This is a genomic window from Stutzerimonas sp. CXK-1 (assembly GCF_057738225.1).
Map to the genome: position 1 here is coordinate 2,795,326 of NZ_CM173217.1, position 714,675 is coordinate 3,510,000.

General features: G+C 65.2%; 704 protein-coding genes, 14 tRNA genes, 2 rRNA genes, 2 other RNA genes, 5 pseudogenes and 3 riboswitches (2 of these 730 cut by a window edge). Of the genes and pseudogenes, 298 read left to right on the forward strand and 429 right to left on the reverse strand.

Annotated features, from left to right (window positions below):
• Window positions 1-819 carry the 3' portion of a DUF6279 family lipoprotein gene (locus tag AC0KXH_RS13155; protein WP_488223528.1) on the forward strand. It extends 45 nt beyond the left edge of the window, so the window shows 819 of its 864 coding nt (coding positions 46-864); its start codon lies off the left edge, out of view; the stop codon is at window positions 817-819.
• 7 nt (window positions 820-826) lie between these two features.
• On the opposite strand, the gene AC0KXH_RS13160 is transcribed toward AC0KXH_RS13155, so the two are convergent.
• On the reverse strand, window positions 827-5,098 hold the full coding sequence (locus AC0KXH_RS13160) for a DEAD/DEAH box helicase (RefSeq protein WP_488223529.1): 4,272 nt from the start codon (window positions 5,096-5,098) through the stop codon (window positions 827-829).
• Window positions 5,099-5,213: 115 nt separating this feature from the next.
• Between AC0KXH_RS13160 and AC0KXH_RS13165 the strand changes: the two genes are divergently transcribed.
• On the forward strand, window positions 5,214-5,525 hold the full coding sequence (locus AC0KXH_RS13165; protein WP_041106860.1) for a hypothetical protein: 312 nt from the start codon (window positions 5,214-5,216) through the stop codon (window positions 5,523-5,525).
• Window positions 5,526-5,533: 8 nt separating this feature from the next.
• Window positions 5,534-6,229, forward strand: coding sequence for an SDR family oxidoreductase (locus AC0KXH_RS13170; protein WP_061337112.1), 696 nt, complete (start codon window positions 5,534-5,536; stop codon window positions 6,227-6,229).
• 2 nt (window positions 6,230-6,231) lie between these two features.
• Here AC0KXH_RS13170 and AC0KXH_RS13175 read toward each other — a convergent pair whose 3' ends face one another.
• Entirely contained in the window at window positions 6,232-7,047 is an 816-nt protein-coding gene (locus tag AC0KXH_RS13175; RefSeq protein ID WP_488223530.1) for an OBAP family protein, read from the reverse strand.
• A gap of 133 nt (window positions 7,048-7,180) precedes the next feature.
• On the opposite strand from AC0KXH_RS13175, the gene egtB reads away from it, so the two are divergent.
• The gene (gene egtB / locus AC0KXH_RS13180) at window positions 7,181-8,476 is read left to right on the forward strand and encodes an ergothioneine biosynthesis protein EgtB (protein ID WP_165563052.1); all 1,296 of its coding nucleotides are present in this window, start codon (window positions 7,181-7,183) and stop codon (window positions 8,474-8,476) included.
• A gap of 83 nt (window positions 8,477-8,559) precedes the next feature.
• Entirely contained in the window at window positions 8,560-10,320 is a 1,761-nt protein-coding gene (locus tag AC0KXH_RS13185) for a S8/S53 family peptidase (RefSeq protein WP_212739576.1), read from the forward strand.
• A gap of 14 nt (window positions 10,321-10,334) precedes the next feature.
• On the opposite strand, the gene AC0KXH_RS13190 is transcribed toward AC0KXH_RS13185, so the two are convergent.
• Window positions 10,335-10,718, reverse strand: a complete 384-nt coding sequence (locus AC0KXH_RS13190) for a hypothetical protein (protein ID WP_041106868.1) — start codon at window positions 10,716-10,718, stop codon at window positions 10,335-10,337.
• Between the two features lie 122 nt (window positions 10,719-10,840).
• On the opposite strand from AC0KXH_RS13190, the gene AC0KXH_RS13195 reads away from it, so the two are divergent.
• On the forward strand, window positions 10,841-11,128 hold the full coding sequence (locus AC0KXH_RS13195; protein ID WP_041106870.1) for a hypothetical protein: 288 nt from the start codon (window positions 10,841-10,843) through the stop codon (window positions 11,126-11,128).
• A gap of 15 nt (window positions 11,129-11,143) precedes the next feature.
• On the opposite strand, the gene AC0KXH_RS13200 is transcribed toward AC0KXH_RS13195, so the two are convergent.
• Window positions 11,144-12,466 (reverse strand): DEAD/DEAH box helicase, encoded by a 1,323-nt coding sequence (locus AC0KXH_RS13200; RefSeq protein WP_165563051.1) that lies wholly within the window; start codon window positions 12,464-12,466, stop codon window positions 11,144-11,146.
• Between the two features lie 162 nt (window positions 12,467-12,628).
• On the opposite strand from AC0KXH_RS13200, the gene AC0KXH_RS13205 reads away from it, so the two are divergent.
• The gene (locus AC0KXH_RS13205; RefSeq protein ID WP_488224612.1) at window positions 12,629-13,036 is read left to right on the forward strand and encodes an anti-virulence regulator CigR family protein; all 408 of its coding nucleotides are present in this window, start codon (window positions 12,629-12,631) and stop codon (window positions 13,034-13,036) included.
• Between the two features lie 6 nt (window positions 13,037-13,042).
• Here AC0KXH_RS13205 and AC0KXH_RS13210 read toward each other — a convergent pair whose 3' ends face one another.
• Complete coding sequence (locus tag AC0KXH_RS13210; protein WP_488223531.1) at window positions 13,043-13,366, reverse strand: 3-phosphoglycerate kinase; 324 nt, start codon at window positions 13,364-13,366, stop codon at window positions 13,043-13,045.
• A gap of 64 nt (window positions 13,367-13,430) precedes the next feature.
• Here AC0KXH_RS13210 and AC0KXH_RS13215 point away from each other — a divergent pair, with 64 nt between their 5' ends.
• The 5 genes from AC0KXH_RS13215 to AC0KXH_RS13235 all read left to right on the forward strand — a co-directional run bounded on the left by AC0KXH_RS13215 (window position 13,431) and on the right by AC0KXH_RS13235 (window position 16,377).
• The gene (locus tag AC0KXH_RS13215) at window positions 13,431-14,348 is read left to right on the forward strand and encodes a LysR family transcriptional regulator (RefSeq protein ID WP_041106878.1); all 918 of its coding nucleotides are present in this window, start codon (window positions 13,431-13,433) and stop codon (window positions 14,346-14,348) included.
• A 24-nt stretch (window positions 14,349-14,372) separates the two neighbouring features.
• The gene (locus tag AC0KXH_RS13220) at window positions 14,373-14,927 is read left to right on the forward strand and encodes a peptidylprolyl isomerase (RefSeq protein WP_041106880.1); all 555 of its coding nucleotides are present in this window, start codon (window positions 14,373-14,375) and stop codon (window positions 14,925-14,927) included.
• Between the two features lie 113 nt (window positions 14,928-15,040).
• Complete coding sequence (locus tag AC0KXH_RS13225) at window positions 15,041-15,460, forward strand: DUF6306 domain-containing protein (RefSeq protein WP_041106882.1); 420 nt, start codon at window positions 15,041-15,043, stop codon at window positions 15,458-15,460.
• 78 nt (window positions 15,461-15,538) lie between these two features.
• A complete protein-coding gene (locus AC0KXH_RS13230) occupies window positions 15,539-15,973 on the forward strand; it encodes a hypothetical protein (RefSeq protein WP_061337104.1) in 435 nt (144 codons plus the stop codon).
• Entirely contained in the window at window positions 15,973-16,377 is a 405-nt protein-coding gene (locus tag AC0KXH_RS13235) for an META domain-containing protein (RefSeq protein ID WP_041106886.1), read from the forward strand. Before AC0KXH_RS13230 ends, AC0KXH_RS13235 begins: the two co-directional genes overlap by 1 nt.
• 242 nt (window positions 16,378-16,619) lie before the next feature.
• Here AC0KXH_RS13235 and AC0KXH_RS13240 read toward each other — a convergent pair whose 3' ends face one another.
• The 18 genes from AC0KXH_RS13240 to dinB all read right to left on the reverse strand — a co-directional run bounded on the left by AC0KXH_RS13240 (window position 16,620) and on the right by dinB (window position 35,611).
• Window positions 16,620-21,008 carry a LamG-like jellyroll fold domain-containing protein gene (locus tag AC0KXH_RS13240; RefSeq protein WP_488223532.1) on the reverse strand — a complete coding sequence of 1,463 codons (4,389 nt, stop codon included), beginning with the start codon at window positions 21,006-21,008 and terminating at the stop codon, window positions 16,620-16,622.
• Window positions 21,008-21,445, reverse strand: a complete 438-nt coding sequence (locus AC0KXH_RS13245; protein WP_488223533.1) for a pilus assembly PilX family protein — start codon at window positions 21,443-21,445, stop codon at window positions 21,008-21,010. Before AC0KXH_RS13245 ends, AC0KXH_RS13240 begins: the two co-directional genes overlap by 1 nt.
• Entirely contained in the window at window positions 21,426-22,307 is an 882-nt protein-coding gene (locus tag AC0KXH_RS13250; protein ID WP_312764374.1) for a PulJ/GspJ family protein, read from the reverse strand. The genes AC0KXH_RS13245 and AC0KXH_RS13250 overlap by 20 nt, the downstream gene beginning before the upstream one ends.
• Entirely contained in the window at window positions 22,298-22,753 is a 456-nt protein-coding gene (locus AC0KXH_RS13255; protein ID WP_061341072.1) for a prepilin-type N-terminal cleavage/methylation domain-containing protein, read from the reverse strand. The genes AC0KXH_RS13250 and AC0KXH_RS13255 overlap by 10 nt, the downstream gene beginning before the upstream one ends.
• Window positions 22,754-22,767: 14 nt before the next feature.
• Complete coding sequence (locus AC0KXH_RS13260) at window positions 22,768-23,211, reverse strand: pilus assembly FimT family protein (RefSeq protein ID WP_200628994.1); 444 nt, start codon at window positions 23,209-23,211, stop codon at window positions 22,768-22,770.
• A 42-nt stretch (window positions 23,212-23,253) separates the two neighbouring features.
• The gene (locus tag AC0KXH_RS13265) at window positions 23,254-23,733 is read right to left on the reverse strand and encodes a prepilin-type N-terminal cleavage/methylation domain-containing protein (RefSeq protein WP_488223534.1); all 480 of its coding nucleotides are present in this window, start codon (window positions 23,731-23,733) and stop codon (window positions 23,254-23,256) included.
• A gap of 20 nt (window positions 23,734-23,753) precedes the next feature.
• A complete protein-coding gene (locus AC0KXH_RS13270; protein WP_277870003.1) occupies window positions 23,754-24,272 on the reverse strand; it encodes a type II secretion system protein in 519 nt (172 codons plus the stop codon).
• Window positions 24,236-24,772 (reverse strand): hypothetical protein, encoded by a 537-nt coding sequence (locus tag AC0KXH_RS13275; RefSeq protein WP_488223535.1) that lies wholly within the window; start codon window positions 24,770-24,772, stop codon window positions 24,236-24,238. Before AC0KXH_RS13275 ends, AC0KXH_RS13270 begins: the two co-directional genes overlap by 37 nt.
• The gene (locus AC0KXH_RS13280; protein WP_312571781.1) at window positions 24,769-26,007 is read right to left on the reverse strand and encodes a type II secretion system F family protein; all 1,239 of its coding nucleotides are present in this window, start codon (window positions 26,005-26,007) and stop codon (window positions 24,769-24,771) included. Before AC0KXH_RS13280 ends, AC0KXH_RS13275 begins: the two co-directional genes overlap by 4 nt.
• A 172-nt stretch (window positions 26,008-26,179) precedes the next feature.
• Window positions 26,180-27,907, reverse strand: a complete 1,728-nt coding sequence (locus AC0KXH_RS13285) for a GspE/PulE family protein (RefSeq protein WP_488223536.1) — start codon at window positions 27,905-27,907, stop codon at window positions 26,180-26,182.
• Window positions 27,904-29,280, reverse strand: a complete 1,377-nt coding sequence (locus AC0KXH_RS13290) for a tetratricopeptide repeat protein (protein ID WP_278470983.1) — start codon at window positions 29,278-29,280, stop codon at window positions 27,904-27,906. Before AC0KXH_RS13290 ends, AC0KXH_RS13285 begins: the two co-directional genes overlap by 4 nt.
• Window positions 29,277-30,203, reverse strand: coding sequence for an ExeA family protein (locus tag AC0KXH_RS13295; RefSeq protein ID WP_488223537.1), 927 nt, complete (start codon window positions 30,201-30,203; stop codon window positions 29,277-29,279). Before AC0KXH_RS13295 ends, AC0KXH_RS13290 begins: the two co-directional genes overlap by 4 nt.
• Window positions 30,204-30,207: 4 nt before the next feature.
• Window positions 30,208-31,809, reverse strand: coding sequence for a pilus (MSHA type) biogenesis protein MshL (mshL, locus tag AC0KXH_RS13300; protein ID WP_043221171.1), 1,602 nt, complete (start codon window positions 31,807-31,809; stop codon window positions 30,208-30,210).
• Window positions 31,806-32,132 (reverse strand): Type II secretory pathway component, encoded by a 327-nt coding sequence (locus AC0KXH_RS13305; protein WP_242411543.1) that lies wholly within the window; start codon window positions 32,130-32,132, stop codon window positions 31,806-31,808. Before AC0KXH_RS13305 ends, mshL begins: the two co-directional genes overlap by 4 nt.
• Window positions 32,125-32,808, reverse strand: coding sequence for a type II secretion system protein GspM (locus tag AC0KXH_RS13310; RefSeq protein ID WP_313305541.1), 684 nt, complete (start codon window positions 32,806-32,808; stop codon window positions 32,125-32,127). Before AC0KXH_RS13310 ends, AC0KXH_RS13305 begins: the two co-directional genes overlap by 8 nt.
• Window positions 32,798-33,400 carry a PilN domain-containing protein gene (locus AC0KXH_RS13315; protein ID WP_488223538.1) on the reverse strand — a complete coding sequence of 201 codons (603 nt, stop codon included), beginning with the start codon at window positions 33,398-33,400 and terminating at the stop codon, window positions 32,798-32,800. The genes AC0KXH_RS13310 and AC0KXH_RS13315 overlap by 11 nt, the downstream gene beginning before the upstream one ends.
• The gene (locus AC0KXH_RS13320; RefSeq protein ID WP_488223539.1) at window positions 33,400-34,320 is read right to left on the reverse strand and encodes an MSHA biogenesis protein MshI; all 921 of its coding nucleotides are present in this window, start codon (window positions 34,318-34,320) and stop codon (window positions 33,400-33,402) included. Before AC0KXH_RS13320 ends, AC0KXH_RS13315 begins: the two co-directional genes overlap by 1 nt.
• 229 nt (window positions 34,321-34,549) lie before the next feature.
• The gene (gene dinB / locus AC0KXH_RS13325; protein WP_061337088.1) at window positions 34,550-35,611 is read right to left on the reverse strand and encodes a DNA polymerase IV; all 1,062 of its coding nucleotides are present in this window, start codon (window positions 35,609-35,611) and stop codon (window positions 34,550-34,552) included.
• An 88-nt stretch (window positions 35,612-35,699) separates the two neighbouring features.
• Between dinB and AC0KXH_RS13330 the strand changes: the two genes are divergently transcribed.
• Window positions 35,700-35,972 (forward strand): hypothetical protein, encoded by a 273-nt coding sequence (locus AC0KXH_RS13330; RefSeq protein WP_061337087.1) that lies wholly within the window; start codon window positions 35,700-35,702, stop codon window positions 35,970-35,972.
• 6 nt (window positions 35,973-35,978) lie between these two features.
• Here the strand turns inward: AC0KXH_RS13330 and AC0KXH_RS13335 are convergent, their stop codons facing one another.
• The 7 genes from AC0KXH_RS13335 to AC0KXH_RS13365 form a co-directional block, all read right to left on the reverse strand.
• Window positions 35,979-36,428, reverse strand: coding sequence for an acyl-CoA thioesterase (locus AC0KXH_RS13335; protein WP_041106916.1), 450 nt, complete (start codon window positions 36,426-36,428; stop codon window positions 35,979-35,981).
• Window positions 36,429-36,696: 268 nt separating this feature from the next.
• Window positions 36,697-36,772, reverse strand: a tRNA-Glu gene (locus tag AC0KXH_RS13340).
• 45 nt (window positions 36,773-36,817) lie between these two features.
• Window positions 36,818-36,893, reverse strand: a tRNA-Ala gene (locus AC0KXH_RS13345).
• Between the two features lie 51 nt (window positions 36,894-36,944).
• Window positions 36,945-37,020: transfer RNA gene (locus AC0KXH_RS13350), tRNA-Glu, on the reverse strand.
• 55 nt (window positions 37,021-37,075) lie between these two features.
• A tRNA-Ala gene (locus tag AC0KXH_RS13355) sits at window positions 37,076-37,151 on the reverse strand.
• A gap of 143 nt (window positions 37,152-37,294) precedes the next feature.
• Window positions 37,295-38,779, reverse strand: coding sequence for a glutamate--tRNA ligase (gltX, locus tag AC0KXH_RS13360; RefSeq protein ID WP_061337086.1), 1,485 nt, complete (start codon window positions 38,777-38,779; stop codon window positions 37,295-37,297).
• A 53-nt stretch (window positions 38,780-38,832) separates the two neighbouring features.
• On the reverse strand, window positions 38,833-39,762 hold the full coding sequence (locus tag AC0KXH_RS13365) for a LysR family transcriptional regulator (protein WP_043221184.1): 930 nt from the start codon (window positions 39,760-39,762) through the stop codon (window positions 38,833-38,835).
• A gap of 103 nt (window positions 39,763-39,865) precedes the next feature.
• Between AC0KXH_RS13365 and AC0KXH_RS13370 the strand changes: the two genes are divergently transcribed.
• Together AC0KXH_RS13370 and AC0KXH_RS13375 are read left to right on the forward strand one after the other, a co-directional pair.
• Window positions 39,866-40,900: an HlyD family secretion protein gene (locus tag AC0KXH_RS13370; RefSeq protein ID WP_312941039.1), complete on the forward strand. Its 1,035-nt coding sequence runs from the start codon at window positions 39,866-39,868 to the stop codon at window positions 40,898-40,900.
• The gene (locus AC0KXH_RS13375) at window positions 40,890-42,443 is read left to right on the forward strand and encodes an MDR family MFS transporter (protein WP_043221189.1); all 1,554 of its coding nucleotides are present in this window, start codon (window positions 40,890-40,892) and stop codon (window positions 42,441-42,443) included. Before AC0KXH_RS13370 ends, AC0KXH_RS13375 begins: the two co-directional genes overlap by 11 nt.
• Before the next feature lie 22 nt (window positions 42,444-42,465).
• On the opposite strand, the gene uvrB is transcribed toward AC0KXH_RS13375, so the two are convergent.
• Entirely contained in the window at window positions 42,466-44,481 is a 2,016-nt protein-coding gene (gene uvrB / locus AC0KXH_RS13380) for an excinuclease ABC subunit UvrB (protein ID WP_488223540.1), read from the reverse strand.
• Window positions 44,482-44,707: 226 nt separating this feature from the next.
• Here uvrB and AC0KXH_RS13385 point away from each other — a divergent pair, with 226 nt between their 5' ends.
• Together AC0KXH_RS13385 and AC0KXH_RS13390 are read left to right on the forward strand one after the other, a co-directional pair.
• Window positions 44,708-45,904, forward strand: a complete 1,197-nt coding sequence (locus AC0KXH_RS13385) for an amino acid aminotransferase (RefSeq protein ID WP_488223541.1) — start codon at window positions 44,708-44,710, stop codon at window positions 45,902-45,904.
• Window positions 45,905-46,002: 98 nt separating this feature from the next.
• A tRNA-Asn gene (locus AC0KXH_RS13390) sits at window positions 46,003-46,078 on the forward strand.
• Between the two features lie 378 nt (window positions 46,079-46,456).
• Here the strand turns inward: AC0KXH_RS13390 and AC0KXH_RS13395 are convergent.
• The 4 genes from AC0KXH_RS13395 to AC0KXH_RS13410 all read right to left on the reverse strand — a co-directional run bounded on the left by AC0KXH_RS13395 (window position 46,457) and on the right by AC0KXH_RS13410 (window position 48,128).
• The gene (locus AC0KXH_RS13395) at window positions 46,457-46,828 is read right to left on the reverse strand and encodes a VanZ family protein (RefSeq protein WP_269262421.1); all 372 of its coding nucleotides are present in this window, start codon (window positions 46,826-46,828) and stop codon (window positions 46,457-46,459) included.
• Between the two features lie 138 nt (window positions 46,829-46,966).
• Window positions 46,967-47,752 (reverse strand): BamJ family beta-barrel-assembly machinery protein, encoded by a 786-nt coding sequence (gene bamJ, locus AC0KXH_RS13400; protein WP_404717695.1) that lies wholly within the window; start codon window positions 47,750-47,752, stop codon window positions 46,967-46,969.
• A gap of 210 nt (window positions 47,753-47,962) precedes the next feature.
• Window positions 47,963-48,039: transfer RNA gene (locus tag AC0KXH_RS13405), tRNA-Asp, on the reverse strand.
• Between the two features lie 13 nt (window positions 48,040-48,052).
• A tRNA-Val gene (locus AC0KXH_RS13410) sits at window positions 48,053-48,128 on the reverse strand.
• Between the two features lie 202 nt (window positions 48,129-48,330).
• On the opposite strand from AC0KXH_RS13410, the gene rdgC reads away from it, so the two are divergent.
• Window positions 48,331-49,251: a recombination-associated protein RdgC gene (rdgC, locus tag AC0KXH_RS13415; RefSeq protein WP_061337081.1), complete on the forward strand. Its 921-nt coding sequence runs from the start codon at window positions 48,331-48,333 to the stop codon at window positions 49,249-49,251.
• Window positions 49,252-49,287: 36 nt separating this feature from the next.
• On the opposite strand, the gene AC0KXH_RS13420 is transcribed toward rdgC, so the two are convergent.
• The 4 genes from AC0KXH_RS13420 to AC0KXH_RS13435 form a co-directional block, all read right to left on the reverse strand.
• Window positions 49,288-50,643, reverse strand: coding sequence for an MFS transporter (locus tag AC0KXH_RS13420; protein WP_488223542.1), 1,356 nt, complete (start codon window positions 50,641-50,643; stop codon window positions 49,288-49,290).
• Between the two features lie 55 nt (window positions 50,644-50,698).
• Window positions 50,699-51,025: an AzlD domain-containing protein gene (locus AC0KXH_RS13425; RefSeq protein WP_043221204.1), complete on the reverse strand. Its 327-nt coding sequence runs from the start codon at window positions 51,023-51,025 to the stop codon at window positions 50,699-50,701.
• A complete protein-coding gene (locus AC0KXH_RS13430) occupies window positions 51,022-51,738 on the reverse strand; it encodes an AzlC family ABC transporter permease (protein ID WP_488223543.1) in 717 nt (238 codons plus the stop codon). The genes AC0KXH_RS13425 and AC0KXH_RS13430 overlap by 4 nt, the downstream gene beginning before the upstream one ends.
• A gap of 133 nt (window positions 51,739-51,871) precedes the next feature.
• Window positions 51,872-52,435 (reverse strand): GNAT family N-acetyltransferase, encoded by a 564-nt coding sequence (locus AC0KXH_RS13435; RefSeq protein WP_043221207.1) that lies wholly within the window; start codon window positions 52,433-52,435, stop codon window positions 51,872-51,874.
• 230 nt (window positions 52,436-52,665) lie between these two features.
• Here AC0KXH_RS13435 and AC0KXH_RS13440 point away from each other — a divergent pair, with 230 nt between their 5' ends.
• On the forward strand, window positions 52,666-56,127 hold the full coding sequence (locus AC0KXH_RS13440; RefSeq protein WP_313328001.1) for a hybrid sensor histidine kinase/response regulator: 3,462 nt from the start codon (window positions 52,666-52,668) through the stop codon (window positions 56,125-56,127).
• A gap of 70 nt (window positions 56,128-56,197) precedes the next feature.
• The gene (locus AC0KXH_RS13445; protein ID WP_488223544.1) at window positions 56,198-57,442 is read left to right on the forward strand and encodes an MgtC/SapB family protein; all 1,245 of its coding nucleotides are present in this window, start codon (window positions 56,198-56,200) and stop codon (window positions 57,440-57,442) included.
• A 9-nt stretch (window positions 57,443-57,451) separates the two neighbouring features.
• On the opposite strand, the gene AC0KXH_RS13450 is transcribed toward AC0KXH_RS13445, so the two are convergent.
• Both AC0KXH_RS13450 and AC0KXH_RS13455 read right to left on the reverse strand, forming a co-directional pair.
• Window positions 57,452-58,939 carry a DNA recombination protein RmuC gene (locus AC0KXH_RS13450; protein ID WP_312382118.1) on the reverse strand — a complete coding sequence of 496 codons (1,488 nt, stop codon included), beginning with the start codon at window positions 58,937-58,939 and terminating at the stop codon, window positions 57,452-57,454.
• Between the two features lie 51 nt (window positions 58,940-58,990).
• Window positions 58,991-59,407: a tetratricopeptide repeat protein gene (locus AC0KXH_RS13455; protein ID WP_234292922.1), complete on the reverse strand. Its 417-nt coding sequence runs from the start codon at window positions 59,405-59,407 to the stop codon at window positions 58,991-58,993.
• A gap of 489 nt (window positions 59,408-59,896) precedes the next feature.
• Here AC0KXH_RS13455 and AC0KXH_RS13460 point away from each other — a divergent pair, with 489 nt between their 5' ends.
• The 5 genes from AC0KXH_RS13460 to AC0KXH_RS13480 are packed head-to-tail and all read left to right on the forward strand — an operon-like array spanning window position 59,897 to window position 65,572.
• Window positions 59,897-62,449: an intermembrane phospholipid transport YdbH family protein gene (locus AC0KXH_RS13460; RefSeq protein ID WP_488223545.1), complete on the forward strand. Its 2,553-nt coding sequence runs from the start codon at window positions 59,897-59,899 to the stop codon at window positions 62,447-62,449.
• A 19-nt stretch (window positions 62,450-62,468) separates the two neighbouring features.
• Complete coding sequence (locus tag AC0KXH_RS13465; RefSeq protein WP_041106562.1) at window positions 62,469-62,660, forward strand: YnbE family lipoprotein; 192 nt, start codon at window positions 62,469-62,471, stop codon at window positions 62,658-62,660.
• Between the two features lie 9 nt (window positions 62,661-62,669).
• Window positions 62,670-63,011: a YdbL family probable chaperone protein gene (locus tag AC0KXH_RS13470; protein WP_041106564.1), complete on the forward strand. Its 342-nt coding sequence runs from the start codon at window positions 62,670-62,672 to the stop codon at window positions 63,009-63,011.
• 48 nt (window positions 63,012-63,059) lie between these two features.
• Window positions 63,060-63,674, forward strand: coding sequence for an eCIS core domain-containing protein (locus AC0KXH_RS13475; RefSeq protein ID WP_083679814.1), 615 nt, complete (start codon window positions 63,060-63,062; stop codon window positions 63,672-63,674).
• A 14-nt stretch (window positions 63,675-63,688) separates the two neighbouring features.
• Window positions 63,689-65,572, forward strand: coding sequence for a metallophosphoesterase family protein (locus tag AC0KXH_RS13480; protein WP_488224613.1), 1,884 nt, complete (start codon window positions 63,689-63,691; stop codon window positions 65,570-65,572).
• 7 nt (window positions 65,573-65,579) lie between these two features.
• Here AC0KXH_RS13480 and AC0KXH_RS13485 read toward each other — a convergent pair whose 3' ends face one another.
• From AC0KXH_RS13485 to AC0KXH_RS13500, 4 genes are all read right to left on the reverse strand, one after another.
• Window positions 65,580-65,891 carry a hypothetical protein gene (locus AC0KXH_RS13485; protein ID WP_269262427.1) on the reverse strand — a complete coding sequence of 104 codons (312 nt, stop codon included), beginning with the start codon at window positions 65,889-65,891 and terminating at the stop codon, window positions 65,580-65,582.
• Window positions 65,892-65,930: 39 nt separating this feature from the next.
• On the reverse strand, window positions 65,931-68,297 hold the full coding sequence (locus tag AC0KXH_RS13490; RefSeq protein WP_488223546.1) for a DNA polymerase II: 2,367 nt from the start codon (window positions 68,295-68,297) through the stop codon (window positions 65,931-65,933).
• A 212-nt stretch (window positions 68,298-68,509) separates the two neighbouring features.
• Window positions 68,510-69,148, reverse strand: coding sequence for a peroxiredoxin (locus AC0KXH_RS13495; RefSeq protein ID WP_224110164.1), 639 nt, complete (start codon window positions 69,146-69,148; stop codon window positions 68,510-68,512).
• A gap of 39 nt (window positions 69,149-69,187) precedes the next feature.
• Window positions 69,188-69,769, reverse strand: coding sequence for an RBBP9/YdeN family alpha/beta hydrolase (locus tag AC0KXH_RS13500; RefSeq protein WP_488223547.1), 582 nt, complete (start codon window positions 69,767-69,769; stop codon window positions 69,188-69,190).
• A 243-nt stretch (window positions 69,770-70,012) separates the two neighbouring features.
• On the opposite strand from AC0KXH_RS13500, the gene oscA reads away from it, so the two are divergent.
• From oscA to AC0KXH_RS13525, 5 genes are all read left to right on the forward strand, one after another.
• Window positions 70,013-70,192: a sulfur starvation response protein OscA gene (gene oscA, locus AC0KXH_RS13505; protein ID WP_437269811.1), complete on the forward strand. Its 180-nt coding sequence runs from the start codon at window positions 70,013-70,015 to the stop codon at window positions 70,190-70,192.
• 261 nt (window positions 70,193-70,453) lie between these two features.
• Window positions 70,454-71,452 (forward strand): sulfate ABC transporter substrate-binding protein, encoded by a 999-nt coding sequence (locus AC0KXH_RS13510; protein ID WP_488223548.1) that lies wholly within the window; start codon window positions 70,454-70,456, stop codon window positions 71,450-71,452.
• Window positions 71,453-71,749: 297 nt separating this feature from the next.
• Complete coding sequence (cysT, locus tag AC0KXH_RS13515; RefSeq protein WP_488223549.1) at window positions 71,750-72,568, forward strand: sulfate ABC transporter permease subunit CysT; 819 nt, start codon at window positions 71,750-71,752, stop codon at window positions 72,566-72,568.
• 10 nt (window positions 72,569-72,578) lie between these two features.
• A complete protein-coding gene (gene cysW / locus AC0KXH_RS13520; RefSeq protein ID WP_279646897.1) occupies window positions 72,579-73,454 on the forward strand; it encodes a sulfate ABC transporter permease subunit CysW in 876 nt (291 codons plus the stop codon).
• Window positions 73,451-74,446, forward strand: a complete 996-nt coding sequence (locus tag AC0KXH_RS13525) for a sulfate/molybdate ABC transporter ATP-binding protein (protein WP_488223550.1) — start codon at window positions 73,451-73,453, stop codon at window positions 74,444-74,446. Before cysW ends, AC0KXH_RS13525 begins: the two co-directional genes overlap by 4 nt.
• 10 nt (window positions 74,447-74,456) lie before the next feature.
• On the opposite strand, the gene AC0KXH_RS13530 is transcribed toward AC0KXH_RS13525, so the two are convergent.
• The 3 genes from AC0KXH_RS13530 to fdhF form a co-directional block, all read right to left on the reverse strand.
• The gene (locus AC0KXH_RS13530) at window positions 74,457-75,074 is read right to left on the reverse strand and encodes a TIGR04211 family SH3 domain-containing protein (RefSeq protein WP_488224614.1); all 618 of its coding nucleotides are present in this window, start codon (window positions 75,072-75,074) and stop codon (window positions 74,457-74,459) included.
• Between the two features lie 352 nt (window positions 75,075-75,426).
• Window positions 75,427-75,912, reverse strand: coding sequence for a helical membrane plugin domain-containing protein (locus AC0KXH_RS13535; RefSeq protein ID WP_061341095.1), 486 nt, complete (start codon window positions 75,910-75,912; stop codon window positions 75,427-75,429).
• Window positions 75,912-78,878 (reverse strand): formate dehydrogenase subunit alpha, encoded by a 2,967-nt coding sequence (fdhF, locus tag AC0KXH_RS13540; RefSeq protein WP_488223551.1) that lies wholly within the window; start codon window positions 78,876-78,878, stop codon window positions 75,912-75,914. Before fdhF ends, AC0KXH_RS13535 begins: the two co-directional genes overlap by 1 nt.
• A 620-nt stretch (window positions 78,879-79,498) precedes the next feature.
• Between fdhF and AC0KXH_RS13545 the strand changes: the two genes are divergently transcribed.
• The 14 genes from AC0KXH_RS13545 (at window position 79,499) to AC0KXH_RS13610 (ending at window position 92,453) form a co-directional block, all read left to right on the forward strand.
• Window positions 79,499-80,155, forward strand: a complete 657-nt coding sequence (locus AC0KXH_RS13545) for a cytochrome c3 family protein (RefSeq protein WP_041109249.1) — start codon at window positions 79,499-79,501, stop codon at window positions 80,153-80,155.
• A complete protein-coding gene (locus AC0KXH_RS13550; protein WP_488223552.1) occupies window positions 80,152-83,118 on the forward strand; it encodes a TAT-variant-translocated molybdopterin oxidoreductase in 2,967 nt (988 codons plus the stop codon). Before AC0KXH_RS13545 ends, AC0KXH_RS13550 begins: the two co-directional genes overlap by 4 nt.
• A complete protein-coding gene (gene nrfD / locus AC0KXH_RS13555) occupies window positions 83,111-84,466 on the forward strand; it encodes an NrfD/PsrC family molybdoenzyme membrane anchor subunit (RefSeq protein ID WP_488223553.1) in 1,356 nt (451 codons plus the stop codon). Before AC0KXH_RS13550 ends, nrfD begins: the two co-directional genes overlap by 8 nt.
• Window positions 84,459-84,986, forward strand: a complete 528-nt coding sequence (locus AC0KXH_RS13560) for a DUF3341 domain-containing protein (RefSeq protein WP_488223554.1) — start codon at window positions 84,459-84,461, stop codon at window positions 84,984-84,986. The genes nrfD and AC0KXH_RS13560 overlap by 8 nt, the downstream gene beginning before the upstream one ends.
• Complete coding sequence (locus AC0KXH_RS13565) at window positions 84,986-85,510, forward strand: c-type cytochrome (protein ID WP_488223555.1); 525 nt, start codon at window positions 84,986-84,988, stop codon at window positions 85,508-85,510. The genes AC0KXH_RS13560 and AC0KXH_RS13565 overlap by 1 nt, the downstream gene beginning before the upstream one ends.
• Window positions 85,507-86,499 (forward strand): hypothetical protein, encoded by a 993-nt coding sequence (locus AC0KXH_RS13570; RefSeq protein WP_488223556.1) that lies wholly within the window; start codon window positions 85,507-85,509, stop codon window positions 86,497-86,499. Before AC0KXH_RS13565 ends, AC0KXH_RS13570 begins: the two co-directional genes overlap by 4 nt.
• Window positions 86,486-86,887 (forward strand): hypothetical protein, encoded by a 402-nt coding sequence (locus tag AC0KXH_RS13575; RefSeq protein ID WP_061337062.1) that lies wholly within the window; start codon window positions 86,486-86,488, stop codon window positions 86,885-86,887. The genes AC0KXH_RS13570 and AC0KXH_RS13575 overlap by 14 nt, the downstream gene beginning before the upstream one ends.
• Window positions 86,880-87,677: an SCO family protein gene (locus AC0KXH_RS13580; RefSeq protein ID WP_061337061.1), complete on the forward strand. Its 798-nt coding sequence runs from the start codon at window positions 86,880-86,882 to the stop codon at window positions 87,675-87,677. The genes AC0KXH_RS13575 and AC0KXH_RS13580 overlap by 8 nt, the downstream gene beginning before the upstream one ends.
• Window positions 87,674-88,645: a cytochrome c oxidase subunit II gene (coxB, locus tag AC0KXH_RS13585; protein ID WP_488223557.1), complete on the forward strand. Its 972-nt coding sequence runs from the start codon at window positions 87,674-87,676 to the stop codon at window positions 88,643-88,645. Before AC0KXH_RS13580 ends, coxB begins: the two co-directional genes overlap by 4 nt.
• On the forward strand, window positions 88,642-90,264 hold the full coding sequence (locus AC0KXH_RS13590; RefSeq protein WP_041109235.1) for a cytochrome c oxidase subunit I: 1,623 nt from the start codon (window positions 88,642-88,644) through the stop codon (window positions 90,262-90,264). Before coxB ends, AC0KXH_RS13590 begins: the two co-directional genes overlap by 4 nt.
• Window positions 90,251-90,892 (forward strand): cytochrome c oxidase subunit 3, encoded by a 642-nt coding sequence (locus AC0KXH_RS13595; protein WP_313306469.1) that lies wholly within the window; start codon window positions 90,251-90,253, stop codon window positions 90,890-90,892. Before AC0KXH_RS13590 ends, AC0KXH_RS13595 begins: the two co-directional genes overlap by 14 nt.
• Complete coding sequence (locus AC0KXH_RS13600) at window positions 90,889-91,149, forward strand: hypothetical protein (protein WP_312571078.1); 261 nt, start codon at window positions 90,889-90,891, stop codon at window positions 91,147-91,149. Before AC0KXH_RS13595 ends, AC0KXH_RS13600 begins: the two co-directional genes overlap by 4 nt.
• A 90-nt stretch (window positions 91,150-91,239) precedes the next feature.
• On the forward strand, window positions 91,240-91,848 hold the full coding sequence (locus tag AC0KXH_RS13605; protein WP_165563011.1) for a flavodoxin family protein: 609 nt from the start codon (window positions 91,240-91,242) through the stop codon (window positions 91,846-91,848).
• A gap of 20 nt (window positions 91,849-91,868) precedes the next feature.
• Window positions 91,869-92,453, forward strand: coding sequence for an exopolysaccharide biosynthesis protein (locus tag AC0KXH_RS13610; protein WP_488223558.1), 585 nt, complete (start codon window positions 91,869-91,871; stop codon window positions 92,451-92,453).
• 83 nt (window positions 92,454-92,536) lie between these two features.
• Here AC0KXH_RS13610 and AC0KXH_RS13615 read toward each other — a convergent pair.
• The 4 genes from AC0KXH_RS13615 to dapA all read right to left on the reverse strand — a co-directional run bounded on the left by AC0KXH_RS13615 (window position 92,537) and on the right by dapA (window position 95,710).
• Window positions 92,537-92,626 (reverse strand) — tRNA-Ser (locus tag AC0KXH_RS13615).
• 89 nt (window positions 92,627-92,715) lie between these two features.
• Complete coding sequence (locus AC0KXH_RS13620; RefSeq protein WP_041109225.1) at window positions 92,716-93,585, reverse strand: phosphoribosylaminoimidazolesuccinocarboxamide synthase; 870 nt, start codon at window positions 93,583-93,585, stop codon at window positions 92,716-92,718.
• A 127-nt stretch (window positions 93,586-93,712) separates the two neighbouring features.
• Window positions 93,713-94,813, reverse strand: coding sequence for an NlpB/DapX family lipoprotein (gene bamC / locus AC0KXH_RS13625; RefSeq protein ID WP_200629051.1), 1,101 nt, complete (start codon window positions 94,811-94,813; stop codon window positions 93,713-93,715).
• Window positions 94,814-94,831: 18 nt separating this feature from the next.
• Window positions 94,832-95,710, reverse strand: a complete 879-nt coding sequence (dapA, locus tag AC0KXH_RS13630; protein WP_043221243.1) for a 4-hydroxy-tetrahydrodipicolinate synthase — start codon at window positions 95,708-95,710, stop codon at window positions 94,832-94,834.
• Window positions 95,711-95,905: 195 nt separating this feature from the next.
• Between dapA and AC0KXH_RS13635 the strand changes: the two genes are divergently transcribed.
• Together AC0KXH_RS13635 and AC0KXH_RS13640 are read left to right on the forward strand one after the other, a co-directional pair.
• Window positions 95,906-96,466, forward strand: a complete 561-nt coding sequence (locus AC0KXH_RS13635) for a glycine cleavage system transcriptional repressor (RefSeq protein WP_041109219.1) — start codon at window positions 95,906-95,908, stop codon at window positions 96,464-96,466.
• Window positions 96,467-96,476: 10 nt separating this feature from the next.
• Window positions 96,477-96,950 (forward strand): peroxiredoxin, encoded by a 474-nt coding sequence (locus AC0KXH_RS13640; RefSeq protein WP_041109217.1) that lies wholly within the window; start codon window positions 96,477-96,479, stop codon window positions 96,948-96,950.
• A gap of 8 nt (window positions 96,951-96,958) precedes the next feature.
• On the opposite strand, the gene AC0KXH_RS13645 is transcribed toward AC0KXH_RS13640, so the two are convergent.
• Entirely contained in the window at window positions 96,959-97,201 is a 243-nt protein-coding gene (locus tag AC0KXH_RS13645; protein WP_041109215.1) for a sulfurtransferase TusA family protein, read from the reverse strand.
• A gap of 107 nt (window positions 97,202-97,308) precedes the next feature.
• On the opposite strand from AC0KXH_RS13645, the gene AC0KXH_RS13650 reads away from it, so the two are divergent.
• On the forward strand, window positions 97,309-98,739 hold the full coding sequence (locus AC0KXH_RS13650; protein WP_165563006.1) for a M48 family metalloprotease: 1,431 nt from the start codon (window positions 97,309-97,311) through the stop codon (window positions 98,737-98,739).
• Between the two features lie 45 nt (window positions 98,740-98,784).
• On the opposite strand, the gene nadA is transcribed toward AC0KXH_RS13650, so the two are convergent.
• The 17 genes from nadA to aspS all read right to left on the reverse strand — a co-directional run bounded on the left by nadA (window position 98,785) and on the right by aspS (window position 113,649).
• Complete coding sequence (gene nadA, locus AC0KXH_RS13655; protein WP_043223191.1) at window positions 98,785-99,843, reverse strand: quinolinate synthase NadA; 1,059 nt, start codon at window positions 99,841-99,843, stop codon at window positions 98,785-98,787.
• A 245-nt stretch (window positions 99,844-100,088) separates the two neighbouring features.
• Complete coding sequence (gene scpC, locus AC0KXH_RS13660; RefSeq protein WP_041109211.1) at window positions 100,089-101,585, reverse strand: succinyl-CoA:acetate CoA-transferase ScpC; 1,497 nt, start codon at window positions 101,583-101,585, stop codon at window positions 100,089-100,091.
• Between the two features lie 196 nt (window positions 101,586-101,781).
• Window positions 101,782-101,857, reverse strand: a tRNA-Lys gene (locus AC0KXH_RS13665).
• Between the two features lie 50 nt (window positions 101,858-101,907).
• Window positions 101,908-102,582 carry a 7-cyano-7-deazaguanine synthase QueC gene (queC, locus tag AC0KXH_RS13670; protein ID WP_041109209.1) on the reverse strand — a complete coding sequence of 225 codons (675 nt, stop codon included), beginning with the start codon at window positions 102,580-102,582 and terminating at the stop codon, window positions 101,908-101,910.
• A 26-nt stretch (window positions 102,583-102,608) separates the two neighbouring features.
• Window positions 102,609-103,256: a 7-carboxy-7-deazaguanine synthase QueE gene (gene queE, locus AC0KXH_RS13675; RefSeq protein ID WP_488223559.1), complete on the reverse strand. Its 648-nt coding sequence runs from the start codon at window positions 103,254-103,256 to the stop codon at window positions 102,609-102,611.
• Window positions 103,257-103,372: 116 nt separating this feature from the next.
• On the reverse strand, window positions 103,373-104,176 hold the full coding sequence (gene ybgF / locus AC0KXH_RS13680; protein WP_200629053.1) for a tol-pal system protein YbgF: 804 nt from the start codon (window positions 104,174-104,176) through the stop codon (window positions 103,373-103,375).
• 6 nt (window positions 104,177-104,182) lie between these two features.
• Window positions 104,183-104,689 (reverse strand): peptidoglycan-associated lipoprotein Pal, encoded by a 507-nt coding sequence (gene pal / locus AC0KXH_RS13685; RefSeq protein ID WP_041109203.1) that lies wholly within the window; start codon window positions 104,687-104,689, stop codon window positions 104,183-104,185.
• Window positions 104,690-104,744: 55 nt separating this feature from the next.
• Window positions 104,745-106,040 carry a Tol-Pal system beta propeller repeat protein TolB gene (gene tolB, locus AC0KXH_RS13690; protein WP_043221251.1) on the reverse strand — a complete coding sequence of 432 codons (1,296 nt, stop codon included), beginning with the start codon at window positions 106,038-106,040 and terminating at the stop codon, window positions 104,745-104,747.
• The gene (tolA, locus tag AC0KXH_RS13695; RefSeq protein ID WP_061338159.1) at window positions 106,037-107,038 is read right to left on the reverse strand and encodes a cell envelope integrity protein TolA; all 1,002 of its coding nucleotides are present in this window, start codon (window positions 107,036-107,038) and stop codon (window positions 106,037-106,039) included. Before tolA ends, tolB begins: the two co-directional genes overlap by 4 nt.
• Complete coding sequence (gene tolR / locus AC0KXH_RS13700) at window positions 107,038-107,490, reverse strand: protein TolR (protein WP_041109197.1); 453 nt, start codon at window positions 107,488-107,490, stop codon at window positions 107,038-107,040. Before tolR ends, tolA begins: the two co-directional genes overlap by 1 nt.
• 11 nt (window positions 107,491-107,501) lie before the next feature.
• The gene (gene tolQ / locus AC0KXH_RS13705; RefSeq protein ID WP_041109195.1) at window positions 107,502-108,194 is read right to left on the reverse strand and encodes a protein TolQ; all 693 of its coding nucleotides are present in this window, start codon (window positions 108,192-108,194) and stop codon (window positions 107,502-107,504) included.
• A 2-nt stretch (window positions 108,195-108,196) separates the two neighbouring features.
• Complete coding sequence (gene ybgC, locus AC0KXH_RS13710) at window positions 108,197-108,640, reverse strand: tol-pal system-associated acyl-CoA thioesterase (protein ID WP_041109193.1); 444 nt, start codon at window positions 108,638-108,640, stop codon at window positions 108,197-108,199.
• A gap of 48 nt (window positions 108,641-108,688) precedes the next feature.
• Window positions 108,689-109,744, reverse strand: a complete 1,056-nt coding sequence (gene ruvB, locus AC0KXH_RS13715) for a Holliday junction branch migration DNA helicase RuvB (protein ID WP_200291373.1) — start codon at window positions 109,742-109,744, stop codon at window positions 108,689-108,691.
• A gap of 4 nt (window positions 109,745-109,748) precedes the next feature.
• Window positions 109,749-110,354, reverse strand: a complete 606-nt coding sequence (ruvA, locus tag AC0KXH_RS13720; RefSeq protein ID WP_041109189.1) for a Holliday junction branch migration protein RuvA — start codon at window positions 110,352-110,354, stop codon at window positions 109,749-109,751.
• Between the two features lie 41 nt (window positions 110,355-110,395).
• Complete coding sequence (gene ruvC / locus AC0KXH_RS13725; RefSeq protein ID WP_041109187.1) at window positions 110,396-110,920, reverse strand: crossover junction endodeoxyribonuclease RuvC; 525 nt, start codon at window positions 110,918-110,920, stop codon at window positions 110,396-110,398.
• 149 nt (window positions 110,921-111,069) lie between these two features.
• On the reverse strand, window positions 111,070-111,816 hold the full coding sequence (locus AC0KXH_RS13730) for a YebC/PmpR family DNA-binding transcriptional regulator (protein WP_041109185.1): 747 nt from the start codon (window positions 111,814-111,816) through the stop codon (window positions 111,070-111,072).
• A 57-nt stretch (window positions 111,817-111,873) separates the two neighbouring features.
• Entirely contained in the window at window positions 111,874-113,649 is a 1,776-nt protein-coding gene (aspS, locus tag AC0KXH_RS13735; RefSeq protein WP_061341117.1) for an aspartate--tRNA ligase, read from the reverse strand.
• Between the two features lie 252 nt (window positions 113,650-113,901).
• Between aspS and AC0KXH_RS13740 the strand changes: the two genes are divergently transcribed.
• Window positions 113,902-114,372, forward strand: coding sequence for a Dps family protein (locus AC0KXH_RS13740; protein ID WP_041109182.1), 471 nt, complete (start codon window positions 113,902-113,904; stop codon window positions 114,370-114,372).
• Between the two features lie 201 nt (window positions 114,373-114,573).
• A complete protein-coding gene (locus tag AC0KXH_RS13745) occupies window positions 114,574-115,206 on the forward strand; it encodes a cold shock domain-containing protein (RefSeq protein WP_061341118.1) in 633 nt (210 codons plus the stop codon).
• Window positions 115,207-115,229: 23 nt separating this feature from the next.
• Here the strand turns inward: AC0KXH_RS13745 and AC0KXH_RS13750 are convergent, their stop codons facing one another.
• Complete coding sequence (locus AC0KXH_RS13750; RefSeq protein WP_041109179.1) at window positions 115,230-115,436, reverse strand: SlyX family protein; 207 nt, start codon at window positions 115,434-115,436, stop codon at window positions 115,230-115,232.
• 2 nt (window positions 115,437-115,438) lie between these two features.
• A complete protein-coding gene (locus AC0KXH_RS13755) occupies window positions 115,439-115,861 on the reverse strand; it encodes an HIT domain-containing protein (RefSeq protein WP_043221258.1) in 423 nt (140 codons plus the stop codon).
• Between the two features lie 381 nt (window positions 115,862-116,242).
• On the opposite strand from AC0KXH_RS13755, the gene AC0KXH_RS13760 reads away from it, so the two are divergent.
• From AC0KXH_RS13760 to AC0KXH_RS13775, 4 genes are all read left to right on the forward strand, one after another.
• Window positions 116,243-117,541: an OprD family porin gene (locus AC0KXH_RS13760; protein WP_488223560.1), complete on the forward strand. Its 1,299-nt coding sequence runs from the start codon at window positions 116,243-116,245 to the stop codon at window positions 117,539-117,541.
• A gap of 159 nt (window positions 117,542-117,700) precedes the next feature.
• A complete protein-coding gene (locus AC0KXH_RS13765) occupies window positions 117,701-119,416 on the forward strand; it encodes a proline--tRNA ligase (protein WP_488223561.1) in 1,716 nt (571 codons plus the stop codon).
• Between the two features lie 10 nt (window positions 119,417-119,426).
• Window positions 119,427-120,380: a hypothetical protein gene (locus AC0KXH_RS13770; protein WP_312381152.1), complete on the forward strand. Its 954-nt coding sequence runs from the start codon at window positions 119,427-119,429 to the stop codon at window positions 120,378-120,380.
• Between the two features lie 11 nt (window positions 120,381-120,391).
• Window positions 120,392-120,964 carry a lytic transglycosylase domain-containing protein gene (locus AC0KXH_RS13775; protein ID WP_041110679.1) on the forward strand — a complete coding sequence of 191 codons (573 nt, stop codon included), beginning with the start codon at window positions 120,392-120,394 and terminating at the stop codon, window positions 120,962-120,964.
• Between the two features lie 3 nt (window positions 120,965-120,967).
• Here AC0KXH_RS13775 and AC0KXH_RS13780 read toward each other — a convergent pair whose 3' ends face one another.
• The gene (locus AC0KXH_RS13780; protein ID WP_061338151.1) at window positions 120,968-121,426 is read right to left on the reverse strand and encodes a TlpA family protein disulfide reductase; all 459 of its coding nucleotides are present in this window, start codon (window positions 121,424-121,426) and stop codon (window positions 120,968-120,970) included.
• 204 nt (window positions 121,427-121,630) lie between these two features.
• Here AC0KXH_RS13780 and AC0KXH_RS13785 point away from each other — a divergent pair, with 204 nt between their 5' ends.
• Complete coding sequence (locus AC0KXH_RS13785) at window positions 121,631-122,023, forward strand: hypothetical protein (RefSeq protein ID WP_043221272.1); 393 nt, start codon at window positions 121,631-121,633, stop codon at window positions 122,021-122,023.
• Here the strand turns inward: AC0KXH_RS13785 and AC0KXH_RS13790 are convergent, their stop codons facing one another.
• Window positions 122,024-122,212, reverse strand: coding sequence for a hypothetical protein (locus tag AC0KXH_RS13790; RefSeq protein ID WP_312939657.1), 189 nt, complete (start codon window positions 122,210-122,212; stop codon window positions 122,024-122,026).
• 128 nt (window positions 122,213-122,340) lie between these two features.
• The gene (locus AC0KXH_RS13795) at window positions 122,341-123,549 is read right to left on the reverse strand and encodes a YihY family inner membrane protein (protein ID WP_269263038.1); all 1,209 of its coding nucleotides are present in this window, start codon (window positions 123,547-123,549) and stop codon (window positions 122,341-122,343) included.
• 147 nt (window positions 123,550-123,696) lie between these two features.
• Between AC0KXH_RS13795 and arsC the strand changes: the two genes are divergently transcribed.
• The 3 genes from arsC to AC0KXH_RS13810 are packed head-to-tail and all read left to right on the forward strand — an operon-like array spanning window position 123,697 to window position 125,055.
• Window positions 123,697-124,050 carry an arsenate reductase (glutaredoxin) gene (gene arsC, locus AC0KXH_RS13800; RefSeq protein WP_041110671.1) on the forward strand — a complete coding sequence of 118 codons (354 nt, stop codon included), beginning with the start codon at window positions 123,697-123,699 and terminating at the stop codon, window positions 124,048-124,050.
• Complete coding sequence (wrbA, locus tag AC0KXH_RS13805) at window positions 124,047-124,652, forward strand: NAD(P)H:quinone oxidoreductase (protein WP_043221275.1); 606 nt, start codon at window positions 124,047-124,049, stop codon at window positions 124,650-124,652. The genes arsC and wrbA overlap by 4 nt, the downstream gene beginning before the upstream one ends.
• On the forward strand, window positions 124,645-125,055 hold the full coding sequence (locus tag AC0KXH_RS13810; RefSeq protein ID WP_041110668.1) for a DUF2069 domain-containing protein: 411 nt from the start codon (window positions 124,645-124,647) through the stop codon (window positions 125,053-125,055). The genes wrbA and AC0KXH_RS13810 overlap by 8 nt, the downstream gene beginning before the upstream one ends.
• Before the next feature lie 49 nt (window positions 125,056-125,104).
• Here AC0KXH_RS13810 and AC0KXH_RS13815 read toward each other — a convergent pair whose 3' ends face one another.
• Genes AC0KXH_RS13815 through AC0KXH_RS13830 form a run of 4 tightly spaced genes read right to left on the reverse strand, consistent with a single transcriptional unit; the run spans window position 125,105 to window position 128,508 of the window.
• On the reverse strand, window positions 125,105-125,536 hold the full coding sequence (locus tag AC0KXH_RS13815; protein WP_488223562.1) for a GNAT family N-acetyltransferase: 432 nt from the start codon (window positions 125,534-125,536) through the stop codon (window positions 125,105-125,107).
• Window positions 125,537-125,590: 54 nt separating this feature from the next.
• Window positions 125,591-126,295 carry a DnaA regulatory inactivator Hda gene (gene hda / locus AC0KXH_RS13820; protein WP_041110664.1) on the reverse strand — a complete coding sequence of 235 codons (705 nt, stop codon included), beginning with the start codon at window positions 126,293-126,295 and terminating at the stop codon, window positions 125,591-125,593.
• The gene (locus AC0KXH_RS13825; protein WP_041110662.1) at window positions 126,292-127,383 is read right to left on the reverse strand and encodes an AI-2E family transporter; all 1,092 of its coding nucleotides are present in this window, start codon (window positions 127,381-127,383) and stop codon (window positions 126,292-126,294) included. Before AC0KXH_RS13825 ends, hda begins: the two co-directional genes overlap by 4 nt.
• A 51-nt stretch (window positions 127,384-127,434) precedes the next feature.
• Window positions 127,435-128,508, reverse strand: a complete 1,074-nt coding sequence (locus AC0KXH_RS13830; protein ID WP_488223563.1) for a DUF2066 domain-containing protein — start codon at window positions 128,506-128,508, stop codon at window positions 127,435-127,437.
• A gap of 277 nt (window positions 128,509-128,785) precedes the next feature.
• Here AC0KXH_RS13830 and purM point away from each other — a divergent pair, with 277 nt between their 5' ends.
• Genes purM through dapC form a run of 5 tightly spaced genes read left to right on the forward strand, consistent with a single transcriptional unit; the run spans window position 128,786 to window position 133,138 of the window.
• A complete protein-coding gene (purM, locus tag AC0KXH_RS13835) occupies window positions 128,786-129,844 on the forward strand; it encodes a phosphoribosylformylglycinamidine cyclo-ligase (protein ID WP_165562996.1) in 1,059 nt (352 codons plus the stop codon).
• Window positions 129,844-130,485 carry a phosphoribosylglycinamide formyltransferase gene (gene purN, locus AC0KXH_RS13840; RefSeq protein WP_061341129.1) on the forward strand — a complete coding sequence of 214 codons (642 nt, stop codon included), beginning with the start codon at window positions 129,844-129,846 and terminating at the stop codon, window positions 130,483-130,485. The genes purM and purN overlap by 1 nt, the downstream gene beginning before the upstream one ends.
• 8 nt (window positions 130,486-130,493) lie before the next feature.
• Window positions 130,494-131,204: a DUF3108 domain-containing protein gene (locus AC0KXH_RS13845; RefSeq protein WP_041110655.1), complete on the forward strand. Its 711-nt coding sequence runs from the start codon at window positions 130,494-130,496 to the stop codon at window positions 131,202-131,204.
• Between the two features lie 42 nt (window positions 131,205-131,246).
• Window positions 131,247-131,897: a COG3650 family protein gene (locus AC0KXH_RS13850; protein ID WP_428743866.1), complete on the forward strand. Its 651-nt coding sequence runs from the start codon at window positions 131,247-131,249 to the stop codon at window positions 131,895-131,897.
• A 44-nt stretch (window positions 131,898-131,941) separates the two neighbouring features.
• Window positions 131,942-133,138, forward strand: a complete 1,197-nt coding sequence (gene dapC / locus AC0KXH_RS13855) for a succinyldiaminopimelate transaminase (protein WP_488223564.1) — start codon at window positions 131,942-131,944, stop codon at window positions 133,136-133,138.
• 30 nt (window positions 133,139-133,168) lie between these two features.
• On the opposite strand, the gene AC0KXH_RS13860 is transcribed toward dapC, so the two are convergent.
• Entirely contained in the window at window positions 133,169-133,327 is a 159-nt protein-coding gene (locus tag AC0KXH_RS13860; RefSeq protein WP_158002205.1) for a hypothetical protein, read from the reverse strand.
• 18 nt (window positions 133,328-133,345) lie between these two features.
• On the reverse strand, window positions 133,346-133,591 hold the full coding sequence (locus AC0KXH_RS13865) for a hypothetical protein (protein WP_041110649.1): 246 nt from the start codon (window positions 133,589-133,591) through the stop codon (window positions 133,346-133,348).
• A 126-nt stretch (window positions 133,592-133,717) separates the two neighbouring features.
• On the opposite strand from AC0KXH_RS13865, the gene AC0KXH_RS13870 reads away from it, so the two are divergent.
• From AC0KXH_RS13870 to AC0KXH_RS13890, 5 genes are all read left to right on the forward strand, one after another.
• Window positions 133,718-134,044 carry a thioredoxin family protein gene (locus AC0KXH_RS13870; RefSeq protein ID WP_043221296.1) on the forward strand — a complete coding sequence of 109 codons (327 nt, stop codon included), beginning with the start codon at window positions 133,718-133,720 and terminating at the stop codon, window positions 134,042-134,044.
• Window positions 134,045-134,128: 84 nt separating this feature from the next.
• The gene (locus tag AC0KXH_RS13875; protein ID WP_061341132.1) at window positions 134,129-134,491 is read left to right on the forward strand and encodes an ArsC family reductase; all 363 of its coding nucleotides are present in this window, start codon (window positions 134,129-134,131) and stop codon (window positions 134,489-134,491) included.
• Window positions 134,492-134,531: 40 nt separating this feature from the next.
• A complete protein-coding gene (gene dapD / locus AC0KXH_RS13880) occupies window positions 134,532-135,566 on the forward strand; it encodes a 2,3,4,5-tetrahydropyridine-2,6-dicarboxylate N-succinyltransferase (protein WP_041110643.1) in 1,035 nt (344 codons plus the stop codon).
• A gap of 84 nt (window positions 135,567-135,650) precedes the next feature.
• Window positions 135,651-136,853 carry an aminotransferase class V-fold PLP-dependent enzyme gene (locus tag AC0KXH_RS13885; RefSeq protein WP_488223565.1) on the forward strand — a complete coding sequence of 401 codons (1,203 nt, stop codon included), beginning with the start codon at window positions 135,651-135,653 and terminating at the stop codon, window positions 136,851-136,853.
• The gene (locus tag AC0KXH_RS13890) at window positions 136,850-137,260 is read left to right on the forward strand and encodes a SufE family protein (protein WP_428743862.1); all 411 of its coding nucleotides are present in this window, start codon (window positions 136,850-136,852) and stop codon (window positions 137,258-137,260) included. The genes AC0KXH_RS13885 and AC0KXH_RS13890 overlap by 4 nt, the downstream gene beginning before the upstream one ends.
• A gap of 19 nt (window positions 137,261-137,279) precedes the next feature.
• On the opposite strand, the gene AC0KXH_RS13895 is transcribed toward AC0KXH_RS13890, so the two are convergent.
• From AC0KXH_RS13895 to AC0KXH_RS13905, 3 genes are all read right to left on the reverse strand, one after another.
• Window positions 137,280-138,401: a beta-ketoacyl-ACP synthase III gene (locus AC0KXH_RS13895; RefSeq protein ID WP_041110637.1), complete on the reverse strand. Its 1,122-nt coding sequence runs from the start codon at window positions 138,399-138,401 to the stop codon at window positions 137,280-137,282.
• Between the two features lie 233 nt (window positions 138,402-138,634).
• On the reverse strand, window positions 138,635-139,546 hold the full coding sequence (locus AC0KXH_RS13900; protein WP_312358211.1) for a c-type cytochrome: 912 nt from the start codon (window positions 139,544-139,546) through the stop codon (window positions 138,635-138,637).
• A 12-nt stretch (window positions 139,547-139,558) separates the two neighbouring features.
• Window positions 139,559-140,194: a c-type cytochrome gene (locus tag AC0KXH_RS13905; RefSeq protein ID WP_488223566.1), complete on the reverse strand. Its 636-nt coding sequence runs from the start codon at window positions 140,192-140,194 to the stop codon at window positions 139,559-139,561.
• Between the two features lie 250 nt (window positions 140,195-140,444).
• On the opposite strand from AC0KXH_RS13905, the gene AC0KXH_RS13910 reads away from it, so the two are divergent.
• Window positions 140,445-140,972, forward strand: coding sequence for a hypothetical protein (locus AC0KXH_RS13910; RefSeq protein WP_041106653.1), 528 nt, complete (start codon window positions 140,445-140,447; stop codon window positions 140,970-140,972).
• On the opposite strand, the gene AC0KXH_RS13915 is transcribed toward AC0KXH_RS13910, so the two are convergent.
• Window positions 140,973-141,185, reverse strand: coding sequence for a DUF3820 family protein (locus tag AC0KXH_RS13915; protein ID WP_041106655.1), 213 nt, complete (start codon window positions 141,183-141,185; stop codon window positions 140,973-140,975).
• A 162-nt stretch (window positions 141,186-141,347) separates the two neighbouring features.
• Between AC0KXH_RS13915 and AC0KXH_RS13920 the strand changes: the two genes are divergently transcribed.
• Window positions 141,348-141,878 (forward strand): ankyrin repeat domain-containing protein, encoded by a 531-nt coding sequence (locus AC0KXH_RS13920; protein ID WP_488223567.1) that lies wholly within the window; start codon window positions 141,348-141,350, stop codon window positions 141,876-141,878.
• 7 nt (window positions 141,879-141,885) lie between these two features.
• On the opposite strand, the gene AC0KXH_RS13925 is transcribed toward AC0KXH_RS13920, so the two are convergent.
• The 3 genes from AC0KXH_RS13925 to AC0KXH_RS13935 form a co-directional block, all read right to left on the reverse strand.
• On the reverse strand, window positions 141,886-142,974 hold the full coding sequence (locus AC0KXH_RS13925; RefSeq protein WP_404717719.1) for a diguanylate cyclase: 1,089 nt from the start codon (window positions 142,972-142,974) through the stop codon (window positions 141,886-141,888).
• 110 nt (window positions 142,975-143,084) lie between these two features.
• Window positions 143,085-143,810, reverse strand: coding sequence for an SIMPL domain-containing protein (locus AC0KXH_RS13930; RefSeq protein ID WP_488223568.1), 726 nt, complete (start codon window positions 143,808-143,810; stop codon window positions 143,085-143,087).
• A gap of 28 nt (window positions 143,811-143,838) precedes the next feature.
• Window positions 143,839-144,168 carry a DUF1992 domain-containing protein gene (locus tag AC0KXH_RS13935; protein WP_200629071.1) on the reverse strand — a complete coding sequence of 110 codons (330 nt, stop codon included), beginning with the start codon at window positions 144,166-144,168 and terminating at the stop codon, window positions 143,839-143,841.
• Between the two features lie 288 nt (window positions 144,169-144,456).
• Here AC0KXH_RS13935 and AC0KXH_RS13940 point away from each other — a divergent pair, with 288 nt between their 5' ends.
• Window positions 144,457-146,019 (forward strand): TerC family protein, encoded by a 1,563-nt coding sequence (locus AC0KXH_RS13940; protein WP_041106665.1) that lies wholly within the window; start codon window positions 144,457-144,459, stop codon window positions 146,017-146,019.
• A 202-nt stretch (window positions 146,020-146,221) separates the two neighbouring features.
• Window positions 146,222-147,451 (forward strand): dicarboxylate/amino acid:cation symporter, encoded by a 1,230-nt coding sequence (locus AC0KXH_RS13945; protein ID WP_278471285.1) that lies wholly within the window; start codon window positions 146,222-146,224, stop codon window positions 147,449-147,451.
• 12 nt (window positions 147,452-147,463) lie between these two features.
• Here the strand turns inward: AC0KXH_RS13945 and AC0KXH_RS13950 are convergent, their stop codons facing one another.
• Window positions 147,464-147,940 (reverse strand): GreA/GreB family elongation factor, encoded by a 477-nt coding sequence (locus AC0KXH_RS13950; protein ID WP_312199238.1) that lies wholly within the window; start codon window positions 147,938-147,940, stop codon window positions 147,464-147,466.
• A gap of 207 nt (window positions 147,941-148,147) precedes the next feature.
• On the opposite strand from AC0KXH_RS13950, the gene AC0KXH_RS13955 reads away from it, so the two are divergent.
• Window positions 148,148-149,980: an SLC13 family permease gene (locus AC0KXH_RS13955; RefSeq protein ID WP_165562981.1), complete on the forward strand. Its 1,833-nt coding sequence runs from the start codon at window positions 148,148-148,150 to the stop codon at window positions 149,978-149,980.
• Between the two features lie 43 nt (window positions 149,981-150,023).
• Here the strand turns inward: AC0KXH_RS13955 and AC0KXH_RS13960 are convergent, their stop codons facing one another.
• Window positions 150,024-152,045 (reverse strand): methyl-accepting chemotaxis protein, encoded by a 2,022-nt coding sequence (locus AC0KXH_RS13960; protein ID WP_165562980.1) that lies wholly within the window; start codon window positions 152,043-152,045, stop codon window positions 150,024-150,026.
• A 363-nt stretch (window positions 152,046-152,408) separates the two neighbouring features.
• On the opposite strand from AC0KXH_RS13960, the gene AC0KXH_RS13965 reads away from it, so the two are divergent.
• Together AC0KXH_RS13965 and AC0KXH_RS13970 are read left to right on the forward strand one after the other, a co-directional pair.
• Window positions 152,409-153,632, forward strand: coding sequence for an MFS transporter (locus AC0KXH_RS13965; RefSeq protein WP_043221332.1), 1,224 nt, complete (start codon window positions 152,409-152,411; stop codon window positions 153,630-153,632).
• Window positions 153,633-153,723: 91 nt separating this feature from the next.
• Window positions 153,724-155,406 carry a methyl-accepting chemotaxis protein gene (locus AC0KXH_RS13970; RefSeq protein WP_041106674.1) on the forward strand — a complete coding sequence of 561 codons (1,683 nt, stop codon included), beginning with the start codon at window positions 153,724-153,726 and terminating at the stop codon, window positions 155,404-155,406.
• A 30-nt stretch (window positions 155,407-155,436) separates the two neighbouring features.
• Here AC0KXH_RS13970 and AC0KXH_RS13975 read toward each other — a convergent pair whose 3' ends face one another.
• The gene (locus AC0KXH_RS13975; RefSeq protein WP_488223569.1) at window positions 155,437-157,056 is read right to left on the reverse strand and encodes a methyl-accepting chemotaxis protein; all 1,620 of its coding nucleotides are present in this window, start codon (window positions 157,054-157,056) and stop codon (window positions 155,437-155,439) included.
• A gap of 393 nt (window positions 157,057-157,449) precedes the next feature.
• Here AC0KXH_RS13975 and AC0KXH_RS13980 point away from each other — a divergent pair, with 393 nt between their 5' ends.
• Complete coding sequence (locus AC0KXH_RS13980) at window positions 157,450-157,776, forward strand: DUF6746 family protein (protein WP_234458818.1); 327 nt, start codon at window positions 157,450-157,452, stop codon at window positions 157,774-157,776.
• Between the two features lie 24 nt (window positions 157,777-157,800).
• On the opposite strand, the gene AC0KXH_RS13985 is transcribed toward AC0KXH_RS13980, so the two are convergent.
• Entirely contained in the window at window positions 157,801-158,226 is a 426-nt protein-coding gene (locus tag AC0KXH_RS13985) for a 3-isopropylmalate dehydratase (RefSeq protein WP_041106680.1), read from the reverse strand.
• Window positions 158,227-158,310: 84 nt separating this feature from the next.
• Window positions 158,311-158,475, reverse strand: coding sequence for a hypothetical protein (locus tag AC0KXH_RS13990; protein WP_158002193.1), 165 nt, complete (start codon window positions 158,473-158,475; stop codon window positions 158,311-158,313).
• 155 nt (window positions 158,476-158,630) lie between these two features.
• Between AC0KXH_RS13990 and AC0KXH_RS13995 the strand changes: the two genes are divergently transcribed.
• Both AC0KXH_RS13995 and AC0KXH_RS14000 read left to right on the forward strand, forming a co-directional pair.
• Window positions 158,631-159,032, forward strand: a complete 402-nt coding sequence (locus tag AC0KXH_RS13995) for a hypothetical protein (RefSeq protein ID WP_041106682.1) — start codon at window positions 158,631-158,633, stop codon at window positions 159,030-159,032.
• A 72-nt stretch (window positions 159,033-159,104) separates the two neighbouring features.
• Window positions 159,105-160,361 carry a DUF445 domain-containing protein gene (locus AC0KXH_RS14000; RefSeq protein ID WP_488223570.1) on the forward strand — a complete coding sequence of 419 codons (1,257 nt, stop codon included), beginning with the start codon at window positions 159,105-159,107 and terminating at the stop codon, window positions 160,359-160,361.
• On the opposite strand, the gene AC0KXH_RS14005 is transcribed toward AC0KXH_RS14000, so the two are convergent.
• The 4 genes from AC0KXH_RS14005 to AC0KXH_RS14020 form a co-directional block, all read right to left on the reverse strand.
• Window positions 160,362-160,997, reverse strand: coding sequence for an ATP-binding cassette domain-containing protein (locus AC0KXH_RS14005; protein ID WP_061341145.1), 636 nt, complete (start codon window positions 160,995-160,997; stop codon window positions 160,362-160,364).
• Window positions 160,990-161,751 (reverse strand): ABC transporter permease, encoded by a 762-nt coding sequence (locus AC0KXH_RS14010; protein ID WP_237145552.1) that lies wholly within the window; start codon window positions 161,749-161,751, stop codon window positions 160,990-160,992. Before AC0KXH_RS14010 ends, AC0KXH_RS14005 begins: the two co-directional genes overlap by 8 nt.
• Window positions 161,748-162,641: an ABC transporter substrate-binding protein gene (locus AC0KXH_RS14015; protein WP_313281328.1), complete on the reverse strand. Its 894-nt coding sequence runs from the start codon at window positions 162,639-162,641 to the stop codon at window positions 161,748-161,750. The genes AC0KXH_RS14010 and AC0KXH_RS14015 overlap by 4 nt, the downstream gene beginning before the upstream one ends.
• Before the next feature lie 171 nt (window positions 162,642-162,812).
• The gene (locus AC0KXH_RS14020; RefSeq protein WP_043221347.1) at window positions 162,813-163,259 is read right to left on the reverse strand and encodes an HIT family protein; all 447 of its coding nucleotides are present in this window, start codon (window positions 163,257-163,259) and stop codon (window positions 162,813-162,815) included.
• 125 nt (window positions 163,260-163,384) lie between these two features.
• Here AC0KXH_RS14020 and AC0KXH_RS14025 point away from each other — a divergent pair, with 125 nt between their 5' ends.
• The 4 genes from AC0KXH_RS14025 (at window position 163,385) to AC0KXH_RS14040 (ending at window position 166,620) form a co-directional block, all read left to right on the forward strand.
• Window positions 163,385-164,629 (forward strand): M20/M25/M40 family metallo-hydrolase, encoded by a 1,245-nt coding sequence (locus AC0KXH_RS14025; RefSeq protein WP_488223571.1) that lies wholly within the window; start codon window positions 163,385-163,387, stop codon window positions 164,627-164,629.
• A 120-nt stretch (window positions 164,630-164,749) separates the two neighbouring features.
• A complete protein-coding gene (locus AC0KXH_RS14030) occupies window positions 164,750-165,454 on the forward strand; it encodes an MOSC domain-containing protein (protein ID WP_061338124.1) in 705 nt (234 codons plus the stop codon).
• 61 nt (window positions 165,455-165,515) lie between these two features.
• Window positions 165,516-166,067 (forward strand): hypothetical protein, encoded by a 552-nt coding sequence (locus AC0KXH_RS14035; RefSeq protein WP_437269840.1) that lies wholly within the window; start codon window positions 165,516-165,518, stop codon window positions 166,065-166,067.
• 127 nt (window positions 166,068-166,194) lie between these two features.
• Complete coding sequence (locus AC0KXH_RS14040; protein ID WP_488223572.1) at window positions 166,195-166,620, forward strand: VOC family protein; 426 nt, start codon at window positions 166,195-166,197, stop codon at window positions 166,618-166,620.
• Between the two features lie 167 nt (window positions 166,621-166,787).
• Here AC0KXH_RS14040 and AC0KXH_RS14045 read toward each other — a convergent pair whose 3' ends face one another.
• Complete coding sequence (locus tag AC0KXH_RS14045) at window positions 166,788-167,570, reverse strand: sulfite exporter TauE/SafE family protein (protein WP_041106700.1); 783 nt, start codon at window positions 167,568-167,570, stop codon at window positions 166,788-166,790.
• 194 nt (window positions 167,571-167,764) lie between these two features.
• Between AC0KXH_RS14045 and AC0KXH_RS14050 the strand changes: the two genes are divergently transcribed.
• On the forward strand, window positions 167,765-168,760 hold the full coding sequence (locus AC0KXH_RS14050; RefSeq protein ID WP_041106701.1) for a ribonuclease Z: 996 nt from the start codon (window positions 167,765-167,767) through the stop codon (window positions 168,758-168,760).
• Window position 168,761: 1 nt separating this feature from the next.
• On the opposite strand, the gene AC0KXH_RS14055 is transcribed toward AC0KXH_RS14050, so the two are convergent.
• The 5 genes from AC0KXH_RS14055 to AC0KXH_RS14075 all read right to left on the reverse strand — a co-directional run bounded on the left by AC0KXH_RS14055 (window position 168,762) and on the right by AC0KXH_RS14075 (window position 175,401).
• Window positions 168,762-169,358 (reverse strand): LysE family translocator, encoded by a 597-nt coding sequence (locus AC0KXH_RS14055; protein ID WP_488223573.1) that lies wholly within the window; start codon window positions 169,356-169,358, stop codon window positions 168,762-168,764.
• 96 nt (window positions 169,359-169,454) lie between these two features.
• Window positions 169,455-170,291, reverse strand: a complete 837-nt coding sequence (locus tag AC0KXH_RS14060) for an AraC family transcriptional regulator (RefSeq protein WP_061338165.1) — start codon at window positions 170,289-170,291, stop codon at window positions 169,455-169,457.
• An 85-nt stretch (window positions 170,292-170,376) separates the two neighbouring features.
• A complete protein-coding gene (locus AC0KXH_RS14065) occupies window positions 170,377-171,264 on the reverse strand; it encodes a DMT family transporter (RefSeq protein ID WP_488223574.1) in 888 nt (295 codons plus the stop codon).
• Between the two features lie 69 nt (window positions 171,265-171,333).
• A complete protein-coding gene (locus AC0KXH_RS14070) occupies window positions 171,334-173,346 on the reverse strand; it encodes a hybrid sensor histidine kinase/response regulator (RefSeq protein ID WP_488223575.1) in 2,013 nt (670 codons plus the stop codon).
• Window positions 173,347-173,472: 126 nt separating this feature from the next.
• A complete protein-coding gene (locus AC0KXH_RS14075; RefSeq protein ID WP_043221359.1) occupies window positions 173,473-175,401 on the reverse strand; it encodes a sigma-54-dependent Fis family transcriptional regulator in 1,929 nt (642 codons plus the stop codon).
• 412 nt (window positions 175,402-175,813) lie between these two features.
• Here AC0KXH_RS14075 and AC0KXH_RS14080 point away from each other — a divergent pair, with 412 nt between their 5' ends.
• From AC0KXH_RS14080 to AC0KXH_RS14130, 11 genes and pseudogenes are all read left to right on the forward strand, one after another.
• The gene (locus AC0KXH_RS14080; RefSeq protein WP_043221361.1) at window positions 175,814-176,317 is read left to right on the forward strand and encodes a gluconate 2-dehydrogenase subunit 3 family protein; all 504 of its coding nucleotides are present in this window, start codon (window positions 175,814-175,816) and stop codon (window positions 176,315-176,317) included.
• A gap of 57 nt (window positions 176,318-176,374) precedes the next feature.
• On the forward strand, window positions 176,375-177,952 hold the full coding sequence (locus AC0KXH_RS14085; protein WP_488223576.1) for a GMC family oxidoreductase: 1,578 nt from the start codon (window positions 176,375-176,377) through the stop codon (window positions 177,950-177,952).
• 23 nt (window positions 177,953-177,975) lie between these two features.
• Entirely contained in the window at window positions 177,976-178,965 is a 990-nt protein-coding gene (locus AC0KXH_RS14090) for a thiamine pyrophosphate-dependent dehydrogenase E1 component subunit alpha (protein WP_488223577.1), read from the forward strand.
• A 274-nt stretch (window positions 178,966-179,239) separates the two neighbouring features.
• Window positions 179,240-180,309, forward strand: a pseudogene (locus AC0KXH_RS14095) (2,3-butanediol dehydrogenase).
• Window positions 180,310-180,322: 13 nt separating this feature from the next.
• Entirely contained in the window at window positions 180,323-181,345 is a 1,023-nt protein-coding gene (locus AC0KXH_RS14100; protein ID WP_488223578.1) for an alpha-ketoacid dehydrogenase subunit beta, read from the forward strand.
• A 5-nt stretch (window positions 181,346-181,350) separates the two neighbouring features.
• Window positions 181,351-181,584, forward strand: coding sequence for a lipoyl domain-containing protein (locus AC0KXH_RS14105; RefSeq protein WP_488223579.1), 234 nt, complete (start codon window positions 181,351-181,353; stop codon window positions 181,582-181,584).
• A 2-nt stretch (window positions 181,585-181,586) separates the two neighbouring features.
• Complete coding sequence (locus AC0KXH_RS14110; RefSeq protein WP_488223580.1) at window positions 181,587-182,291, forward strand: 2-oxo acid dehydrogenase subunit E2; 705 nt, start codon at window positions 181,587-181,589, stop codon at window positions 182,289-182,291.
• Window positions 182,288-183,028: a lipoate--protein ligase family protein gene (locus AC0KXH_RS14115; protein WP_043221373.1), complete on the forward strand. Its 741-nt coding sequence runs from the start codon at window positions 182,288-182,290 to the stop codon at window positions 183,026-183,028. Before AC0KXH_RS14110 ends, AC0KXH_RS14115 begins: the two co-directional genes overlap by 4 nt.
• 76 nt (window positions 183,029-183,104) lie before the next feature.
• Window positions 183,105-183,656, forward strand: coding sequence for a VOC family protein (locus AC0KXH_RS14120; protein ID WP_488223581.1), 552 nt, complete (start codon window positions 183,105-183,107; stop codon window positions 183,654-183,656).
• 217 nt (window positions 183,657-183,873) lie between these two features.
• Window positions 183,874-186,006: a PQQ-dependent dehydrogenase, methanol/ethanol family gene (locus tag AC0KXH_RS14125; protein ID WP_488223582.1), complete on the forward strand. Its 2,133-nt coding sequence runs from the start codon at window positions 183,874-183,876 to the stop codon at window positions 186,004-186,006.
• Between the two features lie 275 nt (window positions 186,007-186,281).
• Window positions 186,282-187,550, forward strand: coding sequence for a carbohydrate porin (locus tag AC0KXH_RS14130; RefSeq protein ID WP_488223583.1), 1,269 nt, complete (start codon window positions 186,282-186,284; stop codon window positions 187,548-187,550).
• A 241-nt stretch (window positions 187,551-187,791) separates the two neighbouring features.
• On the opposite strand, the gene AC0KXH_RS14135 is transcribed toward AC0KXH_RS14130, so the two are convergent.
• Window positions 187,792-188,376 carry a glutathione S-transferase family protein gene (locus tag AC0KXH_RS14135; RefSeq protein WP_488223584.1) on the reverse strand — a complete coding sequence of 195 codons (585 nt, stop codon included), beginning with the start codon at window positions 188,374-188,376 and terminating at the stop codon, window positions 187,792-187,794.
• Complete coding sequence (locus AC0KXH_RS14140) at window positions 188,373-188,801, reverse strand: VOC family protein (RefSeq protein ID WP_041106728.1); 429 nt, start codon at window positions 188,799-188,801, stop codon at window positions 188,373-188,375. Before AC0KXH_RS14140 ends, AC0KXH_RS14135 begins: the two co-directional genes overlap by 4 nt.
• 113 nt (window positions 188,802-188,914) lie before the next feature.
• Here AC0KXH_RS14140 and AC0KXH_RS14145 point away from each other — a divergent pair, with 113 nt between their 5' ends.
• A complete protein-coding gene (locus AC0KXH_RS14145) occupies window positions 188,915-189,814 on the forward strand; it encodes a LysR family transcriptional regulator (RefSeq protein ID WP_488223585.1) in 900 nt (299 codons plus the stop codon).
• Between the two features lie 141 nt (window positions 189,815-189,955).
• On the opposite strand, the gene AC0KXH_RS14150 is transcribed toward AC0KXH_RS14145, so the two are convergent.
• Window positions 189,956-193,174 (reverse strand): RNA-directed DNA polymerase, encoded by a 3,219-nt coding sequence (locus AC0KXH_RS14150; RefSeq protein ID WP_488223586.1) that lies wholly within the window; start codon window positions 193,172-193,174, stop codon window positions 189,956-189,958.
• Between the two features lie 224 nt (window positions 193,175-193,398).
• On the reverse strand, window positions 193,399-194,028 hold the full coding sequence (locus AC0KXH_RS14155) for a LysE family translocator (protein WP_488223587.1): 630 nt from the start codon (window positions 194,026-194,028) through the stop codon (window positions 193,399-193,401).
• Window positions 194,029-194,259: 231 nt separating this feature from the next.
• On the opposite strand from AC0KXH_RS14155, the gene AC0KXH_RS14160 reads away from it, so the two are divergent.
• Window positions 194,260-195,096, forward strand: coding sequence for an isocitrate lyase/PEP mutase family protein (locus tag AC0KXH_RS14160; protein WP_488223588.1), 837 nt, complete (start codon window positions 194,260-194,262; stop codon window positions 195,094-195,096).
• A 53-nt stretch (window positions 195,097-195,149) separates the two neighbouring features.
• Here AC0KXH_RS14160 and AC0KXH_RS14165 read toward each other — a convergent pair whose 3' ends face one another.
• Complete coding sequence (locus AC0KXH_RS14165; protein ID WP_488223589.1) at window positions 195,150-195,725, reverse strand: nucleotidyltransferase family protein; 576 nt, start codon at window positions 195,723-195,725, stop codon at window positions 195,150-195,152.
• Window positions 195,726-195,756: 31 nt separating this feature from the next.
• A complete protein-coding gene (locus AC0KXH_RS14170) occupies window positions 195,757-196,914 on the reverse strand; it encodes a DUF3047 domain-containing protein (protein ID WP_488223590.1) in 1,158 nt (385 codons plus the stop codon).
• Window positions 196,915-197,040: 126 nt separating this feature from the next.
• Here AC0KXH_RS14170 and AC0KXH_RS14175 point away from each other — a divergent pair, with 126 nt between their 5' ends.
• Together AC0KXH_RS14175 and AC0KXH_RS14180 are read left to right on the forward strand one after the other, a co-directional pair.
• Window positions 197,041-197,784 carry a helix-turn-helix domain-containing protein gene (locus AC0KXH_RS14175; RefSeq protein WP_488223591.1) on the forward strand — a complete coding sequence of 248 codons (744 nt, stop codon included), beginning with the start codon at window positions 197,041-197,043 and terminating at the stop codon, window positions 197,782-197,784.
• Between the two features lie 230 nt (window positions 197,785-198,014).
• Window positions 198,015-200,105, forward strand: a complete 2,091-nt coding sequence (locus tag AC0KXH_RS14180) for a hybrid sensor histidine kinase/response regulator (protein WP_488223592.1) — start codon at window positions 198,015-198,017, stop codon at window positions 200,103-200,105.
• A 2-nt stretch (window positions 200,106-200,107) separates the two neighbouring features.
• Here the strand turns inward: AC0KXH_RS14180 and AC0KXH_RS14185 are convergent, their stop codons facing one another.
• The 6 genes from AC0KXH_RS14185 to fadD2 form a co-directional block, all read right to left on the reverse strand.
• Entirely contained in the window at window positions 200,108-200,683 is a 576-nt protein-coding gene (locus AC0KXH_RS14185) for a flavin reductase family protein (RefSeq protein WP_200629109.1), read from the reverse strand.
• Between the two features lie 13 nt (window positions 200,684-200,696).
• Window positions 200,697-204,800, reverse strand: coding sequence for an ATP-dependent RNA helicase HrpA (gene hrpA / locus AC0KXH_RS14190; RefSeq protein WP_488223593.1), 4,104 nt, complete (start codon window positions 204,798-204,800; stop codon window positions 200,697-200,699).
• A gap of 111 nt (window positions 204,801-204,911) precedes the next feature.
• Window positions 204,912-206,513: a M28 family metallopeptidase gene (locus AC0KXH_RS14195; protein ID WP_488223594.1), complete on the reverse strand. Its 1,602-nt coding sequence runs from the start codon at window positions 206,511-206,513 to the stop codon at window positions 204,912-204,914.
• A 223-nt stretch (window positions 206,514-206,736) separates the two neighbouring features.
• Window positions 206,737-208,422 carry a methyl-accepting chemotaxis protein gene (locus tag AC0KXH_RS14200; RefSeq protein WP_043221401.1) on the reverse strand — a complete coding sequence of 562 codons (1,686 nt, stop codon included), beginning with the start codon at window positions 208,420-208,422 and terminating at the stop codon, window positions 206,737-206,739.
• Between the two features lie 200 nt (window positions 208,423-208,622).
• Window positions 208,623-210,314 (reverse strand): long-chain-fatty-acid--CoA ligase FadD1, encoded by a 1,692-nt coding sequence (gene fadD1 / locus AC0KXH_RS14205; RefSeq protein ID WP_041106754.1) that lies wholly within the window; start codon window positions 210,312-210,314, stop codon window positions 208,623-208,625.
• Window positions 210,315-210,522: 208 nt separating this feature from the next.
• On the reverse strand, window positions 210,523-212,211 hold the full coding sequence (gene fadD2, locus AC0KXH_RS14210; protein ID WP_041106755.1) for a long-chain-fatty-acid--CoA ligase FadD2: 1,689 nt from the start codon (window positions 212,209-212,211) through the stop codon (window positions 210,523-210,525).
• Window positions 212,212-212,455: 244 nt separating this feature from the next.
• On the opposite strand from fadD2, the gene AC0KXH_RS14215 reads away from it, so the two are divergent.
• Entirely contained in the window at window positions 212,456-212,926 is a 471-nt protein-coding gene (locus AC0KXH_RS14215; RefSeq protein WP_043221407.1) for a MaoC family dehydratase, read from the forward strand.
• Between the two features lie 140 nt (window positions 212,927-213,066).
• Here AC0KXH_RS14215 and ccoM read toward each other — a convergent pair whose 3' ends face one another.
• The 4 genes from ccoM to AC0KXH_RS14235 form a co-directional block, all read right to left on the reverse strand.
• Entirely contained in the window at window positions 213,067-213,180 is a 114-nt protein-coding gene (ccoM, locus tag AC0KXH_RS14220; protein WP_041106760.1) for a cytochrome c oxidase subunit CcoM, read from the reverse strand.
• Between the two features lie 189 nt (window positions 213,181-213,369).
• Window positions 213,370-213,531 carry a hypothetical protein gene (locus AC0KXH_RS14225; RefSeq protein WP_165562947.1) on the reverse strand — a complete coding sequence of 54 codons (162 nt, stop codon included), beginning with the start codon at window positions 213,529-213,531 and terminating at the stop codon, window positions 213,370-213,372.
• The gene (locus AC0KXH_RS14230; protein WP_488223595.1) at window positions 213,528-214,124 is read right to left on the reverse strand and encodes an alpha-ketoglutarate-dependent dioxygenase AlkB family protein; all 597 of its coding nucleotides are present in this window, start codon (window positions 214,122-214,124) and stop codon (window positions 213,528-213,530) included. Before AC0KXH_RS14230 ends, AC0KXH_RS14225 begins: the two co-directional genes overlap by 4 nt.
• Entirely contained in the window at window positions 214,124-214,435 is a 312-nt protein-coding gene (locus AC0KXH_RS14235) for an aspartate-semialdehyde dehydrogenase (RefSeq protein WP_237145025.1), read from the reverse strand. The genes AC0KXH_RS14230 and AC0KXH_RS14235 overlap by 1 nt, the downstream gene beginning before the upstream one ends.
• A 141-nt stretch (window positions 214,436-214,576) precedes the next feature.
• Between AC0KXH_RS14235 and rapA the strand changes: the two genes are divergently transcribed.
• Window positions 214,577-217,426: an RNA polymerase-associated protein RapA gene (gene rapA / locus AC0KXH_RS14240; RefSeq protein ID WP_061340705.1), complete on the forward strand. Its 2,850-nt coding sequence runs from the start codon at window positions 214,577-214,579 to the stop codon at window positions 217,424-217,426.
• Window positions 217,427-217,489: 63 nt separating this feature from the next.
• Here rapA and AC0KXH_RS14245 read toward each other — a convergent pair whose 3' ends face one another.
• The 6 genes from AC0KXH_RS14245 to AC0KXH_RS14270 all read right to left on the reverse strand — a co-directional run bounded on the left by AC0KXH_RS14245 (window position 217,490) and on the right by AC0KXH_RS14270 (window position 223,395).
• On the reverse strand, window positions 217,490-218,392 hold the full coding sequence (locus AC0KXH_RS14245; protein ID WP_312381258.1) for a CHAD domain-containing protein: 903 nt from the start codon (window positions 218,390-218,392) through the stop codon (window positions 217,490-217,492).
• 57 nt (window positions 218,393-218,449) lie between these two features.
• Window positions 218,450-219,715 carry an Hsp70 family protein gene (locus AC0KXH_RS14250; RefSeq protein ID WP_313281203.1) on the reverse strand — a complete coding sequence of 422 codons (1,266 nt, stop codon included), beginning with the start codon at window positions 219,713-219,715 and terminating at the stop codon, window positions 218,450-218,452.
• A 118-nt stretch (window positions 219,716-219,833) separates the two neighbouring features.
• Window positions 219,834-221,186, reverse strand: coding sequence for a spinster family MFS transporter (locus AC0KXH_RS14255; RefSeq protein WP_041107542.1), 1,353 nt, complete (start codon window positions 221,184-221,186; stop codon window positions 219,834-219,836).
• Window positions 221,187-221,307: 121 nt separating this feature from the next.
• A complete protein-coding gene (locus AC0KXH_RS14260; RefSeq protein WP_061338319.1) occupies window positions 221,308-222,090 on the reverse strand; it encodes a hydroxypyruvate isomerase family protein in 783 nt (260 codons plus the stop codon).
• Window positions 222,087-222,974 carry an NAD(P)-dependent oxidoreductase gene (locus AC0KXH_RS14265; RefSeq protein ID WP_043221416.1) on the reverse strand — a complete coding sequence of 296 codons (888 nt, stop codon included), beginning with the start codon at window positions 222,972-222,974 and terminating at the stop codon, window positions 222,087-222,089. Before AC0KXH_RS14265 ends, AC0KXH_RS14260 begins: the two co-directional genes overlap by 4 nt.
• A 70-nt stretch (window positions 222,975-223,044) precedes the next feature.
• A complete protein-coding gene (locus AC0KXH_RS14270) occupies window positions 223,045-223,395 on the reverse strand; it encodes a diacylglycerol kinase (RefSeq protein ID WP_043221418.1) in 351 nt (116 codons plus the stop codon).
• Between the two features lie 114 nt (window positions 223,396-223,509).
• Between AC0KXH_RS14270 and AC0KXH_RS14275 the strand changes: the two genes are divergently transcribed.
• Genes AC0KXH_RS14275 through phnE form a run of 4 tightly spaced genes read left to right on the forward strand, consistent with a single transcriptional unit; the run spans window position 223,510 to window position 226,752 of the window.
• The gene (locus tag AC0KXH_RS14275) at window positions 223,510-224,361 is read left to right on the forward strand and encodes a putative selenate ABC transporter substrate-binding protein (protein WP_043221420.1); all 852 of its coding nucleotides are present in this window, start codon (window positions 223,510-223,512) and stop codon (window positions 224,359-224,361) included.
• Complete coding sequence (locus tag AC0KXH_RS14280; protein ID WP_200629120.1) at window positions 224,358-225,161, forward strand: phosphonate ABC transporter ATP-binding protein; 804 nt, start codon at window positions 224,358-224,360, stop codon at window positions 225,159-225,161. Before AC0KXH_RS14275 ends, AC0KXH_RS14280 begins: the two co-directional genes overlap by 4 nt.
• Window positions 225,155-225,988, forward strand: a complete 834-nt coding sequence (locus AC0KXH_RS14285; protein ID WP_488223596.1) for a PhnE/PtxC family ABC transporter permease — start codon at window positions 225,155-225,157, stop codon at window positions 225,986-225,988. Before AC0KXH_RS14280 ends, AC0KXH_RS14285 begins: the two co-directional genes overlap by 7 nt.
• A complete protein-coding gene (gene phnE, locus AC0KXH_RS14290; RefSeq protein WP_488223597.1) occupies window positions 225,985-226,752 on the forward strand; it encodes a phosphonate ABC transporter, permease protein PhnE in 768 nt (255 codons plus the stop codon). The genes AC0KXH_RS14285 and phnE overlap by 4 nt, the downstream gene beginning before the upstream one ends.
• A 10-nt stretch (window positions 226,753-226,762) precedes the next feature.
• Here phnE and AC0KXH_RS14295 read toward each other — a convergent pair whose 3' ends face one another.
• The 10 genes from AC0KXH_RS14295 to AC0KXH_RS14340 all read right to left on the reverse strand — a co-directional run bounded on the left by AC0KXH_RS14295 (window position 226,763) and on the right by AC0KXH_RS14340 (window position 233,623).
• Window positions 226,763-227,611 (reverse strand): F0F1 ATP synthase subunit gamma, encoded by an 849-nt coding sequence (locus tag AC0KXH_RS14295; RefSeq protein ID WP_488223598.1) that lies wholly within the window; start codon window positions 227,609-227,611, stop codon window positions 226,763-226,765.
• Window positions 227,608-229,140, reverse strand: coding sequence for a F0F1 ATP synthase subunit alpha (locus AC0KXH_RS14300; protein WP_488223599.1), 1,533 nt, complete (start codon window positions 229,138-229,140; stop codon window positions 227,608-227,610). The genes AC0KXH_RS14295 and AC0KXH_RS14300 overlap by 4 nt, the downstream gene beginning before the upstream one ends.
• Window positions 229,127-229,867 (reverse strand): F0F1 ATP synthase subunit delta, encoded by a 741-nt coding sequence (locus AC0KXH_RS14305; protein WP_165562938.1) that lies wholly within the window; start codon window positions 229,865-229,867, stop codon window positions 229,127-229,129. The genes AC0KXH_RS14300 and AC0KXH_RS14305 overlap by 14 nt, the downstream gene beginning before the upstream one ends.
• Before the next feature lie 7 nt (window positions 229,868-229,874).
• Window positions 229,875-230,123 carry a F0F1 ATP synthase subunit C gene (locus AC0KXH_RS14310; RefSeq protein ID WP_041106786.1) on the reverse strand — a complete coding sequence of 83 codons (249 nt, stop codon included), beginning with the start codon at window positions 230,121-230,123 and terminating at the stop codon, window positions 229,875-229,877.
• 22 nt (window positions 230,124-230,145) lie between these two features.
• Window positions 230,146-230,811: a F0F1 ATP synthase subunit A gene (locus AC0KXH_RS14315; RefSeq protein WP_488223600.1), complete on the reverse strand. Its 666-nt coding sequence runs from the start codon at window positions 230,809-230,811 to the stop codon at window positions 230,146-230,148.
• Window positions 230,808-231,074, reverse strand: a complete 267-nt coding sequence (locus AC0KXH_RS14320) for an N-ATPase subunit AtpR (RefSeq protein WP_041106788.1) — start codon at window positions 231,072-231,074, stop codon at window positions 230,808-230,810. Before AC0KXH_RS14320 ends, AC0KXH_RS14315 begins: the two co-directional genes overlap by 4 nt.
• A 10-nt stretch (window positions 231,075-231,084) precedes the next feature.
• Window positions 231,085-231,369 carry an AtpZ/AtpI family protein gene (locus tag AC0KXH_RS14325; protein WP_061340717.1) on the reverse strand — a complete coding sequence of 95 codons (285 nt, stop codon included), beginning with the start codon at window positions 231,367-231,369 and terminating at the stop codon, window positions 231,085-231,087.
• Entirely contained in the window at window positions 231,366-231,803 is a 438-nt protein-coding gene (locus AC0KXH_RS14330) for a F0F1 ATP synthase subunit epsilon (protein WP_061340718.1), read from the reverse strand. Before AC0KXH_RS14330 ends, AC0KXH_RS14325 begins: the two co-directional genes overlap by 4 nt.
• Entirely contained in the window at window positions 231,800-233,212 is a 1,413-nt protein-coding gene (gene atpD / locus AC0KXH_RS14335; RefSeq protein WP_312381277.1) for a F0F1 ATP synthase subunit beta, read from the reverse strand. Before atpD ends, AC0KXH_RS14330 begins: the two co-directional genes overlap by 4 nt.
• Window positions 233,213-233,311: 99 nt before the next feature.
• Window positions 233,312-233,623, reverse strand: coding sequence for a DUF2288 domain-containing protein (locus AC0KXH_RS14340; protein WP_041106795.1), 312 nt, complete (start codon window positions 233,621-233,623; stop codon window positions 233,312-233,314).
• 199 nt (window positions 233,624-233,822) lie between these two features.
• Between AC0KXH_RS14340 and AC0KXH_RS14345 the strand changes: the two genes are divergently transcribed.
• From AC0KXH_RS14345 to AC0KXH_RS14365, 5 genes are all read left to right on the forward strand, one after another.
• Window positions 233,823-234,941, forward strand: coding sequence for a branched-chain amino acid ABC transporter substrate-binding protein (locus AC0KXH_RS14345; protein ID WP_041106796.1), 1,119 nt, complete (start codon window positions 233,823-233,825; stop codon window positions 234,939-234,941).
• Between the two features lie 250 nt (window positions 234,942-235,191).
• Window positions 235,192-236,115 (forward strand): high-affinity branched-chain amino acid ABC transporter permease LivH, encoded by a 924-nt coding sequence (livH, locus tag AC0KXH_RS14350; protein WP_041106797.1) that lies wholly within the window; start codon window positions 235,192-235,194, stop codon window positions 236,113-236,115.
• On the forward strand, window positions 236,112-237,368 hold the full coding sequence (locus AC0KXH_RS14355) for a high-affinity branched-chain amino acid ABC transporter permease LivM (protein WP_041106798.1): 1,257 nt from the start codon (window positions 236,112-236,114) through the stop codon (window positions 237,366-237,368). The genes livH and AC0KXH_RS14355 overlap by 4 nt, the downstream gene beginning before the upstream one ends.
• Entirely contained in the window at window positions 237,365-238,132 is a 768-nt protein-coding gene (gene livG / locus AC0KXH_RS14360) for a high-affinity branched-chain amino acid ABC transporter ATP-binding protein LivG (RefSeq protein ID WP_043221447.1), read from the forward strand. Before AC0KXH_RS14355 ends, livG begins: the two co-directional genes overlap by 4 nt.
• A gap of 3 nt (window positions 238,133-238,135) precedes the next feature.
• Entirely contained in the window at window positions 238,136-238,837 is a 702-nt protein-coding gene (locus tag AC0KXH_RS14365; RefSeq protein WP_041106802.1) for an ABC transporter ATP-binding protein, read from the forward strand.
• Between the two features lie 75 nt (window positions 238,838-238,912).
• On the opposite strand, the gene dcd is transcribed toward AC0KXH_RS14365, so the two are convergent.
• Entirely contained in the window at window positions 238,913-239,479 is a 567-nt protein-coding gene (gene dcd, locus AC0KXH_RS14370; protein WP_041106804.1) for a dCTP deaminase, read from the reverse strand.
• Window positions 239,480-239,790: 311 nt separating this feature from the next.
• Between dcd and AC0KXH_RS14375 the strand changes: the two genes are divergently transcribed.
• Window positions 239,791-240,000, forward strand: a complete 210-nt coding sequence (locus tag AC0KXH_RS14375) for a cold-shock protein (protein ID WP_041106806.1) — start codon at window positions 239,791-239,793, stop codon at window positions 239,998-240,000.
• Window positions 240,001-240,100: 100 nt separating this feature from the next.
• On the opposite strand, the gene apbC is transcribed toward AC0KXH_RS14375, so the two are convergent.
• A complete protein-coding gene (gene apbC / locus AC0KXH_RS14380) occupies window positions 240,101-241,195 on the reverse strand; it encodes an iron-sulfur cluster carrier protein ApbC (RefSeq protein ID WP_488223601.1) in 1,095 nt (364 codons plus the stop codon).
• Between the two features lie 181 nt (window positions 241,196-241,376).
• Here apbC and metG point away from each other — a divergent pair, with 181 nt between their 5' ends.
• From metG to AC0KXH_RS14410, 6 genes are all read left to right on the forward strand, one after another.
• A complete protein-coding gene (gene metG, locus AC0KXH_RS14385) occupies window positions 241,377-243,419 on the forward strand; it encodes a methionine--tRNA ligase (protein WP_488223602.1) in 2,043 nt (680 codons plus the stop codon).
• A 60-nt stretch (window positions 243,420-243,479) separates the two neighbouring features.
• On the forward strand, window positions 243,480-243,686 hold the full coding sequence (locus AC0KXH_RS14390) for a cysteine-rich CWC family protein (RefSeq protein WP_076342823.1): 207 nt from the start codon (window positions 243,480-243,482) through the stop codon (window positions 243,684-243,686).
• Window positions 243,686-244,378 carry a pseudouridine synthase gene (locus tag AC0KXH_RS14395; protein WP_488223603.1) on the forward strand — a complete coding sequence of 231 codons (693 nt, stop codon included), beginning with the start codon at window positions 243,686-243,688 and terminating at the stop codon, window positions 244,376-244,378. Before AC0KXH_RS14390 ends, AC0KXH_RS14395 begins: the two co-directional genes overlap by 1 nt.
• Before the next feature lie 75 nt (window positions 244,379-244,453).
• Window positions 244,454-244,527, forward strand: a tRNA-Gly gene (locus AC0KXH_RS14400).
• A 165-nt stretch (window positions 244,528-244,692) separates the two neighbouring features.
• The gene (locus AC0KXH_RS14405) at window positions 244,693-245,394 is read left to right on the forward strand and encodes an SOS response-associated peptidase family protein (protein WP_488223604.1); all 702 of its coding nucleotides are present in this window, start codon (window positions 244,693-244,695) and stop codon (window positions 245,392-245,394) included.
• Between the two features lie 2 nt (window positions 245,395-245,396).
• Window positions 245,397-245,711, forward strand: coding sequence for a hypothetical protein (locus tag AC0KXH_RS14410; protein WP_488223605.1), 315 nt, complete (start codon window positions 245,397-245,399; stop codon window positions 245,709-245,711).
• Here AC0KXH_RS14410 and AC0KXH_RS14415 read toward each other — a convergent pair.
• The 8 genes and pseudogenes from AC0KXH_RS14415 to AC0KXH_RS14450 all read right to left on the reverse strand — a co-directional run bounded on the left by AC0KXH_RS14415 (window position 245,697) and on the right by AC0KXH_RS14450 (window position 250,340).
• Window positions 245,697-246,230 (reverse strand): lysis system i-spanin subunit Rz, encoded by a 534-nt coding sequence (locus AC0KXH_RS14415; protein WP_488223606.1) that lies wholly within the window; start codon window positions 246,228-246,230, stop codon window positions 245,697-245,699. The genes AC0KXH_RS14410 and AC0KXH_RS14415 overlap by 15 nt on opposite strands.
• Window positions 246,227-246,859: a glycoside hydrolase family 19 protein gene (locus tag AC0KXH_RS14420; protein WP_488223607.1), complete on the reverse strand. Its 633-nt coding sequence runs from the start codon at window positions 246,857-246,859 to the stop codon at window positions 246,227-246,229. Before AC0KXH_RS14420 ends, AC0KXH_RS14415 begins: the two co-directional genes overlap by 4 nt.
• Window positions 246,860-246,916: 57 nt before the next feature.
• Window positions 246,917-248,005 carry an acyltransferase family protein gene (locus AC0KXH_RS14425; RefSeq protein WP_488223608.1) on the reverse strand — a complete coding sequence of 363 codons (1,089 nt, stop codon included), beginning with the start codon at window positions 248,003-248,005 and terminating at the stop codon, window positions 246,917-246,919.
• Window positions 248,006-248,101: 96 nt separating this feature from the next.
• Complete coding sequence (locus AC0KXH_RS14430; protein ID WP_488223609.1) at window positions 248,102-248,341, reverse strand: hypothetical protein; 240 nt, start codon at window positions 248,339-248,341, stop codon at window positions 248,102-248,104.
• Window positions 248,338-248,565 carry a hypothetical protein gene (locus AC0KXH_RS14435; RefSeq protein ID WP_488223610.1) on the reverse strand — a complete coding sequence of 76 codons (228 nt, stop codon included), beginning with the start codon at window positions 248,563-248,565 and terminating at the stop codon, window positions 248,338-248,340. Before AC0KXH_RS14435 ends, AC0KXH_RS14430 begins: the two co-directional genes overlap by 4 nt.
• Before the next feature lie 585 nt (window positions 248,566-249,150).
• Window positions 249,151-249,328 (reverse strand): annotated as a pseudogene (locus AC0KXH_RS14440) (phage tail protein); the annotation flags it as partial.
• Window positions 249,328-249,477: pseudogene (locus tag AC0KXH_RS14445) on the reverse strand (phage tail protein); the annotation flags it as partial. The pseudogenes AC0KXH_RS14440 and AC0KXH_RS14445, both read right to left, overlap by 1 nt.
• Window positions 249,478-249,839: 362 nt before the next feature.
• Complete coding sequence (locus tag AC0KXH_RS14450; RefSeq protein ID WP_488223611.1) at window positions 249,840-250,340, reverse strand: hypothetical protein; 501 nt, start codon at window positions 250,338-250,340, stop codon at window positions 249,840-249,842.
• A 455-nt stretch (window positions 250,341-250,795) separates the two neighbouring features.
• Between AC0KXH_RS14450 and AC0KXH_RS14455 the strand changes: the two genes are divergently transcribed.
• Window positions 250,796-251,608: a DUF1206 domain-containing protein gene (locus AC0KXH_RS14455; RefSeq protein ID WP_488223612.1), complete on the forward strand. Its 813-nt coding sequence runs from the start codon at window positions 250,796-250,798 to the stop codon at window positions 251,606-251,608.
• Between the two features lie 65 nt (window positions 251,609-251,673).
• Here the strand turns inward: AC0KXH_RS14455 and AC0KXH_RS14460 are convergent, their stop codons facing one another.
• Entirely contained in the window at window positions 251,674-253,686 is a 2,013-nt protein-coding gene (locus tag AC0KXH_RS14460; protein WP_488223613.1) for a TonB-dependent receptor, read from the reverse strand.
• Between the two features lie 186 nt (window positions 253,687-253,872).
• On the opposite strand from AC0KXH_RS14460, the gene AC0KXH_RS14465 reads away from it, so the two are divergent.
• A complete protein-coding gene (locus tag AC0KXH_RS14465; RefSeq protein WP_312198238.1) occupies window positions 253,873-254,097 on the forward strand; it encodes a DUF3203 family protein in 225 nt (74 codons plus the stop codon).
• 51 nt (window positions 254,098-254,148) lie between these two features.
• On the opposite strand, the gene putP is transcribed toward AC0KXH_RS14465, so the two are convergent.
• The 3 genes and pseudogenes from putP to AC0KXH_RS14480 form a co-directional block, all read right to left on the reverse strand.
• Window positions 254,149-255,633: a sodium/proline symporter PutP gene (gene putP / locus AC0KXH_RS14470; RefSeq protein WP_061337465.1), complete on the reverse strand. Its 1,485-nt coding sequence runs from the start codon at window positions 255,631-255,633 to the stop codon at window positions 254,149-254,151.
• 176 nt (window positions 255,634-255,809) lie between these two features.
• Window positions 255,810-258,972: pseudogene (gene putA / locus AC0KXH_RS14475) on the reverse strand (bifunctional proline dehydrogenase/L-glutamate gamma-semialdehyde dehydrogenase PutA).
• 215 nt (window positions 258,973-259,187) lie between these two features.
• Complete coding sequence (locus tag AC0KXH_RS14480) at window positions 259,188-259,937, reverse strand: helix-turn-helix domain-containing protein (RefSeq protein ID WP_041104352.1); 750 nt, start codon at window positions 259,935-259,937, stop codon at window positions 259,188-259,190.
• A 125-nt stretch (window positions 259,938-260,062) separates the two neighbouring features.
• Here AC0KXH_RS14480 and lon point away from each other — a divergent pair, with 125 nt between their 5' ends.
• From lon to cmoB, 4 genes are all read left to right on the forward strand, one after another.
• Entirely contained in the window at window positions 260,063-262,444 is a 2,382-nt protein-coding gene (gene lon / locus AC0KXH_RS14485; RefSeq protein ID WP_488223614.1) for an endopeptidase La, read from the forward strand.
• A gap of 155 nt (window positions 262,445-262,599) precedes the next feature.
• Window positions 262,600-263,001, forward strand: a complete 402-nt coding sequence (locus AC0KXH_RS14490; protein ID WP_061337467.1) for a protease inhibitor I42 family protein — start codon at window positions 262,600-262,602, stop codon at window positions 262,999-263,001.
• A gap of 64 nt (window positions 263,002-263,065) precedes the next feature.
• A complete protein-coding gene (gene cmoA, locus AC0KXH_RS14495) occupies window positions 263,066-263,809 on the forward strand; it encodes a carboxy-S-adenosyl-L-methionine synthase CmoA (protein ID WP_237145049.1) in 744 nt (247 codons plus the stop codon).
• On the forward strand, window positions 263,806-264,768 hold the full coding sequence (gene cmoB, locus AC0KXH_RS14500; protein ID WP_488223615.1) for a tRNA 5-methoxyuridine(34)/uridine 5-oxyacetic acid(34) synthase CmoB: 963 nt from the start codon (window positions 263,806-263,808) through the stop codon (window positions 264,766-264,768). The genes cmoA and cmoB overlap by 4 nt, the downstream gene beginning before the upstream one ends.
• A gap of 28 nt (window positions 264,769-264,796) precedes the next feature.
• Here the strand turns inward: cmoB and AC0KXH_RS14505 are convergent, their stop codons facing one another.
• A complete protein-coding gene (locus AC0KXH_RS14505) occupies window positions 264,797-265,072 on the reverse strand; it encodes a hypothetical protein (RefSeq protein ID WP_249329917.1) in 276 nt (91 codons plus the stop codon).
• Window positions 265,073-265,211: 139 nt separating this feature from the next.
• Here AC0KXH_RS14505 and AC0KXH_RS14510 point away from each other — a divergent pair, with 139 nt between their 5' ends.
• Together AC0KXH_RS14510 and AC0KXH_RS14515 are read left to right on the forward strand one after the other, a co-directional pair.
• Window positions 265,212-266,162: a LysR substrate-binding domain-containing protein gene (locus tag AC0KXH_RS14510; protein ID WP_376752633.1), complete on the forward strand. Its 951-nt coding sequence runs from the start codon at window positions 265,212-265,214 to the stop codon at window positions 266,160-266,162.
• On the forward strand, window positions 266,147-266,353 hold the full coding sequence (locus AC0KXH_RS14515) for a DUF2905 domain-containing protein (protein ID WP_061341200.1): 207 nt from the start codon (window positions 266,147-266,149) through the stop codon (window positions 266,351-266,353). The genes AC0KXH_RS14510 and AC0KXH_RS14515 overlap by 16 nt, the downstream gene beginning before the upstream one ends.
• Before the next feature lie 123 nt (window positions 266,354-266,476).
• Here AC0KXH_RS14515 and pdxJ read toward each other — a convergent pair whose 3' ends face one another.
• The 11 genes from pdxJ to rpoE all read right to left on the reverse strand — a co-directional run bounded on the left by pdxJ (window position 266,477) and on the right by rpoE (window position 275,840).
• A complete protein-coding gene (gene pdxJ / locus AC0KXH_RS14520; RefSeq protein WP_061337472.1) occupies window positions 266,477-267,223 on the reverse strand; it encodes a pyridoxine 5'-phosphate synthase in 747 nt (248 codons plus the stop codon).
• Window positions 267,216-267,905, reverse strand: a complete 690-nt coding sequence (gene recO, locus AC0KXH_RS14525) for a DNA repair protein RecO (RefSeq protein WP_312761280.1) — start codon at window positions 267,903-267,905, stop codon at window positions 267,216-267,218. The genes pdxJ and recO overlap by 8 nt, the downstream gene beginning before the upstream one ends.
• 47 nt (window positions 267,906-267,952) lie before the next feature.
• Window positions 267,953-268,870, reverse strand: a complete 918-nt coding sequence (gene era, locus AC0KXH_RS14530) for a GTPase Era (protein ID WP_041104340.1) — start codon at window positions 268,868-268,870, stop codon at window positions 267,953-267,955.
• On the reverse strand, window positions 268,863-269,552 hold the full coding sequence (gene rnc / locus AC0KXH_RS14535; protein WP_041104339.1) for a ribonuclease III: 690 nt from the start codon (window positions 269,550-269,552) through the stop codon (window positions 268,863-268,865). Before rnc ends, era begins: the two co-directional genes overlap by 8 nt.
• Window positions 269,549-269,926 carry a DUF4845 domain-containing protein gene (locus AC0KXH_RS14540; protein WP_041104338.1) on the reverse strand — a complete coding sequence of 126 codons (378 nt, stop codon included), beginning with the start codon at window positions 269,924-269,926 and terminating at the stop codon, window positions 269,549-269,551. The genes rnc and AC0KXH_RS14540 overlap by 4 nt, the downstream gene beginning before the upstream one ends.
• Before the next feature lie 90 nt (window positions 269,927-270,016).
• Window positions 270,017-270,871: a signal peptidase I gene (gene lepB, locus AC0KXH_RS14545; RefSeq protein WP_041104336.1), complete on the reverse strand. Its 855-nt coding sequence runs from the start codon at window positions 270,869-270,871 to the stop codon at window positions 270,017-270,019.
• Between the two features lies 1 nt (window position 270,872).
• A complete protein-coding gene (gene lepA / locus AC0KXH_RS14550) occupies window positions 270,873-272,672 on the reverse strand; it encodes a translation elongation factor 4 (protein WP_041104334.1) in 1,800 nt (599 codons plus the stop codon).
• Between the two features lie 522 nt (window positions 272,673-273,194).
• On the reverse strand, window positions 273,195-273,677 hold the full coding sequence (locus AC0KXH_RS14555; RefSeq protein WP_312198218.1) for a SoxR reducing system RseC family protein: 483 nt from the start codon (window positions 273,675-273,677) through the stop codon (window positions 273,195-273,197).
• The gene (locus tag AC0KXH_RS14560) at window positions 273,674-274,615 is read right to left on the reverse strand and encodes a MucB/RseB C-terminal domain-containing protein (RefSeq protein WP_488223616.1); all 942 of its coding nucleotides are present in this window, start codon (window positions 274,613-274,615) and stop codon (window positions 273,674-273,676) included. Before AC0KXH_RS14560 ends, AC0KXH_RS14555 begins: the two co-directional genes overlap by 4 nt.
• Before the next feature lie 12 nt (window positions 274,616-274,627).
• Window positions 274,628-275,227 (reverse strand): sigma-E factor negative regulatory protein, encoded by a 600-nt coding sequence (locus AC0KXH_RS14565; protein WP_061337478.1) that lies wholly within the window; start codon window positions 275,225-275,227, stop codon window positions 274,628-274,630.
• Between the two features lie 31 nt (window positions 275,228-275,258).
• Window positions 275,259-275,840: an RNA polymerase sigma factor RpoE/AlgU gene (gene rpoE, locus AC0KXH_RS14570; protein ID WP_041104326.1), complete on the reverse strand. Its 582-nt coding sequence runs from the start codon at window positions 275,838-275,840 to the stop codon at window positions 275,259-275,261.
• A 326-nt stretch (window positions 275,841-276,166) separates the two neighbouring features.
• Between rpoE and nadB the strand changes: the two genes are divergently transcribed.
• Complete coding sequence (gene nadB / locus AC0KXH_RS14575; protein ID WP_488224615.1) at window positions 276,167-277,783, forward strand: L-aspartate oxidase; 1,617 nt, start codon at window positions 276,167-276,169, stop codon at window positions 277,781-277,783.
• On the opposite strand, the gene AC0KXH_RS14580 is transcribed toward nadB, so the two are convergent.
• Together AC0KXH_RS14580 and AC0KXH_RS14585 are read right to left on the reverse strand one after the other, a co-directional pair.
• The gene (locus AC0KXH_RS14580; protein WP_076342778.1) at window positions 277,752-278,207 is read right to left on the reverse strand and encodes a protein YgfX; all 456 of its coding nucleotides are present in this window, start codon (window positions 278,205-278,207) and stop codon (window positions 277,752-277,754) included. The genes nadB and AC0KXH_RS14580 overlap by 32 nt on opposite strands.
• Window positions 278,191-278,445: an FAD assembly factor SdhE gene (locus tag AC0KXH_RS14585; protein WP_041104322.1), complete on the reverse strand. Its 255-nt coding sequence runs from the start codon at window positions 278,443-278,445 to the stop codon at window positions 278,191-278,193. The genes AC0KXH_RS14580 and AC0KXH_RS14585 overlap by 17 nt, the downstream gene beginning before the upstream one ends.
• A 137-nt stretch (window positions 278,446-278,582) precedes the next feature.
• Between AC0KXH_RS14585 and ygfZ the strand changes: the two genes are divergently transcribed.
• The 3 genes from ygfZ (at window position 278,583) to AC0KXH_RS14600 (ending at window position 281,096) form a co-directional block, all read left to right on the forward strand.
• Window positions 278,583-279,527 (forward strand): CAF17-like 4Fe-4S cluster assembly/insertion protein YgfZ, encoded by a 945-nt coding sequence (gene ygfZ / locus AC0KXH_RS14590; RefSeq protein ID WP_165562897.1) that lies wholly within the window; start codon window positions 278,583-278,585, stop codon window positions 279,525-279,527.
• Window positions 279,528-279,592: 65 nt separating this feature from the next.
• Window positions 279,593-280,429, forward strand: a complete 837-nt coding sequence (locus AC0KXH_RS14595; protein WP_488223617.1) for an HDOD domain-containing protein — start codon at window positions 279,593-279,595, stop codon at window positions 280,427-280,429.
• 151 nt (window positions 280,430-280,580) lie between these two features.
• On the forward strand, window positions 280,581-281,096 hold the full coding sequence (locus tag AC0KXH_RS14600; protein WP_041104316.1) for a DUF4142 domain-containing protein: 516 nt from the start codon (window positions 280,581-280,583) through the stop codon (window positions 281,094-281,096).
• 15 nt (window positions 281,097-281,111) lie between these two features.
• Here the strand turns inward: AC0KXH_RS14600 and ung are convergent, their stop codons facing one another.
• A complete protein-coding gene (ung, locus tag AC0KXH_RS14605; RefSeq protein WP_043221543.1) occupies window positions 281,112-281,807 on the reverse strand; it encodes a uracil-DNA glycosylase in 696 nt (231 codons plus the stop codon).
• 261 nt (window positions 281,808-282,068) lie between these two features.
• Here ung and AC0KXH_RS14610 point away from each other — a divergent pair, with 261 nt between their 5' ends.
• A complete protein-coding gene (locus AC0KXH_RS14610; protein WP_041104312.1) occupies window positions 282,069-283,313 on the forward strand; it encodes a substrate-binding protein in 1,245 nt (414 codons plus the stop codon).
• A gap of 118 nt (window positions 283,314-283,431) precedes the next feature.
• Entirely contained in the window at window positions 283,432-284,250 is an 819-nt protein-coding gene (locus AC0KXH_RS14615) for an enoyl-CoA hydratase (protein ID WP_488223618.1), read from the forward strand.
• A gap of 11 nt (window positions 284,251-284,261) precedes the next feature.
• On the opposite strand, the gene AC0KXH_RS14620 is transcribed toward AC0KXH_RS14615, so the two are convergent.
• On the reverse strand, window positions 284,262-284,690 hold the full coding sequence (locus AC0KXH_RS14620; RefSeq protein ID WP_488223619.1) for a hypothetical protein: 429 nt from the start codon (window positions 284,688-284,690) through the stop codon (window positions 284,262-284,264).
• Window positions 284,691-284,891: 201 nt separating this feature from the next.
• Here AC0KXH_RS14620 and rsxA point away from each other — a divergent pair, with 201 nt between their 5' ends.
• From rsxA to AC0KXH_RS14660, 8 genes are all read left to right on the forward strand, one after another.
• Window positions 284,892-285,476 carry an electron transport complex subunit RsxA gene (gene rsxA / locus AC0KXH_RS14625; protein ID WP_041104308.1) on the forward strand — a complete coding sequence of 195 codons (585 nt, stop codon included), beginning with the start codon at window positions 284,892-284,894 and terminating at the stop codon, window positions 285,474-285,476.
• On the forward strand, window positions 285,473-286,048 hold the full coding sequence (gene rsxB, locus AC0KXH_RS14630; RefSeq protein WP_041104306.1) for an electron transport complex subunit RsxB: 576 nt from the start codon (window positions 285,473-285,475) through the stop codon (window positions 286,046-286,048). The genes rsxA and rsxB overlap by 4 nt, the downstream gene beginning before the upstream one ends.
• The gene (rsxC, locus tag AC0KXH_RS14635) at window positions 286,045-288,867 is read left to right on the forward strand and encodes an electron transport complex subunit RsxC (protein WP_488223620.1); all 2,823 of its coding nucleotides are present in this window, start codon (window positions 286,045-286,047) and stop codon (window positions 288,865-288,867) included. Before rsxB ends, rsxC begins: the two co-directional genes overlap by 4 nt.
• 154 nt (window positions 288,868-289,021) lie before the next feature.
• Window positions 289,022-290,050, forward strand: a complete 1,029-nt coding sequence (locus AC0KXH_RS14640; RefSeq protein ID WP_043221552.1) for an RnfABCDGE type electron transport complex subunit D — start codon at window positions 289,022-289,024, stop codon at window positions 290,048-290,050.
• A gap of 2 nt (window positions 290,051-290,052) precedes the next feature.
• Window positions 290,053-290,808 carry an electron transport complex subunit RsxG gene (rsxG, locus tag AC0KXH_RS14645; RefSeq protein WP_052813392.1) on the forward strand — a complete coding sequence of 252 codons (756 nt, stop codon included), beginning with the start codon at window positions 290,053-290,055 and terminating at the stop codon, window positions 290,806-290,808.
• 1 nt (window position 290,809) lies between these two features.
• A complete protein-coding gene (locus tag AC0KXH_RS14650) occupies window positions 290,810-291,523 on the forward strand; it encodes an electron transport complex subunit E (protein WP_061337485.1) in 714 nt (237 codons plus the stop codon).
• A 64-nt stretch (window positions 291,524-291,587) separates the two neighbouring features.
• Window positions 291,588-292,226 (forward strand): endonuclease III, encoded by a 639-nt coding sequence (gene nth, locus AC0KXH_RS14655; RefSeq protein ID WP_043221556.1) that lies wholly within the window; start codon window positions 291,588-291,590, stop codon window positions 292,224-292,226.
• 107 nt (window positions 292,227-292,333) lie between these two features.
• Window positions 292,334-292,513 carry a PA3496 family putative envelope integrity protein gene (locus AC0KXH_RS14660; RefSeq protein ID WP_041104298.1) on the forward strand — a complete coding sequence of 60 codons (180 nt, stop codon included), beginning with the start codon at window positions 292,334-292,336 and terminating at the stop codon, window positions 292,511-292,513.
• 35 nt (window positions 292,514-292,548) lie between these two features.
• Here AC0KXH_RS14660 and gloA read toward each other — a convergent pair whose 3' ends face one another.
• The 3 genes from gloA to AC0KXH_RS14675 all read right to left on the reverse strand — a co-directional run bounded on the left by gloA (window position 292,549) and on the right by AC0KXH_RS14675 (window position 295,206).
• The gene (gene gloA, locus AC0KXH_RS14665) at window positions 292,549-292,941 is read right to left on the reverse strand and encodes a lactoylglutathione lyase (protein ID WP_041104296.1); all 393 of its coding nucleotides are present in this window, start codon (window positions 292,939-292,941) and stop codon (window positions 292,549-292,551) included.
• An 86-nt stretch (window positions 292,942-293,027) separates the two neighbouring features.
• Window positions 293,028-294,245: an argininosuccinate synthase gene (locus AC0KXH_RS14670; protein ID WP_439930871.1), complete on the reverse strand. Its 1,218-nt coding sequence runs from the start codon at window positions 294,243-294,245 to the stop codon at window positions 293,028-293,030.
• A 70-nt stretch (window positions 294,246-294,315) separates the two neighbouring features.
• Window positions 294,316-295,206: a flagellar protein MotY gene (locus AC0KXH_RS14675; RefSeq protein WP_312198197.1), complete on the reverse strand. Its 891-nt coding sequence runs from the start codon at window positions 295,204-295,206 to the stop codon at window positions 294,316-294,318.
• 177 nt (window positions 295,207-295,383) lie between these two features.
• On the opposite strand from AC0KXH_RS14675, the gene pyrC reads away from it, so the two are divergent.
• Both pyrC and rnt read left to right on the forward strand, forming a co-directional pair.
• Complete coding sequence (pyrC, locus tag AC0KXH_RS14680; RefSeq protein WP_041104290.1) at window positions 295,384-296,427, forward strand: dihydroorotase; 1,044 nt, start codon at window positions 295,384-295,386, stop codon at window positions 296,425-296,427.
• Window positions 296,424-297,098 (forward strand): ribonuclease T, encoded by a 675-nt coding sequence (gene rnt / locus AC0KXH_RS14685; protein WP_041104288.1) that lies wholly within the window; start codon window positions 296,424-296,426, stop codon window positions 297,096-297,098. Before pyrC ends, rnt begins: the two co-directional genes overlap by 4 nt.
• Window positions 297,099-297,185: 87 nt before the next feature.
• On the opposite strand, the gene thrC is transcribed toward rnt, so the two are convergent.
• The 9 genes from thrC to ffh all read right to left on the reverse strand — a co-directional run bounded on the left by thrC (window position 297,186) and on the right by ffh (window position 305,431).
• Complete coding sequence (gene thrC, locus AC0KXH_RS14690; protein ID WP_439930872.1) at window positions 297,186-298,610, reverse strand: threonine synthase; 1,425 nt, start codon at window positions 298,608-298,610, stop codon at window positions 297,186-297,188.
• A gap of 57 nt (window positions 298,611-298,667) precedes the next feature.
• The gene (locus tag AC0KXH_RS14695; protein WP_041104285.1) at window positions 298,668-299,972 is read right to left on the reverse strand and encodes a homoserine dehydrogenase; all 1,305 of its coding nucleotides are present in this window, start codon (window positions 299,970-299,972) and stop codon (window positions 298,668-298,670) included.
• Window positions 299,973-300,101: 129 nt separating this feature from the next.
• Window positions 300,102-300,827 carry a bifunctional protein-disulfide isomerase/oxidoreductase DsbC gene (gene dsbC / locus AC0KXH_RS14700; protein ID WP_061337489.1) on the reverse strand — a complete coding sequence of 242 codons (726 nt, stop codon included), beginning with the start codon at window positions 300,825-300,827 and terminating at the stop codon, window positions 300,102-300,104.
• A 79-nt stretch (window positions 300,828-300,906) separates the two neighbouring features.
• On the reverse strand, window positions 300,907-301,803 hold the full coding sequence (xerD, locus tag AC0KXH_RS14705) for a site-specific tyrosine recombinase XerD (protein WP_200291102.1): 897 nt from the start codon (window positions 301,801-301,803) through the stop codon (window positions 300,907-300,909).
• Between the two features lie 156 nt (window positions 301,804-301,959).
• A complete protein-coding gene (gene rplS / locus AC0KXH_RS14710; RefSeq protein WP_041104280.1) occupies window positions 301,960-302,310 on the reverse strand; it encodes a 50S ribosomal protein L19 in 351 nt (116 codons plus the stop codon).
• Window positions 302,311-302,359: 49 nt separating this feature from the next.
• Window positions 302,360-303,112, reverse strand: a complete 753-nt coding sequence (gene trmD / locus AC0KXH_RS14715) for a tRNA (guanosine(37)-N1)-methyltransferase TrmD (protein ID WP_200629161.1) — start codon at window positions 303,110-303,112, stop codon at window positions 302,360-302,362.
• A 4-nt stretch (window positions 303,113-303,116) separates the two neighbouring features.
• Entirely contained in the window at window positions 303,117-303,653 is a 537-nt protein-coding gene (gene rimM, locus AC0KXH_RS14720) for a ribosome maturation factor RimM (protein WP_200629162.1), read from the reverse strand.
• A gap of 5 nt (window positions 303,654-303,658) precedes the next feature.
• A complete protein-coding gene (rpsP, locus tag AC0KXH_RS14725) occupies window positions 303,659-303,910 on the reverse strand; it encodes a 30S ribosomal protein S16 (protein ID WP_041104274.1) in 252 nt (83 codons plus the stop codon).
• A 144-nt stretch (window positions 303,911-304,054) separates the two neighbouring features.
• Window positions 304,055-305,431, reverse strand: coding sequence for a signal recognition particle protein (gene ffh, locus AC0KXH_RS14730; protein ID WP_041104272.1), 1,377 nt, complete (start codon window positions 305,429-305,431; stop codon window positions 304,055-304,057).
• A 164-nt stretch (window positions 305,432-305,595) separates the two neighbouring features.
• On the opposite strand from ffh, the gene AC0KXH_RS14735 reads away from it, so the two are divergent.
• Both AC0KXH_RS14735 and AC0KXH_RS14740 read left to right on the forward strand, forming a co-directional pair.
• Window positions 305,596-306,396, forward strand: a complete 801-nt coding sequence (locus tag AC0KXH_RS14735) for a cytochrome C assembly family protein (RefSeq protein WP_043221577.1) — start codon at window positions 305,596-305,598, stop codon at window positions 306,394-306,396.
• A gap of 15 nt (window positions 306,397-306,411) precedes the next feature.
• The gene (locus tag AC0KXH_RS14740) at window positions 306,412-307,695 is read left to right on the forward strand and encodes an HlyC/CorC family transporter (protein WP_043221579.1); all 1,284 of its coding nucleotides are present in this window, start codon (window positions 306,412-306,414) and stop codon (window positions 307,693-307,695) included.
• 29 nt (window positions 307,696-307,724) lie between these two features.
• On the opposite strand, the gene purT is transcribed toward AC0KXH_RS14740, so the two are convergent.
• Genes purT through AC0KXH_RS14760 form a run of 4 tightly spaced genes read right to left on the reverse strand, consistent with a single transcriptional unit; the run spans window position 307,725 to window position 310,308 of the window.
• A complete protein-coding gene (purT, locus tag AC0KXH_RS14745) occupies window positions 307,725-308,906 on the reverse strand; it encodes a formate-dependent phosphoribosylglycinamide formyltransferase (RefSeq protein WP_043221581.1) in 1,182 nt (393 codons plus the stop codon).
• Between the two features lie 37 nt (window positions 308,907-308,943).
• Entirely contained in the window at window positions 308,944-309,132 is a 189-nt protein-coding gene (locus AC0KXH_RS14750; protein ID WP_102847908.1) for a DUF1289 domain-containing protein, read from the reverse strand.
• A complete protein-coding gene (locus tag AC0KXH_RS14755; protein WP_041104262.1) occupies window positions 309,132-309,656 on the reverse strand; it encodes a gamma carbonic anhydrase family protein in 525 nt (174 codons plus the stop codon). Before AC0KXH_RS14755 ends, AC0KXH_RS14750 begins: the two co-directional genes overlap by 1 nt.
• Window positions 309,657-309,690: 34 nt before the next feature.
• Complete coding sequence (locus AC0KXH_RS14760) at window positions 309,691-310,308, reverse strand: CoA pyrophosphatase (RefSeq protein WP_043221585.1); 618 nt, start codon at window positions 310,306-310,308, stop codon at window positions 309,691-309,693.
• A gap of 123 nt (window positions 310,309-310,431) precedes the next feature.
• Between AC0KXH_RS14760 and AC0KXH_RS14765 the strand changes: the two genes are divergently transcribed.
• Together AC0KXH_RS14765 and AC0KXH_RS14770 are read left to right on the forward strand one after the other, a co-directional pair.
• Complete coding sequence (locus AC0KXH_RS14765; RefSeq protein ID WP_165562889.1) at window positions 310,432-310,986, forward strand: NUDIX hydrolase; 555 nt, start codon at window positions 310,432-310,434, stop codon at window positions 310,984-310,986.
• Window positions 310,987-311,013: 27 nt separating this feature from the next.
• Entirely contained in the window at window positions 311,014-311,517 is a 504-nt protein-coding gene (locus AC0KXH_RS14770) for a L,D-transpeptidase family protein (RefSeq protein ID WP_165562888.1), read from the forward strand.
• A gap of 8 nt (window positions 311,518-311,525) precedes the next feature.
• Here AC0KXH_RS14770 and AC0KXH_RS14775 read toward each other — a convergent pair whose 3' ends face one another.
• The 6 genes from AC0KXH_RS14775 to AC0KXH_RS14800 form a co-directional block, all read right to left on the reverse strand.
• Window positions 311,526-311,843: a YqfO family protein gene (locus AC0KXH_RS14775; RefSeq protein WP_041104254.1), complete on the reverse strand. Its 318-nt coding sequence runs from the start codon at window positions 311,841-311,843 to the stop codon at window positions 311,526-311,528.
• Between the two features lie 199 nt (window positions 311,844-312,042).
• The gene (gene purL, locus AC0KXH_RS14780) at window positions 312,043-315,939 is read right to left on the reverse strand and encodes a phosphoribosylformylglycinamidine synthase (RefSeq protein WP_488223621.1); all 3,897 of its coding nucleotides are present in this window, start codon (window positions 315,937-315,939) and stop codon (window positions 312,043-312,045) included.
• Window positions 315,940-316,063: 124 nt separating this feature from the next.
• Window positions 316,064-316,831, reverse strand: coding sequence for an amino acid ABC transporter ATP-binding protein (locus AC0KXH_RS14785; protein WP_041104250.1), 768 nt, complete (start codon window positions 316,829-316,831; stop codon window positions 316,064-316,066).
• Window positions 316,832-316,840: 9 nt separating this feature from the next.
• The gene (locus tag AC0KXH_RS14790; RefSeq protein ID WP_041104249.1) at window positions 316,841-317,935 is read right to left on the reverse strand and encodes an amino acid ABC transporter permease; all 1,095 of its coding nucleotides are present in this window, start codon (window positions 317,933-317,935) and stop codon (window positions 316,841-316,843) included.
• Window positions 317,936-317,942: 7 nt separating this feature from the next.
• Window positions 317,943-319,127 carry an amino acid ABC transporter permease gene (locus AC0KXH_RS14795; protein ID WP_395763903.1) on the reverse strand — a complete coding sequence of 395 codons (1,185 nt, stop codon included), beginning with the start codon at window positions 319,125-319,127 and terminating at the stop codon, window positions 317,943-317,945.
• Between the two features lie 84 nt (window positions 319,128-319,211).
• Window positions 319,212-320,240: an amino acid ABC transporter substrate-binding protein gene (locus tag AC0KXH_RS14800; RefSeq protein ID WP_061337493.1), complete on the reverse strand. Its 1,029-nt coding sequence runs from the start codon at window positions 320,238-320,240 to the stop codon at window positions 319,212-319,214.
• A gap of 291 nt (window positions 320,241-320,531) precedes the next feature.
• On the opposite strand from AC0KXH_RS14800, the gene AC0KXH_RS14805 reads away from it, so the two are divergent.
• The 4 genes from AC0KXH_RS14805 to AC0KXH_RS14820 all read left to right on the forward strand — a co-directional run bounded on the left by AC0KXH_RS14805 (window position 320,532) and on the right by AC0KXH_RS14820 (window position 324,035).
• Window positions 320,532-321,188 carry an alpha/beta hydrolase gene (locus AC0KXH_RS14805; protein ID WP_041104244.1) on the forward strand — a complete coding sequence of 219 codons (657 nt, stop codon included), beginning with the start codon at window positions 320,532-320,534 and terminating at the stop codon, window positions 321,186-321,188.
• Window positions 321,189-321,337: 149 nt separating this feature from the next.
• Complete coding sequence (locus AC0KXH_RS14810) at window positions 321,338-322,273, forward strand: GGDEF domain-containing protein (protein WP_043221596.1); 936 nt, start codon at window positions 321,338-321,340, stop codon at window positions 322,271-322,273.
• A gap of 91 nt (window positions 322,274-322,364) precedes the next feature.
• Window positions 322,365-323,768, forward strand: coding sequence for an ATP-dependent RNA helicase RhlB (gene rhlB, locus AC0KXH_RS14815; RefSeq protein ID WP_041104240.1), 1,404 nt, complete (start codon window positions 322,365-322,367; stop codon window positions 323,766-323,768).
• A 102-nt stretch (window positions 323,769-323,870) separates the two neighbouring features.
• Window positions 323,871-324,035: a hypothetical protein gene (locus AC0KXH_RS14820; RefSeq protein ID WP_165562884.1), complete on the forward strand. Its 165-nt coding sequence runs from the start codon at window positions 323,871-323,873 to the stop codon at window positions 324,033-324,035.
• Window positions 324,036-324,046: 11 nt separating this feature from the next.
• Here AC0KXH_RS14820 and moaE read toward each other — a convergent pair whose 3' ends face one another.
• The 5 genes from moaE to dmeF form a co-directional block, all read right to left on the reverse strand.
• Complete coding sequence (moaE, locus tag AC0KXH_RS14825; RefSeq protein ID WP_488223622.1) at window positions 324,047-324,502, reverse strand: molybdopterin synthase catalytic subunit MoaE; 456 nt, start codon at window positions 324,500-324,502, stop codon at window positions 324,047-324,049.
• A gap of 1 nt (window position 324,503) precedes the next feature.
• Window positions 324,504-324,752, reverse strand: a complete 249-nt coding sequence (locus AC0KXH_RS14830) for a MoaD/ThiS family protein (protein WP_237145067.1) — start codon at window positions 324,750-324,752, stop codon at window positions 324,504-324,506.
• Entirely contained in the window at window positions 324,749-325,219 is a 471-nt protein-coding gene (gene moaC, locus AC0KXH_RS14835; RefSeq protein WP_041104235.1) for a cyclic pyranopterin monophosphate synthase MoaC, read from the reverse strand. Before moaC ends, AC0KXH_RS14830 begins: the two co-directional genes overlap by 4 nt.
• A 96-nt stretch (window positions 325,220-325,315) precedes the next feature.
• The gene (locus AC0KXH_RS14840) at window positions 325,316-326,704 is read right to left on the reverse strand and encodes a PhoH family protein (RefSeq protein WP_061337496.1); all 1,389 of its coding nucleotides are present in this window, start codon (window positions 326,702-326,704) and stop codon (window positions 325,316-325,318) included.
• A 217-nt stretch (window positions 326,705-326,921) separates the two neighbouring features.
• Entirely contained in the window at window positions 326,922-327,950 is a 1,029-nt protein-coding gene (gene dmeF / locus AC0KXH_RS14845; protein ID WP_488223623.1) for a CDF family Co(II)/Ni(II) efflux transporter DmeF, read from the reverse strand.
• 140 nt (window positions 327,951-328,090) lie between these two features.
• On the opposite strand from dmeF, the gene yaaA reads away from it, so the two are divergent.
• From yaaA to AC0KXH_RS14860, 3 genes are all read left to right on the forward strand, one after another.
• A complete protein-coding gene (gene yaaA, locus AC0KXH_RS14850) occupies window positions 328,091-328,870 on the forward strand; it encodes a peroxide stress protein YaaA (RefSeq protein WP_313305585.1) in 780 nt (259 codons plus the stop codon).
• 656 nt (window positions 328,871-329,526) lie between these two features.
• On the forward strand, window positions 329,527-330,972 hold the full coding sequence (locus AC0KXH_RS14855) for a mannose-1-phosphate guanylyltransferase/mannose-6-phosphate isomerase (RefSeq protein WP_041104227.1): 1,446 nt from the start codon (window positions 329,527-329,529) through the stop codon (window positions 330,970-330,972).
• Window positions 330,973-331,171: 199 nt separating this feature from the next.
• Window positions 331,172-331,387 carry a hypothetical protein gene (locus AC0KXH_RS14860; RefSeq protein ID WP_041104225.1) on the forward strand — a complete coding sequence of 72 codons (216 nt, stop codon included), beginning with the start codon at window positions 331,172-331,174 and terminating at the stop codon, window positions 331,385-331,387.
• Between the two features lie 19 nt (window positions 331,388-331,406).
• On the opposite strand, the gene AC0KXH_RS14865 is transcribed toward AC0KXH_RS14860, so the two are convergent.
• The 3 genes from AC0KXH_RS14865 to purU are packed head-to-tail and all read right to left on the reverse strand — an operon-like array spanning window position 331,407 to window position 333,941.
• Entirely contained in the window at window positions 331,407-332,876 is a 1,470-nt protein-coding gene (locus AC0KXH_RS14865) for a helicase HerA-like domain-containing protein (protein WP_488223624.1), read from the reverse strand.
• A gap of 29 nt (window positions 332,877-332,905) precedes the next feature.
• A complete protein-coding gene (locus AC0KXH_RS14870) occupies window positions 332,906-333,076 on the reverse strand; it encodes a hypothetical protein (RefSeq protein WP_165562881.1) in 171 nt (56 codons plus the stop codon).
• A 13-nt stretch (window positions 333,077-333,089) separates the two neighbouring features.
• Window positions 333,090-333,941, reverse strand: coding sequence for a formyltetrahydrofolate deformylase (gene purU / locus AC0KXH_RS14875; RefSeq protein WP_041104221.1), 852 nt, complete (start codon window positions 333,939-333,941; stop codon window positions 333,090-333,092).
• A 364-nt stretch (window positions 333,942-334,305) separates the two neighbouring features.
• Between purU and mvaT the strand changes: the two genes are divergently transcribed.
• Window positions 334,306-334,686, forward strand: a complete 381-nt coding sequence (gene mvaT, locus AC0KXH_RS14880; RefSeq protein WP_488223625.1) for a histone-like nucleoid-structuring protein MvaT — start codon at window positions 334,306-334,308, stop codon at window positions 334,684-334,686.
• 59 nt (window positions 334,687-334,745) lie between these two features.
• Here mvaT and sbcB read toward each other — a convergent pair whose 3' ends face one another.
• Window positions 334,746-336,176: an exodeoxyribonuclease I gene (sbcB, locus tag AC0KXH_RS14885; RefSeq protein WP_200291064.1), complete on the reverse strand. Its 1,431-nt coding sequence runs from the start codon at window positions 336,174-336,176 to the stop codon at window positions 334,746-334,748.
• A 170-nt stretch (window positions 336,177-336,346) separates the two neighbouring features.
• On the opposite strand from sbcB, the pseudogene AC0KXH_RS14890 reads away from it, so the two are divergent.
• From AC0KXH_RS14890 to AC0KXH_RS14915, 6 genes and pseudogenes are all read left to right on the forward strand, one after another.
• Window positions 336,347-337,039 (forward strand): annotated as a pseudogene (locus tag AC0KXH_RS14890) (RDD family protein); the annotation flags it as partial.
• Window positions 337,037-338,023, forward strand: a complete 987-nt coding sequence (locus AC0KXH_RS14895; RefSeq protein WP_376781573.1) for a stage II sporulation protein M — start codon at window positions 337,037-337,039, stop codon at window positions 338,021-338,023. The pseudogene AC0KXH_RS14890 and the gene AC0KXH_RS14895, both read left to right, overlap by 3 nt.
• Window positions 338,010-339,524 (forward strand): DUF4129 domain-containing protein, encoded by a 1,515-nt coding sequence (locus tag AC0KXH_RS14900; protein WP_488223626.1) that lies wholly within the window; start codon window positions 338,010-338,012, stop codon window positions 339,522-339,524. The genes AC0KXH_RS14895 and AC0KXH_RS14900 overlap by 14 nt, the downstream gene beginning before the upstream one ends.
• Window positions 339,521-340,690: a DUF4350 domain-containing protein gene (locus tag AC0KXH_RS14905; RefSeq protein WP_488223627.1), complete on the forward strand. Its 1,170-nt coding sequence runs from the start codon at window positions 339,521-339,523 to the stop codon at window positions 340,688-340,690. Before AC0KXH_RS14900 ends, AC0KXH_RS14905 begins: the two co-directional genes overlap by 4 nt.
• A complete protein-coding gene (locus tag AC0KXH_RS14910; protein WP_488223628.1) occupies window positions 340,687-341,703 on the forward strand; it encodes an AAA family ATPase in 1,017 nt (338 codons plus the stop codon). Before AC0KXH_RS14905 ends, AC0KXH_RS14910 begins: the two co-directional genes overlap by 4 nt.
• A gap of 28 nt (window positions 341,704-341,731) precedes the next feature.
• Entirely contained in the window at window positions 341,732-343,063 is a 1,332-nt protein-coding gene (locus AC0KXH_RS14915) for a DUF58 domain-containing protein (protein WP_488224616.1), read from the forward strand.
• A 7-nt stretch (window positions 343,064-343,070) separates the two neighbouring features.
• Here AC0KXH_RS14915 and AC0KXH_RS14920 read toward each other — a convergent pair whose 3' ends face one another.
• Genes AC0KXH_RS14920 through AC0KXH_RS14930 form a run of 3 tightly spaced genes read right to left on the reverse strand, consistent with a single transcriptional unit; the run spans window position 343,071 to window position 344,360 of the window.
• On the reverse strand, window positions 343,071-343,481 hold the full coding sequence (locus tag AC0KXH_RS14920) for a PilZ domain-containing protein (protein WP_041104209.1): 411 nt from the start codon (window positions 343,479-343,481) through the stop codon (window positions 343,071-343,073).
• 48 nt (window positions 343,482-343,529) lie between these two features.
• Window positions 343,530-343,952, reverse strand: a complete 423-nt coding sequence (locus AC0KXH_RS14925; RefSeq protein ID WP_041104207.1) for a DUF4124 domain-containing protein — start codon at window positions 343,950-343,952, stop codon at window positions 343,530-343,532.
• Window positions 343,953-343,982: 30 nt separating this feature from the next.
• Window positions 343,983-344,360 (reverse strand): tetratricopeptide repeat protein, encoded by a 378-nt coding sequence (locus AC0KXH_RS14930; RefSeq protein ID WP_041104205.1) that lies wholly within the window; start codon window positions 344,358-344,360, stop codon window positions 343,983-343,985.
• 142 nt (window positions 344,361-344,502) lie between these two features.
• Here AC0KXH_RS14930 and pyk point away from each other — a divergent pair, with 142 nt between their 5' ends.
• Window positions 344,503-345,957: a pyruvate kinase gene (gene pyk, locus AC0KXH_RS14935; protein ID WP_041104204.1), complete on the forward strand. Its 1,455-nt coding sequence runs from the start codon at window positions 344,503-344,505 to the stop codon at window positions 345,955-345,957.
• Between the two features lie 41 nt (window positions 345,958-345,998).
• On the opposite strand, the gene AC0KXH_RS14940 is transcribed toward pyk, so the two are convergent.
• Together AC0KXH_RS14940 and AC0KXH_RS14945 are read right to left on the reverse strand one after the other, a co-directional pair.
• A complete protein-coding gene (locus AC0KXH_RS14940) occupies window positions 345,999-346,940 on the reverse strand; it encodes an iron-sulfur-binding ferredoxin reductase (RefSeq protein ID WP_488223629.1) in 942 nt (313 codons plus the stop codon).
• Complete coding sequence (locus AC0KXH_RS14945) at window positions 346,933-348,063, reverse strand: GGDEF domain-containing protein (protein ID WP_041104192.1); 1,131 nt, start codon at window positions 348,061-348,063, stop codon at window positions 346,933-346,935. Before AC0KXH_RS14945 ends, AC0KXH_RS14940 begins: the two co-directional genes overlap by 8 nt.
• Before the next feature lie 193 nt (window positions 348,064-348,256).
• Here AC0KXH_RS14945 and AC0KXH_RS14950 point away from each other — a divergent pair, with 193 nt between their 5' ends.
• Window positions 348,257-349,780, forward strand: coding sequence for a fumarate hydratase (locus tag AC0KXH_RS14950; RefSeq protein WP_212542994.1), 1,524 nt, complete (start codon window positions 348,257-348,259; stop codon window positions 349,778-349,780).
• A 48-nt stretch (window positions 349,781-349,828) separates the two neighbouring features.
• On the opposite strand, the gene AC0KXH_RS14955 is transcribed toward AC0KXH_RS14950, so the two are convergent.
• The 3 genes from AC0KXH_RS14955 to AC0KXH_RS14965 all read right to left on the reverse strand — a co-directional run bounded on the left by AC0KXH_RS14955 (window position 349,829) and on the right by AC0KXH_RS14965 (window position 352,750).
• Complete coding sequence (locus tag AC0KXH_RS14955; protein WP_488223630.1) at window positions 349,829-350,410, reverse strand: DJ-1/PfpI family protein; 582 nt, start codon at window positions 350,408-350,410, stop codon at window positions 349,829-349,831.
• Window positions 350,411-350,494: 84 nt separating this feature from the next.
• Window positions 350,495-351,658, reverse strand: a complete 1,164-nt coding sequence (locus AC0KXH_RS14960; RefSeq protein WP_488224617.1) for a phospholipase D-like domain-containing protein — start codon at window positions 351,656-351,658, stop codon at window positions 350,495-350,497.
• 192 nt (window positions 351,659-351,850) lie between these two features.
• Window positions 351,851-352,750: an acyl-CoA dehydrogenase middle domain-containing protein gene (locus AC0KXH_RS14965; RefSeq protein ID WP_488223631.1), complete on the reverse strand. Its 900-nt coding sequence runs from the start codon at window positions 352,748-352,750 to the stop codon at window positions 351,851-351,853.
• A gap of 171 nt (window positions 352,751-352,921) precedes the next feature.
• On the opposite strand from AC0KXH_RS14965, the gene olsB reads away from it, so the two are divergent.
• From olsB to AC0KXH_RS14980, 3 genes are read left to right on the forward strand one after another with little or no spacing between them, the layout of a single operon-like run.
• Window positions 352,922-353,671 (forward strand): L-ornithine N(alpha)-acyltransferase, encoded by a 750-nt coding sequence (gene olsB, locus AC0KXH_RS14970; RefSeq protein WP_488223632.1) that lies wholly within the window; start codon window positions 352,922-352,924, stop codon window positions 353,669-353,671.
• The gene (locus tag AC0KXH_RS14975; protein WP_488223633.1) at window positions 353,668-354,438 is read left to right on the forward strand and encodes a lysophospholipid acyltransferase family protein; all 771 of its coding nucleotides are present in this window, start codon (window positions 353,668-353,670) and stop codon (window positions 354,436-354,438) included. Before olsB ends, AC0KXH_RS14975 begins: the two co-directional genes overlap by 4 nt.
• Before the next feature lie 25 nt (window positions 354,439-354,463).
• On the forward strand, window positions 354,464-355,045 hold the full coding sequence (locus tag AC0KXH_RS14980; protein WP_043221633.1) for an acyl carrier protein phosphodiesterase: 582 nt from the start codon (window positions 354,464-354,466) through the stop codon (window positions 355,043-355,045).
• Here AC0KXH_RS14980 and AC0KXH_RS14985 read toward each other — a convergent pair.
• Window positions 355,033-355,809, reverse strand: a complete 777-nt coding sequence (locus AC0KXH_RS14985) for a class II aldolase/adducin family protein (RefSeq protein ID WP_041104179.1) — start codon at window positions 355,807-355,809, stop codon at window positions 355,033-355,035. The two genes, AC0KXH_RS14980 and AC0KXH_RS14985, sit on opposite strands and share 13 nt — an antisense overlap.
• Before the next feature lie 95 nt (window positions 355,810-355,904).
• A complete protein-coding gene (locus AC0KXH_RS14990; protein WP_488223634.1) occupies window positions 355,905-356,357 on the reverse strand; it encodes a flavodoxin in 453 nt (150 codons plus the stop codon).
• A gap of 174 nt (window positions 356,358-356,531) precedes the next feature.
• On the opposite strand from AC0KXH_RS14990, the gene AC0KXH_RS14995 reads away from it, so the two are divergent.
• The 6 genes from AC0KXH_RS14995 to cysZ all read left to right on the forward strand — a co-directional run bounded on the left by AC0KXH_RS14995 (window position 356,532) and on the right by cysZ (window position 360,014).
• A complete protein-coding gene (locus AC0KXH_RS14995; protein ID WP_041104175.1) occupies window positions 356,532-357,155 on the forward strand; it encodes a hypothetical protein in 624 nt (207 codons plus the stop codon).
• Window positions 357,156-357,213: 58 nt separating this feature from the next.
• Window positions 357,214-357,924, forward strand: coding sequence for a dihydromonapterin reductase (gene folM, locus AC0KXH_RS15000; protein ID WP_041104174.1), 711 nt, complete (start codon window positions 357,214-357,216; stop codon window positions 357,922-357,924).
• A gap of 13 nt (window positions 357,925-357,937) precedes the next feature.
• On the forward strand, window positions 357,938-358,312 hold the full coding sequence (gene folX, locus AC0KXH_RS15005) for a dihydroneopterin triphosphate 2'-epimerase (RefSeq protein ID WP_041104172.1): 375 nt from the start codon (window positions 357,938-357,940) through the stop codon (window positions 358,310-358,312).
• An 87-nt stretch (window positions 358,313-358,399) separates the two neighbouring features.
• On the forward strand, window positions 358,400-358,693 hold the full coding sequence (locus AC0KXH_RS15010; protein ID WP_043221638.1) for a DUF1244 domain-containing protein: 294 nt from the start codon (window positions 358,400-358,402) through the stop codon (window positions 358,691-358,693).
• On the forward strand, window positions 358,690-359,025 hold the full coding sequence (locus AC0KXH_RS15015) for a HopJ type III effector protein (protein ID WP_488223635.1): 336 nt from the start codon (window positions 358,690-358,692) through the stop codon (window positions 359,023-359,025). The genes AC0KXH_RS15010 and AC0KXH_RS15015 overlap by 4 nt, the downstream gene beginning before the upstream one ends.
• A gap of 200 nt (window positions 359,026-359,225) precedes the next feature.
• Window positions 359,226-360,014, forward strand: a complete 789-nt coding sequence (gene cysZ, locus AC0KXH_RS15020) for a sulfate transporter CysZ (RefSeq protein ID WP_200629187.1) — start codon at window positions 359,226-359,228, stop codon at window positions 360,012-360,014.
• Between the two features lie 183 nt (window positions 360,015-360,197).
• Here cysZ and AC0KXH_RS15025 read toward each other — a convergent pair whose 3' ends face one another.
• The 3 genes from AC0KXH_RS15025 to AC0KXH_RS15035 all read right to left on the reverse strand — a co-directional run bounded on the left by AC0KXH_RS15025 (window position 360,198) and on the right by AC0KXH_RS15035 (window position 362,531).
• Window positions 360,198-361,307 (reverse strand): NADH:flavin oxidoreductase, encoded by a 1,110-nt coding sequence (locus AC0KXH_RS15025; protein WP_043221642.1) that lies wholly within the window; start codon window positions 361,305-361,307, stop codon window positions 360,198-360,200.
• A 161-nt stretch (window positions 361,308-361,468) separates the two neighbouring features.
• Window positions 361,469-361,951, reverse strand: coding sequence for a glutathione peroxidase (locus AC0KXH_RS15030; RefSeq protein WP_041104168.1), 483 nt, complete (start codon window positions 361,949-361,951; stop codon window positions 361,469-361,471).
• A gap of 94 nt (window positions 361,952-362,045) precedes the next feature.
• Window positions 362,046-362,531, reverse strand: coding sequence for an FKBP-type peptidyl-prolyl cis-trans isomerase (locus tag AC0KXH_RS15035; RefSeq protein WP_041104167.1), 486 nt, complete (start codon window positions 362,529-362,531; stop codon window positions 362,046-362,048).
• Window positions 362,532-362,775: 244 nt separating this feature from the next.
• On the opposite strand from AC0KXH_RS15035, the gene AC0KXH_RS15040 reads away from it, so the two are divergent.
• The 3 genes from AC0KXH_RS15040 to yihG all read left to right on the forward strand — a co-directional run bounded on the left by AC0KXH_RS15040 (window position 362,776) and on the right by yihG (window position 367,252).
• Entirely contained in the window at window positions 362,776-363,963 is a 1,188-nt protein-coding gene (locus AC0KXH_RS15040) for an acetate kinase (protein ID WP_488223636.1), read from the forward strand.
• Window positions 363,964-364,121: 158 nt separating this feature from the next.
• On the forward strand, window positions 364,122-366,218 hold the full coding sequence (pta, locus tag AC0KXH_RS15045; RefSeq protein ID WP_165562863.1) for a phosphate acetyltransferase: 2,097 nt from the start codon (window positions 364,122-364,124) through the stop codon (window positions 366,216-366,218).
• 128 nt (window positions 366,219-366,346) lie between these two features.
• Window positions 366,347-367,252 carry a 1-acylglycerol-3-phosphate O-acyltransferase, YihG family gene (yihG, locus tag AC0KXH_RS15050; RefSeq protein WP_041104164.1) on the forward strand — a complete coding sequence of 302 codons (906 nt, stop codon included), beginning with the start codon at window positions 366,347-366,349 and terminating at the stop codon, window positions 367,250-367,252.
• Window positions 367,253-367,261: 9 nt separating this feature from the next.
• Here yihG and AC0KXH_RS15055 read toward each other — a convergent pair whose 3' ends face one another.
• The 6 genes from AC0KXH_RS15055 to AC0KXH_RS15080 form a co-directional block, all read right to left on the reverse strand.
• On the reverse strand, window positions 367,262-369,382 hold the full coding sequence (locus AC0KXH_RS15055) for a two-component system response regulator (protein WP_041104163.1): 2,121 nt from the start codon (window positions 369,380-369,382) through the stop codon (window positions 367,262-367,264).
• A 90-nt stretch (window positions 369,383-369,472) separates the two neighbouring features.
• Window positions 369,473-373,180 (reverse strand): CHASE domain-containing protein, encoded by a 3,708-nt coding sequence (locus AC0KXH_RS15060; protein WP_488223637.1) that lies wholly within the window; start codon window positions 373,178-373,180, stop codon window positions 369,473-369,475.
• 153 nt (window positions 373,181-373,333) lie between these two features.
• Window positions 373,334-373,990: a YiaD family glycine zipper/OmpA-like lipoprotein gene (locus tag AC0KXH_RS15065; RefSeq protein ID WP_061337517.1), complete on the reverse strand. Its 657-nt coding sequence runs from the start codon at window positions 373,988-373,990 to the stop codon at window positions 373,334-373,336.
• Between the two features lie 114 nt (window positions 373,991-374,104).
• Window positions 374,105-374,749 (reverse strand): MBL fold metallo-hydrolase, encoded by a 645-nt coding sequence (locus AC0KXH_RS15070; RefSeq protein WP_043221647.1) that lies wholly within the window; start codon window positions 374,747-374,749, stop codon window positions 374,105-374,107.
• A 148-nt stretch (window positions 374,750-374,897) separates the two neighbouring features.
• On the reverse strand, window positions 374,898-376,580 hold the full coding sequence (locus tag AC0KXH_RS15075; RefSeq protein WP_312570821.1) for a fatty acid--CoA ligase: 1,683 nt from the start codon (window positions 376,578-376,580) through the stop codon (window positions 374,898-374,900).
• A gap of 94 nt (window positions 376,581-376,674) precedes the next feature.
• Window positions 376,675-377,304, reverse strand: coding sequence for a LysE family translocator (locus tag AC0KXH_RS15080; RefSeq protein WP_041104155.1), 630 nt, complete (start codon window positions 377,302-377,304; stop codon window positions 376,675-376,677).
• 70 nt (window positions 377,305-377,374) lie between these two features.
• Here AC0KXH_RS15080 and AC0KXH_RS15085 point away from each other — a divergent pair, with 70 nt between their 5' ends.
• The 4 genes from AC0KXH_RS15085 to AC0KXH_RS15100 all read left to right on the forward strand — a co-directional run bounded on the left by AC0KXH_RS15085 (window position 377,375) and on the right by AC0KXH_RS15100 (window position 380,764).
• Window positions 377,375-378,334: a 2-hydroxyacid dehydrogenase gene (locus AC0KXH_RS15085; RefSeq protein ID WP_488223638.1), complete on the forward strand. Its 960-nt coding sequence runs from the start codon at window positions 377,375-377,377 to the stop codon at window positions 378,332-378,334.
• 54 nt (window positions 378,335-378,388) lie between these two features.
• Window positions 378,389-379,387: a methyltransferase gene (locus tag AC0KXH_RS15090; protein ID WP_488223639.1), complete on the forward strand. Its 999-nt coding sequence runs from the start codon at window positions 378,389-378,391 to the stop codon at window positions 379,385-379,387.
• Window positions 379,388-379,451: 64 nt separating this feature from the next.
• A riboswitch (yybP-ykoY riboswitch) is annotated at window positions 379,452-379,634 on the forward strand.
• A gap of 16 nt (window positions 379,635-379,650) precedes the next feature.
• Window positions 379,651-380,238, forward strand: coding sequence for a TMEM165/GDT1 family protein (locus tag AC0KXH_RS15095; RefSeq protein WP_213149674.1), 588 nt, complete (start codon window positions 379,651-379,653; stop codon window positions 380,236-380,238).
• Window positions 380,239-380,320: 82 nt separating this feature from the next.
• Complete coding sequence (locus AC0KXH_RS15100; protein WP_041104148.1) at window positions 380,321-380,764, forward strand: ester cyclase; 444 nt, start codon at window positions 380,321-380,323, stop codon at window positions 380,762-380,764.
• A 15-nt stretch (window positions 380,765-380,779) separates the two neighbouring features.
• On the opposite strand, the gene AC0KXH_RS15105 is transcribed toward AC0KXH_RS15100, so the two are convergent.
• The 4 genes from AC0KXH_RS15105 to AC0KXH_RS15120 form a co-directional block, all read right to left on the reverse strand.
• On the reverse strand, window positions 380,780-381,592 hold the full coding sequence (locus tag AC0KXH_RS15105) for a M48 family metallopeptidase (protein ID WP_041104146.1): 813 nt from the start codon (window positions 381,590-381,592) through the stop codon (window positions 380,780-380,782).
• 86 nt (window positions 381,593-381,678) lie between these two features.
• On the reverse strand, window positions 381,679-382,299 hold the full coding sequence (locus tag AC0KXH_RS15110) for an SOS response-associated peptidase (protein ID WP_488223640.1): 621 nt from the start codon (window positions 382,297-382,299) through the stop codon (window positions 381,679-381,681).
• A 7-nt stretch (window positions 382,300-382,306) separates the two neighbouring features.
• Entirely contained in the window at window positions 382,307-382,567 is a 261-nt protein-coding gene (locus tag AC0KXH_RS15115; protein ID WP_041104143.1) for a putative signal transducing protein, read from the reverse strand.
• Window positions 382,567-382,749 carry a CPXCG motif-containing cysteine-rich protein gene (locus AC0KXH_RS15120; protein WP_041104140.1) on the reverse strand — a complete coding sequence of 61 codons (183 nt, stop codon included), beginning with the start codon at window positions 382,747-382,749 and terminating at the stop codon, window positions 382,567-382,569. The genes AC0KXH_RS15115 and AC0KXH_RS15120 overlap by 1 nt, the downstream gene beginning before the upstream one ends.
• 175 nt (window positions 382,750-382,924) lie before the next feature.
• Between AC0KXH_RS15120 and AC0KXH_RS15125 the strand changes: the two genes are divergently transcribed.
• Window positions 382,925-384,091 (forward strand): 1-acyl-sn-glycerol-3-phosphate acyltransferase, encoded by a 1,167-nt coding sequence (locus AC0KXH_RS15125; RefSeq protein WP_488223641.1) that lies wholly within the window; start codon window positions 382,925-382,927, stop codon window positions 384,089-384,091.
• 14 nt (window positions 384,092-384,105) lie between these two features.
• On the opposite strand, the gene AC0KXH_RS15130 is transcribed toward AC0KXH_RS15125, so the two are convergent.
• Window positions 384,106-384,366 carry a hypothetical protein gene (locus AC0KXH_RS15130; protein WP_165562854.1) on the reverse strand — a complete coding sequence of 87 codons (261 nt, stop codon included), beginning with the start codon at window positions 384,364-384,366 and terminating at the stop codon, window positions 384,106-384,108.
• 350 nt (window positions 384,367-384,716) lie between these two features.
• Between AC0KXH_RS15130 and AC0KXH_RS15135 the strand changes: the two genes are divergently transcribed.
• Window positions 384,717-386,078, forward strand: coding sequence for a DUF1329 domain-containing protein (locus tag AC0KXH_RS15135; RefSeq protein ID WP_213149672.1), 1,362 nt, complete (start codon window positions 384,717-384,719; stop codon window positions 386,076-386,078).
• A gap of 54 nt (window positions 386,079-386,132) precedes the next feature.
• On the opposite strand, the gene AC0KXH_RS15140 is transcribed toward AC0KXH_RS15135, so the two are convergent.
• Window positions 386,133-386,717: a YajG family lipoprotein gene (locus tag AC0KXH_RS15140; protein WP_041104071.1), complete on the reverse strand. Its 585-nt coding sequence runs from the start codon at window positions 386,715-386,717 to the stop codon at window positions 386,133-386,135.
• A 150-nt stretch (window positions 386,718-386,867) separates the two neighbouring features.
• Here AC0KXH_RS15140 and AC0KXH_RS15145 point away from each other — a divergent pair, with 150 nt between their 5' ends.
• Complete coding sequence (locus AC0KXH_RS15145) at window positions 386,868-387,053, forward strand: hypothetical protein (RefSeq protein WP_043221658.1); 186 nt, start codon at window positions 386,868-386,870, stop codon at window positions 387,051-387,053.
• A gap of 81 nt (window positions 387,054-387,134) precedes the next feature.
• On the opposite strand, the gene mqo is transcribed toward AC0KXH_RS15145, so the two are convergent.
• Both mqo and AC0KXH_RS15155 read right to left on the reverse strand, forming a co-directional pair.
• Entirely contained in the window at window positions 387,135-388,625 is a 1,491-nt protein-coding gene (mqo, locus tag AC0KXH_RS15150) for a malate dehydrogenase (quinone) (RefSeq protein WP_041104066.1), read from the reverse strand.
• A 330-nt stretch (window positions 388,626-388,955) separates the two neighbouring features.
• Window positions 388,956-389,243: a PA4642 family protein gene (locus AC0KXH_RS15155; RefSeq protein WP_041104064.1), complete on the reverse strand. Its 288-nt coding sequence runs from the start codon at window positions 389,241-389,243 to the stop codon at window positions 388,956-388,958.
• Between the two features lie 187 nt (window positions 389,244-389,430).
• Between AC0KXH_RS15155 and dauA the strand changes: the two genes are divergently transcribed.
• Window positions 389,431-391,152 carry a C4-dicarboxylic acid transporter DauA gene (gene dauA / locus AC0KXH_RS15160; protein WP_488223642.1) on the forward strand — a complete coding sequence of 574 codons (1,722 nt, stop codon included), beginning with the start codon at window positions 389,431-389,433 and terminating at the stop codon, window positions 391,150-391,152.
• Between the two features lie 3 nt (window positions 391,153-391,155).
• On the opposite strand, the gene AC0KXH_RS15165 is transcribed toward dauA, so the two are convergent.
• Window positions 391,156-392,064 carry an SDR family oxidoreductase gene (locus AC0KXH_RS15165; protein ID WP_213149670.1) on the reverse strand — a complete coding sequence of 303 codons (909 nt, stop codon included), beginning with the start codon at window positions 392,062-392,064 and terminating at the stop codon, window positions 391,156-391,158.
• Between the two features lie 589 nt (window positions 392,065-392,653).
• Between AC0KXH_RS15165 and AC0KXH_RS15170 the strand changes: the two genes are divergently transcribed.
• From AC0KXH_RS15170 to AC0KXH_RS15200, 7 genes are all read left to right on the forward strand, one after another.
• The gene (locus AC0KXH_RS15170; protein WP_043221663.1) at window positions 392,654-393,241 is read left to right on the forward strand and encodes a cytokinin riboside 5'-monophosphate phosphoribohydrolase; all 588 of its coding nucleotides are present in this window, start codon (window positions 392,654-392,656) and stop codon (window positions 393,239-393,241) included.
• 288 nt (window positions 393,242-393,529) lie between these two features.
• Window positions 393,530-394,000, forward strand: a complete 471-nt coding sequence (locus tag AC0KXH_RS15175) for a DUF2726 domain-containing protein (RefSeq protein ID WP_200629198.1) — start codon at window positions 393,530-393,532, stop codon at window positions 393,998-394,000.
• 87 nt (window positions 394,001-394,087) lie between these two features.
• Window positions 394,088-394,561: an SgcJ/EcaC family oxidoreductase gene (locus tag AC0KXH_RS15180; RefSeq protein ID WP_052813387.1), complete on the forward strand. Its 474-nt coding sequence runs from the start codon at window positions 394,088-394,090 to the stop codon at window positions 394,559-394,561.
• A gap of 64 nt (window positions 394,562-394,625) precedes the next feature.
• Window positions 394,626-395,648, forward strand: coding sequence for a DUF5924 family protein (locus AC0KXH_RS15185; protein ID WP_041104055.1), 1,023 nt, complete (start codon window positions 394,626-394,628; stop codon window positions 395,646-395,648).
• Window positions 395,649-395,705: 57 nt separating this feature from the next.
• Window positions 395,706-396,284 (forward strand): MgtC/SapB family protein, encoded by a 579-nt coding sequence (locus AC0KXH_RS15190; protein WP_083675053.1) that lies wholly within the window; start codon window positions 395,706-395,708, stop codon window positions 396,282-396,284.
• A gap of 37 nt (window positions 396,285-396,321) precedes the next feature.
• On the forward strand, window positions 396,322-396,726 hold the full coding sequence (locus AC0KXH_RS15195) for a Rho termination factor N-terminal domain-containing protein (protein WP_061337530.1): 405 nt from the start codon (window positions 396,322-396,324) through the stop codon (window positions 396,724-396,726).
• 184 nt (window positions 396,727-396,910) lie between these two features.
• Window positions 396,911-397,444, forward strand: a complete 534-nt coding sequence (locus AC0KXH_RS15200; RefSeq protein WP_041104051.1) for a ferritin-like domain-containing protein — start codon at window positions 396,911-396,913, stop codon at window positions 397,442-397,444.
• Between the two features lie 124 nt (window positions 397,445-397,568).
• On the opposite strand, the gene lpxC is transcribed toward AC0KXH_RS15200, so the two are convergent.
• From lpxC to rsmI, 18 genes are all read right to left on the reverse strand, one after another.
• Window positions 397,569-398,480, reverse strand: coding sequence for a UDP-3-O-acyl-N-acetylglucosamine deacetylase (lpxC, locus tag AC0KXH_RS15205; protein ID WP_041104049.1), 912 nt, complete (start codon window positions 398,478-398,480; stop codon window positions 397,569-397,571).
• A gap of 112 nt (window positions 398,481-398,592) precedes the next feature.
• On the reverse strand, window positions 398,593-399,780 hold the full coding sequence (ftsZ, locus tag AC0KXH_RS15210) for a cell division protein FtsZ (protein ID WP_041104047.1): 1,188 nt from the start codon (window positions 399,778-399,780) through the stop codon (window positions 398,593-398,595).
• 47 nt (window positions 399,781-399,827) lie between these two features.
• A complete protein-coding gene (gene ftsA / locus AC0KXH_RS15215; protein WP_041104045.1) occupies window positions 399,828-401,078 on the reverse strand; it encodes a cell division protein FtsA in 1,251 nt (416 codons plus the stop codon).
• Window positions 401,079-401,091: 13 nt separating this feature from the next.
• On the reverse strand, window positions 401,092-401,949 hold the full coding sequence (locus AC0KXH_RS15220; RefSeq protein WP_041104043.1) for a cell division protein FtsQ/DivIB: 858 nt from the start codon (window positions 401,947-401,949) through the stop codon (window positions 401,092-401,094).
• A 2-nt stretch (window positions 401,950-401,951) separates the two neighbouring features.
• A complete protein-coding gene (locus tag AC0KXH_RS15225) occupies window positions 401,952-402,896 on the reverse strand; it encodes a D-alanine--D-alanine ligase (protein WP_312381857.1) in 945 nt (314 codons plus the stop codon).
• A complete protein-coding gene (gene murC, locus AC0KXH_RS15230) occupies window positions 402,893-404,353 on the reverse strand; it encodes a UDP-N-acetylmuramate--L-alanine ligase (RefSeq protein ID WP_488223643.1) in 1,461 nt (486 codons plus the stop codon). Before murC ends, AC0KXH_RS15225 begins: the two co-directional genes overlap by 4 nt.
• Complete coding sequence (murG, locus tag AC0KXH_RS15235; protein ID WP_224110592.1) at window positions 404,346-405,416, reverse strand: undecaprenyldiphospho-muramoylpentapeptide beta-N-acetylglucosaminyltransferase; 1,071 nt, start codon at window positions 405,414-405,416, stop codon at window positions 404,346-404,348. Before murG ends, murC begins: the two co-directional genes overlap by 8 nt.
• On the reverse strand, window positions 405,406-406,632 hold the full coding sequence (gene ftsW / locus AC0KXH_RS15240; protein ID WP_061337674.1) for a putative lipid II flippase FtsW: 1,227 nt from the start codon (window positions 406,630-406,632) through the stop codon (window positions 405,406-405,408). The genes murG and ftsW overlap by 11 nt, the downstream gene beginning before the upstream one ends.
• Entirely contained in the window at window positions 406,632-407,975 is a 1,344-nt protein-coding gene (gene murD, locus AC0KXH_RS15245; protein ID WP_488223644.1) for a UDP-N-acetylmuramoyl-L-alanine--D-glutamate ligase, read from the reverse strand. The genes ftsW and murD overlap by 1 nt, the downstream gene beginning before the upstream one ends.
• Window positions 407,976-407,980: 5 nt before the next feature.
• On the reverse strand, window positions 407,981-409,063 hold the full coding sequence (gene mraY / locus AC0KXH_RS15250; protein WP_041104036.1) for a phospho-N-acetylmuramoyl-pentapeptide-transferase: 1,083 nt from the start codon (window positions 409,061-409,063) through the stop codon (window positions 407,981-407,983).
• On the reverse strand, window positions 409,063-410,439 hold the full coding sequence (locus AC0KXH_RS15255) for a UDP-N-acetylmuramoyl-tripeptide--D-alanyl-D-alanine ligase (RefSeq protein ID WP_488223645.1): 1,377 nt from the start codon (window positions 410,437-410,439) through the stop codon (window positions 409,063-409,065). The genes mraY and AC0KXH_RS15255 overlap by 1 nt, the downstream gene beginning before the upstream one ends.
• Window positions 410,432-411,895 carry a UDP-N-acetylmuramoyl-L-alanyl-D-glutamate--2,6-diaminopimelate ligase gene (locus tag AC0KXH_RS15260; protein ID WP_488223646.1) on the reverse strand — a complete coding sequence of 488 codons (1,464 nt, stop codon included), beginning with the start codon at window positions 411,893-411,895 and terminating at the stop codon, window positions 410,432-410,434. Before AC0KXH_RS15260 ends, AC0KXH_RS15255 begins: the two co-directional genes overlap by 8 nt.
• Window positions 411,895-413,622, reverse strand: a complete 1,728-nt coding sequence (locus tag AC0KXH_RS15265) for a peptidoglycan D,D-transpeptidase FtsI family protein (protein WP_041104031.1) — start codon at window positions 413,620-413,622, stop codon at window positions 411,895-411,897. Before AC0KXH_RS15265 ends, AC0KXH_RS15260 begins: the two co-directional genes overlap by 1 nt.
• On the reverse strand, window positions 413,619-413,909 hold the full coding sequence (gene ftsL, locus AC0KXH_RS15270) for a cell division protein FtsL (RefSeq protein WP_041104029.1): 291 nt from the start codon (window positions 413,907-413,909) through the stop codon (window positions 413,619-413,621). The genes AC0KXH_RS15265 and ftsL overlap by 4 nt, the downstream gene beginning before the upstream one ends.
• Window positions 413,906-414,853 carry a 16S rRNA (cytosine(1402)-N(4))-methyltransferase RsmH gene (rsmH, locus tag AC0KXH_RS15275; RefSeq protein ID WP_312381861.1) on the reverse strand — a complete coding sequence of 316 codons (948 nt, stop codon included), beginning with the start codon at window positions 414,851-414,853 and terminating at the stop codon, window positions 413,906-413,908. The genes ftsL and rsmH overlap by 4 nt, the downstream gene beginning before the upstream one ends.
• Window positions 414,850-415,305, reverse strand: a complete 456-nt coding sequence (mraZ, locus tag AC0KXH_RS15280) for a division/cell wall cluster transcriptional repressor MraZ (protein ID WP_041104025.1) — start codon at window positions 415,303-415,305, stop codon at window positions 414,850-414,852. The genes rsmH and mraZ overlap by 4 nt, the downstream gene beginning before the upstream one ends.
• Window positions 415,306-415,598: 293 nt before the next feature.
• An RNA gene (gene rnpB, locus AC0KXH_RS15285) (RNase P RNA component class A) lies at window positions 415,599-415,958 on the reverse strand.
• Window positions 415,959-416,010: 52 nt separating this feature from the next.
• The gene (gene rsmI, locus AC0KXH_RS15290; protein WP_200290971.1) at window positions 416,011-416,874 is read right to left on the reverse strand and encodes a 16S rRNA (cytidine(1402)-2'-O)-methyltransferase; all 864 of its coding nucleotides are present in this window, start codon (window positions 416,872-416,874) and stop codon (window positions 416,011-416,013) included.
• A gap of 178 nt (window positions 416,875-417,052) precedes the next feature.
• Between rsmI and AC0KXH_RS15295 the strand changes: the two genes are divergently transcribed.
• The 4 genes from AC0KXH_RS15295 (at window position 417,053) to AC0KXH_RS15310 (ending at window position 420,464) form a co-directional block, all read left to right on the forward strand.
• A complete protein-coding gene (locus AC0KXH_RS15295; protein WP_488223647.1) occupies window positions 417,053-418,873 on the forward strand; it encodes a penicillin-binding protein activator in 1,821 nt (606 codons plus the stop codon).
• Window positions 418,870-419,232 carry a YraN family protein gene (locus tag AC0KXH_RS15300; protein ID WP_312380410.1) on the forward strand — a complete coding sequence of 121 codons (363 nt, stop codon included), beginning with the start codon at window positions 418,870-418,872 and terminating at the stop codon, window positions 419,230-419,232. Before AC0KXH_RS15295 ends, AC0KXH_RS15300 begins: the two co-directional genes overlap by 4 nt.
• 63 nt (window positions 419,233-419,295) lie before the next feature.
• Window positions 419,296-419,889 (forward strand): phosphoheptose isomerase, encoded by a 594-nt coding sequence (locus AC0KXH_RS15305; protein WP_041104019.1) that lies wholly within the window; start codon window positions 419,296-419,298, stop codon window positions 419,887-419,889.
• Window positions 419,886-420,464 carry a BON domain-containing protein gene (locus AC0KXH_RS15310; protein ID WP_041104017.1) on the forward strand — a complete coding sequence of 193 codons (579 nt, stop codon included), beginning with the start codon at window positions 419,886-419,888 and terminating at the stop codon, window positions 420,462-420,464. The genes AC0KXH_RS15305 and AC0KXH_RS15310 overlap by 4 nt, the downstream gene beginning before the upstream one ends.
• Window positions 420,465-420,497: 33 nt before the next feature.
• Here the strand turns inward: AC0KXH_RS15310 and AC0KXH_RS15315 are convergent, their stop codons facing one another.
• The 7 genes from AC0KXH_RS15315 to rplM all read right to left on the reverse strand — a co-directional run bounded on the left by AC0KXH_RS15315 (window position 420,498) and on the right by rplM (window position 425,326).
• Window positions 420,498-420,908: a ClpXP protease specificity-enhancing factor gene (locus AC0KXH_RS15315; protein ID WP_041104015.1), complete on the reverse strand. Its 411-nt coding sequence runs from the start codon at window positions 420,906-420,908 to the stop codon at window positions 420,498-420,500.
• Between the two features lie 12 nt (window positions 420,909-420,920).
• Window positions 420,921-421,538 (reverse strand): glutathione S-transferase N-terminal domain-containing protein, encoded by a 618-nt coding sequence (locus AC0KXH_RS15320; RefSeq protein WP_488223648.1) that lies wholly within the window; start codon window positions 421,536-421,538, stop codon window positions 420,921-420,923.
• 85 nt (window positions 421,539-421,623) lie between these two features.
• The gene (locus AC0KXH_RS15325; RefSeq protein WP_041104011.1) at window positions 421,624-422,433 is read right to left on the reverse strand and encodes a cytochrome c1; all 810 of its coding nucleotides are present in this window, start codon (window positions 422,431-422,433) and stop codon (window positions 421,624-421,626) included.
• On the reverse strand, window positions 422,433-423,644 hold the full coding sequence (locus tag AC0KXH_RS15330) for a cytochrome b (RefSeq protein WP_041104009.1): 1,212 nt from the start codon (window positions 423,642-423,644) through the stop codon (window positions 422,433-422,435). The genes AC0KXH_RS15325 and AC0KXH_RS15330 overlap by 1 nt, the downstream gene beginning before the upstream one ends.
• Window positions 423,644-424,237: a ubiquinol-cytochrome c reductase iron-sulfur subunit gene (gene petA / locus AC0KXH_RS15335; RefSeq protein WP_041104007.1), complete on the reverse strand. Its 594-nt coding sequence runs from the start codon at window positions 424,235-424,237 to the stop codon at window positions 423,644-423,646. Before petA ends, AC0KXH_RS15330 begins: the two co-directional genes overlap by 1 nt.
• A gap of 253 nt (window positions 424,238-424,490) precedes the next feature.
• Window positions 424,491-424,883 carry a 30S ribosomal protein S9 gene (rpsI, locus tag AC0KXH_RS15340; protein ID WP_041104005.1) on the reverse strand — a complete coding sequence of 131 codons (393 nt, stop codon included), beginning with the start codon at window positions 424,881-424,883 and terminating at the stop codon, window positions 424,491-424,493.
• 14 nt (window positions 424,884-424,897) lie between these two features.
• Window positions 424,898-425,326 (reverse strand): 50S ribosomal protein L13, encoded by a 429-nt coding sequence (gene rplM / locus AC0KXH_RS15345; protein ID WP_488223649.1) that lies wholly within the window; start codon window positions 425,324-425,326, stop codon window positions 424,898-424,900.
• Between the two features lie 366 nt (window positions 425,327-425,692).
• Here rplM and AC0KXH_RS15350 point away from each other — a divergent pair, with 366 nt between their 5' ends.
• Window positions 425,693-426,403 (forward strand): energy-coupling factor ABC transporter permease, encoded by a 711-nt coding sequence (locus AC0KXH_RS15350; RefSeq protein ID WP_043221692.1) that lies wholly within the window; start codon window positions 425,693-425,695, stop codon window positions 426,401-426,403.
• Here the strand turns inward: AC0KXH_RS15350 and yacG are convergent.
• From yacG to pilB, 5 genes are all read right to left on the reverse strand, one after another.
• Window positions 426,397-426,594 (reverse strand): DNA gyrase inhibitor YacG, encoded by a 198-nt coding sequence (yacG, locus tag AC0KXH_RS15355; protein ID WP_074519929.1) that lies wholly within the window; start codon window positions 426,592-426,594, stop codon window positions 426,397-426,399. The two genes, AC0KXH_RS15350 and yacG, sit on opposite strands and share 7 nt — an antisense overlap.
• Window positions 426,591-427,199, reverse strand: coding sequence for a dephospho-CoA kinase (coaE, locus tag AC0KXH_RS15360; protein ID WP_061337683.1), 609 nt, complete (start codon window positions 427,197-427,199; stop codon window positions 426,591-426,593). Before coaE ends, yacG begins: the two co-directional genes overlap by 4 nt.
• A gap of 93 nt (window positions 427,200-427,292) precedes the next feature.
• On the reverse strand, window positions 427,293-428,162 hold the full coding sequence (locus AC0KXH_RS15365; protein WP_488223650.1) for a prepilin peptidase: 870 nt from the start codon (window positions 428,160-428,162) through the stop codon (window positions 427,293-427,295).
• Window positions 428,159-429,379, reverse strand: a complete 1,221-nt coding sequence (locus AC0KXH_RS15370) for a type II secretion system F family protein (RefSeq protein WP_488223651.1) — start codon at window positions 429,377-429,379, stop codon at window positions 428,159-428,161. Before AC0KXH_RS15370 ends, AC0KXH_RS15365 begins: the two co-directional genes overlap by 4 nt.
• Window positions 429,380-429,381: 2 nt before the next feature.
• Window positions 429,382-431,085, reverse strand: a complete 1,704-nt coding sequence (pilB, locus tag AC0KXH_RS15375; RefSeq protein ID WP_488223652.1) for a type IV-A pilus assembly ATPase PilB — start codon at window positions 431,083-431,085, stop codon at window positions 429,382-429,384.
• A 369-nt stretch (window positions 431,086-431,454) separates the two neighbouring features.
• On the opposite strand from pilB, the gene AC0KXH_RS15380 reads away from it, so the two are divergent.
• The 5 genes from AC0KXH_RS15380 to AC0KXH_RS15400 all read left to right on the forward strand — a co-directional run bounded on the left by AC0KXH_RS15380 (window position 431,455) and on the right by AC0KXH_RS15400 (window position 434,791).
• Entirely contained in the window at window positions 431,455-431,640 is a 186-nt protein-coding gene (locus AC0KXH_RS15380; RefSeq protein ID WP_043295813.1) for a type IV pilin protein, read from the forward strand.
• A gap of 19 nt (window positions 431,641-431,659) precedes the next feature.
• A complete protein-coding gene (locus AC0KXH_RS15385; RefSeq protein ID WP_312570792.1) occupies window positions 431,660-432,091 on the forward strand; it encodes a hypothetical protein in 432 nt (143 codons plus the stop codon).
• 243 nt (window positions 432,092-432,334) lie between these two features.
• A complete protein-coding gene (locus tag AC0KXH_RS15390) occupies window positions 432,335-433,057 on the forward strand; it encodes an ABC transporter permease subunit (protein WP_488223653.1) in 723 nt (240 codons plus the stop codon).
• A gap of 148 nt (window positions 433,058-433,205) precedes the next feature.
• Complete coding sequence (locus AC0KXH_RS15395; protein WP_488223654.1) at window positions 433,206-433,898, forward strand: hypothetical protein; 693 nt, start codon at window positions 433,206-433,208, stop codon at window positions 433,896-433,898.
• Complete coding sequence (locus tag AC0KXH_RS15400; protein WP_437269910.1) at window positions 433,895-434,791, forward strand: ABC transporter ATP-binding protein; 897 nt, start codon at window positions 433,895-433,897, stop codon at window positions 434,789-434,791. The genes AC0KXH_RS15395 and AC0KXH_RS15400 overlap by 4 nt, the downstream gene beginning before the upstream one ends.
• A gap of 85 nt (window positions 434,792-434,876) precedes the next feature.
• Here AC0KXH_RS15400 and cysN read toward each other — a convergent pair whose 3' ends face one another.
• The 3 genes from cysN to AC0KXH_RS15415 form a co-directional block, all read right to left on the reverse strand.
• Window positions 434,877-436,775: a sulfate adenylyltransferase subunit CysN gene (gene cysN, locus AC0KXH_RS15405; RefSeq protein ID WP_488223655.1), complete on the reverse strand. Its 1,899-nt coding sequence runs from the start codon at window positions 436,773-436,775 to the stop codon at window positions 434,877-434,879.
• A 12-nt stretch (window positions 436,776-436,787) separates the two neighbouring features.
• Window positions 436,788-437,705 carry a sulfate adenylyltransferase subunit CysD gene (cysD, locus tag AC0KXH_RS15410; RefSeq protein ID WP_061337689.1) on the reverse strand — a complete coding sequence of 306 codons (918 nt, stop codon included), beginning with the start codon at window positions 437,703-437,705 and terminating at the stop codon, window positions 436,788-436,790.
• 135 nt (window positions 437,706-437,840) lie between these two features.
• On the reverse strand, window positions 437,841-438,599 hold the full coding sequence (locus tag AC0KXH_RS15415) for a Nif3-like dinuclear metal center hexameric protein (protein WP_061337690.1): 759 nt from the start codon (window positions 438,597-438,599) through the stop codon (window positions 437,841-437,843).
• A gap of 140 nt (window positions 438,600-438,739) precedes the next feature.
• Between AC0KXH_RS15415 and algW the strand changes: the two genes are divergently transcribed.
• Complete coding sequence (gene algW / locus AC0KXH_RS15420) at window positions 438,740-439,888, forward strand: Do family serine endopeptidase AlgW (RefSeq protein ID WP_041103980.1); 1,149 nt, start codon at window positions 438,740-438,742, stop codon at window positions 439,886-439,888.
• Window positions 439,889-439,925: 37 nt separating this feature from the next.
• Here the strand turns inward: algW and hisC are convergent, their stop codons facing one another.
• The 11 genes from hisC to AC0KXH_RS15475 form a co-directional block, all read right to left on the reverse strand.
• Entirely contained in the window at window positions 439,926-440,984 is a 1,059-nt protein-coding gene (gene hisC, locus AC0KXH_RS15425; protein WP_043221707.1) for a histidinol-phosphate transaminase, read from the reverse strand.
• Window positions 440,985-441,088: 104 nt separating this feature from the next.
• Entirely contained in the window at window positions 441,089-442,396 is a 1,308-nt protein-coding gene (gene hisD / locus AC0KXH_RS15430; protein WP_043221709.1) for a histidinol dehydrogenase, read from the reverse strand.
• 202 nt (window positions 442,397-442,598) lie between these two features.
• Entirely contained in the window at window positions 442,599-443,231 is a 633-nt protein-coding gene (hisG, locus tag AC0KXH_RS15435) for an ATP phosphoribosyltransferase (protein WP_043221711.1), read from the reverse strand.
• A gap of 71 nt (window positions 443,232-443,302) precedes the next feature.
• On the reverse strand, window positions 443,303-444,568 hold the full coding sequence (gene murA / locus AC0KXH_RS15440; protein WP_041103972.1) for a UDP-N-acetylglucosamine 1-carboxyvinyltransferase: 1,266 nt from the start codon (window positions 444,566-444,568) through the stop codon (window positions 443,303-443,305).
• A gap of 90 nt (window positions 444,569-444,658) precedes the next feature.
• Complete coding sequence (locus tag AC0KXH_RS15445; RefSeq protein ID WP_041103970.1) at window positions 444,659-444,898, reverse strand: BolA family protein; 240 nt, start codon at window positions 444,896-444,898, stop codon at window positions 444,659-444,661.
• A gap of 94 nt (window positions 444,899-444,992) precedes the next feature.
• Window positions 444,993-445,487, reverse strand: coding sequence for a phosphate-starvation-inducible protein PsiE (locus tag AC0KXH_RS15450; protein ID WP_061337695.1), 495 nt, complete (start codon window positions 445,485-445,487; stop codon window positions 444,993-444,995).
• A 14-nt stretch (window positions 445,488-445,501) separates the two neighbouring features.
• Window positions 445,502-445,813: an STAS domain-containing protein gene (locus tag AC0KXH_RS15455; RefSeq protein WP_061340815.1), complete on the reverse strand. Its 312-nt coding sequence runs from the start codon at window positions 445,811-445,813 to the stop codon at window positions 445,502-445,504.
• A complete protein-coding gene (locus AC0KXH_RS15460; RefSeq protein ID WP_043221716.1) occupies window positions 445,806-446,453 on the reverse strand; it encodes an MlaC/ttg2D family ABC transporter substrate-binding protein in 648 nt (215 codons plus the stop codon). Before AC0KXH_RS15460 ends, AC0KXH_RS15455 begins: the two co-directional genes overlap by 8 nt.
• Before the next feature lie 12 nt (window positions 446,454-446,465).
• The gene (mlaD, locus tag AC0KXH_RS15465; RefSeq protein ID WP_041103964.1) at window positions 446,466-446,924 is read right to left on the reverse strand and encodes an outer membrane lipid asymmetry maintenance protein MlaD; all 459 of its coding nucleotides are present in this window, start codon (window positions 446,922-446,924) and stop codon (window positions 446,466-446,468) included.
• A complete protein-coding gene (gene mlaE / locus AC0KXH_RS15470) occupies window positions 446,924-447,721 on the reverse strand; it encodes a lipid asymmetry maintenance ABC transporter permease subunit MlaE (RefSeq protein WP_041103962.1) in 798 nt (265 codons plus the stop codon). The genes mlaD and mlaE overlap by 1 nt, the downstream gene beginning before the upstream one ends.
• On the reverse strand, window positions 447,714-448,529 hold the full coding sequence (locus AC0KXH_RS15475; RefSeq protein ID WP_200629222.1) for an ATP-binding cassette domain-containing protein: 816 nt from the start codon (window positions 448,527-448,529) through the stop codon (window positions 447,714-447,716). The genes mlaE and AC0KXH_RS15475 overlap by 8 nt, the downstream gene beginning before the upstream one ends.
• Before the next feature lie 253 nt (window positions 448,530-448,782).
• Here AC0KXH_RS15475 and AC0KXH_RS15480 point away from each other — a divergent pair, with 253 nt between their 5' ends.
• The 10 genes from AC0KXH_RS15480 (at window position 448,783) to AC0KXH_RS15525 (ending at window position 455,914) form a co-directional block, all read left to right on the forward strand.
• Window positions 448,783-449,757 (forward strand): KpsF/GutQ family sugar-phosphate isomerase, encoded by a 975-nt coding sequence (locus AC0KXH_RS15480; protein ID WP_041103960.1) that lies wholly within the window; start codon window positions 448,783-448,785, stop codon window positions 449,755-449,757.
• Window positions 449,757-450,281 (forward strand): 3-deoxy-manno-octulosonate-8-phosphatase KdsC, encoded by a 525-nt coding sequence (gene kdsC, locus AC0KXH_RS15485; protein WP_043221722.1) that lies wholly within the window; start codon window positions 449,757-449,759, stop codon window positions 450,279-450,281. Before AC0KXH_RS15480 ends, kdsC begins: the two co-directional genes overlap by 1 nt.
• 11 nt (window positions 450,282-450,292) lie before the next feature.
• A complete protein-coding gene (lptC, locus tag AC0KXH_RS15490; RefSeq protein WP_043221724.1) occupies window positions 450,293-450,865 on the forward strand; it encodes an LPS export ABC transporter periplasmic protein LptC in 573 nt (190 codons plus the stop codon).
• Window positions 450,852-451,397 carry a lipopolysaccharide transport periplasmic protein LptA gene (lptA, locus tag AC0KXH_RS15495; RefSeq protein WP_041103954.1) on the forward strand — a complete coding sequence of 182 codons (546 nt, stop codon included), beginning with the start codon at window positions 450,852-450,854 and terminating at the stop codon, window positions 451,395-451,397. The genes lptC and lptA overlap by 14 nt, the downstream gene beginning before the upstream one ends.
• The gene (gene lptB, locus AC0KXH_RS15500; protein ID WP_041103953.1) at window positions 451,397-452,122 is read left to right on the forward strand and encodes an LPS export ABC transporter ATP-binding protein; all 726 of its coding nucleotides are present in this window, start codon (window positions 451,397-451,399) and stop codon (window positions 452,120-452,122) included. The genes lptA and lptB overlap by 1 nt, the downstream gene beginning before the upstream one ends.
• A 148-nt stretch (window positions 452,123-452,270) precedes the next feature.
• Entirely contained in the window at window positions 452,271-453,776 is a 1,506-nt protein-coding gene (locus tag AC0KXH_RS15505; protein WP_312570784.1) for an RNA polymerase factor sigma-54, read from the forward strand.
• Window positions 453,777-453,855: 79 nt separating this feature from the next.
• Complete coding sequence (gene hpf, locus AC0KXH_RS15510; protein WP_043221732.1) at window positions 453,856-454,164, forward strand: ribosome hibernation-promoting factor, HPF/YfiA family; 309 nt, start codon at window positions 453,856-453,858, stop codon at window positions 454,162-454,164.
• A 5-nt stretch (window positions 454,165-454,169) separates the two neighbouring features.
• Window positions 454,170-454,634, forward strand: a complete 465-nt coding sequence (gene ptsN, locus AC0KXH_RS15515) for a PTS IIA-like nitrogen regulatory protein PtsN (protein WP_041103947.1) — start codon at window positions 454,170-454,172, stop codon at window positions 454,632-454,634.
• Window positions 454,635-454,772: 138 nt separating this feature from the next.
• Window positions 454,773-455,627 (forward strand): RNase adapter RapZ, encoded by an 855-nt coding sequence (gene rapZ, locus AC0KXH_RS15520; RefSeq protein WP_041103945.1) that lies wholly within the window; start codon window positions 454,773-454,775, stop codon window positions 455,625-455,627.
• 14 nt (window positions 455,628-455,641) lie between these two features.
• Window positions 455,642-455,914, forward strand: coding sequence for an HPr family phosphocarrier protein (locus tag AC0KXH_RS15525; RefSeq protein ID WP_041103943.1), 273 nt, complete (start codon window positions 455,642-455,644; stop codon window positions 455,912-455,914).
• Window positions 455,915-455,957: 43 nt separating this feature from the next.
• Here the strand turns inward: AC0KXH_RS15525 and pmbA are convergent, their stop codons facing one another.
• Window positions 455,958-457,304: a metalloprotease PmbA gene (pmbA, locus tag AC0KXH_RS15530; protein ID WP_061340812.1), complete on the reverse strand. Its 1,347-nt coding sequence runs from the start codon at window positions 457,302-457,304 to the stop codon at window positions 455,958-455,960.
• A 97-nt stretch (window positions 457,305-457,401) separates the two neighbouring features.
• On the opposite strand from pmbA, the gene yjgA reads away from it, so the two are divergent.
• The gene (yjgA, locus tag AC0KXH_RS15535; RefSeq protein ID WP_041103939.1) at window positions 457,402-457,923 is read left to right on the forward strand and encodes a ribosome biogenesis factor YjgA; all 522 of its coding nucleotides are present in this window, start codon (window positions 457,402-457,404) and stop codon (window positions 457,921-457,923) included.
• A 21-nt stretch (window positions 457,924-457,944) separates the two neighbouring features.
• Here the strand turns inward: yjgA and tldD are convergent, their stop codons facing one another.
• The 8 genes from tldD to mreB all read right to left on the reverse strand — a co-directional run bounded on the left by tldD (window position 457,945) and on the right by mreB (window position 468,993).
• Complete coding sequence (tldD, locus tag AC0KXH_RS15540; protein ID WP_488223656.1) at window positions 457,945-459,387, reverse strand: metalloprotease TldD; 1,443 nt, start codon at window positions 459,385-459,387, stop codon at window positions 457,945-457,947.
• A 2-nt stretch (window positions 459,388-459,389) separates the two neighbouring features.
• Complete coding sequence (locus AC0KXH_RS15545; protein ID WP_043221744.1) at window positions 459,390-460,235, reverse strand: carbon-nitrogen hydrolase family protein; 846 nt, start codon at window positions 460,233-460,235, stop codon at window positions 459,390-459,392.
• Window positions 460,236-460,294: 59 nt separating this feature from the next.
• Window positions 460,295-464,101: a YhdP family protein gene (locus tag AC0KXH_RS15550; RefSeq protein WP_488223657.1), complete on the reverse strand. Its 3,807-nt coding sequence runs from the start codon at window positions 464,099-464,101 to the stop codon at window positions 460,295-460,297.
• Window positions 464,102-464,150: 49 nt separating this feature from the next.
• Complete coding sequence (gene rng / locus AC0KXH_RS15555; RefSeq protein ID WP_041103931.1) at window positions 464,151-465,608, reverse strand: ribonuclease G; 1,458 nt, start codon at window positions 465,606-465,608, stop codon at window positions 464,151-464,153.
• A gap of 78 nt (window positions 465,609-465,686) precedes the next feature.
• Window positions 465,687-466,277: a Maf family protein gene (locus tag AC0KXH_RS15560; RefSeq protein ID WP_488223658.1), complete on the reverse strand. Its 591-nt coding sequence runs from the start codon at window positions 466,275-466,277 to the stop codon at window positions 465,687-465,689.
• Window positions 466,278-466,396: 119 nt separating this feature from the next.
• Window positions 466,397-466,882, reverse strand: a complete 486-nt coding sequence (mreD, locus tag AC0KXH_RS15565) for a rod shape-determining protein MreD (protein WP_041103928.1) — start codon at window positions 466,880-466,882, stop codon at window positions 466,397-466,399.
• Window positions 466,879-467,820 (reverse strand): rod shape-determining protein MreC, encoded by a 942-nt coding sequence (mreC, locus tag AC0KXH_RS15570; RefSeq protein ID WP_376749999.1) that lies wholly within the window; start codon window positions 467,818-467,820, stop codon window positions 466,879-466,881. Before mreC ends, mreD begins: the two co-directional genes overlap by 4 nt.
• A 135-nt stretch (window positions 467,821-467,955) precedes the next feature.
• Window positions 467,956-468,993, reverse strand: a complete 1,038-nt coding sequence (gene mreB / locus AC0KXH_RS15575; RefSeq protein WP_041103926.1) for a rod shape-determining protein MreB — start codon at window positions 468,991-468,993, stop codon at window positions 467,956-467,958.
• A gap of 286 nt (window positions 468,994-469,279) precedes the next feature.
• Between mreB and gatC the strand changes: the two genes are divergently transcribed.
• The 6 genes from gatC (at window position 469,280) to AC0KXH_RS15605 (ending at window position 475,237) form a co-directional block, all read left to right on the forward strand.
• Entirely contained in the window at window positions 469,280-469,567 is a 288-nt protein-coding gene (gene gatC / locus AC0KXH_RS15580; protein ID WP_200290905.1) for an Asp-tRNA(Asn)/Glu-tRNA(Gln) amidotransferase subunit GatC, read from the forward strand.
• A 14-nt stretch (window positions 469,568-469,581) separates the two neighbouring features.
• Window positions 469,582-471,033 (forward strand): Asp-tRNA(Asn)/Glu-tRNA(Gln) amidotransferase subunit GatA, encoded by a 1,452-nt coding sequence (gene gatA / locus AC0KXH_RS15585; RefSeq protein WP_488223659.1) that lies wholly within the window; start codon window positions 469,582-469,584, stop codon window positions 471,031-471,033.
• A gap of 11 nt (window positions 471,034-471,044) precedes the next feature.
• The gene (gene gatB, locus AC0KXH_RS15590) at window positions 471,045-472,493 is read left to right on the forward strand and encodes an Asp-tRNA(Asn)/Glu-tRNA(Gln) amidotransferase subunit GatB (RefSeq protein WP_043223260.1); all 1,449 of its coding nucleotides are present in this window, start codon (window positions 471,045-471,047) and stop codon (window positions 472,491-472,493) included.
• A 107-nt stretch (window positions 472,494-472,600) separates the two neighbouring features.
• The gene (locus tag AC0KXH_RS15595; protein WP_041103919.1) at window positions 472,601-473,005 is read left to right on the forward strand and encodes a septal ring lytic transglycosylase RlpA family protein; all 405 of its coding nucleotides are present in this window, start codon (window positions 472,601-472,603) and stop codon (window positions 473,003-473,005) included.
• A gap of 55 nt (window positions 473,006-473,060) precedes the next feature.
• Window positions 473,061-474,128: a calcium/sodium antiporter gene (locus tag AC0KXH_RS15600; protein ID WP_488223660.1), complete on the forward strand. Its 1,068-nt coding sequence runs from the start codon at window positions 473,061-473,063 to the stop codon at window positions 474,126-474,128.
• Window positions 474,129-474,151: 23 nt separating this feature from the next.
• Window positions 474,152-475,237 (forward strand): calcium/sodium antiporter, encoded by a 1,086-nt coding sequence (locus AC0KXH_RS15605; RefSeq protein ID WP_488223661.1) that lies wholly within the window; start codon window positions 474,152-474,154, stop codon window positions 475,235-475,237.
• Window positions 475,238-475,265: 28 nt separating this feature from the next.
• On the opposite strand, the gene AC0KXH_RS15610 is transcribed toward AC0KXH_RS15605, so the two are convergent.
• The 3 genes from AC0KXH_RS15610 to AC0KXH_RS15620 all read right to left on the reverse strand — a co-directional run bounded on the left by AC0KXH_RS15610 (window position 475,266) and on the right by AC0KXH_RS15620 (window position 478,135).
• Window positions 475,266-476,204 (reverse strand): AEC family transporter, encoded by a 939-nt coding sequence (locus AC0KXH_RS15610; RefSeq protein ID WP_212739726.1) that lies wholly within the window; start codon window positions 476,202-476,204, stop codon window positions 475,266-475,268.
• Window positions 476,205-476,292: 88 nt separating this feature from the next.
• Window positions 476,293-476,853 carry a response regulator transcription factor gene (locus AC0KXH_RS15615; RefSeq protein ID WP_041103914.1) on the reverse strand — a complete coding sequence of 187 codons (561 nt, stop codon included), beginning with the start codon at window positions 476,851-476,853 and terminating at the stop codon, window positions 476,293-476,295.
• 28 nt (window positions 476,854-476,881) lie between these two features.
• On the reverse strand, window positions 476,882-478,135 hold the full coding sequence (locus AC0KXH_RS15620) for an ATP-binding protein (RefSeq protein ID WP_041103912.1): 1,254 nt from the start codon (window positions 478,133-478,135) through the stop codon (window positions 476,882-476,884).
• 148 nt (window positions 478,136-478,283) lie between these two features.
• Between AC0KXH_RS15620 and AC0KXH_RS15625 the strand changes: the two genes are divergently transcribed.
• Entirely contained in the window at window positions 478,284-478,988 is a 705-nt protein-coding gene (locus AC0KXH_RS15625; protein ID WP_043221760.1) for an SIMPL domain-containing protein, read from the forward strand.
• 62 nt (window positions 478,989-479,050) lie between these two features.
• Here AC0KXH_RS15625 and AC0KXH_RS15630 read toward each other — a convergent pair whose 3' ends face one another.
• Together AC0KXH_RS15630 and AC0KXH_RS15635 are read right to left on the reverse strand one after the other, a co-directional pair.
• Window positions 479,051-479,380 carry an RnfH family protein gene (locus AC0KXH_RS15630; RefSeq protein WP_041103909.1) on the reverse strand — a complete coding sequence of 110 codons (330 nt, stop codon included), beginning with the start codon at window positions 479,378-479,380 and terminating at the stop codon, window positions 479,051-479,053.
• The gene (locus AC0KXH_RS15635) at window positions 479,373-479,807 is read right to left on the reverse strand and encodes a type II toxin-antitoxin system RatA family toxin (RefSeq protein WP_041103907.1); all 435 of its coding nucleotides are present in this window, start codon (window positions 479,805-479,807) and stop codon (window positions 479,373-479,375) included. Before AC0KXH_RS15635 ends, AC0KXH_RS15630 begins: the two co-directional genes overlap by 8 nt.
• A gap of 179 nt (window positions 479,808-479,986) precedes the next feature.
• Here AC0KXH_RS15635 and smpB point away from each other — a divergent pair, with 179 nt between their 5' ends.
• Window positions 479,987-480,469 (forward strand): SsrA-binding protein SmpB, encoded by a 483-nt coding sequence (gene smpB, locus AC0KXH_RS15640; RefSeq protein WP_041103905.1) that lies wholly within the window; start codon window positions 479,987-479,989, stop codon window positions 480,467-480,469.
• 24 nt (window positions 480,470-480,493) lie between these two features.
• On the opposite strand, the gene AC0KXH_RS15645 is transcribed toward smpB, so the two are convergent.
• Window positions 480,494-481,288, reverse strand: coding sequence for a GntR family transcriptional regulator (locus AC0KXH_RS15645; protein WP_041103903.1), 795 nt, complete (start codon window positions 481,286-481,288; stop codon window positions 480,494-480,496).
• A 277-nt stretch (window positions 481,289-481,565) separates the two neighbouring features.
• Between AC0KXH_RS15645 and AC0KXH_RS15650 the strand changes: the two genes are divergently transcribed.
• The 7 genes from AC0KXH_RS15650 to ssrA all read left to right on the forward strand — a co-directional run bounded on the left by AC0KXH_RS15650 (window position 481,566) and on the right by ssrA (window position 490,145).
• A complete protein-coding gene (locus AC0KXH_RS15650; protein WP_488223662.1) occupies window positions 481,566-483,260 on the forward strand; it encodes an L-lactate permease in 1,695 nt (564 codons plus the stop codon).
• 94 nt (window positions 483,261-483,354) lie between these two features.
• A complete protein-coding gene (locus tag AC0KXH_RS15655; RefSeq protein ID WP_041103899.1) occupies window positions 483,355-484,176 on the forward strand; it encodes a (Fe-S)-binding protein in 822 nt (273 codons plus the stop codon).
• Window positions 484,173-485,633 (forward strand): LutB/LldF family L-lactate oxidation iron-sulfur protein, encoded by a 1,461-nt coding sequence (locus AC0KXH_RS15660; RefSeq protein ID WP_488223663.1) that lies wholly within the window; start codon window positions 484,173-484,175, stop codon window positions 485,631-485,633. Before AC0KXH_RS15655 ends, AC0KXH_RS15660 begins: the two co-directional genes overlap by 4 nt.
• Entirely contained in the window at window positions 485,630-486,301 is a 672-nt protein-coding gene (locus AC0KXH_RS15665) for a LutC/YkgG family protein (protein ID WP_043221765.1), read from the forward strand. The genes AC0KXH_RS15660 and AC0KXH_RS15665 overlap by 4 nt, the downstream gene beginning before the upstream one ends.
• Complete coding sequence (locus AC0KXH_RS15670) at window positions 486,298-489,147, forward strand: FAD-binding and (Fe-S)-binding domain-containing protein (protein WP_488223664.1); 2,850 nt, start codon at window positions 486,298-486,300, stop codon at window positions 489,145-489,147. Before AC0KXH_RS15665 ends, AC0KXH_RS15670 begins: the two co-directional genes overlap by 4 nt.
• Window positions 489,148-489,323: 176 nt before the next feature.
• Entirely contained in the window at window positions 489,324-489,629 is a 306-nt protein-coding gene (locus AC0KXH_RS15675) for a hypothetical protein (RefSeq protein ID WP_041103890.1), read from the forward strand.
• 137 nt (window positions 489,630-489,766) lie between these two features.
• Window positions 489,767-490,145: a transfer-messenger RNA gene (gene ssrA / locus AC0KXH_RS15680) on the forward strand.
• Window positions 490,146-490,326: 181 nt separating this feature from the next.
• Here ssrA and AC0KXH_RS15685 read toward each other — a convergent pair.
• Genes AC0KXH_RS15685 through AC0KXH_RS15700 form a run of 4 tightly spaced genes read right to left on the reverse strand, consistent with a single transcriptional unit; the run spans window position 490,327 to window position 497,784 of the window.
• Window positions 490,327-491,238, reverse strand: coding sequence for a restriction endonuclease (locus tag AC0KXH_RS15685; protein WP_488223665.1), 912 nt, complete (start codon window positions 491,236-491,238; stop codon window positions 490,327-490,329).
• 41 nt (window positions 491,239-491,279) lie between these two features.
• On the reverse strand, window positions 491,280-494,474 hold the full coding sequence (locus AC0KXH_RS15690; RefSeq protein ID WP_488223666.1) for a type I restriction endonuclease subunit R: 3,195 nt from the start codon (window positions 494,472-494,474) through the stop codon (window positions 491,280-491,282).
• Entirely contained in the window at window positions 494,474-495,811 is a 1,338-nt protein-coding gene (locus AC0KXH_RS15695) for a restriction endonuclease subunit S (RefSeq protein ID WP_488223667.1), read from the reverse strand. The genes AC0KXH_RS15690 and AC0KXH_RS15695 overlap by 1 nt, the downstream gene beginning before the upstream one ends.
• The gene (locus tag AC0KXH_RS15700) at window positions 495,808-497,784 is read right to left on the reverse strand and encodes a type I restriction-modification system subunit M (RefSeq protein ID WP_488223668.1); all 1,977 of its coding nucleotides are present in this window, start codon (window positions 497,782-497,784) and stop codon (window positions 495,808-495,810) included. The genes AC0KXH_RS15695 and AC0KXH_RS15700 overlap by 4 nt, the downstream gene beginning before the upstream one ends.
• A 309-nt stretch (window positions 497,785-498,093) precedes the next feature.
• Here AC0KXH_RS15700 and AC0KXH_RS15705 point away from each other — a divergent pair, with 309 nt between their 5' ends.
• Window positions 498,094-498,663, forward strand: coding sequence for a hypothetical protein (locus AC0KXH_RS15705; RefSeq protein WP_312380475.1), 570 nt, complete (start codon window positions 498,094-498,096; stop codon window positions 498,661-498,663).
• Between the two features lie 41 nt (window positions 498,664-498,704).
• Here the strand turns inward: AC0KXH_RS15705 and AC0KXH_RS15710 are convergent, their stop codons facing one another.
• The 9 genes from AC0KXH_RS15710 to malE (AC0KXH_RS15750) form a co-directional block, all read right to left on the reverse strand.
• A complete protein-coding gene (locus AC0KXH_RS15710) occupies window positions 498,705-499,646 on the reverse strand; it encodes a metallophosphoesterase (protein WP_061340828.1) in 942 nt (313 codons plus the stop codon).
• A gap of 162 nt (window positions 499,647-499,808) precedes the next feature.
• The gene (locus AC0KXH_RS15715) at window positions 499,809-500,066 is read right to left on the reverse strand and encodes an SDR family oxidoreductase (protein ID WP_488223669.1); all 258 of its coding nucleotides are present in this window, start codon (window positions 500,064-500,066) and stop codon (window positions 499,809-499,811) included.
• A gap of 117 nt (window positions 500,067-500,183) precedes the next feature.
• On the reverse strand, window positions 500,184-501,299 hold the full coding sequence (gene malK, locus AC0KXH_RS15720; RefSeq protein WP_488223670.1) for a maltose/maltodextrin ABC transporter ATP-binding protein MalK: 1,116 nt from the start codon (window positions 501,297-501,299) through the stop codon (window positions 500,184-500,186).
• Window positions 501,300-501,376: 77 nt separating this feature from the next.
• Window positions 501,377-503,005, reverse strand: coding sequence for an alpha-glucosidase (locus tag AC0KXH_RS15725; RefSeq protein WP_488223671.1), 1,629 nt, complete (start codon window positions 503,003-503,005; stop codon window positions 501,377-501,379).
• A gap of 148 nt (window positions 503,006-503,153) precedes the next feature.
• Entirely contained in the window at window positions 503,154-503,702 is a 549-nt protein-coding gene (locus AC0KXH_RS15730; RefSeq protein WP_488223672.1) for a sugar O-acetyltransferase, read from the reverse strand.
• Window positions 503,703-503,799: 97 nt separating this feature from the next.
• Complete coding sequence (gene malT, locus AC0KXH_RS15735; RefSeq protein ID WP_200629249.1) at window positions 503,800-506,547, reverse strand: HTH-type transcriptional regulator MalT; 2,748 nt, start codon at window positions 506,545-506,547, stop codon at window positions 503,800-503,802.
• A gap of 99 nt (window positions 506,548-506,646) precedes the next feature.
• Window positions 506,647-507,537, reverse strand: coding sequence for a maltose ABC transporter permease MalG (malG, locus tag AC0KXH_RS15740; protein WP_061340833.1), 891 nt, complete (start codon window positions 507,535-507,537; stop codon window positions 506,647-506,649).
• Window positions 507,538-507,547: 10 nt separating this feature from the next.
• Window positions 507,548-509,104, reverse strand: a complete 1,557-nt coding sequence (gene malF, locus AC0KXH_RS15745; protein ID WP_174606280.1) for a maltose ABC transporter permease MalF — start codon at window positions 509,102-509,104, stop codon at window positions 507,548-507,550.
• Between the two features lie 66 nt (window positions 509,105-509,170).
• On the reverse strand, window positions 509,171-510,358 hold the full coding sequence (gene malE / locus AC0KXH_RS15750; protein ID WP_061337363.1) for a maltose/maltodextrin ABC transporter substrate-binding protein MalE: 1,188 nt from the start codon (window positions 510,356-510,358) through the stop codon (window positions 509,171-509,173).
• A gap of 252 nt (window positions 510,359-510,610) precedes the next feature.
• Between malE (AC0KXH_RS15750) and AC0KXH_RS15755 the strand changes: the two genes are divergently transcribed.
• Together AC0KXH_RS15755 and AC0KXH_RS15760 are read left to right on the forward strand one after the other, a co-directional pair.
• Window positions 510,611-512,698 carry an alpha-amylase gene (locus tag AC0KXH_RS15755; protein WP_488223673.1) on the forward strand — a complete coding sequence of 696 codons (2,088 nt, stop codon included), beginning with the start codon at window positions 510,611-510,613 and terminating at the stop codon, window positions 512,696-512,698.
• Window positions 512,699-512,754: 56 nt separating this feature from the next.
• Window positions 512,755-513,846, forward strand: a complete 1,092-nt coding sequence (locus AC0KXH_RS15760; RefSeq protein ID WP_488223674.1) for a protein kinase family protein — start codon at window positions 512,755-512,757, stop codon at window positions 513,844-513,846.
• 43 nt (window positions 513,847-513,889) lie between these two features.
• On the opposite strand, the gene AC0KXH_RS15765 is transcribed toward AC0KXH_RS15760, so the two are convergent.
• Complete coding sequence (locus AC0KXH_RS15765) at window positions 513,890-515,920, reverse strand: methyl-accepting chemotaxis protein (protein WP_488223675.1); 2,031 nt, start codon at window positions 515,918-515,920, stop codon at window positions 513,890-513,892.
• Between the two features lie 153 nt (window positions 515,921-516,073).
• The gene (mta, locus tag AC0KXH_RS15770) at window positions 516,074-517,729 is read right to left on the reverse strand and encodes a glucan 1,4-alpha-maltotetraohydrolase (protein WP_200294224.1); all 1,656 of its coding nucleotides are present in this window, start codon (window positions 517,727-517,729) and stop codon (window positions 516,074-516,076) included.
• A 383-nt stretch (window positions 517,730-518,112) separates the two neighbouring features.
• On the opposite strand from mta, the gene AC0KXH_RS15775 reads away from it, so the two are divergent.
• The 3 genes from AC0KXH_RS15775 (at window position 518,113) to malE (AC0KXH_RS15785) (ending at window position 521,735) form a co-directional block, all read left to right on the forward strand.
• Entirely contained in the window at window positions 518,113-519,405 is a 1,293-nt protein-coding gene (locus AC0KXH_RS15775) for a maltoporin (RefSeq protein WP_043221881.1), read from the forward strand.
• 121 nt (window positions 519,406-519,526) lie between these two features.
• Window positions 519,527-520,447: a MalM family protein gene (locus tag AC0KXH_RS15780; RefSeq protein WP_488223676.1), complete on the forward strand. Its 921-nt coding sequence runs from the start codon at window positions 519,527-519,529 to the stop codon at window positions 520,445-520,447.
• 49 nt (window positions 520,448-520,496) lie between these two features.
• The gene (gene malE / locus AC0KXH_RS15785; RefSeq protein ID WP_488223677.1) at window positions 520,497-521,735 is read left to right on the forward strand and encodes a maltose/maltodextrin ABC transporter substrate-binding protein MalE; all 1,239 of its coding nucleotides are present in this window, start codon (window positions 520,497-520,499) and stop codon (window positions 521,733-521,735) included.
• 144 nt (window positions 521,736-521,879) lie between these two features.
• On the opposite strand, the gene AC0KXH_RS15790 is transcribed toward malE (AC0KXH_RS15785), so the two are convergent.
• The 5 genes from AC0KXH_RS15790 to zwf form a co-directional block, all read right to left on the reverse strand.
• Window positions 521,880-522,743: an aldo/keto reductase gene (locus tag AC0KXH_RS15790; protein WP_488223678.1), complete on the reverse strand. Its 864-nt coding sequence runs from the start codon at window positions 522,741-522,743 to the stop codon at window positions 521,880-521,882.
• Window positions 522,744-522,754: 11 nt separating this feature from the next.
• Window positions 522,755-524,383 (reverse strand): NADP-dependent glyceraldehyde-3-phosphate dehydrogenase, encoded by a 1,629-nt coding sequence (locus AC0KXH_RS15795; protein WP_278473397.1) that lies wholly within the window; start codon window positions 524,381-524,383, stop codon window positions 522,755-522,757.
• A gap of 73 nt (window positions 524,384-524,456) precedes the next feature.
• Window positions 524,457-525,182: a bifunctional 4-hydroxy-2-oxoglutarate aldolase/2-dehydro-3-deoxy-phosphogluconate aldolase gene (locus AC0KXH_RS15800; RefSeq protein ID WP_269261979.1), complete on the reverse strand. Its 726-nt coding sequence runs from the start codon at window positions 525,180-525,182 to the stop codon at window positions 524,457-524,459.
• 16 nt (window positions 525,183-525,198) lie between these two features.
• Window positions 525,199-525,912, reverse strand: coding sequence for a 6-phosphogluconolactonase (gene pgl / locus AC0KXH_RS15805; RefSeq protein ID WP_488223679.1), 714 nt, complete (start codon window positions 525,910-525,912; stop codon window positions 525,199-525,201).
• A complete protein-coding gene (gene zwf, locus AC0KXH_RS15810) occupies window positions 525,899-527,368 on the reverse strand; it encodes a glucose-6-phosphate dehydrogenase (RefSeq protein ID WP_061337353.1) in 1,470 nt (489 codons plus the stop codon). The genes pgl and zwf overlap by 14 nt, the downstream gene beginning before the upstream one ends.
• Before the next feature lie 168 nt (window positions 527,369-527,536).
• Here zwf and AC0KXH_RS15815 point away from each other — a divergent pair, with 168 nt between their 5' ends.
• Window positions 527,537-528,406 (forward strand): MurR/RpiR family transcriptional regulator, encoded by an 870-nt coding sequence (locus AC0KXH_RS15815; RefSeq protein WP_213151459.1) that lies wholly within the window; start codon window positions 527,537-527,539, stop codon window positions 528,404-528,406.
• A gap of 47 nt (window positions 528,407-528,453) precedes the next feature.
• Here the strand turns inward: AC0KXH_RS15815 and ahbB (AC0KXH_RS15820) are convergent, their stop codons facing one another.
• The 8 genes from ahbB (AC0KXH_RS15820) to AC0KXH_RS15855 are packed head-to-tail and all read right to left on the reverse strand — an operon-like array spanning window position 528,454 to window position 533,948.
• A complete protein-coding gene (gene ahbB, locus AC0KXH_RS15820) occupies window positions 528,454-528,957 on the reverse strand; it encodes a siroheme decarboxylase subunit beta (protein ID WP_041107679.1) in 504 nt (167 codons plus the stop codon).
• A complete protein-coding gene (locus AC0KXH_RS15825; protein WP_041107681.1) occupies window positions 528,932-529,375 on the reverse strand; it encodes an Lrp/AsnC family transcriptional regulator in 444 nt (147 codons plus the stop codon). The genes ahbB (AC0KXH_RS15820) and AC0KXH_RS15825 overlap by 26 nt, the downstream gene beginning before the upstream one ends.
• Window positions 529,368-529,877 (reverse strand): siroheme decarboxylase subunit beta, encoded by a 510-nt coding sequence (gene ahbB, locus AC0KXH_RS15830; protein WP_041107683.1) that lies wholly within the window; start codon window positions 529,875-529,877, stop codon window positions 529,368-529,370. Before ahbB (AC0KXH_RS15830) ends, AC0KXH_RS15825 begins: the two co-directional genes overlap by 8 nt.
• Window positions 529,874-530,332 (reverse strand): Lrp/AsnC family transcriptional regulator, encoded by a 459-nt coding sequence (locus tag AC0KXH_RS15835; RefSeq protein ID WP_041107685.1) that lies wholly within the window; start codon window positions 530,330-530,332, stop codon window positions 529,874-529,876. Before AC0KXH_RS15835 ends, ahbB (AC0KXH_RS15830) begins: the two co-directional genes overlap by 4 nt.
• A gap of 1 nt (window position 530,333) precedes the next feature.
• Entirely contained in the window at window positions 530,334-531,515 is a 1,182-nt protein-coding gene (locus AC0KXH_RS15840) for a cytochrome D1 domain-containing protein (RefSeq protein ID WP_313328628.1), read from the reverse strand.
• Window positions 531,512-531,850, reverse strand: coding sequence for a c-type cytochrome (locus tag AC0KXH_RS15845; protein WP_043221898.1), 339 nt, complete (start codon window positions 531,848-531,850; stop codon window positions 531,512-531,514). The genes AC0KXH_RS15840 and AC0KXH_RS15845 overlap by 4 nt, the downstream gene beginning before the upstream one ends.
• Before the next feature lie 17 nt (window positions 531,851-531,867).
• Window positions 531,868-532,182: a c-type cytochrome gene (locus tag AC0KXH_RS15850; RefSeq protein ID WP_041107691.1), complete on the reverse strand. Its 315-nt coding sequence runs from the start codon at window positions 532,180-532,182 to the stop codon at window positions 531,868-531,870.
• A gap of 53 nt (window positions 532,183-532,235) precedes the next feature.
• Window positions 532,236-533,948: a nitrite reductase gene (locus tag AC0KXH_RS15855; protein WP_043221900.1), complete on the reverse strand. Its 1,713-nt coding sequence runs from the start codon at window positions 533,946-533,948 to the stop codon at window positions 532,236-532,238.
• 330 nt (window positions 533,949-534,278) lie between these two features.
• Here AC0KXH_RS15855 and AC0KXH_RS15860 point away from each other — a divergent pair, with 330 nt between their 5' ends.
• The 7 genes from AC0KXH_RS15860 (at window position 534,279) to AC0KXH_RS15890 (ending at window position 540,630) form a co-directional block, all read left to right on the forward strand.
• On the forward strand, window positions 534,279-535,091 hold the full coding sequence (locus AC0KXH_RS15860; protein WP_043221902.1) for a CbbQ/NirQ/NorQ/GpvN family protein: 813 nt from the start codon (window positions 534,279-534,281) through the stop codon (window positions 535,089-535,091).
• Entirely contained in the window at window positions 535,075-535,662 is a 588-nt protein-coding gene (locus tag AC0KXH_RS15865) for a cytochrome c oxidase subunit 3 (protein WP_061337348.1), read from the forward strand. Before AC0KXH_RS15860 ends, AC0KXH_RS15865 begins: the two co-directional genes overlap by 17 nt.
• 11 nt (window positions 535,663-535,673) lie before the next feature.
• On the forward strand, window positions 535,674-535,931 hold the full coding sequence (locus tag AC0KXH_RS15870) for a cytochrome C oxidase subunit IV family protein (RefSeq protein WP_041107699.1): 258 nt from the start codon (window positions 535,674-535,676) through the stop codon (window positions 535,929-535,931).
• A 145-nt stretch (window positions 535,932-536,076) separates the two neighbouring features.
• Complete coding sequence (nirJ, locus tag AC0KXH_RS15875) at window positions 536,077-537,258, forward strand: heme d1 biosynthesis radical SAM protein NirJ (protein ID WP_488223680.1); 1,182 nt, start codon at window positions 536,077-536,079, stop codon at window positions 537,256-537,258.
• Between the two features lie 66 nt (window positions 537,259-537,324).
• Window positions 537,325-538,146 (forward strand): uroporphyrinogen-III C-methyltransferase, encoded by an 822-nt coding sequence (cobA, locus tag AC0KXH_RS15880; protein ID WP_041107703.1) that lies wholly within the window; start codon window positions 537,325-537,327, stop codon window positions 538,144-538,146.
• Entirely contained in the window at window positions 538,137-539,654 is a 1,518-nt protein-coding gene (locus tag AC0KXH_RS15885) for a nitrite reductase (RefSeq protein WP_212542909.1), read from the forward strand. Before cobA ends, AC0KXH_RS15885 begins: the two co-directional genes overlap by 10 nt.
• Window positions 539,655-539,769: 115 nt before the next feature.
• Window positions 539,770-540,630 (forward strand): LysR family transcriptional regulator, encoded by an 861-nt coding sequence (locus AC0KXH_RS15890; protein WP_061337344.1) that lies wholly within the window; start codon window positions 539,770-539,772, stop codon window positions 540,628-540,630.
• Between the two features lie 6 nt (window positions 540,631-540,636).
• On the opposite strand, the gene AC0KXH_RS15895 is transcribed toward AC0KXH_RS15890, so the two are convergent.
• The 15 genes from AC0KXH_RS15895 to AC0KXH_RS15965 all read right to left on the reverse strand — a co-directional run bounded on the left by AC0KXH_RS15895 (window position 540,637) and on the right by AC0KXH_RS15965 (window position 557,610).
• On the reverse strand, window positions 540,637-541,776 hold the full coding sequence (locus tag AC0KXH_RS15895) for an HPP family protein (protein WP_041107709.1): 1,140 nt from the start codon (window positions 541,774-541,776) through the stop codon (window positions 540,637-540,639).
• 99 nt (window positions 541,777-541,875) lie between these two features.
• A complete protein-coding gene (ccoN, locus tag AC0KXH_RS15900) occupies window positions 541,876-543,318 on the reverse strand; it encodes a cytochrome-c oxidase, cbb3-type subunit I (protein ID WP_488223681.1) in 1,443 nt (480 codons plus the stop codon).
• 225 nt (window positions 543,319-543,543) lie between these two features.
• Window positions 543,544-544,680 (reverse strand): methyl-accepting chemotaxis protein, encoded by a 1,137-nt coding sequence (locus tag AC0KXH_RS15905; protein ID WP_312380512.1) that lies wholly within the window; start codon window positions 544,678-544,680, stop codon window positions 543,544-543,546.
• A 9-nt stretch (window positions 544,681-544,689) separates the two neighbouring features.
• A complete protein-coding gene (locus AC0KXH_RS15910) occupies window positions 544,690-545,433 on the reverse strand; it encodes an SDR family NAD(P)-dependent oxidoreductase (RefSeq protein WP_041107714.1) in 744 nt (247 codons plus the stop codon).
• A gap of 91 nt (window positions 545,434-545,524) precedes the next feature.
• Window positions 545,525-546,715, reverse strand: coding sequence for an NnrS family protein (locus tag AC0KXH_RS15915; RefSeq protein ID WP_041107716.1), 1,191 nt, complete (start codon window positions 546,713-546,715; stop codon window positions 545,525-545,527).
• A gap of 265 nt (window positions 546,716-546,980) precedes the next feature.
• A complete protein-coding gene (gene tatA, locus AC0KXH_RS15920) occupies window positions 546,981-547,166 on the reverse strand; it encodes a twin-arginine translocase TatA/TatE family subunit (RefSeq protein WP_224110301.1) in 186 nt (61 codons plus the stop codon).
• A gap of 26 nt (window positions 547,167-547,192) precedes the next feature.
• Window positions 547,193-547,786: a nitrous oxide reductase accessory protein NosL gene (locus AC0KXH_RS15925; protein WP_313306202.1), complete on the reverse strand. Its 594-nt coding sequence runs from the start codon at window positions 547,784-547,786 to the stop codon at window positions 547,193-547,195.
• Between the two features lie 15 nt (window positions 547,787-547,801).
• Window positions 547,802-548,629, reverse strand: coding sequence for an ABC transporter permease (locus AC0KXH_RS15930; protein WP_061337339.1), 828 nt, complete (start codon window positions 548,627-548,629; stop codon window positions 547,802-547,804).
• The gene (locus AC0KXH_RS15935; protein ID WP_237145498.1) at window positions 548,626-549,552 is read right to left on the reverse strand and encodes an ABC transporter ATP-binding protein; all 927 of its coding nucleotides are present in this window, start codon (window positions 549,550-549,552) and stop codon (window positions 548,626-548,628) included. The genes AC0KXH_RS15930 and AC0KXH_RS15935 overlap by 4 nt, the downstream gene beginning before the upstream one ends.
• Complete coding sequence (locus tag AC0KXH_RS15940) at window positions 549,549-550,850, reverse strand: nitrous oxide reductase family maturation protein NosD (protein ID WP_488223682.1); 1,302 nt, start codon at window positions 550,848-550,850, stop codon at window positions 549,549-549,551. The genes AC0KXH_RS15935 and AC0KXH_RS15940 overlap by 4 nt, the downstream gene beginning before the upstream one ends.
• A 97-nt stretch (window positions 550,851-550,947) precedes the next feature.
• Window positions 550,948-552,858: a TAT-dependent nitrous-oxide reductase gene (nosZ, locus tag AC0KXH_RS15945; RefSeq protein WP_061337338.1), complete on the reverse strand. Its 1,911-nt coding sequence runs from the start codon at window positions 552,856-552,858 to the stop codon at window positions 550,948-550,950.
• A gap of 71 nt (window positions 552,859-552,929) precedes the next feature.
• Window positions 552,930-555,104: a transcriptional regulator NosR gene (nosR, locus tag AC0KXH_RS15950; RefSeq protein ID WP_165562775.1), complete on the reverse strand. Its 2,175-nt coding sequence runs from the start codon at window positions 555,102-555,104 to the stop codon at window positions 552,930-552,932.
• 220 nt (window positions 555,105-555,324) lie between these two features.
• Complete coding sequence (locus AC0KXH_RS15955) at window positions 555,325-556,572, reverse strand: acyl-CoA dehydrogenase family protein (protein WP_041107728.1); 1,248 nt, start codon at window positions 556,570-556,572, stop codon at window positions 555,325-555,327.
• Window positions 556,573-556,734: 162 nt separating this feature from the next.
• Window positions 556,735-557,175, reverse strand: a complete 441-nt coding sequence (locus tag AC0KXH_RS15960) for a CopD family copper resistance protein (RefSeq protein ID WP_061337337.1) — start codon at window positions 557,173-557,175, stop codon at window positions 556,735-556,737.
• A gap of 84 nt (window positions 557,176-557,259) precedes the next feature.
• A complete protein-coding gene (locus AC0KXH_RS15965) occupies window positions 557,260-557,610 on the reverse strand; it encodes a hypothetical protein (RefSeq protein WP_488223683.1) in 351 nt (116 codons plus the stop codon).
• Window positions 557,611-557,797: 187 nt separating this feature from the next.
• Between AC0KXH_RS15965 and AC0KXH_RS15970 the strand changes: the two genes are divergently transcribed.
• On the forward strand, window positions 557,798-558,193 hold the full coding sequence (locus tag AC0KXH_RS15970) for a DUF488 domain-containing protein (RefSeq protein ID WP_043221925.1): 396 nt from the start codon (window positions 557,798-557,800) through the stop codon (window positions 558,191-558,193).
• A 38-nt stretch (window positions 558,194-558,231) separates the two neighbouring features.
• Here AC0KXH_RS15970 and AC0KXH_RS15975 read toward each other — a convergent pair whose 3' ends face one another.
• A complete protein-coding gene (locus tag AC0KXH_RS15975; protein ID WP_052813460.1) occupies window positions 558,232-559,227 on the reverse strand; it encodes a TRAP transporter substrate-binding protein in 996 nt (331 codons plus the stop codon).
• A 340-nt stretch (window positions 559,228-559,567) separates the two neighbouring features.
• Between AC0KXH_RS15975 and AC0KXH_RS15980 the strand changes: the two genes are divergently transcribed.
• The 3 genes from AC0KXH_RS15980 to AC0KXH_RS15990 all read left to right on the forward strand — a co-directional run bounded on the left by AC0KXH_RS15980 (window position 559,568) and on the right by AC0KXH_RS15990 (window position 564,553).
• Window positions 559,568-560,515 (forward strand): NAD(P)/FAD-dependent oxidoreductase, encoded by a 948-nt coding sequence (locus AC0KXH_RS15980; protein WP_488223684.1) that lies wholly within the window; start codon window positions 559,568-559,570, stop codon window positions 560,513-560,515.
• Between the two features lie 63 nt (window positions 560,516-560,578).
• Window positions 560,579-561,955, forward strand: a complete 1,377-nt coding sequence (locus AC0KXH_RS15985) for an L-serine ammonia-lyase (RefSeq protein WP_061339918.1) — start codon at window positions 560,579-560,581, stop codon at window positions 561,953-561,955.
• 87 nt (window positions 561,956-562,042) lie between these two features.
• A complete protein-coding gene (locus AC0KXH_RS15990) occupies window positions 562,043-564,553 on the forward strand; it encodes an ATP-binding protein (protein WP_488223685.1) in 2,511 nt (836 codons plus the stop codon).
• Here the strand turns inward: AC0KXH_RS15990 and AC0KXH_RS15995 are convergent.
• On the reverse strand, window positions 564,522-566,093 hold the full coding sequence (locus AC0KXH_RS15995; RefSeq protein WP_043221930.1) for a sigma-54-dependent phenylalanine hydroxylase transcriptional regulator PhhR: 1,572 nt from the start codon (window positions 566,091-566,093) through the stop codon (window positions 564,522-564,524). The genes AC0KXH_RS15990 and AC0KXH_RS15995 overlap by 32 nt on opposite strands.
• Here AC0KXH_RS15995 and AC0KXH_RS16000 point away from each other — a divergent pair.
• The 4 genes from AC0KXH_RS16000 to AC0KXH_RS16015 all read left to right on the forward strand — a co-directional run bounded on the left by AC0KXH_RS16000 (window position 566,092) and on the right by AC0KXH_RS16015 (window position 568,907).
• Window positions 566,092-566,352 carry a hypothetical protein gene (locus tag AC0KXH_RS16000; RefSeq protein WP_139047986.1) on the forward strand — a complete coding sequence of 87 codons (261 nt, stop codon included), beginning with the start codon at window positions 566,092-566,094 and terminating at the stop codon, window positions 566,350-566,352. The two genes, AC0KXH_RS15995 and AC0KXH_RS16000, sit on opposite strands and share 2 nt — an antisense overlap.
• Complete coding sequence (gene phhA / locus AC0KXH_RS16005; protein WP_061339921.1) at window positions 566,349-567,134, forward strand: phenylalanine 4-monooxygenase; 786 nt, start codon at window positions 566,349-566,351, stop codon at window positions 567,132-567,134. The genes AC0KXH_RS16000 and phhA overlap by 4 nt, the downstream gene beginning before the upstream one ends.
• Before the next feature lie 223 nt (window positions 567,135-567,357).
• The gene (locus AC0KXH_RS16010; RefSeq protein WP_041108580.1) at window positions 567,358-567,714 is read left to right on the forward strand and encodes a 4a-hydroxytetrahydrobiopterin dehydratase; all 357 of its coding nucleotides are present in this window, start codon (window positions 567,358-567,360) and stop codon (window positions 567,712-567,714) included.
• Complete coding sequence (locus tag AC0KXH_RS16015; RefSeq protein WP_488224618.1) at window positions 567,714-568,907, forward strand: amino acid aminotransferase; 1,194 nt, start codon at window positions 567,714-567,716, stop codon at window positions 568,905-568,907. The genes AC0KXH_RS16010 and AC0KXH_RS16015 overlap by 1 nt, the downstream gene beginning before the upstream one ends.
• A gap of 36 nt (window positions 568,908-568,943) precedes the next feature.
• Here AC0KXH_RS16015 and AC0KXH_RS16020 read toward each other — a convergent pair whose 3' ends face one another.
• Window positions 568,944-569,900: a helix-turn-helix transcriptional regulator gene (locus AC0KXH_RS16020; RefSeq protein WP_488223686.1), complete on the reverse strand. Its 957-nt coding sequence runs from the start codon at window positions 569,898-569,900 to the stop codon at window positions 568,944-568,946.
• 166 nt (window positions 569,901-570,066) lie between these two features.
• Here AC0KXH_RS16020 and AC0KXH_RS16025 point away from each other — a divergent pair, with 166 nt between their 5' ends.
• The 4 genes from AC0KXH_RS16025 (at window position 570,067) to rimA (ending at window position 574,466) form a co-directional block, all read left to right on the forward strand.
• Window positions 570,067-572,217 (forward strand): TonB-dependent siderophore receptor, encoded by a 2,151-nt coding sequence (locus tag AC0KXH_RS16025; RefSeq protein ID WP_488223687.1) that lies wholly within the window; start codon window positions 570,067-570,069, stop codon window positions 572,215-572,217.
• A gap of 54 nt (window positions 572,218-572,271) precedes the next feature.
• Window positions 572,272-572,586, forward strand: coding sequence for a DUF2218 domain-containing protein (locus tag AC0KXH_RS16030; protein ID WP_043221940.1), 315 nt, complete (start codon window positions 572,272-572,274; stop codon window positions 572,584-572,586).
• Complete coding sequence (locus AC0KXH_RS16035; RefSeq protein ID WP_488223688.1) at window positions 572,583-573,518, forward strand: alpha/beta hydrolase; 936 nt, start codon at window positions 572,583-572,585, stop codon at window positions 573,516-573,518. The genes AC0KXH_RS16030 and AC0KXH_RS16035 overlap by 4 nt, the downstream gene beginning before the upstream one ends.
• 162 nt (window positions 573,519-573,680) lie before the next feature.
• Window positions 573,681-574,466, forward strand: a complete 786-nt coding sequence (gene rimA, locus AC0KXH_RS16040) for a S6 modification regulatory phosphodiesterase RimA (RefSeq protein WP_041107750.1) — start codon at window positions 573,681-573,683, stop codon at window positions 574,464-574,466.
• Here rimA and AC0KXH_RS16045 read toward each other — a convergent pair whose 3' ends face one another.
• The 10 genes from AC0KXH_RS16045 to AC0KXH_RS16090 form a co-directional block, all read right to left on the reverse strand.
• Window positions 574,467-575,150, reverse strand: coding sequence for a type 1 glutamine amidotransferase domain-containing protein (locus AC0KXH_RS16045; RefSeq protein ID WP_224110314.1), 684 nt, complete (start codon window positions 575,148-575,150; stop codon window positions 574,467-574,469). It lies immediately after the preceding gene.
• A gap of 87 nt (window positions 575,151-575,237) precedes the next feature.
• Window positions 575,238-577,127: a methyl-accepting chemotaxis protein gene (locus AC0KXH_RS16050; protein ID WP_200629274.1), complete on the reverse strand. Its 1,890-nt coding sequence runs from the start codon at window positions 577,125-577,127 to the stop codon at window positions 575,238-575,240.
• A 213-nt stretch (window positions 577,128-577,340) separates the two neighbouring features.
• Window positions 577,341-578,801, reverse strand: a complete 1,461-nt coding sequence (locus tag AC0KXH_RS16055) for a sodium-dependent transporter (RefSeq protein ID WP_488223689.1) — start codon at window positions 578,799-578,801, stop codon at window positions 577,341-577,343.
• An 84-nt stretch (window positions 578,802-578,885) separates the two neighbouring features.
• Window positions 578,886-579,536 carry a maleylacetoacetate isomerase gene (gene maiA, locus AC0KXH_RS16060; RefSeq protein ID WP_488223690.1) on the reverse strand — a complete coding sequence of 217 codons (651 nt, stop codon included), beginning with the start codon at window positions 579,534-579,536 and terminating at the stop codon, window positions 578,886-578,888.
• An 89-nt stretch (window positions 579,537-579,625) separates the two neighbouring features.
• Entirely contained in the window at window positions 579,626-580,609 is a 984-nt protein-coding gene (locus AC0KXH_RS16065; RefSeq protein ID WP_488223691.1) for a fumarylacetoacetate hydrolase family protein, read from the reverse strand.
• Window positions 580,609-581,748: a homogentisate 1,2-dioxygenase gene (locus AC0KXH_RS16070; protein ID WP_488223692.1), complete on the reverse strand. Its 1,140-nt coding sequence runs from the start codon at window positions 581,746-581,748 to the stop codon at window positions 580,609-580,611. Before AC0KXH_RS16070 ends, AC0KXH_RS16065 begins: the two co-directional genes overlap by 1 nt.
• A gap of 151 nt (window positions 581,749-581,899) precedes the next feature.
• Entirely contained in the window at window positions 581,900-582,985 is a 1,086-nt protein-coding gene (gene hppD, locus AC0KXH_RS16075) for a 4-hydroxyphenylpyruvate dioxygenase (RefSeq protein ID WP_488223693.1), read from the reverse strand.
• Window positions 582,986-583,394: 409 nt separating this feature from the next.
• Window positions 583,395-584,804, reverse strand: a complete 1,410-nt coding sequence (locus tag AC0KXH_RS16080; protein WP_488223694.1) for a sodium-dependent transporter — start codon at window positions 584,802-584,804, stop codon at window positions 583,395-583,397.
• A 77-nt stretch (window positions 584,805-584,881) separates the two neighbouring features.
• On the reverse strand, window positions 584,882-585,967 hold the full coding sequence (locus AC0KXH_RS16085) for a Glu/Leu/Phe/Val dehydrogenase dimerization domain-containing protein (RefSeq protein WP_488223695.1): 1,086 nt from the start codon (window positions 585,965-585,967) through the stop codon (window positions 584,882-584,884).
• A gap of 254 nt (window positions 585,968-586,221) precedes the next feature.
• A complete protein-coding gene (locus AC0KXH_RS16090; RefSeq protein ID WP_488223696.1) occupies window positions 586,222-589,692 on the reverse strand; it encodes an indolepyruvate ferredoxin oxidoreductase family protein in 3,471 nt (1,156 codons plus the stop codon).
• Window positions 589,693-589,891: 199 nt separating this feature from the next.
• Between AC0KXH_RS16090 and AC0KXH_RS16095 the strand changes: the two genes are divergently transcribed.
• Window positions 589,892-590,359, forward strand: coding sequence for an Lrp/AsnC family transcriptional regulator (locus AC0KXH_RS16095; protein ID WP_061339970.1), 468 nt, complete (start codon window positions 589,892-589,894; stop codon window positions 590,357-590,359).
• A gap of 148 nt (window positions 590,360-590,507) precedes the next feature.
• Window positions 590,508-592,418 carry a methyl-accepting chemotaxis protein gene (locus tag AC0KXH_RS16100; RefSeq protein WP_488223697.1) on the forward strand — a complete coding sequence of 637 codons (1,911 nt, stop codon included), beginning with the start codon at window positions 590,508-590,510 and terminating at the stop codon, window positions 592,416-592,418.
• 25 nt (window positions 592,419-592,443) lie between these two features.
• Here the strand turns inward: AC0KXH_RS16100 and AC0KXH_RS16105 are convergent, their stop codons facing one another.
• Window positions 592,444-592,872 (reverse strand): DUF192 domain-containing protein, encoded by a 429-nt coding sequence (locus AC0KXH_RS16105; RefSeq protein WP_080773383.1) that lies wholly within the window; start codon window positions 592,870-592,872, stop codon window positions 592,444-592,446.
• Window positions 592,873-592,978: 106 nt separating this feature from the next.
• Here AC0KXH_RS16105 and AC0KXH_RS16110 point away from each other — a divergent pair, with 106 nt between their 5' ends.
• Both AC0KXH_RS16110 and AC0KXH_RS16115 read left to right on the forward strand, forming a co-directional pair.
• A complete protein-coding gene (locus tag AC0KXH_RS16110) occupies window positions 592,979-594,319 on the forward strand; it encodes a short-chain fatty acid transporter (protein ID WP_043221964.1) in 1,341 nt (446 codons plus the stop codon).
• 50 nt (window positions 594,320-594,369) lie between these two features.
• Window positions 594,370-595,770: a sigma-54 interaction domain-containing protein gene (locus tag AC0KXH_RS16115; protein ID WP_312380559.1), complete on the forward strand. Its 1,401-nt coding sequence runs from the start codon at window positions 594,370-594,372 to the stop codon at window positions 595,768-595,770.
• 6 nt (window positions 595,771-595,776) lie between these two features.
• Here AC0KXH_RS16115 and AC0KXH_RS16120 read toward each other — a convergent pair whose 3' ends face one another.
• Window positions 595,777-597,051: a cation:proton antiporter gene (locus AC0KXH_RS16120; RefSeq protein WP_488223698.1), complete on the reverse strand. Its 1,275-nt coding sequence runs from the start codon at window positions 597,049-597,051 to the stop codon at window positions 595,777-595,779.
• A 173-nt stretch (window positions 597,052-597,224) separates the two neighbouring features.
• Here AC0KXH_RS16120 and AC0KXH_RS16125 point away from each other — a divergent pair, with 173 nt between their 5' ends.
• Window positions 597,225-598,805: a thymidine phosphorylase family protein gene (locus AC0KXH_RS16125; protein WP_488223699.1), complete on the forward strand. Its 1,581-nt coding sequence runs from the start codon at window positions 597,225-597,227 to the stop codon at window positions 598,803-598,805.
• Window positions 598,805-599,701 (forward strand): ribose-phosphate pyrophosphokinase, encoded by an 897-nt coding sequence (locus AC0KXH_RS16130; RefSeq protein WP_488223700.1) that lies wholly within the window; start codon window positions 598,805-598,807, stop codon window positions 599,699-599,701. Before AC0KXH_RS16125 ends, AC0KXH_RS16130 begins: the two co-directional genes overlap by 1 nt.
• A 1,284-nt stretch (window positions 599,702-600,985) precedes the next feature.
• On the opposite strand, the gene AC0KXH_RS16135 is transcribed toward AC0KXH_RS16130, so the two are convergent.
• Window positions 600,986-601,768 (reverse strand): DNA-formamidopyrimidine glycosylase family protein, encoded by a 783-nt coding sequence (locus AC0KXH_RS16135; protein ID WP_488223701.1) that lies wholly within the window; start codon window positions 601,766-601,768, stop codon window positions 600,986-600,988.
• Window positions 601,769-601,832: 64 nt separating this feature from the next.
• The gene (locus AC0KXH_RS16140) at window positions 601,833-602,717 is read right to left on the reverse strand and encodes an RluA family pseudouridine synthase (protein WP_488223702.1); all 885 of its coding nucleotides are present in this window, start codon (window positions 602,715-602,717) and stop codon (window positions 601,833-601,835) included.
• 247 nt (window positions 602,718-602,964) lie between these two features.
• Here AC0KXH_RS16140 and AC0KXH_RS16145 point away from each other — a divergent pair, with 247 nt between their 5' ends.
• The 3 genes from AC0KXH_RS16145 (at window position 602,965) to malE (AC0KXH_RS16155) (ending at window position 607,826) form a co-directional block, all read left to right on the forward strand.
• Entirely contained in the window at window positions 602,965-604,758 is a 1,794-nt protein-coding gene (locus AC0KXH_RS16145) for a thiamine pyrophosphate-requiring protein (protein WP_488223703.1), read from the forward strand.
• 159 nt (window positions 604,759-604,917) lie between these two features.
• Window positions 604,918-606,534, forward strand: a complete 1,617-nt coding sequence (locus AC0KXH_RS16150) for a HAMP domain-containing methyl-accepting chemotaxis protein (protein ID WP_172883291.1) — start codon at window positions 604,918-604,920, stop codon at window positions 606,532-606,534.
• A 14-nt stretch (window positions 606,535-606,548) separates the two neighbouring features.
• Entirely contained in the window at window positions 606,549-607,826 is a 1,278-nt protein-coding gene (malE, locus tag AC0KXH_RS16155) for a maltose/maltodextrin ABC transporter substrate-binding protein MalE (protein ID WP_172883292.1), read from the forward strand.
• A gap of 117 nt (window positions 607,827-607,943) precedes the next feature.
• Here the strand turns inward: malE (AC0KXH_RS16155) and AC0KXH_RS16160 are convergent, their stop codons facing one another.
• Both AC0KXH_RS16160 and AC0KXH_RS16165 read right to left on the reverse strand, forming a co-directional pair.
• Window positions 607,944-608,210, reverse strand: coding sequence for a PepSY domain-containing protein (locus AC0KXH_RS16160; RefSeq protein ID WP_058063772.1), 267 nt, complete (start codon window positions 608,208-608,210; stop codon window positions 607,944-607,946).
• Between the two features lie 118 nt (window positions 608,211-608,328).
• Window positions 608,329-608,688: a copper-binding protein gene (locus tag AC0KXH_RS16165; protein WP_488223704.1), complete on the reverse strand. Its 360-nt coding sequence runs from the start codon at window positions 608,686-608,688 to the stop codon at window positions 608,329-608,331.
• Between the two features lie 148 nt (window positions 608,689-608,836).
• Here AC0KXH_RS16165 and AC0KXH_RS16170 point away from each other — a divergent pair, with 148 nt between their 5' ends.
• From AC0KXH_RS16170 to AC0KXH_RS16185, 4 genes are read left to right on the forward strand one after another with little or no spacing between them, the layout of a single operon-like run.
• Entirely contained in the window at window positions 608,837-609,145 is a 309-nt protein-coding gene (locus tag AC0KXH_RS16170; protein WP_488223705.1) for a PepSY domain-containing protein, read from the forward strand.
• A 9-nt stretch (window positions 609,146-609,154) separates the two neighbouring features.
• The gene (locus AC0KXH_RS16175; protein WP_058075208.1) at window positions 609,155-609,460 is read left to right on the forward strand and encodes a PepSY domain-containing protein; all 306 of its coding nucleotides are present in this window, start codon (window positions 609,155-609,157) and stop codon (window positions 609,458-609,460) included.
• Window positions 609,460-610,125 (forward strand): response regulator transcription factor, encoded by a 666-nt coding sequence (locus AC0KXH_RS16180; protein ID WP_488223706.1) that lies wholly within the window; start codon window positions 609,460-609,462, stop codon window positions 610,123-610,125. Before AC0KXH_RS16175 ends, AC0KXH_RS16180 begins: the two co-directional genes overlap by 1 nt.
• Window positions 610,122-611,459, forward strand: a complete 1,338-nt coding sequence (locus AC0KXH_RS16185) for a sensor histidine kinase (protein WP_488223707.1) — start codon at window positions 610,122-610,124, stop codon at window positions 611,457-611,459. Before AC0KXH_RS16180 ends, AC0KXH_RS16185 begins: the two co-directional genes overlap by 4 nt.
• 1 nt (window position 611,460) lies before the next feature.
• Here the strand turns inward: AC0KXH_RS16185 and AC0KXH_RS16190 are convergent, their stop codons facing one another.
• A complete protein-coding gene (locus tag AC0KXH_RS16190) occupies window positions 611,461-611,676 on the reverse strand; it encodes a DUF3509 domain-containing protein (RefSeq protein ID WP_041107791.1) in 216 nt (71 codons plus the stop codon).
• A gap of 325 nt (window positions 611,677-612,001) precedes the next feature.
• Here AC0KXH_RS16190 and AC0KXH_RS16195 point away from each other — a divergent pair, with 325 nt between their 5' ends.
• The 8 genes from AC0KXH_RS16195 (at window position 612,002) to codA (ending at window position 624,417) form a co-directional block, all read left to right on the forward strand.
• A complete protein-coding gene (locus tag AC0KXH_RS16195) occupies window positions 612,002-612,874 on the forward strand; it encodes a helix-turn-helix transcriptional regulator (RefSeq protein WP_165562747.1) in 873 nt (290 codons plus the stop codon).
• Between the two features lie 943 nt (window positions 612,875-613,817).
• Complete coding sequence (locus tag AC0KXH_RS16200; RefSeq protein ID WP_488223708.1) at window positions 613,818-615,053, forward strand: exonuclease SbcCD subunit D C-terminal domain-containing protein; 1,236 nt, start codon at window positions 613,818-613,820, stop codon at window positions 615,051-615,053.
• Window positions 615,050-618,703 (forward strand): AAA family ATPase, encoded by a 3,654-nt coding sequence (locus tag AC0KXH_RS16205; protein WP_488223709.1) that lies wholly within the window; start codon window positions 615,050-615,052, stop codon window positions 618,701-618,703. Before AC0KXH_RS16200 ends, AC0KXH_RS16205 begins: the two co-directional genes overlap by 4 nt.
• 113 nt (window positions 618,704-618,816) lie before the next feature.
• A complete protein-coding gene (locus AC0KXH_RS16210; protein WP_200629294.1) occupies window positions 618,817-620,211 on the forward strand; it encodes an aspartate aminotransferase family protein in 1,395 nt (464 codons plus the stop codon).
• Between the two features lie 122 nt (window positions 620,212-620,333).
• Window positions 620,334-621,731 carry a glutamine synthetase family protein gene (locus tag AC0KXH_RS16215; protein ID WP_488223710.1) on the forward strand — a complete coding sequence of 466 codons (1,398 nt, stop codon included), beginning with the start codon at window positions 620,334-620,336 and terminating at the stop codon, window positions 621,729-621,731.
• 58 nt (window positions 621,732-621,789) lie between these two features.
• Window positions 621,790-622,545: a phytanoyl-CoA dioxygenase family protein gene (locus tag AC0KXH_RS16220; protein ID WP_488223711.1), complete on the forward strand. Its 756-nt coding sequence runs from the start codon at window positions 621,790-621,792 to the stop codon at window positions 622,543-622,545.
• A gap of 78 nt (window positions 622,546-622,623) precedes the next feature.
• Window positions 622,624-623,073: a cyanase gene (cynS, locus tag AC0KXH_RS16225; RefSeq protein WP_041107805.1), complete on the forward strand. Its 450-nt coding sequence runs from the start codon at window positions 622,624-622,626 to the stop codon at window positions 623,071-623,073.
• Window positions 623,074-623,181: 108 nt separating this feature from the next.
• Complete coding sequence (gene codA / locus AC0KXH_RS16230) at window positions 623,182-624,417, forward strand: cytosine deaminase (protein ID WP_488223712.1); 1,236 nt, start codon at window positions 623,182-623,184, stop codon at window positions 624,415-624,417.
• Here codA and AC0KXH_RS16235 read toward each other — a convergent pair.
• The gene (locus AC0KXH_RS16235) at window positions 624,411-625,091 is read right to left on the reverse strand and encodes a c-type cytochrome (RefSeq protein WP_041107809.1); all 681 of its coding nucleotides are present in this window, start codon (window positions 625,089-625,091) and stop codon (window positions 624,411-624,413) included. The two genes, codA and AC0KXH_RS16235, sit on opposite strands and share 7 nt — an antisense overlap.
• 272 nt (window positions 625,092-625,363) lie before the next feature.
• On the opposite strand from AC0KXH_RS16235, the gene AC0KXH_RS16240 reads away from it, so the two are divergent.
• The 6 genes from AC0KXH_RS16240 to AC0KXH_RS16265 all read left to right on the forward strand — a co-directional run bounded on the left by AC0KXH_RS16240 (window position 625,364) and on the right by AC0KXH_RS16265 (window position 629,732).
• Window positions 625,364-625,870, forward strand: a complete 507-nt coding sequence (locus AC0KXH_RS16240; RefSeq protein WP_043221990.1) for an acyl-CoA thioesterase — start codon at window positions 625,364-625,366, stop codon at window positions 625,868-625,870.
• Between the two features lie 65 nt (window positions 625,871-625,935).
• Window positions 625,936-626,280: a zinc ribbon domain-containing protein YjdM gene (locus AC0KXH_RS16245; RefSeq protein WP_041107813.1), complete on the forward strand. Its 345-nt coding sequence runs from the start codon at window positions 625,936-625,938 to the stop codon at window positions 626,278-626,280.
• A gap of 267 nt (window positions 626,281-626,547) precedes the next feature.
• A complete protein-coding gene (locus AC0KXH_RS16250) occupies window positions 626,548-626,976 on the forward strand; it encodes a DUF2231 domain-containing protein (protein ID WP_041107815.1) in 429 nt (142 codons plus the stop codon).
• On the forward strand, window positions 626,973-628,268 hold the full coding sequence (locus AC0KXH_RS16255) for a PQQ-dependent sugar dehydrogenase (protein WP_213151536.1): 1,296 nt from the start codon (window positions 626,973-626,975) through the stop codon (window positions 628,266-628,268). Before AC0KXH_RS16250 ends, AC0KXH_RS16255 begins: the two co-directional genes overlap by 4 nt.
• Window positions 628,269-628,419: 151 nt before the next feature.
• Window positions 628,420-629,238 carry an NYN domain-containing protein gene (locus AC0KXH_RS16260; RefSeq protein WP_200290789.1) on the forward strand — a complete coding sequence of 273 codons (819 nt, stop codon included), beginning with the start codon at window positions 628,420-628,422 and terminating at the stop codon, window positions 629,236-629,238.
• A gap of 113 nt (window positions 629,239-629,351) precedes the next feature.
• Window positions 629,352-629,732 (forward strand): hypothetical protein, encoded by a 381-nt coding sequence (locus AC0KXH_RS16265; protein WP_041107820.1) that lies wholly within the window; start codon window positions 629,352-629,354, stop codon window positions 629,730-629,732.
• 69 nt (window positions 629,733-629,801) lie between these two features.
• Here the strand turns inward: AC0KXH_RS16265 and AC0KXH_RS16270 are convergent, their stop codons facing one another.
• Window positions 629,802-630,131, reverse strand: a complete 330-nt coding sequence (locus AC0KXH_RS16270; RefSeq protein ID WP_041107822.1) for a four-helix bundle copper-binding protein — start codon at window positions 630,129-630,131, stop codon at window positions 629,802-629,804.
• 192 nt (window positions 630,132-630,323) lie between these two features.
• On the opposite strand from AC0KXH_RS16270, the gene AC0KXH_RS16275 reads away from it, so the two are divergent.
• The 3 genes from AC0KXH_RS16275 (at window position 630,324) to AC0KXH_RS16285 (ending at window position 632,526) form a co-directional block, all read left to right on the forward strand.
• Entirely contained in the window at window positions 630,324-630,926 is a 603-nt protein-coding gene (locus tag AC0KXH_RS16275; RefSeq protein ID WP_488224619.1) for an IMPACT family protein, read from the forward strand.
• 400 nt (window positions 630,927-631,326) lie between these two features.
• Window positions 631,327-632,277: an adenosine deaminase gene (locus AC0KXH_RS16280; protein ID WP_043221996.1), complete on the forward strand. Its 951-nt coding sequence runs from the start codon at window positions 631,327-631,329 to the stop codon at window positions 632,275-632,277.
• Between the two features lie 87 nt (window positions 632,278-632,364).
• Window positions 632,365-632,526, forward strand: coding sequence for a hypothetical protein (locus AC0KXH_RS16285; protein WP_165562738.1), 162 nt, complete (start codon window positions 632,365-632,367; stop codon window positions 632,524-632,526).
• Window positions 632,527-632,531: 5 nt separating this feature from the next.
• Here AC0KXH_RS16285 and AC0KXH_RS16290 read toward each other — a convergent pair whose 3' ends face one another.
• On the reverse strand, window positions 632,532-633,704 hold the full coding sequence (locus tag AC0KXH_RS16290) for a multidrug effflux MFS transporter (protein WP_313279427.1): 1,173 nt from the start codon (window positions 633,702-633,704) through the stop codon (window positions 632,532-632,534).
• Window positions 633,705-633,885: 181 nt separating this feature from the next.
• On the opposite strand from AC0KXH_RS16290, the gene AC0KXH_RS16295 reads away from it, so the two are divergent.
• Window positions 633,886-634,533, forward strand: a complete 648-nt coding sequence (locus tag AC0KXH_RS16295; RefSeq protein WP_061337300.1) for a TetR family transcriptional regulator — start codon at window positions 633,886-633,888, stop codon at window positions 634,531-634,533.
• Window positions 634,534-634,551: 18 nt separating this feature from the next.
• Here the strand turns inward: AC0KXH_RS16295 and AC0KXH_RS16300 are convergent, their stop codons facing one another.
• Complete coding sequence (locus AC0KXH_RS16300; RefSeq protein ID WP_061337299.1) at window positions 634,552-634,743, reverse strand: heavy-metal-associated domain-containing protein; 192 nt, start codon at window positions 634,741-634,743, stop codon at window positions 634,552-634,554.
• 141 nt (window positions 634,744-634,884) lie between these two features.
• On the opposite strand from AC0KXH_RS16300, the gene AC0KXH_RS16305 reads away from it, so the two are divergent.
• Together AC0KXH_RS16305 and cueR are read left to right on the forward strand one after the other, a co-directional pair.
• Entirely contained in the window at window positions 634,885-637,296 is a 2,412-nt protein-coding gene (locus tag AC0KXH_RS16305; RefSeq protein WP_488223713.1) for a heavy metal translocating P-type ATPase, read from the forward strand.
• Window positions 637,293-637,697 (forward strand): Cu(I)-responsive transcriptional regulator, encoded by a 405-nt coding sequence (cueR, locus tag AC0KXH_RS16310; protein WP_041107833.1) that lies wholly within the window; start codon window positions 637,293-637,295, stop codon window positions 637,695-637,697. The genes AC0KXH_RS16305 and cueR overlap by 4 nt, the downstream gene beginning before the upstream one ends.
• A 5-nt stretch (window positions 637,698-637,702) precedes the next feature.
• On the opposite strand, the gene AC0KXH_RS16315 is transcribed toward cueR, so the two are convergent.
• Window positions 637,703-637,903, reverse strand: a complete 201-nt coding sequence (locus tag AC0KXH_RS16315) for a hypothetical protein (RefSeq protein WP_041107835.1) — start codon at window positions 637,901-637,903, stop codon at window positions 637,703-637,705.
• 95 nt (window positions 637,904-637,998) lie between these two features.
• Window positions 637,999-638,463, reverse strand: coding sequence for a bacterioferritin (gene bfr / locus AC0KXH_RS16320; RefSeq protein ID WP_041107837.1), 465 nt, complete (start codon window positions 638,461-638,463; stop codon window positions 637,999-638,001).
• A gap of 146 nt (window positions 638,464-638,609) precedes the next feature.
• On the opposite strand from bfr, the gene AC0KXH_RS16325 reads away from it, so the two are divergent.
• Window positions 638,610-639,839, forward strand: a complete 1,230-nt coding sequence (locus tag AC0KXH_RS16325; protein WP_488223714.1) for a BaiN/RdsA family NAD(P)/FAD-dependent oxidoreductase — start codon at window positions 638,610-638,612, stop codon at window positions 639,837-639,839.
• A gap of 30 nt (window positions 639,840-639,869) precedes the next feature.
• Here the strand turns inward: AC0KXH_RS16325 and adhP are convergent, their stop codons facing one another.
• On the reverse strand, window positions 639,870-640,892 hold the full coding sequence (gene adhP, locus AC0KXH_RS16330; RefSeq protein ID WP_041107839.1) for an alcohol dehydrogenase AdhP: 1,023 nt from the start codon (window positions 640,890-640,892) through the stop codon (window positions 639,870-639,872).
• Window positions 640,893-641,013: 121 nt separating this feature from the next.
• Entirely contained in the window at window positions 641,014-642,339 is a 1,326-nt protein-coding gene (gene rhlE1, locus AC0KXH_RS16335) for an RNA helicase RhlE1 (RefSeq protein ID WP_488223715.1), read from the reverse strand.
• 206 nt (window positions 642,340-642,545) lie between these two features.
• A riboswitch (cobalamin riboswitch) is annotated at window positions 642,546-642,758 on the forward strand.
• A gap of 90 nt (window positions 642,759-642,848) precedes the next feature.
• On the opposite strand from rhlE1, the gene AC0KXH_RS16340 reads away from it, so the two are divergent.
• The 5 genes from AC0KXH_RS16340 (at window position 642,849) to AC0KXH_RS16360 (ending at window position 647,828) form a co-directional block, all read left to right on the forward strand.
• Window positions 642,849-644,738, forward strand: a complete 1,890-nt coding sequence (locus AC0KXH_RS16340; RefSeq protein WP_488223716.1) for a TonB-dependent receptor domain-containing protein — start codon at window positions 642,849-642,851, stop codon at window positions 644,736-644,738.
• An 81-nt stretch (window positions 644,739-644,819) separates the two neighbouring features.
• Window positions 644,820-645,596, forward strand: a complete 777-nt coding sequence (locus AC0KXH_RS16345) for an ABC transporter substrate-binding protein (RefSeq protein WP_240904613.1) — start codon at window positions 644,820-644,822, stop codon at window positions 645,594-645,596.
• Window positions 645,584-646,570, forward strand: coding sequence for a FecCD family ABC transporter permease (locus AC0KXH_RS16350; RefSeq protein WP_041107847.1), 987 nt, complete (start codon window positions 645,584-645,586; stop codon window positions 646,568-646,570). The genes AC0KXH_RS16345 and AC0KXH_RS16350 overlap by 13 nt, the downstream gene beginning before the upstream one ends.
• Window positions 646,561-647,289: an ABC transporter ATP-binding protein gene (locus AC0KXH_RS16355; protein WP_488223717.1), complete on the forward strand. Its 729-nt coding sequence runs from the start codon at window positions 646,561-646,563 to the stop codon at window positions 647,287-647,289. The genes AC0KXH_RS16350 and AC0KXH_RS16355 overlap by 10 nt, the downstream gene beginning before the upstream one ends.
• A 5-nt stretch (window positions 647,290-647,294) precedes the next feature.
• The gene (locus AC0KXH_RS16360; RefSeq protein ID WP_076545027.1) at window positions 647,295-647,828 is read left to right on the forward strand and encodes an ATP:cob(I)alamin adenosyltransferase; all 534 of its coding nucleotides are present in this window, start codon (window positions 647,295-647,297) and stop codon (window positions 647,826-647,828) included.
• A 4-nt stretch (window positions 647,829-647,832) separates the two neighbouring features.
• On the opposite strand, the gene AC0KXH_RS16365 is transcribed toward AC0KXH_RS16360, so the two are convergent.
• The 11 genes from AC0KXH_RS16365 to nrdR form a co-directional block, all read right to left on the reverse strand.
• On the reverse strand, window positions 647,833-648,240 hold the full coding sequence (locus AC0KXH_RS16365) for a hypothetical protein (RefSeq protein ID WP_488223718.1): 408 nt from the start codon (window positions 648,238-648,240) through the stop codon (window positions 647,833-647,835).
• Window positions 648,237-648,854: a GTP cyclohydrolase II gene (gene ribA / locus AC0KXH_RS16370; RefSeq protein WP_041107853.1), complete on the reverse strand. Its 618-nt coding sequence runs from the start codon at window positions 648,852-648,854 to the stop codon at window positions 648,237-648,239. Before ribA ends, AC0KXH_RS16365 begins: the two co-directional genes overlap by 4 nt.
• Before the next feature lie 111 nt (window positions 648,855-648,965).
• Window positions 648,966-649,613, reverse strand: coding sequence for a TIGR02281 family clan AA aspartic protease (locus tag AC0KXH_RS16375; protein WP_041108593.1), 648 nt, complete (start codon window positions 649,611-649,613; stop codon window positions 648,966-648,968).
• 80 nt (window positions 649,614-649,693) lie between these two features.
• Window positions 649,694-650,185, reverse strand: coding sequence for a phosphatidylglycerophosphatase A family protein (locus AC0KXH_RS16380; RefSeq protein ID WP_052264636.1), 492 nt, complete (start codon window positions 650,183-650,185; stop codon window positions 649,694-649,696).
• 49 nt (window positions 650,186-650,234) lie between these two features.
• Window positions 650,235-651,191 carry a thiamine-phosphate kinase gene (gene thiL / locus AC0KXH_RS16385; RefSeq protein WP_488224620.1) on the reverse strand — a complete coding sequence of 319 codons (957 nt, stop codon included), beginning with the start codon at window positions 651,189-651,191 and terminating at the stop codon, window positions 650,235-650,237.
• Between the two features lie 13 nt (window positions 651,192-651,204).
• On the reverse strand, window positions 651,205-651,690 hold the full coding sequence (nusB, locus tag AC0KXH_RS16390; RefSeq protein WP_041110846.1) for a transcription antitermination factor NusB: 486 nt from the start codon (window positions 651,688-651,690) through the stop codon (window positions 651,205-651,207).
• Entirely contained in the window at window positions 651,687-652,163 is a 477-nt protein-coding gene (ribH, locus tag AC0KXH_RS16395; RefSeq protein WP_041110845.1) for a 6,7-dimethyl-8-ribityllumazine synthase, read from the reverse strand. Before ribH ends, nusB begins: the two co-directional genes overlap by 4 nt.
• Window positions 652,164-652,221: 58 nt before the next feature.
• Entirely contained in the window at window positions 652,222-653,298 is a 1,077-nt protein-coding gene (gene ribBA / locus AC0KXH_RS16400) for a bifunctional 3,4-dihydroxy-2-butanone-4-phosphate synthase/GTP cyclohydrolase II (RefSeq protein ID WP_041110844.1), read from the reverse strand.
• Window positions 653,299-653,308: 10 nt separating this feature from the next.
• Window positions 653,309-653,971, reverse strand: coding sequence for a riboflavin synthase (locus AC0KXH_RS16405; RefSeq protein ID WP_488223719.1), 663 nt, complete (start codon window positions 653,969-653,971; stop codon window positions 653,309-653,311).
• Between the two features lie 115 nt (window positions 653,972-654,086).
• Window positions 654,087-654,232: riboswitch (FMN riboswitch) on the reverse strand.
• A 104-nt stretch (window positions 654,233-654,336) separates the two neighbouring features.
• Complete coding sequence (gene ribD, locus AC0KXH_RS16410) at window positions 654,337-655,434, reverse strand: bifunctional diaminohydroxyphosphoribosylaminopyrimidine deaminase/5-amino-6-(5-phosphoribosylamino)uracil reductase RibD (RefSeq protein WP_488223720.1); 1,098 nt, start codon at window positions 655,432-655,434, stop codon at window positions 654,337-654,339.
• Entirely contained in the window at window positions 655,434-655,901 is a 468-nt protein-coding gene (nrdR, locus tag AC0KXH_RS16415) for a transcriptional regulator NrdR (RefSeq protein WP_041110273.1), read from the reverse strand. The genes ribD and nrdR overlap by 1 nt, the downstream gene beginning before the upstream one ends.
• 117 nt (window positions 655,902-656,018) lie before the next feature.
• On the opposite strand from nrdR, the gene AC0KXH_RS16420 reads away from it, so the two are divergent.
• Genes AC0KXH_RS16420 through thpR form a run of 3 tightly spaced genes read left to right on the forward strand, consistent with a single transcriptional unit; the run spans window position 656,019 to window position 657,639 of the window.
• Window positions 656,019-656,441: a YbaY family lipoprotein gene (locus AC0KXH_RS16420; RefSeq protein ID WP_043222023.1), complete on the forward strand. Its 423-nt coding sequence runs from the start codon at window positions 656,019-656,021 to the stop codon at window positions 656,439-656,441.
• A complete protein-coding gene (locus AC0KXH_RS16425) occupies window positions 656,438-657,106 on the forward strand; it encodes a class I SAM-dependent methyltransferase (protein WP_404717968.1) in 669 nt (222 codons plus the stop codon). Before AC0KXH_RS16420 ends, AC0KXH_RS16425 begins: the two co-directional genes overlap by 4 nt.
• Complete coding sequence (gene thpR / locus AC0KXH_RS16430; protein WP_061339958.1) at window positions 657,103-657,639, forward strand: RNA 2',3'-cyclic phosphodiesterase; 537 nt, start codon at window positions 657,103-657,105, stop codon at window positions 657,637-657,639. The genes AC0KXH_RS16425 and thpR overlap by 4 nt, the downstream gene beginning before the upstream one ends.
• Before the next feature lie 6 nt (window positions 657,640-657,645).
• Here thpR and yedF read toward each other — a convergent pair whose 3' ends face one another.
• Together yedF and yedE are read right to left on the reverse strand one after the other, a co-directional pair.
• Entirely contained in the window at window positions 657,646-657,882 is a 237-nt protein-coding gene (gene yedF, locus AC0KXH_RS16435; protein ID WP_041110269.1) for a sulfurtransferase-like selenium metabolism protein YedF, read from the reverse strand.
• A complete protein-coding gene (gene yedE / locus AC0KXH_RS16440) occupies window positions 657,854-659,077 on the reverse strand; it encodes a selenium metabolism membrane protein YedE/FdhT (protein ID WP_488223721.1) in 1,224 nt (407 codons plus the stop codon). Before yedE ends, yedF begins: the two co-directional genes overlap by 29 nt.
• Before the next feature lie 186 nt (window positions 659,078-659,263).
• Between yedE and trxA the strand changes: the two genes are divergently transcribed.
• On the forward strand, window positions 659,264-660,133 hold the full coding sequence (trxA, locus tag AC0KXH_RS16445) for a thioredoxin (protein WP_041110267.1): 870 nt from the start codon (window positions 659,264-659,266) through the stop codon (window positions 660,131-660,133).
• 6 nt (window positions 660,134-660,139) lie between these two features.
• Here the strand turns inward: trxA and AC0KXH_RS16450 are convergent, their stop codons facing one another.
• Window positions 660,140-660,481 (reverse strand): hypothetical protein, encoded by a 342-nt coding sequence (locus AC0KXH_RS16450; RefSeq protein ID WP_041110266.1) that lies wholly within the window; start codon window positions 660,479-660,481, stop codon window positions 660,140-660,142.
• Between the two features lie 109 nt (window positions 660,482-660,590).
• Between AC0KXH_RS16450 and AC0KXH_RS16455 the strand changes: the two genes are divergently transcribed.
• From AC0KXH_RS16455 to AC0KXH_RS16470, 4 genes are read left to right on the forward strand one after another with little or no spacing between them, the layout of a single operon-like run.
• Window positions 660,591-661,187, forward strand: a complete 597-nt coding sequence (locus tag AC0KXH_RS16455; RefSeq protein WP_488223722.1) for a DUF2796 domain-containing protein — start codon at window positions 660,591-660,593, stop codon at window positions 661,185-661,187.
• A gap of 20 nt (window positions 661,188-661,207) precedes the next feature.
• The gene (locus AC0KXH_RS16460) at window positions 661,208-661,915 is read left to right on the forward strand and encodes an ABC transporter ATP-binding protein (RefSeq protein ID WP_488223723.1); all 708 of its coding nucleotides are present in this window, start codon (window positions 661,208-661,210) and stop codon (window positions 661,913-661,915) included.
• A 2-nt stretch (window positions 661,916-661,917) separates the two neighbouring features.
• Window positions 661,918-663,183, forward strand: a complete 1,266-nt coding sequence (locus AC0KXH_RS16465; RefSeq protein WP_488223724.1) for an ABC transporter permease — start codon at window positions 661,918-661,920, stop codon at window positions 663,181-663,183.
• A 7-nt stretch (window positions 663,184-663,190) separates the two neighbouring features.
• Window positions 663,191-663,703 (forward strand): DUF3299 domain-containing protein, encoded by a 513-nt coding sequence (locus tag AC0KXH_RS16470; RefSeq protein WP_488223725.1) that lies wholly within the window; start codon window positions 663,191-663,193, stop codon window positions 663,701-663,703.
• A gap of 14 nt (window positions 663,704-663,717) precedes the next feature.
• Here the strand turns inward: AC0KXH_RS16470 and AC0KXH_RS16475 are convergent, their stop codons facing one another.
• From AC0KXH_RS16475 to AC0KXH_RS16500, 6 genes are read right to left on the reverse strand one after another with little or no spacing between them, the layout of a single operon-like run.
• Window positions 663,718-664,809 (reverse strand): tetratricopeptide repeat protein, encoded by a 1,092-nt coding sequence (locus tag AC0KXH_RS16475; RefSeq protein ID WP_488223726.1) that lies wholly within the window; start codon window positions 664,807-664,809, stop codon window positions 663,718-663,720.
• Window position 664,810: 1 nt separating this feature from the next.
• Entirely contained in the window at window positions 664,811-665,527 is a 717-nt protein-coding gene (locus tag AC0KXH_RS16480; RefSeq protein WP_488223727.1) for an energy transducer TonB, read from the reverse strand.
• Complete coding sequence (locus AC0KXH_RS16485) at window positions 665,527-665,940, reverse strand: ExbD/TolR family protein (RefSeq protein ID WP_041110260.1); 414 nt, start codon at window positions 665,938-665,940, stop codon at window positions 665,527-665,529. The genes AC0KXH_RS16480 and AC0KXH_RS16485 overlap by 1 nt, the downstream gene beginning before the upstream one ends.
• A gap of 10 nt (window positions 665,941-665,950) precedes the next feature.
• A complete protein-coding gene (locus AC0KXH_RS16490) occupies window positions 665,951-666,496 on the reverse strand; it encodes a MotA/TolQ/ExbB proton channel family protein (protein WP_165562720.1) in 546 nt (181 codons plus the stop codon).
• Window positions 666,489-667,838, reverse strand: a complete 1,350-nt coding sequence (locus tag AC0KXH_RS16495) for a MotA/TolQ/ExbB proton channel family protein (RefSeq protein ID WP_488223728.1) — start codon at window positions 667,836-667,838, stop codon at window positions 666,489-666,491. The genes AC0KXH_RS16490 and AC0KXH_RS16495 overlap by 8 nt, the downstream gene beginning before the upstream one ends.
• Window positions 667,835-668,617, reverse strand: a complete 783-nt coding sequence (locus AC0KXH_RS16500) for a DUF3450 domain-containing protein (protein WP_488223729.1) — start codon at window positions 668,615-668,617, stop codon at window positions 667,835-667,837. The genes AC0KXH_RS16495 and AC0KXH_RS16500 overlap by 4 nt, the downstream gene beginning before the upstream one ends.
• Window positions 668,618-668,800: 183 nt before the next feature.
• Between AC0KXH_RS16500 and AC0KXH_RS16505 the strand changes: the two genes are divergently transcribed.
• On the forward strand, window positions 668,801-669,463 hold the full coding sequence (locus AC0KXH_RS16505; RefSeq protein ID WP_313306126.1) for an OmpW/AlkL family protein: 663 nt from the start codon (window positions 668,801-668,803) through the stop codon (window positions 669,461-669,463).
• A 66-nt stretch (window positions 669,464-669,529) separates the two neighbouring features.
• Here AC0KXH_RS16505 and AC0KXH_RS16510 read toward each other — a convergent pair whose 3' ends face one another.
• The 4 genes from AC0KXH_RS16510 to AC0KXH_RS16525 form a co-directional block, all read right to left on the reverse strand.
• The gene (locus AC0KXH_RS16510; protein ID WP_488223730.1) at window positions 669,530-670,459 is read right to left on the reverse strand and encodes an NAD-dependent epimerase/dehydratase family protein; all 930 of its coding nucleotides are present in this window, start codon (window positions 670,457-670,459) and stop codon (window positions 669,530-669,532) included.
• Entirely contained in the window at window positions 670,452-671,336 is an 885-nt protein-coding gene (locus AC0KXH_RS16515) for a sugar nucleotide-binding protein (protein ID WP_488223731.1), read from the reverse strand. The genes AC0KXH_RS16510 and AC0KXH_RS16515 overlap by 8 nt, the downstream gene beginning before the upstream one ends.
• A 9-nt stretch (window positions 671,337-671,345) precedes the next feature.
• Window positions 671,346-671,834: a single-stranded DNA-binding protein gene (locus tag AC0KXH_RS16520; RefSeq protein ID WP_041110253.1), complete on the reverse strand. Its 489-nt coding sequence runs from the start codon at window positions 671,832-671,834 to the stop codon at window positions 671,346-671,348.
• 168 nt (window positions 671,835-672,002) lie between these two features.
• A complete protein-coding gene (locus AC0KXH_RS16525; RefSeq protein WP_488223732.1) occupies window positions 672,003-673,370 on the reverse strand; it encodes an MFS transporter in 1,368 nt (455 codons plus the stop codon).
• Between the two features lie 132 nt (window positions 673,371-673,502).
• Between AC0KXH_RS16525 and uvrA the strand changes: the two genes are divergently transcribed.
• Window positions 673,503-676,343: an excinuclease ABC subunit UvrA gene (uvrA, locus tag AC0KXH_RS16530; protein ID WP_488223733.1), complete on the forward strand. Its 2,841-nt coding sequence runs from the start codon at window positions 673,503-673,505 to the stop codon at window positions 676,341-676,343.
• Window positions 676,344-676,415: 72 nt separating this feature from the next.
• On the opposite strand, the gene AC0KXH_RS16535 is transcribed toward uvrA, so the two are convergent.
• The 51 genes from AC0KXH_RS16535 to AC0KXH_RS16785 form a co-directional block, all read right to left on the reverse strand.
• A complete protein-coding gene (locus AC0KXH_RS16535) occupies window positions 676,416-677,876 on the reverse strand; it encodes a catalase (RefSeq protein ID WP_061337275.1) in 1,461 nt (486 codons plus the stop codon).
• Between the two features lie 181 nt (window positions 677,877-678,057).
• Entirely contained in the window at window positions 678,058-678,444 is a 387-nt protein-coding gene (rplQ, locus tag AC0KXH_RS16540; RefSeq protein ID WP_061337274.1) for a 50S ribosomal protein L17, read from the reverse strand.
• Window positions 678,445-678,489: 45 nt separating this feature from the next.
• A complete protein-coding gene (locus AC0KXH_RS16545; RefSeq protein ID WP_041110249.1) occupies window positions 678,490-679,491 on the reverse strand; it encodes a DNA-directed RNA polymerase subunit alpha in 1,002 nt (333 codons plus the stop codon).
• Between the two features lie 22 nt (window positions 679,492-679,513).
• Window positions 679,514-680,134 carry a 30S ribosomal protein S4 gene (rpsD, locus tag AC0KXH_RS16550; protein WP_041110248.1) on the reverse strand — a complete coding sequence of 207 codons (621 nt, stop codon included), beginning with the start codon at window positions 680,132-680,134 and terminating at the stop codon, window positions 679,514-679,516.
• A gap of 18 nt (window positions 680,135-680,152) precedes the next feature.
• Window positions 680,153-680,542, reverse strand: a complete 390-nt coding sequence (gene rpsK, locus AC0KXH_RS16555) for a 30S ribosomal protein S11 (RefSeq protein ID WP_021702690.1) — start codon at window positions 680,540-680,542, stop codon at window positions 680,153-680,155.
• Between the two features lie 30 nt (window positions 680,543-680,572).
• Window positions 680,573-680,929 carry a 30S ribosomal protein S13 gene (gene rpsM, locus AC0KXH_RS16560; protein WP_041110247.1) on the reverse strand — a complete coding sequence of 119 codons (357 nt, stop codon included), beginning with the start codon at window positions 680,927-680,929 and terminating at the stop codon, window positions 680,573-680,575.
• 127 nt (window positions 680,930-681,056) lie between these two features.
• Window positions 681,057-681,173, reverse strand: coding sequence for a 50S ribosomal protein L36 (gene rpmJ / locus AC0KXH_RS16565; RefSeq protein ID WP_043217073.1), 117 nt, complete (start codon window positions 681,171-681,173; stop codon window positions 681,057-681,059).
• Window positions 681,174-681,203: 30 nt separating this feature from the next.
• Window positions 681,204-682,532, reverse strand: a complete 1,329-nt coding sequence (secY, locus tag AC0KXH_RS16570; RefSeq protein WP_041110246.1) for a preprotein translocase subunit SecY — start codon at window positions 682,530-682,532, stop codon at window positions 681,204-681,206.
• Window positions 682,533-682,967: a 50S ribosomal protein L15 gene (gene rplO / locus AC0KXH_RS16575; RefSeq protein WP_041110245.1), complete on the reverse strand. Its 435-nt coding sequence runs from the start codon at window positions 682,965-682,967 to the stop codon at window positions 682,533-682,535. It abuts the gene before it with no gap.
• A 2-nt stretch (window positions 682,968-682,969) separates the two neighbouring features.
• Window positions 682,970-683,149 carry a 50S ribosomal protein L30 gene (rpmD, locus tag AC0KXH_RS16580; RefSeq protein ID WP_041110244.1) on the reverse strand — a complete coding sequence of 60 codons (180 nt, stop codon included), beginning with the start codon at window positions 683,147-683,149 and terminating at the stop codon, window positions 682,970-682,972.
• 2 nt (window positions 683,150-683,151) lie between these two features.
• Entirely contained in the window at window positions 683,152-683,652 is a 501-nt protein-coding gene (gene rpsE, locus AC0KXH_RS16585; RefSeq protein ID WP_041110243.1) for a 30S ribosomal protein S5, read from the reverse strand.
• A gap of 3 nt (window positions 683,653-683,655) precedes the next feature.
• Window positions 683,656-684,006, reverse strand: coding sequence for a 50S ribosomal protein L18 (rplR, locus tag AC0KXH_RS16590; RefSeq protein WP_037043286.1), 351 nt, complete (start codon window positions 684,004-684,006; stop codon window positions 683,656-683,658).
• 10 nt (window positions 684,007-684,016) lie between these two features.
• Window positions 684,017-684,550 (reverse strand): 50S ribosomal protein L6, encoded by a 534-nt coding sequence (rplF, locus tag AC0KXH_RS16595; protein ID WP_312764314.1) that lies wholly within the window; start codon window positions 684,548-684,550, stop codon window positions 684,017-684,019.
• Between the two features lie 12 nt (window positions 684,551-684,562).
• On the reverse strand, window positions 684,563-684,955 hold the full coding sequence (gene rpsH / locus AC0KXH_RS16600) for a 30S ribosomal protein S8 (protein ID WP_041110241.1): 393 nt from the start codon (window positions 684,953-684,955) through the stop codon (window positions 684,563-684,565).
• 174 nt (window positions 684,956-685,129) lie between these two features.
• Window positions 685,130-685,435: a 30S ribosomal protein S14 gene (gene rpsN / locus AC0KXH_RS16605; protein WP_041110240.1), complete on the reverse strand. Its 306-nt coding sequence runs from the start codon at window positions 685,433-685,435 to the stop codon at window positions 685,130-685,132.
• Between the two features lie 12 nt (window positions 685,436-685,447).
• The gene (rplE, locus tag AC0KXH_RS16610) at window positions 685,448-685,987 is read right to left on the reverse strand and encodes a 50S ribosomal protein L5 (protein WP_041110239.1); all 540 of its coding nucleotides are present in this window, start codon (window positions 685,985-685,987) and stop codon (window positions 685,448-685,450) included.
• 19 nt (window positions 685,988-686,006) lie between these two features.
• Window positions 686,007-686,321: a 50S ribosomal protein L24 gene (gene rplX / locus AC0KXH_RS16615; protein WP_041110238.1), complete on the reverse strand. Its 315-nt coding sequence runs from the start codon at window positions 686,319-686,321 to the stop codon at window positions 686,007-686,009.
• A gap of 11 nt (window positions 686,322-686,332) precedes the next feature.
• A complete protein-coding gene (gene rplN, locus AC0KXH_RS16620; RefSeq protein ID WP_003289207.1) occupies window positions 686,333-686,701 on the reverse strand; it encodes a 50S ribosomal protein L14 in 369 nt (122 codons plus the stop codon).
• Window positions 686,702-686,724: 23 nt separating this feature from the next.
• Window positions 686,725-686,991 (reverse strand): 30S ribosomal protein S17, encoded by a 267-nt coding sequence (gene rpsQ / locus AC0KXH_RS16625; protein ID WP_041110275.1) that lies wholly within the window; start codon window positions 686,989-686,991, stop codon window positions 686,725-686,727.
• 2 nt (window positions 686,992-686,993) lie between these two features.
• The gene (rpmC, locus tag AC0KXH_RS16630) at window positions 686,994-687,185 is read right to left on the reverse strand and encodes a 50S ribosomal protein L29 (protein ID WP_003289209.1); all 192 of its coding nucleotides are present in this window, start codon (window positions 687,183-687,185) and stop codon (window positions 686,994-686,996) included.
• On the reverse strand, window positions 687,185-687,598 hold the full coding sequence (rplP, locus tag AC0KXH_RS16635; protein ID WP_041110237.1) for a 50S ribosomal protein L16: 414 nt from the start codon (window positions 687,596-687,598) through the stop codon (window positions 687,185-687,187). Before rplP ends, rpmC begins: the two co-directional genes overlap by 1 nt.
• A 12-nt stretch (window positions 687,599-687,610) precedes the next feature.
• On the reverse strand, window positions 687,611-688,297 hold the full coding sequence (rpsC, locus tag AC0KXH_RS16640; protein WP_041110236.1) for a 30S ribosomal protein S3: 687 nt from the start codon (window positions 688,295-688,297) through the stop codon (window positions 687,611-687,613).
• 13 nt (window positions 688,298-688,310) lie between these two features.
• Window positions 688,311-688,643, reverse strand: coding sequence for a 50S ribosomal protein L22 (gene rplV / locus AC0KXH_RS16645; RefSeq protein ID WP_003304070.1), 333 nt, complete (start codon window positions 688,641-688,643; stop codon window positions 688,311-688,313).
• Window positions 688,644-688,656: 13 nt separating this feature from the next.
• Entirely contained in the window at window positions 688,657-688,932 is a 276-nt protein-coding gene (gene rpsS / locus AC0KXH_RS16650; protein WP_003293029.1) for a 30S ribosomal protein S19, read from the reverse strand.
• 16 nt (window positions 688,933-688,948) lie between these two features.
• Complete coding sequence (rplB, locus tag AC0KXH_RS16655) at window positions 688,949-689,770, reverse strand: 50S ribosomal protein L2 (RefSeq protein WP_041110235.1); 822 nt, start codon at window positions 689,768-689,770, stop codon at window positions 688,949-688,951.
• 14 nt (window positions 689,771-689,784) lie between these two features.
• Window positions 689,785-690,084, reverse strand: coding sequence for a 50S ribosomal protein L23 (gene rplW, locus AC0KXH_RS16660; RefSeq protein WP_041110234.1), 300 nt, complete (start codon window positions 690,082-690,084; stop codon window positions 689,785-689,787).
• Window positions 690,081-690,683 carry a 50S ribosomal protein L4 gene (rplD, locus tag AC0KXH_RS16665; protein WP_313329220.1) on the reverse strand — a complete coding sequence of 201 codons (603 nt, stop codon included), beginning with the start codon at window positions 690,681-690,683 and terminating at the stop codon, window positions 690,081-690,083. Before rplD ends, rplW begins: the two co-directional genes overlap by 4 nt.
• A gap of 12 nt (window positions 690,684-690,695) precedes the next feature.
• Window positions 690,696-691,331: a 50S ribosomal protein L3 gene (gene rplC / locus AC0KXH_RS16670; RefSeq protein ID WP_041110232.1), complete on the reverse strand. Its 636-nt coding sequence runs from the start codon at window positions 691,329-691,331 to the stop codon at window positions 690,696-690,698.
• Window positions 691,332-691,412: 81 nt separating this feature from the next.
• Window positions 691,413-691,724, reverse strand: a complete 312-nt coding sequence (gene rpsJ / locus AC0KXH_RS16675) for a 30S ribosomal protein S10 (protein ID WP_003103876.1) — start codon at window positions 691,722-691,724, stop codon at window positions 691,413-691,415.
• A 150-nt stretch (window positions 691,725-691,874) separates the two neighbouring features.
• The gene (gene tuf / locus AC0KXH_RS16680) at window positions 691,875-693,068 is read right to left on the reverse strand and encodes an elongation factor Tu (RefSeq protein ID WP_043222062.1); all 1,194 of its coding nucleotides are present in this window, start codon (window positions 693,066-693,068) and stop codon (window positions 691,875-691,877) included.
• Between the two features lie 30 nt (window positions 693,069-693,098).
• Window positions 693,099-695,204 carry an elongation factor G gene (gene fusA, locus AC0KXH_RS16685; RefSeq protein WP_061338840.1) on the reverse strand — a complete coding sequence of 702 codons (2,106 nt, stop codon included), beginning with the start codon at window positions 695,202-695,204 and terminating at the stop codon, window positions 693,099-693,101.
• A 30-nt stretch (window positions 695,205-695,234) separates the two neighbouring features.
• The gene (gene rpsG / locus AC0KXH_RS16690) at window positions 695,235-695,705 is read right to left on the reverse strand and encodes a 30S ribosomal protein S7 (RefSeq protein WP_041110229.1); all 471 of its coding nucleotides are present in this window, start codon (window positions 695,703-695,705) and stop codon (window positions 695,235-695,237) included.
• Window positions 695,706-695,802: 97 nt separating this feature from the next.
• A complete protein-coding gene (gene rpsL / locus AC0KXH_RS16695; protein ID WP_003280832.1) occupies window positions 695,803-696,174 on the reverse strand; it encodes a 30S ribosomal protein S12 in 372 nt (123 codons plus the stop codon).
• Between the two features lie 138 nt (window positions 696,175-696,312).
• Entirely contained in the window at window positions 696,313-700,512 is a 4,200-nt protein-coding gene (gene rpoC / locus AC0KXH_RS16700; RefSeq protein ID WP_200629323.1) for a DNA-directed RNA polymerase subunit beta', read from the reverse strand.
• A gap of 64 nt (window positions 700,513-700,576) precedes the next feature.
• Window positions 700,577-704,647 (reverse strand): DNA-directed RNA polymerase subunit beta, encoded by a 4,071-nt coding sequence (rpoB, locus tag AC0KXH_RS16705; protein ID WP_488223734.1) that lies wholly within the window; start codon window positions 704,645-704,647, stop codon window positions 700,577-700,579.
• A 207-nt stretch (window positions 704,648-704,854) separates the two neighbouring features.
• The gene (gene rplL, locus AC0KXH_RS16710) at window positions 704,855-705,223 is read right to left on the reverse strand and encodes a 50S ribosomal protein L7/L12 (RefSeq protein WP_041110226.1); all 369 of its coding nucleotides are present in this window, start codon (window positions 705,221-705,223) and stop codon (window positions 704,855-704,857) included.
• 75 nt (window positions 705,224-705,298) lie between these two features.
• Window positions 705,299-705,799, reverse strand: coding sequence for a 50S ribosomal protein L10 (gene rplJ / locus AC0KXH_RS16715; protein WP_041110225.1), 501 nt, complete (start codon window positions 705,797-705,799; stop codon window positions 705,299-705,301).
• A 193-nt stretch (window positions 705,800-705,992) separates the two neighbouring features.
• Entirely contained in the window at window positions 705,993-706,688 is a 696-nt protein-coding gene (rplA, locus tag AC0KXH_RS16720; RefSeq protein WP_041110224.1) for a 50S ribosomal protein L1, read from the reverse strand.
• The gene (gene rplK / locus AC0KXH_RS16725) at window positions 706,688-707,119 is read right to left on the reverse strand and encodes a 50S ribosomal protein L11 (RefSeq protein ID WP_041110223.1); all 432 of its coding nucleotides are present in this window, start codon (window positions 707,117-707,119) and stop codon (window positions 706,688-706,690) included. Before rplK ends, rplA begins: the two co-directional genes overlap by 1 nt.
• A gap of 109 nt (window positions 707,120-707,228) precedes the next feature.
• Window positions 707,229-707,762, reverse strand: a complete 534-nt coding sequence (gene nusG / locus AC0KXH_RS16730) for a transcription termination/antitermination protein NusG (protein WP_041110222.1) — start codon at window positions 707,760-707,762, stop codon at window positions 707,229-707,231.
• Between the two features lie 9 nt (window positions 707,763-707,771).
• A complete protein-coding gene (gene secE / locus AC0KXH_RS16735; RefSeq protein ID WP_488223735.1) occupies window positions 707,772-708,140 on the reverse strand; it encodes a preprotein translocase subunit SecE in 369 nt (122 codons plus the stop codon).
• 44 nt (window positions 708,141-708,184) lie between these two features.
• A tRNA-Trp gene (locus AC0KXH_RS16740) sits at window positions 708,185-708,260 on the reverse strand.
• Between the two features lie 52 nt (window positions 708,261-708,312).
• Window positions 708,313-709,506: an elongation factor Tu gene (gene tuf / locus AC0KXH_RS16745; protein WP_043222066.1), complete on the reverse strand. Its 1,194-nt coding sequence runs from the start codon at window positions 709,504-709,506 to the stop codon at window positions 708,313-708,315.
• 84 nt (window positions 709,507-709,590) lie between these two features.
• Window positions 709,591-709,666: transfer RNA gene (locus AC0KXH_RS16750), tRNA-Thr, on the reverse strand.
• A gap of 19 nt (window positions 709,667-709,685) precedes the next feature.
• A tRNA-Gly gene (locus tag AC0KXH_RS16755) sits at window positions 709,686-709,759 on the reverse strand.
• 24 nt (window positions 709,760-709,783) lie between these two features.
• Window positions 709,784-709,868 (reverse strand) — tRNA-Tyr (locus AC0KXH_RS16760).
• A 127-nt stretch (window positions 709,869-709,995) separates the two neighbouring features.
• On the reverse strand, window positions 709,996-710,673 hold the full coding sequence (locus AC0KXH_RS16765) for an SPOR domain-containing protein (protein ID WP_488223736.1): 678 nt from the start codon (window positions 710,671-710,673) through the stop codon (window positions 709,996-709,998).
• Between the two features lie 10 nt (window positions 710,674-710,683).
• Window positions 710,684-711,415, reverse strand: a complete 732-nt coding sequence (locus AC0KXH_RS16770) for a type III pantothenate kinase (RefSeq protein ID WP_488223737.1) — start codon at window positions 711,413-711,415, stop codon at window positions 710,684-710,686.
• Window positions 711,412-712,368: a bifunctional biotin--[acetyl-CoA-carboxylase] ligase/biotin operon repressor BirA gene (birA, locus tag AC0KXH_RS16775; protein WP_439931005.1), complete on the reverse strand. Its 957-nt coding sequence runs from the start codon at window positions 712,366-712,368 to the stop codon at window positions 711,412-711,414. The genes AC0KXH_RS16770 and birA overlap by 4 nt, the downstream gene beginning before the upstream one ends.
• Before the next feature lie 107 nt (window positions 712,369-712,475).
• A 5S ribosomal RNA gene (gene rrf / locus AC0KXH_RS16780) occupies window positions 712,476-712,591 on the reverse strand.
• A gap of 135 nt (window positions 712,592-712,726) precedes the next feature.
• Window positions 712,727-714,675 (reverse strand): 23S ribosomal RNA (locus tag AC0KXH_RS16785) (it continues 942 nt past the right edge of the window).

Sequence of the window (714,675 nt, forward strand, 5' to 3'; positions counted from 1 at the left end):
TTGCTGATATCGGTATTGACCAGCTGCAACCGGGTCGAGCTGGCCTATCGCAACCTCGACCTCTTGGTGCCCTGGACGCTGGACCGTTACCTCGACCTCGATGGCCCGCAGCGCCGCCTGCTGGCCGAGCGCCTCGAGCGCCACCTCGACTGGCACTGCAGCACCCAGCTGCCGCGCTACGTCGACCGGCTCGACGCGTTGCGCGCCCACCTCGGCGATCAGCCCGTGGACGAAGGCCTCCTGCAGCAGGCCTTTGCCGAGCTGCGCCAGAGCCTGCAGCAGATCGGCCGGCAGATCACCCCGTCGGCCGTCGAGCTGCTGCGCGAGTTGGACGATGAGCAGGTCGCACACTTGCGCCGCGAACTGGCCGAGCGCCAGCGCGAAGACACGGAGCGCTATCTGCAGCCACCGCTGGAGCGCCAGATTCGCGAACGCGCCGAGCGCAGCACCGAGCGCCTGGAAAACTGGTTCGGGCCGCTCGAAGCGACGCAGCGTCAGCGAGTGCTGGCCTGGTCATACAGCCTTGGCGAGCAGAATCGCCGCTGGCTGGAGAACCGACGCCAATGGCAGGCCGCGCTGCTGCAGGCGCTCGAGCATCGCCAGCAAGCCGATTTCGCCACCCGCCTCGCGCCACTGCTGCAGGACCGCCAGGCGCTCTGGAGCGAGGCGGATCGCGCCGCCTTCACGCAGGCCGAACACGCGACCCTGGCGCTGCTGCGCGACATCCACGCCGAGGCCAGCGAGCGTCAGCAGCGCCAGCTGGCCGAGCGGCTGGCCGCGCTGCGCCAGGACCTTGCCGCGCTGCAATGCACCGGCTGAGCCCGTGCTAGCGCCGTGTGACGATCAGCCTGCGGCGCGCCTGCTGCTGCCCGGCCTCGTCCAGTTCGGCCAGCCAGTGCACCTCGCCGGCGACCAGCACCGCCTGGGCCACCCCATCACGGTAGAGAATGCGATTGCCAGGGAGCGCAGCGACGCGGCTGCCCGGCAGCAGGGTACCCAGCTGATTCAGCGGATCGACCGCGGAGACCACCACCCATTGCTCCGCCGCAGCCGAGTGCCTGGCCTCGCGCAGCGGGCCGAGCGCTTCGGGCAGGGCGAACTGCTCGCCCGACATGCCGGCGACGAAGCGCCCGCCACGGATTTCACCGCGCGCTTCCAGGCGGTGATAGACGCGCACCAGCTCGCGCCAGGGCGGCAGCCAGTCGGCCTCGCGCTCGAGCAGGCGCCAGAACACCACGCCATAGCGCCGCAGCAGCACGCGGGCGACCTGCTCCAGGCGCTCGTCTTCGCTCGGCGCTTCGCCGCCGCCGCGCAGCAAGGCCCAGCGGCCGGCGTCGGCCATGCCGCCGATGAAGGCCCCGCCGTGGCGCCGCCGTGACTCGCGGCTGCGTCGGCTCGCCGGGGCGAGCAGCGCACGCAACCCGGCAAAGCCGTCGGCGTTCACCAGGCCAAGGGCGACCAGCTCGCCGAGGGCGTCCTCCAGCTCGCTGCGCAACAGGTGCGCCTCGTGCTGCAGTTCGTCAAAGAACAGCGCGCCGTGCCGGGCCAGCGCGTCACGCACCTTGGCCGCCCGCGGCGAAGGCTCGGCCTCGCCCTCTCCGCTCGACAGCGCCTGCCAGGCACTCAGCGCACGGCGTGGCAGCAGGACGATCGGCGTGCCGCGCACCGGGCCGGCCGCGGCGCGGGTTCGCCCGGCCAGGCGCGCCCAGACGATGCGCCCGGAGCGGCAGGCCTCATCCAGCCAGAGCGGGCTGTATTCATCCAGCCGCGCCGGCAGCAGGTCGCTTTCCCAGGCGCCGGCGGCGGCCTGGAAGCCCTCGAGCTGGTCGAGCACCAGGGCCAGCGCCTCGCGGCCGCGCAGCCGCGTCTGCGCGCCAAGGTGCTGCCAGTCGATGAGAAAGCGCATGAAGGCGGCCGGCTCCACCGGTTCGATTTCGCGACGCAGGCGCTTGACCGTGTAGCGGTGGATACGCGCCAGCAGGTGCCGCTCGCACCACTCGTCCTGGCTCGCAGCGGGGCTGAAGCGCCCGCGCATGGCGTAGCCCTCGCGTTCCAGCGCCAGCAGCGCCTGCGCCACCTGCGAGGCCGGCAGCGCCAGCGGCCGCGCGATCAGCGGCAACGGCAGCGGGCCGAAGCCGCTGAGCCGGGCGCGCAGCAGCTCAACCCCCGCAGCGTCCTCGTCATCGGCGCAGGCCGGTACGTCCAGCGCGGGCTCGGCAGGCGCGTTCGGGTACAAGCGGCGCAGCAGGGCCAGTCGCTCGCGGGCGACCCACAGGCTGCGGCCCTCGGCGACCGCCAGGCAGGTGGCGCGGCCGCCCTGCGCCAGGGTCTGCAGCCAGGCATGCCAGCCGTCCTGCAACTCGCTTTCGGCGAGGCAGCCCAGCCCGACCAGCGCCTCGTGCATCTCGTCGCAACTGCGTACCTCGGGCCAGGCCTGTTCGCGTACCGCGGCAATCGCCTCGGCGTCCAGCGCGCCCATGTCCTCGCTGCCCTGCGGCTCGCTCCAGCGTCGCGCCAGCACCGCCTGGGTGCGCCGCTCTTCCAGCGGCACATCATCGAGGAAGGCATAGGGCCTCGCGCCGAGCACTTCCATCGCCAGCGGCGAGGGCGCCGGCAGGTCGCGGGTCAGCAACTCCACCTCGCCGCCTTCGATGCGCCGCAGCAGGGCCAGCCAGCCCTCGCTGTCCATCGCCTCGTGCAGGCAGTCGTCGAGGGTCTGGGCGACCAGCGGATGCTCGGGAATCTCACGTTCGCCGACGATGTTCTCCAGGCAGGCGACCTGATCGGGGAACACCGTGGCCAGCAGGTCTTCGCTCTTCATCCGCTGCAGTTGCGGCGCCACCCGCCGGCCGCCGCTCATGCGCGGCAGGGCCAGCGCGGTGACCGCGTTCCAGCGCCAGCGCACGGCGAACAGCGGCGCATCGAGCAGCGCCTGGATCAGCACGTGCTCGGCCGTGGCCGAATGCAGATAGCGCCAGACCTCCTCGAGCGGGAAGCTGTGGCTGGTCGACAGCGACAGCACGATGGCGTCCTCCGTCGCGGCCGCCTGCAGCTCAAAGTTGAAGGTGCGGCAGAACCGTTTGCGCAAGGCCAGGCCCCAGGCGCGGTTTAGGCGGCTGCCGAACGGCGAATGGATGACCAGCTGGGTGCCGCCGGATTCGTCGAAGAAGCGCTCCATGACCAGCCGCTGCTGGGTCGGCAGCTCGCCGAGCGCGGCGCGTGCGCGCGCCAGGTATTCGACGATCTGCCGTGCGCCGGCCTCGGGCAGGCCGAGTGACTCGACCAGCCAGGCGAGCGCCACCTGCAGCTCGCCGGCCGCCTGCGCCAGACGTTGCCCGACCTCCTCGCGCAGCCGCGCCACGGCCAGCGACAGCGCGTCGCTGCGCCCGGGCGCCTCGCCGATCCAGAACGGGATATTCGGCGGCTGGCCGCGAGCATCCTCCACGCGCACCCGGCCGGACTCGATCTTGAGGATGCGGTAGGAGGTATTGCCAAGCTGGAAGATGTCGCCGGCCAGGCTTTCGACGGCGAAGTCCTCGTTGACCGTGCCGATGTTCAGCCCCTGGGGTTCGAGCAGCACCGCGTAGTCGGCGTTGTCGGCGATGGTGCCGCCGGAGGTCAGCGCCGTGGTGCGCCCGCCACGCCGGCCGCGCAGGCTGCGGCTGACGCTGTCGCGGTGCAGGTAGGCGCCACGCGGCCCGTGGCGGGTGCTGTAGCCCTGGGCGAGCATCTCGAGCAGTGCCTGGTAATGCCGGACGTCGAGTTCACGATAGGGCCCGGCGCGATGGATCAGCGCGAGCAGCTCGTCCTCGCCCCATTCGGCGCAGGCGACCTCGGCGACGATCTGCTGGGCCAGCACATCCAGCGGCGCGCGGGGAATCTGCAGGCGATCCAGCTCGCCGCGGCGCACCGCGTCGAGCAGCGCGGCGCACTCGACCAGGTCGTCGCGCGAAGTGGGGAACAGGCGCCCCTTCGACACCCCGGCGACCTGGTGCCCGGCGCGGCCGACGCGCTGCAGAAAGGCCGAGATCGAGCGCGGCGAACCGAGCTGGCAGACCAGCTCCACCTCGCCGATGTCGATGCCCAGCTCCAGCGAGGCGGTAGCGACCAGCAGGCGCAGCTCACCGGCCTTGAGCTGCTGCTCGGCGCGCAAGCGGTGCTCCCGCGCCATCGAGCCGTGGTGCGCACCGACCACCGCCTGACCGAGGCGCTCGGACAGGTGCCGCGCGGTGCGCTCGGCCATGCGCCGGGTGTTGACGAATACCAGCGTGGTGCGGTGCTCGCGCGCCAGCTCGGCGAGGCGGTCGTAGACGGCCTCCCAGGCCTGATTGCTCATCACCGCATCAAGCGGCACCGGCGGCACTTCCAGCGCCAGGTCGCGCGCCCGGCCGTGGCCGATGTCAACGATCTCGCAGGTGCGCCCGGCGCCGACGAGAAAATTGGCCACCGCCTCGACCGGCTTCTGCGTGGCCGACAGCCCGACCCGCACCAGCGGTCGCGCGCACAGCGCCTCGAGCCGCTCGAGGGTCAGCGCCAGGTGGCTGCCACGCTTGTTGCCGGCCACCGCGTGGATCTCGTCGACGATCAGGCTGCGCACGTCCTTGAGCATCTCGCGGCCGGACGCCGAGCCAAGCAGCACGTAAAGCGACTCGGGCGTGGTGACCAGCACGTGCGGCCGCCGCCGACGCATCGCCGCGCGCTCGGCCTGCGGGGTGTCGCCGGTGCGCACGGCGGTGCGGATGCCCGGTGCGGGCAGGCCGAGCCGCACCAGTTCTTCGGCGATGCCAGCCAGCGGCGCCTCGAGATTCAGGTGAATGTCGTTCGACAGCGCCTTGAGCGGCGACACGTAGACGACCCGGGTCTCATCTGGCAGCCCGCCGTCGGCAAGGCTCTGCTGCACCAGGGCGTCGAGCGCGGCGAGAAAGGCGGTCAGCGTCTTGCCCGAGCCGGTCGGCGCCGCGACCAGGGTCGAGCGGCCGGCACGAATCAGCGGCCAGGCGCGGCCCTGCGCCGGCGTCGGCCGGCCGAAGGTGCGGGCGAACCAGCCGGCGACCGCGGGATGGAAGCCGGCCAAGGCATCGAGAGTGCTATCGGTCATCGCTCGAATATGGTGCCGGCCGGTGCCGTGCACAAGCGACAGCCGGTCGCCTGAAGGGAAACGGCTGGCGCCGGCGTCGGTCTACCCGCCTGTAACCCTTTTGGAGAATGCCGCGATGACCACGACTGCGCTGACCCTGGACAACGCCATGAAGATCGCCGCCGAAGCCTTTCTGCCCTATGGCTGCGTGACCGGAGCCAACCCGGACGGCGACAGCTTCGGCTTCACCGTGATGAACGGCGACGGCGCCGAGGTGCTGCGTGTCGCCCAGATCGAGCGCGAGGCCTACGCCGACCCGCTGCGCCTGGCCGAGACGATCGAACGCACCCGCCAGGAGCTGCGCCTCAAAGGCTGCCAACTGGAGGACTGGTCGATGCCCTTCATCACCGACGCCAGCGGGATTCCTGAAACCACGCCGAACTACTAGGAGCCGACATGAGCGATCCGGTTCTGCTGATTACCGGCGCCTCGTCCGGCATCGGTGCGGCTACCGCCCGGCTGGCCGCGGCAAACGGTTACCGCGTGGCCCTGGCGGCGCGTTCGCAAGCCAGGCTGGCGGAGCTGGTGGACGAACTCGGCGGCAGCGAGCGGGCCCTGGCGCTGCGCTGCGATGTGCAATCGATCGAGGACCAGCAGGCCATGGTCGCGCACACGCTGGCGCATTTCGGCCAGCTCGACGCGGTCTACGCCAACGCCGGCATTCCCGGCAGCGAAGGCGGCTTCAGCGGTGCCGATCCAGAGGCATGGAAAGCCATGCTGCTGACCAACGTCTATGGCGTTGCGCTGACCCTGCGCTACACGCTCGAAGCGCTCAAGGCCAGCCGCGGCCACGTGTTGCTGACCGGCTCGGCGGCCGGTCGCTTCGTGATTCCGGGCTCCATGTACGGCGCCAGCAAGTGGGCGGTCACCGGTATCGGCATGAACCTGCGCGAGGAGCTGCGCGGCACCGGCGTGCGTGTCACCCTGGTCGAGCCGGGCATGGTCGACACGCCGCTGTTCGACGAACCGCCGGCCTATGCCCTGCAGCCCGAGGACATCGCCCGAGCGGTCGTCTATGCGCTCAGCCAGCCGGCGCACGTCGACCTCAACGAGATACTCATCCGCCCGACGCCGCCGCTGGCCGAAAGCTGAACTCAGGGCACGCCGCTGCGCTGCAGCTGCTCGCCGAGTTTGCCACGCTCGTGCACCTCGGCCGGGCCTATCTCATCGGCCTGCGGCGGTTCGGCGGAAATCCGCACGCGCTGCAGGCGGATGACCTCGCCATGCTCCCAGGCGTTGGCCAGCGGGTCGACCGGCGGCTGCGCGATGGACGCCCGCGCTCGACGGCTGGCCCCGGTATCGACGCCTAGGCGCCGATCGCGCGCCGCCTCCAGCGCAGGATCGAGCTGGCCGTCGGCGGTGAACCCCATCATCAGCGCCGGAATGCCGTACGGCAGGGCCTTGTCGCGGTCGGTATGCCAGGTGTGCCAGGTCTTGCCGTAGGTGGTCACCACCTGTTCCATCAGCGCCTTCTCGGCGAGTTGCGGCAGCCCCGGGGCCACCAGGGTGCCGGACTTCACCTCGTAGTCATGGCTGTGCCAGAGCGTCTTCTCCTCGTCCGGCAGGCCTTCGAACAGGCGTGCACTGATGATGTACTCGACGCCCATCAGCTTGGCATCGCGGCCGTTGCCGTCGTAGATCACCGCTTGCATCACGTCCTCGTTGAGCCGGGTCACGTAGTGGTGCGCCTCCATCTGGCCGTCCATGTCGCCGCTGTAGAAGTGGAAGCCGTTGAGGTAGGCGCTCACCGCGTTCAGCGGCGCCTTGCCCTGCAGCAGCCGGGCGCCGGCCTCCAGTGCTTGCGTCTCGGCCCGCTTCGGCGCACCGGCCGCCTCGGTATAGGACGCGGTGTCGTGTTGGGTACAGGCGCCGAGCAGCAGGCTCGAGCCCAGTAGCAAAGTTCGTTTCATGGGAATCCTCCGGTTCCTCTTGCCGAGTCGTGCAAGCCGACGATGGTTCATACCGGCGGGCAGAAACTTTGCGTAGCGCAGCCGGTCGCTATGCAAGCGGCGTCTGCCGCGAACAACGGGCGAAGGGGGAGCCATGGGCAATCTGGCAGAACAGCCGAAACAGCCAGCCGCCGAGACGGCGCTGGCGGCATTGCAGGCGCGCTTCGCGCAGGTGCGCGCGACCAGCGAGGCCATCTGCGCGCCACTGCAGACCGAGGACTACGTGATCCAGAGCATGCCCGACGTCAGCCCACCGAAGTGGCACCTGGCGCATGTCACCTGGTTCTTCGAGGCGTTCATCCTCAAGCCCTATTTCGCCGGCTACCGGACACCGAACGCAGCCTTCGACCACCTGTTCAACTCCTATTACGAAACCCATGGCACGCCGTTTCCGCGACCGCGCCGCGGGTTGCTGTCGCGCCCAGGGGTCGACGAGGTCTACCGCTTTCGCGCGCATGTCGACCAGGCGATGACCGAGCTGCTGGCCCAGCCGCCGGCCGAGCATCTGGACGAGATCATCCGGCGCGTGGAGCTCGGCCTGCAGCACGAGCAGCAGCATCAGGAGCTGCTGCTCATGGACATCAAGCACATCCTCGCGCAGAACCCGCTGCACCCGGTCTACCGCGCCGATCTGCGGGCGGCCCCCAAGCGCGCCCCCCAACGTCGCCAGTGGCATGACTATGCCGGCGGCGTGGTGACCATCGGGCATGACGGCAACGGCTTCTCGTTCGACTGCGAGACGCCGCGCCATCGCGCGTTCGTCGAGGATTTCCAGCTCGCCGAGCGACTGGTGACCAACGGCGAGTACCTGGCCTTCATTGCCGACGGCGGCTACGCACGCCCGGAACTCTGGCTGGCCGACGGCTGGTCGCTGATCCAGCAGAGCGCCTGGCACGCGCCGCTGTACTGGCAACATCTGGACGACGCCTGGCACGAGATGACCCTTGGCGGCCTGCGCGCGCTCGACCTCGAGGCCCCGGTGTGCCATGTCAGCTATTACGAGGCCGATGCCTTTGCCCGCTGGGCCGGCGCACGGCTGCCGCGCGAGGCCGAGTGGGAGCTGGCGGCCAGCGGCGTGCCACAGGTCGGCAACTTCCTCGAGAGCGACTACCTGCAGCCGGTCGCCGGCGGCGCGGCCGGCCAGGCACCGAGCCAGTTGTTCGGCGATGTCTGGGAGTGGACAGCCAGCGCCTACCTGCCCTACCCCGGGTTCCGGCCGCTGCCGGGCAGCCTTGGCGAATACAACGGCAAGTTCATGTCCGGGCAGATGGTCCTGCGTGGCGGTTGTTGCGCGACCCCGGCCTCGCACATCCGCGCCACCTACCGCAATTTCTTCCAACCGGCGATGCGCTGGCAGTTCGGCGGCCTGCGCCTGGCCCGGGACCTGTAACACCGCGCCGGCCCTGTATCGGCGCCGGCCGCCACCTTCGAGACCTCTTCGACCAACCGAGCCTTCCCTTGCAGATTCCCGTCATGTCCGCCTCGATCTCGCGGCCGCTCCTCGGCCTGTCCGTATTCATGCTGCTGAGCGCCTCGGCGCTGGCCGAGCCGGCGCTGCGGCTCAAGCAGCTGCAACGCTGTGGCGACCTGCTCGCCGAACGCGAACTGACCTTCTGCCTGCGCAGCGAGGGCGCCGGCGATCAGCCCGTGCGCCTGAAGCTGGCCGGCAAGGAGATCAGCGCCTCGCACATCCAGCGCAGCGGCGCCAACCTGCGTTTCACCCTCGACGCCGAACGGCACCGCAGCGGCCCCTTGTGGCTGGAACACGCTGGCCGACGCAGCAATGCGGCCTGGCTTTCGCTGGGGCGCAGCCAGGTGGTCGCCGCCAGCGAAGAGCGGGTCACCGAAAACATGGACGGTCTGCCCAGCTACATCGACCTGGTCAGCCTGATCATCGAGGAAGACCTCGAGGGCCTGCCGACCGCGCGCCGCCTGGCCAAGCGCTACGGGGCGGAAGTGGTGGGCGCCATCGCACCGCTCAACACCTACCAGTTGCGTCTGCCGGTCAAGGACCTCACCGAGCGCGACGCGCTGGTGCTGCGCCTGGGAAGCGAAACAGGGGTCGACGCCGTGGTGGTCGAGGAAAGCAGCGCCGAACCCGTCGAACAGGATCGCGGAGCCCGGCGGCCGCAGGATCAGGAGTGGGCAGCCAACCGTTTTCTCGATGCGGTCGCCTACTACCGCCATCGAATTCCGGCGCGCGACGCGCCGATCAAGACCACACCGGTGCGCATTGGGGTGATCGAGCGCGACCTGGACTTCGACGCCGCCGCATTTGCCGGCTACCTCGAACCTTGCAAGCCGGCCGCGCGGCGCACCTGTCTCTATGGCCGCGATGCCGACCGGCCGGATGGCCACGGCAGCAGCGTGGCCGGCATCCTCGCCGCGCGTGGCGACGATAGCCGTGACCAGGGTTTTCTCAGCGCCCTGGATGGCACCGGCCCGGGTTTCGAGGTGATCGTCGAGCGCAATTCAGACGCCGGCATCACGGCGAATGTCGCGGCCTCGGTGAACCTGGTCGAGGACGGTGCGCGCATCCTCAACTGGAGCTGGGGTATCCATCGCATCGGCACGGTCGATGTGCATGGCGAGCCGGTGGACTCCCTGCTGCGCTCCGGCATCGCCATGAGCGGCTACGAAGAGCTGCTCGAGGAGTTCTTTCTCTGGCTGCGCCGCGAGCACCCGGATGTGGTGGTCGTCAATTCCGCCGGCAACGGCTCGGCGCGCTCGGGCAGCGATGATTACCGCCTGCCATCGTCGTTCATCACCGAGCAACTGCTGGTGGTCGGTGGCCACCAGCGCGACCTTGATCGCGACGTCCCGGTCGAGCATCCCGGCTACGTCGACAAACGGCCGTCGTCGAACGTCGACATGCGCGTGGACATCACCGCCTCGGCCTGTACCCGCGCCGCAACCCTGGAGTCCGGCCTGACCGGCGATGTGCACTGCGGCACCTCCTATGCCACGCCACTGGTGGCCGGCACGCTCGCGGCGATGCGCTCGATCAACCCGCAATTGAAGCCCGAGCAGCTGCGCGAGCTGCTGCGGCGCAGCGCGATGACCATAGGCGGCGAGTCGGACTTCGAGCCCGCCGACGCGGACGACCTGACCGCGCCGATCCTGCCGTCCGAGCGCAACTTCCGCATCGACGACCAGGACGTCGGCCGCTCGGCGCGGCTGGACATGCGCCGGGCGCTGGAGCTGACGGTCAAGAGCCTCGACCAGCCACGCTGAGCCCGGCGCCGTACTCAGCGCCGGGCGATCAGCGCATCGAAGGTTTCCGGCACCAGCGCCGCAGCGCCCTGGTCGGTCATGCGCTGGCGCAAATTGGCGCTGTCAGGGTGGCGACCATCGAGCACGTCGAGCAGCTGCTGGCCGCGCTCGGTCAGCACGAAATTCTCGCCCGTGCCGCCCTCTTCTTCCGGTCGCGCGACCATGAACCCGCCTTCGAACAGGATGCTCTCGTAGTTCGCCGCTTCGGCACGCAGGCTGTCGAGGTTGGGCATCGGCTGGCCGCGGTTCTCCAGGTCGAGTGCATGCTCCTCGGCGTAGCGACGTGGCTGGAAGTTGTGGTTGGCCGACTGCTGTACCTCATGCAGCAGGCGCAGGACGAGTTCCCAGTCGTAGCTCATGGCGATCTCCTCAGAAGGTGCCGGTCTTACTAGTTCCGACCGTGCCCGCGGCGCCCGGTTCGCTGAACTAAAGCGGCCGCCGGGCGATCCACCGTACAACGCAACCGAATGAGGATAGGCCCATGAAAGCGCTGTTCCTGCCCCTCGCCGCCGCCCTGCTGGCCAGCCCTGCCGTGCAGGCGGCCTGTACGCCCGACGAAATCACCGCCAAGGCCGAGCAGCTCGCCGAGCGGGTCAACCAGCTGACTCAGAACGACCCGGAGCGCGCCAGACAATTGAACGAGGAAATCCGCCAGGACGAGGACCGTCGCACCGCCGAGCAACTGGGTGACGAGTGCGAGGCCTATGACCGGCGCATGCGCCAGCTGGAAGAGGCCGAACGGCAGGCGGACATGCCGTCGGACAAGTGAATGCGCGCGGCCGCCTTACTCGGCGGCCGGCTTCTTGCGGCGCAGCGGCGCTGTGCCGTCGACATTGACCACCGCTGAGGGCGCCGATTTAGGCCGCTTGGCGGCTGGCCGGGCCTTCTTCTCGGTGGCGCCTTTCTTCTTGTCGACCTTCTTTTTCTTGGTTCCCGCGGCCTTGCCGGAGGCTTTCAGGTTCTTCGGCCCCTGGTAGTGGCCCTTCAGGCCCTTGATCACGCGACGCTCGAAGCGCTGCTTCAGATAGCGCTCGATGCTCGACATCAGGTTCCATTCAGTGTGGCCGATCAGCGAAATGGCCAGCCCCTCGCCGCCGGCACGGCCAGTGCGGCCGATGCGGTGCACGTATTCATCGCCGGAGCGTGGCATATCGAAGTTGATCACCAGATCCATGCCTTCGATGTCCAGGCCGCGCGCCGCCACGTCGGTGGCCACGAGCACCTTGACGCCACCCTGCTTGAGCCGCTCGATGGCGAGCTTGCGCTCTTTCTGGTCCTTCTCCCCGTGCAACACGAAGACCTTGACGTCGCTCGCCACCAGGTGGCCGTAAAGACGGTCGGCCTGGGCCCGGGTATTGGTGAAGATCACCGCCTTCTGGTACGTCTCATTGGCGAGCAGCCAATGCACGAGCCGCTCCTTGTGCGCCACGTCGTCGGTCGTGATGATCTGCTGACGGGTCGCCTCATTGAGTTCGCTGACCCGGTTGAGCTGCAGGTGCAGCGGCTCGCGCAGCACTTTCGTGACCATTTCACGCAGGCCGGCGCCGCCACTGGTGGCGGAGAACAGCAGCGTCTGCTGGCGCCGCGGGCATTGGTCGACCAGACGCTGCACGTCTTCGGCAAAGCCCATGTCGAGCATCCGGTCGGCCTCGTCGAGCACGACGATCTCGACGTCGCCCAGCACCAGATTGCCCGCCTCCAGATGCTCGATCAGCCGGCCCGGCGTGCCGATCAGGACGTCGGGAATCTTGCGCAGCATGGCGGCCTGCACCTTGAAGTCCTCGCCGCCGGTGATCAGCCCGGCCTTGAGGAAGGTGAAGCGGGCGAAGCGCTCGACTTCCTTGAGCGTCTGCTGTGCCAGCTCACGGGTCGGCAGCAGAATCAGTGCGCGCACATCGGTACGCGGCTGGGCATCGCGGATCAGCCGGTTGAGCATCGGCAGGACGAACGCGGCGGTCTTGCCGCTGCCGGTCTGTGCCGTCACCCGCAGATCGCGGCCTTCGAGGGCCGGCGGGATGGCCGCGACCTGCACCGCGGTCGGCTCGACGAACTTGAGTTCGGCTACCGCCTTGAGCAGGCGTTCGTGCAGGGCGAATTGATCAAACAAGGGCAACCTCGGAGAAACGTGAAGACGAATGCCATAGGTTAACCGCTTCGACGGGCAAAGGCGCGTTCTGCAATGGCCAGCATGTTCCAACGCGCGCGCAGGCGCTAAGCTGGAAACAATCGAAACGGGGAATTAATTCCCGGGAGTCAGCCGATGAACTCGATGAACAAGTGGATCAGCCCCTTTGCCAGCGCTGCCGTGCTGGCCGTTGCCTGCAGCGCCAACCTGGCGATCGCCGAGCCGAAACACGGCATGCCGGGCCAGGGCAAGCCCGGCGCGGCTTATACCCATGACCTGCACGGCCCGACGATCGATGTCCGCGACGTCCGCCGCACGCTCGAGCGCCACCGCGACCTCTGGCAACCGGCCAGCTCCCTGCCACCGGGCATCCGCAAGAATCTCGCCCGCGGCAAGCCGCTGCCGCCGGGGATCGCGATGAAGCTCGACCAGCGCCTGCTCGACCGTCTGCCGCACTACGCCGGCTACGAATGGCGCCAGGTCGGCCGCGATCTCCTGCTTATCGCCGCCAGCGGCGCGATCTACGAAATACTGGAAAACGTACTCGAGTGAGCCGCCCTACTTGGGCTCGCAGCTGAGCTGAATGCGCAGGCGGATGATGTCGCGCTTGAACTTGCTCGACAGCGCCTTGCGCTCACCGGGTTCGAGCTCGGTGCGACGGGTGCGTGGTGTCTCCGGCCCGTTGCGGAATACCAGCGTGCAGACCGCGGCACGCTGGCCGTAGTTGTGCAGTTCGACAGCGGCCAGATCACGGTCGATGGCCTGCGGCGTCGCCATGATTTCCGCGCCATTGAGCTGCTCGTCGACGTCGATCGGGTAAGTCGCTGCAGAGGCCGTCAGCGGCAGTAGCAGGGCAAGCAGGCTGTAGCGGATATTTTTCATTCGGCTGTCTCCTGACCAGGCGGGCAGCCAGCGTAGCAGACCAGAGGCAGGGGAACCGACGTAGATGAAAGTGCCACGTGTGACGCTCGAGCAATGGCGCACGCTGCAAGCGGTGATCGACAGTGGCGGCTTCGCCCAGGCGGCCGAAGTGCTGCATCGCTCGCAATCGTCGGTCAGCTACACCGTGGCACGCATGCAGGAGCAGCTTGGCGTGCCGCTGCTGCGCATCGACGGGCGCAAGGCGGTGCTCACCGAAGCCGGCGAAGTGCTGCTGCGGCGCTCGCGCCAGCTCGTCAACCAGGCCAGCCAGCTCGAAGAGCTCGCCCACCACATGGAGCAAGGCTGGGAGGCGGAGGTCCGGTTGTCGGTCGATGCCGCCTACCCCAACCAGAAGATCATTCGCGCCCTAACGGCGTTCATGCCCAAAAGCCGCGGCTGTCGCGTGCGACTGCGCGAGGAAGTGCTGTCCGGCGTGGAGGAAACCCTCAAGGACGGCAGTGCCGACCTGGCCATCAGCGCACTGGACATCACCGGGCATCTGGGCGCCGAGCTCAGCAGCGTGGAATTCATCGCGGTCGCGCAGGCCGAGCACCCGCTGCATCAGCTCGGCCGCAAGCTCAGCGTGCAGGACCTGCAGAGCCAGATGCAGGTGGTCGTTCGCGATACCGGCGTGCGCCAGCCGCGCGATGCCGGCTGGCTCGGCGCCGAACAGCGCTGGACGGTCGGCAGCCTGGCGACCTCGGTAGCCTTCGTCAGCAGCGGCCTGGGCTTCGCCTGGCTGCCACGGCACATGATCGAACGCGAGCTCGCCGAAGGCGTGCTCAAACCGCTGCCGCTGATCCAAGGTAGCATCCGCAGGCCGTTGTTCTATCTCTACACTAACCCCGACAAGCCGCTCGGCCCGGCCACGCGGATTCTCATCGACCTGATCCGCACGTACGATGCCGAGCAATCCTCGCCCACCAAGGGCAAGGCTGATTGAATCGCAACCATCAGGAAACCCGCCATGCTCAAACGTCTAGCCCTCGTTGCCTGCTCCATGCTGCTCGCCGGCAACCTGCTGGCGGCTGAAAAGCCCCATGTGCTGCTCACCACCAGCCTCGGTGAAATCGAGATCGAACTCGAGTCCGAGAAAGCGCCGATCAGCGTCGAGAACTTCCTCGGCTACGTTGAAAGCGGCTTCTACGACAACACCGTTTTCCATCGCGTCATCCCGGGCTTCATGATCCAGGGGGGTGGTTTCAGCGAAGGGCTGAACCAGAAGGCGACCCGCGCGCCGATCAAGAACGAGGCCGACAATGGCCTGCACAACGTGCGCGGCACGGTCGCCATGGCGCGCACCCAGCAAGTCGACTCGGCCACCAGCCAGTTCTTCATCAACCACCGCGACAACGACTTTCTCGACCACGGTTCGCGCGACTTCGGCTACGCGGTGTTCGGCAAGGTCGTGCGCGGCATGGATGTGGTTGACCAGATCGCCCAAGTACCGACCGGCAACCGCAGCATGATGCAGAACGTCCCGCTCGAGCCGGTGAAGATTCTTTCCGCGAAAAAGCTCTGAGTACCGATGCCGCCGATGGCTTGCGGCCGACGATCCTCGAGGCCGGCAAGCCGGCCTTGGCCTTCCCCTGCCGCGGCGCCCTGGCGCCGTCGGCGTCCGACAGGAGACGAGACATGACCGCTCCACACAGCCCGCTCAATACGCCCGAAGGCGAAGCGCAACTGCTACAGGACCTGCTCAGCGCCGAGCGCGCCGGCGCGAAAGTCGCCGGAGACTCGCTGCAGCAGACCTCCGACCCGGTCCAGCGGCAGTTGCTCGAACAGGTCCGCCAGGGCGAAATCGAGAGCTGCAAGCTGCTGCTCGATTGCCTCAAGCACCTCGGTCTCGAACCGAACAAGGAAACCGGCGCGTTCTACGGCAAGGCGATGGCCATCGAGTCGCTCGACGAGCGCATCCCGTTCATCGACAAGGGCCAGCAGTGGGTCATCCGCAAGCTGCGCGAATATCTGCCCGGCTGCCAGGACCCGCTGCTGCGCAGCGAGCTGGAACGCATGCTGGAAATCCACGAGGTGAACTCCGCCGCCTCGCACTGAAACGTGCCCGTCGTCACGTCGCCCGGGCGACCGTGCTAGCATTACCGGCCGCAGCTCCAGCAGCCAGGCAACGCTCCGATGGCCGAACACGATTTCCGCTACTCCCTTCTCAGCCCCGCGCATACGCTCACCGAATGTCGAGCGCTGGCGCCGGGGCGCTATCAGGTCACCGGCAACGGCGGCTCGATCCGCATCGGCGACACCCTGCTCGTCACGCTCAAGGGCAGCCGTGACCTTTCACAACGCCTGACGGTCGAGAAGGTCCGCCACCTCATCAACCCGCCCGGGCAATGGATGGCCGTGGCCAGCGGGCCGGTGTTCCGCGAACTGGCGATCCATCAGTGGCAGGTCGACTGCAACGGCTGCGGCAAACGTCTGGATTTCGAATTCGCCGTTGACGCCGCGCTGGGCGAAGCGGCCCAGGCCCCGGCCGCCGAAGCCCGCATCGCCGAGCTTGGCTGGGCGAGCCGCAACGGCCACCATTTCTGTCCCACCTGCAAGGAAGCTCACTGATGCATCGCTACACCCTGCCGCTGATCGCTGCCGCACTGGCCTCTACTGGCTGCGCGGTAGAACCGCTGACGCTGGAGAACGACGTTACCTATGTCGCCGAATGGATCGGCGACGACGCGGTCGTCGGGCGCACCCCGGTTTCGCTGACGCTCTCCGGTGACCGGGCCTACGGCAACGCCGGCTGCAACCACTGGTTCGCCAGTTACCGCCTGGAAGGTGAAAACCTGCGCTTCGAGAACATCGGCAGCACCCGCAAGATGTGCGCGGAACCGATCATGCGCCAGGAGCAGCGCTTCCTCGAGCTGCTCGGCCAGGTACAGCGCTGGGACGTCTCGCGTATCGATCAGCTGCGCCTGTGGCCGGCCCAGGGCGAGCCACTGCGCTTCTGGCCCGAACAGGACTGACGCGCCATAACCGGGCAAGGCAGCCGGGCGCTGCACCACGCTGCACATCGGCGGCCTTCTCCAGAGCCAGCCGAAGCCCGAAAACCGCATCAAAATCCCCATCCCACCGTTGAAACGAAACTGGCACACGCAGTGCATAGACTCTAGCGACCAGTTTCGGGGACCTCGGTACAGGCAGGCCGGGAATCCCCTCTTTTATGCCAAGACACAAAGGCCGCTCAGGTGAGCGGCCTTTGTGTTTTCTAGCGATAGACTTCGCGGCGGAAGATGAGGGGTGGCGAGCCACGATATATGCCAAAGCTCGCCAATCCAGACGCCGGCTCACGCCCATTGCCCGACCAGTTGTACCTGAACCAGTCCGGCATCGATGGCAAACCGACCTTGAGGCTACCGTCGTTGCCTTGGCCCGGCGCCGTCAAGGAAAGCGTGCCCTGCCCGCCTGCAGGCATCACCAAACTTGCTGTCGTGTCGCTTGGCGCGATCTCTCCGCCATGGGCCTGCAGCGTGATCTGCCCGAGCGAAGCCGCCGTTGTGCATTGATCTCCTGCTTCGAGTCTGAAGCCAGGCGCAGTACCAAGCGTCTGCCAGGTTTCGATCGAAAGCGGGAGATCGAGCCCCTGGAGTTCCGAGCCGTGAGCATTACCCAGTACCAGACGCCCAAGCCTAACTTCGCTGCCGGCGGCGAACGGGTAGCTGTATGCCTGGCAACCAGAGCCCACGGAGGAGTGGCAAGCGCCATCCAGATCCGTAAGGCCGCCTGCGGTAAGCGTCTGCTCTATGGCCGCAACGAACGGAATATCATCGCTGGTCGGCGTGACAGCCGGGGTATAGCTCAGCTGCTCCCCCGCCCAGCGATACAAGCGCGAGCCATCGCCGGTGTCGGCTTCCTCAACCGTTTCGGTGGCACTGCCGAGCGCAACGAGGCGGCTATCCAGGCCGGCCTTACCGGTAATCGAGCGATAGGCTTCGCGCTGCGGTGAGCCGAGTCGCCAGAACGGCGCGATGTCATAGTTCCGGGTGACCACACCAGCGCTGTTGTAGGCCGTCACCCTGATCTGCGGCTCAGCACCCGAGGCAAACCCCATCGGCTGCCCTTGGTAGCTGAACGGACCGCAACTGGATGCCAGACGGGCGGTTCCGGCCACACCCAGGCGCGCAGGGATGAAACGACCGATCAGATTGCTCTCGCCCCCCTCCACCGGCTCACCGAAATAACTGACACCCTCGCTCAATCGGGCCTTGAGCTTGAAGATGCCAACTTCAGAAATGCTCTGAGCCGCGACCGTCGTGAAATCACCTCGCGCATGGTCATAGGCATTTACGCCCAGTACGCCAGGATTACCCCCACCTGGCGCGATGAGCGTTTGCTCCAGCTTGAATGCGCCGCTGGCGGCACTTAGGGCAAAGTTCGGCGTGGAGACATTGTTGGCCAACTCTTGAGCCGTATGCGGCTCTGTGTCCGAGCCATCCCAGCCGACGGCACGGAAGCGCACCGGAAAGGGCTCCCCTGCAGCAATGAACACAGGGCACTGGTCGATACCTGGACCATTACAACGCGCAGCGGCGGCACGCTTGTCGATATCGGTCTCGATGTGGATCCCGTAAGGCTTGCTGAGAAACTGGTCCGCCCCCAGCATGATCAGCCCCCGCTCATCGCCCTCGGCAGGCGCGTACCGGACGTTCAGGTTCATCCTCCCCGCATCGGAATAGTTGACGGTGAGGGGGGCTTTGGCCTCGCCATCGAATTTCAAGGTTAGCGGAGTGAACTCGCTTGCCGAACCGGTTGGCGTCGTACTGATCGGCGTGCCGTTGATGCTAACCGCCCGACTGCCGGTGCTCGGCGAATCGTAGGTGGCATTGAAACCAATACTTTTAGTCCCGCCGCCAAACCCAGCCACGCACTTCTGCGGGTCCTTTGCATCGGCCTTTACAGCGCGTAGCCAGATATCGGGTTGAGGGCGGTTGGCGATGAGCGTCGGTACATCGAGGACGAACCCGCTCTCCACCCCTACGAGTTTGCACCCAGCCGTGGAGCAGGTGGTTTCGCCAAAGGAAAGAGCCGGGGGAGTAGACCCACCCACACCGATCGTTGCTTGTCCGGCGCGCGTGACCTGCACCTTGGCCACGGCCGTGCCGCCGGTCAAGATCAGATCGCTACCGCCTTGCCAAACCGCTCCGTCAGCGGTGAGCCTGGCCGTCACCGCCTCGCTGTAGACCTGTGAGCAGTCCGCGTTCAGGCAGGCGGTAACAGTGACCTCCTGCGGATTACAGGTCAGTGACGGTGACGTATAGCGGAGATCAAAGTGATGGATCCGCTGGCCGATGGGCCGGATTTCCGTTGCGCAGACATTGAGATTGTCGATTTCGTGGATGTTGGTCGACGCGCCAGTAGAGCCTGTAAAGGACAAGAAGAACCGATCCGGCATCGCCGGCTGGACGTTGCCGGCCATGACGTTGTACTTGTTGAGGTTGGACAGAACTTCAAATCCCGAGTCCGTCTTGCGTTCTACCGTAACTAGTGCCTGGCCTTCATTCCGAGCATCGACGGTAATCCTATACCGATGCCCGGGCGCTGCACTTTTACTGCTCGCATCGTCAACGCCCGGGCGGAGCGAGCTTTCCGTGCCGGCCAGGTAACGGTAGCCAACGAGCCCATTGCCCGCGCCTCGCACGCTTACTGAGTCTGGTATTCGGTCGGTTCGCCCCCCCTCGCGCCCTTCGCCCCGGGTAGAGAAGTTACCGTACTCGTCTAGAGCGATCCCGAGCCATCCACCCGCAAAACCGCTGACCTTATTCGCGTTGTCGTTGAGTTGCGCATACCCTAGTGAGCCACCGAATCCCCCCGGCTGAGGGGTCTGAGTAGCATCGGACAGAATCACTGCGATGCCATCGGCACCAGTGCCGTTATATGCGTAGTAATCAAATTCAACTTGGATGAAGTTTCCCTGCGCCGGGAAGATCCTTTGTAGAGCCGTAGCGGTAGCTACGTTAGTAGCGTTACTGGTCAACCGGAGGCGCTCGCCGTAAACAGCTGGCGTGAACGCCGTCCTGCCACGGCTGGAAGCTACCCAATCGTCACTGAGCGCGTCATCGAAGGTATCGCCGAAGCATTGGAGCCGACGCGAGCAAGCGTGTCGTTCCGCTGCCAACGCGGCAACCTCACTATCGCTGAGAGCGCCGTCATAAATGCGGAGCTCATCCAGGTCACCGTTGAAATAGCGGCCAGCCAACTGGTCCCACCCCAGTTGCAACGGATCGGTGTTGGCCACCGGTGTTCCAGAAAAATTCGCCCTCCCAGCCTCGACACCGTTAATGAAAATCCGCTGATCACCAGGCGTGTAACGGATCAGAACATGACTCCACTCCCCGACTTTTAGCGCTTTGTTGCTGTTGAAATGGACCGTTGAAGTCGGCCCGGTGGTCCGCCACCACCAGTTCACCGTACCGTCGGGGTTCAGATGAAATTCGTAGTTCTCGTCTTTTGAAAGGATCGACATGAGATCAGCAGGAGGAAGGCTTCTGGGCTTAACCCATAACCCGATCGTGAAACTATCTTGCAGAGTCAACAGATCATTGTGGGGCGTTTGAACATATTGTTGTGAAGCAGATCGGAAGCGCCCATATCCACAGGTACCAAGATTACCCTCCTCTCTTAAAGCAGGTTCGGCAAAGTCAGTCATAGCACCGTTAACTGACCGACCCGCAAGTCCGTTTCCTGATGCATCCTTGACCTCACCGAGCGCCCCGGTCCAGCTCCCTTCGTCGAGCAACCAGCTCAACCGAAGCTCAGTGGGTTTGGCACAGCTACCAGTTGGTGCCATATACACAACGGTCGCATTCGAACCTAGTGAAATGTTCGCAGCTGTCACCGCGCCGTAGAGCGATGATGTGTCCCCAAGAGTGACGTTTTGCTCACTGTATAAATAACCGCTAATGGTCGAGTTAGTGCCAAAACCGACATTCTTGTAGCCGTAGAAGAAAAGCTTGCTTGAAGCCCCGGTGCTCTCGTTCGCGGGTGAATTGAGCAATGAGCGTTCGCCAAAGCTAGCCGAGTCACGAACGAACAGTCGTACTCTTCCGTTGCCAACGACCTGAATCTGCGAAGCCTTGCTGGTGTTGAGCGACCCGATCCAATAGTCGCCAGCCGAAAGTTCAAGGATAGCGTCATCCGCCATCCGCACCTCTTCGATATAAAAATTTTGGCCTCCGCTGCGGACAGCCAAGCGCGCACGCTTCTTAATGTCCCAAACTCCATAGCGGTTGCGCGAATCAGCATCCAGCTGCTCTTCTCGGTTAGGAAGAACAAGCACATCCTTCTGACCAACGAAACTTGGAAAACTGCCTGCCGACTGCAACGGACCGTTAGTGCCACTAGCTTGGCACTGCTTCGTCGTACAGGTTGGTGCTAACAACGACCAAAGCCAATGTCGGTAAATTGCCCCGGCATGTAGCACACCATCGGGACTACCCTGCAATTGGGCGAAGCCGTCAAACGAGATTTGACCACGGTTGTAACTCTGCAGGCCGTCCGGAAAGTTCTCCGAACAGATTCCCACGTCGGCGCTCCAGGCCAGCCCGGAGCAAACCAGGGCGAAACAGACGAGCAGAACGTCACGCACGGCTCTCTTCATCAGGGTTTCCCTTCCACCACGGCACTCAATTGTCGATAGGCATAGTCCGCTTTCGCCCCGGGCTGGCCGTTCTCGGCAGTGGCGATGAGGCGATACAGACTGATGCTTGCGCCGGCGGCGTCCAGGTAGTCATCCCGGTGGCACTCGACGCGCAGGACGAAGTCATCGAGGCCACTGCCGCTGAGCGTCGGCGACGCGCTCGAAGCGCAGCTCCCCCCCTCGAGCGCCCGCGCAATACCCCACTCCAGGCCCGCGCTGGCGGCCTGATAGGCACGAGCCTGTTGAATGGAGAGGCTGACCGTTCCGTGTTGGGTCGTCGATAGTCGAGCCATCGTCAGAATGATCAGCGCCACGATCACCATCAGAAACAGCGCCGCGACCAGCCCGAAGCCGGCCGAGCGTCTCGGGAAAGAGCGGTCAGGGTGCATTGTCGACATGGACCTGTTGCGTCAACCGAAGGGTTTCGCCAGCCTGAGTCATGCCGAGCGAGAGGCTCAGCAGTCCACCGCGCTGCGCTGTGCCGGCTCGATAGCTGAACTGACACTGCGTGACGTCGCTGGCGAGCACTTGCGGCGCTGATCCTGGCGGCGGTGACGAGGGCAGGCTCGCGAGCAGCTGGTTATAGCTGTAACGCACGAGCTGCCCGTTCTGGCAGCGATAACCGACTACGCGCTCGGCCAGGTACAGGCGCCGCTGCGGCGAAGCGAATGCAAAACGAAAGCCACCGCCAGGCAGATTGCCGAGGGCGATGAGCGACTCGTCGGTCGGCGCACCGCTGCGCAGCGTAAAGGTCGTGCCGGTCGGCGTAATCACGCCGGGGTTACCACCGGCCCAGAGATTTGCGCCCACTACCGGAGTCGTGCCCGATTGCGCCCCGACGTTGTAGAGCACCATCCAGCGCGCGCCGGACAGATCGAGCGAAGGCGTCAGGACCTGAACCGAATCACAGGCACCATCAACTGTGGTGCTTCCGCAATTGGCCGCGGCCTCGCCAAAGCGCAACCCGTCACTGTCGTTGCGGTTGGGCCGGTAGCGCGCCGCGCTGTGAATCAAAAGCAACTCGAAGGCCTGGCCGTCTGCGGTGACGCGCAAAGAGTTGGGAACCGCGAGGCGTACATCGCGCGCCATACGCTGCAGGGCTCCGGCACCGAGATCCACCAGCTCGGCACGCCGACTCTGCGCCGTGAAGCTCTCCATCGGGCCGGACAGCACCGTCGAAATCATCACCGCCACCAACCCGGCAAGCGCGATGACCATGACCAGCTCCACCAGCGTGAAGCCCCGCTGATTCAGGGACATAGGCTTGCCCCCGAGCCGTCCGCTTCGCCGTAGCAGGCACGGTAGCCATCGAGCTGCAGCCTGCCGCCGGCCGGATCGGTGACGCCAACCTCGATATGTAGCACCGGCACCCCGCTCCAATCGCTCGGCCCGCTGACCGATACCGCCACGCGGTAAGCGGCCAGCTCTGCTATGGCAATGCCGAAGGCATCGTGCGGAGCCTCGGAAAGGCCAGCGTAGTCGCGCACATCGTTGAAACAGGCACGCGCCGGGTTGCACGCCGCGTTCGCTTGCGAGGCAAACGCCTGCAACTCGATTTCTTCCAGGTAGGCCTCGGCAATCGCAAGGCTCTGCTGACGCAGCATCGGGTCGGCAGAGCGCCCGGTGATGGCAGCCATGGCGGAATAAAGTGCTGCAGCGGCGATGCCGATGATCACGATGGTGATCACCAGCTCGACCAAGGTCATTCCGCGCTGCTGCTTCATTGCACCAGCCCGGTTTCGGCCGTCACGCTGAAGGTGAACGCACCGATGGTGGCACTCGCCGCGCCGGAGGGACGCCCCAGCGAGTCGAACACCACAGGAAAGTTGGTCGTCGACACCGAAACGCCCGCAGGCACTTCGGTGTTGGCGAAGGGTGTCTGGCCGTCCGGCCCCTGCACTTCGGCGCTGAAGCCGCCCGAAGTGCAGTTCGCCGCTCGGCGCAGACGATAGCCACCCGCGCCCAGGCTGACCTGGGTCAGGCAGCCGCTGGCCAGGGCCAGCTTCTGCGCATAGCGCACGGCCGAGACCGTCTCTTCAAAGAACAGGCGTTCGTCGAACACCTTTCGATCGAAGAAACGCGGCCCCACCACAGCGGCGAGGATGCCGATGATGACGAGTGTCATGATCAGCTCGACGAGGGTGAAGCCGTGTTCGCTCCGCATTTGGTTGTGCGACCTTGTGCCAATGACTCGGACAGACGACCGTTAATTACAGTTTGCTTTTGTCAATTCGGTCGCTGTAATCGTCGGAGCGGCATCTAATGCCGGATCGTTTTGGATAGCGGCTGTGTAGTTCGTTTTATAAGTAAATTTACAAGCAGCGTTTGCGTTAGAAGTGACGGTCAATGTGTCTCCACTTGCAGTCACTTTGTAATCAGCACCGTTAGTGTCGAGCTGGGCTGCGCTTGCAATGCCGGTGAGTGTTGCTGCGGGGTAAGTACCGGTCATATCGATTGACGTTCCCTCAAGCGTGATCTTATTGGCGACCGGTTTGGTAATAAGAGCCTGTGAATGGGCGATTGCAGCCGCCGACTTCACGGCGCCGGCCATGCCTTGCATCGCCGCAACCCGCGCATCGCCACCGAAATCCGCAAACCGCGGCAAGGCAAACGCCGCCAGAATCCCCAGAATTACGATCACCATGATCAGCTCGATCAGGGTAAAACCACTTTGTTGCTTTTTCATATGCATTCTCCGGAACGCGCTTAGTTGAAGGTAAAGGCCACTTGGCCGGTGGTGGTGTCGTAGGTGATGGCGTCGTCGCCGCCGTCACGCTGGTAGGTGTAGGTGCAAACGGTATTGCCACTGTTCTTGCTGGCCACGTAGTCCGGGTCGGAGCCGCCGATGGTCGGAACCGAGCCCTGCAACACGTTCAGCCAGACATTGGTGCAGTGCAGCGCGGTGCCTTCGGTATTCACCGGCCAGCCGGCGGCATTGACATCGACATTGCCCTCACCGAAGCCTTGTACGTTCGTTTCCGGAGTGGTCACGCCCTTGGCGCGATTGAGTTCCCACTGCGCATGGACGAGCGCGACCGCCGAGCCCAGCGCGCCTGCGGTCCCAGCAACCGCCGAACGATGCGCGTCCTTCGTGGCATTCATGAAGCGAGGCAGTGCGACCGCCGCCAGAATCCCCAGAATGGCGATCACCACCACCAGTTCAATCAGGGTGAACCCCTTGTCTTTTTTCATCGTCTTGCTTGCTCCTCGATAGCTGACATCCATTTCGCCAGTTGCCCGGCCGGGACGGGTTCTAGCTCCAGGCTCACGACCCCGTCCCGGTCCCGTAAGCCCGCTACTGCTTTGGCCGGCACGCGTCGCAGCGCGTAGCCGTGTATTGCGTTCGTCCACGCACCGCTCTGGAAACGGCTGCGGTACAGCACCCAGCCCCTTTGCGGCAGGTAGTGCCAGCAGCCCCGGCGCGGCCGCTCGCCATCGGCCAGCTCGCCGCAATAGTCGTCCGGCTGCCAGCGCAGCTGGCGGAACGGGTCGGCAGCCAGCCACTGACGATCCAGTGCATGTCCGGCCACTACCTCCTCCGCTGCGCGTGCCGCAAGGCCGAGCGCCAGGTTGTCTCGCGTGGCCTGCATCGCGCGCGCCTCGCTGACTTGCAGGGCGCGCCAGGCGATGGGCAGCGCCCCGGCCAGCAGCGTGACCGTCAGTACCAGCCAGGCCCAGCGCCAGCCGAACTGGCGCGCCGTTCGGGCATCCAGCACCAGCGTCATGCCCCGCCCCGCGCCGCCGCACCCAGCTCCCACATCGGCAGGAACACGCCCAGCGCCAGAATCAGCACCATCACGCCCATGCAGACGATGAGAATCGGTTCGATGGCGTCGGCCAGCTGCTTGAGGTCGTAGTCCACCTCCTGCTCGTAGAAGTCGGCGACTTCGATGAACAGGTCATCGAGTGCGCCGGTTTCCTCGCCCACGGCCATCATCTGCAGGACCAGTGGCGTGAACAGACCGGAGTTGTATGCCGAGCGAGTCAGCGCTTCGCCGCGCTCGACGCTTTCGCGGATGCCAAGAATGGCCTGGCCGATGTGGCGGTTGCCGACACTCGCGCTGTTGATCGACAGCGTCTGCAGCAACGGGACGCCGGCGCGGTACATCATCGAGAAGGTGCGGGTGAAGCGCGCCAGGGCGATTCGCTCGAAGATGCCGCCGACGATGGGCAGGCGCAGCTTGATGCGGTCCCACTTGAGCGAACCGGCGTCGGTCTCGCTCCATTTGATGAAGGCGTAGAGGCTGCCGACGAGGGCGAGCAGCAAAAGCCACCACCAGTCGCGCATGAAGTTCGAGGTCCCGATCAGCAGCCGCGTGGCCCATGGCAACTGGGCGTGGAACTGGGCGAACACCTTGGCGAACGCCGGGATCACCAGCAGGTTGATCACTGCCAGCGCGACGCCCATGGCCACCAGCACGAAGATCGGATAACGCGTGGCCTGCTTGATGCGCTTGCGCGTCTCGCGCTCGAGCTCGAGGTAGGCCGACAGCTGCTTGAAGGCCTGGTCGAGCTGGCCGGTGTTCTCGCCGACGCTGACCATGCTGACGAACAGGCTGTTGAACACCCTGGGATGTGCGTTGAGCGCCACGGCCATCGACTGGCCGCTCTCCAGGCTGGCGCGCACATCCTGCAGGACTTCGCGGAAATACAGGTTGCGATTGGACTCGGCCAGCCCGCCGATGGCGCGGATGATCGGTACGCCAGCCTTGCTGAGGCTGTACATCTGCCGGCTGAAAATGATCAGCTCGTCCAGGTCGACGCGCTTGCGCCGCAGCTTCTCGCGCAGCACCGCCAGGACATCGCCAGCACCGCTGTCGAGCGGGCCTGTTTCGATGGTCAGCGGGGTGATCTGCTGAGCCAGCAGCTCGCTCGCGACTGCATCGGCACTGGCGCCTTCCAGCGCGCCGCTGACCTTGGCGCCCTGAGCATTCCGCCCGGTGTAATGGAACGCCGGCATCAGGCCTTCCCTCCGCCGTGACCGCAGGTGCGCGCCCACTCGCGAAGACTCTCCGCGGCCAGGCACCCCGGGTTCGCCAGCAAGCTGGCTCCAACGGGAATGGCGGGGAGCGCCTGGGTCAGACCCTGGAAGCTCACAACGGCACCCAGGCGGCGCGGCACTGGCGCGCTGTTCACGCGGTCACCTCGTCGTCCGCCAGGGTGGCGCAGACCTTGAGCACCTCTTCGATGCTGGTCACGCCGGCGATCGCATAATCCAGCGCGCAGGCGGCCAGCGGCCGATAGTGCGGCTGCTGGCGCGCGGCCTCGGCGAAGTCCTGCGGATCACCGCGACGCAGGGCGGCGACCATCGGCTCATCGAGTTCGAGCAGCTCGTAGACACCGACGCGACCGGCATAGCCGGAGTTGTGGCAGTGGTGGCAGCCGCTGCCACGCTTGAAGCGGTAGTCACTGAGCGGCGCGTCGTGCAGCGCCTGCAGCCAGGCCAGCTGACGCGGATCGGGCCGGTCGTCCTCCATGCAGTTCTCGCACACGCGGCGCACCAGCCGCTGAGCCAGCACCGCATTGAGGGCGGTGGCGACAAGGAAAGGCTCGACGCCCATGTCGATCAGGCGCATGGCCGAGGTCAGGGCGTCATTGGTGTGCAGCGTGGAGAGCACCAGGTGGCCGGTCAGTGCGGCGCGCAGGCCGATCTCGGCGGTCTCCTGGTCGCGGATCTCGCCGACCAGCACGATGTCCGGGTCCTGACGCAGCGCGGCGCGCAGCACGCGGGCGAAGGTCAGGTCGATCTTGGCGTTGACCTGCACCTGATTGACTCGCGGCAGCCGGTATTCGACCGGGTCCTCGACGGTGATGATCTTCTTCTCCGGGCTGTTCAGCTCGGAAAGCCCGGCATAGAGCGTGGTGGTCTTGCCCGAGCCGGTCGGGCCGGTGACCAGCACCATGCCGTGCGGACGCTGCAGCAGGCGGCGGAAGCGCTCGAGTATGACCGGTGGCATGCCGGTTCCGTCGAGCTGGAACATCGCCCCGCTCTGGTCGAGCAGGCGCATGACCACCGACTCGCCGAACTGTACCGGCATGGTCGAGACCCGCACGTCGAGGCTGCGGTTCTTCACCCGGATGTTGAAGCGTCCGTCCTGCGGCAGGCGCTTCTCGGAAATGTCCAGGCCCGACATGATCTTCAGGCGCATGACCAGTGCCGAGGCCACTCGGTGCTCCTTCATCACCTGCTCATTGAGCACGCCGTCGATACGCTGGCGGATGCGCACCACGCCTTCGTCCGGCTCGATGTGGATGTCCGAGGCCTTCATCTGCACCGCGTCCTCGAACAGCGTCTGCAGCAAGCGCACCACTGGCGCATCGCTGTTGCTCTCAGCCCCCAGCCGCGCCAGGTCGAAGTCGCTTTCCTGCAGCTCGCCTTCGAGTTCGCCGGCCAGCGAGGCGATCTGGCTGGTGCGCCGGTAGAGCTGGTCGAGCGCGCCGAGCAACTCGCTCTCACGCACCACCGCCGGGTAGACGCGCTTGCCGAGCAGGCGCTCCATCTCGTCCTGGGCGAACAGGTCCAGCGGGTCGGTCATGCCCACCAGCACGCCATCGGCATGGCGCGACAGCACGATCACGCGGAAGCGCCGGGCCACCGCCTCGGGCAGGCTCTGGGTGAGCCCGTTGTCGAACTTGTAGTGCTTGAGTTCGACGAAGGGGATCTGCAGCTGTTCTGAGAGCGCGCGCAGCAGCCGGCCTTCGTCGATGAAGCCGAGGTCGAGCACGGTGCGGCCGAGCTTGGAGCCGGTGCGTTTCTGGTCCTGCAGGGCAAGCTGCAGCTGTTCCTCGCTGATCAGCCCGGCCTGAACGAGCAGGTCCCCCAGGCGAATCTTGCGCTGGCGGTTGTCGAGTACGGTCATCGGATACCTCCCAGGGCACCGGCCCTCTCGGTGGCGAAACGGCGGGCGTCGGCATCCAGCCCCTGGCCCTGCAGCGCGAGTCGATAATGGCGAGCGGCCTGCGCCGGCTGGTCCAGCTGCTCGAGCGCGATGGCCAGACCGAGCTGCCAGGTGGCCTGCGCCGGCCGCAGGGCGACCAGCCGGCGATAGGTATCGGCGCTTGCACCCCACTCGCCGACCTGCTGGTAAAGCGCGGCCAGCAGTGCGTGGTAGGCGGCGTCGCGCTGCACCGGCGGCAGGTTGCCCTTCAGGGTGGTGATGGCGCCGAGCTGATCGCCGCTCTGCAACTGGCCACGTGCGAGCAGCATGCGCAGCTCGCTGTCCTGCGGGTGCTGCTGCAGCACACCGGGCAGCCAGGCCAGCAGACGATCCGAGCGATTGGCCGCCAGATACGCCCTGGCCAGCCAGCGGCTCACCTCGCCGTCCTTAGGCCGCGCCTTGTGCAGCGCTTCCAGCTCGGTGATCGCTTGCGGCAGGTCACCGCGCTCGAGCGCGGCGCGCGCCTGCTCAAGCGGCGCCGGTCGGTGACTATCAATCGCGACCCGCGGCTCGACGGGGCGTGCCTCGGTCTTGACCGCAGGCGCCTGCTCGTCCATCGGCCGCGGTGCAGGCGATGACCCCTGCTCGACCGGCGCCGGCCGGGTCACCCACTCGGGCAGTTGCGGCACCGCTTCGGCACTTTCCTCGGCCACCGGTAGCTCGGCTTCGGTGCTGGCCTCGGGGGTGCCGGTCAGTGGCACGTCGAGCCACAGCTGCCAGCGATCGCCGGCCATTTCCAGACGATCACGCACGTCGAGCCGGTCGCCCAGGCCCATGAGCACGACTTCGACATCCGCTCCCCGCGCCTCGACCCGCCAGGACAGGCTCTGCCCCTCGCGCTCGATTCGCCCGCTGCGCGGCTCGCCGGCCATCTCGACGCCCGGCAGGCGCAGGCTGACGAAGCCCTGCTGGTCGACGCGTTGGTAACTCACCGAGCGCTCAAGCAGCAATTGCAGGACAAAACGCGTGCCTTCGTTCTGCGGCAGAACCTCGAGCAGGCGATTGCCGGCAACCGGCACCGCCGCGTCGGCGGGTTCACTCGGCACGGCGACTACCGGCGTAACCAGCGCCGGAGGCTCGGGGGCCTCGAGGCGCCCACCGACGAGCCAGGCGACCGGCAGAGCCAGCATCAGCGCGCCCGTGGCGAGCAAGCCCCAGCGTCTGAACCGGGCATGACGCTCGCGCCGCCGCGCGGCGCTCTCGTCGACCGCGTGCATGCCGTCCAGACGTTCGCGCTCGGTCGGCGCCGCCCGGCGCGCTTCGAGATCGCGCAGCATGTCGTTGACCAGACTCATGGCAGCACCTCGCCAAGTTGCGAAAGCCATGGCCAGGCGCCGACCAGCGCAGCCAGCGAGGCGGCCACCGCCAACGGCCAGCGCAGATGCCGCGACCAGCCCTGCGGCAAAGCGCTGCCCTCGGTATCGGCCAGCGCGCGGCGCACATGGCGAACGCCCACGCATCGGCTGCCCTCGCCAAAGGCGGCCATCAGGCACTTGTTGGCCAGAATGTTCAGCAGCCGCGGAATGCCACGGCTGCCCTGCACCAGCAGGCGCACCGCCGAACATTCGAACAGCGGCTCGCCGCGATAGCCCGCCACCGCGAGGCGCTCGGTGAGATAGCGCGTCGCATCGGCCACATCCAGCGGTCGCAGCGCATAGGAAAAGGTGATGCGCTGACGCAGCTGACGCAGGTCCTGGCGCGCCAGCGTCTGGTCGAGTTCGGGTTGGCCGAACAGCACCACCTGCAGCAGCTTGCTCTGTTCGGTTTCCAGGTTGGTCAGCAGGCGCAGCCCCTCCAGCGTCGAGACTGGCAGCGCCTGTGCCTCATCGATCAGCAGGACGGTGCTGCGCCCCTCGCCAGCCAGCTCGATCAGCCGGGCATGCAGCGCGGCGAGCAGCCCGTGGGTGTCCAGCTGCTCGACGTCAGGCACGTGCAACTCATGGGCGAGCGCCTGACGCAGCGCCAGCGGGCTGAGCGACGGGTTGGGCAACCAGGCGAGCTGGTAGCGCGAAGGGTCCAGCTCGTTGAGCAGCGCGCGGCACAGCAGCGTCTTGCCGGTGCCGACCTCGCCGGTGATCTTGATGAAGCCCTCGCCCTCGGCAAGCGCGACGCGCAGCAGGTTGAGGCACGCCTGATAGGGCGCCAGCTGCACCAGGAAGCCAGTGTTCGGCGTGAGCGCGAACGGCTTCTCGCGCAGGCCGAAGAACGCCTCGTACACGGGCTTACCTCACCACCTGATTGAACGACTCGGCGCTCTTGCGCAGGTCATCGAGCCAGACGCGGTCATCGATCACCTGCGGGCGCAGCAGGATCACCAGTTCGGTCTGCTGCAGCGCCTTGCGCTGCTGCTGGAACAGGGCGCCAACCACCGGCAGCTTCGATGCCCAGGGCACGTTGGCGTCGGTATTGGTGTTGCGGTTTTCCATCAGGCCGCCGATGACCACGACCTGTCCGCTGCGTGCGCGCACGATCGAGTCGGACTGGCGCGTGGTCGACAGCGCCAGCGGCAGGTTGAAGACGTTGTCGTCGCTACCGAGCTGAATGGTCTTGTTCTGGTCCTGGACCCGGCTGACGGTGGGCCGGACATGCAGGGTGACCTGGTCGTTTTCGTCGATCTGCGGCGTCACGTCGAGCGAGATCCCGGAAAAGAACGGCGTCAGGGTGATGTCCAGATCCGGGGCGGTGGTGCCGCCGGCCAGCGTCGTGGTGGTGGTGGACACGTCGGTGACGAAGAATTCGTCGGTGCCGACCTTGATCACCGCTTTCTGATTGTTCAGGGTCGACACGCGCGGACTGGACAGCACGCGCACGTCGCCCTGGGTCTCGAGCAGCTGCAGCACGCCGGTGAAGTCACCGTTCTGCACGATGGCGCTGAATACGCCACCGATGCCCTGCGCGCCAGCGAGGGCATCGCCCTGCAGCCCGAGGGTGATGTCGGCGTTGCCGAAGCTGCCCAGCTGCGACCAGTTGATGCCCGCCTGGAAGCCATCGGAGAGATTCACTTCGAGGATTTTCGCCTCGAGGATCACCTGGCGCTGCAGGTTGCGCTGTGCCTGTTCGAGAAAGTGCTCGACGGCTTGCTGGTCGCTTGCCGGTGCACGTACCACGAGCAGCCCGGCCTGTGGGTTGACCACCACGCTGTTGCCTTCCTCGCCGCCGATCATCATCGCGACGACTTCACGCACCTCGCCCCAGAAATCGACATTACTGGTGGTCAGCAACTGGCTGGCGTTGACCGTGGACGAGGTCGTGCTGGTGGTGGTTCCGGTCGCGGCGGTGCCGGTGTTGTCGCTGACCGCGACCTGCCCGGAGCTGACCCGCGTATCGCTCATGCCCTGGCGCTGCAGGTTGAGATAGTTGAGGTCATAGGTGCGCGTGACCACGCGATTGGGCAGGACCTGGTAGCCGTAGCTCGTGCGGCGGAAGTCATAGCCGTAGCTGTCGCGCACTGCCGCGAGCACTTCCTCGAGGGTGACGTTGCGCAGGCTGAAGGTGATGTTGCCCGTCACCTCGGGATGTACCAGCAGGTTCTGCCCGGCGCTGTCCATCAGGCTGAGAAAGAATTCGCGTGCCGGCATGTCGTTGGCGGCGACATCGAAGCGCGGCCCGGCCTGCACCGGCGCGTCGAGTGCCAGCGGCGGAATCAGTGCAGCCTGGACCGACGCCGGCGGCGCCACCTTGGCCTGAGTCTGCTCGAGGCTCTCCTTGAACAGGCGGTCGCTCTGCTCGTAGAGCTGTCGGTCGCCGTCCTTGAAGGTCTGACAGGCGCTCAGCAGGCAGATCAGGCTCAGCAGCCCAAGGCGTGGCTTGATAATCGACATCATGGCTTGCTCGGAGTGGCGACCGGGACGGCGAGGCGCAGCGTTTCACGACGGCCCTCGCGCTCGATCAGGACGGAATTCGAATAGATGTTCAGTACACGGGCATCGCCCAGGCGCTCGCCTATCTTCAACGAGCGACCATTGACTACGGCGCGCGGCGCGCCCGGCAGGCGCAGGATCGCCTGCAGCTGCAGGACCTCGCTGGCAGGCGCGGCGCCCGCCTCGACACGCAGCGGATCGGCGCTTGGCAGCGTCGGATCGATGGCCTGGGCATCACCGGCAAAGCAGACCAGCAGCAGGCAGAAGATTCGAACGCGATCAGACACCGACCCACCCCGCATGGCGACTCAAGGTATGCAACTCGATAAGGATCCGCGCCTGCGCAGGGCCGGCCTCCTCGACCTGATAGTCGAGGCTGTCCCAGTGCAGCCGCCAACCGGAGGCCTGCACCGCCTGCAGGTAATTCAGCAGGTCGAAGTAGCCACCCTCCAGGCGCAGCCGCAGACCGTGGCGATAAAAGCTGACCGCCGCGGCGGCTTTGCTTTCGCCGGCCGCTTCGGCTTCGGCAGCCGGCGGCTGGAGCGGCGCGGTGAAACTCTCCAGCTCGACCAGACGCAGCTTCGGCTGATTGCGCAACAGGTCCTGCAGCAACAGCTTCATCTTCGCCGGCGAAACCAGTGCACGGGTCTGCGCGTCGATACGCTGCGACAGCGCCTCGTGTTCCAGCTGCGCCTTGTCCAGCGCCTCGCGATAAGGCCGGTTGGGGTCGGCGGCCAGTTTCGCCTCGAGTTCGCGCCGGCTCGCCTGAGCTTCCAGCTGGCTGGCCTCGGCCTGGCGGCGCCCGGCGTCGAGAGCTTCGCGGCGCTCGGTCAGCGGATCGACTACCGTCAGCAGGTAGAGCAGGCCGAGCAGCGCCAGGCCGACCGCATAGGTCAGCCACTGCTCACGTGGGGCGAGCGCTCGCCACCGCAGCATCAGCGCAGCAAGGGAGCTATTCGCCATCGTCTGCTCCGGCATGTGAGGAGAGGGTGAATTCGAGCAGTTGGCGTTCGTCGCGCTGCACGTCGAAGCGGGCGAACTCGCGGCCGGCGAAGGCCGGGCTCACGCCGAGGCTCTGCAGATAGAGCGGAAGCAGCTCCTGATCGCGACTCTGCCCTTTCAGGCTCATGTCATGACCGCCGGCGCGCAGCTGGATCGTTGTCAGCCACAGGCCGGTCGGCGGGTGGCGGTCGGCGAGCGCCGTGAGGATCGGCACGAAGCCTTCGGCACGCTCGGCATCGAGCTTGCCGAGATACTCGGCAAGCTGCAGCAGCTGACCGTTCTGCGCCTCGCGCTCGGCGAGCTGCTTGGGCAGTTGCGGGTCGAGCACCGGTTCGCGGTAACTGGCCTTGAACTGTGCGAGTCGCGCCTGTTCGGCCTCGGCCAGCTGCTGGGCCCGCTCCGCGGCCTGCCCGGCAGCATGCCACTGCCAGGCGGACCAGCCGCCGTGCAGCACTACGCCGATCAGCAGCAAAGCCAAGCCGAGCGCCATCTGACGCGGCTTCGGCCCGCCGTGACGGCGCTGCTCCTGCTGGAAAAGGTTGACGTTCTGCATCACTGCACTTCCTGACGCAGGGCCGCGCCAACGGCGCCGATGCAGAAGGCCTGCGTGGCTTCCGGCAGGTCGGCCTCGGTCTGGCCGGCGAATAGTTCGCGCAGGTCGAGCCGCTGCAGATTGACGGCCAGGCCCGTGGAAAGCGCCTGAAAGGTCGCCTCGCCGTTCTGCTTCATCGGCAGCAGCAGGAGTCGGCTGATGTAACCCTTGCCGAGCTGACTTTCGAAGTAATCGAGCGAGCGCTGGATTTCCAGCGTCATCCCGGAGAGGTCCTGCGCCGCGCGCGCCAGACCGTTCTCGATACGCCGGGCCATATAGATGTCGGCGCCGTTCTGCACGCTGATCAGGCCTTCGCTGGTGCGCAGGCGCAGCAGCGCAAGGTTGACGCTGCCGGCGCCGGCCAGCAGCCCCAGGTTGCGGAACGCCATTTCGGTGATATCGATGCTCTGCAAGTGCAGGCCGGCCTGCCGGACGAGCGTCAGGTAGTGCTGCATGCGCGGCTTGCTGAAGACAATGCAGTACACCATGCGGTTGCGTCCGCGGTAGGCGTCTTCGGGTAGCGAGAAGCAGTCGACGATGACCTCTTCCAGCGACTCGCTGATCAAATCCTTGACGCGCCAGCGCATGGCGTCGCGCAGCTCGGCCGCGGGCACCTCGGGCGCCTCCAGGAGGAACATCTGGTATTCGGAGGGATGTAGCAGCACGTTGACTGCCGCGCCTTCGAGGCGGTGTTCAGCGACCAGCCGCTTGAGCAACTCAACCTGACCGGCAGTGTCGGCGGCGTGGTACTGGCACAGACGCAACTGCGCCGGCGCGCCTGCTTCGCGCAGAACCTGCGCCAGGCTCATGCCGTGCGGGCTGCTCTCAAGGCCGAGCAACCCCGCCGCCCGGCTATCACGCTTTCTCGAAAACAGCCCCACTCACCGGCTCCCCTTGCCCACAAGCCACTGCGCGTTCAGCTGAAGAACGGCTAACAATGACCGATATCAATTTGCCATCAGTGGCGACGGGACTTTAACAACAATGGTTGAGGGTGTCCAAATACCGTCGTCTGCCTGTGCGCCGATGTCGCGCATCAAAATATGCGCACCGTCACACTTCTTTCGCTATCGGCAGCACGAAGCGTGCCGAGAGTGCGCTTCGTCGGGATCAAAACAGACGCAGTTGCTCGACCTGCTCGCGTCGGCTGCTCAGACGCACGCCTATGCCGATCAGCCGCACGGGCCGTTCGCCGCGGGCGTAGGCGCCCGCCAGCAGGGAGGTGAAGCCTTCGAGCGTCGCGCCGACGCCAACCTGCTCGACGGTCGTCTGGGTAAAATCGTGGAATTTCAGCTTCACGAATGGCTTGCCCGGCCGGTAGTCCGCCTCCAGCCGGGCGATCCGCCGCTCGAGCTGCGCCAACAATTCGGCGAGTTGCGCTTCGCAAGCGGCCAGGTCGGGCAGGTCGCGGTCGAAGGTCTGCTCGACGCTGACCGATTGGCGCCTGCGCTCGACCTGAACCGGACGCTCGTCGATACCCTGTGCCAGCCCCCAGAGGCGCTCACCGAAAGCGCCGAATTCGCGCACCAGCGCCAGCCGACTCCATTGCCCAAGGTCGGCACAGGTCCGAATACCCAGGCGATCGAGCTTTTCCGCCGTGACCCGCCCAACACCATGCAGGCGCTTGACCGGCAAGCTGGCGACGAAGGCCCCAACCTCGGCGGGAGTGATGACGAACAGGCCGTCCGGCTTGTTCCAGTCGCTAGCGATCTTGGCGAGAAACTTGTTCGGCGCGACCCCGGCCGACACCGTGATGCGCAACTGCTGCCAGACGCGCCGACGGATGTCCTGGGCGATGCGCGTGGCGCTGCCGCCGAACTGCGTGCACGCGGAGACGTCGAGGTAGGCCTCGTCCAGCGACAGCGGCTCGATGAGATCGGTGTAGCTGCGCAGGATGCCGTGAATCTCCTGCGAGGCTTCGCGGTAGACATCCATGCGCGGCCGCAGAATCAGCAAGTCGGGACACAGCCGCAGCGCATGGGCCGAAGCCATCGCCGAGCGCACGCCAAAGGCCCGCGCCTCGTAATTGCAGGTCGCGATCACGCCACGCCGATCCGCCGCGCCACCGACGGCGATCGGACGCTGTGCCAGCGTCGGGTCGTCGCGCATCTCGATGGCGGCGAAAAAGCAGTCGCAATCGACGTGGATGATCTTGCGCTGGTGTGCGCTCATGGCCGCCTCACCAGGTGAACGATGATGCTCGACCGGGGGTCGTTACTAGGCGCAGTTCCGATTCTTTTCGACATATGTGGAGGCTGGCATGAAACCAACGCAGCTGACGTCACTTCTGTTCGGCACCCTGCTCGCGGGCGGCATCGCCGTCAACGCAGCCGCCGACGACCATATGCAGCCGCATGCGAAAGACCCGCAGAACGCTCACGACAACACCCAGCAGCAGATGGGCGACGACACGCATTACGATGGCAAGCATCAAGCCGATCCGAAGATGAAGCAAGAAGTCCAGGAGCAGTGGCGCGAGGACGCCGAAGAGCGCCGTGAGTCCGACGTTCGCAGACCCGAACAGGGCGGCTGACAGCCCTCACAGCTCGAGGGGATAGGGCTCGACCAGCGCCTTGCCGTACCCCTCGACGAACTCGGGGGGCATGCGCTTCGGCTTTCCACTGGATAACTCGATGCAGACGAAGGTCGTCTGCGCGCGGAGCAGCGTGGCCCCGTCGGCCGGGCGAACGAGCTGGAACTGGCGCTTCATGCGCAGACGCTGATCCGATTCGCAGATCCAGGTGGCCAGCTGCAGCCGGTCACCTTCATATGCACTGGCCAGATAGTCGATCTCGTGCCGCAGCACCGCCATCGCACGGTCCAGCCGCCGATAATCCTCGATGCCCAGCCCCAGGCTCTGCGAATGACTCCAGGCGCAGCGCTCCAGCCAGGACACATAGACGGCGTTATTGGCGTGACCCAGCTCGTCGATGTGCTCTGCCGACACCTGGACATCGATGACGTAGGCCCCTTCCCTATCCCAGCTCATGACAGATCTCCCAATCAAGATTCGCAGCATGAGAACCCGAGCGACGCGCTTTGTCACGCGTCTGCACCCATTACGGCGCCCCAGGCTGCTCAAACTCCGACACGTCCGGCATGCCGCCGTTCCGCCAGCGCCCGCCGTCATGCCGCCGCGTGCGCGCGACGGCGCCTGCTCACGCAGGACCGGACGGCAGCCGAAAACCATATGACAGAAAAACAAAAGGGCCATCTCGCGAGAGATGACCCCTGAGTGCCCAAGGCGGGCTAAAAAATGGCGTCCCCTAGGGGACTCGAACCCCTGTTACCGCCGTGAAAGGGCGGTGTCCTAGGCCACTAGACGAAGGGGACGTAACCTTCGATACGGTCCGGCAAGGAGCCGAAGCGCGTGGAAATTGGTGGAGCTAGACGGGATCGAACCGTCGACCTCTTGCATGCCATGCAAGCGCTCTCCCAGCTGAGCTATAGCCCCGAACTTAACGTCTTCCGACGAGCGCAACGCCTGGGCGGTGCGGCTGGAAAGTGGCGTCCCCTAGGGGACTCGAACCCCTGTTACCGCCGTGAAAGGGCGGTGTCCTAGGCCACTAGACGAAGGGGACGCAATCCCTTCTACGCAACCCGTCAACACGGGCTGGTGGCAAATCTCATCGAGTTTGGTGGAGCTAGACGGGATCGAACCGTCGACCTCTTGCATGCCATGCAAGCGCTCTCCCAGCTGAGCTATAGCCCCAACTCGAGGACGGGGCGCATATTAGGGGCGCCCCTGGGCGGTGTCAACACAATTATCCGTCGTTGACGAAGAATTTTTGGCATTAGGAACAATCACTTACCACGACGAACGGCAGCCGCCGAAATGACGGCCGCCGAGCCGCTTCAGCCGGCGATCGCTGCCAGCAGCTTTTCCCACTCCTTGGCTTCCTTTTTCGAGGCGCCGCCAAGCAACTCCAACGCCTGACGCAGACGGAAGCGCGTCAGGTCCGGGCCGAGAATCTCCATCGCATCGAGCACCGACACCGAGCTGGCCTGGCCGGTGATCGAGGCAAACATCAGCGGCATCACGTCACGCAGCTTCAGTCCGAGGTGCTCGGCCACTGCCGTGATGCAGCCGGTGATGTTGTCCTTCTGCCAGTGCCGCAGCGCCTCGAGCTTCCACAGGACCAGCTGCAATACCTGGCGAACCTGGGTCTCGTCGAGTTTCTTGTGGACGAACAGCGCCGGGTCAAGCGGCAATGCACCGGAGAAAAAGAAGCCCGCCAGTGGCGCGATCTGGCTGAAGGTTTCCACACGCTGCTGCACGTGCGGGGCGATCTGCATCAGGTAGCCCGGATTGAAGGCCCACTTCTGCACTTCGGCGGCGAACTGTTCCACCGAGAGCTCGCGCAACCACTGTCCGTTGAGCCAGGAGAGCTTCTCCAGGTCGAAGATCGGTCCCCCCAGCGAAACGCGGGTGATATCGAAGCTGGCGATCATCTCGTCGAGCGTGAACTTCTCCCGCTCGTCCGGCATCGACCAGCCCATGCGCCCGAGGTAGTTGAGCATCGCCTGTGGCAGGAAGCCCATGCGCTGGTAGAAGGTGATCGAGGTCGGGTTCTTGCGCTTGGACAGCTTGCTCTTGTCCGGATTGCGCAAGAGCGGCATGTAGCAGTTCACCGGCGCTTGCCAGCCGAAGTATTCGTAGAGCTTGAGGAGCTTGGGCGCCGACGGCAGCCACTCCTCGCCGCGCAGCACGTGGGTGATACCCATCAGGTGATCGTCGACCACATTGGCCAGGAAGTAGGTCGGCAGGCCATCGGCCTTCATCAACACCTGCATGTCGATGCGGTCCCAGCCGATCTCGACCTCGCCGCGCAACATGTCCTTGACCACGCAGACGCCTTCGCTCGGCACCTTCATGCGCACCACGTGCGACTCGCCGGCGGCGATGCGACGCTGCGCCTCTTCCGCCGCGATGTGCATGCAGTGGCCGTCGTAGCGCGGGGTTTCCTTGTTGGCCATTTGCTCGGCGCGCACCTGATCCAGGCGCTCGGCGCTGCAGAAGCACGGAAACGCATGCCCCTTGGCGACCAGCTCGTCCGAATACCGCTTGTAGATCGCGCCGCGCTCGCTCTGCCGGTAGGGCCCGTGCGGACCGCCGACATCCGGCCCCTCGTCCCACTCGATGCCCAGCCAGCGCAGCGCATCATAGATCTGCTGCTCGGACTCGCGAGTCGAGCGCACCTGATCGGTGTCCTCGATACGCAGGACGAACTGGCCGCCGTGCTGGCGGGCGAAACACAGATTGAACAGCGCGATGTAGGCGGTGCCGACATGCGGGTCGCCGGTCGGTGACGGCGCGATACGGGTGCGAACGGTGGTCATGTTGGTCTCGAAGCAGGCCACGAATGAAACACGGCGACCAGTCAGCCGGCTGGTCAGCGCGAATAAAGCCGCGATGTTAGCAGGCGCGCCTCTTCCGGCTCCACCAAGCGACCGTCCGTAACCGGCAGCGCCTGCATGAGGAAATCCAGAAAGGCCTTGACCTTCATCGCCTGAAAGCGCCGCGACGGGTAGACCGCATAGATGTCGCTGGTCGGCAGCTCGGTCTCCGGCAGCAATTCGATCAATTGCCCGGCTCGCACCTCGCGCTCGGTGATCATCCGCGGCAGCGCCGCGATGCCGGCACCGGCAAGCGCGGCCTCACGGGCAAAGGTGATGTTGTTGCAGGTCAGCACCCGGCGACAGGGAATGTTGCGCTCGCGCACCGGCCAGTAGCGCGCCGGATCGTGCGATAGGCCGATCGCGCGATGCTCGACCAGCGCCTGCGCGCAGGTGGGAATGCCATGCTCGGCCAGGTAGGCGGGGCTCGCGCAAAGCCGCCGCCGGGTCTCGAACAGCTTGCGCGCGACGAGCGTCGCCTCGTTCGGCGGGCCGACCTGAATGGCGATATCGACGCCCTCCTCCACCGGATCGACCGAGCGCGAGGCCAGCTCGACCTCGGCAGTGATCTGCGGATGCTGCCGCATGAACGCACCGACCACGCGCCCGAGCACCCATTGGCCGAACTCGATCGGCGCACTGATGCGCAACAGGCCAGCCGGCGCCTGCTGCAGCTGCATGACCGCCCGCTCGGCTTCGGCGAAGTCGAGGAGGATCTGCCGGCAGCGTTCGTAGTACGCCTCGCCAACCTCGGTCAGGCGCAGCCGTCGAGTGGTGCGGTTGATCAGCCGCACGCCGAGACGCTCCTCGAGCTGCACGATGCGCCGGCTGACCGTGGATTTCTGCATGCCCAGGCCCAGCGCAGCCTGGGTAAAGCTGTGCGTCTCGACCACACGGACAAAGATCAGCGCGTCATCCAACCCCATGATTGTTCCTTGAGTGCAACAAAGTTTCGCGATTGTAACGGCTTATTTCTCGGACGGAACGCTGCTAGATTGCCTGGCCGACCTTCACGGCAACGAGCCTTCCATGCCCGCCAAGTTGAAACGCCGACTGTTTCTGTTCGTCGCCATTGTCCTGCTGGCGGCCGCCGCCTTCTTCGCGCACTGGTACTTCGTCGGCCGGCACTACGAGCACACCGACAACGCCTACGTGCAAGGGGAGATCACCCGCATCTCCAGCCAATTGGCCGCCCGTATCGAACAGGTGCATGTCGAGGACAATCAGCACGTCGAACCCGGAGATCTGCTGGTGACGCTCGAAGCTGGCGATTTCCGTCTGGCGCTGGAGCAGGCGCGCGCCAACCTGGCGATCCACGAGGCCGAACTCGCCCAGGCGCGCAGCCGTCTGACCCAGCAGAACAGCCTGATCGCCGCCAGCCAGGCGGCACTGGCGGCGGCCCAGGCCAATCTCGAGCGCAGCCAGCTCGACCTCTCGCGCGTCGAAGCCCTGCGCAAGCCCGGCTTCGTCTCGGAAGAACGCGTGACCACCCTGTCGGCTGACGCGCGCGTGGCCCGCTCCCAACGGCAGAAGGCCGAGGCGGACCTGAGCGCCCAGCGTCAGCAGGTCGACACCCTTGAAGCCGAGGTGCAGCGTCTGCAGGCACTGATCGGCAGCGCGCGCGCGCAGATCGAGCAAGCCGAGCTGAACCTCGGGCGCACCGAGATCCGCTCGCCGATCAGCGGCATCGTTGGCCAGCGCTCCGCACGCGCCGGGCAATACGTGTCGGTCGGCGCCTACCTGATGTCGGTGGTGCCGGACGAGGACATCTGGGTGCAGGCCAACTTCAAGGAAACCCAGATCGGCCGGATGCACGAAGGCCAGACGGCAGAACTGACCTTCGACAGTTTTCCCGACACGCCCATTGAAGGTCGCGTCGAGAGTCTGTTCCCGGCATCCGGTGCGCAGTTCAGCCTGCTGCCACCGGACAATGCGACCGGCAACTTCACCAAGGTGGTCCAGCGCATTCCCGTCAAGCTCACCTTCGCGCCCGACAATCCGCTCAAGGGCCGCATCCGCCCCGGGATGTCGGTGGACGTGAAGGTCGATCTCCGTGGCCGCTGATGCGCTGATCCGCCCCGAGGGCGAACCCAGTCGTCGCGACTGGATCGCCGTGATGAGCGCCATGCTCGGCGCCTTCATGGCGGTGCTGGATATCCAGATCACCAACTCGTCGCTCAAGGATATCCAGGGCGCGCTCTCGGCCACCCTCGAGGAAGGCTCGTGGATTTCCACGTCGTACCTCGTCGCGGAGATCATCATGATCCCGCTGACCGCCTGGCTGGTGCAGCTGCTGTCCGCCCGTCGCCTGGCCGTCTGGGTGTCGGTCGGTTTCCTGATCTCGTCCCTGCTCTGCTCCTTCGCCTGGAATCTCGAAAGCATGATCGTGTTCCGCGCGATGCAGGGGTTCACCGGCGGCGCACTGATTCCGCTGGCCTTTACCCTCACGCTGATCAAGCTGCCGGAGCATCACCGCGCCAAAGGCATGGCACTGTTCGCCATCACCGCGACCTTTGCGCCCTCGATCGGCCCCACGCTGGGCGGCTGGCTCACCGAGAGCTGGGGCTGGGAATACATCTTCTACATCAATGTGCCGCCCGGGCTGCTGATGATCGCCGGCCTGCTCTATGGCCTTGAGAAAAAGCCGCCGCACTGGGAACTGCTCAAGCGCACCGACTATGCCGGCATCGTCACGCTGGCCATGGGGCTGGGCTGCTTGCAGGTGTTTCTCGAGGAAGGCCACCGCAAGGACTGGCTCGAGTCGAGCCTGATCGTCGAGCTGGGTGTGGTCGCCCTGCTGAGCCTGATCCTGTTCGTGATCCTGCAGCTGTCACGCCCCAATCCGCTGATCAACCTCGGCATTCTGCGCGAGCGCAACTTCGGCCTGACCAGCATCGCCAGCCTCGGCATGGGCCTCGGGTTGTACGGCTCGATCTATCTGCTGCCGCTGTATCTGGCGCAAATCCAGCATTACAACGCGCTGCAGATCGGCCAGGTGATTATGTGGATGGGTATCCCGCAGCTGTTCCTGATCCCGTTTGTCCCGAAGCTGATGAAGGTGATCGCGCCGAAATGGCTGTGTGCCGCGGGCTTCGCGCTGTTCGGCCTGTCCAGCTTCGCCTCCGGCGCGCTCAATCCGGATTTCGCCGGCGACCAGTTCCATCCGATCCAGATCATCCGCGCCCTCGGCCAGCCGATGATCATGGTCACCGTCTCGCTGATCGCCACGGCCTATGTGCAACCGCAGGACGCCGGCTCGGCATCCAGCCTGTTCAACATCCTGCGCAACCTGGGCGGTGCCATCGGCATCGCCCTGCTGGCCACCCTGCTCGACAGCCGCAGCAAGGTGTATTTCGACTACCTGCGTGAAGCCCTGGTGCCGACCAACCCGGCCGTCGCCGAGCGCCTGGCGACGCTGACCCGGCAACTGGGCAGCGAGCAGGCGGCGCTGGGGCGGCTCAGCGAGATCACCCACCAGCAAGCGATGATCATGGCCTACAACGATGCCTTCCATTTCGTCGGCATCGCGCTGGCGATCAGCATGGTCGCCGTGATGCTGACCCGAGGCCTGCCACAGAACATGCAAACCGGAGCCGGCGGCCACTGATGCCCGCCGGCTGCGGTCGCATTCAGACCTGCAGCAGCCGCTCGCGCAGCTTGTGAATCTCGTCGCGCACCTCGGCAGCGGCTTCGAACTCCAGATCACGCGCCAGCAACAGCATCTTTTCCTCGAGCTGCCGGATGCGCTTGTTGATTTCGCTCGGCGAACGCAGCTCGTTCTCGTAACGCGCGTTCTCCTCGGCTGCCTTCGCCTCGCTGCGCCGCTTGCGCGAACGCGACCCGGGCACGGTGGCGCCTTCGAGAATGTCCTGTACGTCCTTCTTCACGCCCTTGGGCACGATGCCGTGCGCCTCGTTGAAGGCGATCTGCTTGGCCCGGCGGCGCTCGGTCTCGTCGATGGCCCGCTGCATGGAGCCGGTGACGTTGTCGGCGTAGAGGATCGCCCGGCCGTTGAGGTTGCGCGCGGCGCGGCCGATGGTCTGGATCAGCGACCGTTCCGAACGCAGGAAGCCCTCCTTGTCCGCATCGAGGATCGCCACCAGCGACACCTCGGGCATATCCAGGCCCTCACGCAACAGGTTGATGCCCACCAGCACGTCAAAGGCGCCCAGTCGCAGGTCGCGGATGATCTCGACGCGTTCGACGGTGTCGATATCCGAGTGCAGGTAGCGCACGCGCACATCGTGATCGCCCAGGTAGTCGGTCAGGTCCTCGGCCATGCGTTTGGTCAGCGTGGTAACCAGCACGCGCTCGTCGACCGCCACGCACTTGCGGATCTCCGAGAGCAGGTCGTCGACCTGGGTCAGCGCCGGGCGCACCTCGACCTGCGGGTCGACCAGACCGGTCGGGCGCACCACCTGCTCGACCACCCGCCCGGCATGCTCGGCCTCGTAGGGCCCGGGGGTGGCCGAGACGAAGATGGTCTGCGGACAGATCGCCTCCCACTCATCGAAGCGCATCGGCCGGTTGTCCAGCGCCGACGGCAGGCGGAAGCCATATTCGACCAGGGTTTCCTTGCGCGAGCGGTCGCCCTTGTACATCGCCCCCACCTGCGGCACCGAGACGTGGGATTCGTCGATCACCAGAAGCGCGTCGGCCGGCAGGTAGTCGAACAGCGTCGGCGGCGGCTCGCCCGGCCCGCGCCCGGAGAGGTAGCGCGAGTAGTTCTCGATGCCGTTGCAGTAGCCCAGCTCCATGATCATTTCCAGGTCGAAGCGCGTGCGCTGCTCCAGGCGCTGAGCCTCGACCAGCTTGTTCTGCCCGCGCAGGTAGTCCAGGCGATCGCGCAGCTCGGCCTTGATCTGCTCGACCGCATCCATGAGCGTCTCGCGCGGGGTGACGTAGTGGGATTTCGGATAGAAGGTAAAGCGCGGCAGCTTGCGGATCACCTCGCCGGTCAGCGGATCGAAGGCCGACAGGCTCTCCACTTCGTCGTCGAACAGCTCGATGCGCACGGCCTCCAGCTCCGACTCGGCGGGAAACACGTCGATCACGTCACCGCGCACGCGGAAGGTCGCGCGGGCGAAATCCATGTCGTTGCGGCTGTACTGCAGGCCGGTCAGGCGACGCAGCAGCTCGCGCTGGTCGAGCCGGTCACCGCGGTCGACGTGCAACACCATCTTCAGGTACGACTGCGGGTCGCCCAGACCGTAGATGCAGGACACTGTGGTGACGATGATCGCATCCGGGCGCTCGAGCAGCGCCTTGGTCGCCGACAGGCGCATCTGCTCGATATGGTCGTTGATCGAGGCATCCTTCTCGATGAAGGTGTCGGAGGACGGGACATACGCCTCGGGTTGGTAATAGTCGTAATAGGAGACGAAATACTCGACGGCGTTGTGCGGGAAGAACGCCTTGAACTCGCCGTACAGCTGCGCGGCGAGCGTCTTGTTCGGCGCCAGCACCAGGGTCGGGCGCTGCACGTGAGCGATCACGTTGGCGATGCTGAAGGTCTTGCCCGAACCGGTGACGCCCAGCAGCGTCTGGTGCGACAAACCCGCCTCCAGACCCTCGATCATCTGACGGATGGCTTCGGGCTGATCCCCTGCCGGCTTGAATCGGGTGACCAGTTCGAACTGGGACATGGGCGACCTCTGCGTACTCGGTTCTGGCTCGATCGGTGCGCGCTGCACCGAGCTAGGAAACACTCGCCGCGCGGATGACAGCACGTCGAACCGGGGCAAAAAGCTCGGGATAGCATATCGCGGCGGCCGCGCTTGATGGCTATACTATCGCCCCGTTTGCGCACCCCCTCCGCGCGAAGCGAGGGCGGTGAAATCCTGTCACCTTCTCTTTCAGAGCCCCTCCACCATGAGTTTGTTCTCTGCCGTCGAAATGGCGCCGCGCGATCCCATCCTCGGCCTCAACGAAGCTTTCAATTCCGACACGCGGCCGAACAAGGTCAACCTCGGGGTGGGCGTCTACTACAACGAAGATGGCCGGATCCCGCTGCTGCGCGCGGTCGCCGAAGCCGAACAGGCCCGCATCGCCGCGCACGCGCCGCGCGGTTACCTGCCGATCGAAGGCATCGCGGCCTATGACGGCGCCGTGCAAAAGATGCTGTTCGGCGCCGACTCCGCGCTGCTTGCCGATGGCCGCGTCGTCACCATCCAGGCGCTCGGCGGCACCGGCGCGCTGAAGGTCGGCGCCGACTTCCTCAAGCGCCTGCTGCCCGATGCCACGGTCGCCATCAGCAACCCGAGCTGGGAAAACCATCGCGCCCTGTTCGAGTCGGCCGGGTTCCCGGTGCACCAGTACGCCTATTACGAAGCCGCCAGCCATGGCGTGGATCGCGCGGGCATGCTGGCCGACCTGAAGGCGCTGCCGGCCCGCTCGATCATCGTGCTGCACGCCTGCTGCCATAACCCGACCGGTGTCGACCTGGGTATCGACGACTGGAAGCAGGTGATCGAGGTGCTACGGGAAAAGGACCACATCCCGTTCGTCGACATTGCCTACCAGGGCTTTGGTGACGGCATCGAGGAAGACGCGGCGGCAGTGCGTCTGTTCGCCGAGACGGGCATGACCTTCTTTGTCTCCAGCTCGTTTTCCAAGTCGTTCTCGCTCTACGGTGAGCGCGTGGGCGCCCTGTCGATCGTCACCGGCAACCGTGACGAGTCCGCACGCGTGCTCTCGCAGGTCAAGCGCGTGGTGCGCACCAACTATTCGAACCCGCCGACCCATGGCGCAACGGTAGTGGCCTCGGTGCTCAACAGCCCGGAACTGCGCGCGATGTGGGAAACCGAGCTGGGCGAAATGCGCGAACGCATTCGCAAGATGCGTCTGGGCATGGTCGAGCAGCTCGCAGCCAAGGGCGCGAAAACCGACTTCAGCTTCGTAGCGCGTCAGCGCGGCATGTTCTCCTATTCCGGACTGACCGCCGAACAGGTCGAACGCCTGCGCGTGGAGTTCGGCGTCTATGCCATCAGCACCGGTCGCATCTGCGCTGCCGCACTGAACGAGCGCAACCTGGGCTACGTGACCGACGCGATCGTCCAGGTCCTCTGACCGCCAGGCCCTGCACGCCGCACCGGCGCGCAGGGCTCTGGGCCGTGCGACAAGGGGGTTGACTTCCCCTTTGGAAACAGTAGGATACGCACCGTTGTTCCGCGATAGCTCAGTCGGTAGAGCAAATGACTGTTAATCATTGGGTCCCTGGTTCGAGTCCAGGTCGCGGAGCCAAATTTCAAAAGCCTCGGTCAATACCGGGGCTTTTTTATTGCCTGCGGACTCTCACCAGGGACCCCGTCCCAGGTTATTCGGCCTACGGCCTCACCCCCTCGGGGCCGCGCTAAAGCGCGTTCAGCTGCGCTGTCGAGTCCAGGTCGCGGAGCCAAATTTCAAAAGCCTCGGTCAATACCGGGGCTTTTTTATTGCCTGCGGACTCTCACCAGAGACCCCGCCTCAGGTTATTCGGCCTACGGCCTCACCCCTTCGGGGCCGCGCTAAAGCGCGTTCAGCTGCGCTGTCGAGTCCAGGTCGCGGAGCAAAATTCAAAAGCCACGATAGTTACCGCTTTTTGAGCCTACGGCCCCTCACCAGGCCTCGCCAAACGGGCAATCAGGCACCGCTTGGCGCAACCAGGCGCCCTTCGACGCGCGCCAACCAGCCGCGCAGCATCAGCGAAGCCAGCAAGCCACAGCCCACGCCGAGACCGTTGGCCAGCATGTCGCCAAGCGATGGCGTGCGATACGGCAATGCGCCCTGCAGCAATTCGATCGCCAGCGCAGCAGTAAGCGAGCCGATCACGACAACGCCCCAGTGCAGCCGCATGAAGGCGAACCTCAGGGTGAAGACCAGTGCGGCGAATCCCGCCAGGTGATGCAGCTTGTCCTGATGGTGAAACACCTGCGGCACAGGGTCGGGCTTGAGCCCCGCGAACAGCACGATCAGCAGCACCAGCAAGAAGGGCAGCGCCCGCATATACCGCATATCACCTCATCCATTTAAGTCAGCCAGACAGACCCGGCGAACCCGAGCCCTTCGCTCTGACCACGACTTGCGCGACACATTCAAACCGCGGAAACGCAAGCGCCCCCAATGAGGGGGCGCCTGGTACGAGAAGACAGCTTACTGCTGGGCGTCGGCTTCGGTCGCAGCCTCAGGCTGCTCGGCAGCCTGCTCCTGGGAATCACCCTTGATGTCGAGCAGCTCGAGCTCGAACACCAGCACCGAATTGGCCGGAATCAGCGGGCTGGGGCTCTGCTCGCCATAGGCCAGATCGCTCGGGATATAGAGCTTGTATTTCTCACCCACGTGCATGAGCTGGAGGCCTTCGACCCAGCCCGGAATCACGCCGCCAACCGGCAGATCGATCGGAGTGCCACGCTTGATCGAGCTATCGAACACGGTGCCGTCGGTCAGAGCCCCCTCGTAATGCACGGTCACGATGTCATCGGCGGTGGGCTGCGGGCCCTCGGCAGACTTGATCACTTCGTACTGCAGACCGGAGGCAGTGGTCTTGACGCCTTCGCGCTTGGCATTCTCTTCGAGGAACTTCTTGCCGGCCTCGGCAGCCTTGGCGTTGGCCTCAGCCATGCGCTCTTCGGCACGCTTCTGCAGTGCAGAGAAAGCCTCCATCAACTGCTCGTCGGTCAGCTTCTGCTCCTTCTTGCCGATGGCATCCTCGATCCCCAGGGCCACAGCCTTCGAATCGAGATCATCCATACCCTCCTGCGCCAGGCTCTTGCCCATGTTCAGGCCGATGCCGTAGGACGCCTTCTGCGCCGGAGTGTCGAGCTTGACACTGGTCTGCGAGTCACAGCCGGCCAATACCAGGCCGACCAGGGCGACTGCCGGTGCCAAACGATGCGTGCGTCTCATGCTGTTTCCTTTTGTCCGGGAATGGTGAGGCATATATAAGGCGGACGAGCTTATCAGGCGCCCACGAGCCCTGGCTATGCGCCACGGGGCAGCGATGGGTAAAGACAACGCAAAGATTGCGATGTTGCGCAGTCGGCCCGCTTTCGACACAAGGACAGGGGCCGCGCAGGAAGAAACGAAAAAAGCGACCCTAAGGTCGCTTTTTTCGTTATCTCGGGCGTTCAGTATTCCCGAGAAGCTATGTGGCGCAGCGGACGGGACTCGAACCCGCGACCCCCGGCGTGACAGGCCGGTATTCTAACCGACTGAACTACCGCTGCGCTTTACCTCGAGTGGTGGGTGGTGACGGGATCGAACCGCCGACCCTCTGCTTGTAAGGCAGATGCTCTCCCGGCTGAGCTAACCACCCATTTGCTCTCGAAGTGGGGCGCATTCTAGAGACGCCTCCCAACCTTGGCAACCCCCAAATGAAAAAAAAATTTGGAAAGTTTCAAAGACTTAGGCGAGCCCGCTTTTTCCGGCCAATTTCCGCGTCGCTTCCATCCGAGGGTTGGCCTGACAGGGATGGATGGGAATAATGCGCGCTTTGCTTTTTCCGGAGTTTGCTCGTCATGTGGTTTCGCAACCTGCTCGTATACCGTCTCACCCAGGATGTCGCGCTAGATGCGGAGACGCTCGAAGCTGCACTGGCCGCCAAACCCGCCCGCCCCTGCGCCAGCCAGGAGCTGAGCACCTACGGCTTCGTCGCACCGTTTGGTAAGGGCGAGGATGCCCCGCTGGTGCATGCCAGCCAGGGATTTCTGCTGATCGCCACGCGCAAGGAAGAACGCATTCTGCCCGGCAGCGTGGTCAAGGACGCCGTGAAGGAGAAGGTCGACGAGATCGAGGCCGAGCAGATGCGCAAGGTCTATAAGAAGGAGCGCGACCAGATCAAGGACGAGATCATCCAGGCCTTCCTGCCGCGTGCCTTCATTCGCAAGTCCGGCACCTTCGCCGCAATCGATGCCGAGCGCGGCCTGATCCTGGTGAACTCGGCCAGCCCGAAGAAGGCCGAAGACCTGCTCTCCACCCTGCGCGAGGCGATCGGCTCGCTGCCGGTGCGCCCGCTGACCGTGAAGATCGCGCCCAGCGCCACGCTCACCGATTGGGTGAAAACGCAGAAGGCCGCTGACGACTTCTACGTGCTCGACGAATGCGAGCTACGCGACACCCATGAGGATGGCGGTGTGGTGCGCTGCAAGCGCCAGGACCTGACCAGCGACGAAATCCAGCAGCACATGGAAGCCGGCAAGCAGGTCACCCAGCTGTCCCTGGCCTGGCAGGACAAGCTGTCCTTCGTGCTGGACGACAAGCTGATCATCAAGCGCCTGCGCTTCGAGGAACTGCTGCAGGACCAGGCCGAACAGGATGGCGGCGACGATGCCCTCGCCCAGCAGGACGCCAGCTTCCTGCTGATGATGATGACCTTCCGCGAATTTCTGCCGGCGCTGTTCGAAGCGTTCGGCGGCGAAGAGGTTCCGCAGGGCATCTGACCGCACGGGGCGCCGCTCGGCGCCCCCTTCCCCGCCTCAGCGCAATCCGAGCTGCACCAGCAATTTCCATCCCAGCCGATCCCCCAGCGCCCAGAGCATGAAGCGCTCGATGAACTCCGGCGCGTCGATGAACAGCGCGCCGCAGACCAGCACGCTGAGGAGCGAGACGACCAGGAACAGCTGCGGTATCGACAGTTTCAGCACGACCAAGAGCACGATCGCGATGATCGCCGAGGCGACCATGAACAGCGCGTTGAGAATGTTATTCGCCGCCACCACCCGCGAGCGCTCGTGCACCACGCTGCGCGACTGGATCAGCGCGTACAGCGGAACGATGTAAACGCCGCCGAAGACACCCAGCCCGAGGATGTCTGCCAGGACCCACCAGGCCGAGGGCTCGCCGAGCAGCGCCCGCCAGTCCACGCTGGCCGCAGGCAGCGGATGCGCGCTGGCATGCCACCAGAGCAGCACCCCGCACAGGCTCAGGCCGATCGCCCCGAGCGGCACCAGGCCGATCTCCAGACGGTGCCGCGAGAGCCGCTCGCAGAGCAGCGAGCCCAGCGCGATGCCCACCGAAAACAGGGTGAGGATCAGCGTCACCACACTCTCGTCGCCTCCCAGGTAGTCTTTCGAGAGTGCCGGAATCTGCGTCAGGTAGGTCGCACCAAGAAACCAGAACCAGGAGTTGCCGAGCATCGCCCGCGACACGGCGCGCGGCTGGCCGAAGCCCAGGCGCAACACTCGCAGTGACTCACGCAGCACGTGCCAATCCAGCGGCAGGTCCGGCAGCCCGGCTTTCGCCCGCGGAATGCCCAGGCTGGCGAGGTAGCCCGCCAGCGCCAGCGCGACCACCGCAATGGATACCGACGCGGCGTAATGTTCACCACCCAGCAGCACCCCCGCACCGATGGTGCCGCCCAGGATGGCGAGAAAGGTGCCCATTTCCACCAGCGCATTGCCGCCGACCAGCTCGTCACTGGCCAGCTGCTGCGGCAGGATCGCGTACTTCACCGGGCCGAACAGCGCCGACTGCGACCCCATGCAGAACAGCACCAGCAGCAGTAGTGCCAGGTTGCCGAACAGCATCCCCGCCGCCCCCAGCAGCATGATCAGGATCTCGGCCAGTTTGATCCGGCGGATCAGCCAGGCCTTTTCGTACTTCTCGCCCAGCTGGCCACCAAAGGCGGAGAACAGAAAGAACGGCAGGATGAACAGCAGTGCGCAGAGGTTGATCAGCAGGCTCTTGTCCGCCTCGATGCCCAGGCGAAAGAGAATCGCCAAGACCAGTGCCTGCTTGAACACGTTGTCATTGAAGGCGCCGAGGAACTGCGTCAGGAAGAACGGCAAAAAGCGCCGCGTACCGAGCAGCCGGAACTGCGAATGCTGGCTCACAGGGCTCGCCCCGGGTATGCGGGGCACGGCAGTAATGGCATCGTCAGGCCCTCACTCAGAGCGGCAGCTGGCCCAGGGCCCAGCGCAGCAGGAAAAAGCTCAGCAGACCGAGCGCGATCGTCGCCAACAGGTGCCGCGTCAAGGCGGCCACGACGATCGCCAGGACGCCGGCCAGCAGGTAGGCGTTACGCCAGTCCAGCCACAACTCGCCCTCGGGCATCAGCATGCCGGGCACCACGATGGCGGTCAGGACGGCCACCGGCACATAGTGCAGGCCCTGCTCGATCGCCCGCGCGAAACGCAGATCCGGCCAGGCGAAGAAACTGAAGCGCGTAAGAAAGGTGATCGCCAGCATGCCGAGGATCAGCCACCACAAGCTCATGACCACACCTCCTGGCTGGCCATGCGCTCGGCACGCCGCTCGAGCCATACGCCGACGACGATGCCGGCCAGTGCCGCGGCGAGCAGGCCGAGCTTGTAGGGCAGGTGCCAGGTCGCCAGCGCCACAACCGCGGCGACCACGGCCGAGGCGACCTGCGGCCGGGTGCGCATCATCGGCACGGCAATCCCGATGAATGTCGCGATCATGGCGAAATCCAGGCCCCAGGCCGCGACGTCCGGCACCGCCTGGCCGAACAGCACGCCCACCAGCGTCGACAGCTGCCAATTGACGTACATCGTCAGCGCCGCGCCCAGGAAGAACCAGTGCTTGTAGGGCGAGTCATCATCACGTGCGTATCGATGCTGGACCACGGCGTAGGCTTCATCGGTAAGCCAGAACGCCAGCGGAGCCCGCCAGCGCCCCGGCAGATGCCTGACGAATGGCTGCAGGGCGGCGCTGTAGAGCGCATGACGCAGGTTGACCACAAAGGTGGTAAGCAACACCACGGCCGCGCCGACCCCGCCGCCGACCAGCGTCACGGCAATGAACTGTGCCGAGCCGGCGAACACCAGCGCCGACATGCCCATCGTCTGCCAGGCGCTGAAACCGGCGGCCACCGCCAGCGTGCCGAAGATGATGCCGAAGGGAATGGCACCCAGAATCAACGGTAGGATGTCCCGGCACCCGTGAAGGAATTCTTGCGAACGCGACATCAGGGCTCCTTAACGACCGGCCGACGCGCCGGTCGCCCCTAGAGCAGACCGGCCGTGGCGGCGCACGCGCAAACCGCCAACCTTAACCGAAGTCATCGTTTTCGGCGATGCGCATGACAGCCTGATGTCGGCCTCAGCCGGCAGCGAGCAGGCGTTCGCGAATGGCCGGCCAGTCCTCGTCGGTGATGCTGTAGAGCAAGGTGTCGTCGAGACGCCCGTCCGCCAGCCGGCGGTGATTGCGCAGCCGGCCTTCGGGCTGCGCACCAAGTTTCTCGATGGCGCGCTGCGAGCGCAGATTGCCCGCCGCCGTTTTCAACTGCAGACGCACCAGCCGCCACTCCTCGAAGGCATGGCGCAGCAACAGGAACTTCACCGACGCATTCAGGCCGGTGCCATGCTCGGCCTGGTCCAGCCAGGTCCAGCCCAGCTCAGCGGCCGGCAGCCCGGGGAGGAAATCGGCAAAACGCGTCGTGCCCACGACCCTGTCGGCCAGGCGCAGGGTAAAGGCGACCGCGCGGCCGTCGCGCTGGTCGGCCAGCGCCTGCCGATACCAGTCCGGGCGCAACGGCCCGTTCATGTACACCAGCTGCTCGCGGTTGCGCTCGGCGAGCGCCGCCAGCACGGGAATGTCCGCCTCCGCCAGGGGGTCGAGGCGCAGGGCGCCACGCTGCAGGGTGACGGGGCTCGGTACGAACATATCGATCTCCAACAGAATCCGGGTGGCGATGATGCCCTATCGCCCGGCTGCAAGGGTGATGGCAGAGCCGCTGGCCCTACATCCGACCTTGGTCGCAGCCATGGCCAAGCCCGGTCGATTGCTGCCAAACTGCGCCGATTCTCTTCTTTCACACGTCAGTCGCGCGCTGCGGAACCTCGCCCGGGGATCCGGCGCATGGCTGTCGACACTGCTTTTCGCTCGGAGTTTGCATGACCCTGTCCGGCGGGCTGATCGCGGCGGTCGCCCTCATCTATATGGCCATCCTCTTCGCCATCGCCTTCTACGGCGATCGCAGCGGGGAGATGTCGCCGCGCCTGCGTGCCTGGGTCTACAGCCTGTCGCTGGCGGTGTGGTGTACCAGCTGGACCTTCTTCGGTTCGGTCGGCCAGGCCGCCGAGCAGCTCTGGGCATTCGTGCCCATCTACCTGGGGCCGATCCTGCTGATGCTGTTCGCCCCGCACGTCATCCAGAAGATGATCGTCATCAGCAAGCAGGAGCACATCACCTCGATCGCCGACTTCATTGCCGCACGCTACGGCAAGTCGCAGCTGCTCGCCGTGGTGGTCACGGTCATCTGCCTGGTCGGCGTACTGCCCTACATCGCACTGCAGCTCAAGGGGATCGTGCTGGGCGTCAACCTGCTGATCGGCACCAACGTCGACGCCACCGGCACCGGCACGCGGGATACCGCGCTGATCGTCTCGATGGTGCTGGCGCTGTTCACCATCCTGTTCGGCACGCGCAACCTGGACGTCACCGAGCACCATCGCGGCATGGTCCTGGCGATCGCCTTCGAATCGCTGATCAAGCTGCTGGCCTTTCTCGCCGTCGGAGCCTTCGTCACCTTCGGGCTGTACGACGGCTTTGGCGACCTGTTCAACCAGGCGCACGATTCGCCGGAGCTCGCCTCGTTCTGGGCGGAAACGGTGAACTGGCCGTCGATGCTGGTGCAGACAGTCGTCGCGATGATGGCGCTGGTCTGCCTGCCACGGCAGTTCCACGTTGCCGTGGTGGAAAACAACGAGCCCCGCGACTTCCGCCTGGCGCGCTGGGTGTTTCCGCTGTACCTGGTGCTCGCCGCGGTCTTCGTGGTGCCGATCGCCCTGGCCGGACAGATGCTGCTGCCGGCCGGCATCACGCCCGATTCCTTCGTCATCAGTCTGCCGCTGGCCGAAACGCACCCCTGGCTCGCCCTGCTGGCGTTCATCGGCGGCGCCTCGGCCGCCACCGGCATGGTCATCGTCGCCAGCGTCGCGCTCTCGACCATGGTCTCCAACGACATGCTGCTGCCCTGGCTGCTGCGCCGGCAGGAAACGGAGCAGCCGTTCGAGGCCTTCCGCCACTGGATGCTCTCGGTGCGGCGCATCAGCATCATCGTCATTCTCCTGCTCGCCTACGTCAGCTATCGGCTGCTGGGCTCGACCACCAGCCTGGCGACCATTGGCCAGATCGCCTTTGCCGCGATCACCCAGCTGGCTCCGGCGATGATCGGCGCGCTCTACTGGAAGCAGGCCAACCGGCGCGGCGTGTTCGCCGGCCTCGCCGCCGGTGCGGCGATCTGGTTCTACACGCTGATCCTGCCGGTGCTGGGCTGGCCGCTGGAGATGTTCCCGGGGCTGGACTGGATGTACCGTGGCGGCCCGGGGTTCGGCATCAGCGGGCTGACGCTCGGGGTCACGCTGTCGCTGATGGGCAACGCGACGCTGTTCTTCTGGGTCTCGATCCTGACCCAGACCCGTGTCGCCGAGCACTGGCAGGCCAGCCGTTTCATCGGCCAGGAAATCACCCCGAGCACCAGCACCCGGCGCCTGCTCGCCGTGCACGTCGAGGACCTGCTCTCGCTGGCCTCGCGCTTCGTCGGTGCCGAGCGCGCCGAGCAGAGTTTCCACCGCTTCGCCCGCCGTCATGGCCAGGAGTTCTCCCTGCGCCAGCAAGCCGACGGCCAGTGGATCGCGCATACCGAACGCCTGCTGGCCGGGGTTCTCGGCGCCTCCTCGACCCGCGCGGTGGTCAAGGCCGCGCTGGAAGGGCGCGACATGCAGGTCGACGACGTGGTGCGTATTGTCGGCGAGGCCAGTGAGGTCCTGCAGTTCAACCGAGCGCTGTTGCAGGGTGCGATCGAGAACATCACCCAGGGCATCAGCGTGGTCGATCAGTCGCTGCGCCTGGTGGCCTGGAACCGCCGCTACCTGGAGTTGTTCGACTACCCCGACGGGCTGGTCTACATCGGCCGGCCGATCGCCGACATCATCCGCTACAACGCCGAGCGCGGCCTCTGCGGCCCGGGCGACCCGGACACCCACGTCGCCAAGCGGCTGTACTGGATGCGCCAGGGCCGCGCGCACACGTCCGAACGGCTGTTCCCCAACGGCCGCGTGGTCGAACTGATCGGCAACCCCATGCCCGGCGGCGGTTTCGTCATGAGTTTCAGTGACATCACCGCCTACCGCGAGGCCGAACGCGCGCTGAAGGATGCCAATGAAGGCCTCGAGCAGCGCGTCAGCGAGCGGACCCAGGAGCTGTCGCAGCTCAACCAGGCGCTGATCGAGGCCAAGAGCACCGCCGAGGCGGCCAACCAGTCCAAGACGCGCTTCCTCGCCGCGGTCAGCCACGACCTCATGCAGCCGCTCAACGCGGCGCGCCTGTTCTCCGCCGCCCTCTCCCACCAGCAGGACACGCTGCCTGCCGAGGCACGCGACCTGGTGCGGCATCTGGACAGCTCACTGCGTTCGGCCGAAGACCTGATCACCGACCTGCTGGATATCTCGCGTCTGGAGAGCGGTCGCGTCACGCCGGATCGCAACCCCTTCGCGCTTTCAGCGCTGTTCGAGACGCTCGGTACCGAGTTCACCGCCCTGGCCCGCGAACAGGGCGTGGACTTCCGCGTGCACGGCAGCACGCTGCGCGTGGACAGCGACGTTCGCCTGCTGCGACGGGTGCTGCAGAACTTCCTTACCAACGCCTTCCGCTATGCCAAGGGCCGCGTGGTCCTCGGTGCGCGCCGTCAGGGCAATGCGCTGCGCCTGGAGGTGTGGGACCGTGGCCCGGGCATCCCGCAGGACAAGCTCAAGGTCATCTTCGAGGAGTTCAAGCGCCTGGACAGCCACCAGACCCGCGCCGAGAAGGGCCTGGGCCTGGGCCTGGCGATCGCCGACGGTCTCTGCCATGTGCTTGGGCACAAGCTCGAGGTGCGCTCCTGGCTCGGCAAGGGCAGCGTGTTCAGCGTGACCGTACCGATTGCCCCGGCCGCGCCGACGCGCAAGGCGCCAGCCCCTCGCGAGACGTCGCACAGCGCCCTGACCGGCACCCAGGTGCTGTGCATCGACAACGAGGACAGCATTCTCATTGGCATGAACAGCCTGCTGTCGCGCTGGGGCTGCCAGGTCTGGACCGCGCGCGACCGTACCGAATGCCAGGCGCTGCTCGCCGAAGACGTGCGCCCCCAGCTGGTACTGGTCGACTACCACCTCGACGATGGCCACACCGGCACCGAGTTGATGGGCTGGCTGCGCAGCCGGCTCGGCGAACCGGTGCCGGGCGTGGTGATCAGCGCCGATGCGCGCCCCGAACTGGTCGCCGAAATCCATGCGGCCGGCCTCGACTTCCTACCCAAGCCGGTCAAGCCGGCGGCCCTGCGCGCCCTGATGAGCCGCCATCTGACGCTGCGCTAGCCGCGCCCGTCCGCGGCGGCGCGGGCGGCGCTACACTGATGGCCCAATGCCGCTGTCGCCAAGGCTGCCCATGACCCAGGAACTGCTGCTCAACCTTGCCACCGCCCTGGGCCTCGGCCTGCTGATCGGCGCCGAGCGGGGCTGGAGCGGACGCCACGAGGTGGCCCCCGAGCTGGTCGCCGGTATCCGCACTTTCGGCCTGGCCGGCCTGCTCGGCGGCCTGGCGACGCTGGCCGCCAGCCACTTCGGCGTTGCCGCCTGGATCGCCCTGTTCGTGCTCCTGGCGCTACTGGTGATTGCCGGCTACCTGATCGATGCCCGCGGTGGCGATCATGGCATGACCAGCGAGGTCGCCCTTCTCCTGACCTTTGTGCTCGGCAGCCTGGCCGTCGCCGAGAGTCGCCTGCTGGCCGGCGGCTGCGCCATCGTCGTGGCCCTGCTGCTCAGCCTGAAGGGCCAGCTGCACGGCGCCCTGCAGCGCCTCAGCCAGGCCGAGCTGAGCGGCGCGCTGAAGCTGCTGTTCATCTCGGTGGTGCTGCTGCCGGCGCTGCCCAACGAAGGCTACGGCCCGTGGCAGGCGATCAACCCCTACACGACCTGGCTGATGGTGGTGCTGATCGCCGGCATCGGCTTTGCGGCCTACGCGGCGATCCGCCTGCTGGGTACGCGCCACGGCCTGCTGGTCACCGCCCTGCTCGGCGGCATGGTCTCGTCGACGGCGATGACGCTGACCCTCGCGCGGCTGGACGCCACGCGGTTGCGGGCCGCGCTGGCTGCCGGCCTGCTGGCGACCTCGGCGCTGATGTTTCCGCGCGTGCTGCTGGAAGTCGGCGTGGTCAATCCGGCCCTGCTCGACCGCCTGCTGCTGCCGGTACTGACGGCCGCCGCGGTCTACGCCGCTGGCGCGCTGTTCTTCTATTTCCGCGCGGCAGAGCAGCCGGACGAAGCCACCGAACCACCGCTGAAGAACCCGTTCGAGCTCCTGCCGGCGTTGCGCTTCGCCGCGCTGCTGGTCGGCATCCTGCTGCTGGTCGAGGGCGCCCGTCACTGGCTGGGCGACATGGGCGTCTATCTGGTCTCGCTGATCTCCGGCCTGACCGACGTCGACGCGATCACCCTGTCACTGTCGCGCAGCGCCAACGACGGGCTGGCGGCACCGATCGCCGTTCGCGGCATCTTCATCGCCGTGGTCAGCAACAGCCTGGTCAAGGCGGTGCTGATCGCCGTCATTGGCGGCCGCGCACTGGCACTGCGCACCGCGCCGGTGATGCTGGGCGGCCTGCTGGCAGGCGCATTCGCCCTGCAGTTCGCCTAAAGCACACCGCTACAGGTCGACCTGCGGCAGATCGACCGGCTCCGCCTCGCTGACCCCGGCCCGCTCCAGCCAGTCGGCTGGCAGCCGCTTGCTCGCCCGCGCGCCGAGCTGGCGCAACTGCTCACTGCGCCCCACCAGGTTGCCGCGCCCGTCGACAAGCTTGTTGCGCGCCGCCTGGTAAGCCTTGTCCAGCTGCTGCAACCGGCCACCCACTTCGTCGAGGTCCTGCAGGAAGGCGACAAACTTGTCGTACAGGGCGCCGGCGCGCTCGGCGATCTCGCGCGCGTTCTGGCTCTGCCGCTCCTGTCGCCAGAGGCTGTCGATGACCCGCAGCGTGGCCAGCAACGTGGTCGGGCTGACGATCACCACATGGCGCCCGAAAGCCTCCTGGAACAACTCCGGGTCGGCCTGCAGGGCTGCCGCGAACGCTGCCTCCACCGGCACGAACAGCAACACGAAATCCAGGCTCTGCAGGCCCTCGAGGCGCTGATAGTCCTTGGCGGAAAGGCCCTTGAGGTGGTTGCGCAGCGACAGCACGTGCTGTTTGAGCGCCGTCGAGCGACTGTTTTCGTCCGGCGCGCTGAGCAAGGCCTGATAGGCGGTGAGGCTGACCTTGGCGTCGACCACAACCTGACGCTCGCCGGGCAGGCGGATCAACACATCCGGCTGGAAGCGCTGCCCGTCGGCGCTTTTCAGGCTGACCTGGGTTTGGTATTCGCGGCCCTTCTCCAGCCCGGCGTGCTCGAGGACCCGCTCGAGCACCAGCTCGCCCCAGTTGCCCTGGGTCTTCTGCCCCTGCAGCGCGCGGGTCAGGTTGGTCGCCTCATCGCCCAGCCGCTGGTTGAGCTGCTGCAGGCGTTCCAGCTCCCGCGCCAGCGAGAAGCGCTCGCGCGCCTCGCTCTGGTAGCTCTCCTCGACGCGTTTCTCGAAGGCCTGGATGCGCTCCTTCAAGGGGTCGAGCAATTGCCCGAGACGTTCCTGGCTGGTTTCGGCGAAGCGCTGCTCACGCTCATCGAAGATACGCCCGGCCAGCTCGGCGAACTGCGCACGCAACTCGTCACGCGCCTGCTGCAGATCCTGCAGGCGCTGCTGGTGGGCGCTCTGCTGCTCGCGCAGTTCAGCCTGTGCGGCGGCATGCTCGGCCGCGAGCCGGCGCAGCTCGGCCTGCCACTGCTCGCGCTCGGACTCGAGCTCCACGATGCAGTCGCGGTCCTCGCCGCGCTGGGCCTGCAACAGCTGCGCCTCGCGCCGGGCGGCGGCCAGCTCGGCCTGCTGGGCAGCCTTCAGTTCATTGAGTTCGGTGAGTTCGTGCCGTGCGGCATCCAGCTGCGCACCCAGTCCCTGTTCGGCCAGGCTGGCCTGGGCCAGGCGCTCCTGCAGCAATGTCTGCTCGATCTGTTGACGGCTGAGGCGCGCGCGCAACTGCACGCAGAACCCGGCCAGCAGCGCGCAGCTCAGGCCGAGCGCAGCGGAGAGATATAGAGGTTCGAAAGGCATCGGCGGCTCCGGCGAGAGTGCCGGGCAGTATAACGAGGCGCCGCCGCCAGGTCAGACCCGCTGCGCGAACCGCTCGAGCAACTGGCGGGCTTCGTCGGAGCCCTGGGCAGCCGCCTGCTCCAGCCAGTGCCGCGCCTTGCCCGGCTCGTTGTGCTGAGGTTGTGCATACAGCCGGCCAAGCTCCAGCTGCGCATGGCAGTCGCCAGCGCGGGCGGCCTGACGCAGCAGCTCCAGGCCGATGCGGCGATCGCGGTTGCCGTCGCAGTCGCGGCACAGCAGACGCCCGAGGCGCGACTGCGCCGCCACCACCCCGTCGCGAGCCGGCTGCTTGAGCAGGCGTCCGGCGATGCGCTTGATGCCATCGGCCTGACCGAGGCGCGGGCTGTCCAGCAGCCACATCGCCATGCGCAGGCGCGGTGTGTAGGAAACGGTAGCGGTGGAAGCCGTAAAGGAAGTACGAGTTCTCATGTCTCAGGGAGGCAAGTACGTGAGGGCGCGCACTTTACTCCTTTTTTCGTGGAGTAAAAGTCTTGTCAAAAGCGCTCGATGACGATCTAGCCGGGGCACGAAATTTCATCCACAGAAGCTGTGGATAACTCCGTGGACAAAGTGCAGACAAATCGCCCCAGGCCCGGTGTTATCTGGCCTGCGGTTAAACTGACGCTTTTTTCACCAGAAGAAAAAATCCTTTGTTTTCAATAGCTTAAGCTAGAGCCCAGCAACCACGCGGGTTTGCGGGGTGCGCGGATAGGCGCTTGACAAAGCCGCCCCGAAAATGTGCACAAGTGATGGCGCTCTGGTACGAAAGGCTCTATCCAGGTGCCTGCGCGACGCTTCGTCGCGCCCCTCTCGGAACTTTCCAGAAGGCCGAATGTCTCGTCAGGTCTGGCTTAGCGGGGCTCGGCCGATGCTTCGCCGCGGGCTTATGCTGTGCGCTCCTCGCCTCTGGAGAACGGCATGACCCGCGCTCGGCGCCTGCTGCTTGTCTGCGCATCCCTGATCGGCCTGCTGATCATTGCCGCTATCGCCCTGACCGCGGCCTGGCGCGACTTCAGGCAGGCCCAGGGCATCGAGCAGCTCGACTGGCAGGGCCTGCATCTGGGCCCGTCGGGCCTGCGGCTGACGAGGTTGCAGCTGGTGCAGCGCGATCCGTCAGGACGGCTGTTGAAGCTGGACGCCCAGGATCTGCGCCTTGGCCTCGCCGACTGGCGCCCGCACAAGTTGCAGATCGCGCAACTGGCACTCGACTGGCAGCCCGCAAGCAGCGCCCTGCAGCCGAGCGGCGGGCTGCCTGACCTTTCCGACGAGCGGTTACGCGCGCTCGCAAGCTGGCTGCCGAGGCAAGTAGAGATCGCCAGCCTGCAGCTGGAGTTGCCCTGCCCCAATGGCCGCTGCGAGGAACGAGGGGCATTGCAGCTCAGGCGAGCGGGTGCCGCACTGCTGCCGGCGAGCGGCAGCCTGACGCTCTATCCACAAGCGGTTCCGGGTGCGCACCGCCTGCAGCTGCAGGTCGACGCGCGAGCGCAGGGGGCCGCGCTGCTGCTGGAACTCGGCGTCCTGCTCGACGATACCCAGCGGCTGTCACTGCAGAATCGGCTGCAACCAAGCGACGGGCAGCTCGCCTGGGATGGCGCCGCCTCGCTCGGCCAGTTGCCAGAGGCCGAATGGCTGCTGCCCTGGCTCTGCCGCTGGGCCGAATGCCAGGCGCAGGGCCGCCTCGACCTGCCTGGCGAAATGCATCTGGGGGCGGCCTGGGCTCTGCGCCTGCCCGATCCACGGCTGCTCGGGCAGCTGCCGGGCTGGCAATCGGCCACCGGCGACCTGCGTCTGTCGGCGGACCTGCCGGGCTACTGGCCGCTGCCCGCGCTGGGGCAACTGCGCGGGCGTCTCGACCTCGCCGCCAGCGGCCAGGACGGCCGCTGGCTGCCGCAGAGCCTGACCGCCGATCTCGAACTGCGACCAGCCGCGGCGCTGCTCGCCGATATCCCGCCCGCGCTGCGCCCGGAGGCGCTGCAGCTCTCGCTCGAGCCACGCGCCCCAACAGACGAGGCCCTCAGCTTCTACCTCAAGCTGTCTACCAGCGGAGGCCCGGCGCTGTCCGTCGAAGGCGACCTTCAGCTAGGCCTCGGCGCGCTACCGCACCTGACCTTCGACGCGCTACAGGCACGGCTGCGCAGCGCTTCATTAAGCGAAGCTGGCCTGCAAGCCCGCGACCTGCGTGTACAGGCCACGCTGCGCGGCCGGATGAGCGCCGACGCCGCGGAGCTGACCCTGAGCGCCGCGCAGGTCTCGGCGCAGCGCATCGCCAGCGAAGCGGGCACTGCCCTCGACCTGCAGGCGAAGCTCGACGGCCTGGCTGTGAGCCTGGCCCGTCAGGCGAACGGCTTTACCTATCACGCCAGCGGCCCCCTGATCCTGAGCACGCGGCAACTGCAGCATCCCAGCCTGCGCCCACTGGACTGGCGCCTGCGCGGCCGGCTCGAAGCCGAACCGCAGCGCCTTGCGCTCAGCGGCGAGCTCGGCAACGGCGCAGGCCTCTCGCTGAACCTGGCGGCTCGCCGCAGCGACGCAACGCTGACCGCCGACATCGGCCTGCCGGCGCTGTTCTTTCGCGCGGGTAATCCTCTGGCCGGCACCCTGGCCGACTGGCCGGCGACACTGGAGATCAGCAGCGGCCGCCTGCAGGGCGAAGCACAATGGCAGCTACCTGCGAGCGGCGCGCAGCGGGCCACGCTGACGCTGCGTGGCAAGGGCCTGGCCGGGATCGTCGACACCGCCGAGTTCAGCGGGCTCGATGCCGTGGCGAACGTCGAGCTGAAAGGCGCGCGGCTACGCGTGGCACTGCCCACGCTAAGCGTGCAGACGCTAAACCCTGGCGTGCCGATCGGCCCGCTGCAGGTCACCGGCCGCTACGAAGGGGAACTCGCCAAGCCGGCACAAGGGCGCCTGAGCTGGACCAAGGCGCAGGCGGGCGTGCTCGGTGGCCGTCTCTGGCTCGAGCCGGGCGGCCTGACGCTCGGCGAACCGGCGCAAGCGCTCGACCTGCGCCTGCAGGGGCTGCAGATCGCCGAACTGCTGCGCGCCTACCCGGCCGAAGGGCTGGCCGGCAGCGGCACGCTCGACGGCCGCTTCGATGCCCGCTACCGCCCCGAGGGGCTGAGCATCGAGCAAGGCAGCCTCGCCGCGCGCACGCCCGGCGGCGTGCTGCGCTTCCGCTCGGCGCGGCTGGAGGCCCTGGCGGCGGCGAACCCGGCGATGAAGCTGGTCACCGAGGCGCTGCATGACTTTCACTACAGCCTGCTGACCAGCGACGTCCGCTATGATGAAACGGGCAAGCTGCAGCTTGGGCTGCGCATCGAGGGTCGCAACCCGGCGCTCGAGGGCGGCCGGCCGATCAACTTCACGATCAGCCTCGAGGAAGATATCCCCGCCCTGCTGACCAGCCTGCAACTGAGCGATCGCGTCAGCGAAACCATCCAGCGCCGGGTGCAGCAACGCCTGCAGCGCTGACCGGAACAGGAGAACCGCCATGCGGTTGCGTCACATGCCGCCCCTCTTGCTGCTGGCCCTGCTGGCCGGCGCCTGCACGCCGCGCGTCGAGCTGGCGGTGCCCAACGAGCCGATCAACATCAACCTCAACGTGAAGATCGAGCACGAGATCTACATCAAGGTCGATCGCCAGCTCGACTCGATCATCAACGAAGACAGCGGACTGTTCTGAAGGAGCGCCATGAAACGCCATCTCAAGCTCGCCGGCCTGCTGCTGGCCCTGATCGCCCTGCCCGCCGCGGCGATGACCCTCAACGAAGCCATGGCCGCGCTCGGCCAGGCCAAAGCCAGCGGCCAGCTCGGCGAGCGCCCTGACGGCTACCTCGGCGTGGTGCAGTCCAGCGGCCATGCCGAGGAGATCGCCAGCCAGATCAATCAGGCGCGCCGCGCCGAATATCACCGCGTCGCGCAGCAGAACGGCATCGCTGTCAGTGATGTCGAAGCCATCGCCGGCAAGAAGGCCATCGAAAAGACCCCGCGCGGCCAGCTCGTACTGATCAACGGCAGCTGGGTGAAGAAATAGGCGGTCCGAGCGGGCCCGGCCAGCGCTAGAATCAGCCGCCCCGAGCCCATGCCTGCCAGCCTCATGCCAGCCCTTCGCATTCGCCACCTGCTCTGCTCACTGCTGCTCGCCGCCTGCATCCCGCCGGTGCAGGCGCAGCCCTGCCCGCAGGGCCAGCAGCAGGTCTGCGTGGTTGCCTGCTTCTGCGCCCCGGCCAGTGCCGGCGGCGGCCAGGACTACGAGCGCTTCAGCCGCATGACCGCCTTTGCCCTGCAGAACTGGCTGCAATATTCGCGCGACAGCGCCCTGGCCGCAGGGGTACAGCCAATGCCGCTGCAGATTCGCGCCCAGCTCGAACCCTGGTTCGACTTTGGCGTGCTCGATGCCGCGCGCTACCGGGTCGGCGATCCGAGCACCCTGGCGGCGGCCGACGCCATGCTGCAGAACCCCGACGTCAACGCAGTCACGCTGGTCGACGTGATCGTCTTCCGCCACGCCGCCGATGCCGAGGACAACGCCGCGCTCTGGGCGCACGAGCTCAAGCACGTCGAGCAGTACCAGCAGTGGGGCGTCGCCGAGTTCGCCTGGCGCTACACCCAGGACTACCGCGCCGTGGAAGCGCCGGCCTACGCGCTGGAGCGCGAGGTGAGCCAGGCCCTGAAGGCCGCGGAGGCGGCGCCGTGAGCGCCCTGCCGGCGGTGCTCGCCGGGCCGATCCTGCGCCGCCTCGAGCCCGGGCGCCTGCGGCTCTGGCTGGTCGGCAGTCGCCCGCTGCCGCTGACCCTGCACCTGGCCCCCGAGGGCGAGGCCGAGCGCCGTATCCGCCTCGACGAGTCCGCCTGCCGGCGCCTGCGCCTGGGCGAGCACGCCTGGCTGCACCTGATCGACGTGGCGCTCGCCGAGGCGCTGCCGCACGAATGCACCATCGCCTACGACCTGACCCTCGACGACGAAGCCAACGCCGGCATCGCCAGCTGGGCACCGCACCTGCTCTACCCCGGCGCGAACCGGCCGGGTTTCGTCCTGCGCGCGCGCTTCGACGACCTGCTGCATGGTTCCTGCCGCAAACCGCACCACGCCTCGGCCGACGGGCTGACCTGCGTCGATGCCCTGCTCGAGGCTACATCGGCGCCCGCCGAGCGCCCTGCCGCGTTGCTGCTCACCGGCGACCAGATCTACGCCGACGATGTCGCCGGGCCGATGCTGGTGGCCATCCACGCACTGATCCGCCGGCTCGGGCTCTATGGCGAATGCCTTGAGGGCGCGGTGGTCGCCGACAGCGAGGCGCTGCTGACGCACCCGGCAACCTACTACCGGCGCGAGGAGCTGCTGCCGGCGTTCAAGTCCAACGAGGCGTTGCGCGAGCGTTTCTTCGGCGGCGTCGACAAGCCGATCTTCACCACCGCCAGCGCGCACAACCATCTGGTCACGCTGGCCGAAATGCTGGCGATGTGCCTCCTGGTCTGGTCGCCGCAGCCATGGACGCTGATCGCCCCAGAGCCACCGGCGCTGGATAGCGAGAATGCCGCGCGCTACGCCCGCGAGGCCGACGCGATCGCCGCCTTCGTCGAGAGCCTGCCGCGCGTCGCACGCGCCCTGGCGCACCTGCCGACGCTGATGATCTTCGACGACCACGACATCACCGACGACTGGAACCTCTCGGCGCGCTGGGAGGAGATCGCCTATGGCCACCCCCTCTCGCGGCGCATCATCGGCAATGCGCTGCTCGCCTACCTGCTGTGCCAGGCCTGGGGCAACGCGCCGGAGGCGCTCGCCGCACCGCTGGACCGCGTCGCCGCGCTGCTGCATGGCGCCCGCGCCGGCATGCTCGACTGCGCTGGGCACGACGCCGCGGTCGCTGCCGTGCTCGACGTCGAGGACTGGGGCTACACGCTGGCGACCACGCCGACACTGGTGGTGCTCGACACGCGCACCCGCCGCTGGCGCAGCGAACGCCACCTCAGCCGCCCATCCGGGCTGATGGACTGGGAGGCGCTCACCGACTTCCAGCAGCAGCTGCTCGGCCACGACGCGGTGGTGATCGTCTCGCCGGCGCCGATGTTCGGCGTCAAGCTGATCGAAGCGGTGCAGCGCCTGTTCAGCTGGGCCGGGCACGCGCTGCTGGTCGACGCGGAAAACTGGATGGCGCACCGCGGCGCCGCGCAGGTGATGCTCAACATCTTCCGCCACACGCGCACGCCGGCGAACTACGTAATCCTCTCCGGCGATGTGCACTACTCGTTCGTCTACCGCGTGGTGATTCGCGGCCGGCGCGGCGGCCCGCAGCTCTGGCAGATCACCAGCAGTGGCATCAAGAACGAATTTCCGCGACGCCTGCTCGATCTGTTCGACCGCCTCAACCGCTGGCTCTACGCGCCGCGCTCGCCGCTGAACTGGCTGACCAAGCGCCGCCGCGTGCGGGTCGAGCCCTGGGTGCCGGACCGCCGCAGCGCCGGCGAACGCCTCTGGAACGGCGCCGGCATCGGCCGCGTGCGCCTGGACGAGAGCGGCCGGCCGCAGTCGATCGAGCAGCTCAACGCCGACGGCTCGCCGGGCGTGCGCTTCCAGCCCGAGCGCGATTGAGGGCCCCCTAAAGCCGCTCGACCCGCTGCGCGCGCAGCAGCAACGACTCCTGCTCGAAGCGCCGCTCCAGCTCACCGCGATAGCGCTGCCACCAGTCGCGCTCCAGGCGCGCGGCCATCACCTCATAGATCACCGAGTCATCGTGGCTCGGCGGCGCTTGCGGGTCTTCCTGCCAGTAGCCGCTGGCCGGCGCCCGGGTGTAGGCGGTGAGCCCGCCGAAGCGTTCGATCAGCTCGTCGCGGACCTGGCGAAACAGCGCACGCGGCAGCGCCTGGCCGTCGTTGCGGTAGAGCGGCAGGAGTATCTGGATCAGGTACATGCGCGGGCCTCCGGCAGTTTGCCGTTGGACCGCGCTCGCTCAGAACAGCTCCAGCTGGCCGTCGATCAGCGAATCGAAGTCGTCGCCGACGAAGGGCAGGATGGCATCGGCCACGGGCTTGAGCTGGCGGCCGATGTAATGGTCGTAGTCGACCGGCGCGCGGCGCACCTCCAGGGGCTCTGGGCCGGCGCGGGTGATCAGGTAGCTGATCCAGCCACCGCTCTGGTACTGCCGCGGGCGGCCCTGGCTGTCGTTGTAGGCGTCGGCCAGGCGCGCCGCGCGGACATGCGGCGGCACGTTGCGCTGGTAGTCGTCCAGCCGGCGGCGCAGGCGCTTGCGGTAGACCAGCAGCTCGTCGAGCTCGCCGGCCAGGGTGCGCCGCACGTAGTCGCGGACGAACTCGCGGTGCGGCTCGCGGTTGAAGATGCGCAGGTACAGCGCCTGCTGGAAGCGCTGGGCCAGCGGCGACCAGTCGGTGCGCACCGTCTCCAGGCCCTTGAAGACCATGCCGTCGCTGCCGTCGGCGCGCGTCACCAGCCCCGCGTAGCGCTTCTTGCTGCCCTCCTCCGCACCGCGGATGGTGGGCATCAGGAAGCGCTTGAAGTGCGTTTCGAACTGCAACTCCAGGGCGCTCTGCAGGCCGTATTCGGCCGCCAGGTGCTGGCGCCACCAGGCGTTGATCCGCGCCGCCAGCGCCTGGCCGATCGCGGCCGCCTCGGCATCGGCGTGGGCACGGCGCAGCCAGACGAAGGTCGAGTCGGTATCGCCGTAGATCACCAGATGCCCCTCGGCCTCGATCAGTTCGCGGGTGCGGCGCATGATCTCGTGCCCGCGCAGGGTGATCGACGACGCCAGGCGCGGGTCGAAGAAGCGGCAGCCACTGGAGCCGAGCACGCCGTAGAAGGCGTTCATGATGATCTTCAGCGCCTGGGCCAGCGGCTTGTTGCCTTCGCGCTTGGCCGCCTCGCGGCCCTGCCAAACGCGCTCGACGATGGCTGGCAGACAGTGCCGGCGACGCGAGAAGCGCGCGCCGCGAAAACCGGCCACCGAATCGGCCTCATCGGGCTGGCGCAGCCCTTCGATCAGCCCCACCGGGTCGATCAGGAACGAGCGGATGATCGACGGATAGAGGCTCTTGTAATCGAGCACCAGCACCGATTCGTAGAGGCCCGGGCGCGAATCCATGACGAAGCCGCCGGGGCTGGCCTCCGGCTCGCGCTCGCCGAGGTTCGGCGCGACGAAGCCCAGGCGGTGCATCGGCGGCAGGTACAGGTGCTCGAAGGCGGCCACCGAGCCACCGCTGCGGTCGGCCGGCAGGCCGGTCACCGTGGCGCGTTCAAGGAGGAAGTCGAGCACCCCGGTGTGGGCGAAGATGCGCGTGACCAGCTCGCAGTCCTTGAGGTTGTAGCGCGCCAGCGCCGGCTTGTCCTCGGCGAACATGCGCTCGATTTCGGCCATGCGCTGGTAGGGGTTGTCGATCGCCTTGCCTTCGCCGAGCAGGGTCTGCGCGACGCTTTCCAGGCTGAACGACGGAAAGCTCCAGAACGCCGAGCGCAACGCCTCGATGCCATCGATGATCAGCCGCCCCGCGGCGTCGGCGAAGAAGTGGTTGCTGCGCATGCCGTGTTCGCGCCACTCCAGCTCGCCGCCGTCGCGGCCCAGGCGCAGCGGTACCTGCAGCTTGCGCGCGTGCTCGCGCAGGATGCGCAGGTCGAACTGCACCAGGTTCCAGCCGATGATGGCGTCCGGGTCGTGCTCGGCCAGCCAGGCGTTGAGCCCGCGCAACAGATCGGCGCGGCTCTCGCACCAGGTCAGCGGCACCTCAGGCGCGGCGCCGTTGGCCGGGCCGAGCATGTAGACCTGGCGCGAACCGCAGCCTTCGATGGCGATCGAGTAGAGTTCGCCGCGCGCGGTGGTCTCGATGTCCAGCGAGGCCAGCCGCAGCTGCGGCCGGTAGTGCTCGTCGGCACGCAACTGCACGGTGCCGTCGCGCTCGCCGGTAAAGGTGACCGGCGCGGTGATGAAGCGCTCCATCAGGTAGCGCTCGGGCGGGCGGATGTCCGCCTCGTAGACATCCACCCCCCCCTCGCGCAGCAGGCGGGCGAGCTGCAGCAGCCGACGATAGCTGAGGCAGTACAGGCCAAGCACCGGACGATGACGGAAGTCGCACAGCCGCAGCGGGCGCAACGCCCAGCCCGGCGCCGGGCTGCCGCGCTCGGGCGGCGCCTGGGCCAGCAGGCGCTCGGCCTCGGCCCGCTGCACCGCGGGCACGAAGGCCACCGCCTCCTGCGGCGGCACGCGGACCCGGCGCGGCCCGGCGTCGGTGGCGAGCCAGAAGCTCACCTCGATGCCCTCGGCGGTATCGCGCCAGTGCCGGGTCAGGACGAAGCCCTGCCGTGTGTCCACCCTCTGCCCTCGAACTGCGGAAAGACGACAGTCTACCGGGCAGCCGCAGCGCCCGGAAAAACGCCGCGTGTTCGGCCGTATGCAAGCGCGACGCACGATGCTCAGGCGCAAACGAAAAAGGCCGAAGGGCGCGCGTGACGCGCGCCCTTCGGCCTGGTCAAAACGGCACGTTCGCGTGCCGTTGGTTCATACCCGCGGCGGGCCTATGCCAATCACCGATTCGGTTGCGGTGTCAGGCGCAGGTACGGCTTGACCGCCCGGTAGCCCTTGGGGAAGCGTTGCTTGAGCTCGGCCTCGTCCTTGAGCGAGGGCACGATTACCACTTCGTCTCCGTCCTGCCAGTTGGCCGGGGTGGCGACCTTGTGGTTGTCGGTCAGCTGCAGCGAATCGATCACCCGCAGGATCTCGTGGAAGTTGCGCCCGGTGCTCGCCGGGTAGGTGATGCTCAGGCGCACCTTCTTGTTCGGATCGATGACGAACAGCGAGCGCACCGTCAGGGTGTCGCTGGCGTTGGGGTGGATCAGGTCGTACAGCTCGGAGACCTTGCGGTCGGCGTCGGCCAGGATCGGAAAGTTGACCCGGGTGTTCTGCGTCTCGTTGATGTCCTCGATCCACTTGAGGTGCGAATCCACCGGGTCCACGGACAGGGCGATGGCCTTGACGTTGCGCTTGGCGAACTCGTCCTTGAGCTTGGCGGTAAAGCCGAGCTCGGTGGTGCACACCGGGGTGAAGTCGGCCGGGTGCGAGAACAGCACACCCCAGCTGTCACCCAGCCACTCATGGAAGCGGATGCGGCCTTCGCTGGAGTCCTGCTCGAAGTCGGGGGCGATATCGCCGAGATGGATGCTCATGGTTCTCTCCCTTCACTGGATGGCATGGAAAACGCGCGGTCAGGCAACCAGGCGCGTACGTTGTTCGATCAGTCGCTGCAGACGATAAAGATAGGCGAAGCCCTGCTCCCAGCGCGTATGGCCAGAGCGGACGTTGATGTGGCCGACGCCGCCGAGCACGACGGTCTCGCTGCCCCAGTCGCGGCCCATGGCCATGGCTCGCTCGGCACTGGCGGCCGGATCGTTGTCCGAGCCGACCAGCAGGCTGGGAAACGGCAGCGCCTGCCGCGGCGCCGGGGCGAAATCACGCAGGGCCTCGGGGCACTGCGCGCGCTCGACGTCGGCCGGCGCCACCAGCAGCGCGCCGCGCACCCGCTGCCGCAGTGCCTCGGGTGCCCGCTGCGCCCAATGCGCCAGCGTCACGCAGCCCAGGCTGTGGGCGATCACCACGGTGGGCTGCGCGCTGGCCTCGACGGCATGCGACAGTTCGGCAATCCAGCGCTCGCGGCGCGGCTCGACCCAATCCCGCTGCTCGACGCGCACGCTGTTGGGCAGGTTGCGCTGCCAGTGACTCTGCCAATGATCGTCAGGCGAGCCATGCCAGCCCGGCACGATCAGGTAACGAATGGATTCGCTGTGCATGCCTGCACCTCCTCTCAACGATGGGGCTAAGTCTAGAGCCTGCCCGAACCAACCATAAAAGAATAAAAAAGAATTTATCTATTCCTTTTAGTTGAATAGCAAAAGCCTTCCCTACGCGAATACTTGGTTATAAGCATGTGATAAAAATGTATTTTCTGGAATAAACGGCACTGCCTACTATCTGCCCAGCGCCTACCTCGCTGCGCTGCAATCCCGCAGTGCAGGGCGGCCTTGGAGAACACGATGAGCGAACCGCTTCGCTATCCGGATGCTCAGGACGAGAAGGGCCTGCTACGCGAGATCCTTCAAGCGCTCGCCGGCCTCAAGTACGGCTCGCTGGAAATCACCGTGCACAACGGCCAGGTGGTGCAGATCGAGCGCAAGGAAAAATTTCGTCTGCAAGCCACCGCGAAAAACGTCTGAACCCGACCGACAAACCCTAGCCCGACTGGACCACCGGAGGGCGTGACCATGGAAAACAAGCACATGAACACGCACCGGTACTGCAGCTGTCGCCCGCGAATGCGGAGCTGATCGAGTCACTGAAAACCACCTGACACCGCTAGACCAGGTTGCAACCCGCCAGGCTGCTTCCGCCTCGCCCTGCCTGTCTTCCAGCGTGATTTCAGCGACCGTCCCTGAAGCGCCAACCCCTACCCAATCAGTTTTTTCAGGAGCTGCACCATGTCCATTCGTCGCTTTGCTCTCGCCGCCCTGGCGAGCGCGCTGATCGGCGGCCCTGCACTGGCCGCCGATACCCTGCTCAACGTGTCCTACGATCCGACGCGCGAGCTCTATGTGGCATTCAACGACGCCTTCAACCAGCACTGGCAGGCCCAGGGCCATGAGCCGATCAAGATCCAGCAGTCCCATGGCGGCTCGGGCAAGCAGGCCCGCGCGGTGATCGACGGCCTGCGCGCCGATGTGGTGACCCTGGCCCTGGCAGGCGATATCGACGAGCTGCATCGCCTCGGCAAACTGATCCCCGAGGACTGGCAGACCCGCCTGCCGGACGCCAGCACGCCCTATACCTCGACCATCGTGTTCCTCGTTCGCAAGGGCAATCCGAAGGGCATCAAGGACTGGGACGACCTGGTCAAGCCGGGCGTCGAGGTGATCACGCCGAACCCGAAGACCTCCGGCGGCGCACGCTGGAATTTCCTCGCCGCCTGGGCCTACGCCCAGCAGAAATTCGGCGACGAGCAGCAGGCCCAGGCCTTTGTCGAGAAGCTCTACAAGAATGTGCCGGTGCTCGATACCGGCGCCCGCGGCTCGACCGTCACCTTCGTCAACAACGGCATCGGCGACGTGCTGCTGGCCTGGGAGAACGAGGCCTTCCTGGCCCTGAAGGAACAGGGTGGTGAAGAGTTCGAGATCATCGCGCCTTCGCTGTCGATCCTTGCCGAGCCACCGGTGGCCGTGGTGGACAAGAACGTCGAGCGCAAGGGCACGCGGGCGCTAGCCGAGGCCTATCTGAACTATCTGTACAGCGAGGAAGGCCAGCGCATCGCGGCGAAGCACTTCTACCGGCCACGCAACGAGGCCGTGGCGGCCGAATTCAAGAACCGGTTCCCGGCGCTGAAGCTGGTCACCATCGACGGGGCTTTTGGTGGCTGGAAGGCCGCACAACCGAAGTTCTTCAATGATGGCGGCATCTTCGACCAGATCTATCAGGCCGAATGAAGCTACTGCGCTTGCTCATACTTCGTTGAAGACCGGCTCGGGCCTGCTCATTTACAGCCCGTAAACTCCGCGGCCCTCGCCGGTCTTCGCCTTGTCTGAGCTGCGCTCGTGACGCTTCAGCCGACACATTGCACGACAGTTCGTAGGGTGGATGGCCGAAGCCATCCACACGTCCGAGGCGCTGGCCCGCATACGGCAGGCTCAGCGTGATGCGCGTGGAAAATCGCTTCGCGCGTTTTCCACCCTACGGTCTTCCAATTTTTTTGGCCATTACGCCAAACCGTCCGAGCCTCGAACATGTCTAGCCGATCTACCTCCGTCATACCCGGCTTCGGGCTGACGCTGGGCTACACCCTGGTGTACCTCAGCCTGTTGGTGCTGATTCCCCTGGGTGCGCTGTTTCTCAAGACCACCGAACTCTCGTGGGCGCAGTTCATCGCCATCGTCAGCGCGCCGCGCGTGCTGGCGGCGCTCAAGCTGAGCTTTGGCACAGCCTTCGCGGCCGCCGTGCTCAATGGCGCGATCGGCACGCTGCTGGCCTGGGTGCTGGTGCGCTATCGCTTCCCCGGCCGCAAGATCATCGAGGCGATGATCGACCTGCCCTTCGCCCTGCCGACCGCGGTGGCAGGCATTGCCCTCACCGCGCTGTACGCGCCGAACGGACCGATCGGCCAGTTCGCCACACAGATGGGCTTCAAGATCGCCTACAGTCCGCTGGGCATCACCCTGGCACTGACCTTCGTGACCCTGCCCTTCGTGGTGCGCACCCTCCAGCCGGTGCTCGCCGATATCCCGCGTGAAGTGGAAGAAGCCGCGGCCTGCCTCGGCGCGCGTCCGCTGCAGATCGTTCGCCATGTGCTGCTGCCAGCACTGCTGCCCGCCTGGCTGACCGGCTTCGCCCTGGCCTTTGCCCGCGGCGTCGGCGAGTACGGCTCGGTGATCTTCATCGCCGGCAACATGCCGATGAAGACCGAGATCCTGCCGCTGCTGATCATGGTCAAGCTGGACCAGTACGACTACGCCGGCGCCACGGCCATCGGCGTGCTGATGCTGGTGGTGTCATTCATCCTGCTGCTGGCGATCAACCTGCTGCAGCGCCGCATTGCCCACGGCTGAGGAGGCCAGCATGACTACCGCTTCCCTGCCCGTGTCGGCGAATGCCCGCGCCACCACTACCCGTCGCGGCAAGCAAACGGCCCGCCGCTTGTTGATCGGCGCGGCCTGGTTGACCTTCGCGCTGTTCCTTCTGCTGCCGCTGTTGATCGTCCTCGGCGAAGCCTTCAAGCAAGGGGTCGGCACCTTCTTCACGGCGATCCTCGAGCCCGATGCCCTGGCCGCGCTCAAGCTCACCCTGCTTGCCGTGGGCATCTCGGTGCCGCTCAATCTGGTGTTCGGCGTCGCCGCCGCCTGGTGCGTGAGCAAGTACGAGTTCCGCGGCAAGAGCCTGCTGGTGACCCTGATAGACCTGCCGTTCTCGGTCTCCCCGGTCATCGCCGGCCTGATCTACGTGCTCTTGTTCGGCGCCCAGGGCTATTTCGGCGAGTGGCTGAGTGATCGCGATATCCAGATCGTCTTCGCCGTGCCGGGCATCGTCCTGGCGACGCTGTTCGTCACCGTGCCCTTCGTCGCCCGCGAGCTGATCCCGCTGATGCAGGAGCAGGGCAGTACCGAAGAGGAAGCCGCGCGGCTGCTCGGCGCCAGCGGCTGGCAGATGTTCTGGCACATCACCCTGCCGAACATCAAATGGGGCCTGATCTACGGCGTGGTGCTCTGCACCGCGCGGGCAATGGGCGAGTTCGGCGCGGTGTCGGTGGTCTCCGGGCATATCCGCGGGCTGACCAACACCCTGCCGCTGCACATCGAGATTCTCTACAACGAATACAACCACGTCGCCGCGTTCAGCGTGGCCAGCCTGCTGCTGGCCCTGGCGCTGGTGATCCTGCTGCTCAAGCAGTGGAGCGAATCGCGCATCGCGCGCCTGAAAACCGGAGCACAGCCATGAGTATCGAAGTCCGTGACGTCAACAAGCGCTTCGGCGGGTTCCAGGCGCTGCAGGCGATCGACCTGCACATCCAGAGCGGCGAACTGGTCGCCCTGCTCGGCCCGTCCGGCTGCGGCAAGACCAGCCTGCTGCGCATCATCGCCGGGCTGGAAACGCCGGACAGCGGCAGCATCGTGTTCCATGGCGAGGATGTCTCCAGCCGCGATGTGCGCGACCGCAACGTCGGCTTCGTCTTCCAGCATTACGCACTGTTCCGCCACATGACCGTGTTCGACAACGTGGCCTTCGGCCTGCGCATGAAGCCGAAGAAGCTGCGCCCGAGCGAAGCGGTGATCGCCGCCAAGGTGCACGAGTTACTGAATCTGGTGCAGCTGGACTGGCTCGCGGACCGTTACCCCGAACAGCTCTCCGGTGGCCAGCGCCAGCGCATTGCCCTGGCCCGCGCGCTGGCAGTGGAGCCAGAGGTGTTGCTGCTCGATGAGCCGTTCGGCGCGCTGGACGCCAAGGTGCGCAAGGAACTGCGCCGCTGGCTGGCGCGGCTGCACGAGGACGTGCACCTCACATCGGTATTCGTCACCCACGACCAGGAAGAGGCGATGGAGGTCGCCGATCGCATCGTGGTGATGAACAAGGGTGTGATCGAGCAGATCGGCACGCCGGCGGAGGTGTATGCCAATCCCGCCAGCGAGTTCGTCTACCACTTCCTCGGCGACGCCAATCGGCTGCAGCTGGACGAAGGGCGCAGCGTGCTGTTCCGCCCGCATGAGGTGCGGCTTTCGCGCGAGCCTCAGGCGGCCTACATCGCCAGTGAGGTCCAGGATATCCGGCCGCTGGGTGCACTCACCCGGGTCACGCTCAGGCTGGCCGGGCAGCCCGAGCCGATCGAGGCGGAAGTCGGCCACGACCATCCCGGCCTCGTCGGCCTCGGGCGCGGCGAGCGGCTGTATTTCCAGCCCGTACCGTCGGCGCAGGCCCAGCCGTCGGCCGGCTGAGCCCTTCGCCTCAGAACCAGCGGTCGTTGCGCTTACGGCGGCCGAACAGCAGCGGCAGGATCAGCCCGGCCAGCAGCCCGGCGCCGGCGATGCTGCCGCCATAGACCATGTAAGTCATCAGCACGTGCTTGTTCTCGTCGCCCAACTGCGCCTGCGCCTCGCGCAGGGCGGCCTGGGCTTCGGCGAGCTCTTCGCCCAGCGCACGGCTGCGCGCCTCGAGTTCGTCGATCAGCGTCTTGCGCGAGTCGAGTGTCTCCTGCATGCCCTGCACGCGGTTCTTCCAGCTGTCATCGATGGTGCGCAGCTGCTCGCGCAGCTCGGTCGTCTCGGCCTCCAGCTGCGGCAGGCGTTCGGCCTGGCCGGGGACTTCCTGCAGGTCGGCGCTGCGGATCCAGACCTTGTCGCCGGACTCGCCGCGGACCTGGCTGTAGTCGCCCTGGGTCTGCAGCAGTTCGACCTTTTGTCCCGAGGTGAGCGAGCCAACGATGCGATAGCCATCGGTGGGGCCGCTGCGCACGTAGGTGGTCAGCTGGTCGCTGACCCAGCGTGCATTGTCACCTTCCTGGGCGTGGGCAGTGCCAGCCAGCAGGCTGGCGCCCATGAGCGCGGCCAGCAACCCGCCCCGCATGCGGGCGTAGCGGCGGCCAATGGAGTGATTGAGCAATTGAGAGCGCATTCGGATGGATAACTTTCTTGGAATGAGTAAGGCCGGCGCAGCACAGGGGCGCGCCGGCAGGAAAACAAGCCGGCCGGGCCGGATCGATGAACACGGACAGGGCGCCGCGATAAAAAAAGGCGGGCAGCCGCAGGGGCGGCCAGGCCACGTCCGTGGGCTGACAGACCCCCGTGCCACCGCTGAGTTCCCCCGCATGGCGGGCCGGCCTGCCAGCCGCCCCGTCAGCGAAACCGGCGAACGCTCTGCCACGGGCGCCCGCGCGGCGCCGCAGCGCACGGGCAGCGCGCCGCGGCACGACGAACGGTCAGAAGCCGCTGGACTTGCCGCTGAAGGCGCTGATCGGCTTGTCGACTTCGCGGTCCAGCCCCTGGGCGAAAGCCTTGAGCCCGTCGAGCAGTGGGGTGATGGCGCGCCAGAGGTCGTCGTCATGCAGCAGCCGGTAGGCGCCGCTGACGCCCGGCGCATCCTTGCCGTGCTCCTCGGGCTGGTAGCCGGCGACGGTCGACAGGCCATCGCGCACGGCAAAGGCCACCTTGTAGAACTGCTCCGGCGGAATGCGCGACAGCGCCATGCCGAGAATCGACAGGTTCTGGATGGCATTGAGCGTGCCCGGCTTGTTCAACCCGTCGACCAGCACCTTCATCACCTCGGCCTGCGAGCCGGCCAGGTCATTGGCAAAACGCAGGATGCCGCGCTCGTGCAGCGTCTGCAGCAGCTGGTTCAGCTCGTCCTCGGCGGTCGCCCCGATCTTGGGTGGGCGGACCCGATAGTTCTCGATACGTTCAGCCATCAGAGACTCTCCGGATGCTGTTCATGGGCAGGCGGCTCGACATAGTCGTCGCGCATCCACTTGACCTCGACCGGCACGCCGGCATTCGGCGTGCGCTGGCCGTGGCGGAAGTTGCCGGGCGGCAGCGGTGCCTCCAGCGGCGGGCGCTGCAGGACCTCCAGGCGCACCGCGGTTTCCTTGTAGGCGGGCGTATTGACGTCCGGGTCGTGGTGTTCGCCGGTAAGCAGATTGAGCCCTGGCTTGCCCTGGTGGATGGGCACGAACAGGGTCTTGCCGGCGACCCGCTCGGTGACCACTGCCGGCAGTTCGACGGCACCGCGGCGCGAGGTGAGGCGCACCCAGGTGCCCCGACCGATGCCGCGTTCGGCGGCCAGCTCGGGGCTGACCTCGACGAACCAGTGCGGTGACAGCGAACTCATGCGCAGGCCCTGCCCGGTCTGGTTGTCGCCCTGGAAGTGCTCGAGCATGCGGCCGTTGTCGACCATCAGGTCGAAGGTGTCGTCCGGCCCTTCGGCCGGGGCCTTCCACTCCAGCGGGTAGAGCACCGCCTTGCCGTCGTCGGTGTGGAAACCGTCGGTATACAGCAACGGCGTGTCCTGGCCGTCGGCGGCCACCGGCCAGCACAACGACTTCCAGCCCTCGAGCCGCGCGTAGCTGACCCCGGCGAACAGATCGGCGATGCCGGCCACCTCGTCCATGATCTGCCCCGGATGCGTGTAGCCCCAGGAATGGCCCATGCGCGCCGCGAGGTCGGTGAGGATGCGCCAGTCCGGGCGGCTCTCGCCCAGCGGCTCGAGCGCCGGGTAGAAGCGCTGGATGCGCCGCTCGGTGTTGACGAAGGTGCCCTCCTTTTCCACGCTCGGGCAGGCCGGCAGGACCACATCGGCGAACTCGGCGGTGCGGCTGAGGAATACGTCCTGCACCACCATGAAGTCGAGTTTCTCGAAGGCCTGGTGCACGTTGTGGCTGTCGGCGTCGGAAAAGGCCGTCTCCTCGCCGATGATGTACATCGCGCGCACCTTGCGCTCGTCGGCCTGCTGCACCATGAGGAAGTTGTCCGAACCGACCTCGCCCGAAAGCTGCTCCGGCGGCACGCCCCAGGCACGTGCCCACTTGGCCCGCACGGCGTCGTCGGAGACCTTTTCGTAGCCGGGGTACATGTTCTTCAGGCAACCGAAGTCACTCGCCCCCTGCACGTTGTTGTGCCCGCGCATCGGGTAGCCGCCGGTACCCGGCCGGCCATAGTTGCCGGTGACCAGCAGCAGGTTCGACAGCGCCGTGCTGGTGTCGGCGCCGTGGCTGTGCTGGGTGATGCCCATGGCCCAGAGCAGGCAAACGCTGCCGGCGCGACCGATCAGCTCGGCGGCCTCGACCAGCTGCGCGCGCGGGATGCCGGTCACCTGCTCGGCGAACTCCAGGGTGAACGGCGCCAGCGACTGGCGATATTCCTCGACCCCGTTGACCTGGCTGGCGAGAAAGGCCTCGTCGGCCAGGCCCTGTTCCAGCAGATAGCGCGACAGCGCCGAGGCCCAGACCAGATCGGTGCTCGCATTCGGCCGCAGGTAGAGGTTGGCGCGCTCGGCCATCTCCTGACGGCGCGGGTCGACGACGATCAGCTTCTGCCCGCGCAGCTTTTGCGCGGCCTTGACCTTCGAGGCGATCACCGGATGGTTTTCCGACAGGTTGCTGCCGACGATCACCACCAGCTCGGCCTGCTCGATGTCCGCGATGCTGCCCGCATCGCCGCCATAGCCGACGGTACGGAACAGGCCCTTGGTCGCCGGGTTCTGGCAGTAGCGCGAGGAGTTATCGACGTTGTTGGTGCCAATGACCAGCCGGGCGATCTTCTGCGTGAGGTAGGCCTCCTCGTTGCTCGCCTTGCTCGAGCCGATGAACCCGATGCTGTTCGGCCCGTGCTCGTCGCGGATTGCCAGTAGGCGCCGCGCCACCAGGCCCAGCGCCTCGTCCCAGCTGGCCTCGCGAAAGGTGCCGCCGTCGCGGATCAGCGGCATGGTCAGGCGCCGCTCGCTGTTGACGAAGTCCCAGGCGAACTTGCCCTTGACGCAGGTGGAGATGCCGTTGACCGGCGCCTCGACCACCGGCTGCACCTTGAGGATGTGGCGGTCGCGCGTCCACATCTCGAACGAGCAACCCACGCCGCAGTAGGTGCACACGGTCTTGGTGCGCTTGATCTCCGGCTGGCGCCAGTGCATGTCCATTTTCGAGATGGCGGTGATCGGCGGCGCGCCGATGGTGTGTTCGAGCGCCTTGGCCGCATCGATCATCGGCCGCTTGAGCGATTGCGGCAGGCTGGTGAAAGGCCCGGCATCGGGCTGCATGGTCTTTTCCATCAGCGCGTTGCAGGGGCAGACGGTGACGCAATGGCCGCAGCTGACGCAGCTCGAGCCGGCGATGGTCTGGCCGCCGTCCCAGAGCACGCGCGGCGGGTCCATCTGGAAATCGATCGACAGCGTCTCGTTCACCTCGACGTTCTGGCAGGCCTCGACGCAGCGACCGCAGAGGATGCACTGGTCCGGATCGTAGGTGTAGAAGGGGTTGGAGTGATCCTTCTCGTAGGGCTTGCGCTGAAAGGCATAGCGCTGCACCGGCATGTTCATGTCGGCGACGGTGTTGTGCAGGGTGCAGTCGCCGGTGTTGTTCTCGCACAGCGTGCAGTACAGCTCGTGCTTGGCCAGCAGGCGATCCATGCCCTCTTCGCGCGCGGCGCTGGCGCGTGCGGCCTGGCTGGTGACCTCGAGCCCCTCGCGGGCTTCCAGCGTACAGCCGCGCACCAGCTCGCCATCGAGCTCGACCCAGCAGACATCGCAGGTCTGCGGCGAGCCCAGCGAGCGGTGGTAGCAGACGTGCGGCAGGTGAATGTCGTGTTCGGCGAGAAAATCGATCAGCGGCGCGCCGGCGGTGCCGGTCAGCGGTTTGCCATCGAAGCGGATCGTGCAGTCTGACATCAGGCCTCCGTTGTTCTTGTCGTTGCGTGGACAGGCATCCCTGTGGCGGCTGGCCCCGGCATCCGTGCGCAGGCGTTCGATCGCCGGCCTAGCTCGGGCGCCAGCGCTCGGGGACGAGCAGCGGGCACCTGCCAGGTGGCCTTGGCGCGGCGCACGGCACGCCGCCGACAAGAGGTCGGTAATCTCTGAGCTGGTGCTGAAAAGCCATGGCAAGCGCCATCTGCAATCCCCCAGCGAGGGCGCCGCCGGCAGGACGGCAGGCGCGATGGACGGGCGCCTCGCGCGAACGGGCCGAGGCATGCCACGGGATCAATCGCCCGCGACGTCCTTCTAGTGACCGGGCAGCGGCGCGCGGGGTTCAGCGTTTTTTGGTCCATCGCGCTTGCCGGCAAACCAGCCGGGCGCCAGGCCGCCGGGTTTCGCGCGCCCTCAGCGCAGGCCGCTTGCGCCAGGCAACGGACCAGTTCCGGGTGGCCGTCACGTCGCAGCCCTGGGCCGCACCGCGCCAATCGGCTGCCGGCAACGCGTCGTCAGGCCGTGCCGATTCGCTGATCGCACATTCGAGTGAACTCACATCCTGTTACTCGACCCAAAACTCTGATGTCGCTTGGACAAGGGTGATGGCACAGATTTTTTCGCGCTCGGCCGACATGTGGTTCCGGCTCGCCCTGTTCGGCGTCGGCGGCGGTGCCCTGCTGATCTTCGTGGTCGGCCTGGTGCTGGCGCGTTCGGACTATTCGACCGGCCAGAACTGGAGGATCGAGCAACCCGTGCCGTTTTCCCACCGCCACCATGCCGGCGAGCTAGGTATCGATTGCCGCTATTGCCACAGCAGTGTCGAGCAGGCCGCGGCGGCGAGCTTTCCGCCGACGCACACCTGCATGTCCTGTCACTCGCAGGTCTGGACCGGCGCGCCGATGCTCGAGCCGGTGCGCCGCAGCCTTACGGAGAACGAGCCCTTGCGCTGGAACTGGGTCAACAAGCTGCCCGACTACGTCTATTTCCACCACGGTGTGCACGTGCAGGCCGGGGTCGGCTGCGCCGAGTGTCACGGCCGGGTCGACCGCATGCCGCTGATGCGCCGGGAAAACAGCTTCCAGATGCAATGGTGCCTGGAATGCCACCGCGACCCGGCGCCGCGCCTGCGCCCGCGGCGCTTCGTCACCGACATGGACTGGCAGCCGGAGGGGGACCGCCGTGCCCTCGGTGAACGCCTGATGCAAAAGCACGGCATCGCCGGGACCTCACTCACCCACTGCTATACCTGCCACCGATGAGCCGCCGCGACCCGCTCGATTTCGCCGCCATCGGCCGGCGCCTCGCCGAAGAGCGCGGCCCGACCTACTGGCGCAGCCTGGAAGAACTGGCCGAGGACCCGAGCTTCGTGGCCTTCTGCGAGGCCGAGTTTCCGAGCGTCGCGCCGCAGCTCGACCGGCGCCGCTTTCTCCAGCTGATGGGCGCCTCGCTCGCCTTCGGCGGCCTGGCGGCCTGCGGCAAGGCACCGGAGACCGCGGTGCCCTATGTCGAACAGCCCGAACTCATCGTGCCGGGCGAAACGCGCCTGTACGCCACCGCGGTGGACTTCGCCGGCTACCTGCAGCCTGTACTCGGCCGCACCCAGGCCGGCCGCCCGACCAAGCTGGAGGGCAACCCCGACCATCCGGCCTGCCGGGGTGCGGCCAGCGCGATCACCCAGGCGGCGATCCTCCAGCTGTACGACCCGGACCGCTCGCAGGCGCCCCGCTACAAGGGCCGTGATGCGTCCTGGGAGGCCTTTCTCGGCGAAGCCGCCGGCTGGCGTGAACGTTGGGATGCCAGCGCCGGCCAGGGCCTGCACCTGCTGCTTGGCGCCAGCAGCTCGCCGACCCTGGCGCGCGAGCTGGAGCGCTGGCTCGCGCGCTGGCCACAGGCACGGCTGTATCGCTTCGAGCCCTACGAGGGGCGCCGTTACGCCGCCGCCGAGCAGGCCTTCGGCCGGCCGCTGGAGCGCCACCTGCACCTGGAAAAGGCTGAACTACTGCTGTGTTTCGAGGACGACCTACTCGGCAGCGGCCCGCAGCAGGTGCTGCACGCCAGCCGCTGGGGTGAGCGCCGTCGCGCGGCCGCCGAAGGCCGCGGCCAGGCCCTGCTGATCGCCGTCGAAAGCTGCCCCAGCCTGACCGGCGCCAAGGCCAGCGAGCGGCGCATCGCCAATGGCGCCGAACAGAACCGCCTGCTGCGCGCATTGCTCGCCGAGATCGACGATGGCCCGGCGCCGGAGCTGGCCGCCGACGAGCAGCACTGGGTCCGGCGGATGGCTGCCGCGCTACGCGCGCATGCCGGGCGTTGCCTGATCAGCGCCGGTGCACGCAGCGATGCCGCGACCCAGGCCGCCGTCTACCGGCTCAACGATCGGCTGGGCAACCTCGGCCGCACCCTGAGCTTCAGCGAGCCGCTGCAACAGCTCGAGATTGGCGGCCAGCCGCTCGGCGACCTCGGGCAGTTATGCGCGGCGCTCGGCGCCGGTGAAGTCCAGAGCCTGCTTGCCCTGGACTGCAACCCGGCGTACCAGGCGCCTGCCGAGGCCGCCTTCGCGGCCGCGCTGGAAGCACTGCCCTGGTGCCTGCATGCCGGCCAGTACTACGACGAAACGGCCTCGCACAGCCATTGGCACCTGCCGCTCAGCCATCCGCTGGAAGCCTGGCACGACGGCCTCGCCGCCGACGGCACGCCCTGCCTCGGGCAGCCACTGATCGAACCGCTGCATGCCACGCGCAGCGCCAGCGAATTGCTCGCGCTACTACGCGGCGAGCCGACGGCGGACAGCCATGCCCAGCTGCGCGAAACCTGGCAGTCGCTCGACGAAGCGGCCTGGCGCGCGGCGCTCGAACGCGGCTTTATCGAGGGCCGTCAGCCGACGCCAGTGGCCGTCTCGGCTGCGCCCGTCACCCTGCCGGCCGTCGAGGCGCCGGGCGGCTACGAGGTCCTTATCCGCCCCGACGAGGCGATCTGGGACGGCCGCTTCGCCAATCTCGGCTGGCTCCAGGAGTTGCCGCGGCCGCTGAGCAAGCTCACCTGGAGCAATGCGGTGGCGATCGCGCCGCGCCAGGCCGAACGCCTGGGTCTGCGCAATGGCGACCGGGTACGGGTCGAGGTCGACGGCGGAGCCATCGAAGGCGCGGTGATTCTCGCGCCTGGGCAGCACCCGGACGTGCTCGAAATCTGCGCCGGCTATGGCCGCCGACGCATGGGCCGCGTGGCGGTGGGCCAGGGCTTCGGTGTCGCCCCGCTTCGCCGCCTCGCCGAGCCCTGGCGGCGCGAAGGTGCGCGGCTCGCCCCGCTCGACGGCACGGTACCGCTGGCGATCACCCAGATGCACCACAGCATGAAGGCCGAACAGGCGCCGGCCCGCCGGCTGCCGCGCGAAGTCGCCAGGCAGCCGGCCACGGCAGCGGAGCAGCTATCCTTCTATCCGGCCACGCCGGCCGCGCCGCCGCCGGCTGGCGGTCCGCTCGGCGAACCCCGCTGGGGCATGCTGATCGACCTGGACCAGTGCATCGGCTGCAACGCCTGCGTGGTCGCCTGCCAGGCCGAGAACAACGTGCCGGTGGTCGGTGCCGAGCAGGTCGCCGCCGGTCGCGCCATGCACTGGCTGCGCGTGGACCACTACTACGAGGGCTCGCCGGAGGCGCCGCGTTCGAGTTTTCTGCCGGTGCCCTGCATGCACTGCGAACACGCGCCCTGCGAGATGGGCTGCCCGGTCAACGCCACGGTGCACGGCCCCGAAGGGCTCAACCAGATGGTCTACAACCGCTGCATCGGCACTCGCACCTGCGCCTCCTATTGCCCGTACAAGGTGCGGCGCTTCAACTGGTTCGACTGGACCGGCGACGACCCGCCGCTGCTGCAGGCGCAGCGCAACCCCAACGTCACGGTGCGCGGGCGCGGCGTGATGGAGAAATGCACCTATTGCGTGCAGCGCATCAGCGAGGCGCGCATCGATGCGCGCATGGGCGACCGGCCGATCGCCAGCCAGACGCTGCAGACCGCCTGCCAGCAGACCTGCCCGACCCAGGCGATCGTCTTCGGCGATCTCTCACGTGCCGACAGCGGCCTGCACTACCAGCGCGAGACCCGGCGCCACTATGCGCTGCTCGAAGAGCTCAACACCCGGCCGCGCACCACCTACCTGGCGGCGCTCGAGGACGGCCTGCCGCAGGCCCCCGCCGACGAGACACCGGAGGGCCGCAGCGATGGCTGACACGCCGCACTTCCTGCCACCGCAGCTGCCGCTCGGCGCGGTCTCCGAGCTGGCCATCGATACACCGCTGCACTTTCGCCATCGCGCCAGCTGGTGGGTCGCCTTCGCCATCGGCTGCGCCCTGCTCGGGCTGTTCTTTCTCGCAGTCGGCAACCTGCTGCTGCGCGGCGTCGGCATCTTCGGCAACAACAATTCGGTCAACTGGGGGCTGCCGATCCTCAACTACATGTGGTGGCTGGGCATCGGCCACGCCGGCACCTTCATCTCCGCCCTGCTGCTGCTGATCGACCGGCCCTGGCGCAATTCGCTCAACCGCCTGGCCGAACTGATGACGCTGCTGGCGGTGATCTGCGCCGGGATCTTTCCGATCCTGCACCTCGGGCGGCCCTGGCTGTTCTACTGGAGCGCGCCCTACCCGGCGACGATGGACGTCTGGCCACAGTTCCGCAGCCCCACGGCCTGGGACTTCTTCGCCGTGCTGGCCTACCTGCTGTTCTCGCTGCTGTTTCTCTACGTCGGCGCGATCCCGGATTTCGCCTGCGCCCGCGACCGCGCCACCCGCCGCGTGCAACAGGTGGTGTTCGGCCTGCTCGCGCTTGGCTGGCGCGGTGCCGGCAGCCACTGGGTGCGCTGGCGCCGCTGCTATCGCTTCCTCGCGCTGCTGGCGGTGCCGCTGGTGTTCGCGGTATCGAGCAGCTATTCGTTCCTGCTTGCGCTCGGCGACCCGTCCGGCTGGCATTCGACGGTGTTTCCGTCCTACTTCGTCGCCGGCGCGGTCTTTTCCGGCTTCGCGCTGGTGGCGATCATCGCCTGCAGCGTGCGCCATCTGCTGCACTTCGAGACGCTGATCACCCCACGTCACCTGGACATGCTCGGCAAGCTGCTGCTGGCCACCGGGCTGATGACCGCCTATGGCTATGTCGCCGACATCTTCGTGGCGTTCTATTCCGGGCGGCACCACGAGATCCTCGTCACCCAGGCACGCCTGGGTGGCTACACCGCCTGGAGCTTCTGGCTGGCGATCCTGTGCAACGTAGTGATCCTGCAGGCGCTGTGGAGCCGCCGGGTACGCACCCGCCCGCGGCTGCTCTGCCTGGTCAGCGCGGCGGTGCTGGTGGGTATGTGGTGCGAACGCTACATGCTCATCGTCACGCCAGAGACGCACCCGCACATGCCGTCGATGAGCAGCGAGGCCTACCTGCCGACGGTCTGGGACTGGGCGCTGCTGGCCGGCACCTTTGGCCTGTTCCTCGTGCCGCTGCTGCTGTTCATCCGCTTCGTGCCGATGGTTTCGGCGATGGAAGTCAAGGAAGTGCTGCATCGCTATCGCGGAGGTGAGGATGGCTAAGCCGCTGTTCGGCCTGCTCGCCGACTTCGCCGATGCCGATGCCCTGCTCGCAGCCACGCGCGCCGCGCATCAGGCTGGCTACCGGCACATGGAGGCGTTCAGCCCCTTCCCGCTCGAGGCGATCGAGCCGCTGCTTGGCCTCGATCATCGCGAGCCGATCCGCTGGGGCGTGGCCGGTGCGCTGTTTGGCGCGCTGGCCGGCTTCGGCCTGCAGATCTACGTCAACCTGGATTACCCGCTGGATATCGGCGGCCGCCCGCTGGTGTCGCTGCAAGCCTTTGCCGTGGTCGGCTTTCTGCTGATGATCCTGTTCGCCGGCCTGTTTGCGGTGTTCGGCCTGCTGCTGGCCTGCCGCCTGCCGCTGCTGCACCACCCGTTGTTCGAAGCGGAGAGCTTTCGCCGCGCCTCGGACGACCGCTTCCTGCTGTGCATCTATGCCGAGGATCCGCTCTTCGATCCCGGCACGACGCTGCTCTGGCTGTCGCAGCGGGCAGTCTCGGTGACGGAGATCGAACCCTGATGCGCGTCCTCATCCTGCTGATGCTGATGGCACTGGCCGGCTGCGATGACATGGCGCGCCAGGAAAAGCTCAAGGCGCAGGGCAGCACCAGGGTATTCGCCAACGGAGCAGTGAACCAGGCTCCGCCAGCGTTCACCGTGGCCCGCGGCGATCTGGCCCGCGAGGCCCGCCTGTACAGGCGCCCGCCGATGAGCCGGGCGCTGCTCGAGCGCGGCCGCGAGCGCTTCGACATCTTCTGCTCGCCGTGCCACGGCCTGCTCGGCAACGGCGAGGGCGTGGTGGTGCAGCGTGGCTTCCCGAAGCCGCCAGACCTGGCTGCGGCGCGCCTGCGCGAGGCGCCGGACCGGCATTTCATCGAGGTCATCAGCCATGGCTACGGGCAGATGTACAGCTACGCCAGCCGCATCCCCCCAGCCGATCGCTGGGCCATCGTCGCCTATGTGCGCGCGCTGCAGCGCAGCCAGGGCGTGCCGCTGGAGCAACTGAGCGCGGCGCAACGTCGGCGCCTGGAGGGCCGGCCATGAACCCGCGCATGCTTGCCTGGCCGGCCGCACTGGCCCTGCTGCTCGGCGTGCTCGGCCTGTTCTGGCCGCCACTGGCCGCGGCCAGCCTGGCCGTGGCCTTCGCCCTGGCGGCGCTGGTTATCGGTGGCCTGCTGCTCCAGCTGGCGGTGCCGCTGGTCAGCGGCAGCTGGCAGGGGCTGATCCTGCCAGGCGCCGGGCACATCGCACGCCTGGCGCCCCTGCTCGGGCTGCTGCTGTTGCCGGCGCTGCTGGCCCAGCACCGGCTCTACCCCTGGGCGCTGGAAGGCGAAGAGGGTTTTCGCGGCGTCTGGCTGTCACCGCTGGCGTTCACGCTGCGCACGCTGCTCTACGTCGCGCTCTGGAGCGCACTGGCCTGGTTGCTGCCGCGCCGTCCGCGGCTGGCCGGGCCGGGCCTGGTGCTGCTGGTGCTCAGTGGTTCGGCCGCGGCGATCGACTGGGCGATGAGCCTGGAGCCCGAATTCTTCTCGACCCTCTACGGGCTGCTCTACCTGAGCCGCGGGCTGCTCTCGGCGGTCGCCCTGGCGGTGCTGCTGGCGTTGCACGCCGGTGCCGAGCGGCGTGGCGTGCTGCGCGGCCTGCTGATCGCGGCCGTGCTGCTCTGGCTGTATCTGCACTACATGCAGTACCTGATCATCTGGTCGGCCGACCTGCCACGAGAGATCCGCTGGTATCTGACCCGCATCGAAGGCTTTGGCGCCGCGGTTGTCTGGCTGCTGGGCGTCGGTCAGGGCCTGCTGCCGCTGGTCTTGCTGTTGTTGCCCCTGGGCGAGCGCAGCGGTGCATTGCAGGGCGCGGCCATCACCACTCTGCTGCTCGGCCAGCTTGAGCTGCTCTGGTGGGTGCTGCCGGCCTTTGCCGAGCATTCGCCGCTGCTGCTCTGGAGCCTTGGCGCGCTGCTGACGCTGGCCTGGCTGTTGGTGCTGCGGCCTGCCTGGCCCCTGATCGGAGGCGAGCATGGCCGAGGTTGACCCACGCGCCCGCGAACTGGGCTACGAGCCGCAGGATGCCAGCGTGCCACGCGTGCTGCTGGCGGGGCTGATCATTGCCGTGGGGCTGGGCCTGAGCCTCGGCGGCGTCGCCCTGCTGCTGCATCTTTACGCCCAGCACGAGCCGGAGCAGCCGCCCACACCGCGCGAAGCCTCGGCCTTCCGCCCGGCAATCCCGAACCTGGACGCTGCAGCGCAGGTCGCCGCGCCGGCGGTGCTGGCGGCTGCCCGGCGGCGCCTGCAGACGCTCGGCTGGGTCGACCGCCAGGCCGGCCTGGCGCACCTGCCCATCGACGAGGCCATGGCACGGCTGGCGCACGAGGGCTGGCCAGAGGCCGACGCGAGCGGCGAGGAACCTGGCCATGACTGATCCGCGCCTGCTGCTGACCGTGCTGCTCCTGTTCGTCAGCCCGCTGTCGTACGCCGAGGCCCCCTTCGATCCGTTCGAGGTCAGCGGCATCGAGGCCCGACCCGGCGCGCAGGTTCCGCTGGACTTGCGCTTTGCCGACCAGCACGGCCGCCAGCTGCGCCTGGCCGAGCTGTTCGGCAAGCGGCCGGTGCTGCTGCTGCCGCTGTACTACACCTGCCCGAATGTCTGCGGCAGCCAGCTGGCCTCGCTGCTGCAGATGCTCGACGGCCTGCCCTACCGCGCCGGTGAGGACTACGAACTGGTGGCCTTCAGCTTCAACCCGAACGAAACGCCGGCCGACGCACGCGCCGAGCAGGCCAAGCTGGCGCGCCGCTGGCCGGCGCTGGCCGACTCGCCGGGCGTGCATCTGCTCACTGGCTCGGCGGCGGCCAGCTCGGCGCTGGCCGAGGCACTGGGCTTTCGCTACGCCTACGACGAGAAAAGCGGCGAGTACGCCCATGTCACCGCGGTCGCCGCGCTCAGCCGCGACGGGCGCCTGTCGCGCTGGCTCTATGGTCTGGGCTACCAGCCGGACGACCTGCGCCTGGCGCTGCTCGAGGCCGGCCAGGGCCGCGTCGGCGATTTCACCGACCAGCTGCTGTTGCTCTGTTACCACTACGACCCGAAGACCGGCGGCTACAGCAGCCTGGTGATCGAGGCCCTGCAGCTGGGCGGCGGCGCCACGGTGCTGTTGCTCGGCGGCTTCATCCTGTTCAACCTGCGCCGCGAGCGAGGGGGGCGTCGGCCATGATCCTCGAGGGTTTCCTGCGCCTGTGGCCGGCGTCCGCCTCGCAGCACGCCAGCGACGTGGACTGGCTGATCACCGTGTTCACCCTGCTGATGGGGCTGTTCGTGCTGCCGGTGTTCTTCTGCCTGGTGCTCTTCGCCCTGCGTTACCGCGCCGGCCGCGACGTACCGCGGCACCATCAGTCGCAAGGCAACTGGAAGGTGGAAACCACCTGGATCGTGCTGCCCTTCATCGGTGCCATGGTGCTGTTCCTGCTCTCCGCGCGGCTGTTCTACGAAGCGCGCGTGCCACCGGCCGATGCGCTGGAAATACGCGTCACCGCCAAGCAGTGGATGTGGAAGTTCCAGCACCCCGGCGGCCAGCGCGAGATCAACACCCTGCACGTGCCGGCCGACCGGCCGGTCAAGCTGGTGATGATCTCCGAGGATGCGATCCACAGCCTGTTTTTCCCCGCGCTGCGCATCAAGCAGGACGTCCTGCCGGGGCGCTACACCGAGCTCTGGTTCCGCGCCGATAGGACCGGCCGCTTCGACGGCTTCTGCGCCGAATACTGCGGCACCGACCACTCCGGCATGACCGCGCAGCTGGTCATCCAGCCGCCGGCGGCCTACCAGCAGTGGCTGCAGCAGGCGGCCACCGACGGCAGCCTCGCCGAGCAGGGCGCTGCGCTGTTCCGCCAGTTCGGCTGCAGCGGCTGCCACAGCGAGCGCTCGGCGACCCGCGCCCCGCTGCTGCAGGGCCTCTACGGCCGCCGGGTGGCCCTGGCCGACGGCGACGAGGTGGTCGCCGACGCCGGCTACATCCGCGACTCGATCCTGCTACCGAGCAAGCAGGTGGTCGCCGGCTTCGAGCCGATCATGCCGACCTACGCCAGGATCCTCGACGAGGACGCGGTGCTGCGCCTGACCGCCTATATCCAGTCGCTGGGCGAGGAGCAGGCCATCATTCCCCCGAAACGGAGCCGCCCATGAGCGAGATCAAGGCCGTCCGCGAGCCGAGCTACCTGGAAGCCGAGCACGGCATCCTCTCCTGGCTGCTGACCACCGATCACAAGCGCATCGCGGTGCTCTATCTGCTGGCGGTGACCTTTTTCTTCGTCGTCGGAGGGTTGGCGGCGAGCCTGATCCGCATCGAACTGGTCACGCCCGACGGCGACCTGCTGACCGCCGACGGTTACAACCGGGCCTTCACCATCCACGGCGTGATCATGGTCTGGTTCTTCCTGATTCCCTCGATTCCCTCGGTGTTCGGCAATTTCCTCGTACCGATCATGGTCGGTGCGCGCGACATGGCCTTCCCGCGGCTGAACCTGGCCAGCTGGTACCTGCTGGTGGCCGGCGGGCTGTTCACCCTCTATGCGCTGGTCGCCGGCGGGGTCGACACCGGCTGGACCTTCTACACGCCCTACTCGACGATGTTCAGCAACGGCCATGTGGTGGCGGTGATCGTCGGCGTCTTCATCACCGGCTTCTCGTCGATCTTCACTGCCATCAACATCATCGCCACGGTGCACAAGCTGCGCGCCCCGGGCATGACCTGGTTTCGTCTGCCGCTGTTCGTCTGGTCGCTGTACGCGACTTCGGTGATCCTCGTGCTGGCCACGCCGGTGCTGGCGATCACCCTTACCCTGGTCGCCCTGGAACACCTGTTCGGCATCGGCGTGTTCGACCCCTCGCTCGGCGGCGATCCGCTGCTGTTCCAGCATCTGTTCTGGTTCTACAGCCACCCGGCGGTCTACATCATGGTGTTGCCGGCGATGGGGGTGATGAGCGAGCTGGTCACCTCGGCGGCGCACAAACGCATCTTCGGCTACCGCTTCGTGGCCTTTTCCAGCATCGCCATCGCGGTGATCGGCTTCATGGTCTGGGGCCATCACATGTTCGTCGCCGGGCAGTCGATGTACGCCAGCATGGCCTTCTCGCTGCTGAGCTTCCTGGTGGCGATCCCGTCGGCGATCAAGGCGTACAACTGGACCGCCTCGCTGTACAAGAGCCGGTTGACGATCAACGCGCCCTTTCTCTATGCGATGACCTTTCTCGGGCTGTTCCTGATCGGCGGGATCACCGGGCTGTTCCTCGCCCTGCTGGCGGCCAACCTGCACGTGCACGACACCTACTTCGTCGTGGCGCATTTCCACTACATCATGGTGGGCGCGGCGGTGGCGGGCTATTTCGGCGCGCTGCACTTCTGGTGGCCAAAGATCACCGGGCGGATGTATCCGGAGCTGTGGGGGCGGATCGCCGCGGTGATGATCTTCTTCGGCTTCAACCTGACCTTCTTTCCGCAGTTCATCCTTGGCTATCTCGGCATGCCCCGCCGTTACCACGCCTACCCGGAGGAGTTCGGCGTGCTGAACATCCTTTCGTCCTGCGGCGCGCTGGTGCTCGGAGTGGCCTATGCGCTGCCATTGTTCTATCTGCTGTGGTCGCTGTACCGCGGCGAAAAGGCCCCGGACAACCCCTGGGATGCCGCCGGGCTGGAATGGCGCCACGTGCCGTCGCCACCGCCCAAGCACAATTTCGAGACGATCCCGTTGGTGGACTTCGAGGCCTACGACTACCCGCCCGAGGCGACCCATGGCAAAGGTTGAATACCCGATCACCGAGCAGTTCCAGACCCACGGCCAGCAGCACGAAACGGCGCACCTGGGCACCTGGGCCTTTCTGGCGACCGAGCTGATGATGTTCGGCGGCCTGCTGGTGGTGATCTGGTATACGCGCACGGCGCACCCGGGCGGGGTCGGCGAAACCGTCGGGCATCTGCACTACTGGCTCGCCGGGTTCAACAGCGTGCTGCTGCTGACCAGCAGCCTGGCGATTACCCTGGCGGTCGTGGAGGCCCGTGACGGTCAGGCGCGGCGGGCACGCCGGCTGCTGCTGACGGCGGTCATCCTGGCCGGCGCCTTTCTCCTGCTCAAAGGCTACGAATACTTTGCCGAGTACCGCGAGCAGCTCATGCCCTGGCAGGTTTCGCCGCTGCAGCAGACCGGCGCGCAGCTGTTCTTCAACCTGTACCTGATCGCCACCGCTCTGCACGCCCTGCACATGATCATCGCGCTCAGCCTCGGCCTGCTGTTCTGGGTACGCCAGCGCCGCGGCCGACTGCCGCTGCCCGAGCGCATCACCCTGCTCGAGGCGTTCTCGCACTACTGGCATGTGGTCGATGTGATCTGGATCCTGCTCTACCCGTCGCTCTATCTGGTCGGGAGACCGGCATGAGCGCGCGCCTGCTGAGCTACCTGGGGCTGCTGGCGCTGCTTGGCGTCAGCATCGCCCTGGCCACCAGCCGCCTGCCGTACCGGGACATCCTGATCATGCTGCTGGCCGGCGCGCAGGCGCTCGGCGTGCTCCTGGGCTTCACCCGCCTGCAGGACGAAAGTCCGCTGTTGCGGCTGTGTGCGCTGGCAGCCTGGTTCTTCGTGTTCCTGCTGCTGTTGCTGACCCTGCTGGACCTGCTGACCCGCGGCCCGGTCTGATGGCCCGTTCGTCCAGCGCCCTGAGCGGGCAGTGGCAACGGGGTGTCCCTAGAAGGAACGCCCTCGCAACCTCACAGCCAGGAGCCGCCCATGACGCTTTCGGTCTTTGCCCTCAACTGCACGCTCAAACCTTCGCCCGCCGACTCTTCCTGCGAATTGCTGCTGCGCCAGACGCTCGGCGCCTTCGCCGACCTCGGTGCCTACGGCGAGCTGTTGCGCGCGGCCGACTTCAACATCAAACCCGGCGTGACTTCCGACGAAGGCGCCGGCGACGACTGGCCGGAACTGCGCCGCCGTATTCTCGCCGCCGATGTGTTCATCCTCGGCACGCCGATCTGGCTCGGCCATCCCTCGAGCATCTGCCAGCGAGTAATGGAGCGGCTCGATGCCTTTCTCGGCGAGACTGACGACGCCGGGCGCATGCCCTCTTTCGGCAAGGTCGCCTGCGCCGCGGTCGTCGGTAACGAGGACGGCGCACACCACGTCTCGGCCGAGATCTTTCAGGGCCTCAACGATCTGGGCTTCAGCCTGGCGCCGAACGCGGTGACCTACTGGGTCGGCGAAGCCATGCAGGGCCAGGATTTCAAGGATCTGCCGCAGACGCCGGACAAGGTGCAGCAGACCACCCGCAGCATGGCGCGCAACGCCCTGCACCTGGCCGGCCTGCTGCGCGACGCGCAATACCCCGACAGCGCCTGACTCCCGGAGCGGACCTGTTCATGGCCGATCAACCACACGAAGAGCTGCAGGGCCTCGTCGAGGGCCTGATCCGGCTCGGCCGCGAGCGCGAGCAGGTATCGGTTGCCGACATTCAGGACGAGGTCGGCCAGCGCAGCTTCGGCCCCTTCCTGTTCGTCCCGGCGCTTGTCGAGATCAGCCCGGTCGGCGGCATTCCCGGCCTGCCGACGCTGCTGGCGGTGATCGTCGCCCTGTTCGCGCTGCAAATGCTGTTCGGCCGCAAACACCTCTGGCTGCCGAACCTGCTCACCCGGCGCAAGGTCGCCGGCGACAAGCTCGAGCGCGGCCTGTGCAAGCTGCGCCCGGTGATCTGCTGGCTGGACAAGCTGATCAGACCCCGCCTGCACTGGGCCACCAACCGCAACGCCAGCCGCCTGCTCGCACTGCTTTGCCTGGTGCTGGCCGCTTCCGTGCCGCCGCTGGAACTGATTCCCTTCGCCAGCAGCGGCCCCTTCGCCGCCATCGGCCTCATCGGCATCGGCCTCACCACCCGCGACGGATTGCTGGTGCTGCTGGGCCTGCTGATGGCCGCCGTCTCGGCCTATCTGGCCAGCGGCCTCTTCTAACCGCCCCTGCAGCCCACCGCGCAGCCCAGAAAAGCAAAAGCCCCCGAAACTCTACGAATTTCAGGGGCTTAGGCTATGTGTAATGGCGGAGAGATAGGGATTTGAACCCTAGGTACCCTTGCGGATACAACGGATTTCGAATCCGTCCCGTTCGACCACTCCGGCATCTCTCCAGCGGCGCGCATCATAGCAGCTCAGGTCGCTTTGTCGAACCCCCAAGCACACTTTTTCCGCCTTTTTTCAGCGGGTTGCGGCCATGGGTTCAGGCGGTGAGTCGGGTAAGCGCCTCGCGGTACTTGTCGGCGGTCTTCTGTGCAACCTCGGCCGGCAACGCCGGGGCCGGCGGCTCCTTGTTCCAGCCGGTGGACTCCAGCCAGTCGCGGACGAACTGCTTGTCGAAGCTTGGCGGGTTCTTGCCCTCTTCATAGCTGTCAGCCGGCCAGAAGCGGCTGGAGTCGGGCGTGAGCACCTCGTCCATCAGGGTCAGGGTGCCATGCTCATCGAGGCCGAATTCGAATTTGGTGTCGGCGATGATGATGCCGCGCGTGGCGGCGTACTCGACGGCGGCGCGGTACAACGCAATGGAGGTGTCGCGTACCTGTGCGGCCAGTTCCTTGCCGATGATGGCTTCGCACTCTTCGAAGGAGATGTTCTCGTCGTGGTCGCCCACCGCAGCCTTGGTCGAAGGCGTGAAGATCGGCTCCGGCAGTTTGCTCGCCTCTTTCAGACCCGCTGGCAGGGCGATGCCGCAGACCGTGCCGCTCTTCTGGTATTCCTTCCAGCCGGAGCCAGCGAGGTAGCCACGTACGATCGCCTCCACCGCAACGGGCTTGAGGCGCTTGGCCACGACGGCACGCCCTTCGACCAGGGGCAGCTCGGCGGCAGGCACCACGTCTTCGACCCGGTCTCCGGTGAAATGATTGGGCACCAGCGTGCTGAACTTGTCGAACCAGAAATTCGAGATTGCGGTGAGAATCTTGCCTTTATCCGGGATCGGCTCGGCCAGGATCACGTCGAACGCGGACAGGCGGTCGCTGGCAACCATCAGCATGCGCTGGCCATCTACCTCGTAGAGATCGCGCACCTTGCCCGAATAGAGCTTGTTCAGGCTGAGATTGGTCGGGGTACTCATGGTCGATTTCCACCTAGACGCGCCATTCGGCAGCATCACCGCGCTGCAGGCCGACGCCTTGTTTCGAAGAGATAAGGGTGACGAGGCCAGCGCGCCGTCACCCCTGGGGTTGCGCCCGCGCGCCAGGTCAGCCGAGGTTTTCCTTGAGCCGCTCGAGCACGCGACGTGCTACCTCGGCTGGCGCAACGGTATCGATGTTGCGGTCCAGCGTGACGAGAATCTGCTCACCGGCACGAGTCAGGCGCACCTGATAGCGCTCGGCGCGCGCGTCGATCTCCTCCTGGTCCGGCTTGCTCGAGAACAGACGGGAGAAGAAGCCTGGCTTCTCGTCCGGCCGATCGGCGCCTTCGGCCAGGTTCACGTAGTAGACCCCGAGGCTGCGATTGAGGTCGTCGACCTTGATGTCGGCAGCCTGCAGTGCGCGGCCGATGCTCGACCAGGCACGATCGAAATCGGTGTCCAGGGTCAGCATCGGGTTGCCGCTGCCATCGGCAGTCAGGGCGACACGGCTCGGCGCATCGTAGTCGCGCTCGGCGAGCAGCGATACCGAGCCGCCTTCGTCAGCGCTGCGACTGAGCGCGGTCTGCAACTCGTCGAGCAGGGCGCGATCCAGTTCGGCGTTGACGGAGGCTTCCGGCCACGCCGGATCGGCTGTGCTGCCACTGTCACGCTGCAGCGCGAGAACGAAGATCTCGCTGGTGTTGCGCTGCACTCCCGGTTCGATGCGTACACGTACACGGGCTTCGCCATCCTGGACGCCCAGGCTGCGCGCCAACGCGGCGTTGATTTCCGAGCCCTTCTGCCAGGCGGTGGAGAACTCGCCGGTTTGTGGCCGCTCCTCATCGATGGCGAAGCCGTTGTCGGTGAAGAACTGCCGGGTCGCCGCCCAGACTTGAGCCGGGCTGCGCAGCGCGACCAGCCAACGGCCGCCCTCGGAGCTCTGCACGCTGAAATCGCTGGCCTGGATCGCGCCCTGCAGCGGCTGCGGACGCGGCACGTCGTATTTACCGGCGGCGCGGCTATCGGCCACCTGGTGGGGAATCGGCAGCAGCGGGTCGAGCGGGCGCAGTTGCTGCCCCGCCGGCACCTGCATGGGCGGCACCTGATGCGCCTGCAAATAATCGCTGCCGCGATCACGAAAATACCCATCGTCGCCCCACAGCCAACCGCAACCGCTGGTGGCGGAAATCATCAGGGCAAGAGTCGAGAGTCCGGCCAGTCGCTTCATCAATATTCCCTTATCTGTTCAGGCGAGGATGCCGCACTGGCGCATCGCCTGGCGCAGCGGCTCCCGGCAAGCCGGGCTGAGCCAGGTGAGCGGCAGGCGGATACCGTCGGCCATCAGTCCCATCTCGTGCAGCGCGAACTTCACCGGAATGGGGTTGGACTCGATGAAGAGTTTCTGGTGCAACGGCATCAGCCGCTCGTTGATCGCGCGCGCCGTGGCCGCGTCGCCGGCCATCGCGGCGGCACAGAGGTCGGCCATGGCACGAGGCGCGACATTGGCGGTGACGGAAATATTGCCCTTGCCACCCAAGAGCATCAGCTCGACTGCCGTCGGGTCGTCGCCGGAATAGACGAGGAAGTCCTTGCCGACGCGATCGAGCACTTCCTGCCCGCGCTTGAGATCGCCAGTGGCCTCCTTGATGCCGATGATGTTGGCGACCTTCGACAGGCGCTCAACGGTTTCCGGCAGCATGTCGCAGGCCGTACGACCCGGCACGTTGTAGAGAATCTGCGGAATGGCCACCGCCTCGGCGATGTGCTTGAAATGCAGGTAGAGGCCTTCCTGGGTGGGCTTGTTGTAATAGGGTGTGACCAGCAGGCAGGCATCGGCTCCGGCGGCCTTGGCGTTCTCGGTCAGCTCCACGGCCTCGCTGGTGGAGTTCGCTCCAGTACCGGCGATTACCGGGATGCGTCCATTGACCTGATCGACGACCCGACGAATGACCTCGATGTGTTCCTCGACCGAAAGCGTCGCCGATTCTCCAGTGGTCCCCACCGCGACGATTGCGTTGGTGCCTTCCTGCAGATGGAAGTCCACCAGCTTGCTCAGGCCATCCCAGTCCAGACCGCCTTGCGCGTCCATGGGCGTGACCAGCGCCACCATACTGCCCGCAATCATGCAACCACTCCTGCCGGAAAAAGAGAGGCGTAATGGTACAAGGCTCGATTGCGCTTTGCGAGTAGCCGGACGTGCCTGCGAAAGCCCTCCAGGAACCCGGCCCGGCGCCCCCGTCCATTCACAGCACTGACGCTTTTCGCTACCCTTAGCCGTTTTCGGCCGACCATTCGCCGATTCACCGTCAGGAAAGCTGTAATGCCCACCCCGTCCGTACCTCGCGAACAGTTCCTTGTGATCAGCGCCCTGGGCAAGAGCCCGATGGAACTTGCCAACGTTCTTTGCCGCGCGAGCAACGAGAGTCGCTGCGCAGTCGTCACCACTCGCCTCACCCGGCATGGTGAATACAGCGCGCTGGTCCTGGAGGTTACCGGCAGCTGGGACGCGCTGGCCCGCATGGAAGCCGCCCTGCCCGCCCTGTCGAAAAAGCACGGCTTCACCGCCAACGTGGTGCGTAGCGAACCGCTGGAGAGCCGACCGAACGCGCTGCCTTATGTCGCCTATGTCAGCGCGGCCTACCGGCCGGACATTCTCAATGAGCTTTGCCAGTTCTTCATCGACCACCGCGTCGAACTGGAAAGCCTGACCTGCGATACCTACCAGGCCCCGCAGACTGGCGGCACCATGCTCAACGCGACGCTGACGGTGACCCTGCCGGCCGGCACGCAGATCAGCTGGCTGCGCGATCAGTTTCTCGATTTCGCCGACGCCATGAATCTCGACGCGCTGATCGAGCCCTGGCGTCCACAGAACCCGTGAGGAAGCCCCCATGCCCGTCGAACTGAACCAACCCGTCCCGGCATTCACCGCCCAGGCTACCAGCGGCGTCGAGGTCAGCCCGGACGGGCTGCGGGGCAAGCAGGTCGTGCTCTACTTCTATCCGAAGGACAACACCCCCGGCTGCACCACCGAGGGCCAGGACTTCCGCGATCTGCACGACCAGTTTCTCGCATGCGATACGCTCGTTTTCGGGGTTTCGCGCGACAGCCTGAAGACCCACGAGAACTTTCGCAGCAAACAGGGCTTTCCGTTCGAGCTCATTTGCGACAAGGACGAGCAGCTCTGCCAGCTGTTCGACGTGATCAAGCAGAAAAAGCTCTACGGCAAGGAATACCTGGGCATCGAGCGCAGCACCTTTCTCATCGACCGCAATGGTGTGCTGCGCCAGCAGTGGCGCGGCGTAAAGGTACCCGGGCACGCCCAGGCGGTACTCGACGCAGCCCAGGCACTGCCGCGCGCCTGAGCGGCCCGTCAGGCCTTGCGCAGCCAGTAGCGGTAGACCGCCCCGTCCTCTTCTTCGTGCAGCAGTTGGTGGCCGGCGAGCCGGGCGAAACTGCGAAAATCACGCTGCGAGCCGGGATCGGTCGCCGTCACTTTCAATACGGCGCCACTGGGCAGACGATTGAGTTCGAGCTTTGCCTTGAGCAATGGCATCGGGCAGTTGAGCCCCGAGGCATCGAGCTCGGCGTCGAAGGCAGGGGGGGTGTCGGTCATCGATCTCTCCGTCGGCGAAGGCGCGCAGCATACCCAGCCTTGCGCCAGTCTGGCCAGCGCACGGGCGCGCCGTTACAGTAGCCGCTCACCCCTCAGAGCCGCCCCGAATGAACCTGCTGCGCCCGACTCTGCTGACCCTTGCCTGCCTGCTCGCTCAACCCATCAGCGCCAGCGACCTGCCGTCGCTGGGCGATGCCAGCTCGGGCATTGTTTCTCCGGAGCAGGAACACCAGCTCGGCAGGGCCTGGCTGAGCCTGCTGCGCGGCCAGGTCCGCCAGCTCTCCGACCCGCTGCTGAAGGATTACGTCGAGTCGAGCGTCTACCGCCTCACCGAGACTAGCCAGCTGCAGGACCGCCGTCTCGAGTTCGTCCTGCTCGACAGCCCGCAACTGAACGCCTTTGCCGCTCCCGGCGGCATCATCGGCGTGAACGGCGGTCTGTTTCTGCATGCCCAGACCGAAGCCGAGTACGCCTCGGTCATGGCTCACGAACTGGCGCACCTCTCGCAGCGGCACTTCGCACGCGGCCTTGAGGCACAGCAGCGCATGCAGCTACCGATGATGGCCGCGATGCTCGCCGGTGTGGTCGCTGCCGCCGCGGGCGCGGGAGACGCCGGTATCGCTGCGATCATGTCCACGCAGGCCGCCGCGATCCAGGAGCAGCGGCGCTTTTCCCGGCAGAACGAACAGGAAGCCGACCGCATCGGCATCCTCAACCTCGAGCAGGCTGGCTACGATCCACGCGCGATGCCGGAGATGTTCGGTCGCCTGATGCGCCAATACCGCTATGATCAGAAGCCGCCGGAATTCCTCCTCACCCACCCGGTGACCGAATCGCGCATCGCCGACACCCGCAACCGCGCTGAGCAGTATGCGAACGGCGGCCGGCAGGACAGCCTGCGCTATCAGCTCATTCGCGCCCGCACCCAGCTCCAGTTCGAGACCACGCCTGGGGTCAGCGCCAAGCGCTTTCGCGCCATGCTGGCCGACAACCCCAAGCTGGATGCGGCGCGCTACGGCCTGGCGCTCGCACAGATCAAGGCCGGCCAGCTGGATGAAGCGCGCCAGAACCTTGCCAGCCTGCTGAAAGGAGCACCGGACGACCTCTACTACAACCTGGCCCAGGTCGAACTGGAGATGACCGCCAACGAGCTCGAGGCGGCCGCCGCGCGGGTGCAACGCCTGCTGACGCAGTACCCGGACAACTACCCGCTACGCCAGGCGCGCGTGGATGTGCTGATGAAGCTCAACCGCTTGGCGGAGGCCGAAAAGGAACTCGACCAGCTCGTTGCAGAGCGCGACAAGGATCCCGATATCTGGTATCAGCTCGCCGAAGTTCGTGGCCTGACCGGCAACATCGTTGGCCTGCATCGGGCGCGCGCTGAGTACTTCGCGCTCGTTGGCGACTATGACCAGGCGATCGAACAGCTGGATTTCGCCAAGCGTCGGGCAGACAACTTCCAGCTGGCTGCCCGGGTGGATGCACGCCAACAACAGCTGGCCGAAGAAAAACGCATGGTCGAGGAGATGCTGCGCTAGCCTGCTCCGGCCCAGCCTCATCGCCTACGCCGAAGCCTGCTTAGCTCAGGCGTTGCCAGCCTGGCGCAGCCGAGCCGCGTGAGTGAAGTCGAGCATTCGCTTGAGCGGCTTGACCGCCCGCGGCACCAGCGCCGGATCGACAAAGATCTCGTTGCTGCCCTTGCGCAGACAGTCCAGGGTGCGCTCCAGCGTATTCATCGCCATCCAGGGACAGTGCGCACAACTGCGGCAAGTCGCCCCCTGGCCCGCCGTAGGCGCCTCGACGAACACCTTGTCCGGGCACAGCTGCTGCATCTTGTAGAAGATGCCCTTGTCGGTCGCCACGATCAGCGTGCGGTTCGGCAAGGTCTGCGCGGCCTTGATCAACTGGCTGGTGGAGCCAACCGCATCGGCGAGCTCGATGACCGCCGCCGGCGACTCCGGATGGACGAGAATCGCCGCATCCGGATACAGCGCCTTCATGTCGGCAAGCTGCTTGGCCTTGAACTCCTCGTGAACGATACAGGCGCCATCCCACAGCAGCATGTCGGCCCCGGTTTCGCGCTGGACATAGCTACCCAGGTGCTTGTCGGGCGCCCAGATCAACTTCTCGCCGTTATCCATCAGACTTTCGACGATTTCCAGCGCGCAGCTCGACGTCACCACCCAGTCTGCGCGCGCCTTCACCGCAGCCGAAGTATTCGCGTAGACGACCACCGTGCGCTCCGGATGCTGGTCGCAGAATGCGGCGAACTCGTCGACCGGACAGCCCAGGTCCAGCGAACAGGTGGCCTCCAGCGTCGGCATCAGCACACGCTTTTCGGGGTTGAGGATCTTCGCCGTTTCACCCATGAAGCGCACACCAGCGACCACTACGGTCTGCGCCGGGTGCTCATTGCCGAAACGCGCCATTTCCAGGGAGTCGGACACGCAGCCCCCCGTGGCTTCGGCCAACGCCTGGATCACCGGATCGGTGTAGTAATGCGCCACCAGCACGGCATTCTGCCGGCGTAGCTCCTCGGCGATCTGCTCGCGCAGCTGCAGCTCCTGCTCGGGCGTCAGCGGAACGGGCTGCTTGGCCGCCAGGTGCGCCTGGACAAGAATGCGTTCGGGTATGTGCGTCATCTTTCGCTGGCCCTGCAAGAAAGCGATTGCATGGTACGCCGCGGATCGTATCCGTCCTCAGGAACGGCCCGACCTGGGGGCTGCTGGCGAAAGGCGGGGCTGGCGGCCATGGGAAGAACCTGCCTGGCCGGCGCCACCCTGCCATTTCGAAGGGGCAGGAATACTAGCCGAAGCGCCGAACAAAGTGAAAGCGTGCGCCAGAAAAGAAAAAGGCCCGCCGGTTACCCGGCGGGCCTTCTGTCAGATCACTCGCCCTTGAGCATGTGACCGCGCTCTTCGAGGTTGACGTGCCAGGCTACCGCCTCGCGCAGCAGGTGCGGCGTCTGGCCACCCTTGTCGCAAGCCGCTTCGAAGTACTGGTTCAGCGCGTCGCGATAGGACGGGTGCACGCAGTTGTCGATGATCACCCGGGCGCGCTCGCGCGGCGCCAGGCCGCGCAGGTCGGCCAGGCCCTGCTCGGTCACGAGGATTTCCACGTCGTGCTCGGTGTGGTCGACGTGAGCGACCATCGGCACCACGCTGGAGATACTGCCACCCTTGGCGATCGACTTGGTGACGAAGATCGCCATGTGCGCATTCCGGGCGAAATCACCGGAACCGCCGATGCCGTTCATCATCTTGGTGCCGCCAACGTGGGTGGAGTTGACGTTGCCGTAGATATCGAACTCCAGCGCGGTGTTGATGCCAATGATGCCCAGACGGCGCACCAGCTCCGGATGGTTGGAGATCTCCTGCGGACGCAGAACCAGCTTGTCCTTGTACTTTTCCAGGTTGCCGAAGACACGGTCGTTGCAACGCTCGGACAGCGTGATCGAGCAGCCGGAGGCAAAATTCATCTTGCCTGCATCGATCAGCTCGAAGGTGCAGTCCTGAAGCACTTCGGAGTACATGACCAGGTTGTCGAACGGAGAATCGATCAGGCCGCACATCACCGCGTTGGCGATATTGCCGATACCGACCTGCATCGGCAGCAGGTGCTTGCCCAGACGGCCCTCGGCGACTTCCTTCTTGAAGAACTCGACCAGATGGTTGGCGATGGCTTGCGTCTCGTCGTCCGGCGGCGTGACGGTCGAATAGGAGTCCGGCTGCTCGGTGATGACGATAGCGGCAATCTTCGCCGGATCGACCGGAATCGCGGCGCTACCGATGCGATCGTCGACCTTGGTCAGCGGGATCGGGCCGCGACCTGGGCGCTCCTCGGGGAAGTAGATGTCGTGCAGACCTTCGAGATTGAGGTTGTGCGCCAGGTTCAGCTCGACGATCACCTGATCGGCGAACATCGCCAGGTTGGCCGAGTTGCCCACCGAGGTGGTCGGCACAATATGGCCCTGCTCGGTGATGCTGACGGCCTCGATGATAGCCACGTCCGGACGCTTGATCTGGTGGTTACGCATCTGCTCCACGGTGTGGGACAGGTGCTGGTCGATGAACATCACTTCACCGTTGTTGATCGCCTTGCGCAGCACCGGGTCAGCCTGGAACGGCATGCGACGGGCCAGCAAGCCGGCCGAGGCCATCTTGCCGTCCAGATCGTTACCCAGGCTGGCACCGGTCACCAGACTGATCTTCAGCTGCTCCTGCTTGGCGCGTTCGATCAACGCCAGCGGCACCGCCTTGGCCTCACCCGCACGGGTGAAACCACTCATACCAACGGTCATGCCGTCACGAATAAGGGTGGCTGCCTCTTCGGCGCTCATGACCTTGCTCTGCAGGGACGACAAGCGGATACGATCAGAATACATTTGAGCCTCGAACCAACGGACATTCAGAAGGGCCTGCAGTCTATTGCGAATGGAGCCCCACCGTTCACATACGAAAGTCGTAGAAGAACGCGCCGTAATAACTGAACAAGCGAAGCGGCAAAAGCGAACAAAAACTGCAGCTATAAAAAAACCGGAACTCACTGGAGTTCCGGTTTTTTGCTCCCAGAGCGGGATATGGTGGGTCGTGTAGGATTCGAACCTACGACCAATTGGTTAAAAGCCAACTGCTCTACCGACTGAGCTAACGACCCGATGCGGGCGCATGATACGGATTTAATTAATCAAATCAAGCACTTTTTCATCAACGATAGCGCGTGGCATCGGCCAGGCCAGCTTGAGCGAAGCCAGCAGCACGCAGGCGACAACTGTCACACACCCCACATGCACGCCCGTCATCGTCTGCCTGGTAGCAGGACACGGTGGTCGCATAGTCAACACCCAGTTCAGTGCCACGCCGTATGATTTCGGCCTTGCTCATATGCTGCAGTGGCGCCTGGATCCGGAAGCCGTTGCCCTCGACGCCGGCCTTGGTCGCCAGGTTCGCCATGCGCTCGAATGCCTCGATGAACTCCGGCCGGCAATCGGGGTAGCCGGAATAGTCGACCGCGTTGACCCCAATGAACAGATCATGCGCCTGGAGCACTTCGGCCCAGCCCAGCGCCAGCGCGAGGAACACCGTATTGCGCGCCGGCACATAGGTCACCGGCACGCCCTCGCCAGGCTGTTCCGGCACATCGATACTGGTGTCGGTGAGCGCCGAACCGCCAATACCGTTCAAGTTGATGCCAACGACCTTGTGCTCGGCCACGCCCAGCTGCCGCGCCACACGCTCGGCCGCCTGCAGCTCAGCGCGATGACGCTGGCCATAGTCGAAGCTCATGGTGTAGCAGGCGAACCCCTGGCTACGCGCGATCGCGACGACCGTTGCCGAGTCCAAGCCGCCCGACAACAGGACGACCGCCTTTTTCTCATTCATGGCAATTCTCCGTGCGACCACACCGATCAGTGGCCTGGTTCGTCATTCCAGATGATCTTGTGCAACTGCAACTGCAGACGCACCGGCAGGTTGTCCGCCACGATCCAGTCGGCCAGGTCACGAACGTCGACTTGTCCATGACTCGGCGAGAACAGGACCTCACCGGCCCGCCGATCGAGCCCGTACTCGATCAGTTTGGATACGGCCCAGTCGTAGTCCTCGCGGGAACAGATGACAAACTTGACCTGGTCGTTAGCGGTGAGCTCGGCGATGTTCTCGTAACGATTGCGCCGCACCTCTCCCGAACCGGGGGTCTTGAGGTCGAGCACCCGACTTACGCGCCGATCGGTTGCCCTGATATCCAGCGCACCACTGGTTTCCAGGGAAACCTCGTAGCCCGCCTCGCAAAGCCGCTGCAGCAAGGGCACGCAGTTCGGCTGCGCCAAGGGCTCACCGCCGGTCACGCAGACATAACGCGGCCTGTGGCGAGCGACTTCGTCGACGATGGCATCCAGCGTCATCGTTTCGCCGCCACTGAAGGCGTAGGCGGTATCGCAATAGTGGCAGCGCAGGGGACACCCGGTCAGGCGTACGAATACCGTGGGCAGGCCACTGGTACGCGTCTCCCCCTGCAGCGAGTAGAAAATCTCGGTAATTCGCAGGGTCTGTTGCATATCAGCCACGGGCGTGACGGCTAAACAGGCCATCCGCCTCCGTTGCAAGTGAAGGGAAGTCGCGCATTGTAAAGCAAGAACCCGCCTGGGTGGCGGGTTCTTTGGCGAACAGAGCGTTAGCGATTGAGCTGTCGCTGTGCCAGCTGTGCGGCCGAGCTATTGGGGTACTGGGCAATCACCTGCTTCAGAATCCCCTGCGCCTTGTCTCGATTACCGAGGCGCAGTTCCACGTCGGCCAGCTTGTAAAGCGAATCAGGCACCTTGCTGTGCTGAGGGTAAGCCTGGCTGACCTTGGCGAACGCCTGGCCTGCCGACTGCAGGTCGCCTTTGGCGAGATTTACCTCGCCCAACCAATACTGCGCGTTACCGGCGTACTGGCTATTGGGATATTTGCGCAGAAACGCGCCGAAGGCCTGGCTGGCCTTGTCGAAATCCTTCGCCTTGATCAGGTCGAAGGCCGCATCGTAATACAGCTTTTCCTTTGCCGGATCGCCAGCAGGAGCGGCAGCCTGAGTAGGAGCGGCATTCGCCCCCGAACCTGCGCCGGCCAGCTCGGCCGCGGCCGTGGAAGGCTGGTTGCCCGCTGAAGCGCTACCGGAGAGGCGGCTGTCCAGATCCTTGTAGCGTTCGAGCCCTTGCTGCTCCAAACGCTGGATCTGGTTCTGCTGTTCTTCGAGCATGCCGCGCAACTGCGCGATCTCTTCCTGCATCTGCTGCAGCTGCTGGAAAAGCATGCCCTGCGCCGAAGCCGGAGCTGTCGCCCCGCCTCCGACGTAGGCACCGCCGCTTTCAGGGGCGGCCACAGGGTAGCCTCCCCCGTAGCCCGAATTGGAGTCAGGCTCGATGACCGGAACCTGGGCCGCCGCAATCAGCGGCAGCCCAAGTACAGCAATACTCACGAAGCGGCGGTACAGGCGCATGACGAATTACTTGCGCAGTTCGACGCGGCGGTTCTGAGCCCAGGACTGCTCGTCGTTGCCCATGGCGACCGGACGCTCTTCGCCGTAGGAAACCAGCTCCAGCTGAGCCGGGGAAACGCCCTGCAGTACCAGGTAGCGCTGAACGGCCTTGGCACGACGCTCACCCAGCGCCATGTTGTATTCGCGGGTGCCACGCTCGTCGGTGTGGCCTTCCAGCACGACGCGAGCGCCGTTGCCCTTGAGGTCCTTGGCATGGACGTCCAGAGCGCGCATGGCTTCAGGCTTCAGGTCGGAGCTGTCGTACTCGAAGTAGAAGGTAGTGATCGCACGCAGGGCGGCTTCTTCGCTCAGGCTGCCATCCAGCGAACCGGCGTCGGCACCGTAGCCAGCGTTAGGATCCATGCCCGTAGCCGAGCCTTCGCCCGAGTCGTCGCCGCCCTTGGACGAACAACCGACAGCGACAGCCATGGCCAGAGCCAGCGCGGTGAACTTACCGAATTTCAGCATTTCCATCTGTAACAACCCCAGGTGTGGTTTTGGTGTTTTGGTTAAAAAGCGTGTTACCGCATCAGTTCAGGTAAGGGGACCAGGATGGCTCACGGACTTCGCCCTGAGCAGTAGGAAGCGGGAGCCTAACTCGACCATTGATGGACACGAGCATCAAGACTCCCCGGCCCTGCTGGCGGGTGGCGTAGATTAGCATGGTGCCATTAGGCGCAACAGTGGGCGACTCGTCCAGACTGGTCTCCGAGAGGATGCGCAGATTGCCGCGCTGCAGGTCCTGCGCGGCCACCTTGAAGTTCGTGTAACCGTCCTGGCGATGAATCATCACGAGTGTCTTTTCATCCGCCGATAGCTTTGGATTGGCGTTGTAGTTGCCAACAAAGGTCACCCGTTCGGCCGCCCCGCCACCCAGGCGCTGCTTGTAGATCTGCGGCTTGCCGGCGCGATCGGACGTGAAGTAAATGGTCTGACCGTCAGCCCCCCAGAAGGGTTCGGTGTCAATGGCATAGTGATTGGTCAACCGCTGCATCTGCCGCGTGCCGAGGTTCATCACGTAGATCTCGGGATTGCCATCCTTCGACAGCACGAAGGCAAGCCGATTGCCATCCGGCGAGAACGCCGGCGCACCGTTGAGGCCCTCGAAGTTGGTGATCTGCTCACGACGCCCGGTGTCGATGTGCTGGACGAAGATGCGCGGGCGCTTCTGCTCGAACGAGACGTAAGCAATGCGGCGGCCATCGGGCGAATAGCGCGGCGACAGGATCGGTTCGCGCGATTGCAGCAGCGTCACTGCGCGTGCACCGTCATAGTCGGAGCGTTGCAGCGTGTAACGCGTGTTGGCGCCCATACGCTCAGCCGTCACATAAAGCAGGCGCGTCGAGAAGGCACCGCGGATGCCGGTCAGCTTCTCGAATGCCTGATCGGAGACGTAGTGCGCCATGTCGCGCAACTGGTCTGGCGTACCGCCGACGCTGCCAGACATGACCTGCTGCTCGGTGGATACGTTGAACACGCCGAACTGGACCTGCAGACGGCCGCCCGCCGGCTGGATGCTGCCGACGATCACGTACTGGGCGCCCAGGGCTTTCCAGTCGCGGTAGATGATTTCACTGGCACGGGTCGGCAGGCTGATCATGTTCTGCCGCGGAATCGGCTGAAAAGTACCGGAGTTGCGCAAGTCGTTACCGATGATGTCGGCCATGTCCTCGGGCAGCACGGTGCCGCCTTGCCAGCCGAAGGGCACCACCGCGATGGGGGTGGCTCGATCGGTCCCACTGGTCACCACAAGCGGATCGGCCGCCTGGACGGAGCCGACCAGCAGCGTCAGGCCGACCAGCGCGATACGAATCAGGGTTTTCACAGATCCAAATCCTCTGGTTTGAAAATCATGCGCCGCTGCCGGTACATCCGGTCGAACGTAGCGCGGTCCAATTCCTGCATTTCCGGTATGCGCCCGACATTGCGGACCGCCGCGACGGCCGAATTGTCAAAGGCACTGTCACCACTCGAGCGGGTGACGCTGGCATTGGTGATGGTGCCATCAGGCAGCATCTGGATGTTGACCTCGACGCTCATGCCGTTGCGCGCCGAAGGCGGTCGCCGCCATTGCTGGCTCACCAGGCTGACGATCAGGTCGTCCAGGCTGCCGGCAACCTGGTCTCCCTGGGTATCAGCCAGGGCCTGCTGCCGCTCGGTGGTATCCGACAGCAACTCGGCAAGGGCCTGGGCCTTCTTGTCCTCGGCCGCCTTGCGCGCCGCCTCGGCAGCCGCTTTCTTCTTCGCCTCTTCGGCAGCCTTCTTCTTGGCCGCCTCCGCCGCCGCCTTTTTCCTGGCCTCTTCGGCCGCCTTTTTCTTCGCAGCCTCGGCAGCAGCCTTCTTCTTCGCCTCCTCGGCGGCTTTCTGCTTGGCCAGCTCTTCGGCCTTCTTCTTGGCGATATCGGCCTGCTTGCGCTGCTCGGCCTTCTTCGCCTCTTCCGCTTTCTTGGCTTCAGCAGCCTTCTTCTGCTCGGCCGCTTTCTGCGCTTCGGCCTTTCGAGCCGCTTCGGCCTTCTTTTGTTCCGCAGCCTTGGCCTGAGCCAGCTTCTGCTGCTCGACCTTGCGTTGTTCCATCTGCTCGGTCTCGAACTGCTTGGCGGCAGTCTTCTTCGCCTCGCCGGCAATTTTCTGGTTGGTTTGGGTCGTCGCCTGGCTCTGAGACTTCAGCTGATACAGCGTGGCCTGCACGATGGGCTTGGATGGGGGCAATTCCGGCGTCATCGCGAAGCTGACGAACAGCATCGCAAAGATGATGAGGTGCAGACCGACCGCCAGGATGGTTGGCCAGAAAAAGCTCTCCGAAGACGAGCGCTCCTGCTGCATCACGGCGCCTCGGTAATCAGGCCGACATTACCGACGCCAGCTTCCTGCAGGCCGCCCATGGCGGCCATCACGGCGCCGTAGTCGACCGCCTTGTCGCCACGCACGAAGACCTGTACCTGCTTACCCTGGCTGCGACTCTGGTTCATGATCGCGGTCACCGCGCGGGTCATTTCATCCAGCGTCAGCGCCTTGTCCTGCACGGTATCGGTGTCGACTTCCGAGCCCATGTTCCAGTAGTAGGTCTTGTCGGCCTTGATCGAAATGGTCAGTACCTGGGCATTGTTGTCCTGCGGCAAGGCCTCACTGCTAACCTTCGGCAGGTCGACCTTGACGCCCTGGTTCAACATCGGTGCGGTGACCATGAAGATGACCAGCAGTACCAGCATCACGTCGATGTACGGCACCACGTTCATCTCGGCGACCGGTTTGCGTCTGTTGCGAATTCTGGCCATGGCCGTCGACCTCAATCTTCGGAGGTGTGGACTTTGCGATGCAGGATCGCCTGGAACTCGTCGGCGAAAGTGTAATAACGCGCGATCAGCATCTCGCCACGGGCGGAAAAGCGGTTATAGGCAATCACGGCGGGAATGGCGGCGAACAGGCCGATCGCCGTAGCGATCAGGGCCTCGGCGATCCCCGGAGCGACGGTCGCCAGCGTCGCCTGCTGGACCTGAGCCAGGCCACGGAAGGAGTTCATGATTCCCCAGACGGTACCGAACAGACCGATATAAGGACTGGTCGAGCCCACGGTGGCAAGGAAAGGCAGGCTCTGTTCGAGCTTTTCTTCCTCACGCGAGATCGCCACGCGCATGGCCCGGTTGACGCCATCCATCACCGCGTCGGGATCGACGCCCGGCTGCTGGCGCAAGCGCGAGAACTCCTTGAAGCCGGCGCGAAAGATCTGCTCGACACCGCAATCGGGATCCGGATTGCTGCCGGCCTGGCGGTAGAGCTTCGACAGGTCGATGCCCGACCAGAAGCGCTCCTCGAAGGCCTCGAGCGACCGCTTCGCCGCACGCAACAGGTTGCCGCGCTGAAAGATCAGGATCCACGAAGTCACCGAAGCAGCCACGAGAATCAGCATGACCAGTTGCACCACGAAGCTGGCGTTGCTGATCAGGCTCCACATGGACATATGGTCGACGTTGGCTTCCACGCTCACTCTCCTGCAGGGGATAGACCCGAACCGCCAAAGGCGCCACGCAGTGCCTCGGGGATGGCTCGGGGTTTCAGATTCTCGGCTCGCACGCATGCGACCCAAACGTGGCCTTCGCACAGCAGCGCATCGTCGCTTGCGCGCCTGACCTGCTGGCGAAAGCGCAGGCTGGCTCGCTTGAGCTCTACCACCTCGGCACTGACCTGCAGCTCGTCGTCGAGCCGGGCCGGCGACAGGTAACGCGCCTCGACCGAATGCACGACGAATAACAGGTCATCGTCGACGAGCTGCGACTGGGCGAAACCCAGCTCACGCAGTCGCTCGGTACGAGCCCGTTCCATGAACTTGAGGTAATTGACGTAGTAGACGATACCGCCAGCATCGGTGTCTTCGTAATAGACACGGCAGCGATGCGTAAAAGGCTTTGCTTCGGATTGCGCGCGCATACTAGAGCTCAGTTGATCGGTTGCCAATCGGGTGGAAGAACAATTTTTTCAACCATCCGTTTCAGGACCGAAAAGGTCCGGCGTAGGCGACTCCGACAGGCGCCTGGGCAGGTTCAGGCCGAAGTGAAGGTAGGCATGGCGGGTCACCACACGCCCGCGCGGCGTGCGCATGATGTAGCCCTGCTGGATGAGATAGGGCTCCAGCACGTCCTCGATGGTATGACGCTCCTCACTGATCGCCGCTGCGAGACTGTCGATCCCCACCGGCCCGCCGTCGAACTTCTCGATCAGGGTCAGCAGCAGGCGCCGATCCTGATGGTCGAATCCATGCTCATCCACGTCGAGCATATTCAGCGCGAGGTCGGCAATTTCCTGGGTGATCTCGCCCTTGCCCCGTACCTCGGCGAAATCTCGCACCCGCCTCAGCAGGCGGTTGGCGATACGCGGCGTGCCGCGTGCGCGCCGCGCAATCTCGAAAGCCCCCTGCGGCTCGATCGGCAATCCCAGAATACCGGCGGAACGGCCGACGATCGTCGACAGATCTTCGGTGGAATAGAACTCCAGGCGCTGCACGATCCCGAAGCGGTCACGCAAGGGATTGGTCAGCATACCGGCGCGAGTGGTCGCGCCGACCAGAGTGAACGGAGGCAGGTCGAGCTTGATCGAGCGCGCCGCAGGCCCCTCGCCAATCATGATGTCGAGCTGGAAATCTTCCATCGCCGGGTAGAGCACCTCTTCGACGATGGGGGAAAGGCGATGGATCTCGTCAACGAACAGCACGTCGCCCGCCTCGAGATTGGTGAGCAGCGCCGCCAGGTCGCCGGGACGCTCGAGCACGGGGCCTGAAGTACTTTTGATCGAGACGCCCATTTCCTGGGCGACGATATTCGCCAGCGTCGTCTTGCCCAGACCTGGCGGCCCAAAGATCAGGGTGTGATCGAGCGCTTCGCCACGCATCTTGGCCGCACGAATGAACAAGTCCATCTGCTCGCGAACCGTTGGCTGCCCGATGTAGTCGGCCAGGCGCAGCGGGCGAATGGCGCGATCGAGCTGCTCATCTCGGTCACGGCTGCTCGCGGTGATCAGGCGGTCGGCTTCTATCATGCGCTTACACCATTCCCTTGAGCGCGCGGCGGATCATCTCTTCACTGCTCAAACCGTCTTCCCGTATCGCGGATACCGCACGGCTGGCCTCCTGCGGCTTGAAGCCAAGGGAGATCAGCGCGCTGACCGCATCATTCTCGGCGCTTGAGACTGCCGCAGCGGCGCGAGGTTCAACCACCAGCGTGGCAATCGATGGCATGGTCTCCCAGGCCTTGAAACGGTCTTTCAGCTCGACCAGCAGGCGCTCGGCGGTCTTCTTGCCGACGCCCGGGATCTTCACCAGCACCGAGGTATCCTGCGCCTGGACACAGCGCACCAGCTCGTCGACTTCAAGGCCGGACATCAGCGCCAGCGCCAGTTTCGGCCCTACCCCGTTGAGCCGGATGAGCTCGCGAAACAGCTCACGCTCGCGCTTTTCGTGGAAGCCATAGAGCAGGTGGGCGTCTTCACGCACCACCAGATGGGTATGCAGCGTCAGCATTTCCCCTACCGCCGGCAGCCGGTAGAGCGTGGTCATCGGCACTTCGACTTCATAACCGACGCCGTTGACATCCACCACCAGATGCGGCGGCTGTTTTTCCGCCAGTTGACCCCGCAAACGACCTATCACGCTTGGGCACTCCTGTTCTCGGCCGATAGCCGGCCGACGTTCTACAACCGCAGACGGCCACCGCGGCGCTTGGCGCTGGCGAGGCCGTGGGGAATGAGGCTCTGTCGATGGTGTGCATGGCACAGCGCGATCGCCAGGGCATCCGACGCGTCGATCTGCGGCTTCTGAATCAGCTTGAGCAGGTGCATCACCATCATCTGCACCTGCTGTTTGTCTGCGCCGCCGGTGCCGGCAATTGCCTGCTTGACCTGCGTCGCGGTGTATTCAGCGACTTCGAGACCACATTCGGCGGCGGCGACGATCGCGGCGCCCCGCGCCTGCCCGAGCTTGAGCGCCGAATCGGCATTGCGCGCCATGAACACCTGTTCGATGCCCATGGTAACCGGCCCATAGAGGCGGATGACTTCACTGATGCCCCGATACACAGCCTGCAAGCGCGCATGAAGCTCACCCCCTCCGGTCCGAATGCAGCCGGAAGCGACGTACTCGCAGCCTTTGCCCGTGTCGCGCACCACACCGTAGCCGGTGATACGCGAACCGGGGTCGATACCAAGGATCAAGGTCATCTCAGCAACACTGTCTATCCATCCAGGCGGCGAGTATAAGCGGCTATGCGCTCCCGAACCATCGGCCCCGTAAATGATCGGCCGGCGCCGTACAAACAAAGAAGCCGGAAGCCCCAGGGGGTGCCTCCGGCTTCCGGCAGCGCGACCACTCAGTCCAACTGTTCCATGATCTCGTTGGAGATTTCAGCGTTGTGGTAGACGTTCTGCACGTCGTCCAGGTCTTCCAGGGCATCGATCAGGCGCAGCACCTTCTGCGCCGTCTCCAGGTCGGCCACAGGCGCCGAGATCGACGGAATCATCGCGATCTCCGCCTCATCGGACTTGAAGCCCGCTGCGGCAAGCGCCTCGTTGACGGCATGGAATTCGGTGAAGCTGGTGTAGACCTGAGCGGAGCCATCATCCTCGACCACCACGTCATCGGCGCCGGCTTCCAGCGCAGCCTCCATCAGACTGTCCTCGTCGACACCGGGCGCGTAGCTGATCACGCCTTTGCGATCGAACATGTAGGCCACCGAACCGTCGGTGCCCAGGTTGCCACCCTGCTTGCTGAATGCATGGCGCACTTCGGCGGCCGTGCGATTGCGGTTATCGGTCATCGCCTCGACGATGATCGCCACACCGCTGGGCGCATAACCTTCATAGGTCAATTCGACGACGTTGTCCGCGTCGTTGTTGCCAGCGCCACGGGCGATGGCGCGATCGATCACGTCACGCGACATGTTGGCGGTCAGCGCCTTGTCCACCGCGAGGCGCAACCGCGGATTGTCCGCCGGAATCGCACCGCTCTTGGCCGCCACGGTCAGCTCACGAATGAGCTTGGTGAAAATCTTGCCGCGCTTGGCGTCCTGGCGCCCCTTGCGGTGCTTGATGTTGGCCCATTTGGAATGACCCGCCATGAATCTCTCCCTCTCTAGAACGCTGTTGGCGCCGGAGCCAGGGCCCCGGCGCGACCATCACTCTGCTTTCGGCTGCTCGCGCAGGCGAATGTGCAGCTCGCGCAGCGCCTTGCTGTCGACGGCGCCGGGCGCCTGGGTCATCACGTCCGCCGCACTCTGCGTCTTCGGGAACGCGATGACTTCGCGGATCGATTGCGCACCGGTCATCAGCATGACCAGGCGATCCAGACCGAATGCCAGACCACCGTGCGGCGGCGCTCCGAACTTCAGGGCATCGAGCAGGAAGCCGAACTTCTCTTCCTGTTCGGCCTCGTCGATGCCGAGGATGCGGAACACTGCCTGCTGCATTTCCTTGCGATGGATACGAATCGAGCCGCCGCCAAGCTCGGTGCCATTGAGCACCATGTCATAGGCACGCGACAGGGCCGCTGCCGGGTTGGCCTCCAGCTCTTCGGGCGTGCATTTGGGCGATGTGAACGGATGGTGCAACGCCGACAGCGAGCCGTCGTCGTTCTCCTCGAACATCGGGAAGTCGACCACCCACAGCGGCGCCCAGTCGCAGGTCAGCAGCTTGAGGTCATGGCCGAGCTTGATGCGCAGCGCGCCCAAGGCCTCGGAGACGATCTTCGCCTTGTCAGCACCAAAGAAGACGATATCGCCATCGACCGCACCGACACGGTCGAGAATCGCATTGAGGTTGTCTTCCGGGATGAACTTGACGATCGGCGACTGCAGGCCCTCGACGCCCTTGGCGCGCTCGTTGACCTTGATGTAGGCCAGGCCCTTGGCGCCGTAGATGCCGACGAACTTGGTGTAGTCGTCGATCTGGCTGCGCGGCATGCTGGCAGCGCCCGGCACACGAAGCGCGGCCACGCGGCCTTTCGGATCGTTGGCCGGACCGGAGAACACCTTGAACTCGACCGCATTGAGCTGATCGGCCACGTCCACCAGCTCCAGCGGGATGCGCAGGTCCGGCTTGTCCGAACCGTAGCGGCGCATGGCTTCTTCGAAGGGCATGTGCGGGAACTCACCGAACTCGACATCCAGCACTTCCTTGAACAGCTTGCGGATCATGCCTTCGGTGATGCCGATGATGTCGGCTTCCTCGAGGAAGCTGGTCTCGATGTCGATCTGGGTGAACTCGGGCTGGCGATCGGCGCGCAGGTCTTCGTCACGGAAACACTTGGCGATCTGGTAGTAGCGGTCGAAACCCGCCACCATCAACAGCTGCTTGAATAGCTGAGGCGACTGCGGCAGGGCGAAGAAATTACCGGCGTGGGTACGGCTGGGCACCAGGTAGTCACGCGCACCTTCGGGTGTCGGGCGCCCGAGGATCGGCGTCTCGACATCGAGGAAGCCGTTCTCGTCCAGGTAGCGACGGATGCTGGCGGTGATACGCGAGCGCAGTTTCAGTTTCTCGGCCATCTCAGGACGGCGCAGATCGACGAAGCGGTAGCGCAGGCGGGTTTCCTCGCCGACATCACTGTACTCGTTGAGCGGGAACGGTGGCGTTTCGGCTTCGTTGAGCACTTCCAGCTCGTAGCCCAGCACCTCGATGGCACCCGAGGCCATGTTGGGGTTCACCGCACCGGCCGGGCGCAGGCGAACCTTGCCGGTGATCTTCACCACGAACTCGCTGCGAACACGATCGGCCTTGGCGAATGTCTCGGCACGGTCGGGATCGAATACCACCTGCGCCAGCCCTTCACGATCGCGAATGTCGAGAAAGATCACCCCGCCATGATCGCGACGGCGATGTACCCAACCGCAAAGGGTGATTTCCTGACCATCCAGGCTTTCGTTCAACTGGCCGCAATAGTGGCTGCGCATCATGGTGGCTTCGCTTCTCGTATCGGTGAATTCGTTGATCGCGGCACGACTTCGCTGAGCACTTCGAGCCGCCGGGCACAAGCGCGGGATTCTATCAACTTAATCAGCATGACGCAGCCGTCGACCAGCCGCCGCTGGGAACCGCCGCGGCGCCCCTCGCTCAAACATCGGTGATGCCACCGCACTTGCCTGCCATCATCATGGCCTTTGTGGCTTACTATCCAGGCTTGGCTCAACCAAACAGGAGAACGACACATGGATATCAACATCGGCATCGCCGAACAGGACCGCGCCGCCATTGCCGAGGGGTTGTCCCGCCTGCTGGCCGACACCTACACCCTCTACCTGAAGACCCACAACTTCCATTGGAACGTCACCGGGCCCATGTTCAACACGCTGCACCTGATGTTCGAAACGCAGTACACCGAGCTGGCCGTCGCGGTTGACGACATCGCCGAGCGTATCCGCGCACTTGGTTTCCCCGCGCCCGGCACCTACGCCGCGTACGCTCGCCTGTCTTCGATCAAGGAAGAAGAAGGCGTGCCAAGCGCCGAGGAAATGATCAAGTTGCTGGTCGAAGGCCAGGAAGCGGTCGTACGCACGGCACGTGGCATCTTCCCACTGCTGGACAAGGTCAGCGACGAACCCACTGCCGACCTGCTGACCCAGCGCATGCAGGTCCACGAAAAGACCGCCTGGATGCTGCGCAGCCTGCTAGCAGCCTGAGCCGCCGCGCGTGGGCAGCAACTGCCCACGCGCCCCTTCCCTGACGCCCTTCACGACCACCGATTTGATGCCGCCCGCCGGCTCCTGTTAAATACCGCCGCGCCTCGGCGGCCCTTCCTTCTATATCAACGTCATCCTGACCGTTACGCTTCGGGACAGCGCCGCTCGAGCCTTTCCATTTTTGTAGTTGTGAGCTCAGACATGTTGAAGATCGTCCACCTGTTGACGGGCGTCGCTGCCCTGCTGCTGTCCTTTGCACCAAGCCTGCGCGGCCAGGCTCCGTTTCTCGAACACAACGCCGCCCTCGGCCTGTTCATGGTCGGCCTGCTCAATATTCAGTTCATTCCGTTCTATCGGTTGCAGGTTCAGGGCGTACGCCCGGTACTCGCCGCCGCATCGGCACTGATGATCATCGCGGCAATCGTTCAGGCGATCGTCGTCCTCGCCCCGATCGGCCAGATCGCCGGCCAACCGGCAACACTGGCCACACTGCTGCTTGCGGTGGTCGCCGTACTGCTCCACCTCGCATCCCTGCAGACCCAGGCCGGCAGCCGACCGCAAGCCACCTCACATCGCCGCAGCGGCGCACCGAGCGCCGGCGAAACGGCCGGCACCGAAGGCCCTCGGGAAACCGGTACGGTCAAGTGGTTCAACACCTCGAAGGGTTTCGGCTTCATCTCGCGCGAGTCAGGCGAAGACGTGTTCGTGCACTTTCGCGCCATCCGCGGCGAAGGCCACCGCATACTGATCGAAGGCCAGCGCGTCGATTTCACCATTGTCCTGCGTGACAAGGGCCCGCAAGCCGAAGACGTGGTGATTCTGCACAGCCGATAGGCTCGCCGCTCCGCCGCCCTTAATTAATAATGTGGCGGCGGAGCTTCTTCCCCCTCATCACCCAAGCGACTCTGCATCTCTTCCTGCCGACGCGAGAGCACTTCGAGCTGCAGCTGCAAGCGATCGATGATTCTCTGCTGCTCGACCAGCACATCGCTCAAGGTCTGCAAGGTATCGTCCTGGAACGCCAGACGGGTTTCCAGATCTGCAATACGGGACTCTGCATCCATCATCATTCTCCAGATCTAAGCTGATCGGCCAGCACCAGCTTGAGCTTATGCCTGATCTCGGCGACCTGCTCGTCACTGTAGGGCTTTGCCGGTAACCGGCCCCAGACCGGAGAGGGCCAGCTGGCGTCGCCTTTGCGTCGGGCGATGACATGCACATGCAACTGACTCACGACGTTGCCAAGCGTAGCCACGTTCATCTTGTCCGCGCCAAAGGTGTCCTTGACGATTTCCGCCAGCGCCGTCGCCTCCCTCCAGAGCAGCTGCTGATCGCCGACATCGAGCTGAAACAACTCACTGACCTCTTCTCGCCTGGGCACCAGGATGAACCAGGGATAGTTCGCATCGTTCATGAGCAACAACCGACAGAGCGGAAAGTCGCCAATGGTCAGGGTGTCCTGCGCTAGGCGCGCGTCGAGAACAAACATAGCTCACTCCTCAGTTCGAACGGGCAGCGCCGCAACAAGCCCAAAGGATACGCCAGCCGCGAGCGCACGGCAGCGTCTGCGCCCAGCACAGGCGCATTCGCCACCGGCAAGCGCACCAAATCGGTGCCTCCGCCTCCATGATTAATCCGCAACCTGCCCGCAGACCAAGCAAAACCGTTGTAGGCACAGGACTTGCTAAGCTCACCACAATGGCGCGAATGGCCTTTTCGGTCGGGCAACCTTGCCCTAGCGCAAGACCCCGACTAGACAGTACATTCAGCAGATAGCGCGGCGCCGGAGGCCGAGTTGCCCGCTAAAAATAAGAAATGCCCGCTTTAGTTCGCGGGTAGGCATCGTTTTAATCCAAAGGAGCAAATCACGATGAAAGTGATGAAGTGGAGCGTAATGGCCCTGGCCGTAGCGGCAGGCACGTCGCAGATGGCCGTTGCCAGCCAGCAGTCCGAATCCAAGGGCTTCGTCGAAGACGCAAGCCTGGACCTTTTGCTGCGTACTACCTATTTCAACCGCGACTATAAGGACGGTGAGGATGATGTTCGCAGCCTAGGTCAGGGCTTCATTACGAGCTTCGAATCGGGCTTCACCCAAGGCACCATCGGTGTTGGCGTAGACGCATTTGGTCTGCTGGGCGTTCGTCTGGATGGCGGCAGTGGTTACAACTATCCCGCCATGTTCGAGTTCGATTCGGACGGTGATCCGGTACGTGACGTGGGCCAGGCCGGCGCGGCCGTGAAGTTTCAATTCTCCAACACTGTTGTGAAGTATGGCGATCAAATGCCGTTTATGCCTGTCCTGGCATACGACGATTCCCGCCTGCTGCCCGAGTCTTTCACGGGCACCCTGATCACCAGCAAGGAGATCGAAGGCCTCGAACTGAATGCCGGCCGCTTTACCGCCGACAGCTCCATGCAGTCGTCCAGCCACGACGACGTAGGCCTCAAGAGCATCGACGTAGTTGGCGGCACCTACGCCTTTACCGATAACCTGAGCGCTTCGCTTTATTACGCCGACAACGAAGACGTTGCGAAGAAGAAGTATGCAAACGTCAATTACGTGATGCCGTTCAGCAGCGACCAATCGCTCACATTCGACTTCAATATCTACCGCTCCGACTACGACAAGGACTTCATTCAAGCCGCGACGACCGTGACGGACAGCGCGGGTAATGTGACGACCCCGGGCGTACGTGAGTCCCAGGACAACACCATCTGGAGCCTGTCAGCCAAGTACAGCGTAGGCGCACACGCCTTCATCCTGGCGCACCAGCGGGTCACTGGGGACGCTGCTTATTACTATTACGATATCGGCGATGGCGGCAGCTCCATCTGGGTGGCCAACTCTTTCTACTCCGACTTCAACTCCAAGGACGAGCGCTCCTGGCAGGCCAGCTACGAGCTTGACTTCTCCGACTACGGCGTTCCCGGCCTGTTCTGGAAGACCGCCTACGTGTATGGCGACAATGTCGACACCGGCACTGGCGAAGGCAAGGAGCGCGAGTTCTTCAACCAGGTCCAGTACGTAGTCCAGAGCGGTCCGGCCAAGGACCTGTCACTGAAGCTGCGCAATTCGATCTATCGTTCCAACGACAACATGCGTGACTACTACAGTGCAGATCTCAACGAGATCCGCGCCTTTATCGAATACCCGCTGAGCATCCTGTAACACTGCTCGGCAGTACTCGATCCTCTAGAGCCCGGCGAAAGCCGGGCTCTTTCGTTCACGAGAGCCAGCCGGCCAGCGCTGCATTCTGTACGCGCATCACCACCGGCCGTACAATGCCGAGCCACCTTTACCGCTTCCCTGCAAGGACACAACGGCCACATGCGCACCAGTCAGTTCCTGCTCTCGACTCTAAAAGAAACCCCTTCCGACGCAGTGGTCATCAGCCACCAGCTGATGCTACGCGCCGGCATGATCCGCAAGCTGGCTTCGGGCCTCTATACCTGGCTGCCAATGGGGCTGCGAGCGCTGCGCAAGGCCGAGGCAATCGTCCGCGACGAGATGAACAAGGCCGGAGCCCTGGAAGTCTTGATGCCAGCCATCCAGCCGGCCGAGCTGTGGCAGGAATCGGGGCGCTGGGAACAGTACGGCCCCGAACTGCTGCGTGTGAAGGATCGCCACGAACGCGATTTCTGCGTCGGCCCGACGCACGAAGAGGTCATCACCGACCTCGCGCGCAACGAGCTGAACAGCTACAAGCAATTGCCGATCAACTTCTATCAGATCCAGACCAAGTTCCGCGACGAGATCCGTCCGCGTTTCGGGCTGATGCGCGGACGCGAATTCCTGATGAAGGATGCCTATTCATTCCACCTGTCGCAGGAGTCGCTGCAGGAAACCTACGACCGTATGCACCAGGCGTACTGCAACGTCTTCACCCGGCTGGGCCTGGATTTCCGCCCGGTGCAGGCCGATACCGGATCGATCGGCGGCACTGGCTCGCATGAATTTCACGTCCTGGCCGAGTCCGGCGAGGATGCGATCGCCTTCAGCAACGGTTCCGACTACGCGGCGAACATCGAAAAGGCCGAAGCGGTCCCGCGGGAGGTCGAGCGCGGCGCAGCCACCCAGGAGCTGCGCCTGGTCGATACGCCTGATGCGAAGACCATCGCTGCCCTGGTGGAGCAGTACGACCTGGCGATCGAAAAGACGATCAAGACACTCGTCGTGCATGCCGCCGAAGAGGGCAAGCTCGTTGCCCTGATCGTGCGCGGCGATCACGAACTGAACGAAATCAAGGCCGCCAACCTCGAACAGGTCGCCAGCCCGCTGGTTTTTGCGTCGGAAGCCGAGATTCGCGGCGCGATCGGTGCCGGTCCGGGCTCGCTGGGTCCGCTGAACCTGCCGATCCCTTGCGTCATCGACCGTTCGGTAGCGCTGATGAGTGACTTCGCAGCCGGCGCGAATCAGGATGGCAAGCATTATTTCGGGCTGAACTGGGAACGTGACCTGCCGCTGCCGGCGATCGCTGATCTGCGCAACGTCGTCGAAGGCGACCCGAGCCCGGACGGCAAGGGCACGCTGGTGATCAAGCGCGGCATCGAAGTCGGCCACATCTTCCAGCTCGGCACCAAGTACAGCCAGGCGATGAACTGCCAGGTCATGGGTGAGAACGGCAAGCCCGTAACGCTCATCATGGGCTGCTATGGCATTGGCGTTTCCCGTGTCGTGGCGGCTGCGATCGAGCAGAACTACGACGAGCGCGGGATTCTCTGGCCGGATGCGCTGGCGCCTTTCCAGATCGCACTCGTGCCGATGAAGTACGACAACGAGGTGGTCCGCGAGGCGACCGACAAGCTTTACGCCGACCTGACCGCCGCCGGCTACGAAGTGCTGCTGGACGACCGTGACAAAAAGACCAGCCCCGGCGTCAAATTCGCCGACATGGAGCTGATCGGCATTCCGCATCGCGTGGTAATCAGCGATCGCGGCCTGGCCGACGGCACCCTGGAATACAAACATCGTCGCGATAGCGAAGCCCAGGCCGTCGCCATCGCCGACTTCCTGCCCTTCATCAACGCTCGGGCACCCCGCTGACCGCCAAACCATGCTCAACCAACGAGTTGTCATCCAAACCGGCGCCGTGCTCTGCGCGGCGCTGCTGCTAGCAGGCTGCGCCAATCACCTACCGCAGCGCAGCGAACACGAAGCCCGCACCGAACGCAAGCTGCTCGACCACAGCCTGCGCATCGAGGTCGGCGACCCCCTGGTCCTGGAGCTGCCGCAGCGACGCATCCGCGTGCAGGAACAGAAGACCTTCGAGGTCACCGACTTCGAGGTCACCCGTCGCTATGATCGCTACACGCCGTATCAGCCCTGGCGCGAACTCTACGAGATACCGCTCGGCGCGGTCGCCGTGGTTGCTGGTATCGGCGCAAACGTGGTGAATGTCGTGGCGCTAGGCAACGTGCCGACCACCGCGACCCGGGATTGGATCAGCTATGGTTTCGCCGGGCTCAACCCGTTCATGAACGTCGAAACCAATGGCCGCTCGCAGCAGAACCTGGCGAGCGTTCAGGAGCAACGGCGCGATGCGCGGCTGGAGTATTCCAGCCTGCCCTGGGCCGAGCGACCGGTCACCGTGCAGGCCGGCGAGCAAAGCCACCAACTCAATACCGATCGCAACGGAATCCTGCGCCTCAACCTGCTCGACGGGCCGTTTGCCGATCAGGACATCGCCCAGATCGGCAAGCTGCAACTGAGCGTGGAGGACGACACGGACAACACACGTGCCGACGCCGTGCTGCTGGTCAGCCACAACCTGCGCAGCAAGCTTCAGGAAGCACACGCCCTGATTTTCGACGACCTCGAAGGAGACGATGTCTCGCGCTGGGTCTACAGGGTCAAGCGGCTGTCGGAACTGGGCCTTGAGGAAGAGGCCAGCGAGCTGGAACAAAGCCTGATCGAGCTGACCCGCCACGACCCGGAATTGCAGCAGCAGTTTCTCACCAGCCTGCTGCAGGAAGCCGGGCGGCAGGCGTCACCGGCCAACGCCGACTGAGTGCACGGTCGATGAAGCGGCATGGATGCCTTCTGCTTCTGCTGTTGGTCCTGGCGTGCCCCGCCGCTGCCAGCCTGCGCCAGGCACCCGAGCCGGAGCTGCGCCAGCTCCTGCAGCAAACCGTCGCCGAGGCGGACAGCTTCCAGGACCGCTTCGAAGCGGAGGTCTGGCTGCTGGATATGTCGACCCGCCTTAAGCGTTTCGTTCCAGATGCCGAAGAGCGTCTCGAACTCCTACGACTTGTGCATCGCGAAGCAACCCGCGCCGGACTGCGCCCCGACCTGGTGGTCGCTCTGATCCATGCCGAGAGCCGCTTCGACCGCTTCGCTATTTCGAGCGTTGGCGCACAGGGCATGATGCAAGTGATGCCGTTCTGGAAAGCCGAGCTCGGCCGGCCGCAGGATAACCTGACCGACAACGCCACCAACCTGCGTTACGGATGCACCATCCTCAGCTACTACCTGAAACGCGAGAATGGTGACCTGCGTCGAGCGTTGGCCCGCTACAACGGCAGTCTCGGCAAAGATCACTACCCGGCCAGGGTGATCGGCTTCTGGCAGGACTTCTGGTATGTGCGGCCCTAGGCATCAATCAGCGCCGCCGAGTTGTTCGATGCGGGCCAGCAGGCCATCGGCACTTTGTTCGCCGACCAGGCGCTCGCGGACCTTGCCCTGCGTGTCGACCAGATAGGTCACCGGCAAGACCGGACTGCGCTCGAGCCCCAGCCGCTCGGCGGGATCCTCGCTCAACACCCGGAAGCGTATGCCCAAGGCTTCTACCGCCTGGGCCAGCTGCTCGCCACGCAGCTCGTCGAAATTCACGCCTAGAACGGCAACATCCGGTCGAGTACTGGCCAGCCGATTCAACTCGGGCACCTCGGTGCGGCAGGGTGCACACCACTCGGCCCAGTAATTGATCACCAGCCAGCGCCCATCCAGATCACCAGAGGCAACGGGCCGACCATGCTGATCGACACCCCAGTCTGCGTCGCAGCCACCGAGCAGCACTGCCAGCGAGAGCACGGTAAGGGTGATGATGCGCTTCATGCCTTGCCTCATTTACAACAGCGAACGAAGGCCCGATTGTGCCGCCGCCGTGCTCGCTTGGCGACCTCTGTCTGCGAGCGCGAGGCGCCAGCCCGGCACTCGATCTGCGAGTCCGGTCACGGGAGCCCACGGCAACGCTCACAGTTTGCCCTCAAGGCACTGCTTATAATTCGGCCCTTCTCCAACGAATCGGTAACCTGCGCCATGTCCAAGCAATACGAGAAACTCGTCGGGACCGTACCCGCTCGCATTGTTCAACAAGCCACGCTCGTGTTGACGACGCATGACGGCAAGGTGGCCGAATTCAATGTCGCAGCCTGGCTGCAACTGCCCGGACAGATAGGCCGCAGCCTGTCACTACTGGCACGTTATCGGGATGGAAATACGGTGCGCGAGGTGGCGATCGATCATGGTCGCGTCGATCAGGTGGGCAAGATACTGCTGTCAGGTGTCGCCAACCTGCCGGTCAGGCATAGCATTGAGGAGCTGCAAATCGTGGCCCGCTCGATCTACGAGCTGAACGCAGTGACCGTCGACGAGCTCTTCGCGCAACCCGCCGCCCCGGCCGAGCCCACCCAGTTGCAGGTTCAGGCCTGACTAACCGACCGCCTGCTCCACGCTCGCGGTCGGTTTATCCTCCATGGCGCAGCCGCCCTCTGGCGGACGCTCGACCAGCGAATCAGGCCAGTGACTGAAGCGCAATCCAGTCAGTCGATTGAGCGCCTCCAATGCCGCCTCCGGCGCTCGCCGGTGCAGATGAATCACCTTGCCGCATTTGCTGTCCATAGGCCGTCCTCCACTTCTCGCATGATGCATAGCGAGATCCGTGCCACCGCCCGGAACCGCCCACGCGCCACGCAGCCACGGGCATACCCGACCGGTCAGACGGGCTATCGATTGGCACGCACATTCACCTACTGACGTTTTTCGTCACCCTCACCGCGCAGCCAGCTGGCCAGGCTGCCGCCGAACAGCCGAGCCTGCTCCTGGCGCAGGCTCGCCAAGGCCTGCCGCAGCGGGATATACCACGGCTCATCGAGTGGCTGGCCGAGCGCTTCGGGATCATTGACCGGCCATGGGTTGTTGCGCATCAGCTGCTGCATCTCGTAGCCACCGAGATCGCGGCACAGGACCCAGCCGCCGCTGCCGGTACGCGTGACCAGCTGTTCGGACTCAAGGAAGCCGATCAGCTCATCCCACTCGTCATTCGGCAGCGACCAGCCCGCTTTACGCAGACCGCGCAGGTCAAGATCACGTCCCTCCTGCTGGCGCGCGTAGAGGATGCGTAGCAACACCAACAGCAGTGCCAGCTTGGGAAGCCGACGCCGACGCCATTCGGCCGATGAGGACAACCCGCAGACCAGCTCGGCGCCGAACAGCACGATCATCCAGGACAGGTAGATCCACAGCAGGAACAGCGGCACCGTGGCGAAAGCCCCGTAGATCAGCTGATAGCTGGGAAAATAACTGACATAAAGGCCAAACAGCTGCTTTGCGGCCTCGAACAGCAGCGCTGTGAAAGAGCCTCCCACCAGTGCGTGCTTGAGCGGTACCCGGGTGTTCGGCACCGCAGCATAGATGAGCGTGAAGGCCGCCACGCTGAGCAGCAATGGCATGACCTTGAGCAACGCGCTGGCACCGATGATCGCGTGCGGCCCGGAGAGCAGGGTCAGCGAAGTGAGGTAGGTGCTGGTGGCGAAGGCCGCACCGAGTAGCAAGGGGCCAAGGCTGAGAATCGCCCAATACAGCAGAAAGCTCGATATCCCCCGCCTGGGCTGACGGACCCGCCAGATGGTGTTGAACGCCTTCTCGATGGTCAGCAGCATGGTCAGCGCTGTGGCCATCAGCAGACCAACGCCAAACCAGGTCAGCTGGCGGGCCTGAGTGGAGAAAGCAACCAGGTATTCCTGGATGGTCGCACCCGTCGAGGGGATGAAGTTGCGAAAAATGAACAGCTGGATCTGCTCGCCGACGCCATGGAACGCGGGTATCACCGACAGCATCGCGAAGGTCACCGTCATCATCGGCACCACGGCGAACAAGGTGGTGTAGGTCAGCGCCGCGGCGCTGTGCGGGCCTCGATCCGCGAGAAAGCGCCGTAGCAGAAAACGTCCGAACTCCATCAGTTTGTCGAAGCGCAAATGCAGTCCTCTTCGCCTTGCTGTCGTTTCGGACAGCCTCGAAATCCCCTGCTGTCCATGCAGCCGGGTTTCGGCACGCCGCCCGGTGGAGGTTAGAATGGCCGCCCTCACCGGCCGGACGCAACCGAAATGACCGATCTGATCCTCTACCACAATCCGCGCTGCTCGAAATCGCGCGGCGCGCTCGAGCTGCTCCAGGCGCGCGGCATGGAGCCCACCATCGTGCGCTATCTGGACACGCCGCCGAGCGAAGCCGAGCTGCATGCGCTTCTGGCCAAGCTCGGCTTCTCGGCTCGGCAACTGCTGCGTACAGGCGAAGAGGAATACCAGAGCCTTGGTCTCGCCGACACGGCATTGACCGACGCGCAGATCATCGCAGCCATGGCCCGCCATCCACGGCTGATCGAGCGGCCGATCCTGATCGCCGGTGACAAGGCTGTGATCGGCCGGCCGCCGGAAAAGGTGCTGGAGTTGCTGGCATGAGCGCGCCCTACATTCTGGTGCTGTACTACAGCCGCCACGGGGCGACGGCCGAAATGGCACGGCAGATCGCTCGCGGCGTCGAGCGTGCCGGCCTGGAGGCGCGTTTGCGCACCGTACCGGCCGTATCTACCGAATGCGAAGCGGTCGCGCCGGCAATTCCGGACAGCGGAGCGCTGTACGTCACCCAGGATGACCTGCGTCACTGCGCTGGCCTGGCGCTCGGTAGCCCGACCCGTTTCGGCAATATGGCCGCACCGCTCAAATACTTTCTCGACGGCACCAGCAACCTCTGGCTGACCGGCGAACTGGTCGGCAAGCCGGGCGCCGTGTTCACCTCGACCTCGAGCCTGCACGGCGGACAGGAAAGCACCCTGCTTTCCATGCTGCTGCCATTGCTGCACCACGGCATGTTGCTGATGGGCCTGCCGTATAGCGAAAGCGCATTGCTGGAAACGCGCGGTGGCGGCACGCCCTATGGCGCCAGCCATTTCGCCGGCGCCGACGGCAAGCGGCCGCTGGACGAACACGAAATCACCCTGTGCCGGGCACTTGGCGAACGCCTGGCCCGTACCGCAAGCATGCTGGAGACGTCACGTGGCTAGAAAGAACAAGCCGCTGCCCGCGCAAGCGTGGCTCGAGCCCCGGGTCCGTGTCGTCCGCGCGGTCAGCCTGCTCAGCTACCTGGCGTTGTTTCTGTTGGTCGGCATCTGGAACGGGGTGTTCGCCGACCTGCACGGCGCGCGGACATGGGTGGTGCTTAGCATCCTCCTGATCCCGCTGCTGATCGTCGCGCCGGGCGTGCTGCTCGGCCACGCACGCGCACATGCCTGGCTGTGCTTCGTGGTCAACTTGTACTTCATCCGCGGTGTGCTGGCAGCCTTCGACCCGGCGCGCAGCCTGTATGGCTGGGCCGAGGCGCTGGTCAGCCTCGTACTGTTCTGCAGCGCTCTGCTGTATACACGCTGGAAGTCGCAATTGGACCGTCGGCTGGCTGGGGAAAGCTGACCGCGAGCCTGGCGCTGCTTCGCGGCGCCAGGCCTGTGCGCCGCCCGACCTAGTCGATCGGCCTCGCGCGCATGAGCCACTCAAGCTGCCCGGTGTGTGCATCGACCCGCTGGCACACCGTCTCGAAGCCCTGCGCCAGGTAGAACTGTACGCTGGGCTGGTTGGTCAGATAGACCGATAGCGTCAGCTCGCCACGCAGGCGCCTGGCATGGTTCAGCAGCGCCGTGCCGATGCCCCGCCCCTGCCACTCAGGCTGAACGAACAAGGCCGCCAGCGTATGGCCGCTGGGCGCATGGAAGCCGACCACACGCCCTTCCTGCTCATAGACGAACACCTGCGAAGCGGGCAGATAGCGCGTGCGCATGTCATCGAGCCGGGCACGCCAGAACTCAGCCGGAACGAAATCGTGCGCGGCAATGGAGGCCGCCAGCCAGATATCCAGGATGGCCTGCGTGTCGTCGTCGTTGGCACTGCGGATCATCTCTCTCGCCTCATCGGTCCATCCGTCCCGCCCGCTCGGTCCCGGTGCGGCGCGTTACCAACCCAATGTCTCTTTGAGAAAGGGAATCGTCAGCTTGCGCTGGGCCTGCAGCGAGGCCTGGTCGAGCTGGTCGAGCAGCTCGAACAGGGCGCTCATGCTGCGCGCGCCACGGGTGAGAATGAAGCGGCCGACGTCGTCCGGCAGGTTCAGGCCGCGTCGTGATGCTCGTAGTTGCAGGGCGCGCAACTTGTCCTCGTCCGAGAGCGGTTGCAGTTGGAAGACCAGCGCCAGGCTGAGGCGCGATTGCAGATCGGCCAGGCGAACCGGCAACTCACGCGGCGCCGCATCGGCCGCGAGCAGCAACCGGCGGCCGCTGTCGCGCAATCGGTTGAACAGGTGAAACAGTGCCTCTTCCCAGACCGGATCGCCGGCCACGGCCTGCAGGTCATCGAGGCAGACCAGATCACTCTGCTCCAACCCATCGAGCAATGCCGGCCCATAACTGGCGACCTCGCCCAGCGGCAGGTACACCGCCATCTCACCGCGCTCCTCGACACGCAGGCAAGCTGCCTGCAGCAGATGGCTGCGTCCGGTACCGGATCGGCCCCACAGGTAAATCAGCTCATCCGACCAACTGGCCGCCGGGGAGCAGAGCCTTTCGACATAGCCCAGCGCCGCGGCATTGGCACCCGGATAGAAGTTGGCAAAGGTGGCATCGTCACGAAGGCGCACGCCCAGGGGCAGCTGGATAGGTTTCATGGATGGGGATCGACCGGTGGCCCGGCGGGCTCTGCGTAAAGGTCGGACAGTTTATAGAGATCATGTACATGGCGCAGCACAACCATAACCACCGCGGCCACCGGCAAGGCAAGCAGGACGCCGACGAAGCCGAACAGCTGGCCCCCGGCGAGCACCGCGAAGATGACCGCTACCGGATGCAGGCCGATTCGGTCACCCACCAGCAAGGGGGTGAGCAGCATGCCTTCGAGCATCTGCCCAACCGTGAAGACCGCGGCGACACCCAACAGCGGATATGGCTCGAGCCCGAACTGGAACAGCGCGGCCACCACCGCCGCACCGATGCCGACCACGAAGCCCATGTAGGGCACGATGCTCGCCAGCCCGGCCAGCACGCCGATCAGCAGGCCAAGTTCCAGCCCGACCAGCATCAGCCCCACCGCATAGACCACCGCGAGCGCCAGCATCACCAGCAACTGCCCGCGCAGAAACGCCCCGATGACCTCATGACACTCGCCCAACAGGGCGACGATCACCGGCTCCTGCCGGCGCGGCAGCAGGCTGCGCAACCTGGCCATGATGTGGTCCCAGTCGCGCAGCAGGTAAAAGCACACCACCGGAATCAGCAGCAGGTTGCCGAGCCAGGCCAGCAGCGCCAGGCTGGAAGCAGTCGCACGGCTGAGGATGCCACTGACAAGGTCGGTGGTACTGCCCAGGTGCCCGGACAGCGCAGCCTTCAGCTGGTCGAAGCGCCAGAAGTCGGCTTCCAGCCCCATCTGCACCTGCACCCAGGGCAGTGCATCGTGCTGCAGCCAATCCAGCGCCTGCGGCGTCAGTTCGTAGAGGCGCACCAGCTGCTTGCCCAGCATCGGCAGCAGCACCAACAACAACACCAGCAGCAGCAGACTGAACAGCGCGAACACGGCAATGACACCCCAGGTGCGCGAAAATCTCCAGCGCTCGAGGCGATCGACGAGGGGGTCACCCAGATACGCCAGCAACATGCCCACCAGAAACGGCGAGAGAATCGGCGAGAGCAGATAGATCAGTACGCCACACAGCAAAAGCACCGCCAGCCACAACCAGCGGTTCGAAGAAGCGATCGTCATCCTTGGCTCCGGTCAGTCAGATTCCAGCAGCGCCAACGAGGCGGCTGCACCTCAGCGAAAGCGCAACACCGTGCCGGGCGCCGGACCAGCCGCGGCAGGCGCAGGCTCGCCCGTCTGTGAGCCCTCGGCAGCACCGTCGCCAACTGCATCAGGCGATACCGCGGGCTCTGACGGCAGCTCATCGGCCGGCACCTCGCTCAGACGTGCCAGGGCCATCTGTGCGCGAAGTTGATCCGGCGAAGCCCTGAGCCGGTAGATCAGCCGATCGTCGGCCACCTCGACCAGCCGCGCCGAGAACGGCTGGAGCAGCCGCTCGAGTTCGGCGAACCGCGACACATCGGCGCCAAGCACTTCCAGCGTCAGCTCCTCCGCGGCGCCAGCTGCGACTACATAATGCGGTGCGAGATAGCGGGCAACCGCCAGCATCACCGCATCCGCCACGGCCGCGCGGCTGTCCCCCTTCGCCTCGCCCGAGCTGCTCGCCCCGTCCTGGGCCAACGCCCAGTCGGCCTGCCAGCCGGTGTCGGTCTGTTTGGCATGCACCGCCAGCACGACATCGGCATCGTAGCGCTCCGAGGGTTCCCGCACGGCCTCGAGCGCCTTGCCAGCGAAGGCTTCGGGGGTGGCCATCAACTGCTCGCCGAGGTCGGCAATCGGCAGCATCAGCGGCAGACCGCGATGCTGCGCAGCATCCTGCAGCTCCTGGACGGCGCCCTGCCCGCCCGCCACCAGCTGCGAGCCCTCAGGTGTCTCATCGAGCCACCAGGTCAACACCAGTGGCCGGTCGAAACCCCATAACGACACACCCGCCTCGCGCAGCCGACGCTCGGTGGTGGCCGGATCGAACTCGACGACCAGGCGGTCGTTCTCGTAGCCGTATTTACTGACCAACTGCTGCGGATCGTTGCGCAATGCCGCAACCGCTGGCTTCTCCAGCGCCTCGGTGCTGCCGGTTAAACGCAGCAGCAGCGTGTCGAAGGCGCGTTGCAGAGCCTGGCTCCGTTCGGCCGGCTGCTGGCTGGCGACCGGCTCGCGCACCTGATACAGCTGCTGCACGGGTTCGGCCGACGCGGATAACGCGACCAGGGCGAGACAGGAAGCTAGGACGCGTGACACAAGGCGCATGGGAGATACTCGCGACGGGCCAGCGCGCGCTGGCATGGATGGAAGGGCTATACCTTAAACAGCCGACCCCGGCGCGACAACCAAGCCCTTGCGTGCTTTTCCTGCTGCGTCGAGCCCCGCCCAGCCGGGTGCATGAAGCATGGCCGCTGCCGGGCAAGCCTGCTAAAATCGCGCGCTTTCCGCAGACTGGCTGCAGGCAATGCAGACGGGCCCAGTCGGCGCCATGCGCCACGCCCGACCGGTCGATCATCGCCCCTTCCGCACAGGCCCGGATTCTATGAGCAAGCAACCCTCCCTCAGCTACAAGGACGCAGGCGTCGACATCGACGCAGGTGAAGCGCTGGTCGAGCGCATCAAGGGCGTAGCCAAGCGCACTGCCCGTCCCGAAGTGATGGGAGGCCTGGGCGGCTTCGGTGCCCTGTGCGAAATCCCCGCCGGCTACAAGCAGCCGGTGCTGGTCTCTGGCACCGACGGCGTGGGCACCAAGCTGCGCCTGGCGCTGAACCTGAACAAGCACGACAGCATCGGCCAGGATCTGGTCGCCATGTGCGTCAACGACCTGGTGGTCTGTGGCGCCGAGCCGCTGTTCTTCCTCGACTACTACGCCACCGGCAAGCTCAACGTGGACGTCGCCGCCACCGTGGTCACCGGCATCGGCGCCGGTTGCGAGCTGGCCGGCTGCTCGCTGGTCGGTGGCGAGACCGCCGAGATGCCCGGTATGTACGAGGGCGAGGACTACGACCTGGCCGGTTTCTGCGTCGGTGTGGTGGAGAAGAGCGAGATCATCGACGGCTCGAAAGTGGTCACCGGCGACGCCCTGATCGCGCTGCCCTCTTCCGGCCCGCACTCCAACGGCTATTCGCTGATCCGCAAGATCATCGAAGTGGCCAGCGCCGACATCGAGAGCATCCAGCTCGACGGCAAGCCATTGGCCGAGTTGCTGATGGCCCCAACCCGTATCTACGTCAAGCCGCTGCTCAAGCTGATCAAGGATACCGGCGCGGTCAAGGCCATGGCCCACATCACCGGTGGCGGCCTGCTCGACAACATCCCGCGCGTGCTGCCCGAGGGCGCGCAGGCAGTCATTGACGTGGCCAGCTGGACCCGCCCGGCCGTATTCGACTGGCTGCAACAGCAGGGCAACGTCGACGAGCACGAGATGCACCGCGTACTCAACTGCGGCGTCGGCATGGTCATCTGCGTCGCCCAGGATCAGGTCGAAGCTGCGCTGCAAAGCCTGCGCACCAGTGGCGAGCAGCCCTGGGTCATCGGTCGGATCGCCGCAGCCGCCGAAGACGCCGATCAGGTCGTGCTGAACAACCTGAAAAGCCACTGATGGCCTGTAACGTCGTCGTCCTGATCTCCGGCTCCGGCAGCAATCTGCAGGCGCTGATCGACAGCCAGGGTCCGACCAATCCAATGCGCATCGTCGCGGTAATTTCCAACCGCGCCGATGCCTACGGCCTGGAGCGGGCTCGCGCGGCCGGGATTCCAACCCGCGTGCTCTCGCATCGAGACTACGCCGACCGCGAAGCCTTCGATTCGGCACTGGTCGAGGCCGTGGATGCCTACGGCCCCGACCTCGTCGTACTGGCCGGCTTCATGCGCATCCTGACGGCCGGATTCGTGCGCCACTATCGGGGCCGTCTGCTGAATATCCACCCCTCGCTGCTACCGCGCCACAAGGGTCTCGACACCCACCGGCGCGCCTTGGAAGCGGGCGATCCCGAGCATGGCTGTAGCGTGCATTTCGTTACCGAAGAGCTCGACGGCGGCCCCGTCGCCCTGCAGGCCGGTGTCCCGATCGCCCCAGGGGAAAGCCTCGACGCGCTCGTCGAACGCGTTCATCAACAGGAACACCTCATCTATCCGCTGGCCGTTCGCTGGTTCGCCGAGGGGCGCTTGCGCCTGGCGGAACAAGGAGCGATGCTGGACGGCCAACTGCTGCCGGCCTCCGGCTACCGCTACAGAACCTAGGAGATCCCATGCGTCGCGCCTTGCTGCTCGCCCTCGCCGTTCTCGCCTTGCCGGTTCAGGCGCTGGAACTCAAACCCTTCTCGGCCAGCTACACCGCTGACTGGAAGCAGGTCCCCATCAGCGGCACTGCCGAACGCAGCCTGGAAAAACTCGACGACGGTCGCTGGCGTCTGGACTTCGAGGCCTCGATGCTGGTCGCCAGCTTCAGCGAACGCAGCACCTTTCGCGTCGAGGGCGAGACATTTCTGCCGGACAGCTACCGGCTGAACCGCAGCGGGCTGGGCAAGGGCAAGAAGGTCGAGCAGACCTTCGACTGGGCCGCCAAGCAGGTCGTCGGCAGCGACCGCGGCGATCCGGTGAAACTGGCGCTGCACCGCGGGCTGCTGGACAAATCCACCTACCAGCTGGCCCTGCAGCACGAAGTCGCCGAAGGCAAGCAGAGCATGAGCTATCAGGTCGTCGATGGTGACGAGATCGAAACCTACGACTTCCGCGTACTGGGTGAAGAGAAGGTCGGTACCCGCGTCGGCCAGGTCGATGCGATCAAGGTCGAGCGCGTGCGCGACCCGACCCAGAGCAAGCGCCAGACGATTCTTTGGTTCGCCAAGGATTGGGACTATCTGCTGGTCCGCCTGCATCAGGTGGAAAAGGACGGCAAGGAATACCAGATCATGCTGCAGGACGGCAGCGTCAACGGCCAGCCGGTCAAGGGCAACTGAGTGGCGCAGCTACTGCGCCAGCCGCCTTCGCGAGTGTTTTGAATGATCCGCCTTCGCGCCCTGCCGCTCCTGTTCGTCCCGCTGATCGCCGGCTGCCAGGGGCTGCTGACACAGTCGCCACCACCGCCCCCTACCGAACGCTTGCAAGGCATGCTGACCGAGCAGGCGGGCCAACTCTATTTCACGCCCTGCACGAGCTCTCGCACCCTGCAATTGCGTGCCTCCGAGCAGCTCGGCCTGCAGGAAGATGTCGACGCGCTGAGTGAAGGTCGCCCTCTGTTCGCCGACCTGCGCGGCGAACTCTCTACCGGCCCTGAGCGCTTTCTCGCCACCCAGGTCTATCGCCTGCAGGCCGAAGGCTTCGGCTGCGCTGATCCCGGCTTTCGTCAGCTGATGGTCCGAGCCAGCGGGCACGAACCAGACTGGACGGTCACCCTCAACGCGCAGGGTCTGCTGCTGGAGCGCCCCGACCAGCCTCGCCTGGCGCTGCCCTATCTGGAAGAACAGCTGCCCGGCGGGCAGGCGAGCTTTACCAGCGAAGCCGACGGCCAACGCCTGGAGCTCTGGATCGCCCCCCAACGCTGCGTCGACAGCGCCAGCGGGACGATCAGCCATCTCAGCGCGCAGCTGCGCCTGAACGATGCCAAGCCGCTGCGCGGTTGCGCCTATTTCGGCGCCGCACGCAACCACTGATTTCCAGCGAAGCGAAACGCTTCGACCTCTGCCCACGAGCGACCATGAACGACGCCCTGAATCTGCTGCAACCCTACCCGTTCGAGAAATTGCGCGCGCTACTGGCCGGTGCCCAGCCTCCAGCGGACAAGCGCCCCATCGCCCTGTCCATTGGCGAACCCAAGCACCGTTCGCCGGAGTTCGTCGCCCGCGCGCTGGCCGACAATCTCGAGCAGCTGGCGGTCTACCCGACCACGCTGGGCCTGCTCGCCCTGCGCGAAGCGATCGCCGGCTGGGCCGAGCGCCGCTTCGGCCTGGCCGCCGGCGCGGTCGATCCGGCACGCCAGGTGCTGCCGGTCAACGGTACGCGCGAGGCGCTGTTTTCCTTCACCCAGGCCGTGGTCAACCGCGCGGACGAAGGTCTGGTCGTCAGCCCGAACCCGTTCTACCAGATCTACGAAGGCGCAGCGCTGCTGGCCGGTGCGCAGCCGCACTACCTGCCCTGCCTGGCTGAGAACGGTTTCAACCCGGATTTCGACGCGGTGCCGACTGACGTCTGGCAGCGCTGCCAGATCCTGTTCCTCTGCTCGCCCGGCAATCCGACCGGGGCGCTGGTCCCGCTGGAGACGCTGAAGCGGCTGATCGCCCTGGCCGATGAGCACGATTTCGTCATCGCCGCAGACGAATGCTACAGCGAGCTGTATTTCGACGAAGCCAACCCGCCGGCCGGCCTGCTCAGCGCCTGCGCCGCGCTCGGCCGGCACGACTTCAAGCGCTGCGTGGTGTTCCATAGCCTGTCCAAGCGCTCGAACCTGCCGGGCCTGCGCTCCGGTTTCGTTGCCGGCGACGCCGACATCCTCAAGGCTTTCCTGCTGTATCGCACCTATCACGGCTGCGCCATGCCGGTTCACGTGCAGTTGGCCAGCGCCGCCGCCTGGAACGATGAGATCCACGTGCGCGCCAACCGTGAGCTGTATCGCGCCAAGTTCGAGGCGGTGTTGCAGATTCTCGAGCCGGTCCTCGACGTGGCCCGTCCCGACGGCGGCTTCTACCTGTGGCCAAAGACGCCAATCGATGACCAGCGCTTCACCCGGGAGCTGTTCGAACAGGAGCACGTCACTGTGGTGCCAGGCTCCTATCTGTCGCGCGAGGTGGAAGGCCTCAATCCGGGCGCCGATCGCGTGCGCATGGCACTGGTCGCGCCACTGGCCGAGTGCATCGAAGGCGCCGAGCGCATCCGCGCTTTTATCGAGCGTCTCTAAGCCGATCGCGGCCGGGCAGCCGGCCGCCGATCAGGCGACCCCCGGCGGAATGCCGTCCTTGTTGTAGTTGCGCAGGCGCTCGACGTTCTCCGGCTTCATGTGCTCGGGGACATCGGGCTTGCTCGGTTCCTCGCGCTGGGGCCGCTGTGGATAGAGCACATCCGCCGATGACTTGTCATGCTCGCTCATCGCTCGCCTCCTCTTGTCTCAGATGGCGTTCTCTTCCCAGATTAGCTCACCGTCTTCGCTGACCTCGCGAACCTTGGTCAGCGCCGCCTCGGCGACCGCGTCGGCTTCGGAGGCCAGGTCGTAGGTACGGCCCTCGGTAAGGCGGAAGACGGTGGCCTGCTCTTCGCTGTCGCGACGCTTGATCGCAATGACCGCCTCGAACGCATCGCCGGCCGGAACCGCCGAGGAGATTGCTTCGTAATGCTCGAAATGTTTACGTGCCATGGCCTACCTCGTCTTCACTTCAGATAACCGATGGACAACGGAACCTGCGCAAACGCTCGGCGTGCCCGCGAACCGCGGCGCCTGGACAGGTTCTCAACAATACGAGCCCGCACCGGAGACCCGCCGATGGCCCTGACCGATACCTACGCCCTGACCGAGCCGAGCCGTACCGACGTCGATCTGCTGGACGGACCGACACTGCTTGAATTCGGCGCGCCCTGGTGCGGCCATTGCCGCGCGGCACAGCCGCTCCTGGCCCAGGCGATGGCCGGGCGGGACAACCTGCGCCACCTGAAGATCGAGGACGGACCGGGGCGGCCGCTGGGGCGCTCCTTTCGCGTCAAGCTCTGGCCGACCTACATCCTGCTCGAGCACGGCGTCGAGCTCGCCCGAGTGGTCCGCCCAGCAGATGTCGAAGCTCTCGACCAGATGCTCGGCGAGGCCGGTCGCTGAGGCGCGGCACCGGCCCGCAGCCGACAGTTCGGCACAGGCATGGCATAATCGCCGACCCGGTTTTTCAGGAGTTGGAGTTCGTCCATGTCAGGACCCGTCAAGCTGTTCGGAATCAAGGCGTGCGACACCATGAAAAAGGCGCGCAGCTGGCTCGACGAGCATGGAGTCGACTATAGCTTCCATGACTACAAGAGCGCCGGCATCGACCGGGCACACCTGCAGGCCTGGTGCGCAGAGCACGGCTGGCAGACGGTTCTCAACCGAGCAGGCACCACGTTCCGCAAGCTCGACGAAGCGCAGAAGACCGATCTCGATCAGGCCCGCGCCATCGAGCTGATGCTGGCACAGCCCTCGATGATCAAGCGGCCGGTGCTCGATCTCGGTGACCGGACCCTGGTGGGCTTCAAACCTGACCTCTACGCGGCCGCACTGGCCACCTCGAACTGACCCCGCGTGCCCGTTGGCACGCCATGACAAGGACAATCGCATGACCACTTCCCTCTTCAGCCTGGCCTTTGGTGTCGGCACCCAGAACCGCGAAGGTGCCTGGCTGGAAGTCTTCTATGCCCAGCCGCTGCTCAATCCCCAGGCCGAGCTGGTACAGGCCATCGCCCCACTGCTGGGCTATCAGGGCGGCAACCAGGCGATCGCCATCACGATCAACCAGGCTGCGCAGTTGGCCGACGCACTCAAGCCGATCTGCAGCGCCCAGCACGCCCTGCTCACCCGTCTGGCCGAGGCCCAGCGGCCGCTGGTCGTGACCCTGCTCGAGCAGGATGCCGCCCTGAGCTCCACGCCCGAGGCCTATCTCAAGCTGCACCTGCTGTCTCATCGCCTGGTCCAGCCGCACGGTCTGAACCTCACCGGCATCTTCCCGCTGCTGCCGAACGTCGCCTGGACCAGCCAGGGCGCCATTGACCTGGCCGAGCTGCCGGAGCGCCAGCTCGAGGCACGCCTGAAGGGCGAGCTGCTCGAAGTGTTCTCCGTGGACAAGTTCCCGAAGATGACCGACTACGTGGTGCCGGCCGGTGTGCGCATCGCCGACAGCGCGCGCATTCGCCTCGGCGCCTACATCGGTGAAGGCACCACGGTGATGCATGAGGGCTTCGTCAACTTCAACGCTGGCACCGCCGGCCCCGGCATGATCGAAGGGCGCGTTTCGGCCGGCGTGTTCGTCGGCAAGGGCTCGGACCTGGGCGGTGGCTGCTCGACCATGGGCACCCTGTCCGGCGGCGGCAACATCGTCATCTCGGTGGGCGAGAACTGCCTGATCGGCGCCAACGCCGGCATCGGCATCCCGCTGGGCGACCGCAACACCGTCGAATCCGGGCTGTACATCACCGCCGGTACCAAGGTCAGCCTGCTCGACGAGAGCGGCCAGCTGGTCAAGGTGGTCAAGGCGCGCGAACTGGCCGGGCAGAGCGACCTGCTGTTCCGCCGCAACTCGCAGACCGGGGCGGTGGAGTGCAAGACGCACAAGTCGGCGATCGAACTGAACGAAGCGCTGCACGCGCACAACTAAACCGACGCAGGAAGCCAGGCGGCCAGGCGCTGGAGATGATCGAAGCCGCGTGGCTTCCAGCGCCCCGCCCAAGGCCCTGACGCAATGCTGCTATCCCCCTGGCGCGCCGACTTTCCCGCCCTCTCCGTTCTGGAGTCGCAGGGCCAGGTCTACCTGGACAGCGCCGCCACGGCGCAGAAGCCGCAAGCGATGATCGACGCGCTGGCCGGCTACTACACCTGTGGTGCCGCCAACGTTCACCGTGCCCAGCACCAGCCCGCCGAGCGCGCGACCTGCGCCTTCGAGGATAGCCGTATCAAGGTCGCCAAATGGCTGAATGCCAGCAGCCCGACCGAGATCGTCTTCACCCGCGGCGCCACCGAGGCGCTCAACCTGCTCGCCTATGGCTTGGAGCACCTGATCGGCGCCGGCGACGAAATCGTCATCAGCGCCCTGGAGCACCATGCCAATCTGCTGCCCTGGCAGCAGTTGGCGCTGCGCCGCGGGGCGAAGCTCGTGGTGCTGCCACTCGACACCGACGGCCGGATCGACCTGGACGCCGCACAGCGGCTGATTGGCCCACGCACACGCCTGTTGGCGGTCAGCCAGCTGTCCAACGTGCTCGGCAGTTGGCAGCCGCTGCAACCGCTGCTCGAACTGGCGCGCCGGAACGGTGCGCTGAGCGTGGTCGATGGCGCGCAGGGCGTGGTCCACGGTCGGCATGACCTGCAGACGCTCGCCTGCGACTTCTACGTACTTTCCGCGCACAAGCTGTACGGCCCTGACGGGGTCGGCGCCCTGTTCGGCCGCGGCGAGGCGCTGCTACAGCTTCGTCACTGGCAGTTCGGCGGCGAGATGGTACGCGTCGCCGATTTCGAACAGGCCGAATTCCACGCCGCACCGCTGGGTTTCGAGGCCGGCACGCCGCCCATCGCCGGCGTCATCGCCCTGGGCGCCAGCCTCGATTACCTCGCCGGGCTGGACGCCCACGCAGTGCAGAGCCATGAGCAGACCCTTCATGACAAGCTGCTCGACGGCTTGCGTGCCCGTCGCGGGGTACGCCTGCTCGGCTCGCCGCAGGTGGCTCTGGCCAGCTTCGTGGTCGAGGGGGTGCACCATGCCGACCTGTCGCACCTGCTCGTCGAGCAGGGCATCGCGGTGCGCAGCGGCAACCACTGCGCTATGCCGCTGATGAAGACGCTCGGGCTCGGCGGTGCGATCCGCGCGTCCCTTGGTCTGTACAACGACGAGAGCGATCTGCAGCGCCTGTTCACGGCGCTGGATGCCGCCCTGGAGCTGCTGCAATGAACGAATTGCCGACCGCCGCCAGAGAAACCCTCGCCGACTTCGCCCGGGCCGGCAGCTGGGAACAGCGTGCCCGCCTACTGATGCAGCGCGGCGAACGCCTGGCGCCGCTGGCGGATGACGAGCGCAGCGAAGCCAACCGGGTGGCTGGCTGCGAAAGCCAGGTCTGGCTGGTCGGCGAACGGCATGAAGGATGCTGGCAGTTCCGCGCGACCAGCGATGCACGGTTGCTGCGCGGCCTGCTGGCCGTGCTGCTGGACCGGGTCAACGGACTGGAGGCCGCCCAGCTGGCGGCGGTGGATGTGTCCGACTGGTTCGATCGGCTCGGCCTCGGCCGCCAACTGTCGCCTTCGCGCAGTAACGGCATGAACGCCGTGCTGGCACGGATGCGTGAGTTGACGGCGGGCTGAGCCGCCGTCAGTCGCCTGATCAGCGCTTGCGCAGAATGACGCTGCCGATCGAATAACCGGCACCGAAGGAGCTCAGCACGCCAACGGAGCCGGCCGGCAGGTCGTCCTGGTGTTTGTGGAAGGCGATCACCGAGCCCGCCGAACTGGTGTTGGCGTAGGTATCGAGGATCACCGGCGCTTCATCGGCCGTCGCATCGCGGCCGAGCAGGCGGCGTACGATCAGCTGGTTCATGTTCAGGTTGGCCTGATGCAGCCAGAAGCGCTTGACCGACTCGACCGGCAGGCCGTTCTCGGCCAGGTGCTCACCGATCAGCTCGGCCACCATCGGGCAGACTTCCTTGAACACCTTGCGGCCTTCCTGGATGAACAGCTTGTCCGGGTCGTCCTTGTGTTCCTCTGCGGCGCGGTTGAGAAAGCCGAAGTTGTTGCGGATGTTGTTGGAGAACTCGGTCGCCAGCTTGCTGCTGAGCACTTCCCACTGGTAAGGCGACGTCGCCAGGTCAGCGCGCTCGAGCACGACGGCGGTGCAGGCGTCACCAAAGATGAAGTGGCTGTCGCGATCACGGAAGTTCATGTGCCCTGTGCAGATCTCCGGATTGACCATCAGCACCGCGCGCGCCTGCCCCAGGCGAATGCTGTTGGCGGCGTTCTGGATACCGAATGTCGCCGAAGAGCAGGCGACGTTCATGTCGAAGCCGAAGCCCTTGATCCCCAGCGCCGCCTGCACCTCGATGGCGATCGCCGGATAGGCGCGCTGCAGGTTCGAGCAGGCGACGATCACCCCGTCGATATCCGCCGCGGTCTTGCCGGCGCGGGCCAGCGCCTGCTCGGCGGCCTTGACCGACATCTCGCATAGGATCGACCACTGGTCGTTGCTGCGCTCGGCGATGCGCGGAACCATGCGCTGCGGGTCGAGAATGCCGTCCTTGTCAGTGACGAAGCGGCTTTTGATGCCTGAGGCTTTCTCGATGAAGGCCGCGCTCGACTCGGCCAGCGGCTGCATCTCGCCGGCCTCGATGGCCGCGGCGTTCTCGGCATTGTGACGCTGGACGAAGGTGTTGAAGGAGGCCACCAGCTCTTCGTTGGAAATGCTGTGGGCAGGGGTGTAAAGGCCGGTACCGCTGATCACGACGTCGTACACGGTCGCTCCTCTGGAATTGGCTGATCGTAGTGACGCCGGAACGGCGCGGCCGCGCGGCCGACGGGGTTCATGCATGCGCCTGTTGTGGTGGCTATTGTGCATGAAAATCGTAAAGAAACCGCAACCTTGCACGCTTTGCTGAGGGTTTTCTCACGACGAATGGTGACCGGGCGGTCTGAAAATGAAAGGAGCGTCGAACGACGCTCCCGGTTTGGCAGGCTATTGGCCAGGGGTCACTTGATGCCCTGGCCGAGCAGCACGCCGCTCACCTCCACGCCGTAGAGGTTGACGCCATCGTTGGCATGGTATTTTTCGCGCGTCTTGGCAACCGAGCCATCGATCAGGCGCGGATCCTGCGGGCGCTCGTGGCTGTTCATGAAGGCGGCGACGTTCCACGCCTCCTCGTCGCTCAGCGTGCGGCCCTTGCCGAGCGGCATGTTTTCCTTGATGAAGGCCGCCGCGGTGTTGATCCGGTGCATGCCGGCGCCCCAGTTGAACGAGTCGCGGCCCCACAGCGGCGGGAAGACATAGCCGTCACCGGCCTTCTGGCCCTGGCCGTCGTCGCCGTGGCAGACCGCGCACTGCGCCGCATAGACCTCGCGCCCCTTGGCGATGTCGTAGCCGCCCTTGGGTTGCGGCACCTCCGGATAGGCTCGGCCGGGCAGCTCCTGGCCGGTCGGTGCGCCAGTCGACAACCAGTAGGAGTAGGCCGTCAGGGCGTTGATCACATGGCTGTCGGCAGCTGGCGGCTTGCCGTTCATGCTGAACTGGAAGCAGCCCTGCACCCGCTCGGCGTAGCTGTTGACCTTGTTGTTCTTCTTTCGATACGCCGGATACATCGGATAGGCGCCCCAGAGCGGCGCCGAGTTGGCCTTGCGGCCCTGATCGAGGTGGCAGTTGGTGCAGTTCATGCCGTTACCCACGTAGTCGGCGGCATATTTCTGCGTGTCGACGAAGATGGCCCGGCCTTCCTGGACCAGCTTGCCGTACGCATTGTCCGGCAGATCGCCTTCCAATGGCGGCTGGAAGCCAACCTGGCCGGTGGCCTTGGGCGTGAGCTGGGACTGGTCGTCCATCTTGATGTCGGCGGCGATGGCCGGCACGGCAACCGACAATGCCAGCAGTGCGGGAGTGAAGCGTTTCATGGTGGTCGGCTCCTACTGGCTGAGGTTGGCGAAGTATTCCGATACGGCGGTGACTTCCGCGTCGGTCAGCGAGCGGGCGACATGCCCCATCAGGTCGTTCGGATCGTTCTTGCGCGTCCCCTGCCGCCAGGCGTTGAGCTGCGCGCTCAGATAGGCCGCCGACTGGCCGTTCAGCGCTGGGAAGCTGTCACCGACCCCACTGCCGCCCGGACCGTGGCAGGACACGCACTCGGGGATGTTGCGCGCCCAGGCTCCGCGCAGGGCCAGGCGCGCACCGACGCCCTCGGCGGCGTCGGCACGGCTCGCCTGGGCAGGCGCAACGGCCGGCTTGGCGGCCAGGGTCTGGCTCACCGCCTGCATTTCCTCCGCGCTCAACGCTGCCGCGATCGGCTGCATGATCGGGTTGCTGCGCGCACCGCTGCGGAAATCCTCCAGTTGCTTTTGCAGATAGCCGGCCGGCAGACCCGCCAGCCGCGGGAAGCCACCGGCCGCCATGCCCTCCGCATTCGGCCCGTGGCAGGTGGCGCATGCCATGGCGGCCGGATTGGCGCCTCCCTGCGCATAGATCTTCTGCCCGTCGGCTGCCTGGGCCTGCATTGCCAGCAGCAATGCGCAGGTCCCAGCCAGGAGGCTTTCGGTGATTCTCATGAGAGACCTCATCAGCTTGTTTCGAGTTATTGGCAGTCGCTGCCCATCGGCAGACGGCTCGCAGGCCTGCGTCCACTTGTCGCAGCTTTGGCGAAGGTAGCACGAAGAACCGGCCCCAGGAAGAAAACGAATAACGATAGAACTTTCCGTTCTAAAAAGCACTTATATACCCCACGGGGCATCTGCAAACGGTTGCCGCGTGTCCACCTGCCTTGCGCTATGCTGCGCGCCCCGAGCACAGGAGCCCGCAATGAACGAACAACTGGCAGAGCTGATCCGCCTGATCAGCTCCGGCTGCATGACCGAAGCCGAGATCCAGCGTATCGCCGACGAGGCCGCCCAGGCCTACGCCGACCCGGCCGCGTTTCTGGCGGCCAACCCGGATGTGAACTACGACGACAGCTTTCCGATTCCGCTGGGCGAGTGGGTCGTGGTCGGCAGCCTGCCCGATACCGTGCTGTTCCAGGCCGACGATTACGAGCAGCTGTTCGCCCAGGTCGTCGCCTCGTTCGGCCCGAGCGTCGCGTTCGTTCTCAAACCCAAGCAACTGGCGAAAACCGAACCACTGAAAGCGCTGAACCGTATCCAGGTCCAGCTCGGCAGCCTCTACCCGGAGAAAGGCGGCTACGTGCTGGTGGATTTCAGCGAACCGCTGGATGACGAGCTGCAAGCGGTGCTGGTCTACCGCCAGGACCTCGAGCGCGCCCTGCAACTGGCTGTGGAGATCGGCATCTACGCCGCCCCGGCGCTGGAAGCGGCCAAGGCGCAGCAGCCGTGATCAGCGCCGACGCAGCGGCTCGAGCAAGGGCTTGAGCCCGTTGTGGTCGATCTCCTGCATCAAGGCCAGGAGCCGTCCGATGTCGCCGGGAGGAAAACCGACGCGGGCGAACCAGTTCAGGTAATGCCCTGGCAGATCGGCGATGACCCGTCCCTTGTACTTGCCGAACGGCATGGCCTGGGTGACCAGCCGTTCAAGGTCTTCGGCCTTCATGTCGCCTCTTCCCCCGCCTGCAGAGCGCGCATACTGCCACAGTCGTACCCGGCATGCTGCCGCGATGCAGCTGCCCTATCGAACGCATAGCGAGCATGAACTGGCCTGCCGCGAGGGCTCTGCGAGAATCCCCGCATTGCTTCTGCAGACCAGGAACGCGCGATGCCCGAACCGACCCAGCCAACCCCGATACTCGACGATGCCACCCTTGCATTTGCTGCCCGGGTGTTCGACTACGCCCGTACGGGCGACAGCGCGCGCCTTGGTGAGCTGCTCGCCGGCGGCCTGCCAGCCAATCTGCGCAACCATGCCGGCGACAGCCTGCTGATGCTGGCCAGCTATCACGGCCACCTCGACACCGCGCGGCTGTTGCTCGAACGCGGCGCGGATGCCGAGCTGCGTAACGCCCGGGGGCAAACGCCGCTGGCCGGTGCGGCCTTCAAGGGCGATCTGCCGATGATCGAATTGCTGCTCGACCACGGCGCCGATGTCGAAGGTGCCTCGCCCGACGGACGCACCGCGCTGATGATCGCCGCGATGTTCAACCGCAGCGCAATCGTCGAGCGGTTGCTGGCCCGTGGCGCCGATCCGCAGGCCCGGGACGCCGGCGGCGCGACGCCACTGTTGGCGGCCAGGATGATGGGTGCGGTCGATACCCAGGCGCTGCTTGCCCGCCTGGACGAAGTGCGCTGAGCGGCGCTCAGCAGGCCGTCGGCAATGCCTCGGGCAACGGCAGTTCGCGCTCGACGCAGATCCGGTCGCGGCCCTGGTGTTTCGCCGAATACAGCGCCCGGTCGGCCGCTTCGAGCCAGTCCGTCGCCGAACCCATGCTGGGGTCGAACGCGGCCACACCCACGCTGAGGCTGGCCGACAGCTGCGGCGCGGAGGCGAACGCCAGCGCGGCGATCTCGTGGCGCAGCCGCGCCAGGATTTCCACTGCCTGATCGGTGGTCACGCCGGGCAGCAGAATGCAGAATTCGTCACCGCCGTAGCGCGCCGGCAGGTCCGCTGCACGCAGGTTGCGTTCGATGCACTGGCCGACCTGGCGCAGGACAAGGTCGCCGAGCACATGCCCGTGGCGGTCGTTGATGCCCTTGAAGTGATCGACGTCGATCAGTGCCAGGCTGGCAGCGCCTCCATCGGCCTGACGCTGGGCGAACTCCAGACGCAGCAGGTCGTCCCAATAGCGCCGGTTGAACAGGCCAGTCAGCCCATCGATCCGGCTCAGCTCACGCAGGCTCTGCTTGTGCTGCGCCAGTTGCATCGCCAGACGGTAGAGCACCGTGCCGATAACCAGTGGATGAACCACCAGCATGGGAATACAGGCGTAGATCTGCAGCTGGCTGGTGTGCGGCGCAAAGCCGAAGCCCAGCAGCGCGAATGCCAACAGCATCCCGCCGGCCTGGGCCAGCAGTCCGCGGGCGACGAACCGCGCGCCGCCGGCGGCCGAATTGTTCATGGCCAGCATCGAGAACATCACCACTGCCGGCAGGGTGTTGAAGTCGATCGCCGCGATCCAGAAGCCGCCCATCACCGAATCGAACAGCACGTGGCGGCGCTCGGCCTTCATCGGGTCTGCCGAGCGGCGGCCGATCCACAAGGCCAGCACCGGCCACAGGTAGCAGAAGGCGATCAGCAGCGACCACAGCCAGAGCGGTGTGCCCGGCGCCTCGGCGAATACCGCGGCGACGCAGAAGAAGCCGACGCCCAGGCCGATGAAGCGCGGAAAGAACGCCCGCCGGGAAACGGACGAACCGGAAGCGGAGCCTTTGGACGACGGGCTGAACACCGGGCACCTGCTGCGCAGTCAGGGAAAGCGAAAATATAGCCGATTGCCAGCATGCTGGCATAATGCCGCCGGCCGGCGATCGTTCGGCCCCCGGCGATCCGAAACGTCGCTCAATCCAGCGCGTATTCGAAGGTACTGACCACGCGCAGGCGTTTGCCGATGGTTCGGCCGGTCTCCATGTCGCTGCCGTCGTCATCGATCACCCGGATCACGCCCTGGTTCGCATTCTTCAGCTGCCCCAGCCTGGCGCCTGCATCAGCGGCGAAGCGCGTGGCCTGCTCGCGCGCATTTCCGGTCGCCTGCTCGAGCAGCACCGGCTTGAGTTCGTTGAAGCCGCGCAGCTGATAGCGCGGCCCGACCTGACCGTTGGCCTCGGTATCCAGCTGCACGCCAGCGAGAATCAGCGGATCGACCGCATTCGCCGCCTGCGCCACCGCTTCGACCCGCTCGGTCTTGACCACGACCTGGCCCTGGCCGTTGAAGCGCAGCGCCACGTCCTGCGCCCCCCATTCGCGCGCCAGCAGGTCCTGCACCTGTAGCGGGCGGACCTCGATCTCTGCCGCGGCGAACCCCTGCTCACGCAGGAACGCCACCACCTGCTCGCGGTCCTCGGCCAGTCGCCGCTGTACCTCGGCGAACTCGTTGCCTGCGCGGCGAAAGCCCAGGGCCCAGATGGCGAAGTCGCTCTTGACGTCCATCTCCGCCAGGCCCTTGACCGTCACCGAACGGTCGGCCATGCGGAACCGCTCCACGCCCTGCCCAACCGACCAGCCGGCAAACGCCACCGCTGCCGCCAGCAGGGCGGCCGATACGAAACCTATCCGTGCCGTAGCCACCGATGTCTCCTCCCGTGATGTCTTTCGTTCAAGTCTTGCCCAAACGCGCCAGCGCCTCCAGGCGAAACGCCAGGTGTTGCTCGAGCTCGCCGAGCCGCTGGCGCAGCCCTTCCCGCTCGACGCCCTCCGCGCATTGCTCAAGCCGTTCGCGCAGGCGAGCACGCTCAGCGAGCAATTCGACTTCGCGCGGCGGGATGCCGGCACTCTTGAGCACCTGAAACGGCAGCCGCAGGCCGGGCGGCGTCTGCAGCCAGGCACTGTCGATTTCCAGCGGCGCGCCGCGGTTACGGACACCACGCTGCCAGTCGGCGACCTGCTGCGCGATCCGGCGCTCGATGTCCTGGTCGATGCTGCTCATCGGCTAGCCCTCCACGATCTGCCCCAAGGCTATCCGAGACCCCGGGGCAGAGACAGCCATGCACTGAAAATCCCGGTAACCAATCCCGCGCTGACGCCGGCCACATCGGTGCTTAAGCTGGCAGCGTCTTTCAACTCTCAAAGGACTCCATGAACATCCCCTGTACCCCGCCGCGTTCGCCGGCCCTGGCGAACGCGGCTCCCGGTGGCCAGCCGTCCCTGCGCTGCCGCCACACTTCCCTGCCGTGCCAGCACGCGCGCCCTGCCCTGAACAGACGAGACACCGGCCATGGAATGGATTGCTGACCCCACGGCCTGGCTGGGCCTGCTCACGCTCATCGTCCTGGAAATCGTCCTGGGCATCGACAACCTGGTGTTCATCGCCATCCTCGCCGACAAACTGCCGCCGGAACAGCGCGACCGCGCACGGGTCATCGGCCTGAGCCTGGCGCTGGTCATGCGTCTGTGTCTGCTGGCGAGCATCGCCTGGCTGGTGACGCTCACCGAACCGCTGGTCGAACTCTTCGGCAAGAGCTTCTCCGGCCGCGACCTGATCATGCTCGGCGGCGGCCTGTTCCTGCTGACCAAGGCGACCCTGGAACTGCACGAGCGGCTGGAAGGACGCAGCCATCAGCACAGCGGCAGCCGGACCTATGCACGCTTCTGGCCGGTGGTGGCGCAGATCATCGTGCTCGACGCGGTGTTCTCGCTGGATGCGGTGATCACCGCCGTCGGCATGGTCGAACACCTGGCGGTGATGATGATCGCCGTGGTCATCTCCATGACGCTGATGCTGCTGGCGAGCAAGCCGCTGACCGCCTTCGTCAATGCCCGGCCAACGGTGATCATGCTCTGCCTGGGCTTTCTGATGATGATCGGCTTCAGCCTCACGGCCGAAGGCCTGGGCTATCACATCCCCAAGGGTTACCTGTACGCGGCCATTGGCTTCTCCATCGCCATCGAGTTCTTCAACCAGCTGGCACGCTCGCGGCGCAAGCGCAGCCTGCAGGGCACCCGCCCGCTGCGCGAACGCACCGCTCACGCTGTGCTGCGTCTGCTGGGCGGCAAGCTGGCGGCCGACGAAGTGGACGACGAGATCGCCGACCTGATCGAGCCTGGCGGCGATGGGGGCACGCCGTTCAACCGCCGCGAGCGGGTGATGATCAGCGGCGTGCTGAGCCTGGCCGAGCAGTCGATCCGCACGGTGATGACCGACCGCATGCAGGTCGACCGCTTCAGCCTCGACGACAGCGCCGAGCGGGTTCACCAGGCATTGCTCAACTCGCCGCACTCGCGCCTGGTGGTGTTTCGTGATGCCACCCCGGACGAGCCGCTTGGCTACGTGCACAAGAAGGAGCTGCTGCGCGACCTGCTCGACGGCCAACTGCCGCAGATCGAACCGCTGGTACGCACGCCGATCAACCTGCCGGAAAGCTGCACCGTGCTCAGTGCCCTGGAGCAGATGCGCCAGGCCTCTACGCACGTGGCGTTCATCGTCAACGAGTTCGGTGGTTTCGAGGGGCTGGTGACCCTGACCGACATTCTCGAGGCCATTGCCGGCGAGCTGCCGGACGCCAGCGAAATGGACGGCCCGGACATCGAACCCGTCGAGGGCGGCTACCGCGTCAATGGCGCCGTCAACCTCGCCGTGTTGCGCGAACGGCTGGGCTTCCGGGCGACCGCTAGCGACGATTACCAGACCCTGGCCGGCCTGGTGATGAGCCTGCTCGACCGCCTGCCGGTAATCGGCGACCGTCTCGAGCATGCCGACTGGCGCCTGCACGTGACCGAGGTGAAGGATCGCCGGGTAGTCGGCGTACTGCTCAGGCGCACCGCGGACGCCGAGCGCTGAAGCGGCGGCCAGCACGATGCCTGACAGGCCCGGCAGGGAAACCCGCCGGGCCTTTTTTCGTCCGCCGCAGCGGGCAGCCCGCCTCGCCCGGGCATGCCAACGCCGTGATCGAGGCGGCTATCATGCTGCCTGCTGGCGAACCCGACCGCGGCACGGCCGGTCTGCTCAGCAGCACGAATGCAAAAACAACAAGGACTCCACTATGCCCAGCCTTAACGTGCAAATTCTCGTCGCCGCCTGTCTCGGCCTGCTGCTCGGCTGGCTGACCGGTGCGCTGCCTGAGGACGCTGCGCTACGCGAGGGCACCCTGTACGCCGCCGGGCTGGTTTCCAGCGTCTTCATCGGCATGCTGAAGATGGTGCTGATCCCGCTGGTGTTCACCTCCATCGCGGTGGGCGTGGCCAGCCTGCAACAGCACCACCAGGTGCACCGGGTGTGGATCACCGCCCTGCTCTACTTCACCCTGACCACCGGCGCGGCGATGCTCGTCTCGCTGACTGCGGCAAACCTCTTCAAGCCCGGAGCCGGCCTGTCGCTTGACCTGTTCGCCGAGCAGATGGCGGCTTTCGAGGCACGCCAGCTGACCCTGCCGGAGTTCTTCCAGCACTTCTTCGCCAACCTGTTCCAGAACCCCTTCACCGCCTTTGCCGAAGGCAGCGTGCTGGCCGTCGTGGTGTTCGCCCTGTTCGTTGGCGTTGCCCTGGTCGCCGGCGGCGAGCGCTACCGCAATATCCTGCAGGTGCTGCAGGAGTTTCTCGAAATGCTGCTGCGCATCGTCGGTTGGATCATGCGCCTGGCGCCGCTGGGCATTCTCGCGCTGCTGATCCGCCTGGTGGCCGAGCAGGACGTCGCGCTGCTTTCGGCGGTCGGCGGCTTCATCGTGCTGGTGTTCGGCACCACATTGTTCCATGGCGCGGTGGTGCTGCCGCTGATCCTCTACCTGACCACCGGCCGCTCGCCGCTGTGGTTCTGGCGTGGCGCGCGCGATGCAGTGATCACCGCCTTCGCCACCAGCTCGAGTTCGGCGACGTTGCCGGTCTCGATCCGCTGCGCCGAGGAGAACCTCAAGGTCGACAAGCGCTATGCCGGCTTCGTCCTGCCGTTGGGCGCAACCATGAACATGGACGGCACCGCGCTCTATGAGGCGGCCGCCGCGCTGTTCGTCGCCAACCTGGTGGGCGTCGAGCTGAGCCTGGGGCAGCAGGCGGTGGTGTTCTTCACTGCGATGATCGCCTCGACCGGTGCGCCAGGCATTCCCAGCGCCGGCATGGTGACCATGGTCATGGTGCTGCAGGCGGTCGGCCTGCCGGCCGAGGCGATCGCCATCCTGCTGCCGATCGACCGCCTGCTCGACACCGTCCGCACGGCGGTGAACGTGCAGGGCGACATCACCGGCAGCGTCGTGGTGCAGCGGTTCGCCGAACGCGCCTGAGCGGCGTCCGCTCTAGCGAACTTCCAGCACCTCGTAGCGCTGCAGCCGGCCGTTGACGCGCAGCTCCACCTCGTCGCCCTCCTGGCGCCCGAGCAGTGCCTGACCCAACGGCGAGCGCGGCGAGATCACCAGTATCTCCTGGCCCTCGTGCCGCAGTTTCAGCCCGGCGCCGTCGGGGCCGAGGAAGAACCAGCGTTCCCCGGCGTCGTGCTCGAGGCAGAGCAGCGCGCCGACCCGCACGCGGCCTGCGTCGGCAGCGCCCGGCTGCAGCTTGCGATAGGCCGCCAGTGCGGTCTCGATTTCGTGCAGCCTGCGGCGCTGGCCGTCGGCCAGGTAGGCCGCTTCCAGGCCACGGGTGTCGTACTTGTTCTCGGCCTTGCTCTCGGCGTGGGTGGCGGCCTCATGGGTTGCGGCCAGCACGGCGCGGGCGACTTCGCGGTCGGCCTCGAGCGTGGCGATGATCTGCTGAAGCAGTAGCGGCTTGTTCATGGCCAGGCTTATAGCCCGCCTGCGCACGGAAGGGAATGGCCCGCCACGGCGGTGACCTGCCCGGCAAAACCTGGCACCTTGCGCGTCGGCAGCGGTCTGTTATGGCAACCTGCCACTCGGCAGGCTGCCCCGTTCCAACCACATCGACATTACCGCCCGGACGGCGCCGATACGCCGCGCCGTCCTGCGGCCCACGGAGAGACACCCATGACCGGCGACCAGCTGATCGTCTTTGGTGTGCTGGCGGCGACGCTGGTGCTGTTCATCTGGAATCGCTGGCGGTACGACCTGGTCGCGCTCGGTGCCCTGCTCGCCTGCGCCCTGAGCGGCGTGGTACCGGCCGGGGAGGTTTTCGCCGGGCTCGCCCACCCGGCGGTGATTTCGGTGGCCGCCGTGCTGGTCCTGAGCCGCGGCCTGCTCAACGCCGGGGTGGTCGACAGCGTCGCGCGCAGACTGATGCAGGTCGGCGAGCGCCCCTGGGCGCAGGTGGCGGCGCTGACCGGCATCGTCGCGCTGAGCTCCGGTTTCATGAACAACGTCGGCGCCCTGGCCCTGTTCATGCCGGTGGCGATCTGGATGTCGCGCCAGAGCGGGCGCTCACCTTCCTACCTGCTGATGCCATTGGCCTTCGGTTCGCTGCTCGGCGGCATGCTCACGCTGATCGGCACACCGCCGAACCTGATCATCGCCGGCTATCGTGCCGAAGCCGGCGAGGCGCCCTTCGGCATGTTCGACTTTCTCCCGGTAGGCGCCGCGGTGACGCTCGCCGGGGTCGTTTTCATCGCCCTGCTCGGCTGGCGGCTGGTGCCCCGGCGGCAGGAGCAGGAAGGCAACGGCGACCTGTTCGAGATCAGCGCCTACCTCACCGAAGTGCGCGTACCGGAAGGCTGCAAATATGCCGGGCGCACGCTGCACGCCCTGATCAATGCGGTACGGGACGAAGCCGACGTGCAGGTCATCGCGCTGATCCGCGGCGAAGAGCGCCAGCGCATGCCTTCCACCTACGAGGTGTTGCGCGAGGCGGACATCCTCCTGGTCGAAGCCGATTCGGACAGCCTCAAGGCGCTGCTCGACGTGACCGGCGTCGAACTGGCCGCCGACAGTGACGGGCAGAAGGACAAGCCCGACGACGAGCCGGCCGCCGAACAGGGCCAGGGCGAAAAGAAGGCCAAGGACCGGCACGGTGAACTGACGCTTGCCGAAGCCATCGTCACGCCCGGCTCGATGCTGGTCGGCACCACGGCCAGCGGCCTCGACCTGCGCGAGCGCCACGGCGTCAACGTGCTGGCCGTCGCCCGCCAGGGGCAGCGGCTGCGCCAGCGGCTCGGCCAGATCCGCTTCGCCGCGGGCGACATTCTGCTCGTGCAGGCCCGCGAGAATGCGCTGCAGGCGAGCCTCAGCGGCCTCGGCTGCCTGCCCCTGGCCTCGCGCGGGCTGAGTATCACCACGCCGCGCAATGTGCTGCTGGCCAGCGCCATCTTTGCCCTCACCCTAGGCGTGATCGCCCTTGGCGTGCTACCGGCCGCGGTGGCCCTGGTCACCGGCGCGCTGGTGATGATTCTCGTCGGGCTGATTCCGCTGGGCCGCATCTACGAAAGCATCGACATGCCGGTGATCGTGCTGGTGGCCGCGATGCTGCCGGTCGGCGAGGCGCTGGAGACCACTGGCGGCTCGCAGCTGATCGCCGACGCCCTGCTCGGCCTCGGCCAGTCGCTGCCGGCGGCAGCCACCCTGGCCCTGCTGATGGTCGCGGTGATGCTGATCTCCAACGTGGTCAACAACGCAGCTGCGGCGGTACTCGCCGCGCCGGTAGCGATCAGCCTGGCGCGCGGCCTGGAAGCCTCGGTCGATCCATTCCTGATGGCGGTGGCGATCGGCGCCTCCTGTGCCTTCCTGACGCCGATCGGGCACCAGTCCAACACCCTGGTCATGGCGCCGGGCGGCTACCGCTTCGGCGACTACTGGCGGCTGGGGCTGCCGCTGTCGATCCTCGTGGTGCTCTGCGCGGTGCCGGCGATTCTCTGGGTCTGGCCGCTGTGAGCGCCTGCCGACGACGCCCGCAGGCACCGTCGACAGGAGCGCCTCAGCCCGCCTTGAAGCGGCTGACGTTGTCCAGAAGCGTGCCGGCCAGGTCGCTCAGGCGGCTGGCGGTCTGGTGGTTGCTACCGACCGCGCTGCCATTCTCCTCGGCCATCTGGGCGATCATCGAAACCTTTTGCGCGATCTCCGCGGACGCCGCGCTCTGCTCGCGCAGCGCATGGGAAATCTCCGCGACCGTGCCCTGCACCTGATTCGCCGCCTCGCGGATGCCGTGCATTGCCTCGCCGGCGCGCTGGGCCCGCACCACGCCTTCGTTGACCCGGGTGACGCCCTGTTCCATCCCCTGCACCGCGCCGGAGGTGCCCTGCTGGATGGCGGCGACCATCTCGCCGATCTCGCGGGTCGACTGCGCGGTGCGCTCGGCCAGCTTGCGCACCTCGTCGGCGACCACCGCGAAGCCGCGCCCCTGCTCGCCGGCGCGGGCGGCCTCGATGGCCGCGTTGAGCGCCAGCAGGTTGGTCTGCGCGGCAATATCGCCGATTACCTGCACGATCGCCGAGATCTGCCCTGAACGCTCGCCGAGCTCGGCCACCGTGTGGGCCGATTCGGATACCGAGGCGGCGATCTGGCGGATTTCCTCGACCACCGCGGCAACGATCTCGCCGCCCTGGCGCGACAGCTCGCCGGAGCGATGCGCAAGCGAATCGGCCTCGCCGGCATTGCGCGCGATGTGCTCGATGCCCACCGTCATCTGCTCCACCGCCGCCGCCATGCTCGAGGCGGCATCGCTCTGGCATTGCGTGGCGACGTGGATCTGGCCGGAGGCAGTGACCAGGCTGCGCGCCGAATCGGCGACGTGATCGGAGTTATCGCGGATGCTGCCGATCAGCCCGCGCATGGCAGCGGCCATCTCGTTGAAACTTGCCGCCACCTGACGCAGCTCGTCACGCGTATCGAGTTCGATGCGCGCAGTCAGATCGCCGGCGGCGAGCCGCCCGCTGCCCTCGCGCAGGCGCCGCACGCTGGTCATCACCGAAAAGTAGGCACCCGCCGACAGGTAGCCGATCAGCAGCAGGGCCAGCAGCGACACCGCGACATTCAGCATCAGCACCCGCTGCGCCTTGGCGATACGCTGGTTCAGCAGGCTGTCGAGCGACGGCAACAGGGTTTCGCGGATCTGCTGGTAGCCGATACCGATCGCCTCGCTGGCCATGGCGAAGAAGCGTTCGGAGCTCACGCGGGCGAAGTCGCCGCGCTGCACCATGCCCTGCACCACCTCGTCGAGCCCGGCGGCCTGCTCACGCAACCGGGTACTGGCAGCCTCGAGCGTGCCGCGCAGTTCGGGGCGCTGGGCGATCACCTTGTCCAGGCTGATCTGCATGGCGCTCATCGCGCCGCGTATCTCCTCGCTCAGCAGGATCAGCCCGACGCGCTGCTCGTCGCCCATGCTGCCGTGCGCCAGCGCCGCCGAGGCGCTGCCGCGCAGCCGCCCGATGCGCTCGATCAGGTAGGGCACCTCGTCGAGCGCCGCAGCCATCAGGTAATAGCTTTCCGCCTCCGGATCGAAGGTCAGCCCGTAGGCGTCGGCCAGTTCGGTATTGAACCGCAGCATGCTCTGGATCAGCTCGGTGTGTGCACGCATGTTGCGCGCCTGCGTCCAGCCGAGCCCGTCGCGACGGATCTCGCCCCAGCCCTGGCGAATCGCCTGCCAGCTCGGCAGCTGCTGCCGTGCGGCGGGAAGCGCGCCGCTCAGCTCGGCCAGCGCCGCCTCGACATCGGACTCGCGCTCGGCGCGTTTGGCCGTCACCGCCGGGTTGCCTCCGAGCAGCATCGCCGACAGCCCCCGATGCTGCTGGGTCAGCTCGACCAGCCGGAACACCGGGCGCGCCAGCGCGGTAGCCTGCAGCTCCTCGGCGGAGCGTTCGATGGTGCGCTGCAGCTGGCCGACCACGGTCAGCATCAGGCTGGCGAAGGCGACGAACACCAGTAAACCGAGCAGGCCGAACTTGACGGGATAGTTGAAGCGGTTCATCAGCGCTTCGGCGGGACGAAAAAGCAGTTTCATGGGGCGCACTCCCTGGGTGACGCTGTGCCAGCAGGCCCCTGTCGACTCGCCCCGCAAGTAAAATCCCTGCGCCGTCGCAACCGGCAACTGCATGACTGACCAGCTTGTGCGGCACCTTACGCAAGCGGGCCCGGCGCCTTCCCTGACGCAAATCAAGCTTGCGCCGCGTCACAGTTTGCGGCTCCATACCGCCTGTCGAATCGGTCAGAAACCGCTCGGCGGATGCCGTCAGGGGCGCTCGAGCGCGTCATGCCGACGCCACCGAGGAAACTCCGCGTCAACAAAACGCTCCCATGGCTTCGTGTGCCGCGCCTGCAGCGCGGTGCCGATCCTCCACACGCAACGCATTTCCACGAGGTGACCATGCAGGCGCAAGCCTCCAGCGCGGCGGCGAAGCTTTCGCCGCGCGCCGTCCTTTTGATCGAGCTGGCCCTGGCCATGGGCGGCTTCGCCATCGGCACCGGCGAATTCGCCATCATGGGCCTGATGCCCGAAGTGGCACGCGGGCTGGGCATCAGCGAGCCGCAGGTCGGGCATGTGATCAGCAGCTACGCACTGGGCGTGGTGGTCGGCGCGCCGCTGCTGGCGATCTTCGGCGCGCGCCTGCTGCGCCGACATCTGCTGCTGTTGCTGATGGGCTTCTTTGCCCTTGGCAACTTCGCCAGCGCGCTGGCGCCGGACTACGCCACGCTGATGGCGGTGCGTTTCATCAGCGGGCTGCCGCACGGCGCCTACTTCGGCGTGGCGATGCTGGTGGCCGCCGCCATGGTCGCGCCGGAGAAGCGCGCCCAGGCCGTGGCCCGGGTGCTGATGGGCCTGACCATCGCGATTCTCGTCGGCAACCCGCTGGCCACCTGGCTCGGCCAGTGGGGCAGCTGGCGCCTGGCCTTCGTCCTGGTCGGCGTGATCGCCCTGTTGACCGTCACCCTGGTAGCGCTGTTTCTCCCGGCCGACCCCGAGCAACCGCGCAGCAGCCCGTTGCGAGAACTGCGTGCGTTCAACCGGCCGCAGGTCTGGCTGGCGCTGGCGATCAGCTCGATCGGTTTTGCCGGCATGTTCTGCGTGTTCAGCTACATGGCGCCGACGCTGCTGGAAGTGACCCGGCTCGGCCCCGGCTGGATTCCGTTCGCGCTCGCGGCGTTCGGCCTGGGTGGCATCCTCGGCAATGTCTTCGGCGGCCGACTGTTCGACCGGCTGGGCTTTCAGGCCGTGGCCTGGCTGTTGCTGTGGAGCACGCTGGTGCTGCTGGCCTTTCCCTTCGCCGCGCAATCGCCGTGGACTGTCTTCCCGGCCGTGTTTGCCGTGGGCAGTATGATCTCGCTATCGCCGGCGCTGCAGACGCACCTGATGGATGTCGCCGCCGAAGCACAGACCCTCGCCGCCGCCTCCAACCACGCCGCCTTCAACATCGCCAACGCCCTCGGCCCCTGGCTTGGCGGGCTGGCGATCAGCGCCGGCTTCGGCTGGACGGCAACCGGCTATGTCGGCGCAGCCACCGCGGTCGGCGGGCTGCTGGTATTCGCCCTCGCCTGGCAGCGACAGGGGACGACGGCAGCGGCGCCCGAGCCGCTGGCCTGCCGCGACTGAGCGTGGCGCGGAAAATCCGACCAAAAGATTAAGGTTTTCCGCAGGACGGCCGCCTTACACGGACCTTGTGTGCCAACAACCGGTCCTTGCAATGCCCCTGTCCCTGAAAAAGAAAGTCATCCTCCTTGCCCTTCTGCCCGTCCTGGCGCTTGCGCTGGTGCTCTGCGGCGGTACCGCCTACATCCTCAGCGACCGTGCCGAGGCCGAGCTCGCTGCCACCCGTGAGCGCCTGATGCAGATGCACCGCGACGAGCTCGAGCACTACACCGAAGTCGCGTTGAGCGCGATCGACGATCTCTATGCCCCCTCCGCCGAAGGCGACCTGAACGCCCGCGCCGAGGCCATCGAGCGCCTGAAGAACATCCGTTTCGGTAGCGACGGCTACTTCTACGGCCACGACTCGCAGATCGTCCGGCTGTTTCGCGGCAGCAACCCCGACGGCGTCGGCAGCAGCATGCGCGACCGCCGCGACCAGCAGGGCCGCCTGATCAACACCGAACTGGTGCGCGCCGCCAAGGACGGCAGCGGCTTTCTGCAGTACCACTCCTCGATGCCCGGCAACGACAGCGTGCTGATCCCCAAGCTGTCCTACAACCGCTACCTGCCCAAGTGGGACCTGGCCATCGGCACCTCGGTGAACATCGCCGACATCGACGCCGAGCTGGCCAAGGTGCGCGAGCAGATCGACGAGCGTATCCGCACCATGGTCAGCAGCACCCTGGCCCTCGCCGCGATCATGCTCGTGCTGCTCGGCGTGGCCGGGCTGGCGCTGAGCAACTCGATCCTGCGGCCGCTGCAGCGGATGAAGGACAACCTCGACGACATCGCCGCCGGCGACGGCGACCTGACGCATCGGCTGAACATTGACAGCCGCGACGAGATCGGCGCGCTGGCCGCCTCGTTCAACCGCTTCGTCGACAAGATCCACGGCATGGTGCGGCAAATGGTCGACGTCACCGGCGAGCTGACCGGGGTGGTCGGTGAGATGGCCGCGCAGGCACAGCGCTCCGATGCCGCCATGGCCCAGCAGCGCCATGAAACCGAGCAGGTCGCCACGGCGATTCACGAAATGTCCGCCGCCGCCCAGGAAGTCGCGCAGAGCGCGCAGAACGCAGCCGATGCTGCGCGCCAGACCGACGCCGAAGGCCAGCAGGCGCGCGAGGTGGTGGAACTGAGCATTCAGCGCATCCATGCGCTGGTCGAGGACATCCATCGCAGCGGCCTGAGCATGGACAACCTGCGCCAGGACGTGGACGCCATCGTCGGCGTGCTCGGCGTGATCCGCTCGATCGCCGACCAGACCAACCTGCTGGCGCTCAACGCGGCGATCGAGGCGGCGCGTGCCGGTGAGGCCGGGCGCGGTTTCGCCGTGGTCGCCGACGAGGTTCGCGCGCTGGCCAGTCGCACCCAGCAGAGCACCGCGGAGATCCAAGGCATGATCGATCGCCTGCAGCAGGGCACCGCTGGCGCTGTTCAGGCGATGCAACGCTCCAGCGAAGCCGGCCACAGCAGCAGCGAGCAGGCCAACCGCACCGGCGTGTCGCTCGACGCCATGGCCGCGCTGATCGCCACCATCAACGCGATGAACGCGCAGATTGCCAGCGCCGCCGAGGAGCAGACCTCGGTGTCCGAGGAGATCAGCCGCAGCGTGCATCAGATCGCCGTGTCGGTCGACGAGGTGGCCGATCAGGCCCAGCAGGGCGCGCGTACCGCCAGCCACCTGGAAGCGCTTGGCCAACGCCTCGGTGGGCTGGCCCGTCAGTTCCGCATCTGAACGGGCCGTGCGCTCAGGCGCCCCGGCGGTTTACAGGCGGAAGCGCCCGACCAGCTGATTGAGCCCGGTCGCCAGCCGGGCCAGCTCGTCGCTGGCCGCCGAGGTCTGCTGGGCGCCGGTCGCGCTCTGCTCGGACACATCGCGGATGGCGACCAGGTTGCGATCGACCTCGCGGGCGACCTGGGCCTGCTCTTCCGCTGCGCTGGCGATCACCAGATTCATCTCGTTGATCTGCCCGACCCGCTCGGCGATCAGCGCCAGCGCCTGGTCGGCCTCGCCGGCCAGCGTCTGGCTGCGCCCGGCGAACTCGCTGCTCTGCTCCATCTCGCGCACCGAATCGGCCGTCGCGCTCTGGATCGCGCCAATCATCCGCTCGATTTCCTGGGTCGAACTTTGCGTGCGCTGGGCAAGGTTGCGCACCTCGTCGGCGACCACGGCGAAACCGCGGCCGGCCTCCCCGGCGCGCGCCGCCTCGATCGCCGCATTGAGCGCCAGCAGGTTGGTCTGGTCGGCAATGGCACGGATCACGTCGACCACCTGGCCGATGTTGCCGGCCTCGTCGGCCAGGCGCTGCACGGTCGCGGCGGTATCGCCGAGCTTGTTGCTCAGGCGGTCGATGGTTTCCCGCGTGACGTTGACCTTGTGGCGCCCGGCTTCGGCCACCTCCTCGGCCTCACGCGAAGCGGTCGAGGTGCGGTTGGCATTGCCGGCAACCTCCTCGACCGCGGCCGACATCTCGTTGACCGCGGTGGCGGCCATCTGCACTTCCTGGTTCTGCTGGGCGATGCCCTGGGCGCTGTGCTCGGTCACTGCGTGCAGCTCGTCGGCCGCCGATGCCAGCTGAGTCGCCGAGCCCTGGATGTCCTGCAGCGTTTCGCGCAGCCGGTGCTGCATCTGCCGGATCGACTGCTGAACCTCGGTGATCTCGTCGCGCCCACGGCACTCGATGGTGCGGCTCAGGTCGCCGGCCGCCACCTGCGCGGCGGCCTGCTTGAGCGCCTGCAACGGGCGGCCGATGCTGCGTATCAGCAACAGCGAACACAATGCGCCACCGACCAACAGTGCGCCCAGCAGGCCGATGAAGAAAGCTCGGTTGCGCTCGTACAGCGCCAGGGCGCGCTCGTACTCGCCGCGGGCCTCGCCGAGCTGCAGGTCGATCAGTTCGCTGAACGCCTCCGACAGCGGGTCGATCAGCGGATACAGGTCATTCATGACAAACACCGCAAGGCGCTTCTCGCTGTGCCGATCGAGAGTGCGCTCGAGCCCGTCCAGTGGCTTTTCGGTCGCCGCCTTGAGGCTCTCGATGCGTGTCGCCAGCGCGCGCTCCTCCGGCAGCAGGCGGGTCTGCAGGTAGGCCTGCCACAGCCGGCGGATCTCGGCGCGCGCCTGGCGCACGTCGTCGCGCGCCTGGGCGTAAGTGATCATGCCGCTGCGCGCCTTGTGGCTGGCATCGACGATCTTCACTGCGTAGAGGTCGGCAATCAGCTTGATGTCGCGCAGCGGCACCACGCGATCGAGGTAAACGGTGTTCAGTCCGTTCAGGCTGCGCTGCTGCGCGCTCAGGCCGGTGATGCCGACGACCACGCAGGCCAGCAGCATCGTGCAGACAAGGATCAGGAGACGGGAGCGAATGGTCAGGCGCTGCATCATGGGTTCGTTTTCCGGGCACGGGTCAGGCAGGTGCCGGCGCATGAAAGGAGCATGCCGGCAGACCTGCCGTTTATCGGCAAGCAAGCGTCCGGCTTGAGCTCGTCGCCGTGCAAAAGGCCGTCGCAGAGCGCTTTCAGCGCGTGGAGGCGGGATACCCTGCAGCCGGCGCGCGCCCCTGGCCGGCCGCCTCTGCTAGCGAGGCGCTGCCAACAGCGGCCCCTGCGCGGTGCCGGCTACCGAACTCAGCAGCGGCGGATGACCGGACGGTCATGCCCGGCCGGCCTGCGGCAATCTGCTGTTTCGGCTTTGTGCGCCAGTACGCATGCGGATCGGGGACGAGTGGTAATTTCGCGCCCCCATTTCCAGCAAGGGAAGCGTCTCGTGAAGTCATCCATGAAAACCGCCGTCCTGGCCCTCGGTCTGACCTGCGCCTCGCTGGCCGTCGCCGATAGCGAGCTGTCCTCGGCCGTAGCCAGTTTTTCCGAAGACAACAAGCGCCTGGAAGCCGCCCTGGGCCAGGAGCTGACAGCCGAGCGGCTAAAGGAAATCTACGAGATCAGTTATCGCCTGCAGGGGTCGCTGAGCACCATCAACATGCGCATGGACGAGCTGGCCGACACCCTGGAAGAGCTGCATATCGAATCCGAATCGGCGAACGCCGAGGCGGTCAGCGAATACGGCGCCAGCTATCTCGAGGTCGCCCGCAGCGTCATTCGCTGAGCGCCTCCAGCCCCGTAGCGGCGCTCAGCGCGCGAGCGGACGGATGTCGAAGCCGATGTCGTTCTCGCTGGTGATGCGGTAGTCCAGCACCTGCCCGGCAACGACCTCGGCCAGCACCTCGCGGCGCAGGCGCCCCTTCGAACACAGGGTGTCGTCCAGCGGGTCGGTGCCGATGCCGACGACATGCCGCCCGGCCGGCACCTGAAAGCGGGCCCGTTCGCCGACGTGAATGCGCGCCGCCAGCTCACGGTCGATCAGCACGGCGATGTAGCAGCCGCCGCCGCGCAATCCGAAATCCCGCGTCACCACGATCTCGCCCGCACCCTCCTGCGCCTGCTGATACGCCAGCAGGCGCTCCGCCGGGACCGCCGAGATGTCCTCCGGCTCCGGCGCCCAGGACGAACAGCCCGCCGTGGCGAGCAGGATCAGGAACAGGACGCTCAGGCGCATGCGGACTCCCTTCGTAAAGCGCGGCCGATTGCCGCTTCGCTGAACCGACGATAGCAGGCCGGCGGCGGGTTGCCGAGCCAACCGCTACCCGGGCAGGTTGGTGTAGTCGTCGGCGGTCATGTCCGGGTCGTCGGGGCGTACCTCGGGCTCGTTCTCGTCGTACAGCCGCTCCGGATTCGGCGTGCCCTCGACCTGGTCGTCGCGTACGCCTTCTTCGGGTTGCGGCTCGTGGGTGTGTTCCTCGTTCATGCGCGTCTCCGCCGGTAGGTGAGTTCATGCATTGGAGGCGGCAGCTCAGCCGGCGTTCGCCAAGCGCGGCGGCCGACGGTCCGATGCCGGTGGTGTTTGCACCGCAACGCCGGCTCCACCACACTGCGGCAAATCCCTGCCGAAGTGGAGTCACCATGGCCGCGCTCGATCCAAAGGTCCAAGCAGCAATCGTTCAAGATCCGCAGGCACTGGATTGCACGCTCTATCGCCCCGATGAGCGCAACCCCGACGAGGAACTCGACCTCGGCGATGCCCGCGTGGTCATCACCGGGCCCTTCCAGGCACCTGCCGAGTGGGATGCACGCGACCGCGAGGAGTATTTCGACGGCAGCGCCGAAGAAGCCTTCGTGGTCGCCGAGATCGCCTGCGTGGCCAGCAACGATTCGGGTCGCGCATTTCGCCCCGAGCCGGGTGACTACGCCGCGGTGATGGAAACCCCGGCCCAGGTCGCGATGTTCTTCGTCTACGACTGCCTCGACCATGCGGCCGGCCGCTACGTGCTGATCCGCGACGAAGCGACCGACCTGGCCGACTGACCCGCTGCGAACGCAACCGGCGACAGGCAGGTCTGCAGTCAGGCTGTCGTCGGTTCAGAGGAATACCCGCTCATGCCCAGCCCCTGGCAATCCCCGGTAACCCGGATGAAGCTCGTGGCCGGTGGCCTGCTGCTGCTCGCCGCACTGCTCTACGTACTGGCCACCGCCTTGCACAACGAACACCCGGCATGGGGCTACCTAGCCTCGTTCGCCGAAGCAGCGATGGTCGGCGCGATCGCCGACTGGTTCGCCGTCACCGCGCTGTTTCGCCGCCCGCTGGGGCTGCCGATTCCGCACACCGCGATCATCCCGCGCAACAAGGCGCGCATTGGCCGCAACCTGGCCGAGTTCATCACCACCCACTTTCTCGCCACCCCGCTGGTGCTGGCCAAGCTGCGCGAACTCGATATCGCCACGCGCCTGGCCGACTGGCTGCGGCATCCGGCCAATGCCGACGCGGTTGGCCGCCAACTCACCGGCATGGCGCGCTTCGCCGTCGGCGCGCTGCACGACGAGCGCGTACAGGCCTTTGCCCGCGACAAGCTCATCGACCGCCTGCGCAAGGCCGATGTCGCACCGCTGCTGGCCCAGGCGCTGGCCATCCTCACCGCACAGGGTCGGCATCAGGCGCTGCTCGACGAGATGCTCGTGCGCCTGGATTCGATCATGCGCGACGAGGACACCCGTGCGCTGATCGCCGACACCATCACCCGCGAAGTGCGCACCCTGCGCTACCTGGGGCTGGGCAAGTCGGTCGGCGGCTGGTCGGCGAACAAGCTGGTCGACGGGCTTTCCGGGCTGCTCGCCGAGATCGCCGAAGACCCCGAGCACCTGGTGCGCCAGCGCTTCGACGAGCACGTCGGCGAGTACATCGATCGCCTGCGGCATGACCCCGAGTACGCGCTGAAGGTCGAGCGCATTCTCGCCCTGCTGCTCGACCATCCGGCCACCGGCGACTATTTCCGCAGCCTCTGGCAGGACCTGGTCGCCTGGCTCGAGGCCGACCTGGCGAGCGACGCCTCGCGCATCGGCGGGCGCATCGTCGGGTTGACCCGCGGGCTCGGCGACGCGCTGGCCAGCGACCCGGCCATGCGCGGCTGGATCAACGAACAGCTCAGCGACGCCGCCCCATCATTGCTGGAGCGTTATCGCGGCCAGATCGGGCGCTACATCGCCGAACGCGTGGAGAACTGGGAGAGCGCCGAACTGGTCGAGCAGATGGAACGCAGCGTCGGCAAGGACCTGCAGTTCATCCGCATCAACGGCACCCTGGTCGGCGGCCTCGTCGGGCTCGCCCTGCATGCGCTGACCCAGCTCGCCAGCGGCTGATCAGCCGGCGTCACGCACCGGGTCACCGGCCTCCGTCCGCACTTCGACCAGCGCCGCCGGCTTGCCGACCAGCTGCCAGCGGCGGTTGGCCAGTGCCTCGGCATCGCGCGGATCGTGCGTCACACAGAGCATGGCCATGCCCGGCCGGGCATCGAGCACCGCGGCGATCAAGGCGCGCAGCTCCTGCACCCGCGGTGCGTCCAGCGAGGCAAAGGGCTCGTCGAGCAGGAGCAGATCCGGCTCCACCGCCAGACAACGCGCCAGCGCCGCCCGCCGGGCCATGCCCAGCGACAGCTGGTCGGGCAGCTTGTCGGCGCAGCCCTGCAGGCCGACCTGGGCGAGCAAGGCGTCGATGCGCGCCGGTGCGGCACCAACCAGCGCCAGGTTCTGGCGCAAGGTGCGCCAGGGCAACAGGCGATGCTCCTGGAACAGATAGCCGATCCGCAGCCCGGCCTGACGTCGGATCATCGAAGCCGGCAGGCTGCGATCCAGCCCGGCAATGGCGTTGAGCAGGGTGGTCTTGCCGACACCGGAGCTGCCCAAGAGGCAGATCCGGTCGCCCGGGCGGATGCGCGCCTGGAGCCGGCCGAGAATCGGGTGCCCGGCGCCCTGCCCGTCGATCGCCAGCTCAAGCATGCGCCACCCCGGCCTCGCGCCAGCGCGTGGCGCGCCGCTCCACCGGCTGCAGCACGAGCCATTCGATCGCCTGCACCACGGCGATGAAGGCCAGGCTCCAGGCCAGAATCGCCGCCACATCGAATACCTGGAAAGCCATGTGCAGCTGGAAACCGACCCCATCGGAACGGCCGAGCAGTTCGACCACCAGCACGATCTTCCAGATCAGCGCCAACCCGCTGCGGGTCGCCGCCATCCAGTAGGGAAACAGTTGCGGCAGCCAGACATGCACCAGCCGGCGCCAGCGCCCGAAGCCATAGACATCGGCCATCTGCTCCAGCCGCGGGTCCAGCGCACGCGCGCCTTCGCGCAGGGTCACGGCCACGTTCGGCACCTTGTTCACCACCACGGCGAGCACCGCGGCGGCCTCGACCAGGCCGAACCAGACGTAGAGCAGGATGATGGTGACCAGCGCCGGCAGGTTGAGAAACAGCACCAGCAGCGGATCGCAGAAGGCATTGAACAGCCGCGACCGCCCCATGCCGAGGCCGAGCAGCGTACCGAGCGTCATCGCCAGCGCGAAGGCAATCGCCACGCGGCGCAGGGTTGCACCCAGATGCTGGGCCAGCTCGCCACTGGCGAGGATTTGCCAACCGACCTCGAGCACTTGCGCCGGGCTCGGCAACAATGGCGTATTCAGCCCCGCCGCCAACCCCGCCCAGAGCGCCAGGGTCAGCGGCAATGCGACCCAGGAAGCCCAGCGGGTGGCGCTCATGGCTGCGCCTGGATGAAGGATGCCGCGGGCATCACCGCCTGCCCGGCATCGACGCTGCCGGCCAGCAGGGCGCGCAGTGCGGCGACCCGCTCGGTGTCCAGCGGCGCGGGCGTACCGGCGACAAAGGCATCGCGCAGCGCGGCGAACACCTGATCGTCGGTCGCGCGCATCAGCGGGCGGATGCCTTGCCAGGCCTGCGGGTTCTCGGCCAGTTGCCGTTTGCTCTGGTGTACCGCGCGCGCGAAGCGCTGCAACAGGTCGGCGTGCTGCTCGGCCCAGGGTTGCGCAAACAGGTAACCGAGCATCGGCAGGTCGGCCTCGACGCCATTGGCCGCCAGCAATTCGCGCATGCCGAACGCCGTCCGCACGCCGCCCTCGCCACGCAAGCGCGCCGCGAAGTGCCAGAAGGTCAGCACCGCATCGAGCTGGCCGCGACGCAGCGCCTGGTCGAGCAGCGGCGGCGCGGCGAACTGGACCTGGCTGCGATCCAGCGCGACGCCCTGTCGCTGCGCGGCCCGCTGCAGCAGCTGCCAGGCATAGCCGTCCGGCCCGCCGGCGACGCCGATGCGCTGGCCTGCCAGATCCGCCAGTTCGGTGATCGGGCTGTCCTCGGAGACCACCAATTCGCCCAGACGGCTGGAAAACGGTACGAAGACCAGCGGGGCGCCGGCGGCATAACGGCCCTGCGCCCAGAGCAGGTCGCCGACGATGCCGTCCACGCTGCCGCTGATCAGCGCCAGGCGCGAGGCGGGCAGATCGGCCACCAGGCGCACCTCGAGCTCGAAGCCGTTGGCCTGGTCGAGCCCGCTGCGTTTGAGGTGGTCGAGTTCCCAGTGCGCCGTGCCGAACTGCAGCACGGCCAGGCGCAGTACTGGCCGCTCGGCGGCCATCGCCGGCAGCGCCAGGACCAGCAGGAGCAGTGCTGCGAGGCGCGACAGGCGCCGGGCAAGCAGGCTGGAGAGGAGCGATCGAATAGGCTTCATGACCGCAGCCTACGAACCCGGCCAGCGGTCACGAATAGTACTTTGGTGCCTGCCGGCTGCTGCGTTGGTCGCAGCGACTCAGCTCGGCTCGGCCTCGATTCGGGCGCGCAGACGCGCCTGCAGGCGCTCGAGTTCGGCCGGCTCGGCCTTCTGCGCCGCGTGCACCGCCATGCCCTGACCGGCGTAGCGCGGCACGATGTGCATGTGGATGTGAAACACCGTCTGCCCGGCCGGCGCACCGTTGAACTGGGCGATCTGCACGCCGTCGGGCGCCAGCTCGGCGACGATCGCCCGGGTCAGCTGCTGAACCACGCGCATCACCTGGCACAGCGCTTCACTGTCGACATCGAGGATGTTGCACGCCGCCGAACGCTTGGGGATCACCAGCGTATGGCCGAAGGACTGCGGGAACAGATCGAGAAAGGCCAGTACGTCGTCGTCTTCGTAGAGCTTGTAGCACGGTGCTTCGCCGCGAATGATCTGGGCGAAGATGTTCTGCGCGTCGTAGGTCGTGGTCAGGGACACCTGAGTTCTCCGGCAAGTCAAAACGCAGACCTTAGCACTCTGCGCCCGAGGGAGCCGCCCGGAGGAACGTTGTGGTGCCCGCAGCGCTCTGAGTTGCATCACCCCCGCGATCCGAGGTCTTGCCGATGTATCTGCGCGCCGTCACCCCGCTTGCCGCCGCCATCGCACTTTGCCTGTCACCTTTGACCGGCCAGGCCGCCGAACTCCAACCGGCCGAGCTGCTGGCGCAGGCCAAGGCCGAGCAACCGGCCTACCTCGAGACCGTCAAACAACTGGTCGCGGTGGATACCGGAACCGGCCAGCAGGCAGGCCTGAGCAAGGTCAGCCAGATGCTGGTCGAACGCCTGAAGGCGCTCGGCGCCGAGGTCAGCAGCCGCCCGGCCACCCCCTCGGCCGGCGACAACATCGTCGGCACGCTGAAGGGCCAGGGCAGCAAGGACTTTCTCCTGATGGTCCACTACGACACCGTGTTCGCCGAGGGCACCGCCGCCGAGCGCCCCTTCCGCATCGACGATTCGCGCGCCTACGGGCCGGGCGTGGCCGATGCCAAGGGCGGTGTGGCGATGATCCTGCACGCGCTCGAGCTGCTGCGCGACCAGCAGTTCGACGACTACGGCACGATCACGGTGCTGTTCAACCCGGACGAGGAAATGGGCTCCAAGGGTTCCAAGTCCATCATCGCCGAGCTGGCCCGCCAGCACGATTACGTCTTCTCCTACGAGCCGCCGGATCGCGATGCCGTGACCACCGCGACCAACGGCATCAACGCCGTGATGCTGGAGGTCGGGGGCAAGTCGTCCCACGCCGGGTCGGCGCCGGAGGACGGTCGCAACGCCGTCATGGAGCTGGCGCACCAGCTGACCCAGCTCAGGGACCTGGGCGATGCGGACAAGGGCACCACGGTCAACTGGACCCTGGTCGACGGCGGCGAGAAGCGCAACATCATCCCGGACCAGGCGACCGCCGAGGCCGACATGCGCTACTCGGACCTCAGCGAGACCGAGCGGGTGCTCGCCGACGGCCGCCGCATCATCGAGAACCGGCTGATCGACGACACCCGCGTGGAGCTGCGCATCGACAAGGGGCGCCCACCGCTGGCCGACAACCCCGGCTCCCGACGCCTGGCCGAAACCGCACAGCGCCTGTATGGCGAGATCGATCAGGACATCGAGCCGATCGCCATGCGCTTCGGCACCGATGCCGGCTATGCCTATGTCCCCGACAGCGACAAGCCCGCCGTGCTGGAAACCATGGGCGTGGTCGGCGCCGGGCTGCATTCGGAGGACGAGTACCTGGAGCTGGCCAGCATCGCGCCGCGACTGTACCTGACCACCGCGATGATCCGCGCGCTGTCGACCGACGCGCCCTAGCGGGCCGGACGGCGCGCATGCGCAGGCGCGCCGAGCGAACGCGGCCGGGCAATCGGCGCGAGCCAGACGGCACCGGCTGAGGCACAATCGTCGCTTCGCCAGCGCCAGAGAGGAACGCGCATGCACCTGGCCCGAATCGACCACCTGCTCATCGGCAAGGCCGTCCCCTATACCCGCCCCGGCACCAGCAGCGCCATCGCCAAGGCGCCGGTCGCCGGGCCGCTGCGCGCCGGCGCCTATGGCCTGGCCGGCGACGAGCAGGGCGACCTGCGCGTGCATGGCGGCCTCGACAAGGCGATCCACCACTATCCGCGCGAGCACTATCGGCACTGGCAGGCGCGGCTCGGCAAGCACGCGCTGCTCGAGTCGCCCGGCGCCTTTGGCGAGAACATCAGCACCTGCGGGCTTGCCGAGGCCGACCTCTGTCTGGGCGATGTGCTGCGCTGCGGCGAGGCGCTGCTGCAGGTCACCCAGAGCCGCCAGCCGTGCTGGAAGCTCAACGAGCGCTTCGGCGTACGTGACATGGCCGCGCAGGTCCAGCAGAGCGGCATGACCGGCTGGTATTACCGGGTGCTGGTGCCCGGCCTGCTGGAGCCGGGCCAGGCGCTGCGGCTGGAGGACCGAGCGCACCCCGACTGGCCGCTATCACGGATTCTCGAGCTGCTCTACCAGCGCACGCTGGACATCCCCGCCCTCGAACGCCTGAGCGAACTGCCGCTGGTGCCATCCTGGCGCAAGCTGGTCGAGCGGCGACTACGCCAGCGCCAGGTCGAAGACTGGAGCAAACGCCTCTACGGCCGCGAATCGGGCGCCGCTACGCGGTAGGCGAACGCGAGCGCCACAGGTATCTTCTGCAGCCCTCGCCTCCACTCAGGTATCGACCAGCATGCTTCGCCCCGTTCTGCTCTGCGCCCTGGCGCTGTCCTGCTCGTCGCTGCGAGCCGAGGTCCAGGTCCTGCCGGTGCAGCGCCAGAGTGGGCCGGTGCTCGTTGCCCGGGTGACCGAGCAGATCGCGGCGGGCGACTACGAAGCACTGCTCAAGGGCCTCACCGCACACCCGGGACGCTACACGCGCAAACTGCTGGTGCTCGACAACATCGGCGGCAGCGTCAGCGAGGCCATGCGCATGGGCCGCCTGCTGCGCGAGACCGGCTTCGACGCCGTGATCCCGCCCGAGGCGCTCTGCCAGGGCAGCTGCGTTTACCTGCTGGCGGCCGGCGGCCAGCGCACGGTGCGCGGCCACGTGGCGCTGCAGCGGCCGTTCGGCGGCGACGGCGAGTCGCTCCAGCCGAACCGCCAGCGCCTGCGCCAGAGCCCGCAGGCCTACCTGCGCCAGATGGGCGTCGCCCCGTCGCTGGCCGCCGATATCCAGCGCGTCGAGCCGGGCCGCCTGCGCCTGCTGAGCCGCCGGGACCTGCGCCGCTACCGGCTGGACTGAGCCGCCCCCGCCGCGCCGACCACTGGTCGGCCACCCGCGCCGAGTGCAGCCGCAGGGCTACGCTTTCCAGCCTGAACGCCGGGCAGCCGGATCGCCCGGGCATGCGCAACCCAGTCAGGAGCGGCACATGAAGATCTGCATCTACCTCACCTTCGACGGCCAGACCCGCGAGGCCTTCACCCGTTACCAGGAGGTGCTCGGCGGCAACCTGCAGCTGATGACCTTTGCCGAGGCACCGGCCAGCGAAGGCTTCGACCCGCAGCAATTCGGCGAGCGCATCATGCATGCCTGCCTGAACGTCGGCAGCTACGCGCTGATGGCTTCGGACACCATGCCCGGCGAGCTGTGCGGCGGCGAGCCCTACCAGGGCATCAAGGGCTGCTCGATCACCCTGAACCCGGGCAGCGTCGCCGAAGGCGAGCGCCTGTTCAACGCGCTGGGCGAAGGCGGACAGGTGACGATGCCGTTCGAGAAGACCTTCTGGGCCGAACGCTTCGGCATGCTGACCGATCGCTTCGGCGTGTCCTGGATGGTGAACTGCGAAACGGCCTGAGCCGGATGCCGGAAGGCCTGCCTGCGGGCAGCGCCTCGGGGCACCGGCCCCGCTGGACGCGAGCGGCCGGCCGAGCGGCCTGGCCATGTGCCGACAACCGAACCTTGCCAGCCCCGCCCCCACCGCCAGCCCTCACGATCGCCGCGCCGCGGGCGGCGCTCGATAGTTCAGATCAGCTTGTAGCCGATCGCCGCCAGCATGATCGCCAGGCAAGGGCGCAGCACCTCGTCCGACACGCGGCCGGACAGGTGGCTGCCGAAGTAGATGCCCGGCAGCGAGCCCATCAGCAGGTAGGCGAGAATCGTCCAGTCCATGTTGCCCATCCCGGCATGGCCGAGCCCGGCCACGAGCGTCAGCGGTACCGCATGGGCAATCTCGGTGCCGACCAGGCGGCGTGTGGTCAGCAGCGGGTAGAGGAAGAACAGCGCCACCGTGCCCAGGGCTCCGGCGCCGATGGAGGTCAGGGTGACCATCGCGCCCAGTACGGCGCCAACCAGCACCGTGAGCCCGTTCAATCGGCGCGCAGTCAGGCGCTTCTTCGAGCCGGACAGGCGCGCGGCGATGTCGAGCAGGCGTCGCTTGAACAGTACCGCCAGGGCGGTGAACACCAGCACCACGCCAAGCGACTGCTTGATCACGGCGTTGAGCGCCTCCTGGTCGGCCTGCAGCCACTGCAGGAACCACAGCGTCAGCCCGGCCGCCGGCAGGCTGCCGAGGGCGAGCCAGCCGGTGATGCCCCAGTCGATGTTGCGGTTCTTCTGGTGGACCCAGACACCGCCAGCCTTGGTGATCGCGGCATAGAGCAGGTCGGTGCCCACCGCCGCGGCCGGGTTGACGCCAAACCAGAGCAGGATCGGTGTCATCAGCGAGCCGCCACCCACCCCGGTCATGCCGACGATAAAGCCGACCACCAGACCCGCAATGACGAAACCCAGAACACCGAAATCCATCGTCTTACCCCGGAAGGCCCACCGGGGCCGTGTCGATGGCGGGCAGCATAACGGCCAGAAATAGCGATGTTTAATATAAATTCGGACTTTCTTATAAGCGAAAAGATATAAGCCACGCCGCCCGGCGCTATCACGGACTTATCGCCCGGCAATCGGCTCGGACATACTGAGACGTCTGCTTTCGGAGCCCACCCGTGGACCTGCTATTTCTCGGAACTTCCTCGGCCACCCCGACGCGTGCGCGCAACGTCAGCGCCACCGCGCTGCTCGACGACAGCGGCAAGGGCTGGTACCTGATCGACTGCGGCGAAGGCACCCAGCACCGGCTGTTGCGCACGCCGCTGAGCCTGCACGGCCTGCGCGCCCTGTTCATCACCCACGTGCATGGCGATCACTGCTACGGCCTGCCCGGCCTGCTGGCCAGCGCCGGCATGGCGCGACGCGAGGAACCGCTCGATATCGTCGCACCGGCCGCCATCGAGGCCTGGTTACGCGCCACCTTCGAGATGAGCCGCACCGCCCTGCCCTTCGAGCTGCGCTTCCACCCCGTGGAAACCCTCGAGCAGTGGCGCAGCCCGCAGCTGCATGTCGAGCCGGCCGAGCTCTCTCACCGGGTGCCGTGCTACGGCTATCGCTTCACCGAAGCGCGTCCCGATCCAAAGCTGGCCATCGACCGGCTGGAACGCGACGGCATTCCACGCGGGCCGCTGTGGGGACAGCTGGCGCGCGGCCATGACATCGAATTAGACGGACGCACGCTGCGCAGCGAACGCTATCTCGACTTCGCCCGCGCGCCTCGGCGCATCGTCATCGGCGGCGACAACGACCGTCCCGAGCTGCTCGCCAGAGCCTGCGAAGGCGCCCAGGTGCTGGTGCACGAGGCGACCTACACCGAGGCGCTGGTGCATGCCACCGGCAACCCCTTTGGTCACAGCACCGCCGCGCAGGTGGCGACCTTTGCCGAGCAGGCCAACCTGCCGAACCTGGTGCTTACCCACTTCAGCGCGCGCTATCAGCCCGGTGGGCGCGCCGGGCGCTCGGTCGAAGACATCCGCAGCGAAGCGGCCAGCCATTACCGCGGGCAGCTGTTCCTGGCACAGGACTTCCTGCACCTGAAACTGCGCAAGGATGGCGCGCTGGAGGTCGCCGAGGCCACAGCGGCCGCGACCTCGGCCGCTGCACCGGCCTGAGTCAGCGCAGCAGCGCCAGCCAGGTCGAGGCCAGCAGCAGCAGCGCCAGCAAGCGGTTGAGCCAGCACAATCGCCGCGGCGAGCGCAGCAGGCGTGCGCTGCCGGCGCCGAGCATGGCCCACAGGCTCATGCACGGCAGCGCCATGAGCAGAAAGATCAATGACAGCTGCATGACCCGTGCGCTCCTGTCGGGCGCACCGACCGTGAACACCCCGACCACCGCGACGGCCATCATCCATACCTTGGGGTTCACCGCCTGCAGCAGCGCGGCGCCGCACGGCCCCAGCTTGGCGCGCCCGGCCGCCGGTGCCAGCGGCTCGGCTGCACCGCGCCATAGCGTCCAGGCCAGCCAGCTGAGCCACAGCGCACCGAGCAGGCTCAGCGCCCGCTGAATCTGCGGATAGCGCAGCAGCACCTCGCCCAGGCCCAGGCCAACCGCCAGCACGATCAGCGCCGCGGCCAGGCAGGCGCCGAGGACCAGCGGCAAGGTGGCGCGCAGGCCGAAGCGCGCGCCGTGGCTGAGCATCAGGATATTGGTCGGTCCCGGCGTCAGGGTGGCGACCAGGGCGAACAGCACGAAGGGCAACAGGGACGGCATTGCGTCAGTCCCTCCGGCCGGTGATCGAGCGCTTGCAACAACACATGGCGGGCTCCTGCGGATACGGGAAGCCTCATGCTCGCCGGCCATGCACCGTCAGTCTGGAAGCTTTGAGCAGCGACGCCGATAGTCGGCCGGCGTCAGCCGATAGGCGCGGCGGAACCAGCGGCCCAGGTGGCTCTGGTCGGCGAAACCCAGCGCGCAGGCGACCGCCGCCGGGCTGTAGCCGCGCGCCAGCTGCTGACGCGCCTTGGCCAGGCGCAGCTGGATGAGGTAGGCGTGCGGCGCCAGGCCAAAGGCGCTCTTGAAGGCGCGGCTGAGGCGGAAACGATCCACGCCGCAGACCGCGGCGAGATCGTCGAGACCGATGTCGCGGTCGACGTGGGCATGCAGGTAATCGCGCGCCCGCTGCGCCACCAGCGGCAGACGCGGGTCGGGATTGACCCGACGGCGCCAGTGAAGATGGCCGGTCATGCTGGCGAGCAGATCGTCGAGGGCGCTCTGCCGGACGATGCGCAGATCGCGCTCATGCAGGGCATGAAAGGCGCGGAAGATGGTCGCGGCCAGCTGCCGATCGGTGCTCAGGGTGTCGGCGAAGCTGGGCTGGCTATCGGCTGGCGCATGCTCGAACAGCGCGTGCAGCTCGCGCTCGAGCCACTGCGGGTCGAGGTAGAGCATCGAATAGGTGAAGCCCTCGTCGGTGGGCGCATGGCCGTCGTGCAGCTCGCCAGGCTCGAGCAGGATGACCTTGCCGGGCGTGCTGAGATGTTTCACCCGCCGGCAGTGGAATTGCTGCACGCCCTGCTCGGTCACGCCGACCAGAAAGCTCTCATGCCAGTGCGGGTCATAGGCATGGCCGCGAAAATGCGCACGAATCGACTCGATGCCGGTATCGGCATCCTGCGCGAGGTCGATCCAGTTGAGCCTGTCCACCATGCCTCCAGCCCGTGCGTCCGAGTATTCGGCACCTTAGTCCATCCGGCTGGCCGCGCTTAGAACGTTTGTGCAGCCCGCGCACTCAGGCAGCGGTTTGCCGCCGCGGCAGCAGCGCCAGCGCGACACCGCCGAGCACCGCCGCCGAGGTCGCCAGCAGGCGCACCGACATCGGCTCGCCGAGCAGCAGCACGCCGCCGAGCGCCGCCAGGATCGGCACACTGAGCTGCAGCGTGGCCGCCTGCTGCGCGCTGATCCGCTTGACCACGCCGTACCAGACGACGTACCCGGCGCCCGAGGCGAGCGCACCGGAAGCCACGGCGTAGAGCAGCCCGGCGGCGCCCAGCTGCGGGCCTTCGCCCCAGGCCAGCACCAGCCCCAGGCCGGGCAGAAACACCAGGCTGCGGGCGAAGTTGCCCGTCGTGTCGGCCACCGGATCGGTCGAGCCCCTGCCGATCAGTGAATAGGCGCCCCAGGCCGCCCCGGCGATCAGCATGAGCAAGGAACTGCCGAGCGCCGGCGTATTCGCACCGGGCAGCAACAGGGCAATCAGGCCGGCAAAGGCGATCAGCATGCCGATCAGCACGTTCGCCAGGACGCGTTCGCCCTTGAGCCAGGCCCAGGCGAACATCGTCAGCTGCACGGCGCCGAACAGGATCAGCGCGCCGACGCCCGCGCCCAGTTCGACATAGGCCACCGAGAACAGGTAGGCGTACAGGAACAATGCAAGCCCGCCCTTCCAGCTGCCGCTTGCCGCCGATGGCGAGCGTCGGCGGTGCGTCAGCAGCCAAAGAAAGAGCGCACCGCTGGCCAGCCGGACAACCGTGAAGGATTGCGGGTCGATGCCGCCCTCGGTCAGCGCGAGCCTGCAGAAGATCGAGTTGGCGGCGAACGCCAGCAGGCTGAACAGCGCGGGCCAGAGCCAGGCCTGGTGCCAGGACGGCGCCACGGCCTTATGGTTGTTATCGTTCATCGTGACCACATGTTTGCCGGAGCCGCGATTCTCGGCGCATTGGCCACAACGACACAACCGGCCGGCGCGCTAGCGGCCGGTCTGATCCAGCGTCTGGCGCACGCAACCGCTGAGCTGGCCGAGCGTGAAGGGCTTCTTCAGCAGCTTGGCGCCACCGGCCTGGCTGGCCTCGATCAGCGCCGACTCGTTCGGCGCGAAGCCGGTCATGAACAGCACCTTGACCGCAGGCATTCGCGTGCGGATCTCCTCGGCCAGGCGGTTGCCCGACCAGGCCCCGGGCAGGCCGATGTCGCTGATCAGCAGATCGAACTCGCCAAGCCGCTCGACCTCCTGCAGCGCCGACTGGCCGTCGAATGCGGTGCTGACCCGATAGCCGAGATCGGCCAGCTGCTCGCTGACGACCTCGCGAATCACTGCCTCGTCCTCGACCAGCAGGATGCGCTCGCCCTGCGCCCGCTGCGCGGACGGCTGCGCCTCGGCCAGGCCCGTCTTGAGCGTTCCCGCAGCGGCGAATGGCAGGAACAGCCTGACCGTCGTGCCCCGGCCTGGCGCGCTGCTGATCTGCGCCTGGCCACCGGACTGCTGGGTGAAGCCGTAGACCATCGACAGGCCGAGGCCAGTACCCTCGCCGATCGACTTGGTGGTGAAGAAGGGGTCGAAGGCACGCGCGCGCACCTCCTCGCTCATTCCGACGCCACTATCGGTGACTTCGATGCACAGATACCGGCCGGGGTCGAGCAGCAACTCGGTGGCCTGCTCGGCGGGCAGCTCGCAGACGTCGGTGGCGAGCGTCAGGCAGCCGCCGGAGGGCATCGCATCGCGCGCATTGATCGCCAGGTTCAGCAGCGCGTTCTCCAGCTGCGAGGGCTCGCAGTGCACGGCATTGGCAGCCTTCAGCCGGGTCTCCACGCGGATCTTCGGCCCGACGGTGCGGCGCATCAGCTCTTCAAGTTCGGCGATGATCTGGCTGGGCTCCACCCGCTTCGGTTCGAGCGGTTGTTGCCGGGAGAAGGTCAGCAGCCGCTTGGTCAGCGCCGCGGCGCGGTTGACCGACGACAGCGCCAGCGAGCAGTAGCGGTCGGCCTCCTCGGCCTTGCCCTGGTTCAGGCGCAGCTGCATCAGCTCCAGGCTGGCATTGATACCGGCGAGCAGGTTGTTGAAGTCGTGGGCGATGCCGCCGGTCAGCTGGCCGACCGCGCGCAGCTTTTCGCTCTGCAGCAGCTGGGCCTCGGCCTGTTTGCGCTCGCGCGTCTCGCGATTGAGCCGGTCGACGGTCTGCTGCAGGGCGTGGGTGCGCGTCTCGACCAGCGCCTCCAGTTCGGCGTGGCTCTGCGCCAGCGCCTGGCGGGCGCGGCACTGCTCCTCGACATCGGTGAAGGTGCCGACCCACTCGATCCTGCCCGCCTCCTCGTCGGCCATCGGCACGGCCTTGGCCTGCATCCAGCGGTATTCCCGCGCGCGCGCGTCGCGGACCCGGCACTCGAACTGCAGCACCTCGTTGCGCCCGGCCTGCTGCCAGGCGGCGAGCACGGCACGGCGGTCCTCGTCGCACAGCGAGTCCAGCCAGCCGAGCCCGACGCAGTCCTCGCAGGTCTGCCCGGTCAGCTCGGTCCACTGGCAGCTGGCCCAGCGCCAGTGGCCGGCGGCATTCGCCCGCCACACCGGCGAGGGCAGCGCGTCGATCAGTGAGCGCAGGCGCTGCTCGCTCTGCGCGAGCGCCTCTTCGGCCCGCTTGCGCGCGGTGATATCGATGATGAACTCGAAGGCCAGGTGTTCCGACAGGCGCTTGGCGGCCAACAGCGCCCACCAGCGCGTGCCGTCCTTGCGGATGTATTCCTTCTGGTAAGGGGTGGTGGCGCCCCGCCGCTTCAGCTCGGCGAAGGCCCGCTCCGACGGCTCGACCCACTCGGGCGGGGTGAGTCGCTGCCAGGACAGCTCACCGTCTTCCAGCTCGGCCCGGCTGTACTGCGATTGACGCAGGAACGCGCCGTTGGCATCGACGAAGCGACCGCTCATGTCGAAATAGATGACCGGCACTTCCTCGATTTCCAGTGCCTGTCGCAACGCCCTGCTTTCTTCCACTACCGCCCTCCGCGGCCGCCACCTGATTCAGGTGTTCTGACCACCGCCGGTGCGTGTCTGCTTCAACGCAACGGCAATTGCCGCCGCGCGGTCCGGCAAAGGCCTGTGCGGCCGCGCACCGGGTGCTCAGACCGGCGGCTCGATCCCCAGCACCCGCATGCGCCGGTACACCGTCGGCCGCGACACGCCCAGCTCGCGCGCCACCGCGCTGACGTTCCAGCGCTGCCGGCGCAGCAGGCTACGCAGCGCCTCGTCGGGGCCCTGCTCCAGTGCCGGCGGCTCGTGGCGGGCCAGGGTGCGCGGCAGGCATTCCTCGGGCAGGTCGTGCACGGTGATCTCGGCGCCTTCGCAGGTCGCCAGGGCGTACTGCAGGACGTTGCGCAGCTCGCGGATATTGCCCGGCCAGGGATAGGCCAGCAGCGCACTCATGGCATCGCCACGCAGGTGCGGGGCATTGCTGCGGCCCTGCGCCAGCTCGGCGTAGACGCGCTCGATCAGGTAGCCCTTGTCGGCCCGTTCGCGCAGTGGCGGCAGCTTCAGCAGTGCGCCATTGAGCCGGTAGAACAGGTCCTCGCGGAACGCGCCGGCCTCGACCATCTGCCGCAGGTCGCGGTGGCTGGCGGCGATCACGCGGATATCCACCTTGACCGGCTGCTCGGCGCCCAGCGGCGTCACCTCCTGCTCGGCGAGCACACGCAGCAGGCGGGTCTGCAGGTGCAGGGGCATGTCGCCGATTTCGTCGAGGAACAGCGTGCCCTTGTCCGCCTGTTGGATCAGCCCGCGCATGCCCTTGCTGCGTGCGCCAGTGAAGGTGCCGGGCGCGTAGCCGAACAGCTCGCTCTCGATCAGCGACTCGGGCACCGCGCCGCAGTTGATCGCCACGAACGGCGCCTGGCGGCGGCTGCCGCTCTCGTGCAGGGCGCGCGCCAGGCGCTCCTTGCCGGTGCCGGTCTCGCCGCTCAGCAGCACGTTGAGCGGCTCGCTGCACAGCCGCTGGGCGCGGGCGAGCATCTTGCGCATCGCCGGATCGTCGTCGGCCAGGGCATCGAGCGCGCAGCGCGGCGCGCCCGCCGTGCGCTCGGCCGGCAGCGGGGCGGCGCGGCGCGGCTCCATCAGCGCGGCGAAGAACAGCCGGTTGTGCCGCCCGGTGCGGAAGGCGCGCACCTGGTCATGGCTGGCGTAGGGAATGCTGAGGATGTCCGCCAGCTCGCAGTCGAAGAACTCGTCGATGCGTGCCCGCGTCAGGCTGCCGAACGGCCCCGGCGTCATCAGCCCGTGCTCGGCGAGCAGGCCACGGGCGGCGGTGTTGCCGGCCAGCAGCTCGCCGTCGTCGCCGAGCGCCAGCAGGTAGTGCCGGTTGATCAGCACGAACTCGCGCGAGGCATCGAAGCAGAGGATCGGCCGGTCGCGATACAGGCGCAGGAAGTAGGCGTCCTCGATCATCCGCGCGTACTGCTTGACCAGCTGCAGGGCAAAGGTCTGCGAGTCCTTCGACGGCGGCGAATACAGCGCCGAGATGTCGAGCACCGCCAGCAGCTGACCCTGCGGGTTGAACATCGGCACCGCGGTGCAGGTGAGGTTGGTATGCCAGGCGCTGAAATGGTCGTGCTGGTGGCAGGTCAGCGCCTGCTGTTCCTTGATGCAGGTGCCGACCGCACAGGTGCCGGCATGGTCCTCGCCCCAGTCCGAGCCGAGGTAGAGGCCGGTCTTGCGGTGGGCCTTCTCGTCGGCCGGGTCACCGAGAAACTGCACGGCGATGCCGCGGCTGTCGGTCAGCAGGATGACGTAGCCGAGCTCGGCGACATGCCGGTACAGCTGTTCGACCCCGGCGCGGGCGACGGCGATCAGCTCGTCGGCCTGATCCTGGTGCTCGCGCAGCACACGCCGCGGCACGAAGCGCGCCTCGGACGGGCGCGCCGGGTCCAGCCCGTAGTCGTGCACGCAGCGGCGCCAGGAGCGGGCGATGATCGGGTCACGGTCACCGCTTTGCTGCGGTGCGTTGGCCAGCGACAGCACGGCCTCGATATGACTGGCAGGCGTGGCGAGCAGCGTCATGCTTCCTCCTCGATCCCCGGCACGCAGGCGCCCGGAGACCTGGGTGATTCTTCTTATTGACGGTCTGTTTGTATTCGACCCGTTACAACTGCCAGCCAGCATAAACCAATGCACCCGGCCGGGAAGTTCAACTTTGGAACATGCCACCGCTTAAAAGAGGCATCCAAGTTGTAAAGCGCTTTACAGCGACGTTACAGGTGTAAAGCTCGGGGCGTTTTACACTCCGATTACAGCTCCGCACTCATAAAAGAATAAATCTATTTATATCAATAGGTTACTCAAACAATAAGGCCATCTTGAAAGTTGGCACGCGCCCTGCTCCTGCAATCTTGCGGAACAAGCCCCCGCATAACAAGAACGCCAGGCGCCTGCACTTTTTCTCAGGCTCCGGCAATAAATCAGGAGCTGAGCCATGCAAGATCCAGCCTGCCATAAAGGCGCCCTCAGTCGCCGACGCTTTCTATCCCTGACCGGCCAGTCCGCACTGGCCTTCAGCCTGGCGCAACTGATTCCCGTGCGCCTGCTGGCCGACGAGGCCCTGCCAGAGCTGCCCGCCGGGCTGCTGCGCATGGGCCGCGACGTATTTCCCCACGACTTCATCGACGACGCGCATTACGCCCGTCCGCTGGCCGAGCTGGTCAAGGAACAGCCGAAGCTGGTCGCCGACGGCCTCGAGGACCTCGACCGGCGCGCGCTCAAGGCCCATGACCGCCCATTCGAGACGCTCGACGAAGCGCAGCGCGTCGCTCTGCTGACCGAGGTCGAGCGCACGCCGTTCTTCAAGGCCGTGCGCAGCAACCTGATGTTCGGCCTGTACGACAACAAGGCGCTGTTCCCGCTGTTCGGCTACGAGGGCTCGTCGTGGGAATACGGCGGCTACGTCAATCGCGGCTTCAACGACCTGAACTGGCTCTAGGCCAACCGCCCGCCTCCGCGGCGCGCCCAAAACAAGAACAAGACGAGGAAATACCCCATGGCAACGTTTGCCCAGGACGACGACAGCGTCGTGGTGATCATCGGTTCCGGTGCCGGCGGCGGCACCCTGGCCAACGCGCTGGCCAAGCAGAAGATTCGCAGCGTGGTGCTCGAAGCCGGCAAGCGCTTCACCCTCGATGACATCGAGAACGACGAGTGGGCGATGTTCAAGAAGATCTCCTGGCTCGACAAACGCATCGCTGCCGGCGGCTGGCACCTGGCCGAGAACAACCCCAACCTGCCGGCCTGGATCGTCAAGGCAGTGGGCGGCAGCACCGTGCACTGGGCCGGCATCGCCCTGCGCTTTCGTGATTTCGAATTCAAGATGCAGAGCATCAACGGCGACATCGCCGGGGCCAACCTGCTGGACTGGCCGGTGACCCTGGAAGAGATGGCGCCCTGGTACGAGAAGGCCGAGAAGCACATGGGCGTGACCGGCCCCAGCACCGGCATGGCCTATCACCCCTGGCACAATTCCTTCAAGGTGCTGGCCACCGGCGCCAAGCGGGTCGGCTACAAGGAGATTCTCTCCGGGCCGATGGCGATCAACACCGAGCCCTACGACGACCGCGCCGCCTGCCAGCAGATCGGCTTCTGCATGCAGGGCTGCAAGATGGGCGCGAAGTGGTCGACGCTCTACACTGACATCCCCCGCGCCGAAGCTAGTGGCTATTGCGAAGTGCGCCCACAGTCGATGGTGCTGCGCATCGAGCACGACGCCAAGGGCCGCGCCAGTGGCGTGGTCTATGCCGATGCCCAGGGCAACATCCAGCGGCAGAAGGCCCGCGTGGTGTGCGTGGCGGGTAACTCCATCGAGTCGCCGCGCCTGCTGCTCAACTCCGCCTCCTCGATGTTCCCCGACGGGCTGGCCAACTCCTCTGGTCAGGTCGGGCGCAACTACATGACCCACACCACCGCCGGCATCTTCGCGGTGATGCCCAAGCCGGTGCACATGTACCGCGGCACCACCTGCGCCGGGATCATCTCCGACGAATCCTACAACGACCCTTCACGCGGCTTCGTCGGCGGCTATCGGCTGGAAATTCTCGCCCTCGGCCTGCCCTTCCTCTCGGCCTTTCTCGACCCGACGCCGCAGGGCTGGGGCCGCCAGTTCACCTCGCGGATGGAAAAGTACGACCGCATGTCCGGCGTCTGGCTGTGCGGCGAGGACCTGCCGCTGGAAAGCAACCGCATCACCCTGCACGGCACCGAGAAAGACCAGTACGGCCTGCCGATTCCGGTGGTGACCAAGAGCGATCACCCGATGGATGCCGCCATGCGCAAGCACGGCGTCGCCGCCACCGCCAAGTGCTACGAGGCCGCCGGCGCCACCGACGTCATCGAGCTGCCGCCCTACCCGGCCAGCCACAACATGGGCACCAACCGCATGAGCGCCAAGGCCCGTGACGGCGTGGTGAACAAGTGGGGCCAGAGCCACGACATCCCCAACCTGTTCGTCTCCGACGGCAGCCAGTTCACCACCAGCGGCGGGCAGAACCCCACCCTCACCATTGTCGCGCTGGCCCTGCGCCAGGCCGACCAGATCGGCCGACTGCTCAACGAACGCGCGATCTGACCACCACTACAAGGGAGTCGACCATGACCCAGCCCAACCCCTCGCAGCGCCTGTGGATGTACGAACAGATGCTGACCAGCCGCTACATGGAGGAATCCATCGAGCGCATCTACATGGAAGGCAAGACGCCAGTGTTCAACATGGCCAAGGGGCCGATCCCCGGCGAGATGCACCTCTCCAACGGCCAGGAGCCTTGCGCGGTGGGCGTCTGCGCCCATCTGAACGCCGAAGACATCGTCACCGCCACCCACCGCCCGCACCACATCGCCGTGGCCAAAGGCGTGGACCTCAACGAGATGATGGCCGAGATCTTCGGCAAGGCCACCGGGCTTTCCGGCGGCCGCGGTGGGCACATGCACCTGTTCGATGGCCGGGTGAATTTCTCCTGTTCGGGGATCATCGCCGAGGGCATGGGCCCGGCCGTGGGTGCAGCGCTGTCGCGGCAGATGCAGGGCAAGCCCGGCGTGGCCGTGTCCTTCATCGGCGAGGGCGCGGCCAACCAGGGCGCCTTCCACGAAACGCTGAACCTCGCGGCGCTGTGGAAGCTGCCGGTGGTGTTCGTCATCGAGGACAACGCCTGGGGCATCTCGGTGGCCAAGGCCAGCGCTACCTGCATCAAGCAGCACCACGTGCGCGCCGCGGCCTACGGCATGCCCGGTGTGTTCGTCGAGAACAACGACCCGGACGGCGTGTTCCGTGCCGCCGGTGAAGCCATCGAGCGTGCCCGCGCCGGTGGCGGCCCGACCCTCATCGAGATCGAGACCTATCGCCTGGCCGGCCACTTCATGGGCGACGGCGAAACCTACCGCCCCGAGGGCGAGAAGGACGGCCTGATGAAAAAGGACCCGATTCCCGGCTACCGCCAGCGCCTGATCGACGAAGGCGTGATGACCGAGGCCCAGGCCGAGGACATCGCCGCACGCGCCCGCGGCCGTATCGACGAAGCGGTCGCCTTCGCCCGCGAAAGCCCCTACCCGCGCCCGGAAGAGGCAATGGAAAAGGTGTTCGTGTAACGCACCGCAGGAGCGAGTTCGTTTGCGAACAGCACCGGTGCCACCGGTTCGCGACCAAGGTCGCTCCTACAAGGCGGCACGCGACAGACCGACCCCGTAGGAGCGAGCTCGCTCGCGAAAGAACACCGGAGCCACCGGTTCGCGACCAAGGTCGCGCCTACAAGGCGGCACGTGACAGACCGAACCCGTAGGAGCGAGCTCGCTCGCGAAAGAAGTCCCGAGAACGGCACCAGCCAGAACAACAAGAGGAACACCCATGAACAGCCAAGCCACCATGACCGCCGCCGTCTGGCACGGCCGCAAGGACATCCGCCTGGAACAGGTGCCGCTGCCCGGCGCGCCGCAACCGGGCTGGGTGCAGATCCGCGTGCACTGGTGCGGCATCTGCGGCTCCGACCTGCACGAATACCTCGCCGGCCCGGTGTTCATTCCCGTGGATGCGCCGCATCCGCTCACCGGCATCAAGGGCCAGTGCATCCTCGGCCACGAGTTCTGCGGCGAGATCGTCGCCACCGGTGACGGCGTCGAAGGCTACGCGCCGGGCGACAAGGTCGCCGCCGACGCCTGCCAGCACTGCGGCCAGTGCCGTTTCTGCAAGACCGGCCAATACAACCTCTGCGAACAGCTGGCCTTCACCGGGCTGATGAACAACGGCGCCTTCGCCGAACTGGTCAACGTCCCCGCCGAGCTGCTCTACCGCCTGCCCGAAGGCTTTCCGCTGGAGGCCGGCGCGCTGATCGAACCGTTGGCAGTGGGCATGCACGCAGTGAAGAAGGCCGGCAGCCTGCTCGGCGAGACGGTGGTGGTGGTCGGCGCCGGCACCATCGGCCTGTGCACCATCATGTGCGCCAAGGCCGCCGGCGCCGGCCAGGTGATCGCCCTGGAAATGTCCGCCGCGCGCAAGGCCAAGGCGCTGGAAGTCGGCGCCACGCGGGTCATCGACCCCAGCGAGTGCGACGCCATCGCCGAGATCAAGGCGCTCACTGGCGGCTACGGCGCCGGCGTCTCCTTCGAATGCATCGGTCACAAATCCACCGCGAAGCTGGCCATCGACGTGATCCGCAAGGCCGGTCGCTGCGTGATGGTCGGCATCTTCGAGGAGCCCTCGGAATTCAACTTCTTCGAGATCGTCGCCACCGAGAAACAGGTGATCGGCTCGCTCGCCTACGCCGGCGAATTCGCCGATGTCATCGCCCTGATCAGCGACGGCCCATGGACGTGACCCCGCTGATCACCGGGCGCATCGGGCTGGACAACATCCTCGAGCAGGGCTTCGAGGAGCTGGCCAACCACAAGGACCGCAACGTCAAGATCATCGTCAGCCCCAGTGCGCTGGCCGGCTGAACAGGAGAACCCCATGACTACTGCCACAAGCGAGAAAAAACTCACCGTCGCCCGCGCCATGGCAGCCGCCGTGGCGCAGGAAATGCGCCTGGACCCCAACGTGTTCGTGATGGGCGAGGACATCGGCCAGCTCGGCGGCGTGTTCGGCAACACCCGCGGGCTCTACGAGGAATTCGGCAAGGAGCGCATCCGCGACACGCCGATCTCCGAAACGGCCTTCATCGGTGCCGCGGTCGGCGCCGCTTCGGACGGCATGCGGCCGATCGTCGAGCTGATGTTCGTCGACTTCTTCGGCGTCTGCATGGATGCCATCTACAACCTGATGGCGAAGAACACCTATTTCTCCGGCGGCAAGGTGCCGGTGCCCATGGTGCTGATGGCCTCCACCGGCGCCGGCTACTCGGACGCCGGTCAGCACTCGCAGTGCCTCTACGGCACCTTCGCCCACCTGCCGGGCATGAAGGTGGTGGTGCCGAGCAATGCTTACGACGCCAAGGGCCTGATGACCGCGGCCATCCGTGACGACAACCCGGTGGTCTACCTCTTCCACAAGGCGCTGCAGGGCATGGGCTGGCTGGGCACCGAGAAAGGCGCCACGGTGCCGGTACCGGACGAGCCCTACGTCATCGAGATCGGCAAGGCGAAGACCGTGCGCGAAGGCCGCGACGTCAGCCTGGTCAGCCTCGGCGCCGGCGTGCACCACGCCCTGCGCGCCGCCGCGCAGCTGGAAAAGGATGGCGTCAGCGCCGAGGTCATCGACCTGCGCAGCCTGGTGCCGCTGGACCGCGAGCACGTCATTGCCTCGGTGAAGAAAACCGGCCGGCTGATCGTGATCGACGAGGACTACCACAGCTTCGGCGTCAGCGGCGAAATCATCGCCAGCGTGGTCGAGCACGACATCGGCATGCTCAAGGCCCGCCCGCAACGGGTGGCCTTCCCCGACATCCCCATCCCCTTCACCCCGGTCATGGAGCAATGGGCCCTGCCCAGCGCGGACAAGATCGTGGCCGCCTATCACGCCATGCATAAGGAATGACGTTTATGAGTACCCCCATCGTGATTGCAGACGACCTCTGGGAAGGCGACGCCGAAGCGGTGATCACCTCCTGGCTGGTCAGCGACGGCGCCGAAGTGGCCGCGGGCGACCTGGTCGCCGAGGTCATGTCGGAAAAGGCCCAGTTCGAGATCGAGGCGCCGGTGGCCGGCATGCTGAAGATTCTCGAGGAAGAGGACGCGGTGATCGCCAAGGGCGCGACCATCGCCCAGGTGGAATAGCCATGACCCAAATGCAAACCCTGCCTGCCGAGCGTGCACCCGTCCGGGTGCCGCTCAAGGGCATGCGCAAGATGATCGCGGCGAAGATGCTCGAAAGCCTGCAGACCACCGCGCAGCTGACCCACCACGCCGAATGCCGGCTGGATGCGCTGAAAGCCCGTCGGGCCGAACTGAAAGCCGAGGGCAGCGCGGTGTCCGTGCAGGACCTGTTGCTGCTCAAGGTGATCGAGACGCTCAAGACCCATCCGGGACTCAATGCCACGCTGGAGGACGAGGTGATCCACCAGCACGCGGCGGTGCATCTGGGCCTCGCCATTCCACTGCCGGGCGACCTGCTGGTCGCCCCGGCGCTGTTCAATGCCGAACAACTGGACGGCGAAAGCCTGTCCCAGGCGCGCAAGGCGCTGGTGGACAAGGCCCTGGCCGGCAAGCTGTCGGTCAAGGAGCTGACCGGCGCCACCTTCACCGTCTCCAACCTGGGGCTGTCGCGGGTGCACCACTTCACCCCGGTGCTCAACCCGCCGCAGGTGGCGATTCTCGGCGTCGGCGGCATTCAGCGAAGGCTGGAACTCGGGCCCAGCGGCGAGCTGGTGGAGGTCGAGTGGATGGGCCTGTCGCTGACCTTCGACCACCGTGCGGTGAACGGTGCGCCGGCGGCGGACTTTCTCGACGACCTGTGCCGGCGCATCGAGGGGGACGCCGCATGAACGGCATCGCCCGCTTCACCGTCGCGGCGGGCCTGGACGCCGAGCGGGCGCTGCTGCAGCGCGTCTGCGACGGCCTGTTCGACAGCCAGCTGCTGCTCTGGCGGCCGACCGGGCAGGCGCTGGTGATGCCGAAAAGCTTCGAGCGCCGGCCGGGCTTCGCACTGGCTTCGGGGCGCTGCGCGGCCCAGGGCTGGCCGATCCTGCTGCGCGACACCGGCGGCGAGCCGGTGCCGCAGTCGCCCGCGGTACTCAATGTCGCCCTCGCCTATGCCCTGCCGGCCGGCGACGACGAGGGCCGGCGGATCGACAGTGCTTACGAGCGGCTACTCGAACCGCTTGCCGTATGGCTCGCCGAGCACGAGCTGAAACCCGGTTGCGCCAGCGTTCCGGGGGCCTTCTGCGATGGCCGCTTCAACCTGACCCTGGAGGGCCGCAAGGTCGCCGGCACCGCGCAGCGTTGGCGACGCAGCCGCGACGGCCGCCCGGTGGTGCTGGCCCACGCCGCGGTGCTGATCGACGACTGGCGCGAGCACATGGCCGAAGTCGTCAACCGCTTCTATCACGCCTGCGCCAGCGACCTGCGTTGCGGCGCGGACCGCCACCTGGCCTTGGCCGAGCGACTCCGCGCAGCCTGGTCGGAGGCTGAACAGCTGCCCGAGCACTATCGCCGCGTGCTCGGCTGGCACGGGTTGGAAATCGGCGCACGCGCCGCATCGCCGCCCCGCGTCCTGCCCTGAGCCGGCGCCCGTACTTCCTTTGCGTACACAACAACAAGTCGGCAGCCCGCCTGCCTTTGCACTGGAGGAAACACCCATGAGCCACCCCACCCCGCCCAAGGGCAGCCTGCCCGGCCAGCGCGGCATCCAGCACTTCGGCCTGACCGTGCCCGACCTCGAGGAGGCGGTGAGCTTCTTCTGCGAGGTGCTCGGCTGCGAGCCGTTCTTCGAACTCGGCACCTTCGCCTTCGACGATGACTGGATGCACGAGCACCTCAACGTCCATCCGCGTGCGGTGATCCGCAACTTCCAGATGCTGCGCTGCGGCAACGGCACCAATCTCGAGGTGTTCGAGTATTCGGCACCGGACCAGGCCGACACGCCCCCGAAGAACAGCGACATCGGCGGCCACCACCTGGCGTTCTACGTGGACGACATGGACGCCGCAGTGGCCTTCCTCAGGGAACGCGGCATCCGCGTCCTCGGCGAGCCCTCGACCTTCACCGAGGGGCCAGGCAAGGGCCTGACCTGGGTGTACTTCCTCGCCCCCTGGGGCCTGCAGCTGGAGCTGGTCAGTTTTCCCGACGGCATGGCCTACGAACAGGGCCGCAATCGCCTGCTCTGGGACCCGCGCCACCCGGCGCGCTGAACGGGGGCGACCGGCCGAGCGCATGCCGCAGCCGGGCCCTAATGCTGGCCAGAGCCAATAACCCGACAAGAAATAACTAGAACAGCGACATCAGCGCACAGGTTGTTTGCACCGTTGTTAAGCACCCGAGCGAATCAAGAAGAGCAGTTAAACGCTTTAACGGCACTCGTCCGTTCAAGGCATGCCTGCAACAAAAGCCAATAAAGGAATAACAATAATGAAACCTAAGAAATCATATCTAACGGCACAGCTTGTTATCGCAGCTTCGGTTTTATCAGCTACGCCGCTGTACGCATCTGACAGGATTATTACTGACAAGGAATTGTCTGATGAATCAAATACCGCTGACTGGCTGGCTTATGGGCGAACGCACTCCGAACAGCGGTTCAGCCCGCTGAAAGACATCAACGTAGACAATGTCAGCGGGCTGAAACCCGAATGGTACGCCCCTCTTCCGGACCGATCCGATATGGTCGGGACGCCCCTGGTCGTCGATGGCGTCATGTATTACGTGGGCGAAATGAACAGAACGCGCGCGTTCGATGCCCGCACCGGCAAGAAGCTCTGGGAATACGATCCGCAGGTTTCCAAAGAAATTCTCGACAACAACATGAAGAAGGTCTTCTGGAAACATAGCCGCGGCCTTTCGACTTATGGCGACAAGTTGTTCATCGCCACCTGGGATGGCCGCCTGATCGCGATCAACCGAAAAGACGGCAAGGAAGTCTGGCAGACCCGCACCTTCGATCACGACCAGCCGTTGAATATCACCGGCCATCCCAAGGCCTTCGATGGCAAGGTATTCGTCGGTAACGGCGGAACGGAACTCGGCCCGATGCGCGGTTATGTAACTGCTTACGATGCCGAAACCGGCAAACAGATCTGGCGCTTCTATATCGTGCCCGGCAACCCTGCCGATGGGTTCGAGGATGCTGCTCAAGAAATGGCGGCCAAGACCTGGAGCGGCCGGTGGTGGGAAAACGGCGGCGGCGGTAATGCCTGGCACGGCTGGACGTACGACGCCAAGTACAACCAGCTCATCTTCGGTACAGGCAACGGCGGACCATGGAACATCAAGGTGCGTAGCCCGGAGGGCGGCGACAACCTGTTCCTGTGTTCGGTCGTGGCGGTAGATGCGGATACCGGCAAGTACAAATGGCACGTCCAGACTGCGCCCGGCGACACCTGGGACTACAACTCGAACATGGACATCGTGCTGGCCGACCTGAAAATCGACGGCAAGGATGTCGATGCCGTATTGCATGCGCCGAAGAACGGCTTCTTCTACACAATCGACCGCTCGAACGGCAAGGTACTGTCGGCTGAAAAATTTGCCGACGCCAACTGGTCACCCCGCTACGACCTGAAAGAGCAACGCCATATCGTCGCCAAGGACGCCAGATACCCCGATGGCGAGAAGAATATCTACCCTTCGGCCTTCGGCGCTCACTCGTGGCACGCGATGTCCTATAACCCCGAGTTGAATCTTGCCTTTATCCCCACCAACCATCTGGGCAATACCTTCAAGGACGATGGCAAGAACACGAAGCCTGGCCACAAGATGGCGAGCCACAAACTCTATCTGGGCCTGACCGGATGGGAGCTGACCAAAGACCCGCATGAAACTCGCGGTTCCTTGCAGGCCTGGGACCCGGTCCAGAACAAGCGCGTGTGGCAAGTCAACCAGAAGAGCCCATGGGGTGGCGGAACCCTGACCACGGCCGGCAACCTGGTTTTCCAGGGTCAGCCTGACGGCCTGTTCAAGGCCTACGATGCGCGCACCGGCGACGAGCTCTGGTCCTACGACGTAGGCCTTGGCATCTCCGCGCCACCGATTACCTACAAGCTGGACGGCAAGCAGATGGTGTCCCTGCTGGTCGGCCCGGGTGGGGCGCTGGCCTCCAACTTCGGCGGTAACGGTGAGCTGGGTTTCGAAAGCCATGGCTGGAAATACGGTGTGCATGAACGCCGGATCATGACCTTCTCGCTCGACGGAAAAGCGGTCATCCCCAAACAGCCTGCACCGCAGCTGGCCAAGCCCATCATCGACGAGAACTTCAAGGTCGACGCCAAGAAAGCGGAAGCCGGCGCGGGTGCTTTTGCGGAAAACCTCTGTGTCGGCTGCCATGGCGCCGGAGCGGTCGCGGGGATGAAAGCGCCCGATCTGCGGGAGTCGCCAATCCTGCTCTCGGGCAACGAAAAAGCCTTTGAGCGTGTTGTGCGCGGTGGTGCGTTGCTCGCCAACGGCATGCCCAAGTTCCCGGATTTGACGGATGCCGAGCTGGAAAGCATTCGTCACTTCGTTCGCCGGCAAGCGCATGACGGCGTGAAGTCGGGCGGAGGGCACTAGTCCTTCAACGCCAAACCGACCACTTAGCCGGTAATACCGAGAAGCGGTCGAGTTTGGCTGAGCCCGAACCCAAGTGATGGAACGTGCCGGCGACAGCCTTCAGTCACGACCGGTTCGGGCTTTCAACTCGGTGGAACCGCCAACGCAGCCACCGTTACCGAGCCACAGGTAATGCCCCATGAGCACAAGCGCTTGCGAATACCGTTCATGCCATAGGCCTTGCACCTGACGCTATTCCCGGCGCCCCGCATCGTCACATCCGAAGGATCAGAACAATGACAACAAGCCTGCGCTTCGGCAGCGGCCTTCTCGCCGCCTACCTGTTCACTTCTGCCCACGCGGCCGAATATTCACCCGACCAGTTCCTGTTCGGCGACTGGAACGGCAACCGCACCCGCCTGCATGAGGCGGGTGTCGACCTGCAGATCACCTACGTCAACGAGCTGGCCTGGAACACGCAGGGCGGCGATGACCACACCGGCACCTACGCCGACCAGGTGATGTTCGACGCCGCGCTGGACCTGGACAAACTGCTGGGCTGGGCCGGCGCCGGCTTTCATTTCACGGTAGTCAACCGCAACGGCGAGAACCTCAACGCCGAAGCCGACCTCGGCGTGCTGCTGCAGCCGCAGGAAATCTACGGCTATGGCAGCACCACCCGGCTGGTGCAGTTCTATTACCAGCAGGCGCTGCTCGACGACCGCCTGCTGATCAAGCTCGGCCGGCTGCCCATGAGCGGGGACATCTACCCCTTCGCCTGCCCGTTCCAGAACCTCGGTTTCTGCGGCACGGTGCCCGGCTACGTCACGCCCAACTGGTACACCTGGCCGATCAGCCAATGGGGCGCTACCGCGCGCTACCAGCTGAACGAAGAATGGTCGTTGCAGACTGCGCTCTACCAGGTCAACCCGCGCTTCACCGAGCGTGAGCAGGGCCTGAACTTCGGCAGCCCGTCGGGCACCACCGGCTACCATGCCGTCGCCGAACTCGGCTGGACGCCAACCCTGCGCGGGCAACCCGGCGCCTATCGGCTCGGCCTGTGGCGCAATACCGGTGACTTCGAAGACCTCTACCGCGACGGTGCCGGCCGGCCCATGTCGCTATCCGGCGCCGCGGCCGCCGAGCACGACCACGCCACGGGCGGCTACCTGATGGCCGAACAGCAGGTCTGGCAGAGCGCGGCGCTGCCGGCGCGACGGTTGAAGCTGTTTGCCAACTTCATCCAGTCCGACCCGGACGTGACCTATATCGAGCGCATCTGGCAGGTTGGCGGCAGCCTCTCCGCCCCCTTCGCCTCGCGCCCGAACGACGAACTCGGCCTGGGCCTCGGCCGCCTGGAAATCAACGACGACGCCCGCAAGCGCCTGCGCGAACAGGGCGAGCCGGTGCCGGACGTGGAATACCCCGCCGAGCTCTATTACCGCGTCGCGCTGACACCTGCAGTTTCGCTGACGCCAAACGTCCAGTACTTTTACCGGCCGGGCGGCTTCGACGAGGCGGAAGACGTGGTGGTGTTCGGCCTGAAGACGGTGATCAGCTTCTGACCGGCACATCAAACGCGGCGGCCGCGCGCAATGCCGGTCGCCACTTGCGGAACGGGGGCAGCCATCGAGGCGTTGCTGACATTGCCGGATGGCAGGCGCCCCCAACCGTAGCGCGGACTAAAGCCGCTCCTACGCGGCCGCTGCCGGCCTTGCGCGTACCGCCGCAAGGCCGGCGCGTCGCCTGCTCCCATGCCGGGTGATCATCGAAGCCATCTGCGAGCCGCTGGCCAAGCGTGGCCCGTCAGGGTCCCACGTAGCCCGGCAGGCTCTCGATACGCGCCATCCAGCGCGCCACGTTGCCATACGGGCCGAGGTCGACGCTGCCTTCCGGCGCCAGCATCACGTAGGGGTAGACGGCGCAATCGGCGATGGTCGGCCGCCCCATCGCCAGCCAATCGTTGGCTTGCAGATGCGCATCGAGCACCCCGAGCACCGTTGGTGCCTTCGCCAGCGCCGCTTCCTTGTCCAGCGGATAGCCGAACTTCTCCACCAGCCGCGCCGCGCACAGGCTGTGCTGGATCTCGTTGGCCGCGAAAGACAGCCACTGCACGATCTCGGCCTGCCCGCGGGCGTGCTCCGGCCACCAGGCCAGGCCGCCGTAAGTGCCGGCGAGGTAGACCAGAATGGCCTGCGAGTCGCGGACGATATGCCCGCCATCATCCAGAATCGGCAACTGCCCCAGCGGGTTCAGCTCGGACAGCGGCGGCTTCTTGTGCGCACCATTGGCGAAATCAACCGCTACCCGCTCCAGCTCGATGTCGGCCAGCGCCGCGAACAGCCGCACCTTGTAGCAGTTGCCGGATGGGCCCAGGTCATACAGTTTCATTGCGCATCTCCTCTGACGAGCTGATTGAACTCGAGAACGTTGCCGTCCGGGTCGCGGATGAACAGCGCGACCCGCCGCGGGCCGATGGGGTGCGGCCCTTCGGTGATGGCGATGCCCTCCTCGCCCAGCCAGCGCTGCAGCGCCTGGAGGTCATCGACGATGAACGCCGGATGGGTCATGCCCGGGCGCTTGATTGGCGCGTCCAGCAACACGTTGTGCGCATCGGGCGCACGCGCGCCGTTGAAGATCAGGTTGATGCGCACGCCATCCGGGCTGAGCATCTCGTTGGCCTCGAACAGCGGAAAGCTCGCGCTCTCGACGAAGCCCAGCGCCTGGTAGAAAGCCATGGCGCGGCGGCGGTCGCTGACACGGATGCCGATATGGTCGTAGGCCAGGATGCGCGAGGGGTTGGATGGTTGGGCCATGCTCCACACTCCGTAAGACTCTTGGCCCTGAAGTCTCGGCCCGATTGCCGGTTTCACCTATACCGTCAGCCTGACAACATCTATGCAGCAAACGCACAAATCCAGGGGTGGCAATGGACAAGCTCAAGGCAATGGCCAACTTCGTGCGCATCGTCGACAGCGGCAGCCTGAGCGCGGCCGCCGACGACACCGGGCAATCCGTGGCCTCGGTGGTGCGCTCCCTGGCCGCACTGGAGCGCCACCTCGGCGTGCGCCTGCTCAACCGCAGCACGCGGCGCATGGCCCTGACCGACGAGGGTGCCGAGTACCTGGCCTGGAGCCGGCGCATGCTGGCGGACTTCGCCGACATGGAGCAGCGCCTGGAAGCCAGCGACGGCGCCGTCCGCGGCCTGCTGCGCATCACCGCGCCGGTGGAGTTCGGCCAGCGCTACATCGCGCCGCTGGTGAACGAGTTTCTCAGGGAACATGCAGAGATACGGGTCGAGCTGAACCTGAGCGACCAGATCGTCCCACTGCTCGACGAACGCCTCGACCTCGCCCTGCGCATCGGCCACCTGCCCGACTCGGCCATGGTCGCCCGGCAGATCGGCACCACCCGGCTGGTCACCTGCGCCAGCCCCGACTACCTGAGCAGCGCCCCCGCCATCGATACCCCGCCGGCACTGGAGGACCACGCTTGCATCCTCTTCGCCGCCCAGGGCCGCCACTGGTACTACCGCCACGGCGAGAAAGAACAGGCCGAAGAAATCACCCCACGCCTGACCTGCAACCAGATCCGCACCGCCAGCCTGGCCTGCGTGCAAGGCCTGGGCATCACCCGCCTGCTGCACTACCAGGTCGCCGATGAACTGGCTGATGGTCGTCTGATAAGGGTGCTCAGGGAATACGAGCCGAAGGACCTGCCAATCCAGCTGGTCTACCCGCACGCCTTGCAGCTATCGCCAAGGGTGCGGGCGTTTGTGGAGTGGGTTTGTCCGAGATTGGAAAGGGGGTTGCCCGGGTTGGATGGTTAATAAGGGCGGTTTTCGGCCAGAAGCAGCCACTCGTTAACCAAAAGGACAAGTTAGTCGCATCCGTCACATACTAAGTATTAGCTCATTGAAAACTCCAATACCGTTCTGCGGTAACCTCCCATTTACTCCGGCGGTAGCTAGTTACTTTGGCGGCAGCTTGCGTCGAGCTTTGTTGAGTTTAAATCCCTCAGGTACCGGCTTGAATTTATCTCCTAGCTCTGGCCAGCGCTTCGCTCTGCTTTGAAAAGCGCGTAAGGCTTCAATATCCAATGTGGCAGCTATGACAAAATCGTTATCGCCACCTCGCACACGAGCAATGTCACGCATGAAGGATTCTTTTGCCGGGGAGCGTACCCGGCTATCACCGTATTTTCGGTTATTTACCAGGATTGTGTAGGCGTGTATATCCAGCGCAGCAGACTCAATAAGCGAAGCAAAGGTCTCCAGATCTTGGTTCCAACTCAGTACCATCAAGGCATCCACTTCCCCTTGAAACCTCACGCGAGCCTTGCTGTTTTGCAACTCCGAACAAACCATCACGCCGAAGTGAAGATTGTTATGTATGTAAACTGGCTTGCCGCGCTTTCCTTGCAGTTTGGAAAAGGCCCAAAACTTCCCATACTTCGTCGTTAACTCCTTATCTTCGCCTACCGCAGGTTCCAGCTTGGGCTGCCAAATTTTTACCGTGGCCGGGTAGCCTAGCCGGTTATCAGTAAGCACTAGACAAGCCTCACTCAGAAGCTGACCATTTTCAAAGTGACGGTACTCAGTTCCGGCAATTAAACTTATACCCATGGAGCTCAGTCGCGCCGCAAGACTATCTATCCACCTTAAAGGAATGGAAAGCTCCGGAAACAATATATAGTCGGGCCGAGGTTTGAGCCGAATAGCCTGATTGACCAATTCTGAAATGCGCTGATATCTCTCACGAGACATATTGGGCCTATTGCAGGCCATCGCCGCCCAATCCTTGTCGTCTGTCTTTATGCTCGTCAGAGCAACGGTAATTTTATTTTTGCGGTCCGTGCCAATCCTAATATATTTGCGCGATCTCTGGACGTCCGGCATGTCCTTGCCGTCCTGCTCTGTGGCGAGCAAAGTTGGCTTTATCCATACACCTCTAAGAGCCTGAGTATATTGCGCCCATACCACAGAAGGTTTCTGTTTAGAGCGTTTACCATCCGCCCTTGGCAAGCCTACGCACTCTGGCGCAAGCTCCGATATTTCAGCCGGAGTCAGCGGGCGTGTGGGAAACAGATAAGGTAAATAGCTTTCCTTTTTTCGCTTGCCGATCTCCACTGCTTCAAGCCGACTAAAATGAGTTGATTTCAAGAAATCCTTTAGTGCCTCGGTATTCAACAGCTGCGAGTCCTCCATCAACTTTAGGATTCGACTCTCCTTTTTACTCTCACGCTGCCCCACCAATTTCCCAGCAGATATGCTGTGCAAAATCCGCTTATAAGGTTCTTTGGCTAGGTCAGCCATAGCAACCATGGGTGCTTTTTTATCAAAATCTTCCGAACCAAAGTGAAAATCAAGCAAGGTTTCAACTTCGAGCAGGCTGTCAAAGATGCCCTTCAAAAACAGGTTAGCTAGGCGCTGTTCCTTTTTGGAGCGCTGCCCGAGCAATAGTCGATTCGGGTCGTAATAGCGGGACGCTGCATCAATAAATAGCCAACTCAGAGTACCTTTCACCATTGGCCATAGATTTTCTCCGGCCTTAGCTTCGGCTCCATTGACAGCGATGGTCCTCCCTTTGGGTATTGCCATCGCCAACTGCTGCAGGGAATTGTATGCGCGGAGTGCAATTTGTTCAGCTTGCTGCCACTCATTCAAGCTGATAGCAAAACCCAGCAAACGGGGCAAATAGGTGAAATGTGCAAATAAATTATCTGGACGAAGTATGTGATTATGGGCAAATTGATAAAACTCTAGACGCTGCTCCTGCCATTCCTGTGGAGGCAGATCACGGGCCAGCGTTTCCACATGCCGTAATTGCAACGACCAACTTAAACGCCGAATGGTCAAGCCATCGGCGCGACGTAAGGTATCTGCGCTTTCACCGACAGCACCCGCAGCTGATAGAACTCGGGCGGCAGTAGAGTCATCAAGTTGGTCCGGTGAAGGCATGAGCCTGTGCTCGCTAGAAAGCTCACCAATCTCCTTTTCGATACTGTCGAGCAAGTCAAGCCCGGCGCGACCCTGCAGCACAAAGAGCTTCTGTTTGTCTGATTGCAGAATTATCTGTGTCTGACCTTGAAAGTCCTCCCCCTGCTGAACCTTCCAAGTTTGGTCATCGGCCTTACCAACTTGAGAAACAACTTCTGGTCCCAACCTGTCCTTCAAATACTGCATAAGTTGCTGACTATTGCGGATAGTGCCGGTATCACGCAGCACCAAAAACATGTCATCAACATAGCGCCCATAATGTATCGGCGCGACTCGTTCCTTAATCAACCGATCCCAGCGACCCAGCAAAAGATTTGAGATAACTCGACTTGCAGTCAGACCAATAACAAGGCCACCAGAAATCGAAGACCTTCCTAAGGTTACTTTCTTCGAAAATTTACCAGCACCTTCTGCCCAAAGATTAAGAAATCTCGCAAAATCCGCAGTAAACCCCCGTTCTTCATCACTAAAATCAAGACCGAACTCCTTATAAAGATCAGGCAAGGCCAGCGCCATCGGATCAATAAAGTGATAAAAGCTCTTTAAGTCCAATGAGACAGCGATAACTTCTCTGTCTTGCTCAAGTTCGCTGCGAATAGCTTTTAGACCATCGCTGCGCCACTGCTGATATGGCTGAAAATACGGCGCGAAGGAACCGATAGCACTAATGTGAAATGGCTTATCTTTGAAATCGCTAAATACCTCGTCGTTACGGATGCGTCTTAGCCTAGCGCCATAACAGCTATCATCCAGCTTGGCGTCAAACTGATGTCCTACGGTATTAACCCACAGCGCAGATAGGATATGGGTATCTACCGGAAAGTCACCCACCACTCGAAACTCTGGTGTGATAAGGTGATGATCAAGCAGGTGGTCTACTGCGCGATGAGGATCGGAGAAGTGCACATGGCCATTTGCAGGGCAATTCTGCTTTGGCTTGATGGATAATTTTTTGGGTAGTAGGCGGAAATCGCCTAGCAATTTCTTGTTGCCTGAAAAACCATTTCCTTCATGCAGGTATTTAAGCAATTTTTTTAGATTGGATAGCAAATCCTGCTCATAGGTTGCAAACTTTATGGCTGCAGGGAAGGTATTTTCAAAAAAGCAATCTGCCTTAGCCTTACGGTAGGCCACCAGCAAATCTTCAAGAGTAATATTTTGCCAACCAGTAAAAACTGCCTGATATCCCATCGTAGCTTCCCTGTTATATTATTGCCGCCTGACTGCTCATTATTTTAGTTACAAATAGCCAAGAGTATTATTATCTTTCTTATTTTATTCACTCCAGGCTTTGTATATTTTCCTGAATACGACTTTAACTGACTCAATTCTATCACCAGAGGAACCCTTGGCCGTTAGCAGCTGTGCCTTGAACCCCTAAAACGGCTGAAGCAGGCGTCCGGAAAATCATTTGCTCACGACCCACTCGAAGCCGCCAACCGCACCCCAAAAGCCACCAGCACCCCACCCGTCAATCGGTCCAGCGCCCTGGTCAGCGCAGGCCGGCGCAACAGCGCCCCGAGCGGAATCGTCGCGGCGATCAGCACGGCGAACCAGGCCAGGGACAACAGCACATGCAGGCACGCAAGGAAGAACGAGTAGGCGGCCACATCGGCGCCGAGCGGGACGAACTGGGGGAGGAAGGTGACGTAGAACACGCCCACTTTCGGGTTCAGCAGGTTGGTCAGCAAGCCGCGCCAGAAGGCCTGCCCGTTCGCTGCAGAGGGCCTCTCGGCCGGGCCTGAATCGAACGAGGCACGCGGGTTGAACAGCAGTCTGGAGCCGAGCCAGATCAGGTAAGCGGCGCCGGCGAACTTGACCACCGTATAGGCCAGTTCCGAGGCCTGCAGCAGCGCACCCAGCCCGAGCGACACGGCCACACCCCAGGCCAGGCAGCCCAGGCAGATGCCCGCCGCGGCCAGCACGGCCTGGCGCCGCCCTTCCAGCGTGGCGGTGCGCAGCACGATGGCCGTATCCACACCCGGCGTGACGGTCAGCAGCGACGCGGCTGCAGCAAAGGCGAGCAACAGCGGGAGGTCGATCATCGGTAGTGCTCCCTGGCTTCGTAGCCTGTCGGCCGAACCCCGGACGGCCGGCGGCGGGACGGGACCTGCCGGTGTTTGTGGCGGCCTGATGTGCGTTGTATCAGGCAAGCCTGTTAACGGCCAAATCGCCAATCTGGTTCAAGTCGGCGCTCCCTGGGTGGCGTCGCGGTGGCGCGTCACGCACGCGGTGGGCTATAGGATGACGACAAGCCCCCTGCTCCCGGAGCCATCATGACCCGCCCCACCGTAAGCGATAAACGCGCGGCCTTCCGCGAGATGCACCATGCAGGGTGCTTCCTGCTGCCCAACCCGTGGGACGCCGGCGGTGCTCGCCTGCTCGAGCGCCTCGGCTACCGGGCCCTGGCGACCACCAGCGCAGGCTATGCCTGGTCTCAGGGCCAGGCGGACGGGCAACTGTCACGCGACGATACCCTCGCGCACATGCGCTACATGGCGACGATGAGCGACCTGCCGATCAACGCCGATTTCGAGAGCGGCTTCGGGGCCACGCCCGAGGCCGTCTTCGACAGTGTCAGCCTGGCGCTGGCGACCGGCGTGGCGGGGCTGTCCATCGAGGATTCGACCGGCGATCCCGCCCAGCCGGTGCGCGACAAGGCGCAGGCTGTCGAGCGCCTGCAGGCGGCGCGCGCCGCCATCGATGCCGGCGGCGGCGACACCCTGCTGGTGGGGCGTGCGGAAAATTACTTCGTCGATCGCCCCGATCTGGACGACACGGTCGAGCGCCTGCTCGCCTATTCGCAGGCCGGGGCCGACTGCCTGTACGCGCCGGGTCTCAGGACGCGGGAGGAAATTCAGACGGTCGTCCAGGCCGTCGCGCCGAAGCCGGTGAACGTGCTGATCGGCTGGAACAGCGAGCTGACCGTCGAGGCGCTGGCCGAGCTTGGCGTCAGGCGCATCAGTGTCGGCGGGGCGCTGGCGCGCGCGGCCTGGGGCGGGTTCATCGACGCGGCGCGGAGGATGATCGAACAGGGGCGGTTCGATGGCTTCGGCGGCACGCCATCTGGTGCCGAACTCAACGAGCTGTTGCGCCGCGCGGAACCGCGCTGACCGGCAGACCGCCCCGTCGCCCAGGTACCGGCAGGCGGCTTTCCGCTCGGGCGCTAGCCGTGGCCCTCGGCCAGCCTGCGCTCGGCAACGTGCAGGTCGTCGAGGCGATCGATGTCCAGAACGATGCCGGGGTCAGCTACCGGCAGCTCGAGCACGCCCCCGGCGCGGCGGTGCGCCTGGACCACGGCTTTCGCTCCGGCATCCCCACCAAGCGCCGCCAGCGCGGTGAAGCAGCCACTGGCGAAACCGACCGGATGCCCCGGCCGACCCTGGAACGTCGGCACGACGACGGCATGCCCGGCCAGCCCGGCGGCCACCGCGGCGATCGTCTCGGCCCGGACCAGCGGCAGGTCGCCGGGCAGGATCAGCCAGCCTGCGGCATCGGGCGTTGCGCGCACGCCCATGGCGATCGACTCGCCCATGCCGGAGGTCCCGCCCGGCGGCCGCACCAGCTGTGGCTCGAAGCCGGCGCGGCGCACGGTCTCGAGCACATGCGCCAGCACCGGCCTGCCGGCAAGCGGTGCGTCCAGCTTGTGCAGGCGCCCGCCGGACGCGATGAAGCGCTCGCCGCGGCCGGCCGCCAGCACGATGACACTGACCGGGCCGGCGGCGGGTTCGGCTGAAGCCATGTGCGTGCTCCTTTACAGAGGGGAAAGGCACTCAGTAGAGGCGCTTTTCGATATCGACATCCCGGAGCAGGATATCGCCGAACGTCGCCTCCCCTTCGCCATGCTGGAACAGGCTGACCCCGATCAGCCAGACCCGCCGGATGCGTGCTGGCGGCTCGCCGCCGATGGCGGTGCGGTAGTGGTCCAGTATGTTCTGCTCCTCGCACAGCCACTGGCCGAGATCGGCGGTGCCCGAACGCACCACGACATGCGTCTCGCGGTCATGCCAGCCGGGCAGCGGGCAATGGAAGTGCGTGCCTTCGGGGAGATCCCGGCTCCAGTAGAAGGTGAGGTCGCGGCCGTTGTCGAACTCCACGGCGATGCTCAGGTAGTCGTGGGTGTGGATCTGGTCTTCGGCGACCGACGAGGGCAACCGGTCGACCTTCCACTTCCAGCTCAGCGTGGTGTTCGCGCTCAGCGGCAGGTCGGCGTCTTTCTGCAGGATGGAGACATCGTCACGGGTATGCAGGCGGATGGCCTGTGTCGGCGCCCGACCCGCCTGGGCCGGCGTGACAGCGGAGAACACCGTGGACGGCCCCAGCTCCCAGAGTTCCTGCCAGCCACCAGGCAAGGGCGCACGCGGTGTACGCAGGCGCGCCAGCTCGCGGCTGGCCCAGTGCGCGGCGTCGCGACCGGCCGCCGCCTGGCCCAGCACCTCGGCGACATCGGTGCCGGGCCGCCAGTGGATGATGCCGACATTGACGCCGCCGCCCTCGTCGGGGTTGAACGCGGGCGGCTCGCCACGGTAGCGGCCACTGGCATCGAGCCAGCGGTCGCGCGGGTAGAGCTTGAGCTGCAGGGGGCCGTCCTGCTCCACCGTGAAGCTCTGAGTGTCGTGCAGCGCGCGGAAGATCGGCCCCCGTTCGCCGATGCGCGCCCAGGTCGCCAGCTCCGCCGAATAACGGATGCCCAGCGCTCGGGAGACCTCGACGCCGCCCTCAAGCACAAAGGTCAGCCGATCGCCGGCCTTTACCTGCAGGCCGGTGTCCAGCCAGGCTCCGACGCGCCAGGACAGGTACAGCGCGCGCAGCCCGAGCACCGCCTCGCCCGCCAGCGGCGCCGCGATGTCGGTGAGCTGGGCCTCGAATTGCGCCGGCGTCGACACAGAGCTGGTACTGGCGAGGGGCTCGAGCGGGATGGTGTTTGTCATTGTTTTTCCTCCGTGCGGGTGCGGACGCCTGAGCCTGGCTTTCGGCGCCAAAGTACGATGTCCGGATGCTAGGGCCGGCTGCTAGCGTGAGGCTTGTAAAAACGAGCTGACCTGAGGAGCCCGGGCATGCTGCCTTCGCACCTGCTGATGTGGCCGGACATGCTGCTGTACTTCGGCCCGCTGCGGCATCTGGACAGACGCGTCAACGGCGCCGCGGTGCTCATGGTCGGCCTCTATCGCCCGCTTGTGCTGCAACTGGCGGGCACCGCCCTGCCCTGCCGGGCCGTGGTGGTACCCGCCGGTGTGGCGCATGCGGTGGATGCACAGGGCGGCGTGCTGGCCAAGCTGTTCGTCGAGCGCGACAGCGAGCTGTACGGGCGTTTCGTGCAACGCTTTGCCTGGCGCCCCGGGCAATGCGCGCTACCGCTGCACGATCCCGTGCTGATCGATACGTTGACCGCGCTCTACGAGGAGGCGCCGAGCAAGGAGCAGACGCGGCAGACCCTGCTGGCGCTGATGCCCGCCGTGAACGACGCAACCGTCGCGGGCCGCCTGACGCCGGTATTCGAGCTGTTGCGCCAGGAGGGCGACGTCAACCACGCGCTGGCGCAGGCCGCCTCGCTGGTTCACCTCTCTCCCTCGCGCATGGCGCACCTGTTCCGTGCCGAAACCGGCATGAGCTACCGCGGCTTCCGCATCTGGAAGCGCCTGCTGCTCGCCGCCGAGCACCTGCAGCGTACGGACTGCCTGACGCGGGCGGCCGTCGATGCGGGGTTCACCGATGCCAGCCATTTCAGCAATTGCTACAAGCGCTATATCGGCGCCAGCCCCGCGCAGGTCTTTCGCAGCCTGCAGCGGTTCGAGCGCTGACTGTCGCGGGGAGCACCTGGACGCAGCTTGCTATCGCTGACGGCCGATGACCGATACCATGCCGCGGGCGTGACGACCCGACGGCTCGTTGGAACGCTCTCGCTTGCTTGCAGTCCGCTCAAAGACAGACGCGTAGCGCGCTGTCCGCTTGTGGGCAGCCGCGTTGCTTCGCTCGGCCGATCAGGAGGGATGCTGATCGGACTACCCCATCAGAAAGGCGCAATAACGACATGGCAGGCGGAACCGCGGAAGCAAAACGCATCCTTCTCGGCATGCGCGACAGTGCCGAACGACGCGAACTCGCCACCTGGCTGGCGGCCGAGGGCTACCACGTCAGCCACTGCAGTGACCAGCCGAGCCTGGCGCAGCGGATCGACGCCACGGTCGCGGCGGTGATACTCGCCGACGAGCCGGCCACCGGGCCGCTGGATGAGGAGGGCACCGCGCTCGAGCGGCTGCCAGCCGGTAGTGCCATCCCGTTCATTCTGCTGAGCCGCGACGCCGAGCCCTATGCCGCGCTCAGGGCCCGTCTGCCAGCGGCAATCAACGACTTCGTGGTGCTCGAAGAGCCGGTCTGGCCGGCCACCTTGCTGAGTTGCCTGGCCACCTGCCTGCGCCTGCACCAGCAGCATCGCGCGCACCACGCCGAGGTGATCGAGCGGGCCGACCAGCAGGCCCGTTTCGAACGACTGATCGTGAATCTGCCGATCGGCGTCAGCTTCATCGACACCCATGGCAACACCCTGCTCAGCAACCCCAAGTACGACGAATACGTGCCCAACCGGAAGATCCCTTCGGCGGCGCCCGAGCGGGCACGCCGCTGGGTCGGGCTGGACAGCCAGGGGCAGGTCATACCGCCAAGCCAGTACGTCGGCGCCCGCGCCCTGTGCGGCGAACAGGTCAATGGCCAGGACTACCGTTACTACCCCGAGGAAGGCGGCGAGCGCTGGCTGCGCCTGAGCGGCGTGCCGCTCTACGACCACGCCGAGCAGTTGATGGGCGCGGCCGTGGTGATCATCGACGTCGACGCCGAGCGGCGCAACGAGGTCATGCTGCGCCAGTTCAACCATGCGCTGGAGCATGAGGTCGACCTGCGCACCCAGGCCCTGCAGGAGGCCCTCGACCGACTGACCGTGGAGATCCAGGAACGCAACCACGCCGAGGAGCTGCTGCGGCACTCGCAGAAAATGGAAGCGGTCGGCCAGCTCACCGGGGGCATCGCCCATGACTTCAACAACATGCTGACCGGCATCATCGGCGCGCTGGACCTGATCCGCATGCGCCTGGACGCCGGGCGCCCCGACGACCTGCCGCGCTACCTGGACGCGGCGCACGGCTCGGCACAGCGCGCCGCGGCACTGACCCAGCGGCTGCTGGCCTTTTCCCGGCGGCAATCGCTGCAGACACGCCCGACCGAGGTCAACGCCCTGATCAGGGCGATGGCCGACCTGCTGCAACGCAGCCTGAGCGAGACCACCGGCTTCGAACTCGAGCTGGACGAGGCGGCGGGCCTTGCGCTGGCCGACCCCAATCAGCTGGAGAACGCGCTGCTGAACCTGACGCTGAACGCCCGCGACGCCATGCCGGGCGGCGGCACGCTGCGCATCGAGACCAGCCGGCTGCGGATCGACGCCGAACAGGCGGCGCAGCACGCTGTGCCAGCTGATGAATATGTGCGCTTGAGGGTTATCGATACGGGCGCCGGCATTGCCCCGGGATTGCTCGACAAGGTGTTCGAGCCCTTCTTCACCACCAAGCCGCTGGGCCAGGGCACCGGGCTCGGGCTGTCGATGGTCTATGGCTTCGTTCGCCAGAGCGGCGGCTTCGTCAGCGTCGACAGTCGCCTGGGCCAGGGCACCGTCATTGCGCTGCACCTGCCAGCGGCGGCGGCCGATGTGCGCGAAGTGCCGGCCAGCCGTGAGCCGCGCAAGGCGAGCGCGGGGGATGGGCAGTCGATTCTGATCGTCGAGGATGACGATGCCGTGCGCCTGCTGTTGCAAACCGCGCTCGAGGACCTCGGCTATCAGGTGCATCTGGCCGCTGACAGCCAGCGCGCGCTCAGCCTGGCCGCCCGCCTCGACTCACTCGACCTGCTGCTCAGTGACGTCGGCCTGCCCGGGCTCAACGGCCGCCAACTGGCCGAAATGCTGCAGCAGGAGCGCCCTGGGCTGCCGGTGGTGCTGATCACCGGCTACACCGAGCAGGCCAGCAGCCGTGCCGAATTCCTCGGCCCGGGGATGCGCCTGATGACCAAGCCGTTCACCCTCGAGCTGCTCGCCGAAACCGTGGCCGGCGCACTCGCCAGCCCGGCCCTGGCCTAGCCCTACTGCTCGCTGCGCACGGCCTCGCCGATCGCATAGAACTGCCCGCCCGCCACGTGGTGCAGCGTGCGCCAGGCGGGATCGACATCCTCGAACCGCCAGCGGCCGTCACGGAACACGCGGCCATCGGCCCAGGCCGCCTCGACCTCGCCAATGAACAGATCGTGGCATTGCTGGTTGTGCGGCTCGCAGAGCAGACGACAGGCGAGCCAGGCCGCGCAGCCCTCGACGAAGGGCAGCGCATGCCCCGGCTGCTCGAAGGTCGAGACGCCGAAGCGGGCGAGCTTGTCCGGCATGTCGGCCAGGCTGTGGCTGCCCACACCGACGACCAGATCGAGCTGGGCCCGCGTCGGCACCTGAATCACGAAGCGCCCGCTCGCCTCGACCAGCGCGCGGGTGCGGGTGGTCTTGTCGAGCACGACGGTCAGCTTCGGCGGCTGGAAGTCCAGCGCACAGGCCCAGGCCGCAGCCATGACGTCGTCAACGCCGGCGTGCCGCGCCGAGACCAGGACGGTCGGCCCGTGGGTGATCAGCCGGTACGCCTTGTCGAGCGCGACCGGCGCGATGAATTCATGCATCTGCCTCTCCGACTCAGGGCTGCGTCTGCGCCCATTGCTTGTTCAGGCGCTTGTCCGAGACCGGCATCTTCGTGCCCAGCTGCTGTGCCCAGAGCGAGACGCGATACTCCTCGAGCATCCAGCGATACAGGGCCAGTTCCGGGTCGCGCTTGCCTTCCTGCTGGTGCTTGTGCAGCCGTGCCTGGTACTGCTCCCAGTAGCCGGCCAGTTCGCCGGACCAGACCCGGTCGCGCTGCAGCTGCGCGCCGATCTTCTCGAAGCGCTGCTCGATGGCCTTGAGATAGCGCGGGTACTCCTTCAGCCACTCGGCCGGCGTCTCGCGGACGAAGCGCGGATAAACCAGGTTGGCGAGCTGCGCCTTGATGTCGTTGAGCGCCACCGCCTGGGCCAGGTCGATCTTGCCCTTGAAGCGCTTCTGCAGGCCGTGCCAGTGCTTGAGGATTTCCAGCGTCAGCCGCGCCAGCCGTTCGGCATGCGCGGCCCAGTCGCCGCGCTTCTTCTCGGCGAGCGAGGCCAGTGCGGCGCCGTCACGCGGCAGCTGGGCTTCGCCGTCGAGGATGCAGCTGTCCAGGCTGGCCAGCAGGATGTCCTCGACCAGCACATCGACCTTGCCCATGTCACGGTAGAGCAGGCCCAGTTCGGTGAGCCCCGGCAGCTTGTTGCGCAGGTATTTCGCCGGCTCGGCCAGCTGTTGCAGCAACAGGCGCTGCAGGGCGCGGCGGTGCTGCCAGTCGGCCTCGGCCTGGGTCGGGAAGCGCGCCTCCTTGACCACCCCGCCCTCCTCGACCAGCGCCGGGTAGACCGTCATCGACAGGCCGGCCATCTTCGCCTGCGCCTTTTCCGCGACCTGGGCAAACCCCTTGGCCTCGACCGGCTTCTGCTCGGCCTTCTGCTGCGGCGGCGCCAGCGCGGCTTGGCTGGCCTCGGCAAAGCGCGCGGTCAGCTCGGCCAGGTCGCGGCCTTCGCCGAGGAACTTGCCGCGCGCATCGACCACCTCGATGTTCATCTTCAGGTGGCTTTCCAGCCCGGCAGCGGCCTCGGCCCAGGCCTCGTCCGGCACGCGGGCGCCGGTCATGCGGGTGAGCTCGCGGCCCAGCGCCTCGGGCAAGGCGCCTTCGCCAAAGCTGATCTTGGCCAGCGCCGCGCCGACGAAGTCGGGCACCGGCACGAAGTTCTTGCGGATCGCCTTCGGCAGGCCGCGCACCAGCGCGATCGCCTTGGCCTCGATCAGCCCGGGCACGAGCCAGTCGAGGCGCTCGCGGCGCAGTTGCGGCAGCAGCGGCGCCGGCACGCGCAGGGTCACGCCGTCGCGCGGGTGGTTGGGTTCGAAGTGGTATTCCAGCGGCAACTGCAGCTCGCCGATGCGCAGATGATCCGGATACTGCGCGGCGGTGACTTCGCGCGCCTCGCGGGCGAGCACGTCTTCCTCGCGCATGATCAACAGCTGCGGGTCTTTCTGGCTCTCGCGCTTGTACCAGTTCTCGAAGCTGGCGGTCTGGTAGATGTCCGCCGGCACACGCGCATCGTAGTAACCGAACAGGGTTTCCTCGTCGGCGAGGATGTCGCGGCGCCGTGCCTTGGCCTCCAGCTCGTCCATGCGCTCGAGCAGCTCGCGGTTGGCCGCCAGCGCGCGGGCACGGCTGTTGATCTCGCCACGCACCAGGCCTTCGCGGATGAACAGCTCGCGCGCCGCCGGCGGGTCGATGGGCCCGTAGTGCACCGGGCGGCGGCCAACCACGATCAGCCCGTAGAGCGTGACCTGCTCATAGGCCACCACCTGGCCGCGCTTCTTCTCCCAGTGCGGCTCGAAGTGGTTCTTCTTGACCAGGTGGCCGGCCAGCGGCTCGATCCACTCCGGTTCGATCTTCGCCACCATGCGCGCGAACAGCTTGGTGGTTTCCACGAGTTCCGCGGCCATCAGCCAGTTGGGTTTCTTGCGCCCGATCACGCTGGAAGGATGCACCCAGAAGCGCCGCTGGCGGGCACCGAGGAAGTCGCCCTCCTCGGTCTTGTTGCCGATCTGGCTGAGCAGGCCGGCAAGAATCGCCTTGTGCACCGCGGCGTAACCCTTGGCCTTCTGCGCGGCCTCGCTGGCTTCGGCCTGCTGGGCCAGCTTGGCATTGACGCGCTTATCGGTGGTACGCACCGGCTCGCCCGTGGCGCTGTCGTGGGAGCGAGCTTGCTCGCGAACCGGCCCCCCAGTGTTGCCACCTTCGCGAGCAAGCTCGCTCCTACGTGAGTCCGCAAGGGCGCGGCCATCGCGGCCACGCGCTTCGGCACCGAGCTTGAGTTCGCGCACGATCAGCGTCAGCTGGCGATGGGCGTCGCGCCACTCGCGCAGGCGCAGGTAGTTGAGGAAGTTCTTCCGGCACCAGCTGCGCAGCGCGTTGGAGCCCAGCGCCTGGCGTTGTTCCTCGAAACCACGCCAGAGGTTGATCAGCGCGGCGAAGTCCGAGTCCGGGTCCTTCCATTGCGCATGGGCCTGGTCGGCGGCCTGCTGGCGGTCGGCCGGGCGCTCGCGCACATCCTGCACCGACAGCGCGCTGGCCACGATCAGCACCTCGGCCAGGCTGCCCTGCTGCGCGGCTTCGAGCAGCATGCGGCCCAGCCGCGGATCGATCGGCAGGCGCGCCAGCTGGCGGCCCAGCGGGGTCAGCTGGTTCTCGCGGTTGACCGCCGAGAGCTCCTGCAACAGGTTGAAGCCGTCGCTGATGGCCTTGCCATCCGGCGGCTCGATAAAGGGGAAATCCTGGATATCACCCAGGCGCAGATGCAGCATCTGCAGGATCACCGCGGCGAGGTTGGTGCGCAGGATCTCCGGATCGGTGAATGCCGGCCGACCGAGGAAATCCTCCTCGCTGTACAGGCGAATGCAGATACCCGGCTCGACCCGCCCGCAGCGGCCCTTGCGCTGGTTGGCGCTGGCCTGGGACACGGCCTCGATCGGCAAACGCTGAACCTTGGCGCGGTAGCTGTAGCGGCTGATGCGCGCGGTGCCGGAATCGATCACGTAGCGGATGCCCGGCACGGTCAGCGAGGTCTCGGCGACGTTGGTGGCCAGCACGATCTTGCGCCCCGGGCGCGGCTGGAAGATTTTCTGCTGCTCGGCCGGCGTCAGGCGCGCATACAACGGCAGCACCTCGGTGAACTTCAGATTGGCCTTGCGCAGCACCTCGGCGGCGTCGCGGATTTCACGCTCGCCAGGGAGGAACACCAGCACATCGCCGGGACGCTGGCCAACGCTGCGCTCGTGGGCGGCAATCTCGTCCAGCGCGGCGAGGATGCCCTGGTCGACGGTGAGGTCGTCCTCGATGCGGTTGCCGTCCTCGTCGATCTCGGCGGCCAGCGGGCGATACCAGGTTTCCACCGGGTAGGTGCGCCCGGAGACTTCGATGATCGGCGCATCGTTGAAATGTTTGCTGAAGCGCTCCAGATCGATGGTCGCCGAAGTGATGATCACCTTCAGATCCGGCCGGCGCGGCAGCAGCGTCTTCAGGAAGCCCAGCAGGAAGTCGATGTTCAGCGAACGCTCGTGGGCTTCGTCGACGATGATCGTGTCGTACTTTTCCAGGAAGCGATCGTGCTGCGTCTCGGCCAGCAGGATGCCGTCGGTCATCAGCTTGATCAGCGTGCGCTCGGTGCTCTGATCCTCGAAGCGCACCTGATAGCCCACCAGCTCGCCCAGCGGCGCGCCGAGTTCTTCGGCGACGCGGGTGGCGACGCTGCGCGCGGCCAGGCGCCGCGGCTGGGTATGGCCGATCAGCCCGTGTACGCCCCGGCCGATCTCCAGACAGATCTTCGGCAGCTGGGTGGTCTTGCCCGAGCCGGTCTCACCGGCGATCACCAGCACCTGATGCTTTTCCAGCGCGGCCTTGATCTCGTCGCGCTTGGCGGCAATCGGCAGGGCATCGTCGTAGCGAATGGCCGGCACGCTCTGTCGGCGCGCCTCGACCTTGGCGGCGGAGGCCTGGAAGCGCTCGAGCCAGCCGGCGAGTTTCGCCTCGTCCGGCTTTTTCCTCAGCTCATGCAGCTGCCGGCGCAGGCGGTGGCGGTCGGCGCTGAAGGCTTGGTCGAGATTCTTGTGCAGGGTGTCGAAGGCGGGCGTTGCGTCGGTCATGGACAGCCATGGGCAATCTGTGAAGGACGCGATTGTCGCAGATTGCCAGGCTGGCCGCAGGGCCTGGCGGACCGCTGGACCGCGCCGGCGAACCGGCGCGGTGTTCAGACGCTAGCGGATCCAGTGACCCCAGCGCGACTTCTCCTGCACCTGCTGGCTGCGCAGCATCTGCTGGTTGGCGGCCGCGGCGATCTCGTCATCGATCGCCTTGGTCGACAGCGACAACCAGCTGGTGGCGAACGCCAGCGCATCGCCGTGCAGCTCCAGAGCTTCGCGGGAGATGTTGCCCAGGTCGTCGCACTCGCTGTGATAGCAGGGGTCGTAGGCCTGCCCGGCCGCCCCGCCATAGCGCTGCGCCTGCTCCTCGCTCTTGATGCCTTCGGCACCGGTGAACAGGCCGCCGAACGGAATGCCGACCTCGAAGAACTGCGCGTAGTCCGAGCGGAAGTCGATCTCGGTGCCCTCGGACGGCTGGTTGCGCAGGTCGAAGTACGCCCGCAGCAGGCGTTCGATGGCCGCCGAACCGGGCGGGCCCTGCAGACCGAAGTCCGAGCCGTCACCGTCATAGATGAAGTTCGCGAAGTTCGGCGAACCCACCATGTCGGCGTTCAAATAGGCCTTGATCCGCCCGCGCTCGTCCTCGGAGAGCTGATTGACGTAATAGGTCGAACCGACCAGCCCCGACTCCTCGGCACCCCACCAGGCGAAGCGCACCTTGTTCAGCGGATGCGCCTTGCCCATCAGCACGGCCATCTCCAGCAGCGTGGCGCTGCCCGAACCGTTGTCGTTGATGCCCGGCCCCTCGAACACCGAGTCCAGGTGCGCACCGACCATCACCACGTTGTCCGGGTTGCCGCGGCGGGTCTCGGCGACCACGTTGTAGGTCTCCGTCCGCTTACGCACCACGTCGGTGGTCATGGCCAGCTCCAGGCCATCGGTCTGCGCCCAGGTCGCACCGTTGTCGTAGGTGGCGAAGAGCACCGGAATGCCACCGGCATAGTCCTCGCCGAGGGTCGCGCTCATCAGCCCCTTGCGATCCTCGGTGTCCCCCTGGTTGAAGATGATCACCCCGGCGGCCCCGGCATTGGCGGCGTTGGTCGCCTTCTCGCCAAAGGTACAGGTGCCGCGCTGCACCAGGGCGATGGCACCCGCCGGGAAGTTGGCGAAGTCCTCCGCCTCGCAGCCGCTGGTCGAGGTGTTACCGGCCCCCAGCGCGACATCGACCGCCACCGCGGGGGCGGTCACGCTGCCCGGATCGGTCTGTTCGAGGTAGGTGAAATCTTCTTCCCAGACGTACTGGGTCTGCTGCGGCGCGACGCTGGCCAGCATGCCGGGGCCGCTGGGGTAGAACGCCAGGAAGGGAAACGGCTGGACCTGCACGCGATAGCCGGCGCGCTCGAGCGTGCGCCGAACGTAGTCCACCGAGGCCTGATAGCCCGGCTGGCCGGACGCGCGGTTGCCGCCATTGCTGGTGGCGATGTTCTGCAACGATTCCAGGCGCGAGAGGATGTTCTCGGCCTGCATGCAGCGCGGCAGGCCGAGCGGCGTGCCGACCATCAGCGGCGAACGGCACAGGGCGCGGTCCAGCTTGCCGGGGCTCCAGAAGTCATGGAAGCGCTCGGTCTGCGCGTCCGGCGCGGCCAGGGCGGAGGCGGCGGCAACCGCCAATGAGAGAGAAACAACTACCCGAACGACATTATTTTTCTTGTGCATCGGTAACTGTCCTAGACAAGTTGATGGGTAGGCCGCACAGGCATACACCACCATTCCCCGCGGACAGCCAGGGAAGCGGCCATGGAGAGCTAGACCGGGGTCGATGTCGTTGCGTTCAGGCGAGTCGCCGGCCGGTAGCACCGCCGGTCGGAACGGAGGGAACTCGCGATTTCCTGACCGTCAGGCCAGCTCGGCGGCGAGCATTGCGCCCGCCGCCCTGGAGTCAGACGCGGAACTGACGGACCAGGCCCTGCAGACGCTCGGCCAGCGCATTGAGGTCGCGCGCGGTCTGCGCTCCCTGCGAGGCATCGCTGGCCACGCCATCTACGGCATCGGCGATGTGGTGCACGCTGCGGTTGATCTCTTCGGCCACGGCCGTCTGTTCCTCGGCGGCACTGGCAATCTGCGCGTTCATCGAGTTGATGGTGCCGATCAGCGCGGCGATGGCGTCGAGCGACTCGCCGGCCTGATTGGCCTGCTGCTGGGTGCTCTCGCCCTTCTCGCCGGCGCGCAGCATGGTCGAGACGGTATGGGTGGTGGCGCTCTGCAAGCGGTCGATCATGCCCTGGATCTCGCCGGTGCTCTGCTGCGTGCGGCTGGCCAGCGCACGCACCTCGTCGGCGACCACGGCAAAGCCGCGCCCGGCCTCACCCGCGCGCGCCGCCTCGATCGCTGCGTTGAGTGCGAGCAGGTTGGTCTGCTCGGCGATCGCGCGAATCACGTCGAGCACGCCGACGATACCCTTGACGTCCTGCTGCAGCCCCTCGAGCGATTCGCCGCTGCCGCGCAGTTCGCCGACCAGCTCGTGAATCTGGCGGATGCTCTGATCTACCACCTGCTTGGCCAGCTGGCCCTGCTGATCGGTCTCGCGGGCGGCTTCAGCGGCGCGCTGGGCACTCATCGCCACTTCACTGGCGGCGGCCGACATCTCGTTGATGGCCGTGGCCACCTGGTCGGTTTCGCTGCGCTGGCCGGCCATCGCCTGCTCCGAACGCTGCGCCTGGGTGGCGACCGCACCGACCAGACCGGTGAGCTGGGTGGTGGTGCCCGCCACTTGCTGCACCAGCGAGTGAATCTTCTCGACGAAGCGGTTGAACGAGCGCGCCAGTTCGCCGAGCTCGTCCTCGCTGGTGATCGGCAGCCGGTGGGTCAGGTCGCCATCGCCCTGCGCCATGTCGTCGAGGTTGCGTTTGATCAGCAGCAGCGGGCGCAGCAGCGCATTGCTCATCAGCATCGCCAGCAAGCCGATCACCGCCAGCAAGGCGACCGCCGAGCCAAGCATGATGCCGACCAGGGTGTCGATGCGGTCCTGGAACTCGGCGCGCGCGGCCTGTACGTCACGCTCGACGCCGTCGAGGTTGAGCGCCGTACCGAAAATCATGTCCCACTTGGGCAGGTGCAACGAATAGCCGACCTTCGGCACGATCACCTTGTCGGCGCCGAGCACGAAGCTGTAGTGCACGTAGTGGCTGCCGTCGACGCCGGCCTTGACCAGCTCGCGGATGGGATAGTTGCCCTGAGCATCCTTGAAGTCATAGAAGCTCTGGCCGACCTTGTCGCCGGTGTTGCCCTGGAAGAGCCGCACGGTCTTGGTGTCGTAGCCCCAGAAGTAGCCTTCCTTGCCGTAGTTGAGCTCCTGCAGCACGGCAACGGCTTCGGCGCGAGCCTGCATGTCCTGCGCGGCAGAGGCTTCGTAGATCGGCTTGATCGCGTTGTAGGCGATGCCGACGTAGTGCTCCAGCTCGGCCTGGCGATCGCGGATGAGGCTCTGGCGCGTCTGCACCTCCTGCGCTTCGGCCAGGTGCTGCAGGCGCAGCACGGTGATCCCGCTGAGCAGGATGGTCAACAGCAGGATCGGCCCCAGGGCCAAGAGCAGCAATTTGGTTCTAAGACGCAGGTTCGAGAGCATGTCGTTTATCCCTAAGGCTCACAAGGCGGCCGTGCCGCGCAAAAGGCATCGCCTATAGTTGTCGACCGGAACGGCTCTTTTCTTAACCTCGATCACGAAAAACCGCTCTGCAACGGGCCATGCGGAGCGCTTGCGGGGGTAATGACGGCGGTAAAAAAAAAGCCCCGCGGCATGCGGGGCTTTTTTGTGGAACGACGGGGTTAAGCCGTCGCCGCCTGTTTCTTCAGCTCCTGGTCGCGCAGCTCGCGGCGCAGGATCTTGCCGACATTGGTGGTCGGCAGGCTGTCACGGAACTCGATGTAGCGCGGCCGCTTGTAGCCGGTCAGGTTGTCGTGCATATGCTGCATGACCTGCTCCTTGGTCAGGCTCTCGCCTGGCTTGGCCACCACGAACAGCTTGATCGCCTCGCCCGATTTCTCGTCCGGCACGCCGATGGCAGCACATTGCAGCACGCCCGGCAGGGTGGCCAGCACGTCCTCCAGCTCGTTCGGATACACGTTGAAGCCGGACACCAGGATCATGTCCTTCTTCCGGTCGACGATGCGCATGTAGCCGTCTTCCTGGATCACGCCAATGTCGCCGGTCTTCAGCCAGCCGTCGGCGCTGAGGATCTCGGCGGTCGCCTCGGGGCGCTGCCAGTAGCCCTTCATGACCTGCGGGCCACGCACGCAGAGCTCACCGATCGAGCCCATGGGCAGGTCGTTGCCCTCGTCGTCGATCACCTTGCACTCGGTCGACGGCAGCGGAATGCCGATGGTGCCGAGCTTGATGTGCTTGATCGGGTTGACCGATACCACCGGGCTGGTTTCGGTCATGCCGAAACCTTCGGCGATGTCGCAACCGGTCACGGCCTTCCAGCGCTCGGCCGTCGCCAGCTGCAGCGCCATGCCGCCGGACACCGTGAGCTTCAGGCCGGAAAAGTCCAGCGCGCGGAAACTGTCGTTGTTGCACAGCGCGACAAACAGCGTGTTGAGGCCGACGAAACCGGTGAAGCGGTACTTGGAGAGGTCCTTGACCATCGTCGGCAGGTCGCGCGGGTTGGTGATCAGGATGTTGTGTGCACCGATCAGCATCATCGCCATGCAGTGAAAGGTGAAGGCGTAGATGTGATACAGCGGCAGCGGCGCGATCATCACCTCGGTGCCTTCCTGCAGCTCGCTACCCATCAGTGCGCGGTTCTGCAGCATGTTGGCGACGATGTTGCGGTGCGTGAGCATGGCGCCCTTGGCCACGCCGGTGGTGCCGCCGGTGTACTGCAGTACGGCGACGTCGTCGCCCTGCGGGCAGGCTTCCCTGAGTGACTTGCCGCGGCCGCCGGCCAGCGCGTCGGTGAACTTGATCGCCTTGGGCAGGCTGTAGCTGGGCACCATCTTCTTGACGTGCTTGACCACAGCATTGACCAGCAGGCGCTTGAGCGGCGGCAACATATCGCCGACCTCGGTGACGATTACGTGCTTGATGCCGGTGCGCGGCAGCACTTCCTCGGCCAGGTGCGCCATGTTGGCCAGACACACCAGCGCCTTGGCGCCGGCATCGTTGAACTGATGCTCCATCTCCCGCGCGGTATAGAGCGGGTTGGTATTGACCACGATGAGCCCGGCACGCATGGCGCCGAACACCACCACCGGATACTGCAGCACGTTCGGCAGCTGCACGGCGATGCGGTCGCCGGGTTCCAGGCCCGGGAGTTGCTGGAGGTAGGCGGCAAACTCGCCAGAGAGCCGATACAGCTCGCCATAGGTGAGGGTCTTGCCGAGGTTGCTGAAGGCCGGCTTGTCGGCGAACCGCTCGCACGACTGCTTAAGCACCGCCTGGATGTTCTGGTATTCGTCGGGATTGATTTCGCTTGCAACCCCAACAGGATATTTATCCTTCCAGAAGTTATCGGTCATGAACCCACTCCTAAGCGACAGCTTTGTCACTGCACTCAATGGCAGCTGTTTTGTTGTGATTTGTAAACTTTTGTACTGCAAATAGCAGCAGAAAGCGGCCCGAGGTTAGCAGCTTTAAAACAGGCCGAACAGGGCCTCCGAAGCCCCATACAGGCACAAAATGACCACCAATCAACTTGCGGTCACGTGCCTGCGGGGGCTCGAGGGGTCAGGCGAGGTCGCGCAATTCGCGCCGCAGGATCTTGCCCACCGGAGTCATCGGCAGGGACTCGCGGAACACGTAATGGCGGGGCATCTTGTAGCCGGTGAAGTTCTCCCGGCAGTAGGCGTGCAACTCGGCCTCGGTGAGATCGGGCGCGCTCGGCACCACGAACAGCTTGACCGCCTCGCCCGATTTTTCGTCCTGTACCCCGATGGCGGCGCAGGCTGCGACCTTGGGATGCGCCATCACCACTTCTTCGATCTCGTTGGGATAGACATTGAAGCCCGAGACGATGATCAGGTCCTTCTTGCGGTCGACGATACTGACAAAGCCCTCAGCGTCGATCACCGCGATGTCGCCGGTGCGCAGCCAGCCCTCGGCGTCCAGCACCTCGGCGGTCGCCTCGGGGCGCTGCCAGTAGCCGACCATCACCTGCGGGCCCTTGACGCAGAGTTCGCCGCGCTCGCCCAGCGGCAGGGTGTTGCCGGCCTCGTCGATCACCTTCAACTGAGTGCCCGGCACCGGCAGGCCGACCGTGCCCAGGCGCGACTTCTCGCCGTGCGGATTGGCGCAGACCACCGGCGATGTCTCCGTCAGCCCATAGCCTTCCATCACCGTGCAGCCGGTCAGGCTCTTCCAGCGCTCGGCCACTGCCGACATCAGCGCAGTGCCGCCCGAGTTGGTGCCCTTGAGGCGGGAGAAATCGATCTTGCCGAACTCCGGGTGGCTCATCAGTGCAACGAACAGCGTGTTCAGCCCGAGAAAACCGGAGAACTGCCAGCGTTGCAGCTCCTTGACGAAAGCGTTGATGTCGCGTGGATTGGTGATCAGCACGTTATGGTTGCCAGTGACCATCATGCACATGCAGTTCACGGTAAATGCATAGATGTGATACAGCGGCAGCGGCGCGATCATCACCTCCTGCCCTTCGCGGATCACCGGGTGGCCCTGCGCGTCGAGCTGCTGCATGTTGGCCTTGACCTGCTGCATGTTGGCGACCAGGTTGCCGTGGCTGAGCATCGCGCCCTTGGCCACGCCTGTGGTGCCGCCGGTGTACTGCAGCACGGCGATGTCCTCGAGCGCCAGCGACACCGGGCGCAAGCCGGCACCGGCCCCCTCGCGCAGCAGACGCTTGAACGAAACCGCCTGCGGCAGGTTGTAGGCGGGCACCATCTTTTTCACGTGCTTGACCGCGGTGTTGACCAACAGCCCCTTGAATGAGGGCAACAGGTCGCCGATCTGCGCTTCGATCAGATACTCGATCTCGGTGTCAGCCAGCACTTCCTGCACCTGCTTGCCAAAGGTGTTCAGGTACACAAGCGCCCGAGCCCCGGCATCCCGGAACTGGTGGCGCATTTCACGCACGGTATACAAGGGGTTGGTGTTGACCACGATCAGCCCCGCCCGCAGCGCACCGAACACGGCGATGGGATATTGCAAGAGGTTCGGCATCTGCACCGCGATGCGATCGCCCGGCTTGAGATCGGTGTGGTTCTGCAGCCAGGCCGCGAAGGCCGCCGAATGGCGCTCCAGATCGGCGTAATTGAGAGTCACACCCATGTTGGTGAATGCCGGACGGTCCGCATGCTGCCGGCAAGCGCGCTCGAACACATCGACGACCGAGCGGTAACCGCCCATGTCGATTTCGTTGGGCACGCCCGCCGGCCGTTTGTCGCTCCAGAAATCAGGTTGCATTGTTATTGGCCTCTTTACCTGAGTGGTCCGAGCCGCGAGGGGCTAGAGCGAACTTATCAGCTCGGCTTGCCGGCGCAACCGAGATGGCCTTGCATCCATGCCGTGAATTTCGGATCACGCAGCGTGACCGGTCAGTCAGGACAAGCGCGCCTGCAGTCACTAGAATGCGCGCTTCGCCCGCAGAGCCGCGAAGACGCCCGAGCGCTGTTGCAGCGCTGCTCAATCACCTGCATGGACCTACCCCATGACCCGCATCAGCAACACGCCCTACTCCGCATTGGAAGTCGGCCAGAAGGCCAGCTACGAGAAGACCGTCGACGAGCGCGACATCCAGCTGTTCGCCGCCATGTCCGGCGACCGCAACCCCGTGCACCTGGACGCCGACTATGCCGCCGGGACGTTGTTCAAGGAGCGTATCGCCCATGGCATGTTCAGCGGGGCGCTGATCAGCGCGGCGGTCGCCTGCACCCTGCCCGGCCCAGGCACCATCTATCTGGGCCAGACAATGAAGTTCACCCGGCCGGTGAAGCTGGGTGACACCCTGGTGGTGCGCCTGGAGATCCTCGAGAAGCTGCCGAAGAACCGTGTGCGCGTCGCCACCCAGGTCTACAACCAGAACGAGGAAATCGTGGTCGACGGCGAAGCCGAAGTGCTGGCCCCGCGCAAGCAGGAAACCGTCGAACTCAAGGAGCTGCCACCGATCAGCTTCGGCTGATCCAGCGGGACGGAAGACCGCGAAGCTTCGCGGGTCGCTACGCACGGGCTGCGCCGCGGCCCGTGCGAGGCGAAAAATCGAAGGCAAAAAAAAGGCGACCTGAGGTCGCCTAAATGCCTTGCGTGCTCTGTATCAGCGGGTCAGCTGCGCTTCTTCTTCGAGTCCCGCCAGATGAAATAAGCAACACCGCCCAGGAAAACGACCATCAGGCCGACCGTGACCACCCCTGCGAGTACTACGCTATCGACGAACATGAGACCGTCCTCCGAATCCGTTGCGATGTCCGATGGGTGAACGTTAAACCCGCCCCACCCCAGCAAAATTGACCCGGGTCAATAGCAGCGGGAGCACGACCGAAAGCTGTTCGGGCGACTGATCTGGATCAAGAAAAACCGGCCTCTGAGGCCGGTTTTCGGGTTGTTTGGCAAAGCCGGGCGGTGAGCTCAGCGCTTCTTTGGCTTCTTGCGAGCCTTCTTGCGGCCATTGCCCAGCGGCAGGGCCTGCTCGAAGGCCTTGCGCATGTCGTCCAGCCGCTTGTCGTTGAGATCGTGGATGCGCTTGCTGCGCTCGGCATCGAAATCGATCAGGTTGCTGTCCTTACTCATCTGTCTGTACGGCTCGCGATGATCTGGCGGAAGGTCAGGTTGACGCGCGGGGCATGCACCCGGGTCGTGCGCGCGATCTGGTGCTGCCAATGATGCTGGGTCAACCCGTCCATGACCAGCAGTGAGCCGTGTTCCAGCTCCATAGAATGTGCGATGCGCGTCTGGCCCTTGCGACGCAGGTCGAAGCGCCGCGTCGCGCCCAGGCTGAGCGAAGCGACCAGCGGATCGCCGCCCAGCTCGGGCTCGTCATCGCTGTGCCAGCCCATGGCGTCCTGCCCATCGCGATAGTGGTTGACCAGCACACCGTTGAATGGCCGGCCAAGCTCGCGCTCGAGGCGTTGGCGAATCGCGGCCAGCAGGGGTGTCCAGGGCGACGGCTGGTTGTCCAGCCCGGAGTAGCGGTACCGGGCCTCGGGGTCGCCGATCCAGGCGACCTCGCGCGGCACCTTCACCTGTCTGCCGAACAGGCGGATCGACGGCTGCGACCAGGGCAGCGTGGCGATCAGCTCGCGCAGCCATCGATCGGCCTCTTGTGGCGGGCACCAGGCGCGGCAGTAGAGCAGCTCGGCATCGGCGAGTTCGATTCGCTGCATCAGACTTCCACGTCGACCCAACGCCCCTGGCGTGGCGGTTCGTCGGTTTCACCGGGCAGAGCCTCGACCGCAGCAACCTCGCCCGTCGGCCCATCGCCTTGTGCGTCGTCCGAAGGGTCGCGGCGCTGACGTCGGCGCTGCTCTTCACGCAGGCGCATCTGCGCATCCTGCGGATGGCGGCGATCCAGGCTCACCGCGCTTTCCTGGGCCGAGGCCTGCACCGGCGTTACCGGTGCCACGTCCGGGCGCGGCTTGACCGCATCCTGCTGGGCGGTCACCGGAATCACACCGGACGGAATGGGTGGCAGCATCGTTGATTCCTCTTGTTCGTCGCCGTTGGCGCAACGTGCCGGACCGCGCCCGCTACACTGACGCCTGGCAGCGGCATCGGCGTCGCTCTCGCTGCGGCGTTCCGTTAACATAGCCGGCTTTTTTCGACAGCGGGAGGCAGCATGGCGCAGCAGTATCTACCGGGACAACGCTGGATCAGCGACAGCGAAGCGGAACTGGGTCTCGGCACCATCCTCACACAGGATGGACGCATGCTCACCGTGCTCTATCCAGCGACCGGCGAAACCCGCCAGTACGCGGTGCGCAGTGCCCCGCTGACGCGCGTGCGCTTCGTCCCCGGCGACGAGATCACCCACTTCGAAGGCTGGAAGATGACCGTGCGCGAGGTCGACGACGTCGACGGCCTGCTGGTCTACCACGGCCTGACCGCACACAACGAAGCCCGCACCCTGCCGGAAACCCAGCTGTCGAACTTCATCCAGTTCCGCCTGGCCAGCGACCGCCTCTTCGCCGGCCAGATCGACCCGCTGGCCTGGTTCTCCCTGCGCTATCACACCCTTCAGCATCAGAGCGCACAGCTGCAGTCGTCGCTCTGGGGCCTCGGCGGCGCCCGTGCACAGCCCATCGCGCACCAGCTGCACATCGCCCGCGAGGTTGCCGACCGCATCGCCCCGCGCGTGCTGCTGGCCGACGAGGTGGGCCTGGGCAAAACCATCGAGGCCGGCCTGGTCATCCATCGCCAGCTGCTCTCCGGCCGCGCCAGCCGGGTGCTGATCCTCGTCCCGGAAAACCTCCAGCACCAGTGGCTGGTGGAGATGCGTCGACGCTTCAACCTCGACGTCGCCCTGTTCGACGCCGAGCGCTTCATCGAGAGCGATGCCAGCAACCCGTTCGAGGACGCCCAGCTGGCGCTCGTCTCGCTGGAGTGGCTCAAGGGCGACGAGCGCGCCCAGGATGCGGCCTTTGCCGCCGGCTGGGACCTGCTGGTGGTCGACGAGGCGCACCATCTGGTCTGGCACCCGGAGGGCGCGAGCCCCGAGTACCGCCTGGTCGAGCAGTTGGCCGAGGTCATCCCCGGCGTACTGCTGCTCACCGCCACCCCCGAACAGCTGGGCCTGGACAGCCACTTCGCGCGGCTGCGCCTGCTCGACCCGAACCGCTTCCACGACCTGGAGGCCTTCCGCGCCGAGAGCAACCACTATCAGCCCGTGGCCGAAGCCGTGCAGGAGCTGCTCGACGAAGGCCGGCTGTCGATGAAATCGCACCAGACCATCCATGATTTTCTCGGCAGCGAAGGCGAAGCGCTGCTGGCCGCCGTCACCGATGGCGACATCGAGGCCAGCAACCGACTGGTGCGCGAGCTGCTCGACCGCCACGGCACCGGCCGCCTGCTGTTCCGCAACACGCGCGCCGCGGTCAAGGGCTTCCCCGAGCGCCAGCTGCATCCCTACCCGCTGCCCTGCCCGGTCGAATACCTCGAGCTGCCTGTCGGCGAACAGGCCGAGCTCTATCCGGAGGTCTCGTTCCAGAGCCAGCAGGAACCGGGCGACGAGCAGAACCGCTGGTGGCAGTTCGATCCGCGGGTCGAATGGCTGATCGACACCCTGAAAATGCTGAAGAAGTACAAGGTGCTGGTCATCTGCGCCCATGCCGAGACCGCACTCGATCTCGAAGATGCCCTGCGCGTACGCTCCGGCATCCCGGCCACGGTGTTCCACGAGGGCATGAGCATCCTCGAGCGCGACCGCGCCGCGGCCTACTTCGCCGACGAGGAATTCGGCGCGCAGGTGCTGATCTGCTCGGAAATCGGCTCCGAGGGACGCAACTTCCAGTTCGCCCATCACCTGGTGCTGTTCGATCTGCCGGCCCACCCGGATTTGCTCGAACAGCGCATCGGCCGCCTCGACCGGATCGGCCAGAAGCACACCATTCAGCTGCACGTCCCCTATCTGGAAACCAGCCCCCAGGAACGCCTGTTCCGCTGGTACCACGACGCGCTCAACGCCTTCCTGGCCACCTGCCCGACCGGCAATGCCCTGCAACACCAGTTCGGCGCGCAGCTACTGGATCAGCTGGAGGCCAACGATGACGAGGCCTTCGGGGCACTGATCGATGCCGCCCGCGGCGAACGCGAGCGACTCGAGGGCGAGCTGCACAAGGGCCGCGACCGCCTGCTGGAGCTGAATTCGGCCGGTGGCGACAAAGGCGCCGCGCTGGTCGAAGCCATTGCCGAGCAGGACGATCAGTTCGCCCTGCCGATCTATATGGAAAAGCTCTTCGATGCCTTTGGCATCGACAGCGAGGACCATTCCGAGAACGCCCTGGTGCTGCGCCCGAGCGAGAAGATGCTCGATGCCAGCTTCCCGCTGGGCGACGACGAGGCCGTGACGGTCACCTACGACCGCCAGCAGGCCCTGGCGCGCGAAGACATGCAGTTCCTCACCTGGGAGCATCCGATGGTCCGCGGCGGCATGGATCTGGTGCTGTCCGGCTCGATGGGCAATACCGCCGTGGCGCTGATCAAGAACAAGGCCCTCAAGCCCGGCACCGTTCTGCTCGAGCTGCTCTATGTCAGCGAAGTGGTGGCTCCGCGTGCGCTGCAGCTGTCGCGCTTTCTGCCGCCGATGGCGCTGCGCTGCCTGCTCGATGCCAATGGCAACGACCTGGCGGCGAAAGTCGCCTTCGACACTCTCAACGACCAGCTCGAAAGCGTGCCGCGCTCGAGCGCCAACAAGTTCGTCCAGGCTCAGCGCGACCAGCTGGGTGCGCAGATCAATGCGGCCGAAGCCAGGGTTGCGCCGCGCCATGCCGCCCGCGTCGCCGAGGCCCAGCAACGCCTGACCGCCGAACTGGACGAAGAGCTGGCGCGCCTGATCGCCCTGCAGGCGGTCAACCCGAGCGTGCGCGACAGCGAGATCGAAGCCCTGCGCCGCCAGCGAGAGGACGGCCTGGCGATGCTGGAGAAGGCCGCCCTGCGCCTGGAGGCCATTCGCGTGCTGGTGGCTGGCTGACGCCAGCAACACCGGGCCGGCGCCTCGCTGTTTCCGCCCGAGGCGGACGCCGCCAGGCCCGTGCTACCCGGCCCGCGCGATCCGCCAGTAGCGCTGCCAGCGCTGGGCGAGCGCGCCGGGCTTTTCCGCGTAGAGTCGCGCACCGAGGGTGAATGCCTCGGCCTGCAGCGCCGCCCGGCGCTTGTCGATCAGGCGCAGCAGGCGCTCGCGCGTCGCTGCCGAGCCGAACAGCTCGGGATCGGCCTGCAGCAACGCCAGCATCATCGCCAGGTCGTGGTCGTCGCCCAGCGCATCGGACAGGCGCTTGAGCTGGCCGCTGCGAAAGTCGAAGGCGTCTGGCCAGAGCGGCGTCAGCAACTGGCTGTGATACCACTGATCCTTGACCCGCTTGCGCCACTCGTGAAGGCGCTCGTCGCTTGGCTCGCGACGCGCCAGCGCCAGGTCGCGCCGGCCGTCGCGATAGGTACGGGCGAGGCCCGGCTGCAGCAACGCAAACCCCTTGCCTTCCAGCGACCAGCGCTCGATCTCGCCGGCCAGTGCCTGCAACTGCGCCTGCACCTCAGCCAGGTGCGCGGCCCAGTCATCCGCCTGCCCGGCTGACGCCTTCGCACGGCCCTCGAGGCGGTGGCGCACCTGGCGGAAGGATTCGGTGGCAAAGGTCGCATGATGCTCCTTGGCCAGGGCGTCCCAGCTCTCCAGCATGGCCGCCGCATCGCGCGACTCGGCCAAGGCGCGGCCGAGATCGCGCACCGCCAGGTTGAACCGGGTGAACGACTTGCCCAGCGGCTCGCGCACCAGGCGCAGCAGTGCGCGCAATTCCTTGAAGCGCTTGCGCGCCTGGTGCACGCCCTCGACACGCCGCTCGGCCGGCAGCGCCAGGGCCTGCAAGGCCGCACTGATACGGTCGAGCGCCGCCTTGCGGACCTGACGCGATGCCTTGCGTCTGGGGTTGATACGGTAGGCCATGGCGTAGAACCCTCTCCCGGCTATAGATGGACCTGGCAGCCGGACGAGCCGGCCCGCTTAACCGTAGCGCTTGTGCGCCTCGATCGCCAAACCGCTGCCGATACTGCCAAAGCGGTTGCCCTCGACCTGGCGGGCTCCGGGCAGGCGGCTCGCGACGCAGCGTCGCAGCGCCGGTACCGCACTCGAGCCGCCGGTGAAGAACACGGTGTCGACCTCGTCCCGCGCAAGGCCTGCCGCCAGCAGCAACTCGTCGATACTGCGACCGATGCGCTCGAGCAGCGGTTCGATCGCCGTATCGAAGTCATCCCGGCGGAGTTCGGCCTGCAGCTGCGGTTCGATGCGGGCGAAGTCGATGACATGCCGCTCGGCTTCGGTCAGCTCGATCTTGCCCTGCTCGACCTGCATCGCCAGCCAGTGTCCGGCGCGCTGCTCGATCAGGCTGAACAGGCGATCGATGCCGGTGGGGTCGACGATGTCGTAGCGCATGCTCTGCAGCGCACGCTGCGAAGCCGGGGCATAGACCGCATTGATGGTGTGCCAGGTGGCGAGGTTGAGGTGCGTGCTGGTGGGCATCGGCGCGTCGCTCTTCATCCGGCTGCCGTAGCCGAACAGCGGCATCACGCCGGCCAGGCTGAGCTGCTTGTCGAAGTCGGTGCCGCCGATGTGCACGCCGCCGGTGGCGAGGATGTCGGCCTGACGGTCGTCCAGCACGCGGCGCTCGGGCGACAGGCGCACCAGCGAGAAGTCCGAGGTACCGCCGCCGATGTCGACGATTAGCACGCGCTCCTCGCGGCTGATGCGTGATTCGTAGTCGAAGGCCGCGGCAATGGGCTCGAACTGGAAGGAAACCTCACTGAAGCCGAGCTTGCGGGCGGCGGCCTCGAGCATCTCGGTCGCCTCGCGGTCAGCCTGTGGATCGTCGTCGACGAAGAATACCGGGCGGCCCAGCACCACCTGCTCGAACGATCGCCCGGCGGCGGTCTCGGCGCGTGTCTTCAGCGTGCCGAGGAACAGCCCGAGGATGTCGCGGAACGGCATGGCGCTGCCGAGCACGGTGGTCTCGCTCTTGAGCAACTTGGAGCCCAGCAGGCTCTTGAGCGAGCGCATCAGGCGGCCTTCGTAGCCTTCGAGGTATTCGGCCAGCGCCTGGCGGCCATAGACCGGGCGGCGCTCTTCCAGGTTGAAGAACACTACCGAGGGCAGGGTTGGCTCCTCGCCCTCGAGGGCGATCAGCGGGTCCTGCCCGGGGCGCCACCAGCCGACGGTGGAGTTGGAGGTGCCGAAGTCGATGCCACAGGCGCGGGCGGGTACTGCTGGCTGCATGAACGGGTCCGGATCGAAAGGGCCGCGCAGTTTACGTCAGCCCCGGCGCCATTGCAGGCCGAACATCGCCCGCCCGGCGGATGGCCCCGGCACGCGCCGGCAGCCTTCCGGCTCATCCTCAGGCGGGCACGGCCTGGCCGGTGGCCTCGGCCTCGCGCGCGGCCATGCCGGCGGTCATCCGCGCCGCGTCGCGGCTGAAGCTGCGCGAGGCCATGAGCAGAAAGACCATGGTCATCAGCAGCGTCGCCGGAATCAGATACATCGCATCGTGCAGACCAATGGCGCGGAACGCCTCGCTCATCGCGCCGGCCCCGGCGGCCAGCATCGCCGCCTCGGCGAAATGGTCGGACAGCAGCCCCACCACCACCGTGCCCATGCCGCCACCGAGCAGGTACAGCCCGGCAAAGAACAGCGCCATGGCCGTGGCCCGCAGGCGCGGTTCTACCACGTCCTGAATCGCCGTATAGACGCAGGTATAGAAGTTGTACGAGAACAACCAACCCACGCTGAACACCGCGACGAAGACGCCGAGTTCGACGCGCCCGGCCAACAGCGCATAGCCGGTGGCCAGCGTCGCGACGACCATGCTCGCCGCGGCGAACAGCAGACGGCCACGCTCGAAGCGCGCGTGGATGCGATCGGCCACCCAGCCGCCAAAGGTCAGGCCGATCAGCCCGGTGAGCCCGACGATCACCCCGGTAGCCACCGAGGCCTGCACCAGCGGCGCGCCGAAATAGCGCATCAGCAGCGGCACCATGAAGGCGTTGCAGGCGTAGGTGGCGAAGTTGAAGGCCAGCCCGGCGAGCACCAGCCACCAGAACGTGGGGATCGCCAGGACCTTGCGCACCGGGTTTTCCACCGGCGTCTGCGCCACCTTCACGCTTTCCGCCGCGCCGCGCTCGGGTTCGCGGATGAAGAACAGGAACAGCGCCAGCACCAGCCCGGGCACCGCCGCGATGAAGAACGGCGCGCGCCAGCTGCCAAAGGCCTCGACCATCGAGCCGATGGTGAAGAAGGCCAGCAGCAGCCCCAGCGGCAGCCCGAGCATGAAGATGCCCATGGCCCGGGCGCGCTTGTGCGCCGGAAACAGGTCGCCGATCAGCGAGTTGGCTGCCGGCGCGTAACTGGCTTCGCCGACGCCGATGCCCATGCGAATCAGGAGAAAGCTCCAGAAATTCCAGGCCAGCCCATTGACCGCCGTCAGCCCGCTCCACACCGTAAGGCCCCAGCCCATGATCTTGCGCCGCGAACCGCTGTCGGCCATGCGCCCCAGGGGGACGCCGGCGATTGCATAGATGATGGTGAACGCGGTGCCGATCAGGCCGAGCTGGAAGTCGTTGAGGTTCCACTCCAGGCGGATCGGCTCGGTGATGATCGCCGGAATGGTGCGATCGAAGAAGTTGAACAGGTTGGCGAGAAACAGCAGGAACAGGACGCGCCAGGCGTTCGCGGCTTGGGTCGAAGGCTGCATGTTGTCGGTCTCATTGTTGTTATAGGTGCCGGCCACACGCCAGCCGGGACTCGACCGTGACTCTAGAGTCTGCTCTTCGGGTTGTCTGTCACCATCAGCCGGGCTTATGCCCGGCAATGCCTCAGCGACTGCGCCATTGCTCGAGCCAGCCGAGGCTCGCCTCGGTGCCGGCCTCGCCGGGTCGGTATTCGGCGCCCAGCCAGCCCTGATAGCCGCTGCTCACCAGTGCTTCGCGGGCAGCGACGAAGTCCAGCGTGCCGCTGCCCGGCGCGCCGCGCCCGGGGCAATCGGCGAACTGCACATGGCCCAGGCGCCCGGCCAGCCGCGCGATGCAGGTCGGCAGATCGAGCCCCTGGCGCGCCATGTGATAGAAGTCGAGCTGCGCCTGGCAATTGGGATGATCGACCCGCTCGAGCAGCTCGGCCAGCTCGTCGGCGGTGTTGATCAGAAAGCCCGGCATATCCAGCGGGTTGATCGCCTCGCAGAGCACACCGATACCGAGAATGTCGAACGCCTCGGCGGTCTTCCACAGGTTGCGTTCGAGCGTCGCCAACGCCGCCTCGCGCTCGATGCCCTCGGCCAGCCGACCTGGCAGCACGTTGACGAAGGCCGGGCGGACCATCGCCGCATAGGTGGCCGCCGCCTGCAGCGCCTGGTCGAAGGCTTCCTGGCGCTCCGGCACTGCGGCCAGGCCCGGGCCGCCGCTCATCAGGTCGCCGGCCGGCAGGTTGATCAGGATCAGCGGCAGGTCGGCGCGGTCGAGCAGGCCCTTGAGCAGCACGGCCGGCAGCTCATAGGGGAACTGGATTTCCACGCCGTCGAAGCCGGCGACCCGGGCGGCCAGCACACGCTCGGCCAGCGGCAGTTCGGTGAACAACAGCGACAGGTTGGCTGCGATCTTCATGCCTGGGCCTCCCGGAACAGTTCGACCAGCGTCGCCGGGTCGCGCGCAAGATTGCCCTGGCTGCCGTGCAGGCGCATCAGTTGCGCGGCCAACCCACTCATCGGTGTCGACGAGCCCTGCTCGCGCGACAGCTTGACGGCGGTATCCAGGTCCTTGAGCAGCGTGCGCACGTGCCACTTCACCGGTTCGAACGCGCTCGCCGCCATCTGCGGGGCGAGGATCTGCAGCGGCTTCGAATCGGCAAAGCCGCCGGCCAGCGCCGGTGCCAGCAGGCCGGCATCGACCCCGGCGCGCTCGGCCAGCGCCACGACCTCGGCGATCACCAGCGCATTGCAGGCGACGATCATCTGGTTGCACACCTTGCTCACCTGCCCGGCACCGACATCGCCCATGTGCGTCAGCCGCTGGCCCAGGTGCATCAGCACGGGACGCACCCGCTCGATATCCTCGGCACGCCCGCCGGCCATGATCGCCAGACTGCCCGCCTCGGCCCCGGCCGTCCCGCCGGATACCGGCGCATCGACCCAGTGGGTGCCACAGCGAAACGCCAGCTCGGCGGCCATGTCGCGGGTGGCGGCCGGCTCCAGGCTGGAATGGTCGACCAGCAGCTGGCCCTTGCGCGCGCCCTCGGCAATGCCCCGCGGGCCGAACACCACGTCGCGCACCACCTGGGTATCAGCCAGGCACAGCAGCACGATGTCGGTGTTGGCACAGAGCTCGGCCGGCGTATCGACGCGCTCGGCACCCAGTTCGACCAGCGGTGCGCACTTGTCCGGCGTGCGGTTCCAGACCTTCAGCCGATAGCCCGCCGCCAGCAGACGGCGACACATCGGCAGGCCCATCAGGCCGATACCGGCAAAGCCCAGGGTTGGCAGCTCGGACATGCTCAGACTCCTCGATTCGACGAATCGCCGATTCTAGCGCCGGCCCCGGCATGCGCGCCAAGCGCCACCGTTACAGGAGCGAGCCGAGAAAGGCCACGCCGACCAGCAGCGCGACGAGGCTGGCGACCAGCACCGCACCGGCGGCGATATCCTTCACCGCGCCGACCGCCGGGTGGCGCGCCGGATGCAGGTGGTCGAGCAACCCTTCGAGCGCACTGTTGAGCAACTCGGCCACCAGTACCAGGCCAACGGCCAGCGACAGCACGGCCCACCAGATCGCCGCGGGCCGCGTGAGCAACAGCAGCAAAAGCACGGCAGCCGCCGCCAACAGGTGACTGCGCAGGCTGCGCTCGCCGCGCACGGCCTGCCGCAGGCCCTGCAGGGCGAAGCCGAAACGCCTGCCGAAGGGAAGTCCTTTCATGCTCGACTCCTCGAACCCGCCAATGCTACCCAGCGAGTCTAGCCGCCGCTGGGCAGCGCCGGCTGCGGCGCCTATAATCGCGCCGCTTTTTCCGCTATTGAACCGGAGAACCCCATGCTCAAGCGCACCCTGGCAGCCGTCGCCGGCCTTGCCCTGTCCCTGTCCGTCACCGCCATCCATGCTGCCGAAACCCTGCGGGTTTCCGCGATTCCCGACGAAGCCCCCACCGAACTGATCCGCAAGTTCAAGCCACTGGGTGAATACCTCGAAAAAGAGCTGGGCATGCCGGTGAAGTTCACCCCGGTCTCCGACTATGCCGCGGTCGTGGAGGCGCTGGCTTCGGACCGGCTGGACATGGCCTGGCTCGGTGGATTCACCTTCGTCCAGGCGCGCCTGAAGACCGGCAATGCCATCCCGCTGGTCCAGCGCGAGCAGGACGAGCAGTTCACCAGCAAGTTCATCACTGCCGACCCCGAGGTGAAGACGCTCAAGGACCTGGAAGGCAAGACCTTTGCGTTCGGCTCGGTCTCCTCGACGTCCGGCAGCCTGATGCCGCGCTACTTCATGCTCAAGGACGGCATCGAGCCGGAGAAATTCTTCAAGCGCATCGCCTACTCTGGCGCGCATGACGCCACTGCAGCCTGGGTACAGGCCGGCAAGGCCGACGGCGGCGTGCTCAACGCCTCGGTGTGGGACAAGCTGGTCGCCGCTGGCAAGGTCGATACCAGCAAGGTCCGCGTAATCGGCACCACCCCGACCTACTACGACTACAACTGGACGGTGCGCGGCACCCTCGACCCGGCGCTGACCGAAAAGATCAAGGCGGCGTTCCTCGCGCTTGACCCGGCCAACCCGGAGCACAAGGCGATTCTCGACCTGCAGGCCGCCTCGCGCTTCATCGAGACCAAGCCGGAAAACTACGAAGGCATCGAGGAGGCTGCGCGCGCGGCCGGCCTGCTGAAGTGACATTGCGCCTGTCCGGCGTGGCCTATCGCCACGCCAACGGCCAGGCGGCCCTGCACGACCTCGACCTGCAGGTCGCCCAGGGCGAACGAATCGCCATCATCGGCCCCTCGGGCGCCGGCAAGACCACGCTGTTGCGCCTGCTCGCCAGCCATCTGCGCCCTGCAGCCGGGCAGGTCGAAGTACTCGACCAGGCGCCCTGGCAGCTGTCGACCAGGGCGCGGCAGCAATTGCGCAGCCGCATCGGCCTGATCCACCAGGCGCCGCCGCTGCCACCCCGCCAGCGTGTGGTCACTGCCGTACTGGCCGGCCGGCTTGGCCAGTGGTCCCTGCCGCGCAGCCTGCTGAGCCTCGTCTATCCGCTGGACCCGCAGGGTGCACGCCAGGCCCTGGCGCGCCTGGATTTGCAGGACAAGCTGTTCCAGCGCTGCGACCAGCTTTCCGGCGGCCAGCTGCAGCGCGTGGGCATCGCCCGGGTGCTGTACCAGGCGCCGGAGCTGATCCTCGCCGACGAGCCGGTTTCGGCGATGGACCCGGTGCTGGCGGCCCACTCGCTGGAGCTGCTCACGCAGGAAGCGCAGGCGCGCCAGGCAACGCTGCTGGCCAGCCTGCACGCCGTGGAGCTGGCCCTGGCGCACTTTCCACGCGTGATCGGCGTGCGTGACGGGCGCATCGCCTTCGACAAGGCCGCCGAGGCGGTCAGTGCAGCCGAGCTCGAAGCGCTCTACGCCAACGAGCAGCTCTCGCCCCGGCCGCCGAGTGGGGCGCCCGTCGGCCAGAGCGTGCATATCCCGCGATGCTGATGGCCTCTGCCCCGCCCCGCGACCCGGCGGCGCTGCCGCGCCTGCTGCTGACGCTCGTCGTGCTCGCGCTGCTGTGGCCAGGCATCCGGCTGAGCGAGCTGGACCTTGGCGTGCTCTTCGACGGCAGCAACGCCGAAACCATGGGTGGCTTCCTCTCGGCCTTCTGGCCGCCGGAGCATGGTTCCGAGTTTCTTGCCCTGCTGCTGCAGGCCACGCTGGAAACCCTGGCGATCGCCACTGCTGGCATGAGCCTGGCCCTGCTGATCGCGCTGCCGGCGGCACTGGTCGCCACCCGAGCCTTGTCGCTGTCGGCGCTGATCCATGGCGGACGGCCGCATTGGTGGGCCTCCGCGCTGCGCTGGCCGGTGCGCGTGCTGCTGATCGTCCTGCGTAGCGTGCCGGAAATCGTCTGGGCCCTGCTCTTCGTCCGTGCAGTGGGCCTCGGGCCAACGGCCGGCGTGCTGGCCATCGCCATCACTTATGCGGGAATGCTGGGCAAGGTCTACGCAGAGATTTTCGAGTCGGTCGATGCCGGCCCGGCCCGAGCGCTGCTCGGCGCAGGCAGTTCGCGCCTGCAGGCCTTCGCCTACGGTGTCCTGCCACAGGCGGCCGGCGAGATGCTCTCCTACTCGGTGTACCGCTGGGAGTGCGCCGTGCGTGCCTCGGTGGTCATGGGCTTCGTCGGCGCCGGCGGGCTGGGCCAGCAGATGGATTTGTCGATGCGCATGTTCGCCGGCGGAGAAGTGGCGAGCATGCTGCTGACCTTTCTGCTCCTCGTGCTGCTGGCCGACGTGCTCAGCCGCCTGTTGCGGGGGCGCTACGCATGAACCGACTGTCGCGCCTGCTGCTGCCGCTCGGCCTGCTTGCCGCCGTGGTTGCCGCCTTTGCCTTCCTGCAACTGGACGCCGGTGCCCTGCTCAGCCGCGACGGGCTGGGCGCGATGGGCGAATACGCTGCACGTTTCCTGCAACCGGATTTCTCCGCGCCACACCTGCGTGCCATCGGCTTCGCCGCGCTGGAAACCCTGGCGATGTCGGCCATCGGCACACTGCTCGCGGCCCTGCTGGGGCTGGCCCTGGCACTGCCAGCCGCGGGGCGCTTCGGCCTGCCCGCCCAGGCCGGCGCCCGCCTGCTGCTCAATGCGCTACGGGCGATTCCGGAGCTGGTCTGGGCCGCGTTGATGGTACTGGCCGCCGGGCTAGGACCGAACGCGGGGACGCTGGCGCTGGCGCTGCACACCACCGGCGTGCTCGGGCGTCTGTTCGCCGAGGCGCTGGAAAATACCCCGGCGGCGCCGACCGAGGCGCTGCGCCTGGCCGGTAGCGGCCGCATCGCAGCGTTCTGCTACGGCACGCTGCCGTCTCTCTGGCCGCAATTGGTGGCCTACTCGCTGTACCGCTGGGAAAACAATATCCGCATGGCCAGCGTGCTCGGCTTCGTCGGCGCCGGCGGGCTGGGGCAGATGCTCTACATGAGCCTCAGCCTGTTCCAGGAAGCCCAGGCCTCGACCGTCATCCTCGCGATGCTGATGATGGTCCTGGTCGTCGATGCCACCAGTGGCTGGATGCGCATGCGCTGGGTCCGCGGCTGAGGCCAGCCGCTCAGCCGCCGCCCGCCGGGCTACGCGGCGTGAGCTCGATGATTTCCTCGGTGATCTCGTCCTGGCGCAGGCGCCGGTATTCGCCGAGCAGCGACTCGCGGCGCTCCTGCAGATGCCCCTCGGCCGAAATCATCGCCTGCATCCGCGCTTCGTTTTCCGCGGCATAGGCCAACACCAGCGCTTCGCACAGTTCAGCGAACAGGTACTCTTCAGCCAGACCGGCCACCAGAGCCGCCGGCGACAGGTGCGTGCAGGGCGCGGACCCACGGCCGGCCTGGGGAAAGCGGCCATAGTCGAACGGCAGCAGACGTCGTGACAGCAGGGTTGGCGGCCCGGCTTCACCTGGCTGGGCGTGCAGCAGACTGAAATGCAGCGGCCGCTCATCGAGCCCGGCGTAGATGCGCTCGAGCAAAGTTGTGGCGAGCTCCGGCACATCGTCCAGATGCACCGCCATGGACGCGCTCCACGTCGGTACCAGCCGGTGCTCGGGCGCTGCGACCTGCCCGCGCTCGCCCAGCAACCAGAGCTCGGTATCCGCGTCCAGGCTACCGGCCAGGGTTTCCAGCAACCTCGCATCGAAGCCGCCGACGAAGCCCTGCTCGGCACAGATCGCCAGGACCACCTGCCGCGGCTGCCTTGCCGTGGGCAGCTCGTCCGCCGGCCCGCGCGGCAAGGCCAGCGCCTCACCGATGGCGATTCCGAGCGTCTGCGCGAAGTCGCGTACCGCCGCCAGCGAGCGCTGCGCCTCGCGCGAGCGCGCCGAAGCGATCGCACGCATGGCGCCGATCACCAGCCCGAGTTCGCGGGTGGTCTCCAGGTGGCGCGCAACCTCACCCAGCCGGCCGCTCATGCCCCACCCTGCTGCAGCTCGTCGCACAGCGCGGCCACCGTCTGCACCAGCCGCTGCCGAGCGGCGTCATCCAGTTCGCCACCCTGCTCCAGGGTCTCACGCAACGTCGGCGCATGGGCATCGAGCCAACCCGGCAGACGCTGCTGCAGCGGAGCGATCACGCTGACCGGGCGCTCATCGAAGGTGCCTTCGGCCAGGGCGGCGAGCAAGGCGATCTGATCGCTGCGCCGCAGGGCAGTGAAGCGCGGCTGAACCAGCAGCGCGCGGATTCGCTCGCCGCGGGTCATCTGCTGCCGCACCCGGGCATCGCCCAGACCGCCGAAGCGGGTGAACATTTCCAGCTCGAGGAACTGCGAATACTCCAGGCGCAAGCGCCCGGCCACCTGACGCAGCGCCTTGGGCTGCGCCTTGCCGCCGACCCGGCTGACCGACAGGCCGGTCTCGACCGCCGGACGCTGATTGGCCGCCGCCAGGTGGCTGTCCAGAACGATCTGGCCGTCGGTGATCGAAATGAGGTTGGTGGGAATGTAGGCGGCCAGGTTGCCCGCTTCGGTCTGAGCGATCGGCAGGGCGGTCAGCGAGCCGCCGCCACGCTCGGGCGACAGCCGGGCCGCCCGTTCGAGCAGGCGCGCGTGCAGGTAGAAGATATCGCCAGGAAAGGCCTCGCGGCCCGGCGGCGCGTGGGTCAGCAAGGCCAGTTCGCGATGGGTGGCGGCATGTTTGCTGAGGTCGTCGATGACGATCAACGCATGCTGGCCACGGTCGCGGAAATACTCGGCAATGCTGAACCCGGCGAAGGGCGCCAACCACTGCAGGCCCGCGCTGTCGGCCGCAGTGGCGACGACGAACACGCAGCGCTCCGGCGCACCCTGCCGGCGCACGGCTTCGATGGCCTGCTGCACCGCCGCGCTACGCTGGCCGACGGCGACGTAGACGCAGATCACGTCCGAGTGCTTCTGGTTGATGATCGCGTCCAACGCCAGGGAGGTCTTGCCCGTGGCCCGGTCGCCGATGATCAGCTCACGCTGGCCGCGGCCGATGGCGAACAGGGCGTCGACGATCAGCACGCCGGTGTCGAGCGGCTCGCTGACCAAGGCTCGCTCGATGATTGCCGGGGCCGGTCGCTCGACCGGCAACCAGTCGGCCGTCTCTGGCGCGGCGCGATCGTCCAGTGGACGCCCGAGCGGGTCGACGACCCGCCCGAGCAGCGCCGGGCCGACCGGCACCTGCAGCACCTGACCGGTACCGAAGACGGGCATGCCGGCCGCCAACGTCGTCTGACGATCGAGCAGCACGGCCGCCAGGTGCCCCTCCTCCAGGCTCATGACGAAGCCGAGGCTGCCATCGGCGAAGCGCAGCAGCTCGTCGAGGCGGACGCTGGGCAGGCCGCTGACATGGGCGATGCCATCGGCGACCTGCTCAACACGTCCGGTCTCGAGACCCTCGCTGCCGACCAGCGCCCGCGCCAGCGCCGCTCGCTGGCGTGCCAGCCAGCCATCGTTCGGCATATCGAGCTCATCCTGCGCCATGCTGCAACTCCTGCTGCACCCGGGCGAGATCGGCCCGCAGACTGTTATGCACCTGCGCAGTACGCCCCTGGAGTTCGAGCCCGGCGATGAGGCTCGGATCGATCCGCACCTCGAGCGTCGGTCGGCGCCCGAGCACGCCACTCAGGGCATCGAGGCAGGCCGCCTGCTCGGCTTCGTCCAGCGCACGCGCGGCGTGCAGCACAAGCGCGTCCGACTGCTCCGCCAGGCCCTGGCGCACCGCTTCGGGCAAGCGCGCGGTAGCCTCGGCAAGCCCCTCGATAAAGCCGTTCACACGTGCCGACTCCGGCAGGCGTTGCAGCAAGCGTGCAGCGATTTCCAGGGCCAACTGCGCAGCCTGTGCTTCGAGCGTCTGCCGCACCTGCGCCTGCTGGGTCTGCCATTGTGCTTCAGCCAGGCGACGGTGCTCGTCGGCCTCTGCCCGAGCGGCCTGCAACAGCTGCTCACGTGCCTGCTGCACGTCCTGCTCGACCTGCGCCAGGGCGGCGTCGCGCTGCGCCTGCAGCGCCTGGTGCTCGGCCTCGATCCGCGTGCGCGTCTCGTCGGCTGCCTGGCGCGCCTGGTCCGCCTCGGCCAGCAGCCGCTCGGCGGCCTGTTGCCGCTCGGCGATGATCCGCGCGACCGGCTTGAACAGGAAACGCGACAGCAGCCAGACCAGAACGACGACATTGATCGTCTGCAGGCCAAGGGTCCACCAGTCCAGGCTCATTTGCGCCTCACTGCACGAAGGGGTTGGCGAACAGCAGCAACACGGCGATCACCAGGCAGTAGATGGCCATGGTTTCGATCATCGCCAGACCGACGAACAGCGTTCGCGAAAGCGTTCCGGCGGCCTCCGGCTGGCGCGCGATGGCGTCCATCGTGGCGGCGACCGCCTTGCCTTCGGCCAGCGCCGGGCCGATGGCACCAAAGGACACCGCCAGGGCGGCGCCAAGAATGCTGACGATCTGAATCATGTTGTCCATGGCAAGACTCCGAGTGGGTTGTTCAGTCGCCGCCGATCGCGGCGCCAATGAAGACCATCGCCAACACGCTGAAGATGTAGGCCTGGATTGCACCGGTCAGTATGTCCAGCGCCATGAAAGGAATCGGCACCAGCAAGCCGGCCAATGACAGCGCGATGCCGATGACGAACACGCCGCTCATCACGTTGCCGAACAGCCGCACGGTGAGCGAAAAGGTCCGGGTGATCTGCTCCACCAGGTTGAGCGGGATCATCAGCCAGCTGGGCTCGGCAAAGGCACGCAGGTAACGGCGCAGGCCACGCCGTGCGATGCCGTAGCCGACGCTGGCGACCAGCACCAGCAGCGCCAGCGCGGTGTCGGTCTCGAGGTTCGCTGTCGGCGGCTCGATGCCGGGCACCAGCTCGCTCCAGTTGGCGGCGAGAATGAACAGGAACAGCGAGCCGATCAGCCCGCGGTAGGGCGCCGCCGCCGCAACCTGCATGGTGTCCCGGATCTGCGCGTCGAGCGTGGTCACCAGCAGCTCGAGCACGGCCTGCAGGCGCGACGGATGCAGCGCCAGGCGACGCGTCAGCCACCAGCTGCCGACGCCGAGCAGGGCCATCAGTGCCCAGGTGACGGCCACCGCGTGGCTGATCGGCAGCGGGCCGATCCAGAACAGCGTTTCATGGGTCAGGGGTGAATGGATCATGAGGCCGGCCCTCGCCGGCGAATCAGCTGCCAGCGCGCCAGCAGCAGGCCCAGGCAACCGCCGAGCAAGGCGCCCAATCCCAGGTTTATCAGTGAGGCCAGCAGGGCCACGCTGAGCCCGATACGCAGCCACTGCAGCGCCAGCGCCGCGGCGAGCCGTCCCTCGCCGAACAGGCGCAGATTGAAGGCCAGCCCCGAGAAGTGCAGCCATCCGGTGAGCCACCCGACAACGGCGCCGGTCAGCCAGAACGACCATGTCGGCATCAGTTTCTCCTCATTGTCGATGCATCCAGCGCCAGGCCGACCACAGGCCGAGCCCCGCACCGGCGACCACCAGGGCCGCCGAGAACAGCACCCCGCTGCCGAGTAGACGATCCAGCCAGCGCCCCACCAGCAGCCCCAGCAGCAACGGTGTGACGATCATCCAGCCGAGCAGACCGACCTGGCCGAGTCGCCGCGCCAGAGAGGGTTCGGGGTCCTCGCGCGCCAGGGTCGCCCGCCGCTGCGCTTGCCGCGCCGCGTCGCCGAGCCGATCAGCCGAAGACGCTGGTCGCTTCATGATTGGCCCCCATCCTCGGTGAAAGGCGTCGGTTCGCCGGCGCGCAGATAGCGCACCAGCTGGCGTACCGCGCGGGTGTGCAGCTGCAGGTGCTCGACGCGGGCCTGGCGCATGCGCTCGCGACGCGCCTCCCGTTCGCTGTCCACCTCCGCCTGCAGCGTGTCCAGGCGCTCGCCGAGCACCGCTTCGCGGCAGGCGATGCGCAGCTCGCCCGCGCTGAGGCTGAGCACGCCGCCGCTGACGGCGCAGTAATGCCTGCTGCCATCGGCGAGGCGCCAGCGCAGCACGGTCGGCACCAGCACCGTGAGCAGGTCGGTATGCCCCGGCAGGATGCCAAAGGCGCCGCTGGCATCCTCGGCCCGCAGCGCCACCACCTCGGCGTCGATCAGGACACGCTGTGGCGTGGTCAGCAGCAGGTGCAACGGCGCGGTCATGAGCGCGCCTCCTGGCGCGAGGCCGTTTCGCGGGCGCGCGCGTCCTCCAGGGTGCCGGTCATGTACAGCGAGCGCTCCTGCCAGTCATCGCACTCACCGTCGAGAATCGCCCGGCAACCGGCCAGGGTATCGGCCAGCGCCACCGAATGCCCCGGCATGCCGGTAAAGGCCTCGGTTACCGCGAACGGCTGGGTCAGGAAGCGCTGCAGGCGACGTGCGCGGTTGACGATGCGGCGGTCGTCGACGCCGAGCTCTTCGACGCCCAGCAGCGAGATCACGTCCTGCAGGCTGCGGTAATGCTCGATGGCGCGACGCACCTCGGTGGCGATGCGCACATGCTCGGCCCCTACCACCAGTGGATCGAGCATCAGCGACGACGAGGCGATCGGGTCGACTGCCGGGTACATGCCCTGCGCCGCCATGCTGCGCGACAGCACGACCATGCTGTCGACATGTGCGGCCAGCGCGCTGACCGCCGGGTCGGTGAAGTCGTCGGCCGGGACGTAAACCGCCTCGATGGCAGTCACCGCAACACCATCGACCGATACGATGCGTTCCTGCAGTTCGGCGACCTCGTCGGCCAGCGTCGGCTGATAGCCCACCCGTGATGGAGGCCGGCCGAGCAGACCGGAGACCTCGGCGCCGGCCTGCACGAAACGGAAGACGTTGTCCATCAGCAGCAGCACGTTCTGCCGGCGTTCGTCGCGGAAGTATTCGGCGATGGTCAGCGCGGTGAAGGGCACGCGCCAGCGGGCACCGGGCGGCTCGTTCATCTGCCCGTAGACCAGCACGGTGTGATCGAGCACGCCGGAGCTGCGCATGTCGAGCAGCATCTCGTGTCCTTCACGGGAGCGTTCGCCGACGCCGGCAAACACCGAGATGCCCTGGTAGCGCGCGGCCATGGCGTGGATCAGCTCCATGACCAGGACCGTCTTGCCCACTCCGGCCCCGCCGAACATCGCCGCCTTGCCGCCCTGCACCAGCGGGGTGAGCAGGTCGATGACCTTGATTCCGGTGGCGAACAGCTCACGGTTGGCCCGTTGCGATGCCAGCGGTGGCGGCTGGCGCAGGATCGGCCGCCGCGGCAGCGTCGATGCGAGCGGATCACCGAGGTCGCCGACCTCGCCATGCACGTTCAGCAGGCGCCCCAGGACGGCGGGGCCGACCGGCACCTGCAGCGGTCCGCCCAGGGCTCTCACCGGCAGGCCACGTGGCAGACCCGCGGTGTTGCCCAGGGCGATGGCGCGAATACGCGATTCGTCGAGGTGCGCCTGGACCTCGGCGAACAGGGAGGCTGCTTCGGTCACGATCGACAGCGCCTCGCCGAGCGCCGGCAAGCCGCCCTCGAACCGTACGTCGAGCACCGCGCCACGCACCGCCGTGATTCGCCCTTCGAGTGCTTCTGCCACCGCCGCTGGCCCCTTCTAGGTCCAATGGGTCTCAGCAAAGTGAACTACCGGACAGGCGAACCCGCAAGCGCGGCGACGCCGCAGGCCATCACGGCACCATCATGGTGCGGTGGCGGTACGCTCCTGCACCAGCACCCAGGGTGCCACGACCACCGCCCACAGGTCCGGCCGACGCTCGGCCCAGTCCATGGCTTGCTCGGCAGGCATCTTGGCCAGTTCGCCACTGGTCAACCAGACTTCGACCTTGCTTCGATCGTCTTCGGCCACCGCGGTTGCCACGGCTACCAGGTCGGCCTCGCCTGCAACCCGCAGTAGAGCCCCGCGTGCGAAGAACGGCTCGAGTTCTGGCCAGCTGATTGCCGCCGTCTCGCCCAGGAGCTTGGCATAGAGAGTGCTTGCTTCGTCGTTCATGGGGCTACCCGTCGCGAAAAGTGCGCAATGATAGCGTCGCCCGTCGTCGCTTCAAGCGAAGCGGTAACCGGCTGTGCAAACGTAGAAGACACTTCTACACTGTACCGGTACAGTTGCCGCACCGTTTCGGGACGTTCGCCCCTTAACGACTCTGCGACACGCAGGATCAAACAATTAAAACGATGCAAGTGGAGCGCTTATGAAGAACAAGCAGCGTCTGTCGAAGCTATTTTTGGCCATGGCCCTGAGCGGTGCCGCCAGCTACTCGCTCGCCGCGGATACCATCCGCATCGCCCTGGCCGGCCCGGTGACGGGTGCGGTCGCTCAGTATGGCGACATGCAGTTCATCGGTGCCGAGATGGCCATCGAGCAGATCAACAAGGCCGGCGGGGTGAACGGCCAGCAACTGGAAGGCGTTCGCTACGACGACGCCTGTGACCCGAAGCAGGCCGTCGCGGTGGCAAACAAGATCGTCAACGACGGCGTGCAATTCGTGGTCGGCCACCTGTGTTCCAGCTCCACGCAGCCGGCGTCCGATATCTACGAGGACGAAGGCATCCTGATGATCACCGCCGCCTCGACCAGCCCCGAGATCACTTCGCGCGGTTACCAGCTGATCTTCCGTACCATCGGCCTGGACAGCCTGCAGGGCCCGACCGCAGGCAACTTCATTGCCGACCACATCAAGCCGAAGAACGTCGCGGTCATCCACGACAAGCAGCAGTACGGTGAAGGCATCGCCACCGCCGTCAAGCAGACGCTCGAAGACAAGGGCGTCAAGGTCTCGATGTTCGAAGGCATCAACGCCGGCGACAAGGACTTCTCCTCGCTGATCGCGCGCCTCAAGCGCGAGGGCGTGGACTTCGTCTATTACGGCGGCTACCACCCCGAGCTGGGTCTGCTCCTGCGCCAGTCCAAGGAAAAGGGTCTGAACGTCCGCTTCATGGGGCCGGAAGGCGTCGGCAACTCGGAAATCTCGGCAATCGCCGGTCCCGCTTCCGAAGGCATGTACGTCACCCTGCCCAAGTCGTTCGACCAGGATCCGAAGAACCAGCAGCTGGTCGAGGCCTTCAAGGCCAAGAAGCAGGATCCGAGCGGTCCGTTCGTCTTCCCCGCCTACGCCGCGGTCCAGGTGATCGCCGAAGGGATCGAAAAAGCCGGCAGCACCGACACCGACAAGGTGGCCGAGGCGCTGCGCAGCAACAGCTTCGACACCCCGACCGGCACTCTGGAGTTCGATGAGAAGGGCGACCTGAAGAACTTCAACTTCGTGGTCTACGAGTGGCACCAGGACGGCACCAAGACCGAAGCCAAGTAAGGGATCTTCATCCAGTCGACAAAGCCCATGCCACGGTATGGGCTTTGTTTTAGCGGCGGCCCCGCCAAAAGCATCGGGCCGCCCTGCCAGACCCAGGACCCCAACGAGCGGCCTCGACCCGGGCCCGCCTCGAACCGATGCCGTGCGTGATCCGCAGGGGATCGTACAGCTGTGACGCAGCGCCAGACGCTGCGTGTTCGATGCGTGCAGCGCGGCCGCCGTGAGGCCCCAGGTACTCCGGAGAGCAGTGATGCCTGAGCTTTACCATTACCTACAACAGCTGATCAACGGCCTGACCGTTGGCAGCACCTATGCCTTGATTGCCATCGGTTACACGATGGTCTACGGCATCATCGGAATGATCAACTTCGCTCATGGCGAGGTGTACATGATCGGTTCCTATGTCGCCTTCATCGCCCTGATCGGCCTGGCGGCCATGGGGCTCGATTCCTTGCCGTTGCTGATGATCGGCGCCTTCGTCGCCAGCATGATCGTCACCAGTGCCTATGGTTACAGCATCGAACGGGTCGCCTACCGGCCATTGCGCGGCAGCAATCGCCTGATCCCGCTGATCTCGGCGATCGGCATGTCGATCTTCCTGCAGAACGTCGTGCTGCTGACCCAGGACTCCAAGGACAAGGCGATCCCCAACCTGTTCCCGGGCAACCTCGTGTTCGGCGAGAGCACCATGAACGGGGTGACCATTTCCTATATGCAGGTGCTGATCTTCATCGTCACCTTCATCGCGATGTACGGACTGACGCTGTTCATCTCGCGCTCGCGCCTCGGTCGCGCCTGCCGGGCCTGTGCCGAAGACCTCAAGATGGCCAACCTGCTGGGCATCAACACCAACGGCATCATCGCCCTGACCTTCGTCATCGGCGCGGCGCTGGCAGCCGTCGCCGCCGTGTTGATCAGCATGCAGTACGGCGTGATCAATCCGCATATCGGCTTCCTCGCCGGCATCAAGGCCTTCACCGCCGCGGTCCTCGGCGGCATCGGCAGCATTCCCGGCGCGATGCTTGGCGGCCTGGTGCTCGGCGTTGCCGAAGCCTTCGGCGCCGACCTGTTCGGCGACCAGTACAAGGACGTGGTGGCCTTCAGCCTGCTCGTGCTCGTGCTGCTGTTCCGCCCGACCGGCATCCTCGGCCGTCCGGAGGTTGAAAAGGTATGACCCGCAACCTGCGTACAGCTTTCTTCAGTGCCCTGCTGGTGCTCGCCGTGGCGGTGCCGGTGTTCGGCCTGAAACTCACCACCGTCGGCATCAAGGTCGAGGTGCACGGTGCGGACGCGCTGACCTTCTGGATCATCGCAGCCTGCGCTGTGGCCATGTTCTTCTGGCAGCTGGTGCGCACGCACCTGGCGGCCGGCTGGGCTGCCAGCCCGAACCTGCCGACCATCCCCGCCGGCGCCGGCAGTTTTCTCACCCTGCCCTCGACCCAGCGCTGGATCATCATCGGGCTGGTGCTGCTCGCCCTGGCCTGGCCGTTCTACGGCTCGCGCGGCGCGGTGGACATCGCCACGCTGATCCTCATCTACGTGATGCTGGGCCTGGGCCTGAACATCGTCGTCGGTCTGGCCGGCCTGCTCGATCTGGGTTACGTCGGCTTCTACGCCGTCGGCGCCTATACCTATGCCCTGCTTTCGCACTATTACGGTGTGGGCTTCTGGACAGCGCTGCCCCTGGCCGGTGCCATGGCGGCCCTGTTCGGCTTCCTGCTCGGGTTCCCCGTGCTGCGGCTGCGAGGTGATTACCTGGCCATCGTGACCCTGGGCTTCGGCGAGATCATCCGCATCCTGCTACGCAACATGACGGACCTCACCGGCGGCCCCAACGGGATCAGTGGCATCGAAAAACCCACCTTGTTCGGCTTGTCCTTCGACCGCCGCGCCGCCGAAGGCATGCAGACCTTCCACGAGTATTTCGGCGTGGCCTACAACTCGGTGAACAAGGTGATCTTCCTCTACCTGATCGCCCTGCTGCTGGTGCTGCTGACGCTGTTCGTGATCAACCGCCTGCTGCGCATGCCGATCGGTCGCGCCTGGGAAGCCCTGCGCGAGGACGAGATCGCCTGCCGCGCGCTGGGCATGAACCCGACCGTGATCAAGCTCTCGGCCTTCACCCTCGGCGCCACCTTCGCCGGGTTCGCCGGCAGCTTCTTCGCCGCGCGCCAGGGGCTGGTTTCGCCGGAATCCTTCACCTTCATCGAGTCGGCGATCATTCTCGCCATCGTGGTGCTCGGCGGCATGGGGTCGCAACTGGGGGTCATCCTCGCGGCCATCGTGATGATCCTGCTCCCGGAGCTGATGCGCGAGTTCAGCGAGTACCGAATGCTGATGTTCGGCGCAATGATGGTTCTGATGATGATCTGGCGTCCGCAGGGCCTGCTGCCCATGCAACGCCCGCACCTGGAGCTGAAGCAATGAGTCGCCCGATTCTGGAAGTACGTGGCCTGACCATGCGCTTCGGCGGCCTGCTGGCCGTCAACAACGTGGCCCTGAACGTACAGGAAAAGCAGGTGGTCTCGATGATCGGCCCCAATGGCGCCGGCAAGACCACCGTATTCAACTGCCTGACCGGTTTCTACCAGCCGACCGACGGTGAGATCCTCATCGAGGGCGAGGCTATCCACGGCCTGCCCGGCCATCAGATCGCTCGCAAGGGCGTGGTGCGGACCTTTCAGAACGTCCGGCTGTTCAAGGACATGACGGCGGTCGAGAACCTGCTGGTCGCCCAGCATCGCCACCTGAACACCAACTTCCTGGCCGGCCTGTTCAAGACCCCGGGGTTCCGCCATAGCGAGCGCCAGGCGATGGACTTCGCCCGGCACTGGCTCGAGCGGGTCGACCTGGTCGATGTCGCCAACCGCCCTGCCGGCACGCTGGCCTACGGCCAGCAGCGGCGCCTGGAGATCGCCCGCTGCATGATGACGCGCCCGCGCATCCTCATGCTCGACGAGCCGGCGGCCGGCCTGAACCCCAAGGAAACCGAGGACCTGAAGGCCCTGATCGGCATGCTCCGGCAGGACCACGGTGTCACGGTGCTGCTGATCGAGCACGACATGAAGCTGGTGATGAGCATTTCCGACCATATCTACGTGATCAACCAGGGCACGCCCCTGGCAGACGGGACGCCGGAGCAGATCCGCAATAATCCGGATGTGATCAAGGCCTACCTGGGAGAGGCGTAAGCGATGCTGACTTTCGAGAACGTCTCGACCTTCTACGGCAAGATCCAGGCGCTGCACGAGGTGAACGTGCACGTCGAGCGGGGAGAAATCGTCACCCTGATCGGCGCCAATGGCGCGGGCAAGTCCACCCTGCTGATGACGCTATGCGGTTCGCCACAGGCGGCCAGCGGCAGCATCCGCTTCGAGGGTGAGGAGCTGGTGGGCCAGCAGAGCTGCGACATCATGCGCAAGGCGATTGCGGTGGTCCCCGAGGGGCGCCGCATATTTGCGCGCCTGACGGTGGAGGAAAACCTGGCGATGGGCGGCTTCTTCACCGAGAAAGGCGCCTACCAGGAGCAGCTGCACAAGGTTCTGGAGCTGTTCCCTCGGCTCAAGGAGCGCTACCAGCAACGCGGCGGCACCATGTCTGGCGGCGAGCAGCAAATGCTCGCCATTGGCCGTGCGCTGATGAGCAAGCCGAAGCTCCTGTTGCTGGACGAGCCATCGCTCGGCCTGGCCCCGATCGTCATCCAGCAGATCTTTGAGATCATCGAACAGCTGCGAGAGGATGGCGTGACCGTGTTCCTGGTCGAGCAGAATGCCAACCAGGCCTTGAAGCTCGCCGACCGCGGCTATGTGCTGGAGAACGGGCACATCGTGATGCAGGGAAGCGGCCACGACCTGCTCACCGATCCCAAGGTGCGCGAGGCCTACCTGGGCGCCTGAAGCCAAGTGCATGCCGGCGGCCTTCGCCCCGGCATGCAGCCCTACCGCCACGCAGACTGCAGGCGCAGGGAGGGCTCACGCCCTCGGCAGCGTGACGCCGGTCTGCCCCTGATACTTGCCGCCGCGATCCCGGTAGGACACTTCGCACGCTTCGTCGGACTGCAGGAAGAGCATCTGCGCCACCCCTTCGTTGGCGTAGATCTTCGCTGGCAAGGTAGTGGTGTTGGAGAACTCGAGCGTCACGTGGCCTTCCCACTCCGGCTCGAGCGGCGTGACATTGACGATGATGCCGCAACGCGCATAGGTGCTCTTGCCCAGGCATATAGTCAGCACGTCGCGCGGAATGCGGAAATATTCAACGGTGCGCGCCAGGGCAAAGGAGTTCGGCGGAATGATGCACACCGGCCCTTTCACATCGACAAAGCTCTTCTCGTCGAAGTGCTTCGGATCGACGGTCGCCGAGTGGATATTGGTGAATACCTTGAACTCGTCCGCGCAGCGCACATCGTAGCCGTAGCTGGAAACGCCGTAGGAGATCAGTCGCTCGCTACCCTCGGTACGTACCTGGCGCTCGACGAACGGCTCGATCATGCCGTGTTCCTGGGCCATGCGGCGAATCCACTTGTCCGATTTAATGCTCATGGCGGCGTCCTGATCTGGCTGGTTTCTGAGAATAAAAGCAGCGTGCATCTTACCGGCGCCGTTGGTGCTCTCCAAGTCCGCACGAAGGGCGGAAAAGCATGGCCCCAGGCCAGCCCCGAGGCACGACCACACGCCACAGAAGGAAATCGAAAAATAAAGCTCGCTTTGCTGGAGAAAACGGGTATTGTTAGCCCGCTGTTGCTGCAAAGTGTCACCGTGAATCGCTCGAAACGACTTCCATCTCCTTGCACACAGTGTTGTCCGGGCTTCGCCCGAGCTTCTCCCCACAACCTTGTCCAAGGAGACATCAGATGTCCAATCGCCAAACCGGTACCGTCAAGTGGTTCAACGATGAGAAAGGCTACGGCTTCATCACCCCCCAGAGCGGTGACGACCTGTTCGTTCACTTCCGCGCTATCCAGGGTGACGGCTTCAAGAGCCTGAAGGAAGGCCAGCAGGTTTCCTTCGTTGCTACCCGCGGCCAGAAAGGCATGCAGGCCGAGGAAGTTCAGGTTATCTAACCTGTCCTTCGGCTAGTAGAAAGCCCCGCTCATGCGGGGCTTTTTCGTTTCTGCCGCCGTGCAACATGGGCCGCCGTGCTTACCACGGCGGCACCGCCAGTCAGTCGTCCGACACCGTGATGTTGGGCATCGACTGCGCAATGATCTGACCGCTCTGGCTGATACGTGCGCCAACCGTACGAGCGACCTCCTGATAGATCATGGCGATCTGGCTTTCCGGATCGGCAATCACCGTCGGGCAGCCGGCGTCCGCCTGACTGCGGATCGCCATCGAGAGTGGCAGCGAGGCCAGCAGATCGACGTTGTACTGCGCCGCCAGCTTCTCGCCGCCCCCCTCACCGAACAGATGTTCGGCGTGCCCGCAGTTCGAACAGACGTGGATGGCCATGTTCTCCACCACACCAAGTACCGGGATGTTCACCTTGCGGAACATTTCCACACCTTTCTTCGCATCGAGCAATGCCAGATCCTGCGGTGTGGTCACGATGACGGCGCCGGTCACCGGCACCTTTTGCGCCAGCGTCAGCTGAATGTCGCCGGTGCCCGGGGGCATGTCGATGACCAGGTAGTCCAGATCGCGCCACGCGGTCTGGGTGATCAGTTGCAGCAGCGCACCGGATACCATTGGTCCGCGCCAGACCACCGGGGTACGGTCGTCGGAGAGAAACGCCATCGACATCAGCTGCACGCCGTGGGCCTCGAGCGGCACGAAGAACTTCTCGTCACGCACCTGTGGGCGAGTGCCCTCGGCAATCCCGAACATGATGCCCACGCTAGGCCCATAGATATCGGCGTCCAGTACCCCAACCCGCGCGCCTTCACGCGCGAGCGCCAGCGCCAGGTTGGCCGCCGTGGTGGACTTGCCCACGCCGCCCTTGCCCGACGCCACCGCGATGATGTTCTTCACGCTCGCCAGTGCCGGCACCTGATCCAGGGCCTTGTGCGGCTTTACCACGCAATCGACCTGCACGTCGGCACGCGCCACCTCGTCGAGCCCCTCGATCGCCATGGCCAGCATTTGTGCCCAGCCACTGCGGAACAGGCCGGCGGCATAGCCCAGCTCGAGCTGGACGCTGACGCGATCGCCCTGGATCTCGATGGAGCGCACGCAGCCGGCGCTGACCGGATCCTGATTCAGATGGGGGTCGGTGTACTGACGCAATACGGATTCCACAGCTTCGCGGGTGACAGGCATGGGTACTCCAAGAAAGACCGAGCAAAACAGACAGGCATGTTACTCCCTGGACCGAAATCGGCCCACCGGCGCGCAATGCTGGTGGTTGGACTATCGGCACGGCAAGGCGTGCGGATGAAAAAAACCGGCTGCAGCTTTATAGTGCCGAGCTTTCTCCCAGCAATTGCGACTGCAGAAGCCCATGTCCGAAGCCCGCAAGATCCTCGTCACCAGCGCCCTGCCCTACGCCAACGGCTCGATCCACCTCGGCCACATGCTCGAGTACATCCAGACCGACATGTGGGTGCGCTTCCAGAAGCTGCGCGGCAACCAATGTGTGTACGTCTGCGCCGATGACGCGCATGGCTCGGCGATCATGCTGCGCGCCGAAAAGGAAGGCATCACGCCGGAGCAGCTGATCGCCAACGTGCAAGCCGAGCACAGTGCCGATTTCGCCGACTTTCTGGTCGACTTCGACAACTTCTATTCGACGCATTCGGATGAGAACCGTGAACTCGCCGAACTGATCTACACGCGCCTGCACGATGCGGGGCACATAGCGACGCGCTCGGTGACCCAGTATTTCGACCCCGAGAAAGGCATGTTCCTCGCCGACCGCTTCATCAAAGGCACGTGCCCGAAGTGCGGCGCCGAAGATCAGTACGGCGACAACTGCGAGAAGTGCGGTGCGACCTACGAGCCGACCGAACTGAAAGATCCGCGCTCGGCAATTTCCGGCGCTACGCCTGTGCTCAAGGACTCCAAGCATTTCTTCTTCAAGCTGCCCGACTTCGAAGCGATGCTCAAGGAATGGACTCGCGGCGGCGCGCTGCAGGACTCGGTCGCCAACAAGATCGCCGAATGGCTCGATAGCGGGCTGCAAGAGTGGGACATTTCCCGCGACGCCCCCTATTTCGGTTTCGAGATCCCCGGCGAGCCGGGCAAGTACTTCTACGTCTGGCTCGACGCACCGATCGGTTACATGGCGAGCTTCCAGAATCTCTGCAAACGCCGCCCCGAACTGTCCTTCGACGCTTTCTGGAGCAAGGATTCGAGTGCCGAGCTGTACCACTTCATCGGCAAGGACATCATCAACTTCCATACGCTGTTCTGGCCGGCCATGCTGGACGGCGCGGGCTTCCGCAAGCCGACCGCGGTGAACGTGCACGGCTACCTGACGGTGAATGGGCAGAAAATGTCCAAGTCGCGCGGCACCTTCATCAAAGCGCGCACCTATCTTGAGCACCTCAATCCCGAATACCTGCGCTACTACTACGCCTCCAAGCTCGGCCGTGGCGTCGACGACCTCGACCTGAACCTCGAGGATTTCGTGCAGAAGGTCAATTCCGACCTGGTCGGAAAGGTGGTCAACATCGCCAGCCGCTGCGCCGGGTTCATCCACAAGGGCAACGGCGGCGTGATGGTCGACGCCAACCCCGAGCCGGAACTCTGGGCAGCCTTCCAGGCCGCCGCACCCGGCATCGCAGATGCCTATGAGGCTCGCGACTTTGCACGCGCCATGCGCGAGATCATGCATCTGGCCGACCGCGCCAACGCCTGGATCGCCGACAAGGCGCCCTGGGCCTTGAACAAGGTCGAGGGCAAGCAGGCAGAGGTGCAGGAGATCTGCGCCCTGGGTATCAACCTGTTCCGCCAACTGGTCATATTCCTCAAGCCAGTGCTGCCCAATCTGGCCGCTGCCGCCGAGCGATTCCTCAACGTCGAGCCGCTCAGCTGGTCGGACCACGCAGCGCCTCTGGCCAACCACTCGCTCAACGCCTTTACCCCACTGATGACTCGCATCGAGCCCGCTAAGATAGACGCCATGATCGAAGCCTCCAAAGAAGACCTCGCCGCCCAGGCCACCGAAGCAGTTGCCCAAGGTAACGGCGAGCTGACCAAGGAGCCGCTGGCGCCGGAAATCAACTTCGATGCCTTCGCTGCGGTAGATCTGCGCATAGCCCTGATCGAGAAGGCCGAGTTCGTCGAGGGAGCCGACAAGCTGCTGCGCCTGACCCTGGACATCGGCGACGCCAAGCGCAACGTGTTCTCGGGCATCAAGAGTGCCTATCCGGAACCGAGCAAGCTGGAAGGCCGACTGACGCTTTATGTCGCCAACCTGGCACCGCGCAAGATGAAGTTCGGCCTGTCCGAAGGCATGGTGCTGGCCGCAGGCCCGGGCGGCAGCGAGATTTTCCTGCTTAGCCCGGACGCCGGCGCCAAACCTGGCCAGCGCGTCATGTAACCTGGCCCTGCGAGCCGGTCACAAACCCGGCTCGCAGGCCTGACGCCCCATGGGAAAACCATGCGCGAACCTATCGATCCTTCACGCTGCCCGCTGTGCGGCCAGCCCAACCAGTGCGCCGAATGCGAACCCGGCGCGGAACAGCCTTGCTGGTGCGTGTCGCTGACCATTCCAGCCAGCACCCTCGACCGCCTCCCCGACGCGCTCAGAAACCGGGCCTGTCTCTGCCCCCGCTGCGCCCGCAGCGAGCCCCGCAGCGACGCCTGATGCGACTCGACCGCTACCTCGCCAGCCGCGCACAAGTCAGCCGCCAAGACGTCCGCCGCCTGCTGGCCGAAGGGCGGGCGCGGGTGAATGGCAATGTCGCACTGGAGACGGATCGAGAAATACGGATCTTCGACCGCATCGAACTCGATGGCGAACTGCTGCAGCCTGGGAAAGCCGCTCGCTATTTGATGCTGCACAAGCCGGCCGGGTGCGTTAGCGCGACGCACGACACAACCCACATGACCGTGCTGGATCTTATCGACGAACCGGAGAAGCACGACCTGCACATCGCCGGGCGCCTGGACTTCAACACAACGGGGCTGATGCTGCTCACCAACGACGGTCACTGGTCGCGGCGCCTGACCCAACCGAGCAGCCGGCAAGGCAAGGTCTACCTGGTCGAAACCGAGGACGAGATTTTGCCAGAGTGCATCCTGGCCTTTGCCAAAGGCCTCTACTTCCGCTTCGAGAACCTCACGACTCTGCCCGCTCAACTCACGCTGCTCGGCCCGCGTCAGGCCCGACTGACCCTGCACGAAGGGCGCTACCATCAGGTCAAACGTATGTTCGGCCATTTCAACAATCGCGTGACCACGCTGCACCGCGAGAGCATGGGCCCACTGCAGCTCGACCCGGCGCTCCCTGCCGGCAGCCATCGCCCGCTGACTGAGCAAGAGGTTGCGCAGATCTAAAGGCGACGCGAGTTACCGGAAAAATCATCACCGCCCTTCATTTCCCCCACGCCTTCTGGTAAAAAGGCACCCGTCGCGGGCGTCGTATAATGGCATTACCTGAGCTTCCCAAGCTCATGACGAGGGTTCGATTCCCTTCGCCCGCTCCAGATTCTACGGGGCCTCTATCGAGGCCCCTTTTTATTTGGTGACAGTAACGGCGACAGTTACCGTATCGCCGAGCCGCTGCAAACTGTCACCAGCTGCCCGCTTTCCAACCATTTCCAGCGTCTAAGGTCTATGCAGAACATGCAGTTTGAGGCCGCGGAAGAACCATGTGTGGACGCATAGCGCAGTACCGATACCCGGCTGACTACCTTGAAGCGCTGGGGCAGATGACGATCGATGGAGTGGATCCGACTCCGATCGGGCGGTACAACGTGCCGCCACAATCGCGGGTGCAGTTGCTGCACCAGGATCAGGACGGGTTGCGCATGGACGGCGTGCGCTGGGGATACGCCCCGTTCTGGGCGCAGGGGAAACGGCCGCCGGCGATAAATGCCAGGGTCGAGACAGCCGCGACGAGCAAGTTCTTCCGCGACATATGGAAAACCGGCCGGGCTATCGTGCCCGCAGATGGCTGGTTCGAGTGGAAAAAGGACGAGGCCAAGCCGAAGCTCAAGCAGCCCTATTTGATCAAGCTGGCCTCTGGCGAACCGTGCTTCTTTGCTGCGATCGGGCAATTCCAGCGCGGCAGCATGGGTGAGCCGAGGGATGACGACGGGTTCGTGATCATCACAGCAAGCAGCGGCGCGGGCATGCTCGACATCCACGACCGCCGCCCGCTTGTGCTGTCCCCGGAATGCGCAGCGCATTGGCTGGACCCGGAGCTATCCCCAGAGGAGGCCGAGGAGCTCGCACTGGAGCACGGCCTTGGCGTCGATGAGTTCACCTGGTACCCGGTGCCGGCGGCCGTAGGCAATGTGCGAAACGAGGGAGCACACCTCATCGAGCGAATCAGCGACCCGGTGCTATAGCCATGTATGTATCTGTCCGGCTGATGCGCGATCATGGACGCCCGATAGAACCGCGCAAGCGCCGAAGCACCCCGCCAATCTACGGGGATGTGCGCATCGAGACCAGCCGAAGCGAGGACCTCGGGCGTCAGTCCGAGATCGCGCGGCTTGTGCAGAGCAACCCGCTGGAATCAAGCGTGATACCACCACTGCTGGACGTGGCGCTCCATGGCATGAGCACCAATGGGTTCGTGCTGACTGGGTACGAAATCATCGACGGGGTTGCCTACGCGCAGTCCTGGTGGTGCCTGGCCGAGGATGGATCAGCGGACACCTAGAATCTGACGGGCCCACTCCTGCAGATAGGCCAGCTTCGCCTGGTCATCGATCATTGATCGCCGGATATCCCAAACAGCCCGTCCAGCTGCTGCACTGAGTTCGACGCTGGCTGCATCGCCCACGCTGCCGGAGCCGGTGGCGGCGGACACGATGGCGTCATTACGGGCAAGGGTGGCTTCGATCCGCAGGCGGCGACGCTCATCGTCAGCAGAGCTATACAGGCGCTCAAGGCGATCGTTTTCGGTGAGTGCATGGGTCAGTTTCTCGATTGATTGTTGGTCCGCCTTGGCCAGGCGCTGCTCGAGCGCGAGGCGGTCGGCCTGCTGCTTGTGAATCACCGCGGCACTGGCCTCGGCCACTTGACGTAGAAACACCTGGTGCTCGACATCCTTAGCGGCCAGCTGCCTGCCGTAGGCGTTGCCCTGCCACTGCCACGCAGTGCCGAAGGACAGCGCGCACAGCATGAGGACGGCCACACTGCCGGCGGCCAGCTTGTACTGCTTGAGCACGCCCATCATGCCAACACCTCCTGCCCCGCTCGCCAGAGCGCCAGGCGCTGCGGCTGGCCGTGAGTACCGCCGTTGATGCGGCGGGTGATGTCTTCAAACCGGCCAGCGTCGGCCAGCTCGTTCAGACCGTTGCTCGACCAGAACCATGCTGCTGACATGGCGGCCCACTCGGGCTGCTCGAGCAGCTCGGGGTTCGCCACCAGGTCAGCGCAGATCGCTTCGCCGCACGCGCGATAATTTGTCCGCCCGGTGAGCTGGATCAGCCCGCGCCCGCGGTAGCGCCAGCCGTCACCGCGGGCGACCGGGCCGTTACCCAGACGATCGGCATAGACGTGGTTGGCGATTGCTTCGGGCTGTCGCTCCAGCTGGCGCGCCAATGCGTTCGGCTGTCCATCGGCACTGCGGAACCGGGAAGGCCAGGTGGCGGCGAGACCGGCGGCGCTGTAGTTGAGGTTCTCCACCAGGCGCCGCAGCTGGCCCGACTCATGCCCGACCTGAGCAAGGAATGCCGCGCGACGCACTGGGCTCTCAATGCGATAGCGGTTCATCGCTCTATTGAGGGCAGGAACAAAAACGCCCGCGACAGGGCGGGCGCTGGGAAGAATGTGCAGCAGCTGCTGCACTGTCAGGGGGCGCATGTTTTTTCTCCAGGCAAAAAGAAGCCCGCTCAAGGCGGGCTCAAAAAACAATTAAATTTATGCGGCGGCGGCAGATCGTCTGCCCACACGTCGTCGCTCAATAATTCTGGCCAAGCGAATACCTGGCGTCTCAATGAGCTTATAGCTAAGCCAAGAAACCAAGACCGTTAAGATAACGCTGATTATCGTGACACTGAACTGGTCAAAACCTATCCGACCCCCAACAATTTTCACCGCAGACCTTACTAGGGGATGAAGCAAGTACAGGGAGTAGGAAATTAGACCAAGAAACGCCACGAACCGGCCAAGCAAGGAAGAAGACTGCCAGTTCAGTTGATAAACGCTGAACACCAAAAGAACTGTCGCGCCACTCAGATAAATGCGACACCACCCTTCCACCAGCTCAGAGCGCTTATCTACGTCAGCTATTGCCAATAGCAACAAAGCTATAACAAGAGCAGCGTAGCATGCACCGCGACTGAACATTGCAGGCCTGACATATCGTCCGATCACAACACCAGCAACGAAGAAGAATAGCTGATTCCAATTACTGATGTACCCACTCCATCCAGCCGAGGTTTCCGGAGCTGATGGGATTATGAAAAAAGCCCACACTCCTATGAGGACAGTACTACCAATAATCGCCAATAACGCCAACCAAACGGACCTACAGACTAACCAATAGAGCAGCGGGAAACATAGATAAAAGAATATCTCGTTCCCTATCGACCATCCGCCTGTCGTTAGCGCCTTAGAATTCACCAACGAAAAAACGAGCGTATAGTTAGCAACCACGTCCTTCCAGGTGAACGAAACCGGAACGCCCTTAAAATACTCAGCAGCTAAAGCCATACTGATAGTGGCGCTGATAGCCAACCAATACAACGGTGCAATACGCAGCAATCTCTTGATAAAGAAACTGGATATCTGAGCATGGGTGGAGAGCCGATTTCGGTAAGCAATCGCTAAGCTCATTCCACTGATTATAAAAAAAGCAGACACCCCATAGTAGCCAAGCACGCTTAGCAAGCCGGCAGGGTTCATTAAATTCGGGAAAGACCAAGCGGTATAGTGGTAGACCATAATGGTCACGGCCAAAATACCGCGCAAGTGATCGATTGAATCAACCCGTTCAACGTGCTGCATGCCCACTCCATTCGAACAACACTACGCCACCACAACAGCAGCAAAAGGGGGGAGTGTAATCGAATGATAGCCAAATGGCCCTACCGGTTAGTTGCATCAAAGCTCCAAGGCCATTGAGAGGGTCAGCGCCGAAAGCTCAGCCAGTGAAAGGCTGCTGAGATCTTTTTCGGTTACGTCACGCAAGGACTCCTTCTCCAACACAATGTTTGCGGTGTCCTCACCGCGCTCGAGAGCACGCATATACGCAACGTCCAAAGCGAGTAAGCGCGGCTCACGCTCAAGGCGAAGACGCTCGCGCACCGTCTCTTCTGCCTTATCACGGTTGATTAAGATCATTGCCCACCCCCTACACCGGAAGCCGGCCCGAGCGCGGCCGCGTCCAGTTCCCAAGCCTCGCGAAAGGCGCGGTCTGCCGGCACCTTGTCGGCGTCGACGATCCAGAACGGCAGCCCCGCCGGCACGTCCTTAGTGCCGATTTCCTCCAGCGTCAGACCGCAGTCGCACGGAATGAGTATGGCCGCCGGCGCGCCGTCGGGTTGAAACAGAATTCGCTTATCCATCCGATCCCCCTTAGCTACTAAAAACCAACGCTTCCACAAACACGAAGTCGGTCTGGCCGGACGCCTGCTGAGTGGTGCCAACCTTAAAACTCGACGTCGTGCGCGCGTACGCCCTGGTGCAGTTAATTCCTGTAATGCCTGCATCTGTACCTGCGCCAGACGTGACCGGGGCATAGGCAGCATTTGGCATTGGAGTCGATAGGTTTACCGTGTAATCGCCGGTTCCGTTGTCAGTGATAGAACTGACATTGAAGCTGTCCCTGATAGATACCACGCCCTGGCCATTGAAATTCACCCATGCCCTGGCCAGCGCTTTTTTCGGCCGTGATGCCTCAAGCTTCGATGGCGTGACCACTACGTTATCGAGCGCGCCGGCATTTACCTCTGCCTGTGTGCCAATCCGCAGCATACCGACCACAGTTTCGCTGGCGTTGATCAACTGCGCCTTGATCGCCTGCAACACACGCAGCGGCGTCATGCGCTTGACGTTGTTGGCCGTGGCTTCGTCGTTGGTTTCCGCCTCGGCCTTGGTCGCTACCGGGGCCACCTTATCGACAATGGCCAACACGGCGGCCCGCAACTGCTGCGGGTTTTCTTCGTCCGGATCTAAGCCGGCTTCGTCGATCACGCCGAGCAGCTCGGTCGTCACATCATTGCCCCACTTCGCCGGGATCAGAGAACCCACCTGGCCAGTGGCTTGGTTTTCGTCGACGAACTGGCCGCCGACCAGGCCCACGCCCGGTACGCTTTTCGGAAAATCCATTATGGCGCCTCTTCAAAAACAACGTGTTCAAGGGTGTGCGCCGGGGCAGCCCGGCGAATCAGGCATTCAAGCGCCTGCGCGGGGTTGGCGCCGAAGCGCTCGCCCCAGTAGCTGACGCCGAAGCGGCGCCCGCCTGACAGGCGTTCGCCATCAAGCCAAAGGCCCCGCACCGTGCGCAGGGAGCGAACCGTTACGCGGATAAAAAGCTGGAATGGCGGCACGACCTACTTAGCGCAGTGGATATCGGTCAACAACCACATCGACGGCACAACCGTTTGCGCCAACCACCGCCGAGGCTCGATCGACTACCGTGAATGCCGCAAAGCCGCCAAACAGTACTTCCATGAGCAATGCCGAGCCTGGCGGGCGCACTTCGACAGCGACCGCAGAGACCATAGCGACCGGATGAAGACGCGCTATTGCGGAGCGGCTAGTAGCTTTAACCCGATGGGTTAGGGCCGGACGCGATTGCCAGCCCGAGAGTGATATTCGGGAATAGCTTTGCTACCGCTCAATTACCAAAGCTTGCACTGGAAGCCTTTGTGCACTTGTATATTCCAGCTCCCGACTCGCTATCTACTACCAGCTCAGTTGCCGTCAACCTAAGAATCTCAGCAGACTCACTAATATTTGCCGGGAGAAATTCCTGCAACTTAAAAACCTCATCTAGCTCAGGATGAGTCAAGTTCACAACCTTTAAATCCGTCATTGTTTGTATTAAATACTTACCCTCGATATTCCAAGTCGAAGTCCCGGCAACTGAATATTCAACTTCTGGAAGATCGGGAGCAAATTTAGCTTTCATAAACCCAAAAAAATGGGACGCACCGTTCCTCAGGAATGTATCCTTTGACTCAGCCTTAAGATAAAGCCCATCTTCTTCGACGGTATACGCACAGTCCCAAACCCCTAGAATATTTTGCCTGTGAGCATAGGTTGGATAGGGTTCACTCGCGCAACCGCTGACCGTAGCCGCTAGCAGCAATGACAGGCTAACTCCCTTTACATTCATATAGACTCCATTGTCCGTCGATCCGTCCGCCGCGCCATGACGAGCTATTTTGAGAGCGCACCAAATGATGGCAATTCGGTAGCATAAAATCTACCAGAACATGGTGTCGATAAAGTGTCGAAATCACTGTGCCGTACTGCGACGAAACGAGCAGGCGGTCTAGGTCGGAAACCACATAAAGACACGCTTTGCGACGGAACGGCACACTAAGCAAAAGGGTTCGATTCCCTTCGCCCGCTCCAGATACCGCACGTTAAAGTCCTGTTTTTACAGGGCTTTTTCGTTTGGTCCGAACGACTTTCGGCCCAGCCGTGACTACTCGCGAGCTGCCAGCCCTCCTGGCGGCCTCCGTCCTTTTCGGCGCTTGCGCGTCGACGGTTGTGCCAATCCATCGAACCGAACCGTACCTCACCGCGTCCCACTGAAAAGCCTATTGGCAGACCCGGAGGGTGAGCATGCAGGTAACCAGAGGCGTCGTCTGGCTGGCGCGTAGCGGTTATGGGGCGCGTGGGCTGGTGTATGGCATCGTCGCTTTTTTCGCAGCTTTGGCGGCGCTTGGCGCGGCCCGCACAGTGGATACCAAGGGCGCCATCGAGGAGCTGCTGACGCAGCCGTTCGGTGCCGTGCTGCTTTGGCTGGTGGCTATCGGTCTGTTTGCGCATGTCGCCTGGCGGCTGACACAAGGTCTTGGCGATACCGATCGACATGGCGACGATGCCAAGGGGCTGTTGATTCGTGGCGGATTGCTAGGCAGTGCCGTCGTCAATCTGCTGCTGGCGCTGTTCACGCTGGGATTGATCAGCGGCCTGGACAGCTTGTCTGGCGGCAGCGGTTCGGGGGGAAGCGCTGAGGCTGACGCGCTGCAGCGTTTTCTCGGCCTACAGCATGCGCGCTGGCTGGTGTACCTGGCAGCGCTGATACCGCTCGGAGCCGGCATTGCTCATCTGATCAAGGCCTGGCGGGCGAAGTTCGAGCGTTACTTTCAGTGCGACGAGCAAACCATGCGCGTGGTGCGGCCAATATCGCGCATCGGCCTGGCGGCACGCGGCTGCGTGCTGCTGATCATTGCCGCGTTGCTGCTGACCGGCGGCAGCCGATACAGCCCGACCAATCCGCCCGGGGTTAAGCAAGCCCTCGAAACGCTACAGCAGTTGCCCGCCGGGGAAGGTCTGCTGTTGGCAATTGCAGCGGGGTTGTTCGCCTTCGCGCTATACAGCGTCGCCGAAGCCTGCTGGCGGCGAATCGATCTGTCGGAGGTGCTCGACTGAAGGATTCGCCGCTGGAGCGCCGGGAGCCCAAGGCCAGCATTCTACCCTGGCCTGGCCCGATCGCCTCAGAAGTTCAGCCGTACGCCGACCGTCAGGTTGCGCCCGGGTAGCAACACCTCATCCTTGATGAAGGAAGTGTGCTGGCGAGCCTTCTCGTCGAGCAGGTTGCTGCCTTTGAGATACAGCAGAAAATCCGCCTCGTTGAACGAGCCGTGGTAGCCAAGGCCGGCCGCCAGCATGTTATAGCCAGCGGTTTCGGTCTCATGATCGGCCAAGCGGTCCTGACGCTGAACGCGGTAGAGCTCGAGCAGGCCATCGAGCGCGGGCGTGAGACGCTGATCGAGCCGTATACCGAGTCGATCGGCTGGCATCCTCGGCAGATCATCTCCTCCTTTGCGCAACTCGCCGCGCACGTGGTCGCCGAACAGGGTAAACGCAGTGGCGTCGCTGGCCTGGAAGCGCACCTCCCCTTCCGCACCGGTGAGCACGGCGTCCTGCTGGCGATACGCGATCTCGCGGTAGCCGCCGCCGATATCGTTGCCGGTGTCGGCGGCGTAGATGAAGTCGTTCACCTCGTTGCGGAACAGGCTCAGGCTGAAGGTCGTGCGGCCGGCGAACTTGCGCAGGGTGAGCTCGGCATTGTGCGAGGTTTCTTCCTTCAGCTCGACGTTGCCCAGTTCGACGGTACGGGTCGCCGCGTGAGGACCGTTGGCGTATAGCTCTTCGGCCGTCGGCAGGCGTTGCGAGCGCGACAGCGCAAAGCCCAGCGAATACTGCGGAGCAAAGGTCCAGACCGCACCGGCGGACATCGAGGTGCCGCTGTGATCGGTATCCGGGCGGCCATCGGCATCGATGTCCTGCCATTCGTGGCGCAGGCCGAGCTCGTAGCGCCAGGCGCCGGCGGTGTATTCCTCGAGCAGGAACAAGCCGTGGTTGCGGGTCAGGGTCTGCGGCACGTAGGCCTCTTCGCCGAGAGCTTCGAAGTCGCGCCGCAGGGTCTGCGCGCCGACCACACCGCGCCAGCCGAACAGCGGCTGATGGGTCAGCTCCAGGCGCGCATCGGTGGCATCGTTGTTGAAGCGGGTGCCCACTTCGCCACCTTCGATCTCCTTGTGCTGATAGTCGCTGTGGCCGATGCGCAGCCGCGCCAGTTCGAAGCCCGGCAGTGGATCGCTCAGCTCGCCACGCAGATCCCAGCGCTTCTGGCGCATGTCGACATAAGGCACGCTGCCATGTTCGTGCTCGTGATCATCGTCGTGGTCATCGTGGCCGCCGCAATGCCAGTCGCTGCCGTGGGTGTGGCAATCGGCGTGCTCGTGGGCCAGCAGCCCGTAACGGTTGTTCTGCTCACCGTAGGCAGCGCCGATGTAGCCGCGCTCGCCGATGAAGCTGGCGCCCAGGTTGAAGCTGTCGGTGTCGTTGTAGGAGCCTTCCTGCTTGTCTGGCGAACCGGGGATTTCATAGGGGTCGGCCTGGCGCTTGGTGCCCTCGGCGCGAACGGCGAAGTGGCCGCTGCCGGCAGTGATGCCGAACAGCCCGGCACCTTCGTTGGCGACGCTGTTGGTGCGCAGTTCCAGCTCGCCTTCGTAGCCCTTCTCCGGCACGCGGGTGGGGATCTTCTTGTCGATCACGTTGACCACGCCGCCGATGGCGCCGCCACCGTAAAGCAGCGTTGCCGGCCCCTTGAGCACCTCGATGCGCTCGGCCAGTAGCGGCTCGCTGGTCACCGCGTGGTCGGGGCTGATGGTCGAGGCGTCGAGCAGTTCCACGCCATCGCTCAGCACCTTGACCCGTGCGCCATCCAACCCGCGAATAACCGGGCGCGCCGCACCGGCGCCAAAGCTGCTGGAGCGCACGCCCGGCAGATGATCGAGCGTCTCGCCCAATGTCGCCTCGCGCCGCAGCACCAGTTCATCGCCCTCGACCACCTGAGCAGCGGTGGTCATTGCCTCGCGGGCACTGCCCAAGGCGCTCGCGCTGACGACCACCTGCGGCAGCTCGACCGGCTCGCTAGCCTGTGCGCACGGAAATGCGACCAGCCCGAGGGCCAGTGCAAGCGGGTTCTTTTTCGGATGCATGCGACTCTCCTGTCGTTTCGAAAACTGCGAGGCGACCGGCGCAACGAAGTGGGCGGTCGGCAAGAGGGCCGGAAATCTAACATGTTATATCGTAACGTTTAAGGCTTTTTTCCCCTGGATGGATCGCATTGCCCGCTCGGCAGGTCTGAATTGCAGAACCGTCGAGAACCCAGAGGAGGCATGGCCATGGCAATCGAAATCGATACCACGAGCGGCACTTGCGTCATCACGGTGGATGGCCAGCCGCACCGCGGGGCGATCATGGATGCGCGCATCACCACCGATCCGCAGGCGCGGATGTCCGAACTGCACTTGGACGGGCATCGGGTGCATGTGCCCGAGGACGAGGCCGAACACCTGATCGCCGCCGGCGCGATCGATGATCGCTCCAACCTGATCGCCGACGACTGACGAAACGAAAAAAGCCCCGCCAAGCGGGGCTTTCTGTTGCGCGGCGGCGGATCAGCCTGCGCGATAGTCGGCGTCGGCTTCTTCGAAGCGCTTGATGATGCTCGGCGTCGGAGCCGGACCCATCTTGCTGAAGATGAAGATCGCGGCGCTGGCCAGGATGAAGCCTGGAATGATCTCGTAGAGGCCCAGGCCAATGAACTCCTTCCACACCACCACGGTGATCGCGCCGACCAGCATGCCGGCCAACGCGCCGTTGCGGGTCATGCCCTTCCACAGCAGCGAAATCAGCACCACGGGACCGAAAGCGGCGCCGAAACCGGCCCAGGCGTAGGACACCAGCCCCAGCACCTTGCTGTCGGGGTTCGACGCGATGCCGATGGCGACCAGCGCGATCAGCAGCACCATGCCGCGGCCGACCCAGACCAGCTCACGCTGCGAGGCATGCTTGCGCAGCATGGCCTTGTAGAAATCCTGGGTCAGGGCGCTGGAGCTGACCAGCAGCTGCGCGCTCAGCGTACTCATTACCGCGGCGAGCACGCCCGAGAGGATCAGGCCGGCAATCCACGGGTTGAAGAGGATTTTCGTCAGCTCGAGGAACACCCGCTCGCCGTTGGCGCTGACCGGGCCGGCCAGATCCGGATGGTCGGCGAAGTAGGCGATGCCAAAGAACCCCACCGCGACTGCGCCGGCGAGGGTCAGGATCATCCAGGTCATGCCGATGCGACGCGCATTCGGGATGGTCTTGACCGAGCCGGCCGCCATGAAGCGCACCAGGATGTGCGGCTGCCCGAAGTAGCCCAGGCCCCAGGCCAGCAGCGAGATGATCGCGACAAAGGACAGCCCGCGGAACATGTCGAAATTCGCCGGGTTCTGTGCCTCGATGGTCGCCATTACCGAGCCCATGTCACCGAGCGCAAGGATGACGAACAGCGGCGTGATCAGCAGCGCGAAGATCATCAGCGTCGCTTGCACGGTGTCGGTCCAGCTCACGGCGAGGAAGCCGCCGATGAACACATAGAGGATGGTCGCCGCGGCGCCCACCCAAAGCGCCGTGGAATACTCCAGGCCGAAGGTCGACTCGAACAACCGCGCCCCGGCGACGATGCCGGAAGCACAGTAGATGGTGAAGAACACCAGGATCACCAGCGCGGAGAAGATCCGCAGCATCCGGCTCTCGTCCTCGAAGCGGTGCGAGAAGTAGTCCGGCAGCGTCAGCGCATTGTGGTTGTGCTCGGTATGCACGCGCAGGCGACCGGCCACGAACAGCCAGTTCAGCCAGGCGCCGGCGATCAGGCCGATCGCGATCCAGCTCTCCGACAGCCCGGAGACGAAGATGGCGCCGGGCAGGCCCATCAGCAACCAGCCACTCATGTCCGAGGCGCCAGCCGACAGCGCGGTGACGAAGCTGCCGAGGCTGCGGCCGCCGAGAATGTAGTCGGAAAAGTTTTTGGTGGCGCGATAGGCGATGAAACCGATCAGGATCATCGCCGCGATATAGACCACGAACGTGATCAGCGTAGGGGTTGTGACGCTCATTTGTTGTCCCTCGTTAGTTGTTGTTCGATGAGACCGCGCTCATCTTGGCAGAGGGCGACGGCTAAGGCGCCATCACCGGCGGCAGACCAAAGCGGCCCGCCAATGGCGCAAGAGCGTGCGCCAAGTCATCTCGTTGTTGTCAGGCCGGCGGCAGCTGCCGCCGGCCGCTGTCGCCTCTAGTCGTCGCCCAGCGAGAGCAACGACGCATTGCCGCCCACTGCCGTGGTATTGGTCGACGTGGTGCGTTCGTTGGCGAAACGCAGCAGGTAGCTGGGGCCGCCCGCCTTGGGGCCGGTGCCGGACAATCCGCAGCCACCGAACGGCTGAACCCCGACCACCGCACCAACCTGGTTGCGGTTGACGTACAGATTGCCGACCCGCGCCAGCCGCTCGATGCGCTCGGCGGTCTCCTCGTTGCGGCTGTGGACACCCAGGGTCAACCCGTAACCGGTAGCGTTGATCGCCGCGACCACTTTCTCCAGATCGGCGGCATCGTAGCGCACAACGTGCAGAATCGGGCCGAAATGCTCCTTCTTGAGCTCCTCGATGCCGCCGATCTCGAAGGCCACCGGTGCCACGAAATAGCCGTCGAGCCCTTCGGGCAGACGTGCCTCGGCGATCAGGCGGCCCTGCGCCTTGAGCGATTCGACATGCGCGAGCAGGCCGTCGCGCGCTTCCTCATCGATCACCGGGCCCACATCGCTTTCGCGCAGGTGCGTCGGCCCGACCTTCAGCTCGGCCATCGCCCCCTTGATCAGCTCGATCACCCGGTCGGCGATGTCACGCTGCACATAGAGTACGCGTAGCGCCGAACAGCGCTGGCCGGCGCTGGTAAAGGCCGAGGCCAGGGCGTCCTTGACCACTTGCTCGGGCAATGCGGTGGAGTCGACGATCATCGCGTTCTGCCCGCCGGTTTCGGCGATCAGCGTGGCAATCGCGCCCTCCTTCTCGGCCAGCTGGCGGTTGATGATCCGCGCAGTCTCGGTCGAACCGGTGAAGCACACGCCGACCACGCGCCGATCGCGGCAGAACACGCCGCCGAGCGTCGCACCATCGCCTGGCAGGAGGGCGATGACGTCCTTCGGCAGACCGGCCTCGAACATCAGCTCCAGCGCGCGCGCGGCGATCAGGCTGGTCTGCTCGGCAGGCTTGGCCAGCACCGTGTTGCCGGCCACGAGCGCCGCGGTGATCTGGCCCAGGTAGATGGCCAGCGGGAAGTTCCACGGGCTGACGCAGACGAACACGCCACGCCCCTCGTGAAACAGCTCGTTGCGCTCGCCGGTCGGCCCTTTGAGTTCCTCGCGGCCCAGCTTCAGGCGCGCCTGCTGGGCGTAATAGCGGCAGAAGTCCACCGCCTCGCGCACCTCATCGATGCCATCCTGCAAGGACTTGCCCGCTTCCAGCGTACAGAGTGCCATCAGCTCGGCACGGTTGGCCTCGAGTAGCTCACCGAGGCGCTCGAGAATGGCCGCACGCGCGTCGACCGGCGTTGCGTTCCACCGCGGCCAGGCCTCCGTCAGCCCGTCGAGCGCCTGGCGTGCCTGACCGGCCGTGGCGAACTTCGCCGTGCCGACCACCTTGCCCAGCTCATAGGGGCAGCGCACGACCTGCTCATTGCCCGGCTGGCGCTCGCCGCCGATCACCGGCGCCGCCTGCCACTGGCGGTCGAGGAAGGGTTGGTAGGCGGCAGCCAGCGCTTGCCATTGTTCCTGGATGTTCATATTGATTCCCTGCGAATTCTTGCGGGTGCCGAACAGTGCCCGCGGCGATGGAATGCGTGGATTGCCCGGGCTCGCGAAGCGGCGCAGCTGGGTGACCGGGTGATCGATCAGCGACTCGATCGGCACCCGCGGATCGACCAGCTGGTGCACGAAGGAAGAGTTGGCGCCGTTCTCCAACAGGCGGCGGACGAGATAGGGCAGCAGGTCCTTGTGCGCGCCGACCGGCGCATAGATGCGCACGTTGCGGCGGTGCTGTTCGAGCACCGTGTCGTACAGCGCGTCGCCCATGCCGTGCAGGCGCTGGAACTCGAACTCACGCGGCTCGCCAAGCTGCTCGGCCATGTCGAGAATGCAGCTGACGGTGTGCGCGTTGTGGCTGGCGAACTGCGGGTAGATCACCCCGCGCGTATGCTCGGAAAGCAGGTAGCGGGCGCACGCCAGGTAGGAGGTATCGGTGCCTTCCTTGCGCGTGTAGACCGGGTAGCCATCAAGCCCCTGGACCTGGCACTGCTTGATTTCGCTGTCCCAGTAGGCGCCCTTGACCAGTCGCAGCGGAATGCGCGCGCCAAGCTCGCGACCCAGCAGAGTGAGCCAGACCAGCACCGGCAGGCAGCGTTTGGAATAGGCCTGCACCACCAGGCCGAACTCGCCCCAGCCGGCGATGGCGGGGTCGCGCATGAGCTTCTCGAAGAGCTCGAGCGACAGCTCGAGGCGATCGGCTTCCTCGGCATCGATGGTAATGCCGACATCCAGACGGCGGGCCAATACCGCCAGCTCGCGCACACTGGCGAACAGCTCGGTCAGCACGCGGTCGCGCTGGGCAACCTCGTAGCGCGGGTGCAGCGCCGAGAGCTTGATCGAGATCGACGGCCGCGGCCCAGGGGCCGACCTGCGGCTCGGCCCCTACCCGCTCGATCGCCTGGCGATAGTCGGTCAGGTATTTTTCGGCGTCGCCAGCGGTCAGCGCTGCTTCGCCGAGCATGTCGAACGAATAGCTATAGCCCTTCTCGCGCTCGGCCCGGCCATTCTTCAGGGCTTCCGAGATGCTGCGGCCGAGCACGAACTGCTTGCCCATCAGCTTCATCGCCTGATTCATCGCGGCCCGGATCACAGGTTCACCGGAGCGCTGCAACAACCGCCCCAGCACGCTCTTGGGACGGCCGTCGGCGGTATCCGGATCGACCACCTTGCCGGTCATCACCAGCCCCCAGGCGGCAAAGTTGACCAGCACGTTGTCGCTCTGCCCCAGATGCCGCTCCCATTCGGCAGCACCGAGCTTGTCGCGAATCAGCGCATCGGCGGTGGCCGGGTCCGGCACGCGCAAGAGCGCCTCGGCCAGGCACATGAGCATCAGCCCCTCCTGGGTGTCGAGGCTGTATTGACGCAACAAGGCGTCAAGAGTGTCGACCGCGTTGTCGCGGCTGCGCACGGATTGGATCAGCGCCCGGGCACGCTCACGGACACGCGCCACGCCGGCCTCGCCGGGGTCGGCCAGGGTCAGCAGCTGGTCGAGATAGGCGGCCTCCTCGACGCTGTAGTTGGCACTGATCTGGGGAAAGAACTCAGCGGCTTTCTGGCTGGCGAAGGTATCGCCCAGCACATGACTGGCTTGAAACATCGCGCCGCTCCTCCGTTGGTTTATTGCTGTTATAGGTCTAGCCCAATGCGACCGCCCCGGTGAGCGAACCGAGCGGGCATAACGAGCGGAAACGGAATGTAGAGGCAGGCGCGCCGCGCAATCTTGCGAAAAGCTACGGTTTTTTTACGGCAGGCTTGGGACTCGCTGCAGCTGTCGCAGCGCCCGGGCGGGCCAGCGTGACGGCGGTTGCCGGGTCAGTCCGCCCGGCGCAGGCTCCTGGGCGTCAGCCCGAGGTAGCGGCGGGTCGCCGTGGTCAGTGCGCTCTGGCTGGAAAAACCGCACTCCTCGGCGATTCTCGCCAGCGGCAGCGGCGTTTCGCGCAACAGATGTGCGGCACGATCGAGACGGCTCTTGAGCAGATACTGATGGGGCGTCAGCCCGACGCTGTCCTTGAACTGGACGTGGAAGTGGCTCGGGCTCAGGCAGGCAACCTGTGCCAGCTCGGCGACCGTGATGCGCCGCGACAGATGCTGGCGGATGTGTGCGTCGAGCCGCTCCAGGTCCAGCGGCCCGACACGCCGCACGGGCTGCTCGCCGAACAGCCGCAGGTGCAGCGCTCTCAGCAGCACCCCGCCCAGCGCCCGGGCCAGCAGCGGATCGCTGCCATAGCGCGCCAGCTCGGCCTCGGCATAGGCCAGCAAATGCTGGAAATCGGCATCCAGGGCCGGGTAGCGCGGCGCCTCGAACAGGCGCGCAAGCAACTCCGGGTCGTCGAGATCATCCTGCTCGTCGAGGTCGATGATCAGCATGCGGTTGTCGCCCACCCCGGCGAAACCATGGTCCGCATCGCCCGGCACCACGCAAGCGCGCATGCGGCAGACTTCGCCCCCCGAGCCGTTGACTTCGAACTCGGCGCGACCGGCCACCGACATCACCAACTGGTGATAGTCGTGAGCGTGCTTGTGAGCCTGGTCGTCCAGGCGAATCAGTCGGGCGTTGAGCATGGCAAGGCACCTCGGGCGTCCCGGCACTGTAACGAAACTGCCGGAGGGCCACCATGCCCGGCCGGCATTGAAAACGCCGCCCACACTACCCATCTTCATCGGCAAGTCCCCGTACCAGGTGCCGCATGAACGACGACGCGAACAACACCGAGCAGGAAATCATTTCGTCCAACGGGCTGGTGCTGCCCGACCAGAACCAGCCGGACAAGCTCTACGTGATCCCGGTTCACAACCGCCCGTTCTTCCCGGCGCAGGTGCTACCGGTGATCGTCAACGAAGACCCCTGGGCAGAAACCCTGCAGCGCGTGGCCAAGACGCCGCACCAGCGCCTGGCGCTGTTCTTTGTCGATACGCCAGTGCTCGACACCGCCAGTTTCGACCCGGACAGCCTGCCGGAGCACGGCACCATGGTCCGTGTTCACCACGCCTCGCAGGAAGGCGGCAAGCTGCAGTTCGTCGCGCAGGGCATGGCGCGCGTGCGCATTCGCGGCTGGCTGCGGTGCAAGCCACCCTACCTGGTCGAAGTCGACTATCCGCGCCCCGAGGAAGACCCGCGCGACGAGGTCAAGGCCTATGGCATGGCGCTGATCAATGCGATCAAGGAACTGTTGCCGCTCAACCCGCTGTACAGCGAAGAGCTGAAGAACTACCTCAACCGCTTCAGCCCCAACGACCCTTCGCCGCTGACCGACTTCGCCGCGGCGCTGACCACCGCGCCCGGCGTCGAGCTGCAGGAAGTGCTGGACACCGTGCCGGTACTCAAGCGCATGGAGAAGGTGCTGCCGCTGCTGCGCAAGGAGGTCGAAGTCGCACGCCTGCAGAAGGAACTCACCGGCGAGGTCAATCGCAAGATCGGCGAGCGCCAGCGCGAGTTTTTCCTCAAGGAACAGCTGAAGATCATTCAGCGCGAGCTGGGCATCACCAAGGACGACAAGAGCGCCGATGCCGACGAGTTCCGCGCCCGTCTGGAAGGCAAGGTGGTGCCGCCGGCTGCGCAGAAGCGTATCGACGAGGAACTGAACAAGCTGTCGATCCTCGAGACCGGCTCGCCGGAATACGCAGTCACCCGCAACTATCTGGACTGGGCCACCGCCCTGCCCTGGGGCGTCTACGGCAAGGACAAGCTCGACCTCAAGCGCGCGCGTAAGGTGCTGGACAGGCATCACGCCGGGCTCGACGACATCAAGAACCGCATCCTCGAGTTTCTCGCCGTCGGCGCCTTCAAGGGCGAGATCGCCGGCTCCATCGTGCTGCTGGTCGGCCCGCCGGGCGTGGGCAAGACCAGCATCGGCAAGTCCATCGCCGAATCCCTCGGCCGGCCGTTCTATCGCTTCAGCGTCGGCGGCATGCGTGACGAGGCGGAGATCAAGGGTCACCGTCGCACCTACATCGGCGCCCTGCCCGGCAAGCTGGTGCAGGCACTCAAGGATGTCGAGGTGATGAACCCGGTGATCATGCTCGACGAGATCGACAAGCTCAGCAGCAGCTATCAGGGCGATCCGGCCTCGGCGCTGCTGGAGACGCTGGACCCGGAGCAGAACGTCGAATTCCTCGACCATTACCTGGACCTGCGTCTGGACCTGTCCAAGGTGCTGTTCGTCTGCACGGCCAATACCCTGGACTCGATTCCCGGCCCGCTGCTCGACCGCATGGAAGTGATCCGCCTGTCCGGCTACATCGCCGAGGAGAAGCTGGCCATCGCCAAGCGTCACCTGTGGCCGAAGCTGCTGAATAAGACCGGCGTGCCCAAGCAACGCCTGGCCATCAGCGACAGCGCCATGAAAGCGGTGATCGAAGGCTATGCGCGCGAAGCCGGTGTGCGTCAGCTGGAGAAGCAGCTGGGCAAGCTGGTGCGCAAGGCGGTGGTCAAGCTGCTGGAAGACCCGCAAGCGGAGCTGAAGATCACGCCGAAGGACCTGGAAAGCTACCTCGGCAAACCGGTGTTCCGCAGCGAACAGGTGCTCTCCGGCGTCGGCGTGATCACCGGCCTCGCGTGGACCAGCATGGGCGGCGCGACGCTGCCGATCGAGGCCACGCGCATCCACACGCTCAACCGCGGCTTCAAGCTCACCGGCAAGCTCGGCGACGTGATGAAAGAATCGGCGGAGATCGCCTACAGCTACGTCAGCTCGAACCTGAAGACCTTCAAGGGCGACCCGGCGTTCTTCGACCAGGCCTTCGTGCACCTGCATGTCCCCGAGGGCGCCACGCCGAAGGATGGCCCCAGCGCCGGCATCACCATGGCCAGCGCGCTGCTTTCGCTGGCACGCAACCAGCCGCCGAAGAAAGGCGTGGCCATGACCGGCGAGCTGACGCTGACCGGCCACGTATTGCCGATTGGCGGAGTGCGCGAAAAGGTGATCGCGGCGCGGCGGCAAAAAATTTTCGAGCTGATCCTGCCGGAAGCCAATCGCGGCGACTTCGAGGAACTGCCGGATTATCTAAAGGAAGGCCTGACGGTGCACTTCGCCAGGCGCTTCGCCGACGTTGCCAAGGTGCTCTTCTAAACGCCTCGGCAACCGGCGTCATGGCACCGGTTGTCCGGGGCAAGCGCCGGGGCCGGTCTTTCACGCCGGGCTTCCCGCTCGGCGGTCCGGCCTCGCCTGGCTGCTCCCGGCCGCTTTTGGCTATCCTTCCGGTTCACTTCTGATCGGTGCCGCTCATGTCGTTCGACGTCCCTCGTCTACTGTTGCCCACCAGCCTCCTGCTGCTGGCCGCCTGCGCCAGCGACAACCGTACGCCCTCGAGCGTTGTGCTCGGTGACGATCACCGTTGCCCGCAGACGCTGCATACCGGCCAACAGCTGATCGTCAGCCTGCCGAGCAATCCGGCCACCGGGTATCGCTGGCTGCTGCGCGAGGCCGCCGCCGAACAGCTGCGCAGCCTCGGCCCCGAGGTCTACAGCAATCCGAACGACGACGTGATCGGCGGCGACGGGCTCTCTACCTGGCGCTTCGAGGCGCAGAGGCCCGGCAGCGGTCGCCTCTACCTCACCTATCAACGCCCGTGGGAGGCGGAAGGCGAGCCGGCCGGGCTGTTCGATTGTCGGATCGAGGTACGCTGAAGCGCGGCCAGAGAGCGGCTTTCCGCTACAATGCCGCCCCGTTTTCCAGCACGCCGCCACCAACGTGAGCCACGATCCCGACCGTCTGTTCGCCCAGCCCCTGGCCCAGGTACCCGACTTCGTCTTCAACGAGGACGTAGTGCGGGTGTTTCCCGACATGATCAAGCGCTCGGTGCCCGGCTACCCGACAATCGTCGAGAACATCGGCGTGATTGCCGCACAGTTCGCCCAGGCCAGTACCTGCCTGTACGACCTCGGCTGTTCGCTGGGCGCGGTGACCCAGGCCCTGCGCCGGCACGTCAGCCAGAACAACTGCCAGGTGATCGCGGTGGACAACTCCAGTGCGATGGTCGAGCGTTGTCGCGAGTACCTCCACGCCCAGGACTCGATGTTCCAGGAGTTGCTGCCGGTGGAGGTGATCGAGGCCGACATCCTCGCCCTGGAGTTCCAGCCCTGCTCGCTGGTAGCGCTGAACTTCACCCTGCAGTTCATCGCCCCCGAACAGCGCCCGGCCCTGCTCGGCCGCATTCGCCAGGCGCTGGTGCCGGGCGGCGCGCTGATCCTGTCGGAGAAACTGCGTTTCGAGGACGACGGCGAGCAACAGCTGCTGACCGACCTGCACGTCGCCTTCAAGCGCGCCAATGGCTACAGCGAACTGGAAATCGCCCAGAAACGCAGCGCCATCGAGAACGTGATGAAACCCGACAGTCTGGAAACCCATCGCCAGCGCCTGCTCGAGGCCGGCTTTTCCAAGGTCGTGCCCTGGTTCCAATGCCTGAACTTCGCTTCGCTGATCGCCCTGCCATGAACCTCGACCTGACCTCCCTCTCCTGGCGCCTGGCCGGCACCCCACTGGCCGCCTGGGCCAACGGCGTTCAGCAGCAACTGGATGCCAAGCTCGCCATCGGCCACGGCGACCTGCCGCGCTGGCGGCGTGCCGTGGAAGCGCTGCCCGCGCTGATGCCGACGCAGATCGAGCTGCGCGAATGCTTCCGTCTCGACGCGGCCTGTGACGACGGCACACGCCAGGCCACCCGTGAGGCTCTGATGGGGCTCTCGCCGTGGCGCAAGGGTCCGTTCGACGTATTCGGTGTGCATGTCGATACCGAGTGGCGCTCGGACTGGAAGTGGGATCGGGTCGCGCCGCACCTGGATCTGGCCGGCAAGCGCATCCTCGATGTCGGCTGCGGCAACGGCTACTACATGTGGCGCATGCTCGGCGCCGGCGCCGACAGCGTGGTCGGCGTCGACCCGAACTGGCTATTCTTCTGCCAGTTCCATGCGATGAAGCGCTACCTGCCGGAACTGCCCGCCTGGCACCTGCCCTTCGCCCTGGAAGAGCTGCCACCCAAGCTCGAAGGCTTCGAGACGGTATTCTCCATGGGGGTGCTCTACCATCGTCGTTCGCCCATCGATCACCTGCTCGACCTGAAGGACTGCCTGGTCCGCGGTGGCGAGCTGGTGCTCGAAACGCTGGTGGTCGAGGGCGACGAGCACACCGCGCTGGTGCCCGAGGACCGCTACGCACAGATGCGCAACGTCTGGTTCCTACCCTCGGTGCCGGCCTTGGAACGCTGGCTGCGCCGGGCCGGCTTCGTCGATGTGCGCTGCGTTGACGTCAGCGTGACCAGCGTCGAGGAACAGCGCAGCACTGACTGGATGCGCTACCAGTCGCTACCGGATTTCCTCGACCCGCAGGACCATGGTCGCACCGTAGAAGGGCTGCCGGCCCCCATGCGCGCAGTGCTATTGGCCCGCAAGCCCTGACGCCTGATGCGGGCGGGCCGTGGGCCAGCTAGTCAGCGGCGCAGCAATCTCGCCGCTGCGCCATCAATTGACGCAGCGGCAGCCGGGCTTTTTCGCTGAGCAGTTGGCGATTCAGATCACGCGCCGCCAGCGCCCGGTCATCGAGCTCGAGCAGTTGCCGATACAGCCGGCGCTGACGCCAGGCACGCAGCCACTCGCATAGGCTGCGCTGCAGCCCCAGCGGCGGCATCGCCGGCATGTAGAAATCTGGCAGCTCGGGCTCCACTCTGCGCCCAACGTCGGTTTTGCGTGCTTTTCCAGACATGGCTCACCTCCGTTCGCCGTCAACAACCGAGACGAAAGAACTCGGCTGTGTTGAATTGACGAACAGGATGAGCGGGCGCCCAGCGTTCAAACAAACGACTAATATCAAACCCTGCGTTCAACAATATTGAATAAAGGCCATGCCGGAATCCGATGCCCATATGAGCGCCACGCCTCTGCTGGAAAGCGATGTGCTGCGCACCTTCGTCGCCATCGCCGAGAGCGGCAGCTTTACCCGGGCCGCCGGGCAGATCTACCGCAGCACCTCGGCGGTCAGCATGCAGATCAAACGCCTGGAAGAGACGCTTGGCCGCTCGCTTTTCATCCGTGAAGCGCGACAGGTGCGCCTGACGCCTGCCGGAGAGATCCTGCTCGGCTATGCACGACGGCTGCTCAAGCTCAACGAGGAGGCGGTCGCGCAGTTCCTCCAGCCGGCACTGCAGGGGCGCGTACGGTTTGGCACGCCAGCCGACGTCGGCACGCGTATTCTGCCCGGCCTGTTGGCGCTGTTCGCGCGCAGCCATCCTGGCGTGGAAGTCGAGGTTTCGGTCGCCCGCAGCGTCGACATGATCGAGCGTATCGATGCCGGCGAACTGGATCTGGCGCTGATCACCACCGGCAATCTCGGGCAGGACGATTCACGGGGCGAGCCGATCCACAGCGAACCCCTGGTCTGGGCCGGCCGCAGCGGCGGCGTCGCCGCACTGCGCACGCCGTTGCCGCTGGCGCTGGCCAGCCCGGACTGTGCATGGCGTCGGCAAGCCCTGGACGCGCTCGATCGCATCGGCCGCGGCTACCGCATCGCCTACTCGAGCGAGCAGTCGTCCGGTCAGGAAGCGGCGATGATCGCCGACCTGGCGATCGCGCCCTACCCGGCGAGCCTGGTCCGCCCGCCCCTGCAACGGCTGGACGGGCAGTACGGGCTGCCGCAACTGGGCGACTATCGGATCAACCTGCTGCGTGGTAGCAATCGCAGCGATGCCGTCGAGGTGCTGGCCGCCCAGGTGATTGCCGCCTTCGCCGAATACCGCAGCCGTTTCGGCGGCCATCGCCCGGAAGCCAGCGTGGAGCCGACATGGCACGCTGGATGATCTTCGCCGGGGCGGTACTGCTCGCGCTCGGCATCGCCTGGCACTATTTCCCGTGGCTGCTGAACTGGTTCGGCCGCCTGCCGGGCGACATTCGCATCGAATCCGAACGCAGCCGGGTGTTCATCCCGATCACCTCGATGGTGATCCTCAGCGTGGTGCTGACCGTACTGATCAACCTGTTCCGCCGCTAGGGTGGGATACGGCGCCCCGCACTTGGGGGCGCTTTGCGCGCTGATGACAGCAGGCGCAACCTCACCAATCGGGGCCTGCCCGCCACGCGCCGCGTGTTATTGCGGCTAACACTCCCGGCTCTTTCAGCCCCGCGCCGCCGCACTCAGGATCAGATGCTTCATTTCCTTGACCGCCTGCTTGAAGCCGACGAACAGCGCATGCGCCACGATGGCGTGGCCGATGTTCAGCTCGTTGACCCCGCGGATGGCGGCGATGGCTTCGGCGTTGTGATAGTGCAGCCCATGCCCGGCATTGACGATCAGGCCATGGCTGAGGCCGGCCTCCACACCGTCGCGAATGCGTGCGAGCTCGCACGCCCGCTCGGCAACGCTGTGCGCATCGGCATAGCGCCCGGTGTGCAGCTCGATAGCCGGAGCCCCGATACGCGCTGCCGCTTCGATCTGACGGGGATCGGCATCGATGAACAGCGAAACCTCGGCCCCGCAGAGCGTCAGTCGCTCGACCGCCTCACGAATACGCGGCTCCTGGCCGGCCACATCCAGACCGCCCTCGGTGGTGAGTTCCTGGCGCGTCTCCGGGACCAGGCAGACATGTTCGGGGCGCAGTTGCTCAGCAAACGCGAGCATCGCCTCGGTGACGCCCATCTCGAAGTTCATTCGCGTCTGCAGGGCGTCCTTCATCATCAGAACGTCGCGTTCCTGGATATGTCGACGGTCTTCGCGCAGGTGCACGGTGATACCGTCGGCTCCCGCCTCCTCGGCATCCAGCGCGGCCTTGACCGGATCGGGATAACGGGTGCCGCGCGCCTGGCGTAGCGTCGCGACATGGTCGACATTGACACCGAGCAGGATTCGATTGGCTTCAGTCACGCGATACCTCCTTCATGTTCATGAACAGCTCGCGGCTGACCAACGGCCGGCCGCCCAGGTGGGGCGCCAAGGCCTGGCGCATCAGCCTCTTGGCCGCCGCCAGTGCTCCCGGCACCTGCCAGTCGGCCTCGGCCATCGCCAACAGCTCGGCCCCGTTGAACAGGCCGGGCTGGAATTGCGAGACGGGCTCGAGACCGGCATCGGGAATCAGACGGTAGAGGCCAGCAGGCTCGATCGGCAAGCCCTGGAGGTCGTGCTCGAGCGCGAAGCCATAGCCGAGCTCGCCAAGCAGCCGCCACTCGAAGGCACGCAGCAATGGCTCGATCGGTCGTTTGGCCGCCAATGCCGGCAGCGTCGCCGCGTAGTGCTCGAAGAGGGCCGGCTGGGCATCCTCGACCGGCAGCAGACGAACCAGCAGTTCGTTCAGGTACAGACCGCTGAACAGAGCCTGACCGTCGAGCCAGAATGTTGGCCCGGCCTGCTCCAGGCGTGCCACGGTCTTCAGGTCGCTCCGGCCGCGCAGCTCGATTTCCAGCGAAACGAAGGGGCGCAGCAGGCTGCCGGCCCTGCCGCGAGCTGCGCGCATCACCGCGCGCAGCCGTCCCTGGGGGGTGAACAGCTCGACGAGCGCGCTGCTTTCCTTGTAGGGACGGCTATGCAGTACGAATGCAGGCTGGTGCATGGCGGGTCAGGGCGTGCCTGGTGCGCGCAGCAAGTGTGCTAACGCGTTTACTGATAACCGAGCGAATGCAGTGCGCGCTCGTCGTCGGACCAGCCACCCTTGACCTTGACCCACAGGTTGAGCATGACCTTGGAGTCGAACAGCACCTCCATGTCCTTGCGCGCTTCCTGGCCGATGCGTTTGATGCGCTCACCCTTGTCGCCGATGATGATCTTCTTCTGGCCGTCGCGCTCGACCAGAATCAGCGCGTGGATGTGCAGCACGTGGCCTTCCTGCTTGAAGTCCTCGATCTCGACGGTGATCTGGTACGGCACCTCGGCGCCAAGCTGCCGCATGATCTTCTCGCGTACCAGCTCGGCGGCAAGAAAGCGGCTGCTGCGATCGGTGATCTGGTCTTCCGGGAAGAAATGCTCGCCCTCGGGCAGGCGCTCGGCGACCAGGTTTTCCAACGTTTCCAGATTTTGTCCATGCTGCGCCGAAATCGGCACGATCTCGGCGTTGGGCAACTGCTCGGCGAGCCAGCGCAGATGAGGCAGCAGCTCGGCCTTGTCCTCGATGCGGTCGGTCTTGTTCACCGCCACGATCAGCGGCCCAGTAACGTACTGTACGCGCTCCAGCACAGCCTGGTCCTCATCGGTCCAGCGGGTACGATCGACGACGAAAATCACCACGTCGACGTCCTTCAGCGCGGAGGCCGCGGTGCGGTTCATGTAGCGGTTGAGCGCGGTCTCGCCGTTCTGGTGCAGGCCCGGGGTATCGACATAGACCGCCTGCACGCTGCCCTCGGTCTTGATGCCGAGCATGTTGTGACGGGTGGTCTGCGGCTTGCGCGAGGTGATCGCCAGCTTCTGCCCGAGAATATGGTTGAGCAAGGTCGACTTGCCGACGTTCGGCCGGCCGACGATAGCGACGTAGCCACAACGGCTGACGGCATCGTGCTGCGCCGGTTCAAGGTGTTCAGTCATGTCCATTCTCCACGCCAAGGGCGATGAGTGCGGCGGCCGCAGCCACCTGTTCGGCGATACGCCGGCTGGCGCCCTGCCCGTGGGTCTTGTCGGTCAGCAAGGCTACCTGGCATTCGACGAAGAAGGTGCGGCAATGCGGTTCGCCCTGAATGTCCACCACCTCGTAGCGCGGCAATTCGCAGGCGCGCGATTGCAGGAACTCCTGCAGTCGCGTCTTCGGATCCTTGTTGGTGTCGACCAGCGTCAAGCCTTGCAGCTCCCCCGCGAGCCAGTCCAGCACCCGCTCACGTGCCGCTTCCATGCCGGCATCGAGGTAGATCGCGCCAATCAGCGCCTCGAGCGTGTCGGCCAGGATCGACTCACGGCGATAACCGCCGCTCTTGAGCTCGCCGGAACCAAGGCGCAGATGGTCGCCCAGCTCGAAGCCGCGGGCGAGCACCGCCAGCGTTTCGCCCTTGACCAGCCGGGCGCGCAGGCGAGAGAGCTGGCCTTCTTTGGCTTGCGGAAAGTGGTTGAACAGCGCCTCGCCGGCGATGAAGTTCAGGATGGCGTCACCGAGGAACTCGAGGCGTTCGTTATTGCGCCCGGCATAGCTGCGGTGCGTGAGCGCCAGGAGCATCAGCTCCTGGTCCTTGAAGTGATAACCGAGCTTGCGCTCGAGACGGGCTAGCGAAGTGCTCACGGCATCCTTAGGCGATATTCTTTGTCGAAGTTGGCCACCAGATCGAGGTTGCTGATCAGTGGCTCACGTTTTTCATATTTGAGGTGGGCGCGGAATTCGTTGTCCTGGATTTCCACCTTCAGTGCATCGCGCAGATCGAAATCGCGAATGCCGTTCACCTGCAGGCCTTTGCTGACGTGAGTATAGAACTCGCCAACGCTTCGGATTTCCTCGGCCTGTTCGGTTTCAACCGATGTGATCACCTTGTCCAGGGACATATAGTCCATGTAGTGCGGCAGCATCTTGAATGCGGTGCTGGCGAAGAAGGCCACGAGAGCCAGGACCACCAGCCAGCTCAGCATGGACAACCCATTCTGCGAACGCGCGAAACTCATGTCGACCTCTAGTCGTCTCGATACCCACCCAGCGGGGCGTGCCCACTATAGCGAGCCACGCACCGGCGTCAGCGGCGGCATTTCACAGCCTCAGTGAATCAACCCCACCCGCGAAAAGTGCGGCAGGTTGCTGAGCTTCGGATCAGGCCAGCTCATCCACACGGCAAATGCCTTGCCGACGATATTGCGATCGGGAACCATGCCAACCAACTCCGGCGCAATGGTATCGTCCTGCCAGTAACGGCTGTCGTTCGAGTTATCGCGGTTGTCGCCCATCATGAAGTAGTGCCCTTGCGGGACCGTCCACTGCCTGCTGGGCTCGATGCGGTAGCGCCCCATCTCCTTGCGGATGATGTGCTCGACATCGCCGAGTTGCTCGCGGTATAGCACCGCGCTGCCCAGACTACCCGGCTCTTCGCCGATCAGCGTCTCGGCGACCAGCTTGTCGTTCACATACAGCCGACGGTCGCTGCTGTAGCGAATCACGTCTCCCGGCAGGCCGACCACACGCTTGATGTAGTTGATGTTGGGATCGCTCGGGTAGCGGAACACCATCACGTCGCCGCGCTTCGGGTCACCTACTTCAATGATCTTGGTGTCGATCACCGGCAACCGAATGCCATAGGCAAATTTGTTGACCAGGATGAAATCGCCGACCTCCAGCGTGGGCTTCATCGAGCCGGACGGGATCTGGAAAGGCTCGACGAGAAAGGAGCGCAGCACCAGCACGATGGCCAGCACCGGAAAGAACGACTTGCCGTACTCGATGAGGACCGGCTCGCGGTTGAGGGCTTCCAGCGCCTGCGCGTCTACCTGATCGGTGCGTCCCTGATAGCTGGCGATGGCCGCACGCCGCCGGGGGGCGAAATACAACAGATCGCTCAGCGCCAGCAGGCCGGACACCAATACGGCGATGACCAGCAGCAAAGGGAAATTGATCGACATATCAGCTATCTACCTTGAGCACCGCGAGGAAAGCTTCCTGAGGGATTTCGACGCTACCGACTTGCTTCATGCGCTTCTTGCCCGCCTTCTGCTTTTCCAGCAGTTTGCGCTTGCGGCTGACATCGCCACCGTAGCACTTGGCGAGAACGTTCTTGCGCAGCGCCTTGACCGTAGTACGAGCGACGACCTGGCCACCGATAGCGGCCTGGATGGCGACATCGAACATCTGCCGAGGGATCAGCTCCTTCATCTTCTCGGTCAGCTGACGGCCTTTATAGTGCGCATTGTCACGATGGACGATGAGCGCCAACGCATCGACCTTCTCGCCATTGATCAGCACGTCCAGCTTGATCAGGTTTGCCGCCTGGAAGCGATCGAAGCTGTAGTCGAGCGAGGCGTAGCCGCGGCTTACCGACTTCAGTCGATCGAAGAAATCCAGCACCACCTCGCTCATGGGCAGGTCGTAGCGCACCTGGACCTGCGAGCCGAGGAACTGCATGTCCCGCTGAACGCCACGCTTTTCGATGCACAGCGCGATGACATTACCCAGATGGTCCTGCGGCACCAGGATGTTGGCCTGCACGATCGGTTCGCGCATTTCGGCAATCGAGGCCAGGTCCGGCAGCTTGGAAGGGTTGTCCACATACACGGTGTCGCCGCTCTTCAGCACCACCTCGTAGATCACCGTAGGTGCCGTGGTGATCAGATCCAGATCGTACTCGCGCTCCAGCCGCTCCTGGATGATCTCCATGTGCAGCATGCCGAGGAAGCCGATGCGGAAGCCGAAACCCAGCGCATCGGAGCTCTCCGGCTCGAACTGCAAGGCGGCGTCATTGAGCGTCAGCTTTTGCAGCGCCTCGCGGAAATCCTCGAAATCGTCGGAGCTGACCGGGAATAGACCGGCGTAGACCTGAGGCTTGATTCGCTGAAAGCCCGGCAACATCTCGACATCCGGCGTGTTTGACAGCGTCAGCGTGTCACCGACCGGCGCGCCGTGAATGTCCTTGATGCCCGCGATGATGAAGCCCACTTCGCCGGCCTTCAGATCCTCTGTGGCGGTGTGCTTGGGCGTGAACACGCCGACGCTGTCCACCTGATGCAATTTGCCGGTCGACTTGACGAGGATCTTGTCGCCCTTCTTCACACGGCCATGCTTGACCCGAACCAGGGACACTACGCCCAGATAATTGTCGAACCACGAATCGATGATCAGCGCCTGCAGGGGGGCTTCGATTTCGCCTTCGGGCGCAGGAATGATCTTGACCAGGCGCTCGAGCACGTCGACCACGCCCATGCCGCTCTTGGCACTGCACGGGACCGCATCGGTCGCATCGATACCGATGATGTGTTCGATCTCTTCCTTGACGCGCTCCGGCTCGGCTTGCGGCAGGTCCATCTTGTTCAGCACGGGCATGACCTCCAGCCCCTGCTCGATCGCGGTGTAGCAATTGGCGACCGACTGCGCTTCCACGCCTTGCCCTGCATCGACGACCAGGATCGCGCCTTCGCAAGCAGCCAGCGACCGACTGACTTCATAGGTGAAGTCAACGTGCCCCGGCGTATCGATGAAGTTCAGCTGGTAGGTACGGCCGTCCTGCGCGTTGTAGTGCAGGGTCACGCTATGTGCCTTGATGGTGATGCCGCGCTCACGTTCCAGATCCATCGAATCCAGCACCTGCGCTTCCATCTCACGGTCGGAGAGGCCCCCGCATATCTGGATGAAGCGATCTGCCAAGGTCGACTTGCCATGGTCGATGTGCGCGATGATGGAGAAATTGCGGATATGACTCAGGTCACTCAAAGCTCAACACTCGATAGATGTCGCAGACCGGGCGCCTGCCAAAATAGCCGCGGAGTTTAACCGATCAAGCTATCGAGTGCCACGCGAGCTGACCATCGAGCCACACCAATGCGCTCGGAGAGGCCCCTGCTCGGATCGCCCGGGCGGCCCGAGCGTAATGAAACGGGCCCTGCATTCCCGCCTGCGCGTTGGGCACAAGGCGTTCTAGCATCAACCTGCCGCGCCAACGCGGATGTCCGGCCCGCACGCCTGCGCTCCACTGCCTGCGGAGATGCATATCGCGTTTCAGCGGCCGCTGATCAGCTGTCTGCTGGCAAGCAGCGCCCGCCAGGGAACCGTGAAGCCCTAGGCCGGACCTGGCGCCGCTATAGCGTTGCAGCGCCTCAGCCTGGATTCGCGGCGGCAGGCGAAGCGTGCTCGGCGAGCTGGGTGAGATCAGACAGGTGCGCCGGAACAAAGCCGGGCGAACGTGAAATGCCGAATATCGGGACCGAGAATGTCGGCCCCTGCCAGGCGGAACAGCTAGAGCAGGTGCTCCCGCATACCGCTCCCGCTGCTGCACGCGGACTCCGAGAGCAGAGCACGCAGCACGATTGGTTGTAACTCAGCGTTCTGGTCGATCCGTTTGCTGCTTTGCCGCACCAACCAGCAGCCTGCCAAGAAGCCCAGTAGCCCACCGAGAATCGTCACAGGCTCGGCAGCCGACAGGCTTTGCGCCAGCAGCGCACCTACGAACAGGAAAAATAGCGGAAGCAGATAAACCAGGACGGCTCCATGCAGGAGCGCGCGCTCGGAAATGCCGATCACGACGCCATCCCCGACCTGCAACCTGAGGCTGGTAGCGGCTCGAGTCAGGCCGCGTCGTTCCTGTACGCCCAGCCGGTTCATCAAGCCCTGCCCGCAGCCATTCTTTGCTGAACAGCCCGAGCAGGTGCTTTGCACCTCGGTCTGTACCCAGACCGCCCCGTCTTCCACCGCGATGACGCGCCCGCGCTCCTCGATCACTGACCGGCGGCCTCGCCTTCGGAACGCGCCGAAAGCGCTACACGCTCGGCAGTTCCAAGCGGCACCTCGCCGACGACGGTGACCATTACGTCGCCCCCCGAACCGCTGATGCGCTTGGAGACGACAACGGTCGGCCCCATCTGACTCCGCGCGTCGTGCACCTGCGCCCCGCGCAACGGCTCGATGAACACGGAAAAACGGGCCAGCCCATCACCATAGGAGAGCCAGGTGACCGGGACGTCCGCATCGACGCCTGGACGCTGTGCCGACTCCAGCAGCTTGAAGCCAGGAGGCAGCCAATCGGCCCGCCAACCGCTCGAAGGCTCGGTTCGTTCGACATGTTCTACCGACTTGCACGCAGCCGTCGCCTTCAGTCCAGGCGCCGGAACATTGCCAGCCTCGAAATGCGTGAATTGCAGGCGCTCGAGGAGCTGCCCTTTCTCACTGAGCATGAGCGACTTGATTGGAAACGCCGTTTCTCGATCCAGGTGCAACTCGAAACTGTATCGATGCTGGTCACGGGCCAGCACGGCGATCGCCACCGCGGGCCGATCAGCGATACGTGACTCCCCGATGACCCGGAATTCATACCACTCGGATAAGGCCTTGGCATCAAAACGTGGGTTTTGCCACGCCTGACTGGGTTCAGCCGCAGAAGCGAACTCATCGCTGGAACATTGGACTTGGCCATTGATCCGAACGACCTCAACAGCAGGCCCATCGAGCTGCAGCAGTCGCTCGCGGACTTCGCCACCCTTGACTTGATGCCAAACCGCATGACTGGAAAAGCTGCCATCGCGTCCGTAGACAAACGTTCCGGCATAACTATGGCTCTGCCCCGCTTTTGCGAGGCTGGCCATCCAGGTATCGGCATCTGCAGCGAAGGCCGGCATCGATAGCCAGCCTCCGATTACTACACATAGCGGCAGTGCGCGCATGTTCTTCCTTAGTTAGCGTTCTTCCATGCTGGCTGCGCGAGCATACGGCAGCGCACCGTCCGAGCCACTTCCAAATGCCGCTTGCTGGGCATGCTGACGCACATAGGACGGCAAACGCTCTTCGTGCCAGCGATCAATCGGTGCAGCTTCGGCCGCAGGCTGCGCCTGCACCTCCGTCTGCCCCTCACTATAACCTGCCAATACAGCCGGCCCCTGAGTGGCCTGCGGCACGGAGATAGCTGGCGGAGCCGCCTCTTGCGCAAGTTGCGGTGCCGCGACGTCATTCTGATTGTACAGACGCACGCCGGCCAGCACTGCCACGGTCACCGAAGCCGCTACAGCCAACCGACCCAGATTGCGCCATGCGACGCCTGCACGAGCTGGCACACTCGGCACAGCCTCATCGGCAATCGCGGCGGAAACCGCTGCCGAGATATCCAACCGCGGCTCGATCAGCTCCTTGTGCATCACGGCACGGGCGATTTGATAACGCGACCAGGTGGCACGTACTTCTTGATCGTCGCTTGCTGCGAGCACGCGACGTAATTCCAACTCGTCCGCTTCGTTATCCATCACCGCGGACAGCGATTCATGCAGGGCTTCACGACTCATGGCGGTTCCTCTCTTGGCTGTCGCCGCTGTCTCAGGATTCATGCAACAAGGGTTGCAACGACTTATCGATGGCTTCACGCGCCCGGAATATCCGGGAGCGTACCGTTCCGACGGGACACTGCATCACGCTCGCAATGTCTTCGTAACTAAGACCATCGAATTCGCGCAATGTTAAGGCCGTGCGCAAATCTTCCGGCAGTTGCTGAATTGTCCGATGAACGGTGTCTTCAATCTCATCCCTGAGCAGCGACCGCTCCGGCGACTCGATGTCCTTTAGAGCGTGGTCACCCTCATAGAACTCGGCATCTTCGGAACTTACGTCACTGTCTGGCGGTCGCCTACCACGCGCCACCAGATGATTCTTCGCCGTATTGATGGCGATGCGGTACAGCCATGTGTAAAAGGCACTGTCACCGCGAAAGTTGCTCAGCGCTCGGTAGGCCTTGATGAACGCTTCCTGCGCGACATCCTGAGCCTCATGAGAGTCGTGCACGAAGCGCACGATCAACCCAAGGATCTTGTGCTGATATTTCATAACCAGCAGATCAAACGCGCGCTTATCCCCTCGCTGAACACGCTCAACCAGCTGCTGGTCTTGCTCCTGGGTCAACATAGATACGCCTCCTTACCGAGGGCGCATCGCTCACACCAGCGAACCGACCTGCCAGAATAGACCCGGGCTTTACGCAAAAGTTCTCCCCCTTCCTAGCAAGCTTTCCTGCAATACGTTGGCGGCAACTGCGCAACTACGTTTCCGTGTCGGGCTCTCACGCCCTAGCCCGCTGATACCGGCATCACCGTGCAGCGAGCACTCTCAAGCATCTATGGATCGCACGCCTGCAAGAAAAGTTCCACGAGCGCGAAGATTAATCCCTTTCAGCTATATTGCCGCACGGCGCGGTCTATATACTACCGGCGATCTCATTCGTGGATGTCGAGATGAGCCAGCATTATCAATACGACGTATTGGTCATCGGCAGCGGCGCTGCTGGCCTGACCCTAGCCCTGAATTTGCCTGAAAGCCTGAGGATCGCGGTCCTTAGTAAAGGTGACCTCTCCAACGGTTCGACCTATTGGGCGCAGGGGGGAGTAGCCGCGGTGCTGGATACCAGCGACACGGTGGACTCACATGTCGCTGATACGCTTGTGGCCGGCGCAGGGCTGTGTCACGAGCAGGCCGTCCGTTTTACCGTCGAGCACAGTCGAGAATCCATCGGATGGCTAATAGAGCAAGGTGTTCCCTTCACCCGCGACGACACGCACGATCGGGAAGACGGCAGCTTTGAGTTCCATCTCACCCGCGAAGGTGGCCACAGTCACCGACGCATCATCCACGCTGCCGACGCTACCGGCGCTGCAATCTTCAGCACATTGCTCAGGCGCGCCCAGAGCAGAACCAATATCGAGCTCCTCGAACAGCGGGTCGCGGTCGACCTGATCACCGAGCAGAAGCTAGGCCTGCCGGGCAAGCGCTGCCTGGGCGCCTACGTCCTTAACCGCCACACCGGGGAAGTCGACACCTTTCAGTCGCGGTTCGTGGTGCTGGCGACCGGCGGCGCCGCAAAGGTCTACCTCTATACCAGCAACCCGGACAGCGCCTGCGGCGATGGTATCGCCATGGCCTGGCGCGCCGGGTGTCGCGTCGGCAACCTCGAGTTCAACCAGTTCCATCCAACCTGCCTGTATCATCCGCAGGCCAAGAGCTTTCTCATCACCGAAGCACTGCGTGGCGAAGGCGCTCTGCTGAAGCTGCCGAACGGCGAGCGCTTCATGCCGCGTTTCGACGAACGCGCAGAACTGGCGCCACGTGACATCGTGGCACGCGCGATCGACCACGAAATGAAGCGCCTGGGCATCGACTGCGTCTTCCTCGACATCAGCCACAAGCCTGCCGACTTCATCAAGGCTCATTTTCCGACGGTGTACGAGCGCTGCCTGGCGTTTGGCATCGACATCACTCGCCAAGCGATCCCTGTTGTTCCCGCCGCTCATTACACATGTGGCGGCGTGGTGGTAGACGATGCAGGCCGGACAGACATCCCGGGGCTTTACGCGATCGGCGAGACCAGCTTCACCGGCTTGCATGGCGCCAACCGCATGGCCAGCAATTCACTGCTCGAGTGCTTCGTCTATGGCCGTTCAGCGGCCGAGGATATCTTGCGCGAACTGCAGCAAGTGCCCATACCGCAGGACCTGCCAGCCTGGGATGCCAGCCAGGTCACCGATTCGGACGAGGACGTCATCATCGCTCACAACTGGGACGAGTTACGGCGCTTCATGTGGGACTACGTCGGCATCGTGCGAACCACGAAACGCCTGATGCGCGCCCAGCACCGAGTGAAGCTGCTACTCAGCGAGATCGACGAGTTCTATTCGAACTACAAGGTCAGCCGCGACTTGCTCGAACTGCGCAATCTGGCGCTGGTCGCCGACCTGATGATCAGCTCGGCCATGCAGCGCAAGGAAAGCCGCGGCCTGCACTACACGCTGGACTTTCCCCAACAACTGGCTACCGCAGCCGACACTATTCTGGTTCCGCCCAGCGCTGACGACTGAACTTCAGCCGAACTCTCAGCTGCCGATGGAGATCCTTCGGCAGGCTGTCGGCAGGGATACAGACACTCACAGCCAAACGCCTGCCAGGCAGGCGCATACGCAGCAGGATCAGCGCGGGAAGTGCCATGCTGTCCGGCAGCAAGCGGGCGGACTGCCATCCGGAACCGGCGTTCCAGAGTTGCCAGCCACCGGCATCCAGCCGCAGAGCACGCCAGCTAGCAGGATGCGAAAGCGTGACCGAGCGCGGGACGACCCATCCGGCATGTACTCCAGCCAAGACCAGGACCACCGCCTTCACCCCTATTGGCGCAGCGCTGAGCCAGACGCTGAGCACGGCCAGGCAGGCGACCAGAGCATAGCCCCAGGCCAGCCGCCGCGATGGCCGCCAGTGCCATTCGAAGGATCGATTACTTGGGCTGGACACGATCGAGGATCATGCGAACCATCCGCCGCAAGTCCTCGTCCTGCGGCTCTTCACGCTCCATGAACCAGCCGAACATATCCTGATCCTCGCATTCGAGCAGCTTGCGATAGCGGCGCTGATCCTCCTCGTCCAATGCCGGGTAGACCTCCTTGACGAAGGGCACCAACAGAACGTCCAGCTCCAGCATTCCACGACGGCTGTGCCAGAAGAGGCGATTGAGTTCGATTTGATCGGCCATGCAACGGCTCCTTGGTTGAGGGCCGCATTATAGCGACAGCAGTGCCGCTGCGGCAGTCGCCGGTAGCCACGTCGCGGCCACCAACTTATATGATGCGCCTTGCTATGATGGCGCCTCGCACTGATACGGGAACGAACATGACCGATGCCGCCTACTTCTGCCCCCTGTCGCACGAAGGTGTCCTTGCCGTGCGCGGCCCGGACGCCGCCAAGTTTCTGCAGGGCCAGCTGACCTGCAACCTCGCCTATATCGGCGAACACGCCTCCAGCCTGGGCGCGCGCTGTACGCCGAAGGGGCGCATGCAGTCGAGCTTCCGGATCGTCCAGGATGGCGACGGCTATCTGCTGGCCATGGCTACTGAGTTATTGCCGCCACAGCTGGAAAATCTCAGCAAATACGCAGCTTTCTCCAAGTCCCGCCTGTCCGACGAAAGCGAACGCTGGAATCGCTTCGGCCTGAGCGGCGCCGACGAGGTGCTGGCCAGCCTTGGCCTGGACCTGCCTCAGGCGCCGGACAGCGTCGCGCGCCAGGAGGGGCTGCTGGCGATTCGCTTATCAGACGGCCGCACCGAGCTCTGGGCGCACCAAGGCGCCGGACAAGTGCGTGAGCAGTTGCAGACACGCCTCCTGCAGGTGCCGCTGGAGCATTGGCTGCTCGCCCAGATACGTGCCGGTATCGGGCAGGTCTTTGGTGCCACGACCGAGCTGTTCATCCCGCAAATGATCAACCTCCAGGCACTCGGTGGTGTCAGCTTCAAGAAAGGCTGCTACACGGGCCAGGAAATCGTGGCGCGCATGCAATACCTCGGCAAGCTCAAGCGCAGGCTCCACCGGCTCAGCCTGATGGCACCCTCGACCGACCTGCCGAGCCCGGGCGTCGAGCTGTTTTCGCCTACCCACGGCTCGAGCGTTGGCGAGGTGGTACTGGCGGCCCCGACGCCGGACGGCATCGAGATGCTCGTCGTGCTACAGGAAGACGCCGCGGCCGACGGCCGCATTTATCTCGGCTCGCCGGATGGCCTGCCGCTCACCCTGCTGACGCTTCCCTATACCTTGAACCCCGACCAGGAAATCCAGCGCTGAAGCCCGTATAAATCGACGGCGGCCCAATGATCGCCGCGGCCTCTGCCCAGAAGACAAGGAATGACATGAGCACCCTCGCCGAAAAGGTCCAACGCGACCTGCTGCTAGCCATCGAGAACGACGACCTGGTGTTACCGACTCTGCCCGAGGTCGCCTTGCGCGTACGCGAGGCCACCGAAGATCCGGATATCAGCATTGCTGCGCTGAGCAAGGTCATCGGCAACGATGCCGCGCTGACCGCGCGCATCATCAAGGTGGTCAACAGCCCCCTTTTGCGCACCAACCGGGAGATCAACGATCTGCAGACGGCCATCGGTCGCCTGGGCATCAACTACACCTGCAACCTGGCCACCGGGCTGGCCATGGAGCAAATGTTCCAGGCCACCACCGACGTGGTCGACCGCAAGATGCGTGAAGTCTGGAACAAGAGCACCGAGGTCGCAGCCATCAGCCATGTGTTGTGCCGCCATTACACGCGCCTGCTGCCCGACCAGGCGACACTCGCCGGCCTGGTGCACCAGATTGGCGTCTTGCCGATCCTGACCTATGCCGAAGAGCACGGCGCCCTGATGGCCGACTCGATCAGCCTGAACCACGTGATCGACAAGATTCATCCGATCCTCGGCGAGCGCATCCTGCGCACCTGGGACTTCCTCGAGCCGATTGCCGTCGTGCCCGGTCAGTACTGCGACTTCACTCGCGACTCCGCCGCCGCCGATTACACCGATATCGTGCAGGTCGCCACATTGCAGAGCTACCTGGGCACCAACCATCCGTTCACCCAGCTGGACTGGCAGCGGATTCCCGCCTTCGCCAAGCTCGGCCTCGACCCCAGCACCCTGTTGCACGATGACGAAGACCTTTCGGTCGCCATGGATGCTGCAATGAGCATGCTTCAATAACGCCAGCGGCGTCTGACGGCGACCAGGTAACCGCTCGGCCGAAAACACGAACGCGCCTCAGCCGATCCAGTCACACCCAGAGACGGCCCCATGCCGACACGCCCTGCCAACTACCTGGCTGGGAACACCTGGTCCACGCTGGAGAACGCTGATGATGCACGCTACCCGAACCTATCTTCGCGCCGCTGCCGTCCTGCTGCTCGGCTTCGCCGCCAACCTGGCTCACGCCGCACAGGGCGATGACTTCCTCGACCGGGCGTCAGCCAATGGCATTGCCGAAATCGAGACCGCGCGCATGGCGCTCGAAACGAGCCAGGCAGAGGACGTGCGCGCCTTTGCCCAGCGGATGCTCGACGACCATACGAAGTCACGCCAGGACATGGCGCGCCTGGCCAAGGAAAAAAACCTGCCGCTCTCCGACGAAGCCACGTTGATGAACAAGGCCAAGGCGATGATTCTCGAGCTGCGTGACGGCGAGGACTTCAACGAGGCTTATGCGAACAACCAGGTCGTGGCCCACGAGCAGACCATCGAGCTGTATCGCGACTACCTGAAGAACGGCCAGAACTCGGACCTGAAGCAGTTCGCCGAAAAAATGCTACCCACGCTCGAGGAGCATCTGCAGCAGGCCAAACAACTCCAAACCCGACACGTCGAGCAAGACTGATCCCACTGCAGCTACTTAAACAGCCTCGGGCAGGCGCCAATCGATGGGCTCCATGGCGTGCTGCCTGAGGAATTGATTGGCCCGACTGAAGTGCCCATTGCCGATGAAACCGCGGTGCGCCGAAAGCGGCGATGGGTGAGCCGACTTGAGCAGCAAATGTCGGGTGGGGTCGATCAGCCGTGCTTTACCCTGTGCGTGCGCTCCCCACAGCAGAAACACGAGATGTGGCCGTCGGTCGGCCACGATCTCTATGATCCGGTCGGTGAACCGATGCCAGCCTGCTTTGGCATGGGAGCCTGCCAAACCACGCTCGACGGTCAGTGAAGTGTTGAGCAGCAACACGCCCTGCTCGGCCCAGCGCTGCAGGTAACCATGCGGCGGAACCGGCAGGTTCAGGTCGCGCTTGAGTTCCTTGTAGATGTTCTGCAGCGAGGGTGGCGGCGCAATACCCGGCTGCACGGAAAAGCACAGGCCGTGCGCCTGCCCGGGACCGTGGTAAGGGTCCTGACCGATGATCACCACCTTGACCTGATCGAGCGGTGTCGAATTCAGCGCATTGAATATCAGCGGCCCCGGAGGATAAATGACCTTGCCCGCCGCCTTCTCTCGACGCAGGAACGCCGCCAGCTCTTTCATATAGGGCTGTTCGAACTCCTCTCGTAGCGCTTCCTTCCAGCTGGGCTCCAGCTTGATTCGCTCATCCTGCGGCATGCTCTCACCTGCTCGTACTCGACCGCGGCACCCTAGAAAAGCCAGGGAGCACTGTCAACGCAGGCCTACGACAAATAACTGACCGAGCCTTGCGCCGCAGCAACACATGCCCGCCCCGCCACCGGCAAAATGGCGTCTCGGTCACATTCACGACGTGGCGTGATCGCGGCTGACGGGATAACTGATGACGCCCGTGCGACCGCAGAGTAAAAAAGCTGACTGCCAACAAACCAATAACAATTAGCTCGCAAGGAATCTGCAATGAAACGGATACCCCTCTTGGCGCTGGCGCTAGGGTTCTGTGTCGCTGCCCAGGCCGCCGATCCCATCACCCTTGGACTGAATTACCCCCGCACCGGCAGTTACAAGGAAGAAGGGCTCGCACAGATGCGCGGCGCGCTGATGGCGATCGACGAGATCAACGCGCGCGGCGGTGTACTCGGCCGACCACTGCAACTGGTCAGCCGCAATACCGCGTCTCGCCCGGCCAAGGCCGTTGCCAACGTCGACAAGATGGCCGATGACGGCGTCGCCATGCTATTCGGTGGCGTTTCCAGTGCTGTCGCAATCGCCGCCAGCAAACGCGCCAAGGAGCGCGGGCTCCTCTATTTCGGCACCCTGACGTACTCCAACGACACCACGGGCAAGGACGGCCACCGTTACATGTTCCGCGAGTGCAACAACGCCTGGATGAGCGCACGGGTGCTGGGGCAATACCTCAACGAGCACCTGCCGGGCAAACGCTACTTCTACATCACCAGTGATTACACCTGGGGCCACACCAGCGAGAGCTCGCTTCGCCAGGCTACCGGCACACAGGACCCGGCCAAGCATCCAGGTGTGCGCACCCCCTTCCCCGGGGCCCGCCTGTCGCAGTACCGCGCGGCGTTGGAACAGGCACGCGACAGCGGCGCCGATGTCCTGGCGCTCGTATTGTTCGGCGAGGACATGGTGCGCGCCATGCGCATCGCCAATGATCTCGGCCTGACCAAGCAGATGCAGATCGCCGTACCGAACCTGACGCAAAGCATGGTCGAGCTGGCCGGGCCGGACATCATGCGCGGCGTGCTCGGGACCGAACCCTGGACCTGGCGCGTCCCGGAGATCGAAGGCTCTGCCGCCGGCCAGGCCTTCGTGAAGAACTTCGATGAGCGCTACCAGACCCATCCATCCAGCTCCGCCGCCTCGGCGTACAGCATCGTCTACCAGTGGGCCGACGCCGCGACACGTGCCAAGAGCATCGCCAGCGAGCAAGTGATTGCCGCGCTGGAGGGTCATCGCTACAGCCTGCTCAAGGATGAACAACAGTGGCGCGCCTTCGACCACCAGAATGTCCAGACGGTGTACGCGGTGCGCGTCAAACCTCGCGAAGAAGTGCTCAAGGATCGCTTCAAGCAGGACTACTTCGAGATCGTTCACCGCCTCAGCGGCGAACAGGCAGCGCCTACACTTGCCGAATGGCAGGACGAACGGCGCGCGGGCAACCAACCGCTCAAGCTGCAGTGACACCCCACGGGCGCGGCGTACCGCCACGTACGCCGCGCTCGGGCGCACGCCGTGCTCCAGCACCTGTCGTAACGTCTGACATGGCCGCTGGCGGCCTGCGTTTTGGAGAGCGAGCAGCATGCGTACAGCCCTTGAACCCTATCAATCCGGTTTTTTCGACGTCACCCACAAGCTGACCGTCGAAAAGCACGGTCACACAGCCCTCATCACCATCAATCACCCGCCGGCCAATAGCTGGGACCGGGAGTCGCTGATCGGCCTGAAGCAGGTGGTCGAGCATCTCGACCGGGACGACGATATCTACGCACTGGTCATCACCGGCCAGGGCGAGCGCTTTTTCAGTGCAGGTGCGGATCTGCAGCAGTTCGCCGAGGGCGATCCAATCCGTGCACAGGAGATGGTGCGGCGGTTCGGCGAAGCCTTCGAGGCGCTACGCGACTTCCGTGGGGTTTCCATTGCGGCGATCAACGGCTTCGCTTTGGGGGGCGGCCTGGAATGCGCCCTTGCCTGTGACCTGCGCATCGCTGAAGAACAGGCCGAATTGGGCCTGCCCGACGCAGCCTTCGGCCTGTCCCCCTGCGGCGGTGGCACGCAGGCGCTGGCCTGGCTGGTCGGCGAAGGCTGGGCCAAGCGCATGATTCTCTGTGGCGAGCGCATACGCGCCGACACGGCCCTGCGCATCGGCCTGGTCGAGCAGGTCTGCCCGAGTGGCGAGTCGCGCGGACACGCCTTGATGCTTGCCGCGCGCGCCGCGCAGCAGAGCCCAGTGGCGATTCGCGCGATAAAGCCGCTGATCGACGGCGCGCGCAAGCGCCTGCCGGAATCCTTTCGGGCAGCCGAGCGGGAAACCTTCCTTCGATTGTTCGACGCCGCAGACACGCACGAAGGCATCCAGGCTTTTCTGGAAAAGCGTGAACCGCGCTGGCGCAATCGCTAGCCGAGCGGCGCTCAACGGCGATAAGGCTGATAGCGCCCGCCGTGATCGTAGCCGCGCTGCAGGGTGCGGTAGTCCCGCGTCGGCGGGCGCTGCCAGTGCGGCACGCCAGGCTGCTGCGGACGCCATTGCCCGGGCGGCGCGGAGCGATGCGGCGGAAAGCGGTCGGCTCGGCGCGGATAACGTTCCAGGCGTCCCGGAGCGTGCCGGTCGTAGTAGCGCTGTGGCAGCCGCCCGTCGTAGCGCGGCGGGAGATTCGGACGGTAATGCGGCTGGTATGGATAGGGGCTGCGGGGATCGTAGCGATAGTCCCGCGATGGCGCCTGGTAGCGCGGCCCCTCCGGATCGTAGACAAAGACGCCGCCGCGCCACTGCGCCTGCGCCTGCGCCAGGCCGGCACTCAGCACCAACGACAGCGCCATCACGAGCACACTCGTTTTCATGGACACCTCCATGCCAGTCGGTTGCCGACATGCATGCCTTGCATATGACCACAACGGCGGCAGCCGCGATCACCGATCGGATGATCGGCGTGCCCGACCGAACGCTGCGGCAGCCCGCCGCAGCTTGTACCGTCGGCGACGCTTCCCGATAATAGCCGCCCTTTACCTTCACGGCTCCCGCAGATCGCGACGGAAACGCTAATGACCGAACTCGCCCTGATCATGGTTAGCGCCATTCTCGTCAATAATTTCGTGCTGGTGCAGTTTCTCGGACTATGCCCGTTCATGGGCGTGTCCAAGAAGATCGAGACAGCCATTGGTCTGTCTCTGGCGACAACCTTCGTGCTGACGCTGGCCGCGATGTGCAGTTATCTCGTCCAGCGCTATGTCCTGCAGCCGCTGGATCTGGAGTTCTTGCGCACCATCAGCTTCATCCTGGTGATCGCCGTGGTCGTTCAGTTCACCGAGATGGTGGTGAACAAGACCAGCCCGCTGCTGTACCGGGTACTTGGCATATTTCTGCCGCTGATCACTACCAACTGCATCGTCCTTGGCGTCGCCCTGCTCAATGCCAACAAGAGCGAGTTCACCTTCATCACCGCCACGGCGAACGGCTTCGCCGCCGGTCTGGGCTTTTCTCTGGTCCTGGTGCTGTTCGCCGCCATGCGCGAGCGGATTGCCATTGCCGATGTACCGCGCTCCTTTCAGGGCCCGGCCATCGGCATGATCACGGCGGGCCTCATGTCGCTCGCGTTCATGGGCTTTACCGGGCTGATCAAGCTATGAGCATGGTGTTGGTCGCCGTTCTGGCGCTTCTCGCGCTGTGTCTGGTATGCGGCGCCATCCTGGGATTCGCCGCCGTACGCTTTCGCGTCGAGGGCGATCCCATCGCCGAGCAGGTCAATGCCCTGCTGCCGCAGACCCAGTGTGGCCAATGCGGCTATCCGGGCTGCAAACCCTACGCCGAAGCGATCGCCGCCGGTGACAAGATCAACAAATGTCCGCCGGGCGGCGAAGCGACCATCCAGGCGCTGGCCGACCTGCTCGACGTCGAGCCCGAGCCGCTGGACGCCGAGGGCGGCGAGAAGCCGCAAATGGTCGCCTATATCCGCGAAGCGGAGTGCATCGGCTGTACCAAGTGCATCCAGGCCTGCCCGGTCGACGCCATCGTCGGAGCCGCACGCCAGATGCACACCGTCATCGTCTCCGAGTGCACCGGTTGCGACCTTTGCGTGGAGCCCTGCCCGGTCGACTGTATCGACATGATCGAGGTCGGCCGCGACCTGCGCAGCTGGAAATGGGACTTGCCGACGCCTCCGGTTCGGCTGATTGCCACCGACCGGGAGCAAGCCGCATGAGCGCATTGAAGGTCTGGGACATTCCCGGCGGCATTCATCCGCCGGAGCACAAGACACTTTCCAACGGTACGCCGATCCAGCAGCCGCCGCTGCCGAGGCGGCTGATCGTACCGCTCGCACAGCACCTGGGCGCACCTGCCGAACCTTGCGTCGCGGTGGGCGAGCGCGTGCTCAAGGGACAGAAGATCGCCGAGGCGACCAGTGCGGTCAGCGCGCCAGTCCATGCGCCGACCTCGGGGGTGGTGAGCGTCATTGGCCCGCAGCCCTACCCGCACACATCCGGCCTGCCGAGCGCCGCCATCGTCATCGACAGCGACGGCCTGGACGAGTGGATCGCATGCGAGGCCATTTCCGATTACCGTGCCCTGGAGCCGACCGAACTGCTCGCGCGGATTCGCCAGGCCGGCATTACCGGCCTTGGTGGGGCCGGCTTTCCGACCGCAGTGAAGCTGGCCGCGAGACCCGCCCAGCAGATCCGCACGCTGATCATCAATGGCACCGAGTGCGAGCCCTACATCACCGCCGATGACCTGCTGATGCGCGAGCGCGCCAGCGCCCTGGTCAGCGGCATCGACATCCTCGTCCACCTGATCGCCCCGGCTGAGGTCATGATCGGTATCGAGGACAACAAGCCGGAGGCCATTGCCGCGGTCCGTCAGGCACTCGGCGAACGTCCTTACGTGCTGAAGGTGTTTGCGACGAAGTATCCGTCTGGCGGCGAGCGGCAGCTGATTCAGATCCTCACCGGCGAAGAGGTTCCCAGCGGCGGCCTGCCTGCCGACATCGGCATGCTTTGCCAGAATGTCGGTACCTGTGTCGCCGTGCACGACGCGGTACTGCTCGGCCGGCCGTTGATCTCGCGCATCACGACGCTGACCGGCGAAGCACTGAGCCAGCCGATGAACGTCGAAGCACTGATCGGCACGCCCGTCGGCGAGCTGCTCGAATTCGCCGGCCTGCACAGCGATCGACTGTCCCGCCTGATCATGGGCGGCCCGATGATGGGCTTCACGCTGCCCTCGCTCGACGTCCCGCTGATCAAGACCACCAATTGTCTGCTCGCCGTTACCGCAGCCGAACTACCCGCCCCCCCACCGGCACTGCCCTGCATCCGCTGTGGCGAATGCGCTGAGGTTTGTCCCGCGCGGCTGCTGCCGCAACAGCTGCATTTCTTTGCCCTCGGCCAGGAACACGAACAGCTCAAGGCGCACAACCTGTTCGACTGCATCGAGTGCGGCGCCTGCGCCTATGTCTGCCCCTCAAGCATCCCGCTGGTGCAGTACTACCGGGCCGCGAAGGCGGACATCCGCGATCTCGAGCAGAAGCAGCAAAAGGCCGAACATTCACGACAGCGCTTCGAGCTCCGCCAGGAACGCCTGCGCAAGGCCGAGGAGCAGAAAGAAGCCGAGCGCAAAGCACGTGCAGAGAAAGCCGCACGCGCCAAGGCCGCACAGGCAGATACACCGACCGCCGCCGCAGTGGCACAGGCCCAGGCGCAAAAACCGGGCCTGAGCGACGAGCAGAAGCGGCTGAAGATCGAGGCGAGCATGGCTCAGGTCGCGCTGCGCAAAGCCGAGAAACAACTAGCCGCACATGCGACCGCCGAGCTCGAGGCCCAGGTAGTGCAGTTGCGCGAGGCTGCCGCCGCAGCCCAGCAAGCGCTGGATGCGGCGCTGCCGACCCAGCCTGCCGTGAACGACGATACCGCCGCCAAGAAGGCCAAGATCGAAGCGGCCATGCTCAAGGCGCAGATCCGCAAGCTAGAGAAACTGGACGCCCCGGAAGCCGACCAGCAGGCCGAGCTGGCCCGTCTGCGCGAGCAGCTCGAACAGGCCGAGCAGACTGTGGCAAGCGCCGCCCCTGCGCCAGCCGCGACACCCGCCGTGCAGGACGACGCCTTGAAGAAGGCCAAGATCGAAGCAGCCATGCTCAAGGCACAGATCCGCAAACTGGAGAAACTGGACGCCCCGGATGCCGACCAGCAGGCCGAGCTGGCCCGTCTGCGCGAGCAGCTCGAACAGGCCGAGCAGACCGTGGCAAGCGCCGCCCCTGCGCCGACTGCGACACCCGCCGTGCAGGACGACGCCTTGAAGAAGGCCAAGATCGAAGCAGCCATGCTCAAGGCACAGATCCGCAAGCTCGAGAAACTGGACGCCCCGGACGCCGACCAGCAGGCCGAACTGGCCCGTCTGCGCGAGCAGCTCGAACAGGCCGAGCAGACCGTGGCAAGCGCCGCCCCTGCGCCAGCCGCGACACCCGCCGTGCAGGACGACGCCTTGAAGAAGGCCAAGATCGAAGCAGCCATGCTCAAGGCACAGATCCGCAAGCTCGAGAAGCTGGACGCCCCGGATGCCGACCAGCAGGCCGAGCTGGCCCGTCTGCGTGAGCAGCTCGAACAGGCCGAGCAGGCCGTTACGGCGCTGGAAAATGGCTTGGCGACCTCGCCTGCCAAAGCGGAGGCCGATCCAGCCCTGAAGCAGGCGAAGATCGAGCTGGCAGTGAAGCGTGCCGCGTTAAAGAAGGCCGAAAAAGCAGGCCGCGAAGCATCCGAACTGGCAGCGCTGCGAGCTGAGCTGGAGCAAGCCGAACAGGCCCTGCATGCCGCTGAACAGGCCTGCGGCAAGCCGGCGCCGGTACTGGTTCGCACGGGCAATCCAGCGGTCGATGAAACCACCCGGGCACTGAAGACCGAACTGGCCTTTGCCCGTGCCGACCTGCGCAAGCTGGAACGTGAGGCGAGCCCCGATGCAGCTGCGCTGCTAGCCGCCCGCCAGCGCCTGGCCGAAGCCGAGCGAAAACTCACGGAGCAGGTGACCTAGCGATTGCGTCGTGCGCCCTGACAAAAAGACAGCGGCTCGATTAGGAGCACGGCGCACCTGACCCCAGGTCGGCTGCGTCACTGCATGGATACAATGCCGGCCCGCGCTGGCAGCTGGTGGTTTCGACCCCCATACGCACATTTACGGAGCATTCATGGCCCTGCCCCGCCTCACCTCGCCTCATGCCAAGGGGAGCAACCGAACCCAGCGCGTCATGCTGCTGGTGCTGCTGGCTGCGCTGCCGGGCGCGCTCGTGCTGACCTGGCTGTATGGCGCCGGTACGCTGATCAACCTGTGCTGGGCCAGTAGCGCCGCCTTGGCGCTGGAGGCTGCGCTGCTCAAGGCGCGTCAGCGTCCGGTGAGATTCTTCCTGCTGGACGGCAGCGCCGTGGTGACGGCCGTGCTGCTGGCACTTGCCCTGCCACCCTACGCCCCCTGGTGGCTGACGCTGATCGCGGTGGCCAGCGCCATCGTTCTGGGCAAGCAGCTCTACGGTGGGCTGGGGCAGAACCCCTTCAATCCGGCCATGGTCGGCTACGTCGTCGTGCTGATCTCCTTCCCGGTCGAAATGACCACCTGGCCGGTCCCGCATGCCGTCGGGCTTGTCGACGGTCTGCTGCAGATCCTTGGCGCGCAGGCGCTGCCAGACGGCTGGAGCCAGGCCACGGCCCTCGACGTACTGAAAGTCAACAAAAGCCTCACCGTCGACGAGCTCTGGCGCAATCCGGCGTTCGGCCACTTCGGCGGCATCGGCTCGGAAGTGGTGAACCTCGCCTTTCTCGCGGGCGGCCTGTTCCTCTTGCACAAGCGGATCTTCACCTGGCACGCGCCTGTCGGCATGCTCGCCGCGCTGCTGCTGATGAGCCTGGTGTTCTGGAACGGTAGCGGCTCCGATAGCCATGGTTCGCCGCTGTTCCATCTGCTCAGCGGCGCCACCATGCTTGGCGCCTTCTTCATCGTGACCGACCCGGTCAGCGGTGCCACGAGCACGCTCGGCCGACTGGTGTTTGGCGCCGGTGTCGGCATCCTGCTGTATGTGATCCGCGCCTGGGGCGGCTACCCCGACGGCGTGGCCTTCGCCGTGCTGCTGATGAACCTCGCGGCACCGACCATCGATTACTACACCCGTCCGCGCACCTACGGCCATCGCAAGCCCGAGCGCGGCTTCAAGCTGGGCGAATGATCATGATGCTTCCGGAAATCAGCCGCTCGATGCTGAAGAACAGCCTGGTGCTCGGGCTGTTCGCCATTGCCACGGTCGGCAGTGTCACCTGGCTCCAGCAAGGCACTGCCGAGCGCATCCAGGCGGCCGAGCGCGCCGCGCAGGTGCGCGCGCTCGGCGAGATCCTGCCGGCCGAAACCTACGATAACGACCTGCTCGCCGATACCGTCGAGGTGCACGACCCCCTGCTCGGCACACGCACCCCGCGGCCTGCCTTCATCGCACGCAAAGCCGGCAAGCCCACCGCGGTGATCTTGCAGGTCACCGCGCCCGACGGTTACAGCGGCGCGATCCAGTTGCTGGTCGGCATCGGTGTCGACGGACGACTGGCTGGCGTACGCGCGCTCAGTCATCGTGAAACGCCCGGGCTCGGAGACCGCATCGAACTGGCCAAGAGCGACTGGATCCGCGGTTTCGAAGGCAAATCGCTGAGCAATCCGGAGGCTTCCGGCTGGGCCGTGAAGAAGGATCGCGGCGAGTTCGATCAGTTCGCCGGCGCCACCATCACGCCTCGTGCCGTGGTTGCGGCGGTTCATCGTGCGCTGCAGTTCTTCGACGCCCATCGCCCGGAGCTGCTGGCTCAGCGTGGCGAGCCCGCCGCACTCGACGCTGGCGCGCCGACGCAGGCACCCGACGTCACGCGACATTCACGCGCAGGTACGGCCGCAGCGCTCGAACCGTCGTCGCTTGCACCGCCCACTGGCGCAGAGGAGCAATGACATGAGCACCGTCAACTACCGCGATCTGACGATCAACGGCCTGTGGAAGAACAATCCGGGGCTGGTGCAACTGCTTGGCCTGTGCCCACTGCTCGGCGTGAGCAACTCGACGGTCAATGCTCTCGGGCTCGGCCTGGCGACGATGCTGGTGCTGACCTGTTCCAACCTGGCCGTATCGCTGGTTCGCGGCGTGGTGAACACGGCCGTGCGCCTGCCGGCATTCGTCATGATCATCGCCGCGCTGACGACCTGTATCGAACTGCTGATGCAGGCTTTTACCTATGAGCTCTACCAGATCCTCGGCATCTTCATTCCCCTGATCACCACGAACTGCGTGATCCTCGGCCGCGCCGACGGCTTTGCTGCCAAGCATGGGCCGCTGGCCGCCGTTTTCGATGGCCTGATGATGGGCCTGGGCTTCTGCCTGGTGCTCGTGGTGCTAGGCGGAACGCGCGAGCTGTTCGGTACCGGCGCGCTGTTGGCCAACATGAACCTGCTGTTCGGACCGGCAGCGGCCGACTGGCAGCTGACCCTCGTACAGGATTACAAAGGCTTCCTGCTCGCGATCCTCCCTCCGGGGGCGTTCATCGTCCTCGGCCTGCTGATCGCACTGAAAAACCGCATCGACCATGCCCTGGCCGAACGCCGCAAGGCCGAAGCCCCCCAAGCCAGTGCGCCCTCGCGCCGCGTGCGGGTAACCGGAGTCATCGAATGATCCGCTTGCCTCATCCGGCCCTGCCACTCGGGCAGCGTCCGCCGGCTTGCGGGGATCACAGCGCATGAACGCCGAGAAGCGCAGGGAGATCTTTCGTCGCTTCCACGAGGACAATCCCGAACCGAAGACGGAGCTGGCCTACAGCTCGCCGTTCGAGCTGCTCGTCGCGGTGATTCTGTCGGCGCAGGCTACCGATGTAGGCGTGAACAAGGCCACGGCCCGGCTGTTCCCGGTCGCCAATACTCCCGAAGCGATCCATGCACTCGGTGTCGAGGGCCTGGAGCCGTACATCAAGACAATCGGGCTTTACCGCAGCAAGGCCAAGAACGTCATCGAGACCTGCCGCATCCTCGTCGAACAGCACGGCGGCCAGGTTCCCGACAACCGCGAAGCGCTCGAAGCGCTGCCGGGCGTCGGCCGCAAGACCGCCAACGTGGTACTGAACACGGCATTCCGCCAGCTGACCATGGCGGTCGATACGCACATCTTCCGCGTCGCGAACCGGACCAACATCGCGCCGGGCAAGAATGTACTGGAGGTCGAGCGCAAGCTGCTCAAGGTCGTGCCCAAGGAGTATCTGCTCGATGCCCATCACTGGCTGATCCTGCATGGCCGTTACGTCTGCAAGGCCCGCCGCCCGCAGTGTGGCAGCTGCAGGATCGAAGACCTGTGCGAGTACAAGCACAAGACCTCCGACGATTGAGCCGCAACGAAAAAACCGTGCGTCTCGATTGAAAAAATCTTTTTTACGGCCTCCAGGTTTGCCGCTATAAGGTGCGCCAAAGCGCCCCATCGCCTTGGAGTGAACACGTGTCCGAAAAAGAAGATATCCAGATCGAAGACGACTTCATCGCCGAAGAGGACGATGACAGTAGCGAGGCTCCGGTCGAGGTCGCCAAGACCAACCTGACCAAGCGCCGCATCATCGACAACCTGCTCGAAGAGCGCCGCCTGCAAAAACAGCTCAACGACTTCGACTTCGATCTCTGATCGCGCAATGGCCCCGCTAACGGGGCCATCACGTCTCAATCCGCCCGCTGCGGCGACAGCAATTCGATCTTGTAGCCGTCCGGGTCTTCGACGAAGGCCAGGATGCTCGAGCCGTGCTTCATCGGCCCCGGCTCACGGGTGATCTTGCCGCCGCGGGCGCGAATGTCGTCGCAGGCCTTGTAGACATCCTCAACTTCCAGGGCGATGTGTCCGTAACCGCTCCCCAGGTCATAGGTATCCACGCCCCAGTTGTAGGTCAGCTCGATCACACTGTTGTGCGCCTCGTCACCGTAGCCGACAAACGCCAGGGTGAACTGGCCGTCCGGGTAGTCCTTGCGGCGCAGCAGGGTCATGCCCAGCACTTCGGTATAGAAGGCGATGGATCGGTCCATGTCGCCGACACGCAGCATGGTATGCAGCAGTCTCATCAGGATTCTCCTCTGTTTTCAGAGCACGGAAAGCATGACCCCGGCTCGTGGCCGGGGTCATGGTCAGGCTAGCGGTTACCAGCTTATCAGAGCGGACTGCGGCCCTTGCCCGCCGCGATGCGCATGCGCAGCGCGTTGAGCTTGATGAAGCCGCCGGCATCGGCCTGGTCGTAGGCACCTGCATCGTCTTCGAAGGTGGCAATGTTGGCGTCGAACAGCGAGTCATCCGACTTGCGGCCGACGACGATGACGTTGCCCTTGTACAGCTTCAGGCGTACCACGCCGTTCACGTTCACCTGCGAGGCGTCGATCATCTGCTGCAGCATCAGCCGCTCGGGGCTCCACCAGTAGCCGTTGTAGATCAGGCTGGCGTACTTGGGCATCAGTTCGTCTTTCAGGTGCGCCACTTCGCGGTCGAGGGTGATCGACTCGATCGCACGGTGGGCCTTGAGCATGATGGTGCCGCCGGGCGTCTCGTAGCAGCCGCGCGACTTCATGCCCACGTAGCGGTTCTCGACGATGTCCAGGCGACCGATACCGTTCTCGCCGCCGATGCGGTTCAGTTCGGTCAGCACCTGGGCCGGGGTCATGTCCTTGCCGTCGATGGCAACGATGTCACCGGCGCGGTAGGTCAGCTCAATGTAGGAGGGGCTATCCGGCGCGGATTCCGGGGACTTGGTCCAGCGCCACATGTCCTCTTCATGCTCGGTCCAGGTGTCTTCCAACACGCCGCCCTCGTAGGAGATGTGCAGCAGGTTGGCGTCCATGGAGTACGGCGACTTCTTCTTGCCGTGGCGCTCGATCGGGATGGCATGCTTTTCGGCGTAGTCCATCAGCTTCTCGCGCGAGAGCAGGTCCCACTCGCGCCAGGGCGCGATGACCTTGACGCCCGGCTTCAGCGCATAGGCACCCAGCTCGAAGCGCACCTGGTCGTTGCCCTTGCCGGTGGCGCCGTGGGAGATGGCGTCGGCGCCGGTCTCGTTGGCGATCTCGATCAGGCGCTTGGCGATCAGCGGACGGGCGATCGAGGTACCCAGCAGGTACTCGCCTTCGTAAACGGTGTTGGCACGGAACATCGGGAAAACGAAGTCACGCACGAACTCTTCGCGCAGGTCGTCAATGTAGATTTCCTTGACGCCCAGGGCCTGTGCCTTGGCGCGAGCCGGCTCGACCTCTTCGCCCTGCCCCAGGTCGGCAGTGAAGGTCACTACCTCGCAGTTGTAGGTGTCCTGCAGCCACTTGAGGATCACCGAGGTGTCCAGGCCACCGGAATAGGCCAGAACCACCTTCTTAACGTCCGCCATGCCATCAGCTCCACGGTGTTGTACGAAAAGCCCATGATTCTACGCCTGGCGGCCGGGCTTTTACAGGGGCTCAGCTGGTCGGGCTGGCCGCCGTGGCCGTCGCCGGCACCGCCGCCTCGCGCTCCAGGCGAACGGCCACACGGCGATTCTGCGCGCGATTACGCGCGTTGCTGTTCGGTACCAGCGGGTAACGCTCGCCATGGAAGCGCAACGTGATCTGCTCTTCCTTCACGCCGTTGGCGATCAGGTATTCCTGCACCGCCAGGGCTCGGCGCCGCGAAAGATCACGATTGGTCAGGCGGTTACCGCTGTTGTCGGAGTGCCCATCCAGAAGGACACGGTTGACGCTCGGATCGGCCCGCAGGTAGGCCAGGACCCGATCCAGCTGAGCGCGGCCGGCTGGCTCCAGCGCGACGCCACCACTGGGAAAAGGCACACGGGTCTGCCGCACCTGATCGAAATTGACCGGCAGCAACTTCGCCGTGCAGACGCGATATTCCTCATAGGCCTTGGCAAAGCGCGCCGGCAATAGGCGCACCTCCAGCGGATCGCCACCGTAAGAAGTACGATGGCGCACCACCGGACTGCGACCTTCCAGGAGCCCTGTCAACAGTCGCCCCGCCTGTGCCTGGGAGCTGTTGAAGGGGATATCGCCACCGCGAACGGCAACGGATCCCAGGTTGATATCGCTGCGTGTCGGCTGCCAGGGAGCTGCGGCCGCGAGCAGCGTTGCCGTACCGTTGTCGAGCCAGCGCTGCGGCGATTGCAAGCGAAACACCGCCTGCTCACCCGCGCGGCGGACGAACTCACCCTGCCCGAAGCCGGCGACCGGCTGGATCAGCCGACACTCGAACTGGTCGCCCTCCACGCGCCATTCCACCCGTTCCAGACGCGTCTGGAAGGTGATGGCACTGGCAGGGGTCGCCAGCAGGCAGAACAACAGGACAGGACGCAGGCGCACGGCGAGCTCCGCTGAATGGACAGTTACCTCGGAGATATCGGGCCCCACGGGGGAAACTTGAGCCGCCCCGTGCCACTGGCGAGGCAGCCGCTCCACGCCTCGCCATCGCACGACGTGCCGTGCCGTGCCAATTCCGGTAGCATGCGGGCACGTTTGACCGGCCTGGAAGATAGCTGCATGAGCGACCGAATTACCCTGCTGCGCCCCGACGACTGGCATATCCATTTGCGCGACGGCGCGGCCCTTCCGCATACGGTCGGCGATGCGGCCAGGCAGTTCGCTCGCGCCATCGTCATGCCCAACCTGGTGCCGCCAGTTCGCAATGCGGACGAGGCCCAGGCCTATCGGCAGCGCATCCTGGCGGCGCGCCCCGATGGCAGCCGCTTCGAGCCGCTGATGGTGCTCTACCTCACCGACAATACCCAACCGGATGAGATCCGCCAGGCCCGCGCCAGCGGTTTCGTTCATGCTGCCAAGCTCTATCCTGCCGGGGCGACCACCAACTCCGCCTCTGGCGTGACCAGCCTCGACAACATCTTTCCGGTGCTGGAGACGATGGCCGAGGTCGGCCTGCCGCTGCTGGTCCACGGCGAGGTCACTCGCAGCGAAGTCGATATCTTCGACCGGGAAAAGCGCTTCATCGACGAGCAGCTCTGCCACGTCACCGCGCGCTTCCCGACCCTCAAGGTGGTGTTCGAGCACATCACCACAGGTGACGCCGTGCAGTTCGTCGAGGCTGCCGGCAGCAATGTGGGCGCGACCATCACCGCCCATCACTTGCTATACAACCGCAACCACATGCTGGTCGGCGGTATTCGTCCGCACTTCTTCTGCCTGCCCATTCTCAAGCGCAACCTGCACCAGGAGGCGCTGCTCGACGCAGCCACCAGTGGCAACGCGAAGTTCTTCCTCGGCACCGACTCGGCGCCCCATGCGCAACATGCCAAGGAGGCAGCCTGCGGCTGCGCCGGCTGCTATACCGCGTATGCGGCGATCGAGCTCTACGCCGAAGCCTTCGAACAGCGCAATGCACTGGACAAGCTCGAAGCCTTTGCGGCCCATCACGGCGCAGACTTCTACGGACTGCCGCGTAACACGGAGCAGATCACACTGGTACGCGAGGACTGGCAGATGCCGGCGAGCCTGCCGTTCGGTGAGCAACAGGTGATTCCGCTGCGGGCGGGCGAAACCTTGCGCTGGCGCCTGGAGGGCTCGCGATGAGCGACGAAAGCTTCGATGACGAACTGGACGGCAACCTGCCCGGCAAGCCTCGCTCGCCAATGGCGCGCCGTTTTCGCGGCTTCCTGCCCGTAGTGGTGGATGTGGAATGTGGCGGCTTCAACTGCGCCACCGATGCCCTGTTGGAGATCGCCGCGGTACCTATCGCAATGGACGAACAGGGCCTGCTCTACCCGCAGGAGACGCTGTTCTATCGGGTCGAGCCGTTCGAAGGTGCCAACATTGAGGCGGCTGCACTGGAGTTCACCGGCATCAAGCTCGACCACCCGTTGCGCATGGCGGTGCCTGAATCCCAGGCGCTTGGCGACATATTCCGCCACGTCCGCAAGGCAGTGAAGTCGGCAGGCTGCAAGCGCGCCATTCTCGTTGGGCACAACAGCAGTTTCGATCTCGGCTTTCTCAACGCCGCTATCGGCCGTTGCGATCTGAAGCGCAATCCATTCCACCCCTTTTCCAGCTTCGACACCGCCACCCTCGCCGGTCTCGCCTACGGCCAGACGGTGCTGGCCAAGGCCTGTCAGGCGGCAGGTATCGAGTTCGACGGCCGAGAAGCGCATTCGGCGCGCTACGATACCGAGAAGACCGCCGAGCTGTTCTGCGGCATCGTCAACCGCTGGCGCGAGATGGGCGGCTGGGAAGAATTCGACGAGTAAGGGACCGGGGTCGCGCGGCTGATCGCCCCCGCAACGCAAAAGGCCCATCGTTCGATGGGCCTTTTCGTTTTCGCCGAAGCTCAGCGATTAAAGCGGCTTGCCGCGGTTACCATGCGCACCGACAAACGCCTGGACGGCAGCCAACTCGTTGGGCAGAACGGTGCAACGCTCACCGCGCTCGAACAGGTCCGCCAGGTGCGCCGGCAGCGACAGCGCCTTGCCGACTCCGGCCTTCTCCACCGCCTCCGGGAATTTCACCGGATGAGCGGTGCCGAGCACCACCATCGGCGTGCTCAGGCTGCGACGACATTCGCGCGCCGCACGCACGCCGATGGCGGTATGCGGGTCAAGCAGCTCGCCGGTGTCACGGAACACGTCCGCGATGGTGGCGCAGGTCTGCTCGTCGTCAACGGCAAGCGAATCGAACAGCTTGCGCGCCTCGGTCCAGCGATCCTCCTCGACCGAAAGCTTGCCGCTGCCCTTGAAGCCATCGAGCAACTCGGCGACGACCTTGCCGTTGCGTCCATGCAGATCGAACAGCAGGCGCTCGAAGTTGGACGACACCATGATGTCCATCGAGGGCGACAGCGACGGGTGCAGGGTGTCCTTGTCGTAGCGGTTGCCGGACATGAAGCGATGCAGGATGTCGTTGCGGTTGGTCGCCACGATCAGCTGGCTGACCGGCAGCCCCATGTTGCGCGCCAGGTAGCCGGCGAAGATGTCGCCAAAATTGCCGGTTGGCACCGAGAAGGCCACCGAACGCGCCGGAGCGCCGAGCTGCAGCGCCGCATGAAAGTAGTAAACGATCTGGGCCATGATCCGCGCCCAGTTGATCGAATTCACTGCGACGAGGCGGGTGCCCTTGAGGAAACTCTGGTCGGCGAAGCTTGCCTTGACCATCTCCTGGCAGTCATCGAAGTTGCCCTCGATGGCGATGTTGTGGATGTTGTCCCCGGCGATGGTGGTCATCTGCCGGCGCTGCACTTCCGACACGCGGTTATGCGGATGCAGGATGAAGATGTCCACGTTCTCGCAGCGACGGCAGCCCTCGATGGCCGCCGAGCCGGTATCCCCGGAGGTCGCACCCATGATCACCACGCGCTCGCCGCGCTTGGCCAGCACGTAATCGAGTAGCCGCCCGAGCAACTGCAACGCGAAATCCTTGAACGCCAGGGTGGGACCATGGAACAGCTCGAGCACCCACTCGTTGCCATTGAGCTGGCGCAGGGGCGCTACGGCGGCGTGGGCGAAGACGCCGTCGGCGCCCGCCGCGTAGGTGTCGGCGAGAATCTGCTTGAAATCCGCATCCGGAATGCTCTCGGCAACGAACGGGCGCATCACCTTGAAGGCCAACTCGTGATAAGGCAGACCGGCCCAGGAGGCGATCTCCTCGATGGTGAAGTGCGGTAGGTTCTCCGGTACGTAGAGACCACCGTCACTGGCCAGCCCGGCGAGCAGGACATCTTCGAAGTTCAGGGCCGGTGCCTGCCCACGGGTGCTGATGTAGCGCATTGTTCAAACCTTTGGTTGAGCCCGTGCGACAGGAGCCTGACGCCGACGGCTGCTGTCTTAGTTGAGCTGTTCCACGCGGATACGGACGACCTTGCCCACCACGTCTTCGAGGTGTTCCAGCGCGGCGATCGCATCGTCGATTCGCTGCTCGACCACGCGATGGGTGACCAGAATCACTGGCACCAGGCCATCTTGCTCCTCGGCCTCTTTCTGCATGATCGATTCGATGTTGATGCCGCGCTCGGAAAGAATGGTCGCCACCTGCGCCAGCACGCCCGGATGGTCCTTGGCCTGGATGCGCAGATAGTAGGCACTCTCGCAGGCGCCGATCGGCAGGATCGGATGATCGGACAAGGCGTCAGCCTGAAAGGCCAGGTGCGGCACACGATGGTGCGGGTCGGTCGTCAGCGCACGCGCGACATCGACCAGATCGGCGACAACAGCCGAAGCGGTCGGCTCCATGCCGGCACCGGCACCATAGTAGAGCGTGCTGCCCACCGCATCGCCATTGACCATCACCGCATTCATCACGCCGTTTACGTTGGCGATCAGCCGGTCGGCCGGGATCAACGTCGGATGCACGCGCAGTTCGATACCTGCCTCGGTGCGCCGGGCCATCCCCAGATGCTTGATGCGATAACCCAGCGCCTCGGCATAGTTGACGTCAGCGGTGGTCAGCTTTGTGATGCCCTCGGTATAGGCTTTGTCGAACTGCAGCGGGATGCCGAAGGCAATCGAGGCCAGGATGGTCAGCTTGTGCGCGGCATCGATCCCCTCGACATCGAACGTCGGGTCGGATTCGGCGTAGCCCAGCGCCTGAGCTTCCTTGAGCACGTCCTCGAAGGCACGCCCCTTCTCGCGCATCTCGGTGAGAATGAAGTTGCCGGTGCCATTGATGATGCCGGCCAGCCAGTTGATGCGGTTTCCTGCCAACCCCTCACGGATCGCCTTGATGACCGGGATACCGCCTGCTACCGCGGCCTCGAATGCAACGATGACGCCCTTCTCGCTGGCCTTGGCGAAGATCTCGTTGCCGTGCACGGCAATCAGCGCCTTGTTGGCGGTCACCACATGCTTGCCGTTATCGATGGCCCTGAGCACGAGCTCACGGGCCAGGGTATAGCCGCCGATCAGTTCGACGATGATATCGATCTCGGGATTTTCAGCGACGGCGAACACATCGTCGGTGATCGGCGTATCGCCGGTATCGCACCGCGGATTGGCGTGGCGAGTGGCAATCTGGGCAACTTCGATGCCTCGCCCGGCGCGGCGAGCGATTTCCTCGGCGTTGCGTTTGAGCACATTGAAGGTACCGCCACCGACGGTCCCCAGCCCACAGATGCCAATCTTCACCGGTTTCAAGCTGAACTCCCCATTCACAGCGAAGCGGCTGGAGCCCCCAGCCGCAAAAGGATTCGCACATTACGAAGGGAGGCCGCGTTAGTCAATTGCGCGGCCTTTCGCTCAGCTGGACAAATCACGAGAGCGCCTTCACTTGCCCGCGCGAAGGGCGAGTTCGGCGAGCTGGGCGGCAGGCTGGTAGCCCGGAATCAGTTGCCCATCGGCAAGCACGATCGCGGGCGTTCCCTGAACACCGATACGCTGACCGAGTTGATACTGTTCGGCGACAGGATTGTCGCAGCTGGCTGGCGGAACCTCCTTGCGTGCCTTGGCCAGGTTCATCGCTGCCTGTCGATCTTTGGCACACCATACGCTGGCGAGCGTCTGCGCTCCATGACTGCCCATGCCCTGACGCGGGAAGGCGACGTAGCGGACCTCGACTCCGAGCCGATTGAGTTCGGGCACCTCGCTGTGCAGCTTCTGACAATAGCCGCAATCGGTATCGGTAAACACCGTGATGTGCGTTTTGGCAGCAGCCGGGGAGAACACGACCATATCCTGCTTGGCAATCGCGTCGATCTGCTTGGCGATCGCTTTCGTCTGCGCCTGTTCGGTCAGATTGACCGCTTGACCGTTCTGGAACTGGTAAAGATAGCCGTGCAACACGAACTGGCCATCGGCGCTGACATAGAGCTGCTGGCCACCGGTCAGCTGCACCTGGTAGATGCCCGAGAGCGGACTTTCGGCGATCGACTCGATCGGCATGTCCGGCTGCAGCGATTGCAGGCTCTGGCGAATGGCCTGCTCGGGCTCGGCAGCGAACGCAACGCTGCCAAACAGGCCAAAGGCCACCGCAGCAAGGGAGAATGCGCGCATGAAATACTCCTGGGAACAGCGCTTGGCAAAGGCTTCCAAGCCTACCACAGCGCAGCTTCGCGAAATGCTGCGCAGGTCGCTAGCCGCGCGGATGATGCATGGCGTGCAGCGCCTGCAGGCGTGCACGCGCGATGTGCGTATAGATCTGCGTTGTCGATAGATCACTATGCCCGAGCAGCATCTGCACCGTGCGAAGATCTGCCCCATGGTTCAGCAGATGCGTGGCGAAGGCATGCCGTAGCGTATGTGGCGAAATGGACGTGCTGATGCCGGCCGTGCGAGCGTGTAGCTTGATGCGATGCCAGAACGTTTGCCGAGTCATCTGCTCTCCCCGCTGACTGGGAAACAACGCATCGCACGGACGGCCTGCCAACAGCGTTCCACGCGCCTCGCGCAGATAGCGCTCAAGCCAGGCAAGCGCCTCCTCGCCCAGGGGGACCAGACGCTCCTTGCGGCCCTTGCCAAAGGCGCGCAGAACGCCTTGGCGCAGACTGACCTGTTCCAGGGTTAGGCCGACCAGCTCCGAGACCCGCACGCCGCAGGCATAGAGCACTTCCAGCATGGCGCGATCGCGCAAGCCGAGAGGGTCGTCGATATCGGGCGCCGCTAGCAGCGCCTCGACATCCGCCTCGGAGATCGCCTTGGGCAGCGGCCGCCCGACACGCGGAAGCTCGACCCGCAGCGTCGGGTCGACGGCAATGTCCCCCTCGCGCAACAGGTAACGGTAGAAGCCACGCAACCCGGACAACAGGCGTGCGGTGGAACGCGCCTGATAGCCGTTTTCCAACCGCCAGGCCAGGTGATCCAGAATTGCCTCGCGGCCTGCGTTTCTCAGCTCGATGCCGCGGCCTTCCAGCCAACCGTTGAACAGAGCCAGATCGCTCCGATAGGAGGCCCGAGTATTGTCTGCCAGGCCCTTTTCCAGCCAGAGACTGTCGAGAAAGCGATCGATGAGAGGGTGACCCGGCGCGGACATGTTTACCTTTGACGTGGCCCCAGAAGGCTGGCGTTCTATCGCACCGCTCCGTCATCGGCAAGGCGACGGCTCTACGAAAGACTGGGCGGCACCGCAGTAAAACAGAAGGCTAAAAAAAAGCAGCCCGAAGGCTGCTTTTTTTGGAAGAGGCGTCGATCAGGACAGCTTTTCCTTGATGCGCGCGGCCTTGCCGGACAGATCGCGCAGGTAGTACAGCTTGGCCTTGCGCACGTCACCGCGACGCTTGACGCTGATGCTGTCAACCAGCGGGCTGTAGGTCTGGAAGGTACGCTCGACACCCACGCCGCTGGAGATCTTGCGCACGGTGAAGGCGCTGTTCAGACCGCGGTTGCGCTTGCCGATCACGACGCCTTCGAACGCCTGCAGACGCTGGCGCTCGCCTTCCTTGACCTTCACCTGGACAACAACGGTGTCGCCGGGGGCAAAGGCCGGAATTTCTTTGCTCATCTGCTCGGCTTCGAGCTGCTGGATGATCTTGTTGGTCATGCTGTGCTCCTAAGGCAGGCCGGTCTGCGGCTGCCATCGATACGTTAAGTCAACTATCGTCCCGTTGACGGATATATTCCGCCAACAGCTTTTGTTCTTCCCCAGAAAGCGAGCGGCTATCCAGAAGATCGACACGGCGTTCCCAGGTTCGCCCCAGGGACTGCTGCAAACGCCAGCGCCGGATGTGTTCATGATTGCCACTGAGTAGCACTTCAGGAACACGTTTACCCTCATACACCTCAGGACGCGTGTAGTGCGGGCAGTCGAGCAGGCCGTCGGTAAACGAATCCTCCTCGGCGGAATCAGCATGCCCCAGGGCTCCGGGAAGCAACCTGGTCACGGCATCGATCAGGACCATCGCCGGCAGCTCGCCGCCGGACAGAACGTAATCCCCGATCGACCATTCCTCATCCACGTGCGCCTCGATAAAGCGCTCGTCGATACCTTCATAGCGGCCAGCGATGAGAATCAAAGACTTCTCCTCGGCCAGCCTGCGAACGTCAGCCTGCTTCAGCTGGCGCCCCTGCGGCGACAGATAGATCACCTTCGCCTGCATGCCGCCGGCTTGCCTGGCATCCGCCAGCGCCAGCTCGAGCGGCTTGATTTTCATCACCATCCCCGGGCCACCGCCAAACGGGCGATCGTCCACTGTCTGATGACGATCCTCGGTGTAGCTTCGAGGGTTCCAGCATTTGAGCTCCAGCAAGCCCTGCTTCACCGCGCGACTGGTAATGCCGTAGTCACGGATAGCAGCGAACATCTCCGGGAACAGACTGATGACATCGACACGCAGCGCGGACATGAGCTTAGAAATCCGCGTCCCAGTCGACTCTCATCTCCCCGGCCACCAGATCAATCTGCTGTACGCACTGATCGGTGTAAGGCAGCAGTCGCTCACGATCGTCCAGGCTGCCGACACAAGGCTTGACCACCAGAACGTCGTTGGCACCGGTCTCGAGCAGATGATCCACCACACCGAGCAACTGCCCGAGCGCATCGATCACCTTCAGCCCCTGAAGCTGGTGCCAGTAGTACTCACCCTCATCAAGGGCGGGCAGCAGATCACGCGGAATGCAGATCTCGAAATCCACGTAGTCTCGTGCCACGTCGCGGTCGCCGACACCCTTTAGGCTGGCGACCAGGACATTGCCCTGAACTCTTCCCTTGGTGACCTGCACCTGCCTGACTTCCTCGCCTCGCCGTAGCGTCCAGCTGTGGTAGTCCAGCAGGTTATCGATCGGATCGGTGAAGGAGTACACCTTCACGTCACCGCGAACGCCATGCACCGACACGATCTTGCCGATGACCAGCAGGTCTTCGGCCGGGGCAGACGTCTCGCTCATGTGATTCAGGCAGCGGCCTTGGCAGCTTCCTTCAGCAGCTGAGCAACACGCTCAGACGGCTGGGCACCCTGGCTCAGCCAGTAAGAAGCGCGCTCCTGATTCACGGACAGCTTCACCTCGGCACCGGTAGCGACGGGGTTGAAGAAGCCGATACGCTCGACGAAACGGCCGTCACGCGGGTTGCGGCTGTTGGTCACGGTCAGGTGGTAGAACGGGCGCTTCTTGGAGCCGCCACGGGCGAGACGAATAGTTACCATGTGAACATCGTTCCTGTAGGGTCGGTACAGCAATCTTGAAACAGGGCCCGAGGCCCGAAAGGCCGCACATTTTAAGGATTATGCGAGCTTTTGCAAATGGCTTTTTCCGCCGGGCCTCGCGAGAGGTGTCCGGCACGGTCAAAGTCAGAACTTCGGCATGCCGCCGCCGGGCATCATGCCGCCCAGGCCGCGCATCATTTTGGTCATACCGCCTTTGCCGGTGACCTTCTTCATCATCTTCTGCATCTGCTTGTGCTGCTTGATCAAACGCCCGACGTCCTGCACCTGGGTACCGGACCCGAGAGCGATCCGCCGCTTGCGCGAGCCGCTGATGAGATCGGGATTGCGCCGCTCGGCCGGCGTCATGGAGTTGATGATCGCCTCCATCTGCCGGAACTGCTTTTCCGCTGCGCCCTGGGCATTGCCCATCTGCGAGAGATTCACACCGCCGATTGCTGGCAACTTGTCCATGAGGCTGCCCAGGCCGCCCATGTTCTTCATCTGCTGCAGCTGATCGCGGAAATCCTCCAGATCGAAGCCCTTGCCCTTCTTGAGCTTCTTGGTGAGTTTCTCGGCCTTTTCCCGATCCAGCGTCTGCTCGGCCTGCTCGATCAGACTGAGCACATCGCCCATACCTAGAATGCGCGAAGCGATCCGATCGGGATGGAAGGGCTCGAGCGCATCGCTCTTCTCGCCCATACCGAGAAACTTGATCGGCTTGCCGGTAACGTGGCGTACGGAAAGCGCGGCACCACCCCGCGCATCACCATCTACCTTGGTTAGCACCACGCCGGTCAACGGCAGCGCCTCGCCAAAGGCGCGCGCCGTATTGGCCGCATCCTGTCCGGTCATGGCATCGACCACGAAGAGCGTCTCGGCCGGCTTGATCGCGGCATGGACCGCCTGGATCTCGTCCATCATCTCGGCGTCGATCGCCAGCCGACCGGCGGTATCCACCAGCACTACGTCGATGAACTTCAGCCGCGCCTCGCGGATCGCCGCCTGGGCGATATCCACTGGCTTCTGACTGGTATCGGACGGAAAGAAGGTCACACCCACTTCACCGGCCAGGGTTTCCAGCTGCTTGATCGCTGCCGGGCGATAGACGTCGGCCGAGACCACCAGCACCGACTTCTTCTTGCGCTCCTTGAGGAAGCGCGCCAGCTTGCCGACCGTCGTGGTCTTGCCCGCACCCTGCAGACCGGCCATCAGCACCACGGCCGGTGGCGCCACGTTCAACGCCAGGTCCTCGTTGGCCGCACCCATCAGCTCTTCGAGCTCCGCGCGCACGATCTTCACGAAGGCCTGGCCCGGTGTCAGGCTCTTGGCCACCTCGGTCCCGACCGCACGCTCCTTGACCTTGTTGACGAACTCCTTGACCACCGGCAGGGCGACATCAGCCTCGAGCAGCGCCATGCGCACCTCGCGCAGGGTGTCCTTGATGTTGTCTTCGGTCAGCTTCGCCTTGCCGGTGACATGGCGAAGCGTTTGCGACAGGCGATCGGTTAGGTTTTCGAACATGAGCCATTCCACGCTGGTGTGGTGAAGGCGGCGATTATAGAAGCGTAAAGCCGTGGGCCGGTACCCCGCCGACAGCTTTTGCGGCGCCAGCGGCACAAGGCCGGCTTTTGCCGTCAGGGTGTTTGTGCCACACTCACGGCCTTTCGAGTTCGCAACCGGATTCTATGCACCCTCTGCTGCCGAGCCTCGCCGCCGCTCTTCTCTATGCCGGTGCCACGGGCTACCAAAGCATGCGCCTGGCACGCCGTGCCCTCCCCAGCAGATCGCTGCTGCTGGCCCTGGGCGCTCTTGCCCTGATGGCTCACGGCCTGAGCCTGTTCATGCAACTGCTCTCACCGAGTGGCCTGCATCTGGATTTCTTCAACGCCTCCAGCCTGATCGCCGCCGCGGTCATCCTGCTGATTCTCCTGGCACTCTATCGAATGCCGGTCGAGAACCTGTTGCTACTTCTGTTCCCGCTCGGCTGCCTGACGGTGCTGTTCGCCCAATTCGCGCCTTCAGGCACGGCGCCGGCCATTGCCGAGGAGCCGGGCATACTGGCGCACATCCTGCTTTCGATCCTTGCCTACGGCATGCTGACCATCGCGGTGTTTCAATCGCTGCTGCTGCTGCTGCAGGACCATCACCTCAAGCACAAGCACCCGTCCGGCCTGATCCGCAACTTCCCTCCCCTGCAAACGATGGAAAGCCTGCTGTTCGGTTTTCTCTGGGCGGGCTGGCTGCTGCTCAGCGCATCGCTGCTTTCGGGCTGGATCTTTCTCGACGATCTCTTCGCCCAGCATCTGGTGCACAAGACACTGCTCTCGGTCATCGCCTGGGTAGTGTTCGGGCTGCTGCTATGGGGCCGGCACCAACTCGGCTGGCGCGGCTACAAGGCGATTCGCTGGACGCTGGCGGGCTTCTGCCTGTTGATGCTTGCCTATTTCGGCAGCAAGCTGGTGCGCGAATTCATCCTGCACATCTAGCCCAAGGCCCTGTCCGTGGAAAATCTACACCCCGGCTTCCTGTTCGGTCTGCTGGTCTTCCTGCTGCTCTGCTCCGCCTTCTTCTCCAGCTCGGAGACCGGCATGCTGAGCCTCAACCGTTATCGCCTGCGGCATCTGGCCAAAGAGGGACACCGCGGCGCTCGCCGGGTGACCGACTTGCTCGCGCGCCCGGATAGACTGCTCGGCACGATTCTGGTCGGCAATAACTTCGTCAACATTCTCGCCTCGTCCATCGCCACCGTGCTGGCCATGCAGCTCTGGGGCGAGGCCGGTATCGCCATTGCCACTATCGGCCTGACCATTGCCCTGCTCATCTTCGGCGAAATCACTCCGAAGACCTTTGCCGCCCTGCGTCCGGACCTGATCGCCTATCCGGTCAGCCTGCCACTGAGCCTGCTACAGAAGCTGCTCTACCCCTTGGTCGCCCTGCTCGGCTGGATCAGCAACGGGATGCTCAAACTGACCGGCATCGACCCGACCAGCAAGGGCAGCGACAGCCTCTCCACAGAAGAGCTGCGCAGCGTCGTCCGCGAGGCCGGCAGCGCCCTGCCGGTCAACCGCCAGAGCATGCTGCTGGGCATTCTCGATCTGGAACGCGTCACGGTCGACGACATCATGATTCCGCGCAACGAGGTGGCCGGCATCGACCTCGAGGACGACCTGGAAACCATCCTTGGCCAGTTGCGCACCACATCGCACACCCGGTTGCCGGTGTTCCGTCAGGACATCAACCAGATCGAAGGCATCGTGCACATGCGGCAGATCGCACGTTTGCTGAGCCAGAGCCAACTGAACAAGGACAACCTGCTCGAGGCGTGCCTGACGCCCTACTTCATTCCCGAAGGCACCCCCTTGTCGACCCAACTGCTGAACTTCCAAAAGGAGAAGCGACGCATCGGGATCGTCGTGGACGAGTATGGGGACGTACTGGGCATCGTCACGCTCGAGGACATCCTCGAGGAAATCGTCGGCGAATTCAGCAATCAGGACAGCTTGCGCAGCCCCGACATTCATCCGCAGGACGACGGCACACTGGTGATCGATGGCGCCGCCTACCTGCGCGAGGTCAACCGTGCGCTCGGCTGGGAACTGCCCTGCGATGGCCCCAAGACGCTGAACGGCCTGATCACCGAAGCCCTGGAGCAGATGCCCGAAAGTGGTATCTGCCTGCAGATCGGCAACTACCGCATGGAAATCCTGCAGGCCGCCGAAAATCGCGTGAAAAGCGTGCGAGCCTGGCCGGCCGAGCATCCTCCAGCCGAGCCCGAAGACGCTTAACCCAGGCCCGCCAGTACACGGCCGACTTCCTAGAGTTCTACCTTCACCGCTCCGGCTACCCGCCTGGCCTTGGCACGCGCCTGCTCGATCGATTCGTCACGCGCCAAGGCAACCCCCATGCGCCGCTGACCACTGACGCCCGGCTTGCCGAACAAGCGCAGACTGGTATCCGCCTCGCCCAGGGCCGCCTGGAGATCGGCAAAGGCGACTGCCGACGATTCACCCTCGGCCAGGATCACCGCGGAAGCCGAAGCACCCAGCTGACGTATCGCCGGGATCGGCAAGCCGAGAATGGCCCTGGCGTGCAGGGCAAATTCGGATAGATCCTGCGAAACCAGCGTCACCAGGCCGGTATCGTGCGGTCGTGGCGACACCTCGCAGAACCACACCCGGTCGCCTTTGACGAACAGCTCAACGCCAAAGACCCCACGCCCACCCAGCGCCTCGGTGACCGCCAGCGCAATGCGCTCGGCTTCGGCCTGGGCGCCGGGCGACATCGGCTGCGGCTGCCAGGACTCCTGATAATCGCCCTTCTCCTGCCGATGCCCGACCGGCAGACAAAAGCTCGTACCGCCAGCATGGCGCACCGTTAACAGCGTGATCTCGTAGTCGAAGTCGATGAAGCCTTCGACGATGACCCGGCCGCGGCCAGCGCGACCGCCGGCCTGCGCATATTCCCAAGCGCGATCGATATCGTCATTACCACGCAGCACCGACTGCCCCTTTCCCGAAGAGCTCATCACCGGCTTGATCAGACAGGGAAAGCCCAGCGCCTGCACCGCCTCGCGGCACTCTTCGAGGCTGTCGGCAAAACGGTAAGGCGAGGTCGGCAGGCCAAGCTCCTCGGCCGCCAGGCGGCGGATTCCCTCGCGATTCATCGTAAGCTGCGCGGCACGGGCGGTGGGAATCACCGTGTAGCCTTCACGCTCCAGCTCGACCAGCGTCGCGGTGGCGATGGCCTCGATTTCCGGCACGACGTAGTGCGGCCTTTCCAGCTCGATGACCGCTCTAAGGGCGGCTCCGTCCAGCATGTCGATCACATGGCTGCGGTGGGCGACCTGCATCGCCGGAGCGTTGGCGTAGCGGTCGACGGCGATCACTTCGACGCCGAGTCGCTGCAGCTCGATGACCACTTCCTTGCCAAGCTCTCCGGAGCCACATAGCAGGACGCGCGTGGCGCTGGCCGACAAGGGGGTGCCAATTCGGGGCATGTTGCGTTCTCTCGTTTGGGCGCCAGCCGGCGCATCGTCACAGGAGCTGGCCGCCGATCCGGGCCCGCTCATCGCAGCGGCGCAATACCTCGCGCCGCTCGTCATCGCTCATCTGTCCCCAGCGGGTTATCTCCAGCGCCGTGCGCTGGCAGCCGATGCAGATGTCTTGCTCGTCCAGTGCGCAAATGCTCACGCACGGCGAAGCGACAGGGCGCCGCTCAGTGATCAATCGCCCTGCTCCGCCAAATCGCGCGCGTAGCGCTGCGCGTTCTGCACATAGTGCGCGGCACTGGCTTCGAGCATCTTCTTCTGCTCGTCGGTCAGCGCTCGCACAACCTTGCCAGGCGAGCCGATCACCAGAGAGCCGTCAGGAATTTCCTTGCCCTCGGGCACCAGGGTATTGGCGCCGATGATGCAGTGCTTGCCGATCCGCACGCCGTTGAGAATCACCGCGTTGATGCCAATCAGGCTGTAATCGCCTACAACACAGCCGTGCAGCATCGCCTTGTGGCCAACCGTCACGCCGGTCCCCAGGCTAAGCGGATGCCCCATATCGGTGTGCAGCACGCTGCCATCCTGCACGTTGCTGTTCTCACCGATATGGATGAGTTCGTTATCACCACGCATCACCACGTTGAACCAGACGCTGGCGCCAGCATCCAGCTGCACCTTGCCGATCAGCGTTGCGTTGGGCGCCACCCAGCTCTGCGGGTGTGCCTCGACTTGCGATTGTCCCAGACGGTATTTCACGGGTGCTTCCTCTGTTCTTCTTGTGATCTTGCTATCAGCTGCTCGGGCGGCCACGCAGATCAATGAAGCTGGCCGGCGCTCGACGCATCTCGATACCCGCGTCGTACACGAGGTTGACCAGCTCGACGATCATGATCGCCGTGAGCCCCCAGATCTTGTAGTCGCCATAACGGTAGGAAGGGATATACCAGGCCTGGCCCTGGTAATCGATACGATGCGTCACTTCGCGCGGGTCTTCGCAGAAGAAGCTCAACGGAACGGAAAAGACTGCCGCGATTTCCGCATCGTTGGCGCGATACTCGACATAGTCCGGCACGATGCCGACATAAGGGCTGACATGTATGCCATGCACCGAGACCAGACTGCTCAGCGGCCCGACGATCTCGACCATGCCTGGCGCGAGCCCTACTTCCTCTTCGGCTTCACGTAGCGCGGTGTGAACCAGATCGCGGTCCTCAGGATCGCGTCGCCCACCGGGAAAGGCGACCTCGCCACCATGGGTAGACAGGCCGCTGGCCCTGAGCGTCAGGACCAGCTCCGGGTCCTCGCTGCGCGTGATCGGCATCAGAACTGCCGCCTCCGGCAGACGACCCTCTGGCTCCAGGAGGTGCGGGGAGTGGTCGCGCACCCGTTGGAGAATAATGTCGAGCATACTCTTCCCGTTTCGTCTTTGACTGGCATCATGGCATGAAAGCGGCAGCCGCCCAAGCCTGGCGAAGGCTCCAGCGCCGACGGCGTTTTGCACCGCCGCACAGGCCCGCCAACAGGATTGACCATGAACTATTGCAGCCATTGCGGCGGCTCGGTAGCGAGCCAAATCCCGGCAGGCGACAACCGCCCGCGCTTCGTGTGCATGGAGTGCCAGACCATTCATTACCAGAACCCGCGCATCGTCGCGGGCTGCCTGCCCGTCTGGCAGGAGCAGGTCTTGCTCTGTCGGCGCGCCATCGAGCCTCGCCGAGGCTACTGGACGCTGCCGGCCGGCTTCATGGAAAACGGCGAGACGATGCAGCAGGCGGCGACCCGCGAGACGCTCGAGGAAGCCTGCGCCGTGGTGCATCGACTACAGCTCTATACGCTGTTCGACCTGCCGCATATCAATCAGGTCTACCTGTTCTTTCGTGCCGAGCTGGCCGAGCCACGCTTCTCCCCCGGCGACGAAAGCCTCGACGTGAGGCTTTTCCGACAGGATGACATTCCCTGGTCAGAGCTAGCTTTTCCCACCGTGGGCCGTACCCTAGAATGCTACTTCGCCGACCGGGTACTGCAGGCCTTCCCGGTACGCAACGAGAGCATGCCTCCACTAAGCAGCGCTCGCCCCCAGGCCTGATGCAGTTCGAACTCAGGAACACTTTCGATGCGCTGGTCCGTTGCCGTTCTTTGCCTGCTGTTCTCGGTCTTTTCGCATGCCAATACCACTCCCAGCCTGCAGAGCCCGGCCATCGATAAGGTTCTGGTGGTCAAATCCGAGCGCAAATTGCAACTGCTCAGCCGAGGCCAGCCCCTCAAGAGCTACCGGATATCGCTCGGCAAGCAACCCAGCGGCCCCAAGCAACAGCAGGGCGACATGCGCACGCCGGAAGGCTTCTACTGGATCGACTGGCGCAAGACCAGCGACAAGTACAACCTGGCCATGCACATTTCCTATCCCAACGCCCGAGATCTGGCGCATGCACAAGCCAAGGGAGTGCCGCCCGGCGACATGATCATGCTGCACGGTACGCCGCTCGACGAGGAATACCCCGAGTGGTTCTTCCACACGCTCGACTGGACCGAGGGCTGCATCGCGCTTCGCAACGACGACATGGAAGAAATCTGGCAGCTGGTGCGAAACGGCACGCTGATCGAGATCCGCCCCTGACCGGCGGGTCAGAACTGCAGATCGGACAGTCGCCAGACTTCGAACGCCGGCGTTTCGTAGGGGTGGGCGCGCTTGAGCGCCTTCACGCTGTCGTGAATCAGCTCGTCTCCCACGACCATTTCCACCTTCCACTCCTTGACCTGCTCCACCTGCCCCTCGCTGCCCAGGAACGGCTGGCTGCCCGCTAGCGGTCGAAACTGCCCCTGCCCCAGCGCCTGCCAGCAGCAGCTGTCATAACGACCGACCCGCCCGCCACCAGCGGCAAAGACAGCCGCCTTGACACTCTCCAGGTGGGTCTCGGGCACGTAGAAACAGAGCTTGTACATCGTTATCTCCAGCTGCCTGGTCAGGCCGGCAGCACTACCGGAAGCGGCAGTGTGCCACTGCGCCTTCCTGGCGCAGAGTGCGTCAATTCAAAGTTAAGACGCGTCTGCACCGCCACGGTTCTGCCGCCCACAGCAGGCACGCAAAAAGAAGGCCCGGTGCATAGCTGCAGCCAGGCCTTCTCTACCCTCGTTTGCGCGATCAGTCGACCCACACCCGCGCATTGCGGAACATGCGCATCCAGCCGCCATCCTCCTGCCACTCGTCCGGGCGCCAGGAGTTGGTTACTGCGCGGAACACCCGCTCTGGGTGCGGCATCATGATCGTCACCCGACCGTCACGGCTGGTCAGGCCGGTAATGCCGCGCGGCGAGCCGTTGGGGTTGGCCGGATAACGTTCGGTGACCTTGCCATGGTTATCGACATAACGCAGGGCCACGCTGCCGGAAAGGTCGGCCTGCAGCATCGCCTCCTCGCTTTCGAACTCCGCATGGCCTTCGCCGTGGGCGATGGCGATCGGCAGGCGCGAACCGGCCATGCCCTGCAGAAAGATCGAAGGCGAATCCTGCACCTGCACCATCGCCACCCGTGCCTCGAACTGCTCGGAGCGGTTGCGCACGAAATGCGGCCAGACTTCGCTGCCAGGGATCAGCTCGTGCAGATTGCTCATCATCTGGCAGCCATTGCACACGCCCAGCGCAAAACTGTCGCCACGCTCGAAGAACGCCTGGAAGCCGTCGCGCGCGCGGGCATTGAACAGGATCGACTTGGCCCACCCCTCGCCGGCGCCAAGCACGTCGCCATAGGAGAAACCACCGCAGGCGACGAGCCCCTTGAAACTGTCGAGCTGGATGCGGCCGGCCAGGATATCGCTCATGTGCACATCGACTGCCGCGAAGCCGGCGCGATCGAACGCAGCGGCCATCTCTACCTGGCCGTTGACGCCCTGCTCGCGCAGGATCGCCACCTTCGGCCGCACGCCTTTCTTGATATAGGGCGCCGCAACATCGGCGTTCACATCGAAGGTCAGCTTCGCATGCAGGCCGGGGTTTTCCTCTTCGAGGATCGCGTCGAACTCCTGGTCGGCACAGTCAGCGTTATCGCGCAGCCGCTGAATCCGGTAGCTGGTCTCGGCCCACTGGCGCTGCAGCAGGCGACGCTCGCCGGCGTACAGCTCGTCGCCGGCCAACTGAACGGCGACATGCCCATTGTTCGTCGGCTGGCCGATGACCGCGACGCAGTCACCCAGGCCCGCCGCGCTGAATTGCCCCAACACGATCTCCGTGTCGCCCTGACGCACCTGGATGACCGCGCCCAGCTCCTCGTTGAACAGCAGCGCAGGCACTTCCTCCGGGCTGTCGACCAGGCCATCGAGCGCCAGCTTCAGCCCGCAATGGCCGGCGAACGCCATTTCCAGCAGCGTGGTCAGCAGGCCGCCATCGGAACGGTCGTGGTAGGCCAGCAGCAGGCCGTCCTGGTTGAGCCCCTGGAGCACGGCAAAGAAGGCCTTGAGGTCCTCGGCATCGTCGACGTCAGGCGCCTGGCGGCCAAGCTGGCCGTAGACCTGGGCGAGGATCGAGGCGCCCATGCGGTTCTGGCCGCGGCCGAGGTCGATCAGGATCAGGTCGGTGGCGCCTTTGTCCAGCCGCAACTGCGGGGTCAGCGTGCTGCGGATGTCACCGACCGGCGCGAAGCCGGACACCACCAGCGACAGCGGCGAGGTGACGCTCTTCTCGGCGCCCTGCTCCTGCCAGCGGGTCTTCATCGACATCGAGTCCTTGCCCACCGGAATGGTCATGCCCAGCTGCGGACAGAGTTCCATGCCGACCGCGCGAACGGTGTCGTACAGGCGAGCGTCTTCGCCGGGGTGACCGGCCGCGGCCATCCAGTTGGCCGACAGCTTGATATCGGACAGCGAGCCGATGCGCGCCGCCGCCAGGTTGGTGATGGTCTCGCCGATGGCCATGCGCCCGGACGCCGGAGCATCGAGCAGCGCCAGCGGCGTGCGCTCGCCCATGGCCATCGCCTCGCCGGTGTGCACGTCATAACTCGTGGCGGTGACGGCGCAGTCGGCCACCGGCACCTGCCAGGGGCCGACCATCTGGTCACGCGCCACCTGACCGGTGATCGAACGATCGCCGATGGTGATCAGGAAGCTCTTGCTCGCCACGGCCGGGTGACGCAGCACCCGCTCGACAGCCTCGCCCAGCACGACCTTGGTCGCATCGAAGTCATCGCCCAGCGCCGGCTCGCGCTCGGCGCTGCGATGCATGCGCGGCGCCTTGCCGAGCAACACGGAAAGCGGCATGTCCACCGGCTTGTTGCCGAAGTGGCTGTCGGCCACCGTTAGGTGCAGCGCTTCGGTGGCCTCGCCGACCACCGCGAAGGGGCAGCGCTCGCGCTCACAGATGGCCTTGAAGCGCTCGAAGTCGGCCGCATCGACCGAGAGCACGTAGCGCTCCTGGGATTCGTTGCACCAGATTTCGTGCGGCGCCATGCCCGGCTCGTCGTTGGGGATGTTGCGCAGCTCGAAGCGGCCGCCGCGGCCGCCGTCATTGACCAGTTCCGGGAAGGCATTGGACAGGCCACCGGCACCGACGTCATGGATGAACTTGATCGGGTTGGCATCGCCCAGCTGCCAGCAGCGATCGATGACCTCCTGGCAGCGGCGTTCCATTTCCGGGTTGTCACGCTGCACCGAGGCGAAATCCAGATCCGCCGAACTGGTGCCGGTCGCCATCGAAGACGCCGCGCCGCCGCCCAGGCCGATCAGCATGGCCGGGCCACCGAGCACGATCAGCTTGGCGCCGACCGAGATTTCGCCCTTCTGCACATGTTCGTCGCGGATGTTACCCATGCCGCCGGCAAGCATGATCGGCTTGTGGTAGCCACGCACTTCCTCGCCCCGCGGCGTCTGCACGGTCTGCTCGAAGGTACGGAAGTAGCCGGTCAGCGCCGGGCGGCCGAACTCGTTGTTGAACGCGGCGCCGCCCAGCGGCCCCTCGATCATGATGTCCAGCGGCGTGACGATACGCTCGGGCTTGCCGTAGGGCTTCTCCCAGGGCTGAAGAAAACCGGGGATGTTCAGGTTGGAAACGGTGAAACCGGTCAGGCCGGCCTTGGGCTTGGCGCCGCGACCGGTGGCGCCCTCGTCGCGGATCTCGCCGCCCGAGCCGGTGGAGGCGCCGGGGAACGGAGCGATGGCGGTCGGGTGGTTGTGCGTCTCCACCTTCATCAGGATGTGCACCGGCTCCTGGCTCGCCACGTACTCGCCGGTCGCGGGGGCTGGATAGAAGCGCCCGGCGACATTGCCGACGATCACCGCGGCGTTGTCCTTGTAGGCCGAGAGCACGCCTTCGCGGTGCATCTCGTAGGTGTTCTTGATCATGCCGAACAGCGACTTGTCCTGACTCTGGCCGTCGATGTCCCAGCTGGCGTTGAAGATCTTGTGCCGGCAATGCTCGGAGTTGGCCTGAGCGAACATCATCAGTTCGATGTCGTGCGGATTGCGCCCCAGCTCGTTGAACGCCTTGACCAGGTAGTCGATCTCGTCGTCGGCCAAGGCCAGCCCCAATTCGACGTTGGCCTTCTCCAATGCGCCTCGACCGCCGGCCAGTACGTCCACCGCGGTCAGCGGGCGCGGCTGGGCATGGCTGAACAGCCCTTCGGCCTGCTCGAAGCGCTCGAGCACCACTTGCGTCATGCGGTCGTGCAGCACCGCAGCGACCGCCAGGGCGTCGGCGTCGGACAGCGCGCCGGCTACGTAGTAGGCGATGCCGCGCTCCAGGCGCTGGATCTTGCTCAGGCCGCAGTTATGCGCAATGTCGCTGGCCTTGCTCGACCAGGGCGAGATGGTGCCGAAGCGCGGCACCACGAGGAACAGCCGGCCGCTCGGCTCCTGCACCGGGACGCTGGGACCATACTTGAGCAGACGTGCCAGCACCTGCTGCTCGTCCGAACCGAGCGCGTCGCTGACCTCGGCGAAGTGGGCGAACTCGGCGTACAGGCCGCTTACCGCAGGGACCTTCTCGGTCAACTGGGCCAGGAGCTTGCCATGACGGAAGGCGGAAAGAGCGGGAGCGCCGCGCAGAATCAACATCGTCGGAACAGCCTCGAAGAGGGGAGCAGTCGGGGGCGCGTATTCTAGCCCATGACGACAGACGAGGCTAAGGGCAAGCTGCAGGCTTCCGGCAGGCGACCGCCGACCGCCCTGCTCCGGCGTGTCAGTGCAGAATCTGGCTGAGAAACAGGCGGGTGCGATCGCTCTCGGGATTGGTGAAGAACACCTCGGGCTCGGCCTGCTCGACGATCTCGCCCTTGTCCATGAAGATCACCCGGTCGGCGACGGTGCGGGCGAAACCCATCTCGTGGGTCACGCAGAGCATGGTCATGCCGCTTTCGGCAAGCCCGATCATGGTATCGAGCACCTCCTTGACCATTTCCGGGTCGAGCGCCGAGGTGGGCTCGTCGAACAGCATGATCTTGGGCTTCATGCACAGCGCCCGGGCGATCGCCACGCGCTGCTGCTGCCCGCCGGAGAGCTGGCCCGGGAATTTGCTCGCCTGCTCCGGAATACGCACCCGTTCGAGGTAGTGCATGGCTACTTCCTCGGCTTCGCGACGGGGCATCTTGCGCACCCACATGGGCGCCAGCGTACAGTTCTGCAGCACGGTCAGGTGCGGAAACAGATTGAAGTGCTGGAACACCATGCCGACCTCGCTGCGAATCGCTTCGATCTGCTTGAGATCGCTGGTCAGTTCGTGGCCATCGATGACGATACGCCCCTGCTGGTGCTCTTCCAGCCGGTTCAGGCAGCGGATAGTGGTCGACTTGCCGGAACCCGACGGCCCGCAGAGCACGATTCTTTCGCCCTGGCGTACCTTCAGGTTGATGTCCTTGAGGACATGGAACTGGCCGTACCACTTGTGCACGCCCTCCATGAGGATGATCGGCTGCACAGCCGCCCCGGCCTGTACGCTGGGTTCGCTCATTGCTCTCTCCTAATTTCGATGGCCGGTGTCCAGCCTGCGCTCCAGGTGCATCGAATAGCGCGACATGCCGAAGCAGAACAGCCAGTACACCAGTGCGGCGAACACGTAGCCCTCGGTGGACATGCCCAGCCAGGCGGGGTCCGCGGTGGCGCGCTTGATGCTGTTGAGGAAGTCGAACAGGCCGATGATGATCACCAGACTGGTGTCCTTGAACAGCGCGATGAAGGTGTTGACGATGCCCGGGATCACCAGCTTCAGCGCCTGCGGCAGGATCACCAGCCCCATCATCCGCCAGTAACCCAGCCCCATCGCCGAGGCGGCCTCGTACTGCCCCTTGGGGATCGCCTGCAGGCCGCCGCGCACCACCTCGGCGATGTACGCGGCCTCGAAGAAGATCACCATCAGCATCGCGCGCAGCAGCTTGTCGAGGTTCATGCCTTCGGGCAGGAACAACGGCAGCATGACCGAAGACATGAACAGCACGGTGATCAGCGGCACGCCGCGCCAGAACTCTATGAAGGTCACGCTGAGCACCCGGATCGCCGGCATGTCGGAACGCCGCCCCAGTGCCAGCAGGATGCCCAGCGGCAGCGCGCCCGCGATGCCCACCGCGGCGATGACGATTGTCAGCATCAAGCCGCCCCACTGGCTGGTCGGCACGACCATCAGCCCCAACCCGCCGTGCAGCAGCCAAAAGGCCAGCAGCGGATAGACCAGCAGGTAGGCCAGGCCATAGCGCGCCTTGTGCCGCAACCAGCGCATGAACAAGGGCGCTGCCGCGACGATCGCCAGCCACACTGCCATGTTGACCCGCCAGCGCGCTTCCACCGGATAGAAGCCGTACATGAACTGGCCGAAGCGCTCGCGCACGAAAACCCAGCAGGCACCTTCGCGGCTGCAGTCGCTACGCGCATCGCCGGCCCAGTCCGCGCTGAAGATCGCCCAGTCGAGCAGCGGCGGCAGCACCAGCCAGATCAGATACAGCCCGACGAGCGTGAGCAGCCCGTTGAGCCAACTGGAAAACAGATTCGCCCGCAACCAGCCCAGCACGCCAAGCTGGCGCGCAGGCGGCGGGAGGTCGGGCTTGAAGACATGCCTGGTCATATCGCCCCTACCGTTCGGTCAGCGCGATGCGCTTGTTGTACCAGTTCATCAACAGCGAAATGCTGATGCTGATGGCCAGGTAGACGCTCATGGTGATCGCCATTGTTTCGATGGCCTGGCCGGTCTGGTTGAGTACCGTGCCGGCGAACAGCGACACCATGTCCGGATAGCCGATGGCCGCGGCGAGCGAGGAGTTCTTCGCCAGGTTGAGATACTGGCTGGTCAGAGGCGGCACGATGACTCGCAAGGCCTGCGGAATGATCACCAGCCGCAGCAGCTGTCCCGGCCGCAGTCCCAGCGATGCGGCAGCCTCGGTCTGTCCATGGCTGACCGACTGGATCCCGGCGCGCACGGTCTCACCGATGAACGCGGCCGTGTAGATCGACAATGCCGCGACAATGGCGACCAGCTCGGGAATCACCACCCAGCCACCCCGGATGTTGAAGCGCTGCAACTGCGGCACGTCCCACTGGAACGGGCTGCCCCACAGCAGGGTGCTCAGCCAGGGGATGGCGATCAGTACCGCCAACGCCGTCCAGAACAGGGGAAAGCGCCGGCCGGTGGCGTCGCGTCGGATCTTCGCCCAACGCGCCAGCGCGACGCAGAGCCCGATCGCCAGCAACAGGGCCAGCCAGAACGCCCAGAAGCCCTCGTCAGCGCTGGGTGCGGGCAATTGCAGCCCGCGGTTGTTGACGAAGACCACGTCGCCGAGGCTCAGGCTGTCGCGCGGGCCGGGCAGCGGGCCGATCACGGCGAAATAGACGAAGAAGATCTGCAACAACGGCGGGATGTTGCGAAACGTCTCGATGTACAGCGTGGCCAGCTGCCGAATCAGCCAGTTAGGCGACAGCCGGGCGACGCCGAGCACGAAACCGATGAGCGTGGCCAGCAGGATACCGATGACGCTGACCAGCAGGGTATTGAGCAACCCGATCCAGAACACACGAGCGTAGCTGTCGCTCTCGCTGTAATCGATCAGGTGTTGCGGAATGCCGAAGCCGGCAGAATTGTCGAGAAAACCAAACCCGGAATTGATCCCGCGATGGGCCAGGTTGGCCTGGGTGTTGTGAAACAGGAACCAGCCAAAGGCGACGACCGCCAGGACGGCTAGAACCTGGAACAGCCAGGCGCGTGCCTGGGGGTCGGTGAGCAGCGAGCCGCTTACCCGCCGCGAAGAACCATCGGTGCGCATCGGGAACCCTCTGGATACGCTGCCGGAGCCGAGCGGCCGCGGCAGCGCTCATCCCTGAAGCGGCCGGCCTCGCCGGCCGGTCGGTCAACGCACCGGCGGCGCGTACTGCAGCCCGCCCTTGTTCCACAGCGCATTGAGGCCGCGCTCGATCTTCAGCTCGCTGCCCTTGCCGACGTTACGCTCGAACACCTCGCCGTAGTTGCCGACCTGCTTGACGATCTGCACGGCCCAGTCGTTGGCCAGCTTGAGATCCTTGCCGTACTCGCCCTCGGCGCCGAGCAGGCGCGCCACATCGGGATTTTTGGTGGTCTTGGCCATCTGCTCGACGTTGGTCGAGGTCACGCCCAGCTCTTCGGCGTTGAGCATGGCGAACAGCGTCCAGCGCACGATATCGAACCACTCCTCGTCACCCTGCCGAACCGCCGGGCCGAGGGGTTCCTTGGAGATCACCTCCGGCAGCACCACGTAGTCGTCGGGCTTGGCGAGCTTGATGCGCTGGGCATAGAGCTGCGACTGGTCGGAGGTCAGCACGTCGCACCGGCCCGACTCCAGCGACTTGGCGCTTTCGTCCGAGGTGTCGTAGGTGATCGGGGTGTACTTGAGGTTGTTCGCGCGGAAGTAGTCGGAGAGATTCAGCTCGGTGGTTGTGCCGGCCTGGATGCAGACGGTCGCCCCATCCAGTTCCTTGGCGCTCTTCACGCCGATGCCCTTGTTGACCAGAAAACCCTGGCCGTCATAGTAGGTCACGCCGGTGAAATTGAGCCCCATCGCGGCGTCGCGCGAACTGGTCCAGGTGGTGTTGCGTGAAAGCACGTCGACCTCGCCGGACTGCAGCGCGGTGAAACGCTCCTTGGCGGTCAACGGGCTGAACTTCACCTTCCCGGCATCGCCGAAGACCGCCGCCGCAACGGCCTTGCAGACGTCCACATCGATTCCCTGATACTGGCCCTTGGCGTCGGCGTAAGAGAAGCCCGGCAACCCGTCGCTGATGCCGCACTGCACGAAGCCTTTCTTCTTCACCGCGTCCAGGGTCGCCCCCGCATGGGTCAGCCCGCTCGCGCCAACCAGCGCTACTGCGCCAAGCACGGCCAGTGTGGATTTCACCCGTGTCATCGAAACCTCCAGTTTGCTTTTTTATTCTCGGGGGCTGGGTCTGCTGCCGACACGGCCAATGGCCGCTTCGTTGCGGAGCCAGCCCTGAGTCTAGTCGCCCACCACCGTTCGGCAACCTGACGACCGATGTCGGCTTGCCATCCTGAGATAGCAAGCGACGTACCAGCCACGCATGCACGGCCGCATCTCCCGGCTCTGCGGGTGCAGCGGGGGGCCGGGAGCGGTTAATCTCGCTCCATCCGCCTCTTCCGCGCCCCAGGATGAGGCGATTCGCCCCGAACTGGAGCCCTCATGAGCAATCCTCTGATCATCGAACCCTCACGCAACGCCGACGCCTGTGTCATCTGGCTGCACGGCCTGGGCGCCGACCGCTACGACTTCCAGCCGGTCGCCGAAGCGTTGCAGCAGCACCTGGACAGCACCCGCTTCGTGCTGCCGCAGGCCCCCACGCGCCCGGTCAGTATCAATGGCGGCTGGAGCATGCCGAGCTGGTACGACATCCTCGCCATGAGCCCCGCACGCGCCATCGACCAGGCGCAGCTGGAAGCTTCGGCACAGCAGGTGATCGACCTGATCGAAGCGCAACGCGATGCCGGCATCGATCCGAAACGCATCTTTCTGGCCGGCTTTTCCCAGGGGGGCGCCGTCGTGCTGCATACCGCGTTCCTGCGCTGGCCAGGCCCGCTCGGCGGCGTACTGGCCCTATCGACCTATGCGCCGACGTTCCCGGAACAGCTCGAACCGGCGCCGGGCATGCGAGACGTGCCGGTGTTCTGCCTGCATGGCCGTTTCGACGACGTCGTGCCAATGGCCATGGGGCGTGCTGCACACGATTGCCTCGCCGCGTCGGGCCTCACGGTGCAGTGGCGTGACTATCCGATGGCCCACGAAGTGCGCCCCGACGAGATCCTCGACATCGGCGCCTGGCTGGCCCAGCGCCTCGCCTGATCGCCACCGCCTGCAGGTCGGCTATGCTTGAACGCACAGCCAACTGCGGAAGCTGAAGGGACTATCGATCCGCCGCCCGGCAGACATTGCAGCGGAGGACCGCTTGCCATGCAGGGCCAGACGCAGCCACGCAGTCAGCGGGCAGCACCATGAAGATCGTCGACCAGCCGGTAGACCCGGCGAGCCTGGAGCGGCTGCGCCTGCTGCACGGTGCCGGCGCGGACGACGTGCGCAAGCTGCTCGCGCAGTGCCAGCTGTGCACCGTCGAGGCAGACGAAACCCTGCTCAGCCCGCGCAAGGCCAATCACCACCTCTATATGGTTCTGGAAGGCAGCCTGACGGTGTATGTCGACTCGCTCGACAGCCAGCCACTCAGAGTCATCGACACCAATGATTGCGCCGGCGAGGTCAGCTTCGTCGACCACCTGCCACCGACGGTCTACGTCGTCGCGAACCAACCCTGTACGCTGCTGCGCCTGCATTCGAGGCACATCGGCGTGCTCGGCGAATCCCCGCACTTGATGCACAACCTGGCCCTGCTGCTCTGCGAGCGCGTTCGCCTGAGCGATCGCCTGATCGTCGACAGCGAGCACAACGCCAACGTCGACATGCTCACCGGCGTATTCAACCGACGCTGGCTGGAACACGCCTTCGAGCGCGACAGCACGCGCTGTGCCATGGCGGGGAGCCCGCTGTGCATGCTCATGCTCGATGTCGATCGGTTCAAGCAGTACAACGACAGCCATGGCCATCTCGCGGGCGATCTCGTGCTCTCGCTCGTTGCGCGTACGCTGGCTGCACAGCTGCGGCCGAAGGACTGTCTGGTGCGCTATGGCGGCGAGGAGTTCACCATCCTGCTGCCCGAACTGGCAGCCGAGGACGCCCGGGCGATCGGCGAGCGGCTGCGCCAGGCCATCGAGCAGGTCCGCAGCATTCCCAGCCCGATCGGCCGGCTGCCTGGCGTGACGGTTTCGATCGGCCTGGCGGTCTGGCAACCCGCCGACCGCCTGGCCGACCTGATCGAGCGTGCCGACCGGGAGCTGTACCAGGCCAAGCAGGGCGGACGCAACCAGCTCTGCGGCTGACCGGACGGCCGGACGATGGCGCAATGCTTCGCCCGCTCGGGCGTCTTGCTTTAAACTCCGGCCAACTTTCCCGTTGACAGAAGAGACGATCGTGCTCAAGGCACTCAAGAAAATGCTTGGCAAGAGCGAAGGCGAGCAGCAAAGCGCCAGTACGCCCGCCACTGCGCCGCAGCCAGCCGCAGCGCAACCCGAACCGCACAAGGCACCGACCGAACCCAGCACCAAGAGCGCCAGCAAGCCACGCCGCAAGCGCGCGCCCAAACCGGCACCCAGCGAAACGCTCTGGAAGCCCGAGGATTTCGTCGTCGAGCCCGCCGAGGGCAAGACCCGCTTCCACGATTTCAGGCTCGCCCCCGAGCTGATGCACGCCATTCATGACCAGGGCTTCAGCTACTGCACGCCAATCCAGGCGCAGGTGCTGGGGTTCACCCTCAAGGGTCGCGACGCCATCGGCCGCGCGCAGACCGGCACCGGCAAGACCGCGGCGTTCCTGATCTCGACCATTACCCAGCTGCTGCAGACGCCGCCGCCGAAGGAACGCTACATGGGCGAGCCACGCGCGCTGATCATCGCCCCGACTCGCGAGCTGGTGGTGCAGATCGCCAAGGATGCCGAGGCGCTGACCAAGTATTGCAAGCTGAACGTGATGAGCTTTGTCGGCGGCATGGACTTCGACAAGCAACTCAAGCAGCTCGAAGCGAAGTTCTGCGACATCCTGGTCGCCACCCCCGGCCGCCTGCTGGACTTCAACCAGCGCGGCGAGGTGCACCTGGACATGGTCGAGGTGATGGTGCTCGACGAGGCCGACCGCATGCTCGACATGGGCTTCATCCCCCAGGTCCGCCAGATCATTCGCCAGACCCCGATGAAGGGCGAGCGCCAGACCCTGCTGTTCTCGGCGACCTTCACCGATGACGTGATGAACCTGGCCCGGCAATGGACCGTCGACCCGGCAATCGTCGAGATCGAGCCGGAGAACGTCGCCAGCGAGACCGTCGAACAACACGTCTATGCCGTGGCGTCGAGCGACAAGTACAAGCTGCTCTACAACCTGATCAGCCAGAACGACTGGACGCGGGTGATGGTCTTTGCCAACCGCAAGGACGAGGTACGCCGCATCGAGGAGCGCCTGACGCGGGACGGCATCAGCGCGGCGCAGATGTCCGGCGACGTGCCGCAGCATAAGCGCATCAAGGTGCTCGAGGGCTTTCGCGAGGGCAAGATCCGCGTTCTGGTGGCTACCGATGTCGCCGGCCGCGGCATCCACGTCGAGGGCATCAGCCACGTGATCAACTTCACCCTGCCGGAAGTGCCGGACGATTACGTGCACCGCATCGGGCGTACCGGCCGCGCGGGCACCAGCGGCACGTCGATCAGCTTTGCCGGCGAGGATGACGCCTTCGCCCTGCCGCCAATCGAAGAACTGATCGGCCGCAAGATCCACTGCGAGATGCCGCCCGCCGAACTGCTCGCGCCAGTGCCGCGGCAGCGCTGAGGCCATACGCCGCGTCCGGCCGCAGTGATGCAGGTCAGCGCGGCGCAGCCTGCCACAGGCTAGAGTTGCCTCATCGCGTCATGCTTGAACAAGGAATACGACATGCAGCATCTCGACTGGCTGATCTTGCTGATAACCACTGGCTTCGTCCTGCTGTGCGTCGGCTACAACTTCCGCGATCAGCAATGGGGCGTGGCGATTCTGGCGGCCGGCGTGCTCACCATGTTCTCCACCCTCGCCTTCAAGATGTACATCACCTTCAGCTGAGCGCGCCCTGCTCAGTCGTGCTTCCAGCGCTGCGCAGCACTCTGGTCGCTTTCACGCCCGTCGACCCAGCGAGGGCCTTCAGCGGTAGCCTCCTTCTTCCAGAACGGCGCGCGCGTTTTCAGGTAATCCATGACGAAGCGGCAGGCATCGAACGCCGCTTCGCGATGCGCGCTGGCCACGCCGACGAAAACGATCGGCTCGCCAGGCTCCAGCGGCCCGACGCGATGCAGCACGTCGCAGCAGAGCAAAGGCCAGCGCTGCTCGGCTTCGGCGACGATCTTCTGCAAGGCCTTTTCGGTCATCCCCGGGGCATGCTCGAGAAACATGCCGGCCACCTCGTGGCCGTCATTGAAGTCGCGCACGTAGCCGACGAAACCGACCACCGCGCCGATGCCCAGGTTCGCCGCATGCAGTGCATTCAGCTCGGCCCCGGGATCGAAGGCCGCTTGCTGGACTCGTACGCTCATTTCAGCCTCCGGTAACGGTCGGGAAAAACGCCACTTCGTCGCCGTCTTCCAGCGCCTCGTCCAGACCGCACAGTTCCTGGTTGCGCGCGCACATCAGATTGCGCTCGGCGAGCAGCTCCCAGGCACCTCCGCGGGCAAGCAGCCGCTGGCGCAGCGCATCGACGCAGGTCAGCTGTTCGTCCCAGTCGAGTTCTTCGCCATCGCTGCCCAGGGTTTCCCGATAACGGGCATAGAACTGCACTTGAATCATGATTCCACCTGCCAGTGTCCACTCTTGCCACCGCGCTTCTCGAGCAGTCGCACGCCTTCGATGACCATCCCCTTGTCCACCGCCTTGCACATGTCGTAGATCGTCAGCGCGGCCACGCTGGCGGCAGTCAGGGCCTCCATCTCCACCCCGGTCTGCCCGGCGAGCTTGCAGACGGCGCGGATGTGCACGCAGTCTTCGCCCTCGGGCGCCAGTTCGACCTTGATGCTGGTCAACAGCAACGGATGACATAGCGGAATCAGCTCATGGGTTTTCTTCGCTGCCTGGATGCCGGCGATGCGAGCAACGGCGAACACATCCCCTTTGGGATGGCCGCCCTGCTGGATCAGCTGCAGCGTGGCGGGCAGCATGCGCACGCGCGCCTCCGCCGTGGCCTCGCGCGCGGTGACGGCCTTGTCGGTGACGTCGACCATGCTGGCGCGGCCCTGAAAATCGAGATGGGTGAGCATGGAAAGTCCTGCTGGCTGGGAAAGCCCGCAGTGTAACGCAGCTGGAAGGCCGAAGCTGGAGGCCGACGAGCCGGCCTCTAGCTCCGGCCGCCCCTCCTACATGTGGGCCTCGGCGTACTCGGCGAGGATCGAGCGCGGCACGCCCTGCAGGGTGATGTGCACGCCATGCGGGAAGTCCTTGAAACGCTCGGTGAGGTAGGTCAGCCCCGAACTGGTCGCCGACAGGTAGGGCGTGTCGATCTGCGCGAGATTGCCCAGGCAGACCACCTTCGAGCCATTGCCGGCGCGGGTGATGATTGTCTTCATCTGGTGCGGCGTGAGGTTCTGGCATTCGTCGATGATGATCAGGCTCTGCTGGAAGCTGCGCCCGCGGATGTAGTTCAGCGATTTGAACTGCAGGGGGACCTTTTGCAGGATGTAGTCGATGCTGCCGTGGGTGTTCTCGTCATCCATGTGCAGCGCCTCGAGGTTGTCGGTGATGGCCCCAAGCCAGGGCTCCATCTTCTCGGCTTCGGTGCCCGGCAGAAAGCCGATGTCCTCGTCGAGCCCCTGCACGCTGCGGGTGGCGATGATGCGCCGGTAGCGCTTGCTCACCACGGTCTGCTCGATGGCCGCCGCCAGCGCCAGGATGGTCTTGCCCGAGCCGGCGGCGCCGGACAGGTTGACCAGATGGATATCCGGATCGAGCAGCGCGTACAGCGCCAGCGCCTGGTGGATGTCGCGCGGGCGCAGCCCCCAGGCTTCCTGATGCAGCAGCGGCTCCTGGTGCAGGTCCAGCAACAGCAGTTCATCGCCCTCGATGCCCTTGATCCAGCCGACGAACCCTTGCTCGTCTAGCACGAACTCGTTGATGTGCACGGCCGGCAGGTTGTCGATCAATTGCACCCGGTGCCAGGTGCGCCCGTGCCCCTGCTGCGTCTCGACGGTGCTCACCCGGTCCCAGAACGAGCCGGTGAGGCTGTGATAGCCGCGCGACAGCTGGCCGACATCGTCGACCAGCTGGTCGGTGTGATAATCCTCCGCGGCCACGCCGCAGGCCCGCGCCTTCAGGCGCATGTTGATGTCCTTGGTCACCAGCACTACCGGCAGCCCGGGGCGTTCCTTGCTGAGGGTGACGACCAGATTGATGATCTTGTTGTCGTTCAGGTCTTCCGGCAGGCCGTTGGCCTGGCCCGGTCGGCTCATGAGGATCGACAGGCTGCCGCAAGGCCCACCCTTGCCGCGCTGGATCGGTACACCTGCCTCGACTTCCTCGGGCGAGGCGCTGCCGAGCAAACGGTCGATCAGCCGGATGGCCTGTCGGCATTCGGCCGCGACCGTGTGCTTGCCGGTCTTCAGTTGGTCGAGTTCCTCGAGCACGGTCATGGGAATCGCGACCTGGTGCTCCTGGAAGTTGAGCAAGGCGTTTGGATCGTGGATCAGGACGTTCGTGTCGAGCACGTACAGGGTGGGCTGGGTCGCGCGGGAGGTACCGTAATCATCCATACCGATCACCTTCGTCGTAGTAGCGGCGACGGAATGCGAATGCTCCGTCGGAGGTGACCGCCGTACGACGACGAGGGTGAGCGGACGTTGGGCGCCGGTGGGCTCGGGGCCACCCAGTGGCCGCCACCTGTTTCGCAGGGTTCGGCGGTCTGGATTTCGTTCTAACGCAAAACATATGACAGGCAAATGACTTTTCGATTCGCCGGCGTCTTTCCCCTCAGTGCGCCGCGGACAAATCGCCCGTTGAACGATGGCCGGGCTCCGCGCAGCGGTTGACCTCGGCCGTCACGTGAACCACCTGCGCGAAGCGTGCCAACTCCCGCTTGTAGCGGTCTGCCGTGTAGTCCTGGTGGGTGACCACGCTGAGAATGCAGCTGTACTGTGCGCGTCCGACACGCCACAGGTGTAGATCGGTGACATCGGTATCGGGCACCGCCTTGAGCGCCGCACGAATCTGGTGCACCAGCGGGTCGTCCATCTCCCGATCCAGCAATGCCTTGCCGGTGTCACGCAGCAGGCCCTTGGCCCAGACCAGAATGACCACGGCGCCGATCACGCCCATCGCGGGATCCAGCCAGCTCCAGCCGAAAAATTTGCCGCCGAGCAGGGCGACGATGGCAGCCACCGAAGTCAGGCCATCGGTGAGCACGTGTACGAACGCGGCGTGCCGATTCAGGTCGCGCCCGCCGGTAGTCCGCTTGCCCGCGTCGTGGTCGTGGTCGTGGTCGTGGTCGTGGTCGTGGTCGTGGTCCTGAGCATGCTGATGGCCGTGCCCCGCGTGCGCATGCTCGTGACGCTCATGCAGCAGCCAGGCGGAAGCCAGGTTGACCAGCAGGCCAATGATGGCGACGACGATTGCCTCGTCGAAGCCGATCTGCGCCGGCGACCAGAAGCGCGCCAGCGACTCGCCGATCATCGTCAGCGCGACCACCACCAGCAGCAGCGCACTGGAGAAACCGGCCAGCACCTCGATTTTCCAGGTGCCGAATGCGAAGCGCTGGTCCCCCGAGTAGCGCCGCGCCAGCAGATAGGCGAGCGCGGCCAGGCCTATCGCGACCATGTGCGAGGCCATGTGCCAACCATCGGCGAGCAAGGCCATCGAGTTGAACAGGTAGCCGGCCGCCACCTCCACCAGCATGGTCACGCCGGTCAGCGCAGCGACCAGCCAGGTCTGACGCTCGGCGCCCTGCTCGAGCGGCCGATAGTCATGGTCAGGGTGCCAATTGGAATGATCACACGCGCTCATGTCACCTCCTCAATGTGTGCAACAAGCTTGCGCCTTGCCCCAGGGGCAAGGTCAACCGCCATCAATGGCTGCGATAGCTGGAGGCGCATTGGGATTCACGCCTAGAATCGCGGCACATCCAAAGGAACGAGAGCAATTCGATGTTGATGGTGATTTCACCAGCCAAGACTCTGGACTACGACACCCCTCCCTCGACCCCGCGCCATACGCTGCCCGAACATCTCGATCAAGCACAGCTGCTCATCGACCAGCTGCGCGAGTACTCGCCGGCACAGGTTGCCGAACTCATGCACCTGTCCGACAAGCTGGCCGCACTCAACGTCGCCCGCTTCGGAAGCTGGAATGCCGATTTCACCCCCGACAATGCCAAGCAGGCGCTGCTCGCGTTCAAGGGTGACGTCTATACCGGGCTCAACGCCGACGACTTCAGCGAGCACGACTTCGACTTCGCCCAGCAACACTTGCGCATGCTCTCCGGGCTGTACGGCGTGCTGCGGCCGTTGGATCTCATGCAGCCCTATCGCCTGGAAATGGGCACCAGGCTGGCTACCGCCCGCGGCAAGGATCTCTACGCTTTCTGGGGCGAGCGCATCAGCCAATGGCTCAACGAGGCGCTCGCCGCGCAGGGTGACGCAGTGCTGCTCAACCTCGCCTCGAACGAGTATTTCGGTGCCGTGAAGCGCAAGGCGCTGGAAGCCCGGGTGATCGATGTCGACTTCAAGGATCTGAAGAACGGCCAGTACAAGATCATCAGTTTTTACGCCAAGAAAGCCCGGGGTCTGATGGCGCGTTATGTGATCAAGCAACGCATCAGCGATCCGGCGCAGTTGCTGCAGTTCGATTACGACGGCTATCGCTACAGTGAGGCGCACTCCTCCACCGACCGTCTGGTCTTCCTGCGCGACAACCCGCCGACCTGAGGCAACCGTCCCACCAAACCGCTCTGGGCTGCCGCTGCCGCGAGCAGCCCCGGAGGCGGCCCATCGACACTGTCGAAATCTCGCCGATCAATGGTTCGCCCACGGGGAACTAACTCTCGGGCAGCACAATCATAAGCGCGTACCAACTCCAGACCGGAAAGGGACGTCGCACATGAAAGTGCTCAGGGTCTTGATAAATGACCGCCCGGCAAGTGCCCGTGGCGTACGGACAACGACAGCAGCGCTGTCACGGCGAGCGGCAGTGGCGAGGATGTCCACCGCCGCTCCAGCCAAGCGCACAGCCCACGGGGCTGTGCCTCCGATCCGCAAGTGCGGCAGGCAACCCGATCACAACAAGTCGACGGCAGCCGTTCCTCGTCGACGACGCCCAGCCCGCACGGCCATCCAGACGGTATCCGGATGGCTTCTTCCTACTGCCAGCGCCACCGCTTCCGCGCGTCGGGAGCCGTTTGGCCATCTGCGGACTAGCCAGTACCGGCAGGTTTCAGCAATCGGGGCATGAGCCTCGGGGGAGCGGTCAGTCGCGCCCACGGGCCTCGCTTTGCCCGGCGCTCGCTGATCTTCAGCCATTCGGTACAGCTGCTGTGCCGACGAACAAGCAGAACGACCTTCGTACACGTTTCAGGAGAAGCAACATGATCCCGGTAATCCTTTCAGGCGGTAACGGCTCCAGGCTCTGGCCCCTGTCGCGCAAGCTGTTCCCCAAGCAGTTCCTCGCAATGACCGGCGAGCAGACGCTGTTCCAGCAAACCGTGGAGCGCCTGGCTTTCGAGGGCATGCAACAGCCGCTGCTGGTGTGCAACAAAGAGCACCGTTTCATCGTCAAGGAGCAGCTGGCGGCGCGCAAACTCGGCGTTCAGGGCCTGATGCTCGAGCCGTTCGGCCGCAACACCGCGCCGGCCATCGCGATGGCCGCGATGAAGCTCACCGAAGAAGGCCGTGACGAACTGCTGCTGGTATTGCCGGCCGACCACGTGATCGAAGATCAACGAGCCTTCCAGCGCTCGCTGGCGCTGGCCACCAATGCCGCGGAAAACGGCGAGATGGTGCTCTTCGGTGTACCGGCCACTCGCCCGGAAACCGGTTACGGTTACATCAAGTGCGACCCGCAGCGCCGCGGCACTCTGCCCGAAGGCATCGAGCGAGTCAGCCAGTTCGTCGAGAAGCCAGACGAAGCGCGCGCCCAGAGCTACGTCGAATCAGGCGACTATTTCTGGAACAGCGGCATGTTCCTGTTCCGCGCCAGCGTCTTCCTCGAAGAGCTGAAGAAGCACGACCCGGATATCTATGACACCTGCTGGGCGGCGCTGGAACGCAGCATTCGCAACGGTGAGGAAATTCTCATCGACCCGGCGACCTTCGCCTGCTGCCCGGACAACTCCATCGACTACGCGGTCATGGAGAAGACCGACCTGGCCTGCGTGGTGCCGATGTCGGCGGGTTGGAGCGATGTCGGCTCCTGGTCGTCGATCTGGGACGTGCACAGCAAGGACGACGACGGCAACGTGTTCAAGGGTGACGTCATCGCCGAGGACACCCGCAACTCGCTGATCTACGCCACCGACAAGCTGGTGACCGTGCTCGGGCTCGAGGACGTGGTCGTCGTCGAAACCAAGGACGCGACCATGGTTGCGCACAAGGACAAGGTGCAGGACGTCAAGAAGCTCGTCGCCAAGCTGGACGCGCGCGAGCGCAGCGAAACCCAGAATCACTGCGCCGTCTACCGCCCATGGGGCTGGTACGACTCGGTGGACATGGGCGGCCGCTTCCAGGTCAAGCGCATCTGCGTGAACCCTGGCGCCAGCCTGTCGCTGCAGATGCACCACCACCGCGCCGAGCACTGGATCGTGGTGTCCGGCACCGCGCAGGTGACCTGCAACGAAAAGACCTTCCTGCTGACCGAAAACCAGTCCACCTACATCCCGGTGACGTCTGTCCACCGGCTGGCCAACCCGGGCAAGATTCCGCTGGAAATCATCGAAGTCCAGTCGGGCAGCTACCTCGGCGAAGACGACATCGAGCGCTTCGACGACGTCTATGGCCGCGCCGAGCAGAGCGCAGAAGCGAACGTCGCGCGCTGATCGACCCGCCTGAACGAGCCCGCGCCTGTCGCGGGCTCTTTTTTGTCAGCCATGCCCGGGTTGCGCATAATGGCCAGTCGCTTGCATGAGCGGGCTTCGCATGTCGGGCCGCTACAAGCGCATGGCCCGAGCACGCCGCCTTCGGTAGCTGACTGGCCGCATTTCTCGATTTACCGCAGTGAGAGACAGGATCCGCTAAGTGACTAAGGAAGAATTACGCAAGGAGCTGGAGCGCCAGGCGCAGCGCTACCAGGACATTTATGGTGGCGAAGTGACGACCTATGCCGCTCACGCCGCGCCCGAACGCAAACCCTGGCGCAAGAAGCCCAGCGTGCAGGAGCAAGCGTTTCAGCAAGAGCTACGCAAAATGGAGCAGGATCGTTCCGCGGACGAGGACGCCACGCCGCAAACCTGACCGGCGCAGCCGCGATGCTTCAGCGCTTGCGCCCCATTAGCGAGCCTAGAAGGCCGCGCACCAGTTGACGGCCGAGTTGGCTAGCCGCCTGGTTAAGCGCACTTCGGATCACCTTGCCAGCGAACTCGCCGACCTGATCGCCAAGCTCGCTCGACCGAGCGGGCCCGGTATCGGTCTCGGGCGCTCGCTGGGCCGCCTGCTGCGCACGAGCCGCCAGGATCTCGTAGGCCGACTCACGGTCGATCGGCCGCTCATAGCGCCCACGCAGCGGCGAGCGCGCCAGGATAGCCGTGCGCTCCTGCTCGCTCAGCGGGCCGACACGCGACTGCGGCGGCGCCACGAAGACCCGCTGTACCACAGCCGGCATGCCCTTGGGCTCCAACCCGCCGACCAGCGCTTCACCGATGCCGAGCTGGGTCAGCACCTCGAGCGCGGAGAACTCGGGGTTGGGGCGAAAGCCATCGGCAACCGAACGCAGCGCCTTTTGCTCACGGGTGGTGAATGCGCGCAAGCCATGCTGCACGCGAAGGCCGAGCTGGGCGAGCACCGGGTCGGGCAGATCCGCCGGCGACTGGGTGACGAAATAGACGCCCACGCCCTTGGAGCGAATCAGCCGCACCACCTGCACCAGCCGCTCCTGCAGCGCCTTGGGCGTATCGCCGAACAGCAGGTGCGCCTCGTCGAAGAACAGCACCAGCAACGGCCGATCGGAATCGCCGCGCTCCGGCAGTTGTTCGAACAGCTCGGCCAGCAGCCAGAGCAGGAACGTCGCATAGACCTTTGGCGCTTCGTGCACCAGCCGCGAGGCATCGAGCAGATGGATACCGCCTCGCCCGTCGGCGGCCGGTGCGAGCAGATCCTCAAGCTGCAGTGCCGGCTCACCGAACAACGCTTCGGCGCCCTGCTGCTCGAGCGTTGCCAGCCGCCGCAACAGCGCCTGGCACGAGGCGCCGGTAACCAGCGCCGCATCCTCGCCGAGCACCGCCGGGCTCTGGCGCAGATAGCCGAGCAGCGCCTTGAGGTCCTTGAGGTCGAGCAACAGCAGGCCCTCGCGGTCAGCGACCTTGAATGCCGCATACAACGCCGCCTGCTGGCTGTCGGTCAGCTCCAGCAGGTTGCCGAGCAGCAAGGGCCCCATCTCGCTCAGCGTAGTGCGCAACGGATGACCGCTCTGCCCGTACACGTCCCACAGTGTGACCGGATAGGCCTGTGGGTGGTGCGCCAACCAGGGCATGCTGGCGATGCGTTCGGCAATCTTGCCCTGCGGTTGGCCGGCAGCGCCGAGCCCGGAGAGATCACCCTTGATGTCGGCGGCGAACACCGCGACGCCGGCATCGCTGAACTGCTCGGCGAGCCGTTGCAGTGTCACGGTCTTGCCGGTGCCGGTGGCGCCGGCGATCAGACCATGGCGGTTGGCCAGACGCAGCAGGTGCGTATTGGCCTGCCCCGAGGACTCTGCGCCAAGCACCAGGCTATCGGTTGTATCCATGTCATCCCCCTAATCAGAGCGTGCGCAGGTCACTCGGCCTCGCGCCTGCGCTGCGCCTGCAAGGCTTCCCAGAGTTCGGCTGCCTGTGGAAAGTCGGTTCCCAGGCGCTCGTCCAGCGCCTGCGGATCGTAGCGCTGGGTACAACCGCTGCCGATGATCGGTGGCGCCTCGGCGGTGGCCTGGTCGAGTGGATGCTTCATCGATACCCAGCCGTCAATTGAAGACCAGCGTCCGGTTGCTGTGGACCAGCACGCGATCCTCCAAGTGATAGCGCAAGCCGCGCGAGAGCACCATCTTCTCGACGTCCTTGCCCAGTCGCACCATATCCTCGACGGTGTCGCGATGGCTGATGCGCACGACGTCCTGCTCGATGATCGGGCCGGCATCCAGCTCTTCGGTAACGTAGTGGCAAGTCGCACCGATCAGCTTCACGCCGCGCAGCGACGCCTGGTGATACGGCTTGGCGCCAACGAACGACGGCAGGAAGCTGTGGTGGATATTGATGACCCGCTGCGCGTATTCCTCGCACAACTCCTGCGGCAGGATCTGCATGTAGCGCGCCAGCACGATGACGTCCGCGCGGTGCTCGCGCACCAGGCTTGCCACTTCGGCGAACGCTTCCTGCTTGCGCCCCGCTTCGACCGGTACATGGAAATAGGGAATACCATGCCACTCGACCATGCTGCGCAGATCGTCGTGGTTGGAGATCACGCAGGGAATGTCGCAATCCAGCTCGCCGCTATGCCAGCGGTGCAGCAGGTCGGCCAGGCAATGCGACTCACGGCTGGCCATGAGCACGACGCGCTTGCGGCGATCCGAGTCGGTGATGCGCCACTCCATCGAAAACTCACGCGCAATAGGTGCAAAGGCCTGGCGAAAACCGTCCAGGTCGAAGGGCAGCGAGTCCGCACGGATTTCGTGGCGCATGAAGAACCAGCCACTCTGATGGTCGGAGTGATGGTTGGCTTCGGTGATCCAGCCGTTATAGGTGGCCAGAAAGTTACTGACCTTGGCAACGATGCCAACGCCATCGGGACAGGCGATAACCAGCCTGAAAGTGCGCATCCGAAAACTCCTGCTCGCATGGAAACGCGGCATTCTAGCTCAGCCGGCAAAAGCGCGGCCATTGGCGAAATAAACCCACCGCCCGTGTGCGTATGCTTGCTGAGAACGGACGAACAACCCTGACAAAATGCCGTGTGCAGCCAAGTTTCACTAAGTTCGCCATGACCGAGGCGCGAGCCGAGTGCAGAGAAAACGATGGGGCCGTTGAACAAAGCCCAACAGCCAATAACCGGAAACATATCGAGCGAATAACGGCTTTGTTACGACTTCATTCGAAAATAACGGGCTCAACTATATTTACTTTGCCTGAAACCGCCGACTATGATTCACCCACTTGCGTACAACCTATATCCAAGGAAGCAAAATGTCCCTGATCAGCGAATACCGCGCAACGGAAGAGGCCATCAAGGAACTTCAGGAGCGCCTGAAGTCCCTCTCGGCAGATGACAAGTTAAAAAAGGAGCTCGAGTTCGAAGGCAAACTGCGCGAACTCATGGGCGAGTATCAGAAGTCGCTGCGCGACATCATCGCCCTGCTCGATCCGGACGCTGCAAAAGCCGGCAAGGTACAGCGCGCGGCAAAGGCCGCTCCGGCCCCCAAGCGTGCTCGTCGCGTCAAGCAGTACAAGAACCCGCACTCGGGCGAAGTGATCGAAACCAAGGGTGGCAACCACAAGACGCTGAAAGAGTGGAAGGCCAAGTGGGGTTCGGACACCGTCGAAAGCTGGTCCACCGTACTCGGTTAATCCGCTACGGAAGTACCGCAGCCGCGCCAGCGAGCAATCGGGCGCGGCTTTTTATTGCTTCACAGGCCATAGCGGCTTTGCAACTGCGCCGCATGCTCGCGCCAGCATTGCAAAACAACGGCCTGCTCCGGTGTCGCCTGCTCCAGCAACTGACCCAACGTCTGCTCAAACTGGGCCAGCGTATTGGGCGCTCCGAATTCGGGTTGCAACAGGCGGTGACGGCAGAAGTCGTGCCAGTGCAGCCGTTCTTGTTCGCTGAGACTTTGCGGAAAGTTGCGGGCCCGATACCGAAACAAAAGCTCGCCAAGGCGTATGTCATCAAACATCCATTGGCGGCCTGCGCATTCCTCGGCAGTTGCCAGGCGAACCTGTTCGCATAACCGACGGTCGCGCTCACCGAGAAAACCATCGTAGAGCTGCTGCTCCGGGTCTTCACAGGGTTCATAGCCCTCCTGCGCATATATCGCAGCGAACTTGCCCTGCCATTGTTCGCGGCGTTCACAGAGCATTTGCGCCCGGCGCTGATAAAGCGGCAGGTCCAGCTGCAGGCGCTGAATGTCGATATCCCGCAATACGCTCAATGGCGCCAGCACCGGGCAACGATTGACATGCACCAGCTTGAGCGGCGTCGGCAGCTCGTTTTCGGCAAGCTCCTCGCGGCGCGTATAAAGGCGCCTGCGCAGGGTCTCGCCTGATTCGTCCCACAACGGCGAGGGATCGGCGTGCAGGTCGCAGACGATCAAGGCGTTGCGATTGGATGGATGCCACGCCACGGGCAGCACCACGGCCATGAAGTGTCGCTGAGCCGAGAAACGGCCGGACACATGCACCAGCGGCTTGAACAGTTCGATCTGGTCGAGCACCGCATGCTTGCGCCGCAGCCGGAACAGGTAGTCGTACAGCCGCGGCTGTGCATCGCGAATCAAGCGCGCCAGAGCGATGGTCGCGCGCACGTCGGACAGGGCGTCGTGCGCATGCAGGTGCTCGAGCCCGTTCGCCGCCGTGAGCCGTTCGAGCTTCAACGAGACGCGCCCCTCATCCTGCGGCCACTGAAGCCCTTCCGGGCGCAGCGCGTAAGCGGTCCGCACCAGGTCGATGAGGTCCCAACGGCTGTTGCCGCCCTGCCACTCGCGCGCATAGGGATCGAAAAAATTGCGATACAGGCTGTAGCGCGTCATCTCGTCATCGAAGCGCAGGTTGTTGTAGCCGGCGCCGCAGGTACCGGGCTGCGCCAGCTCCTGATGCAATCGATGCATGAACTCGGCCTCGCAGAGTCCCTCGCGCTCGAGGACCTGCGGGGTGATGCCGGTGACCAGGCACGCCGCCGGGTGCGGCAGGATATCGTCCGACGGCCTGCAAAAGAGGTTGAGTGGCTCGCCGATTTCCTCGAGCGCCTCGTTCGTACGGATACCGGCCACCTGCAACGGCCGGTCGCAACGGGGCGATATGCCGGTGGTTTCGTAGTCGTACCAGAAAATGCTCGATTCCAAAGCGCGTCCCTCCTCGTCAGGCGCGGCAGTCTAGCAGCAGCCCGGAATACCGGAGCAAACCGGCACGGCCGATAGTGCGCGCCCTTTCGCATCAAGGCGGGCGTGACGATTGCCGCCAGCGAAAGCTGCGCATAGCATCGTCGCTCGCTGTTTACGATCGAGCCTTTCCATTGACCGCAGCCTGCTCCCAACCGGTGCTGGACAACCGCTACCGGGTAGAGACGCCCGAGGGCATCGACCTGCTGCTGCGTCCGGCGGGGCTGATTCCGCGTGCGCTCGCCTTTACCGTGGACCTGGCCTTGCGCGGGCTGATCCTGCTCGCCCTGTTCTTCGGCTTCGGCCTGCTCGGCAAGCTTGGCATCGGCCTCGGTGCGCTGTGCCTGTTTCTCGTCCAGTGGTGGTACATGGTGCTGTTCGAGGTGTTCAACCAGGGCCGCACCCCCGGCAAGCTCTGGCTAGGCCTCGAGGTGATCCACGATGACGGCACGCCGGTCGGCTGGGCGGCATCGCTGACGCGCAACCTGCTGCGTTTCGTCGACATGCTGCCGTTGGGCTACTTCCTCGGCGCGCTCTCGTGCCTGGCTCATCCACAGTTCCGGCGACTCGGCGACATCGCCGCAGGAACGCTGGTGGTTTACCGCGACCGCCCCGCCAAGCCCCGTGCAGCTTTCCAGGCGGCACCGCTGCAAACCCCCGTGGCGCTCGAGCAGGACGAGCGGCGCGCGATCATTGCCTTCGCCGAGCGCGGCGACCAGCTCTCCGGCGAGCGGCGCCGCGAGCTGGCCGCACTCTTGGCAGAGCCGCTCGGCTGCTCGGCGGGGCAGGCCAGCGAGCAGCTGGAGGGGATCGCCAGCGGGCTGCTGTTCGGCAGTACGCGTCAGGCTGCGTTCGAGGCCGCGCACGAAGCGCAGTGGCAGGCCTTCGCCAAGCGCCTGGCGCAGACCGGAGAGCGGCGATCGGCAGCGTTGCAGGATTTTCCGAGCGCCTATCGCCGCCTCTGCCAGCAGCTGGCGCTAGCCACCAGCCGCGGCTACAGCGAAGGCCTGCTGACACGTCTGCGCCAGCTGGCGCTGGCCGGGCACCGGCAGCTCTACCGACATCGCAGCCCCCTGCCCGGCCGCCTGCTGGGCTTCGTCCTTGCTGGCTTCCCGGCCCTGGTGCGCCGCCAGCGCCGCAGCGTGCTGCTGGCCAGCGGCATCTTCTACGGGCTGCTGCTGATAAGCGGATGGCTGGTGCATCTGTTTCCGGACCTGGTCTTCACCGTGCTGCCCGCCGAACAAGTTGCCGACATGGAGGCGATGTACGATCCCGACGCCACCCGCCTCGGGCGCTTCGGTGAGCGCGGCTCGGCCGACGACTGGGCGATGTTCGGCTTCTATGTGATGAACAATATCGGCATCGCCTTTCAGACCTTCGCCGGCGGCCTGCTGCTGGGCCTCGGCAGCCTGTTCTATCTCGTCTACAACGGTCTGGTCATCGGCACGGTCGCCGGCCATCTGGGCAACATCGGCTATCAGCTGCCGTTCTGGTCGTTTGTCATCGGCCACGGCGCGTTCGAGCTGACGGCCATCACGCTCGCCGGTGCCGCCGGCCTCGGCCTGGGCCAGGCACTGATCGCGCCGGGCCGGCGGTCCAGAAGCGAGGCCCTGCGCCAGGCGGCCGCCATCAGCGTACGCTTGGTGGCCGGCGCCATGCTGATGCTGCTGCTGGCCGCGTTCATCGAAGCCTACTGGTCGTCGATGACCTACCCCGCCCCGGCCCTGAAATTCGCCGTGGGTGCCGCGCTCTGGCTGCTGGTGCTGCTGTACTTCTGCCTGGCCGGACGGAGCCGCCATGCGCCTGACTGAAACGACCATGGCGGTACGACCGCGCAGCAACTGGGAAGCGCTGGATATCGGCACGCTTCTGGCCCGTCGCCATGCATTCGTGCTGCTCGCCGGCTGGGCCTCGATCACCCTGCCGATATTCGTGCTGCTCAGCCTGGCGTTCTGGGAGCAGCCCGGCGTTGCCGTGCTGCTGTTCTGGTGGCTCAAGCCGCTGTTCGAACGCCTGCCGCTGCATGTGCTCTCGCAAGCGTTGTTCGGCGAGGCCCCGAGCTTGCGCCAGAGCCTGCGTGCCTGGCCCGGCCTGCTGCGTCACCAGTGGTTGCCCAGCCTGACCTGGCGCCGCCTGAGCATGACGCGCAGTTTCGATCTGCCAGTCGTACAGCTCGAACAGCTAGCCGGACGCGAGCGAAGCCGGCGCCTGGCAACGTTGCACCGCCACAGCGCGCGTACGGCGCGCTGGCTGACCCTGGTCGGCGTCCACCTCGAAGGGCTGCTCTGGCTGGGGCTGGCGGCGTTGCTGTTGTTGCTACTGCCATCTCAGGCATTGCAACAGCTGAGCTGGCAGGAGCTGCTGCTGGGCGATCACGACTGGCTTTGGCTGGAGCACCTGTCCAACCTGCTGTACGTGCTCGGGCTGATCATCTGGGAGCCGATCTACGTCGCCTGTGGCTTCAGCCTCTATCTGAACCGCCGCACCCGGCTCGAGGCCTGGGATATCGAACTGAGCTTCCGGCGCTTGCGCCAGCGATTGCTGCCTGGCCTGCTGCTCGCGCCGTTGGCCTTCTCGTTGTGCCTGGCCGGCGCGCCCGATCGCGCGCAGGCCGACGACAGTCCTGCGGCGCCGTCGCTGGCGAGCCCGGCCGACGACCCGCTGAGCCGCGACGCCGCCAGCGAGCGGATTCAGGCGCTGCTCGAGCAACCACCGTTCCACCAGCACGAGACGGTGACTCGCTGGCGCCTCGGCGATGAGCCCCAGTCCCCTTCGACGGGCTGGCTCGACCACTGGTCGCTCGGCGGGCTTCGTCCGTTCGCCGAGCAGTTGGCGACTGTCGTCGAGGTGCTGTTCTGGACGCTTCTGGTACTAGGGGTTGCCGCGCTGGCCTGGAGGTACCGCCAGTGGCTGCGCGTGTTCGGCTGGCGCCCACCAGCGAATACTGCGGCGGCCGGCCCGGAACGCTTGCTCGGCCTGGAGATCGCCCCGCAGAGTCTGCCGGACGACGTTGCCGGCGAGGCCGAGCAGCTCTGGGCCGAACACCCGCGCGCCGCCGTCAGCCTGCTCTACCGCGCCTTGCTCAGCCGCCTGCTGCACGACTACGGCCTGCCGCTGCATGCCGCCCATACCGAGGCCGAAGTATTGCAATGCGTACAGACCCTCGGCGCGCCGGAACTGAGAGCCTACACCGACACGCTCACCCGGCACTGGCTGCGCCTGGCCTACGGCCACCTGCCTATCGGGGCTGACGCACGCGACCAGCTCTGCGGCGGCTGGCGGGCCCTGTTCGAAGGCGCGCGACCGTCATGAAGCGTCGGCTGCCGATCTACCTCGCCCTTGCCGCCCTGGCCCTGCTCGCGCCGTATGTCGCGACGCAGCTGCAGTTCTACGAACAGAGCGTCGACAAGGGGCCCACGGCCGAAGCCCGGCGCAATCCGTATCTCGCCGCCGAGCTGTTTCTGCGCGAGTCCGGGATCGAAGTCGAACGTTTCGGCGGGGCGGGCCGTCCGGACCAGTTGCCGACACAGGCTCACACCCTGCTGTATCTGGCCGACCGCAGCCAGCTGACCGCACGGCAGAGCGAGCGCCTGCTGCAGTGGGCCGAGCACGGCGGGCATCTGGTGTTCGTTGCCGAGCGCCTCTGGGACGAAACCGCGGGCCGCAGCGGCGATCTTCTGCTCGACGGGCTCGGGCTGCAGCAGTACCAGAGCGAGGCCAAAGACGCTGGCAAAGGCGATCCGCATGCCGACCCGGGCGACCCCGAGCACGACCCGCAACTGACCCGCCTGTTCCTGCAAGGGCAGAATCGTCCGGCCTACCTGGCCTTCGATACCGACTTCCACCTCTACGACGCCGGCAACCGTGCGCATGCCTGGGCCAACAGCGCAGCGGCCACGCACATGCTGCAGCTCAGGCACGGGCAGGGCCTGGTCACGGTGCTGACCGATGCCTGGATCTGGCAGAACGACCGTATCGCCGAATACGATCACGCCTGGCTACTCGCCTACCTCACCCAGAACACCCGGGTCACCCTCGTCCAGCGCAGCGAGCCGACAGGGCTGCTGGATGCGCTGCTGCGTCATTTCCCCGAAGCGCTGCTCGCCCTGGCTCTGCTGCTGGTGCTTGGCCTGTGGTACCTGGCTCGTCGTGAAGGGCCGGCGCTGCCCGCGCCCTCCCCCCGGCGCCGGCGCCTGCAGGAGCATCTCTACGCCAGCGCCGCCTTTGTCCGGCGGCGCTGTGGCGAACGCGCACTGCTCGAAACCCTGCAGCACGACATTGCCCAGCGCGCCACGCACCTGCAACCCGGCTTCGAGCAGCTTGAGCAGACAGCGCAACATCAGGTACTGGCCCAGCTTTCGCGGCTGCCGCTCGAGGCCGTCGAGCAGGCCATGCGCCTGGACGATGCCCGCCGCCGCGGTGCGGTCGACTTCACCCGGCAGGTCGAATCCCTGCAACGACTCAGGAATGCCTTATGAGCGAATCCGATAGCCAACCCACCTACGCTGCCGAAGAGGCCCCCGTCGCCCAGACGCCGCGTCAGCGCGCCACTCTGCTCGCCGGAGCTCTGCGCGAGGAACTGCGCAAGGCGGTGATCGGCCAGGACGAGGTGATCGAGGGCGTGCTGACTGCCCTGCTTGCGGCTGGCCACGTGCTGGTCGAGGGCGTCCCCGGGCTCGGCAAGACGCTGCTGGTGCGTGCCCTGGCGCGCTGCTTCGGCGGCGAGTTCGCGCGCATCCAGTTCACCCCTGACCTGATGCCCAGCGACGTCACCGGGCATGCCGTGTACGACCTGGGCAGCGAGCAGTTCAAGCTGCGCCGCGGCCCGGTCTTCACGCACCTGCTGCTGGCCGACGAAATCAACCGTGCGCCGGCCAAGACCCAAGCCGCCCTGTTGGAAGTGATGCAGGAAAGGCAGGTCACCCTGGAAGGCCGCGCGCTGCCCGTGCCCCAGCCGTTCATGGTCATGGCCACGCAGAACCCGATCGAGCACGAAGGCACCTATCCGCTGCCGGAAGCCGAGCTGGACCGTTTCATGTTCATGCTGCGCATGGATTACCCCGCGGCGGACGAGGAGCTCACCCTGGTACGCCAGGTCACCCGTTCGGCCCGCGCCGACATCCTTGACGTCAGCGCGCTGCAGGCACGGCTCTCGGCGCGCGACCTCCTGGCGATGCAGAAGATCGCTGCCGACCTGCCGCTGGACGACCAGGTGCTCGATTATGCAGTACGCCTGGCTCGCGCCACCCGCGACTGGCCCGGCCTCGCGCTCGGTGCGGGGCCGCGCGCGTCGATCGCGCTGGTTCGTGGCGGCCGCGCTCGGGCTCTGCTTCGCGGCGGCGACTTCGTCACGCCGGATGACATCAAGCGTTGTGCCCTGGCGGTGATGCGCCATCGCGTCCGGCTGGCACCGGAGCTGGAAATCGAAGGGCTGACGACCGACCAGCTGCTGCGCCAGCTGCTCGACCAGGTCGCAGCACCGCGTGCGTGACGACCGAGTCGCGCCCATGCGCCAGTTTCTGAACCCGACCCGAAGCCTGCTCGCGGCGCTCGGCGCCCTGCTGCCAGCCGGCATCGCCCTGGGCGCCCTGGAAGCACTGGAACGCTCGCCGGGCCAACACTGGCACCTGCTGTGGTGGGGGGCGTCGCTGGCGCTGGCGGGCATCGCGCTGGTGGATGCACTGCGGCTGACGCGGCTGGCGTCACCGCGCTGCAGCCGCTCGCTTCCCGCCCGGCTGGCACTGGGACGCTGGACAGAGGTCGAACTGAACCTGGCCTCCGTGGAACCTCGCGCGCTGCGCGTGGAGGTGCATGATCACCCTCCGGCCGGTCTCGATTTCGCCGGGCAACCACAGGCCCTGACCCTCGACGCACACGGCGCGGCCCGGCTGCGCTACCGCATCCGCCCCGAGCAGCGCGGGCGCATGCGCTTCGAGCAATGCGAGATCAGCCTGCGCAGTCCATTCGGCCTCTGGCGCAGCCGGCGCCTGTTGCCGCGGGTGGACGAAGCCCGCGTGTACCCGGACTTCACCCGGCTGCACGGCGCCGATTTTCGCGGCCTCGAGGAATGGCTCGCCCGACTGGGTGTGCATCCGCAGCCGCGCCGGGGCCTGGGGCTCGAATTCCATCAGCTACGCGAGTACCGCGACGGCGACACCTTGCGCCAGATCGACTGGAAGGCGACGGCGCGCATGCACGCACCGATCACCCGCGAATACCAGGACGAACGTGACCAGCAGGTACTGCTGATGCTCGATTGCGGGCGCCGGATGCGCAGCCAGGAAGACCACCTTTCGCATTTCGGCCATGCGCTCAACGCCAGCCTGCTGCTGGCCTATGCCGCGCTGCGCCAGGGTGACGCCGTCGGCGTCGGCACCTTTGCCTGCGAGACACCGCGCTTCGTCGCGCCCGGCAAGGGCAGCCGGCAACTGGGCATCCTGCTCGACAGCCTGTACGACGCCAGCTGCAGCCTGCAGCCGGCGGACTACCTGGACGCAGTCGACAGGGTGCTGCGCCATCAGAAACGTCGGGCCCTGGTGATTTTCATCAGCAATCTGCGCGACGAGGATGATGATCAGCTACAGCCGGCCCTGGCACGCCTGTCGCAACGGCATCGGGTGATGTTCGCGAGCCTGCGCGAGGAGGTGCTCGAACAACTGCGCCAACAGCCGGTCGAGCGATACGACGATGCACTCGCCTATTGCGGCACGGTGGCCTACACCCATGCGCGCCAGGCACAGCTGCGCAGCCTGCAGGCACGCCGGGTGCCGATCGTCGAGGCACGCCCGGCGGAGCTGGGGCCGGCTCTGGTGCAACGTTACCTGGCGATGAAACGCGCCGGCGCGCTCTGAGTCACCGCTAGACGCCTTGGCAGCAGCCCTTGTCGGTCGAAGCACCGGACGGCGGAACGAATGGCCCCAGGGCGCCGGGGCGGAAACTGAAGTAGTGATGCAGGGCATCGATCATGTCGCGAATCTCCGGCGACGGGGTAATCAGGGCGAACCCCGTGTCGTAGCTGCCGGGCGTGACATCCTCGCGTGACCAGAGGCTCATGGCGCTGAAATCCACGTAATGGATCTTGCTGTCCTGGCCGGGCACCTTCAGGCGCATCTCGAAGCGCTGCGCCAGCATCATCGGATAGCGGCTGATCAGCATCAGCCCCCCTTCGGAGAGATTGCCGATGAAGCCCAACGGCCTGTCGGTGTAGCGGTTGAAGACATTCAGGTAGTACGGCAGTTGATGCCGTTGAATGCGACGCTGGTTGCTCATGTCATCGAATCCCTGGCCTACGGCGCACCGCGGCCACGGGACGATCCGTCAGCGACAGCGCTGCTGGATGCGAGTGGCCAGTTGACGTCGTGCTGCCTCTATTTCGCTCTCACTGTAGTAGACCCGCTCACCCTCTGCATTGTTGCGAAAGTAGCGTCCGCCGAGCTGCAGCCGCGCCAGTCGCTCCTCGAGCACAGTGCATTCCTGCTCGCGCTCGGCACGCTCGGCAGCGGCGCTGGCCGCGGCCTGGCGGTTTTCCTGGCGACGCGCATCGAAATAGCGCTCGCTGCGCCGTTCACGCTCGAGGGTTGCGGCGTCACGTTCGATCACCTGCGGTTTCACCTCGACCGGCGTCGCACCCGCCACCGGCTGCTGGCTGAAATGCACCCGGCCCTGCTCGTCCGTCCAGCGATAGATCTGCGCCTGCGCCAGCACCGGCGACAACGCAAGGATCAGAACCCAGCTACGCATGCTTCCCTCCTGGAGGCCGTGGCCGACCGGTCAGCGCGCGACCGGATGCGGAACCGCTTGTTCACCGGGGTGATAGTGCCCCAGTTGACGCAGCGTCTCCAGCCGAGCCGCGGCTCGATAGGCATATTCGCTGGTGGGGTACTGAGCCTGGATGAAGCGATAGGTCTCTGCGGCATCGACGAACAGCCCCTGGCGCTCCAGGCACTGGCCGCGCAACAGCGAGATTTCCGGCTGTACGCCCGGCCGCACTCGCTTGAGCCGTTCGGCCTGCGAAAGCGCCAGCTGCGCGCCGCCGCAATCGCCGGCCTGATAACGGCCGTAGGCCTCGTCCAGGTAACGGTCCAGGGCATGCCGGCTGCTGCAGCCGGCGCTGGTCAGGGCAAACACGAGAATGATCAGGATGCGCATGAGATGTCCTCCGTGCCGGCTTATCGGCCGTCGATGGCGGAACTGCAGGCAGGCGACAGCGGAAAAGGGTAGTGGCCCGCTGACGATGACTACAGCAAAACAGCGTAGTAGCCTGCCGCTCATCAGAAGAAGGAGCCTATGAATGACCCTGCGTCGCACCAAGATCGTCGCCACCCTCGGCCCGGCCAGCAGCTCGCCGGACGTGCTCGAGAAAATGATTCTCGCCGGCCTGGACGTTGCCCGCCTGAACTTCTCGCACGGCTCGCCGGAAGAGCATCGCGCCCGCGCCAACCTGGTCCGTGAACTGGCCGCCCGGCATGGTCGTTTCGTGGCGCTGCTCGGCGACCTGCAGGGGCCGAAGATCCGCATCGCCAAGTTCACCGACAAGCGCATCGAGCTGAAGGAAGGCGACCAGTTCCGTTTCTCCGTGACCCATCCGCGCGACGCGGGCACCCAGGAGGTGGTCGGTATCGATTATCCGGACCTGGTCAAGGACTGCGGCATCGGTGACGAACTGCTGCTCGACGATGGCCGCGTGGTGATGCGCGTGGACAACGCCACCGCCGACGAACTGCACTGCACGGTGCTGATCGGCGGCCCGCTGTCGGACAACAAGGGCATCAACCGTCGCGGCGGCGGCCTGACCGCTCCGGCGCTCACGCCCAAGGACAAGGCCGACATCAAGCTCGCAGCCGACCTTGAACTCGACTACCTGGCGGTTTCCTTCCCGCGCGATGCGGCAGACATGGAGCTGGCCCGGCGCCTGCGTGACGAAGCCGGCTCCAAGGCGTGGCTGATCGCCAAGATCGAACGCGCCGAAGCGGTCGCCGACGACGAGGCCCTCGACGGGCTGATCCGCGCCAGTGACGGCGTCATGGTGGCGCGTGGCGACCTTGGTGTGGAAATCGGCGACGCCGAGCTGGTCGGCATCCAGAAGAAGATCATTCTGCATGCACGTCGCAACAACAAGGTGGTGATCACCGCGACGCAGATGATGGAGTCGATGATCCACAGCCCGATGCCGACACGCGCCGAGGTGTCCGATGTAGCCAACGCGGTCCTCGACTACACCGATGCCGTGATGCTTTCGGCCGAAAGCGCTGCCGGCGAATACCCGGTCGAGGCGATCAAGGCGATGGCCCGCGTTTGCGTCGGCGCGGAAAAGCACCCGACCAGCATCAAGTCCGGTCATCGTCTGGGGCAGAGCTTCAGCCGCTGCGACGAAAGCACCGCGCTGGCGGCGATGTACACCGCCAACCACTTCCCCGGCGTCAAGGCGATCATCAGCCTGACCGAAAGCGGCTACACGACGCTGATCATGTCGCGCATCCGCTCCTCGGTGCCGATCTTCGCCTTCACTCCGCACCGCGATGCCCAGGCGCGTGTCGCCTTGTTCCGCGGTGTGCAGACCATCCCCTTCGACCCGGCCGCACTGCCGGCCGACAAGGTGAGCCAGGCGGCGGTAGACGAGCTGGTCAAGCGCAACATCGTCGAGCCGGGCGACTGGGTGGTCCTGACCAAGGGCGACAGCTACCACGACTCCACTGGCGGCACCAACACCATGAAGATCCTGCGCGTCGGCGATTCGCTGATGTGATCGCGAGGCGCAGAAAAAGGGGCTCCACGGAGCCCCTTTTTTTATGCCGGGGCTTCGTTGCGCCCGACGAAGCAGTCGCTGAACAGCTGCCGGCGCGGCAGCCCGGCGAGAAACAGTCGCCGGCTTGCGGCCTCGACGAACCCCGGGCCGCCACAGACCAAGGCAATCTCGCCACGCGAGGCGATGCGCAGCGCGCCGAGCCGTTTGCCCCATTCGGAGGTGGTCAGCAGACTGAGCTCGATGTCCGGGTGGCGTTCGGCCAGCGCCTGCAGGGGAGCGGCGAAGTAATGCTCAGCGTGGCTCACGGCGATGAGGCGGATCGGCGCCTCGTGGCCCTGGCGCAGAGCCTCGCGCAATATCGCCCAGAGCGGTGCCAGACCGGTGCCGGCAGCCAACAGCAGTAACGGCTGGCGAACCCACTCCGGATCGTAGTGCAACGCACCGCCGTGCCGCTCGCCAAGCGCCAGCCGGCTGCCGACCCTGACCCGGCGCAGCGCGTCAGCGAACGCACCCGGCTTGCGGCAGTCGATGTGGAATTCGAGAGCTGTATCCTCGTCCGGCAGGCTGGCGAACGAGTACGGACGCGCCACGCCGTCGAGCCAGAGCAGCAGATGCTGACCAACGGCATAACGCAGCGGTCGCGCCGGTTGCAGACGCAGCTGCAGGACCTCACCGGCCAGCCAGTGGCAGCTCTGCACGGTAGCAGGCACGCCATCGACGAGCGGATCGAACAACGTAACGGCCAGATCACCAGCCATCCGGCACTGGCAGGCCAGACGCCAACCCTGCGCATGACGTTCGGAATCCAGCGCCTGGGGCTGCGCGTCCTCCGGCTGGCCGGACGTGCATTGCACGAGACAGGCGTGACAACTGCCGGCACGACAGCTGTAGGGCACGGCCATGCCCGCGGCATTCAGGGCGTCGAGCAGATTGGCGCCCTCCTCGACCTGCCAGCGACGGCCGCGGCAACTCAGTTCAGGCATCGCTGGCCGCCCAAGAGGTTTCACAACGATTGCGCCCGGCGCGCTTGGCCCGGTACAGCGCCTCGTCGGCGCGCTGCAGCGCCTCATCGAGCCCGTCGCCCGCCTCCATCAAGGTCAGCCCGATGGACAGACTCAGCTCGCCGCGCGCAATCGTGCTGTCCAGCGGTTCGGCCTGGGCGAATGCCTCGCGCAGGCGCTCGCAACAGCCGGCGAACTGCTCGGCGTCGGTGTCCGGCAACAGCAACACGAACTCTTCGCCGCCATACCGCGCCAGCACGTCGCCGTCGCGCAGGCAGGCTCGCGATACCGCGGCGAATGTCTGCAGGACGCGGTCACCTGCGGCATGTCCGTGCCGATCGTTGATGCGCTTGAAATAGTCGAGGTCGATCAACGCCAGGCCGATCTGGTGCCCGCGGCGCAAGCGGTTGAGCTGGGTTTCGGCCAGGCGCAGGAAGTGGCGACGGTTGAACAGCCCGGTCAGCTCGTCGGTCGACGCCAGATCCTCGAGCTGGCGCATCATCCCGCGCAAGGTGTCCTGGTGCGCCTGCAGGGCTACCCGTCGTTGCCGCATGCGCTGGCGCAACCGGTAGATATGGCCGACGAACAGACACATCCAGACCAGCGCCACCAGCAGCACCGCGCCCTCCAGCAGCGCGAGCTCCGGCCGGTGCAACCGTTCGAGCAGCAGATCGGTGAGCGTCACCGCGAGAAAACTGGCGAACGCGAGCGCCGCGTATCGCATGAAAATCTTCGGCGGCAGCGGCACCGCGAACATCAGCACCAGCAGGTACAGAATCAGCAGCGAACCGCGCGCCTCGCCCAGGTTGGCGAGAAAGTAGGTGAGCCAGATGAGCGCCACGGTGACCTGCAGCTCGGTCAGGCTGGGGTCCTTGAACTTCAGGTTCAGACCGCTCTGGAACATCCAGAAAAAGCCGAGCTGGCTGAGCACGATCAACGCCGAACAGATCACGGCGCTCTGCACCGAGGCCTGATAAAACCCCGCGGCAACCGTCAGCCAGGTGAGCATCAGCGCCAAGCCATAGGTGCCCGCCGCCATGGCGAATCGCTTGGTGACCAGCTGCTGCAGAGCGACCTGATCCCTTTCGTTACGCCCCATGTTCATCGCGCTCCATCCGGGTGCGCCGCTGCACCGCGCTCGCTGGTAGCCCTGTCGCCGACCTTGGCCTGCATTTCTCTCTCCTGGTTCAGCCGTGTTACGGACTGTACGACGCGGTATACTGCCGCGCGTTTTTTTACCTGAGCGCGTCATCCGTGCCGTCGCGCTCGCTACCCGCCCCGCCTAGAGGACGCGCTGCATGACCGTGATCAAGCAAGACGACCTGATTCAAAGCGTCGCCGACGCTTTGCAATTCATTTCCTATTACCATCCCGTCGATTTCATTCAGGCGATGCATGAAGCCTACCTTCGGGAAGAGTCTCCGGCTGCACGCGACGCCATGGCGCAGATCCTGATCAACTCGCGCATGTGCGCCACCGGGCATCGCCCGATCTGCCAGGACACCGGCATCGTCACCGTGTTCGTCCGGGTCGGCATGGACGTGCGCTGGGACGGCGCCAGCATGAGTCTGGACGACATGATCAACGAAGGCGTACGTCGCGCCTACAACAACCCGGACAACGTGCTGCGTGCTTCGATCCTGGCCGACCCGGCAGGTTCCCGCAAGAACACCAAGGACAATACCCCGGCCGTCATCCATTACTCCATCGTCCCGGGTGACAAAGTCGAGGTGGATGTGGCCGCCAAGGGCGGTGGTTCGGAGAACAAGTCGAAGATGGCCATGCTCAACCCGTCCGACTCGATCGTCGACTGGGTGCTCAAGACCGTGCCGACCATGGGCGCCGGCTGGTGCCCGCCGGGCATGCTCGGCATCGGCATCGGCGGCACCGCCGAGAAGGCCGCGGTGATGGCCAAGGAAGTCCTGATGGACCCGATCGACATCCACGAGCTCAAGGCCCGCGGCCCGCAGAACCGCATCGAGGAGCTGCGCCTGGAACTGTTCGACAAGGTCAACCAGCTGGGCATTGGCGCTCAGGGCCTGGGCGGCCTGACCACGGTGCTCGACGTCAAGATCATGGACTACCCGACCCACGCCGCCTCCTTGCCGGTGTGCATGATCCCCAACTGCGCCGCGACCCGCCATGCGCACTTCGTGCTCGACGGCTCCGGCCCGGCCAGCCTGGAAGCGCCGCCGCTGGACGCCTACCCGGAAATCGTCTGGGAAGCCGGCCCGAGCGCGCGCCGCGTCAACCTCGACACCATTACCCCGGAAGAAGTGCAGAGCTGGAAGCCGGGCGAGACCATCCTGCTCAACGGCAAGATGCTCACCGGCCGCGACGCCGCGCACAAGCGCATGGTCGACATGCTGAACAAGGGCGAAGAGCTGCCGGTGGACCTCAAGGGCCGCTTCATCTATTACGTTGGCCCGGTCGATCCGGTGCGTGACGAAGTGGTTGGCCCGGCCGGCCCGACCACCGCGACGCGGATGGACAAATTCACCCGCCAGATCCTCGAGAGCACCGGCCTCCTGGGCATGATCGGCAAGTCCGAGCGCGGCCCGATCGCGATCGACGCGATCCGCGACAACAAGGCCGTCTACCTGATGGCCGTCGGCGGCGCCGCCTACCTGGTCGCCCAGGCGATCAAGAAGTCCAAGGTGCTGGCGTTCGAAGAGCTCGGGATGGAAGCCATCTACGAGTTCGAGGTGCAGGACATGCCAGTGACCGTGGCGGTCGACACCCAGGGCGAATCGGTGCACACCACCGGTCCGGCACTCTGGCAGCACAAGATCGCCGAGTCGCTCGCGGTCGAAGTGAAGTAACCGCCCAGGTGCAAAAAAACGCCCGGCAGTCGCCGGGCGTTTTCGTTTCTACAGTTCGATTCGCGTACCGAGCAGCTTCAGAAAGGCTGCCAGCCAGGCCGGGTGAGCGGGCCAGGCCGGCGCCGTGACCAGGTTGCCCTGGGTGTGGGCCTGGTCGACCGGGATGTCGACGTAATCACCGCCGGCCAGCTTCACTTCCGGTCCGCAGGCCGGGTAGGCACTGCAGGCACGGCCCTTGAGCACACCCGCGGCCGCCAGCAGTTGCGCGCCATGACAGACGGCGGCGATCGGCTTGCCAGCCGCGTCGAAGGCACGAACCAACGCCAACACCTCTTCGTTCAGGCGCAGATATTCCGGCGCACGCCCACCGGGAATCAGCAGCGCGTCGAAGTCGTCGGCGCGCAGGCCTTCGAAGTCGGTATTGAGCGCGAAATTGTGCCCCGGCTTCTCGCTGTAGGTCTGGTCGCCCTCGAAATCGTGGATCGCGGTACGCACGCTGTCGCCGGCCTTCTTGTTCGGGCAGGCGGCATGCACGCAGTGGCCGACCATCTGCAGCGCCTGGAACGGCACCATGGTCTCGTAGTCTTCGGCGTAATCGCCGACCAGCATCAGGATGTTCTTGGCAGCCATGCAAAGCTCCTTGGGTAAGCGCCAGTGGTGATGCAGCGACAGCCGGAGCCGCCAGAATCGCGCCGTGGCGCGACCGCGACGCCTCTAGCCCCCGCGGTTGAAGATATTGACCAGCAGCCGGTCGAGCCAGCCCCACATGCGCTGATACAGCCGCACATGCAGTGGCCGAGCGTACCAGCGCCGGAGTGTCACCTCGCGACTCTCGTCGAAATCCTGCCGGAAGCAGCGCGTCACCTCATCGGTGAACGCCGGGTCGATGGCCTCCAGGTTCGCCTCGAGGTTCCAGCGCAGGTTCCAGTGGTCGAAATTGCACGAACCGACGCTGACCCAGTCATCGACCATGACCATTTTCATGTGCAGGAAGTGTGGTCGATATTCGTGTATCCGCACACCGGCGCGCAGCAGGCGCGGATAGAAGCGTTGCCCGGCGTAGCGGACCGGCGGGTGGTCGGTGTTGCGGCTGGTCAGCAGCAACTGCACATCGACACCCCGGCGCGCCGCCCGGATCAGCGCCCGCCGCACCTTGCCGGTGGGCAGGAAATAAGGTGTGGCTAGCCAGATGCGCTGCTCGGCGCGGTGCAGTTTGCGCAGCAGGCTGTGCAGCACGTCGCTGTGCTGACGCGCGGCTGCGTAGGCGACCCGGCCCATGCCTTGCGAGGCCTCCGGGCGCAGCGGAATACGCGGCGCACGGCTCGGCTGTGGCAGGTGCCAGATACGGCGCCGGGTCAGGCAGGATGCCCACTGGCTATCGAACAGCCGCTGCCAGTCCTGCACCACCGGGCCACTGGCCTTGACCATGACCTCGTGCCAGTGCTGGCGCGGGTTGTCCGGGTCCCAGAAATCGTCGGTCACGCCGGTACCGCCGATGAACACGGTCTCGCTGTCGATCAGCACGATCTTGCGATGGTCGCGGTGCAGGTTGCGGAACCGCAGGCGCAGCTCCAGCGGGTTGTACAACCGCACTTCGATGCCGGCGCTGGCCAACCGTTCGCGGTTGCGCTGGCCGAGCTTGAAGCAGCCGAAGCCATCGAACAGGCAACGAATCCGCACACGCCGCTCGGCCGCCGCCAGCAGAACGCTCAGCAACCGGTCCAGGCAACGCCCGTCCTCGACCAGATAGAGCTCCAGGTCGATGGTCCGCTCGGCTTGCGCCAGCGCATCGAGCATCGCAGGAAAAAAGTTCGGCCCGTCTACCAGCAGATGGAAGCGATTGCCTTCACGCCAGGGCAGCACCTCGCCGGCCAGCATCATGGGCGGCGCTCCGGTAATGGCGTGAAGGGCATGAAGCTATGCGGCAAGCGAGCCGAACCACGGCACAGTGACATGAAATCCCTTGTCTGGATCGATCCGGTGATCGCCGCAGGCAGGGGCTTTTCGTATGGCCCCTGCGCGCGGCGCAGCTAGATTACCCAGACCCTTGAGGCACGCAAAGAGTTCGCCCTAGTCCGGCCCGCACTGAGCGACCGACTCGATGCCCAGCCTCTGTAACGCCCGAGACAGACGGCGCCCCTGCGCCTGCCGGGCGATCCCCAGGACCGCTCGGTCGCGTTGCCATTCAGCAGCCAGTCGGGCAGGCAGACACGGCGCCAGCCTGTCCTGCAGGACGGCGAACTGCTCGATGGCTCCGGCCAGCAACAGGTGCGTGTCGGCCGCGGCGGCCGGCAATCGGGCGATCTCGCGCAGGCTGGCGAGCAAGGCGGCCAGGGATACAGAGGCTGCCTGCGGCCCCTCGGCCGGCAGCAGACGGGCATAGAGCCAGGCGCCGAGCGCAGCCAGCACATGGATATCCTCATGGGTACGAAACGGCTTGACGTAATCGGCCCAACCATCGCCCGGCAACACCTGGCAAGGGGCCCTGTCGAGCCGTAAGCGGGCGTGCGGGATGTCGGGCACGACCGGCAAGGCCGGACCGGAACATAGCTGCACGCCGGCACCGGCCGCCGGCAGCAGACATAACGCCAGCCGCGGCGTATCGCCGGTTGCCTCGCTGCGCGCGGGCACCAGCAGCCATTGCGCCGCATCGCCCGCGGTGACGAAGTCCTTGCTGCCAGACAGGCAGCCGGCCGCCAGGCGCGTCTGCATGCCGGCCGGCGAGAGCTGCCGCTGTTCGGTGGCGCAGAGGGCGCCCAGGCCGTCCGGGGCCTCGCCCCACAGGGCCCGCAAGGCGGCCTGATAACCGGCGAGAAACGCCAGGCCCGGGGTCGCCGACCGTCGCCCGCCGATCAACGCCAGCCTGAAGCTGTCGGCACCCGCAGCGCTCTGCAGTTCGGCAAACCAGCCGCGCAGGTTGGCGACCTCCGCCGGTGGCGGCGCCGGGCCGAGCAGGTCATTCCAGAACATCGCTTGCTCCTCTGTCTCGCCTCGAGTCGAGCGCGCCGTCATCCAAGCATCACCGCTTCGTCACGTGCCCGACACCCGCCTGGCCTAGTTTGGGCCCGTCAGCACAAGGGGCGCGACAGACGCTCCCGGCAGCTTGCCAACACCGCCCCGCCGGGGCAACAGGAGGTCCGCATGAGTGTCAGCGCCATTCCCTCTCGCAACCTGCGCTCGCTACAGGCCGAGTATCTCGACCACCCCGGCGCCCTTCGCGAGGCGCAGGCATTGCGCTACCGCGTATTCGCCAGCGAGTTCGGCGCCAGCCTGCCCGGCGCGGCCACCGGGCTGGATGCCGACGAGTTCGACCCGCATTGTCGGCACCTCGGCGTGCGCGACGGCCGCGATGGTCGCCTGGTCGCAACCACGCGCCTGCTCGACGGCGATGCCGCCGGGCGGCTTGGGCGGTTCTACAGCGAGGGCGAGTTCCGCCTGCGCGGGCTGGACCGGCTCGACGCCCCGGTGCTGGAAATCGGCCGCACCTGCGTCGACCCCGGCTACCGCAACGGCGCAACGATCGGCGTGCTCTGGGCCGAACTGGCCGAAGCGCTCAATCGCGGCGGTTACCGCTATCTGATCGGCTGCGCCAGCGTCTCCATGCGCGACGGCGGCCTGCAGGCCCAGGCCATCATGCAGACGTTGCGCGACACGCACCTGAGCACCGACCTGCTCTACGCCGAGCCGATGACGCCCCTGCCGGAGATCGCAGTACCGGGCAACGTCACCGCGCAGTTGCCGCCCCTGCTCAAGGCCTATATGCGGCTGGGCGCGAAGATCTGTGGCGAGCCCTGCTGGGACCCGGAATTCCAGGTCGCCGACCTGTTCGTCCTGCTCAAGCGCGAGGAGCTCTGCCCACGCTATGCGCGTCACTTCAAGGCGGCGGTATGAGCACCGGCAGGCTGTGCACCAGGCTGTTTCGGCTGGCCCCGGTGCTGCTTGCCGGCCTGCTGACCGCGGCCGGGCTGGCGTGTCGGGAGCGGCTCGGTTGCCCCGCCTCGGCCGCTGTGCGCCAATGCTTGACGCAGCGCTTTCTCGGCCGCGTCACCGCCGCGCTTCCGTTGCGCGTGCGCGTCATCGGCCAGCCTGCCGAGCAGCCGATGCTGTGGCTGGCCAACCACATCTCCTGGGTCGATATCCCGGTGCTGGGCGGCGTGGCGCCGCTATCGTTTCTCGCCAAGCAGGAGGTCGCGCGCTGGCCCCTGCTCGGCTATCTGGCCCGGCAGGCAGGCACAGCCTTCATCTCCCGTGGCGCGGGCGATAGCCGGCGGGTCGGGGAGCAGCTGGCCGAGCGCCTGGCCGGACGCCAGAGCCTGCTGATATTTGCCGAGGGCACCTCGACCGACGGCTCGCGATTGCGCCGCTTTCATCCGCGCCTGCTGGAGGCTGCGGTGGTGAGCGGCGCTGCCATCCAGCCGGTGGCGCTGCGTTACCGCCGCGACGGCCGCCCTGACCGGATCACGCCCTACATCGACGACGATGAACTGCCCGCGCACCTCTTCCGGCTATTGCGCCATGGCACCGTCGAGGTCGAGGTCCTGCTGTTGCCGCCGATCGTCAGCGCTGGCCGCTCCCGCAGCGAACTCGCCGCGCTGGCGCACGGAGCCATCGCCGAGGCGCTGTTCGGCGCCGAACGCCCGCTAGCCCAGGCAGCCTGAGCGGGACATCGGCTAAGCTGCAGCGATGAACTACCTCGCTCATCTGCATCTCGGCGGCCAGGAACCTGACGCCCTGCTCGGCAGCCTCTACGGCGATTTCGTCAAGGGGCCGCTGCGTGGCCAATGGCCGGCAGCGGTCGAAGCCGGCATTCGCCTGCACCGGCGCATCGATGCCTTTACCGACAGCCATGCCCAGGTACTCGCCGCCAAGGCACGCTTCGCGCAGGATCGGCGCCGCTACGCCGGCATCCTCGTTGACCTGTTCTTCGACCACTGCCTGGCCACGCATTGGCCGCAGTTCAGCGACGAGCCGCTCGCCCAGTTCACCCACCGTGTCTACCGGGTGCTGGCTGCCGAGGCCGAACTGCCTGGCAAGCTCGGCCTCATCGCACCGCGCATGGCCGCGCAGGACTGGCTCGGCAGCTACCGCGAATTCGGTGTGCTCGAGCAGGTGCTGCACGGCATGAGCCGGCGGCTGTCACGCCCGGAAGGCCTGCTTGGCGCGATGGCCGAACTGGAGCGGCTCTACCGCCCGCTCAGCGCCGACTTCCACGCGTTCTACCCACAGCTGCAGCGTTTCGCCGCAACCGCCGCTCACTCGGCGTAGCCGGGGCTCTGGGCGTCCAGTTTGCGTAGCAGCGCCGGCCAGGCCAGCGCGCCACCCATGCCGTTCGGCGAGCGGGTCACGCCAGCGGCCATTGCCTTGGCCCCGGCCAGGATCTGCTGAGGGATGGCCACCAGCTCGGCGCCGCCACTCTGCGCCATCACCTGGATTTCGCAGGCGCGCTGGAAGATGAACATCATCAGGAAGGTGTCGGCGATGCTGCCGCCGCAGGTCAGCAGACCATGGTTGGGCAGCAGCATGAACGACGCCTCGCCGAGATCGGCCTGCAGGCGCGCCTTCTCGTCATGATTCAGCGCCACCCCCTCATAGCCGTGGGTCGCATAGCTCGACAGGACGAACAGCGACTGCTGGCTGATCGGCAGCACGCCCTGTCGTTGCGCCGACACCGCCACACCGGCGGCCGTGTGCGTATGCAGCACGCACGCAACATCCTCGCGCACCTCATGGATAGCGCTGTGAATGGTGTAGCCGGCCGGGTTGATATCGTAGGGGCCGTCCATCAGGCGGTTGCCGGCCAGATCGATCTTCACCAGGTTCGAGGCGGTGATCTCGTGGAACATCAGCCCGTAGGGGTTGATCAGAAAATGCTCGGTGCCAGGAATCTTGGCCGAGATGTGGGTGAAGATCAGGTCATCCCAGCCGTGCAGGGCCACCAGCCGGTAACAGGCAGCCAGGTCGACGCGGGTCTGCCATTCGGCGGCACTGACCTGGCTTTTGAGCGATGGCAAGGTATGTAGAACAGTCACGGCGCACCTCTTGTTGTCATTATCGGTGCGCTGATTCTAGCTACGGAGCTGCGTGCCGATAGTGGCCCTGGCAGCCAGGCTGCTGGCCGCTCGGGTCAGGCGCGCAGAGCCTGGGCGAAGCTGGCGATCCAGGGCTCGGCGTCGGCCTCGGGCGTGACCGTCTCGCTGGCATCGAGCCGCAACATGTCCTGCACTTCGCGCACGCCGAGTTCGACAAAAAGCTCGCGCACCAACTCGCCGCCCCCGCAAAAGGTATCGCCATAGCTGGCATCGCCCAGCGCGATGACGCCACCCGGCATGCCGCGCCAATCCGGCAGCCGATCTCGCAGCGCGGAATACAGCGGGACGAAGCTGTCAGGCAGTTCACCCATGCCGGTGGTCGAGGTCACCACCAGCAGGGCCTGCGGTGCAAAGGCCAACAGCTGGTCCAGCTGGGCACGCGGATCGTGCCAGGCCTCGAAACCGGCTTCGCTCAGCAGGCGCTGGGCGTGGCGGGCGACATCTTCGGCATTGCCGTAGACGCTGCCGGAAAGAATGGCGACTTTCATGGGCGGACTCCGTCGAACAAAGCTCGGCATTATGCCGCAAGCGCGGCATGACCGAGCAAAACGGTCGGAAAGGAACTTTACTCAGCACAGGAGGTCCACTCGCAGCCCCAGCGATGGCACCTTGCAGTCATGGCCCGGCATCCGGCGGTTGCTCCGCCAGCGGAGGAGATCGACATGACCGATGAAACGGTTCTGACCGAAGATGAGTTGGCGTTCATTCGCCAGCTGATGCTGCGTGGCGCCAGCAACGGCGAAGGACCGACCGGCTTTCGCGTCGACGGGGGAGCCAAGTCCAACGAGCTGCTGCTGCAGCTTGCCGCGCGAGCCGAGCTGACGCTCGAGGCCCGTAGCGGCGATTTCCGCATGTCCTTTCCGCTGCGCATCCGCGAAGACGAGCTGCACAGCCTCAACCTGCAATTGTCACCGCCGGTCATCTACGAACAGGGCCCGACGCCGCGTGCCTGGCGCCTGCACCTGGACGAACCCTTGCCGTTGCTCGAACGTGGCGGCGAGCCCAGCGCGTTGCAGGTGCGCGAACTGTCCTCGCACAGCCTGCTGGTGGAAACCGACAGCCGCCGCAAGCCACCAAAAAGCTTCCACTTGCAGCTGGCCCTGCCCGACGATGCACCGATGGAAATCGACGCGCGGCGGGTGCGCGAACTCAAGGACGGCCAGGCTGCCTACGAGGTGGAGTTCGCCGGGCAGAAGGATGCCGAGCGCATCCGCCACTTCCTCTATCAACAGCACAAGCGGCTGCACGCCGACCCGCTGTCGGAGGCACCCGCCGATCTGGTGTAAGCTGCCTGGCCCCTGCCGGTGCGATTGACCACCGGCCCCGTCGAGTCAGGTTCTTCGCATGAGCACAACGCCCTTTCCCGTGTTGATCACCGGTGCCGGACAGCGCATCGGCCTGCATTGCGCCGGGCGCCTGCTCGATGACGGCCAGCCCGTGATCATCACCTATCGCCAGGCGCGCGAAGGCGTCGAGCGGCTGCGCGAGCGCGGCGCACTGGCCCTGCCGGCCGACTTCAGCAGCCGCGACGGCATCCTCGCCTTCATCGACGCGTTGCGCGGCCACACTGGCGGTCTGCGCGCAATCGTTCACAACGCCTCCGACTGGGCGGCGGAAACGCCTGGCCAGGAAGCCGAGGTGTTCGAGCGCATGTTCCATGTGCACATGCTGGCGCCCTACCTGATCAACCTGCACTGTGCAGATCTGCTGCGCCACGGCGGCCCGGCGGACATCGTGCACATCGGCGACGACGTTACCCGCAAGGGCAGCAGCAAGCACATCGGCTATGCCGCGAGCAAGGCCGGGCTGGACAGCCTGACCCTGTCCTTCGCCGCCAGCCTCGCGCCGGCGGTCAAGGTCAATGGCATCGCCCCGGCGCTGATCCAGTTCAACCCTGACGACGATGAAGCCTACCGCCGCAAGGCGCTGGCCAAGTCGGCGCTGGGCATCGAGCCTGGGCCGGAGGTGATCTACCAGAGCCTGCGCTATCTGTTCGACAATCCCTATGTCACCGGCACCACCCTCAGGGTGAATGGTGGCCGCCACCTGATCTGATCGAGGAGCCCTCATGCCCCGTCTCGAGCCTGGAATGGCGCGCATCCGCGTCAAGGATCTGCGCCTGCGCACCTACATCGGCATCAAGGAAGAAGAGATCAACAACAAGCAGGACGTGCTGATCAATCTCACCATGCTCTACCCGGCGGCCGACGCCGTTCGCGATAACGTCATCGACCACGCGCTGAACTACCGGACCATCACCAAGGCGATCATTCGCCATGTCGAGGACAACCGCTTCGCCCTGCTCGAGCGCCTGACCCAGGAAATCCTCGACCTGGTCATGGCCTATCCGCAGGTGCGCTATGCCGAGGTCGAGGTCGACAAGCCCCATGCGCTGCGCTTCGCCGAATCGGTGTCGATCACGCTAGCCGGGCACCGAGACTGAACCGCCCAGGCCTTGGCAGCGCTGGCCGCTACCAGGAGCCAGGGTTATGATCCGGCCACCTCAGCCACCGCCGAGAACAATGCTCACATGAACGACCAACAACGTATCGAACTCGAAGCCGCCGCCTTTCGCCGTCTGGTCCAGCATCTGCGCAGCCGTCCCGACGTGCAGAACATCGACCTGATGAACCTCGCCGGCTTCTGCCGCAACTGCCTGTCGAAGTGGTACAAGGCGGCCGCCGACGATCTGGAGCTGGCCGTCAGCCTCGATGAGGCCCGCGAAGAGGTCTACGGCATGCCCTATGCCGAATGGAAAAAGCGCTACCAGAAGGAAGCGTCGCCGGAACAACAAGCCGCCTTCGAGAAGACCCACAAGCCATGAACCTCAAGGATTTCCGCGCCAGCCTGCGCAACCGCAACCACCGTTTCGCCGACACCCTGGCCTTTATCGCGGCGAACTACGACTACACGCCCAGCCGCTTCATCAACGGCGCCGCGGAAAATGCCGCCGGCGAAAACGAAGGCTCCTGCAAGACGCTCGGGTTGGCACTGCTCGAGCAGTTCACCACCGAGGAAGCCCTGCTCGCCTTCGGCGAGCACTACCAGTCGGTGCTGGCCAACCCGGCTGGAGACGACCACCGCAACATCCGCGCACTGATGGATACCGGTCTGCCGGGCGTGCGCTTCGATGCCGAGCCGCTGACCCGCAAGTGAGCCTCGCGCGCGACGGGCTGCGCCGAGCAGCTGTATAAAAAAGGGGCATCCAGGCACTAGGGGAAGGCTCTGGGATCGGATGCCCCAGGGAAAGCAACACCGCGAAGGCTACCGAGCACGCCCGTCGCGCGGAAATTCAAAGGCTGCATGAACGCCATAGCCTCGTGCTATCGGGCATGCGCCATGTACTGGAGTCCGCCATGCCTTCTGCCGTCCTGTCCGGCCCGCACTACCTGCAACAGGGCCTGCGCCTGTTGCTCAGCCCGGGGCTGCGCCTGTTCGTGATCCTGCCCGTCACCGTGAACGTGCTGCTGTTCGGCGGGCTGATCTACTTCGCCGCCAGCCGCTTCGACAGTTGGCTCGATGCCCTGATGCCGAGCCTGCCCGACTGGCTGGCCTTTCTCGAATACCTGATCTGGCCATTGTTCGTCGCGCTGCTGCTGCTCATGGTGTTCTTCACCTTTACCCTGCTGGCGAACGTGATCGCCGCGCCGTTCAACGGTTTTCTGGCCGAAAAGGTCGAGGTCGTCGCGCGCGGCGAAGACAACTCGCCACCCTTCAGCTGGGCGGAATTGCTGGCCATGCTGCCGCGGACGCTGGCACGCGAGGCGCGCAAGCTCCTCTACTTCGCCCCGCGTGCGCTGGCGCTGCTGGTTCTCTCGTTCATCCCGGTGCTCAATCTCGCGGCCGCGCCCCTGTGGCTGCTGTTTGGCGTCTGGATGATGGCGGTGCAGTACATCGACTACCCGGCGGACAACAACAAGCTGGGCTGGAGCGAGATGCTCGCCTGGCTGCGCCAGCGCCGCTGGCAGAGCCTGAGTTTTGGCGCTGCGACCTACGCCGCGCTGCTGGTACCAGGCCTCAACCTGTTGATCATGCCGGCTGCAGTGGCCGGGGCCACGCTGTTCTGGGTGCAGGAAGGGGGGCCGGCGCGACAGCTGGATCGGCAGGGTCCGCGAAGTGGAACGACGCCGCCTTCCGCGCCATAGGTGGAAGCCTGCCAAACAGTTCCCACCCACCGCCGGCGCAGACCGGCACCCGGCTGTTCTTCCGGGCGAACGGCGAGCGGTAGGTAAGCTCCAGGTCACCCACCGAATCCGACCAGTATGCGGGGCCGGGCGAAGACTAGAGGGTCGGGAATGGCAGATGCGCCGAAATCCCCCGGTCTCTCCTCACGCCAGCGTCTTCAGCGCCTCGCGGCTGAACGGCAGGATCTCTTCCATCCGCCCTTCGCGCACCTTCACCGCCCACTCGGGATCGCAGATCAGCGCACGCCCGACCGCCACCAGGTCGAATTCGGCCTTGTTCAATCGCTCCAGCAGCCCTTCGATACCGGCCGGCTGGGCCACCTTGTCGGTCTTGACCATGAATTGCAGGAACTCGCCGTCCAGACCGACACTGCCCACGGTAATGGTGGGCTTGCCGGTCAACTGGCGGGTCCAGCCGGCCAGGTTGAGATCCGAGCCTTCGAATTCCGGCTCCCAGAAACGACGCGTCGAGCAGTGGAAGATGTCCACGCCCGCCTCGACCAGCGGCGCGAGGAACTCACCGAGCGCTTCGGGCGACTGCACCAGGCGCGCCGTATAGTCCTGCTGCTTCCATTGCGAAAAGCGGAAGATGATCGGGAAGTCCGGCCCCACCGCCTCACGTACCGCCTGGACCAGCTCGACGGCAAAGCGCGAACGGTTGGCCAGACTGCCACCGTACTCGTCGGTGCGCTGGTTGCTGCCCTCCCAGAAGAACTGGTCGATCAGATAGCCATGGGCGCCGTGGATCTCGACGCCATCCATGCCGATGGCCTTGGCATCGCGCGCCGCCTGCGCGAAAGCGCCGATGACGTCGCGGATGTCCTGCTGGGTCATGCCGTGCACGACGACGTTGCCATCCTTGCACTTCTCCATCGGCCCGTACCCCGGCACGCTGGCATCCGGCTCGGTGCCCAGGCGCCGCACGTTACCGACATGCCAGAGCTGCGGCACGATGCGCCCGCCGGCGGCATGCACCGCGTCGACCACGCGCTTCCAGCCGGCCAGGGCGTCCTCGCCATAGAAGCGCGGCACCTGCGGATAGCCGTTGGCAGCAGCATGCCCGACAGTGGTGCCCTCGGTGATGATCAGCCCTACGCCCGCTGCGGCACGGCGGCGGTAGTAGTCGACGACCGCGTCGGTCGGCACCCCGTTGGGCGAGAACGAACGGGTCATCGGCGCCATCACCACGCGGGTGGGCAGGCGAAGACTGCCCAGTTCGAAGGGCTGAAACAGGGCTTGTACGTTAGCGGTCATGCATCGACTCCTTGATTCGTGTCGTTCACCGCGCCGGCACGCCACCTCGCCGGAGGCGCGGCCGGTCGGCTATTCGGAAGCGAGCATATGGCCGCCGGCATCGGCGGCCTACGACCATCAGCCAGATCTATCGAGCGGCAACCACGAGCGCGATGCACGCTTCAGCGCAGCGCACTCTCCACCGCCTGAATCAGTGCCGGATCGTCCGGCGCCGTACGCGGCGAAAAGCGCCCCAGCACGCGGCCGTCGGTGTCGACGAGGAATTTTTCGAAGTTCCAGGTGATATCGCCCGGGAAATCCGCGCCCTCGCCGGCCAGCAGGCGATAAAGGGGGTGCCGTTGCGGGCCATTGACTTCCAGCTTGGCACTGAGCGGAAAGCTGACGCCGTAGTTGAGCGAACAGAACGAGCGAATCTCCTCGTCGCTGCCCGGCTCCTGGCCGGCAAACTGGTTGCAGGGAATGCCCAGCACCACCAGCCCGCGTCCGGCATAACGCTGGTACAGCTGTTCCAGGCCTGCATACTGCGGGGTCAGCCCACAATGCGACGCGACGTTGACCACCAGCAGTAGCCGGTCGGCGTACTGCGACAGCGGCAGCTCACCGCCGCCCAGGGCCGGCAATACCAGTTGGTGAAATGCGCTCATGATTCTCCCTCCTCACGAAAAAGGCGCTCCGGTCGCAACCGGAACGCCTCCTTGACCCGCACGACTGGCGGCCCGCCCGCTGGCGGGCTACCCATCAGTGGTGATGGCCGCCTTCACCGTGGATGTGACCATGAGCGACTTCTTCCTCGCTGGCCTCACGCACGTTGACCACCTTGACCTCGAAATTCAGGCGCTGACCGGCCAGCGGGTGGTTGCCGTCGACGATCACGTCGTCGCCGTCCAGCTCGCGGATGGTGACGATCTGCATGCCGCCGTCCGGGCCCGAGGCGTGGAACTGCATGCCGACTTCCAGTTCGTCGACGCCCTCGAACATGGCGCGGTTGAGGGTGGCGACCAGTTCCGGGCTGTACTCGCCGTAGGCGTCTTCGGGCTCGATGGTGACCTGGATCTGGTCACCGCCCTGCTTGCCTTCCAGCGCCTTTTCCAGGCCCGGGATGATGTTGCCTGCTCCGTGCAGGTAGACCAGCGGCGCGCCGCCGGCGGAGCTGTCGATCACGTCACCGGCATCGTTGGTGAGTGTGTAGTCGATTGAGACAGCCTTGTTAGCGGCAATCAGCATGAGCGAAACCTTTAATTGCATGAGTGGATGAACGTCAAAGTCTAACCGCGCCCAGGCGCAATTGCGAACCGACGACTGATGAGTGGGACCGTCACGGCTTGACAAAACGCCGCGGACTGCTGCCATCGACGCCCCTGCCTACAACCTTTGGATGGCATCGCTTTTTGTAGGGCTATGCAAGAATCCCGGGCACATGACTCAACGTCCGCTTATTTCAATAACATTCAAGCACTGAGGACCACCGATGTCGGCTCGTAACATCCTGGTGATTAACTGCGGCAGCTCGTCGATCAAGTTCGCCCTGGTCAATGAGGCGCAAGCCACTTTTCCGCTGCAAGGTCTCGCCGAATGCATCGGCAGCCCGGAAGCGGTCATCCACTTCGAAAGCGCCGCCGGCAAGGAAAGCGTGAAAGTCCCGAATGCCGATCACCAGGCCGCCCTGGCTCAGATCCTGCCGCGCGTTGAAGACGCCGCTGGCGGGCACCTGCACGGCATCGGCCACCGCGTGGTCCATGGTGGCGAAAAGTTCTTCGCCTCCTGCCTGCTCAACGACGAGACGCTCGCCGGTATCGAGGCGAACATCCAGCTGGCCCCGCTGCACAACCCGGCGAACCTCAGTGGCATCCACGCGGCGATCAACCTGTTCCCCGACATGCCACAAGTCGGCGTATTCGATACCGCCTTCCACCAGAGCATGCCGGAGCACGCCTATCGCTACGCGATCCCGGGCTTCCTCTACACCGACCACGGCGTGCGCCGTTATGGCTTCCACGGCACCAGCCACCGCTATGTCAGCAAGCGCGCCGCGGAGATGACCAACCTGCCGGTTGAAGACAGCTGCTGGCTGGTCGCCCACCTGGGCAATGGCTGCTCGACCTGCGCCGTGGTCAACGGTGAGAGCCGCGACACCAGCATGGGCCTGACTCCGCTGGAAGGTCTGGTGATGGGCACCCGCAGCGGTGACGTCGATCCGAGCCTGCACAACTTCCTGAACAAGACGCTGGGCTGGGATCTGGCCAAGATCGACAACATGCTCAACAAGGAAAGCGGCCTGAAGGGGCTGTCGGGGCTCTCCAACGACATGCGCACCCTGGCCGAGTCCCGTCAGGCCGGTCACCCCGGCGCCACCCTGGCGTTCGAGGTGTTCTGCTACCGCCTGGCCAAGTCGCTCGCCGGCATGGCCTGCGCCCTGCCCAAGCTCGACGGCCTGCTGTTCACCGGCGGCATCGGCGAGAACTCCGCTGCGGTCCGCGAGCGCACCCTGGAGCACATGAAGCTGTTCAACTTCAAGCTCGATGCCGAAGCCAACGCCCGCTGCACCCGCGGCGTCGCTGGCGAGATCCAGACGGCGGGCAGCCCGCGCGTCATGGTGGTGCCGACCAATGAAGAGCGCCAGATCGCCCTGGATACCCTTGCCCTGCTCGATGCCTGAGCCGGCGCAAGCAGCGCTCCGCAGTTCCGACCCGGCACCTCTCGAGGGTGCCGGGTTTTGCCTTGTTAGCGCCGCGCATGCCGCCGCCCCCCGATGCGGTGCCGGTGACGTGCCCGCCTTTGCGCAGACTGAGCCTTTAGCTCCCTGAAGGAGATCCCATGCACACCTTGTTTCTTGCCCCAACCGGTTTCGGCGGTGGTCTGAACTCCATCAGCCTCGGCCTGATCCGCTCGCTGCAGGCGGCCGGCCTGAAGGTCGGCTTCTTCAAGCCCATCGCCCAGCCGTTTCCCGTCGACCAGGGCCGTGAGCGTTCCTGCATCCTCGTCGAGAACACCCTGTCGCTGAAATCCCCCGAGCCGCTGGCGCTCGAGCAGGTCGAGCGCCAGCTGGCCAACGGCGAACTCGACCTCATGCTCGAGGACGTGGTCAGCCGCTTCCAGCAGGTCGCGCTGGACAAAGACGTGGTGATCGTCGAGGGCATGGTGCCAACCACCACCTCCGATTACACCTCGCAGATCAACACCCACCTGGCCAAGAGCCTGGACGCCGAGGTCATCCTCATCGCCGCCCAGGGCAAGGACAGCCTCAAGCGCATGGCCGAACGCATCGAGATCCAGGCGCAGCAGTTCGGCGGCGCCAAGGACCCGAAAGTGCTCGGCGTCATCCTCAACAAGGTCAAGAGTGACGACGGCGTGCCCGCCTTCATCGAGCGCCTGAAGGAGCACCTGCCGCTGCTGGGCAGCGCCGACTTCCAATTGCTCGGTGCCATCCCCTTCGAGGAAGAGCTGAACGCGCTGCGCACACGCGACATCGGCGAACTGCTCGGCGCGCAGGTCCTGCATGCCGGCGAAGCCGACCAGCGCCGGGTGAAGAAAATCGTCCTCTGCGCCCGCGCCGTGCCCAATACCGTGCCGCTGCTGCAGCCGGGCGTACTGGTGGTGACGCCGGGCGACCGTGACGACATCATCCTGGCCGCCAGCCTGGCCTCGCTCAACGGCGTGAAGCTGGCCGGTCTGCTGCTGTGCAGCGACTTCGCGCCGGACCCGCGCATCCTCGAGCTGTGCAAGGCGGCGCTCGACGGCGGCCTGCCGGTCATGACCGTGACCACCGGCTCCTACGACACGGCCACCAGCCTGTTCGCGCTGAACAAGGAAACCCCGGCCGACGACGTCGAACGCGCCACCCGCGTGACCGATTACATCGCCGGCCATCTGCACCCCGAGTTCCTGCACACCCGCTGCAGCGTGCCGCGCACCGAGCTGCGCCTGTCGCCTGCGGCATTCCGCTACCAGCTGGTCAAGCGTGCTCAGGACGCCAACAAGCGCATCGTGCTGCCCGAGGGCAACGAGCCGCGCACCATTCGCGCCGCGGCAATCTGCCAGGAGCGCGGGATCGCCCGTTGCGTACTGCTGGCCAAGCAGGCCGAGGTCGAGGCGATTGCCCGCGAGCAGGGGATCAAGCTGCCGGCCGGCCTGGAAATCCTCGATCCGGACGCCATCGCCAACCGCTACGTCGAGCCGATGTGCGAAATGCGCAAGGCCAAGGGCCTGACGCCCGACCAGGCCCGCGAGCAGCTGCAGGACACCGTGGTGCTCGGCACCATGATGCTGGCGCTGGACGAGGTCGACGGCCTGGTTTCCGGCGCGGTGCACACGACGGCCAACACCATTCGCCCCGCTCTGCAGCTGATCAAGACCGCGCCGGGCTACAGCCTGGTGTCCTCGGTGTTCTTCATGCTGCTGCCCGATCAGGTGCTGGTCTACGGCGACTGTGCCGTCAACCCGAACCCGAACGCGACCGAGCTGGCGGAAATCGCCCTGCAGAGCGCCGAGTCGGCCGCCGCCCTCGGCGTACCGCAGCGCGTGGCGATGATCAGCTACTCCACCGGCAGCTCCGGCAGCGGTGCCGAGGTCGAGAAGGTCGCCGAAGCCACTCGCATCGCCCAGGAGCGCGCACCGCAGCTGGCGATCGATGGCCCGCTACAGTACGACGCGGCCAGCGTGCTCAGCGTCGGCCGTCAGAAAGCGCCGAACAGCAAGGTGGCTGGCCAGGCAACGGTGTTCATCTTCCCCGATCTGAACACCGGCAACACCACCTACAAGGCCGTTCAGCGCAACGCCAATTGCCTGAGCGTCGGCCCGATGCTGCAGGGCCTGGCCAAGCCGGTGAACGACCTTTCGCGCGGCGCCCTGGTCGAGGACATCGTCTTCACCATCGCGCTCACCGCGCTTCAGGCGGCCAGTCAGAAAGCCTGACGCACGCGCCAGCAAAGCCCGCCCACGCCGCATATGGGCGGGCTTTTTACTGCCACTTCAAATAGTTACAGATGCCTGCATAATCGCTACTCTTGGCGACTCGACTCAGCCGTATCGACGAGCCAGCCATGCTTAGCTTTCTTCCCGCGCCGCTGCGCGGCGTGCTTTCCGCTCTACTCCTCGCGCTCAACACCCTGTTCTGGTGCTGGCCGCTGTTTGCCCTCGCCCTGCTCAAGCTGGTGCTGCCCTTTGCCCCGGTCCAGCGCACGCTGCGCTACGGCATGCACTGGATCGCCGAGTCCTGGATGGCGGTGAACAGCTTCTGGATGGACCTCGCACGGGACATCGACTGGGACGTCCAAGGCCGCGAGCTGGTCGACATGCGCCACTCGTACCTGGTCACCAGCAACCACCAGAGCTGGGCCGACATTCTGGTGCTGCAGTACCAGCTCAGCCGCCGCATGCCGATCCTCAAGTTCTTTCTCAAGCAGGAGCTGATCTGGGTGCCGGTGATCGGCCTGTGCTGGTGGGCGCTGGAGTTCCCCTTCATGAAGCGCTTCAGCAAGGAATACCTGGCCAAGCACCCGGAAAAGCGCGGCGAGGACCTGGCCACGACCCGCCGCGCCTGCGAGCGTTACCGCACCAACCCGGTGTCGGTGTTCAACTTCCTCGAGGGCACCCGCTTCACTCCGGCCAAGCACGCCGAGCAGCAGTCACCGTTCCGCCATCTGCTGCGGCCGCGCGCCGGCGGCATCGCCTTTGTCATCGATGCGATGGGTGAGCAGCTCAGCGCACTGATCAACGTCACCATTCACTATCCTGACGGCCGACCGTCGTTCTGGGATCTGCTGGCCGGCCGGATTCGCAAGGTAGTGCTGCGTCTCGAGTCGCAGCCCATCCCGGAAGAGTTCATCGGCCGCAATTACGATCAGGATGACGCCTATCGCCTGGCTTTCCAGCAGTGGGTCAACGCGCTTTGGCAGGCCAAGGACGCCCAGCTGGTCGAGCTGCACCGGCAATTCCCGCCCGCCTGAGGCCCGGTGCTAACGTGCGCCCCACGATAGCCGACGCGAGAACTGGGTGGCCCGGGCCGGCTCCAGGCCCGGGGACACCAGATAGCCCTGCATCACGTCGCAGCCGTTGTCGATCAGCCAGTCCCGCTGCGCCTCGCTCTCGACGCCTTCGGCGATGACTTCCAGGCCGAGGTTGCGGCCCAGGTCGATAATGGTGCTGACCACCGCGGCATCGCGCGGCGAGTCGAGCATATTGGCGATGAACAGCTGGTCGATCTTCAGCGTGTCGAGCTCGAAGTTGCGCAGGTAGGCCAACGACGAGTACCCCGTGCCGAAGTCGTCGATCGCCACGCGCACGCCGAGCTGGCGCAACTGCCGGAGCTTGTCGCAGCTCTGCTCGATGTCCTGCATCAGCGTGCCTTCGGTGACTTCGATTTCCAGCTGGCCCGGGTTGAGGCCGTAGTCGTCGATCAGCCGACGCAGGTTGTCCAGCAGCCCGGTGCGGGCAAACTGCACCGGGCTGACGTTGAGGCTGAGGATCAGCTCGTCATCGAACAGCGACTGCCATTCGCGCCGCTGATGCAACCCTTCGCGCAACACCCACTCCCCGACCCGTTCGATCAACCGGGTCTCTTCGAGCAGCGGGATGAACACGCCGGGAGCCACCGGCTCGTCGGCGCGTGGCCAGCGCAGCAGCGCCTCGAAGCCGCGCAGGCGGCCGTCGCCCAGCATGATCTGCGGCTGGTAGACGAGTTCGAAATCATTGCACTCGATGGCACTGCGCAGGTTTTCCTCCATGGTCAGGCGGGCGTGCGCGCGGCCGTTCATCTCGTTCGAGAAGAACCGATACTGGCGCCGGCCGGCGCGCTTGGCCTCGTACATGGCCATGTCCGCCGACCGCAGCAGCTCGTCGACGCGCTTGCCGCAGTCCGGAAAATGCGCAATGCCGATGCTCGCACCCAACGTGACCTCGGTCCCCTCGATGGTGTGCCGTACGGAAATCAGGTCGATCAGCTTTTCGGCGACCTTGGCCGCATCTTCGGGATGGTCGAGCGAATCGAGCAACGCCGTGAATTCGTCGCCGCCCATGCGGGCGATGATGTCGTACGGGCGCATGCAAGCCTCAAGCATGCGCGCGACCCGGCAGAGAATCTCGTCGCCGGCGTCATGCCCCAGCGAATCGTTGATGCGCTTGAAGCCATCGAGATCGATATAGAGCACGGCCATGCCCTTGCCGTTACGGTCGACCCGCGCCAGCGCCGACTCCAGCGCCTGGTGGAAGCCTCGGCGGTTGAGCAGCCCGGTGAGCGAATCGGTGACCGCCTGGGTCTCGAGTTGAACGTGCAGGTTGCGCACGACCGACATGTCCAGCGCCAGCACCACCATCGAGCGCTGCTGGCGTGGCAGCGGCGAGCAGGACAGCGCGACCGGCAGGTGGCCGCCGTCGGCCTTGTGCAGTTGCGCCTCGTGCAGGCGATAAGTGGCCCCCGCCCGCCACTGGCGGTAGAACTCCGTGTCACGCCAGGGGCCGCCGACCTCGGGCGAAGCCAGGTGCTCGAGCAGCGGAGTGCCCTGGAGCGCCTCGACGCGGGACTCGAGCATCTGCGCGATGGCCGGGTTGGCGAAGCTGATGATGCCGTCCTCGCCGACCACCAGGATGCCCTCGGCCGCGTTGTTCAGCACCGAAGCGTTGAAGGCGCGGGCGCTGTCGAGCTGCTGCGACAGCAGCTGCAGGTCGCGGCGATTGTGCTCGTGGGCGAGCAGCGTGTTGATCTTGTGCTTGAGTACCTGCGGATCGAAGGGCTTGAGAACGAAATCCACCGCGCCAGTCGCGTAGCCGCGCAGGACCGATTCGCGTGTGTGGGCAATGGCCGAGACAAAGATGATCGGCGTATAGCGGGTGTGCGGGTTGGCCCGCATCAGCCGCGCCACCTCGAAGCCGTCCATGCCGGGCATCTGCACGTCGAGCAGCACCAGCTCGACATCCAGTTCGAGCAGCGCCTTGAGCGCCGCCTCGCCGGAGCTGACGCCATGCACCTGCCAGTCGCCATCGCCCAGCAGCGCCTCCATGGCGACCAGGTTGGCTTCGCGGTCATCGACCACCAGCAGGGTGCGTCGCCGCGCCTGCGGTTTGAGCTGGGTCACGGCCATGGCAGCAGCTCCGCCGGCCCGACCGTCATACCAGCAAGGCAATGGCTGCGCCCCGGCTGGGCGCTTAGCGGATTGGCAGGACGCAAGACGTTACTCCTCCTCATCGATACCCGGTCTCCGCAGCCCGAGGCTCTGCTCCAACACCGACAGCAGCGCCTCATGGGTGACCGGCTTGGCCAGCCAGGCATCAGCTCCGCCGGCCAGGGCACGCGCGGCCTCGTCGGGCTGCGCCAGCAGCGCAATCACCGGGACCTGGCAGGCGTGCTCCTCTTTCAGCCGGCGCGGCAGTTCTGCAGCTTCGCTCTCGGCCCGACTCATGTCGATCATGACCAGATCGAAGGCGCCGTCATCGAAGCGCTGCAGCGCCTCGCCGGGACCGGTGACCGCCTCCACCTGCAGGCCGAGCGTATCCAGGTCCCCGGTCAGCGAGTACAGCAGGCGCACGTCCTCGTCGACCAGCAGCACGCGCTGTCCCAACGCGACGCTGCGTTCGGCCGACATGAACTGTGAATGTCCGTGCACGTTCAGGGCTTCGCCCAGCGCCTGCAGTTCGTCCGCGCGCGATAAAAGCGTCACGGGATAGCGCTGCAGCCGGGAAAGCTGCGCTGCATCGGGAGCCGTCTCACTCAGTACCACCACCCTTACCTCCTTCAATGGCCGTAGCCGATCGAGCGCATCGAGCAGATCGCTTCCCTGTGCATCGGGGAGTTCATAGTCGACGACCAGTACGCCGTAGGCGCGTTCGGCGAAGGCCAGCCTCGCCGCCTCGCTGGTGCCGGTAACGCTGACGCTGTAGCCGAGCCGCTCGAGATAATCACGTAGCTGCGCACGCCGGCGCGGATCGGCCTCGACCAGCAGCAGGCGCAGCGGATTGCTTTCACGCCGGCCGAGTTCGATGAACAGCCGCTCGAGCGAGGCCTGCGAAACCGGCTTCATCAGATAGCGCCCGAGGTCGTCGTGCCACTCGCCCGGCTGCGGCACGCAGGAAATGATCACCACTGGCATGCGCTGATGACGCTCATCGTTGCGCAACTGACGGTAGATCTCCCAGCCACTGACGTCCGGCAGCAGGATGTCGAGGATCACCGCGGCGAAACGCCCATGGCGCAAGGCTTCGATACCCTGCTCGCCGTCCGCGCACACCAGCGGGGCGAAGCCATGGGTGTGCGCGACCTCGGCCACCACCGAGGCGAAGTCGGCATCGTCCTCGATGATCAACACGCCGGGCGCCGCGCCCTCCTGCCGGGAGATCAGCGGGGCGCGCTCCGGGCGGGGGGCGCTGGGCGTATGGCGCGGCAGCCCGAACTCCACGCTGAAGCACGAGCCCTTGCCCGGTTCGCTCTCGACCGCGATGCGGCCGCCCAGCACCTCGACCAGTTGCCGCGTGATGGCCAGCCCCAGCCCGGTGCCGCCGTACTGGCGGCTGATCGAGCCGTCGATCTGCTGGAACGCCTGGAAGATTCGTTCCTGCTCCTCGGCAGGAATGCCGATCCCGGTGTCGCATACGACGATCTGCAGCACCGCGCATTCGTGCGCAGCGGCGCCTTCCTTGCAGCGAATCTTCACCTCGACGCGCCCGCGTTCGGTGAACTTCAGCGCATTGGTGAGCAGGTTGCGCAGGATCTGCTGCAGACGGATCCGGTCGCTGTCCAGGCTGATCGGTGCGCCAGGCTCGAGCGTCGTGGTCAGGGTCAAGCCCTTCTGTGCCGCCATCGGCCCGAGCGCCGCCTGCGCCTCGTCGAGCAATTGCCGCAGGTCGACCGGCTCGAGACTGAGCTGCATGTGGCCGGATTCGATACGGGCCAGGTCGAGCACGTCATTGATCATCTGCAGCAGGTCGTGGCCGGCGCGATGCATGATATCGGCGTGGCGCACCTGCTTTTCGCTGAGGTTGCCCTGAGCGTTCTGCCGCAGCTGATCGCTGAGAATGAGGATGCTGTTGAGCGGTGTGCGCAGCTCATGCGACATGTTGGCGAGAAATTCGGACTTGTAACGGTTGGCCACCGCCAGCTGGTCGGCCTGGTCGCGCAGCCGCCGCTCGGCCGCCTTGCGATGGCTGATGTCGATGATCACCGCCTGCACCAGGACTTCGTCGCCGCTGCGCAGCGGCGACAGACCGATCTCCACCGGCAACAGGCTGCCATCGCGATGACGGCCGAACAGCTCGCGGTTGCTACCCATGCGCCGCGGCTCCGGATGTTCGCTGAAGGCCTGGCGCAGCCCTCGATGCGCCTCGCGGGTGGCTTCGGGCAGGAGAATTTCCAGGGCCTGGCCGAGCAGCTCCTGGCGGTTGTAGCCAAACAGCAGCTCGGTCTGGCGATTGACCATGACGATGACGCCGTGGCTGTCGACCAGCACGAAGGCATTCGGCGAGGCTTCGACGACATTGCGAAAGCGCTCCTCGTCGCGCTTGCGCGCCTGCAGATCGACGAGGTTGACCACATAGAACAGGGCGTCGTCCTGTTTGAAGCTGGTCTGGCTGAGCGCCACCGGAATCGGGTTGCCGTCCTCGCGAATTGCCTGGGTTTCCTGCTGGGTCGCCGTCACCCGCAGCGACGCCGAGTCGCTGCTCGTCAGCTCCGGCAGGTAGCGGCTGGCACGCTCGCCGGCGAGCAGCGACGTGCTGCTGCCCAAGAGGTTCGCCGCACTCTGGTTGGCCAGCTCGATTCGCCCGCTGGCGTTGCATAGCAGCGTGGCTACCGGCAGTTGTTCGATCAGCTGGCGAAAACGCGCCTCCCGCTCGCGGGCGAGCAGGCTTGCGGCCTCGCTCTGGCGCAAGGCCCGCTCGCGAAGATAGAGATAGCCGCCGACCAGCAGGGAAAACAGCATGGCCGCGGCCAGCGTCGGCAGCAGGTTGAAGCCGAGCGAGCTGCGCTGCGCGGCGGCCTCGTACTGCCGCGTACTGGCGACCTTCAACTGCCAGCTGCGGCCGTACATGTAGATGTTGCGCGTGCGCTGAAAGCGCGCGTTCGGGTCGATGCCGCCACGCCCGGCCAGTAGCGGCACCTCTGGGTTGCCGGCATCAAACAACTGCAGCAGCAGGCTGTCGCTACGCGAACCGAGGATGCCTTCCATCAGGTCGGTCAGGCGAAAGGCGCCATGCATGGTGCCGAAGAAGGCGCGGCGGCGTTCTTCCACGGTAGTGATCGGCGAGTTCGGCCGGTACAGGGGGAAGTACAGCAGCACGCCGCTCTGCACATCCTGCTCGGTTTCCTGCTTCAGGCGCAGGGGGCCGGTGAGCACCGGGTTGCCGCTGTCGCGTGCGGCGACGATCGCTTCGCGCCGGGTCGCCTCGCTGAACATGTCAAAGCCCATCACCCGCCGATTGCGCCAGTCGGTCGGGTGGATGTGCTCGACGAACAGGTACTCGTCGCGCAGGCCTTGCGGATAGATGCGAAACAGGGGGCGCCCGCCAGCTCGGATCGATTCGACCAGCGGGACGATCGTCTCGCGGGTGGCGTAGCGGGCCAGTGCCACGGCCTGGATACCGGGATAGAAGTCCTGCAGTTGCAGCTGGTCGGAGGCTCGCCCCCATTCCTCGGCATGCAGCTCGGCGCTGCCGGCGTAGAGCCCCGCCATGCCGCGCAGCACCATCTCGTAGGCGCGCATGCGCGCACGCAGCGTCTGCTCGATGTCGTCGACCGCGAACGTGAAACGCTGCTCCTGCTCGATCCGGGTTCGGCTTTCCTGGGCATGCCATTGCCAGCCGATCCAGCCACCCAGCCCCGCCATGAGCGCCAGCGTGACGAGCAGCGGCAGCCAAGGCTTGCGGGAATGGAAAGCGGGACGATCTTCCATTCGACCTCCTCTGCGCCACTACTGGCGTGCTTCAACCGTTTGAGAGTCGAAGCGTGCGGAGAGGTTCCATAGAAAAAGCGCAGCCTGAAGGATATTTGACGCCTGTTTCACGTCACCGGCGAGGCCTGCCCTAGCCTCGCCAGGTCAAAACGCTCAGAGCGGACGGAGATTGATCTCCACGCGGCGGTTCTGCGCGCGCCCCGCGGCGGTGTCGTTGCTGGCGATCGGTTGGTTCGGCCCAACACCGAATGCCGAGATACGCGACGCTGCGACACCATTGGCGGTGAGGTAGGCCGCCACGCTCTGCGCGCGACGATTGGACAGATCCTGGTTCAGCTGCATCGAGCCGGTGCTGTCGGTATGACCGACGATCTCGACGCCGTTCTTGTTGAACTCCTTGAACACTTGCACCAGCGAATTGAGGGTCGGGTAGAAGGAACTGGAGATGTCCGCCGAATTACTGGCGAACGTGATGTTGCCGGGCATGATCAGCGTCAGGTTGTCACCGTTGCGCTGCACCTGAACGCCGGTGCCCTGCAGCGTCTGCCGCAGCTTGGCTTCCTGGGTGTCGACGTAATAACCGTAGCCACCCGCTGCGGCGCCACCCACCGCCGCCCCGATGAGCGCGCCCTTGGTGCGGTCTTTCTTGCTCGAGGTGGCTGCACCGATGACCGCGCCGGTGACGGCGCCAATCCCGCCGTAGACGCCCGCCTTGCCCGCCTCGCGCTCGCCGGTATAAGGGTTGGTGGTGCAGCCTGCCAGCAGCGCGACGCCTACTGCCATGGCGGAAAACTTGCTCAGGGTCTTCATAACGCGTTCCTATGTCCTTCGATGATCAGACCGGGCACACAACGCACCGGCCAGGCCCAGAGCTTACCACCCGCTACCGCAGGTGGCCGCGCGGTGTGCCACGCTTCGGCCCTTTCAGGCTCGGACGAAGGGGTTTTCGCGCATTTCCTCGCCCAGGCAGGTGTCGGGACCATGCCCGGTCACTACGGTGGCGTCTTCGTCGAGGCGATAAAGGCGCTGGCGGATGGAACGCTCGATGGTCGAATAATCGCCACCCCACAGGTCGGTCCGGCCTATGCCGCGGCGAAACAGGGTGTCACCGGCAATCAGCAGCTTGGCATCGGCGAACCAGAAGCTCATCGAACCCGGCGTATGCCCGGGCGTGTGCAACGCCACCCCGCAGCCGCAGGCCAGCTCCTCGTCGTCGGACAGCCAGCGATCCGGTGCCGGCACCGGCGTGTAGGGCACGCCGAACATGCGGCATTGCAGCTCGAGGTTGTCCCAGAGGAACTGGTCGTCCTTGTGCAGATGCAGCGTGGCACCGGTTCGCTCCTTCATTTGTCCGGACGCCAGAAAATGGTCCAGATGCGCATGGGTGTGGATGATGCTGACCAGCCGCAGCCCGAGCGCCTCCAGCCGCGCCATGATCCGCTCCGGGTCGCCGCCCGGATCGACGACCAGGGCCTTGCCGGTCAGCGGATCGCCGATGATCGTGCAGTTGCACTGCAAAGGGCCGACGGGGAAGGTCTCGCGGATGAGCGCGGCTGTGGCGGTGTGCATGGCGGATCCTGAAGCGAGCGGAATTGCCGATGAAAATGGCGGCGGCCGACGCTGGTTTCAATAGCCAGCTCGCCGCCTGCAGCAGGTCGGCGCCCGCGCGCACCGACGAGCCGCCGGCCAGGCCCGCCCGATGCCTGGCCGTGACGCGCTACAGAGACGACACCTGGGCCGAGCCCGCCTTCGTCCAGGCGGCGATGTCGCTGCGGATGCGCTTCTTGTCGAGCTTGCCGACACTGGTCTTGGGAATTTCCGCGACCGCGGCGATCTGCTGGGGTACGGCCCACTTATTGATCAGACCTTCGGCTACCGCGGGCTCGAGAAACTGCTGCAGCCCACGCGCATCGAGCTGCTCGCCGGCGCCCAGCACGAGCAGTGCGAACGGCCGCTCGCCCCAGCGCTCATCCGGCACGCCGACCACCGCGACCTCGCGCACAGCAGGGTGCCGGCTGATCAGCCCTTCAAGGGCGAGCGAGGAAATCCACTCGCCACCGGTCTTGATCACATCCTTGATGCGGTCACGGATGTCGATGTTGCTCATCTCGTCGAGCGTCGCCACATCGCCGGTATGCAGCCAGCCACCGGCCCAGAGCTCCTCGCTCTTTTCCGGCTCGTTGAAATAGCCCTGCGTCAGCCAGGGCGCGCGCAGCACCAGCTCGCCCTGCGACTGGCCATCGGCTGGCAGGAAGCTGCCATCGGGTGCCTGAATCGCCGCGTCCACCAGCACGACCGGGACGCCGGCCTTGAGACGAAACTGGATGCGCGCCTCTTCATCGGCGGCAAGCAGTTCGTCGTTGATGTGCGCGCCGGAAATCAGCGGGCAGGTTTCGGACATGCCATACGCGGCGATCAGCTCCATCCCGCGCGCCTTGGCCAGGTCGTAGAGGCCACGGGTGAGCGCGCTGCCGCCAATGGTGATCTTCCAGCCGGCAAAATCGGCGCCCTGCGCGGCCTTGGCGTTGAGCAGCATCTGCACGATGGTCGGCACGCAATGCGAGAAGGTCACGCCTTCGCGGCGCCACAGGTCGATCAGCAACTCGGGGTCGTAACGCCCCGGGTAGACCTGTTTGAGGCCAAGCATGGTGGCCACGTATGGCAAGCCCCAGGCATGCACGTGAAACATCGGCGTAATCGGCATGTAGACGTCGCCCGAGCCCATCAGCCGCGGATTCTCGCGGCAGCCGACGGTGACCGCGGTAGCCAGGGTGTGCAGCACCAGCTGACGATGGGTGAAGTACACGCCCTTGGGATTGCCGGTGGTGCCGGTGGTGTAGAACGTCGTGGCGACCGAGTCCTCGTCGAAGTCGGGGAAGTCGTATTCGGGCGACGCTGCAGCAAGCAGGCTCTCGTACTCGCCGATGCAGTCCGGCAATTGCGCCTCGCCGGCCTCACCGTCGCTGATCAGCAGGGTCTTCTCCACCGTGGTCAGTTGCCCGGCGATCCCCTGGTAGAGGGCCGCGAAATCGCGGTTGACCAGGACGAAACGATCCTCGGCATGGTTCATCGTGTAGAGGATTTGCTCGGGCGACAGGCGCACGTTGATGGTGTGCACCACCGCACCGATCATCGGAATGGCGAACATGCATTCCAGGTAGCGATGACTGTCCCAGTCCATTACCGCCACCGTATCCCCCGCCTTGACGCCGGCCGCCGTGAGCACATTGGCCAGGCGCGCGATGCGCTGGTTCAGCGTGCGGTAGTCGAAGCGCAGCTGGTCGCGGTAGACGATTTCACGGGTTCGCTCATAGCGCAGCCCGGACAACAGCAGGCGCTTGATCAGCAGAGGATACGGATAGGCATTGGCGGCGGGCTTGATCACGCGGGTCTGCAACATGACGGCTTCCTGTTTCTTGTTGGAGTTGTAACGCCACTCTAGAACGGGCCGCGCCAGGGCAAACCGGCGGATTATTTCCGGATGCGTCTGCGTGCTAGCCGATCTCGCTCAGCGCCAGGCGTGCGCCGAGCGCGATCAGTACGGCACCGGTCACACGATCGAACCAGTGCCCCATGCGTGCGAAGCCTGCTCGCACGCGGTCCCGGCTGAACAGCCAGGCCACCAGGCAGAACCAGAGCGTCGTGGCGCAGGCCAGATATAGCCCGTAACCGGCTTGCACTGCCAGCGGAGTATCGTGGCTGATAACCACGGTGAATAACGACAGGAAGAACAGCGTGGCCTTCGGGTTCAGACCGTTGGTGACAAAGCCCACGGTGAACGCCTGACGCGCGCGCCGCGTCGGTACCGGGCCCGCCGTCAGCGTCGCCGCCTCGAGTTGCGGCCTGGCGCGCAGCGCCTTCCAGCCCAGATAGACCAGGTAGCCGGCAGCCAGCCACTTGAAGAGGTTGAACAGCAGGATCGACTGCGAGACGATCAGGCCGATGCCCAGCAGCGAATAGGCGATGTGCACGAAGATGCCGCTGCCCACGCCAAGCGCGGTCCACAACCCGGCTCGCTGGCCTTGGGTGACGCTCTCGCGCACCACCACCGCAAAATCCGGCCCGGGGCTGGCGACGGCCAGCAGATGCACCAGAGCGACTGTCAGAAATTCCATCCAATACACGATCACCTCCGCTAGAAACCTGCTCGGGGCATTGTCGATCCGCCCCGCCCGATCCGAAAAGGTACAGTTGATGTCAAAACGCGCCGTCTTTCTCGACCTCGCCCCGCTCGACCAGGGCGACCTGGATTTCTCCGCCCTGCGCGATGCCTTCGAGACCTTCGACTGTTACGAGCAGACCCCAGCACAGGACATCGTCGAGCGACTGCGCGGTGCCCAGGTGGCCATCGTCAACAAGGTCGCGCTGAGCGACGAGACGCTTTCCGCCTGCCCTGACCTGAAGCTGATTCTGGTCGCCGCCACGGGCGTCAACAACATCGACCTGGCTGCCGCCCGTCGACTGGGCATAACCGTGTGCAATTGCCAGGCGTACGGCACGCCGACGGTCGCGCAGCATACGCTGGCGCTGCTGCTGGCGCTGGCAACCCGCCTTCCGGATTATCAGGTGGCGGTCGCCCAGGGCCGCTGGCAGCAGAGCGGCCAGTTCTGCCTGTTGGACTACCCGATCGTCGAGCTCGCCGGCAAGAAGCTCGGGCTGCTCGGCCATGGCGAGCTGGGCAGCGCGGTGGCACGCCTGGCCGAGGCGTTCGGCATGCAGGTCCTGGTCGGCAATCTGCCCGGGCGCCCCGCCCGGCCCGAGCGGCTCGACCTCGACGAATTGTTGCCGCAGGTCGATGCCCTGACCCTGCATTGTCCGCTCACCGAACAGACGCGCGATCTGATCGGCGAGCGCGAGCTGCGCATGATGAAACCGGGGGCCTTTCTGATCAACGCGGCGCGCGGCGGCCTGGTCAACGAACAGGCCCTGGCTGACGCGCTGCGCACAGGCCACCTCGGTGGCGCGGCCACCGACGTGCTGACCAGCGAACCACCGCAGGACGACAACCCGCTGCTGGCCACCGACATACCGCGCCTGATCGTGACGCCGCACAGCGCATGGGGCAGCCGCGAAGCGCGACAGCGCATTGTCGAGCAGATGGCCGAAAACGCCGCGGCTTTCTTTGCTGGCACACCGCTGCGCCAGGTCGGCTGACTGTCGGCACAGCGATCCGGACTGGTAAGCTGCGCGGCTTTTCAGGGAGGCATCATGGACCCTCGAAGCGAAGTTCTGCTGCGCCAGGCCGAGCTGTTCACCGGCCAACTGCTGCTGGTCGGCCTGCCCGCCGACGACCTGCTGGGCCGGCTGGTCGATGCCCGCGGCTGGACCTGGCACGCCGGCGACTGGCAACGCCTGGAGGCGCGCTACCAAGGCCGCTGCCACTTCGGCACCGAGGCCCCGGATGAGGATCTGGCCGGAGCCGTGCTGTTTCTCCCCAAGTCGCGCGAGCTGGCCGATTATCTGCAGCAGGCACTCGCAGCCCGCCTGCACGGTCGGCCGCTCTACATCGTCGGCGAGAAGCGCGGCGGCATCGAGCGCGCCGGCAAACAGCTGGCGGCCTTCGGCCGGCCGCGAAAACTGGACAACGCACGGCATTGTCAGCTCTGGCAAGTCGAAGTCAGCCAGGCGCCGGCTGCACCGGAGTTGGCCCGGCTGGCCCGGCACTACCGGCTCGAACTCGCCGACGGGCCGCTCGAGGTGGTCAGCCTTCCGGGCGTGTTCAGCCATGGCCGCCTGGACCGTGGCAGTGCGCTGCTGCTGGAACATCTGGACGACCTGCCGCCAGGCCGCGTGCTGGACTTCGGCTGTGGCGCCGGCGTTCTCGGTGCGGTGTTGAAGCGCCGCTATCCCGCGAGCGAACTGGTGCTGCTGGATGTCGACGCCTTCGCCGTCCGCAGCAGCGAGCTGACCCTCGCCGCAAACGGTTTGCAAGGCGAAGTGCTGGCCGGTGACGGCATCGATGCCGCGCCCCGGCAGCTGGACGCGATCGTCAGCAACCCGCCCTTCCACCAGGGTGTACACACCAGTTATGCGGCCAGCGAAGCGCTGCTGGCGAAAGCCGGCGAACACCTGCGCGCGGGCGGCGAAATCCGTCTGGTGGCCAACGCCTTCCTGCGCTATCGGCCGCTGATCGAAGCCAGTTTAGGCGCCTGCCACACCTTGGCCGAAGCCGATGGTTTCCGCATCTACCAGGCTCGCAAGGGCTGAGCGGAGGGCCGCTTTCCGACCAAGGGTTGCGCGACGGCGAGCAGTTCGGCAAACTCGCCGCCGTCCTCTGGGGGAGTAGTCTCAGGCGCGCGCAAGCGCACGCCTGGCATGCGTCAACACACTTGGTCCACAGACCATGGCGTATGCGACCGAACCGCATCTGCGGCGCTGTCTGACAAGACCCATGGCATGTACTCCTGACCCGGGCGGGCAGGCGGTGCGTGCCATGGTGATCATCTCGACCCGCCCTCAAGGAATGCCGTTTGGAAGCCCTCGCAGTCCCTACTTTCATCGTTGCCCTGGCGGAAATTGGCGACAAGACCCAGCTCCTCGCCCTGCTCCTGGCCGCCCGCTATCGCCGCCCCTGGCCGATCATCTGGGGCATCGTCGTCGCCACCCTGGCCAACCATGCCGCTGCCGGCCTGCTCGGCAACATCGTCTCCGATCTGCTGTCGCCCGTGATGCTGCGCTGGATTCTCGCCCTGAGCTTTGCCCTTGTCGCCGTCTGGACGCTTATTCCCGACCGGCTCGATGACGATGACGCCCGGCTCGGCCGCGCCTACGGTCCTTTCCTCGCCACGCTGATCGCGTTCTTCATCGCCGAGATGGGCGACAAGACTCAGGTCGCCACCGTGATGCTGGCAGCTCAGTATCCGCAACTGGTCCTCGTCGTGATCGGCACGACCCTTGGCATGCTGATCGCCAACGTCCCGGTGGTGCTGGCCAGCCACTTCGCCGCCGACCGCCTGCCCCTGACGCTGATTCGCCGGGTCGCAGCGGCCGCGTTCGCCGTGCTGGCAATCTATGCAGCGTACGAGGCGGTCAGCATGAGCGGTATCGTTTCAAGCTGATACCCAGCGCAAATCCGCCGACGAAGCCAGCTGGTAGAGTGCTGATCGCAGTGCCTACCAGCGTTCGAGGAGATCAGGCTGCATGTCGGCGGATGGACGCAAGAAACGAGTCTGTACCCATATCGATCTGAGCTGGAACAAAGGCCGCCTGGCTCTTTCCGAGCAACTGCAGAGCCGCTATTTCAGCTACAAGAGCTCGGTAGGCGGGCAACCGCTCAACGCGGCCGGCTTCGCTGAACTGGTGCGCGACGTGCGCAACGCCGTTCCCGATCTGGAAGTGGTGGTCGATGAATGCCTGTGCGAAGGCCATCGGGTCGTCACCACCTGCACGGTGATGGGCACCCTCACCCGCCCGTTGCTGGGCTGCCCGGCCAACGACAAGATCTTGGCCGTCGCGGCGATTTCGCTATGGACGTTCAATTCCGCCGGGGAAATCGAGGACGTCAGTACCCTGCTCGACCTGGAGAACGCGCGCCTGCAACTGGGGTTGCACAGCGCGCTCGGCGACGGCCTTTCCACACTCTAGGCAAAACGTCCCGCCTCAGCGGCGGGCCTGCTCGTAAAGGGGCATCACCTTCGGCACGGTATTGCGCAGCGCCTCGATACGGCTGCTCGAGGAGGGGTGGGTGCTCATGAACTCCGGCGGGGCCGAGCCACCGGCGGACGACATCTTCTGCCACAGGCTGATGGCAGCCTTGGGGTTGTAACCGGCACGTGCCGCCAGTTCCAGCCCGATGAGGTCCGCCTCGTTTTCGTTGGAGCGGCTGTTGGGCAGTGTCATCAGGTATTCAACGCCCATGTTCGCCAGCTGCAGGCTGCCCGCGTCGACACCAAAGGCCGAGCCCAGCTGAGTGGCCATCTGCACGCCGTAGGCCTTGGACATCGCCTCACGGCCATGCTCGCGCAAGGCATGCGCGATTTCATGCCCCATGACCGCAGCGATCTCGTCGTCGGTCAGGTTCAGCTTTTCCACCAGGCCGGTGTAGAAGATGATCTTGCCGCCGGGCCCGCAGTTGGCATTCAGCTCTTCGCTGTCGATCACGTTTACATCCCAGTCCCATTGAGCCGCATCGGGTCGGAACACGCCGACCTGGGCGATCAGGCGCTGGGCAATGGCGTTGATGCGCTTGCTGATGGCGCTGTTCTTCTCCAGCGCGCCCTTGCTCGCCGCCTCGCTCAGCGTTTCCTGATAGGACTGCGCGTACATCTGGTTGACCTGCTCAGTGGAGAGCATGCTGAACATGTATTGCTTGCGCTCGACGCCTACGGCCCCGCCGCTGGTCGTGTTGACAGCCTGGCAGCCGGCCATCAGCGAGGCGGCGACCAGCACGGATAGAATGTTGCGCTTGGGCATGGGCGGTACTCCGGAAGATCCGCCCGTATCCTAGAGCCAGCCCGGCGAGCAGACAACCGCTGCGCACCCGGGCCGCGGCAGGCCGCTCAGTTGACTGGCGTCAGGCATTGGGGCGCATCGAGCGCCGGATCGTTGACGAAGGTCGCCAGCGGTCGCTCGCGCAAGGCTGGCTGCGGGCTATTCAGCAGCTCACGCAGGCGCTGCTCGGGTGTCTGCGGGTCGATCCATTCGGCACAGGCTGCCCCCGACAGCAACAGCGGCCTGCGCTGATCGGCGGCCGGCAAGGTGACCACGGCCGCGCTCAGGTACTCCTGGCCCTGAACCGGGTAACGCTCCCAGAGCGCCGCGAAGTAGATCAGCGAGTCTTCGGTGGTCATCCAGTACGGCCGCTTGCGCACGCGTCCGCGCCATTCGTAGAAGCCATTGGCCGGCAGCAGGCCGCGACGCTGCTGATAGGCCTCGCGGAACATCGGCTGCTCGGCGAGCGTTTCCGAGCGTGCCTGCGCCGGCGTGCGAGTGAAGTCGGTCAGCCAGGCCGGCGTCAGCCCCCAGCGCACCCGGTCGAGTCGCAGCCCGCCTGCCGCGCTGCGCAACAGCAGCACCTGCGCGCCCGGCGCAAGGCTCCAGTGTGGCTGCTGGTCAGCAGGAAAGCCGGGGATTGCAGAGAATTCCGCATTCCAACGGAACAGGGCGAAGCGGCCACACATACACGACTCAACAGATCAGTTCACCGGGATAGCTTTCCGGTTCGTCGCCGGGCAGCGGTTCGGCGCCATTGTACGCGGCGATCAGCTGACGTGCCCGTTCGGCCTGGTCATCCTCGACCAGCAGGCCGAGCAGCCCGAGCGCAGGCAGCTCGCCCATCGCACCGAGCAGATGGCCGCCGGCAATGTACGCGCCGATTCCTTCGGCCTCCAGCATGCCGATCAGCACCTGCGCCTCGAGCAGGTCGCAGGGCTCGTAGATTCGCTGCATCAGTCGTCCTCTCTACGCACGCTGAGCTGCCAGCGGGTACCGTCGGTTTCCAGCAGGAAGACCACCGGGCGGCAGCACACCGGACAATCCTCGTCGTACTGCTGATCACCGCCACTGAGATCGAGCACCGCCTCGACCGTTTCCCAGCAATAGGGACACTGATAATTCTGCACTTCCAGCATCGGCGCCTCCGCGTAACTTATCGTTATAATCGCCGCCTGATTTCGCCCGGCGCTCCGGGTGACCGAAAGACCTGAGCCGCTGACCGCGGTTCCCGTGCGGCTGCCGCGCCCCGTTTCGTCAGCGCGCGGCGTGGCGTCGCGTCATGCCAGCCGCCTCCGCCTCCTTTACGAGAACATGATGGACGAATTCGAAGCCATCCGCCCCTATGCCGACGCCGAAGTACCGGCCGTCATGAACCGGCTTTTCGCCGACCGCGAGTTCCTCGACGTGCTTGCGCACTTCCGCTTCCCGCGCCTGGCCGGCGCGCTGGGCTGGGCGCTCAAACCGATGATCGCCAAGCGGCTGCACCGTGAATTCGCCGATATCGATTCGGTCGACGCTCTGCAACACCGCATTGAGAGCTATGTAGATCGCACCATCGAGCGCGCCACCGACGGGGTGACCTATTCGGGGCTCGACCAGTTGCAGCAAGGCCGCGCCTACCTCTACCTGGCCAACCACCGGGATATCGTGATGGACCCGGCGTTCGTCAACTACGCGGTCTACCACGCCGGCCTGCGCACCCCGCGCATCGCCATCGGAGACAACCTGCTGCAGCGCCCCTTCGTCAGCGACCTGATGCGCCTGAACAAAAGCTTCATCGTGCGCCGCTCCATCAGCGGGCGCCGCGAGAAGCTGGCGGCCTACCAGGTGCTGTCGGCCTACATCAATCATTCGATCCGCCAGGACGGTGAATCGGTATGGATCGCCCAGGCGGAGGGCCGTGCCAAGGACGGGGACGATCGCACCGACTCGGCAATTCTCAAGATGCTGCATATGAGCCGCAAGGACGAGCCATTTGCCGAGGCGCTGGCCGCCCTGCGCCCGACGGCCGTCTCGATCAGCTACGAATACGACCCATGCGACCAGGCCAAGGCTCGGGAGCTGTACATCCGGGCCACCACCGGCAGCTACACCAAGGCGCCCGGCGAGGACGACGCCAGCATTGCGCTGGGCATCACCGGCTACAAGGGACGGGTTCACCTCGCCTTTGGCGCGCCGATGCAGCGAATTCCCGAGGATGCCAAGGAGCTGGCCGCCGAGCTCGATCGGCAGATCCTCGGCAACTATCGCCTGTTCCCGGTTCACTACCTGGCCTATGCGATGTGGGAAGAGCGCGATGACGCACTGCAGGTGCCGACGGCCGAGAGCCTGTTCGAGGCCGAAGAGGTGGCGCGGGCCAAGGCTGAATGGGGCCGGCGGTTGGCCGCTTGCCCGAGCGTGCAACAGCCGTATCTGATTCAGCAGTACGCCAACCCGGTGCGCAACCAGTACCGACTGAAGACCGGCCTGGCACTCTAGCCGCGCGGCGGTCGTCAGAGCAGCCGACTGCCCCAGGAGAACAGCAGGGCCAGGCCAAGCCCGGCGAAACCGAACCGATAGAACACCTGGTTGAGCTGCACTTCGGGGCTGGGGAGCGCCGGCACGCTTGCGCCGGCCTGGCGCGCCTTGGCCTGCAACACGCGCCAACGGGTTGCCAGCAGCAGCCAGCCGCCGGTGAAGGCACTCAGCAGCGCGAGCATATTGAGAATCAACGCCAGGTTCGGAACCTGCGAGAAATGCGCCTGCAGCGACATCTTTACCTCCGCTTCAGGGGGTCGATCGAGAGGCCCGCATGACGGGCGAGCGGAGTCTACCGGAGCGGCCGGCGCAGCGCGCGGCGTTTCCGACGGAGCGAAGGGCGAAAGTGCCATTCGCAACGGTGATATCCAAGCCTTACCCGTATGACCTTGACGGCGCTTCGGCCTCGACGGCACCCTCGGCACACCTCGAACTAGCGAGCTAGAGCCATGCAAGCCGGAGAGCGGCAGGCTGTATTAGATCGACGAGGGGCACGGTGGTCTCGACACGAGCACCGCCGCCGGCACCGACCGAACGATCGGCAGGTGCGCGGAACCCGCCATTCATGGAGACAGGAATAAGAACAATGACAAGCAAGCTATTTAGCCTGGGGGCCCTATCACTGGCACTGCTCGGCAGCAGCGCCATGGCAGCCGTAGCGGAGGATCAGGCCGCCAAGCTCGGCCAAAGCCTGACGCCCATCGGCGCCGAACAGGCCGGCAATGCCGCCGGCACCATCCCGGCCTGGACCGGAGGCCTGCCGATTGACGCCGCGGCAGTCGACGACAACGGCTTCGTCGGCGACCCGTTCCCCGGTGATCAACCGAAGTTCACCATCACCGCGCAGAACTACGAGCAGTACAAGGACAACCTGACCCCAGGTCAGATCGCCATGCTCAAGCGCTACCCCGACACCTATCGCCTGCCCGTCTACGAGACGCGCCGCAGCGCCGCGATGCCGGCCCATATCTACGAGGCTGCCGCACACAACGCACGCAACGCCAAGCTGGTACGGGGCGGCAACGGCCTCGAAGGCTTCGATACCGCCATCGCCTTCCCGATCCCGCAGGACGGCCTCGAGGTGGTCTGGAACCACATCACCCGCTACCGCGGCGGTTCGGCCCGCCGTGTCATCGCCCAGGCCACACCGCAGGTGAACGGCAGCTTCAACCTGGTGAAATTCGTCGACGAGGTCGTCTACACCGACAGCCTCAGCGACTACTCACCGGAGAAGCACGGTAACGTGCTGTTCTACTTCAAGCAGCAGGTCACCGAGCCCTCGCGCCTGGCCGGCAACGTGCTGCTGGTCCACGAAACCCTGGACCAGGTCAAGGAGCCGCGCATGGCCTGGATCTACAACGCCGGTCAACGCCGCGTGCGCCGAGCGCCGCAGGTTGCCTATGACGGCCCGGGCACCGCCGCCGACGGCCTGCGGACTTCCGACAACCTCGATATGTTCAACGGTGCGCCGGACCGCTACGAGTGGAAGCTGATCGGCAAGAAAGAGCTGTACATCCCTTACAACTCCTATCGCCTGGACTCGCCCAAGCACAAGTACGAAGACATCATCCAGGCCGGCCATATCAATCAGGACCTGACCCGCTACGAACTGCACCGCGTATGGGAAGTCGAGGCGACGCTCAAGCCGGGCGAGCGCCATATCTATGCCAAGCGCCACTTCTTCATCGACGAGGACACCTGGCAGGCCGCCGAGATCGATCATTACGATGGCCGCGGTACGCTGTGGCGGGTAGCCGAAGCACACAGCCAGTACATCTACAATGTGCAGGTGCCGCTGTACTCGATGGAAACCCTGTATGACCTGGTCTCCGGCCGGTATCTGGTGATGGGCATGAAGAACGAGGAACGCAATCCCTACACCTACAACTACAAGGCCAACTCGAACCAGTACACGCCGACCGCACTGCGCAACTCCGGCGTGCGCTGATCGCGACGCAACAAAAAAGCCCGCCAAATGGCGGGCTTTTTCATTCGACCGTGCTTACTGTGCCAGCAGCTGGCCAATGTTCTGATCGCGGAATACGCGGCTCAGCGCATCGCTCAGGACGTCGCTGACCAGCTTGGTGTTGGTCTGCTCGTTGGGCGCCATGCCGAAGCGCTGATTGAGCGAAGCCCCATAGCGCCCGTTATAACGGCGGCCGCCGTTCTGCACATCCACGCGCAGGGTCGCCCCGATGTTGGCCTCGGTGACGTACAACCCCTCTTTCGGCGACTGGTACTTCAGCTCGGCCAGCGTGAGGGTCAGCTGCGGCGCGTTATAGGCATTGGCCGACGGGGTGAAACCAAGCAGCCTGACCGCCGCCTCGGTCTGCGCCTGCAGCTTGGGCAGCAGCTTGTCCGCCGGCACGATGATCGAACTGGTTTCCGGATAGAGCCCGCCGCGCGTGCCGAGAGCGGGCGACGAACGCCCATCGACCACCCTCACCACCACCGGCTGGCCCTGGCCGACCGGATTGATCGTCCCGGTGAGTTTGGGGTTTGGATCGAGCTGCTGGGGGCTGAGGGCACAGCCGGTCAGCGTCAGGGCACACAGGGTAAACAGGCCGAACACCAGGCGTTGCAGCATGCTGTCTTCTCCAGTTGGACGAGGAATGGGCGGCAGTATAACCATCGCCGCAGCCCCCCGACAGTGACCGACGGACGGCGCTGTCCAGTCACGCCTTTGTCACCCGGGCGTGGCATAACGCAGCCATCAGAGCCTCAAGAGACCGCGCTCATGCGCTTGCTGCCACTGCTGCACCGACGCCCCCGACGCCACTTCGCGCTTCTGGATGCCTCCGGTTGTTGCCAGATGCTGCTGACGGCCAGCCAGCGGCCTGCCGCAGCCGCCTGGCGCGAAGTGACCCACGCGCACCTCGGCTGGATCGGGCAGCGCCTGCCCGACGACGCTTTGGTTGGCTGAGCGCACATAACGAACACGCAATGAAAAAGCCGCCTGACACGCTGAGTGCCAGGCGGCTTTTGCAACAGCGCGAGACCCGCGTCAGCTGATTAGGCCAAGGCGCTTGTCCGACAACGTGCTCACCTCACGATAGGCCACGGCGTCCTTCTTCAGAACGTCTTCGCGCGCCGGGAAGATCTCCTCCAGCTTGCGGCTCCAGGCCTCGGAGCGGTACTGCTCGGGGAAGCAGCGCTCGAGCAGATCGAGCATGATGGACACGGTAACCGATGCGCCCGGCGACGCACCGAGCAGTGCGGCGATCGAGCCATCCTTTGCCGAAACCAGCTCGGTCCCGAACTGCAGAATGCCGCCTTTCTTCGGATCCTTCTTGATGATCTGCACGCGCTGACCAGCAATTTCCAGGCGCCAGTCTTCAGCCTTGGCTTGCGGATAGAAGCCGCGCAGCGTGTCCAGGCGATCTTCCATGGACTGCATCACTTCCTTGATCAGGTAGCGAGTCAAATCCATGTTGTCGCGCGCTACCGCGAGCATCGGGCCGATATTGCCCGGCCGCACGGAGAGCGGCAGGTCGAGGAACGAGCCGCGCTTGAGGAATTTGGTGGTGAACCCGGCATAGGGCCCGAACAGCAACGACTTGTGGCCGTCGACCACTCGGGTGTCCAGGTGCGGCACCGACATTGGCGGGGCGCCTACCGCGGCCAGGCTGTAGACCTTGGCCTGGTGTTGGGCGACCACCTCGGGGTTGTCGCAGCGCAGCCACTGGCCGCTCACCGGGAAGCCACCGAAACCGCGCCCTTCTTCGATGCCCGACATCTGCAGCAACGGCAGAGCCGCGCCGCCAGCGCCGAGGAACACAAAGCCGGCCTGCACTTCACGCGAACCGCCGCTCTGGGTGTTCTTGATGTCGACCTTCCAGCCCTGGGCGTTGCGTGCCAGGCCGGTGACTCTCTGGTTGTACGACACCTTGACGCCGCCGATCTTGCTCAGATACCCGAGCATCTGGTTGGTCACGGCGCCGAAATTGACGTCCGTCCCGTTCGCGGCATAGGTCGCGGCAATCGGCTCGTTCGGATCGCGTCCGGGCATCATCAACGGCATCCACTCGGCGAGGGTGGCGCGGTCCTCGCTGTAGGTCATGTCGGCGAAGGCGTGATGCTGGGTGATCGCCTCGAAGCGCTTCTTGAGATAGGCGATATCCTTGCTGCCGCGTACGAAGCTCAGGTGCGGAACAGGATTGATGAAGTCGCGTGGGGAACCGAAGCCTTCGCGGCCGGCGAGGTAGGCCCAGAACTGCTTGGAAACCTCGAACTGGGTGTTGATATGGACAGCCTTGGCGATGTCGATCGTGCCGTCCTTGCCCTCGGGGGTGTAATTCAACTCGCAGAGCCCGGCGTGACCGGTGCCGGCATTGTTCCACGGGTTGGAGCTTTCCACGGCTCCGGATTCCTGCTGCTCGACGATTTCCAGCCGAATGCCGGGGTCGAGCTCCTTGAGCAGTACCGCGAGGGTCACGCTCATGATGCCGGCCCCCACCAACACCAGATCCACTGCTTCGCTATCGTGTTGCGTCATTAACGCGTTCTCCAGAATCACAGCATTAAACTGTCGCGACCACGGTGTGCAGCCACGTGAACCCCACCAGCCAGACGGTCGGAAACGGAGGATGGTTTCCACACCGCTGTTCGAGAACCAGTGCTCGAAAACAGGCGCAAGCACGCCTGCCAGCTGTCGGAAGGTCGGCTTTTGGCCCCCTTCCCTCGCCCGTCACGCCGGAGCGGGCCATGCCCTGCGCTCGACGACGCGCTGCAGCGCGAAAAACGATTTGCGAATCTTGCAGTCGCCACCTGGGGTCACGGCTCGCCAGGTCGCGGACTTCGTGGTGCGGTCTTGCAGTCGGCCGTGTCAGCCGCGAGCGGCTTCGATTGCCTCGATATATGGCCGCGCATGGCGCTGATCGGCGACCAGATCGATGAAATCGTTACCCTGGGCGTCGCGTGCCTCGAGGTCATAGCCTGCTTCGATGAAGAAGGTGATGAATCGCTCGAAATCATCGATACGCAGGCCACGGTAGGCCTTGATCAGCTTGTGCAGCGAAGCAGGCGTATCGTCAGCCGGTTCCGGCTCGAGAAACAGCTTGATCGACTCGTCGCCAATCTCTTCGCCAATCACCTGCTTCTTGTCTTTACGCATCGCTTCTGCGCTCCACGGGATTCTCACGGGGGCGGCAGTTTACTCCTCGCGGCCGGTGTGCTCAACGCAAGGTGGCCGCTTGCGACCAAGGTCGTACTCGATCGTCCATCGGGAAAGTGGCGTTAACATCCATGAAAAAGCCGCCAAGGGCCTCGCCAATGCGCAGTCAGACACGGAGCGTTTCGACATGAGGGCACCGCCGTTGTTCGCCGCGTTTCGCCAGGCTCTGCGACAGCGCTATACCGCCAGCGCCTTGCGTGGCGACGTCAGCGCGGGGCTGACGGTCGGCATCATTGCCATTCCGCTGGCCATGGCGCTGGCGATCGCGGTGGGTGTACCGCCGCAGCATGGTCTCTATACGGTGCTGGTCGCCGCCCCGCTGATCGCGCTGACCGGGGGCTCGCGCTTCAATGTCTCGGGACCGACGGCGGCCTTCGTCGTCATTCTGCTGCCGATCACCCAGCAGTTCGGCATCGGCGGCTTGCTGCTGTGCACCATGCTCGCCGGCTTGATCCTGATCGCCCTCGGGCTGCTGCGTGCCGGGCGCCTGATCGCGTTCATCCCCTACCCGGTGACGCTCGGCTTTACCGCCGGCATCGGCGTGGTCATCGCCACATTACAGATCAAGGACTTGCTCGGCCTGGAGCTGGACGGCCAGCCGCAGCATTACGTCGAACAGCTCCTGCTGCTGGCGCGCTCGCTACCCGGAGCCAATCTCGGCGACGCCCTGGTAGCGGCGATTTGCCTGGCGGTGCTGATCCTCTGGCCACGCTGGGTACCGAAGATTCCCGGCCATCTGGTGGCGCTGGCGCTCGGCGCGGTCGCCGGCCTGATGCTGGAAGCCGCCGGCCTACCGGTCGCCACGCTCGGCGAGCGGTTCAGCTATGAACTCGGAGGCCAGACCTACCCCGGCATTCCGCCCCAGCTCCCTGCACCGGTCCTGCCCTGGCATCTACCCGGGCCGGACGGAGCTGCGCTGGTGCTTTCCTACGAGCTGTTCCATCAGCTGCTCGGCCCGGCCTTTGCCATTGCCATGCTCGGGGCGATCGAGTCGCTGTTGTGCGCCGTGGTGGCCGACGGCATGACCGGCAGCAACCACGAACCCAACGGCGAGCTGATTGGCCAGGGCATCGGCAATTTGGTCGCCCCGCTGTTTGGCGGCATCACCGCCACCGCGGCGATCGCCCGCACGGCGGCCAACGTGCGCGCCGGTGCCTTCTCGCCAATGGCCGCAATCCTTCATGCCGGTGTGGTGCTGCTGGCGATGCTCTGGCTGGCACCGCTGTTCAGCTACCTGCCGATGGCGGCGCTGGCCGCGCTGCTGGTGATGGTGGCGTGGAACATGAGCGAGGCCCCGCACGTACTGCATGTGCTACGCATTGCGCCACGCAGCGACGTGCTGGTACTGCTGACCTGTCTGGCACTGACCGTGCTGTTCGACATGGTGCTGGCGGTTGGCGTCGGCCTGCTGCTGGCCGCGGGCCTGTTCATCAAGCGCATGAGCGAGCTGACCGACACCGGCGCCCTGTCCCGTGAACAGCGGGCCCTGCTGCAGGACATGCCGGCGCACGTTGCCGCCTACGCCATCCGCGGGCCGCTGTTCTTCGGTGCGGCGGAAAAGGCGCTGAGCGCGCTGCGGCGCTTCAATCCGGACGTGCGGGTGGTCATCGTCGACATCAGCGCCGTCCCCTTGCTGGACATGACGGCGCTGGCGGCGCTGGAGAACGTGCTGGTGGACTATCGCCGGCTCGGGGTGGTGCTGATCCTCAGCGGCAGCAATGCCCGAGTGCGCCTGAAGCTGCGCCGCGCCGGCATCCATCGCCTGGCCGGGCACCTGTACCACGTGCGCGACCTGCAGCAGGCGCGAATCAAGGCGCTGCGCCTGCTGCAGGAGCCGACGCAGGCCTGACGATCAGGCGTGCTTCTGCAAGTTGGCCATCATTTCCTTCAGCGCCTCGAGGTTGTCGGCCGGATGCGCGGCATTCTCGAAGTCGCAGATGCGCTGCCAGTTCGCCGCAACATCCTCGGCGTCGAACCCACCGTGCGGATCGAACCCCACGCCAAGGCTGCGCTCCCAGCGTACCTTGCCCATCCAGCCACCACCGACCTCGAACAGGCCGGACGTTTCCTGGCATTGCTCGCTGGCCAGGTAAACCACCAGCGGGCTGACCAGCTCGGGTTTGAGTTGCTCGAACACTTGCGGCGGAATCAGCCCCTCGGTCATGCGCGTCCCGCCTGTCGGCGCGATGGCGTTGACCAGGATGTTGTTCTTGTGCCCCTCTAGCGCCAGCGTCCGGGTCAGACCGTACAGGCCAAGCTTGGCCATGCCGTAGTTCGACTGGCCGAAGTTGCCGTAGATACCCGATGTCGAGGCCGTGAAGATGACCCGCCCGTAGCCCTGCTCGCGCATCAGCGGCCAGGCTGCACGGGTGACCTTGTAGGCGCCTTCGACGTGTACGCGGTAGACCAGATCCCAGTCGGCGTCCTCCATCTTGTGGAAGGTCTTGTCACGCAGGATCCCGGCATTGTTCACCACCACATCGACCCGGCCGAAACTGTCGAGCGCCTGCTCGACAATGCGTGCACCCTCGGTCACCGAGTCATGGTTGGCGACGGCCGTACCACCGGCCTGCCGTATCTCCTCGACGACGCGGTCGGCCGCACGACTGTTGGCACCCTCGCCCTGGGCGCTGCCGCCGAGGTCATTGACCACCACCTTGGCGCCGTGCCGGGCGAATGCCAGCGCGTGCGCCCGACCCAAGCCGCCACCGGCGCCGGTGACGATCACGACCTTATCTTCGAAGCGAATGGCTTGCGACATAGCGGGCTCCCTTTTTGTTATCCGAACGAGATTCCAGTGTCGGCGAGCCGGCGCAGCGCAACAACGAGGCGCTCTGTAATGAATGCCGCAGCATAAGCGCAGGTGCCGCTCAAAAAATGATCGCCTCGCTACAAGGCGCGGCCTGCCTGTTCTGGCGGCCTCGCTCCAAAGGTTATCCACAGAACCATTGACAGCTTCTGAGGATAACCGCATCCATGGCTGCGCTGCGACCGCCAGAACGCGCGTGGAACGAGCCCGCCGAGTGCCTGAGCAAAAAACGACCAAGTGGCCATAGGCCGCGCACGCTCTGCATCGGGGCAACCTGTCAAAGGGTTATCCACAGAACGCCCCACCGAAAACCTGGACAAAATGGCTATCGCCCCGATCGAAGAAAGCAACCGGCAGTGGATTCGCAGGCGCGCTAGGCTCTTCGCGTCACAAGGAGAAATGCCATGTTCGATTACTGTTGCTCGAGCGCCTGCTTGCCGACTACGCCTGCACGGCGATGGGCATCGGCTAGGCGGGGAGCGCTTGGCCCGCTCAGCCCGGAACGCTACCCTCAGCGCTTTTACAGCCTCCGGAGTTCGAGATGGTCTTGCGTTCGATTTGTGTGTTCTGCGGCGCCAGCACGGGAACCGATCCCGTTTATCGAGAAGCGGCAGCGGCAATGGGCCGGACCCTGGCCGAGCAGGGCATCACGCTTGTCTATGGTGGTGGCGCGGTCGGCCTCATGGGCGTGGTCGCAGACGCTGCGCTGGCTGCCGGTGGAGAGGTCATCGGCATCATTCCGCAGAGCCTGAAGGATGCCGAGATAGGCCACCCTGGCCTCACGCGCTTGGAAATCGTCGACGGGATGCATGCGCGCAAGGCGCGCATGGCCGAGCTGGCGGATGCCTTCATCGCCATGCCCGGAGGCCTGGGCACACTGGAAGAGCTGTTCGAAGTCTGGACCTGGGGGCAGCTCGGCTACCATGCCAAGCCGATGGGCCTGCTGGACACCAACCACTTCTACGCCAAGCTCAGCCACTTTCTCGACCACCTGGTAGCCGAAGCCTTCGTCCGCCCGCAGTACCGTGAAATGCTGCAGCGCGGCGATACTCCGGATGCGTTGCTCGAACGACTGCGAGCCTGGCAACCAACGGTCACAGCCAAGTGGAGCGAGCGCGAGCCCTCCTGAGCAGGCGCTGATCAAAAACCGAGCAACCTCGCCGCAGCCACGGCTGGCGGGGTTTGCAGTGGTTCATCCCAGAATTATCCACAATACGACCCACAGCAACGCTGGATAACTCCAGCTCTGGCATGCTGCACAGCGGACAAAAAATGATCGCCCCGCGCAAAGCCAGGCGGATCGGCGCCTGCAGCGACTGTTCCAGCGGTTATGCACAGAACGAATCACAGCTATTGGGGATAACGAACCTATCGCCCACCGGGAACTCCACTGCAGTACGCAATACGGAGTGCTCGTATGAACTGGCTGGCCCTGACCGTCGTCACCTTTGTCTGCTTTGCGCTGGTGCTTTGGATCAAGCAACGCCAGTACAACCATCCGGCGCTGCAGTTTCCCTACCGTCTACGCCCGACGCTGCTCGATGAAACGCAGCGCGAATTGCTGGCGCTGCTGCAGCGCCAGCTTGGCGAGCGCTATCTGGTCGTGCCCGGCATGCCGCTGGCGGATCTCGTCGAGATCACTGTGGTACCGAGACGGACGCCCTGGTACCAGGCACGCAACCGGATCGCCGAGCGCCGCGTGGACTTCCTCCTCTTGAGGCGCCCCGACCTCGCACCGGCAGGCGGCGTGATGCTCGAGCCGCCGCAAGATCCGTTTCTCGAACAGCTGTTCAACGTGCTCGAGTTGCCCCTCGTCCGCCTCGATCGGGGTCAGGCCCACGCCTATGGCCAGGTCAGCCAGGCGCTGGCGGACGCCGGCCTCCATTGATCGGCGCACTGAAATGGAGCGCTTGCATGGTGGTCCTAGAGGGCTCGGCCCCGCGTCGAGCTCGCCCACCTTCTGCTGGAGTCCCCCATGTTCAACCGCCCCTTGTTCGTCTGCGCCTTCACCCTGCTCGCCCCGAGCATGACCCTTGCCGAAACCGAAACCTGCCAGAAGGTCGCGGATAAGGACATCGCCGCGTTGTTCGTGCGCTGGAACGATGCCCTGCAGTCCGGCGATCCACAGAACGTCGTCGACACCTATGCACAGGACTCGCTGCTGCTGCCGACGCTGTCCAATACCCCGCGCCGTAGCGCCGACGCCAAGGCAGACTACTTTCGCCATTTCATGGCGGGCCAGCCACGCGGCAACATCGATTCGCGGATGATTCAGATCGACTGCAACACCGCACTCGATGCCGGCCTGTACACCTTTCGCTTTGCCGATGGCAAAAAGGTGCAGGCGCGCTACACCTTCACCTACAAGTGGTTTCCCGAGCAGGAGCAATGGCTGATCACCAGTCACCATTCCTCGGCCATGCCCGAGCCGCAGAAGACGCACGAGTGAAGCTGTCGTTCGCCGGCGCGGTAGCGGATACTGCGCCGCGTCCACACCACCGCCGTCTCCGCTGATGTCCCTCAAGACCCGCCTGCTGCCCTTGATCGAACTGGGCACCCGCCTCGCCCAGCGCTATCCGGGGCTGATCGCGCTATTCGGCTTCGCCTCCGGCGTCGCCAGCTTCCTGCTGGTCGAGCGCCAGGCAGGTCTGGCCAAGGTCATTGCTCTGGTCATGCTCATCAGCTGGATCTGGCTGGTGCTGGAAAACACATTGCGTCAGCAGCTGCGCCGCCGCTTCGGCTGGTCGGTGCCGCGCCCCTTGCTGCGCTACGCGACGCAGATGGTGCACCAGGAGACGCTGTTCTTCATCGTGCCCTTCTACATCATCACCACCACCTGGAACAGCGGCCAGGCGGTGTTCACCGGGCTGCTTGGTGTCGCCGCCCTGATTTCGCTGATCGACCCGCTGTACTACCGCTGGCTGGCCCCGCGGCGTTGGCTGTACCTGGGCTTCCACGCGCTGACGCTGTTTGCCGTGCTCCTGACCGCCCTGCCGATCATCCTGCACCTGAGTACACCGCAGAGTTACCGCCTGGCGCTGGCCGTCGCCGTGGTGTTGGCCCTTCCGAGCCTGCTGGAGCTTTTCCCGGGGCGGAGCTGGCGCAACCTGCTGGCCCTGGCAGGCGTCACGATACTGGTTGCCGGCGCCGGCTGGTTCGGACGCACCTGGGTACCACCAGCGACGCTATGGCTCGCCGAGGTCGCCGTGACCACCCAGCTGGACGACGCACGGCGCGAGCCGGGGCGCAGCATTCGCCAGCTGAGCAGCGCGCAGCTGCGCGCCAGCGGGCTGTATGCCTATACCGCGATCAATGCCCCGCGCGGCCTGAAGGAGCGCATCTACCATGAATGGCTGCACGAGGGCCGCCAGGTTGATCGCATCGCACTGGAGATCAGCGGTGGGCGGGAGGCTGGCTACCGCGCCTGGAGCCATAAGCGCAATTTCCCGGCCGACGTCGAAGGCAAATGGCGAGTGCGAGTCGTCACCGAGGCCGGCCAGATGATCGGCATGCTGCGCTTCGAGGTGGGCCCGTAGCGAACGCCCGGAGCCCGCTGCGACTCCATAAGGGAAAGCCACCCAGAGGAATCTCCGATGGATGCCTGGCATACCCTTCTCGGCACCGTCTCTGCCGAATTCTCCGACCTTCCTGACCTCAGGGAAGTCGCACGGGTCAGCACCCGGCTGCTGGTCGCCGCCGCGCTCGGCGGTTTGCTCGGTTACGAGCGCGAACTCAAGCGCAAGGCCGCCGGGCTGCGTACACACATGCTGGTGGCCCTCGGTGCCGCGCTATTCGTACTCGTCCCGCTGCAAGCCGGCGTCCCCAAGGAGGATGTCTCGCGCGTCATGCAGGGCATCGTCACCGGCATCGGCTTTCTCGGCGCGGGCACCATCCTCAAGGGCAGCTCGGTCGAGGACGTCAAAGGCCTCACCACTGCCGCCGGCATCTGGCTCACCGCGGCCATTGGCGTTGCGGCAGGCATGGGGCACGAAGCCACCGCCGTGCTCAGCTCGCTGCTGGCGCTCGCCGTGTTCCGTACCATGCCGATTCTCGAGCGCCACGCGGCCCGGCGTGCCGCCAGACATCGCCGTGCGGCGCGCTCGGCCACTGCCGAACGAAGTCGCGACCGCCGCAGTCGTAACAGCGAAGACCCGCCGCATTCGCACCCTTGAGGCGGGGCCGGCAGACCAGCAGGCGGGAGGTGACCCCATGCCACGCGGTGACAAGTCCAAGTACACCGACAAGCAACAGCGCAAAGCCGAACACATCGAGCAAAGCTACGAGGATCGCGGCGTCTCGGAGAGCGAGGCTGAAGCTCGCGCCTGGGCCACGGTGAACAAACAATCCGGCGGTGGCGAACGCGCCGGCGGCTCGGGCCGCAAGAAAAGCGAGACCGCCAAGCGCGCCGATCGCAAGGACTCGGCCGACCGCGCAGCCAAGTCGCGCAAGGGCGAGTCACCGAACAAGGGCTCGGCACGCCGCAATTCGGGATCGGGCAGCACCTCTCTGACCGACATGACGCGCGATGAGCTGATGAAGAAGGCACAGGAAAAGGACATTCGGGGCCGCTCGAAGATGCGCAAGGACGAGCTGATCGAGGCGCTGAGTCGATGAATCGCCCAGACCTGCCCGAGCCGCCAGCGCCCAAGCGCGACGACCCTGGTGAACCGGTTCCGGTGGGCGACCCGGCCGAACCGGAACCGGAGCAGGCGGTGGGCAAAACTTTCCGCCCGGGAGCCAATCAGAACTAGCGGGCTTCGATCGCTGAGCACAGCCCGCATAACTCAAGGAGAGCCTGATGAGCTACGTACAACTGAGCGACAAGCAAACCCTGCGCGAACGTGCGCGCCAGCATGTGGAGAACGGTGCAGTCACCGAAACCTACTCCGCCGACCGCGATGTGGTGATTCGCCTGCTCAACGAAGCACTGGCAACGGAACTGGTTTGCTACCTGCGCTACAAGCGCCACTACTACATGGCGACCGGCCTCAAATCGAGCGCAGCCGCCGATGAATTCCTCGAGCATGCCAATGAGGAACAGGAACACGCCGACCGCCTTGCCGAACGGATCGTCCAGTTGGGCGGTGAACCGGACTTCAACCCGGACGGGCTGAGCGAGCGCGCACATGCGCAATATGCCGAGGGTAACGGCCTGCGCGACATGGTCTTCGAAAACCTCGTTGCCGAGCGCATTGCGATCGACAGCTATCGCGAGATCGTGCAGTACCTGGGCGACAAGGACCCGACCACACGGCGCATCTTCGAAGACATCCTCGCGCAGGAAGAAGAGCATGCCGACGACCTCGCGGGCCTGCTCGACGGCATGAACTGATCGCAGCCTCACGCTTCGCACGATGCGGAGCGTGACCCACCCCGCTCGCCCTCCAAGCGCTAGCCCAGGGTAAAAAAAAAAGCCACCCGAAGGTGGCTTGAAAAACTAGGAAGAGAGGTGTTGCTTAACCGGCTGCTGCCGGCCGCATGTAGGAGATCGGTGCGGTCTGTGCATCCTCGAACGTAACCAACTCCCACGCATCCTTCTGGGCCATCAGGGTGCGTAGCAGACGGTTGTTCAGCGCGTGGCCGGATTTATAGCCGCGGAATTCGCCGATCAGGCTGGTGCCCAGCAGATAAAGATCACCGATGGCATCGAGAATCTTGTGTTTGACGAACTCGTCCTCGTAACGCAGGCCGTCTTCGTTCAGCACACGGTTTTCGTCCACCACGATGGCATTCTCGACACTGCCGCCCAGAGCCAGGTTGTGCGAGCGCAGGAACTCGATGTCGCGCATGAACCCGAAGGTCCGCGCACGGCTCACTTCCTTGACGAAGGAAGTGCTGGAGAAATCCACGCTGGCGGTCTGGGTGCGTCCCTTGAACACCGGATGGTCGAAATCGATCTCGAAGCTCACCTTGAAGCCGTCGAACGGCAGGAAGGTCGCGCGCTTGTCGCCCTCCTCGACGGACACTTCTCGCTTGATGCGGATGAACTTCTTCGGGGCGTCCTGCTCCTGCAGGCCGGCGGATTGAATCAGGAATACGAAAGGCCCTGCGCTCCCGTCCATGATCGGCACTTCCGAAGCGGAGAGCTCGACATAGGCATTGTCGATTCCCAGCCCGGCCATCGCCGATAGCAGATGCTCCACGGTGTCGACCTTGACGTCGCCATTGACCAGCGTCGTGGACATGGTGGTTTCGCCGACATTCTCTGCCCGCGCCGGTATCTCGACGGGCGGAGTGAGGTCGGTACGGCAGAACACGATTCCGGTATCCACAGGCGCCGGCTTCAGGGTGAGATAGACCTTCTCGCCCGAATGCAGGCCCACGCCCGTGGCGCGGATGGTGTTCTTGAGGGTGCGTTGTCTGATCATGGCCTTCGCTTCGCTAGCACTAGTTGCGAATAATTTTCAACAAGTGGCGGCGATAATAGCAGATGCCACCTTTGCTGAATACTAATCACACACATAGCGCCAATAACCTAAATCAATCAGCCTGGCGACGCAGGAAGGCCGGAATGTCCAGGTAATCCAGGTCCTCCTGCGGGTTCAGCTTGGCGGCGGTCGCAGCCGCATGGGCCTGGTTGCGCATGACGGTCGGGCGCTCCAGATCACGGTAGTTGACCGCGGCCTGCTCCTGCTGACGCGGCGCGGGCGCCGCAGCCGGGGCGGAAACGCTCTGCACGGTGTTATCCACCACCTTGACCGGCTTGTCGTGGCGCGAACCGAGGCCGGTAGCAACCACCGTCACATGCAGCTCGTCACGCATATCCGGATCGATCACCGCGCCGACCTTGACGGTGGCTTCGTCGGAGGCGAACGCCTCGATGATCTCGCCGACCGCCGCGTACTCGCCGAGCGACAGGTCCAGACCGGCGGTAATGTTGACCAGAATGCCACGTGCACCCTGCAGGTTGACGTCCTCGAGCAGCGGATTGCGGATTGCCGCCTCGGTGGCCTCGCGCGCACGGTTCGGGCCGGTGGCGCTGCCGGTACCCATCATCGCCATGCCCATCTCGCCCATGACGGTCTTGACGTCGGCGAAGTCGACGTTCATCAGGCCCGGACGCTGCATGATGTCGGAGATGCCGCGAACGGCGCCGGAGAGCACGTCGTCAGCCTTGGCGAAGGCGGACAGCAGGCTCGCGTCCTTGCCGAGGATGGTCAGCAGCTTCTCGTTGGGAATGGTGATCAGCGAGTCGACGCATTCGGACAGCGCACGGATGCCCTCGTCGGCCACTTGCATGCGGCGACGCCCCTCGAAGGGGAACGGACGGGTGACCACGGCGACGGTCAGGATGCCCATTTCCTTGGCGACCGAGGCGATGATCGGCGCCGCACCGGTTCCGGTGCCGCCGCCCATGCCGGTGGTGATGAACACCATATCGGCGCCCTGCAGCACTTCGGCGATACGCTCACGGTCCTCCATTGCAGCCTGACGGCCGATCTCCGGGTTGGTCCCGGCGCCCAGGCCCTTGGTGATGGCCGAGCCGAGCTGCAGCACGGTACGGGCCTCGATTTTCTTCAGCGCTTGCGCGTCGGTATTGGCACAGATGAACTCCACGCCTTCGACGTTGTTGCGCACCATGTGATTGACGGCATTGCCGCCGCCGCCACCAACGCCGATGACCTTGATGACTGCGCTCTGTGGGGTATGGTCTACCAATTCGAACATTTCCCTCTCTCCTTCCAGCTTTCTAGTTTTGATTTACTGCGCGTTGCTCAGAAATTGCCCTGGATCCAGCTCTTGAGCCGGTCCAGAACAGATGTTTTGTTTTCGTCGGCGTAGCTGCTGCTGCCGCCCGGCACGATCACGCCGTCGGCCTGCTTCTGCAGCCCGTACAGCAACAGCCCGACGCCGGTCGAATAGATCGGGTTGCGGACCACGTCGCTCAGCCCTTTCACCGTATGCGGCACGCCCAGGCGCACCGGCATGTGGAAGATCTCCTCGGCCAGGTCGACTGCTCCTTCCATTTTCGCGGTACCGCCGGTCAGCACGATGCCAGCCGGCACCAGGTCCTCGTAGCCGCTGCGGCGAAGCTCGGCCTGGATCAGGGTGAACAGCTCGTCGTAGCGGGGCTCGACCACCTCGGCCAGGGCCTGGCGAGACAGCTCGCGCGGCGGCCGATCACCGACGCTTGGAACCTTGATGGTTTCGCCAGCGCCGGCCAGCTTGGCCAGCGCACAGGCATAGCGAATCTTGATTTCCTCGGCGTACTGGGTCGGTGTACGCAGCGCCATGGCGATGTCGTTGGTGACCTGGTCGCCGGCGATCGGGATCACCGCGGTGTGACGGATCGATCCCTCGGTGAAGATGCAGATGTCGGTGGTACCGCCGCCGATGTCCACCAGGCAAACGCCCAGCTCCTTCTCGTCGTCGGTCAGCACGGCATGCGCCGAGGCCAGCTGCTCGAGAATGATGTCGTCGACTTCCAGGCCACAGCGGCGTACGCACTTCTCGACATTCTGCGCAGCGTTGACCGCGCAGGTGACCACATGGACCTTGGCCTCGAGGCGCACCCCGGACATGCCCAGCGGCTCGCGCACGCCTTCCTGGTTATCGATCACGTAGTCCTGCGGCAGCGTATGCAGCACGCGCTGGTCAGCTGGAATCGCCACGGCCTGTGCAGCGTCGAGAACGCGCTCCAGGTCGGCGGTGCTGACTTCGCGATCACGAATCGCCACGATGCCGTGGGAGTTCAAGCTGCGGATGTGGTTGCCGGCCAGGCCGACGAACGCCGAATGGATGCGGCAGCCGGCCATCAGCTGCGCCTCTTCGATGGCGCGCTGGATCGACTGCACGGTCGATTCGATGTTGACCACCACGCCCTTCTTCAATCCACGGGAGGGGTGCGTACCGATGCCGACGATTTCCAGTTCGCCGTCCGCCGTTACCTCGCCTACCAGCGCCACCACTTTGGAAGTGCCGATATCCAGGCCGACGATCATCTTGCCGCTTTGCACGCTAGCCATGTTCTCTGGTTCCTCAATTCTTCACGGCGACGGTCGTTTCCGTCGCGGTCGGGAGCGGCTCTCGCCACGCCACGGCCAGGCCGTTGGCGTAACGCAGATCGATCCTTGCAATGTTCTCGCCCTGCGCCTGCAGTGCCTTTTGGTAAATCGCACTGAAGCGGCGCATCTTTTCCACAACATGATCACGCCCCAGCAGCAACTCGATGCCCTGGCTGGTGGTCAGGAACCAGCTGCCCCGGTCGCGCAGCTCCAGGCTGGCGATCGAGAAACCGAGCGGCCGGAGCATCTGGCTGAGCATCTGGTACTGCTGCATCACCCGCTGCTGAGCCCGCTTCGGACCATGCAATTGCGGCAAGTGTTCATAATTGCTGAGGTTATTCGGCGCGAAGGCCTGGCCGTTGTTGTTCAGCAGTGCCTCCTCGCCCCAGCGGGCGATCGGCAGTTGCTCTTCGAGCCGGATCAGCACCTGGTCGGGCCAAACGCGACGCACCTCGACGTGGGCGATCCAGGGCATCTGTTCGAGGTCGTGGCGCATGCCGTCCAGATCAACCCGGAAGAAGCTCGACTCGACGAACGGGGCGATACGCTTCTGCACGGCGGCGCGGCTGACATAGCTCAGCTCTCCCTGCACGCTGACCTTGGCGATCGGCCGGTCGGCATACGGCATCAGACGCTGACCAAGCTCGTAGAGGCCGAACGCCAGCCCCACCAGCAGCAGCGGCCAGATGACCCGCTTGAGCCCGCTCAGATTCGGCCGTGGCAGGCGCGAAGCGAGCGGCTTGGGTTCGACAAGGCGGCTCGCACCACGCGGCATCGGCTTGCGCGAGGTGCGGCCGCTCCCTGGTTGCGTGTGGCGGAGCGTGGTGATCATGCTCAGTTCCCTGCCTCGTAGCTTGCTTCGAGAATGGCCAGCACCAGTTGCTGGAAATCCAGCCCGGCCGCGCGTGCCGCCATCGGCACTAGGCTGTGGTCGGTCATTCCCGGTACGGTGTTCACTTCCAACAGCCAGAACTCACCCTGGCCGTCCTGCATCACGTCCACGCGCGCCCAGCCACTGACGCCGACCGCCTCGCACGCGCGTGCGGTCAGTTGCTTGAGCTCCGCCTCCTTGGCCGCATCGAGCCCGCAAGGGATGCGGTACTGGGTATCGGAGGCCAGGTACTTGGCGTCGTAGTCGTAAAAGGTGTGCGGCGTACCCAGGCCGATGGGCGGCAGCACCTCGCCGCGCAGCACGGCGATGGTGAACTCCGGGCCCTGGATCCACTGTTCGACCAGCACCTGCGCGTCGTAGGCGCTTGCATTACGCCAGGCGGCGATCAGTTCGGCGAGGCCGCCGACCTTGGCCATGCCGATGCTGGAGCCCTCGTGCGCCGGCTTGACGATCAGCGGAAAGCCCAGCGTTTCGGCAGCCTGCTTGCAGTCTTCTTCGCTGGCCAACACCGCATGGCGTGGCGTCGGCAGGCCGAGGCTCTGCCAGACCTGTTTGGTGCGCAGCTTGTCCATCGCCAGCGCCGAAGCGAGGATGCCGCTGCCGGTGTAAGGAATGCCGGCGCACTCGAGCAGCCCCTGCATGCTGCCGTCCTCACCGCCACGGCCGTGCAGCACGATGAACGCACGATCGACGCGCTCCTGGCTCAGGCGCTCGAGGAAATGCTCGTCGACATCGATGCCGAACGCGTCGACGCCAGCTTCGCGAAGGGCAGCCAGCACCGCGGCACCCGACTTCAGCGAGACCTCGCGCTCGGCGCTGCGCCCACCATAGAGCACGGCAACGCGGCCATAGGACTGCGGGTTGCGGGTCGATTGCAGGGCGCTCATGGATTCTTCCTCGCGGCCGGCTTGGCGCCAGCGAACAGGGGACTTTTCATCAGTTGCGGGGCAACGCCGCCGATATCGCCGGCGCCCTGGCACAGCAGGATGTCGCCGGCACGCAGCAACGGCTTGATGACCGGCGCCAGGTCCACGCCGCGCTCGACGTAGATCGGGTCGAGCTGGCCGCGCTGACGGATGCTGTGGCAGAGCTGGCGGCTGTCGGCGCCGGGTATCGGCTCCTCGCCGGCCGGGTAGACCTCCATCAGCAACAGGACATTGGCATCGGCCAGGACCTGAACGAAGTCGTCGTAAAGATCGCGCGTACGGCTGAAGCGATGCGGCTGATAGACCATCACCAGGCGCCGCTCCGGCCAGCCGCCCCGCACCGCCTTGATCACCGCCGCGACCTCGCGCGGGTGGTGACCGTAATCGTCGACCAGCATCACGCTGCCGTCGTCGATCGGCAGCTCGCCGTAGACCTGGAAGCGGCGGCCAACCCCTTCGAACTGCGACAGCCCGCGCACGATGGCCTCGTCATCGATGCCTTCGTCACTGGCGATGGCGATGGTGGCCAGCGCGTTGAGCACGTTGTGCGTACCCGGCATGTTGACCGAAACCTGCAGCGGCTCATGGCCGGCGCGCAAGGCGGTGAAATGGGTGCGCATGCCTTCCTGGCGGATGTCGATGGCGCGCACGTCGGCATCCTCGCTCAGGCCGTAGGTCGTGGTCGGACGACCGATCTGCGGGATGATCTCGCGCACTACCGGGTCGTCTACACAGAGCACCGCCAGACCGTAGAACGGCAGGTTATGGAGGAACTCGACAAAGGTCTTCTTCAGCTTGCCGAAGTCGCCGCCATAGGTGCTCATGTGGTCGGCATCGATATTGGTGACCACGGCCACCATCGGTTGCAGGTGCAGGAAGCTGGCGTCGCTCTCGTCGGCCTCGGCGATCAGGTAGCGACTGCTGCCCAGCTGCGCGTTGGTGCCGGCCGCCGTGAGCCGGCCACCGATGACAAAGGTCGGGTCCAGCCCACCTGCGGCAAATACCGAGGCCAGCAGGCTGGTGGTGGTCGTCTTGCCGTGGGTACCGGCGACCGCGATGCCATGGCGATAACGCATCAGCTCAGCAAGCATCTCGGCGCGCGGCACTACCGGAATGCGCTGCTCGAGCGCCAGCGCCACCTCGGGGTTGGAAGCATTGATCGCGCTGGACACTACCAGCACATCGGCACCGGCAACGTTACCGGCCTGATGGCCGATGAAAATCTGCGCACCGAAGCTCTGCAGACGCTCGGTGCTGGCCGACACCTTGAGGTCCGAGCCGGACACCTCGTAACCCAGGTTGAGCAATACCTCGGCGATTCCGCACATGCCGACCCCGCCGATACCGACGAAATGGATGCGACGGATACGGCGCATGCGCCGGACCTCGGCTTTCACCGCAGCAGGTGACTTAGCCATGTGCCACCTCCAGGCAGATGTCGACGACCCGACGGGTCGCATCCGGCCGCGCCAGCTGACGTGCAGCAACGCCCATGGCCTTTAGTTTTTCCGGGTGCATCAGTACCTCTTCTAGCTGCCCGGCAAGGCCGGCAGCGTCAGTCTTGGCTTGCGGCAGAAGCACGGCAGCGCCGCCCCTGGCCAGGTAATCGGCATTGCGCGTCTGGTGATCGTCGATGGCATGCGGCAGCGGCACCAGGAACGACGGCAGCCCGGCGGCCGCCAGTTCGGAGACGGTCAGGGCACCGGCACGGCAGATCACCAGGTCGGCCCAGGCATAGGCCTGCGCCATGTCCTTGATGAAAGGCGCGACCCTGGCCTCTACCGCGGCCTCGGCATAGCGTGCCTGGGTGAGTTCGGCATGCTGTTTGCCGGCCTGGTGGAACACCTCCGGACGCAACTGCGCGGGCACCCGCGCAAGGGCCTGAGGCAGCAGCTTGTTCAGCGGCTCGGCGCCAAGGCTGCCGCCCAAGACCAACAGACGCGGCCGGCGGTTGACCAGCGAATCGCGCGGCGTCTCGAGGAACAGCTCTTCGCGCACCGGGTTACCGGTGGTACGGCGCTTGGCGCTGGCCTTGAACGTATCCGGGAACGCCTCGCAGACCCGGCGGGCCAGCGGCACGAGACTGCGGTTGGCCGTTCCGGCGACGGCATTCTGCTCGTGGATGATCAGCGGCACGCCAGCCAGGCGTGCGGCCAGGCCGCCCGGGCCGGTGACGTAGCCACCCAGGCCCAGCACGCAGACGGGCTTCAGTTCGCGGATGATCCGCCGCGCCTGCAGCAGCGAGCGGACCAGCTGCAGCGGCGCCTTGAGCAGGGCCGTCAGGCTCTTGCCGCGCAAGCCGCTGACTTGGATCAGGTGCAGCGGCAAGCCGGCGGCGGGCACCAGTTCGTTCTCGATGCCGCGCGGCGTACCCAGCCAGTGCACGCTGTAACCGCGCGCCTGAAACTCGCGGGCACAGGCCAGCGCAGGGAACACGTGGCCGCCGGTGCCACCAGCCATGATCAGCACGTTAGCGGCCATGGGCAGCCTCCTTGCCGAGTGCAGGCTCATGGAAGTCCGACTCGCTGAACTCCACCTCCTCGCTGCCCAGAACCGTGCGGCTTTCCCATTCGATGCGCAGCAGCAGGGCCATGCTCGCGCAGGTCACGATCAACGAGCTGCCGCCATAGCTGAGAAACGGCAGCGTCAGGCCCTTGGTCGGCAGCAGGCCGACATTCACACCGATATTGATGAGGAACTGCCCCAGCCAGAGAAAGGCGATGCCCCAGGCCACGTAAGCGGCGAAGAACTGCTTGGCCTTCTCGGCCCACAGGCCGATGTAGAGCGCGCGTACGCCAACAAAGGCGAACAGGCCGATGGTCGCCAGCGCGCCAACCATACCGAGCTCCTCGGCCAGCACCGAGAAGACGAAGTCGGTGTGCGCTTCGGGCAGATAGAACTGCTTCTGCACACTGTTGCCCAGGCCGACGCCGAACCACTCGCCGCGGCCAAAGGCGATCAGCGCCTGCGTCAGCTGGTAGCCGGCACCGTACTGATCGGCCCAGGGATCGGTGAAGGTGATCAGGCGCTGCAGGCGATACTCCTGGGTCTGCACCAGGATGAACACCGCGCCCACGGCGAACACCACGAGCAAGCTAAAGCGAATAAGGCCGACGCCACCGAGGAACAGCATGGCCACTGCCGCCCCCATCATGACGACGGTGGCACCGAAGTCCGGCTCGAGCAGCAGCAGCATGGCCATCGGCAGCAACACGAGAAACGGCTTGGCAAAGCCCCACATGCTCTCGCGCACCTCGGCCTGCCGGCGCACCAGATAACCGGCCAGGTAGATCACCACGAAGACCTTGGCCAGCTCGGAAGGCTGCACGTTGAAGGCACCAAAGCCAATCCAGCGCATCGAACCGTTCACCTCGCGGCCGACCCCGGGAATCAGCACCAGGATCAACAGGCCGAACGCAGCGAGCAGCAGCATCCAGTCGAGCCGCTGCCAGGTATTGACCGGCACCAGCAGGACCAGCAGCGCGGCTCCCAGGCCGAGGGCCACGTAAACCAGGTGGCGCACCATGTGATACAGCGCATTGCCCGAATTGACCGCCGCGACTTCCGAGGACGCCGAGGTGATCATCACCAGGCCCAGCCCCAGCAGCGCCAGGCAGCCGGCGAGCATGGGGAAGTCCAGGTCGACCAGACGGCGACCGAACAGCGGCGATGAGGCGTTGCGCAGGAAGGCGAGCATCAGACGAGCGCCTCCACCGCTGCGGCGAACAACCGGCCGCGTTCTTCGAAGTTGCGGAACATGTCCAGGCTCGCGCAGGCCGGCGACAGCAGCACGGCATCGCCCGGCTGCGCCACGTCTGCAGCTGCTTTGACGGCGTCGTCCAGCGAAGCCACCGGCAGCAGCGCCACGGCGCCCTGCAGCGCCTCGGCCAGGCGCGGTGCGTCGCGGCCGAGCAACACCACCGCCCGACAATAACGGCCGATCGGCGCACGCAGAGGGCCGAAGTCGGCGCCCTTGCCATCGCCGCCGGCGATCAACACCAACTGGCCCGGGATATCCGCGCCCAGCCCCTCGATGGCAGCCAAGGCCGCGCCGACATTGGTGGCCTTGGAGTCGTCGTAATAGGCGACGCCACCGCGTTCACCGACCCACTGGCAGCGATGTGGCAGACCGGCAAAACGGCGCAGCGTCTCGAGCATCGCCTCGAACGGCAGACCGACCGCGTGGCCGAGCGCCAGCGCGGCGAGTGCGTTCGACTGGTTGTGCGCACCACGGACCTTCAGCTCCCGCACGGGCATCAGCGTCTCGAACTGGAACGCCAGGCAGCGCTCGCCGGCCTCGTCGCGCAGACCGAAGCCACGAAAATCCGGTTGGCCCAGGCCAAAGGTCCAGACCGCGACGCCCTCGACGGGCAGCGGGCGGCTCAACAGGTCATCACGATTGACGACGACCTGACGCGCGCCACGGAAGATGCGGTGCTTGGCCTGGTGATAGGCCGGCAGGCCGCTATAGCGGTCCATGTGGTCTTCGCTGATGTTCAGGCAGGTCGCCACCTCGGCGTTCAGGCATTCGGTGGTTTCCAGCTGGAAGCTCGACAGCTCGAGCACGTAGAGCTCAACGCTGTCGTCCAGCAGATCCAGCGCTGGCGTACCCAGGTTGCCGCCAACCGCGACACGCCGCCCTGCCGCCAGCGCCATCTCACCGACCAGCGTGGTCACGGTGCTCTTGGCATTCGAGCCGGTGATCGCAACGATCGGTGCCTTGGCTTCCCGGGCGAACAGGTCGATGTCGCCGGACAGCTTCACACCGCGCGCGGCGGCCGCCTGCAGTGCGGGCGTGCTGAGCGGCAACCCGGGGCTGACGATCAGCTCGCTGGCGCGGCAGAGGAAGTCGACGTCCAGCTCGCCGCAACGCACCTCGACCTGCGGATACTGCGCGGCCAGGGTGGCCAGCTCCGGCGGGTTGGCGCGCGTGTCGGCCACCGCAAACGGCAGACCGCGGCGCGCCAGATGGCGAACCACGGAGAGGCCGCTCTTGCCGAGGCCGACAACGATGCGGAACTGGTCGGATGCGATGAGCACGTCGTTCACCTCAGCTTCAGCGTGGCCAGACCGACGAGCACCAGGATCACCGTGATGATCCAGAAGCGCACGATGACCCGCGGTTCGGGCCAGCCCTTGAGTTCGAAGTGGTGATGGATCGGCGCCATGCGAAACACGCGCTTGCCGGTCAGCTTGAACGACGCCACCTGGATCATCACCGAGAGGGTTTCCATGACGAACACGCCGCCCATGATGAACAGCACCACTTCCTGGCGAACGATCACCGCGATGGTGCCCAGCGCGGCGCCCAGCGCGAGGGCGCCGACGTCACCCATGAAGACCTGCGCCGGGTAGGTGTTGAACCAGAGAAAGCCCAGTCCCGCGCCCGTCAGTGCGCCACAGAAGACGATCAGCTCGCCGGCACCGGGGACGTACGGAATCAGCAGGTAGTCGGCGAAATTCATGTTCCCCGACAGGTAGCAGAAGATGCCCAGACCGCCGCCGACCATCACCGTTGGCATGATTGCCAGGCCATCCAGCCCGTCGGTCAGGTTTACCGCATTGCTCGCGCCGACGATGACGAAATAGCTGAGCACGACGAAACCGATGCCCAACGGGATCTCGATATTCTTCAACAGCGGCAGGATGAGCGTGGTTTCGACCGGCGTCTGCGCTGTCATATAGAGAAACACCGCGGCGCCCAGACCGAACACCGACTGCCAGAAATACTTCCAGCGGCTCGGCAGACCACGCGAATTCTTCTCGATGACCTTGCGATAGTCATCGACCCAGCCGATGGCGCCGAACAGCAGCGTCACGCCCAGGACCACCCAGACATAACGATTGCCCAGATCGGCCCACAGCAGGGTGCTGATGGCGATGGCGCTGAGAATCAGCGCGCCGCCCATGGTCGGCGTGCCGGACTTGGACAGGTGCGATTGCGGCCCGTCGGTACGCACCGCCTGGCCGATCTGGCGGATCTGCAAGGTGCGGATCAGCCAGGGGCCCATCCACAGCGACAGCACCAGCGCGGTCAGCACGCCAAGAATCCCGCGCAGGGTCAGGTACTGGAACACCCCGAACCCGGTGTGGAACCGTTGCAGGTACTCGGCGAGTAACAGCAGCATCAATGTTTCTCCATGGCCGGTCCGCCCAGCGCGACGACGACTCTGTCCATCGCCGCGCTGCGCGAACCCTTGATCAATAAAGTGGTGGCACTTCCCTGCTCGGCGCGCAGCGCCTCGATCAGGCTGGCCTGGTCGGCGAAATGCCGAGCACCGACGCCAAAGGCGGCAACGGCATGCGCCATCAGCGGACCGACCGCGTACAGCGCATCGATCTTGCCGCGCGCGTAGGCGCCGACTTCGCGATGGCCTTCCTCGGCCCATTCACCGAGCTCGCCCATGTCGCCGAGCACCAGCAGCCGCCGGCCAGCGAAACCGCTCAGCACGTCGATGGCGGCGCAGATGGACGCCGGGTTGGCGTTGTAGCTGTCGTCGATCAGGCGCACGCCGTTGCCGAGCATCTGGGCCACACCTCGCCCTTTGACCGGCTGAAGGGTCTGGAGGCCATCGACGATGGCGGGCAGCGCCACGCCCAGCGCATGCGCCGCGGCGGCGGCGGCCAGCGCGTTGGCGATGTTGTGACGACCCAGCAGGTTCAGCTGGATCCGCGCAGTGCCACTCGGCCCGGCCAAGGTGAAGTTGGGGCAGCCGCGCTCGTCATGGCCGATCAGGCCCGCGGTGAAGTCGGCCAAAGGACTCTCCAGGCCGAATCCGAGGATGCGCCGCCCGGCTGCTCGTGCCGCCCATACGGGGTAGGCCTTGTCATCACGGTTGAGTACGGCGACACCGCCCTCGCCAAGCCCGTCAAGGATCTCGCCCTTGGCTTCGACGATCTTGTCGACCCCGCCGAACTCGCCCACGTGAGCAGTACCGGCATTGGTAATGATGCTGACCTGCGGGCGCACCAGCGCCACCGTATAGGCGATCTCACCCACCCGCGAGGCGCCGAGCTCGATTACGGCACTGCGGTGTTGCGCACCGATCTCCAGCAGTGTCAGCGGCGCGCCCAGATCGTTGTTCAGGTTGCCCCGGGTCGCCAGTACGGCGTCATGGCCGAACGCCGCGCGCAGGATGCTTGCGAGCATTTCCTTCACGCTGGTCTTGCCGCTCGAGCCGGTGACCGCAGCGACCGGACCGCTGAAGCGATCGCGGTTCAACGCGCCCAGCTGACCCAGTGCCAGGCGGGTGTCAGCGACCACCAACTGCGGCAGGCCCGCGCCTTCTATTTCTCGCTGCACCAGCGCGGCCACTGCGCCCTTGGCGGCCACATCGGCCAGGTAGGCGTGCCCGTCGAAGCGCTCGCCGCTCAGGGCGACGAACAGCTGGCCGGGCTGAATGGCACGGCTGTCCGTGCTGACCGAGTCGAAGGCGACATCGGTGCCGACCAGGCGACCCGCCAGGGGCGCGAGCAGCTCACTGAGACGCATCGCTTCAAGCATGGGATGCCCTCCAACGCGCAAGCGCCTTCTGCGCCTCTTCCAGGTCGGAGAACGGCAGCCGCTCGCCACGGATTTCCTGATAGTCCTCATGGCCCTTGCCGGCCAGAAGCACCACGTCGTCGCCCCGGCTGGCCGCAATCACCGCGGCAATGGCATCGGCACGACCATGCTGAAAGCTCACCGCAGCCGCATCGGAAAAGCCCTGGCGAATGTCGGCAAAGATCTGTTCCGGCGCTTCGTTGCGCGGATTGTCATCGGTCACCAATACGACATCGGCCAGCCGTTCGGCGGCCGCCGCCATGAGCGGTCGCTTGCCGCGATCGCGATCGCCGCCGCAGCCAAACAGGCACAACAGACGCCCGTGCGCATGGGGGCGCAGCGCTTCGAGCACTTTCTCCAGGGCATCCGGCGTATGTGCGTAGTCCACTACCACCAGCGGAAGCTCGGCGCCGCCCAGGCGCTGCATACGGCCAGCAGGGCCCTGCAGGAGCGGCAGCACCTCGAGAATTTCATCCAGCGGATAGTCCATGCCCAGCAAGGCGCCGACCGCCGCCAGCACGTTGCTCAGATTGAAGCGCCCGAGCAGCGGGCTACGCAGGATGCGCTCGCCCTGCGCGGTTACCAGGCGAGCATGGATGCCCTCGTCGTCCAGGCGCGCATCCGGGCAATACAAAGTCGCCGCCGGGTCCTCGAGGCTGTAGGTGATCAGGCGCGCCTCGCGTGCTTGCGCGGCCAGCTGGCGACCAAAGGCATCGTCGAGGTTGATGACGCAGCAGCTCAGCCCAGGCATGTCGAACAGACGCGCCTTGGCTGCGGCATAGGCGTCCATGCTGCCGTGATAATCGAGGTGGTCGCGCGACACATTGGTGAATACCGCCACATCGAAAGCCAGTGCTGCGACGCGCCCCTGGTCCAGTCCATGGGAGGAAACCTCCATGGCGACGGCACGCGCTTCACGTTGCTTCAGCCCGGCAAGCGCAGCCTGCACGCCGATGGCATCGGGGGTGGTGTGGCGACCCAGTTCGAGCTCGCCATGAAAACCCGTGCCAAGCGTACCGATGATGCCGCAGCGCTCGCCGAGCCGATCGAGCGCCTGGGCGATCAACTGGCTCACGCTGGTCTTGCCGTTGGTACCCGTGACGCCGACCAGCCGCAGATTGCGGCTCGGCTCTCCGTAGAAACGGCCGGCGATCGCCGAAAGCTGCTCGGCCAGATGGCGCACGGGGACGAAGGCGGCGGCGGTACTGGTCTGCACCTCAGCGCCCTCGGCCTCATAGACGATGGCTGCCGCGCCACGGTCGATAGCATCGGCGATGTGCGTGCGCCCATCGCTGTGCAGCCCGGGCAACGCGAAGAACAGGTCACCGGGGCGCACCTTGCGGCTGTCGAGCGTCAGCTCGCGCACCACGACATCGGCAGCCGCCTGCGGCAGCAGATGATTCAGAGACATGGACATCAGCCGCGCCCTCCCTTGCTCTGAGCGGCATCCGCCGTCTGCACGGGGGCAGGCGGCGGCAGATTGTCAGGAGCGATGTTCATCAGACGCAGCGCCCGGGCCATGACCTTGCCGAATACCGGCGCCGCGACCAACCCGCCGTAGTAGCCGCCGGTACTGGGCTCATCGACCACCACCACGGCGGCGATACGCGGGTCGGTGACCGGCGCGACACCCGCGAAGAACGAGCGGTAGGCGCTCTGGGTATAGCCACCGGTACCGGAAATCTTCTTGGCCGTGCCGCTCTTGCCGCCGATGTGATAACCCGGCACCTGGGCCCGGGTACCACCACCGCCCTCTTCCTCGACGACAGCCTGCAGCATCTTCAACACGGTCCCGGCAATCTCCGGATTGATCACCTGAGCGCCCTCGACCGGCCGATCCAGACGCAGCAGCGACAGCGGTACGTTCACACCCTTGTTGCCAAGCACGGCGTAAGCATGAGCCAGCTGCACGGCCGTGACCGACAGACCATAGCCATAGGCCAGCGAAGCCGTCTCGGCATCGCGCCATTTGCGGTGATTGGGCAGGTTGCCGACGCGCTCGCCGGGAAAGCCGAGGCCGGTATCCTGGCCGAAACCGGCCTGCTGCATGACCGCATAGACCGGTTCAGGCCCGATATCCAGGGCGATCTTGCTGATGCCGACGTTGCTGGACTTCTTCAGGATGCCGGTAAGGTCGAGCAGGCCGCCGCGCGACACGTCGCGAATGGTGTAGCGACCGATACGCAGCCAGCCGGGCATGGTGTCGATTACCGACTCGGGTTTGTACTTGCCGGTACCCAGCGCCGCGGCGATGGAGAACGGCTTGACCGTCGAGCCGGGCTCGAACACGTCGATCATCGCCCGGTTGCGCATCGCCACCGGTTGCATGTTGCGTCGGTTGTTCGGGTTGTAGGTCGGCTGATTGGCCATGGCCAGGATCTCGCCGGTCTTCACATCGATGATGACCATGCTCGCGGCCTTGGCACCGTGCTCGAGCATCACGTTGCGCAGCTCGCTGTGGGCCAGGTATTGCAGGCGCAGGTCGATCGACAGGGCCATGGGCTTGCCCGGCTTGGCGTTCTTGACGACCTGAACGTCCTTGATCAGACGGCCGCGACGGTCCTTGAGCACCTGCCGCTTGCCCGGTACGCCGGCGAGCCATTCGTCATACGCCAGCTCCATGCCTTCGCGGCCACGGTCGTCGATATCGGTGAAGCCCACCAGGTGCGCAGCCACTTCGCCGGCCGGGTAGAAGCGGCGGAATTCCTCCTGCGCGTAGACGCCGGGGATCTTCAGATCCAGCACTGCCTGCCCCTGCTCAGGCGTCAGCCCGCGCACCAGGTAGGTAAATTCGCGCGAGGCCTGCTCTTGCAGCCTTGCGGTCAATACGGCCGGATCCTGACCCAGCGCCTTTGCCAGCTCGGGCCAGCGCGCACGCGCAGCCTGCAGTTCTTTCGGATTGCCCCACAGCGTGGTGACAGGGGTGCTGACGGCCAAAGGCTCACCGTTGCGATCGGTGATCAGCCCACGATGCGCAGGGATCGGAATATGCCGAACGCTGCGAGCGTCGCCCTGCCCCTGCAGGAACGCCTGATCCATGACCTGCAGGTCGACGATCCGCCAGGCGAGCGCGCCCACCAGCAGTGCCAGCAGGGCCAGGACCAAGCGAAAGCGCCAGGGGTAGCGCGCGCCGTCGAGCCTCATGGCGCCACCAATCTCACGTCTGCCGCAGCCGGGATATGCATCTTCAGCTGACCGGTCGCCAGCGCCTCGATGCGACTGTGCGCCGTCCAGGTGCTCTGCTCGAGAATCAAGCGCCCCCACTCGGCCTGCGTCTTGTCGCGCACGCTGAGTTCGGCGTACAGCTCGTTCAGCAACTGACGATTCCAATGGGCCGTGTAGGCGACCGCGATCGCTGAGAGCAAAACGCCGACGAACAGGATCAGCATGAGCAGCCCCCCGCGGGGCATGGTGGCGCGCGCGCGGCTCATCGCAGCTTCTCCGCGACTCGCATGATGGCGCTGCGCGAGCGAGGGTTGGCCTTCACCTCTTCGTCCGACGCGTACTGCGGTTTGCCGAGCAGCTTCAGGCGAGGCTCGAAGGCCTTCGGAATGATAGGCAGGTCGCGCGGCAGCTTGTCCGCCTCACCCTTGGCATGTCGGCGCATGAACTGCTTGACGATGCGATCTTCGAGGGAGTGGAAACTGATCACCACCAGCCGCCCGCCGACCTCAAGCGCTTCGAGCGCCGCATCGAGGCCGCGCTCCAGATCACCCAGTTCGTTGTTGATGAAAATGCGCAACCCCTGAAAGGCGCGCGTCGCGGGATTCTTGCCTTTCTCCCAGGCCGGGTTGGCATCGGTGACGACCTTGGCCAGGTCTGCGGTGCGCGTGAACGGCGCCTCACCACGCCGCTGGACGATTGCCCGCGCCATACGCTTGGCGAAGCGCTCCTCACCGTATTCTTTGAAGACCCTCGCGATGTCGTCTTCGGACGCGTCCGCCAGCCACTGCGCCGCACTGACGCCACGGGTCGGATCCATGCGCATGTCGAGCGGGCCGTCGCTGAGAAAGCTGAAGCCGCGATCCGGATCATCGAGTTGCGGGGAGGACACACCCAGGTCAAGCAGGACGCCCGAGACCGTGCCCATCCAGCCGCGTTCACGCAGCTCGTCGGAAAGCTCGGCAAAGCTTCTCTGCACAACGACAAAGCGGCCGTCTTCGGCCGCTAGTGCTTGTCCCGTGGCGATTGCCATTGGATCCTTGTCGAACCCTAGCAAACGGCCATCAGGCCCAAGCATTCGCAAGAGCAGGCGACTATGCCCGCCGCGCCCGAAGGTGCCATCTATATAACGGCCATCCGGACGCACAGCCAGCGCCGCGACGGCTTCGTCGAGCAACACGGTAACATGTCGCAGGTCGCTGATCTGGCTCACAGTATTAGGTCACGTAGTTCTTCCGGCAGACCGCCGGGTTGTTTGATGGCCGCCAGGTCCGCGTCAGAAACCGCGTTCCAGTCGTCTTCGTTCCACAGCTGAAATTTGTTGAGCTGACCGACCAGCATGGCGCGCTTGTCCAGCCGCGCGTACTCGCGCAGACGCGGCGGCACCAGCACACGTCCACTGCCGTCCATCTCGACATCCACGGCGTTGCCAATGAGCAGGCGCTGCAGGCGGCGAGTCTCTTCACGCAGCGAGGGCAGCTCGCGCAGCTTCGCTTCGATCAGCTCCCACTCGGGCAAGGGATAGATACAGAGGCAACGATCGACGGCATCGATGGTGACGATCAGCTGGCCCTCTCCACGCGAAAGCAACTCGTCACGATACCGGCTGGGCATCGCTAGCCGCCCTTTGGCATCGAGACTGATGGCATTCGCTCCGCGAAACACGGCTGCTTCCCCTGAATTAGCTATCCATGCCCATATCTACCCACTTCATCCCACTTTCTACCACTTGTGCGCACTATAGAAATGCGGCTGCCCCACCGTCAAGGCACGCCTAGCGGGAAAAAGCCTTACGGAGCGGCAATTTAGGAATGATCAGGAAGAAACAACGGAAAACTGACGAGCGCAGGAAACTATTAAGCAGAGCAGGAGAGCCATCTTGGCCGTCAAACTTAAAGTGCTTTATTAAGAGCAAGAACTTTTGGCAATGTCTGAGCGACTGGATAGAGCGGAAAGAGGGGGAGAGTCGATCTGTAAGCCGGGTTCTGTCGAGGACAGTCATTCCTCTACGACAGCCATCGCTGACTGCCTCTAGCAACCTACCCGGACCCAGCGCGGGCCACGCCGAAGGGTCCCTATTTGGTCTTGCTCCAAGTGGGGTTTACCTTGCCACGGACTGTTGCCAGCCGTGCGGTGCGCTCTTACCGCACCTTTTCACCCTTACCGGCGCCGAAGCGCTTAGGCGGTTGTTTTCTGTGGCACTTTCCGTAGGCTCACGCCTCCCAGGCGTTACCTGGCACTTCGCCCTATGGAGCCCGGACTTTCCTCCCCTTCCAGCTACCGCAGCAGCTCGAAGCAGCGACTGTCCGATCGACTCTCCGCCGCGCAGGGTACTCGCCGATGCCAGGCATCGCAAGCACGCCGCTGCGTTCATTTGCGTTCGAGCGCCAGCTGATAGAGCAGATTCTTGCGCACGCCTGTAATTTCCGCGGCCAGCGCGGCCGCCCGCTTGACCGGCAGCTCGCCAAGCAACAGATCGAGTACACGCAAGGTCTGCGCATCGACTGCCTCGTCACCCTCCGGCGCCTCCCAGCCACCAACAACCAACACGCACTCGCCGCGCTGTTGATTGGGGTCGGCCTGAACCCAATCCCGCAGCTCGCCCAGCGCAAGCCCCTTGAGCGTCTCATAGGTCTTGGTCAGCTCGCGCGCCAGCACAGCCGGGCGCGCCTCACCGAAAATCTCGGCCAGATCGCTGAGGCAGTCGAGCAACCGGTGCGGCGCCTCATAAAGGATGAGCGTGCGCGGCTCCTCCTGCAGTAGCTGCAGCCGAGCACGTCGAGCGGCACTTTTGGCAGGCAGAAAGCCCTCGAACACAAAGCGATCGGAGGCAAGGCCGGCGGCAGACAGCGCTGCAATCAAGGCACAAGCTCCTGGCACAGGCACGACCCGAAAACCCGCAGCGCGCGCAGCCCGCACCAAGCGGAAACCGGGATCGGAAATCAGCGGCGTGCCGGCATCGGATATCAGCGCAACATCCTTGCCATCACCGAGCACCCCCAGAAAGCGACCTTCTTCGCTACGCTCGTTATGCTCGTGACAGGCTGCCAGCGGGGTACCGATACCGAAGTGAGCCATTAGGCGAGCCGAGTGGCGGGTATCCTCGGCGGCGATCAGTGACACCTCACGAAGAATTCGCAGCGCGCGGGCGCTGATGTCCTCGAGATTACCGATCGGCGTAGCGACTACGTAGAGCGTCCCACCTGAGGAATTTGCCGTCTCGCTGACAGTCACAGCCTTACCTCGATCACAAAAACTGGCATTGTAGCCCGATCAGCCGCCGCAGCGTCGCCGCCAGGCCGGTGCTTGGGTACAATCGGTCGCAGTCACGCCCCATCCGTTCGCATCGGACCGGCGCATCGCCTGCCCAAACGATTTCGACTGACCTTGCCACTGCCTCAGGAACGACCAAATGCTGGCCTGTCTTCGCTCAATCCTAATCATCAGCCTGGCGATCCTTGTCGCCGCGTGCGCCGGGTCGCGCGCACCTGCATTGGGCGAACTGCCGCGCACACCACAGGCCACTACACAGCAACTGCTCGAGCAGGCCAAGCAGAGCGACGCGGAACAGGCTGCCGCTCTGCGACTGGCCGCGGCAGACCAGAGCCTCAAGCAAGGCAATTTCGCGCAAGCGCGGAGCATCTTGCAGCTGATCCCAATCGACTCACTGACGCCGGCACAACAAATGTTCGCCAGCACCCTGCTGGCCGAGGTCGAGTTGGCGGCCGGCAACTCGGACAAAGCATTGCAGGCCCTCAACCACCCGGCCTTCGCTCGCCTCGGCGAATTGCCGGTGGAACAGCAGGTGCGCAGCCAGACCGCCCGCGCCCAGGCCCTTGAAGGACAAGGGCAGCTCTTGGCCGCCGCTCGCGAGCGCGTATTCATCGCCCCGTTGCTCAGCGGCACGGCCGGCCAGGAAAACCACGAACACATCTGGACCCTCGTGGCGGAAATTCCACAGGACGAGCTGCGCCAAGCCACCGAAGCCGACCAGGATCTGGCCGGCTGGTTGTCATTGGCCGCCGCAGTGAAGCAAGCCGGCATGATCAGCCAGCAGCAGCGAGCGATCGACGACTGGATCGCCACCCATCCACAGCACCCCGCCGCCAAACAGCTACCCACTTCACTAGTGAAGCTGCTTGAACTGGCCGACCAGCCCCTAACCCGCATCGCCTTGCTGCTACCGATGCAGGGGCCGCTGACCAACGTATCCCAGGCACTGCGCGACGGCTTTCTTGCCGCTCATCTGCAAGCCCGCCAGGCCGGCCAGCCCGAGCTGAAAATCGACCTCTACGACAGTACAGCGCAACCGTCACTCGACAGCTTTTACCAGCAGGCCCTGGCCAAGGGCACACAACTGGTGATCGGCCCGCTGGAAAAGGATCTGGTCCGTCAACTGGCAAGCCGCAGCAGCCTGCCAATCACCACCCTCGCCCTGAACTACAGCGAAGCCGATCAGCAAATGCCCCCTCAGCTTTTCCAGTTTGGCCTTGCAGCCGAAGACGAAGCACGGGAAGCGGCCGATCGCGCCTGGGCCGACGGCCATCGTCGCGCCATCGCACTAGCGCCTCGCGGGGAGTGGGGGGCACGCGTACTGAACGCATTCAACAAGCGCTGGCAATCGCTCGGCGGCACGACCGTAGCCGCGGAGCCGCTGGCCGAACCGGTCCAGCTCGCCAATCAGATCGCCGACCTGCTACAGCTTCGGGCCAGCGAGTCACGCGCTCAGCGCCTGCAAAACAGTACCAACCAGGCCGTCGCCGCCGAACCCTCCCGTCGCCAGGACGTCGACTTCATATTCCTGGCCGCAACGCCTCAGCAAGCACAGCAGGTCCGCCCCACGCTGATATTCCAGTACGCGGGGGATCTGCCCGTCTATGCGACCTCGCACGTCCACTCGGCAACCCTCAATCGCACCCAGTATCTCGACCTAGAGGGCATTCAGTTTGCCGAGACCCCGTGGCTCCTGGAGCCCGAGCAGCCATTGCGCCAGCAAGTCGAACAACAGTGGCCGCAGGCCGCAGGTAGCCTTGGCCGGCTCTACGCGATGGGCGCAGACGCCTATCTCCTGGCTCCGCGCCTGGGGCAGCTGGTAGCGATTCCAGACACTCGCCTTGATGGTTTGTCCGGCTATCTTTCACTCGGTGATCAGCAACGCATCGAGCGCGCGCTCCCCTGGGCGCGCTTCCGTGACGGACAGGTCGAGCGCCTGCCGGAGACGGCCCGACCATGATTGACCGCCGGAGCAGCGGACGCTCCGCGGAGGCACTAGCCTGCCACCATCTGCGTGGCAAGGGCCTGCGGCTGCTGGCACAGAACTGGCTGTGCCGCAGCGGCGAGCTCGATCTGGTCATGCTTGAGGGCGATACAGTAGTATTCGTCGAAGTTCGCTATAGACGACATACCGCCTGGGGCGGCGCGATCGAAAGCGTAGACGCGAGAAAGCGACAGAAGCTGGTCCGTGCGGCACAGCACTTCCTTCTCCAAGAGCCGCGCTGGGCAGCGCACCCTTGTCGCTTCGATGTGGTCGCCATAGGCCCGGAAGGCAGTCATGCCTCGCTAAACTGGATCCGCAACGCCTTCGACTGCTAGCGTTTTCAGCCCCCTCCGCCAACCATACGACACCCCGCTCGCCCGATACCCAAGGTTGATCCGATGGATATGCAAACTCGAATTCTCCAGCTCTTTCAAGCCAGCATCGAAACCAAGCAACAAGCCATGGCAGTCCTTGCGCCAGTCATCGAGCAAGCCGGGCAGGTGATGGTCAATGCGCTACTCAGCGAAGGCAAGATCCTCACCTGCGGCAACGGCGGTTCGGCTGGCGACGCTCAGCACTTCTCCTCCGAGCTGCTCAACCGCTTCGAGCGGGAGCGCCCTAGCCTCCCGGCTATTGCGTTGACTACCGACAGCTCGACACTGACCTCGATCGCCAACGATTACAGCTACAACGAGGTTTTTTCCAAGCAGATCCGTGCACTGGGCCAGCCCGGCGACGTGTTGCTCGCCATCTCTACCAGCGGCAACTCGGCGAACGTGATCCAAGCAATCCAGGCTGCCCACGACCGGGAAATGGTGGTGGTAGCCCTTACCGGCCGAGACGGCGGCGGCATGGCCTCACTTCTGCTACCTGAAGATGTGGAGATCCGGGTGCCGGCAAAGGTGACGGCACGGATCCAGGAAGTACACCTGCTCACCATCCACTGCCTGTGCGACCTGATCGACAACCAACTGTTCGGGAGTGAGGAATGACCCCCCTTCTGCTTCGCGCGCTCGCCACGACGCTGTGCTTGACGCTTGCCGGCTGCAGCTCGGTGCTGACAGCCGCACGTGACGAACCGATAGCCGATAACCGCGGAACGCGCACGATCGGCAGCACGATCGATGACTCGCTGATCGAGACCAAGGCAGCGGTAAACATTGCCAAAGCCCACCCGGATCTCGATCAGAGCTCACATATCGTTGTCGCCAGCTATAACGGCGTCGTTCTGCTCGCAGGCCAGACTCCACGCAACGACCTGAAGCAGATGGCCGAGCAGGCTGCATCCTCGGTGCAACGGGTCAAGCGCGTGCATAACGAGCTTCAGGTTCTACAGCCGTCATCGGCGCTCGCCCGCAGCCATGACACATGGCTGACGACCAAGATCAAAACCCAGATGCTCGCTGACAACACCGTGCCCGGCTCACGTATCAAGGTGATCACTGAAAACGGGATCGTCTACCTATTAGGCCTGGTGACTCGCCAAGAGGGCGCACGTGCCACGTCGCTGGTCCAAGGCGTCGCCGGTGTGCAACGCATCGTCAAACTGTTCGAATACATCGACTGAAGGCGGCGGCAGCACTGCCAGCCGCCGCAAATCTCACTTGACGACTTTCAGGCTCGGCCGCCCTGTCGGCCGGGCAGCTCCGTCATCCTTGGCATCAGCCACTTTGTCGCCACCATCATCATCCTCTGGTGGCGTCGGCTCGATCTCGAAAACCATCCCCTGTCCGTTTTCGCGCGCATAGATCGCCATCACCGCGGCGAACGGAATGATCAGCGAGTGCGACACGCCACCAAAACGCCCCTCGAAGGTCAGGGCGTCATTACCCATCTGCAGCTGACGTACAGCACTGGGGGACACGTTCAGCACGATCTGACCATCCTTGACGAAGCCGGCGGGCACCACCACGCCCGGCACATCCGCATCGACCAATAGATGCGGAGTGCAATCGTTGTCGACAATCCATTGATGGAGCGCACGCACCAGATAGGGGCGACTTGAATTCATTGGCTGCCTCTCTTAGCGCATGCTGCGCTCAACCTCGGATAGACTCACCTGGAAGGCCGGCCGGCCAAAGCCCTGCTCCATGTATTCCAGAAGCGGCCTGGCCTGTCGCGGCAGTTCGATGTTCAGTTTGGGCAATCGCCACAGCAAGGGCAACAAACAACAGTCCAGCAGACTGAGCTCATCGCTCATGAAAAATGGCTTTTCCGCGAAGACAGGCGAAACGCCGATCAGGCTCTCGCGCAACACCTTTCTCGACGCACTACGCTCAGCCTCCGGCGTACGCGAATCCAGGACAATATCTGCAAGTGCAGCCCAATCCTTCTGAATTCGATGCAGGAGTAGGCGGGTATTGGCTCGTGCTACTGGATAAGCAGGTAACAGTGCCGGATGAGGGTATCGCTCTTCCAGATACTCAAGGATGACGCCCGACTCGTAGAGCACGAGATCACGATCGACGAAGGTTGGCACGCTCGAGTACGGATTGATTTCCGCCAACTGGGCCGGGCAATCGCACGGCGACACGTTCACGACCTCGACACCGATGCCTTTCTCCGCCAGAACCAGGCGGACGCGGTGAGAATAGTGATCGCTAGGATCGGAATAGCAGATCAACCGATTGGCAGCAGCCATCGCCTCTCTCCCGTATTTCGATGACCAAAAAAACACGCGCGCCCATGAGGGCGCGCGCTTAGGTACCGCTTGCGACGGATCGACGTCAGTGTACGTCTTTCCAGTACTCTCGCTTGAGCAGGTAAGCGAAGACGAAGAACACCACAAGGAACAGCAGGACGTAAGTCCCGATGCGCTGGCTCTCCAACTTCACCGGATTGGCCGAGTAAGCCAGGAATGTCACGAGATTCTTGATCTTCTCGTTGTACTCGGCCTCGCTCAGCGCCCCGGTGCCGGGCACGACGGTCAGCTGGCTGCAATCTTCGTGGGTGATCGGCGTACCCGTGAGCGGATCGAACTGCTTGCGACCATCCTCGGTAACCTGCACCTGCTTGCACGCAACACTTTCCCCTTCGGGCAAGTGGGCGGGCAGGACCTGACGCCCCTGCAGCGGCGCCAACACATGCGGCATACCCACATTGGGGAAAACCGTATTGTTCACGCCATAGGGACGAGCAGGATCCTCGTAGAAGCTCCGCAGATAGGTGTACAGCCAGTCGTTACCACGCACGCGCGCGACCAGGGTCAGATCCGGCGGTGCCGCACCGAACCACCCCTTGGCGTCCTCGGGCTTCATGCCGATCTTCATGTGGTCGCCGATCTTCGCGTCAGTGAAGACGACGTTCTTCAGCATTACCTCTTCCGGAATGCCGAGGTCCTTGGCAACACGCTCGTAGCGCTGGTACTGCGCACTGTGGCAGCCCATGCAGTAGTTGCTGAACGTGCGCAAACCATCCTGCATAGCAGCCTTATCGGTCAGATCGATCTCGACCTTGTCCAAGTGGGCTTCGGTACCGGCAGCAAACGCAAAGGCCGGCACCAGCGCAAGAATCAATGCAGCAAATTGCTTTTTCATCAGCCAGCCACCCTTTGCGGAACTACTTTGGTCTTCTCGAGCTTGGTATAGAACGGCATCAGGATGAAGTACGCGAAGTAGATGACCGTACAGATCCGCGCCAGCAGAGTGCGCTCAGGCGTCGGAGACAGAACGCCAAGCACGCCGAGAATGAGGAAGGAGATGCAGAACGCCAGCAGCGCGATCTTGCTCATCCACCCCTTGAATTTCATCGACTTGACCGGGCTACGGTCGAGCCAGGGCAGCACGAACAGCACAGCGATCGCAGCACCCATGGCAATCACGCCCAGCAGCTTGTCCGGAACGGCGCGCAGGATCGCGTAGAACGGAGTGAAGTACCAGACAGGCGCAATGTGAGCCGGGGTCTTGAATGCGTTGGCCACTTCGAAGTTCGGCTTCTCCAGGAAATAGCCGCCCATCTCAGGGAAGAAGAACACGATGGCGCAGAAGACGAACAGGAACACCACCACGCCAACGATGTCTTTCACCGTGTAGTAAGGATGGAAAGGAATGCCATCGAGCGGCACGCCGTTTTCGTCCTTGGTCTTCTTGATGTCGACACCGAGCGGGTTGTTGGAACCCACTTCATGCAGGGCCAGGATATGCAGCACAACCAGGCCAAGAATCACGATCGGCAGAGCGATGACATGCAGTGCGAAGAAGCGGTTCAGCGTGATACCGGAGATCAGATAATCGCCGCGGATCCACTGGGTCAGGTCATCACCGATGACCGGAATCGCCCCGAACAGGGAAATAATTACCTGTGCACCCCAGTAGGACATCTGCCCCCAAGGCAGCAGGTAGCCCATGAAGGCCTCGGCCATCAGCGCCAGGTAAATCATCATGCCGAAGATCCAGACCAACTCACGCGGCTTCTGGTAGGAGCCGTAGAGCAGACCGCGGAACATGTGCAGATAGACAACGACAAAGAAGGCCGAAGCCCCGGTCGAGTGCAGATAACGGATGATCCATCCGTACTCCACGTCACGCATGATGTATTCGACAGACGCGAAGGCGCCTTCGGCACTGGGCTCGAAGCTCATCGTCAGCCAGATGCCGGTAAGGATCTGATTGACCAGTACAAGCAGGGCCAGGGAGCCGAAGAAATACAGAACATTGAAGTTCTTCGGGGCGTAGTACTTGGACAGATGGTCTTCCCACATCTTCGTGGCGGGGAAGCGGGCATCAACCCATTCCATGAACTTGCTCATCAGGCTTTCTCCTGGTCCACACCGATAATGATGACGCTATCGGTCTCGTACGAGTGCGGGGGCACGGGCAGGTTCAGGGGCGCAGGCTGAGCCTTGTAAACACGGCCGGCCATGTCGTACTTCGAGCCATGGCAGGGGCAGAAGTACCCACCCAGCCAGTCCGGCCCCAGATCAGGCGGTGCGACTTCTGGCCGGAACGACGGGGAACACCCGAGGTGGGTGCACAGACCGATTACCACGAGCAGCTCCGGCTTGATGGAGCGCACCTGAGGGTTGACATACTCAGGCTGCACCGAAGCCTTGGAATCAGGATCCGCAACCTGGGGAGCCACCTTTTCGAGATTCTGGAGAACCTCGTCCGTGCGGCGCACGATAAATACCGGCTGACCGCGCCATTCGGCCACCATCTGCTGGCCAGGCTCAATCTTGCTGACATTTACCTTTACCGGTGCACCGGCTGCCTTGGCCTTGGCACTCGGGAACCACGATCCCACGAACGGGACCGCGGCACCCACCGCTCCTGCAGCACCCACCACCGAAGTGGCGGCCACAAGGAAGCGACGCCGGCCAGCATTCACGCCGTCATTGCTCATTCAGTCGTCTCCCATCAGCTTCTTATGACCTGCTGGACGCAGGCAGTACTACGTAAATTTGGGCCGCGAAAAATTCGCCAAATGTTAAAGAAAACCCCCGACGATGACAAGGTAATAGCCTGTGACAAACAGACCTACGAGCCAGCAAAACCGGGGCCTCCAGCACGCGACACGCTGTCGCAGCAACACTTTTCGAGCAGCTAAAAAAAACGCCCAGATCCTTGCGGAGCTGGGCGTTTCTGATAAGCGTTCGTTAACGCTTGGAGTACTGCGGACGCTTACGCGCCTTACGCAGACCCACTTTCTTACGCTCGACCTCACGAGCATCGCGAGTCACGTAACCCGCCTTACGCAGCGGGCTGCGCAGGGACTCGTCGTACTCGATCAGCGCACGGGTAATACCATGGCGAATCGCACCCGCCTGACCGCTAACGCCGCCACCCAGAACGGTGACGTAGACGTCGAACTTGGCAGTGGTATCGGTCAGCTCCAGCGGCTGACGCACAACCATGCGCGCGGTCTCACGGCCGAAAAAGTTATCCAGCTCGCGATTGTTGATGGAAATCTTGCCAGTGCCCGGACGCAGGAAAACGCGCGCGGTTGCAGTCTTGCGACGGCCAGTGCCGTAATTTTGAGTCGCCGACATAATGAACTATCCCGTTAAATCTTCAGTTCTTGGGGCTGCTGAGCGGAGTGCGGATGCGCGGCACCCTTGTACACCTTCAGCTTGCGATACATGTCGCGACCCAGCGGATTCTTCGGCAGCATGCCCTTGACCGCAGTCTCGATCACACGCTCAGGGGCCTTGGCGATCAGCTTCTCGAAGTTGATCGACTTGATGCCGCCCGGAAAACCGGAGTGGGAGTAGTACATCTTGTCGAATGCCTTGGCACCGGTGACACGGACCTGCTCAGCATTGATCACGACGATGTAGTCGCCAGTATCAACGTGAGGAGTGTACTCGGGCTTGTGCTTGCCACGCAGACGGCTGGCGATTTCGGTTGCCAGACGACCCAGGGTCTGGCCGGCAGCGTCGACGACAAACCAGTCGCGCTTGACGGTTTCCGGTTTAGCAGTAAAAGTCTTCATTCGTTATAGCCTCAGGGGCCGCCCTGAAAAATAAGACGGCGGATATTACTGAATGGTGCTTACCCTGGCAAGCCAGGGACAGCCGGAACCAGACGCTATCGGGGGCTCGGGTCAGCGCGTCCGCCACGGCAGTGGTATCGGTAGGCTAGGCATCCCTACCAAGTTGCCGACAGGCTAGGCATCCCCTATCGACAGGCCGGCGAATTATCCGGATTAATCGCAAAATAGCAACCCGCTTAGCCTGCAGATACCGCGAAATCTTTGGCTTTCAACCGGGCTTGAACAACGCACCCGCACCCGAAACAATTTCGGCCGCCTTTCATCAGTCTTTTCGCTACGCTTGCCATCACTCAGGAGAGCTATGCCTTGATCGCTGCACAATTGCTCGCTCCGAGCACTCTCCTCGCTGGCGGATTGCTCTATTTCGCAGCCCTGTGCTGGGCAGCTTTGCGCACCCCCTGGGTGGAGCTGTTCAGCGACACGCGCCGCCAGCACCTGGTATTCGGCACCATGCTGGCGATCTTCCTGCTATGGCTGGTTCGAAGGGATTTCGAATCAGGCCTGTCGTTTCATTTCATTGGACTGACAGCCGCCACCTTGCTGCTCGACTGGCCGCTGGCAATGCTGGCCGCGTTCGCCGCACAACTGGGCCTGGTTGCGACAGGACATCAGCAGCTGACAGCGCTAGGAATTAACGGGGTACTGCTGGTACTCATCCCGATCCTGGTCACCGAAGGCTGCGCCATTCTTGTCGAACGAGCCCAGCCGAAGAACCTGTTCGTCTATATTTTCTGCTCTGGCTTCTTTCCCGCGGCACTCGCAGCGCTGCTTTGCATCCTGGCGTCGCTCGCGCTACTCCTCGTGGATGGTAGATACCCGATGCCGCCCTGGCTGAATGACTTTGCCGGTTACATATGGCTGGTGATGTTTCCCGAAGCCTTCATCAATGGCACAGCCGTCACGGCGCTCGTGGTGTTCTGCCCCGACTGGCTGGAAACCTTCAATCGCACCCGATACCTGCAGGCGCCCTGGCGCAGCGATGAGCACAAGGACGACCCATCCCCACCAGATCAATGAACACTGGGTGGCACATCCTCGGAAAGCAGGTCGTCTTCGCTCAGATTTCCCGGAATCACATGCTCCTCAGCAGCCCAGGCACCTAGATCTATCAGCTTGCAGCGATCCGAGCAAAAGGGGCGATAACGGCTCTGCGCCTCCCACTGCACCGGCACACCACAGGTCGGGCAGGCTACAGTCCTAGCATTCATTCTCCAGCTCCTCGCAACTGCAGATAACGATCGTGCAACCGGTCAACCTCCTGACGCAGCCATGACAGGTCTCGGTCATTTACCAGCACATCATTGGCATGACGGAGACGATCTTCGCGCCGCGCCTGAGCGGCCAGGATGGCTCGCACCTGATCCTCGGAAACCTGATCGCGGGCCAGCACCCGCTGAAGCTGCAGGTCTTCTGGCACATCTATCACCAGCACGCGATCAACCTGCTCATGCTGCCTCGACTCGACCAGCAAAGGGGACACCAACACTGCGTAAGGTGACTCAGCCCGTGACAGGCTAGCCCAGATTTCCTGACGAATCAGCGGATGCAGCAGGCGCTCCAACCAGCGCCGATCTTCCACGGAAGTAAATATCCGCTCGCGCAGCGCAGCACGATTCAACTCACCGGACGATGCAAGGATCGGCACCCCAAATCGATCGACGATCTGCGCCAGCGCCGCGCCCCCCGGCTCGACCACCGATCGAGCCACCTGGTCGGCATCGACCACATGCACGCCCAACTCGGCGAAGCGCTCCGCGGCAGCGCTTTTGCCACTACCTATTCCGCCGGTAAGACCAAGGACCCAAGGCTTCACCGATTCACATCTCCGCCCTTAATTATGGCGCGCAGTAGTACCCGCTTTGCCCAGGTTAGGCAAGCGAGCAAGCGAAGGACGAGGGGACCCGCTTCAGAAGCCGGCAAGCTGCAGATAGCGATCGGTGATCTGCTGCCCCCACACCAGCGCGATCCAGCCGGCGATCGCCAGGTACGGGCCGAACGGGATAGGCGTGCCGGCAGCCGCATTCCGCCATCTCAGTGAAATCGTGCCGATTACGGCGCCGACCAGCGATGACAGGAGGATGGTTAGCGGCAGCACCTGCCATCCCCCCCACGCCCCTATCATCGCAAGAAGCTTGAAGTCACCGTAGCCCATACCTTCCTTGCCAGTGACGAGCTTGAATAGCCAGTACACCGCCCACAGGCTGAGGTAGCCGAAGACAGCTCCCCAAAGCGCATCGCCGAGCGCAACGAACAGGCCGAAATGGTTGCAGATCAGGCCGAGCCAGAGAAGAGGCAGCACGAGCGAGTCTGGCAGCAACTGGTGATCGATATCGATCATGCTCATGGCCAGCAGCCCCCACCCCAACAGCAGGATCGCCCCGGCTTGCCAGGTGAAGCCGAAGTGCCAGGCCGTGAACCCCGAAAGCAGCGCACAAGCCAGCTCCACCAGCGGATAACGGACACTGATACCTGCTCGACATGCCGAACAGCGCCCGCGCAGCAGCACCCAGCTCACCAGAGGGACGTTTTCCCAGGGACGGATAGAGTGGCCACAGTGCGGACAGGAAGAAGCAGGCAGCAAAAGGTTGAATCGCGGCCCGACAGGCTCAGGCTCGAGCGAAAGGTACTCCCTCGCCTGCTCGCGCCATTCCCGCTGCATCATCACCGGCAGCCGATAAATCAGCACATTGAGAAAGCTGCCAACCAGCAATCCAAGCAAAGCCGCAGACAAAACAAAGGCCAGCTCGTGGCTGGCCAGATAGCTCATCGCTGTCATCCGACGACCGAACCTAGCTGGAAAATCGGCAGATACATGGCAATGATCAGGCCGCCAACCAGGACCCCAAGAACAGCCATGATCATCGGCTCCATTAGCGTGGTCAGGTTGTCTACCATGTTGTCGACTTCCGCCTCATAGAAGCTGGCCAGCTTGTCGAGCATTTCATCGAGCGACCCCGCCTCCTCACCAATGGCAGCCATTTGTACCGCCATCGTTGGGAATACCCCCGTGGTACGCATGGAAAAATTGAGCTGCACACCTGCCGAGACATCCGCGCGGATCTTTGCCACGGCGCGCCGAAATACAACGTTTCCCGTCGCCCCCTCCACGGACTCCAGCGCATCGACCAGCGGAACGCCCGCTGCAAAGGTCGTAGCAAGGGTCCGCGCATAACGAGCGACTACCGACTTATATACGATGTCGCCTACGATCGGCGTTTTAAGCATCGCCCGATCCAATCCGTCCCGGAATTTTTCCGACTTCTGGTATGCCTGCTTGAAGACCAGCGCCGCGATGAAGGCAGCGAACAGAACCAGATACCACCACTCCTGCAGCCAGCGCGACAGCCCGACCACCATCTGGGTAAAGGCCGGCAGCTCAGCACCAAAACCCTCGAAGACGCTCTCGAACTGCGGAACGACCTTGATCAGCAGGATCGCCGACACAATGACCGCCACGACGATTACCGCGATTGGATAGGTCATCGCCTTTTTGATCTTCGCCTTCAGCGCTTCGGTTTTTTCTTTGTAGGTCGCCACGCGATCCAGCAGCGTCTCCAAGGCACCCGATTGCTCCCCGGACTCGACCAGGTTGCAATACAGATCGTCGAAATACTGCGGCTTCTTGCGCAGCGAACCAGCGAAGCTGTTACCAGCAGCGACTTCCTGCTTCACCTCATCGACCATCTTGCGCATGTTGGGGTTGTCGAAGCCCTCGCCAATGATGTCGAAAGCCTGCAGCAGCGGCACGCCGGCCTTCATCATGGTCGCCATTTGCCGAGTGAACAGAGCGATGTCCATCGGCTTGATCTTTTTACCGGGGCCGAACAGGGACACCGCTTTCTTGCGAACCTTGAGCGGATTGATGCCCTGCTTACGCAGTTGCGCCTTGACCAAAGCCGGGCTTTGCCCGGCGAGCTCACCCTTGACCTTGCCGCCTTTCCTGTCGGTTCCTTCCCAGGTGAACACGCTGGTTTTCAACGCTTTTTCCGCCATGGTTAATCCTTGGTGACGCGGTTGACTTCTTCCAGACTGGTTACGCCATTCATGGCCTTGACCAAGCCAGAGGTGCGCAGGTCGTTGAAGCCATCCTTGCGCGCCTGAAGTGCGATATCGATGGAATTTCCTTCTTCCATGATAAGTCGCTGCAGCGAGGGCGTGATTTTAACCACTTCATAAATACCGACACGCCCCTTGTAGCCCCCCTTGCAACTGTCGCAACCAACCGGCCCGTAGAGCTTGAAGGTGCCTATCCGAGCTTCCGGGAAGCCCTCCTTGAGCAATACCTCACGCGGCACATCAACTTCCGCCTTGCAGCTCGGGCAAAGTTTTCGCGCCAGCCGCTGAGCAATGATCAAGTTCACCGAGGTCGCGATGTTGAAAGCCGGCACTCCCATGTTGCGCAACCGCGTCAGGGTCTCTGCCGCACTATTGGTATGCAGCGTCGACATCACCATGTGGCCGGTCTGTGCCGCCTTGATCGCGATCTCGGCAGTTTCCAGATCGCGAATCTCACCGACCATGATCACGTCCGGGTCCTGGCGCAGGAACGCACGCAGGGCCTGTGCGAAGTCCATGCCCTGCCTGGGATTAACGTTGACCTGATTGATCCCCTCGAGGTTGATTTCCACCGGATCCTCGGCCGTTGAGATGTTCACGTCGACCGTATTGAGGATGTTCAGGCCGGTGTAAAGGGAAACCGTCTTGCCGGAACCGGTCGGCCCCGTAACGAGGATCATTCCTTGCGGCTGCTTAAGGGCGTTCAGGTACAGCTCCTTCTGGTCATCCTCGTAGCCCAGCGCATCAATGCCCATCTTGGCACTCGCCGAGTCGAGGATTCGCATGACGATCTTTTCGCCCCACAGGGTCGGAAGCGTGTTCACCCGGAAATCGACGGACTTGGTGCTCGACACCTTCATCTTGATGCGCCCATCCTGGGGCTTGCGTCGTTCGGCGATATCCAGACTGGCCATCACCTTCAACCGTGCGGAAATGCGACTGACCAACTGAACTGGCGGGCGGGCAACCTCATGCAACATGCCATCCGTACGAAAACGAACCCGATAGCTCTTTTCATAAGGTTCGAAGTGCAAATCTGATGAGCCGCCCTTTATTGCATCCAGCAGCATCTTGTTGACGAATCTCACCACCGGCGCATCGTCGGCCTCGTTATGCGCTGCATCGTCTTCCTTGGCCTCACCCGCAACCTCGATATCCAGGCCGTCCAAGTCGGAATCGGTCAACCCATCGAGGGAGGAAGTCGCCGACTCGAAAAACTTCTCGATCGCCTCGCCGAGCCTGTCGTCCTCAACTAGTACGGCTTCGACGGAGAGGCCGGTGTTGAACTGGATATCGCTGATAGCCTGATGATTGGTCGGATCCGACACGGCGACATAAAGCTTGTTGCCGCGCCGCTGAAGCGGCAATGCGCGGTGCTGGCGAACCAGCTTTTCGCTGACCAGGTCCTTTGGCTGCGAATCCCTGTCTAGCGCGCTCAGATCGAAGAACGGCACGCCGAACTGCTCGCCAGCGATGTCAACGAGCACCCGCCCTTTGACCAGCTTGTTCTGTACCAACCAACTCACCAGAGGCACCTGGTTGCGCAGGGCCTGCTGCTGAGCCTGCTGCGCCGCCTTTTCATCGAGCTGGCCTACCAGTACAAGCTGGCGAGCCAAACCACCAAGAGGTGCGTTTTCGTTCATAGCGTGATCTGCCAGAGCGGGAAGACCGCCGCCTTATAACGCAGTTTGAGGGGCGAGCCAAACGACGCAAAGCGAAGTGGCATTTTTTGTCACTTGAGGACAAAAAAACCCAGCATGGCCGCCGCGTATATACGTGCAAGCATCTGTCACGCTACCGAAACGGTCCCCTTGAAAGAAAATAGCGCCCGATAGGTCCTGACAGTAGGTGCCGTGCGGCTCTATATGGCCAGGCATTAACAGTCGACGCGACGCAAGGCGTGAGCTAACGCACAAAGCGACATAACCACCCAATCACAGCGCAGCGCAGTGGCATGGAAGCTGCTGTGTGGTCCACAGGTCCAACGACCTCACCAACAAAGGAGCTTTTGTATGAAATCCATCAAGAAGCAAAAAGGTTTCACACTGATCGAACTGATGATCGTCGTAGCGATCATTGGCATTCTGGCAGCCATTGCGATCCCCCAGTTTAATGAATATCGTGCCAAGGCGAATGACACAACGTCCGTTGCCGACGTAAAAAATAACACCACTGCAATTATTTCTTCCCTCAATTAAGACCTGCATGGAGATTAAAATGAAGAAAATCGCATTTGCGTTGACCGCCATGCTGGCCTCTGGTTTCGCATCAGCTGTAACGTTTGATCAGACTGGCTCGCTCAAAATGACCGACTGCCCCAATCTCTTGAATGAGAACGTGCAGATCAACCTATCTACTGGAGTGGTTGCTGGTGTTTCTTGTAACGCGACCGGAATAGCAATCGGTGGCTGCCACACTGCGGGCCGCACCACCGCTCGGGAAGTAGAAGTACTAGTGCCGTCTAGTGACCCCACCGCCCCTCCGGGCACCCTTGTTTCGCAGAACCCAAAGGTGTACCGCACTGCGAAAGGACCGGCCGTGGCGACTGGATCAACATTCCAAGGCACCGTTGTATCTCTCTATCCGGAAGCAGGTGCCTGTACAAGCACAGTCGCTGAATCTACAGCTGCGGAACGCCTAGAGAACTGATTGCACTACGGCTAGGCAAATCCCACCAGCACATCCTCATCGTTAAGCGAGGGGATGTGCTTTTAGCTTCAGTTTAGCCTTCCAAGGCCGATTGGAACACCTTGCCGAGCGCTATTAATGCGCCACTTGCCAGCAGGATTTAACGGCTTGCTAGCTATGCTAATACTCCAAAACATTAGATGTGGTCTCCGTCTGGCTATACGCGCTCAATTCGGCTGGCTAGCGGGCGGTTCGTTGCTAGCCATGTTAATTGCAGCAACTCTATCCGCACAGTTCAGCGGACGCCAACCCGCGACCACAGCCCTAGATGTCGGGATATCGACTATCCGATTGTTGCTTCCCTTAGTAACTGTATTGCTGACACAGGAACTGCTGTCTCGCGAATTCGACCGGCGGTATTTTCTTAGCACGTTATCTTACCCTGTTCCCCGGCGTAGCGTTGTACTTGGACGCTTCATTTCCATCGCTCTACTCACAACTTTGCTTCTAATTGGAACCTCAGCGATTCTGGCATTACTCGTCTGGCTAAAAATGCAGACTTATACACAAGGAACACAACCAGCATTAGGCTCGCCTTTCTTGATTACAATTTTATTCATAGGCCTAGACCTACTGGTAGTAATCTCCGTCGCGGTGCTGCTTGCCGTGATTTCCTCAACGCCAGGCCTCGTATTGGTAGGCACGCTAGGTTTCGTAATGATTGCTCGCTCGTTTGGATCAGTAATTGAACTGCTGACACGTAACTACGGCATTGTGACAGACGCGGAGACTTATCTTTTCAGCATAAGATTGCTTAGGTATTTACTGCCTGACCTAGGCGCACTAGACATTAGAATGATCACCCTGTACGGCCGAACAGATTTTTTACCGGCCGACTGGCCTTGGCTCGTTCTATCCAGCCTAACTTATACTGTCGGCCTCCTTAGCCTCGCGGTCTGGGCCCTGCAGCGCAAGCGTTTTGCCTGAAATGCAGGACCACCATCGACCACTCACCATCGCCCTTTTAGCTTTCGCTCTGTTTGCGAGCGTCGCGAGTTGGCGCGCTGGGAGTTCCATTGCGGTTTCCCCTCCTCCCATTAGCGACAGGGTGGTCATTCCCGCCCCTCTGCTTATAATGCTGCATAGCGGCGATCGCTTTCTCGCAGCAGATCTGGAAGCCATTCGCCTCGCTGCAACCGGCATGGACGAGCGTGGCGTGGATACCGGCTATTTAATCCGCGCCCAGCGTGAAGTCGCCCGCCTCAATGCCTGCCACGAAGACAACTACTACTTAGCCAACGGCTTGCTGACATGGGGAGGCGCCGTCGATGAAGGTAATGAGGTCTTGCGTGCTGCACTCCAATGCCGTTTTTGGGACGAGTTCCCAGCTTTCTTTTACGGCGTAAACCTTGCGTTCTTCCAGCACAATAATGATGAAGCCGCGCGAGTTCTGGAAATAGGCGCCAGCCGCTCCACCCACAATGCCGCAGCCATGCGGAAATTGGCGATCATGCTCAGGTCGGAGCGATTCGCCGATGAGCGTCTTGCTCTGAACTACCTGACCCAGCAACGCGATGCGGCAGCCGATCCGAAACTGCGAGATATGCTTGATAAACGGGTCATCCGCCTGCAGGGCCTGATTGATCTACGCGCGGCCCAGCAGCGCTATGAAGCGGCTCACGGCGCGTTATCCGAACTCGAACAATTGGTCACCGCCGGACTGTTGGCCGAACTGCCGATTGATCCTCTGCGCCTTGGCTATGAACTCCGTAACGGGCGCATCGAATTGAAGAAACTGAAGATCGCCGGACTGGAGGAACAGCCTTGAGCGCTGCTGTTGAGTTTCAGAGTGTCAGCCACACCTTCAAGGCCAAGGGCAAACAGGTACAGGCTGTTCGCGACGTAAGCTTCAGCCTTTCCGACGGCGAGGTGTTCGGTTTCGTTGGTCCTAACGGGGCGGGAAAGTCGACCACGATCAAGATCATGCTGGACATCATCAACGACTACCGAGGGAAGGTGACGCTTTACGGCGTTGATGCGCATCGGGCCGAGGCACGCCAGGGCCTCGCCTATGTCCCCGAGGCGCCGGCGCTGTATGACCAGTTCACCCCGCTTGAGATTCTGCGCATGGGTCTTTCGATGTATGGCATCAAGCGAAGCGATGCCGATGCGTGGTGCATGCAGTGGCTCGAACGATTTTCCATCGCAGAGTATGCCAAGCGGCGAATCCGGCAGCTTTCCAAAGGCAACGTGCAGCGTACGGCGCTCGCGCATGCGATGGTCGTGCAGCCACGTCTCCTCATTCTCGATGAGCCGCTGTCCGGGCTGGATCCGGTGGGGCGCAAGGATGTGGTCGATATTCTGAACGACTACAAGAAGCAGGGTGGGGCCATTTTCTTTACGTCCCATGTACTGCACGACGTCGAACGTATCGCCGATCGCTTCGGCTTCATCAACAAGGGCCAGCTCCTGACCGTTCGCTCGCCGCGCGAGTTGGCGGCAGAGCGAGCCAGTTATTTCCTGCTTCGCTACCAGGCTGACCAAGCGCTCACCCCGACCTGTATATCGTTGCGCCCTGGCGAGTACGAATGCGAACTGCAGCAGGCCGAGCTACCCGCCGCTATCGCGCAGCTGGGTAATACCGGCGGCCACTTGCTCGCCGTTCAACCAGCAGTCTCCTTGGAAACCGTGTTTTTTCGCATCCTCGAACAGGCCTCCTAATTGGCTCGCTATCAACGCCAAGCCATTTGGCTCTCCAAATAAAAAGCCCCGCAAATGCGGGGCTTTTTTTGTGCGCTCGAAGCAATCAGATGGCACCGCGACGACGCAGCAAATCGATAACCTGCCCTACTCCCTTCTCGAGCGGCGAAGCTTCGCTATCGACCACAAGATCCGCATCCAGCGGCACATCGTAAGGGAACGACTCGCCTGGAATGTTATCGCCTCCCGCCGCATACAGCCCCTGCGGGTCGCGTTGGCGGCAGGTTTGCGGTGATGCCTGGACATAAACAGTGATCAGGCGATCGCCGCCTATCAGCGCCTTGGCCTGTTCGCGGCCTTCCGCGTCGGGCGCAACGAAGGCCGCCAGGGTTATTAGCCCGGCCTCGTTGAACTGCTTGGCGACTTGAGCGGCACGCCGCCAGTTCTCGGCGCGTCCGGCACGGTCCTGCGGCAGCCCCTTGTTCAGGTCGTGACGAAGATTCTGTCCATCGAGAACAAAAACCGCACGCCCCATATCGAACAGCTTGCGCTCAACCGCGTAGGCCAGGGTGCTCTTGCCCGCGCCAGACAAGCCGGTGAACAGCACGGTCGCCGGCTGCTGGCCGAAACGGGTAGCACGCTCTTCGGTGGAAACGTGAGCCAGCGCGCCGTGGTGGCCACCTGAAACATGGGCAACCGGGTCGGCAATGATCATGCCGGCGCCTACCGTACCGTTAGTCAGCCGGTCGATCACGATAAACGCACCGGTGGTGCGGTTCTGCGCATAACCGTCCAGGGCGATCGGCGCATCGAGGCTGACCTTGACCTTGCCGATCTCGTTGAGCTGCAGACTACTCGCCGCACCTTTCTCAAGCGTATTCACATCCACCTTGTGGGTGATACTGGCGATCGAGCCTGGCACATAGCTGGTTGCGCGCTTGATGTCGTACTTCTTGCCCGGCAGCATCGGTTCCTCGCCCATCCAGACGAGCATGGCCTCGAAGCCGTCGGCAACACGGGGGCGATTGTCGGCGTGCACCAGCATGTCACCGCGCGATACGTCGATTTCGTCTTCCAGCGTCAGGGTGATGGCCTCACCCGGGGTTGCCTGCTCCAGCTCGCCGTCGAAGGTGACGATGGATTTCACTCGGCTGGTTTTGCCTGAAGGCAGAACGGCAATCTCGTCGCCCTTGCGCACGATGCCGCTGGCAAGCGTGCCGGCGAATCCGCGGAAGTTCAGATTGGGACGATTGACGTACTGCACCGGGAAGCGCAGGTCGTCGAAATTACGGTCGCCAGCGATCTCGACGCTTTCAAGAATTTCCATCAGCGACTGCCCTTCGTACCAGGGCGCGCGCGCGCTGCGATTGACCACGTTGTCGCCTTTCAGCGCCGACATCGGCACGAAGTGCAGCGACGACGGCTTGAGCTCGATGCGATCGGCGAATGCCAGGTAGTCGGCCTTGATCTTCTCGAACACATCCTGATCGAAGTTCATCAGGTCCATCTTGTTGATGGCGACGACGATATGCTTGATGCCCAGCAGCGCGGCAATGTAGCTGTGCCGGCGCGTCTGCGTCTGCACGCCGTAGCGGGCGTCGACGAGGATGATCGCCAGGTCGCACGTCGAAGCACCGGTCGCCATGTTGCGCGTGTACTGCTCATGGCCAGGGGTGTCGGCAATGATGAACTTGCGCTTGGCGGTGCTGAAGTAGCGGTAGGCCACGTCGATCGTGATGCCCTGCTCGCGCTCGGCCTGCAGGCCATCGACGAGCAGCGCAAGGTCGACATCGTCGCCCGTGGTGCCGACCTTCTTCGAATCACGGGTGATAGCCTCTAGATGATCTTCGTAAATCATCTTGGAATCGTGCAGCAGACGGCCAATCAGCGTGCTTTTGCCGTCATCGACGTTACCGCACGTGAGAAAACGCAACAGTTCCTTGCGCTCGTGCTGAGCCAGGTAGGCGAGGATGTCCTCGCTGATCAGATCGGACTGGTGAGACATGATGCGGGATCCTTAGAAGTAGCCCTGGCGTTTCTTTTCTTCCATCGAGCCAGCCTGATCGTGATCGATCACACGGCCCTGGCGCTCGGACGTCCGGGTCAGGAGCATCTCCTGAATGATCTCCGGAAGCGTGGTGGCGGTGGACTCCACCGCACCGGTCAGCGGATAGCAGCCAAGGGTACGGAAACGCACCATCTTCTTGCTGATGCCGGCCTTCTGCTCTGGCGTCAGGTGCTCAAGGATGCGCTCGTCGTCGATCATCACCAGAGCGCCGTTGAGTTCCACCACCTCGCGCTCGGCGGCGAAATACAAGGGCACGATCGGGATCTGCTCCAGGTAGATGTATTGCCAGATGTCCAGCTCGGTCCAGTTGGAAAGCGGGAACACGCGGATCGACTCGCCTTTCTTCACCTTGCCGTTGTAAACGTTCCACAGCTCCGGGCGCTGATTCTTCGGATCCCAGCGGTGCTTGCTGTCGCGGAAGGAATAGACGCGCTCCTTGGCGCGCGACTTTTCTTCGTCACGGCGCGCGCCACCAAAGGCGGCATCGAAGCCATATTTGTCCAGCGCCTGCTTGAGGCCCTCGGTCTTCATCACATCGGTGTGCTTGGCACTGCCGTAGGTGAAGGGGTTCATGTCCTGAGCCACGCCATCGGGATTGACATGGGTGATCAGGTCCAGCCCCATGTCGCTAACCATCTTCTCGCGGAAGCGATACATCTCCTGGAACTTCCAGCGAGTGTCGACGTGCAGCACCGGAAACGGCAGCTTGCCAGGGAAAAAGGCCTTGCGGGCCAGATGGAGCATGACAGCCGAGTCCTTGCCAATCGAATAGAGCATGACCGGGTTGTCGAACTCGGCGGCAACCTCGCGAATGATGTGGATGCTCTCGGCCTCGAGCTGTTTCAGATGCGTCAGTTTATCGACCATGGCTACTCACGACGGGGCAATTGACGGCCAGCGGCCGTTTGGACGCGGCCACTCTACCACGCCCTAATGCTCTATCAGAGCCCGCGATTAGACCTTAACGTTATAGATTTATGCCGAGCAGGCCGGCCGTTTGCGCTAGGCCGGGTTATCGCAATCGATGAAGCGATGTTCGATGCCGAACTGCTGAGCAAGGTAGTCACCCAGCGCTTTCACGCCATAGCGCTCGGTGGCATGGTGCCCCGCGGCGAAAAAGCTCAGGCCGTTCTCGCGCGCCACGTGCACCGTTTGTTCGGAGACTTCACCCGTGACATAGGCATCCACCCCGGCAGCAACGGCCTGCTCGATATAGCCCTGGGCGCCGCCGGTGCACCAGGCCACCCTCCGGATCGGGCGATCACCCGGAATCACCAGCGGCTCGCGACCGAGTGCAGCCTGGATGCGCTCGCCGAATACCTCTGGCGTCTGCGCCTGTGCCAGCGTGCCATGAAAGACGATCGAGCGCGGGTCGCTCGGGTCGAGTGGCCCTTCCACCTGCAACCCCAGCTCATGGCCTAGGCGCACGTTGTTGCCCACCTCGGCGTGCAGGTCCAGCGGAAGATGGTAGGCCAGCAGGCTCATCTCGTTGAGCAACAGGGTGCGCAGACGCCGTTGCTTCATGCCGATGACGCGTGCGTCTTCGTTCTTCCAGAAATAGCCATGATGAACGAGCACCGCGTCCGCCCCTGCGTCGACCGCCGCGTCGAGCAGCGCCTGGCTGGCCGTTACGCCGCTGACCAGACGACGGACCTCCGCACGCCCCTCGACTTGCAGACCATTGGGGCAATAGTCGGCGATCCGGGCGACGTTCAGATAGCGATCGCACTCGGCGACCAATGCGTGCAGCGTAACGGGCATGCGTAACCTCGGCAGCTAGGAAACGATACGCCCTCGAGCCTTTGGCAGGCTGCCAAAGCTGCATTTCGTCGAGAGCTTCGTATAATGCGGCCACCTTAAAGGGCCGTCCTTGGCCCCCGCAACCTCTCCGGACCACCCAGATGCTCAATGCCCTGCGTTATTTCGGCTGGCCGCTGCTGGTCGGCTTATTGGTCGCCCTGCTGATCATCGAGCGCTATCCGGCATTGGTAGGGCGCAGCAGTGAGAGTTTTACCCTACAACGCCCCGCCCTTAACCTGCCGCCCCCAGGCCCCAACTCGTACGCCGCCGCCGTCAGCGGCGCAGCACCGGCGGTCGCCAACCTGTACACCACCAAGCTGGTCGAGAAAGCACAGCAGCAACCTCTGGCCAAGGACCCGGTCTACCAGCGCTTCTTTGGCGACAGCCTGCCTCGCCAGCGGCGTATGGAGTCGAGCCTGGGCTCGGCAGTGATCATGAGCCCGGAGGGTTACCTGCTGACGAACAACCACGTTACGGCCAACTCCGAGCAGATTGTCGTGGCGCTGCGCGACGGCCGCGAAACACTCGCCCGCGTCATCGGCAGCGACCCGGAGACCGACCTGGCGGTCCTCAAGATCGACCTGCCCGACCTTCCGGTCATCAGCGTCGGCCACTCCGACAGCATTCGCGTTGGCGACGTGACCCTGGCCATCGGCAACCCCTTCGGCGTCGGACAGACGGTGACCATGGGCATCATCAGCGCTACCGGGCGCAACCAGCTCGGCCTGAACACCTACGAAGACTTCATCCAGACCGATGCGGCGATCAACCGCGGCAATTCGGGCGGGGCTTTGATCGACGCGCAGGGCAGCCTGATCGGCATCAACACCGCCATCATTTCCGAATCGGGCGGCTCGCAAGGAATCGGTTTCGCCATCCCGGTAAAGCTGGCACTCGAAGTGATGAAGTCGATCATCGACCATGGCCAGGTGATCCGCGGGTGGCTGGGCGTCGAAGTGCAATCGCTGACTCAGGAACTGGCCGAATCCTTCGGTCAGGCCGGACGCCCCGGCATCGTCGTGGCAGGCGTATATCGCGACGGCCCAGCCGATCGCGCCGGCCTGCAGCCAGGTGATCTGATCCTGAGCATCGACGGCGAACAAGCCAGCGACGGCCGCACCTCGATGAACCAGGTCGCGCGTACCCGCCCGGGCGACCAGATCGATATCGACATTCTGCGCAACGGTAAACCGCTGACCCTGACCGCCGAGGTCGGGATGCGCCCTCCTCCCGCGCCAGCCAGCGAGTAAGCGCGCATGCGGCCCGGTGAAACCGAGCCGCAGCGACTCAGGCGAGTGCCGACTCCAGCGCTTCGAGCAGCGCCTGGTTCTGCTCCGGTGCACCGATCGTGATGCGCAGGAACTGCTCGATGCGTGGCTGGCGGAAATGCCGCACGATCACTCCCTGCTCACGCAGGCTGGCCGCCAGGCGAGCGGCATCATGGGCGGGATGCCGGGCGAACACGAAGTTGGCCGCCGAAGGCAGCACCTCGAAGCCGTAGGCCTGAAGCCGGGCCACCAGCGCCTCACGGCTTTCGATCACCTGCCGGCAAGTCTGCTCGAAATAGGCCCGATCCTCGAATGCGGCCGTCGCGCCAGCCAGAGCGATGCGATCCAGGGGGTAGGAGTTGAAGCTGTTCTTGATCCGCTCGAGCGCCTCGATCAGGTCGGGGTGACCTACCGCGAGCCCGACACGCAAGCCAGCCAGCGAACGCGACTTGGACAAGGTCTGGGTTACCAGGAGGTTCGGATAGCGGTCGACAAGGCAGATGGCGGTCTGCCCGCCGAAGTCGACGTAGGCCTCATCCACCAGCACCACCGAATCAGGGTTAGCGGCGAGCAGGCGCTCGATCGCCGCCAACGGCAGCAGGCAGCCGGTTGGCGCATTCGGGTTGGGGAAGATGATGCCGCCATTCGGACGCTGATAGTCGGCGACATCGATTTCGAACTGCTCGTTCAGCGCAACGGTTTCATACTCGATGCCGTAAAGCCCGCAATAGACCGGGTAGAAGCTGTAGGTCACGTCGGGAAACAGCAACGGCCGCCCGTGCTGGAACAGGCCATGAAAAGCGTGCGCGAGCACCTCGTCGGAGCCATTGCCGACAAACACCTGGGCGGGCGTCACGCCGTAGTAATCGGCCACCGCCTGCTTCAGGCGCTCGCCGTTGGGGTCCGGATACAGGCGCAATTCATCCCCAATCGCCGCACGCATCGCCTCGAGGGCCAGCGGCGAAGGGCCATAGGGGTTCTCGTTGGTATTCAGCTTGACCAGCCGGCTCAGTTTCGGCTGCTCGCCCGGCACGTAGGGCACCAGGTCCTTGACGAAGGGGCTCCAGAACTTGCTCATCGCCCTTCTCTCCTCGACGTCGATCTACTTGGCATGAGGCGGAAAGCGCATAGCGATCTCCGCCAGGTGACCTCGGTGGCACGGCCTGTGACCGCGCCCCCGACTTACTTGATTCGATACTCGGCACTGCGCGCATGGGCGGTCAGCGACTCGCCGCGCGCGAGTACCGAAGCGACCTTGCCGAGGGTCGATGCGCCATCGGCCGAGCAATGGATGATCGACGAGCGCTTCTGGAAGTCATAGACACCCAGCGGCGAAGAGAACCGGGCGGTGCCTGAAGTCGGCAGCACGTGGTTGGGGCCGGCACAGTAGTCACCCAGGGCCTCGGCGGTGTAGCGACCCATGAAGATGGCGCCGGCATGGCGAATCTGCGGCAGGTACTGCTCCGGATTCTCGACCGACAGCTCCAGGTGCTCCGGAGCGATTCGGTTGGCCACCTCGATGGCCTGCGCCATGTCCGCGACCGCGATCAGCGCGCCGCGTGCACTCAGCGAGGTGCGTGCGATGTCCGCCCGCTCGAGCGTCGGCAACAAACGCTCGATGCTCTCGGCGACGCGGTCGAGAAAGGCCGCATCCGGGCTGACCAGGATCGACTGGGCATCCTCGTCGTGCTCGGCCTGGGAGAACAGGTCCATCGCGATCCAGTCCGGATCGGTCTTGCCATCGCAGACCACGAGGATCTCGGACGGACCGGCGATCATGTCGATCCCCACCTTGCCGAACACATGGCGCTTGGCCGTAGCGACATAGATATTTCCAGGCCCGACGATCTTGTCCACGGGCGGCACGCTTTCGGTGCCATAGGCAAGCGCGGCGACCGCCTGCGCACCACCGATGCAGAAGACGCGGTCGACGCCCGCCAGCGCAGCTGCAGCCAGCACCAGCTCGTTGACTTCGCCGCGCGGCGTCGGTACCACCATGACCACCTCGGGAACGCCGGCGACCTTCGCCGGGATCGCGTTCATCAGCACCGAGGACGGATAGGCAGCCTTGCCGCCGGGCACGTAGAGCCCTGCGCGGTCCAACGGCGTGACCTTCTGCCCGAGCACGGTGCCATCGGCCTCGGTGTAGCTCCAGGAGTCCTGACGCTGCCGCTCGTGGTACGCCCGCACCCGCTCGGCCGCGGCCTCGAGCGCCGCACGCTGCTCGGGCGAGATGCGCTGGAGTGCGAGGTCCAGACGCTCGCGCGCGAGGATGAGGTCTGCCATGTCGGCGACCTCCAGATTGTCGAAGCGCTGAGTGAACTCCACCAGCGCTGCATCACCGCGCTCGCGCACGGCCTTGATGATCTCCAGCACGCGGCCGTTGACCGCGTCGTCGGACACGCTTTCCCAGCTCAGCAGATGGTCCATCTGCCGGGCGAAATCGGGATCGGCAGCGTTGAGTCGACGCACAGCGTTGAAAGCGGTCATGACGGGCCTCGTGGTTGGCTAGCAATGAAACGGCTCGGATAGCGGTCGGGCATCGGGGCAGCCATGGCCTTGCCATGACCGGACGCCCGGCGCCGCAGGATCTGGCGCGCCGACCGTACAGGCCGCCTAGAGTACCAAGGAGGCCGGGGCGGCGCCTGCGCTTTTCGGCTATGGGTCGGATAGCCGAATGCGGCGTAAGACGTTAGGCGTGGTGTCGCTCGACGGCGGCCTGCAAGGCCTCGATCAGGGCCTGGATGCGCGCGTGCTGCATCTTCATCGAAGCCTTGTTGACGATCAGGCGCGAACTGATGGTGGCAATCAGCTCCTGCGGCTCGAGGCCGTTGGCTCGCAGCGTGTTGCCCGTATCGACCACGTCGATGATCTTGTCGGCCAGGCCGACCAGCGGAGCCAGCTCCATCGAGCCGTAGAGCTTGATGATTTCAACCTGCCGACCTTGCTGTGCGTAGTAACGCTTGGCCACGTTGACGAACTTGGTGGCGACACGCAGCCGCCCCTTGGGCTCGACCGCGCCGACCTTGCCAGCGGTCATCAACTTGCAATTGGCGATCTTCAGATCCAGCGGCTCGTACAACCCCTGTCCGCCGTACTCCATGAGCACGTCCTTGCCAGCCACGCCGAGGTCGGCCGCACCATGCTCGACATAGGTCGGCACGTCCGTAGCACGCACGATCAGCAGGCGCACGTCGTCCTGAGTGGTAGGGATGATCAGCTTGCGGCTCTTGTCCGGATTCTCGGTCGGTACGATGCCCGCCTCTGCCAGCAGCGGCAGGGTGTCGTCGAGGATGCGGCCTTTGGACAGCGCAATGGTGAGCATGGATGAATCCTTCTGAATCCTGCGAAGCCTGGCGGCCCGCTCAAAGGCCCGCGCAAGGCGGGCCACGGCAATCAACCCGGGATGCGGCGAATCTTCGCTCCGAGCAACTGCAGCTTCTCTTCGATGCACTCGTAGCCACGGTCGATGTGGTAGATGCGGTCGATGAGCGTATCACCCTCGGCGACCAGGCCGGCGATCACCAGGCTGGCCGAGGCGCGCAGGTCGGTGGCCATGACCGGCGCACCCTTCAGGTGATCGACGCCGGTCACGATGGCCGTATTGCCCTCGACGAGAATCTGCGCACCCATGCGGTTCATCTCGTAGACGTGCATGAAGCGGTTCTCGAAGACCGTCTCGATCACCGTGCCGGTACCTTCGGCGACGGCGTTCAGGGCGATGAACTGAGCCTGCATATCGGTGGGGAACGCCGGGTAGGGTGCGGTACGCACGTTCACGGCCTTTGGCCGCTTACCCTTCATGTCCAGCTCGATCCAGTTGCTGCCCGTGTCGATATGGGCACCCGCCTCGACCAGCTTGTGCAGCACGGCCTCGAGCAGGGTCGCATCGGTATCCTTCAAGCGCACGCGACCACCGGTCGCGGCGGCAGCCACCAGGTAGGTGCCGGTTTCGATGCGGTCAGGCATGACGCTGTAACGCCCGCCACCCAGGCGCTTGACGCCCTCGATGACGATGGTGTCGGTGCCGGCACCGCTGATCTTCGCGCCCATCGCGTTGAGGAAGTTGGCCAGATCGACCACCTCCGGCTCGCGTGCGGCGTTCTCCAGCACACTGCGCCCGTTGGCCAGCGCGGCCGCCATCATGATGTTCTCGGTGCCCGTCACGCTGACCGTATCGAACAGGAACCGCGCGCCCTGCAGGCCGCCGGCCGGTGCCTTGGCCTTGATGTAGCCACCCTCGACTTCGATATGCGCGCCCATGGCTTCGAGCCCGCGGATGTGCAGGTCGACCGGCCGCGAGCCGATCGCGCAACCGCCCGGCAACGCGACCTCGGCCTCACCGAAGCGAGCCACCATCGGCCCCAGCACCAGGATCGAGGCGCGCATGGTCTTGACCAGCTCGTAAGGGGCGACCAGCGTGCGGATGCTGCTGGCGTCGACCTCGACACTGAGCTTTTCATCGATGATCGGCTGCACGCCCATGCGACCGAACAGCTCGATCATCGTGGTGATGTCGTGCAGGTGCGGCAGGTTGCACACCGTGACCGGGGTATCGGCGAGCAGCGTCGCGGCAAGGATGGGCAACGCGGAGTTTTTCGCGCCGGAAATGCGGATTTCGCCGTCGAGGCGTACACCGCCGGTAATGATCAATTTATCCATGGTATTCCGTAGCCCGCAGGCCTGAGACCCCGTCGAAAGGCGCCACGGCTTGCCTGGCGCCAAAGCTGTCTGTGCGAATGGCCGCCGCGCTCAGCCGCGAGCGGCCCAGTCGTCGCGACTGAAGAACTTCATGGTAACGGCGTGAATACTGCCATCGGCGATCCAGGGGTTGAGGTGCGCGTAGATCTGCTGCTGGCGCTTGACCGCACTGAGCGCAGCCAACTCATCGCTGATGACATTCAGCTGGAAATTGCAGCCTTCGCCTTCGACTTCTACCTGGGCTCCCGGAATCTTCTCTTCCAGGAAATTCTTCACTTCTAGGGCCTGCATGTTCAACCTCGATCGGCGCTTGGGCGCACGGGCCGGCCATCATACAAAAAACGCCCGAAGCTGCGAACCCCGCCCGGCGGACCGCATCCGCCGATCAGTCGACAGCATCGCCATGCGCGGGCGACATCGGTCGCGGCTGTGCAGGCCGGGCACTGTCGGCCTGCGGCGCGGGAAAGCGTGACGAGGCATAGCGCACCACAAAGACCGCCAGCCCCAGCAACAGAATCGCCCCGGAGACGTAGACCACTCCCATGTCCGGGCGATGGTGGTGCGAAACGTCGGAGATCAGCAGCCGCGTCAGCGCGGTGATCGCGACATAGATGAGGAAGCGAACCGGCATGTGGTTGGTCTTGAAGTAGATCCCGACCATCGCACCGAGCTCTAGGTAGATGAACAGCAGCAGGATGTCGTCGACACTCGCGCTGCCCTTGTCGACCATATCCAGAAACGCCATCAGTGCGGCCCATGCCGTAGCCGCGCCAATAGCGAACAGCGCCAGATAATGAAAGGCCTCGACCAGCAGGTTGCCCAGCGCCTCGGCCAGGACATGCAGCCGCTCTCGCATCCGTTCCGCCCAGTTCAGCTTCATGCCCGCTCCATCTCTCAAGCCTGCTCGCCCAGCGGCAGGACCTCATCCAACCCGGACACCTTGGCGATGTCGCGCATTTCCTGCGGCAGGCCAACCACCTGCATCGCCTGTCCGCCCGCACGCGCATCGCGCATGAACGAAAGCAGCAACGAAAGCCCCACGCTGTTGGAGCGCTCGACACCCGAGCAGTCGAGCCGCACGCCGCCACTCGACGCCTGGATCAGCGCCCGCCCCTGCTCCCGCAGGGCCGCCCCACTGCGATGATCCAGCTCACCACTCAGGCGCAGCTCGCCATTGCCGCCGCGCTCGATGCGGCCTTCACTCATCGCCTGCAGCCTGCTGGCCAGCGGGAGTATCCTTCGCACGCGCCACGACCTCGGCCCAGCCGTCGATCGTCTTGTCCAGATCACCGCCGTTCTTCTGCATCGAGTCGGCGAACTGATCGCGGAACAACTTCCCGATGTTGATCCCGTTGATGATCACGTTGCGCACGCGCCACTCGCCCTGATTCACCATCGTATAGGACACCGGATAGACCTCGCCCTGACGGCCGACCACTTCCATGGCCACACTGGTTCGCTTGTCGTCCTGCTTGCCGGATGGCGGCAGCACTCGGATTTGCTGGTTGTTGTATTCCAGCAGCGCATTGCCATAGAACTGCATCAGGCTGCGCTTGAAGTTCTCCTGGAAGCGCGTCATCTGCTCCGGAGTGGCGCCGCGCGCGTATTTGACCGTCATGATGCTGCGCGAAATGCCTTCGGCATCGACGACCGGGCCGAGGATCTCGTTCAGCGCATCGTAGAAGGCGGCCGGATCCTGGCGATAGCGATCCTTGTTGGCCTTGAGGTCGGCCAGCAGCTTGTCGGTGGTCTGCTGGATGACCTGGTGCGGGCTGGCCGCCGCCTGGGTGAACAGTGGCAGAACCGCGAGCAGCACCAGCAGCCCGCGACGCAGAGCAGTCAACATGGATTGCACTCCTTATTCCTTGTTTACCGAGTTGAGCAGGAACTTGCCGATCAGGTCTTCGAGGACCAACGACGACTGAGTGTCGCGAATCGTATCGCCCTCGCCGAGCACATCTTCTTCACCGCCCACGCTGATGCCGATGTACTTTTCGCCAAGCAGGCCTGCCGTGAGGATCGATGCAGTGGAGTCGACCGGCAGAATGTTCACATCGTTCTGAATCTCGAGCGTCACCCGACCAGTGTAGGTGTCGCGATCGAGATCGATCGCGGTGACCTTGCCAATGGTCACACCAGCCATGGTCACCTTGGACCGTACCGTGAGCCCGGCGATGTTGTCGAAATAGGCGTAGAGCTTGTAGGTATCGGCATTGCTGACGGTCAGACCGCTGACGCGCAGCGACAGCAAAAGCAGCGCCAGCAGCCCGGCGAGCAGAAACAGCCCGACACCCATTTCCAGTGTGCGGATACGCATCAGAGATCTCCAAACATCAATGCGGTCAGAATGAAATCCAGCCCGAGAACGGCCAGCGAGGCATAGACGACAGTGCGCGTCGTGGCGCGACTGATACCCTCCGAAGTGGGCTCGCAGTCATAACCCTGGAATACCGCGATCCAAGTCACCACGAGGGCGAAGACCACGCTCTTGACGATGCCGTTGAACACGTCGGAGTGAAAGTCGACGCTGTTCTGCATGTTCGCCCAGAAGGACCCCTCATAGACTCCCAGCCAGTCCACGGCGACCATGGCTCCTCCCCAGATGCCGACCACGTTGAAGATCAACGTCAACAGCGGCAGGGAAATGAAGCCGGCCCAGAGCCGCGGAGCAATCACATACTTCAGCGGATCGACGCCGATCATCTCCAGGCTGGAAAGCTGTTCGGTCGATTTCATGTTGCCGATCTCGGCTGTCAGCGCCGAGCCGGCACGCCCGGCGAACAGCAGCGCGGTAACCACAGGCCCGAGCTCGCGCAGGAGCGTCAGCGCGATCATCTGGCCGACAGCCTGCTCGGACCCGTAACTGGTCAGGATGTTGTACCCCTGCAGGGCCAGCACCATGCCGATGAACAGCCCGGAAACCACCACGATCGCCAGCGAAAGCACGCCCACGAAGTACAACTGACGCACCAGCAGGCCGAAGCCGTTGCGCAACCCGCTGCGCCCCAGGAGCACATGCCCGAGAAACAGGCTCGAGCGCCCAAGCGCGGCCACCACGTCCATACCGGCACGACCGAGCAGGCGAACCTGCTCGGCCATCGAGCGCTTACGCATCGGCACCTCCGAGCAAATCTTCGGCATAGGACGGCGCCGGGAAATGGAAAGGCACGGGGCCATCGGCCGCGCCCTGCATGAACTGTCGGATACGCGGGTTATCCGACTCCATCAGTTCGGCCGGCACACCATGACCAAGCACCTGGCCGTCGCCGACCACGTAGATATAGTCGGCAATGCTGGCCGTCTCGGCCAGATCATGCGAAACCACGATACTGGTGATACCCAGCGCATCGTTGAGCAGGCGGATCAGCCGCACCAGAACACCCATTGCGATCGGGTCCTGGCCGGCGAATGGCTCGTCGTACATCAGAATCTGGGGATCCAGCGCAATGGCGCGAGCAAGTGCCACGCGACGCTTCATGCCGCCGGAGAGTTCATCCGGCATCAGCTCGACGGCGCCACGCAGGCCGACAGCCTGGAGCTTCATCAGCACGATGTCGCGGATCATCTCCTCGGGCAGGCTGGTGTGCACGCGCAACGGAAACGCGACGTTCTCGAAGACATCGAGGTCGGTGAACAGCGCGCCGCTCTGGAACAGCACCCCCATCTGCTTGCGCATGTCGAACAGTTCGCTGCGCGATAGCTTGGGAAGGTTGTGACCGGCCACCCAGACCTCGCCGGAGCTGGGCATCAGCTGCGCCGCGATCAATCGCAGCAGCGTTGTCTTGCCACAGCCGGACGGCCCCATGATGGCCGTGACCTTGCCTCTGGGAATAACGATGTCGACGTTATCGAAAATGGCCCTCTCACCGCGCCTGAAGGTCACTCCCTTCAGCTCGACGGCGTAGGCATTGCTGGCGCTCATCTGGTCTCCTTGCAAACCGCCCGCTTCCTTCAGACGGCCCCCGATGGACAGGGGATACGTTGTGCGCTGACCTTTCGGCGGCGCGCACTATAGCACCGCCCCTCGCCCGTCCCAACACGCGGCATAGCGCAGCCCGTTGCAAAAGCTTGCTGTCCGTCCGCGAACGACGCGGGCGGAGCCGGGTGACTTTTGCATGAGCATGCTCGCGAATAGCGTTATACTCCTCGGCTTTTCATTGCCAGCGCAAACGACCATGCCCAAGCAAGCCCGCCTGATCGAATCCGCCCTTCGCACCATCAGCATGGAAATCGAAGCAGTCGAACAGCTGAAGCAGCGCATCGACGAACGTTTCGAACATGCCTGCCGGCTGATCCTCGAGTGCAAGGGGCGCGTAGTGGTGGTAGGCATGGGTAAGTCCGGCCATATCGGCAACAAGATTGCCGCCACCCTGGCCAGCACGGGGACCGCCGCCTTTTTCGTCCATCCCGCCGAGGCCAGCCACGGCGACATGGGCATGATCACCCGTGATGACGTGGTCCTGGCCCTGTCGAACTCGGGCACCACCAGCGAGATCGTCACACTGCTGCCGCTGATCAAGCGCCTGGGCATCACCCTGATCAGCATGACGGGGCAGCCCGAGTCGGTACTGGCCAAGGCCGCAGCCGTGAATCTCGACGCCAGCGTCGCGGCCGAGGCCTGTCCGCTCAACCTGGCGCCAACCTCCTCGACCACCGCCAGCCTGGTGCTCGGCGATGCGCTGGCCATCGCCCTGCTCGAGGCCCGTGGTTTCACCGCAGAAGACTTCGCTTTTTCCCATCCCGGCGGCGCGCTGGGCCGGCGACTCCTGCTGAAAGTCGAACATGTCATGCACAGCGGCGCCCGCTTGCCCTGCGTCAAGCGCGGCACGGCGCTGCGCGACGCACTGCTGGAAATGACCCAGAAAGGCCTGGGCATGACCGTTGTCCTGGAAGACGACGGGCGCCTGGCCGGTATCTTCACCGACGGCGACCTGCGCCGCACACTGGACCGCGGCATCGATTTCCAGCAGGCGCTGATCGACCAGGTAATGACCGTTCACGGCAAGACCGCTACGCCCGACATGCTGGCCGCCGAGGCGTTGAAGATCATGGAAGACCATAAGATCAACGCGCTTGTCGTGGTCGACGACAGCGACCACCCGGTTGGCGCACTGAACATGCACGACCTGCTGCGCGCCGGAGTACTGTGATGCAAGCTGACCTGCTCGAACGCGCCCGCCAGATCCGCCTGGCCATTTTCGATGTCGATGGCGTACTGACCGATGGTCGCCTGTACTTTCTGACCGATGGCAGCGAGTTCAAGACCTTTAACACGCTCGACGGCCACGGCATCAAGATGCTGATCAACTCCGGCGTGCGTACCGCGATCATCAGCGGCCGCAAGACACCGGTGGTCGAGCGCCGCGCGCAGAACCTGGGCATCCAGCATCTCTATCAGGGTCGCGAGGACAAACTCGTGGTACTCGATGAGCTGCTCGGCGAGCTGGGGCTGAACTATGCTCAGGTCGCCTACCTGGGCGACGACCTGCCGGATCTACCGGTGATTCGCCGCGTCGGCCTGGGCATGGCCGTGGCCAGTGCCGATCCCTTCGTGCGCCAACACGCGCATGGCGTGACCCAGGCGCGTGGTGGTGAAGGGGCAGCGCGCGAGTTCTGCGAGCTTATCCTCCAGGCACAGGGCAATCTCGAGGCGGCACAGGCCGCCTACCTATAGAGAGGAACACCATGCTGCAAAAGCTGCGCTTCCCGCTGTTGCTGGGCGTCATCGCCGCGCTGCTGGTGGCCGTGGGCTACTGGAACATCCGCCCGGAGAGTTTCATGCAGGAGCCTGTGCAGGCGACCTCGACAGAGCCGAGCATCGACTTCTACGTGGTCAACGCGCGCACCGTGCAGTATCAGCCGGGCGGCAAGCGCCACTACGAACTACGCAGCGAGCGCATGGAGCACATCAAGGCGAGCGACGTCAGCCTGCTTACCCGTCCCGACCTGCTGGCCTATCGCGGCACGGAGCTTCCGTGGCACGTGCGCAGCGAGCGAGGCGAAGTGTCGCCTGGCGGCGAACAGGTCGAACTCATCGATGACGTGGTCGTCGAGCGCACCGACGCCAAGGGACGCCCGACCGTCGTGACCACCAGCCGCATGACGGTGTGGCCGGAGAAGGATTACGCCGAAACCCGCCAAGCCGTTAGAATCGACGCCGCCAACGGTGTTACCACCGCCAATGGAATGAAAGCGTACCTGGATGACGGCAGGATGCTCCTGCTGTCCAACGTAAGAGGCCAGCATGAGCTGCGTTAAGACCCTTCCCCTCCTGCTCGGTTTGAGCGCCTATCTGCTCGGCAGCTCCGCCTGGGCACTTCCCGAGGATCGCGATCAGCCGATTCGCGTGCAGGCCGATACCGCCGAACTGGATGACCGACAGGGCGTCGCGGTCTATCGTGGCGACGTGGTCATCACCCAGGGCACGATGAAGATCACTGGTGACACCGTCACCATCACCCAGAACGAGAATGGCGACGTCGAGGTATTCACCTCGATCGGCAAGCCCGCCTACTACGAGCAGAAGCCGGCGGTCGACAAGGACATCGTCAAGGCTTACGGCCTGACCATCCAGTACTTCGCCGCGAACGAGCGCATCGTGCTGATCGACCAGGCGAAGGTCGTCCAGGAAGGCAATACCTTCGAAGGCGAGAAGATCGTCTATGACACCCGCCGGCAGATCGTCAACGCGGGCCGCGCGAGCAATGCCGAAGTGACCACGCCGCGTCCGCGTGTCGACATGGTCATCCAGCCGCGCAAGAAGGATCAGCCAGCAGAGCAGGCGCAGTAATGGCCGTACTCAAAGCGCAGCATCTGGCCAAGAGCTACAAGAGCCGCCAGGTCGTCCGTGACGTCAGCCTGTCCATCGAGAGCGGCCAGATCGTGGGCCTCCTTGGCCCCAACGGCGCAGGCAAGACCACCTGCTTCTACATGATCGTCGGCCTGGTCGGCGCCGACCAGGGACGCGTGCTGATCGATCAGCAGGACGTCACCCACCTGCCAATGCACGGCCGGGCGCGTGCCGGCATCGGCTACCTGCCCCAGGAAGCATCGATCTTTCGCAAGCTTTCGGTGGCCGACAACATCATGGCCATTCTCGAAACGCGCAAGGATCTCGACCGCGCCGGCCGCCAGCAGGCGCTCGAAGCGCTGCTGCAGGAATTTCATATCAGCCACATCCGCGACAGCCTCGGCATGAGCCTGTCCGGCGGCGAACGCCGACGCGTCGAAATCGCTCGCGCGCTGGCAACGTCGCCGAAGTTCATCCTGCTTGACGAACCCTTTGCCGGCGTGGACCCGATTTCGGTCGGCGACATCAAGCAGATCATCCACCATCTCAAGGCCAAGGGCATCGGCGTGCTGATAACCGATCACAATGTGCGCGAGACCCTGGATATCTGCGAGACGGCCTACATCGTCAACGATGGCCGACTGATCGCCGAAGGCGATGCCGAGACGATTCTGGCCAACCAGTTGGTCAAGGAAGTCTATCTGGGCCACGAATTCCGCCTGTGAGCCCCTTTTTAACGGATTAAACGACAACCAGGCCTAGGCAAGGGCTTCGCAGGTAGGCATATAATTTGCTTTCCCGGCGGCGCAACGCGCGCCAGCGATTAGGAACAGGCGCACCAGCGCCGGCATCAAAGGTTCGAAGTCCTCTGCCATGAAACCATCGCTAGTCCTGAAGATGGGCCAGCAGCTGACCATGACGCCTCAGCTGCAACAAGCCATTCGATTGCTCCAGCTTTCAACGCTGGATCTGCAACAGGAAATCCAGGAGGCCCTGGATTCCAACCCGATGCTCGAGCGCGAGGAGGACGGCGACGACTACGACGGCGCCGACCCGATGGCCGAAGCCAGCGAAGCGGGGAGCAGCACCGGAGACAACGACCAGCCTGCTCTCGACAGCCGCTACGAAGAGACCAGCCACTCGGCCGAGAGCCTGGACGATAACGAATGGAGCGAGCGAATTCCCAGCGAGCTGCCTGTCGATACCGCCTGGGAAGATATCTACCAGACCAGCGCCAGCAGCCTGCCGGCCAGCGACGATGACGAGTGGGATTTCACCACGCGCACCCCGACGGGCCTCAGCCTTCAGGCCCACCTGCTCTGGCAGCTCAATCTCACGCCGATGAGCGATACCGATCGCCTGATCGCCACCTCGATCATCGACGGCATCAACGACCAGGGTTATCTGGAAGAAAGCCTGGAAGACATTCTCGCGTCGATCGACCCGGAACTCGATGTGGAGATGGACGAGATCGAGGTCGTTCTGCACCGCGTACAGCAGTTCGAGCCTGCCGGTATCGGAGCCCGCGATCTGCGCGAATGCCTGCTGCTGCAGTTGCGCCAGCTGCCGTCGAACACCGCCTGGCTTGCCGAAGCGCAACGCCTGGTCCGCGACTACCTCGACGTGCTCGGCAACCGCGACTACAGCGCTCTAATGCGTCGCATGAAGCTCAAGGAAGACGAGCTGCGCCAGGTCATCGAACTCGTGCAATCTCTCAACCCCAGGCCCGGCTCGCAGATCGAAGCCAGCGAACCGGAGTATGTCGTCCCGGATGTCATCGTGCGTAAGCACAACGGCCGCTGGCTGGTCGAGCTCAATCAGGAAGCCATGCCGCGCCTGCGCGTCAATCCGCAGTACGCCGGCTTCGTCAAGCGAGCCGATACGAGCGCCGACAACACGTTCATGCGAAATCAGCTGCAGGAGGCGCGCTGGTTCATCAAGAGCCTGCTGAGCCGCAACGAGACCCTGATGAAAGTGGCGACCCAGATCGTCGAGCATCAGCGCGGTTTTCTCGAGCACGGCGAAGAGGCAATGAAGCCCCTGGTCCTGCATGACATCGCCGAAGCCGTCGGCATGCACGAGTCGACCATTTCGCGCGTCACGACACAGAAATACATGCATACGCCGCGCGGCATCTACGAGCTCAAGTACTTTTTCTCCAGCCACGTAAGCACAACCGAAGGCGGCGAATGCTCGTCGACGGCGATCCGCGCGATCATCAAGAAACTGGTTGCCGCGGAAAACCCGAAAAAGCCATTGAGCGACAGCAAGATCGCTGGTTTACTGGAGGCACAAGGCATTCAGGTAGCGCGTCGTACCGTGGCGAAATATCGCGAATCACTGGGTATCGCGCCGTCAAGTGAGCGAAAGCGACTGTAGACGAACACGGCTGGTTCGGAAGGTTTGGATGGCAGACCGAGGTCTGCCTCTTCTGCGGAAAGCAACAAGGAGAAGCAGTATGCAAATCAACATCAGCGGTCTTCATCTGGAAGTGACTGATGCCCTGCGCAGCTATGTCGAGGAGAAGTTCGAGCGGCTTTCGCGCCACTTCGACCGCATCATCAGCGTTCAGGTGTTCCTGCAGGTTGAAAAGCTCAAGCAGAAAGCCGAAGGCACGCTGCATATCGCCGGGCGCGAGGTTGTGGCCAATGCCGAACACGAAGACATGTATGCCGCCATCGACCTGCTGGTCGACAAGCTTGATCGTCAGCTGATCAAGCACAAGGAAAAGCAGCTCGACCATTCCCAGGGCGTCGTTGCCCGCTAATCGACATGATCCGACTCGAAAGCATCCTGACCCCCGGACGTTCGCTGGTGAACGTCCCGGGCGGCAGCAAGAAACGCGTACTCGAACAGATCGCCAAGGTGGTCGCCCAGGATATTCCGGACCTGGATTCGCAGACCATCTTCGAAAGCCTGGTGGCTCGCGAAAAGCTCGGATCCACGGGCTTCGGCAACGGCATTGCCATTCCTCACTGTCGCATGGCCGGCTGCACCTCGCCGGTCAGTGCGGTATTGCGCCTCGATGCACCGGTAGACTTCGACGCGATCGACGGCGAGCCGGTCGATCTCCTGTTCGTTCTGCTTGTGCCCGAGGCTGCGACCGACGAGCATCTCGAGCTGCTGCGCCAGATCGCCAGCATGCTGGACCGGGAGGACGTCCGCGCGCGCCTGCGCCAAGCGCAGACCAGCGAAAGCCTCTATCAGGTGGTCGTCGACGTTCAGAGCGGGGCCTGATGCCCGCTCGCGGCCGCATTCGCATTGAGTGCGGCATGAGGAGAGAAGTTTGGTGACTGCGAGCCATCCAACCATGACGCCACGTCGACGGAGCCTCCAACGCTCCGCACGCCGGAGCGTGGGCCAGAGGCTGTCGTGATGCGCCTGATCATCGTCAGCGGCCGCTCGGGGTCGGGGAAAAGCACGGCACTGGATGTACTCGAGGACAACGGCTTCTATTGCATCGACAACCTGCCGGCGGGACTTCTACCGGAACTCGCCGAGCGCGCCCTGCTACACACCGAACTGCTGCAACCGCAGGTCGCCGTCTCGATCGATGCGCGAAACCTGCCGAGCCAGCTCAGACGCTTCCCGGAGTTGCTGCAGGAAGTCCGGGGCAGGCACATTCAATGCGACGTCCTGTATCTGGACGCCGACGACGAAACCCTGCTCAAGCGCTTTTCCGAAACCCGCCGCCGTCACCCGCTGACGAACGAAACCCGCTCTTTGGCCGAAGCCATTCGCGATGAAGAGCTGTTGCTGACGGCGATCGCCGACCATGCCGACCTGAAGGTCGACACCACGCACCTGAATCTCTATCAGCTGCGCGATGCACTCAAGCTGCGACTGCTGAACAAGCCGGAGCCCGGTACCGCATTTCTGATCGAGTCGTTCGGGTTCAAGCGCGGAATGCCGGTCGACGCCGACCTGGTGTTCGACGTTCGCTGCCTGCCCAACCCGTACTGGAAGGCGGAGCTGCGCGACTTTTCCGGCCTCGACCAGCCGGTGATCGACTACCTGGCCGTCCAGCCCGATGTCGAGGAAATGTTCCAGGACATCCACGCCTACCTGAGCAAATGGCTGCCACGCTTCGCCGCCAGCAACCGGGCCTACGTCACCGTGGCGATCGGCTGCACCGGCGGCCACCACCGCTCGGTCTATCTGGCCGAGCGTCTCGGACAGGCGCTACGGGAGCCTCTCAAGAATCTTCAGGTTCGCCATCGCGACCTCTAGGACCAGCCAGACCGATGCCCACGCGCGAAATCACCATCATCAACAAGCTCGGCCTGCACGCGCGTGCCGCGGCCAAGTTCGTCGGCGTGGCGACACGCTACCCCTGCAACGTGCGCATCGGTCGTGACGCCGCCAGCCTGGTGGACGGCAAGAACATCATGGCGGTCATGATGCTCGCCGCCGGCAAGGGCACCACCGTACATTTGAGTACCGAGGGCGAGCAGGACCAGGATGCGATGAGCGCGCTGGTCGCACTCATCGAGGATTACTTCGAAGAAGGCGAGTAGCCACCGCGCCGCACAGCAGCGCGGACCGCTACTGACACGGCATTCAACTGCCGGCAACCGTCATCCGCTCGATCAGTACCGAACCGCTGCGAACATTGCTGCGCGTCTCCACGTCGCAGCCGACCGCGGCGATCTGACGGAACATGTCGCGCAGATTGCCGGCGATCGTTACCTCCTGCACCGGAAACTGGATTTCACCGTTCTCGACCCAATAGCCGCCGGCGCCGCGCGAGTAGTCACCGGTCACCAGATTGAGCCCCTGCCCCATCAGCTCGGTGACCAGCAGACCACGGCCCATCTGGCGAATCAGCGCCGCCTGATCCGCTTCGCCGTGACTGACGAACAGGTTATGCACGCCCCCCGCATTGGCGGTGCTCGGCATACCCAGCTTGCGGCCGGAATAGGTGCCCAGCACATAGGACAGCAGTCTGCCCTGCTCGACGAAGGGCTTGGCATAGGTCGCCAGGCCGTCACCATCGTAGGCTGCGCTGCCGAGCGCTCGCAGCAGGTGCGGCCGCTCATCCAGCGTCAGCCAGTCGGGGAACAGTGTCTGGCCCAGCGCCCCCTCGAGAAAGGACGCCTTTCGATACAGATTGGCCCCCGAGATCGCGGCCAGGAAATGGCCGAACAACCCCGTCGCGAGCTCGGCGGAGAACAGCACTGGTACTTCGCAGGTGGGTACAGGGCGCGCGCCGAGCCGTTGTACCGCCCGCTCGGCGGCGCGGCGACCGATCTGTGCAGGATCGAGCAGCGCATCGCCCTGACGGTTGACGTCGTAGAAATAGTCCCGCTGCATCTGCCCGTCAGCCTCGGCGATCATCACGCAACTGAGGCTGTGCCGCGTGCTGCAATAACCGCCGATGAAGCCGTTGCTATTGCCGTAGGCACGCGCGCCCTGGTGGGTGTTCAGGCTCGTGCCGTCGGCATTTCGGATACGCGGATCCGCGGCGAAGGCTGCCGCTTCGCAGGCCAGGGCTTGCTCGATCGCCTGCTCCGGCGCGATGTCCCAGGGGTGGTAGAGATCGAGATCGGGAACCTCACGGGCCATCAGCGACGCATCGGCCAGTCCGGCGAACTCGTCCTCCGAGGCGTGACGCGCGATGGCCAGTGCCGCGGCAACGGTCTCGCGTATGGCGCTGTCACCGCTGCCCGTGGTGCTTGCCGAGCCCTTGCGCTGGCCGACATACAGCGTGATGCCGAAGCCCTGGTCGCGATTGAACTCGACGGTCTCGACCTCGCCACGGCGCACGGTGGTGGAAAGCCCCTGCTCGACCGACACCGATACCTCGCAGGCGCTGGCACCCTGTCGGCGGGCTTCGCCGATGATCTGCGCGACCTTGTCCTGCAAGCCGGGCAGCGCCGCTGGCCCGATCCCTTCAACTTCGCTCATAAGCACTCCCAAGCATTCATCTTGGCAGCCCGGGAACGGGCACTCGCCTGTTCGAGCTGCTGCTATCATGGCCCGCACGTCTCGATTGGACCCTTTCATGTCTGACTATTCCGACACCGACGATCTCGGTGAAAAAAGCAAATCGCAGGTCAAGCGCGAACTGCTGGCACTCCAGGAGCTCGGCGAGCGGCTGACCACCCTCAAGCCCGAGCTGATCGCACGCCTGCCGCTCAGCGACGCCCTGCAGAAGGCCCTGGCCGATGCACCGAAGCACAAGGCGCATATCGCTCGCAAGCGCCATATCCAGTACATAGGCCGGCTGATGCGCGACCAGGACGTCGACGCGATTCTCGCGCTGGTCGACCAGGTCGACGCCTCGACACGGCAGTACAACGAGCGATTCCATGCACTGGAGCGCTGGCGTGATCGCTTGATCGCCGGCAACGACGAGGTCCTCGACGCCTTCGTCAGCGAATACCCCGACGCCGACCGCCAGCACCTTCGCAGCCTGATCCGCCATGCCCAGCACGAGGCGGCGCACAACAAGCCGCCGGCCGCCGCGCGCAAGGTGTTCAAGTACATCCGCGAACTGGACGAGCTCAAGCGCGGCCTGAAATAGGCCGCCGCACACCGCCCCCGCTCACGCGCCAGTGCCGCCCACGGTGATGCCATCGATTTTCAGGGTCGGCTGACCGACGCCGACCGGCACGGATTGGCCATCCTTGCCGCACGTTCCAACGCCACTGTCCAGCGCGAGATCATTGCCCACCATGGAAACGCGGCTCATGGCCTCCGGGCCGTTGCCGATCAGGGTTGCGCCCTTGACCGGCGCGGTGATGCGACCGTCCTCGATGAGGTAGGCCTCGCTGGTGGAAAAGACGAACTTGCCGCTGGTGATGTCGACCTGGCCGCCGCCCAGGTTGGCGCAATAGATGCCCCGCTTCACCGAGCGGATGATATCCTCCGGCTCGCTCTGCCCGGCCAACATGTAGGTATTGGTCATGCGTGGCATGGGCAGGTGCGCATAAGACTCGCGACGGCCGTTGCCGGTCGGCGCGACGCCCATCAGGCGAGCGTTGAGCTTGTCCTGCATATAGCCCTTGAGCACGCCGTTTTCGATCAGGGTGGTGCACTGTGTCGGCGTGCCTTCGTCATCCACGCTGAGCGAACCCCGGCGATTGGCCAGCGTGCCGTCATCGACGATCGTGCATAGCGAGGAAGCCACCCGCTCACCGATGCGCCCGCTGTAGGCCGAGCTACCCTTGCGGTTGAAGTCGCCTTCAAGGCCGTGTCCTACCGCTTCGTGCAGCAGCACCCCCGACCAACCGGGACCGAGCACCACGGGCAACGTACCGGCCGGCGCCGGAAGCGCCTCGAGGTTGACCAGCGCCTGGCGCAGCGCTTCGCGCGCATAGCCCATGGCCCGATCCTCCTGGAGGAAAAAGTCGTATCCGGTCCGCCCGCCACCGCCATGGCCGCCGCGCTCGCGCCGGCCGTTCTGCTCGACGATCACACTGACATTGAAACGCACCAAGGGGCGGATGTCGCTGGCCAGCGAACCGTCGAGCGCGGCGACAAGAATGTGCTCCCAGACACCGGCCAGGCTTACCGTGACCTGAGTGATGCGCGGGTCCAGCGCACGCGTCGCCAGGTCGACGCGCTTGAGCAGCTCCACCTTGTCGGCGCGGCTCATGCCATCCAGCGGATTGGCATGCGCATAGAGCGGCGCGAAGGCGGCCTTCGACAACACTTCAACGCGTTGTTGCTCACCGCTGCGGGCGATCGAGCGCGCCGCCTGCGCGGCCTGGCGCAGCGCCTGGGCACCAATCGCATTACTGTAGGCAAAGCCTGTCTTGTCGCCGGACAGCGCCCGAACACCGACGCCCTGCTCGAGATGGAAGCCGCCCTCCTTGACGATGCCATCCTCCAGCACCCAGGACTCACTCACCTGATCCTGGAAATACAGGTCCGCGGCGTCGATGCGCGGCCCGGCCAGCTCTCCGAGCAGGCCGGGAAGATCATCCAGGCCGAGCCCACCGGGCGTCAGCAGTCGTTCGGTTACAGGTAACAGCCAATCGCTCATAGTCACTCCACATTCGCCGTGCTCAGGCACGGTACAGAAAATCGTCGGTGATTGGCCAGCGGCATGCGCTGGCGTAGCGCGGCCTGTTCAGCCGCATCGCGCGGGCGAACCAGCACGCCGGCGCCGCGCTCGCACTCAGCCAGCAGCCGGCCCCAGGGATCGACGATCGCCGAATGCCCGTGCGTGCGGCGCCCGCCGGCGTGCTCGCCACCCTGGGCCGCGGCGAGCAGGTAACACTGGGTTTCGATGGCCCGGGCACGGATCAGCACCTGCCAATGCGCCTCGCCCGTTACCTGGGTAAAGGCCGAGGGCGCGGCGATCAGCTCGGCCCCGGCGGCACGCAGAGCGCCGTAGAGTTCGGGGAAACGCAGGTCATAGCAGACCGACAAGCCGAGCCGGCCGACAGGCGTATCGACCACGACCAGCCGCTCGCCTGCGGCGTAATCGTCCGATTCGCGGTAACTTGCGCGGCTATCAGCCACCTCGGCATCAAAAAGATGCAGCTTGTCGTAGCGCGCCACGCGACGCCCCTGGTCGTCGTACACCAGCGAACAGGCATAGGGCCTGGCGCCTGGCGCACCGTCGGGCGGCAAGGCAATGGTGCCGGCCACCAGCCACAAACCGAACTCCCGCGTGACTGCGCTCAACCAGGGCAGGATCGGCCCCAGCCCCTCGGCCTCCGCGCGCGCAATGGCAGGCACCTGCGGATGACCGAGCGCAGCGAAGTTCTCTGGCAGCACCGCCAGCCGCGCGCCAGCTTCGGCGGCCTCGGCGAGCAGCTCGCGAGCAGTCTGCAGATTGCGGGCGATATCCGCCTGGCTGACCATCTGGATGACTGCGATCGACATGACGCACTCCACGGACGACGACTGAGCTAGTGATTTGGAATGCCCGACCGGACGGCCGTTCACTCGGGCTTCTCGAAGGGTTTGTCGAAGGTGATGCGCGGCGACTGCCAGGGCCCCTCGACGTTGTACTGGACGCTCGCGAAGCGCGCGACCCGGTCACCCAGCAGCTTGTCGAAGACGAACAGGGCGCCGCCGACGGCGGGCGCACCGACGATGAGCGCCGCCAGCGGCAGGTTGTTGCTCACCGGCAGGGTCACCAGCAGCTTGGCGTCAATGCGGTCGGCGACCATGTCGAGCGTACCGCTGAGCTCGAGATTGCTCGAGGGGCCGCTGACGGTCACCGCCTTTTCCGTGCGGTATACGCCATCGCGCGCGACCAGCGACCCCGTCAACCGGTCGTAACTGTAGCCCTTGCCGAACAGATCCGAGAAATCCAACCGCAGGCGCCGGCCGATCGAGTTGAAGTTGAGCAGGCCGAACACGCGCAGGGCCTGCGTTCCGCCTTCCAACTCGACGAACTGGCCTTTGCGCAGCCGCGGCTCGAGGGTTCCCGAATAGCGCGACAGGGCAAACCAGGCCGGCGAGCCAGGCCAGCTACCGTCGACATCCAGGCGAAAGCTTTCGCTGGTCGTCGACGGTGCGAAGCCCCAGGCGAGCAGCACGTCGGCCAGGTTGCTGCCCGACAACCGGCCCTGATAACGGGTGCGTCCGGCGGCCCAACTGCCGCTGCCCTGCAGCTTGAGCCCCTTGAGCTCGAGGTCGACGTCCGAGAACGTCACGCCGCTTTCGCGCGGCCGCAGCTTCAGCGCCCAAGGCCCCAGGCGGGCGTCTCCCTGCCAGACCTGGGCGATACGGATGTCCATCGGCGGCAACCTGCCCGGGTCGACTGCCGCAAGCGGGTCAGGCCGGTCGCCGCCATCGGCCTGCGGACTCGCCGCAGGCAGGCGCAACTGCTGCAGGTCCGCCGTCAGTGTCGCGCCCGGCGCATCCGGCAGCTCCAGCCGCCCGCTGATCGTGTCGCTCTGAAGCCCCAGCGACCAGGCTCCGGTCAGCCGCTGCAGATCGACATCCAGCCCGGCAATGTCGGTGCCGAAGCCCTGGAAACGCTCGATCCGCAGCTCGGCTCCCCGTAGCAGGCCGCCCGCTGGCGCAGCTCCGCCTGCATCGGCCAGATAGCGCTCGCGTGCCGCCTGCCAGGCCTGCAGTTCGAGCTGGTCCAGCCGCCCCCTCACACGCAGGCCGCTGCGGCTTGGCAATACCGCTGCTCCCGGGCCCAGCCTGAGTTCGCCGCGGCCCTGGCGCCAATCCTCGGCCGGTGCGGCGAAATTGAGCGCAGCCAGCTCGCCATGGCGCACCGAATAGCGCCGCTCCGGCCCTTGCAGAGTCATGCGCAGCGAAGTGTCGCGGCGCACGCCCGCAGCCTTGCCGAAGGGCGCCGGCAGATCGATGCTGGCGCCGAGCAACGATGAATCGATCTGCAGCAGGCTGTCGGCCCCATCGAGCCCGAGTCGCAGTTGGTAGGGCAGCTCGCCGCTGATGGGCAATGGCTGCTCGATACCGAGCCACTGGGCCAACCGCTCGAGCGCGATGCTGCCTTGCGCTTCGATGCGGGTCGAGGGCGCGCCGGAGCTTCCAGTAGCAACCGCACGACCGCGCACTGAACGGCCGAAGGCCTGCGCCGAAAAGCGCTCGGCGCTGAATCCACGTTCGCTGTCGTAACGGAAACTGCCACTCAGCTGGTCGAAGGCCAGCGCGGGTTGCGGAATGCTCAACCGCGCCTCTTCGCTATGAAAGTCGACCGCCACCCGTGGCTTGCCGCCCTGCGCCAGCGGGATCTGCAGGTCCAGCTGGCCTTCCAGGCGCCCCTCACCCTGCCAGCCGGCGAACAGCGCCTGCGTTCCCATCGGTGCATCGCGCAACAGCGTCAGCGCATCGGCCACGCTGCTGGTGACGGCCCCCTGGATCGCCAGTTGCAGCGGCCCATCGACCTCACGCGGAATGCTGGCGCGAACGTCGCGCACCTGACTGTCGAGGATCTGCCCCTCCGCGAGACGAACCCGTATCCCGGAATCCTCGATCAGTACCTCGCCCCGGCCGCCGCGCAGGGCCGGCCAGCCCGGCCGATACGCCAGCTCCGCGTCGTGCACCTTGAAGTACAGACCCATGCTTCGCGCTTCGGCGGGCGCACCCCGATTGAGCGCGCCCTGATAGAGAAAATAGCCCTGTTCGATGGTGCCGCCGCGGATGGCCTGCTCCAGCCAATCCTTCAGGGCGGGGCTCAATGCCGGCGAGCGGCTCGGCAGGTATTTACCGGCGAAACGCGCGTCACCGTCACTGAGCCCGACGCGCAAGTCCATATAGTCCTCGGCCGCCGGGTCGCGTCGCAGGCGGATCAGGAAGTCGCCGGCCAGGCGCCCCTCCTCACCTTCCAGTTGCAGCGCCGAGCCAACGAGGGTCAGGGCCTCCTCGTCGAGCCGCCAGGAAAGCGTTCCGCGCGCCTGGCGATACGCCCATGCTTCGGGGAACAGCGGTGCCAACTGCAGGCTGAAGTCTCGGCTGTCGAGGCGCAACTGCCCCCGGTATTGGGTACCACTCACCGTACCGGAGGCGTGCTCTACCGCGGGAATCCAATGATGGTCGCCGATGCGGATGTCATCGAGTCGAGCGGAATAGCGCAGCCGCTCCTCATCGCTTCGTCCGGGGCGAAACGCCACCCGCACATCCTGCAGCGTGCCCTGCGGCGCAAGCGCGTTCAGTGTTTCCAGCCCGGCCTCCGGCAGCGGTGCCAGCGCCTGCGCCAGAGCTGCCAGCGGCGCGACCTGCAGACGATCGATACGCAGCGCCCAGTCTCCGGAAGCCGCACCGCGCTGAACGACCAGGCGCGTCTCTGCCAGGCGCTGTTCCCCGAGGTCGAACGACAAGCGCTCGGCCTGCAGGCGGTAGTCGCCATCGGCCTGCCGGTCGACATAGAGATCGGCCGCCAGATCGTCGAGCACCACGGATGCACGCGCCTGGTAGCCAGCGACCAGGTGCGCCGCGTTCAGACGCGCCGCAGCGCGCGCCAGCCCACCCCGCTCCCAGCGCGCCCAGAGCTCGCCACCGGCCTGCAGAGCCTGCAGTTGCCAGTCGCCGACGGAGCGCTTCGGCAGCCAGGCGGCCCAGTCGCTCTGTGGCAGGCTCAGGTACAGGTCGGCCTCAGCCTCGCGCCAGGCTGAAGCGTTCCCGCGCGCGCGCAGCGCGAGGCTCAGCGTCTGTCCGTCGGGCAGTACAGTACGTCCATCCAGGCGCCAGTCATCTGCACTGCTGCGCAGCGCGAGCGCCACGTAGCTGAGCGTCGCTACTGGCCCACCGGCGGGCTCGAAGGTGACCTGACTGTCTTCCAGGGCCAGCAGATGCACCGCCTGCAGCCCGCGCAGGATCCGCTCGATATCCGGGGCAGGACCCTGGCTGCGCTGCGGCAGCCCCTTGACCGCCCAGCCGCCATCGCGGCCTTCCACCAGGCCAAGGTGAAGCCCCACGAGCGTCAGCGAACGCAGTATCGGCTGGCGCGCGAGCAGCGATTCGGCGATGTCGGGGACCAGGATCAGCCGATCCAGCCGCACGGCGGCGGCACCGTCGCCAAGCACCACATCATGCGCCAGCATCTGCGGGGCGAAGCCCTGCCAGGCGCCTTCCAGCCGGCCAATGGCCACGGGCATTCCGATCGCCTGCTCGACCCGAGCCTCGACGTCCTGACGGTACTCGGCCACCAGCGGCACCAGCTGCCGGCCTAGCGCGACGTACAGCGCAGCCAGTATCAGCAGGCCGGCGGTGACGCCGAACAGGCGGTGCAACAGTCCACCAAGCAATCCCGCGGCCCCTTTCATGCGGTCCGGCTCCAGCGGTCTCTTCGTTCAAGGGACATGCCGCACCCGCTCAGAGCAGCACCACGTCGTACTGCTCCTGCGAGTACATGCTTTCGACCTGGAATTTGATGGAGCGGCCGATGAACGCTTCGAGATCGGCGACATTGCCCGACTCTTCGTCGAGCAGGCGGTCGATGACCTTCTGGTTGGCCAGCACCCGATAGCCCTCGGCCTGATAGGCGCGGGCTTCGCGCAGGATTTCGCGGAAGATCTCATAACAAACGGTTTCGGCGGTCTTCAGCTTGCCGCGCCCCTGGCAGGCCAGGCAGGGCTCGCACAGCACCTGTTCGAGGCTTTCACGGGTCCGCTTGCGGGTCATCTGCACGAGGCCCAGTTCCGTGATGCCGATGATGTTGGTCTTGGCGTGATCGCGCTCGAGCTGCTTCTCCAGCGTGCGCAATACCTGGCGGCGGTGCTCCTCGTCTTCCATGTCGATGAAGTCGATGATGATGATGCCGCCGATGTTGCGCAGCCGAAGCTGGCGGGCAATCGCCGTGGCCGCCTCGAGGTTGGTCTTGAAGATTGTCTCCTCGAGGGTGCGATGGCCGACAAAGGCGCCGGTATTGACGTCGATGGTCGTCATCGCCTCGGCCGGGTCGATGATCAGGTAGCCGCCGGACTTGAGCATCACCTTGCGCTCGAGGGCCTTCTGGATCTCGTCCTCGACACCATACAGGTCGAAGATCGGCCGTTCGCCCGGGTAGTGCTCCAGGCGGTCGCCCAGCTCGGGCATGAGCTCGCCGACGAACTGGGTGACCTTCTGGAAATTCTCGCGCGAATCGATGCGGATCTTCTCGATCCGTGGGTTGACCAGGTCACGCAAGGTGCGCATCGCCAGTGCCAGGTCCTCGTAGATCAGCGAAGGCGCCGAGGCCGTCTTCATCTGCCCGGCTATCTGCTCCCACAGCCGGCGCAGGTAGCGGATGTCCATGAGGATCTCGTCCTTGCCGGCGCCCTCGGCCGCGGTGCGCAGAATGAACCCGCCGGCCTCCTGGATACCCTCGGCCGCGACGCATTCGGCGACAACCTGCTTGAGCCGCTCACGCTCGCCCTCGTCCTCGATGCGCAGGGAAATGCCGACGTGGCTGGTGCGCGGCATGTACACCAGATAGCGCGACGGAATCGACAGCTGCGTGGTCAGCCGCGCGCCCTTGGTGCCGATGGGGTCCTTCGTCACCTGGACCACCAGGCTCTGCCCTTCATGCACCAGCGCATTGATCGGTTCGACCGCATTGCCCTCGCGACTGGAAATTTCCGAGGCATGAATGAAGGCGGCCCGGTCCAGGCCGATGTCGACGAACGCCGCCTGCATGCCCGGCAGCACACGCACAACCTTGCCCTTGTAGATATTGCCGACGATCCCGCGCCGCTGGGTGCGCTCGACATGCACCTCCTGCAACACGCCGTTTTCCACCACCGCCACGCGCGACTCCATCGGCGTGATGTTCATCAGGATTTCTTCGCTCATTGTTATGTCCGGGGCGAGTGCAAGGGAAAAGGGCTTGATGCAGGGCATTCTAACTGCCGGCGCGGTGCCGGGCAGGCTCTATGTCGCGGCCTGGCACCAGCGTGGCAGACCGAAGGTATCGAGCAGCTGGGCCGTCTCACACAGCGGCAGGCCGACGACCGCCGAATAGCTGCCGGACAGCCGGCTGACGAATACCGCGCCCCAGCCCTGGATACCGTAGCCGCCAGCCTTGTCGCATGGCTCGCCACTGGCCCAGTAGGCCTCGGCCTCGGCACGGCTGATCGGGCGAAACTCGACCTCGCTGGCGACCAGGCGCACTTCGCGGCGATCGTGCTGCGCCAGCGCAACGGCAGTCAGCACACGGTGGCTGCGTCCGGACAAGGCCAGCAGCATTGCCAGCCCCTCGTCCCGATCGGCCGGCTTGCCGAGGATGCGGCCATCCAGAACGACACTGGTGTCGGCCCCCAGCACGCAGCCGTTCGTGTGATCCAGAAGCGCCAGGCCGGCCCGCGCCTTGCCCAATGCCAGGCGCTGCACGTAGGCCTCGGGCGACTCGCCGGGCTGAGGGGTTTCGTCGATGCTGACCGCTAGCAAGGAAAACGGGACGCCGATCTGCTGTAGCAGTTCACGGCGACGGGGTGATGCGGAGGCGAGAAACAGCGCGCCCATGCCTGGTCCTTGTGCAAATAAGCCGCAGAGTCGCATATCGGCGCAGTGACGAAAAGCGCGGCGCAAGCCAGGCCCGGCCTAATCCGCGACACCGCCGGAGCGGAACGGGAGCGCCCGCCTCAGGCGACGTCGAAGCGCCGGCGCAGCCACTGCAGCGCGACGAACAGCCACGGCCAGAGCAGCGCACTGATCGGCACCGGAATCAGGAACAGCAGCGTCGGTGGCCGGTTGCCGGTTAGCGTGTTGAGCCACAACTGCACCAGCTGTGCGATACCCAGTACCACCAGGAGCACCATGCTCTGCTGCCAGAGCGGAAACATGCGCAGGCGCTGCTGCAGGCTCAGCACGAGAAAGGCCACCAGAATCAGCGGCAGGCCGTTCTGTCCAAGCAGCGTGCCGGCCAGCACGTCGAGCGCGAGCCCGGCGCAGAAAGCCGCGCCCATGCCGCCACGATGCGGCAGCACCAGCGCCCAGTAGGCGATCACCATGCCGAGCCACAGCGGGCGGCCAAGCTCGGCACTGGCCGGCATCGGCACGATGCTGAGTACCAGGGCGATGATCAGGGTCAGCCAGATCACCCAGCCATTGCGCGGGCGCACGATCATTGCTGCGCACCCTCCTCGACCGGTTCGGCCGCGGTTTCAGCCGGGCTCGCCTCAGGCGCAGGCGCTGGCTGATCGCCGCCCCCCCCTTCGCGACGCCCGGCCTCGGCCTCGACTTCGGCCTGCGCCGCAGCCGCCGAGCGTTCCTCCGGGCTGCGCGCATCACTGAACACCAGGAGCAGATAGCGGCTGCGGTTGAGCATTGCAGTGGGGGTCGCACGGACGATCGCGAATGGCTGGCCGGAGTCGCGCACCACCTCCTTCACCTGGGCCACCGGATAGCCGCTGGGAAAGCGCTGACCCAGCCCGGAGCTGACCAGCAGATCACCCTCCTTGATGTCGGCGGTGTCCGCGACATGGCGCAGCTCCAGGTAGTCCGGGTCGCCGGTACCTACGGCGATCGCGCGCAGCCCATTGCGATTGACCTGCACCGGGATGCTATGGGTGACGTCGGTGATCAGCAGCACGCGCGCGGCATAGGGCATGACCTCGACCACCTGCCCCATCAGCCCGCTGGCATCGAGCACCGGCTGACCGAGAAAGACACCGTCCTTTTCGCCCTTGTCGATGAGCAGCCGATGCGTGAAGGGGTTCGGATCGAGCCCGATCAGCTCCGCCACCAGCACGCGGTCATCGACCAGCGCCGCCGAGTTGAGCAATTCGCGCAGACGCACATTCTGTTCGGTCAGCATGGCCAGCTTCTGCAGGCGGCGCTGCATCAGCAGTGCCTCGGCCTTGAGCCGTTCGTTCTCGGCCATCAGTTCGCTGGTGCTGGTCAGCTGCTGGGTCGCGGTGTTCCAGGCGCGCACCGGCAGGTCGGCGAGCCAGTAGAACGGCGTCAAGGCGAGCCCGAGCTGGCTGCGTACCGGCTTGAGCGTATCGAAGCGCGCATCCACCACCATCAGCGCGACGCAAACCACGGTCAGCACCAGCAGGCGCACACCGAGCGAAGGTCCTTTGGCGAAGAGCGGCTTAATATCGATACCTCACGGATGCCGGGCTAGATACCAAAACGCGACAAGCCGGAAGGTCGCGGGGCGGCCCTCCGGCTTGTCGCCGGGAAACGACTGCGGGACTCACTCGGTGGAGAGCAGGTCCATGGCATGACGATCCATCATCTCCAGCGCTCGGCCACCGCCACGCGCAACGCAGGTCAGCGGCTCCTCGGCGACGATCACCGGCAGGCCGGTTTCCTGCGCGAGCAGCTTGTCGAGGTCACGCAGCAGCGCGCCGCCGCCGGTCAGCACCAGGCCGCGCTCGGCGATGTCCGAGGCCAGCTCCGGCGGCGACTGTTCCAGTGCGCTCTTGACCGCCTGGACGATGGTCGCCAGCGACTCCTGCAGCGCCTCGAGCACCTCGTTGGAATTCAGAGTGAAGCTGCGCGGTACGCCTTCGGCCAGGTTGCGGCCACGCACATCGACTTCGCGCAGTTCGCCACCGGGGAAGGCCGTACCGATTTCCTGCTTGATGCGTTCGGCGGTGGATTCACCGATCAGGCTGCCGTAGTTGCGGCGCACATAGGTGACGATGGCCTCGTCGAACCGGTCGCCGCCGACGCGCACGGATTCGGCGTAGACCACACCGTTGAGGGAGATCAGCGCGATCTCGGTGGTGCCGCCGCCGATGTCGACGACCATCGACCCGCGCGCCTCGTCGACCGGCAGCCCGGCGCCGATGGCGGCCGCCATCGGTTCCTCGATGAGGAACACTTCACGCGCGCCCGCACCCAGTGCCGATTCGCGGATCGCCCGACGCTCGACCTGGGTCGACTTGCACGGGACGCAGATCAGCACGCGCGGCGACGGTTGCAGGAAGCTGTTCTCATGCACCTTGTTGATGAAGTACTGCAGCATTTTTTCGCAGACGCTGAAGTCGGCGATGACGCCATCCTTCATCGGGCGGATGGCGTTGATGTTGCCCGGGGTACGGCCCAGCATGCGCTTGGCCTCGGTGCCGACAGCCACGACACTTTTCTGATTGCCGTGGCTGCGAATGGCGACCACCGACGGCTCGTCCAGGACGATGCCGCGATCGCGCACGTAAATAAGGGTATTGGCAGTGCCCAGGTCGATCGACAGATCGCTGGAAAACATGCCACGCAGTTTCTTGAACATTGGAGAAGGGCCCTTGGGGCAAACGCGTGGGGAAAAAATTGCCGCAAACTCTAACAACGGCATCAGGTCAGGGCAAGGCGCGATTCGGCGCAGCGCCGAGCGGGTGTGCACCAATCGGCGAAAAGCGCATCTGCCGCTGCGCCACGTCCCGCCCCACGCGCTACCGGGAAGCCGCTCCGGCATGTACCATTGCCGCCTTTGCCGGATGCCGAAAGCCCTGTTGCCGCCCCTCCAGAGGCCGCGCGGCAGGCTTCGCCCCCGATTCGCTTTGCGCTGGAGAGACCCGATGGCGATTGAACGCTCCGAGGTGGAAAAGATCGCTCACCTGGCCCGCCTGGGCCTGGCCGAGAACGACCTGCCCCGCACTACCGAAACGCTGAACAACATCCTTGGCCTGATCGACCGCATGCAGGCAGTCGACACCACCGGGGTCGAGCCACTGGCCCACCCGCTGGAAACGACTCAGCGCCTGCGCGCCGACGAGGTCACCGAGGCGAACCATCGCGACGATTACCAGGCCATCGCTCCGGCGGTGGAGAACGGCCTGTATCTGGTCCCGCGGGTCATCGAGTGATAAAGGAAGCCGACATGCACCAACTGAGCCTTGCCGAGATCGCTCGCGGCCTGAACGAGCGACAGTTCTCCGCCGAGGAGCTGACCCGCGGTCTGCTGGACCGCATCGCCCGCCTCGATCCGCAGATCAACAGCTTCATTACCGTCACCGAGGAACTGGCTCTGGCACAAGCCCGCGCGGCCGACGCCCGCCGCGCTGCCGGCGAGAATGGCGCCCTGCTCGGCGCGCCCATCGCGCACAAGGACCTGTTCTGCACCAAGGGCATCCGCACCAGCTGCGGCTCGAAGATGCTCGACAACTTCGCCGCACCCTACGACGCCAGCGTGGTCGAGAAGCTCGCAGCCGCTGGTGTGGTCTCCCTGGGCAAGACCAACCTGGACGAGTTCGCCATGGGCTCGGCCAACGAGTCCAGTCATTACGGTGCAGTGAAGAACCCCTGGGACCTGTCGCGTGTACCGGGCGGTTCATCCGGCGGTTCGGCCGCCGCGATTGCCGCGCGCCTGGTGCCCGCCGCCACCGGCACCGACACCGGCGGTTCGATCCGCCAGCCCGCCGCGCTGACCAACCTCACCGGCCTCAAGCCCACCTATGGCCGCGTTTCCCGCTGGGGCATGATCGCCTACGCGTCGAGTCTCGACCAGGGCGGCCCGATGGCGCGCAGCGCCGAGGACTGCGCCCTGCTGCTCGGCAGCATGGCCGGGTTCGATCCGAAGGATTCGACCAGTGTCGATCAGCCGCTCGACGACTATCTGGCCGCGCTGGGCCGGCCGCTGACCGGGCTGCGCATCGGCCTGCCGAAGGAGTACTTCGGCGAGGGCCTGGACCCGAAGATCGCCAGCGCAGTGCTGGCCGTAGTCGAGGAACTAAAGAAGCTCGGCGCCACGGTCAAGGACATCAGCCTGCCGAACACGCAGCACGCGATCCCTTCCTATTATGTGATCGCCCCGGCCGAGGCCAGCTCCAACCTGTCGCGCTTCGATGGCGTGCGTTTCGGCTACCGCTGCGAGAACCCGGCGGACCTCACCGACCTCTACAAGCGCTCGCGCGCCGAGGGCTTCGGCGACGAGGTCAAGCGCCGCATCATGGTCGGCACCTACGCCCTCTCGGCCGGCTACTACGACGCCTACTACATCAAGGCACAGCAGATCCGCCGACTGGTCAAGAACGACTTCGTCAGCGCCTTTGAGGAAGTCGACGTGATCCTCGGGCCGACCACCCCGAACCTGGCCTGGAAGCTCGGTGAGAAAAACGCCGACCCGGTCTCGGCCTATCTCGAAGACATCTACACCATCACCGCCAACCTGGCGGGCATTCCCGGCCTGTCGATGCCGGCCGGCTTCATCGACGGCCTGCCCGTCGGCGTGCAGCTGCTGGCGCCGTACTTCCAGGAGGCCCGCCTGCTCAACGTCGCGCACCAGTACCAGCAGGTCACCGACTGGCACACCCGCGCTCCGGCCGGATTCTGAGGAAACAGATGATGCAATGGGAAACCGTCATCGGGCTGGAGATTCATGCCCAGCTCAGCACCCGCTCGAAGATCTTCTCCGGCAGCGCCACCACCTTTGGCGCCGAGCCCAACACCCAGGCCAGCCTGATCGATCTGGGCATGCCCGGAGTGCTGCCGGTGCTCAACGAGAACGCCGTGCGCATGGCCTGCATGTTCGGCCTGGCGATCGACGCCGAGATCGGTGAGCGCAACGTCTTCGCGCGCAAGAACTACTTCTACCCGGACCTGCCCAAGGGCTACCAGACCAGCCAGATGGACCACCCCATCGTCGGCAAGGGGCATCTGGACATCACCCTAGAAGACGGCACGGTCAAGCGCATCGGCATCACCCGTGCGCATCTGGAAGAGGACGCCGGCAAGAGCCTGCACGAAGACTTCCACGGCATGACCGGCATCGACCTCAACCGCGCCGGCACGCCGCTGCTGGAGATCGTCTCGGAGCCGGACATCCGCTCGGCCAAGGAGGCGGTCGCCTACGTCAAGGCGATCCATGCGCTGGTGCGCTACCTGGGCATCTGCGACGGCAACATGGCCGAAGGCTCGCTGCGCTGCGACTGCAACGTCTCGGTGCGACCAAAGGGCCAGGCCGCCTTCGGTACCCGGGCCGAGATCAAGAACGTCAACTCGTTTCGCTTCATCGAAAAGGCGATCAACCACGAGATCCAGCGGCAGATCGACCTGCTCGAGGACGGCGGCCAGGTCGTTCAGGAAACCCGCCTGTACGACCCGAACAAGGACGAAACGCGCTCCATGCGCAGCAAGGAAGAAGCCAACGACTACCGCTACTTCCCCTGCCCCGACCTGCTGCCGGTGGTCATCGAGCGCAGTTATCTGGAACGTCTTCGCGCCGAACTGCCGGAGCTGCCGACCCAGAAGCGCGAGCGCTTCGAACGCGAGTTCGGCCTCTCAGCCTACGACGCCAGCGTGCTCTCGGCCAGCCGCGAGCTCGCCGACTACTTCGAGCAGGTGCAGCAGACCTGCGGTGACGCCAAGCTGGCGGCCAACTGGGTGATGGGCGAGCTGTCCAGCCTGCTGAACAAGGACGGCCTGGAGATCGAGCAGTCGCCGGTATCCGCCGAGCAGCTCGGCGGGCTGATCCTGCGTATCAAGGACGACACCATCAGCGGCAAGATCGCCAAGATGGTCTTCGAGGCCCTGGCCAACGGCGAAGGCCACTCTGCCGACGCGATCATCGAGAGCAAGGGGCTCAAGCAGGTCACCGACTCGGGTGCCATCGAGGCGATGCTCGACGAGGTGCTGGCTGCCAATGCCGCCCAGGTCGAACAGTACCGCGCCAGCGACGAAGCCAAGCGCGGCAAGATGTTCGGCTTCTTCGTCGGGCAAGCGATGAAGGCCTCCAAGGGCAAGGCCAATCCCGGCCAGGTGAACCAATTGCTGAAGAAAAAACTCGAAGGCTGAGCAGAACAGACGGCCGCCCGGGGCGGCCGGCTGCCATCCAAGGCCGTGCCGCCAACGCCTCTCGGTGACGGCGGCACTGCAGCCTGCGCGAGGCAAGGATCACCCAGATGTTCAACGGTCGGCTGCTGACCCTCCTGCTGTTCACCCTGCTGGCCGTCGGCTGCGCCGAGCGCCCATCGGCGCCTGCGCCGGACAAGCAAGGGCAGGAACAGCGGCAACCCTTCACACAGCGCGGCAAGGCCTCGTTCTACGCCCGCATGCACCATGGCCAGAAGACGGCCAGCGGCGAGGCGCACGATCAACAGGCGCTGGTCGCCGCGCATCGCTCCCTGCCCTTCGGCACGCGCGTGCGGGTTACCAACCTCGACAACGGCCGCCAAGTCGTCGTCCGCATCAACGACCGCGGCCCCTACCGCCGTGGCCGCATCATCGACCTGTCGCGCGCGGCGGCCGCACAGCTCGGCATGATCGAGGATGGCATCGCGCCGGTTCGCCTCGAAACCCTGCCATGAACCGGCAGCCGGCGGCCGGCTCAGCTGCGTTGCAGCTCACGGGGGAAAGCACCTGGTGTCACCGCTAGTTCTCGCCTATCTCGTCGCTGGCCTGACCCTGCTTTTCGTCGGCGCCGAAGCCCTGGTGCGCGGCGCATCGCGGCTGGCGCTGGGCCTCGGCGTGAAGCCTCTGATCGTCGGCCTGACGATCGTCGCCCTCGGCACCAGCTCGCCGGAGACCGCCATCAGCCTGCAGGCGGCCCTGTCCGGGCGTGGCGACATGGCCGTCGGCAATGCGCTGGGCAGCAACATCGCTAACATCCTTCTGGTGCTTGGCCTGTGCGCCATGATCGCCCCGCTGCATGTCTCGCGTCAGCTGATACGGCTGGACGTTCCGGTGCTGCTCGGCACCGGCGCACTGACCTATCTGCTGGCGCGCAACGGCCAGTTGGGCCGGGCCGAAGGCGTCGTACTGCTGCTGAGCCTGGTCGTCTACACGGCGTTTCTGGTCGTCGCCGCCTGGCGCGAGAACCACACTGCCCGCGAGCCGAGCGACGCGTCTAGCGCCAAGGCGCCTCGGCGGGTGCGCCAGTTGGTTCTTATCCTGATCGGCCTCGGCCTGCTGATCGGCGGCTCGAAACTGCTGATCGAAGGCGCGGCCGAACTTGCCCGCGCCTTCGGCCTTTCGGAACTGGTGATCGGCCTGACCGTGGTCGCGGTCGGCACCTCCCTCCCGGAGCTGGCCACTTCGGCGCTGGCCGTCTGGCGCGGCGAACGCGACATCGCCGTCGGCAACGCCATCGGGAGCTGCGTCTATAACCTGACGCTGGTGCTGGGCTCGGCTGCGCTGGCCTCGCCAGCCGGCCTGTCGATTTCACCCAACGCGCTGGCATTCGACTTCCCGGTCATGTTGGCGGTGTTCGCCGCCTGCCTGCCGATCTTTTTCTCGGGCTACCGCATCAACCGCTGGGAAGGCCTGCTGTTCTTCGCCTACTACCTGGCTTACTGCCTGTATCTCGTGCTCTTCGCGGTCGGTCTCGGCGCGCTGGACCTGTTCCGCCATGCAATGACTTGGTACGTATTGCCCTTGACCGCCGTGACCCTAACCGTGATCTTTCTGCGCGCCTGGCGACGCCGGCACTGATTTCCTACTCTTCGGAGCCTTCGATGACCCTGATGACCTTCGTTTACCTCGCCGCAGGCCTGGTGCTGCTCGTGGCCGGCGCCGAGGTACTGGTTCGCGGCGCCGCGCGCCTGGCCGCCCAGTTCGGTATCTCGCCGCTGATCATCGGCCTGACCGTGGTCGCCTTTGGCACCAGCGCCCCGGAAACGGCGGTGAGCGTCCAGGCAGCCTGGAACGGCAGCGGCGACATTGCCATTGGCAACGTCGTGGGCAGCAACATCGCCAACGTACTGCTGATTCTCGGCCTGACTGCCGCGGTCGCGCCGCTGGTGGTCTCGCGCCAGCTGATCCGTCTGGACGTGCCGCTCATGATCGGCGCCAGCCTGCTGACCTATGCGCTGGCCTGGGATGGCGCGCTGAGCCGCATCGACGGCGCCGTGCTGTTTCTCTGCGTGGTGGCCTACACGGGCTTTCTGATCGTCAGCAGCCGGCGCAACAACGCACCGGCGGACGACGAGTTCGCCAAGGAGTTCGGCCTCGAGGAAACGACCAAGCCGCATGCCAGTCTGATCAACGCCGGCCTGGTGATCGCCGGCCTGGTCCTGTTGGTGACCGGTTCGAACTTCCTCGTCGAGGGCGCCGTGGCCCTGGCCCGGGCGCTGGGCCTGTCGGAGCTGGTGATCGGCCTGACCGTGATCGCCATCGGCACCTCGCTGCCGGAGTTGGCAACCTCGATCCTGGCGGCGATTCGCGGCGAGCGCGACATTGCGGTCGGCAACATCGTCGGCAGCAACCTCTTCAACCTGCTCTGCGTGCTGGGCCTGGCCTCGCTGGTCTCGCCAACGCTGATCAAGGTGTCCGATGCCGCGCTGGCATTCGATTTCCCGGTGATGATCGGCGTCGCCCTGGCCTGTCTGCCGATCTTCTTCGCCGGCTACTGCATCCGCCGCTGGGAAGGCCTGCTGTTCCTTGGCTATTACATCGCCTACACCGCCTACCTGGTGCTGGCCAACACCGGCCGACCATTCGCCGAGACCTTTGGCGAAGCCATGCTCGGCTATGTGCTGCCGCTGACGGCGGTCACGATCCTGGTGATCGCCGCACGCGCCTGGAAGCGCCAGCAGGCCTGACCCCGGCCCGCTGCAGGCGTTGGCCCGGCTAGATCCAGCCGAGCCAGCGCAACAGCAGCAGACCGAGGTTGATCGTCAGCGCCGCGATCAGCGTGGTGATCACGATGATCGCGGCCGCCAACTGGGCATTGGCATTGACCGCGCGGGCCATGACAAAACTGGCCGCTGCCGTCGGGCTGGCAAAATAGAGGAACAGGATGCCCAGCTCAGGGCCACGCAGACCGCACGCCCAGGCACCGAGCGTGGCAACCAGCGGTAGCCAGACCATCTTCATCAGGCTCGAACTGAGCGCCATGCCATTGCGCTCGCGTAGCGCCTCGAGGGTCAGGGTGCCGCCGATACAGATCAGCGCCAGCGGCAGCGTCATCTTGGCGAAGTAGCCGGCGCTGGTCATCAACCAGCCGGGCAGCGCGACCTGCCAGTAGGCGAACGGCATGGCTGCCACCACACCGATGATCAGCGGATTGCGCAGGATACTGCCGAGAATGGAACGCACATCGGTCCGCCCGGCGGGGTTGTAGATCGCAAGCACCACCGCCGAAAGGCTGTTGTAGAGCAGAATCACCAGGCCCGCCAGCACCCCACCGAGCGACAGACCGTAATCACCATAGAGGCTGCTGGCCAGGGCCAGGCCGACGATGCCGTTGTTGCCGCGAAACGCGCCCTGCACGTAGACGCCGCGGTCGGCCCGGGGGCAGCGCAGCATTGCCCAGCCCCAGGCCAGCAAGAACGTCGCCAACGTGGCCAGGGCGAAGTAGATCAACACCCGCGGCTGCAGCGCAGCACTCAGGTCGGCCTCGATGATGGAGATGAACAGCAGCGTCGGCATCGTTGCCTTGAACACCAATGCCGACGCCGTGTTGATGAAGGCGGCGTCGATCCAGCCCAGCCGGCGCAGGACGACGCCGAGAAAGAGCATCGCGAAAACCGGAGCGGTGACGTTCAGGGTCTGGAGGACAAGAGACATGCCGGGGCCTGGGATCGAGCGAAACCCGGCATGTTAAAGCATCCGGCCCACGGCACCAGCGGCTCCGTGGGCTCGACGGCGGTTCGGCTCAGCGGCGTACCGGGCGCTTTTGCAGTTTGCGCTGCAAGGTCCGCCGGTGCATGCCGAGGGCGCGCGCCGTAGCGGAGATGTTGCCGTCGTGTTCGCTGAGCACGCGCTGGATGTGCTCCCACTGCAGCCGATCGACCGACATCGGGTTTTCCGGCACCAGGCTGTCGAGGTCGGCATGCTGCGATAGCAGCGCGGCGAGCACATCATCGGCATCGGCCGGCTTGCACAGATAGTTGCATGCACCGCGCTTGATGGCCTCAACCGCCGTCGCGATGCTGGAATAGCCGGTAAGGATCAGTACGCGCATTTCCGGATCGACTTCAAGCAGCTTGGGCAGCAGTACCAGCCCCGAGTCACCGTCCATCTTCAGATCGAGCACCGCGTAATCGGGAACGTCCTGGCGAGCCATCGCCAGCCCCTCGTCCGCCGAACCGGCGATGCTCACGCGCAGACCGCGGCGGCTCATGGCCCGCGCCATGACGCGGGTGAATGTCGGATCGTCATCCACCAGAAGCAGATGAGGTTGCTCCTCGCCCTCTTGCTGCAACTCGTCGGTCATGTCTATTCCTCCGCTTGAACGACTGAAGTCAGCTGCGCAGCATACCGTGCGGCAGGCGCAGCTCGGTCAGTGTGCCACCTTCTTCATGGTTGTAGAGTTTCACGGTACCGCCAGCACGGGTCACGCTGGCCTGGCTGAGAAACAGCCCGAGGCCGAAGCCCTTGCCCTTGGTAGTGATGAAGGGCCGGCCGATCTGCTCGGCGATCGCCAGCGGGACACCGGCACCGTGGTCACGAATGGTCAGCTTGATCCACTGCGCATCCCAATCCAGACGAATGTCCAGATCATCCGGGGACGCATCGGTGGCGTTGTTCAGCAGATTGAGCAGTGACTGACTGAGATCGGCCGCCGGCATCAGGCGCGGCGCACTGCCCTTGCCCAGGCACTGGAAGCGATAGGTCGCCTCCGGGCGCATCAGATGCCAGCGCTGCAGCACGCTGTCGACCCATTCCTTGGCGGTCTGTTCCTGAACGGCCTGGCGACGATCGGCCTCGGCAGCGCGCACCAGCTGCTGCAGACTTTCCTTGCACAGCTGTACCTGCGACTGCAGCAGCCCCAGATCCTCGTTGAGCTGCGGTTCCTTGTATTCCTGGCGCAACTCCTTGAGCAGCACGCTCATCGTCGCCAACGGGGTACCGAGCTCGTGCGCTGCGCCGGCAGCCTGGGTCGCTACCGCCAGCAGCTGCTGGTCGCGCAGGCTCTCCTCGCGCCGCTGGGCCTGCAGCTGGGCCTGCTGCCGCAGCTGTTCGGCCATGCGCGCGACAAAGAAGGTGATCAGCGCCGCCGCCAGGGCGAAGCTCAGCCACATCCCGTACACCTGCAACGTGGCGCGCTCGGCAGGCTCGAGCAGCAACGGGTCGTACCAGATGAGCATCGCGGTGTAGCCGGCCAGGGCGAAGCCCGAAAGCACGATCGAGTACAGCCAGGGCAAGGTCGCCGCCGCGATGGTCAGCGGCACCAGGTAATAGGAAACGAAGGGGTTGGTCGAACCGCCGGAGTAGTACAGCAAGGCACTGTGGATCAGCAGGTCGCAGCCCAGATGCACCGCATACTCCAGCTCGGTGACCGGCCATGGGCCCCGCAGCCGCAGGGCCGTGCCGACACAGAGCAGCGCCGACAGCCCCAGGGTGATACCGAGCGCCAACCAGGGCAGGGGCAGCAACTGCGTCGCATAGGCGATGCCCACCGCACCGGACTGCGCGGCGAGCACAAGGATTCTGATCAGGATCAGGAGCCGCAGGTTTTCGCGGCTGGCCGACAGCAGCTGAACGGACGAATACATGGAATCTCCAAGGATCCGGCGAGTATAACGAAGCCGCCAATTCGCCGACTCCCGTGCGGCAACAGGACGCACGGAATCACTGTGCAAACGGCCAGAGCCGGTTACATTCATCGCTCTTATCCTTATTTGTCCGTTCGAGGAGCAACCAATGTTCAAGCGAGTCTCTCACAGCATGACCCTGCTGGCATGCCTGAGTCTGTTCGCCAGCGCCCAGGCCCTGGCCGACGACCAGCGCTACAACCAGGTATCGCTGCGTGCCGAGGTCAGCCAGGAAGTGCCGCACGACCGGATGCAGGTCACGCTCTACACCGAAAGCCAGCACAGCGATCCGGCGCAGTTGGCGGGCGAGACGACCCGCACGCTGAACGAGGCGCTGCAACGGGCGCGGCAGGCCAAGGGCGTGACGGTCAGCCAGGGCAATCGCAGCAGTTATCCGGTCTACGAGGAAAAGGGCCAACGCATAGTCGGTTGGCGCGAGCGTGCGGAAATCCGCCTGGAAAGCGGTGACTTCGCAGCGCTGTCCAAGCTGACCGCCGATCTGATGCAAAGCCTGAAAATGGCCGACATGCAGTTCAGCGTCTCCGATGCCGTTGCCCAGAAGACCGAAGACGCCCTGCTCAAGGAGGCCGTCGCGGCGTTCCGCGCACGCGCCCAGCTGGCTACCGAGGCACTGGGCGGCAAGGATTACCGGCTGGTGAGTCTCAGCCTCGACGGTGGCGGCAACTTCCAGCCGCTGCGCGGGCCACGCATGAAGGCCGCGATGATGGATGCCGAATCCATGCCGGAGATCGAAGCGGGCAGCCGTCAGATCACCCTGAATGCCAATGGCGTCATCGAAGTGGTCATGCCCTGATCGGCGCGCCAGGGGCCGGGCAACCGGCCCGCATGGTCGCCGTGAAGCCTGCCGCTGGCCGCTTAGCCGGCCGTGTCCGGCTCGGCGGCGTCGGCCTGCTTCTTCGCCGCCTTCGCGGCGCGCTGCTTGCGGACTTCCTTGGGGTCGGCGATCAGCGGTCGATAGATCTCGACACGATCGCCCTCCTCCACCAGCCGCTCGTCGGGCTTCGGCACTGCCTTGCCGAAAATGCCAAGCGGCGCAGCGGCCAGGTCCAGCCCGGGGAAATGCGCCTGCATGCCGGACGCCAACGCCGCCTGGCGCACACTGGTTCCCTGCGGCACGGTGAGCCGGAGCAAGCGCTGCTTGTCGGCCAGCGCATAGACGACTTCGATGGCAACAGGCTTATCCATAAAGCTGCTTGGCCCTTTCGCAGAACGCATCGACGAGCGTATTGGCAGCCTGGGTGAACAACGGCCCCAGCGCCATTTTCACCACCGGGCCGGCGTAATCGAAGCGCAGATCGAGGCTGATCTTGCAGGCCTGCTCCCCCAGCGCCTTGAATTCCCAGATGCCGTGCAGATGGCTGAACGGCCCTTCTTCGAGGGTCATCTCGATACGTTTGCCCGGCTCCAGATCGTTGCGCGTCTTGAAGCGCTGGCTCAGCCCGGCCTTGCCCACCGTCATGCTCGCCTGCATGTGCGTGTCGCTGCTGGACAGCACTTCGGTGGCGGTACACCAGGGCAGGAACTGGGGATAGCTCGCCACATCGTTGACCATGTCGAACAGGGCCTGCGCAGGGTAAGGCAGCAGCGCGGAGCGTTGAATGTGCGTCGTCATGCGGACCTTCTACTTCAGGTGCGAGCGCCGGCCGGCCGGTCAGCGTCAGGCAAGGCGCCGAAGACCCGACGCCTGAAACAAGTTGCAGCATTGTCCGGGATTAACCGGATCGCCTCAAGTTCACGCCAACGCGGCGAGCTGTCGCCAGCCGCAGCGCGACTGCCTATAATGCGCGCCCTATGGCCAAACAGAAAAAGCAGTCCCCCGGGACCATCGCGCTTAACAAGAAAGCGCTACACGACTACTTCATCGAGCAGAAATTCGAAGCCGGGCTCGTGCTCGCCGGCTGGGAGGTCAAGAGTCTGCGCGCCGGCAAGGCCCAGCTCGTCGACAGCTACGTGCTGCTCAAGGATGGCGAGGCCTGGCTGATGGGCGCGCACATCAGCCCGCTGACCAGCACCAGCACTCACGTGATCGCCGACCCGACCCGTACCCGCAAGCTGCTGCTGCACAAGCGCGAGCTGGGCAAGCTGTTCGGTGCCGTGCAGCAGAAGGGCTACGCCTGCGTAGCGCTGTCGCTGTACTGGAAGAAGCACATGATCAAGTGCGAGATCGCCCTGGCCAAGGGCAAGAAGGAATACGACAAGCGCCACACCGCAAAGGAGCGCGACTCCGACCGGGAAATCCAGCGCGCCATTCGCAGCAAGGGCAAGGACGACTGACCGCGTCCGCCCTGCTCGCTCGCCTCAGCTCCTCACACCTGCCGCGAGGCCCCGCTCGCCATGCCGGCGCTGCGCCCGGGCCAGACGTTGCGCTTCCTGCTGTCCCTCGGCCAGCACTTCCTGCACATAGCTGATGTGTCGATGGATCACATCGCGCGCCTCGTTCGCCCGCCGCGCCATGATCGTTTCATAGAGCTCGCGGTGCTGGCTCATCAGCATGTCGCGCGTTTCGTCGCGCAGCGCATACATTCCGCCGATGTTGGTCACCACGTTGCGCTTGAGCAGATCGAACAGACCGCGGATGGTGTGCAGGAGCACGGCGTTGTGACTGGCCTCGGCGATCGCCAGGTGGAACTGGGCGTCGGCCGCCCCCTCCTCGGCGCGGGTGACCTTGCCCTCGCGCGCATAGCAGTCCTGTAGCGCTTCGAAGGCTTCGGTCAGGCGCTGGCGGTCAACCTCGGTGGCGCGCAGCGCCGCGTAGTAGGCACAGCTGCCTTCGAGCGTATGACGAAACTCCAAAAGGTCCCGCTGAGCATCGCTGTTGTTCTCCAGCAGGTGCAGCAGCGGGTCGCTGAAGGTCGAGCCCAGCGACTCGGCGACGAAAGTGCCGCCGCCGTGCCGGCTGACCAGCAGGCCCTTGGCCGCCAGCTTCTGGATCGCCTCGCGCAGCGACGGACGCGAGACGCCGAACTGCTCGGCCAACACGCGCTCGGCCGGCAGGCGCTCACCCGCCTTGAGCGTGCCCTCGAGAATCATCGTCTCCAGTTGCGCCACGATGCCATCAGCCAGCCGCCGCTGGCGCACCATTCCCACTTCCATTCATGCCTCGATTGGTTTGACCACTATATAGGCAGCCAGACTAGCGAGCGCCCTCAGCCCCCGCAAGACACCACCCTGCGACCAAAGTCTATGCAGGCCTCATTGACGCATTGACAAGCGAACTCTTACGCTGGCCATTCTCTGCCGAGAATTGGTATTACCAATTTACAAAACGAGCATCAAACAAAAAGAGGATCCTCCATGCCGTTTTTGCTCAGCTGTCTTCCCGCGGCCCTGCCGGGCTATCAATCGTGCAACGTGACGGCGGAGGTCTGACATGTCGACAGGTATGCTCGCCCTGTTTGCCTTTTCCCCGATCCTGCTCGCCGCTGTCCTGCTGATCGGCCTGCGCTGGCCGGCCCGCACGGCGATGCCGCTGGTGTACGTCGTCACCGCCGCTGTCGCGCTGTTCGTCTGGGACATGAGTTTCAACCGGGTCCTCGCCTCCACGCTGCAAGGCCTGGTCATCACCATCGGCCTGCTGTGGATCATCTTCGGCGCGATTCTGCTGCTGAACACCCTGAAGCATTCCGGCGGCATCACCGCCATCCGTGCCGGCTTCACCACCGTCAGCCCTGACCGCCGCATCCAGGCCATCATCATTGCCTGGCTGTTCGGCTGCTTCATCGAAGGCGCCTCGGGCTTCGGTACGCCGGCGGCGATTGCTGCGCCGCTGCTGGTAGCGATCGGCTTCCCGGCGATGGCTGCGGTCCTGATGGGCATGCTGGTCCAGAGCACGCCGGTGTCCTTCGGCGCGGTCGGCACGCCGATCATCGTCGGCGTCAACAGCGGCCTGGATACCGCCACCATCGGCGCCCAGCTGGTCGAGCAAGGTTCGAGCTGGCAGGCCTACCTGCAGCAGATCACCAGCAGCGTGGCGATCACCCACGCCATCGTCGGCACCGTGATGCCGCTGATCATGGTGCTGATGCTGACCCGCTTCTTTGGCAAGGAAAAGAGCTGGAGGGCCGGCTTCGAAGTGCTGCCGTTCGCGATCTTCGCCGGGCTGGCGTTCACCCTGCCCTACGTCGCCACCGGCGTATTCCTCGGCCCTGAATTCCCCTCCCTGCTCGGCGGCCTGATTGGCCTGGGCATCGTCACCACCGCGGCGCGCATGGGCTTTCTGGTACCCAAGCGCACCTGGGACTTCGCCGACGCGAAGGACTGGCCGAGCGAATGGCTGGGCAGCGTGGAAATGAAACTCGAGGACCTGGCTGCCCGCCCGATGAGCACCTTCCGTGCCTGGCTGCCCTACGTACTGGTCGGCGCGCTGCTGGTGATCAGCCGTGTGTTCCCCGACGTCGGCAACCTGCTCAAGGCCTGGAACATCGCTTTCAACGACCTGCTCGGCGAAGCCGGCGTCAGCGCCAGCATCCAGCCGCTGTACCTGCCGGGCGGCATTCTCGTCCTGGTGGTTCTGGCGACCTTCTTCCTGCATGGCATGAAGGCCCGCGAGCTGGGCGCAGCGATCAAGGAATCCTCCAGCGTGCTGCTGAGCGCAGGCTTCGTACTGCTGTTCACCGTGCCGATGGTGCGCATCCTGATCAACTCCGGCGTGAATGCCGGCGAGCTGGCCAGCATGCCGATCACCATGGCGCGCTATGTCGCCGACAGCGTCGGCAGCGTCTATCCGCTGCTGGCACCGACGGTAGGTGCGCTGGGCGCCTTCCTGGCCGGCTCGAATACCGTCAGCAACATGATGTTCAGCCAGTTCCAGTTCGGCGTGGCCACCAACCTCGGCATCTCCGGCGCGATGATCGTTGCGATCCAGGCCGTCGGCGCCGCCGCCGGCAACATGGTGGCGATCCACAACGTGGTTGCCGCATCCGCCACCGTTGGCCTGCTCGGCCGCGAAGGGCAGACCTTGCGCAAGACCGTTTGGCCTACGCTGTACTACGTACTGTTCACGGGGGCGATCGGCCTGATCGCGATCTACGTGATGGGCGTGACCGACCCGCTGGTCGGTAAGTAAGACAACCGTGAAACCTTGCCCCGCCCATGCGGGGCAAGAGCGCTTCAACCTCCCGCAGTTTGCGGATAACCGGGCCCACCCGGAGACCAAGCCGATGAGCGAACTCTTCTACAACGCCGCGCCGAACGCCACCCGCGTCGCGCCGCCGCTGCCCAAACCACGCGAATATCCTGCCAAGCCGAGCCAGGTTTACCTGTTCGGTACCTGCGTGGTGGATCTGTTCTATCCCGAGGCTGGCCTGGATGCCATTCGCCTGCTCGAGCGCGAAGGATTGACCGTGCACTACCCGCAGGGTCAGACCTGCTGCGGCCAGCCGGCCTACACCACCGGCTATACCGACGAGGCGCGAAAGGTCGCCCGTGCGCAGCTGGAGCTGTTCGCCAACGACTGGCCGGTAGTCGTCCCTTCCGGTTCCTGCGCCGGCATGTTGCGCCACCACTATCTGGACCTGTTCAAGGACGAGCCGGCCACGCTGAAGAAGGCCCAGGCGCTGGCCGAGCGCACCTTCGAGCTGGCCGAGTTCCTGCTCAATGTCTGCAAGGTCGAGTTCAAGGATGCCGGCACGCCGACCAAGGTCGCCCTGCACACCTCCTGCTCGGCTCGGCGCGAAATGAATACCCACCTGCACGGCCGCGCCCTGCTCGCCCAGCTGGGCCAGGTCGAGCGCGTCGAGCATGACCACGAGAGCGAATGCTGCGGCTTCGGCGGCACCTTCAGCGTGCGCATGCCCGATATCTCCGGCGCCATGGTGCTGGACAAGACCCGTGCGCTGAAGGAATCCGGCGCGCACCAGGTGGTCAGCGCCGACTGCGGCTGCCTGATGAACATCAACGGCTCGCTGGAAAAGCAGCGTGAAGCCCTGCGCGGCCAGCACCTGGCGAGCTTCCTCTGGCAACGCACCGGAGGTGCCCGATGAACGCCGAACAGCGTATTCCCGCGATTCAGATCGAAAACGCCGGCGATCCGGATTTCCGCGCCCGCGCGCGCAAGTCGCTGAAGGACGAGCAGCTGCGGCGCAACTTCCGCACCGCCATGGACTCGCTGATGACCAAGCGCGCCGCGGCGTTCAGCGATGCCGACGAACGCGAGCGGCTGCGCGAGATGGGCAACCATATCCGCGCTCGCGCACTGTCCAAGCTGCCCGAACTGCTCGAGCGGCTGGAAGCCAACCTGACCCGCAACGGTGTGAAAGTGCACTGGGCGGAGACGGTAGACGAGGCGAACAACATCGTCCTCGAGATCGCCCGCGCTCACGAGGCGCGACAAGTGATCAAGGGCAAATCGATGGTCAGCGAAGAGATGGAGATGAACCATTTCCTCGACGGCCATGGCATCGAATGCCTGGAATCTGACATGGGCGAGTACATCGTCCAGCTCGACCACGAGAAGCCTTCTCATATCATCATGCCGGCAATCCACAAGAACGCCGGCCAGGTCGCGTCCCTGTTCCACGAGAAACTCGGCGTGGAGTACACCAAGGACGTCGACCAACTCATTCAGATCGGTCGCCGCACGCTGCGGCAGAAGTTCTTCGAGGCCGATATCGGCGTCTCCGGGGTGAACTTCGCGGTGGCCGAGACCGGCACCCTGCTGCTGGTGGAGAACGAGGGCAACGGCCGCATGAGCACCACCGTGCCGCCGGTGCATATCGCCGTCACCGGCATCGAAAAGGTGGTGGAGAACCTGCGCGACGTGGTCCCGCTGCTCTCGCTGCTGACTCGCTCGGCGCTGGGCCAGCCGATCACCACCTACGTCAACATGATCTCCGGCCCGCGCAAGGCGCGCGAGCTCGACGGCCCGCAGGAAGTGCACCTGATCCTGCTGGACAACGGCCGCAGCCAGGCCTTCGCCGACAGCGAGCTGCGCCAAACGCTGAACTGCATCCGCTGCGGCGCCTGCATGAACCACTGCCCGGTGTACACCCGCGTCGGCGGCCACACCTACGGCGAGGTCTATCCCGGGCCGATCGGCAAGATCATCACCCCGCACATGGTCGGCCTGGACAAGGTGCCGGATCACCCCAGCGCCTCGTCGCTGTGCGGCGCCTGCGGCGAAGTCTGCCCGGTGAAGATTCCGATTCCGACCCTCCTGCGCCGCCTGCGCGAGGAAAACGTCAAGGCGCCGGACGACCCGCACAAGGTCATGCGCGGCCAGGGCAGCAAGTACTCCAGGCAGGAACGGCTGATCTGGGCCGGCTGGCGCCTGCTCAACACCAGCCCGACGCTGTACCGCGTATTCGGCTTCTTCGCCACACGCCTGCGCGCCCTGACGCCATCGAACATCGGCCCCTGGACGCAGAACCACAGCGCACCGAAACCGGCTGCCCGCTCGCTGCACGAGCTGGCCAAGGAACACCTGGAGGGCAAGCGATGAGCGCCAAGGCCAACATTCTCGCCAAGCTGAAAAAAAGCCTGGAGGGCACCACGCCGATCGTCGATGACTACGACGAGTCGCTGGTCACCCAGCCCTGGAGCTACGCGCCGGAACAGCGTATCGCTCGTCTGCGTCAGCTGATGGAAGCGGTGCACACCGAAATCCACCTGACCACCGACGCCGGTTGGCCCGCCCTGCTCGAGCAGCTGCTGCACGACCGTCAGCTGCCGAGCCTGCTGATCGCCCCGACCACGCCGTACGGCCAGCGCTTCACCGCGCATTGCGCCGGTCGTGAAGGCCTGCCGACGCTGAAGGCCTACGACCGCCCGGTCGAGGACTGGAAGGACGAGCTGTTCAACGACACCCCGGCCAGCCTCACCGGCACCCTCGGCGCCATCGCCTCCACCGGCAGCCTGATCATGTGGCCCACCCGCGAGGAGCCGCGCCTGATGAGCCTGGTGCCGCCGGTGCATTTCGCCATCCTCAAGGCCAGCGAAATCCACGACAACTTCTACGAGATCCAGCAGAAGTTCCAGTGGGCCGCCGGCATGCCGACCAATGCCCTGCTGGTTTCCGGCCCGTCGAAAACCGCTGACATCGAACAGGTGCTGGCTTATGGCGCCCACGGGCCGAAGGATCTGGTCCTGCTGATCCTGGAGGACGCATGAACGCGGCCGCCCAGCTCGAACGTGCGCCCTTGCCGGCGGCGTTCCTCCGCGAAGTCGAGCGCCTGATCCCGGTCGAGCGCCGCTTCGACGACCCGCTTTCCACCCTCGCCTTCGGCACCGACGCCAGCTTCTACCGGCTGATTCCCAAGCTGGTGGTGCGCGTCGAATCCGAAGCCGAAGTGGTCAGGCTGCTCAAGCTGGCGCATGCCGAGAACGTGCCGGTGACCTTCCGCGCCGCCGGTACCAGCCTGTCCGGCCAGGCGATCAGCGACTCGGTACTGATCGTCCTCGGCGACAACTGGAACGGCCGCGAGATTCGCAACGGCGGCGAGCAGATCCGCCTGCAACCGGGCGTGATCGGCGCCAACGCCAACGCCGTGCTCGCACCCTTCCAGCGCAAGATCGGCCCCGACCCGGCCTCGATCAACGCGGCGAAGATCGGCGGCATCGTCGCCAACAACTCCAGCGGCATGTGCTGCGGCACCGCGCAGAACAGCTACAAGACCCTCGCCGGCCTGCGCGTGGTGCTGGCCGACGGCACCGTGGTCGACAGCGAGGATGCCGCCAGCGTCGCGGCGTTCCGCCAGAGCCATGCCGCTCTGCTCGAGCAACTGGCCGAACTCGGCCGCGAAACCCGCGCCAATACCGAACTGGCCGCGAAGATCCGCCACAAGTACCGGCTGAAGAACACCACCGGCTTCTCCCTCAATGCGCTGGTCGACTACGACGAGCCGCTGGACATTCTCAACCACCTGATGGTCGGCTCCGAAGGCACGCTGGGCTTCATCAGCGCGGTGACCTACGACACCGTGCCGGACCATCCGCACAAGGCCAGCGCGCTGGTGGTGTTCCCCGACGTGGAGAACTGCTGCCTCGCCGTACCGGTGCTCAAGCAGCAGCCGGTGTCGGCCGTGGAGCTGCTCGACCGCCGCAGCCTGCGCTCGGTCGAGCACAAGGCCGGCATGCCCGAGTGGGTGAAGGAGCTGTCGCCGACCGCCTGCGCGCTCCTGATCGAGTCGCGCGCCGCAACCCAGACCCTGCTGCATGAGCAGATCAACCAGATCATGGCCTCCATCGCGCACTTCCCGGTGGAAAAGCAGGTCGATTTCAGCGAGGACCCGGTCGTTTACAACCAGCTGTGGAAGATCCGCAAGGACACCTTCCCGGCAGTCGGCGCGGTGCGCCAGACCGGCACCACGGTGATCATCGAGGACGTCACCTTCCCCGTCGAGCGCCTGGCCGAAGGTGTAAACCGGCTGATCGAGTTGCTCGACAAGCACCGCTACGACGAAGCGATCCTCTTCGGCCACGCGCTGGAGGGCAATCTGCACTTCGTCTTCACCCAGGGCTTCGATGATCCGGCCCAGGTCGCCCGCTACGAGGCCTTCATGGGCGAAGTGGCGCAGCTGGTCGCCGTCGAGTTCGGCGGCGCGCTCAAGGCCGAGCACGGTACCGGGCGCAACATGGCGCCCTTCGTCGAGCTGGAATGGGGCAGCGAGGCCTATGCGCTGATGTGGAAGATCAAGCGCCTGCTCGACCCCACCGGCATCCTCAACCCGGACGTGGTGCTCTCCGAAGACCCGGACATCCACCTGAAGAACCTCAAGCCGCTGCCGGCCGCCGACGAGATCGTCGACAAGTGCATCGAGTGCGGCTTCTGCGAGCCGGTCTGCCCGTCCAACGGGCTGACCCTGACGCCACGCCAGCGCATCGTCATCTGGCGCGACATCCAGGCGCGCAAGCGCGCCGGTGTCGACACCACGGAAATCGAGCGGCTCTACCACTACCACGGCGTCGACACCTGCGCCGCCACCGGCCTCTGCGCCCAGCGCTGCCCGGTCGGCATCAACACCGGCGATCTGGTTCGCAAGCTGCGCGGCCGTGAGGCGAACAAAACCGGTACCGCCAACTGGCTGGCCGAGCATTTCGCCACCGCCGTGCAAGGCACCCGCTTCATGCTGCATGTGGCCAACGGCGCACACCTGATCATGGGTACGCGCAACCTGGCCAAGCTGTCGGCGACCATGACCCGCGCCAGCAAGGGCCGTGTGCCCCAGTGGACGCCGGCTACGCCGCAGCCGCTGCAACGTTTGAACCTGCCCAAGGCGTCGCCCACCGATGAGCGCCCGCGCGTGGTCTACCTCGCCGCCTGCGTATCCCGCGCCATGGGCCCGGCCGCGCGCGATCAGGAACAGGAGCCGCTACTCGACAAGACCCGCAGCCTGCTGGAAAAGGCCGGCTACCAGGTAATCTTCCCCGAACAGTTGAACGACCTGTGCTGCGGCCAGCCGTTTGCCTCCAAGGGCTATGCCGAGCAGGGCGAACGCAAGCGCCAGGAAATGCTCGACGCGCTGCTCAAGGCCAGCCGCGGCGGGCTCGACCCGATCTATTGCGACACCAGCCCCTGCACCCTGCGCCTGGTCCAGGGCCTGACCGATCAGCGCCTCGATCTGTACGACCCGGTGCGCTTCATCCGCACGCACCTGCTCGACAAACTGGACTTCGTCCCGCAGGACAAGCCGATCGCCGTGCACGTCACCTGCAGCACCCAGCACCTGGGCGAGGCGCAGGCGCTGATCGACATCGCCCGCCACTGCACCAAGGAAGTCGTGGTGCCTGAAGGCATCCACTGCTGCGGCTTCGCCGGCGACAAGGGTTTCACCACGCCGGAGCTGAACGAGCATGCCCTGCGCAGCCTGAAGAATGCCGTGCAGATCTGCGACGAAGGCATCTCCACCAGCCGCACTTGCGAGATCGGCCTGTCGCGCCATGGTGAGATCGACTACCACGGCCTGGTCTATCTGGTCGACCGGACCAGCCGGCCAAAGATGGCGACACCTGCCTGAGTGGCCCAACGGCCCGGCCACCAAGCCGGGCCGTTTCGTTTGTGGCAGTTCGATGAACGCTCAAGCGCAATCGCAGTCGGAATTTCAGAGCCCGTGACGGGTTCGCTTCGACTCGGTGCCGCTGCTCACCCGTACGCCTGGCGGACCGGGAAGTCCAAAAGACTGGAGGACCCACAATGAAGATCCACGTATTGCTCGCATCAGCCGCCCTGCTGGCCAGCCCTGCCGTCTTTGCCGAAGACGATCTGTGCGCGATCAACCTGCAGGAAATCGAGAACAACATGGCGACCAACACCGTCACTCTCGGCGAGCCGGCGCGCAGCCAGGTCGAGGAGCTGACCCAGAAGGCCAAACAGGCGCAACAGGCTGGCGACAAGGAAGCCTGCATCGCCCACAGCACCAAGGCGCTACAGGAACTCAAGGGCCCGGGCAGCAGCGGCAGCGGCGGCACCAGTGGCTCCGGCTCCGGCGCCGGCCAGTAAGAAAGGCGGCCCGGGCCGGCTTGCACCGGCCCGGCCGCGCACTGATCACTTTTTAACCAGCATGGCTAAAAAATGATCGACAAGCCCAAATCACCCTAGTAGACTCCGCAGCCACTGAAGCACCACAAGCTTCACCAGGGGCCGATTAGGATTCGACGCCGGTAACGAAACTTGAGGGGCATGCCGAGTTGGTAACAGAACTCGTAAATAAACTGTTGCAAACCTATAGTTGCCAACGACGACAACTACGAAGGGTACGCGCTAGCCGCCTAACCTTCATCTGGTAGCTTCGGCTCCAGCGGTCACTAGGGGATGCCTGTAAACCCGAAATGACCGTCAGATAGAACAGGATCGCCGCCAAGTTCGCTGTAGACGTAACGGCTAAATCTCATACAGCTCGCTCCAAGCACCCTGCCAATCGGGCGGCGCGGAGTTAACTCAGTAGATCTGGCTAAGCATGTAGAACCAATAGCGGAGAGCTGGCGGACGGGGGTTCAAATCCCCCCGGCTCCACCAAACACGAAGCCCCGAGAATCTTGCGATTCTCGGGGCTTTTCTTTGCGGTGTCGAAAGATGGTCGAAGGTCTCAGCAAGCAGCCCTGCGCCTCGACACGCGCCTGAATCTCCACCGGCAATCTTGCGGGCAGGCTGGGCGACACTAACCACGTTCGCGCCGGCCCTCACAGCGCAGGCGTGGTCACTCCTCGGAAAAGTAGTCGCTGTCGATCTGCTTGACCTCATACACGTGCTTGATGCTCACGCCGAGGTTGTGTTCGACCATCAGGCGGGCAAGCTCGATGCCGTCGATCAATACGACCTTGATATCCAGACCGCGCGCCGCATCCTTCGCGCCAGTAGAAAAGTCCGAGGTGGTGATGAATACGCCCTTGCGCGCTCGCTTTCGCGTCAGTGCGCCGATGAACTTGTCGATCTCCGGGCGGTGCACGGTGTTGGCCCAGCGCTTGGCTTGCAGGTAGATCACATCCAGCCCGAGCTTGTCTTCCTTGATGATGCCGTCGATACCGTCGTCGTTGGTGAGCTGAGTCGCTTTGCCGGCCTCCTTTCGCGAACCACCGTAGCCCATGGCGATCATCAGATCGACGACTACCTGCTCGAAGAAGCTCGGCGTAGCAGCCCGAACCTGCGCCAGCAGTTCGTCGGCTAGGGATTGCTGCAACGCCTGATAGGCTTCGGCCAACTGCTCATCCGGTGTGGTTTCGGCTAGATCACCGTCTACAACGGCAGCGGCATCTGTCACCTGCGGTTTAGCCGTATGGAAATCGGCGAATTCCGGAAACTGCTTCAGCCAGCTCACGGTGATTCGCTCCGGTCCAGTTGCAAGCACCTCCCGCCCCCGGTCGGTTATTTGCACCATTCCTTTGTTCGGGATCTTCAGCAGGCCAGCCTTGTTCAGATAGGTTCTGGCCCAGCCCACCCGGTTGTTCATCACGGTCTGATTCCCCGAAGGCAGCCGTTCCTTGCGTTCTTCTTCCGTCAGCTGGAATACATCGGCGATGCGCACGCGCAGGGCGCTAAGCGGCAACGGCACGCCGTCGCCAACCGCCTGCAGCACCGGGCGCATCACACTTTGAAAATCCGGAATTGCCATCCTGAGCATTACTCCTGAGCGCTGTGTAGTTGAAACGAACTTCACAAGCCGGTCGACGAGCGATCCCCGCCAGCCAGCACCTTCAGCATCTTGTAGATCACCAACGCAAACGCCCGGCTCTTGGTCTCGTTATCCAACACTTCGAGCGAGAGCTTCTCGTGATCAGTCATAGCGTCCAGCACGGTATCGATTACCCGTTTTGGCAGCAGCCCGTGCATCACTTGATCTACCGAGTGGTTGTTCACCTGCGCCATCACATCTTCCTGGCGGCTGATGCGCTCGGCGATGCCGGTGAGAAAGTGCAGCTGATCTTCATCGCTGACTTCGGCACCGAAGATATCGTTCAGCGCATCGATGATTTCCGACAGCCGCTTCTTCTCCGGATCGTGTGGCTTTCCACTGCCCACGTCACTGCCAGGCTTGAGGGTGTACTCGCCGCCCTCCTCGCTTAGACGCAATTGGTGCTCGGCGCGCTTGCTGAGACGGTAATGGGTCAGCTGCAGCTCGCCGACATCCACGTCGTCCTGTTGCAGGCGGTCGACCCGCAGCAACGGGTGCAGGTGCTTGGCGAACACGCAGAGCTGTTCCAGCTCGCGATCCTCATAAGGCACGATCTGCGAAAGGAATTCATACAGGCGCACAAAGCTCTGCAGGTTCTTGCGGAACAGGTCGAGCTGATCAACCTGCTCTCCGGCCTCCTTCAGCGCGTGCTCGGCTTTCTTCAGCCCCGCACTGTCGCCGTTGGCTTCGGCGGTGCGCTTGTAATCCAGCGCCTGCTGGCGCGATTCGACGCTGAAGGCGTAACGCTTGGCGAAGCGTTCCTTGGCCGGCTGGCAGTAGTAGCTGAGCTTGCTGGCGGCCGCTTTCGGGTCGAAGAAGGCCAGGGCGAACGCCTCGACCTCCTGCCAGTGATAGATCCCTTCGGCATCGAGCTTTTTCTGCAAGTCGTAGATGATCTGCGGGTCGGTGACGTCGCTCAGCTCTGCCTTGGTGTAATAAGGCAGGAAGGCATCAAGGATATCCTGCGGCTCATTGAAGAAGTCGAGGATGAACGTCTGCTTGGCCGGGAAGGTGCGGTTCAGGCGCGACAGCGTCTGCACACAGTCCACGCCCTGCAGCTTCTTGTCGACGTACATGGCGCACAGCTTGGGCTGGTCGAAGCCGGTCTGGTACTTGTTGGCGGCGATCATCACATTGAAGTCCTGGGTGTCGAAGGCCTGCGCCAAGTCACGCCCGTTCAGGCCGGGGTTGAGCAGGCTGCTGCTTTCCGTCACCTCTTCGGGGATCACCTCATCCGGCAGCACGCTGCCGGAGAAGGCCACCAGCGGGTGCACATCGTTGTAGCCCATTTCCTTGACGTAAGCCTGCACCGCCAGCTGGTAACGCACCGCCTCTTGCCGGCTGCTGGTCACCACCATCGCCTTGGCCTGGCCACCCAGCAGGTGGCGGATATTGGCGCGGAAGTGTTCGACGATCACCTCCACCTTCTGGCTGATGTTGTACGGGTGCAGGCGTACCCAACGCGCCAGCTTCATGCGCGCCTTTTTCGAGTCCACTTCCTCGTCGTCGCCGTCCGGGTGAGCGATCTTCCAGGCGGTGCTGTAGGTGGTGTAGTTCTGCAGCACATCGAGGATAAAGCCCTCCTCAATGGCCTGGCGCATGGAATACAGGTGGAACGCCTCGGGTTTGTTGTCGCTACTGGCCGGCAATGCCGGGTTGGCCGGGCGGCCGAACAGCTCCAGGGTCTTGGCCTTGGGGGTGGCGGTAAAGGCGTAGTAGCTGATGCGCTCGTTGGGCGCACGGGCGGCCACGGCGGCGTCCAGCAGCTCTTCGGCGCTGATCTCTTCGCCTTCCCCTTCTTTTCCAACAACAGCATCACTGCCAAGGATCTGCTTGAGCTTGCTGGCCGATGAGCCGGTCTGCGAGGAGTGCGCCTCGTCAGCGATCACCGCATAACGGCCACTGGCCAGCTTCGGGTATTTATCCAACGCATCGAACAGCGCCGGGAAGGTCTGGATGGTAACGATGATGATGCGCGTCTGTTCGGCCAACGCCTCGGCCAACTGCTCGGATTTACTCTGGTTGCCGATATCGCGGGTGATGCACTTAACCACCCCTTGAGCATGCTCGAACTGGTAGATGGTGTCCTGCAGCTGTTTATCCAGCACGGTGCGGTCGGTGATCACAATCACCGAGTTGAACAGGCGCTGCCCCTCGGCATCGTAGAGCGAAGCCAGCTGGTGCGCCGTCCAGGCAATGGAGTTGGACTTACCCGAGCCGGCGCTGTGCTGGATCAGGTAACGCCTGCCTGGCCCCTCGCTGCGAGTGGTCTCGATCAGCCGGTTCACCACTTCCCACTGGTGATAGCGCGGGAAGATCAGGGTTTCTTTGGTAACGCGCTTGCCGTCGGCATCCTCTTTCACACTCTTCTGCAGGTGCAGGAAGCGGCCCAGCACCTTCAGCCAGCCATCCGGCTGGAACAGGCGCTGCCACAGGTAGCCGGTGGCGTACTGGCTGTCATCCGGCGCGGGCGGGTTGCCAGCACCACCGTCGAGGCTGCCCAAATTGAACGGCAGAAAGAAGGTCTCCTTGCCGGCCAGCTGGGTGGTCATCGCCACCTCATCCTGGCTCACGGCAAAATGCACCAGCGCGCCGCGCTTGAAGGTGAGCAGCGGCTCGGGTTTGCGCGTCAGCGGGTCTTTTACCGGGCGGTCGTAACGGTACTGGCGCTTGGCGTTTTCCACGCTCTGCTTGAACTCGCTTTTCAGCTCCAGCGTGGCGACGGGGATGCCGTTGACGAACAGCACCAGATCCAGCCGTGGGTTGTACTCGCCCTCTCTAACGTGCGGCGAATAGGAGACCTCCGGCACCACGCGCAGGCGGTTGCACTGGTAGCGCTTAAGGGTGTCCGGGTTCATGCCGTGATCGGGTTTGAAGCTACACGCCTCGATCTTCACCCCCGGCAACTTGAAGCCGTGGCGCAGCACCTCCAGGGTGCCGCTTTGCTCCAGTTCGCGCACCAGCTTTTGCACCAGCACGCCTTCCGGGTTGTTCGGGTTGGCCTTGGCAAACTTGTCCCAACGCTCGGGCCAAGCCGTCTTGAAGTAACTCAAGAAATCCTCGGTATAGAGCGCCGTGCGCCGGTCATAGCCGCTGGCCGGGCCGGTGAGCCAGCCCTGGGCGGTCATGGCGGTGATGATGTCTTGCTGGAATTGGGCTTCCTTGCTGTCTGCCATTACACGGCCTCTGCTACGGCGGGTTCGGGGGCTTGGCTGCTGGCCGGTGGCTGCCAGCCGCGCACGTCGATCTTGCCGGTAACGGCGGCGGAGATTAGGGCAGAGCGGCGTTCTTGAAGTAGGTGCCGCTGAGTAGTGACTTCTACAACTAGCTCATCGGAGCATTTCAGGATGTCATCAAGGAGTCGTAAGATTGACTTCTGCTCTCCAACTGGCGGCAAGGGAAGATGCATATCCATAATTACTGCTTGCGATATGTTCTGCATCGAGTCACTTGCGCCACTTGCAGCCAATTCAATCTGACTCCTAGCAGCGCTTGACCCTAGGTATAGAGCCAAGAACTCGGGAGCAACTTTATCGTCACTCAAACGCAAGCGATAGAGCTTGTCGCAAAGCATTAGCCTAGGATAATCGCTGAGTGCAACAGCCGCACTGCCAACAAGTTCTCTGGTGTTTGCTCTCGATATCAATAAATCGCCCTTCTGAATCGCCAATCCAGCATCTGGCTCTAGGTCATCTGGCAGGCGCTTGTTTTCAGCCGGATTAAAATTCCCACCATTTACACAGCCAACTTTTAATACACCCCACTCCCCATCCTGAGCCGGGTAATTGTCACACTGAGGACTCCAGCCTTGTCCCATACCCGTAACCACATACTTCACGGAACTTAGCTCCCAATGCGCCGGCACCTCGCCCAGCCACTCCACGCCTGAGTCTTTCATCGGCACCGTCGGGTCGAGGCCTTTGGTGACGGCGTGGGAGATTACGGCCTGGCGCTTTTCCTTGAGCAGTTCGATCAGGCGTTGCTGCTCTTCGATCAGCGCGTCGATGCGGGCGGTTTCGTGGTCGAGGAAGCGGGCGATTTGGGTTTGTTCATCATAATCAGGAAGCGGTATACGAAGTGCGGCCCACATTTCATAGTTGAAGCTTGCGATTGATACTCCATAGCCCACGAGATCACGTGTAGCCACATCTAAAGCGGACCTCATAAATTTTCGATCCATGCCAGGTATGAGGCTGACTCGCTGAACTACGTTGGAGTAAATGGCTCCTTGACTTGGAAGATGAACATACGGGGTTCCATTCCTTGTAAGCAGTAGATCATTTGCCCCAGTTCTTTTCCTGTCTGGAAAATCTTTATAGTCAGAGAGCAGTGGCTGCTTGGCGCATGTGTACAGAAGTTCTGATCCGTCGCCCCAGAAATTCTTATCAATCACTTCGCCGGCATTATTTTCAAAAATCACGTACGGAAGCCGCGTCACGTCCCAATGGCTCGGAATTTCTCCGAGGGTTTCGATCCCTGAGTCCCTGTATTGCGGATAGGCAGAAAAACTCATGCCGACAGCCCCTCGATCATCTGCTTGATGCGATCGGTGCAGGCTTTCAGATCGCGGTCGATATCAATCAGCGGGCGCGGCGGCTGGAATACATAGAAGTGGCGGTTGAAGGGAATCTCAAAGCCGACCACGCCGACCTCGCCATCCTGCTCATCACGCTTGCTCTCGTCGATCCAGGCATCCGGCACATGGGGCTTCACTTCGCGCTCAAAGTAGTCATACACCGACTCGCCCAGCGGCACGTTCTCAAAGTCGCGCAGGCCGGCATCGGCTTCCGGCTGGCCTTTGACCATGCAGATATCCGCCTCTGGGTCGCGCTCGCTTAAGCCGCTAAGCAGCGCCTTCATCTCTGCCGTGCCGAGGAAGAGATCATGGGCGCTCAGGGCCTTTTTCAGCAGTTTGCTGAACTGCTCGCGGTTGCGATGCACCAGGCTGGCGTCCATCGCCTGCAGGGCTGCCAGCAGGCTGGCACACGCTGGCTGGTTGAGCTTGTGGATCGCTTTTTCTTCCAGCACTTTGGCGATGCGCTCGGGGCTGGTCTGGAAGTTCAGGCGCAGCGGGCGCTCGACAGTAATACGGCGGTAGCCGAAGGCTTCGACCGGGAAGATCTTGCTCTGCGGGGTTTGCTCAAAGCAGCCATAAAGGCGCACCAGCTCGTCAATCTGCGCCTCGGTGAGGTATTGGCGCTTGCTGCCCAGCGATTTGCGCATCTTGGCAAAGTGCTGGCTGCCGTCGATCAACTGCACCTTGCCCTGGCGCACGGCGGCCTTGTGGTTGGAGAGCACCCACACATAGGTGGCGATGCCGGTGTTGTAGAACATGTCGGTGGGCAGGGCGATGATCGCCTCGACCAGATCGTTCTGCAGCAGGTAGCGGCGGATCTCCGACTCGCCCGAACCGGCGCCGCCGGTAAACAGCGGCGAGCCGTTGAGGATGATGCCGATGCGCGAGCCGCCTTCGCGCGGGTCACGCATTTTGCTGACCAGATGCAGCAAAAACAGCAGCGAGCCATCGGACACACGCGGCAAGCCGGGGCCGAAGCGGCCGCTGAAGCCTTGTTCTGTGTGCTCGTCGGTGATCTGCTTTTGTACCTTCTTCCACTCCACGCCAAACGGCGGGTTGCTGAGCATAAAGTCGAAGCGACTGTCGGCCAGTTGGTCGTCGGACAGGGTGTTGCCCAGCTTGATGCTGGTGACGTCCTGGCCCTTGATCAGCATGTCCGCCTTGCAGATGGCGTAGGACTCGGGGTTGAGCTCCTGGCCGTGCAGCGACACGGTGACTTGCTGGCTGATGGACTGGATGTACTCGTCGCCCTCGGAGAGGAAGCCGCCGGTGCCGGCCGTCGGGTCGTAGATGGTGACGATGCTGTTGGGCTTGAGCTTGTCGTCCTGGCCGGTGATCACCAGCGAGGTGGTCAGGTGGACGATATCGCGCGGGGTGAAGTGCTCCCCGGCGGTTTCGTTGGAGCTTTCCGCGAACTTGCGGATCAGCTCTTCAAAGATGATGCCCATGCCGAAGTTGCTGATGCGCTCGGGGCTCAAGTCAGTGGCAGCAAAGCGCTGCACCACCTGATAGAGCAGGTTGGCGGCGGAAAGCTGCTGCACGAAATCTTCAAAGTGGAAGTGCTCGAAGATCTCGCGGGCATCCTTGCTGAAGGACTGCACATAGCTCATCAGGTCGGCAGCGGTCTGGGTGTCGGACAGCGTGCCGAGGGTCAGCTTGGAGGCATTGAAGAACTGCTGCCCGGCCGCGCGCAGCAACAGCCGCTCACGCACCAGATCAGGCCGGCCTTCCTGCGCATAGGACTCACGGATCACCGCTTCCTTGGTCGGTTCCAGCACACATTCCATCCGCCGCAGCAGGGTGAACGGCAGGATGATGCGGCCGTACTGGGACTGCTTGAAATCACCGCGCAGCAGGTCGGCAATCGACCAGAGAAAAGCGGCCGTCTGGGAATGGTTTTCCGTATTCACGCTACTGCTCCTGGAGATACGACAAAGCCGGTGAGTTTAACCCGGTGATATGTGACTGAGCGCATGCAAATCCGCGCTGGGAGGCACATTAAGCCCCTCCAGCGGGTGCGTGAACACTGTCAGGATGCACACGTAAACTTTTGCGGCAGTCCGGACACTCTGAGAGGGAAATGCCTAAGCGATGCCAGTGAAAGCGCTTCTGTACATGTAAAGCAACTTGGCACAGGAGCGTGAGGCAGCGGAAAAGGCGTTTCCTCCGCTACGGTACCTCGGGTGTAATGACGGACACATCCACAGGACGGAATACCTATGCGCGGCGTGCCTACAACCAATACGATTTCTAGGGCTTTGTTCGAAGCCGACCCAATGCACACTTGTTGCGCGGAGAACGCTTGCTTCGACGAGTACGACCGGGTCGCAGCGGGCGCAGTGACGTACTTGGAGAATGGCTACACGCTCCCGCAGGCCCTGCACAAAGCGTTGCGAGATTGGTTTGGTCTTGAGCTGGCGGGCGGGCGCGACCTTTCGCCTGTTCTGGCATCAATCGAACTATCTACCGACCTCCGAGCTGCAGATTCAGAATGGGGATTTGAAGACGAGATTGGCGACAGAAAATACAAAGAGTACTACCTGACTTTTTCGAACAAAGGCTCTATCAAGGTCCGTGTCAAATTCGAAAAAAGCACTGCTCAGCTCGCGGACATGAGAATGCAACCTCAAGACATTACCGCGCTGATCGATCCAGAGACGGGAGACTTCATTACTGCGATGACGTTTGACGACCACCTATTCGAGCTGACCAGAGTTGATCTTTCGTTAGCCCGAAAAACGCTGACCATTCACGCGAGGCAGCCCAGGGAAATGCCGGCGGAGGGTTAAGCTGGCTTAGCTGTAATTCTGCGAACCAAGACGAGGCCTTGTCAGGCCTCGCGTCCAACCCAGACGAAATTCTCCTCCGACAGCCTAGTCTCGCCGCTCCAGCGGTAGGCGCAGAGTTTGGCCCGACTGGGATCCTCACCTGCGATGCTGTAATCCAGGCATGCGATTTGGTCAGTCATCAGCACCGGCGTGCCGCTCATCCAGTAATGGCCGATGAACAACGGCTTGCTGCCGTCGTAGCCAGGTTGCAGCTCGGCCGGCACCGGCTCGTGGGGGATCTGCTCGATGATAGAAGGCGGGACCATCGCCAGGTCACGATAGGTCAGCTGCTCGCCCTCTTGCCACCAGCGCGTGCGAGTGCGGGAGCGCTGGTGCCCGTACTTGTCCTTGAAATGCAAACCCGGCGGCAACGGAATCTCCATCCCCTTCAGGAGGGTTTCAACTGCATCAAAGGCTTCGCTGCCGTCAGTGCAAACTGCCGGCCAGGAGCCCATGCGAATCCGCATTTGCTGATCCAGGTGAGGCGCCAGCGCCTCAAACTGCTGGGGATGCCAGCAGGCATGAATGACCCGCAGGCCCTCGAGTTCCAGGTAAAGGGGCAGCGTTCTGAACCACTCGATCGTGTCCAAGTGCTCTTGGGAACCCTCCCCGATCTGAACAAGGAAGGCGTCGTGCTGCTCGCGATTTTTATCGGAGTGGACGCGCAGGAACGCCCCAGGCTGTTCTGTGCAAGGCGTAGCCCAGGCAACCGCATTGAATTCGTGGTTGCCCATGACGGCTAGCGCGTGGCCAGCCTCGACCATGCGCCGGGCGATCTGGACGGTTTCGACCTGCTCAGGCCCGCGATCAACGAAGTCACCGAGGAAGATCACCTTACGCTCCGGATGCTGCCAGGTGCCTTGCTGCTCCTGATACCCCAGCTCGCGCAGGAGGCATTTAAGCGCCGACGCGTAACCATGAATGTCCCCGATCAGGTCGTACATGCGATTCGTCCTTGGTGAACGTTTGAAAGATCCAGAGGCCATCGTTGATATGGTGGCCCCTATAAGTGGGTTCTAGTATGGCGAGGCAAGGATCGGGAGCAAAGTAAGGATATGACGGCTCAGTAAAGCGACTCGCTGCGTTGTGGCCGCCCCCAGATGCGCTCAGCCCAGCTCCCGCACCCCACCGCCGGAAGCCCTGAGGTTCTGGCCGCTGATCCAGGCCGCGGCAGGTGAGCAAAGAAAGGGCGCCGCGTTGGCCATATCCTGCGGGGCGCCTGACATTGGATGGGCGTATGCGCCAGCATCTGGCGTTCGATGTCCTCGGTAAGCACGTTTTTTCAGCGCATGGGTGAGCGTCGCGCCTGGTGCGATGCCGTTTACGCCGATTCCTCGCGGGCCCAGGTCGAAGGTCCTGTCCACCCGGCGGATAGGTGTGCAGACCGATGCGGCTTTACAGAGTCCCCACGAGCGGGAATTCCAGCCTGACGCGCTTGCCTTCCGGGCGCCCCACTACCGTGAGCACACCCGGCCGGCCATTCACCCGTAGATCGCCGGCTCCCGATAGTGCCGAGTGCAGGCCTCGCCGTTCTCGCGGAACAGGTGGCACTTGTCGGCCTTCAGGCCGGCGGCAAAGGTCTCGCCCTCGGTGACGCGCAGGTTGCCGTCGACGCAGAGGGTAATGACATCCTGCAGGCGTTCGAGGGTGAGGTAGAGCAGGTTGTACTGGCCCAGGCGCTCGGCGACGGCGATCTGGCCGTGGAAGGTGACGTCGGCTTCTTCCGGCATGACGAAGTGTTCGGGCCGGATGCCGAGGGTGAGCGGGTCGCCGGGGCTGACGTCGCTGCCGTCCACCGGCAGGGTCAGTGGGTAGCCGCTGGGCAGTTCGATGGTGACCGCCTCGGGGCTGGCGGAGATGGCGCGCACCTCGACGAAGTTCATCTGCGGCGAGCCGAGGAAGCCGGCGACGAAGCGGTTCTTCGGGTAGTGATAAAGGTGCAGCGGCTGGCCGACCTGGGCGATCTCGCCGGCGTTGAGCACGACGATCTTGTCGGCCAGGGTCATGGCTTCGACCTGGTCGTGGGTCACGTAGATCATGGTGGAGCGGATGCGCTGGTGCAGGCGGGCGATCTCGATGCGCATCTGCACGCGGAGGAAGGCGTCGAGGTTCGACAGGGGTTCGTCGAACAGAAACACCTTCGGTTCGCGGACCATGGTGCGGCCGATGGCGACGCGCTGGCGCTGGCCACCGGAAAGATCCTTGGGCTTGCGTTCGAGCAGCTTGTCCAGCTGCAGAATCGCCGCGGCCGCCTCGACGCGGCGCGCGATCTCGCGCTTGTCGACGCTGGCGAGCTTGAGGCCGAAGGCCATGTTCTCCGCCACCGTCATGTGCGGGTAGAGCGCATAGGACTGGAACACCATGCCCACCGAACGATCCTTCGGCGGCAGGTCGTTGACGCGCTGGTTGCCGATGTACAGATCGCCCGAGGTGATGTCCTCGAGCCCGGCGATCAGCCGCAGCAGGGTGGACTTGCCGCAGCCGGAGGGGCCGACGAAGACGACGAACTCGCCGTCTTCGATATCCAGGTCGATATGCCGGGTGATCGGCGTACCGTCATAACTCTTGCAGATGTCGCGCAGCGTGACACTGGCCATCGTTGTTGTTCTCCGTTGCTGCGATGCACTCGTTTCGATGGCAGCGGCGGGTCATGCCCACCGCTGCCGGCACGCCGTCAATCCGCGAGCCGCACATAGCCGAAGCCATGCGCCGGCAGCCGGGCATAGCCGCCGTCGAACTCGGCCTGGCTCGCCGGTACGTCGATCAGCGGCACGGCCCGGTCCGGCAGCGCGTAGCTGCGCGGCAGGTCGCCGAGGTTGAACAGGCAGAGCCAGGCTTCCCCGCCCAGCCGGCGCTCGAACACCAGCAGGGCGTCGTCATGGTAGACCATGTGAATGTCGCCCTCGATCAGCAGGGGCTGTTCGCGCCGCCAGCCGAGGAAGCGCCGGTAGCAGTTGAGCATCGAATGCGGGTCGGCATCCTGCGCGGCCACCGACAGCGAGCGGTGCGAATCATCCACCGGCAACCACGGCTGGCTGCCGGTAAAGCCGGCGTGATGCGCCTCGCTCTCCCACGGCATGGGCGTGCGGCAACCGTCGCGGCCCTTGAATTCCGGCCAGAAGGTGATGCCGTACGGATCGACCAGGTCCTCGTAGCGCAATTCCGCTTCGGGCAGGCCCAGCTCCTCGCCCTGGTAGAGGCAGACGCTGCCGCGCAGCGAGAGCAACAGCGCCATCAGCAAACGGCCACGCTCTGGGTCGGGACGGCCATTGAGCGCCCAGCGCGTCATCACCCGCACCACGTCATGGTTGCCCATGGACCAGCACGACCAGCCGTCGGCCAGCTCGCGCTCGATGCCCTCTACCGTGCGGCGGATGTAGGCCGGGCTGCACTGCTCGGTGAGCAGGTCGAAGGAATAGGCCATGTGCAGGGTGTCGCCACCGCTGGTGTACGCGGCCATGGTGCGCAGCGACTCGTCGCAGCCGATCTCGGCCACCGAAGAGGCGCCGGGATAGCGCTGCAGCAGCGCCCGCAAACGGCGAAGGAAATCCAGGTTCTCCGGCCGCGTCTTGTCGTATATGTGCCGCTGGTAGGCGTAGGGGTTGTCGATGCGCACGCCAATGCTGCCCTCGCGAATCTCCAGATTCGGCGGGTTGTCGCGCAGCTCGGCGTCATGGAAGTAGAAGTTCGCCGCGTCCAGGCGGAAACCGTCCACCCCGAGCTTGAGCCAGAACTCCATGTCGTCGAGCAGCTGTTCCTGTACGGCCGGGCAATGGAAATTCAGGTCTGGCTGGCTGGCGAGGAAATTGTGCAGGTAGTACTGCCGGCGCCGGCTGTCCCAGCTCCAGGCCGGGCCACCGAATACCGAGAGCCAGTTGTTTGGCACGCTGCCGTCGGGCTTGGGATCGGCCCAGACGTACCAGTCGGCCTTGTCGTTGTCGCGGCTGGAGCGGCTCTCCGCGAACCAGGGGTGCTGGTCCGAGGAATGGTTGAGCACCTGGTCGATCAGCACGCGCATGCCGCGCTCGTGGCAGGCCTCGACCAGGCGGACGAAGTCGTCCAGGGTGCCGAACAGCGGATCGACACCGCGGTAGTCGGCCACGTCGTAGCCGAAATCCTTCATCGGCGAGGTGAAGAACGGCGACAGCCAGATGGCGTCGACGTTGAGGCTGGCGATGTAGTCCAGCTTGTGCAGCACGCCGGGCAGGTCGCCCACGCCATCGCCGTTGCTGTCGAAGAAACTGCGCGGATAGACCTGATAGATCACCCCGCCACGCCACCAATTCTGAAGTTGCTCGGACATGCCACATACCTTGAGTGAGCGGTGAGTACAGGGCCACTCTAGGTGCGGCAAGCGGTCGCAACATCCTCCGGCGGCGTGCCAGTGCGGGCGTAAAGGGCGGGCGTAGGCGGCCCGCCGAGCGAGGGCGTAGAGCGGGCCAGCGAGCCGGTCAGCGCACCCGCGCCGGGTTGCCGAGCACCGTGGCGCCGGCCGGCACGTCGCGGGTGACCACGCTGCCGGCACCGATCACCGCATCGTCACCGACGCTCACGCCGGGCAGGATGATCGCCCCGCCACCGATCCACACATTGCGGCCGATATGGATCGGCCGGCCGAACTCGACGCCCGAGCGACGCGCCTCGGAATCACGCGGATGGTCGGCGGTGTAGAGCTGCACTGCCGGGCCGATCTGCGCGCCGGCGCCGATGTGCACCTCGACCACATCGAGAATCACGCAGTTGAAATTGAGAAAGGCGCCTTCACCCAGGTGGATGTTGTAGCCGTAGTCGCAGTGGAACGGCGGGCGGATCACTGCGCCGGCGCCGACCGAGGCCAGGCGCTCGGCCAGCAGGGCGCGACGCTCGTCCGGCGAGGCCGCCAGCGCCGCGTTGTAGCGCACCATCCAGGTCTTGGCCGCGGCCTGGTCGGCGAGGATTTCCGGGTCGCCGGGGCGGTACAGCTCGCCGGCCAGCATCTTCTGCTTTTCACTCATCGTCATCGTGGCGCCTCCGTTTTTGCGAAGCCTCGAAGGTGCCACAGCCGGTCGCCGCCCTCCTCCTCCCTGGCGAGCGCCCCGCAGGGTTGGCGACCGGCGGCTAGTCGCCCTGGATCTTGCTCAGCAGGTCGCGCGCCAGCTGCACCGCCTCGCTGCGGTGGGTGATGTTGAGCTTCTGGTAGAGGCTGCGGATGTGCGTCTTGATGGTGGTCGGCGCGACGTTCAGGTGATCGGCGATCTGCTCGTTGGACTGCCCGGCGTGGATCAGGCTCAGCACCTGCCATTCACGCCGGGTCAGCGGCGAGCGGCGGATCAGCTCGGGCACGTCGGGGCGGTTGATGATGTCCTGGATAACCGCCTCGTCCAGGGTGATGCGGATGGCGCGGCTGAAGTCGCGCTGCTGCTGCGCCAGCTGGATCAGGCGCGTGGCGCGCTGGGCCTCCGGCTCGTCGAGGGTGCGCTCGTGCAACAGGCACTTGAGCATGCCGATGATCGGCTTGCCCACGCGCAGGAAGCTGCCGATCGCGCCGCTGCCGCTGGCCAGGGTCATGGCCCGCTGCAGGTGGTCGAGCGCCTGCTGGCGTTCCTCGCGCAGCCAGTGCAGCTGCGCCAGGAGGATGTGGTTGCGGTTGCGGTCCATCACCAGGCCATGGCACTCGGCGTTGGCCAGCAGCTGGCGCAGGATCGGCAGCGCGCTGTCCAGTTGCCCCAGCGCCAGGTAGGCGCGGGCGTGGTTGCGCGCGTTCAGCTGGGAGAAGTGGTTGGCGCCGCCATTGACCGGCGGCGCACTGACCAGCCACTGGCGAATGGCGTCGCGGTCCTGGCTGGAATCCCAATAGGCGAGCATCACCGCGTGGGCGTTGGCCAGCCAGTCGATGTGGTAGCGATCGTCGGCAAGCATCGTCTGCATCTGCCCGATGTAGTCGGCACAGGCGTGCTGCTGGCCGCGGGCATAGGCAACGCCAGCCAGCAGCGCATAGCTCTGCAGGCGCCAGCGCGGGTCGTCCAGCTCGTCGAGAATCTGGATGCCCTGCAGCGCACACTGCTCGGCGGCGTCCAGCTGGTGCCACTCGAGCAGCACCTGGCCGCGCACGCGGTAGATGAACTCGACGATGGGCGTGGCCTGCAAGCGCTGCTGCTCGATGTACTGGATGGCCCGTTCCTGCAGGGTGTAGGCCTTCTGCAGATGGCCCTGGGCAATGGCGATTTCCGACAGCTGGCCAAGGCTCCAGACCACCAGGTGCGAGGCGTTGATCTCCCGCGCGCGGCGTTCGGCTTCCTCGTACTGCTTTTGCGCCTGCGGCAACGCGCCCTGGACGAAGTGCGCCTCGGCCAGGCCGGACAGCGCCGCCACCCGCGAGGTGCGCATGATCAGCGGTTCGCAGGTGAGCGCTTCCTCTGCCAGGGCGATGGCGCGTTGCTCGTCGCCCTGGTTCATCGCCAGCTGCGCGCGCACCGCATTGAATTCGCCGACGATGCGCGCCCAGTCCTGCTCGGAACAGCTGCCGTGCAGGGCCAGCTCGCTGGCCTTGAACCAGCGCTCGACCTGATCGAACTGGTAGGAATTCTGCGACACCCAGGCCTGCAGCAGGGTGAGCAGCGGCGAGCCGGCGATCACCGCCTCCGGCAGGGTCTCCAGGCACTGCTGCAGCAGCCCAAGCCGGCCCTGACGGTAGAAGGCGCGCCCATGGCGCTGCAGGATCTCGGCAACCTGCTGCGGCTCGCCGGCCTGCACCGCATGCCGCGCGGCCTCCTCCGGCAAGCCCTCGGCCAGCAGCGCGGAAGCCGCGCGCAGGTGCAGCTGGTTGACCCGCTGCGGCTGGTGCGTGCGCAGTTCGCCCTGGAGGAACACGGCAAACAGCGGATGGTAGCTGTACCAGCGGCGCAGGCTGTCCAGCGGCTGGATGAACAGGCCGCCGCGCTCGAGCCGCTCGAGCATCTCGCGGCCGTGACAGGCCTCGGTCAGGTGATCGGCCAGCGCGGCGTCGAAGCGCTCGAGCAGGCAGGTCGCCTCGAGAAAGCCGCGCAGGTCATCGGGCAACCCCTCGAGCACCTGCTCGCGCATGTAGTCGCGGATGTCCGGGTGGCCGAGCTGCAGGTTCTCCAGGAACAGGTCCATGCCGCGGCTGGTCTGCACCTCCTGCAGGGCCAGCTGCAGCGCGCAGGGCCAGCCGCCGATGCGCCGGTTGAGGCGTTCGACCTGCTCGCGATTGATGCTCACCGGCACGCCCAGTTCGAGCAGCGCCTGCACCTCGTCGTCCTCGAAGGCCAGCTGGCGCGCGTCGAGCAAGAGCAGCTGATGCTTGACCCGCAGCTCCGCCACGCCCAGTTCGGGCAGCCGGCGGCTGCACACCAGCAGGGTCATCCAGCTCGGCATGTGGCGCAGGAAGAAGCGCAGCCCGGCGATCAGCTCGCGGTCGTGCAGCACCTCGAACTCGTCGAGCACCAGCAGGATGCCCTCGTGCTCGCCCGGCAGCTCGGCCAGCAGCTGGGTGAACAGCGCGTCCAGCGAGACCTGGCCCTGTTCGGCCAGCGCCACGGCGAGGGGGCAGCCGGCGTCCAGCTGCGGGTCCAGCGCCTGGGTCAGGTAGCGGCCGAACTGCAGCCCCAGGTTGTCGCTGGCGTGCAGCTGCAGCCAGGCGACCCGACCGTCGAAGGCCCGCGCCCACTGCGCCGCCAGAGTGGTCTTGCCGAAGCCGCTGGCGGCATGCAGCACCGCCAGACGCACTTGCCCCAGGCGCTGCAGCCACTCGTCCAGACGCGGCCGCTCGAGCAGCCCCGGCGGCAGCATGGGGATCGCCAGCTTGGTGGGAATCAATGGCAGCAGAGGTGGCATCGCGGCATTCATGGACGGTTCCCTGTTCACGTTCTTGTTCTTGTCATGGTCTGGCGCACCGGTTCGCACCGCTCCCGCGCTCCGGTCTCGCGCCTCGTTCAACTCAGGCGGTCAGCCCTTCACCCCGCCGGCGGTCAGGCCGCCGACGATCCACTTCTGGCAGTAGAGGAACACGGCGGTGATGGGCAGCCCGGAGAGTACCGCGGCGGCGGCGAAGTCGCCCCACAGGTAGTTCTGCGGGTAGAGGTACTGCTGTGCGCCGACCGACAGGGTGAGCTGGTCGACATCCATCAGCAGCACCGAGGCGATCGGGTATTCGGTGACGCTGGTGATGAAGGCGAGGATGAACACCACCGCCAGGATCGGCACGCTCATCGGCAGCAGGATGTGGAAGAACGCCTGCCAGGTGCTGGCGCCGTCGACGATGGCGGCCTCCTCCAGCGAAGCGTCGATGCTTTCGAAGTAGCCCTTGATGGTCCAGATGTGCAGCGCCATGCCGCCGAGCGAGGCAACGATCACCGCGCCGTGGCTGTTGATACCGAGCCAGCTGACGTACTGGCCGAGCTGATCGAACAGCGCATAGATGGCCACCAGCGAGAGCACCGGCGGGAACATCTGGAAGATCAGCATGCTTTTCAGGATCGGCGCCTTGCCGGCGAAGCGCATGCGCGCGAAGGCGTAGGCACTGGTGGTCGACAAGAGCAGGATCAGCGCCGAGCTCACCAGGGCGATCTTCACCGAGTTCCACAGCCACAGCAGCACCGGGAACGGCGGGTTCGTCACGCTGCCGTCCTCGTGGGTGTAAGGAATGCCGAGGGCCAGCGACCAGTGCTCCAGCGTCGGGTTGTCGGGAAACAGGCTGCCGGTGGCGAAGTTGCCCTCGCGAAAGGAGATCGACACCACCATCAGCAGCGGAAAGAGGATCACCGCGACAAAGGCCAGCAGCGCCGCGTGGGTCGCCCAGAGCCGGTAGCGGGTGGATTTGGGTTGCACCATGGCCATGCCGGTCTCCTTATACCTTGACTTTCGACAGCTTGAGATTGAGCAGCGCCATGGCGCCGACGAGGATGAAGATCAGCGTGGCGATGGCCGCAGCCAGGGCAAAATCCTGCCCCGAGTCCTGGAAGGCGATGCGGTAGGTGTAGCTGACCAAGAGATCCGTGGTGCCGGCCGGCGTGGTCGCGCCGATGATGTCCGGCCCGCCGCGGGTCAGCAGGGTGATCAGCACGAAGTTGTTGAAGTTAAAGGCGAAGCTGGCGATCAACAGCGGCATCAGCGGTTTGATCAGTTGCGGCAGGGTGATGCGCAGCAGGTTGTCCAGCGGCCCGGCGCCGTCGATCGCCGAGGCCTCGTACTGGTCGCGCGGGATGGCCTGCAACAGGCCCATGCACAGCAGCAGCATGTAGGGGTAGCCGAGCCAGGTATTGACGATCAGCACCATGCTGCGCGCCAGGGCCGGGTCGCTGAACCAGTCCGGGCGAATGCCGAGCAGCCCGTTGAGCAGCAGGTTGATCTCGCCGAAGTTCTGGTTGAACAGGCCGCGGAACACGAGGATGGAAATGAACGCCGGCACCGCGTACGGCAGGATCAGCATCAGCCGGTAGAAGGCCTTGCCGCGCACCAGTTCCCATTGCAGCAGGCTGGCCAGCACCAGCCCCACGGCCAGGGTGAAGACCACCGTCAGGCCGGCGAAGGCGAAGGTCCAGGCGAAGATCTGCACGAAGGGCTCGCGGATGCTCGGCTCGGTCAGCACGCGGGCGAAATTGGCCAGGCCGGTAAAGCTGGTGAAGCCGGGGGCGACGGGCTCACCGGCCTCGTCGATGTAGAAGCCGCGTTCGGGGTCGGCGGTGAGCCGCTCGCCGGTGCGGGTGTCGACCAGCACACCCGGGCTCTGCAGGCGGTACTGCGGTTTCACCGCGGCGACCTCGCGCAACCCGTAGAGCCGCAGCAGGCTGCCGTCGGGCGCCTGCAGTACCCACTGCTCGAGCGCCTTGCGCCGCTGGATGACGTCGCGCACCGAGAACACCTCGCCCAGTGGCGCGGCCGACTCCAGTGGCTGCAGCACCAGCGGCGCGTCGGGCTCGGGCGTGCCGGTCAGCGGTGGGCTGACGAAAACGCCCGCTTCGCCCTTGTCCACGCGCATCCGCTCGCCCTCGGGGCTGTGGTGCAGGCTGAAGCGAAAGCGCTCACCGGCCAGGTAGGTCTGGCTCAGGTGATAACGTTCGACCTGCGCCTGGCTCAGCAGGTGCGTGCCGCTGTAGTTGGTAAAGCCGATGCCCACGGTGTAGAGCAGCGGAAAGATGACGAACACCAGCATGCCCGCCACCGAGGGAAAGATGTAGCGCTGGGCATACAGCCGGCGATTGATGAACAGGTAACTGGCAAGCCCGCACACCACCAGCCCGAGCAGCGCGAAGGCCATCTGCCCCTGGGCGTAGAGCGCGACCACCAGATACAGCGCGAAGGCATTGAAGGCCAGCCAGAGCAACCAGCGCAGGCCGGTGCGGGGCAAGCCGCGAAGAGTCGGGCGGGTCATGACGGGGCTGGGCAACTCGGCATGGGCATTCACGGGAGACGGACCTTTATCGGCAGGGTAGTGCACGCCGGCGCGCCATGCAGGCGGCCGGCGTCGGCTTCATCGGGTGATGCGCTTGGCCGCATCGTCCAGCGCGGCGTCAACCTCCTGCCGCCCGGAGCTGATGTTGGTCAGCGCGGCCGCCATGGCCGACCAGAACGCCCCCATCTCCGGCACGTTGGGCATCGGTTCGCCCATCTGCGCATTCTCGAAGGTCGCCTTGATGTGCGGGTTGCTCGACAGCTCCTGCATGTAGGCGGTGTTGGCCACCGCACCGAGCGGCACATCGGCGTTGACCGTCTTCAGCCCCTCGACCTGGAGCAGGTAGTTCTCGAGAAACTCCACGGCCAGGTCCTTGTTCGGGCTCGCCGCGTTGAGCATGGCCGCGGCGACGCCAACGAAGGGCTTGCCCGGCTCGCCGTCGACGGCCGGGATCGGCGCCACGCCGAAGTCGATACCGCTCTTCTCGATGTTCGACCAGGCCCAGGGGCCGCTGATCATCATCGCCGAGTCACCCTTGTTGAAGGCTGCCTCGGCCACGCTGTAGTCGGCGCCCTTGGGCATCACACCCTTGTCGATCAGCTCGCGCAGTACCTTGGCACCGGCCTTGGCGCCGGCATTGTTGACCCCGGTGTTGCTGACGTCGTAGCCGCCATCGCGCTGCTCGAACACGTAGCCGCCCTTGGCCGAGAGCAGCGGCCAGGTGAAGTAGGTGTTGTTGTAGTCCCAGAGAATGGCGCGCTTGCCGTCGGCGGCGAGCTTCTCGTTCAGCGCGAACACCTCGTCGAAGCTCTTCGGCGGCGTCTGGACCAGCGCCTTGTTGTAGATCAGGCCAATCGTCTCGACCGAGACCGGATAACCCCAGAGCTTGTTGTCGTAGCTCACCGCCTGCCAGGCGAAGTCGGCGATGCCGGATTTGGTCTCGGCGCCGGGCGTGACCGGGGTGAGCAGCCCGCTCTTGGCCCATTCGCCGATGCGGTCATGGGCCCAGATGAAGATGTCCGGCCCGTTGCCGGTGGCCGCCGCCTGCTGGAACTTGTCGGTGGCGCTGTCCGGGTGGGCCACTTCCACCGGGATGCCGGTCTCGGCGGTGAACCGCTTGCCGACCTCTGCCAGGCCCTTGTAGCCCTTGTCGCCGTTGATCCAGACGACCAGTTTGCCTTCCTCGATCGCCGCCAGGGCCGGCAGTGGCAGGCTGAAGGTGGCCGCCAGGCCGATGGTGGCGATACACCAGAATTTCTTGTTCATGCTTCGCTTTCCTCGTGGCTTCTTATTAGTTGTTCCACCTGCTGCCGGCCTGAGGCTCTGACAGTCGTTCCATCCTCGGCGCGCATGTCGCCTGCTGCATCCTCCCCGGTGGGGGCGGTCAGGGCGTAGAGGCAGGGCGTAGTTCGCTGCACGCAACGCTGCGAAATACGCCATCGCGCTGCGGCTTACGCCTATACCCTGCAGCCATCCGGGGCTCAAATGTAGCGAAAAAAGCGCAACGGAGCTCTGTCGATGCACACTCACCGCTTGCCTGCCCTGCCCTGGCTGCTCGGCCTCGCGCTGGCCTCACCCGCCCTGGCGGCCCCGTCGCTGACTGCCCGCCTCGACGCGCAGCCGTTGCCGCTGCACTGGCAGGCGCTGTCAGCGCAGCGCTACGCCACCGAACTGCAGCTCGAAGCCGGCGAACTCGAATTGCGCGCGCCCACCGCCGGTGGCACGGCCGAAACCCTGGCGCCCTACCGCCGCCAACCGCTTGGCAAAGACAGCGCCTACCGCTTCGAAGTGCCGGACGCCGGGCGCTATCGCTTGACCGTCGAGACCGGCATCACACCCGCCCTGCGCCTGGTGCCGATCAAGGCCGCCGAGCCGGTGGCAGCCACCGCGGTCTGCAAGCCGTGGCAGGGTGGCGCGGTGGAACTGGCGGTTGGCGAGGTCTTCGGCGAGGGCGAAACCCTGCGCGACGCGCTGTCCGGCGCCACGGCGGTGGTCCGCGACGGCCGGGTCAGGCTGCAGCCCGCCGCTGGCAGTGACGGTCTGCTGCTGCTCGAACGCGCCGAAGCGCCCGAGCAGCCGGTCGCACGCGACTGGCGCAACGCGATCGTCTACTTCGTGCTCACCGACCGCTTCGCCAATGGTGATCCAGGCAACGACCGCAGCTATGGCCGCGCACCGGATGGCGCCGAGGAGATCGGCACCTTCCACGGCGGCGATCTCAAGGGGCTGACCGAACGCCTCGACCATATCGCCAGCCTCGGTGTCGACGCGCTGTGGATCAGCGCACCCTATGAACAGATCCACGGCTGGGTCGGCGGCGGTGATCGCGGCGACTTCCGCCACTACGGTTACCACGGCTACTACGCCCTGGATTTCACTCAGCTCGACGCCAACATGGGCAGCGAAGACGACCTGCGCGCGCTCATCAGCGCGGCCCATGCCCGCGGCATCCGCGTGCTGTTCGATGTGGTGCTCAACCATCCCGGCTACTCGACCCTGCAGGACATGCAGCAGCTCGGCTTCGGTGCCCTGCGCGACGGCATGGCCGAGTACCTGCCCGAGCAGTGGACAACCTGGCAGCCGGAAGCCCACGAGAATCTGCACGCCTACCACAACCTGGTGGATTACGAGCACCCGAGCTGGGCCGCCTGGTGGGGTCGCGACTGGGTACGGGCGGGCATCGCCGACTACGACACGCCGCCCAGTGCCACGGTCGATCCACTCAAGGGCTCGCTGGCCTTCCTGCCGGATTTCCGCACCGAATCCGAGGCGGTCGTCGCGCTGCCGGAGTTTCTCGCGCACAAGGCGCAGACCCGCGCCGAGCCACGCGAAGGCTACCGGGTGCGCGACTACCTGATCGAATGGCTGACCGGCTGGGTGCGCGAGTTCGGCGTCGACGGCTTCCGTGCCGACACCGTCAAGCATGTCGAACCCTCGACCTGGGCCGAGCTGCGCGTGGCGGCCGAGCGCGCCCGCGCCGACTGGGCCCGCGCCAACCCGGACGACCCCATGGCCGGCGAGCCGTTCTGGATGGTCGGCGAAGTGTTCGGTCACGGCCCCGAGGCCAGCGACTATCTCGAGCAGGGCTTCGATGCGCTGATCAATTTCGACTTCCAGAAGCAGGCCGTAGCCGCCAGCGACTGCCTGGCTGCCGCCGAGCCCAGTTACGCCGACTATGCCCGGCGCCTGGCCGAAACGCCCGGGCACAACCTGCTGAGCTACGCCTCGTCGCATGACACCGCGCTGTTCAACAGACTGGTCAAGGGTGACCTGGCGCGTCAGCGCGGGCTCGCCACCGCCCTGCTGCTGGCGCCCGGCGCGGTGCAGATCTACTACGGCGACGAAAGCGCCCGCGCCTTCGGGCCCACAGGTTCGGACCCCTTCCAGGGCACACGCAGCCCGATGAACTGGGACGAGCACCAGCGCCCGGAGATCGCCGGTCTGATCGATTACTGGCAGCGGGTAGGCCAGTTCCGCGCGCGCCATCCGGCGATCGGCGCGGGTACGCATCGACTGCTGTCGTCCGGCCAGCCCTATGCCTTCGCCCGCACGCTGGGCGACGACCGCATCGTCGTCGTGCAGGCCGGTGCATCGTTCACCCCCTGAATCGCCCGTCCCGGGTCGCAGCCCGGGACGCAGCCGCCCCCTGCCTGGAGCCCGCAATGAACGCAACCCTGAACCCGCGCCAGCAGGCGCAGCTGGCCTTTGTCGCCAGCGGAGCGGAACTGCAAGTCGGCCAGCCGCAGGACTGCCCGCTGCCGCTGGCCACGCTGGTCGCCACCGACGGCAGCGAACCCTATGTCAGTCGCACGCTGTCCGGCGGGCTCACCGCCCACGTCTACCGGATCGAAGCAGCCGGCCGTAGCTGGACGCTCAAACGCGCCCGCGAGCGCTGCCTGGTGCAGAACGCCGATGGCCAGACCTCGTTTCTCAACGAGGTCCAGCGGCGTGCCGACCTGCGTGCGCTGAAGGCCCGGCCCGAGCTGGCCGAGCCGCTCGCCGGGATCGTCGATACCTGCTATGGGAGTTTTCGTCACGGCGTGCTGCTGTCGCCCTGGATCGACGGCGAGGCCGTCGGCGACTGGGATGAAACGCGCCTGACAGACCTGTTCGACTGCGTCATCACGCTCGCCTCCGCCGGCCTGTTCGAGTGGGACCTGTGCCCCGGCAACGTGCTCGACGACGGCCGCATCCGGCTGTTCGACTTTGGCTACCTGTACCGCTTCGATCCGCTGCGCGAGTTCAACAGCGATGGCCTCGCCCGCCCGGGCTTCCACCCGGTCGAGCGTTTCGAAACGCGGCAGTTCTTCGCCTGGCTGCTCGGCCAGGAGGCACTCGGCAGCGCCCGGGCGCTGGCGGCGTTCCGCCTGGAGAAGGCGATCGCCCTGGACCGCTACCGGCGCTGGCGGGCCGAACTGGCCGGCCGCGGCGCCAGTCCGGCCGTGCTCGAACGGCTGGACCGGCTGATCGACAGCTGGCGCACCGCCCTTGCCGGCTCGGCCGAGGCGCTCTACCTGCGCGAGGCCTGGCGCTCGCATCGTCTCGATCTGGCCGACGATCTCGACGGCCAGACCTGCACGCCGCAAACCCTGCAGCGCCTGGCCTGGCTCCGGGAAACGGTTGGCGCACGCCACGCCGACCTGCTCGCCGCCGACGCCCTGGCCCATGAGCGGGCCCCGCAACGCGCCGCCCTGCTCGACGAGCTGCGCCGCGCCGAAGTGCAGGCCATCGGCTGGCAGGTGCCGCGCGCCTAGGCCGGACGGGGACAGCCGGACCGTCGCCGCCGCCCGGTCGCGCTCAGGTGCGGTAGCGCGCGCAGAGCGCCTGCTGCTCGGCGGACATGCGCGCCTGACGTTCGCTGCTGTCGCTGATCGCCACGACGCTGTCCATGTGCAGCTCGGCCGCGGCATCGATCGCATGCATGCCGCGCGACACCTCTTCGGCGGCGAGCCGTTGCTGACCGGTAGCCGAATCGATTTCCCGCGACATGGCGGCGATGTGCTCGACCTGGCTGCGGATTTCCTGCATCAGCCGATCGGCCTGCCCGACCTGATCGAGGGTGCCCTGCATCTGCGCGCGACTGGCCTCCACCGAACGCACCGCCGAGCCGATGCCCTGGGCCAGGCGTTCGATGCGCTGCTGGATCTCGCCGGTCGATTGCGCCGTGCGCCGGGCCAGGCCGCGCACCTCGTCGGCGACCACCGCGAAGCCACGCCCCTGATCACCGGCGCGCGCCGCTTCGATCGCCGCATTGAGCGCCAGCAGGTTGGTCTGCTCGGCAATCGCACGGATCACATCGAGAATCTGCCCGATCTGCTCGCTCACCGCCTCCACGTTGGCGATCTCGGCCACGCTGGTTTCCAGCTGCTCGGCCAGGGCTTGCGTGCCGATGCGGGTCGCGGCCATCCGCTGGCTGCCCTGCAGGGTCAGTGCCTCGACACTGCCGACCCGCGTGGCCGTCTCGCCGGCATGCTGCGCCACCTCGCCAAAACTGGTCTCCAGTTCGGCCAGGCTGACGGCGAGCGCCCCGATGCTGCTGCGTTGTTTCTCCAGCCCGGCACGCGCCTGGCTGCAGGCCTGGGCATTGCGGCGGGCAATCTGGTCCTGTTCGTCGGCGTTGCGCCCGAGCTGGGCCAGAGCATCGCGCAGGCTACCGGCGACCCGGTTGACCCAGTCGCCGACACGCCCGAACTCGTCCGCGCGCTGGTACTCGCAGCCGCCGCGCAGATCACCGTCGGCCAGGTGCTGCAGGCTGCCGCTGACGGCGGCCAGGGCCATGCGCATGGTGCGCCCCAGCCACAGGCCCATGGCCAGCGCCACCGCGATCGACAGCCCGGCCATCGCCAAGAGGCCGGCCACACCCTGACGATAGGTCTGCGCGGCCAGGCCCAGTTGCCTGTCGCTGGCCTGCTGGGCGCTGGCGATGAGCGTGCCGATGTCCTCGCGTGCCTGGTGCTGCAGCCGACCGAGCTGCAGTTTCTGCTCGCGGTTGGCCTGCTGGTCGGACAGCCAGGCGTAGTACTGCGCCACCGCACCATTGCCGGGCACCGCCAGTTGCTGCTCGATGGCGGCAAACGGCGCCTGGAAGCTGTGCGCGTAATCGGTACGGCTGTCCTGGTGCGGTTCCAGATCGAGGAGAACGTTGTCCAGCTTCTTCTGCAGGGCCGGCAGCCGCTGCGCGATCTGCGCACCGGCTTCATCGAGTGCCTTGATCGAAGACACGCCGATGGCGTCGAACAGCAGCGCCTCGACCTGCTCGAGCGGGATGATGAACTGCTTGATGGAATAGGCGACCAGCTCGTCGCCAGTCACGAACTGCGCCTGCAGCAGGTCCTGCTTGAGCCGCGAGAACTGCAGCTGCAGATCGCGCAGCGCGACGGCGTTGCGCCCCACGCGCGCGAGCAGGTCGCGCTGCGCATCGATCAGCGCCAGGCTGCGGCGGTCGAGCTCCGGCAACAGCGCCGCCAGGCGCTGCTTGGTCTCGGCATGTGCCGGCGTCACCCGCTCCAGCTGGGCGAACAGCTCGAGGGCCTGGGCCTGCAGCGTGCGATGCCGGCCGACATAGCCGTCGAGCTGGTCAGGCCGGCCCTCGGCCAGGGCGTCGGAAAGGTTCTGCGTCAGGCTCTGCAGCGCACTGAAGAAGCTCTCGCTGACCAGCAGACGCGACGCGGTCGACGAGATTTGCTCGGCATTGCCTTGCAGGCGGCCGATGGCAACCAGGCTGGTGCCGGCTACCAGCATCAGCAAGGCCACCAGCGCGGCGATCAGCAGGTACAGCCGGGCCAGGAAGCCAAGCCGGAAAGGGGTCGAGCGGGTCTGGGCCAACATGAACAGCTCCTGATACGACAGCGCAGCGCGACGGCTTTTATGGTTGTCGTGCCAGCATCGGTGGCCCGGCCCGTCGCCGGCCTCCTCCCTGCCCACCCTGGGTCGGGAGGAGCCGCCCGGCGTAGGCGTAGCCGAGGCCGGGCGGGCGTGTCGTCAGAACGAGCCGCTGGTGCTCGCGCCGGCAGCGGCCTGGACCTGGTTGTTGCCGCCCGATTGCCACTGACGCACCAGCGTCGCGTCCGCCTCGTTGCGGATCAGGCACTTCCATTCCACGTTCTGGCCGGCTGGCAGGGCGATGCTGCCCTTCCAGGTCGGATAGCTGCTGGTGTCGGTCAGCCGTACCGCGGAGGCCGGGCTCCAGTTGCCGAGCTGGCTGACGTTGCCCACCGCGTAGACGCTGTCGCCCATCTGCGTCACACCGTTGTCGCAGCGGAAGTTCACATTGACCAGGCCGCCCTCGCCGCCGTCATTCCCGCCGCCATCGCCGCTACCGCTGCGCCAGACGCGCACCTGGCCGTTGCTGGCGTTGACCGCCTCGCTGAAGCTGCCGCTGGCGACCTGGCCGGGGTTGGCCAGATCGGAGTTGAGCGCCACCACCAGGGTCTGCTGGCTGCCGCTGACGGTGGCGACCAGGCCGCTGTAGCCGCTATGGAAGCTGATCGCCGAATCGGCGCGCACGCCGGCGGTGCGCCGCACCTGAATCAGCTGGCGGATGAAGTCGCCGTAGCCCCAGTCGTACATGTGCGACCAGTAGACCACCGGCGTGCCGGGGCTGGTGAGGATGTAGGCGTAGGCCTGGCGGATCAGCCCGTCCTGCAGCGCCCAGTGGTGCTGGCCGCCGTTCTGCCCGGGCGAATAGCCGGTGTCGTGGTTGTCGACGAAGGTCACCGCCACCTCGCGCCAGCGCGGGTCGGGGTTGCCGTTAAGGCCGTTCTTCCAGTCGGCGACCGAGCCGTTCTGCATGCGCTCCTTGAGGGCGAAGTCGAACACCGGGCACTTGGCCCGGTCCGACCAGTCCTTGATGATCTGCTGCCAGCTCGCCGTGTTGCGCCAGTCCCAGCTCGGATATTCAGAAGGGCCTTTCCACAGCTCGCCAACGCAGAAGCTGCTGTCGGCGCTGTCGCTCATCCAGCTGTCGACCCGTTCGGGCGCATAGCCGCGAACGAAGTCGAAGCGGAAGCCGCCGGCGCCGTAGCCGCTGCGCAGGTTGGCGAGCTCGTCGCGAAACATGCCGTAGATCTGCGGATGGCCGGTGTTCAGGTCCGACTCGCCGCCGATGAAGCGGTCTCCGTCATCGCAGTCGTTGGGGTAGTTGCCCGGGTCGGCGCAGTCGTTGCGCCAGAAGCCCTGGCCGGCCGGCAGGTTGATCTCCTTGTCCGGATAGCCGCGGTTCATGTGATTGGGCACCACATCGTAGAGCACCTTCACCCCGGAGCCACTGAGCGCGCCGGCGGCCTGACGCAGCTGGGCGTCGCTGCCGTAGCGGCCGTTCTTGTTGAAGTCGTGCCAGAAGTAGCCTTCGCCGCCGCCGGACTTGCCGCCGTCGGTCCAGCTGGAGAAGTCACGCCAGGGCACCGGCATCCAGATTGCCGAGAAGCCGTCCGCGGCGATCGTCGAGGCCTGCTGACGAAGGATGTTGTACCAGTCGTTGGGCGCTTCGCGGACGACGTTCCAGTGGAAGCCCTGGAGGATGATTTCGTCGCCGCCGTGGTAGCGCACGCCGGCCGGGCTCTTGCCGGCCTGGTCAGCGAGGGCGGGGAACGGCAGCAGGATCGCCGCCAGTACGGCGGCACGCAGGGTGTGGCTCATCGCAATACTCCGGTTCTTGTGCTTGTTCGGATGACCGGCGACGAAGCGCCGGACGAGGATGAACGCCGGCCAGTGGAGGACCGGCATCGGCAGGCTGCCCCCGCGTGACACGCCCACCAACCTCCCCCGCCGGCTATGTGACGGCGTAATGGCCAGGCCGAAGGCCTCTGGCAATCATCTGCGCCCCACCCGTAGCGACCCCGCCCCGGGGATTACGCCGCATTCATCCCGATTACGCCCTCGCCCTGCGCCAGCGAAATCTCTGGCCGGGAGGATGGCGCTCCCGGCCCCATCGCCGAGGCTTTGCGCCACCGACCGGCGTTGCCGCAGCAGGCCGCGCCGGCGTGATCGTTCGGCATTAACAAGAAAAACAAGGACCCGTCATGAAGCACACCGCGCACCCTCTGTTCGTCCTCAAACCCGCCTGTGTCCTCGCCGCCCTGCTGGTCGGCGGCCCGGCCCTGGCGGTCGATTTCCACGGCTATCTGCGTTCCGGCGTCGGCGCCACGGCCGGCGGCGGCGACCAGGCCTGCTTCCAGGCTGCCGACGCGCCGGCGAAATATCGCCTGGGCAACGAATGCGAAACCTACGCCGAGATCGGCCTTGGCCAGGAAGTGTGGAGCGAAGGCAGCAAGAGCTTTTACGTCGACAGCATGATCGCCTACCGCTCCGACCAGGGTAACGACTGGGAGGCGGCCGGCACCGATACCAACGGCGGCGAGAACAACCCCTTCGACGAGGCCGGCACCACCTCCATCCGCCAGTTCCACGTGATCGGCAAGAACCTCATCCCGAGCCTGCCGGGCGCGGCGATCTGGGCCGGCAAGCGCTACTACAAGCGCCACGACGTGCACATCAACGACTACTACTACTGGGACGTCTCCGGCCCGGGCGCCGGTATCGAGGACATCGACCTGGGCTTCGCCAAGGCGAGTGTGGCCTGGGTCCGCAACACCGATGGCGACTGGGTCTATCAGGGCTCGGGCACCGGCACCAACCTGGCCAACGACACCCTCGACTTCCGCCTGGCCGAGATCGACGTCAACCCGAACGGCAAGCTGGAGCTGGGCTACGACTACGGCAAGGCCAACCTCACCGACGAACAGGAACGCGATCCCGGCTACGAGGACCAGAAAGGCCATCTGGTCACCCTCGAGCACACCCAGAGCAACTGGTTCGGCGGTTACAACAAGCTCGCCCTGCAGTACGGCACCGACGGCATCATCGGCAGCAGCGGGCGCAACAGCACCGGCAATAGCGAGGGCACGATGCTGCGCCTGGTGAACCAGGGCGTGGTGGGTCTGAGCGACAACATCGAGATGATGTACGTGCAGATCTACGAGGACCGCGACTTCGACAACGACTCCGGGCAGACCTGGGCCAGCTTCGGCGTGCGCCCGGTGTACAAGTGGAGCGACGTGATGAGCACCGCGCTGGAGTTCGGCTACGACCGCGTCGATCCGCAGGCCGACGGCGAAAGCACCCGCGACCTGAAGAAGATCACCCTGGCCCAGCAGTGGTCGGCCGGCAGCAGCTTCTGGGCACGCCCGCAGATCCGCGTGTTCGCCACCTACGCCCAGTGGGACGGTGGCCGCTATCAGGCGGCCAGCGAGTCCATCGACGCCGGCGACGACGACGGCCTGACCTTTGGCGTGCAAGCCGAGGCCTGGTGGTAAGCCAGCGCCCGTTCGCGCCTCGCCGCAGCCGGCCTGCGGCGCTCCCCTTTCGCTCCCACCGTCCAGGCGGTGTCTTGGCCCCGGCTCTGGCAGGTCGGGGCGTTTTTTTCCGGAGAATCCCATGCACAGCTTGCCTTTGATAACGGCCGGGCTGCTCGCCCTGACCCTTGTCGGCTGCAGCAGCGAGCCGCTGCGCCGTGCCGACGCCCTCACCGCCAGCCCGGCACCGCTGGAACAGCCCGTCGAACAGGCCCGCCAGGCGCTGGCCGCGGCACCGTCGTGCTGCGAGAACCTCATGCAAATGCCCTTCGAACCACTGCCGCCCGGCTTCAGCGGTGAGGTGGTGATCGATAGCCAGGCCCCGGCCTACGCCTTCGAAACCGGCAAGAGCTTCTTTCGCGCCTTCGCGCTACCGGCCGAAGGGCCCTCGTTCGAGCTCCGCCTGTACAGCCAGGCCGGGCAAAGCGTACTGGCGCCCAGCGCGATGCTGCTCGACAGCCAGTGGCGCCCGACCCGCCTGCTCGACGCCGACGATTTCGCCTACGTGCCGCCGACCGGGCTGAAGGGCGACAGCCTCGACGCGCGCCTGCGCATCGACCGTTCGCAGCCGGATCACCCCGGCAACGAGCGCTACCTGATCCTCTACACCAGCACGGCGCAGATGGCCGGCCAGACCACCCTCGAACATCCGGCCAAGGCCTATGCCAAGGCGCTGGGCAACGAGCCGCCGAGCATCCCCGATCCGATCGCCCGGCATTCGCCGGTGGGCGTGGTCAAGCTGGTGATGATCCGCGATGGCGAGCAGAGCGCGACCAAGGGTTATGTGCCCGGCTACAGCATCGGCCACGAGATGGGTAATCGCCTGCCGAGCGTACCGGCGCCCAGCGTGCTGCCGGAAACCTCGGCCTACTACCGCCAGGCGATCGACGCGGCGTTGACTCAGCAGGACCTCGAGCGCGCCCTGCGCCTGGCCGACGAGGCGGCGCGCGTCGGTGATACCGGCGCCAAGGCCTATCTGCTGGAGCGCATCCAGATCAAGTGATCTCGCACCGGGGCGGCGTGGACGCCCCGACTCGACGCAGGACGCAACCATGAAAAACCTGACCAAGGCCTTGAGCCTGCTGACCTTTCTGAGCGCCCCCGCATCGGCGTTGGAGCGCGACACGCTGACCGTCTGGATCACCCCGGACAAGGGCTACCAGGCGGTCGGCGAGATCGGCCGGGACTTCACCCGCGCCACCGGCATGGCGGTCCAGGTGGCCACCCCGGAGGATCTCGCCGCCCTGTACGACCGCCAGGCCACCACCAGCCAGGGCCCGGATATCGTCATCTTCGCCCACGACCGCTTCGGCTCGTGGATCAATGACGGCCTGCTCGCGCCGGTCAACCCCAGCCCGGCGGCACTGGCGCGAGCCCCGGCCTTTGCCTGGGAGGCGCTGACCGTCGGCACGCAGCGCTACGGCTACCCGCTGGCGACCGAAGCGGTCGGCCTGATCTACAACCGCGACCTGGTAGCCGAGCCACCACGCAGCCTGGCGGAGCTGGCGACGCTCGACCGCCGCCTGCGCGCCGAGGGCAAGCGCGCCATCGAATGGGACTACCGCAACCTCTATTTCTCCTGGCCGATCATTGCCGGCAGCGGCGGCTACAGCCTGCGCAAGACCGAGGGCCGCTACGACCTCACCGACATCGGCATCGACACGCCGGGCGCCATCGAAGGCATGGAATCGATCAAGCGCCTGCTCGACGACGGGCTGCTCGACCCCGCCGCGACCTACCAGAGCATGATGGAAGGCTTCAAGGCCGGGCGCACGGCCATGATCATCAACGGCCCCTGGGCCTGGAACGAGGTGCGGCAGGCCGGGATTCGCTTCGCCGTCGGCAACATTCCCACCGCGGACCCGGCACGCCCGGGCAGGCCCTTCGTCGGCGTGCTCGCCGCGGCGATCAACAGCAACAGCCCGAACAAGGCTGCGGCCGGTCGCTTCATCGAGGACTACCTGACCAGCGCCGAGGGCCTGGCGCGAATCAATGCGCAGAAGCCGCTGGGGGCGGTGGCCAACCTGGCCTTGATGGAAACCTTGCGTCACGACCCGCTGATCGCCCACACCTATGCGGCGGCCGAGGCCGGTGAAATCATGCCGGACATCCCGGAGATGAAGCGCTTCTGGGCGCTGTTCACCCCGCGCCTGGAGCCGATGCTCAGCGGGCGCAAGCCGATAGCGCCGACCCTCGCCTACATCGCCGCGCGCCTGGCCAAGGGCGCACAGATGCAGTCCTGGCGCCGTCGGCACTATCCGCTGAGCCTGCAAGCGACCGAACAGCCCTGACGCACACCGGCTTGGCAGCGACAACAAGCCCCGCTCCGCCGCGAACGCGCGGCGCAGCCCGAGGGTGGGAACTGCACAGCTTCTTTCGCCAGCCCTGACCGGCTCAGCAAGGCAGATCGGGCCACGCCCCAGCGCACATCGCCCTCAGGCCACGGCGTGCCCGCGGGCCGCTTCGCTGAGGTAGAACCAGGCGGGACGCTCCAGCTCCAGTTCGGCGCCCAGCAGCGCCTCCTCGATCCGTTCCCAGCGCAGGCTGCCGAGGATCGGCAACGGCCGGCCGGGCAGCTGGCGCAGCCAGGCCAGCGCCACCTGATTGGCCGTGGCGCCCAGATCGGCGGCGACTTCATCGAGTGCGCGGCACAGGCGCTCACCGAAGCGCCCACCGCCCATCGGCGACCAGGCCAGCACCTGCAGGCCGGCAGCCTGCAACGCATGCAGGCTGCCATCCCACACCCAGTGCTGGGCCTGCAGTGACAGCTCGATCTGGTTGCAGCGTAGCGGCACGCACTGGCCCAGTGCCTGGCAATGCAGGATGCCGGCGTTGGACAGCCCGACCCAGCCGACCTTGCCGCTGGCGACCAGTGCGTTCAGCGTCTCGGCCACCTCGTCGACCTGCAGCAGCGGGTCCGGGCGATGCAGCAGGAAACCATCGAGCCGCTCCACACCCAGTCGCGCCAGGCTGCCCTCGACCGCCTGGCGCAGGTAACGGGCACTGGTGTCGTAGTGCTTGATCCGCCAGCGCGAGCAGTCCTGCGCCGCCGGCACGATGTCGGCCTTGCCGATGATCTGCAGGTGCTGGCGCAACCCGGGGGCCTGGCGCAGGGCCGCACCGAAGTGCGCCTCGCAACGCCCGCCGGCATAGATGTCGGCATGGTCGAAGCCGGTCAGCCCGCGCTCGACACAGCGTTCGATAAAGCTCAGCAGCGCCTGGGGTTCGCCCAGTTCGGGGTATTCCAGCAGGCGCATCATGCCCAGCAGCAGCGGCTGGGCGAGCACGGGCGCGGCCATCGCAGGCTCCGTCAGAAGATGTAGTCGGTGGTCAGGAAGCCGGAACGCCGGTCGCGGATGATGTCGTTGACCAGCTCCTTGTTGGCCTCGTTGAAGCGCGTCGCCACCAGGGTACGGATGGAGAACACGCGCAGGGCGTCATGTACCGACAGCGTGCCCTCGGCGGAATTCTTGCGGCCGTTGAACGGGTAGCTGTCCGGCCCGCGCTGGCACTGGGCGTTGATGTTGATGCGGCCGACCTGGTTGACGAAGGCATCCACCAGCCGGCCCACCTGCTGCGGGTCGTTGCCGAAGATCGACAGCTGCTGGCCGTAGTCGGACGCGGTGACGTAGTCGATCACCTCCTGCAGGTCGCGGTAGGGCACCACCGGCACCAGCGGGCCGAACTGCTCTTCGTGATAGATGCGCATGGAGGAATCGACCGGGCTCAGCACGGCCGGCTGGAAGAAGCTCTGGTGCGCTTCGCCGCCACCGGCGTTGATTACCCGCGCGCCCTTGGCCACCGCATCGTCAAGCAGCCGGTTGAGGTAATCGACCTTGCCGGCCTCGGGCAGCGGCGTCAGCGCGACGCCCGGCTCCCAGGGCATGCCTGGCTTGAGCGCATTGACCCGTGCGGCGAAACGCTCCAGGAAGCCATCGAGCAGGTCCTCATGGACGAAGAGGATCTTCAGCGCGGTGCAGCGCTGGCCGTTGAACGACAGCGCGCCGGTCACCGCCTCCTCCACGGCATTGTCGAGATCGACCTGCGGTAGGACGATGCCCGGATTCTTCGCATCCAGCCCCAGCGCGGCGCGCAGGCGGTGCGGGCGCGGGTGCAGCTTCTTCAGGTCGGCGGCGCCCTTGTGCGTGCCGATAAAGGCGAACACGTCGATCTTGCCGCTGGCCATCAGCGCGCTGACCGTCTCGCGGCCACGGCCGTAGATGACGTTGATGACCCCGGCCGGAAAGCTGTCGCGGAAGGCCTCGAGCAGCGGGCGGATCAGCAGCACGCCGAATTTGGCCGGTTTGAACACCACGGTGTTGCCCATGATCAGCGCCGGGATCAGCGTGGTGAAGGTTTCGTTCAGCGGGTAGTTGTACGGGCCCATGCACAGCGCCACGCCCATGGGCACGCGGCGAATCTGCCCAAGCGTGCCCTGCTCCAGCTCGAAGCGGCTGGAACGGCGATCGAGCGCCTTCAGCGCGTCGATGGTGTCGACGATGTAGTCGCAGGTGCGGTCGAATTCCTTTTCCGAGTCCTTGAGGTTCTTGCCGATCTCCCACATCAGCAGCTTGACCACTGCCTCGCGCTGTTCGCGCATGCGCGCCAGGAAGCGCTCGACATGCGCGATGCGCTCGGCCACGCGCATGGTCGGCCAGGCGCCGCGGCCGTTGTCGTAGGCGGCGACCGCCGCATCCAGCGCCTCGAGCGCGGCGTCGGCATCGAGCAGCGGCGTGCTGCCCAGCACGACCTGGCGTTCGCTGCCGTCGGCCTCGCGCAGGAATACCGGGCTGCGCACATCGGCCAGCGCGCCGGGCCACTGCCGCAGCTCGCCGTCGACCAGGTATTCACGCTGCTCCACCGGCGCGTCAGGACGGTAGGCCTGGGGAATGTCTTCAAGACGGGGAAACAGCTCGGCAAGCGGGCGCGCGGTACTCATGAAACACCTCCGGATCACGGTAAGGGGGCGGGATGCGGCAGGCCCCACGCCTGCCGCAACAGGGGCGTACGGTCTACAGCTCGCGCTGCTCGGCGCGCTCGGCACGCAGGTCGAAGTCGCGCGGCAGTTCGGCAGGCGGCGCAGCGTCCAGTGCCTGCAGGGCCTGGCGCGTGGCGCTTTCGATGGCGGCCCAGTCGCCGGCACGCACGGCCTTGGCGTCGACCATCCAGGTGCCGCCGACGCACATCACGTTGGGTTGCGCCAGGTAGTCCCTGGCATTGCGCGCATTGACGCCGCCGGTCGGGCAGAAACGGATATTGCCGAACGGCCCGCCCAGCGCCTTGAGCGCGGCGACGCCGCCACAGACCTCGGCCGGGAACAACTTGAAGCGGCGATAACCGCGGGCGTAGCCGAGCATGATTTCCGAAGCGCTGGCCACGCCCGGCAGCAGCGGCAACGGGCTGTGCAGCGCCGCATCCAGCAGCTCGGCGGTGCTGCCCGGCGAGACGATGAACTGCGCCCCGGCAGCCTCGGCCTGCTCGAGCATGGCGGCATCCAGCACGGTGCCGGCACCGACGATCAGTTCGGGGCGCTGCTCGCGCAGCAGGCGGATGGCACTCAGGCCCAGCGCCGAGCGCAGGGTGATTTCCAGCACCTTGAGGCCGCCGGCGGCCAGGGCGTCGGCCAGCGGCAGGATGTCCGCCTCGCGCTCGATGGTGATCACCGGGAGGATGCGCGCGGCGCTGCACCATTGGTCGATCAGGGCGATCTTGTCGGTCATGCTTGGGGTAGAAGTCATGGGATTCCTTGCGGCCTCAGGGGCACCAGTAGATTTCGAGGGGACGGGCGAGGAAGGCGCGGATCGGCATCGCTTCATAGGATTCGCCGGCCAGGGCCTGGTTGAGCGTGGCCAGCTTGCCCGGGCCGTGCAGGGCGAGCAGGGTCAGCCGTGCGCTGGCCAGCAGCGCCAGGGACATGCTCAGGCGCTGGCGCGGTACGCTCGGCGCCTGCATCGGCAGGCAGCGCCGCGTACCCTGCGGGTCGAGCGCCGCTTCCAGGTTCGGGCTGTCGGGAAACAGCGAGGCGGTGTGACCATCCTCGCCCATGCCCAGCACCAGCACGTCGATCGGCGGCAGTTCGGCCAGCACGGGATCGGCACGCTCCGCAGCCTGTTCCAGGCTTGCCGCGCTCTGGTACAGGCCGACCAGGCGCGCCGCGGCAGCCGAGCCCTGCATGAGGTGGCGACGCACCAGCCCTTCGTTGCTGTCGGGATGGCTGACCGGCACCCAGCGCTCGTCGGCGAGGCTGATGGTGACCTTGGCCCAGTCCAGCTCCTGCTGCGCCAGGCGCTCGAAGAAGGCGATCGGGCTGCGCCCGCCGGAGACCACCAGGGTCGCTGCACCGCGCTCGGCGATCGCGCCGCGCAGGGCGTTGCTCACGGTCAGCGCCAGTTCGCCGGCCAGCTGCTCGGCATTGCCGAGGCTGAAACCGAGCGTCTGCACCGGGAGATTGAGGTTAGAGATCGTCATACCAGCTCCTGCCGTCACGGCTGATCAGGGCAATCGAGGCAGCCGGTCCCCAGCTGCCTGCTGCGTAGGGTTTGGGAGGCGCGCCGACGCGCTGCCAGCCGTCGATCAGCTGGTCGCACCACTTCCAGGCGTATTCGATTTCGTCCTTGCGCACGAAGAGGTTCTGGTTGCCCTTCATCACTTCCAGCAGCAGACGCTCGTAGGCATCGGGGATGCGCGGGCTCTTGTAGGTTTCCGAGAAGTTCAGCTGCAGCGGGCCGCTGCGCAGCTGCATGCCCTTGTCCAGGCCCTGGTCCTTGGTCATCACCAGGAGCGAGATGCCCTCCTGCGGCTGCAGGCGGATGATCAGCTTGTTGCCGATCAGCTGGCGCTGCTCCGGGGCGAAGATGTAGTGCGGCGGCGCCTTGAAGTGGATGACGATCTGCGACAGCTTCTGCGGCATGCGCTTGCCGGTGCGCAGGTAGAACGGCACGCCGGCCCAGCGCCAGTTGCAGATCTCCGCGCGCAGCGCGACAAAAGTCTCGGTGTCGCTCTGGGTGTTGGAGTTCTCCTCCTCCAGATAGCCCGGTACGTGCCGGCCGAGGATGCTGCCGCCCACGTACTGGCCGCGCACCAGCTGCTGACCGAGCTGCTCCGGCGCAATCGGCGCCAGCGCCTTGAGTACCTTGACCTTCTCATCGCGGATGCTGTCGGCGGAGAGGTCGCTGGGCGGATCCATGGCGATCAGGCAGAGCAGCTGCAGCAGATGGTTCTGCACCATGTCGCGCAGCTGGCCGGCCTGGTCGAAATAGCCCCAGCGGCCTTCGATGCCGACCGTTTCGGCCACGGTGATCTCCACGTGGGAGATGTGGTTCTGGTTCCACTGCGTCTCGAACAGGCTGTTGGCGAAGCGCAGGGCGATGAGGTTCTGCACCGTGTCCTTGCCGAGGTAATGATCGATGCGGTAGGTGCGGTCTTCGGGAAAGAAGCGCGCCACCGCGTCGTTCACCTCGCGGGACGACTCCAGGTCATGGCCGATGGGTTTTTCCAGCACCACGCGGGTGCGCTCGGCCAGCCCCGCCTCGGCCAAGCCGGCGCAGATCGCGCCGTAGACGGAGGCCGGGGTGGCGAAAAAGGCGACGATGCGTTCGGCCTGGCCGGCGAGGTCGGCCAGTGCGGCGAAATCCTCGCGCTGGCGAAAATCCATGCTCAGGTAGTCCAGCCGCGCCAGCAGCCGCTGCAGCACGGCCTCGTCGAGGTCGCGCTCGGCCACATGGCGGCGCAGGTGCTCGGCGATCGTCGCCAGGTGCACGGCGGGGTCGCCGCTCTCGCGAGCCAGCGCCAGCACGCGGGTATCGTCGGGCAACAGGCCGGCACGGTCGAGCTGATAGAGCGCCGGAAACAGCTTGCGCAGGGCCAGGTCACCGAGGGCGCCGAACAGCGCCAGGGTGCAGGGTTCGACAGATAATGGCGTCATGATGTTTGTTCTTCTACTAAAACCACCCTATGAATACACGGCGAGGCCGGCTTATTCAAGGCTGATGTAGTAATAAAAACAACATTTCTGCCGAGAAGAGTTTCCTGTGGTCGCGTTGCCCCCTGCTCAGTAGCATAGAAAACCCTTTGCCCGCCCATCAGGACCCCCATGGACCGCGTTCACAACCTGCTCGAGCAGATCCAGAACCGCCTCGAAGGCCTCAACAAAGCCGAGCGCAAGGTCGCCGAGGTGATCCTGCGCAACCCGCAGCAGGCGACCCGCTTCAGCATCGCTACGCTGGCGCAGACCGCCGGGGTCAGCGAACCGACGGTCAACCGCTTCTGTCGCTCGTTCGGGGTCAGCGGCTACCCGGAGCTGAAGATGCAGCTGGCGCAGAGCCTGGCCAGCGGCGCGGCCTATGTCAGCCAGGCGGTGGAGCCGGACGACGGCCCCGAGGAATACACCCGCAAGATCTTCGGCTCGGCCATCGCCTCGCTGGATAGCGCCTGCCAGAGCCTCGACCCGCAGCTGGTCAGCCGTGCCGTGGACCTGATGATCCAGGCCCGGCAGATCCACTTCTTCGGTCTCGGCGCCTCGGCCTCGGTGGCGCTGGATGCGCAGCACAAGTTCTTCCGCTTCAACCTGGCGGTCACCGCGCATTCGGACGTGCTGATGCAACGCATGCTGGCCTCGGTGGCGCACACCGGCGAGCTGTTCGTGATCATTTCCTACACCGGACGCACCCGCGAACTGGTGGAAGTGGCGCGCATTGCCCGGCAGAACGGTGCCTCGGTACTCGGCCTGACCGCCGCCGGCTCGCCGCTGGCGCAGGCCAGCACGCTGAGCCTGAACATCCCGCTGCCGGAGGACACCGACATCTACATGCCGATGACCTCGCGCATCATCCAGCTCACCGTGCTCGACGTGCTCGCCACCGGCATGACGCTACGCCGCGGCGTGGATTTCCAGCCGCACCTGCGCAAGGTGAAGGAAAGCCTGAACGCCAGCCGCTATCCGGCCGACGAGGCGCCGAGCTGAGGGTTCGCCCGGTGTGACGGGGGCAAGCCCCCCTTCTGCGCGCGCCCTCAGCCCCGCCGCGCACCGACCCGCAGGCCGGTCTTCTTGAGGATGCGGCTGGACACCAGCATCTCGTCGGCGCGACAGGCCGTGCCCAGCAACGCGCGGATCTGGTTGCGGTAGGCCTCGATGTAGTCGGCGCTGCGCCCGTGGACCATGGCGAACAGGTTGTAGCGCCAGCCGTCCTGGCGCGGGCGACGATAGCAATGACTGACGAAGGGTTGCGCCCCGATCAACGCACCGAGCCGCTCGATCTCGGCGTCGTCGACATCCCAGACGGTCATGCCGTTGTGCCGATAGCCCAGCCGGTAATGGTTGGGTACCGCGGCGATCCGGCGAATCGCACCGGCAGCCTGCAACCGCTGCAGCAGTGCCAGCGCCTCGTCCACCTCGATTTCCAGCTCGCCGGCGAGCCAGGCCCAGGGGTCCTCGACCAATGGCAGGCCGGCCTCGGTCAGTGCCACCAGGCGCTGCGCCAGGGCTTGATCAGACGGCGAAATGCAATCCGACATGGTAGGTCTTCTCCTTCGGCAGGTTGAGCACCGGCAGCCCGGTCTGCGCCTCGATCCGCGCGATGGTCTCGGCGACCCCCTCGGGCGTCGCGCAGCCGAGCACGAACCACATGTTCCAGGCGTGCTCGCGACGGTAGTTGTGCGCCACCTCGGGCATCGCCTCGAGCACCGCGGCCACCTCTTCGAAGCGCTGCTCTGGCACCGACAGCGCGGCCAGGGTGAAGGCCCCGCCGAGGCGCTCGATGTCGAACATCGGACCGAAGCGAGTGAGGGTGCCGTCCTCGAGCAGCGCCTGCACCCGCGCGCGCAGCGTCGCCGAGCTGCTGCCGAGCTCCTCGGCCAGCGCCTCCCAGGGCTGGCGCACCAATGGCAGGCCGTGTTGCAGGCGGTTGATCAGCTGGCGGTCGAGCTCATCCATGGGCACGCTCCGCCGCCGGCGCAAAGCGCCCGCCACACTGTTTGAAGGCGCGGGTGCTGAACAGCAACTGGTGCGGCAGTTCGCTCAACCCCTGCGCGGCGAGCAGGCCCTCGATCTGCCGTTCAACCTGCTCGCGCTCGCGGCCGTGGACCATGCAGAACAGGTTGTAGCGCCATTGCGGCAGCCGCCGCGGGCGCTGGTAGCAAAGGTTGACGCCCGGTGCGCTGCCCAGCCGGTGGCCGATCGCATCGATCTGCGCGTCCGGCACGTCCAGCACCAGCATGGCGTTGGCACGAAAACCCAGCGCGCGATGCTTGAGCACCAGGCCGACACGGCGGAACAGGCCGCCCTCGTTCCACTGCCGCACCTGCTCGAGCACCGCCTGCTCGCTGGCGCCGACCTGCTCGGCGAGCCAGGCGTAGGGCCGCGACACCAGCGGCAGCCCGGCCTCGAGCAGCCGACGTAATTGCAGGCTCTGCGGATGATCGAGCGTGAGGGTCATGGCAAGTCTCCCAGCGGAAAGCCCAGGTCGATGCGGTAGGCGCTCTGCATCGGCAGGTCCAGCGGCACCAGCCCGGTATCGGCCTCGATTTCAGCGAGTACGCGGTCAAGGTGGGTGCGGTCCGGCCCGGTGAGCACGAACCAGAGGTTGTAGCGATGCTCACGCAGGTAGTTGTGGTTGACCTCGGGAAAACGATTGATGCGCTCGGCGACCTGCTCGAGGCGCTCGGTTGGCACGGCGAGCGCGACCAGCGTGCTGGCGCCGGCACGGCTGTGCTCGAACACCGGGCCGATGCGCGACAGCCCGCCGCCGGCTTGCAGCTGTTGCAGGCAGGCCAGCACCTCATCCTCGCTGCAGCCAAGCGCCTCGGCCATCGCCCGGTAGGGCTCGGCGCACAGCGGCATGCCGTGCTGGAAACGGTCGATCAGGCGGCGGCTGAGGGCGTCGAGGTTCATCTCAGAGTCCCGTCTCGTGGGCGCGGCTGGTCAGGAAGATGCCGCTCGGGCTCTCGGCCGGCAGGCGCTTGATCAGCTCCAGCCGGTACGGATCCCAGACCTGCACCTCGTTGCCGTCGCGCACCGACAGCCAGAGCTGGTCGCCGCGCGCGGTGAACTCCATGTGCAGCACGGCCGGGCCAGGCTCCAGGTCGGCGATGATCTGGTGCGTCTCGCTGTCGATGACCTGCACCTTGCCATTGTCCGGATAGGCGAAGTTGACCCAGATCTGCCGCGCGTCGGGCCGCGCCATGACGAACACCGGCTGGCCGGCGACGTCGATCGCATCGGTCTGCTTCCAGCTCTGCGAGTCCATCACCAGTACGCGATGCTGGCCAATGGCGGGAACGAAGGTCTGGTTGCCGGCCACCGTCCAGCCTTCCAGGTGCGGCATCTTGTAGACCGGCAGCTTTTCCTGGCCACGGCCGTAGCCGTCGAGGATGCGCTCGACGCCGCGCTCGGGATGCCAGAGGTCGATCTTGCCCATGCCGTCCTCGCCGAACAGGCCGGCGACGTAGTAGCGGCCGTCGGGGGTCAGCAGGCCGTCGTAGGGCTGCTTGCCGATGTCGTCGAAGCGGGTGATCCGCGGCGTGTTGCCCTGGCTGAAGTCCAGCAGCCAGGTCTCGTTGGTGTCGAACAGGCTGTAGATGAAGCGCCGTCCGGGCGCGTCGAGCACGCCGACCACCCGCGAGTTGCGACTGCCATCGGCCAGCGGCGTAGCGGGGATGTCGGCGACCAGCTCCAGCGTGCCGGCGTCGAATACCTTGACCCCGCCGGGTTCGTAGTTGCCGACGGCGATCAGCGTGCCGTCCTGGCTGATCGCCCCACCGATGCTGTTGCCGCCCTGCACCACGCGCTTGACGATGCGCTGCTCGAGCAGGTCGACCTTGGTCAGCCCGCCGTCGCGGCCGAAGACGTAGGCGAAGCGTTCATCGCGGGAGAACACCACCGAGGCATGCGACAGATCGCCGAGCCCCTCGACGCGCGCCAGGCTGCTGCGACCGCTGGTCTCGATGATCTGCAGGCTGCCGGTGGCGCGCTCGACCACCACGCCGAGATCGCCGGTGCCGCGCAGCGGCGGTTGGTGGGCACAGGCGGCGAGCAGCAGGCTGGCCGCGGCGACGAGCAGGGTCGGACGCTTCATGGCTGGGGAAATCCTTCGAGCAACTGGTCGACCAGCCAGGCGATCTCCTGCTCTTCGAGCAGCGGCTGCCAGCCGGGCATGGCGGTGCCGGGCCTGCCGTAGGTCACGGTGGCGATCAGGGATTCACGGGGTTTGCCGGCAAGGGCCGCGCGGGTCAGTGCCGGGCCGAGGCCGCCGGTCATGCGCAGGCCGTGGCACGAGCCGCAGTCCTGCTTGAGCAGGTTGGCCAGCTGCGTCTGGCGCTCGGCCGAGGGCTCGGCCAGGGCAGCAGGAATCAGGAGAAGGGACGCCACAGCGAGCCCCAGACGTTTTACTGCATGTCGGGACACTTTCATGACGCCCTCCGGGACGCTTACTTGTGGCTCAGGACCCACTCGGCCAGCGTCTTGGCCTCTTCTTCGGTCACCGGGTTCGGCGGCATCGGGATCGGCCCCCAGACGCCCTGGCTGCCGTTCTTGATGTGCAGCGCCAGGGTGTCGGCGGCGCCGTCCTGGCCGGCGTACTTGGCGGCGACTTCCTTGAACGCCGGGCCGACGATCTTGGCGTCGATGCTATGGCAGGCTGCGCAGGGCTTGCTCTTGAACAGCGCTTCGCCATCCTGGGCCAGGGCCGGCTGGAGGGCGAGCGCGCCGCCCAGGGCGAGCATCGGGAGCAGAACTTTCTTCATGAGTACTACCTCAAGGCTAGGTGGAGCGGGCCTACGGCCCGCCCCGGAGTGGCTCAGTAAACGTCGTACTGAGTGTTGTGGACGTTGAATTTACCGGTCGGGGTGATCAGCCTCTTGTCCCGGATCACTGTTTTGAGCTCTAGGGTCTTGTCGTCGACCACCACGATGGCCGACTCCTCTTCCTGCCCGTTCCACACGGAGAACCAGACCTCGTCGCCGGCCTTGTTGAACTCAGGCTGCACGACGCGCTGGGCACCGCCCTTGAGGCCCGACCACTCGCCGATCGGCAGGACCTTGTAACCGGCGGCCAGGTTGTTGATGTCGAACACCGCCGCGGACTGGCTGACCTTGGCGTCCGGGTTGAAGGTGGTATCGAGGTACAGGTGCTTGGACTTCGGATGGGTCTTGATGAACAGCGAACCGCCGCCCTGGCCCTTGAGGGTCTCGACCACCTTCCAGGCGTTCTTCGGATGCTTGTCCGGGTCGGTGCCGATCAGCGAGATGGTCTCGTCGCCGAGGTGGCTGGTGGCCCATACCGGGCCGTACTCGGGGTGCACGAAGTTGGCGCCACGGCCGGGGTGCGGGATCTTGCCGACATCGACCAGCGCGGCCATCTTGCGCTTCTTCGAGTCGATCACCGCAACCTTGTTGGAGTTGTTCGCCGCCGTCATGAAGTAGCGGTGGCTGACGTCCCAACCGCCGTCATGCAGGAACGGCGCGGTACCGATGGTGGTGTAGCTGAGGTTGTTGATGTCCTCGTAGTTGACCAGCATGACCTTGCCGGTTTCCTTGACGTTGACGATGAACTCCGGGTGCTCGTGCGAGGCGATGATCGCTGCCACGCGCGGCTCCGGGTGGTACTCCTGGGTGCCGACGGTCATGCCGCGGGTCGAGACGATCTGCTTGGGCTCGAGGGTCTCGCCGTCCATGATGGTGAACTGCGGCGGCCAGTAGGAGCCGGCGATCGCGTACTTGTCCTCGTAGCCCTTGTACTTGGACGTCTCCACCGAGCGCGCCTCGATGCCGACCTTGATCTCGGCGACCTTGGTCGGCTCCTTCGCCCACAGGTCGATCATGTCGATCTTGGCATCGCGGCCAATGACGAACAGGTAGCGGCCCGAGGCGGACATGCGCGAGATGTGCACCGCGTAACCGGTCTCGATGGTCTTGACGATTTTCTTGCTGTCGCCGTCGACCAGCGCGATCTTGCCGTCGTCACGCAGGGTGACGGAGAACAGGTTCGGCAGGTTCAGATCGTTCATCTGCTTCTTCGGCCGGTCCTCGGGCTTGACCAGAACCTTCCAGGAATTCTTCATCTCGGCCAGGCCCCACTCCGGCGGGGTCGGTGGCGTGTGCTGGATGTACTTGGCCATCAGCGTGATCTGGTCCTTGGTCAGCGCGTTGGACGTGCCCCAGTTGGGCATGCCGGCCGGCGAGCCGTAGGTGATCAGCGCTTCCAGGTAGGCCTGGCCGCGTTCCTGGGTGATGTCCGGCGTCAGCGGCTTGCCCGTCGCGCCCTTGCGCAGCACGCCGTGGCAGCCGGCGCAGCGCTGGAAGTAGATTTCCTTGGCCTGTTCGAATTCGGCGGCGGTCAGGTCCGGCGCGCCCGGCGAGTGCACGACCTGTGCGCTGGCAGGATCGACGGCCGAAGCCTGGCTCTTGTAGGCAGCCTCGGCCTTTTCTTCGGGTTTGTCCTGCGCCTGAGCGATGCCTAGCGCGAGCAACGAGAAGCCGGCGACGAATCCGGCCAGAAGTGGTTTTCTCATACTGTTATCCCCTCTGAATCGCTTCGTGCGATTCGTACTTAAATGACGGCGATGCAGCAGTTCCCGGGTACTTGTGGTGCGATTGCATCCTATGAGGGGCCGATTCGGGCAGCGCTTGACGACAATCAAGAGACCCCCCCGTACCCACCTGCCGTGACGCCTTGTCGCGGGGGATGGCGCGCGTTGCGCCGGTTGCCGGCATTGAATGGCGACGGCACCGCGGTCGCACTTGACCACGATCAAGCTTTGCCGGCGGATGGGTTGAGAGCGCGGGGTCGGACCGGTAGCTTGGGCTTCGAGATAACCAACCGCCGCAGTGAGGTATTGCCTGTGAATGCGCCTGAATTCCCGACCGCCGCTGGCACGCCGGATATCCCCTTCTACCAGCCCCAAGGCAACGAGGAACGGCTGTTCACCCAGGCCTGGCAGCACGGCATGCCGGTGCTGATCAAGGGCCCGACCGGCTGTGGCAAGACCCGCTTCGTGCAGCACATGGCGCATCGCCTCGGCCTGCCGCTGTACACAGTGGCCTGCCACGACGACCTGTCCGCCGCCGACCTGGTCGGCCGGCACCTGATCGGCGCGCAGGGCACCTGGTGGCAGGACGGCCCGCTAACCCGCGCCGTACGCGAGGGCGGCATCTGCTACCTCGACGAAGTGGTCGAGGCGCGCCAGGACACCGCCGTGGTGCTGCACCCGCTGGCCGACGACCGCCGCGAGCTGTTCATCGAGCGCACCGGCGAAGCGCTCAAGGCGCCGCCCGGCTTCATGCTCGTGGTGTCCTACAACCCCGGCTACCAGAACCTGCTCAAGGGCATGAAGCCGAGCACCCGGCAACGCTTCGTCGCCATGCGCTTCGACTACCCGTCGGCCGCCGAGGAAGAACGCATCGTCGCCAACGAGGCCGCCGTCGAACCGGCGCTCGCGGCGCAGGTGGTCAAGCTCGGCCAGGCCCTGCGCCGCCTGGAGCAGCACGACCTGGAGGAAGTCGCCTCGACCCGCCTACTGATCTTCACCGCGCGGATGATCGGCGCCGGCATGTCGCCGCGCGAGGCCTGCCTGTCGTGCCTCGCCGAGCCCTTGTCGGACGATCCGCAGACGGTCGCCGCGCTGATGGATGTGGTCGATGTCCACTTCGGCTGAGTCCCTTGCCCTGCCCGCCCGGCGCCTGCCGGGTGACCTGGCGATGTGGTTCTTCATCCTCGCCGAGCTCACCGTCTTCGCCATTCTGGTGGTCGCCTTCGCCGTCACCCAGCGCCTCCAGCCGACGCTGTTCGCCGAAAGCCGTCAGGCCCTGGACAGCTCCATCGGTCTGGCGCTGACCCTGAGCCTGCTGACTTCCGGCCTGCTCGCCGCCCTGGCGGTCGAGGCGGTGCGCCGGGGGCGCCAGGGGCGCGCGGCGCTGATGCTCGCCGCGGCGCTGGCCAGTTCGTGCGTCTACGTGGTGCTCAAGCTCGAGGAGTACGGCCACCTTGCCGGGCTGGGCCTGAACATGGAGCACAACACCTTCTTCACGCTCTACTGGATCCTCACCGGCTTCCACTTCCTCCATGTGCTGCTGGGCATGGTGATCCTTGCCTGGCTGGCCGAGCGCTGCCGGCGCGGCGCCTATACCGCCGCCGACCACAGCGGGCTGGAATCCGGGGTGCTGTACTGGCACATGGTCGACCTGATCTGGGTAGTGCTCTTCCCGCTGGTCTACGTACTCAACTGAGGAGGTCCGCGATGTCCGCGTCCAAGGCGCTGATCGGTTGCTGGCTGGGGCTCGCCGGGCTCTCGACCCTGAGCGTGCTGCTCGGCGGCAGCGGCTCCGGCCTGCTGATCGCCGCTGCCGTCATGCTCGCCGCACTGGGCAAGGCCTGGCTGATCACCGAGGGCTTCATGGAGCTGCGCCACGCGCCGCGCCTGTGGCGCCTGCTGCTGCTCGGCTGGCCGCTGCTGATGGCCGGCGGCGTGCTCGCCCTTCTGCCGGCGCAGGGCTGAGCCTGGCGCTCGTCGCGCCGCGCGCCGCTCGGCCCCTTTTATTGTTTCCGGTCAAGGATCAGCACGCGCAAGGTCGGTGATTCTGCACGCAACCAGGGTACGCCCCCGGCACCTTCAGCGCCGGGCTCCCCGAGGAGAATCGCCCATGTTGAGAATCAGCCATTACCTGCGCGCCCTCGCCAATCCGCAGCAGCGCGTGCTCGGCGCCCGCAGCGTCGGCCCGGCACGGCCACCGGTGGTGATCTGGAACCTGCTGCGTCGCTGCAACCTGACCTGCCGCCACTGCTACGCGACCTCCGCCGACAGCGAATTCCGCGACGAGCTGGACACCGCCGAGGCGCTCGGCGTGATCGACCAGCTACACGAAGCCGGCGTGCGCGTGCTGATCCTCTCCGGCGGCGAGCCGCTGCTGCGCCCGGACATCTTCCAGCTCGCCGACTACGCCCGCGACAAGGGCTTCTTCGTCGCCCTGTCGACCAACGGCACGCTGATCGACGAAGACAACATCGAGCGCATCGCCCAGGCCCGGTTCGACTACGTCGGCATCAGCATCGACGGCCTGGAAGCGGTGCATGACGACTGGCGCCAGCTCAAGGGCAGCTTCGCCGCCTCGATGCACGCCATCGACCTCTGCCGACAGCACGGCATCCGCGTCGGCCTGCGCACCACCCTGACGCAGAACAACTACCCGCAGCTGCCCGCCCTGCTCGAACTGATGCGCGAACACGACGTGCAGAAGTTCTACCTCTCGCACCTCAACTACAGCGGCCGCGGCCGGCGCAGCCGCAAGGCCGACGCGCACCACCTGATGACCCGCGACGCCATGCGCCAGCTGTTCGAGCAGGCCTGGGCCGATGTGCTGCAGGGCCGCGAGACCGACTTCGTCAGCGGCAACAACGATGCCGACGCCGTGCTCCTGCTGCAGTGGGTCGAGGCCAACCTGCCGCAGCACGCCGAACGCCTTGAACGGATGCTGCGCGCCTGGGGCGGCAACGCTTCGGGCAGCGGCATCGCCAACATCGACAACATCGGCGACGTGCATCCGGACACCTACTGGTGGCAGCACACCGTCGGCAACGTGCGCCGGCAGCGCTTCCGCGACATCTGGCTGGAGCGCCCCGAGCCGCTGCTCGAGCAGCTGCGCCAGCATCCGCGCGCGGTCAAGGGCCGTTGCGCCGAGTGTCGCTGGCTGGCGATCTGCAATGGCAACACCCGCACCCGCGCCTGGGCCGCCGGCGACCTCTGGGCCGAAGACCCGGGCTGTTACCTGTCCGACACGGAGATCGGCCTGCCGAGCCCCGAACGCATTCCCAGCATCGCCATTTGACCCGATCGAGCGGCCGCAGAACGCCGCAGCGTCACCCCCGCAGCCGATGAGCACCTAGGAGATCGTATGGATCAGCCAACCCCCTTTCCCGCCTCGCTGAGCGCCACCCTTGCCCCCGGTGAGGTCGCGCTGGTCGGTGCCGGCCCGGGCGACCCCGGCCTGCTCACGCTGCGCGGCTGGAGCCTGCTGCAACAGGCCGACGCGGTGGTCTACGACCGCCTCGTCAGCGAAGACCTGATGGCCCTGCTGCCGGGGCGCTGCAGCCGTCATTACGTCGGCAAGACCAGTGGCTTCCACAGCCTGCCGCAGCCACAGATCAACCAGCTGCTGGTCGACCTGGCCCGCACGAACAAGCGCGTGGTGCGGCTCAAGGGCGGCGATCCGTTCATCTTCGGCCGCGGTGGCGAGGAGCTCGACTATCTGCTCGCCCGTGGCATCGATTGCCAGGTCGTCCCCGGCATCACCGCCGCGGCCGGCTGCACCGCCTACGCCGGCATTCCGCTGACGCACCGCGATGTGGCGCACTCCTGCCAGTTCATCACCGGACATCTGCAGGAGAACGGCGAGCTGCGCCTGCCCTGGAGCAGCCTGGCCAATGCCAAGCAGACCCTGGTGTTCTACATGGGCCTGTCCACCCTTGGCGAGATCTCGCGCCAGCTGATCGCCGCCGGCTTGCCGGCCGACACGCCGGCCGCGCTGATCGGCAACGGCACCCGCGACGACCAGCAGGTGGTGCGTTGCACGCTCGCGCAACTGCCGCTGATGGCCGACGAGAAGCAGCTCACACCACCGACGCTGACCGTGATCGGCCGGGTCGTCGAACTGTTCGCCAAGCGCCGCGTGAGCTTTCCGGCACGCCTGCGTGGCGAGGAGGCACTATGCGACTGATACCTGCCCTGCTGGTCGCCGCGGCGCTGCCAGCGGCCACCTTTGTCGCCCTTGACCTGGCCGTGCCACGCGCCGCCGCGGCCGAGGTCGACGCCCATAGCCTCTACCAGAGCCACTGCCAGAGCTGCCACGGCGAGAACCGCCTGGGCGGCGCCGGCCCGGCGCTCCTGCCCGAGAGCCTGAGCCGACTGAAGCCGGCCGAAGCGGAAAAGGTCATTCGCAACGGTCGCCCGGCAAGCCAGATGGCAGCCTTCGCCGGCGTGCTCGATGACCAGCAGATCAAGGCGCTGACCGGCTACCTGTATCAGCCCGCGGCCGTGCCGCCGACCTGGAGCGATGCCGACATCCGTGCCAGCCATCGTCTTCTCAAGGACGTCGCCACGCTGCCGACGACCCCGCAGCACGGCGCCGATCCGCTGAACCTGTTCGTCGTGGTGGAGGCCGGCAATCATCACGTGCGGGTGCTCGACGGCGACCGCTTCGAGGAGCTCGCCAACTTCCAGTCGCACTTCGCCCTGCACGGCGGGCCGAAGTTCTCGCCGGACGGGCGCTTCGTCTACTTCGCCTCGCGCGATGGCTGGGTCAGCCTCTACGACCTCAACAACCTGACCATGATCGCCGAGGTGCGCGCCGGGCTGAACACGCGCAACCTGGCGGTCAGCAACGACGGTCGCTGGGTGCTGGTGGGCAACTACCTGCCGGGCAACCTGGTGCTGCTCGATGCGCGCGATCTGTCGCTGGTCAAGCACATCCCGGCGGTGGCGGCCGACGGCACGCCGTCACGGGTCAGTGCCGTCTACACCGCGCCGCCGCGCGAGAGCTTCATCGTCGCGCTGAAGGACGTGAAGGAAGCCTGGGAGCTGTCCTACGCCGGCGAGCCGACCTTCGTGCCGCGGCGCATCCAGGCGGCCGACTACCTCGACGACTTCTCCTTCACCCCGGACTACGGCCAGCTGCTGGCGACTTCACGCAAGGCCAAGGGCGGCCAGGTGATCGACCTCGACAGCGGTCGCACGGTCACCGACATTCCGCTGCCGGGCATGCCGCACCTGGGCTCGGGCATCTACTGGAAGCGCGGCGGCAAGTGGGTGTTCGCCACGCCGAACGTCAGCAAGGGGCTGATCTCGGTGCTCGACCTCGAGAGCTGGAAGCTGATCAAGGAGATTCCCACCGAAGGGCCGGGCTTCTTCATGCGCAGCCAACAGAATTCGCCCTACGCCTGGACCGACGTGTTCTTCGGCCCGAACAACGACGCCGTGCACCTGATCGACAAGCAGACCCTGGAAGTCGCACACACCCTGCGGCCGATGCCGGGCAAGAACGCCGCCCACGTCGAGTTCACCAACGATGGCCGCTACGCCCTGCTCAGCGTCTGGGACACCGATGGCGCGCTGATCGTCTACGACGCCAATACGCTCGAGGAGATCAAGCGCATCCCGATGAACAAGCCGTCCGGCAAGTACAACGTCGGCAACAAGATCGAGTTCGCCGAAGGCACCTCGCACTGATCGGTTCCGCTGCCGGGTGCGGACGGCCACGCCGCTGCACCCGGCCGGCCCGTTGCGGGCCAGCACCGGCCTCGTCCGCTACAATGGCGGCCCCCCTCATTACACAGGCATGCGCATGGACATCGATCTCGCCCGCACCTTTCTCGAGATCATTCGCGGCGGCAGCTTCATCGCCGCGGCCGAGCGCATGCATCTGACCCAGACCGCCGTCACCGCACGCATCCAGAACCTCGAAAGCCAGCTCGGCTGCCGGCTGTTCGTGCGCAACCGCGCCGGTGCGCGCCTGACCGACGATGGCGAACGCTTCGTCGCCTATGCCAACCAGCTGGTGCAGACCTGGGAGGCTGCGCGCCGCGACCTGCCGCTGCCGCAGGGGTACGACCAGTTGCTCACGCTCGGCGCCGAGGTCAGCCTGTGCAACCCGCTGATGCTCGCGTGGGTGCAGCGCCTGCGCGAGACGCTACCCAGCCATGCGCTGCGCAGCGAAGTGGCGAGTGACGAGGAACTGCAGAAAAAGCTCGACCTCGGCCTGCTCGATGCCGCGCTGGTGCACCAGCCCGAGTACTGGCCGGGCCTGCAGGTCGAACAGTTGCTCGAGGAAAAGCTCATCCAGGTGGTGCAGACGCGCAACCCCGAGCCGTACCTGTACGTCGACTGGGGCCCGGCGTTTCGCAAGCAGCACAACCAGGCGCTGCCCGAGCACACCCGCGCCGCGATGTCCTTCAGCCTCGGCCCGCTGGCGCTGCAGTACCTGGTGCAGTGCGGCGGGCGCGGCTACTTCCGCACGCGGGTGGTGCAGCGCTACCTCGACGAAGGCGTACTCAAGCGCGTCGAGCAGGCGCCGGAATTCTCGCATCCGGTGTACCTGGTCTATTCCCGTGCCAACCGCTCGGCGGCGCTGGCCAAGGCGATCAGCCTGGTACGCGAGCTGGCGCTGGACGACTTCGACTGGTCGCGCTGGTACTACGAGATCTGAGCCGACTCAGTCCGGAAGCTGCTTGAGCCAGTTTCGGTACAGCGCGGCGATCAGATCGGTCTGGGTGATCATGCCCACCAGGCGCTGCTGTTCATCGACCACCGGCAGGCAGTGCAGGCCGCGGTCGGACAGCAGGTAGACCAGCTCGACCATGTGCGTGTCCATGGTTACCGAAACCACCGGCGAACTCATGATGGCGCGCAGCTTGGTGCCGCGCAGGAAGTTCAGCTGGCCGAAGCTCAAACGCCCCGGGCGCGGGTGGAAGTGCTTGAGCAGGTCGATCTGGGTGACGATGCCGACCAGGCGGTGATCGTCGCCCTCGACCACCGGCAACGAACGCAGGCGATGTTGCTGCAAGGTCTGCCAGGCCGATTCGATAAAGGTGTCCGGGGTATGCCAGTAGATATCGCGCGACATCACGTGCGCGGCGGTGACCTCGCCCATGCTGCGGCGCAACGCGTGCTTCTCGGTCTGCTTGATCAGCCGGGCGAGGTCGTCACGGGTGATGTCGACGTACTCGCCGAATTCGGCCAGCGCCCGGTCGACGTCATCCTGGACGAAGCTCATCCGCTCGCCCGGTCGCGGATCGCGGGTGTGGTGCTCGTTTTCGCGCGGCAGGCGCGCCTTGGGGTAGGGATTGCCCGTGAGGTTGTTGAACAGCAGCGCGAAGGTCACTAGCAGCAGCGAGTTGAACATCACCGGCCCGAGCAGGCCGAAGTGCAGCTGGTGCAGGTCGGGGCTGCCCACCGCGGCCACCAGCGCCAGCGCGATGCTCGGCGGGTGCAGGCAGCGCAGCGAGAACAGGCACAGCAGCGTTGCCGCGCCGGCCAGCGTCGCGGCGAGCACGCTGGGCAGGCCACTGAGCCCCAGGGAGACGCCGATCAGTGCGGCGAACAGATTGCCACCGATGACTGACCAGGGCTGGGCGAAGGGGCTCGACGAGGCGACGAATACCAGCACGGCGGAGGCGCCAACCGGCGCGATCACTTGTAGCGCCAGCCCGGTGCCGACCAGCCAGCGGTCACTGAGAAACACCAGCGGCATGACGAAGGCGATGCCGATGGCGGCGCGCAGCCACAGTCGGGGAGCCGCATTCAGCGGCGCGGGCACGAAGGATTTGAACCAGTCGATCAGGTTGTCTTGCATGGAAGCTCTTGTCAGACGAAGCACCGGCTATCGGAGCGTAGCCGGGTAAAAAAGGTCCGTCCCTGGACCATCAGGAGCTACAAGGGTAGCGAGGGGAAATCAAGCAGTCACAGCGGTCAGCTCTGCATCGGGGGCCGAGGCGCGCGGCGCATGGCGCACCGTCAGCCAGGTGTTGAGCGCCATCAGCAGCATGCCGGAGGCGAACAGGCCGCCGCCGATCATGCGCACCACATAGCCCGGGTGGCTGGCCTCGAGCGCCTCGACGAAGGAATAGGTCAGCGTGCCGTCCTCGTTGATTGCTCGCCACATCAGGCCCTGGGTGATGCCGTTGACCCACATCGAGGCGATGTACAGCACGGTGCCGATGGTCGCCAGCCAGAAGTGCGCATTGATCAACCGCACGCTGTACATCCGCTCGGCGCCCCACAGGCGCGGCACCAGGTGGTACAGCGAGCCGATCGAGATCATCGCCACCCAGCCCAGCGCACCGGCATGCACGTGGCCGATGGTCCAGTCGGTGTAGTGCGACAGCGCATTGACCGTCTTGATCGCCATCATCGGGCCTTCGAAGGTCGACATGCCGTAGAACGCCAGCGAGACCACCAGAAAGCGCAGGATCGGGTCGGTGCGCAATTTATGCCAGGCGCCGGAGAGGGTCATCATGCCGTTGATCATGCCGCCCCAGGACGGCGCCAGCAGGATGATCGACATCACCATGCCCAGGCTCTGCGCCCACTCCGGCAGCGCGGTGTAGTGCAGATGGTGCGGGCCGGCCCAGATGTAGATCGAGATGATCGCCCAGAAGTGCACGATCGACAGCCGGTACGAGTAGATCGGCCGCTCGGCCTGCTTCGGCACGAAGTAATACATCATGCCGAGAAAGCCCACCGAGAGGATGAAGCCGACCACGCTGTGCCCGTACCACCACTGGACCATCGCGTCGGTGGCGCCGGAATACACCGAGTAGCTCTTGAGCAGCGACACCGGCAATTGCACGTGATTGACCACGTGCACCATGCCCGTGACGATGATGAAGGCGCCGAAGAACCAGTTGCCGACGTAGATGTGGCGCATCCGTCGGCGCGCCACGGTGGCAAAGAACAGGTAGCCGTAGAGCAGCCAGACAAAGGTCACCCACAGCGCGATCGGCCACTCCATTTCGGCGTATTCCTTGGACGTGGTGTAGCCCAGCACGTAGCTGATCGGCATGGCCACGCAGGCGGCTTGCCAGCCCCAGAACACCACCGCGGCCAACTGGTCGGAGACCAGTCGCACCTGACTGGTCCGCTGCACGATGTAGAACGACGAGGCGAACAGCGCGCCGCCGCCAAAGGCGAAGATCACCAGGTTGGTATGGATCGGGCGCAGCCGACCGAAGCTGGTCCACGGCAGGCCGAAATTGAGCTGCGGCCAGACCAGCTGGGCCGCGATGAAGACGCCCAGGCCCATGCCGAGCACGCCCCAGACGAGGGTCATCAGGGTGAACTGGCGCACGACGCGGTAGTTGTAGTCAGGTTCGAGAGTGCTCTGCGGTTCGCTCATAGCTATCGCAAGCGGATGCGGCGCGGGCGGCGATCCGCGTGGCCTCGTCACAAGGCCCGGGCGGTAACGACTGACCGGCACGCACTCACTCGCCGTTCCTCTGTGGAAGTCGGTTCATGAACAAGCGCGACCGGGTGTCGCGCCTTGATGCGGTGGCCATTGTCAGCCGAGCGATTTACTTTTATCTAACGAATGTTATTGCTCCTTGTAAGCAATATTATTGAATCAAGCATCGAGCAACTGTCGTTCGCCCCGCTCTGCCCCGCTCTCGGGAGCCTGCTCCAGTCTATCGAGCAGGCCGTTGACGATGCGCATCACCTGAAGATTGGCGTCTTCCATGCGCTCCAGGCTCTGCAACGCGAGGGCTAGCTCACCCTGGCCGAACGCAGTGATCGCCGCCTGGCCCTGAGCGTGCACGGCGGTGTGCGGTCGCTCGATCTGGGCGAAGCCATCGAACAGCTTGAGCTGGCGGTCGGCGTCGCCGTAGTACCAGCGGCCGAAGCGGCAATCGCGCTCGCTCGGCAGCTCCGGCGGCTGCTCGCCGTTGCCGAGCAGGTGGTTATAGACCACGAACTTGAGCGACAACTCGTCAAGGTTGGCCAGTTCGACGCCGGCGCGCAGGGCCGAGGTCTCGCTGCTACGGCGCATCGCCCCGGCCAGCTCGCGCAGCCGTTCCATCGCCTGCACCGCTTCCTCGGCGGTGTGGTTGAAGCCCTGCGCGCTCTCGCCCTGCAAGCGGATGTGCGTATGCACGCTGCGGATTTCTTCCTGTACCTCGCCGATCTTGCGCACGATGTCGTCGGTGGCCAGCGCGGTCTTTTCCGCCAGGCTGCGGATCTCGCTGGCGACCACGGCAAAGCCGCGCCCGGCACTGCCGGCGCGCGCGGCCTCAATTGCGGCATTCAGCGCGAGCAGGTTGGTCTGGCTGGCGATGCCGCTGATCAGGTCGACGATGCCGTTGATCTCGCGCGAACACTCGGCCAGCGACTGTACCTTCTGCGAGGCCTGATCGAGGCCGTCCTCCATCCGCTGCGCCTCGCCACGCAAGGCACCGAACTGCTGCCGGCTGGCCAGCGCCGCCTCGGCCACCTGCCCGGCGCGGTCCTGGCTGTGCGCCAGCTGCGCAGCGAGGTATTCGAAGGAATCGCCAAGGCTCGACACCGAGCTACCGAAGCGCACCAGATTGGCCGCCACGCCGCGGTGATGAGCGAGCTGCTGCCGCTGCGCCTCGATCACCCGGTGCGCGTCATCCAGCTCCTGCTCCAGCGCCTCGATGCGCGCCTGGCGCGCCTCATCGCGTGCAAGCCGCTCGCGGGTCTCGTGCTCCAGGCGCTGTGCCATCTGCTTGCTCTTGAACCACATGCTGCCCCCTCAGGCCAGGGTATAGCCGTTGTCCACCACCCAGTCCTGCCCGTAGACACCGCGCGCTCCCTGCGACAGCTGAAACAGAATGACGTTGGCGACCGCCGCGGCCTCGAGAAAATGCCCCGGCAGCAGCCGCTTGCTCACCGTGTCGGCGACCTGCTCGAGTTGCTCGTCGGCCAGCCCCAGCGTGCCCCAGATGGCGGTTGCGGTTGGCCCGGGCGAAACCATGTTGATGCGCACCTCGAGCGGCGCGAACTCCACCGCCAGGGTGCGCGTTTGCGCGGCGAGCGCCGCTTTGGTGCCGATGTAGGCCGCCAGCCCGGGAAAGCTCGCACGGGTTAGAAAGGTGCCGATGAACACCACCGAGGCCGGCTTGGCCAGTTCGCTGCGCAGCGCAGCCAGGGTGTTCAGCGCGCCTGCGCCGTTGACCGCCCATTGCCGCTCGAACGCACTCGCGTCCAGGCTATCGGCCAGCTCGGCAATACCGGCATTCGGCACCAGGAAATCCACCGGCCCCATCGCCGCGGCACGCCGGCACAGGGCCGTCAGGTCCTCAGCCGACGTCACATCGCCGGACAACCAGCACAACCGCTCGCCGTAGGTTTCCATCAGCGGCCCGAGGCCACCCTGCGAACGCGACATCGCCAGCACTCGCGCGCCACGCTGCAGCAGCGCCGCGCACAGCGCCAGGCCGATACCCGAACTGGCGCCCGTCACCACGGCCAGACGATCGAGGAACTCGCTTTTCATCTCTTTCTCCGTTGCTCGGCACGCCGAGTCTCAGGCGCCGGGCTCGAGCCAGGCGCAGCGTTGGGAACTTGGAAGGAAACTGTCGCCCGGCTCAGCCGGGATGACCGTCGACCCGCGCGCTGAGCAGCATCGGCGCGTAACGCAGGGCGTAGACGAGAAAGGCCAGCGACCAGCAGGCCGCCGCCAGCCAGAGGCCGGCCACCGGCCATTGCGCGGCGAGGAACACGCGAGCCGCAACGCCCAGGTTGAACAGCACGAAGGCGGGCACCATGCCGGTCGGCACCTGTAGCGGGCGGCCGGTGTGGCCCAGGGTCACCCGCGCGATCATCGCCAGGATCAGCCCGCTCATGGCGCCGACGGTCAGCGCGTGCAGCGAAGGGCTCGACTGCGCCAGCAGACCGAAGTGCCAGAGCGCCAGGCCGAAGCAGGCCACCACCAGCCAGAGCATCGACAGATGCAGCGACCAGAGCAGCGGCACGCGCCAGATGCCCTTGTCGTACCAGCGGCCGAGACGCAGCAGGTGGCCGGCGCCGAGCAGAAGCAACAGCACGCCTACCAGCGGCTGCGCCTGCAGGGCGATGCCCAGGGCATGCAGCAGGGCGATCAACGCGCTGCCTGCCAGCAGGGCCACATCGAGCCAGACCCAGGGCTTGATCGCTTCGACCCAGCCGAGACCGCGCTGGGTGAAGAACGGAATCACTCGCCCGCCGATCAGCCCCATCAAGGCCGCGACCAGCCACAGGCCGGCCAGCACACCCTGGCGCTGCAGGGCATCGTCGGCACGCGCCATGCCGGTCAGTACCAGCGCATCGGCAGCGATCATCAGCGTGAGCACCGCCAGCACCGGGTAGTTGCGCTTCTGTCGCACGGCCCAGAGCATGCGCCCCATCAGCACCGCGACGGCGAAGAGAAAGGCCAGATCGAGCGGAATCAGCAGCGCCAGCGGCAGGCCGAACAACCAGCCCAGGCGCGCCGACAGCCAGAGCAGCGCCAGGCCCATCAGCGGCTTGCCGGAGGGCGCCACCTGGCCGGTCCAGGTTTGCACCGCGGTCAGCAGAAAGCCGGCGACGATGGCCATGGCAAAGCCGAACAGCATCTCGTGACGGTGCCAGGCCAGCCAGCCACCGGTGGGCTGGAAGCCCGGCCACAGACCGGTCCAGGCCATCACCCAGAGCGGCACGACCAGCAGCGCGAACACCGCGCCGGCGAGAAAGAACGGGCGAAAGGCGAGGCGCCAGACGGGCGGGATACTGAGGGCTTTTCGCCGGTCGACAACTTGCACTGCAGGCCTCCTGAAAACGTTCTGCCGCCGGACGACGGCTTGCGACGGCTCGGCGGGGCGTGCCTCCAAAGACGGAGGCGATGGCTACTTTCTACCGCTTCACTACCCCGATCAGACTTGATTGCAATCAGCTTTTCCCGGAGACGGCGAAAAAGTGACGGTTGGCCCCCTGCAAGCCGCTTTCCCGGCCACCCGAGCGGGCCGCGCCCGGCCTAGCGGCAAAAAAAACGGGCCATGAAGGCCCGTTTCCTTGCGCGGTTGCGCATCACTTGACCTCGTGACGCACCGACTCCTGCGCGGCGGGCGTGCTGTCGCCCTCGCTGACCGACTTGCGAAAGCCACTGATCGCACTGCCCAGGTCCGACCCCAGGCCGCGCAGGCGCTTGGTGCCGAACAGCATGACGACGATCAGAAGAATGATCAGAAGCTGCCAGATGCTGATACCCATCATTTGCTACCTCGTTGCGTTGACTGCGGTCAGTGACCGGCGTGTTCGTTGTGGCCCATCGACGCCGCCGCGTGCTCGCCGTGCGCGCCCTCATGCATCGCGCCCTCATGTGCCGCGCCATACTGCATGGCCGCCGCCTGCTGGAGCAAGGCCTGGTCGATCTCCTCGAAGCGCAGCACGCGCCCGCCGTGTTCGGCGGCCAGCTTCTGCGCGGCGCCCTCCTCGGCGAAGCTGGCGAGCACCGCACCCATCGCGCCCTTGAGCGGCGTTCCGATCACATAGTAGGCGCTGGTTGCGTCAATCAGATGGCTGTCGTCCGGTTGTTCCCAGACACTGCGCCCCATGTCGTGCACGTAGAGCTTCATGTCGCGCCCGCGGTTTTCCGGCTGTAGCCACCAGCCGAGCATCTCGGCGGCCGAACAGAACTTCTTCACTCCGCCCGCCGTCACCGCCTCGCCCTTGGGCCCGGGAAAGTCGCTGATGACCATGCCGCAGACGTGGCATTCGTCACCGTCGTGAAAGGCTACCGGATCGAGACTTGCAGCCGGCTGCTGCGACTCGCCGCAGGCAGCCAGCCCCAGCGCCAGCAGCAGAACCAGGCCGAATTGCTGAAAGGTTTTCATAGTTCCCCCAAGGAATCAGGCCATGCGCCGACGGAACACGGCGAAGGCAACGAGCAGTGAAACGGCGACCCACAGCAGCAGGCAGAGCCAGAGCATGGCGCCGGGTAGTGGCAGGTCGGCCCCCAGGGACAGCACGCCCATGGCGCTGCTGCCTTCGAAGCCGGACAGGTTGATCAGCCGGTACACGTCGGCCGGGTTGAGCAGCAGCAGCCAGGGCAGCAGCTCGGGGCTGAACTTGCCCTCGCTGAGCACCAGCAGGGCCAGCAGCAGCAGATCGAACACCAGCACGAAGAGAAACCACACGCCCAGCGCCAGGCCGGCCGCGCTGGACTTTTCGTTGACCTTGCTGCTCAGGACGTAGGCCAGCGCGAGAAACACCCAGCCGAGCAGCGTCGAGGACAGCATGAAGCGACCGAATGCCCAGGCGAGCATGCCGAGCTCGATGTCCTCGACCAGCAGGGCGATCGCCAGCGCCGCACAGCCAAAGCCGATGAGCACCGCCAGGGCCAGGATCAGGCCGTGGCCGACGAATTTGCCGAGCAGGATCTGCCCACGCCCCAGCGGATAGGTCAGCAGCAGCATCAGCGTACCGCCCTCGTCTTCGCCGACGATCGCGTCATAGGCCAGCAGCAGCGCGATCAGTGGCATCAGAAAAGTCGCCAGGCTCGCCAGACTGGCGATCGTCGCCGGGATCGAGGTGAAGCCGAGTTGCCCGGACGCGGCGGCGCCGAGCCAGGCGATGCCAACGGCGAGCGCGGCGAACAGCAGGCTGATCGCCAGCAACCAGCGGTTGCGTAGGCCGTCGCTGAGCTCCTTGCGTGCGATGTTCCAGACCTGGTTCATGCCCTGCCCTCCTCGGCGCGCACGTCGCCGGCGCGCTCCATGTAGTAGCGGTAGAGGTCCTCGAGCGACGGCTGGTGGATCTCGATATCGTCCGGCTCGCTCTCGCCGAGCAGCTGGCGCAGCAGCACCAGCTTGTGGCCGTTGCAGGCCACCACCTCCAGGCTCGTTTCATTCAGCGAGCGGGCGCTGTGGCCTTCCTCCTGCCAGCGGCTGAGCCAGCGGTCGCGCTGGTCCAGGCCGCTGGCGCGGATGCGCACCGGCAGGCCGGCCTCGGCACGCAGCTGCGCCAGGCTGCCGACCGCCTGCAGGCGGCCCTTGGCGAGGATCGCCGCACGGTTGATGTGCGCCTCGACGCCTGGCAGCACATGGGAGCAGAGGATGATGCTGGTACCGCGCTGGCGCAGGGTGTCGATCAGCCGGTAGAGATCGCCGGTGGCGATCGGGTCGAGGCCGACGGTGGGCTCGTCGAGCAGCAGCAGGCGTGGCTCGCCGAGCAGCGCCTGGGCCAGGCCGAGGCGCTGGCGCATGCCCTTGGAATAGGTCTTGACGCGGCGATCGGCCGCGTGGGTCAGGCCGACCTGTTCGAGCAGTTCGTCGACCTGGCCGAGCGCCGCGCCCTTGAGCCGGGCGAAATGGCGCAGCGTCTCGCGGCCGCTGAGCTGCGGGTAGAAGGTGACGTTCTCCGGCAGGTAGCCGAGCTGGCGGCGCACCTGCGGATCGGCCGGGGCGCGGCCAAGCACACGGACCTCGCCGAGGCTTGGCGCAAGCAGGCCGAGGATCAGCTTCATGCTGGTGGTCTTGCCCGCGCCATTGTGGCCGAACAGGCCCAGCACCTCGCCTTCACCGAGGCTCAGATGCAGATCGTGCAATACGGTCATGCTGCCGTAACGCTGGCTGACGCCCTGGATTTCAACGGCGCTCATGACTGGGGTTCCTGTTTCAAGAGGTTTTGCGTCGGCAGGGCCATCAGCGGATGGCTGTCCTGCACGCCGGGCGAGCGAATCACCGGAAAGGCGCGCTGCACCCAGCGCAGCAGTTCGATGCTGGGGCTGTTCATCAGCAGACGCACCTGCGGGTACATCCACAGCAGCCGGTCGACGTTGTCGTTCGGCTCGTAGGGCACGTCGCCCAGGCCGTCGTCGTTGCGGTCCCAGCCCAGGTAGTCGCTCCAGTAGTTGCCGCGCCCGTCCTGCGACCATTCCTGGGTGCGGGTGGCGACGTACTTGACCTGCTGCTGGTTGCCGACGAAGGCATTGCCGGCGATGCGGTTGTCCTCCGAGCCGGCGGTCAGGTGGATGCCCAGCGCGCTCTTCTCGAAGTGGTTGTTCTCGATGGTGTTGAACAGCGAGTTGTAGATGAACAGCGCCTTGCCCTCGCCCCCGGAAATCATGCTGTCACCGCCGGTGTCGCCGGACTGCACTTCGCTGACGAAGTTGTCGCGAATGGTCGAGTAGGTGATGTAGTTCATCAGCATGCCGTAGTTCTGGTCATGCTCGGAGCGGTTGCCGACGACGGTGAGCTTGCGGCTCTGCATCAGCGCATAGCCGGTACGCGTGCGGCGGGTGACGTTGCCGATCACGCTGTTGTCGTTGGCGAACATGTAGTGCACGCCGTACCGCAGGTCCTCCAGCACGTTGCCTTCCAGGCGGTTGCCGTTGGAGGTGTCGATGTAGATGCCGTCACGGGTCTGCTGCACATGGTTGCCGACGACGCGCGCACCGGTCACCGCGTACAGGTGGATGCCGTTGCCGCGGTCCTGCGAGCGCACGCTGGGGTCGCCCTCGATACGGTTGCCGAGCACGCTGACATCGGCCGTGCCGTCGAGCCAGATACCGAAGCCGGCTCCTTCGAGGTGGTTGTCGCGCAGGATGGCGCCGCGTCCGCTGCGCTCGACGAAGATCGCCGAGTTCATCGCGGTAAGGTCGCGGCCCCAGTTACGAATGTTGCAGCCTTCGACAGTGACCTGCGCGGCGGCAATGGTCAGGGCATTGCCCTGGCCCCCGGCATCGAGCACGGCGCCCGGCGCACAGCGCAGCTTGAGCGGCTGGTCGATGCGGAACTGGCCCAGGTGCTCGCCAGCCGGCAGCAGCCAGTGGTTGTCGCCCAGCGCTTCGAGCGGCAGCGACGTCAGGGGCTGCGCCGCCTGGGCGCCGCCACCGAGAAAGAGAAGCGCAACAAGCGCCAGGAGGTGGAATCTGCCGTTGGTCCGAGATACGAGCACTGCAGTTACCTTGTTCGGCTTTCGGGCTTTTCCGGTGCGGCGGCGCCACTGGCGCCGCCTCGGTCGAGTCGCCCCGGCCTGAGCCGGGGCGATCGGGTTACGCGGGCTCGACCATCATGCGGCCGACCATTTCCATGTGCAGGGCATGGCAGAACCAGCTGCAGTAGTACCAGTGCAGGCCGGGCTTGTCTGCCACGAAGGTGATGGAAGAGGTCTGCTGCGGGCTGATCTCCATGCTCACACCGTGGTTGACCATGACGAAGCCGTGGGACACGTCTTCGATCTGGTCGATGTTGGTGATGGTCACGGTGACTTCGTCGCCCTGCTTGACGGTGAACTCGTTGATGCCGTAGGTCGGCGCCATCGAGGTCATGTACACGCGGACCTTGTTGCCGTCGCGGATGACCTTATTGTCAGCGGTCAGGTTGATGCCATCCTTCTCGGCGCGCTTGACGGTCTCGGCGAAGAACGGATCGTTGCGATCCCAGATCTTCTTGGTCTTGATCTGGTCACGACGGGCCATGATGCAGTCATGCGGCTCGGCGAAGGTCGGGCCGTCATGCATCAGCTTCATCTCGTCACCGGAGATGTCGATCAGCTGGTCGTTCTCCGGGTGCAGCGGGCCGGTCGGCAGGAAGCGGTCCTTGGAGAACTTCGACAGCACCACGACCCACTTGCCGTCCGCTTCGCGCGTTTCGCACAGCGAGGCGTGGTTGTGCCCCGGCTGGTAGTGCACGTCGAGCTTCTGGCGGATGTAGTTGACCTTCTCGCCCTTGTAGGCGCGGATGGCGTCTTCGATGTTCCACTTGCACAGCTGGCTGTCGATGAACAGCGTGGTGTAGCCGTTGCCACGGCCGTCGAAGGTGGTGTGCAGCGGGCCGAGACCCAACTCCGGCTCGGCGACCACGGCGTCGCGCGGGTCCTTCAGCTTGCCGTCGAACAGGTCGGGCAGCTTGTCGATGGCGATCACGGTGCAGGTCGGCGACAGCTTGCCGTTGGCGATGAAGTACTTGCCGTCCGGCGAGGTGTTGCAGCCGTGGGGGTTCTTCGGCACCGGGATGTAGCGGGTGAATTCGCTGTCCTTGCCGTCCTTCTTGCGGCCATCGAGCACCGGCACCTTGGAGTCGCCGAGGGTGATGAACTTGCCGGCCTTGACCGCTTTCTCAGCCGCGTGGATGTCGAACACCACGACCCAGTCGCGCTCGTTGCGCATCATGCCGCCGAGGTCGTAGGCCTTTTCCGAGTTGTAGCAGGTCGACGCGGCGAAGCGGCCGGTGTAGTCGGCGTCGGTGTTGTCCAGGTTGCCATCGACGATGATCTGGAAGGCCATCTCCATCTTTTCGGCGTCGATGACGTTGTACATCGTGTAGCTGTTTTCGTCCTGCAGGTCGAAGACCTTGCCGTCGTTCGGATGCGGGATGACGAACTCGGCGTTGGCGAACACGTACTTGGTGTGCGGCACCTTCTGCAGGCGCAGGCCGTGGATGGCCTGGCAGTTCGGGACGGTCAGGATCTTGTCGCACTTCATGATATCCAGGCGGATACGCGCGACGCGGGTGTTGGCCTTGTCGTTGATGAACAGGTACTTGCCGTCGTACTTGCCGTCGGTCATTGAGATGTGCGGGTGGTGGCAGTCGCCGTTCTTGTACTTGGCGCTTTCGCCGAGCACCGCCTTGCTCTCGTTGGTCAGGCCCCAGCCGGTCGCCGAGTCGACGTTGAACACCGGAATACGCATGATCTCGCGCATCGAAGGGATGCCCAGCACCCGCACTTCGCCCTGGTGGCCGCCGCTCCAGAAACCGTAGTACTCGTCCAGTTCGCCCGGGCCGACTTCGATCTTGGAGCGTGCTTCCTTGGCGGCGGCGGCAAAGGATTCACGCGTCATCACCGCGCCACCGAAGGCCGTCGCAGCCACGGCCGCACCGGTCATCGCGGAGGCGCCGAGGAAGCTGCGGCGACTTAGGCCGCCCTTTTCCAGGGTCTCTGGATTCTTGCTCTTGTCACTCATGGGGTGTTGCTCCTTTTGACTCACAAACACAGGGGTGTGTTGGTTGCGAGCGACTCGCCGGCGGCGGGCACTCAGGGTTCAACGACTTCAACGACGGGAATCAGGTTGGCGTCGGCCGGGGCCGGCTTCTCGCGCTTCTTGCGCTTGTTCTTGTTCACCAGCGGCGGGCACTTGTGCTCGTTGTGGTAGGTCATCTGGCAATCGAGGCAGTAGTGGCACTCGTTGGCATTGATGTGGCCGTCCGGGTGGATCGCCTGGATCTCGCATTCCTTGGCGCACAGCTGGCAGGGGCTGCCGCACTCCTTGCGACGCTTGAGCCAGTCGAACAGGCGCAGCTTGGTCGGGATCGCCAGCGCCGCGCCGAGCGGGCAGACGTAGCGGCAGTAAACCTTGCGGGTGAAGATGTTGATGACCAGGAGGAACACCGCGTAGAGGACGAACCACCACTGGCGGTCGAACTTGAGCATGATCGCGGTCTTGAACGGCTCAACCTCGGCGGCCTTCTCGGCCATCATCATCGACTCCAGCGAGATGCCGAACAGCACCAGCAGGATGATGTACTTGATCGCCCAGAGCCGCTCGTGGACCGCGAAGGGCAGCTCGTACTGCGGGATCTTCAGCTTGCGCGCGGCCTCGTTGATCAGCTCCTGCAGCGCGCCGAAGGGGCACAGCCAGCCGCAGAACACGCCGCGCCCCCAGAGCAGGATGCTCGCCGCGGTAAAGGTCCAGAGGATGAAGATCACCGGATCGGAGAGGAACAGCTCCCAGCGGAAGTCCTGGAACAGGGCATGGACGAAGGTCAGCACGTTGACCACCGACAGCTGCCCCAGCGCGTACCAGCCGATGAACACCACGGTGAAGATCAGGTAGCCGCGGCGCAGCCAGTGCAGGAAGTTGGGGTGCTGGGTGAACTTGTCCTGCAGGAACAGGATGACCGTCAGCAGGCCCAGGGCGGCGACGATCACGCCGATCTGGAAGCTCTTCTGGTACCAGATGTTGACCCACATCGGCCGGTTGGCCTCTTCGATCGCGGCCAGCTCCTCGGCCGTCGGCTGCGGCCGCTCGATGTAGGCTTCGGGCATCTGGTAAGGCAGCTCGAAGCTGGTGAACACCCCGGCCACCGGGCCGGTCTGGCGGCGTACCAGCAACTCCAGCGACCAGGGCGAGCCCGGGTCGAAGGCGACGTGCTCGCGGATGATGAAGATCGCCATCTCGCGGAACTCGGGCATGCCTTCGGCATAGACGTCCGACAGGCGGATATAGTCCAGATCGCGGAAGCTGATGATGTTGCCGAACTGGCGCAGCTGCACCCGATCGAAGATGCCGCCGCGCACATAGCCCGAGCCCTTGAACGAGTAGTCGCCGCTGCCGAGCACGGCGATCGCGTGTTCACCCGGCTTGAGCGTGCTCATCAGGTCGGCGTACTGCGCCTCGCCAAGCAGGTTGCGGCCGATGGTCGGCGGGTTGAGTTCGGTGGCGTACAGGTCGATGAAGGTCTCGCCCTTCTCGTCCGGCTCGGCCTCGTCGATGCCTTCGGCTTCGGTGCCCTTGAAGGCCTCGTCGATCTGGCCGTAGGTCAGCAGCAGGCGGCGAATCGCGCCGTTGCCGGTCAGCTCGGCCCAGCTGGCCGGCTGGTACACGTCGGCGCGAACGGTCGCCGGTTTGCTGCGGCCGCCGGCGGCGGGCTCGACCAGCTTGAGCGAGGCGGCCACCTCGTGGGCGGCGCGCATGACGATCTCGTTGACCACCATGACGGTCACGGTGGCGCCGGTCACGGCATCGATGGTCACTGCGTTGCTGTCGCTGGAATGCCCGACCACCACGCGCTGGTCGGCCTTCACGCCCTGGTACTTGGCAGTGAAGTCGTGCAGCTTCTGCTCGGGAATGCCGATCAGCAGGATCGGCTCGTGGTGCTCGAGCACGTAGGCATCCTTGATCGTGCCTTGCGGATCGAGCAGCACCTGGAGGTTGATCGGCTTGCCGGAGTAGGCCGGGATGTCGACGACGTTGATCGTCTGGAAGGCGTAGCCGAGGATTTCGTCACCCTTGCGCAGGGTTCGCACCTGGTATTCGCCCTCGGGTTCGGAGACCTCGGCCTGCGGAAAGACCTGCTCGATGCGCTGGCGCTCGACTTCGTACTCGCGTGCCTGGAGGCCGAAGCTGCACATCATCAGCGCGAGGAGGACCACCAGGCCGTTCCCCCACGCTCGCAGGGCGCCGCGGGCGGAAAAACGATGGGCTTTCATGCTGTTACCTACTGCACTACGGGATGTGCCCCGCATGGTAGGTGAGGGGCTCTCGTTCCCCCCTTGATTGCAATCAAGCTCGGTCCCAGCGGTCTGATTCCATTGCGCCATGTCAACGAAACTCCTCGGCAGATGACTCTACCGAGGCAAGCCTAGACCAAAAGAGTGACGTTATCGGGACCGCGCGGCGGCGCGTGAACCGCTGCGCAGAAAGGCCGGCTCAGTGGCGCCCGGGCGTGAGGTAGGCGGCGGTGGCGCCGCGCCGGTCCTCGCTGGCCTTGAGCTCCAGCTTGGCGATGCTGCGCAGATGCACCTGATCCGGACCGTCGGCGAAGCGCAGAGCGCGGCCGCCGGTCCACATGTCGGCCAGGGGCGTATCCGGGGTCAGGCCCATCGCGCCGTAGACCTGCATGGCCCGGTCGACCACACGGGTATGCATGCGTGGCACCAGCGCCTTGATCATGGCGATCTCCTTGCGCGCGGCCTTGGCGCCGACCTCGTCGATCATCCAGGCGGTCTTGAGCACCAGCAGGCGCGCCTGCTCGATCTCGATGCGCGACTCGGCGATCCAGTCGCCGATGTTCGAGTACTGCTGCAGGTACTTGCCGAACGCCTTGCGCTCCTGGGCGCGCTCGACCATCAATTCCAGCGCCAGCTCGGCCATGCCGATCGAGCGCATGCAGTGGTGGATGCGCCCCGGGCCGAGCCGCGCCTGGGCCATCATGAAGCCATCGCCCTCGCGGCCGAGCAGGTTGCCCGCCGGCACCCGCACGTTGCGCAGCAGCAGTTCGCTGTGGCCTTCCGGGGCGATGTGGCTCATCACCGGGATGTTGCGCACCAGCTCGACGCCGGGCGTATCGAAGGGCACCAGGATCATGCTCTGCTGACGATGCGTCTCGCCATCCGGGTCGGTCTTGCCCATCACGATCAGGAGCTTGCAGTTGGGATGCGAGGCGTTGGTGATGAACCATTTGCGGCCGTTGATCACGTAGCTGTCGCCGTCGCGGCGGATCAGCGTCTGGATGTTGGTCGCGTCAGAGGACGGCACGTCCGGTTCGGTCATCGCGAAGGCCGAGCGGATCCGCCCCTCGAGCAGCGGCTTGAGCCAGCGTTCGCGCTGCTCGTCGCTGGCGAACAGGTGCAGCAGCTCCATGTTGCCAGTGTCCGGCGCATTGCAGTTGAACACCTCCGAGGCCCAAGGCACCCGCCCCATGATCTCGGCCAGCGGCGCGTACTCCAGGTTGCTCAGCCCGGTGCCCGGCTCGTCGGCGTGCAGCGAGGGCAGGAACAGGTTCCACAGCCCCTCCTCGCGTGCCAGCGCCTTGAGGTCTTCCATGAACGACACGGGGTAGTGGCCGGCATCGACCTCGGCGTGCCAGGCACCGATGCGCGGCACGATGTACTGATCCATGAAGGCGAGCAGCTGCTGGCGCAACGCTTGAACGCGGGGGCTGTAGGCAAAATCCATCGGTGAGGCTCCGGAGACGGGACGATGCCGTCACCTTAGCCGCCCGCGGCACCGACGCAACGAGGCTGCAGCGGCTGAATCGCCGCCGATCACCGTTGCGAAAGCCGCTTCGCCCTTGACCGAGGTCATCACGCCCTGGCGCAGGCCTGCTATGTGCGCAACCTACCAGTGCAGGTAGAACATCGCCTTGGCGAGAACGACGATGCCGATCATCTGCGCCAGGATCGCCCAGTGCAGTGCCCGGTAACGCTCGGGTGTCATGCCGCCGCGGCGCAGCAGCACGGCGACCAGGCCGAAGCTCAGAAACACCCCGACGGCGAGCAGGATCTTCAGCCACAGCAGCGTGGCGAAACTGCTTGCCAGTGGCGCCGCCAGCGCCTGGCGATGGTGCCAGGCCAGGGCGATGCCGGCGCCGTAGACGAACAGCACCACCCAGTGCAGCACCACCCGCGAACGCGCGCCGACAGCCCGATCCAGCGCCGGGACGCTGTCGGCCGCCAGTTCGCGCTTGGCCCGCGCGAGGATCACCACCTCGAAGAACAGCGTGCCGATGAAGCAGATCGCCGCCAGCAGATGCACCACATGCAGCAGGGGATAACTCATCAGGGACTCCTCGAAGGCCGTTCAGGGGGCGGATCATCCCGCAAGCTGCCGCGCAGGCAAAGCCCGGCAGGCACAGCGGGCAGCTCAGGGATTCATCGCGGTGATGTGTGCACCGTCACGACGAATGCGCTGGCCGACCAGGAAGCCGCCATCGGAACTGCGGATGCGGTCGATGCTGCCGTCGTCCCGGCGCACCACGTAGAGCGTCTGCTCCAGGCCGCTGCCCTGCTGCACGCCCTGCCCGGCCAGGTAGCCCAGCCCACCGCCGACCAGCGCGCCGATCGGCCCGGCGACCGCACCGAGCATGAAGCCGCTGAGCCCGCCAAAACCGCCGCCGACCATGTTGTCCGCATGCACTTCGAGAACCTCGTCGGCACGCGCCGCGCCGGTCAGCAGAATCATCGAACCCACTACCGCTGCAATCGCCTTTTTCATTTCATGCTCCTAGAGTTGGTGACATTGCGCAGTAGAACAGTCATGAATCGTGCCGCCTTTTATAGGCTTGTTTATCAATGAGTTAAGCATTTAGTGGTCAATAGGACCTCACGCTTACGGGTTTTTATAACCCGCCAAAATGGTTCAAACGACCACTGTCAAGATTACCCAGCACAGGAGCCTGCCGATGATTCGATGCCGCCGCGCGTACGACCCACCGACCCCAGCCGACGGCCAACGTGTACTGGTCGACCGCCTCTGGCCACGCAACTGCCGCAAGGAAAGCCTGAAGCTGGACGAGTGGCGGCGCGAGGTCGCACCTTCGACGGCGCTGCGCCAGGCATTCAAGACCGGTGCGTTGAGCTTTGACGAGTTTCGCCAGCGCTATCGCAGCGAACTCGCGGCGCATCCGGAGCATTGGTGGGCGCTGCTGGAGCCGGCGGAAACGGGCGTGCTGACGCTGGTCTATGCGGCACGCGACGAGCAGTTGAACAACGCGCAGGTGCTGGCCGAATGGCTGGAAGAGGCGCTCGAGCGCCGCGACGCACCCAGCTCGCCGACCTGCCTGGCTGGCAAGTCGTAGAGCGCGCCGGGTAACCCGAGCGTTTGCAGCGAAGGGATTCAGCGACGGTTGACGATCTGCGCGGCGCGAATCACATCGGCACCGATCTCGGCCTCGTAGGCCTGCCACAGCGGCAGCATCTTCTCGCGCCAGGCCTGGCGCTCGGCATCGCTGAGGCTGATCAGCTTGCTGCTGCCGCTGGCCAGGATGCGCTCGCGGTCGCGCTGGTTGAGCGCCTCGGCTTCGCGATTCACCATCTGCGTGACCTCCAAAATGATGCCCTCCAGCTCGGAGCGTACGGCGAAGGGCACACTGCGCCAGAACTCGGAATTGGTCACCAGCATGTAGGCCAAGACGCCATGGTTGCTCTCGGTGATATAGGGCTGGACCTTGTGCATGTTCTGGCTGGCGATGTTCGACCAGGGGTTCTCCGCGCCCTGCACCGTGCCGCTCTGCAGGGCCTTGAACACCTCGGCGAAGGGCAACCGCACCGGCTTGGCGCCGACGGCTTCGAACTGCGCCTCGAGCACCTTCGACGGCTGTACGCGGAAGGCCAGCCCGGCGGCATCGCCCGGCAGGTGCAGCGGCTTGGTCGCCGAGAGTTGCTTGAGGCCGTTGTTCCAGTAGGCCAGCCCGTAGATGCCGTGCGATGCCATCGAACGCAGCAGTTCACGGCTCTTCTCGCGCTTCTGGAAACGGTCCACCGCCGCCTGGTCGTCGAACATGAACGGCAGGTCGAACACCTGCAGCTGCTTGGTGTACTTGTCGAACTTCGACAGCGAGGGCGCCAGCATCTGCACCTTGTTATCGAGCAGCGCCTGCATCTCGTCGGCGTCGCCGACCAGACTGGAGTTGGGATAGACCTCGACCTTTACCTGGCCGGGCAAGCGCTCGTGCACCAGCTTCTGGAACAGCAGCGCGCCCTTGCCCTTGGGCGTATCGTCGGCCACCACATGGGCGAACTTGATGACGATCGGCTGCCCCTCGGCCGCCATGGCCGGGCCGGCCAGAAGAGTGAATGCAGCGATGGCTGCCGTGACGCAGGACTTGAACATGTGGCCCCCGAGACAAAAAAAGCGGTTGCGCGCCTCGTGAGCACGCGTCGCATCGATGGTTTGGAAAGTGGGCTGCAGCGCCGAAGCGGGCACCCCTGACGGCGTGACGGCTCCAGGCAGCCGTGGCTGCCGGCCGGTCTTGTTGGAATGGTGTCGCGCCGCGGCAGGCAGGCCGGCGCGCGAGCGCGGAATTCTTGGTGATCGCCCGGCAAAGGACAACGCTCGAAGGACGAACCAGCTCTCATTTCCGACAGTTTCACTTGGTCATGCCGGTCGAACTTCACCCGCGCGGCGGGCTTCTACTGTTGCAGCCTTCAAGCCACCACCCCGGGACTTCGCCATGAACCTGCCAGATCACCCCGGCCAGCGCGCCGACGTCGACTGCCTGATCGTCGGCGGCGGCCCAGCCGGCCTCACCGCCGCGCTCTATCTCGCGCGTTTCCGCCGCTCGTGCCGGGTCGTCGATGCCGGCTGCAGCCGCGCGGCGCTGATTCCCCGCTCGCACAACTACCCCGGCTTTCCGCCGGGCATCTCCGGCCGCGAGCTGCTGGCCCGCCTGCGCGAGCAGGCGCAGGGCTACGGCGCGCAGCTGCAGGACGGCCGGGTCGACTCGCTCGAGCGCCACGCACTGGGCTTTCGTGTCGGCTTCGCCGGGCAAAGCTGCATCGCCCGCCGGGTGATCCTGGCCACCGGCATCGAGGACACCCTGCCGGAGATGCCCGATGCCCAGGCGGCGATTGCCCGCGGGGCGCTGCGCCTGTGTGCGATCTGCGACGGTTACGAGGTCGACGGCCATGACGTGGCGGTGTACGGCGACGCCGAATGCGCGATCGGCCACGCGGCGTTCCTGCGCACCTTCAGCGACCGCGTCACGGTGATCGCCCCGGGCGGCGACCGCGCGGCCCGCGACGCTGCGCTGGCGCTGGCGAACCACCACGACATCCACCTGCTGTTCGATGGCATCGAGCGGCTGCAACCCCGCGACGGCGGCATCGAGGTCACCACGCTGGCCGGCCAGGTGCATCGCTTCGACATTCTCTACCCCTGCCTCGGTGCGCGTTTTCGCTCCGACCTCGCGCTGGGGATCGGCGTCGCCTGCGATGACAGCGGCGCAGTGCTGGTCGACGCCCATCAGCAGACCTCCGTGCCCGGCCTCTATGCGCTGGGCGACGTGGTGCCCGGGCTCAAACAGATGAGCGTCGCGGTCGGCCAAGCCGCACAGGGTGCAACCGCCGTGCACAACAGCCTCGAGGCCAACCCCTGGGGCGGCAGCGCGGCCAGCCGATGACCGCCCTCCCTCGGCCGCGCCGAACCGGCTAGGCTCAAGACAACCTCTCGGCGGACATAGCTCATGGCCCTCAGCGTCTTCGACCTGTTCAAGATCGGCATCGGCCCGTCCAGCTCGCACACCGTGGGGCCGATGCGCGCTGCGCTGCGCTTCGCCGAACGGTTGCGCGACGATGGCCTGCTCGATAGCGTCGCCGCGCTGCGCGTCGAGCTGTACGGCTCGCTCGGCGCCACCGGCAAAGGCCACGGCAGCGACAAGGCGGTGCTGCTCGGCCTGGAAGGCGAGCGGCCGGAGAGCGTCGACACCACGGCGGTGGAGGCGCGCCTGGCGACCCTGCGCGAGCAGCGCCGCCTGCGCCTGCTCGGCCAGCGGAGCATCGATTTCGATCCGCGTGACGGCCTGGCCTTCATCCGCCGCCCGCTGCCCTTTCACCCCAACGGCATGATCTTTCGCGCCTTCGATCAGGCCGGCCTGCAGCTGACCAGCCGCGAGTACTACTCGGTCGGCGGCGGCTTCGTCCTCGACCAGAGCGCGGCCGAAGGCGGGCGCATCGTCGAGGACGACACCCCGCTGCCCTACCCCTTCCGCAGCGCCGGCGAACTGCTCGCCCTGTGCCAGCAGCACGCGCTGTCGATCAGCCAGCTGATGCTCGCCAACGAAGGCGCCTGGCGCCCCGAGGCCGAGACGCGCCAGGGCCTGCTGCACATCTGGCAGGTGATGCAGGACTGCGTCGCCGCGGGCTGCCGCAACGAAGGCGTGATGCCGGGCGGGCTGAAGGTGGCGCGCCGTGCCGCCGCCCTCAACCGCCAGTTGCGCGAACACCCGGAAGCCAACCTGCGCGACGCGCTGAACGTGCTCGACTGGGTAGACCTCTATGCGCTGGCGGTCAACGAGGAAAACGCCAGCGGCGGTCGCGTCGTCACCGCCCCGACCAATGGCGCGGCCGGCATCGTCCCGGCGCTGCTGCACTACTACTGGCGCTTCGTGCCCGGTGCCAGCGAGGACGGCGTGGTGCGCTTCCTGCTCACCGCCGCGGCGATCGGCATCCTCTACAAGGAGAACGCCTCGATCTCCGGCGCCGAAGTCGGCTGCCAGGGTGAGGTCGGCGTGGCCTGCTCGATGGCCGCCGGCGCGCTGTGCGAGGTGCTCGGCGGTACGCCGCAACAGGTCGAGAACGCCGCCGAGATCGGCATGGAACACAATCTCGGGCTGACCTGCGATCCGGTCGGCGGCCTGGTGCAGGTGCCGTGCATCGAGCGCAACGCGATGGGGGCGGTCAAGGCGCTCAATGCGGCGCGCATGGCCCTGCGTGGCGATGGCCGACACTTCGTCTCGCTGGACAAGGTGATCCGCACGATGCGCCAGACCGGCGCCGATATGAAGAGCAAGTACAAGGAGACCGCCCGCGGCGGCCTGGCGGTGAACATCATCGAGTGCTGAGCGCCGCGATGCGATGAACGGCACCCATCAGCCCAGCGGCGCAGCGGTCCCTACAGTAGGGATGATCCGAAGGGAGAACAGCCAGCCATGTGCAGCGCGCCCAGCGACACCGGCGGTGGCCAGACCAGGCCGGCCCCCGCCGGCCAACCCTCATCACTGGCCGAGACGCATCGCCTGGCCGTGCAGCGGCACACGCCGGCCACCATGCTGATCGATCGCAACGGGCAGATCCTGCATGTCAGCGAACGGGCTGGCCGTTATCTGCGCCACCCGGCCGGCGAACCCACGCTGCTGCTGACGCAGCTGGTGCTGCCCGAGCTGCGCCTCGAACTGCGCCTGGCCTTGCTCGATGCGGTGCGCCGCGGCGAGAGCGTCGAAGCCAAGCGCGTGCATGTGCTGCGCGACGGTGAATGGGTCTGGGTCAGCATCTCGGTGCGCCCGGTCGAGCCAGGCCAGAGCGATCACCTGCTGGTGCTGTTCGACGAGATCCAGGCGCGCCGAGAACTGCCGAGCCCGCCGGACCAGCAGGACGGCCTGATGCGCCAGCTCGAAGCCGAGCTGCAGCAAACCCAGGATCAGTTGCTACAGGCCACCGCTCAGGCGCGTGGTGCCGCCGCGCCCTCGCTCGCGGGCGACGCGCCCCTGCCGGCAGCAATCGACAACGACCTGCAGGCCGCCAACGAACGGCTGCGCCAGCAGCTCGCACAGACCCGCCAGAGCGCCGACGAGCTGCAGAACCTGATCGCCGCGGTGGATATCGCCACCCTGCTGGTCGACAGCGACCTGCGCGTCACATGGTGCTCGCCACGCCTGCGCGAGATGCTGGCGCTGGCCGCCGGCGACATCGAGCGCAGCCTGGAGCGGATCGCGCGGCGCCTGGACTACCCACAGCTGTTCGACCACCTGCGCAGCGTCTGCACGCACAACGTGCGGATGCGCCGCGAGGTCCCCGACCAGGACGGCCGCTGGTATCTGGCGCGGCTGGCGCCCTACCGCGCCGGTCGCGAGGCCTGCGGCGCGGTGCTCAGCCTGATCGACGTCAGCGACCGCCGCGAAGCCGAAGACCGCGCGCGTGCCGGCGAAGCCCACATGCGCCGGCTGGCGCAGAGCATGCGCGGCTACGCCATCATCACCATGGACCCGGACGGCCGGGTCACCAGCTGGAACGGCGGCGCTGAAACCATCTTCGGCTTCAGCGAGGGCGAAATGCTCGGCCAGCCGGTCGAGCGCATCTACAGCGAACAGGACCGCCAGCAGGACGTTCCGCAAAAGGAGCGGCAGCGCGCCCTGGCAGACGGCTCGGCGTCGGACGAGCGCTGGCACCTGCGCGAGGACGGCCAGCAGATATACTGCAGCGGGCTGGTCAATCCACTGCTCGACGGCGATCGCCTGCTGGGCTTCGCCAAGATCGCCCGCGACCTCACCGAGCAGAAGCGCCAGAGCAGCGAACAGGCCAGCCGTCTGGAGCATGCGCAGAGCACCAGCGAGCAGAAGGACCAGTTCTTCGCCGTGCTCTCTCACGAACTCAAGCACCCGCTGAACCTCATCCAGCTCAACAGCGACCTGATCATCCGCGCCCCGGTGGTCAAGCAATCGCCCGCGCTGAGCAAGGCCGCCAGGGGCATCCAGGCCGCGGTGCGCAGCCAGTCGCGCATCATCGACGACCTGATGGACGTCTCGCGCCTGCGTACCGGCAAGCTCAAGCTCTACTTCGACACCTTGCACTACCAGGCGCTGCTCGAGGGCATCGAAGCGGTGTTTCGCCCGCTGACCCAGGCCGACGGCGTGGTCTTCGACAGCGACCACAACCCCGAGCCGCTGTACGTCGAGGCGGACCCGACCCGGCTGGAACAGATCGTCTGGAACCTGCTGAACAACGCCTGGAAGTTCACCCCGCCCGGCGGGCGCATCAGCCTGCGCCTGAGCCGCGACGGCGAGCACGCCCGGCTCGAGGTGAGCGATACCGGCCATGGCATCAGCGAAGACTTCCTGCCCAAGGTCTTCGACCTGTTCGGCCAGGCCGAGGTGCAGCACAGCCAGCGCGGCCGACAGGGGCTGGGTATCGGCCTGGCGCTGGTGCAGCAGCTGGTCGAGCTGCACCGCGGGCGTATCGAGGCGCATTCGGACGGGCTCGGTCGCGGCGCGCGCTTCACCGTCTGGCTGCCGCTCTACCTGCAGGCGCAGCTGGAGCTCGGCGACCAGCCCCTGGCCCATGACAACGGCCAACTGCAGGGCGTGCGCATCCTGCTGGTGGACGACAGCCCCGAAGTGCGGGAAATGCTCGACGACCTGCTGCGCAGCGAGGGCGCCGAGATCGAGACCGCCGGCAGCGGCAAAGAGGCGCTGGCACGCTGCGCCGCCAGCCGCTACGACGTGATCCTTTCCGATGTCGGCATGCCCGGGCTGGACGGCTACCAGACGATCAGCGCAATCCGTGCGCAATCGCTCAACCGCCACACCCCGGCCATCGCGCTCAGCGGCTATGGCTCGCGAGACGCGCTGGAGCAGGCGCGCAGCGCCGGCTTCGACCTGCACCTGCGCAAGCCTGTCGACCTGGATTCGCTGGTCAGTGCGGTGCGCCAGGTGCGCCGGCGCTGATGCCGTATTCGCGCAGCTTGTTGGCGATGGTGGTGTGCGACACGCCGAGGCGCTTGCCCAGTAGCCGGCTGCTCGGGTGCTGCTTGTAGAGGCTCTCCAGCACAGCCTTCTCGAAACGGCCCATGATCCGCCCCAGGTCGCCGTCGAGCGAGAATTCGCCGAGCGGCTGCGCCGCGCCGTAGCCCGGCAGGCGAATGTGCTCCGGGCCGATGGTGTCGCCGTCGCACAGCGACACCGCCTGGAACAGCGTGTTTTCCAGCTGCCTGACGTTGCCCGGCCAGTGATAGCCGGCCAGCCGCTCGAGCGCCTGCGGCGCCAGCCGTGGCAGCGGGCAGCCGATCTGCCGGCTGGCCTGGTCGATGAAGTGGCGCGTCAACGGCTCGAGGCCGTCCAGGCATTCGCGCAGCGGCGGGATGTGCAGCGACAGCACGTTGAGCCGGTGGTAGAGGTCCTGGCGGAACTGCCCGCTGGCGCAGAGCTCGGAGAGGTCCTGCTGGGTCGCGCAGATCACCCGCACATCGAGGTAGACCTCCTCGTCGCTGCCGACCCGACGGAAGCCGCCGTCCTGTAGGAAGCGCAGCAGCTTGGCCTGCAGGCGCGGGCTCATTTCGCCGACCCCGTCGAGAAACAGCGTGCCGCCTGCGGTCAGCTCGAGCAGGCCGAGCTTGCCTTCCGGGCGCGCGCCCTCGAAGGCACCGGGGCCGTAGCCGAACAATTCGGTCTCGGCCATCGACTCGGGCAGCCCGGCACAGTTGAGCGCCATGAACGGCGCCTGCCCGCGCGGGCTGGACAGGTGGCAGGCGCGCGCCAGCAGCTCCTTGCCGGTGCCGGTTTCGCCCTCGATCAACAAGGGCGCGTCGAGCGGTGCCATGCGCCGTGCTTCACGCACCACCGCAGCCATCATTTTCGAGCTCTGGAAGATGCTGTCGAAGCCGCGCAGCTCCTGGCGCCTGACGTTGTAGATGCGCTCGCCGAGCTGGTCGGCGCGGTGCAGCGCCAACACCGCCCCGGCCAGGGCTTCGCTGTCGTCGTGCTGCGACTGCAGCGGTGCGATGTCGGCGAGAAACACCTGGCCCTTGACCTGCACGCGCAGGCCGTTGATGCGCGCCTTGTTGCTGCGTACCAGCTCCGGCAGGTCGAAATCCTCGGCATAGCGCGACAGGCTCATGCCCGGCACCTCGTCGACGCGCACGCCGAGCAGCTGCGCCGCGGCCCGGTTGGCGGCGACGATGGCACCACTCATGTCGATCGACAGCACCGGAAAATCCAGCGCACCGAGCAGCGCATTGAGTTCCAGCGAATGCCGCTCGCTGGGCATCAGCCCGACCTTGCGCACCTCGAACACCCCGGGCAGCGCCTCGATCTTCGGCCGCAGCGCCTGCAGCTGCAGGTTCATCAGGTTCGGGCAGTGCAGGTAGATGGCATTGCCCTGCTCGCCGCCGACTTCGCCGCGGGCGACGTTGATGCCGTAATCGACGAGCAGGTTGAGCATGTCGCGCAGGATGCCGACACGGTTCTGGCAGAGCACACGGATACGCATGGCATGGGCCTTCTTGTTTTTCGCGGCGGGCCGCTTTTGTCGTCAAGAATATTTGACGGCTTCGATGCCCGCCAGCGCCGTTCGTTCTGCTTTCGCCCGTTGCGTAATGATTTTTTTACAAAATGCTCCCCATGCTTGCGGCAAGCTGTCGCAGCCGGGGCTGCCCAAGGCTCCGTTGGCGGGTTCAGATGAGGCATCCGATAACAACAACATTGCCTCACAGACGCGCCTTGCCGCGTCGGGCCAGGAGGTCAGATGAAAACCACGCGATACGTCGCCCGCGAACCGGATGCCGAGGGCATCATCCATTATCCGGACAGCGAACATGCGGTGTGGAACACCCTCATCGAGCGCCAGCTGAAATTGCTGCCGGGGCGCGCCTGCGACGAATACCTCGACGGCCTCGACCAGCTCGCCCTGCCCAACGACCGCATCCCGCAGCTTGGCGAAGTCAACCGTGTGCTCAAACGGGCCACCGGCTGGCAGGTGGCCCGCGTGCCGGCGCTGATTCCCTTCCAGACCTTTTTCGAACTGCTGGCCAGCAAGCGCTTCCCGGTGGCCACCTTCATCCGCACGCCGGAGGAGCTGGACTACCTGCAGGAGCCGGACATCTTTCACGAGATCTTCGGCCACTGCCCGTTGCTGACCAACCCCTGGTTCGCCGAGTTCACCCACACCTACGGCCAGCTGGGCCTGGCGGCGAGCAAGGAGGAACGCGTGTACCTGGCGCGGCTGTACTGGATGACCGTGGAATTCGGCCTGGTCGACACCCCGGCCGGCCGGCGCATCTACGGCGGCGGCATCCTCTCCTCGCCGAAGGAGACGCTCTACAGCCTGTCCAACGAACCCGAGCAGCAGGCCTTCGACCCGCTGGAGGCGATGCGCACGCCGTATCGCATCGACATCCTGCAGCCACTGTATTTCGTGCTGCCGGACCTGCACCGGCTGTTCGAACTGGCCCGCGAGGACATCATGGCGCTGGTCCGGCAGGCCATGCGCCTGGGCCTGCACCAGCCGAAGTTTCCGCCCAAGGCGGCGTAGGGTGGAAAACCGCAAGGCGTTTTCCACGCGCCGATTCGGCTGCCACCAAGCAGTAGGTGGATGACGCCGCAAGGCTCATCCACCGACCGCAACCCGATCTATCGACAGCGAGGCGGAGCGAACCCGACGCGTGGACAAGCCTGCGGCGTTGTCCACCCTACGGCCTTCCATTCGCCTAGGCTTTCCAATGACCTTCACCCAACAGACCAAAGGGACCGACACCATGACCGCCCTCGCCCAAGCCCAATGCGAAGCCTGCCGCGCCGATGCGCCCAAGGTATCCGACGAAGAACTGGCCGAGCTGATCCGCGAGATTCCCGACTGGAACATCGAGGTACGCGGCGACCACATGGAGCTGGAACGCGTCTTCCTGTTCCGCACTTTCCGCCACGCCCTGGCCTTCACCAACGCGGTCGGCGCCATCGCCGAGGAAGTCGGCCACCATCCGGCCCTGCTCACCGAATGGGGCAAGGTCACCGTGACCTGGTGGAGCCACGAGATGCGCGGCCTGCACCGCAACGACTTCATCATGGCCGCGCGCACCGACCAGCTCGCCGCCAGCGCCGAGGGCCGCAAGTGATGCATTTCGGCCAGATACCCCGCGTGCTCGGCGACCCTATCCTCGGCCTGCTGGACGCCTACCGCGCCGACCCCAACCCGGCCAAGCTCGACCTGGGCGTCGGCGTCTACAAGGACGCCCGCGGGCTGACGCCCATCCCGCGGGCGGTCAAGCTGGCCGAGCAGCGCCTGGTCGACAGCGAAGAAACCAAGAGCTACATCGGCGGCCACGGCGATGCCCTGTTCGGCGCGCAGTTGCTGCGCCTGGTGTTGAGCCCGCGTGCGCTGGCGCTGACCGAGGAGCGCGCCGGTTGCACCCAGGCCCCCGGGGGCACCGGCGCCTTGCGCCTGGCCGGCGAGTTCATTGCCCGCTGCCTGCCCGGGCGCAGCCTCTGGCTGAGCGACCCGACCTGGCCGATCCATGAAACGCTGTTCGCCGCGGCGGGCGTGCCGCTGCGCCATTACCCCTACGTCGGCGCCGACAACCGCCTGGACCGCGACGGCCTGTTCGCCACGCTGGAGCGCATTCCGCCCGGCGACGTGGTGCTGCTGCACGCCTGCTGTCACAACCCGACCGGCTTCGACCTGAGCCAGGACGACTGGCTGCGGGTGCTCGACATCGTGCGTCGCCGCGAACTGCTGCCGCTGTTCGACTTCGCCTACCAGGGCTTCGGCGATGGCCTGGACGAGGACGCCTGGGCGGTGCGGCTGTTCGCCGAGACGCTGCCGGAGCTGCTGATCACCAGTTCGTGCTCGAAGAACTTCGGCCTGTACCGCGAGCGCACCGGCGGGCTGATCGTGCTCGCCGCCGACAGCGAGCGGCTACTCGATGTACGCAGCCAGCTGGCGGCGCTGGCCCGCGGCCTGTGGTCGACGCCGCCGGCACACGGCGCCGCGGTGGTGGCCGCCATCCTCAGCGACGATCCGCTGCGGCAGATCTGGCAGGACGAGGTAGAAACGATGCGCCGACGCATCGCCAGCCTGCGCCAGGGTCTGGTCGAGGCGCTGATGCCCTACGGCCTGGCCGAACGCTTCGCGCACATCGCCGAGCAGCGCGGGATGTTCTCCTACACCGGGCTGACCGCCGAACAGGTGCGCCGGCTGCGCGCCGAGCATTCGGTGTACCTGGTCGAAAGCGGCCGCGCCAGCGTCGCCGGGCTCGATGCCGAACGCCTCGATGCCCTGGCCGCCGCCATCGCCCGGGTGGTCGCCTGACCCCCGCGGCGCCCACCGGCGGGCGGCGCCCCCCGGCTAGACGCGCGCGCGCAACTGCCGCGGGCTGACGCCGAACTGGCGCTTGAAGGCGGTGGCGAAGTTGGCCGGGCTGCTGTAGCCGGCACGCCAGGCCGCCTCGCTGACGCTGACACCGTCGCGTTCGAGCGCCTCGCGGGCCTGCTGCAGGCGCCGTTGGCGCTGATACTCGAACACCGAAAGGCCGCGCAGCGCCCGGAACTGGCGCTGCAGCGTCGTGGCGTTGCAACCGATCTCACGGGCGATCCCCGCCAGTGACAGGTCGTCCGCCGCGCCGCTGTCGAGCAGTTCGGTCAGCCGCTGCACACGCAGGTGCTCGTGCGGGCGCAGGCCATGCGCGGGCGGCGGCTCGGCGAGGCTGCCCAAGGCTTCGCAGGCGATGTCCAGTGCCCGGCTCTCCAGGTACAGCCGTTCGAGCAGCGGGTCGTAGCCCGGCGGGCTGAGCATCTGCTCGGCCAGGGTCAGCAGGCGTGCCGAAGGTGTCCAGCGCCGCGGCACCAGATGGCTGTGCATGAAGCGATGCAGCGCACCGCCGGCCACGTCCTGCGCGCCGGCCCGCTCGAACCACTCCGGCGTCAGGCTCACCACCAGTTTGCGGATGCGCCGGCCACGTCGCGCCTGGCGGCGGAACAGCACCGGCTCGTTCATCGCCAGCGCCACGCCCTCGGGGCGGCGGCGATCGGGCTGGCCGAAGGTCAGCGCCAGGTCGCCGTACTGCACCTCGCTCTGCCCCTCGAGAAACAGCACGAACGACAGCCGCGGCCCGACCGGGTTCTCGGTGACGAAATCCTGCAGCTCCTGGTAATCGGACCAGTGCAGCGACAGGCCGTCGCGCAGCTGCAACCACTGCACCCGCCCATAGAACAGCCGATCGTCATCCGGCCGCGCCAGGCGCAGGCCGGGCTGGCTCATGGCGGGCAGCTCATCGCGACGGATCAGGTGTACAGGCTGCTGCATGCGGCGGTCCCCGGTATGGCCGCGCAAAGCAAATGTTTGCGCGCGCAAAGGTTCGAGCAAGGTGCTGGTGGCAGACTACGCGCCGTCATTCTCGGATGCAAATCGTTATCATTTGTAGAGCGAGGCAATCGCCAACCTGCCCGCCCTCTGCACCAGGAGCTGCCACATGGACACACGCACCCGCCCGCTTCGCCTTGCCCAGCGTTCCCGCCACCTGCTGCTCGCCGGCCTGCTCGCGCCTTTCCCGCTGAGCGCGCTGGCCCAGGGCGTGGCCGCGCCGGGCGATGCGGTTCAGCTGGAGAGCATCACCGTCGAGGGCAACCGCCTGTACGACATGCCGTCCTCCGAGCAGAGCGGCGGCTACACGGTGCCCGCCGCCACCGTGGGCACCAAGACGCCGGCCGAGCTGCGCGACATCCCGCAGTCGATCAGCGTCTACACCCACGATTACATCCGCGACCGCCAGTTCGTGAACCTCGACGACCTGGCCAAGTACTCCACCGGCCTGCGCACGCTGACCAACGACAGCGGACGCTCGTCGATCTATGCGCGCGGCTACGAGTACGACGAGTTCAACATCGATGGCCTGCCGGCGCCGATGGCGAGCATCAACGGCACCCTGCCGTCGCTGTCGCCGTTCGATCGCGTCGAGGTCATGCGCGGGCCCTCCGGCCTGTTCAACAGCACCAGCGAGATGGGTGGCATCGTCAACATGGTGCGCAAGCGCCCGACCCGCGAATTCCAGGGCAGCCTGACCGGCCGCTACGGCAGCTGGGACAGCCAATACCTTGAAGCCGACCTCGCCGGCCCGCTCGACGAGCAGGGGCGCATCCGCGGCCGCACGGTGCTCTCGCGCGCCGACACCAATGGCGAGGTCGACTACAACGCCAACACCAGCGAGAGCTTCTATGGCGCGCTGGACATCGACTTGACCGAGGCCACCACCCTGGCCTTCGGGCTGATCCACCAGACCAAGGACATCGTCCCGCACAACGGCTACCCGGCGGCCATCGACGGCAGCCTCGAATCGTTCAGCCGCTCGACCTACCTGGGCGCCGACTGGGGTGACTTCGACGGTCGCACCACCGATGCCGTGGCCGAACTCACCCATCGCTTCGACAATGGCGGCTACGGCCGCATCGCCGTGCGCGGCTCCAGGCGCGCGACCGACTACCTGTACGCCTTCACCGCGCGCAACGTGAACAGCGGAGCCACCAGCCTGGCCTACACCGCACGCGACCTGGAGCAGGACACCCTCGCCGTCGATGCCAACTACAGCCAGCCGTTCGAATGGCTTGGGCAGGTCAGCGAGTTCGTCATCGGCACCGACTACAAGCGCTACGACACCGAAACGGCCGATGCGCGCGGCAACCTCGGCCCGATCGACCTCGCCAGCTATCGACCGACCGACATCGCGCGGCCGGACGTCCGCTTCGGCACGCCGACCGAGACGAAGGAGCGCGAGGCCGGGCTCTACGCCAAGCTGACCTTTCGCCCGATCGAACGCCTGGCGCTGATCGGCGGTGCGCGGGTCAGCAGCTATGAAGGCGACAACAGCAGTGCCGCCCGCGATGTCAGCGAAACGGGCTACGTCACCCCCTACGGCGGCCTGGTGTTCGACCTGGATGCGCAGCACTCGCTGTACGCCAGCTACTCGCGGGTATTCAAGCCACAAAGCGAAGCCGGTGCGGACGGGCGCATCATCGACCCGCGCGAAGGCGATCAGTACGAACTGGGCATCAAGGGCAGCTACTTCGGCGGCGACCTCAACGCCCGGCTCAGCGCCTTCCAGCTGACCGACGAGAACCGCGCCACCGGTGCCATCGACGCCAACGGCGTGCCGATCGGCGGCGTCTACGAAGCCAGCGGCAAGACGCGCATCCGCGGCGGCGAGTTCGAGATCAGCGGCTACCTGACGCCCGACTGGGAAGTGCTGGCCGGCTACACCTACATGAAGACCGAGAACCTCGCCGGCGACGACAACGCGCTGTTCGCGCTGATGCCCCGGCACCAGGCCTCGCTGTGGACCCAGTACACCCTGCCCGGCGGCGGCCTGCGCGGCCTGGGCATTGGTGGCGGCGTCACGGCGATGAGCGATTTTCACATCGAACGCGCCGGCAGCCCGCGCCTGAGCGCACCTGGCTATGCCGTGGTCGATGCCAAGCTGTCCTACCCGGTGACCGAGCAGCTCACCGCGACCTTCGACGTGAACAACCTGCTGGACCGCAAGTACTACTCGCGGGTCGGCAGCGTCGGCACCTTCAACTTCTACGGCCCCTCGCGCAGCTTCAGCGTCGGCGCCCGCTACCAGTTCTGACCGCCCGTGCCGCCGCGGCCGGAAGGCCCGGCGGTACTGCACAGGAGACAACGCATGCCCCAGTTCCATGCCCAGGTACCCACGCCGCGCGCCGCACGCAACATGACGCGCCTGCACAAACACTTCGCCCACAAGGCCGAAGTGTGGGCCGACGAAACCGCGGCAAAGGTCGCCTTCGCCTTTGGCGAATGCCGGATGCACGCCGAAGCCGAGCGCCTGCTGATCGATTGCCAGGCCGAGGCCGGCGAGGCCGAGCGGCGCCTGCGCTTCGTCATCGCCGACCATCTCAAACGCTTCTCCGGCGACGAAGCGCTGGAAGTCCAATGGCGCGACGGCCCATTGCCGGCCCGGACCGAGGCGCACCCGTGAGGCGCCTCGTACTGGCCCTGCTCGCCACACTCGGGGCCGGCGGCGCCGCAGCCGAGGACGCCGCACCGGCCTGGCAGGCGGTGACGCTGGCGCATACCGAACAGCGCAGCGTGCATTCGCGGCACACCGGCCGCGACTACCGCATCTTCGTGGCGCGACCACAGCAGGAGCCACCCGCCGCGGGCTACCCGGTGCTCTTCGTGCTCGACGGCAATGCGCTGTTCCCGACGCTCGCGCTGCAGGCCCAGGCACTCGAGGCTCGCCCCGACCCGGCGCTACGCGACTCGGTGCTGGTGGTCGGCATCGGCTACCCGAACACCCAGCTCTACGACTTCGAGGCGCGGGCCGAGGACTACACACCCGACGCCGCAGACCGCCAGCGATTGCCCGGGCGCCTGGCGCCACCCGCTGGCGGCGCCGAGCGTTTCCTGGCGTTCATCGAGGACGAGCTCAAGCCGCTGATCGCCGCGCGCTATCGGGTCGATCCGTCGCGACAGACCCTGTTCGGCCACTCCTATGGCGGGTTGTTCACCCTCTACGCCCTGCTCGAGCGCCCGCAGGCCTTCAGCGGCTATGTCGCCGCCAGCCCGTCGATCTGGTGGTATCAGGGCTTTGTCGAACGTCGCCTGAGCGCGTTCGAGCGCCGCGCCGGCAAGGCCGCGCCTCGCGCGCAGCTGCTGATTACCGCCGGCAGTGCCGAGGAACCGCAGGCTGGCGACCCGCTGAGCGACCCGCGCCAGCGGCACCTGGCCGAACGGCGCATGGTCGGCAACGCCCGCGAGACGGCGCAGCGCCTGGCCGCGGTGGCGGGCCTGCGTGTCGACCTGCGCATCAATGCCGGGGCCAACCATGGCACCAATGCGCAATACAGCACGATTCAGGCGCTGGAACTGGCGAGTCGCGTCGGCCGGGCGGCCGCCGAGGCTGACTGACCAGCCATCGCGGCGCCCTCGGTCAAGCGCTCCGGGTGGTCAAGAAAGCCGCCGAGGCGGCCGACAACAGAAGGTAACCGTCACCGCGACCGGCAGCCGTTATGCTGCCGTCATCGCGCGGCCCTTCAGGCGCAATGGCCGCCAAGCACCCGAGGAACACCGATGCCCCGCCGCTCCGCCTGCGACTCCGACCAGCCTGTCACCTGCGAGGGCTGCCGCAACGCCCAGCCGCTGGACTTCGCCTTTGCCTATGCCTACCAGCCGATCGTCGATCTGGCGGCCCGCCAGGTCTTCGCGCACGAGGCGCTGATACGCGGCCCGGCCGGCGAACCGGCCCCGACCGTGCTGTCGCGGGTGACCGAGGAGAACCGCTATCGCTTCGACCAGGCCTGCCGCGTCGAGGCCATCCGCACGGCTGCGGCGCTCGACATGCAGAGCCGGCTGTCGATCAACTTCATGCCCAATGCGATCTACCGCCCCGAACTGTGCATCCGCTCGACGCTGCAGGCCGCGCGCGAGCACGACTTCCCGATCGAGCGGATCATCTTCGAGACGGTCGAGGGCGAAGAGGTGAGCGACGGCAAGTGGCTTGCCGAAGTCCTGCGCGAATACCAGCGCATCGGCTTTCTCACCGCGATCGACGATTTCGGCGCCGGCTTCGCCGGGCTCAACCTGCTGGCCGACTTCCAGCCGGACCTGATCAAGCTGGACATGGATCTGATCCGCGGCATCGACGCCAGCCGCTCGCGCCAGGCGATCGTGCGCGGGGTCACGCAGATGTGCCGCGAGCTGAACATCCGGGTGATCGCCGAAGGCGTGGAAACCGCTGACGAATACCTGTGCCTGGCCGATCAGGGCATCGAGCTGATGCAGGGCTATCTGTTCAGCAAGCCGCTGTTCGGCGCCTGCGCCAGTGCCGATGCCCTGAGCTGGCCGGCCGCACGCTGATCAGCCGGCGCGCAGCAACTCCAGCAGGGCGTCGGCCGCGGCCTCCGAAGAGGCCGGGTTCTGCCCGGTCACCAGGTGTCCGTCGACCACCACGTAGGACGCCCAGTCCGGCCCCTTGCTGTAGTTGCCGCCGCGCGCCTTGAGCCGGTCCTCGAGCAGGAACGGCACCACCTCGGTCAGCTCGACCGCCGCCTCCTCGCTGTTGGTAAAGCCCGTCACGCCGCGCCCCTTGACCAGGAACTCGCCGTCCGGCCCGCGCACCTCGCAGAGTACCGCCGGGGCATGGCACACCGCGGCCACCGGCTTGCCGGCCCGCACGAAGGCTTCGATCAGGCCGATCGAGTGGCGATCCTGCGCCAGGTCCCAGAGCGGGCCATGCCCGCCGGGAAAGAACACCGCGTCGAAGTCCGCGGCAGACATCTCGTCCAGCTTGCGCGTGCTGGCCAGCGCGCGTTGCGCCTCGGCGTCTTCCTTGAAGCGCCGGGTGGCCTCGGTCTGCGCGTCAGGTGCATCGCTCTTCGGGTCGAGCGGTGGCTGCCCGCCCTTGGGCGAGGCCAGGGTGATGTCGGCGCCGGCATCGCGCAGGACGAAGTACGGCGCGGCGAACTCCTCGAGCCAGAAGCCGGTGGGCTTGCCGGTATCGCCCAGGCGGTCGTGCGAGGTGAGAACGATCAGTACCTTCATGAAAAAACCTCCCATGGTCATGTTGCCCTGAGAGGTTTCGACCGCAACCGGCCGCCGCTGCTCCACGGCGGCCGGACGGAAGGCGCGCTAGATGCGGAAGCTGTCCACCAGCTGCTTGAGGCGGCCGGCCTGGCGCTCGAGGTCGCCACAGGCACGCAGGGTCGCCTCGAGGTTCTCCACGCCCTGCTGGTTGAGCGTGTTGATTTCGATGATGTCCATGTTCAGCGACTCGATCACCGCAGTCTGCTCTTCGGTGGCGGTGGCGACCGACTGGTTCATCGCGTCGATCTCGCCGATGCTGCGGGTCACCGCGACCAGTCGCTCGCCCGCCTGGTCGGCGATGCTCACGCTGCTTTCGCTCTGACGCTGGCTCTCGGTCATGGTGGTGACCGACTGCCGCGCATCGACCTGCAGTTGTTCGATCATCTGCTGGATCTCCTGTGCCGAGCTCTGCGTGCGATGCGCCAGGCTGCGCACCTCGTCGGCGACCACGGCGAAGCCGCGCCCGGCCTCGCCGGCCCGTGCCGCCTCGATGGCCGCGTTGAGCGCCAGCAGGTTGGTCTGCTCGGAGATGCCCTTGATGACCTCGAGGATGTGGCCGATGTCGACCGTCTTGGCGTTGAGCGTCTCTATCTGCCGGCAGGAGTCGCTGATCTTTGCCGAGAGTTCACGCATCGCGGCGATGTTGCGCTCGACCACCTGGCGCCCGTCGTCGGCCTCGCCGCTCGCGCCGCTGGCCTGCTGCGAGGCGTCGGCGGCGTTGCGTGCGATCTCCTGCGCGGCGGCGCCCAGCTCGTTGATCGCCGCGGCCACGCTGTTGGTACGGCTGGCCTGCTCGCCCGAGTTGGCCATCGACGAGTTGGACGCGGCGAGTACCAGGTTGACCACTTCATGCACCTGCTGGGTCGCCGAGGACACCTCGCGGATGGAGCCGTGGATGCGCTCGACGAAGCGGTTGAAAGCACCGGCCAGCTGGCCGAACTCGTCGTTCGACTGCACCGCCAGGCGGCGGGTCAGGTCGCCCTCGCCCTCGGCGATGTTGGCCATGGCCCGGCCCATGTCGGTCAGCGGGCGCATCAGCACGCGAATCAGCATGCCCAGCAGGGCGATGATGAACAGCACCGCCACGGCCGTGGCGACAAAGGCCGAGGTACGGAAGCTGGCCAGGCTGGCATAGGCCTTGTCACGGTCGACCGAGATGCCGACGTACCACTTCACCGACGGCAGGCCTTCGACCGGGCTGAAGGCGAGGATGCGCTCGTTGCCGTCGAGGCTCGCCTCGGCGTAGCGGCTGGTCAGGCTCGGGGTGTTCTGCGGGTAGAGCTCGCTCAGCGTCTTGTTGACCTTGGTCTTGTCCGGGTGGACGAGGATCTTGCCGTCGGCACTGACGAGAAACGCATGGCCCATGCCGTTGAAGTCGAGCGAGTTGATGATGTCGACCAGCACCTTCAGGCTCAGGTCGCCGCCGATCACGCCAAGGGTCTGGCCGCCGGCCTGCGCCGGGGTCGCCACGGTGATGATCAGCTCGTTGGTCGCCGCATCCTCGTAGGGCTCGGTCAGCGTGGTCCGGCCGGCGGCCACGGCATCCTTGTACCAGGGGCGCTGGCGCGGGTCGTAGCCCGGCGGCAGCTCGAAGCGCGGATGCACGAGGAATTCGCCGTCGGCACGCCCCAGGTAGCTGAAGGCAAAGGTCGAGCTGAGCGCCGGCTGGCGGACCAGGGCTTCGACCTGTTCGGTCGAGTTGTCGCGCGCGACGGTCTGCGCAAGGCTCTCGAGCAGCACCAGGCGGCCGGACAGCCAGTTGGCGATATTGTCGGCGGTGACCACGCCCATCTCGTCGAGATAGCTCTGCAGGTTCGCGCGGATGGCGTTGCGCTGCAGGTAGTCGTTGTAAAGCGTGAACAGCGCGAAGGCGACGACCACGACCAGCGAGGCGGCCAGCAGGATCTTGTGGCTGAACTTGAGCTGTTTGGGCATTTGCGGAACATCCGGTTGGCTGAGCGGGGCTCGCATCCTGCGCACGGTGCATTCCGTTGATCTCGGTCAAGTTTTCGGCTGTTTTCGGCAGAACTTGACCGCCGGCCGTCCTGCGCCCGCAAAGCGCTTGCCCAGGACCACCGCCGCAGCGGAGGCGCGCGCCCATAAAAAACGCCAGCCCGGAGGCTGGCGTCTGCTCGTCACGCACCAGGCTCAGCGACCGGCCAGGGCCGGCATCACCCGCGGGCGAAAGCCTTCGCCGACGATCGTCAGCAACGCGATGGCGCTGGCGATCCAGTACCAGCGCTCGAGCGGGTCGAAGCCCAGCCAGCCGAGCGCATGCAGGAAGACCATGAGGATCAGCACCGGGCTGACGTAGCGCACCATGAACAGCCACAGCGCGTAGCCGGCCGGCGACAGCTCCAGCTCGTCGCGCATGATTTCGGCGCGCAGGCAGTAGCCGGCCAGTACCGCCATGAAGATTCCGCCCAGCGGCATCATCCAGCGCGAGGTCAGGTAGTCCAGGGCATCGAACAGGGTGGTGCCGAACAGCTTCCAGTCGGCGCCAACGTTGAACGAGAGCATCGCCAGCAGGCTGATCACCAGCAGCACCGTCCCCGAGCCGATGGCGGCCTTGCCGCGGCTGATGCCGTGCTTTTCGTTGAGGTAGGCGACGGTCGCCTCGATCATCGAGATCGCCGAGGACAGCGCGGCAACCGACACCATGGCGAAGAACAGCACGCCGAACAGCGTGCCGAACGGCATCTGCTGGAAGGCCAGCGGCAGGCTCATGAAGATCAGCCCCGGCCCGGCGCTCGGGCTCATGCCATTGGCGAAAATCACCGGGAAGATCGCCAGCCCCGCGAGCAACGCCACGCAGGTATCGGCGATCGCCACCATGAAGGTGGTGCGCGCGATGGACTGGCCATCCGGCAGGTAGGAGCCATAGGTGAGGATCGCCCCGGAGGCCAGGCTGAGGGTGAAGAAGGCGTGGCCCAGGGCGGCCAGCAGCGCTTCACCGCTGAGCTTGGAGGCATCGAAACTGAACAGGAAGGCAAAGCCCTCGTCGAAGCCGCCGCTGGTCAGGCCGTAACCGACCAGCACCAGCAGCATCACCGCCAGCCCGGGCATCATCCAGCGGAACGCCCGCTCGACCCCGGCCTGTACGCCGCGGCCGACGATGAACAGTGTCAGCAGCGCCACCAGCACGCTCCAGCCACCGAGCACCCAGGGGTTGGAGTTGTGCGCCTCGAAGGTCTGTGCCAGGCCCTCGACGCTGCTCGCCGCGAGCGAGCCGTCGAGCATCTTGACCGTATAGGCGAAGGCCCAGCCGGCGACCACCACGTAGAAGCAAAGGATCATGAAGCCGGCGAGCATCGCCATGCTGCCGACCAGCTTCCAGGCCGGGTTGCCGTTGTTCTCGCGCACCACGCGGGCGATGGCGTCGATCGGGCTGCCGCGCCCGCGGCGGCCAATGGCGATCTCGGTCATCATCACCGGAATGCCGATGGCGAGGATGCAGACCAGGTACATGAGCACAAAGGCGCCGCCGCCGTACTCGCCGGTGATGTAGGGGAATTTCCAGATATTGCCGAGCCCGACCGCCGAGCCGGTCGCGGCGAGAATGAAGCCCCAGCGGGACAGCCAGAGATTCTTCGGTTTTTCACGAGTCATGCGTCACCTGCTTGTTTTTATCTGTGACGGATCGAACCCGCCGCGCTTGTGGCATGGCGGAGTGGCACGCAAGGTTGTGGGTAGTCAGCCAGCGTCGGGTTGCACCTCCGGGGCGGCCTGGGCGAATGCCTCCAGCGCCTCGCAGCGAGCAACCCGCGCGAGGATACGTGGATAGGCGTCCATTGGGCAGTCGAAACGGCGGGCGTTGTACACCTGCGGCACCAGGCAGGCTTCGAGATAGCCGGGCCGCTGGCCCAGCGACAGCTCGTCACCAAAGGCTTCCAGCCCCGCCTCCACCGCCGCCAGCCCCTCGGTGACCCAGTGCCGGTACCAGGCATTCTTCGCCTCGTCGTCGACACCGAGCTCGCCGGACAGGTACTTGAGCACGCGCAGGTTGTTCAACGGGTGGATATCGCAGGCGATGTGCATGGCCAGTGCGCGCACCTGGGCGCGGCGCACCGGATCGTCCGGCAGCAGCGCCGGCACCGGAAACACCTCGTCGAGGTACTCGAGGATCGCCAGCGACTGGGCGATGCGCGCGCCGCCGTTGAACTCGTCGACCAGCAGCGGCACCAGCCCCTGCGGATTGAGCGTGCGGTACTCGGCGGCGTGCTGCTGGCCGCCGTCCTTGACCAGATGCACCGGCACCTGGCGATAGGCCAGGCCCTTGAGGTTCAGCGCGATGCGCACGCGGTAGGCGGCGCTGGAGCGCCAGTAGCCGTAGAGTTTCAACATGGCGAACCACCCTGAGCCGTGGGGTGGAAAACCGCGCAGCGATCTCCACCGGCTGCCTGTTCCGCGCGGTGGGCGTGAAGCCCCCCACCCTAGCCTTCATATTTCTCCACCTGCTGATCGATGGCGCCGAAGATGCTCTGCCCGCTGGCGTCGAACATCTCGATGCGCACCCGGTCACCGAAGCGGAGGAACGGCGTCTTCGCCTCGCCGTGCTCGATCACCTCGAGCATGCGCTTCTCGGCCAGGCAGGACGAGCCGGCGCTGCGGTCGTAGTTCGACACCGTGCCCGAGCCGATGATGGTGCCGGCACCCAGCGGACGGGTGCGCGCAGCGTGGGCGACCAGGGTCGGGAAGTTGAAGGTCATGTCGGTGCCGGCATCCGGCTGGCCGAACAGCTCACCGTTGATATGCGAGACCAGAGGCCGATGCACCTTGCCGTCGCGCCAGGTTTCGCCCAGCTCGTCCGGCGTCACCGCCACCGGCGAGAAGCTCGACGATGGCTTGCTCTGGTAGAAGCCGAAGCCCTTGGCCAGCTCGCCGGGGATCAGGTTGCGCAGCGACACGTCGTTGACCAGCATCAGCAGCTGGATGTGCGAGGCCGCCTCGGCCGGCGTCGCACCCATGGGCACGTCGTCGGTGATCACCGCCAGTTCGCCTTCCAGATCGATGCCCCAGGCCTCGTCGGCTAGGCGGATCGGGCTGTGCGGCGGGATAAAGGCATCGGCGCCGCCCTGGTACATCAGCGGATCGTGCCAGAAGGACTCCGGCATCTCGGCGCCACGCGCCTTGCGCACCAGCTCGACGTGATTGACGTAGGCACTGCCGTCGGCCCAGTGATAGGCGCGCGGCAGCGGGCTGTGGCAGGCGGTCTGGTCGAAGGCGAATGCGCCCTCCTCCAGCCCGTCGTTGAGGCGCTGGTAGACCGCTTCCAGCTTCGGCTTGCAGTACTGCCAGTCATCCAGCGCGGCCTGCAGCGTGGCGGCGACCTGCGGCACTTTCACCGCGCGGGCGAGATCACGGGAAACGACGACGAGCACGCCGTCGCGGCCCTGGTTGAGGGTTGCGAGTTTCATCAGGATTCCTTGCCCGGCGCACGCCAGGAGTTGACGTATTCGGGGACATCGACGGCGGCGGCGGCCTCGCCGACTTCCAGCGCGCGGCGGGTGTCGATCATCACCGCCACCTCGTCGGCAAAGGTCGCCGGGTCGGTGCTGGCCTTCTTCAGTGCCTTCGGGTGCGGCCCGTGGGGGAAGCCGCAGGGGTGGAAGGTCACCATGCCCTGCTCGATGTTGTCGCGGCTGAAGAAGTTGCCGCGGTGGTAGAACAGCACTTCGTCGTAGTCGTCGTTGTTGTGGAAGAACGGCACCTTCAGCGCGCCCGGGTCGGATTCCACCGGCCGCGGCGTGAAGGTGCAGACCACGAAACCGTTGGCGACGAAGGTGGTGTGCGCCGACGGCGGCAGGTGGTAGCGATGGCTCATCAGCGGGCGGATGTCACGCCAGTTGAGCCGTACCACGGTGTTGTCGCCGTGCCAGCCGACCACGTCCAGCGGGTTGTACGGGTAGGTCACGGTGGTGATCTGCTCTCGCCGCTTGATGCGGATCTGCCAGGGGTTCTCGTCCTGCTGCGCGCGGAAGGCGTCGTCCAGCCGGGGGTGGTCGAGCACCGCGGGGTCGAAAATCGCGTGCGGGCCGACCAGGCCTTTTTCCGGCAGCTGGTAGGCGCCGTCGGTGTTCTCGATCAGCAGCATGAACACCGGCTCTGTCGCCTCGATGCGCCAGGCGGTGCCGCGCGGGATCATCAGGTAGTCGCCGTCGCGGAATTCCAGGTGGCCGAAGTCGCAGTACAGATGCCCGGCGCCCTCGTGGATGAACAGCAGTTCGTCACCGTCACCGTTGCGCACCAGGTGGCGCATGGCGCCGTTGGTCTTCCACAGGCGCAACTTGACGTCGGCGTTGTGCAGCGCCAACGGCGCCTGCAGCGGGCAGTCACCTTCGCTGGGGATGTGATTGAAGTTGAAGGCGTGCGGGCGCAGCGGGCCTTCCCAGTCGATCCAGCCGGTCGGCGGATGCTTGTGATGCAGGTGCGAAGCCGGGCCGAAGAAGCCTTCGCGGCCCATTTCGCGCTCGTAGGTGCCCTGCGGAAAATCGCAGTGCGCCTGACGCGAAGTCTCACCCTCGCGGATGGGGAAACTGATCCATTTGCGGCTCATGTGCCTCTCCTCGTGATACCGCGTGATCTCAATGGCGCTGCGGTGGGTGCCGGTGCGTAGGGTGGATGTCGCAAAGCACATCCACGCGTTGGTCGGCCCGACACAGACGCGTGGAAGATGCTTCGCAGTCTTCCACCCTACGGTTCTCGCCTTACTCGCCCGCCTTGATCACGCCACGACGCACCTGGTCTTCCTCGATGGATTCGAACAGCGCCTTGAAGTTGCCCTCGCCGAAGCCCTGGTTGCCCTTGCGCTGGATGATCTCGAAGAAGATCGGGCCGATCACCGTGTTGGTGAAGATCTGCAGGAGGATGCCGTCATCGCCCGGCGCACCATCGATCAGCAGGTTCAGCTCGCGTAGCTGGTCGAGCGGCTCGCCGTGGCCCGGCACGCGGGTATCGACCTTCTCGTAGTAGGTGTCCGGGGTGGTCATGAAGTCCACGCCGTTGGCGCGCAGGCGGCGCACGGTCTCGTAGATGTCGTCGGTGGACAGCGCGATGTGCTGGATGCCCTCGCCGTGGTACTCGCGGATGAATTCCTCGATCTGCGACTTGTCGTCGGCCGACTCGTTGATCGGGATGCGGATCTTGCCGCAGGGCGCGGTCATGGCACGGGAGAACAGGCCGGTCAGCTTGCCTTCGATGTCGAAATAGCGAATCTCGCGGAAGTTGGCGATGCGCTCGTAGAAACCGGACCAGACGTCCATCTGCCCGCGACGCACGTTGTGGGTCAGGTGATCGATACACATCAGGCCGACGGCATTGTCGTTCGGCGTGCGCCCTTCGATGTACTCGAAGTCGACGTCGTAGATGCTCTTGTCGCCGTAGCGGTCGACGAGATACAGCAGCGAGCCGCCGATGCCTTCGACGCAGGGGATGTTCAGCTCGCCGAAGTTGGCGTGGCTGCCGACCAGCTTGGCGCCCTGGGATTCGACGTAGGCAGCGGCCTGCGCGGCGTTCTTCACCCGGAAGGCCATGGCGCAGGCGCTCGGGCCGTGCTTCTCGCCGAACTCGCGCACATGCCCGGTGGGGCTGCCGTTGAGCACGATGTTGATGTCGTGCTGCTGGAACAGCCAGACCTCCTTGGAGCGGTGCTTGGCGGTTTCGGTAAAGCCCATCTGAGTGAACAGCGTGCGCAGCTGCTCGATGCCCTCGGCATTCGGCGCGGTGAATTCGACGAACTCGAAGCCGTCGGTGCCGATGGGGTTGTGCTGTTCGATCTTGTTCACGGCGTTCATATCGCCTCCTGATTATTGTTGTGAAGACTGCCGTTGCACGGCTTGGCTGGCCCCATCACACCCCAGGCCAGGGCGGCGAACAATGCTGTTTACGGGCACGGAAAGCGGCTGGCGCCATCCCCGCTGTCAGGTTTTCCTTACAGTGCGTTTTTCGCTGAAAAGCCTGGCTCGGCGGCTTGCCAGGCGTAACGAAAAGCTGACAGCCTGGTGCGACAAGCTGCCGCACATGTCATCTGGCGCAATGGCGTCGCGTATAAAAAAGGTGGGCTGAAGCCCACCCACCAAGGCCGGCGTCGGCCTCGATGGATGGACCTGAGCCCACCAAAAGGGCTTCCTGAGAAGCCCGCAGCATGCTTGCGGGATGGGCTTCAGCCCACCGGCGCGTTCTGCACGGACGACCGAGGTCGCGCTAGATCAGCCCGAGCAGGTTGAGGAATACCAGCACGATGGCCACCGGCGTGCCGTAGCGCAGCAGCTTCCACCAGGCCTGGAACAGCCCGGCGTTGCGAATGCCGATGGCCTCGCTGACCACGTGACGCTGCAGCACCCAGCCGGTGAACAGCACCGTGCCCAGCCCGCCCAGCGGCATCAGCCAATTGGTGGTGAGGTAGTCCAGGCTGTCGAAGAAGGTCTTGCCGAACAGCTGGTAGTCCGCCCAGTGGTTGAACGAGAACACGCTGCCCAGGCTCAGCAGCCAGAGCACCAGGCCGCTGCCCAGCACGGCCTTGGTCCGGCTGATGCGGAAGCGCTCGGTGAGCCAGGCGATGCTCGGTTCGGAGAGCGAAATGGCCGACGTCAGCGCGGCAATCACCAGCATCACGAAGAACAGCCCGCCCACGACCTGCCCCAGCGGCATCTGGCCAAAGGCGATCGGCAGGGTGACGAAGATCAACCCCGGCCCGGCCCCCGGCTCCAGCGCGTTGCCGAACACCAGCGGGAAGATCGCCAGGCCGGCCAGCAGCGCCACCGCGGTATCGGCCAGCGCCACCAGAATCGAGGTCTTGGCGATCGAGGTGCCTTCCGGCAGATAGGAGCCGTAGACCATCATCGCGCCGCAGCCCAGGCTCAGGGTGAAGAAGGCATGGCCGAGGGCGACCAGCACGCTCTGCGCGGTCAGCGCAGAAAAGTCCGGCACGAAAAGAAACTGCAGCGCCTGGGCGAACTCGCCTTCGATGGCGGCGTAGACCACCAGCACCAGCATCAGCACGAACAGCCCGGGCATCAGAAAGCGCAGCGATCGCTCCAGCCCGCCGCGCACGCCGAAGCCGACGATCAGCATGGTCGCCGCCAGCACCAGCGTGGCACAGACCACCAGGCGCAGCGGGTCCGCCAGCAGCGCGCCGAACAGCGCACCACTGGCCTCCCCGCTGACCCCGGTGAAGCCGCCGCTGAACGTCGCCGGCACATAGGCCAGCGCCCAGCCGGCCACCACCAGATAGAAACTCAGGATGAGAAAGCCGGTCAGCCCTCCGAGCCAGCCCACCACCCGCCAGCGCGAACTGGCCCCGGCCTCGCGCGCCAACCGCGCCACGGCGCCATCAGGGTTCGCCCGACCACGGCGGCCGATCATCACCTCGGCCATCAGCAGTGGAATGCCGATCAACAGGATGCAGGCGAGATAGACCAGCACGAAGGCGCCGCCGCCGTTCTGCCCGGTCACGTAGGGGAATTTCCAGATATTGCCCAGGCCCACAGCGGAGCCGGTGGCGGCGAGGAAGAACACCCAGCGGGAGGACCAGAGGCCACGGCTGGAGGCGGAACGGGCAGTTGCGGACGCGCCGGCGAAGCTGCCGGCAGTGAGGCGGGACGGTTCGGTCATTGCGGTTTCCTGCTTGTTGTTCTTGTCAGGTCGGGCGAAGTGACGGAAGGGGGCGGCCGTGCGGCCGCCCGGGGGTATCAGGCGTGCAAGCGCAGGGCCTCCGGCTGGCTGCCGCTGTCGAGACGCTCGAGCGCCAGGCGGTCGGCGATCACCGAGGTCGGCTCGCCGCTGGCGGCGGCACGGGTGAAGATCTGCTGCAGGGTGTCGCCAATGGCGCGCACATGGCTGTCGATCTGCGCGGCGCTGCCGCCGATGCGCTGGTAGTAGACGTCGATGATGCCGCCGGCGTTGATTGCGTAGTCCGGCGCGTAGAGCTGGTTGCGCCGCTGCAGTTCGACACCGATCTCGGCGCTGGCCAGCTGGTTGTTGGCCGCACCGGCGATCACCGGGGCACGCAGCACTTCCAGGGTCTGCTCGTTGAGGATGCCGCCCATGGCGCAGGGCGCGAAGACGTCTACGTCGAGACCGTAGATGTCCTGCGGGCGCACCACGTTGGCTCCCAGCTCGTCCATTGCCTGCTTGACGTTGGCATCGAAGATGTCCGCCACCCACAGTTCGGCGCCGGCCGCTTTCAGGTGCCGCGCCAGCCCCAGGCCGACATGGCCGACGCCCTGGATCGCCACCTTCAGCCCGGTCAGCTCGTCGCGACCGAGGCGCTGGCGCACCGCTTCCTTGAGGCCGACGAAGACGCCGTAGGCGGTAGACGGCGACGGGTCGCCGCTGGCGACGCTGCCGTCGAGCAGGGTGCGCGGCGTGGCGCCGACCACATGGCGGGTGCGCTGGGCAAAGGCCTGCATTTCGGCATCGCCGGTGCCGGAGTCGGCGGCGGTGATGTAGCGCCCGCCGAGGCTGTCGACGAAGTCGCCCATGGCGTGCAGCAGCGCCTGGCTCTTGCCGGTATGCGGGTCGCCGATGATCACCGCCTTGCCGCCGCCGAGCTTGAGCCCGGCCAGCGAGGATTTCAGCGTCATCCCGCGCGACAGCCGCAGCACATCGCGCAGGGCCTCGTCGTCACTGGCATAGGGGAACATCCGGCAGCCACCCAGCGCCGGCCCGAGGCGCGTGTCGTGGATGGCAATGATGGCTTTCAGACCCGACGCCTGGTCATGGCAGAAGACCACCTGCTCATGGCGGTCGAAGTCAGGATGAGCGAAGACGGACATTGGGTTACCTCGTTCTTGTTTGTCTGGTGGCCTGTCACGGACAGGGCCTGCTTGTTCGGTATCACCGGGCGATGGGCCCGGCGGGTTCATCTAGCCCTGGGCGAACAGGGTGACGGGCCGCTGCTGCGTGCCCTGCCGGTGGGCTGAAGCCCACCCTACGAGTGCCTCTTCGTCGCCGCGGGCGGTTCTGTAGGGTGGGCTTTAGCCCACCGAACAACGCTGCCCGACTCGACGAGCGCCCAGCGCCGGGGCGCTCAGGCCGCCGGCTGGAAAAGCCGTACGCTCTGCACCTCGTCGCCTTTGGCCAGCTGCTCGCGGAGCAACTTCTCCTGCTGGCGGGCCTTGGCGATGGAACGCTCCTTCACCGGGCCGTAGCCGCGGATCTGTTCCGGCAGCGCGGCGATGGCCACGGCGGTGCGGTAGTTGGTCGGCTTGAGCTGGGCCAGCAGCTCGTCCACGGTCTTCTCGTACTCGCTGATCAACTGGCGTTCGACGCGGCGGTCGTGGCCATAGCCGAACGGGTCCAGGGGCGTGCCACGCAGGAAACGGAACTTGGCCAGCACGCCGAACACATTGAGCATCCAAGGCCCCAGCTCGCGCTTGCGCGGCTCGCCGGTAACCGCGTCACGCTTGGCCAGCCAGGCCGGGGCGAGGTGGAACTGCAGCTTGTAGTCGCCCTCGAACTGCGCCTGGAGCTGCTGGCGGAATTCCGGCTCGCTGTAGAGCCGCGCCACCTCGTACTCGTCCTTGTAGGCCAGGAGCTTGAAGTAGTAGCGGGCGACGGCCTTGGACAGTGCCAGATCGTCCGCCGTATCGGCATCGCGCACGCGCTCGACCAGCTGGCGATAGCGGCGCGCCAGCCCGGCGTTCTGGTAGCGGGTAAGGAAGTCCACGCGCCAGTCGACGATCTCTTCCAGGGTTTTGCAGAGTGGCTCGGCGACCTCGACTGGGCGCGCCAGCCCTTCCACCGCTTCGCGTTCCAGCACCGCACGACGGCCCCAGCGGAAGGCCTGCAGATTCAGCTTGGCGGCAACGCCATTGAGTTCGATGGCCTTCTCGATGGCCTCGGCGCTGATCGGCAGCAGCCCCTGCTGATAGGCGAAGCCGAGCAGGAACAGGTTGGTGGCGATGCTGTCGCCCAAGAGCCGCGTGGCCAGGCGGGTGGCATCGACGAAGTGGGTCTTGTCGGCGCCGACGGCGTCGCTGATCGCCTGGCGCATGGCCGCGCCGGGCACCTGGGCGTCCGGGTTGCGAGTGAACTCGGCGGTGGCGGACTCGTGGCTGTTCACCACGGCATTACTGATCTGCTCGTTGAGGCGGGTCAGCGATTCATCGCCCGCCGCGACGATCAGGTCGCAGCCCAGCAGCAGGTCGGCTTCACCGGCGGCGATACGCACCGCGTAGATGTCGCTCTGCTTAGCGGCGATGCGCACGTGAGTGGTCACCGGGCCGAATTTCTGCGCCAGACCGGCCTGGTCGAGCACGGTGCAGCCCTTGCCTTCCAGGTGCGCGGCCATGCCGAGCAGCGCGCCGAGGGTGGTCACGCCGCTGCCGCCGACGCCGGGAATCAGCACATTCCATGGCCGCTCCAGCGACGGATGCTGCGGCTCGGGCAAGGTCGCCGCCTCGATACCGCCAGCCACCGCTTCGGGCTTGCGCAACCCGCCGCCATGCACGGTGACGAAGCTCGGACAGAAGCCCTCGACGCAGGAGTAGTCCTTGTTGCAGGCGTTCTGGTCGATCTCGCGCTTGCGGCCCAGCTCGGTTTCCTTCGGCAGCACCGACAGGCAGTTGGACTTCTCGCCGCAGTCGCCGCAGCCCTCGCACACCGCAGCATTGATGAACACGCGCTTGGCCGGGTCTTCCAGCTTGCCGCGCTTGCGCCGACGACGCTTCTCGGTGGCACAGGTCTGGTCGTAGATGATCACCGAGACGCCTTTGAACTCGCGCAGCTCACGCTGCACCGCATCCAGTTCGCGGCGATGGTGGAAGCTGGTGATCGGCGCGAAGGTATCGCGGGTCGGGTACTTGTCCGGCTCGTCGCTGACCAGAGCAATGCGCTTGACGCCCTCGTGGAAGATCTGCCGGCTGAGCTGGTCGACGCGCAGCTCGCCGTCGATGGGCTGGCCGCCGGTCATGGCCACGGCATCGTTGTAGAGAATCTTGAAGGTGATGTTGACGCCGGCTGCCACTGCCGCACGCACCGCGAGGCTGCCGGAGTGGAAGTAGGTGCCGTCGCCGAGGTTCTGGAACATGTGCGGGGTGTCGGTGAACGGCGCCTGGCCGATCCAGTTGACGCCCTCGCCGCCCATCTGGGTAAAGGTCTCGGTGCGCCGGTCCATCCACTGCACCATGTAGTGACAGCCGATACCGGCCGAGGCGCGGCTGCCCTCGGGCACCTTGGTGGAGGTGTTGTGCGGGCAGCCGGAGCAGTAGTGCGGGGTGCGCACGGTGCTGTAGCTGCGCGCGGCCAGGGCCTTTTCCTTGGCATCGAGGAAGGCCAGGCGGGTCTGGATGCTGTCGCTGGTGTAGATCGGCGCGAGGCGCTTGGCGATCACCCGGGCGATCATCGCCGGGGTCAGCTCGGAGAGATTCGGCAGCAGCGAGTTGCCCTGCTCGTCGAACTCGCCGACCACCCGCGGACGCTTGCTGACGGGCCAGTTGTAGAGCTGCCCGGTGAGCTGGTCCTCGATGATGCTGCGCTTCTCCTCGACCACCAGAATCTCGTCCAGCCCCTGGGCGAACTCGTGCACCGAGACCGGTTCCAGCGGCCAGCTCATGCCGACCTTGAGCACCCGCAGGCCGACCGAGGCGCACAGCGCTTCGTCCAGGCCCAGGTCGTCCAGCGCCTGACGCACGTCGAGATAGGACTTGCCGGTGGTGATGATGCCAAGCCGCGGGTTCGGCGAATCGAGCGTCACCTGGTTCAGGTTGTTGGCCCGGGCGAAGGCGCGCGCGGCGTAGATCTTGTACAGGTTGAGGCGCTTTTCCTGAGCCAGCGGCGGGTCCGGCCAGCGGATGTGCACGCCGTCCTCGGGCAGATCGAAATCTTCCGGGATACGCGTCTGCACGCGCAGCGGATCGACTTCCACCACAGCGGAGGAGTCGACGTTCTCGGCAATGGTCTTCAGGGCCACCCAGCAGCCGGAGTAGCGCGACAGCTCCCAGCCGATGATGCCGTAGTCGAGGATTTCCTGAACGTTGGCCGGATTCAGCACCGGAATCGAGGCGGCGATGAAGGCATGCTCGCTCTGGTGCGGCAGCGTCGAGGATTTGCAGCCGTGGTCGTCACCCGCCAGCAACAGCACGCCGCCCTTGGGCGACACACCCGCCGCATTCGCATGCTTGAACACGTCGCCGGCACGGTCGACGCCCGGCCCCTTGCCGTACCACATGGCGAACACGCCATCGTACCTGGCGCCGGGGAACAGGTTGGTCTGCTGGCTGCCCCACACCGCGGTGGCGGCCAGCTCTTCGTTGACGCCCGGCTGGAAGTGGATGGCGTGTTGCTTGAGGTAGTCGCGGGCTTCCCAGAGGCTCTTGTCCAGCCCGCCCAGTGGCGAGCCGCGATAGCCGGAGATGAAGCCACCGGTGTTCAAACCACGGGCCTGATCACGCTGATGCTGCAGCATCGGCAAGCGGGTCAGCGCCTGGGTGCCGGTGAGGTACAGATGACCGGTAGCAAGCCGGTACTTGTCGTCCAGACGGATCTCGGCCAGAGACATGGGGCGCTCCTAATTTGTTGTTATCGGAGTCAGGGTGGTCGCGTTCGGCGCCACCCGCCTTTTTCGCGGCAGGGGATCGCCCCGCCGGCACGTGATTACAGTCTGGCCGTGACGAGGGGAGATTTTCTTTCTACTTTTGCGCTAGAACCACGTTCGCTTGCATGAACGATTCGCCGACAACAACAAAACTGGAATGAACATGCAGACCCCGCTGAGCACCGTCGACCGCAAGATCCTCCGCCTGCTGCAACACAACGCTGACCTGTCGGCCGCCGAGATCGCCGAAAAGGTCGAGCTCTCGCAGTCGCCCTGCTGGCGACGCATCCACCGCATGCAGGAAGAAGGGCTGATCGAGCGCAAGGTCGCCCTGCTCAACCCGAAGAAGCTCGGGCTGAACATGACGGTGTTCGTCAACATCAAGCTCTCCGCTCACGGGCGCAGCAACCTCGACGAATTCGAGCAGGCCGTGGTCGGCTACCCCGAGGTGCTGGAGTGCCACACCATGGCCGGCGAGTCGGACTACCTGCTCAAGGTGGTGGCGCGCGATATCGACAGCTACGAGCGCTTCCTGCGCGACCAGCTGCTGCAGCGCCCACACGTGCAGGAAGCGCACTCGCACATCGCCATGAGCGAGGTGAAGCGGACCACGGAGCTGCCGCTGGATTGAGCGGCCGCTGCCGCTTGTAGGAAAGATTTAAGGTCCCGGCCCTGCCGGTCGATATTACGGGCGATGCCTGTCGCCCCAGGCAGCCCCTTCGACGCCCCACCCTTCCATTGCCCATCGGCAGCCTTCCTACTGCCGGGAGTTCCAGAGCATGCTCGCCAATATCCGCATCGGACAGCGCATCGCGATCAGTATCGTGCTGCTGCTGATCGTCACCGTCACGACCCTGACCGCCCTGTTCTTCAGCCGCTTCGAAAGCCTGCTGGCCGACGCCGAGCGCCGCGAGCTGCGTGGCATCTTCGACAACGTCAGCAGCACCATCGCCGCCGAAAGCCTCACCGCCGAGCGGCTCGCCGCCCTAGTGGCGAGCATTCCCGAGGTGCAGCAGGCGATGGCGGACGATGACCGTGAACGACTCTCGGTGCTGTTCGTGCCGGGCTATGCGATGCTGGCGAACGACTATGGCCTGACCCAATTCCAGTTCCACAAGGCACCGGCCACCTCCTTCCTGCGCGTGCACAAGCCGGCGCAGTTCGGTGACGATCTTTCCGCGATCCGCCAGACCATCGTCGACACCAACGCCCGCCAGACGCCGGTGCGGGGTGTCGAGTCCGGCGTCGCCGGCCTGGGCATTCGCGGGTTGGTGCCGATCAGCCATCAGGGCCGGCCGGTTGGCTCGGTGGAGTTCGGCCTGTCCTTTGGCCAGGCGTTCTTCGACGCCCTCAAGGCGCGCTACCACGTCGATGTCGGCCTGGTGCTGCGCGAGGCCAACGGCAGCTTCAAGCCCTTCGCCACCACATTTGGCAGCGCCCTGGTCAGCGATGAGCAGCGCGGCCAGGCGCTCGCCGGCAATGACGTGATCTTCCAGGCCGAGGCCGACGGCCAGCCGGTAGCGGTTCTGGTATCGGCGGTCGAGGACTTCTCCGGCAAGCCGCTGGGCGTGCTGGAAGTGGCGATGGACCGCACCCGCTACGCCGATGCACTGGCCTCGATGCGCAACACCGCACTGGTCGTCGCCGGCATCGCGCTGGCCATCGGCCTGCTGGTCGCGGCCCTGGTGGCGCGCGGCATCGTCAGCCCGATCCGGGTCGCGGTCGATGCGATGCGCGACATCGCCGCCGGTGAAGGCGACCTCACTCGGCGCTTGGAACAGCGCGGGCGCAACGAGGTAGCCGAGCTGGCCGGTGCCTTCAACCTGTTCGCCGAGAAGGTGCGCCGGCTGGTCAGCGAGGTGGCCGGCTCGACGACGCAAGTGGCCGCCGCGGCCGAGGAAATGTCGGCGATCACCGACGAGTTCAACCGCGACGTCGCACAACAGCGTCACGAGATCGAGCTGGTGGCCACGGCAATGAACGAGATGACCGCCACCGTGCAGGACGTCGCGCGTAACGCCGCACTGGCAGCCGAATCGGCCCAGGCCGCCGATGAGCAGGCCCAGCAGGGCCAGCAGGTGGTGCAGCAGACGGTCAGCTCGATCGAAAACGTCTCGGCCGAGGTCGAGCGTACCGCTGCCGCCATCCAGCGCCTGGAGGCCGACAGCCAGAGCATCAGCGCCGTGCTGGACGTGATCCGCGGCGTCGCCGAGCAGACCAACCTGCTGGCGCTGAACGCTGCCATCGAGGCGGCGCGGGCTGGCGAACAGGGCCGCGGCTTCGCCGTGGTGGCCGACGAGGTTCGCACGCTCGCCTCGCGCACCCAGCAGTCGACCGTGGAAATCCAGCAGGTGATCGAGCAGCTGCAGGCCGGCGCGCGCGACTCCGCCGCGGTGATGCTGCAGGGCCGTGCCCAGGTGGAGGTCAGCGTGCGCCAGGCCCAGCAGGCCGGTGACTCGCTGAGCGGCATCACTGGCGCGGTCACCCGCATCAGCGACATGAACACCCAGATCGCCAGCGCCGCCGAGCAGCAGAGCGCGGTGGCTGACGAAATCAGCCAGAACGTGGTGAACATCAATCAGGTGGCCGATCGCGTCACCGAATCGGCCGGCCAGACCGCGCAGGCCAGCAGCCAGCTCGCGCATCTCGCGGTGGGCCTGCAAACGCTGGTCGGGCAGTTCCGCTACTGAGCGGCGGCGCCGGCGCGAGCCGGCGCTAGTCCGCAGGCAATCCCTCCACCCGTGCGCCCGGGCCGATGGCGTGCTCGGCGAACCAGCCCTGGTTCACCTCCAGCGCATAACGCGCCGGCGCTTGCGAGCAACGGATCTCGGTGCTCAGCGGCTCGAGGTCGATCAGATCGACGATCCGCCCGGCGTCGTCGATGAACGCCGCCGACAGCGGCAACGGCGTGTTCTTCATCCACAGGCAATGGCGCCCGGGGCGCTCGAAGCGCAGCAGCATGCCGGCGTCGGCCGGCAGCTCGGTGCGCGCCATCAGCCCGCGCGCGCGCGCGAGGTCGCTGGCAGCCAGCTCCACCCGCAGCGTTTCCCCACCGATGCGCAGCGCCAGGCGGTCCTGCGCCAGCGCGGGCGGCAGCTCCCAGAGCAGAGCGGTCGAGACGATCAGCCAAGCCAGTGCGCGCATGCCATGAACCTTTGACGAACCCGGGGAACGGCGATCCTCGCGCCGCACTCAATAACCGAAGCGGGCACGCCCGCCATGGACAAGAACAACAAACGAGGACCTTCCGATGCTCAACAGAATAACCGCCGCCAGCGTCTACCTGGTGCAGCGTTTCCTGCCCTCGCCCTTCGTCTTCGCCATCCTGCTGACGCTGATCGTGCTGGTCGCCGCGATGCTCGCCACCGGCCAGGGGCTGACGGCGATGGCGCAGCACTGGGGCAACGGCTTCTGGAACCTGCTGGCCTTCACCATGCAGATGTCGCTGATCCTGGTCACCGGCCATGCCCTGGCCCGCGCGCCGGCGATCAATCGCCTGCTAGACCGCATGGCCCGGGTGCCGCAGTCGCCCGGGCAGGCGATCATTCTGGTGACCCTGGTGGCGCTGGCCGGTTCCTGGATCAACTGGGGCTTCGGCCTGGTGATCGGCGCGGTGTTCGCCCGCGCGCTGGCCCGCCAGGTACGCGGCGTCGACTACCCGCTGCTGGTCGCCGCGGCCTATTCGGGCTTTCTCATCTGGCACGGCGGTTTTTCCGGCTCGATCCCGCTGTCGCTGGCCAGCGGCGGCGCGGACCTGGCGAAGATGACCGGCGGTGCGCTGAGCGAAGCCATCGACGTCGGCCAGACCATGTTCGCCTCCTACAACCTGATCATCATCGCCGTGCTGGTGGTCGGCCTGCCGCTGCTCAACTGGGCGATGCAGCCCAGGCAGCCGAAGCAGGTCGACCCGGCGCTGCTGAAGGAGCCGGAAGCCGACGCGGTGCCACGCGAGACCGCCGTGCAGCGCCTGGACGACAGCCGCATCCTCGGCCTGGTCGTGGTCGCGCTGGCACTGCTGTTCTTCTACCGCTACTTCAGCGAGAACGGCCTGGCGCTGAGCCTGAACATCGTCATCTCGATCTTTCTCTTCGCCGGCCTGCTGCTGCACGGCACGCCGGAGCGCTATATGCGCGCCATCGAGGAGAGCATCCGTGGCATCGCCGGGATCGTCGTGCAGTTCCCCTTCTACGCCGGGATCATGGGCATGATGGTCGGCGCCAATGCCGCCGGGCTGTCGCTCGGTCGCCTGGTCACCGACCGCTTCGTCGCCTGGTCGACGGCCGACACCTTTCCGGTGCTGGCCTTTCTCAGCGCCGGGCTGGTCAACGTCTTCGTGCCCTCCGGCGGCGGCCAGTGGGCGGTGCAGGGGCCGATCATGCTGCCGGCCGGCGCGGCGCTGGGCGTGCCGCCGCAGGTCACCGCCATGGCGATTGCCTGGGGCGATGCCTGGACCAACATGATCCAGCCGTTCTGGGCGCTGCCGCTGCTGGGTATTGCCGGGCTCGGCGCGCGTGACATCATGGGCTACTGCCTGCTGACGCTGGTCTTCTCCGGCCTGGTGATCGCCGGCGGGCTCTATTTCCTCACCTGACCCTGCCAGGCGCCCGCGCCGGAGTCGCCGGCGCGGGCGCACGGAGCCGCATGAACCACAACCTCAAGGACTACCCGCACGTCCGCCAGCTGGCGATCCGCTCGCTGTTCGAGATCTTCGAGCACTCCAGCGAAGGCACCATCATCGTCGACCGCGACGCCAACATCGTCTGGATCAACGAACGCTACGCGCGCCGCTTCGGCCTCGACAGCCCCGAGCAGGCGATCGGCAAGCCCTGCGAGACGGTGATTCCCGGCAGCCTGCTGCGCGAGGTGGTCAGCACCGGCAAGCCCATGCTGCTGGACATGCTCGACACGCCGGACAGCCCGGTGGTGGTCATGCGCCTGCCGGTGCACGACGACGCCGGGCAGATCATCGGCGCCATCGGCTTCGCCCTGTTCGACGAGTTGCGCGCGCTGTCGCCGCTGCTGACCCGCTATCAACGCATGCAGGAAGAACTGGCCTCGACCCGCTCGCTGCTGCGCGCGCGCCAGGCCAAGTACAGCTTCGCCCATTTCATCGGCACCAGTGCCCAGAGCCTGGAGGTCAAACGGCACGCCCGGCGCAGCGCCACGGTGGAATCGCCGGTGCTGCTGCTCGGCGAGACCGGCACCGGCAAGGAACTGCTCGCGCATGCCATCCATGCCGCCTCGCCGCGGGCCAACAAGCCGTTCGTCAGCATCAACGCGGCGGCGATTCCCGAAAGCCTGCTGGAGGCCGAGTTCTTCGGCACCGCGCCGGGCGCCTTCACCGGCGCCACGCGCAAGGGCCGGCCAGGCAAGCTGCAGATCGCCCAGGGCGGCACGCTGTTTCTCGACGAGATCGGAGACATGCCGCTGGCCCTGCAAAGCAAGCTGCTGCGCGTGCTGCAGGAGAAGGAGTTCGAGCCGGTCGGCTCCGACGAGATGCTGCAGAGCGATGTACGCCTGATCGCCGCGACCTCCATCGACCTGGAACAGGCGGTCGCCCGCGGCAGCTTTCGCGCCGACCTCTACTACCGCATCAATGTGCTGCCGATCCGCGTGCCGCCCCTGCGCGAACGCCTGGCCGATCTGCCGGCGCTGTGCGAGGCGATCCTCGACGAGCTGCCCGGCGACCACGGGCTGCATCCCGATGGCCTCGCCCTGCTCGCCCGCCACGCCTGGCCGGGCAACATCCGCGAACTGCGCAACGTGCTCGAACGCGCCGCCCTGCATGCCGACAGCGCCGAACTCGGCGAGGCCGACATCCGTCGCGCGCTCGGCAGGCTGCAGCCGCTGGAAACCACCGCGGGCGCGCCCCATGCAGCGCCGGTCGGTGACTTCCAGCAGGCCCGCGCGGCATTCGAACGCGAGCTGATTGCCGCGGCCCTGGCGCAGCATCAGGGCAACGTGGTCGAAGCGGCCCGCGCGCTCGGCCTCGGGCGCTCGACGCTGTACCGCAAGATGGCCGAGCTGGGACTCGGCAGTTGAACGCGCTCAGTGCGTCTCGTCGGTGTCCGGCTCGGCGCGGCGACCGTAGAGCGCACAGACCACGCGGCCGACGGTGAGCCCCTGCAGCAGGATCGACATCAGCACCACCAGGTAGGTCAGCGTCAGCACCAGGTCGCGCTGTTCGCCGAGCGGCAAGGACAGCGCCAGCGCCAGCGAGACGCCGCCGCGCAGCCCGCCCCAGGTCAGCAAGCGCACCGCACCGGGGCCGGTGCGCCGGTCGCCGCCGCGCAACCGGCGCAGCAGGTTGATGATGCTCGCCACGGTGACGAAGCGCGACGCCAGCACCGCGGCGCCCAGCAGCAAGGCGGCGAGCAGCGGCAGCCAGCCGAACGGCAGCACCAGCAGTTCCAGGCCGATCAGCGCGAACAGCAGGGCGTTGAGCACCTCGTCGACCAGCTCCCAGAAGCCGTCGACATAGCGCCGTGCATCCTCGTCCATCGCCTTGCGCCGGCCCTGGTTGCCGATGATCAGCCCGGCCACGACCATGCTGATCGGCGCCGAGACGTGCAGGTGCGTGGCCAGCGCCGAGCCACCGAAGACCAGCGCCAGGGTCAGCATCACCGTGGGCTGGTGCTCGTCGACACGGCGCATGAGCAGGAACACCCCGAAGCCCAGCGCCAGGCCGAAGAGCACTCCACCCACCGCCTCCTCGAGAAACAGCAGGCCGACCTCACCAGCGGTCGGCGTCTGCCCCAGGGTGAGCACGCCGAGCAGGATGCTGAACACCACCACCGCCGTGCCGTCATTGAACAGCGATTCGCCGACGATGGTGGTCTGCAGCGGCCCTGGCGCACCGCTGGTCTTGAGAATGCCCATCACCGCGATCGGGTCGGTCGGTGAGATCAGCGCACCGAGCAGCAGGCAGTAGATGAAATCCAGGCGCCAGCCGAACGCGCCGACGATGGCATAGGCCAGGCCGGCGACCACGAAGGTGGAGAGCAGCACCCCGGCGGTGGCGAGCAGGCCGATCGGCCAGCGGTAGTGACGCAGATCGTCGAGGTTGACGTGCAGCGCACCAGCGAACAGCAGTGCCGGCAGAAACCAGGTCATCAGCACGTCGGAGAAGTCGATCTGGCGGATCAGCTCCTGCGCCTCCACCTCCAGCACCGGAAAGCCCAGCGCCGCCAGGCCCTGCAGAAGCAGCGAGAGCAGCAGCGCGGTGACCATCACGCCGATACTCGGCGGCAGGCGGATGAAGCGGTAGTTGAGGTAGGTGAAAAAGGTCGTCAGCGCGATGAATGCAGCCGCCAGATCGAGCATGGGTTCTCCGATGGTTAGCGGTTGAACGCCGGGCGATCGCGCGCGGCGGGTACATGACGTGGGACAAGGCCAGCCGGCAAAAAGCTTCCCTGCGCTTGGCAAGCCGCTGCGGCGGCGTTACATAACACCGGAGCCGCCCCGCGGCCGCCCCACGACAGCAACGGACCCGCGCCATGACCAGCCTTTCCAACCAGACCCCGAGCGCCAGCCTGCAGCCCGTGCACCTGGCGCTGCGCCGGGTCGCCATCGACACCTACCGCGAGAACGTCGCCTACCTGCACCGCGACTGCGCCGCCTGCCGTGCCGAAGGCTTCCAGGCGCTGGCCAAGGTCGAGGTGCGGGTCAACGGCAAGCGCATCCTGGCCAGCCTCAACCTGGTGGACGACCCCGCGATCGTCGGCTGCGACGAGCTGGGCCTGTCCGAGGACGCCTTCGCCCAGCTCGGCGCCGAGGCCGGCATGCCCGCCTCGATCGCCCAGGCCGAGCCGGCCCTGTCGATCCCGGCGCTGCACCGCAAGATCGCCGGCGAACGCCTGCACCGCGAGGACTTCCTGGCGATCGTGCGCGACGTCGCCGAGCACCGCTATTCGAAGATCGAGCTGACCGCCTTCGTGGTCGCCTGCAACCAGGGCGAGCTGGACCGCGAGGAGGTGTACTTCCTCACCGACGCGATGATCCGCGTCGGCCGCCAGCTGGACTGGCGCGAGCACCCGGTGGTGGACAAGCACTGCATCGGCGGCATCCCCGGCAACCGCACCTCGATGCTGGTGGTGCCGATCGTCGCGGCGCACGGCATGCTCTGCCCGAAGACCAGCTCGCGGGCAATCACCTCGCCGGCCGGCACCGCCGACACCATGGAAGTGCTGGCCAACGTCGAACTGCCGTTCGAGCGCCTCTGCGAGATGGTCCGCGAGGAACGCGGCTGCCTGGCCTGGGGCGGGACCAGCGACCTGTCGCCGGCCGACGATGTACTGATCGCCGTCGAACGCCCGTTGTCGATCGACTCGCCCGGGCAGATGGTCGCCTCGATCCTGTCGAAGAAGGTCGCCGCCGGCTCCACCCACCTGTTGCTCGACATTCCCATCGGCCCGACCGCCAAGGTCCGCTCGATGGCCGAAGCGCAGCGCCTGCGCAAGCTGTTCGAATTCGTCGCCGCGCGCCTGGGCCTGACCCTCGACGTGGTGATTACCGACGGCCGCCAGCCGATCGGCAACGGCATCGGCCCGGTGCTCGAGGCACGCGACGTGATGCGCGTGCTGCAGAACGACCCACGCGCGCCCAACGACCTGCGGCAGAAGGCCCTGCGCCTGGCCGGGCGTATGCTCGAGTTCGACCCGGACGTGCGCGGCGGCGACGGCTACGCCATCGCCCGTGACATCCTCGAGTCGGGCCGCGCACTGAAGAAGATGCAATCGATCATCGCCGCCCAGGGCGCACGTCCGTTCGACCACAACCAGCCGGCGCTGGCCAGGCTCAGCTTCGACGTGCTCGCCGAGCGCGACGGCGTGGTCACCGGCATCGACAACCTGCAGCTGGCGCGCATCGCCAACCTGGCCGGCGCGCCCAAGGTGCAGGGCGCCGGGGTCGACCTGCTGCGCAAGCTCGGCGAACCGGTGCACACGGGCGACTGTCTTTATCGCGTCTACGCGGACTTTCCCGCCGACCTCGCCTTTGCCCGCCAGGCCACCGAGCGGGCCAATGGCGTCAGCCTCGGCCGCGCCGATCAGGTGCCGGCCGTATTCGTGGAGTTCTGATGCAAAGCCTGCTGCTGTATTTCGATGACGAACGCGCTGCCGCGCTGCGCCTGGCCGAGGCCTGCGGCCTGCCCGCCGCCGCGGTCGAACGCCACCGCTTCCCTGACGACGAACTGCGCCTGCGCCTGCCACTCGCCGAGGGCCAGGCGCTGGCCGAGCAACTGGTGCTCTACCGCGGCCTCGACCACCCCAACGAGAAGCTCGTCGAGCTGCTGCTGGTGGCCGGCGAAGCGCGCCGCCTGGGCGCCAAGCGGCTGATCCTGGTCACGCCCTATCTGGCCTACATGCGCCAGGACATCGCCTTCAACCCGGGCGAGGTGGTCAGCCAGCGGGTGATCGGCCAGCTGCTGGCCGACCAGTTCGACGGCCTGATCACCGTCGACCCGCACCTGCACCGCGTCGCGACCCTGCAGGAGGCCGTGCCGCTGGCCGATGCCGTCACCCTCTGCGCGGCGCCGGCGCTGGCGCGCCTGATCGCCGAGCGGCACCCCGACGCGCTGCTGATCGGCCCGGATGCCGAAGCCAGGCAATGGATCGAGGCGGCTGCGGCCGAGCATGGTTTCGAATATGGCGTGTGCAACAAGCTGCGCCACGGCGACCATCAGGTCGAGATCGCCCTGCCCGAATTGCCGTTCGCCGGGCGCCGCGTGGTGCTGCTCGATGACGTCGCCAGCTCCGGGCGCACCCTTTCCGAGGCCGCGCAGAAGCTGCTCGCCGCCGGCGCCGCCTCGGTGGACGTCGCGGTGACCCATGCACTGTTCGCCGGCGATGCGCTGCAGGTCATCCGCGCCGCCGGCGTCGAGCACGTCTGGAGCACCGATTGCATCGCCCACGAGAGCAACGCCGTGGCGATGGCCCCGCAGCTGGCCGAAGCGCTCAGGCCGCTGCTGCGCTGAAACCGTAGGGTGGAAAACGTGCGCAGCACTTTTCCACCTAAGCCAGGCACCCGGTAGCGCCGGACCAACCGCGTGGACAAGGCTGCGCCGTTGTCCACCCTACGGCACCCTACCTGGCCCAACCCTCTGCGGCCCAACGCCGAACCCACCGTAGGGTGGAAAACGCGCAGCTTTTCCACCGAAACCCGGCGAGCCAACTCGGTGGCGGCGGATCAACCGCGTGGACAAGGCGCTGCCGTTGTCCACCCTACGAGCCCCCTGCCTGGCCCGACCCTCTGCCCCCCACCGCCGTGCCCACCGTAGGGTGGAAAACGCGAAGTTTTTCCACCGAAACCCGGCGAGCCAACTCGGTGGCGCCGGACCAGCCGCGTGGACAAGGCGCTGCCGTTGTCCACCCTACGAGCCCCCTGCCTGCCCCGACCCTCTGCGCCCCAACGCCGAACCCGCCGTAGGGTGGAAAACGCGCAGCTTTTCCACCGAAACCCGGCGAGCCAACTCGGTGGCGCCGGACCAGCCGCGTGGCCAAGGCGTTGCCGTTGTCGACCCTACGAGCCCCTGCCTGCCCCGACCCTCTGCACCCCAACGCCGAACCCACCGTAGGGTGGAAAACGCGCGGCTTTTCCACCGAAACCCGGCGAGCCAACTCGGTGGCGCCGGACCAGCCGCGTGGACAAGGCGCTGCCGTTGTCCACCCTACGAGCCCCCCGTCTGCCCCGACCCTCTGCGCTCCAACGCCGAACCCGCCGTAGGGTGGAAAACGCGCAGCTTTTCCACCGAAACCCGGCGAGCCAACTCGGTGGCGCCGGACCAGCCGCGTGGCCAAGGCGTTGCCGTTGTCGACCCTACGAGCCCCTGCCTGCCCCGACCCTCTGCACCCCAACGCCGAACCCACCGTAGGGTGGAAAACGCGCGGCTTTTCCACCGAAACCCGGCGAGCCAACTCGGTGGCGCCGGACCAGCCGCGTGGACAAGGCGCTGCCGTTGTCCACCCTACGAGCCCCCCGTCTGCCCCGACCCTCTGCGCTCCAACGCCGAACCCGCCGTAGGGTGGAAAACGCGCAGCTTTTCCACCGAAACCCGGCGAGCCAACTCGGTGGCGGCGGATCAACCGCGTGGCCAAGGCGTTGCCGTTGTCCACCCTACGAGCCCCTGCCTGGCCCGACCCTCTGCGCTCCAACGCCGTGCCCGCCGTAGGGTGGAAAACGTGCGCAGCACTTTTCCACCTAAGCCAGGCACCCGGCAGCGCCGAACCAACCGAGTGGAAAAGGCTGCGCCGCCGCCACCCTACCCTTCATCCACCGCGCTCGGCTCGTCGGGGCTGAGCTGCGTGGCATCACCGTAGCGCTTCTGGCAGCGTTCGCAGAAGAATGCCCGGCGCCGGGCGCGGCCCAGTGCCTTGGCCTTGACCAGCGGGATTCGGCAGCGCACGCAAGTGCTCTTGCCATGCGCCAGCCAGTTGGCCTTGAGCACGCCGGCCCGCTTCCACTCGAGAAACTGAAAGCTGTAGGTGCGCGCCTCGCGCACCAGCTCGCGTAGCTTGGCCGGCGGCAGTTCGCCGATCAGCGACAGCGGGTGCACGCGGATGCGATAGAGCACCTCGTTCTTGATGATGTTGCCGGAGCCGGCGAACAGCGTCTGGTCCAGCAGCGCATCACAGGCCAGTAGCCGCGGGCGTTCGCGCAGGCGTTTGAGCGTGCCGCGCGGACTCCAGGCGTCGCTCATCAGGTCCATGCTCCAGTCGTACGTCGCATCCAGCGGCCCTTCGATCAACTGCACCGAACAGGCATAGAAATTCAGCTCGCCGTCGGCGAAGCCGAGGCTCAGGCGCGGCGTGGAGTCCTTGCGTTCGTTGATGCGGTAGCTGCCGAACAGCAGCAGGTGAATGCGCACGGAGACATCCTCCAGCTCGATCAGCAGATGCTTGCCCCAGCTGCGGAATTCACGCACCACCTGGCCGGTCAGCCGTGCCTTGTCGACCTTGGCACTGCCTTCGGCGCGCTCGATGCGCTGACCGGTGAACGCCGCGACTTCCTCGCGGAGAATGACGATGGATGGACCTTCGGGCATGGATGCACCAGCTGATCTGCCTTTCTCGATCAGACTCGCCCGCGCGGCGAAGGTGCGTAGCGCGCTACCAGGCCAGCTGCAGCCTGCTCTCGAACTCGCGCGGTTCACCACTCAGCGGATCGCGGAAGCGCAAGCCGCGCGCCAGGAGCTTGAGCGGGCGGCTGTAATCGTCCTGGTCGCGCTCCTCGCGCGGTAGCAGCTGCGGGTAGAAGGGATCGTTGCAGATGCCGGCGCCGAGGGTCGCCATATGCAGACGCAGCTGGTGCTTGCGCCCGGTGATCGGCGTCAGGGCGTAGCGCCAGAGATGGTCGCGGCGCTCGAGCACCTCGATCAGCGTTTCGCTGTTCGGCTCGCCGTCGCCTTCGCGCATCAGGAAGAACGGCTCGCCCGGCACCATGCACAGCTGCCGGCGCAGGGGAAACTCGAGCCCGGGCAGTGCCGGGCAGATCGCCTCGTAACGCTTGGCGATCCGCCGCTCGCGGAACAACGCCTGGTAGGCGTCGCGGCTCTCGCGGTTGGCCGAGAACAGCACCAGCCCGGCGGTGAGGCGATCGATACGGTGAATCGGCACCAGATCGGCGTTACCCAGCCGTTTGCTGAGCCGCGCCAGCAGGGTTTCGTTGACGTATTCGCCAGCCGGCATCACCGAGAGAAAGTGCGGCTTGTCCGCCACCACCAGATGCTCGTCGACGTGCAGGATGCGCTCTTCGAACGGCACCGGCGTCTCGTTCGGCACCTCGCGAAAATAGTGGATGCGCAGGCCGACCCGGTAGGCATGCTGCGGGCCGATCGGTTGCTGCCGGGCATCCAGCACACGGCCACGCGCCATGCGGTCCAGCCAGGTTGCCCGGTCGATCGCGGGAAAGTGATCGCACAGGCAGTCGAGCACCGTGCGCCAATCACCGGCTGGCAGATGCAAGGTGCTCGGGCGGGAGTTGGAAGCGGACATGGTGCGAAAACGGCCGGCGATGGAACAGGGCCGCCGATGATACCCGCTCTCGCGCCGAACCCGCGCGGTTCACGACAGCCCGCTTGCAGCCCACACGATGCTCGCCGCGAACACGGTGGGAAACCCTCGCCGCCTGGTCCGGTCCAGAGTAGACATCGGGCCGCGAAGAGCGCGTCCAGCGCGCCTCCGGTGGACCAGCCTTCCCTTATGGCTGAATGGCTTTCAGCCCTGCTCAGACGAGGTTTCCATGGCGATGACGGTCGGCGACTACCTGATCGAACGTCTCTACCAATGGGGCGTTCGGCGCATCTACGGCTATCCGGGCGATGGCATCAACGGTGTGTTCGGCGCGCTCAACCGCGCCAACGAGAAGATCCGTTTCATCCAGGCAAGGCACGAGGAAATGGCCGCCTTCATGGCCTCGGCCGACGCCAAATTCAGCGGAGGTCTCGGTGTGTGCATCGCCACCTCCGGTCCCGGCGCGGCTCATCTGCTGACCGGGCTCTACGATGCGCGCATGGATCACATGCCGGTGCTGGCCATCGCCGGGCAGCAGGCGCGCACGGCGATGGGTGCGCATTACCAGCAGGAAGTCGACCTGGCGTCGATGTTCAAGGACGTCGCCGGGGCCTTCGTGCAGCAGGCAGCCGCACCGGCACAAGTGCGGCACCTGATCGATCGAGCGATTCGCACAGCGCTGGGCCAGCGTGCCGTCACCGCGATCATCCTGCCCAACGACCTGCAGGAGATGGAATACAGCGAGCCGCCGCGTGCCCACGGCGCGGTGCGTTCCGGTATCGGTTTCACCCAACCCAAGGTAGTGCCCTACGAGGCGGATTTGCAGCGCGCCGCCGAAGTGCTCAACGCCGGAGAAAAGGTCGCAATTCTAGTCGGTGCCGGCGCGCTGAACGCCACCGATCAAGTCATCGCCATAGCGGAAAAGCTCGGCGCGGGCGTCGCCAAGGCGCTGCTGGGCAAGGCGGCGTTACCGGACGATCTGCCCTGGGTCACCGGCTCCATCGGCCTGCTCGGCACCGAGCCGAGCTACAAGCTGATGACCGAATGCGACACGCTGCTGATGATCGGTTCAGGCTTCCCCTACTCCGAATTCCTGCCCGAAGAAGGCCAGGCGCGGGGCGTACAGATCGACCTCAAGGCGGACATGCTCAGCATCCGTTACCCGATGGAAGTGAACCTGCAGGGCGATTCGGCGGAAACCCTGCGCGCGCTGCTGCCCTTGTTGAACCAGAAGACCGAGCGTAGCTGGCGGCAAAACATCGAGCAGTGGCGAGCCGACTGGGACCAGACGCTGGGAAAACGCGCCATGGTCGCGGCCGATCCGATCAATCCGCAGCGGGTGGCGTTCGAGCTGTCGCCGCGCCTGCCGGATGCGGCTATCGTCACCAGCGACTCGGGTTCCTGCGCCAACTGGTATGCGCGCGACGTTAAGCTGCGTCGCGGCATGATGGGTTCGTTATCCGGCGGTCTGGCCTCGATGGGCGCCGCCGTGCCCTACGCCATCGCCGCCAAGTTCGCCCATCCGGAGCGTTCGGTCGTGGCCATGGTGGGCGATGGTGCGATGCAGATGAACAACATGGCCGAACTCATCACCGTCGCCAAATACTGGAAGGAGTGGCAGAACCCGCAATGGATCTGCTGCGTATTCAATAACGAGGACCTGAACCAGGTGACCTGGGAACAGCGGGCGATGGAAGGCGATCCGAAGTTCGAGGCCTCGCGGAATATCCCCAACGTGCCCTACCACCGCTTCGCCGAATCCATCGGCCTGAAGGGCATCTACGTCGACCGCGAAGATCAGGTCGCCGCCGCCTGGGATCAGGCGTTTGCCGCCGACCGGCCGGTGCTGATCGAATTCAAGACCGATCCCGACGTGCCGCCGCTGCCGCCGCACATCAAGCTGGAGCAGGCCAAGAAGTTCGCCACCGCGCTGCTGCACGGCGACCCGAACCAGGCCGGCATCATCAAGCAGTCGGTCAAGCAGGTGATGAGCAAGGTGATGCCGGCGCGGGACAAGGATTGAGCCGGCGCCGGTCGGCACGTCCACGCGCCGACCGGTCAGCCCCCGCCGAGCTGCGGCTTACCGTCCGGCGATCAGGACTCAAGAGAACGCCTGTATAGCCGAAAGCCTCGTGTCCGTCGTCGCCCTGTGCGGCGCGCAACATAGGTTCAAGGGGCGTGCATGACCATCAAACTTCGCCTGATCGCGCTGGTGTCGATCGCTTTGCTATCGCTGTTCGCCGTCGGCGCGCTGGGGCTGATCCAGCTACGAAAACTCGACGCATCGGTCGCGCATATCACCAGCAATGAGGTTCCGCGCCTGGTGGATGCGAAGACCTTTGCCGGCCGCTATCAGGAACTGCGCGGCATCATCTTCCGGCACATCGCCGACCCCGATTCCGCGCGTAAGCGAACGCTCGATGAGGAGTTGCAACGCAAGGGCCGTGAGTTCGATGAGGATCTGGCACGGGCCATTGCCGATGCCGACTCGGAAGAAGCCACCCGAGCGCTGGAAGAATTCCGCAAGACGGTCAAGGCCTACCTCATCGTCGGCGAGACGGCGCTGGCCCGCTCACGCCAGAACCAGACCGAGGCCGCAATGGAACTGGCCTCAAGCCCATTCATCGAGGATGCCGCCATTCTCACCGGGCAGCTGGCGGATCAGCTTTCCGCCGATGCCACCACCGCCCTTAATGCCACCCAGCAAGCCTCTGCCGAGGCCTACCGCACATCGTTCCGGCTTCTGCTGGGCATCGTGCTGGCGGCGCTGGTGGTGATGATGGGCTTCGGCCTTACCCTGGGCCGCTCGATCATGTCGCCCTTGCAGGCGATGCGACGGACTGTCATGACCATCGGTGAAACGCTCGACCTGACTCGCCGCGTCGGGTCCCGTTCGAACGATGAGATCGGCCAGACCGTGCAGGCCTTCGACACCATGATCGAAGCCCTGCAGCGCAGCTTCAACGACCTGGCCAGGAACGCAGAGGATGTGGGCCGTGCCGCCGGCGTGCTGCGGGTCAATGCCAACGAATTCTCCGGCAGCTCCGTCGCCCAGGCCGACGCGGCGACGCAGATGGCCGCCGGCGTCGAGGAAATGACCGTCAGCATCGACCATGTGGCCGAACGCGCCGAGGATGCCGCCAAGCTGTCGACCGAGGCGGGCAACCGTGCCGCCGAAGGCGTCGCGGTGGTGCAAAGCACCATTGACGACCTGGGCATGATTGCCGAAGAAGTGAACGGCACCGCCGAGAGCGTGCATAACCTGCAACAGGAAACCACGCGCATCTCCACCGTTACCGGGGTGATCGGCGATGTCGCCGCGCAGACCAACCTGCTTGCCCTCAACGCGGCGATCGAAGCCGCACGCGCCGGGGAACAGGGCCGCGGTTTCGCCGTGGTCGCCGATGAAGTACGCAAACTGGCGGCACGCACCGCCGAATCCGCCGCAGAGATTACAGGTATCGTCGCGGCCATCGAACAAGGCGCCAGCGATGTGGTGAAGCGCATGCAGCAAGCCGTGCATACGGTCCAGCAAAGCGCCAGCCGAGCGGAGGAAACCGGCGTAGCGGTACAGGCGATCCGCAACGCTTCGACCCAGACCGTAGCGCTGGCCTCCGAAATCTCATATGCCATTCGCGAACAAAGCGCCGCCAGCAACCTGATCGCTGTACAGGTGGAGAAGATCGCCTTGATGAGCGAAACCAATACCGGCACCGCCAACCAGACCTCCAGCCAGGCCGACGATCTGCATGCCCTGGCCGAGCGGATGCTCACCGATATTTCACGTTACCGTTACTGAAGCAGGGGCCAGCCATGCGTTTGAAATCACTCACAGCCCTATTGCCGGCGTTGCTCGTCTGCTTGAACGTTTCTGCGGCCGAGCCGGGCAAACTGCTCATCTGGATCAATGCCGACAAAGGCCACGGCGGCCTGCAACAGGTCGCGACCCGCTTCACCGAGGCGACCGGCATTGCGGCCCGGGTCGAACATCCCGACGATCTGGCGAAGAAATTCGAAGAAGCCGCCCGCAACGGTAGCGGGCCGGACATCATCCTCTGGCCGCAGGACCGCCTCGGCGATTTTATTGCCAAGGGTCTGGTCGTCCCTGTCGAGCCACCGCAAGCATTGCGCGAAGCACTGGTCTCGGTGGGCTGGGATGCCTTCACCGACGGCGGACGGACCTGGGGTTATCCGGTCGGCGCCGAAGCCATCATGCTGCTCTACAACAAGGCACTGATCACGGCCCCTCCGTCCTCGTTCGAAGAAATCGAGACGCTGGATAGCGAGCTCGGCAAGCGCGGCATCAAAGCCATCGGCTGGGATTACACCAATGCCTACTTCAGCTGGCCACTCTTGGCAGCCAACGGCGGCTACGTGTTCAAGCGTCAGCCAGATGGCAGCTACGACACGGCAGATATCGGCATCGATAACGCGGGCGCTCTGGCGGGTGGCCGCCTGTTGCGCCGTTTCATCGACAGCGGCGTACTGCCGCAAGGCGGGATGCCCGGCGATGCCGCACAGCAGGCGATGCATGCAGGCAAACAGGCGATGTGGATAACCGGCCCCTGGTCATGGGAAGGGCTGCGCCGGGCCGGCGTCGATTTCGGTGTCGCGCCCCTGCCCACCGTCGACGGTCAACCGGCGCGCCCCTTCGTTGGCGTCATGGGCGCGATGATCGCCGCGCAAAGCCCGAACGGCGCGGCTGCCAAGCAATTCATCGAAGGCTATCTATTGGATAGCGAAGGGCTGCGCACAGTGAACGCCGACAAGCCCATCGGTGTGCCGCTGAACAAGCGGCTTTTCTGGGACATGGTCACGGATGAGCACCTGCGGATATCGATGGATGGCGTCACCTTCGGTCGCCCAATGCCTTCGGCACCGCAAATGAGTTCGTTCTGGGAGGCTGCCAACGCCGCGCTGCTGGACATTGCTCAAGGCACCGACGAGGCAACCGCGCTGGGCAATGCGGCACGGCAAATGCGCGGCGAAGAGATTGCGGCGGAGCCTGCCGCTGCGTCGAGTACCGAGCCTGACGAGGTTGTTTCCGAAGAATTGGAAGACATGCCGGAAGCCGATCCGGAGGCGCTTTGACGGCCGGTCGGCCTGCGCCGGTGACCTGCATTAGGTATTTAGATCAACCCTGGCGGCACTGGCGCCGCCAGGGTAGCTGATGGCTGCTGCAAGGCCCGCCGTAGCGGGCCGCGGCGATCAGTCTTCCTTGTCGTGGGTGACTTCGCCGGTCTTGCCGTCAATCTTGAATTCCCAGGTCTTGCCGTCGGCCTTGGTGCCTTCGCCTTCCCAGGAATTGTTATCGGCGTCGATCGAATGGAGCGTGGTGTAGCCGGCGGCCTTGGCCTTCTCGACAGCCTGTTCGAGGGTGATCCAGTCAGCGCCCGGCTTGTCCGCCAGAGCAAAGCCGCTGGCGCCTCCGAGAACGGCGATGGCAAGAGCTGCGGTCAGTTTCTTGTGATACATGCGCGTGATCCTCTTGATGTTTCATCGATGCGAGCCGCAACGCGGCTTCTAAAGAATACGAAGCCCGCCATCAGCAAGGGTTCCTTGCATCCCGTCTGCCATGGGCATCGAGACTGTTTCAGCGCTTGTCGATGGAGACGATCGCCGCCTCGTCGCCCTCGCTCTGGAAGCCGATGCGGACCGCGTCGCCCACTTCAAGTCCTTCGAGCTGCTGCTCTCTGACCTGAAACTGCATGGTCGAAGCCGGCCACTTCAGCGCCGGGACCGGGCCATGAGCGATGGTCACCACGCCCCGCTCGCGATCCATGGCCTCGATGGTACCGGTGGCGCGGATGACCGGCTCGGAGACCATTTCCGTGGCGGGCCCGGCGTCGATATCCGGCGTTGGCGCCGGCGTCGTTGGCTTGAGCAGATCTTCGGCCAGCGCAGGCTGAACGAGCAGCGCCAGGCTCAGCGTGATGCAATGAAGCGCTTTCATGACAGACCTCCTGAAACAGGTGGACGTACGCGTATTGGACAATGCGCCCGCCTCTATTGCTGCCAGTGAATGTTTCGACGCGTTCAGCTTGGCGTAAGCCGCGATTCGTAACCTGTGAATCGTCGAAACCCACACAGGAAAACGAACCATGAAAACACTGACTACGCTGATCACTGCCGCCACCCTCGCCTTGGGCGCCAACCTGGCGCTGGCTAAGGACATCGGTCCGGACGAAGCGCTCAAGCTGCGCGACGCCGGCACCATCCAGTCCTTCGAGAAGCTCAACGAAGCGGCCCTGGCCAAGCACCCCGGCGCCACCATCGAGGAAACCGAGCTGGAAGAGGAGTACGGCCGCTACGTCTACCAGCTTGAATTGCGCGACGACAAAGGTGTGCAATGGGACGTCGAGCTCGACGCCAAGACCGGCGAAGTGCTGAAGGACCACCAGGACGACTAAAGGCCACCCATGCGTGCCCCTCTTCTTGTAACGCTGCCACTGGTTCTGCTGCTCGCCGCCGCCCCGGCGGTGAGCCGCGATCTGGATCAGGACGAAGCCCTGCGGCTGCGCCGCGAAGGCCTCATCATGCCGCTGGAAGCCTTGCTCCAGCGCGCCCTTGAGCACCATCCGGGGGCCAGTCTGCTGGAAGCGGAGCTGGAAGAGGAAGACGGCCGCTACGTCTACGAAATCGAACTGCTCACCACCCAGGGCGTTGCCCGCGAGCTGGAATTCGATGCTCGCGACGGTCGCCTGATCAAGGATGAGGAAGACTGATGCGCCTGCTGCTGGTCGAAGACAGCGTGCCGCTGGCCGATGAACTGATCGCCAGTCTCAACCGCCAGGGCTACGCCACCGACTGGCTCGCCGATGGCCGCGACGCCGAATACCAGGGCGCCAGCGAGCCCTACGACCTGATCGTTCTCGACCTCGGCCTGCCGGGCAAACCGGGGCTCGATGTATTGCGCGCCTGGCGCGCCGCCGGGGTCGCCACCCCGGTACTGATCCTCACCGCGCGCGGCTCCTGGGCCGAGCGCATCGACGGCCTCAAGGCCGGTGCCGACGACTACCTGACCAAACCCTTCCATCCCGAGGAGCTGCTGCTGCGCATCCAGGCGCTGCTGCGCCGTGCCCACGGCCTGGCCAACCAGCCGCTGCTGCAGGCTGGCGGTGTGGAACTGGACGAATCGCGCCAGTGCTGCCGCAAGGACGGCAAGGACATCGAACTGACCGCCGGCGAGTTCCGCCTGCTGCGCTATTTCATGCTGCATCCGGGGCAGCTGCTGTCGAAAACCCAGCTCACCGAACACCTCTACGACGGTGAAACCGAGCGCGACTCCAACGTCATCGAGGTGCACATCAATCGGCTGCGCGGCAAGCTCGGCCGCGAATTGATCGAAACGCGCCGCGGCCAGGGCTACCGCTTCGGCGGCGCGGCGTGAAGTCGATCCAGCGCAGCCTCAGCCTGGCGCTGATCGCCACCCTGCTACTGGTCGCGCTGGTGCTGGTGCAGACCAGCCTCTGGCTGTTCGAGAGCGGGCTGCAACGCAGCCTGGAGACCGACCTGCGCGAGGAAACCGAAGGCCTGCTGCTGGCCGTGGTGCGCGGCAGCGACGGCATGAAGCTCGACACCCAGCGGCTCAATCCGCGTTACCAGCGGGCCTTTTCCGGCCACTACTTTCGCATTGAACTGCCGGGCCGCACCTGGCGTTCGCGCTCGCTCTGGGACGCCAGCCCCGACTGGCCGGATGCATCGGGCCTAGCGCCGGAGCTGCTTGCCGGCCCGCAGGGCCAGCGGCTGCTCGCCTATACCGCGCATTACCGACGCGAGGGCCAGCCGATCGTGATCAGCGTCGCCCAGGACTACAGCCCGATTCTCGACAGCTTCGCGCGGGTGCGCCTGGGCGGCCTGGGCCTGGTCGGCGTGGCGCTGCTGGTGTTCGTGCTGCTGCAGCGCTATGCGGTGAGCCTGGCGCTGCGCCCGCTGGAGCGCGCCCGCCAGCAGATCGCCCAGCTGCAGCAGGGCCAGCGCCAGCAGCTCGAAGGCGACGTGCCGCTGGAGCTGCAGCCGCTGGTCGAACAGATCAACCACCTGCTGCAGCACACCGATGAAACCCTCAAGCGCTCGCGCAATGCCCTGGGCAACCTCGGTCATGCGTTGAAAACGCCGCTGGCCGTGCTGACCAGCCTGCTACAGCGCGAGGAACTGGCGGCCCACCCCGAGCTGCGTGCGGCGCTGGCCGAGCAGCTGGGACAGATCCAGCAGCGTGTCAGCCGCGAGCTCGGCCGCGCGCGCCTGGCCGGCGAGGTGCTGCCCGGCGGGCACTTCGATTGTGATGCCGAGCTGCCGGCGCTGTTCGACACGCTTGCGGCGATCCACCGCCCCGGGCTCGACCTGCGCTGGCAGGCACCGCCGGGCTGCCGCCTGCCGTGGGACCGCGAGGACATGCTCGAACTGCTCGGCAACCTCCTGGACAACGCGTGCAAATGGGCCGCCGGCCAGGTGCGGCTGAGCATCGCGCGCGACGAGCGCGGCTACGTGCTCGACGTGGACGACGACGGACCAGGCATCCCCGCCGATCGCCGCGAGCAGGCGCTGGCGCGCGGCGGCCGCCTGGACGAAAACGCCCAGGGGCACGGGCTGGGGCTGAGCATCGTCGGTGACATCGTCGCCGCCTGGCAGGGCGACTGGGAACTGGCGCAGGGCCCGCTCGGAGGGCTGCGGGTGCGTGTCGTGCTACCGCCGCCGGGGCGTCATTTGCGCCCGGCCGGCTGACTCAGTGGGCGCGAGCCAGCTCGTTGCGAATGTCTTCGAGGATGGTTTCGACCAGCAGGGTGTTCTGGACCTGGCGACCGGTCATCACCCGCGTGGCCTCGGCTCCGTTGATCGGATAGCCGACGTGAACCACCAGATAGCCGTCGGGTTGGGGTTCGACACGCGTCTTGTACTGCGAGGAGAAGTTTTCAGCCAAATGCCGGGACAACGTCTTCATGGAGCATCTCGGTGCGGGTTAGCCTGACTCAAAGACCATGCCCCACGCTCGGAGATTCAGACCGTTCATCGGGAAATGCAGCGAATTCTTCAACCTGTCACATCCGGTCGGCATTCGGCTGGCTAGCGCTCGCGCTCGACATAGGCGAACCAGGCCAGCAACAGCATGGCGACCAGCGCCAGCACCGAAACCACCAGAGCCTGCAGCAACATGGTGCCTCCTCCTTCGCTCTCGTTGACTTGAAAGGCACCTGGAATATATGTAGCTTCGCGCGACACGTCGAGCATGCCGACAGAGGCATGTAAGCTTTTGGAGCAGGTTGCGCATGAAACGGAAACAGTCGATCAGCCACATCCGCTGGGATCTCGCCCTCCGCTATCGTCTGATCGAGACCGTCGCCTGGTGGGAAGGCCGCCTGACCACGGGGCATCTGATGCAGAGCTTCGGCATCAGCCGCCAGCAGGCGTCGAAGGACATCAACACCTACCTCAACGAACATGCGCCGAAAAACCTGACATATGACCGCCATCTGAAGGGCTACAAGCCGGCCAAGAACTTCCGTCCGCTGTTCATCGATGGCAGCGCCAGCGCCTACCTGCACCTGCTCGACCAGAACCGCATGCGTGCCCCGCACATCGAAGGCCTGGCGCTGGCCTACGCGCATACCGAGGTGCTGCAGGTGCCGGACCGCAGCATCCGCCCGGAAGTGCTGCGGCCGATCCTGCAGGCCTGCCGCGAAGGGTTGCGCCTGGAGACCGAGTACGTCTCGCTGGCCAACCCCGCGGTGGAAATCCGTGTGATGGCGCCGCACACCCTGGTCTATACCGGCATGCGCTGGCACGTGCGCGCCTATTGCGAGAAGAACCGCGAGTACCGCGACTTCGTGCTCAGCCGCTTCCGCGGCGAGCCGGACCTGATGGATGTGAGCGAACACACCCGCGAGCAGGACGAGGCGTGGAACACGCCGGTGACCGTGCTGATCGAGCCGGACGCGCGACTGAGCCCGGCGCAGAAGGCGATCATCGAGGTGGATTTCGGCATGGCCGACGGCCAACTGCCCGTCGAGACGCGTGGTGCCCTGGTGCAGTACGTGCTGCAACGCTTCGGCATCGACCCGAACACCGTGCAGGCCAATGCGGCGGCGCAGCAGCTGCAGGTGGGGAATCTGCAGGCGTTGAAGGAGTGGTTGTACTCGTGAGGGATTGGCTTGGCTCGGCAGCGGCCACAGGGTGCGCCTTGTACGGCGCCTCACTTTTTCCAGTCGCGGAAGAGGCCGTAGGGTGGAAAACCGCAGAGCGTTTTCCACCGGGGGTGGCGCGCACGCTAGTGGCTGACGTGGCGCTTTCCTCGGCTCGGGCTACAGGTTGCGCCTGGAACGGCGCCTTACTTTTCTTTGCACGCGGATCGCCGCCCGGCGCAAAGAAAAGTAAGCAAAAGAAAGCGCGCCCCTTCATCCGGGTCCGGGAGCTTCGCCCCCGGACTCCCCTCCTTCCGCCAGCACTCCGGGGGCCGGCGTACAAGGGCCATCCTTGGCCCTTTATCGCGGGGACGCCTAGTCCTCTCGCGGTATCCATGCCGCTCGTCCCCCTGCGCGCTGGCTCCACTCGGCCGTCTGCAAGGGGAAGGGTGATATCGCCTGTTGGGGTGTGCATGGAAAAGCAGAGCGAAGCTGGCTTTCGATCCTTCAGGCAACTCGGACTTCCTTCCCCTTCAGGAGGCCGAACGCAGGCGTTGTGCAGGGGGACGCGAGGCATGGACGCCGAGCGAGGAACGAAGGGGCAGGGATGCCCCTTCGTGACGTGCCCCCGGAGCAATGCCGGAGTGAGGGAAGTCTGGTCGTGTAGCGGCCAGACCCGGATGCAGGGGGCGCCTTCTCTTTGGTTACTTTCTCTTGGCGAGACAAGAGAAAGTGACGCGCCGTGCAAGGCGCAACCTGTAGCCCGAGCCGAGGAAAGCGCTGCGCCGTTCGCAGGCATAGGCGCCCAACAAGGTGGAAAACGCTGCGCGGTTTTCCACCCTATGGAAAGCGCCACACCCAGACACCGGGCATTGCGCTCCGCCCCACCAAAATCTCCAAACCAATTGCGTCCCGTCCCAACGTCACGGCGCGCCCACCTTCGCTCAACGAGAGCCCAAAGCCCATGCGCCTGATCCACACCTCCGACTGGCACCTCGGCCAGACCCTCCACGGCCAGGACCGCGACCACGAACACGTGCAGTTCCTGGCCTGGCTGCTCGACCAGCTGGTAGTCCACCGCGCCGACGCCCTGCTGATCGCCGGCGACGTGTTCGACACGGTCAACCCGCCACTCAAGGCCCAGGAGCGCCTCTACGACTTCATCGTCCGCGCCCACGAAAAGCTCCCGCAGCTGGACATCGTGATGATCGCCGGCAACCACGACTCGGGCGGGCGCATCGAGCTGCCGGCGCCGTTGATGAAGCGCCTCAATGCCCATGCCGTTGGCCGCATCAGCTGGGTCGCCGAGGGCCAGCTCGACCATCAGCGGCTGCTGGTGCCGCTGCACGACGCCAATGGCGATACCGCCGCCTGGTGTCTCACCCTGCCCTTCCTGCGCCCGGCCGAGGTCACTGGCTTGGAACTGGGCGACGACTACATGGCCGGCATTCGCCAGGTGCATGAACGCCTCATCGCCGCCGCCGAGGCCGTGCGCCAGCCCGGCCAGGCGCTGGTTGCCATGAGCCATGCGCACATGGCCGGCGGCGCGGTGTCGGAGGAGTCCGAGCGCAATATCGTCATCGGCAATGCCGAGGCCCTGCCGGCCAGCCTGTTTCCCGAGTCCATCGCCTACGTCGCCCTCGGCCACCTGCACAAGCCGCAGCAGGTCGCCGGGCTGGCGCGCATCCGCTATAGCGGCTCGCCGCTGCCGCTGTCCTTCGCCGAGGTCAACTACCCGCATCAGGTGCTGCTCGTCGAGCTCGATGGCGAGGCCCTGAAACAGGTCGACAGTCTGGCGGTGCCGCGAGCGGTAGAAATGATCCGCATCGGCCGCGCCCCGCTGGCCGAGGTGATCGCCGCGCTGGAGGCGCTGCCGCCCACCGGCCTGTTCGACGAACATTTGCCCTGGCTGGAGGTACGCGTGCTGCTCGACGAACCGCTGCCAGACCTGCGCCAGCGCATCGAAACCGCGATAACCGGCAAGGCCTGCCGGCTGGTGCGCATCGCCAGCGAATACGCCGGCAAGCGCGGCGAGACGGAATCGGAAGTGCTGCTCGGCCTCGACCAGATCACCCCGCAGGAACTGTTCGCCCGCGCCTGGGAAGAACAGTACGGCAACCCGGCGGACGAACAGGCGCTGGACGATTTCGCCACCTTGCTGCAACGCGTCGAGTTCGCCCATGCGGAGGATGACCGATGAAAATTCTCGCCATCCGCCTGAAGAACCTGGCCTCGCTGGCCGGGGAGCAGGTCATCGACTTCACCGCCGAACCGCTGGCCAGCGCCGGGCTGTTCGCCATCACCGGGCCCACCGGCGCGGGCAAGAGCACCATTCTCGACGCCCTGTGCCTGGCGCTGTTCGGCAGCACGCCACGGCTGGACGGCGTGTCACCGTTGAACAAGGTCCCCGACGTGGAGGCCGAGATCGGCGGCGGCGACGAACGCAACCTGCTGCGTCGCGGCTGCGGCAGCGGCTACGCCGAGGTGGATTTCGTCGGCGTCGACGGCCACCGCTACCGCGCGCGCTGGGAGGTCAAGCGCGCCCGCGAGAAGATCGACGGCCGCCTGCAGGCCAGCAGCCAGAGCCTTACCGACCTGGACAGCGGCACGCTGCTGGCCAGTGGCAAGAAACGCGAGTTCAAGGAACTGCTCGAAGCGCGCCTGGGGCTGACCCTGGCCCAGTTCACCCGCGCCGTGCTGCTGGCGCAGAGCGAGTTTTCCGCCTTTCTCAAGGCCGATGACAACGAGCGCGGCACCCTCCTGGAAAAGCTCACCGATACCGGCCTCTACAGCCGCCTCGGCCAGGCCGCCTTCGAGGCCGCCAAAGAGGCGAAGGAAGGCCTCGCCCGTCTGGAGCAGCAGGCCGGTGGGCTGCAACCAATGGAGCCCGAGCAGCGTGAAGTACTGGAGCGCGAACATCAGGCCCAGCTCGAAGAATTGAGAAAGCTGCAACAGCAGCTCAAGGAGATGGAAGCCCAGCGGCAATGGCTCAGCGAACTGCAGCGACTGGAAAACGAGCGTGAAGCGGCACGCCAGCAGCTGCAGGACGCCGAAGACGAGCGCGACAGCCTCGCCGAGGCCCGGCGCATCCTCGACCTGTTCGAGCAACTGGCGCCGCAACGCCATCGTTTCCTGCGCCTGCAGGATCTCGGCCCGCTGCTGGACAAGGCCGACGACAGCCTGGCGCGCCTGCAGCATGAGGAACAGGCCGTGCAGCAGCGCCTGGCCGAGCTGCAGAGCCAATGCAGCGCCGCCAGCGAGCAACTGCGTTCGGCCGAACAGGCGCGCCAGGACGCCGAGCCGCGGCTCGTCCAGGCGCGCCGTGAAGAGGAACGCCTGCAGCATCTGAACGCCGACCTGACCACTATCCGCGAGGACAGCACCCGGGCCGATGCCGAGGTGACTGCAGGCGCAGCGACGCTCACGCAGCTCGCCGAACGCCAGCAGCGCGCCGCGGCGGAACTCGCCGCGCTGAGCCAGCAACTGGACAAGAGCACCGCGCTGCAACCGCTCTGCAGCGCCTGGGACGGCTACCGCCCGCGCCTGCAACAGGCCGTGCAGCTGGCGGCACGGCTGCATCAAGGTCAGAGCGAACTCCCGGCACTGGAAGCGCGGGCCAAGGCCGCCGAAAACCAGCAAAGCCTGGCCCGCGAGGCGCTGGACGCTCTGCAACGTGAGCGCGGCAGCGAAGTCGGCCTGGCCGAACAGCTCGCCCAGCTGCACGGGCAGCTGGACCAATGGCGCCAGGCCGAGCGCGAAACTGCGGCCCTGCGCGAGCTTTGGGCGCAGCAACGCGGGCTCGAAACCAGCCGACGCGAACTGAGCGATGCCACCACCGGCCAGCAGGCGGAGCTGGACGGCCTGGTGCCGCTGGGCAAACAGGTCCGCGCCGAGCGCGACGCCGCCGAGCAGGCGCTGAACGTCACCCTCGCCTTGCTCGAACGCCAGCGCCTGGCGCGCAGTGCGAATGTCGAGGCGCTACGCGCCGCGCTGGTGCCGGGCGAGCCCTGCCCGGTCTGTGGCAGCCAGGAACACCCCTGGCATGCGGCCGATGCCATGCTCGCCGGCCTCGATCAGCAGGATGATCGCGAGGCCGAACGCGCCCGCGAAGCGCTGCAGGCCCAGGAACAGCGCCTGCAGGAACTGCGCGACCGCCACGTCGCGCTGAGCACCCAGTTGCGCCAGAGCCAGCAGCGGCAGGTGGAAGTCGAGGCGCAGCTACAGACGCTGGGCCCGCGTCTGCACGCCCTGCCAGCGCATGCCGAACTGCTTCGCCAACCCGAAGAAATGCGCGCGGACTGGCTGGAAGTCCGCGTGGCGACCCTGAACCAGCAGATCGCCGATGCCAGCCGGCAGCAACAACAACTGCTCGGGTTGCAGCAGCGCAGCGAAGCCCTGCAGCAGGCCTGGCAGGCCGCGCGCGAGGCCTGCGTCGAAGCGACCCAGCAACTCGAGCGCCAGCGCGATGCCCTCGCCCGCGACGCCCAGCAGCTCGACGCAGAGCTGACGGCCTTCGCCGAGCTGCTGCCGGCCGAGCGTCTGCAGCGCTGGCGCGAAGATCCGGCGCAGACCTTTATGCAGCTGGACGCCGACATCGCCACGCGCCTGCAGCAGCTGCAGGCGCAAGCCGAGCACGCGGAGGAATTGCGCCAGTGCGAGCAGCGCCAAAGCGACGAACAGCTGCAGCAGCGCCATCGCCAGGAGAAACAGGCGAGCTGTCAGGCACGCCTGGCCGAACGCGAGAAGCTGCTGCTGGCCTGCCGGCAGGCGCTGCAGACCAGCCTCGGCGAGCAGCCCAGCGCCAGTACCTGGCAGCTGCAACTGGACCAGGCCATCCAGACCGCGCGCCAGGCCCAGGTCGAAATCGACCGCCAACTCAACGACGGCAGGCTCGGCCTGACCCGCTTGCAGAGCGAACAGCAGAGCTGCCGCCAGCGCCACGCCGAGCTGCAGCAGGAGCGCGAGGCGCTGCAGGTCGAACTCGCCTCCTGGCGCAGCGCCCATCCGGCGCTGGACGACGCCACCCTCGCCCAGTTGCTGCAGATGGACGAGGCACTGCTGAGCGAGGTGCGCCAGCGCCTGCAGCAGAACGCCGAAACCCTGACCCGCTGTCGCGAGCGACTCGACGGCTGTCTCGCCCGCCTGGCCAGCCACCAGCAGCAACAGGCCGAGGTGCCGGAAGCCGAGCAGTTGCAACAGGCACATGCCGAACAGCTGCAGCGCTGCGAACAGGCCGAGCAGCGCTGCGCCGAAACCCGCGCCGCACTGCTCGACGACGACAAGCGTCGTAGCCAGAGCCAGGCGCTGCTGGCGCAGATCGACGAGGCGCGCGCCGAAATGCAGCGCTGGGGGCGTATCGCCGCGCTGATCGGCTCGAGCGACGGCGGCGCCTTCCGCAAGATCGCCCAGGCCTACAACCTCGACCTGCTGGTGCAGCACGCCAACGTGCAGCTGCGCCAGCTGGCCCGCCGCTACCGGCTCAAGCGCGGCGGCAGCCCGCTGGGCCTCTTGGTCATGGATACCGAGATGGGCGACGAGCTGCGCTCGGTGCATTCGCTGTCCGGTGGCGAGACCTTTCTCGTCTCGCTGGCCCTGGCACTGGGCCTGGCCTCGATGGCCTCGAGCAAGCTCAGGATCGAATCGCTGTTCATCGACGAGGGCTTCGGCAGCCTCGACCCCGAGTCGCTGCAGATCGCCATGGACGCGCTGGATTCGCTGCAGGCACAGGGCCGCAAGGTGGCCGTGATCAGCCACGTCGCCGAGATGCACGAACGCATCCCGGTGCAGATCCAGGTACAGCGCCAGGGCAACGGGCAGAGCGGGCTGAAGATCGTTGGCGCAGGGGGCTGACCGGGCCGGCCAATACAGGCGCAAAGCCGCATGCCGCGGGCGAGCAAACAGCGATTGACTTTGCCGCCTCGGCGCCTCAAAGATGTGCGAAAAATTTTACGAGGCGTTCAATCATGAGCTCCAGCGGCATCGGCGAACAGGCGGTCTCCCTTTTCACCCGGCGCGAGCGTGAGCGCTTCCTAGCCGCCAACCCGCGTTCGGCGGCGCTGGCCGAACGCGCCCGGCACTCGCTGTTCGCCGGCGTGCCGATGCACTGGATGAGCGACTGGTCGACGCCGGTGCCGCTGTTCGTCGAGAGCGCCCAGGGCGCGCGCTTTCGCGATGTCGACGGGCACGAGTACGTGGACTTCTGCCTCGGCGATACCGGCAGCATGTTCGGCCACTCGCCGGCGCCGATCGCCGCCGCCCTGGCCGCGCAGGCCGGGCGCGGGCTGACCACCATGCTGCCGGGCGAGGATGCGGTGGTCTGCGGCGAGCGCCTGGCCGAGCGCTTCGGCCTGCCCTACTGGCAGGTGGCGACCACCGCCACCGATGCCAACCGCTTCGTCATCCGCTGGGCGCGCGCCATCACCGGGCGCAAGATGCTGCTGGTGATCGACGGCTGCTACCACGGCACCGTCGACGACACCCTGGTGCGCTACCGCGAAGGCCTGACCGTGCACCGCGCCGGGCTGATCGGCCAGGCGCGCAACCTGGCCAAGACCTGCCGCGCGGTGCCGTTCAACGATCTCGCCGCGCTCGAGGCTGCGCTGGCGCCGGGCGACGTCGCCGCGCTGCTGATGGAGCCGGCGATGACCAATATCGGCATGGTGCTGCCCGAGCCCGGCTACCTCGAGCAGGTGCGCGCGCTGACCCGTCGCCACGGTACCCTGCTGATCATCGACGAGACGCACACCATTTCCACCGGCCCCGGCGGCTGCACCCGCGCCTGGCATCTCGAGCCGGACTTCCTCACCCTCGGCAAACCCGTGGCCGGCGGCGTGCCGGCATCGGTCTACGGCTGCAGCGCGGCAATGGCGCAGGCCATGCAGATCGCCCGCCAGCATGCCAGCGAGATGAGCCACGGCCATGGCCACAGCGGCATGGGCACCACGCTCTCGGCCAACGCCCTGGCGATGCACTGCATGCGCACCAACCTCGAACAGGTGATGACCGCCGAAGCCTACGCGCACATGCTGCCGCTTGCCGCCCGACTGGCCGCGGGGCTGCGCGAGGTGATCGCGCGGCATGGCCTGGCCTGGTCGGTCAGCGAGCTGGGCGCGCGCTGCGAATTCCAGTTCTGCCCCAGCGCGCCGAAGAACGGCGCCGAGGCCGAAGCGGCCTTCCACGACAGCCTGCAGATGGCCCTGCACCTGTACCTGATCAACCGCGGCATCCTCATCACGCCGTTCCACAACATGACGCTGTGCTGCCCGGACACCCGTCCCGAGGACGTCGACCGGCTGCTCGCCACCCTCGACACCGGGCTCGGCGAACTGCTCGCACTGCCGGGTGCGCGGGAGGTCTGAGCATGGCGCTCTATCCTTCGGGCATCGCACCCGGGCGCTGAAAGCCTGCTCACGCTCCGCCTGCGTCGCTGGAAAGCCATCTTCCAGCGACGGTACCGCCCCGTAGCCCAAAGGATTCAGCCATGCGCTTCGCCGATCTCGCGGAAGCCGATGCCTTCCTCGCCGCCCATTCGGACGTGCAACGCATCGAACTGTTCATCATCGACCCCTGCGGCGTGCCGCGCGGCAAGCTCCTGCACCGCGACGAGCTGCGTGCGATCTATACCGACGGCCGCCCGCTGCCGAGCAGCATCCTCGGCCTGACCATCCGCGGCGAGGATGTCGACGCCACCGGCCTGGTGTGGGACGTCGCCGACGCCGACTGCTGGGCCTTCCCGCTGCCCGGCAGCCTGCAGCTGCAGACCTGGCGCCGGCCGGCCACCGCCCAGGTGCAGGTTTCGATGCACCCGGCGCGCGGCCTGCCGGCGTCGCTGGCCGACCCGCGCCACGTGCTGGCGCGCGCCATCGAGCGGCTGCAGGCCGCCGGCTACCACCCGGTGATGGCCGCCGAACTGGAGTTCTACCTGCTCGATGCCAAGCGCGACGCCGCAGGCCATCCTCAGCCGGCGGCCTTCGCCAACGGCGAGCGGCCGCAGGCACCGCAGGTCTACGGAGTGCTCGAACTCGAACGCCTCGACGCCTTTCTCGACGACCTCTACCGCGCCTGCGAAGCCGGGGGCCTGCCGGTGCGCACGGCGATTTCCGAGTACGCACCGGGGCAGCTGGAGATCACCCTGCAGCATCGCCACGATGCCCTACAGGCGATGGACGAGGCCGTACGCTACAAGCGCCTGGTGCGCGGCGTCGCGCTCAGCCACGGGCTGCAGGCCTGCTTCATGGCCAAGCCCTTCGCCGAGCTGGCCGGCAGCGGCCTGCACCTGCACGCCAGCCTGGCCGACGCAGAGGGCCGCAACCTGTTCGCCTGCGAGGTCGAGGCGCTCGAGCGCGGCGACGGCGACGGCGACGGCGCGGCGACGCTGCTGCGCCAGTCCGTCGCCGGGCTGCTCGACACCCTGGCCGACGGCCTGGCGCTGTTCTGCCCGAACGCCAATTCCTACCGGCGCTTCCAGGCCAACAGTTATGCCCCGCTGGCGCGCAACTGGGGCATCAACAACCGTACCGTGTCGCTGCGCGTGCCCGGTGGGCCGGCGGCCAGCCGGCATATCGAACACCGCATCTGCGGCGCCGATGCCAACCCCTATCTGGCTGCCGCGCTGGTATTGCACGGCATGCTGCGGGGCCTCACGCTCGGCCTCGAGCCCGGTGCGCCGGTCACCGGCAACGGTTACGCGCAGACGGGCGAACGGCTCGGCTGCGACTGGCGCCAGGCGCTGGGCGATCTCGAGCACTCAGCCTGGACACGCGAGGCGCTCGGCGAGGATTTCCACCGGGTCTACCTGGCGATCAAGCAGGCCGAGTACGCGCAGTTCATGGGCGAAGTCGGTGAACAGGACTGGCGCTGGTATCTCGGCCATGCCTGAGCGGCCAGCGCAACCGGTCTAGGCTGAACGGGTAGCCAGCCACCGCAGGACCCTGCCGATGGACAGCCAGACCCGCGAACTCCTCGCCGCCCTGCACCATCAGGGCTTCGTTCTGCTGCCCGCTGTACTTGCCCCGGCGCAGATCAGCGAGCTGCGCGCGGCCATCGACCGGCTGACGCCGGTCGGCCTGGACTACCAGGGCATGGTCGACGACCACTACAAGTGCGTGTTCAACCGCGAGCCGTTCTGGCTGGCCTTTCTCGACCTGCCGGGGGTGATCGAGCTGGCCGAGGCGGCGCTCGGCAGCGACTGCCACGTCATCGGCCAGACCGCCTGGCGCAGCCGCCCGGGCTTCGTCGGCGGTGAGCTGCATGCCGACTATCTGGCCCTGGAGCTGCCGGAACGCCTGCTGGCCGACCCGGCCTTCGAGCTGCCGATGCAGGTCTGCACCGCGCACCTCTACCTCGACGACATCGACGCCGACCTCTGCCCGACCCTGGTGATTCCCGGCAGCCACCGCGCCGGGCGCAAGCCGCGCCCGGGCGAAACGCAGTGGCACGGCCGCGAGGCCGAGCCGGTGCTGTGCCGCGCCGGCGACGTGCTGTTCTTTCGCAGCGACCTCTGGCACGCCGGCAGCCGCAACCGGACCGCCGACCGCAGTCGCTACCTGTTGCAGGTGCATTACGGCCGGCGGATGGTCGCGCAGAAGTTCTCGCCCTATCTCCACTTCAGCTTCAACCCGGCGGTACTGGCCGCCGCCACGCCGCGCCAGCGGCGCCTGCTCGGCGAGCACGCGCCGGCCGAATACGACTGACTGGCACGCGCTCTGCAACCTCCGGCTGCGAGCGCCGCATTCAGCGGCCCCGAGCATCCCAGCCAGAGAGGTATTGCCATGATCACCAGCCGCGACCAGGTGACCGCCATGATCGTCGCCAGCAAGGTCCGCCAGGGCTTGAAATGGGCGCATGCCGCCGAAGCCATCGGCAAGTCGAAGGAGTGGACCACCGCCGGCTGTCTGGGCCAGATGGCCTTCGACAAGCCCCAGGCCGAAGCCCTCGGCCGGCTCTTCGAACTGCCCGACGAGGCGGTCGCCTGGCTGCAGATCGTGCCCCATAAGGGGTCACTGCCCAGCGCCGTGCCCACCGACCCGCTGATCTACCGCTGGTACGAACTGGTCAACGTCTACGGCAGCACCATCAAGGAACTGATCCACGAGGAGTTTGGCGACGGCATCATGAGCGCCATCGATTTCTCCATGGATATCCAGCGCGAGCACGACCCCCGGGGCGACCGGGTGCACGTGGTGCTCTCGGGCAAGTTCCTGCCCTACAAGAGCTACTGAGCGCCGCCGGCGGGCACCTGCCGAACGCCGCCAGGGGTTGTATGCTGCGGCGAGGTGTCGGCGTCACGCGCCGACGCCCCCGCCCCCGAATCGCCTGGAGGAAGCTCGATGAACATCGTCAACGCCCGCCTGCGCGGCCGCGAAGGCCTGTACCGCCTGGAACTGGCCGGCGCGCGCATCGCCGCCATCACTGCGCAGCAGGCGCCGGCCGAAACCAGCGAGGGCGATATCGACGCCGCCAGCAACCTGGTGGTGCCGCCCTTCATAGAACCGCACATCCACCTCGACGCCACGCTAACCGCCGGCGAGCCGGCCTGGAACATGAGCGGCACGCTGTTCGAAGGCATCGAACGCTGGGGCGAGCGCAAGGCGCTGGTGACCCACGAAGACACCAAGGCGCGGGCGAAGAAAACCATCGACATGCTGGTCGACCACGGCATCCAGCATGTGCGCACGCATGTCGACGTCACCGACCCGACGCTGTCGGCGCTCAAATCCATGCTCGAGGTGCGCGAGGAAACCCGTCACCTGATCGACCTGCAGATCGTCGCCTTTCCGCAGGAGGGCATCGAGTCGTTCAAGGGCGGTCGCGAGCTGATGACCGAGGCGATCGCCATGGGCGCCGATGTGGTCGGGGGCATTCCGCACTTCGAGAACACCCGCGACCAGGGCGTCAGCTCGATCCATTTCCTCATGGACCTGGCCGAACGCACGGGCTGCCTGGTGGACGTGCACTGCGACGAAACCGACGACCCGCAGTCGCGCTTTCTCGAAGTGCTCGCCGAACAGGCGCGGGTACGCGAGATGGGCGAGCGGGTCACCGCCAGCCACACCACGGCGATGGGCTCCTACGACAACGCCTACTGCTCCAAGCTGTTCCGCCTGCTCAAGCTGTCGAAGATCAACTTCGTTTCCTGCCCGACCGAGAGCATCCACCTGCAGGGCCGCTTCGACACCTACCCCAAGCGCCGCGGCCTGACCCGCGTGGCCGAGCTCGACCGCGCCGGGCTGAACGTCTGCTTCGGCCAGGATTCCATCGTCGACCCCTGGTACCCGCTGGGCAACGGCAACATCCTGCGCATCCTCGAGGCGGGGCTGCACATCTGCCACATGCTCGGCTACGAAGACCTCGAGCGCTGCCTGGACCTGATCACCGACAACAGCGCACGCACCCTGAACCTGGGCGAGCGCTACGGGCTGGAGGTGGGGCGCCCGGCGAACCTGCTGGTGCTGTCGGCGCCGGACGATTACGAGATGCTGCGCACCCAGGGCCATGCCCTGCTCTCGGTGCGCAATGGTGAGGTGCTGATGCGCCGCACACCGGCGCGAATCGAGCGTTACTGAGCGACCGCGCTCATGATCCGGGCGATGCGCGCCTTTTCGTCGGCAGCGTCGAGTGACAACCGCGACAGGTAGGCGGCAACGGCATCCACATCCTCTTCGGAGAGTTTTGCCGCGACACCGATCATCACCGACCCCGCCCGGCTGGGGTCGTTGGTGCGGAAGCGGTTCAGCGCCTTGCGCAGGTACACGTCCGGCTGGCCGGCCAGGCGCGGGGTATTCTCCATGCCTTCGGCATGCTGGCCGTGGCAGCCGGTACAGGTGTTGTGGAACAGCGTCTCGCCGCGACTGCGCAACCCTTCGCTCACCGGCACCGCGACCGGGTTGACCTGCTGCTGGCTGAAGTAGACGGCGATGTTCACCCGGTCGTCCTGGGTGAGGTTCTTCGCCAGCTTCGACATGACGTAGTCGATGCGCTGGCCGCTGGCGAACTTCTCGAAGGCGTTGAACAGGTACAGCGGGTTCTGGCTGGCCAGATTGGGAATGTGCGGGCGCTTGCTGTTGCCGGTCTCGCCGTGACAGTAGGTGCAGAACACGGCCCGCTCCTGGCCGGCCGCATAGGCCTGCTGGCGGCTCGCCTCGTCGCCCATGACCTGGGCGAAACGCTTGGCGAGGCCTTCATCGGCATGGGCGAAGGCCGTCAGGCAGCTGAGCAATGCAATGGCGAAAATCCGCATGGGTCCTTCCTGAGCTGAGGCTGTACCGGCGCGCGACTATAGAAGGCCGCACCCGGCCGGATACCGGCGCAGGTCAACGAAATGCCCATCACCGCACCGGGCGCCTCGAAACTGTGACCTCGTTCACCTCAATCACCCGAACGCCCCTGCGCGCCTCTGTCGCATTGACGAACACAGCAGCCAATGAGCGAAACAGCCAGAAAAGGCGATACAGACGGTGAATATTCGACTAAAGTAGCGCCCCTCTGAACCACCCCAGGAGCCCCGACAACATGCCGCTCGATGGACATGCCGAACTGACCATGACCGTACTGATGACCCCGGACAAGGCGAACTTCTCCGGAAACGTCCACGGCGGCACGCTGCTCAAGTACCTCGATGAAGTCGCCTATGCCTGCGCCAGCCGCTACGCCGGCCAGTACGTCGTGACCTTGTCGGTCGATCAGGTGATCTTCCGCCAGCCGGTGCATGTCGGCGAACTGGTGACCTTTCTCGCCTCGGTCAACTACACCGGCACCACGTCGATGGAGATCGGCATCAAGGTCATCACCGAGGACATCCGGCGCAAGACGGTACGCCATACCAACAGCTGCTTCTTCACCATGGTCGCGCTCGGCGAGGACGGCAAGCCGGTCTCGGTCCCGCCGCTCAATCCGGTGACCCCCGAGCAGAAGCGTCGCTTCGCCCAGGCCTACCAGCGCCGCGAGATCCGCCGCGAACTGGAACAGCGTTACCAGGCCCTGCGTGCCGAAGGCGAAGCGGAGTCGACACCGGCCTGAGTCGCCCGGCGGCGGGCAAAACCCTATACAATGCGCGCCTTTTAGCCCCATCGAAGGTATCGCCCGTGAGCACCCTGCCGCCCTGCCCGAACTGCAACAGCCCCTACACCTACGAGGACGGCGCCCTGTTGGTCTGCCCCGAATGCGCCCACGAGTGGACGCCTGGTGAGGCCGCCGGTGGTAGCGCCGAGGGCGAGAAGCAGGTCCGCGACTCGGTCGGCAACACGCTGCAGGACGGCGATACCGTCACCGTGATCAAGGACCTCAAGGTCAAGGGCTCGTCGCTGGTGGTCAAGGTCGGCACCAAGGTGAAGAACATCCGCCTGGTGGATGGCGACCACGACATCGACTGCAAGATCGACGGCATCGGCGCCATGAAGCTCAAGTCCGAGTTCGTCAAGAAGGCCTGAGCCACACGCGCCATACCGACCGCCCGGCACCTGCCGGGCGGTCGCGTTTCCAGCCTCGCCCGCGGCGTCACGGCAGCCGCCTTCGCGCGCGGCAACGCCACTTCACACAGCCCCTCCCGTGCGCCGCGGCGACCACGGCAAGGGCCGTTCGCGGTGAACTATCCCCCGGCATCACGATCCCCCGTTATGCACATTCAGCGCGTGCCTGGCGGGCCAAGCTTCCAAAAAGGCAGCCGGCCATGGCCGACCAGCGACGAGGAGCCCCACGTGACTGCAACCACCCCGCACGTCTACCGAAGCACACCAAACCCGCTGCACGCGACCTTGCTGGCCGGCACCGTTCCGCTGTTTCTCGGCGCGCTGCTGAGCGACATCGCCTACTTTCGCAGCTACCAGATCCAGTGGAGCAACTTCTCGTCCTGGCTGATTGCCGGCGGCCTGGTGTTCTGCGGCCTGGCCCTGCTGTTCGCGCTGGCGGGCCTGGTGCGTGCCGCGCATGAGAAGGGACGCGCGCTGCTCTACCTGGCGCTGTTGCTGGCCACCTGGCTGCTCGGCTTCGTCAATGCCCTCGAGCATGCCAAGGATGCCTGGGCCACCATGCCCCTGGGGCTGGTGCTGTCGGTGATCGTCACCCTGCTGGCCTGCGCGGCGACCTGGGTCGGCCTAGGCCAGGCGCGCGCGGGAGGTGCCGCATGAAAACGACGCTGACCCTTTCCGCCCTGACCACCGCCCTGCTGCTGAGCGCCTGTGGCGATGGCAGCCAGACCGCCACCCAGGCGCACGGCGCCGACCCGAAGCTGCCCGAGCCCCAGCGCGGCCTGCTACCGAGCATGACGATCGCCGACCCCGCCGGCTGGGACGGCGACAAACCGACGGTACCCGAAGGCTATCGGATCAGCGCGATCGCCACCGACCTGCAGATCCCGCGGCAGACGCTCGTGCTGCCCAACGGTGACATCCTGGTGGCCGAAGGCCGTGGCGGTAACGCGCCAAAGCTCAAGCCCAAGGATGTGATCGCCGGCTACATCAAGGCCAAGGGCACCACCTCGGTGAAGAGCGGCAACCGTCTGACCCTGCTGCGCGACGCCGACGGCGATGGGCGCTACGAGCTGAACCAGGTGTTCGCCAAGGACCTCAATGCGCCCTACGGGCTGGCGTTCCACGATGGCGCCCTGTACGTCGCCAATCAGGATGCCCTGGTGCGCTTCGATTACCAGGAGGGCCAGACCGAGGCCAGCGGCCCGCCGGTGAAGGTCACCGACCTGCCTTCCGAGATCAATCACCACTGGACCAAGGCACTGACCGTCAGCCCCGACGGACGCTTTCTCTATGTCGGCATCGGCTCCAACAGCAACATCACCGAACGCGGCATGGAAGCCGAAGTCGATCGCGCGATGATCTGGCAGATCGACGCCGAGACCGGCGCGCACCGACCCTACGCCACCGGCGTGCGCAACCCCACCGCGCTGGCGATCCAGCCGGGCAGCGACCAGCTTTGGGCAGTGGCCAACGAGCGTGACGAACTGGGCCCGGACCTGGTGCCGGACTACCTGACGTCAGTCCAGGATGGCGGTTTCTACGGCTGGCCCTACAGCTACTGGGGCCAGAACGTCGATGACCGCGTCCGACCGCAGAAGCCCGACCTGGTCGCCTCGGCGATCAAGCCGGACTATGCCCTGGGTTCGCATGTCGCCGCACTCGGCCTGGATTTCTCCGAGCCGGCGATGGGCGAGCGCTTCGCCGACGGCGTATTCATCGGCGAGCATGGCAGCTGGAACCGCGAGAACCCGGTGGGCTACAAGGTGGTGTTCGTGCGCTTCGAGAATGGCCGCCCCAGCGGGGAGCCGGTCGATTTCGTCACGGGCTTTCGCAGCGAAGATGGCAAGACGCGCGGCCGGCCGGTCGGCGTGACGGTCGATCCGCGCGGTGCGCTGATCGTCGCCGATGACCTGTCCAACACCATCTGGCGCGTCACCCCGGCGCGCTGAGGCCGCGCCGAGAGGCCGGCGGCGCAACGGCGCGGCCTGCAATAGTCGGCCGTGGCGGGCGACCGGTGCGATTCGCGTCGGCCTCCGCCACACCTGGCCGCCGCGCCCGTCAGGCGCTATGGTCGTGGCATTGCCCCCTCAAGGACGCACCATGGCCGCCAAACCCAGCCCGCTCAACAAGCAACGCCATCTGGCCGTACTGATCGACGCCGACAATGCGCCCGCAGCCATCGTCGAAGGCCTCTTCGAGGAAATCGCCAAGTACGGCGTGGCCAGCGTCAAGCGCATCTATGGCGACTGGACCAAGCCCAACCTGGGCAGCTGGAAAAAGGTCCTGCTCGACCACTCCATCCAGCCGATCCAGCAGTTCGCCTACACCTCGGGCAAGAACGCCACCGACAGCGCGTTGATCATCGATGCCATGGACCTGCTCTATACGCGGCGCTTCGACGGCTTCTGCCTGGTGTCCAGCGACAGCGACTTCACCCGCCTGGCCGCGCGCATCCGCGAGGAGGGCCTGACGGTCTATGGCTTCGGCGAGCAGAAGACGCCTTCGCCGTTCGTGTCGGCCTGCGACAAGTTCGTCTACACCGAGATCCTTCGCCCCGACGCCAGAGCTGCCCAGGCACCGAGCGTGGAGAAGGCGGCCGCCGAAATCGCCCTGCCCGAGCCCAAGGCCGCCGCCGAACCGGCGCCCGGCTCGCTCGAAGGCCAGCCGGTGCCGGTCGACTTCATTGCCAAGGTGCTCGACGACATTTCCGAGGAGGACGACTGGGTGCAGCTCGGCACGCTGGGGCAGAACATCAGCAAGCTGCGCCCGGCGTTCGATCCGCGTCTGTACGGCTGCAAAAAGCTCAGCGACCTGATCCGCGCCCAACCCAGGCGCTTCGAGCTGGAAGCGCGCGGCAGCGGCAGCAGCGGCGGCAAGGATCTGTACGTGAAGATCCGCAAGCCGGGCAAGGCTGGCTAGCCCGGCCGGTGCGCCGGTGCGCCTAATGAAGCGTTGCACATTTGCCTGATCGATCGGCGAACCTCGCCCGCCCGGTCTCTTCTAAGCACTACCAATGCACGGAGGAGAGATTCATGACCAAGCAGTTGCTGGCCGGCTGGGGCCTGATGATCACCGCGCCCCTCGCCCTGGCGCAGACGCCGCAGCCGGAGGTGGTCACCCACCTCAACGGGCTGGACGTCGAGATCAGTCCGATGGGCGTGCCGGCACAGACCGATGCCATCGCCGGCGAGTTGCTCGGCGTACGTGCCGTGAAAGTGATGAACAACACCGCCCAGCAGATCACCTGCGAATTCCACGTGCCGGCCGAGGCCCGCTCGGATACCTCCGCACCGCCGGTGTTCAGCGTCGCACCCAACACCCAGCGTACCGAGCGTGTCCCCGGCGACTATTCGCCTGATCGGCCGTTCGCCGAAGTCACCTGCCGCTCCAGCGATGCGCGCGGCGAACGCTGACGCGCCGCACACCTGCCCGAACGAAGAGGCCGCACATCGGTGCGGCCTCCTGGTGATGCTGCAGCCACCTCAGGCGGCCATGCGCTCACACTCTTGAGCGCAACGTCGACACGCCTCGGCGCACTGGCGACAGTGCTCGGCCTCGTGCTTGCCACATTCCTCGGCGCAGGCGCGACAGACCTCTGCGCACAGTTTGCAGAAGGCCGCGGCGTAAGCGCTGTCGCGGGTCATCAGGCAGGCCGCCATGGCGCAGATGTCGGCGCAATCGCGGTCGAGTTCGATGCAGCGCGCCATCATCTTCACGTCGTCCTCGCGCAGGCACGACGCCGCGCAGGTTTCGCAAGCCATGGCGCAGTTGGAACAGGCTTCGATGCAGGCCTGGTATCGGCTGTTGAGCATGGGGACCTCCCTCGTGTCGTTAGGCCATCGGACAGCGCCACGCCGTGGCGTCAGCGCCGCCCCTCATGACTAGGGGCAGGGCTCCCGATGCAAAGTTCAGCCCGATCGACCGAGTGGCGCCCATGGCCGCCGCGCTGCCACGCCATGCAGCCGTTACAATGGCGGCTCGTCCCGCCAGACCGCCTCACCGCCATGCCCTTTACCCTCGCCGGTCCCTGCGAATATCAGGAGCTGATCAACAAGAGCCGCTTTCTGGTGAAGGCGGCACCGATCCAGACGCCCGAGCAGGCGCAGACGTTTCTCCAGTCCGTCGCCGACCCCAGCGCCACGCACAACTGCTGGGCCTGGAAGATCGGCCAGCAGTATCGCTTCAGCGACGACGGCGAACCCGGCGGCACCGCCGGACGGCCGATGCTCAGCGCCATCGAGGGCCAGGATTGCGATCGGGTCGTGGTGGTGGTGACACGCTGGTTCGGCGGCATCAAGCTCGGCACCGGCGGGCTGGCCCGCGCCTACGGCGGCACGGCGGCCAGGTGCCTGCAGCAAGCGGCGCGCATCGAGCTGGTGGCGCGTCGGCAAGCCAGCACGCATCTGCGTTTTGCCGAGCTGGCCCTGGTCAAGGCGCGCCTTGGCGAGTTCGAGGCGCTGCTCGAGCACGAAACCTTCGATGCCGAAGGCGCCACGCTCGCGCTTGCCCTTCCGGCCGGCCAGATCACTGCGCTGGAGAAGCTGCTGGCCGATGTCAGCCGCGGCCGCAGCACGCTGCAGCTCAAGGATGACCCACAGATTTTGTGAGCTGCGTTGTGGATAACCTTTGGACGCCTTGCTGGACGACCGAGCCGGTGCGGCTTCCGGCCAACTGGCTATTTTTTGCGCAAATGCGACCGGACGTTTCTCTTTGGCGCACAACTCGCTGATTTAGCTGAATTTTTCATCGGTCAGCAGTGCCATCAAGCAGCCATCACACTGGAGTGACACTGACCGCTGTTTATGCCCGTTTTTCGTGGAAAAAGTTGTGGATAAAACTGGGAGTAATTTATCCAGCCCACAGCGCACGCGGCCTTCGCTCAACTGTATGAAAAATGACCAGCCGGCGCCGAGCGCGTTCCAGAGCACGACCGCGGCCCCGCCACCCGGCATATCCCTGGTCCGGCAGGCTGGCTAGAATGCCTCGATCACGAAGGAGACAGAGACGATGCGCGACTGGCTGAACAACTTGCCCAAGGCCGAACTTCACCTGCACCTGGAAGGCTCGCTGGAGCCCGAACTGCTTTTCAAGCTCGCCGAGCGCAACGGCGTCAGCCTGCCCTGGGCGGACGTCGAGACGTTACGCAAGGCCTACGCCTTCAACAACCTGCAGGAATTTCTCGATCTGTATTACCGCGGCGCCGACGTGTTGCGTACCGAGCAGGACTTCTACGACCTGACCTGGGCCTATCTGCAGAAATGCGAAGAGCAGAACGTAGTTCACACCGAACCCTTCTTCGATCCGCAGACCCACACCGACCGCGGCGTGCCCTTCGAGGCCGCCCTCAACGGCATCAGTGCCGCCCTCGCCGATGGCCGCGAACTGCTCGGCATCAGCAGCGGGCTGATCCTCAGCTTCCTGCGCCATCTGCCCGAAGAAGCGGCGTTCAAGACCCTGGAGCAGGCACTGCCCTACCGCGACGCGTTCTTTGCCGTCGGCCTGGACAGCTCGGAGGTCGGCCACCCACCGAGCAAGTTCCAGCGCGTGTTCGACAAGGCCCGCGCCGAAGGTCTGCTCACCGTTGCGCATGCCGGCGAGGAGGGCCCACCGGAGTACATCTGGGAGGCGCTGGACCTGCTCAAGGTCAGCCGCATCGATCACGGCGTGCGTGCCGCCGAGGATCCCAGGCTGATCGCACGCTTGATCGAGGAGCAGATCCCACTGACCGTCTGCCCGCTGTCGAACACCAAGCTGAAGGTGTTCGGCCACATGCGCGAGCACAACATTCTCACGCTGCTGGAACAGGGCGTGAAGGTCACGGTGAATTCCGATGACCCGGCCTACTTCGGCGGCTACGTGACGGAAAATTTCGTCGCCCTGCACGACGCCCTGGGCATGACCGAAGCGCAGGCCCGACGCCTGGCGCAGAACAGCCTGGACGCCCGCCTGGCATTTTGACGCAGGCACCGGCATGACCCTGGTCAAGCCTGGCCGCCCGCAACCGGCCTATGGTGGCGGGCGGATACAGCCGAGAGGGTCATTGCCATGAACATCTTCATTCGCCCGGCCCGCCCGGGTGACAACCGCTGGCAGGTCGGCCTCGATTCGCAGCGGGTGAGCTTTCGCAGTGAAGCCGAGGCCCGCCGCTTCGTCGCCACCCTGCAGCGCCGAATCGCCGAGCCGCACGCCCTGCCCAAGGCAGGCTGAAGGCGCTAGCGGGTTTCCGCGCGCGCCGTGCCGTAGGCGACGCCCGAAGCCAGCAAGCCACAGCCGGCGATGATCGCGGCCATAGGCACGGCGGTGCCGTTGTGCAGCGCACCGACGGCAGTAGCCGCGCTGGCCGCGATGGTGAATTGCAGGCTGCCGAGCAGCGCCGAGGCGCTGCCGGCGTTGGCCCGCTGGTCGGCCATGGCGCAGGCGGTCGCGTTCGGCAGCAAGCAGCCAAGCGATGCCACGCAGCCGAACAGCGGAATCAGCAAGGGCCAGAGCGCGGCCGGGCGCGCCGCCGCGATGCCCAGCAGGACCAGCGCGCTGGCGAAGTAGAACCAGACCCAGCGCCGCACCCAGAACTCCGGGCCGCGCCAGCGCATCAAGCGTACGTTGACCTGCGCCATCAGGATGAAGCCCGCCGCATTGATGCCAAAGAACCAGCCATAGTGCTCGGCGGGCACGCCGTACAGTTCGATGAAGACGAACGGCGAACCGGCGATGTAGGCGAACATCCCGCCCATGCACAGCCCGCCGGTCAGCGCATGCCCAATGAAGAAGCGATCGCCGAACAGCCCGCGGTACTTGCCCAGCGCGCCGCCGATCGGTGCCGGCGCCTGGTCGGCCGGAAAGGTCTCGGGCAGGACCCGCAGCACCGCGAGCAGACAGGTCGCACCGAACAGCGTCAGCACGACGAAGATCGCCTGCCAGCCAAAGCTGGCCAGCAACGCCCCGCCCGCAACCGGCGCCAGGATGGGTGCCAGCCCCATTACCAGCATCAGCTGGGAAAACACCTTGGCGCTGGCCAGCGGATCGCAGAGGTCACGCACCACCGCGCGCGAGATCACCATGCCGGCGCAGCCACCGAGTGCCTGAACGAAGCGCGCGGCGATCAGCCATTCGAGCGAAGGCGCCAGGGTCGCGGCCAACGAGGCCAGCGTGAAGAACGCAACGCCGGCCAGCAGCGGTCGGCGCCGGCCGTAGCGGTCGGCCAGCGGGCCGTAGATCAGTTGGCCAAGCGCCAGGCCGACGAAGTAGGCCGCCAGCGACAGCTGCACCTGCTCGACCTCGGTGCCGAAGGCGTGCGCCAGCGCCGGAAAGGCCGGCAGGTACATGTCGATGGCCATCGGGCCGAAGGCGCTGAGCGCGCCCAGTATCAGGAGCATTGGCAGAGGCATCGCACACTCGTCAGGCAGGAACGGATCGGCGTGCGTCGAGAACTGGCGCACAGACGTTTACACAAGCGCAAGATGCTGTTACATACACCGCCGATTGTAAACCTGCAGAACGACAGACCGCCGGATACCCTCGACGACCGCTCACGGTCCAAGGGACCGGCGCAGCTGTCCGGAGACGTCGATGCGTCGCACCAAAGAAGACGCCGAGAAAACCCGCCTGGCCATCCTCGACTCGGCCGAGCGCCTGTTCCTCGAACGGGGCGTGGCACACACCAGCCTGGACCAGATCGCCCGCGAGGCAGGCGTCACGCGCGGCGCGGTCTACTGGCATTTCCAGAACAAGGCCCACCTGTTCCACGAGATGCTCGACCAGGTGCGCCTGCCCCCCGAGCAGATGGCCGAGCGCCTGGGCAGCTGCGGCCAGCGCGACCCGGTGGATGCGCTGCGCGTGCTGCGCGAGCTGTTCTGCGAGGGCCTCAATGCGCTGGGCAACAACCCGCAGAAGCGCCGGGTGTTCACCATCCTGCTGCACCGCTGCGAATTCACCGAGGAGCTGCGCGACGCCCAGGAGCGCCACGAGGCATTCATCAACCAGTTCATCGAACTCTGCGAGGCGCTGTTCAGCAAGGCGGCGGACTACCTGTTGCCGGGCGTCACGCCTCGCCTGGCGGCGCGCTCACTGCATGCGATGATCGTCGGCCTGTTCAGCGACTGGACCCGTGACAACAGCCTGTTCGACCCGATCGGCGACACCGCGGCCCTGGTCGACCCGCTCTTTCGCGGGCTGATCCGCGACTGGCAGGCGGTCGCCGCAGGCAGCGACAGCTGAGGCGCGGCCGCCGGCACCTCAGCGCACCTGGTAGCCCTCTTCCTCAATCGCCGCGCGGATCTGCTGCTCGCTCGGCGCACCCTCGACCCTGACCGTGCCGGCGGCCAGGTCGACCTCGACGCGGGCCTGCGGATCGAGTGCCTTGATCGCCTGGGTCACCGCGCGCTCGCAGTGCGCGCAGGTCATTCCCGTCACATTGAATACGTGCATCGGACACCTCCCGTTCGGTTGCGTCCGGCGATTGTCGTCCTTGCCCCCCTGGCAAGGTCAACTGCGCCGTTATGCCATCCGGGGCTTGACCTTGCCACAGGGTTAAGGTCAAAGCTCTAGCTGTCGACTCGGGAGGTCCACATGAGCCAGACCCTATACACCCTGCCGGTCATCGGCATGACCTGCGCCAGTTGCGCCGGGCGCATCGAACGCGCCCTGCGCAAGGTACCGGGAGTGCGCGCAGCGAACGTCAACCTGGCCAACGAGCAGGCACTGGTCGAATCGGAATCCGCCTCGCTCGAACAGCTGGTCCAGGCCGTCGACAAGGCCGGCTACGCGGTCGCACAAGCCGACCACGAGCTGAGCCTTGGCGGCATGACCTGCGCCAGCTGCGTCGGTCGCGTCGAGCGCGCCCTGCTCAAGGTGTCAGGTGTGCTGAGCGCCACGGTCAACCTGGCGAGCGAGCGGGCGCAGGTGCGCAGCATTGCCTCGCTCGACCCTCAGCAGCTGATCCAGGCGGTCAGCGCGGCGGGTTATCAGGCTGCACTGACGAGCGCCGAGCGGCCCGACCCACAGGCGGCGGAACGGCGACTGCAGCGCGAGCGTCTGGCGGTGATCGCGGCGCTGCTGCTGGCCGCACCGCTGGTGATCCCGATGTTCGCCGACCTGTTCGGCCAGCACTGGATGCTCCCACCCTGGCTGCAGTTCCTGCTCGCCACGCCGGTGCAGTTCGTGCTCGGTGCACGCTTCTACGTCGCCGGCTGGAAGGCCGTGCGCGCCGGAGCCGGCAACATGGACCTGCTGGTCGCCCTCGGTACCAGTGCCGGTTACGGGCTGAGCCTGTACCAGTGGTGGATCGCGCCGGCCGGGCAGATGCCGCACCTGTATTTCGAGGCATCGGCCGTGGTGATCGCGCTGGTGCTGCTCGGCAAGTACCTCGAGAGCCGCGCCAAGCGCCAGACCAGCGCGGCCATCCGCGCGCTCGAGGCGCTGCGCCCGGAACGCGCCCGGCGCCTGGTCGACGGCCATGAGGAAGACGTGGCGATCGCGGCCCTGAGCCTGGGCGACATCGTCGTGGTGAAGCCGGGCGAGCGCTTTCCAGTGGACGGCGAAGTCATCGACGGCAACAGCCAGGCCGATGAAGCCCTGATCAGCGGCGAAAGCCTGCCGGTGGACAAGCAGCCGGGCGATCGCATCACCGGCGGGGCGATCAACGGCGACGGCCGCCTGCTGGTCCGGGCAACAGCGCTCGGCGGCGAAACGGTCCTGGCGCGCATCATTCGCCTAGTCGAGGATGCCCAGGCCGCCAAGGCTCCGATCCAGAAGCTGGTCGACCGGGTCAGCCAGATCTTCGTCCCGGCGGTACTGCTCATCGCCCTGGCTACCCTGGCTGGCTGGCTACTGGCCGGAGCGACACTGGAGACCGCACTGATCAACGCCGTGGCGGTGCTGGTCATCGCCTGCCCCTGCGCCCTCGGCCTGGCGACACCCGCGGCGATCATGGCCGGCACCGGCGTCGCCGCGCGTCACGGCATCCTGATCAAGGACGCCGAGGCGCTCGAAGTCGCCCATGCGGTGAATGCCGTGGCGTTCGACAAGACGGGCACGCTGACCTCCGGCAAGCCGGAGATCGTTCATCTCCTGGCCGCCGAGGGCGACGAACACCAGGCGCTGCGGCTGGCCGGTGCGCTGCAGCGCGGCAGCGAGCACCCGCTGGCACGCGCGGTGCTCGAGCGCAGTGCCGCGCTGGACATCGCGCTGCCCGACGTCGAGGCCAGCCAGGCGCTTGCCGGACGCGGCATCGCCGGGCGCCTGGAGGGCCGCGAACTGGCGCTGGGTAATCGCCGCCTGCTCGACGAGAGCGGGCTGGATACCGGCGCGCTGGCCGATGCCGCGCGCCGCTGGGAAGACGAGGGGCGTACCCTGTCCTGGCTGCTGGAACGTGCTCCGGTGCCACGGGTGCTGGCGCTGTTCGCCTTTGGCGACAGCCTCAAGGAGGGCGCGAGCGCGGCGATCGCCGCGCTGCACGGCCGGCGCATCCAAAGCCACCTGATCACCGGCGACAATCGCGGCAGCGCGCGGGTCGTCGCCGAGGCGTTGGGCATCGACGATGTACATGCCGAAGTGCTGCCGGCGGACAAGGCCGCCACCGTCGCCGCGCTGAAGCGCGACGGCGCCACCGTGGCCATGGTCGGCGACGGCATCAATGACGCACCGGCGCTGGCCGCGGCGGATGTCGGCATCGCCATGGGCGGCGGCACCGACGTGGCGATGCACGCCGCCGGAATCACGCTCATGCGCGGCGACCCGCGACTGGTGCCGGCGGCGCTCGACATCAGCCGACGGACCTATCGCAAGATCCAGCAGAACCTGTTCTGGGCCTTTGTCTACAACCTGATCGGCATCCCCCTCGCGGCGCTTGGCTTTCTCAGCCCGGTGGTGGCCGGCGCGGCGATGGCGATGTCCAGCGTCAGCGTGATCAGCAATGCCCTGCTGCTCAAGCGCTGGCAGCCGGACACCCATACAACCGGCGATCGGAGGGAGCAGCCATGAATATTGGCCAGGCCGCCAGCCGCAGCGGGCTGTCGGCAAAGATGATCCGCTATTACGAGTCGATCGGGCTGATTGCCCCGGCCGGGCGCGGCGCCAATGGCTACCGCCGCTACAGCGAGGACGACCTGCATCGCCTGGCGTTCATCAAGCGCTCGCGCGACCTGGGCTTCTCACTGGAGGAGGTCGGCCGGTTGCTGACCCTGTGGCAGGATCGCCAGCGCGCCAGCGCCGACGTCAAGGCGCTGGCCGGTGCGCATATCGAGACGCTGAACCAGCGCATCGCCGAACTGGTGTCACTGCGCGACACCCTGCAGAACCTGGTCGACCACTGTTCGGGTGACGAGCGCCCCGACTGCCCGATCCTGAGCGAACTGGAGTCGGGCGGCTGCTGTGATCGCTGAGCAGCTCAGGAGCTGCGCTGCCGCCCCGTCCACAGCAACAGCACGATCAAGGCGCTGAGCACGCTGAGTTCGAGCATCAGCGGGGCGTTGATCAGCTGGTAGACCCAGCTGCGTTCGAGATTGAGCGCAAAGGCGGCCCCGAACAGCAACGCCAGCGAGCCCAGGAAGACGGCCGTCCCCTGGAGGAATCCTTTGAACTGTTTCATGCGCGCGACTCCGTGCGACGGTTCGACATGACTGCTGGCATGTTGAACCTGCCCGGCGAAAACGGTTCCGCCGGGCGCACCGCGCAGGGGCTGCGTCAGGCCTGCGACTGCAGGTAGTTCTGCAGGCCGATCCGGTCGATCAGCCCGAGCTGCTGCTCCAGCCAGTAGGCGTGGTCTTCTTCGGTGTCATGCAGCTGCGCGGCAAGGATGTCGCGGGTCACGTAATCGCTGTGCTGCTCGGCCAGCGCGATGCCCTTGGCCAGCGCCTCGCGCACGCGGTATTCCAGGGCGAGGTCGCTGCGCAGCATCTCCGGCACGGTCTGGCCCGGGTGGATGGCCTCGGGCGTCATGTCCGGCGTGCCTTCGAGAAAAAGGATCCGCTGCAGCAAGGCATCGGCATGCTGGGTCTCCTCCTCCATCTCGTGATTGATGCGCTCGTAGAGCTTTTCGAACCCCCAGTCGGCGTACATGCGCGAGTGCAGGAAATACTGGTCGCGCGCCGCCAGCTCGCCGCGCAGCAACTCCTTGAGGTAATCGACTACCGGTGCCTGGCCTTTCATCTGCTGCTTCCTCGAAACCAATCGCTACAAGGCGGCAAGGATCGGGGCTGAGTCCTGGCCGGTCAAGCATTGCGGCCTGGCGCATCGTCGCAGCCGCGACGCCCTCGCCCCGCTACAATGCGCCTTCCGTTTTCAGAGCATTGCAGATGAGCGCCGATTCCGCCTCCTCCATCGCCATCGTCGGCGGCGGCCCAGCCGGGCTGATGGCCGCCGAGGTGCTCAGCCGCGCCGGCTGCACGGTGGACCTCTACGACGCCATGCCCTCGGTAGGGCGCAAGTTCCTGCTCGCCGGCGTCGGCGGGATGAACATCACCCACGCCGAGCCTTTTGCCGACTTCGTCACTCGCTATCGCGAGGCCCAGCCAGCGTTGCAGGGTTCGCTCGAGCGCTTCGGCCCCGAAGCGCTGCGCCAGTGGATCCATGCACTGGGCATCGAGACCTTTGTCGGCAGCTCGGGACGGGTATTCCCCACCGACATGAAGGCTGCCCCCCTGCTGCGGGCGTGGCTCAAGCGCCTGCGCGAAGCCGGGGTGTGCATCCACACGCGCCACCGCTGGCTGGGCTGGGATGCACAGGGTGCGCTGCGGATTGCCTCGCCGTCGGGCGAGCTTCGCTTGCACCCGACGGCCACCGTGCTCGCGCTCGGCGGCGGCAGCTGGGTACGGCTGGGCTCGGACGGCGCCTGGGTACCGCAACTGGAGGCTCGCGGAGTGGCCGTCGCCGCGCTGCAGCCAACCAACTGCGGTTTCGAGGTCGCCGGCTGGAGCGCCCATCTCCGGGAAAGATTTGCCGGTGCGCCGCTGAAGACGGTCACCCTGCGGCTGCCTGGCGGCACGCCGCGGCGCGGCGAGTTCGTGCTTACCGCCAGCGGCATCGAGGGCAGCCTGGTGTATGCACTGTCGGCGCCGATTCGCGAGGCCATCAACCGCAGCGGCCAGGTCCGGATCGAACTGGACCTGCTGCCCGATCGCTCGGCCGAGCAGATCGCGCGCGCACTGGCGCGGCCGCGCGGCTCGCAGTCGATGGCCAAGCATCTGCATCGCCAGCTGCGCCTGGATGGGGTCAAGGCCGCGCTGTTGCGGGAGCTGACCGATGCCGCGACCTTCGCCGATCCACAGGCTCTGGCGCAGGCAATCAAGGCCCTGCCGATCACCCTGGTACGCCCACGGCCGCTGGACGAAGCCATCAGCAGCGCCGGCGGAGTGCGCTTCGCCGAGCTCGACGAGAACCTGATGCTGCGCCAGGTACCCGGCGTGTTCTGTGCCGGCGAGATGCTCGACTGGGAGGCGCCGACCGGCGGCTACCTGCTGACCGCCTGCTTCGCTAGCGGGCGTGCCGCGGCCGAAGGCCTGCTGCGCTGGCTCGACGCGCGCTGAGTGGCCCGGCCGCGCGGCCGGGCCACCCGTCTACATCGTCAGCACGATCCGCCCTTCGATGCGCCCGCCGCGCATGTCATCGAAGATCTGGTTGATGTTGTCCAGCGTGTCGGTATGGATGGTCGCCTTGACCAGCCCTTCGCCGGCGAAATCCAGCGCCTCCTGCAGATCGGCGCGGGTCCCGACGATCGAGCCGGTGATGCTCACCGCCTTGAGCACGACGTCGAAGATCGGCGTCGGGAAATCACCCGGCGGCAGGCCCACCAGCGCGACGGTGCCGTGCCGGCGCGCCATGCCGATGGCCTGGCCGAACGCGCTGTTGGACACTGCGGTGACCAGTACGCCGTGGGCGCCGCCGATATCGCGCTGAATCACCTCGACCGGATTCTCGGTGCGCGCGTTGACCGTCAGGCTCGCGCCCAGGCGCCGGGCCAGGTCCAGCTTGGCGTCATCGACGTCCACCGCTGCCACGTGCAGGCCCATCGCCCGCGCATACTGCACCGCCACGTGGCCGAGCCCGCCGATGCCGGAGATCACCACCCACTGGCCGGGCCGCGCCCCGGTGACCTTCAGCCCCTTGTAGACGGTGACCCCGGCGCAAAGGATCGGCGCGATGTCTTCGAAGGCGACCTTGTCCGGCAGCAGGCCGACGTAGTTGGGATCGGCCAGCACGTATTCGGCGTAGCCGCCATTGACCGAGTAACCGGTGTTCTGCTGGCTCTCACAGAGCGTTTCCCAGCCGGTCAGGCAGTGCTCGCAATAGCCGCAGGCGGTGTACAGCCAGGGCACGCCGACCCGGTCGCCCTCTTTCACCCGCGTCACGCCGGCGCCAACCGCGGCGACATGGCCGACGCCCTCGTGGCCGGGAATGAACGGCAACGCCGGTTTCACCGGCCAGTCGCCCTCGGCGGCGTGCAGGTCGGTGTGGCAGACGCCCGAGGCGGCGATCTTCACCAGAATCTGGCCGGGGCCGGGCATCGGCACCCGAACTTCTTCGAGGCGCAACGGCTCGCCGAAGGCATGCACCACAGCAGCTTTCATGGTTTGAGGCATGAGGCTTCTCTCCAGGGTTGGGATGTTCGAATCTGCTCCTTGCGGATGCGAACAGCCTAGACCTGGATCAGTTGCCAAGCGATTGCAGCGACCGTTGGTCGCGCCCTTGCCACCCCGCGGTTCAGCGCGGCTTCTTCGCCGGCCTGCCTCCCAGGCTCGGTACCTTGCGGATCGGCTTGGCGTTGGGCTTTTCGTTCTCGTCGAACCAGTTGCCCAGATGGATGCGGCCCTTGCCCGGCACGTCCTTGGGCTTTTTCGGCTTCTTTGGTTTTTTGATCACCTGGCCGCCCGGGGCGGTAGCCGGCACGCGGTGTTCGGGAATGAAATCGGGCAGCTCGTGGCGCGGCAGCACCTGGCCGATCAGCGTCTCGATCGCGGCCAACTGGTCGACCTCGTCGGCGGCCACCAGGGAAACGGCCTCACCGCTGGCGCCGGCACGGCCGGTGCGCCCGATGCGGTGCACGTAGTCTTCGGCGACGATCGGCAGGTCGAAGTTGACCACCTGCGGCAGGCTCTGGATGTCGAGCCCGCGGGCGGCGACATCGGTAGCCACCAGTATCCGCACCTCGCCGGCCTTGAAGCGCTCCAGCGCGCGCAGACGGCTGGGCTGCGGCTTGTCGCCATGGATCGAGTCAGCCGCGATGCCGGCCCGTTCCAGCGCCTCGACCAGCGCATCGACGCCCTTGCGCGTCCTGGCGAACACCAGTACCTGGGTCCAGCGGCGCTCCTCAAGCAGCGTCAGGAACAGCTCGGTCTTGCGCTTCTTGTCCACCGGCACCAGCCATTGCTTGACCGTCTTCGCCGCGGTATTGCGCGGGCTCACCTCGACCGACAGCGGGTCGCGCAGCAGCTCGCCGGCCAGTTGCCGGATGGGCTCGGAAAAGGTCGCCGAGAACAGCAGGGTCTGGCGCTTTTTCGGTAGTGCAGCGAACAGCTCGTCGAGCTCGCGGGCGAAACCGAGATCGAGCATGCGATCGGCTTCGTCGAGCACGAGAATTTGCAGCTGGGCGAACTTCACCGCGTTCTGCCGGTACAGATCGAGCAGCCGCCCGGGCGTGGCGACCAGCACATCGATGCCTTTGCGCAAGGCCATCATCTGCGGATTGAGGCTGACCCCGCCGTACACCGCATAACTGCGCAGGGGCAGGTCCTGCCCGTAGCTACGCAGGCTCTGGTAGACCTGCTCGGCGAGTTCGCGGGTCGGCACCAGCACCAGCGCGCGCACCGAATTGCTCATCACCTTCGGCCCATCGGTACACAACCGCTGCAGCACAGGCAGGGCGAAACCGGCGGTCTTGCCGGTGCCGGTCTGCGCCGCCCCCATCAGATCGCGGCCCTTGAGCACGGCGGGAATCGCCTGGGCCTGGATCGGCGTCGGCGTGTGGTAGTCAAGGCTTTCGAGGGTCCGCAGCAGCGGTTCGATCAGGCCGAGGGAGGCGAAGGTCATGGCAGGCTCGCAGCGCCGCAACGGGCGGATGAAAAGACGCGGATTCTAACAGGCCAGGGCGGCGCCACCGCGAACTTCGCCGGCTGTCGGCATGCGCGAGCGCTGCAGGCATGCGCCAGGGACGGCCGCGCGCGCAACCGCGGCAGCGGCCTCGCTTCTTGACCCTGTACCTTGTGTTTGTCGGCGCCGCCCCGTAAGGTGCGCGCGTTTTTCTTATCCGCCAAGGTGTGCGTGCCCCCATGGGGCCGCATTAAACGGGAAGCCGGTGCGCTCGCAGGAGCAAACCCGGCGCTGCCCCCGCAACGGTAATCGACCGCGATCAGCCGATCGCAGTCCGCTCAACGGCCACTGTGCACAGCACGGGAAGGCGAGCGGGCCGAGTCGAGAGCCCGGAGACCGGCCTGGACGGATTCGACTGGTGTTGCGGAGGGCAGCACCGTCAAGCGTCGCGCTCGTGCGCGCTTGTTCCTGCCCTCCTCAAAAGTCTTCCTTCGCTTTTGAGGATCCTGATGAAATCGCTCAACCCCCTCGCCCTGGCCATTGCGGCCAGCCTACCGGCTATTGCGCTTGCCCAGACGCCCCGCGACGAGGCACTCAAACTGTCGGACACCCTGATCACCGCCAACCGTGACGTGGAACAGCGCACCGAAAGTAGCGCGGCAAACACAGTGTTCACCCGGGCTGATATTGAACGCCTACGCCCAGTCAGCGTGCTTGAATTGTTGACCCATGTGCCGGGCGTTCAGGTCACCAACTATGGCGGTCGGGGAGCGCTTTACGGCCTATATGTTCGCGGAACCAGCACTGCCCAGTCGCTGATACTGATCGATGGTGTCCGTGTGAACTCCGCTACGGCCGGTATCGCTGGGCTACAGTACCTGTCGGTCGACCAGATCGAACGAATCGAGGTGCTTCGCGGCTCGCGCTCGGCGCTTTACGGCAGCGACGCCATGGGAGGCGTCATCCAGCTGTTCACTCGGCGCGGCAACGGCCCCGGACTGAACCCGTACTTGCGAGTTGCTGGAGGCAGCAATAACACCTGGGAGCGAAGCCTCGGTCTATCGGGCGGCGATGATCGAACCCGGTTCAATCTCAGCGCGGCACTGGAGGACACCGAAGGATTCGACCGTACCCGGACGTCAACCCCAGCAGACCGCGACGACGATGCGTACCGAAACCGCTCGATGGCAGCAAGCATCAGCCACCGCCTGAGTGACCGACTGCAACTTGGCTTGAATGTACTTGATCAACGAGGCAAGACAGAAATCGACGACTCATTCGCCGGAGCGCCGGGACGACTGCCGTACGATCACTTTGCAGTCAGCTCTACAAGCGCCTTCTTGGAAGGGCAACTGCACGAGAATTGGACCAGCCGCGTCGAGCTGGGGCACAGCGAGGACAAGCAAGAAAACCGTGAGAAATGGTCTACAACTCGCTCGGTCAATAACACATACCGCGATTCGGTGACTTGGCTCAACACATTGGATCTAACCGAAACCCAACGGCTGCGCCTAGGTGCCGAGTATGTGAACGATAAAGTTCGAAGCAGTAACTCCTTCACCGAGTCAAGCCGAAAGAACCACGCCCTTTTCGTCCAACATAGCTACCAGGGGCAAGGCTTCTCCACGGAAGTGGGTATGCGGCATGACAAAAACGAACAGTTCGGTACTGAGAATACCTTCAACGGCGCACTGACGCTGCCGCTTAACAAAGATCATCAAATTATCCTCTCCTACGCAGAAGGCTTCCGAGTCCCCACCTTCGCCGACCTGTACTGGCCAGCCGAGGCTTGGTACGTCGGGAATCCGGATCTCGCACCGGAGAAGTCACGTAGCTACGAGCTGCAATGGCGCGGTCAAATCAGCGCAGATACTCGAATAGAGGCTTCTGTATATCGCACCGATTTCCGAAATCTCATCACCTACGTAAGCGATCCAGTGACATTTTTAGGCACTATGAACAACGTTGAGCGCGCACGTATCAATGGCTTCGAGGCTAGCCTTCATCAGGAGCTCCTCGGCTGGCAGAGCACCTTAGGGCTAAGCGTTATAGACCCACGCAACCGGGATACCGGGCATACCCTACAGAACCGCGCTAAGCGCACTCTTAGCCTAGATATTGATCGCAACTTCGGGCGAATAGCGGTTGGCGCCAGTTGGCGTGCGGTCAGCAGCAGCTATGGCGATAGTGCAAACAACACCGAAATCGCCGGTCACGGCGTATTTGACCTGCGTAGCAGCTGGCAAGCCAGCGACGAGCTTAGCTTTGATTTGAAACTCGCCAACCTGCTGGACAAGGACTACAGCCGCCTGCTGTACACCTACGACGGCGAACAATACGGATACCAAGAAGCTCCTTTCAGCGTCATGCTCGGCATGACTTGGTCTCCCGCTCTCTAAAAAACGTGGGATGTCTGTAGCCCACTCTTCTCGTAGCGGGAGTGGTACGCTCCCGCCTCTGTCGATACCGGGGCTCGCCGTGTGCTGCGCGATCTGAAATACGCTTGCTGTCTGCTCGGCGCGCTGCTGGCCCCGCTGGCCGCGCAAGCGGCCCCCTCTCGGGTCGTCTCGCTGGACCTGTGCATGGACTGGGCGCTGGCGCACTACGCCAGGCCTGCTCAGGTCGCTGCACTCTCGCCGATGCATCGGCGCTATCGGTTGCCGGCTTTCGACGGTGACTGGCCCGAGCATGACGGCTCGCTGGAGCGCCTCGTCGAATTGCGACCGGACCTGGTGCTGGTCGGCCAGTACAGTGCCCTGCTCCTGCGCGAGCGTCTGCGCGCGCTCGGCATACGCGTCGAAGTCATTCCACTGCCGACCACCCTGGCCGAAATCGAGGGCTACGAGCGTCGCCTACTCGAACTGCTCGGCCAGGACCCGGACCGCGCCACGGCGCCCCCGGCGCCGCATCAGCCGGAACCGGATGCCCCACGCCTGCTGCTGCTCGGTGCCAACGGCATCGGCACCGGGCGCGATACCTTCGAGCACCAGCTGATCGAACAGGCCGGCTGGCGCAACTACCTCGGGCAGTCCGGGCACGTCCGCCTCGATCTGGAGGCCATAGTGGCCGACCCGCCGGATGCCATCCTGTTCGCCGCCGCCCCCGAGCGGGCACTGGCCAACAGCTTCGCCCAACATCCTGCGCTGCGCCGGGCCATTGCGCCCAAGGCCTGGCTGAGCACCGACTACTGGCGCTGGCAGTGCCCCGGGCCGTGGATGTGGGATCTGATAGGACAGCTCAACCAATGGCTCGATTAGTCACTCCCGCGCTCGCGCTGCTGCTGGCCGCCAGCGCGCTGCTCTCGCTCAGCCTCGGCTCCACCTCGGTGCCGGTGCTCGGCGGCCTCGGCGACTGGCTGGCCGGCAAGGCCAGCCTCGGTGCGATCGTCATTGGCGACATCCGTTTGCCGCGCACGCTGCTGGCCCTGGGCGTTGGCGCTGCGCTCGGCCTGAGCGGTGCCGCCTTGCAGGGGCTGTTGCGCAATCCGCTGGCCGATCCGGCGCTGACAGGCGCCAGCCAGGGCGCGGCACTCGGCGCGGCTGCGGTGTTCTACTTCGGCCTGCTGCCGCAGCTGGGTAGCGCCGCCCCGGCCGTGGCGGGCCTTGCCGGGGCACTGGCGGCCCTGTTGCTGATGCTGGCGCTGGCCGGCGGGGCCCGGCCTGCGATGGTCATCATGGCGGGGCTGGCAATCTCCACCCTTGCCGGTGCCGCACTGGCAACCGTGCTCAACTTTGCTCCCAACCCCTACGCCATGCAGGAACTGGTGTTCTGGCTGCTGGGCTCGGTGTCCGAGCGCGGTCTCGACCATCTGGCGCTGCTGGGCCCGGCGCTGCTGGCCGGTGCCGCTCTGATCTTCAGCCAGCGGCGCCTGCTCAGCGGCCTCAGTCTGGGCGAGCAGGTGGCCGAGAGCATGGGCCTGAACGTGCGCCGTGGCAGCCGCCTGATCGTGCTCGGCGTCGCCCTGCTGGTCGGCAGCTCGGTCGCGGTAGCCGGTGCCATCGGTTTTGTCGGTCTGCTGGTGCCACACCTGGTGCGGCCGCTGGTTCGCCACCGTCCGGAGCGAGTGCTGCTGCCGGCAGCCCTGGCCGGCGCCACGCTGGTCTGCCTGGCTGACATCGGCGTGCGCCTGCTGCCGCCCGGCCGGGAACTCAAGCTCGGCGTGCTGACCGCGCTGCTCGGTACACCGCTGTTCGTCTGGCTGGTCTGGAAGGAGCGCAACCGATGGAGCTGATCGACGCGAAACAGCTGGCGGTGCCCGGCCGCCTGCATGGCATCGACCTGACGCTAACGCCTGGGCAGATGCTCGGCCTGATCGGCCCCAACGGCTCGGGAAAATCGACCGTTCTGCAATGCTTGGCCGGCATCCAGACCCATGCCGGGCAGGTCGCACTCGAAGGCCGTGATGCGCGACAGCTGCCGGCCAGCACCCGGGCCAGACGGATCGGCCTGCTGCCTCAGGCCTGCCAGAGCGCCTGGGCGCTGAGCGTAAGCGACGTGGTGGCGCTTGGCCGGCTGCCCTGGCACGACAGGGACGCCGCGGCCATCGGCCGGGCCATCGAGCAGACCGGCATCGGTGCCTGGCTCGGCGAGCGCGTCGACCACCTTTCCGGCGGCGAGCAGGCGCGCGTCTGGCTGGCTCGGGTGCTGGCGGGCGAGCCTCAGCTGCTGCTGGCCGACGAGCCGATCGCCAGCCTCGACCTGCTCCATCAGCGCAACGTCATGCAACTGCTGCGCGCATACGCCGCCGGCGAGCGCGGAGTGATCGTCGCCCTGCACGACCTGGCGCTGGCCGCGCGCTACTGCGATCGCCTCTGCCTGCTCCACGGCGGGCGCGTGCAGGCCGCCGGCACGCCCGCCGAGGTACTGACCGAGGCCAACCTGCAGGCGGTCTTTGGCGTCGAGGTCAAGGTCGACCTCGACGTTCACCCTCCCATCGTCTCCCTGAGGTGAAGCCCATGGCGCTGAAACCCGGCAAGAATCTCGATGAACTCTGCTATCCGTTCATCTACGAAACCGCTTACCTGTGCGATTACGAGGTCATCACCGACGAGCTGTGCGGGCACATCGGGGCGGTGCTGGCAGACCTGCCGGACGAGATGGCCGACCTGCGTGCCGACCTCGAGCAGCTGCAGCCGCTGGCCTTCCACCTCAACGGCTCGGTGCGCGGGCGGCTGGCGATCGACGAAACGCACATCGCTTGGCTGACGCAGCGGCTCGCGCACTATCGTGCCGAGGTCGCCGAACGGCTCACCGGCTTCGTCCTGCCGCGCGGCACGGCGCCGGTGCCGCAGTTGCATCTGGCGCGCTCGGCGGCGAAAAAAGCCATCCGCGCGCTGGTGCGGGTCGATGAAGAGGGGCGCGAAGTGCCCATGCTGCTGCCGCGGCTGCTCAACCTGATGTGCAACTTCTGCTTTACCCTGACACTGGTGATCAACCAGCGGCGCGGCGTGGCCGAGGTGCCGTTCAAGAGCGAAAGCTACGGTCGCTGACGCCTCACGCGAGCTGGCGCGGAATGCGGTAGAGCAGGAACAGCACCAGGCTGGCACCGACCAGCAGCAACCGCGCGATGGGCTCCAGGCCGCAGAGCGCACCAAGCGCGGCAGACCAGCCCGGCAACGATGCCACCAGCAGGCCACGGCGGCGAACACGGCGCAAATCGGCCCAGGCCTGGGCCTCGCGATCGCTGCCCAACGCCTGCTCGGTAGCGATCAGCTGGTGCTTGAAGGCGGTAAAGCGACCCAGGCTGGGAAACAGCCCGACCAGTCCGAGTGCGAACGACACCAGCGCGCCCTGCTCGGCCAGCGGCGGCAGGCGACCGAGCAGCAGCACCGGCACGATCAGCAGCACGATGTGCAGCCAGCCGTCGCGCACCAGCCGGCGGCGCCATTGTGCGCGCGTCATGATTGCTCGGCTTCGCCCTGGTGGATCTCGCCGAGCAGGTGCCCAAGCTTGCCGGCCTTGGTCGCCAGGTACTTGCGGTTGTAGGGGTTGTGCGCGATCTGCAACGGCTTGCGCTCGGCAATGCGGATGCCGAAGCCCTGCAACGCCTTCATCTTGCGCGGGTTATTGGTCATCAGCTTGATCTCGCGGATGCCCAGGTGCTCGAGCATCGGCAGGCAGATGGCGTAGTCGCGCATGTCAGGCGCGAAGCCCAGACGCTCGTTGGCCTCCACCGTATCGGCGCCGCCATCCTGCAGCTCATAGGCGCGGATCTTGTTCAGCAGGCCGATGCCACGGCCCTCCTGCCGCAGGTAGAGCAGCACGCCGCGCCCTTCGGCCGCGATGGCCTGCAGCGCGGCCTCCAGCTGTGCACCACAGTCGCAGCGCAGGCTGAACAGCGCGTCACCGGTCAGGCATTCGGAATGCAGACGGCCCAGCACCGGCTCGCCGTCCGCCACATCGCCCATCGTCAGCGCAACATGCTCCTTGCCCGTATCCTGGTCGAGAAATCCATGCATGGTGAACACGCCGAACGGCGTCGGCAGTTTGGAGGCAGCGACGAAAACGACAGACACGGGCGGAACCCCAGAGACGGAAAAGCGGATATTGTAACATCAACTCGCTGCGGCAGAGCGTAGGCCGAATGCTGTTCGGGGCATTCAGCCGGTCGATCGCAGAGCCTCGTCCTACAGCTTCGATTCCAGCATGAGCATGCCCTGCTCCTCGCGCCAGCTGACCCGGTTGAGGAAGCTCATGCCCAGCAGCGCATCGGTCGGCGCATCCCCCTGCACCACCACCGCTTCGACGCCAAGCACCTCGATGGCGCCAACCTTGACCCGGTTCAGATGGACCCGCCAGGCCTTTGCCGTGCCGCTCGCCGTGCTCACCACCATCGGCTTGCCGTCGACCCGGTGATCGATGCCCAGCCGGCGCGCCTGGTTCTCGTTGATCGCCACGGACGTCGCGCCGGTGTCGACGAGAAACTGCACCGGCTGGCCGTCGATCGAACCGGCCACCCAGTAGTGGCCGCCGAGCCCCTTGGCCACGCTCAGCTGCGTGCGTGCGGGCGCAGCATAGCCACCGGAATACTCACGGCTGAGTTCGTAGCGACGCTCGACGCCGTCGACCCGAAGCACCGCGCCACGGGCATCGGCGCTGACCACCTCGACGCCGCCGGGACCTCGCCCGCCAACGCGCACCAGCTTGCGCTGGCCATCGACATTGAGCACTGCGGCATTGGGAAACAACCCGACCACCTGCACGCTCGAGGCACTCTGGGCAACCGGAGGCAGCAGTGAAAGCAGGCAGGCGAACAGCAGGTTGGCGCGGCGCATGGTCATCCATCTCACGGTCGGAACAGGGGCACGATCTTCCGTCAGGCAGAGTTACCCTGCCGCGACCTGCCGCACAATCATCAGCCCAGCGCGACGATCAGCCCCTGCAGCACCGCCCAGGCCGCCACCCCGGCAAGGATGTCGTCGAGCATGATGCCCAGCCCACCATCGACATGGCGGTCGACCCAGCTGATCGGCCAGGGCTTGAGGATGTCCATCACGCGGAACAGCACGAAGCCGGCGAGCAGCCAGTGCCAGCCGGCCGGCACCAGCCAGAAGGTGATCCAGATACCGACGAACTCGTCCCAGACGATGCCCTCGTGGTCGTGCACACCCAGGTCCCGCGCCACCTTGCCGCACAGCCAGACGCCGAACACCAGGCCCGCCGCCAACAGCACCGCGTACGCCCAGCCGGGCAGCAGTTGCCAGAGCGGCACGAACAGCAGTGCCACCAGCGAGCCCCAGGTGCCAGGAGCCTTGGGCATCAGCCCGGAACCGAAGCCGAAAGCCAGGTTCTGCCAGGGGTTGCGCCATATCGCGGGACGCACTTCGTCGCTGGTGGCCTGGTGTATTTCGCTCAAGACTCGGTCCTTTTCTATGTACGGATCGGCCTGCCGGAACTCAGCCGAAATGGGTGTAGCCATGCGCGGCGACGCGGATTTCATCACCCGCGGTATCGACCAGAGCCACGCCCTGCCCCGCCTCGACCCGGCCGATCGGCCGCAGCGGCCAGCCGGCTTCGAGCAAAGCGGGCAACTCGGCGGGCGGCAGGGTGAACGCCAACAGGTAGTCGTCGCCGCCGGCCAGCGCACAGCGCTCGGCCTCTGCCGTGCCGAGCAGTGCCACCGCGGCCGGCGACAGCGGCAGGCGCGATTGCTCGACGACCAGCCGCACGCCCGAGGCGCGGGCAATGTGGCCACAGTCGGCAAGCAAGCCGTCGGAGATGTCCAGCGCCGCACTCGCCCTGCCGCGCAGCGCCTCGCCGAGGGCCAGCTGCGGCTCGGGCGACCAGTAGCGCGCCAGCAAGTGCTCGGCCACGGCCGGCTCGGCCTTTCGCTCGCCGAGCACCAGCGGCAGGGCCGCCGCGCCCTCGCCGAGCACACCGCCGACGCAGAGCAGATCGCCCGGCCGTGCACCGTGCCGGCTCAGGGCCTGCCTCGCGGGGACGCGACCGAACACGGTGACCGTCAGGCACAACGGCCCGCAGGTGGTGTCCCCGCCAAGCAGACGCATGCTGCAGGCCAGTGCCATCTCGTCGAGGCCGCGGGCGAACTCGCCGAGCCAGAGCGGATCGGCCGACGGCAAGGTCAATGCGAGGGTGAAGCCGATGGGCGCAGCGGCCATCGCCGCCAGATCGCTGGTGGCCACCGCCAGGGCGCGCTGGCCGAGCAGGAAGGGGTCGCAGCCGTCGGGAAAATGCACGCCGGCGACCAGCGTATCGGTAGACACCGCCAGCTGCTCGCCAGGCGGCAACTGGAGCAAGGCGCAGTCATCGCCGATGCCAAGCACGACTTCGCCGCCGGACCTGGCACAGGCCGCGGCGGCGAAGTAATGGCGGATCAGCTCGAACTCACCCAGCAAGGCGCGGGCCTCAGCGCTTCTGGCTGCGCACTTCGGCACTGCGCAGGGACGGCGCCAGCTTGTCCAGCACGCCGTTGACGAACTTGTGCCCGTCGGTGGCGCCGAAGGTCTTGGCCAGCTCGATGCCCTCGTTGATCACCACGCGGTAGGGCACGTCGATGCGCTTCATCAGCTCGTAGGTGCACAGGCGCAGGATCGCCAGTTCCACCGGGTCCAGCTCGTCGAGGGCGCGGTCCAGGTGCGGGGTAATCGCCTGATCGACATCGCCCTTGTTGCGCGCCACACCGTTGAGCAGCTCATGGAAGTAGGCGCCGTCGACACCGCTGAAATCGTTGTCGACGCGAAACTGCGCTTCGATCTCGTTGAGGCTCTGACCGGCCATGTGCCACTGGTACAGCGCCTGCATCGCCAGGCTGCGCGCAACCCTGCGGGTCGCGATCTTGCCCTTGGCCTTGGGCTGCGGGGCGTCCTGGCTGTCGTCGCGGTTCAGACTCACTTGGCCTCCAGCTGCGCGAGCAGGCTCACCATTTCCAGTGCGGAGAGTGCGGCTTCGGCGCCCTTGTTGCCGGCCTTGGTGCCGGAACGCTCGATGGCCTGTTCGATGGAGTCGACGGTCAGCACGCCGAAGGCAACCGGCACACCGAATTCCATGGAGACCTGCGCCAGGCCCTTGGTGCATTCGCCAGCGACGTATTCGAAGTGCGGCGTGCCGCCACGGATTACCGCGCCGAGCGCGACGATGGCGTCGTATTCACCCTGCTGGGCGACCTTTTGTGCAACCAGTGGAATCTCGAAGGCGCCCGGGGCGCGGATCAGCGTGATGTCGTCCTCGCGAACGCCGTGGCGCACCAGCGCATCGACCGCGCCGCTGACCAGGCTCTCGACGACGAAGCTGTTGAAGCGGCCCACTACCAGGGCGTACTTGCCTTGCGGGGCGATGAAGGTACCTTCGATGGTCTTCAGGGGCATGGGTGAATTCTCATCTCTTAAAGAACGAAAGGCGCCGCGGTCTGCGCGGCGCCTTGGATTATTCGGCCGGGACGTATTCTACAACTTCCAGGTCGAAGCCGGATATCGCATTGAACTTCATTGGCGAGCTCATCAGGCGCATCTTGCGCACGCCCAGATCACGCAGGATCTGCGAGCCGGCGCCGACGGTGCTGTAGGTGCTCGGCGTCTTCGGTTCCTCGCGCAGGTTGGCGAGGATCTGCTCGCCGCCGGGCTGATGGCCGAGCAGCAGCACCACGCCGGCGCCGGCCTCGGCGACCTGGGCCATGGCCGCGCGCAGGCTCCAGCGCCCCGGCTGGCGGACCATCAGCAGGTCGCGCAGCGGGTCCATGTTGTGCACGCGCACCAGGGTCGGCTGCTCGGGCTGGATCGCCCCCAGGGTCAGCGCCATGTGCACGTCGCCTTCGACCGAGTCGCGGTAGGTCACCAGGTTGAACTGGCCGAGTTCGCTGTCCAGCGGCTGCTCGGAAACACGCTCGACGGTGCGCTCGTGCAGCAGACGGTAGTGGATCAGGTCGGCGATGGTGCCGATCTTCAGGTCATGCTCGGCGGCGAACACCTCGAGCTCCGGGCGTCGGGCCATGGTGCCGTCGTCGTTCATGATCTCGCAGATCACCCCGCTCGGCTCGAAGCCGGCCATGCGCGCCAGGTCGCAGGCGGCCTCGGTGTGGCCGGCACGGGCGAGCACACCGCCGGGCTGCGCCATCAGCGGAAAGATGTGCCCGGGGCTGACGATGTCTTCGGCCTTGGCGTTCTTCGCCACCGCAGCCTGTACGGTGCGCGCGCGGTCGGCGGCGGAAATGCCGGTGGTCACGCCCTCGGCGGCTTCGATCGACACGGTGAACTTGGTGCCGAAGCCCGAGCCGTTGCGCGGTGCCATCAGCGGCAACTTGAGCAGCTCGCAGCGCTGACGGCTCATGGGCATGCAGATCAGGCCGCGCGCGTGCTTGGCCATGAAGTTGATGTGCTCGGCGGTCACGCATTCGGAGGCGATGATGATGTCGCCCTCGTTCTCGCGGTCCTCGTCATCCATGAGGATGACCATCTTGCCGGCGCGGATGTCTTCGATCAGTTCTTCTGCGGTATTCAGGGCCATGCTGGCAGTCTCACTTGTTCAGGTAGCCGTGTTCGGCGAGGAAGGCTTCGCTGATGACGTTCGAACTCGGCTCGGCGGCCTTGTCGCCCAGCAGCAGGCGCTCCAGGTAGCGCGCCAGCAGGTCCACTTCGAGGTTGACCCGACGGCCCGGCCGATAGTCGGCCATGATCGTCTCGGCCAGGGTGTGCGGCACGATGGTCAGCTCGAATTCGGCGCCATTGACCGCATTGACCGTGAGGCTGGTGCCATCGACGGTGATCGAGCCCTTGAGCGCGATGTAGCGGGCCAGCTCGCGCGGGGCACGGATGCGGAACTGCACGGCGCGGGCGTTATCCTCGCGGGCGACGATCTCGCCGACGCCGTCGACATGGCCGCTGACCAGATGCCCGCCGAGGCGGCTGGTAGGCGTCAGGGCCTTTTCCAGGTTGACCCGGCTGCCGGTCTTGAGGTCGACGAAGGCGGTGCGCGCCAAGGTCTCGCGGCTGACATCGGCCCAGAAGCCGTCTCCGGGCAGCTCCACCGCGGTCAGGCAGACGCCGTTGACCGCGATGCTGTCGCCGAGCTTGACGTCAGCTAGGTCGAGCTTGCCGGTGGATACATAGACGCGCACGTCGCCGCCCTTGGGCGTCATCGCGCGGATGCTGCCGATCGCTTCGATTATTCCGGTGAACATGTGGCCTCCCTGTCGAGGCCGAGGAACGAATGCATTCAGTGAACTCCTGTTTGTGAAAAACAGGGCAATGCAGATCGCAGGGACTGGCCCGCCGCCGAACGGCGCCGCCTGAACATCCCGCTCTCTCTCATCCGGACTATGACCGTCGGCTCCGGAATCGCACCGGATCTGCTGACCTCGCCGATCAGGCGGCGAGCGCTCGCGGGCTGGGCTTGCGCCATCACCGCCGGTGGGGAATTTCGCCCCGCCCTGAGAACGTCGGGCCTCGCGGCCCGGGCGAGTTTTTATCACAAATGCGCACAAGGTGCAGCCAAACGCAGCGATTCGGTGTCCCGCGCCGGTCACCCGGCCTGGCGCGGCGCCCTCTACTTCGGCGTTGCGACGATCTTCCAGTCCCCGCCTACCGCGCGAATATCGCGGATGCAGAGTTCGCGCGCCTCGCTCATGCGCTCGAGCGGCAACTCGAGCAGCGGCCGCGCCGAAGAACCGAGGAACTTGGCGGCGACGAACAGCTGGTATTCGTCGATCAGGCCCTGCGCGGCGAAGGCGCCGACCAGGCGCGGGCCGGCCTCGACCAGCACCTCGTTGGCGCCTCGCGCGGCCAGCTCGCCAAGCAGGGCTGCGAGATCGACGCGCCCCTCGCCAAGCGTCAGCAGCTCGTGGCCGGCAGCGCGGTAGGGCGCGGCGTCGACCGAAGCGGCGGCAGCCACCAGCGCCGGCCCGGCCTGGAAGAACGGCGCGCCCAGCGGCACCCGCCCGCGCCCATCGACCAGCACCCGCAGCGGCGGGCGCGACAGTGCCAGCGCCGTCTGCGCCTCATCCAGCCCCAGCTCGGCGCCGCGCACGGTCAGCCGCGCGCCGTCCATCAGCACGGTATCGGCGCCGGTCAGCACCACGCTGGCGCGGGCGCGCAGGCGCTGCACCTCGGCGCGGGCCGCCGGCCCGGTGATCCACTGGCTCTCGCCGCTGGCCATCGCGGTGCGCCCGTCCAGGCTCATCGCCAGCTTGGCGCTGACGAACGGCAGGCCGCTTTCCATGCGTTTGATGAAGCCGCGGTTGAGTTCGCGCGCCTCGTCCTCCAGCACCCCGCTGGCGACCTCGATGCCGACGCTGCGCAGCAGCGCCAGGCCGCGCCCGGCGACCTGCGGATTGGGGTCCTGCATGGCCGCCACTACGCGGGCGACGCCGGCGGCGACCAGCGCCTCGGCGCAGGGCGGCGTGCGCCCGTGATGGCTGCAGGGTTCCAGGGTGACGTAGGCGGTGGCGCCGCGGGCCTGCTCGCCGGCCTGGCGCAGGGCATGCACTTCGGCGTGCGGCTCGCCGGCGCGTACGTGCCAGCCCTCGCCGACCTGCTGGCCGTCCTTGACGATCACGCAGCCGACCCGCGGGTTCGGGTGGGTGGAATACAGGCCCTGGCGCGCCAGCTGCAGCGCGCGGGCCATCCACGCCTGATCCGGCAGCATCAGGCCTTGCCCGGATCGCGCGAGGACAGCCGCTCGATCTCCTCGCGGAACTCGTTGAGGTCCTGGAAGCGGCGGTAGACCGAGGCGAAGCGGATGTAGGCGACCTCGTCGAGCTTCTGCAACTCGGCCATCACCAGCTCGCCGAGCACGCGCGACTTGACCTCGCGCTCGCCGGTAGCGCGTAGCTGGTGCTTGATGTGGCCGATCGCGGCCTCGAGGCGCTCGACGCTCACCGGGCGCTTCTCCAGTGCACGCTGCATGCCGGCACGCAGCTTGTCCTCGTCGAACGGCTGGCGGCTGCCATCGGACTTGATCAGACGCGGCATCACCAGTTCGGCGGTTTCAAAGGTGGTAAAGCGCTCGCCGCAGGCCAGGCATTCGCGGCGCCGACGGACCTGGTCGCCTTCGGCCACCAGACGGGAGTCGATGACCTTGGTGTCATGCGCGCTGCAGAAGGGACAATGCATGGTGACATTCGTGGTCAGAGTGTGAGGAGCGCCATGTTAGCGCATCGCCCAGGCAAGACAAACGAGGGCGCAGTACCATGCCGTATGCCCTGCCACTGCCCCGCCGGAGGAGCCTTCGTGCCGTTTCGTCCCATCCTTTTCAGCGCCGTCCTGCTTGCCGTTGCCGGCTGCGGCAGCCAGCCGAGCGAGGCGCCGGTGCAGCCGGTCGAGCTGCCGGTGCAGCAGTCGGACATCCTCAACCAGCTGCAGGGCCGACTGATCGGCGTTCCGGCCGGCAGCCAGGTCGAACTGGCCCTGCTGGAAGTCGACCGCCGCGACCAGCCCGACCGCCTGCTCAGCTCGCTACAGCTGCAAGGCCAGGGCGAGCCGCTGCCGTTCGCCCTGCAGTTCAACCCCGAGGCCTTTCCGGCCGGACGCACGGTCGAGCTGCGCGGCCGCGTGACCCGCGCGGGCCAACTGATCATGCGCCTGCCGGCGATCCCCATCGAAAGCGCCGGCAGCCAGGCGCTCGGAGATCTGCGCCCGGTGCCGGCGCCATGACCCCGCCGCGCGAGCTGCAACAGGCGCTGGCCGCCCTGCTCGGCGATGCACGCCTGGCCGCCGAGACGCTACCAGGCACCGATCTGCGGCTGTGGCTGATCGATGCGGCGAACATGGATCGCGCCTTCAGCCCAGACGAAACCCGGCGCATCCTCGAGGAGCCACCCTACTGGTGTTTCTGCTGGGCCAGCGGCCTGGTCCTGGCGCAGTGGCTGGCCGAGCATCCCGAATGGGTGCGTGGCCGGCGTGTGCTGGACTTCGGCGCCGGTTCGGGCGTCGCCGCAATCGCCGCGGCCAAGGCGGGTGCGGCCGAAGTGGTGGCCTGCGATCTCGATCCGCTGGCGCTGGCGGCCTGCCGCGCCAATGCCGCGCTGAACGAGGTTCAGCTGAGCTACTCGGCGGACTTCTTCGCCGAAGCCGATCGCTTCGACCTGATCATCGTCGCCGACGTGCTCTACGACCGCGCCAACCTGCCGCTGCTCGACCAGTTTCTCAGCCGCGGCCGCGAGGCGCTGGTGGCCGACTCGCGGGTGCGCGACTTCGCCCACCCGCTGTACCAGGGCCTTGGCATGCTCGAAGCCTGCACCTGGCCGGACCTCGCCGAACCGGCGGAATTTCGCCGGGTCAGCCTCTACCACGCCCGCCGCGCAGAGGCGGCAGCATGAACGACCCGCTGCGGCTGTTCTTCGCCCTGCCCTGCCCGGCCGACCAGGCACAGGCCATCGGCCGCTGGCGCGACGAGCAGGGCCTGGACGGGCGCGCCGTACCGCTGGCGAACCTGCACCTGACGCTGGCGTTTCTCGGCGCGCAACCGGCCGACGCACTGGCCGAGATCGCGCGCCTGGGCGAGTCGATCCATGCCGAGGCCTTCGAGCTGCGCCTGGACCGGCTGATCAGCCTCGGCAAGGGGTTCACTTGCCTGGCGCCAGAGCAGCCGCCGCGCGCGCTTGGCGACCTTGTCGCGCTGCTGCGCGCCGGCCTGGCCGAACGCGGGCTGCCGGTGGACGACCGCCCCTTCCTGCCGCATCTGACATTGATGCGCCAGGCAGGCGAGCGCCGGCACGCTACGACCCCGACATTCGCCTGGCCGGTCGAGTCCTTTGCGTTGTATGTGTCGGAGCAGGAGGAAGGCGGCGTGCGTTATCGGCCGTTGCGGCACTGGCCGCTGCGCCGGAGCACAGCGGCCGCCGCGAGCTGAGCGAACTCAGGCGGGTACGCGAATCAGGAAACGGAACAGCGAACCATGCTGCTCCACCGCGAGGCAGTCGTAGCCCTTGGCGCGGGTGTCCTCGGGGATGCCGTTGACCGATTGCGAGCAGTCGGTCACCACTTCGAGCAACTGCCCCGGCTTCATCGTCTCGAGGGTTTCGAGCGTGGCAATCGCGTTGTACGGGCAGTGTTCGCCTCGCAGGTCAAGCGAGAGATCGGGTACCTGGCTCATCGAGCGAGCTCCTTTTCGGTTGGAATCGTTTGGCGTTGAGGTGCACCAGCAGCATGGCCACGGCAAGCCCGGCGAACGTCAGCATCAACCCGCTGGTGGGGCCGAAGCGCTCGAGCAGGTTGACCTTCGGAAAGGGCAGCGCCAGGGTGCTGCCAAGTGCGTCCCAGTACACCGCGACGAGGGTGCCGCCGATGACGTTGCCGACGCCAACCACCCAGAAGTGCACCTGGCCTTCCATCGCGCGGTACATCCAGCCGGTTTCGCAGCCGCCGGCGACCACGATGCCAATGCCGAACAGCACGCCGCCGATGATCGCGTTCGGGCCCATCCAGAAGATCTTCGGGCTCGCCCCCAGCGCAATGGCGCCAAAGGTACCGACGCATGCCACGGCCATGCCGAGCAGGATGCCGTACGCCGCGCGGGTGCGGCCGGTGGTCCAGAGGTCGCGCGCGGCGCTGGTGAAACAGATCTGCGCACGCTCGATCAGCCCGCCGAACAGCAGCCCGAACAGCACCGCCATGCCCAGCACCAGCGAGGCGTCGAAACGCCAGGCGGCAAAGGCCACCGCCACCAGCGCAACGCCGACACCGATACGCGCCTGCAGGCCGGCACGCCGGCGGGTCGCTTCAGGGTCGGCAAACAGCGCACTGGCCTGAGTACCGACCCGCAGCGGCGTGCGCAGCCAGGGCAGCAGGCAGATCTTCACGCCGACCCAGGCGCCGGCCACAGTGGCGAGCATGAAGGCCCAGGCATGCAGGGAAAACATCGGAATGCCGGTGAAGAACGCCGCCAGGTTGCAGCCCATCGCCAGGCGCGCACCGAAGCCGGCGATGATGCCGCCGACCAGCCCCTGCAGCAGGCGCCGCCGGCTGGTCGGCCAGCGCAGGCTGACGTTGTTGGCCCACAGCGCGGTGCTCAACGCACCGAGCAGCATGCCGATGATCATCACCCCGTCGACCCGATCGAGCGGCGTGCCGTTCAGGCCAAGCAGCTTGAAATAGCTCCACTGCTCGGGCTGGGCACCGAACCAGGCCAGCACATGGCCGCCCCAGCGGGTGAACTCGCCGGTAACGGCCCAGAAGGTTCCCGTGATTGCAAAGTAATAGGCAGAGGCGACCCCGAGTGCGACCAGTGCCGGCAGCGGCGACCAGAAACGCACGAGGTAGCGCTCCCGAAAAGCGGAGAGCGAGGACATTTGAAGCTCCTTTTGACGCGCGACTGCAATCGCCGCACCGGTCTAGGAAAGGTTGTGTGGCCCGGCAGCGCCGGGCCGGCGCAACCTTAGCCCAGCGCCCGCGAAGACGCGAGTACTTGCATGGCGCCGTCGGCGCCCCCATGTCATCCTGCAGCCTTTTCCCTGCCCGCCCTCGACGAGATTCCGATGAGCCAGAGTCCCTTCATCTTCGATGTCACCAGCGCCAACTTCGAGCAGCTGGTGCTGGAAAACTCCTTTCACAAACCGGTGCTGGTGGACTTCTGGGCCGAGTGGTGCGCGCCGTGCAAGGCGCTGATGCCGCTGCTGGCGAAGATCACCGAGGAGTATGCCGGCGAGCTGCTGCTGGCCAAGGTCAACTGCGACATCGAGCAGGACGTGGTGATGCGCTTCGGCATCCGCAGCCTGCCGACGGTGGTGCTGTTCAAGGACGGCCAGCCGGTCGACGGCTTCGCCGGGGCGCAACCCGAATCAGCGATCCGCGCGATGCTCGAACCGCACGTGCAGCTGCCACCGGCGCCAGAGGCCGACCTGCTGCAAAGCGCCAGGGAGCTGTTCGCCGAAGGCCGCATCGGCGATGCCGAAAACACGCTCAAGCAGTTGCTTGGCGAGGACAACGAGAACGCCGAGGCGCTGATTCTCTATGCCCGCTGCCTGGCCGAGCGCGGCGAGCTGGGCGAGGCCGAAACCGTCCTCGCTGCAGTCAAGGGCGACGAGCACAAGCAGGCGCTGGCCGGCGCCCGTGCGCAGCTGACCTTTCTGCGCCAGGCCAACGACCTGCCGGAGCCAGCGGCGCTCAAGTCGCGCCTGGCGCAGGACCCGGGCGACGACGAGGCCACCTATCAACTGGCCGTACAGCAACTCGCCCGACAGCAGTACGAAGCCGCCCTCGATGGCCTGCTCAGGTTGTTCGTGCGCAACCGCAGTTTCAACGAAGGCGTAGCGCACAAGACGCTGCTACAGGTATTCGACCTGCTCGGCAACGATCACCCGCTGGTCGGCCAGTACCGCCGCAAGCTGTATCAGGCGCTCTACTGAGCTGCTTCAGCCGATCCAGCGATAGGTCGGGGCGTCGGCCCCATGCTCGACCTGCACCTGCTCGCTATGCCGCAGCCTGACCAGCAGCCGCTTGGCCGCTTGCTCGCTGCCGGCCAGCACGCGCAGCTCCTCGAAGAGTTGCGGGCCCTCGAGAATGCCGGCCTGGCGCAGGCGCTCCTGGGCGGTCTGCCAGAGCGCATCCTCTCGCGGTCGCCGCGCGCCGCCCTGCTCCGCAGCCGCGGGCTGCGCCGCGACGAAGCCCGCGGCCAGATTCGCCCAATCCTCGTTGTCGAGTTCGATGGCAAGGTCGACCGGCCAATCGCCGATCTTTCCGCTGATCCTGATCATGACCGCCTCCAAGCGCGAAACGCCTCATGCTCACATGCCGCAGGAAATCTGGCCAGCCGCAAGCAATAGTTGTTATAACGTAACGCACGCTTTTCTACCGGAGCCCTTCATGCGCCAGCTCATCGCCTTTTCGACCCTCGTCCTGCTGCCGGTACTGGCCCAGGCGCACGAGCAGACCCAGGAACAAGCCGAGCACGATGCCGCGGCCACCCACGCCGCGCTGCACGCCCATGAACATGGTGTTGCCGAGCTCGATGTGGCGTTCGAAAGCGAGCACCTGGACCTGGAGCTGCGCAGCCCGGCGATCAATCTGCTGGGGTTCGAGCACGCACCGGCCGGCGAGCCGGACGAACGCCGCATTGCCGCCGTGAGTGGCGATCTGCAACAGCCGCAAAGGCTGTTCGGCATACCGGCACAGGCAGGCTGCGCCGTCAGTGAGCAGGAGATCGACAGCTCGCTGCTGGGCAGCAATCACGCCGGCTACAAGCGCGAGGGCACCTCGCGGGCGGCCGACGATAACGGCCATAGCGACATCCTCGCGCGCTACAGACTCCTGTGCACCGAGCCGACCAAACTGACGCAACTGGACCTCAGCGCGCTGTTCGCCGGCTATCCCGGGCTCGAACGCGTGCGTGTGCAGCTGATCGGCCCCGGCGGTCAGCGTGCTGCGGAGCTGGGCCTGCGCGCGGCGACCCTCGAGTTCTGACGATGCCCGCCGAACACGCCATGGCTCCGCCCGTCCTCGAGATCCACGATCTGCATTTCGCCTGGCCCGGGCAAACCGAGCTGCTGCATATCCCGCAGCTGAGCCTGCACCAGGGTGAACGGGTGTTTCTCGAAGGCCCTTCGGGCAGCGGCAAGAGCACGCTGCTGGGCCTGGTCGGTGGCGTGCATATGCCCGACCGCGGGCACGTCCGCCTGCTCGGCCGCGACCTGGCCAGCCTCGGCGCCGCAGCCCGCGACCGCTGGCGGGTCGATCACACCGGCTTCATCTTCCAGCAGTTCAACCTCCTGCCGTTCCTCTCGGCAAGCGCCAACGTCACCCTGCCCTGCGGCTTCTCGCGCCTGCGCCGGGAGCGTGCCTGCGGTCGACACGGCAGTACTGAGCAGGCCGCAAGCCGGCTGCTCGAGCACCTTGGGCTGCCCCCGTCGCTGCTCGAGCGCCGCGCCGACTCGCTCTCCATCGGCCAGCAGCAACGGGTCGCCGCGGCTCGTGCGCTGATCGGCCAGCCGGAACTGGTGATCGCCGATGAACCAACCTCGGCGCTGGATGCCGACAGCCGCGAGAGTTTTCTGCGCCTGCTGTTCGACGAATGCAGTGCAGCCGGCGCCAGCCTGCTGTTCGTCAGCCACGACCGCAGCCTGGCGGGCCTGTTCGACCGCAGCCTGTCGCTGCCGGCACTCAACCGGGCCCGCCCGATCACGGAGAGTTGAGCTTGCATCTGTTGCGCCTGGCCTTGGCGAGCCTGAACAACCGCCGCTTCACCGCCCTGCTGACGGTCATGGCCATCGCGCTCTCGGTGTGCCTGTTACTGGCCGTCGAGCGCATCCGCACCGAGGCACGCACCAGCTTCGCCAGCACCATCAGCGGGACCGATCTGGTGGTCGGCGCGCGCTCCGGTTCGGTGAACCTGCTGCTCTACTCGGTATTTCGCATCGGCAACGCGACCAACAACATCCGCTGGGAGAGCTTCGAGCACTTCGCCAATCACCCGCGGGTGCGCTGGGCGATACCGCTTTCGCTAGGCGATTCGCACCGCGGCTACCGGGTACTCGGTACCAACCTGGCCTATTTCGAGCATTACCGCTACGGGCGCAAACAGCCGCTGGCTCTGGCTGAAGGGCGGCCGTTCGCCACGGCCCCCTTCGAAGTGGTGCTCGGCGCGGAAGTTGCCCAGCAATTGAACTACCGGCTCGGCGATTCGCTGGTGCTTGCGCACGGCGTCGCCCGCATCAGCCTGCTTCAGCACGACGACAAGCCCTTCGAGGTGGTCGGCATTCTCCAGCGCACCGGCACACCGGTCGACCGCACGCTGCACATCAGCCTGGCGGGCATGGAAGCGCTGCATGCCGACTGGCGTCATGGCGTACCGGCCCAGGGTGCGGCGCGACTGAGTGCCGCGCAGGCGCGCGAGCTGCCGCTGCAGCCCCGGCAAATCACCGCGTTTCTCCTTGGCCTGGACAGTCGCCTTGCCACCTTCGGCCTGCAGCGCGAGATCAACGGCTACCACAGCGAACCGCTGCAGGCGGTGCTGCCCGGGGTAGCGCTGCAGGAATTGTGGAGCCTGATGGGAACCGCCGAGCAGGCGCTGCTGGTCATTTCGCTGTTCGTCGTGCTGATCGGTCTGGTCGGTATGCTGACGGCGATCCTCACCAGCCTCAACGAGCGCCGCCGGGAAATGGCCATCCTGCGCTCGGTCGGTGCGCGCCCCTGGCATATCGCCGGGCTGTTGGTCGCCGAAGCCCTGCTGCTGGCAGTCGCCGGCATGCTGCTCGGCGTCGCGCTGCTCTATCTGGCGATACTGGGGGCGCAGGGACCGCTGCAGGCGCACTACGGCCTGTACGTTCCCCTGCGCTGGCCCGGCCAGCATGAATGGCGGCTGCTCGGCGCGGTGCTGTGCGCCGCCGTGCTGATGGGCGGCGTACCCGCCTGGCGCGCGTACCGGCAGTCGCTCGTCGACGGCCTGTCCATTCGCCTTTGAGAACGTCATGCACAGACCCCTGCCGATCCTGCTGCTGTGTCTGGTGTCGTCCTGGGCGACCGCCGAGATACGCGAGCTACGTTGGTCGGAACTGGTACCGGCCGATGCGCCGCCCCCGGCCCCGCCGGCCGCGATGCACGACCTGTCGCAACTGGCCGATGTACTCGCCGCCGAGAATGGCCCCGCAGCGGCGCAACAGCACCCGAATGCGCCGGTGGTGCAGGCGCTGGACGGCCTCGAGGTGCGTCTGCCGGGTTACATCGTGCCGCTGGAAATCAGTGAGCAGGAGCGCGTCGTGGAGTTCCTGCTGGTGCCTTATTTCGGCGCCTGCATTCACGTGCCGCCGCCGCCGCCGAACCAGATCGTCCACGCCACCAGCGAGCCAGGGGTAAAGGTAGAGCAACTCTATCAACCGTTCTGGATCGAAGGTCCGTTGCGCGTCGAGCCAGCCAGCAGCGAGCTGGCCGAAGCGGGCTACAGCATGCAGGCGCAGCGTATCTTTCCCTACGACCTGCCCTGAACGGCGGGCGTGGCTCAGTTGGTGCGGGCGACCTGACGCTCGCGCTCGAAGCTCAGCTCACTCTCCGCCCACTCACGCCAGGCGCGCACCTGGCGCCGCTCGGCCCCGGCACGCTCAGCCTTGCGCAGCGCCTCAAGGCCGGCCTGCCAATGGGCCTGCTCGAGTTCGAGCTGGGCCAGATTCATCCACAGCTTCGCCTGGCCGCTCCGGGCCGCCAGCTCGCGGTACAGTTCCGCCGCTGTGCTGCGCTCGCGCGCCTGCCACCAGAGCTGCGCCAGCCTCTCGCGGCGGGTCGCGCTTCCTTGCAACAGATCGGCGTCGAGCATGCCGTCCAGCAGTCGTGCGGCTTGCCAGGGTTGACCGGCTGCGGCGGCCAGCAGCACCAGGTTGTCCAGCTCCGCCTCGCTGAAGCGCAGGCCCTTGGCGTAGGCGGTGCGCAGCGTGGCCAACGCCCGCTCGTCGGCGCCGGCCAGTTGCTGCAGCCCGGCCAACTGGCGCCAGCTACGCGGCTGGTCTGGGTGGCGCAACAGCAGCTGGCGCTGCCAACGCTCGGCCGCCGGGTAGCGCTTGAGCTCGGCGTTGCCGGCCACCAGCAGTTGCAGCCAGACGTCTTCGGCGCGCGGATTGGCCGCCACATAACGTTCGGCCAGGGGCAGCGCCTTGGCATGCTGGCCGAGCCCCTGGTATGCCTGCACGAGCATGCGCAGGATATCGGCATCCTGCTGGTCCGCCCCCTTCAACAGGCTGACGACGCGGGCGAAGTCGCCTTCGGCGAGATACAGGCGCGCCAGGTTGGCGCGTTCGGCGGCGAGTGTCTGCTCGTCGAGCTTGCCGCTGGCCAGCGCCTTGTCGAGCCACCGCACGGCGTCGGCGGTATCGCCCTGCGCCCAGGCCAGGTAGCCAAGGCTGCGCCAGACCAGGGCCTGCTCGATGCTGCCAGGCTTGGCCCCGGCGCCCTGCAGCGCCTTTCGCGCAGCGCCATAGTCACCCCTCTGCTGAGCGCTTTGCGCCTCTTGCAGAGCGCTGTATACGCCAGGTGCAATGCTTTGCGCCGCCTGGGCGGCACTGGCGAAGGTAAGGATCAACACGAGCAGCAGACGAGGCATCTCAGCGTTCTCCTTGCAGGCGGAAGTGCAGGGTTTTCACGGCTTCGCGCGAAACCGCCACGCCGTTCTCGGTGCGTGGAGCAAAGCGCCAGCGAGCCGCCGCCCGGCGCGCCTCGCGGTCGAAGACGTTGCGCGGCGAAGCCTCCAGCACGCGGATGTTTTCCACCCGGCCGGAGGGGGAAATGGTGAAGGCCAGCTTGATATGCCCTTCGATCCCGCGTTGCCGGGCTCGGTAGGGATATTCGGGACGAACATCGTTGAGCGGCACCACCTCTTGTTCCGGCCCGCCCGGCTGCCCGCCCGCCTCGGCGGCGGCAGCGGCGGCGGGTGCCGTGGCGGCTGGCGCAGGGGCCGCAGCGGCGCTCAGGCCGCTCAAGCTCGGCGCCGGTGCCGCGGCGACCGACACACCGGCATCGATGTTCGGCAGATCGAGATCGAGCTTTGGCAGATTGGCCGCCGGCGTCGCCATGCTCGGCGTCGGTGGCGTCGGCGGCTGCGGCGTCTTGGGTTGTGGCGGCTGTGGCGCCTGCTGGCGCGTGCGCGTCGCGGCTTCCTGGTTGCGCCCATCCATGCGGACGAAGTTGGCGACTGCGACGGGCTCGTCGCTGACTTCGCTGCGCGGCGGCGAGACCATGCTCAGCATGAGTGCGAACAGCAATACGGTGACCACACAGGCCGCCAGCAGCGAAAAGCCGGCGCGGCTCAAGCCCTGGCGCATTACCGCGCTCCCGTGCTGGCCGCCAGCGCCACGTCGCGGACCCCGGCCTGTCGCGCCTGATCCATGACCTGCACCACCAGGCCGGTGCGTGCATCCTGGTCGGCCTGCACCACGACCGCACCATCGGGCTGATCGACGCGCATGCGCTCGACATGGGCGCGCACGCTGCGCACGTCGATCTGCTGCTTGTCGATCCAGATCTGGCCGTCGGCGGTCACGGCGATGAGGATGTTGCCCTTGTCCTGGGCGCTGGCGGTATCGGCCTGCGGGCGCTGCACCTCGACGCCGGACTCCTTGACGAAGGAGCTGGTGACGATGAAGAAGATCAGCATGATGAAGACCACATCGAGCATCGGCGTGAGGTCGATGCCGGTGTCTTCGTCCTGCTGGTAATGATGGCGACGCATACGCATCAACAACTCCTCAATCGTGACGCAGCTGGTCGGCCAGCCGGTCGAGCGACAGCCGGGCGATACGCTCGAGGCGCGCCAGGCTGAACAGTCCAGTGATGGCCAGCACCATGCCAGCCATGGTCGGCAGGGTGGCTTGCCAGACGCCAGCGGCCATGCCGCGCGGGTTGCCGGTACCGTTGAGCGACAGCACGTCGAACACGGCGATCATCCCGGTCACGGTGCCGAGCAGGCCGAGCAGCGGGTAGAGCGCCACCAGCGCCTTGCTCAGGCGCAGCGGCCCGGCCAGTTGCTGCTGAGCCTGCGCCAGCCAGGCGCTGCGTACCGCGCGCTGCCAGGTGCCGGGCTCGCTGGCCAACCGGGCCCAGGCCTGGCGGCGGGCGTCGACCCAGCGCGGGAACACCCGGCGCATGTACCAGAGGCGCTCGAACACCAGTGTCCAGTACAGCACGCAGAGCACCGCCAGCGCCCACATGACGACCCCGCCGGCGGCCATGAAGTCGAGCAGCAGATGACCGCTGTCGACCAGCCGCAGCCAGAGCCCGTGCAGATCAGTCACGACGAGGCGTTCCCGACAAGTGCAGCGCGATCAGGCCCGCGCTCTGCTGTTCGAGGAGCTGGATCAGCGCCTTGCTGCGACTGGCCAGCAGCGCGTGCAGGAAAAGCAGCGGGATGGCCACCACCAGGCCCATCACGGTGGTTACCAGCGCCTGCGAGATGCCATCGGCCATCAGCCGCGAATCACCGCCACCGCTCTGGGTGATGGCCTGGAAGGTGACGATCATGCCCGTCACGGTGCCCAAGAGACCAAGCAACGGCGCAACAGCCGTCAGCAACTTGAGCAGCGGCTGGCCGCGCTCCAGCGGCGGCGTTTCCTGCAGGATCGCCTCGTCGAGCTTGAGCTCCAGGGTCTCCAGGTCCGCAAGCTGCGGCTTCGGCCCGAGCACACCAATGATGCGGCCGAGCGGATTGTCGTCGCGCGGCCGCTCGAGCTCGCGCATCTGGCTGGCGACCTTGCGGCCGACGCCACTGAGATAGACCATTCGCCAGCCCGCCAGGCACAGGCCGAGCACACCCAATGCGACAATGACCCAGCCGACCAGCCCGCCCTGCTGCAGGCGCGCCCAGAAATCCGGCTCGCGCTGCAACTGCGCCAGCAGTGTGCCGCGGCTCGGGTCGATCGGTAGCACACCCAGCGCCTCATCGCTGCGCAGATAGTCATCGACTTCGCCCATGCCGGAAGGCTGCCGAGCCGGTGCTAGCAGCTGACCGGCATCGGCGTCGTAGCGCAGGAAGTCATCCTGGCCGAAGACCGAGAACGTACCGACGCGCAGCACCGGCTGCTCGCTGCGCTGGCCGTCGGCCCCAACCACCGGGAGGCTGACCTGCTCGACCCGACCGCTGGCGGCCAGGTCCTCCAACAGCGTCATCCAGAACGCATCCAGATCCTCGGCCGAGGGCAGCGTGCGGCTCTCGGCGAGCCCTCGCAGTTGCGCCAGGCGCTCGGGATATTGGGCATTGAGAAGGCTGTCCTGCCACTGCCCGGCAATGTCGCCGGCGCTCTGGCGGACCACACCGAACAGCTCGCCCAGATGACCGACGCGCTGGGCCAGCAACTTCTCCTGCTCGGCAAGCAGCGCTTCCTGCCGGTCGAACTCGGCCTTGAGCCGTTCGGCCTCGGCCTGCTGCTCGGCCAGCGCCGCCTTGGCCTGTGCCAGCAGACGGGCCTGTTCGCCGCGGTCACGCACGAAAGCCTGCTCGCGCGCCTGCATGGCGCTCGCTTCGGCGGCCCGCTCACTGCGGATGCGCTCAAGCAACTGATCGGGATTCAGCGGCTCGGCGGCATTCACCAGTACCGGCGCCAGCAGCAGCAGCGCCAGCAGAGAAAACAGACGACTCATTGCGCACTCTCCCGACCGAGGGTTTTCACCGGCAATTCCAGGTAAGCCGGGGCCTGCTGCTGACGCGCGATGGCGATCGCCTGGGTCAGCGGGCGCCGTGCGCTGCCGTCGAGCACCTCCCAGCTGCGGGTCGCCGGATTCCACCAGCCGCTCTCATGCGCATCCAGGGTCTGGTAATAGAGCATCACGCGACCCAGGCGCAGAAACTCGACACTGCGCGAACCGCCCTCGACCGGCAGCTCGCCGCGCCAGGCCTCGAGGGTGCGGCCGTAATCGCTCTCGATCTGATACGCCTCGAGAATGCGACGGTACTTTTCCGCCAGGCTGACATCGGCACGTGGCAGCAACTCCTCGAGCTGTGCCAGACGGTCGGCCCGCTCGTCCGGCAGGAACGGCAGATCCGCCTCGATGAACTGCCCCAGCACCTCCACCATGCGACTCATCTGCGGCGTCACGGCCTCCTGAGTGCGCTCGATGCCCTGTAGCTGCCTTCCGTAGCCTTCGAGCTCCTTTTGCTGCGCCGCCGTCAGCTCGCGCATCTGCGCGTTATAAGCCTTCAGGGCCTCGGCCTGCTGCACGGCACTGCGATAGTCGGTAAGCATCTGGCGGGTGGCATCGTCGAGCTGCTCGATGCGCGCCTGGGACGAGGCTGCCTCCTCGGACAGACGCTCACTCTCTTCGAGCGCCGCATCGAGTGGAGCAGCCACCAGCGGCGCAGCGAACTGCACGCAACAGGGCAGCACGGCGACCGCCAGCAGGCGGGGAAGGACGGACGACATGGGGAATCCTTGCTAGGAGAACTTAACTCAAAGAAGAACCATTATCATTAGTAAATTGATCTAAAGCAAGCAGGGCAAAAGGTCGCAGCACGGCCCCCCGTTTTCATTGAGCCAAGTCAAAAAGCCCCAATCGGCCACACCTACCATTGCCCCATCGAATTACGCACACATGGAGCAAGCATTATGCGCAAGACCCTGTTCACCGCTTCCGCGCTGGCCCTGGCGCTGGCCGCCCCCTTCGCCCAGGCCTTCGAGGCCGGGGACATCATCGTTCGCGCTGGTGCGATTACTGTTGATCCGCATGAGGACAGCGGGAATGTAAAAGTCGCCGGCCAGCCCATCGATGCTAAGGCAACGCTGGATAGCGACACGCAGCTGGGCCTTAACTTTGCCTACATGCTGACGGACAAAGTCGGCCTTGAACTGCTGGCTGCGACTCCTTTCAGTCATGACGTTGGCCTGAAAGCAGGCGGCACGTCGTCTAAATTGGGAAGCTTGAAGCATCTGCCCCCAACCCTTAGTGTCGTCTACTATCCGTTGGAAAAGACCTCTGCATTCCAGCCCTATGTTGGCGCCGGCATTAACTACACTTGGTTCTTCGATGACAAGCTAACCAGCGAGGCGGAAACAGCTGGCTTCCGCGGTCTTGACATGAAGGACTCCTGGGGTTTGGCGGCTCAGGTTGGCATGGATTACATGCTGACAGAGAACGTGATGCTAAACGCTCAAGTTCGCTACATTGATATCGAAACCGAGGGAACCACGTATGCCGGCCCGGCTAAAGTGACGGTCGATGTAGACGTCGACCCCTTCGTCTACATGGTCGGCCTCGGCTACAAGTTCTGACGAACCTAGCCGTCCCAGACAGCAGAAAGGCGCCCATCGGCGCCTTTCTTGCGTTTTCACCAGGCGTTATCGCCGCAACAGACGGGCCAGGCCATCACGCATGCTGGTCGGCGGCTGAGGAAGGCGATAACGCGCCAGCAGGCGCGCGTTGTTCGCGCGCGAATGACGGATATCACCGGGCCGGGCAGCCAGATGAGTCACCGGCGGCAACTGCCCAAGCACCTCACCAATCGCCGCCAGCAACTGGTTCAGCGAAGTGGTCTGGCCGAGCCCCACGTTTACCGCACCCACCTCGACTTCTGACGTCTCGAGCGCCTGTACCAGCACCTCGACCAGATCGCCGACATAGAGGAAATCGCGTGTCTGCTCGCCATCACCGAAGACACTGATCGGCTGGCCCCGCTGCGCACGCTCGGTAAAGATGCTGATCACGCCCGAATAAGGCGACGAAGGATCCTGGCGAGGCCCGTAGATGTTGAAGAAGCGGAACACCACCGGCTCCAGCCCATGCTGGCGCCGATAGAAGTCCAGGTAATGCTCGCTGGCCAACTTGTCCGCCGCATAGGGCGTCAGGGGTGCCTTGGGCGTGTCTTCGTCGATCGCGGTTCCCTCGCCGTTGTTGCCGTACACCGCGGCGCTGGAGGCGAACACGACCCGTCTTATCCCGGCGGCACGCATCGCCTCGCAGACATTGAGCGTACCGATGAGATTGGCGCGATGCGTCCCGACAGGGTCCTCCACCGAGGCCTGCACCGAAGCCACGGCGGCGAGATGGACCACCGCACCACATCCCTCGATGGCACCCCGAACGCATTCGGCATCGGCAACATCGCCGACGATCAGCTCGACCCGGTCGTCTTGCGGCAGATTGCTGCGCTTGCCGGTAGAGAGGTTGTCGAGCACGCGAACCCGATAGCCGCGGGCAAGCAGGACATCGACCAGGTTGGAGCCGATGAAGCCGGCCCCCCCGGTCACCAGGATCGGCAGATCAGCCATGACGGTAGTAGCGTTCCAGTAGGCTCGGCAGCCCGGCGCGCCAGGCGCGCGGCTTGATGCCGAAGGTATTGAAGATCTTCTTGCAGGCGAGCACGCCGTGCTGGGGTTCGTCGTCGGCATCCTCGCAAGCGGCATGGGCTGCCGGCTGCAGGACGTCGGCCGTCAGCTGTCGGTAGCGACTGGCTTCGGCAAGCAGAGCCTGACCGACCAGCAGCGGGGTCGAGGCTTCATGACCGCCGTAATGATAGGTCCCCCACAACGGCGCCTGGCAGTCGAGCTGCTTGAGCACGGCGAGGATGACCCTCGCGGCATCATCCACCGGCGTCGGATTTCCGCGCCGGTCATCGGCGAGCCGGATCGCCTCACCGCTTTCAAGACGCTTGAGGAACCGCCCGAGCAAGCCATCGCTGCTGTCGTCGAGCAACCAGCCGAAGCGCAACAGCACGTGCCTTGGGCAAAGCGAGCGCACGCTCTGCTCGAACTGCCAGAGCGACTGGCCGCGGACATCCAGCGGCGCGACTTCGTCCTTCTCGCTGTAGGCGGTCGTACGCGCGCCGTCGAAGACGCGATAGCTGGAGGGCTGCAGAAGAATGAAGTCGTGATGCTGACAGAGTTCGGCAAGACGCTCGACCGAGCGCGCCTGAGCAGCCAACGCGACGTCGCTCGCTTGCCCGCTCTGGAACCAGTCGTAGTAATAGGCGAGGTTGATCACCGCATCCGGTCGGTTGTCGTCCAGCAGCTGGGTCAGGCTCGCCGCATCCCAACCGTGCGCTGGCGGCCGCGGTGCGAGAAAGCCGATGTCCTCTTCGGCCCCCAGACGGATGAGCGCCTGCCCGAGGGCATTGCCTCCACCCAACAGCAACAGGCGCATTCGCATCAAGCAGACCTAGAACGGGATGTCATCATCGAAGCTGTCATAGTCCGGCGCAGGCTGCGGAGCTGCCTGGCGCTGCGGCTGGGCCTGCTGGCGCGGAGCCTGCTGGGGCTCACGCTGCGGCCGCGGCTGGCGCGGCGCGTCGTCGGAGGAGCCGCCGCGGCTGCCGAGCAACTGCATGGTGCCATTCATGTCCACCACGATTTCGGTGGTGTAGCGCTTGACGCCGTCCTTTTCCCATTCACGGGTCTGCAGGCGGCCCTCGATGTAGCACTGCGAACCCTTGCGCAGGTACTCGCCGGCGATCTCGGCGACTTTGCCGAACAGCACGACACGGTGCCATTCGGTGCGTTCCTGGAGCTGGCCGGTCTGCTTGTCCTTCCAGCTGTCGGTGGTTGCAAGCGTGATGTTGGTCACCGCGTTGCCATTGGGCAGATAGCGGGTCTCGGGATCACCGCCCACGTTGCCGATCAAGATGACCTTATTCACCCCTCTGGCCATGGGTAACTCCTTCGGAAAAGAAATGTTTCAAGGGGCCCCAACGCATTCCGCCCGGGCGGCGGAACAGAGACCAGTGATCGCGAATGTTACCTTACCGCCCTGCCCCGGCCAACCAAGGAGCCGGAAGCAGCCAGCATTCCGGCCACTCCGTTCGATGTCGACGATGCCTCAGGCGACCAGCCGCTCGAGCGCCTGGCGGTCGACCTGCTGGCTGTCCACCTTGACGTAGGCCGCCGCCTCGTCGGCAACGATGAGCACATCGGCGACACCCTGCAGCGCCAGGAGCCGGGCCTCGAGCTCGCTGTCGGTCAGCGCCCGCCCGGACAACGGCAACCGCAGGCTGGTCACGTAAGGCGGCTCGCGCATGCCCAGCGCGACCGCCAGCCAGAGCGCACAGAGCACTGCACAACCGATGAACACGGTGCTCAGCCCGCCATGCTGGTAGAACCAGCCGCCGAGCACGCCCCCCAGCCCAGCCCCGAGGAACTGGCTGGTCGAATACACGCCCATCGCCGTGCCCTTGCCCCCCGCCGGGGCGACCTTGCTGATCAGCGATGGCAAGGATGCCTCGAGCAGGTTGAACGCGATGAAGAAGGCGACCATTCCGGCAACCAGCGTCCACAGCCGGTCGCCGAACAGCCAGAAGAACAGTTCGCACAGCAGCAGGCCGGCCACCGCCCCCAGCACGACACGCCGCATGCGACGCTTCTTTTCGCCATAGATGATGAACGGCACCATGCCGAAGAAGCCGACCAGCAACGCCGTCAGATAGACCCACCAATGCTGCTCACGGGGCAGGCCGCCCTGCTCCACCAGCGCCAATGGCAGCGCAACGAAGCTGGCCATCAGCACGGCATGCAGGGCGAGAATGGCGAAATCCAGCCGCAGCAGCTCCGGGTGCCGCAGCGTGGCGCCCAAGGCCTGGCGGGCAACGCCCGATTCGCGATGGCGAATGTGCGCCTGCGGGCGCGGCAGAAAGACAACGATCAGCGCGCCGAGCACCGCCAGCGCCGCCGTGGTCCAGAACAGTCCGGAGAGACCGAACGCCCGGGTCAGCAGCGGGCCGATGACCATCGCCACGGCGAATGACAGCCCGATGCTCATGCCGATCATGGCCATCGCCTTCGTACGATGCTGTTCACGGGTGAGATCCGACAGCAACGCCATTACCGCTGCCGAGATCGCGCCAGCCCCTTGCAGCACACGCCCGAGGATGACGCCACCTATGCTGTCGGACATAGCCGCGACGGCCGCACCAACGGCGAATATCAGCAGGCCGAAGTAGATGATCGGCAGGCGCCCGATGCGGTCTGAAAGCACGCCGAACGGAATTTGCAGCACCGCCTGGGTCAAACCATAGGCACCGATGGCAAAACCGATGAGGGCGGGCGTGGCATCCTTGAGCTCCATGCCGTAGGTCGCCAGGACCGGCAACACCATGAACATGCCGAGCATACGGAACGCGAACACCAGCGCGAGGCCGACGGCAGCACGGGTTTCGCTGGCGCTCATGCGCTCGCTGTACGGATCCGGCATGGGAAAGTATCTCGCTAGTTGAACCGGCGGCGATTCTAGCAGCCATCCCCGACTCGTCACAGGCGCGCGCTTTGCCGCGCCTTTCGCCTCGGCCTTATACTTTCGGGCTTTCGCCCGCCATGCGAGGCTGTTTTGGACAAGATCCTGATTCGTGGGGCGCGCACCCACAACCTGAAGAACATCGACCTGACCCTGCCACGTGACAAGCTGATCGTGATCACCGGCCTGTCAGGCTCGGGCAAATCATCGCTCGCCTTCGACACGCTCTACGCCGAGGGGCAGCGCCGTTACGTCGAATCGCTGTCGGCCTACGCTCGTCAGTTCCTGTCGATGATGGAGAAGCCCGACGTCGACACTATCGAAGGGCTGTCGCCGGCGATTTCCATCGAGCAGAAGTCTACCTCGCACAACCCCCGCTCGACGGTTGGCACCATCACCGAGATCTACGATTACCTGCGTTTGCTCTATGCACGGGTGGGCACGCCACGCTGTCCGGATCATGACATTCCGCTCGAAGCCCAGACCGTGAGCCAGATGGTCGACCAGGTTCTGGCATTGCCGGAGGGACGCAAGCTGATGCTGCTCGCGCCGGTGATCCGTGAGCGCAAGGGAGAGCATCTCGCCGTATTCGACGAGCTACGTGCGCAAGGCTTCGTAAGGGCGCGGGTCAATGGCAAGCTCCAGGAACTGGACGAACTGCCCAAGCTCGACAAGCAGAAGAAGCACACCATCGAGGTCGTGGTCGATCGCTTCAAGGTGCGCGCCGACCTGCAGCAGCGCCTGGCCGAATCCTTCGAGACGGCGTTGAAGCTGGCCGACGGCATCGCCCTGGTCGCCTCGATGGAAGACGATGGCGCCGAAGACCTGATCTTCTCCGCCCGCTTCGCCTGCCCGATCTGTGGTCACTCGATCAGCGAGCTCGAGCCCAAGCTGTTCTCCTTCAACAACCCGGCCGGCGCCTGCCCGACCTGTGATGGTTTGGGCGTCAAGCAGTTCTTCGACGCCAAGCGTCTGGTCAACGGCGAGCTGACGCTGGCCGAAGGCGCGATCCGTGGTTGGGACAGGCGCAACGTCTATTACTTCCAGATGCTCGGCTCGCTCGCCTCGCATTATGGCTTCAGCCTGGACGAGCCCTTCGACTCGCTGCCGGCCGAACATCAGAAGGTCGTGCTACGCGGCAGCGGACGGGAGAACGTCGAATTCCGCTACCTGAACGACCGGGGCGACATCGTTCGCCGCTCACACCCCTTCGAGGGAATCCTGCCGAACCTCGAGCGGCGCTATCGCGAAACCGAGTCCAACTCGGTGCGCGAAGAGCTGGCCAAGTACCTCAGCACCCAGCCTTGTCCCGACTGCCGGGGCACGCGGCTGCGCCGTGAAGCCAGGCATGTCTGGGTCGGCGACAAGACACTGCCGGCAGTCACCGCGCTGCCGGTCGGCGACGCGTGCGATTACTTCGGCACCCTTTCGCTCAGTGGGCGCCGCGGCGAAATCGCCGACAAGATTCTCAAGGAGATACGCGAGCGCCTGCGATTCCTGGTCAATGTCGGCCTCGACTACCTGACCCTGGATCGTAGCGCCGACACGCTGTCCGGCGGTGAAGCCCAGCGCATCCGCCTGGCCAGCCAGATCGGCGCCGGCCTGGTAGGCGTGATGTACATTCTCGACGAACCGTCCATCGGGCTGCACCAGCGCGACAACGAACGCCTGCTCGGCACGCTCACCCATCTGCGAAACCTTGGCAACACGGTCATCGTCGTCGAACACGATGAGGATGCCATTCGACTCGCCGACTACGTCGTCGATATCGGCCCCGGAGCCGGCGTTCACGGCGGAAGGGTCGTCGCCCAGGGCACGCCAGCCGAGGTGATGAACCATCCGGATTCGTTGACCGGCAAGTATCTCTCCGGCCGCGAACACATCCGCTACCCCGCTGAGCGTACGCCACGCGACGCCAAGCGCCTGCTCAAGCTCAAGGGCGCGCGAGGCAACAACCTGCAGGGGGTCGACCTGGAGATTCCGGTCGGCCTGCTGACCTGCATTACCGGTGTTTCCGGTTCCGGCAAATCGACACTGATCAACAACACGCTCTTTCCGATCGCCGCCAGCGCGCTGAATGGCGCAACCACACTGGAAGTCGCCCCCTACGACAGCTTCGATGGCCTGCAGCACCTGGACAAGGTCGTCGATATCGACCAGAGCCCGATCGGCCGCACGCCGCGCTCCAATCCTGCGACCTACACCGGACTGTTCACGCCGATCCGTGAACTGTTTGCCGGCGTGCCGGAAGCCCGCGCACGCGGCTACGGCCCTGGCCGTTTTTCCTTCAACGTCAAGGGCGGCCGCTGCGAAGCCTGCCAGGGCGACGGCGTGATCAAGGTGGAGATGCATTTCCTGCCCGACATCTACGTGCCATGCGATGTCTGCAAGGGCAAGCGCTACAACCGCGAAACCCTGGAAGTGAAGTACAAGGGCAAGAGCATCACCGAGGTGCTCGACATGACCATCGAGGAAGCGCGCGAGTTCTTCGATGCGGTACCGGCGGTGGCGCGCAAGCTGCAGACCTTGATGGACGTTGGGCTTTCCTACATCAAGCTCGGGCAGAGCGCGACGACCCTGTCGGGCGGCGAGGCGCAGCGCGTCAAGCTGTCACGCGAGCTGTCCAAGCGAGACACTGGCAAGACGCTGTATATCCTCGACGAGCCGACCACGGGCCTGCATTTCGCCGACATCCAGCAGCTGCTCGACGTCTTGCACCGGCTGCGCGACCACGGCAACACGGTCGTGGTCATCGAGCACAACCTCGACGTGATCAAGACCGCCGACTGGCTGGTGGATCTGGGGCCGGAGGGTGGTTCCCGCGGTGGCCAGATAATCGCCACCGGCACGCCGGAGGCTGTGGCGGCCAATTCCTCGTCGCACACCGGACGCTTTCTCGCACCGCTGCTCGAACGCGACCGGGCGGCGCGCTAGACCGAACCCTCACCCCCAAAAAGGAGCCCGCAGCTTAGCTGCGGGCTCTTACCTTTTACCCCCTTGTGACGCTCAGAGGCCGATCGCTGATGGCGCTATACCGAGCGCCCTGGCCACGCCGCCACCGTACGCAGGGTCCGCCAACAGGCAATGGCGGATGTGGCGAAGCTGGATGTGCCGTTCGACGCCTTGCATCGAGCGGGCCGTGTTGTCAAACAGGCGTTGCTGCTCTTCGGCGCTCATCAACCGGAACAGATTGCCGGGCTGAGTGAAGTAGTCGCTGTCATCCTCCCGGTAATCGTAACGACCGGCCGCGCCGTCGAGCGCCAGCGGCGGCTCGCTGAAGTCCGGCTGCTCGCGCCATTCGCCATAACTGTTCGGCTCGTAATGCAGGCGCCCGCCATGGTTACCATCGACACGCATCGCTCCATCCCGGTGATAGCTATGCACCGGACAGCGTGGCGCGTTGACCGGAATCTGGTGGTGGTTGACGCCCAGCCGATAGCGCTGTGCGTCGCCATAGGAGAAAAGCCGCCCCTGAAGCATGCGATCGGGCGAAAAACTGATCCCGGGCACCACATTCGCCGGGGTAAAGGCGGCCTGCTCGACATCCTGGAAGTAGTTGTCCGGGTTGCGGTTGAGCTCGAAGTACCCCACCTCGATAAGCGGATAGTCGCCATGTGGCCAGACCTTCGTCAGGTCGAACGGATGGTAAGGCAGCCGCGCTGCGTCTGCCTCCGGCATCACCTGCACGTACAGTGTCCAACGCGGGTAATCGCCCCGCTCGATCGCCTCGAACAGGTCGCGCTGCGCGCTCTCCCGATCATTTGCGATGATCGCGGCCGCTTCTGCATCGGTCAGATTCTTGATGCCCTGCTGGGTACGGAAGTGAAACTTGACCCAGTAGCGCTGGTTATCGGGGCTGATGAAGCTGTAGGTATGCGAACCGAAGCCATGCATGTGCCGATAGGAAGCCGGGATACCGCGATCACCCATGACGTAGGTAATCTGGTGCAGTGCCTCAGGCAGCCCGGTCCAGAAGTCCCAGTTGTTGTTCGCGCTGCGCATGTTGGTGCGTGGGTCGCGCTTTACCGCATGGTTGAGGTCCGGAAACTTCAACGGATCGCGGAAAAAGAACACCGGGGTATTGTTGCCGACCAGGTCCCAGTTTCCCTGCTCGGTATAGAACTTCAGCGCGAAACCGCGGATATCTCTCTCCGCATCGGCCGCGCCACGCTCACCAGCGACGGTAGAGAAGCGCGCAAACAAAGGCGTACGCTTGCCGACCTGCGAAAACAGCCGCGCCTTGCTATAGCGCGTGATGTCGGCCGTTACCACGAACTCGCCGAAAGCGCCGGAGCCCTTGGCATGCATGCGTCGCTCGGGAATGACCTCGCGGTCGAAATGCGCAAGTTTCTCCAGAAACCAGACGTCCTGCAGCAGCATCGGGCCGCGAGGACCGGCCGTCATGGAGTTCTGGTTTTCACTTACCGGCGCCCCGGCTACGGTAGTGAGTCTGGGCTTATCGGACATTGCTGCTCTCCTTGAAGTGGGCTCTGTTACCGGTCGAAACCGGTATTGGCACCATCTTAGGAACCAAGCGAAACGCCGCCCAATGATCAAGGCCTACCGATCCGATAGAGCCTCACTCTTACAAATCAGTCGTCCATAAAAAAACCGAGCACTAGGCTCGGTTCTTTTACTACCGCCGAACTTACTCGGCTGCTTCAACCGCACCGGTTACCGGGCGGTCGACCAGCTCGACGTAAGCCATCGGAGCGTTATCCCCGGCGCGGAAACCGCACTTGAGGATGCGCAGATATCCACCCTGGCGGGTGGCGTAGCGCTTGCCCAGATCGTTGAACAGCTTACCCACTGCAGCTTTCGAACGGGTGCGATCGAAAGCCAGGCGGCGATTGGCGACGCTGTCTTCCTTGGCCAGGGTGATCAGCGGCTCGGCAACGCGGCGGAGTTCCTTGGCTTTCGGGAGGGTGGTCTTGATCAGTTCGTGCTCGAACAGCGACACCGCCATGTTCTGGAACATGGCCTTGCGGTGGGCGCTGGTGCGGCTCAGATGACGGCCACTTTTACGATGACGCATGATTGCAATTCCTTACCAAACGAATAGTTCGGTTACTGGAGACGATCAGGCCGTAGCCTTGTCGTCCTTCTTGAGACTTGCCGGCGGCCAATTATCGAGGCGCATACCGAGGGACAGACCGCGCGAAGCGAGCACGTCCTTGATCTCGGTGAGCGACTTCTTACCCAGGTTCGGCGTCTTCAACAGCTCGACCTCGGTGCGCTGAATCAGATCACCGATGTAGTAGATGTTTTCTGCCTTGAGGCAGTTCGCCGAACGCACGGTGAGCTCGAGGTCGTCAACCGGACGCAACAGGATTGGATCGATCTCGTCTTCCTGTTCGACAACAACCGGCTCGCTGTCGCCCTTGAGGTCGACGAAAGCGGCAAGCTGCTGCTGCAGGATAGTTGCGGCGCGGCGGATGGCCTCTTCAGGGTCCAGCGTACCGTTGGTTTCCAGATCGATGACCAGCTTATCCAGGTTGGTGCGCTGCTCGACACGAGCGTTCTCGACCACATAAGCCACACGGCGAACCGGGCTGAAGGTCGCGTCGAGCTGAAGACGACCGATGCTACGGCTCTCGTCCTCATCGCTCTGACGTGCGTCAGCCGGCTCATAACCACGGCCGCGGACGACCTTGAGCTTCATGTTGATCGAGCCGTTAGCCGCCAGGTTGGCGATCAGGTGATCGCCATTGACGATTTCGACATCGTGATCCAGCTGGATATCGGCAGCGGTCACAGCGCCCGGGCCCTTCTTCACCAGGCTCAAGGTCACTTCATCACGGCCGTGCAGCTTGATGGCGATACCTTTGAGGTTGAGCAGGATCTCGATGACGTCTTCCTGCACGCCCTCGATCGCGCTGTACTCGTGGAGCACACCGTCGATCTCCGCCTCGACTACCGCGCAGCCAGGCATGGAGGACAACAGGATACGACGCAGCGCGTTGCCCAGGGTGTGGCCAAAACCACGCTCGAGGGGCTCGAGAGTGATCTTGGCGCGGGTCGGACTGACCACCTGCACATCGATATGGCGGGGGGTCAGGAACTCATTTACCGAACTCTGCATGGATACACCTATTTTCTAGCCCTTACTTGGAGTAGAGCTCGACAATGAGGTTTTCGTTGATGTCGGCGGACAGATCGCTGCGGGCCGGAACATTCTTGAAAACACCGCTCTTCTTGTCGGCATCCACTTCCACCCACTCGACGCGGCCACGCTGAGCGCACAGCTCGAGCGCCTGAGCGATACGCAGCTGGTTGCGGCACTTCTCACGAACAGCCACCACGTCACCGGCCTTGACCTGGAACGAAGGGATGTTGACGGTCTTGCCGTTTACGGTAATGGACTTGTGCGAAACGAGCTGACGCGACTCGGCACGAGTCGAACCGAAGCCCATGCGATAGACGACGTTGTCCAGACGGCACTCGAGCAGTTGCAGCAGGTTCTCACCGGTAGCGCCCTTACGACGGGCAGCTTCCTTGTAGTAACCACTGAACTGACGCTCGAGCACACCGTAGATACGGCGAACTTTCTGCTTCTCACGCAGCTGGGTGCCGTAATCCGACAGACGGCCACGACGCTGACCATGTACGCCAGGCGGGGTCTCGATGTTGCACTTGGATTCGAGGGCACGCGCACCGCTCTTCAGGAAAAGGTCTGTACCTTCACGACGAGACAGTTTGCACTTGGGACCAATATAACGAGCCATTCTTCACTGTCTCCTGAATTACACGCGGCGCTTCTTCGGCGGACGGCAACCGTTGTGCGGGATCGGCGTCACATCGGTAATGCTTGCGATCTTGTAACCGCAGGCGTTCAGAGCACGCACGGCGGATTCGCGACCCGGACCTGGACCCTTGACGTTCACGTCGAGGTTCTTCAGGCCGTATTCCAGAGCAGCCTGACCGGCACGCTCGGCAGCCACCTGGGCGGCGAACGGAGTGCTCTTACGGGAACCACGGAAGCCGGAGCCACCGGAGGTAGCCCAGGACAGCGCATTACCCTGACGATCAGTGATGGTCACGATAGTGTTATTGAAAGACGCGTGGATATGGGCAATCCCATCGACCACTGTCTTTTTGACTTTCTTACGAGTACGAGCAGCAGGCTTAGCCATGACTTAATTCCTGTCGATTCGCGGGCGCAATTACTTGCGGATCGGCTTACGCGGGCCCTTACGGGTGCGCGCGTTGGTCTTGGTGCGCTGACCGCGGACCGGCAGCCCACGGCGATGACGCAGGCCGCGGTAGCAGCCCAGGTCCATCAGACGCTTGATTTTCATGTTGACTTCGCGACGCAGGTCACCTTCAGTGGTGAGCTTCGCGACTTCGCCACGCAGCTGCTCGATCTGCTCGTCGGAGAGATCTTTGATCTTTGCCGCCGGATTGACGCCGGTGGCAGCGCAGATGTTCTGCGCCTGGGTGCGACCAACACCGTAGATGTAGGTCAGCGAGATAACAGTGTGCTTGTTATCCGGAATGTTGACGCCTGCAATACGGGCCATTCAGTGAAACTCCAATTGACAGCTACCCACGCCCCGGAAGCCAAGAAAAGGGCGCGAGATATTATCGCTGTAGAAACAAATATTCAACCCGGCAGCGCACTAGCTGCCGGGCGTCACACCTTCACACTCAGCCTTGGCGCTGCTTGTGACGGGGCTCTGCGCTGCAAATCACTCGCACGACGCCGTCGCGACGGATGACCTTGCAGTTACGGCACAGCTTCTTGACCGATGCACGAACTTTCATCAACCAACTCCTCGAACCTTACGAACCACTTCAGCGGAGCATGCCGCCGCCGTAGCCCTTCAGGTTGGCTTTCTTCATCAGGGAATCGTACTGGTGCGACATGAGGTGAGATTGCACCTGGGCCATGAAGTCCATGACAACCACCACCACGATCAGCAACGAGGTCCCGCCAAGGTAGAACGGCACGTTGGCTGCAACCACGAGAAACTGAGGCAGCAGACAGACAGCCGTCATGTACAGGGCGCCGAACAGGGTGAGCCGAGTCAACACGCCATCGATGTAGCGCGCCGACTGCTCGCCCGGACGAATCCCCGGGATAAACGCACCGGACTTCTTGAGGTTCTCTGCTACGTCCTTCGGGTTGAACATCAACGCCGTGTAGAAATAGCAGAAGAAAATGATACCGGCACTGAACAGCAGGATGTTGAGAGGCTGACCGGGCGCAATCGCTTGCGACAAATCAGCGAGCCAGCCCATATTCTCGGACTGCCCGAACCACTGCCCCAAAGACGCCGGAAAGAGCAAAATGCTGCTGGCGAAGATCGCAGGAATTACACCGGCCATGTTCACCTTCAACGGCAGATGGCTGGTCTGCGCTGCGAAGACCTTACGCCCCTGCTGACGCTTGGCGTAATGCACCGCGATGCGACGCTGCCCCCGCTCGATGAAGACGACGAAGCCGATGATCGCAACCGCCAGCAAGCCCACAGCGAGCAGCGCGATGATATTGATATCACCCTGCCGCGCAGACTCGAAGGACTGGCCAAGCGCACCCGGAATACCGGCAACGATCCCCGCGAAGATCAACATCGAGATGCCATTACCGATGCCGCGCTCGGTGATCTGCTCACCCAACCACATCATGAACATGGCACCCGCGACGAAGGTCGTCACGGCCACGAAGTAGAAGCCAAAGTCGCTACTGAATGCGACGCCCTGCCCCGCCAGGCCAACGGACATACCGACAGCCTGGACGATGGCGAGCGCCAGCGTACCGTAACGAGTGTATTGGCTGATCTTGCGACGACCGGCCTCGCCCTCTTTCTTCAACTGCTCCAGCTGCGGGCTGACGGCAGTCATCAGCTGCATGATGATCGATGCCGAAATGTACGGCATGATCCCCAGCGCGAAGATGCTCATCCGCTCCAGCGCACCGCCGGAGAACATGTTGAACAGACTAAGAATGGTCCCCTCGTTCTGGCGGAACAACTCGGCGAGCCTATCCGGATTGATCCCCGGAACCGGAATATGCGCCCCAATCCTGTAGACAACAATCGCCAGGAACAGGAAGCGCAAACGAGCCCAGAGTTCAGACAACCCGCCATTTGCCAGCGCGGAGAGAGCACCTTGCTTAGCCATTTAGTCCTCGAACTTACCGCCAGCTGCTTCAATCGCCGCACGCGCACCCTTGGTGGCTGCGATGCCCTTCAAGGTCAGCGCACGCCCAACCTCACCGGACAGCATGACTTTCACACGCTGCACGTTTTGGTTGATGACGTTGGCATCCTTAAGGCTCTGGAGAGTAACGACGTCACCCTCGACCTTGGCCAGCTCGGCGGTACGCACCTCAGCGCGATCCATAGCCTTGAGCGAGACAAAGCCGAACTTAGGCAGACGACGATGCAGCGGCTGCTGACCACCCTCGAAGCCAGGGGCAATCGAGCCACCGGAGCGAGAGGTCTGACCCTTGTGGCCACGGCCACCGGTTTTGCCGAGCCCGCTGCCGATACCACGGCCCGGACGCAGCTTTTCGCGACGGGCACCCGGCGCGGAACGCAGATCGTTCAGTTGCATGATTAACCCTCCACGCGGAGAAGGTAATAGGCCTTGTTGATCATGCCGCGATTCTCAGGCGTATCCTGGACCTCGACGGTATGACCAATGCGACGCAGGCCGAGACCCTTGACGCATGCCTTGTGATTAGCCAGACGGCCGTTCACGCTCTTGACCAGCGTGACTTTGACGGTGTTAGCCATGGTTAGAGAATCTCCTCGACGCTCTTGCCACGCTTGGCAGCAACAGACTCAGGCGACTGCATAGCCTTCAAACCCTTGAACGTGGCATGAACCACGTTGACCGGATTGGTCGAGCCATAGCACTTGGCCAGAACGTTCTGGACACCGGCAACTTCCAGCAGTGCGCGCATCGCGCCGCCAGCGATCACGCCGGTACCCTCGGAAGCAGGCTGCATGTAGACGCGCGAGGCGCCATGCACGGCCTTGGCCGGATACTGCAGGGTAGTCCCGTTCAACTCGACCTGAATCATGTTGCGACGGGCAGCTTCCATGGCCTTCTGGATGGCGGCGGGGACTTCGCGGGACTTGCCACGACCGAAACCAACGCGACCCTTGCCATCACCTACTACGGTCAACGCGGTAAAGGTGAAGATCCGACCACCCTTTACGGTTTTAGCGACGCGGTTAACCTGAACCAGCTTCTCAATGTAGCCTTCGTCGCGCTTTTGCTCGTTATTCGCCATAACTTAGAACTCCAGCCCGCCTTCACGAGCAGCATCAGCCAGTGCCTTCACACGACCGTGGTACTTGAAGCCAGAACGGTCGAACGCCACCTGAGTGACGCCTGCGGCCTTCGCACGCTCCGCGACCAGCTGACCAACTTTCTTGGCCGCCTCGACGTTGCCAGTGGCACCGTCGCGCAACTCCTTGTCCAAGGTCGAAGCGCTGGCCAGGACCTTGCCGCCGTCGGCCGAGAGGACCTGGGCGTAGATGTGCTGGGAAGACCGGTACACGCAAAGGCGTACGGTTTCCAGCTCGCGCATCTTCAGACGTGCCTTGCGAGCACGACGCAGACGAGTTTCTTTCTTTACGCTCATTTGCTATGCCCTACTTCTTCTTAGCTTCTTTACGACGGACAACCTCATCCGCGTAACGTACGCCCTTGCCCTTGTACGGCTCAGGACGACGGAAGTCGCGAATTTCGGCAGCCACCTGACCGACCAGCTGCTTGTCGATACCCTTGATCAGAATATCGGTCTGGCTGGGAGTCTCAGCGGTTACGCCCTGCGGAAGCTCATAATCGATCGGATGAGAGAAACCAAGAGCCAAAGAGAGCACCTGGCCTTTCGCCTGCGCCTTGTAACCGACACCGACCAGCTGAAGCTTACGCTCGAAGCCCTGACTGACGCCGATCACCATGTTATTGACCAGAGCACGCGTGGTGCCGGCCATGGCGCGAGTCTGCTGATCGCCGTTACGGGCTGCAAAGCGCAGCTCCCCGGACTCCTGCAGCACCTCAATAGAAGGATGGACATTCAGATCCAGAGCGCCCTTGGCACCCTTGACCGACAACTGCTGACCGGCGAGCTTGATCTCTACACCAGCAGGCACCTTGACGGGGTTTTTAGCAACACGAGACATGCTTTATCCCCCTTAGAACACGGTGCAGAGCACTTCGCCACCAACACCGGCAGCGCGGGCAGCACGATCAGTCATCACACCTTTATTGGTGGAAACGATCGACACACCCAGACCACCACGCACTTTCGGCAGCTGATCGACGGACTTGTACTGGCGAAGGCCAGGACGGCTTACACGCTTGAGCTCCTCGATGACCGGGCGGCCTTCGAAATACTTAAGCTCGATGGTCAGCTGCGGCTTAACATCGCTGCTGACTTGGTATCCTGCGATATAGCCTTCGCCCTGAAGAACATTGGCTACAGCCACCTTCAGCTTGGAAGACGGCATGCTTACGACGGACTTTTCGGCCATCTGGGCATTACGGATACGAGTTAGCATGTCCGCTAACGGGTCCTGCATACTCATGGGCTCTTAGCTCCTAAAACAAAAAAATAAGCCTGACGGCTCGCTTCGCAGAGCACTCACACAAAATGCGAGGCTCAGGCGAGCCGGGCATTCTAGAGACTGCTCAGAAATGAATCAAGCCCCAGAAGGGGCTTGATCGACTACTGGACAGGCCGGAACGAGCCGGCCAGCCACTTACCAGCTGGCCTTCACCAGACCCGGTACGTCACCACGCATAGCAGCCTGGCGCAGCATATTGCGCGACAGACCGAACTTGCGGTAGACGCCGTGCGGACGACCAGTCAGACGGCAGCGGTTACGCAGACGCGATGCACTCGCGTCGCGAGGCTGCTTCTGCAGTGCGACCTGGGCGTTCCAGCGCTCTTCCGGAGTGGAGTTCGGGTTAGCGATCACCGCTTTGAGAGCGGCACGCTTCTGAGCGAACTTGGCGACCAGACGCTGACGCTTCAGCTCGCGGTTCTTCATGCTTTGCTTAGCCATGTCCTACTCCGATCAATTGCGGAACGGGAAGTTGAACGCGCGCAACAGCGCACGGCCCTCTTCGTCCGAGCGGGCAGTAGTGGTCAGGGTGATATCCAGACCACGCAGAGCATCGATCTTGTCGTAATCGATTTCCGGGAAGATGATCTGCTCTTTCACACCCATGCTGTAGTTGCCACGACCATCAAAGGACTTGGCATTCAGGCCGCGGAAGTCACGCACACGCGGCAGGGAGATGGAAAGGAGGCGATCCAGGAATTCGTACATACGCTCGCGACGCAGAGTCACTTTAACGCCGATCGGCCAGCCCTCACGGACCTTGAAACCTGCGATGGACTTGCGTGCGTGCGTCACGACGCACTTCTGACCGGTGATCTTTTCAAGATCGGCAACAGCGTTCTCGATGATCTTTTTGTCACCGATAGCCTCGCCAAGCCCCATGTTCAGGGTGATCTTGGTGATACGCGGAACTTCCATCACGTTCGCAAGCTTCAGTTCTTCCTTCAGCTTCGGCGCGATTTCCTTCCGATAAACTTCTTTTAGTCGTGCCATGGTTATCTACCTAGCAGTCTCAAGCATCAACCGGCTTTTGGGTCGACTTGAAGACACGAATTTTCTTGCCGTCCTCAACCTTGAAACCAACGCGATCAGCCTTGTTGGTTTCAGCATTGAAGATGGCGACGTTAGAGGCGTGCAGAGGCGCCTCCTTCTCGACGATACCGCCCTGGATGCCGGCCATGGGGTTCGGCTTGGTATGGCGCTTGACCAGGTTGACACCACCGACGACCAGACGGTCGTCGGCGAGAACCTTGAGCACCTTACCGCGCTTGCCCTTGTCTTTGCCGGCGATGACGATGATCTCGTCGTTGCGACGAATCTTTTGCATGCGGCTACTCCTTACAGCACTTCAGGGGCAAGCGAGACGATCTTCATGAACTTCTCCGAACGAAGCTCACGAGTCACCGGCCCAAAGATACGGGTGCCGATCGGCTCCTGCTTGTTGTTCAGCAGGACCGCAGCATTGCCATCGAAGCGGATGATCGAGCCATCGGGACGACGCACACCGTGACGGGTGCGAACCACGACAGCAGTCATCACCTGACCCTTTTTCACCTTGCCACGTGGAATCGCTTCCTTGACCGTGACCTTGATGATGTCGCCGATACCGGCGTAACGACGATGGGAGCCGCCGAGCACCTTGATGCACATGACACGGCGGGCACCGCTGTTGTCAGCCACATCGAGCATGGATTGAGTCTGAATCATATAATTTCTCCGACCCCTAGCCCTTAGACTTCGACGGCGCGTTCGACGACGTCAACCAGCGTCCAGGACTTGGTCTTGGCCATCGGGCGGGTCTCACGAATGGTGACCTTGTCGCCGATGCGGCACTGATTGCTTTCATCGTGAGCGTGCAGCTTGGTCGAACGCTTCACATATTTACCGTAGATCGGGTGCTTGACGCGACGCTCGATCAGAACGGTGATGGTCTTGTCCATTTTGTCGCTGACGACGCGACCGGTCAGCGTACGGACGGTTTTCTGAGCTTCAGCCATGATCACTTACCTGCCTGCTGGTTGAGCACAGTCTTGACACGAGCGATGTCGCGCTTGACTTGCGAGAGCAGGTGAGACTGCCCCAACTGGCCAGTCGCCTTCTGCATACGCAGATTGAACTGGTCGCGCAGCAGCTCGAGCAGTTGCTCGTTCAGCTGCTGAGCGGATTTTTCACGAAGTTCATTCGCTTTCATCACATCACCGTCCGCTTAACAAAGGAGGTGGCGAGCGGCAGCTTTGCAGCAGCCAGGGCGAAAGCCTCACGCGCCAGCTCTTCGGAAACACCCTCGATCTCGTAGAGCACCTTGCCCGGCTGAATCTGGGCTACCCAGTACTCGACGCCACCCTTACCTTTACCCATCCGGACTTCCAGAGGCTTCTTGGTAACAGGCTTGTCGGGGAACACGCGAATCCAGATCTTGCCGCCACGCTTAACGTGACGAGTAAGCGCACGACGTGCCGCCTCGATCTGGCGCGCGGTCAAGCGACCACGGGATACGGACTTCAGCGCGAACTCGCCGAAGCTCACTTTGCTACCGCGCTGTGCCAGACCACGGTTGTGGCCGGTCATCTGCTTGCGGAATTTTGTACGCTTTGGTTGCAACATTTGGCGTACTCCTTATTTGGCAGCTTTTTTACGAGGAGCGGGCGCCTGCGGCTTGAGCTCTTCATGGCGGCCACCGATGACCTCACCCTTGAAGATCCAGACCTTGACACCGATCACACCGTAGGTGGTGTGCGCTTCGTAGGTGGCGTAGTCGATATCCGCACGCAGGGTGTGCAGCGGCACACGACCTTCGCGATACCATTCGGTACGGGCAATCTCGGCACCGCCAAGACGACCGCTCACCTGGATCTTGATGCCCTTGGCACCAATGCGGATGGCGTTCTGCACCGCACGCTTCATGGCGCGACGGAACATCACACGACGCTCCAGCTGCTGAGCAACGCTCTGTGCAACCAGCATGGCATCGAGTTCCGGCTTGCGGATTTCCTCGATGTTGATGTGCACCGGCACACCCATTTGCTTGGTCAGGTCCTGACGCAGCTTCTCAACATCCTCACCCTTCTTGCCGATGACGATGCCAGGGCGAGCAGTGTGGATGGTGATGCGTGCGGTTTGAGCCGGACGATGAATATCGATACGGCTTACGGACGCGCTTTTTAGTTTGTCTTGGAGGTACTCACGCACGTTCAGATCTGCAAGCAGATAATCGGCGTAGGTACGGCCGTCTGCATACCAGACGGAGGTGTGCTCCTTGACGATTCCCAGGCGAATGCCAGTGGGATGTACTTTCTGACCCATCTGATCGACTCCGTTACTTGTCCGCAACCTTGACAGTGATATGGCAAGACCGCTTGACGATGCGATCAGCGCGGCCTTTGGCCCGCGGCATGATTCGCTTAAGCGAACGCCCTTCGTTGACGAAGACGGTGGAGACCTTCAGGTCGTCCACATCAGCGCCCTCGTTGTGCTCGGCGTTAGCAACGGCCGACTCGAGCACTTTCTTCATGATTTCCGCGGCTTTCTTACTGCTGAAAGCCAGCAGGTTGAGCGCATCGCCCACCTTCTTCCCGCGGATCTGGTCGGCGACCAGGCGGGCTTTCTGGGCGGAGATGCGAGCGCCCGACAACTTAGCGGCTACTTCCATCTTTCCTTACCCCTTAGCGCTTGCCTTTCTTGTCCGCTACGTGACCACGATAGGTCCGGGTAGCAGCGAACTCGCCGAGCTTGTGGCCGACCATGTCTTCGCTCACGAGGACCGGGACGTGCTGGCGACCGTTGTGTACAGCAATGGTCAAACCGACCATCTGCGGCAGGATCATCGAACGACGCGACCAGGTTTTCACCGGCTTGCGATCGTTCTTTTCCACCGCCGCCTCGACCTTCTTCAATAGGTGAAGATCGATAAAAGGACCTTTTTTCAGAGAACGCGGCACTGTCGTATCCCTCTAGTTACTTGCGACGACGGACGATCATGTTATCGGTGCGCTTGTTGGAGCGGGTCTTCGCGCCCTTGGTCGGGAAGCCCCATGGCGACACCGGATGACGACCACCGGAGGTACGACCTTCACCACCACCGTGCGGGTGATCTACCGGGTTCATGGCAACACCACGAACGGTCGGACGCACACCACGCCAGCGCTTGGCACCGGCCTTGCCCAGAGAGCGCAGGCTGTGCTCCGAGTTGGAGACCTCGCCCAAAGTTGCACGACACTCGGCCAGCACCTTGCGCATCTCACCGGAACGCAGGCGAAGCGTCACGTAGGAGCCTTCACGAGCGACCAGCTGAGCCGAAGCACCAGCGGAACGAGCGATCTGCGCCCCCTTGCCTGGCTTGAGTTCGATACCGTGAACGGTCGAACCAACCGGGATATTACGCAGCGGCAGGCTGTTGCCAGCCTTGATCGGCGCATTGACACCGGAAACCAGCTGATCGCCAGCAGCGACACCTTTCGGCGCGATGATGTAGCGACGCTCGCCATCGGCATACTTCAGCAGCGCAATGTGAGCAGTACGGTTCGGGTCATATTCGACACGCTCGACGATGGCAGGAATGCCATCCTTGTTGCGGCGGAAATCGACCAGACGATAGTGCTGCTTATGACCACCACCGACGTGACGAGTGGTGATGCGACCGTTGTTGTTACGGCCACCGGTTTTCGACTTCTTCTCGACCAGCGGTGCGTAAGGAGCGCCTTTGTGAAGCTCCTGATTGACCACCTTGACCACAAAACGGCGGCCCGCGGAAGTCGGCTTGCATTTAACGATTGCCATGATGCACCCCTTCCTTACTCAGCACTGCTGGCGAAATCGAGATCCTGGCCCGGCTGAAGAGCGATGTACGCCTTCTTCCAGTCGTTGCGCTTGCCCAGACCGCGAGCGGTACGCTTGGTCTTGCCCTGAACATTCAGGGTATTGACGGCAGCAACCTTCACGCCGAACAGGCTTTCAACAGCCTTCTTGATTTCCAGCTTGGTTGCGTCAGTCGCAACCTTGAATACGAATTGGCTCTTGCCATCAGCCAGCACAGTTGCCTTCTCGGAGACGTGCGGACCAAGCAGAACTTTGAATACGCGTTCCTGGTTCATCCCAGCAGCTCCTCGAATTTCTTCACAGCCGACACGGTGATGAGCACCTTGTCGTAGGCAATGAGGCTGACCGGATCCGAACCCTGCACATCGCGGACATCCACGTGCGGCAGGTTGCGGGCAGCCAGATACAGGTTCTGATCAACGGCATCGGAAACGATGAGCACGTCATTCAGGCCCATGCCGCTCAGCTTGCCGGCAAGCTGCTTGGTTTTCGGCGAATCAACGGCGAAATCCTCGACAACCACCAGGCGCTCCGAACGGACCAGCTCGCTGAGGATGGAGCGCAGAGCCGCGCGATACATCTTCTTGTTGAGCTTTTGCTCATGATTCTGCGGGCGAGCAGCAAAGGTAACGCCACCGCCACGCCAGATCGGACCACGAGTAGTACCCGCACGCGCGCGACCGGTACCCTTCTGGCGCCAGGGGCGCTTACCGCCACCGGAGACATCGGAACGGCTTTTCTGCTGCTTGCTGCCCTGACGACCACCAGCCATGTAGGCAACTACAGCCTGGTGCACGAGGGTCTCGTTGAACTCGCCACCAAAGGCGCGATCGGAGACTTCGATGGCCTGAGCGCCATTAACATTCAATTGCATGTGAACTCCCCCTTAACCGCGAGCCTTGACGGCCGGACGCACGAGAACGTCGCCACCGGTCGCACCGGGCACTGCGCCCTTGACCAGCAGGAGGTTGCGCTCGGCATCGACACGCACGATTTCCAGGGACTGCACGGTTACGCGCTCGGCGCCCATGTGCCCGGACATCTTTTTGCCCTTGAATACACGACCAGGAGTCTGGCACTGACCGATGGATCCCGGGACGCGGTGGGATACGGAGTTACCGTGGGTATTGTCCTGACCACGGAAATTCCAGCGCTTGATGGTACCGGCAAAGCCTTTACCCTTGGACTGACCGGTGACATCCACCAGCTGTCCTGCCTGAAAGATTTCCGCCTTGATTTCGTCACCAGCCTGGTATTCGCCGTCTTCCAGACGAAACTCCAGAACGGCGCGACCTGCAGCGACATTCGCCTTAGCGAAGTGACCGGCCTGCGCCTTGGTCACACGGGAAGCACGACGCTCACCAACGGTAACCTGCACCGCACGGTAGCCATCGCTTTCTTCGTTCTTGAACTGGGTGACGCGATTCGGCTCGATCTCGATGACCGTAACCGGAATAGAGACACCTTCTTCGGTGAAGATGCGGGTCATGCCGCACTTACGACCGACTACACCAATAGTCATTTTAAAACCTCTTGAGTGTACGGGGCTTTCACCCGCTATGGCCGCCCATTTCAGAGCGTTACACGACTAAAACAGAGCGTTTTAGCCGAGGCTGATCTGCACTTCCACGCCAGCCGCAAGATCGAGCTTCATCAGCGCATCGACCGTCTTATCGGTCGGCTGAACGATGTCCAGCACACGCTTGTGGGTTCGAATTTCATACTGATCACGCGCGTCTTTGTTGACGTGCGGAGAAATCAGCACAGTGAACCGCTCTTTGCGGGTTGGCAGCGGAATCGGACCACGCACCTGAGCACCAGTACGTTTCGCGGTCTCCACGATTTCCTGGGTTGATTGATCGATCAGGCGATGGTCAAAAGCCTTCAACCGAATACGGATTTGTTGGTTTTGCATTTTGACCTCAGACTCCAATTAGCCATCCCTACCAGACGAAAACGCCTGATAAAAGGAGGCGCAATTGTACGGATGCGTCCAGGGGGTGTCAATAAATGACCAGCAATAGAAAAGGGCCCCCGAAGGGGCCCTTTTCCAGACTCACCGAACTTATTCGATGACCTTGGCGACCACGCCGGCACCAACGGTACGACCGCCTTCGCGAATAGCGAAGCGCAGGCCGTCTTCCATGGCGATCGGCTTGATCAGGGTGACAACCATCTTGATGTTGTCGCCCGGCATAACCATCTCAACGCCTTCCGGCAGTTCGCACGAACCGGTCACGTCGGTGGTACGGAAGTAGAACTGCGGACGGTAGCCCTTGAAGAACGGGGTGTGACGACCACCTTCTTCCTTGGACAGCACGTACACTTCCGCCTCGAACTTGGTGTGCGGCTTGATGGTGCCCGGCTTGGCCAGAACCTGACCACGCTCGACCTCGTCACGCTTGGTGCCACGCAGCAGCACACCGCAGTTCTCGCCCGCACGACCTTCGTCGAGCAGCTTGCGGAACATCTCGACACCCGTACAGGTAGTCTTGGTGGTCGGACGCAGACCAACGATTTCGATCTCCTCCTGCACCTTGATGATGCCGCGCTCGACACGACCGGTAACCACGGTACCGCGACCGGAGATCGAGAACACGTCTTCGATCGGCATCAGGAACGGCTTGTCGATAGCACGCACCGGCTCCGGAATGTAGCTGTCCAGAGTCTCGACCAGCTTCTTGACGGCAGTGGTGCCCAGGCCGTTCTCGTCTTCGCCGTTCAGCGCCATCAGCGCAGAGCCAACGATGATCGGGGTGTCGTCGCCCGGGAAGTCATAGGTGGACAGCAGGTCGCGAACTTCCATCTCGACCAGTTCCAGCAGCTCGGCGTCGTCGACCATGTCGGCCTTGTTCAGGAACACGACGATGTAGGGAACACCTACCTGACGGGACAGCAGGATGTGCTCACGCGTTTGCGGCATGGGGCCGTCAGCAGCCGAGCAAACCAGGATCGCGCCGTCCATCTGGGCAGCACCGGTGATCATGTTCTTCACGTAGTCGGCGTGACCCGGGCAGTCAACGTGCGCGTAGTGACGAACGTTCGAGTCGTACTCTACGTGAGCGGTGTTGATGGTGATACCACGAGCCTTCTCTTCCGGCGCGCTGTCGATCTTGTCGAAGTCGACGCGAGCGGAACCGAACACTTCCGAGCACACGCGGGTCAGCGCAGCGGTCAGAGTGGTCTTGCCATGGTCAACGTGACCGATGGTGCCGACGTTGACGTGCGGTTTGTTACGTTCGAATTTTTCCTTAGCCACGACAGTAAACCTCTTACTTAAAGGGCTGAATCAACCTTGTTTTTTGATGATAGCTTCGGCGATGTTGGCCGGCGCTTCCGCGTACTTCGAGAACTCCATGGAGTAGCTTGCACGACCCTGCGACATGGAGCGAACGTCCGTAGCGTAACCGAACATCTCACCCAGCGGCACCTCGGCACGGATAACCTTGCCGGAAACGGTGTCTTCCATGCCTTGGATCAGGCCGCGACGACGGTTCAGGTCGCCCATCACGTCGCCCATGTAATCCTCGGGAGTGACCACCTCGACCTTCATGATCGGCTCGAGCAGTACCGCGCCACCCTTCTGGGAAAGCTGCTTGGTCGCCATGGAAGCCGCGATCTTGAACGCCATCTCGTTGGAGTCCACGTCGTGGTAAGAACCATCGAAGACGGTGGCTTTCAGGCCGAGCAGCGGATAACCGGCGAGAACGCCGTTTTTCATCTGCTCCTCGATACCTTTCTGGATTGCCGGGATGTATTCCTTCGGAACCACACCACCGACGACTTCGTTCTTGAACTCCAGACCTTCCTGACCTTCGTCGGAGGGCTCGAAGCGAATCCAGCAATGACCGAACTGGCCACGACCACCGGACTGACGAACAAACTTGCCTTCGATCTCGCACTTGTTGCGGATCATCTCGCGATAGGCAACCTGCGGCTTGCCGATGTTGGCCTCGACACCGAACTCACGCTTCATCCGGTCGACGATGATGTCCAGGTGAAGCTCACCCATACCACCAATGATGGTCTGGCCGGACTCTTCGTCGGTCTTGACGCGGAACGACGGGTCTTCCTGAGCGAGCTTGCCCAGAGCAATGCCCATCTTCTCCTGGTCAGCCTTGGTCTTCGGCTCAACAGCGACGTGAATCACCGGCTCCGGGAAATCCATGCGCTCGAGCACGATCTGCCTGTCAGGGTCACAGAGCGTATCACCAGTGGTGACATCCTTCATGCCGATCAGCGCGGCGATATCGCCGGCACGACATTCTTTGATCTCTTCACGCTGGTTGGCGTGCATCTGCACCATCCGCCCGACGCGCTCTTTCTTGCTCTTGACCGAATTGATCACCGAGTCGCCCGACGACAATACGCCGGAGTAGACACGCACGAAGGTCAAAGTACCAACGAACGGGTCAGTGGCGATCTTGAACGCCAGAGCAGCAAACGGCTCGTCATCGGAAGAGTGACGCTCGTCGACGATCTCGTCGTTGTCAGGACTGACGCCCTTGATCGACGGCACCTCGTCCGGAGCCGGCAGGAAGTCGATCACCGCATCGAGAACCAGGGGAACGCCCTTGTTCTTGAAGGAGGAACCGCAAACAGCCGGAACGATTTCACAAGCCAAGGTACGCTGACGGAGACCGGCCTTGATCTCCTCATTGGAGAGATCGCCCTCCTCGAGGTACTTGTTCATCAGCTCTTCGTTGGCTTCGGCAGCCGACTCGACCATGTTGGAACGGTACTCGGCAGCCAGCTCGGCGAGCTCCGCAGGAATTTCTTCCTCGCGATAGGTCATGCCCTTGTCTTCGTCGTTCCAGTAGATCGCCTTCATCTTGATCAGATCGATCTGGCCCTGGAAGTTCTCTTCCGCGCCGATAGCAAGCTGGACCGGCACCGGGGTGTGCCCCAGGCGCTTCTTGATCTGCTCGACCACGCGCAGGAAGTTGGCGCCCTGGCGGTCCATCTTGTTCACATAGACGATACGCGGCACGCCGTACTTGTTGGCCTGACGCCAAACCGTTTCCGACTGAGGCTCCACACCAGAGGTGCCGCAGAAGACCACGACAGCGCCATCGAGCACGCGCAGCGAACGCTCCACTTCGATGGTGAAGTCAACGTGACCGGGGGTGTCGATAACGTTGATGCGGTACTTGTCCGGGAACTGGGCACGCGAGCCCTGCCAGAAAGTCGTGACGGCCGCGGAGGTGATGGTGATACCACGCTCCTGCTCCTGCACCATCCAGTCGGTGGTCGCCGCGCCGTCGTGAACCTCGCCCAGCTTGTGGTTGACGCCGGTATAAAACAGAACACGCTCCGTGGTAGTGGTCTTGCCCGCATCGACGTGCGCGCAGATACCGATGTTACGGTAGCGGTTAATCGGGGTAGTACGAGCCAAAATAAGGTCCTCGTAGAAATTGCGCTTGAATTAGAAGCGGTAGTGCGAGAACGCCTTGTTGGCCTCGGCCATACGATGCACGTCTTCGCGCTTCTTCACGGCAGCGCCTTTACCTTCAAAAGCATCCAGCAGTTCGCCAGCGAGACGCAGCGCCATGGATTTCTCGCCACGCTTGCGCGCAGCGTCGACCAGCCAGCGCATGGCCAGGGCATTACGACGGGACGGACGAACTTCGACCGGAACCTGGTAGGTGGCACCGCCGACACGGCGGGACTTGACTTCGACCAGCGGAGCGATGGCATCGAGTGCTTTTTCGAAGACTTCCAGGGGATCGCTGTTCTTGCGTTCCTTGACCTTGTCCAGCGCACCGTAAACGATACGCTCGGCCACGGCCTTCTTGCCGCTTTCCATCACGTGGTTCATGAACTTGGCCAGGATCAGACTTCCGTACTTCGGATCGTCCAGGATCTCGCGCTTGGCTGCTACACGACGTCTTGGCATTGATAAGCCCTCAAACGGTCTTCAGGTTAGCTCGGGACGGTAACGGCCTGTTACGCCCGACCTTACTCTTATCGACTCAGATAAATAGAAATACTGCTTACTTCGGACGCTTGGCGCCGTACTTGGAACGGCCCTGCTTGCGGTCCTTCACGCCGGAGGTATCCAGCGAACCACGTACGGTGTGGTAACGCACACCCGGCAGGTCCTTTACACGACCGCCACGGATCAGCACCACACTGTGCTCTTGCAGGTTATGACCCTCACCACCGATGTAGGAGGCGACTTCATAGCCATTGGTCAGACGAACACGGCACACCTTACGCAGTGCGGAGTTCGGTTTCTTCGGCGTGGTGGTGTACACGCGAGTGCACACGCCACGACGTTGCGGGCAGTTCTGCAGCGCAGGTACGTCGCTCTTTTCGACGACGCGCTTGCGCGGCTGGCGTACCAGCTGGTTGATAGTTGCCATCTACTAGCTCCACTGTTGTCTTTCGACACAAACGAAAAATGGCAGGGCGCGTAGCCCCGCCAAATTAAGGGAACGAGAGTCTAAAGAGCTTCTCATACCCCGTCAAGGCAGGCCCCGACAGCGTCGGAGCCTGCTTGCTCAGCTACCGCTGGAGTTCAGCGCTTCGGTCAGCGCTGCTTCCACTTCGTCAGCACTCACCCGTACCGGCTTGTCGGCATCACGCTTGCGCTTGCGCTCGCTGTGATAGGCCAGACCGGTACCCGCCGGGATCAGACGACCGACGACCACGTTTTCCTTCAGACCACGCAGATAGTCGCGCTTGCCAGTCACTGCCGCCTCGGTGAGTACGCGAGTGGTCTCCTGGAAGGACGCTGCGGAGATGAACGACTCGGTCGACAGCGATGCCTTGGTGATACCCAGCAGGACGCGCACATACTTGGCGATGAACTTGTCCTCTTCACTCAAGCGCTCGTTCTCTTCCAGCACCTGAGTCAGCTCCATCTGGTCACCCTTGATGAAGCTGGAATCGCCCGACTCGGTAATCTCGACCTTGCGCAGCATCTGCCGCAGGATGGTCTCGATGTGCTTGTCGTTGATCTTTACGCCCTGCAGGCGGTAAACGTCCTGGATCTCGTTGACGATGTAGCGCGCCAGTGCACTGACGCCCAGCAGTCGCAGGATGTCGTGCGGGTTGCTCGGGCCGTCGGAAATCACTTCGCCCTTGTTCACCTGCTCGCCTTCGAAGACGTTGAGGTGACGCCACTTCGGAATCAGCTCTTCGTACGGATCGCTACCATCGGTCGGCGTGATGACCAGACGACGCTTGCCCTTGGTTTCCTTGCCGAACGAGATCGTGCCGCTGATCTCGGCCAGAATCGAAGGCTCCTTCGGACGACGCGCCTCGAACAGGTCGGCCACGCGAGGCAGACCACCGGTGATGTCGCGGGTCTTGGAGGTTTCCTGCGGGATACGTGCGATGACGTCGCCCACGCCCACCTCGGCGCCGTCGGCCACACCGACCAGCGCATTGGCGGGCAGGAAGTACTGAGCCGGAACGTCGGTGCCCGGCAGCAGCAGGTCCTTGCCACTGGCATCGACCAGCTTCACGGCCGGGCGAATATCCTTGCCGGCAGCCGGACGGTCCTTCGGATCCATCACCTCGATATTGGTCAGACCCGTCAGCTCGTCGGTCTGACGCTTGATGGTGATGTTCTCTTCCATACCGACGAAGGTCACGCGCCCCTTCATCTCGGTGACGATCGGGTGGGTGTGCGGGTCCCACTTGGCCACGACAGCCCCCGCCTCGACCTTGTCACCTTCCTTGACCGAAATAACGGCACCGTACGGCAGCTTGTAGCGCTCGCGCTCACGACCGAAGTCGTCGGCAACCGCCAGCTCACCGGAACGCGACACCGCAATCAGCGCACCGTCGGCACGCTCGACGTACTTGAGGTTGTGCAGGCGGATCACACCGCCATTCTTCACCAGTACGTTATCGACAGCCGAGGTCCGGCTCGCCGCACCACCGATGTGGAAGGTACGCATGGTCAGCTGGGTACCCGGCTCACCGATCGACTGAGCCGCGATGACACCGACCGCTTCGCCGATGTTGACCAGATGGCCACGGGCCAGGTCGCGGCCGTAGCACTTCGAGCAGATGCCATAGCGGGTTTCGCAGCTGATCGGCGAACGCACGACCACTTCGTCGATGCTGTTCAGCTCGATGAAGTCGACCCATTGCTCATCGATCAGGGTACCGGCCGGAACCAGCACTTCTTCGGTGCCCGGTTTGAGCACATCGCGCGCGATGACCCGGCCCAGCACCCGCTCACCCAGCGGCTCGACGACGTCGCCACCCTCGATGTGCGGAGTCATGTGCAGGCCCTGCTCGGTACCACAGTCATGCTCGGTTACGACCAGGTCCTGAGCGACGTCAACCAGACGGCGGGTCAGATAACCGGAGTTGGCAGTCTTCAGCGCGGTGTCGGCCAGACCCTTACGCGCACCGTGGGTCGAAATGAAGTACTGGAGTACGTTCAGACCCTCACGGAAGTTCGCGGTGATCGGGGTCTCGATGATCGAGCCGTCCGGCTTGGCCATCAGGCCGCGCATACCGGCCAGCTGGCGAATCTGCGCTGCGGAACCCCGCGCACCGGAGTCGGCCATCATGTACATGGAGTTGAACGAGTCCTGCTCCACTTCCTTGCCTTCGCGATCGACGACCTTCTCCTTCGAGAGGTTGGCCATCATCGCCTTGGAGACTTCGTCGTTCGCTTTCGACCAGAGGTCGATCACCTTGTTGTACTTCTCGCCCTGGGTAACCAGACCGGAGGCGTACTGGCTTTCGATCTCCTTCACTTCTTCGGTCGCCGCATCGATGATGCGCGCCTTCTCATCAGGGATGACGAAGTCATTGACGCCGATGGAGACGCCGGACAGGGTCGAGTAGGCGAAACCGGTGTACATCAGCTGGTCGGCGAAGATCACCGTGTCTTTCAGGCCGACGGTACGGTAGGCCTGGTTGATCAGCTTGGAAATAGCCTTTTTCTTCATCGGCTGGTTGACCACATCGAACGGCATGCCAGCCGGAACGATCTGGAACAGCAGCGCGCGGCCAACGGTGGTGTCGACGATGCGGGTATTGCGAGTGACGCTGCCATCACGCTCGTTGATGGTCTCGTTGATGCGCACTTTCACACGCGCATGCAACGACGCCTCGCCCGCACGGAAAACGCGGTCGACTTCCTGCAGATCGGCGAAGACACGGCCTTCACCCTTGGCGTTGACGGCCTCTCGGGTCATGTAATACAGACCGAGAACGACGTCCTGCGACGGCACGATGATCGGCTCGCCGTTGGCCGGCGATAGCACGTTGTTCGTCGACATCATCAGGGCACGCGCCTCCAGCTGAGCCTCGAGGGTCAGCGGGACGTGCACGGCCATCTGGTCGCCGTCGAAGTCAGCGTTGTACGCGGCACAGACCAGCGGATGCAGCTGGATTGCCTTACCCTCGATCAGCACCGGCTCGAACGCCTGAATGCCCAGTCGGTGCAGGGTCGGCGCGCGGTTGAGCAGGACCGGATGTTCGCGGATGACCTCGGCGAGCACGTCCCAGACCTCGGGTAGCTCACGCTCGACCATCTTCTTGGCGGCCTTGATCGTGGTAGCCATGCCTTTGGCTTCGAGCTTGCCGAAAATGAACGGCTTGAACAGCTCGAGTGCCATTTTCTTCGGCAGACCGCACTGGTGCAGGCGCAGGGTCGGACCTACGGTGATAACCGAACGGCCGGAATAGTCGACGCGCTTACCCAGCAGGTTCTGGCGGAAACGACCTTGCTTGCCCTTGATCATGTCGGCCAGCGACTTGAGCGGGCGCTTGTTCGAGCCGGTGATGGCACGGCCACGGCGACCGTTGTCCAGCAGCGCGTCGACCGCTTCCTGCAGCATGCGCTTTTCGTTGCGCACGATGATGTCCGGCGCGGCCAGATCGAGCAGACGCTTCAGACGGTTGTTCCGGTTGATCACCCGGCGATACAGATCGTTGAGATCCGAGGTCGCGAAGCGGCCGCCATCGAGCGGAACCAGCGGACGCAGGTCCGGCGGCAGCACAGGCAGGACGGTCAGCACCATCCACTCGGGCAGGTTGCCCGAGCCGTGGAAGGCTTCCATCAGCTTCAGCCGCTTGGACAGCTTCTTGATCTTGGTTTCCGAGTTGGTCTGCGGGATCTCTTCCCGCAGACGGTTGATCTCGTGCTCCAGATCGATCTGGCCCAGCAGCTCACGCACGGCCTCGGCACCCATGCGGGCATCGAAATCGTCGCCGAACTCTTCGAGGGCTTCGAAGTACTGCTCATCGTTGAGCAGCTGACCTTTTTCCAGCGTGGTCATGCCCGGATCGATGACCACGTAGCTCTCGAAATAGAGCACACGCTCGATGTCGCGCAGGGTCATGTCCAGCAGCAAACCGATACGGGACGGCAGCGACTTCAGGAACCAGATGTGAGCAACCGGCGAAGCCAGTTCGATGTGAGCCATGCGCTCGCGGCGCACCTTGGCCAGCGCGACTTCGACGCCGCACTTCTCACAGATCACGCCGCGGTGCTTCAGGCGCTTGTACTTGCCGCACAGGCACTCGTAGTCCTTGACCGGGCCGAAGATCTTGGCGCAGAACAGGCCGTCGCGCTCGGGCTTGAACGTACGGTAGTTGATGGTCTCGGGCTTCTTCACCTCACCGAACGACCACGAACGGATCATCTCAGGCGAAGCCAGGGCAATCTTGATGGCATCGAACTCTTCGATTTGACCCTGGTTTTTCAACAGATTAAGCAAGTCTTTCAAGGCCTTTCCTCCTCACGGACCTGCGGCAGCCGGCTCGCGCCGGCGCCGCGTGGGCGGTGCGTGGTTATTCGGTTTCCAGATCGATATCGATACCGAGCGAGCGGATTTCTTTGATCAACACGTTGAAGGATTCCGGCATACCGGCCTCCATGCGGTGATCGCCGTCCACGATGTTCTTGTACATCTTGGTCCGCCCGTTCACGTCGTCCGACTTGACCGTGAGCATTTCCTGCAGGGTGTAGGCAGCGCCATAAGCTTCCAGCGCCCAGACCTCCATCTCCCCGAAGCGCTGACCACCGAACTGCGCCTTGCCGCCCAGCGGCTGCTGGGTAACCAGGCTGTAGGAACCGGTGGAACGCGCGTGCATCTTGTCGTCGACCAGGTGGTTCAGCTTCAGCATGTACATGTAGCCGACAGTAGTGGTGCGCTCGAACGCATTGCCGGTCCGGCCATCATACAGCTGCATCTGGCCGCTCTCGGGCAGATCGGCGAGCTTGAGCATCGCCTTGATCTCGCGCTCCTTGGCGCCGTCGAACACCGGGGTCGCCATCGGCACGCCCTTGCGCAGGTTCTCCGCCAGAGCGAGCACCTCCTGGTCGCTCAGCTCGTCAAGGTTCTCCTGACGACCGCCGATCTCGTTGTAGATCTCATGCAGGAACTTGCGCAGCTCGATCACCTTGCGCTGCTCTTCGAGCATCAGGTTGATCTTCTCGCCCAGGCCCTTGGCCGCAAGGCCCAGGTGGGTTTCGAGGATCTGACCGACGTTCATGCGCGACGGTACGCCCAGCGGGTTGAGCACGATGTCCACCGGCACGCCATTGGCGTCGTGAGGCATGTCCTCGACCGGCATGATCACCGAGACCACACCCTTGTTACCGTGGCGACCAGCCATCTTGTCGCCCGGCTGGATGCGGCGCTTGATCGCCAGGTAGACCTTGACAATCTTCAGCACGCCCGGAGCCAGGTCGTCGCCCTGCTGCAGCTTGCGCTTCTTGTCCTCGAACTTTTCATCGAGCAGCTGACGGCGATCGGACAGGTAGGCCTGAGCCTTTTCCAGCTGCTCGTTGAGCGCGTCGTCGGCCATGCGCAGCTTGAACCACTGGTGGCGCTCCAGCCCGTCGAGCACCTCGTCGTTCAGCTCGGTACCTTTCTTCAAGCCCGCGCCGCCTTCGGCGGTCGCACCGACCAGCGCCGAACGCAGACGTTCGAAGGTCGCACCTTCGACGATGCGGAACTCTTCGTTGAGGTCCTTGCGAATCTCGTCGAGCTGCATCTTCTCGATGGCCAGCGCACGCGAATCACGCTCCACGCCGTCACGGGTGAAGACCTGCACGTCGATGACGGTGCCCTTGGTACCGGTCGGTACACGCAGGGAGGTGTCCTTCACGTCGCTGGCCTTCTCGCCAAAGATCGCGCGCAGCAGTTTCTCTTCCGGCGTCAGCTGGGTTTCGCCCTTCGGCGTGACCTTGCCGACCAGGATGTCACCGGGGCCGACTTCGGCACCTACGTAGACGATACCGGCCTCGTCCAGCTTGTTCAGCGCAGCCTCACCCACGTTCGGGATATCCGCGGTGATCTCTTCCGGGCCGAGCTTGGTGTCACGCGACACACAGGTCAGCTCCTGGATATGGATCGTGGTAAAGCGATCTTCCTGAACAACGCGTTCGGACAGGCAGATGGAGTCTTCGAAGTTGAAGCCATTCCACGGCATGAATGCGACGCGCATGTTCTGACCCAGCGCCAGCTCGCCCATGTCGGTGGACGGACCATCCGCCATGATGTCGCCACGAGCCACCTGATCGCCCTTCTGTACCAGCGGACGCTGATTGATGCAGGTGTTCTGGTTGGAGCGCGTGTACTTGGTGAGGTTGTAGATATCCACACCGGCCTCGCCGGTCTCGACCTCATCATCGTTCACGCGAACGACGATGCGGCTGGCATCGACCGAATCGATCACCCCACCACGTCGGGCAACGACGCAGACACCGGAATCCCGAGCGACGTTGCGCTCCATGCCGGTACCCACCAACGGCTTGTCCGAGCGCAGGGTCGGCACCGCCTGACGCTGCATGTTCGAACCCATGAGGGCGCGGTTGGCGTCGTCGTGCTCGAGGAACGGAATCAGCGAGGCCGCGACCGAAACGACCTGCTTCGGCGACACGTCCATCAGCGTCACGTCTTCCGGCGCCTTTACGGTGAACTCGTTCAGGTGACGTACGGCGACGAGTTCGTCGACCAGCTTACGGCCATCAAGCTTCGCCGATGCCTGCGCAATGACATGATCGGCTTCTTCGATTGCCGACAGGAACACGATCTCGTCGGTGACCTCGCCGTCCTTGACCACACGATACGGGCTTTCCAGGAAGCCGTACTGGTTGGTGCGGGCATAGGCGGCTAGCGAGTTGATCAGACCGATGTTCGGACCTTCAGGGGTTTCGATCGGGCACACGCGGCCGTAGTGAGTCGGGTGCACGTCGCGGACTTCGAAGCCGGCGCGCTCACGGGTCAGACCGCCCGGGCCGAGTGCAGAGACGCGGCGCTTGTGGGTGATCTCGGACAGCGGGTTGTTCTGGTCCATGAACTGCGAGAGCTGGCTGGAGCCGAAGAACTCCTTCACCGCCGCCGCGACCGGCTTGGCGTTGATCAGGTCCTGCGGCATCAGGCCTTCGCTCTCGGCCATCGACAGGCGTTCCTTGACCGCGCGCTCGACGCGCACCAGGCCGACGCGGAACTGGTTCTCGGCCATTTCGCCGACACAACGGACACGCCGGTTACCCAGGTGGTCGATGTCATCGACGATGCCTTTGCCGTTACGGATGTCGACCAGAGTCTTGAGTACCGCAACGATGTCCTCACGGCTCAACACACCGGAGCCTTCGATCTCGGCACGGCCGATGCGGCGGTTGAACTTCATGCGGCCGACGGCCGACAGGTCGTAGCGCTCAGCCGTGAAGAACAGGTTGTTGAACAGCGTTTCGGCGGCATCCTTGGTTGGCGGCTCACCAGGACGCATCATGCGGTAGATTTCTACCAACGCCTCTAGCTGGTTGGTGGTCGAGTCGATCTTCAGCGTGTCGGAAATGAACGGACCGCAATCGATATCGTTGGTATACAACGTCTCGAAACGCACCACGCCCGCCTTGACGATCTTGGCCAAGGCTTCGACGGTCAGTTCGGTGTTGCATTCGGCGATGATCTCTCCGGTAGACGGATGCACGATCGCCTTGGCTACGGTACGACCGAGGACATAGTCCATCGGCATAACCAGCTCTTTGATGCCGGACTTGTCGAGCTGGTTGATATGGCGCGCAGTGATACGGCGTCCCTGCTCGACGATAACCTTGCCACTGCCATCGGTGATGTCGAACGTAGCGATTTCACCGCGCAGCCGCTGCGGCACCAGCTCCAGCGCAAGCTGATCGCCACGAACATGGAACACGTTCGTATCGTAGAACGCCGTGAGGATTTCCTCGGTGCTGTAGTTGAGTGCGCGCAGCAGCACACTCGCCGGCAGCTTGCGGCGGCGGTCGATACGGACGAATACCGCATCCTTGGGGTCGAACTCGAAGTCCAGCCAGGAGCCGCGGTACGGAATGATCCGCGCAGAATAGAGCAGCTTACCGGAGCTGTGCGTCTTGCCGCGGTCGTGATCGAAGAAAACACCAGGCGAACGATGCAGCTGGGAAACGATCACGCGCTCGGTACCGTTGATGATGAAGGTACCGTTCTCGGTCATGAGGGGGATTTCCCCCATGTAGACTTCCTGCTCCTTGATGTCCTTGATGGCCTTGTTCGACGACTCCTTGTCGAAAATGATCAGGCGCACCTTGACCCGCAACGGGACTGCGAAGGTGACGCCGCGCAGAACGCACTCTTTCACGTCGAAGGCAGGCTCGCCCAGACGGTAGCCGACATACTCCAGCGCCGCGTTGCCAGAGTAACTGATAATCGGGAAAACGGATTTGAAGGCCGCGTGCAAGCCAATGTCACGGAACTGATCTTTGGTAGCTCCTGCCTGCAGGAATTCGCGATACGAATCCAGCTGGATGGCCAAAAGATACGGCACGTCCATTACGTGCGGTAACTTGCTAAAGTCCTTGCGGATACGTTTTTTCTCAGTGTATGAGTAAGCCATCAGCGTTCCCCAGCTTGGTCACCTGCTTGTTGGCCTCTCCCGGCGGGAGCAGCCAGAAAATCTTGCGAATCGAGGTTCGCACCATCCTGGTCCGGATGGACCGTCATGGACCGACATCGTCAGCCATAACGGAAAAAGGCCGGTGGCCAAAGCCACCAGCCGTCAGCCTCACGCGTAGCGTTTCGGCTGTAGACGCAAAGTCGTCGCTTACTTGAGCTCGACTTTGGCGCCTGCTTCTTCCAGAGCCTTCTTGGCAGCTTCGGCTTCTTCTTTCGAAACGCCTTCCTTGACCACGCCCGGGGCGCCGTCAACGACAGCCTTGGCTTCTTTCAGGCCCAGGCCGGTCAGTTCGCGAACAGCCTTGATCACGTTGACCTTCTTGTCGCCGGCTTCGGCCAGAACGATGGTGAACTCGGTCTGCTCTTCAGCAGCAGCAGCGGCAGCGGCCGGAGCAGCGGCAACGGCAGCAGCAGCGGTCACACCGAACTTCTCTTCCATTGCCTTGATCAGTTCGACGACCTGCATCACGGACATTTCGGAAACGGCGTTGATGATATCTTCGTTGGTAAGAGCCATGACTCTAATTCCTGTATTGGGGCGACGGCTTGAAGCCATCTGAATAAGTAAGAAAGCTGAAAGAGACCGTGCCGATCAGGCAGCAGCAGCTTCTTTCTGGTCGCGAATAGCCGCCAGCGTGCGAGCCAGCTTGCTGGTTGCGCCCTGGATGACGCTCATCAGCTGAGCCACGGCTTCGTCGTAGGTCGGCAGGGTTGCCAGTACGTCGATCTGGTTGGCTGCGAGGAACTGACCCTCGAATGCAGCGGCCTTGATCTCGAACTTGTCCTGACCCTTGGAGAACTCCTTGAAGATGCGAGCGGCAGCGCCCGGATGCTCGTTGGAGAACGCAATCAGGGTCGGGCCCTTGAACACGTCGTTCAGCACTTCAAATTGAGTGCCTTCGACGGCTCGGCGTAGCAGAGTGTTACGTACGACTCGCACGTACACACCAGCCTCGCGGGCCTCTTTACGGAGTCCGGTCATGGCCCCTACAGTCACGCCACGGGCATCGGCCACGACAGCGGACAGGGCAGCATTGGCAGCCTCGTTGACTTCAGCGACGATGGCTTTCTTGTCTTCGAGCTTGATTGCCACGGGTTTAACTCCTGGTGTTTACCGGTTCATCCGGCAGAGCCGGACGGGTGTTGGTGTCGATTCGGTATGAATCGGGAGCACCTCTGCGTAGGCTTTCACGTTTAAGGCTTGCGCCGCCTACGGTCTTGGATAGCCCCCGCCAGGCAGGGACCCCAATTTTAATGCAGAGCCCGCCAAGCGGGCTCCGCCGAACTCACGCCTCGAGAGAAGCCTGGTCGATAATCAGCCCCGGCCCCATCGTGGTGCTCAGGGTCACGCGCTTGACATAGATACCCTTGGAGGTCGAAGGCTTCAGGCGCTTCAGATCCGCCAGCAGAGCCTCAACGTTCTGCTTGAGCTGCTCCGGAGCGAAGCCAACCTTGCCGACCGAGGTGTGAATGATACCGTTCTTATCGGTACGGAAGCGCACCTGACCAGCCTTGGCGTTTTTCACAGCCGTGGCGACATCGGGCGTGACCGTGCCAACCTTCGGGTTCGGCATCAAACCACGCGGGCCGAGAACCTGACCCAGCTGACCTACGACGCGCATGGCATCCGGGGACGCGATGACCACGTCATAGCTCAGATCACCGCCCTTCATTTCGGCAGCCAGATCGTCCATACCAACGCGATCAGCACCCGCAGCCAGAGCTGCTTCGGCCGCCGGACCCTGCGTGAAAACGGCAACCCGTACGCTCTTGCCAGTACCGTTAGGCAGAACGGTCGCACCACGGACGACCTGGTCGGATTTGCGCGGATCGACACCCAGGTTGATCGCGATATCAAACGACTCGGTGAACTTCACAGCCGACAACTCGGCGAGCAAGCCGGCGGCCTCTTCGAAACCGTACTGCTTGCCAGCCTCAACCTTGGCGGCAATGGCCTTCTGGCGCTTGGTCAACTTAGCCATTACACACCCTCCACGTTCAGACCCATGCTGCGAGCAGAACCAGCGATGGTGCGCACAGCAGCCTCGAGGTCAGCAGCGGTCAGATCGGCATTCTTGGTCTTGGCGATCTCTTCCAGCTGGGCGCGCGTAACAGTGCCCACCTTCTGAGTGTTCGGACGAGCGGAGCCACTGGTGATACCAGCAGCCTTCTTCAGCAGCACTGCTGCCGGGGTGCTCTTGGTCTCGAACGTGAAGCTCCGGTCGCTATAAACAGTGATGATCACCGGAGTAGGCAGACCAGGCTCCTGCCCCTGCGTACGGGCATTGAAGGCCTTGCAGAACTCCATGATATTGACGCCATGCTGACCGAGCGCAGGACCGACCGGCGGCGACGGGTTGGCCTGACCGGCCTTAACCTGAAGCTTGATATAAGCTTGAATTTTCTTAGCCATTAGCTACTCCGTTCTTGGGTTAGACGCCTTTCGGCTCCCCTTACCAGCATCTCGCCGACAAAAAACCCCGCAGCCTGCTGGCAGCGGGGGTCAGGGATGCAATTTTCCGTCAGACCTTTTCGACCTGACTGAACTCGAGCTCCACCGGAGTGGAACGCCCGAAAATCAGTACCGCAACCTGAATGCGGCTCTTCTCGTAATTGACCTCTTCAACGACGCCGTTGAAGTCGGCAAACGGCCCGTCCACAACCCGAACCACTTCACCTGGCTCGAACAGGGTCTTGGGCTTCGGCTTATCACTGCCATCAGCAACCCGACGCAGAATCGCCTCAGCCTCTCGATCGGTGATAGGCGCAGGCTTATCAGCGGTACCGCCGATGAAACCCATGACACGCGGGGTATCCTTCACCAGGTGCCAAGTGCCTTCGTTCATGTCCATCTGAACCAACACGTAGCCTGGGAAGAACTTGCGCTCACTCTTGCGCTTCTGCCCGTTGCGCATCTCGACCACCTCTTCGGTGGGCACGAGAATCTCGCCAAAGAACTCTTCCATGCCTGCAAGCTTGACGCGCTCGACCAGCGAGCGCATCACATGCTTTTCATAACCCGAATAAGCATGCACAACATACCAACGCTTAGCCACGAGACATCCTTAACCTACGATCATGGAAACCAGCCAACCCAGCAGCGAGTCGAGCCCCCACAACAGCAAGGCCATGACCAGGACCACAACCACAACGATCAGCGTGGTCTGCGTAGTCTCCTGACGAGTCGGCCAAACGACCTTGCGAATCTCGATGCGCGCCTCTTTAAGGAGGACACCGAATGCACGCCCCTTCGAAGTCTGAAAGGCCACAAAGCCAGCGATAGCAGCGACAGCAACAAGCGCCAGGACGCGATAGAGAATCGGCTCTGCGGAATAGAACTGATTACCCACGACAGCAACCAGAACCAAAGCAGCCACTACAAGCCACTTCACCAGATCGAAGCGCGAGTCTTTGGCCTCAGCCTTGACATTCATCTGCTAGAACCTTCTAAAGACTGCCGGACTTTCAATTTGAAAGTTGGCAGGCCAGGAGGGAATCGAACCCCCAACCTGCGGTTTTGGAGACCGCCGCTCTGCCAATTGAGCTACTGGCCTAGAAAGAGACAGGCCGACTATTATGCCGACCTGCAGAGGCTATATCAACTAATTATTCAACAACCTTGGCGACCACGCCGGCACCAACGGTACGACCGCCTTCGCGAATAGCGAAGCGCAGGCCGTCTTCCATGGCGATCGGCTTGATCAGGGTGACAACCATCTTGATGTTGTCGCCCGGCATAACCATCTCAACGCCTTCCGGCAGTTCGCACGAACCGGTCACGTCGGTGGTACGGAAGTAGAACTGCGGACGGTAGCCCTTGAAGAACGGGGTGTGACGACCACCTTCTTCCTTGGACAGCACGTACACTTCCGCTTCGAACTTGGTGTGCGGCTTGATAGTGCCCGGCTTGGCCAGAACCTGACCACGCTCAACCTCGTCACGCTTGGTGCCACGCAGCAGCACACCGCAGTTCTCGCCCGCACGACCTTCGTCGAGCAGCTTGCGGAACATCTCGACACCCGTACAGGTAGTCTTGGTGGTCGGACGCAGACCAACGATTTCGATCTCTTCCTGCACCTTGATGATGCCGCGCTCGACACGACCGGTAACCACGGTACCGCGACCAGAAATCGAGAACACGTCTTCGATCGGCATCAGGAACGGCTTGTCGATAGCACGCACCGGCTCCGGAATGTAGCTGTCCAGAGTCTCGACCAGCTTCTTGACCGCAGTGGTGCCCAGGCCGTTCTCGTCTTCGCCGTTCAGCGCCATCAGCGCAGAGCCAACGATGATCGGCGTGTCGTCGCCCGGGAAGTCATAGGTGGACAGCAGGTCGCGAACTTCCATCTCGACCAGTTCCAGCAGCTCGGCGTCGTCGACCATGTCGGCCTTGTTCAGGAACACGACGATGTAGGGAACACCTACCTGACGGGACAGCAGGATGTGCTCACGCGTTTGCGGCATGGGGCCGTCAGCAGCCGAGCAAACCAGGATCGCGCCGTCCATCTGGGCAGCACCGGTGATCATGTTCTTCACGTAGTCGGCGTGACCCGGGCAGTCAACGTGCGCGTAGTGACGAACGTTCGAGTCGTACTCTACGTGAGCGGTGTTGATGGTGATACCACGAGCCTTCTCTTCCGGCGCGCTGTCGATCTTGTCGAAGTCGACGCGAGCGGAACCGAACACTTCCGAGCAAACGCGGGTCAGCGCAGCGGTCAGAGTGGTCTTGCCATGGTCAACGTGACCGATGGTGCCGACGTTGACGTGCGGCTTGTTACGTTCGAACTTCTCTTTTGCCATCGAGACCGCCTCCCATGATCGTGCTAATTAGGTGATCACCATTAAAACAAAGGCAGATATTCTCATATCTGCCTTTGTTTGATTTGGAGCTCATGAGCGGATTTGAACCGCTGACCTCACCCTTACCAAGGGTGTGCTCTACCAACTGAGCTACATGAGCATAAAAAACATTCACATGCTGGAGCGGGTAGCGGGAATCGAACCCGCATCATCAGCTTGGAAGGCTGAGGTTCTACCACTAAACTATACCCGCGTAAGCTTGCGCCTGCGCTTAATCTGGTGGAGGGGGAAGGATTCGAACCTTCGAAGTCGATGACGTCAGATTTACAGTCTGATCCCTTTGGCCACTCGGGAACCCCTCCAAAGTGAGGCGGCATTTTCCATGCCTTTCCTCAGCCTGTCAACCTTTTTCTCATTTAAAATCTTGAGCTTAGGTTGTCAGTCACTTGGTAGCGCACCTATTGGTGCCCTCCCGAAGCGGGCGCCATTCTATTCAAACACGCGTGGTGATGCAATGGCATCGCACGACATCTGAGTATGCTGCATCGCAGGCATGCTCGACACCAGACCTTCAAGCAGCCCTTCATCGACCAAATGGCTGTCGCGAGGTTCAACACGAACCCAGTACCTGCGGTGCATACGCGGCAACTCTCTGATCAAGGCTTCGTAGTCGATGTCTCTCAAGCGTGCCACGACCGCCTCCGCAGAATCCCGCTGCGTAAAAATTCCCAAGGATATTCCGTTGGCCAGATCCCCAACCGTCACGATATAGCTGTCGATATTTCGAGATTGCAGCTCGCGCAGCTGACGCAGAGAGGCGGCCCGAGAAGCAAGCGGAGGCAGATACACCCAATAATCAGTACCAGCGTTTGTTTCAATGATCTGAACGCCTGACTCGATATCCAGACTGAGCAGGCGCTGCTCAACTTGGCGCGCCGCCGCTTCCTGATCGAACCCGCCCAAAAAAAGACAAAGCCCAGGCTCCGGCGCCAGGGAAGAACTTTCGCGAAGAGGCGGCGGAGCCTCCGTCACCAGCCGAAGGGCGGAAGACGAGGCCGTGTATCCCTCGACGGGCGCAACCTGGTGAACCCTGAACGGCGCCTGCTGCTGATGAGCCAAGTAGTAAAAGACGTTGAGGGTAAGCAACAAGAGCAATAGCCAGCGCATTACAGGCTCCTCAAGGGCAGACGATAGCCAACCCACGAAACACTAGATCGGGCACGTGCTCGGTTGAAGCGCTGTCGGAGACCAGCTCCGCATCCCCGCCCGTCAGGTAGACCTTGGGGCAATCACCTAGGATCGATCTGGCGTTCTCGATCTGGGCCTGGACATAAGCCTTCAGCATGAGCCGACAACCTCGATCCACGCCTTCCTCGGTGTTTCGCCCCGGATCGTTTAGAGTGCCGACAGGGAGTCCTTCATCCAGCGCTATACGCCCTGTGGACGACGACAACTGACGACGCAGCAACGGCAGCCCAGGCGCGATATAGCCACCAAGATGCTCTCCGTTGCCGCGAACCAGATCCACGGTAACAGCAGTCCCCAGGTCGATGACCACAAAGGATCGCCGACAAAGAGCGAACGCGCCTAATATCGCAAGCCAACGATCCACACCTAACTGCTCGGGTCTATCGTAGCCATTCGTCACACCGGCATAGCTCGTAGCAACCGACGCCTGAGCCAGCCCTTCACCGGCGTAACTTAGAACCAAATGCGCGATCGCCTGGGTTTCTTCGTGGCTTCGCACGCTAACCAAACGCGCACGCGCTATTTGCCAATCAGTGTTTGCGCTTAGCCAGGCAGCCAACCCCTCCTTGTCTCTGGACGAGGCTACCGCCAGGACCATGCCCTCATTGGAGACCACCCTCGATTTGATTAAACTATTACCGCAGTCCAGTTCAAGAATCATTCAATCCGTCTCAAGCTAAGCTCGCCCCCACAGAATACCTGTTCGCGACCATCAACTCGCAGCCTAATCCCGCCCTGCCCGTCAACACCTAGAACAACTCCTTGAATTGAGGTCAACGGCGTATTCAGCAGGCATTCCTCCCCCTGCCACAGATGGACTTGTTCCCATTCATCCTTGAATGCGTGAAAGCCCCTGTCTAGGAAACGCTGGAGATAACGTTGCAGTTGCTGCGCAAGCTGTATAGCCAAGGCCGACCTATCTATGAACCGCCCAAGTTGAAGCCGCAACGAGGTCCACTCCTGATCGATGCTAGAAGCAGACTCGGTCATATTGACATTGACTCCTATACCAATTGCCACCTGGCACAGGTCCGCCGGGTCGCCAGCTATTTCGACCAGAATTCCAGCGATTTTTTTTCCCTGGGAGTAGATGTCGTTAGGCCACTTAAGCCCACCGTTTGCCAAACCTTCTGACTCGAGGGCGCGTAGCGTGGCGATGCCAACTACGAGACTCAGGCCTGCAAGTTGCGCGAAGCCCCCAGCGACAGAGCACCCCAAGGTAAAGTATAGGTTTTCGCCGTAGGGGCTAACCCAATGCCGACCTCGGCGACCACGACCATTGGATTGCGCCTCAGCCAGCACAACGAGTGGCTGCCTGGACCGCCCCGCCATTAGCCTTAACGCTTCTGCGTTTGTGGAATCTATTTGGGAGCGCAGCGAGAGCGCCCAACTGAGCTCGGCTAGCGAGGGAAGGAGTCTCGATGAATCCAGTAGTGAAAGCGGATTAGCCAGGCGATAGCCCTTACCTGGAACCCGATGAATGGCGATACCGCTTTCCTCTTTAGCCTTCTGCAACACTTTCCATACAGCAGTTCTCGATATCCCGAGCTCCTTGCCTATGACTTCGCCCGAATGGAAACGGCCGTCCTGCAGGATATGTAGCACCTTTTCAATTTCCATTTCGATGCGTCTCCCCTGCACGTTTACTTGCGACTGATAGTTTCCGCCGAGCAAAGACAAACCCCCGACCAGCGAGTGCGGGTCGGGGGTTTGGTATAGGTGCTTGACGATGACCTACTCTCACATGGGGAAGCCCCACACTACCATCGGCGATGCGTCGTTTCACTGCTGAGTTCGGGATGGGATCAGGTGGTTCCAACGCTCTATGGTCGTCAAGCAATTCGGTTGCTGTATCGGTGTTGAGTCGCTACAGCGAATTGGGTATGTGATGTCTGGCTTTGCAGTTCAATTCGAATTTTCGGCTGTTGTCGGCTTCGACCGACCCACAATCGTCAGATTGTTTGGGTGTTATATGGTCAAGCCTCACGGGCAATTAGTACAGGTTAGCTCAACGCCTCACAACGCTTACACACCCTGCCTATCAACGTCGTAGTCTTCGACGGCCCTTCAGGGAGCTCGAGGCTCCAGTGAGATCTCATCTTGAGGCAAGTTTCCCGCTTAGATGCTTTCAGCGGTTATCTCTTCCGAACATAGCTACCCGGCAGTGCCACTGGCGTGACAACCGGAACACCAGAGGTTCGTCCACTCCGGTCCTCTCGTACTAGGAGCAGCCCCTCTCAAATCTCAAACGTCCACGGCAGATAGGGACCGAACTGTCTCACGACGTTCTAAACCCAGCTCGCGTACCACTTTAAATGGCGAACAGCCATACCCTTGGGACCGGCTTCAGCCCCAGGATGTGATGAGCCGACATCGAGGTGCCAAACACCGCCGTCGATATGAACTCTTGGGCGGTATCAGCCTGTTATCCCCGGAGTACCTTTTATCCGTTGAGCGATGGCCCTTCCATACAGAACCACCGGATCACTAAGACCTACTTTCGTACCTGCTCGACGTGTCTGTCTCGCAGTCAAGCGCGCTTTTGCCTTTATACTCTGCGACCGATTTCCGACCGGTCTGAGCGCACCTTCGTACTCCTCCGTTACTCTTTAGGAGGAGACCGCCCCAGTCAAACTGCCCACCATACACTGTCCTCGATCCGGATGACGGACCAGAGTTAGAACCTCAAGCATGCCAGGGTGGTATTTCAAGGATGGCTCCACGCGAACTGGCGTCCACGCTTCAAAGCCTCCCACCTATCCTACACAAGCAGGCTCAAAGTCCAGTGCAAAGCTACAGTAAAGGTTCACGGGGTCTTTCCGTCTAGCCGCGGATACACTGCATCTTCACAGCGATTTCAATTTCACTGAGTCTCGGGTGGAGACAGCGCCGCCATCGTTACGCCATTCGTGCAGGTCGGAACTTACCCGACAAGGAATTTCGCTACCTTAGGACCGTTATAGTTACGGCCGCCGTTTACCGGGGCTTCGATCAAGAGCTTCGCTTGCGCTAACCCCATCAATTAACCTTCCGGCACCGGGCAGGCGTCACACCCTATACGTCCACTTTCGTGTTTGCAGAGTGCTGTGTTTTTAATAAACAGTCGCAGCGGCCTGGTATCTTCGACCGGCATGAGCTTACTGAGCAAGTCATTCACTCTCACCGGCGCACCTTCTCCCGAAGTTACGGTGCCATTTTGCCTAGTTCCTTCACCCGAGTTCTCTCAAGCGCCTTGGTATTCTCTACCCGACCACCTGTGTCGGTTTGGGGTACGGTTCCTGATTACCTGAAGCTTAGAGGCTTTTCCTGGAAGCATGGCATCAACCACTTCGCTTTCTAAAAGAAAGCTCGTCATCAGCTCTCGACATTGAGATCCCGGATTTACCTAAGATCCCTGTCTACCGCCTTAAACTTGGACAACCAACGCCAAGCTGGCCTAGCCTTCTCCGTCCCCCCATCGCAGTAACCAGAAGTACGGGAATATTAACCCGTTTCCCATCGACTACGCTTTTCAGCCTCGCCTTAGGGACCGACTCACCCTGCGTCGATTAACGTTGCGCAGGAACCCTTGGTCTTTCGGCGTGCGAGTTTTTCACTCGCATTGTCGTTACTCATGTCAGCATTCGCACTTCTGATACCTCCAGCAAGCTTCTCAACTCACCTTCACAGGCTTACAGAACGCTCCTCTACCGCTCAACTTACGTTGAACCCGTAGCTTCGGTGCATGGTTTGAGCCCCGTTACATCTTCCGCGCAGGCCGACTCGACTAGTGAGCTATTACGCTTTCTTTAAAGGATGGCTGCTTCTAAGCCAACCTCCTAGCTGTCTAAGCCTTCCCACATCGTTTCCCACTTAACCATGACTTTGGGACCTTAGCTGACGGTCTGGGTTGTTTCCCTTTTCACGACGGACGTTAGCACC

What these genes read in the sequence shown, in the direction of transcription:
- AC0KXH_RS13160 (WP_488223529.1), bottom strand. Translation starts at nt 5,098, where the DNA reads ATGACCGATAGCACTCTCGATGCCTTGGCCGGCTTCCATCCCGCGGTC.
- AC0KXH_RS13165 (WP_041106860.1), top strand. Translation starts at nt 5,214, where the DNA reads ATGACCACGACTGCGCTGACCCTGGACAACGCCATGAAGATCGCCGCC.
- AC0KXH_RS13170 (WP_061337112.1), top strand. Translation starts at nt 5,534, where the DNA reads ATGAGCGATCCGGTTCTGCTGATTACCGGCGCCTCGTCCGGCATCGGT.
- AC0KXH_RS13175 (WP_488223530.1), bottom strand. Translation starts at nt 7,047, where the DNA reads ATGAAACGAACTTTGCTACTGGGCTCGAGCCTGCTGCTCGGCGCCTGT.
- egtB (WP_165563052.1), top strand. Translation starts at nt 7,181, where the DNA reads ATGGGCAATCTGGCAGAACAGCCGAAACAGCCAGCCGCCGAGACGGCG.
- AC0KXH_RS13185 (WP_212739576.1), top strand. Translation starts at nt 8,560, where the DNA reads ATGTCCGCCTCGATCTCGCGGCCGCTCCTCGGCCTGTCCGTATTCATG.
- AC0KXH_RS13190 (WP_041106868.1), bottom strand. Translation starts at nt 10,718, where the DNA reads ATGAGCTACGACTGGGAACTCGTCCTGCGCCTGCTGCATGAGGTACAG.
- AC0KXH_RS13195 (WP_041106870.1), top strand. Translation starts at nt 10,841, where the DNA reads ATGAAAGCGCTGTTCCTGCCCCTCGCCGCCGCCCTGCTGGCCAGCCCT.
- AC0KXH_RS13205 (WP_488224612.1), top strand. Translation starts at nt 12,629, where the DNA reads ATGAACAAGTGGATCAGCCCCTTTGCCAGCGCTGCCGTGCTGGCCGTT.
- AC0KXH_RS13210 (WP_488223531.1), bottom strand. Translation starts at nt 13,366, where the DNA reads ATGAAAAATATCCGCTACAGCCTGCTTGCCCTGCTACTGCCGCTGACG.
- AC0KXH_RS13215 (WP_041106878.1), top strand. Translation starts at nt 13,431, where the DNA reads ATGAAAGTGCCACGTGTGACGCTCGAGCAATGGCGCACGCTGCAAGCG.
- AC0KXH_RS13220 (WP_041106880.1), top strand. Translation starts at nt 14,373, where the DNA reads ATGCTCAAACGTCTAGCCCTCGTTGCCTGCTCCATGCTGCTCGCCGGC.
- AC0KXH_RS13225 (WP_041106882.1), top strand. Translation starts at nt 15,041, where the DNA reads ATGACCGCTCCACACAGCCCGCTCAATACGCCCGAAGGCGAAGCGCAA.
- AC0KXH_RS13230 (WP_061337104.1), top strand. Translation starts at nt 15,539, where the DNA reads ATGGCCGAACACGATTTCCGCTACTCCCTTCTCAGCCCCGCGCATACG.
- AC0KXH_RS13235 (WP_041106886.1), top strand. Translation starts at nt 15,973, where the DNA reads ATGCATCGCTACACCCTGCCGCTGATCGCTGCCGCACTGGCCTCTACT.
- AC0KXH_RS13240 (WP_488223532.1), bottom strand. Translation starts at nt 21,008, where the DNA reads ATGAAGAGAGCCGTGCGTGACGTTCTGCTCGTCTGTTTCGCCCTGGTT.
- AC0KXH_RS13245 (WP_488223533.1), bottom strand. Translation starts at nt 21,445, where the DNA reads ATGTCGACAATGCACCCTGACCGCTCTTTCCCGAGACGCTCGGCCGGC.
- AC0KXH_RS13250 (WP_312764374.1), bottom strand. Translation starts at nt 22,307, where the DNA reads ATGTCCCTGAATCAGCGGGGCTTCACGCTGGTGGAGCTGGTCATGGTC.
- AC0KXH_RS13255 (WP_061341072.1), bottom strand. Translation starts at nt 22,753, where the DNA reads ATGACCTTGGTCGAGCTGGTGATCACCATCGTGATCATCGGCATCGCC.
- AC0KXH_RS13260 (WP_200628994.1), bottom strand. Translation starts at nt 23,211, where the DNA reads ATGCGGAGCGAACACGGCTTCACCCTCGTCGAGCTGATCATGACACTC.
- AC0KXH_RS13265 (WP_488223534.1), bottom strand. Translation starts at nt 23,733, where the DNA reads ATGAAAAAGCAACAAAGTGGTTTTACCCTGATCGAGCTGATCATGGTG.
- AC0KXH_RS13270 (WP_277870003.1), bottom strand. Translation starts at nt 24,272, where the DNA reads ATGGATGTCAGCTATCGAGGAGCAAGCAAGACGATGAAAAAAGACAAG.
- AC0KXH_RS13275 (WP_488223535.1), bottom strand. Translation starts at nt 24,772, where the DNA reads ATGACGCTGGTGCTGGATGCCCGAACGGCGCGCCAGTTCGGCTGGCGC.
- AC0KXH_RS13280 (WP_312571781.1), bottom strand. Translation starts at nt 26,007, where the DNA reads ATGCCGGCGTTCCATTACACCGGGCGGAATGCTCAGGGCGCCAAGGTC.
- AC0KXH_RS13285 (WP_488223536.1), bottom strand. Translation starts at nt 27,907, where the DNA reads ATGACCGTACTCGACAACCGCCAGCGCAAGATTCGCCTGGGGGACCTG.
- AC0KXH_RS13290 (WP_278470983.1), bottom strand. Translation starts at nt 29,280, where the DNA reads ATGAGTCTGGTCAACGACATGCTGCGCGATCTCGAAGCGCGCCGGGCG.
- mshL (WP_043221171.1), bottom strand. Translation starts at nt 31,809, where the DNA reads ATGATGTCGATTATCAAGCCACGCCTTGGGCTGCTGAGCCTGATCTGC.
- AC0KXH_RS13310 (WP_313305541.1), bottom strand. Translation starts at nt 32,808, where the DNA reads ATGGCGAATAGCTCCCTTGCTGCGCTGATGCTGCGGTGGCGAGCGCTC.
- AC0KXH_RS13315 (WP_488223538.1), bottom strand. Translation starts at nt 33,400, where the DNA reads ATGCAGAACGTCAACCTTTTCCAGCAGGAGCAGCGCCGTCACGGCGGG.
- dinB (WP_061337088.1), bottom strand. Translation starts at nt 35,611, where the DNA reads ATGAGCGCACACCAGCGCAAGATCATCCACGTCGATTGCGACTGCTTT.
- AC0KXH_RS13330 (WP_061337087.1), top strand. Translation starts at nt 35,700, where the DNA reads ATGAAACCAACGCAGCTGACGTCACTTCTGTTCGGCACCCTGCTCGCG.
- AC0KXH_RS13335 (WP_041106916.1), bottom strand. Translation starts at nt 36,428, where the DNA reads ATGAGCTGGGATAGGGAAGGGGCCTACGTCATCGATGTCCAGGTGTCG.
- gltX (WP_061337086.1), bottom strand. Translation starts at nt 38,779, where the DNA reads ATGACCACCGTTCGCACCCGTATCGCGCCGTCACCGACCGGCGACCCG.
- AC0KXH_RS13365 (WP_043221184.1), bottom strand. Translation starts at nt 39,762, where the DNA reads ATGGGGTTGGATGACGCGCTGATCTTTGTCCGTGTGGTCGAGACGCAC.
- AC0KXH_RS13370 (WP_312941039.1), top strand. Translation starts at nt 39,866, where the DNA reads ATGCCCGCCAAGTTGAAACGCCGACTGTTTCTGTTCGTCGCCATTGTC.
- uvrB (WP_488223540.1), bottom strand. Translation starts at nt 44,481, where the DNA reads ATGTCCCAGTTCGAACTGGTCACCCGATTCAAGCCGGCAGGGGATCAG.
- AC0KXH_RS13385 (WP_488223541.1), top strand. Translation starts at nt 44,708, where the DNA reads ATGAGTTTGTTCTCTGCCGTCGAAATGGCGCCGCGCGATCCCATCCTC.
- AC0KXH_RS13395 (WP_269262421.1), bottom strand. Translation starts at nt 46,828, where the DNA reads ATGCGGTATATGCGGGCGCTGCCCTTCTTGCTGGTGCTGCTGATCGTG.
- bamJ (WP_404717695.1), bottom strand. Translation starts at nt 47,752, where the DNA reads ATGCCTCACCATTCCCGGACAAAAGGAAACAGCATGAGACGCACGCAT.
- rdgC (WP_061337081.1), top strand. Translation starts at nt 48,331, where the DNA reads ATGTGGTTTCGCAACCTGCTCGTATACCGTCTCACCCAGGATGTCGCG.
- AC0KXH_RS13425 (WP_043221204.1), bottom strand. Translation starts at nt 51,025, where the DNA reads ATGAGCTTGTGGTGGCTGATCCTCGGCATGCTGGCGATCACCTTTCTT.
- AC0KXH_RS13430 (WP_488223543.1), bottom strand. Translation starts at nt 51,738, where the DNA reads ATGTCGCGTTCGCAAGAATTCCTTCACGGGTGCCGGGACATCCTACCG.
- AC0KXH_RS13435 (WP_043221207.1), bottom strand. Translation starts at nt 52,435, where the DNA reads ATGTTCGTACCGAGCCCCGTCACCCTGCAGCGTGGCGCCCTGCGCCTC.
- AC0KXH_RS13440 (WP_313328001.1), top strand. Translation starts at nt 52,666, where the DNA reads ATGACCCTGTCCGGCGGGCTGATCGCGGCGGTCGCCCTCATCTATATG.
- AC0KXH_RS13445 (WP_488223544.1), top strand. Translation starts at nt 56,198, where the DNA reads ATGACCCAGGAACTGCTGCTCAACCTTGCCACCGCCCTGGGCCTCGGC.
- AC0KXH_RS13450 (WP_312382118.1), bottom strand. Translation starts at nt 58,939, where the DNA reads ATGCCTTTCGAACCTCTATATCTCTCCGCTGCGCTCGGCCTGAGCTGC.
- AC0KXH_RS13455 (WP_234292922.1), bottom strand. Translation starts at nt 59,407, where the DNA reads ATGAGAACTCGTACTTCCTTTACGGCTTCCACCGCTACCGTTTCCTAC.
- AC0KXH_RS13460 (WP_488223545.1), top strand. Translation starts at nt 59,897, where the DNA reads ATGACCCGCGCTCGGCGCCTGCTGCTTGTCTGCGCATCCCTGATCGGC.
- AC0KXH_RS13465 (WP_041106562.1), top strand. Translation starts at nt 62,469, where the DNA reads ATGCGGTTGCGTCACATGCCGCCCCTCTTGCTGCTGGCCCTGCTGGCC.
- AC0KXH_RS13470 (WP_041106564.1), top strand. Translation starts at nt 62,670, where the DNA reads ATGAAACGCCATCTCAAGCTCGCCGGCCTGCTGCTGGCCCTGATCGCC.
- AC0KXH_RS13475 (WP_083679814.1), top strand. Translation starts at nt 63,060, where the DNA reads ATGCCTGCCAGCCTCATGCCAGCCCTTCGCATTCGCCACCTGCTCTGC.
- AC0KXH_RS13485 (WP_269262427.1), bottom strand. Translation starts at nt 65,891, where the DNA reads ATGTACCTGATCCAGATACTCCTGCCGCTCTACCGCAACGACGGCCAG.
- AC0KXH_RS13495 (WP_224110164.1), bottom strand. Translation starts at nt 69,148, where the DNA reads ATGAGCATCCATCTCGGCGATATCGCCCCCGACTTCGAGCAGGACTCC.
- AC0KXH_RS13500 (WP_488223547.1), bottom strand. Translation starts at nt 69,769, where the DNA reads ATGCACAGCGAATCCATTCGTTACCTGATCGTGCCGGGCTGGCATGGC.
- oscA (WP_437269811.1), top strand. Translation starts at nt 70,013, where the DNA reads ATGAGCGAACCGCTTCGCTATCCGGATGCTCAGGACGAGAAGGGCCTG.
- AC0KXH_RS13510 (WP_488223548.1), top strand. Translation starts at nt 70,454, where the DNA reads ATGTCCATTCGTCGCTTTGCTCTCGCCGCCCTGGCGAGCGCGCTGATC.
- cysT (WP_488223549.1), top strand. Translation starts at nt 71,750, where the DNA reads ATGTCTAGCCGATCTACCTCCGTCATACCCGGCTTCGGGCTGACGCTG.
- cysW (WP_279646897.1), top strand. Translation starts at nt 72,579, where the DNA reads ATGACTACCGCTTCCCTGCCCGTGTCGGCGAATGCCCGCGCCACCACT.
- AC0KXH_RS13525 (WP_488223550.1), top strand. Translation starts at nt 73,451, where the DNA reads ATGAGTATCGAAGTCCGTGACGTCAACAAGCGCTTCGGCGGGTTCCAG.
- AC0KXH_RS13530 (WP_488224614.1), bottom strand. Translation starts at nt 75,074, where the DNA reads ATGCGGGGCGGGTTGCTGGCCGCGCTCATGGGCGCCAGCCTGCTGGCT.
- AC0KXH_RS13535 (WP_061341095.1), bottom strand. Translation starts at nt 75,912, where the DNA reads ATGGCTGAACGTATCGAGAACTATCGGGTCCGCCCACCCAAGATCGGG.
- fdhF (WP_488223551.1), bottom strand. Translation starts at nt 78,878, where the DNA reads ATGTCAGACTGCACGATCCGCTTCGATGGCAAACCGCTGACCGGCACC.
- AC0KXH_RS13545 (WP_041109249.1), top strand. Translation starts at nt 79,499, where the DNA reads ATGGCACAGATTTTTTCGCGCTCGGCCGACATGTGGTTCCGGCTCGCC.
- AC0KXH_RS13550 (WP_488223552.1), top strand. Translation starts at nt 80,152, where the DNA reads ATGAGCCGCCGCGACCCGCTCGATTTCGCCGCCATCGGCCGGCGCCTC.
- nrfD (WP_488223553.1), top strand. Translation starts at nt 83,111, where the DNA reads ATGGCTGACACGCCGCACTTCCTGCCACCGCAGCTGCCGCTCGGCGCG.
- AC0KXH_RS13560 (WP_488223554.1), top strand. Translation starts at nt 84,459, where the DNA reads ATGGCTAAGCCGCTGTTCGGCCTGCTCGCCGACTTCGCCGATGCCGAT.
- AC0KXH_RS13565 (WP_488223555.1), top strand. Translation starts at nt 84,986, where the DNA reads ATGCGCGTCCTCATCCTGCTGATGCTGATGGCACTGGCCGGCTGCGAT.
- AC0KXH_RS13570 (WP_488223556.1), top strand. Translation starts at nt 85,507, where the DNA reads ATGAACCCGCGCATGCTTGCCTGGCCGGCCGCACTGGCCCTGCTGCTC.
- AC0KXH_RS13575 (WP_061337062.1), top strand. Translation starts at nt 86,486, where the DNA reads ATGGCCGAGGTTGACCCACGCGCCCGCGAACTGGGCTACGAGCCGCAG.
- AC0KXH_RS13580 (WP_061337061.1), top strand. Translation starts at nt 86,880, where the DNA reads ATGACTGATCCGCGCCTGCTGCTGACCGTGCTGCTCCTGTTCGTCAGC.
- coxB (WP_488223557.1), top strand. Translation starts at nt 87,674, where the DNA reads ATGATCCTCGAGGGTTTCCTGCGCCTGTGGCCGGCGTCCGCCTCGCAG.
- AC0KXH_RS13590 (WP_041109235.1), top strand. Translation starts at nt 88,642, where the DNA reads ATGAGCGAGATCAAGGCCGTCCGCGAGCCGAGCTACCTGGAAGCCGAG.
- AC0KXH_RS13595 (WP_313306469.1), top strand. Translation starts at nt 90,251, where the DNA reads ATGGCAAAGGTTGAATACCCGATCACCGAGCAGTTCCAGACCCACGGC.
- AC0KXH_RS13600 (WP_312571078.1), top strand. Translation starts at nt 90,889, where the DNA reads ATGAGCGCGCGCCTGCTGAGCTACCTGGGGCTGCTGGCGCTGCTTGGC.
- AC0KXH_RS13605 (WP_165563011.1), top strand. Translation starts at nt 91,240, where the DNA reads ATGACGCTTTCGGTCTTTGCCCTCAACTGCACGCTCAAACCTTCGCCC.
- AC0KXH_RS13610 (WP_488223558.1), top strand. Translation starts at nt 91,869, where the DNA reads ATGGCCGATCAACCACACGAAGAGCTGCAGGGCCTCGTCGAGGGCCTG.
- AC0KXH_RS13620 (WP_041109225.1), bottom strand. Translation starts at nt 93,585, where the DNA reads ATGAGTACCCCGACCAATCTCAGCCTGAACAAGCTCTATTCGGGCAAG.
- bamC (WP_200629051.1), bottom strand. Translation starts at nt 94,813, where the DNA reads ATGAAGCGACTGGCCGGACTCTCGACTCTTGCCCTGATGATTTCCGCC.
- dapA (WP_043221243.1), bottom strand. Translation starts at nt 95,710, where the DNA reads ATGATTGCGGGCAGTATGGTGGCGCTGGTCACGCCCATGGACGCGCAA.
- AC0KXH_RS13635 (WP_041109219.1), top strand. Translation starts at nt 95,906, where the DNA reads ATGCCCACCCCGTCCGTACCTCGCGAACAGTTCCTTGTGATCAGCGCC.
- AC0KXH_RS13640 (WP_041109217.1), top strand. Translation starts at nt 96,477, where the DNA reads ATGCCCGTCGAACTGAACCAACCCGTCCCGGCATTCACCGCCCAGGCT.
- AC0KXH_RS13645 (WP_041109215.1), bottom strand. Translation starts at nt 97,201, where the DNA reads ATGACCGACACCCCCCCTGCCTTCGACGCCGAGCTCGATGCCTCGGGG.
- AC0KXH_RS13650 (WP_165563006.1), top strand. Translation starts at nt 97,309, where the DNA reads ATGAACCTGCTGCGCCCGACTCTGCTGACCCTTGCCTGCCTGCTCGCT.
- nadA (WP_043223191.1), bottom strand. Translation starts at nt 99,843, where the DNA reads ATGACGCACATACCCGAACGCATTCTTGTCCAGGCGCACCTGGCGGCC.
- scpC (WP_041109211.1), bottom strand. Translation starts at nt 101,585, where the DNA reads ATGTATTCTGATCGTATCCGCTTGTCGTCCCTGCAGAGCAAGGTCATG.
- queC (WP_041109209.1), bottom strand. Translation starts at nt 102,582, where the DNA reads ATGAATGAGAAAAAGGCGGTCGTCCTGTTGTCGGGCGGCTTGGACTCG.
- queE (WP_488223559.1), bottom strand. Translation starts at nt 103,256, where the DNA reads ATGCAACAGACCCTGCGAATTACCGAGATTTTCTACTCGCTGCAGGGG.
- ybgF (WP_200629053.1), bottom strand. Translation starts at nt 104,176, where the DNA reads ATGCGCCTGTACCGCCGCTTCGTGAGTATTGCTGTACTTGGGCTGCCG.
- pal (WP_041109203.1), bottom strand. Translation starts at nt 104,689, where the DNA reads ATGGAAATGCTGAAATTCGGTAAGTTCACCGCGCTGGCTCTGGCCATG.
- tolA (WP_061338159.1), bottom strand. Translation starts at nt 107,038, where the DNA reads ATGCAGCAGGAGCGCTCGTCTTCGGAGAGCTTTTTCTGGCCAACCATC.
- tolR (WP_041109197.1), bottom strand. Translation starts at nt 107,490, where the DNA reads ATGGCCAGAATTCGCAACAGACGCAAACCGGTCGCCGAGATGAACGTG.
- ybgC (WP_041109193.1), bottom strand. Translation starts at nt 108,640, where the DNA reads ATGCGCGCGCAATCCGAAGCAAAGCCTTTTACGCATCGCTGCCGTGTC.
- ruvB (WP_200291373.1), bottom strand. Translation starts at nt 109,744, where the DNA reads ATGATAGAAGCCGACCGCCTGATCACCGCGAGCAGCCGTGACCGAGAT.
- ruvC (WP_041109187.1), bottom strand. Translation starts at nt 110,920, where the DNA reads ATGACCTTGATCCTTGGTATCGACCCCGGTTCGCGTATCACCGGCTAC.
- AC0KXH_RS13730 (WP_041109185.1), bottom strand. Translation starts at nt 111,816, where the DNA reads ATGGCGGGTCATTCCAAATGGGCCAACATCAAGCACCGCAAGGGGCGC.
- aspS (WP_061341117.1), bottom strand. Translation starts at nt 113,649, where the DNA reads ATGATGCGCAGCCACTATTGCGGCCAGTTGAACGAAAGCCTGGATGGT.
- AC0KXH_RS13740 (WP_041109182.1), top strand. Translation starts at nt 113,902, where the DNA reads ATGGATATCAACATCGGCATCGCCGAACAGGACCGCGCCGCCATTGCC.
- AC0KXH_RS13745 (WP_061341118.1), top strand. Translation starts at nt 114,574, where the DNA reads ATGTTGAAGATCGTCCACCTGTTGACGGGCGTCGCTGCCCTGCTGCTG.
- AC0KXH_RS13750 (WP_041109179.1), bottom strand. Translation starts at nt 115,436, where the DNA reads ATGGATGCAGAGTCCCGTATTGCAGATCTGGAAACCCGTCTGGCGTTC.
- AC0KXH_RS13755 (WP_043221258.1), bottom strand. Translation starts at nt 115,861, where the DNA reads ATGTTTGTTCTCGACGCGCGCCTAGCGCAGGACACCCTGACCATTGGC.
- AC0KXH_RS13760 (WP_488223560.1), top strand. Translation starts at nt 116,243, where the DNA reads ATGAAAGTGATGAAGTGGAGCGTAATGGCCCTGGCCGTAGCGGCAGGC.
- AC0KXH_RS13765 (WP_488223561.1), top strand. Translation starts at nt 117,701, where the DNA reads ATGCGCACCAGTCAGTTCCTGCTCTCGACTCTAAAAGAAACCCCTTCC.
- AC0KXH_RS13770 (WP_312381152.1), top strand. Translation starts at nt 119,427, where the DNA reads ATGCTCAACCAACGAGTTGTCATCCAAACCGGCGCCGTGCTCTGCGCG.
- AC0KXH_RS13775 (WP_041110679.1), top strand. Translation starts at nt 120,392, where the DNA reads ATGAAGCGGCATGGATGCCTTCTGCTTCTGCTGTTGGTCCTGGCGTGC.
- AC0KXH_RS13780 (WP_061338151.1), bottom strand. Translation starts at nt 121,426, where the DNA reads ATGAAGCGCATCATCACCCTTACCGTGCTCTCGCTGGCAGTGCTGCTC.
- AC0KXH_RS13785 (WP_043221272.1), top strand. Translation starts at nt 121,631, where the DNA reads ATGTCCAAGCAATACGAGAAACTCGTCGGGACCGTACCCGCTCGCATT.
- AC0KXH_RS13790 (WP_312939657.1), bottom strand. Translation starts at nt 122,212, where the DNA reads ATGGACAGCAAATGCGGCAAGGTGATTCATCTGCACCGGCGAGCGCCG.
- AC0KXH_RS13795 (WP_269263038.1), bottom strand. Translation starts at nt 123,549, where the DNA reads ATGGAGTTCGGACGTTTTCTGCTACGGCGCTTTCTCGCGGATCGAGGC.
- arsC (WP_041110671.1), top strand. Translation starts at nt 123,697, where the DNA reads ATGACCGATCTGATCCTCTACCACAATCCGCGCTGCTCGAAATCGCGC.
- wrbA (WP_043221275.1), top strand. Translation starts at nt 124,047, where the DNA reads ATGAGCGCGCCCTACATTCTGGTGCTGTACTACAGCCGCCACGGGGCG.
- AC0KXH_RS13815 (WP_488223562.1), bottom strand. Translation starts at nt 125,536, where the DNA reads ATGATCCGCAGTGCCAACGACGACGACACGCAGGCCATCCTGGATATC.
- hda (WP_041110664.1), bottom strand. Translation starts at nt 126,295, where the DNA reads ATGAAACCTATCCAGCTGCCCCTGGGCGTGCGCCTTCGTGACGATGCC.
- AC0KXH_RS13825 (WP_041110662.1), bottom strand. Translation starts at nt 127,383, where the DNA reads ATGACGATCGCTTCTTCGAACCGCTGGTTGTGGCTGGCGGTGCTTTTG.
- AC0KXH_RS13830 (WP_488223563.1), bottom strand. Translation starts at nt 128,508, where the DNA reads ATGCGCCTTGTGTCACGCGTCCTAGCTTCCTGTCTCGCCCTGGTCGCG.
- purM (WP_165562996.1), top strand. Translation starts at nt 128,786, where the DNA reads ATGAGCAAGCAACCCTCCCTCAGCTACAAGGACGCAGGCGTCGACATC.
- purN (WP_061341129.1), top strand. Translation starts at nt 129,844, where the DNA reads ATGGCCTGTAACGTCGTCGTCCTGATCTCCGGCTCCGGCAGCAATCTG.
- AC0KXH_RS13845 (WP_041110655.1), top strand. Translation starts at nt 130,494, where the DNA reads ATGCGTCGCGCCTTGCTGCTCGCCCTCGCCGTTCTCGCCTTGCCGGTT.
- AC0KXH_RS13850 (WP_428743866.1), top strand. Translation starts at nt 131,247, where the DNA reads ATGATCCGCCTTCGCGCCCTGCCGCTCCTGTTCGTCCCGCTGATCGCC.
- dapC (WP_488223564.1), top strand. Translation starts at nt 131,942, where the DNA reads ATGAACGACGCCCTGAATCTGCTGCAACCCTACCCGTTCGAGAAATTG.
- AC0KXH_RS13860 (WP_158002205.1), bottom strand. Translation starts at nt 133,327, where the DNA reads ATGAGCGAGCATGACAAGTCATCGGCGGATGTGCTCTATCCACAGCGG.
- AC0KXH_RS13865 (WP_041110649.1), bottom strand. Translation starts at nt 133,591, where the DNA reads ATGGCACGTAAACATTTCGAGCATTACGAAGCAATCTCCTCGGCGGTT.
- AC0KXH_RS13870 (WP_043221296.1), top strand. Translation starts at nt 133,718, where the DNA reads ATGGCCCTGACCGATACCTACGCCCTGACCGAGCCGAGCCGTACCGAC.
- AC0KXH_RS13875 (WP_061341132.1), top strand. Translation starts at nt 134,129, where the DNA reads ATGTCAGGACCCGTCAAGCTGTTCGGAATCAAGGCGTGCGACACCATG.
- dapD (WP_041110643.1), top strand. Translation starts at nt 134,532, where the DNA reads ATGACCACTTCCCTCTTCAGCCTGGCCTTTGGTGTCGGCACCCAGAAC.
- AC0KXH_RS13885 (WP_488223565.1), top strand. Translation starts at nt 135,651, where the DNA reads ATGCTGCTATCCCCCTGGCGCGCCGACTTTCCCGCCCTCTCCGTTCTG.
- AC0KXH_RS13890 (WP_428743862.1), top strand. Translation starts at nt 136,850, where the DNA reads ATGAACGAATTGCCGACCGCCGCCAGAGAAACCCTCGCCGACTTCGCC.
- AC0KXH_RS13900 (WP_312358211.1), bottom strand. Translation starts at nt 139,546, where the DNA reads ATGAAACGCTTCACTCCCGCACTGCTGGCATTGTCGGTTGCCGTGCCG.
- AC0KXH_RS13905 (WP_488223566.1), bottom strand. Translation starts at nt 140,194, where the DNA reads ATGAGAATCACCGAAAGCCTCCTGGCTGGGACCTGCGCATTGCTGCTG.
- AC0KXH_RS13910 (WP_041106653.1), top strand. Translation starts at nt 140,445, where the DNA reads ATGAACGAACAACTGGCAGAGCTGATCCGCCTGATCAGCTCCGGCTGC.
- AC0KXH_RS13915 (WP_041106655.1), bottom strand. Translation starts at nt 141,185, where the DNA reads ATGAAGGCCGAAGACCTTGAACGGCTGGTCACCCAGGCCATGCCGTTC.
- AC0KXH_RS13920 (WP_488223567.1), top strand. Translation starts at nt 141,348, where the DNA reads ATGCCCGAACCGACCCAGCCAACCCCGATACTCGACGATGCCACCCTT.
- AC0KXH_RS13935 (WP_200629071.1), bottom strand. Translation starts at nt 144,168, where the DNA reads ATGAGCAGCATCGACCAGGACATCGAGCGCCGGATCGCGCAGCAGGTC.
- AC0KXH_RS13940 (WP_041106665.1), top strand. Translation starts at nt 144,457, where the DNA reads ATGGAATGGATTGCTGACCCCACGGCCTGGCTGGGCCTGCTCACGCTC.
- AC0KXH_RS13945 (WP_278471285.1), top strand. Translation starts at nt 146,222, where the DNA reads ATGCCCAGCCTTAACGTGCAAATTCTCGTCGCCGCCTGTCTCGGCCTG.
- AC0KXH_RS13950 (WP_312199238.1), bottom strand. Translation starts at nt 147,940, where the DNA reads ATGAACAAGCCGCTACTGCTTCAGCAGATCATCGCCACGCTCGAGGCC.
- AC0KXH_RS13955 (WP_165562981.1), top strand. Translation starts at nt 148,148, where the DNA reads ATGACCGGCGACCAGCTGATCGTCTTTGGTGTGCTGGCGGCGACGCTG.
- AC0KXH_RS13960 (WP_165562980.1), bottom strand. Translation starts at nt 152,045, where the DNA reads ATGAAACTGCTTTTTCGTCCCGCCGAAGCGCTGATGAACCGCTTCAAC.
- AC0KXH_RS13965 (WP_043221332.1), top strand. Translation starts at nt 152,409, where the DNA reads ATGCAGGCGCAAGCCTCCAGCGCGGCGGCGAAGCTTTCGCCGCGCGCC.
- AC0KXH_RS13970 (WP_041106674.1), top strand. Translation starts at nt 153,724, where the DNA reads ATGCCCCTGTCCCTGAAAAAGAAAGTCATCCTCCTTGCCCTTCTGCCC.
- AC0KXH_RS13975 (WP_488223569.1), bottom strand. Translation starts at nt 157,056, where the DNA reads ATGATGCAGCGCCTGACCATTCGCTCCCGTCTCCTGATCCTTGTCTGC.
- AC0KXH_RS13980 (WP_234458818.1), top strand. Translation starts at nt 157,450, where the DNA reads ATGAAAACCGCCGTCCTGGCCCTCGGTCTGACCTGCGCCTCGCTGGCC.
- AC0KXH_RS13985 (WP_041106680.1), bottom strand. Translation starts at nt 158,226, where the DNA reads ATGCGCCTGAGCGTCCTGTTCCTGATCCTGCTCGCCACGGCGGGCTGT.
- AC0KXH_RS13990 (WP_158002193.1), bottom strand. Translation starts at nt 158,475, where the DNA reads ATGAACGAGGAACACACCCACGAGCCGCAACCCGAAGAAGGCGTACGC.
- AC0KXH_RS13995 (WP_041106682.1), top strand. Translation starts at nt 158,631, where the DNA reads ATGGCCGCGCTCGATCCAAAGGTCCAAGCAGCAATCGTTCAAGATCCG.
- AC0KXH_RS14000 (WP_488223570.1), top strand. Translation starts at nt 159,105, where the DNA reads ATGCCCAGCCCCTGGCAATCCCCGGTAACCCGGATGAAGCTCGTGGCC.
- AC0KXH_RS14005 (WP_061341145.1), bottom strand. Translation starts at nt 160,997, where the DNA reads ATGCTTGAGCTGGCGATCGACGGGCAGGGCGCCGGGCACCCGATTCTC.
- AC0KXH_RS14010 (WP_237145552.1), bottom strand. Translation starts at nt 161,751, where the DNA reads ATGAGCGCCACCCGCTGGGCTTCCTGGGTCGCATTGCCGCTGACCCTG.
- AC0KXH_RS14015 (WP_313281328.1), bottom strand. Translation starts at nt 162,641, where the DNA reads ATGGCCGCCGAGCGGCCAGTACTGCGCCTGGCCGTGCTGCAGTTCGGC.
- AC0KXH_RS14025 (WP_488223571.1), top strand. Translation starts at nt 163,385, where the DNA reads ATGTATCTGCGCGCCGTCACCCCGCTTGCCGCCGCCATCGCACTTTGC.
- AC0KXH_RS14030 (WP_061338124.1), top strand. Translation starts at nt 164,750, where the DNA reads ATGCACCTGGCCCGAATCGACCACCTGCTCATCGGCAAGGCCGTCCCC.
- AC0KXH_RS14035 (WP_437269840.1), top strand. Translation starts at nt 165,516, where the DNA reads ATGCTTCGCCCCGTTCTGCTCTGCGCCCTGGCGCTGTCCTGCTCGTCG.
- AC0KXH_RS14040 (WP_488223572.1), top strand. Translation starts at nt 166,195, where the DNA reads ATGAAGATCTGCATCTACCTCACCTTCGACGGCCAGACCCGCGAGGCC.
- AC0KXH_RS14045 (WP_041106700.1), bottom strand. Translation starts at nt 167,570, where the DNA reads ATGGATTTCGGTGTTCTGGGTTTCGTCATTGCGGGTCTGGTGGTCGGC.
- AC0KXH_RS14055 (WP_488223573.1), bottom strand. Translation starts at nt 169,358, where the DNA reads ATGCCGTCCCTGTTGCCCTTCGTGCTGTTCGCCCTGGTCGCCACCCTG.
- AC0KXH_RS14065 (WP_488223574.1), bottom strand. Translation starts at nt 171,264, where the DNA reads ATGAACGATAACAACCATAAGGCCGTGGCGCCGTCCTGGCACCAGGCC.
- AC0KXH_RS14075 (WP_043221359.1), bottom strand. Translation starts at nt 175,401, where the DNA reads ATGACGCTGCTCGCCACGCCTGCCAGTCATATCGAGGCCGTGCTGTCG.
- AC0KXH_RS14080 (WP_043221361.1), top strand. Translation starts at nt 175,814, where the DNA reads ATGCAAGATCCAGCCTGCCATAAAGGCGCCCTCAGTCGCCGACGCTTT.
- AC0KXH_RS14085 (WP_488223576.1), top strand. Translation starts at nt 176,375, where the DNA reads ATGGCAACGTTTGCCCAGGACGACGACAGCGTCGTGGTGATCATCGGT.
- AC0KXH_RS14090 (WP_488223577.1), top strand. Translation starts at nt 177,976, where the DNA reads ATGACCCAGCCCAACCCCTCGCAGCGCCTGTGGATGTACGAACAGATG.
- AC0KXH_RS14100 (WP_488223578.1), top strand. Translation starts at nt 180,323, where the DNA reads ATGACTACTGCCACAAGCGAGAAAAAACTCACCGTCGCCCGCGCCATG.
- AC0KXH_RS14105 (WP_488223579.1), top strand. Translation starts at nt 181,351, where the DNA reads ATGAGTACCCCCATCGTGATTGCAGACGACCTCTGGGAAGGCGACGCC.
- AC0KXH_RS14110 (WP_488223580.1), top strand. Translation starts at nt 181,587, where the DNA reads ATGACCCAAATGCAAACCCTGCCTGCCGAGCGTGCACCCGTCCGGGTG.
- AC0KXH_RS14115 (WP_043221373.1), top strand. Translation starts at nt 182,288, where the DNA reads ATGAACGGCATCGCCCGCTTCACCGTCGCGGCGGGCCTGGACGCCGAG.
- AC0KXH_RS14120 (WP_488223581.1), top strand. Translation starts at nt 183,105, where the DNA reads ATGAGCCACCCCACCCCGCCCAAGGGCAGCCTGCCCGGCCAGCGCGGC.
- AC0KXH_RS14125 (WP_488223582.1), top strand. Translation starts at nt 183,874, where the DNA reads ATGAAACCTAAGAAATCATATCTAACGGCACAGCTTGTTATCGCAGCT.
- AC0KXH_RS14130 (WP_488223583.1), top strand. Translation starts at nt 186,282, where the DNA reads ATGACAACAAGCCTGCGCTTCGGCAGCGGCCTTCTCGCCGCCTACCTG.
- AC0KXH_RS14135 (WP_488223584.1), bottom strand. Translation starts at nt 188,376, where the DNA reads ATGAAACTGTATGACCTGGGCCCATCCGGCAACTGCTACAAGGTGCGG.
- AC0KXH_RS14140 (WP_041106728.1), bottom strand. Translation starts at nt 188,801, where the DNA reads ATGGCCCAACCATCCAACCCCTCGCGCATCCTGGCCTACGACCATATC.
- AC0KXH_RS14145 (WP_488223585.1), top strand. Translation starts at nt 188,915, where the DNA reads ATGGACAAGCTCAAGGCAATGGCCAACTTCGTGCGCATCGTCGACAGC.
- AC0KXH_RS14150 (WP_488223586.1), bottom strand. Translation starts at nt 193,174, where the DNA reads ATGGGATATCAGGCAGTTTTTACTGGTTGGCAAAATATTACTCTTGAA.
- AC0KXH_RS14155 (WP_488223587.1), bottom strand. Translation starts at nt 194,028, where the DNA reads ATGATCGACCTCCCGCTGTTGCTCGCCTTTGCTGCAGCCGCGTCGCTG.
- AC0KXH_RS14160 (WP_488223588.1), top strand. Translation starts at nt 194,260, where the DNA reads ATGACCCGCCCCACCGTAAGCGATAAACGCGCGGCCTTCCGCGAGATG.
- AC0KXH_RS14165 (WP_488223589.1), bottom strand. Translation starts at nt 195,725, where the DNA reads ATGGCTTCAGCCGAACCCGCCGCCGGCCCGGTCAGTGTCATCGTGCTG.
- AC0KXH_RS14170 (WP_488223590.1), bottom strand. Translation starts at nt 196,914, where the DNA reads ATGACAAACACCATCCCGCTCGAGCCCCTCGCCAGTACCAGCTCTGTG.
- AC0KXH_RS14175 (WP_488223591.1), top strand. Translation starts at nt 197,041, where the DNA reads ATGCTGCCTTCGCACCTGCTGATGTGGCCGGACATGCTGCTGTACTTC.
- AC0KXH_RS14180 (WP_488223592.1), top strand. Translation starts at nt 198,015, where the DNA reads ATGGCAGGCGGAACCGCGGAAGCAAAACGCATCCTTCTCGGCATGCGC.
- AC0KXH_RS14185 (WP_200629109.1), bottom strand. Translation starts at nt 200,683, where the DNA reads ATGCATGAATTCATCGCGCCGGTCGCGCTCGACAAGGCGTACCGGCTG.
- hrpA (WP_488223593.1), bottom strand. Translation starts at nt 204,800, where the DNA reads ATGACCGACGCAACGCCCGCCTTCGACACCCTGCACAAGAATCTCGAC.
- AC0KXH_RS14195 (WP_488223594.1), bottom strand. Translation starts at nt 206,513, where the DNA reads ATGCACAAGAAAAATAATGTCGTTCGGGTAGTTGTTTCTCTCTCATTG.
- AC0KXH_RS14200 (WP_043221401.1), bottom strand. Translation starts at nt 208,422, where the DNA reads ATGCTCTCGAACCTGCGTCTTAGAACCAAATTGCTGCTCTTGGCCCTG.
- fadD1 (WP_041106754.1), bottom strand. Translation starts at nt 210,314, where the DNA reads ATGACCGATAACTTCTGGAAGGATAAATATCCTGTTGGGGTTGCAAGC.
- fadD2 (WP_041106755.1), bottom strand. Translation starts at nt 212,211, where the DNA reads ATGCAACCTGATTTCTGGAGCGACAAACGGCCGGCGGGCGTGCCCAAC.
- AC0KXH_RS14215 (WP_043221407.1), top strand. Translation starts at nt 212,456, where the DNA reads ATGACCCGCATCAGCAACACGCCCTACTCCGCATTGGAAGTCGGCCAG.
- ccoM (WP_041106760.1), bottom strand. Translation starts at nt 213,180, where the DNA reads ATGTTCGTCGATAGCGTAGTACTCGCAGGGGTGGTCACGGTCGGCCTG.
- AC0KXH_RS14225 (WP_165562947.1), bottom strand. Translation starts at nt 213,531, where the DNA reads ATGAGTAAGGACAGCAACCTGATCGATTTCGATGCCGAGCGCAGCAAG.
- AC0KXH_RS14230 (WP_488223595.1), bottom strand. Translation starts at nt 214,124, where the DNA reads ATGCAGCGAATCGAACTCGCCGATGCCGAGCTGCTCTACTGCCGCGCC.
- AC0KXH_RS14235 (WP_237145025.1), bottom strand. Translation starts at nt 214,435, where the DNA reads ATGCTGCCACCCATTCCGTCCGGTGTGATTCCGGTGACCGCCCAGCAG.
- rapA (WP_061340705.1), top strand. Translation starts at nt 214,577, where the DNA reads ATGGCGCAGCAGTATCTACCGGGACAACGCTGGATCAGCGACAGCGAA.
- AC0KXH_RS14245 (WP_312381258.1), bottom strand. Translation starts at nt 218,392, where the DNA reads ATGGCCTACCGTATCAACCCCAGACGCAAGGCATCGCGTCAGGTCCGC.
- AC0KXH_RS14250 (WP_313281203.1), bottom strand. Translation starts at nt 219,715, where the DNA reads ATGCAGCCAGCAGTACCCGCCCGCGCCTGTGGCATCGACTTCGGCACC.
- AC0KXH_RS14255 (WP_041107542.1), bottom strand. Translation starts at nt 221,186, where the DNA reads ATGCAGCCTTCGACCCAAGCCGCGAACGCCTGGCGCGTCCTGTTCCTG.
- AC0KXH_RS14260 (WP_061338319.1), bottom strand. Translation starts at nt 222,090, where the DNA reads ATGAAGATCGCAGCCAACCTGTCGCTGTTGTTCACCGAACTGCCGCTG.
- AC0KXH_RS14265 (WP_043221416.1), bottom strand. Translation starts at nt 222,974, where the DNA reads ATGTCCGAGCTGCCAACCCTGGGCTTTGCCGGTATCGGCCTGATGGGC.
- AC0KXH_RS14270 (WP_043221418.1), bottom strand. Translation starts at nt 223,395, where the DNA reads ATGAAAGGACTTCCCTTCGGCAGGCGTTTCGGCTTCGCCCTGCAGGGC.
- AC0KXH_RS14275 (WP_043221420.1), top strand. Translation starts at nt 223,510, where the DNA reads ATGCTCAAGCGCACCCTGGCAGCCGTCGCCGGCCTTGCCCTGTCCCTG.
- AC0KXH_RS14285 (WP_488223596.1), top strand. Translation starts at nt 225,155, where the DNA reads ATGCTGATGGCCTCTGCCCCGCCCCGCGACCCGGCGGCGCTGCCGCGC.
- phnE (WP_488223597.1), top strand. Translation starts at nt 225,985, where the DNA reads ATGAACCGACTGTCGCGCCTGCTGCTGCCGCTCGGCCTGCTTGCCGCC.
- AC0KXH_RS14295 (WP_488223598.1), bottom strand. Translation starts at nt 227,611, where the DNA reads ATGAGCGGCCGGCTGGGTGAGGTTGCGCGCCACCTGGAGACCACCCGC.
- AC0KXH_RS14300 (WP_488223599.1), bottom strand. Translation starts at nt 229,140, where the DNA reads ATGGCGCAGGATGAGCTCGATATGCCGAACGATGGCTGGCTGGCACGC.
- AC0KXH_RS14305 (WP_165562938.1), bottom strand. Translation starts at nt 229,867, where the DNA reads ATGAGCCTGGACTGGTGGACCCTTGGCCTGCAGACGATCAATGTCGTC.
- AC0KXH_RS14310 (WP_041106786.1), bottom strand. Translation starts at nt 230,123, where the DNA reads ATGGACAACATGATTCAGATCGTCAGCATTCTTGGCGCCGCCCTGGCG.
- AC0KXH_RS14315 (WP_488223600.1), bottom strand. Translation starts at nt 230,811, where the DNA reads ATGATCCATTCACCCCTGACCCATGAAACGCTGTTCTGGATCGGCCCG.
- AC0KXH_RS14320 (WP_041106788.1), bottom strand. Translation starts at nt 231,074, where the DNA reads ATGCCGACATGGTCGTTCTGGCTGACCGGCGCCGTTGTCGGGTGGCTC.
- AC0KXH_RS14325 (WP_061340717.1), bottom strand. Translation starts at nt 231,369, where the DNA reads ATGAAGCGACCAGCGTCTTCGGCTGATCGGCTCGGCGACGCGGCGCGG.
- AC0KXH_RS14330 (WP_061340718.1), bottom strand. Translation starts at nt 231,803, where the DNA reads ATGACCGCGCCGTTGCACCTGCTGCTGACCACGCCACAGCGTGTCCTG.
- AC0KXH_RS14340 (WP_041106795.1), bottom strand. Translation starts at nt 233,623, where the DNA reads ATGAACGACGAAGCAAGCACTCTCTATGCCAAGCTCCTGGGCGAGACG.
- AC0KXH_RS14345 (WP_041106796.1), top strand. Translation starts at nt 233,823, where the DNA reads ATGAAGAACAAGCAGCGTCTGTCGAAGCTATTTTTGGCCATGGCCCTG.
- livH (WP_041106797.1), top strand. Translation starts at nt 235,192, where the DNA reads ATGCCTGAGCTTTACCATTACCTACAACAGCTGATCAACGGCCTGACC.
- AC0KXH_RS14355 (WP_041106798.1), top strand. Translation starts at nt 236,112, where the DNA reads ATGACCCGCAACCTGCGTACAGCTTTCTTCAGTGCCCTGCTGGTGCTC.
- livG (WP_043221447.1), top strand. Translation starts at nt 237,365, where the DNA reads ATGAGTCGCCCGATTCTGGAAGTACGTGGCCTGACCATGCGCTTCGGC.
- AC0KXH_RS14365 (WP_041106802.1), top strand. Translation starts at nt 238,136, where the DNA reads ATGCTGACTTTCGAGAACGTCTCGACCTTCTACGGCAAGATCCAGGCG.
- dcd (WP_041106804.1), bottom strand. Translation starts at nt 239,479, where the DNA reads ATGAGCATTAAATCGGACAAGTGGATTCGCCGCATGGCCCAGGAACAC.
- AC0KXH_RS14375 (WP_041106806.1), top strand. Translation starts at nt 239,791, where the DNA reads ATGTCCAATCGCCAAACCGGTACCGTCAAGTGGTTCAACGATGAGAAA.
- apbC (WP_488223601.1), bottom strand. Translation starts at nt 241,195, where the DNA reads ATGCCTGTCACCCGCGAAGCTGTGGAATCCGTATTGCGTCAGTACACC.
- metG (WP_488223602.1), top strand. Translation starts at nt 241,377, where the DNA reads ATGTCCGAAGCCCGCAAGATCCTCGTCACCAGCGCCCTGCCCTACGCC.
- AC0KXH_RS14390 (WP_076342823.1), top strand. Translation starts at nt 243,480, where the DNA reads ATGCGCGAACCTATCGATCCTTCACGCTGCCCGCTGTGCGGCCAGCCC.
- AC0KXH_RS14395 (WP_488223603.1), top strand. Translation starts at nt 243,686, where the DNA reads ATGCGACTCGACCGCTACCTCGCCAGCCGCGCACAAGTCAGCCGCCAA.
- AC0KXH_RS14405 (WP_488223604.1), top strand. Translation starts at nt 244,693, where the DNA reads ATGTGTGGACGCATAGCGCAGTACCGATACCCGGCTGACTACCTTGAA.
- AC0KXH_RS14410 (WP_488223605.1), top strand. Translation starts at nt 245,397, where the DNA reads ATGTATGTATCTGTCCGGCTGATGCGCGATCATGGACGCCCGATAGAA.
- AC0KXH_RS14415 (WP_488223606.1), bottom strand. Translation starts at nt 246,230, where the DNA reads ATGATGGGCGTGCTCAAGCAGTACAAGCTGGCCGCCGGCAGTGTGGCC.
- AC0KXH_RS14420 (WP_488223607.1), bottom strand. Translation starts at nt 246,859, where the DNA reads ATGCGCCCCCTGACAGTGCAGCAGCTGCTGCACATTCTTCCCAGCGCC.
- AC0KXH_RS14425 (WP_488223608.1), bottom strand. Translation starts at nt 248,005, where the DNA reads ATGCAGCACGTTGAACGGGTTGATTCAATCGATCACTTGCGCGGTATT.
- AC0KXH_RS14430 (WP_488223609.1), bottom strand. Translation starts at nt 248,341, where the DNA reads ATGATCTTAATCAACCGTGATAAGGCAGAAGAGACGGTGCGCGAGCGT.
- AC0KXH_RS14435 (WP_488223610.1), bottom strand. Translation starts at nt 248,565, where the DNA reads ATGGATAAGCGAATTCTGTTTCAACCCGACGGCGCGCCGGCGGCCATA.
- AC0KXH_RS14450 (WP_488223611.1), bottom strand. Translation starts at nt 250,340, where the DNA reads ATGAATGTAAAGGGAGTTAGCCTGTCATTGCTGCTAGCGGCTACGGTC.
- AC0KXH_RS14455 (WP_488223612.1), top strand. Translation starts at nt 250,796, where the DNA reads ATGCAGGTAACCAGAGGCGTCGTCTGGCTGGCGCGTAGCGGTTATGGG.
- AC0KXH_RS14460 (WP_488223613.1), bottom strand. Translation starts at nt 253,686, where the DNA reads ATGCATCCGAAAAAGAACCCGCTTGCACTGGCCCTCGGGCTGGTCGCA.
- AC0KXH_RS14465 (WP_312198238.1), top strand. Translation starts at nt 253,873, where the DNA reads ATGGCAATCGAAATCGATACCACGAGCGGCACTTGCGTCATCACGGTG.
- putP (WP_061337465.1), bottom strand. Translation starts at nt 255,633, where the DNA reads ATGAGCGTCACAACCCCTACGCTGATCACGTTCGTGGTCTATATCGCG.
- AC0KXH_RS14480 (WP_041104352.1), bottom strand. Translation starts at nt 259,937, where the DNA reads ATGCTCAACGCCCGACTGATTCGCCTGGACGACCAGGCTCACAAGCAC.
- lon (WP_488223614.1), top strand. Translation starts at nt 260,063, where the DNA reads ATGAACGACGACGCGAACAACACCGAGCAGGAAATCATTTCGTCCAAC.
- AC0KXH_RS14490 (WP_061337467.1), top strand. Translation starts at nt 262,600, where the DNA reads ATGTCGTTCGACGTCCCTCGTCTACTGTTGCCCACCAGCCTCCTGCTG.
- cmoB (WP_488223615.1), top strand. Translation starts at nt 263,806, where the DNA reads ATGAACCTCGACCTGACCTCCCTCTCCTGGCGCCTGGCCGGCACCCCA.
- AC0KXH_RS14505 (WP_249329917.1), bottom strand. Translation starts at nt 265,072, where the DNA reads ATGTCTGGAAAAGCACGCAAAACCGACGTTGGGCGCAGAGTGGAGCCC.
- AC0KXH_RS14510 (WP_376752633.1), top strand. Translation starts at nt 265,212, where the DNA reads ATGCCGGAATCCGATGCCCATATGAGCGCCACGCCTCTGCTGGAAAGC.
- AC0KXH_RS14515 (WP_061341200.1), top strand. Translation starts at nt 266,147, where the DNA reads ATGGCACGCTGGATGATCTTCGCCGGGGCGGTACTGCTCGCGCTCGGC.
- recO (WP_312761280.1), bottom strand. Translation starts at nt 267,905, where the DNA reads ATGCACCAGCCTGCATTCGTACTGCATAGCCGTCCCTACAAGGAAAGC.
- era (WP_041104340.1), bottom strand. Translation starts at nt 268,870, where the DNA reads ATGACTGAACACCTTGAACCGGCGCAGCACGATGCCGTCAGCCGTTGT.
- AC0KXH_RS14540 (WP_041104338.1), bottom strand. Translation starts at nt 269,926, where the DNA reads ATGAGTTTCGCGCGTTCGCAGAATGGGTTGTCCATGCTGAGCTGGCTG.
- lepB (WP_041104336.1), bottom strand. Translation starts at nt 270,871, where the DNA reads ATGTCGATCAATTTCCCTTTGCTGCTGGTCATCGCCGTATTGGTGTCC.
- AC0KXH_RS14560 (WP_488223616.1), bottom strand. Translation starts at nt 274,615, where the DNA reads ATGCGCGCACTGCCGCTATGTGTAGTAATCGGAGGCTGGCTATCGATG.
- AC0KXH_RS14565 (WP_061337478.1), bottom strand. Translation starts at nt 275,227, where the DNA reads ATGAGTCGTGAAGCCCTGCATGAATCGCTGTCCGCGGTGATGGATAAC.
- rpoE (WP_041104326.1), bottom strand. Translation starts at nt 275,840, where the DNA reads ATGTTGACCCAGGAGCAAGACCAGCAGCTGGTTGAGCGTGTTCAGCGA.
- nadB (WP_488224615.1), top strand. Translation starts at nt 276,167, where the DNA reads ATGAGCCAGCATTATCAATACGACGTATTGGTCATCGGCAGCGGCGCT.
- AC0KXH_RS14585 (WP_041104322.1), bottom strand. Translation starts at nt 278,445, where the DNA reads ATGGCCGATCAAATCGAACTCAATCGCCTCTTCTGGCACAGCCGTCGT.
- ygfZ (WP_165562897.1), top strand. Translation starts at nt 278,583, where the DNA reads ATGACCGATGCCGCCTACTTCTGCCCCCTGTCGCACGAAGGTGTCCTT.
- AC0KXH_RS14595 (WP_488223617.1), top strand. Translation starts at nt 279,593, where the DNA reads ATGAGCACCCTCGCCGAAAAGGTCCAACGCGACCTGCTGCTAGCCATC.
- AC0KXH_RS14600 (WP_041104316.1), top strand. Translation starts at nt 280,581, where the DNA reads ATGATGCACGCTACCCGAACCTATCTTCGCGCCGCTGCCGTCCTGCTG.
- ung (WP_043221543.1), bottom strand. Translation starts at nt 281,807, where the DNA reads ATGCCGCAGGATGAGCGAATCAAGCTGGAGCCCAGCTGGAAGGAAGCG.
- AC0KXH_RS14610 (WP_041104312.1), top strand. Translation starts at nt 282,069, where the DNA reads ATGAAACGGATACCCCTCTTGGCGCTGGCGCTAGGGTTCTGTGTCGCT.
- AC0KXH_RS14615 (WP_488223618.1), top strand. Translation starts at nt 283,432, where the DNA reads ATGCGTACAGCCCTTGAACCCTATCAATCCGGTTTTTTCGACGTCACC.
- AC0KXH_RS14620 (WP_488223619.1), bottom strand. Translation starts at nt 284,690, where the DNA reads ATGAAAACGAGTGTGCTCGTGATGGCGCTGTCGTTGGTGCTGAGTGCC.
- rsxA (WP_041104308.1), top strand. Translation starts at nt 284,892, where the DNA reads ATGACCGAACTCGCCCTGATCATGGTTAGCGCCATTCTCGTCAATAAT.
- rsxB (WP_041104306.1), top strand. Translation starts at nt 285,473, where the DNA reads ATGAGCATGGTGTTGGTCGCCGTTCTGGCGCTTCTCGCGCTGTGTCTG.
- rsxC (WP_488223620.1), top strand. Translation starts at nt 286,045, where the DNA reads ATGAGCGCATTGAAGGTCTGGGACATTCCCGGCGGCATTCATCCGCCG.
- AC0KXH_RS14640 (WP_043221552.1), top strand. Translation starts at nt 289,022, where the DNA reads ATGGCCCTGCCCCGCCTCACCTCGCCTCATGCCAAGGGGAGCAACCGA.
- rsxG (WP_052813392.1), top strand. Translation starts at nt 290,053, where the DNA reads ATGATGCTTCCGGAAATCAGCCGCTCGATGCTGAAGAACAGCCTGGTG.
- AC0KXH_RS14650 (WP_061337485.1), top strand. Translation starts at nt 290,810, where the DNA reads ATGAGCACCGTCAACTACCGCGATCTGACGATCAACGGCCTGTGGAAG.
- nth (WP_043221556.1), top strand. Translation starts at nt 291,588, where the DNA reads ATGAACGCCGAGAAGCGCAGGGAGATCTTTCGTCGCTTCCACGAGGAC.
- gloA (WP_041104296.1), bottom strand. Translation starts at nt 292,941, where the DNA reads ATGAGACTGCTGCATACCATGCTGCGTGTCGGCGACATGGACCGATCC.
- AC0KXH_RS14670 (WP_439930871.1), bottom strand. Translation starts at nt 294,245, where the DNA reads ATGGCGGACGTTAAGAAGGTGGTTCTGGCCTATTCCGGTGGCCTGGAC.
- pyrC (WP_041104290.1), top strand. Translation starts at nt 295,384, where the DNA reads ATGAGCGACCGAATTACCCTGCTGCGCCCCGACGACTGGCATATCCAT.
- rnt (WP_041104288.1), top strand. Translation starts at nt 296,424, where the DNA reads ATGAGCGACGAAAGCTTCGATGACGAACTGGACGGCAACCTGCCCGGC.
- thrC (WP_439930872.1), bottom strand. Translation starts at nt 298,610, where the DNA reads ATGCGCTACATCAGCACCCGTGGGCAGGCACCGGCCCTGAACTTCGAA.
- dsbC (WP_061337489.1), bottom strand. Translation starts at nt 300,827, where the DNA reads ATGCGCGCATTCTCCCTTGCTGCGGTGGCCTTTGGCCTGTTTGGCAGC.
- xerD (WP_200291102.1), bottom strand. Translation starts at nt 301,803, where the DNA reads ATGTCCGCGCCGGGTCACCCTCTCATCGATCGCTTTCTCGACAGTCTC.
- rplS (WP_041104280.1), bottom strand. Translation starts at nt 302,310, where the DNA reads ATGACCAACAAGATCATCCAGCAGCTCGAAGCCGAGCAGATGAGCAAA.
- trmD (WP_200629161.1), bottom strand. Translation starts at nt 303,112, where the DNA reads ATGTCCGCGCTGCGTGTCGATGTCATCAGTCTGTTCCCGGAGATGTTC.
- rimM (WP_200629162.1), bottom strand. Translation starts at nt 303,653, where the DNA reads ATGAGCGAGACGTCTGCCCCGGCCGAAGACCTGCTGGTCATCGGCAAG.
- rpsP (WP_041104274.1), bottom strand. Translation starts at nt 303,910, where the DNA reads ATGGTAACTATTCGTCTCGCCCGTGGCGGCTCCAAGAAGCGCCCGTTC.
- ffh (WP_041104272.1), bottom strand. Translation starts at nt 305,431, where the DNA reads ATGTTCGAAAACCTAACCGATCGCCTGTCGCAAACGCTTCGCCATGTC.
- AC0KXH_RS14735 (WP_043221577.1), top strand. Translation starts at nt 305,596, where the DNA reads ATGCACCCTCTGCTGCCGAGCCTCGCCGCCGCTCTTCTCTATGCCGGT.
- purT (WP_043221581.1), bottom strand. Translation starts at nt 308,906, where the DNA reads ATGCCCCGAATTGGCACCCCCTTGTCGGCCAGCGCCACGCGCGTCCTG.
- AC0KXH_RS14760 (WP_043221585.1), bottom strand. Translation starts at nt 310,308, where the DNA reads ATGCTCGACATTATTCTCCAACGGGTGCGCGACCACTCCCCGCACCTC.
- AC0KXH_RS14765 (WP_165562889.1), top strand. Translation starts at nt 310,432, where the DNA reads ATGAACTATTGCAGCCATTGCGGCGGCTCGGTAGCGAGCCAAATCCCG.
- AC0KXH_RS14770 (WP_165562888.1), top strand. Translation starts at nt 311,014, where the DNA reads ATGCGCTGGTCCGTTGCCGTTCTTTGCCTGCTGTTCTCGGTCTTTTCG.
- AC0KXH_RS14775 (WP_041104254.1), bottom strand. Translation starts at nt 311,843, where the DNA reads ATGTACAAGCTCTGTTTCTACGTGCCCGAGACCCACCTGGAGAGTGTC.
- purL (WP_488223621.1), bottom strand. Translation starts at nt 315,939, where the DNA reads ATGTTGATTCTGCGCGGCGCTCCCGCTCTTTCCGCCTTCCGTCATGGC.
- AC0KXH_RS14785 (WP_041104250.1), bottom strand. Translation starts at nt 316,831, where the DNA reads ATGAGCGAACCCAGCGTACAGGCCGGGGCGGCTGTGCAGCCGATCATC.
- AC0KXH_RS14790 (WP_041104249.1), bottom strand. Translation starts at nt 317,935, where the DNA reads ATGACCAGGCATGTCTTCAAGCCCGACCTCCCGCCGCCTGCGCGCCAG.
- AC0KXH_RS14795 (WP_395763903.1), bottom strand. Translation starts at nt 319,127, where the DNA reads ATGCGCACCGATGGTTCTTCGCGGCGGGTAAGCGGCTCGCTGCTCACC.
- AC0KXH_RS14800 (WP_061337493.1), bottom strand. Translation starts at nt 320,240, where the DNA reads ATGACACGGGTGAAATCCACACTGGCCGTGCTTGGCGCAGTAGCGCTG.
- AC0KXH_RS14805 (WP_041104244.1), top strand. Translation starts at nt 320,532, where the DNA reads ATGAGCAATCCTCTGATCATCGAACCCTCACGCAACGCCGACGCCTGT.
- AC0KXH_RS14810 (WP_043221596.1), top strand. Translation starts at nt 321,338, where the DNA reads ATGAAGATCGTCGACCAGCCGGTAGACCCGGCGAGCCTGGAGCGGCTG.
- AC0KXH_RS14820 (WP_165562884.1), top strand. Translation starts at nt 323,871, where the DNA reads ATGCAGCATCTCGACTGGCTGATCTTGCTGATAACCACTGGCTTCGTC.
- moaE (WP_488223622.1), bottom strand. Translation starts at nt 324,502, where the DNA reads ATGAGCGTACGAGTCCAGCAAGCGGCCTTCGATCCCGGGGCCGAGCTG.
- AC0KXH_RS14830 (WP_237145067.1), bottom strand. Translation starts at nt 324,752, where the DNA reads ATGATTCAAGTGCAGTTCTATGCCCGTTATCGGGAAACCCTGGGCAGC.
- moaC (WP_041104235.1), bottom strand. Translation starts at nt 325,219, where the DNA reads ATGCTCACCCATCTCGATTTTCAGGGCCGCGCCAGCATGGTCGACGTC.
- AC0KXH_RS14840 (WP_061337496.1), bottom strand. Translation starts at nt 326,704, where the DNA reads ATGGATGATTACGGTACCTCCCGCGCGACCCAGCCCACCCTGTACGTG.
- dmeF (WP_488223623.1), bottom strand. Translation starts at nt 327,950, where the DNA reads ATGAGCGCGTGTGATCATTCCAATTGGCACCCTGACCATGACTATCGG.
- yaaA (WP_313305585.1), top strand. Translation starts at nt 328,091, where the DNA reads ATGTTGATGGTGATTTCACCAGCCAAGACTCTGGACTACGACACCCCT.
- AC0KXH_RS14855 (WP_041104227.1), top strand. Translation starts at nt 329,527, where the DNA reads ATGATCCCGGTAATCCTTTCAGGCGGTAACGGCTCCAGGCTCTGGCCC.
- AC0KXH_RS14865 (WP_488223624.1), bottom strand. Translation starts at nt 332,876, where the DNA reads ATGGATACAACCGATAGCCTGGTGCTTGGCGCAGAGTCCTCGGGGCAG.
- AC0KXH_RS14870 (WP_165562881.1), bottom strand. Translation starts at nt 333,076, where the DNA reads ATGAAGCATCCACTCGACCAGGCCACCGCCGAGGCGCCACCGATCATC.
- purU (WP_041104221.1), bottom strand. Translation starts at nt 333,941, where the DNA reads ATGCGCACTTTCAGGCTGGTTATCGCCTGTCCCGATGGCGTTGGCATC.
- mvaT (WP_488223625.1), top strand. Translation starts at nt 334,306, where the DNA reads ATGTCCCTGATCAGCGAATACCGCGCAACGGAAGAGGCCATCAAGGAA.
- AC0KXH_RS14900 (WP_488223626.1), top strand. Translation starts at nt 338,010, where the DNA reads ATGCGCCTGACTGAAACGACCATGGCGGTACGACCGCGCAGCAACTGG.
- AC0KXH_RS14905 (WP_488223627.1), top strand. Translation starts at nt 339,521, where the DNA reads ATGAAGCGTCGGCTGCCGATCTACCTCGCCCTTGCCGCCCTGGCCCTG.
- AC0KXH_RS14910 (WP_488223628.1), top strand. Translation starts at nt 340,687, where the DNA reads ATGAGCGAATCCGATAGCCAACCCACCTACGCTGCCGAAGAGGCCCCC.
- AC0KXH_RS14920 (WP_041104209.1), bottom strand. Translation starts at nt 343,481, where the DNA reads ATGAGCAACCAGCGTCGCATTCAACGGCATCAACTGCCGTACTACCTG.
- AC0KXH_RS14925 (WP_041104207.1), bottom strand. Translation starts at nt 343,952, where the DNA reads ATGCGTAGCTGGGTTCTGATCCTTGCGTTGTCGCCGGTGCTGGCGCAG.
- AC0KXH_RS14930 (WP_041104205.1), bottom strand. Translation starts at nt 344,360, where the DNA reads ATGCGCATCCTGATCATTCTCGTGTTTGCCCTGACCAGCGCCGGCTGC.
- pyk (WP_041104204.1), top strand. Translation starts at nt 344,503, where the DNA reads ATGACCCTGCGTCGCACCAAGATCGTCGCCACCCTCGGCCCGGCCAGC.
- AC0KXH_RS14940 (WP_488223629.1), bottom strand. Translation starts at nt 346,940, where the DNA reads ATGCCTGAACTGAGTTGCCGCGGCCGTCGCTGGCAGGTCGAGGAGGGC.
- AC0KXH_RS14945 (WP_041104192.1), bottom strand. Translation starts at nt 348,063, where the DNA reads ATGAACATGGGGCGTAACGAAAGGGATCAGGTCGCTCTGCAGCAGCTG.
- AC0KXH_RS14950 (WP_212542994.1), top strand. Translation starts at nt 348,257, where the DNA reads ATGACCGTGATCAAGCAAGACGACCTGATTCAAAGCGTCGCCGACGCT.
- AC0KXH_RS14955 (WP_488223630.1), bottom strand. Translation starts at nt 350,410, where the DNA reads ATGGCTGCCAAGAACATCCTGATGCTGGTCGGCGATTACGCCGAAGAC.
- AC0KXH_RS14960 (WP_488224617.1), bottom strand. Translation starts at nt 351,658, where the DNA reads ATGCTGGCCGGCGAGGTGCTGCCCTGGCGTGAAGGCAATCGCTTCCAT.
- AC0KXH_RS14965 (WP_488223631.1), bottom strand. Translation starts at nt 352,750, where the DNA reads ATGTTCTGGAATGACCTGCTCGGCCCGGCGCCGCCACCGGCGGAGGTC.
- olsB (WP_488223632.1), top strand. Translation starts at nt 352,922, where the DNA reads ATGAGTGTCAGCGCCATTCCCTCTCGCAACCTGCGCTCGCTACAGGCC.
- AC0KXH_RS14975 (WP_488223633.1), top strand. Translation starts at nt 353,668, where the DNA reads ATGAGCACCGGCAGGCTGTGCACCAGGCTGTTTCGGCTGGCCCCGGTG.
- AC0KXH_RS14980 (WP_043221633.1), top strand. Translation starts at nt 354,464, where the DNA reads ATGAACTACCTCGCTCATCTGCATCTCGGCGGCCAGGAACCTGACGCC.
- AC0KXH_RS14990 (WP_488223634.1), bottom strand. Translation starts at nt 356,357, where the DNA reads ATGAAAGTCGCCATTCTTTCCGGCAGCGTCTACGGCAATGCCGAAGAT.
- AC0KXH_RS14995 (WP_041104175.1), top strand. Translation starts at nt 356,532, where the DNA reads ATGACCGATGAAACGGTTCTGACCGAAGATGAGTTGGCGTTCATTCGC.
- folM (WP_041104174.1), top strand. Translation starts at nt 357,214, where the DNA reads ATGAGCACAACGCCCTTTCCCGTGTTGATCACCGGTGCCGGACAGCGC.
- folX (WP_041104172.1), top strand. Translation starts at nt 357,938, where the DNA reads ATGCCCCGTCTCGAGCCTGGAATGGCGCGCATCCGCGTCAAGGATCTG.
- AC0KXH_RS15010 (WP_043221638.1), top strand. Translation starts at nt 358,400, where the DNA reads ATGAACGACCAACAACGTATCGAACTCGAAGCCGCCGCCTTTCGCCGT.
- AC0KXH_RS15015 (WP_488223635.1), top strand. Translation starts at nt 358,690, where the DNA reads ATGAACCTCAAGGATTTCCGCGCCAGCCTGCGCAACCGCAACCACCGT.
- cysZ (WP_200629187.1), top strand. Translation starts at nt 359,226, where the DNA reads ATGCCTTCTGCCGTCCTGTCCGGCCCGCACTACCTGCAACAGGGCCTG.
- AC0KXH_RS15025 (WP_043221642.1), bottom strand. Translation starts at nt 361,307, where the DNA reads ATGACCGCTAACGTACAAGCCCTGTTTCAGCCCTTCGAACTGGGCAGT.
- AC0KXH_RS15030 (WP_041104168.1), bottom strand. Translation starts at nt 361,951, where the DNA reads ATGAGCGCATTTCACCAACTGGTATTGCCGGCCCTGGGCGGCGGTGAG.
- AC0KXH_RS15035 (WP_041104167.1), bottom strand. Translation starts at nt 362,531, where the DNA reads ATGCTGATTGCCGCTAACAAGGCTGTCTCAATCGACTACACACTCACC.
- AC0KXH_RS15040 (WP_488223636.1), top strand. Translation starts at nt 362,776, where the DNA reads ATGTCGGCTCGTAACATCCTGGTGATTAACTGCGGCAGCTCGTCGATC.
- pta (WP_165562863.1), top strand. Translation starts at nt 364,122, where the DNA reads ATGCACACCTTGTTTCTTGCCCCAACCGGTTTCGGCGGTGGTCTGAAC.
- yihG (WP_041104164.1), top strand. Translation starts at nt 366,347, where the DNA reads ATGCTTAGCTTTCTTCCCGCGCCGCTGCGCGGCGTGCTTTCCGCTCTA.
- AC0KXH_RS15055 (WP_041104163.1), bottom strand. Translation starts at nt 369,382, where the DNA reads ATGGCCGTGACCCAGCTCAAACCGCAGGCGCGGCGACGCACCCTGCTG.
- AC0KXH_RS15060 (WP_488223637.1), bottom strand. Translation starts at nt 373,180, where the DNA reads ATGGAAGATCGTCCCGCTTTCCATTCCCGCAAGCCTTGGCTGCCGCTG.
- AC0KXH_RS15065 (WP_061337517.1), bottom strand. Translation starts at nt 373,990, where the DNA reads ATGAAGACCCTGAGCAAGTTTTCCGCCATGGCAGTAGGCGTCGCGCTG.
- AC0KXH_RS15070 (WP_043221647.1), bottom strand. Translation starts at nt 374,749, where the DNA reads ATGCACACCGCCACAGCCGCGCTCATCCGCGAGACCTTCCCCGTCGGC.
- AC0KXH_RS15075 (WP_312570821.1), bottom strand. Translation starts at nt 376,580, where the DNA reads ATGTTGCAGACCCGCGTGATCAAGCCCGCCGCCAATGCCTATCCGTAT.
- AC0KXH_RS15085 (WP_488223638.1), top strand. Translation starts at nt 377,375, where the DNA reads ATGTCAAAACGCGCCGTCTTTCTCGACCTCGCCCCGCTCGACCAGGGC.
- AC0KXH_RS15090 (WP_488223639.1), top strand. Translation starts at nt 378,389, where the DNA reads ATGGACCCTCGAAGCGAAGTTCTGCTGCGCCAGGCCGAGCTGTTCACC.
- AC0KXH_RS15100 (WP_041104148.1), top strand. Translation starts at nt 380,321, where the DNA reads ATGTCGGCGGATGGACGCAAGAAACGAGTCTGTACCCATATCGATCTG.
- AC0KXH_RS15105 (WP_041104146.1), bottom strand. Translation starts at nt 381,592, where the DNA reads ATGCCCAAGCGCAACATTCTATCCGTGCTGGTCGCCGCCTCGCTGATG.
- AC0KXH_RS15110 (WP_488223640.1), bottom strand. Translation starts at nt 382,299, where the DNA reads ATGTGTGGCCGCTTCGCCCTGTTCCGTTGGAATGCGGAATTCTCTGCA.
- AC0KXH_RS15115 (WP_041104143.1), bottom strand. Translation starts at nt 382,567, where the DNA reads ATGCAGCGAATCTACGAGCCCTGCGACCTGCTCGAGGCGCAGGTGCTG.
- AC0KXH_RS15120 (WP_041104140.1), bottom strand. Translation starts at nt 382,749, where the DNA reads ATGCTGGAAGTGCAGAATTATCAGTGTCCCTATTGCTGGGAAACGGTC.
- AC0KXH_RS15125 (WP_488223641.1), top strand. Translation starts at nt 382,925, where the DNA reads ATGATGGACGAATTCGAAGCCATCCGCCCCTATGCCGACGCCGAAGTA.
- AC0KXH_RS15130 (WP_165562854.1), bottom strand. Translation starts at nt 384,366, where the DNA reads ATGTCGCTGCAGGCGCATTTCTCGCAGGTTCCGAACCTGGCGTTGATT.
- AC0KXH_RS15135 (WP_213149672.1), top strand. Translation starts at nt 384,717, where the DNA reads ATGACAAGCAAGCTATTTAGCCTGGGGGCCCTATCACTGGCACTGCTC.
- AC0KXH_RS15140 (WP_041104071.1), bottom strand. Translation starts at nt 386,717, where the DNA reads ATGCTGCAACGCCTGGTGTTCGGCCTGTTTACCCTGTGTGCCCTGACG.
- AC0KXH_RS15145 (WP_043221658.1), top strand. Translation starts at nt 386,868, where the DNA reads ATGCGCTTGCTGCCACTGCTGCACCGACGCCCCCGACGCCACTTCGCG.
- mqo (WP_041104066.1), bottom strand. Translation starts at nt 388,625, where the DNA reads ATGACGCAACACGATAGCGAAGCAGTGGATCTGGTGTTGGTGGGGGCC.
- AC0KXH_RS15155 (WP_041104064.1), bottom strand. Translation starts at nt 389,243, where the DNA reads ATGCGTAAAGACAAGAAGCAGGTGATTGGCGAAGAGATTGGCGACGAG.
- dauA (WP_488223642.1), top strand. Translation starts at nt 389,431, where the DNA reads ATGAGGGCACCGCCGTTGTTCGCCGCGTTTCGCCAGGCTCTGCGACAG.
- AC0KXH_RS15165 (WP_213149670.1), bottom strand. Translation starts at nt 392,064, where the DNA reads ATGTCGCAAGCCATTCGCTTCGAAGATAAGGTCGTGATCGTCACCGGC.
- AC0KXH_RS15170 (WP_043221663.1), top strand. Translation starts at nt 392,654, where the DNA reads ATGGTCTTGCGTTCGATTTGTGTGTTCTGCGGCGCCAGCACGGGAACC.
- AC0KXH_RS15175 (WP_200629198.1), top strand. Translation starts at nt 393,530, where the DNA reads ATGAACTGGCTGGCCCTGACCGTCGTCACCTTTGTCTGCTTTGCGCTG.
- AC0KXH_RS15180 (WP_052813387.1), top strand. Translation starts at nt 394,088, where the DNA reads ATGTTCAACCGCCCCTTGTTCGTCTGCGCCTTCACCCTGCTCGCCCCG.
- AC0KXH_RS15185 (WP_041104055.1), top strand. Translation starts at nt 394,626, where the DNA reads ATGTCCCTCAAGACCCGCCTGCTGCCCTTGATCGAACTGGGCACCCGC.
- AC0KXH_RS15190 (WP_083675053.1), top strand. Translation starts at nt 395,706, where the DNA reads ATGGATGCCTGGCATACCCTTCTCGGCACCGTCTCTGCCGAATTCTCC.
- AC0KXH_RS15195 (WP_061337530.1), top strand. Translation starts at nt 396,322, where the DNA reads ATGCCACGCGGTGACAAGTCCAAGTACACCGACAAGCAACAGCGCAAA.
- AC0KXH_RS15200 (WP_041104051.1), top strand. Translation starts at nt 396,911, where the DNA reads ATGAGCTACGTACAACTGAGCGACAAGCAAACCCTGCGCGAACGTGCG.
- lpxC (WP_041104049.1), bottom strand. Translation starts at nt 398,480, where the DNA reads ATGATCAGACAACGCACCCTCAAGAACACCATCCGCGCCACGGGCGTG.
- ftsZ (WP_041104047.1), bottom strand. Translation starts at nt 399,780, where the DNA reads ATGTTCGAATTGGTAGACCATACCCCACAGAGCGCAGTCATCAAGGTC.
- ftsA (WP_041104045.1), bottom strand. Translation starts at nt 401,078, where the DNA reads ATGGCTAGCGTGCAAAGCGGCAAGATGATCGTCGGCCTGGATATCGGC.
- AC0KXH_RS15220 (WP_041104043.1), bottom strand. Translation starts at nt 401,949, where the DNA reads ATGATCACCACGCTCCGCCACACGCAACCAGGGAGCGGCCGCACCTCG.
- AC0KXH_RS15225 (WP_312381857.1), bottom strand. Translation starts at nt 402,896, where the DNA reads ATGAGCGCCCTGCAATCGACCCGCAACCCGCAGTCCTATGGCCGCGTT.
- murC (WP_488223643.1), bottom strand. Translation starts at nt 404,353, where the DNA reads ATGGCTAAGTCACCTGCTGCGGTGAAAGCCGAGGTCCGGCGCATGCGC.
- murG (WP_224110592.1), bottom strand. Translation starts at nt 405,416, where the DNA reads ATGGCCGCTAACGTGCTGATCATGGCTGGTGGCACCGGCGGCCACGTG.
- ftsW (WP_061337674.1), bottom strand. Translation starts at nt 406,632, where the DNA reads ATGCTCGCCTTCCTGCGCAACGCCTCATCGCCGCTGTTCGGTCGCCGT.
- mraY (WP_041104036.1), bottom strand. Translation starts at nt 409,063, where the DNA reads ATGCTGCTGTTACTCGCCGAGTACCTGCAACGGTTCCACACCGGGTTC.
- AC0KXH_RS15255 (WP_488223645.1), bottom strand. Translation starts at nt 410,439, where the DNA reads ATGCTTGAAGCGATGCGTCTCAGTGAGCTGCTCGCGCCCCTGGCGGGT.
- AC0KXH_RS15260 (WP_488223646.1), bottom strand. Translation starts at nt 411,895, where the DNA reads ATGTCCATGTCTCTGAATCATCTGCTGCCGCAGGCGGCTGCCGATGTC.
- AC0KXH_RS15265 (WP_041104031.1), bottom strand. Translation starts at nt 413,622, where the DNA reads ATGAGGCTCGACGGCGCGCGCTACCCCTGGCGCTTTCGCTTGGTCCTG.
- ftsL (WP_041104029.1), bottom strand. Translation starts at nt 413,909, where the DNA reads ATGAGCCGCGCGCGCGCCACCATGCCCCGCGGGGGGCTGCTCATGCTG.
- AC0KXH_RS15295 (WP_488223647.1), top strand. Translation starts at nt 417,053, where the DNA reads ATGCTGGCCTGTCTTCGCTCAATCCTAATCATCAGCCTGGCGATCCTT.
- AC0KXH_RS15300 (WP_312380410.1), top strand. Translation starts at nt 418,870, where the DNA reads ATGATTGACCGCCGGAGCAGCGGACGCTCCGCGGAGGCACTAGCCTGC.
- AC0KXH_RS15305 (WP_041104019.1), top strand. Translation starts at nt 419,296, where the DNA reads ATGGATATGCAAACTCGAATTCTCCAGCTCTTTCAAGCCAGCATCGAA.
- AC0KXH_RS15310 (WP_041104017.1), top strand. Translation starts at nt 419,886, where the DNA reads ATGACCCCCCTTCTGCTTCGCGCGCTCGCCACGACGCTGTGCTTGACG.
- AC0KXH_RS15315 (WP_041104015.1), bottom strand. Translation starts at nt 420,908, where the DNA reads ATGAATTCAAGTCGCCCCTATCTGGTGCGTGCGCTCCATCAATGGATT.
- AC0KXH_RS15320 (WP_488223648.1), bottom strand. Translation starts at nt 421,538, where the DNA reads ATGGCTGCTGCCAATCGGTTGATCTGCTATTCCGATCCTAGCGATCAC.
- AC0KXH_RS15325 (WP_041104011.1), bottom strand. Translation starts at nt 422,433, where the DNA reads ATGAAAAAGCAATTTGCTGCATTGATTCTTGCGCTGGTGCCGGCCTTT.
- AC0KXH_RS15330 (WP_041104009.1), bottom strand. Translation starts at nt 423,644, where the DNA reads ATGAGCAAGTTCATGGAATGGGTTGATGCCCGCTTCCCCGCCACGAAG.
- petA (WP_041104007.1), bottom strand. Translation starts at nt 424,237, where the DNA reads ATGAGCAATGACGGCGTGAATGCTGGCCGGCGTCGCTTCCTTGTGGCC.
- rpsI (WP_041104005.1), bottom strand. Translation starts at nt 424,883, where the DNA reads ATGTCGGCGACTCAAAATTACGGCACTGGCCGTCGCAAGACTGCAACC.
- rplM (WP_488223649.1), bottom strand. Translation starts at nt 425,326, where the DNA reads ATGAAGACTTTTACTGCTAAACCGGAAACCGTCAAGCGCGACTGGTTT.
- yacG (WP_074519929.1), bottom strand. Translation starts at nt 426,594, where the DNA reads ATGAATGCTAGGACTGTAGCCTGCCCGACCTGTGGTGTGCCGGTGCAG.
- AC0KXH_RS15365 (WP_488223650.1), bottom strand. Translation starts at nt 428,162, where the DNA reads ATGACAGCGATGAGCTATCTGGCCAGCCACGAGCTGGCCTTTGTTTTG.
- AC0KXH_RS15370 (WP_488223651.1), bottom strand. Translation starts at nt 429,379, where the DNA reads ATGGCGGAAAAAGCGTTGAAAACCAGCGTGTTCACCTGGGAAGGAACC.
- pilB (WP_488223652.1), bottom strand. Translation starts at nt 431,085, where the DNA reads ATGAACGAAAACGCACCTCTTGGTGGTTTGGCTCGCCAGCTTGTACTG.
- AC0KXH_RS15380 (WP_043295813.1), top strand. Translation starts at nt 431,455, where the DNA reads ATGAAATCCATCAAGAAGCAAAAAGGTTTCACACTGATCGAACTGATG.
- AC0KXH_RS15385 (WP_312570792.1), top strand. Translation starts at nt 431,660, where the DNA reads ATGAAGAAAATCGCATTTGCGTTGACCGCCATGCTGGCCTCTGGTTTC.
- AC0KXH_RS15390 (WP_488223653.1), top strand. Translation starts at nt 432,335, where the DNA reads ATGTTAATTGCAGCAACTCTATCCGCACAGTTCAGCGGACGCCAACCC.
- AC0KXH_RS15395 (WP_488223654.1), top strand. Translation starts at nt 433,206, where the DNA reads ATGCTGCATAGCGGCGATCGCTTTCTCGCAGCAGATCTGGAAGCCATT.
- cysN (WP_488223655.1), bottom strand. Translation starts at nt 436,775, where the DNA reads ATGTCTCACCAGTCCGATCTGATCAGCGAGGACATCCTCGCCTACCTG.
- cysD (WP_061337689.1), bottom strand. Translation starts at nt 437,705, where the DNA reads ATGGTCGATAAACTGACGCATCTGAAACAGCTCGAGGCCGAGAGCATC.
- AC0KXH_RS15415 (WP_061337690.1), bottom strand. Translation starts at nt 438,599, where the DNA reads ATGCCCGTTACGCTGCACGCATTGGTCGCCGAGTGCGATCGCTATCTG.
- algW (WP_041103980.1), top strand. Translation starts at nt 438,740, where the DNA reads ATGCTCAATGCCCTGCGTTATTTCGGCTGGCCGCTGCTGGTCGGCTTA.
- hisC (WP_043221707.1), bottom strand. Translation starts at nt 440,984, where the DNA reads ATGAGCAAGTTCTGGAGCCCCTTCGTCAAGGACCTGGTGCCCTACGTG.
- hisD (WP_043221709.1), bottom strand. Translation starts at nt 442,396, where the DNA reads ATGACCGCTTTCAACGCTGTGCGTCGACTCAACGCTGCCGATCCCGAT.
- hisG (WP_043221711.1), bottom strand. Translation starts at nt 443,231, where the DNA reads ATGCTCACCATTGCGCTGTCCAAAGGCCGCATCCTCGACGACACCCTG.
- murA (WP_041103972.1), bottom strand. Translation starts at nt 444,568, where the DNA reads ATGGATAAATTGATCATTACCGGCGGTGTACGCCTCGACGGCGAAATC.
- AC0KXH_RS15445 (WP_041103970.1), bottom strand. Translation starts at nt 444,898, where the DNA reads ATGCAGGCCCTAGAAGTGAAGAATTTCCTGGAAGAGAAGATTCCGGGA.
- AC0KXH_RS15450 (WP_061337695.1), bottom strand. Translation starts at nt 445,487, where the DNA reads ATGAAGCTGAACTGGGCGGAACGGATGCGAGAGCGGCTGCATGTCCTG.
- AC0KXH_RS15455 (WP_061340815.1), bottom strand. Translation starts at nt 445,813, where the DNA reads ATGAGTGAAGGCCGCATCGAGCGCGGCGGCAATGGCGAGCTGCGCCTG.
- AC0KXH_RS15460 (WP_043221716.1), bottom strand. Translation starts at nt 446,453, where the DNA reads ATGTTGACTGCTCTGCGTCGCGGGCTGCTGGTGCTGCTCGCGGTTCTG.
- mlaD (WP_041103964.1), bottom strand. Translation starts at nt 446,924, where the DNA reads ATGCGTATCCGCACACTGGAAATGGGTGTCGGGCTGTTTCTGCTCGCC.
- mlaE (WP_041103962.1), bottom strand. Translation starts at nt 447,721, where the DNA reads ATGCGTAAGCGCTCGATGGCCGAGCAGGTTCGCCTGCTCGGTCGTGCC.
- AC0KXH_RS15475 (WP_200629222.1), bottom strand. Translation starts at nt 448,529, where the DNA reads ATGAGCGCCAGCAATGCCTACGCCGTCGAGCTGAAGGGAGTGACCTTC.
- AC0KXH_RS15480 (WP_041103960.1), top strand. Translation starts at nt 448,783, where the DNA reads ATGCCCAAGCAAGCCCGCCTGATCGAATCCGCCCTTCGCACCATCAGC.
- kdsC (WP_043221722.1), top strand. Translation starts at nt 449,757, where the DNA reads ATGCAAGCTGACCTGCTCGAACGCGCCCGCCAGATCCGCCTGGCCATT.
- lptC (WP_043221724.1), top strand. Translation starts at nt 450,293, where the DNA reads ATGCTGCAAAAGCTGCGCTTCCCGCTGTTGCTGGGCGTCATCGCCGCG.
- lptA (WP_041103954.1), top strand. Translation starts at nt 450,852, where the DNA reads ATGAGCTGCGTTAAGACCCTTCCCCTCCTGCTCGGTTTGAGCGCCTAT.
- lptB (WP_041103953.1), top strand. Translation starts at nt 451,397, where the DNA reads ATGGCCGTACTCAAAGCGCAGCATCTGGCCAAGAGCTACAAGAGCCGC.
- AC0KXH_RS15505 (WP_312570784.1), top strand. Translation starts at nt 452,271, where the DNA reads ATGAAACCATCGCTAGTCCTGAAGATGGGCCAGCAGCTGACCATGACG.
- hpf (WP_043221732.1), top strand. Translation starts at nt 453,856, where the DNA reads ATGCAAATCAACATCAGCGGTCTTCATCTGGAAGTGACTGATGCCCTG.
- ptsN (WP_041103947.1), top strand. Translation starts at nt 454,170, where the DNA reads ATGATCCGACTCGAAAGCATCCTGACCCCCGGACGTTCGCTGGTGAAC.
- rapZ (WP_041103945.1), top strand. Translation starts at nt 454,773, where the DNA reads ATGCGCCTGATCATCGTCAGCGGCCGCTCGGGGTCGGGGAAAAGCACG.
- AC0KXH_RS15525 (WP_041103943.1), top strand. Translation starts at nt 455,642, where the DNA reads ATGCCCACGCGCGAAATCACCATCATCAACAAGCTCGGCCTGCACGCG.
- pmbA (WP_061340812.1), bottom strand. Translation starts at nt 457,304, where the DNA reads ATGAGCGAAGTTGAAGGGATCGGGCCAGCGGCGCTGCCCGGCTTGCAG.
- yjgA (WP_041103939.1), top strand. Translation starts at nt 457,402, where the DNA reads ATGTCTGACTATTCCGACACCGACGATCTCGGTGAAAAAAGCAAATCG.
- tldD (WP_488223656.1), bottom strand. Translation starts at nt 459,387, where the DNA reads ATGAGCGATTGGCTGTTACCTGTAACCGAACGACTGCTGACGCCCGGT.
- AC0KXH_RS15545 (WP_043221744.1), bottom strand. Translation starts at nt 460,235, where the DNA reads ATGTCGATCGCAGTCATCCAGATGGTCAGCCAGGCGGATATCGCCCGC.
- AC0KXH_RS15550 (WP_488223657.1), bottom strand. Translation starts at nt 464,101, where the DNA reads ATGAAAGGGGCCGCGGGATTGCTTGGTGGACTGTTGCACCGCCTGTTC.
- rng (WP_041103931.1), bottom strand. Translation starts at nt 465,608, where the DNA reads ATGAGCGAAGAAATCCTGATGAACATCACGCCGATGGAGTCGCGCGTG.
- AC0KXH_RS15560 (WP_488223658.1), bottom strand. Translation starts at nt 466,277, where the DNA reads ATGGGCGCGCTGTTTCTCGCCTCCGCATCACCCCGTCGCCGTGAACTG.
- mreD (WP_041103928.1), bottom strand. Translation starts at nt 466,882, where the DNA reads ATGATCGTGCGCCCGCGCAATGGCTGGGTGATCTGGCTGACCCTGATC.
- mreB (WP_041103926.1), bottom strand. Translation starts at nt 468,993, where the DNA reads ATGTTCAAGAAACTGCGTGGCATGTTTTCCAGCGATCTGTCGATCGAC.
- gatC (WP_200290905.1), top strand. Translation starts at nt 469,280, where the DNA reads ATGGCGATTGAACGCTCCGAGGTGGAAAAGATCGCTCACCTGGCCCGC.
- gatA (WP_488223659.1), top strand. Translation starts at nt 469,582, where the DNA reads ATGCACCAACTGAGCCTTGCCGAGATCGCTCGCGGCCTGAACGAGCGA.
- gatB (WP_043223260.1), top strand. Translation starts at nt 471,045, where the DNA reads ATGCAATGGGAAACCGTCATCGGGCTGGAGATTCATGCCCAGCTCAGC.
- AC0KXH_RS15595 (WP_041103919.1), top strand. Translation starts at nt 472,601, where the DNA reads ATGTTCAACGGTCGGCTGCTGACCCTCCTGCTGTTCACCCTGCTGGCC.
- AC0KXH_RS15605 (WP_488223661.1), top strand. Translation starts at nt 474,152, where the DNA reads ATGACCCTGATGACCTTCGTTTACCTCGCCGCAGGCCTGGTGCTGCTC.
- AC0KXH_RS15610 (WP_212739726.1), bottom strand. Translation starts at nt 476,204, where the DNA reads ATGTCTCTTGTCCTCCAGACCCTGAACGTCACCGCTCCGGTTTTCGCG.
- AC0KXH_RS15615 (WP_041103914.1), bottom strand. Translation starts at nt 476,853, where the DNA reads ATGACCGACGAGTTGCAGCAAGAGGGCGAGGAGCAACCTCATCTGCTT.
- AC0KXH_RS15620 (WP_041103912.1), bottom strand. Translation starts at nt 478,135, where the DNA reads ATGTATTCGTCCGTTCAGCTGCTGTCGGCCAGCCGCGAAAACCTGCGG.
- AC0KXH_RS15625 (WP_043221760.1), top strand. Translation starts at nt 478,284, where the DNA reads ATGTTCAAGCGAGTCTCTCACAGCATGACCCTGCTGGCATGCCTGAGT.
- AC0KXH_RS15630 (WP_041103909.1), bottom strand. Translation starts at nt 479,380, where the DNA reads ATGGATAAGCCTGTTGCCATCGAAGTCGTCTATGCGCTGGCCGACAAG.
- AC0KXH_RS15635 (WP_041103907.1), bottom strand. Translation starts at nt 479,807, where the DNA reads ATGACGACGCACATTCAACGCTCCGCGCTGCTGCCTTACCCTGCGCAG.
- smpB (WP_041103905.1), top strand. Translation starts at nt 479,987, where the DNA reads ATGGCCAAACAGAAAAAGCAGTCCCCCGGGACCATCGCGCTTAACAAG.
- AC0KXH_RS15645 (WP_041103903.1), bottom strand. Translation starts at nt 481,288, where the DNA reads ATGGAAGTGGGAATGGTGCGCCAGCGGCGGCTGGCTGATGGCATCGTG.
- AC0KXH_RS15650 (WP_488223662.1), top strand. Translation starts at nt 481,566, where the DNA reads ATGTCGACAGGTATGCTCGCCCTGTTTGCCTTTTCCCCGATCCTGCTC.
- AC0KXH_RS15655 (WP_041103899.1), top strand. Translation starts at nt 483,355, where the DNA reads ATGAGCGAACTCTTCTACAACGCCGCGCCGAACGCCACCCGCGTCGCG.
- AC0KXH_RS15660 (WP_488223663.1), top strand. Translation starts at nt 484,173, where the DNA reads ATGAACGCCGAACAGCGTATTCCCGCGATTCAGATCGAAAACGCCGGC.
- AC0KXH_RS15665 (WP_043221765.1), top strand. Translation starts at nt 485,630, where the DNA reads ATGAGCGCCAAGGCCAACATTCTCGCCAAGCTGAAAAAAAGCCTGGAG.
- AC0KXH_RS15670 (WP_488223664.1), top strand. Translation starts at nt 486,298, where the DNA reads ATGAACGCGGCCGCCCAGCTCGAACGTGCGCCCTTGCCGGCGGCGTTC.
- AC0KXH_RS15675 (WP_041103890.1), top strand. Translation starts at nt 489,324, where the DNA reads ATGAAGATCCACGTATTGCTCGCATCAGCCGCCCTGCTGGCCAGCCCT.
- AC0KXH_RS15685 (WP_488223665.1), bottom strand. Translation starts at nt 491,238, where the DNA reads ATGGCAATTCCGGATTTTCAAAGTGTGATGCGCCCGGTGCTGCAGGCG.
- AC0KXH_RS15690 (WP_488223666.1), bottom strand. Translation starts at nt 494,474, where the DNA reads ATGGCAGACAGCAAGGAAGCCCAATTCCAGCAAGACATCATCACCGCC.
- AC0KXH_RS15695 (WP_488223667.1), bottom strand. Translation starts at nt 495,811, where the DNA reads ATGAGTTTTTCTGCCTATCCGCAATACAGGGACTCAGGGATCGAAACC.
- AC0KXH_RS15705 (WP_312380475.1), top strand. Translation starts at nt 498,094, where the DNA reads ATGCGCGGCGTGCCTACAACCAATACGATTTCTAGGGCTTTGTTCGAA.
- AC0KXH_RS15710 (WP_061340828.1), bottom strand. Translation starts at nt 499,646, where the DNA reads ATGTACGACCTGATCGGGGACATTCATGGTTACGCGTCGGCGCTTAAA.
- malK (WP_488223670.1), bottom strand. Translation starts at nt 501,299, where the DNA reads ATGGCCAGTGTCACGCTGCGCGACATCTGCAAGAGTTATGACGGTACG.
- AC0KXH_RS15725 (WP_488223671.1), bottom strand. Translation starts at nt 503,005, where the DNA reads ATGTCCGAGCAACTTCAGAATTGGTGGCGTGGCGGGGTGATCTATCAG.
- AC0KXH_RS15730 (WP_488223672.1), bottom strand. Translation starts at nt 503,702, where the DNA reads ATGACGATGAGTGAAAAGCAGAAGATGCTGGCCGGCGAGCTGTACCGC.
- malT (WP_200629249.1), bottom strand. Translation starts at nt 506,547, where the DNA reads ATGAATGCCGCGATGCCACCTCTGCTGCCATTGATTCCCACCAAGCTG.
- malG (WP_061340833.1), bottom strand. Translation starts at nt 507,537, where the DNA reads ATGGCCATGGTGCAACCCAAATCCACCCGCTACCGGCTCTGGGCGACC.
- malE (WP_061337363.1), bottom strand. Translation starts at nt 510,358, where the DNA reads ATGAACAAGAAATTCTGGTGTATCGCCACCATCGGCCTGGCGGCCACC.
- AC0KXH_RS15755 (WP_488223673.1), top strand. Translation starts at nt 510,611, where the DNA reads ATGCACACTCACCGCTTGCCTGCCCTGCCCTGGCTGCTCGGCCTCGCG.
- AC0KXH_RS15760 (WP_488223674.1), top strand. Translation starts at nt 512,755, where the DNA reads ATGAACGCAACCCTGAACCCGCGCCAGCAGGCGCAGCTGGCCTTTGTC.
- AC0KXH_RS15765 (WP_488223675.1), bottom strand. Translation starts at nt 515,920, where the DNA reads ATGTTGGCCCAGACCCGCTCGACCCCTTTCCGGCTTGGCTTCCTGGCC.
- mta (WP_200294224.1), bottom strand. Translation starts at nt 517,729, where the DNA reads ATGAGCCACACCCTGCGTGCCGCCGTACTGGCGGCGATCCTGCTGCCG.
- AC0KXH_RS15775 (WP_043221881.1), top strand. Translation starts at nt 518,113, where the DNA reads ATGAAGCACACCGCGCACCCTCTGTTCGTCCTCAAACCCGCCTGTGTC.
- AC0KXH_RS15780 (WP_488223676.1), top strand. Translation starts at nt 519,527, where the DNA reads ATGCACAGCTTGCCTTTGATAACGGCCGGGCTGCTCGCCCTGACCCTT.
- malE (WP_488223677.1), top strand. Translation starts at nt 520,497, where the DNA reads ATGAAAAACCTGACCAAGGCCTTGAGCCTGCTGACCTTTCTGAGCGCC.
- AC0KXH_RS15790 (WP_488223678.1), bottom strand. Translation starts at nt 522,743, where the DNA reads ATGGCCGCGCCCGTGCTCGCCCAGCCGCTGCTGCTGGGCATGATGCGC.
- AC0KXH_RS15795 (WP_278473397.1), bottom strand. Translation starts at nt 524,383, where the DNA reads ATGAGTACCGCGCGCCCGCTTGCCGAGCTGTTTCCCCGTCTTGAAGAC.
- AC0KXH_RS15800 (WP_269261979.1), bottom strand. Translation starts at nt 525,182, where the DNA reads ATGACTTCTACCCCAAGCATGACCGACAAGATCGCCCTGATCGACCAA.
- pgl (WP_488223679.1), bottom strand. Translation starts at nt 525,912, where the DNA reads ATGACGATCTCTAACCTCAATCTCCCGGTGCAGACGCTCGGTTTCAGC.
- zwf (WP_061337353.1), bottom strand. Translation starts at nt 527,368, where the DNA reads ATGACGCCATTATCTGTCGAACCCTGCACCCTGGCGCTGTTCGGCGCC.
- AC0KXH_RS15815 (WP_213151459.1), top strand. Translation starts at nt 527,537, where the DNA reads ATGGACCGCGTTCACAACCTGCTCGAGCAGATCCAGAACCGCCTCGAA.
- ahbB (WP_041107679.1), bottom strand. Translation starts at nt 528,957, where the DNA reads ATGTCGGATTGCATTTCGCCGTCTGATCAAGCCCTGGCGCAGCGCCTG.
- AC0KXH_RS15825 (WP_041107681.1), bottom strand. Translation starts at nt 529,375, where the DNA reads ATGGATGAGCTCGACCGCCAGCTGATCAACCGCCTGCAACACGGCCTG.
- ahbB (WP_041107683.1), bottom strand. Translation starts at nt 529,877, where the DNA reads ATGACCCTCACGCTCGATCATCCGCAGAGCCTGCAATTACGTCGGCTG.
- AC0KXH_RS15835 (WP_041107685.1), bottom strand. Translation starts at nt 530,332, where the DNA reads ATGAACCTCGACGCCCTCAGCCGCCGCCTGATCGACCGTTTCCAGCAC.
- AC0KXH_RS15840 (WP_313328628.1), bottom strand. Translation starts at nt 531,515, where the DNA reads ATGAAGCGTCCGACCCTGCTCGTCGCCGCGGCCAGCCTGCTGCTCGCC.
- AC0KXH_RS15845 (WP_043221898.1), bottom strand. Translation starts at nt 531,850, where the DNA reads ATGAAAGTGTCCCGACATGCAGTAAAACGTCTGGGGCTCGCTGTGGCG.
- AC0KXH_RS15850 (WP_041107691.1), bottom strand. Translation starts at nt 532,182, where the DNA reads ATGAAGAAAGTTCTGCTCCCGATGCTCGCCCTGGGCGGCGCGCTCGCC.
- AC0KXH_RS15855 (WP_043221900.1), bottom strand. Translation starts at nt 533,948, where the DNA reads ATGAGAAAACCACTTCTGGCCGGATTCGTCGCCGGCTTCTCGTTGCTC.
- AC0KXH_RS15865 (WP_061337348.1), top strand. Translation starts at nt 535,075, where the DNA reads ATGTCCACTTCGGCTGAGTCCCTTGCCCTGCCCGCCCGGCGCCTGCCG.
- AC0KXH_RS15870 (WP_041107699.1), top strand. Translation starts at nt 535,674, where the DNA reads ATGTCCGCGTCCAAGGCGCTGATCGGTTGCTGGCTGGGGCTCGCCGGG.
- nirJ (WP_488223680.1), top strand. Translation starts at nt 536,077, where the DNA reads ATGTTGAGAATCAGCCATTACCTGCGCGCCCTCGCCAATCCGCAGCAG.
- cobA (WP_041107703.1), top strand. Translation starts at nt 537,325, where the DNA reads ATGGATCAGCCAACCCCCTTTCCCGCCTCGCTGAGCGCCACCCTTGCC.
- AC0KXH_RS15885 (WP_212542909.1), top strand. Translation starts at nt 538,137, where the DNA reads ATGCGACTGATACCTGCCCTGCTGGTCGCCGCGGCGCTGCCAGCGGCC.
- AC0KXH_RS15890 (WP_061337344.1), top strand. Translation starts at nt 539,770, where the DNA reads ATGGACATCGATCTCGCCCGCACCTTTCTCGAGATCATTCGCGGCGGC.
- AC0KXH_RS15895 (WP_041107709.1), bottom strand. Translation starts at nt 541,776, where the DNA reads ATGCAAGACAACCTGATCGACTGGTTCAAATCCTTCGTGCCCGCGCCG.
- ccoN (WP_488223681.1), bottom strand. Translation starts at nt 543,318, where the DNA reads ATGAGCGAACCGCAGAGCACTCTCGAACCTGACTACAACTACCGCGTC.
- AC0KXH_RS15905 (WP_312380512.1), bottom strand. Translation starts at nt 544,680, where the DNA reads ATGTGGTTCAAGAGCAAGCAGATGGCACAGCGCCTGGAGCACGAGACC.
- AC0KXH_RS15910 (WP_041107714.1), bottom strand. Translation starts at nt 545,433, where the DNA reads ATGAAAAGCGAGTTCCTCGATCGTCTGGCCGTGGTGACGGGCGCCAGT.
- tatA (WP_224110301.1), bottom strand. Translation starts at nt 547,166, where the DNA reads ATGATGGGTATCAGCATCTGGCAGCTTCTGATCATTCTTCTGATCGTC.
- AC0KXH_RS15925 (WP_313306202.1), bottom strand. Translation starts at nt 547,786, where the DNA reads ATGAAAACCTTTCAGCAATTCGGCCTGGTTCTGCTGCTGGCGCTGGGG.
- AC0KXH_RS15930 (WP_061337339.1), bottom strand. Translation starts at nt 548,629, where the DNA reads ATGAACCAGGTCTGGAACATCGCACGCAAGGAGCTCAGCGACGGCCTA.
- AC0KXH_RS15935 (WP_237145498.1), bottom strand. Translation starts at nt 549,552, where the DNA reads ATGAGCGCCGTTGAAATCCAGGGCGTCAGCCAGCGTTACGGCAGCATG.
- nosZ (WP_061337338.1), bottom strand. Translation starts at nt 552,858, where the DNA reads ATGAGTGACAAGAGCAAGAATCCAGAGACCCTGGAAAAGGGCGGCCTA.
- nosR (WP_165562775.1), bottom strand. Translation starts at nt 555,104, where the DNA reads ATGAAAGCCCATCGTTTTTCCGCCCGCGGCGCCCTGCGAGCGTGGGGG.
- AC0KXH_RS15955 (WP_041107728.1), bottom strand. Translation starts at nt 556,572, where the DNA reads ATGGATTTTGCCTACAGCCCCCGCGTTCAAGCGTTGCGCCAGCAGCTG.
- AC0KXH_RS15960 (WP_061337337.1), bottom strand. Translation starts at nt 557,175, where the DNA reads ATGAGTTATCCCCTGCTGCATGTGGTGCATCTGCTGGCGGCGATCTGC.
- AC0KXH_RS15965 (WP_488223683.1), bottom strand. Translation starts at nt 557,610, where the DNA reads ATGAAAAAGGCGATTGCAGCGGTAGTGGGTTCGATGATTCTGCTGACC.
- AC0KXH_RS15970 (WP_043221925.1), top strand. Translation starts at nt 557,798, where the DNA reads ATGATTCGATGCCGCCGCGCGTACGACCCACCGACCCCAGCCGACGGC.
- AC0KXH_RS15975 (WP_052813460.1), bottom strand. Translation starts at nt 559,227, where the DNA reads ATGTTCAAGTCCTGCGTCACGGCAGCCATCGCTGCATTCACTCTTCTG.
- AC0KXH_RS15980 (WP_488223684.1), top strand. Translation starts at nt 559,568, where the DNA reads ATGAACCTGCCAGATCACCCCGGCCAGCGCGCCGACGTCGACTGCCTG.
- AC0KXH_RS15985 (WP_061339918.1), top strand. Translation starts at nt 560,579, where the DNA reads ATGGCCCTCAGCGTCTTCGACCTGTTCAAGATCGGCATCGGCCCGTCC.
- AC0KXH_RS15990 (WP_488223685.1), top strand. Translation starts at nt 562,043, where the DNA reads ATGTGCAGCGCGCCCAGCGACACCGGCGGTGGCCAGACCAGGCCGGCC.
- AC0KXH_RS16000 (WP_139047986.1), top strand. Translation starts at nt 566,092, where the DNA reads ATGGCATGGGCCTTCTTGTTTTTCGCGGCGGGCCGCTTTTGTCGTCAA.
- AC0KXH_RS15995 (WP_043221930.1), bottom strand. Translation starts at nt 566,093, where the DNA reads ATGCGTATCCGTGTGCTCTGCCAGAACCGTGTCGGCATCCTGCGCGAC.
- phhA (WP_061339921.1), top strand. Translation starts at nt 566,349, where the DNA reads ATGAAAACCACGCGATACGTCGCCCGCGAACCGGATGCCGAGGGCATC.
- AC0KXH_RS16010 (WP_041108580.1), top strand. Translation starts at nt 567,358, where the DNA reads ATGACCGCCCTCGCCCAAGCCCAATGCGAAGCCTGCCGCGCCGATGCG.
- AC0KXH_RS16015 (WP_488224618.1), top strand. Translation starts at nt 567,714, where the DNA reads ATGCATTTCGGCCAGATACCCCGCGTGCTCGGCGACCCTATCCTCGGC.
- AC0KXH_RS16020 (WP_488223686.1), bottom strand. Translation starts at nt 569,900, where the DNA reads ATGCAGCAGCCTGTACACCTGATCCGTCGCGATGAGCTGCCCGCCATG.
- AC0KXH_RS16025 (WP_488223687.1), top strand. Translation starts at nt 570,067, where the DNA reads ATGGACACACGCACCCGCCCGCTTCGCCTTGCCCAGCGTTCCCGCCAC.
- AC0KXH_RS16030 (WP_043221940.1), top strand. Translation starts at nt 572,272, where the DNA reads ATGCCCCAGTTCCATGCCCAGGTACCCACGCCGCGCGCCGCACGCAAC.
- rimA (WP_041107750.1), top strand. Translation starts at nt 573,681, where the DNA reads ATGCCCCGCCGCTCCGCCTGCGACTCCGACCAGCCTGTCACCTGCGAG.
- AC0KXH_RS16045 (WP_224110314.1), bottom strand. Translation starts at nt 575,150, where the DNA reads ATGAAGGTACTGATCGTTCTCACCTCGCACGACCGCCTGGGCGATACC.
- AC0KXH_RS16050 (WP_200629274.1), bottom strand. Translation starts at nt 577,127, where the DNA reads ATGCCCAAACAGCTCAAGTTCAGCCACAAGATCCTGCTGGCCGCCTCG.
- AC0KXH_RS16055 (WP_488223689.1), bottom strand. Translation starts at nt 578,801, where the DNA reads ATGACTCGTGAAAAACCGAAGAATCTCTGGCTGTCCCGCTGGGGCTTC.
- maiA (WP_488223690.1), bottom strand. Translation starts at nt 579,536, where the DNA reads ATGTTGAAACTCTACGGCTACTGGCGCTCCAGCGCCGCCTACCGCGTG.
- AC0KXH_RS16065 (WP_488223691.1), bottom strand. Translation starts at nt 580,609, where the DNA reads ATGAAACTCGCAACCCTCAACCAGGGCCGCGACGGCGTGCTCGTCGTC.
- AC0KXH_RS16070 (WP_488223692.1), bottom strand. Translation starts at nt 581,748, where the DNA reads ATGAGCCGCAAATGGATCAGTTTCCCCATCCGCGAGGGTGAGACTTCG.
- hppD (WP_488223693.1), bottom strand. Translation starts at nt 582,985, where the DNA reads ATGAACGCCGTGAACAAGATCGAACAGCACAACCCCATCGGCACCGAC.
- AC0KXH_RS16080 (WP_488223694.1), bottom strand. Translation starts at nt 584,804, where the DNA reads ATGACCGAACCGTCCCGCCTCACTGCCGGCAGCTTCGCCGGCGCGTCC.
- AC0KXH_RS16085 (WP_488223695.1), bottom strand. Translation starts at nt 585,967, where the DNA reads ATGTCCGTCTTCGCTCATCCTGACTTCGACCGCCATGAGCAGGTGGTC.
- AC0KXH_RS16090 (WP_488223696.1), bottom strand. Translation starts at nt 589,692, where the DNA reads ATGTCTCTGGCCGAGATCCGTCTGGACGACAAGTACCGGCTTGCTACC.
- AC0KXH_RS16095 (WP_061339970.1), top strand. Translation starts at nt 589,892, where the DNA reads ATGCAGACCCCGCTGAGCACCGTCGACCGCAAGATCCTCCGCCTGCTG.
- AC0KXH_RS16100 (WP_488223697.1), top strand. Translation starts at nt 590,508, where the DNA reads ATGCTCGCCAATATCCGCATCGGACAGCGCATCGCGATCAGTATCGTG.
- AC0KXH_RS16105 (WP_080773383.1), bottom strand. Translation starts at nt 592,872, where the DNA reads ATGCGCGCACTGGCTTGGCTGATCGTCTCGACCGCTCTGCTCTGGGAG.
- AC0KXH_RS16110 (WP_043221964.1), top strand. Translation starts at nt 592,979, where the DNA reads ATGCTCAACAGAATAACCGCCGCCAGCGTCTACCTGGTGCAGCGTTTC.
- AC0KXH_RS16115 (WP_312380559.1), top strand. Translation starts at nt 594,370, where the DNA reads ATGAACCACAACCTCAAGGACTACCCGCACGTCCGCCAGCTGGCGATC.
- AC0KXH_RS16120 (WP_488223698.1), bottom strand. Translation starts at nt 597,051, where the DNA reads ATGCTCGATCTGGCGGCTGCATTCATCGCGCTGACGACCTTTTTCACC.
- AC0KXH_RS16125 (WP_488223699.1), top strand. Translation starts at nt 597,225, where the DNA reads ATGACCAGCCTTTCCAACCAGACCCCGAGCGCCAGCCTGCAGCCCGTG.
- AC0KXH_RS16130 (WP_488223700.1), top strand. Translation starts at nt 598,805, where the DNA reads ATGCAAAGCCTGCTGCTGTATTTCGATGACGAACGCGCTGCCGCGCTG.
- AC0KXH_RS16135 (WP_488223701.1), bottom strand. Translation starts at nt 601,768, where the DNA reads ATGCCCGAAGGTCCATCCATCGTCATTCTCCGCGAGGAAGTCGCGGCG.
- AC0KXH_RS16140 (WP_488223702.1), bottom strand. Translation starts at nt 602,717, where the DNA reads ATGTCCGCTTCCAACTCCCGCCCGAGCACCTTGCATCTGCCAGCCGGT.
- AC0KXH_RS16145 (WP_488223703.1), top strand. Translation starts at nt 602,965, where the DNA reads ATGGCGATGACGGTCGGCGACTACCTGATCGAACGTCTCTACCAATGG.
- AC0KXH_RS16150 (WP_172883291.1), top strand. Translation starts at nt 604,918, where the DNA reads ATGACCATCAAACTTCGCCTGATCGCGCTGGTGTCGATCGCTTTGCTA.
- malE (WP_172883292.1), top strand. Translation starts at nt 606,549, where the DNA reads ATGCGTTTGAAATCACTCACAGCCCTATTGCCGGCGTTGCTCGTCTGC.
- AC0KXH_RS16160 (WP_058063772.1), bottom strand. Translation starts at nt 608,210, where the DNA reads ATGTATCACAAGAAACTGACCGCAGCTCTTGCCATCGCCGTTCTCGGA.
- AC0KXH_RS16165 (WP_488223704.1), bottom strand. Translation starts at nt 608,688, where the DNA reads ATGAAAGCGCTTCATTGCATCACGCTGAGCCTGGCGCTGCTCGTTCAG.
- AC0KXH_RS16170 (WP_488223705.1), top strand. Translation starts at nt 608,837, where the DNA reads ATGAAAACACTGACTACGCTGATCACTGCCGCCACCCTCGCCTTGGGC.
- AC0KXH_RS16175 (WP_058075208.1), top strand. Translation starts at nt 609,155, where the DNA reads ATGCGTGCCCCTCTTCTTGTAACGCTGCCACTGGTTCTGCTGCTCGCC.
- AC0KXH_RS16180 (WP_488223706.1), top strand. Translation starts at nt 609,460, where the DNA reads ATGCGCCTGCTGCTGGTCGAAGACAGCGTGCCGCTGGCCGATGAACTG.
- AC0KXH_RS16190 (WP_041107791.1), bottom strand. Translation starts at nt 611,676, where the DNA reads ATGAAGACGTTGTCCCGGCATTTGGCTGAAAACTTCTCCTCGCAGTAC.
- AC0KXH_RS16195 (WP_165562747.1), top strand. Translation starts at nt 612,002, where the DNA reads ATGAAACGGAAACAGTCGATCAGCCACATCCGCTGGGATCTCGCCCTC.
- AC0KXH_RS16200 (WP_488223708.1), top strand. Translation starts at nt 613,818, where the DNA reads ATGCGCCTGATCCACACCTCCGACTGGCACCTCGGCCAGACCCTCCAC.
- AC0KXH_RS16205 (WP_488223709.1), top strand. Translation starts at nt 615,050, where the DNA reads ATGAAAATTCTCGCCATCCGCCTGAAGAACCTGGCCTCGCTGGCCGGG.
- AC0KXH_RS16210 (WP_200629294.1), top strand. Translation starts at nt 618,817, where the DNA reads ATGAGCTCCAGCGGCATCGGCGAACAGGCGGTCTCCCTTTTCACCCGG.
- AC0KXH_RS16215 (WP_488223710.1), top strand. Translation starts at nt 620,334, where the DNA reads ATGCGCTTCGCCGATCTCGCGGAAGCCGATGCCTTCCTCGCCGCCCAT.
- AC0KXH_RS16220 (WP_488223711.1), top strand. Translation starts at nt 621,790, where the DNA reads ATGGACAGCCAGACCCGCGAACTCCTCGCCGCCCTGCACCATCAGGGC.
- cynS (WP_041107805.1), top strand. Translation starts at nt 622,624, where the DNA reads ATGATCACCAGCCGCGACCAGGTGACCGCCATGATCGTCGCCAGCAAG.
- codA (WP_488223712.1), top strand. Translation starts at nt 623,182, where the DNA reads ATGAACATCGTCAACGCCCGCCTGCGCGGCCGCGAAGGCCTGTACCGC.
- AC0KXH_RS16235 (WP_041107809.1), bottom strand. Translation starts at nt 625,091, where the DNA reads ATGCGGATTTTCGCCATTGCATTGCTCAGCTGCCTGACGGCCTTCGCC.
- AC0KXH_RS16240 (WP_043221990.1), top strand. Translation starts at nt 625,364, where the DNA reads ATGCCGCTCGATGGACATGCCGAACTGACCATGACCGTACTGATGACC.
- AC0KXH_RS16255 (WP_213151536.1), top strand. Translation starts at nt 626,973, where the DNA reads ATGAAAACGACGCTGACCCTTTCCGCCCTGACCACCGCCCTGCTGCTG.
- AC0KXH_RS16260 (WP_200290789.1), top strand. Translation starts at nt 628,420, where the DNA reads ATGGCCGCCAAACCCAGCCCGCTCAACAAGCAACGCCATCTGGCCGTA.
- AC0KXH_RS16265 (WP_041107820.1), top strand. Translation starts at nt 629,352, where the DNA reads ATGACCAAGCAGTTGCTGGCCGGCTGGGGCCTGATGATCACCGCGCCC.
- AC0KXH_RS16270 (WP_041107822.1), bottom strand. Translation starts at nt 630,131, where the DNA reads ATGCTCAACAGCCGATACCAGGCCTGCATCGAAGCCTGTTCCAACTGC.
- AC0KXH_RS16275 (WP_488224619.1), top strand. Translation starts at nt 630,324, where the DNA reads ATGCCCTTTACCCTCGCCGGTCCCTGCGAATATCAGGAGCTGATCAAC.
- AC0KXH_RS16280 (WP_043221996.1), top strand. Translation starts at nt 631,327, where the DNA reads ATGCGCGACTGGCTGAACAACTTGCCCAAGGCCGAACTTCACCTGCAC.
- AC0KXH_RS16285 (WP_165562738.1), top strand. Translation starts at nt 632,365, where the DNA reads ATGAACATCTTCATTCGCCCGGCCCGCCCGGGTGACAACCGCTGGCAG.
- AC0KXH_RS16290 (WP_313279427.1), bottom strand. Translation starts at nt 633,704, where the DNA reads ATGCCTCTGCCAATGCTCCTGATACTGGGCGCGCTCAGCGCCTTCGGC.
- AC0KXH_RS16295 (WP_061337300.1), top strand. Translation starts at nt 633,886, where the DNA reads ATGCGTCGCACCAAAGAAGACGCCGAGAAAACCCGCCTGGCCATCCTC.
- AC0KXH_RS16300 (WP_061337299.1), bottom strand. Translation starts at nt 634,743, where the DNA reads ATGCACGTATTCAATGTGACGGGAATGACCTGCGCGCACTGCGAGCGC.
- AC0KXH_RS16305 (WP_488223713.1), top strand. Translation starts at nt 634,885, where the DNA reads ATGAGCCAGACCCTATACACCCTGCCGGTCATCGGCATGACCTGCGCC.
- cueR (WP_041107833.1), top strand. Translation starts at nt 637,293, where the DNA reads ATGAATATTGGCCAGGCCGCCAGCCGCAGCGGGCTGTCGGCAAAGATG.
- AC0KXH_RS16315 (WP_041107835.1), bottom strand. Translation starts at nt 637,903, where the DNA reads ATGAAACAGTTCAAAGGATTCCTCCAGGGGACGGCCGTCTTCCTGGGC.
- bfr (WP_041107837.1), bottom strand. Translation starts at nt 638,463, where the DNA reads ATGAAAGGCCAGGCACCGGTAGTCGATTACCTCAAGGAGTTGCTGCGC.
- AC0KXH_RS16325 (WP_488223714.1), top strand. Translation starts at nt 638,610, where the DNA reads ATGAGCGCCGATTCCGCCTCCTCCATCGCCATCGTCGGCGGCGGCCCA.
- adhP (WP_041107839.1), bottom strand. Translation starts at nt 640,892, where the DNA reads ATGCCTCAAACCATGAAAGCTGCTGTGGTGCATGCCTTCGGCGAGCCG.
- rhlE1 (WP_488223715.1), bottom strand. Translation starts at nt 642,339, where the DNA reads ATGACCTTCGCCTCCCTCGGCCTGATCGAACCGCTGCTGCGGACCCTC.
- AC0KXH_RS16340 (WP_488223716.1), top strand. Translation starts at nt 642,849, where the DNA reads ATGAAATCGCTCAACCCCCTCGCCCTGGCCATTGCGGCCAGCCTACCG.
- AC0KXH_RS16350 (WP_041107847.1), top strand. Translation starts at nt 645,584, where the DNA reads ATGGCTCGATTAGTCACTCCCGCGCTCGCGCTGCTGCTGGCCGCCAGC.
- AC0KXH_RS16355 (WP_488223717.1), top strand. Translation starts at nt 646,561, where the DNA reads ATGGAGCTGATCGACGCGAAACAGCTGGCGGTGCCCGGCCGCCTGCAT.
- AC0KXH_RS16360 (WP_076545027.1), top strand. Translation starts at nt 647,295, where the DNA reads ATGGCGCTGAAACCCGGCAAGAATCTCGATGAACTCTGCTATCCGTTC.
- AC0KXH_RS16365 (WP_488223718.1), bottom strand. Translation starts at nt 648,240, where the DNA reads ATGACGCGCGCACAATGGCGCCGCCGGCTGGTGCGCGACGGCTGGCTG.
- AC0KXH_RS16375 (WP_041108593.1), bottom strand. Translation starts at nt 649,613, where the DNA reads ATGCGCCGCGCCAACCTGCTGTTCGCCTGCCTGCTTTCACTGCTGCCT.
- ribH (WP_041110845.1), bottom strand. Translation starts at nt 652,163, where the DNA reads ATGCCCCTGAAGACCATCGAAGGTACCTTCATCGCCCCGCAAGGCAAG.
- ribBA (WP_041110844.1), bottom strand. Translation starts at nt 653,298, where the DNA reads ATGGCCCTGAATACCGCAGAAGAACTGATCGAAGACATCCGCGCCGGC.
- AC0KXH_RS16405 (WP_488223719.1), bottom strand. Translation starts at nt 653,971, where the DNA reads ATGTTCACCGGAATAATCGAAGCGATCGGCAGCATCCGCGCGATGACG.
- ribD (WP_488223720.1), bottom strand. Translation starts at nt 655,434, where the DNA reads ATGCTGCCGGATCAGGCGTGGATGGCCCGCGCGCTGCAGCTGGCGCGC.
- nrdR (WP_041110273.1), bottom strand. Translation starts at nt 655,901, where the DNA reads ATGCATTGTCCCTTCTGCAGCGCGCATGACACCAAGGTCATCGACTCC.
- AC0KXH_RS16425 (WP_404717968.1), top strand. Translation starts at nt 656,438, where the DNA reads ATGACCCCGCCGCGCGAGCTGCAACAGGCGCTGGCCGCCCTGCTCGGC.
- thpR (WP_061339958.1), top strand. Translation starts at nt 657,103, where the DNA reads ATGAACGACCCGCTGCGGCTGTTCTTCGCCCTGCCCTGCCCGGCCGAC.
- yedF (WP_041110269.1), bottom strand. Translation starts at nt 657,882, where the DNA reads ATGAGCCAGGTACCCGATCTCTCGCTTGACCTGCGAGGCGAACACTGC.
- yedE (WP_488223721.1), bottom strand. Translation starts at nt 659,077, where the DNA reads ATGTCCTCGCTCTCCGCTTTTCGGGAGCGCTACCTCGTGCGTTTCTGG.
- trxA (WP_041110267.1), top strand. Translation starts at nt 659,264, where the DNA reads ATGAGCCAGAGTCCCTTCATCTTCGATGTCACCAGCGCCAACTTCGAG.
- AC0KXH_RS16450 (WP_041110266.1), bottom strand. Translation starts at nt 660,481, where the DNA reads ATGATCAGGATCAGCGGAAAGATCGGCGATTGGCCGGTCGACCTTGCC.
- AC0KXH_RS16455 (WP_488223722.1), top strand. Translation starts at nt 660,591, where the DNA reads ATGCGCCAGCTCATCGCCTTTTCGACCCTCGTCCTGCTGCCGGTACTG.
- AC0KXH_RS16460 (WP_488223723.1), top strand. Translation starts at nt 661,208, where the DNA reads ATGGCTCCGCCCGTCCTCGAGATCCACGATCTGCATTTCGCCTGGCCC.
- AC0KXH_RS16470 (WP_488223725.1), top strand. Translation starts at nt 663,191, where the DNA reads ATGCACAGACCCCTGCCGATCCTGCTGCTGTGTCTGGTGTCGTCCTGG.
- AC0KXH_RS16475 (WP_488223726.1), bottom strand. Translation starts at nt 664,809, where the DNA reads ATGCCTCGTCTGCTGCTCGTGTTGATCCTTACCTTCGCCAGTGCCGCC.
- AC0KXH_RS16480 (WP_488223727.1), bottom strand. Translation starts at nt 665,527, where the DNA reads ATGCGCCAGGGCTTGAGCCGCGCCGGCTTTTCGCTGCTGGCGGCCTGT.
- AC0KXH_RS16485 (WP_041110260.1), bottom strand. Translation starts at nt 665,940, where the DNA reads ATGCGTATGCGTCGCCATCATTACCAGCAGGACGAAGACACCGGCATC.
- AC0KXH_RS16495 (WP_488223728.1), bottom strand. Translation starts at nt 667,838, where the DNA reads ATGAGTCGTCTGTTTTCTCTGCTGGCGCTGCTGCTGCTGGCGCCGGTA.
- AC0KXH_RS16500 (WP_488223729.1), bottom strand. Translation starts at nt 668,617, where the DNA reads ATGTCGTCCGTCCTTCCCCGCCTGCTGGCGGTCGCCGTGCTGCCCTGT.
- AC0KXH_RS16505 (WP_313306126.1), top strand. Translation starts at nt 668,801, where the DNA reads ATGCGCAAGACCCTGTTCACCGCTTCCGCGCTGGCCCTGGCGCTGGCC.
- AC0KXH_RS16510 (WP_488223730.1), bottom strand. Translation starts at nt 670,459, where the DNA reads ATGGCTGATCTGCCGATCCTGGTGACCGGGGGGGCCGGCTTCATCGGC.
- AC0KXH_RS16515 (WP_488223731.1), bottom strand. Translation starts at nt 671,336, where the DNA reads ATGCGAATGCGCCTGTTGCTGTTGGGTGGAGGCAATGCCCTCGGGCAG.
- AC0KXH_RS16520 (WP_041110253.1), bottom strand. Translation starts at nt 671,834, where the DNA reads ATGGCCAGAGGGGTGAATAAGGTCATCTTGATCGGCAACGTGGGCGGT.
- AC0KXH_RS16525 (WP_488223732.1), bottom strand. Translation starts at nt 673,370, where the DNA reads ATGCCGGATCCGTACAGCGAGCGCATGAGCGCCAGCGAAACCCGTGCT.
- AC0KXH_RS16535 (WP_061337275.1), bottom strand. Translation starts at nt 677,876, where the DNA reads ATGTCCGATAAGCCCAGACTCACTACCGTAGCCGGGGCGCCGGTAAGT.
- rplQ (WP_061337274.1), bottom strand. Translation starts at nt 678,444, where the DNA reads ATGCGTCATCGTAAAAGTGGCCGTCATCTGAGCCGCACCAGCGCCCAC.
- AC0KXH_RS16545 (WP_041110249.1), bottom strand. Translation starts at nt 679,491, where the DNA reads ATGCAGAGTTCGGTAAATGAGTTCCTGACCCCCCGCCATATCGATGTG.
- rpsD (WP_041110248.1), bottom strand. Translation starts at nt 680,134, where the DNA reads ATGGCTCGTTATATTGGTCCCAAGTGCAAACTGTCTCGTCGTGAAGGT.
- rpsK (WP_021702690.1), bottom strand. Translation starts at nt 680,542, where the DNA reads ATGGCTAAGCCTGCTGCTCGTACTCGTAAGAAAGTCAAAAAGACAGTG.
- rpsM (WP_041110247.1), bottom strand. Translation starts at nt 680,929, where the DNA reads ATGGCCCGTATTGCAGGCGTCAACATTCCGGATAACAAGCACACTGTT.
- rpmJ (WP_043217073.1), bottom strand. Translation starts at nt 681,173, where the DNA reads ATGAAAGTTCGTGCATCGGTCAAGAAGCTGTGCCGTAACTGCAAGGTC.
- secY (WP_041110246.1), bottom strand. Translation starts at nt 682,532, where the DNA reads ATGGCTAAGCAAGGTGCTCTCTCCGCGCTGGCAAATGGCGGGTTGTCT.
- rplO (WP_041110245.1), bottom strand. Translation starts at nt 682,967, where the DNA reads ATGCAACTGAACGATCTGCGTTCCGCGCCGGGTGCCCGTCGCGAAAAG.
- rpmD (WP_041110244.1), bottom strand. Translation starts at nt 683,149, where the DNA reads ATGGCTAACACCGTCAAAGTCACGCTGGTCAAGAGCGTGAACGGCCGT.
- rpsE (WP_041110243.1), bottom strand. Translation starts at nt 683,652, where the DNA reads ATGGCGAATAACGAGCAAAAGCGCGACGAAGGCTACATTGAGAAGCTG.
- rplR (WP_037043286.1), bottom strand. Translation starts at nt 684,006, where the DNA reads ATGAGCGTAAAGAAAGAAACTCGTCTGCGTCGTGCTCGCAAGGCACGT.
- rplF (WP_312764314.1), bottom strand. Translation starts at nt 684,550, where the DNA reads ATGTCTCGTGTTGCTAAAAACCCCGTCAAGGTGCCTGCTGGTGTAGAG.
- rpsH (WP_041110241.1), bottom strand. Translation starts at nt 684,955, where the DNA reads ATGAGTATGCAGGACCCGTTAGCGGACATGCTAACTCGTATCCGTAAT.
- rpsN (WP_041110240.1), bottom strand. Translation starts at nt 685,435, where the DNA reads ATGGCTAAGCAAAGCATGAAGAACCGCGAGCTGAAGCGTCAGCGTCTG.
- rplE (WP_041110239.1), bottom strand. Translation starts at nt 685,987, where the DNA reads ATGGCACGACTAAAAGAAGTTTATCGGAAGGAAATCGCGCCGAAGCTG.
- rplX (WP_041110238.1), bottom strand. Translation starts at nt 686,321, where the DNA reads ATGCAAAAGATTCGTCGCAACGACGAGATCATCGTCATCGCCGGCAAA.
- rplN (WP_003289207.1), bottom strand. Translation starts at nt 686,701, where the DNA reads ATGATTCAGACTCAATCCATGCTCGATGTGGCTGACAACAGCGGTGCC.
- rpsQ (WP_041110275.1), bottom strand. Translation starts at nt 686,991, where the DNA reads ATGGCTGAAGCTCAGAAAACCGTCCGTACGCTGACCGGTCGCGTCGTC.
- rpmC (WP_003289209.1), bottom strand. Translation starts at nt 687,185, where the DNA reads ATGAAAGCGAATGAACTTCGTGAAAAATCCGCTCAGCAGCTGAACGAG.
- rplP (WP_041110237.1), bottom strand. Translation starts at nt 687,598, where the DNA reads ATGTTGCAACCAAAGCGTACAAAATTCCGCAAGCAGATGACCGGCCAC.
- rpsC (WP_041110236.1), bottom strand. Translation starts at nt 688,297, where the DNA reads ATGGGTCAGAAAGTACATCCCACTGGCATTCGCCTGGGAATCGTCAAG.
- rplV (WP_003304070.1), bottom strand. Translation starts at nt 688,643, where the DNA reads ATGGAAGTAGCCGCTAAGTTGTCGGGCGCTCGCATCTCCGCCCAGAAA.
- rplB (WP_041110235.1), bottom strand. Translation starts at nt 689,770, where the DNA reads ATGGCAATCGTTAAATGCAAGCCGACTTCCGCGGGCCGCCGTTTTGTG.
- rplW (WP_041110234.1), bottom strand. Translation starts at nt 690,084, where the DNA reads ATGAACCAGGAACGCGTATTCAAAGTTCTGCTTGGTCCGCACGTCTCC.
- rplD (WP_313329220.1), bottom strand. Translation starts at nt 690,683, where the DNA reads ATGCAATTGAATGTTAATGGCGCTCAGGCCATCGAAGTCTCCGATCGC.
- rplC (WP_041110232.1), bottom strand. Translation starts at nt 691,331, where the DNA reads ATGACTATTGGTGTAGTCGGTCGTAAGTGCGGCATGACCCGCATCTTC.
- rpsJ (WP_003103876.1), bottom strand. Translation starts at nt 691,724, where the DNA reads ATGCAAAACCAACAAATCCGTATTCGGTTGAAGGCTTTTGACCATCGC.
- rpsG (WP_041110229.1), bottom strand. Translation starts at nt 695,705, where the DNA reads ATGCCAAGACGTCGTGTAGCAGCCAAGCGCGAGATCCTGGACGATCCG.
- rpsL (WP_003280832.1), bottom strand. Translation starts at nt 696,174, where the DNA reads ATGGCAACTATCAACCAGCTGGTACGCCAGCCGCGCAAGCGCGTCGTC.
- rpoB (WP_488223734.1), bottom strand. Translation starts at nt 704,647, where the DNA reads ATGGCTTACTCATACACTGAGAAAAAACGTATCCGCAAGGACTTTAGC.
- rplL (WP_041110226.1), bottom strand. Translation starts at nt 705,223, where the DNA reads ATGGCTCTTACCAACGAAGATATCATCAACGCCGTTTCCGAAATGTCC.
- rplA (WP_041110224.1), bottom strand. Translation starts at nt 706,688, where the DNA reads ATGGCTAAGTTGACCAAGCGCCAGAAGGCCATTGCCGCCAAGGTTGAG.
- rplK (WP_041110223.1), bottom strand. Translation starts at nt 707,119, where the DNA reads ATGGCTAAGAAAATTCAAGCTTATATCAAGCTTCAGGTTAAGGCCGGT.
- secE (WP_488223735.1), bottom strand. Translation starts at nt 708,140, where the DNA reads ATGAATGTCAAGGCTGAGGCCAAAGACTCGCGCTTCGATCTGGTGAAG.
- tuf (WP_043222066.1), bottom strand. Translation starts at nt 709,506, where the DNA reads ATGGCAAAAGAGAAGTTCGAACGTAACAAGCCGCACGTCAACGTCGGC.
- AC0KXH_RS16765 (WP_488223736.1), bottom strand. Translation starts at nt 710,673, where the DNA reads ATGCGCTGGCTATTGCTCTTGTTGCTTACCCTCAACGTCTTTTACTAC.
- AC0KXH_RS16770 (WP_488223737.1), bottom strand. Translation starts at nt 711,415, where the DNA reads ATGATTCTTGAACTGGACTGCGGTAATAGTTTAATCAAATCGAGGGTG.